Raw genomic sequence first — 911,655 nt, 5'->3', positions numbered from 1 at the left:
TTTCGGTGCCTACTTTCCAATGGAGAGTGACAGGCATACATCGCCGGACGTCGCTTTTCCAGACACGGAGATCCCCCATGAACACCGCACAAGACACCGTCCTGATCACCGGCGGCGGCACCGGCATCGGCCGCGCCTTCGCCGAGGCCCTGCACGCCAAGGGCGCCAAGGTCATCATCGCCGGCCGCCGCGCCGGCCCGCTTGAGGAGGTCGTCGCCGCCAACCCGGGCATGGCCTTCGTCGTCCTCGACGTCGCCGATCCCGAGGCCATCAAGACCGTCGCCGCCCGGGTCGTCGCCGACCACCCCGCCCTGAACGTCGTCATCAACAACGCGGGGATTATGAAGCCCGAGACCCTGTCGGGCGGCGTCTTCGACCTGTCGATCGTCGAGGAGACCCTGAACATCAATCTGTTGGGCACGATCCGGCTGACGGCGGCCCTGCTGCCCCACCTGCTGACGAAGGAGGCCGCCACGGTGGTCACCGTCTCGTCCGGTCTGGCCTTCGTGCCGCTGGCCGCGACCCCGACCTACAACGCCACCAAGGCCGCCATCCACTCCTGGAGCCAGTCCCTGCGCCACCAGCTGAAGGACACCTCGGTCCGTGTCGTCGAATGGGCCCCGCCCGCCGTCGCCACCGACCTGATGCCCGGCCATGCCGAGAACCCCAACTCCATGCCGCTGGCCGACTTCACCTCTGAAAGCCTCGCCCTGTTCGAACGCGGCGACGACGAGGTCCTGGTCGAGCGGGTGAAGTTCCTGTCCGGCGCCGAGGGCCGTGGCGAATACGCCAAGGTCTTCTCCATCCTGAACGACGGCGCGCACTGACGCCAAAGCTTCCCCTCCCGGCGAAATCGGGAGGGGAAGATACGTCCGAATTCGGCGCATCGCCGGGCGATCTTACGGGTCGTCCGGATTTTCCACGCTCCCTATGTTCTTGCTTTGTTCTGTTCTCATGTTATCGTCTCCCCATGTCCATCCCGGCGACGAAGCCTCTGCAGACGAAAGGACGCGGCGCCCGCACCAATGCCTCGGGCCGGTATGAGCCGGTCGCCCATGAAGCCTTCGACGACGGCTGGACGCCGGAGGACGAGGCCCCTGCCCCGCTGCGGACCACGCTCACGCCCGAGCACGCCCGCACCATAATCGCCAAGAACACCTCCCCGGACGTCGGTTTCGACCGCTCCATCAACCCGTACAAAGGCTGCGAACATGGATGCATCTACTGTTATGCCCGCCCGTCCCATGCCTGGATGGGCCTATCCCCGGGCCTGGATTTCGAGAGCCGGATCTTCTTCAAGCCAGAAGGGGCGCGTCTCCTGGAACAGGAGCTCTCAGCCCGGAAATACGTCTGCAAACGTATCCACATAGGCGGCAATACCGACCCCTATCAGCCGGTCGAACGGGAGCTGCAGTCGACGCGGTCGATCCTTGAGGTCATGCGACGGTTCAACCAGCCGTTTTCGATCATCACCAAGTCGAACCTGATCACCCGCGATATCGATATCCTCGGCCCGATGGGGCGCGAGGGGCTGGCGACGGCCTTCGTCTCGATCACGACCCTGGACCGGGGGCTGGCGCGGGCCATGGAGCCCCGGGCCTCGACGCCGCAGCGGCGGCTGGACGCGGTCAAGGCTCTGGCGGATGCGGGCGTGCCTGTCGGCGTCGGCTTCGCCCCCGTCATCCCCGGCCTCAACGACCATGAGATGGAGGCGGTGCTGGAGGCGGCGGCCAGGGCCGGAGCGCAAACGGCCATGTACGTCACCCTGCGCCTGCCGCTGGAGATCAAGGACCTGTTTCGCGAATGGCTGGCCGACGTCCGGCCCGACCGCGCCGCCCGTGTCATGTCCCTGATCCGACAGACGCGCGGCGGCAAGGACTACGACGCCGACTGGGCCCAGCGGATGAAAGGAACCGGTCCCGTCGCCGACCTGATCGCCACACGGTTCAAGGCGGCCATCAAACGCTATGGCCTTGATCAGGAGCGGCACGTGCTGGACGTGACGAAATTCCGGGTGCCGCGAGATGCCCGCCCCCAGCTGGAGCTGTTCGATTTCTGAGTCCGGGCCAGCCCACGTCCCAATGACGGGACGCCGCAACCCCTTGGCTCTTTGCGACTTTTGAAGCCATGGAACACGAGAAGCCCCCTGCCGTGAAAAATCCCGGCCGCGCCCGCAAGGCCTTCGCCGTGATCCTCGTCCTGATCGCCGTCGTCGCGGTCGCCGCCTATGTCCTGGCGCTGGGCCATCAGGAGACCAAGGCCCGCGACCCCGTGCGCGGCGACGGGGTCGCGCCGCTGCAGGAAGCCGTACCCGGGACGTCCAAGCCGGGTTCGCCGGGCTAGGGCCGCCCCCTAGACCGCCTCCCCCTTCGCCCGTCGGCGGAACAGGTGCAGCAGGGGTTCGGTATAGCCGCTGGGCTGTTCGACGCCTTCGAAGACCAGAGCGCGCGCCGCCTGATACGCCAGACTGTCGGCCTCGCGGCCGGACAGGGGCTGGTACAGGGGATCGTCGGCGTTCTGGGCGTCGACCTTGACCGCCATCCGGGCGAAGGCGGCGTCGATCTCTGCGTCCGTACAGATCCCGTGCAGCCGCCAGTTGGCCATGTGCTGGGACGAGATGCGCAGGGTGGCCCGGTCTTCCATCAGGCCGATGTCGTGGATGTCGGGCACCTTGGAGCAGCCGACGCCCTGATCAATCCAGCGCACGACATAGCCGAGAATGCCCTGGGCGTTGTTGTCCAGCTCGGCCCGGACTTCCTCGGGCGACCAGTTATGGCCGGCGGCCAGCGGGATCGTCAGCAGGCGCGACAGGGCGGCGACCGGCTCGGCCCTGCGCTCGGCCCTGCGCTCGGCCTGACGGGCGAAGACGTCGACGCGGTGATAGTGGGTGGCGTGCAGCACGGCCGCCGTCGGCGACGGCACCCAGGCCGTGTTGGCGCCCGAGCGCGGGTGGCCGACCTTCTGCTCCAGCATGTCGGCCATCCGGTCCGGCGCGGCCCACATGCCCTTGCCGATCTGGGCCTTGCCCGACAGGCCGCAGGCCAGGCCGATCTGGACGTTGCGATCCTCATAGGCCGCGATCCAGTCCGAGGCCTTCATCTCGGCCTTGCGCACCATGGCGCCGGCCCGCATGGAGGTGTGCATCTCATCGCCGGTGCGGTCGAGGAAGCCGGTGTTGATGAAGACGATCCGGTCCTTCACCGCATGGATGCAGGCGGCCAGATTGGCCGAGGTGCGGCGCTCCTCGTCCATGACCCCGACCTTGATCGTATGGCGTTCCAGTCCCAACAGGTCCTCGACGGCGTCGAACAGGCGGTTGGTGAAGCCCGCCTCCTCCGGCCCGTGCATCTTGGGTTTGACGATATAGATCGAGCCGGCGCGGCTGTTCCGGAGCGGACCTTCGCCCTTCAGATCGTGCAGGCCGATCAGGCTGGTGACGATGGCGTCGAGGATGCCCTCGGGGGCCTCGGCGCCGTTTGCCAGACACACCGCCGGGGTGGTCATCAGATGCCCGACATTGCGCACGAACATCAGGCTGCGCCCCGGCAGGACCAGTTCGGAGCCGTCCAGCGCCGCATAGGTCCGGTCGTTATTCAGTGTACGGATCATCGACCGCCCACCCTTGTCGAACCCGGCCTGAAGGTCGCCCTTCATCAGGCCCAGCCAGTTCGAATAGGCCGCGACCTTGTCCTCGGCATCGACGGCGGCGACAGAGTCCTCGAGGTCGGCGATGGTGGTCAGGGCGGCTTCCAGAACCACATCCGCGACGCCCGCCGGATCGGTCGCCCCGATCGGATGGGCGCGGTCGACGACGACCTCGATATGCAGGCCGTTGTGGCGGAACAGCAGGTTGTCGCCGCTGCGCCCGACGAACTGTGTCGGGTCGGCCAGAACCGGATCGCCGCCCGCGAAATCGGCCCACGAGCCGCTGGCCAGCGGGACCGCCTCGCCGAGGAAGGCCTTGGCCCAAGCGATGACCAGGGCGCCGCGTTCGGGGTCATAGCCCTTGCCGGTCGCAGCACCCGGGATGGCGTCCGTGCCGTAGAGGGCATCGTAGAGGCTGCCCCAGCGGGCGTTGGCGGCGTTGAGCAGGAAGCGGGCGTTGAGGATCGGCACGACCAGCTGGGCGCCGGCCAGGGTCGCGACCTCAGCGTCCACCTTGGTCGGCGCGATGGCGAAGGGCGCGGGCTCATCGACCAGATAGCCGATCTCACGCAGGAAGGCTTCGTAGGCGGCGGGATCCGGCTGGCCGGGTTGCGCCAGATGCCAGGCGTCGATCTTCGCCTGCAGGTCGTCGCGCTTCGCCAGCAGGGCCGCGTTCTCGGGCGCGAAGCGGGCGAAGATCTCTGCAACGCCGCTCCAGAAGGCGTCGCGCGCGAGCCCGGTCCCGGGCAGGGCCTCGCCCTCGATGAAGGCGGTCAGGGAGGGGGCGACCTTGAGGCCGGCCTTGTCGATCATCTGTTCCATGAGCGCAGGATAGACCGGGCCGGATATGCGCGGTAGAGACATAAAACGAAAGACAGTCGTTCTTCAGAAGAACAGATATGCTGGACCCCGACTACGCCCTGTTCGCCCGTGTGGTCGCCGCCGGAAGCCTGTCGGCGGCGGCGCGCGACCTCGGCATCTCGCCCGCCATGGCCTCCAAACGGATGGCGCGGCTGGAGTCGCGGTTGGGCACGCGCCTGATCCACCGGACCACGCGGCGGCTGGCCCTGACCGAACAGGGCGAGGGCTTCCATCGTGACGTTCTGGCCATTCTGGCGGCGGTCGAGGCGGCCGAGGCGCGGCTGCGCGGGCCGGGCGACGGCCTGTCGGGACCGTTGCGGCTGTCGGCGCCGACCTCCTTCGGGCGCATGCATCTGGCGCCGCACCTGAAACCGTTTCTCGACCGGCATCCGGGAATCCAGCTCACGCTCGACCTGTCCGACGGCTTCTCCGACCTGATCGCCGAAAAGATCGATCTGGCGATCCGGATTTCAGCGGGCGTCGCGCCCGGGCTGGATGCGCGGCGGCTGGCGACCAGCCGCCGCATCCTGTGCGCTGCCCCCGCCTATCTGGAAATCCACGGCGCGCCGGCCGGCCTGAGCGACCTCGCGAACCATCGCCTGCTGGCCGCCGAGGGTCAGCTGCCCTGGCGGCTGACGACCGGCAAGCGTCAGATCGAGGTCGCGGGCGTCAGCCATGTGCGCACCAACTCCAGCGAGGTGGTGCGCGAGCTGGCCCTGTCCGGGCTGGGCGTCGCCCTGCGCTCGCTGTGGGACGTGTCGGAGGAACTGGCGTCCGGTCGGCTGGTCCGCGTCCTGCCCGAGATCGAGGGCGCCGCCGACGTCGGCATCCATGCGGTGCGGCCTAGAGGCGAGCCCTCGGCGGCCGTCGCCGCCCTGACCGACTTCATCGCCGGGCTCTACGCGCCGGCGCCCTGGGAAGATTTGGGGGAATGATCAGCGGCTGAGCCAACCCGCGATGTTGGCCATGTATGCGTGCGTCTGCCGCAGCCCTTCCGGATCGCGGACCATGGCGTCGCCGGGGGCCTCGTCGACGAAGCTCGGGCAGTCCGAGCGCGGGTCCCAGTTGTAGTCGGCGAAATGATGGAAGGTGGACTGGGCCAGCCCTCGCCCCTCTCCGCCGGGCTCGCCCTCGAAGGCGACCGCGATATTGAAGGCCCGGTCAGTGGCCTTGCTGCGGCCGGTGGCGATGACGCGGGCGTCAGGCCGATCGGAGGGCGCCGACACAGCGCCCTCATGCGGATGGGCGGGCAAGCGATCCAGCACCCCGCCGTTCGGGTCGCGCAGCAGCGGGTGGGTATCCCCCTCGACCACAATGGTCTGCCAGTCGCCATTGGCGCCGGAATGGTAGTTGGGCCAGGAGATATAGGTCGTCACCGCGTCGTCGACGGCCTGCCGCGCTGGATCCGTCTCCATGTTGTGGGTGTGGAAATGGTGCGCCTCGCCCACCCCGCCCAAAGTGCAGACCGAGCAGCCCAGATCCATGTGGTCGCGGGTGACCAGAAGGCCGCCGCCGCGGGCGTGGAAGGCGTTGATCGCGGCGCATTCCTCGGGGTTCAGGCCGTCGCCGACATCGACGGCGAAGAGCCAGAGCTGGTCGAAATCGCTGTCGGCCAGACCGGCCAGCACCGGGTCGGTCTCACCGGCGGGGGCGGCACGGTCGCGCGCCGTGACCTCGACGCCCGGCAGGCCCGAGAGAAAGGCGGTCAGGCGAGAGAATCGGCCGATATTCCAGTCGTCCTCGACCGGTCCGATCGTCGTCTGCAGCAGGATTCTGGTCATCGAGGTCGCCCTTCCCCATCTGGGCTATAGCTAGTCGCTCGCCCTCCCCATCGCCACACGCTTTCGCCAGAACCTTCACCGTATGCCCATCCGTCGCCTTCCGCCCGAGACCGTCAACCGCATCGCCGCCGGCGAGGTGGTCGAGCGGCCGGCCAGCGCCATCAAGGAGCTGGTCGAGAACGCTCTCGATGCGGGCGCGCGGCGTGTCGAGGTGCAGGCGGACGGCGGCGGGCTGGCCCGCATCCTGATCGCCGATGACGGGCACGGGATGGCCGCGGACCAGCTGGCCCTGGCAGTCGAGCGCCATGCGACCTCGAAGCTTGAGCCCGACGACGCGGGCGACGTCGATCTGCTGCGCATCAACACCCTCGGCTTCCGCGGCGAGGCCCTGCCCTCGATCGGCTCGGTGGCGCGACTGACGATCACCAGCCGTCCGAAAGAGGGCGGCGACGCCCATATGATCCATGTCGAGGGCGGGGATCAGAAGGCCGTGGCGCCCGCCGGCTTCCCCGGACCGCACGGCGCCCGGGTCGAGGTGCGCGACCTCTTCTACGCCACCCCGGCGCGACTGAAGTTCATGAAGTCCGAGCGGGCCGAGGCCATGGCCATCTCCGACGAGATCAAGCGCCAGGCCATGGCGCATGAAAGCGTCGCCTTCACCCTCGATCTCGACGGCAAGACGGTGCTGCGCCTGCCCGCCGAACATCCGGGCGACGAGGGGCGATTGAAGCGGCTGGCCGCCCTGCTGGGCCGGGACTTCGAGGCCAACGCCCTCTTGATCGATCAGGAGCGGGACGGCGTGCGGCTGAGCGGTTATGCGGGCCTGCCGACCTATTCGCGGGGTAACGCGGCGCATCAGTATCTGTTCGTCAACGGGCGGCCCGTGCGCGACCGGCTACTGCAGGGGGCGCTGCGCGGGGCCTATGCCGACTTCCTCGCCCGGGACCGCCACCCGGCGGCGGTGCTCTTCCTCGAGGTCGATCCGCTTTATGTCGACGTCAACGTCCACCCGGCCAAGGCGGAGGTGCGGTTCCGCGATCCGGCGCTGGTGCGCGGCCTGATCGTCGGCGGGCTGAGGCACGCCCTCGCAGCGGCGGGGCATCGGGCCTCGACGACGGTGGCGGCCGATGCTCTGGCGGGCTTCACGGCCCATACGGGGGCGCCCAATCCCGGCTATCCGGCCCCGAACTATCCGGCCTGGGGCCCTTCGACGCCGTCGGCGACCAGTTTCAGCGGCTGGCAGGGCTGGGAGGCGCCGCCCGCGCGGCCGACGACCGGCGTCCTGCCCGGACTGAACGAACAGTCGGCGCGGGTCGAACAGGCCTCCCCGGGCTTCGCGGCCTGGCCCAGTCAGGGCGGATCAGGCGCCGCGCCCGACTATGTCGACCATCCGCTGGGCGCCGCCCGGGCCCAGGTGCACGGCACCTACATCGTCGCCCAGACGCGCGACGGCATCGTGGTGGTCGATCAGCACGCGGCCCACGAACGCCTCGTCTATGAGAAGATGAAGGTCCAGATGGCGGCGGGCTCCGTGACGCGGCAGGCCCTGCTGACGCCCGAGGTGGTCGAACTGGATCCGTCCGAGGCCGACCGGGTCGTGGCCAAGGCTGAGGAACTGGCCGAACTGGGCCTGATCGTCGAGGCCTTCGGCGCCGGCGCGGTGCTGGTGCGCGAGACCCCGGCCCTGCTGGGCGACACGGACGTTCAGGGTCTGATCCGCGACATCGCCGACGACCTGTCCGAACACGGCGCCGCCCTGGCCCTCAGCGAACGGCTCGGCGAGGTCTGCGGCACCATGGCCTGTCACGGCTCGGTCCGCGCAGGCCGGGTCCTGTCCGCGCCCGAGATGAACGCCCTGCTCCGCCAAATGGAGGCCACGCCCCACTCCGGCCAGTGCAACCACGGCCGCCCGACCTATGTCGAACTGAAGCTGGGCGACCTCGAGAAGCTGTTCGGGCGGCGGTGATGACGCCGTCTGTGCTGTTCGTCTGCCTCGGCAACATCTGTCGGTCGCCGCTGGCCGAAGCCGCAATGAAGGCGGAGGCGGCGCGGCTGGGTCTCGACGTCGAGATCGAGTCGGCGGGAACCGGGGGCTGGCATGTCGGCGATCCGCCGGACCCGAGGGCGCAGGCGACGGCGCGGCGGCACGGGATCGACATCTCCGGCTATCGCGGGCGGCAGGTGAAGGCGGAGGACTTCCGGCACTTCAGCCATATCGTGGCGCTGGACGCCGACAATCTGGCCAATCTGAAGCGGCTCCAGCCGAAGGACGGGACGGCGTCGCTCAGCCTGTTGCTGGACCACGCCGGCCGGCCCGGGCAATCGGTGGCCGATCCCTATTACGGCGATGACGCCGGGTTCGAGGTCACCTGGCGCGAGGTTTCAGCGGGAGCGGCGGGGCTGGCCAAGGAGTTGGCGCCCTAGCGCCTTCTGGGCCCGGACATGAACAGCCGGGGCTGCGACCGGCGGACCAGCCACAGATTGGCGGTGGCGAGCAGCAGGACCACAGCCGCCCCCGCCTGATGCAGCCCGCCCAGCCACAGGGGCACGGCGTTCATCAGGGTGACAATCCCCAGCAAGGCCTGAAGCCACAGGGCGCCCGCGACGAGGAAGGCCGAGAAGCCCAGACCTTCGGCCAGCCGCCAGCGCCAGGCCTGAACCGCATAGGCCGTGCCGCCGATCAGCAGGGCATAGGCCCACATCCGGTGATCGAACTGGACCAGGGCCTGATCGTGCAGGAAGGCGATGGCCCCTTTCCCCCACTCCACGGGCGGGAAAACGCCGCCGTTCATCAGCGGCCAGTCGGTGTAGACGAAGCCCGCCTTGGCCCCGGCGACGAGGCCGCCGAGCAGGCACTGGATGAAGACGGCGACTAGCAGGGCCGTGGCGCCGCGGCTCCAGCCCTCGGGCGAGCGCGAATGCTCCTGCCCGGCCCAGGCCTCCAGCCCGGTCCAGATCAGGCCCATAAAGATCAGCAGGGCGAGGCCCAGATGGATGGTCAGCCGCTCAGGCGCGACGTCGACGCGGACCGACAGGCCGCTCGTCACCATCCACCAGCCGATCAGGCCCTGCAGCCCGCCCATGGCCAGCAGGACGAGGCAGCGCCAGATCAGCCGGCGCGGAATGCGCTTGATGACCACGAAGACGATGAAGGGGACGAAGAAGACCACCCCGACCAGCCGCCCGACCAGACGGTGCAGCCACTCCCACCAGAAGATGCCCTGGAACTCCGACAGGCTCATGCCCGCATTGATCTGGGCGTACTGGGGGATGGCCTTGTACTTCTGGAAGGCGTCGACCCAGGCGGCGTCGGACATGGGCGGGATGGCGCCCATGATCGGCTTCCACTCGGTGATCGACAGGCCCGAGCCGGTCAGGCGGGTGACGCCCCCGATCACCACCATGGCGAAGACCATGGCGGCGCAGAGAAAGAGCCAGATGGCGACCGAACGGCTCTGGTCGCGGTACGCGAAACGGTTCATTCGACGCCCGATGTCCTGACGGCTATGCTAGGGGTCGGGAAGGACCCCGGACCGTGGCGGTATGCCCGCCCGGGGCGACAAGATCAAAGACGATTTCGTCGTCCACCACGGCGCGAAAAACGAACACGGTTGGAGGAACAAGGGCTTGCAGTACGCCGACATCGTCATCGCCGCTCTGGGCGTGCTGGCCGTGGCCTGGATCGCCGATCTGCTGAGCGGCAAGCGCGGCTATTTCGCCGCCCTGCTGGTCGCCGGGGTCGGGGCGGTGTGCGGCTGGTTCCTGCCGATCCGGGTGTTCGCCAACACCACCATGGACAGCTGGCTATGGGTCGGCTGGGCTCTGGGCGGCGCGGTGCTCAGCCTGGTCGCCTACTATCTGTTCCGGAACAAGCGCTGATGGCCCCCCGCACCCGGCGGGCGGTCGCGGCCCTGGGTGTCGTCGCCTTCCTGGCCTTCTACGTCTGGGCGGTGATCTCGATCGGGGCGATGCTGCCGGACCATCCGCTGGTGCATCTGCTCTTCTACGGCATTTCCGGCATCGCCTGGGGCGTGCCGCTCCTGCCCCTGCTGAGCTGGGCCGAGCGGAAGCCGAAGTAGGGACAGCAGGTTAAGAGCACTGCTGCGACGGCTTTAGCCCGACTTCGCTCTAAGCAAGTCGGCAGGAACGATGTCGCCAAGATCAAAGCCGAAGAGTGGACCAACCGATACAGCGGTTGCCACGAGCAGTGCAAAAAGCAGCAGGAGGCCAACTCTCGGAATCCAATCGTAGGCAGACCCAGCCCTACCCGCACGATCACCTACGATTGATGCCGGATGATCAGGGTCGTGGTCGCGGATAATCGAGAGAATTATCTTCAGCTTCGCATGGGCTCTGGCGGTTGCCTTGTGCAATCCAAAAACCAACAAAGAACTGGAAGCTAGGGCCGCAAACTTTGGCAACGGCCCGATATCCTTGCTCAAAGCCGCTGCGATTGCCACGCCGGTGACAGTGAGAAGAGCTGCAAGTCGGGTATTGACCAAACCCTCGATGAACTGCCGCTCATCGCTCAAGGTCCATCCTGTGTAGATTTGTCCCTCGTTGGGTGGCGGGACGGAACCGCCGCTTGCCGGGTTGTTCTGGGAAGCCATTCAGCCCTCGCTTTCAAACGAGAAACCTGAAGGGTCTTGCGCAGACAGTCACGCGGTAACTCGCCAATTGCAAAGGGGCCGCCCGAGAGCGACCCCTTCAACCAACCGTCTTCTTTGAGGAAGATGGTCGGAGCGACAGGATTCGAACCTGCGACCCCTTGACCCCCAGTCAAGTGCGCTACCAGGCTGCGCCACGCTCCGAGAGGCGGTCGTATAGCGGGGCGACCCGCGCGCCGCAAACGCAAAAACGCGCTTTTATGATTAGCCGCCCAGAACGGCGTCCAGACGGGCCCGCGCGCCCTCGATCTCGACCAGGAGCTGGCGCAGGCGGACGGTCGAAACCGGGGCTGGAGGGCTCTCGACCTCTTCCAGAGCGGGTGCGCCTTCCGAAATCGATTCGGCATCCATCTCGAAGGCGGCCTCGGGATCGCCATAGGCGGCCAGCCGGGCGATGCCCTGATCCTTGTAGAGGCGCTGGACGCCCTTGATGGTCAGGCCCTCGTCGTGCAGCAGCCGACGCACGGCCTTCAGCACCACCACGTCCTGGGGGCGATAGAAGCGGCGCCCGCCGGCGCGTTTCACCGGGTCGATGAAGGTGAACTTGGTTTCCCAGAAGCGCAGCACATGCTGGGGCGCGCCGACGGCCTCCGCCGCTTCGGAAATGGTACGAAAAGCGTTGGGGCTCTTCGCCACGATGCCTAGGCCTCGACGGCGGCGTCGTGGACCTTGGACTTCATGATCTGGGACGCGCGGAAGCTGATGACGCGGCGCGGATTGATCGCGGCCGGCTCGCCGGTCTTGGGGTTGCGGCCCATGCGGGCGCGCTTCTCGCGAACCTGGAAGACGCCGAATCCGGACAGTTTCACCGTCTCGCCGCGCTCGAGCGACTCGACGATCAGATCCAGGGTGCGCTCGACCATCGAGGAGCATTCCTGTCGCGACAGGCCCACCTCTTCATGGACAGCCTCGCACAGATCCGCGCGGGTCAGTGTGCTCTGTTCAGCCAAGGTCCGTCTCCAGTCGATGCGACCACGTCATAAAAGGCGAAAAGTCAGCAAAACGAAAGCCCCAAGTGGCAAGCTTGACCATAAAGGCGAGCTAGAACCGGAAGGCGCAGGCGCCCCAGGTCAGGCCGCCGCCCATGGCTTCGAGCAGGACCATGTCGCCCCGCTTGATGCGGCCGTCCTGGATCGCGGCGTCCATGGCCAGCGGGATGGAGGCCGCCGAGGTGTTGGCGTGCATCGAGACCGTGGAGATCACCGTGTTTTCGTCCAGACCCAGACGATCGCCGACGCCCTTGATGATGCGCTGGTTGGCCTGGTGCGGCACGAACCAGTCGACGTCGGCGATCTCGATGTTCGCGGCCTTGCAGCAGGCGGTGATGGCCTCGGCGATGTTGACCACGGCGTGGCGGAAGACCTGATTGCCGAGCATGCGCAGATGCCCCACCTGACCGGTCGTCGAAGGGCCGCCGTCGACGTAGAGCAGGTCCGTCTTGTTCCCGTCGGCGCGCAGGGCGAAGCCGAGCAGGCCCTGATCGTCCTTGGTCCCCTCCCCTTCACGCGGCTCGACCACGAAAGCCCCGGCGCCGTCGCCGAACAGGACGCAGGTCGTGCGGTCCGACCAGTCCATCAGCCGGGTCATTTCCTCGGCGCCGATGACCAGGGCGCATTTGGCGTGACCCCGCGCCACGAAGCCGTCGGCGACGCTGAGCGCATAGACGAAGCCCGAACAGACAGCCTGAACGTCGAAAGCGATGTTGACCGGGCAGCCCAGCTTGCGCTGGACGATGGTCGCCGTCGCCGGGAAGGTCATGTCCGGGGTCGTGGTGGCGACGATGATCAGGTCGACGTCGGCGGGCGTCTTGCCCGCATCGGCCAGGGCCTTGCGCGCGGCCTCGACGGCCAGGTCGCTGGTCGGCTGGTCGTCGCGCGCCTTGTGGCGCTGCTTGATGCCGGTGCGTTCCTGGATCCACTCGTCGCTGGTGTCGACGAATTCGGCCAGGTCGGCATTGGTCACGATCTGCTCGGGCAGATAGGAACCGACGCCGGTGACGGCGCTGCGGATAACGCTCACTGCAGAATCTCTCCGGAAGATGCGGTGGCCGTCTCGCCCGCGTCAGCGGCGGAAGGCAGGGCGTGCATGATGTCGTCCAGCCGCCCCAGCTTGGAGCCAACCGTCGTCAGATAGTCGCTGCGGGCCAGATCGACGCCGATGCGGATGGCGTTGCCGAAACCCTTGGCGGTCGCGCCGCCGTGGCTCTTCACCACAATGCCGTTCAGGCCCAGCAAGGGGCCGCCGTTGATGGCGCTGGGGTCGATCTTCTGGCTCATGGCCTTCAGCGCCGGCATGGCGACCAGGGCGCCGAGCTTGGCCTGAACACTGGAGGTCAGGGCCTCTTTCAGCAGGCTCGAGATGAAGCGGGCCGTGCCCTCGGCGGTCTTGAGCGCGATATTGCCGGTGAAGCCGTCGGTGACGACGACGTCGACCGTGCCCTTGGCGATGTCGTCGCCCTCGACGAAGCCATGGTAGTCGAGGTCCAGGCCGCCGGCGCGCAGGATGGAATGCGCCTCGCGCACCTCCTCGTGGCCCTTCATGTCCTCGGACCCGACGTTGAGCACGCCGATGGTCGGTTTCTTCACGCCATGGACGGCGGCGTGGAAGGCCTCGCCCATGATGGCGAACTCAATCAGCTGTTCGGCGTCGCTTTCGATATTGGCGCCGACGTCCAGAACGGCGGTGACGCCCTTCAGGGTCGGCCAGCTGGCGACGATGGCCGGACGCTCCAGCCCCGGCGCCGACATGCGCAGGATCAGTTTGGAGATGGCCATCAGCGCGCCGGTGTTGCCGGCGGAGACGACCGCCCCGGCCTCGCCCGACTTCACCGATTCGACGGCGTTCCACAGGCTGGAGCCCTTGCCCCGGCGCATGGCGGTGGCGGGCTTCTCGTCCATGGCCACGACCTTGTCGGTGTGACGGATCTCGCAGACCTCGGCGGTCAGCTTGCACTTGACCATCTCGGCCGCGATGGCGGTCTGGTCGCCGTGCAGCAGGAAGCGGACGTTTTCACCGCCGTGGCGGCGGATGTATTCCCGAATACCGGGGACGACGACGGAGGGTCCGTGGTCGCCACCCATGGCGTCGAGCGAAATCAGGACGGGGGATGGCAAAAGGCTACGCTCTCCGGGGCGTCGTCTGACGCGACGCTCATCTGGGCTGTTCACGATAGACCTGCAACAGGTCGATGCAAAGGCAGGTGACCTTAGGGCAGGATTTCTACGCTTCGTCCTTGGGCTTGAACTGCTTCAGGACAGCGAAGGGCGAGATTTCCTTGGGCTCCTCGGGCTGGACGAACTCGACGCCGGGCTTTCGGGGGAAGGGGTCGAGGTTCAGAGCCAGCTGTTCGACCGCGTACTGACCCAGGTCGATTCGGCCGTCCTCGATGGTGTCGGGAATGTCGGTCTCGACGCCGATCTCGAACTCCTCGTCTTCGGGGATTTCCGGGGCCTGTTCAACCAGGTCGACGACGAATCGCTCGTCGATCTCGACCGGCAGGGGTTCGAGCGTAATCCCGCAGGTCTGGACCGCACTGGCCTTGACCCGGCCGGTCAGACGCCATCCGCCGGCCCCATGGTCGGGGTTGGGGCCGAGGTTCAGGTCGGCGGTGAAGGCGTCGAGCGAGGCGAGGTCCAGCGCGCGGGCGATGCGGGCGCGGATGGCCGCGTCGGGCTCCAGGATGCGCTGAAGGCCGGCGCCGATCTCGTTGAGCCGGACGGTTTCGCTGAAGGGAAGGACGACGGTCATGCGGTGATCTCAGGCCACGACGGTTGTTTCAGGACGACGGCGAAGGGCTGGGCGGCCAGTCCTGCGCGGGCCGCGAGGGCATAGCGGGCGAGCGCGGCGCCGCGTTCCGCGTCCTCGCTCTCGAAGACGTTGCGGGCCAGGCCGGCGGACAGGACGGCGGCGTCGCCCGACCGCAGCGGGGCCTCATAGGCGGTCATGCGCCCATAGAGGGCCTCGCCCAGGGTGCGCATCTTCTTCGCCATCGACACATCGCCAACGCCCAGCTCGCGCAGGACGTTGTCGAGCGCAGAGACATAGGCGTCGAACAGGGATTGGGCGGCGTCCACCCCCTCGCCTGCTCCGTCGGCGTCCTCGTCCCGCAGGCGCAGGATCAGCAGCAGGGCGTGTAGGGTGTAGAGCTCGAAGCGGGCATCGATGCGGTCCGCCACGCCCAGCGCGGTGTAGAAGGCCGGCTGGCGCGCCTGGGCCGCGACGGCCGCATAGAGGGCGTCGCCGGCGTTCGGAGCGGAATGTTTCCGGAAGAGTGACTTCAGCATGTTTCACGGCCCCTTTTCCGCCGCGCCGTTGAACTAGAGCCCGTGTCCGGTTAGGTCAAAGACCTTGTTCTGTCGCAGGCGCCCGCAAATGCTCCGTATCGCCCCTCTCGTCGCCGTCGCCGCCCTGGCGCTTTCGGCCGCCGCCTGCGCCCCCGTGGTGGGTCTGCACGGCTTCCAGGTGGTCGATGTGAAGCCGTCCGACATCGTCGCCGGCACCGACACCAAGGAAACCGTCCTGGCGCGGCTGGGCACGCCCTCGACCACCTCGACCTTCGAACCCGAGCACGTCTGGTACTACATCAGCCAGACCAGCGAGCGTTACACCTACAACCGTCCGCAGATCTCCCAGCGCAGCGTGACCGAGATCACCTTCGACAAGGACGACTCCAAGGTCTCCGCCGTGCGCACCCTGGGTCTGGAAGACGGCCAGAAGATCGCCATGGAGCGTCGCGAGACCCCGACCCGCGGCCGCGCCCTGACCGTCATGGAACAGCTGCTCGGCAACGTCGCCCGCGGCCAGCTGCCCCGCACCGACGAGGACGTCCCCGGCCAACGCCGCCCGGACTAAACGCCAAACCTATCGGAATACAAAAACGCCCCGGAGATCGCTCTCCGGGGCGTTTCCTTTGGTCTCCTCCCTGCGCCGAAGGCGTGGGGAGGTGGCTCGTAGCAAAGCGAAGAGACGGAGGGGGTCTTCGCGTATCCAGAGCCCCTCCACCGCTTCGCGGTCCCCCTCCCCATTCGCCAAGCGGCGAACGGGGAGGATACGATCCGCGCGATCAGCCGATCTTGCCGCTCGCCAGCACCGCCAGGAGCAGCAGGGCGACGATGTTGGTGATCTTGATCATCGGGTTCACCGCCGGACCGGAGGTGTCCTTGTAGGGATCCCCGACCGTGTCGCCGGTGACCGCGGCCTTGTGGGCCTCGGAGCCCTTGCCGTGGAGGACGCCGGTCTTATCGGTGAAGCCCTCCTCGATCACCTTCTTGGCGTTGTCCCAGGCGCCGCCGCCCGAGGTCATCGAGATGGCCACGAACAGGCCGGTCACGATGACGCCCATCAGCATGGCGCCGAGAGCCGCGAAGGCGTTGGCCTTGTCCGCCAGGAACAGGATGGCGACGAACAGGACGATCGGCGACAGCACCGGCAGAAGCGACGGCACGATCATCTCGCGGATCGCCGCCCTGGTCAGGATGTCGACGGCCCGTCCGTATTCCGGCTTCACCTGATAGGTCATGATGCCCGGGTTCTCACGGAACTGGCGGCGCACCTCGGCGACGACCGACTCGGCCGCGCGCCCCACCGCCATCATCGACATCCCGCCGAACAGGAAGGGCAGCAGCCCCCCGAACAGCAGGCCGACGACGACATAGGGGTTGGTCAGATCGAAGGCGACGGCGCCCATCCCGGCGAAGAAGGGATAGTCCGCCGGATTGGCCGAGAAGTACTTCAGGTCGGACGTATAGGCCGCGAACAGCACCAGGGCGCCGAGGCCGGCCGAACCGATGGCATAGCCCTTGGTCACGGCCTTGGTGGTGTTGCCGACGGCGTCGAGGGCGTCGGTCGAGTGGCGCACTTCCGAAGGAAGTCCGGCCATCTCGGCGATGCCGCCGGCGTTGTCGGTGACGGGGCCGAAGGCGTCCAGCGCCACGATCATCCCCGCCACGCCCAGCATGGTGGTGGTGGCGATGGCGATGCCGAACAGCCCGGCCAGCTGGAAGCTGGCCACGATGCCGACGATGATGGTCAAGGCCGGAAGGGCGGTCGCCTCCAGCGAGACGGCCAGACCCTGGATGACGTTGGTGCCGTGACCCGAGACCGAGGCGTTGGCCACCGAACGGACCGGACGGAAGCCCGAGCCGGTGTAGTATTCGGTGATCACCACGATGGCGGCGGTGACCGCGAGGCCGACGACGCCGGACCAGAACAGGTTCATCGGTTCGATGACCAGGCCGTCGCCGGTGGTGACCGGGCCGGTGACCAGGGTCGTGATCACCCACCAGACCGCGCCGACGGACAGGATGCCGGTGACGATCAGGCCCTGATACAGGGCGCCCATGATGTTCTGCTTCTTGCCCAGACGGACGAAGAAGCTGCCGATGATGGAGGTGACGATGCAGATGCCGCAGATGGCCAGCGGCAGCAGCATCATCGTCCCGACGGCGTCGGAGCCGCGGAAGAAGATGGCGGCCAGGACCATGGTGGCGACCGTGGTCACCGCATAGGTCTCGAACAGGTCGGCGGCCATGCCGGCGCAGTCGCCGACATTGTCGCCCACATTGTCCGCGATGGTGGCGGCGTTGCGGGGATCGTCCTCGGGGATGCCGGCCTCGACCTTGCCGACCATGTCGCCGCCCACGTCGGCGCCCTTGGTGAAGATGCCGCCACCCAGACGGGCGAAGATGGAGATCAGCGAGGCGCCGAAGCCCAGGGCCACCAGGCCGTCGACGACCTCTCGGCTCGTCGGCTCAAGCCCCATATGCAGGACCAGCACCGCGAAATAGCCCGAGACGCCCAGCAGGGCCCCGCCGGCGACGAACATCCCGGTGATGGCGCCCGAGCGGAAGGCCAGATCCAGTCCCTTGGCGAGACTTTCCGACGCGGCCTGTGCCGTGCGGACGTTGGCGCGGACCGAGATCAACATTCCGGCGTAACCGGCGGCGCCCGAAAGCACCGCCCCGATCAGGAAGCCAACCGCTGCATAGGGGCCGATCAGCAGATAGGCGGCGATCAGGATGACCACCCCGACCAGGCCAATGGTGGTGTACTGCCGCCGCAAGTAGGCGGAGGCGCCTTCCTGAATGGCGGCGGCGATTTCCCGCATCTTGTCGTTGCCGGTGCCGGCCTTCATCAGCACGGCCGTCTGGGCGAGGCCGTACAGCACCCCCAGGACGCCGGCCCCAAAGACCAGCGTAAGTATATGATTCATTGGCGTTTCCATGCCCTTGCAAAAGGCGCCCGGCTCCTTGGCGCGGCGGGCCTTTTGGCCTCTATCCGCCTTCCGGCTCCCCCGTGCGCAACGACCGCAGAACTGCGGTCACTCGGGATTTGCCGCATGACCGTGCCGCATGCGCCGTGATGACGCAACCGTGATCTTCGAAGGGTCTTTGGAAGGAGTGTTCGGGGAGGAAACGCCTAGAGGGTCGAGGCGACGCCGTCGGGCGAAGCGTCGGAGCCGTCCGGCGTGAGATAGGGGTCCGGGACCGTCTCGGTCACGGGCGCGCTCATGCGGCGGCGCGGCGTCTGGCGGGTGACTTCGACCCTGGTGATCGCATGGGGAACGACGACGCCGGCGATGGCCATCATGGCGGCGTTGATCTTGTTGTCGCTGAGCGTGTTCCAGTCATCCGGCAGGGTGAAGGGGGCGCCATGTCCGGTCCGCACCAAGGCGTCGCGGAAGAAGGCTTCCTTGTTCTGGATATCCTCCACCTTGGGCTCAGCCGCAAGGTGGAGCTTCAGATTGACGAAGACATAGTTGCGGATGCGGCCATCGACGACGACCGGAAGACCCACGGCGCGGATGCTGACCGTCTTGTCGGCCGGCTCGGCGCCCGCCTCTTCCTTCTTCGGGCTGCTGGCGAGGGCCGGGGTGGCGGCGATGACCGGCGCGGCCAGGGCGACGGCGGTTCCGGCGGCGATAAGGTCTCTGCGGCGCATGGGGTAACCCTAACCAGCGGGGGTTAGGATTCTGTTTCACCGATCACCGTCAGCGGATGGGGTCAGCCGTGGGTCCAGCCGGCCCGGGTCACCTCGATCGACCGCCCGTCGAAACGGACGCCGACGCCCGCCCCCTCGATCACCTGACCGATACGCGTCAGCCGGACATGGCGACGCTCGCCCTCGCGCCGCAGGGCCGACTCGTCGGAAGCGGGGGCGGTGAAGGCGATCTCATAGTCGTCACCGCCGGTGGCCAGTTGTTCGAAGGCGGCCTGACGGTCGACGCGGGTCTCCAGCCAGGCCTGACCGGCCAGCGACACTGGCGTCCGCTCCAGATCGATCTCGATCCCGACGCCCGAGGCTTCGGCGATATGGCCGATGTCGGCGATCAGGCCGTCGGAGACGTCCAGCGAGGCGGTGGCCATGTCGCGAATGACCTCGGCGAAGGCCGTCTGGGGCATGGGACGGCGATAGTGGTCGGTCAGGGCCGCGATGCGCTCGGGCGCCAGCGTCAGCGCGCCTTGCGCCGCCCGGAGGCCCAGGAAGCCGTCGCCGATCCGGCCGGTGACGAAGACGGCGTCGCCGGGACGGGCGCCGCTCCGGCTCACCACCCTGCCCGCCTTGGCCCAGCCCATCAGGGTAACGGAGAAGGAAGCCGGGCCGGGCGTGACGACCGTGTCCCCGCCCAGCAGATGAATGCCGAACGCCTTCTGGTCGCGCGCCAGCCCCTCGGCGAAGGCCTGACGCTCAGGCCAGCCGCAGCGCGGCGACCAGTGGCAAGCCAGCAGGTATCCGAACGGCTCCACCCCCTTGGACGCCAGATCCGACAGGTTCACGCGCAGCAGCTTCTGCGCGACCGTGTCCAGCGGGTCTTCGGGCAGGAAGTGCACGCCCTCGACCAGGGCGTCCTTGGTCAGGGCCAGGTCGAAGCCCGGCCGGGTCGGCACGACTGCGACGTCGTCGACCAGCCCCCTGCCCCACTCGGGGTGGGCCAGGGGCGCCAGCAGTTTCGCGATGGTCTCGAACTCGCCGGACACGTCGACGGCGGGCATGGCCTCAGGCCTTCGGGCGCACGTCGCGGGCGACGCCGTCCAGAGCGGCGTTGACGAACTTGGCCTCAGCCTCGTCGAAGAAGGCCTTCGCCAGCTCGACATATTCGTCGATGACGATCTCGCGCGGCACCTCGGGCTGGTGTGCCAGCTCCCAGGCTCCGCAACGCAGCAGGGCGCGCAGGGTGGCGTCCAGACGCTCCATGCGCCAGTTGGAGGCCAGACGCGCCTTCACGGCGGTGTCGATTTCGCGCTGGTTCTCGATCACGCCGCGCACGATGCCGGCGAAATACTCCTCGTCCGCCTCGGCCAGGGGCTCGCCCTCGATGTCGGCGTCGAAGCGGTGGTTGGAGAATTCGGTGATGACCGTCTCGACGCCCTCGCCGGCCAGTTCCATCTGGTACAGGGCCTGGACGGCGGCCAGACGCGCGACGGTGCGCGCGCGGCGCTGGCGCGAGGTCAGGGACGGCTCAGCGCGCTCCTTCTCGCTCTCGGCGAGTTGCTGCAGGACGGACTGGATGCTGTTGGGTTCGGTCATTGCGCCGCAAGACCATGCCGGAGGCGTTTGCGCAAGGCGATCAGGTCCAGCGCAGCCCGCGCGGCGCCGCCGCCCTTGTCGCCTTCGCTGATCCGCGCACGGGCCCAGGCCTGGTCCTCGTCCTCGGTCGTCAGGATGCCGTTGCCGATCGCCAGACCCTTGAGGCCGAGCTGCATCAGGCCCGCGGCCGACTGATCCGAGACGATCTCGAAATGGTAGGTCTCGCCGCGAATGATGCAGCCGAGCGCCACGAAGCCATCGTAGCGCGGGGCCGTCGGATATTTGCCGGCCTCGTCGGCCAGGGCGATGGCGGTCGGGACCTCGAGGGCGCCGGGCACCGTGACGACGTCAAAGGCCACGTTCTGGGCGCGCAGGGCGTCCTTCGCCCCGTCCAGCAGGGCGTCGGCCAGTTCGTCGTAGTAGCGCGCCTCAACGATGAGGACGCGGATCGGTTCGGTCAGGATTGGTCTTCTCCGTTCATGCCGCGCCAGCCGACGATGCGCAGGCCGTAGCCTTCCAGCGCGGTCGGCTCGGGGCGGGTCGAGCTCATCACGATCATATCGCGGACCCCGAGGTCCAGCAGGATCTGGGCGCCCAGGCCATAGGCCTTGATGGCGCGGTCGTTCACGGCCGGCTTCTCGGCGCCCGACAGGCGCTCGGCCAGGCTCTGCAGCGAGGGATCGCGCAGGAAGACGACGACGCCGGCCTCGCCACTGTCAGAGATCTGCTTCAGGGCGGCGGGGATATAGTTCTGGCGATCCTCGCGGTGACCCAGCAGGTCGGCGGCGAAATCGACCTGGTGCATGCGGACCAGGGTCGGCTTGCCGGGTTCGATGCGGCCGTGGACCAGGGCGACGTGCTCGCCGCCCTCAATGGTGTCGCGATACAGCATCAGGCGGAAAGGCCCGCCATGCACGCTCTCGAACGGCTGATCCATGACCCGTTCGACATAGCGTTCGGTGCGGCGGCGATAGGCGATCAGGTCGGCGATGGTGCCGATCTTCAGCCCGTGCAGTTGGGCGAAGGCGACCAGGTCCGGCATCCGGGCCATGGTGCCGTCCTCGTTCATGATCTCGCAGATCACGCCCGCCGGGGTCAGGCCGGCCATGCGGCTGATGTCCACGGCCGCCTCGGTGTGACCCGTGCGGACCAGAACGCCGCCGTCGCGGGCGATCAGGGGGAAGACGTGGCCGGGCGAGACGATGTCGTCGGCGCCCTTGTTCGGGTCAACGGCGGCCTGGACCGTGCGGGCGCGGTCGGCGGCGCTGATGCCGGTGGTGACGCCTTCCTTCGCCTCGATCGAGACGGTGAAGGCCGTGCCCATGGAGGTGCGGTTGTCGGCCGTCATCGGCGGCAGGCGCAGCTGGCGGCCGCGCTCGGCGGTGATGGCCAGGCAGATCAGGCCGCGCGCGTGGCGGGCCATGAAGTTGATCTGATCCGGCGTCGCGAACTGGGCCGGGATGATGATGTCGCCCTCGTTCTCGCGATCCTCGGCGTCGACGAGGATGTAGGGGCGTCCGTTGCGGGCGTCCTCGAGGATGTCCTCGATCGGGCTGATCGGACTGGAGAGCATGTCCGAGGAAAGCTGGATTGTGTTCATTACGCGGTCTCTTGCCAGCGCGCGAGATAGCGCGCCAGCATGTCGATTTCGAGGTTCACGGCGTCGCCGGGCTGCAAACGGCCCAGGGTGGTCGCTTCCCAGGTGTGGGGGATGATGTTCAGGTCGAAGTTCCGGCCGTCCACGGCGTTGACCGTCAGGGACACGCCATCGACCGTGATCGAGCCCTTGGCGGCGATGTAGCGATGCAGGGGCGCCGGGGCCTCGACCACGATCCGGTGCGATCCGCCGACCGGCTCGATGGAAACGACCTTACCCAGACCGTCGACGTGACCCGAGACGACATGGCCGCCCATTTCGTCGCCCAGCCTGGCGGCGCGCTCCAGATTGACCGGGTCGCCGGTCTTCCAGCCGCCGAGGGTGGTCTTGCTGAGCGTCTCGTCGGAAACCTCGACCGCGAACCAGCCGTCAGCCTTCTCCACTACGGTCAGGCAGCAGCCCGCGTGGCTGATGGAGGCGCCCATGTCGATGCCCGAGACGTCCCAGACGGTCTCGATCTCATAGCGGCGGTCGCGATTGGTCTCGGTGACCGCGCGGACGCGGCCGATGTCAGTGATTATTCCCGTAAACATCAGGAGACCCTTTCGTAGCGCTCCCACAGGTCGTCACCCAGAGCCTCCACCGCAAGACGCCGGAACTTCGGAGCGTTCGCGAGACGCGCCAGCGACAGGGCCGCAACGCCTGGACGGCCGTCTCCGCCCAGCAGGATCGGGGCGCGGAACCAGTCGATGGCGTCCACGACGCCGGCCGTGACGAAGGCCGCCGCGACCCGGCCGCCGCCCTCGATCATCAGATCGCGCACGCCCCGGGCGTAGAGCAGTTCCAGAATGGCCTCGATGGTCGGGCGGTTCTGGGCGTCACCCGCGACCTGCACCACCTCGGCCCCGCCGACCGGATGCGGCTCACGCGTGGTGATGATCAGGGTCCCGGCCTTGGCCAGACGGGCGAAGGACGGGGTGCGCAAGCGGCTGTCCAGCACGACACGCAGGGGGTCGGCCTTCTCGATCCGGACGCCGGCCTCGCTCTCGGGCAGACGGACGGTCAGGCGCGGGTCGTCGGCCAGCACCGTCTCGACGCCGACCAGGATGGCGTCGCCCGCCGCGCGCAGACGGTGGCCCTGCAGCCGGGCCTCGGGGCCGGTGATCCACTGGCTCTCGCCTGTCGAGGTGCCGATACGGCCGTCCAGCGACGTCGCGATCTTCAGGGTGATCCTTGGACGCAATTCAGGGGGCCGCATCAGGTCTCGTCCAGGCCTTCGTCGCCGAGGAAGCGGGCGAAGTCGCCGGTGTGGCGGAAGTCCTTGTAGACCGAGGCGTAGCGGACATAGGCGACCTCATCGACGCCCTTCAGCGCCTTCATGATGAAGTCGCCGACGACGCTGGACGGGATCTCGGTCTCGCCCAGGCTTTCCAGCTGACGGGTGATGCGGCTGACCAGTTGCTCGACCTGCTCGGCCTGGACGGGGCGCTTGCGCAGGGCGACGTTCAGCGACCGCTCCAGCTTGTCGCGTTCGAAAGGCGTGCGGCGACCGTTGCGCTTCAGGATGACCAGCTCGCGCAGCTGCACCCGCTCGAAGGTGGTGAAGCGCCCGTTGCAGTTCGGGCAGGACCGGCGACGTCGGATGGCCGAACCGTCGTCAGACGGCCGGCTGTCCTTCACCTGGGTGTCCTGATGTCCGCAAAAGGGGCACTTCATCCGAGGCTTATCCGTAGATCGGGAAGCGGCGCGTGAGCTCGCGCACCTTGCCCGCGACCTCGGCGATCACCGCCGGATCGGCCTCGTCGCCGCCGTTCATCGAGGAGACGACGTCGGCGATCCAGTGACCGATCGACTTGAACTCCTCCTCGCCAAAGCCGCGCGTCGTGCCGGCCGGGGTGCCCAGGCGAACGCCCGAAGTGACGGTGAACGGGGCGGTGTCGAAGGGGACGCCGTTCTTGTTGCAGGTCATCAGGGCGTGTTCGAGCTGAAGCTCGGTCGCCTTGCCGGTCACGCCCTTGGGACGCAGGTCGACCAGCATCAGATGGCTGTCGGTGCCGCCCGAGACGATGGCCAGGCCGCGCTCGACCAGGACGCCGGCCAGAGCCTGGGCGTTGGCCACGACCTGCTTGGCATAGACCTTGAACTCGGGCTTGAGCGCCTCGCCGAAAGCCACGGCCTTGGCGGCGATGACATGCTCCAGCGGCCCGCCCTGCAGACCGGGGAAGACGGCCGAGTTGATCTTCTTGCCCAGGTCGACGTCGTTGGACAGGATCATGCCGCCGCGCGGACCGCGCAGGGTCTTGTGAGTGGTCGTGGTCACGACGTGGGCGTGAGGCAGCGGGTCCGGATAGGCGCCGCCCGCGATCAGACCCGCATAGTGGGCCATGTCGACGAAGAGATAGGCGCCGACGCTGTCGGCGATCTCGCGGAAGCGCTTGAAGTCGATGTGACGGCTGTAGGCCGAGGCGCCGGCCACGATCAACTTGGGCCTTTCCTTCTCGGCCATCTCGGCGACGTGGTCGTAGTCGATCAGATGGTTGTCCTCGCGGACCTTGTAGGTCACCGGGCGGAACCACTTGCCGGACTGGTTGGCCGGGGAGCCGTGGGTCAGGTGGCCGCCGCAGGCCAGGTCCATGCCGAGGAAGGTGTCGCCGGGCTGCAGCAGGGCGAAGAAGACCGCCTGGTTGGCCTGGGCGCCCGAGTGGGGCTGGACGTTGGCGAAGGCGCAGCCGAACAGTTCCTTGGCGCGCTCGCGGGCCAAGTCCTCGGTCACGTCGACGTATTCGCAGCCGCCGTAGTAGCGGCGACCGGGATAGCCCTCGGCGTATTTGTTCGTCAGGACAGAGCCTTGAGCCTCCAGCACCGCCTTCGAGACGATGTTCTCGGACGCGATCAGCTCGATCTGCTCCTGCTGCCGCCCCAGCTCGCCCTGGATGCCCTTGAAGACGTCCGGATCGGCGTCCGCGAGAGACTTCGAGAAGTAGTCGGCATGGGTGGTGATGGTCACAGGCGTCCCCGGCAATCTGAAGGCGCCCTATCTAGTCCCGAGAGGGGTCAACCACAACATCTTGTGTCGGACCCGTGACGTCAGACACCGAGTATCCGTCGCAATTTCGCGACCGCCAGCCGCTCGACGGCCTTGGGCTCCATCGCCGGGCCGACGGCCGTGGCCTCGGTTCCGGTCGCCACATGGACGGCGGTGACCTTCAGATAGGTTCCGTTGCGGGTCTTCTCGACGATGACCTGTCCGAGGCCACCTTCCGACATCACGCCGCCGAAGGCATCCGGGCGATGTGGCAGTGGGTCCAGAGCTGGTCCATGGCGCTGACCAGGGCGTCCATCATGCCGTCGTCGTGGTTCGGCGAGGGCGTGAAGCGCAGGCGCTCGGTGCCCTTGGGCACGGTCGGATAGTTGATCGGCTGGACGTAGACGCCGAACTCTTCCAGCAGCATGTCCGAGATCATCTTGGTGTGGACCGGATCGCCGACGAAGACCGGAACGATGTGGCTCTCGCTCGGCATGACCGGGATGCCGGCGGCGGCGAAGCGGTCCTTCAGCGTCTGGGCCCGCTCCTGATGGGCGACGCGCAGTTCCGGATGGGCCTTGAGGTGACGCACCGAGGCGAGCGCTCCGGCGGTCAGGGCCGGCGGCAGGCTGGTGGTGAAGATGAAGCCCGAAGCCCAGCTGCGCACCGCGTCCACGATGACCGCATCGGCGGCGATGTATCCGCCCATGACGCCGATGGCCTTGCCGAGGGTGCATTCGACGATGTCGATGCCGTCCAGCACCCCGTCACGCTCGGCGACGCCGGCGCCGGTCGCGCCGTAGAGGCCGACCGCGTGGACCTCGTCCAGATAGGTCAGGGCGCCGTATTTGCGGGCCAGGGCGATCGTGCCGGCCAGGTCGGCGATGTCGCCGTCCATGGAGTAGACGCTCTCGAAGGCGACCAGCTTGGGCGCATCGGCGGGCGCGGCGGCCAGCAGCTGCTCCAGATGCGCCAGATCGTTGTGCATGAACACGTGCCGCTCGCAGCCGCCGTTGCGGATGCCGGCGATCATCGAGGCGTGGTTCAGGCTGTCGGAGAAGATGATCAGGCCCGGCAGGATGCGCTGCAGGGTCGTCAGCGTCGCCTCATTGGCCACATAGCCCGAGGTGAACAGCAGCGCGGCTTCCTTCTGGTGCCAGGCGGCCAGCTCGGCCTCCAGGTCCACGGCCGAGCGCGTCGTGCCCGAGATGTTGCGGGTGCCGCCGGCCCCGGCGCCCACGGCGTCGATCTCGGCCTGCATGGCGTCCAGCACGACCGGATTCTGCCCCATGCCGAGGTAGTCGTTGGAGCACCAGATGACGACGTCCTGCTCCGACCCGTCCTCGCGCCGCCGCACCGCCTTGGGGAACTGGCCGCGCACGCGCTTCAGGTCGGCGAAGACGCGATAGCGTCCCTCGCTCTTCACCTGCTCGACGGCGGATTCGAAGGCGGCCTTGTAGTCGTACAACTGGGCGGACTTTCGCGCGGAAAACGTGGCGGGTATTTGCGCCGATAGACCCCCGGTGTCCACGCGATGACAAGGACAAATTGTCCTAAACCGATAATTGATAACGGTTCTCAATCGCCCGTCAGCGCGCCCAAGGGGACGCGCGTGACCTGTACATCCTCCTTGTTCGTGGCGTAGCCGACCCAGAGGAAGCCGTTCCAGACGGTGCTCTTGGGGTAGTGATAGCCGGGTCTTTTGTACTGACCCTCGTAGCGCAAGGGCTGAAGGTCGCCCTGCCCGCGCAGCAGGAAGGACCGGCCGAAGGTCCGGCCGTCGCGACTGACGGTCACGGCCAGGGGGATGCGGACCCGGTCGGCGTTGGGCGCATTGACGAGAAAGGCCGTGCCGTCCGGCAGGTTGCCCGCGCTCTGTTTGGCGCGGCTGTCGGGCATGGCGGTGACCACCGGCGTGGACCAGTTGACGCCCCGGTCGCAGCTTTCGGAGGCCAGCTGGCGGAAGCTGAGGTCCTCGTCGCGGAAGACCATGACGGCGCAGTCCCCGGCCTGAAACAGGCTGGGCTCGATCTCGCGGCTGAGGCGGCTTTCGTGGGCGGGAGCGCCGGCAGGCGTCGGCGCGCGGTCCAGATGGGTCATCCGACCGAGGGTCCAGCCGGAGACGCCGAGCGGATCGTCGGTGAAGGCCGGGGTCGCGATCATACCCGGACGCATGTGGAAGGCGCCGACGGTGCGGTCGCCGAAGCGGTGTGGGTCCTGCTCGATCACGCCGTCGATGGGTGAGCCGTCCGCCGCCAGAACCGACCGTGACTCGGCCCAGCTCTGGCCGTCCATGCTGGTGCGGTAAGCGGTCTGACCGCCGTCGCCGGACTGGAAGCCGTTGGGCCAGACGTTGAGGTAGGCGACCAGGGTCCGGCCGTCGGTCGTCCAGCCGCCGCTTGAGACCATCCGCCCGCCCTGCCCCGGAGGCGCCAGTTCGACCGGGGCGGTCCAGCGCTCGCCGTCGGCGCTGGAGGCGAACATCACCCGGGTGTCGGGCGAGTCCTCGTCACGCGGCGACGACTGCCACTGGGCGTAGAGCCGCCCGTGGAAGGCGATCAGTGAGACGCCGTTGCTGAAGTGATCGGTCCCCTCCCCCGGTCGGAAGACGGTGAAGGTCTCCGTGCCCCGCGCCGGGGTCAGGCCGAGGTCCGGCTTCGACGCGTCGAACAGACCCGGCGCGACCGTGTAGGGCACGGGGCGGCCGCCTTCTCCCGGAGAATGGGCCGCCGCCGTCAGCAGCAGGACGGCGGCGAGAACGCCTTTGATCACGCCGGCTTGCGGAACTTGAGCATGAACTGGCTGGTGTGGCCCCGGATCGCCGGATCGAAGACATTGGCGGTCAGGGGGTCGGCGTCGTTCTTCAGGATGTCGCTCTGGTCTTCCAGCACGAAGCCGGCGGCCTCGACCTCTTCCTTGACGATGGCCGGGTCGATGCGGTGCAGGCTGTCGGCGGCGGCGAGGCCCGAACCGGCGGCGGCGTAGTGGTCGACGATGACATAGAGGCCGCCGGGCTTGAGCGCCGCGAACACCGCCGCATTGGTCTTGGCCGCCGTATCCGCCGCGAAGGGCTTCAGGTGCAGGTCATGATAGTTCTGGGCCGTGAAGACCAGATCCATCCCCGCCGGGAACTCGGGCGCGCCGAGCGGCGAGCGGATGCCCTCGACGTTGGGCAGGGCGTCGGCTGCGGCGATGGCGTCGGCGTAGGAAGCCTGGAAGCCGATGAACTGGGCCGGTTGCCAGGCGATAACCTTGCCGGACGGACCGGTCGCGGCGGCGAAGACGCGGGTGAAATAGCCGCCGCCGATGATCATGTCGCCGATGGTCTGGCCGGGCATGACCTCGGCGAAGGCCAGGGTCTCGGCGGTGTGACGGCCCTCATCGCGCGCCTTGTCGGCGTCGGTGCGGACCGGGTCGGCCAGGGCTGCCGTATAGGCGGACGGCTCCATATGCATCTGGGCGACGGCCGCGCCCGCGACGCCGGTGGCCAGAAGAACGGCGGCCGAAACGGCCAGGACGAACGAACGCTTCATGTCAGCCTCCCTTGCGCCTTTAGCGGCGCTTGATTGAATACGACCGCGAACGGCCGAGGTTACCCCAGCCTTCCGGAATCAGCCCGGCTTGCGGAAGCGATAGACGAACTGGTCCGTCTTGCCGCGAATGGCGGGGTCGAAGACGGTCAGGGTGTGGTCGTCCTCGGGATTGGCCACGGCCGAGGTCTCGCCGGCGAAGACGAAGCCCGCGGCCTCGACCTCGCGGCGCAGCTCAGCGCCCTCGATGCGGTGCAGGGTGCCCGAGACGCTGATGCCCGAACCCGGCGCGGCCTGGTGGTCGAGGATGACATAGAGGCCGCCCGGCTTGAGCGCGGCGAACACCGCCGCGTTCATCTTCGCCACATCGACGCCGAACCGGGGGATGGTGAAGTCGTGGTACTCCTGCCCCATGAAGACCACGTCCAGCGGCTCGGGGAAGGTCATGGTGTCGAGGCTGCCGGTGATCCGGTTCACGTTCGGATAGGCGGCGGCGAGCGTGTCACCGTAGGCGTTTTCCTTGCCGGCCGTCTGATTGGGCACGAAGGCGTAGACCCGGCCCGACGGGCCGACGGCCTTGGCGAACAGGCGGGTGAAATAGCCTTCCTCGGGCCGGATGTCGGCGACGCGGTCCCCGGCGTCCAGCTGGGCGAAGGCCATCATCTCGGCGGGCTTGCGCAGGGGATCGCGGGCGACCTCCTCGGCGGGACGCAGCGGATCGGCGATGGCGGCGGCGTAAGCGTTCTCCTCCACCCGCGTCAGCTGCTCGCCCGGCATGGTGACGATGGTCTTGTCGCCTCCGTCGGCGGCGATGATCACGCAACCGGACAGGGCCGTCGCCCCCAGGGCTGCGACGGCGGCGGCGAGGAGAAGCGGCTTCGACATGAGGTCATCCTGAACGGCGATGCGCGAAGCTACGCCCCGAAGCGTCGCCGGATGCAAGCGGATTTCGCTCCTGAAACACCGGCTCGTGACACTTCATGAGGCGCGGCGACTTGACGCAGGCCGAGCCCGGGCGTTGTTTCCCGCCTCCCCCGCCGCGTCAGTTCGAGTCTGTCCATGGTCCGCTTCGCCCGCCCCGCCCTCGCCGCCCTGTTGCTTGCGTCCTCCGCGCTCCCGGCTCTCGCTCAGACGGCAGCCCCCGCCGTGACGCCCTATACGACGATGGCGCCGATCCCCGCGGTGGTGGACAGGCCCTGGCCCGGCGTCGTGAAGCTGGACGTCGACGCGACCGACCTGAACCGCCGTATCTTCAGCGTCCATGAGACCATTCCGGTCGAGAGCGCCGGTCCGCTGACCCTCTTCTTCCCCGCCTGGCTGCCCGGCGACCACGGCCCCGACGGCCCGATCACCCAGCTGGCCGGCCTGATCATCACCGCCAATGGTCAGCGTCTGGAGTGGACGCGCGACCCGGTCGAGAGCTTCGCCTTCCATCTGGTGGTGCCCGAGGGCGTGACCGAGATCAGCGCCGACTTCCAGCACCTGTCGCCGACGGCGGGCGCCCAGGGCCGCGTGACCATGACGGCCGAGATGCTGAACGCCCAGTGGGAGAAGATGCTGCTCTATCCGGCGGGCCGCTGGCACCACAACATCACGACGCAAACCAGCGTGAAGCTGCCGTCCGGCTGGAATTTCGGCACGGCGCTGGAGACCGCGTCCACCCAGGGCGACGTGACCACCTTCAAACCGGTGACCCTCGACGTCCTGATCGACAGCCCGCTGATGGCCGGGGTCCACTTCCGTCAGATCGATCTGGATCCGGGCGGCCGCTCGCCGGTCAAGCTCGACATCTTCGCCGACAGCGCCTCGAATATCGCCCCGACCGACGCCCAGATCGCCATCCTGCGGTCGCTGGTGACCCAGGCGGATCGCCTGTACGGCGCGCGCCACTTCGACCACTACAACTTCCTGATGGCCATGACCGACCGGCTGGGCGGGATCGGGCTGGAGCACCACCGCTCGTCCGAGGACAGCGTCGATCCGGCCTTCTTCACCGACTGGGACAACCAGTTCGGCGACCGCGACCTGCTGGCCCACGAATACACCCACTCCTGGAACGGCAAGTGGCGGCGTCCGGCGGGGCAGTACGTTCCCAACTACAACACGCCCCTGCAGAACGAGCTGCTGTGGGTCTATGAGGGCCAGACCCAGTTCTGGGGCAAGGTGCTGGCCGCCCGCTCGGGGCTGATGACGAAGGATCAGGCGCTGGACGCCCTGGCCATGGACGCCGCGACCTATGACAACCGGGTCGGCCGCTCGTGGCGGGCGATGCAGGACACGGTCAACGACCCGATCATCTCCATGCGCCGCCCCAAGGGCTGGTTGAGCGAGCAGCGCGACGAGGACTACTACGTCGAGGGCCAGCTGATCTGGCTCGACGCCGACACCCTGATCCGGGAGAAGACCAACGGCCGCAAGGGTCTGGACGACTTCGCCAAAGCCTTCTTCGGCACCCACGACGGAGAATACAACGAGGCGCCCTACACCTTCGACGACGTGGTCGCGGCGCTGAACGGGGTGGTCGAGAACGACTGGGCGACCTTCCTGCGCACCCGTCTGGACGGGCACGGCCCCGGCGCGCCGCTGGATGGTCTGGCGCGCGGCGGCTACCGCCTCGTCTACACCGACACCAAGAGCCCTTGGCAGAAGACGCTGGAGGGCGGGCTGAAGCGCAACAACTTCATGTACTCCATCGGCCTGCAGACCAACGGCGAGAACGGCATCTCGGCGGTGCAGTGGGACGGCCCGGCCTTCAAGGCGGGTCTGGCTATCGGCATGTCGATCGTCGCCGTCAACGGCGAGGCCGCCTCGGCCTCGAACCTGACGGACGCCATCAAGGCGGCCAAGGACACGACCACGCCGATCGAACTGATCGTCAAGGACGGCGACCGCTACCGGACCGTCAGCCTCGATTACCACGACGGCCTGCGCTACCCGCACCTGGAGCGGATTCCGGGCACGCCGGACCGCCTGGGCGAGCTCTACGCCGCCCGGACCCGCTAGCCGCAGTCCACCGCCTTGATGATCCCCGTCTGCTGGTCGAACCGGATATTCAGCCGGTCCGGCCGGTAGTCGCGGGTCGTGGCGCAGGTCGTGCAGACGATCCGGACATTGGCGCCGGGCGCGAAGTCCACCGCCCCGACGTGCGAGCCGACCAGCGACTGGGCCGCCGAGGCGTCGCACCGTTGGGGCGGAGTCGGTCCGCCGGTCTCCGGCGGCGTCGCCATACAGCCGGTCAGGGCCGCGCCGGTGACGAGGACAGCTAGCGCCCTCATCCGCACTTCACCTCGGTGATCCGGTTGGTCGCGGTCTCATAGACGATGTTCACCCGGTTCGGGTTGAAGTCCATGGTCATGGCGCAGGTGGTGCAGACCTCACGACGCGTCTCGCCCGGCGCTGCGGCCGGCAGCTCGGACCGGTTCTTGCCGATATAGCTGCGATAGGCGTCGGCCTTGCACTGGCCAAGCTCGTTCGATGGCGGCGCGGGGGTCGCGCCTCCACCCTCGACAGGCGCGCAGGCGGCCAGGGCGGAGAAGGCGATCAGGGTCGAGAGAAGCGCAGAGGTTTTCACGGGCGTCGTCTCCTTGAGGGGTCAGCCGCAGCGGACCTGTTCGACCGTTTCGGTCTGGGCGTTGAAGAAGATGTTCAGGCGGTACGGGGAATAGTCCTCCGTGATCGCACAGCTGGTGCAGACCACGCGGCGGTTGATCACATCCACGGGGACTGGAATCTCGGTCTTGTTGCGGCCGACCAGCCATTGCAGCTCATTGGCCTTGCACAGGTCCTGACCGGTCTGGGGCATGCGGGTGCCGACGGGCTGGGAGACCTGGGCCTGAGCCACCACCGCGGGCGCGGGCGTTGGGGCCGGAGCCGGGGTCGAGCAACCAGCTAGCAGCGCGAGCCCAGCGACGATCAGGCCGCCTTTTGCCAGCCCTCGTCCGTCTGCTTCCAATAGGCCAGGTTGGCGCCCTGCCCCTTCAAATCCTTCCAGCGCTGCCGTGCGCCGGTCAGCGCCGTGTCGTCGCGTCCGTCGAAGATGATGAAGCATCGCTGGTAACTCTCCGTGGCGCCCAGTTCTGAGCCGTCGACGATGAACAGCGCCTGAGCGCCGTTCGGGTTCTCCATCGATTGCGTCAGCAAGATCGGCTGACGCTCCGCATTCGGCTCGTCGGCGCGGCCGTGGGCGAGGAAGCTGTCCTCGCGAAAGGTCCATAGCCGCTCGTCGATATCCTCGAGTCGGTGCTCCCCGGCGACGCGGACCAGCGCCCGCCAGCCACGCTGAAGCGTCCGGCCCAGAAGCTCCGGCAGCACCTGATCGAGCGTCGACCGCTCGAGGTGGTAGAACCAGATTTCCGGGCCGGTCGCGTCGGTCACTTGGACTCGTAGCTGTCCGCCACCATCCGGTCGAGCGTGCGCACGCCGAAGCCGACGGCGCCTTCCGGAACGGTGGGGTTGGGCGACTTGTTGGCCCAGGCGGTCGGCGCGATGTCGAGGTGGGCCCACGGCACGCCGTTGGTGAAGCGTTGCAGGAACAGGGCGGCGGTGATCGAACCGCCGGCGCGGCCGTTGCCGGTGTTCTTCACGTCGGCGATCTTGGAATCGATGTGCTGCTCATACTGGGGCGGCAGCGGCATGCGCCAGAAATTCTCACCGACCTTCTCGGCAGCGGCCAGGATCGGACCGGCGACGTCTTCGCTGTTGGCGTAGAGCGGGGCGATGTCCAGACCGACGGCGACGATGGCGGCGCCCGTCAGGGTGGCCAGGTCGATCATGAACTTCGGCTTGAAGCGCTCCTGGGTGTACCAGAGGGCGTCGGCGAGGACGAGGCGGCCCTCGGCGTCGGTGTTGATCACCTCGACCGACTGGCCGGACATGGAGATGACCACGTCGCCCGGACGCTGGGCGTTGCCGTCAGGCATGTTCTCGACGAGGCCGAGCACGCCCACGGCGTTGACCCTGGCCTTGCGGCCCGCCAGCGCGTGCATGAGGCCGGCCACGGCGGCCGCGCCGCCCATGTCCCACTTCATGTCTTCCATGCCGTCGGCCGGCTTGATCGAAATGCCGCCGGTGTCGAAGCAGACGCCCTTGCCGACGAAGGCCAGGGGCTGGGCGCCCGGCTCGCCGCCGTTCCACTGGATCACGGCCAGCTGGCTTTCGCGACGGCTGCCCTGGCCGACGCCCAGCAGGGTCCACATGCCCAGCTTCTCCATCTCGGCCTCGCCGAGGATCTCGACCTTCAGGCCCAGCGATTCCAGCGCCTTGACCCGTTTGGCGAACTCGGCCGGGTACAGGACGTTCGCGGGCTCGGAGACCAGGTCGCGCGAGAAGGTCACGGCGTCGGCGACGGCCGACATCGGCTCAAAGGCCGCCTGGGTCGCACGCAGGTCCGAGGTCACGACCTGGATCGTCTTGATCGAGGCGATCTTCTCGGGCTTCAGCGTCGTGCGGTATTTGTTGAAGGTGTAGGCGGCCAGACGCACGGCGAAGGCGGCGCGGGCCGACTGTTCCGGGGTCAGGTGGCCGAAGTCCAGGGTCAGGGTCTCGGCGCCCGACAGCTTGACCGCGTGGTAGGCGGCGCCGGCGGCGGTTTCGACACCCTTGTCGTCCAGCGCGTCCTTGCCCGCCCCGACCAGCAGGACGGTCGCGGCCTCGACACCCACGGGGGCGGCGACGGTCAGGGTGGAGTTGGCGGCGCCGGTGAAGCGGCTGGCGGTCATCGCCCTGGTCAGGGCGCCGGAGGTCGCCGTGTCCAGGGCCGGGCCGGTTCCAGCCAGGGCGCGGCCCTCGCCAACCAGTACGGCGAGAACGTCCGACGCGCCGGCGTGGGCGACAAATTCGATCTTCATGAAACGCGACTCCAGCCGGGATTGGGCCCCGGTCGTTTGCTACAGTTCGGGAGGGAGGCCGCGCGGTTGTCCGCAGGGGCTCCGGATGTGTATTAGATGCTCTCCATCACGCGCGCCCGCAACCTGGGTGTTCGCCGGCCGCCGCATGACCCTGATTCAACGCTATCTTTTCAAACAGATCGCCCTGCCTGTCGCGGCCGCATGCGGCGCCCTGGCGGGAATCGGCCTGCTGTCCCAGAGCCTGGATCAACTGCAGGTCATCGTCGAGCGCGGGCAAAGCGTTCTGGTTATGATCAAACTGACCCTGCTGGCCCTGCCGCAGCTGTTTTCGGTCATCCTGCCGATCGGCCTGTTCGTGGGTTCGCTGATCGCCCTGACCCGGCTGCAGCGCGAACAGGAGCTGACCGCCACCTTCGCCAGCGGCATGACGCGGTGGCAGGTGATCTCTCCGGCGGTGCGGATCGCGGTGATCGTGACCTTGCTGGCCCTGTTCACGAACCTGTTCGCCCAGCCCTGGGCCCAGCGCACGGCGCGGCAGGAAGCCTTCGCCATCCGCACCGACCTGGCCGCCCTGCTGGTCGAGGAAGGCCGTTTCGTCCAGGGGCCGGGCGGCCTGACCGTCTATGTGCAGCAGATCGAGCAGAACGGCCTGCTCAAGAACCTGTTCGTCTACCTGGACAACGGCAAGACGGTGCGGACCTGGGACGCGGGCGAGGCCCGGTTCGAACGGATCAACGGCGCCCCGACGCTGACGTTGGTGAACGGATCGGCGCAGGAGTATTCCAAGGACGGCGTCTTGAACCAGTTGTCGTTCGATCGCTGGCCCTTCGACCTGACCCCGTTCACCGAGAGCTCGGAGAAGATCCGCTACAAGCCGGCGGATCTGTGGATGTCGCAGCTGGTCAATCCGACCCCGGACCTGATCGGCCATAGCGGGTCGCGCGGCGAGCTGATGGCCGAGGCCAACAATCGGCTCTCCTCGCCCCTCTACGCCCTGACCGCCATGGCCATGGCGCTGGCGGCCATCATGGGCGGCCAGTTCAGCCGTTCGGGCTACAGCCTGCGCATCGCCAAGGCGGCGGGCGTCTTCCTGCTGGTCCGGATCATGGGCTACGGCATCGTCGCGGCCAGCGCCTGGAACGGCTGGCTGAACGTCTTCCAGTACGTCCTGCCCCTAGCCTCCGCGGCCCTGGCCCTGCGGTTGCTGTTCCGCGCGCTCAAGCCCCGGCGCCGGCGCACCTGGCCCCTCCTCGAGCGTCTGAAGGCGAGGTTCGCATGAAGCTCTCCCTGCGCGGCGGCGAGATTCGCACCCCGTTCCGGCTGGGCCGGATCGAACGCTATGTCCTTATCCAGCAGATGCGCGCTTTGGGCGTGGCCCTGGCGGTGATCAGCGCCTTGGTCATGCTGATCGACTTCGTCGAGATCTCGCGCGGCCTGGGCTCGGAGACCGACCTGTCGGCCCTGCGCATCGTCGGCCTGATGATGATCAAGTCGCCGCAGGTGATCGTCCAGCTGCTGCCCTTCGTCTTCCTGTTCGGCACCCTGTCGGCCTTCGTCAGCCTGAACCGGCGTTCGGAGCTGATCGCCATGCGGGCGGCGGGAATCTCGGCCTGGCGCTTCGTTCTGCCGGCGGCGGGAATGGCGCTGGCGCTCGGAGTTCTGACGGTCACGGCCATTGGTCCGTTGGCGGCGGCCGGCGACAACCTGTTCCAGCGCGAGCGCGCCCGCATCTCGGGCTCGGCCCTGGGCGCCGACGAGCAGAACCAGGCCATCTGGCTCCGCGAAGGCGAGGACGCGCGCCAGATGGTCATCCGCGCCGGCCGTCAGGACCGCGCCAACGCCCGGCTGCTGGACGTGACCTTCTTTATCTACACGACCGACCCGCACGGTCGCCGCATGTTCAGCGAGCGGATCGACGCCCCGTCAGCCAGCCTCAGCGCCGGCCGCTGGCGGCTGATCAACGCCGTGGGCGCCCAGACAGGTCAGCGCGCGGTGCGCTACGCCACCCTGGATCTGCCCTCCAGCCTGGCCGACGACGAGGCTTTCGAGCGATTCGCCCGGCCCCAGGCGACCTCCTTCTGGTCCCTGCCCGCCCAGATCCAGCGGATCGAGGATGCCGGCTTCTCCTCCACCGCCTACCGGCTGCGTCTGCAACAGCTTCTGGCCACGCCCCTGATGTTCGCGGCCATGTCGATCCTGGCCGCGGCCTTCTCCCTGCGCCTGATGCGGCTGGGCGATCTGGCCAAGATGGCGGTCGGCGCCGTGGTGCTGGGCTTCGCCTTCTTCTTCCTGAACCAGGCGTCCTCGGCCTTCGGCTCGGCCGAGGTGGTGCCGCCGTTCGTGGCGGCCTGGTTGCCGGCGATACTCACAGCGCTCGCCGCCTTGACCTTGCTGTTCTATACCGAAGACGGCTAAGCGACCGGTCGGCGGGGGGCCGGCGGTTTACGGATTGAGTTGGCATGCAGACTGAACGCGGCGCCTCCCGGCGGACGGGAAAGGGCACTGGCTTGCGACACCGGCTTCTGGCCGGCGCCGCCCTGATCGCCTGCGCCCCGTGGCTTTCGGGCCAGGCCGCGGCCCAAACCACGCCACAAGCCGCTCCCGCCGCCGCCGAATCGCAGGCGACCGGCGCCGACGGACTGCCGCCCAAGGCCGTCTACATCCAGGCCGAACAGGCCACCCGCACCGGCGATGTGATCACCGCCAGCGGCGTCGTTGAACGGGTCCTGGCCCGCTTCCAGGGGCATACGCTGCGCGCCGGCGAGGTGACCTACGACATGGAGAAGGGCGTCGGCGGCGCCGATCGTCAGGTCGAGCTCACCAGCCCCGAGGGCGACGTTCTCTACGCCAGCCACATCGAACTGGATTCCGACCTCAAGGCCGGGGTCGCCGTCGATCTGGCCACCCGCCTGTCCAACGGTTCCAGCCTGATGGCCGCCACGGCCGTGCGCCGCTCCGAGCACGTGTCGGAACTCAACTACGCCCTGTTCACCCCCTGCGCGATCTGCGACGCGGAAGGCAATCCCAAGACCCCCAGCATCGCCATCCAGGCCGAGAAGGTGGTCCAGGACGAGGATCTCAGGGCGATCCTGTTCCGCAACGCCACCTTCCGCGTGGGCGGCGTCCCGATGTTCTGGCTGCCGGTCTTCGCCGTGCCGGACCCGACGGTCGATCGCGCCTCGGGCCTGCTGATCCCGATCATCAACTATGACGAGGGCCGGGGCGTCTCGGTCGAGATGCCCTACCTGCATGTGGTCTCCCCGTCCGAAGACTGGATCGTCAGCCCGCAGATCAACACCCGGGTCGCGCCCTTCCTGAACCTGCAATGGCGTCGGCGCTTCATGGACGGCACGGTGGTCGCGCGCGGCGGCTATACCTACGCCCAGTCCTTCGGCGACTTCGACCTGGACGGCGATGGAATCGCCGAGAGCAATGTCGACTACGGCGACCGCACCAGCCGCAGCTACATCCTGGCCTATGGCAAGTTCGATCCCGCCGGCCCGTGGCGCTGGGGCTTCACGGCCGAGCGGACCTCCGACAAGACCCTGTTCGACCGCTACGACGTCCGCGATCCCTATCAGGACAACGGCCTCTACTACGGCGACCAGCGCCGGCTGATCAGCCAGCTCTACGCCGAGCGCCAGACCGCACGTTCGTACCTGTCGGTGGCCGCCTTCTCGATCCAGAGCCTGCGCGTCGCCCAGTTCAACGACGTCACCCCGGCTCTGAACGTCTTCGAGGACGACAAGACCCTGCCGCTGGTCGCGCCGCTGGTCGACGCGCGCTGGGAGCCGTCCGAGGCGGTGCTGGGCGGGCGCCTGCGACTGAAGGCCTCTGCCGTTTCGCTGTCGCGCGACGCCTATGTCGGCGCCCCGGTCCTGCGTCCCGAGGTCATTCCGGCCGGATCGACCGACGGCTTCGGCGGCGTCGACAGCCGCCGCGTCACCTTGCAGGGCGAATGGCGCCGGACCTTCTTCAGCCCCTCCGGCATCCGCTACGAGCCCTTCGTCGACGCCCGTTTCGACGCCTATTCGGTCTCGGACCTGCCGCCCATGCCGGGCAGCGAGGCCGAGAACATCATCACCCGTGGCCGGGCCACCGCCGGGATCGACGTCAGCTATCCGATGATCAAGCGCCTCAGCGCGACCTCGGACCTGATCATCGAACCGCTGGCCCAGTTCTCGATCTCCAACAAGGCCGACCTCGACCCCCACATTCCGATCGAGGACACCCAGACCTTCGAGCTGGACGAAAGCTCCCTGTTCCGCACCGACCGTCTTCCGGGGTACGACTTCTACGAAGGCGGTTCGCGGTTCACGGCGGGCGCGCGCGCGACCCTGCGTTGGGACGACATCCGCAAGGCCAGCCTCTTCGTCGGCCGCAGCATGCGCTCGGACGACGAAGACGCCTTCCTGACGTCCATCCCTGACAGTCCGTCCAGGCTCTATGACCCCTCGGGTCTGGCGTCGCAAACCTCCGACTGGGTGGTCCAGGCCAGCTTCTCGCCGACCGACCGTTTCCGCGGCTGGGGCCATGCGACCCTGGACGGCTCGGGCGACATCCGCCGGGCCGAAGCCGCCGTCGACGGGACCTGGGGCCGCCGCAACGTGGCCACCGTCAGCTATATCGTCGACCGCTCGAATCCGCTCGGCGGGCCGAACAACCGGAACTACGAGTTCGTCCAGCTGCAGGGCCAGCAGTTCGTCTACGGCAACTGGGGCGTGGCGGTCACAGGCATCGCCGATCTTGAGCGCGACCTGATCACCCGTTCGGAGGTCGGTCTGCTGTTCGACGACGACTGCTTCCGCTTCGAGCTGGGTTTCCGCCAGGACAACACCCGCGTGCGGCCTTCAGGGCCGTCCGAAGGGGTTTATGTGCGCCTAAACCTCGCCACTTTTGGCGGTACAGGCTACGGACGAAACAGCAACCGATGAACACGTCGCTTGCAGGGGCGCGACCTCCCCGCACAATGGGGTCGAGACGGCGCTTCTTGAGGATCCAGGACAGACTATGCCTTTGATGCGTAACACGACGGGCGTCGCGATCGCCGCGCTTCTCGCAGGCACGGCCATTGCGCCGGCCTGGGCCCAGACGGCGCCGGCTCCGGCTCCGACTCAGACGCCGCCCGCGTCTCCGCCCGCTTCGCCCGCCGCCGGCGCCCTGAACCCGGCCGCCGAGCAGGCGCCGGCCCGTCCGGCCGCCGCGCCGCCGCAGTTCCAGATCTCCGAAGGCGTGATCGCCACGGTCAACGACCAGGTCATCACCAGCTTCGACCTGCGCCAGCGCATGCTCGTGATCATCGCGATGAGCCAGGTGCAGCCGACCGAGGAAAACCTTCCGGCCATCCAGCAGCAGGCCCTGAACGCCCTGATCGAGGAGCGGCTCCAGAATGAGGAGATCGCCAAGTACAAGGATCTGGTGATCAGCGACGCCGAGGTGGACGATGAAATCGCCTCCATGGCCCAGGAAGCCGGCACCACGCCCGCCAACTACATGAACTTCCTCGCCCAGGGCGGCATCCGCCCCCAGAACATGCGCGAGCAACTGCGGACCGAACTGGGCTGGCGCGCCCTGGTCGGCGGCCGCTTCAACAGCCGTTCCAAGGTCTCCCATGCCGCGGTCGAACAGGCCATGCGTCAGCTCACCGAGACGGCGTCCAAGCCCCAGTACCTGATCGGCGAGATCTACATCGAGGCCGCGCGCGTCGGCGGTCAGCAGGCCGCCGTGAACGGCGCCAACCAGCTGGTCCAGCAGATGGTCCAGGGCGCGCCCTTCCAGGCCGTCGCCCGCCAGTTCTCGGCCGCCCCGTCGGCGCAGCGCGGCGGCGACGCCGGCTGGGTCGTCCAGGGCACCGTCCAGCCCGCCCTGCAACAGGCGCTCGACCAGCTCCAGGTCGGCCAGCTGTCGCGCCCGATCCCGGTCGATGGCGGGGTCTACATCGTCTATATGCGCGACAAGCGCTCGGGGGTCGCCACCAGCCTGGTGTCGATGAAGCAGATCATGGTCGAGGTCCCGGAAACGGCGTCCGAGGCGGATGTCGCCGCCGCCACCGCTCGCCTTGAAGCCATCAAGCCGCAACTGACCTGCGACAACATTCTGGCGCGCGCCACCTCAGAACAGGGCCTTCTCGGCTCCGACCTCGGGGAATCGGACATCGCCAACCTGGCGCCCCAGTTCCAGCAGGTCGCCCGCGCGGCCGAGGTCGGTACGATCAGCTCGCCGGTCCGCACCCCGCTGGGCGTGCACCTTCTGGCCGTCTGCGGCCGTCGCGCCGGCGGTCCCGACGCCCCGACCTTCCAGCAGGTCGAAAACCGTCTGCAGAACCAGAACCTCGCCATGCTGGCGCGCCGCTACATCCGCGACCTGCGGTCGGACGCCCTGATCGAGATGAAGTAGCCGGATGGCCGCGCCCCGGCCGCTGGTCCTGTCGATGGGCGAGCCCGCCGGGGTCGGTCCCGAGATCATCGCCGACGCCTGGCGAGCGCTCTCCACCGAAGGCGCGCCCTTCGCGGTCATCGGCGATCCCGGCCTGCTGAAGGCGCAAGGCGTGCCGATCCTCGAGATCGGTCAGGTCGCGGACGCCGCCGACCGGTTCGCCCGCGCCCTGCCGGTGCTCAGCCACCCTGCCCCCGCCTCGGTCATCGTGGGCCGGCCCGATCCCGCCAACGCAGGGGTCGTGGCCGACTGGATCGAACGCGGCGTCGACCTCTGCCTGTCGGGCGAGGCTTCGGGCCTGGTCACCGCCCCGATCGCCAAGGCGCCGCTCTACGCCGCCGGCTTCCGCTTTCCGGGCCATACCGAGTTCATCGCCGAACTGACCGCCGACGCCCCCTTCGCCGGGACGCGCGGGCCGGTCATGATGCTGACGGCGAAGGACCTGCGCGCCTGTCTGGTGACCATTCACGTCGCGCTCGATCAGGTGCCCCAGCTGGTCACCGGCGAGCGTGTCATCCGCACCGCCAGGGTCGTGCATGAGGCGATGAAACGCGACTTCGGCATCGCCCGCCCGCGTCTGGCCCTCGCCGCCCTCAACCCCCATGCGGGCGAAGGCGGGGCTCTGGGCCTGCAGGAGATCGAGGTTCTGGCGCCCGCCGTCGAGGCCCTGCGCGCCGAAGGGATTGCGATCACTGATCCCCGGCCCGCTGACACCATGTTCCATGACGAAGCCCGCGCGACCTATGACGCCGCCATCTGCCTCTATCACGACCAGGCCCTGATCCCGGTCAAGACGCTGGACTTCTGGGGTGGGGTCAACGCCACCCTCGGCCTGCCCATCATCCGCACCTCGCCCGATCACGGGACGGGGTTCGACATCGCCGGCAAGGGCGTCGCCCGCCCCGACAGCCTGATCGCCGCCATCAGACTGGCCGCCGAGATGGCAGCGGCGCGCGCTGGCGGCTAGCTTTCCGCAGGTTGTCGGTGTTCAAGGGCGCATGAGTTCCGACCTCCCCTCCTTGCGCGAATCCCTCGAAGCCCACGGGCTGCTGGCCAAGAAGAGCTTCGGTCAGCATTTCCTGCTGGACCTGAACGTCACGCGAAAGATCGTGCGGCTGGCCGGACCGTTCGAGGGCCGCGCCGTCATCGAGGTCGGCCCCGGCCCGGGCGGCCTGACCCGCGCCATTCTGGAGAGCGACGCCGGTCCGGTGACCCTGGTCGAAAAGGACCCCCGCTTCGTCCCCCTGCTGGAGGAGCTGGACGCCGGCGACGGTCGTCTGACCATCGTCCAGGCCGACGCCCTGAAGGTCGATGAGGCGAAACTGGCCGAGGGACCGACCCATCTGGTGTCCAACCTGCCCTACAACGTCGGCACGGCCTTGCTGATCAAATGGCTGACCGGGCCGTGGACGCCCTGCGCCCTGACGCTGATGTTCCAGAAGGAGGTCGCCGAGCGGATCGTGGCCGATACCGACGACGACGCCTACGGACGACTGGCGGTCATCTCGCAGGCGGTGGCCGAGGCGCGGATCGTCATGCATCTGCCCGCCGCCGCCTTCACCCCACCGCCCAAGGTGGCCTCGGCCGTGGTGCATCTGGTCCCGCGCGCCGACCGTCCCGACCGGGCGACACTGAAGCGACTGGAGACCGTCACCGCCGCCGCCTTCGGCCAGCGCCGCAAGATGCTGCGCTCCAGCCTGAAACAGCTTGGCGGCGGCGCCCTGTGCGAGGCCGCCGGCATCGATCCCGACGCCCGGGCTGAGACCGTCGAGGTCGCCGGCTTCCTGCGGCTGGCCGACGCCCTGCTGGCGAGGGCTTGATGACCGAGATCGAACCCTTCCGCGCCATCACCATCAGCCGCATTGCCCACGCCCTGAAGGCCGAGGGGCGTGATGTGATCCATATGGAGTTCGGCCAGCCCTCGACGGGCGCCCCCGCCGCCGCCATCGCCGAGGCGCACCGGGTGCTGGACGCCGACGGCATGGGCTATTGGGAGAGCACGCCGCTGAAGGCGCGCATCGCCCGTCTGTATCAGGACCGCTACGGCGTCGAGGTCGATCCCGACCGGCTGCTGATGACCTGCGGCGCGTCTCCGGCTCTGGTGCTGGCCCTGTCGTCGCGGTTCCGGCCCGGCGACCACATCGCCATGGCCCGGCCCGGCTATGTCGCCTATCGCAATACGGTCAAGGCGCTGAACCTGACGCCGGTCGAGATCGCCTGCGGCCCCGCCGAACACTATCAGCTGACCGCCGCTGCGCTGGAAGCGCTGGAACCCGCGCCCGCAGGCGTCATCATCGCCAGCCCCGCCAATCCCACCGGTTCGATCATCGCCCCCAAGGAACTGGCCGCCATCGCCGCCGTCTGTCGCCAACGCGGCATCGTCATCGTTTCGGACGAGATCTATCACGGCCTTAGCTACGGCAGCCCCACGCCCTCGATCCTGGAGTTCGAGCCCGAGGCCTTCGTCATCAACAGCTTCTCCAAGTACTGGAGCATGGCCGGGTGGCGACTGGGCTGGCTGCTGGTCCCGCCGGATCATGTCGCGGCTGCCAAGGCCTATATCGGCAATCTGTTCCTGACCCCGCCGTCGCTGAGCCAGCACGCCGGTCTGGTCGCCATGGACTGTGTGGACGAGCTGGAAGGCCATATCGAGGTCTATCGGAAGAACCGCGAGCTGGTTCTGGCCGCCCTGCCCTCTCTGGGTCTGAAGACCATCGCCCCACCGGACGGCGCCTTCTACGTCTGGGCCGACATCGGCCATCTGACCGACGACAGCGTGGCCTTCTGCGAGCAACTGCTGCGCGACACCGGCGTGGCGACCGCGCCCGGCGTGGATTTCGACCCCGTCGACGGCCACCGCTTCATGCGCTTTAGCTTCGCGGTGTCCACGCCCCTGATCGAGGCGGCGCTGGAACGGCTGAGGCCCTGGTTCGCGGCGCGGGCGGCAGCCTGAAGGTCAGGGCCTGAGCATCACCGGGGTGAACGTCGGGTTCTTGAGGCAGAGGACCTGTCTCTGCCAGTAGAACCCCTCGCCGGTCGGATGCCAGTTCAACGGCCCGGTCTGCTTGAACTCGAAACAGCCTTCGCCGGTGCGGACATTGAAACCTGTCTCAGCGCGCACCAGCGGCTCCTGCCCGTCCCTCTGTTCGACGATCAGGGCGAGCCGATAGGGCTTGTTCCACGGCGAGCCCATCTCGATCCGCGCCGTGAACTCGGTGGGCAGCGCCGGTCCGGCCAAAACCACCGCGTCCTTGTAGTGGCCCAGGAACATGGAGGTGCAGTTCGGCTGCGGGCACAGCGGCTGGGGATCGGTCTCGGACACCGTCTGAACCAGCACCAGACTGAGCTTCGTCGTATCGGCGGGCGGGAACGCCGGGCTGGCCGGAGACACGGCAGGCGCCTGAACGACGGCTTGCGCCAGCAACAGACTGAGAAGCGTCATCTCTCCCCCCAGAGTGAAAAGGCCCGCCGCCCTCGCGGAACGGCGGGCGCTACACTGTTATTCAGTGACCGCCGCGATGATCGCCGTGGCCGTCGTGGTCGCGACCTTGGTCGCCACGTCCGCCGTGGCCGCCCCGGTCATGGCCGCCGCGGTGGTGGTGGTCGCCGTAGTCGTCATAGGCGCAGGCCGCGGAACCGAGCGCCAGGGCGCCGAGCACGGCGAAAATCGCCAGCTTGCCGGGTTTGAAAGTCGTCATGTCGAAGTCTCCCAACACCCCCGTGTCGGGATCAGTAATGCACGCCGGCGGACCGTCGCCAATCGGCGTTCACCTTAAATTTCAGACATCTTCCTGCAGCAGGTCGTCGCGATACCCCTCGACCCAGGTGTTGCGGAACCGGCGGCTGCGCTCGGCGTGGTAGATGTGGGCCAGCTCGGCATAGGAGCGGTCGAAGTCGTCGTTGACGAAGACATAGTCGAAGACGTCCGAGTGCTCGATCTCGCCCTTGGCGTTGCGGATACGGCGCTCGATGACCTCGTCGGCGTCCTGCGAGCGGGTTACCAGACGGCGGCGCAGTTCTTCGAGGCTGGGCGGCAGGATGAAGACACGCACGGCGTCGCCCGGGCATTTCTCGGCGATCTGGGCCGCGCCCTGCCAGTCGATATCGAACAGGACGTCGCGGCCTTCGGACAAGGCTTTGTCGATGGGCGCGCGCGGCGAACCGTAGCGGCTGCCGTGGACGTCGGCCCACTCCAGGAAGGCGTCCTGATCGATCAGGTCCTGGAACGCTTCCGGGCTGACGAAGTGATAGTCGCGGTCGGCGACCTCGCCCGGACGAATGCCGCGCGTGGTCATGGAGATCGACAGTTCCAGATTGCCGTGGTCGGCCATCAGACGGCGGCACAGGGAGGTCTTGCCGGCGCCCGAGGGGCTGGCCACGATCAGGAGGACGCCCCGGCGCGGCGTGCGGTCATTCGACATTTTGGACTTGTTCTCGGAGTTGCTCGATCACCGCCTTCAGATCGAGTCCGATGGCGGTGAGCGGCGTCGTAGCCGATTTCGAGCAGAGTGTGTTCGCTTCGCGCATGAATTCCTGCATCAGGAAGTCGAGTTTTCGTCCGGCGGGCGGTTGCCGCAACAGGGTGCGGGCCGAGGCGACGTGGGCGGTCAGTCGATCCAGCTCCTCGCGGACATCCGCCTTTGTGGCGAGCGCCGCCGCTTCCAGCACGGTCCGGTCGTCGAGGCCATGGGCGTCGGGCGCCAGTTCGGCCATGCGGCGAGCGAAGCGGTCGCGGATGTGATCGGTCTGGGCCTGGGCCTCGCCCTCGCCGCGCGCGACCAGTCCCTCGATGGCGTCGATGAAGTCGGTGATGACGGGCGTCAGTTGGCCGCCTTCCCGCTCGCGCGACAGCTTCAGGGCGTCGAGGGCCTCGGCGATGGTCGCGGCCATGGCGGCCTCGATAGGGGCTCGCGCCTCAAGATCGGCGTCCTCCTCCGGCGCGTCCAGCACGCCGCGCAGGGCCAGCAGGCCGTCGGCCGAGGGCGGCGTCGCCCCTTCCATAGTCAGCTGGTTGGCCAGCTCCAGATAGCGCAGCAGCACCGCCTCATTGACCTTCAGCGCCGCTGCGCCGCCCTGCGCCTGCTTCGCCTGGACCCCGACGGTGACCTGGCCCCGGTTCAGCCGTCCCTGCGCCGCCGTTTTGGTCAGGCGTTCGAGGTTGTCGAAGCCGTTGGGCCCACGGAAGCGGACCTCCAGATTGCGGCCGTTGACCGAGCGCGCTTCGACGCTCCAGCTCCAGCCGTCCAGCGCCCCGTCGGCCCGGCCGAAGCCGGTCATGCCCGATATCGCGCTCACCGGGGATCCGCCGGGGCGCCGCGCAGAGGCCGTGAGGGCGTCAGGGCTCCCGGCGGCTGCATGGTGATGACGGCCTCACCGGTCAGGGGCTGGTCCGTCGGGGCCGTACCGGGAGCCAGAGCGCCGGGAGCGGCGGGCGGGGTCGCGCCGGGCGGCAGGCCGGCTTTCCGCCGTTCGATCTCCCTCCAACGCGCCACATTGACCAGATGCTGCTCATAGGTGCTGGCGAAAACATGCCCGCCGGTGCCGTCGGCGACAAAGAACAGGTCATTCGAGCGCGGCGGGTTGAGCACGGCGGCGATGGCGTCCTTGCCCGGGTTGGCGATGGGCGTCGGCGGCAGGCCGTCGATCAGATAGGTGTTGTAGCCCGTGTCGGCCTGCAGCTCGGACTGGCGGATGCCACGCCCCAGCGGGCGTCCGTGCGTGATGCCGTAGACGATGGTCGGATCGCTCTCGAGCCGCACGCCCATGCGCAGACGGTTGGAGAAGACCGCCGCCACACGCGGACGCTCGGTCGCCAGACCCGTCTCCTTCTCGACCACCGAGGCCAGGATCACCGCCTCTTCGGGGGTGCGGACCACGGTCGTGGCGCTGCGGGTCGCCCACAGCCGGGCCAGATTCTCGGTCATGGCCCGCTGCATGCGGGCGACGACCGAAGCGCGGGTCTCGCCGCGCGAGACCTCATAGGTGTCGGGCCACAAGGAGCCCTCGGCCGGCGGGGTGTCGACCGTGCCGGTCAGCACCGCCTCCTTGTTCAGGATGTCCACCGCCTGAAGCGACGACCAGCCCTCGGGGATGGTCACATAGTGGCGCACGACCCGGCCGTCGGTCAGCAGCCGCAGCACGGTGCGCAGCGAGGCCTTCGTCGGCACCTGGTATTCGCCGGCGCGCAGCTTGCGGTCCGCGCCGGTCAGGGTGGCTGCGGCCTTGAACATGTCGGTGGAGCGGATAACGCCCGCGCTCTTCAGCTGGGCTGCGATGGCCGAGACGCCCGAGCCGCTGGACAGGGAGACGACGGTCGCCTCCCCCGCCCGCGCCGAGGGTCCAGGCGCGTAATAGACGCTCCAGGCCCAGACCAGGGCCGCGATCAGGAACAGGCTGAACGTCGCCGACGCCGCCAGCAGGGCCGCGACCAGGCCGGAGCGCTTGCCCCGCATCGCTGGTCTCGGGCCTTTGATGGGTCCCCCCGAACCCTTGGACACTAGGCCACCTTCTTGAAGATGATCGAGGCGTTGGTGCCGCCGAACCCGAAGCTGTTGGACATGGCCACATCAATCTCCATCGGCTTGCCTTTGTGTGGCACGAGATCGATGGCGGTTTCGTGTTCCGGGTCGTCGAGGTTGATCGTCGGCGGCGCGATCTGGTCGCGGATGGCCAGCACCGAGAAGACGGCCTCGATGGCGCCGGCGGCGCCGAGCAGGTGACCGGTCATCGACTTGGTCGAGGACATGGCCATGTTCTTCGCATGGTCGCCGACCAGCTTCTCGACCGCGCGCAGCTCGATCCAGTCGGCCATGGTCGAGGTGCCGTGGGCGTTGACGTAGTCGATGTCCTCGATGGCGATCCCGGCGCGCTTCACAGCGGCCTTCATGGCGCGATAGGCGCCGTCACCGTCCTCGGACGGGGCGGTGATGTGATAGGCGTCGCCGGACATGCCGTAGCCGACGACTTCGGCGTAGATCTTCGCACCGCGCGCCTTGGCGTGCTCATACTCTTCCAGCACCACGACGCCCGCGCCCTCGCCCATGATGAAACCGGCGTGGCCCCGGTCATAGGGCCGCGAGGCCGCTTCCGGGGTGTCGTTATAGGCGGTGCACAGGGCCTTGCAGGCCAGGAAGCCGGCGATGCCGATCGGCACGATCGAGCTTTCCGCCCCGCCCGCCACCATCACATCGGCGTCGTCGAAGGCGATCATCCGGGCCGCGTCGCCGATGGCGTGGACGCCAGAGGCGCAGGCCGTGACCACGGCGTGGTTCGGCCCCTTCAGCCCATGGCGAATCGAGATCTGGCCTGAGGTCAGATTGATCAGGGCCGAGGGGATGAAGAAGGGGCTGACCCGGCGCGGGCCCTGCTCCTTCAGGATGATGGAGGTGTCTGCGATGGGGCCGAGGCCGCCGATGCCCGAGCCCATCATGACGCCGGTGCGTTCCTTGTCCTCGTCGGACTCGGGATGCCAGTTGGCGTCGTTCAGCGCCTCGTCGGCGGCGGCGATGCCGAACAGGATGAAGTCGTCGACACGCTTGCGGTCCTTGGCGGACATGATCTGATCAGGATCGAAGCTGCCCGGCACGTCGGGGCCGCCCTGGCCGCGACCGTCAACGCTGGGCACTTCGCCCGCGATGGTGCAGCCGTAGCCCTCGGTGTCGAAGGTCGTGATCGGGCCGATGCCCGACCGTCCCTCGACGATGCCCTTCCAGCTGTGTTCGACGCCCCAGCCCAGGGGGGTGACCAGTCCAAGGCCGGTGACGACAACGCGGCGCATGCCCTGCGCTCCATGACTGTTGAGACTCAAGCCGTAAATCATAGTGAGCGCGGGCCCGACTCGCTAGGGCGCGCGCCGATCGGCCGCCCATGCCCTGACCGGAGAACGCCGGTACTTGAATTCAGGCGCTGGCCCAGTCACCCTCGGCCCGAGCCATCCTGCCTCTCTCCTGGAGCAGGCCGCGCGCTGGAGAGCGAGCATGGACGACCCCGCTGAACCCTCCGCCGAACCGTCCCGGGCGAACCCGCCCTCGGCGCTGACGCCGGTCCTGACCGAGCCCTCGCCGCCTCGCAAGTCGATCAAGGGCGCCCTGGCTTCCCTCGGCGGCGGGACGGCGCGGCTGATCGGCAAGGGCCGCGAGCAGATCAACGAGACCCTGAACGACGCGGGCGCCTCGATCGAACGGCTGCACCGGCGCCTCGCCCTGATCCTGCTGGGGCTGTTCGCGGTGTTGGTGCTGGGCGCCGGCTTCCGCGCCATGGGCTGGGCCGAGGGCAACTATCTGCTGGTCGGCCTGATCTCCGCCGCTGCCCTCTATACCGTCATCAGTCCGGTCCATCTGATCGGCGTGGCCCTGGTCGGGGGCGGGATCGCGGCCTGGAAGGGGCGGCAGGACGCCCAGGCCGGACTGATGGCCTATGCCAGGCTGCTCGGGCTGGTCCTGCTGGCCTGTCTGACGCCTCTGGTCCTGTTCGCGGTCGCACCGGGGGATACCGCGTTCTGGGTGTCGCTAAGGCTGTTGCTGCTGACGCCCGTGGTCGTCCTGGCCCTGTGGCTGTTCGGGCAGGTCTCGCCCAGGGCCGAACGCTTCATCTTCATCGCCGCCCCCCTGGCCGCCGCTGCCCTGGCGTTGGGAAACATGCTGATCCCGGAACAGACCCTGGCCGGCATGGGCGTACCCGCCTGGCTGCGCGCGCCACGGCCCCAGGACGAGGAACTGGCCCGACTGGAGACCGCCATCGAGAAGCGCCGCAACGAGGCCCGCGCCGTCCGCCTGCGCGAGATCCGGGTCAAGATCGAGAACGGCCTGCCCCTGACCGCCGAGGATGAGGCCGCCGTCGCCGAGGCCCAGCGTGACCGCATCACCCTGTCCGGCTGGGTCGGCGCCCGCACCGAGGCGGTGCTGGCAGACATCCGCCGCCGCACGGCCGCGACGGGCAAGGTCACGCGCCCCGCCCTGGTCCTGCCCGCCGCCGGGACCCTGATCGCGCCGGCGGGCGCCTGGTCCAAGCCGATCACCGTGCCGAAGGACGCCCGCCTCTGCACCTCCGGCGAGGGCGGCGAGGCGGCCTATACGACCCAGTGTTCCTCGGGCGACGGCGGCTGGACCCGACGCTCGGCCGGCGGCTGCGAGGCCGGGGCCTTCGACCGGGCCCGCTTCCTCGGCCGCAGCCGCGCCCGGACCATCAGCTACCGCTTCACGCCCCTGACCACGGCCTGCGACGCGGGCTGAGCCTGTCGCCAAACGAAAACGGCCGCCCGCGCTCCGCAGGGAGCATCGGGCGGCCGTATCTGTGTCCAGACCCGACCGGGTCAGGACGCCGGGATTAGCCGGCGGTCTTTTCCGAGATGAACTTCACGGCGTCACCGACGGTCTGGATGTGCTCGGCGGCGTCATCCGGGATCTCGATGTCGAATTCTTCCTCGAAGGCCATGACCAGTTCGACGTTGTCGAGCGAGTCAGCGCCCAGGTCGTCGATGAAGCTGGCCTTTTCGGTGACCTTGTCCGGATCGGCGTCCAGGTGGTCGATGACGATCTTGCGGACGCGTTCCAGGGTGTCGGACATGGGTGTCTCTGCCTTATGAGGCCGCGAGAAGCGGCTGTTGTCTCAAATCCTGCCGTCTCACGACGGCGACGCTTGTGCAAGACCCTAACGAGCCACGCGGCAAGCGGTTGCGCCGCCCTTTAGCACAGCCGCGCGGGCTGGAAAGGGGCGATTACACCGTTTGATCGGTCAGATCATCGCCATGCCGCCGTTCACGTGCAGGGTTTGCCCCGTGACATAGGCGGCTTCGTCGGAGGCGAGGTACACGGCGGCGGCGGCGATCTCGTCGCCCAGACCCAGCCGGCCCATCGGGATGTTCTTCATGATGGCGTCCTTCTGGGCGTCGTTCAGGACGTCCGTCATCGGCGAGGCGATGAAGCCCGGCGCGATGCAGTTGACCGTGATGCCGCGCGAACCGACTTCCTGGGCCAGCGACTTGGAGAAGCCGATCATCCCGGCCTTGGACGCCGCATAGTTGGTCTGGCCCGGGTTGCCGGTGACGCCGACCACCGAGGTGACGGCGATGATGCGGCCGGAGCGGCGCTTCATCATCCCCTTCATCGCGGCGCGCGATAGACGGAAATAGCTTTCCAGATTGACGGTCAGGACGGACTGGAAGTCCTCGTCCTTCATCCGCATCAGCAGGCCGTCCTTGGTGATCCCCGCGTTGGCGACCAGGATGTCCAGCGGCGCGCCCGCCGCGGTCTCGGCGGCGTTGACCAGATTGTCGACCGACTCGGGGTCCGACAGGTTGGCGGTGGCGAAGTGGGCGCGCTCGCCCAGTTCCTTCGCCAGATCGGCCAGCACGGCTTCGCGTGTGCCCGACAGGACGACGGTGGCGCCCTGGGCATGCAGGGCGCGGGCGACGGCCCCGCCGATTCCGCCCGTGGCGCCGGTGACGAGGGCGGTCTTGCCGGTGAGATTGAACATTATTCCGCTCCTTGCAGCGACTTGGCGAAGGCCTCGAGGTCTTCCGGCGTGTTCAGCGGCACATGCTCGGCCTCGGGCGCGGCGCGTTTGGCCATGCCGGTCAGGACCTTGCCGGCGCCGACCTCGACGAAGCGGGTCACACCACCTTCGGTCGCCATCCACTCCATGCTCTCGCGCCAGCGTACGCGACCGGTGACCTGTTCCACGAGTTGCTTGCGGATGACTTCGGGATCGGTCTCGATGCGGGCGGTGACGTTGGCGATCACCGCCACGGCCGGAGCGGCGATGGCCGCCGTCGCCAGGGCGACCGCCATCTCATCGGCGGCGGGCTGCATCAGAGGACAGTGGAACGGCGCCGAGACGTTGAGCGGGATCGCGCGCGCGCCCAGTTCCTTGGCCTTGGCGATGGCCAGGTCCACCGCGGCCTTGTCACCCGAGATCACGACGTTGCCGGCGACATTGTCGTTGGCCACGACGCAGACGCCGGCGGCGGAACCGGCCCTGGCCGCTTCTTCGGCGAGCGCCAGGTCGGTCTTGGGGCCGATGAGGGAGGCCATGCTCCCCTGCCCCACGGGCACGGCGCGCTGCATGGCCTGGCCGCGCAGCTTGAGCAGACGCGCCGTGTCCGACAGTGTCAGCGACCCTGCCGCGCACAGGGCCGAATACTCGCCCAGCGAATGGCCGGCGACATAGTCAGCGGCGGTGACGTCGATGCCGAAGTCGGCCTTCAGCGTGCGCATGGTGGCGATGGAGACGGCCATCAGCGCGGGCTGGGCGTTCTCGGTCAGGGTCAGCAGGTCCTCCGGACCCTCGCGCATGATCTGCGACAGGTTCTGCCCCAGCGCATCGTCGACCTCGGCCAGGACGTCTCGGGCGGCGGCGAAAACGTCCGACAGGTGGCATCCCATGCGCAGCGCCTGGCTGCCTTGTCCGGGAAACAGAAGAGCGATGCTCATCGATAGGTCCGTAAGCCGTGAATCAGGCGGGAGGCGTAGGACGATCATTCCCTCAGGGCAAGCATTGAGGTCGCATCCCGCCGTGGTTGCACAACGGCCAGAATGAAGCCGCAGGACCGACACAATAGCCCTCCAGCGTCACCATACTGAAACGGCGTTCGGGGGGAACGGGCCTTGGTTTTCAATCCGGTAGAGGTGCGTCCTGGCCGTTGGGGGCGACGCGGCCCACCCCTCGCCGCCTGGGCCTTCGGGATCGCGGCGGCAGTCGGCGGCGACCCCGCCTTCGCCCTCGACGACGACACCCCGCAGACGACCACAGCCGCCGCTGAAACCGCCACGGACGGGCGGATTACCCCCTATGCTGCGGACTTCTTCGCCGAGTTCAGGCCGGTCAGCGCCCTGGACATGATCTATCGCATTCCGGGCTTCCAGTTCGACGGCGGAACCTCGGCGCGGGGCATGGCGGGCACGGCGGGCAATGTCCTGATCGACGGCGAGCGGCCGCCGACCCGCAGCGACACCCTCTACTCCATCCTGGCCCGCATTCCGGCTTCCCAGGTGCTGAGGATCGAACTGGTCCGGGGTGGGGCCGGCGGGATCGACATGCAGGGCAAGGCGGTGGTCGCAAACGTCATCCGCAAGCCCGACGCGGGCGTCAGCGGCGCCGTCTCGGTCGGGACCAATCTGGTCAATACCGGCGACCTCCAGCCCAACCTCTATCTGCAGGTTCAGCAACAGCGCGGCGGCCGCTCGCTGGAGGGATCGCTACAACTCTATCACGGGCCGGGAGCCCAGAACGGCTATCGCATTCGCACGGCGCCGGACGGGACGGTCCTGCTGCGCGCCCTGTCGACCGGCGACTATCTCTTCGATCAGGCCGAGGCGACCGGGGTTTACGAAGGCCCTCTGGCGGGCGGCCGCCTGCGCGCCAACGGCCTGGTCAGCTACAACAGCTCCGACTACGCCTTCACCGACCTTCTGGTCATTCCGTTCGGCCGCGAGGACTCCGTCAGCCGGGACGAACAGTGGAAGGGCGAGATGGCCCTGCGCTGGACCCGCAGCCTGCCGCGCGGCGCGACGCTGGAACTGGTCAGCTCCCAGCAACTGATCCACGCCACCTCGGACGGCCGTTACGACACCCCGGACTTCACCTCCCAAAGCCTGTCGGGCGAGGACAAGGGCGAAAGCATCGTCAACGGCTCGGTCAAGTTCGCCGCCCTGAACACCCCCATCGGCGCCTGGACCTTCGAGACCGGGTCTGAGGCGGCGCTCAACTGGGTCGAATCCGATACCGCCTACCGCTTCAATGACAGCCCCCTTCTCCTCCCCGGCGACGATACCCGGGTGGAGGAGTTGCGGTCCGAGAGCTTTATCACCGGCGTCTGGGCGGCACGGCCGAACCTCAGCCTGGAAACCACCCTTCGCTATGAGGCGTCGCGCATTACCGCCACCGGCAGCGCCGGCGAGGGGGAGACGACGCTCAGCTTCCTCAAGCCGCGACTGAACCTCGGCTGGACGCCGAAGCCGGGCCATCAGTGGAACTTCAAGGCCGAGCGCAACGCCGAACAGCTGTCGTTCGGCGCCTTCCAGGCCTCGGCCTCGTTCAGCACCGGCGTCTTCGGGCGCGGCAACCCCGACATCCGCCCGGCCCAGGCCTGGCTGGCCCAGGCCCGCTACGAACATGTCTACGACAAACGAGGCGCCTTCACCGCCGAACTGACCCATGAGTGGATCGACGACGTCCTGGGCGCGGTGATCGTCACCGAAATCCCGCCGGGTGAGACCGACCCGGTCACCTTCACCATCACCCGCAACGTCGGCGATGCGACGCGCGACACGCTGAAACTGACCAACCGCCTGCCGCTGGATCGCTTCGGCTGGACCGGCGGGATGTTCAACGCCTCGGCGACCTGGCGGCGTTCGCAGACCCGCGACCCCATCACCTTCGAGGACCGCCGCCTGAGCAATGAACAGCCGTTCCTCTGGAGCCTCAGCCTGAGCCGCAACCTGACCGCCCAGCGGGTGAGCTGGACCCTCGGCGCCTCCAGCGGCGGCGACGCCCGATCCTATGGCGCCCGCACCCTCTCCGCCTATCGGTCCGATCCCATGGTCTATGGCAGCTTCACCTACCAGCCTGACGACCGGCTGAGCCTCAGCGGTGACCTGACGGTCGGCCAACCCAGCGAAAGCCGATTCCGCCTGTTCGACGGCGCGCGCGGGTCCAGCCCCGTGACCTATGACGAGATCAATTTCAGCCAGGGCCAGATCCAGGCCTCGGTCAGCTTGCGTCGCAGTTTCTGAGCCGTTTCGCCCGCCACGACCGACAGTCCTTGCCGGATCGCCGGTTTTCCCCTATACGCGCCCGCTTTCCAGGGCTTCGGTCCTGATGCGGAACGCCAAAGGGTTCGGGAAGTCATCCCGGCCGCCGCCTCAGGAGCCATCGCAGGCGCGACTTACCCGGTCCGTCGGCGCCGAAGCCCCTCAAAGGGAGACTGACGAATGGCTCTTTACGAGCACACGGTCATGACGCGCCAGGATATCTCGGCGCAACAGGCCGAAGCCCTCAACGACACGATCAAGGACATCATCGTCGCCGGCGGCGGCACCGTGGCCAAGATCGAATACTGGGGCCTGCGCAACCTGACCTACCGGGTCAAGAAGAACCGCAAGGCGCACTATTCCCTGCTCGCCATCGACACGCCTCCGGCCGCCATGGCCGAAGTCGAGCGTCAGCTGGGCATCAACGAAGACGTGCTGCGCTGGCTGACCGTCAAGGTCGAGGAACTCGACCTGGAACTGTCGCCGCTGCTGGCCCGCCGTGAACGCGAGCGTGAACGCGATCGCGACCGTCCCGCGCGTGAAGACGCCGCGGTCGAAGCGTAAGGATCAGATCACATGACCGATACCACCGCTCCCCGTAACGTCCCGGGCACCCCCGCCGGCTCCGGCTCCGCCGGCCGCCGTCCCTTCTATCGTCGCCGCAAGGTTTGCCCGTTCTCGGGTGAAGGCGCGCCGAAGATCGACTACAAGGATGTGAAGCTGCTGCAGCGTTACATCTCCGAACGCGGCAAGATCGTGCCCTCGCGCATCACCGCCGTTTCCCAGATCAAGCAACGCGAACTGGCCAAGGCCATCAAGCGCGCCCGCTATCTGGCCCTCCTGCCTTATGTGGTGAAGTAAGATGAAGGTCGTTCTGCTGGAACGCGTCGAGAACCTCGGCGCCATCGGCGACGTCGTCACTGTCAAGGACGGCTTCGCCCGCAACTTCCTCCTGCCCCGCGACAAGGCGCTGCGCGCCACGTCGAAGAACCTGGAGAAGTTCGAGCTCGACCGCGTCGCCATCGAGGCGCGCAACGAGAAGAACAAGGACGCGGCCCAGAAGGTCGCCGACAAGATCGACGGTCAGTTCTACGTGATGATCCGTTCGGCCGGTGAAACCGGTCAGCTGTACGGATCGGTCGCCGGCCGCGACGTCGCCGAAGCCGTTCAGGCTGAAGGCGGCAAGGTCGAGCGCTCGCAGGTCGTGCTCAACACCGCGATCAAGTCCCTGGGCGTTCACGAGGTGCTGGTTCGCCTGCACCCCGAGGTCTCGGCCACGGTCAAGATCAACATCGCCCGCTCGGCCGAAGAAGCCGAACGTCAGGCGAAGGGCGAGGACGTGATCAAGTCGGCCTACGACGAAGATCGCGAACTGGCCGCTGAACAGGCCCGCGACATGGTCGAGGGCGGCGCCGGCCAACAGGACGGTCTCGGCTCCGAAGCCTGAGACCGGACCAGGGTCCAATGATCAAGGGGCGCGTCCAACGGACGCGCCCCTTTTTCATGCCCGTTGCATCGGGGCAGGTCGTCTCAAGCGATCAATATTTGATGCCGAGTCGCGCAAACCAGAAGCCGCCGTTCATGCCGAACGGTCCGCCCGAACGCGGGTAGATCTGACCGTCGGCGGTGCTGCCGGTCAGGGCATAGATCGGGTTCGCCGTGGTCGGGGCGATCTTGTCCGGATATTCGTCGAACAGATTGTTGGCCCCCACGGTGACCGTATAGCTCTCGGCGAACGTATAGCTGACGTCGAAGTCGGCCGTGACCTTGTCTCCGAACTTCTGGCCCGGATAGTCCTGCTCGCTGAGCCAGCTCGAGTAGTAGTTGGCCCGGCCGTTGATCGTGAAGCCCGCGACCTGGTAGTTCGCCGCCAGATTCAGACGGTGTTTGGCCGTCAGGTTTTCGATGTCCACGATCCGCGCCGCATCGATCGTCCCCGCCACGGCCCGGGTAACCTCGCTCTTGTTGTAGCTGTAGGCCAGGGTCAGGTTCAGCGGGTAGGCCAGCAGTTCGGTGCGATAGCTGGCCACCGCGTCGATGCCCTTCGTTGATGTGTCGAAGCCGTTGGTGAAATACTGAACGGCGCCGTCCACGCCGACGGCGGCGAGTGCAGGCTGGGCCACGATGTCGGCGGCGGTGACCGTATAGGACTGGCTGATGCCGATCCGGTCGTTCACGTCGATCTGGTAGGCGTCGACGGTCAGGGTCAGTTGCGGGATCGGCGTGAAGATGAAGCCGGCGCCGTAGTTGGTCGATTCCTCCGGGCTCAGCGAGGCGGCGCCATAGTATTGGGCGATGGCGCTGGTCACCGGATAGGTGCCGATCTGAACCTGGTTCCCGGCGACGAAGGTAGTGGTCAGGATCTCGGTGTTGTTCTGACCGGGCGACGGAGCATGGAAGCCGGTGCCGAAGGTGCCGCGGATCGAGAACATGTCGGTGACGTGGTACAAGGCATTGATCTTGCCCACGAAAGTTCCGCCGAACGTGTCGTAGTCTTCGTACCGTCCGGCGATGCCGACGGTGAAGTCCTCGGTCACATCCGTCTCGGCCCCGACATAGACCCCGTAGTTGGTCTGGGACGTGGTCTTGGCCGAGGCGGGGCTGGTGCCGCCGTAACCGCTGGCGCCCGGCGATTGGGACGCGGCGCCGTCGGCGACATAGACGCCCGGCGCGACCAGGCGATACAGGGCCTGGGACGCATAGGGGCCGACGCCGTAGGACTGCTCGTCGCCGGCGCCCTGTTCGTATTCTTCACGCCGGTATTCGGCGCCGCCCGAGAAGGTGATCGGGCTGGCGAAGCCGACCTCGAGCGGATAGGTCAGATCCAGGTTCAGCACCGCCTCGCGTTGGGTCAGCTTGCCGAAGTGGAACGACGTCTGGCTCAGCGGGCCATAGGAGGCGTTCAGCGACTGGGTCATCGCCAGGTCGAGCGAGTTCTCCGCCAGCGTCGCCGACAGATCGTAGGTCAGGCCGCTGTCAGCGACGCCCTTGGTCCCCAGTGTGCCGTAGGCCTGATCGACCACGCCCTGGAACCGCGGCGTGAAGCCGGCCGGATAGATCGAGGTGAAGCTGAAGGTATTGCTGTCCCGCACGAAGCCGCCGGCCGGGCAGGTCGCGTTCCCAGTCGGGCACCGCGTCAGGAAGATGGTGTTGAAGGACCCGTTGCGGCCCGGCGAGCCGGTCGCCGGCACGCCCGTGCCATTGTCGATCGCCAGGGGCGTCGGCGCCGAAATCGGCGAGCGATAGTTGAAGCTCTGGTCCGCCTCCCGGTGGCCGACATTCACAGTGAGGTAGAGGCTGCTGCTGTCAGTCAGGTCATAGGCGGAGTTCAAAAGCAGTTTGTAGCCGTTGGTCGGCGAGGTGCCCCAGATCTGGACCGGGTCCGGATAGTTGGGCAGCTGATTGGCCAGGGACGGGTTGTTGGCGGCGAACACCGCCGCGATCGGCCGGGTGGCGCCCCGGCTGGTCTGGCCATCGTCGAAATACTCGCCTGAAATATTGACGAAGCCGGAGCCCCACAGGCTGAACCCGGCGTTACCGGCGATCTGATAGCTCTCGCCGTCGCCGGCGTAGGTCTGGCCGTATCGGGTCTGGATCTCGAAGCCGCTGTCGTTCTGTCGCAGGCCGTAGTTGATCACGCCGGCAATGGCGTCGGAGCCGTATTGAGCCGTCGCGCCCTCACGCAGGATCTGCATGTTTCCGATGCCGATGGTCGGAATCATCGAGATGTCGGGGCCCTGCGAGCCCAGCGACAGCGCCGTATCGCCGCCGCCGACAACCTGAACCAGGGCCGAGCGGTTGTATCGCTTGCCGTTGACCATCACCAGGATCTGGTCGCCCGCGAGACCGCGCAGCGCGGGTGCGCGTACGAAGGTCGAGGCGTCGGAAATGGTGTTCTGCGGCACATAGAAGGACGGGACGAGGTTCTTGACCACGTCCAGCATGTCGGCGGCCGGCTGGCCGTTGAGTTCCTCGGCGCCGATGACGTCCACAGGGGACGCCGAGTCCGCCACCGAACGGTCGGTTCGTCGCGTCCCGATGACGACAACGTCATCGACTGCGGTCTGTTCTTCCGTCGGACTTGGCGCCGTCTGGGCCAATGCCGGTTGCGCCAGAAGCAGGGCGGCGAGCGCACTGCCGGCGGCAAGCATAGTTTTAGGCGATACCTTTTTGTCGTTCATGCGCATTGGAAGATCCCATCGTGTTGAACCGAAAAGACTTCCTGCGGCGTCCCCTCCCAAAGACAGGGGTATCCTTAACCAACACACGCGGAATGATAGTCCGTCCCCGTGCAATTCGCCGTTCTGTTGCCGAAGCGTCACTATAACGTCGATAGATCGACCCATTTCGGACACAAGTGCGACAGGTCCGGGGTCGGCGGCGCGTGGGCCCTTTCCGCCCGCGCCTCTCGAGCCCGCAATCGCGTCCGGTCGCCATTCTTCCGCCCCGGATGTCCGCTCAAGCTTGGCCTTCACATCGGAGGGGTCCGACATATGAAGCGCATCGCCCTGGCCACCCTCGCGGTCGCCGTCAGCCTGATCGCTACGGCCGCCAGCGCCATGACGGTTCAGGAGTTTCTGAACACCGCCAGCCACATCCCCCAGAACCCGACCGCCCTGCTGCGCTCCGACACCCGCCGGCTGATGAACGAGTTCAGGGATGGCATGCGGACCGTGCGCGCCGAACAGACCGCCGCGCGCGCCGCCGGCCGCCGACCGGCCACGTGCATGCCGGACAAGGTCAGCTTCTCCCCCAACGACATCCTCGGCCGCTTCAACGCCATCCCGGCCGCGCGTCGCAGCCAGATCACCGTGACCCAGGCCCTGCGCGAATGGATGGCCGAACGCTACCCCTGTCCTGCATAGGGGCCGACATAAGGGCTCGCCCCTACGCAAAACTTCCCCTCCGGAAAGTTCCGTTCGCTGACGGGATTGGACATTTTCACCCTGTCCCCAGAAGCCCTCGTTTTGTCCACGGATGCGGGTACGGCCGAGCATGTCGTAGGGGCGTGCGACGGGTAGAGCGTTAACGCAATGAACGCCTTCGCCCCCTTCCCCGATACGGTCGCCGTCCCGTCCCTGCCGCACAACCTTGAGGCCGAGCAGGCGCTTCTCGGCGCGCTGATGTTCGACAACGCCATCTTCGAGCGCCTGTCCGACCGGCTGAAGGGCGTGCATTTCTACGAGCCCTTCCACCAGCGGCTCTATGACGCCGTCGAGGATCACATCCGTCAGGGCATGCTGGCCGAGCCGACCATCCTGATGGAGCGGTTCAAGCTGGACCCGGCCTTCGCCGAGTTCGGCGGCCTGCGCTACCTCGCCGATCTGATGGACCGCGCGCCTCCGGGCGCCAACGCCCCCGACTATGCCCGCGTCATCTACGACCTGGCCCTGCGCCGCGACCTGATCCGCATCGGCGGCGAGATGATCAAGGACGCGCCGGACCCGGAAATGGCGGCGATCGAACAGATCGAACAGGCCGAACTGACCCTCTATTCCCTCGCCGAAAGCGGCGGGACCTCATCCGGATTCGTCAGCTTTTCCCACGCCCTGGCCGGCGCGGTTCAGATGGCGGGCGAAGCCTATCAGCGTGAAGGCAAGCTGGCCGGTCTGGCCACCCACCTGAACGACCTCGACCAGAAGCTGGGCGGCATGCACCCGTCCGACCTGCTGATCCTCGCGGGCCGTCCGTCGATGGGCAAGACCGCGCTGGCGACCAACATCGCCTTCAACGTGGCCCGCAACTATCGCTGGACCCCGACGCCGGATGGTCGAAAGACCGAGTCCGGCGGTGTCGTCGCCTTCTACTCGCTGGAAATGAGCGCCGAACAGCTGGCCATGCGGATCCTGGCCGACGCCTCCGGCGTGTCCTCCGACAAGCTGCGCAAGGGCGAGATCGACGCCTCGGACTTCGGCAAGGTGCGCGACGCCGCCATCGAGATCGGCGAAAGCCCCCTCTACATCGACGCCACCGGCGGCATCTCCATCTCCAAGCTGGCCGCCCGGGCGCGCCGCCTGAAGCGCGCCGAACAGGGCCTGGACCTGATCATCGTCGACTACCTTCAGCTGATCACCGTCGGCGAGGGCGGCGGCCAGAAGAACCGGGTGCAGGAGGTCTCCGAGATCACCGGCGGCCTGAAGGCTCTGGCCAAGGAGCTGAACGTCCCGATCATCGCCCTGTCGCAGCTGTCGCGTCAGGTCGAGAACCGCGAGGACAAACGGCCCCAGCTGTCCGACCTGCGGGAATCCGGCTCGATCGAGCAGGACGCCGACTGCGTCATGTTCGTGTACCGCGAGAGCTACTACAAGGAGCGGATGGAGCCCCGCGAGGGCACGCCCGAGCACCTGGAGTGGCAGGAGCAGATGGACATGCTGCGCGGCACCGCCGAGGTCGTCGTCGGCAAGCAGCGCCACGGCCCCATCGGCATCGTCAAACTCAGCTTCGACGCCGACACCACCAAGTTCGGCAACCTCGCCCGCGGCTATGGATCGAGCTTCGCCGACATTCCGGAGTGAAGACCGGCCAGACTTGCGGCATAAGGCGCCCATGCACGCCCCTGCCCGCCTGACCGTCGACCTCAACGCCCTCGCGCGGAACTATCAGACCCTGGGTCGGGTCAGCGGCCGGCCGGTGCATCCGGTGGTCAAGGCGGACGGCTATGGGCTGGGCGCCGCGGCCGTGGCGACGCGGCTGATGGCCGAAGGCGCGCGGACCTTCTTCGTCGCGCGCGGAACCGAGGGGATCGCCCTGCGCGAAGCCCTGGGGCCCGAGCCGGTCATCTATGTGCTGGACGGCTGCCATGGCGATCAGGCCGCGACGCTGAAGGCGGCGGGCATCCGCCCCGTCATCAATCATATACAGCAGCAGGCGGCCTGGGCGGCGGTCGGCGGCGGCCCCTGCGGCCTGCAGATCGACACCGGCATGAACCGTCTGGGCTTCCGCCCGGAAGAAGCCCCCGAGCCCTTCGAGGGGCTGGAGCTGGTCATGACCCACCTGGCCTGCGCCGACGAACCGTCCGAGCCGATGAATGTGCGCCAGCGCGACGCCTTCGCCGCCGCGACCCTGAAATATCCGGGCGTGATCCGGTCCTTCGCCAACTCCAGCGGCTGCTTCCTGGGGCCGGAGTTCCAGTTCGATGTGGTTCGCCCGGGCATCGGCCTGTACGGCGGCGGGCCCGAAGCGAAAGCAGATCCACGCATCGCCGCGGTCGCCACCCTGACCGCCGAGGTGCTCCAGACCCGCGACGTGCCGGCGGGCGAGAGCGTCGGCTATTCACGCGGCTTCATCGCTGATGCGCCCGTGCGCGTCGCCACCTGCGCCACCGGCTACGCCGACGGCCTGATCCGCGCGACCGGGACCAGCGGTTCGGGTCAGGTCTGGGTGCACGGCGAGACCCGCCGCATCCTCGGCCGGGTGTCGATGGATGTCATCGCGGTCGACATCACCGGCCTGGACGTCGCGGTCGGGGATTCCATCGAGCTGTTCGGCGCCAACCGTCTGGTCGATGATGCGGCCAAGGCGGCGGGCACCATCAGCTATGAGATGCTGACCTCGGTCATGCCCCGAGTGCCACGCGCCTATATCGGCTAGTAGACCCCGCCGGTCGCGACCGCGCTACCGATCAGGAAGCTGGCCATGACCGCGCCGACGACCGCGAAGATGACCCACCAGATGATGATGGCGATGATCACCACCACGGCGGTGTATCCGAGCGCCTTGTCCTGCGGCGCCTTCATCAAAACCGGCAGGCCCAGATAGAGGATGTAGAGGCCGTAGAGGGCCAGGATCAGGCCGAGGATGCCCAGCATCGGGATCAGGCTGAACACCCCTCCAACCCAGGAGGCGGTCGCCGAATGGACCGAGACCTTCATGGCCGCGAGCCGGTCCTTGGTCCCGTTGAAGTTCGGCGCAAGGTTCTCGATCACCAGCCCCAGCAGGAAGACCCCGGCGAGCGAGAGGGCATAGCCGACGACCGCCGCAACGATGGCGCCGATGACGTTGCCATGGCCGAAGACCACGGAGCCGATCAGGCCGCAGACGGGGCCGATGGCCGCCAGGATCATGGCGTAGCGGCTGAACAGCGTCGGGACCGTCGCAAACTCCCGCTCGATGAGCTCCCACTCGGCCTTCGGATTGAGCAGAATCCCCTTCACCCGGGCGATCAGGGAGGGGTCGATGGCGGGCGGGTTGTCGGTCATGAGGCGGCTCCGGAAATGGCGGTCTGTGAGTAAGCTCTGCCGCTGGCGAAGGGTTCCCGCGTAGCGTGCGTCAGGAACGGTCGCAGGCTGCGCCGAGCCCCCTGCCCCGCCACCCGCGACTCCTGTAAGCCAGTCCCATGGCGAGAGACGGTGCGATCTATGTGTGTCAGTCCTGCGGGGCGGTGCACGGCAAATGGGCGGGGCAATGCACCGCCTGCAATCAATGGAATGTCATCGTCGAGGAGAGCCGCGCGGCTCCTCCCGGCGCGTTGAAGCCCGTCAGCGCCTCGAAGACGCGCGGCCTGCAGTTCGAATCCCTGATGTCGGAGACGCCGGAACCGGCGCGCATCATCACCGGGGTGACCGAGTTCGACCGCGTCTGCGGCGGCGGAGTGGTGCCGGGCTCGGCCTTGCTGCTGTCCGGCGACCCGGGCGTCGGCAAGTCGACCCTGCTGCTGGACGTCGCGGGCCGCGCGGCCCTCGCCGGGGTCAAGGTCGCCTATATCTCAGGCGAGGAGGCGATCGAGCAGATCCGCTCGCGCGCCAAGCGGATGGGGCTGGAGAAGGCGCCGGTCGCCCTGGCGTCGGCCACAGCGCTGCGCGACATCCTCGGCACCCTGAAGCGCGAGAAATTCGACATCGTCATCGTCGATTCCGTCCAGACGCTGTGGAGCGACGCCCATGAGGCCGGGCCGGGCTCGGTCACCCAGGTCCGGGCCTGCGCCGGGGAGTTGGTGCGCATGGCCAAGGCGGGCGGCCCCGCCGTCGTCCTGGTCGGCCACGTGACCAAGGACGGTCAGGTCGCCGGCCCCCGCGTCGTCGAACATATGGTCGATGCGGTCCTGAGCTTCGAGGGCGAGCGCGGCTATCCGTTCCGGATCCTGCGCGCCGGCAAGAACCGCTTCGGCGCCACCGATGAGATCGGGGTGTTCGAAATGGGCGACACCGGCCTGCGCGAAGTGCCCAATCCCTCGGCCCTTTTCCTCGGCGAGGGCAAGGAGCGGGCGCCCGGCGCCGCCGTCTTCGCGGGCATCGAGGGCTCGCGGCCCGTGCTGGTGGAGATCCAGGCCCTGGTCGCCCCTTCCGCCTACGGCACGCCGCGTCGGGCGGTGATCGGCTGGGAGACCGGCCGTCTGGCCATGGTCCTGGCCGTGCTGGAGGCGCGCTGCGGCATCGGCTTTGGCAATCAGGACGTCTATCTGAACGTCGCCGGGGGCCTCAGGATCAACGAACCCGCAGCCGATCTGGCGGCGGCGGCGGCCCTGATCAGCTCGGCGACCGGCGTCCCCCTGCCCCAGGGCTGCGTCGTCTTCGGCGAGATCAGCCTGTCGGGAGAGATCCGCGCCGTCGGACGCGCCGAGGCCCGCCTGCGCGAGGCGCAGAAACTGGGTTTCGATCACGTCCTGTCGCACCCCCTGACGGTCAAGGGCGATGGCGTTCTGGTCACAGGCGTCAGCCGATTGACGGAAGCCGTCGAACGAATCTCGGAGAACAGGTATTAGGCATCTGTGCCTGTTGAGGATCGCCCGCTGACGTGACCGGCTTTGACGCCTTCGCCATCCTGGTCATCCTCGCCTCGGCCGCCGCCGGCTGGGTGCGCGGGGCCACGCGCGAACTGATCACCCTGCTCAGCTTCATCCTCGCCGCGTTTCTGGCGCTGGTGAGCCTGCCCCTGACCTCGCGGATCGGGCGGGCGCTGATCAACCCCGACTGGGCCGGCACCATCTTCGCGGCCGTCGCCGGCTTCCTGATCATCTATTTCGGCATCCGCATCTTCGGCTCCCTGCTGTCGAAGCGGGCGCAGGCGCATCCGACCCTGGGCGGCGTGGACCGTTTTCTCGGCGTCTTCGTCGGCGCCGGCCGGTCGCTGGTGCTGCTGGGAGCCATCCATCTGGTCATCGTCGCCGCCATGCCGGGCGAGAAAACCCCGCACTGGCTCAAGGATGCGGCCCTGCGTCCGGTCAGCGCCGGCGCCGCCCGCGCCATCCAGATCATCCTGCCGGGGATTGGCCGGGGCGCAGACGCCCTGTCGCCGGTCGTCGATTCCTCTGTCCGCAGAGGATTTTCCGACGATGACGCCTTGCGTCGGCCCCAAACAGGCAATACTTCGCCCGACGCCGCCGCCCCCTGAATTTCCCGCTATCATCGGAGCCCCACGATGAGCAGCCTTGATCACGTTATCTCCGCTCCGGTCGTTCACCGTGAGCACCATCGAGACGCGGATGACGACCATCCGCGCCTGGAATGCGGCGTCTGCGGCGTCTGGGGTGCGTCCAACGACGAGGCCTCCTCCATCGTGGCCCTGGGCCTGCACGCCCTGCAGCATCGCGGTCAGGAAGCCTGCGGCATCGCCGCGGTCAAGGAAGCCCGTTTCCACACCGAACGTCACATGGGCCATGTCGGCGAGGCCTTCGGCGGCTCTGACCTGAAGGACCGGATGCCCGGACCGGCGGCCGTGGGCCACACCCGCTACTCCACCGCCGGCGGCAGCTTCCTGCGCAACATCCAGCCGATGTTCGCCGATCTGGATCAGGGCGGCATCGCTATCGCCCACAACGGCAACCTGACCAATTTCCACTATCTGCGGAACCAGCTGGTCGGCGAGGGCTCGATCTTCCAGTCCACTTCGGACTCCGAAGTCATCCTCCACCTGATCGCCCGCAGCCGTAAGGCCAAGATCGTCGACCGCTTCATCGACGCCCTGGCGCGCATCGAAGGCGGCTACGCCCTCGTCGCCCAGACCCGCACCAAGATGATCGGCGCCCGCGACCCGCTGGGCATCCGCCCGCTGGTGCTCGGCCAGATCGGCGAGGCCTGGGTTCTGGCGTCGGAGACCTGCGCGCTGGACACCATCGGCGCCACCTTCGTGCGCGACGTCGAGCACGGCGAGGTCATCGTCATCGACCATGAGGGGCTGCGCTCGATCAAGCCCTTCCCGGCCCGGGCCGCCCGCCCCTGCCTGTTCGAATACGTCTACTTCTCGCGCCCCGACAGCGTCGTGAACGGCCGCTCGGTCTATGGCGTGCGCAAGCGCATGGGCGAAGGCCTGGCGCGCGAGTTCCCGATCGACGCCGACGTCGTGGTGCCGGTCCCCGACTCCGGCGTGCCCGCCGCTCTGGGTTACGCCCAGGCCAGCGGCATTCCCTATGAGATGGGCATCATCCGCAGCCACTACCTGGGCCGCACCTTCATCCAGCCCAGCCAGGGCGCCCGTCAGAAGGGCGTGGCCATGAAGCACAGCCCGAACCGGGCCGTGATCGAGGGCAAGCGCGTCGTCCTGATCGACGACTCGATCGTGCGCGGCACCACCTCGGTGAAGCTGGTCCGCGCGGTGCGCGAGGCCGGTGCGACCGAGGTCCACCTGCGCTCGGCCAGCCCGCCGATCCTCTATCCCGACTTCTACGGCATCGACATGCCGGAGCGGGATCAGCTGATCGCCGCCAACAAGACCATGGAAGAGATGCGCGAGATGCTGGAGGTCGACTCGCTCGGCTTCCTGTCCGTCGACGGCCTCTACAAGGCCATGGGCGAGACCGGCCGCAACAACGCCCATCCGCAGTTCACCGACCACTATTTCACCGGCGACTACCCCACCCGTCTGGTGGACCGGGAGATCGAGGAAGGCGGCCGCGACGCCGTCAGTCGGCAACTTTCGTTGCTGGTGAGCGCTTAAGGGCGATACGCTCAAGCTCAGGACGCCCATGGCCCAGATTCAGCTCGGCTATTTCACGCTCGACACCGCCGACATCGGCAAGGCGAAGGCCTTCTACAGCGGCCTGTTCGGCTGGTCGTTCGACGAGGAAGCCTCCAAGTCGACCTATGCCCATGTCGCCGACAGCAATCCGGCCTTCGGCTTCGTGAAGGCCGAGCACCCGGCCAGCGAGACCAACCTCTACTTCAAGGTGCCGGACATCACCGCCGCCTGCGCCCGCGTCGTCGAACTGGGCGGCAAGGCGGCCATTCCGGCCGAGAGCGCCACCGGCCTGTCCTGCACCGTCTGCGACGATCAGGGCTTCAGCTTCAGCCTGTGGCAGCCGGGGCCGGGGTTCTAGACGTCTTCGTCCGGCAACGGCGACCAGCCGGTCCAGTTCTGGGCGGAGTGGAAAACGCGGTGAATCCGCAGGGCGTCGTCCGGTCCGCCGATCAGCGAATAGACGATGACGTATTCCGTCCCGAGCACGGCCTTTTCATACGTTCCTTCGCGGTAACCCGGCCTGCCGATCGGACGTCGCGACAGGCCGGCGACCGTTTCTTCCAGCCTGTCAGCCAGACGGTCCGCCGCCGCAGGATTGCGCTCCGTCAGCCAGCCGACGGCGTTGTCAAATTGGTCGAGCGCCGTATCCGACCATCGAACCGATCTCATTCCTTCGGTCTGTGCTTTTCAATAGTCGCGCGGATGCGCGCCATTGCGTGCTCGTGCGAAACCGTGCGGCCCTGTCGAAAGTCTTCCTGGGACTGCTCGATCGCTTCGAACATCTCAAGCTCACGATCCAGAAACGCCTCCATTGCGCGTTCGGCGACTGCCGAGGGCGTACGGTGTGTCAGCTCGGCGAACTGGCCGAGCTTCAACTTCAGGGATTCACTGACGCGAAGGTTGAGGGCGGCGGTCTTGGCCATGGGTTCCACTCCGGCTGTGAATGCAATGTAACACATTGACCCCGTCGCGCGCCACTTCTACCACCCGCCCATGACCCAAGCCCTGCCACTCAAGGACCGTATCGCCCTCGTCGTGGGAGCTTCGCGCGGGATCGGCTATGAGAGCGCGCTCGCCCTCGCCTGCGCCGGCGCCCATGTCGTCGCCACGGCCCGGACCCAGGGCGGGCTGGAAGAGCTGGACGACCACATCTTCCGCGAGACGGGCCGTCACGCGACGCTCGTCCCGTTCGATCTGGTCGACGGCGGCGGCATCGACCGTCTGGGCGGCGCCATCTTCGAGCGCTTCGGCAAGCTGGATATCTGGGTCAATGCAGCGGCGACCCTCGGCGCCGCCGGCCTGACGCCCGTGGCCCATCTGGATCCGCGCGGCTGGGCCAAGATCGAGAAGACCAACTTCACCTCGGTCTTCCGCCTGATCCGCTCGCTGGAGCCCCTGCTGCGCCTGTCGGACGCCGGGCGGGTGATCCACCTGACGTCCAGCCTCGCCACCACGCCGCGCGCCTTCTGGGGCGCCTATGCCGCGACCAAGGCGGGCGCCGAGGCCATGATGAAGGCCTGGGCCGACGAGATCGAATCCACCGCCATGCGGGTCTCGGTCCTCGATCCCGGCCGGATGCGCACCGCCATGCGCGGTCAGGCCTTCCCGGGCGAGGATCCCGAGACCGTGCCCCATCCGTCGGAGCTCGCCCCCCTGATCGTCGAACTGGCCCGCGCCGACCTGACCCCGCCCCTGACCGTCTCCTTCAAGGAATGGCGCGAGGGCATCTCGGGCGAGGCCCTGGTCTAGGACGACGCTCGTCCCGAGGGGCCGCCGTTCGTCCCACGGGACTGGGCGGACGCGAGGCGGCGCCGCATCGGTCGGGCATGACCCTTCCCGATCCCTTCCTCCCGCTCCTGATCATCCACATCAGCGCGGGCTTCTGCGCCGTGCTCGTTGGCGTCATGCCCATACTCACCCGCAAGGGCTCGCGACTGCATCGGCTATCGGGCCGGATCTTCGCGGTGCTGATGACGACCTTGCTGGTCTGCGCCTGGGGCATGACGGCGCTGAGGCCCAACGCCTACTTCCTCGCCCTGTCCTCGGCGGCGTCGCTGGGGCTGTTCTCGGGTTTGCGGGTGCTGGGGCGCAAGCGGCCGGACCTGCGCGCCTCGGACCGGGCCCGGCCGGTCGACTGGATCGCCACCCTCGGCGCCGTCGGCGTTGGCCTGTTCACCGTCTGGCTGGCGCTGACCGGTCATCATGACACCCCGCCCCAGATCCTGATCGCCCTGGCTTACGGGTCGCTGTCGCTGGGCGGCTGGGACCTGTGGCGGTTCGCGCGGCCGCTGGACTGGCCGTTCAGCCCGGAGCTGTGGACCTATGAGCATCTGTGGAAGATGCTGGGCGCCTATAGTGCGGTCTGGTCGGCCTTCGCCGGCAACTTCCTGACCTTCGTCCCCTCGCCCTGGAGCGCCCTTTGGCCGACGGTCCTGTTCCAGTCGCTGAGCCTGATCTGGCTGGTCAGCCTGCTGGTCCGCAAGCGCCGGATCGCCGTTCCGGCATGAAACGCAGACTGCCCTTCCCGGTCCTGATGACGGGCTTCGCGGCGTACAGCTACGGGGCCACGGCGGTGTCGGCGGCGTGGTTCCTGAGGCGGGATTTCGGGCTGGCGCTGTGGCCGTCCATCGGCTGGGCGGCCCTGCTGTTCTCGCCCTGGGTCGCGGTCGGGCTGATGGTCTGGGCGGTGCTCGCCCTGCTCGGCGACCGGGCGAAGAGCATGGGAATTCTGGCGGTCCTCGCGGTTCCCGTCGTGCCCCTCGCCGGCCTGACCGCGACCGCTGTCGACGGGACGATGCGCAATGCGGACTGGTCGGTTGGCGAGGTGCTGAACCGCTCGATTGACCGGTTGCCGGTCGCCATCCTGCTCTACACCGCTCTCGTCGCCGCAGGGCTGGCCGCGGCCTGGTGGCGACGCACCGACCTTCAGCGGCGCGAGATGGAGGCGCTCCGGGCCGCGCTCGAAGCCGTCCGGACCGAACAGGCCATCGCCGCCCGCGCGCCGGACGCCCCCACGCCCCTGATCGTCTCGGTCGGCCGTGGGCGAGCGCCGGTTTTGCCCGCCGACATCGAATGGGTGTCCTCGGCCGGCAACTACGCTGTCGTCCACTGGCGGGATCAGGAAGGCCTGCTTCGCGAGCCCCTGCAGCAGCTGGAGGCGCGGCTGGTCCCCGCCGGCTTCGCCCGCGCCCACCGCTCGACCCTGATCAACCTGGCCCATGTCGCCGAGCTGAGGCCGCTGGCCGACGGCGCCTGGCGGGCCACCCTCGACAGTGGCGCCGAGCTGGTGATCAGCCGCAGCTACCGCGACGCGGTCCTCGCCCGGCTGGGCAGGCGCTAGTCAGCGGGACGGGCGCAGCGGAACCCGCATGGCCAGGATCTCGCGGCTCGAGCGGGTGATGCCGTACAGCATGCCCGGCGTGCTCTCGTCCCAGTCGATCGCCTGACCCTCGGCTTCCATGCCCCAGGTCTCGACGTGCTCCAGCACCCCGCCGCCATTGGGGATGGCGACCACATAGAGTTCCGGCAGATCGTGCCCGCTCAGGTACAGCCGCCCGTCCGGACCCCATCCGCCGCCCGAGATGCTCATCGGCGCGATCCTCTCGAGGATCGAGGCCGGCAGGGCCCAGGCCTCGAGCCGCCGCCACTGGTCGTCGAACTTGACCAGGGTGGTGTGACGATGGTCGCGCGGCGCCTCGCCGCCCCGGCCGTCATAGTTGGCGAACATGGCCCACCAGAAGCCGTCGTGCCGTTCCACCCAGGTCACCGACCCGGTCCCGAGGCCCAGGGCCACGCTGCGGATGTGGTGCAGGTCCACGGGGTCGAAAAACTCCACCGTCGAGACGTGCGGCACGGCCGGATAGTTGGAGCTGGCGCAGACCAGCTGCTGAACCCGCTCCACCGCGATCAGGGTGCAGGAGTTGATGTGGGGGTAGCGACTGCGCTCCCCCACCCACTCTGCCTTCTTCTCGCCCGTGGCCTTGTCGAAACGGGCCAGGGTGAAGTTGGACACCGCATAGACGTCGTTCGGCCCAACGGCGACGCCCTGGCTGGCATGGGCGTCATAGCGGCGCAGGGTCTCCGCCTGTCCCGCGAGCGGGATGGGCGGATGCTCGGGCGCAGCGGGAGCCGCCTGCACGGCTCCCGACAGGACCAGGGCGAACAGGGCCGAAGCGATCATCGTTCAGGTCCTTAGAAGGCGGCCGACAGACCGACCCAGAAGGTCCGGCCATATTCCGCCGATTCCTGCAGATAGCGCTGGCCGGGACCGGTGTTTTCCTGACGACCCGAGTTCGACAGGTTCTGGGCCTCGAAGAAGACGGTCATGCCGCGATCGGTGCGCCAGCTGACCGAGGCGTCGTACAGGTGACGGCCCTTCCAGAACTGGTCGGCGTTGGGGATGGTGTCGTTCACCGTCTCCAGGAAGCCGCCGATGTAGTTGTGCGAGATCTTCGCCTCGAACGGACCGCGCTGATAATAGATCGACTCGTTCGTCGTCGTGCTCGGCTGCAGGAACAGGCCGTGGTGACGCTCCACCGTGCCGCCGTTGGTCAGGAAGGTGAAGTCGGTGTCCAGGAAGGTGGCGTTGGCGCTGACGCCGAAGCCGTCGAACGGCGCCGACAGGAAGTAGAGCTCCTGCTGGAAGGCCAGCTCGATGCCGCGGATCTCGGCGCCGCTGGCGTTGCGCGGCGTGGTGACCGTCACGTCCCGGGTCGCCCCGTCGATGTCCAGACGCTCGATCGAGGTCGAGGTGAAGATCTCGTTGGTGATGTCCTTGGAGAAGACGGCCAGCGAGATCAGGCCGTCGTGCGGATAGTATTCCACCGACAGGTCGAAGCCCTCGCTCTCGCGCGGCTTCAGGTCCGGGTTGCCGCGCGACATGGTGTAGACGCCGCCGGTCACCGTCACGTTCTCCGCGCCTGCCAGTGAGCCGAAGTTCGGACGGCCGATGGTGTTGGTCCAGGCGGCGCGGACGGTCAGGTTGTCCAGCACGTCCCAGCGCAGATGCACGCTGGGCAGCCAATTGTCGTAGTCGCCGCCGTTCGAGACCGGGGTGATCACACCCGACCGGACGCTGAAGGCGTCGGCCGAAACCTCGGTCTTCTCGTAGCGAACGCCGGCCAGGGCGGTGAAGGTCCCGATCCGGTAGCTGGCCTGGCCATAGGCGGCCGAGACGTCCTCGCTCACCGAATAGTCGCCCGAGCGCGCCGCCACCGTGCGGGTGAAGCTGGAGCGGTTGGCGGCGAAATAGTCATAGGTCGAGGCGACGTCGATCCGCGCCCAGACAAGGTTGCCGTGGATCAGCTGGGTCGGCCCCGGACGGTCGACCGAGTCGAAGGTCATGGCGCTGTTGGCATAGTCGGTGCGCGCGCTCTGATAGTCTCGGTCGCTGGTGCGCAGGGCCAGGCCGAACTTGGCCTTCAGATTGCGCTCGGCCCCGCCGTCGTCGAAGGCGGCGTTCAGATTGAACTGGGCGGTGTTCTCGAACGACTGGACCAGGCTGTCGCGGTACTGGGTCAGGAAGTAGTTCGAGGCGGTCGTCAGACCCGCGGTGCGCGGCGTGAACACCGGGAAGAAGCCCGAGGTGTCATAGCTGAAGCCATAGTTGGCGGCCTGGGCGTCGCGGGTCGTGAAGGTCACCGAGGTGTTCGGCTGCTCCATCTTGGCGTGCGAATAAACCAGCGAGCCGTCGATCGCCCACTGGTTGGTCGCATCCCACTGGAAGGCGGTGCGGGCCAGGCTGATCTCGCGCTTGGTGATCGGCTGGTTCAGGCCGATGATGCCGCGCCCGCTGGCGAAGGTCCCGCTGGTGGCGGTCTGGGCGGTGACGTTGCCGACGGGCTCGATGCGGTATTCGATCCGCTCCTCGTCATCCTCCATGTGCGCCCACAGGCCCGAGGCCTCCCAGTGGAAGGACGCGTTCGGACGCCACTCGATCTTGCCGTTCACGCCGTCGCGGGTCTTGGTGTTGTTGTACCAGAACAGGCGCGACTGGGTCGGCACCTGGATGCCGTTGCCGGTCGCGGCGCCCGAGTTCACCGGGGCGCCGGCGGCGGTGTATTCGCGCACCGAGGGGTCGGCGACCTCCATCTGCGGGATGTCGTAGTCCAGCTGTTCGTGGCTGGCCCCGACGACGACGCCCCATTCGTCATTGGCGCCGAAGGTCGTGCCGGCGGCGAAGCTGAGGCGGTAGGACGGGTCGTCGTTGCGGACGTCGCCGTGCTGCTCATAGACGCCGTACGACGCCATGCCGTTGAAAAAGGGCCGGCCCACGTCCAGCGGGCTGCGGGTGGTGATGTTGATCACCCCGCCGATGGCGTTGCCGTCGTTCTCGGGCGTCACCGTCTTGATGACCTCGACCCGGCCGGCCATGACCGACGGGACGATGTCCAGCGGCACGGTGCGGGCGGTATCGTCGACCGAGGCGACGATGGCGCCGTCGATGGTGGTGCGGTTGTAGGTCGAGGTCAGGCCGCGCAGGACCGGGAAGCGCGGCTCGCCCTGGTCTTCCTGGACCGAGACGCCCGGGATGCGGCGCAGGGCGGCGGCGGTGTTGTGATCGGGCAGCTTGCCGATGTCGTCGGACGAGACGGCGTCCATGACCTCGAACTCGGCGCGTTTGACCGCGATGGCGGCGCGGACGGCGGCGCGTTGGCCCGTGACCACAACCTCATCGACCTGCGAGGCGTCATCCTGAGGCGCAGGAGCAGCCTGCTGGGCGAAGGCCAGGCCCGGCGCGCACAGGGCGCTGGTGGCCAGAAGTCCGGCCGCGAGGCCACGAACCGAATGGAAATTGCGCATGAGAAGCCCCCTTCTTGGTGCAGTGCAACAAGGCGCTCCTAGGGCGGCGAGACTTCACTTCGAACACAGGTTGGTGGCGGATGGATCAAGAGCCGATGACGTTGGAACGACGGTCGCGCGGCTGTACGGAGCATTCCCGAAACGCCGTTTTTCCTGCGGGAACGAGCTCGCCGATCCACCCGTTGATCGGGCTCAAGGAGAGAAGCCGTGCAACAACAGATGTCTGTGGTCACCCTCGGGATCGACGACGTCGCGCGCTCGAAGCGGTTCTACGTCGAGGGCTTCGGCTGGACGCCCGCCTTCGACAATGGCGAGGTCGTCTTCTACCAGATGAACGGCTTCGTCCTGGGGACCTGGCTCCGAACGGCGCTGGCGAAGGATTCGGCGCGGCCTGTGGCCAATACGTCAGGCGATATCGCACTCGCACACAACGTCAGCGAGAGCGATGCGGTCGCCCCCCTGATGGACCGGCTGGCCGCGGCGGGCGGGACAATCCTGCGCGCGGCCGAGGCGCCGCCGCACGGGGGGATCAACGGCTATGTCGCCGACCCCGACGGCCACGCCTGGGAAATCGCCTTCAACCCCGCCTGGCCCATTTCACCCGAGGGCTATGTGACGTTCGGGGTCTGATCCCTGAAATCACGGCCTGATGCGGGCCAATGCCAAGGTTCGCGCCGCCTGATAGCCGACAACCGTAGCCTCAGGACCAAACCGTACTCCGTCGCAGACAACTCTCGCGACGAAATCCCAGGTCTCATTCGCCCTGATCGGCATAGCCGGTTCTGGCCCCAGTCCAGTGACCCGACGTCCAGACGCTAAAAAGGCGTCAACCGCGACCTGGCTGACGGTCCGGGCCGAACAATCGATGACCATGCGCGTCGTGTCGTAGGCGATCGAACCACCAGTCACGGGTATCTCGTCGGCATAGACACGAAAAGTCGCGACTTTGACTTGGTCACCTTCGCGTCGGATCGAGTCTTCAATGATGAAGTTGGCGGCCTGATTATTGCCGGCGAACAGCGTCAGCCGCCCCTCCGGAAGGCTGGCGTTCTGTGCCAGGACGGGGGCCGCAAGGCTCCAGATCGCACCAACGGCGAAAAGCGAAATCCTCATAGCCCCCCGCTGTGTTTCTGACCCGCTACTTCTTCGGCGCGTGCTTCTGACCGGTCCGGATACGGCCGGACCTCGACACCTGACGAGCCCCGCCGCGCGCGCCCTTCTGGATCGCCACCGAGGAACCGGCCTTCTTGGACGAGGAGGCCTTCACCCCGCTGATAACGCGCGGCTTGGCGACGCGGGTCTTCTTCTGCTCCAGCGCCTTGCCGGGCAGGTGGGACTCTTCCTCTTCCTTCTTGCGCACCTTGCGCGGCGCGGTCTTGGCGTCGCCTTTGTAGCGTTCGGGGCCGGACTTGGCGCCGCCCGCCGCATAGGGGTTCTCCGAGCCGCCCTTGACCGTCAGCCGGATCGGCACGCCGGGCAGGTCGAAGCTCTCGCGGATCGAATTGGTCAGATAGCGCAGATAGTGGTCCGGCAGATTGCCGCCACGGCTGGCGAACAGCACGAAGGTCGGCGGCCGGGCCTTGGTCTGGGCCATGTATTTGGTCTTGATGCGCTTGCCGTCCACAGCGGGCGGCGGGTGCCTCTGGGTGGCCATGGACAGCCAGTCGTTGAGGTCCTTGGTCTTGACCTTGACCGACCACAGCTCGTGCGCCTTGAGCACCGCCGGCATCAGCCGCTCGACCCCGCGCCCCGAATGGGCCGACAGGGCGACGAAGGGCGAACCCTTGAGCTGCGGCAGCTTGTCGTCGGCCATCCGCTTCAGCTCGGCCATGCGCGCCTGCGGGTTCTCTTCGAGGTCCCATTTGGAGGCGACATAGACGAGCGCCCGCCCCTCGCGCTCGACCAGATCGGCCAGTTGCAGATCCTGGACGTCGAAGGCGTTGTCCTTGTCCATGACCACCACCACGACCTCGGCGAAGGTGATGGCGCGGATGGTGTCGGCGACCGACAGCTTCTCCAGCTTCTCCTGCACCCGGGCCTTGCGACGCATGCCGGCGGTGTCGACCAGACGGATGTTCTGGCCCTCGTACTCCCAGTCGACCGAGATCGAGTCGCGGGTGATCCCGGCCTCGGGACCGGTCAGCAGACGATCCTCGCCGATCAGGCGGTTGATCAGGGTCGACTTGCCGGCGTTCGGACGGCCGATGATGGCGATGCGGATCGGCTTGTCGGGCTCGTCGATCTCTTCGATGAAGATGTCGGCGCTGGCGGTGACGAGGGCGGCGTAGAGATCCGCCATCCCCTCCCCATGCTCGGCCGAGATGGGCACCGGCTCGCCGAAGCCCAGCGAATAGGCTTCGCCCACGCCACCGCCGCTCTCGCGGCTCTCGGACTTGTTGGCCAGCAGGATGACCGGCTTTTCCTGGCGGCGCAGACGCTCGGCGAATATCTCGTCCAGCGAGGTCACGCCCTCGCGCGCGTCCATCATGAACAGGATGACGTCGGCGTCCTCGATGCCTGCCTCGGTCTGTTCGCGCATCCGCGCTTCGAGGCTGTCGTCGGTCACATCCTCATAGCCGGCGGTGTCGATCAGGGTCAGGTCCATATCGCCGATGGTCCCGTCGGCATAGCGACGGTCACGGGTCACGCCCGGGCGATCATCGACCAGCGCGAGGCGCTTTCCGACCAGCCTGTTGAACAGGGTCGATTTGCCCACGTTGGGGCGGCCGACGATGGCGACCTTCAATGCCATGACTGGCCTTCTAACGTGTTTCGGGCGGAAGCGTCAGCGCCTCCGCCCGAAGAAGTGAAACAGGCGAACCCGAAAAGGGTTCGTTTAGCGGATGCAGACCAGCTGGCCCTTGTCGTTCAGGACGTAGAGCGCGCCGTTGTAGGCGGCCGGAGCGATGAAGGCCGGGGCGCCCAGTTTGATCGAGGCGGTCTGGTTTCCGGTCTTGGGATCGAAGGCCACGGCGTCGCCGTCCGAATTGACCAGGACCAGGCGATTGGAGGCCAGGATCGGGCCCGACCATTCCGGATGGACGGTGTGATCCCAGAAGCCGAGGAAGCCGCCTTCCTGACGCACGCGACCGGTGTTCAGATCCTTGGTCCAGTAGACGGCGCCGGTGTCGCGGTTGACCAGGGTCAGTTCGCCCGACTTGGACACCACATAGACCACGTCGCCGGCCGGCAGGGGCGCATTGACCCCCGCGATCGGCAGGGACCACTTCGGCTGGCCGGAGCGGATGTCCATGGCCTGCATCACGCCCGAGTGGCTGACGGCGTAGACGAAGCCGCGCGAGACGACCGGGCGACCGGCGATGTCGCGGATTTCCGACAGGGCGCTGGTGCGGCTGGTGCGCGACAGGACCTGATTCCAGACGGCCTGGCCGTTGGAGGCGCGCAGGGCGACCACTTCGCCGGACGAGAACGGGGCGATGACGGTGTCGCCGACCACGGCCGGGGACGAGGCGCGCATGATGCGGGCCGGTTCGGCGATGCCGCGGTAGGACCAGTCCTGCTGGCCGTTGGCGGTGTTGAAGGCGATGATCTGGTTGTCGATGTCCACGACATAGACGCGCGAGCCGGACACGGTCGGGGCGCCGTGGATCGGGCTGTCGACCGGGACGGTCCAGGCCACGGCGCCAGTGGCGGCGTCCAGCGCCGTCATGGTGCGATAGCCGGAGGAGACGAAGACCTTGCCGCCCGCGACGGCGACGCCGCCGCCGAAGCCGCCGGTCAGGGCTCCGCCCCCGCGAATGCCGATGTTGAAGCCCAGGATGCCGTCGCCACGCTCACGGCCGTCCGGCCGCACATTGTGCTTCCACAGGATCTCGCCCGAGGTGGCGTCCACGGCCGTCACGGTCGATTCGCCGTCCAGGACGAAAACCTTGCCGCCGTCGGCGACGACGGGGGCCATGACCTGGCGGGTCTTGGATGAACCGGCGCCGATGTCGCGCTTCCAGGCCACGCTGAAGTCCGGGGCGGCGATGACGTGCTCGATCGAGTTCTCGGCGTTGCCGCCCGGCAGGGGCCAGGCGGTGGCGGCCTGCGGCCCCGGAATGAAGAAGTCGCGGCCGGCCAGCGCGGCCGAGGGGGCCAACTTCTGTTCAAACTCCAGCACCGAGACGCGTTGGCCGGCGGTGGCGACGGCGGTGTTTTCCTGCTTGCCGCCGAGGCCGAAGGGCAGCATCCGGCGCTGGGCGGCGCAGGAGGCCGCGGTCAGGGCCATGCCGCAGACAAGGGCGATCTTCAGGGCGCGGGTCATGTGCGTCGTGGTCAAGGCGCGATCCGTCATTGTGCGGCGGCCGGAGCGGCCGCTTGAGGTTGAGCAGCGGCAGCCGAGGCCTGGGCTTGGGTCTGAGCCGAAGCGGGCGCCGGCGGCGGCAGGGCCTTCTGGGCCTTGATGATGTCGTTGACGTTGGAGGCCGCGCCGGTGTCGATGGCGTCGATGCACTGCTGGGCGATCTGGCGGACCGAGTCGGGCACGTCCTGACCGAGGGTCAGCTGGACGCACAGGACGCGGGCGTCGGCGGGCTTGCCGGCCTGAAGATTGGCCAGGGCCAGGGCTTCCTGGGCGAACGGGCGAAGCGGGCGGCCTTCGGCGGCCAGAGGCGTCAGACGCTTGATCGCGTCCTCGGTCGTGCCGGTGTCCATGACGATCAGGGCGGCCTTGTAGGCGGCGGTGTCCTTCAGGATCGGATCGCCGGCGGCCTTGGCGGCCTCGTCGAACAGTTCGACCGCCTGGGTCAGGTTGTTGGCCTCAACGGCCAGGCCCGCGCGCTGCTGCAGGGCCAGGACCTTATAGGCGCCGTTGCCTTCCTTCTGGGCCTCCAGGAAGGCCGCGCCGGCGCCGGCGGCGTTGCCCGCCTGAAGCGCTTCCAGACCCCGTTCATAGGCCTGGGAGGCCTTGTCGGCCTTGGAGTTCTGCCACGAATCCCAGCCCCACCAGCCCAGCGCTCCGATCAGGGCCAGCAGCAGGACGCCGCCCACGATCGGACCAATGGTCAGGAAAAGGCGCTTGTACCGGGCGGAGCGAAGCTCCTCCTCGACCTGTTCGAAGACATCAACCACTTAAACGTCGCCCCAAAAGCTATTCGGCAAAACCGCGCGGACCCTAGTGGGTCAACGTCGCTCCCGCAACGCGTCTCAACAGAAGCGCGTTATTGCGAAGCCGGCTTTTTCGAGAAGTAGGTCTCGACTTCGGCAGGAAAACGGCGGGCTTTGACGTCAGAGGCGTAACTTGCGGCCGCCCGGTCGATTTCGGAGCGCAGATCGGCGTACTTGCGCACGAACTTCGGCGTCCAATCGAACATGCCCAGCATGTCGTTGGTCACCAGGATCTGGCCGTCGCACGCCGAGGAGGCGCCGATTCCCACCGTCGGCTTGTCGATGATCTCGGTGATCTCGCGCGCAACGCCCTCGGCCGTGCCCTCGATGACGATGGCGAAGGCGCCGGCGTCGGCGGTGGCCTCGGCCTCGGCGATGACCCTCAGACGCTCGTCGTCGGTCTTGCCCTTGGCCTTGAACGCCCCGTCGGTCAGCACCGCCTGGGGCCGCAAACCCACGTGACCCATGACCGGAATGCCGCGCTGGACCAGATAGGCGATGGTTTCCGGCACCGTCGGGCCGCTTTCCAGCTTCACCCCCTGGGCGCCCGTCTCCTTCATCACCCGCGCACAGTTCTCATAGGCGATCTCCTTGCCGCCTTCGTAAGAGCCGAAGGGCATGTCGATGACGACCATGGCCTTCTTCGAACCCCGCATGACCGCCTGGCCGTGCAGGATCATCATCTCCAGGGTCACGCCGACGGTGTTGGGCAGGCCGTGCACCACCATGCCCACGCTGTCGCCGACCAGCAGCAGGTCGCAATGCTCGTCCAGAAGCGCCGCGGTCGGGGCGTCATAGGCGGTCAGGCAGACGATGGGCTCGCCGCCCTTGCGCCGCATGATGTCCGGGGCCGCGAGACGGCGGACCGTTTCCTGCTTCTGGCTCGACATGGGCTTCAGGCTTCCTGGGACAGTTTCATCACACCGGCGGCCGCAAGCGCGATCAGGGCGCCCGCCGCGATCCAGAATAGCTGAATACCCCCCATCGACCCAAGCGACAGATCGCCCATGCCGGTCTGGTTCAGCAGGGACTGGATCGCATCCTGGGTCCCGACGCTGGCTGCCTGGATGCCCTGTCCCAGGGCCCGACCGGCCACCGGCGCCTCGCCGGAGCCGAAGTTCAGGCTGACGTGCATCGTCTCGTTGACCGCCAGCGCGCCCCCGATCAGCCCGGCCAGGGTCAGGGCCAGGGTGCGGACCCGGGACCCGGAGGCCAGTTTCGCCTCCACACCGGCGATGAACAGCGGCGCATCGGCCATCGTCGGCGTCCGGGCGAACAGGCGCTCGATCTCGGGATCGAACTCATCAACCGACATGTGACGCTCTCCCTGAAAGAGGCGGCTCCGGCCGAAGCCGGGCGCGGAGTTTATCCAGACCACGTTTGACATGAGACTTCACCGTACCAAGCGGCAGATTCATGGCGGCCGCGATTTCAGGGTGGGACATCCCCGCCCCGTGACAGAGTGAGACGCACAGCCGCTCGGTCTCGTTCAGCGACTTGAGCGCCTCGTCGAGGTCGACCAGGCCGGGTGTGTCGATGACCGGGGCGACATCTTCCGTCTCGATTTCCGAGACATAGCGAGCGTCCTTCGACTTCCGCTTCAGATAGAGACGCGCGGCGATCCGCTTCACCCAGGCGGCGAAGGTGCCCTCCCCCCGGAATTCGGCGCACCGCTGGAAGGCGGTCAGGAAGGCGTCCTGGGCCACGTCGTCGGCTTCGGACGCCTGGGCGCCCATGCGGCGCAGCAGGGCCCGGACGGCGGAGCCGTGCCGACGCACCAACTCGCCGAACTCCCGCCGCCCGCCCGCCGCCGCGAGGGCGGCGAGCTCGACATCGTGCAAGTCCATCAGGGACTTGGTCATTACAGTTTCCCCCTGTCGTGACCGCCGCTCAATCCTTGTTCTTGTTGAAGAAGCTCAGGACGATGAAGGCCAGACCGATGGTGACCGGGATGCAGGCGACGCCGAACAGGCCGTTGCCGATGTGCTGCGGACCGTCCCAGCCGTCGTGGCTCCAGCCCAGTTCACCGACGGCGCCGAAGGCGGCGATGCCGATGCCCACGGCCAGCCAGATGATGCCGCGGCGGATGTCGCGGGTGCGCGACGGGACGTTCTTGGTGGCTTCCTTGCTCATCGCCTCGATCACCTCGGGCGGCAGGGGCTGGCCCTTGTCGATAGCGGCCCGGACGGTGGCCTGAAGTTCCTGGCGCTCCTTGCTCTTCAGATATTGCGGTCCGAAGACGATGGCGACCAGCGAGCCGAAGACGGCGAAGATGGCGAAAACGGGAATGAAGTCTTCCATGGCGTAACCCCTGTTTGGACTGTGAACCGGAGCCTGACGCCCCGGCCTTCTGACAACAAGAGGCGGCCAGATCGCCGTATGGATGCGCGGCCCGACGTGAAACTTTCGTAAGGCGGCGAACCGCCCGCGCGATCAGGCCCGGCGGTAGCGCCTCAAGATCTGAATCAGCCAGAGCGCCGTCGCCCCGGTCACCCCGACGACAGCCAGCACCGGCAGCAGGTCCGGCGTCGCCGACCCCGCCTGCTCCAGCATCCGCGCCGCCTCGGGCCACAGGGGCTGCAGGCCCCACAGGCCGGCCGCAGCCGCCACGGCCAGCGGAACCATGGCCGCGATCCGCGCCTGGAAACGCCGCGTGGCGATACGCTGAACCATACGCGCCTCGAACGCGAAGTCCCGCGCCGGGGGCGCCTCGGCCGCGAACAGGGCGGCCATCTTCTGTTCAGGCGTCATCGGATCCTCCGAGCGCTTTCAGCAATTTCGCCCGTCCACGCAGAACATGCGACTTCACCGTGCCCAACGGCAAGCCCAAAGCCTGGGCCGCCTCGGCGTTGGAGAAGCCGTCCGCGAGGCACAGGGCCACACAGGCCCTGACATCGGGGGCCAGTTCGCCCATGGCCCCCGCCATGGCCATCCGGTCGGTGTGCGAGACGCCGGCGGGCGTCTCCAGCGCGTCCAGCCAGTCGCGGTCCCGCCGCGCGCCGCGCTGGGCGCTCCTGATCCGGTCCTGGGCCCGGCGCCAGGCGATGCCCAGCAGCCAGGAGCGCACGCCCTCCGGGTCCTTCAACGACCGCATCGAGCGCCAGGCGGCCAGAAAGGTCTCCTGCGCCACATCGTCGGCCTCGCCCCAGCCGCCGCCCAGCGTGCGGCGCAGGAAGGCGCGGACCACCGCCTGATGCCGCTGGACCAGCCGCCCGAAGGCCGCGTCCGATCCGGCGCGGGCGGCCCGCGCCAGATCGCCGTCGGTGACGATGGTCATCCCCCTGCCCCATCCCGGCCCCGGTCAGAGGCGCGGCCGCCGGAACAGCAGGGCGTTGATCAGCGACCACACCGCCACCGCCGCCATGACCATGGAGACGATCACGAAGGCCCCGCTGTTGCCGTCGATCCCCATGAACGCCCCGATGCCGAAGCCCGCCGACAGGATCACGAACAGCCCGACCAACGACCAGTAGTGGGCCGGTGTCCGGTCGCGCCGCGCCTCCCGCTCATCCCCATCCAGTTCCAGCGGCGCGTCCAGCTGTTTGAGCAGGGCTTCGGGCGGCTCCATCCCCTTGTCCGCATAGCTGCGGATCAGGTCCATCATCGCCTTCTGCTGGCGCAGCTTCAGCCAGCTCTGGAAGGCGGCATAGATCATCCCGCCGACCGGAAAGATCAGCCACCAATAGGATCGAAACAGGTCTTCCATGGTCTTCATCCCATCACGCCGGGCCCATCGCCCACGCTTTCAAAGGGTAGTCGGCGCCGGACGCGGCATTGGATGCAGCCCGGCGACAGTCGGATCGAATTTATCATCGAACGCTGGTTTGAACCCTCGACAACCGTCCGCTTACGGTCAAGGCTGATCGCCTGAAACGCCGCCCGTGCGGCCCTTAGGGAGGAACTGCGATGCTTCTGCCCCAGCTTTCGGCCCTGGGCTGGTTCCACACCCTGGGCAGCCTGCCCGCCGTGCCCCTGGCCCTCTATATGCTGATCCGCCACGGCCGGGTGACGCCCGAGGCCGTGATCGGCAAGGCCTGGCTGGTCTTCATGTTCATCGGGGCGATCTCGGGCGTTCTGGTGATCAAGGACGCGCCGGGCGTCGCCATCTCCATCCTCAGCCTCGGCTCCCTGACGGTCGGCTCGACGGTGCACAAGGCGACCTTCCTGGGTCGCCATCGCGACTGGATCCAGACCGTGGCCCTCAGCACCGCCGTCTTCACCCTGTTCCTGCCCAGCGTGACCGAGACCCTGACCCGCCTGCCCGCCGGCCATCCGATCGCGGCCAGTCCGCAGGCGCCGCTGGTCGTCGCCTTCCAGCTCAGCCTCCTCGTCGTCCTGATCGTGGGGGTGACACTACAGTTGATGTTCCTCAAGCGGCCGACACCGGCTACGGTCGCCGCCTGACGTCATTTCGAGGAGCTCCCCATGTCCCAGGTCACCTATCGCATCGTCGAACACGACGGCGGCTGGGCCTACAAGCTGGGGGACACCTTCTCCGAAACCTTCCCCGACCACGACAGCGCCCGCGCCGGCGCCGTGCGCGCCTCGCGTGAACAGCGCTCGCCCGACGAGACCGCCTTCATCGAATACGAGAACACCTCGGGCCAGTGGATCACCGAACGCGCCGACGGCCACGATCGTCCCGAGACCAGCGTCGAGGGCTGATCGCCCTCAGCCGAGGGCGATCGCGTAGACGTCCGGCTTGAAGCCGACGATGCGCCGGTCGCCCAGGTCCAGCACCGGCCGTTTGATCATCGACGGCTGGGCCAGCATCAGCGCGATCGCCTTGTCGGCGTTCAGGTCGGCGCGATCCGCGTCCGGCAGCTTTTTGAACGTCGTGCCAGCGCGGTTCAGCACCGTCTCCCAGCCGTGCTCGGCGACCCACCGCTCCAGCGAGGCCCGGTCGATCGCGGCCTTCTTGTAGTCATGGAATTCGAACGCCACCCCGTTCGCCCCCAGCCAGTCCCGCGCCTTCTTGACGGTGTCGCAGTTGGGGATTCCGTACATGGTGGCGGTCATCTGAGGCTCTCCTGAAGGCCGCCGGTGCATACGGGACCTCGGGAGCGCAGGCCAGACGAAACCCGCCATTGTCGGCGTCCGTCAGTGGCCGGACAACTGCTCCGATTTCGCGAGCGCGACGTCGGCCCGGTCGAGAGTGGCTCGCGCCTTCTGATAGGACGCCGGTTCCTGGGGGTTCACTCTGGCAACCGCGTCGCGTGACGCCGACACGGCCTCACGAGCATCGGACAGTGCGGCGCGTTCCGCCTCGGCCGCGACCTCTGACCTGTAGTTCAGACCAAACAGAGCCAGCGCCACAACGATCATCGCCGCGCCCAGCCCCCTTCGCCAACCCCGCCCGTCCCTCGGCGGTGGATAGGCTTCAAGCGACCGGCGCTCCTCGAAGAAGGCTTCCGGCGCGCCGGCTCGCAGCTGACTCAGGCGCCGGCCGTGCGTCTCGTCCGCGCGCGGCCCCAACAAGCCGGGCCAGAACAGCAGACTCACGCCGACGACGAGAAGGAATATCTGACCGCCCATGGGCCCAGACTGTCGGAGAACCTCAGCGTGTGCAATGGCGCCTTTCGCGGACGCCAGGGCAAGGACCAATCGTCCTCGAAACCCCGCCATCTTGCATTTAACCTATCGGTTATCTAAAGTGCCCTCCAACGACAAGGAGGACGCCCATGCCCGCCGTCAGTTTTTCCCGGAACAAGATCACCCCCTTCCTCTGGTTCGACAGCCAGGCCGAGGAGGCCGCGCGTTTCTACGCCGGCCTGTTCGAGGATTCGAAGATCATCAGCGCCAGTCCGATGATGTGCGAGTTCCAGTTGGCGGGTCAGAGCTTCCTCGCCCTCAACGGCGGCCCACGCTTCCCCTTCACCGAGGCCGTCTCCCTCTATGTCTCGTGCGAGGATCAGGCCGAGGTCGACCGGCTGTGGGACGCCCTGACCGCCGACGGCGGCGCCGAGAGCCAATGCGGCTGGCTCAAGGACAAATACGGCCTGTCCTGGCAGATCATCCCCGAGGCCCTGCCCCGCTATATGCAGGACCCGGACCGGGCGAAGGCGGAGCGCGCCATGCAGGCCATGCTGAAGATGCGGAAAATCGTGGTCGCCGACCTCGACGCCGCCGCGGCCGGCTAGGCTTCCAGCGGCCAGCGCCCGATGTGTTCGTGCACCCCCTGCCCCAGCAGGCTGCGCACCAGCACCAGCTCCCGCACCGTCCATGAGATCGGCGCGATCGGGTCGGGTTCGATCATCGGGTCGTCGTAGAGCAGGGTCACATGCGGGGTGAAGGCGCCCGCCGTCTTGACCCCCTGCCCGGCCAGCGCCATCCCCAGGGCCGCGCGATAGGCCTGCAGATCCGCCAGCGCATCCTCACTGCCTTTGAGAATGAACGGGCGGTTACCGGGACGCCCCGAGAAACTCGTCGCATGGTCAAAGTTCACCTCGAACGGCGCGGCCCTCATCGCCTCGGCGGCGGCAACGGTCCGGCGCACCAGATCCTGCGGCAGGCCCGCGAAATCGCCGAGATGGAAGAGGGTAATGTGCAAACGGTCCGGCTCATGAACCGGCCTCTTGAGGCCATGCTTGCGCTTCAGCTCCTCGCCCAGACCGGCGATGACGGCAGCCGTCGCCGCGTTGGGGAAAAGGCCCAGGAACAGGCGGTCCGTCGGCGTCTTGGAGGCCTCTCCGAACAGGTCGGCGGTCTCAGCCATTGGCGCTCTCCGGCGGCCGGGTCAGGGTATAGGGCTGATAGACGGCCCTGAACTCGGGCATGGCCTCGCAGCGGTCGGCATGGGCGGTCAGGGCCTTGAACCCCGTCATGTCGAAGGCGCCGTCCAGAGCCTCGGTCAGGAAGCGGTACGTCGTCCCCATCAGGATGTCCGCATGGCTGATCGTCTCGCCGAACAGCCAGGTTCCGCTCCGGCCTGCCCGCTCGGCCTCCAGCGCATCAAGCCCCTCGCCGACCTGGGTCCGGCAGCGCTGGACCCACATCGGCAGCCCTTCGCGGAAGGCCTTCTCATAGAGCAGGCTGACGCCCTTGTCGGCGACGCCGCCGGCCAGGGCGCACAGGCGCAGCAGCTCGCGCCGCTCCGCCCCCTTGCGGTCGAGGAAGGCGTTCTCGCCCTGCCCGGCGTCGATGATCTCGAGGATCGACCCACTGTCCATCAGGCTGAAGCCGTCGTCGAACACCAGCGTCGGCACCCGGCGCAGCGGATTGTATTGCGCGATCCGATCCGCATTCCCGAAGGTGGACCACGGCGCATGCTCATAGGCGACGCCGTAAAGCTTCAGCGCTACCGCAACGCGCCGGACGAAGGGCGAGTCGTATTGTCCGATCAGCAGCACCGGCGCGGTCCTCTCACAGGCAGGGATCAACCGCGATCCTGCCCGTCCTCCCGGCCGATGTCGATCATGACCGCGCCGGAACGCGCGGTCGCCGGGCCCTATTTGCGCTGGACCTCGAGGGTGTAGGCCCCCTTCTGGCCCTGGGCGAAGCTGCGGGCGCGGATGATGTAGGTCCCGGCATCCTCGACCGTCCATTCGACCTTGGCGTGGGTGTCCGACAGGCTGTCGTCGTCGCTGATCGTGCTCTCCCACGTCCCGCCGTTCATCTTGCCGATGTCAAGATAGGCGTCGAAGTCGTTGGACACGAGCGTGATGTCCAGCTTGTCGCCCTCGGCGACGGTGATCGCATAGGCGTCGAAGAAGCTGCCGTCGTCGGCGATGCCGTCGTTCTCATCCAGCGTGCCGCGCGCGGTGGCGCCGATCAGGATGCTGCCCGGCTCGGGTTGCGGTCCCTTGTCGGTCAGTTCGATCGAGAACAGCCCCTTCTCGTCCGCCCCCAGGGGCGAGGCGCGGATCACATAGTCGCCGGTCTCCGGCAGGATGTAGTTCAGACGCGAGTCCGTACCCTCGCCCAGACCGTCGTCGTCGCTGCTCAGGGCCTCGAAATCGCCGTCACCCTTGCTGATTTGCAGATAGGTGTCGAAGTCGCCGGACCGCATCACGATCTGGACGCGGTTGCCCTCCGTGCCGTGGAACCCATAGGCCAGATAGGCGCGGCCGTCGTCGTCCCGGCCGCCGTCGGTCTTGATCTCGCCCTGCACGGTTTCCCCGAACGCCAGGGGCACGGCTTCAGGCGCCGGGGCGGCCTCGGCCAGGCTGATCTTGTAGGCGCCTTCGGTGACGTCGCCGACCGAGCGGACCTGCAGCGTATAGGTCCCGGCGTCCTTGAGCGTGGCGATCAGGCGGGAATCCGTGTCGTCGCCGCTGTCGTCGTCCTGATCCAGGCTCTGACCGTCGGGACCGAACAGTTCAAGGAAGGTGTCCAGGGTGTCCGAGCTCGCCGTCGCCTCGATGCGCTGGCCGGCGGTCGCGGTGAAGCTGTAGGCGTCGGCGCGCGCCCCCGTGTCGTTGGAGCCGTCGTCCGGGCTCAGCGCCCCGTCCTTCGTCTCGCCCAGGGCGATCGGCGTGGCCCGCAGGGCGGGCGGGCCCTCTTGCAGCGACAGGGTGTAGTCGCCCTCGCTGTCGGCGCCGAGGGGCGTCGCGCGAATGATGAACTCGCCCGAGCTCGGGGCCGTGAAGACCAGGAAGGAGTCCAGTCCGCCGTCGCCGGAATCGTCGTTCTGAGCCAGTTCGACGAAGTTTCCGTGGTCCATGCGCCCGACCTTGACCACCGGATCGAGGCTCTCGGTATCCTGGGACTTCATGGCGATGGCGAAGCGCTGCCCGGCGCGGGCGCGGAAGGCGTAGGCGTCATAGCGCAGGCCGGTTTCGTCGTCCTCGGGATCGTTGGCCGAGATCGATCCCGAAACGGTCCGTCCCATGCGAATGCCGGTCGGGCGCGGGGCGCGGGGGGCGGGCGGACGTTCGGCCAGCGACAGGCTGTAGGCGCCGCCATCGAGGCCCGACAGGGTCCGGACACGCAGGGTGTAGGCGCCGTCGGCCGGGGCCGCGAACCGCAGCCGCGAGTTGGTCCCCTCGGCCAGTCCGTCGTCGTCGGAAGCCAGGGGGCCGTCCTCGGCCTCTTCCTGACCGGCGCGGAAGACCTCCAGATAGGTGTCGAAGGCGTCGGAGCGCATGACGGCCTCCAGACGCTGCCCGGCGCGGGCCGTGAACCGATAGTCCTCGAACCGGTACTGGCCGTCCCCGGATCCCAGCGTCGCATCACGGTCGTTCAGGGCGCCTTCAGTGCTGGCCCCGATCGCGATCGGCGTCGGCGCGTCTGACTGGGCCGCCGCCTGACCCGCGCTAAGAACGCTGGCCCCCGCCGCGAGCGCCAGGGCGCTGACGGTGGCGGTGATCACGGAACGGCGCATGGAATCCCCCGGGTTGTGTCGGCGATACATAGACGCCGAACCGCCTCCACTGTAAATCGCCCGCATCTGAACGAAACCTGACGGAAGCTGCTTTCATGGCGGAAAACGACGCGCGCGCCCGGATCATCGATGGAAAGGCCTTCGCCGCCGGTCTGGTGGAGCGCGTGACCGCCGCTTCCGACCGCCTCAAGGCCGATCACGGGGTCACGCCGGGCCTGGCCGTCGTCATCGTCGGCGAGGATCCGGCCAGCCAGATCTATGTCCGCAACAAGGGCGAACGCACCCGCGAGGCGGGTATGCGCTCCGACACGCATCGCCTGCCCGAGACCACGTCGCAGGCCGAGTTGCTGGCCCTGATCGCCGATCTGAACGCCGATGCGGGCATCCACGGCATCCTGGTCCAGTTGCCCCTGCCCACCGGCATCGACAGCACCGTGGTTCTCGACGCCATCGACCCGGACAAGGACGTCGACGGCTTCCACGTGGTCAACGCCGGACGCCTGGCCGTCGGCCTGCCCGGCATGGTGCCCTGCACCCCCCTGGGCTCGGTCATGCTGCTCAAGGACGCGCTCGGCGACCTGTCGGGCCTGAACGCCGTCATCGTCGGCCGTTCCAACATCGTCGGCAAGCCGATGGCCCAGCTGCTGCTGGCCCAGAACTGCACGGTCACCATCGCCCATTCGCGCAGCCGCGACCTGCCCGCCATCTGCCGCGAGGCCGACATCCTGGTCGCCGCCGTCGGCCGTCCCGAGATGATCAAGGGCGACTGGATCAAGCCCGGCGCGACAATCATCGACGTCGGCATCAACCGCGTCCCCTCGGCCGATCCGGTCAAGGCCGCCGAGGGCAAGACCCGCGTCGTCGGCGACGTCGCCTTCGCCGAGGCCGCCGTGGTCGCCGGCGCGATCACCCCTGTGCCCGGCGGCGTCGGCCCCATGACCATCGCGTGTCTGCTGGCCAACACCTATGTCGCGGCCTGCCGCGCAAATAGCGTCGAACCGGCATCTCTTGACGCTTGAAGCGTAACGCCTGACCGCTAATAGTCCGACTCGGTCGTCAGAAGAGCGGCCGGCGGAGGATACACGTCATGGTTCGCTTCCCGGTTCGCAACGCGGCCATCGCCGTGGCGCTTCTGCCCGCCGTCGCGGGCTGCGGCTACAACACCATTCCGACCAAGCAGGAGCGGGCCGAGGCCGCCTGGGCGGATGTCCAGAGCCAGTATCAGCGCCGCGCCGATCTGATCCCCAATCTGGTCGCCACCGTCCAGGGCGCGGCTATCGCCGAACGCACAACCCTGACCCAGGTCGTCGAGGCCCGGGCCAGGGCCACCTCGGTCCAGGTGACGCCCGAAACCCTCAGCGACCCCGCCGCCTTCCAGGCCTTCCAGGCGGCGCAAGGGCAGCTGACCGGCGCCCTGTCGCGCCTGCTGGCCACGGTCGAGGCCTATCCGAACATCCAGTCGAACCAGAATTTCGTCCAGCTCCAGTCCCAGCTGGAGGGCACCGAGAACCGCATCACCATCGCCCGGCGCGACTACAATGAGGCGGTGCGCGACTATAACACCTCGCTGCGCACCTTCCCGACGGTGATCTGGGCCAAGACCTTCCAGTCCGGCTCCAAACCGATGCAGCTCTTCACCGCCTCGGCCGAGGCCCAGAGCGCGCCGACCGTCACCTTCAACGTCGGCCCAAATGTGCCGGCGGCAACGCCCGGCGGGACCGCCCCCGCCGTCACCCCGGGTTCCGCGCCGGCCCACTGATCGCCCATGAAGGCGCTCTCCTCCCCCCTGAAGGCGTTCGCGCTGCTGCTGGCCGTCTGGCTGGCGGCTGTGGTTCCGTCCTCCGCCCTCGCCGACCCCACCTTCCCCGCCCTCACCGGCCGGGTTGTTGACGGAGCCAACCTGCTCGAGCCCGCGACCGAGGCGGCCCTCGTCGCCAAACTGGAGAAGCTTGAGGCCGACACCGGCGATCAGCTGGTCGTGGTCACGCTCGACAGCCTCCAGGACTATGAGATCGAGGACTACGGCTATCGCCTGGGCCGCCACTGGGGCATCGGCGACAAGGACCACGACACCGGCGCCCTGCTGATCATCGCGCCGAACGAGCGCCGCGTGCGGATCGAGGTCGGCTATGGCCTCGAGCCCGTTCTGACCGACGCGATGTCGGCGCAGATCATCCAGAACCAGATCCTGCCCGCCTTCCGCACCGGGGGCTATGAGCGCGGCATCACCCAGGGCGTGGACGCCATCGTGGGCCAGCTGACCGCCGACCCGGCCGAGGCCCGCGCCCGCGCCGCGGCCGCCAAACCCCAGGAAGCCGGCATTCCGATCGGGCCGATCATCCTCGTGACCCTGGTCTTCCTCTTCATCCTGATCGGCATGATCCGCGCCTCCCACGGCGGCGGACGCCGGCGGCGCGGAAGCGGCATCGGCCCTGTCATCCTGTGGAGCGCGCTCGACGCCATGAGCCGTTCAGGGGGGAGTCGATCCGGCGGCGGGTTCGGAGGCGGTTTCGGCGGTGGCGGCGGCTTCTCGGGCGGCGGCGGCAGTTTCGGCGGCGGCGGGGCCTCAGGCGGATGGTGAAGCGCATCACTCCCGACGACCACGCCCGCATCGCGGCGGCGGTGGCCCAGGCCGAGACGCGGACCTCGGGCGAGATCTTCTGCGTCCTGGCCCGCCAGGTCTCCTCCTATCGCGACGTCAGTCTGGGCTGGGCGGCGGCGGCGGCCCTGATCCTGCCCATGCTGCTCATCCCCTTCAATTTCGACCCGGCCTGGTTCCCGGGCCTCGGCGACAGCTGGGAGACCGCCCATATGGCCGCCCGCGACGTCACCATCGGCAAGGCCCTGTCCGCCTATGCGGTGATCCAGGCGGCGGTGTTCGTCAGCGTGCTTCTGATCACCTGCTACCCGCCGGTCCAGCGGCTCGTCATCCCGCGCCGCGTGCGCCGCGCGCGGGTGCGCCGCGCCGCCCTTCAACAGTTCCTCGCCCACGGCCTGCATACGACCGAGCGGCGCACCGGCGTCCTGATCTTCGCCGCCCTGGCGGATCGTCAGGTCGAGATCGTCGCCGATGAAGGCATCCACTCCAGGGTCGACGCCGAGGTCTGGGGCCGCGCCGTCTCCGCCCTGACCAAGGCCCTGCGCGCCAACCGCCCCGCCGACGGCTTCGAGACGGCCATCGGCCTGACCGGAGACGTCCTCGCCGCCCACTTTCCTCCGAGGGCGAACAATCCCGACGAACTGCCGAACCGGCTGGTCGAAATCTGATCCCGTGACCGTTTTCAGACACGGCCTCGGCAGGGTCGCAATCGGGTTCGAATTGGCCTAGCAGTTCGCTCGCGTCATCGTCGCTGGACCGCATGCCCCGTCTTCTGACCTACAATGTCCACCGCTGCGTCGGCACCGACAAGCGTCTCGACATCGCCCGTATCGTGGGCGTCATCGCCGAGCACGAGCCCGACATCGTCTGCCTTCAGGAGCTGGACGTCGGCCGCGCCCGCACCGGCAACGTGGATCAGGCCGAGGCCATCGCCGCCGGCCTGGACATGAGCTTCCACTTCAACGCCGCCATGCTGATCGAGTCGGAGGAGTACGGCGACGCCCTGCTGACCCACCGGCCCGAGCGGCTGATCCGCAAGGGCGGTCTGCCGACCATCCGCGGCATTCCCGGGCTGGAGCCGCGCGGCGCCGTCTGGGCCGCCATCGACTTCGACGGCGTCGAGGTCAATGTCATCAACACCCACCTGGGCCTCGTCCCTCGCGAACAGAGGCTTCAGGCGGCCGCCCTGATGGGCAAGGACTGGCTGGGCCATCCTGACTGCACCGGGCCGACCATCCTGACCGGCGACTTCAACGCCACCTCGATCACCCGCCCCTATCAGACCCTGTGCCGCAACGGCTTCAGCGACTGCCAGCGCAAGCTCGGCCTCAAGCAGACAGTGAAGACCTTCCCTTCGGCCTTCCCGGCGATCCGCATCGACCACGCCTTCGTCAGCCCGCACATCCGCATCACGGGGGTGAAGGCGCCGTTCTCGCCCCTGGCGCGCGTGGCCTCGGACCATCTGCCGCTGGTCATCGACTTCGAGATCGAAGCCTGACTCCTACTCGGCCCGTTCCCGCAACTGGCTGAAGTTCCCGCCCGCGATCCGTTGTGACGGGTTACGCCGCTTCCACGGCCGCCAGGCGTTGTCGGACGACGAGGGATCGCCCAGCTGCCATTCGGCGATGAACCGCTCGACCCGCGACGGCGGCGTCGCGCCCAGCAACTCCATCCGTCCGGTGTCGAAGGTCCGGATCGCCTTGCCGGTCGAGCCCAGCACGGCCTCCGCCGCCGCGAAGTCCTTGGCCGAGACCCCGATGAAGTGACCGATGCTGCGATGGCGATAGGCGCGGATGGCGTCGCGGCCCGCCTGGTCCAGCGGCTCGGCGGCGATGTCGCACTCCGTATCCAGCCCCATCGACCGATTGTTCAGATTGGTCGAGCCGATCCGCAGCAGCCGGTCGTCGATGATCGAGACCTTGGCGTGGACGATGATCCGGTCCCCGTCCTCCGTGTGCGGGGCGAAGGCGTGGAAGCGGTCGTACTTGTCGGCGGCCTCCAGCCGGAACAGGACCTCGGACCGGGCGGTGTCCATGGTCATCTTGTCGAACCAGCTGGGGCTGTTGCCGGTCGAGACCAGCACCACCTCGGGCCCGTCCTCCTCGCCAAGCCGCTGGGCCAGGCAGGCGGCGATGGCCGGCGAGGTGAAATACTGGTTCTCCAGATAGATCAGCCTTTTCGCCTTCTGGATCGATTCCAGATGCAGGGCTTCGTTCTCGCGCACCTCGCCCCGCCCGCCCCACTTCGGCTCGCTGCGGGCGACGCCGACGGGGACGTTGGCCATGGTCACCGGCACGCCGTCAGGCCACGGGTCGTGATCGACCTCGTCGGGCACGGTCCGCTCCCAGGTCGCCCGGAACCAGCGTTCGCGCGCCAGATCGCCCAGCGCCCGCGCCGCCGCCCCGTCCATCACCGCCATGGTCTCATGCCGGGGCGCGCTGATCAGGCCCGACGGCATGCAGCGGCGCGGGTCGTGATCCAGATGCTCGGGCGAATCCCAGCGATCCACCGACACGTCGCCGCCGCCGCAGAAGGCGACCTTGTCGTCGATGATCACCACCTTCTGGTGATGGCAGGCGCCGATCGGCCCGGGTGAATCCAGCCGGAACTCGACCATCCGCTTCCTGAACCAGCGCTGGGCCTTGTGCGGATAGAAGCCTTGCGACGCCGCGATCAGCAGCGGCGACTTCCAGATCAGCAGCCGCACATCCAGCTCGGGCCGTGACCGCACCAGCATGCGCAACTGGTGGCCGATCTCCGCCTGCCGGTCGCCGGCGCGGGTCTCCGGGTCCAGCCGGGTGCGCGGATCGAACTGCCAGCCCAGCAGGACGATCGACCTCTGCGCCTTGGAGATCGCCGAGGCCAAGGCGTCGAAATAGGTCTCGTTCTCCATCAGGACGGCGAACCGGTCGGCCTGCTCCACGCGCCACACCGACCGGCCGGGGGCCAGCAGGCTGTCGGAATAGGCGTCTTCGGTTGCGGCCATTCGTCCGGTCTGAAGGATTCGCGTGACAACGGTGTTTTCGGGGACGCTTCGGAAATGTCGCCCGCACACGGAGCGCCACCCTGTGTCTTCCGTTCCACGCCCGGCGTAGATCGGTCAATGCCCGGCTCCGCTTCCTTGTGTGAACGCGGTTTTGGGAGCATAGAGGCCGCGCAGGTTTGGAACGCTGGCGAGGGAGGGTGTGATGCAGGCTTTGATCGAACTGATCGCCGGTTTCATCGCCATGCTGGCCGCCGCGGCCCTGGCCCAGTTCGGCGTCGATCTGCACAAGCCCAGCGCCCCGGAACGCGAGGTCCATCGCGTGGTCGACTGCCCCCAGTCGTCGCCGCGTTCGACGATGATCGCCACTCCGTCCGACCACTGCTGAAACACCGGTCTCAAAACGGGGACTAAGTCACGGACTCGCCTTTGCGGACGCGTCCCGAGCCGTTAGGGTTGTCGGGCCTGTTGCGCCGCTCCCGGCCACAGGCCGCCAGTCCGAGACCTACGCCTGATGAAATCCCGCCAGCGGCCGCCGCTCAATCTTCCCGAACCCGCTGTCGAGGATGCCGCGACGACGCCCGATCAAGCGCCCGCGCAGGAAACGCCCGAGGCCGTCGCTGCCGAGGAAGTCGCGACCGAGGCCGAGGCCCCGCTGGTGATCGACCGCCCCATCTCCGAACGCCGCCGTCGCCGCCTGCTGGAGGAGCAGCGCCAGGCCGAGGCCCGCGCCGCCGCTCGCGCCGAGGCCGAGGCCGCCCGCGCCCGTTTGGCCGCCGAACCCTTCGCTCCTATTCCTGACTTCGCGCCCGAGCCCGCTGAAGCCGCCGCCGACATCTTCGCCGACGCGCCGGAAGCCGTCGTCACCCCCGATTTCGCCCCCGCTCCGTTCGCCGAGAGCGCCGAGGCCCCGCCGGCCACGGTGGCCAGCCCGCCCGCCCCGGTCGCCGACACCGATGCTCCGACGACCGCCGCGACCATGACGCGCCTGTTCGAGGCCGCGCCCTCGGGCCGTTACGCCTATCTTCTGGCCGGCGTCGCCTCGGCCCTGTGGGTCGGCGGCGTCGCGTCCTGGGCCGCCTTCGAGGTCGGTTCGGGCGCCGCGGCGCTCGATCCCCTGCGTCTGGCCCTCTACGCCCTGATCGCCCTCGCCCCCGCCGGTCTGGCCGTCATGCTGGCCCACGCGGTGCGTCAGGGCGCCGGCCTGGCCGCCGAGACCCGCCGCGCGCGCAGTCTGGCCGAGGCCCTGGTCGCCCCGACGGCGCTGGCCGCCCAGCAGACCGGTCAGGTCCTGCTGACCCTGCGCAACGACATCGATCAGGCCGCCCTGGCCGCCGAGCGCGCCCGCAACGACATGGCCCTGCTGCGCGAGGTGCTCGTGCAGGAGACCAACCGCCTGAACGAGGCCGCCGAGACCGCCGGCCGCACCGCGCGCCGCCTGTCCGAACAGCTGGGCCGCGAGCGCGAGGGCATGCAGACCCTCGGCCTGCAGCTCGACACCCAGTCCGCCGGGGTGCTGGACGCGGTCGAGCGCCAGTCGCGCATGATCGTCGACGCCTCCGACCTGGCCCAGACCCAGCTGCGCGAGGCCGAGGCCGCCCTTGCCGCCCGCGCCGCCGACCTGGCCGCCGCTGCCGGCGAGGCCCAGGACGCCGCCCGTCTGGCCGCCGACGACCTGGCCCGCCAGACCCTGCGCCTCGAAAACACCGGCGCCGGCGTCGCCGAACAGATCCAGTCGGTCGAGGAAGGCCTCGGCCAGCAACGCGCCGCCCTGGTCACCGCCGCCTACGCCCTGCGCACCGATCAGGAGGACTTCTCCGCCCAGGTCGAGAGCCAGCGCGCCCAGCTGACCGAACAGCTCGACGCCGCCCGCACCGTCCACGCCGAACTGGGCGAGACCTCGGTCCGCTCGACCGAGTCGATCAAGGACCTCGTCGAGGCCGCCACCGACCAGTTCCGCGCCCTCGTCGACATGTCCCAGCGCGAGGCCGACGGGTTCGACGCCGCTACCAAGGTCTCGCTGGACCGCTTCGAGCACCTGGCCGCCGAGGCCCGCGACACCCTGGTCGAGGAGACCCGCCGGGCGCTGGCCGCCCTTCAGGCCACCGCCGAGGACAGCCGCATCGCCGCCGCCGACGCCGCCGGCCAGGCCCAGATCCGCGCCGACCGTCTCGGCGAGGCTCTGTTCGACGCCGCCCAGAAGGCCGACGCCGCCGCCGACAGCCGCATCGAGGGCGCCCGCCGCATCGTCAATGAGACCGCCGCCATGGTGGATCACGCCGGTCAGAACGCGATCGAGAAGCTCGAACGCACCATGGACCGGATGATCAAGGCGCTGGGCGAGGTCGACGCCTCGATCACCGACCTGGACGAACGCGCCGCCCGCCTGCCCGACGAGGCCCGCGCCCGCGCCGAGGACGTCCGCGCCACCGTCGAGGAAGGTCTCGCCGCCCTGGCCGCCGCTTCTCGGAAAGCCGCCGAGGACACCGAGGCTCTCGATATCGGCTTCCAGGAACGGGTCCGCCGCAACTACGACATGCTGACCGAGGCCGTGCGGCTGATGGGCGTGGTGTCGGGCGAACCGGTGTCTTCGCGTCGCCGCGAGCCCGCCCCTGCCCCCGAGTCCCGCCCGGCCGTGGCCGAGGAACGCGGCTTCGGCCTGCGCGGCCGCCTGCGGCTGGAGCCGACGGAAGAGGCCGCCCGGCGCGCCCCGCCGCCCGCGACCTCGGGGCCGCTCGATTGGTCCGACCTCGTCAGCGACGGCGCCCCCCCGCCCCCGGTCGAGCCCATGGACCTCGACCAGCCCATCATGCCGGCGGACGCGGACGCCATGGCGGACCGGATCACCGCCGCCATCCGCCGCATGGGTGTCGATCCCAACGCCCTCCTGCCTCGTTCGCGCGTCGAAGAGGCCGCCGAGGCCTTCGCCGGCCGCGATCCGGACCGGGCGCGCCAGATCGTCCGCCGCGTCGCTCCCGCCGCCGTACGCAGCGTCTCGCGCCGGGTGATGAGCGATCCGGAGCTGAAGTCAGACGCCGAACGCTATGTCCGCGCCTATGCCCAGAAGCTGGCCGGCGCCGCCCGTTCCGGTGACGGCCCGGGGGTTCTGTCGGCCCTGGCCACCGACCCGGGCCGGGCCTTCATGCTGCTGGACGCCGCCGTCGGCGATCTCGCCTGAGACACGAAGACCGCCGTTATTGCGTCGAGTGTGGCCGGAATCCGGCGCATTAAGGCTTGACGAAATCGTCCGCATGCCGACACCTGCGGCCTGCCTGTCACGACTTCGTCACACGCTCAGTAGGGTCCATGCTCGACACCGTCGCCGAGAAACAGCCCGACCGCCGGCCCGCCATAGTCATCTGCGCCTGGGACGCTGATGATCTGGCCTGGGACCCGGTCGAGGACCTGTCCGGCCAGCCCTGGAACCCCACGGGAGCCCGCACCGTGGCCATCCCGCCCGAAGACCCTGAACAGCTGGTCGCGACCCTCAGCCACAGCCTGCGCGATCCGTCGTGCCGCGCGGTGCTTCTCGTCGGCCGCACCCACAAGGCGGGCGGCTTCCGCGTCCAGATGCGCGCCGAGAACCGCGCCCTGAACGGCGACGGCGGCAAGCTGACCCATACCGGCCCCGCCATCGCCCGCGCCACCGCCCCCGTCGCGGATATCGTCCGTGCGCTGAACGCCGCGGGTCTGAACGCCGACGCCAGCTCGGACGGCGAGCATGATGTGGGCAGTTTTCTGCTCTACAGCATCCTGACCGCCCTGCCGGACAATGCCGACGTCCCGGCCATCGGCCTTCTGCGCGCGCCCGCCGACCTCTCGGCCGATGCGGTCCAGAAGGGCGTCAAGGCCGCCGCCGGCGCCATGGCCCGCAGCCTGTCTCCCCTGCCCCGCGCCCGACCCAATTAGGCCTTCGCCAGCGTCCGGCCGAGGCTGAACGCCGCCAGCGCCCCGACCGCCGCCATCCCCGCCATGGCCAGATAGCCCTTCACCCCGACGGCGTCGTACAGCGGCCCGGCCGCCAGCGTGGCCAGCCCGATCAGCACCCCGGCCGACAGCACCGAGCTCAGGGTCTGGGCCACCGTCTGGCTGCCCGGCGGGCTCAGCCGCTCGACCAGCTGCACCCCGGCCAGATAGGTCGCGGCGAAGCTCAGGGCGTGCAGGGTCTGCAGCGGCCACAGCAGCCACAGCGGCGGGGCGAAGGCCAGGGCCGTCCAGCGCAGCACCGCCGCTCCGGCCCCGATCCCCAGCACCGTCAACGGCCCGATGCCCGCCTTGCGCCGCCACGGCTCGCCCCACCACATGAAGCCGATCTCGACCACGACCGAGGCGGCCCAGAGCAAGCCCGTCATGTTCTCGGGAATGCCCTGCGCCTTCCACGCTATGGCCGAAAAGCCGTAGTAGAAGGCGTGGGCCGCCTGGACGCAGCCGACGGCGAAGATGGCGGTCATGAAGGCGCGGTTCCGAAGCAGCCGCCCCATCCCGGCGAACCGCGCCCAGCCCTTCGCGGGCTCGACTTCCCCCACCGGCGTATCGGCGACCGGCTCGGCCGGCAGCACCCACCGGGCGCAGATCGCCATGATCACGCTCGCGACGGCGATCCAGAGCAGCACCGCGTCCACCGGCGCCCGCACCAGCAGCGCCCCCATCAGCACATTGGCGCCCACGAACGACGCCGAGCCGAAGCCCCTCGGCACCGAAAAGACGAACCCCGCCCGTTTCGCCAGCCTCAGGGTCATGACGTCGCTCAGCGGAATGATCGAGCCGAAACACGTCGCCGCCACGAACCACAGCGGCGCCCACAGCCAGAAGCCCTGCACCAGCCCCGTCGCCGCATAGGCCAGGGCCGTGACCAGGGCCAGGATGGCGATGGCCGTCCTGCGATACCGGAACCCGTCGGCCCAGAGCGCGATCGCCGGCCCCGTCACCAGCCGCCCCAGCATGGGCGCCGCCAGCAGGGCCCCGATCTCGGCCCCGTCCAGCCCATGGGCATGGAACCACAGCCCCGCGAACGGCAGGCTGACCCCGTTGGCCCCGAACAGCAGCACATACTGGAGCCCCATCCGCCAGGCGGACCCTGGCGCGGGTGCGGGGAGAGACTCAGTGGCGGAATTCATGCGTTCCGATAGCAGACGGAACCGCGCCTGTGGGCTAGCGTGAAATCATGACAGTGAATCGCAACCTCGTCGTCTACGCCGCCTTCAACGGGGCCATGGCCGTGATGGTCGGGGCCTTCGCCGCCCACGGCGCCGGCCCGGCGGTGAAGACCCTGCTGACGACCGGCGCCCACTACCAGCTGGTCCACGCCGTCCTCGCCGTCGCCTGCGCCCTGTGGGGCGAGAAGCTGGCCGTCATCGCCGGCTGGCTGGCCGCGACCGGGGGTCTGATCTTCTGCCTGGCCCTCGCCTTCATCGCCCTGCTCAGCATGCCGGTCATGGGCGCGGTCGCCCCGATCGGCGGGGTTCTGATGATTGCGGGTTGGCTTTTGCTCGCCTTTGCCGCATTGCGGAAGACCTCCACCAACGCCTGAAATCGCAGAACCGAAAGCGTTTTTCCTTCCGATGGCCTTCACGATCCCCGACGCTCCCCGACGCGACCTCTATCCGGAGATCGAGCCCTTCGCCTCGGGCTGGATGAGCACCGGGACCGAGCACGAAATCTACTACGAGGAATGCGGCAATCCGCAGGGCAAGCCGGTCGTCGTTCTGCACGGCGGCCCCGGCGGGGCGGTCAATCCGGGCATGCGCCGCTACTTCGACCCGGCCAAATACCGCATCGTCCTGTTCGACCAGCGCGGCTGCGGCCGCTCGCGCCCCAACGCCTCGCTCGAGGACAACACCACCTGGACCCTGATCGAGGACATCGAGCGCCTGCGCGAACGCTGCGGTATCGAGAAGTGGTCGGTGTTCGGCGGCTCCTGGGGCTCCACCCTGTCGATGGCCTACGCCATCACCCATCCGGAACGGGTCGAGAGCCTGATCCTGCGCGGCATATTCCTGCTGACCAAGAAGGAGCTGCACTGGTTCTACCAGGACGGCGCCTCGATGATCTTCCCCGACGCCTGGGAGCGGTTCGTCGCCCCCATCCCGGAGGCCGAGCGCGGCGACCTGATGAGCGCCTACTACAAACGCCTCACCGGCGACGACAAGGCCGAGCGCGAGGCCTGCGCCGTCGCCTGGTCCAGCTGGGAGGGCGAGACCGTCAGCGTCGAGGGCCCCTCGGCCCGTCCCGACAAGTTTGCCGAGCCCGACTTCGCCCTGGCCTTCGCCCGCATCGAATGCTGGTACTTCGTCAACGGCGGCTTCTTCCCCTCGGAGAACTGGCTGCTCGAGAACATCGGCCGGATCCGCCACATCCCCTGCTGGATCGCCCAGGGCCGCTTTGACGTGGTCACGCCGATCTCCGGCGCCTGGTCCCTGCACCGCGCCTGGCCCGAGGCCAAACTCGACATCGTCCCCGACGCCGGCCACGCCTCGTCCGAACCCGGCATCATCGACAGCCTGATCCGCGCCACCGACTGGGCGTCGGGGCTCTGATCATCCCCTCTCCCATAGGGAGAGGGAGGGACCCGCGAACGCAGTGAGTGGGAGGGTGAGGGGTTATGCCCTCACCGGTTGGCGACAGAACCCCTCACCCTTTCGCGCCAGGACGACGGCTATCGCCGCCGTGCGCTCAAGCCCTCTCCCTCCGGGAGAGGGCGCCCTGAAGTCAGAAAATCCCGTGCCCCTTGGGCAGTTCGGCGTAGCGGTGCACCCGCGTGGCCATGACCAGGCCGAAGCCGATCATCACCGTCACCATCACGGTGCCGCCGTAGGACAGCAGCGGCATGGGCACGCCCACGACCGGCGCCAGCCCCATCACCATCGCCCCGTTGATCAGGACGTAAAGGGCGAAGGTCGAGGTCACCCCCGCCGACGCCATCCGCCCGAAGTGGCTGTGCGACAGCGAGGCGATACGCAGGGCGATCAGGATGATGCCGGCGTAGCAGAGCAGCAGGGTGATCGAGCCGACAAAGCCGAACTCCTCGGACACCGCCGCGAAGATGAAGTCGGTCTGCTTCTCGGGCAGGAACTCCAGCTGGCTCTGGCTGCCCAGGCCAAAGCCCTTTCCCAGCAGGCCGCCGGAGCCCAGGGCGATCTTGGACTGGACGATGTGATAGCCGTTGCCGCTGGGATCGCCCTCGGGATTGAGGAAGGTCAGGATCCGGTTGCGCTGATAGTCGTGCATGCCGAACATGATGTAGGGCACGCCGCCGACCACGGCCGCGACGGCCGCCGCGGCGATCACCTTCCAGTCCAGCCCGGCCATGAACATCATCGCCGCCCCGGTCAGGCCGATCAGCATGGCCGTGCCCAGGTCCGGCTGGTGCGCGACCAGCAGGAAGGGCGCGCCGATGATCAGTACGGGGAAGATCAGCTTCCAGCTGAACCGCGCGTCCTGGGCCGAGGCCCCGTGGTACCAGCGCGCCAGGGCCAGAACGACGCCGATCTTCATGATCTCCGACGGCTGGAAGCTGAACGGTCCGACCGACAGCCAGCGCTGGGCGCCCAGACGCACGTCGCCGACCGCCTCGACCGCCACCAGCAGGATCAGGCCGACCGCATAGACCGGCCAGGCGGCGCGGAACCAGTAGCGCGGGTCGATCATCGACAGGCCCAACATCAGGGCCAGACACAGGGCGAAGCGGATGATGTGCTTGATCGCCCACGGCTCCCACGAGCCGCCGGCGACCGAATAGAGCATGGCCGTGCCGGCGCCCGCGACGGCGCACAGCAGGGCGACGAAGCGCCAGTCGATCTCGCTGATCTTGGTCGAGATCCGGTCGCGTTCGCCGGGACGGGTCAGGGCGGAAGCGGTCATTGCGGGGCCTGATAAGGACGCGGGCCGGTGGTCGTTGAAGGCGCGGGGGCCGGAGCCGGAGCCGCGTCGGGCACGGCGGCGCCCTCGACGATCTCGTCAGGCGCGGCGCCGAAGTTCGGATCTTCCGTGACCGGTCCGGTTGGTTCCGGCGGCGGCGGACGCGTGATCCGCGCGCGCATCTCCGGATCCTTCAGCAGAACCGTGCGCATGACCTCGCGGGCGCGCGGGGCGCCGGCCGTGGCCCCGCCCTTGCCCCCGTGCTCGACGATCACCGCCACGGCATAGCGCGGCGCGTCCACCGGGGCGAAGGCGATGAACAGGTTGTGGTCCTTCTCGGCCCAGACGTTCGACTTGCGGCTGCCCGAGCCGTAGTTGCGGGTCTGGGCCGTGCCGGTCTTGCCGGCCATCTGGATGTCGCCCAGCCCCAGCTGCGACTGGCGGTAGGCGGTGCCGGAGGTGTCGTTGGCCACCGCGATCATGCCCTGGCGCACGATCTCGATATGGGCCGGATCGAACGGCAGGTCGGGCACGTCGCCGCCCGAGGGCCGCTCCTTGCCGCCCACCGACTTGATCAGACGCGGCAGGATGGCCTTCTTCCCGTTGGCCAGGCGCGACGTATAGACGGCCAGCTGCAGGGCGTTGACCAGCACCGCCCCCTGGCCGATCGCCACGGAAGTGGTCTCGCCGGGGTGCCAGACGGGGTCGCGCTTGAAGGTCCGCCGCTTCCAGTCCGTGGACGGCAGCAGGCCCTTGCGCTGGTTGTCGACCCCGATGTCGAACTCGTGCTCGAAGCCCATCTTCAGGCCCGTGTCGCGGATCAGGTCGACGCCCGCCCGGTTGCACAGGGTGTAGAAGTAGACATCGCAGGAGTTCTTGATCGCATTGTGCATGTCCTGCGGGCCGTGACGGCCCCAGCAGCGCTGGATGCGGTTGCCGTTCCGGAAGGCGCCGGTGCAGACGATGCGGATCGACGGGTCCACCCCGGCGCGCAGCAGGGCCAGGGCGGTGTTGGGCTTGAAGGTCGAGCCGGGCGGGAAGTTGCCGTTGATGGTCTTGTCCAGCAGCGGCTTGCGCTCATAGTCGCGCAGGGCCGAATAGACCCGCGACGGCACCCCGCCGACGAACAGATTCGGATCGAACGACGGCGCCGAGGTCATGCACAGAATGTCGCCGTTGCGGACGTCCATCACCACACAGGCGCCGCTCTCGTCGCCGAAGACCTCCAGCGCCCGGTTCTGCACGTCGGCGTCCAGGGTCAGGACCACGTCCTCGCCGTTGACGGCCGGTCGCGAGCCGCCGACGTCGGTGGCCACGACCCGGCCATGGGCGTCCACCTCGACCCGGGTGCCGCCCGCCTGACCGCGCAGATCGGCGTCCAGCGCCTTCTCGATGCCCGACCGGCCGATCCGGAAACCGGGATTGTAGAGGATTTCCGGCGGGGTCTCGCCGCGCTTCTTGATGCCCTCGATGTCGCGGTCGGTGACCTTGGCCACATAGCCGATGACGTGGGCGAAGGCTCCCGCGTAGGGATAGAACCGCGCCTCGTTCATGTCCGTCATCACCCCCGGCAGCTCGGGGGCGTAGAGGTTGACCTTGGCGAACTCTTCCCAGCTCAGGTCGCTCTTGACCGGCACGGGCGAGGACGGACGCGCGGCGTTGACCTCGCGGATGATCGAGCGGCGACGGTCGACCGTGTCGGGCATCAGCCGGCCCAGCAGGTCCAGCGTCGTGTCCAGGTCCTTGGTCTCGTCGCGCACGACCAGGACGCGGAAGCTCGGCCGGTTGCCGGCGATGACCACCCCGTTGCGGTCCAGGATGCGCCCGCGCGGCGGCGGCACCAGGCGGAAGTTGAACTGGTTGTTGGTCGCGAGGGTCGCGTATTCCTTGGCCTGGACCACCTGCAGCTGGCCCAGACGCGTGGCCAGGGCGCCGATACCCAGCGCCGTCAGCCCGCCCACGACGAACGTCCGCCGCAGGAACGAGCCCTGCCGCTCGTTGACGTCCGAAAAGAAGATCGAGGGTTCGCTGCTCATCGGAAACGGGTGTCGCCGTCATCGAAGCGCTGGATCATCCAGTTGGCGACGGGAAACAGAAGCAAGGTCGGGATCAACTGGCCCAGCAGCGCCAGGATGCTCGGCGCGTTCACGGCGTCCAGACTGACGATCAGATAGGTCAGGAAGAAGGCCAGAAGGGTGCAGCAGCCGTACCAGACGAACAGCACCTGGGTCTCCTGCCCGGCCAGCAGGTTGCGCGACAGCAGGACGACGCCATAGACGGCCAGCAAGCTCAGCGGCCAGACGCCCAGCATCCCGCCCCACAGCAGGTCGACGAACAGCCCGGTCAGGAACAGGGCCACAGGCGCGATCATCGACGGCCGAACCAGAGGCCAGGCGAAGGCCAGGATCATCGGCAGGACCGGCTCGGGCAGCTTCAGCCCGAACATCTCCACCGGGGTAGCCAGGACGATGGTCGCGCCGATCACCGCCAGGGCGGGATAGAGGATCCACTCCACAGGGCCGACGACACGGACCGCGGCGGGCCGTTTCACAGCGCGCCTCCCGGCGTTTGCGGCGCTGTCTGGGCGGGCGGCGCGGCAGGACGGGGTGCGGCCGGCGCGGGCGTGGCAGCCGGGGGCGGAGCCGCGGTGGCGGCCCGGGCGCGGGCGGCGGCGGCGTCACGCTGGGCCGCGCGGCGAGCGGCGGCGTCGTCGATGGCGGCGGCCTCGGCCGCATCCGGAGCCGGGGCAGTGCCCAGGCCGGCCAGGGGCGCGGCGTTCAGGCTCTCGGGGTTCACCAGCTGGCCGAAGTCCTGGAACAGCAGCACACGCACATAATCGATGGCGCCCCGGTCGCTGAACAGCTTGACCCGCCAGGAGCCGTCGATGCCCTTGGCCGCCACCCCGATCGGCACGCCGCGCGGGAAGCCGCCGCCGTCGCCGGAGCTCAGCACCCGGTCCCCGGCCTGCAGGGCGCCGACGCCGCGGATATATTCAAGACGCGGATTGCCGCTGCCGTCGCCGGTCAGCATGGCGCGGGCGTCGGTGCGGTCGATCAGGACAGGCGTGCGGCTGGCCACATCGGTCAGCAGCAGCATGCGGCTGACGCCGCCGGTCGTGCCGACGATGCGCCCCACCAGGCCGTGTTCGTTGATGACGGGGTTGCCGATCCGCACGCCCTTGGCGGAGCCGGCGTCGATCAGACGGGCGTTGACGAAGGGACCGCGCGCGTCGGACACCGACCGCGCCGTGACCATGGCCACCGCCGGCTCAGTCCTCAGACCCAGCATGGCCTCATAGCGGGCGTTGACGTTCTTCAGGGCGATGGCCTGGTCGCGCCAGGGCTGCAGCTCGGCGACCTCGGCCTTCAATCGGCGGTTCTCGGAGACGGCGAAGAAATAGCCTTTCACCCCGTCAGTCAGGGCCCCGGCCCAGCGCACGGGTGCCGCCAGCACCCCGCTGACCGGCCCCATCACCGCATCGAAGCCGGCGCGGACAGGGGTGTAGCTGTCGTGATCGCGCACATCGCGCCGGTCGCTGACGATCAGGGCCAGGGATGCGATCACGACAACGATCACCGCGGCCGCGGCGGTCCACGCCAGCGGCACCTTGAGGTTCTCGAACGGTCCGTCGCGAAACGCCACGGCTGCCTTTCCGGTGAAGGTGGAATCAGCGGGACGCCCCCCGCCGACATCGCAGCCTATTGCAAAATACAGGCCGCTTGGAAACCGTGCAAAACGTAAGAGCGGCGGGGATTTGCGGCTACGCTCGCCGCCCTCCCCGCCCGGGGCTCACCGACCGGCTTAAAGGGCCGAGTCGAGCACGCCCTTCATCCAGCGCGGATGCTCCAGCACGCGGCCGCAGCCGATGGCCACGCACGACAGCGGATCGTCGGCGACCGAGACCGGCAGGCCCGTGTGGTCGCGGATTTCCGCGTCCAGGCCGCGCAGCAGGGCGCCGCCGCCCGTCAGCATGATGCCCTTGTCGGCGATGTCGGCGGCCAGTTCTGGCGGCGTCGCTTCCAGGGCCACCTTCACGGCGTCGATGATCTGCGACACCGGCTCGGCCAGGGCTTCGGCGGCCTGACGCTCCGAGATGCGGACCTCGCGCGGCACGCCCTGCATCAGGTCGCGGCCCTTGACCTCGATCGACAGGCCTTCGCCGTCGGCCGGGATACGGGCGGTGCCGATGTCCTTTTTGATCCGCTCGGCGGTCGTTTCGCCGATCAGCAGGTTATGGTTGCGGCGCATGTAGCTGATGATGCTGTCGTCCATCTTGTCGCCGCCGACGCGGACCGACTTGGAATAGACGATGCCCGACAGCGACAGGACGGCGACCTCGGTCGTGCCGCCACCGATGTCGACAACCATCGAACCGGTCGGCTCATGGATCGGCAGGCCGGCGCCGATCGCGGCGGCCATCGGCTCGTCGATCAGGCCAACGCGGCGGGCCGAGGCGTTCAGGCAGCTGTCGTTGATCGCGCGGCGCTCGACGGCGGTGGCGCCCGACGGCACGCAGACGATGATCTTCGGGTTCACGAATCCGCGGCGGTTATGAACCTTGCGGATGAAGTGCTTGATCATTTCCTCGGCGACCTCGAAGTCGGCGATGACCCCGTCGCGCATCGGACGGATGGCTTCCATATGGCCCGGGGTGCGGCCCAGCATCTGCTTGGCCTCGATGCCGACGGCATGGACGATCTTGCGGCCGCCGACGTTGCGCAGGGCCACGACCGAGGGCTCATTCAGGACAATGCCCTTGCCCTTCATATAGATAAGGGTGTTGGCGGTGCCCAGATCCATCGCGATGTCGTTGGAGATCGCGCCGAAGAGGTGTGAAAACATGGGGGTCGGTTACCGTCTGGTTCGGGCCTGAAGGGGCGTTCTTTATGTTCGACCGGCCCTGGCGACGCCCCGCCGCGCGCATCCCCATACGCGCAACATACTGATCGTCTTTCGCCTGACCGGCAGGAGCGTCGTTTGCCTGTATGAGACGGCGATTACAAGCCCTGATCCCCCCTCGGGCGAGAGGATCGATCACGTCCCGGTTACGGCTCTGCTTGGCTTAGAGCGGCGCCGTAGGGTCCCCGCCCCTCCCGGACCCGCGTTCGGCGCCCGCACCTTCAAACCGTATACGGACGACAGGTCGTGTCCGGACGGATTTCAATCGCCGCGCGCGGCCTCGCGACGCTTCACGATCTCGCGCACGGCCAGCATCAGGCCCAGCCAGACGACGGCCACCCCGGCCAGAATCAGCGAGGTCCAGACCCCGTCGCCACTGACCGCCGTCATGAAGGATCCGCCGAAGAAGGCGACCAGCGCCGTCTTGGGCAGCACCCCGAGGGCACACCCGCCCAGGAAGCCCCAGAAGTTCGCCCGCGCCGCGCCGAAGGCCATGTTCACGACGATGAAGGGCGCCGAGGGCACGTTGCGGATCATGAAGCTGGCATAGAAGGCGTTCTGGCCCACGAACCGGGTCATCCGCCCCATGGTCTTGCCGCCGAACCGCTCGACGAACCGCGCCGTCGGTCCGCGCCCCAGCCAATAGGTCGCCGCCGCCGAGGCCACCGTCGCGATCCAGCTGTAGGCGAAGCCGAACCACGGCCCGAAGGCGACCACGCAGGCCGCGATCAGGATGAACTGGGGCACGCCCAGAAACGCCGACAGGGTGAACAGCAGGATCGCCGCGAACAGCCCCCACGGCCCGCTCCGGAACCCGGTCAGCCATTGCTCCAGCCGCGCCTCCGCCCCTTCCGCCCCATGTCCCAGCCCCAGCGAGGACTTCCCGATCGCGAACAGGCCCACGATCACTGCGAACAGCAGCAACGTCGCCAGCAGCGCCCGCCAGCGCTTGCTCTCCATGTTCAGGAAAAAATCGAGGATCGGACGCATCATCGGGCGGGAATAGCACCGCTGGACGCTTTTCCGCGAGCGCCACGGTTTTCAGCGTCACATCATCTGCGTAAAGAAGCCCGCCGCCTTCCTCCTCCAGGCTCCGGGATCTGCTCATGTCCACGCTCCAGTCCGACGCCCTCGCCCGCGTCAAGCCGTCCGCCACCATCGCGGTCAGCGCCAAGGCCCGCGCCCTCGCCGCCGCCGGTCGCGACATCATCGGCCTGGGCGCCGGCGAGCCGGACTTCGACACCCCGGACAACATCAAGGCCGCGGCCATCGTCGCCATCCACAACGGCGAGACGAAGTACACCGACGCCGACGGCATGCCCGCGCTCAAGAAGGCCATCTGCGCCAAGTTCGCGCGCGAGAACGGCCTGACCTACGACGTGTCGCAGATCCACGTCGCCCCGGGCGGCAAGCCGGTCATCTTCAACGCCCTGGTCGCCACCCTGAACCCGGGCGACGAGGTCATCGTCCCGGCCCCCTACTGGGTCTCCTACCCCGACATGACCCTGCTGGCAGGGGGCGAGCCCGTCTTCGTGACCGGCGAGGAGAAGGACGGCTTCAAGCTGCGTCCCGAGGTGCTGGAAGCCGCGATCACGCCGAAGACCAAGTGGCTGATCCTCAACTCCCCGTCGAACCCGACCGGCGCCGCCTACACCCGCGCCGAGCTCCAGGCCCTCGCCGACGTCCTGCTGCGTCACCCTCAGGTCTGGATCCTGACGGACGACATGTATGAGCACCTGACCTTCGGCGACTTCGAATACACGACCATCGCCCAGGTCGAACCGAAGCTCTACGACCGCACCCTGACGGTGAACGGCGTGTCCAAGGCCTATGCCATGACCGGCTGGCGCATTGGTTACGCCGGCGGCCCCAAGGCCCTGATTGACCTGATGCGCAAGGTCGCCAGCCAGACGACCTCCAACCCGACCTCGATCAGCCAGTTCGCCGCCGTCGAGGCCCTGAACGGAACCCAGGACTTCCTCGCGCCGCGCAAGGACGCCTTCGAGAAGCGCCGCGACCTGGTCGTCTCCATGCTGAACCAGGCGACGGGCATTACCTGCCTGACGCCCGAGGGCGCCTTCTACGTCTATCCCTCGATCGCGGGCCTGATCGGCAAGAAGACCCCCTCCGGCGTGACCATCACCGACGACGAGGTCTTCACCTCCGAACTGCTGGAGGCCGAGGGCGTGGCCGTGGTCCAGGGCGCGGCCTTCGGCCTCAGCCCCTACTTCCGCATCAGCTACGCGACCTCGGAAACCATCCTGGAAGAGGCCTGCGGCCGGATTCAGCGTTTCGCCGCCAGCCTGACCTGAAATTGCACCCAAAGCGTCACGCTTTGCGTTCAGCCTGAATGGCGTTAACCTCGGGCGTAATGTGTTCCGGGGCGATTCAACGTTCCGGCAGGGAGGCTGAAATGGTCCATCAGGATCCTCAGGCGCGTCACACCTTCTCGCTGTTCTCGGCGGCGGGACTGCTGGCGGCCGGCATGGTCTGCGGCGTCTTCTGGCGCGAGATCGCCCACGCGGTTCTCAGGCTGACCTGAGCCGCGTCGCTTTCCGATTCGATGAACCGGGCTCGCACGGCCCGGCTGCTTCCCTTTACGCCGCCGTCAGGCGGCGCGACTGACGGCAAAGTCCGCCAGCTGATCCAGCGCATCGCGCCAGTCGCTGTGCGGCAGCACCCGCAGGGCCGCCTTGGCCGCGTCGGCATAGTCGCCGGCCGCATCCAGGGTCGCCGTCACCGATCCGGTGCCGATGATCAGTTCGCGCGCCCGGCGGAAGTCGTCCTCGGTGCGCTCGCCCTTGGTGATGGTCCGGTCCCAGAAGGCGTCCTCGCGCCCCTTGGTCCTGGCCATGGCCAGCAGCAGCGGCAGGGTGACCTTGCCTTCGCGGAAGTCGTCGCCCGCGTTCTTGCCCAGGGCCTCGCTGGAGCCGCCATAGTCCAGGGCGTCGTCGGCCAGCTGGAAGGCCAGACCCAGGTTCAGACCATAGGACCGCAGGGCCGCCACGGCCGCGTCGTCGGCGCCCGCCCCCACTGCCCCGGCCTCGGCCGCCGCGGCGAACAGTTCGGCGGTCTTGGCCGAGATGATCTGCAGATAGGTATCGCGGTCCAGGTTCAGGTCGTGGGCGCGCGTCAGCTGCAGCACCTCGCCCGCCGCGATCACGCTGGACGCCCGCGCCAGAATGCCCAAAGCCCGCATCTGGCCGGTCTCGACCATCAGCTCGAAAGCCCGGGCGAACAGGAAGTCGCCGACCAGCACGCTCGTGGCCGAGCCCCAGATCAGATGGGCTGCGACCTTGCCGCGCCGCCGCTCCGACCCGTCCACGACGTCGTCGTGCAGCAGGGTGGCGGTGTGGATGAACTCGACCGAGGCGGCCAGCTTGAGCGGGTGTTCGATGCTTCCACCGGCGGCGCGCGCGGCCGCCACGGTGATCAGGGGCCGCATCCGCTTGCCGCCCGCCGCCACGATATGTTCGGCCAGCAGCGGAATCACCGGCACGTCGGACTGCATCCGGTCGATGATCAGGGCGTCGACGGCGGCCATGTCAGCCTGGGCCAGACGCGCCAGGGCCTCGACGTCGCCCGTCGGCCGGGCGCTGCGCCCGTCAGAGGGCCGGTCGGAGGTCAGGGTGACGGCGTCCACGCAAAACTCTTTCGAAACCCGGGCGCGAAAGGGGGGAAACGCCCGTCAGAAGTCGTCCCGTCTTGCGACGGGCCGATTGGCGGGACAATGGTGGTCGGGCCATGATGGGTCAAGCCGCGTGACGTCCGTATTGACATCGGAATCCCCGGGAACGGAGGTCGCCGAAAGCGCCCTGCTGGGCGGTCGCGTCCGGCTGCGCCAGCCGGTGAGCGGCTACCGCGCCGGAATGGACGCCGCCCTCCTCGCGGCCGCCGTCAATGCGAAGCCGGGGGATCGGGTGTTCGAGGCCGGCTGCGGCGCCGGCGCCGTCCTGACCCAAGTCGCCGCCCGCCGTCCCGAGGCCGTGTTGACCGGGCTGGAGCGGGACCCTGCGGCGGCCGCCCTCGCCCGCGAAAACGCCGCCCTCAATGGATTTGAGGGCCGCATGACCGTCCTGACCGGCGACGTCGCCGACAGCTTTCGGCCGCTGGATCTGAAGCCCTTCGACTGGGCCGTCTCCAACCCGCCCTTCTTCGACGACGCGGGCGCCTTGCGCGCCCCTGCCCCCGGCAAGCGCGGCGCCTGGATGGCCGACGACGGCCTTGCCGCCTGGTCCTCGATCCTGCTCAAGGCGACCCGCGAAGGCGGCCGCATTCTGATGATCCACCGCGCCGACCGTCTGGCGGACATTTTTTCCACCCTGGGCGAAAAGGCGGGCTCCTTCACCATCCTGCCCATCCAGCCCTTCGCCGATCAGCCCGCCAAACGCGTCCTCGTCCAGGCCGTCCGCACCGGCCGCGCCCCGCTGAAACTCCTCCCCGCCCTGATCCTCCACGACCGTTCCGGCGCCAAACACACCCCCGAGGCCGAAGCGATTCTCCGCGGCGAGGCGGGGCTGGAGCTCTAGGTCTCGATGCACAGCGCCAACGCCCATCTGCAGCGAAAGAGCCTGACCCTGAACCAGCTCGAACGGCTCAGAGCCCAGCTCGTCGACGAGGTGGAGCGCTACAAGGTCGCCATCCGGGGATACTCGCCCGAGAAGATGGCTCAATACGGCGCGCCCTATCTTGCGATGCTCGAATCCCGGGTCGCCGATGTCGATGCGGAGATCGCGGGTCGGGGCGCCCCGCCACCTTAGCCGATCACCTCGCAGAACATGATCCGGTGCCCGTCCGGCGTCCGCACCGCCATCTCGCGCAGCCCCCACGGCTTGTCCGTCGGCCCGTTCAGGATCTCGGCCCCGCGCGGCGCGATCTCGGCGTGATAGTCGTCCAGCCCCTCGACGAAGATCCGCGCGATCCACGAATGGTCGCCCAGGGTCTTCGCCTCGGGCACGCCGATGCATTCGCCCATGTCGAACCGCGCCGTGCCCCGCTGCACGAACCGCCAGCCGGGCGCGTCGATGTCCAGCGGCTCGAACGCCAGCTTGTCCACGAAGTACGCCTGCGTCGCCGCCACATCGTGGACGGCCGTCACATAGCAGCACTGGCCGAACGTGGCGGTCATGGCGGTCTCCCTTACCGAAGCCGCCACCCTACTCCGCTTCCTGCACGGCGAAACCCGTGCCCGACAGCCGGGGTAAGCTTGACTTTAAATCGCACTGACCGCCGTTTGTCGCGCTGCCTCCGTAGATTCAGGCGATGGCGGCAACCATGAGGGGGAATGCATGGATCGGTTCGAATATCTGATCGGACTGGTGTCGCTGATCGTTGGCCTCGGTCTGGCGGATCTGGCCACAAGTCTGCATCGGCTGATCAAACAGCGCGCCCGGGTCAAATGGGACGCCCTCGCCCTCGCCACCGCCGGCTTCGCCGGGTTCATGCAGGTCTGGATCTGGTACAACATCTGGGACCTGAAAGGCTTTCAGGGCGTCGGCGGCTTCTGGTTCTATCTGTCGCTCCTGATGGAGATGGGACTGCTGTTTCTCGCCACCGCGGCCTGCCTGCCCGACGAGGCCGAGCTGGCCGAAGGCGAAGGCCTGGACCTGACCGCCTACCTCGCGCGCCATCGCCGTTACATCTGGATCCTGTTCAGCCTGTTCTTCACGTCCTACGCCCTGCGGTTCGTCTATTTCGCGAGCCGCCACGGCGTGCTCACCCCCCGCGAGCTGATCTACATCGCCGTGCTTTGTATTCCGGTCGTGCTTTGCGTCGCCTCCGCCATGGTCCGCCGGCGAGCGATCCAGTGGGCTCTGATGGTGATCCTGATCGGGCTCGCCGCCGCCTCCGCAATCGGAATGACGATCTGACGGAGCACTTTTACCAGGCGCCCATCTCGCGCAGCTGGATCGCCAGATCGTCCGGCAGATCGCCCGCGTCCATCGTCGTCAGATCGACCGGCGCGTCCTTCGGCTCCAGGTAACGCCAGCCCTGGAAGGGCCTACGCGCCTGCGGGGCCGTGCGGATCACCTCGGGAGCCAGGGTGATCAGGCATTCGCTGGCCTTGCCCTCGCCGCGCGTGGTGATGTCGGTGATCGGCATGCGGCACTGGATGACGCCCTTGGTCACCCAGTAGAGGGAGCCGCCGTCCTCCATCTCGGCCGCCCGCTTGGGCGTCATCCGGGTGTGGACGACCAGCGGCCCCTTGCGGGCGCGCTCCTCCAGCCATTCGACATTGTCCACGCCGACGCTGAGCTTGATCATGTGCAGAGGCATGACGCGCCTCTAGCACCTCAGGCCCCCTTCAGGGCAAGCGCGACCTTTGGATCAGGGCTGCGGCGACGTCGGGGTGATCACCGCCACGCCGCTCGACGGCGCGGGGGTCACGACGGCGGGCGGAGCCGAGCGCGCCTCAGCCGCGCGGGCCTCGCTGTCGGCGCGCTGGGCCTCGGCCTGGGCGCGGGCGGCGTCGGCGCGCGCCAGGGCCAGGCTCTGCTGCCCGCCGGCAATCTGGCCCTGAACGGCGGCCACGTCGGCCGAGGCCTGGGCCTGGGCCACGGCTTGCGCGGCCTGCGCTTCCGCCAGCCGCGCCTCGGTATCGTCCGTGGGCGTTGTCGCCCGCGAGGCCAGGATCCAGAACACGGCGATGACGATCACCATCGCCAGCCCGCCCGCGATCCACCAGCCGGTGTTGGACTCGCGCCGCACGATCACGGTCTCCGTATAGACCGGCTCGCCCGGCAGGGGCCGCCCCGAACCGGGCATGGGATCAAGCTTGGGGTCGTACTGGGTCATGGGGTTCCTCCCGCCACTAAGCCCCCGAAACGGCCCCTGACGGCGGGAGTTCCCCAGGGAGCGTCCTGTTAACCCATCCGGCGCAGCACCAGGGCGCTCCAGGCGTCGCGATGGATGCGCCGCTCCAGCCGGAATCCCTTGGACAGATAGGCCGCCGTCACCCGCCGCTCCTGCGTCCGCAGCAGGCCGGACAGGATGGCCACCCCGCCGAGGCGCAGCGCCAGCTTGATGTCCTGCGACAGGGCCACCAGCGGCGGGGCCAGGATATTGGCGAAGACCAGATCGTAAGGCCCATCCTTGCGCACCATCTGGTCGTTCAGACCCGAGGCGTGGACGAAGCGCGCCTTGGCCTGATTGAGTTTGGCGTTCTCATTGGCGATGCGGACCGAGGGGCCGTCGATGTCCGTGCCGACGGCGATGCGGCTGCCGGTCTTGGCCGCCGCGATGGCCAGCACGCCCGTACCGCAGCCGACGTCCAGAACGCGTTCGAACTTCTCGCGCTTGAGCAGTTCGTCATAGGCCAGCAGACAGCCGACCGTCGTGCCGTGGTGGCCGGTGCCAAAGGCGGCGCCCGCGTCGATCTTCAGGGCCACCGCGCTGGCGGGCACCAGACCCTGGTCATGGGCGCCATAGACGAAGAACCGTCCGGCCTTCACCGGCGGCAGTCCCGACAGCGACATGGCCAGCCAGTCGGCGTCGGCCAGGACCTCGACCGTCACCGTCACGCCCGGATGATCGGCCAGCCGCGCCTGGATCCCGGCCGCCTCCTCGTCCGTCGTGGGGAAGGCGTCGATACGCCAGATGCCCTTGTCCTCATCCTCCTCGAGGATGGAATAGGTCGCGCCTTCCAGCATGACGTCGGCGTCGATCGCCTCGGCGGCGGCCTCGGCCTCGGCGCGCGGGCCGCGTGCGATTATCTGAACTGCGGTTTGGGACATTTTGTTAAAGGCCAGTACTATATCGAATCGATGCAATTACGGACGCCGGACCGGCGTTCTTTCCAACCGAGGGGTCGGCGAGTTCTATGGCTAAAGCACCATCCAAACCCGCGTCGGCGAAACCCGCCGCCGCTTCCAAGCCCAAACCGGCGGCAAAGTCGAGCGCCGCGAAGCCCGTCGCTGCGAAAACCGCCCCGAAAGCTGCGCCCAAGGCCGCTCCGGCGACCGCCGCCAAGACCGCTGCGCCCAAGGCCGTGAAGGCCGCCCCGAAGCCGGCGGCGAAACCCGCTGCCAAGCCTGCCGCCGCCCCCAAGGCCGCCGCTGCGAAGGCCGCGCCCGCCAAGGCCGCTGCGCCCAAGCCCGCCGCCAAGCCTGCCGCCGCCCCGAAGGCCGCAGCAAAGCCGGCCGCCAAGGCTGCCCCGAAACCCGCCGCCAAACCCGCTGCCGCGCCCAAGGCCGCCGCTGCTCCCAAGGCCGTGAAGACGCCCGCCGCCAAGCCGGCCGCCAAGACCGCGACCAAGACCGCCGCTCCGAAGGCCGCTGCGAAACCGGCTGCCGCGCCCAAGCCCGCCGCACCGAAGCCGGTCGAGGCTCCGAAGCCCGCGCCGGTCGCCGCTGCTCCGGTCGCCGCTCCTGCCCCGACCCCGACCCCGACCCCGGCTCCCGCGCCCAAGCCCGCCCCGGTCGCTGCGGCTCCGGCCGCTCCGGCTCCGGCTCCTGCTCCGGTCAAGCCCAAGGGCTTCCTGGCCAAGCTCGGCGACGCCATCTTCGGCAAGCGCTGATCTCGGCGCTCCAAGGCTGAAAAACAAAACCCCCGGGCGGTTCGAACCGCCCGGGGGTTTTTCTTTGTCCGTCATGCGAACCGGTCAGTCGGCCGGCAGGTCTTCCGACAGGATGGCCATTTCGAACATGAAGCTGCCGTCCTCATCCTCGTCGTCGAAGACCACGCCGACGAACTCGTCGCCGACATAGACCTCGGCCGAGTCGTTCACCTTCGGACGGGGCTTCACGATGATGCCGCCCGTGTTGAAGGTGCGCTTCAGATGCGCCTCGATGCGCTTCATGTCGTTGGTGTTCATCGGGGCCTCGGCGGTCTCGGTTGGAATCTGGTGGCGGACCCTAGTCGCAGAGCCCGCAAGGGGAAACCCTAGATCGAGAAGTCGTAGACCACATCGGCGAGCGTATGATCCATCGTCCGGGCCGGCTCGGCGCCCGTGGGGCAGTTGACCAGCCGCGCCGGCACCCCGGCGACGGTGCAGCCCGACGGCACGGGCTTCAGCACCACCGACCCCGAGGCCACCTTGGCGTAGTCGCCGATCTGGATATTGCCCAGCACCTTGGCCCCGGCGCCCAGCAGCACGCCCTTGCCGATCTTGGGGTGACGGTCGCCGCGTTCGGCCCCGGTTCCGCCCAGGGTCACGCCGTGCAGCATCGAGACCTCGTCGCCGACCACCGCCGTCTCGCCGATGACGATGCCGGTGCCGTGGTCGAGGAACAGCCCCTTGCCGAGCCGGGCGCCCGGATGGATGTCGATCTGGAACAGCTCGGAGATGCGGCTCTGGAAGTGGAAGGCCAGGGTCTCGCGCCCCTGGGTCCACAGCCAATGGGCCACCCGCGACGCCTGCAGCGCCTGGAAGCCCTTGAAATAGAGGAACGGCTGCAGCAGCGACCGGATCGCCGGATCGCGCTCGGCGACAGCCTGAAGGTCGGCCTCGGCGGCCGCCACGATCGAGGGGTCGGACCAGAAGGCGAAGGCGCAGACCTCGCGCACGCTCATCGGGGCCAGTTCGGCGTCGCCGATCTTGCGTGCGATCTGGAAACTCAGGGAGTTGGCCAGGTCGAGGTGCGACAGGATGGTCGCGTTCATCATCGAGCCCAGATGCGGCTCGCTGCGCGCCGCCTCCTCGGCCGAGGCGCGCAACTGGGCCCAGGTCGACGATGAACCGGTCGTCGCGTCCTGTCCCGCGATCACCTCAAGCTTGGGTTGGGTCATGTCTGCACGGCTCCGATGGTCAGGGACTATACCCGCGTCAGCATGGCGTGCGCCAGCCAGCCGGGCAGAAGCCCCTCCCTGGCCATATGGTAGGCCCTATATGCTGTCGCCACCGTAAACGAATCCCGGACCGCCCCGCGCCCGATCTCGTGGATCAGGCTCAGGAAGGGCACGCGCACCACGGTCATCACCTCGGTCGGGTCCGGGTCGGTCGGGACGGGGCTCAGGTCCCAGGCGATCCAGGCCATGGCCATCTCGTCGGTGACCGAGTTGGACAGCTCCATCGTCAGGCAGTGCCGCCAGCTCCGCGCCTTCAGCCCCGCCTCCTCCGCCAGCTCGCGCTGCACGCCCAGGAACGGGTCCTCGTCGAACGGCGCCCCGCCCTCGGGCATCTCCCAGGAATAGTTCATCAGGGCGAACCGCGCCTGTCCGACCAGGGTCACCGTCCCGTCCGAATGCACCGGCAGCACCCCCGTCGCCACGCTCTTCGGCCGCAGAACCCCGTACAGCACCTCATTGCCGGTCGGCGCCAGGGCCCGGTGCTCGGTCACCGTGACCCACGGGTTCTCATAGGCGGTCTTGCGCTCCAGATCCGTCCAGGCAGGCGTCGGCGGCAGACCCTCCGCCCAGGCGGGGATCGGTTGCGGGTTCGGAGTGGTCTTTTCAGCGTCGTCGGTCACTCCCGACCTATGGCGCAAGCCGCCTCCCGCGCCTAGCTAGGCGGCATGACCCAACTCCCGAAAGCGGCCGATCTCGGCGACCTCCTGCCCCAGCCCGTCCGCTCGCAGGAGCTTCTGAACCGGCTCTCGACGCGCCGCTCGGCCCCGGCCCAGACCCTGACCGCCCCCGGCCCGAACCCCGAGGAGGTCGCCGAGATCCTTCGCCTCGGCGCCCGCACCCCCGACCACGGCAAGCTGTTCCCCTGGCGCTTCGTGGTCATGGGCCCCGTGACCCGCGCCGACCTCGCCGAACGCCTCTCCGCCCTCGCCGTCCGTCAGGGCCTCGGCGGCAAGGCCCAGGCCGTGCTGGCCAAGCTGACGGCGGCCCCCGTCTCGATCCTCGTCATCTCCACCGCCGCCCCCGGCCTCAAGCCGGTCTGGGAGCAGGAGTTGTCCTCCGGCGCCGTCTGCATGAACATCGAACACGCCGCCGACGCCCTGGGCTACGCCGCCTGCTGGATCACCGACTGGTACAGCTATGACGCCGAAGCGCTTGAAATCCTTGGCGTGAAGGCCGGGGAGAAGGTCGCTGGCTTCATCCACATCGGCACGACCGCCGAGGCCCCGCTGGAGCGCGTCCGCCCCGACCTCTCGACCCTGACGATCACCCTGCCCTGAGGCCTAGACTGCCGCCGCCAGCGACGGATCGGCCCTCAGCCGCTCCAGATCCCGGCCCGGCGGGCGTCCGAACTGGCGGCTGTATTCGCGGCTGAACTGGCTGGGGCTGTCATAGCCGACGGCGAAGCCGACGCCGGCGATATCGCCCCCCTGCCCCAGCAGCCGGTTGCGCGCCTCCTGCAGCCGCACCTGCTTCTGGTACTGCAGCGGGCTCATCGAGGTCACGGCCTTGAAGTGGCGGTGCAGCGAGGTCTCGCTCATCCCCGCCAGCGCCGCCAAACCGCCGATGGTCATCGGCTCGGCATAGTGGGTGCGGATCCAGCGGATCGCCCGTTTGACCTGGGCCAGCCGCCCGTCGACGGCCGCGATCTGGCGCACCATGGCCGCGTGCTCGCCCTGCATCAGCCGCCACAGCAACTCGCGCCGGATCATCGGGGCCAGCACCGTGGCGTCGCCCGGCCGGTCCAGCAGCCGCACCAGACGCGTCACCGTATCCACCATCTCGGCGTCCATGGCGCTGACCGCCAGCGCCCGGATCGGGGTCTCGTCGGCGGCCAGCCCGCCCTCGGTCTCGATCAGCAGCTCCGCCGCCGTCGCCGGGTCCAGCGGCAGCCCGAGGGCCAGATAGGGCGCCGTCAGCACCTGCCCGCTGACCGGCAGATCGGCAGAGACCACCAGATAGTCGCCCGCCCGATAGGAATGGCTTTCACTGCCCAGCGTCGTCTGCTTGGCGCCCTCCAGAATGACGCAGAGCATGGGCTCATAGACGATCTGCTGGGCGTCAGTGACGATGTCGCTGGCCAGGATGCTGATGCCGGGCAGCAGCACCGGCGCGGTGCCGTCCTGCGGGCCTTCGCCCAGTCGGCTCCGCACCAGGGCGGCGAGTTCGTGCAAGCGTTCCATGCCCACACTCAACGCCTGCGGGACCACGCGCGCAAGCCCGCATCGCCGGCTGGCAGGATCGTGCAAGAGGCTGGCGGCATCCGTCTACGTTCCCGGGCCGGTCAGGGCGCACAAGACGGTCATCCCAACCACAGGAGATACCGAGATGACCAACACCACTCCCCGCACCTGGTTCATCACCGGCGCAGCCCGCGGCCTCGGCGCCGCCATCGCCCGCGCCGCCCTCGACGCCGGCGACAATGTCGTCGTCGCAGGCCGCAACCGCGACGCCCTGATCAAGGTGGTCGGCCCGGACTCCGACCGCGTCCTCTCGGTCGCCCTCGACGTCGCCGACCTGACCGCCGCCCAGCCCGCCGTCAACGCCGCCCTCGCCCGGTTCGGCCGCATCGACGTGCTCGTGAACAACGCCGGCTATGGCCATCTCGGCATGTTCGAGGAAACCACCGCCGCCGACGCCCAGAGCCAGTACGACACCAATGTCTTCGGCCTGATGTCGGTCACCCGCGCAGTCCTGCCCTCGATGCGCGCCAACCGGTCCGGCCGCATCTTCAACGTCTCCTCCATCGGCGGCATGGTCGGCGGCGAGAGCGGGACCCTGTACTGCGCCTCCAAGTTCGCTGTCGAGGGCTTCTCGGAGTCCCTCGCCGGAGAGGTCGCCCGCTTCGGCATTCAGGTGACCATCGTCGAGCCGGGCTTCTTCCGCACCGACTTCCTGGAGCCCACCTCGGTCAAGCACGGCACGACCCCCGTCGCCGACTACGCCGAGGCCTCCGCCGCCCTGAAGAGCTTCTACGACGGCCGCAGCCGCAATCAGGCGGGCGACCCGGCCAGGCTCGGCCAGGCGCTGGTCACCCTCGTCAACGCCCCGCAGCAGCCGGTCCGCTGGGCCGCGGGCTCGGACGGCCTTAGCCTGATCCAGGGCAAGATCAACAGCCTGCAGGCAGAGCTCGACGCCTGGAAGGACCTGACCCTGTCCACCGACGGCGACTTCGACTTCCGTCCGGAAGCCGCGACGGGCGCCTGGGGCTGAGCCGAAGCGTCCTTCTCTTCCGCAAGGGGGAGAAGGACGCCCTACCCGCGGAGGCACACCGGTTTGCCGTCCCGCATGACGCCGGCGGACCGTCCCCAGACGTGCCGCAGGGTGTGCAGCCTGACCCTGTCGCCGACCTGACAGGCGTCCTGCGGCCTTATCGGAACCCGGTCCCGCCCGCCCTCGAAGGCGACATAGGCCACGGCCTGACTGCCGAAATCGGTCTCCGAAAGACCGAACCCCTCGATCCGCCCTTCCACGACCTCGGACTTCGCCACCGGCCATAGCACCAGCGCGACGCCGATCATGATCACCACCGCCATGGCCAGTGTGAGCCCGCAGCCGAGGCTGGTCGCGCGCCGCTCCAGCCACCAGAACCGGACCAGATCGCGCGGAGCCCAGCGCCGCGGGCTCAAGCGGCGGCCTTCGGCGTCGGCCGCCTGTACGGACTGTCGAACATGGTGCCCCTCCCCGGTCGGATCCACAAAGACGATCCCGCACCAGACGTCGGTTGACCAGCCCCCGACCCGCCACAATCGGCGCGCTTACTCCCCTTCGATCTTCGGAGGGGAGTGAGCCATGTTCCGCCGCCTGCGCCTGCCTGCCGCCCTGATCCTCGCCGCCGCCGCGCTCGGCCTCACCGCCTGCGTCGGCGTCCTCGACCGCTGCGCCGACGGCCTGAACCCGCCGCCCGGCGGCTGGGATCGTCACGGTCCAGGTTAGGCTTCCGATAAGCCTACAGGCGCACGGACCGATCCAGCCAAAGATGCCAACCTTCATGTCGGTTGTCTGTTATTTCAACGAACGCTTTGAAAGCTTCTGCATGCGAAGGCAGATCTGTAGATTTTGCAGCGAGCAAATTGCCGACGAACGTAGATAGTTCCTTGAATTTTATGTATCCTGGATCCGAGGCATACCCATAGGAAACGCTTTCCCCCTTCTGTATATTTTCTCTAAGGAACTGGAAGGATTGCCTCAAAACACCCAACCGATCCAAATCTTCGTCACTTAGAATTCTTTCGGAAGAAATTTTTAGTAAAACTGACTCAATATTTCCCTCAACCGAAGAGGCCATCGCATGAAGTTCGATTTGCTTTTCTAAAAGATCAGATTTGTTCGTTATAGTTTTCTTGCACCAATTCCACTGCTTCCATACAGAGATAAAATCTCCATAACTCGTATAAAAGCTGTTCGCGAGCGCCATCTCGAGCTCTCGCCGCTTTTGCCGATAGCTCCACATCGCGGAAAAGCGTTGCCCCAGAAAACCGGCAAGCAAGACTGTGGCGGTCGGCCCGACAGCTGCAACTACACCTTTCTCCAGAAAGCCAAGCCAGCTAAAATCAGTCAAACCGCCCCCCGAATTTTCAACTCGCGTCAGAAACTGGCACCTGGACTTTCGATGGACCGACACCACACAACCTAAGAGAGCTCGGTGTCAATATCTCAGGGCTCCTCCTGCGGACGGTGCACCAGGGTCACCAGCACCACCGAGATCATCATCAGCAGGAACCAGCTGCCCAGCTTGGCCAGCCCGACCGGATGCCAGCCGTCCTCCTGCCCCGGATACACCCAGGCCCGCGCCAGCGTCCCCAGGTTCTCGGCCAGCCAGATGAACACCGCCACCAGGAAGAACCCCAGCAGAAACGGCATCTTGCGCCGCACCCGATCCGGCGTGAAGTAGAACCAGCCGCGTCCGAACAGCAGCACCGTCGCCGCGAACAGGCCGATGCGGATGTCCGGCAGCCAGTGATGGGCGAAGAAGTTGACGTAGATCGCCGCCGCCAGCAGCCAGGTCGTCCACAGCGGCGGATAGTGGCGATAGCGGATGTCGAAGATCCGCATGATCCGCGCGATGTAGCTGCCCACCGCCGCATACATGAAGCCCGAGAACAGCGGCACGGCCCCGATCCGGAGCAGGCTCGGCTCCGGATAGATCCAAGACCCGTGCGCCGTCTTGAACAGCTCCATGATCGTTCCGACGACATGGAAGACGAAGATGACCCGCGCCTCCTCCCAGCTCTCCAGCCTCAGCGCCAGCATCCCCGCCTGGATCAGCACCGCCGCCACGACAAGGAAATCATAGCGCGCCACCGGCGCCCCGTTGGGCCAGACCACCGGCCACAGCCAGTGCGTCCCCATCAGCAGCGCCAGCATCAGCCCGCCGAACAGACAGGCCCAGCCCTGCTTGAGCCCGAACATCAGGAACTCGAAGGCATACCGCGACCCCGCCGCCCGATCCGCCCGCGCCTGAAGCCGCGCGAGGAGATGGCGGCCCCAGGCCTCGAGGGGAAGGCGACGAGTGGCCAGGGGCATCATTCCGAAGGCTTCGGCGGCGTCAGCACCAGCCCGTCGAGGAATCGCTGGAACACCACCTTGTCGGCCGCCAACGTCTTGCGGGTCGTGGAGAGGCTCGCGCTGTAGAGATACCGCGGCGCGTCCGGTTCGCCCATGCCGACCGATTGGGTCCCCGCATAGGCCAGAACATCGATACGAATCCTGCCTCCGCCCTCAACCGCTTCGCAGGTTTGCGAAGCCAGCCCTCTGAACGCCCACGGTCGCCCCTGAGGACTGATCAGATCGTCGCCGACGCCGGTGATGCGGCAGTTGTCGCCCCGCGCCTCCTCTGGCGTTCGATAGAAGGCGGCGTTGTAGTCGGCCCAGACGCTGAGCGTGCTGAGATTCGGCAGATCGCGGCTAGGCTGGCACTCCATCCGGTCGTCGCCCACGCGGGTGAAGAAACCATGCGGATGCGCCCCGCTGAGGCCTTCGCAGACCCTCGAGCCGACAGGGAAGATCGCCCGAATCCCGTACTCCTCGTTGGTCACCGGCATCCCGTCGGACACATGGGCCAGCCTCTGGCACTCAGGCTGACCAGGGCCGTCACAGCCAGAACCGGGCTGAACCGTCGACGCCACTGACGCCGTTGGCTTCTCCGGCGCCCCCTCGCACCCCGCCAGCATCAGGCAGACGCCGACCCACACGACCGAAACCGACCGACGCCTCATCACTTCATCCCGAACGTGCGAAGCGCCACATTGACGACCGTCGCGAGAGCCCGTCAAGCGGTCCCGACCTCGCATTCGCGCGCCGATGAACCCCTTGCCGATCAAGGCTCTGTGATGACGGCAGGCCAATCGGTTCGGCGCCCTTTCGGGAGGGTGTAGACTACCTTCTTCCGGTCTTTGACATCACTGATCCAGACGCCCCGCGTCGTGCACGCGCTTGCACTCGAGTGCAAACCTGGCGCGGAAAATCGCGGGAAAGAAATGCCCACGTTAACAATCGACTGTCAGGCTTATCTCACATCCGGCCTTCAGAATTGCACTCGAGTGCAAAGCTTTTTTCCGAGTGCAAAACGGCCCGCCGCGATCACCCCCGGCCGCGATAGGTCGGCACGCCCTGGTCGGGCAGCCACAGGCCCTCGGGCGGGGCGCCCGTCTGCCAGAAGACGTCGATGGGGATGCCGCCGCGCGGGTACCAGTAGCCGCCGATCCGCAGCCACTTGGGCTGCAGCAGGTCGGCAAGCTTGCGGCCGATGGCGACGGTGCAGTCCTCGTGGAAGGCGCCGTGGTTGCGGAAGCTGGTCAGATAGAGCTTCAGGCTCTTCGACTCGACCAGCCACTCGCCCGGGGCATAGTCGATGACGATGTGGGCGAAGTCCGGCTGGCCCGTGACGGGGCACAGGCTGGTGAACTCCGGCGCCGTGAACCGGGCCAGGTAGAGGGTGTCCGGATGCGGGTTGGGCACCCGTTCCAGGACGGCGGTTTCGGGGCTGGTCGGCGCCACGGTCTGGGCGCCGAGCTGGGAGAGGCCGGAAGTGTCTGTGGTCATGCCCGCGACCTAGCATAATCCCCACCCCGGATGGGAGGGGGCGTTGCCTTACCCGACGTACCCCCGCTAAGCGTAGCGAAAGACAACTAAGGAAACGCCCATGGCCATCCCCGCTTCCCTCCAGAAGGGCCTCAAACTGCCGGTCATCGAGGCGCCGATGTTCCTCGTCTCCGGGCCCGATCTGGTGGTCGAGTGCTGCAACGCGGGCGTGATCGGCACCTTCCCCTCGCTGAACCAGCGCACCACCGAGGGCTATCGGGAGTGGCTGGTCGAGATCAAGTCGCGCCTCAACGACGACGCAGCGGCCTTCGGCGTCAACCACATCGTCCACGGCTCCAATGAGCGTCTGATGGCCGACCTGGCGGTGACGGTGGAGCACAAGGTGCCGCTGGTCATCACCTCCCTGGGCGCCGTCAAGGATCTGGTCGACGCGGTCCACGGCTACGGCGGCGTGGTCTTCCACGACATCGCCAATGTCCGCCACGCGAAGAACGCGGCCAAGGCCGGCGTCGACGGCCTGATCCTCGTGGCCAACGGCGCAGGCGGCCACGCCGGGATCGTCAACCCCTTCGCCCTGGTCAATGAGGTGCGGGAGTTCTTCAAGGGGACCATCATCCTGTCGGGCTGCCTGTCCAACGGTCAGGACGTCGCCGCCGCCCTGATGATGGGCGCCGACTTCGCCTATATGGGCACCCGCTTCATCAACACGACCGAGGCCATGGCGTCGGACGGGTACAAGGAGATGATCATCGAGTCCGGCGCGACCGACATCGTCCACACCCCGGCGGTCTCGGGCATCCCGGCCAACTTCATGATCAAGTCGCTGGAGGCCAACGGCATCGACCCGAAGACCCTGCCCGAGCACAAGCTGGACATGGGCGACGAGGCCCGGGCCTGGAAGACCGTCTGGTCCGCCGGTCAGGGCGCGGGCACGGTCCACGACGTGGTCCCGGCCGCCGAACTGGTCGCCCGTCTGCGCAGCGAGTACGCTGTGGCCTCGGCCGCCTTCGCCACGAAGGCCGGCGTCGCCTGACGGAGGCTCCCCATGCTCGCCACGGCCCTGCTGCTGACCCTCGCCGCCCCCGCCGCCCTTGCTGCCGACCCCTTGGCGCCCGCGCGTCAGGGAATGCTCCAGTGCTACGACCCTGTCCCGGCGCAGAAGCTGTGCCGGGCCATCGGGGCCTATGAGTTCGGGCCCGACGGCTCCATCCTCAACACGGCCGAGACCCGGCTGCAGGACAGCCCGGCCATCATCATGTTCGCCCGCAGCAAGGTCGTCCTCCGCGACGGCAAGGAGTGCTCGGTCGAGGCCGTCAAGCCGACCGACATCGACCGGATCGAGATCGACGGCCAGCCCCTGCCTCCGGACGCCCTGGAGACGGTGCGCACCCAGATCGTCGCCGGCCTGCCCGAGATCCTGACCGGCGGCCAGCCCCTGTGCTCGACCTATCCGGCCAAGGCTGACGGCCCCATGCAGGTCACCGTCGAGGTCGGCGGCGTGGCCCATCCCGAACTGACCTCGACCGTCCTGTGGATCAGCCCCACCGACGGCTGGAAGGTGACGCCCTAGGCGCCCCGGTTGGGGCCTCAGGTCGCGACCCCATTCGCGGAGTGTCCGATCGGGGCTAAGCGAGGGAGGATGACCCGCCTTTCCGCCCCCCTCGCCGTCCTGGCCTGCCTCGCCGCCTCCCCCGCGTTGGGCCAGGTCGTGGGTTCGGCCGGGTCCGCCGACGACGGCCCCCGGACCCACGGCGAGCACACCCGCCTGCTGCTGCTGCCCCGCGGCCAGTGGGCCTTCAACATGGGAGCCGGGACCGACAACCGGTCCAAGGACGCCTCAAAGTCGCGGGGCGATCCCTTCGTCGCCGTCTCGGCGGACTGGGAGGGGGCGGGCGGCCTGGCCTATGCGGGCGGCGGCTTCGAGACCATCGACGCGAGCGGATCGGGCGTGCAGGCTGAGGCCTTCGTCGGCGTCCAGCCCAAGGTCGCCGGCTTCCAGCTCGACCTGTCGGTGACCCGCCAGTGGCGCCTCGAGGCCGACCCCGGCACGGACGCCGACAACTGGGAGATCACCGCCAACGTCAGCCGGCGGATCGGCCGCACCTCGGGCCGGCTCCAGCTCCAGACCTCGCCCGACGGCGCGGGCGGCACGGGCCGCTGGACCTGGATCGAGGGCCGCCTCGGCTGGACCTTCACCAAAGCCCTCCAGGGTACGGTCGCCGTCGGCCGCCGCGAGCAGCAGGACTCGGTCGACTACACCGGCTGGAACGCCGGGGTGACCTGGGCCGTGACGCACAAGGTCGCGCTCGACCTGCGCTGGTACGACACCAACGCCGACCCCGGGGCCTCGGAGGAACAGTACGGCTCGGCCCTCGTCGCCGCCGTCAGCCTCGCCTTCTGAGATTGGTTCCCGACGCGGCCAGATGCCGCGATCTGCATCCGGGGACGGGCAACCAACGTCTATTAGACGGACCGCAACAGGCGGCCACCTCAGGAAGTCGTCCCATGACCAAAGTCTCGCTTCGCGGCGTCGCCGTCGCCGCCCTCGCCTCCGCCGCCCTGATCGGGGCCGCCCCCGCCCTCGCCCAGTCCATGGCCCACGGCGCTCACGCCGAAGCGACCGTCACCGTCGGCGGCGCGGCCATGTACCCGACGAAGACCATCGTCGAGAACGCCGTCAACTCACCGATCCACACGACACTCGTCGCCGCGGTCAAGGCCGCCGGCCTGGTCGAGACACTCTCCGGTCCGGGCCCCTTCACCGTCTTCGCCCCGACCGACGACGCCTTCGCCAAACTGCCGGCCGGTACGGTCGAGACCCTCGTCGAGCCCGCCAACAAGGCGACTCTGACGAAGATCCTGACCTATCACGTCGTCGCGGGCCGCATCACGGCCGCCGACCTCGCCGCCCGCATCGCGGCCGGCGGCGGCAAGGCTGAACTGACTACCGTGGAAGGCGGTACGCTGACCGCATCGATGCGCGGCGCCTCGGTCATCCTCACCGACGAGAAGGGCGGCGTCGCCACGGTCACCCAGGCTGATGTGTTCCAGTCGAACGGCGTGATCCACGTCACCGACACCGTCTCCATGCCCGGCTGACGGCTAGACCGAGAGGGCCTGATCCAGATCGGCGATCAGGTCCTCGACGTCCTCCACGCCCACGGACAGGCGGATCAGGTTGTCGGTGACGCCGCCGGCCTCACGGACCTCCTTGGGCACCGAGGCGTGGGTCATGATGGCCGGGTGGTTGACCAGGCTCTCCACCCCGCCCAGCGACTCGGCCAGGGTGAAGACCTTGACGCTCTCCAGCACCCGCCTGGTCCGCTCCAGATCGCCGTCGATCAGCACCGTCACCATCCCGCCGAAGCCCTTCATCTGGCTGGCTGCGAGCGCATGCTGCGGGTGGCTGACCAGCCCCGGATAGATGACCTTCTGGACGCCTGCCCGGTCCTCCAGCCAGCGGGCCACGGCCATGGCGTTCTCGCAGTGGGCCTTCATCCGGAGGCCCAGGGTCTTCAGCCCCCTGTTGGCCAGGAAGGCGTCGAACGGCCCCATCACCCCGCCGACCGAGTTCTGCAGGAACTTCAGCTCCTTGGCGACGTCCGCGTTGCCCGCAACCAGCACCCCGCCGATGATGTCCGAATGGCCGTTCAGGTACTTGGTTGCCGAGTGCATGACGACATCCGCGCCCAGGGCCAGCGGCTGCTGGCAGAAGGGGGTGGCGAAGGTGTTGTCGACGATCAGCAACAGGCCGTGCGCCTTGGCCACCTTCGACAGGGCCGCGATGTCGGCGATCTTCATCAGGGGGTTGGTGGGCGTCTCGACCCATAGCATCTTCGTCTTCGGCGTGATGGCCGCCTCGACCGCGGCGATGTCCGACAGGTCGACATAGGCGAAGTCCAGCCCCATCGAGCGCCGCCGCACCCGCTCGAACAGCCGCCAGGAGCCGCCGTAGAGGTCGTCGCCGGTGACGATGTGCGACCCCGCGTCCAGCAGTTCCAGCGCCGTCGAGGTCGCCGCCATGCCCGAGGCGAAGCCGAAGGCCTGAACCCCGCCCTCCAGATCGGCGATACAGGCCTCGAACGCCTCCCGCGTCGGGTTCTTGCCGCGCGCATACTCATAGCCCTTGTTCACGCCCGGACTCTCCTGGGCGTAGGTCGAGGTGGCGTAGATGGGCGTCATGACGGCCCCCGTCGTCGGGTCGGGCCGCTGGCCGGCGTGGATGGCCCGGGTCGAGAAGCCCTGGGAGTTCTTGAGGTCGGCCATTCACGGCTCCTTGGGTTGGTTCAGGCGCCGAGCTGTTCGGCGAAGAAGGCTTGGCTGCGGCCATAGACCTCGGACCACTGGGCCGCGGTCATCAGGTGCCCCGCCCCTCGCGTCACCTGCACCCGCACCGGCACATCGGCCTCCTGCAGGAAGTCGCGCCAGGCGAGGGTCGAGGCCGGCGAGACCACCCGGTCGCGCTCGGAGCGGATGATCAGCACCGGGATGCGCCGGGCAGGCGGGCGCGGGACATAGACGTCCCAACCACCGCAGATCGCCACCGCCGCGGCCGCCCGGCTGTCGCCCAAAGCTCCGTCGACGGCGATGTAGGAGCCCAGAGAATAGCCGATGAGACCGGTCCGGCGCCGGTCGATGCCCTGCCCGATCAGCCATTCCACACCATCACGGGCGCAGTCGCGCCAGGCTTCCATGATCGGCGCCCGGCGGATGGCGTCGTCCTCGGCTGCGTCCAGATAGGTCAGGGCCAGGGACAGATAGCCGTCGGTCGCGAACCGGCGCGCGAAAGCCAGCTGGTCCAGTCCCATGCCGTTGGAGCCGTGCACATAGACGACCCCGGCGCCGTTGGCGTTGGCCCCGGGCCGGAAGGCCGCGGCCCTGATGGTCTTGCCGTTGCTCTGATAGTTGACCCGCTCGGTCGTGACCTCGTCCGGAGCGGTCTGCGCGGCCGCCGACGGCGTCGCGATCGACGCCGCCAACAGCCCCAGACCGGTCCGGCGGGTCAGGTCCATCCTACCGGTTCAGGCTCAGGTGATTGATCAGGTCGACGCGGGCGATCAGGCCGACGAAGGTCTCGCCGTCCAGCACGATGGCCACCCGGTCGCGGTCGAACAGCGGGATCAGGGCGTCCAGCGGCTCATTGACCTGCACTGTGTCCAGATCGCGGGTCATGGCCGAGGAGACGGGCTTCCTGAACCGCTCCGCCCGGGTGATCTCGTCGGTGTTCATGATGTGGACGATGTCGCTCTCGTCCAGGATGCCGACCAGGCGGCCGTCCTGAATGACCGGCAGCTGGGACACGTCGTTGGAGCGCATCCGCTTGAAGGCGCTGTCGAGGCTGTCGTCCGGTCCCGCCACGACCACCTCGCCGTCGGCGTACTTGCGGCTGATCAGGTCCGACAGATTGCCCTGGATCGGGTCGTCGCCGAGGCCCTGATCGGCCAGCCAGGCGTCGTTATAGACCTTGGACAGATACTTGGCGCCCGTGTCGCAGACCAGGGTCACGCAGCGCTTCGGCTCGGTCTGCTCGCGGCACCAGCGCAGGGCCGTGGCCAGCAGAGTGCCCGAGGACGAGCCCGCCAGAATGCCTTCCTTGAGCAGCAGCTCGCGCACCGCGGCGATCGCCTCCGCGTCAGGGATCGAATAGGCCTTGTCGATCAGGCTCATGTCGGCGGTGTCGGGCACGAAGTTCTGGCCGATGCCTTCGACGGTATAGCTGCCCTCCGGCCCCGGCACGCCCTCGTTGACGATGCCCGCCAGGGTCGATCCGACCGGGTCGGCCAGGATGATCTGGGCGTTCGAGCCCACGCTCTTCAGATACTGGGCCGTGCCGGTGATGGTCCCGCCCGAGCCGATGCCGGCGACGAAGGCGTCGACGTCGTGATCCAGCTGCTCCCAGATCTCCGGGCCCGTGGTCTTCACATGGGCGGCCGAGTTGGCCTCGTTGGCGAACTGGTTGACGTAGTAGCCGCCGGGGATCTGCTGGGCCAGGCGCTCGGCCATGTCGGTATAGTAGTCGGGGTGGCCGTGCGGCACGTCCGACCGGGTCAGCCGCACATCGGCGCCCATGGCCCGCAGGTGCTGGATCTTCTCCTTGGACATCTTGTCGGGGATGACCAGCAGGACCTTGTAGCCCTTGTTCTGGCCCACCAGCGTCAGGGCCAGACCCGTATTGCCGGCCGTGGCCTCCACGATGGTGCCGCCGGGCTTGAGCCAGCCCTCCTTCTCGGCCGCCTCGATCATCGACAGGGCGATGCGGTCCTTGATCGAGCCGCCGGGGTTCTGGGCCTCCAGCTTCAGGAACAGACGGCACTTGCCGGTGTCGATCCGCGTCACCTCGACCATCGGCGTCTTGCCGATCAGGTCCAGCAGGGAGCCCGAGGGCTTGCTGAGGGTGGGCGTCTCGGCGATGGGCATGGGGGTCTCCGTGGCAACTATGGGCGAAGGCTGGTCGCCACGCCGGATAAGGTCAAATCACGCACGATCCTGCCCCGCCGCCGCCTCGTGCGGCCTCAGCGCGAGCGTTTCCGGACCCACATGGCGGCATCGGCCTCGGCCAGCCAGGTTTCCGCATCGGGCTGGCCGCTCCAGGCGCGCACCCCGAAGGAGCCGCCCAGACCGGTCGGCTCCCCGTTCCAGACGAAGCCGTCGCCGCCGATGGTCTCGGCCAGTCGTCTGGCCTTGTCGCGGCCTTCCTCGACGCCGGCGTTCAGCATCAGCAGGGCGAACTCATCGCCGCCCAGCCGCCCGACCGCATCCGATTCGCGCACATTGGCCATCAGCAGCTCGGCGATCCACACCAGGGCCGCATCCCCGGCCGCATGGCCCATCCGGTCGTTGACGCCCTTGAACCCGTCCAGATCCAGATACAACAGCACCGCCGGCGCCTCGTATCGGTTGCACCAGGCCATGGTCCGGTTCATCGCCGCGACGAAGCCGCGCCGGTTCAGAACCGGGGTCAGGACGTCGTGATCCGCCGCCGCCTCGGCCGCCTCGGCGCGCTTGCGCAAAGCCTCCACCTCGGCGCGCAGACGCTCGACTTCGGACTTCAGATCGATGTCGGCCGCTTCGATCACGGTCGGCGAAACTCCGGGAGGCCGCGACTCACTGGGTCGACGGAATGAACCTCATGCTAGCGCCCTTGGTTGCGGGCGCAACGCGTGTGCTGTAACGGGCCGCTTTCCGCGACAGGAGCCTCAGCATGGCGACCTCTTCGACGCCGGTGGCGATCATCATGGGCAGCCGGTCCGACTGGCCGACGATGAAGCACGCCGCCGATGCGCTCGACGCCCTGGGCGTCAGCTGGGAAGCCAAGGTCGTCTCGGCCCACCGCACGCCCCAGCGCCTGTATGAGGTCGCCACGGGCGCCAAGGCCGCCGGCTTCAAGCTGATCATCGCCGGCGCGGGCGGCGCGGCCCACCTGCCCGGCATGGCCGCCTCCATGACCGAGCTGCCGGTGCTCGGCGTGCCGGTGCAGTCGAAGGCCCTCAGCGGCCTCGATTCCCTGCTCTCGATCGTCCAGATGCCCGGCGGCGTGCCCGTCGCCACCCTGGCCATCGGCGAGGCGGGCGCGAAGAACGCCGGCCTGCTCGCCGCCCAGATCCTGGCCCTGTCGGACGAGGCCCTCGCCGAACGCCTCTCCGCCTACCGCGTCGCCCAGACCGAGGCGGTCGCCGAGACGGTCGAGGACTGAGTGACCCTTCCCCTGCCCCCCGGTTCGACCATCGGCATCCTCGGCGGCGGCCAGTTGGGCCGGATGCTGTCCCAGGCCGCCTCGAAGCTGGGCTTCGACGTCGTCATCCTCGATCCGGAAGAGAACTCCCCGGCCGGTCGCGTCTCGCGCGGCCAGATCGTCGCCGCCTATGACGATCCCACCGCCCTGACGGTGCTGGGCCGGGTCTCCGACGTCGTCACCTTCGAGTTCGAGAACGTCCCGGCCGCCTCGGTCGAGACCCTGGCCGGCGCCGGCGCCCTCGTCGCCCCCGGACCGACCGCCCTGTCGACCGCCCAGGACCGGGTCGTCGAAAAGACCTTCCTCAACGCCGTCGGCGCCACCACCGTCGACTTCGCCCAGGTGGACACGGTCGACGACCTGACCGCCGGTCTGGAGCGTCTGGGCGTCCCCGCCCTGCTCAAGACCCGCCGCGAGGGCTACGACGGCAAGGGCCAGATCTGGATCCGCAACGCCTCCGAGGCCGCCGACGCCTTCGCCGCCATCGGCGAGCGCCCCGCCATCCTCGAGGCGAAGGCCGCCTTCAAACGCGAGCTCTCGGTCATCGCCGCCCGTGGCCATGACGGCGCCGTCGCCGTCTATCCGCTGGGCGAGAACCATCACGCCAACGGCGTCCTCTCGACCACCCTCGCCCCGACCAGGGTCGATGCGAAGACCTCGGCCCGCGCCATCGAGATCGCTGAGGCCATCCTCGACGGCCTCGACTACATCGGCGTCATCGGGGTGGAGCTGTTCGACCTCGGCAAGGGTCAGTTGCTGGTCAATGAGATCGCGCCGCGCGTCCACAACACCGGGCACTGGACCCAGGACGGCTGCGTCTGCGACCAGTTCGAGCAGCATATCCGCGCCATCGCCGGCTGGCCTCTGGGCCCCACCGCCGCCCATGCCCGCATCGAGATGACCAATCTGCTCGGCGACGCCGTCGACCAGTGGGCCGCTCTGGCCGCCGAGCCCGACGCCCGCCTGCACCTCTACGGCAAGACCGACGCCCGCCCGGGCCGCAAGATGGCGCATGTGAACCGGGTGCTCGGCAAGGCCTGACTCCGATGAGGGCGACGGCCTTCGTCATGCAAAGATAACGTCAGGGTCCAGGCCCCGTCATCCGCACCGGCCCATGCTCTCCTGAACCGTCCCAGGAGACCGCCGTGGCCGCCCCTCGTCCAAACGCACCGTCATCGCCGCTGAACGCCATGTTGAACAAGGTGCCGGAGGTGACCCTCTGGTTCTGGGCCATCAAGATCCTGTCGACGACCATCGGCGAGGCCGCGGCCGACTACCTGTCCTTCAACCTCGGCATGGGGCTGGAAGGCACGACCCTGATCATGGGGCTGTTGCTGGTCGCCATGCTGGCGTTCCAGCTACGCACCCGCCGCTGCCTGCCCCTGATCTACTGGTTCACCGTCGTGCTCGTCAGCATCGTCGGCACGCTGGCGACGGACCTCCTCACCGACCGGTTCGGCGTCAGCCTGTTCGTCTCGACGGCCGTGTTCTCGGTGTCCCTGCTGGCCATCTTCGCGATCTGGTGGCGACGTGAGCACACGCTGTCGATCCATCACATCGACACGCCCGCCCGCGAACGCTTCTACTGGCTGACGGTGCTGGTGACCTTCGCTCTGGGCACGGCGGCCGGCGACCTGACCTCGGAAGCGCTGAGCTGGGGCTACGGCCTCTCGGCCCTGATTTACGGCAGCCTGATCGTGCTCGCCGCCGCGGCGCATTGGGGATTTCGCGCCAACCCGGTGCTGATCTTCTGGGTCGTCTATGTCCTGACCCGGCCCTTCGGCGCCTCGATCGGCGACCTGCTGGCCCAACCGGCGTCCAACGGCGGTCTCGGCCTGGGCGCGCCGATGGTCAGCGCCGTGTTCGCCGTCCTGATCGCCGCCCTCGTCGGCTGGCTGGCGCTCCGGGACCGGCGATCCCGACCGGCCTAGCCCGCCGCTCCGTACCTCAGCTTCGCCAGCACGTCCGTCACCCGCCGCAGCGGGGCCTCGAAGTCCTTGCCGGCCTTCCACTTCTCGAAGGTCATGACGTTCTCGATCCGGGCGGCGACGAAGGCTTCGGCCGCCTCCGGCCCATCGAACAGCCGCATGGTCAGGGCCGGGATCAGGATGCCCGACAGGATCGCCCGCTTGGAATAGTGGTTCCAGTCCGTCGCCGTATCCCCGGCCCAGCGCCAGATCACGTCGGCGCTCTCCCAGGCCAGCGACAGGCCAAGATCGGCGTTGGTCGGCAGGGCCAGGAAGGCGGCGCAACGCTTGGTGGCTTCGAGATGCGCCGTTCCGGCCTCGATTCGCGCGGAGACCGCCTTCGCGATTCGCTCGCGGATCTTCAGCGTCTCCGGCGGGGTCGCCTTCAGGGCCTCCAGCGTCATCGCATCGTGCCGGCGCGACAGCAGGGCCGCCAGGTCGCGCGGGCCGTTGGGCAGCAGCAGTTCCTCGTCGCCGCGCGACAGCCCCTCGGCCTCGCAGGCCGCCCGGACCAGCCGCGAATTCCAGCCAAATGTCGGCGCACGCTGGATCGCGGCGTCCAGCACCGCCTGCTCCATGCGGTCGGCCCAATCCGGCTGCGGGGCTTCGTTCGACAGGTGCGGGGCTTCGGTCATGACGCCAGAATAGGCTTGTCGAAGCCGGGATGCGACCCCACCTGAAACCTCGCAAAAGCCTGCGGTTTGGGCGTCCGCGATCTGGACAGCCGCCCGACCTTGGTGTATTCGCCCGCCTTCGCTCGGTGGGCTGTCGCCCCCGGGCTGCTATTTTATTTGTCTGCCCGTCTCCCTCACAGGACGCGGCGGGCGGCCAAAGGAGAGTTCAACCTGGTACAGATTTTCGTTCGCGATAATAACGTCGATCAAGCGCTGAAAGCCCTCAAGAAGAAGATGCAACGCGAAGGCAGCTTCCGTGAAATGAAGCGCCACGTGCACTACGAGAAGCCCTCGGAGAAGCGCGCCCGCCAGAAGGCCGAGGCCGTTCGTCGCGCCCGCAAGCTGGCCCGCAAGCGCGCTCAACGCGAAGGCCTGCTGCCGGCTCCGAAGCCCCGCGTCCCGGGCGCCGGCGCTCCGCGCTCCTAAGCGTCTGATCCAGATCAGAATTTGAAAAGGCCGCTCCTCACGGGGCGGCCTTTTTGCTGTGCGTCTCCTCCCCACGCGGTGGGGAGGCGGCTCCGAGCCCTTCGCGAGGAGACGGAGGGGCTCTTGAAGCCCTCGCGGCATCCCGCCTGATGCAGCGAGGGCTTGTGAAGAGCCCCTCCACCGCTGCGCGGTCCCCCTCCCCACTGCGTGGGGAGGACACGCGTTCCCTAGTTCCCGCCACCCCGGATCGCCGCGGCGAAGGCCTTCCAGCTGAGCTTCACGTCCGACAGGGCGCCGGCCCGGAACGCGCGGCCGGCCAGCCAGACCATCAGCAGGGCCGTGACCGCCATCCCGATCAAGGTCCCGACGATCTCGATCATCGGCGGGTCCGACGGCGCGCGGGCGCTCATCAGGAAGGGGGTGAAGAAGGGCACCCAGGACAGGATGCGAGCCACAGGGCTGTCTGGCATCTGCAGCACCAGCAGGGGCACCACCAGCACCATCATGATCGGCCCCATCAGGGTCTGGGCGTCGCGCGGCGTCTCGCAGAAGGCCCCGATGGCCGCGAACAGGACCGCGAACATCAGATAGCCCCCGACCGTATAGGCCAGCAGATAGAAGATCAGGCCGTTGTGCAGCAGCACCTCGCCGACCGCGGCGGCCAGCTCGGGCTTGGCGGTCAGTAGGCCAAAGGCCCCCATTCCGCTCCAGACGATGAGCACCGTCAGGGTCAGCATCGCCACCCCCAGCACCTTGCCGGTCAGGATCTCGGTCGCCGAGGCCGAGGAGAGCAGGACCTCCAGGATCTTGTTGGCCTTCTCCTCCATGACGCTGTTCAGCAGGATGGAGGCCCCCGTGATCACCAGCGACCACAGAAGGAAGGCCGCGCCGAAGCCGACCCAGCGCGGCAGGCGGTCGCGCATGGACACCTCTCCCCCGCTGGCCGAGCGCGGCGAGAAGGCCTTCACGTCGGCCCGGAACCGGTCGGTGGCCACCACGATGCCGGGGTCGATGCCCGCGTCCTGGAAGACCTGCCGGCGGTTGGCGCTACGCAGGCTGTCCCTGACGAAGTCCTCGACGGTCGAGTCCGACGCCCGCGACGTCCAGACCCGGGCGCCCGGCTTGCCGTCCTGACGGGTCAGGAAGACGATGGCGTCCAGCCTCTGGTCCTTGGGCGTCTCCTCGCCGAGCAGGTGGCGCACGACGGCGTCGCGGGGCTGGCCCGGGGCGGCGGCGGCCAGTTCCGCGGGGGCGGGTACGATGCGGACCCGGTCCTTGGTCAGGGAGGCGACGGCGTCGCGCGCGGCCTTGGAATCGACGGCCCCGCCGGCGGAGGCGCTGGCCTTCTCGGCGGCCTCCTGCGCGCGCTGGGCGCGTCGTTCGGCGTCGGCGGCCATGACGTCCTGAACGGACTTGGCCAGACCCGCGGCCTGGGGGCCGTCCTCGATCAGCACGACCTCACGGACGGGCTCGGACGACCGCGCCAGCAGGGGCATGACCCCGCCCAGCAGGCCGAACAGCGGCAGGGACAGCAGGGACAGCCAGAAGCCGACGGTGCGGACATAGGCCAGGAACTCGCGGCGGGCGATCAGCAGGGTGCGCTTCATCGGGCGGCCTCCGGGGCCTTGGAGACACTCTGGTCCTGATCCGGGTGGTCGCCGGTCAGGTCGATGAAGGCGTCGTGCAGGGTCGGCTCGCGCAGTTCGAACCGACGCACGTCCAGCCCCGTCAGGAAGGCTGCCTTGAGCGCCTCCTGCCCGCCTGCCCCCGCGGCGAGCGCGGCGCGCAGGACGCGGGCGCCGTCACCCTCGGACGCGATCTCCACCCCGGTCACGCCCGGCAGCTTCGACACGGCCTCGGCGGCGATGTCGCCTTCCAGCTCCAGAAAGCGGCGCGAGGTCGCGCGCGCCTCGGTCACCGTGCCCTCGAAGGCCTTGCGCCCCCGGGCCAGCAGCACGACCTTGTCGCACAGCCGCTCGGCGTGCTGCATCACATGGGTCGAGAACAGGACCGTCGCCCCGTCGGCGGCCAGCCCCCGGATCATCGCCTCCAGCCCTTGCTGGTTGACGGGGTCCAGCCCCGAAAAGGGCTCGTCCAGGATCACGAACTCGGGTCGGTGCACGATCGAGGCGATCAGCTGGACCTTCTGGGCCATCCCCTTGGACAGCTCCTTCATCTTCTTGGCCTTGGACGCGCCCAGCCCCTGGGCGTCCAGCAGCTCCTTCGCCCGACGGCGGCCCTCGGCGGTCGGCACCCCCTTCAGGGAGCCGAAGAAGGCGATGGCGTCGACCGGGGTCATCTTCTTGTAGAGGCCGCGCTCTTCCGGGAGGAAGCCGATGCGGTCGCGCACCTGGCGGCCGTTGTCGGCGCCGAGGATCTGGATGCGCCCGGTCGTCGCCGGCTGCAGGCCCAGGATCATGCGCAGAGTCGAGGTCTTGCCCGCGCCGTTGGGGCCGAGGAAGCCGCAGATCTGGCCCTTGCCGACCTCGAAGCTCAGGTCCCGGACGGCCTGGAAGTCGCCGTAGCGCTTGCCCACCCCGTCCAGCGTCAACGCCGCCGTCATGCCGATACTCCACCCCGTCGTCCCTCAGAGGTAGCAAACGGCTGGGGCATGGCAACCGGATTCGGTGGTCGCCGCCGGAGCGCGGCGTTTAGCCCGCCTTCACCTGGAAGGCGCGGCCGATGACCTTGGTCGGGTTGACCTGGGCGCCCTCGCGGCGAACCTCGAAGTGCAGGTGGGGGCCGGTCGAATAGCCGGTCGAGCCGACCAGGCCGATACGCTGACGCGGGCCGACCGCGTCGCCGCTGGCCACATCCACCCGGCTCAGATGGCCGTAGAGGCTGGTCAGGCCGTTGGGGTGGCGCATCTCGATGAAGTTGCCGTAGCCGGCCGGATCATAGCCGATGCGCAGCACCACGCCCTCGGCGGTCGCATAGACGGAGGTGCCGATGGGGGCGGCGATGTCCACGCCCTTGTGCATCCGCGCGCCGGGCTCGCCACCCAGACGGCGCATGCCGAACTTCGAGTTGATGGCCCGGCCCGGGACGGGCTCGTCGAAGCTGATCAGCCGCATCACCGGCCCGGCGGGCGCGGCGACGGCGACCACGGGCGGCTTCACCGGGACCGCGGCCGCCTCGGCCTTGCTCTTCGGCGTGAAGGGCGCGGCGGCCATCGCCAGGCAGGCGATCAGGGCGAGACCGATCGTCTGGCCCGTGTGGATCAGGTGCGGACGCCACCGCCCGAGACGGGGGTGCGCGAGATAGGCGGGCGCAAGTCGGCGCATGTCGTCGTCGGCTCCGGCGTCGCTGCATCGAGCGGGGGAGAAGTCGCACCCGCTGACCGACGATGTCGGAACGGCGTCTGGCGGCGACCGGGGGAGCCGGGCCTTTTACGGCTTGATGGGGCGACTTTGGGGCGCCCACGAGGTTTCATTCCGGACTTTGGCCGGACAGGACGCCGCACCCTCCCCGGCCACGCTTCCTCGCGAAAGCTTGGCCGGAGAGGGCTTTTGACGCCTATTGCAGGGGCAGGCTCAGGGTGATCGCGCCCATGTTGCTGGTCGCATCCTCGCCGAAGCGGCCGTGGTAGGCGACCTCGACATTGACCGGTCCCCACTTGCCCGAGAGCCCCGCCGAAGCCAGGACCTGGTTGCCGAACGGCTCGTCGACCTCGCGCTCCAACACCTTGGCGGTATTGAAGGCGATGCCCACGCCGACGGGGTCGGAGTTGTCGGCCATGCTGCCGCGATAGCCGCCCTCGGCGAAGAAGGCGAAGCCGCCCGCATTGCCTTCGGCGCGCAGGGCGACCTCGGCGCTGACATCCTCGACCGTCCGGCTCTGGTAGTCGTACTGGGCCGCGACGCCCTCCTCATAGAAGCCGCTGACGTGGCTGGAGGCCCAGGTGGCGGCGACGCGCGGCGAGACCGCCAGACCGCCCATGTCCCACCACAGGCCGCCCTGGATGCGCGCGCCCCTGGACACGCCCTCGGTCGAGCCGGTGTGGACGATCGGGTTGACCATGGTCAGGCGGTCGGTGTCGTAGTCGTCGTGGGCCGCGCCCGCCGAGACGTTGACGAAGGTCGAGCCCGAACGCCAGCCGGCGTAGACGTCGAAGGCCATGGTGTTGACCTTGGTCGAGAAGCGCGCGCCCTTGACGTCGGCGTTGCGATAGCTGCCCGCCAGACCAACCTTCCAGGTGTTGTTCCAGCCGTTCTCGACCGCCGCGCGGATGCCGTAACCGGTCGACTCGGCGTCCCCGACCACGCCGCGCGCGTCGGAATCGGTCTGGTCATAGGTCCCGCTCATGACCACGGCCGTGCCATCGGCCCAGTCCTCGCGGCCCGACAGACGGGCCGTGCCCTCGTCCAGGCTGTCCTCGCGGTGCCGGAAGGCGGTCTCGCCCATCAGGGCGCTCTGGGCGCCCAGATCGCCGTAGTAGAGGTAGTCGGTGGCCAGTTTGGCGATGATCTGATGGCCGAGGGCCGTCGGGTGGACGCCGTCGAAGTAGAAGTAGCCCGGGTCGGTGCAGACCGTGACGCCGTTGTAGCAGGCGGTGGTCACATTGGTGATGCCGAAGGCGCCCGGGTTGCCCGCGATGGTGTCGCCGATCTTGAACAGGTCCATGACGATGATGTTGCTGTTCGGGTTGGCGGCGGCCGTCGTCTGGAGGCCGGTCAGCAGGGCGCCGTTGAAGGTCGTCACCGCGAAGTCCGCCAGGGGCGCGGCGGTCGTGCCCCGGAACTGAGGCGTCAGGCTGAGCTTGGGCAGGTTGGTGACCAGGATGGTCCCGGCGCCCGCCGCGGCGACGCTGTTGGTGATGAAGTTGATGTCGCCGGCGGCGGCCGTGGCGACCGGGGTGATCGCCCCCGTCGGGTTGGCGCTGGCGCCGGCCGTCGGCAGGGCCTGGAAGATGTTGTTCGCCCCGCCCAGAATGCTGACCAGATCGGTCGCGCCGAAGCGGCCGCCGGCGGCGGTGTACTGGCTGAGCTGGGTCCGCATGCCCGGCCCCGGCGTGGCCAGGGTGTCGGTGCGCGAGCCGCCGTAGGCGTAGTCGATGCTGCCGGTCACCGGCGATCCCGCCGTCTGGCGGCCGAGGGTGAACCCGAGCAGCTCCACGAAGGTCGGGCCCGAGGAGAACCGGCCCTGATAGTAGGCGGGTCCCGGGGCGGCGCCGCCCGTCACGGCCGACAGGTTCCCGTTGTCGCTCAGGCTGTCGCCGAAGACGACGAGCCGGCCGTAGGTCTGGGCCGAGGCGCCGGACGCGGCGCCCATGGCCAGGGTCAGAGTCGCGGCGGCAGCCAGTACGGCGAACGCCGTACCGCGTTGATTGTGAGACATTTGCTTCCTCCATCGACCGTCAGAACGCGGTCGTTATCCGGAGTGTGCTCCCGTTTGGCGCGAGCGCAAGATGTCCCTAGGGAAGCCTTTGTCGATTTAATGCAACAAACGGAAGCGCAGGGTGCCGTCCAGCGTCTTCAAGGCCTTCAGCGCTTCCGGGTCGTAGTCGCGATCGACGTCGGTGATCACATAGCCGGTCCGCTCGTCGGTCTTCAGGTGCTGACCGAGGATGTTCAGCCCGGCGTGGGCCAGTTCGCGGTTCAGGGCGGCCATGACCCCCGGCTGGTTCCGGTGGATGTGCAGCAGGCGGTGCCCGCCGGAGACGTCGGACAGCTGGACGTTCGGCAGGTTGACGCTGAAGGTCGTGTCGCCGCGGTTCAGATAGCCCAGCAGCCGCTCGGCCGCGAACTCGGCGATGGCCTCCTGCGCCTCCTCGGTAGAACCGCCGATGTGCGGGGTCAGGATGACGTTCTTCAGGCCCCGGAGCTGGCTGTCGAACGGATCGGCGTTGGTGCGAGGCTCTTCGGGGAAGACGTCCAGCGCAGCCCCGCCGATACGCCCGCCCTGGATGGCCTGGGACAGGGCGCCGATATTGACCACATGGCCGCGCGACAGGTTCAGGAAGAGCGCGCCCTCCTTCATCTGCTGTAGCTGGGCGGCGCCGATCAGGTTGGTGTTCTCCTTGCGGCCGTCGACGTGCAGGGTCACGACATCGGCCTCGGCCAGCAGGGCGTCGAGGTTGCGCATCCGCCGGGCGTTGCCCAGCGCCAGCCGCTCCGACAGGTCGTGGAAGATGACCCGCATGCCCAGGGCCTCAGCCAGCACCGAAAGCTGGGAGCCGATGGCGCCGTAGCCGACGATGCCCAGCGTCTTGCCGCGCAGCTCGCGCGAGCCGTCGGCCGACTTGTTCCACTTGCCCGTATGCATGGCCGCCGACTTGTCGACGACGTCGCGCATCAGGGTGATGGTCAGGCCGATCGCCAGCTCCACCACCGAGCGGGTGTTGGAATACGGCGCATTGAACACCGCCACCCCGTGGTCGGAACAGGCGTCCAGATCGATCTGGTTGGTGCCGATGCAGAAGGCCGCGACGGCCAGCAGACGGTCGGCCGCCTCCAGCACCCGGGCGGTGACATTGGTCTTGGAGCGGATGCCCAGGACGTGGACGCCCTTGATCTTCTCGATCAGGTCGTCCTCGTCGAGCGCACCCTTCAGGGTCTCGACCGAATAGCCGGCCTCCTGCAGGCGCTCGACGGCGGCCGGGTGGATGTTCTCCAGCAGCAGCATCCGGATACGCGAGCGCGGATAGGACCAGCGGCCGGCCATGCCCTCGGCGTGGAGCAGTTCGTCCATCGAGGGCGCCTCGGCGTCGGCGACGGCGACGACCTTGTCGCGGCGGGCGATCTCGGTGAAGGCGTAGAAGCGGTCGGCGGTGCCGGCCAGCTTGACCTCGGCGTCGTTCCAGCCGTCCCCGACCATGACGATGGGCCGCGCCAGACCCAAGGCCTCGATCACCTTGGGCTTGCCGTTGTCGTACGACAGGGGGTTCTGATCATCGACGCCGGTAACCCGGCCATCAGCGTCATAGACCAGGTCGTTGCACAGCACCCGCTGGGGCGCGACGCCCAGCCGCTCGGCGACGGGGGCGATGATCTCGCGGAAGCCGCCCGAGAGGATCACGATCCGGTCCGCGTTCTCCTGGAAGAAGCGCAGGTTCCGCCGCACCGACCAGGTGCCCTCGTCGAGGATCCGGTCGGCCAGCTGTTCGACATGGGCGCGGGTCAGCGGCAGCAGGGCCAGACGGCGGCGCAGGGCCGTGCCGAAGTCGACCTCGCCCGACATGGCCTGATCGGTCAATTTGGCGATCTCGGCCCGGACCGCTTCGGCGTTCGGATCGCCCGCGAGTGCGATGTCGGCAAGCGCCTCAAGCGTCTCGATGCGGACGAGGGTCGAATCGAAATCGAAGACGAACGTGGGGGTCTCGGTCATGCCGCGCTGTCTACGCGGTCAGGCGTGGAAGCGGCAACGATGATTGCTAAGCTGAGGGCCTAGAATTTCGCGATGCGGCGGACCCGGCTGTCCGGCCGACGGCTTTCCAGCGCCGCCGCCCCGATGGCCGCCGCGATGGTTGCCACGGCCAGAAGGGCCCCGCCCTCCTTCGCGTGGTCCCGGGCGTACTGGCCGCCGGCGTCGGCATAGCGGCGCGCGGCCTTGCCGGCGTCCTCGGCGTATCCGCGGGCGGCCTTGGCGTATCTGGCGCGCTTGCCCGGCGAGACAGCCTTCTTGCCGCGCTTGAACAGCTTCTGCGCCTGATGCCGGGCGTCGTCGCCGAACTCTTCGGCGCGGTGACCGAAGTCCTCGGCCGTGTCGGTCAGACCGCGCGAGATGTCCTCGAACCGATGACGCAGGGCCTCCGCATCGATCCAGCCGCGCGGATCCAGCTTGTCGCGCAGCACCCGATAGCGCGTCGGGCCGGTGCGCTGGGTCAGCAGCACCGTGGCGACGGCGGCCAGGCCGACCAGGGCGATCGATCCGGCGGTCACGCCGGGGTGTTTGCGGGCTTCCGCCAGGACGCTGAACTGTCGAACCATCGGATAATAGACCTCTTCATCCAGGCCGTCGTCGGACGCGTCGTACAGACCATCTTCATACGGCTCGTAGTCGGAACCCCTGTCCCGCTTCAGGACAGGAGCGAACCGGGCGAAAAGTGGTTCCGCGATCCCGGGCAGGGCCGAGTAGAATGAGGCGATCAGTCGCCCTCCCCCGCCGACGGTGATCTCGCGCGTCGGATGGGTGGCGCACCACAGGATGGCGTCGGCGACGACATGGGTCGCATAGACCGGCTGGGGGATGTTGGCCGCATAGCCGGCCAGGTTGCGGGCGTGACGGTCGTAGGGAGAGTCCACCGCCGCCGGCTTGACCAGGCTGAGCGAGATCGGCGCTCCGCCGAAGCGCTTGTCGCGCAGCAGCTCCATCCGCAGCGCATTGGTGAAGCCCTTCACCGCATGTTTGGAGGCCGAATAGGCGCCCCGGATCGGCGAAGGGGCGTCCGACAGGGTCGACCCCACGTTGATGATGGCCCCGCCTCCGGGGCGGCCGCGCAGATGCTCGGCGGCGATGGTCGAGCCGTTGACCACGCCCCAGTAGTTGGTCTCGAACAGGCGGCGCTGGTCCTCCAGCGTGGTCTCCAGCACGCTGCCCACGACCGAGACCCCGGCGTTGTTGATCCAGGTGTCGAAGCCCCCGAACAGGCGCCGGCACTTGTCGGCCGCCTCGGCCAGGGCGTCATAGTCGGCGACGTCGGCGGCGGCCCAGGCGACGCGGGCTCCCGTCCCCTGAAGCTCCTCGCACAGCAGGCGCAGGTCCTTCTCGCCGCGCGCGATCAGGAAGACGCAGGCCCCGCCCCGCGCCGCGCGCCGCGCCGTCGCCAGGCCGATGCCGGACGTCGCGCCGGTGATCACGATGGACTGCCGGTTCAGCGGTTTCAGGGTCGGTTTCGCCATGCTTGCCTCGACTTGCGCCCGGTTCCGGAACGGCCTGCGCGAGTCCCGGGTTCCGACCTTAGATCACACGCCCCTTACCATGGCGACCTCAGGCGCCTATCTTGTCGCCCTTCCAGACATTCGCTTACCGGACCCCAAGACCCGTGCCCCATTCCGCGCCCGCCGCAACGACACCGACCGACGACCTCGCCGCCGCCTTCCAGATCGAGGGCTGGCCCGTGCGCGGCCGCCTGGTGCGTCTGGGCGAGGCTGTCGACAACATCATCAAGGCTCACGACTATCCGGAGCCCGTCGCGGCCCTGCTGGGCGAGGCCTGCGCCCTGGCGGCCCTCGTCGGTTCCAGCCTGAAGTTCGAGGGCCGGCTGATCGTCCAGGCGCAAGGGGACGGCCCGGTTCGCTACGTCGTCGCCGACTACGACACCTCCGGGACCCTGCGCGGCTATTGCCGGTTCGACGAGGCCGAGGTCGCCGCCGTCTCGACCGGCTTCGCCCGCCCCGGCGCCCAGACCCTGCTGGGCAAGGGCGTCTTCGTCATGACCCTCGACCAGGGCCCCGACTTCGACCGACACCAGGGCATCACCCCGATCGAGGGTGAAAGCCTGTCGCTGTGCGCCGAACACTATTTCGCCCAGTCGGAACAGGTGCCGACCAAGGTGCGCCTGGCCGTGGGGCAGGTCTCGACCGGCGAGGGCCAGACCTGGCGTGCGGGCGGGGCCATGATCCAGATGGTCGCCGGCGACACCGCTCGCGGCTCGACCGACGAGGTTTGGGAGCGCAGCCGCGCCCTGTTCGCCACCCTGGGCGACGACGAACTGATCGACCCGACCGTCTCGCCCGAGACCCTGCTGTTCCGCCTGTTCCACGAGGACGGCGTCCGGCTCGAGGAGCCGCGCGCCCTCTCGGCCCTGTGCCGCTGCTCGGCCGACCGCATCGTCGGCGTCCTGGGCTCCTTCTCCGACGAGGAGCGCGAGGGCATGATCGAGGACGACGGCAAGATCCGCGTCACCTGCGAATACTGCTCGACCGTCTATGAGCTTTCGCCCGAGGATGTGGCCGCCAGGGCGGGCTAGGTCTGGATGGCGGTCTCGCGCTCGGCGGCCTTGTCAGCGGAGACGACGCGACGCTGCATCTGGAACGTGCCCTCCCAGACACCATAGATGATCCAGCGGCCGGCGATGACGTTGCCATCGCCGGAGATCGTGCCGGCATAGTCGATCGTGTGTGTCTGGCCGCCGCCTTCCGGGAACTTGGTAAAGGTCAGCTCGCCGTCGGCGTGACTGCCGTCGATCAGGGCCGGGATCGGCGGCGCGTACGGGCCGCCGAACATGTCGGGCTCGACGGTGCGGCCAGCGACATGGCCGGCGTCATCCGTCAGTTCGGCCGTGAAGGGCGTTGCGGGCGCGGTGTCGTCGGGATTCATCTCCGGGTGGACCGGATAGAAATAGACGCCCTGCCAGCGACCGGTCAGGTCGACGGCCCGATCCTCGCCCGACAGCGCCCTAGCCTTCCAGATCCAGCGAATAGCCGGCCGAACGCACCGTACGGATCGGGTTAGCGCTTTCGCCGACGTCGAGCGCCTTGCGCAGGCGGCCGACGTGGACGTCGACCGTGCGGGCCTCGACATAGACGTCCGAGCCCCAGACGGCGTCCAGCAGCTGCTCGCGGCTGAACACCCGGCCCGGGTGACGCATGAAGTGGTCCAGCAGGCGGAACTCGGTCGGACCCAGGTGGACCTCGGTGCCGTTGCGGCGCACGCGGTGGGCGACGCGGTCGATGACGATATCGCCGTGACCGACGCGGTCGTCGGCGAGGCCCGGACGGATCCGGCGCAGCACGGCGCGGATGCGGGCGATCAGTTCGACCATCGAGAAGGGCTTGGTCAGGTAGTCGTCGGCGCCGGTGTCCAGACCGCGGACGCGGTCGGATTCCTCGCCCCGCGCGGTCAGCATGATGATCGGCAGGTTGCGCGTCTCGGCCCGACCACGCAGGCGCCGGCAGACCTCGATTCCCGAGACCTTGGGCAGCATCCAGTCCAGCAGGACCAGGTCGGGCTGGCGCTCGTCGATCTGGACCAGGCCTTCCTCGCCGTCGGAAGCGATGACCACGTCATAGCCCTCCTTCTCCAGATTGTACTGAAGCAGGGTGGCCAGGGCGTCCTCGTCTTCCATCACCAGGATGTAGGGCTGCACGTCGGTCTCTCCGTCTGTCGTCCGGGGGGCCTTGGGGAGGTCAGGCGTCCGGGAGGATATGGGTATGGGTCAGGCCGGTCTCCGAGGCGCCGGGCGCGCCGCGCGGGCGCTCGCCGATCATCTCGTCGCCGGTGATCTCGTAGTGGACGGTCTCGGCGATATTGGTCGCGTGATCGCCGATCCGCTCGAGGTTCTTGGCCATGAACAGCAGATGGGTGCAGGCGTTGATCGTGCGCGGATCGCCCATCATGTAGGTCAGCAGTTCGCGGAACAGGGCGTTGTAGTGTTCGTCGACCTCGTCGTCCGAGGCCCAGACCGCCAGGGCCCCGTCCAGCTCGCCCGAGGTATAGGCGTCCAGCACGTCGCGCAGCCGCATCGACACCAGACGGCCCATCCGCTCGATGGAGCGGGTCAGGGGCTGCATCGGTTCGGTCTCGGCGACGGCCAGGGCGCGCTTGGCGATGTTCTTGGCCAGGTCCCCGGTGCGCTCCAGATCGACCGACAGCTTCATCGCCGACAGGGTCTTGCGCAGGTCCGAGGCGACCGGCTGGCGCAGGGCGATCAGGCGGATGGCCTTCTTCTCGATGTCGCGGTGCATGGCGTCGAGACGCACGTCACGCTCGACCACCGCGCGCGCCAAAGCGATGTCGCGGCGCGCGACCGAGTCGACGGCGTCCGCGACCTGGGCCTCGGCCAGGCCGCCCATGCGGGCGACCTCGGCGGTCAGCTGGTTCAGTTCGTCGCCGTAAGCCTTGACGGTATGCGTGTTCAACCGAAGCGCCCCGTGATGTAGTCGAGGGTGCGCCGTTCGCGGGGATTCGTGAAGATTTCCTCGGTGTTCCCGTGCTCGACCAGCCGGCCCATGTGGAAGAAGGCCGTGCGTTGCGACACCCGCGCCGCCTGGGCCATGGAGTGGGTGACGATGACGATGCAGAAGCGCTCGCGCAGCTCGTCGATCAGCTCCTCGATCTTGGCCGTCGCGATGGGGTCCAGAGCCGAACAGGGCTCGTCCATCAGGATGACTTCGGGATTGACCGCGATGGCGCGGGCGATGACCAGACGCTGCTGCTGACCGCCCGACAGGCCGGTGCCGGCCGAGTGCAGCCGGTCAGCGACCTCGTCCCACAAGCCGGCGCGCTTCAGCGAGGCCTCGACGATGCCGTCCAGCTCGCCCTTGTTCGAGGTCAGGCCATGGATGCGCGGACCATAGGCCACGTTCTCATAGATGGTCTTGGGGAAGGGATTAGGCTTCTGGAACACCATCCCGACCTGGGCGCGGAGCAGCACCGGATCGATGGCCCTGGCGTTGATGTCGCCGCCGTCCATCTCGATCCTGCCGGTCACCTTGCAGCCCGGGATGGTGTCGTTCATCCGGTTCATGGTGCGCAGGAAGGTCGACTTGCCGCAGCCCGACGGGCCGATGAAGGCGGTGACCGTCTTGTCCGGGATGTCCAGCGAGACGTCGAACAGGGCCTGTTTGTCGCCGTAGAAGACCGAGACCTCACGCGCGGCGATCTTGGTCGGGCCGGCGGGGAAGTTGGGCGCCGTGACGGTCGGAGCCTTGGAATGCGCGCCTTCCTCCTTGACGGTCGGGGTCAGCATCGACTCGTCGCGCGGCGGTTCGCCCGCGCCGGTCAGGACCTGGCCGCCCATCTTCGGGGCTTCGGTCGGATCGATCGGACCCTCGCCGCCTTCGCGACCGTCAGGAGCCTTCGCCGGGGTGTGGGAAAAGGGGAATTTCATACGTTTACCACCGGCGTTCGAAGCGCCGGCGCAGCAGGATCGCGGCGGCGTTCATGACGATCATGAAGGCGAGAAGGACAAGGATGGCGGCGGCCGTGCGCTCGTGGAACGCCCGCTCCGAGGCGTTCTCCCAGATGTAGACCAGCGACGGCAGGGCGCCCGTGGGCTCGACCGCCGAGTGCGGAATGCCGGGCACGAAGCTGACCATGCCGATCAGCAGCAGGGGCGCGGTCTCGCCGAGGGCGTGGGCCATGGAGATGATGGCGCCGGTCATGACGCCAGGCATGGCCAGGGGCAGGACGTGCTGGAACACGGTTTGGGTGCGGCTGGCGCCCATGGCGAGCGCGGCCTCGCGGATCGAGGGCGGCACGGCCTTCAGCGAGGAGCGGGTGGCGATGATGATGGTCGGCAGGGCCATCAGGGCCAGGACCAGGCCGCCGACCAGCGGTGACGACCGCGGCAGGTGCATCCAGTTGATGAACAGGGCCACGCCCAGCAGGCCGTAGACGATCGACGGCACGGCCGCGAGGTTGTTGATGTTGACCTCGATCAGGTCGCTGATCCGGTTCCGGGGCGAGAACTCCTCCAGATAGACCGCCGCGCCGATGCCGATCGGAATGGCGATCAGGGCGGTGACCAGCAGCATCAGGGCCGAGCCGACGACGGCGCCGAGCACGCCGGCCAGCTCCGGCTCGGTCGAGTCGCCGTTGGTGAACAGGGCGCCGTTGAAGTGGGTCCGCACCGCGCCCGAGCTCTTCATCCGGTCCAGCCAGGCGATCTGCTCATCCGACAGGCGGCGCTGGTCCGCCGGCGTCGCCTTGGAAATCTCGCCCTTGTAGTAGAGGTCCGCCTCATCCGACGCCGGAGCAGCGATGGTCACCGTCTGGCCGATGACCGCCGGATTGTCGCGCACGATGGCGGCGGCGCGGAACTTGAGCTCGGACGAGAACAGCGACCGCATGGCCGTGGCTTTCGTCCCCTTGTCGTCGTCCTGGATCCCCAGCCGTTTCAGCTCCTGCTCGGCGGTCATGAGCTGGAAGTTGGTGCCCTGCGGATAGGTCCGGTCGATGCGGGCCGGATCCATATAGACCGGCAGTGTGATCTCATGGGCGTAGAAGGCGGTATGGCCCTGTTCGATGATGCGTCCGAGCAGCAGCAGCAGGAAGCCGATGGCGACCGACACCGCCATGACGCCATACAGCTTGAAGCGGCGCTCGCGGGCGTGGCGCTTCTTGATTCCGGCCTGCAGCTTGCTGACGCGGGCCGTATCGGCGCCGACGCCGGCCTTGGATAGGGTCGCGTCAGTCATACTGTTCCCGATAGGCTTGGACGATGCGCTGGGCGACGATGTTGAGCACCAGGGTCACCAGGAACAGCGTCAGGCCGAGGCCGAAGGCGGCCAGGGTCTTGGGACTGTTGAACTCCTGGTCACCGGTCAGAAGGGTCACGATCTGGACGGTGACGGTCGTCACCGTGTCCAGCGGATTGAGGGTCAGCTTGGCCGCCAGACCGGCCGCCATGGTCACGATCATGGTCTCGCCGATGGCGCGCGACATGGCCAGCAGCAGGGCGCCCGCGATGCCCGGCAGCGCGGCTGGCAGCAGCACCTTCTTGACTGTCTCCGACCGGGTGGCGCCCATGGCGTAGGAGCCGTCACGCAGGGACTGGGGCACGGAGTTGATGATGTCGTCCGACAGCGACGAGACGAACGGGATCAGCATGATGCCCATCACCGCCCCGGCGACCAGGGCCATCTGGTTCTGCACCAGCGACAGATAGAGGCCGACGTCGTTCAGCGGCCCGCCGATCAGCAAGTCACCGATGGAGTTGAAGAACACCCGCAGAGCCGGCCCCACGGTCAGGGCGGCGAAGAAGCCGTAGACCACGGTCGGGACGCCCGCGAGGATCTCGAGGATCGGCTTGACCACGGCGCGTGAGGTCCGGCTGGCGTATTCCGACAGATAGATGGCCGAGAACAGCCCGACCGGGGCGGCGACGCACATGGCGATGATCATGATCAGGAAGGTGCCGGCGAACAGGGGCACGGCTCCAAAGGCGCCCGACGAGCCCACCTGATCGGCGCGGATGGCGATCTGGGGCGACCATTTGGTCCCGAACAGGAACTCGGTGACCGGCACTGACTGGAAGAAGCGCAAGCTGTCCCACAGCAGGGAGAAGACGATACCGATGGTGGTCAGGACCGCCACGGCCGAACAGGCGAACAGCAGCGCGCCGATCCAGTCCTCGACCCGGTTGCGGGCGCGCAGGTCCGGGCGGATGCGCAGGAAGACATACAGGCCGCCGAGGATCGCCGCGATCAGGGCCGCGATGCCCGTGCCGACGTTCAGGACCGTGCGGATCTCGGCCGAGCGGCGGCCCTGAACGGTCAGTTGCTCTGTCAGGGGGGCGGGCCAGATCTGCTGGGCCGGCTGGCCGGCGCCGACCAGGTAGGCGTCCTGGAAGAAGGCCTCGCGGCGGAAGGGCTCAAGCTGTTCGACCTCGGGCGAGGCGCCGGCGACCAGGGCATGGTGGGCGATGCCGCCCGAGAAGATCCCGGCCAGGACCAGCACCAGCAGCGACGGCGCGCCGACCCAGATCAGGGCGTACAGGCCGTGTTGGGTGGGACGCGAGTGGGCTCGAACGCCCTTGGCCGCGGCCCGGCGCGCGGCCAGACCTCGCCCGCCGAAAAAGGCGAGCGCCGACAGGGCCACAACCACCAGAAGGAAGAACCAGATCATCGCGGTCCGAAGAGAATCGACAGATTTCGGAGCCTGGCGGTGGCCGGCTCGGTGAGCCGGGAAACTGCCTTTTATTGGCAAGCGGATTACGACGGACTTATGACACTTCTGTAACGGCGCAGGTCCCCCGGATTTCGCGCCGGATTCAGATCACGTCGGACGTCTCGGGACGGACCGCGGACATGGGGAAATAGGCGCTGAACGCCGCGCCCTCGCCGGGAGCGCTGACCACGGTCAGGCCGCCGCGATGGCGGTTGACGATATGTTTGACGATGGCGAGACCCAGGCCGGTGCCGGGGCGCTCTCCCCCGCTCTTCTGGCCCTCGACGCGATAGAACCGCTCGGTCAGGCGCGGCAGATGCTCGCGGGCGATGCCCGGACCGTGGTCGCGCACGGTCACGGCGGCATAGAGGACCCCGGCCTCCCGGTCGGGCGTCAGCAGCGGCAGGCGGGTCAGGCCGTCGGTGCGCGGCCCGGGCGCGGCGTCGATGTTCAGGTCGCGGCGGATGACGATCTCCACCGATTGGCCGGCCGTCGAATATTTGATGCCGTTGTCGACCAGATTCTGGATCACCTGAATGATCTCGTCACGGTCGCCGTCGATGTTGATCTTGCCGCCCTCGGACTGGAGGGTGACGACCACGCCGCGCTCCTGCGACAGGACGCTGACCGCATCGACCACGTCCGACGCCGCCCGCGACAGGTCGACGCGCCCCGACGGCGGGATGTGTTCGTTCAGCTCGATCCGGCTCAGCGACAGGAGGTCGGCGACCAGCCGGCTCATTCGTTCGGCCTGGGTGGCCATGATGTCGAGGAAGCGGTCGCGCGCGACCGGGTCGTCCTTGGCGTGCCCCTTCAGCGTCTCGATGAAGCCGCTGAGCGAGGCCAGCGGCGTGCGCAGCTCGTGGCTCGCGTTGGCCAGGAAGTCGACGCGCATCATCTCCATGCGCCGCACATCGGTCTCGTCGCGCAGGGCCAGGATGGCCATGGGAGCCTCGCGCGGCGACGGCAGGGGCCGGACCCAGGCGCGCCAGTGCCGCGCGCGCGATCCGCCGGCGGAATAGTCGGTGGTCTTGGTGACGCCGCCGAACAGCGCCTCGTCCACCGCCTCGAGCACCCCGGGGTCGCGCATGACCGAGACCAGCAGCGCCCCCTCGCGCGGAATCCGCAGCAGGTCACGGGCGGCCTCGTTCGCCATCAGGACCCGACGGCCCGCGATATCGTCGGCCTCTCCGCCGCTGACGATCAGAACCGGGTCGTTAAGCGCCTCAAAGACGTTGTCCAGAAGCGGGCCGGCCGCCGCAATCGAGTTCGGCATGGTCTCGACGCCCGGCGATGTCGCGCCGGCGGGTCCATCCACACGCCGGCTCGCGAACCATGTGGCCGCCGCGACGATCAGGGCCAGGCCGATCAGCCAGGGCGCCAGTTCGGTGCGGAAGGCCGCGAAGATCAGAATGACCACCACCGCCAGTCCGCCGGTCGTCCCGGTCGTCCACAGCCGCGACGACGCCATGGGCGCGACGGGCGAAGGGGACTGGTCAAAGGACATGCGTCGAGGATCTCGCGAAGGCGGCGGGTCAGCCGGAGGGCCTGATTCGTCGAGTCCTAGCATTGTCCTGACACGGCCGGATGACGACGGCCGTCACAAGGCGAAAAATGCGATCCGGGGGGCGGTTTCTTTACCTGTTCCGGTGAAGCTGGGGCCACTGAAGGGGAAATCCGAACCGGTGCATCGCATCATCGACTGTCTGACCGTCCAACACGACTGGCGCTTCGTGCTGCTGGCCGCGCTGGTCTGCGCCGGCGGAATCGGGACCGCCATCATGCTGATCGGCATGGGTCGAGCCGCCGCCCCCAAGGCCCAGAGGCTGTACAGCGTGACCGGCGCCCTGGTGCTGGCCCTGTCGATCTGGTCGACGCACTTCATCGCCATGGTCGGCTTCCATCCCGGCGCGGCGGTCCGCTACGGCGCCGCCGGAACCTTCCTCTCGCTCGCCCTCGCCGTGATCGGCCTGGCCACCTGCGTGGCGCTCGGCCGGGGTGGTCGCCGCCGGGTCCGGCGCCTGCTCGGCGCCCTAGCCGCCACCTCCTCGATCGTGGCCATGCATTTCGTCGGCTTCGCGGCCGTAGCCTTCGAGGGCGCCCGCACCGTCTACCACCCTCTGCTCTCGGTCGTGGCCGTGGTGATCGCCCTGGGCCTGGGCGTGCTCACGGCCCTGGTGCCCCAATCCAGGGCATGGTGGCGCCTGCCGGCCGTGACAGCTCTCGCCGTTCTGACCGTCGGCGCCCTGCATTTCGGCTCCATGATCGCCGTCGACATCGTGCCCGACCCGACCGTCGTCCTGCACGGCGGCATGACCCAGAAGACCCTGCTCATCTGGCTGGCGACCGGGATCGCCGTCATCACGGGCCTGGCCGCCTTCGTCGGCGGCATCGCCGCCTGGTCGCGCAACACCGCCCTGGGCCAGATCCGCGAGGCGGTCGACGCCATGCCCGACGGCCTGGCCTTCTACGACGCCGACGAACGGCTGGTGGTATGGAACGCCCGCTACGCCGAGGTGAATCCCGAGATCGCCGCCGCCCTGCGCGTCGGCATGTCCTTCGAGGAGATCATCCGCATCGGCGTCGCCGCCGGCCGCTATACCGAGGCCGAGGGTAAGGAGGAGCGCTGGATCGCCGAGCGTCTGGCGGCCCGCAAGCTCCTGTCCAGCACCCTTGAGCAGCACGTCGAGGACGACCGCTGGCTGCGGGTCCAGGACCGCCGCACCGCCGCCGGCGGCATGGTCACGGTCTGCAACGACATCACCGACCTGAAGCGCGACGCCCGAGCCCTGTCCGACGCCCGCGACGCCGCCGAGGCCGCCAACCGCGCCAAGTCCGAGTTCCTGGCCAATATGAGCCATGAGATCCGCACGCCCCTGAACGGCGTCATCGGCCTGACCCAGGCGCTGGCCCGCACCGAACTGACCGCCGAACAGACCGAGATGCTGGAGTTGATCCAGTCCTCGGGTCACACCCTGCAGACCCTGCTCAGCGACATTCTGGATCTGGCCCGCGTCGAATCCGGCCGGATGGAGATCGCCGACGAAGCCTTCGACCTGGGCCGCGCCGTGCGCGAAGCCGCCCAGCTCTATGCCGCCGGCGCCGCCGACAAGGGCCTGTCCTTCTTCGTCGACATCGAACCGGAGGCCTCGGGCTGGGTCCGGGGCGATGTGGTCCGGGTCAAGCAGATCCTGACCAATCTGGTCTCCAACGCCGTCAAGTTCACGGATCAGGGTTTCGTCAGCCTGACCGCCGGGCGAGGCTTGTGTCCCGACGGTTCGGCCGTGCTGCGGTTCACCGTCGAGGACACTGGCGTCGGCTTCGACGCCGAGGCGCGCGACCGCCTCTTCACCCGCTTCGAACAAGCCGACGGCACGATCACGCGCCGCTTCGGCGGCACCGGGCTGGGGCTGGCGATCTGCCGCCAGCTGGCCGAGATGATGGGCGGCGATCTGGACTGCGAAAGCGAGCCCGGCGGTGGTTCGGCCTTCATCCTGACCCTGCCGATGATCGAGGCGCAGGAGCCCGCTGCTGCCGTCATCGCCGAGACCGAGGTCGAGGACCTGGAGCCGCACCGCATTCGGGTGCTGCTGGCCGATGACCACCCGACCAACCGCCGCGTCGTCGAACTGATCCTGGCCCAGGCGCCCGTCGACATGACCTCGGTCGAGGACGGCGCCCAGGCCGTCGCCGCCTATCGTGGGGCGGCCTATGATCTGGTGCTGATGGACATGCAGATGCCCGTCATGGACGGGCTGACCGCCACGCGGGAAATCCGCCTGCATGAGGCGGCGATGGGCCTGGGCCGCACGCCGATCGTCATGCTGACCGCCAACGCCCTGGCCGAACATGTCGCCGCCGGTCAGGCCGCCGGCGCCGATCGCCACCTGGCCAAGCCGTTCAACGCCATGGAACTGCTGGAGCTGGTCGGCGATCTGGCCGAGCAGCAGAGGGCGCTGGCCGCCTAGACAGGCCCCACGCCCTCCCCGCCCGCCTATTCGTAGCCGTGGGCGGCCTCGTTGATGACCTGCGAGGGCATGTTCGAGAAGTCGACGCTGATCGGGCTGGAGGCCTTGGCCAGCTTGGACTGGAAGGTCTTGATCACATGCTCCAGGCGGCGGCGCGTCTCCTCGGCGCCCGTCGCGGATGGATCGAGGTCCAGCGGGGCCAGACAGAAGTCGATGATGGCCTGGGGGCGGCTGAGCGGTTCCATGGCGGGTCTCCATTGCGACAGCGGAAGGCCCGCTGTCCTGACCCCACATCAACACGCCGGAAGTCATATTGATACCGACAGAAAGCCGAAAGCTAAGTCATCTTGTCATAATGTGACTCTTGCCTTTCGGTCACGATGTGACATTCTTTGCGGATGGACGCCGCCGTCGATCACAAACTCTTCCTCGGCGGCCGGCTGAAACGGCTGCGGCGCGAGCTCGCCCTGACCCAGACAGCCATGGCCGCCGACCTCGGCGTCTCCCCCAGCTATCTGAACCATATCGAGCGCAATCAGAGGCCCGTTTCGGCCCAGCTGCTGCTGCGTCTGGCCGACACCTATGACGTCGACCTGCGTCGGCTGAACTCGCCGGACGGCCACGCCTCCGAGGCCGAACTGACCGAGCTGCTGGCCGATCCCCTGTTCCAGGGCCTCAGCGTGCCGCGCCACGAAATCCTGCAGCTGGCCGATGAGGCGCCCGCCGCCGCCGACGCCATGCTGCGCCTCTACCGCGCCTTCGCCGACCGCCGCGCCCGCGACCGCGTCGAGGCCGAGCGCGGCGGAGCCGGGCTGGAGGACACCCCGGCCGACCGGGTTCGCGACTGGATTCAGGCGCGTCAAAACCACTTTCCGGAACTGGATACGCTCGGTGAGGCCCTGCACGCCGCCCTGACCGCCAATGCGACCGGCGACAGCGTCGAGATCCTGGCCCGCGCCCGTCTGGCCGAGCGGCACAATCTGACGGTCAAGGTCATGCCGGCCGAGGTCATGGTCGAATGGACCCGCCGCTTCGATCCGCACCGGCGCCGCCTGCTGGTGTCCGAGACCCTTGGCCCCGCCTCGCGCGCCTTCGCCGTCGTCTATCAGCTGGTGCTGGCCGAGCATGAGGCCGAACTCGCCGCGATCGCCGACGCCGCCGACATGCCCGACGCCGTCAGCCGCGACCTGCTCAAGGTCTCCCTGACCAACACCCTGACCGCCGCCGTCCTGATGCCCTACGGCCCGTTCCAGAAGGCGGCGGAGGAGACCGGCTATGACCTCGCCCGGCTTCAAGCCCGGTTCGGCGTCGGCTTTGAACAGGCGGCGCACCGACTGACGACCCTGTCACGGCCCACCGCGCGGGGCGTGCCCTTCTTCCTGATGCGGGTTGATCAGGCGGGCAATATTTCGAAACGCTATGCGGCCGCGGGCTTTCCCTTTTCGCGCTTCGGCGGCGCCTGTCCGCGCTGGCGGCTGCACTCGGCCTTCCGTACCCCAGGCCGGATCATCACCCAGATCATCGAGACCCCGCCGCAGGACGGCAAACCGGGCGGTCGCTGGTTCACCCTGGCCCGGACAGTGGATCGTCAGGGCCATGACGCCTTCTCCGAGGGCGCCGACCTCGCCGTCGGTCTGGGCTGTGAGCTGCGCCACGCCCACCGGCTGATCTACGCCCGCGGTCTCGACCTGCAGAACCCCGAGGTCACCCCCATCGGCCCGGCCTGCCGCCTGTGCCACCGCCACCCCTGCGCCGAACGCGCCGCCCCGCCGGTCGACCGCCCCCTGACGGTGGACGACTGGTCCAAGTCGGTGAGTCCGTACCCGTTCTCGGGCGCCTAGCTCAGCACGATCTTCCCGTCCACCAGCCGGTAGGCCACGCCCGTGCGATCGAACAGGCGGCCGATCGGGACGGTCGGGTCGGCGACGCCCTGGTCCAGCATCTGTTCGATGCTGAGCCGCAGTGAAGGATCGCGGGCGACGCGGGTCAGGCCGGTCAGCCATTCCTCGCGGGTCAGGATGCCGTCGTCGCCGTAGTCGCGCTGGAAATCGGACACCACATCGATGAAGTCGCCGCCGCGCCGGGCCTTGCGCGCCGCCTCATAGGCCATGCTCCAGACGGCGCCGCAGGCGTAGTAGGCGCGGTTGTCGCCGCGCTCGCCCGCCGTGGCGATGGGCTTGCCGGCGGCCAGACGCACACAGTCGTCGACCTCGCGCTGCAGCTCGGCGCGGGCGTTATAGGTCGGATCGATGGACTGGATGGCGCGCACGGCCATCAGGTCGGCGCCGCCCTCGGTGATCCAGGCCTCGCGCGCGAACTGATACTTCAGCCCGTTGGAGCCCAGCCAGAAGTGGGCGCTCTCATGCCCGATGAACCAGCGGGCGCGCGACAGGGCGGCGGCGTCGGGGTCGAGCACCCCCTCCCCTTCGAAATTCATCGAAATCAGCCCCGGCAGGACGCTGCCGCCCATGCTGGAGACATGTTCGGTGGGGCCGGTCCAGCTGACCATCAGGGTCGGGAGACCGCCGCGGCTCTCGCCCAGCCGCTTCTCGTAGACATCCATCACCTGCGGGGTGAACCGGCCCAGCTCCTCGCCCAGCCAGTGCGGCAGGCCGGGGTCGATGACCGTGGTCACGCCGGGGCTCTGGCGGATGCTGGCCTCGCCGAACAGGACATAGGTGTCGGCCTTGGCCGCGACGGGGGCCTCCACCCGTTCGCCCTTGAACAGGACGGGGCCGGCCTTGTCCTGCCAGCGCACCTCGGCCGGGTCGCTGTTGGGCAGGTCGACGCCGTTCAGATCCAAAGGCAGGGCGCGGACGGCCTCGACCGAGGCCATGGGCATGACATCGAACTGGCCCGAATAGAGCGCCACCGTTCCGTCAGTGAAGATCAGGGCCGGATCGTAGTCGGCCTCCAGGTCCCCGGCGCGCGGATGCATGACGATACGGACGTCGCGCGGCACCGGGCCGCCGTTCGCCGTGCGCAAAATGTCGTAGCGGCCCTGACGCTCCAGCACGACGCCCGGCGTCTCCACCGACCACCACTGCGGCCGCCACGGCTGGCGGCCGACGCGCAACAGGGCCGAGCGCTGGAAGACCCAGACCGGCGCGCTGTCGTTAAACTGATAGTCGACCGTCCAGCGGTCGCCGTCGCGCAGGACCGAGGCCTTCACCGGGCCGGAGATCATCCCCTGGGCGGGGGGCGCGGCTGCGGGCTCGGCCACCGCACAGCTGGCCGTCAGGAGCATCAGGGCAGAGAGAGCGGCGATGGATCGCATGGGGCCTCCGGGGTCGAGATCGCGGATACCGGCGCGCTTGCGAACCGTCACCTTAAGCTTTGCTAATCCCGAAGGCCGAAACGGGACGGCGGATCAGGGCGCGGCTTCCAAAGCCCGTTGGGCCGCCGCGAGTTCCCCGGCCATGGTCGCCTTCAGCCGCTGCGGCCCCAGGATGGTGACCTGCTCGCCCCAGGTGAACAGGTGCCAGGCCAGTTCGCGCATGCCGGAGGCGCGGAAGCGGACGATGACGCCGCCGTCCGGCTGGTCCCCGATCGTCTGGGTCGGATGCCAGCGCCATGACCGGGCCTCCGCGGCCCCGGCGGGCGAGACGCGCAGCACCACCTCCTCGATCTCGTCCTGATAGATGCCGAAGGACTGGCTGGCGAAGACGGCCAGGTCGAAGTCGGCGGGCGGCGGGGCGACGCCGTCCTGGGCTTCCACCGCGCTCATCCGGTCCAGACGGAAGGTCTGGATGCGCCCGCTTTCCCGGTCCGCCGCGACCAGATAGTTGGCGCGGCCGAACATCACGCCGCACGGGGCGACGCTGCGCCGGCGCGGCTCGGCGCCCGGCCGCGCATAGGTGAAGCCCAACGGCTGCTGGGCCAGCACCGCGCCACGAATGGTCGCCAGCACGCTCTCGTCCGCAGAGGGGCGCGGCCCCGCCTGGACCGCGATGGTCTCGGCACGGACCAGGGCCTCCAGATCGGGCGCCAGCCGGTTCAGCGTCGTCGAGCGCATCGCCGACTTCAGCTTGCGCTCAAGGCCTTCCAGCGCGACCGCCCGGCCCGCCTCCCCCGTCGCCCTGAGGCCCTGCGCCGCCTTGGTCAGCTCGACCAGCTCGGTCGTCGTCGGAGCCTGTTCGAAGGCCGACAGCCCACCGCGAATGCGCCAGCGCTTGGTCGGCGGATCGCTGACCTCCTCCACCGCCGGAAACAGCATCAGGACCGCGTCGCGCAGCCGCTCGGCCGTGCGCCGCCCGACCCCGCTCTCGCGCGCCATCTCGTCCAGCGTCAGCCCCTCTGCCGAGGCCGCCATGCGCCGGGCCAGCTCGATGACCATCATCGCCTTGTCGTGTCGCATCGCGGGCCTCCTGAACGATACGTCCGATTTTGGCGCAACGCCGTCGCATTGTCCATCATCGGCAAGACACCGCCCCTCAGACACCGCCTTGAAGGCAACGCTCAAAGGAAACGACCATGGCCCGCTTCGCTCCCCACACCGCCGTTAACGCCAGCCGCTACATGATCGTCCCGTGCGAGGCCGAGGGCTGCGGCGACCTGGCCATCATCTGGGATCGGCTGGAGGAACAGGTCATTGACGTCATCTCCGCCTCGGCCAGCGCCCGCTACACGGACGAGGACGCCCTGTGGGACGAGGCCCGCAGCTTCTCCGACGCCACCGATGACAGCCTGCTGTGGCGGATGGCCGCCTGAGCCCTCAGTCGGCGCGCACCGCCCGGGCCAGGTAACAGCCTCGCGGAGCGAAATGGATGTGGACCTGCTCGGTCTTCGGGTGGGCGAACCAGTGCCGCAGCCGCACGTCGAGATCGGCGCCGGCGATGACCTCGCCCTCGAGCATCATATTGGCCACATCATAGATCCGGATCGACAGCGGCCGCCGGGTCAGCATCCCGGGCGCCTGATCCGGATCGAGAACCGCCTCCGTCGCCGCCTCGCGCACGAAGATCGGCCCGGCGGCGCGATAGGGCGAGGTCGGGTCCGCGAGATGGGCGTGATTGGCCAGGATCAGCCGGTCGCCCGCCTCCGCGTCCTGAAGACTGACCCGGCACGGCGCCCGGCCGCCGAGATCGTCGGTCCATCGGCGGGCGCCGACCACGGCCAGCTCGACGTCGGACAGTGCGAACAGCGGCGCGAACGACGCCAGCGAAAGGGGCTGGATCTGATAGGTCATCGGGTGTCTCCGTGGATTGGAACCCTGTCATCGACCGCCCGCGCACGGTCGTCTGGCGGCTAACGGACCTTGCGCTTCCAGCGCCCCCGCCCTTGCGCCGGGCCGGTCGCGATATCACAACAAGGGCCATGAACGCCCCCTTCAAGACGCCCGCCGCCCCCTCGACCGAAGCCCCGCTGTGGGACCTGTCGGACCTTTATTCCTCGCGGCAGGACACGCGCATCGCCGCCGACCTCGACAAGGGCCGGGCCGCCGTGGCGGAGCTGAACGCCCTGCAGGGGACGCTGGTCGCGGCCCGCGCCGAACCGAAAGCGCTGGGCGGCCTGCTGGACAAGGCGATCGGCCTCTATGAGCGGGCGACCGATGCGCTCGGCGGTCTGGGCGCCTACGCCTTCCTCGCCGCCTCGACGGCGCGCGACGACGCCGAGGCCAACGGCTTCGAGGCCGATATCCGCGAGAAGATGACCGCCATCGCCACCCCTACGGTCTGGCTGACGCTGGAGATCAACCAGCTGGAGGACGCCGAGATCGAGGCCGCCCTTCTCGCCGATGCGGGCGCCGCGAACTGGCGGCCGTGGCTGCGGAGGGTGCGGGCGATGAAGCCGCACGAGCTCTCGCAGGAGCTTGAGACCTACCTCGCCGAGCACGGCCCGATCTCGGCCCAGTGGAGCCGGCTGTTCGACGAGACCCTGGCCGCGTTGCGTGCGGATGTCGGCAAGGAGAAGCTGACCCTGGCCGAGGCCCTGAACCGGCTGTCCGATCCCAAGGCGGCGCGGCGCAAGGCCGCGGCGGAAGGTTTGAGCGAGGCGCTCGGCGCCCGCACCTCGACCATGGCCCTGGTCATGAACACCATCGCCGCCGACAAGGCGCTCGAGGACAAATGGCGCGGCTTCAAACGCCCCGCCGACGGCCGCCACCTGGCCAATGAGGTCCACGGCGAGGCGGTCGATGCGATGGCCGAGGCTGTCGCCGCCGCCTACCCCAAGCTGTCGCACCGCTATTACGCCCTCAAGGCCAGGGCCATGGGCAAGACGGCGCTGGACCAGTGGGACCGCAACGCCCCGCTTGATACGTCAGCCCCGCGCGGTTTCGACTGGCTTCAGGGCAAGGCGATGGTGCTGGACAGCTTCGGCGATCTGGGGCCCGAGTTCGCCGACCGGGCCAACCGCTTCTTCGACAATCCGTGGATCGACGGCCGCGCCCGCCCGGGCAAGCAGTCCGGCGCCTATGCCCACCCGGTCACCGCCGACCGCCACCCCTATGTCTTCCTGAACTGGATGGGCGAGCGGCGAGACGTCCTGACCCTGGCCCATGAGCTGGGTCACGGCATCCACCAGACACTGGCGGCGGACAAGGGCACGCTTCTGGCCGACACGCCCCTGACCCTGGCCGAGACCGCCTCCATCTTCGCCGAGGGCCTGACCTTTGATCGCCTGCTGGCGACCGCGCCGAAAGCCGAGCAGCGCGGCCTGCTGGCCGGGCGGATCGAGGACGGGCTGAACACGGTCGTGCGCCAGATCGCCTTCCACCGCTTCGAGACCCGTTTCCACGACGAACGCGCCTCCGGCGAGGTCCCGGCCGAACGCATCGGCCAGATCTGGCTGGAGGAGATGGGCGCGTCGCTCGGCCCGGCGGTGACCCTGAACCCCGGCTATGAGCACTGGTGGTCCTACGTCAGCCACTTCGTCCACTCGCCCTTCTACGTCTATGCCTATGCCTTCGGCGACCTGCTGGTGGCGGCCCTGATGGAGACGCGGCGCAAGGACCCGCAGGCCTTCACGCCCCTGTACCGCGAGCTCCTCGCCGGCGGCGGGACCCGCACCTATGACGAGGCGCTCAAGCCCTTCGGCCTGAACCCCCGCGACCCGGCCTTCTGGACCATCGGCTGCGGCCGGCTGGAGCGGCTGGTCGATCAGTTCGAGGCGACCTTCTGAGCCAAAAGAGACTGTGGCTTGAGCCCGGCGCAAGCCGCGCTATAAGTCGGAAACCACCGACTCTTTCGGATTGAGACCTCATGGCCGACCCGCACCACGACGCCCACGGCGCTGACGACTATCAGCGCGGCAGCATGGCCATCGGCGAACAGGCCGCGACCTGGAAACTGGTCCAGACCATGTTCAGCTGGGGCTCGCTGGGCATCGCCGCCCTGCTGCTGGGCCTGGTCATGGCCTTCCGTCCGGGCGGCAACATCCTCCTCGGCCTCTTCCTCTGTGTGGCCCTGTTCGCCGTCGGCGCCTTCTGGCTGAAGTCGGGTTCGAAGAAGGCCCACTGAGGCCCGCCAAACGCCCCGTTCAGTTGGCAAGTCCTGCCGGTCAAATCGGGTTTCGCGCACGCCTTTCGCAACGGAAGCGGCTTTTCGCGCTTTGACGGACCAATCCATTCCAGCCTAACGTGATTTCCAAGAACAAGACTTGGGGAGATTCGTTTGGCCGTCGCCATTGCCGTGACCCGCGAACGCCGTGAAGGCGAAACGCGCTGCGCCGTCACACCCGAGACCGTGAAGAAATTCGTCGCCCTTGGCGCGACCGTGACCGTCGAGGCGGGCACGGGCGCCGGGTCGTCCTTCCCCGACGCCGAATACGTCGCCGCCGGCGCGGTGGTGAAGCCCGACACCCGCGCGGTGCTGGAAGGCGCCGACGTCGTTTTGAAGGTGCGCGGCCCGACGGCGCAGGAGATCAGCGCCCTCAAGCCCGGCGCCATCGTCGTCGCCCTGCTCGACGCCTATCGCGAGAAGGACACGGTCGCGGCCCTGGCCGGAGCGAACGCCACCGCTTTCGCCATGGAGTTCGTGCCCCGCATCACCCGGGCCCAGGTCATGGACGCCCTGTCGTCCCAGGCCAACCTCGCCGGCTATCGCGCGGTGATCGAGGCGGCGGCCGCCTATGGACGCGGCTTCCCGATGATGATGACGGCGGCGGGCACGGTCGCCCCGGCCAAGGTCTTCGTCATGGGCGTCGGCGTCGCGGGTCTGCAGGCCATCGCCACGGCGCGGCGTCTCGGCGCCGTGGTCACCGCCACCGACGTCCGCCCGGCCACCAAGGAACAGGTCGAATCGCTGGGCGCGAAATTCCTCGCCGTCGAGGACGAGGAGTTCAAAAACGCCCAGACGGCCGGCGGCTACGCCAAGCCGATGTCGGCGGAATACCAGGCCAAACAGGCCGTTCTGGTCGGCGAGCACATCAGGAAGCAGGACATCGTCATCACCACGGCCCTGATCCCGGGCCGCGCGGCGCCGGTGCTGGTCACCGCCGAACAGGTCGGCACGATGAAGCCGGGCTCGGTCCTGATCGACCTTGCCGTCGAGGCCGGCGGCAATGTCGAGGGCGCCAAGGTCGGCGAGACCGTGGTCACCCCCAACGGCGCCCAGATCGTCGGCATCGCCAACCTGCCCGGCCGCATCGCCTCGGACGCCTCCAGCCTCTACGCCAAGAACCTCGTGGCCTTCGTCGGGCTGTTCCTCAAGGACAGCGCGCTGGGCCTTGATCTGGAAGACGAAATCCTCAAGGCGTCGGTCGTCACCAACGGCGGCGCCGTGGTGCATGAAGGGGTCAAGGGGTGAAACCCGCCCAGTCCCGCTTTCTCAGCGTTGTCAGCTGGGTGCTGATCGGCGCCGGCCTGATCGGCACGGCTGTGATGTGTCTGGCCATCCCCTTCATGCCGGGCGGTCCCGTGAAGGGCGCAGTCACACTCCTGCCGGCAACGGTCATGTTCCTCACCTTGAGTGTCGGCATCGGCGGCATGCTTCTCGTACTGCTCAGCATCGATGCCCGGCTGGCGCAGAGGAGCGCCGGGACATGATCGCCCTCGCTCTCGCCGCCATGGCCCAGACCGCGACGCCGGCGCCCTGCCTCAAGGACGGCGACACCGTCGAGGGCGAGTTCCGCTACGTTGAATCGCGGCATCCCAACGGGACGCGTTTGCGACAGCCCTTTGTGGTGACCGATACCGCCTTCTGCTTCGTGCCGGTCCTCTCCCCGGAGACGTCTCCTGTGCGGGGACGATGGATTCAGGTCAACTGGACCGATCCCGGGACGCGGTCCCTGGCTCCCGGAGACGGCGTCACGGTCGTGCTGGGCTCCTGTCAGGAACCGATGACCGCTTGGCATACGGGCGATATCTTCTGCGACGCCCGTCTTGTCTCACGCGTAACCCAGTGAGGAACTGAACCATGGAACACGTCGATCCCACCGTCTTCCGACTGGCCATCTTCGTGCTGGCGATCTTCGTCGGCTACTATGTGGTCTGGTCGGTGACCCCGGCCCTGCACACGCCGCTGATGGCCGTGACCAACGCCATTTCCAGCGTCATCGTCGTCGGCGGCCTGATCGCGGCGGCGGCGACCGCCGGGGACACCGGCGCCACGCCGTGGATCGCCAAGGGTGCGGGCGTCGCGGCCGTGACCCTGGCCAGCGTCAACATCTTCGGCGGCTTCATGGTCACCCGACGCATGCTGGCCATGTACAAGAAGAAGGAACGCCCGAAGCCCGCCGCTGAGGCCAAGGCCGGCTGATGAACGCCACCTGGATCCTCACGGCCCTGATCCCGCTCAGCCTGATGCTGGTCGTCGGCCTGATCGTGCTCAGCGGCTCCCTGTCGTCGGCGCGACGCCGCCTGCTGGAGCGCGGCCTGCTACTGGTCGTTATCCCGGCCACAATCGCGCTCTGGGTGTGGCGGGGCGTTGACGGCTACGCCAATCAGGAATGGGTCTGGGTCGCGGGCAGCCTCGCGCTGATCGCGCTCACGGCCCAGACGGGGCTGCGCCTGTGGCGTCGTCCGGTCCGCGCCGACGGGACGCGTACCTGAGATGACCCTTTCCCCCGCACATCTGGCCAATCTGGTCTCGTGGATCGCCACGGGGCTGGGGCTGGGCCTGTGGGGGTGGAGCTTCTTCCGCGAGGCCAACGCCATCCGCAAGCTGCGCTTTCTGGATTGCGGCGTGGTGCTGGTCTTCTCGTCCATCCTCGTGCGTGTCGTGGCCCAGGAGCGGCCGATGAACGCCCTGGACTGGACCTGGGTTTTCCTGTCGCCCCTGTTCATCGCCGCGGCCCTGTGGCGGCTGGCGCGGACGGCCTGCCCGGGGGACTACGAGTGATGAGGGCGCTGGCCGTTTCCATCGCGACCACACTGCCCGGCCTGCTGGCGACCTCTGCACTGGCCCAGGCCTCGCTGGACACCGATGTGCCGGGACCGCCGTTCGACGGCCTGCGCTGGGCGGTCGCCGCCCCCGCCGGGACAAAATGGACGCTGGCCTGCCGGTTCGCCCCCGTGACCTACAGGGCCAGCCAGTACGACCTGCACCACTGGACCAACGGCTTCACACAGACGGGTCAGGGGCGCGATCAGGGGCGGCTGCCCGGTCCTGACGGCCGCTGCGTCCTGACCCTGACCGACGGCCCCGGCCCGATCGGCCTCGGCCTGGCCCGTCAGGGCGCGCGCACCGTCTCCGCAGGCACGAACGACCCGGCCCGACCGGCCCGGGCGCAGGTGTTCTGATGATCCAGCTTCAAACGACAAGACCAACAAGAGACTTCGGGGGACTGCGATGAACGCATCCATAGCGGCGCTGGCCTATCTGGTCGCAGGCGTTCTTTTCATTCTCAGCCTGCGTGGCCTCTCCAGTCCGGAGACCAGCCGTCAGGGCAATACGATGGGCATGGTCGGGATGGCCATCGCCGTCGCCGTGACCCTGCTGACCCTCGGCTTCACCGGGGCGCTGGATCCGCTGACCCTGGCCCTGCTGGCCGGGGGCGTGGTCGTGGGCGGCGGCGGCGGGGCCCTGATTGCGGGCCGGGTCAAGATGACCGACATGCCCCAGTTGGTCGCGGCCTTCCACAGCCTCGTCGGCATGGCCGCCTGTCTGGTCGCGGTCGGCGCCGTCTATGCGCCCGAAGCCTTCGGCATCAGTGACGGCATGGGCGGGATCAAGGTCCAGTCGATCATCGAACTCAGCCTCGGCGTCGCCATCGGCGCCATCACCTTCACCGGCTCGGTCATCGCCTTCGCCAAGCTGAACGGCAACATGTCGGGCGCCCCGATCATCCTGCCCGCACGGCACCTGATCAACATCGCCCTGGCCCTGGTGCTCGGCATCATGATCGGCGCGATGGTGATGTCGGGCGGAACCGCCACCTGGGCCTTCTGGGGCATCTTCGCCCTCAGCCTGGTGCTGGGCGCGACCCTGATCATCCCCATCGGCGGCGCCGACATGCCCGTCGTGGTCTCGATGCTGAACTCCTATTCCGGCTGGGCCGCCGCGGCGCTCGGCTTCACGCTGGAGAACATCGCCCTGATCATCACCGGCGCCCTGGTCGGCTCCTCGGGCGCGATCCTGTCCTACATCATGTGCAAGGGCATGAACCGCAGCTTCATCTCGGTCATCCTGGGCGGCTTCGGCGGCGACAGCGGCCCGGCCGGCGAGCAGCGCGTCGAGACCCGTCCGGTCAAGCAGGGCTCGGCCGACGACGCCGCCTTCATCATGAAGAACGCCTCCAAGGTCATCATCGTCCCCGGCTACGGCATGGCCGTGGCCCAGGCCCAGCATGCGCTCCGCGAAATGGCCGACAAGCTGAAGGAAGAGGGCGTCGAGGTGAAATACGCCATCCACCCCGTCGCGGGCCGGATGCCGGGCCACATGAACGTCCTGCTGGCCGAGGCCAATGTCCCCTATGACGAGGTGTTCGAGCTGGAGGACATCAACGCCGAGTTCGCCACCGCCGACGTCGCCTTCGTCATCGGCGCCAACGACGTCACCAACCCGGCCGCCAAGACCGACCCCAAGTCGCCCATCTTCGGCATGCCCATCCTCGACGTCGAAAAGGCCGGCACCGTCCTGTTCATCAAGCGCGGAATGGCGGCGGGCTACGCCGGCGTCGAGAACGAGCTCTTCTTCCGCGACAACACCATGATGCTGTTCGCCGACGCCAAGAAGATGGTCGAGGGCATCGTGAAGGCGCTGTGATCTGGCGCGCAGCGGGTTTCTGAACTGGTGGCTGCGCGCCGGGGCGATCCTGCTGGGGGTCGTTCTGGTCGCCTATGCCCTCGTCGTCGGAGTCGTCTTCTTCACCCAGCGGGAGATGCTCTACCCTATCATCCACGGCAGTCCGACGCCCGAGGCCGACGGCCCACCGATCCAGGTCGTGCACATCGACACCCCCGATCACGAGCGGCTGGTCGCCTGGTTCCTGGCGCCGAAGCCGGGGCGGCCGACGATCCTGTTCCTCGGCGGTCAGGGCGGCGGGCTGTCGTTCCAGAGCGGGCGCTGGCGGCGCATGGCGGACGAGGGCGTCGGCTTCCTCGCCGTAGGCTATCGCGGCCATGACGGCTCGACCGGCAAGCCCTCGGAGAAGGGCCTGCACACCGACGCGCGCGCCGCCTGGGACTGGCTGGCCCGGACGACGCCGGCGCGCGACATCGTCATCCACGGTTTCTCGCTCGGCACTGGCGTCGCGACGCGGCTGGCCATCGAGCGTCCGGCCCGCGCGCTGATCCTGGAGGCGCCCTATACCTCCACCGCCGACATCGCGGCGAAGGCCTGGCCCTTCCTGCCGGTGCGCTGGCTGATGCTGGACCAGTACCGGTCGCGCGACATCATCGACCGCGTCTCCATCCCCCTGCTGATCGTCCACGGAAGCGCCGACAAGGTCATTCCCTTCGAACAGGGCCGCGCCCTCTACGATCTCGCCCACACGCCCCGGCGGTTGGTGAAGATGGTCGGCTCCAACCACGCCACCCTGACCCGCGACGGCCTCTACGACCAGATCTGGACCTTCCTGAACCTGCCCCTCCCCGCCACGACCGCGGAGGCCGGGCACCGGGCGGCGGTGGAGGTTGTGAGCGCGCCATGAGCCGCAGCCCGGCCTCCCTATCCCCGAACGACGAGTTGTCGACGGCGCAGCGCCTTCTTCTCATGCCGGCTTCAGTCGTGATGATCGGGCTGGCCTTCTCATGGAAGTCCTGGGTGATGCGCCTGTTCGCCTGGCCCTGGGTGATCGGGCGCGCCGACGTTCTGGGTTGGTGGCCGATCGCGGGGCATTGGTTCTGGTACGGGATCTGCGCCGTCTTCCTGACCTTTCTTATCCCGGCCTGGTGCTTCTCCGTCGGCAAGTCGAACCGGACGATCGTGATCGTCTGGGCGGTCTTCGCCACGATTACGCTCGGGCTGCTGTTCATGGGCGGCCGCTCGCGCATCGAGGTCCGGGCCCACGACATCCGCGTCACCTCGGACCGATGGGGCGAGGCGGACGTCCTCTACCGCGTCGACAACGCCGCCGGCATGACCGCGGCCTGCTGGATCGGAAGCAAGGGCCGGGCGAACCCGTCGCTCTGGGTCTGGTTCCACGATGGACGGGAGCTGGAGTTGCAGGCCCTGACCTCCCGAGCCGCCAATCCGGGCGCGACACGGGCAGGCCTCGACTTCGCCGAAAACCTCGACATCTTCCTGGTTCACCACGGCAACCGCCGCTCGAAGAGCATCGACGACCGCTGCGTCGAGCAGATGGAAGACCGGCTGGACCCGGCCGACGCGCCCCGCATCGGCGCCCTGTTCGCCCGGGAATGGGTCGAGGTGGCGCCGGCTCCCGTGCCGGGTGCCACAGAGGCCATGGTCATCGACATGACGCGACGATGAGCCTCACCGCACGCACCTACATCCGCTTCGTCTGTTTCCAGACCGTGGGCCGCCAGCGGAGCCGCCTGGGCCTGTTCAAGGCCGTCGAAGACGCGATGGAGAGCGAGCACGCGCCGGGCTGGGCGATCACCGAGGCGCGCACGCTCACGGGCTGGTTCAACGCCAATCTCGCCATTCCCAAGGCCTTCTCCGCCGGCGGACACAAGGGCTTTGGGCAGCCCGGTCTGTCGTGGTTCGAGCCGGCGGCGGAGGAACACATCCGCCGGATGCATCAGTTGAAGCTGGCGCTCGAGGCCTGCGGTATCCACGTGGAGGTCCTGACCACCCGCGATCCCGGCCTGATCGTCTGGCAGGACGAGCACCAGCTGGTCGCCGAGCCGCGCGGGCGGAAGTTCCGGGCCTGAACCCCGCGACTCGGCTATTCAACCCCCATGCTCACCGCCGCCGAAGTCATCGCCATGCTCGAACTCCAGCCCCATCCGGAGGGCGGGCACTATCGTGAGACCTTCCGCGATCCGCGCGAGGTGGACGGGCGTTCGGTCGGGACGGCGATCTATTATCTGCTGGCCGAGGGCGAGCAGTCACACTGGCATTCCGTCGACGCGGCCGAGCTGTGGCACTTCTACGAAGGCGCGCCGCTGGCGCTGGAGATCGCGTCGGGCGGGATGCGGCGACTGGTGAAGCTGGGCAACGACTTCAAGGCGGGCGAGCAGCCCCAGGCCGTGGTCCCGACCGGCGCCTGGCAAGCAGCCAAGTCCCTCGGCGCCTGGACCCTGGTCGGCTGCACGGTCGCCCCAGGCTTCGAGTTCGAGGGGTTCGAGATGGCCCCGCAGGGGTGGCAACCGGGCTGAACCGCGCCACCGTGCGGACACAGTCGAATCGCCCTCCTGATGCGATCGCGCCGGAGCCCGCCTGATGTCCCTCGAAGACGCCCTGAACCGCAGGCCTCTGGCATTAATCACGGGGGCGTCGTCGGGGATCGGCGAGGCCTTCGCCTGCGCCCTGGCCGAGCGGGACCATGACGTCGTCCTCGTCGCCCGCCGCGCCGATCGGCTGCAGGATCTGGCGGCCAGGATCACCCGCGACCATGCGGTCGAGGCCCACGTCCTGACGATGGATCTGTCGGAACTCGGCGCCTGCGATCGGGTGCTGGACGCGGTCCACGCCATGGGCCGCCACGTCGACGTCCTGATCAACAACGCCGGCTATTCCATCCCCCAGAGCTTCGCCGCCGTGCCGTGGAAGGCCCAGAAGGACTTTCTGATGACCCTCGTCGTCAACGCCTGCGGTCTGGCCCACGGCGTCATCCCGGGCATGGTCGAGCGCGGCGGCGGGCGGATCATCGCCACGGCCTCACTGGCCGGCTTCGCGCCCGGCGTGGCGGGCCACACCCTCTATCCGGGGGCCAAGAGCCTGATGATGAGCTTCTGTCAGGCGCTGGACGCCGAGTACCGCGACAAGGGGCTATGCGTCACAGCCGTCAGCCCGGGCTTCGTCTCCACCGGCTTCGCGGCCGCCAACGGCACCGACGTGGTCATGGCCGAGGCCCCGCGGCGGCTGTTCCTGACGCCCGAACAGGTGGTCGAGGCGGCGCTCAAGGCCAATGACCGGCGCAAGGTCATCGTCGTGCCCGGCTGGTACAACGCCCTGGCCGCCGCCCTGATGCGCGCCCTGCCGCAGGGCCTCGTGCGTTGGGCCCTGCGGCAGGGCTCGGCCAAATATCATCTGGCCGCCGACTGAGACGCCGCACATGACCTCCCGCTTCGACGTCGTCATCATCGGTTCGGGCGCGGGCGGCGCGACCCTGGCCCAGAGGCTGGCCCCGACCGGCAAGTCCATCCTGATCCTGGAACGCGGCGAACACCTGCCGCGCGAGGCCGAGAACTGGAGCCCCAAGGCTGTCTTCATCGAGCGCCGCTACCGCACGAAGGACCACTGGTACGACAAGCACGGCCACCCCTTCATTCCGAACACCCACTACTGGGTCGGGGGCAACACCACCTTCTACGGCGCGGCCCTGATGCGGATGCGCAAGCGGGACTTCGAGGTCGTCCAGCACGCGGGCGGCGTCTCCCCCGCCTGGCCGATCACCCTCGACGATCTGGCGCCCTACTATGCCGAAGCCGAAACCCTGTGGCAGGTCCACGGCCATCGCGGCGACGATCCGACCGAGGCGGGGAATGAACCGCCCTATGCGTATCCGGCCGTGCACCACGACCCCGGCGTCGCGGCGCTGAAAGGCCATTGGGAGATGCAGGGCTGGAAGCCCTTCTCCCTGCCGCTGGGGGTCAAGCTGGATCAGGCCCATCCGGTCACCTCGACCTGCATCAAGTGCAAGACCTGCGGCGGCTATCCCTGTCTGCTGCGCGCCAAATGCGACGCGCGGACCCTGGCGATCGAGCCGATCATGGGCCTGCCCAACGTCACGCTGCTGACCGGCCGCAAGGTGCTGCGGCTGGAGACCGACGCCACGGGCAAGACGATCACCGAGGTCGTCTGCGAGACGGCCGAGGGCGAAGAGCGCTGGAGCGGCGACATCGTAGCCCTGGCGGCGGGCGCGGCGCCCACGGCGGTCATCCTGCTGCAATCCGCCAACGCCGCCCATCCGAACGGTCTGGCCAACGGCTCCGATCAGGTCGGGCGGAACTATATGTTCCACAACTCGACCGCCATGGTCTCGTTGACCGCGGCGCACCAGACGGTGACCTTCCCCAAGACCCTGGCGGTCAACGACTTCTATTTCGGCGATCCCGCGGGCGGCTACGACTTCCCCATGGGCCATATCCAGCTGCTGGAATACATGTCCGGCCAGACGCTGGAGGGCCAGATCGAGGACTGGCTGCCCCCCGCCCTGGTCCCCGACGCCCTGTCCGGCGCGGCGGCCGAGCGGATGCTGTCGATGCTCGTCATCTCCGAGGACCTCCCCATGCCGGACAACCGGGTCACGGTCGGCCCCGACGGCCGGGTGAACCTCAGCTACACGTTCGGCAACCTCGAGGGTCACGAGCGGCTGGTGAAGACGCTGAAGGCCTCGCTGGACGGCTTCGTCGACCACGCCCATCCGATCTCCCAGCATCACTTCCAGTTCGACAGCCTGCTGCCGCTCTACGGCACGGCGCACCAGTGCGGCACGGCGCGGTTCGGGACCGACCCGGCGACCTCGGCGCTGGACGTGAACTGCAAGGCCCACGAGGTCGACAACCTCTATGTCGTGGACACCAGTTTCTTCTGTTCCGCCAACGCCATAAACCCGACCCTGACGGTGGTCGCCAATGCGCTGAGGATCGGCGACCATCTGATCGAAAGACTGGGCGCCAAAGCCCCCACAGCCGCCTGAGCGGCGCCCCCTATCGCGGACCTCACGGACCCGTTATCACGCCGCTGTGAAAACGGCGGGCGCACATCGGTTCGAGGCTCTGGACTCCCTCAGGGGCGTCTGCGCCGTGCTGGTGTTCATGTTTCACATGCCGATCGCCAGCCACTGGCGCGACTGGCCCCTGATCCAGCACGGCTATCTGTTCGTCGACTACTTCTTCGTCCTGTCGGGCTTCGTCATCGCCCACGCCTATGCCGGACGGCTGAAGACGCCGCGCGACGCAGGCCGGTTCATGGTGCGCCGCCTCGGGCGCGTCTGGCCGCTGCACGTCCTGATGCTGGCCTGTTTCATCGGGCTGGAGTTGTGCCGCCTCTGGTTCCATTTCGACAGCGCCACGCCGTTCACGCGCGACCGCTCCATCGAGGCCATCTGGACCAATCTGCTGCTGATCCAGGCCTGGCATGTGCACCCCTATCTGACCTGGAACGGCCCGGCCTGGACGCTGAGCGCCGAAGTCGCCTGCTATCTGATCTTCGCGGTTCTGGTGCTGGTTTCGCCGAAGCGGTTCCGCTGGATCGGCGCGGTGCTGGCCGTCATCGGCGGGATCATCGTGGTCACCCACGCCCGGCGCTGGATGAACACCACCTATGACTTCGCCGTGCCGCGCGCGGTCTACGGCTTCTTCCTCGGCTGCCTGCTGCAGGGCCTGTGGACCCGGATCCCGCGCCTGAAGGCGGGCGCGGCGACGGTGCTGGAGGTCGCGACCGTCGCCCTGTGCTGCCTGTTCGTCGCCTGGGCCGAGGGGCCGGTGACGGTGGCGGTGACCCTGGTCTTCATCGGCGTCGTCTGGGTCTTCGCGGGCGAGGAAGGCAAGGTCTCGCGCCTGCTGGACCTGCCCGTACTGGTCACCTTCGGCCGCTGGTCCTTCGCCATCTACATGGTCCATATGTTCGTGCTGACGGTGATGCTGATCATCGCGCGCAAGCTCCACTGGATGCCCAACGGACGGCGCATCGACTTCGGCTCGGTCTGGCTGAACGACCTGTTCGCCCTGGCCGTCTTCGTCGGCATCGTCGGCCTGGCGGTTCTGGCCCACCACCTCGTCGAACGCCCCGCCCAGCGACTGATTGACCGCTGGACCAAACCCAAGGTCGCCGCCGCCTGAACCGTGTTATCGTCCCCGCGAAGGGGAGCGATCATGGCCGCCGAAGCGAAGACCAAGCCCACCGACGTCAGCGTCGCCGACTTCATCGCCGCCGTCCCCGACCCCACGCGCCGCGCGGACGCCGAGGTCGTCGCCGCCCTGTTCGCCGAGGCCACGGGCCAGCCCGCGACGCTCTGGGGCCCGTCGATCGTCGGCTTCGGCGCGTACCACTACGTCTACGACAGCGGCCGCCAGGGCGACGCCCCGGCCATCGCCTTCTCGCCACGGAAGCCGCATCTGGTCCTCTATCTGCACGCCGGAGAGGCCCGCGACGCCCTGCTGCCGCGTCTGGGCAAGCACAAGACCGAGGGCGGCTGCATCTATGTGAAGCGGCTGTCGGACGTGGACACGGATGTCCTGCGCGAACTGGCAGAGGTCTCGTACAAGGCCATCAAGGCCCGGTATCCGGACTGAGCTTCCCAACGGCGCAGCTTTCGGTTCAGATGGGTCGGGGAGACAACCATGACCATCAGCCACGACGATCACGCCGCCTCGGGCCGGTCCGGGCTGGCGCGCGAGGGCGACCGGCGCGCCACGGCCGCCGTCCGGTTGGCGATCGGCCTTCTGCAGGGCGTGGCCCTGTGGTGGCTGACGCGGTCCTGGCCCAATGAGTATCGCCATCCGCCGGTCTGGCCGGCGACCGATCCCTGGCTGTTCGGCTGCCTGTTCCTCGTCTTCGCCTTCCTGCCCGTGGTGCTGCTCGCGGGCGTCGGGCGGCTGAGGCCCGTCACCCTGATCGTCTGGGGCGGGATCGCCGGGGCCGTCATGGCGTCCCTGGCCTTCCACGACATCGACCGTCAGGGCGTGAAGCTGGACGACACCGTCCTGTCGCCGGTCTTCCTGGCCTTTACGGCTGTGGCCCTGTTCATCACCCACCATCTGATCGTGCCCGCCGACCGGGAGCGCAGACTGGTCGCCCCCTACCCCGCCTATTTCGACGCGGCCTGGATGGCCGGCGTCCAGCTGGCCCTGTCGATCGGCTTCGCGGGCGCCTTCTGGCTGCTGCTGTTCCTTGGGGCGGCCCTGTTCAGGGTCATCGGCCTCAACTTCCTCGGCGACCTGATCCGCGAGAGCTGGTTCGCCTTTCCCATGACCGGCCTCGCCTTCGCCACGGCGGTCCAGCTGACCGACGTTCGCGACGGCCTGATCCGGGGCGTGCGGGCCGTGGCCCTGATGCTGCTGTCCTGGCTGCTGCTGGTCATGACGGTGCTGGCGGCGGGCTTCCTCGCCGCCCTGCCCTTCACGGGTCTCAAAGGCCTGTGGGACACCGGCAGCGCCACCGCCCTGCTTCTGGCCTCGGCCGCCGCCCTGATCGTCCTGATCAACACCGCCTATCAGGACGGCCGCGCTGACAACCGGCCGCCGCTGGTGCTGCGCCTCGCGGTGCAGGTCGCCTCGATCCTGCTGACGCCCCTGATCGTGCTGGCCGTCTGGGGCCTGATGCTGCGGATCGGCCAGTACGGCCTGACGCCGGACCGGATCATCGCCGCCGCCTGCGCCCTCGTCGGCGCGGTCTATGCCGTGGGGTACGGCCTGGCCGCCGTCGTGCCCCTGATCCGCAAGGGCTCGGGCTGGATGAATGCGCTGGAGGCGACCAACCTGGCCTCGGGAGTCCTCGCCGTCGCCGTCATCCTCGCCCTGTTCAGCCCCCTCGCCGACCCGGCCCGGCTGTCGGTGGCGGATCAGGTGAAGCGGCTGGAGGCCGGCAAGGTGTCGCCGGACAAGTTCGACTACCGCTTCCTGCGCTTCGACAGCGGCAAGGCCGGAGAGAAAGCTCTGGCGGCCCTGACCCAATCGTCGGACGCAGCAATCTCGAGCCGGGCCCGTACCGCCGCCGCTGCCGACACCCGGTACGAACTCGACGAGGTCCAGCCGCTCCTGTTCACTCCGATCGTCGAAGCCTGGCCTTCCGGCCGCGCCCTGCCCGCCGACTTCGCCAGACCCTTTGCGGGGATGGGAAGGCTGCGCGACTGTCCGGACGCTGGCGACTGCGTGGCGACGCAGTGGGACCTCAACGCTGACGGCAAGCCCGAAATCCTGCTGGCCACCAAATTCAACATCACCCTCTACGCAGCCACACCGGGGGGCGGCTGGTCCGAGATCGGGGACTATCCGGTCCTTCGTTGTGAAGGCGAAACCCGGATGGACGGACGCCAGGCGCTCAAGTCGGGCATCCTGCAACCTCGCCCAGCGGCGTGGCCCGACCTTTCGACCGGCGGACGCTTCACGTCCGGCCTCGCGCCCAACGACACGTGTCGCGAGCTCATGGCCGCCGGCCGTTAACCTCCCGCACACCACGCCCACCAACCCGATCTTCACCGCATCGGGCGTAGAAACGTCCCGAAACGGGTCAGTGGCGCTTCAAGACGCCGCGGCCTTCACGGTGATGACGAAGGTGTGCTCCCCATGGCCAAGACCGTTCTGGTGGTCGATGACGATCCGACCCAGCGCCGCCTCGTTCAGGCGGTTCTGGATCGCGAGGGCTATGCCGTCGTCCACGCCGAGAACGGCGGCGAGGCCATCGATCGCCTGACCAAGGGCGGCGGCGCGGACGTCGTGCTGCTGGACATGGTCATGCCGGGCGTGAGCGGCATGGAGGCCCTGGCCGAAATCCGCACGGCGGGTGTCACCACCCCGGTCATCGTCCTGACGGCCAACGGCGGCATCGACACCGTGGTCAAGGCCATGCAGGCCGGGGCCCAGGACTTCTTCATCAAACCCGCCAGCCCGGAACGCATCCTGGTCGGCATCCGCAACGCCCTGCAGATGACCCAGCTGACCCGCGAGGTCGGCCGTCTGAAGAAGCACGTCGCGGGCCGCACCTCCTTCGACGACCTGGTCGGCGACAGCCCGCCCATGCGTCTGGTCAAGGCCTTCGGCGCCCGCGCGGCCAAGTCCTCCATTCCGGTCCTGATCACCGGCGAGAGCGGCGTCGGTAAAGAGGTCATCGCCCGCGCCCTGCACGGCGCCTCGGACCGGGCCGGCAAGCCCTTCGTCGCCGTCAACTGCGGCGCCCTGCCCGCCAATCTGGTCGAGTCGATCCTGTTCGGTCACGAGAAGGGCGCCTTCACCGGCGCCCACGACAAGCACCTCGGCAAGTTCCAGGAGGCCAACGGCGGCACCCTGTTCCTCGACGAGATCGGCGAACTGCCGCTGGACATGCAGGTCAAGCTGCTGCGCGCCCTGCAGGAGGGCGAGGTCGACCCGGTCGGCGCCAAGCGCTCGGTCAAGGTCGACGTCCGCATCGTCTCGGCGACCAATCGCGACCCGGCCCAGCAGGTCAGGGAAGGCGCCTTCCGCGAGGACCTCTACTACCGCCTGAACGTCTTCCCGATCGAGGCTCCGGCCCTGCGCGAACGCCGCGAGGACATCCCGGCCCTGGTCGACCACTTCATCGGCCGCTTCAACGCCGAGGAGGGCAAGCGCGTCGCCGGCGCCTCGGCCGAGACCATGGCCCTGCTCAGCGCCTTCGACTGGCCCGGCAACGTCCGCCAGCTGGAGAACAGCGTCTATCGCGCCCTGGTTCTGGCCGACGCCCCCTATCTGCAGCCGCACGACTTCCCGGCCATCTCGGGCGTCGCCATGCCCCTGGCCCAGGCGGAAGGCGTCCCGGCCCCGGTCGCCGGCGGCGAGGCCCATGACGGCCTGTCGGTCGAGTTGCCGCCGCTGCCCGACCAGCCGATCCGCATCCTCGACGACCGCGGCCATCTGCGCACGCTCGAGGACATCGAGCGCGACCTCATCCAGCACGCCATCGAGGTCTATGCAGGCCATATGTCCGAGATCGCCCGCCGCCTCGGCATCGGCCGCTCGACCCTGTACCGCAAGGTCCGCGAGCAGGGGCTGGAAGGCGCGCTGAAGGAAGTCGGCTAGGGCCTGTTCTGCTCACGGCCAAGCTGGGGCGACCGACCCTCGCGCCTGTCGTTTCGGGGCAACATTTCACGGCTTTGCCGGAATCTGTCTGAAATTTAACGCGTCCGCCCGACGGAGGTCGCGGGGGCGTGCGTTAGAGGCCCATGACACGGCGCATGGCCGGGGGTTGAAGGGGCGCGCAGACGCTCCACCGCCGGTCGCAGACGCCGCCACGCCACTGTTGATTCCGGAAGACCATCCATGACGATCGCTGTCGCCATTCTGTCCGCGCTTGCCTCGGGCGCGATCCAGACGGCGCCCACGCCCGCCCCCGCCGCGACGCCCGCGCCGCAGCAGACCCCGGCCCCCACTCCGCCCGAGGAGCAGGAAGACGAAGGCCTGCCGCGCGGTACGGCCTCGGCCGATGCCTACGATCTTGGCACCGTCACCGTCACGGGCGTGAAGCCGCGCGGCAGCGTTCAGGGCGATATCCCGCCCGACGTCACCCTGAGCGCCGAAGAGATCAAGGCCTACGGCGCCAGCAACATCGCCGAGCTGCTGCAGCGGCTCGAGCCCCTGACCACCTCCAGCCGCGGCCGCTCGAACGCCGGCCCGGTCCTGCTGCTGAACGGCCGCCGCATCTCCGGCTTCCAGGAGATCCAGGGCATCCCGGTCGAGGCCATCGAACGCACCGAGATCCTGCCCGAAGAGGTCGCCCTGACCTATGGCTACAGCGCCGACCAGCGGGTGGTGAACTTCGTCCTGAAGCAGCAGTTCCGTCAGGCGACCGCCACCCTCCAGGGCCGCGGCCCGACCCAGGGCGGCCGCACGACCGCCGAGGTCGACGGCAACGTCTTCACCATCAAGACCGGCGACCGCTGGAACTTCGACATCGAGCAGCAGCACGACACCGCCCTGTTCGAGAGCGAGCGCGACATCGTCCGCGACGTCCCGGCCAACACCTATGGCCCGACCGGCGCCCCGGCCACGGCAGACGACCTGTCGGCCTATCGCACGCTTCAGTCGCGCGGCGACCGGACGACGCTGCGCGGCTCCCTGGCCCACGACCTGAACTCCACCACCAAGGCCACCGGCAGCTTCAGCCTGGAGGACTCGTCCACCAACGGCTACGGCGGCCTGCCGTCGCTTGCGCTCACCCTGCCCGCCGGCAACCCGTATTCGACCAGCGCCACGGACACCCGCCTGACCCGCTATCTCGCCGATCCGGGCTCGATGCTGCGCAACAACGACACCCTGACGGGCAAGGCGGCCCTGCTGGTCGACGGCTATCTGAGCGAGTGGCGCTACACCGTCACCGCCACCTACGACCGGACTGAGACCGACACCACGACCGGCCGGGGCTATGACCCGCTGCCGGTGCAGGCGGCGCTCAACGCCAACGACCCGTCGGTCAATCCGTTCGGCGTCCTGCCCGCCTCGGTCCTGCGCGAGCGCAGCGACACCGCCCACTCCGTCTCCAGCGGCGGCAATCTGGAATCGACCCTGACCGGCAAGGTCTGGGAAGGTCCGGCCGGCAACCTGCAGTCGACGGTCAAGTTCGGCCTGGACACCCGCACCCTCGACTCCGAGTCGGACCGCTCGGGCGTCCACACCGAGAGCTCGCTGCAGCGCGACCGCGTCTACGGCAGCCTCAACGTCAGCCTGCCCCTGACCAGCACCCGGCGCGAGTTCCTGCAGAAGTTCGGCGACCTGTCGCTCAACTTCAACGCCGGCTACGACGACCTGTCCGACTTCGGCGGCCTGACCTCGATCGGCGGCGGCGTGAACTGGGCCCCCACCAGCAAGGTCGGCTTCGTCGTCAGCTACACCGACGAACAGGGCGCCCCGACCATCAACCAGGTCAACGACCCGGTCATCGCCACCCCGAACGTGCCGGTCTACGACTTCAACACCGGCCAGACGGTCAACGTCACCCAGATCACCGGCGGCAACCGCAACCTGGGCGCGGACCAGCGCCAGGTGGTCAAGCTGGGCTTCAACCTGACCCCGTTCCAGAGCGTCAACTTCAACTTCAGCTCCAACTACACCTGGAGCCGGACGGACGACGCCATCTCGACCTTCCCGACCATCACTCCGGCGCTGGAGGCGGCCCTGCCCGGCCGCTTCGTGCGCGACGGCTCGGGCACGCTGGTCTCGATCGACGCCCGCCCGCTGAACTACGCCAAGACCGAGCGGCAGGACCTGCGCACCGGCTTCAACTTCTCCAAGCCCTTCGGCAAGCCGAACCCGGCGGCGGCGGGCCGTCAGGGCATGATGATGATGGGCGGCGGTCCGCGTCCCGGCGGCGGCGGCGGCGGCGCGGGCGGCCCGCCTCCCGGCGGCGGCATGCAGATGCGCATGGGCGGACCGGGCGGCGGCGGCGGTCGCGGCGGCGCGCCGATGCAGCCCGGCCAGGGCATCTTCAACTTCTCGATCTACCACACCTGGCGCTTCCAGGATGAGATCCTGATCGCCGACGGCCTGCCGGTCATCGACCAGCTGAACGGCGGCGCAACCAGCTCGCGCGGCGGCACGCCCAAGCAGGAGATCCAGATCCAGGGCGGCGCCTTCCGCAACGGCTTCGGCGCCTTCGTCAACGCCAACTGGCGCGAGGGCACCCACGTCGACGGCGGCTCGACCGGCTCGGACCTGGACTTCTCGGGCCAGACCACCGTCGGGCTGAACATGTTCGTCGACATGAACCAGCGCCCCGAGTGGGTGAAGAAGGCCCCCTGGCTGCTGACCGGCGCCCGGATCAGCCTGGGCTTCGACAACATCTTCGACAGCCGCACCGAGGTCACGACCTCGGCGACCCAGCTGCCGGTCAACTACCAGCCCGACTACCTGGACCCGACGGGCCGGGTCATCCGGCTCAGCTACCGCAAGGTGCTGTTCTAACCCCCGACGCGCCTGAAGACGGAAGAGGCCGGTGGATCGCTCCGCCGGCCTCTTTCATTCGGGGGCGCCCTCGGGCGGCTTCCTGCGGCCCCAGCGGCGCTTCGGCTCCTCGCCGTTGGCCTTGGCCGTGATCTCCTTCAGCTTGCGGCCCTGCATGGCCGAGAGGGCCTGACCGGGCGCGCCCTTCTCGGGATCGCCGAAGGCCCGGCCATAGGTCCTGATGCGGTCGGAGACGCCCTCGATGAACTCTCCCTCCCAGTCGGACAGGGGGATGCCGGCCTTGTCGGCCGCGCGTTTGGCGCGCTTGAGGGCGTTCAGGGCCTTGCGGCGCGCGGCCTCGCGCTCGGCCTCGAAGGGGCTGGCGGGCTTGTCTGTCTTCGCTTTGAAGCCCGACCATTGCTTGAGCCCGGTCGAGCGCTTCATGCCTCCAGAGGAGGCTTTCGGACCGCCCGCTATGGGCGTCCGCTTCAGGTTCAGATCTCGCCGAGGGCGGAGAGGTAGAGGTCCAGGATGGCGTCCTCTTCCTGGCGCTTGGCCTTGTCCTGCTTACGGATGCGGATGACCTTGCGCAGGATCTTGACGTCGTAGCCCTCGCCCTTGGCCTCGGCGAAGACCTCCTTCTGGTCGGCCATGATCGCGGCCTTGTCCTCTTCCAGTCGCTCGATCCGCTCGATGATCGAACGCAGACGGCCCTGGGCCGCCGAGGTCAGGACGTCCGAGCTGTCGAAGGAAGCGGCGGCGTCGGTCATGGGGAGGCACTCCGGAGGAAGGCGGACTGGAAGAGGCGAGACGCTAACCACGTCGGCGCGGCAGGCTCAACCACGAACACGAAAAAGGCTGCGGACAGATTGCCCACAGCCCTCGATAGTCAAGACATTTCAGAAACTTAGGCGTCCGCGATCAGCTCGCGGGCGCCGTAAGCGCCTGCTTAGCCCTGCTTCGCCTTGAAGCGCGGGTCGGTCTTGTTGATCACGAAGACGACGCCCTTGCGGCGCACGACCTTGCAGTCGCGGTGACGGGTCTTGAGCGACTTGAGCGAGCTACGGACCTTCATGGTCGGACGTCCTGAGGCAAATCAAAAATAAAAGAGCCGCGGGGCGAACCTGCGGCGGAGCGGTGCATGTAGAGATTCGAGAGGCCGAAGTCAACCGCCGGGCGACGGATATGGACAGGTTCTTCGAGGAGCCAATAGCAGGCCCGGGCTCAAGCAGCGAGCCGCCGCGCGGCGAGCGTTAGCGCCAAAAGAATGGAGGCCTGGCCTCCGAGTCGAACGGAGGGTCTATGGGCTTGCGGGCCCATCGCGTAGCCCCTCCGCCACCAGGCCGCATCAGGGTGGAGGACAGAATGTCGCAGGCGCGTTGGGATTTGGCGAACGAACGCGGTGAACGGCCTGTTCACCCTGTTGGCGGCACAATGACGCTGAACTGCAACGCTCGCCGGTCTCGCGCGCTTGTGATTGCCTGAACGCCGTCCGGAGCCCTAGCCTGTCCCCCATGCGCCTTTCCGCCCGCCTCCTGCTGTTCCTGTCCGTCGCGGCCTGCGCCCCCATGCTGCCGCCCGCTGAGACGGTGCTGCCCCCTGCCCGGCCGGAGCCCCAGCCGCAGCCCCAAATCCAGCCGCCCCGGCCCGCGCCCCAGCCGACGCAGCCGGTCTATGACCAGCCGGGCTTCGAGGGCTGGAAGCAGGGCTTCCTGAACCGGATGGGCGGCGCCCGCCGCGCGGCCTATGAGCAGCAGCTGGCGGGTCTGACGCCCGATCAGGAGGTCATCCGCCTGGACGGCAACCAGCCCGAGTTCAGCCGCCCCGCCGGCGCCTATGTCGCCAACGCCGTCTCGTCCGCCCGCGTCGCCGAGGCCCGCCGCAAGGTGGACATCGTGCCGTGGAGCGTGACCCAGCGCTTCGGCGTCCCGGCCGAGATCCTGGTCTCGATCTGGGCCCAGGAATCCAGCTTCGGCCAGGTCCAGGGCAACAAGGACGTGATCCGGTCGCTGGCCACCCTCGCGTATGAGGGCCGCCGCCGCGACTGGGCCGAGGGCCAGCTGCGCGACGCCCTGGACATCGTCATCGACGGCCGCCGCAGCCGCGCCGGCCTGACCGGCAGCTGGGCCGGGGCCATGGGCCAGACCCAGTTCATGCCCGACAACTATCTGCGCCTCGGCGTCGACCAGAACGACGACGGCAAGGTCGACATCTGGGGCACCGACGTCGACGCCCTGGCCTCCGCCGCCAACCTGCTGGCCCAGGCCGGATGGAAGCGCGGTCAGGCCTGGGGCTATGAGGTCGTGATCCCGCAGGGCTTCGACTACTCGCTGGCGGACGGCCCGTCGCGGCCGTGGAGCTTCTGGCGCCAGCAGGGGGTGACCCTGGCGCGCGGGGGATCGATGTCCGACGCCGAGGCCGCCGAGAACGCGACCCTACTGTTGCCGCAAGGCGCGCGCGGCCCGGCGTTCATCGGCCTGCCCAACCACTTCGTGATCCGCCGCTACAACAACTCGGTCTCCTACGCCCTGGCCATCGGCCTGACGGCGGACGGGGTGGCGGGCAAGCCGGGCCTCGTGGCCAGCTGGCCGACCGACGCCCCGATGTCGCGCGACCAGCGGATCGGCGCCCAGGCCGCCCTGACGCGGATGGGCTATGACACCGGCGGCGTCGACGGGGTGGTCGGGGCCAACACCCGCGCCGCCCTGAAGCGCTGGCAGGCCGCCAACGGCCGCATCGCCGACGGCTATCTGACCGCCGAGCTGGCGACCGAGCTGATGAGCCGCTGACCGGGCGTTTTGCACTCGGAAATTAGTGGGTGCAAAAAGTGCAATCGGTGAGATCAGGACTTAGGAACGCCTGACAGCTTTCTGAAAATACGGCGTATTTTCCAAGTCCGTTCGTTGCACCCGGTTTGCACTCGAGTGCGAGCGGCGTGGAAGGGCGACGGGTAATGTCAAAGACCGGACGGCCAGTATAGCCGGGCCCCGAGGCATGCTGAACCGATTGGGTCACGTCAGGCGCAAGTGGCTGACATCATTGGCGACCGTGCGCGAAATTATGCCGGTTCCCTTCGCCGGATGAGCGGCGGCAGGAAGGGAAGGCAGGGCGACCGGCCCGACTGGTTGACTGGTGTGAATCGCCGGGCCGGTCACGAAGCGCCTGTCAGGGAACGCTCCGCGCCCCTGTCATGCCACCACTTCCGGTTCCGTACACCGGGGATTCGCGTCCATCTTACAACGTTTTACAATTGGCCCCACGCACCGACGCCCTAGGCTGGATTACCCGCGTCAGGCCGCCCATGATCGCACTTCGGTCAGAAGGTTGGCGCGATGTGGTGGTCCATTCAAAGCTGGTGGGAATTCCACCGGGCCGCCGTGATCGGGCTGGTGATCTGCGTCCTGATCGCCGCGCTGTTCGGCGTGGCGCTGAAGGTGTGGCAGGGCCCGTACGGCCCCACCGAGGCCGCGACCGGCCGGATCATCGGATTTGGCAATTCGGTCGGCCGCCGCTCCCACCCGATCGCCTTCGTTCAGGTAGACGGCCGCCGCATGGAAATCCGCCTTCCCGGCAACCCGCGCTGTCGGATCGGGAGCCGGATCGCACTGGCCCGGACCCACAATCTGATCGGGCCGACCTACGAGACGGCGCCCGTCCCCGCCCCCTGCGGCTCCTAGCTGCAGCCCTCGACATAACCGAGCGCCGGCATGACGCCGACGTGGATCAGGCTGACCTTGCCGTCGGAGCCGATTTCGAAACGGACGGCCGGGTCGCCGCTCGCCGCATTGGGGGCGGTCAGGTATTTGGCGGGGGCGTCCTGGTATTTGTGCGGCTCCTCGCGGAAGCCGCCGAACCAGCTCTTCACATCCTTCTCGGTCGAACCGACGCCGACCCCCTCGACCAGTTTCACGTCCGAGCGCTGGCCGACGGTGATGCGCTGGACCTTGCCCTGTTCGACGATGGCGTAGACGCCCGGATAGTCGGGCGAGGACACGGTGCGGCAGGCGTCGCCCGTCTGGGCCCCGCGCTCGGCCCACGAGCCGCCCGCCGGGACCGGCTCGCCGATCTTCAGGTCGCCGAGGCCTTCGAGGCCGATGACCTTGGTCGGGGCGGTCGGGGTCGGCGTCGGAGCGGGCGCAGGCGTCGGGGTCGCCGGAGCTGTGGCGGCGGGCGGAGCAGGCTCGGAGGCCTTCTCCGGCGCCGGACCGCAGGCGGCCAGCAGGGCGATCAGGGAACAGGCGGCGAAGGCGGGCGCGATGCGCGAGCTCGGAGCTTTCATGCCGCCTGAACGGCCCGCGCCCCCGCCGTGTTCCCTTCCCTCTTTCGGGCCCGCCTCAGCTCGCGGGCTTCAGATACTGGTCGAACCAGCCGACGATGCGGCGCGACAGGTCCTCGGTGTGCTCGCGCTGACGGATGCCGTGGCCCTCGTCCTGATAGATGACCAGCGAGGTCGGCGTGCCGTTGGCGACGAGGCCGTGCCAGAACTCCATCGACTGGGGCGCCGGGGTCTCCAGATCCCGCTCGCCGACATAGATGAAGGTCGGGGTGTGGGCGTCCGTGATCGAGCGGATCGGCGACAGGCGGTCATAGACCGAGGGGTCGTCGTAGAAGGTCGAGCCGAAGAAGGGGACCATCCACTGGTCGATGCCGTTCTGGCCGTAGTAGCTGCCCCAGTTGGCGATGCCGGCGCCGGCGACGGCGGCGTGGAAGCGCTGGGAATGGGTCACGGTCCACATGGTCATGAAGCCACCGTAGGAGTGGCCGTAGACACCGAGGCGGGCGTCATCGACCGGCGACCGGGCCTCGATGAAGTCGATCCCGGCGAGGATGTCCTTGAGGTCGCCGCCGCCGAAGTCCTGATAGTTCAGCCGCTCGAAGGTGTCGCCCTGGCCGTAGGAGCCGCGCGGGTTGGGCAGGAACATGAAGTAGCCCGCCTTGACCAGATCGGAGACCGTGCCGCCGAAGACGAACTTCGGCAGCGCCGCCGAGGACGGGCCGCCATGGACCTGGACCACCATCGGATATTTGGCGCCGGGGGTTAGTTGAAGCGGCTGGAGGACCCAGCCCTGAACCGTCTGGCCCTCGGACTGGTAGCTGATGCTGTGGGCCGAGACGGTGGCGGCCAGGCCGTCGTTGTCGTGGGTCAGGACGCGCATATGGCCGGGCATCCCGACCTCGATGCGCGGGGCCCGATCGAAGGTCTCGCTGACGTAAGCCACCGTGCGGGCGCGGGCGTCGAAGGAGGCCTTCCCCTCCCCGGCCGAGATCGACATCGGGGCGGTGGAGACGTCGGAGACGGACTTCGCCGCGGGATCGACCATGGCCGTCCCCGTCTCGCCGCCGACGATCAGGGTCGAGGCCAGTTTGGCGCCGCGCCAGGCCACGGAGGTAAAGGTGCCACGATAGCCGGGGGTGACGTCGGTCGGAACGCCGCCCTCGAACGGGACCGTGTAGACGTCGCCGCCGACCGAGCCGAAGTCGCTCATCACGCCGCCGATGAAGGCCACGGTCTTTCCGTCCGGCGACACGCGCGGGATGTTCATCTGGTAGCGGGGCGCGGCGATGATCCGGGGCGTGCCGGCGATGGGGAAGGACCGCAGGGAGGCGACCCACCAGTTGTTGTCGCCATTGCCCTCGGCGGCGGTGGCGACGAAGCCCTGACCGTCCGGGGTCCAGTCGTATTCATAGACGAAGGTGCCGTCGGGCGAGACCATGTGGGGTTGGCCGCCGCTGAGGGGCACGGTGGCGATGCGCTGGCTGTCGAGCGACAGACGGCCGATCTCGCCGACCTGACGGGCCCCGGCCTGGGTGGCGCCGGTCTCCTTGGATGGGTTCAGGGTGATCAGCAGAGCGATGGACTGGCCGTCCGGCGACCAGCGCGGGGTGGAGACCAGACCCTGGACCGTGGTCACGGCGCGCGGGACGCCGCGCTCGGACACATAGAGGGTGACGCCATCCTGACCGTTGGCGAGGAAAGCCAGTTTCGAGCCGTCCGGCGACCAGGTCGGGGCGCTGTAGCGGCAGGCGGCGCAGGGATCGAGGGTCCCGGAGACCTTGCCGTCCAGACCGCGCAGGGTGACCACGCCATGCGTCCCGGCCGCGCCCTGGGCCTGGCTGGAATCGACCGAGGCGATCGTCCGGCCGGCGGGGTCGAGGGTGACGCCGGAGTAGCTGAACAGGGTCGGCGGGACCGCTCCGGCCTGCGAGAGGGCCAGCGCGGCGACGAGGGGTGCGAACATGAGGAACTCCGACCTCGAATGAGATGCGGCGTTACAAACTACGCTCCGGCGGCTGTGGCAAGCTGTCGCAGTTCCGCGCCGTCAGGTTCCGCTGATCAGGCCCATGAAGTCGGCGAACCATTGCCAGTGCGGGGCCATGAACATGGTCCACTCCATGGCCAGCAGACCCGCCAGGGTCACGGCATAGGGCGTCAGATAGCGGGCCTTGAAGCCACCGTGTTTGAGGGCGTCGCGGACGATCAGGGCGATCAGGATGACCTCCACCGTCCAGTAGGAGGGATGCAGGGAGCCGCGCAGACCGCCGATGGCCTCGATATTCATGCCGTAGGCGCGGCCCAGCGCCGGGATCAGGGCCACGAAGACCGTCGAACCCAGCCAGCGGGAATGCAGGGACATCGTCCGGCGCGCGAGGATGCCCGCGACATAGAGGACCGAAAAGAGAAAGAGCGACCAGAGGTCGATCCAGTCGAGGATCAGCAGCAGGTCCGGCGGGAAGTGCGAGACCGCGCCCTGGGAGGTCAGGACCACCACCAGAGCGCTGATCACCAGACCGGGCGCGAGAATGAGCGAGGTCCAGCCGATCCAGCGGTGGGTCCGGTTCTGGCGATGGCCGATCAGCCAGCTCTGCACGATCAGCAGCACCATCCAGCCGACCGCGAACAGGCCGTGGACGATGCGGATCGCATCCGGCGGCCCGAAGGCGCCCACGGTCGTCGGCCAGAAGCCGAACACGGTGACGGCCAAGGCCAGGACGAAGGCCCAGAAGAGATGTTTCACGCCTATCCCCCGACGAGTGAAGGAACTGGCGTAACACGGGTTTGACATTTCGTCTCCTCCCCCGTGCGAAGCATGGGGAGGTGGCTCCGAGCGCTTGCGAGGAGACGGAGGGGGTCTTGGATCCCTGCCGTCGGGAGGTGCTTCAAGACCCCCTCCACCGCCCACCGATCGCTGTGCGATCGGCCCCTCCACCGCTTCGCGGTCCCCCTCCCCATCAGAGATGGGGAGGATGTGCGGCCTTCCTCTCCACTGCGTGGGGAGGAGACGCTGTTCCCTACTCCTTCAACCGCCAGGTGGCGCCGGTCGGGCCGTCCATGACGACGACGTTGAGTTCGGTCAGGCGGTCGCGGATGCGGTCGGCGGCGGGCCAGTCCTTGGCGGCGCGGGCGGTGACGCGTTCAGCCAGCAGGGCCTCGACCTCGGTCTTGAGGGCGTCGTCGGCGCCGCCTTCGAACCACTGGTCGGGCGAAGACAGCAGGACGCCGAGCAGTTGCCCCGAGGCCAGCAGCTGGCCCTTGGCGACGGCGACGGCGTCGTGGTCGCCGGCGGTCATGGCGCGCTCGATCTCGCTGGACAGGGCGAAGAGCTTCGACATGGCGCCGGGGGTGTTCAGGTCGTCGGACACGGCCTCGAGGAAGTCGTCGGCCGGGACGTCGGCCTTCGCCTCGATGTCGGCGGCGCGGCGCAGGGCGCCGTAGAGACGGTCGAGGTTCTTCTTCGACTGGTCCAGCAGTGACTGGTTCCAGTCGAGCGGCTGGCGATAGTGGGCCGAGAGAAGCGCCCAGCGGACCACCTCGCCCGGCAGGTTCTGGACCAGGTCGTGCAGCAGCAGGACGTTGCCGATCGACTTGGACATCTTCTCGGCGTCCACGGTCAGGAAGCCGTTGTGCATCCAGTAGCGGCTGTATTCGGCCGGGGCCTGATCCGCATGGGCGTGGCCGTGGGCGCAGACCCCTTGCGCGATCTCGTTCTCATGGTGGGGGAAGACCAGGTCGATGCCGCCGCCGTGGATGTCGATGGGCAGGCCGAGGGTTTCCTCGATCATGGCCGAGCATTCGATGTGCCAGCCCGGACGGCCCGCGCCCCAGGGCGACGGCCAGCTGGGCTCGTTCTCCTTGGACGGCTTCCACAGGACGAAGTCGTGGGCGTTCTTCTTGTAGGGGGCGACCTCGACGCGGGCGCCGGCGATCATGTCGTCCAGATTCCGGCCCGACAGGGCGCCATAGGCCGGATAGGCCGAGACGTCGAACAGCACATGGCCCTCGGCGGCATAGGCGCAGCCGGCGTCGATGATCTGGCCGATCTGGGCGACGATGGCGTCCATGTGATCGGTGACGTGCGGGGCGATGTCCGGCGGGCTGACGTTCAGCAGCCCCATGTCGGCCAGATAGGCGGCCTCGTACCGGGCTGTGATCTCGCCGATCTCGACGCCTTCGCGGTGGGCCTTCTGATTGATCTTGTCGTCCACGTCGGTGACGTTGCGGGCGTAGATGACGTGGTCGGCGCCGTATTCCCGGCGCAGAAGCCGCGTAAGGACGTCGAACACCACCGGCGGCCTGGCGTTGCCGATGTGGGCGTAGTCATAGACCGTCGGACCGCAGACATAGAGGGTCACCCGCTTCGGATCCCGGGGCGTGAACACCCGCTTTTCACGGTGCAGGGTGTCGTAGAGGGAGAGCGTCATGGTGGAGGGCGGCCTTGATCGTTTTCTTGCAGTACGGACTGAACGTCCCATATAGCCGCGAAGCTGTTAAACAGTGTCCGAAGGCGAATGAAGCCGTCTTCGTCGCCTCCCCGTTCGTTTGAGACCGATTTCATGAGTTCGACGCCCGCAAAACCCGTTCTCGTTCCCGGGAACGACATGCCCCTGAAGCCGAGCCGGGAGCAGGCGCTGGAGGCCGTGCGGACCCTGATCGCCTGGGCCGGCGACGATCCCTCGCGTCCGGGTCTGGTCGATACGCCCAAGCGGGTGGTGGACGCCTATTCCGAATGGTTCGAGGGCTATGACGCCGATCCGGCCAAGGAACTGTCGCGCACCTTCGAGGACGTGACCGGCTATGACGACATGGTCGTGCTGCGCCAGATCGAGGTCGAGAGCCACTGCGAGCACCATATGGCGCCCTTCATCGGCAAGGCCTTCGTCGCCTATATGCCGGGCGAGAAGGTGGTCGGCATCTCCAAGCTGGCCCGCGTGGTCGAGATCTTCGCCAAGCGGCTGCAGAACCAGGAAACCCTGACCAACGACATCGTCGAGGCCATCGAATCGCACCTGTCGCCCAAGGGGGTCGCCGTCCTGGTCGACGCCGAGCACCAGTGCATGACGACGCGCGGCGTGCATCACCGCCACGTCTCAACCGTGACGACCCGCTTCACCGGCGCGTTCAAGTCCGATCCGGCATTGGTTGAGCGCTTCCTGAAACTGGCCCGGGGCTGATCTTCTCGCCCGACGGGCGAAAAGCGACGCGACGGAACCGCCGGGGCGTCGAGACCGCTTTACAAGCGACGCCGGGGACGCCAAGACACCGGTCTGAACATTCAACCGCAGTCCGCCGCGCGGCGGGCCTCGACGGAGACAAGTAAGTATGGCTGGCAAAGTTTCGGGCCCCGTCGGCGCCTCGGGCGGCAAGACGATCCAACAGAACTCGGACATCAACGTCACGCCGTTCGTGGACATCATGCTGGTGCTGCTGATCATCTTCATGGTCTCGGCCCCGCTGGCCACCGTGTCGATCAAGCTGGACCTGCCGCCGGCCACCCCGCCGGTGAACCCGGAACAGCAGAAAGAGCCGACCTATATCTCGATCCAGGAATCGGGCTCGATCTTCATCGCCGACAAGCAGACCACCATCGAAACCCTGGCCAACGACGTCTGCGCCGCCGTGGGCAACCCCACCGGTCAGGGCTGCCAGGAAGAGCGCGTCTTCGTCCGCGCCCAGGCCGAGGTGAAGTACAACCAGTTCATGGAAGTCATGAACGAGCTGCAGAAGAAGGGCTTCTTCAAGGTCGGCCTTCTGAACGAAGACATCGAATAGGGTTCGTCCCCATTCGCGAAAAGATCAGGCCGCGCCCTCCGGGACGCGGCCTTTTCTTTGACTAAATGTCGGCTCCACATCTCCCGGCGGAACAAGGGTCCGCCAACCAAATGAGAGGGAGATCGCCATGGCTATGCGTTTTCAGGCTCCGAAGGCCGCCGAACAGAACTCGGACATCAACGTCACGCCGTTCGTGGACATCATGCTGGTGCTGCTGATCATCTTCATGGTCTCGGCGCCGCTGGCGACCGTGTCCCTGAAGCTGGACATGCCGCCGGCCCCGAACACGCCGCTGCCGCCTCAGAAGGACCCGGTCTATGTCAGCGTCCAGGCCTCGGGCGCCCTCTTCATCGGGGACAAGGCCACCTCGATGCAGACCCTGGCCGCCGACGTCTGCGCCGAACTCGGCGGGGGGGCCTGCCAGAACGAGCGGGTCTTCGTGCGCGGCGAGGCCGAAACCTCCTACCGCAGCTTCATGGCCGTGATGAACGACCTGCACGCCCACGGCTTCGAGAAGGTGGGACTGCTGAACGAGGATATCGAATAGGATGGCCCCCGCCCGCACTCTGACGATCGACGCCATGGCCCGGATCGACCTGACGCCGGTCGTCGGCGTCCTGCTGGCCCTGCTCACCATGGTCATGATCACCACGCCGGTGGTGAACACGGCCTGGGAAATGGATCAGTCGCCGCTGAACGGTATGTACGGAGACGGCCCGGCCTGGGACCCCGTCTTCGTCACCGTCGGGGCGACCGGCGGGCTGATGATCGGCGGAGCGGCCGCTTCGCAAGAGACCCTGGCCCGCGACGTCTGCGCCGCCCAATACGACGCGCGAGGGAGCGAATGCCACCGGCGTCCGATCTTCATCCGGGGCGATACGGAGGCGCGCTACGCCGATATCCTGTCGACGATGCAGGCGTTGAAGGCCGCGGGGTTCAAGGTGGCGTTCCTTCATGAGGACATCGAATAGGGTGACCCACGCCGAACTCCGCGCCCTGCTGTTCGCCCTGCCGGGCGTGGAGGACGGCGTCTCCTATGGCGAGCCGTCGTTCAAGGTGGCGGGCAAATTCCTGACCTGGATCCGGCCGCAACTGGACGACAGCATCGTGGTCCATCTCGACAGCCTCGACGAGCGCGAGCTGCTGATCGAGATGGACCCGACGACGTTCCACTTCACCGACCACTACAAGGACCACCCGCTGGTGCTGGCGCGCATCGCCAGCGTCGATCCGGACTGGCTGAGGGTCATGCTGGCGCGGCGGTGGCGGAAACAGGCGCCGCGGAGCCTGTCGAAGGCGCATCCGACACTACCGGGAGAGGCTTGACCTGACGCGGGGTCAAGCTGTCATCGTCCGTCCTGAAACAGGACTGACCCCGTGACCGATTCCCCCTCTCCTGCTCTGAACACGCGCGACTTCGTCCATGAGGCGGCGGACGGCTATCCGCTGTCGATGCGGCTGATCTCGCATTCCGAGCCGAAGCACGCGGTGCTGATGTCGTCGGGGACCGGCTTTCCCAAGCGGTTCTACGAACGGTTCGCGCGGCATCTGGCGGCGAAGGGGGCGGCGGTCCTGACCTATGACTTCCGGGGCATCGCCGGATCGCGGCCCGAGGACCTGGCGGCCATGGTCATGGACTATCCCGATTGGGGCCGCTGGGACATGCCGGCGGCGGTTCAGGCGCTGGAGGCGGCCGCGCCGGGCCTGCCGATCCTGCATGTTGGCCACAGCGTCGGCGGCCATTTCGTCGGCTTCATGCCCGAGCCGAACCGCATCACGCGCCACGCCTTCGTCAGCGTGGGCATCGGCTATTGGGGCCTGCACCATCGCAGCTACAATCCGCTGGAGCTGTTCTTCTGGCACGGCTTCGGCCCGCACAGCCTGAGGCGGCACGGCTATGTGAAGGGCGGCGGCCTGTGGGCCGGGACCGACCTGCCGCGCGGGGTATTCGAGACCTGGAAGCGCTGGTGCCTGAAGCCCGAGTATTTCGAGGACGAGCTGGGCGATCGGCTGCGGCCCAACGCCTTTGACGCCGTGACCGCGCCGATCACCTCGTGGATCTTCACCGACGATCCGATCGCGACGCCGGTGACGGCCGAGCGGCTGCTGAGGGTCTATCCCAATGCGCCCAAGACGATCCTGGTGCGGACCCCGGCGGATCAGGGCGTCCGGCGCATCGGGCACGAGGGCGCCTTCCGGGCTGGAATGGAGCCGCTGTGGGACGAGATTTTCGACGATCTGGTTGCGCCCGCCGCCTGAGGGCCTAGGTAGACGCCTTCCCCCACCGCAACACAGGCGCGCGCCATGGCCGATCAACCCCGCATCGAAGTCGACGGCCTGTCCATTCCCCTGCTGGGCTTCGGCACCTGGATGCTGGAGCCCGAGGACGCGCGGCGGATGGTCGCCGAGGCCCTGCGCATCGGCTATCGCCACATCGACACGGCGTGGATTTACAAGAACGAGGCGGCGGTCGGCGACGGCATCCGCGACGCCATCGAGGCCGGCCATGTGACCCGCGACGAGGTCTGGCTGACGACCAAGATCTGGGTCGCCCACTTCCATCACGACGCCCTGATCGCCCAGGCGAAGGAATCGGCGACGAGCCTGGGCTTCACCCCCGACCTGCTGCTGTTGCACTGGCCCAAGAAGACGCCGACCTTCGCCGAGACCCTGGGCGCGCTGAACGAGGCGAAGGATCAGGGGCTGACGCGGTCGATCGGCCTGTCCAACTTCCCCTCGGCCGAGTTCCGGCAGGCGCAGGGCGTGTCCAAGGCCAAGCTGGTGACCAACCAGGTCGAGTACCACCCCTACCTGAACCTCGCCCCCCTGCTGGCGACCTCGGACGAGCTGGGCTCGTCAATCACCGCATGGTCGCCGCTGGCCCAGGGCAAGATCGCCGACGACCCGGTGATCAACGCCATCGGTCGCGCCCACGGCAAGTCGGCCGGCCAGGTGACCCTGCGCTGGCTGATCCAGCAGGAGGTCATCGCCATCCCGCGCACGACCAAGGTGAGCCGCGCCGAAGAGAGCTTCGACATCTTCGACTTCCAGCTGACCGACGACGAAATGGCGCAGATTCACGCCCTCGCCCGGCCCGACGGCCGCCTCGGCGACTGGCTGGACCCCGACTTCAAATGGGATCAGACTGACTGAAGCGTCTCTGAAGAAGGCGCATCGAGGACGTCGCTTCAAGGAGGTCCGGATGGGCGTCGTGCTGGAGTTTCCCGAGGCCGACCCCCGCTATCAGTCGGCGGGGCGGCGATTGAAGCGTTGGCGCGAGGAGCGCGGCGTCGGGATCGAGACCCTGGCCGAGGCCATCCACGCCAGCCCCGACGTCATCCGCCGGTGCGAGGCCGGACGCAGCCGTCTGGACAGCGCCCAGCTGGAGGCGGCCACCCGGGCCCTGCACCTGCCGCTCTGGGCGCTGGTGTCTGACGTTCCCGCCTACTGATGCAGAATGCCGCGCGGATCTGGCGCATCGTCTTTTCGGCCATCGGCTGCACGGCCATCGCCTACCAGTGGTGGGCCGCGGTGTTCGGCGGGATGAGCAGCTCGCCGCTGGGCAGCACGGTGGTCTATTTCAGCTTCTTCACCACCCAGACCAATGTGCTGGCCAACCTGGTCTTCCTCGCCCCCGCGCTGGCGCCCAACACGCGCATCGGGCGGTGGACGGCGAGTGAAGGCGTCCGGGCGGCGGTGGCGATGTATATCGCTGTGGTCGGTCTGGTGTTCCACTTCATCCTCAGCGCGACGTGGCAGCCGGAGGGGCTGGCGGCGCTGGGCAACTGGGTCGTCCACTATATCATGCCCGCGGCGGTGGTGCTGGACTGGCTGCTGTTCACGCCCAAGGGGCGGCTGCGCTGGATCGACCCGGTGAAGTGGCTGGCGTTTCCGCTGGTCTATGGCCTGTGGACCGTGATCCACGGCGCCCTGATCGACTGGTACCCGTACTTCTTCATCGACATCGGCAAGCTGGGCTGGAGCCGGGCGCTGATCAACTATGCCGGCCTGCTGGCCTTCTTCCTGATCGTAGGGCTGGCGATCGTCGGGCTGGACAAGCTGTTGGGCGGCCGGGCGCGCCGGGCCTCAACCTAGCCAGCAGTCAGGGCGGCGCGGGCCAGGTCGATGATCGCCCACCACGCCAGACCGGACGCGATGAAGGCCAGGGGAAGGCTGACCCGGGTCCAGAGCGTCTTCTTCATGATGATCTCCTCCCCATCCCTGATCCGGCTGCGCCGGGCTTCGAGGACGGTGATAGACCGGCGCTCGCCGAACCCCGAGTAAACGACTGTAAAATCCGCGGCGGGACCGGGTGGACAACTCGGCAGCGTGACTTGGGGCCCGCAGCCGCCTAAGCCTCGCGTACAGACTGACTCCGCCGACGAGACCCCCCATGGCCTATAAATCCCTGCGCGACTTCATGGCCATGCTGGAGGCCGAGGGGGAGCTGGTGCGGGTGTCGGAGCCCGTCTCCACCCACCTTGAGATGACCGAGATCCAGACGCGGCTGCTGCGCAACGGCGGGCCGGCGGTGCTGTTCGAAAAGCCGGTCATGCCCGACGGCTCCATCAGCCCGATCCCGGCCCTGGCCAATCTGTTCGGCACGGTGAAGCGCGTAGCCATGGGCGTGACCATGGAAAAGAAGACCCGCACGACCGCGAAGGAGTTGCGCGAGGTCGGGGAGCTGCTGGCCTTCCTGCGCAATCCGACGCCGCCGCGCGGTCTGGGCGACGCCATGGAGATGCTGCCCCTGGCCCAGACGGTGATGTCGATGCGGCCCAAGGTCGTGAAGACGGCACCGGTGCAGCAGGTGGTGCTGAAGGGCGACCAGATCGACCTGACCGCCCTGCCCGTCCAGGGTTGCTGGCCCGGCGAGCCGGCGCCGCTGATCACCTGGGGGCTGGTGGTGACCAAGGGGCCGTCGGACAGCGCCGAGGACGACTTCAACCTGGGCATCTACCGGATGCAGGTGCTGGGCAAGGACAAGGCCATCATGCGCTGGCTGGCTCACCGCGGCGGGGCCCAGCATTATCAGCGGCACAAGAAGGCCGGAAAGCGCGAGCCCCTGCCCTGCGCCGTCGTGCTCGGCGCCGATCCGGGCACCATCCTGGCCGCGGTGACGCCGGTGCCGGACACCCTGTCGGAATACCAGTTCGCCGGCCTGCTGCGCGGGCAGAAGGCCGAGCTGGTTCCGTGCAAGACCGTGCCCCTGATGGTGCCTGCCAACGCCGAGATCGTGCTGGAGGGCCACGTCCTGCTGGACGAGCACGCGCCCGAAGGCCCCTACGGCGACCACACCGGCTATTACAACTCGGTCGAGACCTTCCCGGTCTTCCAGGTGACGGCGATCACCATGCGCAAGGACCCGATCTATCTGACCACCTTCACCGGCCGGCCGCCGGACGAGCCCTCGGTGCTGGGCGAGGCGCTGAACGAGGTCTTCATCCCGCTGCTGCGCGCCCAATTCCCCGAGATCACCGACTTCTGGCTGCCGCCCGAGGGGTGCAGCTACCGGATCGCCGTGGTGTCGATGAAGAAGGCCTATCCGGGCCACGCCAAGCGGGTGATGCTGGGCGTCTGGAGCTATCTGCGCCAGTTCATGTACACGAAGTGGGTCATCGTCGTGGACGACGACATCGACGCCCGCGACTGGAAGGATGTCATGTGGGCCATCTCGACCAAGATGGACCCGGCGCGCGACATCACCGTCATCGAATCCACCCCCATCGACTACCTCGACTTCGCCAGCCCCGAGAGCGGCCTGGGCTCCAAGATCGGCCTGGACGCGACCGACAAATGGCCGCCCGAGACGAAGCGCGAATGGGGCGAGGAGATCCGCATGGAGGACGAGGTCGTCGATAAGGTCAGCGCGATGTGGGACCGGCTGGGCCTGCCGGGCGACAGCCGTCCCATCTGGAAATAAGGCGTCGATCCTCTGGGCCGATCCCTTGGGTTGAACGGGATTTCGATTCTCGCCGACCGGCAATATATGGCCCTGTGTCCGTAAAAACATGGCGCCAAAGACCTATGCTGCACCGCACACTTTGAAGGTGACGAAACTTTAATGTCGTAATATCGTCCCAATTCATTTGCGGAGCAGCCACATGAAAGTCGTCCTCGCCATCGCCCTGGCCCTTGTCGTCGCCCCGGCCGTGATCGCCCCGACCACGGCCGATGCACAGGTTCTGGCAGGCCAGCGCCGCGCGCCGACCCCGGCGCTAAGCGAACGCGACGTCGAGCGCCTGAACCACGCCCAGGACCGCGTCTTCGAGCTGAGCGACCGGATCAGCGCGATCGAGGCCGCCGGCGAGACCCAGGGCGGCCTGACCCCGGCCCAGACGACGCAGATCGAGGAGTATCGCGCCGATATGGCTCGCGCCCAGGAGACGGTCGACAAGCTGGAAGAAAAGCGCGCACGCCGCCAGCGCCACTGACCGCCCCACGCCTTACCGATCCTCGCGGCCGGCCTGAAAGGCCGGCCGTTGTCGTTTACGCCCCTGCGCGATCCGTCACGGGTGACGGAATCGGCGCGCCCGCCTAAGGTGAAGCTTGTTCAGTAAGCCTGTTCAGGCGGGGGGCGTATGGGCGCGTTCGAGTTCTTCTTCAGCTTCTATGGCCTGCTGCTCGGCTTTTCGGCGGCGGAGCTGGTCGGAGGCTTCACCCGACTGCTGCACCAGCGCAAGGACATCCGCTTCGGCCTGCTGACGCCGTTGCTGGCGATCTTCGTGGCCATCGATATCGCCACCTTCTGGAACCAGGCCTGGGTGATCCTGAGGTTCGCCCCCTACAGCTTCGCCCTTCTGATCCTGGGCTTGTTCGTCGCCGGGATCTTCTATGTCGCCGCGACCCTGACCTTCCCGAACAAGCTGGCGCCCGGCCAGTCGATGGACGACCATTTCTGGAGCCAGCGCCGCATCGTCCTGCTGTGCGTGCTCAGCGCCAATCTGATCATGGCGACCCTGTTCATGGTCGTGACCAACGCCACCGGCGAGTTCACGACCGCGATCAAGCCGTCGCTGCTGTACGGCCTGGCCCTGTTCACGGCCCTGACCCTGGTCGCCGCCATCGCGCGAAACAAGAAGGTGGTCATCGCCGCCCTGGCCATCCTGCTGGCCTATCACAGCTACAACATCGGCCGGTCGGTCACGGCCCTGGTGGCGACCGGCGGCTGGTCGGTGAAAGCCCCTGCGAACCCCGAGGCCGACAAATGAGCGCATTCGAGTTCTTCTTCAGCTTCTACGGCATGGTGCTGGGCCTGTCGGTTGCGGTGATCGCCACGGGGTTCGCCACGGCCATCCAGCACCGCAAGTCGATCCGCATCGGCTGGCTGACCCTGCTGCTGGCCCTGTTCGTGGCCCTGGACATCGCCACCTTCTGGGATTCCGCATGGCATACCTTCCGGGACGCGCCCTTCAGCTACGGCATGCTGGTGATCGGCCTGGCCATCGCCCTGGTCTATTTCATCGCGGCCTCGCTGGTGTTCCCGCACAGCATCCATGACGGCATGGACCTGGACGACCACTTCTGGGCCAACAAGAAGGTCGCCCTGCTGCTGACGGTGGCGGCCAATGTGCTGATGGCCGGAACCACGGCGATGCAGCTGCTGGGCAAGCCGAACGCCGTGGGGATCATCGGCGCCTATGCCTTCACCCTGACCCTCTATGTGGTGCTGGTCGTGCCGGCGGCCCTGACGAAGAACCGCAAGCTGTTCGGCGGCCTGATCGGGTTTCACGTGGTCATCTATCTGGTGCTGGCCTGCCTGCCCGGCGCCCCGGAAGCGCCCGACACCACGACCCTTCCTGCGGCCGCCTCGCCCGGGGGGTGAGCCGGGCTTGCCATCGGGGGCGGATCAGGGGACCAATCCGGGCCATGCCTTTCCCCCGTCTGTCCGCCGCCCCCCTGATCGCCGTCCTCGCGACCGGCGCGGCCCTGTTCCCGAGTTTCGCCATGGCCCAATCCGTTCCCAACGTCGCCCCGTGGGACCAGCCCTTCCTGCCGCCCGCGCCCGTCTGGGACGGGGCGTCGAAGGCCCTGTTGCGGCCGGCGTCGGATCCCTGGGCCAGCGGCTTCGAGGCCGATCCGGAGCATGATTTCAGCCCCAACTACGCCGACACCCGCGCCTGGTTCGACCGGTTGGACGCGGCCAGCGACCTGATCCGCATCGAGCAGTTCGGCGTCTCGCCCGAAGGCCGTCCGATCTACGCCGTCATCGCCTCCAAGGACGGCGCGGCGTTCAACCCGTCCAAGCCCGTCCTGCTGGCCCAGGCCGGCATCCACCCGGGCGAGATCGACGGCAAGGACGCCGGGATGATGCTGCTGAGGGACATCGCCTTCAACGGCAAGGACGGGCTGCTGGACAAGGTCAATCTGATCCTGATTCCCATCCTGTCGGTCGACGGACACGAGCGCGCCTCGGCCTACAGCCGCCCGAACCAGCGCGGGCCGCGCATCCAGGGCTGGCGTCACACGGCGACCAACCAGAACCTGAACCGCGACTTCATGAAGCTGGACCAGGCCGAGATGCAGGCGGTCATGGGGCTGATCGAAAAGTACGACCCGACCCTCTACGTCGACATCCACGTCACCGACGGTATCGACTACCAGTACGACGTCACCTACGGCTTCAACGGCGAGAACGGCGCCTATACCCGCTCACCGGCCATCTCGGCCTGGCTGAATGATGCGTTCAAGCCGGCCATGAACGGGGCGCTGGAGGCGCAAGGCCACATCCCGGGCGAGCTGGTCTTCGCCATCAACGACCGCGATCCCAAGGCCGGAATGAACGACGGCGGCCTGGCCGAACGCTATTCCAACGGCTGGGGCTCGGCGGCGCACGTCCCGACCATCCTGATTGAGAACCACAGCCTGAAGCCGCATGAGCAGAGGGTGCTGGGCACCTATGTCTTCCTGGAGGAAGCCCTGACCCTGCTGGCGAACAAGGGCGCGGACCTGAAGGCCGCCATCGCCGCCGACAAGACCCTGCGTCCCACGGAGATCCCCGCCAACTTCGCCCCGGACACCGAGCCCTCCTACATCCGGGCGTTCAAGGGCATCCTCTATGAGACCTACGAGAGCGTCGCCTCGGGCGGGAAGGAACTGCGCTGGCTGGGTCAGCCGGATCCGGTGCTGTGGCAGGTCCCCTATTTCGCGTCGCACCCGACCCTGACGCTGAACCGGCCGACCGCCTATTGGGTGCCGTCGTACCGCACCGACGTCATCGAACGGCTGAAGATGCACGGGGTCCAGATGGAGACCCTGACGGCGCCGCGCACCGTGTCGGTCGATCTGCTGCGGCTGGAGGACCCGGTCATCGCCCCGCGCACCAACGAAGGTCACGTCCAGATCTCGGTGAAGACGGTCGAGGCCGAGCGCCACGACTGGATCTATCCGGCGGGCTCGGTGCGGGTGCCGACGGACCAGCCGATGGGCGACATCGTCGTCCTGCTGCTGGAGCCGCAGTCGTCGGAGAGCTTCTTCGCCTGGGGCATGTTCCCCGAGATCCTGAATCGGGTCGAGTATATCGAGGGCTATGCCATCGCCCCGATGGCCGAGAAGATGCTGGCCGCCGATCCGGCCCTGAAGGCCGAGTTCGAGGCCAAACTGGCCGCCGACCCGACCTTCGCCGCCGATCAGGACGCCCGACTGGGCTGGTTCTATGAGCGGACGCCGTTCTATGATCAGCGCTACCGGCTGTATCCGGTCGGGCGGGAGGAATAGGCGTGAACTCTGCGATCCATGCTGCGGGTCTTTGGACAGGGCTCTGCATCCTGTTGCTGCTGGTCCTGTCGGGACTGACCTCGGCCAACCGGCGCAAGCACAAGGTCTCCATCGGCGACGGCGGCAAGGCCGAGGTCGCCGCCGCAAGCCGCGCCTTCGGCAACGCCGCCGAATACATGCCCATCGCCCTGATCGGCCTGGCCTTGATGGCCCTGACCGGGTTCTCACCGGTGTGGATCCACGCGGTCGGCGGGTCCTTCTTTCTCGGTCGGGTGCTGCACGCCTGGGGGATGTTCGTGACCCGCGAAGGCAGGCCGCCTGCGGTCCAGCGGATGGCCGGGATGCTGCTGACCTATTTCCCGCTGCTCGGCGCGGCGGGCGCGCTGATCTGGTGCTTCTTCTGTCACTGACAGAGTGAGCGGCCCGGCGTGTCGGGGGTTTGGGCTGGAACGCCGGGCCGCTTCAGACGGATGCGGTGTAGAACGGAGCCGCCTGATGGGTTGGGTGTAGCAAGGCTTGCGGCGCGGCGTTGTAAAGGATTGTCAAACCCGGCCTAGAACCACCCCGCCTCTCTCAGCACCGGTGCATAGGTCCGGCTGACGGGGGCGGTCAGGCCGCCGGCCAGTTGGACCTCTCCCGCCCCCTTCCTCCAGCGCACGGCCTCGACGGCGTCGGCGGCGACCCACCAGGAGCGATGCACCCGCCAGCCGTGGGCCAAGGCGAGGTCGTCGAGCGCGTCGGCGAAGCGCAGGGTGATCAGCTCTTCGCCCGCGTCGGTATGGACCCTCAGATAATGGTCGTGGGCCTCGACCGCGATGAGCCGGGCGGTGCGGCGCTTTGCCGACAGTCGACGGCGGAAGGCGGCCTCGGCCTCCGGCAGGGGCGCGGCGACGACGGTGCGGGTCTCGACGCGAACGGGCAGACGCCGCCAGACCAGGGCGCGCACGGCCATGACGGCCAGCAGGATCGGAAACACCTGCCACAGCAGGCCGAGATAGTGTGGCCAGCCGTACGGCTCGCCGAACATGATATTCTGGGTCGTCAGGACCAGCAGGGTCACCAGCGGGGTGATCAGCACCGAGACCGCCGCCACCCGCCGCCAGATCCCCGGCAGAGGCCGGATCAGCAATTCATCCGCGACGATTCCGATCAGCCCGCCGCCGACCATGCAGATCATCCAGTAGACCCAGGCCTTGACCACCGGAATGTGGTCGGAGCCGAACGGGCCGAGGAAGCCCATCAGCAGGCCGATGGCGACCAGGATCGCCAGGTCGATCGCCCACCGCCGTCCTCTCATCATGGATCGCGCCCCGTTCGCGAAGGCCCGGCGCCGTTCGCGAAACGAGGCCTAGCGAGCCGCCGGGCGACCGGCAATGGCGGTTGTCCAACGCCCCTCCGGACAGGACCCTTCATGTCTCACCTTCGCTCCTCTCTCCTCGTTGCCGCCGCTCTGTTCGCGGTCTCGCTCAGCGCCCTGCCCGCCCGGGCGCAGATTCCCGGCGCCGACGTCGATGAGCGACCCGACCCCGCCACGGTCTGCCATGTCGGCGTCTATCGGCTGGATGACGCAAGCTGGGTGGATGTGGCGCCGAACGGGACCGCCGGCCTGCGCTGGCGCCGGCTGGACGGGTCGAGTTCGCCGATGAGCCTCGGCGTGGACGGCCGCTGGGTCAGCACCCTGGGCTCGACGCGCCGCGTGGAGGGGCCGCAACCCCAGCTCGGGACCTGCGAGGACGGCCGGATCGTCTTTGACGGTCATCCCGGTCAGCGGGTGGTTCTGAACGCGCAGGAGACCACCTTCGTCGGCCATGGCGGCGTGCATCTGAAAGGGCGGTTGATCCTGCCGCCGGGCGAAGGCGTCGTTCCCATCATGGTCGAGGTGCACGGGTCGGAGGGCGCCAATGCCCTGGACTTCAATGCCTTCCAGCGGTTCGCCCCGGCCTCGGGCGTCGGCGTCTTCGTCTATGCCAAGCGCGGGTCGGGCGGGTCGGAGGGCCGCTACACCCAGGACTTCCACATCCTCGCCGAGGACGCCGCCGCGGCGGTGGTCGAGGCCCGTCGGATGGCGGGCGCCCGGGCGGGCCGGGTCGGTCTGCACGGCGCCAGTCAGGGCGGCTGGGTGGCGCCGCTGGCCGCCAGCCTGACGCCGGTCGATTTCGTCACCGTCGGCTTCGGCCTCGCCTATGGCGTTCTGGCCGAGGACAGCGATCAGGTCATGCTGGACCTCAAGGCCAAGGGCTGGGGCCCGGAGGTGCTGGAAGACGCCCGCAAGATCACCGACGTCACCGGCGCCTTCGTCGCCTCGCGCGGCGCGGTGGGGTTCGAGGGGCTGGAGGCCGTGCGCGCCCGCTATCGCGCCGAGCCCTGGTACGCCGACATCAAGGGGGAGTTCACCGGCCTGCTGCTGAACACGCCCAATGACCAGATCATCGCCATGGCGCCGCAGATGGATGCCGGGACCTCGTGGGACTATGACCCCCTGCCTGTGCTGAGCAGCCTGAACACGCCCATGCTGTGGATTCAGGCCGAGAAGGACACCGGCGCCCCGCCCGACGCCACGCGCCGACGCCTGATCGACCTGTCGGGGCGGGGGCGGCCGATCACCCTGCTGGAATATCCCGACACCGATCACGGCATCATCCGGTTCGAGACCGGCCCGGACGGGCGGCGCACCTCGCTGGGCTATGCACCCGGCTATTATAAGGCGGTGCTGGACTGGGCCCGGACCGGGCGGCTGGACGGCGACTATGGCGACGGGCGTCTGCTGGCGAAGGCGGAGGGAACCCGATGACCCTTGCCCAGACCCGCATGTCCTGGCCCGCCCGCATCGGCTGGCTGGTGGTGGCCCTGATGTGCCTCGGCATCGCCGGCTATGCGTCGAAATATCTGATCCATCCGCCGCAGACGGCGGAGCAGGCCCTGGGCAATCCGCTGGGTGTGCCCTTCCTGTTCGTCCATGTGGCGGGGGCGGTCGTGGCCCTGCTGCTGGGGTCGGTGCAGTTCATTCCGGCGCTGCGTCGGGGGCGCGCCCCGCACCGCTGGGTCGGGCGGGTCTATGGGCTGGGCGTGCTGGTCGGGGGCGTGGCCGGGCTGATCCTGTCGAGCCGGTCCTTCGCCGGACCGATCGCCACGGCGGGCTTCGGCGGTCTGGCCGTCCTCTGGCTCGGGTTCACCCTGGCGGGCTGGCGCGCGGCGGTTCAGGGCCGCATCGCCGACCACCGCCGCTGGATGATCCGCTCCTGGGCCCTGACCCTCGCCGCCGTGACGCTGAGGATCTACCTGCCGCTGGTGCAGGTGTTCGATCTGGACTTCCTGCCCTGGTACCGGGCGATCTCCTTCCTGTGCTGGGTTCCGAACCTGATGGCGGCGGAGGTTTGGTTGCGGTGGCAGAGTACGAAAAGGCACCCAACCTGACAGCACCACCACGCGTCTGCTGAGAAGGGCCAGTATGGAACCGTTGCAACGCGGCCCCGCTATCGCCACAGGACGATGTTAATCACTGTTCAGTCAATGTAGGCTTGACCAGAGGAGAATCATAAGCCGTGCCCGACCGCCTCGCCCTTGCAGCTCATTACGTCATTGCGCGCCACCCCGGCGCGGCCCTTGGCGCGACCAAGCTCAACAAGGTTCTGTGGTTCGCAGATTGCGAATTTTATCGCAGGCACGGCGTCTCAATCACCGGAGCACGAGACTACGTTCGCAAGCCAAACGGTCCTTGCGCCAAAGGTTTGGAAGCAGTTCTCGCAAAAATGAGAAGTGATGGGCTTCTTCATGAAGAGCCCGTCAAAACTATCGTTGGAACGACCCGTCGCCAAATGTACTCGACGACCGATCCCGATCTGACGACCTTCTCAGGTGAGGAGATCGATGTCCTCAACGAAGTGGCCCGGGCAATTACCCAGCTGACAGCAGATGAGGCCAGCGAGCTTTCTCACGATGATCTGTGGTCGGAAACGAAGGCAAACGGTCTGATGGCGGTTGCTGCCGGTGCCGTGAAAAGCATTGGCCTCCCCGACAACCTAGACGACTGGGCCAGAGCGTCGTTTGCGTGAGGGCTAGCGCGCCGCCTGAAGGTTTTAAGATCATCCTCGCTCCCGCAGTCGAGGACATGGTTCGGGACGTGCTGGAGTCGTTTCCAGAGGACGAGTGGCGGTGGGAAGCGGTGTTGGCGCGGCTGAGAGTCGTAGGCCACAAAGTGGGTAAACCATTCGACACCTACGGCACGCAACGATCCGACAGTTTTGAATTGGACCAATGGCGCGTCACCTTGGCTTGGACCGTCACTCACGACACGATCCGGATCGTCAACGCTATGTTCTGACCGCGTACTTTTTAGAACATGGGCGAGCAGGGTACCAAGGTGAGTGTCCAAAGCGATACAGCGGCTTTCGGCTGTAGCCTAGACACTGCAAGTCGCCCCAATCCCTCCCCGTCATTGCGTCTCCTTCCCCCGTCGGCCATATCGGGGCATGTCCGACGCCGCTTCGCCTGAACTCCTGCATGATCTGATCGCCGCCGCCCTGAAGGCGGGGGCTGACGCCGCGGAGGCGGTGACGTCCGAGCGGCGCTCGATGTCGGTGGGGGTGCGCAACGGGGCGCTGGAGGAGGTCGAGCGGGAAGAGTCGCGCGATCTGGGCCTGCGCGTCTTCGTCGGCCAGAGGCAGGCCTCGGTCTCGGCCTCGGACCTGTCCGAGGCCACCCGCAACCGGCTGGTCGAGCGGGTCGTGGCGATGGCCAGGCTGGCGCCCGAAGACCCCTACGCCATGCTGGCCCCGCAGGACCGGCTGAACATGGGGCCGCACCGCGATCTCGACCTCTATGACGCCACCGAACGCTCGGCCGCCGAGCTGGAGGCCGCGGCCGCCGAGACCGAGGGCGTCGCACTCGCCGTCGAGGGCGTGGTCCGGTCGGAGGGCGGCTACGCCTCCACCTCCTCCAGCGAATGGCGGCTGGTGACCTCGCACGGTTTCGACGGCCGTTATCAGGGCAGCGCCTTCTCGCTCGGCGTCGGCGTCATCGCCGAGAAGGACGGCGGCATGGAGCGCGGCGGCGAGAGCCGGACGACCCGCCACTTCTCCGACCTGCCGGACGCGCAGTCCATCGGCGCCGAGGCCGGGCGCAAGGCCGTGGCCCGCACCGGCCCGCGCAAGATCGCCTCGACCACCGCCCCGGTGATCTTCGAGAACCGGGTCGCGACCCAGATCCTGTCGCCCCTGCTGGGCGCCATCTCGGGCCCGTCCATCGCGCGCGGGACCTCCTTCCTGAAGGACGATCTGCACAAGAAGCTGCTGCCCTCGGGCGTCAGCCTGATCGACGACCCGTTCCGGCCGCGCGGCCTGGGCTCCACCCCGTTCGACGACGAGGGGGTGACGGTCGAGAAGCAGTATATCGTCGACGACGGCGCCCTGATGACCTGGCTGCTCAACTCGGGCGCGGCCAAACAGCTGGGCCTGCGCTCGACGGGGCACGCCTCGCGTGGTCTGGCGGGGCCTCCGGGCGTCTCGGCGCACAACCTGCACCTGACGGCGGGCCTGCGCGACAAGGCGGGCTTGATCGCCGACGCCGGGACCGGGCTTCTGGTCACCTCCATGTTCGGCCCCTCGCTGAACGGCAATACCGGCGACTGGTCCGCCGGGGTGTCCGGTTTCTGGTTCGAGGACGGGGAACTGGCCTATCCGGTCTCGGAGGTCACCGTGGCCGGCAATCTGAAGGCCCTGTGGGCGCGGATGGTCCCGGGGTCGGACCTGGAGTTCCGCTCGGCCTTCAACAGCCCCTCCCTGTTGTTCGACGCGGTGGCCATCGCGGGCAAATGATCGATCTGGCCGCCGACCTCGAACTGATCCGCGCCGCCGCCATCGCCGCCGGCGACCTGGCCCTGGCGGAGCGGGACAGGGGGATCAAGATCTGGTCCAAGTCGGGCGGTTCGCCGGTCACCAGCGCCGATCTGGCGGTTGATGCATTGCTCAAGGACATGCTCCTGACCGCCCGGCCCGACTACGGTTGGCTGTCGGAAGAGACGGCGGATTCGAGCGAGCGCCTGAGCCGCGAACGCATCTTCATCGTCGACCCGATCGACGGCACCCGCGCCTTCATGAAGAACGCCGCCTGGTGGTGCGTGCCCATCTGTGTGGTCGAGAACGGCCTGCCGGTCGCCGCCGTCATCCATGCGCCCCAGCTGGACGAGACCTATGTGGCCACGACGGGCGGCGGGGCGCGCCGAAACGGTCGGGTCATAGCCCCGGCCGACACCGACAGTCTGGACGACGCCTCGGTGCTGGCCGACGCCCAGCTGATGGAACGGCCCGAATGGCCCGAGCCCTGGCCGGCGATGCGCTATGAGAAGCGGAACGCCCTGGCCTATCGCATGGCCCTGGTCGCTGCGGGGGCCTTTGACGCGGCGATCGCCATGGGGCCGAAGTGGGACTGGGACGTCGCGGCGGGCTGGCTGATCGCCACCGAAGCCGGGGCCAGGGTCTCGGATCATCAGGGTCGGCCGTGGCTGTTCAACCGCCCGGACCCGCGTCAGGCCAGTCTGGTTTGCAGCGCCCCGGCCCTGCACCCGTTGATCATCCGGCGCACAGCGCCTATCCCGCTGGCCTCATAGCCCCTCCCCGCCGTCAAGGACCCCAGATGAGCGCCCACACCGAAGTCGAAACCCCGCAACTGCTCCACATCGTCATCGGCGGCGAACTGCGTCACCTGGACGCCCCGGTGTTCCGCGACCTGTCGCAGGTCGAGTTCGTCGGCGCCTATCCGAACTACGAAGAAGCCAAGAAGGCGTGGAAGGCCCGTGCCCAGGCCACCGTCGACAACGCCCACATGCGCTTCTTCATCCTGCACGCCCACAAGATGATCGACCCGCGCGGCGATCATTAGGTCGCACCCCCGCGAGGGGAACGGGCCCCCGTTCTGGCACGCTTCGTGTAGTCAGGACGGGCGTTCGTACCGGAGTGTTCCATGGCCCCCTTCCTCGTCATCCTCAGCCTGCTGCTGATGGGCGTGGCGATCGTCGCCTGGCACACGCGTGAGACATGGTGGCATGCGGTGGCGCATCTGCTGCCCAAGCCGCCCCTGACCCGGGCCGGAAAGGCCGCCGCCGAACAGGTTGAACCTGTCTATCCGGCCGAGCCCGACGCCTTTGCCCAAGCTCCACTGTCCGGGGCCCCGCTGTCGCGGACCGACTTCATCGCCGAAACGCCGGTGGTTGCGCCCGCCCCCGCTTCGGTCAACGATCCCTTCGCCCATGCCCCGGCCGTGTCCGACCTGTCGGACGGCGGCCTCTCGCAGTCGGAGACCCGCCATTGACCCTGTTCGGCACGACCCTGGACGGTGTCCAGATCGCCAGTCTGGTCGGTCTTCTGGCGGCGCTGGTCTACTGGGTGTTCGTCCTGCGCGGTGAACAGAACGCCCTCACCGCCTTCCGCAAATGGGAAGCCGACCGCAAGGCGCGGCGGGAGGCCGAGATCGCAGCGGAACAGGGTGAGGGTCAGGCGGAGACTCTCCAGCCGCCCTCGACCGGGCCCAAGCGCGGGCCATGGGGCTGACGACCAGCGACAGACCCGCGTCCTAGTCGCGTATCCAGCCGTCGAAATAGTCGGTTCCGGTGAGGAGCGTGGGCTCCTCATGAACCTCGGCAAGCGTGGGGTCCGGAGAGACCGGCACCCTGTCTTCATGCCGCAGGCACAGAAACGCCTGCCCATCCCAGCCGAAAGTGGCCGAACGGCACGTCGCCACGGATCTGACGTCGCCTTTGCCGACCCGATTGGGATCGACCGAGCATCTGATCCAGTTAAGCAGATCATCTTCCCCCTGAAGGGAGATCAGGTGCGGCTCGGCAAGATCTTCGTGGAACACTCCCGCATCGAGGGGCGCTCCGGGGTCGCGCCAATCTATGGCGAACTGGAAAATGTCACCGCCGCTGCGCAGGCAGTCGAATGTCATTCTCGCGATTAGGGTGATGGAGGCCTGCGTCCGTTCGTCCGGGACGCCGTCTCCATACATTTCAAACGGCGGAACGATGGACCAGGCCTTCATGCCCCTACTCCCGCCTTAGCAGCTTGTCGGTCAGCAGCGTCCCCCACCAGCCGGCCTTGAACTCGGCCTTGATGGTCTCGGGGTCGTAGAGGGGGCTGTCGATCCAGTCGAGGAAGCTCATCCCCGTCGGCTCGATCTCGCGGACGTATTTCTCGAGGAAGTAGTCGAGGACGCCGGTCAGGCCCTCGCGGCTATGCAGATACTTCTTGGACAGCTGCTCCATGGCCACCGGGATCGGCTCGCCGAGGTGGAAGTGGCGATACAGCACCGCCATCAACCCCGCCCGGTCCGCGCCCGACTTGCAGTGGATCAGGACCGGATATTCGATGGTCTGGAACAGCTTGATGGCGCGGTGGATGCGGTAGGGCTCGGGCACGTCGCGCGAATCCAGCGGGGCGTCGATCAGGGTCAGGCCCAGGGCCTCGCACGCCGCCTTCTCCAGCCAGTAGTAGCTCTCGTCCCGCTCGCCGCGCAGGTTTATGACCGTCTTCACCCCCCGATCGGCCCAGCCCTTCAGCTGGCGCGGCGAGGGCTGGTTGGTGCGGACCAGGTCCGGGCCCAGCCAGTGCGCGTTCGAGAACGCCAGCCTGAGGAAGGCGTGGTCGCTCCAGAAATAGTCCCAACCGGCATGGAACCGGCCTGCGGGCGTGGAAAGGTCGAAACGCGGCATGGGGCGCAGATAGAGGTTCATTGCGGCCGCGTCATCAGGCGACACACGCGGGCGATTTGCTTTAGGTTGCGACCGAACCGGGAGGGACACACAGATGACGGCGCGCCTCGGGATCGTGGGTCTGGCTGCTGTCGTGGCCCTGACCGGCTGTTCGCGATCCTCCGACCGTCATCCCGGCCAGCCGCCCGTGCCGCCCGCCGTGCCTGTGGCCGCCGGCCAGCCGGCGCCGGTGCTGTCGGCCGTGGCGCCGGACGACCCGACGATCGCCGCCGTGCGGGCGATGCTGGACGAGCCCGCGCGATCGAACGCCCGCTTCATCGGCAAGACGGTTCAGGCCGGGGGCCAGACCCTGACCCTGCTCTATGTCGTCGGCGACGGTCTGTGCATCCCCGAGGGCTGCGACCTGTTCGTCTTCCGCCGCAACGGCGAAGCCTTCGAACAGGTGGGCGACATCGGCTTCGTGCACCGCCCGATCCGGCTTCTGGCCAGCACCACCAACGGCATGCCCAATCTGGGGATTTCGGTGACCGTGGACGGCGGCTCGGGCTCCAGGGTCGGCGGCGGCGCCCCCCATGCGCCCAACGAGGTCCTGCTGCCCTTCCTCAACGACCACTATGTCGGGGCCCCGGCCGACTATGGCGCACGGCCCTCGGGGAACCCCGCAGGCGTGGTGGTGATTTCGCCTGAGGACCCGCCGTTGCCGCCCGCCCTATCCTCTCCCGCCCCAGAGGAGATCCGCCCATGAAGACGCTCGCCCCCATCGCCGTCCTCGCCGCCCTGGCCTCGGCGGCCTGTTCGCCCGCGCCCGTAGACAAGGCGCCGGCGGAGACGCCCGGGACCGCGGCGCCCGCCCCGGCGGTTCCGGCCCCGCCCGCGGCCGCCCCGACCGTCGATCCGGCCTTCGACGCCTGGGTCCGGGATCAGGTCAAGGACGGCGGCATGCCTCTGCAATACGCCGCGGCGGCGGACCCGGACGGCCTGGGCTTCGCCTATCTGACCGGCGGCGACTATTGCGGCTCGGGCGGCTGTGTCCTGCTGGTGGCGCGCAAGACCGAGGCCGGGTTCGAGCGGGTCGGCCGGCTGACCGTGGTCCAGACCCCGGTGCGGGTGCTGGACAGCCGCAGTCACGGCCTGCCCGATCTGGCGGTGGGCGTCGCCGGCGGCGGGGCCGCCCCGCACGAGGCCCTGATTCCGTTCGACGGCGGCCGCTACGCCTCCAATCCGACAGTCGCCCCGGCCAGACCGATCGAGGGCGCGGCGCCGGGCCAGACCCTGATCACCGACGGCACCCCGAAGGTCACAGTCCGCGAGTAAGAGGATCGCCCCGCTTGACTTGCCGGGCCGTCCGTCCGACCTCCGTCCGATGACGACGCCTGCCCCGCTCCCGGTTGAAACCGACGAAGACGAAGGTCTGCGCCCCCTGCTGGCGCGGATTTGGCGCGACTATCTCTCGCGGCACAAGACGCCCCTGTTCGCCTCGATCCTGTGCGCCATCGCCGCGGGCGGGCTGAACGCCGCGACCCTGAAGCTGCTGGAGCCGGCCATCAACGGCCTGTTCGTCGACCAGACCGTGCCGGTGAAACTGTGGGGGCTGATCGCCGTCTCGCCGGATCAGGCGTTGTGGGCGATCCCCGGCGCGATCGTCCTCGTGGCGGTCATCTGGACCCTGGCCTCCCTCGGTCAGGCGGCGCTGGTCAACCGGCTGGGTCACGGCATCGTCGGCGACATCCAGGTGCGGCTGTTCGGCGCCATGATCCGCGCCGACCTGGCCCGGCTGCGCAGCCAGCACTCGGGCAGTTTCGTCGCCTCGGTCCTGTTCGACGCCAATCTGGTGCGCGAAGCCTTCACCAACGGGGTCGTCAACTACACCCAGAACGCCATCACCCTGTTCGCCGTCATCGGGGCCATGGCCTTCATCGACTGGGAACTGACGGCCGTCGTTCTGCTGGGCGTGCCCCTGATCAGCCTGGTGCTGCGCCGCTTCTCCAAGCGCACGCGCAAGGCCACCGTCGGGGCGATGAAGGAGACGGAGACCCTGTCCACCGCCCTGATGGAGAACCTGGACGGCGTCCGCCTGATCAAGCTGGAGAACCAGGAGGCCGCCGAGCAGGCCCGCGTCGGCGACGTCGTCACCCGCCGCCAGCGCCATGTGATCAAGAGCGCCGACTCCAAGGCCTTCGCCGGTCCGTTCAGCAATCTGGTGGCCATGATCGTGGTCGCCGCCGTCATGGCCTATGCCGGGTGGAAGTCGCGCGACGGCCAGATGAGCGTCGGCGCCTTCGCCGCCTTCATCGGCCTGTTGATGCTGGCCGGCCAGTCGCTGCGTCAGGTCGTGAATCTGCAGACCATCATGACCGAAGGCCTGACGGCGGCGCGGCGGCTGTTCGCCTCCCTGGATATCGAGCCCGAGATCCGTCAGGCGGCCGATCCCGTCGCCCTGCCGACCGGCCCCGCGACGGTGGTGTTCGAGGCCGTCTCCTTCGCCTATTCGCAAACCGCCCCGACGATCAGCGACGTGTCCCTGACGGTCGCGCCGGGCGAGACGGTGGCCCTGGTCGGACCGTCGGGCGGCGGCAAGAGCACCCTGCTGAGCCTGCTGCCGCGCTTCTACGACGTCACGGCCGGTGCGATCACGGTCAACGGCGTCGACCTGCGCCAGCTCAGCCTGACCGACCTGCGCGATCATATCGGACTGGTGACCCAGGAGCCCTTCCTGTTCGACGACACCATCGCCGCCAACATCACCTATGGCCGCGAGGGCGCGACCCAGGGCGAGATCGAGGGCGCCGCCCGCGCCGCCGCCGCCCACGATTTCATCACGGCCCTGCCGGACGGCTATCAGACCCGGGCGGGCGAAGGCGGGATGCGGCTGTCGGGCGGGCAGCGCCAGCGCGTCGCCATCGCCCGCGCCTTCCTGAAGAACGCCCCCATCCTGCTGCTCGACGAGGCCACCTCGGCGCTCGACACCGAGAGCGAGGCCCTGGTCCAGGCGGCGCTGGAGCGGCTGATGGAGGGCCGCGCCACCCTGATGATCGCCCACCGCCTGTCGACCGTGATGAACGCCGACCGCATCCATGTTCTGGAGGCGGGCCACATCGTCGAGACCGGAACCCACGCCCAGCTGGTCAGGAAGGGCGGCCTCTACGCCCGCCTGGCGAAGCAGCAGTCGCTGGACGGGACGCCCGCCGTGGAAACGGTCGCCTGAGGTGAGGCCGCTCCGAAATCCCGTCATCCAGTCGATCCTGTCCCATGTGCTGGCGGGCTGGATGTCGTTCTGCTTCAAGACCATCCGCTGGACCTATGAGAACCGCGGCGTCGCCGAGGGCGTCTGGGCCGAGGGCGGCGGAGTGCTGTGCGCCTTCTGGCATTCGCGCATCGGCCTTTCCCCCTCGTGCTGGCCGCTGGACGTGGCCCAGCCGGCCAAGGCCCTGATCTCCCTGTCGCCCGACGGCCAGTTCATCGCCAAGGCCGTGGCCCTGCAGGGCTTCCCCGCCGTACGCGGCTCCTCGGCCAACAAGGACAAGGCGGAGGTGGCCAAGGGCGGGACCCAGGCCCTGCGCGACGGGCTGAAGCAGTTGAAGCTCGGCGCCCTGGCCATCACCCCCGACGGCCCGCGCGGCCCGGCCCGGCAGATGGCCGAGGGCCTGCCCCTGATGGCCAAACTGTCCAAGGCGCCGGTCCTGTTCATAGGCATGAGCTGCAGCCCGGCGATCCGGCTGAAGAGCTGGGACAAGGCCGTCCTGCCCCTGCCCTTCGGCAAGGGCGCCATCGTCTGGGACATCGACCGCTTCCCGGCGGACGGCGATCTGGCCGAGGTGGCGCTGGACTGGACCGCGAAGCTGAACGCGGTCGAGGCGCGGGCGGACGCGATCACGGGCCTCACCGATTGAGCCCGGCGCTTCTCCTCTACCGCCTCGTGACCCAGATGCTGGAGCCTCTGGCGCCGCGCCTGCTGGATGCGCGGGTCAAACAGGGCAAGGAGGACCCGGTTCGGGTCGACGAGCGGCTGGGCCTGACCCGCACGGCGCGGCCCGAGGGCGACCTCGTCTGGCTGCACGGCGTCAGCGTGGGCGAGACCCTGTCCCTGCTGCCGGTGGTCGATCGCATCAGGAAGGCGCGGCCGGAACTGACGGTGCTGGTCACCTCGGGCACCCTGACCTCCGCGACCCTCTTGGCCCAGCGGCTGCCCGTGGGCGTCATCCACCAGTTTGCCCCGGTCGATGGACCGCAGGTCGTCGCCGCCTTCCTCGACCACTGGCGGCCGACGCTGGGCGTCTTCGTCGAGAGCGAGCTGTGGCCCAATCTGATCGCGGCGGCCAGGGCCCGCGGCGTGAAACTGGCCCTCGTCAGCGCCCGCATCACCGAGAAGACGGCCAGGGGCTGGGGCCGCTTCCCCGGCGCGATCCGCCAGATCCTGTCGAGTTACGACCGCATCCTGCCGCAGGATCAGGCCTCGGCGGAGCGGCTGGAGCGGCTCGGCGCGCGCGTCGACGGGCTGGTGAACCTCAAGCTCTCGGGCGCCCCCCTGCCCCATGACACCGCCGCCTTCAGCCGCCTGAGCGCCGCCATCGGCGACCGGCCGGTGATCGTCGCCGCCAGCACCCACGAGGGCGAGGAGATCGCCATCGTCCACGCCCTGGACGCCCTGCCCGTGCGGGTCTGTCTGGTCATCGTGCCGCGCCACCCGGAACGGGCGGGCGAGATCGCGGGCCTGCTGACCCGCGACGGCTATCGCTTCGTCATGCGCTCGCGCGGCGGCCAGCTGGACGGCGGGACCGACCTCTATGTCGCCGACACCCTGGGGGAGCTGGGCCTGTTCCTGCGGCTGGCCGATGTGGTGATCATGGGCGGCAGCTTCGGCCCGGCCATCGGTCAGGCCTCCGTCGGCGGGCACAATCCGCTGGAACCCGCGCGGCTGGCCAAGCCCTCGGTCTCGGGCGCCGACTATCCGAACTGGATCGAGGTCACCGAAGCCCTGCATGAGGCCGGCGGCCTGACCGTGGTCGCGGCCCCGGCCGACCTGCCGCACGTGATCACGCCCCTGCTGGACAATCCCGCCGCCGCCCGGGCCATGGGCGAGCGGGCGAGGAAGGCCGCCGCCGACGCCGGGGCGGGCCTCGACCGGCTGTGGGACGCGCTGCAGCCGCTGCTGCCGCCCTCCGGAGGTCGCCCGTGAAGCTGTCGACGCCCCGCTGGTGGTACATCCGCGACAGCAACCACGCCCGGGTGACCCGCACCCTGCTCAAGCCCGCCTCCTGGCTGTGGGCCGCCGTGACCGCGCGACGGATCGCGAGGGCGATGCCGGTCGATCCGGGCGTGCCGGTCGTCTCCATCGGAAATCTGACGGTCGGAGGCTCGGGCAAGACGCCGGTGGCGCGCGAGACCCTGCGGCTGCTGCGCGCGGCGGGGATCGAGGCCGCCGCCCTGTCACGCGGCTATGGCGGGACGCTGAAGGGGCCGCTGCGGGTCGATCCCGCCGTCCACACCGCCGCCGACGTCGGCGACGAGCCCCTGATGCTGGCTATCGACAGCCCGGCCTGGATCTCGGCCGACCGGATCGCGGGCGCCGAGGCCGCCGTGGCGGCGGGGGCGAAGGCGCTGGTGCTGGACGACGCCCACCAGAACATGAAGCTGAACAAGACCCTCAGCCTGATCGTCGTGGACGGCGAGACGCGCGGCGAGGAATGGCCCTTCGGCGACGGCTCGGTCTTCCCCTCGGGCCCGATGCGTGAGCCGCTGAAGGCCGGGCTGGCCCGCGCCGACGCCGTGGTGGTGTTGCTGCCCGCCGACCTGCCCGAGGCCGATCCGGAACTGGTCGCAGCGTTCGGCGATCTGCCCGTCTTCATCGCCCGGCTGGAGCCCGCCGGGCCGCCGCCTTCGGGACCTCAGGTCGGGTTCGCCGGCATCGCCAAGCCGTGGAAGGTCGAGCGATCGCTGATCGCGGCGGGCTGCGATCTGGCCGACTTCGCGCCCTTCCCCGACCACGCCGACTATCGGCCCGAAGACCTGCGCTTCCTCGCCGACCGCGCCGAACTGCATGGCGCGGGACTGGTCACGACCGAGAAGGACTGGGTCCGCCTCAGCCCCGAATGGCGCGCGAAGGTCGTCTCCTGGCCCGTCGTGGCGCGGTTCGAGGACGAGGCGGGCTTCGTGAAATTCCTTCTCCCCTTGCGGGAGAAGGTGGCAGGCGAAGCCTGACGGATGAGGGGTCACGCAGGCGTGTGAAGTGAGGAAGCGGCCAACGTCAGACGTCGGCATGACCCCTCATCCGCCCCTCCGGGGCACCTTCTCCCGCAAGGGGAGAAGGACCTATTGGCGGTAGACGACCCCGCCCTTCATCACGAAGGCCATATGCTCCAGGGTCGTGACGTCGGTCAGCGGATCGCCGTGGACGCCGACGAGGTCCGCCGGCATCCCAACCGCGATCTTGCCGGCCTCGCCCGAGATGCGCAGATGCTCGGCCGCCCCGACCGTCGCCGCCTGCACCGCCTCCAGCGGCGTCAGCCCGGCCCGGACCAGAAGGGCGAACTCCTGGGCGTTGTCGCCGTGCGCCGAGACGCCCGTGTCGGTTCCGAACGCGATCCGCACCCCGCCCTCATGGGCTCTATGGGCCATGTCGATCATCTTCGGCCCGACTTCCAGAGCCTTGGCCGTCTGGGCCGGGGTGAAGAAATTGTTGGGGCCGGACGCGATCCGATAGACGAAATCGCCCGCCATCAGGGTCGGGACCAGCCAGACGCCCTGCCGGTGGAACAGCCGGATCGACTCGTCGTCCAGATAGGTGCCGTGCTCGATCGAGTCGCCGCCGGCGCGCAGGAAGGCGTTGATGCCGTCCGTGCCGTGGGCGTGGGCGGTGACCTGACGGCCCATGCGGTGAGCGGCGCCGACGATGGCGGCCAGCTCCTCGTCGGTGAACTGCTGGGCCAGACCGGCGGCGGTGTTGGACAGGACCCCGCCCGTGGCGGTGATCTTGATGATGTCGGCGCCGGCCCGGACCTGAAGCCGGACGGCGCGCATGCAGTCGTCGGCGCCGGAGCAGACGCTCTCGGGCGACAGGATGTGCATGATGTCTTCGCTGAAGCCGTTCACGTCGCCATGGCCGCCGTGGATCGACACCGCCGACCCCGCCGCGATGATGCGGGGTCCGGGCACGTCGCCGCGCCGGATCGCGTTCCTCAGGGCGAAGATGGCCTCGTTCGAGGCGCCCAGGTCGGCGACGGTGGTGAAGCCGGCCATCAGGGTCTTGCGCGCATTGCCGGCCCCGATCATGGCCTGATCGGCATTGGACTGTGTGACCTCGTCCAGCCGGCTGTTGGCGCTCTGCTGGCTGGTCAGATGGACGTGGCTGTCGATCAGTCCGGGCAGGACGAATTCGTCGCGCAGATCGACAATATTGCCATCTCCGACGAAGCCGTCGCGGATATCCACGACTTTGTTCCCCGTGATCACGAGAGTTTTATCGCGCTGCACAACGCCGGTGGCGGGATCGGCCAGAAGCCGCCCCACTTGGACGAACATGGTTCCCGTATCGGGAGAATTGGCCGGGGGCGTGGGGGTTTGCGCGGCGACGCTTCCGCCAAACGCCAGACACAATAGGCCTAAGGCCACGCTCACCTTGGTCATAAACCCCTCCTGAAAACAGCCGCTTCACCATAGACGGGATCGGCCCGACGCCAAGGCTCAGGTTGGCCCGGCGGGAATTTCATGGGACACGTTAGGGCATAACATCAACCGCGCGAGGGGCGTCGCATGCGGCTTTCGAGACGAGGCCTTATTCTGGGCGGATCGGCGATGCTCGCCGGCTGCGCCACCAACCAGGCCGTTCAGGCCCCGGTTCAGCTCGCACAGGCCTCCGTCCCGGTTCCGCCTCCCGCGCCGCGCGTGGCCGTCCAGCAGACGCAATACACCCCGCCGCCGCTCGATCCCTATCGTCAGGTCCGGCCCGAGCTGATGCAGCGCGCCATGCAGGCGCTGGACGTGCACCACGACCGCCTGCCCCTGCGCGATCGCATGTATCTGGTCGACTTCCAGAAATTCTCGGGCGAGGAGAGGCTGTACGAGGTCGATCTGTACAGCGGTCAGGTCAAGGCCTTCCGCACCTGCCACGGCCGCGGCTCGGACCCGCAGCACTCCGGCTATGCCCGCAACTTCTCCAACACCCCGGAAAGCTACATGTCCTCGGTGGGCGCCTACGCCACCGCCGGCGCCAGCTGGGGCGGCTCGCAAGGACCGAACGTCCTGCTGGACGGGCTGGAGTACACCAACAACCTGGCTCGCGAGCGCGCCATCATCGTCCACGGCGCCAACTATGCCGATCCGGACTTCCTCGCCCGCGAAGGCAAGCTGGGCCGCAGCTACGGCTGCTTCTCCACCGCCCACACCGACCTGCCCACCCTGCGTGAGCGCATGGGCACCGGCCGGCTGCTGTTCGCCTGGGCTTAAAGCCTACTCTCTGTCCAACGCGCGCCAGCCGATGTCGGAGCGGCTGAAGCCGCCCGGCCAGTCGATCTTGCGCACGGCCTCATAGGCGCGCTCGCGGGCCTGGGCGATGTCGTCGCCCTCGGCGCAGACGTTGAGGACGCGGCCGCCGGCGGCGACCAGCTGGCCGTCCGGACGGCGCTTGGTGCCGGCGTGGAAGACCTGGACGTGGGGGCCGAAGTCCTGCTCGGCGCCACGGATGATCGAGCCTTCCAGCGGGCTGTCGGGATAGCCCTTGGCGGCCATGACCACACAGATCACCGTCTGCGGCTTGAAGGCGGGCGGCGCGACCTTGGACACATCGCCGCGCGCGCAGGCCAGCAGGACCGGCACGATGTCCCCGGCCAGCCGCATCATCAGCACCTGGCATTCCGGGTCGCCGAAGCGGGCGTTGTATTCGACGACCTTGGGCCCTTCGGCCGTGGCCATCAGCCCGACGTAGAGGACGCCACGATAGGGCGCGCCCTCGGCCGCCATGCCGGTCATGGTCGGGGCGACGATGTCACGCTCCACCGTCTCGACCAGCTCGGGCGTGAAGACGGGCGCGGGGGAATAGGCGCCCATGCCGCCGGTGTTGGGGCCGATGTCGCCGTCGAAGGCGCGCTTGTGGTCCTGGGCGCCGCCGAACAGCACGGCGCGCTGGCCGTCGCACAGGGCGAAGAGGGAGCCCTCCTCCCCGTCCATGAACTCCTCGATGACCACGCGGGCGCCGGCCGTGCCGAAGCGGCCGCCCAGCATACGCTCGATCTCGGCCTCGGCGTCGGGCTTGTCGGGGCTGATGGCCACGCCCTTGCCGGCGGCCAGACCGTCGGCCTTGATCACATAAGGCGGCTTGAAGACGTTCAGGGCGGCGCGGGCGTCGGCGACGCGGTCATAGACGCCGTAGCCGGCGGTCGGAATGTCGTGCCGCTCCAGAAAGCCCTTGGAGAAGGCCTTGGAGGTCTCCAGCTGGGCCGCCTTCTGGGTCGGGCCGAAACAGGGGATGCCCGCCGCCGCCAGACGGTCGGCGAGGCCCCCCGCGAGCGCGACCTCGGGACCGACCACGACCAGATCCGCCTTGATCTCGCGCGCCAGGGCCGCCAGGCCGTCTGCGTCGTCGGCCTTCAGGTCGCCGCGCAGTTCGCCGAGCTTTTCCATCCCCGGATTGCCGGGCGCGATCACCAGTCGCTTCGTCAGGGGCGAAGCGGCGATTTTCCAGGCCAGGGCGTGTTCGCGCCCTCCCGATCCGACAAGCAGGATGTTCATGGGCGGGCAATGACCGTCTGAGGCGCTCCGGTCAAGCAGCGACTGGGTTTACGAGGCGTTACAGCAGCGCCGAGACCACATAGACCAACGCGCCGAGCATGAAGATCAGGCCCACGATCAGCCATGGACTGACCGCCGGCGTGTCGCTGCGGCGCTCCAGCTCCTCCTCATAGGGATCCTGATCGTCGGGGTCGGTTCCGGGAGCATCGGCCATCGCCTGAGGATAGTCGGTCATCGCCGTTTCCGCCAATCACGCGGCCGCGCTAGAGTGCCGCAATGAGTGACGACTCCTATGTTTTCGAAGGCCCGGCCGACGCGCCTGAGCCCGCGCGGGACAACAACCCGCCCCAGAGCATTTCGGAACTGGCCTTCGCCCTGAAGCGCACGCTCGAGGACCGGTTCGGCCATGTCCGGCTGCGCGGCGAGGTGTCCAAGGTCAATTTCCACGCCTCGGGTCACGTCTATCTGACGCTCAAGGACGACAAGGCGGCCATCGACGGGGTGATCTGGAAGGGTTCGGTGCGCGGTCTGGGCGTGCGGCCCGAGACGGGGCTGGAGGTCATCGTCACCGGCAAGATCACCTCCTATCCGGCGCGGTCGTCCTATCAGATCGTGATCGAATCGATGGAGGCGGCGGGCGCCGGCGCCCTGCTGGCCCAGCTGGAGCGGCTGAAGGTCAAGCTGTCGGGCGAAGGCCTGTTCGACGTCGGGCGCAAGAAGCCCATCCCGACCTTCCCCGCGACCATCGGGGTGATCACCAGCCCGACCGGCGCCGTCATCCGCGACATCCTGCACCGTATCGCCGAGCGCTGGCCGTGCCGTGTCATCGTCTGGCCGGTGGTGGTCCAGGGCGACGCCGCCTCGGGCCAGGTGGCCAACGCCATTCGCGGCTTCGACAGCATGAAGGCTGACGGGCCAATCCCCCGCCCGGACCTGCTGATCGTCGCCCGTGGCGGCGGCTCGGTCGAGGACCTGTGGTGCTTCAACGACGAGGGCCTGGCCCGGACGGTGGCGGGGGCCTCCATCCCGATCATCTCGGCCGTGGGGCATGAGACCGACACCACCCTGATCGACTTCGTCTCGGACCGGCGCGCGCCGACGCCGACGGGCGCGGCCGAGATCGCGACCCCCGTACTGGCCGACCTGCGCTTCGCCGTCGCGGATCTGGAGCGGCGGCTGGACCGGGCCGGGTCGCGGCTGCTGGAAGACCGGCGCACCCGCCTCAGGGCCGTGGCGCGCGGCCTGCCCGCCCGGCCGGAAGAGCTGGTGGCCCTGGCCCAGCAGCGGCTGGATCACGCCTCGAGCCGTCTGGCTTCGGGCCTGCAGAGGAATGCGGACCTGCACGAGCGGCGTCTGGTCGCCGTGGGCGGCCGCCTCAGCCGCGCTCTGCTGGACCGCGCCATCGAGCGGCGCGGTGACCGGCTGGAGGGCGTCGCGGCCCGTCTGGCCGTGCCGATCCCCCGCCGGATCGAACGCGCCCAGGACCGGCTGCACGGCCTGTCGCGGGCCTTGGCCAGTCTCGATCCGAAGAGGCCCAAGCCCGGCTTCGCCCGCATCGACGACGAGACCGGCCGCATGATCGCCAGCGCCGCCGCCCTGTCGCCGGGCCAGGCCGTGACCCTGGTCTTCCCCGATGGATCGAAGGGGGCGAGGATCGACGGCGGGGGCGATGCGCCGGTGGCGGCGCCGGTTCTTGCGAAGCCGAAGCCTGCGCCGAAGCCGAAACCGGGTCCGGTGGATCAGGGCGATTTGTTCTAGCTTCCTGATCCTCTCCATCGGGGGAGGTGGCTCCGAGCGCTTGCGAGGAGACGGAGGGGGCTCAAGCCACATGCGGCGTCTGGGATCAGCCCCCTCCACCGCTTCGCAGTCCCCCCTCCCCCGCCGGGGGAGGATTACGGAATCTCCAGTGACGCACTGTTGATGGCGCCGTCCCGAGACCCGCGCTATCTTCCGCTCATGAACGCCATCGATCCCTCCACCGGCCCGGCCACCCTGCACTACGGCGACGGCGAGTTCGCCGTGCTCAAACCCGGCCCCTATGTGGTCTGCTCCGTATCGGGAAAGACCATCCCGCTGGAGGCGCTGCGCTACTGGTCGGCGGAACGGCAGGAGCCCTACGCCAGCCCCGCCGAGGCCCTGACCCGCATGGTCCCCGGCCAGTGATCCCCAGCCGTCGGGGTCTGATCGTCGGCGCCGGGTCAGCCCTGCTGGCGTCCGCAGCCCCGCCGGCCTTCGCCGACGAGCCCAGCCTGACGTTGAACGGCCAGTGGCGACAGGGCGGCTTCGCCTTCGGCCGCACCTGGCCGCGCGCCGCCATCCACGTCGACGGCGAGCCCCTGACGGCGGCGTCGGAGCACGGATTGTTCGTGGTCGGCTTCGACCGCGACGCCGGCCCCTCGACGACGATCGAGGCGCGCTCGGCCCTGACCAGCCTGAGCCGCACCCTGGACATCGCCCCCGGGACCTTTCCGGAGAGCCGCATCGACGGCCTGCCGCCCGCGACGGTCGAGCCGACAGACCCGGCCCTGCTGGAGCGGATCAAGGAAGAGGCCGCGCTCAAGGCCGTCGGCTTCGCCAGCAAGGCCGACACCGACGACTTCCGGGACGGCTTCATCTGGCCGCTGGAAACCTACCGGATTTCAAGCCTGTGGGGCGCGCAGCGGATCCTGAACGGCACCCCGGCCCGCCCCCACTACGGTATCGACCTGGCGGCGCCGCAAGGCACGCCGATCCGCGCGCCCGCCGACGGCGTCGTGGCCTTCAGCCGTTCGGGCATGCATTTCGAGGGCGGCCTCGTCCTGATCGACCACGGCCAGGGTCTGGTCAGCTGCTACCTGCACCAGTCGCAGATCGACGTCGCCGTGGGCCAGAGGCTGGCGCGGGGTCAGGAGATCGGCCGGGTCGGCATGGAGGGCCGCGCCACCGGTCCGCACCTGTGCTGGCGGATGAAATGGCGGGACCGCAATCTGGACCCGTCCCTGATGGTGGGCGCAGCGGCGCCAACTACTTCAGGTTGAGAAGCTTGACTGGAATCCGGTTGAAACTTCGGCCTTTATGGACCGTGGCCGTTTAGGCGCCTAACATACAACCGGGCGCGCCGGATTCGGCGCTACGGTCAGATCAATTCATGTCGTCTCTTCATTCGCTCAGCGTCCTGCTGGTCGACGATAATGCACCCATGCGCACCATCGCCTCGGCGATCCTGCAATCGGCGGGCATCCGCAAGATTCGCGAGGTGGCGGACGGCGCCGCCGCGCTCGAGGCCCTGCGCGAGCATCCGGCCGACATCGCCATCGTCGATTTCAACATGTTCCCGCTGGACGGGGTCGAGTTCACGCGTCTGGTCCGCAACAGCCCGGACAGTCCCAATCCCTATCTGCCGATCATCATGATGACCGGCCATTCCGAGCGGGCCCGGGTGATGGAGGCGCGCGACGCCGGAGTGACCGAATTCGTGGTCAAGCCGATCACCGCCAAGGCCATCTTCGACCGCATCCAGGCGGTCATCATCCGCCCGCGTCCGTTCGTGAAGACCGAGGGCTATTTCGGGCCGGATCGCCGACGCGCCAATGCCGCAGGCTATCAGGGTCCCTTCCGCCGGATCAGCGACGCCAAATAGGTCTCAGGCCCGGGTCGGTCAGGCGTCGAGCGGACCCAGCGCCGCATAGACGCTGTCGGGCCAGCGCTTGTGGACCCAGAACCAGTCCTCCGGGACCTCGCGCACCCGGTCCTCGACGAAGCTGTTGCCGGCCTGGATGCCGCGCAGAACATCGCCGGTCTTGTCGCCCGTGTCCGGAACATCGATCGGCTCATGGGCGGTGACGCGGAAGCGCACGCCCGGCAGGCGCACCACCGACAGGGGCTGCATCACCGTGCCGAACTTCAGGGCCAGACGCGCGGCGCCCGGCGAGGCGTTGACCGGCTCATCGAAGAACCGGACCTCGGGCCCCTGATTGTATTTCTGGTCGACCAGCAGGGCGATCGAGTCGCCGCGCTTCATCCCGACCATCAGCTCGCGCGTGCCGTCGCCCTTGGGCGCGAACAGGCGGATGCCGTAGCGCTCGCGGCTCTGGCGGATCAGGGCGTCGACATAGGGGTTGTTGGCGGCGCGATAGGTGACCTGACAGGGCACGCCGGCCGACATGATCACCGCCGCCATGACCTCGAAATTGGCCAGATGGCCCGAGATCAGCACCACGGGCTTGCCGCTGTCGCGCACGGCGTGCAGCCGCTCGATGCCCACGACCTCGACCCGGCCGCCCTCGGGCGTCAGCTTGTCCATGACCGCCAGCTCGGCGAAGGTCCGGCCCGTCCGGTCCCATTGCTCGACCGCCAGCCGGTCGCGCTCGGCGGCAGGCATGTCGGGGAAGGCGATCTTCAGATTGCGCCGGACGATCTTGTGCGTCCCCACCAGCGGCCCGAGGGTCCGCAGCAGCCAGCCGCCGAAGTCCGAGGCGCGCTCGACCCCCAACGCCCTGAGCAGGGCGAAGAGGGCCGCGAACGCCACGGCCTCAATCCGCCAGACAATATCCTGTCCGAGCGGAATCCTGTGGTCTTCACCAGGCAATCGTCAGTCCGCCGTCCACGACCAGGGTCTGGCCCGTCACATAGGCCGCCGCCGGGGAGCAGAGATAGACGGCGGTGCCGGCGATCTCGTCCGGCTGGCCGATCCGCTTCAGCGGATTGGGCTCGACGGTCTTTTCCAGGATCTCGGGGTTCTCCCACAGATATTTGGCGAAGTCGGTCTGGACCAGGCCCGGGGCGATGCAGTTGACCCGCACGTTCGACGGTCCGAACTCGACCGCCAGGTTGCGGACCAGCTGCATGTCGGCGGCCTTGGACACGTTATAGGCGCCGATCAAAGCGTTCCCACGCAGCCCGCCGATCGAGGAAATGATCATGATGGCGCCGTCCTTCCGCTCCAGCATCTGGGGCGCGACCATCTGGACCAGCCAGTGGTTGGCCAGGACGTTGTTGTGGAAGATCTTCTCGAACTGCTCGTCGGCGATGCCCGCCATCGGCCCGGCGTATGGGTTGGACGCCGCGTTGCAGACCAGGATGTCGACCTTGCCGAAGGCTGAGTTGGTCTCGTCGACCAGACGCTGCAGGTCCTCCTTGGAGGCGATATTGGCCGGGACGGCGATGGCCGTGCCCTCCCCGTACTTGCCGTTGATCGCCTCGGCGACCTCATCGCAGGGCCCCGCCTTGCGCGAGGAGATGACCACCTTTGCCCCGTGCTCGGCCAGCCGCTCGGCGATGGCCTTGCCGATTCCCTTGGACGAGCCGGTGATGATCGCGACCTTGCCGGTCAGATCGAACAGTTCCATCGCGTATCCCCTTGAGTTTCCGTTGGCGTTTCCAGGCTTCATCGCGGGTTTCTTTCCGCGACGCTCTAGCCGATCCGTCCTGATACCCTGATACTCGGGCGATTCCACCCGGAACCTCGTCTGATCACGCGAGGCTCCCCAGTCTGGCAGCCGATGCGCGCACTGACGACCGCCTTCCTGTTCTTCGGCTACGTCTTCCTGGCGATGACGGTGGGCGCCTTCCTGTGGCGACTGGGTCTGGGCGGCGGCTCGGCCTTCGCGGCGACCGTCGGGACCCTGGGCGTTCTGGGGACGATGCATCTGTTCATCACCGGCGGCGCCCAGCGCAAGGCCTTGCGGGCCGAGATCGCCCAGGTCCGTGAGGCCCACCGCCTGCTGGCCGATGCGATGGAGTCGACCCAAGGCGCCCTGACCGAACTGGCCCAGGCCATCGAGGCCGGCGCCCTGACCAATACAGAGGAGCTGACCGGCGAGGTGCGCATCCTCGAAGGCCTGATCCAGCAAATGAGCGAATCCATCGAGGAGCGGCTGACGGTCACCCCGATGGTCGCGCCCGACAGCCCCGACGCCATCCGCCGCCAGCAGGGCAATATCCTGCTCAAGACCGTTCACGACGCCCTGTCGGAGAACCGCGTCGACCTCTACCTCCAGCCGGTGGTCAGCCTGCCGCAGCGCCGGACCATCTTCTACGAGAGCTTCACCCGCCTGCGCGACGCCACCGATCGCGTCATGATGCCGGCCGAATATCTGTCGATCGCCGAGGGCGAGGGTCTGGTCCCCGCCATCGACAACCTGCTGCTGTTCCGCTGCGCCCAGATCGTGCGCCGGCTGGCGCGTCAGGACCGCAAGGTCGGGGTCTTCTGCAACGTGGCCCTGTCGTCTCTGGGCGACGAGACCTTCTTCCCGCAGTTCCTCGACTTCCTCAGTGAGAACCGCGACCTGAACCAGGCCCTGATCTTCGAACTGGGTCAGGCCAATTTCGAAGCGCGCGGCGCCGTCGAGGCGCGCAATATGGCCCGTCTGGCCGACCTCGGCTTCCGCTTCTCGATCGACAAGGTCCAGACCCTGGACCTGAACTTCGCCGACCTCCAGCGTTCGGACGTGCGCTTCATCAAGGTCGCCGCGGACCTCCTGATCGAACAGCTTCTGGATCTGGACGGCGGCTCGCCGATCCCCTCCTTGCGCGACATCCAGGCCGCCGACTTCGCCCATCTGACCCGCCGCTACGGCATCGAGGTCATCGCCGAGAAGTGCGAGAACGAACGCCAGATCGTCGACATCCTCGAACTCGACATCTCCATGGGTCAGGGCCACCTGTTCGGCGAGCCGCGCGCCATCAAGGAACAGGTGCTGGCCGAGACCGATCCGCCCGCCGACTTCGTCCGCTCGACCCTGCTGTCGGCCGAGAAGCGCCGCCGCTACGCCTGATCCCTCGCCCGACGCAGGTCGGACGGAGCCCGGGTGCGATTTTTTCTAAACCGGCCGGCGCGATCCTTTCGCCACCGCGCCGGTTGCGGTGTTCCGCCGCACCCCGCACATTCGCGAACCTTTCCCCGAAAGCCGTTCGCCGATGCTCGCCCGCTTCTTCGCCATTCCCCTGTGGATCCGCACCGCCGTCGGCTTCGCGCTCGGCATCGTCGCGGGGCTGATCCTCAGGGAGCAGGCCGAGACCTGGCTCCAGCCCATCGGGGACCTCTATCTGAACCTGATCCGCATGGTGGTCGCGCCCCTGGTGCTGTTCACCATCGCCTCCTCCATCGCCAGGCTCGGCGAAGGCGCCGGGGCTGTGCGGCTGGGCCTCAGGACCCTGCTGTGGTTCGCCGTCACCTCCCTGCTCGCCGTTCTGGTCGGCTTCGCCTTCGGGCACCTGATCAACCCGGGCGTGGGCCTGTCCAACCTGCCGCTGGGCGAGGTCAAGGACCGGGTCATCCCGACCCCGCTGGAAGTCCTGCTCGGCGTCGTGCCCACCAATCCGTTCAAGGCGCTCAGCGACGGCAAGGTGCTGCAGATCATCTTCTTCTCGGCCCTGGTCGGCGTGGCCCTGGTCGCGCTCGGCGACCGCGCCGCCAACGCCCGCCGTCTGGTCGACGAGGGCGCGGCCATCGTCTTCCGCATCACCCGCTGGGTGATCCAGCTGACCCCTATCGGTGTCTTCGGCCTGATCGGCTCGGTCGTGGGCGGCTACGGCTGGGAGGCGCTGCTGCCCCTGATCAAGTTCATCGTCGCCATCTACGCGGCCTGCCTGTTCCACATCCTGGTGGTCTATTCGGGTCTGCTGAAGCTGCACGGGCTCAAGGTCGTCTCCTTCTTCCGCGGCGCCTTCGCGGCCCAGCAGACGGCCTTCGCCACCTCCTCCTCGCTCGGCACCCTGCCCATCACCCTGCGCCAGACGGTCGAGCGGCTGGGCGTGCCCCAGGCCTATGCCGCCTTCGCCGTGCCGCTCGGCGCCAACGTCAAGATGGACGGCTGCGGCGCCATCTATCCGGCCATCGCGTCGATCTTCATCGCCCAGTATTTCAGGATCGACCTGACCCTGACCCAGTACGTCCTGATCGGCCTGACCGCCGTCCTGGGCTCGCTGGGCACCGCCGGCGTGCCCGGGACCAGCATCGTCATGCTGACCCTGACCCTGTCGACCGCCGGCCTGCCGCTGGAGGGGATCGGCTATATCGTGGCCATCGACCGGATCATCGACATGATGCGCACCGCCACCAACGTCACGGGCCAGATGCTTGTCCCGGTTCTGGTCGCCCGCGAGGAAGGTGTGCTGAATCGGGACATCTATGACGGCCATGTGGCCTGGCTCCCGGGCGATCCCGAGACGGATGCGCCGGAATTGGTCAAGGCGAGCGGCATCTGACGCTTGCGCTTTGGCGGGGAGCGGGCTACATCGCCGCCTCCCCGGTCGAGGCCTGATTCAGCCCCGACCAGCCGGTACGGATGCTTAGCTCAGCGGGAGAGCACCTCGTTCACACCGAGGGGGTCGCAGGTTCAATCCCTGCAGCATCCACCACCCCTTCCCCATCACAGCACCTCGCAAACCCAGACCCACACTGGGTTTGAGCCCGACGCCCGTTTTCGCCCGGGCGGTGTGCGGCGGACGTGATTTTACATTTCCCCCGCCGGGCGACCGTTTCCCGCCCTTACGGCCAAGCTTCGAAAACTTCGTCAGTGAAATCAGCCGTCGGGCTCGCCCCCGGGGCGTAAACGCGCCTTCCGTTTGTCCGCGTGCGGTGCAAGCGCCCGACGCGGCGCACCTCTTGCTCTAGGCCTGTAAAGACAGATTGGAGCGACCACTGTGAAACGGGTCATCATCATCGCGATCGCCGCAACCCTGGCCTCGGCCGGAGCGGCCTGGGCCGGCGCCGGAGCCGGCGGCAACGGCGGCGGCCATTCGGGCGGCGGCTCGTCGGGCGGCTGCGGAACCTGCGGCGGTTCGGGCGGCGGAGGCGGAAGCCACGGCGGCGGCGGCGGCTGGGGCGGCGGTGGCGGTCATGGCGGCGGTCATGGCGGCGGGCGTCCGGGCGGCGGCTCCTACACCGGGAACTTCAATTCCAACGTCAACGTCAACGTCAATGCGAACGCCAATGCGAACGCGAACGCCAACGGCGGCGCGAACTACCGCAACGCCATCAACGCCCACTCGTATTCGGGCTACGGCTCGATCCAGGGCGGCGGCGGCGGCGGCGGTTACAGCTACGTCGACGACGGCTTCTATCCGGCCGGTCCCGGCTATGGCGGCGGCGTCCAGATCTCGGACGACTGCGGCTGCGTCGCCGGCCCCAGCCAGCCCTTCGGCTATTCGGTCTCCGGCTTCGGCCGCGCCCTGACCCAGACCCGCGGCTCGGTCGCCTATACGCAAGGCTCCAGCTACTCCAGCACCACCGTCTACCAGGGCGGCGGCGCCCAGGGCTGCTACTCCTGCGCCCCTGCCCCGGCCCCGGCCCCTGTTCCTTCGTGCGGCCCCTACGGCGGTTCGTACCCGGGCGGCTATCAGGGCGGTTACGGCAATGGTTATGGCGGCGGCGCCTGCGGCCCCGTCCCGGCGCCCCAGCCCAACCCCTGCGGCGGCTATCCGGGGAACGGCTATCCGAACCGCTACGGCAACGGCGGCGGCTCCTGCGCCCCGGTTCCGGCGCCCCAGCCCCAGCCCTATCCGGGGAACTGCGACTGCGACGTCCCGGCCTATGTCCAGCCCTTCTACGGCCAGCCCCAGGCGCCGCGTCCGGTCACCCTGCGCTCGCAGGGCGTCCGCGTGGCCTCGCCGCCGGTCAACGTCCCGCCGCAGCTGGTCTACATCCAGGGCCCGCCCGTCTATGTCGACGCCCCGCCGGTCAATGTCGCGCCCGCCCAGATCTATCTGGAAGCGCCCAATGTCCGCGTGCGTCCGTCGGAAGTGACCGTGGCCCCGCCGGAAATCCACTACACCCCGGCCCAGCCGCATCCGGAAGACGACTGCTGCACCGTGGCCTCGCCGGCCTCGGTCGATGCGGCCACCGGCTCCCAGTACTCGGCCCACGCCGCCGAAGGCTCGCGCTACGAAGCCTCGGCCACCTACTCCGACACCGCCTCGGGCCAGACCGCCTACGTCAACGGTCAGCCCGTTCAGGCCTACAGCACGAACCCGAACGAGTTCCACTGAGGCTAGTAGCGTAGCGTAAGCGTATGAACGGGCGGCGGGATTTCGATCCCGCCGCCCGCTTCAATTCCAGCCTCTAGTGCGCCCCACGCGCGCTGCCGCCCGTACCCAGCCTCAGGACGACGTCGTCGATCTGGACCCCGCCCCGGTCGATGACCAGGTTCTGGTAGTTGCGCTGCCCCTCGGTCGTCTGGGCCTCGACGCCCTCGGCCTGGCTGGAGAACTGGCGGCGCAGATAGGTGGCCAGCTCGCCCGCCGTGACCATCTGGTCCCCGTCGCCGTCGGCGTCGCCCGCCAGGCCGGTTCTCAGGAAGTGGGCCAGATATCCGCCCGCCTCGAACTTGTCGGCCACCGCGCTGGTCAGATCCTCTTCCGAGCTGAACAGGCCCATGACGCCCGGCCGGTCGACGACGTTCCTTGCGAACCCGCCCGAGAAGCAGCTGTCCAGCACCAGCAGCGACAACCGGGTCCGCAAGCCGCCGAACAGCTGGGCCATCTCGCGGTCCGAAATCTCGCCGTCGCGCAGGACGATGGCCTCGCCGCGTCCGTCCGGCTCGGTGGCGCTGATCGCCGAGGGATCGGCGTCGCTCTGGTCGCCATGGCCCGAGAAGAAGAACAGGAACATGTCGTCCGGCCCGGCCTGGGCGGCGACGCGCTGGAAGGCCTGCCGCACCCCCTCCACCGTCGCCTCGGCATTGGTCAGGGTGACGCTGGCGGGGTTCAGCACCCCCTCGCGCCGCAAGGTGTCGGCCAGCTTCTCGGCGTCGTCGTCGGTGTACTCGAGATTATTGGCCGCCCCGCCGTAGTCGGACACCCCGACCATCACCGCGAACACCCGCGGCCCGCCCTGAACCGCCGCCTGACGCGGCGTGCCCTGGCTGGGCTCGACGCTGAAGCGATAGGAGCCGGTCTCGCCCGCGTTGAACGAGGTCACCATCACCTCATACTCGCCGCTCTCGCTCAGCACCGTATCGAGGCGGCTGTTGGTGCCGTCCTCGCCGTCGTCGTTGGAAATCTGCTGACCCGACGGCGTCCTCAGGATCGTATAGGCGTCGAAGGCCGAGGAGGTCAGCTCCACCGCCACCCTCTGCCCGCGCGTGCCCTGGAAGCGGTAGGTGTCGACATATTCGCCGGACTGGAGGGTCTCGTCCCCGCCCTGCAGCTCGCCCGAGACCGTATCGCCGATCCGCATCAGGCCGCTGCCGCCCGTGGTCGGACGCGTGGCGCTCTGCGTCGGCCGGGGCGGCGGGGCATTCGTCCCGTCGGCGACCGACAGCCGATAGCGTCCGCTCTCGCCCGACTGATAGCTGGTCGCCCCGATCACATAGGCGCCGTCCGCCGGCAGTGTGACGATCAGCCGGCTGTCGTGGCTGCCCTCGCGGTCCGCGTCGTCGTCGTTGAAGGCCGAGAAGCCGCCGGGGCCGGTGATCTGCAGATAGGGGTCGAACTCGCTGGAGCTCAGCCGCAGGTCCAGCGCCTGGCCCTGCCGCCCGTTCAGGGTGAAGCGGTTGACGAACTCCCCGCTCGACAGGGTCTCGGCCCCCTGCCCCAGCCGCCCGTCGCGGCTCTGACCCACGCTGATCGGCGCCGCATCGGCCGGAACCGCGACCGGCGCCGCCTCCTGCTGCTGTGTCCCCGGCCGCGACGGCCGGTTCAGGACCGCCGCGCCGTTGACCGCCTGCCGCCCGCCGCTGCTCGCGGTCTGCGTCGCCTGTCCGCCCTCGGTCAGCGCGATCGCATATCGCCCCGTCTCGCCCGCCTGATAGCTGGTCGCCGTGACCCGGACCTCGCCGTCGGCGGGGGCGGTGAAGCTCACCCGGCTGTCGGAAGACCCGCGCCGCGAGGCGTCGTCGTCATTGTCCTCGCTGAAGGTCCCCGGCCCGCGCACCACCAGATAGGGATCGAAATCGCCCGATTGCAGCGTGATCGTATAGGTCCGCCCGCGCTGGGCCTGGAACGTCCAGACGTCGCCGTACTCCCCGCTCGACAGGGTCGTGTCGCCGCGCCTCAGATCGCCGCTGCCCGTCCGTCCCGCCTGCAGCACCGGCGTGGTCGAGATCGCGATCGGCGGCGGAATGACGTTCTGCGCCGGTCCCAGATCGGCGCGCGCCCCACCCCTGGCCAGCATCAGCCGGTAGTCACCCGCCTCGCCCGCCTGGAAGCTGGTCGTCTGCAGCCGATAGGTCCCGGTCGTCGGAAGGGTCACCTCCAGACCGGCGTCGGTCACGCCCGTCGCCGCGTCATCATTCTCCTGAGAGAAGCCGTTCGGCCCGTTCAGGATCAGATAGGGGTCGAAGGCGCTGGACGACATCCGCAGGCTGATCCGCTCCCCGGCCCGGCCCTCGAAGGCCCAGCTGTCGTAGAACTCACCGCTCTGCAGCTTCGCATCGCCTGCCTCCAGCGCGCTGGCCATGACCCTGCCCGACGGCAAGGCCTGCTGCGCGACGGCCGAGCCCGCCAGAACCGCCAGAGCGGTCGTGGCCATCAGAACGGTCCTGAACATCGAAATCCCCCCGGAAGACCCGCGCACACTAACGCGTCCTCTCCACCTGTCATCAACTTCAACGAACGGCGCCCCGCCACCTACTGAATCTGATATATCACCACCATTCGGCCTTGTTCCGGGCGCAAAGGGCCGCCCCTTCAAGAAGTGACCCGCACCCGCGCGCGCCTCGCCCCCTGCACATCCGCGCCCAAGCTCGCGTTTCGCCCCGAAGCGCCCTACGAGACAATTCATGCCCTTCCCCGCCAGTCATCCCGCGCTCGACCTCGCGCTTTCCGAACGCGGCTATGCCGAGCCCACCCCCGTCCAGGCCGCCGTGCTGGAATCCGAAGCCGGCCGCGACCTGCTGGTCTCCGCCCAGACCGGCTCGGGCAAGACCGTCGCCTTCGGCCTGGCTCTCGCCTCGACCCTGCTGGGTGACGCCGACCGCATCGAGGACAACGGCGCCCCCGCCGCCCTGATCATCGCCCCGACCCGCGAACTGGCCCTGCAGGTGTCGAAAGAGCTGGAGTGGCTCTACTCCAAGGCCGGCGCCCGCATCGCCACCTGCGTCGGCGGCATGGATCCCCGCGCCGAGCGCCGGGTTCTGGAACGCGGCGCCGCCATCGTCGTCGGCACCCCCGGCCGTCTGAAGGATCACCTCGAACGCGGCGCGCTGGACCTGTCCGGGCTCAAGGCCGTCGTCCTCGATGAGGCCGACGAGATGCTCGACATGGGCTTCGCCGAAGACCTGACCTTCATCCTCGACAGCGCCCCGGCCGATCGCCGCACCCTGCTGTTCTCGGCGACCCTGGCCCGCGACATCGTCCAGCTGGCCCGCACCTATCAGCGCGACGCCATCCGCATCGACACCGTCGCCGGCGCCGGCTCGCACGCCGACATCGAATACAAGGCCATCCGCATCGCCCCCAACGAGGTCGAGCTCGGCGTGGTCAACGTGCTGCGCTACTTCGAGGCCCCCGGCGCCTTGGTCTTCGCCAACACCCGCGAGCGGGTGAAGCACCTGACCGCGTCCCTGCGCGAACGCGGCTTCGCCGTCGTCGGCCTGTCGGGTGAACTGACCCAGGCCGCCCGTTCCGAGGCGCTGCAGGCCCTGCGCGACGGCCATGCCCGCGTCTGCGTCGCCACCGACGTCGCCGCCCGCGGCCTCGACCTGCCCGACCTGGGCCTGGTCATCCACGCCGAGATTCCGGTCAACAAGGCCACCCTGCTTCACCGTTCGGGCCGCACCGGCCGCGCGGGCAAGAAGGGCGTCTCGGTGATGATGGTCTCCTACACCCGCCGCCGGAAGGTCGAGCTGATGCTCCAGTCGGCCGGCATCACCGCCCAGTGGGAAGGTCCGCCCTCGGCCGAGATGATCCGCGAACAGGACCGCGTCCGCCTGCTGGCCGACCCCATCCTGACCGCCCCGGTCGATGACGAGGAAGCCCTGGAGCTCGGCAAGCTGCTGCTCGAGAAGACCTCGCCCGAACAGATCGCCGCCTCCCTGATCCGCCTCTACCGCCAGAAGCTGCCCTCGCCGGAAGACGTCTATGACGACGACCGCATGAAGCGCGCCCAGGCCACCGGCGTGAACGATCGCGGCCAGCGCGACGGCCCGCTCACCGACTTCGCCCGTGGCGGTGACATGGCCTGGTTCCGTATCAATATCGGCCGCGACAAGAACGCCGATCCCAAATGGCTGCTGCCGACGCTCTGCCGTCTGGGCCATGTGACCAAGGGCGACATCGGCTCCATCAAGATCTTTGACCGCGAGACCAAGTTCGAGATCACCAAGGCGGCGGAAGCGAAGTTCCGCGCCGCCATCGCCTCGGGTCTGGAAGACGGTGTGACCGTCAACGACGCCGTCGCCCCCGGTCCGAAGGAAAAGCCCGCCAGCCGCTGGGACAAGAAGCCCTTCGACGGCGACCGCCCCGAGAAGAAGCCCTGGGCGAAGAAAGAAGGCGGCGGCGCCCCGCGTGGCGACAAGCCCGCCTGGAAGCCGCGCGAGGACCGCGCCCCCCGTTCGGAAGACGGCTCCGAGAAGAAACCGTGGGTCAAACGCGATGACGCTCCCGCCGGCGAGAAGAAGCCCTGGGTGAAACGCGACGCCCCGGCCCACGCCGCTGCTGAAGGCGACGCCAAACCCAAATGGGTCAAGCGCACCAAGGACGCGCCCGTGCCCGAAGGCAAGACGGCCTGGGTCGACAAGCCCAAGGCCCCCAAGAAGCCCTGGGCCCCGCGCACCGACTCCGCGCCCGCAGCGGTTGGCGACAAGCCTTGGACCGGCAAACCCAAGGGGACCGGCAAAACCTTCAAGGGCAAGAAGAAGTCGAACGGCTAGGCTGCGCTGATTTGTCCCCACGCTGAGCGTCCGCGAACAAGCTTGACCTTTTGCGCGAGCACCCAAAGCGTGTAAAAAAACAGCCCATGGCTGAAAAACTTCATTGCGGAGGCGAAAGGGAGCTGCGCCTCGCCGCCTGCATTCGCGCGCGCACACGGCGACCTCGTCGGGGGCCGGACCCTGTCCCGGGCCTCGGGAGGATCGGGCGGCGCGGTTCGCCCCGTCGACCGCCCCCGCGATGAGCGGGCCTTCATTTCAGTAGCTGATCCCGTGTCCGTAGCCGTGTCCCGTCCCCCCTCGCACCGATGAAAATCCTCTTCTTCATCGACCCCGTCATCTATCAGAATGACGGCATGTTCTTCGCGCCGCACGTCAACTTCGTGCGCTGCCTGATTAACGCCAACCTGTCCGACGACGTCCACTACGCCCTGGCGACCAGCCCCTGGCTGCTTGACGAGTATCAGACCCTGGTCTCCGCCCACGGAGGCCAGGCGGACATCGAACTCCTTCCGCTGAATCCGGTCTCGATCCTCTCCGGCGTGGGTTTCGAAACCACGGCGAACTCCGTCGACATGTTCTCTCCGCAGCCGGGCAACGCGGCCTACCGCGCCCTGATCACAGAGCTCCGGTCCCGGTTCGAGCCCGACGTGGTCATCTGCTCGACCGAAAACCCCTACATCGCAGAGGTCTTCGCCGACCGCGTCGTCCTCTATCACGACATGTCCCACATCCGCCGCACGGACGGGACGTACAACCTCTATCTGGACCCCTGCGGTCACGACGGCCGCAACATCCTGAACGCCTGCAAGACGGAAATCCTTGACCAGGCGGGTGACGACGCCGTCTTTTCGCGCCTGGCGCTGGAACACCAGACGGCCCTGTTCGGCGGCGTCGAGGCGATGCAGGCCCGCCTCGCCTTTCGCGACTGGCGACGTCAGGCCGGACTGGAAGGCGAGCGCATCGCCCTGGTCGCCCTTCAGCCGGTGGGCCCGCTGCTCAGCGTCGAGGGCGCCTGGGAAGGCCGAAGCACCGCCGCCTTCCTGACGCACAGTCTGGCGGCCCTGCCGCCGGGCTGGAAGGCCGTCGTCTCCCATCACCCCGCCGACGAGACCCTGCATCGGCTCGCGCCCTACGTCGCGCAATGCTTCGAACAGTCGCGACAGCCGCCGCCGGAAATCTTTTCGAAAGGCTCGGACCCCCTCGTGCCCGAGTTCGACGCGATCATCTCGATCTCTTCCAAGGTCGGTCTGCTGGGCGTCCTGTGCGGAAAGCCGGTGATCTCGCTCGGCCTGTCGGGGCACCACCGGTATTGCGGACGTCGTGTGGAGGATCTGGACCAGACCGAACCCCTCGCGCCGGCCGCCATCGGCCGCCTCGTCCGCTTCATGTCCAACCGCTACTATTTCACGTTCGAGGAGCTGTTCACCCGGCCCGGCTTCGTTTTCGACCTCATCAGGTCGATAGGGGCCTACCCCGACCCCCGGCGCTGGCAGCTCGATTTTTCGGACTGGACGCCCGAACGGTTGGCGCGGCTCTACTGAGGGCATTCAGGCTTCTCCCCAACCGCGTAACCGCTTACACTGCCTGAAAAACAAGACGTCCCAGGCAGGAAGACATGGCCGAAGTCCGGCTCAGCGGCATCCGTAAGAATTTCGGCGCGACAGAGGTCCTGCGCGGCATCGATCTGGACATCCAGGACGGGGAGTTCGTCGTCTTCGTCGGTCCCTCGGGCTGCGGCAAGTCGACCCTGCTGAGGACCATCGCCGGGCTTGAAGAGGCCTCCTCGGGCGACATCGCCATCGGCGACAAGCGCGTCAACGACCTGTCGCCGTCCGATCGCGGCATCGCCATGGTGTTCCAGTCCTATGCCCTCTATCCGCACATGTCGGTCTACGAGAACATGGCCTTCGGCCTGAAGCTGGCCAAGACCGACAAGGCCGAGATCGACGCCAAGGTCCGCGCCGCCGCCGAAACCCTGAACATCACCGACTACCTCGACCGCAAGCCCAAGGCCCTGTCCGGCGGCCAGCGCCAGCGCGTCGCCATCGGCCGCGCCATCGTGCGCGAGCCCGAGGTCTTCCTGTTCGACGAGCCCCTGTCCAACCTCGACGCCGCCCTGCGCGTGCGTATGCGCTATGAGTTCGCCGGCCTGCACGAGCGGCTGAAGACGACGATGATCTACGTCACCCACGACCAGATCGAGGCCATGACCCTGGCCGACCGGATCGTGGTCCTGAACGGCGGCGTCATCGAACAGGTCGGCTCGCCGATGGAGCTTTACGAGCACCCGTCCAACCTCTTCGTCGCCGGCTTCATCGGCAGCCCGAAGATGAACCTGATCCCGGCCGAGCTCTCCATCGTCGGCAAGGGCGGCGCCTCGGTCACCCTGCCCGGCGGCGAGACCATCCGCGTCGACGTCGACGCCTCCCGCGCCCAGCCGGGCGACAGCGTCACCTTGGGCGTCCGCCCCGAACACCTGACCCTGTCCGGCAAGGCCAACGCCATCGCGACGAAGGCCGCCTTCGTCGAAACCCTCGGCCACGCCACCTATGCCTATGTGAATCTGGCCGGGGCGTCGGAAACGTTGACCGTCCAGCTCCCCGGCGACATCCGCCCGGCCACGGGCGACGCCCTGAGACTCCACGTCGCCGCCGATCAGGCCCACCTGTTCGACGCGGACGGGATGGCGTTTCAGCGGCTCTGATCTTTCGTCATCCTTCGGCGAGCGTAGCGAGACCGGAGGACCCAGCGGCGCGCGAGAGCGCGAACCTGTACCGCACGCCTCACGTCCAGCATTTCGGCTGAACAGATCGCCTTCGGCGCCGCTGGGTTGCCCGATCAAGTCGGGCAATGACGAAAGCTACCGAAACTCCACCCGTCTCGCCCCCGCCGGGATCACCACCTCGCGGCCCTTCCACTCGCCACGGCGCCCGTCGATGCGTGGACGCGGCGGCAGGTCCACCCCGTCCGGCCACTGCACCACGAACCCGCCCGGCGGCGTGACGCCCGGCTCGATGGTCAGCACCCGCACCGCGCCTTCCTTTTTGAAGCTGTAGCTCAGGGCTCCATAGGCGGTGCGCACCTCGCGTACTCCGACCCCGGTCGGGCTATCCACCCAGTCCAGCGGCAGGCCCGCCGCCAGAACCAGAGCGTGGTCGCTGTCCCGCTCATAGACGAACAGGTCCAGCGCCGAGCGGATATAGTCCGAGCTGATCCAGGCATGGGGCATGTCGCCGATGAAGCGCGGTTCGCGCAGGTCGCGGCCCACCACCTCGGCCCAGCCGTTCCAGGCCTGGGGCCTCCGGTCGGCGAAGAAGAAGTCCAGCGCCCGCATGGCCCGGTCCCTCTGGCCCAGCCGCACGAAGACCCCGACATTCCTCAGCTCATAGGGGGTGTAGTCCTTCCAGGCGTTGCGGTTCTCCTGCCGCGCCGTGAAATTCTCCCAGTACTTCTCGAACGTCCGCTTCATCAGCCCCTGCGGCAGGTCGGCCTGCGCCCCCGCCGGCGACAGGGCGATGGTCGTCGAGGTAGCGTCGAAATCGCCCCGGTCCGCTGCGCCCGCGATGAAGTCGATGTGGTGACGGATGGCCGTGCCGGTGATGGCGTTGCGGATATCGATCTGGAACTCATCGCGCGCCGCCGCGAACCGCTGGGCCGCCGCCGTGTCGCCCAGAGTCTCGGCGATGAAGACCGCATCCTTGTAGCCCAGCAGACCCCAGAAATCGTCCCAGAAGGAATACGCCGCCTTGTCCGAATAGCCCTCGTGGCTGATCGTCGGAGGCAGCAGGCCGTACAGATGCCGCGTCTCCCGCGTCCGGTTCGCCGGAACCCGGGTCGACGCCCGCAGAGTGTCCATATAGGCCACCGCCGCCTGCACCTGCGGCCAGACCGAGCGCAGCAGGGCCTCGTCATGGGTGTAGCGCCAGGTTTCGGCAGCCAGGAAGATGAACTCCCCGTGGCTGTCGTTCTCGGGCACCGGATCGGCGCCGCGCTGATCGACGCAGCACGGAACCTTGCCGTCACTGAACACGAACGGCGCATAGAAGCGCAGATAGTCGGCCGATAGATCGGCGTGGCCCAGACGGTCCAGCCCCTCGGCCATCATGGCCCCGTCGCGGATCCAGCTGCGGTTATAGGACCGCGTCCCCGGCTGCAGCCTCGGCCCCTGCCGCGACATCAGCATATGGGCCAGCGACGTCTTCATCGTATCGGCGATCCGCTGCCCCTCCGGCGGAGTGATCAGGTCGAACCGGTCCAGCTTCTCGCGCCAGCTGGCGGCCACGCGCGTCTGGACCCGATCCAGAAACGCCACCGGCTGCGCCCATTGCGACCGGTCCAGCATCGCCATGTGTGGCGATTCCAGCAGGCTTCGGAAGCCCAGGGTGCGGGTCTCGCCCGGAGCCAGCACGACGTCATAGACCATGGCGCCCGCGACCAGACGTGCCGGATCGCGAACCTGGGCTGGGGTCGTTCGCCCGGTCGCCAGCAGGCTCTGTGGGTCGGCGCCAGCCTCGAAGGTCGAGGCGACGAACCGGTCCGGCGCAACCATCGGGATGACCGAGACACCGATCATCGACAGACCGGCCTCGTTGAAGCTGATCGCCTCCTGCGGGCTCGCGCCCCCCGGCGTCGTCAGGAACTGCGCCGGTCCGTTCACCTGCATCGGTCGCGCCGCCAACGCCAGCGTCAGGGTGATCGGGCGACTGGAGGTATTGGTCAGGTCATACCGGCCGTACAGCGCCGAGTTCTGCGGCGTCCCATCGGCGAAGGCCGTCACCTTCAGCGTCCACCCTTCATGGGTCCAGGTCACCGTCGGGATCGGCAGATAGCCGTCCACCAGCCCCTGTTCGATCCGCACATCGGCCCAGGTGACCAGACGGCCGTTGTCCAGCACGAACGGCTCTACCGACGGCCCGCCGCGCCTAAGTTCGATGGCGCCGTCCTCCGAGATCAGCCCGCTCTCGCCGCCGCCGTCGACGCCGACCAGCGTCCAGTAGGGCTGCTCCCCGACGAAGCCGCGCGGATAGAGGCCCCGCCGGCTCTGCCGCGCCACCGCCGACAGGAAGGCCGTCTCGTCCTTGCCGAAGGCCAGCGGCTCGACGGTCACTTCCGACAGCGCATACGACGTCTGCGCCGCCTCGCGCCCCTGCCCCGCCCCCATCTGGGCCCCGGTCCGCGCCTGAGCGGCGGGCGGCGCCAGCAGGTCGAACCGCAGATAGCGCGCCGAGGCCTCCGGCGTCCTCAGCCAGTCGGTCCCGCCGTCGCCCTGATCGACCTCGGCGAGCCCGGTCCAGACCTCGCCGTCCGACGAGGCCATGACGCGGTATTTCATCGCCGACGACCGCTCGGCCCATTTCAGGGTCAGTCCGCCGAACTCCCGCTCATAGCCGAGGTCCAGCGTCAGGCTCTGTTCGCCGACGCCGGTCGAACGCCACACCGTCGCCGGGTCGCCGTCCACCGCATTGGCCGCCAGCGAGGTCCCGTCCTCGCTGGTCGCCGTCGCCAGAGGCCGCGGCGGGACCGCCGGCTCGGGCGGCAGCTCGCGCAGGCTCAGGTCGTCGACCTCGATGAAGCCCTTGCCGCCCTCGCCCGCCGTGACCACGAACTCGATCCGCTCGGCGCCCCGAAAGGCGTGGTCGGGGTTCGCCCCCCAGGCCCAGCTGATCTGACGCTTCTTGATCACGAACTCCGTCCAGCCGTCGGGGAAGACGTAGCGCGTCGTCTGGCGCCAGTGGACATTCTCGGCCGTCGCGTCCGTGAACTTGACCTCGAAGGTGTTCGACGGCCCCGCGCCCCTGACCCGGAAGCGGATCTCATAGTTGGCCGGCGCCGTGAACGACAGCGCCCGGGCCGCGAAGGCGTATCCCGACTTGCCGTTGAAATCGTAGTCCAGCCGCATGGCCTTGCCGCCGTCGGGACCCGCGACCGACGAGATCGCTGACGACACATCCGTCGAGGCGTCGGCCTTCCATGGCGTCAGATCCTCGAAGTCGTCCAGCACCACCGGCGCGGGCGGGGCGGGCTCGGCTGGGGCGAGGGCAACGACGGGCGTCTCGACGGTAGCCGGCGTCTGGGCGAGCGACGGCCCGGCCAGCAGCGCCAGAATCCCGAAAACCATCGCCAGACGCATCATCTCAAACCTCGAACTCATAATCCTCCCCCGTCGGGGGAGGTGGCGCGGCGCGCTTGCGCCGTGACGGAGGGGGCAAGCCCCGTACACGGTATTTGGGGTCAGCCCCCTCCACCACTTCGTGGTCCCCCTCCCCCGACGGGGGAGGATCACCTCAACCCTTCACGCTCCCCGCCAGCATGCCGCGGATGTAGTACCGTTGCAGCGCCAGGAAGAGGATCAGCACCGGCGCGACCGTGATCACCGCCCCGGCCATCATCATCTCCGCGTCCTGCACATGCTCGCGCGACAGCGCAGCCAGCGCCACCGGCAGGGTATAGTTCGACTGGTCCGTCAGGATGATCAGGGGCCAGAGGAAGTCGTTCCAGCTGCCGAGGAAGACGAACAAGGCGAGCGTCACGAGGATCGGCGTCAGGGTCGGCAGCACCACCGAACGGAAGATCCGCCCCTCCGACGCCCCGTCGATCCGCGCCGCCTCCAGCATCTCCTCCGGGATCGACAGCGCATACTGGCGCACCAGGAAGATGCCGAAGATCGAGGCCAGCCACGGCACCAGCGCCCCGGCATAGGTGTTCACCAGCCCCACCGACTTCAGCATCAGGAACAGCGGCAGGGTGCCGATCTGGGCCGGGATGACCAGCGCCCCGATCAGCATCTGGAAGATCCGGTCCCGCCCCCGGAACCTCAGCTTGGCGAAGGCGTATCCCGCCGGCACGGTGAAGCCGAGCGCCAGCAGGGTCGCCAGCGTCGCCAGCGCCAGACTGTTCCACATATACCGACCCATGCCCTGATCGACGAACAGCTCGCGATAGTGAGACAGGGTCCAGACCTTGGGCAGCAGCGGCGGCGGGAAGGTCGCGGCCTCCCCGGTCGACATGAAGCTGACCGAGACCATCCAGGCCAGGGGGAACAGGACGATCAGGCCGATCAAAGCGACGGCGACATTCAGCAGGATGCTTTTCGCGTTTCCGGGCAGCTTCACGTGTGGTCTCCCCCCAGCTTCCGCGACGCCCACAACTGCACCATCGTCACCGCGAAGATGCACAGGAACAGGATGAAGGCCACGGCCGAGGCGGAGCCCAGATTCCACCATTTGAAGCCCTCTTCGTACATGAAGTAGAGCACCGTCACGGTCGACTGGGCCGGCCCGCCCTGCGTCATCACATAGGGCTCGGCGAACAGCTGGAAGAAGCCCGCCACCGAGATGATCGAGACCAGCAGCAAGGTCGGGGCGATGGCCGGCAAGGTCACGTGCCGGAACTGTTTCCACGGCCCCGCCCCGTCGATCCGCGCCGCCTCATAGAGGTCGTCGGGCACGGTCTGCAGCACGGCCAGGAAGATCAGCATGTTGTAGCCGAAGATCTTCCACACCACGAACATCAGGATGGCCGGGACCGAGGTCGCCGGGCTCCCCAGCCAGTCCACGGCGGGCAGGCCGACCGAGGTGAGGATCCAGTTGATCACCCCGTACTTGGTATGGAGCATGTAGTTCCACAGCACCGCCGTCGCGACCAGCGTGGTCACATAGGGCGCGAAGAACACCACCCGCCAGATCGGCCGCCACCTCACCGTCCGCGCATTCAGGATCACCGCCGCGAACAGCGACGCCGCGATGGCCAGGGGCACGCCCAGGACGCTGAACCACAGGGTGTTCTTCATCGCCCCCCAGAACAGCGGATTGGTCAGGAGCCGCTCATAGTTCTGCAGCCCCACGAAGCGCAGGTTCTTCAGATCGGCCAGGGCGTAGATGTCGAAGTCCGTCAGGCTCAGCAGCAGGGCCGCGATCACCGGCACGGCGAAGAAGATCGCGATGGCGATCAGGGCCGGGGCGACGAAGCCCCAGGCCGCGCGCTCACGGGCGGTGATGGTCGAGCTCATACCGCCCTCCCCTGTTCGATCATCCAGCGGCGCTTTTCCAGCAGCCGGTCGGCGCGGCGGTTGATCTCGGCGCCGGCGCCGGCGGGCGTGTATTCGCCGCGCACCATCCGCTCCGCCACGATCTGCATCTCGGCCGAGATCCGCTCCCACTCGGGCACCTTGGGCAGGGGCTTGGCCCGGCTCAGCTGGCCCTTGAAGGCGGCGATATAGGGGTCATTGGCCACCTGCGGCGCGTTCCAGCCCGACTGCCGCGCCGGCAGATCGCCGGTGATCACGTTGAACCGCGCTTGCACCGCCGGTTCGGACAGGTATCGGATCAGCTTCCACGCCGCCGCCTGCTTCTTCGAGCTCTTGAACACCGCCAGCGACGACCCGCCGGGCGCCGAGGCCCCCGGCCCGCGCGGTCCCGGCACACCCGCCGTGGTCCAGTGCGGCTGGATCGCCGGCTGAAGCTTGGCCTTCATGTCCCCGATGGTCCACGGGCCGCTGAAATAATAGCTGAAATACCCCCGTCCGAACTCGGTCCAGACGTTGGAAATCTGCGTCGAGGACGCCAGCGGCGCCAGCCCCTCGTCGAACAGGCTCTTGTAGAAGGCCAGGGCCTCAATGAACGACGGACTGGCGAAATTGCCGCGCGTCTCATTGTCCTTCAGCAGCGGATCGTCACCCTGCAGCCCCAGGGTCTGAAGCTGCTCGAACTCGTTCACGGGCAACAGGATGGCGTAGTTCCCCTCCCCCGCCGCCCGCTTGATCGCGTGCATGGACTTCTTCCACTCGGCCCAGTCCTGCGGCACGGCATCGTACCCCGCCCGGGCCAGAATGTCGGAGCGATAGAACAGCAGCCGGGTGTCGACATACCAGGGCGTCGCCATGGCCTTGCCGTCGATCATCATCGTGCCCAGCACGGCTCCGAACTGGTCGGTCTGCAGGTCCGCCGCCTCGGCCGGCACCGGCGACAGGGCGCCGATGGCCGTCAGCTCGCCGATCCAGGTATTGCCCACCTGGCTGACGTCCGGCAGCGACGCCCCGGCATAGGCGGTCAGCAGCTTCTGGTGCGCCGAGGTCCAGGGCTGGGCCTGCACCACCACCTTGATATCGGGATTGCGCCGCTCGAACTCGGGCAGGATCTGGCCGACATTGGTCGCCTCATTGCCCATGGCCCAGAACTGCAGGACCGTGCGCCCGTCGTTCCGTCCGCACCCGCTCAAGGCCGCGCCCGCTCCGGCCAGCAGGCCGAGCGCCGTCCGCCGGTCGGGCGCGAAGTCCGTCATGCCGCCAGCCAGCCGCCGGTGAACCCGGCCGCCTCCAGCCCGCGCCTCAGGTTCGGCTCGCCGTGCATATGCCGCCAGATCAGCTCCGAGCGGTGGTTCTCGATCATCATCACGATCGGTCCCTGGTCGATGCCCAGATAGTCGCCGTCGACCCAGCAAAGACCGGGCTCGATCCGCCCGTGCTGCAGCGGATGCTCCAGCACGTTCAGGGTCGGGTTGAAGCTGTCGAGGAAGCCGTACTGGGTATAGATCACCGAGCCGTACTTGGCCTTCATCGCCTTGATGCAGGGCACGACGATCTCGGGCGCGAAGGCGATCGACGCCGCCGCCGCCGTCGGCGCGATGGTGCCGTCGTCCCGGTCGCCCGGCCCGCGCGCGGAATAGCTGAAGAACTCGCGCTCGACGCCGTTGAGGGTCTGTTTGAAATCGCCCGGCCCGTCGCAGGCCGTCAGGCCCCAGACCTCGGACGAATAGCCCCAGCCGCCGACGTTGTCGGTCGCATACTGCTTCTGGGCATAGACCGCCCGGCGGCTGTTCTCGAAATAGTCGAGGTGGTCGTCGCGCATGGCCGACTGGCCGCGCATCCAGGCGTCGCGGATGCCGCGGAAGTCGACGAACATATGGCTGTACTGGTGCCCGAACAGCGGCGCGAACTCCAGGTACCGGTCGGTGTCGCGCTCGACGAAGCTGCGGTCATAGCTGGTCACCCACTCCGACCAGACGCCGGCGTCGACCGGGTGGGTCGGGCTGCCCATGGCCATGAGCAGGATCAGCATGCCCTCGTTGTAGACGTACCAGTCGGACGGGATGTAGCCCGTGTCCGGGTGCCAGCCCATGGTGATCCGGTTTGGCCGCACCACGGCCCAGGGCCATTCGATCCGCTCATAGATGGCCTGGACCCGGTCGCGGATCTCGCGCTCCTCCGGGGTGTCGCGGTCGAAGTAGCGGGCGGCGAACAGCATCCCGGCGACCAGCAGGGCCGTGTCCACGGTCGACAGTTCGGTTCGCCCGAACCGCAGGCCCGTCTCCATCTCGAGGAAGTGGTAGAAGAAGCCCTTGTATCCGGCCGTGCCCTGCTCTGCGGGTCCCTGCGGCAGCTCCCAGAAGTAGCGCACCGTGGTCAGGGTCCGCTCGCGCGCCTCGGTCCGGCTCATCCAGCCGCGCTCGACGCCCACGGGCCAGCAGCTCAGGGCGAAGCCCACCGCCGCGATGGAGCAGAAGGATTTGGTCGGCCAGCGGTCGGGCGTCAGGCCGGTCTTGCGGTCAGTGACGTCGACGAACCACTGGAAGGTCCGCCGTTGCAGCTCGTCAATCTCGGGGTCCAGCGGCTTCGCGGCCGGCAGGCGGGTGCGTTGGGCCGCGAACGCCGGCAGCGCCGCGGCCGAGGCGGCTGCGGCGACGGAGCCCATCAGAAACAGACGACGATCCATGGGGGGACTCCTACGCGAAATCAGGCACGAACGGGGGGGACGGAAAAGAAAAAACCGCCCCCTGCGAACAGGGGGCGGCGCAGTCTCAGGGGGAGTATCAGAAGCTGTAGCGGGCCCCGATCTGGAAGGACCGCGTCGGGAACAGGACCGAGCTCGGGTTGCCGAAGTTGGGGTTCGGGCTCGTCGCCGAGCCGGTGCCGCCGTCGAAGCCCGAGTAGTTCTTGAAGTTGAATACGTTGATGGCGTCCACATAGACCTGGAACTGGCTGCCGTTCCAGACCTGGATGTTCTTGGTCAGGCGCAGGTCCAGGTTGCGGTAGGCGAAGGCGTTCGGGATGAAGAACTGTTCCTTCTCCGGATAGGCGCCGTAGGGCCGGTAGACGAAGGCCGGGCCCGTGCCGTCGAACACGTCGAACGGCGTGCCCGACCCCAGGGTCAGGATGCCCGACAGCTGGAAGTCGAACGGCAGGTCGACGATGCCGTTGGCCACGATGCGGTGACGCTCGTCGTTGGCCGAGGACCGCTCAGGCGAGGTCTCCACGCTGAAGCAGTCGAAGCAGAAGTTGTCGTTGCCGCCGTTCTGCTTGGAGCTGGACAGGGTGTAGGCGATGTTCAGACCCCAGCCGGATTCCCGCGTGTAGTTCTTGTCCAGCTTGACGTAGAGCGCCTTGAACGTGCGCTCCTTGTTGTGATCCGAGACCAGATAGCTGCGGTAGGGGTTGGTCCCGCCCGGCGAGCAGAAGCCGCCGTTGTCGCCGAAGCCGTTGCCCTGGGCGCCCGTCGTCGCCTCGCGGCAGCGGTTCAGATACTGCCAGGTGAACTCGTTCTCGGTCTTGCCGTAGGCCAGGGTGAACTCGGTCTGCCAGTCGCCGAAGCGCTGACGGATGCCCAGGTTGAACTGGTCGGTGCGCGGCGGCTCGAAGTCGTTCTTCAGCAGGAAGGCTTCGCCCTTGGCCGGGATCCCGGCCAGAACCGGGTCCAGGCCCGCGGCGGTGTTATAGGACGCCTGCCACAGGATCGGGTCGGTCGGGGTGCCCGCCGCCACGCCCGCCGGACGGCCGGTGGTCGAGAAGAAGGCGTTGCGGGTGAAGTCGAACGGCTTGGCGACCTCGTCGAACGAGAAGTTGAAGTTGACCCGGTCGTAGTAGCGGCCGGCGCCGCCGAAGATCACCGTCGAACGGTCGCCGAAGACGTCATACGAGAAGCCGATGCGCGGCTGGAAGGCGTCCTTGAACGGCGAGCGATTGCTGCCGGTCGAGATGTAGTCGTTGATGTTGAACCAGCTCGGCGCATAGCCGGCGGCCTTGCCGCCGTCGGTCGAGGCGATCCACTGGTTCAGCCCGGCAACGACCGAGGCCGGGGTCACATAGTTGTTGTTGTTGGCGTTGTCCTCATAGTCCCAGCGGATGCCGAGGTTCAGCTCCAGCTTTTCGGTCAGACGCCAGTCGTCCTGCAGATACAGGCCATAGACCTTGTTGGTCAGGTCCACGGTCGGGAAGGCGTTGCCCAGCTGGACCCGGTACGGCACCGAGGCGCTGCCGCTGGCCGTCCCGTTCAGGTCATAGAAGAACTCCGGATTGCGACCGAACTCCTTGTCGACGGTGTAGTTCTGGTTCGAGAATTTGACGCCCATCTTGATGGTGTGGAAGCCGTGGAACTCGACCTCGTTGAAGGTCAGGTCGTCGCGGACCGTAACCGCTTCATCGACGATGTTCTGCCGGGTGTTGGCGCCGCCCAGGTTGATGATGGCCACGCCGCCGAAGGGATCGTAGCCCGAATCGAAGATGCGATAGCTGGCCCCGGCCGTACCGAAGTTGGCCGCGGTCGGGTTGTAGTTGTAGTTCCGGTAGTCGACCGCGAACTCGTTCAGGAAGCTCTGTCCCTGCCACTGGTAGCGGAAGTTGGCGCTCTTGGTGGTCTGTTGCAGGCCGGTGGCGCGCTCGAAGGAGTTGGCGCCGCCGACGCCCGTGGTGTCGCCTTCGTCACGGTAGGTGACGCTCAGGTCGAACAGGTGACCCTCGACCGGCTGGAAGCTCAGCTTGCCGAAGTAGAGGTCTTCCTGGAACGGGGTGGCAAAGGTGCCGAGATACTGGGCGAACTGGGTCTGGTAGGCCGGGGTCTGACGGCCCAGGTTCACGACCGCGGCGCGGTTCTCTTCCTTGTGCTCATAGCTGCCGAAGAAGTGCAGCCGGTCGCGGATGATCGGGCCGCCGAAGGCCGCGCCGTATTGCTCGACGCGCAGATCGGGCTTGGGATCGCCGCGGCCGCGCGAGAACTGGTCCTGGGCGACCATGTCCTGGTCGCGGTAGGTGCCGAAGATCTCGCCGTGGAAGTCGTTCGTGCCCGAGCGGGTCACCGCGGTGATGATGGCCGAGGAGGCCTGTTCATACTCGGCCTTGAAGTTCTGGCTGACCACGCGGAACTCGGCGATCGCCGCCTGCGGGAAGGGGTTGCCGCGGCTGGAGTCTTGGCCGGCGATGCCGCCCTGGATGATGTTGGACTTCAGGCTGGCGCCGTCGATGAAGGCGTTGACCGATTCCGCGCGCTGGCCGCCGGCCGAGATCGTGACCTGGGTCTCCGACTGCGACACCCGCACCCCGGGGGCCAGGGCAGCGAAGTTCAGGAAGTTGCGGTTGATCTGCGGCAGGACCTGGATCTGCTGGGTCGTGACGTTGGTGGCGCTTTCAGGCGTGCGCACCTCCACCAGGCGACGGCCGGTGACGACCACGTCTCCGACGGCGGTCGAGTCGGACGAGGGGGCGGCGGTTTCGGCCGCGACGGTCAGGTCCAGGCTGCCGACCTGGCCGACGCCGATGCTGACGGTGTCCGAACCGGTCTCGCCCTGGGCGGTCGTGGCGGTCACCTCATAGGTGCCGGGGCGCAGGCCCGACAGGGTATAGCCGCCGTTGGCGTTGGCCGTGGTCCGGGTGACGAAGCCGGTGGCGACCTCACGGGCGACGATGGTCGCGCCGGGCTCGGCGGCGGCGCCGTCGGTGACCGAACCCCGGACGGTCGAGGTGGCGTTCTGGGCCGAGGCCATGCCGGCCGATCCCAGCAGGGCGGCGAAGGCCATCGCCGAGGCGCCCATGACGAGCGCGCGGTTGCGTGAGCGAGTGTTCATCCTAGACATCCTGGATTTCCCCCATGAGAATTTCGTCCGGCGCGGTGGGTTTTGCCTCCGCCGGAGATGATTGGGCCGATGCATCGGCCGTGCTGGATCCGCGCACGACGAGGGTCGGGCGGAGGATTTCGTTGTTGGCTTCTTCGCTGTCCGGCGACTGGATCAGGCCGACCAGCCGCTCCACGGCGTGCTTGCCCAGACCCGCGATATCGATGCGCAGGGTGGTCAGGGCGGGCCGCACCAGTTCGGCGATCGGCACGTCATCGAACCCGACCACGGCGACCTCTTCGGGACAGCGGACGCCCGCCTCCTGCAGAGCCAGCAGGGCGCCCACGGCCATCATGTCGTTGGCGGCGAAGATGGCGTCGGGCCGCTCGCCCGAGGCCAGCATCCGGGTCACGGCGCGATGCCCCGACCCTTGGGTGAAGTCCCCGTCCAGCACCTGGGCGATCACGCCCGAGCCCGCCAGGGCCTCGGCGTATCCCGCCAGCCGCGCCTCGGCCTCCAGGTTGCCCGAGGGGCCCGAGATATGGGCGATGCGGCGTCGACCGAGACCCAGCAGATGCTCCACCGCCGTCATGGCGCCGGCGCGGTTGTCGATGACGATCGAGGGCCGGGCCGCGTCCATGGCCCCGCCGTTCATCAGCAGCACAGGCGTCCGTCCGGCCAGGCTGGCCGTCAGGCTGGCGGCGTTCAGATAGGGCGACAGGACGATCAGGCCGTCGACCCGGCCGCGCATCGACCGCACCGCCGCCGAAACCTCGTCGGCGTCGTCGTGCGAGCTGGAGACGATCAGGTGCAGCCCATGCGCCCGCGCCGCCACGTCCATGCCGCGGATCAGCTCCGAGAAGAACTCCCCGAACAGATCCGGCAGGATCACCCCGACCGTGTCGGTGCGGCTGGTCGACAGGCTGCGTGCGCCGGAATGCGGCACATATTTCAGGACGTCGACGGCCTGAAGGATGCGCTGGCGGGTCGGCTCATTGACCACGCCCACGCCGTTCAGCACGCGCGACACCGAGGCCACGGACACGTCCGCGTGGCGCGCTACGTCACGGATCGTCGCGGGCTTCATGCCGCGAGTCCGTACGCTGATGGCTGTGCGCCCGAGGGTTGCAAATGATCCGTCCCTGATCCGTTGCTCGTACCGGCCCCCTTATCGAAGGTCCGTCGATAAAAACGATGTAAGCGGTTACATGGCACACTAGCTATCGGCCCCGCAAGTGCCGTAGTTTGGTCACAACCCCAACCGTCGCTGTAATGCGGCGCCACAGGGTTCGGTTCCGTACGGTGCGACTCCATGTCCCCCAGCTTTGCAGGCCCCTCCCCCGATGACCTCCAAATATCTGTTTCCAGACAATTTCCTGTGGGGCGCGGCGACCGCCGCCTATCAGATCGAAGGCTCCTCCATGGCCGACGGCGCGGGGGAATCCATCTGGGACCGTTTCGTTCATACGCCGGGCATGATGGCCAATGGCGACACCGGTGACATCGCCTGCGATCACTACAACCGCTGGCGATCGGACATCGATCTGATGACCCGGCTGAACCTTCAGGCCTACCGATTCTCCGTTTCCTGGAGCCGGGTCATGCCCGAGGGCCGGGGCCGGATTAACCCGGCCGGCCTCGACTTCTACGACCGTCTGGTCGACGGCCTGCTGGAGAAGGGGATCGAGCCCCTGTGCACCCTCTACCACTGGGATCTGCCCGCCGCGCTGGACGATCGCGGCGGCTGGCTGAACCCCGACATCGCCGACTGGTTCGCCGACTACGGCCAGGTCCTGTTCGAGAAGTTCGACGGCCGGGTGAAGACCTGGGGGACGATCAACGAGCCCTGGGTCATCGTCGACGGCGGCTATCTGCACGGCGTCCTCGCCCCCGGCCATCGCTCCGCCTACGAAGCCGTCATCGCCGGCCACAACGTCCTGCGCGCCCACGGTGCGGCCGTTCGTCGCTATCGTCAGGTCGGCCAGCACGACATCGGCATCGTCCTCAACATCGAGCCCAAATATCCGGCCTCCGACCGACCGGAAGATGAGGCCGCCCGCAAGCGCGCCGAGGCCCAGATGAACCGCTGGTTCCTCGATCCCCTGATGGGCCGCGGCTATCCGGAGGAGCTGAAGGACGTCTACGGCGACGCCATGCGCGACTTCCCGGCCGAGGACTTCGACCTGATCGCCGAGCCGACCGACTGGATGGGGCTGAACTGGTACACCCGCGCCGTTCCGGAAAACGCCCCCGACGCCTGGCCCGTCCGCGCCCGTCCGGTCAAACAGGTCCAGCACGCCCACACCGAGACCGGCTGGGAGGTCTATCCCCCCGCCTTCACCGACACCCTGGTCTGGCTGCACGAACAGACGGGCGGGAAACTGCCCCTGATGGTCACCGAGAACGGCTCGGCCTGGTACGACCCGCCCCACGCCATCGACGGCCGCATCCACGACCCGATGCGCGTCGACTACCTCCAGAACCACCTCAAGGCCCTGCACGACGCCATCTCAAAGGGCGTCGACGTGCGCGGCTATATGGCCTGGTCCCTGCTCGACAACCTCGAATGGTCGCTGGGCTACGCCAAGCGCTTCGGCATCACCCACGTCAACTACGCAACCCAGGAGAGGACCATCAAGGACAGCGGGTTGCTGTATGCCGAGGTGATCCGGACCAATGGCGGGGTGCTGGGTTAGGGCCCCTCTCCGTCATCCCCAAACCCGGTCATCCTCGGGCTCGTCCCGAGGACCCAGACGTCCGCGTGCGGGATGATGATCGCGTGCGGAGACGCATCAACGTTTCGCGTCACTGTCCGATTTCGCTGAACCCTGGGTCCTCGGGACGAGCCCGGGGATGACGGATTTGGCGTGTGAGAAGACCCTATTCCAACCGGAACTGCACCGGCAGGATGCCCGTCTCTCGGCCCGGATGGGCCTTGATCCAGGTCTCGGAGATGACCCCGGCCTCAAGACCCCTCATCGCCGCCTCGGCGAAGCCCTCATCGGCGGGGCGCTCGGAGATGGCCTTGCAGTCATGCAGGCGGCGATCCCGGCCGATCTGACAGCGCAGCATCACCGTCCCGCCCCAGACCCCGCGCGACGCGGCGCCTTGCGGATATTCCAGCTGCGGGGGCTTCTCCCACTGCGGCGCGATGACCTCCGACGACACGACCGCCTCGGGCGGCGACGGCGCGGTCTGGGCCAAGGCGGGCGCGCTGACCGCCATCAGGGATGCGGCGGCGATCAGTGACAGGCGCTGGATCATGGTCGTCTCCCCCCGAAGTCGTCCGACAGCAGGCGCGGGCAAGCCGGGTCTGTCAAGCGCCGCGCCGATGTCAGCTGCCGGCCAACGCCTCGCCGAGCGACCCCGACCGGACCACCAGGGTCGCGGCGCCCGAGGCCCCGTCATAGGACCCCACCCAGATGTCGTAGGTCCCGGACCGGGGCTTGTCGAACTTCACCTGGGCGTCGCCGCTGCCGCCCGCATCGTCATCGCAGCGCCAGGCCCCGGCGGGGTCCCTGACGACGAGGGTCGTGTCGATCGACGACTGGGTAAGCATGTTCAGGCTGAAGGCGCCGGCCGTATAGTCGACGCGATAGTCCGGCGCCCGGGAGATGAACCCGCTGCAGGTGTTTGAAAGGCGGGAGGCGTCGATCTCCCCGCCCGCGCGAAGGCCGACGGGCGCCAGGGTATGTATGCGATCGCCCGAGAGGACGACCGAGCCATAGGTCGGCGCCTCGCTCGGGTCGGGCTGTCCGGCGGCGACAACGGCCTCTGGCCTGGGCCTCGGCTTTGCGGCCGGAGCCGAACTCGCACCCGCCGTGGGCCAGTCCGAGCGGATCCACCGTACGAAGACATCGGCGTCGATGCTGTGATCGTCCGGCCCCAACGGCTGAACCGGCCCACAGACCGTCTCTGCGAGCAGCGCCTCCGCCGATCCCGCCGGCGCCGGGCGTGCGGTTGTCTGTTCCGGCTGGATGGCCACCGCGTCTGTCGCGCTCAGGAGATAGGTGCGGCTGGCCGTCACCCGCAGTGTCCGCGCGGCGCAATCGACATATTCGCGGCTGACCCGATAGTCGCCGCCCTGTTCGGCGGCCTGGGTCGTCCTCTGGACCCAGATCACCGAGATGTAGCGATTGGCGCGGTCGCTGTTCACATAGCCCTTGTCAAAGGCGACCTCGACCGTCGGCGAGACCGCCACCCGCGTCCAGACCCCTGCCTCGGCTGTCCCCGCAAACAGGACGCCGATGGCCGCCATCGCAACCGTTCTGAGCATGATTTCCCCCGAAGCTCGCCGACAGCAGGCGCGGGGAACGGCGTGCTGTCAAGCGCTTCAACCTCGCACTTTCCAACACCCTCGCCCGTTGAAATCCCGAGAGCTTTGGCCCCGTCCCGCCCCTTTGGTCCAGCATGCCCCACGGAGGTGCTAATCTCCTCGTCGGGTCTTTGACATCACCGGCGAAAGGCGTCCGCGACGGCGGCGGTCCTTGCACTCTCCTTGCACTCCGAGTGCAAAAGCATATCGCGATATCGATCCTTGAATTTCAAATCGATACCCGACCCACCTCACTTACGCTTTCAAAATTGCACTTTTTGCGCCCGCTTTTTCCGCGTGCAAAACCGCCTCGGTCAGCGCGCCTTGCGCCGTCCGTACAGCTGCTCGATCAGGTCCAGCCGCCCGGCCTCGGGGACCGGCTTGATCACCGGCCCGTCGTTGGTGAACTCCAGCAGCTGGTCGACTTCACCGCGCAGGTCGGGCCAGCGCAGACGACCCTCGCCGTTGGGGTCCCCCTCGCGGGCGAACTGGATCCAGTAGCCGCTCATCAGGTCCGCCGCCCTCTGGTCGCGGTCGTCCGTGGCCCAGGGCGAGGCGCTCAGGGTGTCGAAGACGTACTGCCGCTCGGAGGCATGGGTCGCCCCCGCGTGCGGCTCGTTCATCGCCGCCGAGACCACGTCGAAGCGGTAGAGGAAGGTCGGATGGCCGTTGGCCGCGTGCAGCCGGGCCAGATGCCGGGCGGGCTCGTTGAACACCAGGTCGCTCAGGACATGGGCGTCATAGCCCTCCTGCCCGCCGTAGCCGGTCAGGAAGGCGGCCTTCTCCTCGGGCGTCATGGCGTCGTCGATCTCGCCGTAGGGGGTCAGGTCCGAAGGCTTCATCCACCAGAACTCGGCCGAGTTGGTGCCGATGATCAGGGGCACGGGCGCCTCGCGCCCCGCGGCGAAGGCGGTCTCGATATCCTCTTTTATTACAACGCCATCGTTCAGGATCAGGTCGCCGCCATAGAAGCTCGGCGCGGGCTGCAGCAGCCGCTCGGCGGGCACGGCGCGCAGGGCCTCGGCGCTCGGCGCGACCCCCGCGCCTTGCGCCCACGCCGCCCCCCGCGCCCGGGTCGAACGCGGCGTCTGACCGCTGGCGTCGTGGTCAGCGACATCCTCCAGGGCGACGCCCTGCTGGCGGCCGAGCCCCGACTCGACGATGGCCTTGGAGAACAGGCCCCGCGCCCCTTCGGCGACCATCAGCTGGCTCACCGCCACGCCCCCGGCCGACTCCCCGAAGATGGTCACCTGCTGCGGGTCGCCGCCGAAGGCCGCGACGTGGTCCCGGACCCACTTGAGCGCCAGGATCATGTCCATGACGCCGTAGTTGCCGGCCGCCTCGCCTGTGGGCCGCTCGGCGGCCAGGGCCGGATGGTCGAAGAAGCCCAGCCGCCCCAGACGGTAGTTCAGCGTCACCACCACCACGCCCCGGCTGGCCAGGCTGGTCCCGTCGTAGAGGGCCGCCGTGCCCGAGCCGTTGATGTAGCCCCCGCCGTGGATCCAGACCATGACCGGCAGCGGATGGTCCCTCTGCGCCGGTGTCCAGACGTTCAGCGTCAGACAGTCCTCGCTCATCGGCAGGGGCCCGACGCCGTTGTCGCCGTTGGCCGGCGGCTGGATGCAGATGGCGCCAACCTGCCCCGCGTCGCGCGGCCCGGTCCAGGCCTCGGCGGGGACCGGTGGCCGCCAGCGCAGCGGTCCGACCGGCGGCTGGGCGTAGGGCACGCCCTTGAAGCTCTCGACCGCCACCCCGGCGCGCTCCGCCTCGCGCCCCACCAGCTGGCCCCGGCCGATGGCGACCACAGGCTGTTCGGAAGGCGGGGGATCCTGCATGGGCGAGGTCATCAGAAGGGCGGCGCCGAGGAGGGCTGTCAGAGGCATGGGCCCACCCTAGCGACCCAGGCCGCCTCGCCCAACCCCACATCTGCGACCCCAAGGTGTCAGTGCGACGACAAGCCATTGAACCGAATGCCAAGCTGTGCGTTTAGACGCGCGCATAGTGGGGATGGCGTTGAAAGAACTGGCGAAGTCCGGCGACCTGGGCGCCGATCTGGCGGCGGCGTTCGACGCCTCGCCCAACCCCTATATGCTGCTGACGCCCGAGCTGCGCTACGCCGGGATGAACCGCGCCTACCTCGAGGTCACCCAGCAGACGCGCGAGGCCCTGATCGGCCGCTATGTCATGGAGGCCTTCGACGCGGGCGGCGACGACCACAACGCCAGACGGCTGCTGGGCTCGTTCCAGAAGGTGCTGGCGACCGGCGAGACCGACCACCTGCCGGTGCTCCACTATGCCATCCCCCTGCCCGACGGTCAGGGCGGCTCCCACTATGTCGACCGCTACTGGAGCTGCACCCACAGCCCGATCCTGGACGCCTGGGGCACGCTCCGCTTCATCCTGCAGCACACCACCGACATCACCGAGCTCCAGCTGTTGCGGCGTCAGGCGCGCGAGGGCGGCGGGGCCGAGAGCGCGCTGGACGCCATCGTCGGCGGCGGCGTCATGGCCCGGGCGCAGAGGGTGCAGGAGGACAACCGCCGGCTGGAGGTCGAGCGCGGCCGCCTGATCGACATGTTCATGCAGGCGCCGGGCTTCGTCGCCGTCCTGAACGGCCCCGACCACGTCTTCGAGATGGTCAACCCGGCCTATGTCCAGCTGGTCGGGCACCGCCCCGTGACGGGCCAGAGCATCCGCGACGCCCTGCCCGAGCTTCAGGGTCAGGGCTACTTCGAGCTGCTGGACGACGTCTACGCCACCGGCGAACCGTTCGAGGGCAAGGAGAGCCAGGTCCAGCTCCAGCACACCCCGAACGGCCCTCTGGCCACCGTCTATCTGAACTTCATCTACCAGCCCATCCGCGACGCCGACGGTCGGATCACCGGCATCTTCGTCCAGGGTCATGAGGTCACTGACAGCGTGCTGGCCGCCCAGCGCCAGAAGCTGATGATCGACGAGCTGAACCACCGGGTGAAGAACACCCTGGCCACGGTCCAGTCCATCGCCATGCAGACCGCGCGGTCCCACGATGATCCCCGGACCTTCGCCGAGAGCTTCCAGTCGCGGCTGATGGCCCTGTCGCACACCCACGACCTGCTGACCCGGTCCCACTGGGAAGGCGCCGACCTGGCCGAGATCCTGCGGCACGAGACCGAAGCTCACGACCCCTTGCGGCTGCTGGCCAACGGCCCGCCCGTGGCGCTGGGGCCCGCCGCGGCCCTGTCCCTGGGCATGATCTTCCACGAGCTGGCGACCAACGCCGCCAAGTACGGCGCCCTGTCCGACGCCCGGGGGCGGGTCATGGTCGACTGGTCCGTCGCCGATCAGACCGACCGCCGGCTGACCATCGAGTGGCGCGAGCTGGACGGCCCGCCCGTCTCCACCCCCTCCCGCCGGGGCTTCGGCAGCCGGCTCATCGAACGCAACGTCCGCCATGACCTTGGCGGCGAGGCCGAACTCACCTACGCCGCCGACGGCTTGCGCGCGGCGATCACCCTTCCGCTCGACAGAGGACACGACCAATGACCCAGGCCCTGGAAGGACGCACCATCCTGGTGGTCGAGGACGAGTCCCTCGTCGCCATGCTGCTGGAGACCATCCTCGAGGACATGGGCTGCACCCCCCTTGGGCCCGTCTCGACGGTCGAGGAGGCGCTGAAGGTGGTCGCCGGCGACGCCCCGTTCGACGGCGCCCTGCTGGACGTCAATGTGGCGGGCAAGGAGGTCTTCCCCGTCGCCGCCGCCCTGAAGGAACGGGGCGTGCCCTTCGTCTTCTCGACCGGCTATGGCGAGGGCGGCCTGCCCGAGGAGTGGCGCGGCCAGCCCACCCTGCAGAAGCCCTTCACCGAGGACGCCGTCCAGCAGGCCCTGATGAAGGCGCTCGGAGTCAGCGTCTAGCGCCTGAGATCCTTGAGCACCGCCCTGGCGGCGTTGTGCCCCGGCGCGCCGGTCACCCCGCCGCCGGGATGGGCGCCCGAGCCGCAGAGGTAGAGGCCCGGCACCGGCATCCGGTGGTCGGCGTGGCCCAGCACCGGCCGGGCGCTGAACAGCTGGTCCAGCGTCAGCCGCCCGTGGAAGATGTCGCCGCCGACGAGGCCGAAGCGCCGCTCCAGATCGCGCGGCCCCAGCGCCAGCCGCCCGACCACCGAGGCCTTGAAGCCCGGCGCATGGCGATCGACCGTCTCGATCATCAGGTCCGCCACGGTGTCGCGGTGCTCATCGGCCAGGTCCGGCGCGACATGCTGGCAGAACAGGCTGGCCACGTGCTGTCCCGGCGGGGCCAGACTGTCGTCCAGGGTCGAGGGGATCAGCATCTCGATGATCGGGTTCCGGGACCAGCCGTGCAGCCGCGCCTCGGCGTAGGCCCGGTCCATGTAGGCGAGGCTGGGGGCCATGATGATGCCCGCCGTCAGATGGTCCCCCTGCCCCGGCAGGCTCGTGAACGACGGCAGCCGGTCCAGGGCCACGTTCATCCTGAAGGTGCCCGAGCCCGAGGCATAACCCCGCATCCGCTCGGCGAAGTCCGCCGGGACCACCGCCGGATCGACCAGCCGGTCGAACAGCAGCCGGGGATGCAGGTTGGACACGACCGCCCGCCCGCACACCAGGTCCCCGGCCTCGGTCACCGCCCCGACGGCCCGGCCCTTCTCGGTCAGGACCTCGGCGACAGGCGTCTCCAGCCTCACCTCGACGCCCTGCTCCGCGCAGGCGGCGGCCATGGCCTGGGTGATCGCCCCCATACCGCCCAGCGCATGGCCCCAGACGCCCTTCCTGCCGTTCACCTCACCGAAGACGTGGTGCAGCAGGACATAGGCCGAGCCCGGCGTATAGGGGCTGGCGTAGTTGCCGACGATCGAGTCGAAGCCGAACAGGGCCTTGATCGGCTCGCTCTCGAACCAGCCGTCCAGCCAGTCGCCGGCCGACTTGGCGAACAGGTCCAGCAGGTCGCGCCGCCCCTGGACGTCCAGCCCCGCCGCCTGCCTGCCGAGCCCCGCGGCGCCGGCCAGCTCCGGCAGGGCGGCCAGCCATCCAGCCGTGGTCATGTTGGGCGGCGCCTTGAGGATCCAGTCGCGCAGCACCGCCGCCACGACCTCCAGCCGCCGTTCGTACTCGGGCAGGCGCCCGGCGTCCTTGGCCGAGAAGCGCGCCACCTCGCCTTGCGTCCGCCCCTCCCCGGCCAGCAGATACCGGCCGTCGTCCAGCGGCAGGAAGTTGGAGACCTTGCGCTCCACCACCTTCAGGCCGTGCCGGGCCAGATCCATGTCGGCGATGACCCGGGGGTTGAGCAGGCTGACGGTGTAGCTGGCGGTCGAGTTGCGGAAGCCGGGGTGGAAGGTCTCGGTCACCGCCGCCCCGCCGACCACGGCGCGGCGCTCCAGCACCGTCACCTTCAGCCCCGCCCGCGCCAGGTAGAAGGCGCAGACCAGGCCGTTGTGGCCCCCGCCCAGGATGACGACGTCGGTGGTGCTCGTGGTCATCGTCGGCCCTCGTTGGACCCCGAGGCCTAGCGCGCGTCGCGGGCGGAGGGAAGCGGGGCTGACGGTCTCATGCGGCCCACGCGGATCAAGTTATCAACAGCTGAAATCGATTTACCTAAGGTTGTATTCAGCTTTGCCGCAGCCCATTTGCCGATTGATCTCAGAACCTTCGACGTCCAGAAAAGCCCCTTTCTTACACCTCAGGCGCATTGAACCTACCAACTTCGGCGCATCATGCTTGACAGCCTTAACGACGCGAACACATCTGATGGTTGTCAGGAAGAAACGTCACATCGGACTGTCGCGACAAGACGATCGTCCGCAACAGGAAAGGATCGTGCCTATGGGAATGAGCCTCGCAGCAGCGCAACGCCTGTTTGAAATCGAGTTCGCTAAGTGGCTGGAACTCAGCCGGACTTACTTGGACCCCTCCAAATTCGCGGATGATTGGGCCCACGAACGGGCGATGGACGAGCTCTACGAGCAACGCGTAAAGATCGAGGCTTGGTTAAGTACCTATGAGCCCCGAAGCCCCTTGGAGGTTCTATGTCTGCTCGAAACGATACAGTTCCACGATGAACTCGAAGACCAGAGCGCGCGTACCCTCGACAACGTACAGCAATGGCTGGCTCGAGGGCTGGTGCGAGACGTCACCGCATGCCCTGAAGCGGTGCAGCCGCTGATCCAAGAACGGCTGACTCTAGAAGATCATTCGCGGCAATAGGGAGCAGCCGGATAACAGTACCGGAGAGGGTTCGGCGCCCAAGCTTGGGTGCCGGACAGCCCGCTCCCATCAGCTGGACCCCGCGCGAAGCCAGAAGGGCGTTGGCCTTCAGCGGCTGGACGCGGGTCTGGTCCGGGCTGATCTGCAGATTGGGCCCGATCACCCCCCTCGCCTCCTCCAGCGACAGCATCGGCGCCCCGTCGGCCGAGCGGCGCTCGGCGACGATGCGATCCAGCCGCCCGACGCGGCCCGACCGGGTCTTCTCCGCGACGGTGATGGCCACCCGGACCGAGGCCGCCGTCCCGCCGCCCCAAGGGTAGCCGGTGACAGCATAGGCCAGATGGATAGGGCCGCCGTCCAGATGGTGCTCCAGCACCGCGCGCGAGCCCTGCTGGGCGATGGAGTGGGTGGTCACGAAACCGAAGCGGCGCAGACGCGAACCCGGCCGGGCAAGGATGCGGGCCGCCCGGTCCCACCAGCACATGACCAGATCGGCCTGACGGAACCGCCCCTGGCGCACAGCCCACAGGTCGTCGACATAGGCGTCGCCCAGCTGCCGCCGGGCCTGGGCGGCGCCGAGATAGGGCGGGTTGCCGATGATGAACTCGGCCTCGGGCCAGTCCGCCGCCCGGGGCGAGCCGCCCCGGCGATAGAGGCCCGCCGCCGACCGGCCGTGGGCCAGCAGGGCGTCCCTCTGGACGATGGCGCCGTGACAGGCGCGCACGACCGAGGTGCGGGCTGCCGCCGCCACGCCCCGCCGCCGCGCCTCGGACTGCAGATCGGCGATGGTCATGACCAGCCGTGCGATCCACACCGCGCGCGGATCGATGTCCAGCCCCATGAAGCGCCTGCGCGAGACCCGCCGCCCCCCGATCCCCGCCAGGCCGAGGTTGTCGGTCAGGTCCTCCAGAGCCGCCAGAACCTCCGCCTCGAGGACCCGCATCATCCGCATGGCGACGTAGAGGAAGTTGCCCGAGCCACAGGCAGGATCCAGCACCCGGACGGTGCACAGACGGCGATGGAAGCGGCACAGGCTCTGGCGCGCCTGATCGGTCCGCCCCTTGTTCGCCCGCGCCTCGGCCCAGGCCCGGACGCCGTCCCACTCGGCCCTCAGCACCTCCATGATGGTCGGGGTGACGACCGCCTCGATGGTGCCGACATCGGTGTAGTGGACCCCGCCGGCCGCCCGCTCGCCGCTGGTCAGGGCCTGTTCGAGCAGGGAGCCGAAGACCGCCGGCTCGACGTCGCGCCAGTCCTGCCGCGCCGCCGCGATCAGCTGGTCGAGGTCCTGCGTCGTCAGGGGAATGGGCGCCACCGAGTCCAGCACCTCGCTGTCGAAGCGCGGGATGGCCTGGCCCAGGATCACGCTGAAGCCGCCGCGCCGCATCTCGCGGAACAGCTGGGCGGCGGCCCGATGGAACTCCTCCGGCGTCCGGCGATAGCGTTCCAGCAGCCTCAGGAAGGCCTGATCCTCGAACCGCCCGGTGCTGTCGGCGAACATGGCCAGGATGCACTGGGCCAGGAAGTTGGCGGCCTTGGACTGACAGGCCTGACGGTGGATGGGGTCGATCTCCCCCCGCCCCGAGGTCGAGGCCTGGTCGGCGACCAGACTGGCGGCGAGCCGGGCGCCGATGATCGGGATCAGCCCCGCCAGGGCGCGCCCCACCACCGTCGTGACCTTGCGCACCTGAAGCGTGGGATCCAGGGAGTGCGGATCCGTCCAGACGCGGACCAGCCGGTCGCGGATCCCGGGCCGGCGCAGGTCTTCCAGCGCGATGCGGTGGCTCTCCGCGTCCGGGAAGGGCTGATAGGGCGCCCGGTCCGACCCGAAGCTGGACCACAGCTCGATCGACCGCCCGACATTGACGATCACGAGGAAGGGCGGGCGCCGCTCCAGCCGGTCGGCATAGACCTCGGCCTGTTTGAGGCCCTTGCCCATCTCCTGCTCGCTGCCCTTGATCTCGAGCACGAAGGCGTCCTGACGGTAGCAGTCGGCCCGCATCCGGCGCGGCGCCGCCCCTTCGTCGCGGAAGCGCAGATAGCGTTCAAAGGCGTAGTCCGGGTCGCCCACGGTCTGGTCGTTCGGCGCCGGCACGCCGAGGACCCTGCACAGCTGGATGATGAAGGTCTGACCGTCCGAGCTCTCCCGAACCGCCGCACGACTCCAGGTGTCGATGAACGCGTCCATGTCTGATCCAGCCCCCACCAGAGGGACTGAACCTTAGATTAGTTCTGTGCCTTTATACAGCCTTAAGTTGTTAACCTTAATCCGTCCACATAGCGCCATGAAAGCAACGGCTTACCCAGCCAATAGGCCAGTTCGGCGGGGCGGGTGATGTCCCAGACGGCGAGGTCGGCGCGCTTGCCGGGCTCAACCGTGCCGAGCTGGTCGGACAGGCCGAGCGCCCGGGCGGCATGGCGGGTGGCGCCGGCCAGGGCCTCTTCCGGGGTCAGACGGAACTGGACGCAGGCCAGGGTGATGGCCGCGGTCATGGAGGCGACGGGCGAGGTGCCGGGGTTGCAGTCGGTGGCGACGGCCATGGCCACACCGTGCTTCCTGAGGAGCGCGATCGGCGGAGGCGTCGTCTCACGCAGCATCAGATAGGCGCCGGGCAGGAGGACGGCGACCACCCCGGCCTGCCCCATGGCCGCGATCCCGGCCTCGCTGGCGTGTTCGATATGGTCGGCGGACAGGGCGTTGTGACGCGCCGCCAGGGCCGCACCGCCGCCGTCCGACAACTGGTCGGCATGCAGCTTGACCGGCAGGCCCAGCGCCTTCGCCCGGTCGAACAGGCGCGAGACCTCTTCGGCAGAGAAGGCGATGGGCTCGCAATAGGCGTCGACGGCGTCGACCAGACCCTCGGCCTGGGCGGCGGGCAGGATGTCGTCGATGGCGAGGTCGACATAGGCCGCTCGGCTGGCGTCCGAGCCGCGAAACTCGGGCGGGACGGCGTGGAGGCCCAGGTAGGAGGTGCGGACCCGAACCCCGGCCTCGCTGCCGATGCGGCGGGCGACGCGCAGCATCTTCAGCTCGCTGTCGCGGTCGAGGCCATAGCCGGACTTGATCTCGACGGTGGTGACGCCGGTCGCCTTCAGGCCTTCCAGACGGCTGAGGGCCGAGGCGTAGAGCTGGTCCTCCGAGGCCTCGCGGGTCGCCTTGACCGAGGAGACGATGCCGCCGCCGGCGCGGGCGATCTCCTCATAGGTCGCGCCTTCCAGACGCTGTTCGAACTCGCCGGAGCGGTCGCCGCCGAAGACGAGATGGGTGTGGCAGTCGATCAGTCCGGGCGTGACCCAGCGGCCGTCGAGGGCGTGGGTTTCGGCCGCCTCATGCTCAGGCAGGTCGGCGCGCGGGCCGATCCAGACGATGGCCCCGTCGCGGATCAGGATGGCCGCGTCCTCGATCGCGCCATAAGGGACGCCGCCGTCCGTCATGGTGGCGACATGGCAGTCGGTGATCAGCAGGTCCGCTTTCACGGGCGGTCTCCGCGCGGCGAGAACCGGGCGACGAGGTCGTAGCGGTCGCCGGGGAAGGTCTGGCGGACCTGGGTCACCCCCTGCCCGTCCCGCCAGGTGCGGCGGTCCACGCACAGGCAGGCGGTCCCGGGCTTGAGGCCCAGCAGACGCGCGTCGCCGCCCGCCGCCCCGATGGCCGAGATGCGGTGCTCGGCCTCGGTCCAGGGCGCCGAGTCCAGCAGCCAGGCGCCCGGCGGCATAAGGGCGAAGTCGGCGACCGCCGCCTCGGGCACGGCGGCGAGGGCGATCAGGCGGCGCTCCAGGGCGAAGGGCGCGCCGTCGGCCAGATGCAAGCCCGCCAGCTCCAGCAGGGCGCCGCCGGCGGCCAGGTCCCGCTCCTCGGTGGTGCGCGGCTCGCGCGCCTGACGGTCCAGCAGGCGGAAGGCGTAGGTCTGGCCACGCTCGGTGATCTCGGCGCCGAGGTCCGGGATGGACAGGATGGCGGCGTGGGCGCGGGGCTGGGCGACGAAGGTGCCGGCGCGGCGGCGACGGGTGACGAGGCCCCGGCCGGCCAGTTCGGAGATGGCCTTGTTCACCGTCATCCGCGAACAGCCGTACTGGGCCGTCAGCTCATGCTCGAAGGGGATGCGCGAGCCGGGCGCCCAGTCGCCGGACAGGATGCGGCCCTCCAGCTCGGCGTAGATGCGGCGGTGAAGGGTAGCGGGCTCGCTCATGCGTCCTGTCCGAGTACGGTCTTCAGGGCCTTCCGGTAGCGGGATTCGATCGCCTCGCGCGCCACATGGCGGCCGTCGACCACCACCTGTTCGCCGCGCCGCCAGACGGAGCGGATGGCGCTGCGGTCCGCGGCGAAGATCCAGCTGTCGAGGACGGCGTCGCCCGACCGGCCTTCGAAGGCAATGCCCGAGGTGTCGAGACCGACGATGTCGGCAGACTGACCCACCGTGAGGCCGCCCGTAACGCCTGTGGCCTGTTGGCCGCCGGACAGGGCCCGGTCGAACAGGGCGCGGCCGGTGGTGCGGACGCCGTCGGCCATGACCGCGCGCTTCCTGAGCGACAGGCGTTGGCTATACTCCAGCTGGCGCAGTTCGCCGGCCAGACCGATGCGGACGTTGGAGTCCGTGCCTATGCCGTAGCGGCCGCCATTCTGCACATAGGCAGAGGCCGGGAAGACGCCGTCGCCGAGGTTGGCCTCGGTGACCGGGCACAGGCCGACGACGGCGGCTCGCGCAGCGACCTCGCCCCATTCGCCCTCGGTGACGTGGGTGGCGTGGATGAGGCACCAGCGCGGATCGACGGGCGCGTTGGCCAGCAGCCATTCGACCGGCCGGGCGCCGGACCAGGCGAGACAGTCCTCGACCTCCTTCGTCTGTTCGGCGACGTGGATGTGGATCGGACCATCGCCCGCGAGGGCGGGCATGGCGGCAAGCTCATCCGGCGAGACGGCGCGCAGGCTGTGGGGGGCGACGCCGACGAGGGCGTCCGGCAGGCTCGCGGTCAGGGTCCGGCCCCGCGCGACCAGATCGGCGAAGCCGTCCAGATCGGTGATGAAGCGGCGCTGGCCCTGCGACGGCGGCTGACCGCCGAAGCCGGCATGGGCGTAGAAAACCGGCAGCAGGGTCAGGCCGACGCCCGTCGCTTCAGCCGCCGCGACGATGCGGCCGGTCAGTTCGGCCGGATCGGCATAGGGCCGGCCAGCCGGGTCGTTATGCAGATAGTGGAACTCGGCGACGCGGGTGAAGCCCCCCTCCAGCATCTCGGCGAAGGCCAGGGCCGTGATGGCCTCGATCTCCTCCGGACCGCCCCGGTCGAGGAAGCGGTACATGAGCTGCCGCCAGCTCCAGAAGTCGTCGTCCTCGCCCCCCTCGGGTCCCCGCCCCTCGGTCAGGCCGGCCATGGCGCGCTGGAAGGCGTGGCTGTGGACATTGGCGACGCCGGGGATGGCGACCCCGCCACCCTGATCGATCGCCGCCCGGGCGACGCCGGTCTCGATGGAGGCGATCAGGCCGTCCGCGACGGTCATCCGGACGTCGGACGCCCAGCCTGCCCCCAACAGCGCCTGTTCGAACCACAGGCTCAGACCCTCACGCGACGTTTGCGGCACTGGACAATCCCGATCAGACTCGAACATTATGTCTAGACATACCACACCCAAACGGAATCGCGAGGGAGGCTGAAACATGACGGACTGGCTCACGATCCGCGAGGGCGCGTCGCCCCTGATCATCGGCCTGCCGCATACGGGGACGCGCATCCCGGCGGAGATCGAGGCGCGGATGACCTCGCCCTGGCTGGCCCGCAAGGACGCCGACTGGTGGGTGGACCGCCTCTATGACTTCGCCGTCGATCTGGATGCGACCTTCGTGCGGACCGGGATTTCGCGCAGCGTCATCGATGTGAACCGCGATCCTTCGGGCGTTTCCCTCTATCCCGGCATGACCACCACCGGCCTGTGCCCGGTGGAGACCTTCGACGGAGAGCCGCTCTACCGTACGGGTCAGGAACCCGATCAGGCGGAGATCGACGCCCGCCGCGCCGCCTTCTTCGATCCCTATCACGCCGCGCTTCAGGGCCAGATCGACCGGCTGAAGGCCAACGGCCCCGTCGTTCTCTATGACGCCCATTCGATCCGCTCGATCGTGCCGCGGCTGTTCGAGGGCGAGCTGCCGCAGTTCAATATCGGCGACAACGGCGGCGCGACCTGCGACGGCGCCCTGACCCGGGCCGTCGAGGCCGCCTGCGCCGTCTCGGGCCTCACCCACGTCGTCAACGGCCGCTTCAAGGGCGGCTGGACCACGCGCCACTACGGCCAGCCCGGGAAGGGCGTCCACGCCATCCAGATGGAGCTTGCCGACCGGGGCTACATGGTCGATCCGGCCGGGCCGGTCGACGAGACCAACTGGCCCTCTCCCTATGAACCCGCCCGGGCGGAACGGATGCGCGGGACCCTGCGCGCCGTCCTGACCGCCTGCATCGACTTCGCGAAAGCCTGACGGACCCCATGACCGACAAGACCCCCAACGCGCGCGTCGTGCGCAGCCCGCGCGGCTCCGAGAAGACCGCCAAGACCTGGGTCGCCGAGGCGGCGATGCGGATGATGATGAACAACCTCGATCCCGAGGTGGCCGAGCGGCCCGACGACCTCGTCGTCTATGGCGGCATCGGCAAGGCGGCGCGCGACTGGGCCAGCTTCGACCGCATCGTCTCGGAGTTGCAGACGCTGGAGGCCGACCAGACCCTGCTGGTCCAGTCGGGCAAGCCGGTCGGCGTCTTCCGCACCCACGAGGACGCGCCGCGCGTCCTGATCGCCAACTCCAATCTGGTGCCCAAATGGGCGACCTGGGAGCATTTCAACGCGCTCGATCGCAAGGGGCTGATGATGTACGGCCAGATGACCGCCGGGTCCTGGATCTACATCGGCACCCAGGGCATCGTTCAGGGCACCTTTGAGACCTTCATGGAGGCCGGCCGCCAGCACTATGACGGCGACTGGTCCGGCAAATGGATCCTGACGGCGGGTCTCGGCGGCATGGGCGGCGCGCAAACCCTGGCCGCGACCATGGCCGGAGCCTCGTGCCTCGCGATCGAATGCCAGCGCAGCCGCATCGAGAAGCGGCTGGAGACCCGCTACCTCGACGTCATGGCCGAGACCCTGGATGAGGCCCTGGCCCTGATCGAACAGTCGCTGAAGGACGGCAAGCCGGTGTCGGTCGGCCTGCTGGCCAACGCCGCCGACGTCCTGCCCGAACTGGTCAAGCGCGGCGTGCGGCCCGATCTGGTCACCGACCAGACCAGCGCCCACGACCTGGTCAACGGCTATCTGCCCAGCGGCTGGACCGTCGCCGAGTGGGAGGACAAACGCCAGTCCGATCCGGCCGCGGTCGAGGCGGCGGCCAAGGCGTCGATCCTGACCCACGTTCAGGCCATGCTCGATTTCCAGGCGGCGGGCATCCCCGTCGTCGACTACGGCAACAACATCCGCCAGGTCGCCTTCGACGAAGGACTGGCCAAGGCCTTCGACTTCCCCGGCTTCGTGCCCGCCTATATCCGCCCGCTGTTCTGCCGGGGCGTCGGCCCGTTCCGCTGGGCGGCCCTGAGCGGCGATCCGGAGGATATCCGCAAGACCGATGAAGCCATGAAGCGGCTGTTCCCCGATGACGCCGACCTGCACCGCTGGCTCGACATGGCGGGCGAACGTATCGCTTTTCAGGGACTTCCGGCCCGTATCTGCTGGATTGGTTTAGGTGATCGCCACCGCGCCGGCCTGATGTTCAACGAGATGGTGGCGTCCGGCGAGCTGTCGGCGCCGGTCGTGATCGGGCGGGATCATCTGGACTCCGGATCGGTCGCCAGCCCCAATCGCGAGACGGAATCAATGATTGATGGATCGGACGCCGTGTCCGACTGGCCGCTGCTGAACGCCCTGCTGAACACCGCCTCTGGCGCCAGCTGGGTGTCGCTGCACCACGGCGGCGGGGTGGGCATGGGCTACTCCCAGCACGCGGGCGTGGTCATCGTCGCCGACGGCACGCCCGAGGCCGCGAAGCGTCTGGAGCGGGTGCTGTGGAACGACCCGGCGACCGGCGTCATGCGCCATGCCGACGCCGGTTACGAGATCGCGCGCAAGGCGGCGAAAGAGCACGAACTGAACCTGCCGAGCCTGAAGGCCTGAAGACCATGACCACCCTGATCCTCGGCGGCGCCCCCCTCACCCTGCCCCAGCTCCGCGCCGTCCTCGACGGGCCGGTCACCGTCGAACTGACCGCCGATGCCTGGGCCTGTGTCGAGAAGAGCGCCGCCACCGTCGCCGCCATCGTCGCCGAGGGCCGCACCGTCTATGGCGTCAACACCGGCTTCGGCCTGCTGGCCAATACCTCGATCGCGCCCGGCGATCTGGAGACCCTGCAGCGCAATCTGGTGCTCAGCCACGCCTGCGGCGTCGGCGCGCTTCTGCCGGACGCCGTCACCCGTCTGATGATGGTGCTCAAGATCGCCAGCCTGTCGCGCGGCGCCTCGGGCATCCGGCGCGAGACGCTGGAGACCCTGATCGCCCTGGTGAACGCCGACGTCCTGCCCTCAGTGCCGTCCAAGGGCTCGGTCGGCGCTTCGGGCGATCTGGCGCCGCTGGCCCACATGTCCTGCGTCCTGATCGGTGTGGGCGAGGCGCGGCATCGGGGCCAGACGCTGGACGCCGAGGCCGCACTGGCCGTCGCGGGCCGCACGCCCCTGACGCTGGGCCCCAAGGAGGGTCTGGCCCTGCTGAACGGCACTCAGTGCTCGACGGCGCTGGCTCTGGCCGGCCTGTTCGCCGCCGAGGCCGTCTATGCCGCCGGGATCGCCGCCGGCGCCCTGTCGGTCGATGCGCTGAAGGGCTCCGACGCCCCGTTCGACGCCCGCATCCATGCCCTGCGGGGTCAGCCCGGCCAGATCGCCGTCGCCGAACGCCTGCGTGACCTCATGGCCGGCAGCGCCATCCGCGAAAGCCATCTGGAGGACGACGGCAAGGTGCAGGACCCCTACTCCCTGCGTTGCCAGCCGCAGGTGATGGGCGCGATCCTCGACGTCCTGACGGCTTCCGCCGCCATGCTGGAACGCGAGGCCAATGCGGTCACCGACAACCCGCTGGTCTTCATCGAGGACGGGGATGTCATCTCGGGCGGGAACTTCCACGCCGAGCCGGTGGCCTTCGCCGCCGACCAGATCGCCATGGCCCTGTGCGAGATCGGAAACATCTCCGAGCGCCGGACCTCCATCCTCGTCGATCCGAAGATGAGCGAACTGCCGGCGTTTCTGGTGCGCGAGAGCGGGCTGAACTCGGGCTTCATGATCGCCCAGGTCACCGCCGCCGCCCTTGTCGCCGAGAACCGGATGATGAGCCATCCGTGCAGCGTCGACACCGTCCCGACCAGCGCCAATCAGGAAGACCACGTCTCCATGGCCACCCACGGCGCCCGCCGCCTGCTGGAGATGGCCGAGAACGCCGCGACCGTGGTCGGGATCGAGCTTCTGGCCGCCGCGCAAGGGATCGAGTTCCACCGGCCGCTGAAGAGCTCGGCCCCGCTGGAACAGGTCTTCGCCATCGTCCGCGAGGCGGCCGCCGAATACGGGTCGGATCACTATTTCGCGCCGGATATCGAACGGGCGACGGACGGGGTGCGGGCGGGACGCTATCGCGGGTTCGCGGGGACGTTGCTGCCCTCGGCCTAGGTCTGCAGTGGCGCCCGCTTCAGCGCCGCCAGATTGGCTGACCCCGTCGCGAAACACACGGTCCGCAGCTGGCGGATAACGGTCTGGAAGTGGGCGACCACGGCCTCGGTGGAAATGGTCGCGGCGGCCAGCACATTCGCCGCCTGACCGACAACGTCGGCGCCCAGACGGATGGCCTTGGCCGCATCGACGCCGTCGCGGACGCCCCCCGAGCCGATGATCAGGGCGCCCGGACAGGCGGCGCGGGCCTCGGCGATCGCGCGCGCGGTGGGGATGCCCCAGTCGGCGAAGGCTGAGGCGTGGATCTTGTCGGCCATGTCGGTGGCGCGCTCGCCCTCGATCAGCGCCCAGTTGGCCCCGCCGGCGCCCGCGATGTCGATGGCCGCCGCGCCCATGTCGATCAGACGCCGCGCGGTGGCGGCGGACAGGCCAGCGCCCGTCTCCTTGACCACGACCGGGGCATCCAGCTTGCGGATCAGGGCTTCGAGCGCCGCGCCCACGCCCCACCAGTCGCGGTCGCCCTCGGGCTGGCAGGCCTCCTGCAGCGGGTTCAGATGCACGATCAGGGCGTCGGCGCCGATCATGGCCATGGCGCGCCGCGCCTCGTCCACACCGAAGCCACGCGTCAGCTGGGCCGCGCCGATGTTGGCGAGGATCGGGGTGTCGGGCGCCCGGTCCCGCAGGGAGGCGTCCAGACCACCCGCGCCACCCTCGCCTTCCAGCGCCGCCCGCTGGGAGCCGACGGCGAGCGCAATGCCCAGATGCTGGGCGGCCTCGGCCAGACGGGCGTTGATGGCCTCGGCCCGGGCCGGTCCGCCGGTCATGGCGCTGATCAGCAGCGGCGCCTTCAACCGCCGCCCGAGAAAGTCGGCGCCGAGGTCGATCTTGGCGTGATCCAGATCCGGCAGGGCCTCATGGACGAAGCGCACCTGATCAAATCCCGCGTCATTGGCGTGGCGCCCGGCGCCGGACAGGACCACGTCGAGGTGCTGGTCTTTTCGGCCGAGGATCGGGCTGTCATCGCTCATCCCGCCCTTGTACCCGCCTCGACCCTCAAGGGGAACGGACGTAGGATCGTCCGATGATCCCCGTCTGGTTCGCCCTGATCGTGATCGCCGTCTTCCTGGCGATGGAGGGCGTGGCCTGGGCCTCGCACCGCTGGATCATGCACGGCTGGGGCTGGGGCTGGCATCAGAGCCATCACGAACCGCGCGCCGGTCTGTTCGAACTGAACGACCTCTATGCCGTGGTCGGATCGGCGGTCGGGTTCGGCCTGTTTTTGATCGGCTATCTGACCAAGGCCTGGCCGGTCTATGCGGTCGCCTCGGGGGTGACCCTGTACGGCCTCGCCTATGCGATCTTCCACGACGGGTTGGTGCATCAGCGCTGGCCGTTCCGCTGGGTGCCCAAGGGCGGCTATCTGCGCCGCCTGATCCAGGCGCACCGACTGCATCATGCGGTGATGTCGAAGGGCGGCGCCGTGTCGTTCGGCTTCCTGATCGCGCCCGATCCCAAGGCCCTGGCCGCCGAGCTGAAGCGGCTGCGCGCCGAACGCCGCGAGCTGACCTAGACCCGCGTCCACATCTCCGGGCGCGGCGGCGGGGTGCGGCCACGGTCCAGCGCGCGGGTCCAGACGGCGATCAGGACGCTGCGCCCGAACAGCCAGAGTTTCATCGGCTTGCCGACCGAGACGCGATGCTTCCACACGCCCGGCCCGGAGCGGACCACCTTGCGGCCGATCTCGCGATAGACGCCGCGCGCCGCCGCGATGGCCATGGAGGAGCGGAACGGCAGGCCGCGCAGGCCGATGCGGGCGCTGTCGTAATAGGGTTCGGCGACGGCCAGCAGCCGGGCGGTGACGGCGTGGACGGCGGCGCGGTTCCTCGGATCGGCGACCGCCTCGGGGGTCGGCTCCAGCCCCGCCTCGACCAGCCAGTCGGCGGGCAGATAGACGCGGCCGTTCTCGGCGTCCTCGACGACGTCGCGCGAGATATTGGTCAGCTGGAAGGCCAGACCGAGATCCTGGGCGCGGCGCAGGACCTGGGCGTCGAACACTCCCATAACCCGGGCCATCATCACCCCGACGACGCCCGCGACGTGCCAGCAATAGGCCATGACGTCGTCCAGGGTCCGGTACTCGCGGTGCTCCACATCCATGGCGAAGCCGTCGAGCAGGTCCAGCGGCCAGCGCTCCGGCAGGTGGTGGCGCAGGGCCACGCGCTGGAAGGCGGCGAAGGTCTGGTCATCCATCGTCTTGCCGGCCAGGGCCGCGCGGGTCTGGCGATAGAGGCTCTTCAGCCGGCGGCGCTGTTCCTTCTCGGACAGTTCCTCATGGCCGAAGCCGTGGTCCTGACCGTCGATCTCATCGTCGCAGCGGCGGCACCAGGCGTAGAGCAGCCAGGCGTCCTCGCGCACCGCCGGATCGAACAGGCGCGAGGCCGAGCGGAAGCTCTTCGATCCCTTGACGATCGAGTCTTTCGAGGCGGCGAGGACGGCGTCGGTCATGCGCTTGCTCCAGCGCGTGACAACCCAGCTTGTTCCAGCATCAGACCCGCCGTCGCCTTGGCCGAGCCGACTACGCCCGGGATGCCCGCGCCCGGATGGGTCCCGGCGCCGACGACGTAGAGATTGGGCACCTTGTCGTCGCGGTTGTGGGTCCGGAACCAGGCGCTCTGGGTCAGGATGGGCTCCAGCGAGAAGGCGCTGCCGAGGTGGGCGTTCAGCTCGTCCCTGAAGTCGCCGGGCGTGAAGATGCGGGTCGTGACCAGATCGCGGCGCAGGTTCGGGATGTAGCGCTCTTCCAGATAGTCGAGGAGCTTTTCGCGATAGAGCGGACCCTGAACGTTCCAGTCGATGTCGGCCGCGCCCAGATGCGGCACCGGCGACAGGACATAGTGGCCCGACATCCCCTCGGGCGCCATCGACGGATCGGTGGCGACCGGCGAGTGCAGGTAGAGGGAGAAGTCCTCGGGCAAGTCAGGACCCTTGAAGATCTCGGCGATCAGCTCCCGATAGCGGGCGCCGAAGCAGATGGTGTGGTGGGCCAGCTGCGGCTGGGGCGTCTTCAGCCCGAAATGCAGGACGAACAGCGACATGGAGAAGCGTTTCGACTTCAACGCCTTCGCCTTGGCCCGGCCGCGCGGGGCGTGACCCAGAAGCTTGTCGTAGGTGTGGACGACGTCGGCGTTGGAGGCGACCATGTCGGCGGGCACGACCTCTCCGCCCTCCAGCGTCACCGCCCGCGCGCGACCGTTCTCCATCTCGATGCGTTCGACCGGGGCGTTGAGGCGCAGGTCGCCGCCGAGGTCGGTGAAGAACCGCGCCAGCCCGGCGACCAGGGCGCCCGTGCCGCCCTTGGCGAACCAGACCCCGCCGCGCCGCTCCAAGGCGTGGATCAGGGCATAGACCGAGCTGGTCTTGAACGGATCGCCGCCGACGAGCAGCGTGTGGAAGCTGAAGGCCTGCTGCAGATGCGGGTCCTTGATGAACCGCGCGACCATGGCGTGGACGCTGTTCCAGCTCTCCAGCCGCGCCAGCTCGGGCGCCGCCTTGATCATCGACCAGAAGGACTGGAAGGGCACGGCGCCCAGCTTCACATAGCCTTCCTGATAGAGCTCTTCGGAATAGTCGTGGAAACGGCGGTAGCCCTCGACGTCGTCGGGGTTGAAGGCGCGGATCTGGCGGTCCAGCCCGGACTGATCATTGACGTAATCGAAGGTCGCCCCGTCCTCCCAGCACAGGCGGTAGAAGGGGTTCACCGGCAGGAGTTCGACATAGTCGGACAGGCGGCTGCCGGTCCCCTCGAACAGGTCCTCCAGACAGGCGGGATCGGTTATGACCGTCGGACCGGCGTCGAAGGTGAAGCCGTCCTGGCGCCAGACGTAGGCCCGGCCGCCGGGCTTGTCGCGCTTCTCGACCAGGGTGGTGTGGACGCCCGCGCGCTGCAGCCGGATGGCCAGGGCCAGGCCGCCGAAGCCGGCGCCGATGACCACCGCGCGCTTGACGACGACGTCCCTCATGCGGCGACCTTTCCGGCGCTTTGGCCGGGGCCTGTCCGGGTCTCACGCAACTGATGGATGGCTTTGACGACGGGCACAGGGGGTTTTCCCGCGAGAAGCCGCACCTTGTCCAGCGCCGTGCTGCGCCCTGCGTAGAACCGCCGCACGATCCCTTCGGGCAGGCCGTAGAAGCGGCGCAGCACCTTCCAGCGCTCGCCGGGCTCGGCGGCGCGGAACAGCATCCGGTCGAGCAGGCGGTAGAAGGCCCGCTCGGCCCACAGCGCCTTTGACCGGCTCTCGGTCGCAGCGCGCAGGGCGGCGGAGGACAGGTCCTCCATCCCGGCGATCATCCGCGCCGTGGCGACGGCGTCCGGCAGGGAATAGCCGGTCGTCGGATGGAACAGGGCCGCGGCCAGTCCGACGCGGGCGACCGGTTCGCCCTCCGCCCAGAAGCCTTCGATGTCGCCGTCCAGAACGATGGGCAGGACGCCCTCCTCCTCTCCAATCACCGCCTCCACCGTCCAGCCGCGCGACCGGGCATAGGCGTCGATGCGGGCGCGGATCAGGTCGCGGTCCAAGGTGGGGGCGTCGGCGTAGTATGTGTCCTCGACCAGCATCGTCGTCGCATCGAACGGCAGCAGATAGACGAAGCGGTAGGCGTCGCCCTGCCCGACGGTGGCGTCCATGATGGTCGGGCGCGTCAGGCCGTGCGGCTGGGCCAGCCTGAGTGTCCGGCCGAGGAAGACCTGCCAGCCGAGGTCGAGGTGTGACGTCGTCGAGGGCCCGCGTGCGTCGATGACGCCGGTCGCGGTCAGGCTCCGGCCGTCGGAGAGGGTCACATGGTCCGGGGCGACCTTGACCGCTTCGCCGGTGAGGAGCCGCTCGCCCAGCAGCGGCTCGACGGCCTCATGCAGCCGCTCCGACGTCAGGCTGTTGTAGGGCGTCCGAAGGCTGCGGCTCAGACCATGGAAGAAGACGTCGTAGCCGGCGTCCCAGCGGTGCGCCGTCGCGGGCTTCAGCCAGTCGCGGTCGGCGTCGGAGACGTCGCCGTCGAAGAAGGACCAGGTGTGGCGGCCGCCGATCCGGCCGTCGCGCTCGACCACCGCCACGCGCAGATCGGGCCGGTCGAGCGCCAGTCGCCAGACGATCAGCCCGGCCGCCAGCCCGCCGCCGACGAGGATCAGGTCGTGGTCCGTCCTTGCATCCATGCCGTACGCTAGCACGGCTGAACGATCAGGCGCGCAACAGTCCCGTGAACAGGGGCCGGACGAAGGTGCGTGAGGCCCAGTCCGGATCGATCGCCGCCGGATACTGCTTGCCCTTGATCCAGCGCGGCAGGTCGGCGGCGGCGTTGACCGCGCCGGTGATCAGCTGGGCCGCCACGGCCGGGTCGATGCGCCGGATCGAACCGTCGGCGATGCCGTCGGAGACCTCGCCCGCGAAATGCTTGGACAGCCGGTCCATGGCCGCCAGCAGGTCGCCGCGGATGCCGCCGGGCGCCGCCGCCAGGGCCATATACTGGAGCAACGGCCCGTTCGGGCTGAGCTGGAACCGCGCCAGGGCGTCGGTAGTCGAGGTGATCCGGTCCCAGCCGGTCTCGCCGACAGCGTCCCTCTGGGCCCCGCGCACGATGGCGAAGCTGCGCTCGAAGCAGCTGGCCACCAGATCATCCTTGGTGTCGTTGTGATGGTAGAAGGAGCCCTTGGTCACGTTCAGCTTCGCCGCGATCCGGTCGACCGAGGCGCCGTGATAGCCCTGGTCATTGACCAGCTGGGTCACCGCCTTGAGGTAGCTGGCCTGGGAGATCTCGCCGTCCACGGGCGGATCGGGATCGACGGCGGGGCCCTCAGCGCCGCGCCAGACCGCGCCAGCCTCGGCCATTCCGTCGAGGATCAGGGCCGCCATCCGCTTCGCCACGCGCGGGTAGTCTTCCGGGTCATAGCGTCGCAGCCAGGTCCGGGCCCACAGGATCTGGGAGAAGAACAGATGGGTCCGGGCGTTCTCCTCCAGCCGGTCGAAGGGCGAGCCGGCCTCCGGCCGCAGCAGGGCGCGGATGGCGCGGAACAGGTCGTTGAAGGCATCCTTGACCGTCGTCACCTGCGGCCCGGTCAGGGCGCGGATGTCGTAGAAGTTGATCGGCTCGGGCCGCCGGTGGGTAGCGATCCCGGCCAGGACCTCGAAATAGGCGTCGAGGAAGGCGGTGACCCGGGCCTCGGGGGTCGGCGCGGCGCTCGCCGTCTCCACGAGGCCGCTCAGCAGGTCGATGGTGCGCAGCAGACAGGCCGCCGCCAGGTCTTCCTTGCGCCGGTAATAGTAGGTCACGCTGGTGGTGATCAGGCCGACGGCCTCAGCCACATCGGCCAGGGTCGCGCCCTTCAGCCCCTTGCGATTGAACAGCCGGGCCGCCGCGTTGAGGATGGCGTCGCGCTTGGCCTCATAGCGTTCGGTCTGGCGGGCGGCGGTCCGGGTCATTCACGTCTTGATTAGAAGATTGAGTATGGCGCAGGGTCCAGCCTATACCGGGTTTGCGCGTTTGGCTTGAGATTTCCGTTACGGAAACATCGACTTGTGAACGCGTCCAGTCAGAGTCGCAACAGGCGACCGTATTGAGGAACGCCATGACCGCAGCGGTCGCTGAAACTGACGCCCCCTCCTGGCCCGCCATGAGCCTGGCCCAGGCTCACGCCGCCCTGACCCAGCCGGGTTCGCCGTTCGAGATCGAGACGATCGAGATCGACGGCCGACCGACGAAGATCTGGAAGAACGGCCCGCCGACCCTGATGCACACCTTCATGGCCGGACGGATGCACGCCGACCGGACCTTCATCGTCTATGAGGGCGAGCGGGTCAGCTTCGAGGCCTTCGCCCGGGCCAGCCTCGCTTTGGCCACCGACCTTCAGGCGCGCGGGGTCCAGAAGGGCGACCGGGTCGCCATCGCCATGCGCAACCTGCCGGAATGGCCCGTCGCCTTCTTCGCCGCCTCCCTGATCGGGGCGATCGTGGTGCCGCTGAACGCCTGGTGGAGCGGGGCGGAGCTGGCGTTCGGGCTGAGGGACTCGGGCTCGAAGCTCGCCCTCTTCGACATCGAACGTCTGGCCCGCATCGCCGACCACCGCGACGCCCTGCCCGACCTCGAAACGGTTCTGGTCAGCCGGGGTGATCCCGGCAGCCCCGACCCGCGCGTCACCCTGCTGGAGAGCCTCATCGGCCCGTCCGGCGACTGGGCCGCCCTGCCGCCCGGCGAGATGCCCGCCGTGGCGCTGGATCCCGAGGACCTGTCGGCCATCTTCTACACCTCGGGCACGACCGGCAAACCCAAGGGGGCGCTGGCGACGCATCGCAACGCCGGGACCGGCATCATGGCCGGGCTGTTTTCCTACAGCCGCGCCTTTGTGCGCCGGGGCGAGGCCCCGCCCCAGCCCGATCCGACCGGGCCGCAGAAGGCCGGGCTGGTCTCCATCCCCTTCTTCCACACCACCGGCTGCAACGCCCTGATGCTACCCGCCCTGGTCAACGGCCAGAAACTGGTCTGCCAGCGCCGCTTCGACGCGGCCGAGGGGCTGATGCTGATCGAGCGGGAGAAGATCAATCTGATCGGCGGCGTGCCGGCCGTGGCGATCCAACTGCTGCAGCACCCCGACCGCGACAAATACGATCTGTCGTCGCTGGAGACCGTCACCTATGGCGGGGCGGCGGCGCCCACGGCCCTGGTCGGAGAGATCGCGCGCGAGACGAGCGGTCTGCCCGGCTCGGGCTGGGGCATGACCGAGACCTCGGCGACCCACACCCACCATATCGGCGAGGACTATCTGAACCGCCCCGACAGCTGCGGTCCGGCCCTGCCGGTCAGCGAGCTGCGCGTCATCGACGCCGACGGGAACGACCTGCCCGTCGGCCAGGTCGGCGAGCTGCTGGCCTATGGCCCCAATGTCGTGAAGGGCTACTGGAACCGGCCGGACGCCACCGCCGAGACCTTCGTCGATGGCTGGGTCCACACCGGCGACCTGGCCCGGCTGGACGAGGAAGGCTTCTGCTTCATCGTCGACCGCAAGAAGGACATCATCATCCGTGGCGGCGAGAACATCTACTGTCAGGAGGTCGAGGACATCCTGTTCGAGCATCCCGCCGTCGCCGAGGCCGCCCTGATCGCCCGCCCGCACCCCGTGCTGGGCGAGGAGCCGGTGGCGGTGGTGTCGCTGGCCCCCGGCCAGTCAGTCGAAGCCGAGGAACTGCGCGCCCTCGCCGCCGGACGCCTCGCCGCCTTCAAGGTCCCCGTGACCGTCTTCATCCTGCCCCACGCCCTGCCCCGCAACGCGGCCGGCAAGATCGTGAAGGCGGACGTCAAAGCCCTCGTCCTGACGGAGCCTGCCGCGTGAATCTGGACTACTCCCCCGAAGACCTCGCCTTCCGCGACGAGGTCCGCGCCTTCATCGCCGCCGAATATCCGGCCGCGCTGCGCGCCAAGCAGGACGCAGGCGTCGAGCTGGACGATCAGGACTTCCTGTCCTGGCACCGCATCCTGGCCAAACGCGGCTGGAGCGCCCCAGCCTGGCCGGTCGAATACGGCGGCCCGGGCCTGAGCCAGACCCAGCGCTTCCTGATGTCCGAGGAGATGGCGGCGGCGGACACCGTGCCGATCCTGCCGTTCGGCATCAATATGGTCGGGCCGGTGATCTATACCTTCGGCACGCCCGAGCAGAAGGCGCGCTGGCTGCCGCCGACCCTGGCGGGCGACATCTGGTGGTGCCAGGGCTATTCCGAGCCGGGCGCCGGTTCCGACCTCGCCAGTCTGAAGACGCGGGCCGTCCGCGATGGCGACCACTATATCGTCAACGGCCAGAAGACCTGGACGACCCTGGCCCAGTTCGCCGACTGGGGCTTCTTCCTCGTCCGCACCGATCCGGACGCCAAGCAGCAGGCGGGCATCAGCTTCCTGCTGATCGACATGAAGAGCCCGGGCATCACGGTGCGGCCGATCATCACCCTGGACGGCGCGCACGAGGTCAATGAGGTCTGGCTGGAGGACGTGCGCGTCCCCGTCGAGAACCGCATCTTCAAGGAGAACGAGGGCTGGACCTGCGCCAAATTCCTGCTGGCCCACGAGCGCACGGGCATCGCGGGCGTGGCCCGGGCCAAGCGGGGTCTGGAGAAGCTGAGGAAGGTCGCGGCCAACGAAGGCGTGCTGGACGATCCGGTGTTCGAGGCCGAACTGGCGGATCTGGAGATCGACCTGCTGGCGCTGGAATACAGCGAACTGCGCACTCTCGCCCGCGAGAGCGCCGGCAAGGGGCCCGGACCGGAATCCTCCCTGCTCAAGATCAAGGGCACAGAGATCCAGCAGCGGCTGACGGAGATGACGGTTCAGGCGCTCGGCTCCTACGCCCTGCCCGACGCCCGGGGTCTGGGCAACGTCGGGCCGGTAGGTCCCGACTACGCCGGCCGCGCCGCGCCGACCTATTTCAACATGCGCAAGGTCTCGATCTTCGGCGGCTCGAACGAGATTCAGCGCAACATCATCGCCAAGATGGTTCTGGGGCTCTGAGATGAATTTCGACCTGAGCGAAGAGCAGTCGCTGCTCAACGATTCCGTCTCCGGCTTCCTCAAGGCCCGCTACGACTTCGAGGCGCGCAAGAAGATCGTCGCCTCCGAGGCCGGCTGGAGCCCCGAGGTCTGGCAGGCCCTGGCCGAGGAGCTGGGCGTCGTCGGCGTGATGGCGCCCGAGGCCGCGGGCGGTCTGGACGGCGGCCCGGTCGAGGCCATGGTGCTGATGGAGGCCATGGGCCGGGCCCTGGTGGTCGAGCCCTTCCTCGAGACGGCCCTGACCAGCGTCTCCCTGCTCAAGCGGGCCGGCGGCGCGCGGGCCGACGCCCTGCTGGAGGAGATCGTCGCGGGCACGGCAATCGTCGCCTTCGCGCATGGCGAGGCGAAGGGCCGTCATGAACTGCTGTCGGTCGCCACCACCGCCACCCCCGAGGGCGACGGCTGGAAGCTGACGGGGTCCAAGGCCGTGGTCTCGGCCGCGCCCTGGGCGACCCATCTGATCGTCAGCGCCCGCACCGCCGGGACCGATCCGCGCGATCCGGCGGGATTGAGCCTTTTCCTGATCGAGGTCGCTTCCGCCGGGTCCGGCCTGTCGGTGCGCGGCTATCCGACCGTGGACGAGCGCCACGCCGCCGAGATCGATCTGGAGGGCCTGACCCTGCCCGCCGACGCCCTGCTGGGTTCGGTGAACGAGGCTTACGACGCCCTGATCGCTCCGGTGATGGACGAGGCCGTCGCCGCCCTGTGCTCCGAGGCCGTCGGCGTCCTGCGCGAACTGCACGGCCAGACCCTGGACTACGCCCGCCAGCGCAAGCAGTTCGGGCGGGCGATCGGCGAGTTCCAGGTGCTGCAGCACCGGCTGGTCGATATGTTCATCGCCGTCGAACAGGCGGTGTCCCTGACCCTGATGGCGACGCTGAAGCTGGACGCCCCTGCCCCCGAGCGCGCCCGCGCCGTCTCCGCCGCCAAGGTCGGTGTGGCCAAGGCCCTGAAGTTCGTGTCCCAGAACGCGGTCCAGACCCACGGCGGCATCGGCATGACCGACGAACTGGCCCTGAGCCACTACTTCCGCCGCGCCACGGCCCTGATGATCGAACTGGGCAGCCCGCAGGCGCATCTGAAGCGGTTCATCTCGCTGGCGGCCTGACGCCCTCCATCGCGCTCAAGTAGCCCGAAGGGCGGTAGCGCCACCAAAAAGAAAACCGCCCCGGCCTTGCGACCGGGGCGGCTTTAGTGGGCTCGGGATCAGTAGGTGAGCCGTAGGGTCAGACCATAGGTCCGCGGCGCCCCGAGGAAGGCGTCGTAGACGCTGATCGCATCGTTGTTTTCATCGACCTGGAACGGGCCGTTGAAGCCGACCTGCAGATAGTCCTGATCGGTCAGGTTCTGGGCCCAGGCCTCCAGCATCCAGCGGCCGTTCTCCGAACCGATGCCGATCCGGGCGTTGACCAGGGTGTAGGCGTCCTGAAGCTTGGCCGGGTGCAGATCCGAGCCGGTATTGTATTCGCTCAGGTATTTGGCCGTAACGTTCGACTTGAACACCATGCCGGCGCCGATCGGGGTCTCATAGTTGCCCGCCAGAGAGATCGACACCTTGGGCGCGAACGACAGCTGGGCGCCGGGCAGACGACGCAGGCTGTTGAACCGGCTGGCGACAAGCAGGTCGGCGGCCGTGAACTCCGAGATGGTGGTCTCGGCATAGGTCATGCCACCCTGGAAGGTCAGGCCGTCGACCGGCGTCGCCCAGTTGAAGTCGGCGTCGATCCCCTTGGAGATCACTTCCGGCAGGGTCTCCACGATGAAGGCCGTGCCGACAAAGGTGTTCAGCTGGAAGTCCGTAAACGTCTGATGGAAGGCCGCGGCGTTGAACAGCAGGGAGCCGTCGAACAGGCGCAGCTTGGTCCCGATCTCGAACGAGTCGACATACTCGCCCCGGAACGAGGTGTCCGGGTCGGCAGTGAAGTCCGGCCCCGTCGCGGTGATCCGGACGGCCTGTTCGCGGTCCAGGTTGAACCCGCCCGCCTTGAAGCCCCGCGAATAGGAGCCGTAGACCATGGCGTTGTCGCTGAAGTCGTACTTCAGCTTCAGGGTGCCGGTGACCGCGTCCTCGCTGCGCGACTGCTTGTTGGCGCCCAGGGCGTCGAAGTCGTTGTTCTCGTTGTTCAGGCACATGGTGCCGACGATGGTGCCCGCGGTCGTCGCCCCGGCCAGCCCCACCAGGGTCAGATAGGCGGCCTCGGCCTGATCGCAGGACGAGCCCGTGGTCGTATAGACCGAGGTCAGGTTCTTCTCGTCGAGCGTCCAGCGCACCCCGAGGTTCAGGGACAGCTTGTCCGTCATATGGACGGTGTTGTCGGTGAACAGGGCCCAGCTCTCGGTCGTCTGGTCATAGCTGTCGCGGCTGCCGTTGCCCGGCTGGTAGATGGCCGCCGGGGTCAGACCGAGCAGACCCGGAACCCCGCCCAGCAGCTTGCCGGCGATATAGGCGTAATAGTCCGTGCCGTAGAGCAACTGCGAGCCCGCCGTCATGTCCTCCTTGGCGTAGAAGGCGCCGACCAGCCAGTCGACAGGCCCGTCGGTGCCCGCCGCCCGGAACTCCTGCGAGAACTGCTTGATCTCGGTGAAGTTGGTCCCGTCGGTCGGGCGATAGACGATGTCGGCGCCGGTGAAGTCGGAGTCCTGGCCGTTTTCGGTGCGCCACTTCCGGCCCGCCGTGATGGAGGTCAGGGTGATGTCCGGGGTCAGGTCATAGTTGAACTCGGCCGAGACGCCCTGGTCCTCGATCTTCTGGGTCGTGTCGCGGTTGGCGCTGGCGATCCGGTCGAACGGATGGGCGGTGGTGTCGACCGAGCCCGGACGCACCTGATTGACCAGAACCGCGCGCGAGACGGCCGAGGAGCCGACGTAGAGCTGGGTGGCGGAGCAGCAGTTCTCGTCACGGCTCGTGTAGTCGGCGATGAAGCGGCCCGACAGCTTGTCGGACGGCTGCCACAGCAGCTGACCGCGCACGGTGTAGAAGCTCTGGTCCACATCCTCGTTGTTGGTGCGCGGTCCCGGCGTGGTGACCACGTCCAGGAAACCGTCGCGCTGGCGGTCGGCGAAATAGAGGCTGCCGGCCAGGGTGTCGGCGATGATCGGGCCGGTGATATAGGCCGAACCGCCCATCTGGCCGTAGTTACCGCCGGTCAGTTCGGCCTCGGCGCCGAAGTCGAAACTGGGGCTCTCGGTGATGATGTTGATGACGCCCGCCGAGGCGTTCTTGCCGAACAGCGTCCCCTGCGGCCCCTTCAGCACCTCGATGCGCTGCAGATTGCCCAGGTCGCCGAAGCCGACGCCGTTGCGCGGACGATAGACGCCGTCGATGGTCACCAGGACCGAGCTTTCCAGCCCGGGGTTGTCGCCGACGGTGCCCACCCCGCGCACGCGGGCGGTGGTGATGGCTTCGTTAGAAGTCGAGGTGACGATCAGACCCGGCGTCAGGATCTGCAGATCCTTGATGTCGTGGACCCCCGCCCCTTCCAGCGCCTCCCGGCTCAGGGCCGTGACCACGATGGGCACGTCCTGAAGGTTCTGTTCGCGTTTGGCGGCGGTGACGATGACGTCCTCGACGCGGTTGGCCTCGGGCTCCGCCTGCTGGGCGTTGGCGGCCCCGGCCAGGCCGAACATGCCGACGGAAGCGATCAGGGCAAGCGCCGAGGCGCGGCCGTTCATCCGGTATTGCAGCTTCATGATTTCCCTCCCTGCCCATCCGTTGTTGGACGGTGCGTATTTTAAGGGTCGGGCTGCGACCCTGAACGGAGGCTATATCGAAAGACCGGTATGGAGCAAGAGCATGCTCAAAGTCGTGATTTCAGCGTAGTTTGCAGCGCACAAAGGGCGACTGAAGCGCCACAGAAGAGCCTTGGTATAAGCGGTATGGAAAAAAGCTTCCCTTAGGGAACCTGATCACCTCAAGCGGAGCGGGTCGCGTCCGTCATCGGCTCGGTAAGGGGCAGGGCGTCACCGTGCTCGATCGAATGGCCGGTCGAGCGTTCGATCAGACGGTGCACCACCGGCCGCTCCGGCCCCGAATGCAGTTCGGCGATGCGTTCGGAGATCACCGCGTCGGCCTGGGTCAGGCGTTGGTTGTTGCGAACATAATCGACCCAGGTCGGGGTGTGATAGCGCTCGACCCAGACGGCGGGGTCCGCCAGATCACGCAACAGGGTCCAGTGCCGCGCCCCGTCGCGGCGGCGGATGCGGCGGCGCTCGTTCATGACGTCGAGGAACTCGGGGATACGGTCCTCATCGATGCGGTATTCGATGGAGATGACCACCGGGCCGCTGCGAGGCTCGATGTCCACGGCGATTCGGGGTTCGGTCCAGCGGCTGAGGGGGTCGAGGTTCAGGTCTCCCGCCGTCGGCAGCGGCAGGCGCAGGCCGATGAGGACACAGACCCCCTGAACCGCCGCGGAGGCGATCAGGGCGACCCCGACGCCGTGCCCGTCGGCGATGACACCCCAGACCCAGGCGCCCAGGGCCATCCCGCCAAAGGCCGCCATCTGATAGAGGGCCAGGGCCCGCGCGACGACCCAGCGCGGCACGGACATCTGCACCGTCACATTGAACGCCGACAGCGTCAGGACCCAGGCCGCGCCGGACAGGGCCAGCGCCGGCAGGGTCAGGGCCATCGACGAACTCAGGCCGGTGATGACCGCAGAGACGCCGAAGGCCGTGCAGGTGATCCGGCTCAGGACCTCATTGGAAAAACGGGCGCGCAGCCGACCGGCCCCGAACGCCCCGACCACGGCCCCGATGCCGAAGGCGCCGAGCAGCAGGCCGTAGGTCAGGGGCCCTCCCCCGACCAGGTGACGCGCCACCAGTGGCAGCAGGGCCTGGATCGAAATGGCGCCCACGCCGAAGACCGCCGCGCGGATCAGCACCGCATAGACCCGTGGCGACATGACCGCATAGCGGACCCCCGCCCCCATGGCGTGCCACAGGCCTTCGCGGGCCAGGGTCTGGGGCGGGCGCTCGGGCCGCCAGCGGGCGATGACGACGATCAGGCCGACATAGGAGACGGCGTTCACGGCGAAGGCGGTCGCCGCCCCCGCCGCCGCCACGATGATCCCGCCGACGGCCGGGCCGACGCTGCGGGCGATGTTGAAACCGACCGAGTTCAGGGTCACCGCCGCCGGCAGGTCGTTGCGCGGCACCATATCGCCGACCGAGGCCTGCCAGGCCGGGCCGTTGAACGCCGTGCCCACGCCGATCAGGAAGGTGAAGAGCAGCAGCAGCCAGGGATTGATCCAGCCCAGCCAGGTCGCGCCGGCCAGCGCCACCGAGACCACCAGCATGAAACCCTGGGCCCACAGCATGACGATACGCCGATCCGAGGTGTCGGCCATGGCCCCGGCCAGCAGGGACAGCAGCATGATCGGCAGGGTGGTCGAGGCCTGAACGAGGGCGACCATCTGGGCCGACCCCATGGAGGTCATCATCCATGACGCGCCGACCGACTGGATCAGCCCGCCGAAGTTGGAGGCCAGGCTGGTGATCCACACCGCCCGGAACACCGGATGGGCCAGGGGCGCGAGCGAGCCGGAGCGTGGCCGTTCAAGCGGCGGCGTCGGGGTCGGTTCGGGTGCGGCGGCGTCGGTCAACGCCTCCGATCAACACCCGGGCGACCGGGGATGCAAGGGCGAAACCGCCCGCTCCATCGATCTCAGCCCGCGAGCGCCGTTTCCAGATCGCTGGACGAGAAGGGCTTCACAAGGGTGGCGTCCGCGCCCAGCCCCGCCGCCATCTTGAGTAGTGATCCGGCGCCCAGCCGCCCACCCCCGCTGATGGCCACGATACGGATATCCGGCAACTTTCTGCGGATCTCCATGATGAAATTCAGCCCGTCCCGCTCGGGCATCAGTATGTCTACTACGGCAGCTTCCGCCCCTTGCGTTTCGGCTCGGGTCAGTCCTGTATCCACATCGAGGGCCGTGACGACGTCATGACCCGCGGTTGTGAGCATCCCCTCAAGGTGGCTCAGCATGAGCGGATCGTCCTCGATGACGCAGATCTTCAACTCGGCGCTCCCAACAGGCGTCACTGACAGAGGCGAGGATACGACGTCTTGACCCCCGATCGTCAACCTTGGTTGCACCGCAACAATCTGCTCGCACTGATTGCAGCGGTCCTGGTTCCGGCCCTGCTGGTGCTGATGGCTGTTGAACTCGTTCGGGAATTCGAGAGCGGCCGGGCCCTGAGAGCCGAGGTCAACAAATCCTACGAGACGCGACTTCAGATCCAGCGCGTCTTTTCGTCGCTCCAGGACGCCGAGACCGGGGTCCGCGGCTATGTGCTGACCGGGGACGAAGTCTATCTGGCTCCCTACGCGACCGCCGCCGCCTCCCTCAACGCGCAGGAAACCCGCCTGGGCGACCTGCTCACCGCCCAGCAGGACCAGACCGCGGACTTCGTTCGGCTGAAGGCCCTGGCGGACCGGAAGATGACCATCCTGGCGCGCGCCATCGCCCGCCGCCGTTCCGGCGTGACGGCCGCCGCCCTGGTCAGCAACGGCGGCAGCGAAGGCAAGACGGTCATGGACAATGTCCGCACCGTCATCGGCCGGATGGTGGACCGCGAGGCCGCCGCCCTGGACCTGCGCTCCCGCCGCGCCGACGAACGCAGCATCCGCACCGAATGGCTGGTCGCGGGCCTGTTCCTGATGCTGCTGGCGGTGATCACCCTGACGGCCTGGCTGACGCGCCGCTACATGAAGGCCCGCCGCATCATCCTGGCGGACCTGGAGGCTGCGGTGGCGCGCCAGAAGGTCACCTTCGACAGCGCCATCGACACCATCATCACCCTGAACCCGAGCGGCAGCATCGAGACCGTCAACGCGGCCGGTGAGCGGATGTTCGGCTATTCGGCCGCCGAGCTGACCCGCCGCGACATCTCCCTGCTGATCGACATCGCCCCCGACGGCGACGGCGAGTTCCTCAAGCGGCTCGGCACCTCCCAGGGAGCGCTGACACGCGGCCTGATCCGCCAGATGGAAGGATCCCGCCGGTCCGGAGAGACCTTCCCCGTCGATGTCGCTCTCGGCGCCATGCAGCTGCCGACGGGCACCCATGTGGTCGCGGTGGTGCGCGACATCTCCGAACGCCGCCGCATCGAGCAGTTGAAGGACGAGTTCGTCTCGACCGTCAGCCACGAACTGCGCACCCCCCTCACCTCCATCGCCGGCTCGCTGGGCCTGCTGTCCGGCGGCGCGGCCGGCCCCCTGCCCGAGAAGGCGGCGCGGCTGATCCAGATCGCCCAGGCCAACAGCCAACGTCTGGTCCGGCTGATCAACGACATCCTCGACATCGAAAAGATCGAGTCCGGCAAGCTGCGACTGGAGCTGGCGCCGCTGGACCTGCGCGTCATCGCCGAACGCTCGATCGAGGGGGTCCAGGGTTATGCGCGGGAACTCGGCGTGGCCGTGATCCTCGGCGACGCCGAGACGGCTCCGGTGCGCGGCGACGCCGATCGCCTGATCCAGGTGGTGACCAACCTTCTGTCCAACGCCTCGAAATTCTCGCCCGCCGGCGGCACGGTCACGGTCACGGTGGACCGCGAGACTCGCCTCGCCCGCCTCAGCGTCATCGACCAGGGCCCGGGCATCCCCGAGAGCTTCCGCACCCGCATCTTCTCCAAATTCGCCCAGGCCGACGGCTCCGACACCCGGGCCAAGGGCGGCACGGGCCTGGGCCTGGCCATCGCGCGCGAGATCGCCGAACGCCACGGCGGCCGGCTGTGGTTCGAATCCGCCGAGGGCGAGGGCGCGACCTTCCACCTGGACCTGCCGCTGGCCGACCTGCCGGTGGCGACCGCCGAAGACGACGGCCCGCGCCTGCTGATCGTCGAGGACGACCCCGACGCCGCCGACATCCTGCGCGAGATGCTGGAACGCGACGGTTTCGCCGCCGATATCGCCGGATCGACCCGCGACGCCCTCGTGGCCATCCGCCGGACGACCTACGATGCCTGCCTGATCGACCTTCAGCTGCCTGACGCCGACGGGATCAGCCTGATCCGGGAGATCCGCGCCACGCCGGGCGCCCAGGACATGCCGGTCGTCGTGGTGTCCGGCGACGCCGCCCACGGCAAGGCCCGGGGTCGGTCTCTGGAGGTGCTGGACTGGCTGGAGAAGCCGGTCGACCAGTCCCGCCTGCGCGCCGCCGTCACCGCCGTCAACCGCCGGAAGGGCGACGCCCGGCCCGTGGTGCTGCATGTCGACGACGACATCGACATCCTCGAGGTCACCGCCGCGGCCCTGTCGGACGCCGCCGACATCCGTCCGGCCGAGAGCCTGGCCGCCGCCCGGGCGATGCTGGCCCGTGGCAAGCCCGACCTGGTCATCCTCGACCTCGGCCTGCCCGACGGCTCGGGGCTGGAGTTGCTCGGCGACCTGGGCGACGGCGCGGGATCGGCCGTGCCCGTCATCGTCTATTCCGCCCAGGAAATGGACGCCGCCCTCGCCGACCGGGTCGAGGCCGTCCTGACCAAGTCGCGCACCTCCCTGACCGGCCTGGCGCGGACCGTGCGGCGCCTGACCAACGCCCGGAAAGCCCTCGAAACCAGCGGGACTGAGTGATGAGAATTCTGCACATCGACGACGAGCCCGATATCCGCGAGGTCACCGCCCTGGCGCTCGGGATCGACCCGGAAATCGACCTGACCTCCTGCCCCTCGGGTCAGGCGGGGCTTGAAGCCCTCGCCGGCGGACTGACGCCGGACGCTATCCTGCTCGACGTCATGATGCCGGGTCTCGACGGTCCGGGGACCCTGGAGCGGATCCGCGCGATGGACGATTTCGCCCACACCCCCGTCATCTTCATGACCGCCCGGGCCCAGTCCCAGGAACAGGCGCGTTTCATCGGCCTCGGCGCCGTGGGAGTGATCATCAAACCCTTCGATCCCATGACCCTGGCCGAACAGGTGCGCGACATCCTGGCCGGGGCCAGGGCGGGAGCGCGGGGGTGACCGATCCCCTGGCGCCGCTGCGGGCCCGTTTCCGCATCCGGGCCGGTGAGGATCTGGCGCGGCTGCGCGACCTGCGACAGGCCGACGATGCGGCGGAGTTGCGGCGGCTGGCCCACGGCATCGCCGGGGCGGCGGGGACCTTCGGCTTTCGCCCGCTCAGCGAAGCCGCCATCGTAGTCGACGACGACTATGTGGCCGGGCGCACGCCGACGCCCAAAGCCTTCGAGCGACTGGAGCAGGAGTTGGCCGCCGCCGCGGCCTCCAGTGACGCGTCGGGCGACTAGTCCTCCGTCACCACCGCATCGTCCCCGGGCCCTGCGGCGGGATCGGGTTGTGCGGCAAGGGGTTTGGGCTGTCCGTCCAGGGCCCGTTTCAGGGCGTCGCGGTCGAGCTGGTTCTCCCAGCGGGCCACGACGAGGGTGGCCACGGCATTGCCGATGAAGTTGGTCAGGGCCCGGCATTCGCTCATGAACCGGTCGACGCCGAGGATCAGGGCCATGCCCGCGATCGGCACCGAGGGGACCACCGCGAGCGTCGCGGCGAGCGTGATGAAGCCGGCCCCGGTGATGCCCGCCGCGCCCTTGGACGACAGCATGGCGACCAGCAGCAGCAGGATCTGCTGCTCCAGGCTGAGGTGGATGCCCAGGGCCTGGGCGATGAACAGGGCCGCCATCGTCATATAGATGTTGGTGCCGTCCAGATTGAACGAATAGCCCGTCGGCACGACCAGACCGACCACCGACTTGGCGGCCCCGGCCCGCTCCATCTTCTCCAGCAGGCTGGGCAGCGCGGCCTCGGATGAGGAGGTGCCCAGCACCAGCAGCAGCTCCTCCTTCAGATAGCGGATCAGCTTGAGGACGTTGAATCCATTGGCGATCCCGACCAGACCCAGCACCCCGACCACGAACAGGATGGCGGTCAGGTAGAAGGTGGCGACCAGAGCCGCGAGGTTGGCGATCGAGCCGATGCCGTAGGCCCCGATGGTGAAGGCGAAGGCCCCGAAGGCCCCGATCGGCGCCGCCTTCATCAGGATGGCCACCAGCTTGAAGAAGGCGGCCGAGATCGATTCCAGGAAGGTCAGCACCGGCTTGCCGACGTCGCCGATCAGGGCCAGCGCGATGCCGAACAGGATCGAGACGAACAGCACCTGCAGGATGTTGCCGGTCGAAAACGCGCTGACCACGGTGTCGGGGATGATGCCCATCAGGAAGCCCTGAATGGTCGTCTCATGCGCGGCGCTGGAATACTGGGCCACCGCCCCGGCGTTCAGCGTCGAGGGGTCGATGTTCAGGCCCCGACCCGGCTGGACCACATTGGCGACGATCAGGCCGAGGATCAAAGCCAGCGTCGAGAACACCAGGAAATAGGCGAAGGCCTTGGCCGCCACCCGGCCGACCTTGCCCAGATCCCGCATCCCCGCGATCCCGGTCACGATGGTCAGGAAGATCACCGGAGCGATGACCATCTTGACCAGCTTGATGAAGGCGTCGCCCAGAGGCTTCAGCGACTTGCCGAACTCCGGCCAGAAATGACCGATCACCGCCCCCAGCACGATCGCCGTCAGCACCTGGAAATACAGGTGCGCGTAGAAGGGCTTCTTGTCGTGAAGCGTCGGCGCGGCGGTATCGGTGATCTGCAAGCGTCGCGTCCTTGTGAGTCTTCAGACCCTTCTACGCGATCGAATGCGGATCGGGCGAGCCTAAGCCTTGCGGTTGGCTTTGGCGGGGGCCGTCTTCGGCGCGGCGGCTTTCGGTTGTTCCTGCTCGATCTCGTCGGCGCGCAGGCCGCGCTTGCCCTTGATGGCCCTGGCCGGCTTGCCCTGATGAACGGCGATGCCCCGCGCCTCGACCTCTGCCAGAATGGCGTCGAGCTCCGCCTCGGTCAGGTGTTCGATGCCGATGAAGCGAGCGTCGGCCTGACGCACGGCGAAGACCAGCTCATCCAGCTTGGCCTGCATCGCCGCCCCGTCGCGGTTCTGGGTGTTCTGGATCAGGAAGACCATCAGGAAGGTGATGATGGTCGTGCCGGTGTTGATGACCAGCTGCCAGGTCTCGTTGAACTTGAAGATCGGCCCCGACACCGCCCAGATCACGACGATGCCGACGCAGGCGATGAAGGTCCACGGCTTGCCGGCGACCTTGGCCGTCAGGGTGGCGAAACGGACGAAGATCTTTTCCATGGCCGCTCAACGGCTCCGCTTGATCAGGGTTCCTGCTGCTGGCCCGGCGCGCGGCGCGCATGGGTCTTCTGTTCGAAGGCGTAGCCCAGCGACAGGATCTTCGCGTCGTCCCACTTGCCGCCGATGAAGCTGAGGCCGACCGGCATGCCGCGATCGAAGCCCATGGGCACGGTCAGGTGGGGATAGCCGGCGACTGCGGCGATGGTCGAGGTGGACCCCTGCGCATTGTCGTCGTCGTCGCGGGCGTTGGTCCAGGCGCGCGAGGTGGTTGGAGCGATCAGGGCCACGACCGAATTGTCGGCCATCATTTTATCGATGCCTTCGGGTCCGGCGAGACGGAAGGAGGTCGCGCGGGCGTCGATATATTCCTGAGTGGTCAGGTCGCCCTTCGCCTGGGCCTGCTCGAACAGTTCCTGGCCGAACAGGACGGTCTCGGCCGGGGTGGCGGTATTGAAGGCGATCAGGTCGGCCAGGGTGCGGCTCGGCACCTGGGCTGAATCGGTCGAGGCCAGATAGGCGTTCAGATCGGCCTTGAGCTCATACATCAGCACCTTGAAGCTCTCGCCGCCGATGGTGCGCAGATCGGGCGCGGTGTCGATATCGACAAGGACGGCGCCCGCGTCACGCAGCACCTGCAGATTCTTCTCGAACACCTCCAGCGTCGGCGCCGAATAGTTCTTCGCATAGCGCAGGACGCCGATGCGGACGCCGCTCAGCGAATTGGCGTCCAGCGCGACGCGATAGTCGGTCTTGTGGGCGTCGGCCTCGGCGGTCGCCGCGTCCTCGGGGTCCGTGCCGGCGATGACGGTCAGGACACGGGCGGCGTCCTCGACCGTCGTGGCGATGGGGCCGGCGGTATCCTGGGAATGGCTGATCGGTACGATGTGCGTCCGGCTGACCAGACCCACGGTCGGCTTGAATCCGACGACGCCGTTGACGGAGGCCGGACAGGTGATGGATCCGTTGGTCTCCGTCCCGATGGCCACGGGCGCCAGACCCACGGCGACGGCCACGGCGCTGCCTGAGGACGAGCCACAGGCGGTACGGGTGCGGTCATAGGGGTTGGGAGTCAGGCCGCCGACGGCGCTCCAGCCGCTGACGGAGTTGGACGAGCGGATATTGGCCCACTCGGACAGGTTGGCCTTGCCGACGATGACGGCGCCCGCTGCTCGCAGGCGCGCGACGAGCGGCGCGTCACGGCCGGGCGCATTGTTCGCCAAGGCCAGAGACCCCGCCGTGGTCGGCATGTCGCGGGTTTCGATATTGTCCTTGAGCAGGACCGGCATGGAAGCCAGCGCCCCGTTCATGGGGTCCGTAGAGACGGGGTGGTCGGCCCAGCGGATGACGCTGTGGGCGCCGAGATCGACCTCCCGCGCATGCGCCGTACTGAAGGGGGGATAGGGGTACTGGACATCATCGACCCGCGTCGTCGCCGGCTGAGCGGGGGCGGTCGCCGGGGCGGTCTGCGCCATGGCGGCCGGCGCGGCGAGCAGGACGAGAAGGCCGAGGCCGGCGGAGAGGTTCATCGGCGAAGGTCCCGGGTCAGACGCGAAGAGAAGCGTGACAGTGACCGGGGTTCGGCCGGAAAGACAAGACCCCCACCCCGGCGTCGGGATGGGGGTCTGTGATCGCCCTACTCCGTATGCGACCGCGAGCCGATGGTGCGGTCGAAGAAGTCGAGGTAGGTGCGCCATTGCTGGAGCTGGCGTGGATTGCCGCGCACGCCGTGACGCTGACCCGGATAGACCATCAGCTCGAACGGAATGCTCTTGGCCTGAAGCGCGTCCATCAGACGGGTGGTGTTCTCGAACACGACGTTGTCGTCGGCCATGCCGTGCATCAGCAGCAGCCGTCCGGTCAGGTTGTCGAGGCGGTTCAGGACGTCGGTGCCGGCATAGCCGTCCGCATTCGCCTGGGGCGTCGACATGAAGCGTTCGGTATAGTGGGTGTCGTAGAGCGCCCAGTTGGTCGGCGGACCGCCCGCGGCGGCGGCGGCCAGACCCATCTTCGGCTCGGTGAGCATGTTCAGGCTCATGAAGCCGCCATAGCTCCAGCCCATGACGGCCATACGCGAGGCGTCGACGTAGGGCAGCGATCTCAGATAGTTGGCGGCCAATACCTGATCTTCCGTCTCAACTGTGCCCATGTGCAGATACTGGGCCGAACGGAAGGCGGCGGAACGGTCGCCCTCGCCCCGGTTGTCGAGGCGGAAGACGATGTAGCCGGCTTCGGTCAACAGTTGATTGGTCGTCGCCTGCCAGTCGCGCTTGACGCCCGCCCCGGTCGAGGGGCCGCCATAGACCTGCATCACGACGGGGTATTTCTTCGCCGGATCGAAGCCCGGCGGCGTGGTGATGCGCCACACCAGGGTCTGGCCGTGGCTCTCCAGCGTGCCGAACTCCGGCGTGCGCAGACGCGAACGGTAAGGCCAGAAGGGGTGATGCTCGTCGAGCCTGTTCTCCTCGATCCAGCGCACGAAGGTCCCGTCGGCCTTGTAGAGGCCCGAGCGCGGCGGGGTGCCCGGATCGGAATAGTTGCCGACATAGGCGGTCGCCGTCTTGTTCATCGACACGCCCCACCAGCCGCCAGAGGTCGTGACCTGAAGGGGGGTCGTGGTGCGACGGAAGGAGGCGCGGAACATCTGCTGCTCGATCGGCAGTTCGGTCCCGTCGTGCATGGAGGCGGTGAAGAAGACCTCGCCGGTCGTCTCATTGACCCCGTTCAGACCCTTGACCGGATAGAGGCCGCGCGTGATCGGGCGGACCTTCTTGCCGTCCTTGTCGTAGAGGTAGAGGTGTCGCCAGCCGGTCGACTCGTCGGACCAGATGAAGCCGCCGTCCTTCAGCGCATGGAAGTCGTCGGTCAGGTCGACCCAGGTCGTGCTGGTCTGGGTGACAATGACATGCGAGGCGCCGGTGGCCGGATCGACGGCCAGCAGGTCCAGGGTCTTCTGATCCCGCGACTGGCGCTGGACATAGAGGGTCTTGCCGTCCGCCGACCAGTCGACGCGGCCCAGGTAGATGTCGGTGTTGGTCCCGAGATCGACCTTGATCCGCTTGCCGCTGGTCACGTCGTGGACATAGAGCTCGACCACCGCATTGGGGCGGCCGGCGCGCGGATAGCGCTGCTGCACCACGGTCGAGCCCGAGGCGTTGATGTCCAGGCGCGGAACGACGTCCACGCCGCTCTCGTCGGTGCGCTGCAAGGCGATGTAGTGCTCGTCCGGGCTCCACCAGTAGCCGGTGTCGCGGTCCATCTCCTCCTGGGCGATGAATTCGGCGGTGGCCCAGGTGATCAGGCCGTCGCCGTCGGTCGTGACCGGGGTCTCGGTGTTGGTGGCCAGGTCCTGAATGACCAGATCCTGATCGCGGACATAGGAGACGTAGGTCCCCTTGGGGCTGACCTTGGCGTCGATCTCGTCGGCGGGAGTATTGGTCAGACGCTTGACCGAGTCGTCGGCGCGGTTGGCCAGGAAGATGTCGCCCTCCAGCGGGGCGAGGATGTAGCGGCCCTGGCTGTCCCAGCTGTACTCGACCACGCCGCGTTCGGAGATCCGCATCCGCTCGCGCCGGGCCTTCTCGGCCTCGGACAGTTCACCGGCGTCGGGAACCAGCGCGCGGGCGTCGATCAGCTTGAAGGGCTCGCCGGCGCCGGTGGGGGCGGCCCACAGGTCCTGCACCGAGACGTCGTCGGGGCGCGACCGCAGGAAGGCGACCAGGGCGCCGTCGGGCGACAGGCTGACCCCCTTGGCCACCGGGCCGCTGAGGCCGGGATCGGAGAAGACGCGCTCGGGCGTCAGAATGGCCGGATCGGCGGCGGGCGGGGCGCTCGATTGAGCGAAGGCGGAACCGGCGACGGCCATAAGCAGCGTCGAAGCAAGGAGAAGGGTGCGCATGGCGCGGGACGCTAGCCATGGATTCTATCGCCGTCACCGAGATTTTTTCGGCCCCGGAAACCCGCGGCGACGCCTGCGATCCTTTCGCACCGGCGAACGAACGCCTAAACAGCACGAACGATGACCGACGCCGCCCTCTCTCCCGCCCCCGCCGTCAAGCCCAGCCCCTGGCACTCCCTCAAGGTGCTTTGGGTCAGGCACTGGACCGACCAGCTGTTCTCCTTCGCCGTCGAACGGCCCGAGGACTTCCGCTTCCGCTCGGGCGAGTTCGTGATGATCGGCCTGCCCGGTGAAGACGGCGGCAAGCCCGTCATGCGCGCCTATTCGATCGCCAGCCCGTCCTGGGCCGAGGAGATCGAGTTCTTCTCCATCAAGGTCGAGGACGGCCCCCTGACCTCGCGGCTGCAGAAGATCGTCGCGGGCGACAGCGTCCTGATGGGCAAGAAGCCGACCGGGACGCTCGTTCTGGACGCCCTGACCGGCGGCGAGCGGCTGTGGCTGATCGGGACCGGCACGGGCCTGGCGCCCTGGCTGTCGGTGGCCCGCGATCCGGACACCTATTCGCGTTTCGGCCAGGTCGTGGTCTGCCACACGGTCCGCAACGTCGCCGACCTGGCCTATCGCGACTTCTTCTCGCACGGCATCCACGAAGACCCGCTGATCGGCGACGAGGCGAAGGCCCAGCTGACCTACTATCCGACCGTGACGCGCGAGCGGTTCGAGACCCCGGGCCGGATCACCGACCGGATCAAGTCGGGCGACATCTTCGCCGACCTCGGCCTGCCCATCGGCTTCTCGGCCAATACCGACCGGATCATGCTCTGCGGTTCCATGCACATGATTAAGGAAACGGCCGAGCTGCTGGAGACCTATGGTCTGAAGGAAGGCTCCAACGCCGAGCCGGGCGACTATGTGCTGGAACGCGCCTTCGTCGGCTAGGAGCACGGTTGGGCGATATGCCCACCTTGGCGGAAGCGCCGGGAACGGCTAACCCCAGCCGCATGCACCACCCTGCCCTCGTCGCCGTCGAATCCCGGGTCGATCCCGCCGAATGCAAATCCATGGCCGAGGTCCGTCAGGGCGTCGACGCCCTGGACCGCGCCCTGGTCGCCCTGCTGGCCGAGCGTCAGCGCTATATGGACGCCGCCGCCCGCATCAAGCCGAACCGCGACGCCGTCCACGACGACGCCCGCATCGAGGATGTGGTCGCCAAGGTCCTGGCCTCGGCCGAGCAGCAGCATCTGTCGCCGACCATCGCTGAGCCGGTCTGGCGCCTGCTGATCGACCGCTGCATCGCCTATGAGTTCTCGGTCTACGACCGCACGCGCAGCTAAGCCCTGAGGCTTCTCAGCATCAGCTCATGCCGCCAGGCCGCGACGTCGGCCAGGGCGATGTCGAGCGAACTCTTCACCCGGTCCAGCGCCGGGGCGGCCAGAGATTGCTCGGCCGCCTCAGCCGCCGCGCAGACTTCCGCCAGCTGACCGGCGCCGATGCCCGCCGCCGCGCCCCGGATGGTGTGGACGGCGTCGCGCCAGCCGTCGGTCTTGGGCTCCAGCATGGCCGACCACATGGCCGCCTGTTCGGCGAACAGGCCCAGGACCTCTTCGGAGATCGCATCGTCGCCGCCCGTCATCCGGTCCAGCACCGAGAAGTCGACCGCGCCGGAGAGGTCCCGTCGCGACATCAGGCCGCCTCGGCCGGGTTCTTCGCCAGACGCGCGTTCCGCGACGACCAGACGAAGTAGATCAACAGGCCGATCGCGTTCCAGATCAGGAAGCCATACTGGGTGATCGGCTTCAGGCTGAGGAAGAAGACCACGCAGCCGACCACTGTGATGGCGGCGACCACCGGCCACAGCGGGGCCTTGAACAGGCGCTTGCGGCCCGGATCCCGCAGCCGCAGCACCACCAGACAGACACCGACGGCGCAGAAGGCGGCCAGGGTCCCGGCATTGGCCAGCGAGGCCAGTTCGTCCAGCGGCAGCAGACCGGCGAGGACGGCGACGACGATGGCGGTGAAGACCGTCACGACTGCGGGCACGCCGCGCGTGGAGATCTTCGCCAGACGGGCCGGCAGCAGGCCGTCGCGAGCCATGCCGAGGAAGATACGGCTCTGTCCGAACAGGAAGGCCAGCAGCACGGTCGGCAGGGCCACCACGGCCGAGGCGCCGATCCATTTGGCCGCCCCGCCCTGCCCCAGCTCGCGCAGGATCAGAGCCAGGGGCTCGGAGCTGGCGGCGAAGGCCGAGACCGGACGGGCGCCGATCGCGGCGGCGGCGACGATCATGTACAGGGCCGTGCAGATCAGCATGGAGCCGACGATGCCGATGGCCAGGTCGCGCTCGGGCTTCTTGGTCTCTTCCGCCGCCGTCGAGATGGCGTCGAAGCCGTAGAAGGCGAAGAAGATGATGGCCGCGGCCGCCATCACCCCGGTCTTCACGAAGGGCGCGCCGAAGCCGTTGGGCATGAAGGGGTGGAAATGCTCCGGGTTGAAGGCCGGCAGGGCGATGGCCACGAAGACGATCAAGGCGACGATCTTGATCACCACCAGCACCACATTCAGGTTGGCGCTCTCGCGCGTGCCCAGCAGCAGCAGGCCCGTGACCACGGCGATGATGAACACCGCCGGCAGGTTGACGATCCCGCCCGCGTGCGGCCCGACCGTCAGGGCGTGCGGCAAAGCCAGGCTGATGCCGCCGATATCCAGACCGTTCAGGAAGCCGACCGCATAACCCGACCAGCCCACGGCCACGGCCGAGACGACCAGCGAATATTCGAGGATCAGGCTCCAGCCCACGATCCAGGCGATCAACTCGCCCAGGACGGCGTAGGAATAGGTGTAGGCGCTGCCCGCCGCCGGCATCATGGTCGAGAGCTCGGCATAGGCCAGGGCCGCACAGGCGCAGACCAGACCGGCCAGACCGAAGGACACCAGCACCGCCGGCCCCGCCAGACCCGCGCCGACACCGATCAGGGTCAGGATGCCGGTGCCGACGATGGCCCCTACGCCCAGGGCCAGCAGATGCGGCCAGCTCAGCGTCGCCTTCAGCCGCGGCCCGTGGGCGGCCTCGTCATGCGGCGTATGCATCGCATCGATCGACTTCCGCCGGTTCCAGAACGCCATCCAGCCCACTCCCCAAATTTAAACAGCCGTGATTCCCGCGACCTTAGCGCGCGGTTCCGCGGTTTAGAAACCGAAGTCGCAAATACGGGCTTGCATCCGGCGAACACAGCCAGTATGTCCGCCCCTCCCCGCCGACGACCTTGTCGATGGCGAGGAACCGAGACGATCGGTACGGGTGATTAGCTCAGTTGGTAGAGCAGCTGACTCTTAATCAGCGGGTCGTAGGTTCGAACCCTACATCACCCACCATCGTCCTCCAATAAAATCAGTAATTTACACCCCGGAAAACGGGCGATGCCGTTCTAGCTTGGCCGTTTAGAACGGTGTTTAGAACGGTGAACTTGCGCGCTCTGAAGCGCGTTTTGGCGTGTTCACGTTCGGTTGAAAGGAGCGCCGCCCCGTGCCTTTGCGGTGAGAGCCGGACGGGTGGCGCGATGGCCCTCTGCCGCCCGTACGCTTCGCATCCCGCCCCGACGTCTTCGTCGTGTACGATCCCGCCACGCGCGCCGAGCCGGGCCTCAAGGGCGAAACTCGGGTCAGGCGCACTCCTGTTCCCGGCTCATGAAAATGCGGCGCGCCCGCGCGGCATCACCTCTGTGCAGGGCGTCCAGGATCAGCGGCGTCATACGGTCCGGGGCGCACTCCGGTGCGGGATCCAATCGGGACACGATGATACTGAAAACCTCCAGCGCGCTGTCGCCGGACAACACTCCCAGGTTCGTCAACGACCTCGTTGGGTCCACATCCTGCAGTATCTGCGACCGCACGGCGGCCGGCATCTCGCTGATCGCGCTCAACGACTTCAGCCCGATCTGACGTCGGAAAGATGCGAGATCATCGGCCCGAACGTCAGTTTGTCGCAGGAAGTCCAGAGATCGCCCGAGAGCTCTTTCCGCATCCGGCAAGGCCACGACCAACCCCCCGGATCGGCCGCGCTCCATCCGGACCACGGAATGTTGTTCCAGCATCCGTACAGCCTGTCGCAGCGTGCTCACGGTGACGCCGTAGCGCTCAAGGAGATCGCCCGCCCCGCCAATCCGGGCGCCGGGCGTCCACTCCAGAAGCCGAACGTCCCGCAGCAATTCGCGGGCGAGGCGTTCTGCCGGGTTGCCCCCGCCCGCACTCTCATCCTCAATGGCCGGAACCTGGCGTTCGTCGCGCTCCATCGCGCTCCATGTCGCCTGACTGTCGCGCATGAGTGCGAGCTGCCGGTCACGCAGCGCAAACAGGGCCGCCACATCGCCGGCCATCTGCGCCTCAATCATCTCCAGCAACGCATCCCACCAGGCCTTCTGAAAGCCCTGGCCACCCGCCATCACGCTGTAGGGGACGATATCCTGGCCATACTCAGCGGTGGCCTGGTAGGCGAGGCTGGCGAGCGGATCCTTCACGAGGCGGCGGATCGCGGTCAGAAGCTGCCGGATTTCGCCCATCCGGGGCGGACCGATCCTGGACTGGCGGCTGAGCCGGAGCGCCACCTGCCGGACACCCTCACACTCGGCAAGGTCCAGTCGCGGTGTCGCCGTCAGGAAAACATGGGTGTCCGTAGCCTTGAGCAGCCGATCCGTCGCATGCGGCCCCTGCATCCGGCTTTCGATCAGGATCGCGAGCGCGCGTCCCGCTGCTTCCGGGTCAGGCGGGGCGACGATCAGGCCACCGCCCGCGCCACGTTTCATGAAGGCGACGCCTCGCGCTTCGAGGATCCGGGCAGCCTGCCGCAAAACTGAGCGTCCGACGTCGTGTCGGGTTCGCAGGTCCTGCTCGGAGGCGACAAGATCGCCCGACTTCAGACCGGCGCGGAGAATCAAACCGGCGAGTTCATCGGCGAGCCGGGCTGCGGCGGGGTCGGTGGCCATTCCTGATCTACTCGTCCCCGCCAGCCGAAGTCGGGAGCACGGTCCTGTCCCGAAAAAAGCGCGACGCCTTTGAGTCCCGGATACAGGCTCCCCAACGCGAACGCCGCCGACCGATATCCGATCCGGAAGCGCCCGGAAAGCGAATGCCGATCGGCGGCGTCTGGTCGGAGAGACCGCTGCGGTTCAGGTTCCGAAGTCGAAGCGAAGCTCCACCCCGAAGAAGCGGGGCTGGCCGTACAAGTAGGTAGCCACGCCGAATTGACTGGTCAGCTGGTTGTTCGTTCCCGTGGCATAGTCCTCATCGGTGGCGTTGCGGACGTAGGCGGCCGCGCTGACCCCTGTTCCGTTGATGTTACGCCAGTCCGCCCGAAGATCGATCCGGGTATAGCCGTCCAGATTGGTGCCCATGCTCGACAGGGCGACGAGGGGGTTGCCGTTGGGCACATTCGCCGGATCGGTCGCGATTCCGCTCTGGTAATAGACGCTGGCGAGGGCCGACAGGTCCCCCATCCCCTCAGGCAAGGGAATCTGCACCCGCGGCGTGAAGTTCAGCTGATGTTCCGGCGTATTGGGGAACTTGCTGTTCGACAGATCGCCGAGCAAGGCGTCGGTGTAGCTGTCGTATTTCGCATCGAGATAGGTGTATTGGAGCGAGGCGCTGAACCAGTCGGTCGGCGCGACGGTCACATCCAGATCGACGCCGGCGATGGAACCGGCCGCAGCATTGCGCGTCACCGTCGAGGCGGGGACCGTGGCCAGATTCACGAAGCGCTGGATGTTGGTGTAGTCGTCATAGAAGACGTCAACAGCATAGCGCACCTGCCAGCCGCCGAGCTCGGACAGACCCTTCACACCGGCCTCGTAGTCCGTGACCTCTTCAGGCTGGAAAAACTGATCGGCCGGATCGATTGCTGTGCCATTGAAACCGCCGCTTTTGAATCCCTTGCGGACGGTCGCATAGACGTTGAGGTCGCGATCGAACTGATAGTTCACCGCCAGATTCCAGGTGGTCGCGTCGAAGGATGCGAAGAGCCGTGCGCCGGCGCCCGCGTCCAGTCCGGTCGGATAAGGCTGAAGCGGAGAAAACAGCACGAAGGTCTCGGACGGTCCGCTCGACCGTTCGTCGGTGGTTTTGCGGACGCCTGCGGTGAGGGTGAGCTGGTCAGTGACCTTCCAGTCCGCCTGGCCGTAGACCGCATGGCTGCCGGAAGTGGATTGCGCGATATTGACCGCCTGGATGACGCCGCCGTTGGGCAGCAGGCCCGGGATACGGACGAACTGGCGGGTGTCGAAACCGTAGATCAGCGGCGTGTTCGTATCCTCGGTGAAATAGCCGATGACCCCGTCAATATTCCAGAGGTTGAACTGGGCCTGGAACTCCTCGGTCGTGCTCTTGCTCTTGGGACCCGTCGGGTTCGTGACATGCAGGACTGTGACCGGGCTGCCATCGAGGTCGTACGACTGGCCGGCGGTGTATCGGCGGCTGCTGTAGATGTTCTTCAGGGTCAGATGGTTGTTGAGAACCCAGGTCGTCGTATTGATCCAGCCCTGACTGTCGAGCTTGATGAAGTCGGGCTCGTAATTCGTGGCGATCGACCGCGGCCCCCGCGCATTCTGGGCCGCAAGCGCGGCCTGCAACTGGGCGTAAATCGGCTCGTTCGAGAACGTCGGCGTAATGACGGACAGCAGCAGGCCCGATCCGGCTTCGTCGACATGGACGTCCTGATACAGCAACGTGTTCTCAAAGCCGTCGAATGGACGCGCCGTGAGGCTGGCGCGCCAGGCCTCCCGATGTTCGTTGTCCATCTGGTCGCCAGTGGTGACGTTGTCAGTGTAGCCGTCGCGTCGCAGCACCTGACCGGCGACCCGGAACATCAGCCGGTCGCCCAGGATGGGGCCGCCCACGCCGAACTCGACGTCACGACGATCGTAGTTGCCGACGCGGCCCAGCAGATAGCCGTTGAAGTCCTCGCTCGGCGCCTTGGGCGCGAACAGGATCGCGCCCCCGGTCGTGTTGCGTCCGAACAGCGTGCCCTGCGGTCCCTTCAGGACCTGAATGCCCTGCAGGTCGAAGATGGCGTCGCCGAATGACGGCACCTCGGCGAAATACGGGACGACCCCTGGAGAGTTCTGGCCGAAGGCCTGCCCCTGCCCCCGGATCGAATAGGTGATGTTGTTGCGGTTCGCGGTTGTGTTCTGAATGCTCAATCCGGGCGCAGCCTGTCCCAGGTCATTGGCGTCCCGCACGCCCTTTTCCTGAAGGACTTCCTCGCTCAAGGCCGTGACGGCGATCGGCACCTCCTGCAACCGCTCCTCGCGGCGACGAGCGGTGACGACGACGTCATCGACCGCGGACGTCTGATTGAGGTCATTGGATTTCGGTGGCGCCTCCTGAGCCATTGCGAGCGCTGGCGCCGTCAGGCAGGTGGCGAACAACAGGCCGGCGAGGCCAAGCCTGTGCATTGGGCGCGCGGATTTCGCGCCGGAAGCGTGGTCAGTCATCGTTTCCTCCCATGCCGGCAAACGTCCTTTTTGGACGCAGGTGAGATGACCTCCCTGCCGTGCATTGAACAAATCAGTCTCACATGTTCAGAATGTCAGCAAGAACATTCGTCTGATATCAGAACGCCAGTTTCCACGCCCAGGCGCAAAAAGCCTATCCGGTCACACTTTCGGCAGAATTCCGATAAGAGAACGATTGACTGATTTCAGAACGTCCGGATAGGCTTGGCCCGTTCCGCCGTAGAGCGGAGACCCGGAAACGGTCACACATTGGGAAGAACGCCTATGCTGGACGTGGTCGATAAGACGCCGCTGGACACCCGCGGCTACGCCGTGCGGGACAGCTATTTCGGAGCCCCCTACATCGACCGGGACGAGTGGCGCGAGAAGCCCTACCCCCATCGCAATGTGCACGGCGGGTTCGAGAACACCGACACCCGCTTCACCTTCTACTTCCCCGCCGAGGACGAATGGGGCGGTCGGATGTACCACCCGCTGGAAGGCGCCCACGCAGGTCATGAGGAAGCTTTCGCCGGCGCCATGGGCGCCCTGCTCGGCGGGCTCGACATGATGGTCAAGCTGGGCGGCTACATGGTCGAGTCGAACTCGGGCCACATCGGCGACGACATCGACCCTCGCGCCGGGATCGATCCTGGCCTCTACGGCTACCGCGCCAGTGTCGAGAGCGCCCGCTTTTCCAAATACATCTGCAAACAGGTTTTCGGCCGAGAACCCGACTACAGCTACGTCTGGGGCGGCAGCGGTGGCGGGCGGCGATCGCCGCTCTGCCTCGAATACTGCGATGGCGTCTACGACGGCGCCCTGCCCTTCATGGGCGGAGGCAACGTCGAGCCCCACGGAACGAATTCCCGCGTGCGGAGCGAACAGCCCTTCTCGTTCGGAAGCATGTTCAACGTCCAGCGCCTGCTCCGCGGAAGCAAGCTGGACGGCGTCATCGACGCCATGGCCCCGGGCGGCAGCGGCGATCCCTTCGCCGGCCTGACCCAGCACGAGCGCGAGGAATTGGCGAACCTCTACCGGCTCGGCTATCCGCGCGGCGACGAGTTCATGATCGCCAAACCCATGGGCCAGATCTGGCTATGGTGCTCGATCGCGAGCATGCTTTTGGAAGAAGACGCCGACTATTTCGCGAATTTCTGGACCCGGCCCGGATACATCGGAAACGACCGTCCGGAAGTGGTCAGCGATGACCTGATTGACGTCACCCTGCCGATCACGCGCATCATCACCGCCCAGGATTTGATGGGCGAGGAGTTCGCCGGAGCGGAGTACGCCGACTCCAAGGCCATGGTCATGCTGATGGCCTCAAGCAGCGGCGCCTGGGACCTGCCCGTCGCGATTGAGGTCAAGGGGCTGAAAGGAGGCTACAGCACCGGTTGCGGCGTCCTCATCAAAAGCGGCGCCGTGGCCGGTCGACAGTTGTTCTGCACCCGCGCCGTCGGCGACATCTGGTTCTGCGACGGGCGCGCGGACGCCAATATTCTGAGATTCCGGGGCGTCGAGGTCGGCGACACCGTCCACCTCGACAACCATGCCTTCCTCGCCTTCTGCTACGCCTATCGGCACCACATTTCCGAAGACCCGCTGAACGATTTCCTGCGGGTCGATGGCCAGCCCATCTATCCGCAGCACGGCGTGCCGGTGCAGTCGCCCCTGATGGGGGTGCCGTATTCAGGCCAGTACGAAGGCAAGCTGCTGTGGGTGCACCACACGCACGACGCGTCGCTGTGGCCGCCACAAGGGGTCATCTACAAGCGGGCCGTCGAGGAGGCCCAGGGGCCCGAAAAGGCGCGGGAGAAATTCCGCCTGCAGTGGACCCAGAACGCCGAACACGTCCCGCCGATGCTGCTGCCGACCAATCCCAAACGCGCGACCACGACGTGGCTCATCGACTACATGCCCGTCATCGAACAAGGCCTCGTCGATCTGGCGGCATGGGTTGAGCAGGGCGTTGCACCGGCCGAAACGACCTATGAGTTCTCGGACGGCAAGGTCACCCTGCCCCGCTCCGCAAAGGCGCGCGGCGGCGTCCAGCCTGTCGTCGAGGTCACGGCCAACGGCGCACTCCGGACCGATGCGAAGGTCGGGGAAAGCGTGACATTAACGGCCCACGCCGAAGCGCCGGCCGGCGCAGGGACCTTCACCCAGGCCCAATGGGATCTCGACGCCAGCGGGGCCTTCGCGCTCAAGGCCGAGGTCGCGCCCGGTCAGACCGAACTCACGCTCTCGACCATCGTCACGTTCGACAAGCCCGGCGTCTATTTCGTCACCTGCCGGGTGCGTCTGAACCGTGACGGCGACCCGACGGCGCGACGCCAACTCGAGAACCTCGCCTCAGCGCGGGTCATCGTCACCTGAGATTCCAAAGTCGATCTATCGGCGCGCTTTCTGTCCCGACGACCCCGATAGAGGGGCGCAGGACCACAACGTCCAGGGAGGACAATCGTGAGTCTATCTATGAAATCCAGGCTGCTGGCGTGCGGCGGCGCCGTCGGAGCGCTGATGTTATTCCATGCATCGACCGCCTCGGCGGGGACGTGCGAAACCGCCGCGATCCAGGCGATGGCGCCGGCCGACACCGTGATCACCTCGGCGACCCCGACGGCGGCGCCCCTGCCGCACTGTCGGATCGAGGGCTATATCACCACCACCAATCCGGGCCCGAACAGGGTCAATTTCCGGCTCCAGCTGCCCGACTCCAACTGGCAGAACCGCTATTACTTCATCGGCATGGGCGGAGCCGCCGGCTATGTCCCGTCCGACTCCCAGATCCCGGCGGGCAATCCGCTGGTCCAGGGTTTCGCGGTGGCCGGCACCGACACCGGCCACACCGGCGACATCCTCGACTGGAGCTTCCTGGCCGACCCCGCCAAGGCCCGCGACCACATCGATCGGGGCGCCCACGTCACGGCCGTGGCGACGCAGCAGATCACGCGCGCCTACTACGGCGGCCAGGCCTTCTATCGCTATACCTCCGGCTGCTCCGGCGGTGGGCGGATGACGACCGAGGCCATCGAGCGGCATCCTGAAGACTATGACGGGGTCCTGCTCGGCGCGCCGGGGGGGCGCAGTTCGGCGACCATGCTGGCCTTCATCAACGCCGCCCAGCAGATGGCTCGCGAACCCGGCTCCTGGGTCTCGCCCGCCAAGTTCGCCATGCTGGACGCCAGGGTCACGGCCGCTTGCGACGAGATAGACGGCGCGAAGGACGAGATCATCCAGGACCACACCAAATGCCACTTCGACTTCGACACGCTCGCCTGCGCGGACGGTGACAAACCCGACTGCCTGACCCAGCCCGAACTCAAGAGCATCAAGTCGATCGTCGCCGGGCCGCGCAGTCCGTCGGGCCAGATCAAGGTCGGTTTCCCGATCTCGAACATGAGCGTCTGGGCCGGGTTCATGGGCCAGGTGCCGCCGCCATGGTCGGACGCCTCCACACCCCAGAACATGATGCGATCCTCACCCGGCTACATCATCGGCAGTTCGCTGGCCAAGGTCCTGTTCGGCCCCGACTTCGACGTGATGAAGATGGACCTGAACGATCAGGCGACCATCGACCGTTGGTGGGAGGCGACCAAAAAGCTCGACTTCGGCTGGCCCTACAGCGCCAACCTCGCCGCCTATCATGCCAACGGCGGCAAGGTTCTGATGTGGAACGGCGTCAGCGATCCCTGCTGTATCGATACGGAAATGGAGCAGTACTACAAGGACGCCGCGGCCTCTGTCGGGGGCATGGATGATCTGCGCACCTTCGCCAGCTTCTATCGTGTCCCCGGCATGGGCCACTGCGGTTCGGGCACGGGTCCAGGCGACGCGCCCGACATGCTCATGACGACCCTGATCAACTGGGTCGAGAAGGGCGAGGCTCCCGGTCCGGTCGTCGCTCACCGCGGAACGGATCGCCAGCAGTTGCTGTTCGCCGATCCCGGCACGCGGACCGTGTCGGGCGTCCTCGTGCCGCCGCCGACCGGCGCGTCGCGAGACTTCATGCTGTGCCGTTATCCCGAAGTCGCTGTGTTCGACCGTTCGAAGGCCGGCACGCCCAACGCGGTCTATGACGCCGCGAACTGGACCTGCCAGGCGCCCCGACAGACCTGAACGCCATCCGGCTGCACGCAACGCCGTCCTGCCTGCGCAGGGCGGCGTTTTGCATGACCGATCAACCGCCGTCCGGCTTGCAGAAATCGGCGCGGGGGGTTGTTGAAAACGGGCTTGTCAAAACAGCGAGCGCCGCTTCGAACACGTCGCTGCAGTACTGGTCATTACTCACATAGCCCGTGGGCGACAGCTTCAGCTTTCCGCCCAGCTCCGAAATGCCGTTCAGAAAAACACTGGCGCTGAGCGCGAGGCGACGACGGAAGACGTCCGGTCCCAGATGCGACAGACTTTCGTTCAGCTTGCTCCGGATTTCGGTCGACGCGGGTGAAATATCGGTCGAGCGCACAAAGGGATGCTGTTCGGGATCCAGATGCATGACGGCCAAGGTGAACCGGGCGTAGTCCTTCATGTCCTGCGCCTCCAGCACCGTCACCAGCGGCGAGAACAAGCAGCTCAGCATCCGGGCGACGCTGAAGTCGTTCTCTGCGCGCGCGGCGTCCAGCAACGTCTGGCGGTGGCTCTCCATCGCGGGGAGCCGCATCTCCGACACGGCCTGGATCAGGCCGAGCTTGGAGCCGAAATGATGCTGGACGACATAATTGTTGGCCTGGCCCGCGGCCGTCGCGAGCTGGCGCAGCGAGACGCCATCCAGACCGTGCTGACCGTACAGGCGTTCGGCGGCCAGCATCAGTTTGCGAGCGGTTTTCGGGTACTCCTGGAAAAGTCTCGCCATCCCGGGTTCTTGCCTCAGCCACAGGGAAAATAAAAGCGGACGATCAGCCAAAGATTGTACCGAAATTTTGCAAATCCCAACTTAAGTCGCTTGACTTATATGGGAGCTGGACCTCAGATGCATCGGGGCGTTTTGTCCGAAGGCCGCCCAGGCCGCCGGGTGATCAGACCTCGAAAAAAGAGCCGCTCGGCGCATCGCCGAACGCTCGGGAGTGGAAACGCAGTCATCACCGTTCTCACCCGCTTCGCGGCGCGCTCGGCCATGCCGATTCCGCACGCCTGGCCCTGAACGGACTCCAGCAACGAGGCCGCGAGCGGCCTTCCGGAACAGGTTCGGCATGTCTCATCTCTTCGCCTTCACCGGGGCCGCGTCCGCATCGGCCGCCGTCCTTTTCGCCACCGTGCTCGCCGTAGCCCTGCCACCGTCCCCGGCCCGCGCCCAGGAAGCCGCGCCGCCGATCGTGACCACTGCCGAAGGCCAGCTTCAGGGCGTGCCCTCGCGAGGCGTCCTGTCCTTCCTGGGCATCCACTATGGCGCGGACACAGGCGGGGCCAACCGCTTCCTGCCGCCGGCTCCGCCGCCGTCCTGGGGCGGGGTGAGGGTCGCGGACCGGATGGGCGATCGCTGCCCGCAACCGCCTGTGAACATGCCGCCTGAAATGGCCAGCGTGCTGTCCTTCTCCGACCTGCCGACCAGCGAAGACTGTCTGGTTCTGAACGTCTGGACGCCCGCCGTCGCCGACAACGCCAAACGGCCGGTTATGGTCTGGCTGCACGGCGGGGGCTTCTTCCTCGGCAGCGGCGGCGACAAATACTACGAGGGCAGCAACCTCTCGCGGGGCCAGGACGTGGTCGTGGTCACGCTGAACCACCGCCTGAACGTGTTCGGCTATCTTCAGCTCGGCCCGGAGGCCGGGCCCGAATACGCCGACTCCAACCTTGCCGGGATGCTCGACATCGTGGCGGCTCTGAAATGGGTCAAGGCGAACATCGCCCAGTTCGGCGGCGACCCGGACAATGTCACCATCTTCGGCCAGTCCGGCGGCGGCTCCAAAGTCAGCACCCTGCTTGCCATGCCGGCGGCCCAGGGGCTGTTCGCCAAGGCCATCATCGAAAGCGGCGCGGCCGTGAAGGTCGGCACGGTGGAAGCCGCTACCGCCACGCGAGACAAGCTCTACACCCAGCTCGGACTACAGATTGGCGATGTTGCGGGCTTGCGCGCCCTGCCCACGGACACGCTGATGCGGGCGGGAGCCCGCGCCGGACTGCTCGCCTATATGCCCGCAGTCGATGGCGAGACCCTGCCCACCAATCCCTTCGATCCCGTCGGTTCGCCGCTGTCGGCCAATGTCCCGATCATGGTCGGCTCAACCAAGGACGAGGCCACCAACGTCGTTCTCAGCGACCCGACCTGGCAGACGATGACCGAGGAGGATCTGGTGACCCGTGTCGGCGGCATGGTCGGCCCCCAGGAAGCGGCCAACACCATCGCCCTCTATCGCGCCCAGGCGCCGAACGACCGGCCGATGCATCTCTACACCAGCATCATGACCGACATGATGTTCACCTCGAGCTCGATCACCCTGGCGGAGCGCAAGTATGCCCAGCGGGCCGCACCGGTCTACATGTACAAGATCGACTGGAACTCGCCGGTGCTGGGCGGCAAGCTGAGGTCGCCGCACGCGGTCGAACTGCCCTTCATCTTCGACAACGTCGACGTTTCGGCCGGTCTGGTCGGCGCGGGTCCCGACCAGGATGCGATGGCGCGTCTTATGAGCGCGACCTTCGCCGCCTTCGCCCGCACCGGAAACCCGTCGATCCCGGGCGCCCCCGCCTGGCCGGCCTATACGCCGCAAACGCGCGAGACCTTCATCTACGACGTCCATCCGACCGTGGTCTCCGATCCCGACAGCCAGCTCAGGACCTACTGGGCCGAGCGCGCGGCGCGGCCCCAGCCGGGTGAATCACCGATCCAGAGCGTCATGGACGGCAAGAAGTTCGAATAGCCCCTCCCTCGAAAACGGCCTCATCTCCCCTGTGAACGGAAGAATTGCATGACACGTCTGACCGGCAAGACCGCCGTAATCACAGGGGCAGGATCGGGGATCGGCCGCGCCTCTGCGCTGAAGTTCGCTGCGGAGGGCGCGGCGGTCGCGGTGACCGACATCCTCGGCGACACCGCCGAGGCCGTCGCCGAGGAGATCCATGCGGCGGGCGGCAAAGCCGTCGGCTTCGCCGTCGATGTCTCGGATGATCTGGCCCTCAAGGACATGGTCGATCGCACCATCGGCGAACTCGGCAGGCTGGACATCCTGTTCAACAACGCCGTCAACACGGCGGCCGGGAAGCGCAAGCGGGACGTCGACTTCCTGGAGTTCGACGCCGCGGTCTTTCACGAGATCGTCCAGGTCAATGTGCTGGGCGGTGTGCTCGCCTCGAAATACGCCCTGCCCCACATGCTCGAGCGCGGCAGCGGCTGCATTCTTTTCACCTCCTCCACGAGTTCGCTGGGCGGCGACGTCGCCCAGTTTTCCTATGGCGCGTCCAAGGCGATGGTGAACTGGTACGTCAAGACGATCGCCACCAACTACGGCAAGCAGGGGATCCGCTGCAACGCGGTGATCCCCGGCGTGATCGAGACCCCGGCGATGAAGGCCTGGGCCAGCGCCGAGATGCATGCCGCCTTCATGAAGCTGCAGAACGCGCCGCGCCTCGGCCAACCCGAAGACATCGCCAACCTGGCCGCGTATCTCGCGTCCGACGAGGCGGCCTTCATGAACGGCGGGCTCTACAAGTGCGACGGCGGCATGACGGCGCCCCTGCCCTTCGCCCAGCTTCAGCTCGACTATCTGATCCCCCGGCACAAGCCGGCCGCAGCCACGGAGTTCTGAGCGATGGGCGCGATCCAGGAAGGCGTCGTTCGCGACATGCTGGCGGGTTGGTGCGACGAAGACGGCCCGGATATCGAGCGGATTCTCGCCGGGTTCGCCGACGAAGCCCGCTGGACGCTCTACATGCCGGACGGTCCGACCCTCATCGGCAAGATCGCCATCCGCGCCGAGCTGGAGCGGCAGGCCGCCCGCATCGTCGACGTCCGCAGTGAGGTTTTGCTCATCGCCTCAAGCAACGACATGGTCATCGCGGAACGACGAGACCGCTTTGTCCGCGGTGATCGACCGATTGACCGCTGGATCGCCGGCGCATTCGAATTCAACGAGGCGGGCCAGATCACCGCCTGGCGCGACTATTTCGACGGGCTCGATTTCGCACGTCAGGCCGGCGTGCCTCCGGACGCCCTCTCGGGTCTCGAGGACAGGCCCACGAGCGCCTCTCTCGATCAGCGACCGCCCATTCCCGAAGCGACCGATGGATCGGGACTGAGGATCGCCCTGCATCCGCCGCAGGGGCCCGAACAAGCCCTGATCGAGGCGTTCTGCGACGCCTGGGGCGACGGCACGCCCGCCAGTCGGCCCGACGTCGATCGCATCGTCGCCATGATGGCGCCCGACGCGGAGTGGCGCCTGTGGGTCCCTGGCGGCCCTCTGGTGAAGGGCCGCGACGCCCTAAGGGCCGAGATCAATCGACAGATCGCCTACTCCGGCCACAATCGGTGCAACACCGTCCATGCTGTCTCGAACCGGCATGTGGTCATCCAGGAACGGTCCGACTGGGCGGTACTGGTCGGGCGTCCGTGTCCGCATCAGATGATCGCCATCTACGAGCTGGACGACGACGGTCTGATCGTCCGGTGGCGGGAATATATCAACATGGCCGATCTCGACAGGAAACGCGGCGTCAAGGCGGAGGCGGCCCATCTCTCCGACTAATGTTAAGTCACTTGACTTACATTTCTTGCAGGATCAATCTCCTTTCAGGCTCAGAGTATTGATCGGGCCCAGAAGCACTTTTCCGGGTATTCGCGTCAGGGATCGCTTCCGGCGAGACAGTCGCGACAGATTACGCGTACGGCACTGACTTCAAGCCAGCTCCGATATCAAGGATGGCGTAGACTGTCCTGAGCTGGCCAACATCATTTCCTTAGGGGGAAACCATGGCTAGACACCTTCTGCTCGCGGGAGCGAGCGCGCTTGCGCTTGTCTCAGGCCCGTCCATCCTCGGCCTGGACATCGCCCACGCCCAGACCTCGGCGCCCAAAGAGGAACAGGCGGCGCAACTCGATGACGTCGTGGTGGTCGCCCGGCGGTCCGAGGAACGCCTTCAGGACGTCCCGCTGAGCGTCACCGGCATCTCATCCGAAGAGCTGGAAAATCACACGATCACCACCGGAACGGATCTTCAGAAACTGGTCCCCACCCTCAATGTGGGCGTGAGCATCTTCGGCGGGACGCAGCAGTTCTCTCTGAGAGGCGTCCGCACGGGGGTGGTCAGCTATCTGAATGAAGTCCCGGTCAATGGCGTCCTCGCCGACCAGATGCTGTGGGACCTGTCATCGATCCAGGCCGTGTCCGGACCGCAGGGGACCTTGTTCGGCAAGAACAGCACCGGCGGCGCCGTCCTGTTCGTACCCAGAATGCCCGGCCGCGACATCGACGGCTATGTCGAAGGCCGTTTCGGCAGCTTCAATCTGCGTGAAGGCACGGCGGTCGTGAACCTGCCGGTCAACGACATGTTCGCCCTGCGGTTCGGCGCCCAGGTGACGCTGCGCGACGGGATCATCGACAACCTGACCGGTCCGGATCTTCAGGCGCTGGACCACCGGTCGCTGCGCGTTTCGGCGCTGTTCACGCCGAACGACGCCTTCAGCAACTACACCACCTTCAACTACGCCCACCGTGACGACACGCCCTACGCCCAGATCAGCGGCGCCGGCGCCGGCACGCCGGTCTGCCCGACGGCCCTGCCGTCGTGCATTTATGGCGCCGCCTACGCCACGGAACTGGCCGCCCAACGGGCGCGGGGCATCCGCACCGTTTCCATCCCGCTGAACGCCAGCCAGACGGCCTCGCCGTGGCAGCTGACCAATGTGATGACCGGACATTTCGGTGGCCTCACGGTCAAATACATCGCCGGCTATCAGCACAACGAGGACCGTCAGTTCACAAGCCAGCTCTCGATCCCGTTGCCGGTCATCATCGGCCTCAATGAAAACGAGACCAGCCTTCAGACCCACGAACTGCAAATGCTCGGCAACGCCTTTTCGGAACGTTTGACCTGGGTTGCGGGTCTCTACTCGTCCAACAGCGACGTCGACAACTTCAACTCTTATCTGCTGTTCGCTCCGGTCGGCACGCCGCACAACAACAATACGACCCAGCAGACCGGCGGCAACACGACCACGGACTCAAGGGCGGTTTACGCCCAGGGCACTTACGCCCTGACCGAACGCCTGAACCTGACCGCGGGGGTTCGCTACACCGAGGACGACGTGAAGACGGCCCAGTTCGGCTACAGCCCTGGACACGTCTGCAACCTTCCCGCCGCTCTTCCCAGCGTGAACATCTCGACCTGCATCCAGTCGATCGCGGCCAAGACCGATGCCGTGACCTACAATCTGTCCCTGGATTTCAAGGCGACCGACGACCTTCTGATCTATGCGACCACGCGCAAGGGCTACAACGCCGGCGGTTTCAACCCCAACATCAACGACCCTGATCTCGAGGTCGTGCGGCCGGAATTCATCACCGACTACGAAACCGGTCTCAAGGCCGACTGGAGCCTGGCCGGCATGCCGATCCGGACCAACGTCTCGGCCTTCTACGCCCGGTACAAGGACATCCAGAGGACGACTTCGCTGGTCTTCGACAATCTGATCGTGACCGGAAATTTCAACGCCGCCGAGGCCACGATCTACGGCGCCCAGATCGAACTTCTGGCCCGGCCCATCGAACCGCTGACGATCCAGGCGTCCTACGGCTATCTGCATACCCAATACGACAGCTTCCAGAACGCCCTTCTGGGCGACGTCACGGGCAACAAGTTCGCCCAGGCGCCGGAAGACACGGTCAACATCTCGGCGACCTGGCGGCATCCGCTGCCGACAGGCGAGTTGGTCGCCAACGTCAGTTATGCCTACATCAGCGAGGTCGCCTTCTCGGACGACAACCTGACCACCCCCGGCAATATCGCCCCGGGCTATGGCTTGGTCGACGCCCGGATCGACTGGAAGAACGTCGGCGGCAGTGACGTCGACCTGGGCGTCTACGTCAAGAACGCGACCGACGAGGACTACATCCTCAACACCACCGACCGGACCAGCCGCTTCGGCTTCGACTCGCGGCTTTACGGCGATCCGCGGACCTTCGGCTTCGAGATCCGCCGCACGCTTTGACCCCACCACCCCGCCTCCCGCTCCCGAACCGCAAGGGTCGGGAGCGGAGCTCTTTTGCAGGGCGCTGGCGGACCGATGAAGGACAAAATATGACTGACGACAGCCGCCGTGATCCGAGGTTTGTCTCGAAATACGGCCCCTGGGTTCTGGTGTCCGGCGCCTCGGAAGGCACGGGCGCCGAGCTTGCGATCCTGGCGGCGGCGAAAGGGTGCAACCTCATCCTTGTGGCTCGCAGGACAGAGAAGCTCGAGGTGCTGGCGACCACGTTGCAGGACACCTTCGGCGTGGAAACCCGCGTCTGCTCTCTCGACCTCACGGCGCCTGACGCGGCCGCTCGACTGCAGGCCGGCGCGCAGGGACTCGACCTCGGCCTGGTGATCTTCAACGCCGGGGGCGACAGTGTCGGCGGGCCGTTTCTGGCCAAGCCCTACGCCGAATGGCGCCAACTGCTCCAGCGCAACATCGACATGCTGACCGACGCCTGCCACCGGTTTGCGACCGCCTTCGTCGAGCGGGGACGCGGGGGGATTATCCTCATAGGCTCCGAGGCGGCCTTCCAGGGCACCGGCCGGCTGGCGCTCTATTCTGCGACCAAGGGCTATGCGCTGAATCTCGGCGAAAGTCTGTGGCGCGAACTGAAGCCGAAAGGCGTCGACGTCCTGAACGTGCTGATCGGCGCGACCGATACGCCCAAGCTGCGGACCGTCTTCGCGAAGAATAACCTGTCGCCAGACCTCGTGCCGCTGACCGCCGCGCAGGATGTCGCCGAGGCCGCGCTGGCGCATCTGGATGACGGCCCAACCATCGTTCTGTCCGCCATGGACGACGATGAAAACCCGCTGCACTCGCGTCGGCTCCGGCGTGAGCGGATCGTCTATCAGAGCGAATTCCTGAACAACTTCTACGGACCCGAGTGACGCCATGAGACGGCTGGAAGGCAAGATCGCGATCATCACGGGCGGCGCGGGCGGGATCGGCTCGGCGACGGCCCGTCGCCTGACGTCCGAGGGCGCGACCACCGTCATCGCCGACCTGGACCTCGATCGCGCCGAGGCGGTCGCGGCCGGGATCGGCCATGGCGCGATGGCCGCATTCTACGACGCCGAGCAGGCGGAGACGGTGGAAGCCCTGATCGCGACCACGGTCTCTCGGTTCGGTCGGCTCGACATCCTGCTGAACAACGCGGCCATCACGACGCCGCAAATCCAGCGCGAGGACACCACCGCGGTCGATATCAGCTTCGAGACCTGGGATCGGGTCATGGCGGTCAACCTGCGCGGCTATCTGGCGGGTTGCAAATACGCCGTCCCGGCGATGCTGGAGACAGGCGGCGGCGCGATCATCAACACGGCTTCAGGCTCGGGCCTGGTCGGTGACCTGTCGCGGATCGCCTACGGAACCTCGAAGGCCGGCGTCATCGCCCTGACGCGGTTCATCGCCACCCAATACGGTCGCCGCGGCATCCGCTGCAACGCGGTCGCCCCCGGCCTCATCCTGACCGAGGCCTCACAGGCGGGCGTGCCGGAGCTGATCGAGATGATCCAGAACCACGTCCTGACCCCCCGCCTCGGAAAGCCTGAAGACGTGGCCGCCGTCGTCGCCTTCCTGGCGTCCGAAGACGCGGGCTTCATCAATGGCGAGACCATCGTCTGCAACGGCGGCTCGCTGGCCCATCAACCTCACAGCCATGATCTGGCTCAGTATCTCGGAGGGCTCGGCTGATGTCGGAGACGTTGGCGATCGCGCCCGCGAAACCCAGGGGGAGCCACTATCGTTGGCTGGTGCTGGCCGTCTTGACGGCCGTGCACTCAACCCATCACATCGACCGCAATGTCCTGTCGGTCGTCGTCGAACCCATCCGGCAGGAGTTCGGCCTCAATGACAGCCAGATGGGAATGCTGGGAAGCCTGGGGTACGCCCTCGCCTTCGCGCTGGCCGCCATCCCGATGGGCTACCTCGTTGACCGCGTGAACCGGCGGAACATGCTGGTCGGTATTCTGGCGCTCTGGAGCCTGATGACGGCGGTCTGCGCCTCGGCCAACTCCTACCTTCATCTTCTGCTGGCCCGGATGGGCGTCGGCATCGCAGAGTCCGGCGGGGCGCCCACGGCCATGTCGATGGTCTCGGACTATTTTCCGCCCAAACAGCGCTCGACCGCCATCGGCATCTGGTATCTGAGCTCGGCGATCGGAACCGGTATCATCTTTCTGGTCGGCGGCTTCCTGGCCCAGTCCTTCGGCTGGCGGACGGTGTTCCTCGTCGCGGGCGCCCCCGGTCTGGCGATGGGCCTGATCCTGTTTCTGGTGGTTCGCGAACCCCGCCGCGGCGGATCCGAAATCGTTGCTCCGGACACGCCTGAATCCAGTCCGGTTGCCGCCGCCGAGCCGGAAGAAAAGGCCGCCAAACTTGGCGAGGCCCTCGCCTATGTGATCCACCGCCCCGCCATCCTCAGCATGATGGCCGGGATCGTGCTGGCCGCGGCGATGAGTTCAGCCTTCGCCCTGTGGTCGGTGTCGTTCCTGGTTCGGGTTCACCACATGCCGCTGGCGCTCGCAGGCGTATCGATCGCTGCGGCCTTCTCGGTGTTCGGCATCATCATTCCGTTGATCGCGGGATTGATGGGCGACCGGCTGTCCAACTCGAAACAGGGCCACCGCCCTGAGCGTCTCGCCCTGCTCAGCGCCACGACCATGACCGGCGTCGTCATCTGCGGGATCGCCGCTGCGATGTCCGGCAGTGCGGTCGTCGCGGTGGCCATGATGTGCCTGTGGTGCGGCTTCATGCTGGCCCACAACGGTCCGGCCAACGCCCTGGTGCTGAGCCTGTTACGCCCACGCATGCGAGGCGTCGTGGTGGCCACGCTGCAGACTGTCGCGACGGTCGTCGGGACGGGACTCGGTCCCTTTCTCGTGGGCGTGCTCAGCGATGTCTACGGCGGCCCGAACTCGCTGCGCTGGGCCATCATGACCGGGATGTCGCTGAACGTCGTGGCGGTGCTGTGCTTCCTCAACGCCGCCCGGACAGCGCGTCGGGATTCCCTGCTGGACGGCTGAGCGTTCTCGGGTTCTACTAAACAAAAATAGGGAAACTGTTCAGGATATGCGCACGTTCAGCCGGACGATGCCGCGAGCTGACTTCAACTATCAGGTGCTGGTCGCGCCGATGGAGGTCAGCGCCGAGGCGATGAACGACACCCGCGGCTTCTTCGGCCTGGTGATGAACAAGACCATGCCCTACGGCGTGCTACGAGACGCCGAGGGTCACCTCTACGCCCCGGTTCGCGCCCTGATGGCCCCGACCGGAACACCCAATCCGACCACCTTCTTCTATCAGTCCACGCGGCTGGGCGAAGACACCTTGGTCATGGACAAGCCGCGCATGGCGGCCCAGGCCCAGACCGCCCTGCCTGTCCAGACGCTGGAAGGCGACACGGTCGTGTGGCGCTCGCCCGACAGCGACGCGGGCAACGCCTGGCGCGTGACGGCCTCGGCCGAACGGTTCACCTGGACGGAGGACGGCCTATTCGAGATCAGCGGCAAGCTGCTGGGCGTCGGCATGCAGTGGTATCTGCCCGGCGTCGACTGGGGCACCTTCTATACCGCCCAGATCTATGAGGTGACGGGCGTCTGCGACGGTCACCAGGTCAAGGGCGTGATCTCCCTCGACCAAGCCTATCTCGCAGAGGGCGGAGCCATCCATTACAAGAAGGACCTGATCGTCAACAACGGCATGCATGTGATCTGGTGGAACTTCGCCACCGTCTATGCCGACGGAACCTTCGACGTGGGATCCTTCTGCGTCGGCCACGACATGCTCGGCTACGCCATCTTCCAGAACGAGAAGGGCGAGATCCGCACCACCACCAAGATCGAGGGCGTGTCACATCATCCCGACGGCGACTATTTTTGCGACACGGCCCGGATCGTCCTCGACGACAGCGAGGAGTGGGAGTTCCTGCCCGATCCCAAGGGGCGAATGGTCAGCTTCCTCGGCGGCTTCCCGATCACCGCGCAACAGGAGGGCCGCTGGCGCCGCGTCGGCGATACGCGCGAGCCGTCGCACTGGCTGGGCTGGGGCGAGACCGACCGCCGGAACGGAACGTCGCGCAACGTCCGGGGGTCGGACATCGCATGACCCTCGCCAGATCCGAGATCGAGCGCTTCCTGCACGGCCAGCTCGACGCATGGAACGCCCACGACCGCGAGGCCTTCTTCGCCTTCTATCGCGAGTTCGGACGCGATGGCCTGACCATCGACTATGTCGGCAAGCCCCGGCGCGACGCCTGGGCTATCCTCGAGACCATGTGGGCCGACCATAACGCCCGCATGCGGCTGGAGGCGGTCAAGGCGGTGATCAACGGTCACGAGGCCGCCTGCCATCACCGCAACCACATCGACGCGGCCGGCGTCGTGATCGAGACGATGGAGCTTTACGACTTCGGCGACGGAACCCTGTCGATCCGCTACTTCATCGACGCCTGAGATGACTGCCCCCTATGACGTCATCATCGTCGGCGGCGGCCACAATGGCCTGATCGCCGGCGCCTATCTCGGCAAGGCCGGCAAGCGGGTTCTGGTCGTCGAACAGGCCTCCATGGCCGGCGGCCTGTCGCAGTCCGATCACGTGATACCCGAAGCACCCGATCACATGATCAACACCGGTACGGCCGAGTTGATCCATATCCGCGCCTCACCGGTGATGCAGGAACTCGATCTGCGCAGCTACGGCTGGAAGACGGTCGAGACCGATCCGATGTACGCCTGGCTCAATCCCGAGGGTGGATCGATCGCCGTGTTTCGCGACCCGCGCCGAACCGCCGAAGACATCGCGCGCTATTCGAAGGCGGACGCCAAGGCCTATCTGGAATTCGTCGACCTGATCGACGGTCTGATGCAGTTCGCGAGCGCCATGGGCAAGGGCGATCCGGGCGTCCGGACGGCGGGAAATTATCTCGACCTGGCGAAAGTCGCGATCCGCAATCGGGCGCTGAAAACGAAACTGCAGCTGATCAGCACCGCTCCGGCCGACCAGTTGGCCGCCGAATGGTTCGAGCATCCTGCGACACAGGCCCTGTTGCTGGGCATCGTCGCCGGAGCCGGTCCCTTCGACACTGACGGCAACGGCATCGCCTACGCGCTTTTCGGCCTGCTGCACCGGGTCGGAGTCTCCAAGGCGGTCGGCGGCATGCGCATGTTCGCCGACGCATTGCTGGGGGCCTACGCCGCCTCGGGCGGCGATCTGATGCTGAACGCCGAGGTCGCGGAGATCGTCATTCGGGACGGCGCCGCACGGGGCGTGCGCCTGACCGACGGCCGTACCCTCGAGGCCGGGATCGTGATCGCAACCTGTGATCCGGTCACAGCCGCACGGCTGGCCACGCCGGATGGGCTGGACCGGGTCACCCGCACCCGGCTGGAGTATGCGCCGGCGCACCGGGCCAACGTCGGGCCGTCGCTGATCAACGTCGCCTCGTCGAAGCCCTTCCGTCTGAAGCGTCACGAGCGCACAGACGGCGTCGATCTGAACCAGGCGGTCGGGCTGATCGGAACGGCGGATGAACTGAGGGCGGCGCTGGTTCAGGCCCGGCGCGGTCAGGTTCCGGCCCGGCCGGTCTTCTCCCTCTCGCCGATGACCAACTGGGACCCGTCGATGGCTCCCGACGGCCAGGGCGTCGCCTATATCTATCTGCCGGTTTTCCCGGTCGATGTGAACGAGGGCTGGGATGCCGCAAGGAACCCGACGGCCCAGGCCATCATCGCACGGGCGGACGAATACTACGAAGGCTTCGACGGCGAACTGGGCCGCTGGTTCGAGACCTGCCCGGACCGCGAGGCGCGCACCGGACTGACGAAGGGCTGCGTCACCCATGTCGATTTCGGTGCCCAGCGCACCGGCGCAAAGCGACCCGCCTTCGGCCTCGGAGGGCCAGCGCCCCTGGCGCCCGGCTTCTTCCTAGGCGGCGCGGGAATTCATCCCGGCGGCGGCGTGTCGGGCGGTCCCGGTCGTCTGGTCGCGAAACGTGTGCTCGACTACCTGGCCTGATCACCACCGGTCACATCATGACGCCGGAATGCAGCGCCAGCTGGCCCCCGTCATTGTTCAGGATCACCCCGCTCAGATAGGACGCTTCGTCCGATGCGAGGAAGGCGATGCTCTCCGCCTGTTCGCCCGCCGTTCCCATTCGCCCCAGTGGGACCCGACCGACCCGCGCCTTGAGCCGTTCCGGATCCATGCCGCCGGAACCGGTCGTCAGATCGGTCGCGGTGATGCCCGGGCAGACGCAGTTGACCCGGATTCCGTACCGCCCCCACTCGACCGCCAGCGAGCGGGTCAGACCCACGACCCCGTGCTTTGAGACGACATAGCCGATCTGGTTGGGCACGGCGGCCAGCCCCGCGATCGACGCGACATTGACGATCGCGCCTCGTTGCGAAGGGATCATCGCCGTCCTGGCCACGGCCCTGGACCAGAAGAATTGCGAATACAGATTGGTGCGGATCACCCGGTCCCAGGCGATGAAGTCCTCGGCCGGCGCGACCACCGAAATCCCGGCGTTGTTGACCAGAATGTCGATGTGGCCAAAAACGCCCAGAACCTGTTCAGCCGCGTTGTTCGCGACGCTCTCGTCAGCGGCGTCGCCCGCAATGGCGAGGGCCGCGCCGCCCAAGGTCTCGATCTCGGCGACCACAGCGTCGGCGGCGGCCTTGTCCAGATCGTTGACGGCGACGACCGCGCCCTCACGAGCCAGCAAAAGCGCCGTCATCCGGCCAATCCCCCCGCCCCCGCCCGTGACGACGGCGACCCTGTCCTTGAACCGCATCGAGACCTCTTCGAATTCCATCGCAGTCACGCCGCCTTCAGCGCGGAAAGGCTGGCCGCCCTCGCCGTGACCACCGTCGCCCTGCCCGCCGACAGGCCGGTGACGACCAGCCCGAGGCCGATCACAGCCACCAGACCGCCCACGGCGCCGAAGCCGCCGGTCCATTGGTGCAGCACGCCGACACCCAGCGGCGCCATGGCTGCGGGGATATAGCCGACACTCTGGGCCATGCTCGACATGTGCGACGCGACGTGACTGTCCGGCGAACGCAGCAAGACCATGGTCAGCGCCAGCGAGAACAGACCGCCCTGCGCCAGCCCCTGGATCACGGCCCAGAGCCAGACGCCCGACAGGGGCGCCAGCAACAGCCCGAGCAATCCCACTGTCGCCGCGATCGAGAGCCCGACCGCGATCAGCCGCTGGCCCGGTCGCCGCGTGGCGATCGACGGGACCGTAAGGGAGGTCGCCAACTGGACAACGATGAGAACGGACAGCACCAGCCCGGCGGTCGCCGCGTCCAGTCCCCGCTCCCTCAGGATCGGAGCCAGCCAGCCCAGCACGCTGAACGCAAGAGCGGACTGCAACCCCATGAACAGGGCGACGCTCCACGCCAGAGGGTCGCGCCACAGGCCGACAACCGGCAGGACGACCCCGCCAGACCGAGTGGCCTTGCGGATTTGCGGCGACCACAGGATCAGCGCCGCCAGAACCGGGATCGCCCACATCGACAGGCCAATGCGCCAGCCGCCCCCCAGCAGACCTTCCAATGGCACGGTGACGGCGGCCGCCAGCGCTGCGCCTCCCGAGATCGCGGTGACATAGGCGCCGGTCAACAACGCCGTCCGATCCTCGAAATCGCGCTTCACAAGGGTTGGTAGCAGAACATTGGCCGTGGCGATGGCCGCGCCGGTCAGGATCGAGAACCCGAACAGCGCCCAAACCGGTCCGAGCGCGCGAAGGCCGGTTCCCAGCGCGATCAGCGCCAGCGCGCCAAACAGACTGGGTTCGGCTCCCCACCGCCTCGCCACTCCCGGCGCCAGGGGCGCACACAGTCCGAGGCAGAGCACGGGCAGGGTCGTCAGAAGCCCGACCTGCCAGGGCTCAAGCCCCGTCGCGCGCACGACCTCCGGCAACCGGACCGACAGGCTGGCGAACACCAGACGCAGGCAGAAGGCCGACCCGACGATTCCCGCTCCCAACAGCAGGCGACCGCCGTGCTCAACCTGGTTCTGCGACATCGCAGGCTTCCCCTCGTCCTGGATCACGCCTCTCATCGCGCGATCGAGACTTGCCACAGATCATTCGAAGATGAGAATATCAATCTAATAACAGACAACGAGGAAACCGATGCTGATCGACGTCCACGCACACCTCTTCACGCCCGGCATGCTGAACCGGCACCCGTTCTGGGGACCGTTCATGAAGCCCCAGGGCCTGACCGTCGGGCATTTCTCGCTGGGCACCAGACAGCCGGCCAAGGCCGCCAACGACGCCGAGGCGGAGGCCAATCTGCTGGCGCGGATGACCCATGCGGCGCGGCTGGAGGTCATGGCCCAGCGCGGGGTCGACAAGCTGGTGCTGTCCACACCGTCCCACGCCTTCATGTACTGGGCCGGCGAGTTCGGGACCGAGTACGCGAGGATCTGCAACGACGAGCTGTCGGCCTTCTGCCGTGTCATGCCCGACAAGTTCGACTTCTGGGCCCACGCCAACCTCGCCGACCCCGAAGCGGCGGTCGAGGAGATCGACCGGGCCGTCCGCGTCCTCGGCGCGAAGGGGCTGTGCGTCGGCGGCACCAATTTCGACGGCATCCAGACCTATGACGAACGTCTCTTTCCGGTCTGGGCCAAGCTGGCCGAACTCGACGTGCCGATCATGGTCCACGGCTTTAACCAGTCGATCTATCTGGGCGAGCGGCACCACGAGGACCGGTTCGAGACCACCTCGATCGTCGGCGACTGCGTCGATGAGACCCTGTTCTTCTGGTACCTGATCTGCGGCGGCGCCCTTGACGCCTTCCCGACCCTGAAGACCTACATCACCCACGCGGGCGGCATGGCCGTGTTCCAGCTGGGGCGACTCTCGGAGCTCAACGGCGTCATGGCGCCCGACGCGAAGAATCAGCGCCCGGTCATGGATTACATGAAGAATTTCTACTTCGACCTGGACGTCCACCACCCTGCCCTGCGCCGCGCGGTCGCCGAGGTCGTGGGCGCCGATCAGCTGCTCTACGGCACCAACTTCGGCGGGGCCTATGACTATGGCGACCTCACCGACGGCATCGATCTGTCGGACGCCGACCGTGAGAAGATCCGCAGCGGAAACGCCATCGCCCTGCTCAAACTCGACATGGGCAAGGCCGCAGCGGCTGCATAGTCAGCCGGCGACGACGGGGTTGATCAGGGAGCCGATCTGTTCGTTGCGGATCTCGATCACCCCGCCGTCGCGCAGCAGGACCGGCGGTTTGCGCGCCAGCCCCACGCCCGGGGGCGAACCCGTCGTCACGACGTCGCCGGGCCGGAACTGGAAATGTTTCGAATATTCGGCGATCAGCCACGGGATCGGGAAGATGAAGTCGGCCGTATCCCCGTTCTGCATCACCTCGCCGTTCAGCACGCTCTGGAACTTCACCGCGTGCGGGTCCGGCATCTCATCCTTCGTGACGATGGTTGGACCCAGCGGCGCGAAGGTCGGAAACGACTTGCCGAGCGTGTTCGACATCACCGCCTGGTTGGCCTCGGTCGCGTTCTCCGCCTTGCGGACATCCATCGCCCAGTCTCGTGCGGAGACGTCGTTGGTCAGGGTGTAGCCGAGCACATGGTCCATCGCCTCGGCCTCGCTGACCTGATGGCAGGCCTTGCCGAAGACGAAACAGAACTCCGCCTCGTAGTCCACCAGATCCGGATAGGCGCGCGGCAGGACGATCGCCTCGCCCGTCCCGATCACCGACCCGCTGTATTTGATGAAGACGCCCGGCCGTTTCGGCATGGGAGACCCGAACTCCGCCAGATGGGCGCGGTAGTTGGTGCCGCAGGACAGCATCAGGCCGGGACGCGGGATGGGCGCCATCAGCTTCGCGCCGGTCGCAGGCGCGAGGGCGCCGCTGTCGACAAGTTGAGCCGAGACGGCGGAGGCCCGATCGATGATCCGGCGCACCAGATCCGTTCCCTCATCCTCCGCCGCCAGAATCCCGAGCCAGGTCGATGGCAGCAGTCTTGCCGCGGGTATGGCCTCGGCGGCCAGGACGAGATCGAGGATCTGGTCGCCGACGAACACGCCGGGATGCCCGCCTGTGGGCGTGCGGAGGGTCACCAGCTTCATCACATTCCTCCAGAACTTTCATGCCAGGCTCAGCGGCCGCGCAGAACGACAAGATCGACACGGCTGTCTTCGGGCAGGCACAGAAGGTCGATCAGCGCCCGCGCCGCCGTTTCGGGCGCCATGGCCTGACCATTGTCCTCGCCGATGCCGCTGGCCCGAACGGACTCTAGAAACCGCTCACGCACCTCGGGGTCCCAGGCCTGCTGCAACGAACTTTCGGTCATACGACCGACGCGCAGGATGCTGACGCGGATCCCGTCGCCGCGAACCTCGCGCCTCACGCTTCCCGACAGCGCTTCAACGGCGGCCTTGGTCGCGCTGTAGACGCCGAGGAAGGCCGGCGACTGATTGACCGCCTCCGACGTCACGCTGACGATGTGACCCCGTCCCGATGCGCGCAGATGGGGGATCGCCTCGCGCGCACACCAGATGACGCCCAGCAGATTGGTCTCGACCTCGGCGACCACGAGATGGTCCACGGCTTCCTCGATACGGCCGAGGCCGCACATGGCGGCGTTGTTGATGAGGATGTCGATCCCGCCGAGACGTTTCGCGGCCGCCGCCACGGCCGTCGCGACCGAGGGCGCCGAGCGGATGTCGCAGGCGATGACGCCGCCCCGGTCTCCGATCACGCCCGCGAGGCTCTCCAGCTCGGCGCCGGGGCGGGCCAGAGCCGCAACACTGGCGCCTTCTGCCAGCAAGGCCTCCACGACCCGGCGCCCCAGTCCCTTCGAGGCGCCGGTCACGATGGCGCGGCGGCCCGCGAGCCTGGTCATCCGGCGGCCTTGGGAACCACTTCGACGACGATCTTGCCCCAGGCGCCGCGCGAGGACAGCTGCCGGATCGCCTCACCGCCTTCGGCCAGTGGGTAGCGGGCCGAAACCCGCGGCCGGATCTTGCCCTGTGAATACAGCGCCAGCAGCGCGCGCATGTCCTCGGAGCCCTTGTCCGGGTCGCGAGCCATGTGCGCGCCCCAGAAGACGCCGATGATCGAACAGCCCTTCAGCAGCGTCAGGTTCAGCGGGATCGAGGGAATGCCCGCCGCGAACCCGATGACGAGATGTCGACCCTCCCAGGCCAGCGATCTGAGCGCCGGTTGCGCATAGGCCCCGCCGACCGGGTCAACGACCACATCCACCCCGCCCTGGCCGCAGGCGGACCGGATCTGTTCGGTGAACGCCCTGCCCTGATCCGCGCCCCCGGCGTCCTGCGGATACTGGATGAGGGCGTCAGCCCCCAGCTCACGGGCCATCTCGAGCTTTTCGGGCGAGGAGGCGCAGGCGATGACCCGCGCGCCCAGCGCCTTGCCCAGTTCGACGGACGCCAGTCCGATGCCGCCGCCCGCGCCGAGCACGAGCAGCGTCTCCCCCGCCCTGATCCCGGCCCGGCCGCACAGGGCGTAGTAGACCGTGCCGTAGGTGACCTGAAACGCCGCCGCCTCGTCGAACGGCATGGCGTCGGGGATGACCGCGCACCGGTTGGCCGGGACAAGAACGACCTCAGCCATCGCCCCGAACGGAAGCGACGCCGAGACGCGATCACCGACCTTCGGAAAGTCCACGCCGTCACCGACGGACTTGACCACGCCCGAGAGCTCGCTCCCGGGCGAGAAGGGACGTTGCGGCTTCAGTTGATACTTGTCCTCGATGACGAGCGTGTCCGGGAAGTTCACGCCGCAGGCATGGACGGCAATCGCGACCTGCCCCGGCCCCGGTGCCGGTTCGGGCGCGTCCAGCAACTCCAGGGCGTCCGGGCCGCCGACACGCGTACTCAACAAGGCCTGCATGCTATCGCATCCCGCCGGAATGCACCGACCTCATGGTTGCCCCGCTTCGCGTCTCAGGGCCTCGACCGTACGCTGATACGGCTTGAGCCCGGACCAGGTCAGCCACAGCCCCAGCAGGGCCGTCGGGCCTCCTACAAGCGCCAGGGCGTACGGAAGACCGTCGTCGCTCTTGAACACATGGTCGGTGACCAGGGCGATCGACATGGGCCCGAAGCCTATACCCAGCAGCCCGCCGATCAGCAGATAGACCGCGACCGCCTTGCCGCGCATCCGGTTGGGCGTGATCTCCTGAACGGCGGTGGGCGCCGCCGCCTGGGCCATGCCAAACCCGGTCACGACGATGGTCAGCAGGGCGAAGCTCATCCACGGCGCGGGGGCCAGCGACCACAGGCAAACGGTCGGCAGGACCAGCACCCAGGCCATGGCCGCCATCCGCAAGCGCGCGGCCGGCACGCCCTTCGCCGCCCACCGGTCGCTGATCCAGCCGCTCAACAGCGTGCCGACCAACCCGCCCCCGGCGACCAGGCCGCCGATGATCAGACCCGAGGTCTTGGTCGGGATATCGAAGCGCCGGTCAAAGAAGGCGGGCGCCCAGGCCAGGTTGCCGTAGCCGATGACCGCGATGACGCCGGGATAGAGCAGCACGCGCGAGAAGGTCGCGAAATGCCGTTTGAGATGGGAGAAGAAATCGGCCCAGCCGGCGCCCGCCCTCGACAGCAGGGCCGCGGCTGTATCGCGCCGGACAGGCTCGCGGATGGTCAGCAGCAGCAGGGCCAGCAACAGACCCGGCGCTCCCGCGACCAGGAAGGTCAGCCGCCATTGCGCCATGGCTCCGACCCAGGGCAGTGTCAGTCCGGCGTCGGGAACGATGTGGGCGATCAAGGCGCCGAGGACGAGCGACGCGCCCGAGCCGATGGCCAGGGCCAGATAGTAGACGCTGAACGCCCGGCCGCGCCTGTCCGGCGCGACATAGTCGGCGATCATGGAATAGGCGGCGGGCGCGAGCACGGCCTCGCCGATGCCGACGCCCATCCGCGTCATCACCAGATGCTCATAGGTCTGGGCGAAGCCGGAGAGCACCGTCATGACGCTCCACACCACCATGCCGATGATGATCAGGTTGCGCCTGATCGTGCGGTCGATCAGCCAGCCGAAGGGCAGACCCGCGAAGGTGTAGAACAGGGCGAAGGCATAGCCCTGCAGGAAGCTGAAGGCCGTGTCCGAGATGCCGAACTCGGCGCGGATGGGGCGAACCAGCAGCGCTGGCAACTGCCGGTCCAGCTGCGACAGCAGGGTCGCGACGAACAGGACGCCGATGACGTACCAGGCGTAGCGAAGGGGCGGATACGGCGCCTCGACCGGTGTCGCCTGAGCCTTGCCGTCCATCGTTTCCATCCTCCGCTGATGGCCGCCCCGTAAGGGGCGTCGGACGTTCGCCGGAGCCTCAGCGTCGCCTCTGTTTTTTGCGTGGGTGGAAGTCCCTGGCGCGTCCGGACGATACCCGATCCGGCCTCCGATCTGTCAAGGATTGTTTTGACATCCGAATGCTATTCGCGCTACAGAATGTACTGAACACTATCGACCAAATCGTTCAAAATATGCCAGACTTGGTCGTTCAGGGAACGCTTATTGGTTCGAAGAGTCCCGCCAAGGGGCCTCGACGCAGGAGGAAATCAGATGCTGATCGATCTTCACGCTCACGCCCCGCTGCCCGGCTACTACAACCAGGATCCGCACTGGGGCCCCTTCTTCGAGAAGCATGACGACGGACATATCCGCCTGCGCGTCGGCGAGTGGATTCTGACGCTCGGCTCCCCGGAACGCCGCGCCGCGGTTAACCGTGGCGAGACGATGGAAGTCTCCGAGTTCATGTCCAAATGGAACGATCCCAAGCACCGTCTCGCGGGCATGGACGCCCTCGGTCAGGACGCGCAGGTGCTGTCGGTGCCGTCGCATTGCTACATGTATTGGGCCGACCCGGCGTTTGCGAACAAGTTCTCGACCACGGTCAACGACACCCTGGCTGACTACTGTGATCGGTCGGACGGGCGGCTGATGATGTGGGCGACGGCCGCGCTGCAGGATCCGGAGAACGCGGCGAAGGAAATCCGCCGCGCTGTGACCCAGCTGGGCGCCAAGGGGCTCAGCGCCGGCGGCTCCAACTTTGGCGGCATGGAGTTCGACGATCCGCGCATGGATCCGATCTGGCAGACCCTGTGCGACCTGGACCTGCCGATGTTCGTCCACGGCTATAACCAGTCCGTCACCTGGGGCTCGAAGGCCAACACCGACAAATACGAGACCACGGCCATCGTCGGCATGAACTACGACGAGACCAAATGCTTCTGGTACCTGATCTGCGGCGGCGTTCTGGACCGGTTCCCGAACCTGAAGGTCTACATCACCCACGCGGGCGGGTTCGTGCCCTACCAGCTGGGCCGACTGGCCCAGACGATCAAGAACCTCGACGTCGTCCACAACAAGAAGGACCTCGAGGAGTATCTGCCGAACTTCTGGTTCGACCCGGAACTGCACGAACTGCCGATGCGCCAGGCTCTGGTCGAGGTCATCGGCGCGGACCGCCTGGTCTACGGCACGAATTTCGGCGGCTCCGACGCCATCCGCGGCGATCTGACCACGGGCCTGAGAATGTCGGCGGAAGACCTTGAAAAGGTGCGCTGGAAGAACGCGGTCGATCTGCTGCACATCGACCTGAACAAGATGGGCCGCGCCAAAAAGCCCATCGCCGCCTGACCCTGCCCTGATCAACGACGGCGGCTCCATGAGGGCCGCCGTTTTCTTTTGCCGGCCCCGCTCCGGCGACGCATAGCCAGGACCGTTCATGGCCCGTCACCCCGACTGCAAGATCTGCGGAATGCTGGCCGCCGCTGCGCCTGAAGACATCGTGCTCGCGGGCGAGCACTGGGGCGTCATCTCCATGCAGGACGTGCCCGGAATGCTGATGGCCTTCACCCGCGATCACGACAATGGCGTGGGTTCCATGTCCGACGCAGCAGCCGCCGAATGGGGGCCGACCGTCAAGGCGCTTTCCGCGGGACTGGTCGCGACGGGCGCTTTCGAAAAGACGTCCGTGATCTATTTCGGCGACAATGCGATCCACACCCATTTCATGCTGCTCGGCCGCACGCCCGGCGAGGCGCCGGTTTTCGACAATGCCCCCCTGTTGTCGCGGTTCGCGGGCAAGGACCGGGAGCGGTCGCGCGCGATCGTGAGAGACCTGCGCCCCCTTGTCGGCGAGACTACGGAAACATCCTCATGAAACTCGCCCGATGCACTGATGGCGGCCCGTCCTTCTGGGCTGTGGTCGACCCTGACGCCGATACGGCGCGCCCGATCTCCGGAGGCGTCGCGGACTGGGGCCCGGCCGTGACCCGCGGCGGAGGCGAGGCCGCGCTGGCGTTCGAGGGCCCTGTCCGCGCCCTGTCGTCCCTGCGCCTGCTCGCGCCCTGCGACAACACCTCGAAGGTTGTCATCGCCGGAGCCAACTACAGCAAACATCTGGTCGAATTCGGCGTCGCCGCCCCGACCCAGCCGATCGCCTTTCTGAAGGCCTACGGCGCCCTGATCGGAGCCGCCGACCCGATCCGTTTTCCTCCGCTCACCGAACAGCTCGACTACGAATGCGAACTGGTCGTGGTGATCGGCGACGAAGCGATCGACCTCGACGATCCCCTCGCCTCGGTGCTGGGTTATACCGCAGGCAACGACGTCAGCGCCCGCGACCTGCAGCGCAGCGGCCCGCCAGGGATCGGCATGGATCTCTACGCCGCCAAGAGCCAGGACAGGGCCACGCCCGTCGGGCCATGGATCGTCACCCGCGACGAATTCCCGGCGGGCAGCCCCGCCTTGCGGCTGTCGACCACGATCAACGGCGAGGTCCGCCAGGACGGAACCACCGCCGACATGACCTGGGACGTTCCGGAGCTGATCCGGTTCGTGCAGCCCCGGGTCAGTTTCGGCGTCGGCGACCTGTTGTTCACCGGCACCCCCGAGGGCGTCGGTCAGGGCTCGGGACGCTATCTGAATCCCGGCGATGTGGTCGAGGTCGCGCTGGAAGGCGTCGGCGTCCTGCGCAACGTCGTTGGACCGAAGTCCGCCTGAACCATCGCCTAGCCGGGCATCAGCTTGCGAAGCACCCCGTCGATGGTGCTCTGCAGGCGCAACGCCAGAGGCGTGCCCTCGCGCGGCGGCACGACCGTCTCACTGAGCGCCAGCCGCACCATCATCTCGGCGATGGCCGCCCGATCGACGGATGTGCCGATGTCCTTCTCCCAGGCGTCGAACACGGACTCCAGCGCCGTCAGGACCCGGGTGATGAAGTGGTCGAAGTTCGATTCAAAATACTGAAGCACGAAGGCCGGCTCGACGTGAAGGAACTGCGATCCGCGCCGGGTCTCGTTGTTCGACACACTGTACCTTATGAAGGCGGCGAAGCGCTCGGTCGGGGTTTCACACCCTTCCATCGCATGGTTCAGTTCGTCGTCGGTCTCGGTTCGCAGACGCAGAACGACCGCCTCAAGCACCGCCTCCATCGACGGGAAATAGCGGTACAGGGTCCCGCGCGAAACGCCGGCCGCGTCACACACTTCCTGGGCGGTGATGCGTGGCGTGCCGTGATTGAGCATCACGTTCTGGGCGGCATTGACGATGTTCTCGATCGTCTTGGCGGCGCGCGGGTCCGGACGACGCGTCCGCACGGCGGCGGAAGACGCCGCGACGCCTTGCGCGATGGCCGAACGCGCGACCGGGGTGTCCGGACGTGCCTTTCGGGCGCTGACGGTCATGGGCGGGAATCTCCGGAAAAGCAGCGCAGAGCCTACCCGGCCAGGGCCCGACAGGCAAACGACCACGCTCGCGCCACGAGATAATCCGAGACACAAACGCTAATTCTGACTAGAAAATATTCATCAGTCGGCTCGTCAGAAGCCTCCCGGGGAAACAGCGACATGCATATCGATCTCAGCGCCAAACGCGTCATCGTCACCGGCGCCAGCCGGGGCATCGGCCATGCGACGGCGGCGGCGTTCGCCCGCGAAGGCGTCCGTCTGGCGATATGCTCGCGCAGCGCGGAAACACTGGCGGTCGTGGCCGACGAGATGCGGGCCCTGGGCGCGGCCGAGGTCATCGCGGTCGCGCTGGATGTGCGGGACACGGAGGCGGTTCGCGCCTTCGTCGCCAGGGTGGCGGAGGCCTGGGACGGGGTCGATGTGCTCGTCAACAACGCCGGCCAGGGCAAGGGCGGCACTCTGGAAGGCCTGCAGCCCGAGGACATCCTCGACCACGCCAACAACATTCAGGTCGCCCACTTCCGGTTCGTGCAGGCCGTCGTACCGCACATGCGCAAGCAGCAATGGGGCCGGATCATCAATATCAACGCCCTGGCCGGCGCCCTGCCGACGCCGGACGGGATCCCGTCGGTGACCAATCGCGCGGCCGGGATCGCCCTGTCGAAACTGCTGGGTCAGCAGCTGGCCAAAGACAATATTCTGGTCAACAGCCTGAACATGGGCTGGATCGACACCGGCCAGTGGGATCGCCATTACAAGGAAATGCCCTCGACGATCACGCGCGAGGAGTTTCTGGAGATGGTGGTCAAGGTCGTGCCGCTGGGCCGTTTCGGACGCCCGGAAGAGGTCGCCAACGTCTGTGTCTTCCTGGCCAGCGATCTGGCGAGCTTCCTGAGCGCCGCCTCGATCGATGTCTCCGGCGGCCTGCAGGGCGCCATCGCCTACTATCCGACGCTGAAGCGCGAGATGCAGGAGATGGGTCTGGAACGTCAGGCCGCCCTGGCCGCCGAATGACCTAGTGGCCCTCGCCCTGCGGGTAGAGGGCCAGCCGGGCGATATTGGCCCGGTCCGGCTGTTCCAGCATGAAGCGGATGGCGCGGGCGACGTCCTGCGGGTCGAGCGCGACCGGGTTCTCGACCCTGGCCGCCGCCATCATCTTGTCGAACATCTCGCTGGAGGTTGAACCCGGCGCAATAGTGCCGACCTTCACGCCCGTGCCGGCCAATTCGATCCGCAGCGACTGGGTGAAGGCCTCGAGCGCGTGCTTCAGTCCGCCATAGACCCCGCCCGCGCGTGAGATCAGATAGGCGCTGATGCTCGACACATTGACGATCGCGCCGGACGACTGCCCCCGGAACTCTCGCGCAAAGACGTAGGAACTGCGCACAACCGCCTCGAAATTCACGCGGATCATATAGCTGACCGCGTCCAGATCGATGGTGTCCATGGTCCCGACCGCCATGACGCCGGCGTTGTTGATGACCACATCGGCGCGGCCGAACCGCTCTTTCGCCAAGGCCAGAAGCTGCTCCGGCACGCCCGCCTCGGCGATGTCGGCCGCCAGCAGGGCGCTGGGTCCCGGCAGGGTGGCGGCGAGCGCCTCCAGCTTTTCCATCCGTCGGCTGGTCAGCACCAGATTGCAGCCCGCCTGGCTGAGCTCCAGCGCGGTCGCCGCGCCGATCCCGGCCGAGGCCCCCGTCAGGACGACGGTCTTGCCGTTCAGCTCCATTTTCCGGGCGCCTTCCTCATGCCGTCTATGATGGGCCGCATGTCCGCCACGCTGGGCAGGTGGGCGGTGAAACCGCCGTCCACGGAGAGGATCTGGCCGGTGACGTAGGAACTCAGATCCGAAGCCAGGAAGACGACCATATTGGCGATGTCTCGCGGCGTGCCGAGACGCGGCACGAGGCAGTGGCTGAGGAAGATGTCCTGGATGTGCGCGGGAAGCCGCTGCTCCATGCCGGGCTGGATGATCAGACCCGCCGCGATGGCGTTCACGCGGACGCCGCGAGGGCTGTAGCCGGTCGCCATGTGCCGCGTCAGGGCGTTCACCGCCGCCTTCGAGGCCGCATAGGCGAAATTGCTGACGTCGCCCGAAAGCGACTGGCCGGACGAGATGTTGACGATCGAGCCCCCGCCCCGCTCCAGCATCGATGGAATGGCGTATTTGCAGAACAGCATCGGACCGCGGGCGTTGATCGACTGGACCTGATCCCACAGCTCGACCGGCATGTCGGGGATGTCCAGGTCGCGCGAGGAGAAACCCGTCGCGCCAGCGTTGTTGTCGAGGATGTCGAGGCCGCCGAAGGTTTCGACGGCGAATTCGACCACCGCGCGGATGTCGTCCTCGGAAGTGATGTCCCCCGCCTTGCCGGCGACGTCGTAGCCCTGCCCTTTCAGCCGTTCGGTCACCGCCTCGAGCTCCGGCGCCCGCAGATCGGTCAGGACGACGCGCGCGCCCTGCTCAGCCAGGGCCAGGGCGGTTTCGGAGCCGATCGACCCCGCCGCCCCGGTGACCAGCGCCACCTTGCCTTCCAGCAATCCCATATGTTTTCTCCCCTCGTCGGCTTCAGCCGCCCTGTTTTTCCATCTCGGCCACGTTCGGCGGCCGCGACTGATAGCCCGGCATATGCAGCCCGCCGTCGACATTGATCAGTTCGCCGGTGACGAACCGCGACATGTCCGAGGCCAGGAAAACCGCGACGGGAGCGATGTCCTCCTCCGGGTCGCCGTTGCGCTGCAGAGGCTTCATGGCTGCGACCCGTTCGGCGAAACCGGGCGAATCCGCCGCCATCTTCTGGAACACCGTGCCCATCGCCGCGGGCGACAGCAGGTTGACGCGGATGTTGAACCGGCCCCACTCGTGCGCCGCGCTGCGAGTCAAACCGCGCAGCGCCGACTTGGTGATGCTGTAGTCGGAGTTCAGGAAGGCGCCCGTCTCGACATCGATCGAGTAGAAGTTGACGATCGAGCCACCGCCGCGAGCCACCATATGCGGCCGCGCCGCCTGCATCGCCCACCAGCCGGCCCAGAGACCCGAATGCAGTGTGGCGTCCAGCATCTCGTCGGTCTTCTGCTCCAGCAGCACCTTGGGACTGAGAGTGAAGGCGTTGTTGATCAGGATGTCGATGCCGCCGAACAGTTCGACCGTTCTGGCGACCGCGCCCTGGATCTGCTCCTTGACCCGGACGTCGACCTTCAGCACCTCGGCCGTGCCGCCGAGCTCCTCGATCAGTTCCTTGCGGATGGTCGTGCAGTAGTCGTCGTTGTACTCGGCGACGACCACCGTCGCGCCCTCGCGGATGAACCGGCGGGCGATGCCCCGGCCGATGCCGCCGCCGCCGCCCGTGACCAGGGCGATCTTGCCATCCAGCAATCCCATCAGAGCACTTCTTCGGGGGTGCGCACCGTCGTGCCGAGGATCGGCCCGACCAGTTCGTGGCCCCAGTAGCTGAGGCGTTCGGCGTTCAGCTCGAACGGATCGCCGGGCCAGGGATGGGTCTCCGCGATGACCTCGACGGCGAAGCCTGAGGGGCTGAAGTGATAGAATGAGAAATGCGGGTCCTGGGTGTGCTGGCCCAGGGTCATCTGCACTGGAATCTGGCGCTTGTTGACGATGTCCCAGGTCTCGCCGACGTCACGCAGGTCGCCGGTGAGCAGTCCCATGTGCTGGATGCCCATACGGCCCGGCGCATAGCCATAGCCAATGTCGTGGCTGGTCAGATTGTTGAGCCCGGCACGGTAGAAGCCGGTCTTGCCCTTGCCGGCGCCGGAGCCGTACCACTGGAAGCCCATGACGTTGATCAGGAAATCGTCGAGCTCGGGGCCGTATTCCGGCGTGATCACCACGACATGGCCGAAACCCCGGCCGTAGGTGTTGAAGCCGCCGTGGCGGCGGCCGGGCACGAAGGAATCCGGCTCGCCCTTCTGGCCGTAGAAGAGTTCGTACTGGTAGCCGACCGGATCCTTGAAGCGGACGACGTCGCGGACGGCGCGGCGGGCCTTGAGGTCGTCGTCGCCCTGTTCAACGGCGATGCCGGCGTCCTGCAGTTTCTTGACCGCCTTCTCGAAGGCAATGCGGTTAACGCATTCCCAGCCGATATAGGTGAGCTTGTCGATCGGGCCCGGCTGGAAGGCGAAGCGGTAACGACGGTCGTCCATGCGCAGGTACAGCGAGTCCGGCTCGTCCTCCGGAGACGGCGCGATGGCGAAACCGAGCACCTCGGGTCCGTAGGTGCGCCAGGCGTCGATGTTGGGGCTTTCAAAGCCCAGATAGCCGATACCCCGGATATCCATGGTCCAGATCCTCAGTTGTGCGGTTGGCTAGCAGGCGGTGGTGCCGCCATCGATGATGATGTCGGCTCCGGTGATGAAGGCGGCCTCGTCGGAGGCCAGGAAAGCGGCCATGCCGACCACGTCCTCGGGCTCGCCGGGACGCCCCGCCGGTATCGCGCCGGTCAGCTGGGCGCGCACGGCCGGGTTCTCGACGAAGGCGCGGGTGCCGGGCGTGAGGATGAAGCCGGGGCTGATGCTGTTGGCGCGGATGCCGAGCGGCGCGCCCTCCAGCGCCATCTGGCGCGTCATGGCGATGACCCCGCCCTTGGTCGCATTGTGGGCGATGGTGCCGTTGCCGCGCGAGCCCTGCCAGCCGGCGGTCGACGCGACATTGATGATCGCCCCGCCCTGTTTGGCCAGATGCGGCCAGGCGTATTTCGTCGTCAGGAAGACGAGGTCCAGCTCGTTGCGGATTGTGAACCGCCAGTCCTCGACCGACAGATCCGTGATCGAGCCGAACTTCGCGGCGGAGGCGTTGTTGTAGACGATGTCGATACGCCCGTGATCCGCGACCGCCCTGTCGATCCAGGCCTGGGCGCCTGTGGGATCGCCGAGGTCGCAGACCATGCTGGTCATCACACCGCCGGCCTCGGAGACCAGCCGGGCGGTCTCGGCGTCGGCTTCGGCGTTGACGTCGCAGCCGACAATGATCGCGCCGTCGGCGACGAACCTGAGCGCCGCCGCCCGGCCCTGCCCGCCTCCTGTTCCGGAGATCAGGGCGACCCGACCTTCGAGACGGCGCGTCACGCAGACGGCTCCGTCGCGGCGTCACGGGCGTCCAGCGTGGCGCGGATGGCCGCGTGCTTCTCGCGGGTCAGCGGATAGGTGAAGGCCAGCCAGGCGCCGAGCAGGAACAGCACGGCAGAGGGGCCGGCGAAGACCATTTCCAGACCCGATATCGCCTGGGGCGAGTTGGCGGCCATCAGCGCGGGCTTGTAGCCCACGAGCGCCAGCGCGGCGAACGACAGGCCGACGGCGAGGGCCCCGCCCAGCTTCCAGCTGCTGATCAACAGGGCGTAGAGGACGCCCGTCTGGTCGGACCCGGTGTCCAGCCGCAGTTCGTCCCCGGCGTCGGCCATCATGGCCCGGGGCAACAGGTTGAAGGCGCCGAACGACAGGCCCCAGCCCATCATGCCCAACGCCACCGCCGGCAGGCTGTGGTCCGGGGTGAAGATGAAGGCGATGCTGACGATCGCAGCCAGCAGGCCGGCGATTCCCAGCACGAAATGCTTGTCGAACTTGCGGGCCAGCCAGGCGACGGCGGGCACGGTGATCATGGCGGTGATGACCTGGGCGATCAGGACCAGGCCTACCGCGCTGCGGTCCAGACCCTTGGCGGCGGTGACGAAGAACACCAGCATGGCCGAGGCCGTGCCGAAGCCCAGGCCGAACAGCAGGTCGATGGCGGCGATGCGGAACACGGCCTTGCGTCCGACGACCGCCAGATACTCCCTGATGCCGACGATATGACGCTGGGCGACCACGGCGGCCTCCGGAACGCGCCAGGCGGCCAGGGCGACGGCAGGCGCCATCAGGACGATGATGATCCAGCCCATCAGCTGGGTGGGCTCGATCCCCGTGTCGCCCAGCTTTTTCAGCAGGATCGGGAAGCCCATGACGGTCAGGATGCCCAGCAGCGAGGCGAACTGGAGCCAGGCGTAGACCCGCGACCGCCCGTCGTAGCTGGCCACCAGTCCCGAAGCCAAAGCGAGTTGCGCCAACGACAGGATCGACCAGCCGAGGAAGCTCGCCGTCAGGGTGAGCAACAGATAGATCGGCCCGACGCCCGGCCTGGCCATGAACAGCAGATAGACCGCCAGCATCAGCGCCGGCGCCCCGAAGATCAGCCAGGGCCGATAGCGTCCCCACCGGCTGCGGGTCCTGTCCATGGCCGCGCCCAGCAGGGGATCAACCACAATGTCGAAGATGCGCACGCTGGTGAAGATCAGGCCGATGACCGCCAGCGGCAGGCCCAGCACCGTCGCATAGTGCTCGGGGATCATGACCACGAGCGGCAGGGACAGCGCCGTCAGCGGCACGCCCATCAACGACAGGGACAGCAGGCCCGGCAGCTTGCGCACGCCCTTGGCCGCACCCTCCGGGTTCGCGGCGACGGCGGGCGCGGTCATGCCTCGACCGGCTCGACGACGATCGCGGCCTGGGGACAGGAGTCGGCGCCCTCGATGGCCCGTTCCAGCAACTCCGGTGGGACGATGTCCGTCGTCAGAACCACCAGTCCGCCCTCCAGCTGATAGATTTCCGGGCAGATCTCGACACAGGTTCCGTAACCGCAGCAGGCGCTGCGGTCGGCCGTCACACGATGGGCGATCGCTTCTGAACTCATCTTCATCCTCCGTGCCGGGCGTCCGTTCGGGACTGCTCCGGGGGCCACCGGCCCGTCGTTCCTCGTTGAATCGAAGAGTTGCATTTTCTATACAGAAATGCCACCTCTGTTCAAAATTATATGGCGCAAGTCGCCGCGGAGGACAACCATGCTGGACCGGACACGGACGACGCTTTCGGACGGGACGACCATCGACGATCTGATCAATGTCCAGACGCGCGAAGTGCAGCTTCGCGCCATTTCGGATCCCGAACTCTACGACATCGAGATGCGCAAGGTCTTCGGGAAGACCTGGCTGCTTCTGGGTCACGAGAGCGAGATTCCGGCCTCAGGCGACTTCATCACCCGGCTGATGGGATCGGACCCGGTCCTGATCACGCGCCAGAAGGACGGGACCATCAAGGTCATGCTGAACGTGTGCCCGCACCGGGGCATGCGCGTTTGCGTCAACGACGCCGGCAACGCCAAGGTCCACACCTGCATCTATCATGGCTGGGCGTTCAGGAACGACGGCGACTTCATCGGCGCCCCGGTCGCCGGCGAGAAGATGCACGGCGACATCCTGCCCAAGGAAAAGCTCGGCCTGACCCAGGCGCGCGTCCACATCTACGGCGGCCTGATCTTCGCGACCTGGAATCTCGAAGGGCCCTCGTTCGACGAGTTCCTCGGCGAGATGAAGTGGTACTACGACATGCTGTTCTGCCGGACGGACAAGGGGCTGGAAGTCCTGGGCCCGCCGCAGAGGTTCACCATCAAGGCCAACTGGAAGACGGCTTGCGAACAGTCTGCCGCCGACGGCTTCCACACCCTGACCCTGCACCGCTGGCTGGGCGAGTTCGCCAAGTTCGGCGACGGTGACCTGACCACCTCCATGTACGGCACCGAGGTCGGATCGCTTCAGGGTCACGCCCTGCGCTGCATGCCCGTGGCCAACAAGTTCAAACAGGCCAAGGACTTCCGGGACGGCAATCTGACGCTGGAAGAAAAGCTGGCCATCGTCCCGCCGCCCGGCATCACCAAGGAGATGCTGCCGGAGTTGATCCGCAACCTGACGCCGGAACAGCTCGGCCTGCTGGTCGACAGCCCGCCCCAGGTCGGCGGCATGTTCCCCAACGTCCTGATCGCCTTCATCTATGTGCCGCAGCCCGATGGCGAGATCATCGGCCTGACCTCCCTACACACCTACATCCCCAAGGGTCCGGACGAGCTGGAGTTCTGCAACTACATCATGGCCGAGAAGGACGCGCCGGAAGAGCACAAGCAGAAGGCGCTGCAGTTCGCGGTGCGCATGCTGGGCACCTCCGGCATGGTGGAACAGGACGATTCCGACACCTGGCCGCACATCACCCAGACGGCGAAGGGCGCCGCCGCCCGCAACATCACGATGAAGTACCAGGCGGTCTGCAACACCCCTCCCCGCCCCGACTGGCCCGGCCCGGCTCTCGTCTATGAGGGCTTCACCAAGGACGACACCCAGTGGAACTGGTGGCTGGCCTACCGCGACCTGATGAACGCCCCGTTCTGATCAGCGCCGACATCATCAGGATACCATCGCCATGACCATGAATGCCGTCATCCCGACCGACGTCAGCGTCGCCGAGGACAAGCCCTTCCGCCCCAACCGCGTCCCGGTCGGATCGCCCGCCTATAACGAGATCGCCGAGTTCCTTTACGAGGAAGCCTGGCTGCTCGACGAAATCCGTCTGAAGGACTGGGTCGCGCGGCTCGACGTCGACCTGCGCTACACCTGCCCCGTGCGCCAGACCCGCTCGCTTCGGCAGAACGCCCTGTCGATCGTCCGCACCGTGATGCATTTTGACGAGACCTACGCTTCGATCCGTGGGCGGGTCGGCCGCATCACCGACACCCAGAGCGCCTGGGCCGAGGATCCGCCCTCGCGCACCCGCCGTCTGGTAACCAACATCCTCGTGGAGTCCACCGACAATCCCGACGAGTTCGAGGTGACCAGCTACCTGCTGTGCAGCCGCAGCCGGTTCGAGGAAACCACCCTGCTGATGCTGAGCTGCGTTCGCCACGACCTGCTGCGCCGCTATGACGACGGCATCAAACTGGCCCGGCGCGAGATCATCGTCGACCAGACGGTGCTGGGCTTCCCGAACCTCGCAATCTTCCTCTGACCTGACGCCTCGCTGACGTCGGCGCCGCCCGCTCGCCGGGCGTGCGCCGACGCGCGCCCAACACCCTGACACCAGGAGTTCACCCATGCGCGCCGCCGTCATCTCAGGCAACGGAGCCGCTCCCGTCCTTGAGGACTTTCCCGAACCGACGGCGCAGGAGGGCGCGGTCCTGATCGAGGTCGACACCGCAGGGCTCGGCGGCTGGGACGTCCTCGGCGCCTATCGCCTGGGCGTCCAGTATCCGTGCGTCATTCGCGGCGAAGGCGTCGGTCGCGCCGAGGATGGCCGCCGCGTCTATTTCGGCGAACGGTCGGTGGCCCCGTGGGGCGCCTGGGCGGAGAAGACCGTCGTTCCGGCCGCCGAGGTCTGGGACGTGCCCGACGACATCGACGACCGCACCGCCATCACCATGGGTATCGCCGGCACGGGCATTCTTGTTCCGCTGGAAGCCGCGAAGATCCAGCCGGGCGAGAGCGTCCTGATCCTCGGCGCCACCGGAGTGCTGGGCCAGATCGGCTTGCAGCTCGCGAAGAGTCTAGGCGCGGGTCGGGTCGTCGCCGCCGCCCGCAGCCAGGCGGGGCTGGACCGCCTGATGGAGCGCGGACTGGCCGACGCCGTGGTCGCCATGGGCGGCGAGAACGACACCGAGGCCCTGAAGGCCGCATCGGGCGGAGACGGCTTCGACGTCGTGCTGGATCTGGTCTTCGGCCAGCCCTTCCTGTCGGCAGTCAAGGCGACGAAATGGGGCGCGCGCCTGATCACCATCGGCACCGGCGCGGGCCGGGTCGTCGAGCTCAACATCGGCGACCTGTTGTTCCGCACCCTGACCTGCATCGGCACCGGCCAGCGCCCGCCCGCCGACCGCGAACAAATCTGGCGGCGGCTGCTGGCGATGCAGAAAGACCAGTCGATCACGGTCGACTATGTCGACTACGACTTCGCCGACGCCTCCGAGGCCTGGGCGGCCCAGGTCTCCGGCCCCCACGCCAAGATCACCGCGAAGGTGCGCTGACGATGGCGGCGGAGGGTTGGCTCACCCTCCGCAACCGGCGCCCTCCGGCGTCACTCCGCCGACAGCGCCCTGTCGACCGCCGCGAGCAGACGCGGATCCGCCGCATCGACATCGGGCGCGAACCGGTCGATGACCTGACCATCGCGGCCGACGAGGAATTTCTCGAAATTCCACACCACCTCGCCCGGGCCGCTCGCCGGAATTCCATACCCCGCCAGCCGCTCGCGCATCGGGCCGTCGCCGACGGCCTCGGGCTTCGTCGCGGTCAGGCCGGCATAGAGCGGATGGATGTCCTCGCCCTTGACGCTGATCTTGGCATAGAGCGGGAAGGTCACGTCGTAGCTGGTCTTGCAGAAGGTCGCGATCTCGTCCTCGGTCCCAGGCTCCTGGCCGTTGAAATTGTTCGCCGGGAACCCCAGCACCTCCAGACCATCCGCCGACTTCGCCCGATAGAGGGCTTCGAGGCCCTCGTACTGGGGCGTCAGTCCGCACTTGGAGGCGACGTTGACGATCAGCAGAACCTTGCCGGAATGGTTGGCCAGGGTGTCCGCCTCGCCGTCGATACGGGTCACGGGAATGGCGGTGATCGGGTCGCTCATGTCAGCTCCATCTTGTCCGGACGGCGGACGCCGCCTTCGGCCCGAAGTCTAGCAAACCGGGGACGAAACCGCGCCCGAAAACCGATCTCCAACGCCGGAAATCAAAGGAAAATCACCCCGTGAACCGCGCCCCGATCGACATCATCCGCGCCTTTCTCGACGTCTGGTCCGAAGGGCCCGAACCGCTTGAGAAAGCGATCCGCGACCTGTTCCGGCCGGACACCGAATGGGTCAATATGGGCCTGTCGAAAACCGTCGGCGCCGACGAGGCCCTGGCCATGGGGGCGAAGTTCGAGGCGGCCATGGGCTATTCGAAAATCCTGGTCGAAACCCTGCACATCGCCGCCAACGGCAACGTCGTCCTGACCGAAAGGATGGACCGGCTAGTCGCGGCCGACGGCCGCGAGATCGGCGCCTTCGCCATCGCGGGGATCTTCGAACTCGACGACGACGGCAGACTGGTCCGGTGGCGCGACTATACGGACCCGTCGGCGGTCGCCGGGATTCACCAATGAGGTGACGGCGCCCAGATAGACATTCAGCACAGAAAATCATATTCTGTATAAGAAATGGACTGGCCTCAGGCCGGCCGCACCCCCGGGAGGGATTTATCGATGACGACGGTGCAGACCAAACCCAACAAGGACCTCGCGGAGGGCTTCGCCCAGGTCGGGGCCCTGTTCGCGGGCGACGACAGCAATATCGAGCAGATCTATCGCGATCACCGCGCCAACATGCCCGTCATGCAAGGCGACATCTGCGCCGAACTGGGCGCCGCCTCGTTCGCCGGCGCGACGGGTCGTCCGATCTACACCATCTTCAAGCACGCCGACGTCATGAAGGTGCTGCGTGACACCAAGACCTTCACCAGCGGGATCCTGATGGAGACGGGCCTCGGCCCGTTCCTCGACGGGCTGATGATCACCGGCCTGGACGGCGACGAGCACCGCCAGCTGCGCGGCATCCTGCAGCCGTCATTCACCCCGGCGGTCATGGAGGAATGGCGCGAGACCTATATTCGCCCGCTGATCAAACAGTCCTTCATCGAGCCGTTGGTCGCGCTCGGGAAGACCGAGCTGATCACCTCGGTCGGCGTCATGTTCCCGATCCACGTCGTCTACGCCGTTCTCGGCTTCCCGGATGACGACACCGCCGCGCTCGAGACCTTCGCCACCAAGGCCCTGAAGGTCCTGGGCGGCATGGCCAACGATCCCGAAGCCAAGCGCGCCGCCTTCCAGGCGTTCCAGGAACTCTACGAGCCGACCCTGGCCGCGGTTCAGGCGCGCCGGGCGTCCGGGGCCGAAGGCTCCGACCTGATCAGCCGGCTGATCCGGGCCGAGTTCGAGGGGCGCACGCTCAGTGACCACCAGATCACCAACTTCGTTCGCATGATGCTGCCGGCCGCGTCCGAAACGACGTCGCGCACCTTCGCGATCATGATGACCCATCTGTTCGATCACCCCGAGGTGCTCGAACGTCTGCGGGCCGATCGTTCGTTGATGCGCAAGGTTCTGGACGAGAGCGTAAGGCATGACGCGGTCGCCACCTTCAAGGTCCGCGAGGCCCAGACCGACGTCACGCTTCAGGACGTCACCATTCCCAAGGGGTCGATCATCTCGGCCTGCGTCGGCTCGGCCAATCGCGACGAGACCGTGTTCGAGAACCCGGACGTCTTCGACATCGACCGCAAACAGATGGCCGCGTTCGGCTTCGGCTTCGGGGCCCATATGTGCGTCGGCATGTGGCTGGCCAAGGTCGAGATCGAGGAGGCGGTCGGCCTGCTGCTCGACATGCTTCCCAACCTGCGGCTCGACCCCGACTACCCTCCCCCGGTGGTGCGCGGCGTTTCCCTGCGCGGTCCGGACGCCGTCCATGTGGTCTGGGACGTTCCCTGACAACACCGCCTGCCGAACCTGAGCATCCCAAAGGCCCCACCCCGTGTGGGGCCTTCTTTTTGACCGGCGACGATCCCGGTCGTCGCGCGCAAGAAAAAGCCGCCGACCGGATATCCGGTCGGCGGCCAGTGGCGACGGCGAATGTCGCGGCTAGAAACGTTTGGTCAGCGAGGCGCCGAAGGTCTGCGGCTCTCCGATGAAGTCGGTCGCGAAGCCCAGGCCGGCGGAGTAGAAGTCCGCCAGGCTCCGGGTCAGATATTCCTCACCCAGGATGTTCTTGCCGTAGATCGAAAACTCGACGTTCGTCGCATCGAACTCGATCGAGAACTTGGCGTTGAGCAGGCCGTAGGCGGGAGTGTCGTCCAGCCGGTTCGCTTCGGCGTAGATGGCCTGGGTCGCGGCGGGCTGTTGTGATGCGGCCGTCACCGGGCTGAAGCGCTGCTTGCCCAGATAGGCGTAGTCGACATGGAGGCTGACGTTGCCGAACGAGGTCGGCAGGCTTTGGGTCGCGCCGAGGCTGTACTGGAGTTTCACCAGCTGCGGCAGATCCTCGCCGTTGCGATCGACCGGGCAGATGGATGAGGTTCCGCTCGGGGCGACCGTACATCCGGTATAGCCGACGCCGGGCACGGACTGCTGCTCGATGAACGATCCATTGGTGTACTCACCGTCGCTGAGCGCGACGTTGGCCGTGAGCTCCATTCCGGACCACGGCCGGTAGGCGCCTTCCATCTCGACCCCGTAGACGCGGGCGTCGCCGGCGTTGACCAGGAACTGGGTGCTGGCGCCCGCGGGGGTCAGGGCGGCGGCATTGCGCTGCACGTCCGATTGCCAGGCGTGGAAGACGGCGATGTTGGTCCGCAGGCGGTTGTCCAGCCAGGTCGCCTTGAAGCCCGCCTCGATGTCGCGGACGTTCTCCGGGCGGAAGGCCGGCAGGCCGCCGGCGCGGGTGTTCCAGCCGCCGGACTTGGACGCCCCGCGAGTCTGGACGTAGGCGAACATCTCGGGATTGATCTGCCAGTCGATACCCACGGTCCAGGCCGGATAGTCGAACTTGGTGTCCTGGGTCTGGGTGCAGACGCCGACCGCGTCGGGCGTGGCGACGTTGCAGGTGCTGGCAACGCCCCAGGTGTTGTAGTTGTGCAGTTCCGTCTCACGACCGTCCCAGGTCCAGCGCAGGCCGGCGGCGATGCGGATGGCGTCGGTCAGCTGGTAGTAGCCCTGGCCGAACACGCCCGCCGAGGTGTTGTGCACATCCGCGAGATTCTGGCCCGCGAACCCGGCGTAGGGCCGGGACACGGCGTTGTAGGGCAGGAAGGCGAAGGACTGCGACCGGCTGAACTCCTGACCTTTTTCGTCGGAGTAGTAGAGGCCCGCGATGTAGGTGAACTTGTCGCCGACGGCGCCGCTCAGCTGGAATTCCTGCGAATACTGGGTCGAGGAATAGCCCGCCCAGGTCGTGAGGATCGGGACGGGCGTCCCGTCGGTGTCGACCACGCCATCGGTATCACTGAAGCGGTAGCCCGTGATCGACTTCAGCGTCACCGGACCGAGGTCGAGCGAGGCGTTCAGGCTGGCCCCATAGGCTTCCAGCCGGTTGCCCAGCGGCTTCGAATAAAGCGCCTGCACTTCGGCCGGAAGCGAGGCGAAATTCGGATTGGCGCTGGGGTTGAAAAAGCCCGTGGCGTAGCTGTCGTAGAAGCCGCGCGTGTGCAGGGAGTTGTTCAGGGTGGTGCTCAGGCCAAACGGCCCGAACGAGCCGGTCGGACCGAACACTTGCGGCGCATAGCCCTTCAAGGCGGTGAACTGGCCGTTGTCATCGATCTTGTTCCAGTCGCCGGCAAGCGTCACCTGCAGCTTGTCGCCGGTGTATTTGATCTTGCCCCGGACGAAGTCGCTCGATCGGGCTCCGATGTCGCGGCCCAGCGGGATGTCATGGCCGTAGCCGCTGCGGTCCGAGGTGCTGGCGGTCAGACGCGCCGAAAGGCTGTCGCTGAGCGGGATATTGACCACGCCGGCGACGCCGGACTGGTCATAGCTGCCGGCCTCTACCCGGATCTGGCCGCCGAATTCGGCGGTCGGGTCGGCCGAGAGGATGTTCACGGCGCCGCCGATGGTGTTGCGACCGAACAGCGTGCCCTGGGGGCCGCGCAGAACCTCGACGCGCTGCAGATCGAACAGGTCGGTCAGGCCCTGGGAAGGCCGGGGCACATAGACGCCGTCGATATAGATCGCTACGGCGGGATCGTTGGAAACCAGGGCCTGGGTGTTGCCCTGACCGCGGATGGCGACGAAGGCGAAGCCCGATGCGGAGGGCGCGCCGGTCGCGATGGACAGGCTGGGCGCGGTGCGCTGCAGATCGGTGACGTCGGAGACCTGGGCCCGCTCGAGCCCCGCGGCGCCGAGCGCGGTCACGGCGACAGGCGTGCTTTGAAGGTTTTCCTCGGTACGACGCGCGGTGACGACGATGTCGTCGAGCTTGTCGGTCTGCGGCTGCGCCTGGGCCCGCTCCGCCGCGGTCTGGGCGAAGGCCGGCGCCGTCAGGGCCGTGCAGGCAAGAAGACCAAGGGCGCTGCCCCGCAGGATTCTGGACACATTTCGGCTGGTAGTGAACTGCATTCGTAACCTCCCCGATGGGGTCTGTCGCCCCGCGTTTCACGGCTGCCAGGAGGCGCCGCGTTGAGGTAAAACTAAACAGAATTCAAAATCTGTCGCAAGAATAAAAATCTAGGATAAGAATGCAGGCGCCTTAAGTCGCCACCGGCAGGGCGGGCCTTCCGGGACGAAACGCCTGACCTCTCGACCCCTCCTGCGGCGGGCCGGGTTCAATAAGCGCCTGACTACACACGCGAGCGGGCGCTGACGCCCTGGAGATTGGCATGACGATCGAGACCACCGTTCTGGCCGGCAAGAAAATTATCGTCACGGGCGCAGCGCGCGGCATCGGGGCGAGCGCGGCGCGCGCCCTGACGGCGGCGGGCGCAACAGTGACCGGATTGGATCTTGCCGGAAGCCCTGCCGAGTCGGTGACGACGACGATCTCGGGGACGTTGACCTATGGCGTCTGCGATGTGTCCTCGCGCGCTTCCACCGTCGCGGCCTTCGATCAGGCGGTGGCGGAGATGGGCGGCCTGGATGTCCTGATCCACGTCGCCGGCATCCAGAGATACACTCCGGCGGACGGGATCACCGATGAGGAGTGGGATCTGGTTCTCGGGGTCAACGCGAAGGGGACGATGATCACCAACCAGGCCGCCTTCCCGCACCTGAAAGGCAAGGGCGGGAAGATCGTCAACTTCGCATCCGCCGCCGGCGCCGTGGGCCTGAGGGGTTGCGCCCACTATGCGGCGTCGAAGGGCGCCGTGCTGGCCTGGACGCGCACCGTCGCCCAGGAGTGGGGCCCGCATGGGATCTCCGTCAACGCGATCGCACCCGGCATGTGGACGCCGATGTATGACGCGACGCGCGCCGGGATGAGCCCCGAGCAGCTCGAGGCGCACGACAGGATGATGGCCACGATGATTCCGCTGGGCGGACGGCTGGGCGACCCTGACGCCGACATGGCGCCGGTCCTCGTCTTCCTGGCCGGCGACGCCTCGCGCTTCATCACCGGCCAGACCCTGGCGGTGGACGGCGGCCTGATGATGGTTCGTTGACGTCGGGCAAGGCCGTCATCGTGTCATGAGCATGCCACCGTCGATGGGGATGATCTGGCCGCTGACGAACCTTGCGCCCGCCGACGACAGGAAGGCCATCACGGGAACGAAGTCCGTTTCGACATCGCCGAGCCGGCCGCCCAGAGGAATGGTCCGCGCCTTGACGGCGTCGTGGGCGACGAGTTCATCCGGCGTCAATTCGCTCCGCGAGGCCTCGTACATCGGCGTCCAGATGGCCGGCGCGATGGCGTTGCAGCTGATGCCGTAACGACCCCATTCCTGGGCGATCGTCCGCGTCCAGGCGACGACGGCGCCCTTGGCGGCGGCATAGGCGGCCTTGCCCGGATGTCCGCGCACGCCGGCCGCCGATGCGAAATTCAGGATCGCCCCGCCCTCCTCCTTCAGGTGGGGAAACACAGCCCGGTTCATGAGGAAGGTCCCCGTGGCGTTGACCGCCATGGTCCGCTCCCACAGATCCAGCGCGGTGTCGGCTCCGGGGGAGCCTGGCGCGATGCCCGCGGCGTGGATCAGGACATCCAGCCCGCCCAGCATGGCGGCCGCCTGCCCGATCGCCTCCGCGACGGAAGCCTCATTCGACACATCGACAGGGAAGAAGCCGGCCGCGCCTGACGCCTCCACGATCGCCCCGCCCGCGCCGGCGGTCAGGTCGAGAGACACGACCCTCGCGCCCAGGGCCGGAAACGCCCTGACCAGCGCCTCCCCCATGCCGCTCGCGCCGCCGGTGATGAGGATGCGCCGTCCGTCGAGAGACACCAGGGACATGGAACGCGCCTTTCGGATCAGGAGTCAGGCCAAAAAGAGAGCGGCGCGACCCGTTCGGGACCGCGCCGCCAAGGCTCACAGGAAGTCAGGTTGGAAAATCAGAAGGCGTAGGAGACGTTCACCCCATAGGTGCGGGGCTCGCCGACGACGATCGAGTTGAAGTTGGCTGCGGCGAAGGACCCGGATCGCGCGGCGAAATACTCGTCGGTCAGGTTCTTGCCATAGGCGGTTATGGTGATCGGACGGTCGTCAAAGGTGTAGGCCACCTTCGCGTTCAGCAGACCGTAGCCTCCCTGGCTGATCGATTTCCGCTGGAAATCGGTCAATGGCACGGGCCCTGCACCCGTGATGGTGACCGTGTTCAGGAAGAAGACCTCGGAACGGTAGTTGTAATCGAGGTGCAGATCGACGCGACCGAAGCCGAGGTCCAGCGGATAGTCGGCGCTGACGGCATAGGTCGTCTTGGCGACGGTCGGCACCTCCGACCCCTTGTAGGGCCCTTCGGTGAACTCCGGGTGGATCAGGCCGAGCGACGCGTTGAGGCGCAGGTCGCCCAGCAGGGCCGTCGCCTCAAACTCGCCGCCATAGATTTCCGCCGAGCCCGAGTTCAGCACCGCGATGATCACGGGGCTGGCCGACAGGATCGCGTTCTGCTGGATGTCCTCGAATTTCGAGAAGTAGCCGCTGACCGCGACGCGCAGGCGCTTGTCGAAGAAGGCCAGTTTTGTCCCCGCCTCGTAGCTGCCGACGCTTTCCTCGCCGAACGGCGTGTAGAAGGCGGCCGTGGTCCCGCTCGCCTGCTGGAAACCGCCGGCGCGGAAGCCCTTGGAGAATTTCGCGAACAGCAGGCCGTCGCCGGGCAGGCGATAATCGATGCCGACGGTGAACGGCACGGTGTCGAAGGTGATGCTCGGCGGGTGGTAGTAGCATCCCGCCGGGTCCTGGTTGAGGCCGATGGCGGTGAACGGACAGGCGGCCGGCGTCAGGGCGGACGCCGGCGGCTCGGCCACCGTCGAACTGGAGGAGGCCACAGCCGTGCGGGCGGGGGTGTAGACCATGTCGCGCTTGTCGGACACGACCCGCAGACCCGCCGTCAATCGCAGGTTCGGAATGACCTCATAGCTGATCTGCGCAAAGGCGCTGACCGAGGTGTTTTCGGGGCGGATGGTATTGTCCTGGATCGCGGCGGGCACGCGCGTGATCGGGGAGTTGCGGATGTTCTCGCGGAAATAATAGGCGCCCGTGGTCCAGTCGAGCCGGTCGCCGAACGCCTGGCCGTTCAGCTGGAACTCTTGCGAGACCTGATATCCGGCCAGTTTGAAGGTACGCACATCGGCGGTCGGGAACGGCGTGCCGTCCAGATCGGAGGCGCCCTCGAAATTGACGTTGCGATAGCCGGTGATCGACTTCAGCGTCGCCCACCCGAGCTGGGCCGTGACCGTGCCGGTGAAGTCATAGACCGTGGTGTCGTTGACCGGATTGTAGCCGGCCTGGCTGATGCGCGAACCCGAGGCGGCCGCATAGGGCGCGTACTGGGCGGGCGAGAGACCGGCCTGATAGGAGTTCAGCACCCACAGCGGCTGATGGTTCGAGCCTTCGTACCGGTCGGCGCTCAGATCGATCCGCAGATCGGGCGTGATGTCGGCCCGCAGGCTGGCGCGGAGGAAATCGTCGTTCTGATCCGCGACATCGCCGCCAACCACGGTGTTGCGTCCGTAGCCGGAGTGCTCGACATGGCTGTAGACCAGCCGGGCCGCCAGCTTGTCCTCGGCGATCGGCAGGTTGACGATGGCCGTGCCCGACAGGGCGTCATAGTTGCCGTAGCCGATCTTCACCGAGCCGCCGAGGTCATAGCTCGGCTTGTTGGTCGAGATATTGAGCGCGCCGCCGATGGTGTTGCGGCCGAACAGCGTCCCTTGCGGCCCCCGCAGCACCTCTGCCGCGGCGACGTCAACGAGCGCGAAATTGCTGCCCTCGGGCCGCGCGTAATAGATGCCGTCGACGTAGGTCCCGACCGCCTGGTCGACGTTGGGCAGGACCCCGCCGGGGGCGACGCCGCGGATGGCAAGGATGAGATCGTTGTTGCCGTAGGGCGTGGCGGTGAAGGTCACGGACGGGGCGTTCTCGGTCAGGGCGCGCACATCGGTGATCTGGCGCCGCTCGAGCTCTGCGGTTCCGAAAGCGGTGACGGCGACCGGAACATCCTGCAGGCGCTGCTCGCGCCGCTGGGCGGTGACGATGACGTCCTCGATGCCGATGGCGGTCTCCGGCTCGGCGGGGGCGGTCTGGGCGAACGCCGCGAAAGGCAGGCCCAGGGCCGAAACGCTCGCGCAGAGCCCGATCTTCCAGGTCGATGTCTTCATGTCCGTTCCCTCTTCCCCGCCGCCCGAAATGGGTCGGCCAGATCGGCCTGTACGGAGCCTCGTCGGGTCCCTGGCCGCTTTTCATTGAGGGCACGGGACACCAATGCGCGCCTTCGTGTCAATCAAATTGATCTGATATCGGAATGTCGTTCTGTATCCAATCTATCTTTTGAACAGATTCACGAAATCTGTCTCACAGCTTTCCGCGTCAGACACAGGCTCTCGATCGCGCCTGGAACAGCACGAGGGACAGCTTCGGCCGACCGGAGGCGACGGCCTGGAAAGAGGAAGGCCCCGCGGAAGCCCTACCGTTTCGGTTTGACGTCCGAGGTCTCGATATCCCAGGTCGTCGTCGTGGCGCCTTCGTCCCTGAGCTGGAATTTGAGCACCCTGCCCTGCGGATTCACCGGCAGCTCGGACCGGAACTCGATGTAGCGTGGCACCGCGTAATACGGCACCCGCTCCACCAACCACCGGCACAGCTCTTCCTCGGTCAGGACGGCGTCGGGCTTCAGTTTCGCCGTCACCTTGAGATCGTCTTCCTGCAGGTTCGACGGCACGGCATGGACGGCCACCTGCTCGATGGCGGGGTGGGTCAGGATCGAGGTTTCCATCTCGAAACTGGAAATATTCTCACCCCGTCGGCGCAGATAATCCTTCTTGCGATCGACGAAGTAGAAGAAGCCGTTCTCGTCGAACTTGCCGATGTCACCGGTGTGGAACCACAGGTTCCCCCAGACCTTCAGCGTGTCTTCCGGCCGACGCCAGTATCCCTTGAAGATGATGTCCGGCAGCAGCGGCCGACAGACCACCTCCCCCGCGGTTCCGACGGGGACCTCGTTGTCGTTGTCGTCGAAGATGCGGACGTCGAGTTCCGGCGCCGCCTTGCCCGACGAGCCTTCGGCATAGGATCCGTCGGCGGGCATGGATGTCAGAAGCCCTTCGGTCAGACCGTAGACGTTGGAGCCGACCTTCTTCGCGCCGAAACGGTCGCGCCAGATTTGTTTGATCTCCTCGGGGAACGGATTGCCCTTGACCGTGTGCACCTGGCCGAAACAGCGCGCCATGGCTTCGTGTTCGTCGGCGCGAGCCAGCATGGTGCCCAGCGACCCGAGGATCGAGACGACGGTGGCCCCGGACGCCTCGATCGCGGGCCAGAAGCCGGAGACCGAGAATTTCGGCGCGAACGAGATCGTCGCCCCGACCAGCATCACGGATACGACGCCGGTCGCCAGGGCGTTCATGTGGAACAGGGGCAGAGGCGTCCAGTAGATGTCGTCCGGACCGAACGGCGCCGAGCGCGTCAGCATTCGCGCGAAGTGGCACATCTGGTTGCCGGTGATCATGCAGCCCTTGGATGGGCCGGTCGTGCCGGACGTGTAGATCAGGGCGTTCAACGCGCCCGGATCGGGCAGGTCCTCGAAAGCGCTGTCGTCGGTTCCCCGGTAGTCATCCAGCGGTGCGATCGTCAGCGACGATCCCGTCACGGGCTCGAAGTCGCCGCGCACCAGAACCGTTTTCAGCGTCGTCAGCTGGTCTTCGATGTCGAGAACGCGGGACAGATAGCGCGCCTCGCAGACCATGAGGGCCGGGCCCGTGTCCTCGATCTGGTGACGCAGGAATTGGCCGATAAGGGCCGTGTTGAGCGGAACGCTGATCGCGGAAATCTTGTTGGCGGCGATCCAGGTGGTGACGGCGTCGACGTTGTTGTCCAGCATCGAGATGATGGGCTGGCCGGCGGACAGCCCCAGATCGCGCAGCACATGGGCGAACCTGTTGCTGGCCTGATCGAAGGCCCGGTAGGTATGTTTCTCACCGCTGAAGTCGAGGAAGATCTTGTCGGGATGGGCCGTCACCGCCCGGCCCAGCGCCGCCACCGGCGTGTCCCGCGGTCCGACCTGCCATCCGGCTTCAATCTGGGTCATTGCAGTCATCCGTCCACTCTTCCAGGCGGCTCGCCCTGACGAGGCCCGGCGTGGTCGCGACCACCTCCGGGGCTGCAGGCCGGCCGAGGCGCCGCGCATTCCTGTCCCGCGACCCGGTCCTCCGCACCCCGTTCACCGGATGTCCAGGCCGAATCCCGACCCCGGCGACAGGCGTCGACAGGGTCACTCGCCAGACTAGGGGCCAAGGCGGACCGGGTCCAGCATCAATTCTGATATCAGGTTTATGTTCTGTTTTCAGAAGCTGCATTTTCGGCTGCGAACATCGCCAAACCCCCGTCCCGCCTGATCCCCTCGGAAGAACCGCGTGGCTTCCGGAAAAATATTCTGATACCAGAACGTCGTTTCGCTTGCCGAACAACCTCTCGTCTTCTAGCCTCACTGAAAGAGCCGCACCATCAAGTGCGCCGGGAGGGATTTCTGTGCCTGTCATCCATCGCATCACGGCGACGCTGCAGCCCGACGGCAAGGCAGGCCTCTGATCATGGCGAACGCATCGCCTTCACCGCTCGCCAAAGGCGCGTGGTATACGCTGGTCATTCTGACGCTGGTCTATGTCTCGAACTCGATCGACCGGACCGCGATGTCGATCCTGATCGAACCGGTGAAGGCCGAGTTCAAACTGTCCGACAGCCAGCTGGGCTTGCTGACGGGTCTCGCCTTCGGCCTGACCTATGCGCTGGCTGGCCTGCCGATGGGTTGGCTGATCGACCGGGTGAACCGGACGAAACTGCTTGCGGCGGTCGTCGCGATCTGGAGCCTGTGCACGACCATCTGCGGCTTCGCCCAGAACTATCCGGCCCTGGTCATGGCGCGGCTCGCCGTCGGGGCCTCGGAGTCGGCGGCGGCGCCGACGGCCATGTCGATGATCGCCGACCTGTTTCCCAAGGATCGCCGCTCGACGGCCATGGGCATCTTCTGGACCAGCACGGCCTTCGGCACCGCCACCAGCCTGGTGCTCGGCGGCGTGATCGCGGCCAACTACGGCTGGCGGGCCGCGTTCTTCGTCGCCGGGGCCCCGGGCCTGATCCTCGCCGTCCTGATCTTCCTGACAGTCCGTGAACCTGCCCGCGAACGGGATATCGGCCAGAGCGAAGGATCGCCCGCTCCCTCGTTCCTGCAGACACTGAAGTTCGTCTGCGCCAACCCGACGGTCTTCCATGCCTTCGCAGGCGTGGGCCTCGCCTCCCTGGCCATGTCGGGCGTCCCCGTCTGGGCCGCTTCCTTCCTGGTCCGCACACAGGGCTTTACCCTTCCCCAGGCGGGTCTCATGGCGGGCCTCGGCGTTGGTCTGTTCGGCGCGCTCGGCTCCCTGCTGGGCGGTCCGGTCGGTGATGCGGTTGTCCGCCGCTGGGGCGTCCACACCTTACCCGCCGTACCGATGACCGCCTGTATTCTGGCCTGCATCTCCGGTCTCGTCTTCGCGCTTGGATCGTCGCTGCTGATCGTGGCGCTGGGCTTCATCGTCTTCGAAATCGTCTCACGCGCCTTCACTGCCCCGGCCTACGCCATCCTTGTCACCGGCGTTGAACCCCGTATGCGCGGCGTCGTGATTTCGGCGGTCCAGGCCGTGACCAACCTGATCGGTTATGGCGTCGGCCCCCTCGTGGTGGGTGTCGTCAGCGACCGTGTCGGCGGGCCCAACTCGCTGAAGGTCGGCATCGCGGCGGTGATGATCTTCAGCCTGTGGTCCGGCCTTCACTTCCTGGCCGCCTGGTTCGCCGCGCGGCGTTCGGAACGTTTCGCGGGCGGGACTGTCGCATGATCGCCTTCCCGCCCCTTTCCAACGACACCTTCGGAGGCCGGACGCCGGCCGCCGACCGCGCCGGAGCATGACCGCCATGGCCGACGGAGCCATCGAACACACCGTCCAGATCGAACGCGTCAACCGCGTCGGCTGGATCATCCTCAACCGCCCGGGCCAGATCAATGCGATCAACCTGGCCCTGCGGCGCGAGACCCAGCAGGCGCTTGACCTGCTCGACAAGGACCCGGACATCGGCGCGATCGTGATCCGGGGCATGGGCGAGCGCGGCTTCTGCGCCGGCGCCGACATCAAGTCCCAGGCGGATGCGAGCTCCCTGCCCGCGCTGCGGGACGGCATGACGCCGGGCTGGATCGAGACGCTCGACAAGGTCCGCAAGCCCGTCATCGCCGCCATCCACGGCTATTGCCTCGGCGGCGGTCTCGAAATTTCGATGGCCTGCGACATCCGCATCGCTACGCCGAACGCGGTGTTCGGCCTGCCGGAGACCGGGCTCGGCCTGATCCCGGGCGGCGGCGGCACCCAGCGTCTGCCCCGCATCGTCGGGCTGGGTCGGGCCCTGGACCTGCTGCTGACCGGCGACCGGATCGACGCGGCGGAAGCGCACCGGATCGGCTTGGTGTCCCGCCTCTCGACCTCGAACGAGAGCCTGATCGAGGAGGTGCAGGCGCTCGCCGAGCGGATCGCCGCCAAGCCGGCCACCGCCACGGCCTATGCCAAGGAAGCCGCGCGCAATGGTCTGGAGCTGACGCTCGAAGCCGGCCTCAGGCTGGAGAAGGACCTGTTCGTCCTCCTGATGTCGACCGAGGACCGCAAGGAAGCCGCCGCCGCCTTCAAGGAAAAACGCCCCCCCGTTTTCAGGGGGCGCTAGATGCACCCTCGTCTTCACAGTCCAGGGGCCGAACGGTGAGAAAACTTCCTCTGCTCAACGCGGAAACGCGGCCGTTCTGGACCGGCGGCGAGGTCGGCGAGCTGCGCATCTGTCGTTGCGGCGACTGCGCGCGCTACTTCCACCCCCCGGCTCCGATCTGTCGCGACTGCAACAGCATCAACGTCAGCCCGACGCCGGTCTCCGGACGCGGCACGGTCCTGACCTTCACCATCAACCACCAGGCCTGGACGCCGGAGCTCACCGAACCCTACGTCGTCGCCATCATCGAGCTGGAGGAGCAGGACGGCCTGCGCTTCCTGTCCAACATCGTGAACTGCGCGCCCGAAGCGGTCGCGATCGGCATGCCGGTGAGCGTCGTGTTCGAAAACGTCGAGGACGTCTGGATCCCGCTGTTCGAGAAGGCAGCCGCATGACGGCCTCCCGCTTCCTCGAAAAGAATGTCGCCATCACCGGCATCGGCCAGTCCGAGGTCGGCCGGCCGTCCACCCGCTCGGCCATGCAACTGACCGTAGACGCGGCGCTTGAGGCGATCGCCGACGCAGGGCTGAGCCCGAAGGACATCGATGGCGTCTGTTCCTGGCCCGGCGACAACTCCAACGGCTCAAGCTTTTCTCCGGTCGGACCGCTGTCCGTGCTCTCGATGCTGGGCCTGAACTGCAACTGGTTCAGCGGCGGCTATGAGGCGGCAGGCCCGTTGGCGGGCGTGATGCAAGGCGCGATGGCGATCGCCTCGGGTCTGGCGAACAATGTGCTGGTCTTCCGCACCATCACTGAATCGAGCAACCGCACCAGCGGCTCGAAGGACCAGAGCCTCGCCGCCAAGTCCGGCCCGCGCGACGGCAATTTCATGTGGCAGTGGTGCACACCGTTCAACGTGCTGTCGGTCGTGAATATCACCGCCATGTACGCTGCCGCCCACATGGCGAAGTACGGCACTACGCCGGAACAGCTGGCCCAGATCGCCCTGACCACCCGCCGCAACGCCCAGCTCAATCCGAAGGCCGTCATGCGCAAGCCCATGACGATGGATGACTATTTCGCGTCGAAGATGATCTCGACGCCGTTGCGCATGTTCGACTGCGACGTGCATTGCGACGCCTCGACCGCCATCGTCCTGTCGCGCCGGGACATCGCCAAGGACCTGCGCAATCCACCGATCCGGATCGAGGCGATCGGGGCGGCGATGAACCAGCCCTATCTGTGGGACCAGGTCGATCTGACCGCCAACGCCATGCCCGACGCAGCGGCCGCCATGTGGGCGCGCACCGATCTGAAACCCGCCGATGTCGATACGGCCCAGCTCTACGACGGCTTCAGCATCCTGACGATGATGTGGCTGGAGGGGCTCGGCCTTTGCCCGAAGGGTCAGAGCGGCGCCTTCGTCGAGGGAGGGCGGCGGATCGCCCTGGACGGCGAACTCCCCCTGAACACCAACGGCGGCCAGCTTTCCGGCGGACGCACCCACGGCATGGGCTACGTGCACGAGGCCTGCACCCAGCTCTGGAAGCGAGGCCGCGAACGCCAGATCCGCGACCCGCAGGTCGCCGTCTGCGCCGCCGGCGGCGGCCCGCTTGCCGGCAGCCTGTTGCTGGTCAGGGACTGACATGACGCGCGGCGCGCGCTTCCCCGCCGCCGACGAGAAGGAGAACGAGATGAGCCTTTACGACCTGCTGCTGAGCGGCGACCTGATGGTCCACGACGCCGACCATACGGCCGAACAGATCGTCTCCAAGCTGGAGATTCATGGCCACGCCAACTGGCGTCAGGCCTTCCCCGGCCACCCCTATGTCGCCCATTTCCTGCGCGTGCATAAGTCGCTGGCCGTCTCGCCGACCCGGGTCGAGCCCCAGGGCCACCTCGACTTCCCGAACCACGGCGATCCGATGTTCCCCGGCTTCCTCAAGAGCCTCGAGGACTTCCAGGGGCCGTTCCGCCCTATCAAGACCCACGCCACGGTCCTCGTCTCCGACAATATCGGCGGCGTGGTCGAGCATCTGCTCAGCAAGAACCAGCCCTTCCGCCTTGCCCAGCTGACGCCCGAGATGCCGTTCGACCGTCTGTGGGTCGGCTGCACGCCCGAAAACCCGGTCTATGAGCCCTCGGTCGACGGGGGCCTGTGCATCGAGGTCATTCCGCTGGCGGCGATCCAGATGCCGGCCGAGGCCTTCACCACCCCACCGCCCCGCCCCCGCGATCCGAAGCCCGGCGACATGGTCCGGGTCGTCGGACGCGGCTTCCTCGTCCGCGATCTGGACGACGTGCTGCGCCGTCTCGACCAGAACCTCGATCTCCAGCCCGCCTCCCCCGTCGAACAGCTGGATGGCGAGGGCTACAAGATCGCCCGCATCGGCTTCAACCTCGGGACCAGCGCGACGCTGGACGTCATCCAGCCGACGCAGTGGGACAGTCCCTCGGGCCGCTATCTGCACAACTGGGGACCCGGCCCGCACTATATCCGCATCTCGGTCAACGGCCTGGACGCCAAGGCCGAGCGGCTAAGGGCCCTGGGCGTCAGGTTCGAGCGCATCGAACACTCCGAGGCCGTCGGCGGCGCCCTGCTGCGCGTCGATCCGGCCGAGCTCGGCGGGGCCATCTTCGAATTCTGCGAAGACAGGGGATAGCCAGAATGGCCCGCGTCGCCCCCCTGCCCCTCGAAAGCCTGTCGGACCCGCTGCGCGCCTCGATCGATCGCGGCACGGCCAGCCGCATGCTGTCCAACACCCTGCCGGTCCAGATCTGGGCGCGCCGCCCGGCCGCGGCCAACGCCTGGCTCGGCACGATGGCCGAGATCCACGAACGCGGCGTCCTTCCCGAGCGGCTGCGCGAACTGGTCCGGCTCAAGATCGCCTCGATCACCACCTGTCCGGTCTGCCAGATCGCCCGCAAGTCCGACGACGTCTCCGAAGCCGACATCGTCGCCTGCAGCGACTGGTCCGACCCGCGCTTCAGCCCGCCCGAGCAGGCCGCCCTGCGGTTCGCCGAGCTTTTCGCAGGCGACTATTTCTCGCTGGGCGACGAGGTCTATGCCCATCTCCGCGAGCATTTCAGCGAGGAACAGATCGTCGAACTGCATCTGTTCAGCGGCCTGATGCTGGCCGGCGGTCGGATGACCTATGTGCTCAAGGGCTACGAGGAGACAGACTCCGGGGAAGCGGCGGCGTGAAAGCCTGGTTCGCGCGCCTGAGCCCCAATACCCAGGGCGCGATCTGGGTTCTGCTGTCCGGCGTGACCTTCGTCACCATGACGACCCTGGTGAAGCACCTCAGCGGTGATTACCCGTCCCACGTCCAGAATTTCTACCGCCAGACCGGGTCGTTGATCGTCGCCATCCCCTTCATGCTGCGGAACCCCCGACAGGTGCTGTTCGTGCCGCACCGGACGATGCCCGCCCTGTTCCTGCGATCCCTGCTGGCGACGGTCGGCATGATCCTGCTGCTCTACACCTATGAGGCCATGCCGATGGCCGAGGCGAACGCCCTGTCGTTCACCCGCCCGCTCTGGGTCGTTCTGCTGGCCGCCCTGTTCCTGCGCGAGACCATCGGCCCCAGCCGGATCGCCGCGGTTCTGATGGGTTTCGTCGGCGTGGTCATCATCATGAGGCCGTGGGGCGCCGGGGTCGCCGTCGGCTGGCCCCACCTCGCCGCCCTGGTCTCCGCCCTGTGCCTCGCGGGCACGATCACGGGCGTGAAATCCCTGACCCGGGACCTCTCGGCCAGCTCGATCCTGGTCTGGTCCAGCATCATCGGCGAGCTTCTCTGCCTGCCCTTCGCCATCGCCGACTGGCGCTGGCCCAGCGTGGGCGATCTGATCCCCCTGTTCCTGATCGGCCTGCTCAGCGCGGCCAACCAGGTGCTGTTCATCAAGGGAATGGCGGTCGGCGAAGCCGCTGTTCTGGCGCCCATCGACTATGCGCGGCTGGTGCTGTCGGTGATCGCCGGCCTGCTGGTCTTCGGGGAATGGCCGGATGTCTTCACCTGGCTCGGCGCCGGTGTGATCGTGGTCTCGACCCTCTACATCACCATCCGCGAGATCCAGTCGAAACGGGCGAAGACCCTCGCCATCGACGCAGGTCAGCCGGACGCATCAACGCCGTTGGGATTGAATACGGAAGCCGACCGGACGCCCTGAGCGGCCCTGTCAGGACGCGGCGAGCGCGATCCCTGCGCCGTTCACGGCGACGGAAGCGTCCGACAGCAAAAAGGCGATCACCTCGGCCGCATCGGCCGGACGCACCCATCCCGCCGGATCCGCGTCGGGCATGTCCCTGCGGTTGGTCGGGGTATCGAGGATGGTCGGCAGGACCGCATTGACACGAACGCCCTTACCGCGAACCTCGTCGGCCAGACTGCGGGTCAGGGCCATGACGCCGGCCTTGGACGCCGCATAGGGCGCCATACCCGTCGCCGGATCGATCGCGCCCGCCGCCCCGACATTGACGATCGCCCCGCCCTGTTTCAGCAGGTGCGGCAGCGCCGACCGGCTGGCCAGGGCCGCCGTCAGCAGGTTGGTCCGGAACATCCGGTCCCAGCTGTCCGCCTCGCCGCCCATCATCGGCTCCCAGACGAACCCGCCCGCGACATTGGCCAGTCCATGAACCGCGCCGAGCGTCGCGACGACTGTGTCGAACGCCGCGCCGACCGACGCCACGTCCGCCAGATCCACGCCGGGCAAGGTCAGGTCAGCCTCGATCTCGACGGAGGGCGCCGCATCCACGGCCGCGACGATTGCGCCATCGGCCTTCAGTCGGGCGACCACTGCGCGGCCGAGCGCGCCCGAGGCGCCGGTGACGATCACGACCCTGGACATGGCTGGCCTCTCGGTTGCTCAGGAAGGAAAGGGCGGCGTCTTCTCACGCGCCATGGCGCGCTGAACGCCGGGTCGTTCGGCCATGCGTCGCGCCAATGCCGAATAGTGGGTCATCTCCGCCATCGGATAGTCGCCGGCTACGCCCCAGGCGTAGAAGACCAGCGCATAGGCGTCCGCCACCGACAGACGCTCCCCGACCAGCCAGTCGCGACCGGCCAACAGGGCGTCGACCTTGCGCAGATTGGCCTCGAACCGGATCCGTCCTTCGGTCTTCAGCGGCTCCCAGGCCGTCTCGTCGGCGGTGAAGCGGAGCGGCGCGCGCGCCATCCGGCCGGTGATGTGAACCGTGCTGGCGAACCAGGCGGTCAGCGACAGGGCCTTGGCCTGATCGAACAGGTCGTCGGGCAGAAGCCCGGCCTCGGGGGCCAACCGCGCGACATAGTTCAGGATGGCCACGTTCTCGGTCAGCAGCCGGCCGTCGGAAATCAGGGCCGGAACGCTTCCCGAAGGATTGGTCTCACGCCAGACGGCGACCGAGGCCGGGTCGTGCAACCGGATGCGACTGGCCTCGAACGGCAGACCGGACTCCTCCAGCGCGACGTGCGACGCCAGCGAACAGGTGGTCGGGGTGTAGTGGAAGGTCAGTTCAGGCATCGACGCCCCTTCAGGCGGGTTTCGGCATCAGGTTCTCATAGACGGTCGCCGTGGCCAGGCCGCCGGCGCAACAGATCGCCTGCAGGCCGTACTTCTGGCCCGTCCGGCCCAGTTCATGGATCAGACTGGTCGCCAGCCGCGCGCCGGTCGCGCCCAGTGGATGGCCCAGGGCGATGGCGCCGCCATTGACGTTCAGCCGGTCGGCGCCGACGCCGGTCTGCTGAAGCCACATCAGCGGCACGCTGGCGAAGGCCTCATTGACCTCGAACAGGGCGATCTCGTCGAAGGACAGCCCGGCCAGAGCCGCTGCTTTCTGGCTGGCGGCGATGGGCCCTTCCAGCATCATCACCGGATCGGCGCCCACGACGGCGACGGACTTGACCAGCGCCAGCGGCGTCAGGCCATACGCCTTCACCGCCCTTTCGGACGCCAGCAGCACGACCGCCGCCCCATCGGAAATCTGGGAGGCGTTGCCCGCGGTGACGCGGCCGTTCTCGCGGAAGCTGGTCTTCAGCGTCGAGAGCTTCTCGCGGCTGGTGTCGCGCCGGATGGTCTGGTCGGCGTCCAGGGTCTCGCGCGGCCCCTCCCAGTCCTTCTCGGCCAGATCGCCGACGGGAATGGACACCGTCTCGGCGCGGAAATAGCCGGCGTCGGTGGCGACGGCCGCACGACGATGGCTCTCGGCCGCATAGTCGTCCAGGGCATCCCTGTCGAAGCCGTATTTGTCGGCGATCCGCTCGGCCGCCTCGCCCTGGGAGGTCAGTTCATACCGATCCGAAACCATCCAGCCGAAGGCCTCGCCGTGGATGGCGCGGTTCGAGCCCATCGGCACGCGCGACATGGCCTCGGCCCCGCCCGCGACCACAAGGTCGCTGAGCCCCGCCGCGATCTGGGCCGCGCCGATATGGATGGCGGCTTCCGAAGACCCGCATTTGCGATCGACGGTCATGGCCGGGATCGTCTCGGGCCAGCCGGCGCCCAGCAGTGATGTGCGCGCGATATTGGCCGACTGCTCCCCGATCTGGGTCACATTGCCGAAGATGACGTCGTCGATCTGCATCGCCTCGACGCCCGCCCGGGCGATCAGTTCATTCAGGGCGTGGGCGCCCAGATGGTCGGCGCGCACTCCGGCCAGGGCGCCGCGGAATTTGCCGATGGGCGTGCGAACCGCCGCGACCACATAGACCGGGTTCACAGGTTGCTCCCGCGCAGGCCCGAGCCCGGCACCTTGACGCCGTTCTCGTACTTGTAGACGCCCCAGCCGACCTTGCGGCCATAGCGCCCCGCCTTGACCATCTTGATGATCAGCGGGCACGGCCTGAACTTGTCGCCCAGGGTCGCGTGCAGATAGTGCAGCACCGACAGACGCGTGTCCCAGCCGGTCAGGTCGCCGAGCTCCAGCGGCCCCATCGGATGGTTGAAGCCGAGCCTGAGGGCCGTATCGATATCCTCGGCCGTCGCGGCGCCTTCCTGCAGCATCCACATCGCCTCATTGCCGGCCATGGCGGACATCCGGCTGGTCGTCAGGCCCGGCGTCTCGTTGACGACGATCGCCGTCTTGCCGAGCTGGGCCACATAGTCGCGGCACAGGGCCACGGCCTCGTCGGTGGTGGCGAGGCCCCGCACCAGCTCGACCAGCTTCATCTTCTGGACCGGGTTGAAGAAATGCATGCCGATGACCCGGGTCGGGTCCTGACAGGCGGCGGCGATCTCGGTCACGCTCAGCGCCGAGGTGTTGGTCGCCAGCAGGCCGGTCGGCGCCATCACGGCCTCGGCCTTGCGCACCACATCGATCTTGATCGCCAGATTCTCGGAGACGGTTTCGACCAGCAGGTCCGCGCCCGCCGCGCCGTCCGTGACGCCCCCGAAAGTCGTCAGCCGGGCCAGGGCGGCGCTCGCCGCCGTTTCCTCGACCTTGCCCAGCCGGACCCCGTCGGCGAGAATTCCCGCGATCGTCTTTTCCGCCTTGGCCAGCTGTTCGGACGAGACGTCGATCAGACGGACATCATGGCCCGACGACGCGAACGCATGCGCGATCCCGACGCCCATCAGGCCGGCCCCCACCACTGCAACCTTGGCCAATACTCTATTCCTTTGCTGGGCCGGTCATCGCGCCGTCAGGGGCAGGCCATGCGCCGACGGAGCCGGTTTCACCGGGCCGCTTCAGACGCTGGGCCTCCCCCGAGCGCGACAGCTCCGCCGTCGTCATTCTTGGCCCGACCCTAACGGGAAACCGGCTGTCGCGGCAAACAATATTCTCTGGTCAGAACGATATTCTGGAATGTATAGATCGCGACGCTCCGAAGAGAGCCGATTCAAACGCCCGGGAAGCCTTCGTGAACCTGCTCGACCAGTTCGGCCCGCCAGTCCTGCCGCCGGACCTCGCCCCGCTCCGCGCAGACGTTCGCGCCTTCCTGGCCGAATGGTCCCCAACCTCGACGCCCGAGAAACGCGCCCTGTCCTGGATGGGGTTCGACGCCGACTTCAGCCGGACGCTTGGCGCCAAGGGCTGGCTCGGTCTCAGCATCCCCAAGGCCTATGGCGGCCACGACGCCTCGCCCTTCGACCGGTTCGTGATCAACGAGGAACTGCTGGCCGCGGGCGCCCCTGTCACCGCCCACTGGATCGCCGACCGCCAGAGCGCGCCCCTGATCCTGCGCCACGGCACGGAAGCGCAAAAGTCGCGCTACCTGCCCGCCATCTGCGCCGGCGAACTGTATTTCTGCATCGGCATGAGCGAGCCCGCCTCCGGCTCCGACCTGGCCTCTGTGCGGACGAAGGCCGACCGTCAGCCCGACGGCTCCTGGGTGCTGAACGGCCGCAAGGTCTGGACCACCAACGCCGACCGCTGCCACTTCATGATCGCCCTCGTCCGCACCGATCCCGCCAGCGAGCGCCACGCCGGCCTGTCGCAGCTCATCGTCGACCTGACCCTGCCCGGCGTCCTGATCCGCCCGATCAAGGACCTGTCGGGCCATGAGCACTTCAACGAGGTCACCTTCGACGACGTCCGGCTGGACGCCGACGCCCTGATCGGGGTCGAGGGCGACGGCTGGGCCCAGACCACGTCGGAATTGGCCTTCGAGCGCAGCGGCCCGGAGCGCTTCCTCAGCGCCATGACCCTGTTCCGCTGCCTGGTCGGCGCCGTCGGCCCGGCGCCGGACGCCCGTCAGGCCGTAGAAATCGGCCGCCTCGCGGCCTGGCTGATCGCCCTGCGCTCGATGTCGATCTCGGTCACCGCCCAACTGGCCTCGGGCCAGGATCCGGTCTGGGCCGCCTCCTGCGTCAAGGACCTCGGCACGGGCTATGAACAGGACACGGTCGAGGTGGCGATGCGGCTGATCGATTCCCTGCCGCCCGGCGACAAGGCGGCGACCACTCGACGGGTCATGGCCATCGTCCAGAGCATGGCTCCCTCCTTCTCCCTGCGCGGCGGCACGCGCGAAATCCTGCGCGGCATCCTCGCCCGCGGCCTGGGAGTGCGCTGATGCGAACCCTGTTTCAGGACACCATCGAGCGGCTGCTGGCCGATACGGTCACGCCCGACCTGCTCCACGCCGCCGAAACCGGCGTCTGGCCCGTCGATCTGTGGGCCGAGATCGAGGCCCTCGGCCTGCCTCTCGCCGCCGTCCCGGAGGACCTCGGCGGAACCGGCGCGAGCTGGAGCGACCTCTTCGTGGTCGTCCGCGCCTGCGGAGCCGCCGCCGCCCCCATCCCCCTGCCCGAGGCGATCCTGGCCAACAGTCTGCTCGCGACGGCCGGCCTCACGCCTCCCGAGAGCGGCGTCATCGTCTTCGCCGCGGGCTCGCCTGACGCGCCGATCGCCGATGTCCCCTGGGGTCGAAACGCCCAATGGCTTGCGCTGCACGACACGTCGTCCGGCCGCATCGCCCTGCATTCCCTGACCGATGCGCAGATCGTCCCGGGCGGCAATGTCGCCGGGGAGCCGCGCGACACCGTCACCCTCGCGTCCGGCTCCCTGATCGCCGAGGCCGCGACCTCGGCGGCGACCGACACGGTCCTGCTCGGCGGGGCCATGCTGCGCTCGGCCCAGATGGCGGGAGCCCTCGGCCGCCTGACCGGGCTCAGCGCCGACTACGCCAACGAGCGCGTCCAGTTCGGCCGTCCGATCGGTAAGTTCCAGGCCGTCCAGCAGCAGCTCGCCTTGCTCGCGACCCAGGCCGGGGCCGCCGTCGGCGCCGCCGAGGCCGCCTTCCTGATGGCTACGCCCGCCGCCGATTTCCTGACCACCGCCTCGGCCAAGGCCGTATCAGGCGAGGCGGCCGGCAAGGGCGCGGGCATCGCTCATGCCGTCTTCGGCGCCATCGGCTTCACCCACGAACACAGCCTGCATTTCCTGACCCGACGCCTGTGGGCCTGGCGCGCCGAATACGGCTCGGACGCCTTCTGGGCCGAGCGTCTCGGCCAGACCTTCGCGGCGGCGGGCGACGACGGCCTGTGGCCGCTTGTCGCCGGCGCCTTTTCGGAGACCCCGATCCATGACTGATTTCCTGCTCAAGACGCGCGACGGTCCCGTCGCCGTCTGGACCCTGAACCGCCCCGAGAGCCGCAACGCCTTCTCGAAACCCGAGGACATGTTCGAGATCGAGGACGCCTGCGAGGAGGTCCGCGCCGACCCTTCCGTCCGCATCGTCGTCCTGACCGGGGCGGGCGCTTCGTTTTGCGCGGGCGGCGACATCAAGGCGATGCAGAACCGCACCGGCATTTTCGAGGGCTCACCGTATCGGCTGCGCAATCGCTATCGCGACGGCATCCAGCGCATCCCGACGGCGCTCTACGAGCTCGAGACCCCGGTCATCGCGGCCGTCAACGGCCATGCCATTGGCGCCGGTCTCGACTTCGCCTGTATGGCCGACATTCGCATCGCCTCCACGACCGCGACCTTCGCCGAGAGTTTCGTCAAACTGGGCATCGTCCCCGGTGACGGCGGCGCCTGGCTCCTGCCCCGGATCGTCGGCATGCCGCGCGCCAGCCACATGGCCCTGACCGGCGATTCCCTGAATGCCCAGCAGGCGCTCGACTGGACGCTGGTGACCCAGCTGACCGCGCCCGAAGATCTGATGACCACAGCCATGGCCCTGGCGCACCGCGTCGCCTCCAGCCCCGGCCATGCGCTGCGCCTGACCAAGCGCCTGCTGCGCGAAGGCCAGCACATGCGTCTCGGCCCGCTCCTCGAGCTGTCCGCCGCCTATCAGGCGCTCGCGCATCACACCCACGACCATGCCGAGGCGGTCGCGGCGATGATCGAGAAACGCCCCGCCGTCTACACGGACAACTGAGCCCGCCATGACCACCCGCAAAGTCTTCCGCGACGACCACGAGATGTTCCGCGATCAGGTCCGGCGCTTCGTCGAGACCGAGATCGTGCCCCACCACGCCGAGTGGGAACGCGACGGCATCGTGCCGAAATCCCTGTGGCTGCGCGCAGGCGAGGAAGGCCTGCTCTGCGTCACGGCGCCCGAGGAATACGGCGGCTCCGGCGGCGACTTCGGTCACAGCGCCGTCCTGATCGAGGAACTGGCGCGGGTGAACGCCACGGCGGTCGGCTTCACCACCCACTCGGACATCACCGTGCCCTACCTGGTCAACTACGGCACCGAGGAGCAGAAGGCGCGCTGGCTGCCCCGGCTGATCACCGGCGAACTGATCGCCGTCATCGCCATGTCCGAGCCCCAGATCGGCAGCGACCTGCGCGGCATGAAGACCAAGGCGGTCCGCGACGGCGACCACTACATCCTGTCGGGTCAGAAGACCTTCATCACCAACGGCATCAACTCCGGCCTCGCCATCGTCGCGGCCAAGGTCGAGGGTCAGGCCAACCCCAAGGACATCACCCTGTTCTGCGTCGAGGCGGGCACGCCCGGGTTCGACAAGGGCAAGAAGCTGGAGAAGATCGGCCTGCGCGGCCAGGATACCTCCGAACTGTTCTTCTCGGACGTCCGCGTCCCGGTCGAGAACCGGCTCGGCGAGGAAAGCGGCGGCTTCGCCTGCCTGATGACCGAACTGGCCAAGGAACGGCTGATCATCGGCATCCGCGCCGCCGCCTCGGTGGAGTCGATGCTCGACAAGACCATCGCCTATACAAAGGACCGGGTCGTCTTCGGCAAACCTCTGTTCGAGTTCCAGAACACCCGGTTCAAACTGGCCGAGGTCCGGGCCCGCAGCCAGATGCTGCGCGTCTTCATCGACGACTGCATCCAGAAGCTGCTGGACAAGGAACTGACGCCCGAGATCGCCGCCATGGCCAAGCTGACCAGCGCAGAGCTGCACGGACAGCTACTGGACGAACTGCTCCAGCTGCACGGCGGCTATGGCTATATGAGCGAATATGACGTCGGGCGCGCGTGGGTCGATGCGCGGGTCGCCCGCATCTACGCCGGCACGTCCGAGATCATGAAGGAAATCATCGCCCGCACCCTCTGAGGGCGGCGATCGGGAGCCCCAACCGGGGAACAAGCCATGGACCTCGGCATCGCCGGCAAACGCGCCCTCGTCTGCGCCTCGTCGGCGGGCCTGGGGAAGGCCTGCGCGATCTCGCTGTCCAGCGAAGACGTGGAGGTTTGGATCAACGGGCGGGACGCCGAACGGCTTGAGGCCGCTGCGATCGAAATCGAAAACCTGACCGGACGGCGGCCCCACACCATCCTGGCCGACGTCGACACGGCGGAGGGGCGCGCCGCGGTTCTGGCCGCCTGCCCCGCCCCCGACATTCTCGTCTGCAACAGCGGCGGCCCGAAGCCCGGCCGCCTTGAGGAGTGGACCGACACCGTGTGGAGCGAGGCCGTCGCCGCCACGATGCTCTCGCCCATCCTGCTGATCCAGTCGGTCGTCGGCGGCATGCGCGAACGCGGCTTCGGCCGCGTGGTCGCCATCACCTCCGCCATGGTCAAGACGCCGAGACTTCCCATGGCCCTGTCGACCGGACCTCGCGCCGGACTGACCGCCTTCTGCAAGGCCCTGGCCGGCGAGGTCGCGGCGGACGGCGTCACCATCAACTGCATCCTGCCCGAAAAGGTCGAGACCGATCGGCTGGCCCGGATGACCCGTTCTCTCGCGCGTGTCCGCAAGGTCGAGGAGGCCGAGGCCCGCGCGGAAATGGTCGCAGGCATCCCCGCCGGTCGCTTCGGTCGCCCATCCGAGGTCGGCGACGCCTGCGCCTTCCTGTGTTCGGATCGCGCCGGCTATATCACCGGCCAGAACCTGCAGCTCGACGGCGGCGCATACCCGGGCTTGATCTAGGTCGGCGCCCTCCCATATCGACGGTCGGCCAGAGGGTCGCAGGTCTTTGACATCACAACCGCACAGGCGACGGATCAGCCGGCTGCACTCTGCATTTTGCAGGATCAGATCGGCCTCAAATAATTCATCTCTGGATTCAGATGGCTGCGGCGCCTTTCTGATCCTGGCTCTGAGAATTGCACTTTTTGCACCCGGTTTTTTGCAGTGCAATTTCGCCCGCAGCACGGCGCTCGCGGTTCAGCCTTCCCGAACGATCCGGTTCCTCAGGATGCCGATCCCCGAGACCTCCAGCTCCACCTCGTCGTCGGATTTCAGGAACCGCTGCGCCTCCAGACCGCAGCCGTTGCCCACCGTTCCGGACCCCAGGAACTCGCCGGGATACAGGGTCTCCGACCGCGAGATGAAGGCGATCAGATCCTCGAATTTCCAGTGCATCGTGCCGGAGTTCCCCCTGCCCCACTCCTCACCGTTGACCCGGGCGATCATGGTCAGGTCATAGGGGTTGGGCATCTCGTCGGCGGTGACGATGCACGGTCCCATGGCGTTGCCGGTGTCGAAGTCCTTGCCCTTGGATGGACCAAGTTGTCCAATCATTTCAACAGCTTGCGCATCGCGCGCACTGAAGTCGTTGTAGATCGTATAGCCGAAGATGTAGTCGCGGGCCTGCTCGACCGGCACGTCCCTGGCCGCCTTCTTGATGTAGCAGCCGAACTCCAGCTCGAAGTCCATCAGCCGCGAATAGGCCGGCCAGATCACCCTCTCTTCGGTCCCGATCACCGAGAACCGGTTGGCCTTGTAGTAGAGCGGCTGTTTGACGAAGAGGTCCAGGATCCGTTGCTCCGCTTCGCTCGGCCCTGTGTCCTCGATGACCTCCACGCCCTTCGCCTTGGCCCGCATGGCGCGGCCGGCGGCATAGGCCTGGCGCTGATGCTGTTCGAACGTGCTGCAGTCGCGCATCTGCGGCGGCGGCTGGATCGGCGCCCTCAGCTTCACCTCGGCGCGGGCCAGGATCGCAGCATCGGCGGCCGTCTTGACCGCCTCCGCGGCCTTGTCGAGCGCGTCGTCGCCGCCCTCGACCAGCGCCAGGATGTCAGCCAGCTCCGGCGCGCGGACGCCATGCTTCTGCTGATGTGCGGCGGCCAGATCGACGATGCGCGTATCGCCGTCGATGAAGGCCCCGGCCCGACGCCGGCCCTCGTGTTCGAAAGTCACCAGACGCAACGGTTTCACCCTGTGCTGGCCGCAATGTCGGCCGGTTCAAACGACGACGTCGCCGCATCCCGGCTTCAGCCAGGACGCGGCGACTTTCAGCTCAGTCTACCCCGATCCGTCCGTCAGAACGGCCGGAACGTCAGCTGCAACATGATCTCCCGGCCCCGGTTGACGTTGCCGCTCAGGTCGGCCTGACCGCCCGTCAGCGCCGTGCCGGTCCGCGTCGCGATCCCCGTCTGGGGCACGTTCGACGCGACGTCCACACGGTACTCCTCGGTCAGGTTGCGACCGATGAGCCCCAGTTCCCAACGCCGGTCGGCGCTGAAGACGCGAACGCCGGCGTTGAGGAAAGTCACCCCCTTCTGTTCGGCGCCCGGGTGCAGTTCGGGATGGGGATTGTACTCCGACTTGTAGAGCGCATCGAGGTTCATGCCCCAGTCGATCCCTTCGATGAAGGTCGATCCGGTATAGGCCCCGCCCAGGGATCCGGTCCACTTGGGCGCATTGACCATGCGATGCCCGGCCAGTTGCTGGCCCGTGTAACGCCCCGTCACCGGGTTCAGCAGCAGGTTGCAGCCGTCGGCGATGGTCTGGCCGATGTAGCAGGTGGCCAGGAAGTCCGTGTACTGGGCGTCGTTGTAGTTCGCCGCCCCGCGGATCGTCAGGCCGGGCACGGCCGGCAGCCTGAGCGTGAAGTCCCCTTCGAAGCCCTTGACCGTCGCCGCGCCGGCGTTGTTGACGCGAATGACCGGAACGCCGCTGGAGTTGTCCAGGGAGTTCACCTGAAGGTTGGTGTAGTCGTAGTTGTACGCTGCGGTGTTGATGCGCAGGGCGCCGTCGAACAGCAGCGCCTTCAGACCGCCCTCGAACCCTTCGGCCGACTCGGGCAGGTAGAGGGCGTTCAGCGGGGCCGTGAAGGCCGCGCCTGTATTGGTCGCCGCCGCGAAGCCGCCCGACTTGAAGCCTTCCTTGTACGCCCCGTAGAGCGTCAGCCGGTCCGTCGGCCGCCAGGTCAGGGTCACTTCCGGCGAGGTGTTCTCGAAGTCGGCCGAGCCCGGCGAGACCGGCTGGAGAACCCCTTCCCGGTGAACGGCGAAGTCCTTGGATTCCTTGCTCCAGCGCAGGCCGCCGGCGAGCTCCAGATTATCGGTGATGTCCCAAAGCACCTGTCCGAAGACCGAGGTGGTCTTGCCGTCGATATTGTGCAGGAACAGGGGCGAGCCCGCCAGGATGGCGCGGGTATAGGTCTCCAGCTCCGACTTCTCGAAGAAGGCGCCGGCCAGGAAGTTGATGGGGCCCGACAGATCGGACGCCACGCGGACTTCCTCGGTGAACTGGGTGTAGCTGGTGTTGCCGCTGAAGTCGTTGGCGGCGACAGCGTCCGACGGCGCCACCGCATAGGTATCGACGCGGAAGTCCTCGTTCTTCGCCCAGCCCGTCACCGAGGTCAGCTTCAGCCAGTCCGTCGGCCGATAGTTCATTTCCAGCGAGTGAAGCTGCTGGCTGTAGTTGCCGGCGCCCTCGGGGTCGGTCCAGCCCGAGGGCGATCCGACCAGGAAGGCGGGATTGATGTTGCCGTTGGCGTAGGTCGCATCCGCACGGCAGTTGTCGACCGACAGGGCCGTGGCCAGCGCCGGATTTGGCACGCCGCCGTTGAGAGGAGTCGACTGGGTCGCCAGCTGGGGCGCGCCGTTGGGGCAATAAATCCGCTGGAACCCGCCGGCCTGATTATAGCCGATGCCCTCGTTGTCGGCGTAGCTGAGCTTGAGCCGCGCATCGAAGCGATCGTTCGGCTCCCACTTCAGGGTCGCGCGCGTGAAAAAGAACTGCTGCTGCGGGCCGCCCGAGGTCGATCCGGTGACCGAGCCGGGCCGGATGGCGTTCGCGGCGGCGGCCGCTGTGTCGGCGATATTGTCGCGCCAGCCCTCCATATCCGCGCCATAGATCACCAGCCGCCCGCCAAGGGTGTCGGTCAGCGGCCCCGAGATCGTGGCCTCCAGCTGACGCTCCTGGGCGTTGAACTCATACCCTGCACGAACCCGGGTCTCGAAGCTCGCCGTCGGATCGGCGGTGGTGATCGAAATGACCCCCGCCGGGCTGTTCTTGCCGAAGAAGAGCGCCTGCGGACCGCGCAGAACCTCGATCTTCTCCATGTCGATCTGGCCGATGCGGACGGCGCCGCCGCGCGACAGCTGGACCCCGTCGATGTTGATGGCGACGGTCTGCTCGAAGGTGGGGTTGGACCCGGCCGTAGTCCCGACCCCGCGCAGGGACACCGTGCCGCCCACGCCCCCGGAGACCTCGCCGACGGCGATTCCGGGGCTCACGGCCCGCAGGTCCTGCAGACTGTCCACCGCAAGGACATGGAGTTGCTCGGAGCCGAGAACGGTGACCGAGACCGGAACCGAGATCGGGGCCTCGTCGCGACGTCGTGCGGTGACCACGATCTCGTCGACAGCCGTCGCGCCGTCCTGTTGCGGAGCCGTCTGGGCCATAGTGGGGGCGGCCATTGCAAGCGCCCAGGCCAGGGCGGCGCACGAGATGCCCGTTTTCATGATCTTCATCTTGTCTCTCCCCTGCCCTCGCCCGCTCTTCGGCGGGTCTATGGGCGATTGCCGGATTCCTGCCTGACAGCCGGATCACCTGACGATGCTAGTCAGACGATACGCGCGCATCAACAAATAATCTGATGTTGGAATGCAATTCTATAATCCGAAGCAAATCGACAAAAGCCAAGCGCCTGTTTGTCGTTCGGATTTCGGAATTTCCTGAACAATATCGAAATTATGTTCTGATATAAGAATATCGCGCTCAGGTTCGCATTCTTGCCGCGCACATCCCAGAGCTATGCGCTTGACGGCGACACCATGCCGACCAGGGTTTCCACCAGATCGTCCAGCGTAGCCGGCGGCCCCCAGAAGCCGTGGTCCGGATGCCCGGCCATGGCGGCCTCCCGCGCGGTCATCACCGCGCGTAAACCGAGGCTGAGAAACACAAGACGGCGCTCCAGAATCTCCGTCGGCATCGGCGACAGCCGGCGAATATGATCGAGGCATCGCTGATAGCCCCGGTTCCAGTGTTCGACGACGATGGCCTCGAAGGCCTCGCGATTCTGCAGGCTGAAGGCGCTGATAAAGCGCAGGTAATCGCCCTCACCGCCATTGCGGCCCAGGTTGGTGGAGGGCACGATCAAGACCTCCATCACCTCGCGCAGGCAGCGTGGTCCGCCCTGGGCCTCCATCGCATCCAGCGTGGCGTTTCGACGCTCGTCGATCAGCCGGGCTCCGTCGACGACCAGTTGCGCGACGAGGTCGTCCTTCGAGCCGAAATAGTAGTGCAGCGAAGCCCCGTTGCGATGCCCGGCCGCCGTCAGGATGTCGCGGACCGAGACGGCGTCCACGCCACGGGCGGCGAACAGGCTCTGTGCGGCGCGTTTGATCGCGTCCCGGGCGAGATCGGCTTTCATGGATTGACGGTCTAGCGCACACGTGACAAATAAAACAACCGTTTCATTCATACGTTTTAGATCGCCGTGGACCTCGATTTTAACGAAAAGAACGTTCTGGTCGTCGGCGGGTCGAGCGGCATCGGACTGGCCTGCGCCCAGGCGTTCGCGAGCCGCGGCGCCCGTGTCGCCGTCACCGGGACCCGGGCGGACAAGGACGCCTATGGGGACGTCGCCGAGGCGCTTGAGCCCTTCGCCTTCTCGACCCTGAATGTCGCCACGCCCGGCGCGATCGAGGCCTGGACGCCGCCGTTCGAGGCTCTGGACGTGCTGGTCCTCTCTCAGGGCGCGGTCCAGTATCGCCGCAAGGAATTCGAGGCGGAGGCCTTCCGTCAGGTGGTCGAGGTCAATCTCAACAGTCTGATGGCGTGCGCCCAGAAGCTGGCGCCGGCGCTGGAGGCCCGGGGCGGCAGCCTGATCATCATCAGCTCCGTCGGCGGCCTGCGCGCGGCGCGCGGCAATCCTGCCTACTCGGCCTCCAAGGCCGGCGCTATCCATCTGACCCGCACCCTGGGCGACGCCTGGGCCGGTCGCGGGATCCGCGTCAACGGCATCGCGCCGGGCCTTATTGCGACGAAGATGACCGAGGTCACCACCTCGGACCCGACCCGCCTGCAGGAGCGGCTCAGAGGCATCCCGCTGAACCGGCTCGGACGCCCCGAGGAGATCGCCGGCGTGGCGATGTTCCTCGCCTCGCCCCTGGCCGCCTACATCGTCGGCGAGACCATCGTCGTCGATGGCGGCCGAACCCTGTCCTGAAAATCAAAAACGAACGGAAACGCCGATGGCTTGGGAATTCGAAACCGACCCCGATTTCGCCGAACAACTGGCCTGGATCGATGCCTTTGTGCGCGACGAGGTCGAGCCGCTGGATCTGATCCTGCAAAGCCCCTTCGATGTCGACAATCCCCTGAACCGGCAGTTCGTCCGGCCGCTGCAGGAACAGGTGAAAGCCCGCGGCCTGTGGGCCTGCCACCTGGGTCCCGAGCTCGGCGGGCCCGGCTATGGCCAGGTCAAGCTGGCGCTCATGAACGAAATCCTCGGACGCTCCGTCTTCGCCCCGACCGTGTTCGGCTGTCAGGCCCCCGATTCCGGCAATGCCGAGATCCTCGCCGTCTACGGCACGGCCGAACAGAAGGCGCGCTACCTTGAACCGCTTCTGGCCAACGAGATCGTCTCCTGCTTCTCGATGACCGAACCGCAGGGCGGGGCCGACCCCACGACCTTCACGGCGCGCGCCGTTCTCGAGGGCGATCGGTGGGTGCTGAACGGCGAGAAATGGTTCGCCACAAACGCCCGCTACGCCAGCTTCTTCCTGGTCATGGCCGTGACCGACCCCGACGCCCCGCCGCATCGTCGCCTTTCCGTCTTCATCATCCCCAGGGGGACGCCCGGGCTCGAGATCGTGCGCAACGTCGGCTACGGCGACCGCGATCCTGCCCATGCCTATCTGCGCTTCACCGATGTCGGTGTGCCGCTGGATCATATGCTGGGCGGTCAGGGCGACGGCTTCGTCGTGGCCCAGGTCCGGCTCGGCGGCGGGCGCATCCATCACGCCATGCGCACGATCGGCAAGGCGCGTCAGGCGTTCGACATGCTGTGCGACCGCGCCCTGTCGCGCATCACCCGCAACGAGCCCCTCGCCGACAAGCAGCTGGTGCAGGAGAAGATCGCCGACAGCTGGATCGAGCTTGAGCAGTTCCGCCTGCTGGTCCTGCGCACCGCCTGGAAGATCGATCGCGAGAAGGACTACAACAAGGTCCGCGGCGACATTTCGGCGGTCAAGGCGGCCATGCCGAAGGTGCTGCACGACATCGCCGCCCGCGCGGTCTACGTCCACGGCTGTCTGGGCCTGTCCAACGAAACTCCGCTGGCCGCCATGGTGCTGGACTCGTTCCAGGTCGGCCTCGCCGATGGCCCGACGGACATCCACAAGGTGACGCTGGCCAAACAGCTTCTGCGGGGCCGCAAGCACTCCCAGGGTCTGTTCCCGGACTACCACATCCCTGCCCGCCGCGCGGCGGCCCTGGCCAAGTATGGCCTGTCGGGCGAGGAAGCCGGTCTGAAGGCAGCCGTCGCGTGAGCATCGATCGCCCCCACGGCCTGGAACTCGTTGATCTCGGGGATCTGGCCGGATGGATGGACGGTCAGGGCCTCGGCTCGGGACCGATCGTTGACGTCATCCAACTGACCGGCGGGTCCCAGAACGTCCTGCTGCGCTTCAAACGGAGCGGCCGCGAATATGTCCTGCGCCGTCCGCCGCTCAATCCCCGACACGACGGCAGCGACACCATGCGGCGCGAGGCGCGGGTGCTGAAGGCGCTGGCCGGTTCGAACGTCCCGCACGCCGGGCTGATCGCCGCCTGCGACGACGCTTCCGTGCTGGGCGCGGCCTTCTATCTGATGGAGCCGCTGGATGGCTTCAACGCCGCCGTCGGCATGCCGCCGCTTCACGCCGGATCGCCCGAGGCCCGACACGTCATGGGCCTGTCGGTGATCGAGGCCCTCTCGCGCATCGCCATGGTCGACTACCAGGCGGTCGGCCTCGGCGATTTCGGCAAACCGGAAGGGTTCCTCGACCGGCAGGCCCGGCGCTGGATGAAGCAGCTCGAAAGCTATGGCGAGTTCGCCGGCTGGCCGGGGCCGGACGGCCTGCCCGACGTCGGCGAGATCGGCGACTGGCTGGATCGGCATCGCCCGCAGACCTTCCGCCCCGGCCTGATGCACGGCGACTTCCACCTGAAGAACGTCCTGTTCCGCAAGGATGCGGCCGAGGTCGAGGCGGTCATCGACTGGGAGCTTTCCACGATTGGCGATCCCCTGGTCGATCTCGGCTGGCTGCTGGCGACCTGGCCCGGCCCGGGCGGTGACATGAGCCAGACGACCATCGTCGTCCAGCCGTGGGAGGGCTTCCCCGAAGCCGAGGAACTGGTCGAGGTCTATGGGCGGTTGACCGGCGCCGATCTCTCGAACCTCAACTGGTATCGGGTCTTCGCCTGCTACAAGCTGGCCCTGATCCTGGAGGGATCCTACGCCCGCGCCTGCGCCGGCAAGGCGCCGATGGAGATTGGCGAACGCCTGCACGGCAACGCCGTCCGCCTGCTCGGCCGCGCCGGACGCTGGATCGACGGCAAGCGCACATGAAAACGCCCGCCGGAAACGATCCGGCGGGCGTCCTTGTTCTCTGTCGGCTCTAGCGGCGGCCCGAGACCGTCGATTCCGCCGAGGCGTTTTCGAACATCCGGTTGATGTCGCCCGAGGTCACCGGCTTGCCGGCCTCCCGCTTGGGCGCCGCGCCGCCGAGGTTGAGCAGCGGATCGGTGTGAACCGGAACCGCCGCCGCCGCCGCCTTCAGGGCGCCGACGGTGCAATCTTCCTTCTTGAGCACCGAGAACGGGTCATAGGAAAACTCCCGCATCGCATTGATGTGGGTGATCTTGTCGATGGTTTCGCGCGACAGATGCTGGACGTCGGCCCACAGCTTCTCGGCCGAGTGCGGCCAGACCGAGTCCGAGTGCGGATAGTCGCATTCGTACATGACCATGTCCTCGCCGATGTAGTCGAGGTTGGCGAGGCCGAACTTGTCCTCAATGAAGCAGCTGATGATGTGCTTCTTGTAGACGTCGCTGGGCATGACCCCCGGGCCGAAGTTCGAGTTGGTCCAGGCCTTGTGGTGGCCGTGGGTGAAGTCGGCCCGTTCCAGCAGATAGGGGATCCAGCCGATGCCGCCTTCCGACAAAGCCATCTTCAGGGTCGGATACTTCTTCCACATCGGCCCCCAGATCCAGTCGGCCGCCGAGTTGGCGATCGAGATCGGCATCGAGGTGATCCAGGCGTCGATGGGCGAAAGGTCCGAAGCATGCGCGGCGGCGGAACCGGTGCCGATGTGACAGCAGATGACCACCTGGTTGTCGGCGCAGACCTTCCAGAGCGGATCCCAGTACGGATCGTGCAGCGACGGCCAGCCGCTGAGCGCGGGATTGTCGGAGAACGACAGCGCGTGAACGCCCAGGGCCGCCATCCGCTTCACCTCGGCCACCGCAGCCTGCATGTCCCAGAAGGGCGTCAGCATCAGCGGGATGAAGCGCCCGGGCGCGGCTCCGGCCCAGTCATAGCAGTGCCAGTCATTGTAGGCGCGGATCGCGGCCAGGGCGACGTCCGGGTCCTGTTTCGAGGCGTTCTGGAACCGGGCGCCGGCGAAGCCGGGGAAGGTCGGGAAGCAGATCGAGCCCAGGATGCCGTTGGCGTCCATGTCCTCGACGCGCGCCTTGATGTCCCAGGTGCCGCGCCGCATCTGCTCGTAGTTGAGCGGCTCCATGCCGTACTCTTCTTTCGGGCGGCCGACGACGGAGTTGAGCCCCATGTAGCCGGCGGCCTTTTCCTCGAACATCCAGACGTCCCGGCCGTCGCGTTGCTCGATATGGGGCTGCCGCCCCTTGAGCCGTTCGGGCCAATGGCGGTCGAAGGCGCCGGGGGGTTCGATGACGTGGTCGTCCACGCTCACAAGGATCATGTCATCGGCGGTCATGCTTGCTCCTCCATGGTCGGGCGAAATGAGGCCGCCCAGGAAGGCGTTGACCAATCGGCCTCGCCTTTTCAGAATACCATTCTATATCAAGAACGATTTTCAGGTCCACCGCTGAAACGGCGGAACCACGATTTTCTCCGGCGAACGCAAATCGGGACGGGCGGCACATGATCCGGCGAATGGACCATTTCACGATCGTCACGGACCAGCTGGCGCAGACGATCGCCTTCTACGAACGGCTGGGCCTGTCCAGCGGCGCCCGGCCGGACTTCGGCGTGGGCGGCGCCTGGCTCTACATCGGCGACCACCCGGCGCTTCATGTCGTCGAGACGGAACGCATGCCCGAACCGCGGCGCGGCGTACTGGATCACATGGCCTTCTTCGCCCGCGACTTCGTCGGCCTGGCGGAGCGCGTGACCGCCGCAGGCATCGCCTACCGCGTCATCCGCACGCCCCGGCCGTTCAGCCTGTGGCAGATGTTCCTGTACGACCCCAACGGCGTCGAGGTCGAACTGGATTTTGCGCCGGACGAGACCCCACCGGCCGACTGGAAAACCTTCGCGGGCCTCGGCCCGCGCTGATCATCAGGTCAGGGCGCGGCTCAACCGTTCGCCGGCGGCCTGAAGCGCCGACCCGATCTCCGCGATCGCCGCTGCGTCGTGCTGACCGATCAGCATCACGCCGGTCACGGTGAAAGCCACCTCCCCGTTGCGATCCAGAACAGGCGCCGCGATCGTCTGGACCCCCCGGGTGAAATAGCCTTCGTCGCTCGACCATCCGCGCTTCTCGGCGGCCTCGACCTGGTCCCAATAGTCCTCGAAGGTCAACGGCGTCTGCCACCGCAGCGTCTTGAACGCGACCTTCAGGTCCTTTTTGGTCATTCCCAGATGCGGAGCGAGGACGCGGCCTGTCGCGCCCATCATGATCGGCAGGCGCTGACCTTCGGCCATCTCGATACGAACATCGGCAGGGCTCGCCACGCTCTTCACGAGGACGATCTTGTCATGCCCGAGCGGCTTCCACAGGGTGACCGTCACGTTGAACCGCGTGGCGATGTCGCGCATGTGGGGCACAGCGGCCGCCACCCTTTGGCCCTCGGTCAGCAGATTGCCGACCAGGGTCATCAGGCCGACGCCGACCGAATAGGTCTTGGCCATCGCGTCGAACTCGACGACCCCCTCGATCACCAGGGTCCTGAGAATGTTGAAACAGGTGCTGGCGTTGATGCCGAGGCTGCGTGAGATCGTCACGGACCGCGCAGGCCCGCCTGTTTCGACCAGATATTTGAGGATTCGGATCGCATTGGCGGCCGGCTTTACGATCACGGTCTTTTCGGACGCGTCTCCGCCGGCGTCGCCTGACTCGAGGTCATCGAATTCGGCGTCCTCAGAGTTGACCTTCCGGGCCTGCAACCGCGCCATACGCTCTCCACTCCCGGCGAAACGCCGTCGCAACGCTTGATTCCCTACCAGAAACCGCCGCGAAGCGAAATGCGGGCAATTCGCAGCTCACTCGCCACCAGAATTTCATTCTGGCGCCAGTGTGGCGATCCGAATAGCCTGCCGCGACGACAACAGGGATCGACAAGCCGGATGAACGATCATGTGTCCCTTTGCCGGGGTTGTCGCGTCGGCGGACGGAATTGTCGCTTCAATGCCGATGATTTCACCGCGACGGGACCTGACGAAGCCATCCTTCGGCTGACTTGCCCTGCCGACTTTCAGGGAGGTCCCGACGTAGCTCACGGCGGCTGGATCAGCGGCGTGTTCGATGACGCCCTGGGGCGGTTCCTGACCCACAAAGGCCTGCTCACCGTCACGGCGACCCTGACGGTGGACTTCCTGATGCCGGTTCCGGTCGAGCAGCCCCTGACGGTGGCGGTCCGGATCGTGGCGCGCGAAGGGCGACGGCTGACAATGTCCGGCGCCCTCAGGCTCGATGGCGATCCCCGCGACCGGGCGACGGCGAAGGGCGTCTGGGTCGAACGCCGCCCCGATCATTTCGAGCGGCATCAGGCCCAGATCGCGGAGTATGTCTCCGCCCCGTCCGACGTATCCGGCGGCTAGGCGTTCCGGAACGCCTCGGTCAGGACATCCTCCAGCGAACGCGGCGTCCGCCCCGACAGCATTTCGATGTCGCCCGTGACGATGTCGAACCCGCCCGCGACGAACCCCGCGCGGATCGACAGGACGACCTCGACGATATGGGCCGGCAGACCGGCCTCGAGGAATTTGGTCTGCAGGGCGTCCCGCGTCAGGACCACATGGCTCAAGGGCTTGCCGCCGAGTTTCGCGGCCAGTTCGGCCCGCCCGGCGCCCGACCATGTCCGGGGACCGGTTCCCGTATAGATCGCGCCGCCGTGCCCCTCCCCGGCCAGCAGCCCTGCGGCGGCGGCGGCGAGATCGTCGCGGGAGACGAAGGCGACCCGGTTCTCGCCCAGCCCCACCAGCGCCCCCTGCGCCAGGGCCGCCTTCGCCTCGTCCGCGAAGGACTCGGCGTAATAGTTCATCCTCAGCACGCTCCAGGTCCGGGCGGTGCGCATCAGGTGCTGTTCGGCGGCGAAATAGGAGGCCCAGACGTCGGGTTCCTGCCGCGCCCGCGTGCCCGCCGACGACATGAAGACCACATGCCCCACCCCGGCCCGGTTCGCCGCATCGATAGCGGCCAGGTTCTGCTGCGCGCGCTGGCCGGGCGCGAGGGCCACCGTCGGGATGATCAACAGGCGATCCAGCCCCGCATAGGCGGCGTCCAGACTCTCAGGCGTGTCGTAGTCGCCGAAGCGGGTCTCGTATCCTGCGGTAGGGGACGGCGTGCGCGATACTCCGACGAGTTCGATCCCTGACCGCTTGCCGAGATGGTCCAGAACGCCTGCGCCCAGCTTGCCGCTGGCGCCGCTCACGCCGATTTTCATGGGTCAGACTTCCTTGATGGGTATCGAAACATCCGCCAGCCGGACTGGATCGACCTCGCGCCGTGACGCCAGCCATTGCCGTCCGACCATGAACTCCGGCGGGGAGTTGATCGCCTCGACCGCCTGAACCCGGCCTTCGGACAGATGGAAGACCGCGAATTTCCGCGTCGCCGGATCGCCGCGCACCACGATCTGGTCCACGTCGAACGGCATGCCGCCGATCTGGAGTTTGAGGTCGTACTGGTCGGACCAGAACCACGGCGTCTCGGGCTTCGGCTCCGGCTTGCCGCAGATCGCCGCAGCGGCCTGACGCGCCTGCTCCAGGGCATTGGGCACGCTCTCCAGGCGCACCGACCGGTCATAGAGCGCCATCGGCCGCTGGGTCATGTCTCCGAGCGCGAAAATGTCCGGGTCCGAGGTCCGCGCCTGACCGTCCACGACCACGCCGTTGTCGCACACCAGCCCGGCCGCCTTCGCCAGGTCGTCATTGGGGATGGCGCCGATGCCGACGAGCACCGCGTCGCAATGCAGGACCGGCTGGCCGGCCAGCCGAATGCCCGACACCTGTCCGTCCAGCCCCTCGAACCCCTCAACCACGGCGTCGAAGTGGAAACGGACGCCCTGCGCCTCGTGAACCTCGCGGAAGAAGGTCGACAGCACCGGCCCGGCGACGCGCGCCAGCAGCCGGTCCTCGCGCTCCAGCACATCGACCTCGGCCCCCAGTTTCCGGGCCGAGGCCGCGACCTCCAGCCCGACATAGCCGCCGCCGATGATGGCCAGTCGGAAGCCCGGCTTGAACCAGGCCTTGATCGCCTCGGCGTCCTCGATAGTCCGCAGTTCGAGGAAGCCGTCCAGATCGCTGCCCGGCAGCACCAGCTTTCGAGCCCGTGCGCCGGTAGCGATAATCAGTTTGTCGTAAGGCAGGAGCTCGTCAGTCGACAGGGTCACCGTCTTTGTCGCCCGGTCGATCTGCACGACCCGCGTCGAGGTTCTGAGGTCGATGTTCGCCTCGGCGTACCAGTCACGGGGCCGCAGCAGCAGGCCGTCGCCTTCGATCTCGCCCTTCAGCCAGCCCTTGGACAACGGCGGCCGTTGATAGGGCGGATGGGGCTCCTCGCCGATCAGGGTGATCGCGCCCTCATAGCCGTTCTGACGCAGCAGGGCCGCCGCCGTTCCCCCGCCGTGCCCCGCCCCGATGATGATCGTGCTCATGTCGCCTCTGGCCATTCAGATGTGGATCGCGTGTCCCAGAGCCTTGAGCGCGCTTTCATGGATCGCCTCGCCGAGGGTCGGATGGACATGGATGGTCCCTGCCACATCTTCGAGCACGGCGCCCATCTCCATCAATGTCGCGAACTCGCCCGCGAACTCGGAACAGTGGCGCCCCACCGCCTGGATGCCGAGAATTCTGTGGTCCGATTTGCGCGCCAGCACCCGCACGAAGCCGCCGTCGTCGCCCGCCTGCATCGACAGGGCCCGGCCATTGGCCTGGAACGGAAACTGGCCGACGACGGTCTCGACGCCTTCCGGCGCCTGATCTGGCGTCAGGCCGACGCTGACGATCTCCGGCTCGGTGAAACAGACCGCGGCGATGGCGACCGGATCGAACCGGCGGCGATGACCCGCGATGATTTCGGCGGCCATCTCGCCCTGGGCCGAAGCCTTGTGCGCCAGCATCGGCTCGCCAACCAGATCGCCGATGGCCCAGACATTGGTCGTCGAGGTCGCGCAGCGGTCGTCGATCTTCACGAACCGCCCGTCCATGGCCAGCGCCATCTGCTCCAGCCCCCAGCCCTCCGTCAGCGGCTGGCGTCCCACGGTGACGAGGATGCGTTCGGCCGGAACCGTCAGCCGGCTCTGGCCGCCCGCCGTCTTGATCAGCAGGCCTTCGTCGTCCTGCCCGAGCGCCTTGGCGCCGAGGTGAACCGTGACCCCATGTTTCTCGAGCCAGCGCGAAACCGGCGCCGTCAAAGCGGCGTCATACAGCGGCAGGATGCGATCCATCGCCTCGACGATCGTCACCTTCGATCCCAGCTTTGCGTAGGCGATGCCGAGCTCCAGCCCGATATAGCCGCCCCCGACAACCGCCAGGGTCGCCGGGACCTCGGCCAGCGACAGGGCCTCGGTCGAGGAGATGACCCTGTCGCCGAACGGCAGGAACGGCAGCTCCACCGCCGTCGATCCCGTCGCGAGGATCACGTGCTCGGGCCGGATGGTGACGACGCCGTCGTCGCTCTCGACGACACAGGTCTTGGCGTCCGAAAAGGTCGCCCAGCCGGTCAAGGTCTTCACCTTCGCCTTGCGCAGCAGACCGCCGACCCCGCCGCTCAGCCGATCGACGATGCCGTCCTTCCAGCCGACCGTCTCGCTGAAACGCAGCTCCGGCGTCTGGCCGAGATGGATGCCGAACCGCCCGGTCTCGCCCGCGGCCAGCACGGCCTCTTCATACAGACCCGCCGCATGGATCAGGGCCTTGGACGGGATACAGCCGCGCGTCAGACAGGTGCCGCCCAGCCGGCCGCTTTCGACCAGCACCGTATCCAGCCCCAACTGGCCGGCGCGAATGGCGGCGACATAGCCGCCCGGTCCCCCGCCGACGACGAGGACCTTCGGTCTCAGGGTCTCGGTCATCGCATCAGTCCATGAAGATCAGGGCGGGGTGTTCCAGCAGCCGCTTCACGCGCTGCACGAACAGGGCGGCGTCGTAGCCGTCGACGATGCGGTGATCGAAGGCCGAGGACAGGTTCATCATCTTGCGCACCGTGACGAACGACCCGTCGATCACCGGCCGGGTAACCAGTTTGTTGGGATTGAGGATCGCCACCTCGGGGTGATTGATGACCGGCGTCGAGACGATCCCGCCCAGAGGCCCCATGCTGGTCAGGGTAATGGTCGAGCCCGACAGCTCGTCCCGCCCCGCCGTCCCGTCGCGCACGGCCTTCGCCAGACGCGCGACCTCGCGGGCGCATTCCCAGATATCCAGCGCCTCGACATGGCGCACGACGGGCACGATCAGTCCGTTCGGCGTCTGGGTGGCGATGCCGATGTGAACGCCTTCATGCGCATGCAGCACGCCGTTGTCATCATCGTACAGGGCGTTGACTTGCGGGAAGTCTGGCAGCGCCTTCGCCATCGCCCGCATGATGAAGGGCAGCAGGGTCAGTTTGGGCTGATCGCCGGTCCGGTGTTCGTTGAGGTCGAGCCGCAGCGACTCCAGCTCGGTCAGATCGCATTCCTCGACATAGTTGATGTGCGGAATGCGGCGCTTGGCCTCCTGCATCTTCTCGGCGATCTTGCGACGCAGGCCGATGATGCGGGTGTCGTTGACCCCGGTGCGCGCGACCCGCGAGGAGCCGCCCTGCGCCAGCTTGCCGTCCGCGACCAGATAGGCCTCGAGATCGTCCGGGGTGATCCGGCCGGCGGGGCCGGTGCCGGGCACCTGGATCAGCGACACGCCCAGGTCGAGGGCGCGCCGACGCGTCGACGGGGCGGCAAGCGGCGCTTCGCCCGCCGCGCGTCCGGATGAAGCCGGCCGGGGTGCGGTCGCCGGAGACGTCGACTTCGCCGGCGCGGCTGGAGCGGAAGGGGCCGGCGCGGGAGCCGCTACCGGAACGGTTGGAACGGCCTCGAACGGAGCCGATGCGGCCGGAGTGACGGGCGCGGCCACGTCACTCCCCTCCTCGCTCTCGAACTCGACCAGGACGGCGCCGACCGGCAGCGCGCCGCCGACCTCGCCGTGGATCGCGATGACCACGCCCGCGACCGGTGAGCTGATCTCGACCGTGGCCTTGTCGGTCATGACCTCGGCGATGTTCTGGTCTTCCTCGACGACGTCGCCGACCTTGACCAGCCAGGCGACGATCTCGGCTTCGGCGACGCCTTCGCCGACGTCCGGCAGACGAAACTGGTAGAGGCCCATGACCTAGTCCTCCATCGCGCGCTTGAGCGCCGCCGCCAGCCGCGCCGGGCCGGGGAAATAGTCCCACTCGAAGGCGTGCGGATACGGCGTGTCCCACCCCGCGACCCGCTGCACCGCGCTTTTCAGGTGATAGAAGCACCGCTCCTGAACCAGGGCCGACAACTCGCCGCCGAAGCCGCCGAACCGCGACGCCTCGTGCAGGATCACGCATCGCCCAGTCTTCTTCACCGAGGCGACGATGGCGTCGACGTCCAGCGGCACGATGGAGCGCAGGTCGATCAGTTCGGCGTCGACGCCGCTGTCCTCGATTCCCGCCAGCGCGACATGAACCATCGTGCCGTAGGCCAAAACAGTCGCCTCGGTCCCCTCGCGCACGGTTGCGGCCTTGCCCAGCGGGACCGTGTAGCGTTCGGCCGGAACCTCGGCCATCGGATCGCCCGCCCAGGTCTTCAGCGCCTGTTCGTGCCGCCCGTCGAACGGCCCGTTGTAGAGCCTTTTGGGCTCCAGGAAGATCACAGGATCATCGTCCTCGATAGCGGCGATCAGCATCCCCTTGGCGTCATAGGGGTTGGAAGGGATCACGGTTTTCAGGCCGGTGATGTGGGCGAAGATCGCTTCCGGGCTCTGGCTGTGCGTCTGCCCCCCGAAGATGCCGCCGCCATAGGGGGACCGCACCGTGATGGGAGCCCAGAACTCGCCGTTGGAGCGGTAGCGCAGCCTTGCCGCCTCCGACACCAGCTGGTCGAACGCGGGCAGGATATAGTCGGCGAACTGAATCTCGGGGATGGGCCTGAGGCCGAACGCCCCCATGCCGATGGCGGTGGCGATGATGCCGCCCTCCGAGATCGGGGCGTCGAAACAGCGGGTCAGGCCGTGCTTCTTCTGCAGGCCGTCGGTCACGCGGAAGACGCCGCCGAAATAGCCGACGTCCTCGCCGAAGATCAGGGTGTCGGGGTCCTCGGTCAGCATCACGTCGAGCGCCGAGTTCAGCGCCTGGATCATGTTCATGGTCGGCATGGCGTCAGATCCCCAGTTCGCGGCGTTGTTCGGTGACGCGCCAGTCGGGGTCCTTGAAGACGCCCTCGAACATCTCCTTCACGCTGGGCTTGGACTTGCCGAGCGTGCCGACGGCTTCGGCCTCCTTGACCGCCGCCCGCACCTCGGCGTCGAGCTCGGCCATCAGGGCCGCGTGCCGGTCCTCGTCCCAGGCGCCGAGGCCGATCAGATGGGTCTTCAACCGCTCGACCGGATCGCCCAGGGGCCAGGCCTCGGCCTCGTCGGCGGGCCGGTATTTGGTCGGATCGTCCGAGGTCGAATGGCCCGACGCCCGATAGGTATAGAGCTCGATCAGGGTCGCGCCGAGGTTCTGCCGCGCCCGCTCCGCCGCCCATTCGGTCGCCGCCCAGATGGCCAGGAAGTCGTTGCCGTCGACCCGCAGACCCGGCAATCCGTAAGCCAACGCCTTGGCCGCGAAGGTCGTCTCATTGGCGCCGGCGATGCCGGAGAAGCTCGAGATGGCCCACTGGTTGTTGGTCACGCACAGGATGACCGGCGCCTTGTAGACGCTGGCGAACGTGAGCGCCTCGTGGAAGTCCCCCTCGGCCGTCGTGCCCTCGCCGATGTAGGCAAGCGCGATGGAATCCCCGCCCTTGAACGCCGAGGCCATGGCCCATCCCACCGCATGGCCGAACCGGCTGCCGACATTGCCCGACAGGGAATAGAAGCCGTATTTCCGCGCCGAATACAGGATCGGCAACTGCCGGCCCTTCAGCGGGTCTTTCTCGTTGGAGAAGATCTGGTTGCACAGGTCGATCAGCGGATAGTCCCGCGCCATCAGCCAGCTCAGTACCCGATAGGTCGGGAAACACATGTCGTCGCGGTCGAGGAACAGCGACTGGGCCGCGCCGATCGCCTCCTCGCCGGTCGACTTCATATAGAAGCTGGTCTTGCCCTGACGGTGGGCCCGGAACAGCCGCTCGTCGAAGGCCCGGGTCAACAGCATGGCCCGCAGCCCCGCCAGAAGGGTCTCGACAGCAAGGCCAGGATTCCAGGGTCCGGAGGCCTCGCCGGCGTCATTGAGAACCCGAACCAGCCCATAGGGCAGGTCGCGCATATCGGCTTCAATCGCCGTCGTCTCGGGTCGGCGCGTGTCTCCGGGTTCGGGGATCAATGACCGGTCGAAGGCGGGCGCATCGCCGGGGCGCGCTGCGGGTTCCGGAATATGCAGTCGAAGGGGGAAACGGTTCTTCATTGGGGGACCGAACTGATGAGACCTCGCCACCTTATCGTCTGATATCAGAACACGTCATGTCTATGTGAAATGATTTGCTCGCCAAAACGCATTCGCCAATGCGTTTGTGGTTGCATTTTCGACATTTTGTTCCCCAAATCCCTCAAAGTCAGGGTTACGATGGTTGCCTCCATCAAGCCCGAGCCATGAGGATCAGCACAGCCTTGACGAACATTCTCGACGACATGGATTTGCGAATCCTCGACGTGGTGCAGCGCAACGCGCCCATGACCACCGCCGAACTTGCCGAAAGGGTCGGCATGTCACAGTCGCCCTGCTGGAGGCGGCTTACGCGCCTGCGCGAGGATGGGTTCATCGTCGACCAGGTCACCCGATTGTCGCCGGAGAAGCTGGGACTGCGCACCAACGTCTTCGCCAACGTCAAGCTCTCCGCGCACGGTCGGACCAATCTCAACGAGTTTATCGAGGCGGTTTCTCGCATCCCCGAGGTGCTGGAAATCCACCCGACGATGGGGCCGTTCGATTTCCTGCTGCGGATCATCACCCGCGATGTCGAGGACTACCGCGAGCTGGTTTTCGGCCGATTGCTGACGCTTCCAACCGTCCAGGAGATAAACTCCACCATGTCGCTCGGCCCGGTCAAGATGACGACGGCGCTCCCAATTCGGTGAACGAACGACCGCCATCCGCGCGCTCCGCCGATGCAGCCGACGGCGTAGCATCCTCGGACACCCAGTAACTGTAGACATGCGCGCACATCAGCGGGCAGGCGGTGCGCCCCGCCGCTCCAGAAACAGGAGCAACCCAATCCAGCAGCCAAGACCAAAGTCCCATGCCATGTCCTCCCGACCACTCTCCGGCGGTCTGAGGTCGGATTAGCCGTCTAAATGCAGATCAGGTCAAGTCTTCTGGACAGTTTCACGATTTTGTTTAGGAAATCCGCTCCTGCGGGTCGCATTGCGCCGCTCCACCTGAAGCCCGCGCCCTGCAGCACACTGGAATCCCACCGCGTAACCATGACCGATGTCGTCTCCCCCGAAGAAGCCGAAGCCGCCGTTCGCACCCTGATCAAATGGGCCGGCGACGATCCCGACCGCGAGGGCCTGCTGGACACCCCGGCGCGGGTGGCGCGCAGCTACAAAGAGCTGTTCCAGGGCTATGAGAGCGATCCCCGCGCCTATCTGGAGCGGACCTTCGAGGAGGTCGGCGGCTACAACCAGCTGGTGGTGCTGAAAGACATCCGCTTCGTCAGCTTCTGCGAACACCACATGCTGCCCGTCGTCGGCGTGGCCCATGTCGGATACCTGCCGACCGACCGGGTCGTGGGCATCTCCAAACTGGCGCGAGTCGTGCGCGGCTACGCCAAGCGGCTGCAAATCCAGGAGAAGATGACCGCCGAGATCGCCACCGCCATCGAGGAGGTGCTGCGGCCGCAAGGGGTGGGCGTGGTCATCGAGGCCGAGCACAGCTGCATGACCCTGCGCGGCGTCAACGTCCCCGGCGCCAAACTGACCACCAGCGCCCTGCTGGGCGTGGTCAAGGACGACCCTCGCACCCGCGAGGAGTTCCTGCGCCTGACCCGGGGCGGGTAGGCGGGAGCCAGGCTGATCGGATTTGCCCCTCTTAATCGGCGGGTCATAGATTCGAACCCTACATCACCCACCACCGTCCTTCAATAAAATCAGCCACTTACACCCCAACAGACGGGCGATGCCGGTCTGGCTTGGCCGTTTAGAACGGTGTTTAGAACGGTAGATTTCGGGGAGTTTCCAACACTCTGGACGTGGTTCACTTCCGGTTGATCGCACCGATTCCCGCAGACATACGGTGTCCGCCTCGCGGATCGCCAACGATCCCAATGCCGCTCACGATCACGCCAGTCAGAGGAGGTCCGGATGGGCGAACACATAGGGCGGCGGTTTCTGCGAACGCCAGAGGCCAGCGAGTATCTTGGTCTGTCGAGCCGGACACTCGAGAAGCACAGGACCTACGGCACCGGCCCGGTCTACAGAAAGCTCGGCGGAAGGGTCGTCTATGACCTGGCGGACCTGTCACACTGGGCCGACAGGGGCTTGCGCGCTTCGACGGCGGACCCGCGCCCCCATCCACGCCCTGCCTCCCCTCAGTTGGCGTCGCGACACTCCTGACTTGTCGCAGCAACCGACGGCCTGAGCTCGGCTGCGCTGACGGGATGCTGCAATGGCGCCGCTCGACATTTGCCCGGATCAGAAGAGCTGAGGATCACCATTGACGTTCCGGCGACGCTTGGTGAGCGAGAACCGAGCAGCCCCCGCATACTCGACCAGCAGAGAGCGGCTTTGCGACAAGTTCGGTCGCTCGGAACGAAGTCGATACGGGCCGTATCGCGTTCCGGCGTCCAATCGCCTAAATCACCATATGGTTGAGCTTCCCGAGCCGTTCGCCACGCCTCCCGTTCTCGTCGCCCGCCAGGCGACGGAAGCCCTCAGGGGTTACGTCTACCAGATATATGCAAGCGCTCTCGCTTGGCTGGACCTCACGGAGAACAACCTTCTGGTGCTGGAGGCCCTGGAACAGGTTGGAGATCGGAAGTGGGCGACCTCGGTGCAGGAGTGGATCGCGGATGGCGGCCCCAAAACGCGCTACCTGCCTTTTGTGGAAGGTGAGCGTCCTTCCGACCAACCCTGGCGCTGGCGCGACTGATCATCGAACCGGGACGCACGCCAGACGGCGGGTGACGTGCAGCGCGACAGGTTCACAACCCGAAACTGTTTATGGCCGAGCTTGTGGTCTAAGACGGGTCCGGGCGACATGAGCGCGCCGGGAGAGAATGATGGCGACCGCTCAACCGAAATCCGTGCCGGAAATGATCCTGACCTGGTCCGAGACCAAGCCGGACTGGCAGCGTGACGGCCTGCGCCGCATCACCAGCGGAGGCGAGGTCACGGCCGCCGACGTGGTCGAGCTCGTGCAACTCTGCAAAAAGGGCCAAGGCGCCGAGGGCATCGATCTGGTGGCGCGTCCGCTGACGCGAGCCCATCTTCCGGCGGCCCTCGCTCCTGGCGCCAGCATCGCCATAACGGCCATCAAGGACGTGAAGAACGTCAATCGCCTGTCTGCCGGTCAGGAACTGTCATTTGCCCCCACTGGCATCACCGTCGTCTACGGCGACAATGGCGTGGGCAAATCGGGGTACTCGCGTATTCTCAAGCGCGCGTGCCGGGCGCGGTTTCCTGGAGAGATTCTTCCAAACGCCTTTGAGCCTCTCGCTGCCGCAGGCGCTTCCGCCGTCATCACCTATCGTGCGGGAACGACTGATGGCGTTCCGATCCAATGGACTGACGAGGAAAGCCCCCATCCCATCCTGTCCGGTGTCAGCGTCTTTGACCGCGAGTCCGGTCAGGTTCACGTCAAAGACAAGAATGAAGTCGCGTTCCGTCCCTTCGGCCTTGATATTCCAGATGGCCTGGCCGCGGCCTGTCTGGCCGTGAAGGAAGCCCTCGTCGCGGAAGAGACAACCCTGAAAGGTGCGCAGGACCCAGCGTTCAGCGCTCCGACATTCAGCCCTGCTACGAAGGTCGGTAAAATCCTGGGAAGCCTGACCGCGAAGAGCGATCTCGCCTCCCTGAATCCCCTGATGGAGATGTCGCCTGAGGAGACCGCCCGTCTGGATCGACTGCGGACAGATCTGTCTCGCGATCCTGCCACGGCGGCAGCCGAGCAGAAGCGACAAGCGAGCGCGCTGACACGCATGGCGAATGAGATCGCCGCGATCACGGCGAGAGTGTCCGACGATAAACTGGGTGGCCTTATCGCCTTGCGGTCGACAGCGAAGACCCTGAGGGATGCCGCGAAACTTGCGGCGGACGAAGCCTTCAAGGGCAGCGCCCTCCCCGGCGTTGGTGAGGAAGCCTGGCGCGCACTGTGGGAAGCGGCGCGTCGCTACTCCATCGAAGCAGCCTACCCGGAGCTGCCGTTCCCGCAAACAGCTGACCAAAGCGCATGCGTCCTTTGTCACCAGACCTTGGATGAAGCCGCGCGCGACCGCTTGGCGGGCTTCGATGCATTTGTCCGCAACGACACTGAACAGGCCGCTCAGCTGGCCGAGGAAAGGTTTGCGAAGGCCCGCGAAGAGCTGGCCGAAGGCCGGGTCAGCATTCCGGTTCCGGGCCTGCGACAACAGCTCGTAACTACGCATCCTGTGATCGCTCGCCAGGTGCTTGAGGTCCTCGCCGCGGCGCGGGTACGACGCGCCATGACCTTGGCCGGGTCCGACCTGGATGGGTTGCCGGCGCTGAGCCCGAGCCCATCCGCCGCGCTCTTGAGCCTCGCGTCGGAGGCGCAAACCTATGCGGACGAACTGGCGCAGACCGGTGAATCCGAAGGCCGGCGCGCCTTGGAGGATGAGCGCAACGAGCTTCTCGACCGCGCGGCGCTCGCGGATCTCATCCCTAAAGCAGAAAAGGAAGTTGAGCGCCTGAAGGCCTTGAATCTTCTGAAATCTTGCATTGTTGAGACGGCGACCAACGCGATCACCTCTCTCGGAAACACGATTGCGGACGAGGTTATCACTCCGCGGGTGCGGGATCGCTTTCAGGAGGAGATCCAGAAGCTGGCGGCCACCCGGGTTCGGGTCGACATCGTCCGTTCGGGTGGAAAGTACGGCTCACCCCAGTATCAGGTGCGCCTGTTCGCGAACGACAAGGCCAAGGTCGCGCAAGTGCTCAGCGAAGGCGAGCAGACCTGCGTCGCCCTGGCCGCCTTCCTGACTGAACTGGCCACCAGCGCTCACGGATCCGCTCTTGTCTTCGACGACCCCGTGTCCTCGCTCGATCATCGCTGGCGCCGGAAGGTGGCCGAGCGGCTGATCGAAGAAGCGGGTGTCCGCCAGATCATTGTCTTCACCCACGACCTAATCTTCCTGAACGACCTGCACGCCCTAGCGCAGGAACGAACAGTCCCTCACAACGCCTTTTCCCTGATCCAGTCCGCCGAGGGCGCTGGTGTGGTGACGACCGATCTGCCGTGGATCGCCGCGAGGGTCCCGGAACGTGTCGACTTGCTTGAGAAGGAAGCGCGCGCCGCAAAGCTCCTTTACGACGCCCACGACGACACCGGTTACGAGGCAGCGGTGGCTAAAATCTACAGCCGCCTGCGCAGCACGTGGGAACGCGGACTGGAGGATGTTGCGCTGGGCGGGGTCGTGACCCGTCACCGCGACTACATCAACACCAAGGACCTGGTGAAAGTCACGGTGCTCCAAACGCAGGACGTCCTCGATTTCCAGGCCGCCTTCAAGAAGTGCTGCGATCAGACCGATGCGCACGACCCGTCCCGCGGTCGCAACGCAGCCCCGCCTCCGCCCGATGAGCTGCTCGCTGACATCGCCAAGGTCCGTCCCTGGGTGGATGCGATCCGTCAGCGGCAGAAGGCCGTCGCCTGACGCCATGGACCCGGTCATTCGAAATCACTGCCAGCAGCGTTGCTGCGCCCAGCGCTCTCATCAAATGCCTCTAACCGGGGGCGTCCGTGCCGGCGCGTAAGACTGTGGCTTCGGCGACGCCTCGTCCCATCAGTGACGCCGCCGTATTCTGGGCAGAGGTGACCTCACGGGGCGGCCTCAACCCGCGCCGCCGCAACGGCGAGGCGGGCTTCGACGGCGGGTTTGAAGCGACTGTCCGAATGATGCTCGGCATCGCCGAAGGCCGTCCGATCGCCGCAGCGATAAAGAAGGACAAGGTGACGCTTGAAGCGACCGTTCAAGCGGTGCTCGCGGCTGCGGCGCCCTGGTCGAGGATGACCGCAGCGTCCCTCAAAACGCCCGCTGAGCTCGAAGCGATCGGGGCGCGGCTCCTCGCCGTCGTGTCGAAGGCCGGCCCAGGGGAAGCGGTCTCGACCTTGCGACAACAGGCGCTCGACATATTCGACCTGCCGTTGTGGGAGCGGCGTCACGAACTCTATTCCGTCTGGATGGCCGCGGTCATCACCGGCGCCAGCAAAGATCCCCTTCAGTGGGTTCTCACGAGCGGTGCCCTTGATTTCTCCTTCGGCTCTTCGCGACTCGCCCGCTTCACGCCCGAGAGTCCGTACGGCCCGCGCGGCGAGACCGTCCTCTGGTCGGAACTGAGGCACCCGCTGAAGAGCCCGATGGGCGCATCGCGCAAGAACGGGGTCCAGCCGGACTACAGCGTGGTCGCCCATGGCTCCGGAACGACGCCTGTCGGGCTTGTGGTGGAATGCAAACAGTATTGGAAAGCCTCGAAGCGGAACTTCCGCGCCGCGCTGATCGACTACGCCCGCGCCCATCCAGACGCCGCGGTTTTGCTCGCCAACTACGGAGCCACACCGGCATCGATCACCGCCGAGCTCGAACTTGATAACCCTTCACAGCACGTGAAAGCGTTCGGAGACGTTCATCCGTTCGGCACGGGTCTCGCTCTCTTCATCGAGGCGGTCAAAGCCGGTCTCGAAACGACCGCCGACCGCGCCAAGACATTGACAGCGCATGAGACCAGGGTCGCGCAAGCCGCTGCGGATGCCGACGTTGCTGAAGCCGGGCTTAGAGCGCGAAGCGCCTGGTTCGCTTCCATCATTGCCGAGGTCGAGGTTCAACTCAGCTGGGCATCGGGCGGCGATCTCGACCTTTGGGCTGTTCCCGTCGAAGCCGATGAGGCGCGCGCTGTCAGTTTTTCCGCCACGGGCAGTCCCGACTGGCCCCCCTATGCGATACTCGACCACGACGACCGTCTCGCGCCGGGTCGGGAAACAATCAAGATCTGCAGCTGGAATGACGATTGGCTGATCAAGGTCCACCGGCATTCCGGGTCTTGGCCCGATGATGCGGCGAAGGTCGAGGTCAGGATCGGTCAAGCAACCAAAACCTATATGCGCCACCTCACAGACACGGACGAACGTTGGTGGTTCGTCTGCCGAATTGATAGCGGGTCGAAATCGATTGTCGATCTCGACAGTATGGCGCCATCCGGTTTTACCGCCCCGCCTTGATGGGCGCCCTCCTCCGATCTACCGTCGGGAATGGGCAAGTACGATCCACTGACCGCCTATCTTTCGCGACACGCCTCATCTGAGGTCGAGCTGACCTTCCGTGAGATCGAGCGTCTCGTCCGCGGCATCCTGCCCAAGGCCGCCATGAGCGCCGATTGGTGGGATGTGGACACGGATCCTGCGGACGCTCCCCAGAAACGAGCCATCACCGCCGCCGGGTTTCGGCCCGATGTTTCGCTCAAGGGGGAGCGCGTTCGTTTCCGATCCCGTGACTCTGGCGCAGCGACCTGACGACCGGCGGTGGCTTGAGGGTCAGATCCGCATTCGTATCGTAGCCTCCGCTTGCCCGCCTGCGAGCCCTGCCGGATCAAGGCGCCGAAGCGGTTTCGAGGTCCGGTCTGGCGGTATGGCAGACCCGACGGGTCGTCGCCTATATCGACGCCACCCTGGACCGCCCGATCCGCGTCGATGACCTCGCCGACCTGCTACGGCTCAGCCGGTCGTATTTCTCACGCGCGTTCAAGGCCAGCCTCGGGACCTCGCCGCACAAGTTCATCGTCGCCCGCCGGGTGGCCAGCGCCATGCAGGCGATGACCGCCACCGAGACGCCCTTGAGCGAGATCGCCCTGATATGCGGCTTCAGCGATCAGGCCCTTCTGTCGCGCGTCTTTCGTGAAGCTGCCGGCGCCTCACCGCATGCGTGGCGACAGAGCGCTCTGGATCGTGAGGCGTGCACCCGCCCTGCGTACTGAACAGGGCGATCCGGACACTTCGCCGGCGTGCGCGGTCTTGGATTCTCTTGCGGTCTTGATACGATGACAGTCGGCGGGCCTCGACCGGATAGCCTTGGATCTTGAGCCAGGGGACGCGTTGCGTCGGTGGCGATCACCGGTGAAGAGGTCGTGCTTCGCACAGAAGTTCCCGGCCCGCCCCCTCCCCTCCTGCTTAATCCCTACGCCGTCACCAGCGCGCGGCACCGAGCCGGCGCCACCGATCCATCTCTGCTTGCGGAACCTCCGCCAGATCGGCGTGATCGCGCCAATGGGTGATGAGCTTCTGGCGGACTTCAAAAATCGTAATGGCCCTCACGGGCATCGGGTCGCTTCCGCGTTTGCCGAGCAGGTAGACGCTGTCGGCGATGACCATGTCGTCTTCTGCGACCGCCTTTAGAATATGAAGCTCGAACAGCGCATACGACTGGAAGAGGCGACGCCAGAATGCCAGAAGGGCCGCGCGTCCCACCACGGTGCCGGCGACATCAAACCGGGCCTGGACACTCTCCGAGAGATAAGGCGCCAGTCTTCTGGCGTCGCGCGAGGCGATCTCACCGGCGAAGGTTTGGACGAGGTCTCTGGGCATGCGCACTATGATCACCGTTCAGTTGGCGATCATGAACCGATTCCCGGACGATTATCCCGCACTGCGTGTGCAAGAGCCACCTAATCGGGATCGATGATTCCGGTCCGGACGGCCAGGGCGACGGCCTCGATGCGCGTCCGAACGCGAAGCTTGGCGCAGACCTTCTCGATATAGCTGTCAACGGTCCGGGGCGACAGGCCCAGGATGCTACCGATATCGCTCGAACTCTTTCCGCGGCTGACCCAAACCACGCATTCGAGTTCTCGCGGGCTCAACAAGGGGCCTTGTGATCGGAAATGCATTTGAGGGTCTGAGGGCATGAAATTCCTCGTCTTTGAGGCGGGATATTCGGATGGAGCCACCGGCGCTTCAATGCAGGCTCCTTGCGGAACCTCCGCAACTTTCTTGCGGACACCCGGCCGCAGGCCGGGTGCTGACCGCCACGGCAACGCTCCAGGGGGCCGCTTGCCCTCGACACTGTCGGCGCCTAAACGGTGACGCGTCGGGCGCCGTCAGATAGGGGCGGAACTTGAGCCGGGGCCTGCCCATGGCGGAGGCGGCGTTTCACCCTGAAGTAGCGGGCCTCTTCGCAGAGGATTCCTCGCCCGACCCCTCCGCCTTGCGCCCGGACTCGGTTTGATTCATGCTTGGGGGTCGGCGCTCGCGTCGATAGGGGCCGGGAATCCCCTGTGCGAAGCTCAACCTTTACGGCCGCGCCTCTGATGCGCGGCGTCCGTCCGCAATCGACCGCGGCGCGCGCTTGCGCGCGCCCGATCCGTCGCGGGCGCGCTCTCGGATTCCTGCCGCCTGAAAACCGGCTGGAGGTCGCGTTGAGCGATGTGAAGGAGTTGAATCCGGGCGCGGCGGCGAGTCTGAACGGGCTCTACCGCCGCTATTCGGTCTGGCTGGGCAAACGGCTCAGCGGACGGGTCGGCGCCGACGAGGCCGCGGACGTGGTCCAGGAGACCTATCTCCGCATCACCCCCTATCTGCTCGACGACATCCGCCATCCCAAAGCGTTGCTGCTCAGAGTCGCCCTGAACCTCGTGCGCGACGAAAGACGGCGCCTGGCGCTGCGGGAGCGGGCGCTGCAGGGCTCAACGCCGGTTGCCGGCACAGCGGCGGAAGCGCCGGTTGATCGCCTTCACCTCAAGCAAATCCTCCTGACCATGCCGCCGCTCTACAGGGACGTCTTCGTCCTGAGCCGGTTTGACGGTATGACGTACGGCGAGATCGCTCTGGCGCACGGGATCAGCTTGGCTACGGTGGAGCGGCGGATGGCCAAGGCTGTCGCGCACTGCATGGCGCAACTGGACGTCTAAGGCACGCACGATGACTGCGGATACAGACCTGGACCTGAGACGGCGCGAAGCCGCGTCATGGTTCGCCACGCTCAATCAGAAGCGCGTGGCGGCCGCCGATGTCACGGCCTTCAGCCAGTGGCGGCGCAATCCCGAGAACGCGGAGGCCTACGCCCGGATCGAGTCGATGTGGGAAGCGGCCGGAACCCTCAAAGGCGACGCTGACATCGCCGCGCTGACCGAAGGCGCGCGGGCACGGGCGGACGTTTCGCGACGGGCGCGCTCCCGCCTCTCCAAGGCGTTTCTCCCGATCGGCGCTGTGGCGACCGCCCTGGCCCTGGCCGTCGGCGTGACGTTCTGGATGGCGCGGGACGAAAGCTATGAGACCGGCCTGGGTGAACGGCGAATGGTCGTCCTGGCGGATGGTTCGCGGGTCACGCTCGACACGGACTCGCGCATCAGGGTCAGCCTCACAGGCCATCGCCGCGCCGTTGAGCTGGCCGCCGGCCAGGCGTTCTTCGAGGTGAAGGGCGACCGAACCCGTCCGTTCGTCGTCAGCGCGGGCGGCACCGACGTCACCGCCGTCGGCACACGATTTGACGTGCGACGCTCGGGAGGCGGCGCGCAGGTGACCCTCGTAGAGGGCAAGGTCGATGTTCGGGACCGATCGTCGCCGTCGCCCCGCTGGTCGCTGACGCCGGGCCAACAGATCGTCACCACAGAACGGCGACCGGAAGTGCGGGCGGTGGACGCCGGATCTGAAACCAGCTGGACGACCGGACGTTTGATCTTCGCGGGAGACACCGTCCAGGCGGCGGTGTCGGAAGTCAACCGGTACAGCCGCGTCAAGGTCGTCCTGCAAGCCCCGGGGATATCCGACATCGCCGTCAGCGGCGCATTCAATACGGGCGATGTGGAGGGCTTCGTTTCGGCGCTCACCCAACTCTACCCCGTCGTCGCCGAGCGCACGCCGGCCGGCGAGATCGTCGTTCGTGACGCTCCTGCGAATAATCCGGCGGTGCCCTGAGGGGTTTTGCCGCGCCCCTTCGTCTCTTCCCCGACCCGCGTCTGTGCGGATATCCATTTCGGGGGAGTATTTATGCGTTTCGGTCTCTGTTCGACTGCGCTCGGCGCGCTCGCACTTGTCGCGGCGACGCCCGTCCTGGCGCAGTCGCAAGCGCCCTCTGTCCAGTTCCGGGTCCCGGCCGGTCCGCTCAACGCCGCCCTGCCGCTCTTCGCCGCCCAGAGCGGAGAACAGATCCTCTATTCCACCGATCTGGTGGCGGGGCGGCAATCGCCCGGCGTCAGCGGCGCGTTCACAACGGATCAGGCGCTGGCCGCCCTCCTGCGAGGCACCGGCCTGCGCGCGCGGCGCGCCAGTCCCAACACCCTCGTCGTCTTCGATCCTGACGCACGTGCGGAGATCACGGACGAGGCCACCGAGCTCGCCGAAGTCGTGGTCACCGGCAGCCTCATCCGGGGGGCGGGCGACGGCCCCTCGCCGGTCGTCACCGTCACCCGGGACGACATCGACCGCCAGGGACATGGCACGGTCGCCCAGGCGCTCGCCGCCCTGCCGCAGAACTTCGGGGGGACGGGCAATGATGCGGCGATGAGCAACGGCGGCGACCGGACCGGAGCCAACAGCTTTTACGCCTCGGGCGTGAACCTGCGCGGGCTGGGCAGCGATGCGACCCTCGTGCTGGTGAACGGGCGCCGCATGGCGGGGACGGGAAACAAGGGCGATTTCGCCGACGTCTCCACCATTCCGACCAGCGCCGTCGCCCGCATCGACGTGCTGCTCGACGGAGCCTCCGCCTTGTACGGCGCGGACGCGGTCGGCGGCGTGGTCAACATCATCCTCCGGGACGACTACGACGGCGCCGAGACGCGGGTCCGATATGGGGCCAACACAGACGGGGCCAGCGACGAATTCCAGATCGCGCAGACCTTCGGCCGCCGCTGGTCTTCGGGCTCGATCCTGGGCGTCTACGAATACAACGACCGCAGCCGCCTGGCGGCCTCCGAGCGGGACCGCGCGAGCGACGCGGACCTGCGGCGGTTCGGCGGCTCCGACCGCCGCCGCATCTTCAGCAATCCTGGTAATATCGTCGTCTTCAACGCCGCCGCGGGCGGATACGTGCCGACCTACGCCATCCCCCCGGGGCAGAACGGGGTCGGCCTGCGCCCCGGCGACTTTCTCGCGGGGCAGGCCAATCTCTATAATCACCGCGAGGGCTTGAACGTGATGCCGCGTCAAACGCGGCACAGCGCCTATCTGGTTCTCAATCAGGACCTCGGGGACAGGGTCTCTTTGAACGCCGATGTCCGCTATGGCCTGCGCGACTATGAAGCGGTGTCGCAGGGGTTTCCGACGACCTTCACCGTGACTTCAGCGAACCCATACTTCGTCTCCCCCACGGGGGCGAGCTCGCACATCATCGCCTATAATTTCGGCCCGGATCTCGGCAATCCGAAGATCAACGGGCGTGCTGAAAGTCTGGGCGTCTCGCTCGGAGCCAAGGTCGATCTGGTCGGCGGCTGGCGGCTGGATACCTATGCCGCCTATGCGCGGGAACATGGCGAGAGCCGCAACAGCAACCAGCTCAACTCCACCTCTCTGCGCGAGGCCCTGGGCGCCGTCGCCGATAATCCGGCGACGCCGTACAGCGCCACGCGCGACGGGTATTTCAACCCTTTCGCGGACGGCTCGAACAGTTCGTCGGCGGCCCTGGCTTTCATCGGGTCGGGCTGGTCTCGCGGCGAGGGCGAAACGACAGTTTCTTCCATCAACGCCCTGGCGGACGGAACGCTCTTCAACCTGCCCGCCGGGGAGGTCAAACTGGCTGTGGGCGCCGCCTTCCGCCGCGAGACGTTCGAGCGGCAGGACACAAGCTTCACCTCGGGCGTGACGCCGACGGTCGGCGCCCAGATCGCGTTCGACCGCGAGGTCGCATCCGCCTTCGCCGAGTTGCGCGTTCCCCTCTTCAGCGCGCTGAACCGGCGCGCGGGGTTCGAGCGGCTCGAGCTGTCGCTCGCCGGCCGGTTCGAGGACTATTCGGACGCCGGCCAGACGACCAGCCCGAAGGTGGGCGTCCTGTGGCAGCCCTATTCCGAGCTGGTGCTGCGCGCCAACTACGGCGAGTCCTTCCGCGCTCCGGCGCTGCGCGAGTTGCATGAAGCCGCCGACCAGAGCCCGACCTTCCTGACGCGCGGATCCCAGCAGGTTCTCGCGGAAATCCTGTACGGCGGAAATCCAAATCTGGAGCCGGAGCAGGCCAAAAGCTGGACGGTCGGCGGAGACTATCGACCGGCGGCCATTCCGGGGCTGCGGGTCGGCGTCAATCTGTTCAGAATCGAGTTCGACAACCAGATCGGTCAGCCGGCCTTCACCGCTCTCACCACTGCGCTCACCAATCCCGCCCTGTCGGCCTTTGTCCGCATCATCGATCCGGTCAACAATGGCCAGGACCGGGCTGACATGCAGGCGCTGCTGGACCTTCCGACGACGGCTCTGGCAGACCTGTTTCCCGCCGAGGCCTATGGGGCCATCGTCGATGCGCGGTTCGTGAACACCTCGAGCGTCCTGCTCGAGGGGATCGACGCCAATCTCGACTACGGCTTCGACATCGGCGACCACGCGTTCGACCTCGACGCCAACCTGACCTATCTCGACCGCTTCGATACCCGGGCCACCCCCACCGCCCCCGTTCAGTCCGGCATCAACAGTCCGAACCTGCCCGTCGATCTGCGCGGGCGAGCCTCTGTGAACTGGACCCGTCTCGAATGGGGCGCCTCCGCAGCGGTCAACTATGTGGACGGCTATCCGGACGCCGCAGGCCGCCCCATCGGCTCCTGGACGACGGCGGACGTCCAGGTCCGCTACACGCCCACTCGCGGCCCCCTCGGCGGAACGGCGGTGACCCTCAACATCCAGAACCTCCTGGATCGCGACCCGCCCTTCTATGACTCGCCTGAAGGCGTCGCCTTTGACGCCGCCAACACCAATGTCCTTGGCCGCTTCGTTTCCGTCCAGCTGACCCGGAGCTGGTGATGAAGTTTACTTTCGGCCTCGTGGCCGCGGCGACCCTTCTGGTCGCCGCGAGCCCTTCCCCGTGTCAAACGACGTCCCACCCCGAGACCCTTCGACCGTTTACCCTGGACGACCTGCTCACACAGGAGGCCGTCGGCAACGTCCGCATCTCACCGGACAGCCGATGGGTCGTTCTGGAACGACAGGCGCCGTGGAACACGGCCAGCACCTACAGGTACGACTACTTCACCGAGACCTTGCTGAGCCGGCTAGAGGTCTTTTCCGCCACGGACGGCGCCCTGACCCATACGCTGGAGGATCCGGGCCACGCTTCGGGCTTCGCCTCAGGCCCCTTCTCCCCCGGCGGCGCGCAGATGGTCGTCTACCGGCTGTCGGAAGCGGGCTGGAGCATGGGCGTCATGACGCTTGCGACGGGCGCTGTGCGGTGGCTGGATCTTTCCCCTGAACTGGCGCGCTTCGGCGAAACCGTAGTCTGGCGTTCGCAAACGGAGCTTGTTGTCGTCGCCCGGCGGAACGGGGTCCTGCCTTACATCATCGGCGTCTACGCCCAGTCGGTTGTAAAGCAGACCGACCTCTGGCGGCGCGCAGAGAGCGGACATTCGCCCTCGGCGATCTCCTTGCCCAGCGGCGCGGCCCGCGACACGCGCGACAAGGGCACGCCGCTCCAGATGCTGCAGGTCGATCTTGCGACCGGCCGCGAGACCCTCCTCCTCGAAGGCCCGATCATCGACGTCTCGCTCTCGCCGGACGGGCGCTCAGCGGCGGCGCTGCTCGACGGCGCGGACATCCAGTACGGGCTGGACACGGTCATGTTCACCGGCACGCCGAAGCGCGTGCGGCGTCTCATCCTGGTCGACCTTGAAACGGGCGCGACCGCGGAGCCCCTGCCCGATCAGGATTTCACATCGCACCTGCTGTCCTGGTCCCCGCGCTCGGACCGCCTGATCGCCTTCTCCAGACAGACGGGTGGACGTTTCGAGGCGGGTCAGTTCTGGCTTCTCGGTCGGGACGGGTCCGCGAACGCCGTCGATCTGGGCGACGCCACACCGTGGATCGACGGCGACAGCCAGACCATTCCCATCGCGCGGGCCAGCTGGGATTCCGATCGCCCGGTCTTTCAGGTTCGAACGGCTGACAGATCCAAGGGATGGCTCACGACAGATCGAAACGGCCGCCAAAGGATCGTGCCGCAGGTCGAGGATGGCGAAGCCCTCGCCCGCTTTCGCGGCGGCGCCTTCATCGCCCGCAGCAGTGGTCTGACGCCCTTCCCGTCCGCCTCCTCGTCCGCAACCGTGCAGGGAAGGCTCATCGACGCCGGGACGTCTGGTGATCTCGGCGCGCGGGCGACCCGAAATCCGAACCCGGATCAACTCGGCGAGGAGGTTTTGCTCGACGCGGCGGGTTGCCTGCGGCGCGTAGACGGCCCGGCGCGCTGCTTCGGCCCCCTCTCGGCAGGCGAGACCGCAACAGCGGCAAGCCCGGACGCGACCTTCCTCGTGACGCGCTTGCGCTCTTCGGGGGGAGCGACCCGGGTGCGGCTGCGAACCCTAGCGGGATCGATCGCACTGGCGTCCGTCAATGACGATCTCGATCGCCGGGACTGGGGCCGTGTCGTCCAGGTCGATCATCCGGGCCCGGCGGGGCAGCCCCTGAGCAGCTGGCTGTTGCTTCCCGCCGCGCCGACGTCCGGACCGCCGCCGGTCGTTGTGATCGCCTACCCCGGTGCGACCTTCGCGGCTCCGCCCTCGCGCCTGTTGCCGGGCTCCCTGAACCTGCACATAAATCCGGCCATCCTCTCTGCCGCAGGTTATGCCGTTCTGATGCCGAGCCTGCCTGAGCGGGCCTCTCCGTCCACGGATCTGGACGACCTCGGCGCACAGTTGCTGGCAATCGTAGAGACGGCTTGCGCCGAGGGCCGATGCGACACGCGGCGGGCGGCCCTGATCGGGCACAGTTTCGGTGGTTACGGCGCTCTTCGGGCAGCGACACAGACCGATGGCTTCAAGGCGATCATCGCCTCCAACGGCTATGCGGATCTCAGTGAGGCCTATGAGCCGCGGCTCTATTCAACCTTGAGCGGAGAGGCGGGCGTCTCCATCCAGAGCGGCTGGCTCGAAGGCGGCCAGGGCGGCCTCGGGGCGCCCCTGGGGACGGACCCGCAGCGCTACATCGCTCGCAGCCCGCTCTATGCGGTCGATCGTATCCATACCCCAACCCTGCTCATCCAGAGCGACTTCGACGGCTCCCGCTTCGACGCGATCTTCGGCGCGCTTTATCGGCTGAACCGCGAAGCGGAACTGGTCACCTACCTCGGCGAGAGCCATGAGTTCGTTAGCCCCGCCAATATCAGGGACCTGCACCTACGCATTCTCGATTGGCTCAGCCGCTACCTTGGCCCGCCGCACCCGACCGATACGCGCCTCCCAAGTCCGCGCCCAGACTTCCAGCGCGCCCAGGATCAGGAACCGGTTGGTGGCAGGATCCCAGATTAGGCGCGCGTCGGAGAGGGCCTGATCATATCCACTGGTGTCGATCAGGCCCTTTTGCGCGAGCCGCCCGCCCACGAGCAGCTCTTTCAGAACGGCCACACTCTGGCGCACCACCAGGGCGTAGAAGCGACTGAGGTCGCCCTTGTCCCGCCGCTCGGAGAGGGCCGGCGGCAGCCTGTCCTGAAAGGCGAGTCTTGCCAGCCCTCGATCTCTCGCCCCGAGGGTGAGCCGGTCGGTGGGGATAGCGAGGCAATGTTCCATCACCGGCTGCGTCAGAAGCGGGTGCAGGAGCGTCGCCGAACGGGCGCGCAGACAGTCGCTCCAGTAGGTCTGGCAGTTGGCGAGTTGCAAAACCTGCCGAGCCTTGGCCGGCGGCAGCCCCTCTACCCCGTCCAGCCATCGATGTCGTCGCGTGGTCGCAGGCGGGCGCGGTTTGGGAAAGAGACTGTGTCTGGCGATGGTCCAGGCCGAATGCCGGGTCCAGCGCGCCACGGCCGCCAGATAGGACGGGTCCAGGCCCCTGGCGCCCTCGCGTTGCAGGCGGTCCGCCACGACGAGGGGGTCGGGCGACTGGAAGAAGACGGCGTCGCCGCCCTGTCCGGTGAGCAGGCCGGTCGCGCGGGCCTTGCGCGCCCGACCGGCCATGTCGGCGTCGTAGACCATGTCGATCCCATGGAGCGCGGGGCGCACGCCCTGGCCAAGCGGATCAAACTGTCGGCGGTTGAGGGGCGCGATCGGCTTGTGGACCTCCTCCAGATGCACGCCGAGCCGATCCGCCGCCGCGCGAGCAAAGGCCCGTTCATCCCCCTCCGGCTGGTCATCGAAATAATTCACGAACCGCGATTTCGTCCCCTGCCCTCCCTCGACGAGGCTGGCTGCGACGATCGCAGAGTCCAGACCTCCCGAGATCTCGGTGACGAGGCGCTCCTGTCCGTCCACGAGCGCCGCAACGGTGTGATCGACAACCTCCACCAGGCTCTCCGGTCGATCATCCCAGTCGCCGGCGGTCGCTGCGAAGCGCGTCGGCGTCCAGATCGCTTCCTGGGTCACCACCTCACCGATCCGTGCGAGGCTCCCCGGCGCTATGGCGTGCAACCCGGTCAGGGCAAGCCGGTCAGAGGCCAGATTCACCGCGGCGGCGATTTCGCCCAGGACGGGCCAGTCGATCTCCAGCTCGTCCGGCAGGACCGCATTCAGGGCCTCGGGCGGCTGGCTGGTCGCGACAGAGACCGATTGCCGCCGCCAGCAGATGCAGTCGAGGGCGCCGCTCGGATCGCGAAGAAGACGCAGATCACCGTCGTCGCCCCGCCACAAAAGGACGTAGCGCCCCCAGCCCTGCGACACGACCGCGTGCGCCAGGGCGCGGTCGGAGCGATGAAGCGCGACCAGGTTCGACAGGAAGGCGCCGTCGCCTCGCCAGTCTCCGATCAGGATGTGACGCCGATGAACCTGGATCGCCTTGAGCGGAGACTCCGGTCCGAGGAAGACGGCCAGACCGTCGAACTCGAGAGCCTTTCGCCAACCGGCGTCGAGAAGCCTTCGAGCCGCGTCGACGACGGGGCCGGCGCCGGAGGGAGGGCCGCCTTGATCAATGACGACGTAGCCCCGAAGGTCGGGCGTGGGAATGGTCATCGGCAGTAGATCGGCGTGTAGGCGGCGAGCCGCTCGATGTCGTCGTTAAGGCAGAGATCATCGACCTGAACCCAGCAGTGCGCCGAAAAGGGCCACAGGCGGACGCCGAAGACCCAGTCCGCCGACAGGCCGGCGCGTCGGAGGTAGCTCATCAGCATGGCCGACCGTACGAGACATTCGCCCTCCAGGGGCAGCCATGGCCCCATGCGCCAGAAGGCTCTGGCCGCGTCCACGATCGCCGATGGATCTGCCGCTGTATCGGGGGGCGGCGCGATGGCGAGGATCGGATATAGCCCGGTCCCCCGAAGCGCACGCCGGACATCGCGTACGGCCTCCACGCCCCTGAAAAATTCGCCGAGTGTAACGCGCGGCGGCGTATCGTGGATGACGGTCCTGCCCGGCAATGCAGGGGGCGTCCGCGTCGGCCGGCCCGGGCGATCCGCGCCGAGACCTGCTTCGGTGATCGCGATCGCACTTGGCCCGGAGAGATGCAGGACGCCGCCGTCTCCGACGGACACGTCGGACGCGGCGGCCGCAAGACAGAGATAGGCGTCGGCGTCGAGGTCGATCAGGGCGAGGTCACCGCCCACCATGGCGGCATGCACGCCATCCCTGAGGAAGGACTTCATTCTACAGACCCCGAACGGTTGCCGCGCCCGGACGCCGGACGGCAAGGCGCACAAATGACCTCCGGGTCCGGGCGGGCCCCAGACCTGCTCACGAGGCAGGCCCCCTCAGGGTGGTCGACAGGATGTAGAAGAAGGGTGGGATCAGCTCCGCCCTGTCTCCGAAATCGCATGCGCGGGTCGTCTGCCGGACTGAACCGCAAACGATGACGCGTGTCAGAATGGTTTTCATGGAGGTCTCCATGAGCGAACGGAGCCACCGGCGACGCCGACGGCTCCGCAGCCGCTCAGCCGAGGCGGACTTCCGCCGTGGTGTAACGGAGCTCGGGCACGAGTTCGGCCCGCTTGCCTTCCTCGACCGCCCTGGTTTCTTCCCGGGCCGAGCCGAGACGGGTGACCTCCGCCCCGACGCCGGCCTTGGTGTAGAACTGGCCGCCGATGAGCTCCATGTGCGTCCCACTGGAATCCGCACGGGTTTCGCGCCGGGCGGAGCCCAGGGCGATCAGGCTCGAGCTTGTCTTGTTCAGCATGACTTACCTCCTTCACCCGGCCGGAATGGCCGGTAGAAGCACAAGGCGATCCGGCCCGCGTATTTTCAAACTATATTTGAAATATACTTCATGCCGATTGCCGCATCACTTTTTCAAGCGAGGTGGAGAGCGCGATCCGGCCTTCATGATACTCGTCGATCGCCTCCGCCAACTCCGCAGCCCGGCCGTCGGTGCGGAGACGTTCAATTTCGAGCGCGATCTTCAATCCCGTGGCCTGCAGGAGCGCTTCAATCCTGCGGATCGGTCTGAGTTGCGCGGAAACGCGGCGAAAGGCTTCGAAGACTGCGCCGTTTCCGCCCTGCCTGGCGAGTTGGTCGAACACGCCTTCGATCCGCAGGACCTCATCCGCCGCCGGCATGACAGGCGGCGCCTCGGTAGAGACGCCCTCAGCGGAGGACCAGCGCAGGAACTGGCGATGAAGTTCATAAAGCCCAACAATATCAGCGGCTGTCGGGCTGGGCGCGAAATAGCCGCGTCCCGGCCGATGTTCGATTATGCCCTCCCCGGCGAGATGGGCGAGCGCTTCGCGAACCGGCGTCGGGCTCAAACCCAGCTCACTGGCGAGGCTGGTGGCGACAAGCGGGTGCCCCCAGCCGAAACGCCCCGCTGCGGCGTAACCGGCCAGGGCGGTGTGGGCGACGGCGAACTGGTCCCTTTCGCGCATCACAGGCCACCGGCCTGCGCAAGGGCCGGCGCCGCGGCAAGAGACGACGCGGCAAGAGACGACGCGGCAAGAGACGACGCGGCAAGAGACGACGCGGCGCGATCATTTCGCTGAGAGGGCGGATGAGTAGCTGAGAGCCGGATATCAGATTTCATACACGAACCGCATGTTCTTTGCGCACTTTCCGCAAGACTTGGGACACCGTGAGCTTCCCGTCTTTCATTTGATGCTCAACTGCCCCATTTTTCAACCACCGGGAGTACGGCGTCGAGAATCGCGTTGACCTCCACAACCCGAGGCAACCGAGCTGATGGAAAGCGATCGTCCCCGATCCCAGAACGAAATTCTCGCTGCGGCCCTGAGGTTGATCCGCCTGCACAGGCGAATGAAGCCGGCCGATGTCGCGGAAGCGATGGGTATGGCCAAGCGGTCTTACGAGCACTTCGAGGCGGGGAACGGAAAGATCAATCTCGAGCGCATCCACCGCTTCGCGGAGGCCACCGACAGCGATCCGTATGCGATCATTGACTGCATGGCGCTGGGGTCGCCGGAGTTCGCCGTCCGCTGCGCGGACAACAAGGCCATGCTCGCGTTGCGCGTCGTCACCCAGGAGTTCGACGAGGAGGTCGGCGACGCGATCATGGAGCTCGATACGCGATCGATCATCAACGCCTTCACGAGGACACTGAAGGATCTCGGCATGCAGGCCGTGAGACGCGATGACGCGGCGCAGGCCTGGCTCGAGGAGCGGATCGGTCGACTCGTCAAACCGTCGGCGGATGAGGACGGTTAGGCGAGAGCGATCTCACACCGTAGATTTCCTGCGTGAACCTTGCGGACTTGCCGCAAACGCCGATCCGGGTCTGGCTTGAGTCCATGTCCCAGTCGCTTTCTCCTCCCCGCAATCCCCTGCAGCTGACCGTCGCGTCAGAGCTTTCCGATCGACAGTCGGACTGCCTGAAGCTCGCGGCCGAAGGCCTCTCCTCCCGGCAGATAGGTGAGCGCCTCAATCTGTCCGCCCGGACTGTGGACGATCACATCCTTCTCGGCTGCCGCACGCTCGGCGTCAGAACCAGGGTGCAGGCCGTGGCCGTGCTCATGCGCGACGATCGCCGGGAGGCGGAGCCGAGGTCCTTCGCCCCGTAGATCGCCGGTGGCGCCCTGACGGATCGAAACCGCGTCCGGGATGCGGTCTCCTGAGGCTCTCATCAGGAGCCCCGCCGTGCTCGATCTTGCGCTCGTCCTCGCCCTCTCGGCCCAGTGCGCCCCTAGCGTCTCCCCGCAGACGCTCGCGGCGATCGCCCATGCGGAGAGTCGGTTCAACCCGCTCGCCATCGGCGTCAACCGGGGCTCTGCCGTGCGTCAGCCCCAGTCGCGCGGCGAGGCGATCGCGACCGCGAAGCGTCTGATCTCGTCTGGCGCCAACATCGATCTCGGTCTCGCCCAGATCAACTCCGCCAATCTGGACTGGCTGCGTCTGTCGATCGCAGACGCCTTCGACCCCTGCCGCAACCTTGCGGCGGCCGCGACGGTGCTGCGCGCCGGCTACGACGCCACGCCATCCCATGGCGACCGCCAGCAGGCGCTGCGCGTCGCCCTGTCCCGCTACAACACCGGCCACCCGGAGCGAGGGTTTCGCAACGGCTACGTCGCGCGCGTGGAAGCCTCGGCCATGCGCCTCGGCCTTGCAGAACCCGGCCCTCTGACGCCGGCCGGTCCCCAAGGCCCCGCCTCCGATCCCGCCCTGGAGCCCGTCTCGCCGCCCGCGGCCTGGGACGTTTTCGCCCGAGCCAACGCCGCCATCCTGTTCGTCCCCGCCTCACAGACCCAGACCTGGAGCGTCATCCCGTGATCCTGTCCCTCACTCACCGACGCCATTGCGCGGTCGGGGCCATCGCACTGGCCACCACCCTGATCTCCGTTCAGCCGGCCTTCGCCTCGGCCAATGTCGAGGGCCTGCTGCAGAACGTCGTCGACATGCTGACCGGCAATACAGCCCGGCTTTTGGCGATCCTCGCGGTCGTGGTCGTCGGCATCCTGTGGATGTTCGGCCTGTTCGACCTGCGACGCGCCGCGATCGTCATCCTCGGGATCGTCGTGGTCTTCGGGGCTGCCGAGATCGTCGGCCTGATCACGGGCGGCGCCTGATGGCCGCCGCCGACGTGATCTTGATCGTCGCTGGAGCCGTCGGCGCCCTGGCCCTCGGCCTGATGCTCGGCGTCAAGCTGATCTCGCCGACGCGTTTCGCACAGGCCCTCGCCGGCGGCCTTCTCGGGCTTGGCCTGGCCAAGACCGCCCTCGTCCTGAGCGGCTCCGGTCATGGCTGAGGAACGTCTGATCGAAGAGCCGTTGTTTCTCGCCTGCACCCGGCCGGCGATGATCATGGGTGTCCCGATGGAAGCCATGGGCGTGAACGTCATGGTCTCGGGCCTCGCCTTCCTGGTGGGAGGCAGCCTGCTCTACCTCATGACCGCACCGGCGTTGCATCTGGTGTTTCGCGCGATCTGCCGGGTCGATCACAACGCCTTCCGGCTGCTGCTGGCTTTCGTCGACACCAAGGGCCGGTCCCGCAACGGGGCTCTGTGGGGCGGCAGTTCGCCGACGCCCCTCCCGCTCGTACGGCGATTTCACCCCGGGGAGCTGGCTCGTGGTTGATCCGCGCCCCACCCCGTCCCGGCTCCGCAAGGAGGCCGATGCGACGGCCGGCCTGCCCTATGCGCGGCACGCGAGCGATCATGTCGTCGTCCTCGACAGCGGCGCCCTGATGATGGCGTTCCAACTCCAGGGAGCGGCGTTCGAAACCGCCGACCCGCGCGATCTCAATGACTGGCACACAAAGCTCAACCAGGCCTGGCGCAACCTCGCCGACGACCGGCTGGCGATCTGGCACCATATCGTTCGACGTGAAGTCCAACCCGAGACGGCGAGCGGGTTCCGCTCGGACTTCGCCCGGGAGCTGAGCGACGCCTATGAGCGGCGGCTCGGCGGCCGCCGGCTGTTCGTGAACGAGCTTTTCGTCACCCTGGTGCTTCACCCGGGCCGGGATGCGAGCGATCGTGCGGGCGCCCTCATGCGTCGCCTGCAGGCGGCCCGACGCCGGGACATGGAGATCGCGCCCGAGCTCATCAAACGTCTGGAAGACGCGGGACGCGATCTCGAACAGTACCTCGGCCGATACGCTCCCCGACGCCTCGGCCTCTACGCGCACCGCGAGGTCTGGTGTTCGGAGCCGATGGAACTGATCAGGCTCGTGCTGACCGGACAGTCCGGTCGAGCGCCGATCGTTTACGGCCATCTCGGCTCGGCAGCCTACACCGTGAGGGTCATCTTCGGACGCGAGACCCTGGAAATCCGCGATATCGACGCCGCCCGCTTTGCGGGGGTGCTGGCGATCAAGGAGTATCCCGCGTCGACGCGCCCGGGCCTCTGGAACGCGCTGTTGAGCGCGCCCTTCGGGTTCGTCATGACCCAGTCCTTCGCCTTCCTGTCCAAGGCGGCGGGCCGATCCGTCATGGAGCGCAAGCAGAACCAGATGGTCTCGGCTCGCGACCGGGCGTCGTCCCAGATCGAGGGCCTGTCGGATGCGCTCGACGACCTGGTCAGCAACCGCTTCGTCCTCGGAGAGCATCAGGCCTCCGTCCTCGTTTTCGGCGACACTTCCGCGGCTCTGGCGGATCACCTGTCCAAGGCCAGAGCGCACCTGGCGGATTCCGGGCTCGTCGTCGCGCGCGAGGATCTGGGCCTCGAGGCCGCTTTCTGGTCGCAGTTTCCGGGCGGCTTCGCCCGAAGGACGCGCCCCGCCGCCATCACCTCGAGGAATTTCGCGGCCCTTTCGCCGTTTCATGCCTACCCTGTCGGCAAGCCGTCGGGCAATCATTGGGGCGCCTCGGTCGCCACCCTTCGCACGACCGCCGGCTCGCCCTTCTACTTCAACTTCCACGTGGGCGACCTGGGTCACACCTTCATCTGCGGACCGTCGGGGTCTGGAAAGACGGTGGTCCAGAACTTCATGCTGGCGCAGCTCGAGCGTTTCGACCCCCAGCAGCTCTTCATCGACAAGGATCGTGGCGCCGAGATCTTCGTCCGGGCGTGCGGCGGAACCTATCTCGCTCTGCGAAACGGCGAGCCGACCGGGTTCGCCCCCTTCAAGGCGCTGGCGCCTTCACCGGCCAATCGCGCCTTTCTCAGCAGGCTTGTTCGCACCCTTGTGACCCGGCCCGATGAGACCCTCTCGGTCCAGGACGCGCGCGCCATCGACGAGGCCGTCGCCGCCCTTGAGGCCCTGCCTTGCGAGCGACGATCCCTGACCGCTCTCCGCAGCCTTCTGGGCCAGTCCGACAGCGGCGGCGTCGGCGCGCGTCTCGAACGCTGGACCCAGGCCGGGCCGCTGGGCTGGGCTCTGGACGGGGACGACGACGCTCTGTCGCTGGACGCCCGCTTCGCCGGTTTCGACATGACGGACGTGCTGGACCACCCCGAGGTCCGCACCCCGATGATGCTCTACCTGTTCCACCGCATCGCCCAACGCGTGGACGGGCGGCGATTGGTCCTCGACATCGATGAGTTCTGGAAGGTTCTCGGCGACGCGGCCTTCACCGACCTCGCGCAGGATGGCCTGAAGACCTGGCGCAAGCAGAACGCCCTGATGGTCTTCGGAACCCAGTCTCCGGCCGACGCCCTGCGCTCACCTATCGCCCACACCATCCTGGAGCAGTGCGCGACCAAGATCTTCCTGCCGAACGCCCACGCCCAGGCGCGCGACTATGTCGACGGCTTCGGCCTGAGCGAGGAGGAGTTCCGGTTGATCCGCGACGAGCTGACGCCGGAGTCGCGTCGCTTCCTGGTCAAGCAGGGTCACGACAGCGTCGTCGTCGAACTCGACCTCAAAGGTCTCGAGGACGAGCTCGCCGTCCTTTCGGGTCGAACCGAAACCGTCGCCCTGCTGGACCGGCTGAGAGCCGGAGCCGGGGACGACTACGCCGACTGGCGGGGGCCGTTTCACACGCAAAGGAGATCGACATGAAGACCGCGATTCTGGCTGCGAGCGCTTCGCTCGCCCTCGCCCTGGCGGCGCCCGCGAACGCCCAGCAGGTCGTCTACGACCCGACCTCCTTCGCCCAGATGGTGAAGGACGCCCGCACGGCCATGGAACAACTGGATGCCCTCAAGGCGCAGGTGCGGCAGGGCCAGGAATTGTTCAACAGCCTGAACGACCTCTCGAACGTCAACGCCGTCGCCGGGAGCCTCGGTTTGCCCGAGATCCGCAATCCCCTTCCGGACCTGGCGACCCTTCGCGCGGCCGCCGACGGCGACCTTTCCGCCCTCGGCGACCTCGCAGAACGGGCTGACGCCATCCGTCGGGACACCCGCCTCTATACAGCGGAAGAGGAGACCGCAGCGTCCGCCGCCCTGGAGAGGTCCGGCGCGCTCGCAGCGCGGGACCTGGCCATCGGCGAGAGCATCGACCGATCGGCGACCCGCCGCCTCGAAGGTCTGGAAACACTGCGGCGGGCGCTGGACACCGCGCCCAATGCGCGGGCTGTGATGGATCTGAACGCCCGCCTCGCCGCCGAGCAGGCCATCATCCAGAACGAGCAGATCAGGCTGCAAGGTCTGGCCCTGACGCAAGCCGCCGAGACGCGACTCGAGGAGCAGCGCGCCCGCGAACGGGTCGCGGCGGAACGCGCCTCGCGGATGGATGTCTATCGCCAGGCTTTCCGGTGAGGGCCGCGGCCGTCGCGCTGGCGGCGCTCGCTACGGCCTGCAGCGAGCCCCGTTCGGAGCCGTCAGGATCAGCGTCTGACCGCGCCTCGCTCGAAGCCGCCGTTGCGAACTGCGACCGGGGCGCGGGCGGAACGCCGTGCGACCTCGAACGCAAGCGCCTCGCCGAAGCGCGCCGCGCCGACCGCATGGCCGCCTACCGGCAGGCTCATTAGGAGGTCGCGATGTCGTTCCGGGTCTTCGAGCCGGCCTACAATTTCCTCGACGAGAGGCTGAACGTCTTCCTCGGCGATCGGCTCGGATCGGTCATCGCCGAGGTCGAGGGGCCGCTTCGTATCGCTCTGGTGCTTTACGTCGTTCTCTATGGCTTTGCGATCTTTCGGGGCGCGATCAGCGAGCCGATCATGGATTTTGCGATCCGGGCGATCAAGCTGTTGTTCATCTACGTGCTGGCGACGACGCCCGCCTATTCGGAGTTCGTCACCGAACCCCTGTTCAGGGATCTGCCGAACTTTCTCGCGCGCGCGATCAGCGGCGCCGAGACGCCGAACGTCGGCGGCGCCTTCGATCAATTTCTCGCCTATGCCGGCTACCTCGGTGAGAAGATCGGCAGCGAAGGATCGGCTTTCGATCTGGCGCCCTACCTCGTTTCGGCAACCGTCTTCATCGTCGGCGCGCTGGCCTGCGCGCTCGGCTTCGGCGTGGTGCTGGTCGCGAAGCTGGCGCTGGCGCTCCTGGTCACGCTCGGCCCGATCTTCATCGCCTGCGCCCTGTTCGATGCGACGCGGCGCTTCTTCTTTGGCTGGCTCTCCCAGTCCGTGAACTACCTCGTCCTGTTCGCCCTGATCATCACCATCTTCCAACTGGTCCTCTCGCTGGTCCGCGATCAGTGGGGCGCGATCGAGGGCGGCGATCCGATGGTCGGCGGCCTGATCTTCATCGCCCTGTGTCTGCTCGGAGCGATCTTCTTCCTCCAGACACCGGCGATCGCCGCCGGGATCGCGGGCGGCGCCAGCGCCGGCCTCGCCGACTTCGCCAATGCTGCGGCCCTGGGATCGAGCCCGAGCGGCGCAGCGCGTGGCCCGCTCGAAGCCAGCCGTCAACCGCCGCGCGGCGGCGGATCCATCCGTCCCACTGGAGCACGCTGATGTCCCCTCTCCGAACCGTCTCAAGTCTGTGTCTGCTCGTCCTCTCAATGCCCGTCCTTACCGGCTGCACGACGCTGGGGCCGTCCGAGGCACCGATCTGCGACGGCCGTCATCGCCGGCCGGCCAATCCCTACGGCTCGGTCCTGGCGCCTCCGCCCCCCGCTGAGCCAACGCCTGCGAGCGCGGGGGCGCCGATCACGAGAGAGGCGGAAGCGCCGGGCGCGGGGGGCTGCGCATGACCGGCGTCCCCTCCTCCGACCTGAAAACCTACTTCGCCGAAGCGCGCCGGTGGGATCAGGATCGTCTCGTTGCGGCGATCCGGTCGCGGCGTCTGGCCTGGACCGTCGCCGGGGTCGCCTCCGGCCTGACCCTGGTCGCGGTCGCCGCCGTCGTGGTGCTGACCCCGCTCAAGACCACGGAACCCTTCGTCGTGCGTGTGGACCAGTCGACGGGGGCCGTGGACGTGGTCCGCGGTCTGTCGTCGGCGGAAGGGCCGGCGACCTATGACGAGGCCGTCAGCAAATACTTCCTCGGTCAGTACGTCCGGGCGCGCGAGGGCTATCTCGATCCTGCGGCGGAAGAGACCTTCTCCCTGGTCTCCATCCTGTCCGGCGGCACGGAGCAACGACGCTGGGCGGACCACTATCGCGGCTCGAACCCCTCCAGTCCGCAGAACCTCTACGGACCCGGCGCAGAGGCGGTCGTTTCGATCCGGGCCATCGGTTTCATCAACGCGGGGGTCGCCAACGTGCGTTTCCACCGCACGGTGCGGCAAGCCCAGCAAGTGACGGAGAGCGACTGGATCGCCACCGTCGCCTTCACCTATACCCGGGCGCCCATGTCGGAACCGGATCGCCTGCGCAATCCGCTGGGCTTTCAGGTGACCTCCTACCGCGCCGACCCGGAGGTGGTTCGATGAAAAGGCTCATACTCGCCTTGAGCGCCGGTCTCGCCCTTCTCTGCGCCACGCCGGCGCTGGCTGACGACGCGCCCCGGGACGCCAGAATGATCGAGGTCGACTATGCGCCGGGCTCGATCTACCGCGTGGCCGGCGCTTTTCGCACCGCGACGCAGATCGTCTTCAGCCCCGACGAGACCATTCGCCATGTCGCGATCGGCGACAGCGTCAGCTGGGAAGTCGCCGCGGAGGGCTCGGTTCTCTTTCTGAAGCCCCGCGAGCGACTGCAGGCCACCAACCTTCTCGTCGTCACGGACCGCGCGGGCGAGCGCCGCCATTACGCTTTCGAGCTCGCGGCGCGCGACGCCCGGGATCGGTCGGCCATCGCCTATCAGATCCGGTTCCGCTACCCGCACGATCTTCAGGCGGCGACCGTGTCCTCGCTCGAGGCCGCGAGCGAAGCCATCGAGGCGCGCCTGCTCGATCTGACGCTGGATCAGGCCGCCCTCACCGGACACCGCAACCTCGCCTACACCGTCCAGGGGGCGACCGACCTTCAGCCGAGCGAGGTGACTGACAACGGCCGCTTCACTGTCCTGCGGTTCCCCGCCAATCAACCCATCCCGTCGATCTTCGCGGTGTCCTCCGAAGGCGTGGAGAGTCTCGTCCCATTCGACGTCCGCGGCGAATTCGTGGTGGTGCACGCGGTCGCTCCCGGACTGCGTCTGCGACGCGGACGATCGGTGCTGTGCATCTTCAACGACGCTTACGACGCACGCGGGATCGGGACCGGCACAGGCACGGCCTCGCCGCTCGTCGACCGAACCGTAATGCAAGGAACCCGCCCATGACCGAGTCTCCCGAACCTGACGACCGGCCGTCTGCGGACGTCCGCCGGGACGGCCCTGTCGCGCCTCCCATGACGGACCGGGGCATCTCCCCGATCGCCGGTCGCTTCGGAGGTCGCAGCTCAAAGCTGGTCACCCTCGGCGCTCTTGGACTTGGATGCGCGGTCTTCCTCTACGCCACCTGGGACCGGGGCGACGCCGAGAAGGCGCGCACACCCGGCGACACGGAGCCCGCGCGCCAGCTCGTGCCGTTCGAGCCGGCAAGACGGGAGCCGGCGGCGCCGACCCTGGGCGAGGAGACGCTTGATCCGGCGGCGCCCGCCCTCACGCCGGCGGGAGAGCCCGTCCCTGCGATTGAGAGCAGTCCAGGCCGCGCAACGGGCGAACCGTCGGCGGCGGATCGGAGGCAGGCGATCGCAGATGAAGCAAGGCGGTCCCCGGTTCTGGCCTATAGTCGGCAGGGATCCGGCGGATCGGGCCCGCACGTCTCGCCGGCGACGGGCTCGGCGTCAGCGATGCCGATCTCCACCGGCCAGGCCGGTGCGACACCGCTCGACGCCCTGAGGCGGGGGTCGACAATCCAACAGGCGCGCGCGAACGTGCTGGGCGACAGAAATCTCCTGCTCACGGCCGGCGCGGCCATCCCGTGTGTCCTGCAGACGGCCATGGACAGCGCGACGCCGGGTTTCGTGAACTGCATTCTGCCGCGAGACGTCTACTCCGACAGCGGCGCAGTCGTGCTCCTGGAACGGGGCACGCGCGTGCTGGGAGAATATCAGGGCGGCCTTCAGCAGGGGAGAAACCGGCTGTTCGTCCTCTGGACCCGCGCGGTCACCCCGGCGGGCGTTTCGGTCGGTCTGGCCTCGCCGGCGGCCGACGCCCTCGGCCGGGCCGGTTTCGATGGCCGCGTCGACACCCACTTCTGGGATCGGTTTGGCGGCGCGCTTCTCCTGTCCCTGGTGGATGACGGGCTTTACGCCGCGGTCGGTCGCAACGACGCTGTGCGGGAGACCGCCCGCGTCCCCTCCGACGCCGCCGGTATCGCCCTCCAGAACTCGGTCGATATTCCCGCGACTTTGCGCAAGCCTCAAGGCGCGGAGGTCTCGATCTTCGTGGCGCAGGACCTCGATTTCGCCGGCGTCTACCGCTTGCGGGTGCGGTGATGGACGACACCGCCGTCCTCGAACACTACCTCGCTCCGTTGCGCCCCTTGCTGGCTCCGGATGATGTGACCGAGCTCGTCATCAACCGTCCGGGCGAAGTCGGAATCGAGCAAGGCGGCAGGTGGCGCTGGCACGAAGAGCCGGTTCTGACGGAAGCCTGGCTTCGAACCCTGGCGGTGGCGGCCGCGGCCTTCACCAAACAGGACGTCAGCGACGCTCGGCCGATCTGTTCGACCGCCTTGCCTGGCGACGAGCGCTGCCAGATCGTCCTGCCGCCCGCCGCCCCCTCGGGCACCGTATCACTCACGATCCGTAAACCGTCGCGCCGGCATTTCGGGCTGGAGGCATTCGCGGCCGGCGGCCTGTTCGAGAACGTCGTTGCGGTGGACGACGCCGTTGCGGATCCCATCGACGCAGAGCTCAGCGCCCTCAAGGCCGCCGGCGACTGGTCGGCATTCTTCCGACTGGCAGTGGTGTCCCGGCGAAACATCCTTGTCTCCGGGGCGACCGGATCCGGCAAGACGACTTTCGCCAAGGGACTCGTCGAAGCCATCCCCGAGCACGAACGGCTGCTGACGATCGAGGACACCCGGGAGTTGGTCGTCCCTCATCGCAATGTCGTCCACCTGACCTATTCCAAGGAGGGTCAGGGACTTGCCCAGGTGACCGCCAAATCCCTTCTGGAGAGCGCCCTGCGGATGCGTCCGGACCGAATTCTTCTGCAGGAACTGCGCGACGGCACGGCCTTCTTCTATCTGCGCAACGTCAACTCGGGCCATCCGGGATCGATCACGACGGTCCACGCCGACAGCGCCTCATTGGCTTTCGAGCAGCTGACGCTTCTGGTCCGGGAATCCGAGGGGGGCCGCGACCTGCCGCGGGAAGACATCCGGGCCCTTTTGCATCTGCTGGTCGATGTCGCGGTCCAGATGCGCAAGGCCGATGGTCGGTTTCGGGTAACGGAGGTCTGGCATGACCCCGCTCGCAAACGCGGCCCCGGCCACTAGGGCGGCGGCGTTCGCTGCCACCGCCGTCGTCCTCCTCGGCTGTCTCATCCTGATCGCCGGCCTCATCGCACTCATCGGTCTGGGGCGCTTCTCGACCGACATCGATCCCCTGCGGACGCCGGCCTGGTTCTGGTACTACCGCCATGATCCCGATGTCCGGCGGTGGCTCGCCATCGGTGCGATCGGCGCCGGCCTGACCGCCCTCATCCTCAGCGCCGTGCTGGCCCTGAGCCGCCGCCGGCCTCTTCATGGCGCCGCCCGATGGGCCACAGCGTCCGAGGAACGCCGCGCGGGGCTGCGCGCCCGATCCGGCATTCTGCTCGGCCGGGGACGATCAGGGGGCTTTCTCATCGCAGACGGCCCCGAGCACGTCATGCTTTATGCCCCGACCCGCACCGGCAAGGGCGTCGGGGTCGTGATTCCCAATCTCCTGACCTGGCCCGGCTCTGTCGTGGTGCTCGACATCAAGCGCGAGAACTTCAACGCCACGGCGGGATTTCGGGCCGCGGCCGGGCAGCGCGTGATCCTTTTTGATCCGCTCGCCCGGGATGGCCGGACCGCCCGGTACAATCCCCTGGGTCACATCGACCGAACGGACGCTGTCGGCGTGCTGGACGAACTGCAGCGCCTGGCGCTGATGCTCTTCCCCACCCATCCGCAGGCGGATCCCTTCTGGGCGGAGGCGGCGAGAACGGGCTTTCTGGGGGTCGGCGCCTATGTCGGCGCGACCTCTGCGCTCCCCTTTACGCTCGGCGAGATCTTTCGGCAGCTGACCGGGGACGACGCCCGCGTCCGCTTTCCGAAGCGGATCGAGGAGCGTCGTCGGCAGGGTGACCCGCTTCCGGCGGCCTGTGTGTCCGCCCTGATGGATTTCTGCGCTGCCAGCGAGAACACTTTCGCCTCCATCCGCCAGTCGATCACGACCCGGATGGGGCTGTGGTTGAACCCTCTGGCCGATGCGGCCACGAGCGCCTCGGACTTCGACCTTCGGGACCTGAGAAGCGGGCGCCTGTCTCTCTACCTCGGGACCAGTCCGGACAATATGATCCGCGTCGCTCCCCTCTACAGCCTGCTTTTCCAGCAGCTCGTGGATCTGAACAGCCGGGCGCTTCCCGGGCCTGCGGATCAGACCGTGCTTGTGCTTCTGGACGAGTTCGCGCGCCTCGGCCCCGCGCCCGTTCTCGCTCACGCCTTCGCCTGGGTCGCCGGATACGGTCTTCGGCTCTTGCCGGTCATCCAGAGCCCGGCCCAGCTGAGGGCGCTCTATGGTCCGGACGTCACCGAGGAAATCCTGACCAACTGCGGCGTTGAGATCGTATTCGCGCCCAAGGAGCTGCGGGTCGCCCAGGAGCTCAGCGAGAGGCTGGGCTATTACACCGAGGTCAGCCGGAGTTTCAGCGCGCCTCGCGGTCTGGGGGCGGGCCGCCGCAGCATCACCCGGTCTTCTCAAAGACGGGCGCTGATGCTGCCGCAGGAGCTGATGCAGATGTCCGCCGAGGCCCTGATCGTGCTCAAGGCGGGCGTGCCGGGCGTCCGCGGCCGCAAGATCAGATACTTCGCGGAGGCGGCTTTCTGTCGTCGCCTGACGCCTCCGCCTCCACCGCCGCCTCGTGTCGCGGGGGTCGCCTCTCCGGATGTCGGTACCGTCGTGCCCTCCTCTCCAGAACGCGAGAACGATGACATGGATATAGACGCGATCACCCGTGCGTTCGCAGAAGAGGGCCTGCCCCCGCCCCGGCCCGGTGCGTCGGAAGAAGACATCGCCGCCTGGCTCGATCGTGTCGCCGCCGGCCCGCCGCAGCGGATGGCGCGCGAGGAGGAACGCGCATGAGCAAGGATCGCGCCCCGCAGCCGCAGCTCGAGCCTAACCGGATCGGTCCGGATCGAAAGACGCAAACCCCGATCTCGACGACCAAGGGCGATGTGCCCGCAACCCTGCTCGACCGCTACCTGATCGAACGGGACCGTCAGGGGAGACCCGAGCGGTTTTTCCGGGATCATCGTGCGACCGATCCCATGTTTCGCGACCGGGGCCGGAGCCTGACGGCGACCCAGGCCTACCCGGATGCGGTGGCGGACATGCTCAGGATCGCCCGGCATCGCGGCTGGGCCGCGGTTCGGGTTGGAGGTGACGAGGCGTTCAGGCGGGAAGCCTGGATCCAGGCGCGCGCGCTGGGTCTGCAGGTGACGGGACACCGGCCCCGAGACCGCGACCGGCAGGCCGCCGGTGAAGCACCGGCGCCTCCGCGCGATATCGAAACCCGTATGCGGAACGCAGCTCTCGTGGTTCGCACACTCCTTCCCGAGCCTGCCGCCCAGGCGCGGCTCGTCGCCTATGCGGCCTCGCTCGCGAACCGGGCGATGGGCCGGGAGCCTCCGGAACGACGGACCGACCGCGAACGTCGCCACTGACGCAAACCACAGTTCGACAAAATCGCGATCCGCAGATAACCATATTTGTGGTTGTGCGGCCCGATGTCCGCACCCGCTCTGGGGGTGAGTGTTCGCATGGCGCGCAAACCAAGGACAACGACCGCGGCCTCGACCGCCAAGGCGACGCCCGCACCGACGCCGTCGCCGGCCGCATCCGCGCCCAAGGCGAAGCCGAAGACGGCCGTCGTCCTGATCCATGGGATGGGGGAACAACGCCCCATGTCGACCCTCTGGGGGTTTGTCGAAGCCGCCTGGTCCTCGGACCGCAACCTCGTCCCTGCATACGACAACGCCGTCTACGCCAAGCCGGACACCATCAACGATAATTTCGATCTTCGCCGGGTGACGACACGCTACTGGAGCGCCCCCAACCCGCGCCGCGTGGACTTTTTCGAATTCTACTGGGCGCATCTGATGCAAGGCAACACGGTCCGCAGCACGCTCGGGTGGGTGCGCGATCTGTTCATTCGCCCGCCGTCCAGCGTGCCGCGGGGTCTGAGGCGGGTGTGGCTCGTCGGCGTGGTCCTGCTGCTGATCGGCGCCGCCTTCATGATCGTGGCCGCCCTGCCTTCGAGCTTCGCCGACCTGTTCATCCCGAAACCCTTTGCGGCGGGCCTCGCTCTTGTGGGGGTATTCGCAAGCCTTGCCGCGACCAGTTGGCTCGCTCCAGTGGCCGGCGACGCCGCGCGGTACTTCAGCGCCGACCCGCCGAACGTCGAGGCGCGCAACGCCATCCGGCGCGCCGGCGTCGACGTTCTCGAGCGTCTGGCCAAATCCGGAAAATACGACCGGATCATCCTGGTGGGCCACAGCCTCGGATCCGCGATCGGTCTCGACATACTCGCCGCCGCCTATGAACGGGTTCCTCGCGAGACCTGGGCCAAGGCTCACCCAAAGGGTGGCGCGGCGGCGGTCGCCCTCAAGGCGCTCGAGAAGGCGGCAGATCATTTGAAGCGAAAGCCCAAGGATCGCGCCGCCTTCATCGCCTTCCGCGATGCGCAACGCGTCTATGCGACGATTCTGGCGGACGGCTGGGAGACCGGTGGAGCCGCCTGGCTGGTTTCGGATTACGTCACGCTCGGGTCACCGCTGAGCAAGGCCGAGATCCTGATCACGCGGAATCGGGAGCGTTTCGACTTCCGGGTCGGGGCGCGGGGTTTGCCGACGTGCCCCCCGTTCTTCGAACAGACCAGCCCGCCGCGATTTTCCTATGAGGTCGCACGTGGACAGTGGGGGCCTCACCACGCGGCGCCGTTCGCCTCGACCAGCTGGACGAACCTCTACTTCTCCAACACCCTGATCGTCATCGGCGATATCGTTTCGGGCCTCGTGGCGCCTCTGTTCGGCCCCGGCGTCCGCGACGTCAGACTGCCGATCGGCGCCCCGAGATTCCGCCACAACGACTACTGGCTGACGCCTGAGGTCGAGCCCACGCCGCCGTGGATCAAGGCCCTGCGGCACGCGCTCAACCTGCGCCTCGCGCCGGAGACCCAGGTCTGGGATCAGACGTCAACCGACACCATGCTGGCCGACCGCCCTAATCCCAAGACGCCCAAGGCCTGACATGCTTGAAGTCGACCGCGACAGCCACCCCGCGCCGGCCTGCCTCTCGGATACGCGAGCCGATGCCGGACGCGAGGCCCTGTCCCGAATCTTCTCGATGGACCCGGGGTTCGCGGCCCAGACCAGTTTCAGCATGGCGTCGAGCCTGGTCCAGGACCGGCAACTTCAGACGGCGTTGGAGAGCCTGTTTCACGGGCGATGCGCGTTCTGCGAAAGCGAGACGCCCACGCGGGCGTACCGGTTCCGTCCCAGCGAGGAAGCCGGACCGGCCTCGCAAACGCCTCGCAGGGATGCGGATCGGGCTCACCTCTATTATGCGTGGCTGGCCAACGCCTGGGACAATATCTACCCGGTTTGCAGCGGCTGCCTTCCCAAGGAGCCGTCGATCTTTCCGGTCTTTGGTCTGAGACGCCGCCTGCCGGACGACGAGGAAATCCGGCTGAACATCGACAATTCGAGCGGCAACTGGATCTCGAACCGCACCGACAATGCGGTCTTCCTCGACCCCTGCGAAGGCAAGGATTTCCGCAAACATCTGGCCGCCCTGCCCGGCGGCGCACTGCTCGGCCTCGGCGAGCGCGGTCGGGCAACCATCGCCCATTTCAATCTCGATCGCCCTGAGCTTCAGGCGCGACGCGCCTATGCGTTCGACACCTACCGCCATCGCCTGTTCGAGCGCGGCAAGGAGGAGACCGAGTCCTCGATCTTCGATTTCCGGAATCTGGAATTCGGCGGCGCCTGGTTTCTCCTGCTCTATCAGTTGGCGCGCAAACTGGGTGGCGGCGGCGGCGTCCGGCCAGCCCTGTCGATCAACCGCATCGATCGCTATTACGCCGACCGACTGGCTGACGACGACTTCGCTGATCTGTTCGAGGAGGCGTGGTTCGACTTGCTGGAGCGGCCCGACCAACTGCTGACCAGCGCCGGTCCGGCCGCGCCGCCGAACCGGGGCGACATCCGCCCCCGGTCGTTCGAGATCGAGAATTTCAAGGCGCTCGAGCGCGTCCATCTCGACCTCCCCCCACCAGCGCAGATCTCGAGCGCGACCGGCGAGGAGTCAGGTTCGGTCCTCGTGATCCTCGGTGAAAACGCCGCTGGAAAAAGCTCCCTGCTCGAAGCGATGGCGCTCGCTCTCGTCGACCAGCCGACGCGCGACGATCTTTCCCAGGACGCACGCTCGTTCATGCTCTCGCCCGGCCTGATGGGCGCGACCGACAGCCGCCGGCCTCGACGAGGGCACGTTGCGGTCCGGTACGAGAACGGATGGACCGCCGCAATGGGCGTGCGACCGGGGTTCCCGACGCTGGACGGGGCCGATATGCCTCGCCTCCCCGTCTTCGCCTACGGCGCCTTCCGTCTCTATCTCGCCAGCGACAAGCGGGTTCGCCGGTCGTCGCCGATCCGGTCGCTGTTCGAGCCGGGCTACGTCCTGCCAAACCCCGAACAGTGGCTGGCCGCTCTCTACGCCGACGAAAGCAAGCGCGAGCAGTTCAACGATGTCGCCCGGCGGCTGAAGATCATTTTTGGCCTCGAACAGCCGGGAGAAGTTCTGGTCGTTGAATACGGCAAATGCTTCCTGCGCGTGGCCGTCGACCGACCCGGCCTTCCGCCGCTTGAGCAGCTCACCCCGCTCAGTCTCGTCTCGTCTGGCTTCCGATCGGTCCTCGCGATGGCCTGCGACATCATGCGAGGCCTCATCGCGATCCAGGACCGCTACAGCGCAACCCTCGCCAACAGCCGCGCAGTCGTCCTCATCGACGAGATCGAGGCCCACTTACACCCGCGCTGGAAGATGCGGATCGTTCAGGCGCTCCGGGAGGCGCTGCCCAACGTCACCTTCATCGTCACCACCCACGACCCCCTGTGCTTGCGGGGTCTCCACGCGCGCGAGGTGATGGTGTTTCGCCGCGTCCAACGCGATGTCCCCGGTGAACTGCCGGTCGTGGTCGAACAACTGGAGGAGCTGCCTGAGATGGGGGCGCTCAGCATCGAGCAAATCCTCACCTCGGACCTCTTCCAGCTCTTTTCGACCGACGGGCCAGCGATCGAGACGCGTTTCGCCCAGGCGGCCGATCTGCTGGGGGCGGAACGATCAGGCCTCCCCTTGTCCGACGAAGACCAGAGAACCCTGCAACAGGTTCGCGCGGATATCGCCCATCAGATCCAGGCTGGCATGCCTGTGGGCTCCACCGAAATCGAGCGTCTGATCCAGGAGGCGGTCGAGGACTATCTGACGCGGCGCCGGCGCGAACGCGCGGGCGCCCTGGGCAAACTGCGGCGCGAGACCCGCGACAAGATCGCCAACATCCTCGAGGGGCTCTAGTCGTGCGCCGCGTCGACCGAACGGCGGAGACGGCGCCGGCCAGTCTGACCGGGCCGAACCGCGCCGGTCCCAGCGAACTGGTGCGCGCCCGGAACGAATACAACAGCCCCACGCCCCCGGCGAGTTTCACCTTCACCGCCTACAAGGGGGATGACGTCCGCCAGGCGATGGAGCGGCTCTTCCATGGGAAATGCGCCTACTGCGAAAGCCGCTACGACATCACCGGTCCTGTCGATATCGAGCACTTCCGACCGAAAGGCGAGGTGGAGGGCGTCGTGGGACACCGGGGCTACTGGTGGTTGGCCGGGGATTGGGAGAACCTTCTCCCCAGCTGCATCGACTGCAATCGCCGCCGCTATCAGGCGACCCCGACCCACCTGGTCAGTGTGAGCGCTGTGCTCGACGCCGTGCTTCGCACCGGCTTCTCTCCGCTCCAGACCGGCAAACAATCCAGCTTTCCGCTCGCACCCGGCGGCGTGCGGATGACGACCGAGCCGGACCCGGCCGTTCGGACGGCGAGCCTTGCCGCCGAAGACGCCCTGCTGCTCGACCCCTGCAGCGACGATCCCGAACAACACCTTCGCCACCTGATCGATCGGGAGTCTCCCTTGGGCCTGGTCTATCCGGCAGGTGGCGACGGCGCCCTTCCAGCTTTGGCCTTCGGCGCGGCGCAGCACGCCCCGGCGATCGAGCGCGCCGCGCGGGCCGCAGGGCTCAGCGCGAAGGGATCGGTGTCGATCCAGGTTTACGGCCTCAACCGCCTGGGTCTTGTGCAGGAGCGGACCCGCCTTCTGCGACGTCTTGAGGTCCTCGGCGAACTGGTCGTGAAACTCTTCGGCCTGGGCGCCGAGCTCCGCGACATCGCCGACGCCGAAGCCCAACCCGTCACCCGACAACGGCTCTTGAATCTTGCGGAGCGTTCGGAAGCCATGGCGCATCGGGGACTGGCCGAGATCCGCGACGCCGCCTCGCCTCAATCCCCCTTCTGCAGCCTCGCCAAGGCCTGGATCTCGGACTTCCGCCATGAACTCTCTCCAACCGTCACCGCCCTGACGCCTTAAAGCGATCCGTCACCGGCCTTTCTCCCGCCCTCCATCACCGGTAGGCGTCTTGTCTCGCTCGGATCCCCGGCCAGAAATGAACTGCCGGACCGCGATGCCGAGAGCGCGGTCGACCTTGCGTTCCGAACGCTGAAGACGGTCCGCTTCCTCCGCCAGAGCGCGTTGAATCAGAAGCCAGCGCGCCCTGCGCCGGCGCGCCCAGGGCGCTTCAGGGTCGGTCGCGTCCGCTTGCGACCGCTCATCAGGCCGACGCGCCCGCTCCTCGCTGTTTCGTCCCAAGCGCTCATCGGCCTTCAGCCGGTCGAGGCGCTCGGTCGACCGGGTCACGCCGCGGGCGCGCCTCGGCGTGGCCTCCGCCTCGATCCCGCGGTCGCGCAGCGCCTGGGCGAAGGTCTGGCGCCAGACCTCCAGATCCGCCTTGCGTGGATTGAGCCTCTGGCCATCGTCGCCCAAGGCCCGAACCGCGAGATGGACATGCGGATGACGCCCCTCGTCATGGAGGGTGAAGACATAGGGAAATCTCGTACCGAACGCCTTCTCGGCGAAGGCGCGTGCGGCGTCCTCGACCACATGGGGAGCCACCCCGGCCGGCATGCTCAGGACGATGGAGCGAGACAGCGGCGCATCGCACCGTCCGGGCGGCGCCAACGAGGCCTCCAGTGTCCATTCGGTCGCCAAGGCCTTCACGCTCTCACGGCTCAACAGACGCTCACCCTCGGCGGTCTCCAAAGGAAGCCGTCCGTTTCGCGTCAGGTAGCTGAGATGGCTCAGCAGATGCGCCCCGTCCTTGGTCCGCCCGGTCACCTTCACCATCACCTCCGGCGCACGGCGCACGACCCGCGCCAGCTGGGCGTAGGCGGCGCGGTCGCCGGCCGCCCCGGAAGGCCGCAGAACGGCCCGCGTGATCCGCGCCTTGCGGGGACGAACCGGCGGACGCAGCGCATCCTCGAAACCGAGCGGCTGACGGAAGTCGTTCACGACGCATCCCAGTAGTCGAGGTTGGCCCTGAGGGCCTGATCGATGGCGCCTGAGTGTCCCCGGATTTCGTCCGCGAAAGCGGCGAGTTGAACGAGCTCGACGCGTAGAACGACGCCCTCCAGCACGGCGGTGTTCAGGGCCCTGGCGATCTGGTTGATGTTGACGCCGATCCGGCGGAGCTCACGGCGCGTCTCGATCAGGGCCTGGGCTTCGGCCGGCGCCGGCTGAGGGCGATCATGCAGGCGGCGACGGATCAGGGCGGTCGCCCACTGGGTTCGGGACAGGCCGCAACGGTCGGCCTCAGCCTCAAGGGCTGCGAGGTCGCCTGCCCTGAGCCTGAGCGTCAATTTGGCCGCAGCGCCGACGGGCGCGGCCGCCGGGCCTTCCGGGACGGATGCGTCCGACGCCCCCTCGATGAGCCTGCGCAGCAGACGCGACCGGCCGCCCTCTCGGCCTGCGGTGGCGTCGAAGCGGCGGGCCAGGTCGGTGGGAAGGCGAACAGTGAAGCGGTCCATCGAGGAATGTGTTTGTCTGACAATGCCGGCGCAAAGCCTATCCTGCCCTAGACCGTCACCCCCTTCGCCCCGCAGGCCTACGGGGCTCCCAGCCCTCCCCTCGGCGACCGAAGGCGGTCGCTCGCCCGCCGCCCTGAAGGGCGCCCCAGCCGAACGGGTGCTTCGCTTCAAGCCGGGAACACGTTGTCCAGCGCGACCTTCGAGAAAGGTCTAGGCTGAAGCGTACACCGAAGGCGGAACAGAATGGACGTGAGCGACGAACAGAGGACGATCGACGTCAACCAGATGCGGGATGTCGCGATCCGCGCCCACCGCCTGACCAAGGCCGACGTGATCTACACCCTGTACTATGACGAGACCCAGAACGTGCGTCGGCTGCACGTCACGTCGGACGGGCTCAACGTCCGCGAGCCTCAGTGCTTCGTTTTGGGAGGGATCGCACATACGGGCGTACCGCGGGATCTCGGCTTCGAGGCAGTGCGCCCGGGGCTGAGACTGCAACCGACCGCCAAGGAGATGAAGTTCGCCCAGATCGCGACCGGCGACTTCCTTTCGGTCCTGCGATCTCAGCGGTTGGCCACGTTGCTCGAGTGGCTGCTCGGCGAAGGTCTGTTCATCCACTACCAGGCGACGGACCCGCTCTACTGGTCGACCGTCGACATGATCGATTCCATTCTGAGCGAGCATGGAGACCCGCGCCTCTACGGGATCGGACCACCGCTGAAGAGCGACCTCCATCTGATCCTGCGCGCTGATCTCGACGATCTCGTCAACCTCTTCCAGCGCTACACCTACCCCGATGTCGGGCGAGAACGGCGTCGCGCCTTCCTTAAGGAGCTGGCTGAGCGCCTCCTCGCCCGGCGCGCGCTGTTGCCGGCCTTCAATGCCCGGATGCTGAAGGACGTGCTCGATATCGGCACGAGGCTGGACGCGCTGCCGTTCCTTGAAGACGCGGAGCCGCACGTCCTCATCAACGACTTCGCGGCCTTCTATCTGAACCGGATCTACATGCTGAAGAATGCGTCGCACATTCTCGACACGGAGCGCCTGATTATGGACAGGCTGGATGCAATGCCGCTCGTGGACGGCGGCCGGCCCTTCCGGAATTTTCGCTTCATCGAAAACTCCGAGGACGAGATCGGCGTCCAGATTTCCGATGTGGTCGTCGGCCTGTTCGGGAAGTTCTTCGCCTGGGCCGTCGCCACGGAACGGACCAACGTCGCCCAGGCTCGCGCGAGCTTGTCGCCGATCCAGGAACGCAATCGCGCGGCCATGTCCGCGCTCCTCGATCGCTCGATCGAGGAAAATGAAATGTTCGCCCAGAACGCCTTCAGTTTGGAGGACCAGCACAAGGCCGGCATCTTCCTCGACGCTAACGGCCGCCCGACCTGAGGAAGAGGCGGCGGCGCCGGAAAGCGCCGCCGCGACTGTTCAGCGGGACCAGATCAGGCTGTGTCCGCCCTCCACCTCGACCAGCGAGGCGTAGATCGGCGCGGGGAAGCTGGGGTCGTCGAGCTTGACCGACAGATACTCGCGGTTCTGCTGGCTCGTCTTCTTCCAGGCCGCGCCGAACTCGGTCTGACCGGAGAAGATGCGGAAGTCGGGAGCCTTGTCGTCGGACTTTTCGTTAGCCCGTAGTTGGGCCGTCTTGACGTTGAGGGTCAGGGTCTTGATCGACCCGCTGTAGCTGCCGTCCGCTTGCTGGGTGAAGGTGCCGATGGTGGCCATTGAAGTCTCTCCTTGCTGATGTCGGGCCACGCCTGCCGCAGCCTCGATGGCGATCGATGGACCGGAGACCGGACGGCCCGCAGGGCGAGCGCGGCGAGCCCCCGCAGCGCAGCGGAGGACCGCGAGAGCGACTTTCTTGCCTCGCGAGGAAGGCCGTCAGGCCGGGGAAGAAAGTCGCGCGAGCGGTTGCGGAAGCCGGGCGGGCTTCGGTCAGATCAGGCCATTGAGAGGCCGCGCGAGGCTGGCCCGTTGCCGGAGAGACGAAGGGTCACTGCCGCCTGAACCAAGCGGGCCAGTCGCGTCGGTCGTAGGGATCGTGTCGCCAATGTCGACGCAGTCGCTCCGCCACGAACGGCTCGCCCACGCCCCAACGCTCCAATGTCGTCTGCACCTGACCCCGTTCGATCAGTTCAAGCCGAGACGCGGGACGCTTGCAGGCCGCGCACCGGAACCGGCCCGCCAGCCACAGCTCTCCGATCGCGATCGCGCGCGGAATGACGGGGAGGACAGACCCTTCGATCGACTGGAACCGGCTGCAGGGTTCGCATGTGATCCGCAGCACCAGATTCCGACGTCGGGCGGACTGCACCGTCACGAGCCTTGGCGGTGCTTCTGGTCCGACTGGCCTGTGCATCCTAGAACCAAAGCCTGAGAGCGGCGGGCGAAATCGGCCCCTCCGGCTGATCGCCATTGTCCGTGTAGGACACCTGCGCCACGCGATGTCCGCAGCGGCATCTGAACCGATACGAAGGCCCGACCGCCGGCCAATAGCGCCGCGCGCCAAACACCGGGCCCGGATCCATTAGCATCGCATGGTCACAGATCGGGCTGTCGCAGCGCACGATCAGCCGGCGCCCAACTTCCGGAACAATGTCTTCACGTGACGGCCGCTGCACACCCTGCTCTTTCACGGTCCGCTCTGATCCAGCCAACCGACCCGGTCGTGCGTCTAGGCCAATCTTGCCTATTGCAACAAGGAGAACGTTCTCTTTATGTTCTCGAAGGTGTGGACATGCCCCAGCCGTGAGCTATCTCGCACTGCTTAGCGGTTACGCTTCCAAGCTGCGCTCTGTCCAAGGAACCATTCAGGCGTCACGACATTGCCAATCCCAAAGGCCCGAGCCACTGGTCCAGCAAGTTCCGCCGCCACCTCGTGCCACGCTGACTCCAGCATGCCGATGGTCGCGGTGGCCCGCGATTTCCTGACATCGTCCGCCGCCGGGTGTCCTACGAAAATCCAAGGATGATAGAAGTCGTGCAGTTGGCGGTTCTGCAGACCTCTCCATTCGCATCGGAAGTGCACCTGGCTAGCCACTCCAAACTCGCGCGACAGGAGCGCCGCGTGGCGAACGAGTTCGGCGACGTTCATCGCCATCTGGTTCGGACTGAACACCTGCCCGGCGGGGATGTCTTTCCACCAATGTGTGTCTTCGATGAAGCCCCGCTGGATGCTTGCCAAGCCCGTCGCGGACACTCGCCAGAGATCGGTCATACCGACCTTACTGTCTGTTTCGAGCAGGTTCATTTCGAGGAATTCGAGTTCCCCATCATCTAGACGAGCATCGGTTTTGGATCGTGGCGCAATAGGTCCGTCGAAGACATGAAACATCCCCCACCCGGTGCGGACCTGCGTATCCAGCTCGAGGCCAACACGCCGCAGAATGCCGGAGAGTTCGGATATCTTGGGAAGGTCGCCTGAGGTTTCGATCGCATAGGAAAGGCGGAAGTGAGAGGTCCCGGCCTTAAGACCGGGGTGATAGTCTTCGACACCCTTTGAGTAAGCGACCGCGACAGCATCGTCCCACTGGCGGAGTACCGCCTCCAGAGCCGGCGTCTGGTCGCCGCCCCTTAAGGCCGTCTCGATTGCTCCGAGCAAATTTGATCGTTCGGCGAGCGCGCAACGGCGGATCAGGGGTGTCCATTCTTGCGGCGTCAGTACGGGCGCACTCTCCGGTCCCGGCTTCCGGATGTAGTAGACGCCTCGCGAAATCCCCTGAACCTTCCCATTGTCCTGAGGGCCGTCAGCGCAGCAGCAGACCGGCGTCGGACCGTGTGGCGGCACCACGATGACGGCATAGGTTCGCCCGTGAGCGTCGGCGAGTTCTCGAACGTCGCATTGAAAGACCGGCTCAAGATATTGCTTCACCACGCGGGCGATGTCGTCGCGAGAGGGCAACTGCGGACGAGGTTCTTGCGGCTTCAGATCGTCGGTGAAGCCGATGATGATGTAGCCGCCGCCGTGGTTCGCCAGCGCGGCCAAATGCCGTGCAAATTTCGCCCGTCCAAGGGGTGCATCCAGATTCCCCTGCGCCTTGTACTCCGCGCCGAGGGTTTCATTCGGATCGTCTATTAAAGACTGAAGCGCGTCGGGGCGGCTGGGATCGGAAGGAGGCATTCTTAGCTTTGTCCTTCAGGGAGAAGCCGACCTATCACGGCTCAGACTTTCACGGAGTCGTAGAAGCTCTCCGCATCGACTTCGAATTCTTCCAGGAACACTTGCCTCTGCTCTTCCGAGCTAAGCACCCGCTGGCGCTGCCGGAGGACTTCGGCGTTGTGATAGCGGACGAGCCATTGGAACTTTCGCCAAGTCCGGCGATCCGACTTTGTCGCCTCCAACCCCTCGCGGATTAGTTCAGCGTGTCGCTGGAGAAAGCCAAGGTAGATCTCGGGCCCGTCAAACTCATCGATCTGGGAGAGATAGTCGATGTAGTGAGTTCCATCGTCGCCAACGGCCAGTAATCCGCTGATCGTAGCCTTCTCCTCAGCGTAGGAGTTGCCGGCCATACGCAGGCGTGGATCAGTCTTGTGCGCTTCGAGGACGGCATCATCGACGACGATCCGAGGAAAGACGGCCTCGTTGGTTTCAATCTCATAGGCCCTCGCGAGCGCCGGCCCGAAAACAGGTCCCTGCCCTTTAAGTCCCACATAGGTAGGCCCGACGGTGAGGCCCCCGCGTACGAGAACGCCGAGATTTATCAGCTCGATCTGGGCGTGAATGATGTCGAGCAGTTCCCAGACAAGGGCGCCGTCGCGCTGCTGGGTATCGTACGGTCGAACGCGAACGATCGCGTCGGACATGGCGAAGGCGAAGGCGCGACTCGTCAATCGTGCTGATTTGATCGATTCAATGCTGCCGCCGTCGTCCACGGACAGGCGGAAATAGTTCATCTGGTCGAGCACCTTCATGACCTCGGCGGCGGTCCGGCGCTTAAGGAGATCACGAAACCCGAGGACGTCTGTGAAGCTGACGATGCAATCCTCGTACTCGACGGGAGTCGCCGAGGTCTGCGGAGCCTTAGCCATCCCAATCGTCCTCAAAGTCCGGTGTCAGGGCCAATAGGCCGGTCTCGATCTGTCGCCAAACCAGGCGAAGATCTTTCAGATCATCTGGCGTGAACATCCGGGCGTGATGGGATGCGGCCCGCAGTTGGCCAGCCTGTTTGAGCAGGTCGAACACCGCAGTCGGATCATCGAAGCCGGCTTCGAATATCGCCTGGAAATGCTCGGGGTGGCTCATAATACGGGCGTAGTGGACGTAGTCCGCGTGGTCGAAGACTTCCCCACCCCGCTTTCTCCATTTGCCCAAGAGATCCTTGCAATCGCAAAGCGGCAGCCGGGCTGCGGCCCAGTCCTCGCCGTAGGTTTCCGCCATGACGGCGTCGAGGATCTCGCGCAGCGTCAGTTCATATCTATGCACCATGGATTTGGCGCGTTTGACGTGGTGCGCTTCCGCGTTCGCCTGGAGCCTCGCTTTCAGGCGACGGCGCTTGTCCGCTCGCGTGAGCAGACGAGGTCGCGGCCAATGCGGCAGCCGTAGACCCGCTGCGTCCAGAAACGATCGATAGCCGGCCAGACCGGCGAACTCGGGCATGTCGGTAACGGAAAAGACGCCGACGGCTTCCCGGACGCCCCGGGTCAGTCGGTCGGACTCAGCGAACATGTCGGCGATGGCCGACGCCCTGGCGAATGCCTCGATCTGAGGCCGTTCGGAAAACGCCGAGGAGGCGCTGCCGAGGCCCACGTTTGACGCTCTGAGGATGCGGTCGACAAAGCTGTCCGTGGGCGTTCGAAACCGCTCCAGAACGTCCGGCAGTGCATAGCCGGCCGCCAGCTGGGCGATATGTTCGGCCCGGTCGATGAAGGCCGGGGCGAACGCGGCGCGGAAGAGACGATCCGCTTCTGTCTGCGCCCGCAAGAGCGTGCTGAGCCTGTCGTCGCGCTGCTGGAATGGTCCGAGCCCGGCTGCGGCCAGCGCAAGCGGATGCTCGTGCGCGACCAAGCCGGCAGCGGCTCTCATCACGGCGGATTCGCGGTGGAGTCTCTCGAAGGGTTCGGCGGCGCGGCGAGCGGCTTCAAAGGTGGCGGAGAGCGGCGAGTTGAACAGATCACGCGGAAGGGTCATCGCCCGCCTCGTCGCGCAGCTGCTTCAGCCGGTCCTCGCAGACCGTCCTGGTCAGCCCCCGCAAAACTTCGACATGTTCGGTCAGCCAGACCAGTTCCTCGGCGCTGATCTTGTAATGCTTGGAATAGCGCGCCTTCACATATGCTTCGCGGAGCAACTCGAAGCAGCGACGCTCGAACTTGGTTTCGCGCGGCCAAGCGTCGGACAGGCGCGCGTCAATCGCCTCGGCCTTCTTGCGGAGGAAGGCGAGGTTATGGGCCTTGCCGCTGTAAAGCGTCACAACCAGAAGAATGCAGTGATAGAGGTGCTCTACGGACTGATGAAGGTTGAAGGCCGCCAGTTTTGGATTGGCACCTTCACCGCTGAAGAACTTGGCACCGAGCGCGAAGCCCGCCGAACTCTCCATCCAGTCCGCATAGAACTCCTCGGCTTCAGCGAGCGCGGCCTTGGCTTCTAGCTGCGCCGGCTTGTGCAGCTTCGTGCCCGGCGTGTCGTACAACACGACACCGTCGCGAAGGATGTCGGCGAAGAAGTAGCGGCCGCGATCAAGCTGGTCGTTCACGTCGTCGAGGCTGTGAACGATAATGCTGACGGGTGTCCGAATCTCGCCTTCACCCGGCATCGTGCGGTTCTCGGCGTCGTGCCAGAACTCGCCGTCTGTGAGATCGTCGTGATCGACAACGACCAGCAGATCGAAGTCTGAGAAGTACCGTCCGACGGGGTCATGGACCCAATCGCCACGCGCATACGATCCATACAAGATGATCTTGAGGATCTTGCCGTTCTTCAGACGCGCCGCCCGACGCGTCGAGATCGCTTCATCGAACGCGCCCCGGATCACGTCCACGACGTGACGCAGCTCCGCCTGCTTCCGCAGTGGCAAATGATCGAGACTCTTCTTCATCGTCCGGAGTCTCTCTGATGGTGGCGCGGACGGCAAGCCAATTGCCCCACCTCAAGTTCAACGGAACGCCTTTGGGTTGAGACGGCCGCCACCCGTGGCACGTGGCCTAGGAGGTCTCGCGGTGAGCCGCCCGCGCCGCTTCCAGTTCGCGGCGACTGATCTCATCAATCTGGCTTTGATGCGTTTCGGGGTCGATCCCAAGCCGAGGCAGGATCGGCGCCACGGCGGCCTGCACCGCCTCGTCCGTGCGCGTGAACAGATCGTGGTCTCGATCGAGTTCTTCGATCATGGCCAAACGCCCGGCGCTGTGGGCGAACGCGACCGCGTTCTCCCGGAAGAACTCATGCGCAATGGCGTTGCGACGGCGCAGGGACTCCGTCAGCAGGGCGTCGAGCGATGGATCGACCCTATGGACGCTTTTGAAGCGGTCGATCAACGTCCCGAGCGTCAGCAGATGATGCTTGTCCATATAGGCGTCGAACATCGCCTCCCATTCGGCCTTGCTCGGTGCCTTGCGCTCGCGTCGCGCGCGGCCGTGGACCTGGGACATGAGCTCAACGTGCATGAGCGCGATGGCCAGGCCCGTCTCCACGCAGCTCGCCGCATAGGCCGCCCGTCCATAGTAGGCGAACACTTCCCGCACCTGAAATTCAGCGTCGGGATCGTCTTCCATATCGTCGGTCATGCAGTCGTCTCGGATTGTGGTTCCGCGCCACCGCCAACGCCAGCCAAGACAAGGTGCTCTTCCAGCAACTGCTGGACCTTCCCCGCGCCTTCGGCGTGAGGCCATGTCGCATTGAAGGCTGCCAGGCAGGCAAGCAGGGCGTGGCTACCCAAGGTCAACGTCCGCTTAATGCCATCCCCATCAGGTCCGGTGATGTGGCCCGACCAAGTCCCATCGGGGTTCATTTCCAAATGCCTCGACAAGGAGTGCAAGGACGGATGCGCCGATCCAGACGACAGCATCTTGTAGAAGGCGTAGAAATCGTCGGATTGCCCTTCGGCCGCCAGCGCCTCGATGCCAAGTTTGCGGCGACCGCGTAGCGTCTGTTCAACCTCCGCCACACGCTCCATCAGGCGCGCCTTGAGAATTGGATCAGGGGCGTCGGTGCGATCGAGCTGGCCGAGCACCGCTCGGTCACGGCCACGCTGGCTGTGGAGCTCGTCGGTTCGGAGCGCCTCGACTGCGGCTGCGGGCGCAGTGTGAAGATAGCCGAGCCACAGGCTGTTCTCGTAAAGGCCGCGGATCAGGGTGTCCGCCTCCACTGTCATCCCGCGCTCGGCGAGGAGCACGACGGCTTGAAAGCCTGACAGGCTGCGAATGAGGAAACGCGTCGCGACGCAAATCGGATCGTGGGTGCTGCGATCGACGCAGGCGACCTCGGCGGCGTTCATGATGCGCTGACCCACGCCGTTAGCGCGCATGGAGAAGTCGAACCAAGACCGATTCATCTCACGCAGGCTCGGGATCACCCGTGCGATCGCGTCAGACAGGAAGCCGTCGCTTCGAATAGAGATTATTGCGGGGTGGGTGTCCAGTTCAGAGTTCATCGGCATCGGGTCCTCCCTGGTCGTCAGCGACCTCCGCGGGAAGGAGGTCTTCAAGACGCGGCATCGGCTGGTCAGCGTCCTGGATCAGGGTCTGGGACCAAAGGATGGAATAGGGGTAATGTGAGCGGCACATCATCTCCCCACCCTCGTCAAACCAATGTGTCGCCTCCGGTAAGAGGTCAAAGGGGACCGGATGCCGGGCGAACGGGTTGTGGAACACTTCAAGCTCAGCCGTCCACGGCTCATAGCCTTGAGGCCACAAGGACCGGTACTCCTCGCTGGCGACGTCCAGACAGAAGGGAATCCCCTCTACGGCGCCGGGCGTGCGGTCGAAAAATCGACCGATGCGGACGTAGCGCAGGCCTTCCGGCGGGCCGGCCGCCGACGTCATCACGCGATTCAATTTTCCCGTCGAACAAGCGTTCGAAAAAATGACTGCGGACAGTTCTGCATGCCGATCGTCGGCGAACAGCCCAGCGGGAAAGGCGGAGGATCCGAGGAGGTGCGAGGCCGAGACCGGTCGGGCGACAGATGCGCCGTCGATCTCCGCGACCTCAGCGCCTTGGCCATACAAGTAACCGATGAGACCTTCGCGGCTCCAGGTCATCGACGCTGGAGCCTGAAAGTCAGCCAGAGCGATGATGAATGGTTTCCCCGAGACGTAGGGCAGCGTGTGGTAGTTTCGCACCAGCTTGTTGCCGAGCGTCTTGGCGAACCGCACAGCCGCTGGCCCGAAGAATAATTCTTCGCGTCCCTGTGGCGGGTGACTACGAGGCGCGTTTACATGGTCGTACGGAAGGGCCGGGTTCGCGGTCACGGCCTCGACCCACGCCTCGTCGCCCAGCCGGTTCTCGATATGGAAATCCGGCGACTCGTGCGGCTGAGTCACCAGCAACCCCTGCTCCCGGAACGAGGCGAGCAGTTGGGCTTCCCACAGACGCGTGTGAAAATTGGTGGTTTGGCAATCGCTGGCCCAGTTCCGGTCGGGGTTCGGTAGCGACAGGTAAAGCTGATTCAAAATCCAGCCCGCCCGTCGATGAGTCCGAGCTCGCAACAGGTTGAACGCGCTACCAGGACTGCGCCCCTGCAGGTCGTGCAGCGCGGGCCGTGGAGCAGTATTGGCGGGAAGTGGTTCAGGGGCCTCGCCCTCGCGCAACAAGAGCGCGATCCGAGATTTCGCTTCCTTAAGCGAAGCGAGGCCATCCTGTTGCGCGGTCACCACCCAAACGTGATCAACACGCCTTCGCATGACGATCAGCCCGAACAATCCACTGTGGTCGTCGCGTGTGGCGATGCCACAAACCATCCCCTCGGCGTCCTGCCAAGCGCCGACTGGCGGGCGATCGCCAAAGCCGTGGCCCCACGGAAGGCTCAAGGCGTAGACGTCGAACAAGCTTTGCGGAAGCTCTTTCATCCGATCCATCTAGGAAGCGCGGGCGTAGGTGTCGCAGATTATCTTGGTGCAGAAAGAATCCGTGGAGCACGACTGCCGACTGCTGAAGGGATGAGAATGGACGTTGAGACCTCGCACTGGCTGCCTGATATCGACATCGCTGTCGCCGGTGAGCCCGGCGCCTTCCTGAACCAGATGGCCGACATCGGCCGGGCGTCAGGTCGTTTCGATGTTGATCACCGCCATGATGCCCTCGGCACGATCGGGTTCGACGCCGTGAACTTTCGGTTTCGGGAAGAGGGCGTCCATCGTGAGTTGGGCTTCCAGCTCCTCGCGCACCCTGACACACCCGGCCGGGTCGCCGTCGAGGTCCGCGCACAGCGCTGGGACCCGGATCCGCCGACCCACGCCGTCTACTGCGGGGCCGCGCGAAGTCTGGCCGGGTCACTGCTCACCATCCTGAACCGCAGCAACGCCTCGCAGTATCGCCTGCGGATCGAGCGGCAGGGAACCAGGCGGTTCAAGGTCTCCCCACACAGCAGAACGCTAATCGACCGGTTTGCCCTGCTCGCGAACTCGTCGTCGCTCCATCCGCTCGATTGGCGGCGGTTCTACGCGCTGGTCAGGGAGGGACGTCAGGAAATCCCGGAAGCGCGGCTTCGGGCATTGCTGGTTGAAAGCGGCTTCTCAAAGACTGCGGCCCAAGAGCTGGCCGAGCTCTACGGCCATCTGTGGGCGTTCAAGCGTTTTCGCTAGCGGGCCTTCGATGGGATCGCAGACATCATTGCCAACCCCAGCTCAGTGCCGGATCCGTGCCAAGGGTAGGCCGGTCAGGACGCGGTTACGGGCCTGCAATCGCTCTATCCGCTCGACGTTGAAATGCACGATCGGTGAGGATTCGACCACTCTGGTGCCGTGCAGTCGGACGACCTGATGCGAATAGCCTTCATCCGTCCCGAGCGCCGCTATGGCGTCGCGATTAGCCAGGCTCCAGTGGGCCTGCCGTTCTGCGACCAGAAGACGGGCGGCGATGAGGACTTCTGACAAGGCAGCGACGTAGTGCCGGATGAGCGGACCCATTTCGATGCGACCCTTGTCGTCCGCCACATCGTCCAGAAGCCTGTTTAGCTGCTGCTGGGCCGCTTTGGGCGCCCGGCGGTCGGGTTTGATCAGGTCTCGTCGGACTGTCGCCACGAGCGTGCGCTCGATCACTATCGCTGCGCCCTCTTCCAAGCGGCGCCCGCCGAGCGATATCCCGCTGACGCTCGAACCCTCGTGTTGAGCGTAGTTACGGATCGCCTCGACGACGGCGAGCGCCGGCAGTCGGTTGCGGATATCGGCGTACTCCGCCTTGAAGCGCTCGCCGAGCTCACGCCCACCGCGGCGTGTCATGCGCAATCTGGTCTGTTCGAGGAAACTGAACGACGTACTGAGCAGGTTGTCGAGAAGCCGGCCAATGGTCCGGCGCGCATGATCGATCTGTTCGAGGTCGGTGGCCGGATGAACAAGTTCAGTCGCGAGTTGAGCCGTTACGCCCCGTTCGTAGTCGATGAAATTTCCAAGGTTCGCCTCGTAGGCCTCCTCGATGTCCAGGATGTCGCCGAGGCCCTCGTCAGACTCCCTCACGGCCTCAAACAGGTCACGAGGTATCAACGCCCGACAACGCCGCCCCATTTGGTCGCGTCGACTCGCCGCGAACGTCTCTTCAGGCTCGCCATTCGGCGATGGCATCTGGTCGGTCATGGTCGAGACACCAACGACCACACCATTGCGGCCACCCCGATCAGAACAGGAATGAGAATGCAGCCGAGTCCGGCGCGCGCGGAATCGTTGCCGACCTTCCAGTCATCCGGCCAATCCTTACGCGCCATCCTAGCCTCCCTCCCGTGAGTGTCATGACGAACCTGGCGACAGGCAAGAGAAAGCCGCGCGCCCCCAAAGGGCGCGCGGCGAGTTTTCGAAGCAACGGAGCGGCTATTCGGCGGCAAACGAATAGGCGTCGTCAGCGCCTTTCTCATCCGGCTCCGCCGCGTCCGACACCGTCCGCAACGGAACGGGCAACCACCCCTTCCCCTCGACCAGCCGTTCGGCCGCCTCGGCCATGTCCGTCTTCCTGAACCCGGCGATCCGGCCCGCCTCTTCCGGATTGACGGCCTCAGTCACCGCCTCCAGCACCCGCGCCTTCGACACGCGCGAGAAATACGACGACGCCGTGGCCGACCACGTCCCGGCCATGTCGAGGCCGACCGCCGTCGCCAGCGTCTCGGCCTGAGCCAAGGCGCCGGGCCGCCGGTCGTGCGGATCGCGCACGGCGTAGAGACCGACCCCGGCGCAACAGGCCATCAGGTCCAGTTGGTCCGACGGCACCAGCGCGGCCACCATGCCCCAGAGGTCTTCCGGAAGTTCGGGCAGACGCGCGCCCCACGCCTCGCACCGGTCGCGGACCCGCCGACCGGCAGGACCGTCATCGACCCCCGGCGCCAGCCGTTCCAGCCCGGTCGTCGTCAGCCGGAGTTGTAGTGGCGTCCAGACGCCGTAGCCCGGATAGAAGGCCTGTAAAACGAGGGCGTGGACCACCGTCGCCAGCGCCGCAGTCACATCGCCCTGCACCGCGTCGCGCAGACCCATGGTCTTGTGGGCCGTAAGGTCGATCAGCAGACGGTCCGACAGGGCCGAGAGCGTCTCGTCCTCGGACGCGTCCGCACCGGACTCCGGCTGGCTGTCCGCGCTGCCGTGCGCCGCCTCGTCCTCCTGCCACGGCGACGGCGGCTCGGCGGGCACGTCCTCGGCCCGGACCAGCCCGCGCTCGAAGCGGGCGAGCCCGTCGTGACCCAGCATCACCATGACCCCCGACCGCGCCTTGGCCTCGGGCAGATAGGCGAAGTCCGGGCCGAAGGCTTGCAAGGCCTTGTCGATCTCCTCCATCCGCGCGTCCGCCTCCACCGACAGACCGTCCCCGCCCGCCTCTGAAACGACGCGGTCGTACTCCTCGGAGAGGGTCGCGATCTCGGACGCGTCCGCTTGCGACCGCTCGACGGCGACCGGATAGACCCGTCCGAACGCCGCCACATCGGGATAGTCCAGGCTGGGTTCGGCCCACTTCCATCCCTCGCGCTGGCGCGCCTCGTCCGCCAGCCCGGCCAGCTTCTCGCCGACCAGCCGACCCAGCAGGCCGACATCTTCCAGCCAGCCGCCGCCGTCCTCGGTGAACAGGTCGCGCAGCACCGGCCCGCCCGCCGCCTCATAGGCCTCCACGCCGACGAAGCGGACACGCCGGTCGCCGACGCTCACCTTGGCCTCGGTCATCGCACGGCGGATGGCATAGGCCGGGGTATGGGGACCGACTTGCTCCAGCACCTGCCGCTGCCGCTCCTGATCCTCGCTGACGCAGAAGGCCGTCAGCTGGTCGAGCGCCAGCGTCCCCGACCGATAGGCGGCCATAAGCTCGGGAGCCGCCGAACCCAGTCGCAACCGCTGGCGAACCACATGGGCCGACACCCCGAACCGGGCGCCGATTTCCTCGGGGCCGTAGCCCCTCTCCGAGGCGAGCCGCTGGAAGGCCTCGAACTGGTCAGCGGGATGCATGGCCTCGCGGGTCATGTTCTCGTCGAGACTGATCTCATGGGCGTCGTTCTCGACGTCCACGATGACCCGGACCGGATGGGTTCGCTTGATCGCCTTGCGCCTGGCGAGCAGCCGCAGCCCCTGACGACGCCCCTCCCCGATGGTGACGAGGTAGTTTCCCGTGGGTTCCCCCTCCCCGTTTCGCTCGATCTCGACCACAGGCGGCTGCAACACCCCCTTGGCCTTGATAGAGGCTGCGAAGGCCTCGATGGTCGCGGGGTTGTGCGGAGTCTTCCTCGCGTTCTTCGGCGAGGCCTTGAGCCGGTTCAGCGGCACGATGATCTCCGCGCCGTGCTGCGGCGCGGTCGCGACGGTTTCGATGGATTGAGCAGTCATGTCTGCCTCCTTTGGGCATGGGTTGCAGGCACGCGAACTGCGCGCCTGAAACCCTGCCCGTCGGCGAGACCGGGGTAGCAAGGGCCAGGGCGGACCGGTCGGAGGGGGATCGCCCGGCCTGCACAAGCCTGTTCCTGATGACTGCCGTCAGGCCATCGCGGGCGCGGAAGGCCGGGGAAACCGGCCGGTCCGGCGGCGAAGCCGCTTCACCCTGGCCCGCGCGGGGGCGGAGCCCCTAGCGCTTCGGATTGCTGTGTCGGCGATCGAGGAAGCCCCATGCGAGATAGTCGCGCCAGCGTGGGCTTTCGCCGATGCGGGCCTGCTTCTGTTCGAGTTGCCACCGGGTGATTTCGATGGCCCGCCTGAGCTGAACGAGGCGCGCGCCGTCGCCTTCGTCCACCATTGTGACGTCGAGGGCGGCAAAGGCCTCCCACCAGTCATCGTTCCGCCTCCACTTCAGGAGGGATCTCGGATGCCGCTCGCCGGCGATCAAAGCCGCGAACACGTCAGGGGAGACATGCTGTCCCAGAAGGATGGCCCGGCCGGCCCAGGGTCCCTTGTCCAGACGTCGCATCAGGGCGCACAGATCGAGCATCTGGTTGCGCCCGCTGGCGCCGACGCATTCGCTGCAGGGAAAGTCCGTCGTCCAGACGAACCAGCGAAGGTCATCGCGCTCGAGGATGATGGTGACCTCGGCGTCCTCGTTGTCCTTGCGGACGAACCAGACAGTCTCGGGCTCCATGGCGACCAGGAGATCATGGAGCGCGCTCACCTCGGTGTAGCGGGTCGGATCGTCGCGTCGGAACGGGGCGTGCTTGCCTTCGATCAGCCAGGCCTCACACAGCCCCATGCCGTCAGCCAGGGTCCGCAACTCCGACAGCGGGGCCTGAACGTCTCCCGATGCGATCCGCTCCAGCCGCCCCCAGTCGTCCAGCCCCAGGTGGGAGGCGATCGACTGCAGGGTCAGGCGTTCCGTCTCGTCCCGCCCCTCGTTCATCAGCTCGAGCGCGTGCAGAAGGCGCGCGCCGATCTCGCGCGCGACCGGCGATCCGCCGGCGCGGGCTGACCTGTCGATGAAGCGAGCCAGCTTGTAACGGTCGATCAGATCGTCATGGTCTTCAAGCTTGCCCGAAATCCAGTCCCAGCCATGGATCTGGACCTCGAAGTCCGGCTCGCTCAGTTCGCCCGCCAGGGCCTTGTTCGGCGCATGGTTCGGCGCGGTGGTCAGGATCATGTAGCGGTCCGGCCTGATCTCCCCTGCCTTCACTTCCTGCACGAGCGCGCGGATGGTGGCCTCGTCAAGCGAACCCCTGCCTTCGAGCACCTTGCACTGGGCGCGAACCCGGACGCCCGATCCCCGGTCCACGGCCCAGAGATCCACTCCGCCCTGCGCCTGACCGGTCCGGCCATGCAGATCGCTGTGGATGTCGTTGAACAGACGGCCGAGCAGGTCGCGGCACAGCGCTTCGAAAGCTTGCCAATGTTCGGGCCGGTTGAGGTGCACGACGAACGCGTCCAGACGCCCGCAACCGGGCATGGGCCGTCACAATACCCATTCATCCGCGTGCGGCCATGGCCGCCGCGGTGGGGGCGACTGTCGTGCGGTCGGGGCCGGCCTATTCCGCCGCGACGGCCATCGGTGTGAGATCGCGATAGGGCTCGCCCCGGTCGCCTGCCTCTGCCCTCGACAGCACCGCCGTTTCCAACCCGGACGACACATAGATCTTGATGTCGCGATACCGGAGACCGTCCTGAAGAGAGGCGCAGCGCGCCCGGACTTCCGAGATGTGGCTCACCCAGTGGGAACTCTCCACGGTGATCAGACCGGGCGAACTCTCAGTGTCGCCCTGCGCCCTGGAGGACGCCTGCATGCGGTCGAGGGTCTCGTCGAGTTCATCACGGGTCATCTCGCCCGAATAGCCTGAGTCGCTTTCGAGCGGCGTCGCAGTAGCCCTCCGCCCCGCTCAGCCCGCTCCAAGAAAACGGAGGATAACACCGATCGCCGTGTCGATCAGGACCGGCGACACATCCTAGGATCGCGCGGCGTCGATTCGATCGCTCTGGTCGTACGATGGCGCAGGAAGTTCAGCGACGCTCCGCCATGTGGATTCTCGACCCTACCGCCCAGGATGTTCAGGCCCTCGACGACGGCCAGCTGGTGGAGCTGGTGCTCCGCCTGTGCCGGCGCGAGGCGGAAACCCTCGGCTTGCCGACAACGGCCGTCATGCGCGGCGGCAAGGATTCCGAAACCGACGGCGGCATCGACGTGCGAGTCGCTGGATCGAGCCTGTCGGCCAACGAGCTGATCCGGCTGCCGGCGGGGATCCAGGTAAAAGCCCGCCTGATGCCGCCGCCGAAAATTCTCGCGGAGATGTGGCCTCATGGCGAATTGCGGCCATCGATCCAGGCCCTGCTGGAGGCGGGCGGGATCTACGTCATCGCCTCCGGCAAGGAGAACCTCGCTGATCGCCGACGCGGCCTGCTTCTGGCCGCGATGCGCGATCTGGTGGCGCCGGAGCACCGGGATCAGGTCGCGATCTACGACAGCCAGCAGCTGGCGGGGTGGTGTGGCAAGCATCCGGGAGTGGCGGCCTGGTTGAGAGAGCAGGTCGGACGGCCTCTGGAAGGCTGGAGCGCCTGGGGATCCTGGTCGGCCCCGGATCAGCCTGCGGACTTGCCGTATCTGCTCGATGAGGAGGCCAGGGTCTGTCGGCCGATCGTCGAGCCCGATCGCGCCTACGCCGTGCCGACCGGACTGGCGCTGATCCGCGACGCCCTGGCAACCCCCCGGTCCGTCGTTCGGCTGACGGGACTGTCCGGAATGGGAAAGACCCGCTTCGCCCAGGCCCTGTTCGATCCCCGGGTGGGAACGGGCGCACTGGACGCGTCCCTCGCCGTCTACGGCGACGCCGGTTACGAGAAGGCAGTGTCCCCCGGCCAGCTCGCAAGGTCCCTGGTCGAGGACCGCGTGGAGGCGGTCCTGGTCGTGGACAACTGTCCAGCGTCACGGCACAGCGAACTCACCGCTATCGCTCGAACCGCCGGAAGCCGTCTGCGCCTGCTGACGATCGATTTCGATGTGGGCGACGACCAGCCTGAGCACACTGACGTCTTTCGTCTTCAGAATGCCGGCGAGGATTTGATCGACAGCCTGCTGCGGCAGAGAGCGCCGCAACTGACCCAGGGCGATCGCCATCGCATCGTCGAGTTCTCCGGGGGAAATACCCGGATCGCGTTGGCCATCGCGCTTGCCCCCCGGGGGCGCAAGGGCATTGCGCACCTCCGCAATGACGAGCTGCTGGACCGGCTGTTCCTGAAGGGGCGACGCGATCCTGACGTCGAGCTGAGGCGTGTGGCCCGGGCGGCCTCGCTCGTCTACGCCTTCTCCGTCTCGGGCGCCGAGGCCGAGGAAGCCCAGGTGCTGGCCAGCCTCGCCGGCGTCTCCGAACTGGTCTTCCACGAGAAGATGGCGGACCTTCTCGAGCGCGGTCTGGCCCAGAAGCGGGGCGACCAGCGCGCGATCTTGCCGCCGGCGATCGCGGCCTGGCTGGCCGCTGAGGCGCTCACAAAACTGCCGGACGCCTACCTCACAACCGTGTTCGAGACCCGTTTCCCGGCGCGCCTGCAAGTCTCGTTCGCGCGACGTCTCGGATTGCTGGAAGGCACGGCCGAAGCGGCCGCGCTCGCACGGCGACTGCTGTCGCCCGGCGGCAGGTTCTCCGACCCGAGAGATGAAAATGGAAGCGAGATGAAGGCGGTCCGCTTTCTGGCCCCGCTCGCCCCGGATCTCGCTCTCGACATCGCCGAACGGTCGGTTGCCCGGGGGCGGACACTCGAGCCCTGGCGCCCCATGCGCCGCGAGATGCGCCAGCTGCTGGTCGCTCTCGCGTACGAGTCGGCGCAATTCGATCGTGCGGTGGAACTGCTGGCGACACTCGCCGAGGATGAAACCGACGATCAGCGGAATTTCGAGACCATGCGCGAAAAGATCGTGCCGATGTTCCACGTCCAGCGATCCGGCACCCATGCGACCCCGGCCCAGAGGTTCGCCGCCATCGACCGCTGGCTCGCGTCCTCGATCGAGAGCCGACGTTCGCTCGGTTTGAAGGCGCTCAACGCGGCTCTTGAGACACGGTTCGTTGGCGCCGACCCCCACCTGGACTATGGCGCGGCGAGGCGCGATTCCGGCTGGTATCCGGGGACACCGGAAGCCCTTCGAGACTGGTATCGCGAGGCCCTGGCCCGCGCGCATGCCCTGCTGGAGACGGAGAGCACCGCCGAGGCCGGCCGGCTGGCGATCGTCGAACATTATCCCTCGCTCGCAGCCTATCCCGTCGTCGTACCCGACGCCGTGGCGGCCATGCGCGCCGCCTCCGGTGGTGCGTTCTGGCCGAAGGGCTGGTTTGCGGCCTGCGATGCGATCTGGCGTCTGCGCAAGACGAAGCGCACACGCGCCGTGATCGCGCTGGAGCGCGAGATGCGTCCGGCGTCCCTTGCCGATGAGATGGAGGTCTGGCTGAGGCTCGACTGGTACGATTGGCGCAATCCCGAGCATGCCGATCAGGCTCGCGACGACACACCGGAGGCGCGACGCCGTGCGCGAACGGCCTGCCTGGCCGCAGCGGGGGACGACGCGCTCATTCGACGTATCCTGGCTGATCCGACGTATCACGGCGGGGTTTTGGGCGACCATCTGGCGGAGGCGTGGGCATCGGATCCCCGGGCCGGTTGGGATCGGCTGAGAGCGCTGATGGGCGGGACGGTGACGGAGCGAGCCAACTGGACGGTGTTCTCGGGCTATCTCTACAGGGTTCGCCAGTCTGCGCCCGAGCTCTCCGATGCGCTTCTGGATGAGGCCGTCAGCGACCAGGTCCTGAAGCCCTTCGTGGTGCAACTCTGCGTCAGCCAGGGCCGAACGGATGACCGCGCTCTGGGCCGTATTCTGGGTTTGTTGCGGGATCCTGAGATCGACGTGGACCGCCGGCGAGGTCTCTGGACCCTCCGGTTCGACGAAGACGTCTCTCCCGACAGGGCCGCTGAACTCGTCGACGCTCTGGTGGCCTGCGGGGAGATCGATCAGGCCGTCTCGGTGCTTTCGCAGCGGGACAAGGATGCCGAGTGGTCGCCCGCGCTCCGCGCCGCGGCCGCCGAAATGGTGGTCACTGCGGACATTGTTCGCGACATCCGGACGAACGCGCAGGGGGAATGGGATCGCCGGCTGGCCAGGATCGCCGAGCGCGCCCTGGTCGGCCCGCAAGCCGAGCCGTTCGCCGCGCGCCTGCTCGAAAGGATCGTCGCGCTCGGCGACGACTATTCCTGGACGAGGCGCAGTCTCCCGGAACGTCTGACCAAGGCCGTGTTCACCACGCAGCCGCGCATGGCGCTGGACGCCTTTCTTCCGGGGCTGCTCGACGAGCGCCGCCACGCGCTGCGATCGGTCGTGAACGAACATGACGACGATGACCGACCGGCGCGCAGTGTGTTCAACCGCGTCCCTGCGGAAATCCTGCGGGCTTGGCTACTGGAAAACCCGGCGGTACGCGGCCGGGTGCTGGCGACCTATGGATCCTATTTCGAGAAGGGTCCGGACAACGCCTTCCAGTGGACGCCGCTGGGGTTGATGCTGCTGGAGGTCGCCGATCCCGAGACGCTGGAGATCGTCGGCGATCGGTTCGACACGGGCATGTCGAGCGGCGGCTGGACGGAGCGCTACCGCCGACGCCGGCCAATGGTCGAAGCGCTGCAGAACCATTCCAATCCGAATGTTCCCCCTTGGGCGGACGGGCTGCTGGCCTACATCGACAGACAGATCGAAGCCCGGCGCGACTGGGACCGGCGACCCGCAGAGCGGTTCGAATGAGGCATTGACGCAACCTCTCCGAGAGAACATTGTTCGCCCACATCTGGGGGAGTTGCGATATGACGCGGTGGGTCTCGGCGGTCGTGCTGGCTCTGACGGTCCTGGTCGGGCTGGCGAGCGCCCCACCGGAGGCCCGGGCCTGGGGGCGCCAAGGCCATCTGACGATCTGCGACCTCGCCTATCGCAATCTTACGCCCACCAGTCGCGCGGCCCTGATTGAACTGATGCAATCCAACGCGGGCGGCGTCCAGGTGCCGGGGCGCGGGCGGTTGCCGGATCGCCACTACACCTCGTTCAACATCGGCTGTCTCGAGGAGGACGCGATGCCTCGCGCCCATCCGGATGACCACTTCATCAATGTCGGGCGAGATATCCTGTCCATCGACAGCGCGGCCTGCCCCCGGGACGGCGAGTGCATTCTTTCGGGCATCACCCGCGATCTGGCCATTCTGCGCGATACCTCGCGGTCTCGAGCCGATCGGGTTTTCGCGCTGATGGCCATAGGCCACTGGCTCGGCGACATTCACCAACCCTTGCACGTCTCCTTCGCGGACGATCGGGGCGGCAACGGGATCGACGTGCCGAGCTTCCGCTGCGGCGGATCGAGTTACCGGTCTGATAACCTGCATTCGGTCTGGGATGCCTGTATTCTCGAGGCCGGACTGTTCAACCGCGTCCGCAAACGCGCCGACTACAAGTCGAGTTGGGGCGCCAACACGATCACCTACCGGGCGGTCGACACCCTGATGGCGAATACGAGCCTCGCGCAGGAGCGGACGATCATCCAGGGCGATCCTCAGGCCTGGGCCAATGAGTCGTATGCGATCACGCTCGCCCCCACGACCCTCTACTGCGTCCGCGTGGGGCCCAACTGCCAGTATTCCGCCACGACCGCGGTTCTGAGACGCGGCGCTGCAAAGCGGGTCCAGACGATCGATGCCGCCTATCTCGCGGCCCACGACCGCGTGGCCGAGGATCGCGTTCGCTACGCCGGCTTCCGTCTGGCTCACCTGATGAATCAGGCGCTGGACCCGGCCTACACGGGCCCTGTCGCGAACGGCGCACAGCCCACCTGACGCCGGTCCATCAGGACGACAGAACGCCGGGCTGGTTCACGGCGGTGCGACCACGCGCCTGGAGAATGAAAGCTGCCAGCCGTTTCGATGGTTGTTTTGGTTGCGTTGGTTGTCCTCCTGTTGAAAAAGGAGGATAGTGCCCCCAGATGGAGATCTAGGGAGCCCGCCATGCCAGCCTCGATGACCACAAAACCGTCCTCTATCCGCAAGGGCGTGCGAAGCGCCCGATCCGAAGAGCATGGAAACCTGGTGTCCGGGACGGTTTACCTCGCGACAGGCAAGGCGCTGGACGGCATGGTTACCTTCACGCACGCGCTTCCGAAGGGCGCGCGGTTTGGGCTGATCCTCGAAAGCGCAGAGGCGCGAGAGGCCGTGACCCATATGGACGGACCTGTCCACTTCGAGATCATCCAGGCCAGCAGAGAGGCTGCGCAGGGCGTCGCGCCGGACCCGGACGCCTCGGCCTATGAGCCCAGTGCGCAAGCGCAGTTGCTGGCCCGCGGCGTCAAACGTCGCAACGAGGATCTGGTGAAGGCCGAGGGAGCCTTTGAACTGGAGCAGGTTCGCGAGCTCATGAACGGTGTGACGTCTCAGGCCGTATCCAAACGGGTTCGCGAGGGCTCGGTGCTTGCGGTACCGGGTCCTTCCAACCGTCGTCGTTATCCGGTGATCCAGTTTCTATCGGACGGATCCGTGGTGGAGGGATTGAAAGCCGTGACCAGGGCCTTTCCGAGCAAAAGTCCGTGGATGTTGCTGAGCTTTCTCGTCAACAAGGACAGCGCCCTGGGCGGCGCGCGGCCCATTGACGTCCTCAAGGCCGGAGATGTGGCGCGCGTTGTCGAATCCGCCCGTCGGATCGGCGTCCAGGGCGCGTGACCGCGCCGAAACCGCCGGCGAACCTCGCCTCGCGGACACCGCTGATCATCGAAGTCCCGGCCGGCGCTCTCCTGCACCGTTTTCACAATGGTGCGTTCGGGCCTGTTTATTTCGACACGTCGGATCTCGGCCGGCTGAACGCCCCCGACGGGAGCTACGGCACGACCTACGTCGCGGCGGCGGTTGAGGGCGCTTTTGCGGAGTCCTTTGAGCGGAACCCGGGTCTTCAACTGCTGGCCAGGGACTTCATCGCCTCAAAGGCCTATGCCACCCTCTCGTGGCCGCGTCCGCTGAAGCTGGCGATGTTGCACGGGCGCGGGCTTTCGCCTCTGGGGGCTACGGCAGCCGTCACCCACGGCGCGCCGCCCTACGCTATCGCCCAGCAATGGTCGGCGGCGCTGTTTCATCATCCCGCCAATCTGGACGGGATCGCCTACCGGGCAAGTCACGACGACGATGAGCTCTGCTACGCCATCTTCGAACGCGCCGGTCCGCCCGACATCGTCGAGACCCGCAAGGACCTTCATCAAAACTGGTTCTACCAGTTGATGCTCGACAGGTCGCTGGACCTGACGGATTGAGACCGCTGGAGCCTCGGGACAGGTCGGACGCTGAAACTGAACCGTCATCAGAATCCCCTACATCCAAACTTCCCTCACCTGTCTGTAGAGACCCCAAATGGCCCGGACCTTCGGCGGAACTGTCGCAGCCCTTGTAGCCGCCTGCCTCCTCCTGCCGGCGCCGGCCATGGCCTGGGGCGGCGCCGGCCACAGGCTCATCGGCGATCTCGCCTACGAGCAGCTGACCCCGCGGGGGCGCGCGCTCGTGGATCGACTGGTCGCCCAGTCTCCGGGCCAGGAGGGCGCAACCGCCTGCCCCGTCGCGTCTCTGGCCGATGCCTCGACCTGGGCCGACTGCGTTCGGGGCGCACACATGGCCAGCTTCGACTACATGAGCACGCTTCACTACGTGAACACGCCGATATCTCGCCCGGCTCCGACCGGCCTCTTCTGCATCGACGGCGATTGCGTGACCGGCGCGATCCGCCGAGCAGAGATCGATCTCGCCAATCCCGGGCTTTCAGATCTCTCGCGATTGCTGGTGCTCGAACAGCTCGCCCATTTCATTGAGGACGTCCACCAACCGCTTCATGTCGGCGAGAATAGCGACAAGGGCGGCAACGACGTCCAGATCACCCCCCTCCCCGGCGGACGGGCGCGCAATCTCCACGCCCTGTGGGACGGCGATCTGGTGACGGCGGCGGTCGGCGCCGATCAGGAGCGGCTCGGCGAGGTGCGCGATCTCATCCGCGCCCACGGCGCCGAATGGCGGGGCCAGTCGGTGGAACAATGGGCCCTGGAGAGTTTCCAGATCAGCAAGACCTACGCCTACCCAAACCTCGTGACGCCGCCGGCGGCCGACCAGGGACGTGCGAACGGGGGTCAGATCAGCCAAGCCTATGTCGACGGCGCCACGCCGATCGTTCGCGAACAGCTCGCGAGAGCAGCGGTCCGTCTGGCCGAGGCCATCAACAGGGCAGCTGCGGCCGAAAGCACGTCCGCCGGCTAGAGTTTCAGCGCCAGGCAGGCCCGAGGCGCGGCCACCACGAAATGGCCAAGGTCCGCTTCCTGGTCGCCTTGGCGTGCCCGTCCCGCGCGTCCCAGGTCCGGACCGATCCCTGACGCGAGACCGCTCCCCTCCTCCTGGGTACTCAGAGCCGAGGCGATCCCGGTGCTGGCCCTCGCTACGGGCCCAGGTCGATCTCCGGGTCGAGCGGCTTCGCATCCGGCCCCAGGTCCAGTCTCGCATCCTGCGTCAGCCGATCCAGGTCGTCCGCTTCGGCAAAATGCGCCTCAATCGCGCGCGCGACCGCCTCGACCACAACGGCGCGCCGGACCGGATCCGCGAGCCGGGCTTCATCCCCCTCATTGGTGATGAAGCCGAGCTCCAGCAGGGCGAAGACGCCGATCGGATAGGTCGAAAGCGTCAGGGCTGCGGTTCGCTGGGGATTGCTCAGCGTGGGGATATCGGCCTCTTCAAGCTCTTTGATCACAAGATCGGAAAACCGCCGTCCGTCTCCGCCGCCGAACGCGATGCCGGGTCCGAAAAGGGCGGTGACGGCATGTTCGGTCCGCAGTTTCCAGGTCGTCTGGGCCGGGGTGCCCAGATAGACGCTGGACCCGCGGGACTCGGCCTGCTCGCCCGCGTCGAAGTGGATCGACAGGAAAATATCGGCGAACGCCCGACCGGCGAGGCTGATCCGGGTCGACAAGGGCACTTCCACTTCCGTCTCCCGGGTCAGGATCACCTCGATGCCGGGTCGCGCGTCTAGTCTTCGTTTGAGTTCAAGTGAAAAGGCGAGATTGACGTCGCTTTCCCGCGACGAAGCGCCGGTCGCGCCCGGATCCCGGCCGCCATGCCCCGGATCGATCATGATGATGTGCCTGCCGTCCAGTCGGGGAGCGACAAGGGGGGGCGGCAACGGGGATCCGCTTCCCGGCGAGACGACCGCTTCGCCCAGAAGATCGAGGACGGGAGCCGGGGTCCAGTCTTCCGAGCCGGGCGCCTGGTAACGGATCTCGAAATAGACGGCATCCGGTTGCCCGGCCCCGGAAACCACGGTCCCGATGCCGTCTCCACTCCGGACAGACCAGCTCGTATCGACGAACACCTGATCCAGATTGGCGTAGGCGCTGAAAAATTGGTCGGAATGCCGGATCAACACGACCTTGCCGGGATAGGGATCGAGGTGACCGACATAGGCCACCGTTCCCGCGGCCGCGGCCGTGACCGTCTCTCCCTCCCCGACGCCGAGAAGAAGCCCTCCCGAATTGGCTGGGTAGGCCGCGCCTGTCGCATGAACCTCGCGCGCAACGACAGGCCAGCTGAAGAGGCCCGCGCCGGCCAGGATGATGTCCGAGCGGTCCTGGGCCTGGGCGCGGGCATTGCGGCCGGCCGCCGCCGACTCTGCCGCCGACGGCGGATCGGGCGGACTCAGGCGCGTCCCCGCCAGTTTGGCGATGTAATCCAGACGCAGGACGCTCGCCACGGATTGCCCGCCCGTCTCCTCGGCCGTGCGAACCAGTCCCACCGGCACGCGATCGAAGATCACGGGCGCTCCGCTCATGCCGCGCTGAACCGACCTCAGACTGTCGCTCGCCGAGAGATTGACGGTCCGATCGTCCAGGGCTGCGAGGACGACGGCGCGGGTCAGACGCGAGCCACTGGCGACGCGGAACCAAGTGTGGCCAAGGGCCACACTCAAGGCACGCTCGACGGCGACGGTGCTTGGCGGAGCGGGACAGGTCGCGATCGGGTCGACGGGACGCAACAGCGCATAGTCGATATCGGGATCGACATAGACCGTTTCGGCTCGACCCACGCCGTCGTCCGTCCAGATCTGGACTTCTGACGCTCCCGCGAGAACGTGCGCGACGGTGACGATCAGGCATTCGCTACGCCCGCGGATGGCCATGCCTTGGCCGAAGGCGCCTCGCCCGTCGGGGCTGCGGATCATGATCGGGCTTGAGGCCTCTGTCTGGGCAGACGCGGATAAGGCGCCCGCCCAGTAAAGCGCTGCGACGAAGAGGGCGGAGGCGAGGCGTTTCATGGCTCTGAGGGAGTCCGGGCGGCGAAAGCCTGAGCCGCGGCGAGAAGATTGAGCATCACAGCTCCGCAAAAGAGGACGATGCCCCATTCCGATTGCGCCCTGACCTTGTCCCAGAAGGTCGGGGCCACGACGGCGACCCCCGCCTGGTTCTGGCCGACCCTGGAAATTTCGGCGTGATCGCCGCGCGCACGAACCATCAGCGACAAGCCGTCAGTTCCGGACCGGAGCACGCCATGGGCGACCGCTTCGCCGAGATGGTCCGCCGCGTCGAAGACGCGGACCTCGTCGCCCATCGCCAGTCTTGTTTCCGTGCGAACAAAGCCCGACCGGAAGGGGCGTGAGGAGGACTCGACCGAAATCGTCCCGCTTCTGAGAAGCCGCAGATTCGTGGCGGCCGGCGTCGGCACGGCCCCGACGACGGTCCGACCATCGATATTGAGGGTGGGCAATTCGCCTGACCAGGTCAGGGACAGGGTCGGGGGCATCGCCAACGCTTTCCCGCTGCCACAGAAGATTTCCAGCCCGCTTCCCCCGCCGCCCACAAGCTCACCCGAAATCGTTTGCCCGTCGACGTGATCGAAGACGATCTGCAGCGGCGCCCGCAGCAGCTTGGGAAGAACAAGGGCCGGCGCCGGACAACCCGGGACGGAAGGCGGCAGGTCGATGCGTCCGAGCGCCAGCCAGGCGGGCGGACGATCTCCCTCCAATACGGTAAGGTCGACACGCTCGGTCACCGCTTCGACGACGAAGGTCGCCGTGCGGGGCATCGCAGCGACTGCCAGCGCCAACCCCAGCAACAGAATGTCGACGACGGCTGTAGCCGAGAATACAAGCCCCGGGCTGACCCAGCCCAGTCTGGCGATACGGCTCAACCGCATCCGGACCCGACTAACACGCGCCACGTATCGTCGTCCTGATCGTGGGCAACGCCGTTCCGTGATATCGGCGATAGACCGCTACAGTCATCGCTTCGCCACACCGCGGCTCAGGCACGGTGCAAACCCGGTCGAAGGACCGCCCGACGACCGGCGCCCCTACCGCATCGCGCAGCGGCGTACACGCGGTCTCCGGCTGACCCCGCGCCGAGGCGGCCACATAGTTGGTCTGTTCCGAATTCACCAGCAGAGCCAGTCGATCACGGGGCTGTCCCACCCAGCGCGTACTAAGAAATCCGCTCGTCCCTCGACAGTCGGCGGTCGCTGATCCCTGGGCGGACACCGCGAGTTCTCCAAATCGCGCCCCGCTCCTGCGCAAGACCCGGGCCTCCAGCGAAAAGCGCATCCTCGAGGAATGACCGGTGTTGGGCGCGACGAACTCGGCGGCGTAAAGTCCGGACGCTCTCTCGATGAAGACGCACACGAATCGATCAGCCGGTCGCAGGCCCCCGACCTCGATTTCAGTGTTCCGCAAACGGCCGGCCGCATTTGGCCCCGAGAGTCCGACCAAGCCTTCGCCGCTGACCTCGACGGAAGACCGCACATGCTCCGTCAGTTGGGGGGGGCGGATCAGAACGCGAGGCATTTGCCCGGGTCTGGGCGGGCTGCCCTGCACGGCCAGCACCGCGAAAGTCATCGCGCAGGTCAGAAGTTTCATGGACGGAGCCTCTCAACCTTCGAGTTCATCGGCCGCGGCCCGGCGAGTCAACCACCGGTATGCGAAATCCATCCGGGCCGCCGGACGCCGTGGTTTGGCGGCCCCTCATCTATGATCGAATGAGGCCTGCGAAGGCCCTGACCAAGGGATCGTCGGCGGCGGGCGTGGACAACACATCCACGAGGTACTGGAGGCCGCCCGACTTAACCCAAGCTGGTCAGACCCCATCGCGAAGAATCTCGACGAGCCGCTGGCGAACCGGCGTGTCTGGACGGCTTCTCCAGAGATCCACACCTGTAGAAGCGACGGGCTCGAGACGCAGTCGTGAAATCGCCGCATCCACCCAGCGCCGAAGGTCGGGCGTGACGCCATAGGCCGCGGCCATCAAGGAGACGAGGGTCAGGATTTCCCCCGCGGTCGGCTCACAGTTGAGAACAGCCATCAGCTCGCTTGCGATCGCCGGCTCCCGCTGCAGTCGACGAACCGCACTGGGCAACCAATAGGGCAGTCCGTCCCAGATCTCGACCTTGAGTGTGTTGGACGCCTCCCGCAGCGCCCGCACCACGCGCTCGGGCCGGGAGCCCGCCATCGTCACCTTCATGACCACCGCGGTCATCGAAAGCTCCGGCCCCGCCTCCCCGCCGAGCGCGACAAGCCGGGAGAAGACGTGAGCGAATACTTCCGACTCCGGCCAACCGTCGCTCAGCGCCGCGATCGCGCCGAACGAACCAAGGTCGTGACTGAGGTCCACGATCCTTTGGAAGACTGCCGGGTCATCATGAAAGTCCTCGGCGAGAATGCGGGCCGCCATGAACACAGACTCGATCTGATTCCAGCTCCCCCCGCCGCGGCTTAGCAGATCGAGGCAAACGGTTTTCAGCGCCCCGCGCCCCGTCCGCTCGCGGGCGCGAAGCGCAAGGACCGCCGGTCGGGGGTGGGCCAGACGCAACTGGCGCTCCACCGCCTCGGCCACCGCTTCCCTTCCCGCCTCGTTGGCGGCGAGGCGCGGCGCCATTTCGGTAAGGAAGATCTCATCGTCGATGCCGAGCGCGGTGTTCACCGAAGGATCGCCCAGCGCGGCCGCGAGGGTCGGCCAGGCCTTGGCCAAGGCCCCGAAGGCCGCACCGTAGTCACGCCAGCTGTAGAGATACTGCACTTCCCAGCCGTCTTTGGACTCCCGTGCGGCCTGGACGAGATCCCCCCGGCCTATGATCCCGAGCGCCGCGACGCCGCCCAGCCGCCGGCCGGCCATACGACCGCCGATGGCGAGGAGCTCGCGAGACAGGAAGGCGACATAGTCATCGTTGACGTCGGCGCGAGACTGCCGGCATTCTGCAACGGCGATCAGCGCTGCGGTGCACACGTCTTCCTCGCTTTCCTTCTGCGCCTGAACGAGAAGGTCCATCGCATAGTCGTCGTCTACCGCCCGGTCGCGGAGCGCCTCGACCACCGTCATTCGGAGCGCGTCAGGCAACGGTGCCGAGACTTTCAACACTTCGGCCCGCATTTGCGGAATGTGACCCTGGCAGAGGGCGACCACGCCCGTCAGTCCCGCGGCCGTGTGAAGAGCCTGTGTCGCAAATGCCTGGACTTCGGGAGCCTCCTTGAAAGCTTCGATGATCGCTGCCGTGTTTAGTCCCGACCAGAAATAATCGCTCTCCTTGTCAAGCTTTAGGGCGGCTTGCAGGATTTCAGGGTCATCAGCGATGGGCCCGGTCGCCATCAGACCTTTGAGGATCCGGTCGGCGCGCCCGTGCCGGCCACCCTTGCGCGTTTTCAGAAGGCGGATCAGCCGCGTGCGACAGGCCTTTTTGTCTGCCATGATTTCCGGCAGACGATGCGCGACTTCGGACAACTGGTCGTCATCCCAGTCGACGAGCTTCTGCAGAACCTCTTGAACGCCCCGGTCGTGAGGCCAGAGATCGAGGAGTGCATCGACAAGCCAAAAATCCAGGTAAGATCGCTCAAGCTGCCGAGACAGGAGCTTGGCCTTGAAAGCTTCGCTGCGCCCGACATAGGCCGCATTGGCAAGGCCGAAATCATCTTCGACGCTGTCCAGTCTGTCTTCAAGCGCTCTGGCCAGGATCGGATGCCCGGAGAAATGCTCGCGGATTTGGCGCCAGTGGCCGTGGAAGGCGAAGAATCCCTTTTGCCGGCCCAACAGTTCGACCAGAACACGTGCGATCTCATCATCGCCAGGGAAGGTTTCAATGGCGACTGCCAACGCGGGATCGCGACTCCAGCTATGGCGATCCGTCAGCAAGATATCCCGCAAACTGTCCCAGTCTCGCCACCCCCGGGCCAGGAGAGCGGGTATCGCCCCATCGTAGGCGATCTCCTCGCTCAGCATCCAATGTACCAGTCGGTCGCGATCGGCCGTCTCGGGACGGCCGAGCGAAACGCGACCTTCGATTCCGGCCAGAGCAATAATCCGGGATTGCGAGCCGGCGGCGCGATCCACGACCTCGTTGGTCTCATCATGGCCCGGCCAGCCGGCGACGAGCCCTGCAACAGCCGCCGCAACGACGCTGGACCGTGTGGCGTCGCGGGCAAGCTCAGCAAAGCGCTCTCGCCAGGTTTCATCGGCCTGGTGTCGCCGCGCCAAGCCGGAGGCCGCCATTACGGCGTGTTCCAGCCGGTCGTCGTAGAGGCACCGCCAAAGCACATCATCGACCTCGGGCTCTGACCATTTCGCGATCAGCCGGATCGCATCCAGGTGGTTCCAGTCGGCCCACTTCGGGAACCAGAGCGACAGGCGGGGACGCACTAGAAGAGCTGTTTGCTCCGAGCCCAAGCCCGCAATCACGCCCTGCAGGATTTCGACGCGCTGGGCCTCAAAGGGGCGAGCCTCCACGGCCGCGAAGAACCGTTCAGCCAGCCGTCGTGTCAGCGTCGAGGAACGAACGACCTCCGAAAAGGCGATGTCGCACAGCAGAAGTTCCCGGGACCAGTCTATGGCGGGATCCGCACAGGCGCCGGCGTCGATCGCCTCGACGATGCGCTCGACATCGCTTTCACGTGTCGCGGCCTGGGCGGTGAACAACAATACGTCCCGCCACTGGGGGTCCCCCGCCCAACGAGAAAAGAGCTCGCATTGGGCGACGAGGTCCTGGGCGTTGAGATGACTGGCCGCCAGAAACTCCTGGAAGGCTCGATGGAGGAAGCCCACCGTCAATGGCGACTTCTCGACCAGAATCCCAAGGGACTCCTCGCCAACGGCGATCAACCGACGCGCGCCCGCAGCGGCGTCCGCCTCTGAAACCCCCAAGTACTCGACAATGCGGTCTGCGCAAAACCTGACGGCGGCCTCCGTGCTGATCGCGTCGAGGCCAGCTTCGGCGCGGCCGCCTTCCTGGATGTGAAACGCCAGTGCTCCCAGAATTCTCCGACGCATCGGAATATCCAGATCGCCGCCGCTGGTCTGCGCCAAGGCGGCTTTGCCGCGCGCCCGTGGATGGCTTTCAAGCAGCCGTACGGTCAGCTCCCGATAGGCGGCGTAGCGATTTCGGGGCAGCCCGGCGCCGTCGAGGGCCAGCGCGAGAAGACCGCCGAGCATCAGGGGAATAGTCGCTAGGCTCGCGATCTCTGCCGAACGACCGATGTCAGCGACGATACGTTCCGCCCGCGCCCGGGCCAGTGACCGGGGATCGGACACGCCGCTGCCCACGTCGGCGATAGGCGCTTCCAGCCATGCGCTGGCGAACTCGACCTGTTGCGGGGATGTGAGGCCCGCAAGTTCGTAGCGCGCCCACCGGGCGTCGAGGCTGCCGAGCAGCCGTCCGCCGTGCGGGCGGCTGGTTACGATCGCGGGAAGATCCTGCACGGCGACATAGGCGTTCAACAAACCCAATGCCGTGTCCGCCGCGGTCTCACCGCTCCATTCATCAACGCCGTCAACGAGCAGGACGGCCCGGCCGGTTCGGAGCGCGCGCCGAATGAGGCCGACGATCTCGGGGCGCCCCTGGGCCGTCAGCCACGCCGCCGCCGCGGCCTCCAAGGAGATATCCGCAGGGGGCACGGCGCTCTCGATGAGACGAGTCCAATATGGGAAGGACACCCATACGGGCAGCCTGCCCGACCACGCCTCGCGCATCGACTGGACACGAGGCGTCTCGGACAAGAGGTCGAGAGCGAGATAGCGCAGGAGCGTGCTCTTGCCGGCTCCCGGCGGACCCAGAACGATTGACGCGCTGGCGCTTCCCGCCCACATCTCAAGCGGTATCCGCTGTCGCTCTCGGACCGACGTGGCGTCCGAAGAGCCCGAGCGGGTCCGACGCTCGCCCTCCTGCCCCTCCTGCCCATCCGGCTCGAGATGACGGCCGCCCCGCGGCTCGGGTGTTGTCTCCGACGGCGCGAGCAGGTCGTGAGGCACATAGCGCGCTCGTAGAGGCACCGCGGTCGGCGGCCGCAGGGTCGCTGACGACGCCCGTAAAACCCCGGGGTCTACGGCCGCGAAGTGCGCCTCATAGACATTCAAAAGGCTCTGCTTGAGCCGGGAATAGTCTCCCCTCGGGAGGTGATCTTCCAAGCTCTGGACTGCCGCCGCGCCACAGAACTTCTCGGTCCAGGGCCGATCAAAGAAGTCGTCGACGATCCGGGGGTGGACTTTCAACGTCTTCGACAATTTCACGACGTCGCGAACATCCAGAATCACGTTCTTTTCAGCCAGCCTCATGGCTTGGCCCTCAATCGCGAGCGCCAGTTCGGTCGGCGTCATGTCGGCGCTTGTGGCGAGGACGAACCGGCTGGATTTTGCGGCCCAGCTGCCCGCGAGGAAGCGATCGACAGCCTTCGTGAGACGCGCCGGAGTCATTTTCGCATAACGTTTGGACTGCCAAACGACATAGCGGTCGTCGCCCGGGTGCCTGACCAGGATATCGATCCCGCCCTGCTCCTGACCCGCTGTCCCGAAAATCTGGAAATGTTCGGGTTCTCCGTCGATCTCCGCTAGCCGAAGACAAAGCCGCTCGAAATCCTCCCAACCGAGCGCACCGAGAGGCAAACGCGGCTGACGCGGCGCAACAGGCGGATCCGGCACGACGCCGCTGGGTGGCTCGCTGACCCAGGACGGCTGTTCGGCGATATCGAGCTTGGACATAGCGGTTCACGATCGGCGGTGAGCCACATTCAGAGTGGCACAAGACTCGGGCCCTTACGGCTTCCAGTTGAGCCTAGAGCGGCCTCGCAACAGAAGGAAACAGATTGGCGGTCCCATTCCGAGAGTCGGATGCGCCGATCAGCGGTTTCACCTGTAGGGGCCTGACGGCGGCGCCTTCGATGCCAGGGCTGCCAGGCAACGACAACGCCAACCGCCGCTTTGAGTCAGGAGCGGACGTTGCCGCCCCCCTCACGCAGCCGCCGCCGCCGGCTTGGCGCGTCGATCAAAACGCCGGGCAAGGCGTGCGTCGCGACGCGCGCGGCCTGCACCTCGAGCCGCCGGATCGCCGCGCGCGGCCCCGCCTTCAGCCTCGCGGTGTCCGGATGCTCGCTCAGGAGATCATCGAGCAGCATTCTGCTGGTGCTGTTCAGCCAGCGCGTGAGCTCGGGCGGTGCCGTTCGGCCGCGCCCGACGACGCCGGCGAGGATGAAGGTCGAGAGCTTCTCCTGCGCGCCGCGAAGGTGGTCGCGCATCAGTTTGGAGCGGGTGATGTAGCCGGAGTTCACGCCGGGCAGCGAGTGGTTCATCAGCAGGTGCATGTCGACCTCCGAGATCTCGGCGGCCTGCCCGATCGTCCGGAAGGTCTGGCGCAGGTCGTTGCCCCAATGGCTGAGGACCGTGCGCTTTTCCTTGTGCTCTTCCATGTGGCCGCTGGGGCTGTCGCTCGGGAACAGCCACTCGCGCCCGCTTCGCGGATAGATGACGGGCCCGATCCGGCGCAGGCGGAAGATGCATTCCATCATCGCGCGCGAGAGCGGGATGTCGAAGGCCCTGGCGGTCCCGCCCTTGGGCGCGCGGATATGCATGACGCGGTCGCGCAGGTTCAGGTCCTCAATGCGGACGGCCTTCAACGCCTCAGGGCGCGAGCCGCTGAGCAGCATCAGAAGGTGATATTCGCGCCGGATCGGATTGGGGATGGCCGCGAGCTGCGCGAACCACGCCGGCAGGTCGGCGACGCCCATGGCGGTGTCCTTGCGCTGCTCGGGGTTCCAGTCGATGGCCAGCGAAGGGTTTTCGGCCGGCAGGGCGCGGCAGGTCTTGCGCGCGTGATTGTAGACGGCGCGGAAGCTGCGCATCGCTCCGTTGGCGATCGCCGGTCCGTTGTCGGCGGAGATCTTGTCGTGACGGTCGGCCAGGAGCCGCGGTTCGTCGCCGATCTTCGACAGCGGCCAGTCGAGCCAATCGGCGAACAGCCGCTCCATATGGTCCCGGTACATCCGGACGGTCGCCTTGCTCCGGTTCTTCCGTTCGAGGTGCGAGGTCCGGAACCGGTCCCACGCTTCGCGCAGCGTCGGGATCGCGCTCGAAGGCTCGGGCGGTTTGACCGGCTCGGCGCGCGGCGGGCGCGGGTCCTCGCCGCCGGCGATCCGCCCGAGCAGCGTCTTGGCTTTGGCGCGGGCGTCGCGCGCGGGGATGTCGCCGACGTCGGCGACCTTCATGCGCACGCTCTGGCGCACGCCGTCGATCCGCAGATCGGCCTGGATCATGAAACTCTTGGTGCGGCTTCCCACCAGAACGAAGAAGCCGCCGAGCTCGGTGTCGCGGGCGCGGTACTGGCCGGTCGCGGCGAAGGGAAGACCGATCAGGTTCTTGTCGGTGAGCGCCAGTCGGAGGTCGGGCATGTTGCTAACTCGAAGGCCATTAGAACGGCGTTTTCGAGGGGCCCTAGAACGGCGTTAGAACGGTAAAGTCTTCCGTTCAGGTCAACATCGGGCGCCTGCGAGAACGTCCGAAAATCTACGCCGCCATACGAAAATATTCAATCACATCAATTGCTTGCATCGCGCTCTGGCGTGCGATCGGCGGTGATCGGAAAGGCCGGGAACGGGTTCTCTTAATCAGCGGGTCGTAGGTTCGAACCCTACATCACCCACCATCGTCCTCTCAGACACAGCGGGCATTTCAGAGGTTTCGGCGGATCCCGAGGACGGAACCTCCTGGGAGCCGTGCGCCTTCGCCATCCGCACCGCCGATGGTTTGCCTGTGCTCCGGGGCGCCCGCGCGCCGGGTCACGGCATGGGCGGCCCGCACCAGCCCCTTCTCAGACCGTATGGCGGCGACTTTGCGGGGACGGCTGGCAGAGACCCCACAAAGTAGTATACCCGGAAGATGCATCTTCCGGGTAACCTCACCGGCGACCTTCTCTACGGCATCGGAATCGTAGCCGTTCTGGCGGCGGCCGCCGTGCTGACGGCCCGGTTTCGGCGACAGCCCGACAAATGCCCCCACGGGCGCACCGGCGACTGCGCCGATTGCTGGTACGACCGGCAGTACTGACCGCACCCGGCCGAGGGGCGCGCCTGGAGCCCCACCCAGTCCAGGATCGCGCACAGGACCGCCGCGGCCTCCGGCTCACCCTGGCTTCGGGCGCCACTATCCGAAGAGCCCGCCAGGGTCGATCTGACCCTGGCGTTCTGATCCCGTCCGCCGCGTCAGGCTCAGGACACAGGCTCAGGGGGCGGTCGATATCCGGGCCATCGGGTTGCCGTAGACCGTATAGGCCAGCCAGGTGAAGTCGCCCTTCGCCTTGCAGGCTTCGCGCGCCGCCGCGACCGATTTGATCAGGGTCTCACCCTTGTTCAGGCTCTCGTAGAAGGTCCGGGCGAAGTCCAGGGCCAGCTTGTCACTCACCGACCACAGGGCGCCGACGAAGACGGCCGCGCCGCGCCCGGAGGCCGGGCGGATGAAGGAGTCGGCGAAGCCGGACACCCCGGCGATGCCTTCGCCCGTACGTCCCGTCTGGCAGGCGTTGATGAACACCACGCCCGAAGGGGCTTCGGCCGCCATACGGGTTCGCACCTTGACCTGGTTGACGGTCAGGGGGTCACGGAAAAGCCTGCCGTCGGGGCCGGTGCCTCCGGACATCAGCAGATCGGACTGCAGCACGGCGCGCTGTTCGGCCTCGCCATGGCAGGCGAAGTGGATCAGGCCGCACTCGGCGGCCTCGGCGCCGAGGAAGCGTGTCACCTCCAGACTTTTCGCCGTCACCTCGCTGATGCCAGGGAAGACCTCGCCCAGCATGTCCCGCTCCGCGGCGGCGCCCGTCAGCTTCAGATCCTTATCGGCATACTCGGGCACCACCATGCGCGCCGTCTCGCCCTTGAGGTCCAGCGTCGGACCGGGCCACCGCGCATTGTACATCCAGCGGATCGCCCCCCATTCGCTGAGGAACCCCTTCCGGGTGTCGTCCTGGCCGTCGGGGTCGCTGATGTACAGCAGTTCCCACGGAATGGAGGGCTGCTCCGAAATGATCTGGACCGCCTCGATACTGTCGCGATACTTCCACAAGGCTTTGCGGATCGACAGCGGCAAGAGCAGATTGGCGGCGGCGATCGAGGTGTCACTCAGGCGTTCGATGAACTCGTCGTAGCGCGCTTCCGAGATATTCCAGGCGTTCTCGAGGTCCGCCAGGAAGGTCGTCACGAAGGAGCTGACGTCCAGTCCCGCGCCCAGATCCACCTGATCCAGGATGGAGACGTTCGGATTGGAGCCCGAGAGATCGAACCGCAGGCGCAGGGAATTGTCGGCCTGATGGATCTCGTAGATCCTCAGCATCATCGGCACGTTCGCGCCCGGGGGCGGGGCGGTCACCACCTGCTCTACCCGCAGGGTGTCGACGCGGGACACGAAAACAGGCGCCAGGTCCAGTGAGGTCAGGAGCGCGTCTCCCTGGCGAATCTCGACCAGAAGATTGGCGACGCCCGGGTCCCGGCCCTCGATCTCGAAGCGCAGGGTGGCCGCGACCATCCCTGCCGGGAAGACCTTCTTGTCCTCGCCCTTGTCCTGGCCGACGACCTCGCAATTCGAACGCGCGATCAGCATCACCGAAATGCCTTGGGCCGTGTCGACCGGCACCGCGACATCGGTGGTCGCCGAGCCGCCGTCCCGGGCCACGCGAATGGTGTCGCCGGACATGGTCACGAAGACGGCGCAGGGTCCGCCCAGTCGAGGCGTGGGCTGGGTCTCCGCCGCGAAATGCCGGGTATCGGTGGGGGGCGGCGCCGACGTCGGCGGCGCGGACGTCATACGCGGGACCGGAGCGGCGGTCGGCTCCGCTGCTGCGGGCGGGGCAGATGTGGGTGGCGCTGACGCCACACGCGGGACCGGAGCGGCGGTCGGCGGCGCGCTCCGCGTCCATCCGCCCCTGAACCGGGGCTCGGCGTGCGGCGTCTCCGGCAGAGCCTCGCCGACGATATCCATGTCGCCGAAATCGGGAGCGGCTTCGGCGGCGGGCAGATCGAGGGCTTCGCTCTCGGGGACGCTCCATGACCGAGACGCGGGCCCGGCGTCCGGTTCCGGCGGGATGGTTCGACGCGAAGGCGGCGGCGCCGCCGCAGGCGCGCCCTCGGACAGCTCCAGCCACTCCATCAACTTGCCGGGGGTCTGATCCACATCGAAATACCGGATGTGGTACATCGCGTCGCCCTCGCCGTAGCTGAAGGCCCTGTCCGCCGAGAACCGGCCCGAGCGCCCCCCGAACTCCGTCATCGACGAGACGTGGACCACCAGATCGTTGTCCACGCCAAACAGGCGGTCAGTCAGGCGGTCCGCCAGGAATTCGATCAGTTCCTTGCTGAGCTTGCCCTGGGTATCCAGCGTCGCTTTGAAACTCGAGGTGATGGCATGATAGAGCGGGGTCGCAACCTCCTGTTCGACGGCCCCGTTCAGGCGTTTGACGGTGGGCCCGTCGGGCTTCATCGAGGCCAGGCCCGGGACGCGCCCGTCATTGACGCCCACCTCGGGGATGACCTTCACCAGCTGGCCCAGGGTGCGGATGGCCGCCGCGAGCGCGGCCGAAACGACCGGGCCGGTCACCGTCGACAGGGCGGCCGCCCCCGCGACCATGATGTTCACATAGACGTCGGCCATCGCGGCCCAGTTGGCCGGGCTGGCCAGGTTGGTGCCCCCGTTGGTGCAGCCGACGAAGACCGCCCGCCCGAGCGAAACCTGGGGCCGGTCGCGCGGAATGATCTCTTCGGCGAAGACGCGGTAGACCAGACCGCCGCGGCTGTAGGCCACCGCGTCGATGTTGGCGTCGTCAGGCAGTCCGGCGGCGACCAGCGCCTTCATCATGGCCTCGGCGTTCTGCTCCACCGTTTGGGCCAGGGTGGGGTGATCGAACCCCAGGATCACGTCGTATTCGGCCTTCGCCAGCTCCAGGAACCGGCGCCCCTGACCGGTCTTGGTCAGACCCACGAAGCTGCCGATCGTGGTCGAGAAGGTGCCGTGGACCATCAACAGGACCCTGGCCGGGCGACCGACGGGCCACTGCGGCTTTTCCGGCGTCGGGACCCATCCGGCGGGATCGTCCGCCATGATGACCAGCCCCGAGGGCGTGCCCCCCTCCAGACGGCCGACCGCGACGTCGATCCCCTTGGCGGCGATGTAGCGCAGAACCCTCAGCCGCACCCCGTTCAGGAGGCCGCCGAGGTTCGGCAAGGCGCGGCGTGTGGCTGCGCCTGCGCCTGCGGCCTCGCCGGAGACCGGCGGCGCGAGGTCGAACCGCAGCAGGACGCCCCCGCCGCCGAGACCGCGCCGCGCCGGCAGGGTGATGGCTTCAGCCGGATGGCTCCACCGCAGGACGCCGCTGGGCTCCTGGACCAGGATCACGGCGGACTCGCCCTCGCTGACGGTCAGGTCGACGCTCGCCGGGACGGCCGATAACGAACGGGACGGGGGTCCGTCGGCCATCAGCTCGACGTCGGCAGCCAGATCGAAGCCGCCGCCCTGGAGGGCCTTGGTGACCACATCGTCCGAGGGGGCGTCTCCCCCTTCGCCTGGCCCCCGTGCGCCTGGCCCACGACGCCCGCCCGAGGCGTCGACCGCCTTCAGACCTTCGGGCAGATTGAGGACGACGCCGTCCCCGATTTCACTTTGAACAGCCATCTCTTCCCCCTGCGTGTTCGACCTGCCCTCCCCGGGTCAGGTCAATCCAGGCTGATTTCGCCGATATATTTGGACGCCTGGGCGCCCAGTTTGGTCAGCACCTGCTCACGCACCTGACCGTAGAGCGTCGTGTTGAAGGTCAGCTTCTGCGCCGCCGTGTAGAAATTGACCTGGGCGCCGCCCCAGCTGAAGAACAGGAACTTTCGGCGACGCTGGGCCGCCCGGAAATAGAAGGCGCCCAGAGCCATGTTCAGGCTGCCGTTGGCCGCCTTCTGGACGGCGCCGATCTGGAAGTTGCCGGCGTCTTCGGTGGAGGTCTGGAAATCGAAGATGGACAGAGGGCCGTCGCCGTCCGCCAGCTTCGACAAGGCCTCGATCGATTTGGTGATCACGGCGAGCTGGTTCTGGGTCGAGATGGCGCTGATGATGGACAGCGCCTCCTTGTCCATCCGGAAGTCGCCTTCGCTCTGATCCTTGGCCACGAAGGCGAACTGCTCGGTCGTCCAGCCCAGGGCCTCCAGAACCTCTCCGTATTTCCGGTACCAGTTGCGCGTCTCGGCGAAGCGATCGAAGGCCTTGCTGGCGGCGCGCTGCGCGAACTGGACGGAGTAGAGAACGTCCTCCTTCTCCGGGCCGGACAAACCTTCAACGAACGACAGCAGGCTGCCGGCGTTCACCGCGGCCTCAAGCTCGGCCGGGATGACCATCGGCGGCGCGGGGGTCTCGACCGGCCCTCGCCTCTGCGCGCCCGCCTCCTCGCTGTCCGCGAGCTCAAGATTCTCGATATAGGTCGCCAAGGCCACGATCGCCCTCCCGGTTTTGGCTTCAGAGAAATCGCACGGTACGCGATTTCAGTCGGCCCACAACCTCAAGTCACAGCGATATCTGTGAGGGTGAACGCCCGCCCGACCGCCCTCGAAAGCCCTGATCGTCCCTACACGGATCGATCAGCAACTGCCCGGGGTGCATTTCTTCAGAATCACGCCAGTTTTACGCTACGGCAGCGCCGGAATGCCCCAGCTCCGCCGTTGAACACGTTCAAGATCTGCATGGACCGGTCGCCCTCCCCCTTTCGCGGCCGGCCATGTGTGGATTGTCACGGCAGTGGAGTGCGGCATGGCGCGCGGCGACGGCGAAAACGAACCCGGTCCTCATCCGGTTGATCGGTATGTGGGTCGAAAGGTCAGCGAGAAGCGGATCTCCCTCGGCTATAATCAGGGCGACCTGGCCCGGGCCCTGGGCCTGACCTTCCAGCAGGTCCAGAAGTACGAGAAGGGCTCCAACCGCATCTCGGCGTCCAAGCTCTGGATGATCAGCCAGTTCTTCGGCGTCGAGGTCGACTATTTCTTCGAGGGCCTCGAGCGCGGCGACGTCGAGGGCGGGTCCGAGACCCTGACCCCGACCCCCAATCTCGATTATCCGCCGACCCGTCTGACGCTGGAAATGGCCGCCCTGACGCCGCAGCTGTCCAGCCGCCGCCAGAAGCTGGCATTGGAGATCGTGCGCGAAATGGTCCAGGCCGCCCCGCCGGAACACTGATCACCCGATCCTTTCGGGATCAAAAAAAGGGCCGCGCGGATCGCGCGGCCCTTTCAGTTTGTTCTGGGAGGGAAACGCCCGGGAGGGGCGTGCGCCGTGGCGCATCGGTTTTCTAGGCGGACCGCGAGGCGGCACGAAGGCGACTTTGTTGCAACTCGGCGAAGATGGTCAGCCGCGCGCCGCATTTGGGGCGCCGTCCAGGCTCCGCCCCCGTGTGGCGGCGGGTCCCCGGATGAAGACGATGAACTCGCGCAGGGTCCAGGAGCGGTCGGAGGCGCCGGGGCCCGCCTCGACGATCCGGACGCCCCGATCCCCGTGGCTCTGCCAGGCCTTGGCCACCTTCAGGGCGGTAACGCCCTCCATCGGGTCCGAGCTGGCCCGCAAGCCGTTCTGTTCCACATGGACGACGTACTTCATCGCCTTGGGATAACACAGTCTCTGGTTGTGAGAAGCCGGATACGACTATAACTTTCGCCCTACTCCCCGGCCGTGCACGCCTGAGCCGGGAGTTCTTCCCGGTTCAGAAGAATTTCGGGATCGGCCCCAGCTGCGGCGTCTGGTCGGGCAGGTCGACCTCCACCTCGTCGACATAGCACCAGCCCCAGCCCTCGGGCGGGTCATAGCCCTCGATGATGGGGTGATGGGTGGCGTGGAAATGGGCGCGGGCGTGCTTGCTCGGCGAGTCGTCGCAGCAGCCGACGTGGCCGCAGCGGCGGCACAGGCGCAGATGCACCCACCAGCCGCCGGTCTTCAGGCATTCCTCACAGCCGCGCGCGCTGGGCGTCACCGTGAGGATGGTGGGGGAATGGCCGCACGACAGGGTCAAGTTCAGGCTCCCGGATTGCGGAAGCCACCGTGCAAAGCAAAGGCGGCCCCGGTCAAGCCGGAGCCGCCTTCACAATCTCAGACCCGGAAACCTCAGGCCTTGCGAGGATGGGTCGTCTCGCGGTTGATCCACAGGGCGACCAGGGTGCCGGCGGCGCCCGAGAGCAGATAGACGCCCGCCGCGCCCAGGCCGAAGTTCGAGGCCAGCAGCAGGGCCGCCAGCGGCGCGAAGCCCGCGCCGAACAACCAGGCCAGGTCCGAGGTCAGGGCCGAGGACGTATAGCGGTTGATGGCGGCGAAGTTGGACGCCAGCGAGCCCGACGACTGGCCGAACGACAGGCCCAGCAGGATGAAGCCGCTCATCATGAAGACGATGCCGCCGATCTCGCCCCCGGCCAGCATCTGGGGCGCGAAGCCCGAGAAGGCGGCGATGGCGGCGGCCGTGGCGGCCAGCAGGTTACGGCGGCCGTAGCGGTCGGCCAGCGGACCCGACAGGATCACGCAGATCAGGCAGACGATGGCGCCGATCAGCTCGATGACCAGGAAGCGGGCCGGCGGCTCCTGGGTGTACAGCAGCACCCACGACAGCGGGAACACGGTCACCATGTGGAACAGGGCGAAGCTGGCCAGGGGGGCGAAGGCGCCGATGACGATGTTCTTGCCCTCGGCGCGGACGGTCTGGCGGAACGGCGTCGGCTGCAGCTCGCGGTCCTCATAGGACTCGATGAAGGCCGGGGTCGCCGAGATGCGCAGACGGGCGAACAGGGCCACCACGTTGATCGCGAAGGCCACGAAGAACGGATAGCGCCAGCCCCAGTCGAGGAAGTCGGCGGTCGACAGCAGCGACACGAAGAAGGCGAACAGGGCGCTGGCCAGGATCAGGCCGATCGGGGCGCCGATCTGGCCGAGCATGGCGTACCAGCCCTTCTTACCGGCCGGGGCGTTCATGGCCAGCAGCGAGGCCAGACCTTCCCAGGTGCCGCCCAGGGCCACGCCCTGACCGATGCGCAGCAGGGCCAGCAGCACGATCGACCAGACGCCGATGGTCTCGTAGCCGGGCAGGAAGGCCGTCGCCACGGTCGAGGTGCCGAGCAGCAGAAGCGCGATCGTCAGCTTGGTCCCCCGACCGAAGAAGCGGTCGATGGCGATGAAGCCCCAGGTGCCCAGCGGACGGGCGATGAAGGCCAGGGCGAAGATGGCGAACGAATAGACCGTGCCCATCAGCGGCCCGGCGAACGGGAAGACCAGCTGCGGGAAGACGATGACCGAGGCGATGGCGAAGACGAAGAAGTCGAAGAACTCCGACGCCCGGCCGATGACCACGCCGATGGCGATTTCGCCCGCATCGATCTTGTCGTGCGCTCGGGCATTGATCTGTTGGGCGTCTCTCTCAAGGGGAGTAGAGGAGGCTCCGGTGGTGGCGCTCATCGACTGATCGCTTCCTTGCAAATTCTGGGTGTGACGCGCGACGACGAGTCACGGACTTGTGGCGCGCTTATTGGAACCCAGAGCGTCAAAAAGAGATAGGGCAGATTGTCCAATGTCGTTCCCGGCCCTTCCGCACTAGAGGCCCGCACCATGCCTCCCCAGCACCCGAATCGATCGCCCCTGCGCCGCCTCGCGCCGTGGCTGGCGGTCCCCGCCCTCGCCCTTCTGGCGGGATGTAACGCCGTCGTCCTGGCCCCGTCCGGTGACGTCGCGGCCCAGCAGCGCGATCTGCTGGTCATCTCGACCATCCTGATGCTGTTCATCATCATCCCGGTGATCGCCCTGGTGATCATCTTCGCCTGGAAGTACCGCCAGTCGAACAAGGATGCGAAGTACGAACCGGACTGGGACCACTCCACCTATCTGGAAGTGGCCATCTGGGGCGCGCCCCTGCTGATCATCATCTGCCTGGGCGCCGTGACCTGGGCCGGCACCCACCTGCTGGATCCCTATCGTCCGCTGGACCGGATCGCCGCGGGCCGTCCCGCCGAGAAGACGGTCAAGCCGCTGCAGGTCAACGTCGTCGCCCTCGACTGGAAATGGCTGTTCATTTACCCGGAGTATGGCATCGCCACGGTGAATGAGCTGGCCGCCCCGGTCGACCGCCCGATCCAGTTCACGATCACCTCGTCGTCGGTGATGAACTCCTTCTACGTCCCCGCCCTGGCCGGCCAGATCTACGCCATGCCGGGTATGCAGACGACGCTCTACGGCGTGATCAACCAGCCCGGCGAATACCAGGGCTTCTCGGCCAACTATTCCGGCTCGGGCTTCTCGGGCATGCGCTTCAAGTTCCACGGCCTGCCCCAGGCCGGCTTCGACCAGTGGGTCGCCCAGGTGAAGTCCAGCGGCCTGGCCCTGGACCGCGACGGCTATCTGCGTCTGGAAGCCCCCAGCGAGAACGTCCCCGCGATGCGCTTCGCCCAGGTCGACGGCGGGCTGTTCAGCGCCATCGTCAACATGTGCGTCGAGCCGGGCAAGATGTGCATGCACGAGATGCACGCCATCGACGCCAGGGGCGGTCTCGACATCGAGAGCGCGCACAACATGCTGGCCCTGACCTATGACAAGACCGAGCGCCGCGGCGCCGTCTTCGGTCCGACGCCGACCTATGTCGCCACCCTGTGCACCCCCACCGACCCCGAACCGAAGCCCCAGACCCGTCTGGCCTCGCTCGGTTCGCCCGCCGATCTGACCCGCTCCGCCCCCATGCTGGGCGCGGGTTTGACCGCTCCCGCCGCCTTCAGCCCCGCAGCGCCGTCGGCGCCGCGGGCCGCTTCCTGATCGGACCACATCCATGTCCGCCGACAAGATCATCCAATTCGTCTTCGGGCGCCTCAACATCGAGGCCCTGCCCTTCCACGAGCCCATTCTCGTAGCGACCTTCGCGGTCGTCTGCCTGGGCGGCGTCGCCCTGCTGGGCGCCATCACCTACTTCAAGCTCTGGGCCTACCTCTGGAAAGAGTGGTTCACGACCGTCGATCACAAGAAGATCGGCATCATGTACATGATCCTGGGTCTGGTCATGCTGCTGCGCGGCTTCGCCGACGCCATCATGATGCGTCTGCAGCAGGCCATGGCCTTCGGCGGGTCCGAGGGCTACCTCAACGCCCACCACTACGACCAGGTCTTCACCGCCCACGGCGTGATCATGATCTTCTTCGTGGCCATGCCCATGGTCACCGGCCTGATGAACTACATCGTGCCGCTGCAGATCGGCGCGCGCGACGTCTCCTTCCCCTTCCTGAACAACTTCAGCTTCTGGATGACGGCGGGCGGCGCGGTCATCGTCATGATGTCGCTGTTCGTCGGCGAGTTCGCCCGCACCGGCTGGCTGGCCTATCCGCCCCTGTCGGGCCTGGCCTACAGCCCTGACGTCGGGGTCGACTATTACATCTGGGCGCTACAGGTCGCGGGGGTCGGTACGCTGCTATCCGGGGTCAATCTGATCGCGACCATCGTCAAGATGCGCGCGCCCGGCATGGGCCTGATGAAGATGCCGGTCTTCACCTGGACCGCGCTGTGCACCAACGTCCTGATCGTCGCCGCCTTCCCCGTCCTGACCGCCGTCCTCGCCCTGCTGGGTCTTGACCGCTACGTCGGCACCAACTTCTTCACGAACGACCTCGGCGGCAGCCCGATGATGTACGTGAACCTGATCTGGATCTGGGGTCACCCCGAGGTCTACATCCTGATCCTGCCGGCCTTCGGCATCTTCTCGGAGGTCGTCTCGACCTTCTCGGGCAAGAAGCTCTTCGGCTATACCTCCATGGTCTACGCCACGGTCGTGATCACCATCCTTTCCTACCTGGTGTGGCTGCACCACTTCTTCACCATGGGATCGGGCGCGAGCGTCAACTCCTTCTTCGGCATCACCACCATGATCATCTCGATCCCGACGGGAGCGAAGATCTTCAACTGGCTGTTCACGATGTACCGGGGCCGGATCCGCTTCGAGCTGCCGATGATGTGGACCATCGCCTTCATGATCACCTTCACCATCGGTGGGATGACGGGCGTGCTGCTGGCCGTGCCGCCGGCCGACTTCGTCCTGCACAACTCCCTGTTCCTGGTCGCCCACTTCCACAACGTCATCATCGGCGGCGTGCTGTTCGGCCTGTTCGCGGGGATCAATTTCTGGTGGCCCAAGGCCTTCGGGTTCAAGCTCGACGAGAAGTGGGGCAAGATCTCCTTCTGGTTCTGGGTCGTCGGCTTCTGGTTCGCCTTCATGCCGCTGTACGTCCTGGGCCTGATGGGCGTGACGCGCCGCATGCGGGTCTTCGACGACCCCTCGCTGCAGATCTGGTTCATCATCGCCGGCTTCGGCGCGGCCCTGGTGGCCTGCGGCATCGCCGCCATGCTGATGCAGTTCTTCGTCTCGATCCGGGACCGCGAGAAGCTGCGCGACAAGACGGGCGATCCGTGGGGCGGCCGCACCCTGGAGTGGGCCACCTCCTCGCCCCCGCCGGACTACAACTTCGCCTTCACCCCGGTCATCCATGACGCCGACGCCTGGTGGGACATGAAGAACCGCGGCTACAAGAAGCCTGTCGACGGCTACCGCGACATCCACATGCCCTCCAACACGGGCGCCGGCATCATCCTGGCGGGCTTCAGCGTTGCCTGCGCCGTGGGTCTGATCTGGTACATGTGGTGGCTGGCCGCGATCAGCTTCGTGGGCATCATCGGCTACGCCATCTTCCACACCTTCAACTACAAGCGCGACTTCTACATCCCGGCCTCGGAAGTGACCGAGACCGAGGCGAAGGCCCGCGCCCTGGCCGCGGAGGCCTGATCCATGGCGAGCGCTGTGAAAACCCTCGCACCCGGCGAGGAGGTCGTCTTCCACCTGAAGGAAGAGCCGCATCATCCGGAGGGCTCCAGCACCATGCTGGGCTTCTGGCTCTATCTGATGAGCGACTGCCTCATCTTCGCGATGCTGTTCGCCGTGTTCGGCGTGATCGGCGGCAACTACGCCGGCGGTCCGGGGCCCAAGGCCCTGTTCGAGCTGCCGCTGGTGGCCCTGAACACCGCCATGCTGCTGTTCTCGTCGATCACCTATGGCTTCGCCATGCTGGCCATGGTCCGCAAGAACGTCGCCCAGACCCAGATCTGGCTGGCGATCACCGGCGTGTTCGGCCTCTGCTTCCTGGGCATCGAGCTCTATGAGTTCGCGCACCTGATCCACGAGGGCGCGACGCCGCAACGCAGCGGCTTCCTGTCGGCCTTCTTCACCCTGGTCGGCACCCACGGCCTGCACGTCACCTTCGGCCTGATCTGGCTGGTGACCCTGATGGTGCAGATCGGCTGGAAGGGCCTGATCCCCGCCAACCAGCGCCGCCTGATGTGCCTGTCGCTGTTCTGGCACTTCCTCGACGTCATCTGGATCGGCGTCTTCACCTTCGTCTACCTGATGGGGATGCTGCGATGAGCAAGGCTCCGACCCAAAAGCCCTCCCCCGCCAAGGCAGCCGCCAAAAAGGCCCCTGCCCGCAAGCCGGCGGCCCCCAAGACCGCAGCCAAGGCGACTGTCGCGGTCGCCGCCGCCGAGGTCGAGCCGCATGGCCACACCCACGCCCATGACGTCGATCACGGCCACGGCCACGACGACCATCACGACGACGGCGCCGCCCACGGCTCGATGAAGGACTATCTGATCGGCTTCGGCCTGTCGGTCGTCCTGACGGCGATCCCGTTCTGGCTGGTCATGACCGGCGTCCTGCCGGCCCAGATGACCGGCGGCATCATCATGGCCTTCGCCGTGGCCCAGATCGTGGTCCACATGATCTTCTTCCTGCACATGAACGCCCGCTCGGAAGGCGGCTGGAACATGCTGGCCCTGATCTTCACCCTGATCCTGGTCGTCATCGCCCTGACCGGTTCGCTGTGGGTCATGTACCACCTGAACACCAACATGATGCCGCAAGGCATGGACATGAACCCGGCGCCCTGAGCCGGGTTCGTCAGGACCAGCTGATGCCCGACGGGCCTCACGATACGCCGAGGAAGCCGAGGTCGACCCTGACCCTGGCCGTCCTCGGCGTCTTGATTCCGGGGATGATCCTCGGGCTCGTGGCCCTGGGCGTCTGGCAGGTCGAGCGCCTGGCCTGGAAGCAGGACCTGATCCGTCAGGTCGACGCCCGGGTCCACGCCCCCGCCGTCCACGCCCCGGGTCCCGACCGCTGGCCGACGGTGACGCGCGAGAGCGACCAGTATCGTCACGTCTCCCTGCGCGGCCGCTACGACAACGACCGAGAGACCCTGACCCAGGCGGTCACCGACTACGGCCCCGGTTTCTGGGTCATGACGCCTTTCACGACCGACGCCGGCTTCACTGTTCTGGTCAATCGCGGTTATGTGCCCACGGATCGCCGCGACCCCGACAGCCGGGCGGCCGGCCAGATCAGCGGAGAGACCACGGTTCAGGGCCTGTTGCGCATCACCGAGCCCAGGGGCGGCTTCCTGCGCGCCAACGCTCCGGCGACGGACAGCTGGCGCTCGCGCGACGTCGTCGCCATCGCAGCCAAACGCGGCCTGACGAACGTGGCCCCCTACTTCATCGACGCCGACGCCACGGCCAACGCGGGCGGCTGGCCCAAGGGCGGGCTGACGGTGATCCGCTTCCCCAACAGCCATCTGGTCTATGCCCTGACCTGGTTCGGTCTGGCCCTGATGTTGACGGCGGGCGGCGCCTTCCTGGCTTGGGACGAGCGCCGCGTGCGCCAAACCTGGGCTGATCGCGCCTTCGCGGGCGAGGCCTGACCGTGGCGGCCGAGACCCTGAGCAAACTGGCCGGTCTCGGCGTCTGGCGCGACCGCAACGCCGACGTCGCCGCCTCGACCGGCTGGCGCAATATGCAGCTGTTGATCCAGCTGCGCTGGATCGCCGTCGCCGGTCAGATCCTGGCCATCCTGGTCGTCCACTTCGGCATGAAGGTCACCCTGCCGCTGGGGCTGATCCTCGCCGCCCCCCTCGCCCTTCTGGCCTTCAACATCCTGGGCCTGCAGCGGCTCAAGCTGCATCCGCACGTCTCCGAGGGCGAGCTGGTCCTGTCGCTGCTGGTCGACGTCGCGGCCCTGACCTGGCAGCTCTATCTCAGCGGCGGCGCCGCCAACCCCTTCACGCCCCTGTATCTGCTGCAGGTGGTGCTGGCCTCGGTCCTGCTCAGACCCCTGTCGGCCTGGCTGATGGTCGGGGTGACCATGCTCTGCTCCCTGCTGCTCCTGGCCGTGCATCGCCCGCTGCTGCTGCCGGAGCGGCTGCAGGACAATGACTTCAGCCTGTATCTGCAGGGCAGCCTCGTCTGCTTCGGCCTGATCGCCTTCCTGCTGGTGGTCTTCGTGACCCGGATCAGCGGCAACCTGCGCGCCCGCGATTCCTATCTGGCCGAGATGCGCCAGCGCGAGGCGGAGGAGGATCATATCGTCCGCATGGGCCTGCTAGCCTCCGGCGCCGCGCACGAGCTGGGCACTCCCCTGTCGTCGCTGGCCGTGATCCTCGGCGACTGGCGGCGCATGCCGACCATCAAGGCCGATCCGGAGCTGTCGCAGGACATCGCCGACATGCAGGCCGAGGTCGAGCGCTGCAAATCCATCGTCACCGGCATCCTGATGTCCGCCGGCGAGGCCCGCGGTCAGGATCCGGTCGTCACCACCCCCCGCGCCCTGATCAACGACCTGATCGCCGGCTGGAAGCCGACCCGCCCCGGCGTGGCCGTCACCCTGCGCGACGCCCTGGGCGAGGACGTCAACGTCGTCTCCGACCCGGCCCTGCTGCAGGTCCTCGTCAATGTGCTGGACAACGCCGCCGAGGCGGGCGCGACCGACATCGTCATCCTGGCCGAGCGTCCCGAGGACGATCTGTCGATCACCGTCAGCGACAACGGCTCGGGCTTCGCCGACGCCGTCCTGAACCGCTTCGGCCAGCCCTATCAGTCCACCAAGACCCGGCCCGGCGCCGGTCTGGGCCTCTTCCTTCTGGTCAATGTCCTGCGCAAGCTGGGCGGCGGGGTCGAGGCCCGCAACCGCAAGGATGGCGGCGCGGTGGTCGTCCTGCGGTTGCCCCTGTCGGCCATCGCCCTGCCCGGAAAGGCGTCCTGATGTCGTCCGACAAGCTGCTGGTCCTGGTCGAGGACGACGAGGCCTTCGCCCGCACCCTGAAGCGGTCGTTCGAGCGCCGTGACTACACCGTCGTCACCGCCGCCAACCACGACGAACTGGTCACGGTGCTGGAGGTCCATAAGCCCGACTACGCCGTGGTCGATCTGAAGCTGGCGGGCGGGGCCTCGGGCCTGACCTGCGTCCAGACCCTGCACGCGGCCGATCCGGCGACGACCATCGTGGTCCTGACCGGCTTCGCCAGCATCGCCACGGCGGTGGAGGCTATCAAGCTGGGCGCCTCCCACTATCTGGCCAAGCCGTCCAGCACCGACGACATCGAGGCGGCCTTCGGCAAGGTGGAGGGCGATCCCGACATGGCCCTCAGCGCCCGCCCGACCTCGATCAAGACCCTGGAGTGGGAGCGGATCCACGAGACCCTCGCCGACACCGGCTTCAACATCTCGGAGGCCGCCCGTCGCCTCGGCATGCACCGCCGCACGCTCGCGCGAAAGCTGGCCAAGCGCCAGGTCACCTGAAAATCGGGCTGCCTGACCCGGTCAAATCCGCAACGGTCGCCGGCTTTCTTAACCCTGTCCCTCACCCGGCGCGGGAAGGCGGTTGCCGAACAGCGGTCGCGTCCCCTAGGGGAAAGACAACATGCTGGGGTTTGATCGCATTTTCAGGGGCTTGGCCTCCGGAGCGGCCGTCGCCGTTCTCGCGGGCGTGATGACCCCTGCCCTTGCCCAGCCGGCGCCGCAGACGGCCGCCCTGCCGCCCCCGCCGCCCCCGCCGCCGCGGTCGACCGGAACCCTGATCGCACCGACCCTCAGCCGCCCCGTCGCCGCCGGCGTGACCTGGCCCAAGGTCCCCGAGATCGAACGGCGCGACGGCAACGGCGTCTCCTTCTACGGCGGCGTCGCCACCATCGACGGCAGCGATCAATACGGCCTCAGCGTCCTGAATTTCGACCCGTTCCAGTCCCGGGTCCGCGCCACCTATATCGACGCCTGGGCCCTGAACGCGCCCAACGCCGCCTCCTGTTCGCTCACCTTCCGCGCGGTCGAACGCCCCCTGACCCAGGATCAGGCCAACGCCCTGAACCCCGAGCTGGCCACCGCCGAGTTCGAGACCATCAAACGCGACCACCCCGATCTGGTCCGCACCGGCGAACGCACGCGCGAGGGGTCGGGCGACACCCGCGTGGTCGATCGCTTCAGCTGGGGCGGGGCCGACGGCGCGGGTCCGCGCTTCGACGGCCTGAGCAAGTCCTGGGTCTTCGTCCGTTTCGGCAAGGCCTACTACGTCAACAAGATCTGCCTGTCGCAGACCGGCATCGGCGACCTGACGGTCATGGACCAGCTGATCGGGCTGAACTACCGCACCGGCGACGCCCCCGATCCCCTGCCCGCCGATCAGGTCCCCGAGAACCCGCCTGCGCCGCGTCAGCTGATCTATCTGCCGCCACCGGTCGGTAACATCGTCGCCCGCGATCAGGACCGCCCGCAGCTGGAATCCCAGACGGCCAGTGGACCCGAGGGTGAAGCCGCCCCGGCCGTCCGTGCGCCCGAGCCTGCTCCCGAACCCGCGCCCGTCGAGACCCTGCCGCCCGCGCCGGTTCCGGTCGCACCCGTCGCCGCCCGGCCTGTCGCCGAGCCGTCCAGAGCGCCCGAGACGAGTGCGCCGACGCGGCGCACCACGCCCGCCGCCCGTCCGGCCCAATCTGCTCCGGCCCAATCTGCTCCGGCCCAACCTGCTCCGGCCGCGACGGCGCCGGTCCTCGAGACTCCAAAAGCCGAAACCCCGGCCATCGAAGCCCCGGCCCAGCCCGCCTTTGTCGCCAGCCCGACGCCGGTCCCGGCCCCGCCGCCCGCGCCGACATCTGACCAGAGCCAGGCCCGCAGCCTGACCCGCTCTCTGAACGGCACGCCGCCGGCATCCTGAAGTCAGGCGCTCAGCCCACCGTCCAGGAAATCACCTCGGCCACCTCGGCGGCCTGAAGCCGGATATCGGGCACGGAGGTCACCTCCCAGAAGGCGCCGCGCGTCATCGGCCCGACGGCGTAGAACTCATCCTGGGCCGCCCCGTCGATGTCGCGCACCCGGCAGTCGTCATCGACATCGAGACCCAGTCCGTCCGGATCGGCCCGCGCCAGACCGCCCTCGACCAGCCCACGGATCAGCGGAATCCGGCTGCCCGCCACATCGGCCAGCGGCCCGGTGCAGTTGATCACCGCATCCACCTTCCTCGTCGTGGTGCGGGTCCAGCCGCGCGGCCGCCAGGTGACCAGAACCTTGTCCTCCGCCGGTTCGATCCGGACGATACGGCCCGCGTCGATCGACAGTTCCCCCGCCGCGACCATGGCTTCGACCCGTCCCGCGACACCCGGCGCCAGCCGATGCCGATGCACCTCCCAGATCGGCCGCAGGTGCCTCAGGAACCGCCCGCGCTGGGCCCGGGTCCACGACCGCCACAGCGACCGGGCCGAGCGTCTCAGGTCGTCGGTCACCGCCCGCCAGTCCGAGGTCAGGGCCGCCTCCCGCGCCCGCCGCAGAACCACGCCGGGCGATCCGGAATAGGGCCGGGAGGCCACGGCCAGATCGGCCGCCTTGTGCGCCCGGGGCGTGAAGCCTCGCCGCGACAGGGCGAAGAAGCGCCTTCCCGTGCGGGCGTGCGACAGAACCACATCGACCATGGTCAGGCTGGACCCGACCAGCAGGACGCGCCGAACGTCGCCGTCCAGCGCCGCCGCCCCCCGCCAGGGATCGGCGACATAGCGGCCTGCCTCGACCACCGCCGGGTCCAGTCCCGGCGGATCGGCGGGCTCCAGATTGCCCAGCGCCAGGACCACGACGTCGACGTCCAGTTGATCGCCGGAGGCGAAGCCGATGCGCCAGCCGCCGCCTTCTCGCGCCAGCACCGTGCTCTCGTCATGCACCAGCTTCAGCCGCGATCCCGACTGGCCGAGCGCCTCGGACAGGATGGACCGCAGATAGCGGCCATAGTCGCCGCGCGTAATGAAGGCGCCCTGGGCCGACCAGTGCGGCTGGGTCGCCAGCCAGCGCGACAGGTGGTCCGGATCGTCTGGAAAGGCGCTCATATTGCCAAGGCGGACGTTCAGCACATGGTCCGCTTCACGGGTGCCATAGGCCGCTCCCTCCCCGAACCGCGGCGCCTTCTCTATCAGCCAGAGTTCGGCGTCTGGCAGTTTTCGGGACAGATGGACGGTGGTCAGCAGGCCGCTGAAGCCCGCCCCGATCACGGCGATGCGCGGGGCGGTCACCGCCCGCCTCGCGAGGCGATGGAGACCTTGGGCTTCGGGGGACAGCGCTCAACCATGCCCCAGCATGGCGCGACCGCCTGAAGGCGGCCACGGAAATATCCTATCTTATGGATAGAGAATTATTCGCGGAACCGTCTCACGCCGACAGGCGACGGCCGTCATCCAACCTGAACGTCTCCGGCAGGCTGCGTTCGAAGGTCCTGGTCATCCCCGACATCTTGGCGGCGCGAGCGAAGGCGATCTTGGCAAGGGCGGTCGGATGCGGCGCCTGTTGCACGCGCGGGCGGGCGCCGGCCTTCCTCATCACCCCGTTGGCGTACAGGACGTTGGCGCGCATCAGGGCCGCAGGGGTCATGAATTCCACGCTCAGCGAGACGTTCAGCATCGGGCCGTTCTCGATCCGGTGCGGGGCGTTCTGGCGCCAGGTGACCATCTTGCCGGGCGTCAGGTCGAAGACCTCGGCCTCGGCGTCCATGTCGAGACGGAACTCCAGCTGTTCGGCGGTTTCCTTCAGGACGACGCGTTCCAGTTGCTCCGCCCCGACGCAGGGTTCGGCGACCGGATAGACCCAGACCTTCTTCTGGCCGCGCAGCTGCCACAACGACACCAGGGGCACGTCGAGATGGTAGAAGACCTGGGCGTTGGCCGAGGAGATCAGCATCCCCAGATCGCGCTTGAAGGTCTTGATCCCGGCATGGGCGCGCTTCTCGGCGAAGATCTCCTCCTCCAGCGCGGCGTATTCCGGCAGATAGTCGTTGGCGTGGCGCAGGTTCAGCCAGATGCGGCCCGCCTGCGCCGCGCGCAGCAGTTCCTCGCCCGACAGATCGCCCGCCGAACCCCGCCGCCAGCTCTGCCAGTCGACCGGGTCGTGGCCCATGGTGAAGACGCCCAGCTTGTCGCGCGGATAGCGGTCCAGCAGGGAGATCAGCCCCTCGTCATTGAACATCGGCCGTTCGTGCAGGCCGTGGTCGAAGCCGAGGTTGGCCTTCGTCAGCTGGGCGGCCTTTTCGGCGGACCAGTCGGTGATGATGCTCATTCACCGGCTCCGGTGTTGGAGCCCAGCGACCGGCGGCGCGTGGCCACGACGGCCTCCATCAGCCCCTGAACCCGGCCGCGCATCGACGGGTCGGCGGTGGCGATATGGTCCAGACGGCGGCGCACCTTGTCGACCGCCGAGGACCGGCCGAGCGGGCCCAAGGTCCAGGCGGCCTCTTCGGCGCGCTTGAAGGTCCCGCCGGGCGCGGAGTGGAAGCCCGATCCGACCAGGCTGATCGCCGGGGCGAAGGGGCGTTTATAGTGATCATGGCCGCAGCCGAGGTCATAGACCTCCAGCCCCAGCTCCGGCATGGCGCGGATGGCCTGATCGATGAAGGTCTGGCCGGGCGAGAAGGCCGCCATCTCCGGCGACATCGAGGCGATCCACGGGTGGTAGACCCCGCCCTCGCGCACCCCGAAATGGCCGCCCACGAGGGTGTCACCGGCATAGAGGGACAGCAGCAGGCCGGTCATCGGTCCCGTGCGCGTCTCGAACAGGGACTGCATCAGATCGGTCGCCCATTGCGGGCGCAGCACGTCCTGGACCCCGGTGCGCAGGAACTGGGCGCTCTTCCATTCCATGACGGCGTCGAAGGCCTCTTGCGAGGTGTCAGCGCGGATCGTCAGCGGCCCGACCTCGGCCAGACGGTGGGCCAGACGGCGCCAGTTCTTGAACTTCTTCGGGCTCGCCGCGCGGACGGCCTCCAGATAGTCGTCCGGCGACTGGGTCAGCTCGATGGCGAAGGCCTCGACACCGTCCTCGGTCGCCGGGAACAGGCCGTGCGGGTCGATCAGGCCGTTGTGGCGGAAGGCCTTGAGACCCGCCAGCGCGATGATCTGGCCGGGCTTCAGCCCCGTATCGGCGGTCGAGACCACGCCGTGATAGTCGCTGAACGGGGCGCCGAGGGGCCGGCCGAAGCCGCCCGGACGCTGGTGGAAGCCGAAGAAAGCGACCCTCTCCCCGCTCCGGCTGACCATGGCCACCCGGGCGTCGTCGCGGACCTTGCCCACGGCGCGGGCGAAATGGGGGCTGAGCAGCGGACTGCGGAAGGCCGGATGCGATCGCTGGATCGCCGACCAGGCGGCGGTGTCGGCGACCCTCAGCATGGAGGGCCGGACGATCTCGACTTCGAAAGGCGTGGCTCGAACAGTCATTTTGACACACTCGCGAAAGGCTCTGTTTCAGCCCTGCAATGCGTCGGCCACTTCCCTGTCCCTTATGGCTCCTGTGTCGTCGGCACGGCGCCGACCATGGCATAGCACTGGGCCCGCGTCGGCCGGTCGCCGGTCAACGGCCCATAGGCCGAGGCCACCGAGCAGCGGTCAGCCTCGCTGAGCTTCCCTTCCCACCGCTTGGCGTTGCAGTAGTTCATGATCGAGTTGGGGTCGTAATAGCTCTCGGACGCATTGACGGCCTCGGGCGTCGTGGTCCGGGCCAGGCAGTTGGGCGCGGTCGCGCTGACGTGGTCGTGCGAGAAGCCGAGCGCATGCCCCAGCTCATGCAGGGCGTCGGCGTAGAAGCATTTGAACTCGCCCAGCGTCCCCCGCGGCCCGCACAGCCGGTTGGTGACCAGATATTCGGCGTTGAGCGTGATCTCCCCGCCGTTCAGCAGGCTGCGGCCCAGGTGGCTGGACGAGGCGAACATCTCCGGGTCGTGGACGATGCGGATCGGCACGGCCCGACCGCCGTCCGAACCCGTGGCGCAGTCGTCGGCGATGTGGAAGTGGACGTCGGCGGCGCCTTCCCAGGTCGCAGCGGCCGACCGGACCTGCTCGCGCGCCCAGTCGTCCTCGGCCTGGGGCGCCTCGAAACACATGGGCACGATCCCGCCGTCCCAGGTGTCGCTCTGCGGCGGCGGCGCGGCCATGACGATCATGGGCGGCGGAGGCGGAGGCGGCGGGGGTGGCGGTGGAGGCGGCGGGGCGACCTGGGTCGCGCACCCGGCCAGCAGGCCGATGGCCATCAGGGCCGTGATCCGGCGGAACAGGTTCATACCCAGCGGGTCTCGGTCAGGGTCAGCACGACCTCCAGCGACAGCCCTTCCGTATTGGCGCGCTGCACGGTGGGCGTCAGGTCTTCCGCGTCGACCGTGACCACCACCGGCCCCGCATCGCGCGCCAGCAGGTTCAGGATCTCGGTCCCGAACTGGAAGCTGACCCCATAGTCGTCGCCGGTCGTATGGTCGTGGACCATGCCGGGCATCGAATGATCCATGCCGCCCATCGGCCCCACATGGACGAAGGTCGGCGACGAGCCGAGCGCCAGCTTCCGCTCCCCCGCCAGGATGTCGATGTTCAGACACCGGTCCAGCAGCCGCTCATCGCGCTTGTAGGTCGCCTGACCCACGCCCTGGATCAGCAGCGTATCGTCGGCGGCGCGCAGCCGGGTCGCGATGTCCGCAGGGATCGTCACCGACATCTTCGTCTGGCCGGGCTCGCAGCGGGCCTTCAGGGTCACCGAGGTCTGGCCGATCGGCTCCTGCCGCGTCGCCCCCTCCGGCCCGTTGCTGGCCACATTGAACACCGGGAAGGGATAGAGCCGGTCGTAGCTGTAGCCGAGTGAACGGGTCTCGACGATCGCGCCGGGCGTCCAGGTCCCCGTGTCCTCGCCGTTCGCCCCGATATAGCCGGTCAGCGGAACCTTGCCCCAGTCTGTGGGGTACACCGGCTTGGCCAGACTGTGCCAGGTCGCCCAGACCCGGTCGATATTGCAATGGTGCAGCCAGAAGACCGCGTCCGCCGCCGCCGTCTCGGTCCGCCCCATCAGGCCGCCGACCAGGACGTGGATATGGTTGTGGCCATAGGCCTCGACCGCCCCGGCCGAACGCGGCAGGCCGGCGAAGACCTCGAAGGTGTCCGACGCCAGCCGGGCCACATTGCGCGACGTCGCCCAGCGCGCCTTGGCGAAGTCCATGGTGTTGGCGTTGGGGCCGCGCTGACGCTCGTACAGCGGCGAACCCGGCGTCGTCACCCAGCTGGGCAGGAAACGGTCCTCCTGCCAGTCCCAGTAAGGCAGGGCGAAGGTCGTATGGCCGGTCAGCCGCGCGATGATCCGCTCCAGATGCGCCAGTTCCAGCCGGTGCCAGGGCAGGAACAGGCCGCTGCCGTGCTGGGCCTTCTCGCGGTGCAGCCGGGTCTGGCGCGCCCACGAGCGGTTGTCGGTCCGCCGCTTCATCGCCGCGACGCCGTCGCGGAAGGCGACCAGATCGTCCGAGTTCGGCGACAGGGTCGAGGCCCCCTTGCGCACCCGTCCGGTCTGGGCCCAGGCGGGCATGGCGCCAAGAAGCGTGCTGCCGGCGGCGAAAGCAGCACCGGCCCCCGCGAGCGCCTGACGTCTGTCGATGGTCATGGTCAGCCCCCCGGCCGGTCGTCTCTTCGCCACGGACAGTCCAGCAAACGCCGGTCTCTGTCCAGTCGGCTAGCCCAACCGGCGAGTGATCAGTCCTCGCCCTTCCGCGCCGGCGTCTGGCCGGGGAAGCGCAGGGCGTGGAGGGATTCATAGGCGTCGCGGACGGTCTGGCGCGGCTGGTCGGCGCCCAGCTGGGCGATCTGGGCGCACCAGACGTCCGACAGCTGCTGCACGGTCGAGGTCACCCAGCCCGGCGCCTGCTGCCGCGACCAGTTCTGGATCGAGGCGGCGTTGAAGACCAGCAGGAAGACCGTCACCAGCAGGATCACATGGCTGGTCCAGCGCCGGTCGCGCGCGGCGACCCCCTCCTCGTCCGGCGGCGGCCCGGGCGGGAAGGCGAACCGGCCGAGCGCCGCCAGGGGCTCGGGCACCAGCGGGTGGCGCGTCGGCAGGTCGTGCGCGTTCGCCGTCTCGATCCAGTCGCTGGGGGGATCGGCCGGCGCCTCCCCCTCCAGCGGCGGAAACGGCGAAGCGGCCGGAAACGGCTCGACGGGCGGGTCTTCAGGATGATCGGTCATCGCTCTCGAACCTCCCTCAGAACTGGAAATAGATGAAGGGGGCGACGCCGTCCGGCCGCACCGCCTCGACCAGCAGGATGGCCACCCCGATCAGCACCGCGACGGTCAGGGCCGGCGCAGGCTTCAGCCGCTCGGCGACGCCCTCGATCATCCGCGGCGGCAGCCAGTGCATGGCCAGCCCCCCGACGATCAGCAGCAGCAGGAAGGGTGTGGTCAGCAGCACCGGCCCGACGCGGCCCAGCCCCGTCAGCACGTCCATGGCCATGCCGAAGCTCTCGGCCCGGAACAGGATCCAGCCCAGACAGACGATGTGGAAGGTGATCAGAACCCCCAGCCAGCCGGGGATCACGCGCCTGTCTCCAAAGACCGACCGCCCCAGCCGCTCGACCACCTGGGCCGCGCCGTGCAGACCGCCCCAGGCCACGAAGGTCCAGGCCGCCCCGTGCCACAGCCCGCCCAGCAGCATGGTGATCATGACGTTGACGCAGGACATGATCAGGCCCTTCCGGCCCCCGCCCAGCGGCACATAGAGATAGTCCCTCAGCCAGCTCGACAGGCTGATGTGCCAGCGCCGCCAGAAGGACTGCATCGAGTTCGCCCGGTACGGCTGGTCGAAGTTTCGCGGGAAGGAATAGCCCAGCAGGGCCGCGATCCCGATCGCCATGTCCGAATAGGCCGAGAAGTCGCAATAGATCTGGACCGCATAGCCATAGACGGCGGCCGCGATATCCAGCCCCGAATGGGCCGAGGGATCGAAGAAGACCGGATCGACCAGCCGGATCGACAGCTCCGACGCGATGACCGTCTTCTTGAACAGGCCCCAGGCGATCAGCAGCAGGCCGTGGATCGCCATCTCCTTGGTCAGGCGCGGCACCCGGTCGAACTGGGGCAGCAGGTCCGAGGCCCGCACGATCGGCCCGGCGACCAGATGCGGGAAGAAGCTCATCAGCAGCATGACGTCGAGCAGCGACTTGGCCGCCGGGGTCCGGCCCCGGTTCACATCGACGACATAGCTGATGCCCTGGAAGGTGAAGAAGCTGATGCCCACCGGCAGGACCACCTGCAGCAGAGGCAGGTCCCGCTCCCAGCCAAACCGGGTCAGCAACTCGCCCATCTGCACGGCGAAGAAGCCGTAGTATTTGAAGAAGCCGAGGATCAGCAGATTGGCCGCGACGCCCAGCCCGACCAGCCAGCCGGCGCCGATCCGGCGCCCCTCACCGTCGACGGGCTTGCGCGCGATCATCGCCGCCACGGCCCAGTTCATTACCGCCGAGCCGATCAGCAGCCCGACGAAACGCCAGTCCCACTGGGCGTAGAAGAACCAGCTGGCCAGCAGCAGGAACAGCTTTCGCCGCCCGTTCTCCCGGTCCAGCGACCAGGAGGCGAAATAGACGAACAGGAAGAAGACGCCGAAGGCGAGGGTCGGGAACAGCATCTAGCGCGCGCCCCCGCCATCTTGCCTGGACTGCCTGTACCACTGCCGTCCAGCCGTCATGAGGTCCTCATACAGAAGGCCGCCGATCCAGTCGGCCCCGGCCTGGGTGAAGTGCACATGGTCCCCGCGCATCATCGGGTCCTCGCCGTTCGCGCCGGGCTGGGTCAGGCGGAAGGCCGAACAGTCGCCGCCCATCCGGCCGCGCCAGTCCCAGTAGGCGACGTCCAGACTGGCCGCGACGCGCTGCTGGACGTCGCGCACCACCGCCAGCATGGCCGGAGACCGCCAGCGGGCCTCGGCGTCGCCGGGACAGCTTCCCCCGCCCTCCCCGCGCTGGGCCTCGGGCGCCCCCATGATCAGCAGGGCCGCGCGGGGCGCCTCGGCGCGCAGACGGGTGATCTCCGACCGCAGCAGCCGCTCATAGGCGACGGGGTCCAGCGTATCGTCGAAGCCCTCATTGACCCCGTACTCCAGCACGATCAGGTCGACGGGCGCGTCCAGCACCGGCAGCGGATGGTTGGCCAGATCGGTCAGGGTCACCCCGACCACCCCGATCGGTTCGATGCGGATGTCACGCGCCGGAAAACGGGCCTTCAGCCGGGTTTCCAGAGCCCCGGTAATCAGCCGCCCGGCCGTATGGCTGTCGCCGAACTGGACGATGCGCACCACCCCACCCCAACGTCCGTCGAGGGCACGGAACAGAGGGGTCAGCTCGCGCGCCTGGCACAGGCCGTCGGGACAGGACCGGCTCGGCGGCGACGGCAGGGGCGTCCACGGCCGTTCCTGGGCCACGGCAAAGCCAGGAACCGCGACGAACGCGGCGGCTGACAGCACCGAAGCCAGAACCAGCCCGCGGATCACGCCCCGGCGCCGCCCGCGCTGGCTTGAGCAGGAGCCGCCGCCTGCGGCGAGGCCAGACCGGCGTCGGCTCGCAGCCGCTCGACCACCGGCTCGCTGATCCGCAGATAGCCGGCCATCGACATGTGGATGCCGTCGTTGGCCCGCATCAGCTGGCGTCGGCCGCTGTCGTGGGCGGTCAGATAGGCGTCATAGTCGCCGGTATCGTCCGAGGTCAGGGCGACGGTCGAGATATAGGGTACGTTCAGCGCCTTCATATGCGCGGCGACGACCTCATTGATCAGGGTCATCTTGGCGTCGAAGCTCTCGCGCTTCATCTTCGGCAGACCGACCCAGTAGACGGCGATGTCACGGCTGCGCAGCAGGGCCACCAGATCGTCGACCCGCTTGCCATAGGCCGTCTTCCAGCCCTCGGAGCCGAAGGCGTGGATCTGGCCGTCCATGCTGATGCCCTGGGCGTCATTGGTGCCGAACAGGATGACGGCGACATCGACCGGGGTCTCGGCGATCTGGCGCTCGGTCTTGGCCTGGATGTCGACGTAGTCGTAGCGCGACAGGCCGGTGGAGACCTCGGAGAACTTGGTTACGGTCACGCCCGGCGTGCCGTTCAGGTCGCGGTACAGGCCTGCCCACAGGCCATCGCCCATGGAATCGCCGAACACCCCGACGCGCAACTTACCGCTGGCCATCCGCACCTTCAGCGGGGTGATCGCCGGACCGGCCGAAACATTGGCAGCGGGCTGGACGGCGGCCGAAACCGGTTCAGGCCCCGCCGAGGCGTTGGCGGTCGAGCCGAACAGCAGGGTCGGATGGCGGATCCACGCGCGGCCATCGGGCGTCAGCAGCAGGCCAATGCCCACGCCGACCAGAAGCGCCGCCGTCAAGGAGTTGATGTTCGCCCGCACGCCCCACCCGCACGTTTACTGACCGAACAGCCATAACCGATCCCCGGATCGTCGCCCACCGCCTGCGCGTCGCGAGCGAAGAAAAAGGTTAACTGTGGCGTCCGAAACTTTCGGTCTGGCGCCGGGATGGCAGGCGAGGCCTGACGGAGGCGGGATCGAGGGCCTTCTGTTAGGCGCGTCCGGCCGTCGTGTTAGCCTTCTCGACAGACAAACCCGACCGGAGGCGAAACGTCGACTTGGCACGGTTTGGCACGGTTTGGCCGTGTATTCTTGAAAGGCGGACAGCCATTCCGCCGACGCCCCCCACGGGCTACGATCCGGCTTGCGAAGCGGTTCGGGCCGGACTATTCACGAGCCCAAGAAATATTCATCAAAGCGTGAAAAAGGGAAGCGTATGGGGAAGATCGTCGCTGACGCGAAGGCCGCCCTCGAGGGTGTGGCCTTCGACGGCATGACCGTCATGTCCGGAGGCTTCGGCCTGTGCGGCATTCCGGAGAACCTGATCGCCGCCCTGCGCGACAGCGGGGTCAAGGGCCTGACCGTCATCTCCAACAATGCGGGCGTGGACGGCTTCGGCCTCGGTCAGCTGCTGGAGACCCGCCAGATCGCCAAGATGATCTCGTCCTATGTCGGCGAGAACAAGGAGTTCGAGCGCCAGTATCTGGCTGGCGAGCTGCAGCTGGAGTTCAACCCGCAGGGGACGCTCGCCGAGCGCATCCGCGCGGGCGGCGCCGGCATCCCCGCCTTCTTCACCGCCACCGGCGTCGGCACCCTCGTCGCCGAGGGCAAGGAGGTCCGCAACTTCGACGGCCGCGACTACGTCATGGAAACCGGCCTCGTCGCCGACCTCGCCATCGTCAAGGCGTGGAAGGCCGACGAGCGCGGCAACCTCGTCTTCCGCAAGACTGCCCGCAACTTCAACCCGATGATGGCCACCGCCGGCAAGGTGACCCTGGTCGAGGTCGAGGAAATCGTCCCGACCGGCTCGCTGGATCCCGACCAGATCCACACCCCCGGCATCTACGTCGACCGCCTGTTCAAGGGCAGCTTCGAAAAGCGCATCGAACAGCGCACCGTGCGCCAGCGCGCGGACGCCTGATCGGGAGTGGGGCATGGGGTGTCGGGTGTGGGGCAGAGAAGATGACGGCGCCGCTCTCGTCCTATCGTGAACTCACTGTCTGGAGAGACGGGATCGCGCTTGTGAAGGCGTGCTACTTCGTCACTCGAGAGTTCCCGAAGGACGAACTGTTTGGATTGACTTCGCAAATCCGACGCTCGGCAGTCTCTGTCCCCGCCAACATCGCAGAAGGATACGGGAGAGGCACACGGAAAGACTACGTCAGACACCTGATGATCGCACAGGGCTCGCTCAAGGAACTGGAGACCCACCTGATTATCGCTGTTGAAGTAGGCCACTCCCCACAGGCCCAGATCGACCCGGTGCTCAGCCGATGCGATCAACTAGGCAGAGGTCTGGGCGCCCTGATCCGATCCCTCCGCGCAAAGCTCGACTGACCCCAACACCCCACACCCCATCCCCCACACCCATTCCCTACACACCCGGATCAAACCCATGCCCCGCACCCGCGAACAACTGGCCGAACGCGCCGCGAAAGAGCTGCAGGACGGCTTCTATGTGAACCTGGGCATCGGCATCCCGACCCTGGTCGCCAACTATATTCCCGAAGGCATGGAGGTCACCCTCCAGTCCGAGAATGGCATGCTGGGCATGGGCCCCTTCCCCTGGGCCGGTGAGGAAGACCCCGACCTGATCAACGCCGGCAAGCAGACGATCACCGAAATCCCCGAGAGCGCCTACTTCAGCTCGGCCGACAGCTTCGCCATGATCCGCGGCGGCCATATCAACCTGTCGATCCTTGGGGCCATGGAGGTCGCCGAGAACGGCGACATCGCCAACTGGATGATCCCCGGCAAGCTGGTGAAGGGCATGGGCGGCGCCATGGATCTGGTCGCGGGCGTCAAGCGCGTGGTCGTGGTCATGGATCACGCCAACAAACACGGCGAGTCCAAGGTCCTGAAGGCCTGCACCCTGCCCCTTACCGGGACGGGCGTGGTCAGCCGCATCATCACCGACCTGGCCGTCTTCGACGTCAAGCCGGACGGCGCGGGGCTGGAGCTGATCGAACTGGCCGACGGCGTCACCCTGGACGAGGTCGCGGCGAAAACCCAGGCCGCCTACACCGTCTCGCCTTCCCTCGCGTAGGCGCTTCTTCCCCTAACCGACTGAGACTTAACCAAATCCGGCAACCCACACGCGATCTTGCTTGGCAAAACCGACGATCCCGGACGATAGTGGTTAAGGGAGATGGGCATGCCGGGAACGAACGCGCACAGGGTCTGGCCGGGTCTTCCGGCGCCGGATGAGGCGCGCGTGGCCCAGCTCTCGCCCGAGGCCGTCTCGGACGGCTTCGGCGAGGACGCCCGCAAGGGTCTCGCCGCCCTCGCCGACCGGGTCCGGGCCGAGATGCGCAGCGGCGAGCTGACCGAGGCCCTCGCCGTCATCCACCATCTGCGCGCGGGTCTTGAGAGCCTCAACCCTGCCGATCTGGAGCCCCGAAAGGGCCTGGGCGGCCTGTTCGACAGCCGCAAGCGCCGCCTCAAGGCCTTCCGCGACCGCTTCGCCGAGGTGACCCGCACCCTGGCTGAATCCCTCGACGACCTTCAGGTCCGGGTCGGGGCCGTGAACCGCCGTTCGGGTGTGCTGGAGCAACTCTGGACCGACATCCGCCATGGCGTGCTCGAGATGGACGACTTCGTCGCCGCCTGCCTGAGGAAGGTCGCCCCCGTCCAGACGACCGAACCCGGCGCCGCACCCGTCCTGCATCCGGTGCACCAACGCGGCCACCGCCTGGCCGACGCCCGCGACGCCGGCGTCCGCCTCCTGCCCCAGGTCCGGGTGGGCCAGAATGCCGACGGCCAGGCCGCCCGGCGGCTCAAGATGGCCTGCGACGCCATGATCGAGTGGCACCACGAATGGGCCGACAACCTCGGGATCCGGGCCCTGGGCATCAAAGGCCCGAAGAAGGCGAAGAAGGTCGCGCCCGATCAGGCCCGGCTGACCACCTCGCGCCAGACGGTGCTGGCCATGCTGGACGCCGCCGCCCGCGAGGTCGAGACCGCCCGCCAGCGCCGCGTCGAGGCCGACGGCCGCATCGAGGCCGCCCGAAAGGCGATCTGACTACCGGGCGGGGGCCGCCACCGCCGCAGGGGCGCTGTTCGCGGTCCAGTCCACGATCTGGGCGTCCAGATCCCGCGAGGCGATGTCGAAGGCGTCGACGATGGCCGAGACCCGGTTCTCCCGCGCCGGCTGGGAGACGGTGAAGACCTCCTCGCTGGTCACATTGCGCTCGGGCAGGACCGTCAACCGGGCCCGGGCCGTGATCACCACCGTGGGCGTCCCGCCCAAGGCGTCGTAGCGGGCCTCGAACCGGGTCACATCGACGCTCAGGACCCGCGTCGCCACGCCCGGCTCGCGTCGCCCGATCAGCCGCACCTTCGGATGGGCGTTGAAGGCCTCTTCCAGGGCGTCGTTGAACAGGATCTCGGCGGGCGAGACCCAGCGCGCGCCCTTGATGTAGGCGGCTTCCGTGCCCGTGACGCCGAGGATGCGGTCGCCCTTGGAGGCCTCGGGGAAGTCGATGCGGCGCAAAGCTACCGGGATCGGCGCCGCCGCCGAGGCCGGCGCGCTCGCCTCCCCGGCCCCACTGCCGCCGAAGCGGTAGAGCTGCACCGGCTTGGGCGTCGACAGCAGCGAGCATCCGGACAGGGCCACCGCCGCCACGGCGGCCGCAGCGAGGATGCGGGTCGAGGAAGCGATCACGGCTGGACCTCCATTTCCTTGGATGCGGGACGGCCGATGAAGTCGCGCGGGCTGGCGCGAACGTCATCGATCAGGCTCTGCAGCGAGGCCGTAGCCTCGTTCAGCTCCTCGATGGTCTCGTTGAGCCGCGGCAGGCCCGTTGTCGCGAAATCGCCCACGGGACGCTCCAGCGCGTTGGCCGACCGATTGATCGAGGCGATCGCGGTTCGGGCGTCCTCGGTCGCCTTGTTGATGTTGGCGATGGCCTGACGCCCGTCGCCGTTGACCACCACCCGGGCGTCGGCCGCGAGCTGACGGTATTCCTCGACCGCCTCATTGGCCTTGGCGAGCGCGTCTTCCAGCTCCTTGAACATCCCCTTGCGCGCCTCGAGCTCGGTCGACAGGGCCTCGATGTTCTTCAGGCTGGTGGAGAAGGAGCGGATGTTGTCGTCGGACATGACCCGGTTGATCCGGTTCAGGGCGTCCACCGTCTGGGCCAGCACCGTGCCCGAGCCGGACAACAGCTCGGAGATCGGCGACGGCTGGCTCTGGATCACCGGCACCACATTCTCGGGATACTGGCTCTTGAGCAGGGCGCTGCCCTCGGTCCCGGCAGTGATCTGGATATAGTTCAGGCCGGTGATGCCCTGGGGCTCCAGCTGGGCGCGCGAGGAGACGCGGACCGGGGTGGTGCCGTTCAGGCGAACGCGGGCGATGACCTGATCGCCCTTCTTGGGATCGAGGTTCAGATCGGTGACCTCTCCGACGCGGATGCCGTTGAAGTGCACCTCCCCGCCCTCCGACAGACCGCGCACCGGCCCGTAGAAGACGATGTCGTAGACGTCATAGTCCTTGTTGAACTGCAGCCGGGCCAGCCAGATCGTGAACACCGCCAGCGCCATCAGAAGGGCGACGGTGGCGATGCCGACGGCGGCGTAGTGTGCGTCTCTTTCCATAGTCGTCCGCTCTCCTCAGGCGGCTTTGGTCGCAGCGCGTCCGCGCGGCCCCAGGAAGTATTCCTTGATCCACGGATGGTCGGAACGCTCCAGTTCCTGAACCGTGGCCTTTTCGACGATCCCCTTGTCGGCCAGCACCGCGACCTTGTCGCAGATGGCGTAAAGGCTATCGAGGTCGTGGGTGATCATGAAGACCGTCAGCCCCAGGTCGTCCGACAGGCTGCGGATCAGGTCGTCGAAGGCGGCCGCCCCGATCGGGTCCAGCCCCGCCGTCGGCTCATCGAGGAACAGGAGGTCGGGATCCAGGGCCAGGGCGCGGGCCAGACCCACGCGCTTCCTCATCCCGCCCGACAGCTCCGACGGCTTCTGGTGATGGGATTCCGGCTTGAGGCCGACCATGGCGATCTTCATCTCGGCCAGCTCGCGGATGGTGTCGCGGGGCAGCTTGGTATGCTCCACCAGGGGCGAGGCGACATTGTCGAGCACGCTCAGCGAGGAGAACAGCGCTCCTTGCTGAAACAGGGTCCCGGTGCGGCGCTCGATCTCGTGCGACTGTTCGGAGGTCAGGTCGGCGGTGTCGTGGCCGAACAGGCGGATCGTGCCGCCGTCGGGCTCCTTCAGGCCGATGATGGTGTTGAGCAGCACCGTCTTGCCAGTGCCGGAGCCCCCGACCACGCCCAGAACCTCGCCGCGTTGGACGTCCAGGTTCAGGCCGTCGTGGATCACCTGATCGCCGAACTGGCTGACCAGACCGCGCACCTCGATCAGGTTCTCGGGCTCTTTGTCATTGGCGGGCGCTTCCGCCGCTTCAGGAATCTTCGCCTTGGTCACAGGTTCAGCTCCAGGAAGATCAGGGCGAAGACGGCGTCCAGAAGGATGATGGCGAAGATGGCCTGGACCACGGCCGCGGTGACGCGCCGCCCGAGGCTCTCGACGTCGCCGGCGACCGCCATCCCCTGCCGGCAGCCGATGGCGGCGATGACGATGGCGAAGACCGGCGCCTTGACCATCCCGACCATCAGATGGGTGCCCGACTGGGCGTCCTGGCTCATCTGCTGCAGGAAGAAGGCGGGGCCGTAGCCGAGCTGGCTCCACGTCACCAGCAGCCCACCGAACAGGCCCGCGATGATGCCGATGAAGGTCAGCAGCGGCAGCATGATCAACATCGAGGCCAGTCGCGGAATGACCAGGGCCTGAAACGGATTGACCCCCATGACCTGCATGGCGTCGACCTCCTGGTTCATCCGCATCGAACCGATCTCGGCGGCGAAGGACGAGGACGACCGACCGGCCAGAAGGATGGCGGTGATCAGGACGGCCAGCTCGCGCAGGGTGGCGACGGAGACCAGCTGGACCGTGAACACCCCGGCGCCGAACTGGCTCAGCAGATTGGCGCCGAGGAAGGCGATGACGGCCCCGATGAAGAAGTTGGTCACCGCCACGATCGGGATGGCGTCCAGCCCCGCCCGCTCGCCCTGGCTGAACCAGGCAGGCCAGCGGATGTCGCCGGGATGGCGCACGGCCGCGCCCGAGGCGGTGATCAGACGGCCGAGGAAGGCCATCGACAGGATGAACTCGCCGCCGACGTCGTAGACGCCGTGGCCGATCTTGGCGAAGGTGCGGGTGAAGGCGTCAGGGCGGCGCGGCGGCGGCGCGCTTTCGCGCTCCAGCTTCTCGACCATGGCGAAGATGCGGCCCGCCTCGGGCCGGGCGGACCAGGCGTCGGCGGGCAGGGACTTGTCGGTCGCCTGGACGATGACCAGGGCGCCGGCGGTGTCGAACCTGCCGAGATCCGAGATGTCGATACGCGAAACGGTGCGGCCCGACAGCTGGTCGCCGAGCCGCCGCGCGGCCTGGCCCAGACCACTCGTCGTCCAGTCGCCACGGAGGCGCAGCACGGCGCTGTCGCCGCCCGACTCATCGATCTGGAAATCCGCTGCGCTCATCCCCTCCCCTTTAACCGAGCCCGCGCCGAACGCCCATGGCGAAGCTGGTCCCGAGGCCTGTGAACGCCCCTCTGGTCAAGTTGTTCAGTCGACCGTGGCAGTTACGCGTCACAGCAGCTGACGGACGCGTTTCAGGTCGTCGATGAAGGCGGCGTGTTCGCGCCGTTTCGCCGCCTCGTCCGGCAGGCGCAGCAGATAGGCCGGATGGACGGTGACGATGGCGTGGGAGCCGTCGGTCAGGGGGATGGGCATGCCGCGTTCCTTCGTCACCGCGACCTTGCGTCCCAGGACGCCCAGACTGGCCGTGGAGCCCAGGGCCAGAACCACCTTCGGCCGGACCAGCGTCCGTTCGTGATCCAGCCACCAGCGGCAGGCCGTGACCTCGCTGGTCGTCGGCGTGCGGTGCAGGCGGCGCTTGCCGCGCGGCTCGTGCTTGAAATGCTTGACGGCGTTGGTGACGAAGGCCTCGTCCCGGTCGATGCCCGCTTCGCGCAAGGCGTCGTTCAGCAACTGCCCCGCCGGACCGACGAAGGGCCGGCCTGCAAGGTCTTCGTGATCCCCCGGCTGTTCGCCCACGATCATCAGCTTCGCGCGCGGCAGGCCTTCGCCGCAGACCCCTTGCGTCGCATCGCGCCACAGCGGGCAACGGCGACAGGCCTGAACGCCGTGGCGCAGCTCGTCGAGGTTGGAGGGCGAAAACCCCTCCTCGAAGGCGCCGTCGCGGTTATGGCGGAAGATGGCCTTGGCCAGGCGAGGATTGGGCTCGGAGTGCGGGGTCGCGACCATGACATCGGTGCGCACCGCCGAGGCGGCGACCAGTTCCGGGATCAGGGCGGCCTCGGGCAGGTTCTTCCAATAGCGTTTGGGCATCTCGCCCTGCATGGTCTTAGTCTTCAGCCGCGCCGGATTGAAGGTGGAGGCGTAGTAGGTCTTCCAGAACGACTCGATCTCGTCCTCCTGCGGCGCGTCGGCCGCCTCGGCGGGCGGGCCGAAGCTCATGGCCTTGCCGTCCCAGAAGCCCGAGCCGTCCGGCGTCAGAATCGACCAGCGCATGGTGGTGAAGCGGTTGGCGAAGAAGGGGGCGGTACGGGCCAGGACCCGGTGCGCGGGCTCGAACCAGGCGACCCAGCATTCACCCTGATCGTCGAAGGCCTGACGGAAGCGGACGAAGGCCTTCATCTTGTGACTGGCCCGGCTGACGTTGCGCTGCCGATCCATGGCGTCGGAGACGTCGCGATCCGAGCGCACCCGCATCAGGTCCGGCTCGGCCTGAAGCCGCCAGAGGACGCGGTACAGCAGGTCGAAGCGGTCCGCGGTGCGGTGCAGGACCACGTCCTGGGCCATGTCCATGAAGGCCTGGGGGACGCGAAGCGGTCGAGGCGCGGCCGAGGAGAGCGCCCCTTCCGCAGGCGCGGCGTCGAACAGTCCGCCTTGCGCATCATCTCCCACCACGAACCGCGCCTCTCCCGGCGGCACGCCCTCCAGCCGGAAGGCGCGGGCGGCCAGACGCCAGCCCTCGAAGTCGGTCTCCGAGGCGAGGACCGCGATGCGCATCAGAACAGGCTCATCTGCACCGGTTCGACCGTCGGGGTCAGCCGGGCCCGCAGGTCGACGGCGTCGGTCAGGCCGCCGGGCGTCCAGTCCAGGGCGGTGATGAAGGGCCGGACCTTGTCGATGCCTCGGCACAGCCGCGCCACGTCCTCCAGCCTCAGGGTGCGATAGCGGCGCACATCGATCATCCGGTCGACAGACTTCACCCCCAGTCCAGGCACGCGCAGCAAGGCCTCGCGGTCGGCGGTGTTCACATCGACGGGAAAGAGCTCGCGCCGGTTCAGGGCCCAGGCCAGCTTGGGATCGACGGCCAGATCCAGCATGCCGCCGGTCGTCGCCTCTCCGATCTCGGGAGCCGAGAAGCCGTAGAACCGCATCAGCCAGTCGGCCTGATAGAGCCGGTGCTCGCGCATCAGCGGCGGCTTGGACAGCGGCAGGGCCGCGCTGGAATCCGGGATCGGGCTGAAGGCCGAATAATAGACCCGGCGCAGGCCGTAGCCACCGTACAACGAGGCGCTGCGGTCGAGGATTTCCGTGTCCGGCGCCCCGTCGGCGCCGACGATCAGCTGGGTGCTCTGGCCGGCGGGGGCGAATTTCGGCGGCTTCGCCCGGTCCTTCTTCTGCGGCTTCGCGGCCTCGACCTTCAGCCGGACCTGGCCCATGGCCTTCTTGATGACCCCGATGTCCTTCTGGGGCGCCAGCCGGCTCAGGGCCTCCTCGCGCGGGACCTCGATATTGGCCGACAGCCGGTCGGCGTAGAGGCCGGCCTCCGCCACCAGTCGGGGATCGGCCTCGGGGATCAGCTTCAGGTGGATATAGCCGCGGAAGTCGTGGTCGAGGCGCAGCGATCGCGCCACCCGGACCAGTTCCTCCATCGTGTAGTCGCCCGAGCGGATGATGCCCGACGACAGGAACAGCCCCTCGATATAGTTGCGGCGATAGAAGTTCAGCGTCAGGTCCACGACCTCCTGCACCGAGAAGCGCGCCCGCTGGACGTTCGAGGACACCCGGTTGATGCAGTAGGCGCAGTCATAGATGCAGAAGTTGGTCAGCAGGATCTTGAGCAGGCTGACGCACCGCCCGTCCGGCGTATAGGCGTGGCAGATGCCCATCCCCTCGGTCGAGCCGATGCCCTTGCCGCCGACGGAGGTCCGCTTCTGGGTTCCGGACGAGGAACAGGAGGCGTCGTACTTCGCCGCGTCCGCCAGGACCGCCAGCTTCTTGCGCAGATCGAGTTGGGCCATGTTCGCGTTATGTTCTCATCGAGAACGCAGGTCCAGCGTGGCCATAAAATCAATGTGGATAAGGACTTACGCTCTACCGCAGGTAGTTCAGCAGCGAGGTGTCCTTGAGCTGGCTGATGACCTGGGCGGAGGCCTGGACGGCGAGCTGGGCCAGCTGGATGTCGGTGACGGCCTTGGCCATATCCGCTTCGGTCTTGGTGTTGACCATGTCGCCGAGCTGGGCGACCTGGGCCTCATGGCTGGCGTTGGTGGCCTCGACCTGCTTGGCCAGGGCGCCGTTGCGCGAGATGACCTCGATGGTCGCGGTGCTGGCCGAATCCAGCCGGGCGAGCTGGGCTGTCAGGAAGGTCTTCTGGGCGTCGGTCGGCTTGCCGGTCAGGGGGCCGGTCGTCGGGTCGTCGTTGTAAGCCTGGATGTCCTTGAAGATCTGGAAGATCGTCGTACCGAGGTCATTGGCCAGGTAGCCGGTGCGCACCGTCGTCTGCTCCCCCAGGCGTGAGGTCTGGGGCAGGCTGTCGTTGGTGAAGGTCGAGGCGATGCTGGGCGCCGCAGCCAGTTCGGCCATGGTCGAGACGGTGACCGGCGCCTTGGACGAATCCGAGCCCGCGAACAGATAGTTGCCCTGGTGCTGGGCGTTCAGCCCGTTCTGGATCGACTGGAACTGCCCCTGCAGCTCCAGCATCACGGTGTTGATATTCTCGGTGGCCAGGGCGCTGCCGATGGCCGAGCGGGCGGCGGTGACGCCGTCGCCGACCTGGTTCAGGGCGAGGTCCTGGCTTTCCAGCCGGTCGGCGACCGCCGTGCCGGTGTCGATGAAGCCCTGGACCCGGTTCTGCGCGGCCTTCAGGGCGGTCAGGCTCTCGGCCCCGCGCCCGAAGCCCTTCATGTCGGTGGCGATCTTCTGCGTCGACAGCCGTGTCTGGGCCTCGTTCTGCTGGGCCTGGGCCGACATGAGGTTCAGAAGGGCCGACTGGTAGTTGCCCGTGGTCGAAACGCGGCTCATTGGACCATCCCCAGAAGCGTGTCGTACATATCCTTGACCGCCTGAATGAGGCGGGCGGAAGCGTTGAAGGACTGTTGGAAGGTGGTCATGTTGACCAGCTCCTCGTCGAGATTGACGCCCTCATAGGCCGTCTGGCGTGTCTGGGCCTCGGTGTGGACGGCGTCGGCGCTGGCGGCGCGGGTCTTGGCCGCCGCGGCCCGGGCGCCGATGTCGCCCGAGAAGTCCGAGGCGTAGCGAGACACCGACTGGGAGCCCGCGGCCGAGCCGCCGCTGGCCTGGAAGTTGACCGTCTTCTGACCGGCGTCGGCCAGGCCGAGAGCGCCGCGGCCGTCGCCGGAGGCCAGGGCCGTCGTTCCCGCCGCCGCCGACAGATTCAACTGGGCCAGCGACAGCTTCATCGGATTGCCCGAGATGTCGGCGCGCACGTTGAACCCGTCGGCGCGCGAGGCCCGGACCCCGCCGCCCAGACCGAACAGCTCCGTCATCGAGACGCCGGAGGGCACCTGGGTCGTGGTGTCCTTGATCACGCTCATGGTCGCTGCGGGATCGGTATTGCCCTTGAAGACAACCGACCCGCTGGGATCCAGGCTGAAGGTCCCGTAGCGGCCCGCCCCGGTCAGGGGGTTGTTCATCGCCGTCAGCAGCTCGGACATCGTGCCCGTTCCACCGGGCACCGTCACGGTCAGGTCGCGCAAACGTGTGCCGTCCGGCTCGGCGAAGCGCAGGGTCACCGTCTCGCCCGCCGTGAAGCCGTGCTGGGAGGTCGCCGACAGGCCGATGTCATAGGTCGCCGGGCGATCCGTGGTGATCAGATCGTTCATCCCGAAATAGTGGGAGAAGCCCCGGCCCGCCTTGCTGCTGGGCGAGGTCGCGTCGTCCGCGATGACGACGCCGTTCGTGCCCGTCGCCGACAGGCTCAGCTTGCCGTCGGTGAAACTGGCGGTCGCGGCCCCGCCCAACTGGGCGTTCAGCGTGGTCAGGAATGTCGCGGGCGTCGCCGCGACGCCGTTGATGGTCATGGTCCCGCCCGAGAAGACGATCGGGATCTGGGTGGTGATCACGCCCGAGGCGTTGGTCACCGCGATATTGGTCGTGCCGGTGAAGCCGGTCAGGGCCGTCTCCAGGGTCTGGCCGACATTCTTGCCGGTCAGGGCCGTGGGGGCCGGGACGGAGGAGTTGGCGTTGTGGGCGCGGTTCAATTCGTCGGCGACGTGGGACATCAGTTCGCCCAGACGCTCGGCCGCCGCGGGCGCCTCGATGTCGCGCGTTTCCAGCAGACCCTTGATCTCGCCCGAGACCAGACCCTCGGTCAGGGAGCGCTTCTGACCGCCCGGTTCGGTGATGTAGATGTCGTCGAACTTGCTCTCGGCGTTGACCGACCCGGCCGCGCGATACTCGATCTTCGCCGCGCCGGCGCCCGCCAGCAGCAGACCCGAGCTGGTGCGGACCGTGACGCCGCCGTTGTTCCTCTGGGTGACCTTGACGTCCATCAGCGAGGACAGCTGGCCGATCAGGGTCGCCTGGGTCGTTTCCGAGCCCGAGGCGTCGCCGTTGGTGGCCAGGGCCTTGGCGATGTCGGTGTTCAGGGTCTCGATCTGCTTGAGCAGGTCGTTGGCCTTCTCGACCGCCGTCTGAATACGGCCGTCGGCGTCCTCGCGTACCGACTGGATCTGGCCGGCGATACGCCCGGACTCGTCGAACAGGGCCTGGGCCTTGAACAGGGCTTCCTGACGCAGCGGCGAGGAGGTCGCGTTCTCGGCCGTCGCGGCGAAGGCGGAGAAGATCCCGTCGATCTGGGAGAAGAAGCCGGTGTCGCCGCCCGGGTCGCCGAACAGGGTCTGGATCCGGTCGTAGAGTTCGTACTTCACATCCTGGCGGTTGGCCTCGGCGCTCGAGTTCAGGCTGGCGGCCTGAAGGAAGCGGTCGGTGGCCAGACGGACGCGGGCGATATCGACGCCCGACCCGACGCCCTCGGTCGTCAGGGCGACCTGGTCGGCGATCTTGCGGACATAGCCGGGCGTGTTGACGTTGGCGACGTTGTCGGAAACGATCCGCAGCTGAGCCTGGGAGGTGGCCAGACCGCTGTTGGCGATATTCAGGATCGAACTCAGCGACATCGGTCTAAGCCCCCCTCATCCGTGCGGAGCCCGGCAAGACCTGCCCGCCGAGGCGCGTTTCTTGCCCGGCCACGAAAAGGCTTCGCATCTGTAATGCGTTGAAACCAAAGACAATCGTGTGTCGCGCTTGAATCATGATGACTCTGGAGCGCAAGCGGCGGGCCAGTCCTTCACAACTGAAATCCATGCCGTGCCGACCGGGCAAAAAACGGCGAAGGCGCGGCAAGTTTGGCCATGGCCGTGCCGGGGACGCCTGGCCTCCCCTGCAGCTTTATCAAGCATTTTCATGATGTTGCGGGCAGAAGCCAAACTGGCCCGGCCTTTGCGATGGGGGTTTCGAATGTTCCGGGCGCAGCAGGCGCCGACCTCACACCGTCAGAGCCGCCTGCACCCGCATGCCCGTTTCCACGCCCGCCATCGCCGCGCTCGTTCCGCCCGCCCCGACCCGGGCGGCGACGTCGGCCGCCTCGGCCGCGAACGACGACTTCGGCGCGATGATGGCCGCCGCCCGGGACGACGCCCGGAAGGAAGCCGTGCAGGATCGCCGGACAGCGGCCGCGGTCGCTTCGAAGCAGGCCGACGCCAAACGCGCCGACGCCAAGGCTGAAGCCAGGGCCGAGGCGAAGGCCAACGCCGCTGAAGAGAGCGTTCCGGAACCGAAGGATACCACCGTCGCCGCGACGGAGGCCGCGCCCGTCGAGGCCGACAAGGCGGAGACCTCGGTCTCGACCTCCGACGCGCCCGCCGATGAGGCGGCTCAGCCCGTCGCCCAACCGGTGGCCCAGCCCTCAACTCAACCTGCCGCCCAGATCGCGGCCCCGCTCTCCGCCGGTGTCGCCGCCGCTGCGGCCTCGACCGAGGACAGCGAGGCCTCCCTGACGATCGCGCCGTCGGTTCAGACCCCGCTCACGGCCCAGGACGCCGGCGACAAGGCGACGGGAACGCCCGCCCCGGTCGTCGCCCAGCCCCCGGCGCAAGCCGGCGCCGAAGCCGCCGCCGCCCCTTCGGCGCCGGCCTCGACGCTGTCTGACGAAGCCGAGGCTTCGCCCGCTTCGGCGCCCACCCAGGCCACGGCGATCGCGGCCGCCGCCGCCATTGAGGTCGCCCAGGCGGCCGCCTCGACCGCGGGCCCGGTGGCCGGGGCCGTCGCCGAGGTGGTGGGCGATCTGCTCGCCGCCGCGCTGAAGCCCGAGGCCAAGCCGCAGGCGCAGGCGGCCGAAACCGTGGCCGTCGCCAAGGCCGACACCGAGACGCCCGCCGCCGGGGCCAAGGCTCAGTCGGCCGCTCCGAACGCAGCCGCCGCAAAAGCCGTGATCGCGGAAGCGCCGGCGTCCGAAACCCCGGCGACCGACGCTTCGGCCAAGGACGTCCTGACCAGCGACGCCGCTGCCAAGGCCGTCGCCTCGACCGAAGCCGCCCCGGCCGAGCCCGCGCCCCGCCTGCCCGCCCATCTGCGCGGCGAGGTCGTGTCCAACGCCGCCTCCGCTCGCGCCGAGGCCGACGGAAGGGTCGCCAAAGCCGCCCCGGAGGCCGCAACGGTTTCGCAAGGCGCGGATCAGGCTGGGACCCAGACCCCGGCTCAGAACGCCGCGCCCGCCGCCCCGACCGCCACCTCCGCCGCCACCTCGACCTTCGCCGCCCAGATGCAGGCCCAGGCCCAGGACACGCCCCTGCCCCAGGCGCTGGGTCCGGACGCCGTCCCGACGGCCCAGACCGGCGTCACGGCCCAGACCGCCTCGACCCCGGCGACGCCCGCCGCCGTCAACCTGTCCAGCCTGTCGCGCGCCACGATCGACACCACCGTCCAGATCGCGGCCCAGATCACCCGCCAGCTGGCCGGCCGCTCGACCCGCTTCGAGATGGGTCTGACGCCGGAAGGGCTCGGCAAGGTCAACGTCAGCATGGACATCGATGCCCAGGGACGGCTGACGGCCCAACTGGCCTTCGACAATCCCCTGGCCGCCGCCGATCTGCGCGCCCGCGCCGACGAGCTGCGCGGCCAGCTCCAGGACGCCGGCTTCACCCTGACCGACGACGCCCTCAGCTTCACCCAGCAGGACGCCTCGTCCTCGAACGGCAACGACCGGGGTTCGGAACAGCGTCAGGGCCGCGCCTTCGCCTCGGCCTCGCGCGTCTCGGACGTCGCCGACGCCGTCCCCGCCATTCCCGCCGCCTGGGTTTCCCTGTCCCTCACGCCTCGCGGCGTGGATTTGAAAGTCTGATCCGATGGTTGCAGCCGTCACCACAGTCGATTCAGCCGCCGCGAACTCCGCTTCCGCCCGGACCAGCCTGGCGACGAACTTCGACACCTTCCTGACCCTGCTGACCGCCCAGCTGAAGAACCAGGATCCGCTGTCGCCGATGGACTCGACCCAGTTCACCCAGCAGCTGACCCAGATGACGGGGGTGCAGCAGCAACTGCTGACCAACGACCTGCTGACCAGCCTGCTCGCGGCCCAGAACGGCGGCGGCCTGGCCAACGGCTCCAACTACATCGGCAAGGAAATCACCGCCGTCTGGTCGGCCGACAAGCTGACCGACGGCAAGGCCAGCTGGAGCTACGAGCTGGGCGCCGACGCGGCCAACGTTAACCTGTCGGTTCTGGACAGCACCGGCAAGGTCGTCTGGACCGGCAAGGGCAGCGAGCTGAAGACCGGCACCCACGACTTCACCTGGGACGGCAAGACCACGGCCGGCGGCCAGATGTCGGACGGCGGGGTCTATACGCTGAAGGTCGCCGCCACGGACGCCTCGGGCAATGCCCAAACCAGCCAGGTCCTGATGACCGGCACCGTCAACGGCGTCGAGCTCTACAACAACGTCCCCTACCTGAACGTCGGCAACACCATCATTCCGCTGAGCACCGTCATCTCGCTGCAGCAGAAGGCGGCCGCGGCCACCGGCACGACGACCGACACCCCTTCCACCGACGCCTGACCCCTCTTCCCCGACATTCCACAGTTTAGTTTCAAGGAACACACGCCATGAGCATCAACAGCGCCCTTCTGGCCGGGGTCTCGGGCCTCTCGGCCAACTCGGCCGCCCTGGCCGCCATCTCGCAGAACATCGCGAACGTGAACACGATCGGCTACAAGCGCGTGTCCAGCGAGTTCTCGACCGTGGTCAACAGCCAGACGCGCGGCGCCGGCTATTCGGCGGGCGGCGTCCTGTCCAACACCCGCAACTACATCTCCCAGGGCGGTCAGCTGCAGCGCACGACCGAGTCGACCGACCTCGGCATCTCGGGCTCGGGCTTCTTCGTCACCACCCAGAAGGCGGAAGGGCTCGACCCGACCGATCCGCGCCTGTTCACCCGCGCCGGCGCCTTCCGCGTCGATGAGTTCGGCTATCTGAAGAACACCGCCGGTCTGTACCTGCAGGGCTGGCCGGTCGACAGCAACGGCAACCTGAACACCGACCCGTCGGACCTGGGCCGCCTGCGCTCGATCAATGTCGGCTCGGTCGGCGGCACCGCCGAGGCCACCACCCGCGCCCAGCTGAACGCCAACCTGAAGTCCAGCCAGCCGGTCTCGGCCGAGGCCAAGGCCGCCGCCGCCTATGCCGCGGACCCGCTCGATCCGGCCGGCGCCGGCCGCTACGACCCGACCACCAACTCCATGGCCATGTACGATCCGGACACCCTGACCGGGGTCAAGCCGGACTTCGAGATGACCGTGCCGGTCTCGGACTCCAAGGGCGGCCAACGCACCGTCGCCGTCTCCTTCCTGAAGAGCTCCGTTCCGAACCAGTGGTACGCTGAAATCCGCGCCGTCCCGGCCAGTGACGTCATCACCGGCGCCCCCCTGACCAACGGTCTGCTGAAGAGCGGCCTGGTGGCCTTCACCCAGGACGGCCGCCTCGACGTCGACGCCATGACCGCCCTGGGCTCGGCGGCCCTGTTCACCGACGTGAATGACGCCACCATCTCCTTCCAGGCCTCCAACGCCGCGGCGCCGGCGGCCGGCGAGATCAAATGGGCCGACGGCCTCGGCATCGACAACCAGAACCTGACCTTCAACCTGAACGCCTCGGCCGGCGGCCTGACCCAGTACGACTCCGACTCCGTCGTCCAGGCCGTGGTCACCAACGGTACGGCCTTCGGCAACCTGTCGAACATCGAGATCGACGAGAACGGCTTCGTGACCGCCATCTTCGACAACGGCGTGACCCGCAAGATCGCCCAGGTCGCCATCGCCACCTTCACCAGCCCGGACAGCCTGACCCCCGCCAACGGCAACGCCTTCAAGGTCAGCCAGGGATCGGGCACCTACAACCTGAAAGCCCCGGGCAGCGGCGGCGCGGGCTTTATCGGCGCCTCCCAGCTGGAGGCCTCGACAGTCGACCTCTCGGCGGAGTTCACGGGCCTGATCACCACCCAGCGTGCCTACTCCGCTTCGTCCAAGATCATCACCACCGCAGATGAGATGCTCGCCGAGCTGATCAACGTCAAACGCTGATCGGTCAGTAGTTAATCATTAGTGTCAATGAATCGTCGCTTAAATACTGGCCTGACGGGCTCCGTGGACGGACTGGATTTTATCCTTTCCTTCACCACGACGCTTAAACGGCCTTTAGGTGCACCCGGCTATTCTCTCATCAACGGTGATTGGTGATGAGGCAAAAGCCCATGTTGCAAGAGCGACGCCTGAACAACAAAGGCGAACAATACGTGGTCGGACCGACTGGCACGCCCCTGACGCTGCGGGACCTTCCGCCGGCGAATACCGACCGGTGGGTGATCCGCCGCAAGGCCGAGGTCGTCGCCGCCGTTCGCGGCGGCCTCCTCTCCCTTGAGGACGCCCTTTCGCAATACCGCCTGACGGCGGAAGAGTTCATCGCCTGGCAGAAGGCGATCGACAAATGGGGCATGCAGGGTCTGCGCACGACGCGGATCCAGAGCTACCGCTCCTAAGGCATTCCCTATCAAGGGAAGACGGACGGCCGCACCCGGCGACGGGGGCGGCCGTTGTCGTTTGGGGCGCCCGAAAGACACACTGCGAGGTCACCTGAGGTCCAGACCTCGAAATTGTCCCGGTTCCGCACTAGATGGCGGCGATGAGTTTGGCTGAAGACTTCTGCCCCGTTCCCGACATGGCCCCCGCTGACATGGATCAGGCGGTCGAGGCCGCGCGTCTGGCGGTCGGGCTGCCGGTCGGATCACGGATCGTGGCGGCGATGTCGGGCGGGGTGGACTCCACCGTGGTCGCGGCCCTGCTGCACAAGGCGGGCTATGACGTCGTGGGCGTCACGCTTCAGCTCTACGACCATGGCGCGGCGCTCAAGAAGAAGGGCGCCTGCTGCGCCGGTCAGGACATCCACGACGCCCGCCTGGCCGCCGAAACCCTGGGCATCCCCCATTATGTGCTCGACTACGAAAGCCGGTTCCGCGACGCGGTCATCGACCAGTTCGCCGACAGCTATCTGGCGGGCCAGACGCCGGTGCCGTGCATACGCTGCAATCAGACGGTGAAGTTCCGCGACCTGCTGGACGTCGCCCGCGACCTGGGCGCCGCGGCCATGGCCACGGGCCACTATGTCGGCCGCGCCGTCGGCCCGGACGGCCGCGCCCAGATGCGCAAGGCCATCGACCCCTCGCGCGACCAGTCCTACTTCCTGTTCGCCACCACCCCGGCCCAGCTCGACTATCTGCGCTTCCCGCTGGCCGGGCTCGAAAAGCCTCAGGTGCGGGGCGTCGCGGCCGAACTGGGCCTCAGGATCGCGGCCAAGCCCGACAGCCAGGACATCTGCTTCGTGCCGTCCGGCGACTACCGCACCCTGATCGACCGTCTGCGCCCGCAGGGACGCGAGGCCGGCGAGATCGTGCATATGGACGGCCGGGTGCTGGGCAATCACTCGGGCATCACCGACTACACCATCGGCCAGCGCCGGGGACTGAACGTCGCCGTGGGCGAGCCCCTGTTCGTGACGAAGCTGGATCCCGCGCTTCGCCGCGTCATCGTCGGCCCGCGCGAGGCCCTGCTGACCGCCAGCCTGACGCTGGACGAAACCAACTGGCTGGGCGACGAGGCCGACATCCAGGCGGCGGCCTTGGCCGAAACGCCCGTGCTGGCGCGCGTCCGCTCGACCCGTCCGCCCTCCCCGGCCCGGCTGACCCTGACCGACGGTGTCGTCGGCGTGGCCTTCGAGACGGGCGAGGAAGGCGTGGCCCCCGGTCAGGCCTGCGCCCTCTACGACCCGGCCGATCCGGACCGCCTGCTGGGCGGCGGCTTCATCCAGACGACGACGGCCGTTGTCTGAACCCGCGGGTGATCCGCTTCACCTGACGATCCGCGCCGGCCTGCCCGACGACATGCAGGTGCTGCTGGCCGACTATCCGCGCGAGCGCTGGGGCGAGCCCACCCTGGCCGAGATGGCGCGCTTCTGGCTGGGCGTGCACGAGAACTTTCGCCGCCACCACGCCCATATGGTCGCTATCGCCGATCATTGGCGGAGCGGCCATTCGGACCTGCGCAGTCTCCACAGTCGGCTGATCCCTTCGGTCGACCAGTTCCTGCAGCATCTGGACATGCACCACCGCATCGAGAGCGGGCAGTATTTCCCGATCTTCCGCCGCGTCGAGCCGCGCATCGCCCACGGCGTCGATCTGCTGGACCGCGACCACGACGCGGTCCACGCCGACCTCGAAGCCCTGCTCCAGGCCGCCATCGCCTTCCATCAGGACATCCAGACCGACGCGCCCGGCGCCGCCGACAATGCCTCGCGCCTCGCCGACGTGCTCGACGCCATGGGCCCGCGCGTCCTGCGTCACCTCCACGACGAGGAGGAGATCGTCATCCCCCTGATCGCCACCCGCGCCGACGAGATCGGTTGAGAGGGGGCTGGTCACGGATCGCCGATCTGTGTATCAGGCCGCCTCCGAAGACGAGCGAACCATGTTTCTGAAAGTCGCCACCTCGTATCTGCCCATGAACTTCGACCGCCAGTTGGTCGAGGGTTGTGGCGCGTGCGTGGAGGCGTAGCAGGAACGAAGGCCGCAAGACTTCGGATTTCCAGCAACCCCTCCCGCCACCGGCCGGAGGGGTTTCTTGTATCCGCAAGCGACAGTTCTCCGTCCGGTCCTGGAGGATCGAAAGACAGAAAAGGAGACGTCCGCCATGCGTGGCTATGACGTGATCGAAAACCCGGACCATGTGCCGATCAAGGCCTGGACCCGGGGCGTGCCCATCGAGGATGCGGCGCTGAAGCAGCTGAAGAACGTGGCCTCGCTGCCGTTCATTCACAAACACGTGGCGGTGATGCCGGACGTGCACTGGGGCATGGGCGCGACCGTGGGGTCGGTGATCCCGACCGTGGGGGCCATCATCCCGGCCGCCGTGGGCGTGGACATCGGCTGTGGCATGATGGCGGTGCGGACCTCGATCCGCGCCGAACACCTGCCCGACGACCTGTCGGCCATCCGATCCGCCATCGAGGCGGCCGTTCCGCACGGCCGGACCGACAACGGCGGGCGCAACGACAAGGGCGCCTGGGCCGGCGAGCCCCCGGCTTCGGCCGTGACCCGCTGGGCCGACCTCAAGGCCGGCTATGACGCCGTGATCGAGGCCCATCCCAAGGCGGCCCACCCGCGTGGCTTCGGCCACCTGGGGACGCTGGGGACCGGCAACCACTTCATCGAGCTCTGCCTCGATGAGGCGGGCGACGTCTGGGTGATGCTGCACTCCGGGTCGCGCGGCGTGGGAAACCGGTTCGGGAGCTACTTCATCGAACGGGCCAAGCACGAGATGCGCCGCTGGCACATCAACCTGCCGGACCAGGACCTGGCCTACTTCCCGGAAGGGACGGACGGCTTCGACCACTACGTCCGGGCGGTGTCCTGGGCCCAGAAGTACGCGCGGGCCAACCGTGAGGTGATGATGGACCAGGTGCTGGGCGTGCTGCGCACGATCTGGCCCGATCTGGAGACGACGCAGGAGGCGGTGAACTGCCACCACAACTACGTCTCGAAGGAGCGGCATTTCGGCAAGGACGTCTACCTGACCCGTAAGGGCGCGGTGTCGGCCAAGCAGGATGAACTGGGCATCATCCCCGGGTCGATGGGGGCCAAGTCCTTCATCGTGCGCGGCAAGGGCAATGCGGAAAGCTTCTGCACCTGCTCGCACGGCGCCGGTCGGGCGATGAGCCGGACCGAGGCCAAGCGCCGCTTCACGGTCGAGGACCACGTCCGCGCGACCGAAGGCGTGGAATGCCGCAAGGACGCCGAGGTGATTGACGAAACGCCGATGGCCTACAAGGACATCGACGCCGTCGTCGCGGCCCAGGCCGACCTGATCGAGGTCGTGCACACCCTGCGTCAGGTGGTGTGCGTCAAGGGATGACGGGAGCCGGTTCCGCGCACGCGGGGCCGGCTTTCGTCGTTCAGACCTTGCGCGCGTGAGTTGAACGAGCCTTCACAAGCTCTGCCGTTTCAGGCACCCCTTTGGTCAATCAAAAACGTTCGGGGGGACTTCATGAGATATTTCAAAGGCGCGGCCTGTGCGGCCGCGATTCTGCTGGCGACGCCGATAGCGGTGCGCGCTGAACCGGCCCCGAGACCGCAGGTCGAGACCGAACAGGATCTCGTCGCCGTGCGCCAATGGTTGTCGGACACCTCGCGCTGGAGCACCCGGCACAATCAGATCCTCGCCGCCCGCGTCCAGCATCTTGTGGGCCTAGGCCCCACCGCCCTGCCGATCCGGCAGCTGGCCCTGTCCGGCGACAAGGCCGGGGCCGAGGCGCTCCTGGCCCGCTGGAAGACGGAGCAGCAGGCGCTTCTGGCCGGCGACCGCGCCGCGCTGGCGGCCATCCCGCCCGTACCCCCGTTGGCGGCCAACCCCGCCCTGCTGGCCCGCCCGGACGTGCGCGAGGGCCTCGCCGGCCCGATGGCCCATATCGAGAGCCTGCCGGCGCGATACGCCGCCTTCATGGAGATGACCGACCACCAGTCGGCCGACTTCATGGCCGCGATCAGCGCCGCCGTCGCCTCCCGGGATCCCGAACAGGCGTTCAATCTCGCCCGGATCGATCTGGTCATCGCCCTGCTGGACAGCGAGTGCGCCATGCTGGACGCGTCCAGCGCACCCGGCGGAGTTCAGCGGTTCGTCAACGCCTCCAACATCCAGTCGGACAAGGCCCTCGCCCAGTGGTACCGCCACTTCCGCGATCTGTGGAGCCAGGCGCCGCTGACCCGGCCGGCCCGCGCCGCCGCCATCCACGCCTCGGCCGCCGAAATCCGGCTCGACGCCGACCGGATCGTACAGGCGGCCCGGGAACAGGACGAGGACCAGCGCTCCAATCCCGGTCTGGCCGCCCCGGCCCAGCAGGAGTTCCTGACCCGTTATCGCGCCGCTTTCGAAGAGGGCGCCGGCATTGAGCGCGAGATGGCCGACCTCCTCGACCAACTGGCCGAAAAGATCGCCCAGGGCGACGACGAAGGCGCCCAGGCCCTGGCCGACCGCACCGGCGCGATCGCCCGTCGCCGCACCGCATCCCAACAACAGCGCGACGCCCTCCTCCAGCAGATCGCGCTTCCGACCTGAGGCCCGCGCGCCAGCGCGTCAGTCCAGCGACGGATTGATCAGATACTTCTCGCCCGTGGCGCGGCGGTTGTAGACGGCGATGACCTCAGGCCTGAGCACGTCGCGCAGGGAGATTTCGCCGGCATAGGCGCTGGCGAAGGTGGTCTTGAGCTCAGTGACCACCCGTTGGCGCAGGGCGCCGCGACGTTCGGCGGGCAGGCCCGCATAGCGCGGGGTCAGCAGCCAGCCGCCGACGCCCCAGGACAGGCCGAAGGCCCGGTTCAGCTCCGTCGCGCTCGTGTCCAGCGCGCCGTAGATATAGACCTGCTTGTGCACCGAGGAGCCGTAGCGGCTGTAGGTGGTCGCGGTGCGATTGGCCGCGGCCTCCATCCCCGTCAGGATCTGGCCCGCGAGCTTGCCGCCGCCGATGGCGTCGAAGGCCAGGGTGGCGCCGGTCGCGACAAGCGCCTCGATCAGCTCGCTCATGAAGTCCGGCGAGGTCGAGTTGACGATATGGGCCGCACCCAGCCCGCGCAGAATCCCGGCCTGCGCCTCGCTGCGCACGATATTGACCAGTCCGATGCCGTCCTTGAGGCACAGCTTGTTGAGCATCTGGCCGAGGTTGGACGCCGCCGCCGTGTGGACCAGGGCCGTGTGCCCCTCCGCCCGCATGGTCTCGACCATGCACAGCGCCGTCAGCGGATTAACGAAGCAGGAGGCGCCGTCGGCCGCCGTGGCGTCGGCGGGCAGCGGCAGGGCCGCGTCGGCGCGCAGCGTCCGGTACTGGGCGTACATCTCGCCACCGAGGATGGCGACGGTCTTGCCGATCAGGGCCTGGGCGGCAGCACTGTCGCCCGCCGCGACCACCACCCCCGCGCCCTCGTTGCCGACGGCCATGGAGTCGCCGAGGCGGCCCGCCATGGCCCGCATCCCTTGAGCCGGAACATCGGCGACGGTGATCTCGCCCTCAACGCGCGCCGTGCTCATGTCCGCCGCCCCGACCAGCAGGCCGAGGTCGGAGGGGTTGATCGGCGTGGCCTGGATTTGCACCACGATCTCGTCGGGCCCCGGCGCGGCGACCGGAACCTCGGCCAGCGACAGCTCCAGCCGTCCGTCAGCCGTGATCAACGACCGGAGCTGCAGCCCGGTCGCGGGAAGGGATTGGGTCATGGAAACTCCGGTTGAAAGCCGACGCTGAAAGCGTCAGGCGGCCTCTTCGTCCGCCGTCACATCCTTCGGCATGACGTCGCCGACGGTGGGGCGGTTGGCCTTGCGGGTCAGGACGATGTCGCGGCCCTTCACGATCTCCTCGCAATGGGCGCAGGCGATGCGGGGGTTCAGGGTGTGGCCGCAGGTCTTGTGGACAAGATCCACGCCGCTGTCGGTGTCGCCATAGACGTGTTTGTTGCCCCAGGCGTGCAGGGTCACCAGCACCGCCGACAGGTCCTTGCCCTTGGCGGTCAAAACATATTCGTTGCGCGGCGGCCGTTCGGAATAGAGACGCGGCTCCAGCACCCCGTGCTGGACCAGGGTCTTCAGTCGGGCGGCGAGGACGTTGCGGGCCACGCCCAGCCGCTCCTGCCACTGCTCGAAGCGGGTCAGGCCCTGAAACGCGTCGCGGATCACCAGCAGGGTCCACGGATCACCGATCACTTCCAGCGTCGCGGCGATGGAACAGCTTTGTTTTGAATAGTCTGCGGTACGGCCCATAGGCGGAAGGTGACCTCGCGTCAGGGTTTTTGCAAGTGGGTTGCCAAACCGAACCCTCTGCGTCAGTCTTGTTTCGCAACGGACGTGGCGCAAAATCCTCATCGGGTTTCGCGGCGTTTCCTGCATTCCTCGACTGACGCGGGCGGAGGCCAGTCTTCCGCCCGTCTCCTTTGGACGCTAATCCGCCTGTCATGACCCTGCCCTCCCTCGCCGACGCCCTGATCCTGACGCCCGGCCCGGAGGGGCTGATGGGCGCGGTCGACGGCGAGTTCTCCAACGGCCCCATCGCCATGCCGCCTGAGAAGGGCTTTCCGTTCGGCGGCCTGCTGGCGGCCCTGTGCGCCAACGCCCTGCGTCAGGGGCTGGAGCTGACCGCCCCCTTACGCAGCCTGTCGATCCAGTATCTGGCGGCGCCCGCCTACGACGCCCCCATCGTCTTCACGCCCCGGCTGATGCGCGGCGGACGCAGCGCGGCCTTCGCCGGGCTGGACGTGCGTCAGGGCGAGCGCCTCACCCACCACGCCCAGGCCACCTATGGTCAGGACGACCGCAATGCCCCGGTCACGCCGGGTCCGATCCTTCCCCCGCCGCTGCTCGACAGCATCAGCCCCGAACGGACCTTGCACGGCCCCCTGGCGCCGCGCTTCTCCCGGTATGTCGATTATCGCCTCGATACCGGCCCCAGCCTGCTGCAGGGCTTGCCGGGCGACAAGGCGGGCGAACGGCTGTGGATGCGCACCAATGACGGCGCCCCGCTGGACGAGGCGCGCCTCTGCTATCTGATGGACGCCCTCTATCCCCCGGCCTGGACAGCGATCACCAAACCGCTGGCCATGGCGACGGTCGATCTGCGCTACGACTTCATCGCCGACCTGACGCCCGAGACCGCGCCCGACGGCTGGGCCTTCTTCGAATTCACCCTGGTCGACCTCGGCGGCGGCTGGACCGTGGACGACCTGATCGTGCGCAGCGGCGACGGTCGTATCCTCGCCCTGGGTCGTCAGAGGCGCAAACTGGCGCCGGTTCGACCGCCCCGTCCGTCAGCAGACACCTGAAGACAAAGTCTTGACCCCGCGGCGCTTTGGCGGTGCCCGACGCAGCAGCGCTTGAACCCGACCGCCAGACCGACGATCTAGGCCCCAACTCTTCTCCGCAAGGACATCCCCCGTGACCGCTTCAAACGATCCTGTCGTCATCGTCTCCTTCGCCCGCACGCCGATGGGCGGCTTCCAGGGCGCCTTTGCGGGCGTGAAGTCGACCGAACTGGGCGCCACCGCCGTCAAGGCTGCGGTGGAGCGCGCCGGCGTCGCCCCGGACAAGATCGACCAGATCTATATGGGCTGCGTCCTGCCCGCCGGCCTCGGCCAAGCCCCGGCGCGTCAGGCGGCGCTCGGCGCTGGCCTGCCGAAATCGGTCGAGGCCACCACCCTGAACAAGATGTGCGGCTCGGGCCTGCAGGCCGTGATGATGGCCAGTGACAGCCTCGCCGCTGGTTCCGCCGACATCATCGTCGCGGGCGGGATGGAATCCATGACCGGCGCCCCCTTCCTGATGAACAAGCACCGCGCCGGGGCCCGCATCGGCCACGACGTCATCGTCGACTCGATGATGATGGACGGGCTGGAGGACGCCTATTCGCCCGGCAAGCCGATGGGTTCGTTCGCCGAGGACAGCGCCCAGACCTATCAGTTCACCCGCGAGGCCCAGGACGCCTATGCGGTCGAGAGCCTGAACCGCGCCGTCGCCGCCATCGCGAGCGGAGCCTTCAAGGCCGAGATCACCCCGGTCGAGGTCGCGGGCCGCAAGGGAACCGTCACCGTCTCGGAGGACGAACAGCCCGGCAAGGCCATGCCGGAGAAGATCCCGGGCCTGAAGCCGGCCTTTGCGAAGGACGGCACCATCACCGCCGCCTCCTCGGCCTCGATCTCGGACGGCGCCGCCGCCCTCGTCATGACCCGCGAGAGCGTGGCCAAGGCCATGGGCCTGCCGATCGTCGCCCGGGTGGTCAGCCATTCGGCCCACGCCCACGAGCCGGGCCTGTTCACCACCGCCCCCGTGCCCGCCATCCAGAAGGCGCTCAAGAAGGCCGGATGGTCGGTCGAGGACGTCGATCTGTGGGAGGTCAACGAGGCCTTCGCCGTCGTCCCCATGATCGCCATGCAGGAGCTGGGCATCGACCACGCCAGGCTGAACGTGAACGGCGGCGCGACGGCCCTGGGTCACCCCATCGGCGCCTCGGGCGCCCGCGTCCTGGCCACCCTGCTGGGCGCGCTTCAGGCCCGGGGCGGGACGAAGGGCGTGGCGTCCCTGTGCATCGGCGGCGGCGAGGCCGTGGCCATGGCCGTCGAGCTGGCCTGATCTTTCGGCGGCAGGCTGGCCCCGCAGCCTGCCGTCCGGTCCGCCTCCATGAGACGACTGAGGGCGTGGGGTCCGGTGGCCAGCACGATCATCACGGCGACTCTGCGACTGCGAATAGTTCTCAAGATTGCGCGCGAGCGATCCCTGTGGCAAGCCCCTTTTCGGCGGCTTTTTCGGAACGGAACGAGAACATGCGCGAAGACGGCAAGCTGGACTATCTGGAATTCCCCGCGACCGACGTCCCGGCGGTGAAGACCTTCTATGGCGCCGCTTTCGGCTGGCGCTTCCAGGACTATGGCCCCGAATATGCGGCCTTCAGCGAGGGTCTGGACGGCGGCTTCAACGGCCATGAGGGCGACGCGAGCCCGCAGCCCCTGCCCGTGCTCTACGCCCACGATCTGGAGGCCATGCAGGCCAAGGTCGAGGCGGCGGGCGGCGTCATTATCAAGCCGATCTACGCCTTCCCCGGCGGGCGGCGCTTCCACTTCCGCGATCCGGCGGGAAGCGAACTTGCGGTCTGGTCGGAAGGTCTGCCCTCGTCGGAAGACTAGCCCCTATTTGGCGTCGACGGATTGGGCGATGCGTTCGGCCAGGAGCTCGTCGGCGCCTTCGAGGCTGGAGACCCAGACGTGAATTTCCTTCGGGGCCCTGGCGCGCTGGAACAGGTGCTCCATGGCGTGCCTCTGGCCGTTCTCGGTGACCACGATCGAGGCGCGCCCCCCGGCCTGGACCATCTGCCCGTCATAGATGGGGAACTGCGACGAGGGTCCGACATAGACCATGGCGAATTCCTCGTCGCCACGCCGGATCGAATAGACGTTGAAGTCCGGCCCGGGCCGCCCCGTGGTGATGCGGAAGCCCTGCGGTAGTTCGACGGTGAACGGCAGGGCCGCCACGGCCTGAGCGCCCAGGGTGGTCGTCACCGGCGGCTGAGGCGCGGGCTCGACCGGAGCCGGCGTGGGCGCCGGCGCGGCTGAGACCGGAGGTTGGGGCTGGGGCTGGCTGCCCGGCAGCACCGGCGGCGCATAGATCCGCCCACCGGCCCCCGGCGTCGGCCCGGGCGTCGGCATTGGGGCCGTCGGCCGTGGCGTTACGGCGGGCGCCGTGGTCGCGGGGGCTCTCGTCGCGGGAGCCCTGGTCGCGGGAGCTGTCGTCACAGGGGCCGTCGTCGTGGGGGCCGCCCGGGTCGGAGCGGGCGGCGTGCGTGTTGGCGCAGGCTGGGGCGTCGTCGTGCGCGGAGCCGGAGCCGTGGTGGCAGGCGTCCGGCTGGGCGCGGGCGTCGCGGTTGGCGGCGTCGTGCGCGGCGCGGCCGGAGCCGGAACGGTCGCCGGGGCGGTGGAACGGGGCGCCGCTGTCGTCGGGGCCGCAGGGCGCGGGACAGGCGCCGTCGTGGCAGGCGCGCTCCTCGTCGGCGCCGTGGTCGCGGGCGCCGGCGTCGGGGACCGGACGGGCGCTGTGGTCGCCGGAGCCGGATTCGGAACCGTCGCGGGCGGCGGCGTCAGATAGTCGGACCGCGCCGGAGCGCCGCCGTTCAGACTGCGGGTCAGGTCGCTGCCCGGCCGCTGACCAGGAGGCGTCTGGGTCGTGGAGGGCGTCGCCGTCTGGCCTGTCGCGCGCACCGGCGCGGAATTCAGGCTGGAGGTCGTCTGGGTCCCGCTGCTCTGGGCCAGGGCGGGCGCCGTCATCAGGGCCGGGACGGCGCAGGCCAGCAGCAGGGATACGCTAAGGGTACGGGCGGCGATTTTCATGGGCCGGACCATCGCCTCTCGGCGGACGGACGGCAAGACCGCAAACCGGTCAGGCGACCTGGGGCGACGACCTCAGGCGGCCGGCAGCTCGATCCAGAAGGTCGCGCCTTCGCCGGGAACGGACTCCACCCCGATGGCGCCGCCCTGCAGCTCGATCAGCCGCTTGGCCAGAGCCAGGCCGATGCCGTGTCCCTCGACCGTGGATCGCTCCAGGCCCAGACGATTGAACGGCTCGAACAGCTGGGTCTGCTTCTCGGGCGTCAGGCCCGGACCGCGGTCAGTGACCTCGATCCTGACGCCTTCGAACACACGAGCCACGCGGAAGGTCACGACCCCGCCCGAGCCGCCGTACTTGACCGCATTGGTGGCCAGATTGTCGATGACCTGGCTGAGCCGCTGGGAGTCGGCCAGGGCGACCAGACCCTCGCCGTCGCGCACGACCTCCAGCCTCAGGCTCAGGGCCTCGGGCCGCAGCGCGGTGGCGCGACGGATGTCCTCGACCAGCCCCAGAACGTCGGTGGGGCGCAGCTCGACCTTCACCGCGCCGGATTCCGCGCGGGCCACGTCGAGCAGGTCATGGGCCAACGCCTCGACCTGACGCGCGGTCTTGACCAGCATCTCGGCCATTTCCTTCTGGGTCGCGTTGACCGGGCCCAGTTGGCCGCTGGACCACAGTTCGCCGATGCCGATGACGCCGCCGACAGGGCTCTTGATCTCATGGGCGACGTTGGCCAGCAGGCGCGACTTGGCCTCCGACGCCAGTTCAGCCCGCTTCTGGCCCGCCTTGGCCTTGGCCGACAGACCATCCAGCTCGGTCAGCAGGGCCGCCGCCAGCATGAAGGGCAGGACCACGGAAATCATCATCAGCTGGGCGTTCAGGATCTGCATCGCCGACACGGTCGCCACGGCGCCGGGATGGCCGTGCAGCATGGCCATGAACATCAGGATGCAGGAGCCGAGGATGGCGATCGTCACCCCGGCCATGCGCAGCCTGGCCGCGATGACCACCATCAGCATGTTCAGGAAGAAGGCGACGAAGGTCACCCCGTGGAAATAGCGCGCATAGGCCACGGCGAAGAGCAGACCCAGCAGGACCGTCCACTCCAGCATCCTCAAGGGCTGCTTCACGATGGCGAAGGATTGCCGGTTGATCGACAGGATCAGCGGCACGACCAGCATCATCGCCAGCGCATGGCCGAACCACCAGACCTGGAAACTCTGGAGCAAGGGCGCGCCGCGCATCACCGAGAACACCACCGCGCCCGCGGCGGCGCCGATCAGGGGCGCGGCGATGGCGACCACGGCGACCAGCCGCAAGGTCGACCTGACCGTCTGCAGCGAGATGTCCGGCGCGAACCGGCGCACCAGGGTCACGCCCGCCACCATTTCGAACAGGTTCACCACCGTCAGCATCACGGTATTGGCCAGGGTGTGACCCGCCAGGATTTCGCCGCTGGCGATGGCGATGGCCATCAGCCCGCCGAAACAGACGTCGAACGACGCCCCGCGTCCCGTTCTCAGCCAGACCGCGACCGCGACGGCATTGGCCAGCCACATCACGACGATGCCGTCGGAAGAGCGGCCGAACTGAACCGAGAAGACAGTCAGCAACAGCACCGAACAGACCGTCGCCAACGGGGCCAGGGGCTGGCTGAACAGGCGCGCGGCGTCGGTCGGCACGGCCGCGCTCGGGAGGGGGGCCGTGACGGGGGTCGCTGAGGAGCGAACAGGGGTCGTGGCGTGACCTCCAGACCGGGTTTCCAGCACGGGGCTGAGCGACATAGGCGACGACTCGAGGATACTGCGATGCGTCAGCTAAGCCCTTGCTCCCTAATATCCCGTGAAGTTAACGCGGCGGAATGGGCGGCCCAGCGGGAAATGTCAGACGCCGGACAGTTCCGCATTGAAGGCCGCGACCGCCGCAGCCGGCCCCTTCGGATGGTTCCAGACGCCCGCGCTGACCGCGATGAAGTCCGCACCGGCGTCGGCCACCGCGCGGGCCGTCTCGACGGTGATCCCGCCGATGGCGACGCAGGGGACCTCCACCGTCTCCTGCCAGATGGTCAGGACGTCCAGCTCGGGCCGGTGGGTCGTTTCCTTGGTGCCGGTTGGGAAGAAGGCCCCGAAGGCGACGTAGTCGGCGCCGGCCTCGGCCGCCTCCATGGCCAGGTCGCGGCTGTCGTGGCAGGTGGCGCCGATCATGGCGTTGGGGCCCATCAGCCGCCGCGCCGAGGCGACCGAGGCGTCCTCCTGCCCCACATGAACCCCGTCGCAGTGCAACGCCGCCGCCAGATCGGGCCGGTCGTTCAGGATCAGGGCGACATCATACTTACGCGCGATCGGCCCCAGCCGCTCGACGGCGGCGCGGATCTGGTCCTCGCTCGCGGGCTTCAACCGGATCTGCAGGGCGGCGACGTCGCCGGCGCCGAGCGCGGCCTCCAGATCGGCGGCGAAGGCCTCCAGATCCGGGATCGTGGACGGAGTGATCAGATACAGACGGGTCGCCGGACGGTCGGGGATTTGGGGAGCACGAGCCATGGCCCCGCCCTGCCCCCTTAAGCCCCCTCCCGTCAACGGCCCCGTCGATAGTCGCGCGTTGCGAACGCGCATGCGAACCACTTGCAGCCGCGTTTATATGTGTTACAGAGAACCATTCTCAGTTCGGGTTGGGTTCGCCTCTCTTGTACGTCTGTAACTGTAACGGCCTGCGCCAGCGCGACGTCGCCCTCGCCATCGAGGCCGGCGCGACCCGTCCGCGTGAAATCTTCGCCCGCAACCAGTGCCAGGCGCAGTGCGCCAAATGCGTCTGCGAGATGCGCCAGATGATCGACGACAGCCGCGAAGCATTCGCACTCGCAGCCGAGTAGTCGCGGCCAAAAATCACTCGCAATATCAATGCGCGTGATAAATACTCTCAAATAAACAACAGCCGATTTCCTGTGCTAAACGCCGTTTGAACAGACGGCGGATGAGTCTGGACGCGCCCCGGCGTCCCGTCCGCGAGACGAGCAAGGACCATGGCCATGAAGGGCGATCCCGCGATCATCCGCACCCTCAATGCGGTGCTGACCAACGAACTCACGTCGGTGAACCAGTACTTCCTGCACGCCCGCATGTTCGAGAGCTGGGGCCTGGCCCATCTCGGCCATGTGATCTACGAGGAATCGATCGGCGAGATGAAGCATGCCGACATGCTCATCAAACGCATCCTCTTCCTCGACGGCCTGCCCAATCTGCAGGATCTGCACAAGCTGAAGGTCGGCGAGCATCCGATCGAATGCCTGGGCGCGGATCTCGCGCTTGAATACGCCGGCCGCGCCACCACCGCCCCGGCCGTGGCCCAGTGCGAGGCCGCCGGCGACTTCGTCAGCCGCGACCTGCTGATGCGTATCCTCAGCGACACCGAGGAGCACATCGACTTCCTCGAGAACCAGCACAAGCTGATCGAGCTGATGGGCGCCCAGAACTATCTGCAGTCGGCGATGAAGGAGATCGTCACCGACGGGGCCGCGACGGGCAACTAGAGCACCTCGCGCCGGGACAGGTGGGTGATCGCGAGCAGCAGCACGACGGTCCCCGCCCCTGCCCCCAGCGTCAGGGCCGTAGCCGCGCGCCACGGCTCGCCGGCCAGCATGTTCACCGGCATCTGCCAGGGGAAGAAGACCCCCTGCTTCGCCGCCGTGGCCACCACCGAGAAGAAGGTCCCGCCGATCCCGAGCGCCAAAGCCGGGACGAAGCTGGCGAACCTCAGCGCGGTCCACAGCTGGATCGCGATCATCAGGATCGCCGCCAGCAATACCTTGCCCATCAGGATCACCTGCGCGGTCACATCCAGCGCGCCCGTCGGCATGATCTCCGGCTTGACCGTCGCCGCGCCGTAAATCGCGCCCAGCGTCAGGGCCAGGTTCAGCAGACTCATGGCCGCGACCACCGCCATCACGCAGATCGCCTTGGCGGCATAGAGCTTCCAGCGCGCCACCGGCAGGGCCCGCAGATGATCCCAGGCGCGCGGCCCGTGCTCCATATGGGCGACCAGGGCGGTCAGGGCCGTCACGCTCATCGGCAGCATGAAGAAGGCCCAGATGCCGGTCGAGGACTGGGTCCACATCTCCCACGGCTGAGGCTTGCCGCCCCTCAGCAGGTTGAAGAACAGGAAGACGGCGATCAGGCTCGGGGCGGCGACGGCCAGCAGGGCGGCCAGCGACCGGTTCAGCTTGCGCGCTTCGACGGTGAGGACGGCGATCATCGGACGGTCTCCGGTTGGGGCTGGGCGGACGGCTGGGAGACGTCGCGATAGATGCCCTCCAGAGAGCGGGCGCGCGGCCCGATGGCGAAGACGGACAGGCCGGCCTGGATCAGGGCGCGGTTGAGCTCGGCGGACCTGCGGTCGGCGTCGTCACCGGAGCGCAGCCGGGCGGTCAGGCCGTCATCGCTGGCGATCACTGTCAGGTCCCAGCCGCGCAGGACCTCGGCCGCGCGGACGGGATCGTCGGTCCGCACCGCGATCTCTGGCGCCAGATCGGATTTCAGCCGCGACAGCTCCCCCTCCAGCACCAGTCGCCCCTCGTTGACGATGCCGATGTGGGTGGCGGTCTGTTCGATCTCGCCCAGCAGGTGGCTGGACAACAGGACCGTCGCCCCCGTTCGTTCCGGCAGGGCCTTCAGGAAACGGCGCATGTCGGCGATGCCGTCGGGGTCCAGGCCGTTGGTCGGCTCGTCCAGCACCAGCACCGGCGGCGCGCCCAGCATGGCCCGGGCCAGGCCCAGCCTCTGGCGCATGCCGAGCGAATAGTCGGACACCCGCCGCGCGGCGTTGTCGCGCATCTCGACCACCTCCAGCACCCGGTCGACCTCGCTCGCGGGCACGCCCAGCAGGGTGCGGGTCAGGTCCAGGTTCTCCCGCCCTGTCAGATTGACGTAGAAGCCGTGCGCCTCCAGCAGGGCTCCAACCCGCCGGGCCGCGCCCATCCGGTCGCGCGCCACATCGACCCCGTCGACGAAGGCCGAGCCCGCGCTCGGCCGGATCAGGCCCAGCAGCATCTTCAGCGTCGTCGTCTTGCCCGCCCCGTTGCGGCCGAGGAAGCCGTAGACCGCCCGCTCCGGCACGGTCATCGACACCCGGTCGACGGCGGTCCGCGCCCCGAAGCGGCGCGTCAGATCGCGTGTTTCGATCGCCATGGCCATGCTGTCCGCCCTCGCAGTCATTTAACTCTGAGATAAAGTTGCGGACAGCGCGTCTTTAAGTCAAGATTAAAGACAAGACAGGATTCGACCGGACCTCCGCCGCCATGAGCAAGACCGATATCGCCCGCTTCCGCCGCCTGTGCGGCCAGTTCCGCTGGCTGGCCGTCTTCATGGTGGTCAGCGTCGGCGCCGTGCTGGCCCTGCTGCACGTCATCTCGCCGTGGGTTCTCGGCGCGCGGGGAGTCATTCCGGACTACGGCCGCGTCATCCTCGAACAGCTGATCCGGGCCTCTCCGTCCGTCTGCTATCTGTTCGGCGTCTGGTCGATCGGTCAGGCCATGGGCGAGTTGCAGAAGGGCCGGCTGATCCAGCCGACCCTGGCCCGCGCCCTTCGCCGCGTCGGCCTGGCGATGGGCGTCGGCGGGGTGCTGCAGGTCTTCGTGATCACCAACCTGCTGCGGATGATCGGCGAGATCCGCGGCGGCTATCTGTACTGGGACGTCGCATCCATGAGCCTGGGCATGATCGGCGGGGCCCTGTTCCTGCTGGGCCGGGTCGTGGATCAGGCCGACCATGTCCAGGCCGAACTGGACGAGATGATCTGATGCCCGTCCGCGTGACCCTCGACGCCCTGATCGTGAAGAAGGGCCTCAAGGCCCGCGACCTCGCCGCCGAGGTCGGCCTGTCCGAGACCCAGCTGTCCCTGTTCCGTTCGGGCAAGGTGAAGGGCATCCGCTTCCGCACTTTGGCGAAGCTCTGCGCCGCGCTGGACTGCCGCCCCGGCGACCTGCTGGACTATGCGTTCGATCCGGAAGACCTTCGTCATACTGACGAGGAATAGGCCGATGAAGAGCAGGCGGAACTGATCCGGGTCCCGCTCATTGCTCAGGCGGGCTACCGGGAGACGACGGGCATGAGCGCGATAGACGAACTGATCGACGATGTGCAGGACCAGGCGACGGACCTGCTCAACTCCGAGGGCCGTAGCGGCGCCCATGTCGCGACCGGCATCGTCCTGACCGTCGGCTTCGCCCTTCTGGCCACCGCGCTGGCCTCCAATACGCTGAAGCCCAAACGCACCGAACGCCATTTGCTCGACCGGGCCGCCCCGGTGATGGAAAAGCCCCGCGGCGCCTTTAGCCTGATCCTGCCGGCCGTCTTCTCGGCGACGACCCTGTCGGCGGTGCGGGTCTGGAACGCCCCGGCCAGCCGCGAGCGGTCCCTGGCCATGGGTCTGTGGTTCGCGGCCCAGACGATCAACGCCGTCTGGCTGGGCCTGCGCCCGGCCTCGATGCGCAGCCAGATCGCCGCCGCCATGTCCTCGGCCGGCCTGGCCGCCGCCTTCGCCTTCGAGGCCCGCAAGCTGGACGAGGGCGCGGGCAAGATGGCCGCCCCCATGGGATCCGGCACCCGGGTCGCCAACTTCATCCAGCGCAAGGCCCGCCACACCGCCGACGGACGCACACTGCACTAGGGCCCACGCTTCACTGACCCTCCGTCAGCCCCGGGTTGCCCTTTCGACCGGCTTCCTCTAGGGATCGCGCCCTCTTTCGCGCGCCCGTCACGGGACCGGCTGCGCCCCTCAGACAGTGAATCTCATGGCGAAGATCAACGGCAACACCATCAAGCCCGGCATGGTGCTCCAGCACAACGGCGGCCTGTGGGTCGTCACCAAGGCCAGCCACGTCAAGCCCGGCAAAGGCGGCGCCTTCGCCAACGTCGAGGCCAAGAACCTCGAGACCGGCAACAAGCTGAACGAACGCTTCCGTTCGGAAGACAAGGTCGAGCGCGTCACGCTGGAGCAAAAGGACTTTTCCTACCTGTACGAACAGGGCGACGCCCTGGTCTTCATGGACGACGCCACCTACGAGCAGATCGAACTGCAGAAGGACTGGGTCGGCGAGGATTCGATCCCCTATCTGCAGGACGGCATGAAGGTCGTCATCGAGATGCACGAAGACCGTCCGATCGGTCTGTCGCTGCCCGATCAGGTCACCCTGACCGTCGCCGAGACCGAGCCGACCGTGAAGGGCCAGACGGCCTCGTCGTCCTACAAGCCCGCCATCGCCGACAACGGCGTGCGCATCATGATCCCGCCCTATATGTCGGCCGGCGAACGCATCGTCGTCGACACCTCGACCGGCGAATACGTCCGCCGCGCCGAATAGGCCTGACGGACCGAACTATCGAAGGCGCAGTCCTGCGCCTTTGCACATGAACTTCTCCGTCTGTCCGGGCATTTCAGCCTTCTGAAGGACAGACGGACCAGGAGATTCCGACCATGGCCCTCGCCTCCGCCCTCGTTTCCGTCATGACCGACGCGGTCCGCAAGACCGCCCGTCCGATGCTGCGCGACTTCGGTGAAGTCGGTCACCTGCAGGTCTCGCGCAAGGGTCCCGGCGACTTCGTCACCCAGGCCGACATCAAGGCCGAGGACACCCTGTTCGAGCTGCTGATGAAGGCCCGCCCCGGCTACAGCTTCCTCGGCGAGGAGCGCGGCCTGATTGAGGGCACCGACAAGTCGCACCGCTGGATCGTCGACCCGATCGACGGCACGACCAACTTCATGCACGCCATCCCCCACTTCGCGATCACCGTGGGGCTGGAGCGCTTCGCCCCGGACGGCTCGTCCGAGATCGTCGCCGGCGTCACCTACAACCCCGTCATGAACGAGCTGTTCTGGGCCGAAAAGGGCAAGGGCTGCTATCTGAACGACCAGCGTATCCGCGTCGCCGGCCGCCGCGACCTGTCGGAAAGCCTGATCTCGACCGGCCTGCCCTTCATCGGGAAATCGGGCCACGCCCAGTCGATCAAGGACATCCACGCCATCGGCCAGCGCACCGCCGGCATCCGCCGTCTGGGCTCCGCCGCACTGGACTTCGCCTGGGTCGCCTGCGGCCGCTACGATGCCTTCTTCGAGCGTAACCTGAAGCCCTGGGACGTGGCGGCGGGCATCCTGTTCGTCACCGAAGCCGGCGGCATCGTCACCACCATCGAACAGGATGGCGATCCCAAGACCGGTTCGTCGGTTCTGGCCGCCAACACCGAACTGCACCCGCAGCTGCGCAAGGTGCTTCAGGCCGCCTGATTTCGGCGCGACAGGTTCACCAACCTGTCGCGCCCCTGCCCTACCCATGGGCCATGATCCGCGCCATCCTGACCGCCGCCCTTCTCCTGCTGACGGGAGCGCCCGCACTGGCCCAGTCTCCGGCACAGAACCATCCCGTCGTCATCGCCCACCGCGGCGCCTCGGGGCTGCGGCCCGAGCACACCCGCGCGGCCTATGAGCTGGCCATCGAACAGGGCGCCGACTTCATCGAGCCCGATCTCGTGATGTCGAAGGACGGCGCCTTCGTCGTCCGGCACGAGAACGAGATCGGCGGCACGACCGACGTCGCGGCCCATCCCGAGTTCGCCGACCGCAAGACGACGAAGGTCATCGACGGCGTCTCGACCACCGGCTGGTTCACCGAGGACTTCACCCTGGCCGAACTGCGGACGCTGCGCGCCCGTGAACGCCTGCCCGCCTTCCGTCCCGCCAACACCGCCTTCGACGGCCAGGACGGCATCCTGACCTTCGACGAGGTGGTCGCCATTGCCCGCGAGGCCACGGCCCGCACCGGCCGGACGATCTCCGTGGCGCCCGAACTCAAGCACCCCTCCTACTTCGCCGGCATCGGCCTGCCGATGGAGGACGGCTTCGTCGCCATGCTGGAACGACTGGATCTGACCGGCGCCGAGGCCCCGATCCTGATCCAGTGCTTCGAGGTCGGCCCACTGGAGCGGCTGTCGGGCCGCATCCGCTCGCCCCTTCTGCAGCTGATGAGCGGCGCCGGCGGCCCCATCGACCGGCCCGGACTGACCTATGCCGCCATGGCGACGCCCGAAGGGCTGAAGGCGATCCGCGCCTATGCCGGGGCTATCGGGGTCGAGACGGCGATGATCGTGCCGCGCGGCCCGGACGGCGTCTCCCTGCCCGCGACCTCGCTGATCCCGGACGCCCATGTGGCGGGGCTGAAGGTGGTTTCCTGGACCTTCCGCGCCGAAAACGCCTTCCTGCCGACCGAGCTGCGCCGGGGCGACGCCATGGCCGACCATGGCGATCTGACGGGGCAGCTCAGGCAGTTCCGCGATCTGGGCGTCGACGCGGTCTTCTCGGACTTCCCCGGGATCGCGGTTGAGGCGTTCAGGCCCTAACCGAGCGTCGAAATCGCCTCGATCACCTCATCCACCACCGCCTCTTCCGTCTGCCACGAGCAGACGAAGCGGACCGAGCCGTCGTCGAAGCGGTAGCAGGCCCAGCCCAGCGCGTTGAGGCGAGCGTGGGCCTCCTCCGGCATGCGAACGAAGACGGCGTTGGCCTCGACCGGGTGGGCCAGGACGAAGGGCGAGCGGGCCTCGATGCCGTCGGCCAGCCGCTGGGCCATCAGATTGGCGTGGGCGGCGCCGTCCTCCCAGGCGTTCGATTCCAGCAGGCCGAGGAAGGGCGCGGCGAGGAAGCGGCCCTTGGACGCCGTCTGCCCGGCCTGCTTCAGCCGGTTGTCCAGACGCCTTGCCAGCGACTTGTCGAACAGGACGATGGCCTCGGTCCCGTTGGCGCCGGCCTTGGCCCCGCCGAAGACGAGGATGTCGACGCCGAGGCGTGGGATCTGGGTCAGGTCGAAGCCCGCCGCCGCCGCATTGGCCAGCCGGGCCCCGTCCAGATGCACTCCATAGCCCATCGCCTTCACCGGCTCGATCAGGTGGCGCAGTTCTTCCTCGGTATAGACCGTGCCGTATTCGGTGGACTGGGTCAGCGACAGGGCGGCCGCGGGCTGGCGATGGCCGACCACCGGCTCGGACAGGGCGGCCTCCAGCGCGCGCTTGTCGATCTTGCCCGACATCCCCGGCAAGCCGATGAGGCCGACGCCCTGACCGAAGAAGCCCGGCGCGCCCGTCTCGTCGGTGCAGACGTGGGCCGCCTGATGGGCCAGCACCGCCTCGAACGGGAAGGCCAGCATCGACAGGGCGATGGCGTTGGCCGCCGTGCCCGAGAAGACGAAGCGGATCTCGGCGTCGGCGTCCAGCCTCTGGCGGATCTGGTCGGCGGCGCGCGCCGTCGTCTCGTCAGCCCCATAGGCCTTCGCAAAGCCCGAGTTGGCCTCGATCACGGCCTGAAGCGCCGCCGGGGCCATGCCGGCGGTGTTGTCGGATCCGAAGTCGTAACGCATGCCCGCCCTAGCCTTCACTCTGGTCTGCGCCGCGGTTGTCCGCTGACGTCTCGTACGTGGGTTTGCCGGGCTTACGCCTCCGCGCCGCGGCTGTCTCGTCATACTCGGGCGCGCCCTCTTCAGGCGCATAGGGGACGGCGACCTGATGCGGGAACGGGATCTCGATCCCGGCCTCGTCCAGGGCCTCCTTGGCGGCCTGAAGCACATCGGCCTTGGCCTGCCAGTAGTCGCCCGACAGCGTCCAGGCCTGCAGCGTCACCTCGACCGAACTGTCCAGCAGATTGGTGACCCCCGCCCAGGGCGCGGGATCGGGCAGTACCTTTTCATGCGCCGCCGCCGCCGCGACCAGAACGTCGCGCGCCTGGCTGAGGTTGGCGCCGTAGCCGACGCCGATCTTCAGCTCCATCCGCCGCGTCCGCTGGCCGGACAGGTTCAGGATGGTGCCGTCAAAGACCTTGGAGTTGGGCACCACGATCTTGACGTTGTTGGCGTCGATCAGCTGGGTCGTGAACAGGTCCAGCCGCTGCACCTTGCCGATATTGCCGTTGATGTTGATGAGGTCGCCGACGCGATAGGGCCGCAGCACCAGAAGCATGACGCCCGCCGCCACGTTCGACAGCGTGCCCTGCAGCGCCAGACCGACGGCCAGGGAGGCTGCGCCGAGGACGGCGATGATCGAGGTGGTCTGCACGCCCAGCCGCTGCAGCACGGCGATGACGCCGATCAGCAGGACCAGCACCCGCACCACCTGCACGGCGAAGCTGAGCACCGTCGGATCGTGGCGGAAGCCCCTTACCCGGCCCAGAGCCCGCCGCGTCCCCGACGCCGCCCAGCGCGAGGCGAACAGGGTGACGATCAGGATGATGATGGCGATCGTGGCGCTGACGGCGAAGTCGCCCGCCATGTCGGTCAACTTGGCCACCATGGCGGCGTCCATGGCGACGACCTTCTGTCCGGCGGCGACGGCGTGATCGAGAGGATTGACGAGAGAGGCGCTCATTGAGCCGGGTCTAACGCCTCGGCTTCGATTTGGAACCCTCGAAGGTGTTTCATTTCGACGGTCGGTGACGGGCCCTCAGATATCCATACGGTCGACCAGGGGCCGGGCCTTGAGGGCGAGGATGGCCCGGTTCAGGGCGTCGAACACCGGCCCCGCCTCCTTCTCCATCCCGGCATAGGCGCGTTCGAAGGCCTGGGTGAGGCCTTCGAACAGAGCCAGTTGTTCGCGCCCCTTGTCGGTGATCTCGATCAGGACGGCGCGCTGGTCCTCAGGGTTGGGCCGGCGTGTGACGAGGCCCAGAGCCACCAGCTTCGGCATCTTCTGCTGAATGAGCTGGTGCGACCGGTTCAGGGCGCGCACCAGATCGGAGACAGAGACCGGCCCCAGCGACGCGACAGCGCCCAGCAGGGAGGCGGACTTGACCGGGATGACGAGGCCGGCGCGCCTGAACACCTCGGCCGACTGCTGCTCGATCAGGTCGCTCAACTGTTCGCTGAGCAGGCCCAGAAAGGTGCGGTTCAACCCGGTCATTCGTCCAACAGCTCCTCAATCCAGACGGCGGTAGGCAATCGCCTCGCCAGACTTGAACACGCGCTCCAGGCCGCTCACCCGGCCGTTCTCGCGCACCAGTCGGAACCGGTAGTCATCCGTCCCCTCGACCGCAAACCAATCCTTGCCGATCGGATCGAGCTCAAGCACGAAATGCCCGCGCCAGCGGTAGGACAGACCCGTCGGCGTTCGGACCAGGGTCCGCCCCTCGTAGGCGCCGACCGCCTCATCCAGATCCGCCGGGGTGGTGGTCTCCCCCGAGAGCGCGAACGCGATCGGGACCAAGGCCCACTTCGCGTCGGCGTCGCCCGCCTCCGCCCGGCTCTGCAGCAGGAATTTCTGCGCAGTCAGCAGGGCGTCAGAAGCCGGCACGGCGATGTCCGGCGCAACGCCGACGCCCTCGAAATCCTTGCCGTCGACCGGGTCCCGGATCTGGCCGATCGGGACCTGCAGCATGAAGCGGTCGTCGATCGGCACGCTGTTGACCGGATGCGCGCCGCCCGCAGTTCGCTCGCCGATCACGGTCGCTCGACCGAGCTTCTGCAACGAGAACGCCATCCATTCCGCCGCGGAAAACGAGGTCGATCCCGTCAGGACCACGACGGGAACATCTCCAAGCCTTTGGCCCGGCACGGCGGCGAGGCTCCACTGGCTTCGCTCAACCCGAACTCCATCCTTGTTGTAGAAATAGTCGAAGAATTTCTGTTCCTTGCCGGCAGCGTAGAGGTAGCTCATCAGCAGCTGCGCCATCTCCAGAACGCCGCCGTTGTTGTAGCGTAGGTCGATGATGATCCCCTTGGCGCCCTCGGTGAACCGCATGGCCCCGACAGCCGTCTCCTGGGCGTACTGCGGGTCGGCGAAGAAGTCGAAGCGGATATAGGCCAGGCCGCCGTCGAGCCGTCGCGCATCCCGATAGCCGAAATTGGCCGCCCGCTCGCTGTCGCGCTGCTCCTCTGTCGTTTCCTCGCCGTTCGCCTTCGCCCGCTGTTGGGCCGCGACGGCGTCAGGATCGAAGGCCACGGCGAAATGCAGATCGTTGCTTGCCTTGACCAGCCCCTGGGCGAGACTGGCGGCGAAAGGCGCGCTCTCGACAGGTCCGGATCCAAGGCGTCTGCCGAGCTCGGCGGAAATGGCGGGGATACGGTCGGGAAAGACGTAGTTCTGCTTCAACGCCTCTTCGAGATGAGAAACGACCTCGCGCTGCGCCGGAAGATCGAGGGTCTGCGCGAACACCGAGGCCGGCGCCACCGCGAGGATGGCGGACAGCAGTAGGGAAACACGTGACGACATTGAAAACCCAATCATGAAATATATTGCGCAATATATTTCATAAAGAACGGTCGTCAATCGATGGATTGGAGACAATGCCCGTCGCGACAGGGATCAGGCGCGAAAATCAGGCCGGTTCAGGCATTGAGGCGCCCATTCGCGCCTCGCCACCGCCGATCGATTGTCCGGGTGACGCCGCACAGCTGAAGGAAGGCCACCGCCACGCCGGCGCCGCTTTCGGCCCGCACCAGCAGGGGCAAGACGATCCAGTCCGCGGGAAACCGCATGATCAGGACGTCTTCGCTCGCCCTGAGATGCGGGCAGTATTTCATCGAACGATCGACGCAGCGGCGATGCAGAGGCGCGATCGAACCGGCGTCTATCAGCACCTGATCGTCGTCGATGTCCGAACTGATGTTCCCGCCTCTGGCCCGAAGTTCGCCGGCGGTCCTTCGCTTCGCGATCTGGGTCCAGCGATCCAGCTCCCGCGTACGTTCGCCGCACATGGGGCAACGCATTTCCACGACGGAGAGGCGCTGGCGGACGAGGTGGTTCTTCGAATACTGCGGCTTGCCCACGCCGGGCGCATGGTCCTGAAACAGGGCGAGACGTCCGCCGACCGTCGCGCAAGGGGCGGCGCCGTCGATCGCCTCCCCGGTCCAGCTGGTGACCCAGGGGACGTCGACGCCGACCTCAAGCGTCGAAAGTTTCAGCATCGCATTCGCCCCTGGTTTCATACGCGAGAGGACGCTTTGGCCAGGGCTGCGTCAACCCGTCGCAGGCGCGGATCGGGAGGTCGATGATCGGGATTGCCACTGACCTGCCTGCCCCGGTGCGCCTCGAACGGGAATGCGCTAGCCTCCCCTTCGACAGACAAGATCGGCTTGAAGCTGACACCGGTGTCACAGGGAAGGAAGCAGGATGCACAGAACAGCCCTGGGCGGGCTGATGCTCGCCATCATCGTCGCCGCTGGCCAGCCGGTCATGGCCCAGGACACCCTTGTCGGGTTGGGGCCCGTGCGCGGCTATACCGACGTGGTCTTCGACACCACCGCCGAGCGGTACGACATCCTTGTCGATGCCTCCCGGCCCGAGGACGCCGCGGCGCACCGTTACCAGACCCTGCAAGCCGCCTATGCCGCCGCGCCGGAGGGGACGCGCGACCGGCCGACCGTCATCGGGCTGATGCCCGACGTCTATCAGCTGCACGGGACGGAAACCGAGACGGGCCTGACCATCACCAAGGCCAACATCACCCTGATGGGGCTGACGCGCGACCGACGCAGCGTGGTGATCGCCGACAACCGTGGCAACAAGCAGGGGGCGGCCAACAACGGCTTCACCATGATGGTCGATGCCGACGGCTTCTCGATGATCAATCTGACCATCCTGAACTACTGCAACCTCGACTACGACTACCCCGGCGATCCGTCTAAGAGCCTGAAGAAGCGGTCGGACGTGATCACCCAGGCCGTGGCCGTCCAGATGCAGGGCGACCGCCACGTCTATTCCCACGTGGCCATCCTCAGCCGCCTGGACACCATGTTCAACCGGACCAAGCGGTCATACTTCACCCACGCCTATCTGGAGGGCACCGACGACTACCTCGGCGCGCCGGGCGCCAGCGTATGGGAAGACTCCGAGATCAACTTCATTGAGGGCGGCGGCATCCTGTTCGCGGGCGGCACGACCTTCTTCCGCACCCGCTTCCGGGCGACGAAGCCGATGACCTTCTACAAGGTGCCGGTCGCGCCCGTGGCCCTGATCGAGTCGACCCTGCCCGACGTGCCGGTCGCCTGGTTCGGCTGGGCGGCGCCCGAGCGGTCGAGCGAATACTCCCTGACCTACCACACGACCACCGACAGCGGCCGGCCCGTGGACATCCTCGACAGCGTGGTCGGCGAACCCCGCCGGACCCTGACGCATGAGCTGTCGGACGTGGAGGTCCTGGCCTTCAACAGCTTCAACCTGCTGCGCTGGACGCCCGAGGGGGCCGACGACGGCTGGGATCCGGCGGGCTATGTGGCGAAGTACGGGGGACAGACGCCTGCCCTGCCCTGGCGGATCAAGCTGACCGGCGGGGTGTCGCGCGTCCGCACCGGGGAGCCCCCGATCACGGTCGCGGCGGCGGTCTATCCGCCCTCGGGGACGACGCGGGTGCGCTGGATGACGGATTCGCCGCTGGTGCAGCTCAGTGCGACCGAGGGCGACCGGATCAGGGTGACGGCGGACAACCCCACCGAACGGACGCAGACGGTGGCGATCCGGGCCACGGCGGACAACGGCTTCGCCTCGACCGCCTGGATCACCGTCGATCCCGCCTATCGGCCCGCACCGTCGCTGGCCGCGTCGCCGGTGCTGACCCCCACGCCCGGAGGTCTGCGCATCGACTATGACATCGCCCTGCCGCCCGGGCGCGAGGACCAGTCGCTGGTCAGCTGGTTCGCCTGCCCTGACGCCGCCTGCGCCCGCCCGTACAAGATGGCCATCTCACGCGGAGATGCGCCGCTTCGCGAACTGGCGATGCCCACGAGCCTCTCGGGTCAGTATGTGATCGCAAACGTCCAGGCGGCGCACGATCTCAGCCTGCCCGGCCACACCTGGACCAGCCAGCCGACCCGCGTCCCGGTCGAGATGGGTGCCGCCACGGCCGCCGTCGATTTCCGCAGCCTGCCCGACACCACGGTCGAGCGCCGCTGGGAGGGCGACTGGAAGCTGACCGGCGTCTGGACCTCGGAGACGCCCGCCTCGTCCGAAGGCTCGTGGGGCATGCGTGTCGGCGGCGAGGACTCGACGCTCCTCTATGTCGGCCATCCGGAAGCGAGCGACATGGACGTCATCGTTGCGATGGACACCGACAAATACGAGGGTCAGGGCTTCGCCATCCCCGGCTCGCCCAGCGACATTCCGGATGCGACCGGCAAGCGCGGCCCCTATGCCGAGATCCTGTTCAAATACGACCCGGCGACGCGGACCGGCTATTCCCTGCGCTTCTGGCGCTCGACGCGGTCGGCGACGGCGGTGGTGTTCCAGCTCTACCGCATCGTCGACGGCCACGGGACGCCGATGGGCGAGGACCGGCTGACCGGGGTGATCAAGCCGACCACCACCATCCGCATCCGGACGCACGGCGGCGCCGTCGAGGTCACCGGGTCGAATACGAAGGACGGGGAAACCCTGGCCCTGACCGGAACGATCGAACCCAACCGCTTCGGCGGCGCGGGCTTCTTCTGGACCGCCTCGCGGCCCAGCGGCTCGGTGGTGCTGAGGGGGCTGCAGGTCAACTATCCGTAAGGACCGTCAGTCCTTCGACAGCTCCCGCGCCCGCTTGAGGGCGGCGCCGACGGCGGCGGCGACAGCGTCGTCCAGCGCCGCGCCGCCGTTCAGCGCCTTGAGCCCGGCCTCGGTCGTGCCGCCGGGCGAGGCGACGCGGGCGATCAGGGCGTCGAGACTGTCGGACGGCTCGGCCGAGGCGGCGGAGCGCACCGCGCCCCGGGCCAGGGTCAGGGCGCTGGCGGAATCGAGCCCGGCCGCCTCCCCCGCCGCCGCCAGTGACTTCGCGAAGGCGTGGACATAGGCGGGACCCGAGCCGGCGACGGCGGTGGCGACGTCCATCAGGTCCTCGACCGCCAGATCGACGACCTGGGCCAGAGGCGCGAACAGGGCGTGGGCGACGGCCCGGGCGTCATCATCGGCGGACCAGACGGCGGCGATGCCATTCCCTGATGCGACGGCCGTGGTCGGCATGACCCTGGCGACCGGGCGCGACGTCATGGCCTCGCCGATGGCGGCGGCGCGCACCCCGGCCATGACCGAAACGAGGGTGGCGTCTTCCGGCAGGGCGGAAGCCAACGGCTCGACTGCGCCCTTCCAGTAAGCGGGCTTGACCGACAGGACGGCGGCGCGGGCGTTCGTCAGGGCTTCGGACGGCGGATTGACCCGCGCGCCCTTGGCCCGCGCCTGTTCGGCGACGGGCTTCTCGGAGGGTGTGAGAATGATCAGTTCGGCGGGATCGACCGCCCCGGTCAGGAGCCAGCCCTCGACGATCGCCGAGCCCAGCCGGCCGCAGCCGACCAGGACAACGGGCCTGTCGCCAGCCGCCATCAGGCGGTGCCGACGGTCTCGAACAGGCAGGCGTCGATCGCGTCCTGCGGCTTCTTGTTGCCGCGGATCATGAAGTCGAAGGCCGGGTAATAGCGGTCGGCGGTCTCCACGGCGGCGTCGATCATCGACGCGGCCTGGGCCAGGGTCGGACGCTCGCCGTGCGGCAGGGCCAGGGAGTGGCGGAAGACGATCTCGCCGTCCTCGGACCAGACCTCGAAATGGCCCATCCAGGTGCGCTGGTTGACCAGCGACACCAGCTCATAGGCGGCGCCGCGGCGGGCCTTGGACGCGCGCAGGTCGAGCGCACAGCACAGCTGCAGGCAGTCGCCCTCGGGCCGCCAGGCGAACCACAGCTCATAGTCCTTCCAGTCGCCGGCCAGGGCAAAGGCTAGGTCGCCGTCGTCCGTCCTGTCGAAGGGCAGGTTTTCAGCGTTTAGCACGTGTTCCACGACGTCCAGCGGATCGTAGGGAACATCGACCTCCTCAGGCCTCACGGCGTCCATCAATATTCCCCGATCAGCAAGAGAGCCCGGTCGATGGGCCGCGACAGCCGCGACTCATCGATCATGGCGGGACGGTAGACGTGTTCGCGGATTCGGCTCAACCGGCTGCGTCCGAAGCGGGAGTTCCGCCTGTGGACGTTCCCGTGGCAGGCTTCTTCGCCGCCTTTTTCTCCGCCTGCGGAGCACCCTTCAGGGTCGCGATCTCGGCCCGCAGGGCGGCGATTTCGGCCTTCAGGGCGTCGAACTCGTCGCGACGGACCAGGTCCATCTCGGCGGCGACCCGGTCCGTCTGGGCGCGGAAGGCGGCTTTCGCCTCCTCCCCCGCGGCCTGGGCCAGGCCCATGGCGCCGGTCGTCAGCTTGGCGAACTCGTCGAGGATGGGATTGCGGGTCTGCATGGTCGTCTCCGCCCCGGTTGAATCGGCCCGGTTGAATCGGCCCGGGAGTCGTTAATGAGGGTTACTCGATATGGTGAACGAAACCTTTCCGTCCATGCGGCTTATAGCGCCCCCATGGCGGAAATCGACCAGCCCCGAAGCCGCCGCGATTGAGAGGGAAGACGAACAAGGCGACGCTTGCTAAACGGCAGGCCCGAGACTCATGGAGCTGCCCCTCGTGATCTTTCCCGAGTTCGACCCGGTCCTGATCCACCTCGGCCCCCTGCCGATCCGCTGGTATGCCCTGGCCTATGTGGCGGGCATCGTCCTGGGCTGGTGGTATGCGGGCATCCTGCTCAAGAAGGCCTCGCTGTGGGCCCCGCGCCGCCCACCCCTGAGCACGGTCCAGCTGGACGACCTGATCCTGTGGATCACCCTCGGCATCATTCTCGGCGGCCGTCTGGGCTATGCCCTCTTCTACAAGCCGGAAATGTACCTGCACCTGTTCACCGGCCACGGCTGGGGCGAGCGGCTGGAGCTATTCCAGCTCTGGACCGGCGGCATGTCCTTCCACGGCGGTCTTCTGGGCTGCACCATCGCCGTGATCCTCTATTCCCTGCGCAACCGGCTGGCGTTCCTCAGTGTCGGCGACATGGCCCTGGCCACAGCGCCTATCGGCCTCGCCTTCGGTCGCATCGCCAACTTCATCAATGGCGAGCTCTGGGGCCGGGAGACGACCGTTCCCTGGGCCATCCGCTTCTGCAACGCAACCATCGAAAAGACCTATGGCCTGTGCCCCGCCGGAGATGTGCCCCGCCACCCCAGCCAGCTCTATGAGGCGGGTCTTGAGGGCATCGTTCTTCTGTCCATCCTGAGCCTGGCGGTCTGGAAGCTCCGGCTGCTGGCCAAGCCCGGCTATGTCACCGGCCTGTTCTTCCTGGGGTACGGCATCATTCGCGCCTCGCTGGAGAATGTGCGCCAGCCCGACGTCGGCCTGGACCACCTGCCCTTCGGCCTGACCATGGGGATGATCCTGTCTTCCCCGATGATCGTGATCGGCGCCTTGCTGATCTGGAATGCCTGGCGAACGGCTCCGGTCGCAGCCCCGGAAGAGCCCGAACCCGAAGCGGACCCTGAAGCGGAGAAGGTCGCGGCGTGAGCCTGAAGGCCAGCCTGACGCGCGAGATCACCCTGACGGGACCGATGTCGGTCGCCGACTATGTGACCCGCTGCCTGCACGATCCGGCGGACGGCTACTATTCGACCCGGCCCGCCCTCGGCGAAGGCGGCGACTTCATCACCGCCCCCCTGATCAGCCAGATGTTCGGCGAACTGCTGGGCCTGTGGGCCGCGGAGACCTGGCACAGGCTGGGCGCGCCCGAGAAGGTGCGGCTGGTCGAGGTCGGCCCCGGCGACGGGACCCTGATGGATGACGCCCTGCGCGCCCTCCGCCTCGCGCCCGACTTCCTCGAGGCCTGCGACCTGATCCTGATCGAGCCCAGCGCGCCCCTGCGCAAAGAGCAGGAGCGGCGGCTGGCGGGCGCGGACATCTCTCCCCGCTGGCTGAGTTCGCTCAACCAGATCGAGACCGACGCCCCGGTCATCCTGATCGCCAATGAGGTGCTGGACTGTATGCCGGCCCGCCAGTTCGTGAAGACCGACGACGGCTGGTCCGAGCGGCGCGTCGGGGTCACCGACGACGGTCAGGACATCCTGTTCGGCCTCAGCAACATCACCGGCGGCTTCGAAAAGCCCGACTACGACGTCGAGCCCGGCCAGATCATCGAGATTTCCGAGCAGCAGGCCATCTTCGGCCGCGACCTGGCGGTGCTGATGGCCGAGGCCTCGGGCGCGGCCCTGCTGATTGACTATGGCCGCGACAAGCCCGCCCCCGGCGACACCCTTCAGGCCCTGCATCGGCACGCCAAGGTCGATCCGCTGGCCCACCCCGGCGCCGCCGACCTGACCATGTGGGCCGACTTCCCGCGCGTGCTCGAGGCCGCCGTCCGCGCCGGCGCCGACGTGACGGGCTGCAAGGGCCAGGGCGAATTCCTGCGTCTGCTGGGGATCGAGGCCCGCGCCGACCGGTTGATACAGGGACGCCCCCCGGCCGAGGCTGTGATCCGCCGCCAGCTGGACCGCCTGACGGCCGACGACCAGATGGGGACCCTGTTCAAGGTCGCCTCCATCTTCTCGCCGCGCAGCCTGACCGTTCCCGGATTCGAATGATGAGCGACCTGCCGACACCGATCACCCACCCTCTTCTCACGAAGGCCGGGGTGCGCCACGGCTTCTTCACGCGTCAGGGCGGAGTCTCGACCGGCATTTTCGAAGGCCTGAACGCCGGACTGGGCTCCAGCGACGATCCCGCCGCCGTCGCCGAGAACCGCCGGCGCATCGCCGAGGCCATGGGCGGGACGCCGGACGACCTGGCCGCCTGCTACCAGATCCATTCCGCCATCACCCGCGTCGCCGACGGCCCATGGAAGGGCGACCGGCCCGAGGGCGACGCCGTGGCCACAGCAACGCCCGGCGTCATCTGCGGTGTCCTGACCGCCGACTGCGCGCCTGTGCTGCTGGCCGACGCCGAGGCCGGGGTGGTCGCGGCCGTCCATGCGGGCTGGAAGGGCGCGCTCGGCGGCGTGGTCCATTCGGCGGTCGCGGCGATGGGGTCCCTCGGGGCGAAGCCTTCGCGCACCGTCGCCGTGGTCGGCCCCCTGATCGCCCAGACCAGCTATGAGGTCGGCGCCGACTTCGAGGAACGGTTCGCCCATCACGACCCGGGCTCTGAGCGCTTCTTCGTGGTCGGAGACACACCCGACAAACGCCGCTTCGACCTGCCCGGCTTCGTCCTGTGGCGGCTGGAGCAGGCCGGGGTCAGCGAGGCCGCCTGGACCGGCGACGACACCTGCGCCGACGAAGTTCGCTTCTACTCCAACCGCCGCGCCTTCCAGCGGTCGGAGCCCGACTTCGGCCGGTTAATGTCCGCAATCGCCCTATAACTTTAGTTATAAGAGCTTGGCCGTATCCGCGATCCTCGCCCGGCTTGCCGGAAAAAGATCAATCTTTACCGCGCAGGTGTAAAGTTCGCGGGAAAATTGCCACCGCACAACCTGTAGAAACACCTACCGCGACATAAAGACACGGGTAACCAATCGCGTCCTAGCTGACGTTGGGGCAAGCCGTTCCACCCATGGCTGTCCCGGGGGAAGACCATGTTTGCGCGCGCCAGGAAGAAGGACGCCGACCTTGCGGCGGCCACACAGGATCTGCAGGCCCGGATGGCCGCGATCTCCCGATCACAGGCGGTGATCGAGTTCCAACCCGACGGGACGATCCTCGAAGCCAACGAGAACTTCCTGACCGCCATGGGCTATGCCTCCGGCGAGATCGTCGGGCGGCACCACAGCCTGTTCATGGACCCCGCCGAGGCCGCGACCGACGGCTATCGCGAATTCTGGCGCAAGCTGCGCGAGGGCCAGTTCGTGGCCCAGAAATTCCGCCGCCTGGCCAAGGGCGGCCGCGAGGTCTGGATCCAGGCCTCCTACAACCCGGTCTTCGACGCCACCGGCAAGACCATCAAGGTCATCAAGCTGGCGGTCGACATCACCGCCGCTGAACAGGACGCCGCCCGCAAGGAAGAGGCGCGCCGCCACGCCGAGACGACCCAGGACGACCTGGTCCAGGCCCTGGCCGCCTCGCTCGGCCGCCTGGCCGACGGCGACCTGACGACCCGGCTGGAGGGCGACCGCGACGGCGCCCACAAGCGTATCCAGGACGACTACAACGCCGCCGTCGAAAGCCTGCGCTCCGCGCTCGACACGGTCGTGACCAGCATCGCCGGCATCCGCAGCGGCTCCAACGAGATTTCCACCGCCTCCGACGATCTGGCGCGACGCACCGAACAGCAGGCCGCCTCTCTGGAGGAGACCGCCGCCGCCCTGGATCAGATCACCGCCACCGTCCAGCGCAGCGCTTCGGGCGCAAAACAGGCCGCCGGCGCCGCCGGTACGGCCCGCTCCGACGCCGAAACCTCCAGCGCAGTCGTCCGCGAGGCGGTCGCCGCCATGGGCGAGATCCAGAAAAGCTCCATCGAGATCGGCCAGATCCTCAGCGTCATCGACGAGATCGCCTTCCAGACCAATCTTCTGGCCCTGAACGCCGGCGTCGAGGCCGCGCGCGCGGGCGACGCCGGCCGGGGCTTCGCCGTCGTCGCCTCCGAGGTCCGGGCCCTGGCCCAGCGCTCGGCCGAAGCGGCCAAGGACATCAAGGTGCTGATCACCGCCTCCTCGGCCCAGGTCGCGCGCGGCGTTCAGCTGGTCGACGACACGGGCGCGGCTCTGGCCGCGATCGCCGGGCGCGTCGCCGAGGTCGACGGCCTGATCGTCGAGATCGCCGGATCGGCCCAGGAACAGTCCACGGCCCTGGCCCAGGTCAATTCCGCCATCAACCAGATGGATCAGGTCACCCAGCAGAATGCGGCCATGGTCGAACAGGCCACCGCCGCCGCCGCGGGTCTGCGCACCGAGGCTGGCCATCTGGGCGAGCTGACGCGTCGTTTCGACACCGGCTCACAGGTCCCGCAGGCCGCCAATCCGGTTCGCGCGGCCCAGGCTCGTATCGAGGCCTTCGCTTACAGCACTGGGGCCCACAGCACGGGGGCGACACGCGCGCCCGCCGCCCGACCCGCCCCGGCTCAGCCGCGGCCGGCCGCGCCGATCCGCACGATCGGCTCGTCGGCCCTCAAGGCCGACGGCTGGGAAGAGTTCTAGATCGCGCTTCCGCATCACGGGCACACAAACGCCGGCCCCGCGAGGGAGCCGGCGTCGTTCTTTCAGGACCCGTTGAATCAGAAGTAGACGGTCCCGTCGGCCGTGCACCAGCCGACGTGTTCGGAGCTGTAGTAGGCGGTCTGTTCGCCGGTCGTGTACTGGCTGCTGCCGGCCCAGATCGGCGTGTTCCAGCCGCCGTAGCAGACGCCGTAGTTGCGGCCGACCTCCACCGTCCTGGAGGCGTCGCTATAATAGACGACGTCATAGAGCGGCACGTTCGGGTCGGCGAGCGCGGCCGGAGCTCCGGCGCCGACAAGGGCGACCGTCGCGGCGGTCAGGGCGGCAAGACGCAGGGAAAGCTTCATCTCATCCTCCAATGCCTTCCAGACGAAGGCCGGAGAACGATGCCAGAGGTTGCGACGCCGTCAACCCAAGATAGATCACCCTACAGAAACACGCGCTGCGAGCGCAGAGCGGATCAGCCCTCGGCCGGGGTCTCGTCGGCGCTCTGGAAATAGGGCTCGACCACGCCTTGCAGCTTGATGGTCAGCTGGTTGCCCTTGCGGTCCACAGCCTTGCCGGCCGCCAGACGGACCCAGCCTTCCGAGACGCAGTATTCCTCGACGTTGGTCTTTTCCTCGCCCTTGAAGCGAATCCCAACGCCGCGCTGAAGCACATCGGCGTCGTAGAATTTGCTGCTCGGGTTGACCGAGAGGCGGTCGGGGGGCGTGTCGGACATGGTCGGAGGCCTGAAGGCGAAAGAGGAGGCGCGTGCATAACCCCCCTCGCCCGCCCTGCCAACCGGCGAGTGGCTTTCGGCCCCTGCTGCACCGCCCTTACTGGACGGATTGGCGCGGCGCCGTCGGAGCGCTGGCGGCCGGGGCCGAGGCGCCGGCGGCATAGGGTTGGGGGCCGGATGTGGCAGGCGTGGCGGCCGGCTGGCGCGCGGGCGTGCGAGCCGGGGTGCGGGGGCGGTTGGCTGCCGCGCGCGGCGCCTGACGGGCCGGCGTGGCGGCCGGGGTCGCGGCGGGCGTCTGGGTCGCGGGCTTGGCGGCGGCGTTGGCGGGGGTGGTCGCCGGGGCCGCTGCCGGAGCGGCAGGCGTCGTCGCCGGCTCCGCGGCGCTGGCGGCGGCGGCGCGGGCGGCCAGCTGCTGGGCCTCGAAGCGGCGGGCCAGTTTCTCAGTCAGCTCCTGGGCCTTGGCGGGCGGCATCTGGGCCATGACGGCGGCCAGGGTGCGCGGACGCATGGCGGCGGCGACCGGCAGGCGCACATCGTCGGACAGGGTGTTGAAGACGGCGGCGGCCTCACGCGGGCGCATGGCCGAATAGACGGCGACCAGACGGTCGGTCTCGGCCTTGGCCTTGGCGTCGACCTGACCCAGCATGCCCTGAATCTCGGCCTTGATGGCGGTCAGGGCCTGGACCTTGGCGTCCAGCTTCTGCTCGGCGGCGACCATCAGCGGCAGGGTGGTCGAGAAGTCGGCGTCGCGGGCGTCCAGTTCCTTGCGGCGCGTCGACAGCGACTGGATGATCCGCAGCTCGGCCGGAGAAATGCCGGCCTGTTGAGCCAGCTGTTCGGGCGTCAGGGCGCAGACCGGGGCGGGCTTGGGCGCTTCCGTATTGCCTGGAGCCGGAGCGACGGCGCCCGCGGCGTCCTCGGCCCAGGCCTTGGCGCCTTCGAACAGGCCGGGACTTGCGCCCACGGCGCGCACGGCGACCACCCCGCCGATGGCGATGGCGATGAGCGGCAGGAGGCGAGGAACTTTGGCCATCGTCTTACTCAGTCTTTCAAACTCGTCCCTCAAGTCGCCGAGCGCCGCGCGCAAGGCATAGGGACACTAAAATGGATCAGGCCGCGAAGAGGTCGTTGTCCAGACTACGCCGGGCCTTGTTGAGGCTCTGTTGCGCGGTTTGGTTAGCGGTCAGCGCCGACATGATGGCGCTGACGTTGTCGCGGGCCGGGGACGGCGGCGCGTTGCGGGCCGCGTTCAGACCCGAGATGCGCTCGGCCAGGGCGGCCATGCGCAGGGCGCGGTCCTCGTCGTCGGGCAGGCCGTCGATCAGGGGATTGCGGGTCGTCAGGGTCGCGGCGGTGGCGCGGACAGGCTCGCGGACCGGTTCACGCACGATCTCGGGCGCGCGCGCGAGCTCCGGCGCGCGGACGGGTTCCGGCGACGGCAAACCGCGCGACTGGCGGGCGACCAGAACCTCCAGCTCCTGCTTCAGGGCGCGGGCCTTCAGGATGCGGTCGTGCAGCATGTCGGCTTCCTCACCCGCCGTGCTCAGGGCCCGCAGGGCGTTCTCGGCGCGGCCGGCGGCCTGGTTCAGCTCGGTCACCGCGCCGGCGAAGGCCAGCTGTCCGGCGCGCAGGGCGGTCAGCTTCTTCTCCAGACGGATGCCGTAACCGATGGCGGCGACCAGCAGCAGCATCAGGAAGGAGTCGAGAACGATGCCGATCATGAGCGTTTCACCCGGGTCAGGCTGCTCGCGACCTCGACGCTGATGGGCGCCTCGACGCGAACGGCGATGTGCTGGCCCTTGCGGCCCATTCGGCCCGTCGTGACCGGAATCGGGCCGCAACGGATCGAGATGTCGCTATCGGGAGTCGCGTTCAGCATGAAGGTGTCGCCGACCTTCAGATTGAGAACCGTCGACAGGGGCGCCTGCTGCTCGTCCAGAACCGCGCGGACCTCGGTATCGGTGGTCCAGAGCTCGGTGGCCAGGTGGCCTTCCCAGATGTTGTCGCGGCCGAACTTCTCACCCATGAACTGCTGCAGCAGCATCTTGCGGATGGGCTCCAGCGTCGCATAGGGCAGCAGCAGCTCGACCCGACCGCCCCGGTCTTCCATGTCGATGCGCAGCTTGACCAGGATGGCGGCGTTGGCCGGGCGCGCGATGGCGGCGAAGCGCGGGTTGGTCTCCAGACGGTCCAGATTGAAGTGGACGGGCGTCAGGGGCTCGAAGGCGGCCTGGGCGTCGGCCAGAATGACCTCGACCATCCGCTGCACCAGCACCCGTTCGATGGTGGTGTAGGGTCGGCCTTCGATACGCAGGGCCGCCGTGCCTCGACGCCCGCCCAGCAGGACGTCGACGATCGAGTAGATCAGGTTGGAATCGACCGTCAGCAGGCCGTAGTTGTCCAGCTCCTCGGCCCGGAACACCGCCAGAATGGCCGGAAGCGGGATGGAGTTCAGATAGTCGCCGAAACGGATCGAGGAGATGTTGTCCAGCGACACCTCGACGTTGTCGGAGGTGAAGTTGCGCAAGCTGGTCGTCATCAGCCGCACCAGGCGGTCGAAGACGATCTCCAGCATCGGCAGACGCTCGTAGGAGACGAGCGCGGAGTTGATGATGGCCCGGATGCCGGTCCGTTCGGAACCGTCGTCGTCGCCGAGGTCGAAGCCCAGCAGGCTGTCGATCTCGTCCTGGTTCAGGACGCGCTCGGAAGCCGCCGAGCGGAACTCGTCTCCCAGACCGGCGTCGGCGAAATCCGTGTCGCTCATTACTGGATCAGCATCTTTTCGATCAGGACGGCGTCGACCTTGCCGGGCGCCGCGATCAGGTTGACGCGGCGCAGGATCTCGGCGCGCAGCTGGTAGCTGCCGGCCGAACCGGCCAGGTCCTCGGGGCGCAGCTCGCGCAGGAAGCCCTGGAACATGTCCTGCATCCGGGGCATCTGCTCCTGCAGGCTGGCGGCGAGGTCGGCGTCCTTCATCTCCAGCGTCAGCTTCAGTTGCATATGGGTCGGACGGCCGTCCGGCGACTGGATGTCCACCAGCAGGTCCGGCAGGGTGAAGAAGGTGACCCCGTCGGGCCCCTCGGCGATCACGCCCAGCGACGGATCGGCGGCGGCCTCGCCCTCGCCGCCCTTGGCTTCGCCGTGGCCGCCCTTCTTCTCTTCCTTCTTCGCGCCGTGCCCTCCGGCCTTCTCCTCGCCGTGTCCGCCGGCGGCCTCGCCGTGCTCGCCCTCGGCGGCGGCGTCGGCCTTGGGCTGCATCATGACGAAGGCGGCCGCGCCGCCGCCGCCCAGGACGACCAGGGCCGCGACCGGGGCGATGATGAACAGCAGGGGCAGCTTCTTCTTGGCCGGCTCGCCGTCGACCTCATGACCGTGCGCCACGGCGATGTCGGTCGCCGCATCTTCGGGCGGCCCCTTCTTCTTGCCAAGCTTCAACATGCGTCCGACGCCCCGGAATGATTCCAGTCTCCAGATGCGGCCAGTTTGGTTAACGCGAGATTGAAATCCGGCAAATCCTGCCGGGCGCCAGAGCCTGAAAACCCGCCAAAAGCCCGCCACGCCTGCATTAACCCTGTTGGCACGGTCATTGCGTGGGGCCTTAACGAAGGAGCCCGCCCACCGTGGAAAACGCCGCCTACATCGGATTGTCACGCCAGATGACGTTGCGCCGCGAGCTGGACATCGTGGCGAACAACATCGCGAACGCGAACACGACCGGCTTCAAGGTCGAGCAGCTGCTCGTCGGGACCGAGGTCGGCGCCCGGGCGCGCAACGACATGGTCAAGCCCAGCGCCAGCTTTGTCCTGGACAACGGCGTCGGCCGCGACTTCGGCCAGGGCGCCCTGCAGCAGACCGGCCGCGACCTGGACTTCGGCATCGAGGGCGAAGGCGCCTTCTTCACCGTCAACGACGGGACCGCCGACGCCTACACCCGCGACGGCGCCTTCACCCTGGACCCGACCGGCAAGCTGGTCACCAAGGGCGGTCTGGCCGTTCAGGGCGACGGCGGCGACATCATCCTCGATCCCGCCAAGGGCGCCCCGGTCGTCGGCGAGGACGGCACCATCAGCCAGAACGGCGCCCTCGTCGGCCGCCTGACCCTGGCCCGCTTCGACACCCTGGCCGCCCTGTCGAAAGACGGCGACGGCCTCTACCGCAACCGTTCCAACGCGACCCCGATCAACGCCACCGGCGCCAAGATCCATCAGGGCTCGCTGGAGGGTTCCAACGTCAATCCCCTGGTCGAGATCACCTCCATGATCGAGATCAGCCGCGCCTACGAACAGGCGACCAGGATGATCGATAACGTCAATGACCTGTCCAAGCGCGCCGTCGAGCGCCTTGGCCGGTCGAGCTAGGAGGGCCGTTAGATGCGCGCTCTGAGAACCGCAGCCTCGGGCATGGCCGCCCAACAGCTGAACGTGGAAGTCATTTCCAACAACATCGCGAACATGAACACGGTCGGCTACAAGCGCCAGCGGGCCGAGTTCCAGGACCTGATGTATCAGAACGTCGAGCGGATGGGCGCGCAGTCGTCCAGCGCCGGCACCGTGGTCCCGACGGGCATCCAGGTCGGCCTCGGCGTCAAGGCGGGCAGCGTTTACCGGATCACCGAACAGGGCACGCCGAGCCGCACCGACAACCAGTACGACGTCGCCATCGACGGCCACGGCTATTTCCAGGTCACCCTGCCCTCGGGCGAGATCGGCTATACCCGCGCCGGCAACTTCTCCCTGAGCCCGGAAGGCACGATCGTCACCGAGGACGGCTATGCTGTCGAACCGGCGATCACCATCCCCCAGAACGCCGTCGACGTGATCATCTCCAAGACCGGCGAGGTCTCGGCCAAGATCGACGGCCAGGTCGCCCCGCAGGTCGTCGGCCAGCTGGAAATCGCCAACTTCTTCAACGAAGCCGGTCTGGAAGCCATCGGTGACAACCTGCTGATGGAAACCGCGGCCTCGGGTCCGTCCAATGTCGCGGCGCCCGGCCAGCCGGGCTTCGGGCAGCTTCTGCAGGGCTACACCGAATCTTCGAACGTCGATGCGGTCAGCGAGATCTCGAGCCTGATCGTGGCCCAACGCGCCTACGAAATGAACTCCAAGGTCATCTCGACGGCCGACAGCATGATGTCGGTCGCCAACCAGGTGAAGAACTAAGCCATGCGCATCGCGGTCGCCTTCCTTCTCGCCCTTGCCGCCACGCCTGCGCTGGCGGGTCCGGTCACCCTCAAGGCCCAGCCGGTCGACGACGACGGCCGCGTCACCCTGGGCGATATCTTCGAGGGCGCGGGCACGGCGGCGAACGTCGTCGTCGGCACGCGCGTCGGCCCCTCGATCGTCTTCGAGGCGGGCCAGCTTCAGACCCAGGCCCTGCGCGCCGGACTGCAATGGACCAACCCGCAGGGGCTGAACCGCGTCGTCGTCCGTCAGGGCTCGGCCTCGCCCGCGGTCCTGACCCCCGCCTCGACCGGCGCGGCCGCGTCCAGCGCTACCGCCACGGCGAGCCACCCCGGGGCCACGGTCGATGTCCTGACCTACGCCCGCAACCTCAACACCGGCGACATCGTCCAGCCCGAGGACGTCGTCTGGACCAGTCTTCAGGCCCATATGGCCCCGGCCGGCGGTCCCCAGGACGCCGATCAGGTCATCGGCCTGACCGCCAAACGTCCCTTGCGCGCTGGCGCCCCGGTCTCCTCGCGCGATCTGGCCGCGCCCCAGGTCATCGCCCGCAACGACATGGTCGAGGTCGCCTATATCGTCGGCGGCGTGAAGCTGACGATCACCGGCCGGGCCACGCGCAACGCCGCCGTCGGCGAGGCCGTGCCCATCCTCAACACCACCTCCAACCGCACCATCGACGCCGTCGCCGTGGGTCCGGGTCAGGCCGTCGCCGGCCCGGCCGCCCAGGCCGCCCGCGCCAATCCCCAACAGTTCGCCGCTCGCTAGGAGCCTCCCCTCATGCGTACCGCCCTGATCCTGCCCGCCTCCGCCGTTCTCGCCGCCGCCGCCCTGTCTCTCGGCGCCTGCTCCACCGCCGTGGAGGCTGTGCGCGGCCCCCAACTGGCTCCGATCGGCTACCCGGCCGCCCTGGTGCCGACCAGTCAGGCCTATCTGCCCTCGCCCGAGGAACAGGCCGCCCTGCGCGCCCGCCAGAACGGCGCCATGGCCGCCAGCGCCAACAGCCTGTGGCGCACCGGCGCCCGCACCTTCTTCGGCGACCAGCGCGCTCGCCGCGTCGGCGACATCCTGACCGTCTCGATCTCCATCGACGACAAGGCCCAGACCTCGAATTCGACCACCCGCACCCGGTCCAACGACGCCTCGGGCGGCGTGACCCATTTCTTCGGTCTCGAAAACAGCCTCGGCCGCGCCTTCCCGGGCGGCTTCGACCCGGCCAACATGGTCGGAACCCAGGGTCAGTCCAACGCGGCCGGCTCCGGCGCCGTCAATCGCTCTGAAAAGGTCAACCTGACCATCGCCGCCGTGGTCACCGAGGTCCTGTCGAACGGCAATCTGGTGATCCAGGGTCGGCAAGAAGTGCTCACCAACCGCGAGGTCCGCGAACTGACCGTCGCCGGCATCGTGCGCCCGGAAGATATTTCCTCGGCCAACACCATCAACCACACCCAGATCGCCGAGGCCCGCATCAGCTACGGCGGTCGCGGCGACATCAGCCGGGTCCAGGCGACGCCCGCCGCCCAGGCCCTGGTGGAGCGCTTCAGCCCATTTTAGGCGGCCTGGCGCGCGGTCGCGCTACGTGAGGCCAGCGAGTGGGCCTGCTGCGCGGTCGCGTCCCTTGAAGTCGAAATTGAGAAGGGGCCGCGCATCGCGCGGCCCCTTTTGCGTCAGTCGGCCTTGAGGCTTCGCCCCTCTCGATAGGCCGTCATGAAGGGAGCCGCGAGGATGGCCGTCGTCAGGGCCATGGCCAGGGACATGATGAGCAGAAGGCCGCCGACGACGATCGGGCCGACCGCCCCCGCCGCGCCGCCCGCGCCCGCCAGCCAGACCGGCAGGGCGACGATGCCGAGCAACAGCAGGACGACGAAGGCCATGAAGCCGGCGATGATGGCCATGCCCAGCAGGGGCCAGAACAGGCCGGCGGTCGCCTGCCATGCGGCCTTGAGGTCGATCTTGCCTTGCGTGAAGGCCGCCGGAACGACCAGGACCAGGCGCACCGACAGATAGATGCTGATGACCAGGCCCACGAACTCGATCAGCAGGGCCAGGATCGGAACTCCGCCGGCGGACGCCAGGGTGGCCAGCAGTTCGCCGCCCTGGCTGATGATCAGGGACACCAGGGTGATGATGACCTGGGCGCCGAGGACCCGCAGTTCGTCGCGCCCCAGACGCAGGAAGCCGAACCGGTCGCCGCCCGACTGGTTCATGGCGCGATAGATGGCCGGCAGCATGATGGACTGCAGCACCAGACTGACCGGAACCGTCGCCAGGGCCGCATACTGGAACTGGGTCTGCATCGCCGCGGACGGTTCCGCGGTTCCGCCCGAAGTCATGATCGCCTGGAACTCGCCGGCGACCGGACCGAGGATGGGCGCCACGATGGCCACCATGGCGATCAGCCCGACCAGCCACACCAGGGCCCAGGCGACGACCGCCATGGGATGATGCCGGGTCACCCTGAAGCCTTCGAAGGCGGCTTCCGTTGCCGAAAAACTCATCGGTTCACTCCTGGCGATTCCCTTGCAGGCCGCTCATAGCGCGCGGTCGGGACGGCGTCGCCCTTCTTTCAAAGACTTGAAGTCGGTTCGGTTTCCATTGAGCTGGGTCTGGCGGGCCGGGTCGGGTCACTGCCAGACCCCCAGAAGCTCGTGGGTTTCCAGCCGCCGATAGGCCGCGCCCAGGAAGGCGCTGGTCAGGGGCCACTGGATCGCGACCAGCGTCAGGATCGCCACCGCACCCGCCGCCTTGCCGCCCAGAACCCCCGCGGCGACCAGACCCAGCCAGATCAGCCCCGGAACCGCGCAGGCGATCAGCCCGGCCAGCAGCGGCAGGATCGCCCGGTTGGTCAGACCCGTCGCCGTCAGCGAAATCATCTGCCCCCGCCCCACGGTCGCGGGCGCATAGAGGCTCAGACGGACGGCGAACAGGATCGGCGCCCCCAGCACCACCAGCGCCACCCCTGTCAGCAGGACCAGCTTCCACGCCGGACCGACGGCGGCCCAGTCGCGCGCCTTGACCGCCTCGGCGTTCAGCCCGGCGCCACCAAACAGGGCCAGGGCCACGAGGAACAGCAGGGCCAGCATGATCGCCATGAACAGGGCGCACAGCAGGGTCGCCCCCGCCAGCCGCGCCTCGGGCCTGCCCAGTTGCAGCCCGCCGGGACGCAGGCCCGCGCGTCGCGCCGCCTCCAGATCGCCCGCCGTCCCGATCCGCGTCGTGGCCCCGAAAGCCGACAGGCCAGCGATCAGTGTGAGAAGCAGCAGCAACAGCCCAGCCCCCTGCGGCAGGCGCAGCAGGATCACGGCCAGGGCCAGGACAGCCGTCAGGGCCAGCACCGGACCGGCGCCGCGCGCCATCTCGCCCATCCGCCCCACCGCCTCGGTCAGGACCTCGATCAGGTCCAACCGTTTCCTCGCAGGCGATTGCGCCATTCATTCCCCCGTCTTCGCCGCCACTCTAGCGCCTGCCGCGCGTCCGCGACCAGACGAATGCTGACGAACCGGTCCGGGGGCTCTAGAAGGCCCGCCATGACTTCTTCTTCCGACATCAAGCCTGTTCACGTCATCGGCGGAGGCCTCGCCGGCTCCGAGGCCACATGGCAGATCGCCTCGGCGGGCGTGCCCGTCATCCTGCATGAGATGCGCGGCGTCCCGGGCGTGAAGACCGACGCCCACCACACCGATGGTCTGGCCGAGCTGGTCTGCTCCAACTCCTTCCGCTCCGACGACTGGGAGCACAACGCCGTCGGCCTGCTGCACGCCGAGATGCGGGCGCTGGACTCGATCATCATGTCCTGCGGCGACGCCCATCAGGTCCCGGCGGGCGGCGCACTGGCCGTCGACCGCGACGGCTTCTCGCAGGCCGTCACCGCGAAGCTCGAAGCCCACCCTCTGGTCACCATTCAGCGCGAGGAGATCGCGGGCCTGCCGCCTGAGGACTGGGACAGCGTCGTGGTCGCCACCGGCCCCCTGACCTCCCCGGCCCTGGCCGACGCCATCCTCAAGCTGACCGGCGAGGAGAGCCTCAGCTTCTTTGACGCCATCGCCCCCATCGTCCACGCCGAGTCGATCGACTTCGACATCGCCTGGCGCCAGTCGCGCTACGACAAGGAAGGCCCGGGCGGGGACGCCGCCGCCTATGTCAACTGCCCGATGAACAAGGAGCAGTACGAGGCCTTCATCGACGCCCTGCTGAACGGCCCCAAGGCCGAGTTCAAGGAGTGGGAGAACGTCCCCTATTTCGACGGCTGCCTGCCCATCGAGGTCATGGCCGAACGCGGCCGCGAGACCCTGCGCCACGGCCCGATGAAGCCGGTCGGCCTGACCAACCCCCGCGACCCGCTGGTCAAGGCCCACGCCATCGTCCAGCTGCGTCAGGACAATGCGCTGGGCACCCTGTTCAACATCGTCGGCTTCCAGACCAAGCTGAAGCACGGGGCCCAGGCCGAGGTCTTCCGCATGATCCCGGGCCTGCAGGACGCCCAGTTCGCCCGCCTCGGCGGCCTGCACCGCAACACCTATCTGAACTCGCCCCACCTGCTGGACCGCCAGCTGCGCATGAAGTCCATGCCACGCCTGCGCTTCGCCGGTCAGGTGACCGGGGTTGAGGGCTATGTCGAAAGCGCCGCCACGGGCCTGCTGGCCGGCCGCCTCGCCGCCGCCGAACGCCTCGGGAAGCCCCTCGACGCCCCCGCGGCCCACACGGCCCTGGGAGCCCTGGTCGAGCACATCACCGGCGGCCATCTGGATGGCGCCAAGTTCCAGCCGATGAACATCAACTACGGCCTGCTGCCGCCGCTGGAAGCGCCCAAGGTGGATGATGAGGGCAAGAAGATCCCGCTCAAGGAACGCGGCCGCGCCAAGAAGCGTCTGATGAGCATCCGCGCTCTGGAGGCGCTCAAGGCCTGGCGGGACGCAGCCGCCGCCTGAGCGCCCACCGCCCTGAGGATGTGACCATGTCCCTGCCCGCCCCCTGCCCGGACTTCGACTTCCAGATCGGGCGGTGGAGCGTCAAGCACCGGCGCCTGCGCGAGCGGCTAACGGGCTGCACCGACTGGGACGCGTTCGACGGCGCCTGCGAGATGCGGACGGTGCTGGGCGGCGACGGCAATATCGAGGACAATGTCCTGCATTTCCCGAGCGGAACGGTCCGCGCCATCGCGATCCGCTCTTACGATCCGGCGGCGCAAGCCTGGGCCATCTGGTGGCTGGCCTCCAACGATCCGCATCGCATGGACGTGCCCGTGGTCGGCCGGTTCGAGGACGGCGACGGGACCTTCCTCGCCGAGGACATGCTGGACGGCCGGCCGATCCTGACCCGCTTCCTCTGGCTGAACACCCGGACGGACACGCCCCGGTGGGAGCAGGCGATGTCGGCCGACGGCGGAGCCAGCTGGGAAACCAACTGGACCATGGATTTCACGCGGGCCTGAAGGCGTCTGGCGGGATGCGGCCTGATCAGGACTACAACTCATCGTGGACAGGATGCCCCGTGGTCAGCGCCTGATTGCCGAGCTACGAACCCGAATGCCCTCTCCGTCCGAAACCGTGAAGATCGCCATCCGGCGGCGCATCAACGAGCTGTTCAACGACTATGAGCGTGGCGAGCGCCCCGCCCTGCGCCGCGTCGACGCCCTGTTCCCGACCGACTCCATGGCCTGGCGGGTCAACGGCGACATCGTCACCATGATGATCGGCGGGGTCTCGGGCCTGCTGCTGCAGATGCTGCATCCGGCGGTGCTGGCGGGCGTCTGGGACCATTCCGACTTCCGCGCCGACATGCATGGGCGGCTCCGGCGCACGGCCAAGTTTATCGCCGTCACCACCTATGACCACGCCGTCGCGGGCAATGCCGCCATCGACAAGGTCCGGCGCATTCACGACAAGCTGGGCGGGACCCTGCCCGACGGCACGCCCTATCGCGTCAGCGACCCGGCCCTGCTGGCCTGGGTGCATGTGACCGAGACCATCAGCTTCCTCGACAGCTGGGTCCGCTATGCCGAGCCGACCATGTCCGCCGCCGATCAGGACGCCTATCTGGCCGAGATGGCGCGCATCGGCCGGGCCCTGGGCGCCGATCCGGTCCCGACCAATCGCGTCGAGGCAGAGGCCCTGATCCAGTCGATGCGCCCGCAGCTGAAGGCCGACGCCCGCACGACCGAGGTCGCCGCCCTCGTCATGCGCCAGAAGGTCGGTGGCCTCTTCGAGGACATCTCCGCCGATCTGATCATGCAATGCGGCGCCGACCTTCTGCCCGACTGGGCGCGCGAGATGCACGGCCTGCCCAGAGCCTCGGCCGTCGCCAGGGCCGGGGCACGCACCATGCAGCGCACCCTCGACTGGACCTACACCGGCTCGCCCAACCGCCAGGTCTGGCCGCCGGAAGTCCTGGTCTGGCCCACGGGAGGGCCGCGCTAGATCCGGCCCCTGAGGCTGGCCCACAGCAGCTTCAGTCGCTTCGTCCCCTCGCCGCGCTCGGCGCCCGACAGTGTCGCATGGGCGACCGCCGGAAAGGCCGCCGTGGGCAGGCCTTTCAGCCCCGAATTGGCCGCGCCGCGCAGGGCCTTCGCCTCCGCCGCCCGCCCGACCTGGGTCAACCCCCGGACGCGCCCCGCCTCGGCTACGGCGGCGTCATGGCTCTCGCCGGCCAGAATGCGCACCGCCGCCTGCATCGGGCCGACATAGAAGGCGTCCAGATCGTGCGGCTCGCCGTGCACCCGACCGACGTGGGCCTCGATCAGGGCGTCGAAGGGCGCGCGCTCCAGTGGCCTGCGCCCCGCCGCCGCCGTCAGGGCCTCCAGGACCGGATGCCCCTTCCTTGGCTCGCCCGCGAACACCCCGTCCATCTGGTCGCGCCACCAGACGTAGCGCATCTCGGCCAGCATCGGCTGGGTCACCCGCGTCGGGATGGTCAGAAGCTCGGCCTCGAAGGCGTACAGGGCGATCAGGTCGGCGCGCGCCTCCGTGTCGCCGACGAACCGGCTGGACAGCCAGCGGTCCGGATCGGCGGCCCGCACCTGGGCGTCGAGATCGGTCTCGCTCACGACGACGCCGTCATCGTCGTCAGCTGAACAGCGGCTGCAGGGCCAGATAGGTCAGCATCGGGACGCTGAGCAGCAGATTGACGCGGGTGGCCAGCATGGCGACGCGCGCCGCCTTGGCCTTCGTATCCTCGTCGTGCTCGACCGCGCCTTGGCCGATGCTCAGCGCCCGCCTCTGGTTCGGCCAGATCACCGCCCAGGTGTTCAGGAACATGATCAGCGCCAGCCAGGCGCCGACGCCCATCAAGGCATAGGCCTGATCACCGGGTTCGAAGCCGCGATGGAAGCCGAAGCTCATGATCTCGACCAGATAGGTGCCGGCGCGGGCGACCATGGCGGCGGCCCCGAAGATCACCGTCGCCAGCGACGCCCAACGCACCCAGAACAGGGCTTCGGGCGTGATGTACAGATTGACGATCGCCTTCTGCTCGGCCGGGATCTGCGACCAGACGCGGAACTGCACGGCGTTGAAATAGCAGAGCAGGCCCAGCCAAAGCAGGCCGGACACGCCCAGACCCCAGTTCATGACCGCGCGCAGGAACTCCCGGTCGAAGCCGCGCGGCGTCACGAAGCCGGCGGCGACCAGCAACAGGGCCGCCAGGAAGAGGCCGAGGATGACGGTATTGCGGAAATTGCTCAGCAGTCCGGCCATGCGACCGCCCTCCCCCGGGTAATGAGTCGTCTGGCGTCAGACATACCTCTCCCTCCCCGCGAGGGGGAGGAAAAGATGGTCAATCACGGCCGGCTGGCCATGCCCAGTTTGACCGGCTTGACGTCCTCGTTGAGCTCGCCGCGCTTGACGCCCCACAGCAGGATGATCGGCGCCCCGACATAGATCGAGGAATAGGTGCCGATGATGATCCCGAACATCAGGGCGATGGAGAAGCCGCGCAGGGCCTCGCCGCCGAAGATGGCCAACGCTGCCAGAACCAGCACCGCGGTCACGCCGGTGATGATGGTCCGGGTCAGGGTCTCGTTCAGCGACAGGTCGATCACGTCGCGCAGCGGCAGGGTCTTGTACTTGCGCAGGTTCTCGCGAAGGCGGTCGAAGACGACGACGGTGTCGTTCATCGAATAGCCGATGACGGTCAGGATGGCCGCGACCATGTTCAGGCTGAACTCGAGACGCAGCAGGACGATCAGGCCGAAGGTCAGGATCACGTCGTGCAGCAGGCCGGCGACGGCGCCGAAGCCGAACTGCGGCTCGAACCGGAACCAGATGTAGGCGAACATCAGGGCGATGGCGACGCCCAGGGCCAGCAGGCCCGAGGTGAACAGCTCGCCCGAGACCTTGGAGCCGACGACGCTGACGCCCGAATAGGCCACCTGGCCGGTGGCGGCGGTGATGGCCGTCTCGACCTCATTGACCACCTGGGTCTGGTCCTTGCCGTCCGGCACCTGGAACTTGACGATCGCGGTGGAGCCATCCTGGACGTTGGTGTCCAGACGCGCGATGCCCTGAACCTGGACGTCGCCGAGGCTCAGCTTGGATACGGCGTCGCGCACCTCTTCCAGCTGGATCACCTGGCCGGCGGGCTTGGACACTTCCAGCGACGCGCCGCCGCGGAAGTCGATGCCCATGTTCAGGCCCGGAACGAAGCAGCCGACGATGGAAGCGACGCACAGCACGACCGACAGGACGGCGGCGTAGCGGGCGTATTTGACGAAGTGCAGATTGGTCTTCTGCGGCAGGACCTTGATCAGGGGCCACCAGGTCATCGGACAGTCTCCGCGTCGGCGATCGGCAGTTTCTTGGGCTTGGCGACCTTCAGCCAGTAGGCCAGCAGCACCTGGGCCACGAGCACCGAAGAGAAGACCGAGGTGAACACCCCGATGGTCAGGGTCCAGGCGAAGCCGCGCACCGGGCCGGCGCCGAAGATGAACATGATGGCAGCGGCGACCAGGGTGGTCAGGTTGGCGTCGACGATGGTGCCCATGGCCTTGTTGAAGCCGGCGTCCATGGAGGCGATGACCGACCGGCCCGCCCGGGCTTCGTCACGCATCCGCTCATAGATCAGCACGTTGGCGTCGACGGCCACGGCGAAGGTCAGCACAAGCCCCGCGATCCCCGGCAGGGTCAGCGACGCCTGGGTCAGGGACATGGCAGCGATGATCAACAGGCCGTTCAGGAGCAGGCCGATCACCGACACCCCGCCGAACAGCAGGCCATAGGCGCCCAGCATGAAGATCACGATGATGGCGAAGCCGATGATCGTGGAGACCTTGCCCTTCTGGACCGCGTCGGCGCCCAGTTCGGCGGTGACGGTCCGGCGTTCCTCGACCTTCAGCGGGGCCGGCAGGGCGCCGCCGTTGAGCAGGTTGACCATCTCGGACGCCTCGGCGATCGAGAAGCGGCCCTGGATGATGCCCGAGCCGTTCGGAATGGTGGAGTTGATGCGCGGGGCCGAGATGACCTTGCCGTCCAGGATGATGGCGAAGCGCTTGCCGATGTTCTCGCTGGCGGTGGCCTGGGCGAAGCGCTGGGCGCCGACCCCGTCGAAGCGGAAGCCGATGGCGGTCTGGCCGTTCTGGTCGGTGGTCACGTCGGCGTGGGTCAGCTGTTCGCCGGACACCAGGACGCGGCGCTTGATCAGGATCGGGGTGACCCCGTCCTCGTCCATCATCAGGACGGCGTCGGGCGGCACGGCGCCGGCGACGGCCTGCTGGACCGAGTTTTCGCTGTCGACCATCTGGAAGGTCAGCTGGGCCGTCTGGCCGATGACGCGTTCCAGGGCGGCGGGATCGCTCTCGCCCGGGGCCTGGACCACGATGCGGTTCGAGCCCTGACGGGTGATCGCGGGCTCCTTGGTGCCCAGGCTATCGATCCGGCGGCGCACGACCTCGATCGACTGGTCGACGGCGGTGGCGCCCATGCTGTCCAGCGTCTGCTGGGTGAAGGCGAAGCGCAGACGGCCATTGCCCTCGCGGGTCACGGCGCGCTCGACGACGCCCTGCTGGTTCGCCCCGCCGACGAGGCGACGCAGGGCCTGATAGGCGGCTTCGTTCTGGCTCTGATCGGCCAGGGTGATGACCACCCCACCCTCTTCACGCTGGGTCGAGGCCACGTTGATCCCGGAGTCGCGCATCGTCACGCGGACGTCCTCGGCCAGGTTGTCGACCCGCTTGGCGCGCATCGCCGGCACGTCGACTTCCAGCAGCAGATAGGAGCCGCCCTGCAGGTCGAGACCCAGGTTCAGCGCGCTCTTGGGCACGAAGCCCGGGAGCTTGGCCCGTTGTTCGGGCGTCAGGACGTTCGGGAACGCCAGCAGCAGCCCGAAGACGAGCGACAATGCGAGAAGAACGACCTTCCAGCGCGAAAGCTGAATCATGGGAATCGATTATCCGTTGCGGCGACGCGAGGCGTTCAGCCCTTGGAGATGGCTTTGGTGTCGTTTGCGGCGACGGCGGTGCGGTTGCGCACCTCGGCGATCATGCCCTTCACGACGCGAATGTTGACGCTCGGGGCGATCTCGACATTGACCTCGGCGTCTTCGACGCGGGTCACCTTGCCGATCACGCCGGACGACAGGACGACGGTGTCGCCGCGCTTCACGGCCGAGATCAGGGCCGCATGCTCCTTGGCCTTCTTCTGCTGCGGACGGATGAGCAGGAAGTAGAACATCACGAAGATCGCGACGAACGGCAGGAAGGTCACGACCTGGGCCATCAGGCCGCCAGCTTCACCAGTAGGCATATTCAATAGTCCCCGACGCGGGCGGGCCTCTGTCGGGCGCCCTTTGAAAACGAGGCGCGGAACCTAGGGCCGGTCGCCCCAAGATGCAACGCGACGTTTAAGCCAAGACGCCTTTGCTGCGTCAGCGCGGCAACACCGTCAGGGGATCGATGGCCACCGGCTCGTCGCCCTGCATGCGCCGGGTCTCGAAATGCATCGACGGACGGCCGTCGCCGGCGGTCAGGCCGACGGTGCCGATCTGCTGACCGGCGCGCACATCGGCGCCGTCCTCGACCGTCGCGGAACCCAGGTGGCCGTAGACAGTGCGCCAGCCGTCGCGGTGGACGATCAGCACCGTCAGCCCCTGCCCGACCAGGGCGTCGCCGACATAGGCCACGCGTCCGGCGGCCGAGGCGACCACGGGGGCGCCGGCCGAGGCGCCGATGTTCACCCCATTGTTGCGCTCGCCCATGCTGACCGGGCCGAAGCGCCGCACGATGTCGCCGCGCACGGGCCATTGCAGGCCGATATTGCCCGCGACGGGCGCGGAGGGCGCCGTCGAAAGGGGAGCCTGGGCAGGGACCTGGGCCGGCGGACGGATCGGACCGGTCGGGACCGGCGTCACGGGCGGGCGGGCCGGCGGCAAGGCGGCGTTGCCCGCGGGCGGGGTCGGCGGCGGCGGCACGGCGCCCGCGCGCGGCACCGTCACCCCGACCGGCGCGGGACCGGTGGCGTAGGGGTCAGGACCGGTGTCGACGGCGTTGTCGGGCAGGACGATGCGCTGGCCGCTGTTGATCTGGGCGCGCGGCCCGAGGTCGTTCAGGTCGATCAAGGTCTGGACCGGGGTCTGGAACCGCCGCCCAACGCCCGAAATCGTATCCCCCGGCTGGATCACATAGGCGACCGCCCCGCCCGTCACCGGCGCCCGCGGCGTGCCGGGCGGATTGTAGGTCGGCGGGCTGTAGTTCGGCTCAGGCAGGGTCGAGCTCGGATAGTTGTTGCTGGGCTGCGAGGGCCGGCCGGGCGCCGTCGCCGGGCCGCCGTTCAGCGAACTGGTCACCGCCGCAGGCGGCAGGCCGCCGCCGTCGATGCTCTCGATCGGCGCCCGCGCGGGCGGCGGCGCCTCATTGGCGACCACGGCGCCCGGATAGGGCTGGCCCGGCTGTCCCGGATAGACGGGGGCGTTTGGATAGGGATTGGCGGTCGGCGGCACATTGGCCACCGCGTGCGGCTGGTCGGCGCGCGTCGAATAGCGGGGCTCGGTCGGATAGCTGGCGCAGGCCGTTACCGTCAGGGCCGCGCCCGCGACCACCAGACCCCGGGTCCAGCCGCTCATTCCGCTCATCGCGCTCTCCTGAAGTTCTGGTCTCGAATCCCGACCAGATGTGCCCCGCCGTTCACCATAAGCCAAGCCGCCAAACCCGGCGAAAGTGGGGAGCGAAGGTTAATGGCGGGGAGAAAGCGTCACCCCTCCTTCGCCGTCCCCTCGACCAGGGGCACGAACCGCACCTCGCGCAGGCTTTCGCGGTGGAAGCTGCCGTCGGGCTGGCCGGTGTAGCGGTGCAGCATCTGGACCGAGGTCCGGCCCACGGGGCAGACCAGAATCCCGCCCGGTTTCAGCTGCTTGAGCAGTTCGGTCGGCTCGGTCGGAGAGGCCGCCGTGACCATGATCCGGTCGAAGGGCGCCTGCTGCGGCCAGCCCAGGCCGCCGTCGGAGTGCTGGGTGATGACGTTGTCGATCTCGAGCTGGCGCAGCTTGGCCTCGGCCTCGACCAGCAGGCTGCGGTAGCGTTCAACGGTATAGACATACCGCGCCAGCCGGCTCAGCACCGCGCACTGGTATCCGCTGCCCGTGCCGATCTCCAGCACCCGGTGGCGCGGCTGGACGTCCAGCGCCTGGGTCATCAGGCCGACGATATAGGGCTGGGAAATCGTCTGGGCGCAGTCGATCGGCAGGGCCTGGTCCTCCCAGGCCTGATCGAGGAATTTCTCGTGCACGAAGACGGCGCGGTCGATGGACTCCATCGCCCCCAGCACGCGCGGATCCGTCACCCCCTGCTGACGCAGGCTCAGGATCAGTCGGCCCGCGCGGTCGTCCCTCAGGTTCATTCGGCCGCCAGAACCTTCGGCGGCACCCCGCCCAGCACGCCCTTCAGGTCGTTGACGCTGGCGCGGTGGGTCAGGTCGATGTGCAGGGGGGTGACGGAGATCTTCCCGTCGTCCATGGCGCGCAGGTCGGTGCCCGGCGCATGGTCCTGTTTCGCGCCCCGGAAGCTCATCCAATAGTAGTCGCGGCCGCGCAGGTCGGTGCGTTTGACCGGATGCATCTCGCCGATCTGGCGGAAGCCCTGGACGGTGACCTCGACCTCGGTCACCTGCTCCGGCGGACGCGCCGGGAAGTTCAGGTTCATCACCACGCCCGGCCGCCACTCCTGGGCCAGCAGGGTGGAGATGATGGCCGGGGCGAAGGCCTCACAGGTCTCCCAGTGGGCCGTGACCTCGTCATGGAACCGGTCCAGAGACTGGGACAGGGCGATGGAGCGCACGCCGTAAGCCATGCCCTGCAGCGCCCCGGCGACGGTGCCGGAATAGGAGCAATCCTCCCCGACATTATGGCCGCGATTGACGCCCGACAGCACCAGATCGGGCTTCTGATCCATCAGGTCGAAGGCCAGGACCACGCAGTCGGTCGGGGTCCCCGTCACCGAAAACCGCTTGTCGCCCAGACGGTTGACACGCAGGGGCTCGGTCAGGGTGATGCCCCGGCCCTTGCCCGACTGCTCCGTCGCGGGCGCGACCACCCACACGTCGTCCGTGAACGTCCGCGCGATCCGCTCCAGAGCCGCCAGGCCCTCGGCCTCGATCCCGTCGTCGTTGGTCAGCAGTATCCTCATCCGCCGCGCAGCACCCGCACGCTGTCGGCCGCGATGACATAGTCGCCGCGGCATTCATTGGTGATCACCGAGCCGGCATGGCTCTGCGAGGTCGGGGCGTCACGGTCGGCCCAGGCCACGGCCTTGCCGGTGAAGGTCACCTTCTGGCCCGAGATGTCGGCCGACGACCGCTGCAGGTCGCGCGGCAGGGCGCCGGAAACGCAGGGGCGCGAGAAGGGCTGCGCCAGCGCGCGCTGCTCGGAATAGAGTTCGAACTCCCCGCCCGTCACCTTGACCCAGCCGGTGAAGCTGGTGGCGGACGGGTCGACGGCGTTCGACGACTGGGCGGTAGCGGCGCCCGCGAACACGGAGGCGGCGATCAGGGCGGCGGTGACGGCGATGCGGGTCATGGCTCAGGCTCCGATGTGGGTCAGACCACCCATATAGGGCTGCAGGGCGGCCGGGACAGCGATACGGCCGTCCTCGTCCTGATAGTTCTCCATGATGGCGACAAGAGTGCGACCGACGGCCAGACCCGAGCCGTTCAGCGTATGGACGAACTCGGTCTTCTTCTCGCCCGCGCGCTTGAACCGGGCGTCCATGCGCCGCGCCTGGAAGTCCCCGCAGTTGGAGCAGGAGCTGATCTCGCGATAGGTGTCCTGCGACGGCAGCCAGACCTCGAGGTCGAACGTCTTGCGGGCCGTGAAGCCCATGTCGCCCTTGCACAGCAGCATCCGGCGATAGGGCAGCTCCAGCTTCTGCAGCACCGCCTCGGCGCAGCCGGTCATCCGCTCGTGCTCGGCGTCCGAGTCCTCGGGCCGGGTGATGGAGACCATCTCGACCTTGGTGAACTGGTGCTGGCGGATCAGGCCGCGCGTATCCCGCCCCGCCGACCCCGCCTCGGCCCGGAAACAGGGCGTCAGGGCGGTCAGGCGCATCGGCGTCGCGATCTCCGCCTCATCGAGGATCTGCTCGCGCACGAGGTTGGTCAGGGAGACTTCGGCGGTGGGGATGAGGTAGCGGCGATCCGCGGAACCGCTTTCCGGGAACCATTCCATGAAGTTCTGGTGGTCCCGGATCGACAACTCCAGCAGTTGCTTTGCGTACCCATCGATCCGGTCGAAACCCATCCGGACGCGCTCGTCGGCTGTCAGCGCCTTTGTCGCCGCCAGATACACGCCGATAAAATCGTCGCTCGTCTTCGACATGGACAGGTACATGCGGCTCGCCAGGGACAAGGCCTCCTGGTCTGACCCGGTGCTGAACAGGTCCTCCTCGAATTTCGGCAGCTGTCCCGTACCGAACATCGCGTCCCCCTTCACGAGGTACGGCGGATTGACCTCCAGATAACCGTGCTGGTCCGTCTGGACGTCCAGCATGAACTGGCCGACGGCGCGTTCCAGCCGGGCCAGCTGGCCCTTGAGCACGGCGAAACGCGCGCCCGACATGCGGGCGGCGGCCTCGAAGTCCAGCATCTTCAGGGCCTCGCCGAGGTCGGCGTGGTCCTTCTTCGGCCCCGTGCGGCGCGGCTCGCCCCACTTGGAGACCTCGACGTTTCCGGCCTCGTCCTCGCCGTCCGGCACGCCCTCGGCCGCCAGGTTCTGCTCGCGGGCCAGGATGTCGCGCAGCTTCGCCCCGACCGTCTTCTCGGTCTCTTCGAACTTGGCGATCTCGCCCTTCAGGGTCTCGACCTCGGCCTTCAGCCGGTCGGCCTCGGCCACGTCCTTCCTGCCCATGGCGGCGCCGATCAGCTTCGAAGCGGCATTGCGCTTCGCCAGCGCCTCCTGCCCGGCCGTCTGGGCCGCGCGCAGCTCGACGTCCAGCTTCAGGATCTCGGCGACGATCTCCGCGGCATTGTCCACGCCGCGCGACGACCAGCCGGCCACATAGGCGTCCGGATTGTCGCGAAGGGCTCGGATATCATGCATGGCGGCGTCGTTTCAGCTTCGGCGTTTTGGGAAGGCTACGCCTTACCGCCCCCGACGGAGTCGGGCAAACCCCCGAAAGCGATCCTCCCCGTTGCTCTTGCAATGGGGAGGGGGACCGCGAAGCGGTGGAGGGGCCGAAGCGCATGCAGTCCTTTCACCTAAATGCACTCATTGCGAGAATATTCGATCAACCCTAAGATCGCCCCATGCCGCCCGAGCCGATCACCTACCGGCGCGCCGCCTTCATGCGTCGGCATCTGACGCAACCGGAAGCGCGTCTGTGGGCGGCTCTCAAGGGCCAGAAGCTTCAGGGTCTCCGTTTCCGACGCCAGCATCCGGTCGGCCCCTACATCCTCGATTTCTACTGCGCCTCGGCGAAGCTGGGCATCGAGATCGATGGCGCCGTCCATGATGATCCCGATCAGATGGCTCATGATCGGCGAAGAACAGCTTGGTTGGCGGAAAGGGGGATCCGGCTGATCCGCTTTCAGGCGGCGTCGGTGCGGGACAATCTCGACGGGGTGGTAGCCGGGATATTGGCGGAGATCGGCGGGCGCTGACTAATAAGCTCCACGCGGTCAGCCCCTCCACCGCTTCGCGGTCCCCCTCCCCGCCGCGCGGGGAGGATCGTTGGCAACCGGCCTCTTGTCTCAACGTTAACCGCACCCGTTCATGATGGTGGGCCTAGCGTCGCGTTCGTCTCAACACATATCGGTTCCATGGCCCCTCGCCGTCAGACCCCGCGCCCCGACACGCTTGAAGCCGCCCTGGCGCGCGTCTTCGACGATCGCAACACAAAGGCCAGCTGGTTCGCCCTGACCGGCGGCGAGCCCCTGTTCACGGCGGGGGAGGAGGCCGACAGCCTGTATCTGCTGCGCTCTGGCCGGCTCGGCGTCTTCCGGCGCGAGGAAGGCCAGCTGCCGCATTTCGTCGGCGTCGTTCGCCCCGGCGAGCCCGTCGGCGAAATGGCCCTGATCGCAGGCACGCCCCACACCGCCGACGTCGTGGCCCTGAGGGATTCCGAGATCCTCGCCCTGCCCCGCGAGGCCTTCTTCGACGCGGTGAAGACCCAGCCCGACGTCATGATCGAGCTGTCGCGGCTGATGCTGCACCGGGCCCGTGAGCGCACCACGGGGGCGACCGAGCCCAGCGTCTTCGGCTTCATCTCGGCCCGGCACCGCCCGATCCGCGCCTTCGTCGAACGCGTCGCCGCCGCCATCGAGGCGCAAGGGTCGACCTGCCAGGTCATCGACCATTCCGCCCTTTCGTCCGCCTCGGAGTGGTTCTCCCGCGTCGAGGACAGCCACGACTACGTCCTCTATGTCGCCGAACAGGACGAGCCCAACTGGGCCTCCCTCTGCGCGCGTCAGGTCGACCGGCTGTTCATCGTCGGCAACGCCCTGACCGCCCCGCCGCGCTCCATCCCGACCCGCGACCTCGGCGGCGGGCACCAGTTCACCGACCTGATCCTGCTGCGCGACCCGCGCATGCCGCGCCCGGCCAACACCGCCGTCTGGCTGGATGCGCTGGAGCCCGGCCGCTGGTTCCACGCCACCGAGGGCGACGCCGCCGACGCCGAACGCATCGCCCGGGTCGTGACCGGCACCTCCGTCGGTCTGGTCCTGTCGGGCGGCGGCGCCCGCGCCTATGCCCATATCGGCGTCGTCAGGGCCCTGCATGAGGCCGGCGTCACCCTCGACTTCCTCGGCGGCTCCTCCATGGGCGCGGTGGTCGCCGCCGGCCCGGCCCTGGGCTGGAGCGACGACGAGCTGGACGCCCGTATCCGCAAGGCCTTCGTCAAGTCAGATCCCCTGTCGGACCTGGCCCTGCCCATCGTCGCCATGACCCGGGCGCGCAAGGTCGCGGGCCTGCTCAACGACGCCTACGGCGAGATTGACATCGCCGACATGCCCCTGCCCTTCTTCGCCGTCTCGTCCAACCTGACGACCGGCCGGATCGAGGTGCACCGTCGCGGCCTCCTGCGCCGGGCCATGCGCGCCTCCATCTCCATTCCCGGGGTCATGCCGCCCGTGGTCATGGACGGTCAGGTCCTGGTCGACGGGGCGGTGATCAAGAACTTCCCGACCGACGTCATGCGCCAGCTCAACTCCGGCCCCATCATCGGGTCGGACATGTCCCAGACACGCGGCGTCGATCCCTCGGGGCTCGAGAACCCGCCGTCCTGGTGGAAATGGATCCTGTCGGGCGCCTGGAAGGCCGGGCCGCCGATCGTCTCCATCCTGATGCGGTCGGCGACCATCACCACGGACGCCGAGCTGGAGCGGTCGCGCGAGGACACGGACCTGCTGATCCTGCCCCAGCCGACCGGCGCCGACATTCGCGACTGGAAGATCTACGACCCCGTGGTCGCGGCCGGCCATGCGGCGGCGGCGGCGGCCTTGGCGACCCTGGACGGACCCATCCCCACGCTGCGCAAGCGTCGGGCGGCGGCCCTTGTCGGTGATGACGTCTCTTCGCCCGAGCCGGAGGCCGAGGCCGTCCCGGCGCCGACCGGCAAGCGGCGCGCCCTGTTTCCGGTCAAGGCCAAGGCCTGATCCGGGCGCCTGATCCGGGGGCCTGATCCGGGCTTCATGTCCCCATCGGGCGCGGCGTCGCGAAACCTCGGGCCGGAGGCGGGATCCGCAGCCGCCCCGCTCAGGTGTGAAGCCGCCACGGGCGACCCCCGGCCAGGACTGACAGGCTGACGATGTGAGGAATTTCGCACCGGCGTCTCGACCCGACTTCGGGGGACGCAAAGGGCGATGGTACCACCTCTCAGGCTTGAACTGAGGACCTCCGGTTCCACAAACCGGCGCTCTAACCAACTGAGCTAAGGTGGCGCATCGATGCGGCGAACCGCGCGAGGGGCGTTCTCTAGCGGCGGTCCGTCCGCCGATCAAGCGCACAATGCGCCGATCCACACCAACCGCACAAAGAAAAACGCCCCGGAGTTTCCTCCGGGGCGTCTGACCTTGGTTTCGGTCTGCCTTAGTCGGGCAGGCGGAACGACGTACCGAACCGCACCTTGCCGCCGGTGGCGACCCCGTCGACCGAGCGGGGCGACAGGCGGGCGCGGCGGGCCGCGGAGAGGGCTGCGGCGCCGAAGCCCGCACCAGCCGGGGTTTCCGAGATGATCGTACAGGCCGTGACCGAACCGTTCGCGTTCACGGTGCACTCCAGCTCGACACGGCCGCTTTCGATGCCGCGCGAGATGGCCCGTTCCGGGAACTCACCGCGCGGGGCGGAAGTCCAGCTCGGGTTCGAGATCACCGCGGGCCGGGCCGGAGCCGGCGGAGCCGGAGGCGGCGGCGGACCGGGGACGATAACCGGAGGACCCGAATACTCGACGCGGTCTTCCTTCTTCGTCGGCTCGATCGGCAGGGTGATCGGCGGCGGCGGCGCGTTGGGCACCACGACCGGCGGGCGGACCTGGAGCTTCGGCGGCGGCGGGGTGTCCGGCGGCGGCGGCGGCGGCGGCGGAGGCGGAGGCGGAGGCGGAGGAACCAGGTCCACCTTCACCGCATCATCCTCGTAGGTCATCACCTTGTTCTCGAACTTGGTCCGTTGGACCCAGAGGAGAAGCGCGACGAACAGGAGGCAGACGACAGCCAGGGCAATCAGCCAGACAACGGGGTTGGCCTTCTTGCGCGGTGCGTCATACCGGCTGCGATGATACTCAACGGGAGTGTCTGTCATATGTTTCCCGTCCTACTTCGCTTTGTCTTCGCCGACGAGCGCGACACTGTAGAAGCCCGCGTCCTGGAGCGAGTTCATGGCGTGCATGAAGTCGCCGTAGCGGGTTTCCTGGTCGGCCCGGATGAAGATCCGTTCCTTGGTCGGGTCCCGACGGCCGATCTGGCTGTTCAGGTCCGAACCCAGGGTGTCGAAGCTGGACTCTCCGTCACCGATGTAGACCCGTCCGTCGGTGGTGATCGAGATGAACACCGGCTTGGGCGGGTTTGTCCCGGCCTTCACCTGGGAAAGAGGAAGTTTCACCTCCACCGACACAGTGGCGACCGAAGACGCCACCATGAAGATGATGAGCAGGACGAGCATGATATCAACGAAAGGCGTGACGTTGATGTCAGCGTTCTGCTCGACGTGATACTTACCGCCGCCCGGTCCTCCGAGTTTGGCGGCCATCCGTCTTACGCTCCCTTGTCGAGCTGACGCGAGACGGCGTTCAGCAGCTCAGCGGCGAAGCCATCCGAGCGGGTGCCGTAGGCCGAGATGCGGGTGTTGAAGTAGTTGTACATGACGACGGCCGGGATAGCGGCGAACAGGCCGATACCGGTGGCGAGCAGGGCTTCAGCGATACCCGGAGCAACCGAGGCCAGGTTGGTGGTGTTCGACTGAACGATACCGATGAAGGAGTTCATGATGCCGTAAACCGTACCGAACAGACCGACGAACGGGCCGATGGAGCCGGTCGAGGCCAGGAACTGCTGACCGCCCGAGAGACGCGAGGCCAGACCGGCTTGCACGGCCGAGACGGCGTGTTGGGCGCGGGCCAGAGCCGAGTCGCGGTGATCGCCGGTGACCGAGAGACCGGCCTGACGCGACAGCTGGATTTCCTCGGTGGCGGCGGCGGCCATGTCGGCCAGCGGGTTGCCTTCGTAGGCTTCGTCCGTCGCGACCTTGTGCATGTCGGCGATGGTGCGGGCGCCGCGGAACTCTTCCAGGAAGCGGTCCGTCTTGCGGTTCAGGCTGCCGAACTCGATCAGCTTGATGATCAGCAGGGTCCAGGAGAAGACCGAGGCCAGCAGCAGGCCGATCATGACGACCTTAACGACCGGGGTCGCCTGCATGAACATGGAGATCGGCGTGATGTTGCCGTGCGCGGCCGGGGCGGCTTCGTCAGCGGCGGCCGGAGCCGGAGCCGGGGCGGCGGCGGGAGCCGCGGCGGCCGGGGCGGCAGCAGCGGCCGGAGCCGCGGTTTCCTGCGCCAGGACCGGCGTGCTCGCCATGAGGACGGCGGCGCCGGCCATGGCGAGAAGGATGTTGGTTTTCTTCAGCATGTGTCGCCAGTTCCTGTTTCGGTCTTAGCTCTTGGACCCTGGAGCCAATCGCATGATGCGACCGCCCCTCCACAAATTCGGTTTTGTTCCACCGCCAGGCCGGAATGGCCGACGGCGGAACGCCTTCTATCACATCCGGTTGCCCCTAGGGGAACCTTCACGTGCCAAACGACCCCCGGACAGGTGTCCTCAGGCCGCTCGTTCGCTAACGCTTAAGAAAGGCGTCAAGCGTCTTTGGCGAACCGTTATCAGAGCGTCAAGGGCGCATTGGCGCTTTTCGCTCGTGAAGCGAATGCGACGTGCAAAACCCATATGCAGTGGGCGAAAGCGACATTTTGATGATGCCCGGAAGGCATCGTCCCATGCGCGCCGGACATCCCTCACGGCGATATCCGAATCCCGACGAAAACCGGTGGCGGTGAGCGACGCGATTAACAACCGGAGGAAAGACCGATGGAGCGATGGTGCCTGGGGGCGGATTCGAACCACCGACACGCGGATTTTCAATCCGCTGCTCTACCAACTGAGCTACCCAGGCGAACGCTTCCCGTTCGGGAGCGGGGTCTATAGGCGAGCCGATCCGGGGTGTCCAGCACTCGCTGAAAGAAGTTTTCAGTCTTCCTCGAAAGACCGCCGCGACGGGGTTTGCGCCCCCTGCCCCGCGACACCCTCGTCGTCCGTCGGCTCGTCGTCGCGCACCGGAATCGCATAGGTCCCGGAGAACCAGCGGCCCAGATCCACGTCGGCGCAACGGCGCGAGCAGAAGGGTTTGTACTTCGCGTCGGCCGGATGCTTCTGGCAGATCGGACAGGTCGCCATGGGTCAGGCCTCCTCGATCACGACGCGGCCGGGCGTGGCGGCGGGATCGGGTCTCAGATGGGCGCGCGGCCCCAGTTTTTCCACCAGAGGGCCTGCGATTTCAGCCTCTTGCGGCGTACAGCGTGCGAACAATCGCGGTGAGCGAGTGTCGGCCAGCAGGGCGTGACGCAGCCGTCGCACGATCGCGATTCCCCGCGCCATCTCGCTCGGTCGACCGTCCGCGCCGTTCAGCACCTCCTCCAGAGGGGTCAGCCGCCACGGCAGGGACAGCATCAGCACGCCGAAGCGGTTCAGCGGCCCGAACACGATGTCGGGATCGTCGCCGAAGCCGGCGCGCGCGGCCTGGATCAGCGGCTCGGCCTCCTGTCCGCCGCCGATCAGATCGATCGCCACCAGTCCGCCCCAGCGGTTCAGCCGGATCAGCCGCGCCGCCTCCGCCAGACCGGTCAGATTGGCCTGACGCGCGCCGCCTGACTTGCCGCTCCCCTTACCGGCCGCGGAATCGATATCGACCGCGATCAGGGCCCGGGTCCGCTGCACCGCCAGATCGACGCCGGCCAGAACCACGCGTCGGCCCAGCGCCTCCTCCTCCGCCTCCCAGACCGCCTCGATGGCGACGGCCCCGGCCTGGACCTCCACACCCGGAGCGAGTGCGGCGAGGCTCTGCGCGACCGTCGGACCGGCCTGCAGCAGGCGCGGATCGCCCTCTGCCGCGCCATTCCGTCGCAGGGTCGCGGCCTTGTCCTCGCGCGGCTCGGCGACGACCTCGACCTCGATCTTCTGGCCCTGCTTCAGGTCGTGGGCCTTCGGAAGCGGCAGAAAGCCCCCCTGCCCGCCACCAAGATCGACGAAAGCGCCTTTCAGCCCGGCATTGATCTCGGCCACACGCCCCACCGAGCGCGCCCCCAGCCTCACGGCGGCGGGATCCCCCTCGCGTTGGATCAGAATGTGGGTGAAGCGGCCGTCGCGGGCGATCAGGCCCCGCGTCTCGCCGGGCGTCTGGTCGAGGAAGACCTCGATCTCACCGGGCATTGGCCTGGTTCCGCCAGCCGGCGCCGGCCAGCAGATTGACCGTCTCGAACAGCGGCAGGCCCATCACCGCCGGATAGGAGCCTACGATGCGGGTGACGAAGGCACCGGCCGGGCCCTGGATGCCGTATCCGCCCGCCTTGCCGCGCCAGTCGCCCCCGGCGACATAGTCGGCGATCTCGCCGGGCGACAGGACCTTGAAGCTGACGCGGGTGTCGACCACCCGGGTGCGGACCTTGCCCGCATGGGCCACGGCGACGCCGGTGAAGACGCGGTGATTACGGCCGGACAACAGGGTCAGAAAGCGCGTCACCTCCGCCTCGTCGGCGGCCTTTTCCAGCAGACGGCGGCCGACCGCGACCACGGTGTCGGCGGCCAGCACCACGGCCTCGGGCGACCGCGCCGCGACCACCTCGGCCTTGGACCGGGCCAGACGCACCGCCAGCCGCGACGGGGTCTCGTCGCGTTGGGGGGTCTCGTCGATGTCGGCGGGATCGATGCGATCGGGTTTGATCCCGATCAGCGCCAGCAATTCGATGCGGCGCGGGCTGGCCGAGGCCAGCACCAGTTCAGGTCGGGCAGTCACCCGACCTTACTTGAAGCGGTAGGTGATGCGGCCCTTGGTCAGGTCATAGGGCGTCATCTCGACCAGGACCTTGTCGCCGGCCAGGACGCGGATGCGGTTCTTGCGCATCTTGCCGGCGGTGTGGGCGATGATCTCGTGGTTGTTGTCCTCGAGCAGAACCCGGAACGTGGCGTTCGGCAGCAGTTCGCTGACGACGCCGGGAAACTCGAGCAGTTCTTCCTTAGCCATGCGGCCTCTCACGCCCGGTGAATACGAATCAAGGCTCGCGCCGGGCGGAGCGCGAGCCGTAAGAAGTGGGGGCTAATGCCCGAAAATGCGCAAACAGTCGAGGGCGGGAGGCCATTTGGGCGCCCGCCGCCCGGATTCACCGCCGATAAAGCGCGCACACCAGCGTAAACAGCCGCCGCGCCGTCTCGTGGTCGATGGCGACCTTGCCCTTCAGCCGCTCCTCCAGCGCATCGGCGCCTTCGTTGTGCAGACCGCGCCGGCCCATATCGACGGCCTCGATCTGGCTGGGCGAGGAGCCGCGCAGGGCTTCGTAATAGCTGTCGCAGATCAGCAGATAGTCCTTCAGGACGCTCTTCATCGGCGTCAGCGACAGGGCGTAGGTGCGGGCGTAGTCCTCGTGCGCCCCCTCCCCCGCGATGTCGAAGACCAGCCGGTTGTCCTGCAGCGAGAGCCTCAGCCTGTAGGGCCCGCCGGGCGCACCCTCGGGCTCGAAGCTGTTCTTCTCGATCAGGTCGAAGATGGCCACGCGGCGCTCGTGCTCGATCTCGGCGGTGGCGGCGGGCAGGGTCGCCATGTCCAGATCGACGGCCGAAAGCCTGTGCTCGCTCATGCGGCGCTCTCCGACGGCGTCTCTTCCGACACCGGATCCAGATGGGTGGGAGCGACGCGCGCTTCCCAGCGGTCGGACAGATCGGCGACCACGGCGTCCAGGCACTCGACCTCGACTCTCAGGTCGCCGCCGCCCGCGAACATCAGCGTCACCTTGCCGCCCGGCGCCTCGACCTCCTCGAAGTCGATGGCCAGCAGCTCCAGCGGCGTATCGGGCAGGCGCGGCAGGCCCCGGCTCTTGACCGCCATGACGTCGCCGAACTGCATCGCGGCCCGGACCCGGGTGCCTCCGCATTCCCAGCAGAAGCGGCTGAACTCGACCGTCAGCCGGCGCGCGGCCCGCTCCCAGACGATGTCGGCGGGGCGCAGGATGGCGTCCTGAAGCGCCGCGGAGATGATGGCCAGGTCCTCGGCGTCCTCGGCCAGCAGCCGCAGCGGCTCATTGGCGCCCGAGCGGACGCTCTCGACCTGTTCGGCGACCTCGGCGGCCGTCGGGGCCGCCTGCATCATGTCCGCGTCAGTGCTCATCCGCCGGTCCTTCCACGGGGGGACCGTGGATCCGGCGGATCTCGGCCCCGCAGGCCCCCAGCTTCTCCTCGAGACGCTCGAACCCGCGATCCAGATGATAGACGCGTCCGATCGTGGTTTCACCCTCCGCCGCCAGACCGGCGATCACCAGGCTGACCGAGGCCCGCAGGTCCGTCGCCATGACCGGCGCCCCTCGCAGCCATTCGACGCCCGTGACCTTGGCCTCACCGGCGTGGACCGAGATGTCGGCGCCCAGCCGCGCCAGCTCCGGCGCGTGCATGAAGCGGTTCTCGAAGATGTTCTCGTGGATGGTCGACACGCCCTCGGCCGTGGTCATCAGGGCCATGAACTGGGCCTGCAGGTCGGTGGCGAAGCCCGGATAGACCTCGGTGGCCACATCCACGGCCTTCAGCCGGCGGGCCCGATCGCGCTTGATGATGACGCCGTCCTCGGTCGGGGTCACCTCGACGCCGGCCTCGACCATCTTGACCGTCAGGGCGTCGATCAGCTCGGGCCGCGCCCTGGTCAGACGCACCTCGCCCCCCGCCATGGCGGCTGCGCAGGCGTAGGAGCCCATCTCGATCCGGTCCGGGATCACCGCCCAGTCCGTGCCCTTCAGCGAGGTCACGCCGGTGATGGTCAGGGTGTCGGTGTCCACGCCCTCGATCTTCGCGCCCATCGAGATCAGGCAGCGAACCAGGTCGCCGATCTCCGGCTCGCGCGCCGCGCGCTTCAGCACCGTCGTGCCTTCCGCCAGGACGGCGGCCATCAGGGTGTGCTCGGTCGCCCCGACCGAGACGAACGGAAACTCGATCTCGGCGCCCTTCAGCCCCTTGGGGACCGTGGCGTTCACATAGCCTTCTTCCAGCTCGATCACCGCGCCCAGCCTGGTCAGGGCGTCGATGTGCAGGTCGACCGGCCGCGCCCCGATGGTGCAGCCGCCCGGCAGGGAGACCTTGGCGTGGCCGGTGCGCGCCAGCAGCGGCCCCAGGACGTTGAACGAGGCCCGCATCTGGCGAACCAGATCATAGGGAGCGAAGGTCGAGGTCAGCTCCTTGGCGTCGAACAGGGTCTGCTGCCCGTCCGGGCCGTCGCTCTCGGTCACCGTCAGGCCGAACTGGCGCAGCAGCTGGCCCAGGAACTTGGTGTCGGCCAGACGCGGCATATTGGTCAGCCGCACGGGCTCGGCCGTCAGGATCGAGGCCGCCATCAGCTTGATGGCCGAGTTCTTGGCGCCGCTGACCGGGATTTCCCCGTAGAGTTGGGCGCCGCCGTTTACCGCGATACTGTCCATGTCGATCCTGGTCGCCATCCGCGACGTGCGGTCCGACGAGCCGGCTATCTAGCGCGCCACGCCCGTCCTGCGAAAGGCCCGCTCAAACGTCCGGTGATGACTTTCCGTTGCCGGAGCCTTCAGGGGTTCTGATGGCCCGGCCCTAGTTGCCGGGACGGGGGGCCGCCGGGTGGGCGATCTTCCTGCGGCGCAGATTGTCGCGCAACGCCTTGGCCAGGCGCGTGGCCTTTTCGGTCTGCTCCGGCGAACGCTGTTGGACGGCGACTTTCGGGTCGGGCGTTTCGCCCGGCGTCTTCGGCGTTTCGGTCATGCCGCATCAGGGCCCGAAAATCTTTCGTCGCACAAGCGCACTTTTCAGTTTGCCCACTGCGAGTCTGTTGGCTATACGGCCGCTTCCTCAGAACAGGCCGCCGTAGCTCAGTGGTAGAGCGCATCCTTGGTAAGGCTGAGGTCGTGGGTTCGATTCCCCCCGGCGGCACCATCTGAAAAGAAAGGCCCGATCCTCACGGATCGGGCCTTTTTCCTTATCGGGCCTGTCGAATCCCCGCCTCGCGGGGCCCCTCCCCTCAGGGATAGCCGGGCTCACGCGTGGTCGAATCGCTGGTGAAGCCGAGGCTGAAGCTCTGGCTGCTGCCCGACAGGGGGCGGCCGTAGCCATAGGCCCCGTAGCGGCCGTAACCGGGATAGAAGCCTGGATAGCCATAGCCGTACATGCCGTAGCCGTTCTTGGTCTGGCGATATTCCAGATCGACGCGGCCGGTCTCGCCCACGGGGATGGAGACCGCCGCCGAATATTCCGAGAAGTCGCCCGTGCCGATGGCGGCGGAGACCTGGCCGTGGACCTTGCGGTCGTCGACAGGCCTGGCCCAGGGGTCCGGCGCGTTGGAGAAGGGCTTCTCCGCATCGGCGCGCTTGCTGATCCACTGGTCGATCTGCTCGGCGGTGGTCAGGCCGTGCGGCGTAATTTCCTGGCTGGAGGCCGGCGGCACCTCGGTCGCGACCGGCGCCTGGGCGTCGGTGGCCACGGACTGATGCCCCGCCGGGGCGGTAGTCACCACCCCGTCCGGGTCGTCGGAGGCCATGACGGCGGTCAGGGCGAGAAGAGCGATCAGCATGCGGCCTTACTCCGGGTACAGAGGCACTCTAGCGAACTTTGCGGCCAAGGTCAGGCGGTTCCGTCTCCGCGCTGCAACGGGTCCGGCAGGGGTTCGCCCTCGGGCACGAACTGCAGCGCCACCGAGTTGATGCAGTAGCGCAGGCCGGTCGGCGGCGGGCCGTCGGGGAAGACGTGGCCCTGATGGCTGCCGCAGCGGGCGCAGGTGGTCTCGGTCCGGACCATGCCGAACGACCGGTCGACGATGGCGGTGACGTGGGCCTCGTCCACCGGCTGGGTGAAACTGGGCCAGCCCGTGCCGCTCTCGAACTTGGTCGTGGCCTTGAACAGCGGCAGGCCGCACTCGCGGCAGCAGAACACGCCCGGCCGCTTCTCGCCCAGCAAGACGCCGCAGAAGGGCGCCTCGGTGCCATGCGACAGCAGGACCCGCTTCTCCTCGGCGTTCAGGTCGGCCTCCAGGGCCACACGCTGCCCCTCCGACGGCGGCGTCAGATCATAGCCGGACGGAGAACGGAGCGGATGCGGAGCGGTCGATGTGTCGGTCATGGCGTCCAAATGGGAAGGGCCGGGCCGAGGTTCCACCCCTGCCCGGCCCCAAACAACCCCAAAAGCGCGCTCAAGCAGCGAGCCGCCGCGCGGCGAGCGTTAGCGCGCCCCTGGACTATTGCATCAGCGTCCCGACCCAGGCGCGGACCGCGGCCTCGTCGGTCGGGTTGCCGGTGTAGGCCAGGCCCGCCGCCGGAACGAAGGCGGTGTTGTTGGCGCGCTGACGCGAGGTCCAGGCCTTGTGGCCGTAGCTGAGGTCCGAATAGTTCGACGGCAGACGCACCATGGTCGGCTCGATGAAGATCGAGTCGGTCGCGGTGGTCGAACCGGCGATGCGGACGTTCGGCAGGCGGCTCAGCAGGTCCAGGGTGTCCAGGCAGCCGCCGGCGCAACCGGCGTCGACCAGGACGATGACCGGGCCCGAGATCGGGTTGGCGGCGCCCGTGTCCTGCACCGCGGCGCGGCCCGGCAGGGTGAAGCTCTGCTGCCCCGAAGCCAGGGCGGCGTCGAAGGCGGCGACGATGGCGGCGGTCTGTTCGATCACCGGGCCGCTTTCCTGCACGAAGCGCGGGTCAGCCTGCATCCGGCCCAGGGTGTCGGCGTACCACTGACGGTTGGCGGTGGTGGCGCGGTAGGTGATTTCACCTGCGGCCGGCTGGCGGCTGACGGTGAACTCCGGCGTCCAGATGCGGTTGGCCAGGCCATAGCCACGCGCGGTCGACGTATACGACTGACCCTTGGCGCCGCGCAGGTCCAGAACGAAGCCGTTCTTGAAGGTCGCGGCCTGGGCCAGGACCGTGGCGTTGAAGGCGTCCCAGCCGGCGGTGTCGGCGAAGGAGTGGACGTTGATCCACGGACGGCCGTTCACCTGTTCGATGCCCAGCGGGGCGCCCGAGGGCATATAGACGGTGGCGCGGTAGGCGGCTTCCAGATCCCCGGCCATGACCGGCGTCGGGCGCAGCTGGAACTCACGCGGACGGCCGCGACCGACCTGGAAGTTGCACAGGGCCGGCACGCCGCTGGCGAAGGGGTTGTTGCGGTTCCACAGCAGATAGGGGGCGGTCAGGACGCGGCCCGATTCCGAGGTCAGGTCGCCTTCCCAGCGGTCCAGCTTCTCCTTGGCCAGGTCCTCGGCGGTCTTGCCGAAGCAGTCGACCAGGATCGCGCCGAGCGGCGGCGTGTTGCGCACGCCGGGCTTGATGTAGGTCACGACGTACTTGCCGTCGCGCCAGCCGGTGGTGAAGCCCGGCCAGCTGATGCCGAAATAGGGACCCGCCCCCTCGAAGCTCGGCGTCATGGCGATGTTCGAGTCGCGGAAGCCGTTGGCGTAGAAGCGCATCAGATAGGCGTGGCTGTCGCCGCTGGTGGCCTGATTGGCCTTGGACAGGGCCTCGGCCAGACCGGCGTCGACCCAGCCGTTGAAGGTCTGGGCCGCGGCGCCGCCGACCACCGGGGCCGGGTGGTTGGCGCGCAGCTGGTCGTGGGCGGACTGCAGGTCCTGACGGGCCAGCTCACGGAAATCCTGGGCCTGGGCCGATCCGGAAGCGACGACGAGGGCGAGTGCGGCGGCGGAAGCCGCGATCAGACGATGCATCATGGGAGGACTCCGGGAGCGGTCACAGCGTGTTGCGGCGTGTTAAAGCCGATCCACCGCCGCCTTGCCAAGTCCCAACCCCTGTGACGCGACGTCATGCGGCATCAAAGACCGAAACCGGTCGCCTAGACAGCATTCACCGCAATTTTCTCGCCCATTTCGGCCCGGACGGCGAGATCGCTCACCACCTGGATCAACGCTGGCGGCGTGAAGGGCTTGGCCAGGTGGCGATCGGCCCCCGCCGCCTCCGTTTCCGCAAGGTGCTGATCCATGGCGTTGGCGCTCAACATCACGATCGGCGTCGCCGTCCGATCGGGCGATCCGGCCTCGATGGCGCGGATGGCGCGGGTCGCGGCCAGGCCGTCCATGACCGGCATCTGCATGTCCATCAGGATCAGATCGTAGCGGTCGAGGTTGAAGGCCGCGACGGCGTCGGCGCCGTTCTCGACCGTCACCACCTCGACGCCGTACTCGCCCAGGATCAGCTGAACCACGCGTTGGTTGACCGGATGATCCTCGGCCAGCAGCACCTTCAGCCCGCCCAGACCGTCCTGCTCCGCCTCCTCGGCCCCGAGGGCTTCGAGGGCGCGCGCGTCATAGTCGGCCAGGGACCGCGTCCGCGACAGGGGCAGCAGAACGGTGAAGGCGCTCCCCTCCCCCACCGCCGACTGGACGGCGATGGTTCCGCCCATCAGCTCGACCAGCGACTTGCAGATCGACAGGCCCAGGCCCGAGCCGCCGAAGCGCCGCGTGATCGTCCCGTCGGCCTGGCTGAAGCGTTCGAACACCCCGAACCCCGTGTCGAAGCCGATGCCGGTGTCGCGCACGGTCAGGCTCAGCTGGGCGACCCCGGTGCTCGGCGTGTCCTCGGCGACGTCGAGCTCCAGATCGATCCCGCCGCTTTCCGTGAACTTGATGGCGTTCGACAGCAGGTTGGTCAGCACCTGCTTGACGCGCAGGGCGTCGCCCAGGAACTCGCCGCGCGTCGTCGATCCGATGCGCATGTCGAAGCTCAGGGCCTTCTCCTCGGCCCGGGCCCGCTGCATCTCGATCAGCGGGTCCAGTTCGGTTTGCAGATCGAAGGCGGCGATCTCGATCTCCATCCGGCCGGATTCGACCTTGGACACGTCCAGAATATCGGACACCAGCCGTTCCAGGGTCGTGCCGGAGCGGGCGATCAGGTCGACCATCTCCTTCTGGCGCGGCTCCAGCCCGCTGCGGCCCAGGGTGGCGGCCAGACCGATGATGCCGTTCAGCGGGGTGCGGATCTCGTGGCTCATATTGGCCAGGAAGTCGCTCTTGGCCTGGTTGGCGGCCTCGGCGGCGGCCTTGGCCTCGGCCAGGGCGTTGTCGGCGGCCAGCCGCTCGGTCACGTCGCGCGCCACGCCGTAAATCCGGTCGCCGCGCCGCTTGGCCCGCCATTCCAGCTTGCGGTACTCGCCGTCCTTGCGGCGATAGCGGTTGATGAAACCGAAGACCTCGTCGCTGAACTCGCCGCCCTCGATCCGGGCCATCTCGGCGCGGGTCGCCTCCAGGTCGTCCGGATGGATCAGCGGCAGCATCGCCCCGCCCTCCAGCTCGGACAGGGGATAGCCCAGCACATCCTCCCACGACCGGCTCAGCTTGATCAGCCGCCCGTCCATGCCGCGGATGCACAGCATGTCCAGGGAGACGTCGAAGAAGGCGGACGCATCGACAGCCGCCTCGTTCGTCCTCACTTCAAGATCCAACATCAGACGCACGGCTCCGGCGGGAAACGCCCCTGGGGGCCTAGCTACGCCTTAAGGTCTTAACCGTGTTTTGTCGTCTGCCGTACAATGTTCACTTTGACGCACACGCCTGTTTTCACGGCGAAACTGTCTCAGTTCCGCACCGGTTTCATCCGGGTGACCGCCCCGGCGTCACGGGGCCGAAAACCCGCTGGAAACTGGCTTTCAGCGCCGCGTCGGCGTCGTCCATCGAGGCCGTGATCCCCAGGTCGAGCAGACTGGTCACCCCGTGCTCGGAGATGCCGCACGGCACGATCCCGCTGAAATGGTCCAGATCGGGTTCGACGTTCAGGCTGATGCCGTGGAAGGTCACCCAGCGGCGCACCTTGACCCCGATGGCGGCGATCTTGTCCTCGCGCGACCAGCCCGCGCCCTTCCGCTCGACCCAGACCCCGACGCGTCCTTCGCGCACCCCGGCCTCGACCCCGAACTCGCCCAGGGCGCCGATGATCCAGTCTTCGAGACCGCGCACGAGGGCCCGAACGTCGCGGCCGCGCCGGTTCAGGTCCAGCATCACATAGGCCACCCTCTGACCCGGCCCGTGATAGGTGAACTGCCCGCCCCGGCCGGTGCGGTGCACGGGGAAGCGGCCGACGTCCAGCAGGTCGTCGTCCTTCGACGAAACCCCCGCCGTATAGAGCGGCGGATGCTCCAGCAACCAGATCAGTTCCGGGGCCTCCCCGGCTGCGATCGCCGCCACCCGGGCCTCCATCGCCTCCACCGCCGGCTCGTAGTCGACATAGCCGGACGCCACGGCCCATTCGACCGGCGGGCCGTCAGGCCGGAAAACAACCGAATCGGTGCTGGAACGGGCGGGATTTAACGGGTCGGCAAGCATAGCGGATTCAATGTGGGCCCCGATGCGTCCGCGCAAGACCTCCTCTCGCGCGTTCCAAGGATTAAAGTGTACCCCTTGAGCCAGATCGATTCCGTCGACGTCGAGATTTCGGTGGTGCTGGGCCGTTCGGTCCTGCCCATGTCGCAGCTGCTCAAGATGGGCCGCGGCGCGGTGATTCCGCTCGACGCCTCCGAGCATGACGAGGTCTGGATCCTGGCCAACAACCACCCGGTCGCGCGCGGCGAGATCGAGATCCGCGAGGACCGGATCGCCATCACGGTCACCCGCCCCGCCGACGTCTACGACTTCATGGCGGGGGCCGCCTGAGCCCGCGCTCCGACAGCCGGGTTAACCAGACCGTTCGCCTGACGGCGGTAGCGTCTTCTGCGGCGCCGCAATATCATCTAGAGATCGAAACAGTATTGGGATCGCCAGTCGGCCGGAGGAACATCCGCCCGCTTGCATCCGGGGCCTGGGGAGCGCCGAAGTGAACTATCTGTGGCTGTTTGTCGGCGCGGTCATCGGGACCTACTGGGTCTCGCGCCTGATCATCCGCCTGACCGGCACGCGCCGGCAGACCTGGGGCCTGGTCGGCGTCCATGCCGTCACCCTCCTGGGTCTGGCGGTGATCACCGGCCTGATCCGCGGCGGGATGAACACCTTCGACATCTGGTCGATCACCCTGTTCGGCCTCGCCGGCGCCCTGTGGCTCCGCTACGACCTGGTCCGCCGCAAGACGGCCTGAGCCCTTCGGCGCCGACCAAAGAAAAACGCCGGATCGACGATCCGGCGTTTTCAATTCTGTCTTGATGCGTCCCGATCAGGGCAACATCAGCCGTCCTGCCTGGAAGATCGTCAGATCCGGCCGGCTGACCGGGATGAAGGCGATGCCCTTCACCGCGAACCGCTCCAGGGTGAACTGAACCCCCAGGCCGCTGTAGGCGATGACCTTGGTGTCGCCGTAGTATTTCTGGGCGTCGGGCGCGCCCATCATCGTCCAGATGGCGTCCTCGGTGGTGTTGATGCCCACGCCGAGGAAGGCCGGGCAGGCGCCGCCGTTGGTCCCCTTGGCGTAGCACAGGATCGATTCGGCTTGCTCGCGGTCGTTGTAGTTGAAGACCATGGTGCTGGCGCCGCGCTCATAAACCCACTGGCTGGCCCCCTCATTGCCCGGCGTGCCGAGGATGTAGCGGGTGTCGGTCTTGGACAGGCCGCGCGGCAGGCCGCCGGTCTGTGTCGCGGCGTGATAGATCCAGCCCCCCGACGCCACGACGTACAGCACCGCCGCCGCGCCCAGAACCAGGGGGGCGAATTTGCTGACGCCCTGGTGCTGCAGGAACGAACTGGCCGTGGTCAGGCCGCGGCCGCTGCGTTCGCCAGTCCGGCGCCGCCTGCGTTTGACCTCGCCGTCGCTCGGCTTCGTATCCATGCACTATCCCCACAGCCCGACGCCTCAGCGCCCTTTTTCGCTTATGATATGATCGCCTGAAGGCCCGCAAGAGCCTGCCCGCGTCAGGAGAGCCAGTCTTGCGACAAACTTCCTGAGAAAGGATGTGCAAACTCGCGCTTGGCTTTCTTGTCGGGCTCCGCTATCAGCCCCGCTCCGATGCGAGCGGTCGTGGCGGAATTGGTAGACGCGCAGCGTTGAGGTCGCTGTGGGGCAACCCGTGGAAGTTCGAGTCTTCTCGACCGCACCATCTGTTTGGATGACGAATCAGGGATACTAATCGGCGCTACCGGCTGATTGACATCGAGAGGGAGGCAAACCGCGTGAGCGACAGAACCCCCCTTCTCGACCCTGAGGTCATCACCGAGGACCACGAGGCCCTCGACGAGGACTACGTCCTGACCGCCTCCTTCGTGGAAAAGGTCGTCGACGCCGCCGATGACGGCGACGGCATGCGGCTGCGGTCCTTGCTTGAAGATTTGCACCCCGCCGACGTCGCCGACCTGATGGGCTTCCTGACGTCCGAGCACCGGGCGGTCGTGGTTCTGTGGCTGCCGCCCGAGCTGCTCGCCGAGACCCTGCCCGAGCTGGACGACGGCATCCGCGAGGAGGTGCTGGAGCGCGTCCCCAACGCCACCCTCGCCGAGGCCCTCCAGGAACTCGATTCCGACGACGCCGCCGCCGTCGTCGAGGACCTCGAGGACGACCAGCGCGAGAAGGTTCTCGCCGCCATGCCCGCGCCCGACCGCGCCGCGATCGAAAACTCGCTGGGCTATGAGGAAGACTCCGCCGGCCGCCTGATGCAGCGCGAGGTCATGGCCGCGCCCCAGTTCTGGAACGTCGGCGACACCATCGACCACATCCGCCGCCAGAGCGACGACCTGCCCGAGCTCTTCTTCGACATCTATGTCGTCGATCCGATGAACAAGCCGGTCGGCGGCCTGCCGATCAGCCAGCTGCTGCGCGCGCCCCGGGCGGCGAAGCTCACCGATCTGATGGAGCCGATCAACGAGATCACCGTCGATCAGGACCAGGAAGAGGTCGCCTACATCTTCGAGAAATACCACCTGATCTCGGCCCCGGTCATCGACGCGGGCGGCCGTCTGGTGGGTCAGATCACCGTCGATGACATCGTCAACATCATTCAGGAAGAGAACCGCGAGGATATCCTGCGTCTGGCCGGTGTCTCGGACGAGGACCGCGGCTCGTCCGTCCTCGAGATCGTGCGCGGCCGCGTGCCCTGGCTGGCGATCAACCTGGCGACGGCGGCGCTGGGCGCCAGCGTCATCGGCCTGTTCGAGGGCACCATCCAGCACATCGTCGCCCTGGCGGTGCTCATGCCCATCGTCTCGGCCATCGGCGGCAACGCCGGCACCCAGGCCCTGACCGTCACCGTCCGCGCCCTGGCCACGCGTGAGCTGAACTCGGCCAACGCCAGCCGCACCTTCTGGCGCGAGCTGGTGGTGGGTCTGGCCAACGGCCTGATCCTCGCGCCCCTCATCGGCCTCGCGGCCGGCCTGTGGTTCCGCGACGAGGACTGGCGCATCGGCCTGGTCATCGGGGCGGCCATGGTCCTGAACCTGCTGGTCGCCGCCTCGATCGGGGTTCTGACGCCCCTGACCCTGTCCAAGCTGAAGTTCGACCCGGCCGTCTCCTCGGCCGTCTTCGTCACCGCCACGACCGACTTCTTCGGCTTCCTGATCTTCCTCGGCCTGGCGACCCTCGTTCTCCTGTAGAAACGACCCACTGCCCATCACGGTTAACGGACCGCCTGAGGGTGGAATCCGGTTTCGGGCGGCGCCGCACTGCGGCAATGTTGCGGCGCGGGCCTTGCTCCCTCCCCGACAGGGCGAGTCCGCCTGTCTCGATTTGGGTCATTCCGTGTCCGAAGCCGTCATCCAGCGCCTGAAGATCTCCCGCGAGGGGGTCATTCTGATCAAGAGCTTCGAGGGCTTCCGCCCCCGGGCGATCCGTCGCGATGACGGCGGTTGGGTGATCGGCTATGGCCACACCCTCTCGGCCCGCGAAGGCGCCACGGTCGGCGAGGCCGACGCCGAGCTCCTGCTGCAATACGACCTGATCCCGGTCGCCAGGGCGGTCAATGAGGGCGTCGTCGCCCCCCTGAACCAGCACCAGTTCGACGCCCTGGCCAGCTTCGCCTTCTCGGTCGGCGTCGACCGCTTCCAGACCTCCGACGTCCTGTCGCGCCTGAACGCCGGCTTCGCGGGCGAGGCCGCCGACGCCCTGATCGGCTGGCCCGAGCCGGTGGTCGCCGAGACCGCCCTGCGCCGCCGCGCCGCCGAACGCGCCCTGTTCGTCGCCAATCCGGGCCTGCCGGTGGCCCTGGCCGACCTTCTGGCCGCCCCCCTGCCCCCGCCCTACCGGGGTCCGGTCGAGCCGCCCGTTCCGACGCCCGCCGCCTCGGTCGAGCCCGAGGTGCCGGCGGAATACCTCGCCCCCGATCTCGCCCAGGACGCGGCCCCGGAATCCGAACACGAACCCGAACAGAATTCCGGCCCCAGCGCCCGTCAGGCCGCCGTCGCCGCCCTGCTGGCAGAGCCCGCCCCCGTCCTGCACGCGCCCGACAGCGAAGCGCCCGAGCCTGAAACCGCCGAGCCGGAAGCCGCCGCCGAGGCGCCCGAGCCTGTCGCCGAGGCCGCTCCCGAAGCCGCATCGGTCGAGCCTGCCCCGTCCGAAGCTGCCGAGCCCGAACTTGTCGAGCCCGAACTTGTCGAGCCCGAACCGGTCGAACCCGAGTCCGCCGCGGCCGAAACCGCCCCGGCCGACGCGAAGCTGGCTGACACGGATCCGGCTGAAGCGCCTTCCGACCCGGCGGCCACGCCTTCGGACGCCTCCGTGACGCCCGTCCCCGCACCGGCCCCGGCGTCCTTCAGCAGCGTCCTGCCGATGCAGCGCTATGCGGCCTATTCCGGGGTCATCGTCGGCCCCCTGCCGGGCCCGGCCCCGTCGTTGCGGATCACCCCCCCGGCCGGCGCATCAGCCGTTCCGGCGCCGGTCGTCGACATCCCCGCCGCCGAAGCCGAGGCTCCCGCCTCCGTCGAACCGGAGGCGGTGAACCCCTTCGCGCCCCCCGCGGTCGCTGAAGAGCCCGTCGCTGAAGAGCCCGTCGCTGAGGAGCCCGTCACCGAAGAGCCCGCCGTCGAGGAAGCCGCCGTCGAAGCGACGCCGGTTCCGGACGCCGAGAGCGAAGCCGCTGTCGAGACGCCCGCCGCGCCCCAGCCCGTCCAGACCGGGCCCGCCGCCTGGTTCGTCGACCCCGCCTCGGCCATCGCCGCCGCCCCCACTGAGACCCGGAACGGGACCCGGGCCGATCCGTTCGCCCACCTCCCCGCGCCCGAACCGGCTCCGGAAGCCATCGCTGAAGCAGCCCAACCGGAAGCGCCCGCCGTCGCCACGCCCGAGCCCGAGGCCGCGCCCGTCCCCGAGGTCGTCCCCGTCTTCGACGCTCCTGCCTTCGACGCCCCGGCCGAGCCCAACCCCTTCGCCCTTCCGCCCGCGCCTTCGCCCTTCCCGGCTGCGGCCCCGGCTTCCGGCGAGCACCGCCTCGAGCTGCCGGTCTTCGGCGCCCCGACCTCGAGTCCGGCTTCCATCCCTGAGCCCTCGCCCTTCCCGGCGATCACCGCGACCAGCGAACCGCGCACCGACGGCGAGCTGGTCCTGACGCCTTCGCCCGACACCGAGGTCTTCGCCTCGCCGCGTCTGGTCTGGCCGCACGGCGAGCAGGCGGGTGACGACACTACGCCCCTGTTCGAGGACGACGGCTCCCTGCGCCTGGCGCCCGGCAACATCCTGCGCCACGAGATCGTCGAGGATGCCGCCGAACCGGCGCGCATCCCCTGGGGCGAACTGGCGGCCTATGGCGTCATGGGCGGTTTCGGCCTGGTGTCCTTCGGCATGTCCATGGCCGCCTTCCGCCGCGCCGCCGGCGAGGACGCTGGCGGCGACGGCACCGTCCTGATCGCCGTGGTCCTGGCCGTGGTCGGCGCCGCCTGCGTGGGCGTCTCGGCCTACAACCTCTATCGCCGGTGGGGCCGCACGGACGAGGAATAGGCGACCGCCCTCTCGGGGACGCCCCCTTGGGGACGGCCCCTGGGGAACATCGCCTCTCCAGCCTCGTTGACCCTCCTCGAAAGAGGAGGTCCTCCCATGCCCGCCAAATCCGCCGCCCAGCAGAAGGCGGCCGGCGCCGCCCTGTCCGCCAAACGCGGCGAGACGCCGAAATCCAGGCTCAAGGGCGCCTCGAAGTCGATGCTCGAGTCCATGACCGAGACGCAGCTCGAGGACTTCGCCCACACCCGGCGCAAGGGCAAACCCGAGCACGTCCCGGCCAGATGACACGCCCACATTACGACCGCCGTTCGGCAACCTGAAATCGCCGTAACACTCTGTGTCAGCGCTGGCGCTGGGGTTCGGCGCCGACTACATCACGCGACGAGGCCGCATGGGGCCGCTGATTGGCTTCCGATGTCTCTGGTTCACCCGCCCTCCTCCAACGACCGCACCTTTTCCCAGGTGCTTGAGGCTCTGGGTGTGGCGGAGGGGCCGACCCTGACGCTGGGCGAGGTGGTCGAGGCCTTCGGCGACCGGGGCCTCGGCGCCCTGATCCTGGTGCTGTCCCTGATGGCCCTCTTCCCCTGGCCTCCGGGCGGCAAGGCCGTCTTCGCCCTGCCCATCATCCTTCTGGCCACCGAACTGGCCTTCCAGCGCAATGAGGTCTGGCTGCCGCGCTGGGCCCTGCGCGCCTCGGTCAGCCGCGCGGCCTACCGCACCGCCGTCTCCAAGGTCATCCGGCCGATCCGCAGGGTCGAAAACCTGACCCGTCCACGCCTCACCTTCCTGACGGGGGCCGTCAGCGAGGTGCTGATGGGCCTGACCTGCGTGGTCCTGGCCCTGATCATGGCCCTGCCCGTCCCGCTCGGCGATCTCCTGCCGGCGCTGGGCATGATCTTCTTTGCCCTGGGCGTCATGCAGAAGGACGGCGTCGCGGTCCTGCTCGGCATTCTCGGCACCCTCGCCACCGCCGCCTATCTGGCCCTGATCTGGCGCACCGCCGTCGAGGCCGCCACCCACGCCGCCGAATGGTTCGCCCACATCGCCGGCTGGTTCGCCCACATCCCGGGCTGGTTCGCGGGGCTGTTGGGCTAAAAGGGGCCACGCTCAAGCAGCGAGCCGCCGCGCGGCGAGCGATAGCCCCAAACAAAAAGGGCCGCCGGGTTGCCCCGACGGCCCTCATTGTCTGACCGCGTTACGGCCTGACCTGAAACCAGTCTGTCTACTTGCGTTCAGCCGGCCCGAAAGCCGTCCGCGCGCGAAGGAGTTATCAGACCCGGACCTCGTGAGAGGACCAAGCTTCGGTCACCGTACGGGTTTGGGACAATGAGATCACTTGATCACCTCCTTTCGCTGCTAACAGGGACTCGAAAGGTGGGACTGCAAACCCCTGACGTCAATGGGGTTCGAGACGAGCCGACGGCGGCATTACCCAGAGCCGTACCGGGTTTCACCGGATGCCCCGCGGTCCTGCTTTGGCCGATAAGGGAAAGGTCGAAGCTGAACCCCCGAGGCGTCCGATGCGGACCGCTCACACCCATCCTCATCCGACCGCGAGCGCGAGCCCGGTCCACATGCCTGAAACCGTCCTGATGATCATCGCCCTGGCCGGGGTGGCGGTTGAGCTGGCGACCGTGCCCCTGTTCAACGCCCTGCTGCCGCGCCAGTGGCTGGGCGTCCATGTGGTCCTGTTCGGCCTGTGGCTGATCGCCTGGGCGATCTCGACGCGGGCCCGCGTCCAGCCCTCGGGCGTCGTCGTGGCCGTCACCCTGACCATCACCGCCCTGCCCGTCGTCGGCTGGCTGGCCTTCACCACCGGCTGAGCGGGAGCCCTCCCCAAAAAAGGAAGCGCCGGAGAGGTTTCCCCCTCCGGCGCTTGATCCCTGAACGCATCCTAGCGGAACAGCGACGTCAGGATTTGCGGCGCCTGGTTGGCGATGGACAGAGCCTGGGCTCCCAGCTGCTGCTTCGTCTGCAGAGCCTGAAGCGTGGCGCTTTCCTTCGCCAGATCGGCGTCGACCAGATTGCCCACCCCCGCTTCCAGCGCGTCCGACAGCTTGCCGACGAACGTGGAGTGCGTGGAAATGGCCTTCGACGCCGTACCCAGACGCGCCAGGGCGCCCGAGACCTTGTCGATGGAGGCGGAGACCAGAGCCAGGGCCGAGGTGGCCTGGGTCGCGGTTCCGATGGTGGTCGTCGCGGTGACGGTGACGTTCGTGGACCCCAGCGCCAGGACTTCCGGCTTGACGGTCAGGGTCGCGGTGCCAGCCGCATTGGCCAGGGCCTGGAAACCCGTGGCGCCGGTCTTAATCAGGTTGATCCCGTTAAAGTCGGCGTTGTTGGTGACCGTGGTGATCTGGTCGCGGATGGCCTTGAAGTCTTCGTTCAGCGCGCTTCTGGACGCCGTCGACAGCGACTTGTCGGTCGCCGCCAGTGCCTTCTCCTTCAGTTGGAGCAAGAGGTCGGAGACCGACTCGCCCGCAGCCAGCGAAACGTCGACAGCGGAACCACCGCGGTCGAGCGAGGATTTCACCGCTCCCAGAGCCGAGATATCGGCGCGTTGCCCCTGGGCGATAGCCCAGATGGCGCCGTTATCCTTCACGCTGGCGACCTTCTTGCCCGTATTGATGCGGGACTGCGTGGTCGCCAGTTGGGCGTTGGTCGCGTTCAGGTTCTGAAGCGCAATGAGCGCGCCAGGGTTCGTATTGACCGAGTTGGCCATGGGGGTGTCCTTCCATTCTGGTCGGGGAGAAAACGGCCTTCTGGCCGTCGAGCCGGTTCTTGGCTCGTCAGGGCACACGCAAGACAAAGGCCAGACCTTGCGGGTCTGGCCTTATGTAAAATCAAGGACTTGTTTCAGCCCTGTATGGTTAACCCGGCATCATGCGCCGGGGACCGGTCAGGATTTGCCGGGCGGAAAACTCCGCCCCGAACGCCGGGGTCAGAGTCGGCCTCAGGCGGCCTGCTGAACGCCCTGGGCCAGGCCCTGCATGATCGAACGGTTGATGTCGATCAGGATCTCGAAGTCGTCCTCGCCGCGCATCACCACCGAGGAATGCTTGCCCACGAAGATGCTGATCGAGATGATCTGGGCGCGCAGGGCCATGGGCATGGAGTTGCCCGGATCGGCGCAGTCGGTGGCCAGGGTCGACCACAGCCGCCGGTTCCAGTCCAGGGCGTCGATACGCGTGGCGACATCCGACGCGTCGACGGCCGCGGCCTGCATCAGCGCCCGTGTCACCTGACCGAACAGGCGATACTCCATTTCACGCGGCGATTCCGCCCGCGTGGCCGCCTGCTTATACGCCTGAAGCATCACTCAACCTTCGTTACCTGGTCTTCGTAGTCCACCAGTTTGCGGGCGGACATCAGGGCCTTGTAGTACTCGCGGGCCATCACGTGCTTGGAGGCGTCGACGCAGTCCTGCATCGCTTCCGGATTGCGCGTGGCCCCCATGAATTCGGTCACCCGACGCACGAACTCGTCGTAGACCTTGGGGGCCGACGTCTCGTCCAGGTACATCATCATGACCGGGAAATAGATGCGTTTGGCGGGGGTGGTGACCTCCTCCAGCTGCATGATGTCCTTCTCACGCAGCACCGAGGCCTTGTTCTGGAGGATCAGCACGCCGCGACGGTCGCCGTTCTGCACGACGGCCCCGTTCAGGACGAACTTCTCACCCGGCTTCAGCGACAGTTTCAAAGGCATCCGGCAGGTCCCCAATCTCACCCGCGCGTCGTCTGTAACGCACGAGGGCCAACACAGATTAAACGGGCGTGGTTAACCATCCCTTGTGAGCCGTTAAGCCAAACTCCGTAGCGAGGGCGATTTCACGTCCCGCAGCGCACGATTTCCCATGTCCGTACTCGCCGCCGATCCTTCTGTTCCCGAAGAAGAAGCCCATGCCCTGATGCCGGTCGCGCAGGGGGCCGTCGGCGACGCCGCCTCGCCCGAGGCCCTGCGCCGCCTGTCGAAGGCCCTGGCCGGCGACCGCACCTCGATCAAGGCCCAGAGGAAGGCGATCGAGACCCTGAAGGCCGCCCTGGCCTCCGTGCGCATGGGCGACTACGCCGGCGGCGCCAACCGCGCCCTCCAGGTGCTCAAGGCCGATGAGCACAACAGCCTGGCCTGGCACGTCCTGGCCATCTGCCGCGAGAAGGGCGGCCATCTGTCCCACGCCCTCACCGCCTACGACGCGGCGCTCAGGCTCAGCCCCGAGAACCCGGACATCGCCCACGACCTCGGTCGTCTGGCCCAGCGCCTCGGTCATCTGGAGATCGCCGAGAAGCTGCTGCTCAAGTTCCTCAACGCCAACCCGGGCCATATCGAGGGCGTCAATAACCTGGCCTGCGTCTATCGCGACCAGAAGCGCTACAACGAGGCCATCGACGTCCTGCGCGACCTGATCCAGATCGAGCCGACCGAGCCGACCCTGTGGAACACCCTGGGCACCGTGCTCAGCGACCAGGGCCAGATGCGCGAATCCCTGACCTTCTTCGAGGAGGCCCTGCGCATCGATCCGGCCTTCTCCAAGGCCCGCTACAACCGCGCCAACGCCCGCCATCCCCTCGGCGACCACGAAGGCGCGCTCGAAGATCTCGACGCCGCCATGCCCGGGGCCGAGACCCCCTATGAGGCCGCCATGATGACCATGGCCAAGGCCCTGACCCTGATGGGGATGGGTCGCCTCAGGGAAGGCTTCGAAGCCTATGAGATCCGCCTCAGCCCCGAGCTGACCGAGGCCATGCACGTCCTCGTCGACTGTCCGCGCTGGAATCCGAAGACGGAAGACATCACCGGCAAGCGGCTGCTGGTCGTCGGCGAACAGGGCATCGCCGACGAGATGGTCTTCGGCACCGTCCTGCCCGACATCGTCGAGGCCGTCGGCCCGACCGGCAAGGTCTTCATCGCCGTCGAGCCCCGCCTCGTCGACATCTACCAGCGCACCTTCCCGACCGCCGTTGTCGGCGGCCACCGCGCCGTCCGCATCGAGGGCCGCCTGACCCGCTTCGTCCCCTTCATGGAGGAGATCGCGGAAAAGGAGGGAAAAGCCGACTGCTGGGTCCCCATGGCCAGCCTTTCCGCCATCTATCGCCAAACCCTCGCCGACTTCCCCGACCGCGACGGCTATCTGGTCCCCGACCCGGTCAAGGTCGCCCACTGGAAGGCGGAGCTGGAGAAACTCGGCCCCGGCCTCAAGGTCGGGCTGCACTGGAAGAGCTCGGTCCTGACCGGCGTGCGCGCCCGATACTTCTCCAACTTCGAACGCTGGGCGCCCGTCCTGACCGCCCCGGGCTGCGTCATGGTCAATCTCCAGTGCGGCGACGTCTCCGACGATCTGGCCGCGGCCGAGGCCGCGGGCGCGAAGATCTGGACCCCGCCGATCAACCTCAAGGACGACCTCGACGATCTGGCCGCCCTGTCCAATGCGCTGGACCTCGTCATCGGCCCGGGCATCGCCGGCACGAACATGGCCGCGGCCTCGGGCGCGCGGACCTGGCTGATCCACGCTCCAGACGACTGGCACCTGCTGGCGACGGACCGCTATCCCTTCTATCCGCGCGTCCGCACCTTCGCCACCGGCGGCTTCGACGGCTGGCCCCGCGCCATCGCCGAGGTGCGTGCGGCCCTGGATCAGGTCGTTAAGTCCGGCTTCTGACGGAACAGCCGCGCTCGGCCGAACGTTCTCCCCTGTAACCAAGCAGGGAGGCGAACCATGCCCGATCTCGATGACGGCCGTGACGATCAGGACCAGTCCGAAACCTTCGACGAGACCCATCTCGACGACGAGGGCGACGGCGACTTCCTGCTCGACGAGGCCGACGACGTCCTCGACGTCACCCAGGCCGAGGGCGACGCCGACGAAGACGACTTCGACGAGGACGATCAGGATCTCGACGACGAACTCGGTGCCTCGGGCATCGAGGCCGAGGCTGACGCCATCCTCGGCGCCGACCGCGAGCGCGTGAACCAGATCGACGCCGAAAGCGACGGCCTGCGCGGCGAGGACGAGGTCGAGCTGGTCTACGCCGGCCTGATGGAGAACGCGCGCGGGGCCCAGGCCAGCGCCGCCCACTGGGAGGCCAAGACCCTCTCCGACGACGACATCGACGACCTCGGCTACGGCCCTGAAGGGTCCGAACAACAGGAGCAAATCCGATGAGCGACATCGAAAAAGCCCGCGAAGACTGCGACACCCAGATCCCTCACGCCCGCCGGGCCGCCCCGCAGAAGGGCAAGCCCGACCAGCTCAAGGACGCCCTCCACGCCGCCGAAGACCGCCAGGAAGCCCTCGTCGACGAAGGCATCGAGGAAACCTTCCCCGCCAGCGACCCGGTGTCGGTCAAGCGGATCAGCTAGGTTACTGTCGTCATCCTCCGGCAAGCCGCGCCTTCGCGGCGCAGACCGGGGGACCCAGCGGCGCCGAAGGCGACCTGTTCGGGCACGATGCTTGAGGAATGCCTTCGCGAAGAGTCCTGCTCACGCAGGCCGCTGGGTCCCCCGGTCTCGCTTTGCTCGCCGGAGGATGACGAAAGAGTTGGCGGCGGTTGGCTAGCATTGATTGGTTCCAAATCATTCACGAATCCAACCCCTTCCCCATCCACACCCCCATTCGGTTCAGCATGCCCGAAACCCGGCGTACACTCCCCGCGCTTCGGGTCTTTGACATCGCTATCCATCAATGCCGCCTGCACTCGCCCTTGCACGCGAGTGCAATCGATGCACCGGGTGCATCAAAATTAAAGCCAAGCCCTTTCAACAGGCTCGACGCCGAACCTCCCACCCCGCCTCCGATTTGCACTCGGAGTGCAAAACTTTTTCCGAGTGCAATGCGCCCCTTGCCACGAACCTTATCGTTGTTAACCCCGGGCTTCGGCGCTAGGCGTGACCGGGACTGACCGGAGCCTTGCATGACCCAGCCGACCGACCGGTTCGAGGGGACCTCGAACTACATCGCCACCGACGACCTCAAGGTCGCGGTCAACGCCTCGGTGGCCCTGCAGCGGCCCCTGCTGATCAAGGGCGAGCCCGGCACCGGCAAGACCGTCCTGGCCTATGAGATGGCCCGGGCCCTCAACGCCCCCCTGATCACCTGGCACGTCAAGTCGACGACCAAGGCCCACAACGGCCTTTATGAATACGACGCCGTCAGCCGTCTACGGGACTCCCAGCTCGGCGAGGAGCGGGTCCACGACGTCCGCAACTATCTGAAGAAGGGCAAGCTGTGGGAGGCCTTCACCTCCCCCGTCCGCCCCGTTCTCCTGATCGACGAGATCGACAAGGCCGACATCGAGTTCCCCAACGACCTGCTCCAGGAACTCGACCGTATGGAGTTCTACGTACAGGAGACCGACGAGACGATCCGCGCCGAGGTCCGCCCGGTCGTGGTCATCACCTCGAACAATGAGAAGGAGCTGCCCGACGCCTTCCTGCGCCGCTGCTTCTTCCACTACATCCGCTTCCCCGACGACCAGACCATGCGGTCGATCATCGAGGTCCACTTCCCCGGCATCAAGCAACGCCTGGTCTCGGAAGCCCTCAAGACCTTCTACGAGATCCGCGACACGCCGGGCCTGAAGAAGAAGCCCTCGACCTCCGAACTGCTCGACTGGCTCAAGCTGCTGATGGTCGAGGACATCGACCCGGAAACCTTGCGCGAGAAGACGCCCAACAAGTTGATCCCGCCGCTGCACGGGGCCCTGCTGAAGAACGAGCAGGACGTTCACCTGTTCGAGCGGCTGGCGTTCCTCAACCGCCGCGAAGGCGCCCGCCCCGGTTCTTGAGAACTGATCGCATTTCATGCCTGACACGGGAACGGACAGGTTTCGTCACGCCGATTACCGCGATTTCACTGGAATGCGCCGGCGTTCCGCGCAGGATAGGCCTGTGAAGAGGACCCTTTCGATGCGCCTGCCCACACTCGTCGCCTGTGCCGCCCTCCTGGCCCCCGCCCTGGCCCTGACCGCCTGTGACAACGACGGCGTGCGCATCTCCACCACCCGCTCCAACAGCGACGCCAAGGGGGTGCTCAAGGTCATCGACGCCCTGCAATGCCCCGACAGCATCGGCTCCCTGACCCGCAAGGGCTCGGCCAGCGCCGACGGCAAGGTCTGCACCTATGCCGGGCCGCGCGGCGCCGAGGTCGAGCTGCATCTGGTCACCCTGGACGGCGATGACGCCGGCCCTGCCCTGAAGCCCTTCGAGGCGGGCCTGCTCAGCGTCATGCCCCAGACCGCCGCCGAGATCAGCCGTTCGGCCGCCGAGGCTGCCCGTGGCGACGCCGAGGCCGCCCGCGCCGACGCCGAGAGCGCCCGGGCCGACGCTGAAGCCGCCAAGGCGGACGCCGAAGCCGGGGCCGACGCCGACAGCGCCCACATCTCCGCCCCCGGCATGCAGGTTGACGCCCAGGGCGACCGCGCCTCGGTCCACATGCCCGGCATCCATGTCGAGGCCAACGGTGACAAGGCCGACGTCCGCATCGGCGGCATCACCATCCGCGCCAAGGACGGCGACGCCTCGGTCAACGGCCATCTGACCGCCGGCGGCAACTCCGACTCGGTCTCCGTCCAGGCCAGCAACGACTCCGCCGAAGTCCGCACCCGCGCCCCCGGCGAGGCCGTGCGCCAGACCTACCTCCTGACCGACAACCGCCCTTCGCCCGAGGGCTGGCGCACCGTCGGCTATGAGGCGCGCGGCCCGCGCGGCGGCCCGATCGTCGTCGCCACCGTCCGCTCGCGCGAGCGCCACGCCGACCGCGTCTTCGACGACGCCAAGGACCTGGTGGCCCTCAACGTCGGGGAATAGAGGCCCCAAAAGATTGAAGTGGCGGCCCTCCCGGGCTTGATCGCGCCGCCGCAATGGGTCACCTGACCTGCCGACAGCAGGATCAACGACTTGGCCGACCCGACCTCAAAGAACGCACCCCGGGCGTGGCAGCGCATGCTGTCGGGCCGCCGTCTCGACCTGCTCGATCCCTCGCCCTTCGACATCGAGATCGAGGACATCGCCCACGGCCTGGCCCGTGTCGCCCGCTGGAACGGCCAGACCATCGGCGAGCACGCCTTCTCGGTGGCCCAGCACTCCTGCGTGGTCGAGGAGATCGCGGTCCATATGAAGCCGGACCTCGACCCCAAATGGCGTCTGGCCGCCCTGCTGCATGACGCCTCGGAGTACGTCATCGGCGACATGATCTCCCCCTTCAAGGCGGCCCTGGGCGTCAGCTACAAGGCCTTCGAGGCCCGCCTGGAAGACGCCATCCACGTCCGCTTCGGCCTGCCGCCCAAGTCGCCGGTGGCCATCAAGACCCTGATCAAGAAGGCCGACCGGGCCTGCGCCTTCTTCGAGGCGACCCAGCTGGCGGGCTTCGGCCGCGCCGAGTCGCTCAAGATCTTCGGCGCCCCGCCGGCGGGCTACGACCTGACCATCGACCCCCTGCCCGCCCCGATCGCCCAGGCCCGCTATCTCGAGCGCTTCCGCGTCCTCGGCGAGGCCGTCGGCATCATGCCCGCCCCCGACGCCTGGCATACGGAGTAGCCATGGCCTTCGGGGGGGAGCACGGCGTCAGGATCAGCCTCTCGGCGGTCGTCATGGCCCTGCGCGATCCGCCGCGCGGCGGACGGCTCTGCGTCCTGACCACCGGCGCGGGCGAGGCCACGGCCCTGCCGTCCGGCCCCTTCGACCCTGCCCATGACCGGACGTTCGAGCTGTCGCTGCGCGCCTTCGTCACCGCCCAGACCGGCTTCCGCCCCGGCTTCGTCGAACAGCTCTACACCTTCGGCGACGCGGGCCGCGAGAGCCCCCGCGCGGCCCCCGGTCCCGACCGGGCTCGCGAGATCTCGGTCGGCTACCTGGCTCTCACGCGCGAGGCCGCGACCGCCGACGCCGCCGAGGCCCACTGGACACCCGTGCTCGAGGCCTTCCCCTGGGAGGACCGTCGCGACCCCAAGGACCCCGCCCGCGCCCTGATCGCCGAGGCCCTGCGCGACTGGGCCGGCGCCGACGCCCGCCGCCTGGCCCGCGCCGAAGGCCTGTTCGCCCTCGCCCCCGGCGCCCGCTGGAACGAGGAGCGGGTGCTGGAGCGCTATGAACTGCTCTACGAGGCCGGTCTGGTCCCGGAAGCCGCCCGCGACGCAGGTCGCGCCGCCAAAGCCGGCCCCACCGCCGCCCTGCCGGGTCTGGCCATGGCTTCGGACCACCGTCGCATCCTCGCCACCGGCCTCGGTCGCCTGCGCTCCAAGCTCAAGTACCGCCCGGTCCTGTTCGAACTGGCCCCCGAGACCTTCACCCTGTCGGGCCTCCAGTCCGCCGCCGAGGCCGTCGCCGGCCTGCCGCTCCACAAGCAGAACTTCCGCCGCGGGGTCGAGCGCACCGGTCTGGTCGAGGCCACCGGCCGCCTCAGCGCCGCCACCGGCGGCCGCCCCGCCGAGCTCTTCCGCTTCACCGGCGCCGACCGCGAGGGCGGCCCCAACGACGGCCACGCCCCCGGCCTCGCCCTCCCCGCCCAACGCTAGCCCAGCGGCCGCGCAAACACCCGCCCGACATAGGGCCGCAGCGGGGGTCCCCATCGGGGAAAGTCTTTAGTTCTCAAGGGAATGAATGGCGGAGAGGGTGGGATTCGAACCCACGGTACCCTTCCAGGCACGCCGCATTTCGAGTGCGGTACATTCGACCACTCTGCCACCTCTCCGCGGTGTCATAATACGCTCGGTCGAAGCGAGCGGCTTCTCTAATCGGCCCCGGCCTGCGCCGCAAGCGGGTACGGAGGATTTTTATGAGGGGGGTGAGCGATGAAATCACTATTCGATCAAAGACCGTCCGATCGGACTCTTCTGATGCGCCAGCTCTAGCAATCCGCAGTGGGCTACCCGGCCCCACGCCCACATACTTCCGTTTAGCGCCAGAAACACTTCGCAGAAAGCGCCAATCATTGCAATAACTGACGATAAACAATGGAAATAAGCTGTAATATAGTAAGATATTCAAACTATATATATATTATCACCAATTTTTACATGGAATGATTCATAAGCACCGAAAGAATCATCGAAAAATATGACCTTTAGTTTATCTTCAAATTCAATATAGAAAGAATGTTTATCTATAGATCCAATACTATTGATTACCAGCCCGATACTATGCGCAAGACGATTATGCGGTAAAATAGATTTTCTCTTCACACCACCCTCCTCTATCAGGATATCTGAAGTAACGGATATGCTAAACTGCCTTTCGAAATTTAGTATGAGGTCACTTGAACCGATGCATAGTTGAACAAATCTTGCCCCAGCTAGGCTAGGAAGCTCATCTTCGAAATCAATGTTATACATCTCGATCCTCAGTAGGCGGGAGTCGGCCTAAGCATATAAGCAAGACCCGCACCAATTGGTCCAAATCTTCCTATAATCGCCAATAACGCAGACCCAATAGGAGGCGAATTATCTGGAAGTGGAACATGAGTCATAGATCTACTTTGAGCACTTGTTACGTTGCTGGGCGGCCTCATCGTAGAAGGGTCAATAGGTTGATTGAATTCGTTTCGCATTTGCCAGTATCCATTCGGGTACTGTTCGGTCGCTGGCATGATTCGAACAGACCATCCCGGCGGGAGAGATTCAAGTGAAGGCGGGGCTTGCGGGGGATTGGTAGGCGTAATGAACTTAGGCGAGGGCTTAGGCCTAGTCACCACTACGTCAGCAACGGGCGTCGCAGGACCATCATAGGTCGAACCACCTCCCGTTCCCCCGAATCCGTTCCCTGCCCCACCAAAGGTCAGCACGCCCGGCGCGAGACCGCCGCCCACGACCTCCTTCTTCTTGCCGCAGACGTCTACGGGAGGAAGGTCTTCGCCTTTTTTCTGCTCACTGGGCTCGCACTTATCAAGGCCCAGCGGATCTACCCAGTTCATCGGATCCCCGCCCACGTATGCATACAGGTTTGCTCCCGCCCCATACCCAATCGGATCGGTCTGCATGAACCGCCCGATCTGGGGCGCATAGGCGCGGGCGCGGTAGTGGTAGAGCTGGGCGTCGGGCAGCCACATCTGGCCGGTGTACTGGAACAGACCGGCGTTAGAGGCCCCCGGGACGCCGTATTCGTCATAGGTGTTGGTGACGAAGGCTGCGCCTGAGCCGTTGGTCAGGGCCACGACCGATTGACGCTCGTCCGACAGCAGCCAGCTGCGGTTGCCGCCGGCGTCATAGCTGGTCACCACATCGTTCAGGCCCAGACCCGGGACATAACGCCCCTGGATCACGCCCGAGCCGTCGTATTCGGCGATGACCTGCTGGCCGTCGTAGAGATAGCGGCGGGTCGTCGAACCGGTCGAGCCGCGCAGACGGCCGAGGTTGTCATAGGTGAAGCCGGCGCTGCCGAACCCGGCCGAGGCCGAGGTCATCTGGCCCAGAGCGTCGTAGCCGTAGGTCGCGCCGGGGACCGAGGTGATCTCGCCCCGGGCGTTGTAGCCCACGCCCGAGCCGTTGATGCTCGTCAGCTGGTTCAGGATATTGTTGACGTAGGCGATCGCCGTCGAGGCCGGGGTGTAGACATAGGCGTTGTTCGACACCGACCGGCTGATAATCTGACCCGCCGGGTTGTAGCCGAAGCCGAGAGTCAGGTCCTGCGCTGTGCCCGCCGGGTCGTTCGTCAGGCTGGCGAGGCGCGAAATCCCGTCATAGGCGTAGCTGGAGTTGGCGCCGTTGTTCCGTGAGGTGAAGGTGCGGCGGCCCAGATTGTCGTAGGTATAGGCAGCCAGAGCCCACGTCGTGTTCCCGTTTTCCCGGATCGTCATCAGATCGTTGGCGACGCTCCAGTCGTAGTTGACATAGAAGCCATCCGGCCATTGCATGTAGGTCCGGCGACCGGCGGCGTCATAACCATAGCTGACCGTGCTCGTCGCGCCGGTCGAAGTCTCCCAGACCTGTTCATAAAGCGGGCGATTGAGGGCGTCGTAGCCCCAGCTCGTCACCCAGGGGGCAGCGGTCGGGGTGTGAACCCATTTCGTCCGGTTCAGATTGTCGTACTCGTAGAACCGCTGAGGCATCGTCGAGGGCGTGTCGGTCGAATAGACCGAACCGAGCCGGTTCAGGTTGTCGATATATATCCCGAAATTCTGACCGGCGCGGTCGCGGTGGTAGGTGAGGTTGCCGGCAGCGTCATAGCCGTATTGCTCATACACTGACGGCGTCGCCGAGGCGCAGGTGGCAGCGCCGGGATAGCACTGGCGGTAGAGCCGGTCGAAGCCGTCATAGGCATAGGTCGAGACATTGCCGTTCCCGTCCGTCAGTGTGGCCGTCTGGCCGTTGGCCGTATAGCTGACGCTCTCGGTCAGGGTCGTCCCCGTGCCGACGCCACTGGTCGAGCTGATCGGGCGGTCGGCGGCGTCATAGGCCATCTGGACGATGCGGTCGGGGCCATACCCGCCGGTGGTCCCCAGCGAACAGGCCGAGGTGGCCGGGAAGCTTCCGAACGCGCCCGGGTTCATCCGCGTCGTCGCGCACTGTGTCCGGCCGGCCGCGTCATAGCCGACCTGCTGCAGGGCCAGGGTGTTCCCCCCCGCGTCCTGCGACCGCGAGACCACCGGGCGGCCCCAGGAGTCATAGTCGGTCGCCTGCTTCTGCAGGACCGAGAAGTTCGACCAGTCCGTGTCGGAATAGCCCGGCGTCGTGCCGGCCTCGGTCAGGGTAACCTGGCCGTTCGCATTGTAGGTGATGCGCTGGGCGCGATTCAGCAGGGCGCCGGCGCCGTCGGGATCCGGGCCGACGATGCCGACCACCTGACGTGCGGTATCATAGCGATACCGGGTGGTGTCGCCCGTGCCGGACAGGGGCCCATCGACCGTCAGGACGTCGCCGTTGGCGTCGTAGGTCGAGGTGGTGGTCGCGGAAAGCGTGCCGCCTCCGTCACCCTGGGTCATGCTGGTCGGCAGAAGGTTGTTCGCCACGCCAGTGGAGCCGTAGACGACCGTGGCCTTCACCTCGTCGATGGTGCCGACGCACGCGGGCGCGGCATTCGTGGCGCAGGCCGAGGTCGACACCGGCAGGGTGATCGAGGAGGTGGCCGCGACGATCACGCCTGAGCTATTCTTGTAGTAGGCCGTCTGGGCCGCATAGCTGATGCGCGTCTGCGGCCGCACCGTCGCCGACGGACTGGGCAGCGGCGCGGTCACGCTCTCCAGCCCGCCGTGGGTTCCGTTCCAGACATAGTCGGTAACATTGCCCCGCTCGTCCGTGGTGGTTAGAGGCCTGTTGCAGGTCACCGGGTTGGAACAGGTCGACGGATAGGCCGCGCTGGTCGTGATGGTCCCCGAACCCACGCTCGGCTTCTCATGCGCGACCGTCGAGATCAAATTGCCCCGGGCGTCATAGGCCAGAACCGTATAGTCGCCCTCGGGGTTGGTGATCTGGTCCAGCCGCCGCTGGCCGTCGTAGTGGTAGGTCCAAGTGCTGCTGACCGGCGGCGAAGCAGAGGTCGTCTGGGTCACGCTAGTGGCGCGGTCGATGGTCTGGTCCGAGATCACCGTCATCGCCTGGCCGAGAGGGCCGGTGACGTTCATGGTCCGGGTCGAGCCGGAGTCCGAATAGCTGTAGTTCCAGGTTCCCGTCGCATCGGTGACGGTGCTCAGCCGCGTCGATCCGCCCGAGCCGGTGTAGGTGATCGTCACATCGTTGGAGGACGAACCGGGATAGCGGATTCCGACAGGGGCGCCGTACAGGCCGTTATAGTAGTAGGTGGTGGTCCGGCCCGACTGGTCGGTGACGGTCTGGTCGCCGCTGGCCGGATAGCCGTAGGTCGCCGAGGGCCAGGTCCGGGAGTAGGTGCAGCTGGCGGCTGCGGGGTCACAGTAGTCGACCGCGGTGTTGACGCCCGTGACGCCGGCGATGGTCATCCAGGCGAGGACCCGGGCGTTGAGCGTCGCGCTTCCCCCGGATCCGGCGATCGTATTGCTCTGATAGACATACTTCAGCATATAGCCGCGATTGTTCGCAATCGACGTCAGGCGCACCGCGGTGCCCGTGACCGGGTTACCGTTGGAATCGACGCTGCGCAGATAGTTCTGGGTCGTGTAGGTGTAGGTGGTCTTTTCGCCCGTCGGATCGGTCACCTCATAGAGGTAGGCGCTGGTGGTGCAGGAGCCGCCGGTCGTCGTGTAGCAGTAGTTGGTCGTGTATTTGACGACGGCGCCCGAGGCGGTGGTGTAGATGTAGTCGGTTCCCGACTGGGTCAGGGTCGCCCCTTGGGCGCTCACCGGCGTATAGACCCCGCCGCTCAGGGTGAAGACCTCGGATTCCACGCCATAGATGACGGTGACGACGCTGGATCCCGCCCCCCTCAGGCTGCCCTGCACCGAGTCGGTCCAGCCGAACTGAAGGTTCTGACGGGCGTGCGACAGCCCCCCTGCCCCCGGCTGGCCGATGACGACATCGGTCGAGCTGTGGTTGAAGATGCCTGTCACGAGGTCCACGCCGCGCGGATCGAGAGTGTAGTGCTCGGGCGGAACGGGCTGGGACGGGCTCTGCGCCACGGCCCTTCCCGTCGCTCCGAAGAGCCCGGCCAGCACGACGATCAGTCCGACGATGGTCCAGTGACGCACGATGTCCCCCCGGGGTGCGGTTAGTCTCGGATCAGGCTGTGCCGGGTATCCGCGCCCGGCGTCGCTGAGGCGGATCGCGGGCTAGTGGCCGCCGGTGCCGGTCGACCAGATCCCCGTGGGTCCGTCGTAGATCACCAGGTTGCCGTCGTTCTGCATGACCAGATGCGCGCCCGGGTGGCCGTTGGTGCCCGACATCCAGACGACCGAATAGTTGGGGCCGTAGAGGACCAGGTTGCCGTCGCCCTGCATGGCCAGGAAGTTGGCCTGGGTGCCATAGGTATTGGCGGCCCAGAGCAGGGTCGATCCCCACCAGACAGCCATGTTGCCGTCGTTCTGCACGGCAAACCGGAACCGGCTGTCGGCCGAGATCAGGTTCTGCTGAAGGACCATCTGCTCGCCCGAGGCCAGGACCCAGGACGTCGCCGGGGCGGAGAAGGTCTGACCCGTCTTGGCCGTACGGTTGGTCGCGCCGTCATAGGTGTAGCTGGTGAAGCTGGAGGTCGAGCCCGCAACGACCCGGGTCGCTCCGCTGAGCCGTCCCTGCGCGTCATAGACATAGGTCTGGGCCGTCTGGGCCGCCGCAGATGATGCGGCCACGAGCCCCGCGAGCGATACCGCCGTCATCAAAATGCGCATGATCAGCCCCTCCAAAACCGAGGGTCACCCGAGCGGCCACTTAACGTCAAGGTAGTGAACCGTGAATTTCTTCGCACGCTGTGAGAGAACCAGGGAAGTGACGCCCCCTCGGATACGGAAAACCCTTATGCATCCTTGCGTTGTTAGAAATTCCTGATCCCGGCGCACATCGCGACGGAGCGATCGGCGATCGACAGGCCCGCTTTCGCACTTGGCAGTCGCCGAAATCCCGTCATTATGCGGGGCAGTAGGGGATTTCCGGATGGGTATGCGCAAGTTGATCAGGCCGTTTTCGCGCGCCTTCCTCGGAGCCGTGGCCGTGGCCGCGCCGGTTGTGGCCAACGCCCAGACCAGTCTGGCCGATCCGCGCGGATCGGGACCAATTGTCTCAGCAGTTCAATGGCTTCAGGGAACACTTCTGGGCACCGTCGCGACCGTGGTGGCGGTCATCGCCATCGCCTGCGTGGGCTTCGGCATGCTGACGGGCCGCATCAACTGGCGCCACGGCGCGGTGGTCATCCTGGGCTGTTTCATCCTGTTCGGCGCGGTGAGCATCGTCGCCGGCATCCGCTCCGCCGCCGTGCTCGGCGGCTGATCTTTTGGACGGCCTGGACCGCACACCCCTGTTCACCGCCCTGACCCGGCCGCAGATGTTCGCGGGCGTGACCTACAACTATTTCGTGATCAACGCCGTCGTGGCCGCCGAATTCTTCCTGATCTTCAGGTCGGTCTGGGTTCTGCCCCTCGCCCTGGTCATTCACGGGGTCGGCGTCCTGCTTTGCCTGCGTGAGCCGCGCATCATCGATCTGTGGCTGATGCGGCTCGGCCGGTGCCCGCGTGTGCCCAATCACCGTATCTGGCGATGCAACTCCTACCGTCCCTGAGCCAGGGCGCGCGGAGCGTTCAGCGCGAGCAATCGGCGGGCGTCCACCTGCCGTACGCGCGCCACGTCAACGATCACACGATCGAGACCCGCGACGGCCTGCTGATGCAGACCATTCATCTGCGCGGCCTGCTGTTCGAGACGGCCGACACCGATGAGCTGAACTACCGAAAGACCCTGCGCGACGCGATGCTGCGCGCGATCGGATCCTCGCGCTTCGCCCTGTATCACCACATCGTCCGGCGGCGGGTCAGCGTCGACGGCGACGCCGTCTATCCGGACGACTTCTCCCAGGCGCTGGGAGATCGTTGGGCGGATCGGCTCGCGGCCAAGCAGCTGTTCGTCAACGACCTCTATCTGACCCTCGTCCGCCGACCTCTGCAGGGGCGGATCGGCATGGCCGACCGGCTGCGCAACTGGTTCGCCCGCGCCGGCGAGGACCCCGGCCTGGCCCTGGCCTATGAGCTGGGGCAGCTGGACGCGGGCCGCGACGCCCTGCTGGCGGCGTTGGGCGACTATGCCCCGACGCTGCTGGGCGTGCACGAGACGCCGAACGGGCTGTGCTCGCGGCCGCTGGAGTTCCTGTCCACCCTGCTGAACGGCGACCAGCGGCCGGTGCTGCTGCCGCATCAGGATATCGGCGCCTACCTGCCCGCCCGCCGGATCAGCTTCGGCCAGGAGGCGGTCGAGCTCTCGGCGACGGGCCATCTTCCGCGCGGCTTCCTGGGGCTGGTCTCGATCAAGGACTATCCGGCCTGGAGCGCGCCGGGGATGTTCGACGAACTTCTGCGCCTTCCGTTCGAACTGACCGTCACCCAGTCCTTCGCCTTCGTCGAGCGCCAGGCGGCGCTGGAGCGGATGAACCTGGCGCTCAGGCGCATGCGCTCGGCCGAGGACGAGGCCCTGTCCCTGCGCGACGAACTGGCCCAGGCCAAGGACGACGTCGCCGCCGGCCGCGCCGGCTATGGCGAGCATCACATGACCATCGCCGTCCGGGGCGAGACCCCGGCCCAGGTCGACGCCGCCGTCGCCGAGGTGACCGCCGCCATGGCCGACATGGGCGTCATCGCCGTGCGCGAGGACCTGGCGCTGGAGCCCGCCTTCTGGGCCCAGTTTCCGGCCAACTTCAAATATGTCGCGCGGCGCGGTCTGGTCTCGACCAACAATTTCGCCGGCCTGGCCAGCGCCCACAACTTCCCGGTCGGTCAGGCGCGCGACGCCCATTGGGGCGACGCCGTCACCCTGCTGGAGACCACGGCCGCCGGCCCCTACTTCTTCAACTTCCATCAGGGCGACCTGGGCAATTTCACCGTCATCGGCCCGTCCGGATCGGGCAAGACGGTGGTGCTCAACTTCCTGCTGGCCCAGGCGCGCAAGCTGGACCCGCGCATCATCTTCTTCGACAAGGACCGGGGCGCCGAGCTGTTCATACGCGCCATAGGCGGCCGCTATGACGTGCTGCGGCCCGGCGAGGCCTCGGGCCTCAATCCGCTGCAGCTGGAAGACACGCCGGTCAACCGCGGCTTCCTGACCGATTGGCTGGCCCAGCTGGCCGGTGGGGCTGACATCGAGGACCTGGAGCGGATCCGCGACGCGGTCGGCGCCAATTTCGACCAGCCTGCCGACCATCGCCGTCTCAGGCATCTGGTCGAACTGTTCCGGGGCGACCGACGTCCGAAGGCCGGGGATCTGTGGTCGCGCCTGCGTCCCTGGTGGGGCGACGGGGAGCACGCCTGGCTGTTCGACAATCCGCGCGACCTGACCGACCTGTCGGCCCGCGCGGTCGGCTTCGACATGACCATCCTGCTGGACGACCCGACCGTCCGCACGCCGGCGATGATGTATCTTTTCCATCGCGTCGAGGAACGGCTGGACGGCTCGCCCGCGATCATCGTCGTCGACGAGGGCTGGAAGGCGCTCGACGACGAGGCCTTCGTGCGGCGCATCAAGGACTGGGAAAAGACCATCCGCAAGCGCAACGGCATCGTCGGCTTCGCGACCCAGAGCGCCCAGGACGCCCTGGAGAGCCGCATCGCCAGCGCCATCGTCGAACAGGCCGCCACCCAGATCTTCATGATCAACCCCAAGGCCCGGGCCCAGGACTATGTCGAGGGCTTCGGTTTGACGCCGCACGAGTTCGACCTGATCCGCACCCTGCCCGACAGTTCGCACTGCTTCCTGATCAAGCGCGGCGGCGAGAGCGTGGTGGCCCGGCTGGACCTGACCGGCGAGGACGACCTTCTGACCATCCTGTCGGGGCGCGAACGGACCGTGCGGCTGCTCGACGACATCCGCGCCTCGGTCGGCGACGATCCCGCCGACTGGATGGCGCCGCTGCTGGAGAGGGCCTGACCATGGCGACCTGTCCCGCCGTCGCGACCGGCGACCAGTTCCTCTCGACCCTGCTGCGGCACATCGACTGTCAGGCCCAGACGATCGGAACCACGGGCTATCAGGCCCTGGCGGATCCCGGGTCCCCGGTCTCGCTCGCCCTGACCGGCATCCTGACCATCTTCGTCGCCGTCTTCGGCCTGCGCCTGATCCTCGGCGGCGGCCTGAGCCTGAGAGACGGGGTGATGGCGGTGGTCAAGATCGGCGTCGTCCTGCTGATCGCCACCAGCTGGCCCGCCTATCGCGCCGTGGTCTATGATCTGGTCGTCGACGGCCCCGCCGAGATCGGCGCCCTGATCGGCCGTCCCGCCGGCCTGCCCGCGGCGCGCGGCGAGCTGATCGACCGGCTGCAGGCCGCCGACATGGCGATCAACCGGTTGACCAACGAGGGCAGTGGGCGCGGCGACACCTCCGCTGCCTTCCAGACTCCGAACCTGCCCGCCCCCGGGGAACCCGATCGGCGCTATCCTATTCGCGACGATTCCGCCTTCGGCTCGGCGCGGGTGGTGTTCCTGTCGGGCGCCATCGCCGCCTTCGCCGTGGTGCGGCTGACGGCCGGCCTGCTGCTGGCCCTGGCCCCGCTGTTCGCCGGTCTGCTGCTGTTCGACATGGCGCGCGGCCTGTTCGTCGGCTGGGCGCGGGCTCTGGTCTTCGCCCTTCTGGCGTCGGTCGCCACGACCGTGGTCCTCGGCGTCGAACTGGCCATGCTGGAGCCCTGGCTGGCCGAGGTGCTGGACCAGCGGCTGGCCCACAAGATCGTTCCGGCGGCGCCGGTTGAGCTGATGGTCATGTGCCTGGCCTTCGCCCTGGCCCTGCTGGGCGCCCTGGGCGTCATCCTGCGTCTGTCCTTCATGATCAGCCTGCCCAAGGCGCCCCGGATCGAACTGCCGTCCGCGCCCGCCGTCCGCCTGCCCGAACCGGTCGTCGCCGTGACGGGCCGGGAGGATGCCGGGGCCGCACCGCGCGCCCTGGGCGTCGCCCGCGCCCTGGTCGCCGCCCAGCGCCGCGAACAGCAACAGACCCGCACCCGGACCCTGGCCGCCGCCGTGAGCGGTCGGGCGCCGGCCGCCGCCGCGGTCGTCGTCGCCGGGGCCGCCGGCGCCACGGGGGGCTCCGCTGAATTCACCGTCCCGGCCATGGGCCAACCCCTGCGCCGCACCCGGCCGAGGAAATCCGTCGGGGCCACACTTCGGGATCGCCGTTCATGAAGAAGACCAGTCGCGAAGCGCTGGACGCCTATTACCGCGAGGCCGGCAGCTGGGCGGCCGATCAGATCGGCGCCCTGAGGAAGTCGACGCGTATCGCCTGGATCGTGGCCGGGGGCGCCTGCGTGGTCGCCGTCGTCGAGGGCTTCGCCCTTCTGGTCCTGATGCCTCTGAAGACGGTCGTGCCCTATACGCTGATGGTCGACCGCACGACGGGCTTCGTTCAGGAACTCAAGCCTCTCGATCCCGGCCAGATCACGCCCGACAAGGCCCTGGTCCAGTCGATGCTGGTCCAGTACGTCATCGGCCGCGAAAGCTTCGACATCGCCAGCGTCCAGGCCGACTATCGCAAGGTGGGCCTGTGGTCGGCCGAACAGGCCCGCACCGACTATCTGAACCGGATGCGCAACGGCGGCCCCGACAGCCCCCTGACCCTCTATCCCCGAACCACCGTGATCGAGACCCGGGTCAAGAGCGTCTCCCCGCTCGACAACCAGTCGGCCCTGGTCCGCTTCGAGACGATCCGCCGCGACGCGGGCGGCCAGGCATCGCCGGCCCGGCCCTGGGCAGCCGTGGTCGAATACCGCTTCTCCGGCGAGCCGATGTCGACGGAGGACCGCTTCCTCAATCCGCTGGGCTTCCAGGTGGTCCGCTATCGCCGCGACGCCGAGGCCCTCGAGGCGGAAGTCGAGGTCGCGCCGCCGCCTCCCCCGCCGCCGGTCAGCCTTGAGCCCGTCGATGCGGTTCCGGTCGCGGGGAGGATGCCGTGAGCCGCCTTCTTCCCCTGTTCCTGGCCGCTCTCGCTCTTCCGGCGACGGCCCAGACCGTGCCCGGCCAGATCCCGCCCGGCGCGGCGGCGTCGGCGCCTTCCGCCTCTGCGGCGGCCGACCCGCGGCTGCTGACCCTGCCCTATGATCCCGCCCGGGTCTTCCGGCTGAACATCGCCCCGCGCTATCAGCTGACGGTCATCTTCAGTTCGGGCGAGCATGTGGAGAATGTCGCCATCGGCGACAGCGAGGCCTGGCAGGCGACGCTGAACAACCAGGGCGACGCCCTGTTCCTGAAGGCGCTGAGGACCGGCGGCCCGACCAATATGACGGTCATCACCGATGCCCGGGTCTACAGCTTCGAGCTCAACCCCGCCTTCGCGCCCGGACCGGACACCCCCTTCACGGTTCGCTTCACCTATGCGGACAGCGCCGCCGTTCCCGCCGCCCCCGTCCCCCAGCCCGGGATCGGCCGCTATCGGCTGGGCGGCGCCCGCCCCCTGAGGCCCGCCGCGATCTCCGACGACGGGGTGCGCACCACCATCGAATGGCGGCCGCAGCAAATCCTGCCCGCCGTCTTCGCCATCGACGAGCGCGGCGACGAGATACTGCTGGACGGAAACATGCGCGACGGCCGCTATGTCATCGACGCCGTGCACCGCACCCTGCTGTTCCGGCTGGAGCATGAGACCGCGCGCGCCGACCGCCAGCGTGTCAGGCCAGCCCGATGAGCGTTCAGGAGACACGCACCACGACCTCGACCGTCCCGGTCCCGGTGAGCGGGACCGATATACGGCCGGTCGTGGCCTCGCGCCGCCCCCCGACGCCGGTCTGGCTGTTCGCCGGCGGCGCGGCCCTGGCCGCCGTCGCCCTGTTCGCGGTCCTGGACGGCGCCCGCCGCGACCGGACGGCGCCGTCGACCGCGCCGCGCGCCGCCGACGCCCTCCAGACCGCCCCCGCCCTTCCGCCGCTCTATATCGAGACGGACGCGCCGCCCCCGGCGCCTGCGCCGATAACGGCGCCGCCGACCGGCGTCCCGCCGCCCCGGCCCATCGCGCCGTCTTACGCTCCTGTGGGTGCGCCGTTCCAGGCGCCGGCCTTCGCCCCGCCGACGATGCCCCCCATGCCCCAATCCATGCCGGCCTATGCGCCGCCCACCGGCTTCCCCCCGCCCCAGGCCATGCCCCAGACCATGCCCCAGGCCATGCCCTATCCGCCGCAGCAGACGGCGAGCGCGGGGTCCAGCAGCCCGGCCCTGGTGATCGACAATACCTCCGGCGGCGCAATGACGACCCCGCCCGCTCCCGGCCAGACCGCCCCCGCCACCATGGGCGCCGCCGAAGGCGCCATCCGCGCCGCCCGCCTCACCCGCCGCGCCACCACGGTGCCGCAGGGGACCCTGATCCCCGCCGTGCTGGAGACCGCGCTGGACTCCACCCGTCCGGGCCATGTCCGCGCCATCGTCTCGCGCGACGTCACCGGCTTCGACGGACGTCAGGTCCTGATCCCGCGTGGGTCCCGGCTGTTCGGAGAATATGAGGCCGATCTCAACGCCGGCCAGAACCGCGCCTTCGTCCAGTGGACCCGGCTGGTGCGGCCCGACGGGGTCACTATCGCCCTCGCCTCCCCCGCCGCCGACGTCCAGGGCCGGGCGGGCATCCAGGGCAAGGTCAACAGCCACTTCCTCGAACGGTTCGGCGCCGCCTTCCTGCAGTCGACCCTCAACTTCGGCATGGGGCTGGCCAGCCGCAGCCTGACCGGCGACAACGGCGTGGTCGTCGCCCTGCCCGGCGTGGCCCAGGGCAGCGGCGGCGCATCCGCCGTCACCGGCGGCGGCGGCCAGATCCGCCCCACCCTGCGCGTTGACGCCGGGGTTCGGGTCACCGTCTTCGTCGCCCGCGACCTGGAGTTCCCGTCCAGCGAGACGCGGCGGTGAGCGGCGACGGCTCCGGTGGGGGGGGGCATCAGGGGCAAGTCTATCTGCGCAGCTATCTCGCCCCCCTCGCCGGGGTGCTGGAGCGGCCCGACGTCACCGACGTCTACGTCAACCGGCCGGGCGAACTCTGGGCCGAAACCCTGGGCGGGGCGATCGAGCGGCATGAGGTCCCGGGGCTCGACGCCGCCGTCCTGAACCGGCTGGCGCGCCAGATCGCCGCCTTCGCCCATCAGGGCATCAACCGCGAGCATCCCATTCTGTCGGCGGCCCTGCCGGGCGGGGAGCGGGTGCAGATCGTCATTCCCCCGGCCACGCGCGACCATATGGCGCTCGCGGTGCGCAAACACGTCTCCTCGAACCTCGCCCTGTCCGACTATGCCGCCACGGGCGCCTTCGATCAGGTGCTGGGCGATGCGGCGGGGCCGAGGGCGGCGCTGGACGCCCGGCTGCGGGCCCTGCGCGAGGCGGGCGACATCGCCGGCCTGCTGGCCGAGGCGGTGCGTGGGCGGCTGAACATCCTGATCTCGGGCGGCACCTCGACCGGCAAGACCACCTTCCTCAACGCCCTGATCCGCGAGATCCGCGAGGAGGAGCGGCTGATCCTGATCGAGGACACGCCCGAACTGCTGCTGCGCCACCCCAACGCCGTCGGCCTGATCGCCGCGCGCGGCGCCCTGGGCGAGGCCGCCGTCACCGCCGAAGACCTGCTGACCGCCTCACTGCGCATGCGCCCCGACCGGGTCATCCTGGGCGAGCTGCGCGGCCCCGAGGCCTGGACCTTCCTGCGCGCCGTCAACACCGGCCACCCCGGCTCCATGACCACCGTCCACGCCGACAGCCCCGCCCGCGCGGTCGAACAGATCGCATTGTTAGTGCTGCAGGGCGGCGCGAGGCTCAGCCGCGAAGACGTCGTCCACTATGTGCGCTCGACGGTGGACGTGTATGTCCAGCTGACGCGGGCGGGCGGGAAGCGCGGGGTTTCGGAGGTGGTGTTGGGGAAGCCGCCCGCCCCCTGAATGTTGGCGCAGAGATAGCTGTTGATGGGGGCGCCAAAGACGCGGCGATCATGCCGGGAGATCAGATCTGGCCCGTGAGCCGGTGACCCCGTCAGCGACCTACCGCGGAGATACTTCATATCTACACTTGCGACGCCGAACCCAGATGTTCGTTCAAGATTTTCGCTATGGACTCCTTCGGGCGATCGGACATTCCACAGAATATACCGAAGGTCTTTCCAGACGTTGTTTCAAAGTAAACAGCGTTCGCTGTCGCAGCATAAAACTTTGAAATTGAGTTCAAATCGACGGTCCTGACTCCAAACGGCGTTACGAAGCGCAGATTTTCGCCCTCAATATAGATTGACACGCCACGCGTTTTGGCAAACGCCACGGCCGCCGACAGATAGACTATAAAAATCAATCCGAACAACGACGCTATAGAATAAGTTAACCATAGATTTTTATCAAGTCTACCGATTGTGCCCGAAAGATCGGGCTTAAAATAGGCGATTGCAAGAGTAGAGGCACAAAACACAGCAGACCCAATTAAAGGAACCACTAGGCCGTTTATGCTGAAATCAGAAACCACATACTTTTCAGGCCTTCTTACAAGATCATTCCTCACAACCCGTGTACCCCCTGATTTCGGCGTAAGCGTCTCCTACCATACCGCCCAACGCCTCGCCGTAATAGGCACCTGCTGCTCCACCGGCGACACCAGCGACCACGGCCGTGACTGCGATCCCCACCCCGAGCGCGCCAACAACAGGCGCGCCCACTATTGTTGCGGCGCCGATGCCAACCGCCATGACGGCTCCGAAGGCCCAGGTGGCGCCCGCATCACCTCCCGCTACGGAGCCTACGAAACGGGCGATCCCCGATACGGCCGCGATGTCGGCAGGCCGCCCGGCGTTGTTACTCATAAAGGCCTGATTGATCTGTTGCACCGCCCCCAGGCCTTTCCCCAAGATTCCTAATCTCCCGGTAGCGATCTCGGCTGCAGCGCCTTGCCCGGAAGCCTTCAGGATTCCGCCAGCAAGGTCCGAAAGGCCGTCGCTCGCATATCCCCCTGCGTTTGTCGCCTTGCCGATGGCAGAATCCGGCTCCGGGGCAAGACATGTACGGGTCACCCCGTCGCTTCCGCGTTCGCGTTCCCTATAGTTCGGCTGGTTGTTCGACGTGCCGACGGCGCAACTCAGCGGTATGTAGTTGCCGGTGTTGGCCTGGTTGGGCATGTCCCTGGGAACACCGACCCAGGTCCGACCGCAGGCATAGGCGCGCATCAGCATAAGACCGAGGGGATCTACGAAATTCACCGGATCCGCGCTGACGTAGCCGTACACATTCATCCCCGCCGCATACCCCAGCGGGTCCGTCTGCATGAACCGCCCGATCTGGGGCGCATAGGCGCGGGCGCGGTAGTGGTAGAGCTGGGCGTCGGGCAGCCACATCTGGCCGGTGTACTGGAACCGGCCCGTGTTGGAGGCGCCGGGGACGCCGTATTCGTCGTAGGTATTGATCGCCGTCGAGGCACCTGAACCATTGGTCAGGCCGACCACCGACCGGCGCTCGTCCGACAGCAGCCAGGTGCGATTGCCGCCGGAGTCGTAGCTGGTCACCACATCGTTCAGACCCAGACCGGGAACGTAGCGGTTCTGGATCACGCCCGAGCCGTCATACTCGGCGATGACCTGTTGGCCGTCGTAGAGGAAGCGGCGGTTGGTCCCGCCGACGGCCTGATAGAGGCGCCCCGTCGGATCGAAGGCGTAGCCCGAGCTGCCGGCGCCGGTCGACGCGGAGGTCATCTGGTTCTCGGCGTTGTAGCCATAGGTCGCGCCGGGCGCCGAGGTGATGTTGCCCCGGCCGTCATAGCCCACCGCCGAACCATTGATGCTCGTCAGCCGGTTCAGCAGGTTGTTGACGTAAGCCACCGCCGTCGACGCCGGGGTATAGACGTAGGCGTTGTTCGACACCGACCGGCTGACGATCTGACCCGCCGGGTTGTAGCTGTAGCCCCAGGAAATATCCTGCGAAGAACCGGGCAGATCGTGGGTCATGCCCGACAGACGGCTGATGCCGTCATAGCCGAAGCCGGAGATCACCCCGTTGTTGCGCGCCTCGGTGATCCGGCGGCCGAGATTGTCATATCCGTAGGCGGCCAAGGCCCAGGTCGTGGCCCCGTTCTCCCGGATCGTCATCAGGTCGTTGGCGTAGCTCCAGTCATAGGCGACCCAGAAACCATCAGGCCAACCGGTCCAGACCCGACGACCTGCGGCGTCATAACCGTAGCTTACGGTTCCGAGCGGGCTCTGGGTCTGGGAGGTCAGGCGCGACAGGGCGTCCCAGCCGTTGGTCGAGGACGGACCGCCGCTGGTGAAGGCCGTCGTGATCGGCCGGTTCAGGTTGTCGTAGCTGAAGGTCCGGTCCGCGACAGCCGAGCCGCCCAGGGTGATACGCCGGTTCAGATTGTCGTAGCTCATGCCGAAGGTGTCGCCCGCGCGGTTGCGGTAGGTGATCACATTGCCAGCCACATCATAGCCGTAGCCTTCGTAGTCCGCGAGATTGATGGCGCCCGGTGACGACGGGTTCGGATAATACAGGCCCGACCGACGGTCGAAGCCATCGTAGTTGATGGCTGACAGCGCGCCGTTGCCGTCTGTCAGCGTCGCCGTCTGGCCGTTGGCCGTATAGGTGACGCTCTCGGTGATCGTCGAAGCCGTGCCGACGCCGCTGATGGTGCTGATCGGACGGTCGGCGGCGTCATAGGTCATCTGGACGATGCGGTCGGGGCCATAGCCGCCGGTGGTCCCGAGCGAACAGGCCGAGGTGGCCGGGAAGCTTGAGAAGGCGCCCGGGTTCATCCGGGTCGCCGCGCACTGGGTCCGGCCGGCGGCGTCATAGCCGACCTGCTGCAGGGCCAGGGTGTTCCCCGAGGCGTCCTGCGACCGCGCGACCACCGGTCGACCCCAGCTGTCGTACTCCGTCGCCTGCTTCTGCAGGACCGAGAAGCTGGACCAGTTGGCGTCGGAATAGCCGGGCGTCGTCCCGGCCTCGGTCAGGATGGCCTGACCGCGGCCGTTGTAGGTGATGCGCTGTGCGCGGTTCAGCAGGCCGCCGCCGAGGTCCGGGTCGGGTCCGACGACGCCGACCAGCTGACGGGCGATGTCGTAGCGGTAGCGGGTGTAGTCGCCCGTGCCCGCCAGGGGACCGTCGACCGCGAAACGGTCGCCGTTGTGGTCCCAGGTCATGGTGGTGGTCACCGAAAGCGCGCCCGTGCCGTCGGCCTGGGTCGTGCTGGTCGGCAGCAGGTTGTTGGCCACGCCGCTGGACCCATAGGCCACCGTGGTGCGGGTCTCATTGGCCGTGCCGACGCAGGACGGCGCCGTGCCGCTGGCGCAGGCCGACGTCGAGGTCGGCAGGGTGATCGAGGACGAGGCGGCCACGATCACGCCCGAGCTGTTCTTGAAGTACGCCGTCTGGGCGCCGTAGCCGATGCGCGTCTGCGGCCGGTCCGCGCCTGAGGTCGGGGCCGGTGCGGTCACGCTCTCCAGCCCGCCGTGGGTGGTGTTCCAGACATAGTCGGTGACATTGCCGCGCGCATCGGTCGTGGTCAGCGGCTTGTTGCAGGTCACCGGGGTCGAACAGGTCGAGGGATAGGTGGCGCTGGTGGTGATGGTTCCGGAGCCGAGGCTCGGCTTCTCATGCGCCACGGTCGAGGTCAGATTGCCCCGGGCGTCATAGGCCAGAACCGTATAGTCGCCTTCCGGGTTGGTGATCTGACTCAGCCGCCGCTGGGCGTCGTACTGGTAGGTCCAGGTGCGGGTGACCGGCGGCGAAGCCGAGGTCGTCTGGGTCACGCTGGTCGCGCGGCCAATGGTCAGGTCCGAGACCACCGTCGTCGCCTCGCCCAGAGGCCCGGTCGCCGTGGTCGTGCGCGTCGTGCCGACATCGGCGTAGGCGTAGTTCCAGGTTCCGGAGGCGTCCGTCAGGCTGGTGGTCTGGCTGGCGCTGTTCACCGTTACGGAGATGTCGGTGACCGACGAACCCGGGAACTGGATCCCGGACAGGCCGTAGGCGCCAGGCACGAAGGTCGTGGTGCGTCCGGCCTGGTCAGTGGCGGTCGGATTGCCGCTGCCGTCGCTGCCATAGGTAATGGACGGCCAGGTCTGGGTCAGGCCGGTGCAGTCGTCCGCATAGGGATCGCAGTAGTCGACGGCCAGGTTGATCCCGGTCACGCTCGCCAGGCGGAGCCATGCAAGCCCGGGCGTGTCGTCCATATAGTCGAAATGCAGCATATAGCCGCGATTGTTGGTGATCGACTGCAGCCGCGCCTCCGAGGCGTACTGGGCGCAGCCGCCGTCAGGATTGTCAGGGTCTTCGCTCAGGATCGGAAGCCGGCAGTAGTTCACGCCCTGGTAGTTGTAGGTCTGGATCTCGCCGTCCGGCGTCCTGTAGTCGCCCAGAAGGATGGCGCTGGTCCCATAGGGCGTCGCCACATTGGGCCAGTAGTTGAAGAAGTGGGCGACCGCGCCCGAGGCGCTGGTGAAGGTATAGGCCGTGCCGGACTGGCTGAAGGTCGAGCCCTGTTGCGACTGGGGCGTGAAGGTCGAGCCGCTCTTGATGAAGACCTCGGACTCGCCGCCGATGCTGACCACATAGGTCGAGCCGGAGACGGTCACGGTCCCCAGCCGGGCCTCCCGCGCATTCCCGCCGTTCAGATAAATGCGACCGTGGCTCAGCCCGCCGGCGCCCGGCTGGCCGATGACGACCTCCGTCTCGGAGTGCACGAACTGGCCGCTGACGAGATCCACGCCGCGCGGATCGAGCGTGTAGTGCTCGGGCGGCACAGGCTGCTGCGCCACGGCCCTTCCCGTCGCTCCGAAGAGCCCGGCCAGCACGACGATCAGTCCGACGATGGTCCAGTGACGCACGATGTCCCCCCGGGGTGCGGTTAGTCTCGGATCAGGCTGTGCCGGGTATCCGCGCCCGGCGTCGCTGAGGCGGATCGCGGGCTAGTGGCCGCCGGTGCCGGTCGACCAGATCCCCGTGGGTCCGTCGTAGATCACCAGGTTGCCGTCGTTCTGCATGACCAGATGCGCGCCCGGGTGGCCGTTGGTGCCCGACATCCAGACGACCGAATAGTTGGGGCCGTAGAGGACCAGGTTGCCGTCGCCCTGCATGGCCAGGAAGTTGGCCTGGGTGCCATAGGTATTGGCGGCCCAGAGCAGGGTCGATCCCCACCAGACAGCCATGTTGCCGTCGTTCTGCACGGCAAACCGGAACCGGCTGTCGGCCGAGATCAGGTTCTGCTGAAGGACCATCTGCTCGCCCGAGGCCAGGACCCAGGACGTCGCCGGGGCGGAGAAGGTCTGACCCGTCTTGGCCGTACGGTTGGTCGCGCCGTCATAGGTGTAGCTGGTGAAGCTGGAGGTCGAGCCCGCAACGACCCGGGTCGCTCCGCTGAGCCGTCCCTGCGCGTCATAGACATAGGTCTGGGCCGTCTGGGCCGCCGCAGATGATGCGGCCACGAGCCCCGCGAGCGATACCGTCGTCATCAAAATGCGCATGATCAGCCCCTCCAAAACCGAGGGTCACCCGAGCGGCCACCTAACGTCAAGGTAGTGAACCGTGAATTTCTTCGCACGTCAGGAGAGAACTTCGCGAAAAGCGGGGGCATACGGACCGACGGAATCTTGCATCCTGACGTTGTCGCGATCGGCTACCGCTGAACAATCAAAGGTTTACAGCCATGGCGTGCAAGGCTGACCGCGCGCCATGGCGCGCGAAATTTTCCACCCGCTCCTCGTTCATAAAAGCGAAGGTCGCGCGTGCGAGGGTGCCGCCGGAAGCGAGGTCGCCAACATGAGCAAGCCTGGGGCCTTGCGACTCCTGGACACGACGGTGAGCGCCGGGCCGGGCCTGTATTCACGGATCGTCGAGCGGCCCGGTCTGGGGCTTGCGCCTGACGATCTCAGCGCGCTGGTCGAGGACGTCCGGTCTGTCGCCCGCAGCGTTCTGGGCGACCGCGACCTGGCCTATGGAGTCTTTTCCGGCGATCCGGAGACCCTGTCCCGAACGGTGCTGACCGTCGTCTATGAAAAGCGGAGCCGGCGGCCGGTCGCGTTCAACGCCCTCGCCATCCTCAATGCCGGCCTGGGCGGGCGGGCCGTGGACATTCTGCACCTGGGCCTGGTCATGGTGCGCCCGGATGTACGCGGCAGCGGACTTTCGGCGACGCTTTACGGCCTGACCTGCGTCCTGCTGTTCGTACGCCGGCAGTGCAGACCGGTCTGGGTGTCGAGCGTCACCCAGGTGCCCGCCGTGGTCGGCATGGTCGCCGAGACCTTCTCCGACGTCTGGCCGGGCAGGCCCGCGGCGCGGCGATCCTTTCAACACGAGCGGCTGGCGCGGCAGATCATGGGCCGGTGGCGACGCGCCTTCGGCGTCGGCGAGGATGCGGGCTTCGACGCCGGTCGCTTCGTGATCACCAACGCCTACACCGGCGGTTCCGACGAGCTGAAGAAGACGTTCGAGGCCGCCGCCAAACACCGCGAGGCCGTCTACAACGCGCTCTGCGCGGCTGAGCTGAACTATGACCGGGGCGACGACCTGCTGCAGATCGGCCAGATCGACATGCGGGCCGCCGCCCGCTACCTCGGCAAGGTCGCGCCGCCGGACACCGTGCCCGGCCTGATCGGCGGCTTCGCCCTTCTGATGATCCAGACGGCCCTGCTGCCGCTGGTGCATTGGCTCGACCACACCCAACCCTGGGGGAGTTTGCGCGCATGGAAGCGATGACGGCATTCGACTACGCCGAATTCACCACCCGCAACCTGGGCTTCGTCACGGCGGCGGAACAAGCGGCGCTGAAGGACGGCGCCGTCTTCGTCGCGGGCGTGGGCGGCATGGGCGGCGCCTGCTTCCTCGCCCTGGTCCGGGCGGGCGTGGGGCGGTTCGCGGTCTGCGACATCGACGTCTTCGAGACCTCGAACATGAACCGTCAGGTGTTCGCCTTCACCGACACCCTGGGCCAGGACAAGGCCGAGGCTGCCTGCGCGGCGGCGCGGCGCATCAACCCCGAGGTCGAGATCGAACGGCTGGGCGCCGAATGGGTCGACAGGCTGGCGGACCTGGCCAGCCGTTATCCGGTGATCGTCAACGGCACGGATGACATCGCCGCAGGCGTCGCCCTGTACCGCGCCGCGAAAGCGGCGGGGGCGACGGTGATCGACGCCTATGCCTCTCCCCTGCCCTCGGTCATCGTGGTGCGACCATCCGACCCGCGCCCCGAGGAGCGGCTGGGCTATCCGACCCGCGGCAAGGCGCTGGAAGCGATCCGGCCCGAGGATCTGAGGGCGAGCTTCATGAAGGAGCTCGAATACGTCATGACCCATTCATCGTCGGCGAAACACGTCGATCTGGAGGCCGCGACGGCGCTGGCGGCGGGCACGGCGCGGCGCATGTCCCTGGCGCCCATGGTGATCTCCACCGGCTGTCTGATGGCCTATGAGGCCCTGTGGCTACTGATGGGCCGCCGGTCGGCGACAGACTGTCGGGGCTGGTTCCTCAATCCCTTCGCCGGCCGGACCGAACGGCCGCTGTGGGCGCCGCTCGCGGCGCTCAAAGGCCTCGTCGTCCGCGCCTTCATGGCCCGATTGCTGAAGGGCGCGGCATGATCCGACTGGAGACCCAGGCCCTGCTGGACGGCTTCGCGGCAGCGGGCCTGGCGGCCTATGTCGCGACGCTGCTGGTCCGCCGCGCGGGCGGGCCCCTGACGCCCCGGCTGGTGTTCCTGTTCGGGGTGATGTCCCTGTTCTACGGCGTGCGCAGTCTGGCGGTCCGGACCGGCTGGCCCGTCTTCGAGGTCGCGACCTTCGCCGTCATCTCCCTCGCCCCCCTGGCGGCCCTGCTGCTGGCGGAGGGGCTGCTGCGCCGCCACGCGCCGCGGTCGATGAAGATCGCGGTCTTCTCCGCCTCCTCCATCGGACTGGGCTTCGCCCTGTTCACCACCAGCCATGTCGCCTTCGGCTCCAGGATCGCGCTGGCCATCACGATTCTGCTGTCGCTGATCTCCATCCTGATCCTGCTCTGGACGCGGGACCGGCGATCCCTGTCGCGGGCCGAGAACGGCGCGGTCCGGCGTCTGGCCATCGGGCTGGCCGTCGTCATTCCGCTGATCGCCACCGACTTCACCGACCTCGTGGCCTCGCCCATCGGCCTCAGTCCGATCGCCGCCCTGGTCATCGTCCTGCTGGCCCTGTCGAACGGGATCAGCGACGGGCGCGACGTCTGGATCGACGCCGTGGTGATCGTGGCGACGACCCTGGCCCTGACCTGCGGTCTGATCGAGCAACTGGATGTCACGCGCTTCGACGACCGGGCGCGCCTGTTCGCCCTCGTCGGGGCGGTTCTGATCACCATGACCCTGATCGTCCGGATCCAGCCCTTCGGCGCCGTGGCCCGGCGCACCCATCTGCGGCAGCGCCTCGGCTCGGCGGACGCCCGCTCGCTGGACGCCTTCCTCGGCGACCTGTCCGAAGAGCCGATGCTGAAGGATTTGTCGGTTCTGACCGGCCCCGACCTGGCCGACTATCATCCGGAACAGGTGCTCGAGACCCTGGAGCGCCAGCCCCTGTGGAGCGCCGCCGCCCTCGAGGCCGGAGAGGAAATTGTCAGTGACGGCGCGCGCGAGCCCCTGATCGATTTGTTGGCGAGCGCGGACGCGACCCACGTCGGCCTGCTGAGCCGCTCGCCGCTCCGGATCGGTCTGGTCCGCCTGCCCGACCTGCTGCGCAACACCGAGGCCGAGATCGATCTGGCCCTGGCCTTCCGCATGGCCCGGCTGACAGCGGAGAAGGCCGCATGACCGCGACGGGCGTCGAACTGCGCGAGGGCGATCTCGAAGGCTTCTTCCGGGTCCCGTTCGAGATCTATCCGGCGGAAAGTCCCTATGTGACGCCGATGCGCGCCGATCTGGAGCGTTATCTGGATCCGGCCCGCAATCCGCTTATGCGCGACGACGGCGGCCGCCTGACCTTCTTCACCGCCTGGCGCGACGGACGGCCGGTGGGGCGGCTGACGGCACATACCCACCCCTCCTCCAATGCACGGCACGGGCTGAAGCGGTGCCAGTTCGGCTATTTCGACTGCGAGGATGACATCGGAACGGCAAGGCTGCTGTTCGACGCAGCGGAGACTTTCGCCCGCGATCAGGGCTGCGACGAACTGGTCGGCGCCTTCAATCTGACCGCCATGCAGCAGGCCGGCGTGCTGACCGAGGGGTTCGGCAACCACACCTATACCGACATGGTCTGGGGCGCGCCGCATCTGCCCCGTCTGCTGGAGGCTTGCGGCTATGCGCCGATGTTCCCGATGTCGACCTTCGAGTTCGACGTCGGGCCGGACACCGCCGACGCCCTGCTGGGCGACCGGCAACGCGCCGTCCTGTCAGACCCCGACTGGACCTGGATGCCGATCACCCGCGGCGAGTTCAAGGCCCGGTTCGAGGAGGCGCGCCAGTGTCTGAACGACGGTTTCAGCGACAATCCGATGTTCGTGCCCCTGACCCCGGCGGAGTTCGACTTCCAGGCCGGTGAGATGATGTGGATCGTCGATCCCCGCATCGCCTGCGTGGCCCACTACAGGGGCGAGCCGGCGGGGGTGGTCATCTGTATCCCCGACCTCAATCCCTTCCAGAAGGCGACGCGCGGCCGGGTGGGTCCCATGACCCTGTTCCACTTCGTCCGCGAACGGCTGAGGCGGCGGCGGGCGGTGATCATCTTCTATTCGGTGAAGCGGGCCCTGCACGGGCAAGGGCTGAACGGCGCCATGCTGCACCGGGTGATCAAGGCCCTGTTCGCGGGCGGCTATCGCCAGTGCGGCGTGACCTGGATCGCGGACGAGAACACAGCCTCCCTGCGCCAGATGGAGAAGCTGGACGCCCGCCGGCTGCAGCGGCTGAACCTGTTCCGGAAGGGGTTGTGATGGCGCTGGACGAGGCTCTGTTCCGGACGCTGGTGGCCCAGGCCGCCCTGTCGCCGAGCGTGCACAACACCCAGCCGACGCGCTGGCGCCTGACGTCCGACGGCCGGGTCGAGGCGCTGGAAGACGGCGCGCGCCGGTTGACCGTCGGCGATCCGGAAGGTCGAGACCTGAACGTCAGCCACGGCTCGGCGGTGGAGGGCTTTGTTCTGGCCGCGAGCCTCAGGAGGCTGGCGGTTGACGTGCAGCCGGGTGACGGCGTGGTGGCGAGGCTGAGCGTCGGACCGGATGGCGCGGCCGATCCATTGGCGGCCTTTCTGACGACGCGCCGCACCTGGCGCGGCAGTTTCGAGCGGGGCGAGGACGCTGCGGCGGCGATGCCGCGGCTGGAGCCCGCGGACGACCTCACCCTGGTGCAAACGCCGGATCGGGTGGCGGATCTGGCGGCGCTGTACGATGCGGCCAGCTTGCGCTGGTTCCGCAACGCCCCCTATCGCGCGGAGCTGGTATCGTGGATGCGGCTGTCGCGGCGCCATCCGCTGTGGTCCCTCGACGGCCTGAACGCCGAGGCCATGGAGATGTCCGCGATCGAAGCCGCAGGGGCCGGGCTGGTGCTGCGCCCGGGTGTCTTCGAAGGCCTCGACCGGGTCGGTCTGGCCCACCCGCTGGTCGCCGAAGCCGCAGTGGTGCGCAGCGCCGCCGCCATCGCCCTGTTCCATCGCCCTGTCGATGAAGCCCCGTTCGAGACCGGTCGCCGGTTTCATCGCGCCTGGCTGGGCTTTACCCAGGCCGGTCTGAGCGCCTCTCCCATGGCCGTCTTGGCGGATGACCTTGAGGCGCGGGCGCGGGTCCAGTCGGACTTCGGAATCGCGGCCGACCGTCGGCTGATCACCGCCTTCCGCCTGGGCCTGGCGCCCGCCCGTGACCTGCCGTCCAGGCCCCGGCTGCCCCTCGAGACCCTGATCGTCTGAACTAGAGGCCCTTGAGGTATTCGATCAGGTCCCATCGCTCGGCGACGGTCAGACCCTCGATCTGGGCCTCATGGCCACGATTGGACCGGCCGGGCAGTCGGGTGTCATAGAGTGCCGGGGTGGACCAGGGCCGGTAGCTCGCGGGATAGACGCGAAGGCCATCACGTTCCTCGCCCGCGATGCCGACCGTCCCGAAATCCAGCCTGTGACCGCCGACGAGGAAGCGTTCGGAACGCGGCTCCAGCAAGAGGAACTGCGCCAGGCTCGGGACCGAGCCGTTGTGCATATAGGGGGCGGTCGCCCAAAGGCCGGACAGCAGGGGCGCGGCGTACTCCCCGGTGGGCCGGGCGTCCATGACCGCGTCATATCCCCCGGTCGAGGCGTAGCGCGTAAGGTCGGTGGTGAAGGCGGCGGCGCGCGCGGGATCGGACCCCACCCGCCCATGCCAGTTGGGGAAGCGCTGAAGGCGGGGACGGACGGCCGATCCGTCATAGGTCCCGTGGCATGACGAACAGCGGCTGGCATAGATCGCCGCGCCGCGCGCCGCCTTGTCCGGATCGATGGCGCCGGGGAAGGCCTGCGGACGGCGCGTCTCCAGCCAGGCGAAGGCGCGCTCTGCGACCGGGATCTGGCGATGGGCGGCGCGGGGCGACTGACCCATGCTGGGCACGGTGAAGAAGCTGGTGATCGCCGCCAGCCGGTCGCGGTGCGCCGGGGTCAGGTCCTCGCGCGCCATGGGCCGCCAGCGCGCCTGCCCTTTCGGAGCGTAGGCGCCGTCGTAAAGCAGGGCCGAGCGGAAACTGCGGTCGGCGAGGTCGGGGATGGAGGTGAAGCCCGCCTCCTCGCGGCCATAGGGCGCATGTCCCTGAAGCTTGAGGGCCGCGACGCCGTTCGTGACCCCGGGCGAGCCGTTGACGAAGGGCAAGGGTCCGGCGCCGTCGGGAATGGCGGCCAGTCGGCGACGCGCCAACGGCAGGACGGCCCAGCGCAGGCTGGCCCTCTCCCAGACGCCGGTGTCCGGGAACAGGGTCCGCACCGCCTGAAGAAGCCTGGGCGTATTCCGGGTCTGGCGCTTCAGGGCCGTTGTCACCGCCCGGGTATAGGCCTCCAGATCCAGACTGGTGTTGGGCGAGCCGAGCCAGGCCGCGTCAGGCTGCGGCGCACCGTCGGAAGAATAGGCGGGTCCGGCGTGGCAGGAGGCGCAGGCCAGGTTGGCCACCGTCACCTTGACCGGCGGCAGGCCGGGCGTGACCTCTCCGACGCTGATCCCCAGCGGGTGATCGCGAGCGGGCATGATCGGCTGATCCGCCCCCTCGATCCGGTCCGGCCAGAGGAAGCCGAAGCTCTGGAGCCGGGCCCGAAGGTGGGCCTGATCGACGCCGCCGCCCTCGGGATCGTCGAGAACGAGGGCCGCCGCCACCAGCTTCCACGGCACGGCCACCGTGTTCATGGCCCTGAAGTTGACCGCCCCGAAGTCATGTCGGGCGAAGGCCTCGGCGCCGTTCTCCGGCGCCGGTGCGAGCGACGCCGATGCGGTCAGCAGCAAAAGGGACAGGCCCAGAGCGACACGCGTCTTCATGTCCCTGCCCCCTCCAGAAGAAACCGTTCGACGGCGGCCGCGAAGGCCCCGGGCTGTTCCCAATGCGGATAGTGGCCGCACTGATCCAGCAGGATTCGCTCTGACATGGGCAGGAGCGCGACGGCGCGATCACTGTGATGCGCGGGAAACACGCGGTCCTGTCGCCCCCAGACGACCAGGGCGGGCCGCTGGAACCGGCGCGCCAGGGCCTCGAAACCGGCGCGGTCGCGTACCCCGAACAGGCCCACCCCGGTCTGGAGCGTGCGCACGAAGGAGAGATCGCTGCCCGGCTCCCGGGCGTATCGATTGACCCACTCGACCAGTTCCGGCGTCACATTCCGCGGATCGTGGATGGCGAGGTTCAGGGTGATCCTGTTGTTGGCGGGTGTCGGACGGCCAAGCCAGTCGCCGACCAGCGGCAAGGCCGGAAAACGCATCAGGGGATGGGTCTCCCGACCGAAGCCGCCCGGCGCCGCCAGCACGGCCCTGTCGATCCGGTCCAGGTTCCGATCCGAGAAGCGGACGATGACGCCGGCGCCCAGGGAGCTGCCGACCAGATGGGCGCGGTCGATCGCGAGGGTGTCGAGCACGGCCCTGAGCTGATCGGCGAAGAAGGCGGAATCATAGGCCGCGACGGGTCGGTCCGCCTCGCCGAAGCCGGGCAGGTCGAAGGCGATCACGCGAAATCTCTGCGCCAGCCGCGGCAGGATGCCGTCCCAGATCTGGATCGCATTGGCGAGGCCGTGGATCAGCACCAGCGTCGGCTTGTCGCCGCCGGTATCGACCACCCGCGTCTTCAGGCCGTTTACGAGCTCTGTTCGGTATGGCTCCACCGCCTCTCCTTACGACGCCGATCCTGAAAGAAGGTGAAGGGCGCGTCGTCCGGCGGAGACCGGTCCCCGGATGAAGTTTTAATGAAACCTTCCACACCGCGCTGAGGCCTCGAAGGCCGCCGCCGTTGAAGACCGCAGGGGGTGCACGCGACCGGACCGGAGGGTCCGTCCCGCGTCCGCCGATCATTCGACCTGCGGAGATCATCAATGTCCAAATCCACCACGCGCCTCGGCGCGAACAGCCGTGCGGCCCGCCTTCTTCAAGGCTGCGCCGTCGCCGCCCTGATCGGCGCGCCGACCGCCGCCCTGGCCCAGCAGACGCCGGCGCCCGAAGACGCCACCGAGGTCGAGGAGGTCGTGATCACCGGCTCCTTCACCACCAGCCTGGCCGACGCCCTGACCATCAAGCGCCGCGCGGACTCGATCTCTGACGCCGTCTCGGCCTCCGACATCGGCAACTTCCCGGCCGTCAACGTCGCCGAGGCCCTGCAGCGGGTGCCCGGCGTCTCGATCTCGCGCGAAGCCGGCGAAGGCCAGTTCGTCAGCGTCCGGGGCCTGGGCCCGAACTTCCAGTCGGTGACCCTGAACGGCTCGCCGATCGCCTATAACGAAAACGTCCGCAACTCCGACCAGAGCGGCCGCCAGTTCCAGTTCCGCGTCATCCCCGCCGACCTGATCTCGGCCATCGTCGTGACCAAGGCCCCGACCGCCGATCTGATCGACGGCGGCATCGGCTCCAACATCGACATCCGCACCGCCGACGCCCTGGAGATGAAGCCCTTCGTCACAGCCCGCGCCTACACCCACTATGAAGGCCGCACGGAAGCGAACACGCCGAACGGCTCGATCTCGCTCGGCTGGCGCAACGCCGACCGCACCCTCGGCGTCATCGCCGGCGTGTCCCTGGCCACCCGCGACGTCCAGTTCGACCGCGTCCAGACCACGGGCTACACCAACCGCGTCGTCAACGGCGCGACCGTCGCCGTGCCGAACGAGATCCAGCTGACCCTGGAGCAGGAAGAACGGACGCGCATCAGCGCCATGGCCGGCCTGTCGTGGAAGCCCAGCGACGCCTTCGCCCTGCGCGCCGACGTCCTGTATTCGCGCTTCAACAACACCATCGACGAGGACCGGATCAGCTTCGGCTTCGGCGGCCGCTCGGACTTCTCGACGCGCCTCGTCGCCGGCAGCGCCCGCGTCGTCAACGGCGTCCTCTACGCCGGCCAGATCAGCGGCGGCCGCGTCGACCGCAGCGCGGAATACTCGGAGCAGCAACACGAGAACCTGTCTCTGCGCGGCCAGATCGACTGGAACCTCGCCGGCTGGACCATCACGCCGTCGATCAGCTACTCCGAGGCCCTGTCCAGCCTGCCCGTCCCGCTTCAGCGCATCGGCGGCGCCACCGCAGAGAACCCGGCCGGCCTGCTGTACAGCTATGACTTCGGGAGCAACCCGATCGGCGATCGCCACTACGCCTCGGTCCTGACCAACCTCGACCTCGGCAGCCCGACCTCGACGACCGCCACCACCTACCGCACGCGGCCGATCAACTCGGAAGACACCGACACCACCGCTGTCCTGAACATCGAACGCGACCTCGGCGCGCGCTTCGTCGGCGTGGACTTCGGCACGTTCAAGTTCGGCGGCCAGTACACCGAGCGCTCGCGCGACTATCAGCGTCGCGACCGGGTGCTGACGGCGCGTCCGGGCGTCAACGTCAACACGCCCGAGTATCTGAACGTTCGGCTTCCGGGCAATGCGTTCGGTAAGTCGATCGGCAATCTCTATCCGATGGGCCTGACCTACAATCGCGGCCTGTACGGCACCGCCTATGTCATCCCGGGCGAGTCGGACGACACCAACGCACAGTCGAAGGACCTGGTCCCCACCGGCGCCGACCTGCAGCAGTCTTATGGCGTTGACGAGGCCGTCAGCGCCGCCTACGCCCGCAGCGACTTCAGCGCCGAGGTCGGGCCCTTCCCGCTGACCGGTAACCTGGGCATCCGCTGGGTCTCGACCGACACCACCGTCAAGGGCACGCTTCTGACCGCCGGCCGCAACGGCGCAGGCGCGGTGACCACCATCGTCAACCCGCAGACCTTCGAAGGTTCGTATGAAGAGTTCCTGCCCAGCCTGAACCTGAATTTCGAGCTGCGTGAAAGCCTCTATCTGCGTCTGGGCGCCTCCAAGACCCTGACACGGCCGTCGCTGGCGGACCTGCGCACCGCCGTCGTCCCCAACAGCGGGCTGGTCACCCAGGTGTTCCTGAACGGTCAGACGGCGCTCGACACCGCCGCTCCCAGCACCAAGGTCGGCGTCGGCGGCAACCCCGAACTGCGCCCTTACACCTCGATCAACTACGACGCCTCGCTGGAGTGGTACTTCAACGACTTCGGCGCGATCTACGGCGCGGTATTCAAGAAGGACATCTCGGACTTCATCGGCGGCGTCGCCCGCAACGAGCAGATCCTGTTCGCCACCCAGGCCGGCCAGACCCTGACGGCGGACCTCCTGATCACCCGTCCGCAGAACATCGGCGACGCCTCGGTCGAGGGTTTCGAACTGGGCTTCTCCTACAAGCTGGACTGGGGTCTGGGCCTCGCGGCCAGCGCCACCTTCACCGACTCCTCGGCCGACATCGAGGCCACGCCGGGCGTCTTCACCACCGCCGGTCTGCAAGGCGTGTCGGACCAGAGCTTCTCGATCAGCCCCTTCTTCGAAAAGGGTCCGTTCGAGGTTCACTTCAGCTATACCTACCGCTCCGACTTCACGGCCAACGGCAACATCACCCCGGGATCGAACGCCGTGATCGACAAGAACGCCGCCATCGTCGCCGACGGCTTCGGCTCCCTCGACTTCGGGGCGTCGTGGCAGGTGACCGACACCTTCCAGATCTTCGCGGAAGGCACCAACATCACCGATGAGCGTCAGGCGGTCTATCAGGGCAGCGAGGATCGCCCGTTCCAGCTTCATGAATACGGCCCCAGCTACAATCTGGGCCTGCGGGCGACCTTCTGAGCGCCCCACCGACCCTGACGACAGGAAACGCCCCCTCTCCGCGAGGGGGCGTTTTCGCGCATCCGAAAGACACCGTGGCGACCCGGCGTCTGCGCCAGGAACTGGTCGCCTTCCTGCTGCGCCGCGGTCAGCCGGCGGAGACCGCCGAGGATATCGTCCAGGAGGCCTTCCTGCGCTTTCACCGCGCCGGCAACCAGATCGACGACGCCGACGCCCGGCCCCTGCTCTTCGTCATCGCCAAGAACCTGCTCAAGGATCACTGGAAGAGCGCGGGCCGTGAACAGGCGCGGCGCGCGCCTGCGTCGCCCGAGGATCTGGAGACCGTTGGACAGGCCATGGCCGACGACGCTCCGGCGCCCGACCGGGGCCTTCTGGGACGCGAGCAACTGGATCAGGCCCTGACGGTGATCCGGGGCCTGCCGCCCCGCACGCGCGACGCCTTTCTGCTGCATCGGTTCGAGGATCTGACATATCGTCAGATCGCGGATCGTCTCGGCGTATCGGTCAGCATGATCGAGAAACACCTCGCCGAAGCGCTCAAACGGCTGAAATCGGCGCGGGATGATTGAGGTGTCCGTGGTTTGTGTCGTTGATAAGACAGTCGGGGCGTCCTGCCCCGGACCTTCATTCGCCCTCGAAGGCTCTTTGTCCTGATGCTTGATCGCCTGCCCCGCCTGTTCGAACCGACGCCGCGCACGGCGGAGGCCTGGTTGGTCCGCATGGGCCGGCCGGAGGTGAGCGCGCGCGACCACGAAGCTTTCGAGGCCTGGCTGGACGCCGATCCCGCCCGTCTGGATGACTATCAGGCGCTCAAGACGGCCCAGCGCGAGGCCCGCGCTCTGAAGTCAGAGCTGACCGCCGAGCTGGCGGCGATCCCGGCCCGCCCGCGCCGGTCGGTCACGGCGCGACCGCGCGGTCTGCTCATTGGCGGCCCCATCCTTGCGGCGCTGTGCGTGGCGGTTGTCGGCGTCGCCCTGTGGCCCCGGCTCGCGCCCGATCCCATGGCCGGGGCGACGACCTATGCCGCTGCGACCGGCGAAATCCGCGAAGTGGTTCTGGCCGACGGATCGCATGTGACGCTGGACACCGGCTCGACCATCCGCGTGGCCCTGGCGGACGACGCCCGCCATGTCGTGCTGGATCGCGGCCAGGCCTATTTCGCCGTGCATCACGACACCGCCCGCCCGTTCGAGGTCGGGGTCGGGGATCGTCAGGTCGTCGTGACCGGCACTCGCTTCGTCACGACCCTGTCGGGCGACGCCGCTTCGGTCGCCCTGCTGCAGGGTTCGGTCTCTCTGAGGTCCGGGTCCGGCCAGATGTTGAAGATGAAGCCCGGCGACGGCGTGGCCTATCGCGTGAAGCAGGCCGGCCAGAGCTGGAGCCGCATCGACCCGGTCGAAACCGCGCCGTGGCGTGAACGCCGGCTGGTCTTCCGCGACGCTCCCGTGACCGAGGTCGTGGCCCAGCTGTCGCGCTACACCCCCGTCCGGCTGGTGGCCGACCCGGCGTTGGCCAGGGTGAAGATCACGGCGGTCTTTCCCCTGGATGGCGAGGATTCGGTGGTGGAGCGGATTGACCGGCTTCTCCCCGTCGCGATAACCCCGTCCGGCCCCCAAACCGTCACGGTTCGGCCGGAATAAATATCGCAGAGCTGTCATCTGCGCCGTCTAGACCGGAGGCAGCGACGGACCGCGTCGCGCCTCCCCGTCCCGCCGTCGCATGCCGACCTCCAGAGCGCTCGCCCTCACAGCCGCCGCGTTCGCGGTCGTGCTTCCAACGCCAGTTCTGGCGCAGACCGCGACCTCCATCGACATTCCCGCCCAGGACGCCCGCTCGGCCCTGGTCGCCCTGTGTCTGAGGACCGGCTGCGCGGTCAGCTTCGTCTCCGAGCCCGAGGCGGTCTACCGCACCCGAGCCGTGCATGGCGCCCGCACCTGGCAGGCGGCGCTGGGGACTATGCTGGAAGGGACCGGCCTGGGCTATCGGCTGGTCGACAGCCGTTCTGCCCGCGTCTGGGTCATGCCCCGGCCTACGCTCGCGCCCTTGGCTGATTCCGCGCCGACGGAGGTCGCCCCCGTCGAGGTGATTGGACAGTTCGCCGAAAGCATCGACACGGCCCTGACGGAGAAACGCCGCGCAGCCGTCATTCAGGACTCGGTCTCGGCCGCCCGGATCGGCGAACTGCCCGCCGCCAACCTGGCCGAGGCCCTGCAGCGCATCCCCGGGGTGGCCATCGAGCGCGAGGTCGGCGAGGGCCAGTTCGTCAGCGTGCGCGGTCTCGGCCCCCTGTTCCAGTCGGTGACCCTGAACGGCGCGCCGGTCGCCTTCAACGAGAACATCCGCAACTCGACCCAGAGCGGGCGGCAGTTCCGCTTCCGGGCCCTGTCCGCCGATCTGCTGGCCGGGGCGACCCTGACCAAGTCCGCGACGGCGGATCTGGTCGACGGCGGCATCGGCTCCAACATCGACATCCGCACCATCCGCGGTCTCGGCGGCCCCGCCTTTCTCAGCGGCCAGGCTGTAAGCCATCACGAAGATCGGTCGGGGGACACGACCGGGGAGTTCAGCCTGTCGGGACGCTGGCGAAACGCAGACCGCCGCCTCGGCCTCGTCGGCGGCGTCTCGACCCAGGACCGCAACGTCCAGTTCGACCGGCTGCAGACCCAGCGCTATCGCGACATGGTTGTTGACGGCCAGACCGTCGCCGTACCCAACGATATCCGCACCACGCTGGAGCGCGAGGACCGGACCCGCATCAGCCTGTTCGCCGGCGCCCAGTGGCGCCCTGATGACCGGGTCACCATCGACTTCGACACCCTCGCCTCACGCTTCGAGAACGCCATCCGTGAGGACCGGATCGTCTATGAGCTGGGCGAGCGGGTGACGCCCGGCGCCATCGTTCCCGGCAGCGTCCGCATCACCGACGGCGTCCTCACCGGCGTCGCGCTGACCAACGGCCGGATCAGCAACAACCTCGAGGTCTCGGACCAGATCCACGACAACATCGCCTCCAGCCTGTCGCTGGAGACCGACTGGGCGGGTTGGCGGCTCCAGCCCCGGATCAGCTATTCGCGCGCCCTGTCGGGGCTAGCCACGCCCCTGCAGCGCATCGCCGCGGTGTCGCCGGAGGGCGTCGGCTATGTTCTGGACTTCGGGCCCGATCCGCTCGGCGAGCGCAGTATCACGCGCCTCCGGACCAGCTTTGACCTGACTGATCCGCGCCGGCTGACGCCGTCCCGCTACGGCGTGCGGGCCATCGATGTCGACGACGATGATCTGACCCTCCAGATCGCCGCCGAACGGGCGCTGGACCGATCCATCGGCGGCCTCAGGTTTGAGCGTCTGCGCCTCGGCGGCCAGTTCAGCGACCGGGGCCGCGACTATGAGCGGCGCGACCGGGAGGCGGCCCTTCGGCCGGGACGAAGCGTCGATCCGTCCTTCTACGACATCATGATCCCCTCGAACGCCTTCTCCGGCGTGATCCGCGACGGTCATGGCCCATGGGCGGGCGCCAATTTCGACCGGTTCCGCGACGCTTTCGTCGTGCCGGGCGAATACGACGGCGTCATTTTCAGCGCCGGCGATCTGGCCCCGACCGGCACCGACATGCAGGGCTCCTATCGCGTTGGAGAGCGCCTTGCCGCCGCCTATGTGCGGCTGGATCTCTCCGGGTCCATAGCCGGGCTTCCGGCCTCGGGCGACGTCGGTCTGCGCGCCGTCTCGTCGCAAACGGAGGTCGAGGGCTCCATCCTGGGCGTCGATCCGGCCGGCGCCCTTCAGGTCCGGCCCCTGATCCACAACGGGTCCGGCATGGACTGGCTGCCCAGCGCCAATCTGACCGTCGAGCTGGGGCCGCGCACCCTGCTGCGCTTCGCGGCCTCTCGCACCCTCACTCGTCCCTCCCTGGCCGACCTCGGCGCCGCCACCGTGCCCGCCAGCACCCTGGTCAGCGCCGTCTTCGAGCGCGGTCAGGCCGAGATCGATCATCCCTCCCCCTTCACCATCTTCACCGGCGTGGGCGGCAATCCGGACCTCAAGCCTTATTCGGCGGTCAGTCTCGACGTCTCCTTCGAGCATTATTTCGACGGCTTCGGCGGGTTCAGCCTGGCGGCCTTCCACAAGGTCATCGACGACTATGTGCTGGTGGTGAACCAGACCGAGCGCCTGACCTTCGCCACCCGGGTCGGGCCGCCCGTCCTGGTCGATGTGCTGATGTCGCGGCCGCGCAATGTCGGGCGGGCGACGGTCACCGGGCTGGAGGCGGGCTATAGCCGGCGCTGGTCCTCGGGCCTCGGCCTCTGGGCCAGCGCGACCCTGACGGACGCCGTCAGTCACGAGACGGGCGGCGGCCCCACGACCGACCTTCAGGGCGTCTCCCGCGCCTCATACTCGATCAGCCCCTTCATCGAGCGCGGCCCGTTCGAGGCCCATCTGAGCTGGACCTGGCGGTCGCCGTTCCGCTCCATCGCCGACCTTCAGGGCGGGGGCGTCAGCGCCTTCGTCGTCGGCGAGGCCGGGGTGCTGGACGCCGCCGCCTCCTGGCGTCTGGCCAAAAAGGTGAGCCTCTTCGCCGAGGCGAGCAATCTGACCGACGCCGTCGACGTCGCCTATGACGGCGTCCGCAGCCGCCCTCTGCAGATCACCCGCTCGGGCCGATCCTTCGGTCTCGGACTGAAGTTCAGTCTTTAAATCTCAGCGAAGGTTGACGAAGATCGGATTGCCATAGGCCCACAGGTCCGACCATGGGTCCTCGCCGGGCAGGTCGGCGACGGGCTCCAGCTCCGTCCCTCCGGTGGCGCGCACCCTCAGATAGATCGGATGGTCGACGCCGTGCAGGAGGTGGCGCACCGTCAGCATCTCGCCGTCGCGGGTCCAGTCCGACGCGGTGAAGCGCTGCTCCACCCGGGTCGTCGCGTTGTGGTCCGCCGTCCGGTCGGGGCTGGGCCCGGTGACGTCGCCGACGATCAGGTCGATGCGCTTGACCTCCGGCGTCCGCCCAGCCGAATTGGCCGCCGCCGGATCGCGCAGGCGAATGGTCACGACCACGTCCGCGCCGGTCGGAATGGTCAGGTCCTGGCCCATTCTGGCCTCGCCCTCGCCGCCCGAAGCCGTCACATCCATTGCCGTGACCAGATCGCCGGTCGAGACGAAGATCTGGCCGGAGCGCAGGCCGTCGAGGATGCCGTCGGAGGTCGGTCGGGCCATGACCCAGGTCTTGGAGTACTCGCCGGGCCAGAAGTCGTCGCCGCCCTCGCTCCAGTGATGATGCGAGTCCGAGGTCGCCGTGATCCACCAGTGACGCCCCTCGCCCAGCATGGCGTCCCACAGGCCGCCCAGCGTCGCCGTCATCTGGTCGAAACCGCCCATGGTCGGGTAGCGGCGATAGATGCCGCGCTCGCCGGTCGGCTTCAGGCTGGTCGCCTGATGCCCCGGCGCGCCCTCCATGCCGATGGCCACGCGTGGGGCGGCATCCTGCCAGTCGCGCAGGGAGCCGGCGTCATGCTCGCCCCACACGCCGAAGCCCTCGGCCGAGCGTGACGGATGGTTGGCGATGACGATGGGCCGGGGCGAATAGCCGTCGACGGTGCGCAGCAACTCCAGCATTGCCGCGCGGGTGTCGTGGGTCGCATCGGCCGGCCAGGGCTCGCGCGAACCCCAGCGGGCCTCGATCCCGCGCAGCATCTCGCGCTCGCCGTCATGGATCGGGATGATCAGGCTGGAGTGTTCGCTGCCGGGGGTGTCCAGTTCCATGCCGTAGAACTGGATCACGCCGGGCGTCGTCGCGCGCGACTGCAGCAGTTCCGGCCAGGCCTGTTCGGCGTTGATGGCCGAGTGGCGCGGCCCGCCGTGGTCGGTCGACACCATCCAGCTGAGCCCGAACCGCCCGGCCGCAGCGCCGTTCTGGACGATGGTGTGCGGCCCGTCACCGCCGATCGTCGGGACGGGAAGCGCCGCCGGATCGGCGGGGTTCGGGGCATAGGTGGCGCTGAACCGGCTATGGACGTGGTGATCGCCCGCCAGCCAGCGCGGCGCATCTGCATCCTGGGCCGAGGCGACGCCGGCCGCCCCGGCGAAGCCAAGGATCAGCGCCGAGGCCAGGCTCAGGCGCCGGGGAAAATCGTGCGTCATCGGGGGCGTTCCGTGCGGTGGGTTCGCCGACGCGTCAGGCGCGGCGCTCCAACACGACAACGATCCGGACCGGCGATCCCTCAGCCCGAGGCGGCGAATTTCGAACGGCGTCGGCCCGCGTCAGAACCCGAAAGTCAGGCCGTCCACATGCGCCCACCAGGCGTCGCGATCCCTGAAGTCCACGCCCCCGTCCCAGCAGGCGCCGACATGGTAGGTGAAGGGCACGCCCGGCTGGACCTCGACCAGGATCAGATAGTTGTCGAAGTCATCGACGAAGCCGACCACCGACTTCGGATCGACCACGACCGAAATCCCGATCGACCCGGGCGCGGCCTCGGGCCCCCAGACATCGAGACGACCCTTGTCCTTGTCGCGGCGGATATTGTTCGCCCGCGTCGCGGGCCGGCGCCGCGCGATGCCGATCCCCACGGTCAGGGGCTCCGGCGTGTCCGAGGTCAGGGTCGAGGTGATGCGGTTGAAGTTGGAGCCCATCGGCAGTTCGACGCGCCGCGTCTCCGACACCTTGCGGACCACATCGACGGGCCAGGCGGCGTAGTCGACCTCGAACCGCGCGACATCGCCGCCGGTGTCGAGGATCCGGTAGGTCGCGAAGTTGCGCGAGGTCCACAGCTTGTTGTCGTACCAGACCCCGAGGCCGCCGCAGCCGCGACCGCCGCCGACCTCGTAGAAGTCGAGGCCTTCGCCGTGATCGACATGATAGCTGCCGCTGGCCATCTGACGCTGCATGAAGGGCCAGCGCGCCTTCTTGCCCCAGACGTCGACGCCCGATCCGGACGGCGGCTCCTGCGCCTGCAGGGCCGGGCCATAGATGCGATGCGCGATCCGGTCGTTCTCCCACCAGAGATCGTCGAACCGCTCGGGCGCGAAATGCACCACGGCGCGCGGCGTCGGGTCCTCGGGCGGCGGCAGGGGCACGGCGGCCTCATGCGCCGTCTGAGCCAGGGCCGGGGTCGCAGCGGCGCCCGCCAGGGTCCCGGCCAGAACGGCGCGTCGGTTCAGGTCTACCAATTGAACATCGTCCCGTCTTCGAGCCGGTTCACCGGCAGATAGGCCCGGCTGTAGGGATGACGCGCGGCGAGCGCCTCGTCCAGATCGACGCCGAGGCCGGGCGCGTCGCCGGGATGCAGCATCCCGTCCTCGAAGCCATAGCCGTGAGGGAAGACGGCGTCCGTCTCCGGTGTATGGCGCATATATTCCTGGATGCCGAAGTTGGGCGTCGACAGGCCGAAGTGCAGGGCCGCGGCCATCGACACCGGCGACAGGTCCGTCGCCCCGTGGCAGCCGGTCTTCACATGATAGAGGTCGGCCAGGGCCGCGATCCGGCGCAGATGGGTCAGGCCGCCGGCGTGCACGACCGTGGCGCGGATGAAGTCGATCAGCCCCTCCTCGATCAGGGTCTTGCAGTCCCAGATGGAGGAGAAGATCTCGCCCACCGCCAACGGGGTCGTGGTGTGCTGGCGAATGGTGCGGAAGCCGCCCTGGTTCTCGGCGGTGACGGCGTCCTCGAGCCAGAACGGACGATACGGCTCCAGATCCCTGCCCAGCCGCCCGGCCTCGATCGGGGTCAGGCGATGGTGCACGTCGTGCAGCAGCTCGACGTCCCAGCCCAGGGCCTCGCGCGCCGCCTTGAACAGCTCCGGAACCATCCGCAGATAGCGCGGCGTCGACCATTCGTTCTCGGTCGGCAGGGCGGCGTCGGCGGGCTCATAGAACATCTTGTCGCGCGAGACGCCGTAGGTGCTCTTCAGCCCCGGCACGCCCGACTGCAGACGGATGGCGCGGTAGCCGAGGTCGCGGTAGCGGATCGCCTCCTGGACCGTCTCCTCGATGGTCGCGCCGTTGGCGTGGCCATAGACGGTGACCCCGTCACGGCAGGCGCCGCCCAGCAGCTGGTATAGCGGCAGGCCCGCGACCTTGGCCTTGATGTCCCACAGGGCGACGTCGACGGCGGCGATGGCGGTCATCCCGACCGGCCCGCCGCGCCAGTAGGCGCCCCGGTACAGGTACTGCCACATGTCCTCGATCCGGTGGGCGTCCTTGCCGATCAGCAGCGGGCAGACGTGCTCGGTCAGATAGGCGGCGACCGCCAGTTCGCGCCCGTTCAGGGTCGCGTCGCCCAGCCCGTACGTCCCGTCCGCCGTGGTGATCTTCAGGGTCACGAAGTTCCGGCCCGGACAGGTGATCACGACCTTCGCATCGAGGATCGGCAGGGCCATCCGGGAAGCGGAGGCCAATGAAGCCTTGGGAGGCGCGGCGGCGAAAGAACGTTCGGTCATGGCAGTCACATCATACGCGAGGGAGGAGGAAACATGTCAGGCCCTTCGGCGGACTGGCCTGACCCCATGCGGCGTCGTACAAGGATGCGGCATGACCACATCCACCGCCGACGCCCGCAAACTCTATCAGCAGGTCGCCACCGCCGTGGCCGCCGGCATCACCTCGGGCCAGTATCAGGTGGGCGCGCGCCTGCCGTCCGAACGCGACCTGGCCGAGGAGTTCGGCGTCAGCCGTCCGACGGTGCGCGAGGCGATGATCGCCCTGGAGATCCGCGGTCTGGTCGAGGCCCGTCCGGGCTCGGGCATCTATGTCACCGAGGCGGCGCCGACCGACGGCGGCGCGGCGCCGGAGCTGGACATCGGCGCCTTCGAACTGACCGAGGCGCGTCGTCTGTTCGAAGGCGAGGCCTGCGCCCTCGCGGCCGGCGAGATCACCGATGCGGAACTGGCCGAGCTTGAGACCATCCTGCGTGAAATGGTCGGGGAGAACACCCTGGCGACCGCCATCGGCGAACACGCCGATCGCCGCTTCCACGCCACCATCGCCCGGGCCACGCGCAATGCGGCCATCGTCATGGTGGTCGAGAACCTGTGGGACCTGCGCTACCGCTCGCCCCTGTGCGCCGCCATGCTGGCCCGCGCCCGCCAGGTCGGCGTCCGCCCCCTGATCGAGGATCACCGCGAGATCCTGGACGCCCTGATCGCGCGCGATCCGGCCGCGGCCCGCAGCGCCATGCGCGCCCACCTCGGCCGGGTCATCGACGGCCTGCTGACCGCCACCGAACTGGACGCCCTGGAGCGCACCCGCTCCGACGTCGAGGCCCGGCGTCAGGACATCGCGCGCCGCACCGCCATCTGACGTCGCCTTACGGCGCATAGGGCGGCACGCGCAGGTTCAGGTCGAGTTCGGCGTTGCGCTCCTGATAGAGGGCCGCCTTCGCCGCCAGCGCCGGATCGCTCCAGGCCCAGGCCCCGCGCTGCAGAACCTCGTACAGGCCCGAGGTCTCGGTCTTGTCGAGTTCCGGATAAGGCCACTCCCCTTCCCGCCCGGCCCAGCCGGCGACGAAGTTCGCCGCGCCGCGCAGCGACCGGCCGTCCCCGGTGTGGAAGTCCCACAGGTCGACGCCGACGCACTGACCCAGCTGGGCGATGTCGAAGGCCGCCGTCAGGGTCCAGGTCGAATAGTGCAGCGACCGGGTCCGGGCCAGCTCCTGCGGCAGGCTGCCGTCCGCGGCGATCTGGGGCGTCAGACGCTGGGCGCCGACCCGGCCGATGACCGTCTTCGCCACATCGTCCATCCCCGCATAGAGGGCGAACTCCGAGATCAGCAGGTCGTAATAGACGCCGTGATTATTGGTCGCCGCCTTCTCGGCCCGGCCGATAGGGCTGGTCGCCATCCACTGGACGAGCTCGGCGAACCAGTCGCGCAGACCCGCCCGCTCGGCGTCCGTCAGGCTGGACGACGTGTCGAGCAGCCCCAGCCCCTCCACGACCCGCACCAGGCGATAGGCGTCGATCACGCCCTCGGCCCGGCCCGACACCAGACCCGGCACGGCCTGGCCGTGGTTCAGGTTGGGGTTCATCTTCGTCTCGGGCGCCAGGAACCAGACCCGGAGGAACTCGGCGGCCTTGGCCGCATAGCGCTGATCGCCGGTGAAGTACCAGGCCAGCGACAGGGCCTGAACATCGCCCGTCATCGCCTCCAGATCGGTCAGGTCGAAGGCGTTGGTGTCGCGCTCGGGGTTCATATGGCCGTCACGGCGCATATAGGGCTTGCCGTCGGGCTTGGACGGATCGGGCCACCAGTAGGGGCCCATGCTCATATAGTCGTGCTTGTCGCCGCTGGCCGGGGTCTGGGTCTTGTCGACGACGGTATAGGGGCCGCGCGTCAGGGCGGCGTCGGCGCGGGCCAGCATGGCCGAGCGGGCCGGCTGCAGGGTCGGGTCGGTGGCGTAGCGCGCCTTGACGGAGATCAGCCAGTCAGGCCGCCACAGGAAGGTGCGACGACCGCCGAAGGCCTCGGCATAGCCGCTGGAGCCGTCGCAGACCGGCGCGGAGACCGGCGTCTGGGCGATCGCCGGCGAGGCCGCCAGCAGAGCCCCGAAGGCCAGGATGGAAACAAGAGAACGCATCGGGACAGGTCCGTAAAATCGAACCCGCGACGGCCGCGAAGCCGTCGCGGGTCAGGGTGATCAATAACGGAAGCGGACGCCGAAGTAGTACTGCGGGTTGCTCTCGCTGACCTCGGTGATGGCGTCCTCGCCGGGCTTGTACATGATGTCCCGTTCGTTGGTGACGTTCAGCGCCTGGGCCTTCAGCTGGATGTTGTCGGTCAGGTCGTACTGGGCCGACAGGTTCAGGTAGCCCGAGCCCTGGACACTGCGGTTGGTCGAGGAGTTGGGCTTGGAATAGTCCGAGCGGTAGCGGTACGAGGCCCGCAGAGAGAGGCCGGCGCCTTCCCAGAAGACCGAGCCCGTGAAGTTGTGCTTGGACAGGCCGCGCAGATTGGCCGGATCGACATAGGGGGCCACGGTCGAGGGATCGGGGAATTCGAAGTCCGCGTCGGCGTAGTTGTAGCCCGCCGTCACGCCCAGGCCCGACCACAGCCCCGGCAGGGAGCTGAAGACATAGTTGCCGGTCACCTCGACGCCGAACAGGTGACGGGTCTCCGGGTCGTTGGCCGGCGCCACGGCGTTGAAGGTGACTTCCGAGCCGTTGGCGATGATCGAGGTGGTGTAGGGCTGGACCGCGTCGAAGGCCGCGTTCTTGATCCACTTGTAGTAGGTCGCGAACGAGAAGACGGCGTCACGGCTGGGATACCACTCCAGCGAGGTGTCCAGGTTCCAGCTTTCCAGCGGCTTCAGGTTCGGGTTGCCGGTCGTGGAGTTGGCCAGCACGCCCTGGACCGTCGTGGCGTTGGCGTCGACCACCGGGGTGATGCCGACGTTGAACTCCTCGATGCCGACGCGGGCGATAGCCTTGGAGGCGCCGAAGCGCAGCTTGGTCCGGTCGTCGAGATCGAAGTTCAGGTTCAGGCTGGGCAGCAGATAGTCGTATTCGCCCGAGCCCGTGACCTCCGACAGGGTGCCGGGAACGGTCACGATGGTCGCCGCCGAGCCGCCGGTCGAGGGCGTCACCGTCACGGCCGAACGATAGCCGCGCGAGTCGATCGTGGTGTGGATGTAGCGCAGGCCGGCGTTGCCGCTGAACGGAATGCCGTTCAGCTCCGATCCGAAGGTCGTCATCACATAGAGGGCGCTGATCGCCTCGGTGACGTCGGTGTCTTCCGGTCCGCGCGAGTCGGTCAGCAGCGGGTTGGAGTCCCGGCCGGTATAGGCGTTGAACAGGCAGTCGTTGTTGAACTGGGCCCACGAATGGATGTTGGTGTTCGACTGGCTCATGAAGTCGCTGGAGCCGAAGGGCACGCGGCAGTTGGCGTTGGCCTGAGCCACGATCTGCGCCGCCGTCAGGCCGTCGCGAGCGATCGGGATCGCGACGTCGACGTTGTTGTTGGCGTCGGTCTTGCGTTGGTGTTCCGAATAGCGGGCGCCCGCCGCCACGGTGCGGAAGAAGCCCTCGCCCAGCTGATAGGTCCCGTCGATCCGGGCCGCCGCGATCTCGTCATGCCGGTCGGTGACCAGGCGATAGCGGGCATAGTTGGTGTTCGACGCCGGGACTGCGGTGATGAAGTTGGCCGGATCGTTGATGTCGAAGTTGAGGAAATCGACGGTCGGCACGACGTCGTTGGCGCCGCTCAGCTCATAGACCACCCGGCGCGACGAGCGCATGTTGGTGGCCTTCTGCAGCTCGGTGCGGATCGACTGCGAATACGACAGGTCGGTGGTCACCGTCAGCCGGTCGCCGCTGTACTTGGCCGCGAAGCCGCCGCCGATGTACTCCTCCTCGCGCAGCCGGTCTTCCAGCTGGATCTCGACGTTGGAGTTGCCGCGGTAGGCGATCAGGGCGCCGTCGCTGAAGCCCTCGCCGCCGCCGGTCTGGCCGCCGATGATCAGCGGCTGGATGCCTCGCGCGGCCTCGGTGATGGCCAGGATGTTGCGGTTCTCGAGGCTGCTGCGGTTCGAGTACTGGGCGTCCAGGGCGAAGTCGAGCCGGTCGTTCGGACGCCATTGCAGGGCGCCGATCAGGCCGTCGCGGATCTCGCTGGTCGTCTTCTGCTGGAAGGCGCGCGAGCTGGTGGCGAAGTAGAGCGGCGTCTCGGTCGTGCCCGCCCGGTTGGCGGTGCTCAGGGTCGAGCGCATGGCGCAGTTGAAGCTGGTCCCCGCCGCCGTCTGGGCCGCCGCCGTCCCCGTGATCGTGTACGGGTTGTTGGCCGAGGTATTGCAGGGAATGAAGGCGGAGTTGGTGGTGTAGTAGTCCTCGGGCGAGGCCTGGTCCTGATGCTGGTAGCCCAGCGAGACGCCGATGTCGCCGATGCTGGTGTCGCGCCAGCGGTTGGTCACCGAGATATTGGCGCGGTAGCCCAGACCGTCACGGCCGGTCGCGGCGTCCTCCTTCTCCTGATAGACGCCCCGGTACTCGGCCTGGATGCGCGGACGGGCGTCCAGCGGACGGATCGAGCGCAGATCGATGACGCCGGCGATGCCGCCTTCGGGGAAGTCGGCCTGCTGGGTCTTGTAGACCAGGACGCCGTTCACGAGCTCGGACGGGAACTGCTGGAAGGCGACCGAACGGTCCGGACCGGCGGTCGAGACCTCGCGGCCGTTGAAGGTCGAGAAGCTGAGGGTCGGGCCGAGGCCCCGCACCGACAGTTCGTTGGCGTTGCCCTTGAACCGGTCGGCGGTAACGCCCGTGATCCGCTCCAGCGTATCGCCGACGGAGTTGTCGGGCTGGGAGCCGATCTCGTCATTGACGATGGCGTCCACGATCGTCGCCGAGTCGCGCTTGACCGCGATCGAGCTGCGCTGGGTGGCGCGGATGCCGGTCACCACGACGTCGCTGACCTGGGAGCCTTCCTCGGGCGCGGTCTGCTGCGGCGTTTGGTCCGCTGCCGGAACGGGCGCGGTTTGCGCCAGAACCGGAACCGCGAACAGGGTCGCGGCCGAGGCGAGCAGCATCGCCCGCGTAAGGGTCTTGGACTTGGCGGTCATGGTGTATTTCCCCTGCCTGATGTTTCCCTCGCGCCCGTAAACCGGGCGACGTTATGCGAACAGGCTAGACCGGAAGTGACACCGGTGACAAGATTGGTCAGACCAAAATTATAAACCGGGCTAGCCAAATGGCCCGGAAAGGGAGTGGACGATGCGGAATAAGGCTTGGAGCGCGGCGGCGCTGGCGATGTCGGGGGTGCTGCTGGCGACCGGCGCCTGTGCGGGCGACGCGACAGACTCCGCGCTGGTTGCACAACCGGCCGAGACGGCCCGCGACGCGGCGGTGCTGGCGCAGGCCCGACGGGTCGCGGACTGGCAGCTGGCCCATATGGAGGCCTTCGACTATGTCGGCACCTTCCACGACCAGACGACCGATCCGATCGACTGGATCCAGGCGACCTTCTGGGCGGGCCTCGCCGATTTCACCGACGCCACCGGCGACGCGGCCTATGCGAAGGCCATCGTGGATCACGGCGAGGCGGCCCACTGGGGCTTCGGCACGCGCCCGCGCCACGCCGACGCCGACGCCATCGGACATAGCTGGATCTGGGCCGCCGGACGGGTTCAGGGTTCGGCCAGAGAGGCACGCCTGGCCCCGATCCGCGCCCGCTTCGACGCCGTCCTCGCGGCCCCCAGCGACGCGGCCATGACCTTCGACGAAGGCCGCGGCGAACGGCCCTGTCAGGTCCGCTGGTGCTGGAGCGACGCCATCTTCATGGCTCCGCCGGTCTGGACTGAGCTGTCCGAAATTACCGGCGACCCAAAATACCGCCGCCACTCCGAGCGCGAGCTGAACGCCACGATCGAGGCCCTCTACGACCACGACGACCACCTCTTCTATCGAGACAGCCGCTTCATCGGTAAGCCCAATGCGGCGGGCCACAAGGTGTTCTGGAGCCGGGGCAACGGCTGGTCCTATGCCGGCCTCGCCAAGGTGCTGCAGTCCCTGCCCGCCGACGATCCGGCCCGCACCGGCTATGAGACCCTGTTCCGCCAGATGTCCGAACGCCTGATCGGGCTGCAGGGCGCGGAGGGCTATTGGCCGGTCTCCCTGCTCGACGTGGGGGGGCCGCCCGAGACCAGCGGCACCGCCTTCTTCGTCTATGGCCTGGCCTGGGGCGTGAACGCCGGGGTGCTGGATCGGGCGACCTACAGTCCCGCCGTGGCCAAGGGCTGGGCCGCCCTGTCGCGCGCCGTCCAGCCCGACGGCCGCCTCGGCTGGGTGCAGCAGGTCGGCTATGCGCCGGACCATGTCGCGGCCTCGGACACCCAGCTTTACGGCTCCGGCGCCTTCCTGATGGCCGCGTCGGAAGTGTCGCAGCGGAGTGACTGGTAAGCTCGATTGACAAATTGGCCTGACCAATCCAGCCTGATCACGTTCCTTCCCAGGGACAGTTCTCTGGCGGGGGCGGCCGTGGTCGTTCCCGCCCTTTTCCCTTCAGATTCAGGGATCGGCCGATGCCCCGCAGCCTCCTTCTCGCCACGGCCGCCGCCTGCCTGCTGACCGGGACGGCCTGCGCCATCACGCCTAAAACGCCGGCCACGCCCTTCCCCGCCCCCTCTCTTGCCCCCTCTCTGGCCGAAGCCTCGCGCGGCCCGCTCTACCGCGACGTCGCCCCGATGAATCGCACGGTCGAGACGCGCATCACCCCCCAGGTCGAGGCCCTGCTGGAGCAACTTCGCGCCGACGGCCGCGACTATCGGCTGGACGGGGTCGCGGTCTTCGAGGCCCACGACAAATTCCTGCCCGGCAAGATCGCCATCGCCATGGCCCATGTGCTGAGCCAGACGCCGCGCACCGATCCGAACTTCCCCGAATACCTCTCCAGCTTCCGCCGCCTGGCCGACCTGACGGTCGACGACCCCAACGACAGCTGGGGGATCTACTACTATGCCTCCGCCCTGCATGAGCTTCAGGTCGCCGGCCTGCTCGATCAGGCGGTCAGTCCCGAGACCCTGGCGAAGCTGCGGACACAGCTCGACTGGCGCCGGTTCGTGCGCACCTCCGACCTGACCCTGATCGACCTGCCCAACAACTATTTCGGCGTCGCCTTCTCCATCGCCCGGCTGCGCTATCTGCTGGGCTGGGAGGATGCGAGCGCCAGCGAGGCCCTGCTGGCCAAGACCCTGGATCACTTCCGCGAATACTCCGGCCAGTACGGCTTCGCCGACGAGACCAACGGCGACGGCCGCTTTGACCGCTACAGCGTGCTGCTGATCGGCGAGATCGCCCAGCGCTTCATCGAGACCGGTGTCGCCCCGCCGCCGGAGGTGAAGACCTGGCTGCGGTCCTCGGTCGATCTCATGCTGCCGCGCCTCAACCTGCGCGGCGAGGGCTTCGAATACGGCCGCAGCATCGGGACCTATGGCGAGACCGCCTTCCTCGAGGTCCTGACGGCGGCCGCCTCGCTGGACGTGCTCACGGATCAGGAGAAGGCCATGGCCTATGCCTTTTCCTCGCGCGTCGCCGCCCGCTATGCCGACTTCTGGCTGGATCCGGCGACCGGCTCGGTCAATCTGTGGGACCACGGGCGCAAGACCGACGCCTATCGCGGCAAGCACCGGATCCTGGGCGAGAACCTCAGCCTCGCCCACCAGCTGCTCTACACCAACGCCATCTGGAACCTGCTCGGCTATCACGACGCCGCGCCCGATCCGGGCTTCGAAGCCTGGCTCGCCACCCTGCCCCGCAGCCAGACCAACTGGTTCGCCAGGGGGGAGTACGACCGTCTGCTGGTCACATATCGCGACGGGTCCCGCGTCATCGGCCTGCCGCTGATCAACGGCGGCGACGGCCAGCATATGAACACCCCCTACTTCCCCATCCCCTTCTCGCCGGGCGTTCTGGCCGGGACGGCGGACGAGACGTATCCGCAGCTTCTGCCGCGCCTGACCCTGTCGGACGGAGCGGTGCTGCAACCGCTGGCGTATTTCACCCACGCCGAGGTCACCACCGAGGGCGACCGCACCATCGTCACCTACAGCCAAGCGAAGCTGGACCGCATGGGCCAGCCGACCCCGGTCGCCGACGACCGCGTCAGCATCTCAACTCGCTATGTGCTGGAGCCCGGCCGCATCATCCGCACGGACCATATCGAGCCCCGCGCGGGGGTGACCATCGCCCGCGTCGACACGACCTTCGCCGGCTTTGGCGAGGCGGCCGTCACGGCCGACGGCGCGCGTTACGGTGACGGCGAGATCGAGAGCTTCAAGGTCGAGGGCCTGAACTGTCAGGCCGGTGCCCTGTCGGACCGCCACCGGACCCCCGTCGGCGCCTTGCGGTCGGTCGTGGAGTGCGGAACGACCCCGCCCGCGGGGCCCATCGACCTGTCCTGGCGGCTGGAGTTCCGCGAAACGGCCCACTAACTCTCGGCGCCTGGACTGCGGGGTGGAACAGCCTCCCCGCTCTCGCAGCCGCACGCCGCCTTCGCCAGGCCGGCGGCATCGAGGATGTCGATCCGTCCCCGACCGACACGCAGAATCCGCCTGTCCTGCAAGGCCTGGAGGCCCTCATTGACGGTCGCACGGCGCAGCCCGACCAGTTCCGCTAGTTCCTGTTGGGTCAGCACGATCCGGCTCTCTCCATTGCACTCATGAATCGTCGCAAGAAGATCGGCCAGCCGGGTCAGGCTCGAATGGGTCATCAGGCAGTCCAGCCGCGCCTTCAGCACGCGAACGCGCCGATCGGCGGCGGCTTGGGCCCGGTCGCCCTGAACGCCTTCCGGCAGAGCGACAGCGTCCCCCTCCCGATAGAGGCCCTCTGTCACCCAGACCCCCTCGCCCTGGATCAGGTCACCGGGTCCCACCACCCGGGCCAGCCGCCGCGCGCGGGTCGTTTCGACAAAGACGCCCGCCTCGATCCAGACCGCCGTCGCTCCGGGGCCTCGCCGATCTCCCCTGGCCGCCGGCACATTCGGCGGGGGAGCGGGTTGGGGGATGGTCGAATCGTGGAAATCGGAAGCCATGACCGCCGATGCGGCCCGCGCCGCGTCCGCGCATTAACATAGGTGAATCGGGCCGCTCTTTCTCAGGTCGGCTCACGATGCAGGCGCAGATAGGTGGGGTCGAACTCCGCGATCTCGGCCAACCGGTCCCACCTCAGGACCGTGATCCGCGCTCCGACCCAGGTGATGACGCCCTCGCCGCGGAGTTCGCCGATCAGCCGGTTCACATGGACGGTCGAAAGGCCGAGCGCGTCGCCCAACACGGCCTGGCTGAGGGGCAGATCGAAGACATGGTCGGCGGCCTGACCGACGACTTCCAAACGCAGATACATCTCGCAAATCAGGTGGCAGAGGTGGGCGAGCGCGCTGCGCCGACCCATGGCCACCAGCCACTGCCGATGGATGGCCGCATCGATGACCGTGTCCAGCCAAAGCAGCCGCGCCAGATGGCCGTGGTCGTCCACGAGCTTGCGCAGGTCGGCATGGCTGGCGTGGGCGATGACGCAGTCGGTCAGGGCGACGATGCCGTGGTCCATCTGCTTCATCAGCAGGCTGTGCAGATCGATAAAATCGCCGGTCAGATTGATCTCGGTGATTTGCCGTCGCCCGTTGGCCAGGGTGGTGTAGCGGGCCGTGAAGCCGCTCAGGATCAGGGTGCTCTGCTCGACACGGACATGTTCGCTGACGATATCGCGGCCGGCGGGAACGCGAATGGCGGGTCCCAGAACCCGGGCCAGGGCCGCTTCCTCGACGGCGTCGAGCACGTCACGGCGCGCCAGTTTTTCGACCAATGCGTTGTACATGCGTCAGTCCGTCAGGGCGTTGGCCCGGGCGTCATCCGGCAGATCCGTGGAGGCCTGCGCCGTCAAGGTGACTACCACCTCGCGGCTTTCGTTGGTGGCGATGACGCTGAACACGCCCGAGGCCCAGAACCGATGGCCGCAGTGCTGAAGCAGTTCGCCGAAGACGATCAGGGCCTCTTCCCTCGCAGCGTCATCGCCCGGGAGCTCCTCGCCCAGTTCGTCGCGAACGCATTCGCCGTCGAGGGTGTGGAAGAAGTAGCGGGCCATCAGCGTCTCCGTGGAGATGCGACAACCCTCGTGGGCGCGAGCCGTTCCCGGCGCCTCGCCGTCGCCGGGCACGGAAAGGCCGGCGCGGGAGGGGGTCCGCGCCGGCCGGGTCCGTCTGGGTCTGGAAACCCGACGGCGTGGTCGTCAGGCGTGCTCCGCCCGGAGCTGCTCACCCAGGCGGCCCTCCGCCTTGACCACCACCGAACCCCCGGCCCTCTCACGGCCGCGGATCCAGTCCTTGATCGCCTCGGCTGAGGTATGGTCCATGAAGGACAGCCGACGCGCATCCAGTTGCAGCTCACCCTGAGTCGGGGCGGCCTCCAGCACCTTGGTCAGGCCCGGCAGCTGCAGGAAGGTGGCGGTCCCTTCCAGCTTGACCTCGTGCGGCGCGACGTCCGCATGGTCGGCGTCCTTGCGGACCACCTTCAGGCCCATGCGCAGCAGGTGCGGCGCCAGCTCGACCAGGGTCAGGGCCATGCCGACCAGAACGCCGACCAGCAGGTCCGTCGCCACCACGGTGATGAAGGTCACCGCCCAGATCAGGGCCGGCAGCAGGCCGTAGCGCGAGAACAGGTGCCTAGCGTGCTTCAGGCTGACCAGACGCCAGCCGGTGACGACCAGAACGCCGGCGAGGGCGGCGCTGGGCACCATCTTGAGCACCCACGGCAGGACCGCGACGAAGGCCAAGATCCAGCAGCCGTGCATCACCGCCGACCAGCGGCTGACGGCGCCGGCCTGGACGTTGGCCGAGGAGCGCACGATCACCCCGGTCATCGGCAGGGCGCCGAGCACGCCGCAGATCATGTTGCCCACGCCCTGGGCGAACAGTTCCTTGTTGTATTTGGTGCGCGGACCGTCGTGCATCTGATCGACCGCCGCCGCCGAGAGAAGCGTCTCCGCAGACGCGATGAAGGCGATGGCCAGGGCCGTGCCCAGCAGGACCGGATCGACCAGTTCGGCGAAGGCGTCGAGGCCGGGGACGGCGATGGCCGAGGCGATCGATTCCGGCACCGAGATCATCTGGACGTTCAGGCCGAAGACGCCCGCCACGATCGAACCGGCCAGCACGCCCAGAAGGGCGCCGGGAACCAGCTTGAGCTTCTTCGGACGGACCTTCTCCCAGCCGACCAGGGCGACGATGGTGGTCAGGCCGACGATCAGGGTCGCCTCGGCGTTGCCGAAGGCCGCCAGCGACAGGCCGCCGATGGCGCCGGGGATGGCCATGATGTTCTCAAGCCCGTGGGCGCGCGGGGCGTCACCGAACAGGACGTGGAACTGACCCACCACGATCAGCAGGCCGATGCCGGCCAGCATGCCGTGGACCACGGCCGGGGAGATGGCGCGGAACCAGCCCCCGACCTTGAGCGCGCCGGCGATGAGCTGGATCAGGCCGGCGACGACGAGGATGGGACCGAGCGCGGAGAGGCCATGCTTCTGGACCACATCGAAGACGATGACGGCCAGACCGGCGGCGGGGCCGGACACCTGCAGCGGAGAGCCCGCCAGGGCGCCGACGACGATGCCGCCGATGATGCCGGTGATCAGGCCGCGCTCGGCCGGAACGCCCGAGGCGACGGCAATGCCCATGCACAGGGGCATGGCCACCAGAAAGACCACGATGGACGCCGTCAGGTCGCGCGAGAAGCCGACCTTCCGATACGAGTCCGCGGCCGGGGAGGAGGCTGCGGACTGGGTCATTCGGCGGCCAGCCCGATGGACTCACCGACCACGCCGATGGCGGCGCGACGAATGGCGGCGGCATGGGCGACCGGCAGGGGGGCGTCGTCGGTGACCGCGACGAACCGCTCCTGCTGACCGTCATAGGCCAGGATGGTCCCGGTCTCGATTTCGAAGAACCAGCCGTGCAGGGTCAGCTCGCCCTTGGCCATGGCCGAGGCGACCGACGGGTGGGTGCGCAGGTGGTTCAGCTGGACCACCACATTCTCCAGCGCCGTGGCGGTGACCGCCTCGTCCGGGCTCAGGTCGTGATAGGCCGAGCAGACGACGCTGTGGGCCGCGTGGGCGTGCTTCAGCCAGGCGGCGACGTTGGGCATCTTTTCCAGCGCCTCGGGGCTGGAGAAGGCCTTCATGGCCCCGCAGTGCGAGTGGCCACAGATGACGATGTCGCGCACGCCGAGCGCCATGATCGCGTATTCGACCGCCGAGGAGACGCCGCCGTTGGCGTTCGAGAAGGGCGGCACGATGTTGCCGGCGTTGCGGGTGACGAACAGGTCGCCGGGCGCGGCCTGGGTGATGATCTCGGGCACGACGCGGGAGTCGGCGCAGCTGATCATCAAGGCCTTGGGGCTCTGACCGTCGCTAGCCAGCCGGGAGTAGAGCGCGCTCTGGGCCGGGAAGACCTGGCCGCGGAAGCGGGCGGCGCGTTCCAGTACGTGTTCCATGACAACCTCCTGTGGGGGAAACAGGGGGTCAGGTTTCGCAGCCGTTCTTTGCTGCGACGCACCATCCATGTGTCAAAGTGTTGCCGGGGGTGCGGCGAAACGCCCGCCCTTCACCCGACCAGCGGAATGCGGATTTCGGCGCGTAGCCCGCTGCCCCGCGCCCGGTTCGTCAGGGTCAGGGTCCCGCCCTCGCGGCGGACGATCTCATTGACGATGCTCAGGCCCAGCCCGAACCCCGGGGTGTTGCGCGCCCGCGCCCGATCCAGCCGGTGGAAGGGCTGGAGCACATGGATGCGCTCTTCCTCCGGGATGCCGGGCCCATGGTCCTCGACCGCCAGCACCGCGTCGCCGGCCTCGGCTTCGAGGGTGACCCGCGCTGTCCCCGCATGGATCAGGGCGTTGTTGACGAGGTTGGACAGGGCCCGCTTCAGCGAGACGGGCCGCGCCGTCAGGACCAGATGATCGGGCCCGCGATAGGTGGCGGTGCGGCCCAGATCGACGGCGTCGTCGACCACCGTCATGGCCATGGCGGCCAGGTCCATGCGGCGCGGCTCCTCGGGTTCGTCGCCCTTCAGATAGGACAGGACCGAGCCCAGCATGGCGCTCATCTCGTCGATGTCGGACTCCATCGCCGCCCGGGCCGGAGCGTCCTCGATCTCCCCTGCCCTCAGCCGCATCCGGGCCAGTGGAGTGCGAAGATCATGGCTGACGGCGGCCAGGGCCTGGGTTCGCGCCTCGGTCAGGCGGGCGATGCGCGTCTGCATGGCGTTGAAGGCCTTGGCCACGCGGCGCAGGTCGCCGGCCCCCTCCTCCGCCACCGTGACGCTCTCTCCGGCCCCGACGCGATCGGCCGCCAGGGTCAGGGCGCGCAGCGGCGATCCGATCGACCTCAGCATCAGCAGCGACGCCAGCAGCACCCCGCCCAGCAGGATGACCGCCGAGCCCAGTCCGCTGACCGCCGCGACCCAGGGCGAGGGCGCCAACCGGGTCGACAGGGTGATCCAGCCGCCGTCCGCGCTCTCGAGAGCCACCAGAAGCCGATGCGGCGAGAAGGGCAATCCGGCGCCGGAGGCCGACAGCCTCAGCTCCCGCCCAGCCAGCGCAGGCCGCCAGCGTTCCATCTTGGCCTCGAAATGCTCCAGCAGGGCGCTCGGCGCCTCGTCCGGGATCGGCGGGATCGGCGTCCAGCGCGCCTGCACCCCCGGGGCGGACAGGGTGGCGACCCGCTCGGCCCGCTGGGCCGGTGGCGTCCGCGCCATGGCCTGATCGAAGGCCACCAGCTGCTCGGCCAGCAGCCGCACCTGATCGCCCCGCCCCGCCGCGATGTCGGCGCGTCCGTGCAGGATCGAGGATCCCAACGACTCCAGCACCACCGCGAGCAGAAGCACCAGGGCCGCCTGACCGACCAGTCCCTGGGGGAAGCGCCGCAGCAGCCTCATTCGCGCTCGACCAACGCCGTCAGGGAATAGCCGACGCCGCGCACCGTGCGGATCAGGGGTTCGACGTTAGAGGCGGTCGAAAGCTTGCGCCGCAGCCGGCTGACCAGAACGTCGACGCTGCGGTCCGAGGCGTCGGCGACCCGGGCGCGCGACAGCTCCAGCAACCGCTCGCGCCCGATGACCCGCTGGGGGCTGCCGACGAAGGCCAGCAGCAGATCGAACTCCGCGCCCGACAAATCGACCGCGACGCCCTCGGGCGAGGTCAACTCTCTCGCGCCCGCATCGAGGGTCCAGCCGGCGAAGACCATCCGCCGCCGCCGCGCCGCCGGGGTGATCACATTGCCGCCCGCCCGACGCAGATTGGCGCGGATGCGGGCGACGAGCTCCTTGGTCGAGAAGGGCTTGGACATATAGTCGTCGGCGCCGAGCTCCAGCCCGACCAGACGGTCCGACTCGTCGCCCCGCGCGCTCAGCATGATGATCGGCACCTCGCTGACCCGACGGATGTCGCGGCACAGGTCGAAGCCGTTCGGCCCCGGCAGCATGACGTCCAGCAGGACCAGATCCACCGGCGTGTCCGCCAGCACCGCCGCCATCTGGACGCCGGACCCGGCGCTGTGGACCTCGAACCCGTTCTCCTTCAGCGAGCGGATCAGAAGGGCCCTCAGGGCGGGATCGTCCTCGACGACGAGCACGGCCTTGGCCGGCTCCACGGCAAGGTCGCGGTGGAGTTCAGGAATCATAGACAGGCGCACTCGACTGAGGCGGACCGCGGGGCCGGTCCGTCACGCCCGATCTAGCGATCCCCGCGCCCGGCGTAACCGGGGCGCGCCGATCCGTCGCAACCCGGGGTCAGGGCGCCCGTTCGAGCGCCGGAACCTTCCAGCTCCGGTCGCGAAGGGTCTTTTTCGGCAGGTAGGCGCGCAGGGCCAGACGCATCCGCCCCTCCGGCGACGGCAGCCAGTTGGCGGCCAGGGGGCCGGTCGGACGCTCCCGCTGGATCAGGATTTCAAGACCACCGTCGGCATCGACCACCAGCCCCGGCGTCCGGTCGCCGATCGAATAGCGGCTGATCGGGTTCTCGGTGAAGAAGTAGCGCCCCTCGGGCGTCACCTCGTACATCGTCAGGGACCAGAAGGCGTCGACCGGCACCCCGCCCGGCGGCACCCGCCAGCGATAGGCCGTCCCACCGTCCAGCGGTTGGCCCGCGCCGTCGAAATTGGCGTGGAAATACATGGCCTCAGCCTCGCCCAGGGCCGCGATTCCGCCGAGCGCCACGGCGGCGCGCAGCTCATTGTTGGTCCCGAAGTCGCCGACGCCCGGCGGCTGATAGCTCCAGCCGTCGACGGCGTAGTCGCGGAACCTGAACACCTCGCGCAGGTGCTCCAGCCCCGCCGGAATGGCCGCACGCCACTGGTCGAGAATGGCCTGATCGGGCAGCGCCGCCCCGCCGACCCCCAGCGCTGCGAACTGGCCTGCGCGCCCGAATTCCGAACCGCCGCCGGGCGACCGGGCGATCACCTCATTGACCAGTGACAGGAACACCGCCGGGTCATTCACGTCTCCTGCGGCATGGGTGAAGCCGCGCGCGGACGGCCGATCGGGCCCGACGCTGAGCGTCAGTCCGCTCTGGAAGGCCTGGGCTGCGGCCAGATCGGCGGGACCGTCGACGAGCGTCCGCATCAGGGCCCAGACGTCGTTGGAAGGCGAACGGATCAGATGGACGCCGTCCGGCGCCTGACCCTGCCACTGCGGCCCGACGACGAGATAGCGACCGCCCTGCCCGCCTGTCGCCCGAGTCCCGACATAGGCGAAGACGTCGGTGAAGGCGCTCATGAAGGCAAGGGAGAAATACCGGTCCGTGGAGCCCGGAACCGTGAGTTCAACCGGTCCGCCCGACAGCTCCAGGAAGATCGACGAATAGATGGTGTCGTTGTTGGGCGCCGTGACCTGGCGCGAGTTCGAGTCCATCAGTTGGGACCGGTGCACGACGGTGTTCAGCCGCCCCGGTCCGCCGACCGCCCCCGTCCGTTCCTGCTCGATCCGGGCCAGTTCATAGAGGGGAAAGGCGTAGACGAAGGCGCGCTGGAACGGATCTGCGATCTCAGCCAGAGCCAACGCCCGCGTCGCGCAGCCGCCGAGCGACAGCATCGACAGACCGAAGGCGGATTGCATCAGCTGGCGACGGTGCATGGGCTTTCTCTCTCTGAGGCTTGCAGGACAAGGAAGGATGGCGGCGTGCGTTCAGAGCGCGGCATCCGGGGACAGGAACAGGGCGTCGATCTCGGCGGCGCGGTGCACGGCGACCCGACCGGGGTTGAGCGTGCCCTTGGCGGTCATCTCGGCGGGCGTCGGGGCCGAGGCGGCCAGCTCCAGCCGCGCCAGCCGGGTCGAAGCCGTGGTGCGATCAACATTGAATGCGCGCGCGAGATCGCGGAGCGCGGCCTTGGTCGCGTCCGAAGCGCCCGGTGCGGGCCAGACTAGGGCGGCGACCTCCTCGCGATTGGCGCCGCACAGCATCAGGTCCGCCGCATGGGGGCGAAGCGCGTCCAGCAAGGCCTCGCGCATCGGCCCGGCCCGCACCCAGACGCCGTTCGACAGCTTGAAGTCCTCGGCCAGCCGCCCGTCGTAGACCAGCCCCGCCGACCAGTCCCGCGCATCCGCCGGCCGCACCGCGTCGCCGGTCAGGAAATAGCCCTCGTCGTCAAACGGAGGCGCGGCGCCGGCCAGATAACCAGAGAAGAGGTTCGGCCCCGCCACCCGGCACTCGAACCGCCCATCGTCGCAGGGGACCAGCTTCAGCGTCTCGCCCGGCATGGGCAGGCCCAGAAGGTCGGTGCGGTCGGTGCGCCACCAGACGAGGGCGATGATGCCGCTGGTCTCGGTCATGCCGTAGCCCGAGCCGAACATGATCCGCTTCCCGACCGTGCGGACCGCGAGCGACTGGAAGTCGGCGACGACCGAGGGGCTCAGCGCCGCCCCGCCGAAGGAGCAGGCGCGGACGTTCTTGAGCACCCGCTTCGCCAGATCGCGATCGCGCTTCAGGGCCGCGATCAGCATCGGATAGGCGACCGGCACATTGGTGATCTGGGTCGGCTGGACCCGGGCGAGGTTTTCCAGCGTACGGCCGAACCGGTCGGGCGTCGGCAGCCCATCGTCGATGTGGAAGGCGCCGCCCCGTAGCATCATCGCATGCAGGTTCACATTGCCGCCGTAGGTGTGATGCCAGGGCAGCCAGTCCAGCATCACCGGCCGGGCGAACATCGGCAGGCGCGGGCTGACCGCATCGACCATGGCCGCCGACGCCGTCAGCATGCAGTGGGTGTTGCCCACCGCCTTGGGCGTGCCCGTCGAGCCCGAGGTGAAGAAGATTTTCGCCCCGTCCTCCGGCCGGATCCGGCGCGCGGCCGCAGCGAGGTCAAACGGTGGGCTGGCCAGATCCTCGTCGAGGATGCCGAGCGGCAGGGCCGATGGCAGGCCCGCTTCGGCGACGGGGGCCGCGAGGGCCGCATCGATGAACAGCAGCTTCGCATCCAGCCGTCGATACAGGTCGACCAGCAGGCTCCGCCCCGCCGCATGCGCCAGATGGGCCGGCGACAGGGGGGCGACCACGGCGCCGAGGGCCATGACGGCGAAGCCGGTCACCGCATGGTCGATGCTGTTGCCCGACAGGATGGCGACCACCTGCCCGGCCTCGACGCCCTGCCGCGACAGGGCCGAGGCGCGCCGGGCCACCGCCTCTCCGAACGCGCCGTAGGAGAGGCCGCGCCAGCCCTCGCCCGAGCGCTCATGCAGGAAGGGACGCGGACCGTGCCTGCGGATCGCCCGAACCAGAAGCGCGATCAGATTATCGGCCGCCGGACGCAGCCGCATCGGGTGGCTCAGATAGACCACGCCGTCACGCCCCCTGCGGACCCGCGCCTCCGGCGGCCGGGCGGCCATGCGGCGAAAGCGGGCGGAAACGCTCATCCGCGCCCCGCGCAGCGCGGCGCCTTGACCTCGGCGGCACCGATCAGCGCGATCCGTCCCGGCAGGCCGCAGAGCTCCGTCAGGGCCGCCGGATCGCCCAGCAGATAGGCGCGCCAGAAGGCCAGGGTCTCGCGCTCGATGGCCTCGGTCTGGCGCTGCTGGGCCTCGGTCATGGCGCCGCCGGACTGGACCCGGCCGGAATAGATCATGTGATCGCCGCCCTCGAAGACGATCAGATACTGGTCGGAGCCGGTGATCGTGCGGAACGGAACCTGTCGCCCCTCCGGCGTCGCCTCCAGATCGAAGGGCGTGCTGTCTGCGGTGCCGGTGAAGTGAAGCATGGGCGTGCGGATGTCGGCGAGCACCGTAGCGGCGTCCTGATTGCGCGGGGCATTGGGGCTGTAGACGATCGCCGCCTTGATCCGGGGTTCGCGGAACAGATCCGGTCTCGGCCCCTGGAGCTTCTGGCCGACGCTGACTAGGGTCGTGAGCGCGCCGTAGGAATGGCCCGACATGCCGATCCGCGACAGGTCGAACCGCCCGGCCAGAGGTCCCGAAGCATTGGCGGCGGTCAGCTGATCGATGGCGAAGGGGATGTCGCCGAACCGGGCCACGGCCGCGCGGGGATCGCCCACGGCCACCCTGAGCTGGTCGATGGCGCGGTCGGGATCGGTCGCACCGGCCAGCAGGGCGCTATCGCTGCCCGGATGCTGCAGGGCCAGCACTGCGAAGCCGTGCTCGGCCAGGAACTGCAGCAGGAAGGTCGCCGCCTCGCGCGATCCGCCCAGACCGTGGGAGAAAATCACCACCGGCGCCGGCCCTGTCGTGGCAGGCAGATAGAGCTTGTACGGCACGGTCCGGTCGCGGGCCGGATCGCGCCACTCGCCCCGGATCACCTGAACCGCTGCGGCGGGAGCGATGGTCGCGGCCACCGCCGTCGCCCGGGTCTCCAAGGGCGGCGGAGCGGCGCAGGCGCCCAGCAGGGCGAGGACCGAAGCGGCGGAGATGAAACGGGCCGACAGGCTCATGACGCGATCGCTCCTCAGCGCGAATGGCCGGAGAAGAAGCGCCAGATGACCTGGGTGGCGTCGATGGCGTCATAGCGGGCGCGCTCCAGCCCGCCGGACGCGACCACAGGCCCCGGCCAGGTGTGGCCTGCCGAGGCCAGACGGTAGAAGACCACTTCCGACCCGTCGCGGCATGCGGAGGTCTCGACCGTGACGTCACCCTGCACCTCGACCGAAGGAGCGCCCGCACAACCATCGGCGCGGCGCCAGAAGTCGACGGCGCGGCTGACCGGCAGGAAGGATTGCGACTGCGACCGGGCGACAAGTGACATCGGCGAGTTTCCGCCGTTGAAGGGGACGATGTCGTCCTTCTCGCCATGCATGATCAGGATCGGCAGGGGCCGGGACGGCTGGGCCTCACCGCCGAACATGGCGCCCGACACCACGGCAACCGCCGCGATCCGGGAGGACAGTCCGATGCCGATCCGGTGGCTGAGCATCCCGCCGTTGGACAGGCCGGTGACATAGACCCGCTTCGGATCGATCCCCTGCGCCGTCAGATCGTCGATCACCGCCCCGATGAAGGCCAGGTCATCGCTGTTCGAGGTCATGGCGAAGCCGCAGCAGCCGCCCGCGTTCCACGTCCCCATATTGCCCATCCGCCCGACGCCATTGGGGAAGGCGACGGCGAAGCCCTCGCGCCGCGCCGTCTCGATCCAACGCGGGACCATGGTCCGGGCGTTGCCGCCCCCGCCGTGCAGGGCGATGACCAGGGGCACAGGTCCGGTCGCGTTCGCGGGCCTGTAGAGCAGATACTCGCGGTTGGCTGCCCCGACCCGGACGCTGTGCGAGACCACCGCCGAGGCCTCGGGCGCGGACTGGGCCTGAGCAGCGCCCGCCCCCAGCAGGAGGGTCGCGATGACGGCGGCGGCGATGGCTTTCATGGTCCGGCTCTCTTCTAGTAGCGGAAGGTCAGTTCGGCGCCGTAGGTGCGCGGTTGGCTCCAGAACTCGGCCGTGCCGACCACGTTCAGGACGTAGCGTTCGTCGCTGAGGTTGCGCCCGGTCACGGAGAACCGCCAGTGCTCGCCTTCCACCCCGATGCGGGCGTCATAGAGGGTGTAGCCCGCATACTCGCGGCTGTTGTCCGGGGTCTCATAACCGCCGTCGGCGTACTGGACGCTGGTCCCGACGAAGCCGCGCAGCTGACCGAAGCGCTGGGTGTAGAGCAGGTTGGCGGCCACCTGATTGCTCCGCAGTCGCGGCACATGCTTGCCGTCCAGATCGACGGTCACGCCCTGGCTGATCAGGGAGGCGCCCTTCTCGAACTCGCCGTCGGCGGTGGAATAGGAGACGCGCGTCACCAGCCGCCCCGGCCCGACCCGGAACACCCGCCGCGCCTCGGCCTCGAAGCCGTAGACATGGGCGTCGCCCGCATTGGACAGGATGAAGCCGGTCGATCCCGCCGAGGGCGCCGTGACCACCTGCACCTGATTGGTCCAGGTGTAGTAGACCGCCGCCTCGCCGTTGAAGCCGAACAGCCGCCCCTTCCAGCCGGTCTCGTAATTATACGCGTACTCGGCGTCGTAGCGCAGGATGCCGGGCAGCTGGGCCCGGGTCACCGCCGGCGGCAGATTGGTGTTGAACCCGCCCGAGCGATAGGCGGTGGCGAAACGGGCATAGAGGCTCTGATCCTCCGCCGCCTTCCAGCGCAGGGTGACGGTCGGGGTATAGTAGGTCTCGTCGAACGCCGACTGGACGGTCGCCGTCTCATTGCCCGCTGCGCAGGCCGGGGCCACCAGGGTCGGGGGGCAGAACTGGGCCGTGGTCGCGCCTGAACCGCCGATGGGCGCCAGCAGGCCCACCGGAACCGCGCCCGAACCGAAATAGACCAGCGGGTCCTCGGACCAGCGCTCGAAGGCGTAGTCGCGGTTGTCGTTCTGGACGCGCAGCTCGACGCCCAGCGACAGGCCTTCGGTCAGCTTCGCCTCGAGGGAGCCGAAGGCCGAGATCGAATCGACGTCCTCGTTGAAGGTGTCGTGGTTCATCGTGCCGCGTCCGGCCTGACGCGCGGCGGCCGAGAAGGTGGTGGTCGCCCCGGCCGCGGCCGTGCCGACGAAACAGCCGGGCGTCATCGGCTGGGCCACGCCCGTATAGGCCGGACAGGCGCCCGGCTCGGTGACCACGTTGTCGCCCGAGGCCAGGAACTCCAGTCCGAACAGCCAGCTGATCCGGCGGTCGCCTTTCGACGCCAGCGTCGCCTGGACCACGTCGCGGGAATAGCTCTCGTACTGGTCGCGCGAATAGTCGGGATAGGCCACCGCGGCGCCCGGCGCGACGTCGGTCAGGGACAGGCCGACGAAATGCTCGTCATCTTCGCCGGTACGCGCCCCTTCCCGCTCGCGATGGGAGGCGCGCAGGGCCAGTGTCGCGCCGCCCAGATCGATGTCCGCGCGCAGCTGCAGCCCCGTCTCGCGGATGTCGGTCCGGCCCTCGCGGTTCTGGTTGGCGCGGACGTAAGGGTCGGGATCCAGCGCCGGACTGCGGGCCAGCCCGGTGAAGCCGGCGGCGTTGCTGTCATAGTATTCGGCCGTGGCGCCGAAGGTGATGTTGGCCGTCGGCCGTGCTTCCAGCGAAGCCCGTGCACCGGTCGACTTCTGGGTGTCTGTGAAGTTCCCCGTCGTCTCATTGACGATGAAGCCCTCCCTCTGGTCGCTGACGAAGCCGCCCAGACGCAGGTCGACGTCCTTGGCCAGAGGCAGATTCAGGATGCCCTCGAAGTCGGTGCGGTCGGGGTCCGAGTAGCGGGCGGTCAGGCTGGCCTGAAGCTCGTCCTTCGGGGTGTTGGAGATGACGTTGATGGCCCCGCCTACGGCGTTGCGGCCGAACAGCGCCCCCTGAGGTCCGCGCAGCACCTCGACGCGGGCGTTGTCGAACAGGTCCAGCCGCGTCAGGGATCGCCCGCCGAAGCCGCCGCCCGAATTATAGAGGCCATCGCGATAGAGGCCGGTCGCCGTCTCGGTAAAGCCGACCCGGCCACTGCCCTGCCCCCGGATGGAGATGTCGTTCAGATACTCGGGGCCCGAGGTGACCAGGGTCACGCCCTGCACCTGACGCAGATAGTCCTCCATCTTGTCGAGCACGAGGCCTTGCCGGTCGGCCTCGGTGATGGCGGTGACGGAGGTCGGGACGTCGCGCAGCTGCTCGGCGCGACGGCGAGCGGTGACCACCACCTCGCCGACATCGGTGGCGGTCTGCTCCTGTGGTGCGGTCTGTGCGTGCGCTGTTCCGTACATGGAAAGGCCCATCAGAACCGCGGCCGCCCCGGCGCGCAACAGGGCCTTCCGGCCCGGATTCAGGTCACGCGTCCTCAGCCCGGCAAACGCCGTCCAACCCTGTGTCATCGTCATCCTCCGCACGGCGTCTGCGCGCCATTGTCGAAGACGAGCCTAAGCCCGGACGATCACCCTTGTCCATAGATTGTCGACAATTTACGAAGTGACCTTCAGGGCCGCGGTCAGGGAGTCGACGTGGGTCTGCTGGGCCAGGCGGTCGGCGGCGTCGCCGTCACCCCGCACGATCGCCTCGACCATCTCACGCCAGCGCCGGGCCGCCGTATGGCGCAGCTCACTGGTGGTGAAGCCGAAGGGCCCGAAATTGTCGGCCGCGCCCATGCGCACGTCGACGATCAGGGCGCGCAACCGACTGCCCTTGGCGGCGTCGACCACGACCAGGCCGGCGCGCAGGGTCTGGCGGAAGAAGGCCGCGGCCTCCACCCCCTCCCCGGCCATGGCCTCGAGCCTTTCGACCTGACGCCAAAGCCCCGAGATATCGTCATTGTCGCGTGCGGCGGCGGCCTTGCGGGCGGCGAGGCCGAACAGGACGGCGCTGATCTCGACGCTCTCGCGCGCCTCCTGGTCCGACAATCGGGCTACGGTCGCCCCCTTCATCGGCTCGATATGGACCAGCGATCGGGTGGCCAGAACCTGCAGGGCCTCGCGCACCGGCGCGCGGCTGACGCGGAAGCGCTCGGCCAACTCGACCTCGCGCAGGCGGTCGCCGGGCTTGTAGACCCCGGTCTCGATCAGGAAGGCGAGGTCCATGGCAACACGATCGGCCGTGGAGCGGCTGCGGCGTTGCTGGAGGCGGGTCGTGGCGGGCGCGGTCATTTGTCTACAATGCGACCGGGGCGTGCGTCGGATCAAGCCCCCCGGAGCGTCGTCCTGGCGGGCGTCAGGACGCTGACCGCCTCGCTGCCGATCACCAGCCCTTGGCTCAGATCCAGCTCAGCCCGACGTCCGGCCCCGGCCGCCTCGAAGGTCAGGGCATTGGTCCCGCTGCCACTCTTGTACCCCCCGAAGGCTCCGCCGCCGAAGGCCAGGCGCGGCGCCCCTTTGACGGTCACCAGCCGGTCGAAGGTCACGACCATACCCTGCGGCCCGACCTGAACCCCGGTGACGACCGGTCCGTCGGTCCGCTCCGGATCCCAGGTCCCGGCGAAGGTCCATTTCGCCGTCATGTCCGCTGGCGTCGGCACCCCCTTGGCGGTGGCCAGATTGTCGGCCAGCCACCCATAGTCACCACCCTTGCGATGGGCGTTGTGGAAATAGTGCCGCTCGGGCCAGCGGCCCTCTTCCTGCGCCGCGCGGTTGCGGGCCAGGTCGTCGGCGGTCGGGGTCCCGCCGTTCAGCGGATAGACGACCAGATAGGGGGCCTGATCGCGCATCCGCTCCGAGAAGCTGCAGTCGACGAAGTAGAACTGGGCGTCACGGTGATGCCGGGCCAGATAGAACTGCGGCGGGCCGTCGACGATGCAGCCCTTGATGACGAACTTCTTGTCCTCGACCCGCATCCCCTCGTGCCAGAAGGCGGCCGTGGTGTTCGGATTGACCTGGGTGATCTCGGAGTTCGACAGGAAGCACCAGCCGCGCGGGCAGATGAAGTCGACTGACCCCATCACCCTCAGCCCGGTGTGATAATACCGCCCGCCGTCGGCGGTCAGGGGCGTCGCCCCCGGTCCCTCGGACAGGCCTGCCTCGTCCGATCCCTTGATCCCGCGCCACAGCGACAGGGTGTCGGCGCCGAGGCTCAGGATGTCGGCGTTCTGGATGATGGTCCGGTCGGCCCGGCCGAAGATGGTGAAGGCGTGCGGCCCGATGGCCGTGACGGTGTTGTGGACCGTCATGGTCTCCAGGACGAAGTCGTGGGCCGTGGCGCTGATGTTGAGCACGCCTTGCCCCAGGGCGTCGCGCGGCAGGTCCGCGGGCCGGTTCGACTGCAGCCGCGTGCCCATCCGGCTGGTTCCGCGCAGGGTCACATAGGCGGCGTCGACGCGGACGACCTCATCATAGACCCCGTTGCGGATCAGGATGATCTTGCGCTCGCGGTTGTCCTTGGGGATCGACTGGACCGCCGCATGGATCGAGGTGAACTGCCCCGTGCCGTCGGCGGCAACAATGATGTCGGGCTCGGCCTCCCACGTTGGAACGCTCGCCCGGGCGGCCTGGGCGAAGGCCGGGGCGGCGGCGCCGGCCAGGAGACCGGCCAGGGCCGAACGACGGCTGAGAGTGAAGGCGCGTCTATCGAGCATGATGGCGGGTCCGGCAACGGAATGGGATTTCGACGGGTCAGCCGTGATACCGCTAACATTTACCAAAATCGAGCGCCCTCGGTCGCGGAGGATTTGTGCCGCAACCTCCGCCCCATGGAGCGAGACGTGACGGTCGCACCGGCGCTAGGATCAGCCGTCGTCCGTCGCGGAGCGTTTGAATGATCATCTCGTCGCCCGGCGACTATCGCGAGGCCGCGCGTCGCAAGCTTCCGCCCTTCCTGTTCGAATACATCGACGGCGGGGCCTATGCGGAGACGACCCTGGCCCGCAATGTCGCGGACTGGCGCGAGGTCGCCCTGCGCCAGCGCGTGCTTCGGGACATGTCCGACCTCAGCCTCGAGACCCGGCTGTTCGACGAAATCCTGAAACTGCCCCTCATCCTCGCCCCTGTGGGCCTGACCGGCATGTACGCCCGGCGCGGCGAGGTCCAGGCCGCGAAAGCGGCGGCGGCGCGCGGCGTCCCCTTCACCCTGTCGACCGTCTCGGTCTGTCCGATCGAGGAAGTGGCCCCGGCCATCGACCGGCCGATGTGGTTCCAGCTCTACGTCCTGCGCGACCGGGGCTTCATGGCCTCGGTGCTGGACCGGGCGAAGGCGGCCGGGGTCAAGACCCTGGTCTTTACCGTCGACATGCCGGTCCCCGGAGCCCGTTATCGCGACGCCCACTCGGGCATGAGCGGACCGAATGCGGCGATGCGCCGGATGGTCCAGGCCATGGCCCATCCGGCCTGGGCCTGGGACGTGGGCCTCAAGGGTCAGCCGCACGACCTCGGCAATGTCTCGGCCTACCTCGGAAAGCCGACCGGGCTGGCCGACTACATCGGCTGGCTGGGCCAGAACTTCGATCCCTCCATCTCGTGGAAGGATTTGCAGTGGATCCGGGACGCCTGGGATGGGCCGATGATCATCAAGGGCATTCTCGATCCCGAGGACGCGCGTGACGCCGCCGGCTTCGGGGCCGACGGCATCGTTGTCTCCAACCACGGCGGCCGCCAGCTGGACGGGGTCCTGTCCACCGCGCGCGCCCTGCCCGCCATCGCCGAGGCCGTGAAGGGCAGGCTGACAATCCTCACGGATTCCGGCATTCGCAACGGGCTGGACGTGGTCCGGGCCCTGGCCCTCGGCGCCGACGCCGTCCTGCTGGGCCGCGCCTTCGTCTATGCGCTCGCGACCGGGGGAGAGGCGGCCGTCGCCCACCTGATCGACCTGTTCGAGGCCGAGATGCGCGTGGCCATGACCCTGACCGGCGCCCGGACGATCGGCGACATCGACGGTCGCTGCCTCGCCCGGACGAGCGGCTGAAGCCTTATTCCCCCGCCTGATCCACCGCGATCGGCAGGTCGATGAAGGTGGCGGCGGCGCCGGCGTGATAGACCCGCTGGGTCGCGCGGCGATAATCCTCGGGCTTGGCGAACATGATGTTCGGCACGAAGGTCTGGGGGTTGCGGTCGTAGAGCGGGAACCAGCTGGACTGGACCTGCACCATGATCCGGTGGCCCGGCAGGAAGGTGTGGCTGGCCGCGGGCAGGGCCCATTTGTATTCGAGCGGCCGGTTGGGCGTGATGGCCTTCGGGTCGCTGAGGCTCTCGCGGTAGCGGCCGCGGAAGATGTCCATCGACACCGCCAGCTGATAGCCGCCCATCTCGGGCTGGAGCCAGTATTCGGACGGATAGACGTCGATCAGCTTGACCACCCAGTCGGAGTCCGTGCCGGTCGTCGCGGCGAACAGATGCACCTGCGGATTGCCCGAGATGCGCACCGCCTCGGTCAGGGGCTCGGAGACATAGGTCACGACGTCGGCGCGGTCGCTGTAGGGACGCTGGTCCGTCGCCAGCCAGGTGCGCCAGGCGTCGCCGCGCACCGGCCGCTGGATATAGGGCACCGGATGGGCCGGGTCGGAGATGTATTCGTCGAAGGCCTGTCCGCCTTCCGCCGGGGCGGTGAAGCCGAGGCCGTTGCCGGCCTGGAGATAGAGGCGGCGCGACGGGACATCGGTCGGCCAGGACTGCAGGTGACGCCACTCGTTGCGGCCCGACTCGAACAGGGTGACCGGAGCGATGTCAGCCGGCGCGCCATGGGTCTTCAGATGGGCATCGAGGAAGGGCAGCAGGACGTGGCGCTGGAAGTAGAAGGCGGTGGCGCTGTCGAACTGGACATCGCCGATGCTGGAGCCGCTGTCGCGATAGGCGCCGCCGTGCATCCACGGGCCGGCGACGAGGAAGTTCATGTCGTTGTTGACGTCCTTGGGCTCCACGGCGCGGTAGGCCGCCAGCGTCCCGTAGATGTCCTCCTGATCCCACAGGCCCTGGACCCAGAGGGTCGGGACCTTGAGCGGCTGCTGGGCCAGGATCTTGTCGACCGCCTGGGCCTGCCACCAGCCGTCATAGGCGGGGTGGCGCAGCAGCTGGTTCCAGAAGCCGGTCTGCTGGACCCCCTTGGCCTCTCCCAGCTGCGCCGCCGAGCCCGCTGCCAGGGCGCACTCATAGTCGTCGAAACAGGCGGCGGGCCAGGCCGGACCGCCCGAGCGCGCGCCCTCCTGCCCCAGGGCATAGTCGATCGCGCCGAGCCAGCGGAAGGCGCCGTTGTGGAACCAGTCGTCGCCCATCCAGCCGTCGACCATGGCCATCATCGGCACGGCGGCCTTGAGCGCCGGGTGGGGGTTGATCAGCCCCTGGGTGACCGTGAAGCCATCGTAGGAATTGCCCATGGTCCCGACCCGGCCGTTGGATTCGGGCACGTTCTTCGACAGCCAGTCGATGGTGTCGTAGGCGTCGGTGGCGTGGTCGACGCCGGTCGTGTTCAGCGGCCCGACGATCGGCCTGTTCATGACGTAGTCGCCCTCCGACCCGTACTTCCCGCGCACGTCCTGGGCGACGAGGATATAGCCGTTCTGGAGGAGGGTGCCGTAGCCCTGACGCACCAGCATCTCGGCGTGGGTGCTGCCCGTGCCGTTGGTCAGGCGGTTGGCGTTGTAGGGGGTGCGATCGAGGATCATCGGCGCATCGGTCAGCCCCTTGGGGATGATGATGACGGTGTGCAGCCGGACCCCGTCGCGCATCGGGATCATCACCTCGCGGCGAACGTAGTTGTCGGCGGGGACACCCGGCTGGAAGGACGTCGGGATCTCGCTCTTCGACGCGGTCAGGGCGTCGGCCTGAGCGGGGGGCTGCGCGGGCGGGACGGCCTGGGCGAGCGCGGCCGAGGCCGTGGTCAGGGCGAGGAGGGAGAGGACGACGGACAGGCGGGCGCGCGACATGGGAAGATCTCCTCGGGGCTGGACGCCCGGAACAGACCACGCACTGTCGCGATGGACAAGCTGTCGCACCCTGCGCCGGACAGTCCCCGACGCCCGCTTGCGCGGACGCCGGGGGTCGGGGGGACGGGGTCAGCTGACGGGGGTCAGAACCGGTAGGCGACGCCGATGCGGAAGTTTCGGCCCGGCATCGGGGCGATGTCCTTCAGGAAGGAGGCGTGCTCGCGCGCCTCCTCGTCCGTCAGGTTCTTGGCCTCGGCGAAGACGGTGACGTTGCGGTCGGTCATCGGACGCCAGGCGGCGGCCAGATTCAGGAGGGTGTAGCTGTCGGTCGGCAGCTCCAGGTCGGCGACCCGGGTCTGTTCGGCGACGTGGCGCACCTCGACCGAGGCGTCGAACGGGGTCGAGGTCCAGGCCAGGCGGCCGGTCACCGACCACGGCGGGATGCGGGCCGCCGGACCGAGGTCCGTCTCGGCGTGGACGTAGTCGGCCGAGCCTTCCAGGGCCAGTTTGCGCGAACCGGTCTCCCACAGGGCGTAGGAGCCCTCGGCCTCGAAGCCGTAGAAGGTCGCGCCCGTCTGGACGAATTGATAGACGGGGAAGTCCTCGCCATCGGCGGTGTAGACAGCGCCCGTCGGCCGTTCATCGATGAAGCCGTCGTATTTCGACCCATAGACGTGCAGGTCGCCCGAGACGCGGCCGGCGTCGTAGTGGACCGTGCCCTCCAGCGTATTGACCTTCTCGGTGTCGAGTGTCCGATCGCCGGTCTCATAGGCGGCGGTGGCGACGTGCAGTCCGTCCGCGAACAGCTCGACCTCGGAGGGGGCGCGTTCGTTGTGGGCCAGGCTCAGACCCAGGAACAGGCCGGGGGCCGGACGCAGGAAGCCGGCGATGGAGGCCGAGACGTTGTTGAAGTCCCGCTGCAGCTCGACCGTGTCGCCCAGCGGAACGGCCGAGACCGTGTGGCGGTCGTAGCGCAGCCCGCCCTCGAAGCCATACTGGCCGAGGTCCAGACGCTGGACGGTGTAGATGCCGCCCTCCTTGATGTCCGTGGTCGGGACGAAAGCTTCGGCGCCGATCGCCTCGAAGGTGCGCGACAGGCCCTGGGCGCCGATGGCGCCGTTCCAGGTTCCGCCGCCGAGGGGCCGGGGGCGCTGGACCAGGTCGAGGCGGCCTTCCTGACCGTCGGAGTTGAAGATGGTGCCGGGGGTGTCGGCGTTCTCGAACTCGGTGTGGGTGTATTCGGCATGGCCGTAGTTGGCGCGGATCGTCTTGAACGGGCCGGCGTCGAAATTGTACTCGCCGCGCACGTCTTCACGCGTCTGGTGCAGCTGGATGAAGACGGTCGGCTCGGCGACCGTGCCGTATTCGCTGTCGGTGTCCTTGTAGGAGACGCCGAAATAGCCCTTGTCGGCGATATAGGCCCCGCCGACGCCCCAGGCCTTGAGGTCGGTGTAGGAGTTGGGCTGGGTCCCGCCCGGACCGCGCGGAGCGCCGTCCTCGGCCGCCAGAAGGGCCGAGCGGGCGGGCGACGGGATCTCATAGTCGTCGGTCGTGCGGCGCACGCCGTCGATGTTGAAGGCGAAATGGCCGGTCCCGGCGGTCAGGCGGGTGAAGATCGACTTGCCGTCGTCGACGGTCGAGGCCTGGGTCGAGATGACGCCCGACAGGCCGCCGGTCGGAACTTCGGTCGGGATGCGGCTGTCGATGATGTTGACCACACCGCCGATGGCCGAGCCGCCGTACATCAGGGTCGAGGGGCCGCGCACCACCTCGATGCGGCTGGCCTCGGCCGGGTCGGTGGCCACAGCGTGGTCGGGCGAGACCGCCGAGGCGTCGATCATGCCGATGCCGTTGGTCAGGACCTGAACGCGCGGGCCGGACAGGCCGCGGATCACCGGGCGGCTGGCGCCGGGGGCGAAGCCGGTCGAGCGCAGACCGGGCTGGCCGGCCAGCATGTCGCCCAGCGACTGGGCCGGAGCCGTGGCCAGGGCCTGTTCGTCCAGCACCTCGGTGGCGATGGTCGAGGCGCGCTGGCTGACGCCGTAGGGCGAGGCGGTGACGACCACGTCGTCGACCGTGTCGGCCTGATCGGACGGCGCGGGCTTACTCTGGGCGTGAGCGACCCCGGCGAGCGCGACGGAGGAGACGGCCGACAGCATGAGCAGCCGGAGGGGGGCGGTGATCGGGGGACGCATGGAGACCTCTACTCGGGGAGAGGTTTAGTGTTATGAGATAACATCACGCCCGGTCAAGAGGCTTTGCCGTGCCTGTGCGTCATTGGCCGAAACCGTGGCCAAAGCGTTGCCATGCCCTGGTTCCTCGACAACTATCGCCGCCGCTGTTGCAAAGGGGGTTGTCCATGGCCGTGTCCGGTCTTCGTCTGGCGTCTCACGTCATGGGGGGCGCGTGCGCCGTCGCCCTGTTGTCCGCATTGGCTCCCGAGGCCCTGGCCCAGACGGCGAACGTCGCCCCGACGGCCTCCTCGGCCCAGCCGCCGGCCTCGGCGGCCATCCTGCAGCAGCCGGCGATCAGCGCGAACCTGATCGCTTTCGTCTACGGCGGCGACCTGTGGACCGTGCCGCGCGCGGGCGGCCGGGCGACGCGCCTGACCATCGGCGTCGGGGTCGAATCGACGCCGGTCTTCTCGCCCGACGGATCGACCCTGGCCTTCACCGGCGACTATGACGGCAATGTCGACGTCTACACCGTGCCAGTCACGGGCGGCCTGCCGAAGCGCGTCACCTGGCACCCCTCGCCCGACACGGTCGTGGGCTGGTCGCCGGACGGATCGCGCATCCTGTTCCGCTCGAACCGCACCGCCGCCAGCCGCTACACCCAGCTGTTCTCGGTCTCCGCAAACGGCGGCGCGCCCGAGGCCCTGCCCCTGCCCTATGCCTATACGGGCCAGATGTCGGCGGACGGCAGGACCATCGCCTACAGCCCCTTCGCCGCCGCCTTCGGCTTCGACTTCAGCAACTACACGGCCTGGGGCAACTATCGCGGCGGCCGGGCCTCGACCATCAAGCTGACCACCCTGAACGGCCTCGACACCGTCGAGGTGCCCCAGGCCGAGGGGTCGAACGACATGTCCCCGGTCTGGCTGAACGGCCGGATCTACTTCCTGTCCGACCGGGCCGGGCCGATCTCCGTCTTCAGCTATGATCCGGCGACGCGGGCGGTGACCCCGGTCTGGAGCAATGACGGGCCGCCGATCCGGTCGCTGTCGACCGACGGCCAGACCCTGATCTTCGACCGGCTGGGCGACCTCTACACCCTGACGCCGGGCGGCCAGCCGCAGGCGCTGAGGATCGACGTCGCCGCCGACATGCCCGACGTGCGGCCGCGCATCCAGAACGTCGGCGACCAGATCCAGGACGTGGTCCTGTCGCCGGGCGCGGTGCGCGTCGCGGTCGAGGCCCACGGCGAGATCCTGTCGGCCCCGACGACCCGGGGCGCGGTCCGCAACCTGACCAACACTCCGGGCGTCATGGAGCGCAGCCCGGCCTGGAGCCCGGACGGCCGCAGCGTGGCGTACTTCTCGGACGAAAGCGGCCTCTACGCCCTGCACGTCTCGCCCCAGAACGGCGAGGGCGAGGTGAGGAAGTTCGCCCTGTCCGCAGAGCCGACCTACTATTTCGACCCCATCTGGTCGCCCGACTCGAAGAAGATCGCCTTCCACGACAACAAGCTGCGTAACTGGGTGCTGGACACCACCACGGGCATCGTGACCCAGGTCGGCGAGGCCCAGGCCCACGGCGGCTTCACCGAGGTTTCGTCCGACATGGCCTGGTCGCCGGACTCGCAGTGGCTGGTCTATTCGCGCAACGGCGAGAACCGGCTGACGGCCCTGTATCTCTACGCTCTGGCGACGAAGGCCTCGACCGCCCTGACCTCAAGCGCCGGCGACGCCCACAGCCCCGCCTTCGACCGCAACGGCCAGTACCTCTACTTCCTCGGTAGCAACAACTCGGGGGCGGTGACCTACGGCCTGGACATGAGTTCGGACCTCTATTCCCCGACCCAGTCGGTCTACGCCATCGCGCTGGACGCCGGGGTCCTGTCGCCGGTCGCGCCGCAGAGCGACGAGGAAGGCGCGCCGCCCGAGGCCTCGCCCCCGACGCCGGGCCCGACGCCCGCCCCGGCCGCGACGCCGCCCGCCGCGGCTGCGCCGAAGCCGACGCGCATCGATCTGGCGGGCCGTTCGCTGGACGACATCCAGCGCCGCACCGTCGCCCTGCCCATCCCGGCCCGCGCCTATTCCAGCCTGAAGACGGGCAAGGCCGGGGTGATCTACTTCCTCGAGCAGACGGGCCCGGCGGGCTCAGGCTCGACCGACACGGCGCTGAACCGCTTCACCCTCAAGGACCGCAAGGTCGAGAAGCTGGCCGATCGCGTGACCAGCTTCGAACTGTCGGCGGACGGGGAGAAGATGCTGATCTCGACCCGCTCGGGCGGCGGCGACGCCGCGCCGGGCATGCCGCCGCGTCCGCCGTCCTGGGCCGTCGTCGCCTCCGGGACCCCGGTCAAGCCGGGCGAAGGCGGGGTCTCGTTCGACCAGCTGGACGTTCGCGTCGACCCCCGCGCCGAGTGGCGCCAGATGTACGCCGAGCTGTTCCGCATGCAGCGCGCCTATTTCTACGATCCCAACTTCCACGGCTCGGACCTGGCCGCCGTGCAGCGCCAGCTGCAGCCATATGCCGACGCCATCCTCGCGCGCAGCGACCTGAACTACGTCTTCCACGAGGCCCTGACCGGGATGTCGGTCGGGCACCTGCGCGGCTCGGGCGGCGCCATCCCCTCGGCGCGGCGCGTGCCGGGCGGGCTGCTGGGCGCCGACTACCAGATCACCGGCGGCCGCTGGTGCATCTCGAAGATCTATGGCCCGACCGCCTTCTCGCCGGACGTGACCGGGCCGCTGGCCCTGCCCGGCGTCAACGCCCGGGTCGGCGACTGCGTCCTGTCGGTCAACGACATGCCGGTGACCGCCGACATGGACATCCAGGCCGCGCTGGAAGGCACGGCGGGCCGGATGGTGGTGCTTAAGCTCGGCCCGGCCTCGGGCGTGGGGGCACGTGACGTCACCGTCTCCCCGATCGGCTCGGAGACCCGGCTGCGCTACCTCGACTGGATCGAGGGCAACCAGCGCAAGGTCGACCAACTGTCTGGCGGGCGACTGGCCTATGTCCACCTGCCCGACACCGGCATGGGCGGCTTCACCAGCTTCAACCGCTACTACTTCGCCCAGAGCGACCGCGAGGGCGCGGTCATCGACGAACGCTTCAACGGCGGTGGCCAGATGGCCGACTACGTCATCGAGGTCCTGCAGCGGAAACTGCAGAGCTGGTGGTCGCCGCGCTACGGCGCCATCGACCGCACCCCGGCCCATGCGGTGCTGGGTCCCAAGGTGATGATCGCCAATGAGGTCGCGGGCTCGGGCGGCGACGCCCTGCCGTGGATGTTCAAGCATAACCAGGTCGGCACCCTGGTCGGCAAGCGCACCTGGGGCGGACTGGTCGGGATCGGTGACATGCCCCCGCTGATGGACGGCGGCCAGGTGACCTCGCCCAATGTCGGCTTCTTCAACCCGGCCGGCCAGTGGGAGGTCGAGAACGCCGGGGTTGCGCCTGACGTGGCCGTCGATCAGGACCCGAAGGCCGTCGCCGCCGGTCATGATCCCCAGCTCGAGACCGCCGTGGCCATCGCCCTGCGTCAGCTGGAGGCCAATCCCCCGGCCGAGCCGCACCGGCCGCCCTACCCGGTCTATCCGCGCCGCTGACCCAGGGGCGGGCCTCGCCAGTGTCGGCGGGCCCGCCCAACATGAAGGATAAGCAATCTACCTTTCGCCGATGTAACTGGTCGGCGCGCGGCCGCGGCTGATACTCGCCCCGGCCGCCGGGCCACACGCGCGATTCAACGCGCGACCTTCCGGACGGCGTCTCTCTCAGCCGGGACCGTCGCGGGTCCCGAAGGATGCCAGCCCATGACCGCCTCCCCCTCCAGGATCGCTCTTCTGGCCGCCACGGCCCTGACCGCCTCGATGGCCGCATCGATGCTCGCCCTGCCGGCCATGGCCCAGACGGCCACGCCCCCTGCCCCGGCGCAGACCCAAGCCCCCGCCCAGGCTCCGGCCAAGCCCGCGCCGCAGGAGGAGGAACAGGCCTCGACGGTCACCGACGTGGTCGTCACCAGCCGAGCCGACGCCGTCCACAGCTCGATCGATTCCACCAGCTACAGCCTGGCCAACGACCTTCAGGCCTCCAGCGGCAGCCTGGCCGACGCCCTGCGCAACGTGCCCTCGGTCGACGTGGATCCTCAGGGGAACGTCTCCCTGCGCGGCGACAGCAACGTCACCATCCTGATCGACGGTCGTCCGGCCGGGGTGCTGACCGGCGAAGGCCGCGCCCAGGCCATCCAGCAGATGCAGGCCGCCCAGTTCGCCCGTATCGAGGTCATGACCAACCCCTCGGCCGCCTACAGCCCCGAGGGTTCGGGCGGGGTGATCAACCTGATCTCCAAGCCCAACCAGCCCAAGCCCGGCATGACTACCACCGGCTCGATCCGCGCCAACGTCGGCGACAACGGCCGCTGGAATCTGGGGCTGACGGGTTCGCAGACGCGCGGCCCCGTGACCCTGTCCGGCGATGTCGGCTATCGCCACGACACCATCGAACAACTGATCGACCGCGACCGCGCGCAGCTGGACACCGTCTCGGGCCAGTTCCTGCCCTCGCGCCTGAACCAGGTCGTGAATGCCGACGTCGACGGCTTCAACGGCCGCCTGGGCCTCGAATACAAGCTCACCGGCAAGGACCAGCTGAGCCTGGAGGTCCGCGGCGCCGACTTCCACAACACCGGCGGCATCGAAGACCGCTTCGAGAGCCGCAACGCCGCCGGCGCGATCAACGCCGCCTATACGCGCCAGAGCGACGTCGACCAGACCTTCAGCAACCAGGGCGTGACCGCCCGCCTGTTGCACCGGTTCGACGACCAGGGCCACGAATGGACCAATGAGCTGCGCATCGACCAGGGCGACAATACCCTGGACCTCGCGACGGTCGCCTTCCCTTCCGTTCCGGCGGGCGCGCCCTCTTACGAGCGGGTGTCCAACGACGGCGGCTTCACTATCACCGCCTTCAGCAGCGCCTATGTCCGGCCGATGGGCGAGGCCCGGCTGCGGCTCGGCTATGAGCTCGAAGTCCGTCAGCCGCGTCAGGACAACACCGTCAGCCGCGGCGTGAGCGCGGCCGGCCTGACCGTCGTCCCGGCGCTGTCCAGCCGCTTCAAGGCCGAGCAGGCGGTCCACGCCCTCTACGCCACCTACGAGCGCCCCTTCACCGAGAAGCTGTCGGCCCAGTTCGGCCTGCGGCTGGAACAGGCGGATATCGAGGTCAACGCCGTGAGCAACGGCGTCTCGGCTTCCCAGGACTATTTCCGCGCCTATCCGACCCTGCACGTCTCCTACAAGCTCGACGACGACCAGACGGTGCGCGCCAGCTATTCGCGCCGCATCCAGCGGCCCCAGCCGTTCCAGCTGAACCCCTTCGTCTCCTACGTCGATCCCCTGAACGTGCGCTCGGGCAATCCGAACCTGGAACCGCAGGAGACCGACGCCTTCGAGGCCATGTGGCAGCGCCGCTCGGGCCAGACCTTCTATCAGGCGACCGCCTATTTCCGGGACACGCGCAAGGCCTTCACCGACGTCGCCAGCGACATCGGCGGCGGCGTCTTCCTGACCCGTCCCGAGAACCTCGGCGCCCGGCGCGACCTCGGGCTGGAGGTCGTGGCCAACGGCGCCCTGATCCCGAGCCTGCGCTACAACGCCAGCGTCAACGTCTTCCGCCAGGAGATCGACGCCGCCGGCATCCCCGGCGCGACCGACCGGTCGGGGACCCAGGTCTCGGGCCGGGTGAACCTGAACTGGCAGCCGACGCCCAAGGACTTCGTCCAGATCGCCGCCCAGTGGAACGGCGAGTCCCTGCTGGCCCAGGGCACGCGCGACGGCGGCGGCATGGTCAACCTGGGCTACCGCCGCAAGCTCAACGACACCCTGGCCTTCCAGGCGACGGTGCGCGACCTGTTCAACCAGTTCGGCGACGAGACCACCTACGACACCCCGACCTTCCGCGAGCGGACCGAGCGGCAGTTCGCCGGCCGGGCGGCCTATGTCGGCCTGACCTGGACCTTCGGCGGCGGCCAGCGCCGTCAGCCCGAGCAGTTCGACTTCGGCGGCGCCCCCACCGGCGGCTGATCCGCGACCGGTTCGGCTCCAGACGCAAAGAAGCCCGCCGGGGGGCGGGCTTCTCCTACTCTACGCGGGACGCACTTGGGGGAGAGTGTTGTCCTTCCGGGTGATCAGAAGGTGTAGCGCAGCGAGGCCGAGATGGTGCGGCCGTTCAGCGTCTGGGCCTGGACCACGCCCGAAGCCGGGATGGCGCTGGCGCCGATGTTCACGATCGCGACTTCATCAAACACGTTGAAGGCGGTGACGCCGACTTCGATGTTCCGGACCGGCCGGACGAAGACGTAGGGGTTGACGATCACATAGCCGGGCTGGACCAGGACATTGTCATCCTGCGCATAGCTGCTGGTCGTGCCGTTGATCGTGGCGCCGACGGTGAACATGCCGTGCTCGTACTCGGGACGGATGTTGTAGAACAGCTCCGGCTGGTGACGCGGACGGTTGCCGACCAGGGCCGCATTCGCCGAGTCGCTGTCGATGCTGGCCTTGGCGTAGGTGGCGCCGATGGCGATGCTGAACGGTCCGTGGCTGTACTCGCTCTCCAGCTCGATGCCGGTGGCGCTGTAGTCCCGGGTGAAGCTGATCACCTTCGGCGCACCCGTCGAGTCCGCGCCGATCTGCGAGTTGGTCTCGCCCGTCGAGGCCCAGAAGGCGGTGGCGTAGGCGGTCAGACCCTGCTGGCGGAACTTGACGCCGGCCTCGGCCTGTTGGACCTCGCCATAGCCGGTGTCGGAGTTGACCAGCTTGCCGGTGGTCGAGTCGAACTGCGTCGGGGAGAACAGCTGCCGTTCGGCGGCGGCGCGACCACCACGGCTGTAGCGGCCGAAGACCGAGACCGGCTCGGCGATGCGGTAGTTCACGCCGACCGAGTAGGAGACATAGTCGTAGCCGTAGTCGACATTGCCCGGCTGGGCGAGCGGCAGGACGGCGACCTTGGTCTCGGGCAGGCTGATGGAGCCGTTGCCGTTGACGTCGATCGTGGCCTGGCCCACGCGGCCGCCGCCCAGGGCGGCGCCGTACAGGGTGCCGCTGACGTCGCCGTGGTCCAGACGGATGCTGCCGCCGAGGGCCAGCTTGCCGATCTGGTAGTTGGCCGAGGCATAGGGCGCCAGGGTCTTGTAGTTGACGTCGTACCGCTGGTGGTAGGTGTAGAGCGCCGTCGCCGTGGCGAAGCCGTAGGCGATCATGCCGTTGTCGGTGACCGGGATGTTGGTCGCCGTGGTCAGGTTGTAGCGGACGGCCTGGCCGCCGGTCGTGTAGCCTTCGAGGGCGTTGGCGAAGCTCCAGTACATGTCGACGTCTTGCGACGAGGCGTACAGGCCGAAGGTCGTGGTCAGCTTGCCTTCACCGACGTTCCACACCTTGGAGGCGCGCAGGTCGTTGGTGATGTTGTCCAGGCTGTTCAGATCCATGTTGGCGTAGACGCCGATCTGCAGCTGGCCGTTGCCGTTCAGGGTCGAGGGGCTGGCGATCACCTGACCGGCGTTCGGGCCGGTGGCGTAGCTCAGGCGCGAACCCGGGCCGGCGAACGCGGCCATCAGCGAGGTCGCCGGCATGGCGACCAGGGAGATGTCGTCGTTGAACTCGCCCGAGATCCGCGAGTAGCGGAGCTTCTCGGAGATGGTCCAGCCGTTGATGTCGTACTGGCCCTCGGCTCCGACCGACTTGACCACGCCGTGCACGCCGTTGCGGCGGTCGAAGGTGGTCGGATTATTGTTCTGGTCGACGCCGTTATAGAGGGCGGTGTCGTTCGACAGGGTGGTGTCGCGCAGGCCGTCCGTACCCGGCAGGCTGGCAAAGCTCGGATCGCTGTTCGAACCCGAGGCGACCAGGGGGAACAGGGCGTAGTTGGGCTGACGGTCGTCCAGATACTTGGCGTAGAAGCGGACATAGCCGTGGTCCAGCTGGCGCGTCAGGTTGGCCTTGAACTGGCCGCCCTTGAACCCGTCATAGCCGATGTCGCGGGGGCCTTCGCCCTGGCGATAGAAACCGCCGACGTGGAAGCGCCAGCCGTCGCCCAGCGGGGCGCCATAGTCGAAGTCGACGCGGTTCAGGTCGTAGTCGAGGCCCGAGGTCACCATGACCGCGCCACCCTCTTCTTCACCCGTCTTGGAGATGAAGTTGATCAGGCCGCCCGGCGAGTTGGAGGCGAAGGTCGAGGCCGAACCACCGCGGATCACCTGAACCTGCGACAGGCCCATGTCGGCGCGCAGGAACATATCGGTCGAACCGAAGTGGATGTCGCCGAACTCCAGGACCGGCAGGCCGTCTTCCTGGATCTGCAGATATTTGGAGCCGTCGGCCGCCAGCGGCAGGCCGCGCACGGTCACCGAGGACACGCCGTCGATGCCCGAGGTCTCGGCGCGGATGCCGGGCAGGTTGCCGATGATGCCGGCGACGCTGGAGGTGCCGACCTTGGGCAGATCGGCCTCGTCCAGGGTGCTGGCCGAGATGGCGGAGTCGAGCAGGTCGCGGCCCTTGGCGACGCCGGTGCTGAAGGCCTTGGGCGCGGTGACGACGGGGGTCTGTTCAGGAGCCGGCTGGCCCTGGGCCGCGGCAGCTTCGGCGGCCGGGGCGGGCGCGGCGTTCTCGGCCATGGCCGGAGCGGCGGCGAGGAGGGGCAGAATGGCCGCCGAGAGGTACAGGTAGTTCATGAGTTTTCCGAAATTCTTTCTGGATAGCTGCGTTCTACGACTACGTATTACTGTCTAACGTAGTATAGGTTGGTTAAATTTGGATCATTTCCAACGTGGGGATTTACCTATGTGGATTTTATTGTTCCGTTTACCTGTGACGCTCGACGCGCGGCGACCCGGCCGCCCGACCGGGCGCGAAAGCCCTGAGGGACGTTTCCGCAACGGAAACAAATGTCTGAAGAGGGCGGCCCGCCACCCCCGCCGAACCCGGCGGAAGTGAGATCAGGCCTTCAGTATTCGCGGAAGAGAGGTGTCAGGCGACCCGGCTGTAGGGCTCGGCGCCGAAGTCGGACCAGTCGCCGTCGCGATGCGAAGCGGCCGGGGCGGCGCCTGCGTCGTCGCCGAGGCGGAAGCGGGCGACCAGCTGGGCCAGTTCGTCGGCCTCGGCAGCCAGGCTGCGCGCGGCGGCGGTGGCTTCCTTGACCATGGCGGCGTTCTGCTGGGTCATGCTGTCCATGCTGGCGACGGCGCCGTTCACCTGCTTCAGCTTGTCGGCCTGGGCGCCGGAGCTGAGGGCGATCTCGCTGATCAGGGCGTTGGTGTCGCCGATCTTGGAGCCGATACGGGCCAGCATCTGACCGGTGTCGCCGACGCGGCCGACGCCGGAGGAGACCTGTTCGGAGGACTTGTTGATCAGGGCCTTGATGTCGCGCGCGGCGTCGGCCGAGCGTTGGGCCAGGGCGCGCACCTCGGTGGCGACGACCGCGAAGCCGCGGCCGGCGTCGCCGGCGCGCGCCGCCTCGACGCCCGCGTTCAGGGCCAGCAGATTGGTCTGGAAGGCGATGCCGTCGATCAGGTTGATAATCTGGCCGATCTCTTCCGAGCTCGACTGGATGGCGTCCATGGCCGAGATCGCCTCATTGACGATGGCCCCGCCTTCGGAAGCGTTCTGGGTGGCCACGGTAATGGCGGTGCGGGCGTCGGCGGCGCGCTGGGCGGTCTGGCCGACCATGCTGGTCACCTGTTCGGCGGCCGTGGTGGTTTCCTGCAGACGGGTCGCCTGCTGTTCAGTGCGGCGCGACAGGTTCTCGGAGGCCGAATAGATCTCCGCAGCGCCCGAATGCACGCTCTGGGCCGAGCGGGCGACGCTGGAGATGCTCTGCTCCAGCCCCTGGACGGCGCTGTTGAACGAGGCGCGCAGACGCTCGTATTCCGCCGCGAAGGGAGTTTCGATGACGTGGGTCAGGTCGCCCGAGGCCAGGGCCGCGAGCGCGGTGTCGAGGGATTCCACGACCTTGCGCTGGGCTGCGTCGGCGCCGAGCTTGGCTTGGTCCGCCTGCTCCTTGGCGCGCTCGGCGGCGGTCTTGGCAAGATCGGCCTCGGCCTTGGCCAGGGCGGCGTCGCGGAAGACCATGACGGCGCGGGCCATGTCGCCGAGCTCGTCGGCGCGGTCGGCGTCGACGGTGATGTCATTGTCGCCCCGGGCCAGTTGGGCCATGGCGGCGGTCAGGGCGGTGATCGGGCGCGCGATCGTGCGGCTCAGCAGGACCGACAGGGTGATTGCGGTCGCGATCAGGGCGATGCCACCCAGGATCAGGGCCGCGATGGCGGTGACAATGGCGTCTTCCTGGTTCTTGCCGTTCTTGGCGATCAGCTCGCCCTCGGCCGTCCGGATGTCCCGCAGCGGCAGGACCGCGTCGCTGACCAGAACCTTCTTGCCGGCGTCGCGCACCATCTGCTGCGCCTCGTCGCGTCGACCCGAGCGAACGACCTGGATGATCCGGTCACCCCAATCCTTGCGCCAGGCCAGGGTGGCCGTGTGCGAGTCCTCGAGACTCTTCAGGTTGGCCGGATCCTTCAGCAGGGTCTTCATCTCGGTATAGATGGCGTCGTATTCGTCACGACCCTCGTAGTAGGACTTGAGGTAGCTCTCGTCCCCGGTCACCAGGAAGCCCCGGAACTGGCTGTTCTGGCGCAGGATGGCGGTTTCCAGCGACAGGGCGTTGGCGTGAATGGACTGGGACAGGTTGTTGCTGGCCGTCGAGGAACGGATCATCCAGATCGTCCCGAAGAAGACCGTCATCATGATCGCGGCCGATACGCAGATCAGCACGAAGGAAAGACTCAGCTTCCGGGGGATTTTCATCGCAGAGATCATGTTCTTGACTTGCAACTTTGCTTTGCATGCCCCGCCAGAGCGAAGCTCGTTTTCCGTGTTTGACTGCGGGTTTGAGCATCCCGCCGGCGCCATGCAGACGCGTCCGGGCTCATCCCCACCAGCCACGGTTGACAGCATTTCCTTGAAAGGACGGTTAACGGCCGGCGGAATACAGAAGCTTGATGCCGCCTGACTCCGGGAATTCGCCTGATCTTTGTTTTAACTACGTAGTTTCACCTAAATCACATTCGTGAAACGCCGGCGCGCCCAACCCGCCCCTTGAATCCAGGCCAGGCCTGACACCGGGATCACGCCCTGACGCTGGGATGCCCGGCTCTTGGATTTATTTGAATTTAACGAACCAGGCTTAGCAGCGGAGACATCGAAAGCGCGTGGATGCGGCCGTCTCGGTCATCACACACAGCGCGGGCGACAATGTTGCGGATACTTCCGAAGTACTTCGTAGAACCGATCGGGAGTAGTTGATGATGCGGATCGTGATGTGATGGACAAACCCACGACCATCGGCGGCCGCAACGCCTTCCTGCGCCAGGCCGATCTCTGCCGCGACATGGGCTCCCCCTTCCTCGCCTCGGTGCTCGAGGCCCTGGACCGCCAACTCGAAAACGCCCCGGTCAGCGCGGACATGGTCGCGGCCTGGCCCGGCGACGCCGCGGCGGCGGCCCTGGCCATGCGCTTCAACGGCGCGCTTCACGCCCTCGCGCGGCGCGGCCGCCCCGCCGCCCTGGCGGCCCTCTATCACCGCGAGCACGACGATTTCGACGGCGCCGTCGCCGAGGCCCTGGCCAGAGAAGACGCCTTCATCGCCGACTGGATCAAACGCCCGACCCAGACCAATGAGATCGCGCGCGCGGGCGCCCTCCTATCAGGTCTGATGTCGGCGCCGCTGGAACAGTCCATGCCCTTCGAGCTGCTCGAACTGGGCGCCAGTTGCGGCCTGAACCTCAATCTCGACCGCTATGCCTATGACCTGGGTCTGGTCGCCGCCGGCGATCCCCTGTCCGAGGTCCGCATCGCGCCCCAGTGGCGCGGCCCGACGCCCCGTTTCGCCCCGGTGTCGATCGCCTCGGCCCGCGGCGTGGACCTGAATCCGCTCGACGCCTCCGATCCCGGCCACCGCGAACGCCTGCTGGCCTTCACCTGGTCGGACCAGCCCGAGCGCTCGCGCCGGCTGGAAGCCGCCCTGCGCATCGCGGCGACCCACCCACCGCGCATCGATCAGGCCGACGCCGTCACCTGGCTGGCCCAGCGTCTGGACGAGCCACAAGCCGTTGGGACCTGCCGGGCCGTCGTCCATTCGATGTTCCTGCAATATCTGTCCGACTGGGAGCGCCAGACGATCGCGGTCATGATGGCCGGCGCCGGCGCCCGGGCGACCGCCGAACGGCCCCTGGTCTGGATCGGTTATGAATGGACGGCGGATCGCAAGGAGGTCGAGCTGCGCCTGACCGCCTGGCCCTCGGGCGAAAGCATCGTCCTGGCCAAGGGCCATCCCTACGGCGACTGGCTGGAATGGCTCGACGCCCCGGCGGTCGTGGCGGCGGTGGCGGCGTAAGCCGACTACGGCAGCCTGATCAGGTTCTGGGCCAACCCCGGGACCTCGACCCGCACACGATACAGGCCGCCCAGAGTCGGCTGTTCGGCGCGCTTGTCCGCATTCCCCAGCCAGGCCGTGGTCATATAGAGGTCTTGCAGGTCAGCGCCGCCGAAGGCCGCCTTGGTCACGGTCTGCACCGGGGTCTGAATCTTGCCGACCCGCTCGCCCTCGGGCGAATACAGGGCCACGCCCCAGCCGTTGAACAGACCGACGTGCAGCACCCCGTCGGCGCGCATCGAGGGGCCGTCGCAATAGCCGTCCTCCATCACCGCGAAGACGCGCCGGTTCGACAGCGCCCCCGCCTCGTGATCGAAGGCCAGAACTGTCTTCGCCAAGGTGTCGTGGTGATAGAGCGTCTTGCCGTCGGGGCTCAGGCAGGGACCGTTGGTAACGCCGTAACCGTCATCGTGCCGGACCAGTTCGCTCTCGAACCAGCGATACAGGGCGCCGGTCTTCTGTTCCTCTGAATCGTCCATAGACCCGAACCACAGCGAGCCGTCAGGCGCGACGAAGCCGTCGTTCAGCCGGTTCTGCGGCCGGTCTTCCTCGACCGGCAGGATCAGGGTGAAGTCGCCCGTCGCCGGATCGAACCGGTGCAGGCCGCCGCGCACGCCGCAGATCAGCGACCCGTCCTCAGCCGGCAGGGCGAAGCCGGTCTGGTCCGGCGTATCCCACGAGGCCTTCTCGCCCGTCGCGGGCGTATAGCGATGCAGCCGCCGCCCCTTGATGTCGACGAACCACAGGCAGGACCGGGCCGCGTCCCAAACGGGGCCCTCCCCCAGCTCCGCGCCCAGGTCCCAGATCAGCTCAGGTTCGGCAGTCATCAGGCGGACGGGCTCCAGGACACGCTCCAGGCGCCGACGAAGGCGCGGGCGACAGCGCCGACCTCGCTAGCCGTCCGACCCGGCTTGTACAAGGCGGAGCCGATGCCGAAGCCGTCCGCTCCCGCCGCCCGCCAGCCGGCCATATTCGCCGGATCGACGCCGCCGACCGCATAGAGGGGCTGGCCCTTGGGCAGGACGGCCTTCACCGCCTTCACCGCGCCGGGTCCCGCCAGCTCGGCCGGGAACAGCTTCAGCACATCAGCGCCCGCCTCCAGAGCCGCGAAGGCCTCCGTCGGGGTGAAGAAGCCGGGCATGGAGAACAGGCCCAGAGCCTTGGTCCGCTCAATGACGCGCGGATTGATATTGGGCGAGATGATCAGCTGGCCGCCGGCGCTCGCGACATCCTCGGCCGCTTGGGGCGTGAGGACCGTGCCGGCCCCGACCACCGCCCGCCCGTCGAGCGCGTCGCGTAGCAGGCGGATGCTCTCCAGCGGGTGCGGCGAATTCAGCGGCACCTCGAGACAGGTGAAGCCCGCCTCGACCAGGGCCTCGCCGACGCCGACCGCCTCCTCCGGCGTCAGGCCGCGCAGAATGGCGACCAGAGGCAGGGCGTCGAGGGCGGACTGGACAGTGAGGGTCATAGGGAGGCCTTCCAGATTCGATAGAGACCGCGCGCCACGGAAACTTCGCCCGACACCCGGTTGACGCGCGCGAACCCGGCCAGGGCCAGGGCGCGCTCATAGCGAGCCGCGACCTGTTCCTCGCCCACGACCCGCACGGGGCTGTCGCGATCCGCGCTCTCGGCGGCCAGTTCGGCGCCGATCAGCAGGCCGGACAGGAAGTCCGCCGCGCCGTCCGGATCGAGCTGACCCGCCAAGGTCCGCACGCGAATGTTGAACAGATGGGCGGTGACCGCGGGATCCGACAGGGCCAGACGCACGCCGTCGTCGAAGGCGGCGTCATTGCCGCCCGGCTGGCCCATGCCGCGCCCGATCAGGGTCGCCTCGCGCACGGCGGCGAACAGCTCTCCGGTGAGGAAGGTGCGGAAGCCGGTGATCGCGCCACCCTCAACGCGGATCCATTTGCAATGGGTGCCCGGCGCGACCATCAGGCCGGTCTCGCCCGGCGCGAACAGACCCAGGGCCTGGGTCTCCTCGCCGCGCATCACGTCGCCCAGCCCGTTGGGCGTCAGGGCCACGCCCGGAACGATGCGGATGTCCCGATCGGCGACCGGCCGAGCCAGCTGCGCCGCCAGTCCGCCCGCGTCCGCCGGACAGAAGACATAAGGCGCTTCCACCCAGCCCTGACGCGAGCCCGCCATGCCTGCGATCAGGACAGGCGCATCGCCCAGCCAGTCGCCCGCGACCTCGTCCAGCACTCCGGCGAAGACGTCTGCGGTCAGACGCCCCGCCCCGCGCGGATCGACCCGGCGATCCAGCACCTGCCCGTCGGCGCCGAGGCGCATGACACGCAGGTTGCTGGTGCCCCAATCTACGCCGATCAGCTCAGTCATAAGCCGCCGCTACCACCAGATCGTATAGACGGCGATCAGGAAGGCGATGACGCCCACCGCGGCCAGGTTGAAGCCCAGCGTCGTCTTGTAGGTGATGTTGTCCAGCTTGATCTTCATGGCGTCGGGCTTGGCCGGGACCAGCAGGGACACGACCACTGAAGCGATCAGGGAGACGACGAAGACGACGCCGACCCGGTTCATGAAGGGGAAGATGAACTGGCCGGTGTCCTGCAGCCACCAGAAGACGGCGGACAGCACCACCGACCCGACCGCCGCCGTCAGGGCGCCGGCTTCCGAGGCCCGCTTCCAGAACAGGCCCAGCATGAAGATGACCACGATGCCCGGGGTGAAGAAGCCGGTGAACTCCTGGATGAACTGGAAGGCCTGATCGGCCGAGCCCAGCAGCGGGCGGGCGGTCAGGACGCCGATGATCATGGCCACGACGGCGGCGACGCGGCCGACCAGCACCAGATTCTGCTCCGACACGTCCTTCTTGACCTTGGCGTAGAGGTCCAGGGTGAAAATGGTCGAGATCGAGTTCACTTTGGACGCCAGAGAGGCGACGATGGCGGCGATCAGGGCGGCGAAGACCAGACCCTTCAGGCCCGTCGGCAAGAGGTTCATCATCGTCGGATAGGCCTCGTCCGGCTTGGCCAGCCCCGGGGCGATAATCAGGGCCGCCAGACCCGGCAGGACGATGATCACCGGCATCAGCAGCTTCAGATAGGCGGCGAAGGCGATGCCCTTCTGGGCCTCCGGCAGCGACTTGGCGGCCAGGGCGCGCTGGATGATGTACTGGTTGAAGCCCCAGTAGCTGATGTTCATGACCCACAGGCCGCCCAGCAGCACGGCGATGCCCGGCAGCTGCTGATAGTGGGGATTGTCCTTGGACAGGATCATGTCGAACTTCTCGGGGAAGCGATGCACGAGGGTCGCGAAGCCATCGACGACGCCCGATCCGCCGGTCGAGTCGGCGATGTGGTTCAGGGCGATGAAGCCGATGATCAGGCCGCCGGCGACCAGCAGGGCCACCTGCACGATGTCGGTCAGGGCCACGGCCTTCAGACCGCCCCACAGCTGATAGGCCAGGGCGAAGACCGCGATGCAGACGATGGCCAGGTTCTGGTCGATGCCGGTCACCGTGGTCACGGCGATGGAGCCCAGCCAAAGGATCGAGGTCACGTTCACGAAGACGTAGAGCAGCAGCCAGAAGACGGCCATGACGTTGCGGATCGTCGGCCCGTACCGCTGCTGCAGGAACTGCGGCATGGTGACGATCTCGTTGCGCAGGAAGATCGGCAGGAAGAACTTGCCCACGATCAGCAGGGTCAGGGCCGCCATCCACTCATAGGAGGCGATGCCCAGGCCGATCACATAGCCCGAGCCGCTCATGCCGATGATCTGTTCGGCCGAGATGTTGGCCGCGATCAGCGAGGCGCCGATGGCCCACCACGGCAGGTTCTTGGAGGCGAGGAAGTAGTCGGTGGAGGTCTTCTTCGCCCCCGTCTTGTCGCGCGAGACCCATTGGGCCAGGCCGAAGATCGCCACGGCGTAGATCGCCAGGATGACCAGATCTATGACTGCAAGTTTCACGCGGAGTCCCCCCAAGGGCTGTCGTTCTTCGACGCTGTGGGCGGAGACGCTAGGCCAAGGCCCGGCGACCGTCCACCTGATTTTTATATCTGGCGCTACATTTCATTGGTGATCACAATGATTGTGGTCAGAACCGCGGCTCCGGCCTAGGCTGACGTCAGGAGGATTCTCGATGACCATGCAGGACGAGCAGGATCGCAAATACCGCGCCCCGGCTCTGGAAAAGGGGCTGGACGTGCTTGAGCTGCTGTCGTCGCACGGCCGTCCGATGACGCCGTCGCAGATGTCGGTGGAGCTGGGCCGGTCGGTCAGCGAGTTGTTCCGCATGATCCAGGTGCTGGAGTTCCGGCACTATATCGAGGCCACGCCCGACGGCTATCGTCCGACCAACCGCCTGTTCTCGCTGGGCATGACCCAGGCGCCGGTGAAGTCCCTGACCGAAGGCGCCCTGCCGATCATGCGCGATCTGGCCCGCGACACGGTGCAGTCCTGCCACTTGGTCGTCCCGACCGAGGACCAGATCGTGGTCATCGCCCGCATCGAGAGCCCCGGCGACCTGGGCTATTCCGTGCGGCTGGGCTACCGCCGCAGCATCATCGACGCCTCGTCGGGCCTGCTCTTCTACGGCTGCGCGTCGGACCGGACCCAGGCGGCGCTGAAGGCGCGGCTGGAGCCGCTCTACCCGGCCGACCGGCTGGCCCGTTACTACGCCGACGCGGAGGCGGCGGGCGCCCAGGGCTATGTTCGCCGCGCCAGCGACTTCGTCATGGGCGTCACGGATCTGGTCGCGCCGATCATGGGCGCGGACAGCGTCATCGCCACCCTGATCACCCCCTATATCCAGCACTCGGGCGCGGCCTGCGATATCGACGCCTCGCTGGAGCACCTGCGCGCCGCCGTGCGGGCCATCTCGGCGGAGATGTCGGCCATGTCCCAGGCCTGATCGCGGCCTGATTTCGGGGCCCGATCAGACGGTTGCCCCTCATATTCGGTAACCGCCGTTGACTTGAGGGAGCCGCGCCGCCATTTTTGCCTGCAATATCGCTTTCATTGATGAAAGCATCAAAGACGCCGCGGAGACCGCTCCCGGCAGCAGGGAAACGACATGGGCGCGATCTATCCTGACCTGGCCGGCAAGGTCGTCATCGTCACCGGCGGGGCCGGCGGCATCGGCGAGGCCATCACCCGGGCCTTCATCGCCCAGAAGGCCAGGGTCGGCTTCCTCGACATCGATGTGGCCCGCGGCGAGCGGCTGGAGGCCGAGCTCGGCGCCGACGCCCGCTTCGTGACCTGCGACCTGACCCACATCCCGGCGCTCAAGGCCGCGATCCAGACGGTGCGCGACGCCTTCGGACCGATCGACGTCCTGATCAACAACGCCGCCCACGACGAACGCCACGCCACCCTCGAGGTCACCGAAGAGTACTGGGACGGCCGGATGGCCGTGAACCTGAAGCACCAGTTCTTCGCCGCCCAGGCCGTGCTTCCCGACATGCAGGCGACCGGCAAGGGCGCCATCGTCAACATGGGCTCGACCTCCTGGGTCATCGGCCAGGGCGGCATGCCCGCCTATACCGCATCCAAGTCCGCCGTCATCGGCCTGACCCGCTCCCTCGCCCGCGACTTCGGCGAGTTCGGCGTGCGGGTGAACGCCATCGCCCCCGGCTGGATCATGACCGAGCGCCAGCTCGAGCTCTGGGTCACGCCCGAGACCGAGAAGAGCATCTACGAGAACCAGTGCCTCAAGCGCCGCCTGGTCCCCGACGACATCGCGAAGGTCGCCGTCTTCATGAGCTCCGACGAAGCCGGCGCCATCACCAACCAGCACTACATCGTCGACGGCGGCTGGAACTGATGACCGTGAAGCCCCTGAAGAAGCCCCTGCGGTCGCGCGCCTGGTTCAACAATCCGGACAATCCGGACATGACCGCCCTCTATCTGGAGCGGTATCTGAACTACGGCCTGACCCGCGAGGAGCTCCAGTCCGACAAGCCGATCATCGGCATCGCCCAGACCGGCTCCGACCTCAGCCCCTGCAACCGCCACCACATCGAACTGGCCAAGCGGGTCCGCGAGGGCATCCGCGAGGCCGGCGGCATCTGTATGGAGTTCCCGGTCCATCCGATCCAGGAAACGGGCAAACGCCCGACCGCCGGTCTGGACCGCAACCTCGCCTACCTCGGTCTGGTCGAGAGCCTCTACGGCTACCCGCTGGACGGGGTCGTCCTGACCATCGGCTGCGACAAGACCACCCCGGCCTGTCTGATGGCCGCCGCCACCGTCGACATGCCCGCCATCGCCCTGTCGGTCGGGCCGATGCTGAACGGCTGGCACCGCGGCGAACGCACCGGTTCGGGCACCATCATCTGGAAGGCGCGCGAGATGATGGCGCGCGGCGACCTCGACTACGAAGGCTTCATCGATCTGGTCGCCACCTCGGCGCCGTCGGTCGGTTACTGCAACACCATGGGCACGGCGACGACGATGAACTCCCTGGCCGAGGCTCTGGGGATGTCCCTGCCCGGCTCGGCCGCCATCCCGGCGCCGTATCGCGAGCGGGCGCAGGTCGCCTATGAGACCGGGCGGCGCATCGTCGATATGGTCCGCGAGGATCTGAAGCCCTCGGACATCCTCACCAAAGAGGCCTTCCACAACGCGATCGTGGTCAACTCGGCCATCGGCGGCTCGACCAACGCCCCGATCCACCTGACCGCCCTCGCGCGCCACGCCCATGTCGATGTGCCGCTGGAGGACTGGCAGACCAAGGGGCTGCACGTGCCCCTGCTGGTCAATCTGCAGCCGGCCGGCGCCTATCTGGGCGAGGACTATCACCAGGCCGGCGGCGTCCCCGCCGTGGTCGCCGAGCTGATGCGACAGGGGCTGATCCACGAGGGCGCCCTGACCGTCAACGGCAAGACCATGGGCGAGAACTGCCGGGACGCAGAGATCGTCCTGCCCGACGTCATCCGCACCTTCGATACGGCGCTCAAGACCGACGCCGGCTTCGTCATCCTCAGCGGCAGCCTGTTCAACTCGGCGATCATGAAGCTCAGCGTCATCTCGCCCGAGTTCCGTGAGCGCTACCTGTCCAACCCGGACGACCTCAACGCCTTCGAAGGCCCGGTCGTCGTGTTCGATGGGCCCGAAGACTATCACCACCGGATCGACGACCCGGCGACCGGGATCACCGAACACACCCTGCTGGTCATGCGCGGCGCCGGCCCCATCGGCTATCCGGGCGCGGCCGAGGTCGTGAACATGCGGCCGCCCGCCCACCTGATCAAACAGGGGATCACGGCTCTGGCCTGCATCGGCGACGGACGCCAGTCCGGCACCTCCGGCAGCCCCTCCATCCTGAACGCCTCGCCCGAGGCGGCGGCGGGCGGCAACATCGCCCTGATCCAGACCGGCGACCGGGTGCGCATCGACCTGAACACGGGCCGGGCCGACATCCTGATCCCCGATGCGGAGCTGGCCGAGCGGCGCGCGGCGCTTAAGGCGGCGGGCGGCTATGCCTACCCCGTCTCCCAGACGCCCTGGCAGGAGATCCAGCGGTCCATGGTCGGCCAACTGGAGACCGGCGCCGTGCTGGAACCGGCCGTCAAATACCACCGCATCATCGACACGCTCGGCCTGCCTCGCGACAGCCACTGACCGTGTTTCAGCGGCGCATCGCGTCGCATATGAAAATTATTTTATTGACAGAACTTCGCTGCGGCGGTTTCCTGCCTGCAAGAGGTCGGGAACAGGCCTGCGTTCTGTCAGGGAGGCGCCGCGTTGAAGCGCGAGGATTCACATTCGACTGCCGTTGATCGCCGCGTCCTGATGCAGGGCGCGGGCGTGCTCGCTGTCGCGTCTTCCCTCGCCGTTTCCCGCCCCGCCTCCGCCCGGACGGCCATCGCGCGCCGCCGCGTGAAGCTGGCCTTCGACTGGAAGCATGCGCTCGGCCACGCCGCCGACATGGACAAGGATTTCGGCTTCGGCCGCGATCAGAGGACCTATGCCAAGACCGGCGGCTCGGAGAGTTCGCCCATCGCCCTGGCCGCCCTGGCCAGCTTCGACGATTCCGCCTGGGCCACGGTTCAGGTCCCGCACGACTGGGCCATCGACCTGCCCTATGATCCGGGTCCCGGCGGCTTCAAGGACGATCAGGACGATCCCCGCGCCGCCCATGGCTACAAGGCACTGGGCCGCGACCACCCCGAGAACAGCGTCGGCTGGTATCGGCGCAAGCTCGACATCCCCACGGACTGGGCCGGTCAGCGTCTGGGTCTGGAGTTCGACGGCGCCTTCCGCGACGTGGTCGTCTTCCTGAACGGCATCATCGTTGACGAGCATGCCGGCGGCTACACCCCCTTCACCGTCGACATCACCGACGTCGCCCGTCCGGGTCAGGACAACTGGCTGGTCGTCCGCGTCGACGCCAGCCTCGGCGAAGGCTGGTTCTATGAGGGCGCGGGTCTGTATCGCCATGTCTGGCTGACCGCGACCGCCCCCCTGCACATCGCCCCCGACGGCGCCTTCATCCGGTCCGAGCGACGCGGCTCGGGCGCCGTCGGCAAGGTCGAGGTCGCCGTCCGCAACCAGGCTGACGCCGCACGCACCGCCACCGTCCGCGCCATCGTCTCCGCCCCCAACGGTCTGGAAATGGCCCGCGCCGAGAAGCCCCTCACGCTCGAGGGCTGGGGCGACGGCAAGGTCGAGGCCGATCTGAGCTGGCCCACCGCCCCCCTGTGGTCGCCCGCCGACCCGCAACTGCATCGCCTGACCACCGAAGTCGAGGTCGACGGCGTGGTCGTGGATCGCACCGAGACCGCCTTCGGCGTCCGCTCCGCCGTCTTTGATGCGAAGCGCGGCTTCCTGCTGAACGGTCAGCCGCTGAAGCTACTCGGCGCCTGCTGCCATCAGGACCACGCCGGCGTCGGCGCGGCCATCCCGGACGCGCTTCAGGACTGGCGGATCCTTCAGCTCAAGGCCATGGGCTGCAACGCCTGGCGCGCCTCGCACAATCCGGCGACGCCGGAGCTGATGGACGCCTGCGACCGGCTGGGCATGCTGGTCATCGCCGAGACCCGGCGCATGTCCTCCGACGAAGAGTCGATGAAGGAACTGGCCACCCTCATCCGCCGCGACCGCAACCGCCCCTCCGTCATCGCCTGGTCGATCGGCAATGAGGAACAGGCCATCCAGGGGACCGAGACCGGCGCTGCCGTCGCCCGCACCATGAAGCGGATGGTCAACCGGCTCGATCCCTCGCGCCCCGTCACGGCGGCCAAGGACCAGGACTTCGACACCGGCGTCTCACGCGTCGTCGACATCCTCGGCTTCAACTACCGCACGCCCCAGATGGAGGGCTATCACGCCCGCTTCCCGGACCAGCCGATCATGGGCACGGAGACGGGCAGCACCGTCTCGACCCGTGGCGAATATGTGCTGGACGTCCCGGGCCACATCGTTCCGGCCTATGACCGCGAACATCCCTGGTGGGCCTCGACTGCCGAGGAATGGTGGACCATCGCGGCCGAGCGTCCCTACATCGCGGGCGGCTTCATCTGGACCGGCTTCGACTATCGCGGCGAGCCCACCCCCTACGCCCGCTGGCCCAGCGTCGGCTCCTACTTCGGCGCCATGGACTCCTGCGGCTTCCCGAAGGACAATTTCTGGTACTACCGCGCCTGGTGGCGGCCCGAGCCTCTGCTGCACCTGTTCCCGCACTGGAACTGGGAAGGCCGCGAGGGCCAGGACGTCGAGGTCTGGGTCCATTCCAATCTCGACCGCGTCGAACTGTTCCTGAACGGCCGCTCGGTCGGATCAAAGGACGTCGTCGCCAACCGCCACTTGGCCTGGATGGTCCCTTACGCTCCCGGCGTGCTGGAGGCGCGTGGCTGGAAGAACGGCCGTCTGGTCGCGACCCAGCGTCGCGAGACAGCCGGCGCCCCCGCCGCCCTGACCCTGTCCGTGGATCGCAATGCCCTCAAGGCCGACGGCGAGGATGTGGGCATGATCACCGCCAGCGTGGTCGACCGCCGTGGCCGCCCCTGCCCACGCGCCGACGATCTGGTCGTGTTCGAGGTCTCGGGCGACGCCCGCGTCATCGGCGTCGGCAACGGCAATCCGGTCAGTCACGAGGCCGACCGCGCCGACCGCCGCAAACTCTTCAACGGACTGGCCCAGGCCATTCTTCAAGCCGGCCGCACGGGCGGCGCCATCACCGTCACCGCGCGCGCCGAGGGCCTTCGCCCCGCCGTTCTGCGGCTCGACGCCACCGCCATCAGACAATCGACCTGAAATCAGGCGACACAGGGGAGGACACCATGACCATCAAGAGAAAGACCCTCATCGCAGCCGGCGTCTCCGCCGCCGCCTTGTTCACCGCCGCCGCGCCGGCCTTCGCCCAAACGGCGCCGGCCCCGACGACCACGCAGACGGATGACGCCGCCCAGGTCGACGAAGTCGTCGTCACCGGCATCCGCGGCTCGCTGCGCAGCGCCATCGGGGTGAAGCGCAACTCCGACCTCGTCATCGAGGCCATCTCCTCGCAGGACATCGGCCAGCTGCCGAACGTCACCATCGCCGAGGAACTGGTTCGCCTGCCCGGCATCAACGGCACGCGTGACCGCGGCAACCAGAGCCAGGCCGCCATCCGGGGCCTCGGCCCGCGCCTCGTGCTCGGTCTCGTCAACGGCCGCGAGGTCGCCTCGTCCGAGCCCGACCGCAACATCCGCTGGGAAATCTATCCGTCCGAGATCGTCTCGGGCGTACAGGTCTACAAGTCGCAGTCGGCCGACTTGGTCTCGGGCGGCATCGCCGGCACCATCGACATCCGCACCGTGCGTCCGCTCGACTACCGCGGCCCGGCCTTCGTCGGCACCGCAGGCGCGGTCTATTACGACGCGGGCAAGGACCTGCCCGACTATGACCCGACCGGCTATCGCCTGAGCGCCAATGTCACCCACCCGGTCTCGGACACCCTGGGCCTCGCCCTCGGCGCGACCCATCAGGTCCAGAAGAACGGCTATTCGACCTTCGAGGGCTGGGGCTGGAACGACGCGGCGACCGGCGGCTCGGCCGGTGACGTCGATGGCGACGGCGATCTGGACGCCACCTTCTGGGGCGCCCAGACCCAGGTCAAGCGCCTGACCGAGACCCGCAACGGCGTCAACGGCGCCCTGCAGTGGAAGCCGTCCGACCAGTTCGAACTGAACCTCGACGTCCTCTACTCGGACATCAAGATCGACGAGGACCAGAACCAGATCTGGTACGGCAACAACGGCGCCTACGGGAACTATGGCGGCAGCTCCGCCTGGGCCTACGGCGACCCGACGGCCTCCTACACCATCATCAACAACACCGTGGTGGCGGCGCGCCTGCCCTATGCCTCGGTCACAAACGTCATCGCCAAATACACCGAGGACAAGACCCTGTTCGCCACGGGCCTGAACGGCAAGTGGACCTCGGGCGACTGGACCCTGACCGGCGACCTCGCCTACTCCAAGGCCGAGCGCGAAAACCTGTGGCGCGCCATCTTCACCGAACAGTATCCGGCCATGGCCGGCGTCGACATGACGCCCGGCCGGACGCCCTCGGCCTATGCCAGCTATGACACCGGCGACGTCTCCTACCAGCCGCTGCAGAGCTACCGGCCGGCCCAGGCGGACGGCGGCAATCTGTCGGACGAGCTGACCACCGCGCGCTTCGACGTGTCCCGCTACATGGGCGACACCGGCCTGACCGACGTCTCGTTCGGCGCCCGCGTCACGGACCGCACGAAGGAATATACGCGCACCTTCTGGACCCAGGCGCCGATCATCGCGACCCTGCCGGCCAGCCTCCTGACCAGCTTCAAGGTCTCGGACTTCGACACCCCCTCCTTCATCAACGGCGACTTCGACGCCGTGGCCAAGGCCGCCATCGGCGGCTTCGTCCAGCCCGCCAACAGCACCGACACCGCCTCGGGCTGGTCCGTCGATGAAACCGTCGCCGAAGCCTATGTGAAGGCCAAGTTCGCCGGGACCTTCATGAACCTGCCGTTCACCGGCAACATCGGCGCCCGCGCGGTTCAGGTCGACACCACCAGCCACGGCTATGAATCGGTCAACGGCGGCGCCCTGTCGCCGGTCAGCATCGACAACGATTACTTCCAGCTGCTGCCCAGCCTGAACCTGACCCTGTCGCTCGCCGAAGGTCAGCAACTGCGCTTCGGCCTGGCCCGCACCATGGCGCGTCCGCCGCTGGACGAGCTGCGCGCCGGCCGCACGCTCTACAACACCACCCCGCCGCCCACGGGCTCGGCCGGCAACCCGCTGCTGGAGCCCTACATCGCCAACCAGGTCGACCTGTCCTACGAATTCTACTTCGCGCCGGAAGCCCTGTTCGCCGCCGCGATCTACTACAAGGACGTCGAGAGCCACATCGGCTATTCGACCCAGCCGGTGACCATCAACGGCGTGACCTACAACGTCACCGGTCCGTTCAACGGCGACGGCGGCGGCATCAGCGGCGCCGAGCTCACCTTCCAGACCCCGTTCAGCTTCGTTCCGGCGCTGTCGAATTTCGGCATCTACGCCAACTTCGCCTACGTCCAGTCCGACGTGAAGGAGTTCTACCCGGCCAACAACCCGCTGGAGTCCACGGGCCTGGCCAAGGAGACGGCGACGGTCGACCTCTGGTACTCGGACGGCAAGCTGGAAAGCCGTCTGGGCTACAAGTACCACAGCCCCTTCACCGTCATCACCGGCTGGGACGGCTCGGCCCTGCGGACGCTGGAAGCCGAGACCACGCTCGACTTCAGCGCCTCCTACCAGCTGACCCACAATGTCGGCTTCCGCTTCCAGGCCAGCAATCTGACGGATGAGGAAGTCCGGGTTCACTACGACAACGACGTGAACCGCCTGGCCAGCCTGACGCGCTTCGGCCGTCGCTTCAGCCTGGACGCGACCTTCCGCTACTAGGACCCGCGCGGCCTGGCCTTCCTGCCTTCCAACACCGGAGAATGACGATCCGCCGTTTGCTTCTTCCCGCTCTCGCCGCCCTCCTCGCCCTGCCCGCGCAGGCCGAGGAGGCGGGCCGACCGGCGCCCTTCTACTTCGGCGCCGACCTGTCCTATGTGAACGAGATGGAAGACTGCGGCGCCGTCTATCGCAAGGACGGCCAGGCCCGCGATCCCTACCAGCTGTTCGCCGAGCTCGGGACCAATCTGGTCCGCGTGCGCATCTGGCACAACGCCGACTGGACGAAATACAGCGACCTCGACGACGCCCGTGAAACAATCCGCCGCGCCCGCGCCGCCGGCATGGAGGTCCTGCTCGACTTCCACTATTCCGACGACTGGGCCGACGGCGACAAACAGATCGTGCCCGCCGCCTGGCGCTCCATCCGCGACGACGTCCCCGCCCTGTCCCAGGCTGTCTACGACTACACCTTCCAGACCCTGCGCACCCTCGACGACGAGGGGCTGATGCCGGACCAGGTCCAGGTCGGCAACGAAACCAATCCCGAGCTGATGGGCGAGGCGGACTGGAAGACCACACACGCCGGGATCAACTGGGACCGCAACGCCGCCCTGCTCAATGCCGGGATCAAGGCCGTCCGCGACGCCGGCGCCCAGTCGAAGATCCAGCCGCTGGTCATGCTGCACATCGCCCAGCCCGAGAACGTCGAGCCCTGGTTCGCCGCCGCCTGGGCACACGGCGTCACCGACTTCGACCTGATCGGCGTCAGCTACTATCGCAAATGGTCGACGCGTGACCTCGACGGTCTGGAGCAGACCATCAACCGCCTGCGTCACCGCTATCCGGCCGAGGTCGTGGTGGTCGAGACCGCCTATCCCTTCACAACGGACTCTGCCGACAACTCCCCGAACCTGCTGGGCGAGGATTCCCTCCTGCCCGGCTATCCGGCGACCTATGAGGGTCAGCGCCAGTATATGATCGACCTGACCCAGCGCGTGAAGTTCGCGGGCGGCGTCGGCGTGGTCTACTGGGAGCCGGCCTGGGTCTCGACCAACTGCTCCACCCGCTGGGGCCAGGGCTCGAACTGGGAGAACTCCACATACTTCGACTGGCGTCACGGCAATGAGCCGACCCCGGCCGCGACCTTCGCCCAGGCGACCTATCAGGAGCCGGCGCCGATCACCCTGACCATCCGCCGCCCGGCGGGTCAGACCGGTCCGCTCTGGCTGTGGGGCGACTTCCTCGGCTCGAACGAGATCATCGCCCGGCTGTCGCCCGACGCCTCGGACCCGACGCTCTACCGCTACACGACGACGACCCGACCGGACACGGACATCAAGTTCCAGGTCTTCGACCGTCGGCCCTTCGACCACGGCCTGCTCGACGGCGGCAAGATGGTCGAGGCCCACGTCGCCGCCGACGGCCTGACCGCGACTTACACGGTCGGCGACCGCTAGGTCGTCTGGTCTGCGAGCACGGCCCGCATGCGCGTCAGGTCGGCGGAGCGTCCGGTGAAGACCTCAAACGATTTGGCGGCCTGGGCGATGACCATGCCGATGCCGCTCATGGTCGCGCATCCCCGTGCCGTCGCGGCCTTCAGGAACTCGGTCTCCGCCGGGGTGTAGATGATGTCCGCCACCCAGATTCCGCCGGGGATCAGGTCCGCAGACAGGGGCATGCCGGGATAGGTCTTCATGCCGATCGGGCTGGTCTGGACGATGCCGGTGACACCCTCGCAGGCCGCGTCCGCGCTCGGCTGGGCCGCGACCGTCCGGCCCGGCCAGGCGATGGCCATATGGGCCGCCAGGGCCTCGGCCCGCTCACGCGCCGGATCATAGAGGCGGATTTCCCGCGCGCCCAGGCTGAGCAGGGCGTAGCAGATGGCCGCGCTGGCGCCGCCCGCCCCGATCACGGCGACGCGGCTCAGGTCGGCGCCCGGCAGGCCTTCCGTCATGGAATGGGCGAAGCCGACCCAGTCGGTGTTGTGGCCGATCCGCCGCCCGTCGCGCACCACGACTGTATTGACCGCCCCGAGCACCGCCGCCTCGGGCGACAGCTCGGCCAGCAGGGGCAGAACGGCCTGCTTGTAGGGATGGGTGATGTTGAAGGCCGAGAAACCCAGCCGTTCGGCCCAGCCCAGCACATCGGCCAGGTCCGCGAATCCCAGCCCGAGTTTGGCCATGTCGATCAGCTGATAGTGGACCGCCAGCCCCTGGGCCGCGGCCTCCGCATGATGCAGGTCCGGGCTTCTGGAGAACTGGATGCCGTCGCCGACGAGGCCGATCAGGAAGCGGTCAGCCTTTGACATGCGTCGGCTCCGCGGGGGTGGTCAGGCGGGTGGCGGCGGCGCAGATCAGCATGGGAACGGCATAGACGCCGAACAGGATCGGCAATGACGCCCCCGTGGCGATCAGATAGCCGCCCAGCCAAGGGCCGATCACCGCCCCGCCCCGGCCGATGCCATAGGCCCAGCCGATGCCGGTCGCCCGCACCCCCTCGGGATAGACGGAGGCCGCCAGCGGATAGATGCCGTTGAACCCGCCCTGCAGCAGCACCCCGATCATGAAGGCGGTGAACAGGGTCAGGGCCACCGACATCGGCACCAGTCCGAAGACCAGCATGGCGATGGTCGCCCCCACCAGGAAGGTCGGGATGATCCGGGTCAGCGGCTGCCGCACCGACAGGCTGCTCATGATCACCGTCCCGACGAAGGCGCCGAGGTTGTAGAGGGTCCCGGCATAGATGCCGTTGGTCTCTGACAGACCGGCCTGGATGGCCAGACGCGGCACCCAGCTGACGATGTAGTAGAGCACCATGAAGCCGGAGAAGACGGCGATCCACAGCAGCAGGGTGTTCTTCAGGAAGCCCTTGGACACCAGCGCTCCGAACGAGGTCGCCTTGAGCGCCCGCAGGCTCTCCGGCGAGGTCTTCGGCAGGATCAGCCAGGCGGCCGGCAGCATAACCACCGTCAGCACCCCGGCCCAGAGCAGCAGCGGCTGCCAGCCGTGCGTCGGCAGCAGGGCGGCGACGACCAGCCCCGTTCCCACCGCCGCCAGCGGATAGCCGCCCTGGACGATGCCGACGGCCAGACTGCGGTATTTCGGCGGGGCGACCTCGGCGGTCAGGGCCGCCATGGTGGTCAGGACCGTGCCGATGCCGGCGCCGACCACGACCCGGGCGGCCATCAGCTCATAGACATTGGTGACGAAGCCGCAGGCGATCATGCCGATCGACATCAAGGTCAGGGCGGTCATGATCAGGGGCTTGCGCCCGAACCGGTCGGCGAGCGGCGCGACCAGCAGACAGCCGATGGCCATCCCGCCGAGGCCCGCGCTGAACACCAGCCCGAGGGTGCTGGGCGACAGGCTCCAGTCGCGGCTCAGGGCCGGGCCGACATAGGACATGGCCACGATGTCCATGCCGTCGATCATGTTGATGACGAAGCACAGGGCCACTGCGATGAAGGCCTTGAAGGTCCAGCGGCTGGAGCGGGTCGGCCCATCGATCACATCCGATGAGCCCCCGGAAGATGAGCCCGGTGAATACGCCATGAGTTTACCGATCCGAACGCTGGAAAAAGAGACGCGGGCAGCGGCGCCGCCGCTGCCCGCGAAAGGTCGAAGGAACTAGAAGTTGGCGGTCAGGGTGACGCCGACATACCGGTGGAAGTCGCGCGGCAGGGCCTGGGCCACCGCCCCCGCGCCGCCGACCGAACCCGAGATCCGGCGCAGGCCGGCGACGTATTGCTCGTCGAACAGGTTCTTGACGAAGACCGTGACCTTGTACCGATCGTCCGGCGACGAGGCCGCGACGCTCAGATTGGCCACCCCGTACGACGGCCGCAGCCAGACCGAGTTCGGATTATTGGCGTCGGCCAGGTTGGTGAACAGGGTCTCGGAGGTCCAGGCGTAGTTGCCGTTGACCATCATGCCCCAGCCGGCGACGTCGAAGTTATAGGTGCCGCTGAAGCCGTATTTGGTGTCGGGCGCGTTCAGGGGCATGCCGCCCTTCACATTGACGCCGCCGACGAACAGATCGCCGAACTGGTTGTCCGCGAACAGGAAGTTCCCCGACAGGGTCAGGCCCGGCAGCGGGAAGACGGTGATGTCGCCCTCGAAGCCGCTGGTGTCCAGCTCGCCCGCCGACCGCAGCACCGGCGCGCCCGAGCCGTCGGCCCCGGCCGAGGTGGTCTGATAGCCCTCGAACTGGGTGTTGTAGTAGTCGACGTTGATGGCCAGGCGGCGGTCGAAGAACCGCCCCTTGAAGCCGACTTCCCAGGACTTCGAGGTCTCGGGCGCGACCGGCGAGGTGTTGAAGCCGTCCTGGGTCAGGTACATGTCGGCGTCGACCGCCTCGCCCTTGTAGCCCTTGGCCCAGGACACATAGCCGGTCAGGTCGTCGGTAAACTCATAGCGGGCCGACAGCTTCCCGATCAGCTCTGAGTCGCTGTAGCTGCGGCGGAAGTTGAAGGCCGGGGTGCCGACGTTGGCGCCCGGCGCGACCTGCCCGGCCGGGTTGGTGCCGACGCCGCCGCCGATGTGGTCGCCGTTCGGGCCGGTGACCTTGCGGTGATACCAGTCAAGGTCTTCCTTCAGATAGCGGAACCCGCCGGTCAGGGTCAGCCCGCCGAACGGCCGTACGTTCAGATTGCCGAAGATCGCCTGGTTGGTGGTGTCCACCTGGGTGATCATGTCGGCCAGCACATAGGCCGTGTCGCGCGCCACCACGACCGTGGTCGGGGTCGGGAAGACGACGTTGCCGGCGATGTTGGACCGCACGCCCGCGATGGTCAGATCCCGCTCGACGGCGGAGTCATAGTAGAACAGGCCCAGGATGAAGTCGTAATGCTCATAGACCGGCGAGGTCAGACGGAATTCCTGCGAGAAGGTGTTGTTCAGCTCCAGGCTGTTGCTCTCGCCGAACACGCCGTTGCGCGACGCCCGGCTGATCGGATTGAGCAGCAGGGCCGAAAGGCGGGTCATGGCGTCGGCCTGGGAAATGCCGGGCACGGTGGCGTTGTAGAGCTGCTGGGCCGTGACGCCGGTGAAGGGCGCATTGGTGCCGTCCCGGTCGCGGATCGCGACGTCGCGGAACTCGCGATAGGCGGTCAGCGACGTCAGGGTCATGTCGCCGAAGACGTTGAAATTGCCCTCCAGCGAGACCCCACGGTTCTCCTGCGAACCTTCCTGAACCGTGTTCAGATTGACGTATTCATTGTCCGGCCCGACCGGGGTGCCGGTGAAGGCGGCGGTGACATTGCCCGAGGCCGCGGCGACGCGCAGCGGCTCGGCGCAGCAGTCGGCGATCCGCTTGGAGGCGTCGGCGGCCAGCAGGAAGTTGATCCCCGCGCGCGGCTCCCACTCCAGCTTGCCGCGCACGCCGTAGCTCTCGACATTGTTGACCGTGTCGCCGGTCTTGATGTCGCGCACCTGACCGTCGTTCTCCCGGTAGTAGGTGTACAGCCGGTAGGCCAGGGTGTCGTTGATCGGGCCCGTCAGGCTCAGCTCGCCCCGGTGCTCATTGGCCTCGGCCAGGGTCAGGGAGGCGCGGCCCTCGAAGTGATCGCGGTTGGGGCGGCGGGTGACGATATTGACCGCGCCCGCCGAGGCGTTCTTGCCCTGCAGCGTGCCCTGGGGCCCGTTCAGGACCTCGACCTGTTCGATGTCGGCCAGGCCGTCGAAGGCAGCGCCGGGGCGAGTGTAGACGACGCCGTCGATGATCGTCGCCACGCTGGGTTCGACCCCGACCGAGAAGGATTCCGTGCCGATCCCGCGGATCGAGAAGTTGAACAGCCGCGCCTCGTCCGCCGCCTGGAAGTTCAGGGTCGGGGCCAGCTGGGGAAAGTCCTGCGGATTGGCGATCTGGGCGTTTTCCAGCGTCTCTTCCGAGATCACGGCCACGCTGGCGGGCACGTCCTGCAGGGACTCCTTGCGCTTGTTGGCGGTGACGACGATGTCCTCGACAGTGGCGGCCTGCTCCTGAGCAGGATCCGCCGCCGGGGCCGCGCTTTGCGCCCAGGCCCCGCCCGGAACCGCGATCAGGGTGCAGGCGGCCATCAGCAGGCGTGACTTGGTCGACAGGTGGTTCAGCATCCAGGTTTCCCCCTCAGGAAAAGCCACCCGCAGGGCGTGTGGCGGTTTTTGGCGGCCGATTTTCAAACCGGCTCTTGAGGGGTATTGGCTGTGAAGCGGCCCGCTAACGCAAATACCAGAACAGGCGCTTCCCATAACGGGGCGTTATGAGTTCAGAACGGCGTTCGCCGTCTAATCCATTGGATGATTTGCGACAAACTCCTCGGTGAGCTCCTCGAAGCGCCGACCGATCTTGGAGCGCGGTGCGAATTTGCCGCGATGCAGATAGACCGGCATCGTCAGCTTCCGGTCGAAACCGACGATGACCAGTTCGTCCGACGGAAATCCTCGAATCGTGAATTCGTCGACCAGGGCGATGCCGTGCCCCTGGCGCACGAAGGCGCAGGCCGTTTCGGCGAAGCGGACGGTGGTGGCGCGGTTCAGGCCCGGCTCGACGTCGGCCATCAGATCGCGCGCCAGCTGCCCGTGCGGCGAGGCCTCCCTCAGGCCGATGATCCGCTCGCCGGCCAGGTCATGGGCCGAGATGACGGTGCGGTCCGCCAGCCGGTGGCCGGGCGGCAGGGCCGCGACCAGCCGCCCCCGTCCGATGATGCGACTCTCGATATTCGGATGGCTGACGTCGAACACGCTCAGCGCATATTCGCCGCGCTCTCGCACCAGATAGTCCGAGATCTCATCGACCGGCAGGACGTCGAACTGGATGCGCAGCTCGGGGAACTGGTCGACCAGCTTGCGCAGGATCGCCGGGATCATGTGGTTCGAGAGCGAGGGCGAGGCGCCCAGTTTGAACTCATGGCTTTCACCGGTGCGGATACGCTCCAGCAGGCCGTCGAGGTCGTTCATGACGCCATAGATGGCCTGGACCTCGCGGAAGATGCGCTCGGCCTCGCGCGTCGGGATCATCCCCCCGGCCCCGCGCTCGAACAGGGCGAAGCCCAGCCGGGACTCGGTGTGCTTGAGCAGACGGCTGACCCCGGGCTGGGAGCAGTTCAGCATTCGCGCTGCGCCACTGACCGACTTGGTGGTCATGACGGCCCGGAACACCTCGATCTGACGCAGATTCAGCATGAGAGCCCCATAACTCCGAGTTATTGAATACGAAAAACTTGATCTTTGATCGAAGGGCCGGGGCCGCGCAAGAACGCTGAAAGACGTTCACAGGCGACGGGGACCCCATGCTTCATTCGATCGCGACGGTCTCCGTGAGCGGGTCCCTGACCGAAAAGCTGACGGCCATCGCCGAGGCCGGCTTCGCCGGGGTCGAGATCTTCGAGGCTGATCTGATCGGCAGTCCGGAGCGCCCCGAAACCATCGCCCGCATGATCCGCGACCTCGGGCTGGTCTGTACCGCCTGGCAGCCGTTCCGGGACTTCGAGGGCCTGTCGGGCGCCCTGCGCGACAAGGTCTTCGACCGGGCGGAGCGCAAATTCGATCTGATGCAGACGCTCGGCGCCAAGGACATGCTGGTCTGCAGCAGCCTGCATCCGGAGGCCTCCGGCGACCCGGCCCACATCGCCGACGACTTCCGAGAACTGGGCGACCGCGCCGCCGCTCGAGGCCTGCGCGTCGGCTATGAGGCCCTGGCCTGGGGCCGTCACATCAACGACCACCGGCAGGTCTGGGACATCGTTCGCACCGTCGACCATCCGGCGATCGGCATCATTCTCGACACCTTCCACTCCCTGTCGCGCGACATCCCCATCGCCAGTCTGGAAGAGATCGATCCGGCCAAGATCGTCCTCGTTCAGGTCGCCGACGCCCCGCGTCTGCAGATGGACCACCTGTCCTGGAGCCGTCACCACCGCTGCATGCCCGGTCAGGGAGAGTTCGAGGTCAGCGCCTATGTCGAGACCCTGGCCCGGCGCGGCTACGACGGCCCGCTGAGCCTTGAGATCTTCAACGACGACTTCCGCGCCTGGTCGGCCCGCCAGATCGCAAAGGACGGCAAGCGTTCGCTGGTGCTCGTCGAGGAGGCTGTCGCACCAAAGGCGACCGCCTTCCCTCCCCGCGTTCCCGCCTCCGGCCCGGCCTTCGTCGAGTTCGCCATGACCGAGGCCGAGGCCGAACCGATGCGGGCCATGCTGACCTCCCTCGGCTTCATCAAGGCGGGGCTGCACCGGACGATGGCGGTCGAGCACTGGCGGCTGGGCCGGGTCCATATCGTGATCAACCGCGAACAGACCGGCTTCGCGGCCAGCTACCGGCTGCTGCACGGCCCCTCGGTCTGCGCCATCGGGGTGACGGTCGACGATCCCGCCGCCGCCCTCGCCCGCGCGGAGGCGCTCGGCATGGAGGTCTTCCCGACCACGGTCGCCCCGCCGCGCCTGCCCATGCCCGCGATCCGCGGCGTCGGCGCCGCCCTGATCCATCTGGTCGACGCCCATGGTCCCTCGCCCTGGGAGGTCGAGTTCGAGGCGGCGGATGACGGCGCCCCGGACGCGCTCGATGCGCACATCGGCGGCATCGACCACCTGTCCCAGTCCATGCAGCACGAGGAGTTCCTGTCCTGGCAGCTCTTCTACTGCGCCCTGTTCCAGATCGACCGGACGCGCATGGCCGAGGTCGCCGATCCTCTGGGGCTGGTCGCCAACCAGGCGGTCGAGGCCCCGGATCGCGGCCTGCGCTTCATGCTGATCGGGGCCCATGCCGGCCAGACCCTGGCCTCGCGCTTCATCCACCGCAGCTTCGGCGCCGGGGTGCAGCATATCGCCATCGCCACCGAGGACATCTTCGCCGTCGCCGAGCGGCTGGCGGCGCTGGGCGCGCCCATTCTGGAAATCTCGCCCAACTACCACGACGACCTCGCCGCCCGGTTCGACCTCGCGCCCGAGGTGCTGGCGCGGATGCGCGCGGGCAATATCCTCTACGACCGGGGCGACGACGGGGAGGTGTTTCAGATCTACACCCGCGCCCTCGACAAGGGGGTCTTCTTCGAGTTCGTCCAGCGGCGCGGCTATGACGGCTATTCGGCGGTCAACACCCAGGCTCGGCTGGCGGCGCAGAGCCGTTTCCGCCCGGCGCTTCAGGACTGAGGGCTGCAGGACTGAGGGCTGCAGGACTGAAGCGACCCCGCTCAGGCCTTCAGCTGCCGTTCCAGCTGGTCCAGCACCCGGTAGCAGGGCAGGACCTGGGCCACCGAACTGTTCGGCTCGCGCCCCTCTCGGATGGCGGCGATAAACTCACGGTCCTGCAGCTCGATGCCGTTCATGGAGACGTCGACCTTCGACACATCGACCGGCTCTTCCCGGCCCGTGACCAGATCGTCGTAGCGCGCGATCCAGGTGCCGTTGTCGCCGATGTAGCGGAAGAAGGTCCCCAGAGGCCCGTCGTTGTTGAACGACAGCGACAGGGTGCAGATCGCCCCGCTTTCGCTCTTGAGCTGGATCGACATGTCCATGGCGATGCCGAGCTCAGGATGGATCGGCCCCTCGATGGCGTTGGCCTTGACGATCGGCCCGCACTGATACGCGAACAGGTCCACCGTATGGGCCGCATGGTGCCACAGCAGGTGATCGGTCCAGCTGCGCGGCTCGCCCTTGGCGTTGATGTTCTTGCGGCGGAAGAAATAGGTCTGGACGTCCATCTGCTGGAGGTTCAGCTCGCCCGCTCGGATCTTGTTGTGGATGTACTGGTGGCTCGGATTGAAGCGCCGGGTATGGCCGACCATGCAGACCAGGCCCGTCTCCTGCTGCTTGGCCAGCACGGCTTCCGCGTCGGCCAGACTGTCCGCCAGCGGGATCTCGACCTGCACATGTTTCCCGGCCTCCATACAGGCGATGGCCTGGGCGGCGTGCATCTGGGTCGGGGTGCACAGGATCACCGCATCGACGTCCTGCAGGGCGAGAGCTTCGTCCAGTTCCGTCGTGGCGTGGGCGATGCCGTATTTGTCGGCGACGGCCCGGGTGGCCTCCAGATTGCGGCTGACCAGGCTGACGACCTCGACGCCGTCGATCAGCTTCAGCCCGTCCAGGTGCTTTTCACCGAAGGCGCCGGCGCCGGCGAGTGCGATCTTCATGAGGAGGTCTCCGAAAGGTCAGTCGGCCGGCTCGAGCACGATGTGCCCGACCGCGGTGTTCGACGCGGGCACGTGATAGTGCCGGTGCAGTTCCTTGACGCCCTTGCCCAAGGCCCCGCGCATGATCAGCCACATGACCAGCTCGATGCCCTCGGATCCGGTCTCGCGCAGATATTCGATGTGCGGGATGTGGCGCAGGCGCTGGGGGTCGGCGGTCAGGTCGTCGAGGAAACGCTGGTCCCATTCGGCGTTGATCAGGCCGGCGCGCGGCCCCTGCAGCTGATGGCTCATCCCGCCCGTGCCCCAGATCTGGACGTTCAGATCCTCAGGGTACGACGCCACAGCGCGGGCGATGGCCTCGCCCAGGGCGTAGCATCGGTTGCCGGTCGGCGGCGGATAGGTGACCACATTGACGGCCAGCGGCACCACCTTGCACGGCCAGGCCTCGGGCTGTCCGAACATCAGGCTCAGCGGCACCGTCAGGCCGTGGTCCACGTCCATCGTATTGACGATGGTCATGTCGAACTCGTCCAGAATGCAGCTCTGGGCTATGTGCCAGGCCAGGTCCGGATCGCCGATGACGTCGGGCACCGGGCGCGGTCCCCAGCCCTCGTCGGCCGAGGCGTAACGCTCGCCGCAGCCGATCGCGAAGGTCGGGATGATGTTCATGTCGAAGGCCGAGGCATGGTCGTTGAAGACCAGGATGACGACGTCCGGCTTCTGGGCCGCCTCCCAGGCGCGGGTCCAGTCGAAGCCGGCGAAGCAGGTCGCCCAATAGGGTTCGGCGGTCTTGCCGAGGTCGATGCTCGCGCCCAGGGCCGGGATGTGGCTGGAGGCGACGCCGGCGGTGATCCGGGCCATCAGTAGGGATCCTTCTTGGAGCGCAGGCCGACGGGGGATCGGCCGCCCGCCAGCATCATCGCCTGATAGTCGGCCGGGCTCATCCCGGTCATGGTCCCCACGGCCTGCAGGAAGCTGATCTCGTCGGTGAAGAAGACCTTGGCCAGAAAGTAGATGTTGCCGCCTTCGTCGAGGGCGGCGTTGTAGTCGCGCTTGAGCACCGCCTGCTTCTGCGCCTCGGTCATCGGCCATTCGTCCAGATAGGCCCGCTCGTCGGCCCTGAACCGCTCGCGGTTGTTGGCCTTCATCAGGGTCATGCAGAACTGGTTCAGCCAGTAGCCCTTGCGGGCCCGCGCGGCGGTGAACACCCGGGTGCCGGGGATGTCCTCCAGCTCGGCCAGATAGGCGTGAATGTCCTGCTTCGAGGGCTGGCTGTCGCTCATCGGCCCTGCCCTTTCAGGATGGCGTCCAGCCTCGGGAAGACCCGGCGCGCATTGCCCTCGAAGATCGCGTGCTTGCGCTCGTCGGAGATGTCGAGCGCGTCGACATAGCGTTTGGTGTCGTCGAAATACTGGCCGGTGCGCGGGTCGATCCCCCGCACGGCGCCGACCATCTCCGAGCCGAACAGGATGTTCTTGGTCTCGATCACCTCGGCCAGCAGGTCGATCCCCGGCTGATGATAGACGCAGGTGTCGAAGAAGACGTTGTTCATCAGGTGCCCGTCCAGCTCGGGCTTCTTCAGCATGTCGGCCAGACCGCGATACCGGCCCCAGTGATACGGGACCGCCCCGCCGCCGTGCGGAATGATCAGCCGCAGCGTCGGGAAGTCCCGGAACAGGTCCCCCTCGATCAGTTGCATGAAGGCGACCGTGTCAGCGGCGATGTAATAGGCCCCCGTGGCGTGCAGGGCATGATTGCAACTGCCCGAGACGTGGATCATGGCCGGCACGTCCAGCGCCACCATCGTCTCGAAGAAGGGATACCAGTAGCGGTCGGTCAGGGGCGGATGCTGGAAATGGCCGCCGCCCGGATCGGGGTTCAGATTGCAGCCGACGAAGCCCAGCTCGTTCACGCACCGCTCCAGCTCGGCGATCGAGCCGGTCAGGTCGGCCTTGGGCGACTGGGGCAGCATACAGACCCCGGCGAAGGTCTCGGGGTACAGGCCCACCACCCGCGCGATCAGGTCGTTGCAGCGCCGCGCCCATTCCAGACTGACCGCCTCGTCCCCGACATGGGGCGCCATGGTCGAGGCGCGCGGCGAGAAGATGGTCAGGTCGGCGCCGCGCTCGCGCAGCAGCTTCAGCTGGTTCTGCTCGATGGTCTCGCGGATCTCGGCGTCGGAGATGTCGGGATAGGCGGGCGTCGGTTGTCCGGCCTTGAAGGCGGCGACCTGCGCGTCGCGCCAGGCGGTGTGGGCCTCGGGCGCGGTCGTATAGTGGCCGTGGCAGTCGATGATCAGGGTCATGCGGCCTTGGCCCTTTTCTGCAGCAGGGCGGCGATCTTGGCGATCAGCCCCTGGGGTGGCGTCTTCAGGCCCAGAGCGCCAATCTTCGCCTGGCGGGCTGCCGTGCCCCGGCTCATCTCCGCGCCGACGCCCAGATCCTCCAGCGTGCGCACCACCTCCTCCATCTCGGCGGAGCGGCGCAGGCCATGGACCATCATCCGGTCGAGGTTGTAGTCGGCGCGCCTGCCCCAGTCGGCGCCGGGCCAGCTGGCGTCAAGCGAGGCCACGACCTCGTCCAGCACCCCGGCCTCGCTGGCGGCCAGCACGCATTCGGCGCTCAGGGCCTCGAGCCCCTTGATCATCACCGAGCGGATCATCTTGATCGAGGAGGCGCGACCGACCTGGGGTCCGACCACCCGGATCTTGCTGAAGCCCAGCGAGGCCAGCAGCGCTGCCGCCGCCTCCGCCTTGGGCCCGCTGAGCAGCAGGGGCGAGGCCAGGGCCGCGGGCTGGACCGGCGACATCACCGCGACATCGACATAATGGCCGCCCGCCGCCTCGACCGCGCGCGCCGCCGACCGCTTGGTCTCGGGCGCGACGCTGTTCAGGTCCAGATAGAGGGCGCCCGGCGCGATCGAGCGCGCCGTCTCGGTCGCGACGATCGGGGCCTGATCGGCGGTCACGAGGGCGATCACCGCTACCGCGCCCGCGACGGCTTCGGCCGCCGTGTCGCAGCCCCGGACGCCCGACACCGCATAGTCGGCCCGCTTGGCCTCGCGCGTCGCGGCGGCGTCGGTCAGCCGGTCATGGACCCTGGCCCGCGCACCCCAGCTCCCCGCCGAAGCGAAGGTCTGTCCGGCCTCGCCGAAGCCGATCACGGCGATGATGTCGGAGGTGTCCGTCATGCGATCCGGCTTAGGCAAGCCGGTCGATCCCGGCCAATCGGATTGTGCGCCGAGCTATCAGCAAATACGAACTATGGGTCGGCGGCGATGAGTTCCGCCTGTTCCTTGAGCACGCCCAGAAAGCGCCGTTGCAGGGCCGTTGGCCGCCAGTCGGCGCGAGTGGTCACCCCGATGATCCGGCTGACGTCGCCGGGGGCGTCGGCGATCTTGGCCAGCCAGCCGGCCTCCAGCTCCACCGCCACCTGATCGGGCGACAACAGGGTCAGGAAGTCGCTGTGCAGCAGCATCTGCCGCACCATGATGACCGAGCCGCATTCGATCGGCACCGCCGGCGCCACCGCACCCGCCGCCGCGAACATCGCCTGCCACTGAGCCCTTAGCGGCGTGCCCTCGGCCGGGGTGATCCACGGATAGGCCGTCATGGCCTCCGGCGTGATCGGCCCCTTCCCGCCTGCCAGTGGATGCCCCGCCCGCGCCAGGATCACCGGCCGGTCCTCGAACAGGGGCGTCTGGATGATGCTGTCGTCGGTGGACTTCGGCCTCAGGGCGCCGACCATCAGGTCGATCTCCCCGTCGCGAAGGGGACCGACCAGTTCGGCGTGCGAACCCTCGACGATGCCCACGCTGATGTCGCCGTGAAGCGCGTGAAACGCCGTGACGGCGGCGGGCAGCAGCCGGGCGCGCGACAGGGGCATGGCGCCGACGGTGATCCGCCCGACCTCGCGCCCCTCCAGCAGGGCCAGTTCGAACAGAGCCGACCTCAGCTCCGACTCGCCCAGCCGGAAGCGCCGCGCCACCCCCACGCCGCGCGGGGTCAGGGCCACCCCCTTGCCGCGCCGCTCGACCAGGATGTGGCCTACCGCCAGCGACAGGTCGCCCACGGCCCGGTGCAGCGACGGCTCCGACAGGCCCGTCTCCGCCGCCGCCGCCGCATAGCTCCCGCACCGCGCCAGGGCCAAAAAGGCGCTGACCTGGGCCGCCGTCGCATGGCGGCTGTCCATCAGCCGGATGGCGGCCATGACGCGCGGCGCCAGCAGTTCGGCGGCGGGAGTCGGGACCATCCCGCCGGGCCGCCGCTCGAACAGCGGCAGGCCGATCTGCCGCTCCAGCTTGGCGATCCCCTGGGTGATGGCGGGCTGGGTCAAGTTCACCACCCGCGCGGCCGCGCTGATGCTGCCCGTGTCCACGACGGCGGCCACGGCGCGGAGGTGACGGATATTGAGATCGAACGGCTTCACGACCCAAACTTAGCACAGGCTAATAGGGACGCCAGTTTTCCCATTGGCGTACTCGGGGCATCGCTCGCAATACCGTCAAACCGCCACGCTGAGGGTCCAACATGTCCGGCATCGTCGTCACCTCCGTTGAGCGCGCGAGCCTTTCGACCCTCGACGGCCTCGCCGCCTGCGGTGTCGCCACCGTGCATGAGGCGCAGGGGCGGACGGGCCTGCTCGCCCCCCATATGCGCCCCATCTATCCCGGCGCCCGGATCGCCGGCTCGGCCGTGACCATCTCGGCCCCGCCCGGCGACAACTGGATGATCCACGTCGCCATCGAACAGCTTCAGGACGGCGACGTCCTGGTCCTGGCCCCCACCAGCCCCTCGACCGACGGCTATTTCGGCGACCTCCTGGCCACCTCAGCCCAGGCCCGCGGCTGCCGCGGCCTGATCATCGACGCGGGCGTGCGCGACGTCCGGGACCTGACGCAGATGAACTTCCCCGTCTGGTCTCGCGCGGTCCACGCCCAGGGCACGATCAAGGCCACCCTCGGCTCGGTCAATGTGCCCATCGTCTGCGCCGGCGCTCTGGTCCATCCCGGCGACGTGATCATCGCCGATGACGACGGCGTCTGCGTCGTGCCACGCACAGAAGCCGAGGCGGTGCTGGAAAAGGCCCGGGCCCGCGAGGCGCTGGAGGAGGCCAAGCGCGTCCGCCTCGCCGCCGGCGAACTGGGCCTCGACATCTACGACATGCGCGGCAAGCTGGAGAAGATGGGCCTGAAGTATGTCTAGCGCCGCCGACGCCCCGGGGCTCAAGCAGCGAGGGGCCGCGCCCCGAGCGATAGCCCCCACTTCGGCCAATGTGATGTGGATGCGGGGCGGGACGTCGAAGGGCGGCTACTTCCTCGCTGAGAACCTGCCCACCGACATCGCCGAGCGCGACGCCTTCCTGCTGCGCGTCATGGGCTCGCCCGATCCGCGCCAGATCGACGGCATGGGCGGCGCCGATCCCCTGACCTCCAAGGTCGCGGTGGTATCGAAGTCAGAGCGCGAAGGCGTCGATGTCGACTACCTGTTCCTTCAGGTCTTCGTCGATCAGGCCATCGTCACGGACAAACAGAACTGCGGCAACATCCTCGCCGGCGTCGGCCCCTTCGCCATCGAGCGCGGACTGGTCGCCGCGACGGGGGACGAGACCCGCGTTGTCATCTTCATGGTCAACACCGGCCAGACCGCCGTGGCCACGATCCGCACGCCCGGCGGCGTGGTCGACTACGCCGGCGACGCCCGCATCGATGGCGTTCCCGGGACCGCCGCCCCCGTGCCGCTGGAGTTCCGCGACACGGCCGGCTCCAGCTGCGGCGCCCTGCTGCCCACCGGCCGGGCGGTCGATGAGGTCGATGGCGTGCGCCTGACCCTGATCGACAACGGCATGCCCTGCGTGGTGTTCAAGGCCGCCGACGTGGGCGCGACAGGCTATGAGACCCGCGACGAACTCGACGCCGACGAGGCCCTGAAAGCGCGCATCGAGGCCATCCGCCTGATCGTCGGGCCGATGATGAATCTGGGCGACGTCGCCGACAAGTCGGTGCCCAAGATGCTGCTGGTCGCCCCGCCCCGCGACGGCGGCGCGATCACCGTTCGCAGCTTCATTCCCCGCCGCGCCCACGCTTCGGTCGGCGTCCTGGCCGCTGTCAGCCTGGCCACCGCCTGCCTGATGGAAGGCTCGCCCGCCGCCGAGGTCGCCGTTGTCCCGGAGGGGCGCCGCAAGACCCTGTCGGTCGAACACCCGACAGGCGAGACCACCTGTGTCATGGAACTGGATGACAGCGGCGCCGTGATCATCGCCGCCATGCTCCGCACCGCCCGCAAGCTGATGGATGGGACCGTCTTCGCATGAGCACCGACACCGTCGAACGCATCGTCAGCTGGCATCCGGCCCCGTCGAAGCCGCGCTTCACGCCCCCGCCCGGCGCGGTCGACGCCCACTGCCACGTCTTCGGCCCGATGGCCGAGTTCCCGTTCAGCGCCAGGGCCAAATACCTGCCCGAGGACGCCGGCCCTGACATGCTGTTCGCCCTGCGCGACCACCTCGGCTTCAGCCGCAACGTCATCGTCCAGGCCAGCTGCCACGGCACGGACAACGCCGCGACCCTGAACGCCATCGCGAAGTCTAACGGAATGGCGCGCGGCGTCGCCGTGGTCGATCCGGCCATCACCGATGCCGAGCTGAAGGCCCTTCACGAGGGCGGCATTCGCGGCGTCCGCTTCAACTTCCTCAAGCGCCTGGTCGATGACGCGCCCAAGGACAGGTTCCTGGAGGTCGCTCACCGCATCCAGGCCCTGGGCTGGCATGTGGTCATCTATTTCGAGGCCGATATCCTCGAGGAGATGCTGCCCTTCCTCGCCGCCATCCCGACGCCCATCGTCATCGACCACATGGGCCGCCCCTCGATGTCCCAGGGACCGGACGGCGCCGAGATCACCGCCTTCAAGGCCCTGATGGACAGCCGCGACGACATCTGGACCAAGGTCACCTGTCCCGACCGCCTCTCGGCCCAGGGCGACCCGTGGGACGACTTCGTCGAGGTCGTGCGCCCGATCGTCGAACGCTATCCCGACCGCGTCCTGTGGGGCACCGACTGGCCGCATCCGAACATGCAGGATGACGTCCCCGACGACGGCCATCTGGTCGACGTCATTCCCCGTATCGCCGTTACGCCCGAACTCCAGCGCGGGCTGCTGATCGACAATCCGATTCGGCTCTACTGGCCGGAACTCCGCACGGTCTGAGGCGTCCGTCCCGGATCGCGTCCCTTCAGCGCGTGGCGAAACGCCCGCTGTGGCCGAACGTGGCCGCCCGATCTCCCGGGATACGAGATTTTACAATCTTCCGGCGCGGGTAAGGGCATTATGCCGCCTTCCCGACGCGCCCGACCGGCCGCCCCCGACGACCGATATGGACCACCATGAAGATCGCCACCCTCGACGACGACCGCGTACAGTTGGATCTGATCCTCGACATCATTGCCGAAGCCGGCTTTGAGGGGTCCGGTTTCTCGCGCGCCAACGCCCTGCTCTCGGCCCTGCGCCGCGAGACCTTCGACCTGCTGATTCTGGACTGGCAGCTGCCGGACAAGTCGGGCGTCGAGGTCGTGCGCTGGGCCCAGAAGAACCTGACCCCGCCGCCGCCGATCCTGCTGGTCACCAGCCGTTCTGACGACGCCGATGTGGTCGAGGGTCTGGGCGCGGGCGCCGACGACTTCCTGACCAAGCCCGTCTCCAAGGCGGTGCTCCAGGCCCGTATCCACGCCCTGCTGCGCCGCGCCTATGGCGCGCCCGAGGCCCAGGCCGCCGAGGTCCATGGTCACGTCGCCCTGGATCCGTCCACCGGCACGGCGAGCGCCAATGGCCAGCCCGTGGCCATGACGGCCAAGGAGTTCGCCGTCGCCCTGATCCTGCTGCGCAACCTGAACCGGGCCCTGTCCCGCTCCTATCTGCTGGACAGCGTCTGGGGCAGCGATCCGGACCTGAACAGCCGCACCCTGGACATGCACATCTCGCGTGTGCGCTCCAAGCTGAACCTGCGGCCCGATGCGGGCTTCCGTCTGGCCCCCGTCTACAGCTATGGATACCGTCTGGAGCGGCTCGAGACGCCGACCGCTGGGACCGCAGACGGAGAGACCTGATGAGGATCGCCCGGCTTGCCGCCATGGGAGCCGCCGCCTGGCTGGCGCTCGCCGGCCTGTCGGGCACAGCCTGGGCCGAACCCACGCCCACGCCACAGGTTCGAACCTCGGGTGAGACATTCAGCTATGTGGTCCGGTCGGGCGACACCCTGCGCAGCATCGCCGGCGCCCATCTGGAACGCGAATCCGACTGGCGCGAGCTCCAGACGCTGAACGGCGTCGCCGACCCCCTGCGGCTGTCCGTCGGTACGACCCTGCGGCTTCCGGCCGCCCTGCTGAAGACCCGCCCGGTCCAGGCCCGGCTGGTCACCTTCCGCGGCGACGTGCGCCTGCGCCAGGGCGCGGCCACGACGGCGACCCGCGTCGGCGCCGTGATCGGAGAGGGCGCCGAGATCGAGACCGGCGCCAACTCCAACGCCCGCTTCAGCCTACCCGACGGCGGGACCGTCGCCGTGCCGTCGATGAGCCGCGTGCGCCTGACACGCCTGCGCGCCTATGTCCTGAACGGCGCCGTGGATCAGGAGATCACCGTCATGGGCGGCCGGTCCGAGTTCCACGCCGCTCCGGTCCGCTCCCCCGGCGGCTTCCGCGTCGGCACTCCCCTGTCCGCCTCGGCCGTGCGCGGCACCGAGTTCCGCATCGGCTATGACGGCGGCGCCGACCGCGCCCAGACCGAGGTCCTGGGCGGATCGGTCCATGTCGCGCCCGAAGGCCTGGAGCCCCTGCTCGCCGCCCCGCGTCAGGGCGTGGCCATCGCCGACGGCAAGGCTGATCTGGTCGACCTCCTGCCCGAGCCCGCCTGGGTCGCGGACAACGCCCTTCAGGCCGGCGGCATGCTGTCCTTCGCCCTGACGCCCGAGGCGGGAGCGGCCCAGTATCGCGCCGTCGTCGCCACCGACGCCGGCTTCGTCAATGTCGTCAGCGACGGTCAGTCCCGGCCCGGCGAGGCGAAGATCGACATCTACCCCCTGCCCGACGGCCCCTATTTCATCCGCCTGACCGCCGTCTCGCCCTTGGGCGTCGAAGGCATGCCCGGCGACTATCCCTTCGTCCGCGCCCTGAATGTGGTCAGCGGCCTGAGCGTCGAACCCCAGGCCGGCGGCGCCCGCGCCTTCCACTGGAGCACCCCGCCCCGCGGCGCCGAACGCTATCGCTTCCAGCTGGCCCGGATGGACGGGACCCTGGTGGTCGACCGCGCCGACGTGCCCCGGCCCGGGATCATCGTGCCGCCCCTGCCGTCCGGCGAGTATCGCTGGCGCGTGATGTCGGTCTGGATCGTGGACGGCAAGCCGGTCGAGGCCTGGTCCCCGCCCGCCTCCCTGACCGTCCCCTGAGCGCGCGTCCACTGCCCCTGGCCTTCCTCGACTGGCTGCGGACGCAGACCGGCCGGAACGCCCGATGGCGCGACGCCATCCGGCGTCGGCTGGCCGACCGGCGCACCCTGACCGAATGGCTGGTCGTGGGTCTGGGCCTGTCGGTGCTGGTCGTCTGGCTTTCGCTGGGATCAGGCACACGCCGGGCCGACAACTGGATCTACGACGCCCTGCTGAATCTCAATCCGGGCCAGTCGAGCGAACAGGTCGTCGTGGTCGCCATCGACAACCGCAGCATCCAGACGCTCGGCCGCTGGCCCTGGAGCCGGACCCTGCACACCCAGGCCCTCGACCGGCTGACCGAGGCGGGCGCGGCCTCCATCGGCTATGACGTCCTGTTCGCCGAGCCCGAGCCGGGCGCTGACGACGCCCTGATCGCCGCCCTGAACCGCAATCGCCGCACCTGGCTGGCCGAGCTGCTGCAGGAGCCGGGCGAGAACGGCGCTCCCTTCTCCGTGGTCGAGCCGACGCCCGAACTGGCCGCCGCCGCCGCCGGCCTCGGCCATGTCGACCTGACGCCCGATCCCGACGGGGTGGTGCGCCGCCTGCCTCTCTTCATGGGCGCCGGAGCCGAGACCTGGCCCCATATGACGGCGCGGATGCGGACGGCGACCGGCGGCGCCCTCCCCTCGTCACAGGCCGCGCCTCACGCCACCACAACCCCCTGGCTGACCCCGCTCAACTCGACCCTGATCCGCTATCGCGGCCCGCCCGGCTCGGTGCGCACCGTCTCCTTCGTCGACCTGATCAATGGAGAGGTCCCGGCCGCCTTCCTGAAGGACAAACAGGTGCTGATCGGCATGACCGCCGACGGTCTCGGCGACCGCTTCGCCACCCCCGTTTCACCCCACGGCGAGCTGCGTCCCGGGGTCGAGATCCAGGCGGCCCTGCTCGACACCCTGATCCGCGGCGACGCCCTGCGCGCCGTTCCGCCCGCCCTGCTGGCTCTCCTGTCGCTGATCCCCCTCTGGGGCCTGATGGCCGCCTTCCTGATGCTCAGGCCGGCGATCAGCCTGGCGGCGGGCGTCGGAGCGATCGTCGCCGTCTTCGCCGTCTCGGCCCTGGCCTTCCTCGCCGGGATCTGGCTGGCGCCCGTGGCGGCCGTCGTCGGCGTCGCCCTGGCCTGGCCCCTGTGGAGCTGGCGCCGGCTCGAGGCGGCCTCGGCCTATATGCAGGCTGAGATCGAGGCCTTCCGCGCCGACGGCCCCTGGCTCTCCGACCTCGCCGGTGACAGGGCGCGCGGCGACCACATCGACCGTCAGGCCGGGGTGCTCAAGGCCGCCCTGACCCGCCTGCGCGAACTGAGCGCCCTGATCTCGGACACCCTGCGCAGCCTGCCCGACGCGACACTGGTCATCGACGACACGGGCCGGGTGCTGCTGGCCAACACCCGGGCCTCGGCCCTGTTCGAACAGGACGCCACCCTCGCAGGTTCGGACATCGACTCCCTGTTCGCCCGCATCGGCGCCGAGCCGCTGGAGACGCTTCTGGCCCGCGACGGGACCGCGCGCGAGATCCGCACCCCGACCGGCGAGGTGTTCAAGCTGGACGAGGCCCGGCTGGACCTCGGCCGCGACAGCCGGCCCGGCGGCATCGTCCGGCTGGCCGACGTCACCGCCATCCGCGTCGCCGAACGCCAGCGCGAACAGGCGCTGCAACTGCTCAGCCACGACATGCGCTCGCCGCAGGTCTCGATCCTGACCCTGCTGGCCGAGCCGCCCCCGCGCGACGCCGCCTTCGACCGCCGGGTCGGCGACTACGCCCGCCGGACCCTGGCCATGGCCGAGAGCTACGTCCAGCTGGCCCGCGCCGAGTCCCGCGTGCTGGACCGCCGCGAGCTGGATCTTGGCCAGAGCCTGATCGAGGCCGCCGACGGCCTGTGGCCCCAGGCCAATGCGCGCGGCGTGACCATCCTGACGCCCGACGACGAGGACGAGCGGCTGGTCATGGGCGACCCGGTCCTGATCGGCCGGGCCCTGGTCAATCTGATCGACAACGCCCTGAAGTACGGCCCCGAGGGCGGCGAGGTGACCTGCACGCTCGACACCGTCGAGGTCGGCGACCGCCGCTTCCATCTGTGCGTGGTTCAGGACCAGGGCCCGGGCTTCCCGCCCGACCAGTCCGAACAGCTGTTCGAGGCCTTCCACCAGACCGCCGAGGCCCGACCAGGCATCGGCCTGGGCCTCGCCTTCGTGCGCATCGTCGCCGAACGGCACGGCGGCTGGGTCAAGGCCGAGTCACCGCCCGGCGAAGGCGCGCGCTTCACCCTGGCGCTTCCAGACGCCGGAATGGCCGATTCAGGATCGGCCGCCCACCTGACCGAGGCTGCCTGACCCTCGGGTCTAGTGGCTGGTCGCCAGCACTACGCCGACCAGGACGGCGGCCCAGTGCACGCTGGCGGCGGCGACCACATGGCCGTGCCAGACGGCGCGGAACCAGCCCAGCTTCTTGCGCACATAGAAGACCGCGCCGGACATATAGAGGGCCCCGCCGATGGCCAGCAGCAGCAGGGCGATCCAGGACCCGTGGGCGACCATGGGCTTGAAGGCGATGACCACCAGCCAGCTCAGGGCGACATAGATCACGACCCACAGCGTCTTGCCCACGCCCGGCAGGAACAGCTTGCCCAGAGCGCCCAGGGTAGCGAGCCCCCAGACGGCGCCCGTCATGGCCCAGGCCCAGGCGCCGGTCAGGTTGTGGGTCGTGAACGGGGTGTAGGAGCCCGCGATCATCAGAAAGATGCCCGCATGGTCCAGCCGCCGCAGCAGCGGCCGCCATTGCGGCTTGGCGAAGTTGTAGGCGGTCGAGAAGCCCAGCATGGCCAGCATGCCCAGGGCATAGACGCTGACCGCGACCACCAGCCCCAGATCGCCCCGCGCCACCGACAGGCCCAGCAGCACGCCGCCGCCGAACAGGGCGAAGGCCAGACCCGAGATATGCACGATCAGGTCCGCGCACTTGGCGCGCGACGTCGGATAGTGCCTCGGCGGGAACGGGGGCTTGAACGGCGTCTCGGTCATGACCGTAGTCTAGCACGATCTCGCGCGCGGCCTATCCGGGTCTTCGCCTGATGGGGGTGGACCTCACCACCCCACAGCGTGACCTATTCGCGACAGACAGTCCGGATACAGAGCCTGACAGCAATTATGTATTCGAATTTAGAAAAGTCCAAAGCTAGCCATATATTTGGCAAGCAAAGAAACGTCTTTGTTTTCCGTAATGTTATCTAACTTCTGTTCTATTACATAACGGAAACATTGAACACGAAATCTTGCCCTTGTTTTCAGGAACCACAGGGGATGTTACCGATGCGAAACACTTCAATTCACGCCCGCCTCCTGGCGAGCACCTTCCTGGTGGGGGCCAGCCTCGCGGCCGCTCCCGCCTTCGCTCAAGATGCGGGGCCGGCCGACCAGGTCGAGGAGGTCGTGGTCACCGGCTCGCGGATCCCGCAGGCCAATCTGACCACCACAAGCCCGGTGACCCAGGTCACGGCCGAGGACATCGCCGTCACCGGCGTGACCCGGGTCGAGGACCTGATCACCCAGCTGCCCCAGGCCTTCGCCTCGCAGAACTCGACCGTGTCGAACGGCGCCTCGGGCACGGCGACCGTCTCGCTGCGCAACCTCGGCGCCTCGCGCACCCTGGTCCTGATCGACGGCCGGCGCATGGGCTACGGCTCGCCGAACGACGTCGCCGCCGACCTGAACCAGATCCCGGGCGCCCTGGTGCAACGGGTCGAGGTCCTGACCGGCGGCGCCTCGGCTGTCTACGGCTCGGACGCGGTCGCCGGCGTGGTCAACTTCATCATGAAGAAGGACTTCGAGGGCATCCAGATCGACGCCAAGTACGGCTTCTATCAGCACCACAACGACTATGACGGCGTCGGCAACGTCCGCCAGGCCATCGCCGCGCGCGCCGCGACCAACGCCTCCCAGTTCCAGCTGCCGGACGACAACGTCTCCGACGGCGAGAGCCGCGAGGTCACCTTGACGATGGGCGTCTCCGCCCCGGACGGCAAAGGCAATCTGACCGCCTACGCCAGCTACCGGAACAACAACGAGGTGCTCCAGGCCAACCGCGACTACTCGGCCTGTACGATCGCCGCGCCGTCGAGCAGCGATCCCTCGACCTACACCTGCGGCGGCTCCAGCACCTCCTATCCCGGGCGCTTCATCGCCTCGACCGGCAGCTACACCCTCGGCGCCGGCCAGACCTTCGTGCCCTACAGCACCAGCACCAACGCCTACAACTACGGCCCGCTGAACTACTATCAGCGCCCGGATGAGCGCTGGTCTCTGGGCGCCATGGGGCACTATGAGATCAACGAGCACGCCGAGGCCTACGCCCAGCTGATGTTCACCGACTACTCGTCGGTGGCCCAGATCGCGCCGTCGGGCGACTTCTTCAACACCACCACGATCAACTGCGACAACCCGCTGTTGTCGACGCAGCAGGCGACCACGATCGGCTGTTCGTCGGCGGCCATCGCCTCGGGCGACTCGGTCTCGCTCCTGATTGGCCGACGCAACGTCGAAGGCGGCGGGCGTCAGGACTCGCTGAACTACGAGAGCTACCGCACGGTCACCGGGGTGCGCGGCCTGATCACCGACGGCTGGACCTATGACGTCAGCGCCCAGTTCTCGCGGGTGCGGCTGTCGCGGGTCTATGAGAACGACTTCTCGGTCACCCGTCTGAACCGCGCGCTGGACGTGGTCAGCGTCAACGGCGTGGCCACCTGTCGCTCGGTCGTCGACGGCTCGGACCCCAACTGCGTGCCCTACGACGTCTTCTCCGAAGGCGGGGTGACCCAGGCGGCGCTCGACTATCTGCAGATCCCGCTGATCCAGACCGGCGAGACCACCCAGCAGGTCGTCACCGCCGCCGTCACCGGCGACCTGACCAAGTACGGCGTCCAGTCGCCCTGGGCCGCCGACGGCGTCAAGCTGGCCTTCGGCCTGGAGTATCGCCGCGACGCGCTGAGCAGCACCACGGACGCCGCCTTCGCCTCAGGCGACGGCGCCGGCCAGGGCGGCCCGACCATCGGCGTCAGCGGCTCGGTCGATGTGCTCGACACCTTCGGCGAGATCCAGATCCCGCTGGTCGACAACCTGCCGGGCATCTACTCGGCCTCGCTGAACGGCGCCTTCCGCCATTCGGAGTACGCCGCCCTGTCGACCGACACCTATACGGTCGGCGCCGACTACGCCCCGATCGCGGACCTGCGACTGCGCACCAGCTACTCGCGCGCCGTCCGGGCTCCGAACGTGCTGGAGCTCTATTCGGCGCAGGGCCTGGGCCTGTTCAACCTGGACGCCGACCCCTGCGGGACCGCCAGGACCGCGACCCTGGCCCAGTGCGTCGCCACCGGCATGGACTCTTCCGACTACGGCAGCTCGCTGCTCGACAACTCGGCGAGCCAGTACAACCAGGTCACCGGCGGCAACCCCGATCTGGACACGGAGACGGCCGACACCCTGACCCTGGGCGTCGTCTGGACGCCCAGCTTCGTCCCGGGCTTCAACCTGTCGCTCGACTACTTCGACATCACGGTCGACGGCCTGATCTCGACGGTGGGTGCGGCCAACACCCTGGACCTCTGCTACGACGACAATGACGCGGCCGCCTGTAGCCGGATCCACCGCGACGCCGACACCGGCTCCCTGTGGCTGGGCGACGGCTATGTCGAGAACCTCAGCCTCAACATCGGCGGACTGAAGACCTCGGGCATCGACGTCAACGCCAACTACGGCTTCGACCTGGGCGACGTCGGCCTGCCGACCTGGGGCAAGGTCTCCATGGCCTTCGTCGGCACCTGGCTGAGCACCCTGGAGACCGACACCGGCACCCAGACGGCCAGCTCGGTCTATGACTGCGTGGGCTACTTCGGCTCCGACCAGTGCGGCACGCCGAACCCCGGATGGCGTCACCGCGCCCGGGTGACCTGGTCGACGCCCTGGCCGGTCGAGATCTCCGGGACGTGGCGCTACTACAGCGCGGTCGACTACGGCTCGAGCCTGACCGGCAAGGTCGACGGGTCGCTGGACTCGACCCTGGAGGCCATGAACTACTTCGACCTGGCCGCCTCCTGGGACGTGCGTGACAACGTCACGGCCCGCGTGGGGATCAACAACGTCCTCGACACCGACCCGCCGCTGACCACCGTCGGCTCGAACGGCAACACCTATCCCCAGCTCTACGACGCACTGGGGCGCTATATGTTCATCAGCCTGACCGCCAACTTCTAGGTCCAGGCCAGACAGAACTGAGGCGGCCGTCCCTCGCGGGGCGGCCGCCTTTCGTTTGGCCGCCTGTTGCCTGGCTCAGGAGGCCCTCGGGGAGAAGTCAGAAGCGGAAGGTGGCCTGGAGCAGCAGGCTGTAGCGGACGTAGTCCTCCAGCAGCTGGGCGTCGCCCGAGATGCGGAAGGAGCCCAGATCGTTGGCGACCGTCAGGCCGAGGCCGGCGATCGGCCCGCCGCCCTCGACCAGGTCGCTGATCAGGCTGAACTCCGAGCCGCCCGAGGCGTAGCGGGCGATGGTCTCGCCGCCGTCCGAGGCGAGGATCTGCTTCCAGCCGAGCTTGAGCTCGGGCCGGATGAAGCCGTCCTGACCGAAGCCGTAGCCGATCCGCACCGCCGCCGTGGCGCTGGAGATCGAGCCCTCGCGACCGTCGACGATCAGATCGAAGGCGTCGCCGCCGCCGCTCTCGGTGCGCGAGCCCTCGGTCAGGCTGAAGGTCTCGGCATAGACCTCGGGCCTCAGGCTCAGCCGGCCGAAGCGGTGCTCATAGGCCAGGCCCGCCGCCGCGGAGAGGGTATAGCCGTTCCAGTCGGCGGTGTTGGACAGGTAGACGTCGTCGCCGACCAGCGTCCGCGTGGACCTGAAGGTCGCATAGCCCGCCGCCGCCCGGGCCCAGCCGGTCCAGCCATGACCTTGCGCGCGCCAGTAGGCGCCCAGCTCGATCAGGCTGGCCGACAGCACCTCCTCGGCCTCGGACTCGGGGTCCTCGATGTCGGATGAGGTCATGGCCAGGGAGACGCCGAGCGCCCCGACCTTCGAGACCTTCTCGATCCCTCCCGCGACGGCGAAGCCCTCGGTCCGGTAGCCGTAGCTCTCGGTCTTGGCCTTGTCGGCGTAGACGTTGATCTCCTGCATCCAGCCGCTGGTGGTCCCGACCTCCGCCGAGTTGTTGCGGTTGGCCAGGGCCTGGGTCACGGCGTCCACGCCGCCGGCCAGGGACATCAGGGTCCCGCCCGAATGGTCCGGCAGGGTCTGCTCGTACAGGTTCATGAAGTCGGCGCGGTCGGTGGTCGCCAGGAAGGCGTCCATGACGTCCGTGTCCCGGCTCAGCGCCGAGTAGAAGGCGTCGTAGGCCGAGGCCTCATTGGTCGACAGCGCCATCTCGGCCGTGGTCCGGCGGCGGACGTCGACATAGACCTGACCCGCCGTGGCATCGGCCCCGAAGTCGGCGACGACCATATAGGGGGTGCTGCCGGTCAGGTCGTTGCCCGAGACATTGCCCCAGGTCAGGCTGCCGGCGGTCACCAGGGTGAAGCGCTCCGGGTCCTCGATCAGGGAGGTCAGGTGGAGACTGAGGATCGAGCCGTCGGCGAAGCTCGCCGCGCCCGAGACGGTGAAGCCGCCCGCCGTGTGGGTCAGGGGATCGACGTTGGCGACCAGCTCGCCGCCCTCCCCCACGCTGAGGGAGGTGATGTTCAGGGCCGTGGTCTGGCGGGCGTCCAGGACAGCGTCGGCGATCGAGATGTCCAGCCGGCCGTCCGTATCCGACAGGACGCCGGTGTAGCTGGAGCCGCCGCTCATCAGGAAGGCGTCCGCCCCGTCGCCGAAGCTGATGTCGCCCACGACCACGCCGTTCTGGATGTCGACGGTGTCGTCGCCCGAGCCCAGCAGGATGGCCCCGTAGATGTAGGGCTCGTCGGAGTCATAGACCCCATCGTTGTCGTCATCGTTGTCGTCGGTGTCCTGGGCGTCGGGCACGCCGTCGCCGTCGTCGTCGGTGTCGACGTCGTCATAGATCCCGTCGCCGTCGGTATCGATGAAGCGGTTGTCGGTCAGGGCGCCCTTCTGGGTGATGGTCACGCCCGAGGTGTTGGCTGACAGGTCGATGGCGATCTCGCGGCCCGTCTCGACCTCGTTGTCGGCGTCGGTGTCGTCGTCGTCGGTGTCGCTGACCGAGTCGGTCGAGACGATGTTGCCGTAGATGGTCCCGGTGTTGGTGAGGCTGGTCAGGGTCCCGGAGAGGTCGCGGATCGCGACCGCGTCGCCCGCCTCGCCGTAGATGACGCCCAGGATCTGGCCGTTGTTGACCAGAGAGGAGAGGATGGCGTCCTGGTCGATCTGGATGGCCGTGGCGACGTCCGTTCCCTCGGTGGTCGCCGAGCCGGTGATGGCGCCGTTGTTGATCAGGGTGGCGACGTCGGCGCCGGCGGCCAGATGGACGGCCATGGCGTCGGCGCCGACCGAGCTGCCGACGATGGTCCCGTCGTTGCGGATGCCGCCCTCGATCAGGGTGGTTCCGCCGCCCAGGCCGCCGATCTGGAGCGCGGTCGTGACCACGTCGTCATAGACGCCGTAGGCCGCCACCGAGCCCTGGTTGATCAGGCCCCAGGCGTCGTCGCCGGTCCCGACCGCGCCGATGGTCACGTCCGCCGTGCCCGATCCGATCAGCAGGGCCGGAGCGCCGCCGTAGCTGGCCAGCGAGGCCGTACCCTCGCTGGCATCGAGGATGCCGTCGCCGTCGCGGTCGGTGTCGTCGGCGTTGATCACGCCGTCGCCGTCGTCGTCCTCATTGCCGTTGGTGACCCCGTCCTTGTCGTCGTCGCCGTCCTCGCCGTCGGGATCGAGGTACGTCGGCGCCGTGCCCAGCAGGATGCCGCCGGCGACGTCGGCCTTGACCTGGACGGCCGCCCCGCCCTGCAGCAGGTCGTCGGCGTCAAGGTCCTCAAGGTAGAGGGTGTCGGCGGAGAGCTTGATGGCCGCCGCCACGTCGGCGTCCAGCTCCGTCAGGGAGGTGGGGCTGGAAGTGTAGCGATAGCCGGTGCTGGTGATCGAGGACTGGATGTCCAGCCGACCGGACACCGCGCCCTCGACCGACAGGCCGACCGCGTTGGCGCCGGTGACCGAGATCGAGCCCGTCGGCAGGTCGACATTGCCCGAGACGGCGCCCTGGAGCCGGACGCCGTAGCTGTCGTCCCCGACCACGGAGACGGCGCCGTAGAGGCCGATATCGCCGATCAGGTCGGTCTCCAGCGACAGGCCGTAGCTGTCATTGCCGTAGACGGCGATGGAGCCCGTGTCCTCCAGCGTGATGTCGCCGGTGCGGGCGTCGGGGCCGGTGACGCGGACGCCGTAGCGGCCCGTCCCCTCGGCGAAGGGGCCGTCGATGTCGCCGTCGTCGTCCTCGTCCTCGGCGGTGTAGTCCTCGGTGATGGAAACGGACCCGCCGAGGGTCAGGTCGCCCGTCAGCCCGCCCTTGAGCAGGACGCCGGTGACGTCGTCGGTGGCGTCCGACAGGGTGATGGCGGAGCCGCTCTCGAGCACGATGGCGTTGCTACTATCGCCGGTCAGGGCCGTTCCGGTGGCGACGGCGATGGAGCCGCCGTCGGCGATGGTCAGGTCGGCGGCCGCGCCGCCGTTGACCGTCGAGGTCAGGACGGGGGCCGTGCGGTCGCCGGAGATGGTGACCTGGGCCTCGGCGGCCGAGGCCAGCACCAGGGGCGCGAGCGCCACCGCCGTGGCGAGTCTGGAAAGCATGGTCTGAAGGCCCCGCCGACTGAGAGAAGGGCCTGTTTCCGGGCGGCGGATGGCGATTGCGGGACGCCATTGTTGCCGCTTCGACGCCCTGGAGACGAGGCGGGGCGCGGACGGAAAAACATGCGGCCGGAGTGCGGCGAAGGTTTCGTCGGGGTCACGCTTTGCACTCGAAAAAAAGGCGGGTGCAAAAAGTGCAATGCCGAAAGTCAGGTGGGAGATTTTGCCTTCATCGCGTTGATTTAAAATGATCATTTTTCGGCGGATTCGTTGCACTCGCGTGCACACCGAGTGCAAGGGCGTGCACGCGGCGAGATGTCGGGATGGCGATGTCAAAGACCGGGTCGACGCGCAGTATAGGGCGCCCGGGAGGCATGGGCGCCCAATTGGCCCTGGAATTCGGCAAGCGGCTGAGGCGACGAGGCTTTTCCTCCGAAGGGGCGCCAGGTTGAGCCGCCCCGAGACGGGACCACCCCCTGCGACATTCTGTCCAGCTGAAACAATTTGAGGGAAGACACCGGTGTCAGGACAGGGCTAGTGTCCGCCGGCAGCCGACGCAGAGCGGCAGGCCCTGGGAGTGTTTCATGTCTGTCGTTCAACGGGCGGTCGCCGCCCTTCTCGCCGCCGGCGCCGCCATGGCCGCCGCCTCCCTCGCCCAGGCGCAGACCCCTGCCCCGCGCCCCGACGGCCTGCTGTTCCATCTGACGGCCGACAGCTCGCTCACCGCCGACTACGCCGCGGGTCAGGCCGGGCCGACCTTCGCCGACAAGCTGGCCTTGAAGCCGTCGGGCGGCGCCGAGGGCGGATACATCGAGGGCACGGACGACCAGGCGCTGGCCTATCGCGCGGCGGGCAACATCTTCGCCCAGCGCGGCACGGTCGCCTTCGACTGGCGCTCGCGCTACCCGGTCGGGCCCACGCCCTTCGTCCTGTTCCGCGTCGGATACGCCGACCATTCCAGCTGGGACATGGCCTTCCTGCGCATCGACTGGAACGGGCACGGCTTCGACGCCTTCGTCACCGACAACAACCTCGCCCGCGTGCGGGTGTCCTATGAGCTGCCGGCCAACCCGGCGCCCGACCACTGGATGCACATCGCCTTCAGCTGGGACGAGACCGGCGGCGTGGTCCTCTATGTCGACGGCAAGAAAGTCGCGGCGACCACGACCCCGGCGGTGCTGGACGCGGCGCTGGACCAGTTCGGCATCGCCTCGCGCATCGTGGCGCCGATCCAGGTGCACAGCCGCTACAGCTTCACGCGCGGCTCCGACTATGACGACCTGAGGGTCTATGACCACGCCCTGTCTGAGGCCGAGGCCGCTGCGCTCGTGACGGCCGCCGCCGCGCCGGCGCCGGTCGCTCCGGCGGGGGACTGGCAGGCGGCGTGGAACAAAAGGTTCGGCTTCGATCAGGGCTCGGCGCCCTATCTGGCCGATCCGGTCACCCGCATCCGCCGCGTCGAGTTCACCGACCAGCGCGACATCGCCCAGCGCATGTGGAAGGGCAATGACGGTATCCGTGAGACGACCTGGCCGGGCGTCTACAACCGCTCGCGCCTGGCGGGGCGGAACGACTATTTCACCCTGCCGGACTGGAACGTCTATTCGATGGGCGGCAAGTCGTCGACCTGGTTCCTGCCCGACGAACCGTGGAACCAGATCGAGATCCAGGGCGCGGCCTATGGCCGTCTGGCGGCGGTGGACGCCCGCATCGAGGCGGGCCAGGCGGTCGACGCTTCGGCGCCGCAGACGCTGACCGAGCGGCCGCGCGGGGCAGAGCGCACCACGACCCGGGTCGCGGGCCATGAGGGCGGCGCGGTGCGCTTCACCAACATCGCCCAGGAAACGCCCATTCAGGAGATCGGCGTCTACAACGTCACGGCGGGCGCGATACCGGACAGCATCGGCGAATACGCCTACACGGTGCGCGCGGGCGTTGAACCCAGCTATGTGGCGACCGACAAACTCTCGGACTTCATCGCCGGCCGCTATCCGGCCGAGGAACGCGACACCCTCGCCGCCCTGCCCTCCAGCGCCCCGACGACGGCGAGGAAGACGGCCCTGAGCGGCGACCGGCCGATCGCCCACGTCCTGATCCCCATCGACTTCCGGCGCGGGCGCGCGGGCGGGCCGCTGGTGCGCAACGTCCCGACCCTGAGCTTCCAGGAGGCCGGCGGGCTGGACGGCATCGTCCTGACCATCCCGGCGCTGAAGGCGACGCCGGGCGCGGACGGGCTGATCTCGCTGAACATCCGGGTCAAGGACCCGCTGTGGCCGCTGCGCGACCTGCTGGACGTCAATGTGGCGGTCAAGCCGGGCGAGGCGCGCACCGTCTTCCTCGACACCCGCGACCGCATCCTCGACGACGACGACAGCCTGTATTTCACCGTCGCGGCCTCCAGCCCCGACTTCCACGCCTCGGACCTCGACGGCATGGGGGTGAAGATGATCTTCAAGACCCGCGAGGCCGCGCGCGCCGAGCACGTCGCCGACCGTCTGGCCCAGATCAAGGACAGCTACGGCTTCCTGGTCGAGGAACGGCAGATCACGCGCGACCTCGGCCTGTTCGACCAATTCTATCTGGACCTGACCGACCTGCTGCGGGTCGACCCGGAGAACGTCGAGGGCCGGGCCTACTGGAGCGAGTGGAACGCGTCCCAGCCCCTGCCCGCCTTCACCCAGCCGACGCCGCCCGCCGGCGTGCCCCTGTGGGCCTTCCGTCAGACGGAGGACCTGAAGCTGGTCAAACAGTTCATCGACTGGTGGATCGACAACCGGCAGGTCGATGGCGAATTCGGCGGCGGCATTTCGGACGACACCGACCTGACCAACCAGTGGGTCGGTCCGGCCCTGATGGGGGTCGAGCCCGACCGGCTGACCGCCTCGCTGGAGGCCCTGATCGAGGCCAGCCACCGCAACGGCATGTGGACCAACGGTCTGGGCACCATCCAGACCGACGAACTGCACACCTATGAGGAGGGTATCAACGCCATCAGCCAGTCGGCCCTGCTCAACCGCGGCGATCCGAGAACGCTGGAGCGGCTGATGGCCACGGCGCGGCGTTATGGCGAACTGACCCAGGTCAATGCGGCCGGGCATCGCCACATCATCTCCAGCTACTATTCCGGCTCGCACTTCGCGCGGGATACGCCGTGGGACTGGTCCAAGGCGCAGAGCTATCTGGTGCTGCATCCGGGCATGGCCCTGGTCGACTACAATGGCTCGCCGAAGCTGCGCGGCCTGTTGCTGGAACTGGCCGACGGCTTCCTGGCCCACGGCAAGACCGCCGGCGGGGTGACCGTCTGGCCCGCCGACATCAACTGGACCACCGATGCGGATCGCGGCACGGGCCTGAGCCCGACCAATATGCTGCTGTGGGCCTCGTACCGCTGGAGCGGCGATGCGAAATATCTGGCGCCGATGGGCGAGCCGGGGTCGCCGGGCTGGTCGGGCGTCAACAGCGACGTGGCCCGTGATCTGGGCCGGCCGGAGCTGGACCAGCGCTATGTGACGGCGGCGGCCAAGACCGGCGCGTCCTCCGACGCCCTGACCATCGCGGCGGCGGAGACGGGCGACCGCAGCTTCCTCGAGCGGCTCTATGCCGACGACATCCAGTTCGCCTCGGTGCGGATGAAGATGCAGACCGAGGATCACTGGTGGACCGACCGGGTCGAGCTGCCCAGCGACCAGCTGCAGCGCGCGCGTCTGGGCGGGGTCGCCCATGTGCGCAACCGCATCGTGCCGGGGCACCGGATCAGCTGGCGGTTCGAGAACCCGGATGACGCCCTGAAGGTCGCGGTGCTGGTGCGCGAACCGGCGCAGACCGGCTTCCGCGTCGTGGTCTGGAACCTGGCCGCGACGCCGGTGAAGGCCGAGATCGGCGGGGCCGAGGTGACGCCGGGAACCTGGCGGGTGACGCAAGGGTCGGACGCGAACGGCGACGACCGTCCGGATGCGGGCCAGACCTCGACGGTGGCCTTTGGTCCGGGTCAGGCCGTGCCGGTGACCCTGCCGCCGGGCGCCAGCGTGATCGAGTTCGCCATGACCGAAGCCGGTCCGGCGATGTCGACGCGGCCCGACGTGGGCATCGGCGCAGACGATCTGGTCAGGCGCGGCGGGCGGCTGTCGGTGACGGTGCACGGCCTCGGCGCCGTCGCCTCTCCGGCCGGTCGCGTGGTGCTGGAAGGCCCGGACGGGGCGGTGCTGGCCACGGCCCGCTTCGGCGCCCTGGCCGCGCCCGACGACCTGATGCCCAAGACCGAGACGGTCAGGCTGAACGTGCCGCGCAGCGCGCCGGCGGGGACCTCGGTGCGGCTGATCCTCGACGGCGAGCCGCTGGAGATCAGCGCGAGCAACAATCGGCGTCCGCTGCCGTAAAGGCGCTCCGGAAGGTTTGACCGGGGCGTCTGCAGCGGCGAAGGTGGCGGAGTAGAATCCGGAGAACCGCCTTGGACAGACGCGCCTTCCTGACCGCCTGCGGCATCGGCGCCGGCGGCCTGTTGCTGCCCGGCTTTGCCGGCCGTGCGATCGCCGCCGAGGAGCTGGGCGACACGCTCGACATCGCGATCAAGAAGCGGCTGGCCGACGCGGCGATGTCGACGGCGAAGGCGGCCGGCGCGACCTATTGCGACGTGCGGGTCGGCAGGTATCTGAACCAGTTCGTCATGACGCGCGAAGCCAATGTCGAGAACGTCGTCAACACCGAGAGCTCGGGCGTGGGCGTGCGGGTCATCGCCGACGGCGCCTGGGGCTTCGCCGCCACGAATGAGCTGACCGCCGAGGCCGTCGTGAACGCCGCGAAGCTGGCCACCGCCATCGCCAAGGCCAACGCCACAAGCCAGACCGCCCCGGTCCAGCTGGCCCCGACGCCCGGCGTCGGCGAGGTGTCGTGGCGCACCCCGATCCGCCGCAACGGCATGACCGTGCCGATCGAGGAGAAGATCGACCTGCTGATGGGGGTCAATTCGGCCGCCATGGGCGCGGGCGCCAGCTTCGTCGCCTCGCGCCTGTTCCTGGTGAACGAGCAGAAGTATTTCGCCTCGACCGACGGGTCGTACATCGATCAGGACGTGCACCGCATCTGGGCGCCGTTCACGGTCACCGCCGTCGACAAGACGACCGGCAAGTTCCGCACCCGCGACGGCCTCTCCTCCCCCATGGGGCTGGGCTATGAGTATCTGGACGGCAACGGGATCGACAAGACGGCCCTGCCGAACGGCCTGATCGCCTATGGCAAGTCCTATGACATGCGCGAGGACGCGGTCGCCGCGACGGCCCAGGCGAAGGAGAAGCTGACCGCCGCCTCGGTCCAGCCGGGCAAGTACGATCTGGTGCTGGACCCCAACCACCTCGGCCTGACCATCCACGAGTCGGTCGGCCACCCGCTCGAGCTCGACCGGGTGCTGGGCTATGAGGCCAACTATGCGGGCACCAGCTTCGCGACCATCGACAAGCGCGACGCCCACTTCAAATACGGCAGCGAGGTCGTCAACATCGTCGCCGACAAGACCCAGGTCGGCAGCCTGGGCGCCGTCGGCTATGACGACGAGGGCGTGGCCGCCAAGCGTTGGGATCTGATCAGGGACGGCGTCCTGGTCGACTATCAGGCGACGCGGGATCAGGCGCACCTGCTGGGCAAGACCGAGAGCGACGGCTGCTCCTATGCCGACAGCTGGTCGACGGTGCAGTTCCAGCGGATGCCGAACGTCTCCCTGCAGCCCGGCAAGGTGAAGATGAGCGCCGAGGACATGGTCTCGAACGTCGAGAACGGGATCTACATCCTGGGCCGCGGCTCCTATTCGATCGACCAGCAGCGCTACAACGCCCAGTTCGGCGGCCAGCTCTTCTACGAGATCAAGAACGGGGCGATCACCCGGCCGCTCGCCGACGTCGCCTACCAGATGCGCACGCCCGAGTTCTGGGCCTCGTGCGCGGCGACCTGCGACGAGAGCGACTACCGGATGTTCGGATCGTTCTTCGACGGCAAGGGCCAGCCGAGCCAGGTCTCGGCCGTCAGCCACGGCTCGGCGACGACCCGGTTCAACGGGATCAATGTGATCAGTACGGCAAGATCGCTGGGGTAGGACGCGCGCACCGCCCCGTCATCCTCGGGCTCGTCCCGAGGACCCATGGCGGGATTCAGCGCGGACGGCATCGCATTGAGATGCGCGTTCCCCATCGCTCGTCCGATTGCGCGGAACCGTGGGTCCTCGGGACGAGCCCGAGGATGACGGTTATTGGGGTTCGGGTTTGGGCACGGCCCGGCCGAGGTTCGAGCGCTCGAACCACCACAGACCTGCGCCCGCCAACAGCCATGCCAGCAGCCAGGGCCAGGCCGGTCCGGGCTGGGTGCGGCCCTCGCCCGTCGCGGCGGCCACGGGCGTGCGACCCAGCATCATCGTGGCGTCGCGGTCGCGGGCGGCCTTAACGCCCGGCAGGCGGTCGGCGGGCTGGACGTAGAGCGGCGAGACCCGTTCGGCGTTGTTGGCTCCGACCGTGCGCAGCAGATGCCAACCGGAGGACGCGGGCCACAGACCGGCGCAGCCGCCAGCCGCCGTGTCGGGGATCAGGGTCGTGACGGCGCCGTCGGGGGCCTGGACGCGGGCGTTGGGGGACAGACCGCACAGGGTCAGGCGGTCGCCGACCCAGGCGGGGCCGGTGACGACGGGGGCGCCCGCCGAGGGTCGGGCCACGGTCGCGAGCATGCCGCTCCACCAGTCGCCATAGAGGGCGCTGTGGCCGGTCAGGGTCAGGCCGTAGCTGTCGATGCCGGTGAAGACCGCGACGCGGCCGAGGCCGACCGCGCGCCAGGCCGAGAGCGTCGAACCGCCCGCATCCCGGATCAGGGGCACGGCGTCGGCGCCGCCGGGGACGGCGGCCAGACGGCTGAGTTCGGGGATGACCGGCTCTCCGCCGAGATCGGCGTCAGCCGGGGCGTCGGCGCTGCCGATGCCCGAGCGGGTGCGGGCGATGGCGGCGTCGGCGGCGGGCGGCAGGGCGATGGGGCTGAGGGCGTCGGGGCCGTTGAGCGCGAAGCCCAGCGACCGCCAGGAGGCCCGGCCGCCGCCGTCCAGCGGGCCGCTGGTGCGCAGGACCAGACCCAGACCGTCGCGGACGGCCGCCAGAACGGCCGGACGGGCGCCGGGCCAGCTGCGGTCGTCGATCACGGCGACGTCGAACTGGCGTAGGGTCGCCGGGTTAAGGGCGATGGCGGGATCGCCGAGCTGGATGCCGCCGCCCGCGCTCATCTGGGTGTTGACGGTGAAGCCGGCGTCCGTTGCCCAGCGGCGCAGATATTTGACCTCGGGACCGGGGGCGCCGGCGAGGATCAGCAGGCGGGGCGCGGTCTCGGCGTCGACGCGGATGGGGACGTCGGCCTGTTCGACGACCTTGCCGCCGGCGTCCTTGAGACGCAGGCCGAAGGTGACGAGGCCCGCCGCGCGGGCCGTGCCGGAGACGGTGAAGCGGCCGTCGGCGTCGGCCGTCTGGCTGTCGGTGACGCGGCCGGCGGGATCGACCAGTTCGACGACGGCGCCCGGCAGGCCCGCGACCTGACCGCCCGTCTGGAAGCGCATGCCCGGGGCGACGCGCGCGGGCGGGGTCAGGGAGATCAGGCCGGGGCGCGGCGCCGTGGGGGTGAAGTCGACGGCGAGGCCGCTCGCCGCATCGCGGTCGCGCGCGGTCAGGCCGTCGCCGAGGACGCGGATGCGGCGGACGTCGGGATACTGGCGCAAGGCCGTGCCGAGGTCGGGGGCGCGCTCGACGCCGGGGACGGCGGCCTCAGGCAGGGCGACGATCTGGCCGCCCGAGGCGGCGGCCGTGCGCGGGGCGTTGGCGGTGAGCACGGTCAGGGTCCCGCCCGCGACCGGCAGGGCCGGCGGGAAGAGGCCGAGGAACAGCAGGGCCGCCCAGACCGGCTGGAGGCCCATGAGGAGCGCGAACCGCCAGAGCGGGGATGCAGGGGCGCCGCGACGCCACAGGACCAGCCGCACCCAGGCGGCGAGGACGGCGGCGGTCAGGATCAGGGCGAGGATGAGCTTCGGACTCATTGGCCGCCCCCGATCGCATTGAGGTAGCGGGCGCCGGCGGCGTCGGCGGGGCGGCGGCGGTCGAGACCGGCGGGCGGCCGGGCCATGGCGGTCCACAACAGGGCGCGCAGCTGCCGGCGGCACTCGGTGCAGGCGGGATCGCGACGCACGGCGTCGACGGCGCCCGAAAGGGACAGGGGGTCGGGCAGGCGTGCGGAATTGGCGCTGATCCAGCGTTCCAGGGCGTCGAGGGCGATGGGGCCGCGCACGGCCTCAGGGCCCTGCCCCAGGGCGCGCCAGGCGTCGGCGGCGGGGCCATCGCCGGTCTCGACGGGGGCGACGGCGAGGGCGGCCCCGGTGATGCCCTCACGCTTGCCGGTCATGCGGCGGCTGGCGTCGATGGGCGGTAGCTCCGGGCCGACGCGGTTGAGGAAGATGCGGGTGGCGCGCTGAACCTCCTTGATGAACTCCAGCGCCTTGTTGGCGTGCGGCAGGGCGAGGTCGGGACGGCCCTGCTTCAGCTCCCGTTCGGACAGCCACATCTCGTCCACCGCCTGTTTGAGGATGGCGCGGGTCTGGGGGTCGAGGCTGGAGGCCTCGGACTCGTCGTGGGGGTGGCCGAACTCGGCCAAAACGTCCTCGGGGCCGCCGAAGGTCGGGGTGCGAGTCGCGGGAGCGCCGTGGTCGTGGCCGTCTCCGTCGCTGTGCGCAGCGCCGTCGCTGGTCGGGAGTTCGGGCTCGCCCTCCTGCTCGCCGCCCAGGAATTTGGAGTAGCGGCCGCGCAGGATCTGCTGGTCGTTGCCGATGACCGTGGAGCGCTCGAGATACGTATCGTCCGACAGGCGGCGGCGCTGGGTCAGGAGCCGCTCGGCGTCGATGATGATCTGGCGCTGGCTGCGGAAATAGGCCGGGAGGGTGGTGTTGACCATGCCGTCCAGCCCCGAGCTCTCGGCCTTCTTCGGCGAGGGCCAGCGCAGGATCAGGCTGGGGCCGCGCACGACCTGGGGGCCGGGCGCGCGCTGATCCGAGACGATCAGTTGGACGACCATGTCGCTGCCCGGGCCGAAGCCGAGGGCTGTGAAGTCGAGGCGCGGCGAGAAGCGGCGGTCGCGGGCGGGGCCGGAGCCCGCAAGCGCGATCTCGCGCTCGGAGAAGGTGACGTTCTCGCCCTCGCCGATGGCCAGGGTGATCCGCAGCCGGGCGGTCGGGGCGACGCCGTAGTCGTCGGTCGCGGCGAAGACCGGGCTCCAGCCGCGCTGGCCGGAGGTGACGAGGGTGAGGCTCTCGGTCGGGGACAGGACCTTCACCGAAGGGGGCGTGTCGGCGATGGCGTCGATGCGGTGAAGCGGGGGGGTCTGAGTGCGCCCGGGAGCGGGATCGATGCGGTAGAGGAAGGAGGTCTCCAGCGTGCGGCTGGCCACCCAGTGGTCGCCGGAACGGGTCAGGCTGAGGGGGGCGCCGCCCAGCATGACCATGGCCGGGACCTGGGCCTGCGGGTCGAACTTCAGGGTCCATTCGAGGCGGGAGCCTTGGGGAGCGCGGGCGTCGAGCTTCGCTTCATCGCGCATCGGCAGGCCGGTGTAGGCGGGCGGATAGATGCGCAGGTTCTGGCCGACCAGGGCGGGGACGCCGGGCGCGGCCTGTCCCTCGGCGGCGGGCGACAGGGTGACGGGCTTGTCGGCGCCGCGCGGCCAGACGGCGACCGCGACCACGGCGATCAGGGCGACGGCCCAGAGGATCAGGATGGGGCGGTGCGACCAGTCGGCGACGAGGGCTTGCGGCGAGCCGGTGTTGATGCGCTCCAGCAGGCGGGCGCGCTGGAGGCGTTGCAGGACGCCGAGGCCATCGGGGTCGGCGAAGAGGAGTTCGGCGCTGTCCTCCATGTCCGGGCGGACGCCGTCGAGCCGATGCGTCAGCCACAGCCGGTCGAAGCGGGCGGCGCGGCGCAGGGCGAGGACGGCGATGACGGCGGCGGCAATGGCGAGGATGACGAGACCCGCCACGCGGCCTGCCAGCGCCCAGCCGAGGGCGGCGATCAGGATGGCGACCGGGGCGGCCAGCAGCAGGTCGTTGAGCAGGCCACGACGACGGGCGGGGCCGGTCCAGTGGGAGATGAGGCTTGCGGGGCTCACGGGATGGCTCCGCGTGAACGGCGCGTGGCCAGCCAGCGCTCGCCGAGCAGCAGCAGGCCGATCAGGACGGCGAGCCAGGGCTTGAGGTCGAGCGGGGCGGGGTCGAAGGCGCGCACCCCCGTCAGGGGGGCGTAGTCGGCGGCGGCGACGCGGGCGGGCTGGACGGCGGGGCCGGTGAGCGCTGCGCGGAGGTGCAGGGGGAAGTCGGCCTGAAGCAGTTCGGGGGTTTCCGACGGCGTCAGGGGGCGGGTGAAGCGCAGCAGGCGGCCGGCGCCGAGGGCCTGCGCCTCGATCACAGAACGGTCGAGGGCGTCGCGCCAGACGGTCGCGCGGGGACCTTCGGGGACGGCGGCGTCGGAAGAGACGAGAGCGGTTCCGCCGGCCTCGATCCACTGGATGACGCCCGGCGGCAGGGTCCCGGCGCCGAGGCGGATCAGGGTGCGGTCGCGGTTGGGAACGGCGGCGTCGAGGGGACCCTCTTCACCGTCCGGACGGTGTCCGGCGGGCTGCCAGGACGACGCCGCGGCGCGGAGGTAGCGGACGGCGTCGGCGTGGTCGGCGTCGACGCGGACCGACAGGGGCGGGATGGCGGCAGGCGTGGGTGCGCGGGCGGCCATGGTTCCGGGGACGACATGCCAGGCCACCGGGCGGGACAGACGGGGGCGCTCGGCGTCGGCGCCCTGAAGCACCTGCGGAACGATCACGGTCAGGGGGGCGCCGGGCGGCAGTTGGGCGTCGAGCTGGCGGATCAGGCTGGCGACGGGGGCCGAAGCGGTGGGACGCGGCGTCTTCAGATCGGGGAAGCCGGGAGCGAGCCAGTAGCCCCTGCCCTCCCCGACGACGGCTTCAGCCTGTGCAGCCTCCGCGCCGGGGACGACGGCGACATAGGCCGTCTTGTCGCCCGCGCCGAACAGGACCGGGCGGGCGAACCAGAGGGCGACGAGGGCCAAGAGGATCAGGCGCAGGATCAGCAGCGGCCATTCGTCGAAGCGCAGGCGCGAGCACGGACGTGGCTTCTGACGCAGCCAGCGCAGGGCGGCGAAGTCGGTCGGCAGTTGCTCGCTGCGCCGGGCGATGTGGATGACCAGTGGGACGATCAAGGCGGCGAGCGCGGCCAGACCCAGCGGCAGGAGAAGCGCCGGGCTCATGAGTATTCGGCCGCGTCGTGGGCGCCGAACAGACGGCGCAGCGGCAGGTCGACGGGCTGGCCCAGCACATGTTCGGCGCGGCGGATGCCGACGGCGTCAAGGCGGGCGTGGAGGGCGGCGCGGGCCTCTCCGAACCGGCGCAGGAACTCGGCGCGCAGGGCCGGGGCGTCGCCGAGCAGCTCCTCCCCCGTCTCCGGATCGCGGAAGCGGTAGCCGCCGGTGAAGGCGAAGTCCTTTTCGCCGACGGTCAGCATCTCGACGACCAGAACCTCGCGCCCGGCGGCGGCCAGGGTCTCGGCCAGATCGATGACGCCGAGGTCGAAACAGTCGCTGAGAATGACGACCAGATCGTGGGCCCCGATCCGCTCCCAGACCGGGCTCAGCTGGTCCTCGCGCGCGAAGCCGCCGGCGGGCTTGAGCGGCAGGAGCTCCAGGGTCAGGCGGTCGCGCTGGCGCAGGCCCGTGGCAGGGGGCAGCAGGCGCAGACCCTGGTCGCTGAGCGCCATCCAGCCGAAGCGGTCGCCCTGCTGCATCGCCAGTTCGGCGAGGGAAGCGGTCAGGGACTTGGCGGCGTCGAAGCGGGTGGTGCTCCCCTCGGCCTGGCCCATCGAGGCCGAGGCGTCCATCAGGATCCAGACGGCGACCGGGCTCTCGCGCTCGGCCTCGCGGACGAAGAACTTGTCCGAGCGGGCGTAGAGCTTCCAGTCGATCTGGCGCAGTTCGTCGCCGCGCTCATAGGCCCGGTACTGGGCGAACTCGAGCCCCGCGCCACGGCTGTGGCTCTGGTGCAGGCCGAGGCCGTGCGACCCCACCGCCCGACGCGTGATCAGGCGCAAGGCTTTGAGCCGGCTCCGCACGTCTGGAGGAATGAGGTCGGTCACGCCACGAGGTCCTGAGGTCAGGCCGGCATGGGAACGGCGCGGACGAGGGCGGCGACGACGTCGTCGGCGCTGCGCCCCTCGGCCTCGGCGGCGAAGGACAGCAGCAGACGGTGGCGCATGACCGGGGCCGACAGGGCGATGATGTCCTCACGCGTGGCGGCGAGACGGCCCTGCAGCAGGGCGCGGGCCTTGGCGGCGAGGATCAGCGACTGACCGGCGCGCGGGCCGGCGCCCCATTTGACGTATTTGCGGACCTCTTCCGGCGCCCCCTCGCCCGGCCGGCTGGCCCGGACGATGCGGGTGACCCAGCTGAGCAGGGCGTCGGAGAAATGGACCTCGCGGACCAGGGCCTGAAGCGCCAGAACCTCTTCGCCCTTCATGACGGCGGGGACGGCGCCGGTCTTCGCCCCGGTCGTCTGAGCGAGGATGTCGCGCTCTTCCTGCTCGGTCGGATATTCGACGCGGATGTGCAGCAGGAAGCGGTCGAGCTGGGCCTCGGGGAGAGGATAGGTGCCGGCCTGTTCGAGCGGGTTCTGGGTGGCGAGGACGAAGAAGGGTTTGGGCAGGACGTGGGTGACGCCGCCGTAGCTGACGGTCTTTTCCTGCATGGCCTCCAGCAGGGCGGCCTGGGTCTTGGGCGGGGTGCGGTTCAGCTCGTCGGCGAGCAGCAGGTTGGTGAAGACCGGGCCGGGCTGGAAGCGGAAGCTGCGGTGGCCGGTGCCGTGATCCTCTTCCAGCAGTTCGGTGCCGAGGATGTCGCTGGGCATCAGGTCGGGGGTGAACTGGACGCGGCGGAACTCCAGCTTGAGCGCCTCGCCGAGCGAGCGGACCAGCAGGGTCTTGCCCAGACCCGGCACGCCCTCCAGCAGGCAGTGGCCGCCGGCGAGCAGGCCGATCAGCAGCTGTTCGACCACGTCCTGCTGGCCGACGATGGCCTGGGCGATGGCGGTGCGGAGATCACCCAGACGCGCGAGCTGCGCCTTGATGTCGGCTTCGGAGAGGGTGTCGGTCATGGCGGGTCCCGGGGAGGGGCTGAAGCGAACTGGAGAAGCGAAACGGAAGTCAGGAACTGAGGGCGTACATCACGATGTTGACCCCGAAGCGGGTGTTGTCGACGGCGAGGAAGCGCTTGTTGCGCCAGTCGTAGTCCCACTCGCAGCCGTAGTCCTTGTTGGAATAGAGGACGCCGAGGCGGCCGTTGATCTCGATCCCCTTGAGGTAGTCGTGGACCAGGTCGTCGCCCCAGCCGTTGAGCTCGAGCCCGGTGTTCGGCGGGCCGTCCTCGAAGGTGAAGAAGCTGCGGTAGATCGGGTGGGTCTTGGGCAGGACCTTGAGCGCCGCCGGGCCGAAGATGGCGCGCATCTGGGTCTCGAACGAGCGGGCGAACAGGCCGTCGATGTCGTGGTTGCAGTCGTCGACGAAGACGAAGCCGCCGTTCCTGACATAGCGCTCGAAATTCTGTCGCTCGGCCTGGGAGAACTCCACCAGCTTGTGCCCCGCCAGATAGCAGAAGGGGGCAGTCAGCATGCGCGGATCGGACAGGGGAATGACCCGCTCGGTCGGGTCGACGCGCAGGGTGGTGTAGTCGATCAGGGAGGTAATCAGGTTGGACGGCATGCGCTGGTCCACGTCCCAGTCGCCCGAGTCGTAGCGCAGCCGCGTGAACCAGAAGTCGTAGCTTCCGGCCGAAGATGCGGCGGCGAAACGTGGAAGGGCGGACAGGGCGAGCCCGGCCAGCCCCCCTGCCCCCAACCGGAGAAACTGCGCCCGGTTCATGCCCTTTGATGGGCCTCCAACCGGGCTGTCGCCATCAGACGGCGTCCGAAAGCGAGGTGAAGGTGAAGTCGCGCAGCTTCATCGGAGGCAGGAACATGACGTTGCCGCCCTCGTCCGCCGAGACGCGAACCGGACGGCCCAGCTCCTCGACGTTGTTGAGCATGATCACCGGCGACTCGTTGAAGCGGAAGTTCTTGATCGGGTGCTTGATCTGGCCATCCTCGATGTAGAACGTGCCGTCGCGGGTCAGGCCGGTCAGCAGCACGGTCTGCGGGTCGACCATGCGGATGTACCAGGTGCGGGTGACCAGGATGCCGCGCTGGGTCGTGCGGACCAGATCGGCCGTCGACTTGTCGCCGCCCGTCATGATCAGGTTGCCCGGACCGGCCAGAGCCGTCTTGCCCTGCTTCTCGGCCCAGTAGCGCGAGTAGTTCAGGTTCGAGATCTTGCCGTTCTCGACGATCTGCATCCGCTCGCGCGCCATGCCTTCGTCATCCCACGGATAGACGGCGGCGTTGGGGTAGGACGGGTCGGTGAAGAAGTTGACCTCGGGCCCATAGACCTGTTCGCCGGTCTTGTTGCCGCCGCCCGCCTTGGACAGGAAGCTGCGGCCCTCGTCCGCCGAACGGGCGTCGAAGAAGTTCATCATGAAGCCGATCAGGCCGGCGGCCGCGGCGGGCTCCAGGATGACGGTGTATTTGCCGGGCTCCAGAGCCTGGGCGTCGGCGGAGGCGGCCGCCTTGCGCATGGCGATGCGCACGTCGTCGCCGGCCTTGAAGTTGGCCACGTCCTGGACGTTGTCGCCGACCCAGCCCGAGCCGCGGCCGTCGGCGGTGCGGACGGTGCAGGTGTAGTCCGAGCTGGTCGCGGTCTGGTAGCCGTAGTTGCCCTTGGAGTTCAGGAAGGCAACGAAACCCGAGGTGTCTTCCAGATAGCCGGCGGCGATCAGGTTCTCGGACTTGCACGGCCCGATCGAGTCGGCCGCCACCTTGGCCCGGTATTCGGGGGTGATGGCCGCGGTGGCCGCGCTGAAGGTCGGGGTGGGGGTGAAGGTCTGTTTGTCGACGGCCGACATGAACTCGGGGTTCTCGGGCGCCAGTTTCGCCAGTTCCTCGGCCCGCTTGACCACGCGCTCCAGCGAGGCGTCATCGAACTGGTTGATGGTGGCGACGCCGGTCCGCTTGCCGAAGGCCACCTGGACCGACAGTTCGACGTTGTCGACGATGCCGCTGGTGGACACATTGTTCAGGGCGAAGCGCACGTTGCCGCGCGTCGAACCGCTGAGTTGGGCCGTGCACTCGTCGGCCGTGGACAGGGCCACGACCTTGGTGAGGATTGCCTTGGCTTCCGCCTCTGGAAGAATGCTCATCTGTCAGTCTCCTTGGTGCGCGATCAGCCGAGCGAACGGGCGGTGTTGATGACGTTGATGCCGTTGAAGCGCGCGGTCGAGGACCCGTGCGACACGGCGGAAACCTGGGCGGGCTGGCCCTTGCCGTCGAAGAAGGAACCGCCGAGGCGGTAGTCGGAGGCGTCGCAGACGCCGGCGCAGGCGTTCCAGAACTCCGGCGTGCGGATCTGGTAGGCGACGTCCTCGATCTGATGCGTGATCTGGCCGTTCTTGATCTCGTAGAAGAGCTCGCCGCCGAACTGGGCGTTATAGCGCTGCTGGTCGATGGAGAAGGAGCCGTCGCCGATGATGTAGATGCCGTCCTCGACGTTGGAGATCATGTCCGCGACGCTCATCTTCTCCTTGCCGGCTTCCAGCGAGACATTGGCCATGCGCTGGAACTGGACGTTGGACCAGCTGTCGGCATAGCAGCAGCCGTCGGACTCTGTCTTGCCCTCGATGTGAGCCTGGTCGCGGATGGCCTGATAGCCGACCAGCTTGCCGTCGCGGATCAGGTCCCACTTCCTGGTCTTCACGCCCTCGTCGTCATAGCCGACGTAGCCCAGGCTGCCGGGCTGGAGCTTGTCGGCGACGATGTTGACCTTGTCGCTGCCGTACTGGAAGTGCGCTTCCTTCTTGTCCATCGTCGCGAAGCTGGTGCCCGCGTAGTTGGCCTCGTAGCCGAGGACGCGGTCGAGCTCGAGCGGGTGGCCGACCGACTCGTGGATGGTCAGCCAGGTGTGGGACGGGTCGAGAACCAGGTCGTACTTGCCCGCCTTGACCGAGGGGGCCGTCAGCTTGGCGCGAGCCTGCTGGGCCGCCGCGACGGCGTCGGCGTGCATGTCATAGGACTGGCCGTAGACGGTGACGCCGTTGGGCAGGACCGTTTTGCCGGACTCGGCGCCGTCCAGATATTCATAGCCGAGGCCCATCGGGGCCGAGAGGCCGTCGCGGCTGCGGAACTTGCCGGTCGCCTTGTCGATGGCCGTCGCCGACATCGGGCACCAGATGCGGTGCACGTCCTGATCGATGTAGGAGCCGTCGGTCGAGGCGAAATACTTCTGCTCGTTCACCAGGAAGAGCATGGACTGGAAGAAGTCGGCGCCGGCGGCCATGGCCGCGGCATTGGTGCTGAGCAGCAGGTCGACCTTTTCCTTGATCGGCACTTCCATCGAGTTCTTGACGATGGGGGTGCGCCAGGAGACTTCGCCGACGCCGGGCGTCGGGGCCAGTTGGACCCGTTCGGTCAGGGTCGGGGCGTTGGCCTTGGCGATGGCCACGGCCTGACGCGCGGCCTTGGCGATCGAGTCGGCCGTCAGGCTGTTGGTGGCGGCGAAGCCCCAGGCGCCGTCGGCGATGACGCGGACGCCCGCGCCGGTCGACTCGGTGTTGACGATGTTCTGGACGTTGGCTTCGCGGGTGATCACGAACTGGCGCAGATAGCGGCCGATGCGGACGTCGCAGTAGGTGGCGCCGGCGGACTTCGCCGCGTTCATGGCGGCGTCGGCGAGGGTCTTCTTGAGCCCGACGTCGAGGGTGGAGACCAGCTCCTCGGCGGCGATGGCCTGACCGCCGAACAGGGACGGGATGAGCAGCCCCCCGGCGGCGATAGAGCCGAGAGACAGGAAGTCGCGTCTATGCATGGCTCGCCTCCGCCTGCCCCCGGGCAGGTCACGATCTGGGAATGAATGATGTCCTCGCCCCGGACCTGACCGGTTCGGGGAGCACGATCATTGCCGCCCCGGAGGCGCGCGTCAAACCGTCGTCACATTACAAGGAAGCAAGGTTTGGCCCGGCCGGTCGTATCGCGGGCAAGCGATACATTTTCGGTCCGGCGCGAGAGCGCTGCAAATCCCCGCCCATCGCGTTCGGCCTTGCACAACAGTGTTTTCGGCCGAAATGCGGTGATTGGAAACGCGCAAGCTCCCTGCTAGGCCCCGCCAGACGATGGCTTGAGGGAACCGCATCATGAGCGCCGATCTGAAGGCCCGGGCAGAGGAAATCAGCTTCCGCCAATGCCGGCTTTTCGAAAGCGTGGGGCGTCTCGGCAGTTTCCGGCGTGGCTCGGAGGCGTGGAAGCTTTCCCAGCCGGCCGCGACCCAGGCCCTGGCCAAACTGGAGCAGCAGATCGGCCACATCCTGCTGGACCGGAGGGCGAAGGGCAGCCATCTGACCGAGGTCGGAAAAGCCTTCCACTTCCGGGTTCAGCGGATGTTCGCCCAGATCGACACCGCCCTTGTGGATTTCGGCGTCGGCGACGCGGCGACCGCTTCCGCCGCCGCCCTGAGGATTTCGCGCTCCCAGGTCCGGATCCTGATCGCCGTCATCGAATGCGGCTCTCTCGCCAAGGCGGCCGCGGAGCTGGGCCTGACACCCGCCTCGCTGCAGCGGGCGGTGCGCCAGCTGGAAGGCCATCTCGGCTCCCCTCTTTTCCACCGCACCCCGGCCGGCGTGGTGGGCACGCCGGACTGTCTCGACCTCGGCCGCAAGTTCAAGCTGGCGGTCCAGGAAATCGAATGGGGCCTTCAGGAGATCGAGGAGGCTCGCGGCGTCGGCGCCAGCCAGATCGTTCTCGGCGCCCTTCCGCGCGGCGGCAGCATGTTGCTGGCCTCGGTCCTTGAAGCCTTCACCCGAAGGCGCCCCGAGACCGGCATCCGGATCCTGACCGAGGGCGCTTCGGAAATGACGCGTCGCTTGCGCTTCGGCGAGGTCGATCTTGTCGTGGGCATCATCGAGGACACCACCGACCCTGACCTGACCAGCGAAGCTTTCGCCCATACTCCGGTCCGGGTCGTCGCCCGCAACGGTCATCCGCTGGCCGGGCGGACGGACATCAGCCTTCACGATCTGGCCCGGTACGACTGGATCGCCGGTCTGGAGGGCGACAGTCGCCGACTCTGTCTCGATGCCCTTTTCCAGGGGCGCGACCGGCCGTCGACGCCGATCGAAACCTCCACCCTGACGGTCATTCGCCAGTTGATCGCCGACAGCGACCGGCTCACCCTGATGACCCAATACGAACTCGAACACCAGGGCGAGGCGCTTGTCGCCCTGCCTTGCGATCCGGTCGCGACGCAGCTGTCCGTCGGCGTGACCATGCGGAGCGGATGGTCGCCGACGCGTGTCCACCGCGACTTCATCAATCTGATCCGCGCGACGCTGGAGCGTCCGACGCCGTCTGGCGACTAGGGTCGTTCCTGTGCCGCTCCAGGCTCCCGGGTCGCAAAACTGGCCGATTTATTGTACAACAATCGAGGCGTACCGTCCGACAAATTACTTGCTCGCGCGTCCACCGCGAAATAGGAATGTGGGGTACGGAGTTTGGTATGTTCGCCGTGAATTGCAGCGACACCGTGTGAGGTACGTCCCATGGCCACCACAGCGAAAACTCCGAAGACGCCCAAAAGCGAAGCCGTCGCCGCGCCGACGGCCGAGGATCTGGCCCACACCCTGCGCGCCCAGATCCAGAGGAGCGAGCTGGCGCCCGGCGAATGGCTGCGCGAGGTGCGGCTATGCAGCGAGTTCGGCGTCGGTCGTTCGATCGTGCGCCGCGCCCTGCGGGCCCTGGCCGACGACGGCCTGATCGAGATCGAGGAGAACCGGGGCGCCCGCGTCTCCTCCACCACCGTCGAGGAAGTGTTCGACCTGTATGAGGTGCGTGCGGCGCTCTACGGCATGGCGGCGCGCTTCGCCTGCCTGCGCGGCTCGGACGCCATGATCCGGGCCATGATCGCCAAGATCGACCGTATGCTTTCGGACGCGGAAGGCGGGGTCGCGGCCGAGCGCATCATCGAGGAGAGCGAGTCGATCTTCAGCGACATGAGCGGCTGCGCCAGCGCCGACGGCCAGCGGATGATCGAGGCGATCCGCCGCAAGACGCGGTTCCACTTCTCCTACGTCGCCCTGGCGCTGAACGCGACCCGGCCCGGCCCCTTCGACCACTGGCGCACGGTGCGCGCCGCCCTGGTCGCGCGCGACGCCGAGGCGGCCAGCCAGGGCGCCCGCGACATCCTCTACTTCATGCAGGGCGAGGTCGCCCGGATCATGCTGTCGCGGGGTCCGCGCCTGATCGCCGACGCGCCGCAAATCCCATCGAGCACGACATCGAAGCGTGCCGTACCCCGGAGGAAAACATGACGAAACACCCGCTGGCCGGATTGGCCGCAACCGCTGCCCTGGCCGTCCTGGCCGTCGCCCCCGGCGCCTGCGCCGCCCCCCTCGCCTCTCCCGCCGCTACGGTCGCCGCCACAGAGCAGACCTCGCCGGAGATGAGCGACCTTCTCGCCTACGTCCAGAACCACGCCTCGACCGGCTTCGTCGTCATCCAGGACGGCAAGGTGCTGATCGACAAGACCTGGCCCGCCCCGACCGACGCCGGGATGTTCGCCGCCTTCCTGTATGGCCGCGCCGCCGACGGCGAGCTGCTGGAGGACGTGGCGTCCCAGCAGAAGAGCTTCGTCTCCATCCTGGTCGCCGTCGCCATCGACAAGGGCCTGCTGGACATCAACAAGCCCGTCGACGCCTACCTCGGTCAGGGCTGGTCCAAGGCCTCGCCCGAACAGGAAGCCGCGATCAAGGTCATCGACGTCCTGAACATGAGCTCGGGCCTGAACGAACAGTTCGGCTATGTCGCGCCGTCGGGGACCGTCTTCTTCTACAACACCCCGGTCTATGCGATCACCAAGGCCATCGTGGCCGCCGCGGCGCATCAGCCGCTGGAGACCCTGACCCGCGAGTGGCTGACCGGCCCGACCGGGATGACCAACACCGAATGGCGTCAGCGCCCGGCGGCCCTGGCCTCGGTCGGCAACGCCACCGGCCTGGTCACCACCCCGCACGACGTCGCCAAGTTCGGCGAGATGGTCCTGCACGACGGCGTCGCCGCGGACGGCACGCGCGTGGTCTCGTCCGAGCAGCTGCACGCCCTTTTCAGCCGGGCCGCGACCAACCCCGCCTATGGCCGTCTGTGGTGGCTGAACGGCGGCGAGTACACGATGCGGGCCGCGGGCGCGCGCCGCGACGGCCAGTTGATCCCCGCCGCCCCGACCGATCTGGTCGGCGCGCTCGGCGCCTTCGACCGCCGCCTCTATGTCGTGCCCAGCCGCAAGCTGGTCGTGGTGCGCACCGGCGCCGCCACCAATGAGACCGACTTCGACCAGCAGCTGTGGCTGCGCCTGATGAAGGTGATCGGCTGACCGCCGGTCCGGCCGGCGGCGTTCGCGCGCCGGCCCCTTCCCTTCTCTCCAGACCCAGGACGCGCCCGTGATCGACGGCAGCATGCAAGACTTTCCCCTGACCCTCGACAAGCTCGTCGACCATGCCGCCAAATGGCATCAGGACGCCGAGGTCGTGACCGCCCGCGAGGGCCGGGAGAACGCGCGCATCACCTATGCCGGGCTGCGCGAGCGGGCGATCAAGGTGTCGAGCCTGCTGGCCGGTCTGGGCGTGGTCGCCGGCGACCGCGTCGCCACCCTGGCCTGGAACACCCAGCACCATGTCGAGAGCTGGTACGGCATCATGGGCATGGGGGTGGTCTGCCACACGCTGAACCCGCGCCTGACCGCCGTGCAGCTGGCCTGGATGCTGGACCAGTCGGGCGCCCGCATCCTGATCGTCAGCGCCGATCTGCTGAAGCTGGCGCTGGATGTCGCCAATGACGCGGCCAGGCTGGAGCGGATCTTCGTCATCGACGGCGAGGCCGATGCGACCCACCCGCGCGCGAAGGTCGAGACGCTGGAGCCCCTGCTGGCCACGGCGACCACGCCGGTCGCGTGGGGTCGGTTCGCCGAGACGGCGCCGTCTGGCCTGTGCTTCACCTCGGGTTCGACCGGCGCGCCCAAGGGGGTGACCTACACCCACCGCTCCAGCTTCCTGCACACGCTGAAGATGCTGCAGGCCGATGTGCTGGGCGCGCGGACCACCGACGTCATCCTGCCGATCGTGCCCCTGTTCCACGCCAGCGCCTGGGGCCTACCCTTCGCCCTGCCGGCGGCGGGGTCGAAGATGGTCCTGCCGGGGCGTCAGACGGACGGCGCCAGCCTGGCCCGGCTGATCGCCTCCGAGGGCGTGACCGTCGCCGTGGGCGTGCCCACTGTCTTCCTCGGCCTGTGCGAATATCTGGAAGCGTCGGGCGAAAAGCTGCCGTCGCTGGAGCGGATCATCCTCGGCGGCGCGGCGACGCCCCCGGCCCTGATGGAGCGGCTGGAGCGCGACCTCGGCGTCCTCGTCCAGAACAGCTGGGGCATGACCGAGCTGTCGCCCGTCGGCGTCTTCGGCGTGCTCAGCGACCCGGATCGGCGCGCCAATGTCTCGGGCCGTCCGGCCATCGGCGTCGATCTGATGGTCGCCGACGAAACCGGCGCCCCGCTGGCCGAGCAGCGCGACAACGAAGGCCGTCTGCATGTGCGCGGCGCGGCCGTCATCGACCGCTATTTCGGCCAGAGCCATTCGGTCGTCGACGCCGAGGGCTGGTTCGACACCGGCGACCTGGCGAAGATCGACCGGAAAGGCAATCTGATGATCACGGGCCGGTCCAAGGACCTGATCAAGTCGGGCGGCGAATGGATCAATCCGGCCGAGATCGAGGCCCTGGTCTGCGAACTGCCCGAGGTGTCGCTGGCCGCCGTCATCGGCAAGGCGGACGTGAAGTGGAGCGAGCGGCCCCTGCTGCTGGTCGAGCTGCGCGAGGGGCAGGAGATCAGTGATCAGGACCTGCTGGCTTCGCTGAAGGGGCGTATCGCCTCCTGGTGGATCCCCGACAGCGTGGTGCGGCTGCCGGCCATGCCGCTGGCCTCGACGGGCAAGATCGACAAGATCAGCCTGAGGGCGACCTACAGCCAGGGCTGAGGCCGCCCGCGTCCGGGACCTAGGCCGTCGGTTCTTCGACCCAGTCCTTGCGCAGCGGCTTGACCGCCAGCAGGGCCAGACCCGAGGCCACGAAGTAGAGGCAGACCAGGGCGATGGCCGACCAGCGCAGGGCCTCGTCGCCGAACTGCGGCTTCATCAGATCGCTCAGCCCGCCCAGCAGCACCGAGCCCGCACCGATGCCGATCAGGTTGTTGATCAGCAGGAAGCAGGCGGCGGCCGTCGCCCGCATCTGCGGCGGCACCAGATGCTGGGCCGCGGTCGTCAGGGGGCCGACGAACAGGATGTTGAGCGCATTGGGGATCAGCAGCAGCCCCCAGGCGATCATCGGCGACGGCGACAGGAAGCCCGCGATGAACAGGGGCGCCGTCACCAGCCAGGACAGGGACGAGACCCAGGCGTAGGCGCCGCGGTCCGCCTTGCCGAGCTTGTCGGCCAGAACGCCGCCCATGAGGACGCCGGCCACGCCGCCGACCAGCAGCAGCGAACCCACGAACCACGACACCCGGGTCAGGTCGAAATGGAAGGACTGCATCAGGATCGACGGGGTCCAGAAGGCCAGGCCGTAACCGACGGTGCTGCTGGTCGCCGCGGCGAGGGCCATGAACCAGAAGCTGGGCTTCTTCGCGAGCAGGGCGAAGACGGCGCCGACGGGAACGCGGTCGGCGGCCGGGGTCGCGACCCTGTGCGGCTCCTTCACCACCAGCCGGAAGATCGGCGCGACCAGGGCCCCGGCGACGCCGACGACGATGAAGGCCGCGCGCCAGTCGACAGCCTTGGCGATGGCCGCGCCGAACAGGACGCCGCAGGCGAGGCCCAGCGGGATGCCCATCGAATAGACGCTCATGGCGCGCGCCCGTTTCTCGGGCGGGAAGTATTGCGAGATCAGGGCGTAGCTGGGGGCCACGCCGCCGGCCTCGCCCACCCCGACGCCGAGCCGGAACAGGAACAGCTGCCAGAAGCCGCCGGCGAAACCGCACAGGGCGGTGAAGCCCGACCAGACAATCATCGACAGGGTGATGACCCAGCTGCGGCTGGTCTTGTCGGCGATCACAGCCAGAGGAATGGCCAGGGTCGAATAGAGGGCGGCGAAGGCGATGCCGCCCAGCACGCCCAGCTGGGTGTTCGACAGGTGCAGATCGGCCTTGATGGCCGGCGCCAGGATGCCGAGGATCTGCCGGTCCAGCCAGTTGAACGAATAGACGATCAGCAGCATCAGCAGGACGAGGCGGGCATAGCCGCGGCTATGGGTCGGCGTGGTCGGGACGTCGGTCATGCGGACTCCTCGGAAACGGGGTTGGCGGGGCCTTGCGCGGCCTTGGCGGCGAGGAAGGCGGGGCGAGCCGACAGCCGGTCCCAATAGGCCGAGACCTCGGGGCTGAACTTGTGATGGAGGTTCAGGTCGCGGGCGAACAGAAGGGCGTAGCCGACGCAGACGTCGGCCATGGTGAACCGCCCGGCGCACAGCCAGTCGCGGCCGTCCGAAAGCGCCCGGGTCAGGTGGCGCAGGCGCGACAGGAACCATTGGGCATAGTCGTCAGCGGCCTGTTTGAGGCGGCGTTCTTCGGGCTCCAGCTGCGTGTAGCGAAGCACGATCGTCTGCGGGAAGGTGAAGGTCGCCTCTGCGCGATGCAGCCAGTCGAGCCACAGGCCGTAGTCCGCCTCATCGGCCCCGACGGCCAGCGGCGACGGCCCATAGCGGGTCGCCAGATACTGGGGGATGGCGGCGGACTCGGTCATCCGAACCCCGCCGTCGATCAGCAGCGGGATGGTGCCGAGCGGGTTCAGCTGAAGGTATTCGGGCGCCAGGACGCGCGGCGGAAACGGCAGGACATGCAGCCGGTATTCCAGCCCCAGTTCCTCCAGCGCCCAGAGCGCGCGGAACGAGCGGGCGTCAACGCAATGATAGAGTTCGATCAAACTCCACGCCTCCCTTGTGACGGCCGCATTCTGACGGCGGCTCGCCCCCTGTCATCGGCCGATCAACGGCTAAAGTCAAAATTCTTGTACGACAATTCGTCCATTGTGGTGGTACACACAAACTGCGGCCTTGAGCTTCGCCGCATGGGTTTTATTGAAGCAGAAGACACGCCTTCCTGATCCCGGCCACACGTTCCCGGCGGCGACGCCGCAAGCGGGAACGACGAACGAAGAGCCGAGACTGAGGGCCGGAGGAAGGAAAGACAATGCACGTCAAGGCGCCCGAGAAGCACGGTCTCGACCCTGTGCGACTGAACCGGATCGACGGCTTCCTGAAGGAGCGCTACCTCGACACGGGCCGGTTGCCGCACGCCCAGATCCTGATCAGCCGCGACAACGAGATCGTCCACTTCTCCAGCCAGGGCGCCGCGCGCGAGGGCTCGGACAAGGCGATCGACGAGGGCTCGATCTTCCGCATCGCCAGCATGACCAAGCCGATCACCTCGATCGCCTTCATGATGCTGGTCGAGGAAGGCAAGGTCGCGGTCGATACTCCGGTCGCCGACATCCTGCCCGAGTTCAGGAACGTCGGCGTCTACAACGGCGGCGGCGCGGGCCTGCCCTTCGTGACCAAGGCCCCGGCCGAGCCGATGCGCATGCTGGACCTGCTGCGTCACACCTCGGGCCTGACCTACGGCTTCCAGTATCGCTCGAACATCGACGCCGCCTACCGCACCCAGAAGTCCAACGCCGGGCCGGTCGAGAATTGGTATGGCGAGGCGGATCTTGATCAGTTCATTGACGAGCTTGGCCAGCTGCCGCTGGAGTTCTCGCCGGGTCAGGCGTGGAACTATTCGGTCTCGACCGACGTCCTGGGCGCGGTCGTCCAGAGGGTCTCGGGCATGCGGCTGGACCGCTTCTTCGCCGAGAAGATCTTCGCCCCGCTGAAGATGAACGACACGGCCTTCATGGTCCCGGCCGACAAGGCCGACCGCCTGACCGACTGCTACATGTTCGCCGGCCCGGCCGGACGCGTCATGTACGACCGCGGCGAGACCAGCATGTACCTGCAGTCGCCCAAGCTGCTGTCGGGCGGCGGCGGTCTGGTTTCGACGGCGCTCGACTACCACCGCTTCTGCCTGATGCTGGGCAATGGCGGGGAGCTGGACGGCGCGCGCATCGTCGGGCGCAAGACCATCGAGCTGATGACCATGAACCACCTGCCGAACCGGTCGGACCTGTCGACCATGTCCCAGTCCCTGTTCAGCGAGACCCAGAACGGCGGCGTCGGCTTCGGCCTGGGCTTCGCGGTGACCCAGGACGTGGCCCGGGCCATGATCCCCGGCTCGCCCGGCGAGTTCTACTGGGGCGGGATGTTCACCACCGCCTTCTTCGTCGACCCGGTCGAGAAGCTGCACATGGTCTTCATGACCCAGCTCAGCCCGTCGATGCTCTATCCGATCCGGCGCGAGCTGAAGACGCTGATCTATTCGGCCCTGACCTGAGGGTTTCGGCATAGTTCCAGCCTGCGGGACCTTCCCGAAGGACCGCCGCCGGGACCGGAACCGCAAGGCCCCGGTCCCGGCTTTTTTTTGCGCCCGCCCCATAACGAAAAAGCCGCTTCCGCACGGGGCGGAAGCGGCAGTTCATCGAGACGGAAGTAGGCGGGTTACCAGCGGTAGGTGGCGGTGACGCCCCAGGTGCGCGGGCGGCTGTAGCGGTTGGCCAGCGGGATATCGACCTGCTGCAGCTTCAGGACCGGGATGATCTGGTTCGTGACGTTCTTGACGAACAGGGCCACCTCGATCTGACGGAAATCCAGACCCGTGCGGAAATCGACGTTGCTGACCGTTTCCAGCGGGATGAAGGGGGTCGAGGTGGTCACCGTATCCTGACCGCCGCCTTCCTGGCCGTTCCAGGCGACGTTGACGAAGCCGCTCATGCCCGTCCCCACCGGATGGCGGAAGTTGACGTTGGCCGAGTAGGTCCAGTCGGGCGTCTGGGCCACCTGGCTGCCAAGGATCGGGGCGCCGGCGACGGCCGCCACCTCGTCCCAGGTCGCGTCCTGATGGGCGCCGTTCAGGCCCAGCGTCAGGCGGCCGTTGGCGACCTGGTACGCCGCGTCGAGCGAGGCCTCGACGCCCTTCACTTCCATCGTGCCGCCGTTGATGTTGAAGTTGGTGGCGGCCTGGAGGCAGGCGTTGGTGACGGTGCAGCCGTCGGTGACCAGGGCGATCGCGTCCCTGGTCCGCGACTGATAGGCCGACAGACGGAAGAAGACGTTGCGCGTGAAGTTGGTCTTCAGCCCGACCTCATAGCTGGTGGTCTGCTCGTTGCCGTAGGTCGGTTGCAGCGGGTTCGGGGCCACGGCGACGGTAGAGCCGTTGTTGACGCCGCCGGCGCGATAGCCGGTGCCCATGCGGGCGTAGATCAGCGAGGTCGGGCTCAGCTTGTAGCTGGCCGAGGCGGCGTAGGAGACATTGTCCTCGTCGAACTCATAGGTCGTGGGCGTGCCGACCACGGTGGTGGTGTAGAGGCGGTAGTCGGTTTGCGACGCCTCCTTTTTGTCCTTCGAATAGCGCAGCTCGCCCGACAGGGAGAGTTGGCCGATGTCGTACTTCATCGAGCCGTAGACGGCGGCCGAATGGTAGTTCGACGGCACGACGCGGCGAGTGCCGAAGGCCAGGGGGAAGGTCACCGGGCAGTTGGCCGCCGTCGGGATCAGCTTGTAGCAGAGCGGGGTCGCCGGGGTGCCGCCGCAGATGCTGGACGTCGCCGTCAGTGCGCAGGGGCTGGTGCGGATGTCGCGGTTATAGTCGTCGTCCTGCCAGAGGCCTTCGATGCCGCCCAGCCACTGCAGCTTGCCGTCCAGGGCGTCGCCGGTCAGGTGGACGTCCTGATAGAAGGTCTTGTCCTTGACGTCGGTGCGCGTGCCGCCCAGCGGGTACAGGCCGATCCAGCCCTGTTGCTGGAACGAGGCCTCGGTCGCCAGATCGATCGCCGCAGCGAAGTTCTGGACCGAATGATACTGCATCGCCATGGTGGTCGACGTCAGCTGGGCCCAGCCGAGATCGTATTTGGCGGTCAGCATGGCGCGCTGGACGGTCTGGTGCAGATCGTTCGGCACGTCGGAACCCACGTCGTAGCGCGGACCGGTGTAGCCCTGCGGCAGGGTCGCGATCCGGCCCGCCGGCACCACCCACTGGTTGACGAAGGTCGGCAGGTTCATGTCCTGCGCATCGACCATCAGGTTCACATCCAGCGGACCCGAGCTGTAGCGGATCTGGCCGCGCAGCAGGTAGCCGTCGGTGTGATCGTAGTATTTGTCCTGGTTCGGATTGTAGTAGATGCCGCCGCCCTGGCCGGTGACCTGGGCGCCGAAGCGGACCGCGACCTTGTCGCTGATCTGGCGGTTGACGATGGCGGTCGACTGAACCTGGCCGAGGTCATCGGTGTAGGTCACCGAGGCGCGGCCGCCGTTGCGGAAGACCGGCTGGTTCAGGACGATGTTGATGCTGCCGAACTCGGAGTTACGGCCATAGAGGGCGCCTTGCGGGCCCTCCAGAGCCTCGACGCGCGCCAGGTCGAAGTAGTCGAGGCGTTTGAAGTTGCGACCGCCCAGGGTCGAGGAGCCGACATAGGCGCCGTTGACGAACAGGCCTACGGCCGAGTCGGCGCTGGTCGCGCGCTGGGTGCCCGAACCGCGCACCGAAACCTCGGCCAGGTTCTCGGACTGGACGCCGTTGAAGCGGACGCCGGGGACCAGTTGCAGCAGGTCGCCCACGCCCTCGATCGGGCTCTTCTGTTCCAGCGCTTCAGCGCCTTGCGCGGTGATCGTCGAGGGCACGTCTCGGACGGCCTCCTCGCGACGACGCGCGGTGACGACGACGTCGCCGACGCTGGTGGATTGAGTCTGTTCAGACTGCGTCTGTGCGGGAGCCGGGGCCGCCGTCTGGGCGAACACCGCCCCGGGGACCATCGCCGCGATCAGAGCCGCGGACGAGCACGCGAGCAAACGAACCATGCCTTGTTACCTCTCCCATGATTTATCGATGCCGGCTTTTTGACGCCGGTTGAGCCGGACCATCCTCCCGCCTCCGGGCACTGTCAAGATTGTACGACAATCCTTCTTTTGTTGCGTTACGACATTTCCGCGCCGACGCTTGCAGCTCAGCTATTGAGAAAAGCCGAAAGAAAAGGGCATTTTTGGCATAAGTGATAGATTTTCTATCCTACACATCGGACAATAATCTTTGTTTTGTTGTACAATCGATTGACACTCCCGTGCGACCCGGCTGAAAGTCCAGGGACGGAAGGCGTCGTCAGAACGCCCGAGGAAACCCGGAGAAAGCGATGTCTGGCACGGAGAAATCCGCCCAAAAGCCCGGCCTGAAGGTCGCGATCATGGCTTCGGCGGGCGCCGCGGTGGAGTGGTACGACTTCTTCATCTACGGCACTGCTGCGGCTCTGGTGTTCCCGCACCTGTTCTTCCCCGCCGACCTGCCGCCGTTCGTGGCCCAAATCGCCTCCTTCAGCACCTTCGCGGTGGGATTCGTGGCGCGGCCTCTGGGCGGGATGCTGTTCGGCCACTACGGCGACACCCATGGGCGCAAACAGGCCCTGGTGGTGGCCATGCTGCTGATGGGGCTGTCGACGACGATCATCGGCCTGCTGCCCGGCTATGCGACCGCAGGCGTTTTGGCGCCGCTCGCCCTCGTGGCCCTTCGCTTCCTGCAGGGACTGGCGGTCGGCGGTCAGTGGGGCGGCGCGGCCCTGCTGGCCATCGAAAGCGCCCCGGCCGGCAAGCGCGGCTTCTACGGCAGCTTCGTCCAGATCGGGGTGCCGCTGGGCGTGGTCCTGGCCAATACCGTCTTCCTGATCGTCAGCGCCCTGACCCCGAACGACGCCTTCCTGACCTGGGGCTGGCGCATCGGCTTCGTGCTCAGCGTCGGCCTGATCCTGATCGGCCTGATCATCCACCTGAGCATTCGGGAGCCCGAAGCGGAGAAACCCGCGGACGCCGGGCCCGCCGAGCGCCGTCGCTCGCCGCTGCTGGAGGTGATCTTCGGTCACTGGCGGACGGTGCTGCTGGCCGGCGGCGCCTTCGTCGCCAACAACGTCTGCTTCTACATCGCCATCACCTACGCCATCGCCTATGGCTCGACGACGCTGAAGATCGACCGCGACGTCCTGCTGTTCTCGGTGCTGGCCGGCAGCGCCCTGATGATCCCGATCCTGATGCTCTGCGGCGCGGCGTCAGACCGGTTCGGGCGGCTGGGCGTCTTCCTGTGGGGCGCCTTCCTGTCGGGCGTCTGGGCCTTCGCCGTCTTCCCCCTGATCGAGACGCGCGAGCCCCTGCTCATCTTCGCCGCCATCACGGTCCAGCTGACCTTCGTCAGCATGATGTACGGGCCACAGGCCGCCCTGTTCGCCGAACTGTTCCCCAAGTCGGTGCGCTATTCCGGCGCCTCGCTCGGCTATCAGGTGGGCGCCGTGGTGGGCGGAGGTCTGGCCCCCATCATCGCCACGGCCCTGTTCGCCCGCTACGAGACCAGCCTGCCCATCGCCGTCTATCTTTCGGCCATGTGCGCCCTGTCCTTCGTCAGCGTCCTGTTCCTCGGCGGACGGGCGAAGAAGGGGCTTGCCCAATAGAATTGGCGGGCTGAGACCCTCCCGGACATTCTGCGTTCCAGATCGACGAAAGCGACCGCGATGATCGATGCTTCCAGACGAACCTTCCTCGGCGCCGGCGCCCTGGCGACCATCGGCGGGGCGGCCATGACCGCCTCCTGCGCCACCGCCGCGCCCGCGTCCGGCGCCCCGGCTTCCAGGGTCACCGGGCCCGACGCCGCGAGCATCGAGGCGGACCTGCAGAAATACGTCGGCTTCGGTAACAAGCGCGCGGGCGGGCCCGGCGACATGGCCTGCGGCGACTGGCTGGCGGGCGAGATCGAGAAAGCCGGATACGCCGTCGAGCGCCAGACCTTCCAGGCGCCCTTCTTCGAGGCGACGAAGGCCGAGCTGACGCTGGAAGGGGCGACCGTCCCCGTCTGGCCGCAGCCCATCGTGACCCCGACCGGGCCGGACGGCGTCACCGGCCCTCTGGTGCGCGTCGATGTCGCCGGGCACTTCACGGGATCGCTTCAGGGCGCGATCGCCCTGGTCGACCTGCCGTTCGCCCGCTGGTCCTCGGCCCTGCCCCGGCCCGTCCGCGGCCCCATCGACGCGGCCTTCGCGGCGGGCGCCAAGGCGGTCGTCACCATCACCAACGGCCCGACCGGCAAGGTCATCGCCCTGAACGCCGACGGCCGCCAGCCGATGTTCCCCGGCCCCGTCGCCCTGCTGGCGCCCGACAAGGCCCAGCCCTTCCTCGCCGCCGCCTTCGAGCGCAAGGAGGCCAGGCTGGTTCTGGACGGTCAGGGCGGCCGACGCGACGCCTTCAACTTCGTGGGCCGGATGGATCGCGGCAAGGCGAAGTGGATCGCGGTTTCGACCCCGCGCTCCGGCTGGTTCGGCTGCGCGGCCGAGCGTGGCGGCGGCATCGCGGCCTGGCTGGACATCGCCCGCTGGGCTCCGGCGGCCCTGCCCGACTACAACCTCGCCCTGATCTGCAACACCGGGCACGAGTACGAATATCTGGGCGCGGCCGAGGCGATGAAGGCCATCGCGCCGCCGGTCGAGGCGACCCGCTTCTGGCTGCACCTCGGGGCCAATGTCGCGGCGCGGGACTGGCGCGAACTGCCCGGCGTGCTCACCCCCCTGCCCAATGTCGACGCCCAGCGGGTACTGTCGATCTCGCCGGATCTCGTGCTGGTGGCGCAGGGCGTGTTCGCGGGTCAGCTCGGTTACGAGTCGCCGGTGTCCAGCGCCGTCCTGTCGGCGGGCGAGCTGGATGAGGTGATCAAGGCCGGCTACGCCCCCGCCGCCGGAACCTTCGGCATTCACCGCTATCACCACGTCGAGGAAGACGACGCGCGCTGCCTGCATGTGCCCGCCACGGTGGCGGCCGCCGACGGCTTCCGGCGCCTGCTACTGGCGGTGATCGCCGCCTAGGCCAGTGTTCTAGGCGCGCCCGTAGAGGGTGACGACGCAGGCGCCGCCGAGACCCAGATTGTGCTGCAGGGCGTGGGTCATCCCGTCGACCTGCCGCCGGTCCGCCGTCCCGCGCAGTTGCTGCGTCAGCTCATAGCATTGGGCCAGGCCGGTGGCGCCGAGCGGATGGCCCTTGGACAGCAGGCCGCCCGACGGGTTCACAACGTGGCGGCCGCCGTAGGTGTTCTGGCCGTCTCGGATGTAACGCTCGGCCCCGCCCTCTTCGCAGAGGCCCAGACCCTCGTAGCTGATCAGCTCATTGGCGGTGAAACAGTCGTGCAGTTCGACGGCCTGGATGTCGTCGGGGCCGACGCCGGCCTGTTCGTAGACGGACCGTGCGGCCTCGCGGGTCATCTCGTATCCGACAATGCTCATCATCGACCGGCCGGTGAAGGTCTCGGCATAGTCGGTGGTCATGGCCTGGCCAAGGATGGCGACCTCCGCCTTCAGCCCGTGCTTCGCCGCGAAGGCCGGTGAGACCAGCACCGCCGCAGCCGCGCCGCAGGTCGGCGGGCAGGCCTGATAGCGGGTCAGGGGGCCGTAGAGGTGTTTGGACGCCATCACCTCCTCCAGCGAGATCGGATCGCGGAACAGGGCCATGGGGTTGTTGGCGGCGTGGCGGCGCGCCTTGACCGAGATCAGGCCGAACACCTCGTCGGGGGCGCCGTAGCGCTGCTGATAGTCGAGGCCGGCGCCGCCGAACTGCTGGGCGACGAGCGGTGAGGTATCGTCCTGACCGAGGATGCGCTCCTGCACCGTCAGATGATGATCGAGCGTCCGCTTGCGGTCGGTGAAGACGGCGCCGAGCGCGCCGGGCAACATCTGTTCGAAGCCGAAGGCCAGGACGCAGTCGGCGGCGCCCGCCTCGATCATCTGCCGCGCCAGGAACAGGGCGCTGGAGCCGGTCGAGCAGTTGTTGTTGACGTTGACGATCGGAATGCCGGTGCAGCCGACGCGGTAGAGGGCCGACTGTCCGGCGGTCGAGTCGGCGTAGACATAGCCCGCATAGGCCTGCTGGATCTGTTCATAGCCGACGCCGGCATCGGTGAGGGCGAGGCGGATGGCCTGCTCGGCCATGACGTCCCAGTCGGCGCTCTGGCCGGGCTTGGCGAAGGGGATCATGCCGACGCCGGCGATCAGGGTGCGAGCCATGGAGCTGAAGCCTTTCGGGGGTGCGGTTTCCTCGGCGATCTGACGTCGCCATGGCATAAGATGTTCCATCGAAATCGAGGCCGGTCAACTTTCATTCAATCGCGAGTGAAGATTGACGAAGCCGCGTTTCGGTGGAATGCATGGGATCAGGCGACGTCAGATCGCCACCGGAAACGCGAACGCCATTCGGCGGCAGAGAAGGAAGATCGAATGCCCTTCATCACGAACGGCGGCATCAGGCTGCATTGGGAAGAGCGCGGCGACGGCGTGCCGATCCTGCTGATCATGGGCCACCGCTACTCCTCGGCCATGTGGTACCCGGTCTATGAGGCGTTCGGCGGCAAGTACCGGCTGGTCTCCTTCGACAACGAAGGCACGGGCCAGAGCGGCACGCGGCGCAAGACCTCCGTCTCGGAGATGGTCGCCGACGCCCTGAAGGTGCTGGACGCCGCCGGTATCGAGAGCGCCCACGTCTATGGCGTCTCCATGGGCGGCGGCATCGCCCTGGAGTTCGGGGCCCGCTATCCGGAGCGTTGCCGGTCGCTGATCCTGGGCTGCACCATGGCCAAGACGCCGGACATCCCGCCCCGTCCGAAGTGGTTGATCAGCCTGATCTATCGCGCCCTGCCCCTGCTCAAGGCCTTCGCCAAGCCGGCCAAATACAAGGGCGGCTACGGCGATGCGGCGCCCGACGACGCCATCGCCCGCGACAAGGCCATGCTGGACAAGGACCCGTTCAACATGACCGGCGTCATCGCCCAGAGCCACGCCATCATCGACTATTCCATCACCCCGGAAGAGGTGGCGGCGGTGAAGCTCCCCACCCTCGTCCTGCACGGCACCCAGGACCTGGCCGTCCCCTATGAGGCCGGCAAGAAGATGTCGGAGATGCTGCCCAACGCCCGGCTCGTCACCTTCCAGGACATCGGCCACAACTACTTCGTCGGCGCGGGCGAGAGGGCCAACGCCGAGGTCGACCGCTTCGTCCAGGACGTCGAGAAGAGCCGATGAGCGGGGGCGCTCCGGTGCTGCTGGACCGCTGGGAAATTCTGGACTTCGACCCCGGTCAGGGTTCGGCCGTAGGCGCCGCCGACACGCCCGGCGCCTGGATGCCGGTTCCGGCGCCGGGCGACGCCTATCTGGCCCTGATCGCGGCCGGACGGCTGGCGCACCCGTTCAAGGGCCGCAACGAGGACGCGGCCGCCTGGGTGCGGGATCGGGAGTGGTGGCAACGCACGACCTTCGTCGCGCCCGCAGCAGAACCGGACACGGTCACGGAGCTGGTCTTCGACGGCCTGGACACCTTCGCCTCCGTCTATCTGGACGGCCGGCTGCTGGGCCGGACGGACAATATGTTCCGGCGTCATGCCTTCGACATCGGCACCCAGATCCAGCCGGGCGAGACCCACACCGTCGCCGTCCGCTTCGATCCGCCGGCCCTCGCCGTCGTCGACCATCCCCTGCCCGTCTGGACCGCCTTCACAGACCGCGTCAGCCGCTCGAAGCGCAACCAGATCCGCAAGGCCCAGTTCGGCTGGGGCTGGGACTGGGGCCCCGACCTGCCGACCGTCGGCGTCTGGCAGGCCGCCCGCGTCGAGACCCGCGCCCGGCCGCGACTGGCCGAGGTCCGCTTCGACACCCTGTCCGTCTCCGCCGAAAGCGCCCGCGTCCACATCACCGTCGATGCGCCCCATGACGCCGCCCTGGTGGTCGAGGTCGCCCTGACCGACCCGGACGGCGCCGTCGTCTTCAGCCGCACCGGCCCGCCCGGCGACGCCTCGGGCGCCCTGACCATCGAACGGCCGCGCCTGTGGTGGACCGCCGATCTGGGCGAACAACCCCTCTATGGCCTGTCGGTTCGCCTGTCCGACGGGGACCGCCTGGTGGACGAGGTCGTGCAGTCCGTCGGCATCCGGACGATCGCCCTGGACGAGTCTCCGGACCCGGGCGAACCGGGGACGACCTTCTTCCGCTTCGTGCTGAACGGGCGCCCCGTCTTCATCAAGGGCGCCTGCTGGGTGCCGGCCTCGTCCTTTGTCGGCGACCTGGCGTCGGAGCCCTATGACCGGCTGCTGGACGACGCGGTCGCGTCGAACATGAACATGATCCGGGTCTGGGGTGGCGGGGTCTATGAGCCTGACGCCTTCTACAACCTGTGCGACCGCAAGGGGCTGCTGGTCTGGCAGGACTTCATGTTCGCCTGCGCCCACTATCCGGAGGACGGCGAGTTCGCCGCCTCGGTGAAGATCGAGGTCGAGGAGCAGGTGCGCCGCCTGCGCCACCACGCCTGCCTCGCCGTCTGGTGCGGCAACAACGAGAGCCAGGCGATGAACCGGATCAACACCGACAAGGGCGGCGATCCGGTGCGGCTGTCCGGGACCGCCCTCTATGACGACCTGATCCCCGAGGTGCTGGGTCGCCTCGACCCCAAGGCCCTGTATCGCCCCGGCAGCCCGTGGGGCAGCTCCAACCCCAACGGCATGACCGCCGGGGATGTCCACGACTGGACCGTCTGGCACGGGGTGCCGCCGATCCCCGAGGACGAGATGATCGGCGAGTTCGGAACCACTCCGGAAGCGGTCTCGTACTTCCGCTACGCCGAGGACATGTCCCGCTTCGTGTCGGAGTTCGGGCTGCAGGCGGCGCCTGCGCTGGCTACGCTCAGACGCTGGATGAACCCGGCCGATCTGGATCCGGAGAGCCCCGGCTTCCTGATGCGGATCAAGGACGAGGCCCGCAAGGCCGACCTGATGATGTCCCCGGTCACGGGTCTGCCAAAGACGATCGAGGACTATGTCGACTTCACCCAGTGGTGTCAGGCCGAGGGGCTGAAGTTCGGCATCGAGCATTTCCGCCGCCGCACGCCCCATTGCTCGGGCGCCCTGATCTGGCAGTTCAACGACTGCTGGCCCTGCGTCAGCTGGAGCCTCGTCGACTATGACGGGGTGCAGAAGGCCAGCTGGTTCGCGGTGCGGCGCGCCTTCGCCCCGGTCATGACCTCGTTCCGGATCGAGGACGGCGTCGCCGAGCTGTGGATCGCCAACGACCGGCTGGAGCCCGTCTCGGGCAAGGCGGAGATCACCCTGTCGCATCTGGACGGGCGGTCGGAGTGGCGGGTCGAGACGGACTTCACCGTCGCACCGAACACCGGCGCGCCCGTCTGGCGCGGCGAGGTCGCGGCGGCCGATGATCTGGTCCTGACGGTGAACTCGCCTGAGGACCTGTTCCCGGCGAACCGCGAACTGTTCGCCCCGATCAAGAGCCTGCCGCTGACGAAGGGCGCCCGACCGGAGGTCGCGATCCGGCAGGTCGGGCCGCTAGAGCTGGCCGTGGATCTGTCCGCGGAGACCTGGCTGGCCTTCGTCCATCTGGTCTCGGACCGCGCGGACCTGAGGTTCAGTGACAACCACTTCGACATGGCGGCGGGTGAGCGGCGGACGATCGCGGTGACGGGCGTCAGCGATCTGACAGTCTCCGACGTCGCGGTGCGCTGCTGGAACGACCGGACCTCGGGAGCGGCGGCGTGAGCCGGGCGTCGCGGCGCGCCTTCGCGGCCGTCGCGATCGCCGCTGCGGCCTTCCTCGCCGGATGCGGCGGCGGGCCGGCGAAGCCTTTCGATCAGGCGAGCGCCTCACCCGCGCCCGACTATGCGAAGCCCGAGACCTGGCTGGCTCTGCCCGGCCGGAACGGTCTGGAGCGGTCATCGCCTGCGGGTCTGGCCGTGGTCGATGAGGCCGCCGCGCCCGCCGATGTCTTCTTCATCCACCCCACCACGGTGAAGGGCAGCGAGACCTGGAATGCGGCATGGGACGCCCCGGACGCCGTCGCGTCGCTGAACCGGGCGGTGCTGATGGGCCAGACCAGCGTCTTCAACGGCTGCTGCCGCATCTATGCCCCCCGCTATCGGCAGGCCTCCCTGCGCGGGCTCGGCGACACCGGGGCGGTCGATCTGGCCTATGCCGACGTCGCCGCCGCCTTCCGCGACTTCATCGCCAGACGCAACGAGGGGCGCAACGCCGACCGGCCCTTCATCATCGCCGCCCACAGCCAGGGCGTGGTTCACGCCATCCGCCTGCTGCAGGAGCAGGTGTTGGGCACGCCGCTGCAGGACCGGCTGGTGGTCGCATACCTGATCGGCGGCTATGTGCCCGACGCCTTCCCCGAGTTGGGTCTGCCCCTGTGCGACGCGGCCGACCAGACCGGCTGCGTCCTGACCTGGAACTCCAGCAAGCCCGGCAGCCTGACCGCGCGGATCATCATCCACGACAAGACCTATTGGTGGCGCGGGGCGTGGAAGAGCGAGGACCAGGCACCCGCCATGTGCGTCAATCCCCTGACCTGGCGGGTGCAGGGGCATGGGCCGGAAGCCGTCGGCCCGGAGAGCAATCCCGGCAGCATGCCCCTGCCCCGCGATCCCTTCCCCGCGGCCGCGGCGACGATGCCGCCGCTGCTGCCGCATCTGACCGGCGCCCGGTGCCGTGACGGCATGCTGGAGGTCGACCTGCCCAAGGACTCGCCGGCCGCCTACAGCGATCCACTGGCCCGCAATCTCGGCAGCTATCACCTGAACGACTACGGCCTGTCTACGGGGCCTTGCGCGAGAACGCCCTGACACGGGTCGAGGCCTGGACGGCGGCGCATCCGTAGAGGTCAGGCGTTGGTCTCGGCCCAGTCGATCAGGGCCCGGGTGACCTCCTCCCAGCCCGGCTCGGCCAGCAGCAGGTGGGAACGGCCGGGGAAGTTGAGGAAGTCGGTCTTAGCGGGCGAGCGCTTCTGGATCCGGTACGCGACGCGCGAGAGGTAAGGCGTCACCAGTCGATCCTTGTCGCCCGAGGTGATCAGCAGGGGCTGGGTCCGGCGGCGGGGATCGATCCGGGTCCCCGCCCAGAAGGCCGCCTGATAGAAGACCCGGCCCGAGGTCGGGATCACATACGCATCAAACGCCCCGTTCTGTACGTCGGGCGGCGCCCCGTTGGCGAAGCGGTCGGCCCAGCGCTTTCGCGTGAAGGCATAGGGCCGGTTCCAGCCGTTCCAGCGCAGGATGACCGGAAGGGCCGCCGTCAGGGTCAGCCAGCCGTGCACCACTCCGCCGATGGGCGCCGGATTGACCGCGATCCCGGCCCGGCCGACGCCCCGGTCGAGCAACATCTGGGTGAACAGGCCGCCGAAGGAATGGCCGACCAGCAGAGGCTTGCCCGGCAGGCGCTCGATCTCGGCCTGCAGCGCATCGACGATCTTCCCGACGCTGAGCCCGCCGAGCTCCGCAGGCGGCGCGGCATTGATCTCCGCCGCCGTCCGGCCGCGCAGCACCGGCCAGGTCGGCGTCACCACGGTCCAGCCCGCCGCCTCCCACGCCTCGCGGAACCCCGCCCAGGAGTCCGTCGTGACCCAGAGGCCGTGGATCAGCACCACCGTTCGGTCGTCGGCCTTGGCCATGGTTCTCCCCGTGCTCAACAAACGTAACAGACAAGCTTCCGTCGCCTAACCGCGTTATAAGGAATTCAACTCCACAGGGAACCGCACGGCGCGGGGCCACGGAGCCATGGAAGGGCTTCTCCCCAATGTTCAGGACGCTTCGTACCCTTTTGGCCGCTGCGCTGATTGCGCTCGGCGGCCTCACCGCTGTCTCGGCCAACGCCCAGACCGCTCCCGCCAGGAAGACCGTGGTGCTGGTCCACGGCGCCTGGGCCGACGGCACCAGCTGGAGCCGGGTCATCCCGTATCTGCTGGCCGCTGGTTTGAACGTGGTGGCGGTGCAGAACCCGCTGTCGTCGCTGGAAGGTGATGTGGCCAACACCACCCGCGTCATCAATGACCAGGCCGGCGACGTCATTCTGGTCGGCCATTCCTACGGCGGCGTGGTCATCACCGAGGCCGGCAACAATCCGAAGGTGAAGGCGCTGGTTTACGTCGCCGCCTTCGCGCCCAAGCCGGGCCAGTCGGTCAACTCGATCCTGTCGGCCTTCCCGCTTCCCGCCTGGTTCGCCAGCCTGCATGCGGACGCCGGCGGCTATGTCACCTGGCCGATCAGCACCTGGAAGACCGAGTTCGCCACCGGCCTGCCCGAGGGCGAGCAGGAGATGCTGCATGCGACCCAGCATCCGACCTTCCACGGCGTCAACGACAACGCCGTCGGCGACACCGCCGCCTGGTCGACGCGCCCGGTGATCTCGGTCGTCTCGCAACAGGACCACATCATCCCGGCCCCGCTGCAGATGCTGTTCGCCCAGCAGATGCATTCGACGGTCGTCCCGGTCGAGGCCGGCCACCTGGCCATGCTGATCGCGCCGGAAGAGACCGCCAAGGCCATCATCGCGGCCGCCAACAGCTACTGAGATCCATCGCGATCGAAGACGACGAGAGGCGGGCCGCAGGGTCCGCCTCTTTTCGTTTTAGCCTGCCCGACGCAGGCTCTCGACCAGCACCGGCTCCATGGCCGCATAGCCGCGCCGCGTGGGGTGGACGCCGTCGCGGGTGAAGTCGGTCCGCATCCGCCCCTCGCCGTCCGTCAGGGCGGCGAAATAGTCGGCGAAGACCAGACCGCGCGCCTCCGCCGTCGCCTTCAGCCAGGCGTTGAGCTCGGCGACCCGGCCGCTGACGTCGCCCAGAGCGGGGCTCCAGGCCAGGGTGGCGAAGGGCGGCAGGCTGGCGAGGACGACGGTGATCCCGTGCGCCTGCGCCAGATCCAGCATGGCCAGGATGTTGTTCCGGAAGTCCTGCGCCGTGTTCGGCCCGGTGTTGCCGGCGACGTCGTTGGTCCCGGCCATCAGGTGGCAGATCCGGGGCTTCAGGGCGACGACCTCGGCCATGAAACGCAGCAGCATCTGGGGCGTGGTCTGGCCGCTGATGCCGCGATTGACGTAGCCGCCCCCGAACAGGCCGGGGTTGGCGATGCGCCACATCTCGGTCAGGGAGTCGCCCATGAAAACAACGTCGATGGGGCTCCCGGCGCGGGCGAGGTTATCGTCGCGATACTGGCTCAGCGCGGGCCAGTCGCGCTGCATCCGCCAGGCCTTGCGGCGCTCGTTACGGGCGCCGCGTTCGGGATCCGACAGCATGGCCAGGACAGCGGGATCCATCTCTCCGTCGGCGACATAGGCGCGGGCGAAGGCCAGCTCCTCCTCGCCCGGACCGAAGCCCGCGGAGTCGAGATGATCGACCATGCCGAGCGGGCTTGGGAGGTCTTCGGGGCGATCCCAATCCGGCATTCCGTCTGTCTCCATCCTGGCTGCCCGGGTCTTCGCCCGCGTCGGCTGAGAGCCCAGTCTGCTCCCGCAATGCAGCAAACGTCAAATCTTCACTCGCGATTGAATGAGCGTTGACGAAACCGAATTTCGGTGTGACGTTCCGGGCCATGGCGACGCAGATCGCCGAGGAAACGCAAACGAGGGAGGCTAGCCCCATGACCGGGAAGCTCTGGATATCGACGTCCGTCGCCGCGCTGCTGTGGTGCGGCGCTGCTCACGCCCAACAGGCCCAACCGACCGCCCCTGAAGACCAGGCGACGACCCTGGGCGACGTGGTGGTCACCGCCGAACGCCGCACCACCAACCTGCAGACCACCGCCGTCGCGGCTGCCGTGCTCAGCGGCGAGGAGCTGCAGAACAAGGGCGTCTCCAACATCGAGACCCTGCAGTTCTCCATGCCTTCGGTGACGGTGCAGAACTCCGGCCAGGGCAACAGCTTCAACATCCGCGGCATCGGCAAGACCGAGAACAGCTCCTCGATCGGCGTCGGCGTCATCACCTATCGAGACGGCGTGGCGGTCTTCCCCGCCTACTTCCAGAACGAGCCCTTCTTCGACATGCAGAGCCTTGAGCTGCTGCGCGGTCCGCAAGGCACCTTCGCCGGCCAGAACGCCACCGGCGGCGCCCTGTTCATCACCGAGAAGAACCCGGACTTCAACGGTTTCGGCGGCTATGTCACCGGCCAGTACGGCAACTACAACGACATGCGCATCCAGGGCGCGGTGAACATCCCGCTGGGCGACACCCTCGCGGCCCGTATCGCGGTCAACAGGGAAACCCGCGAGAGCTTCTTCGACGTTCTGGGCACGCCCACCCGCGCCAATCCCGGCGCGCTGGACACCAAGAGCATCCGCGGCAGCCTGCTGTGGCAGCCGAACGACCAGCTCAAGGTCCTGCTCAAGTCCGACTACACCGACCATGACATGGGCGGCTATCCGACCAGCCCCTACAACTCGACCCTGCCGCTGCACACCATCTCGACGAACGGACCCTACGCGGCGCGGGACACCAGCTCCCGCACGGTGCTGAACATCAGCTATGAGTTCGCCAACGGTATCACCCTGAAGTCGATCACGGGCGCCCAGTACGGCACGACCATGGTTCGCGCCGACTCCGACGGTACGGCCACCCTGCCCTTCACATTCTACGACAAGGTCGACCAGCGCCTGCTGTCGCAGGAGTTCAACCTGATCTCGCCCGACACCGGCCCGCTGCGCTGGGTTCTGGGCGCCTACTACCAGGACGACCTGATTACCTTCCCGCCCGGGCAGTTCGTCACGACGACCTATGTCTCGGCGACCCTGCCAATCCTCTACGACACCCTGCTGGAAGGCCGGAACCCGAAGACGACGGCGGCCGGCTTCGGCCAGATCAGCTACGACATCACCGACAGCCTCGAGCTGCAGGTCGGCGCCCGCTACACCAAGTCGACCGTGGTCAACGACGCCAGCTTCCGCGCCCCGCTGCTGGGCCTGGGTCTGGTCCAGAACGACCGCTACGAGGAAGACGCCGTCACCGGAAAGGTCGCCCTGAACTGGACGATGAACGATGACAACTTCCTCTACGCCTTCGTGGCCCAGGGCCATAAGACGGGTGGCCTGAACGGTCCGAACCTCGCCTTTATCCCGCCCAAGCCCTTCGACGGCGAAGACGTGACGGACTTCGAGGCGGGCTGGAAGTCGACGCTGTTCGGCGGCCACGTCCGGACCCAGCTGGGCGCCTATTATAACATCTACAAGAACTTCCAGGTCATCGTCGGCGAGCCGACCTCGACCGCGATCGTCTCGATCTTCAACGTCGCCGGCGATACCAAGATCTACGGTCTTGAAGCCTCGGCCCAAGGACGGTTCGGCGCCCTGGCGTTCGATACCGGACTGTCGCTGTCGCACTCTGAGCTCGGCCGGTTCTTCGCCGCCGACACCCGTCTGCCCCGCACCGGCCTGTGCGATCCGAACACCGGCCCGGCCAGCGGCAACTGCCTCAATCTGGAAGGCCACGCCCAGAGCTATTCGCCCGAACTGACCTTCAGCCTGGGCGTGCAGTACGACTTCGCCCTGGGCAATGGCACGCTCACACCGCGCGTGGACTACAGCCACATCTCCGACACCTGGACGACCATCTTCGCCAACGAAGCCCTCGGCGACCATCTGAAGGAGCGGGACATCGTCAACGCCCAGCTGACTTACGACAGCGGCCACGACTGGACCCTGCAGGCCTACTCCACCAACCTGACCGACCTCGAATACGTGGCCTCGGTCAAGGCGGGCCAGCGCTATGCGGCTCCGCCCCGTCAGTACGGCCTCCGTCTGACGAAGAACTTCTAGTGGAGTACGGCGGCGTGGGGTCGATGCAGGAGTATGCGCTGACCGTGGACAAGTTCCTGGTCCACGCCGCCAAATGGCACGGGTCGGTCGAGGTGGTCTCGGCCGATCCGGGCGGGGTCACGCGAAAGACCTACGCCGAAACCCTGGACCGGAGCCGCAGGCTGTCGGGCGCCCTTCTGGGCCTCGGCCTGCGGCCCGGGGACCGGGTCGGGACGCTGGCCTGGAACACCCGCCACCATCTCGAGATGTGGTACGGGACCATGGGGGTCGGCATGGTCTGCCACACCCTGAACCCCCGCCTGACCGCCGACCATCTGGCTTCGATGATCGATCAGGCCGAGGACAGGGTCCTGGCCGTCGGCTCGGGTCTGGGCGAAATCGGACGCGCCCTGATGGCGCGCTGCCCCAGCCTTGAGAAGCTGATCATCCTCGACGGCGATCCGCTGGAGGGCGGCGACCTCGATATCGAGGCGATGATCGAGGGCTCGAACGATCGCCCGGCCTGGGGCGGGTTCGACGAACAGACGCCGGCCGGCCTCTGCTTCACCTCGGGCACGACGGGGGCGCCCAAGGGGGTGCTCTATACGCACCGCTCCAACTATCTGAACACCATCCGCTCGTTGCAGTCGGACTGTCTGGCCCTGTCGCGGGCGGACGTGGCCCTGATCACTGTGCCGATGTTCCACGCCAATGCCTGGGGCTTCCCCTTCTCGGCGCCCTCGGTCGGATCGACCCTGGTCCTGCCCGGCCGGCTGATGGACGGCGCCAGTCTGGCGGAGCTGATCCGCAGCGAGGGCGTCACGGTCACGGCGGGTGTGCCGACCGTCTGGATCGGCCTGCTGGACCATGTCGAGGCCAACGACCTACAGGTCCCGACGCTGGAGCGCATCATCCTCGGCGGCGCCGGCGCGCCCGAGAGCCTCATCCGGCGCATGGAATCCCGCCTCGGCGTCCGCGTCCAGACCAGCTGGGGCATGACCGAGCTGTCGCCCATGGGCACACTGTCGCCGCCCGACGAGGTCGCCCTGGCCTCGGGCCGTCCGGCCATGGGGCTGGACATGCTGCTGACCGACGCCGACGGCGTGGCCCTGCCCGAGCAGCGCGGCGTGGTCGGCCATCTGAAGGTCAAGGGACCGAGCGTGGCGCGTCAGTACTTCAAGGCCCCCGCCCCGGCGCTGGACGCCGACGGCTGGTTCGACACCGGCGACCTGGCCATCATCGATGACTCAGGCGCCCTGACGCTGGCGGGCCGGTCGAAGGACCTGATCAAGTCGGGCGGCGAGTGGATCAATCCGGTCGATATCGAGCAGATCATCGGCGCCGATCCGTCGGTCGGCATGGTCGCCGTCATCGCCCGCGTCGACGACAAATGGGGCGAGCGGCCCCTGCTGGTGGTCGAGCCGCGTCAGGGCCATGCGGTCGAGGACGGCGCCCTGCTGAAATCGCTGAAGGGCAAGGTCGCCGACTGGTGGATTCCGGACCGGGTGGTGCAGGTCGAGGCCATGCCCCTGGCCGCCACCGGCAAGATCGACAAGACGCGGCTTCGCGCGGACTACGGGCAGGCTCTAGGATGACCATCGATCCTTACAGGCCGCTCGCGAATCGGGCGCCGCCGCCCGAGCTCGAGACCCGCGCCATGACGACCGCCAAAGCCGCCCCGAAAGCCGCCAAGCCCGCCGCCGCCAAGGCGAAGACGACCGCTGCGAAGACCGCCGCCCGTCCCAAGGGCCGGTCCAAGGCCGAGCAACGCGCCGAGAGCCTGGAGCAGATGCTGGACGCGGCCGAGGAGCTGTTCTCCAAACACGGCCTGTACGGCGTGACGTTGAAGGACGTGGCCCAGAAGGTCGGGGTCCACACCTCGCTGATGCACTACTACTTCGAAGACAAACAGGACCTGTTCCTGCAGGTCGTGCGTCGCAAGGCGCCGATCACCATCGGCCGCCGGGTCGAGGCGATGACCCGCTATGCCGAGGAGACCGGCGATCATCCCACGGTCGAGGGTGCGCTGCGCGCCTTTCTGGACACCGACCTGGACCTCTACATCGAGGGCGGCGAGGGCTGGCGGAACTACGGCGCGCTGGGCGGCCAGCTGAACAACACCCCGGCCTGGGGCGCGGCGGTGATGTGGGAAAACTTCGACCCCGTCGTGCTGCAGCTCATCGACCTGCTCAAGAAGGCGATGCCGGACGCGGCCGAGGAAGACATCTTCTGGGGCTATCACTTCGTCACCGGCGCCCTGACCCTGAGCCTGGCGCGCACCGGCCGGATCGATCACCTGTCGGGCGGCCTGTGCCAGTCCGACGACTTCGAGGCCATCAAGGCGCGGATGGCGAAATTCATGGCCGGCGGATTCATGGCCATCTGCGAATCCCGCGCCGCCGAGCGAAAAGCAGGAACACCCCATGGCTGACGTCGCAGGCTTCCCCGTCGCGGCCCGTCCCGAGGACCTGGGCTTCGACAGCGCCCGACTGGGTCGCCTGGACGACTATATGGCCGGGATGGTCGAGGCGGGGCGCGTCGCCGGCGTCTCGACCCTGATCCTGCGGCACGGCAAGGTCGCGGCGTTCAGGACGCACGGATCGGCCGTGCTGGGCGGCGAGACGCCCCTGAGCCCCGACGCCATCTTCCGCATCTATTCGATGACCAAGCCGATCGCGGCGACGGCCATGATGATCCTGTTCGAGGAGGGCCACTGGGTCCTCGACGATCCGGTGACGAACTTCATTCCCGAGTTCTCGGCCCTCAAGGTCTGCGCCGGCGTCGGCCCGGACGGCGGGATGATCATCGAGGACGCCAAACGCCCGCCGACCCTGCGCGAGGTGATGAGCCACACCGCCGGCTTCGCCTACGGCCTGTTCCCCGACTACCACCCGCTGGAGAAGGCCTATTTCGCCGAGGGGATCGCGCGTCCGGACGGCGCCCAGGCCTTCGTCGACAAGGTCGCGGCCCAGCCCCTGATGTTCCAGCCGGGCGGCGAGTGGTTCTACTCCATCGCCTCGGGCATTCTCGGCGTCATCGTCAGCCGGATCTCGGGCCAGACGTTCGGCGACTTCCTGCAGGACCGGATCTTCGGCCCGCTGGGCATGGTCGACACCGGCTTCCAGACCGGGCCCGACAAGGCCCATCGCCTCGTGACCTTCTATCAGGACGACGCCCAGGGCGGGCTGAAGGAAGTCACCGAGGTCCTGAACGCGCCGATCAACCCCTTCATCGCCCCGCCGCCCTTCGAGGACGGAGGCGGCGGACTGGTCTCGACGATCAGCGACTACGCCCGCTTCGCCCAGATGATCCTGAACAGGGGCGAGCTGGACGGGGTGCGCATCCTGGCGCCCGTCACGGTCGAACTGATGTCGACGAATGTCATTCCGGACGCGGTGCTCGCTACCTCTCATCCCCTGCGACTGCTGCCTTTCAACCCGGCCTTCGGCTTCGGCCTGGGCTTCTCGGTCATGAAGGATCCGCGCCGGCTGGGCTCTGTCGAGGGGCGCGGCACCCTGGCCTGGGGCGGGATGGGCGGGACCTGGTTCTGGATCGATCCCGAGAACGATCTGATCTTCGTCGGCCTGATCCAGCGCTTCGCCGACCCGATCTCCGGCGAGTTCCGGGCGAAAGCCCGCACCTTCACCTATGCGGCCCTGACCCGGCCGGATCTCTGAACTTCGCGAACAACAGACGGGCCTCAAGGTCCGCTTTCGAGGAAACGACAATGACCACCGTCACCGCCGACGACGCCGAGGTCCCCACCTCGCCGCCCGCCGAGTTCCGCAAGACCAAATGGGGCGTCGTCTGGCTGCTGACCCTGACGCTGTTCACGGCCCTGACCGTCGGCGGCCTGCTGGCGCCGCTGCAGGAGGCGGCCAAGCTCGATCTCAAGATGACCGACGTCCAGCTGGCCATGATCGTGGGCACGGCGACGGCCATCCCCACCGCCCTTCTGGCCCTGCCCATCGCCTGGTGGGTGGATCACAGGACGCGCAACCGGATGCTGGTCTTCCTCGCCTCCCTGTGGGCCATCGGCACCATCGGCACCGCCTTCGTCACCGACTTCTACGGCCTGTTCGCCGCGCGCCTCGTCGCCGGCATCGGCGGCGGCACGGCCTTCCCGGTCGTCGTCTCCCTTCTGGCCGACGTCTGCATGCCCGAGAAGCGCGGCCGCTCAATGCTGCTGCTCTCGATCGGCGCCTGGGGCGGCGCGGCGGCGGCCTTCGCCATCGGCGGCACCCTGTTCGGTTATCTGGAAGCCCACCCGAGCGCCTTCATCGCCGGCATGGCGCCCTGGCGTGAGACCCATCTGCTGGTCGGCATCGGCGCCGCCATCCTGACCCTGCCGCTGTTCCTCATCCGCGAGCCGAAACGCTATGAGGTCGAGCAGCAGAGCGTCGCCCTCATCCCGACCCTGCGCGCCTTCTGGAAGCGCAAGATGTTCCTCGGGCCGCTGTTGGTCGGCAACTTCTCAGGTGCCCTGGCCGAGGGCGCGGCGGCCCTGTGGATGGGGTCGGTGCTGGTACGCCAGTACCATCAGTCGCCCGGCCAGTTCGGCGGCTGGGTAGGGCTGGTGATCCTCGGCTCGGGCATCGTCGGCTCGGTGCTGGGCGGCTTCACCGCCGACTGGGCCCAGAAGCTGAAGATGCGCGGCGGCATCCTGCTGCCCGCCGTCGTCGCCACGGCGATCAGCATCCCGGCCAGCGCCTATCCGATCATGCCGACGGTCTCCGGCTTCGCCTGGGTGCTGTTCGCCCTGCTGACCGGGGGGGCGGTCGTCAACCTGGTCAACACCGCCGCCATCGCCGTCCTGCTGCCCAATGAGGAACGGGCCACCAGCATCGCCGCGCTCAAGATCGTCGCCACCGTCGTCGGCGGCCCGATCACCGGCGCCATCGTCGTGGGCATGGCCTCCCTGTTCGAGGGGCCGACGGGAATGGGCATCTCCCTGACCTGGCTGGGCGTCGTGACCGGCTTCATCTCGCTGGGCGGCTACTGGCTCGCCATGGCCAACGCCCCGCGCAAGGCCGAGGCCGAAACGCCCGCCTGACCCCTCTCCCCGGAGCCGACGACGATGAGCCATTCCAACTGGGCCAATCCCTCGCTCGCCGTCGTCGGCATCGCCCGCCTCGCGGAGATGACCGGGACCAGCCTCAGGGCCCTGAGGTACTACGAGGAAATCGGCCTGCTGCGGCCGTTCCGCACCGCCAACCGGGCGCGGCTGTTCACCGGCCATCAGTGCGAGATGGCGGCGATGATCGTGCTGCTGCGGCGGTTGGACGTCTCCGTGGTCGAGATCCGGGCGGTCATCGATCAGGCCCCGTCCGACACCGACCGGGCGGTGCGGTTGCGCCAGACGCTGGAGCGCAAGGCGGCGGAACTGTCGGAGCGGCTGCGCGAGGTGCAGGTCGCACTGGCGGGGACCTCCGCCCCTCACGAAAAACTCAGCGCCGCCTGACCTTAGGTGACCCTTGCGAGGGGCTGTCGGCGGTGGAAGGAAAGATCCGGGCGTCCGGCAGAGACGTCGCTGGAGAGAACCGCCATGGCCGCCTTCGAGATCACCCGTGAGGGCGCCGTCGCCCATCTGCGCCTGACCCGGCCCGAGGCGTCGAACGCGCTCGACATGAGCTTCTGGCGCGGCTTCGGTCCCGCCGTCGCGGCGCTGGACCGGACCGGCGAGATCCATGCCCTGGTCATCTCCGGCGAGGGCCGCAACTTCTGCGCCGGGATGGACATCTCCGTCTTCTCCAGCGGGGCCATCCTGCCGGCCGAGACGTCGGCCCAGCGGCAGGCCTTCCATCAGGCGGTGCGCGATCTTCAGGACGCCCTGACCGCGCTGGAGAAGGCGCGTTTCCCGGTGATCGCGGCGGTGCACGGCGCCTGCGTCGGGGCCGGGCTGGACATGGTCTCGGCCTGCGACCTGAGGCTGGCCTCGGCCGACGCCCTGTTCCGGATCGAGGAGATCAATATCGGCATGATGGCCGACGTCGGCAGCCTGCAGCGCCTGCCCAAGATCCTGCCCGAGGGGGTGGTGCGCGAACTGGCCTATCTGGGGACCAGCCTGACCGCCGACCGCGCCGAGCGGCTGGGCTTCGTCAATGCGGTGCTGCCCGACGCCGGGGCCGTGGTCGCGGCGGCGCTGGAGATGGCGAAGACCATCGCGGGCAAGGCGCCGTTGGCCGTCACGGGATCGAAGGCCGCGATCGGCTATGCGCGCGATCACACCGTCGCCGAGGGGCTGGAGTGGGTGGCGGTCATGCAGGGCTCGCTGTGGAACCCGTCGGACATCCTGACGGCGATCCAGGCGCGCCGGGCCAAGGAGACGCCGGCCTTCGCGGGCCTCGCCCCCTTGATCCTGCCGGGCTCCGAAAGCTAGGCGACGCGGCGGGTCGCGCGGGTCACGGCGGAGGTCATGGCGGCCAGCCCGGCCGAGAGCCGCGCCTGATCGGCGGGCGCCAGCGACCGGTCGAAGAAGAGCACGCCCAGACCCTCGGCCTGGACCGTCACCGCGCCAGAGCGCCAGCAGCCGCAATCGATCCAGCCGTCCAGCAGGTCGCACAGGTCGATGACCAGAGGCACCAGGTCGTTGCGACGGGCGACCGCGGCCGTCTCGGCGATCGACAGGGCCAGACGGCGGATGGCGCGCGCGTCGGCCTGGATCTGCCCGTCGGGGCGGCGGCAGAGGACGAGCAGGTCGGAGAGTTGGGGACCCAGCCGGATGGCGATGGCCGGAGCGATGGCCTGGACCCTGGCCTCGGCGTCATGGGCCAAGGTCTCGATCGTCGCGCTATCCGCCGCCGTCAGGATGCGGGCCAATTCGTTGGGCGGTGTGAAGCTGGAGCCCGTCATGTGAACAGCCCGTCGATCTCTTCCTGCGACAGGGCGCGTTCGGGGACGGCAATGATCCTGAGGTCCTCGGCGCGGCGCTCGCTGATCCCCGGCGCCAGGGGTTCGGTGCGGAAGCGGCGATCCGGGCCGTGGTAGCGGGGCGTGTCGATGAAGGCCCTTCGGCTCTGGGCGATCCACAGCATCCGCTCCAGCAGGATCATCGGCGAGACCGGCTTGGCGATGGTGAAGTTTGCGCCGCAGTCCCGCGCCCGGACCACCTTGGACTCCGGCGTCGAGGCGCTGAGCATCAGGACGGGGGTGCAGGCGTTGGGCCCCTCCCGATCCGCCCGCAGGTCGCGGACCAGGGCGAAGCCGTCCTCCTCGGCCATCTCGCAGTTGACCATGATCAGGTCGAAGCGGCGGGTCAGCAGGGCCTCGCGGGCGGCCTCGACGCTGTGGCATTTGGTCGGACGGCTGATGCCGAAGCCCATCAGGATGGCGCCGAGCAGCTCCGTCGACTGCGGATTGTCGTCCACGACCAAAGGCTCGATGTCACGGAGGCCGAGGCGGGTTCCGGACAGGGGCATGGCCGCCTCACCCGGCCTGCATCAGGCGGTCGGCCGCCGTCTGGTCCAGCCCGTCCGCCGCGGGACCGTTCAGCAGATGGGCGGCGGCCCGGGACTCCACCCGGCCGGTCGCCGAGGCCGCCAGCCGCTCCAGTCTCTGGTCGGCCAGATCCTGAAAGGCGCAGGCCTGAAGGATCTCCAGAAACAGGGTCTCCACCGCCCCGGCGTCGACGGGCTCGGCCTGGACCAGATCCAGTCCCTGTTCCGACAGGGCCAGCAGGGTCTGGGCGGCGCCCTCCAGCGTTGACCGGACGGCGGCGATCTCGGCGAGGAAATCGGACCGGGTCACGGTCAGATTTCGCCCAGGACGGAGGTCAGCTTCTGTTTGAGCACGGCCAGGGTGAAGGGCTTGATGACATAGTTGTTCACCCCGGCCTGACGGGCGGCGACCACGTTCTCGGTCTTGGCCTCGGCGGTGACCATGACGAAGGGGACCGCCTTCACCTCGTCGTCGGCGCGCACCCGCTGGAGCAGTTCCAGACCGGTCGTCGGCTGCATGTTCCAGTCCGACAGGACCAGGCCATACGGTTTGGACTTGATCATCTGGAAGGCGGTGTCGCCGTCGGCCGCGTCGTCCACATTGTGGAAGCCGAGCTGGTTCAGCAGCCCCCTGACGATCCGGATCATGGTGCGGTAGTCATCGACCACCAGAACATTCATCGTCTTGTCGACCGCCATGGCCGTTGCTCCCTCTCCCGGCCCCTCCCGGCCTGTATCGAAAGTGAGCGATACACTCTAAGGTTGCGTTAATGCCAAATTGGATGCTCTTTCTGGTTGTAACTTCCGGTTAACCCTGTTCGCGCCATGGTTGCTTCGCCCGGCTGTCCGGGCTTGCGACAGGGTGATCCGTTGGACGAGGTCGTCAGGGATTTCGTGGCTGAGGCTCTCGAGGGGCTGGAAGCGCTCGATTCGAAGATGGTCCGGCTGGAACAGGCGCCGGACGACCCCGCCCTGCTGGGCGAAATCTTCCGCCTCGCCCATACATTGAAGGGCACCAGCGGCTTTCTGGGTCTGTCGCGGCTGCAGGGTGTCGCCCATGCGGCCGAGAATGTGCTGGGCGGGTTTCGCGACGGGACCTTGGCGGTCACGCCCGGCGCGGTCTCGGCCATCCTCGACGTTCTGGACGTCATCCGCGAGATCGTGGACCACCTTTCCGTGCATGGCGAGGAGCCGTCGGGGGACGACGGCCGGCTGATCGCGGCGCTGGACGCCATCTTCGCGGGGGAAGGGGCCAAAGCCGCGCCCGAGGCGAAGACGGACGCGCGGCCGCTGCTGGAACGGTTGGGTGGAGAGGCGACGCTGGACGCGGCCTGTGAGGCGGCCCTGTTCGCCCTGACGGCCGACGCCGAGGTGCAGGCCGTCGCCAAGGCGCTGGACGCCGACCGGGTGCAATCCGCCCTGAGGGATGCGCTTTGCAGGATCGCGCGGGGCGGGGCGGGCGACTTCTCCACGGCCCTGTCCACCGCCCTGCCCGGGCTGAACGGTGAGGCCGCCGGGCGCGCCGTCGCCGCCATACGCAAGGCCCTGCTGGCGCTGGAGGCCGAGGCCGAGGCTGTGGACCGGGTGCTGACGCCGACCACCCCTGCCCCTGCAACAAGTCCGCAGGCCGAAACACCGCCCTCGACCACCGCCCCGTCCGCCGACAGCCAGTCGATCCGGGTCAATGTCGAGGTGCTCGAAAACCTGATGACCGTGGTCAGCGAGCTGGTGCTGATCCGCAACCAGCTGATCCAGACCCTGAGGACCGATCCCGAGAGCGCCTTCGCCGGGCCGCTGAACCGGCTCAATCAGGTGACCAGCGAGCTTCAGGAAGGGGTGATGACCACCCGGATGCAGCCGATCTCGGGCGCCTGGGCCAAGCTGCCGCGGCTGGTGCGGGACCTTGCCGCCGACCTCGGCAAGTCGATCGAACTGGTCATGCAGGGTCAGGAGACCGAGCTGGACCGGCAGGTGCTGGAACTGATCAAGGACCCCCTGACCCATATGATCCGCAATGCGGCGGACCACGGCATCGAAACGCCCGAACGCCGCCGGGCCGCCGGCAAGCCGGCTGCGGGCCGCATCCTGCTGCAGGCCCGGCACGAGGGCGGCGCCATTCTGGTCGAAATGTCCGACGACGGGCGCGGCCTGCCCGCCGAGGCCATCCGCGCCAAGGCTCTGTCGGCCGGTCTGATCACCCCGGCCCAGGCGGCGGCCATGACCGACGCCGAGGCGCGCCAGCTGATCTTCGCCCCCGGATTCTCCACCGCCGATCAGGTCACCGCCGTCTCGGGCCGGGGCGTCGGCATGGATGTGGTGCGGACCAATATCGAGAAGATCGGTGGGGCCATCGAACTGGCCTCGGTCGAGGGTCAGGGCACCCGGTTCACGATCCGCATCCCCCTGACGCTGAGCATCGTCTCGGCCCTGATCGTCGAGGCCAGCGGCGAGCGCTTCGCCATGCCCCAATCGAGCATCATCGAGCTCGTCAGCACCGGCGCCGGTCCGCTGTCGGATGAGACCGAGGCGACGGATGGCGAGGCGGCCCCGCCGTCCCGTCGCATCGAGGAGATCAACGGCGCCTGGGTCCTGAGGCTGCGCGACCGGCTGCTGCCTTTGGTGTCGCTGCAGGCCCTGCTGGGGCTGGAGGAGCGGGAGGACCCGCGCGCCGACGCCTGTATCGTGGTGGCCCGGATCGGCGCCTTCACCTTCGGCGTCATCGTCGACCGGGTGTTCGACACCGAGGAGATCGTGGTCAAGCCGGTGGCCTCGGTGCTGCGCCATCTGAAGATCTATTCCGGAGCCACGATCATGGGCGACGGCTCGGTGATCATGATCCTGGACTTCAAGGGGATGTCGCTGGAGGCGGGCGCCGGCCATCTGGTCAACGGCGCCGAGGATGCGGCCGAGGCCGGGACGGAGGCGTCCGGCGAGACCCGGACCCTGCTGGTCTTCAAGACCCCGGAGGCGGCGCTGAAGGCCGCCCCGCTGGACAGTGTAGCCCGCATCGAGGACCTGGACTGCGCCAGCATCGAACACGTCGACTGCCGGTCGGTGATCCAGTATCGCGGCGCCCTGATGCCGGTCGTCGGCTGTGACGGCAAACCGGTCCGGATCGAAGTCGAAGCTGAAGAAGGGCGTCGTCGGCCGCTGCTGGTTTTCGCCCGGGGCGCGACCGGCTTCGGGGTTCTGGCAGAGGAGATCGTCGACATCGTCGAGGGCCCGGCCTCGGCCCAGCTCGGCGGTGCGGGCGCGAGCGCGGCGGGCAGTCTGATCGTCGCAGGTCAGGCCACGGAGCTGATCGACCTCGACTTCTACGGACGCGGCGCGGGGGTGGCTTCCGACGCCCCCTCCCCTGCCCCTCCCCCTGCTTTGAAGACCGGCGACCGGCGCATTCTGGTCGTGGATCAGAGCCCCTTCACCCGTCTGCTGCTCGGCCCCCTGCTGGCCCAGGCGGGATACGGCGTCGAGGTGGCGGCGAGCGCCCGGGACGCCCTGACCCTGCATGACGGCGGCGCGGTCTATGACCTGATCCTGGCCGACACCACCCCCGGCGCACCCGGCGCCCGCCAGCTGGCGCACACCCTGGGACAGGCCTCGGCCTGGCACGCGACGCCCCTGCTGGGCCTGGGCGCCTATCGGATGGAAGCGCGCGACCGGCTGGACAGTCTGGAAGCCGATCTCGATCGCGAACAGCTGCTGACCGACCTCGACGACAATCTGCTGCGCGGAGCCGCCTGATGAGCCGGCCGACGACAGACGGGGTTCAGGGGCTGGTCTCGGTGCGCGTCGGCGACCAGACCTTCGGCGCCCCGGTGCTGAGCGTGCAGGACGTCATCGCCCCCGTGCGCATCGACCGCGTGCCCCGCGCCCCGGCCGAGGTGGCGGGCTCGCTGAATCTGCGCGGCCGGATCGTCACCGCCATCGACATGCGCCGCCGCCTCGGCATGACGCCGCGCGAGGCCGACCAGCCGCATATGTGCGTCATCGTCGAGAGCGCGGGCGAGCTCTACGCCCTGCAGGTCGATGATGTCGGCGACGTCCTGTGGCTCGACCTCGCCGCCCAGGAGCCCCAGCCCATCACCCTGGCCAGCGAATGGCGCGCCCTGTGCGCCGGCCTCTACCGCCTCGACGACGACCTGATGCTGGTCCTCGACATCGCGGCCGTGCTCGCCCTTCCCGCTCTTTCCGGGGCCGCCCTCACCGCCCCTCTCGCAGCCTGACCCTTCACCGGAGGAACACGCCCATGCCCGCCCTCGCTCATGCTTCCGAAGACCCCGAACCCGTCATGCTGGATCCCGCCTTCGCCGCCGCCGCGCTGGACGGCGCCGCCTCGGCCCTGATCCTGCTCGACCCGATGGGCGAGGTGCTGCGCGTCAACGGCGCGGCGCGGCGCCTGATGCAGGCCCATGCCACCGCCCTGTCGCAGGCCTTCCCCGGCCTCGATCCCCTGAGCCCCGAAGGCGGGCGGATGGGTCTGGCGGGCGTCAGCTTCGATCCCGCCCGCATCGGCGCCGCGCCCGACGTCCGCACCGGTGAGATCGCCGTCGGCGCCGCCCCCTTCTCGGTCCGGGTCACCGCGGTGCGCGACGAGGTCGGCCGGCCGCTGGGCGAGCTGGTCGAGCTGGCCGACATCAGCGAGGACCGCAAACACGCCGGCATGCTGGCCGCGCTCGACAAGGTTCAGGCGATCATCGAGTTCGGCATGGACGGGACCATCGTGGACGCCAACGCCAACTTCCTGGCCACCGTCGACTACCGGCTGGAGGACATCGTCGGCCGCCACCACAGCCTGTTCGTCGATCCAACGGAGGCCCAAGGGGCCGGCTATCGCGCCTTCTGGGAGCGGCTGGGCCGGGGCGAGTTCGATGCGGGCCAGTACCGCCGCCTCGGCCGCAACGGCAAGGAGGTCTGGATCCAGGCCAGCTACAACCCCATCCTCGACGCCGCCGGACGGCCCTTCAAGGTGGTGAAGTACGCCACCGACATTACCGCCCAGAAGCTGGAATCCGCCAACTTCGAAGGCCAGATCGCGGCCATCAACAAGGCCCAGGCGGTGATCGAATTCTCGGTCGACGGGACGATCCAGTCGGCCAACGAGAACTTCACCGGTGCCGTCGGCTATCGGCTGGAGGACATCGTCGGGCGCCACCACAGCCTGTTCGTCGATCCCGAATACGCCGCCAGCGCCGAGTACCGCCGGTTCTGGGAGAAGCTGGGGCGCGGCGAATACGACGCCGGCCAGTATCGACGCCTCGGCAAGGACGGGCGCGAGATCTGGATCCAGGCCAGCTACAACCCGATCCTCGACAGCAACGGCCGCCCGTTCAAGGTCGTGAAATACGCCACCGACATCACCGCCCAGAAGCGGGTCGCCGAGCGGGTGACCCAGATCTCGGGCATCGTCGCCTCCGCCGCCTCCCAGATGCGCGCCACCGCCGAGGGGATGGCGGTGACCGCCGAGGAGACGACACGTCAGGCCGGAATGGTCGCCTCCGCCGCCGAGATCACCTCGGTCAACGTCCAGACCGTATCGTCTGCGGGTGAGGAGCTGACGGCCTCCATCGGCGAGATCGCCCGTCAGGTGGCCGAGAGCTCCAGCATTTCCCAGCACGCGGTGACCGAGGCGGACAAGGCCTCGGACTCGATCCGCAGCCTGGCCCAGGCGGCGCAGAAGATCGGCAATGTGGTCACCCTGATCAACGACATCGCCGGCCAGACCAAGCTGCTGGCGCTGAACGCCACCATCGAGGCGGCGCGAGCGGGCGAGGCCGGCAAGGGCTTCGCTGTCGTGGCCTCGGAGGTGAAAAGCCTGTCGGACCAGACCGCGCGGGCGACGCACGAAATCTCGTCCCAGGTCTCGGCCATGCAGTCGGCGACCCAGACCTCGGTCGGGGCCATCGGCGGCATCACCGACACCATCAGGAAGGTCGCCGACATCGCCTCGGCCATCGCCGGAGCGGTCGAGGAACAGTCGGCCGCGACGCGCGAGATCGCCGCCAACGTCACCCAGGTGGCGGAGGGCACGCGGCAGGTGTCGTCCAGCATCGCCGGGGTCAACGCCGCCGCCGTCCAGACCAGCGACGCCTCTGCCGACCTGCTCAAGGCGTCCGGCGAACTGGCCCAGCAGGCCGAGGCCCTGACGCTGGAGATGGACAAGCTGGCCGCCGCCTGACCCGATCTTTCAGAAGGCTCCCGAGGGGCGCGGCGGGAGACGGCCGCGCCCCTCTTCTGTGCGCCGAGCCTAGGCGCTGAGACGGTCCTCGCGAGCGCGAGGCTGGAAGGCGCCGCGCAGGCCGGGCATGGGTTCGAAGGCGCTGTCCAGACCGACCACGGTCTCGGCGCTGCCGAGGATCAGGGCGCCGTCGGGCTCCAGCGCCTCCGAGAGGCGGGCGAGCGCCCAGCGCTTCTGCAGCTGCTCGAAATAGATCAGGACGTTGCGGCAGAAGATCAGGTCGAACCGGCCCATGCCGACGACCCCGTCCATCAGATTGTGCGGACGGAACTCGACCAGGGCCCGAACCTCGGGCGCGATCGACCAGTCGCCGCCGTCGCGTTTCAGCCAGCGCGAGCGGCGGGCCTCCGACAGGCCGCGCGAGGTTTCGAAATCGCTGTAGAGCCCGCGCCGGGCGCGATCGAGGATCGGCTGGGACATGTCGGTGGCGAGGATCTCGACGGTCCAGCCCGGCATCAGCCGACGCTCTTCCAGCAGCAGCATGGCGAGCGAATAGGGCTCCTGACCGCTGGAACAGGCCGCGCTCCAGATCCGCAGGCGCTTCGCCCCGGCCCGTCGCGCGACCAGCGCCGGCAACAGGACGTCGCGCAACTGGTCGAAGGGGGTGGCGTCGCGGAAGAAGTAGCTCTCGTGCGTGGCCATGGCGTCCACGGCGCGCTGGGCCAGCCGCCCTCGCGGGTCGAGGCGCAGACGGGCGAACAGGGCCTCCAGCGTCGCCAGCCCCTCCTCGCGCATCACGGGCGTCAGCCGGCTCTGCAGCAGATAGTCCTTGTCGGCTCCGAGGCTGAGGCCCGAGCGTTCCAGCACCAGACGGCGGAAGGCCTCGATGTCGCTGATCGCCCCGGTCATGCGGCGGCCCGCTTCAGCCACTCGCCGATGCGGGACAGGGGCAGGACCGCCTCGGCCCGGCCCGTGCGGGCGGCGGCGCCCGGCATGCCCCAGACAACGCTGGTCGCCTCGTCCTGGACCACGAACCGCCCGCCGGCCTCGGCGACGGCGGCGCAGCCGGAAGCCCCGTCCGATCCCATCCCCGTCAGGATCACCGCCCGGGCCGAGGCGCCGTAGGTCCGCGCCACGCTGCGCATCAGGGGATCGACCGCGGGGCGGCAGAAATGCTCGGGCGGCTCCTGATTCAGCCGGATCATCGGGCCGCCCTGCGACCGCTCGACGGTCATGTGCCAGCCGCCGGGGGCCACATAGGCGCGGCCCTGAACGACCGATTCGCCGTCCACGGCCTCGCGGCACGGCCGATCCCCGGCGCGCGCCAGCTGCTCGGCCAGAAGGGCGGTGAACATGGGCGGCATATGCTGGGTCAGGAGGATCGGCAGGCTCACCCCGCGCAGGGACTCGAAGACCTGAACCAGGGCGGGCGGCGCCCCGGTCGAACCGCCGATGGCGATAACCTCGGGCCGGACGGTCGCTGCTGACGGCGGCGGGACGGGGCGCGGCGACGGGCGTGCGGGCGGTGCGCCGCCCGCCGGCTCGGGCGCGCCGCCGAGGGCCCGGACCTTGGCCAGCAGCTGGCGATGGAACTCCTCGGCGTGGACCAGACCTCCGCCCTCGGGCTTGGAGACATAGTCGGACGCGCCCGCCTGAAGCGTATCCAGACACAACCTTGCATTGCACAACGTCAGGGTCGAGGCGACGATGATCCGCACCCCCGGCCGACGCGACAGGATCAGCGGCAGGGCGGTCATCCCGTCCATCACCGGCATCTCCAGATCCAGCACGATGACGTCGACCTCGACGTGCTCCAGCTGGGCCAGGGCTGCCTGCCCGTTCTCGGCCCGCGCGACCACGGAGACCGCCGCATCGGCCTCCAGCGCCCGCGCGATCAGGCCGCGCACCACGGCGGAATCGTCGACGACCATGACGCGGATCGACCGGTCAGGGTCGGGACGGGAGAGCTCAGGAAGGCGGGACGGCTGCACGGGCGACTCCTCGGCGGAGCCCTACCCTACCCCTCGAAGGATGAAGGATACACTACCTATACGCGCATTCACGCCATCGGAACCCGCACCGTTGGCCCCAGACCAGCATCAGTCTTCGCCACGCTCCAGCGTGTGACAGTCTTCGCCTCATACGGTTTGGCGACAATGGTCGACATCCCGACCAGATCGGCGCGGGCCTCGGTCGGGGTCAGGGTCAGGAGGATGTAGCCCTTGGAGCTCTGGTCGCAGAACAGGACCTCGGTGTTGGCGAGGTCCAGAGCCATGCCGAGCGGGAAGTTCCCGATGGCGTCCTGCGGCGACGGGCTGGAGATGGAGCTGGTCCCGAACTCGACCGCGACCCGTTCGCCCGCCTTGTCGGCCAGATCATTGACCCAGAAGGAATGGCTGTCGCCGGCCAGGACGATGGGCTGGACGCCCGCCGCCTTGAAGGTCTGGTACAGGCGCTCGCGGCCGGCCGGATAGCCGTCCCAGCTGTCGAGGTTGAACGGCAGGCCCTGGGCGAACAGGGCGATCGAGCCCTCGACCTGGGCGCGGATCGAAGGCGGCAGTCCGCCGAGCATCCCCGAAATCTGCTCCGGCGTGGCCATGGCGGCGATGTTCGGACCGGCGACACGCGCCATGACGACCTGATTGCCCAGCACCTGCCAGGGACGGCCGGCGGCTTTCGAAGCGGCCAGCTCGCGGCCCAGCCAGTCGCGTTGGGCGTCGCCCAGAAGGTCACGCTCGGGAGCGTTGCGTTTGGCTTCGAAGGCGGCGGCGTCGGGGACCGGCTTGCCGTCCGGGCCCGACTTCATCGTGATGTCGGCGGCATAGGTCAGTTGCTGCTGACGCCCCTGCAGCCGGGTCTCGACCATCATCAGGCTGGCCAGATCGCCGAAGTGGAAGGTCCGCTGGATGGCCTCGGCCATCTTGCCCGGGACCGGCTCGCGGATCGGCATCCATTCGAAATAGGCCTTCAGCGCGGCGGCCTTCCTCGCATTGAAGTCGCCTTCGGTCGCGGGCTGGTGGTTCTCGGCGCCCGTGTTCCAGGTGTCGTTGGCGACCTCGTGGTCGTCCCAGACGCAGATGAAGGCGGCGCGGGCGTGGGCGGCCTGGAGGTCGGGGTCGGTCTTGTACTGGGCGTGACGCTGGCGATAGTCGGCCAGGGTGACGATCTCGTGCGGCGGCTCCGGAATGCGGTTCAGGGCCGCGCCGACGGTCATGCCGTAGTCGTCGGCCTCGGCGCCGTATTCGTAGATGTAGTCGCCGAGGTGCACGACGGCGTCGAGGCGATCCAGCTTCGCGATGGCGTCATAGGCGTTGAACAGGCCGCCCGGGTAGAGCTGGCACGAGACGACGGCCAGGGCCGCGTCCGCCGTGGGGCCTTCCGGCAGGGTCTTCACCCGGCCGACCGGCGAGGTCACGCCCGCGGCGATGAAGCGGTAGAAGTATTCGGTCCCAGGCTTCAGTCCCTGACCGTCCAGGTCGTGCTTGACTGTGAAGTCGCGCGCGGGCTCGGCCGAGAGGCCCGTCGAACGCCGGACCATGTGGGCGAAGGCCGCGTCGGACGCGACCTCCAGCACCACCGGGATCGGACCGCTGGCGGTGTCGGCCGGGGTGACCCGCGTCCAGAAGATCGCCGCCATCGTCGACGGATCGCCGGAGGCGACGCCGTGCCGGAAGGACACCGTCCCCGCATCCGCCGTCGTGGCGACAGCGGATGCGGCGCCCGCCGCGCCGATGGATTTCAGGAGGCCGCGGCGATCGATCTTCATGACGCTCTACTCTCAGTAACGCAGGCTGACGGTCAGGCCGTAGGTGCGGGGCTCGCCGGCGATGAAGGTCGGCATGCCGAGGCCGTCGCCGGTGTTGCCCGCGTCCTTGATGAACTTCTCGTCGGTCAGGTTGTCGCCGAAGACCTCGACGCCCCAGTTCTCGCCCGTCGGGGCGTAGCGGACGCGCAGGTTCAGCAGGCCGTAGGCCTTCTGGACCTCGTCCACGACGGTGTCGGCGACGAAGTTGCGGGTCTGCAGGTCGGTGCGGTCGTTGTTGTCGTCGAAGAACATCTCCGACTGCCAGGTGTAGGTCGGCTGGACTTCGAGCGAACCGCCGGCGACCGGCAGGGTCCAGATCAGGCCGACCGAGGCGCGGTTGTCGGGCGACAGGCGGAACTTGTTGCCGTCGTAGATACCCGCCTTGAAGCGCGAATGGTTGTAGCCGTAGGTGCCGAAGACCTCGACCTGCTCGGTCATGGCCCAGCTCAGCTGGCCTTCGAAGCCGTAGCTCTCGGCCTTGCCGGCGTTGGTGGTGACGAACAGGGTGCCCTGCTGCACCGTCGTCTGGAAGTTTTCGTAGTTGTACAGATAGGCGGCAGCATCGACGCGCAGGCGGCGGTCCATCAGGGCGGCCTTGTAGCCGACCTCATAGCTGTCGACCTGTTCGGAGGCGACCTCGGTGAAGCGCGGGGCGCCGAAGGGCGCGCTCGGGGCGCTGGCGGCCAGCACGGTCGGGCGACGGCCACGGGCGTAGTTGGCATAGACGCTGGCGTCGTCTGACAGGGCGTAGCGGGCGGTGGCGCGCCAGGTGAAGCCGTCGTCCGTCAGCCCCTGCGTCGCCGTCGAGCCGTTGCCCGCCGTCGGCTGGAAGGTCAGGCCGAACAGGGGGAAGGCGGCGGTGACCGGGGCGGTGGCCGCGCCCGGCGTGGCCAGGGCGGTCAGGAAGCCCAGTTGCCCTGCCGGCGGAATGGCGCTGATGGCCAGCAGCGAGCCGACGATCGAGCGGCCGTTGTCGACCTGGGAGGCGAAGCCCGTGGTCTTGTCGTCATGGGTGTAGCGCACGCCCGCCGAGACCTCGAGGCGGTCGGTGATCTTGTAGGTGGCGTCGGCGAACAGATCGACGGATTCCAGCTCGCTGGAGTTGGTCGCCTCCTCGATGTGGCTGGACTTCAGGTTGGCGGCGATGCCGGGGATGAAAGGCGCCGGGATGCCGAGGCCCGCCAGGATCGGGTTGATCAGGGCCGAGGAGCTGTAGGCCGCCAGCGGCAGGGTGTTGGGCAGGGCCGCAGCCGGTGTTCCGTCCAGCAGGCCGGACAGCTGGGCCAGGGCGATGCGCTCGTTGAACTCGGTGACGGCGCGCTGCGAACCGTCTTCCTTGAAATAGCCCACGCCGGCGAAGCCCGAGAGGCGGCCGCCGTTGTCGTAGTTCAGGCGGAACTCCTGGCTCCACTGCTTGCCTTGCGCATCCTCGGCGGCGGTCAGCAGCGGCAGGGAGATCCCGTCGGCGTCGAAGGTCTCATAGCTGTCGAACTCGCGGTAGGCGGTGGTCGAGGTCAGGGTCAGGCTGTCGGTCAGGCCGGCCTTGACGATGCCCGTCACGCCCCAGACCTCGCGGTCGAGGCCGAGCGTCTTGCCGCCGTCGAAATTGCCGCCCGGGGTCAGGGCCGCGCCCTCATTGGCGTCGCGCACGCCCAGGACCGCGCCGGTGTTCGGATCCTGCGGATTATAGGCGATCGACTTGAAGGAGGTGCCGGCCGGATTGTCGGTCTGGTAGTTGCCGATGATGTCGACGCGGAAGCGGTCCGACGGCTCGAAGGCGCCCGACAGACGGAAGGCGCGGGTGTCGACGCTGTTGTAGTTGTCGCCGCCCAGCAGGTTCTCGACATAGCCGTCGCGGGTCTTCATCCGGGTGGAGAAGCGGATCGCGCCGGTCTCGCCGACCGGGACGTTCAGCATCAGCTCGGCCATGCGGTAGTCGAGGTTGCCGACGCTGGCGCGGGCGGCGGCGTCATATTCGCCGACCAGGGGCTTGTTCTGGATGATGTTGACCGCGCCGATCAGGGCGCCGCGGCCATAGAGGGTCGACTGCGGGCCCTTGGCCACCTCGACGCGCTGGATATCGAACAGTTCGACATAGGAGCCGCGCGACTTGGAGATGGAGACGCCGTCCTGGAACACCGAAACGCGGGGCTCGACGGTGGCTTCACCCGAGTCGGAGGTGATGCCGCGCATCACGAAGCCGGCGTTGTTGGGCGACTGGTTCTGGACCAGGAAGCCGGGGACGTAGGCCGACAGCTCCTCGAAGTCCTGGACGCCCAGCTTCTCGAGGAAGCTTCCGGTGTAGGCGGTCAGGGCGAAGGGAACCTCAATCGGGTCCTGGGCGCGCAGCTGGGCGGTGACGACGACGTCCTCGACCTGGCTGGACTGTTCCGTCTGGCCAGAATTCGGGGCCGCATCCTGGGCCTGAGCCATCGAGGCTCCGCCGAGGGTCGCCACCAGGGCGGTCGCGCCCAGAAGGCCGTTCTTCAGTGTGTCGTGACGCGCCATTTTCAGATCCCCTGCACAGCTTTGCAGGAGTTAACGGCGCTCCGTGCCCGTCAGGCGACAGCGCGGCGACCGGCGCATGAAGCTCCAGACGCGGATTGGTGACGGTTGATCAGTCAGCGGAGAACTGTTCGATCCGCCGCATCCGCACCCGGCGCCGGCGCGCCGCTGGCGACCGCGAAAATGTCACGGGCTTCGTCTGAAACGCTCATCAGGGCGATGCCGGCCTCGGCAAGGCGAGGCGGCCAGACGCTCAGGTCCGGGCCGAGGATTTCAAGATGGTCGCGCCATTCGGTCATGGTCATGGGTCCAGAGCTTCTTCTGATTCCGCAAATCGTCCCGGAGCGCCATCCTGCCCCTTTTGAGCAGTGAACGCACCGAGCTCTCGGTGGTGGCCATCCGCGCCATGATCTCGGGCACATCGGCGTCTTCGAAATAGTGCAGGCGCATGGCCTGCCTTTGGGCGTCCGGCAGCCGTTCGACGGCCGCTCTCAGGCGGTCGCCCGCCTGTCGTTGTTCGATGGCGCGGTCCGCCGGGACCGGGCCGTAGTCGTCATGGGCCTCGATCACGGTGGCCAGCACCGTGTCCTCGGTCGGGGCGTCGCGACGGCGGCGGCGGTGGTCGATGGCGCGGTTGATCACCACCCGGTGCAGCCAGGTCGAGAACTTCGCCCCCTCTGCCGTCCAGCCACCCCTGCGCCACAGGGTGAAGAAGACCTCCTGGACCACATCCATCGCTTCGTCGGGGTCGCCGACAATGTTGCGGCAGATGACCTGGGCCATACGGCTGTGACGATCCATCAGCACCCGAAGGCAGAGATCGTCCCCGTCCCGCAGGCGGGCGTAGAGCACCTCGTCGGACAGCTCATCACGGCGAGAGACCGGCGCGAGGGTGGTCGGTTTCGGGGCGGGCGCGGACTTGGCGGACATCGGTCGGATCCAGCATTCAACTGCTCTCCGCGCAGCAACCGACGTGCCAGTTTTGGCATTTTCTCCTTATATTTCAATGATGTAAACTTGGGGCGCCTAGTGTTGCCGGCTTGTGGCCTTTGAGAGCCCCAACATAACGCCGCGTATCTGTCCCGTTATCTCCGACCACTCCGGGCTTCCGTCCCGCAACATCGCGGCGTTGACGATGCGGCGCTGCAGTCGGTGATAGAAGCGCTCCAGTTGCCGCCCATCCGGCCCCGCCAGTTCGAAATTCATGTGCATTCTCATGGCGGTAAGAATACTGGAGGCGGTCTGGACGTGGCCGGACATCTCGTCGAGCCGATTTTGCTCCCCGGCAAGGCTTGCCGAGGTCACGGCGGCGTAGAGCTTCTGGTGCAGGGCCAGGGCGACGCTGGCGGGCTCGTGGATCAGCAGACCCGAGGCGCGATAGGCCATGCTGGCCCGTCCGTAGGCGGTGTTAGTCATCGGAGGATGTGTTCCCGAGAATGGCCGCGATCTGGGCCTGAAGAAGTTTGGCCTGGGTCAGCTCGGCCTCCATGTTCGCGTATTTGGTGACCAGCTTTTCCCGATAGGTGTCGGCGTCCGTGCGGATCTTGTCGGACCGGGTCGTCAGGTCCTCGTTGACCGTCTCGATGGAGTCGATGCGCTGCTGGATCAGGCTGGTGGTCGAGCTGTCGTAGGACGTCATCGCCTGGGTCAGCAGGTTGGCGAACCCCTGCTGGATCGACACCGAAATGTCCCCGGTCGAGGCCGGCGCCAGGATGAAGGTGATGCCCTCGTAGGCCGTGCCCGTCGCCCCGACGAGGCGGGAGCCGGAGATGGTGAAGGCCGCGTCGTCGCCGTTGGCCGTGACGCCGGTGATGGCCCCGCTCTCGTCGGTCTGGATCGACAGGGTGAAATCCAGCGACTTCGAGGTGTTGTTCCTGAGCAGCTTCAGGCCGCTGTCCGAGGTGGTGAAGTCGGTCTCGAAGAAGCTCTCAAGGGCTTTCGCATTGGACAGGATGGCGTCGTTCAGCGCGGTCTCGTCGCTGATCTCGAGCAGATTGTCCGAGGTCCAGGTGATGCCCATGTCGCTGAGCCGGGTGATGTCGCCGGAGGACGAGGCGCTGGCGCCGTTGATCAGGGTCTTCAGCGTCTGGTCCAGCGAGCGCAGCAGGCTGTCGGCGAACAGGACCGCATCATCCGACGCCCCGCCGCTGGACGACACCGCCTGCTGATCGAGGACATATTGCTTCAGGGCGTTGTAGGCGGTGACGAAGTCGCTGATCGCGGTCTTCACCCCCGAATTGTCAGCCGTGATCGTCAGGGTGATCGGCTCGGTCGTGACCCCGGCCAGCGAGAAGCTGACCCCGTCGATGACGTCGGTCATCTCATTGGTCGAGCGGGTGACGGTGGCGCCGTCGACGGTGATGATCGCCGGCTGGGCCTCGCGCAGGACATGGGTGAAGCCGCCGTCGGCGTCGGTCAGGCCGACCGACCGGGCCACGTCGTCGCCGCTGACCGTGCTGAGGACGATGGTCTCATTGGTGTCCACGGCGGAGAGGACGAGCTGGTAGTTCGCATCGTCCAGCTTCACGAGCGAGGCCTGGACGCCCGTGGTCGAGGTCTGGGCGTTGATCGCCTTGGCCAGGTCGCTGAGGGTGGTGGTGGTGGTGACGGTGATCTCGGCGGCGGTCCCGCCCTCGACGCCGATCGACATGATCCCGGCCAGACCGAGCGCGGTGGTCGAGGGGGCGGCGGTGGCGGCGACCTTCATCGCCTGGGCAAGCTGGACCACCTCGATGGAATAGACGCCGGTCGCCGCCTCGCTGTCGACGTCGACGGCCAGACCCGAAACGGTTGCCCCCGATGCTGTGGTCAGGGAGCCCGAGCGGTTGTCGAAGGCATTGTCCGATCCCAGGCTGGAGTATGCCGGCAGGGCCAGGCTCTCCATGGCGTCGGACACGGCCGCGACCAGGCTCTGGACCTCCTGATAGGCGCTGATCTTCGTGGTGTTGGCCGTGACCTTGGCGTCGATGGTGTCGGCGCGCGCGGTCTTCTGGGCCACCGCCGCATCGATGAGGGCGTCGGTGTCCAATCCGGAGGAGATGGAGGTGATGTAGCTGGCCGACCCCGAGGTCGAGGCGGTCGCGGCAACGCTGGCCATGGGCTTTGTCCGTTCGTGGGGAGATCAGGGGAACGGGCGGAGGCGAACCCCCGCCCGCGCCTTTACTGGAGCAGCTTCAACAGCGACTGGCTCATGCTGTTCGCCTGGCTCAGGGCGGCGATGGCCGCCTGGGTCAGGGTCGAGAGCGTCGTGTAGTTGGTCTGCTCGGAGGCCAGGTCGACGTCGCTGATGGCCGATTTCGCGGCCTCCAGGTTCTCGAGCGAGGTGTCGATGACACTCGCCCGATAGTCGAAGCGCGACAGGCTGGCGCCCACATTCGCCCGAGACGTCGAGATGGAGTTGATCGCCCCATCGATGGCGTCCATCGCCGTCGCCGCGTTGTCCGCGGAGGTGACGTCGGTGCCGTCGATGCCGAGATCGCTCGCCGTCACCCCGTCGATGGTCACCGTCAGCACATCGGTGCTGCTGGTGCCCAGGAGGAACGAGACGCCGGTCGAGTAGTCGCCCGCGCCGTCGAGCAGGGTCGAGCCGTTGAAGTTGGTCGAGGTCGCGATGTCCCCGACTTCCTCCAGCAGCTGCTGGTACTCCGCATCGATATTGGCGCGGCCATCATCGTCCACCGACCCGGTCTGGGACTGGGCCGTCAGCGACTTCATGCGTTGCAGGATGTCGCTGATCTGGGACAGGGCGCCGTCGGCGGTCTGAAGCACCGCGGTTCCCTGCTGGGCGTTGATGGAGGCCTGTTCGAGCACCACCACATCGGCCGCGATGTTGGTCGACGTGGCCAGGCCGGCCGCGTCGTCCCTGGCGCTTTGGATGCGTTGGCCGCTCGACAGTTTCGCCACCGAGGCCGACTGCGCCGCCGAATTGGCGTTCAGATAGCGCAGGGCGGTGTTGGCGGCGGTATTGGTTGAGATGACAGGCATTCTTTCCTCGTTCTCTCCAGGCTGACGCCGACGCGCGAAATGCACGCCGGAGGGGGCGGAGAACGCTTCTCGTCTCCGGTCCCGCAGATGGAACGGAGCGGCCGCCGCGTTTGGGGCGCGCTTTCTTTCGTCGTCAGAAAAATCGGGAGCCGCGCATTTTCCGCGCCCCATCCGTTCCGGCCGTCTCGTTGAACCCGTGACAGCAACCGGACCGGGCCGACGCCATGACCACCGTTTCATCCGTCGCGACGACGACCTCGACAGCGACCTCCTCGTCGTCGCTGACGCTCGACATGAACCAGTTCCTGCAGATCCTGGTCACCCAGCTGAAGACGCAGAACCCGCTGGAGCCCACGGACGTCACCGACTTCACCAACCAGCTGGTGGGTTATGCCCAGCTGGGCCAGCAGACCGAGACCAACGACAACCTCGCCGCCCTGTCCTCGTCCCTGACCGCCATGCTGACGGCGGGCGGGGCCGACTACATCGGCAAGACCGCCGAGATCGACAGCACAGACGCCCCCGTCCAGAACGGCTCGGCCTCCTGGACCTATACGGTCGGGTCGGACGCCGCCTCCACCGCCCTGGTGGTGACCAATCAGGACGGCGACGTCGTCTGGTCTGGCACGGGCGAGACCGCCAGCGGCCAGCACGCCTTCTCGCTGGATCAGGCCGATCTGACGGGGGTCGAGGACGGCGATGTTCTGACCCTGACCTCGGTGTCCAGCGACGCCGACGGCGTGGGCACGGTCAATGGCGTCACCGCCTTCGCGAAGATCGATGCGGTGACCTTCGACAGCGGGACGACCGGCTATCAGGCCGGCGACGCGGTCATCTCCGCCGACGACATCCTCAAACTTTACGCCTCGGCCTGAGGCGCGCTTCGATGACCTTGTCCAGCGCCCTCGCCTCCGCCGTCTCCAGCCTGACCGCCCAGGGCGTCGCCCTGTCGTCGATCTCGGAGAACATCGCCAACTCCTCAACCACCGCCTACAAGGTCAAGGACACCTCCTTCCAGTCGCTGGTCTCCTCCAGCATGGAATCCAGCGTCGCCGCCGGCGGCGTCTCGACCTCGCTCAGCCGCGCCATGCTGGTCCAGGGGGTGATCTCCACCTCGACGGTCGACACCAACCTGGCCATCAACGGCAGCGGCTATTTCGCCGTGACCAGCAGTCCGACCGGCGGCGTCGCCGATCTGGCCTACAGCCGCAACGGCAGCTTCACGACCGACTCCTCGGGCTATCTGGTCAACTCCGAGGGCTATTATCTGCAGGGTTACGCCACCGACGCCGACGGCGTGGTGACGGCGACCGGGGCCTCCAGTCTGCAGGCGATCAACGTCTCCAACCTGACCTCCCCGGCCTCGGCCAGCACCAGTCTGACGGTCGCCGCAAACCTGCCCGCGGACGCCGCCGTCGGCGACAGCTTCACCACCACCTCCTCGGTGATCGACAGCCTCGGCGCGACCCATATCTTCGACCAGACCTGGACCAAGACCGACGCCAACACCTGGTCGCTGGCGGTCAGCAATCCCTATTCGGCGGGCAGTGGCGAAGAGACCGGCACCGCCGCGACCAACACCGTCAGCATCACCTTCGACAGCAACGGCCTGCCCTCGGTGATCAACCCGGATCCGTCGTCGGTGACCTTCAGCTTCAACGACGGCGCCTCGGACGCGACCGTGGCCCTGAACCTCGGCGCCGTCGGCTCCTCGACCGGCCTGACCCAGTACGATTCCGGCGCCACCGACCCGACCATCGCGGTGACGAAAATCACCAGCGACGGCATGGCGGCGGGCACGCTCAGCGGCGTCACCATCGGCTCGGACGGGGCGGTCAGCGCCACCTTCTCCAACGGCCTGACGAAGACGATCTACAAGATCCCGGTCGCCACCTTCGCCAACGCCTCGGGCCTGAGCCAGATCTCGGGCACCACCTTCAAGGCCAGCGCGTCGAGCGGTCAGGCCCAGATCAATCTGTCGGGCATCGGCGCCGCCGGCGACGTGGTCTCCAGCGCGCTGGAAGGCTCGACCACCGACACGGCGACCGAGTTCAACAAGATGATCGTGGCCCAGCAGGCCTACTCCGCGGCGTCGCAGGTGGTGTCCAGCGTCAAGGACATGTTCGACACCCTGATCTCGGTAGTGCGCTGATGCCGGACCACGGGCAGAACCTTCAGAAACTGCTGTCCCGGGCCCGGCGCTCGCGCGGCGCGGGCTTCAGCCTGCCGATCATCGAGGGCTACGAAGAGGCCGCCGCAATGGCGCGCGACATCGCCGCCAAGCTGGCGACCCTGCCCTGGGACGACCGGGCGGTGCTGATCTCCGACGTCCAGCTGCTGGAGGCCGCGCTCAAGACCCGGGCCGAGGTGCTGCGCGCCGAAATGACCACTCACGCTTCAGAGATCATTCGCCTGACCCGCGGCGCCGGGGCGCGCGACGCCTATGGCGCGGGGGCTCGCCTGAGGCGGACGCCGCCGAGAGGCGACGCATGATCGGGGGGCAACCGTGAGTCTGGGCGGCGTTCTCGCCAACGCCTCGGCGGCCTTGTCGACGGCCCAGTACCAGGTCGCCCTGAGCACGACCAACGTCGCGAACGCCAGCACCACAGGCTACACTTCGAAGACCTATGCGGCGACGTCCCAGACGTCGGTCCTGGGTCTGAGCACCGGCACGGTCACCCGGGCCACGAACAGCTATCTGCTGAAGTCCGTCATCACCAGCGCGGCCCAGGCCGGCTACGACACCGCCGTCGACGATACGCTCAGCCGCTACGACACCCTGCTCGGCGGGACCGATGACGGCTCGGACATCGCCAGCCTGACCTCGGCCCTGTCCACGGCCCTGACCAGCCTCGCGTCGGGCACCTCGACGACCAGCGCCGCCGATGTGGTCTCGGCCGCCAGCGAACTGGCCGACGGTCTGCGCGACCTGTCCTCGGGCATCCAGTCGCTGCGCAAGGACGCCGACAGCGCCATCGCCACCACGGTCGGCCAGATCAACGACCTCCTGACCACCATCAGCGGCCTCAACGCCCAGATCGTCTCGGGCCAGGGCGACGCCGCCAGCCTCGCCGACGCCCGCGACACGGCCATGACCTCTCTGGCGAGCCTGATCGGGGTGACCAGCTATGAGGACGCCTCGGGGCGGCTGAACGTCTACACCACAACGGGCCAGCAGCTGGTCGGGGATGCGGCCAGCGTGCTCGGCTTCTCCACCAGCGCGGTCTCGACCGCGACCAGCTATCCCGACAGCCTTTCCGGCGTGACCCTCAACGGCCGCGACGTGACCTCCAGCCTGACCACCGGCGAACTCGGCGGCCTGCTGGCCCTGCGCGATACGATCCTGCCCGCGGAGCAGTCGGCGCTCGACACCCTGGCCGCCGGGGTGATCGACGCCGTCAACACGGCCGCCGCGAGTTCGGCCGGCTATCCGCCGTCCAGCCTGACGTCGAGCCTGTCGGTGGCCTCGAGCGACGCCCTGTCCCTGACCGGCAGCCTGACGATCGTCCAGATGACGACGTCGGGGACCGCGACCGGATCGACGACGCTCGACCTGTCGGGCATCACCACCGTCGCCGGCCTGATGACCGCCCTGAACGGCGTCTCCGGCGTCTCCGCCAGCCTGTCGAACGGCAAGCTGACGATCAGCAGCACCAGCGGCGGGATCGCCCTGGACGCCAGCACGGCCCTGACCGCCTCGGGCCAGACGCTGAACGCCTGGCTCGGTTTCAATGACGTCTTCACGGGGACGGACGCCTCGACCATCCGCGTCTCCGCCAGCCTGCTGGCTGACTCCAGCAAGCTGGCGACCTCGACCCTCAACTCGTCAGCGGCCGTCAATGCGAGCGCGGTCGCCTCGGGTGGAACGGGCGGCGTCCAGGCCATGCTCACGGCCCTGGGCGCCGACCGCGCCCTGCCCGCCTCCGGCAAGCTGTCGGCCCAGACCACCAGCCTGTTGTCCTATGCGTCGAACGTCCTCGCCTCGGCCGCCTCGACGGTGTCGAAGGCCTCGAGCGCGGCCGCGCTCTCGACGACGCTCGCCGCCGGCTATCAGAACAGCCTCAGCAACGTCACCGGCGTGAACCTCGACGAACAGACCGCCCTCGTCAGCCTCTATCAGCAGCAGTACGAAATCACCGCCCAGCTGATGAGCGCCATCAAGGACATGTTCGACACCCTCGTCAGTATGGCCGCGTCATGATCGGCCGGGTCGCGACCTTCAGCCAATCCCTCTACGTTCTGAACCAGACCCTGGGGGTTCAGGCGAAGATGGCCGACGTACAGGCCCAGACGGCGAGCGGCCTCAAGTCCTCGACCTTCGGCGGGCTCGGAGTCTCGGCGGGCGCCCTGACACGGCAGCAGACGGCGTACGAGGCAGCGACCGCCCAGTCGAGCGCGGCCAACAGCGCCCTGACGGTGCTGCAGCAGTCGTGGTCGGCGCTGGGCACGATCACCGACCTGACGGATACCATCTCCACGACCCTCGCCAGCGCCGTCAGCGCCAATGCCACGACCGATCTGGCCACAACGGCCGAGGGCTGGCTGTCGGATTTGCAGAGCATCCTCAACGGCCAGTTCTCGGACCAGTCCCTGTTCGCCGGGACCGCGACCGACGCCACGGCGGTGAACCTGACCGACTACGTCTCCGGCGCCGCCGACAGCTACTATACAGGCAGCACGGACGAGCGGGTCTTCACGGCTTCCGACGGCCAGACGGTGGCCCTGTCGGTCAATTCCGCCAATTCGTCTTTGGCGACTTTGGTCGACGCCCTGAAGGGTCTGATCAACGGAACCTCGGACGCGGCCACGGCGCTCGATCAGGTCCAGACGGCGGCCTCGGGCGTCGCCGATCTGCAGGCGGGGCTCTCGGCCGGGGCGACGCGGCTGGAGGCCATCGCCGAGCGCGCGGACGCGAAAGCCTCGGCCCTGTCCGACCTGATCAGCACCCTGAAGGAGGCCGACCTGGCCGAGGCCTCGGTGCTGGCGACCCAGTACGAAACCCAGCTCCAGACCGCCTACTCCACCCTGAACATGCTGATGTCGGTCAAGCTGTCCGACTATCTGCGCTAGGGATTCCGCAGCGACGCCGTCGTCCAGCCGCCGCCCAGCGCCTGAATGAGCGCCACCGCCGTGGTCTGGCGATCGACGCCCGCCTGCAGCAGGTTGCGGCGGGCGGTCAGGGCGCTGGTCTGGGCCGTGACGACGTCGGTATAGGCCACCAGACCCGCGCGATACTGGTTGAGCACCGCCGCCTCGGTCTGGTCCGCCGCCGTCGAGGCCTCCTGGATCAGGGCGTACTGGCGGGCCAGGACGCCGGTCGCAGTCAGCTGGTTCTCGACATCCTGAAACGCCGTCAGCACCGTCTGGCGATAGGTCGCGACCGTGCCGTCATAGGTCGCTCTGGCCTGCGCCACCCGGGCGCCCCGCGCCCCGGCGTCGAACACCGTCTCGGCCAGCCCCAGCCCCAGCGACCAGACATTGGTCGAGGCCGAGAACAGGTCGCCGAGACTCGACGTGGAAGAGTTGGCCGATCCGGTCAGGGACAGGGTCGGGAAGAAGGCCGCCTGCTGGACCCCGATGGTCGCATTGGCCGCCGCCACCGCCCGCTCGGCCGAGGCGATGTCGGGACGCCGTTGCAGGATTTCCGACGGCACGCCCAGCGGGACGTCCGGCACGACCGGGGTCCAGTCGTTGACCGCGGCGAGGGTGAAGCTGCTGGGGTTCTCGCCGACCAGAACGGCGATGGCGTTCTCATAGGTCGCGCGCGTCCGCTCCAGTCCGACGAGCGTCGAGCGCGCCGTCGCCAGCTGGCTCTGGGCCTGCAACACATCGGTGCGCGGCGCGATCTTGGCGTCATAGCGGTTCTGGGTGATCGTCAGCGCCCGCTCATAGGCGGCGATGGTCTGGTTCAGGATCGCCGTCTCGGCGTCGGCCTCGCGCAGGTTCAGATAGTTGGCCGCCAGTTCGCCCTGGATCGACAGCCGGGCGCTGGCCAGATCGGCGGCGCTGGCCTCGGTCTGGGCGTTGGCGCTTTCGACCGAGCGGCGGATGCGGCCCCACAGGTCCGGCTCCCAGCTGGCGCCGATGCCGACCTGATAACTCTCGCTGTCGCCCCTCGAGCCGTCGCCGCCGGACTTCGATCCCGAGCCGTTCAGATCGACCGTCGGGAACAGGCTCGACCGGGTCTCGCGCGTCGCGGCCCGGGCCTGACGGTACGACGCCTCGGCGGCGGCGATGGTCTGGTTGGCGGTCTCGGCGCGGGCGGCCAGATCGTTCAGGACCGGATCGCCGAACAGGGTCCACCAGTCGCCGCGATCCAGACGGTCGCCGGGCGCGGCCACGCTCCAGCCCGTCGGGGCCTTGAACGTCAGTGGCGCGGCGGCCGTGGTCGGGACCACATAGTTCGGCCCCACCGCGCAGGCGGAGGTCAGGAGGGCGACGCCGAACAGGGCCGCCGCGGTCTTTGCAGGGATGCGGGTCATGCGGGCGTGGTCTCCGTTTCGATGTGGCGCGCCAGGGCGCTCTCGTCGCGTTTCTTGCCCCTGAGCTTGTCGAGATAGACGTAGACGACGGGGGTGGTGAGCAGGGTCAGAAGCTGGCTGGCGATCAGCCCGCCGATGATGGTGATGCCCAGCGGCCGGCGCAGTTCAGCCCCCTCGCCGAAGCCGATGGCCAGCGGCAGGACGCCGAGCCCGGCGGCAAGGGTCGTCATCAGGATCGGGCGGAAGCGCAGCAGTGACGCCTCCCTCACCGCCTCCACCGCCGACAGCCCGCGCGACCTCTGGGCGTCCAGCGCGAAGTCGATGATCAGGATCGCATTCTTCTTCACGATGCCGAGCAGGAGGAAGACCCCGATCAAGGCGATGACCGAGAACTCCATGTTGAACAGCATCAGGGCCAGCACCGCCCCGACGCCCGCCGCCGGCAGGGTCGAGAGCACCGTCAGCGGGTGGATGTAGCTCTCGTACAGAATGCCCAGCACCAGATAGATGGCCACCAGCGCCGCGCCGATCAGCAGGGGCATCTGTTTGGCCAGATCATTGGCGCTGGCGGCGGTGCCGGCGAACGAGCCGCGCATATTGATGGGCATGCCGATCGAGGCCTCGGCCTCGGCGATGGCCGTCCTGGCGTCGGCCAGATTGGCGCCGTCCGCCAGGTTGAAGGAGACGGTGGTGGCCAGCTCCCCGTTCTGGTGATTGACCGAGGTCGCGGTGGGCTGCTGGCTGACCGACGAGATGGCCGAGAGCGGCGTCATCGGCGTGGTCGTGGTGGCCAGGGCCGTACCCGTCGAGGGATCGCGCAGGGCCGGGTTGGTCACGGCGTTGGTGGTGGTTCCTGTGCCGCTGGTCGGGACCTGGACGTCGTTCAGGGCCTCGGGCCCCTGGGCGAAGGCCTGCTGCCACTCCATGATCACGGAGTACTGGTTGATGTCCTCATAGATGGTCGCGACCTGCCTCTGACCGAAGGCGTTGTACAGGCTGTTGTCGATGGCCCGGGGCGTGATCCCCATGCGGGCGGCGGTATCCTTGTCGATGTTGATGAAGGTCTCGACGCCGTTTTCCGATTGGTCACTGTCGACGTCGGTCAGCTCGGGCCGGGCCTTCATCGCTTCGGTGAGCTTCGACGCCCAGGTCTTCAGATCGGCGCTGGAGTCCGAGATCAGGGTGTACTGATAGGTCGAGTTCGACGACCGGCCGCCCATGCGCACGTCCTGCACCGGGTTCAGGAAGACGCTGATGCCGGCGACCTTCTGCAGCTGCGGCCGCAGCCGGGCGATGACCGCCGCGCCGTTCTCTCCCCGCTGCTTGAGCGGCTTCAGATTGACGAACATGAAGGCGCCGCCGGCCCGGGCGCCGCCGGTGAAACCGACGACGGTATCGACCGCCTTGTCCTTGTGGATGATGTCCACGACCGTCTTCAGCTTGGCCGACATGGCCTGGAAGGACACGCTCTCGTCCGCCCGCACCCCGGCCATCAGCTGACCGGAATCCTGCTGCGGGAAGAAGCCCTTGGGCACGACGACGTACAGGTAGCCGGTCAGGGCGATGATCGCGATCAGCGAGATGACGACCAGCGGCTTGCAGGCCAGGGCCCAGTCCAGGCACCAGGAATAGACATTCTGGACGAAGCTGAAGGCCTTCTCGAACTGGCGCGCCAGCCAGTTCTCGCGATGCCCCTCGGGATGCCGCTTCAGCATGAAGGCGCACATCATCGGCGTCAGGGTCAGGGAGATGACCAGCGAGATCATCACCGCCACCGACAGGGTCACGGCGAACTCGCGGAACAGCCGCCCGACCTGCCCGCCCATGAACAAGAGGGGGATGAAGACGGCGACCAGAGAGACGCTGATCGACAGGACGGTGAACCCGACCTCGCGCGCGCCCAGCAAGGCCGCCTTGACCCGCTCCATCCCGGCCTCGATGTGCCTCTGGGTGTTCTCCAGCACCACGATGGCGTCGTCGACGACGAAGCCGGTCGCGACCGTGATGGCCATCAGGCTGAGGTTGTTCAGCGAGAAGCCCAGCAGATACATCACCCCGAACGTCCCCAGCAGGGAGACGACGGTGGCCACCGCCGGGATGATCGTCGCCGAGGCCGTACGCAGGAAGGCCGAGACCACCAGCACCACCAGGATCAGGGACACGATCAGGGTCAGCTCGATCTCGTGCAGGGACGAGCGGATGGAGTTGGTGCTGTCCGACGCGACCTGGATCCTGATGTCGCTGGGCAGCTGGGCCTGAAGCTCGGGCACCACCGCGCGGACGCCGTCGACGGTCTTGATGACATTGGCCCCCGGCTCGCGGGTGATCAGGACGATGATCGCCGGCTTGCCGTTGAACAGACCCAGGGTGCGGGTGTCGGCGACGCTGTCGGCGACCGTGGCCACGTCGGACAGGCGGACCGGCGCGTTGTTGCGCCAGGCGATGACCAGCTTCGAATAGTCCGTCGCGTTGCGGCCGGCGGCGGTGGTGTAGATCTGGAAGCGGCGTCCGTCGCCCTCGACGGCGCCCTTGGGCCGGTCGGCGTTGGCGGATTCGATCGCGGCGCGCACGTCCTCCAGGCTGATGCCGTAGGTGTTGAGCTGGAACGGATTGATCTGGACCCGCACGGCCGGCAGGGAGCCGCCGCCGATCTCGACCTCGCCGACGCCGTCGACCTGGGCGATGCGCTGGGAGACGGTGTTGGACACCGCGTCATAGATCTGGCCCGGGGTCTTGGTGTCCGAGGTCAGGGCCAGGATGATCACCGGGGCGCTGGACGGATTGACCTTGTTGTAGGTCGGGTTGCTGCGCATCGAGGCGGGCAGGTCGGACCGCGCCGCATTGATCGCCGCCTGCACCTCGCGCGCCGCGCCGTCGATGTTGCGGTTCAGGTTGAACTGCAGATTGATCCGCGTGGAGCCCGTGGAGCTGGACGAGGTCATCTCATTGACGTCGGAGATGACGCCCAGACGCCGCTCCAGCGGGGTGGCGACGCTGGAGGCCATGGTCTCGGGACTGGCGCCCGACAGGCTGGCCCGCACCGAAATCGCCGGATAGTCGACCTGCGGCAGGGGCGCGACCGGCAGGACGAAGAAGGCGCCGATCCCCGCCAGCGCCAGACCGACGCTGAGCAGGATGGTCGCGATCGGCCGCCGGATGAAGGGCTGGGACAGGTTCACCGGGCAGGCTCCGGATCACCCACCAGATCGTCCGGCAGGGGACCGTCGTCCTCGGACGCACCGGCGGCGCCCGTCGCCTTCTTCTTCGGCCCCAGCCTGTCGAAGGCCAGGTAGATGATCGGGGTCGTGAACATGGTCAGCAGCTGGCTGACCAGCAGGCCGCCGAAGATGGCGATGCCCAGCGGCCGGCGCAGTTCCGCCCCCTCCCCCATGCCCAGCATCAGGGGCACGGCGGACAACAAAGCGGCCATAGTGGTCATCAGGATGGGCCGGAAACGCAGCACCGCCGCCTGGAAGATGGCCTCGCGCGGCGACTTGCCCTGGTTGCGCTCGGCGTCGATCGCGAAGTCGATCATCATGATGGCGTTCTTCTTCACGATCCCGATCAAGAGGATCAGCCCGATGATGCCGATGACGCCCAGATCGTTGCCCGTGATCAGCAGGGCGAACAGGGCCCCGACGCCCGCAGACGGCAGGGTCGACAGTATGGTCAGGGGGTGGACGAAGCTTTCGTACAGAACACCCAGCACGATGTAGACGCAGACCACCGCCGCCAGGATCAGCCACAGCTGGTTGGTCAGCGACTTCTCATAGGCGCCGGCGCTGCCGAGGAAGGTCGTGGTCACGCTGGCGGGCATGCCGATGCTCTTGATCGCCGCCCGGACCTGCCCGACGGCGGCCCCGAGCGAGACGCCGGGCGCCGCGTCGAAGCCGATGGTGGTCGCCGGGAACTGGGCGACGTGGGTCACCTGCACCGGCGACTGCTGCTCGCGAATGGTGGCGAAAGCGCTCAGCGGCGCGGCCCCGCCCTCGGCCTTGAGGTTCAGCTGGCCGAGGGAGTTCAGGTCGGTGACCAGGGTCGGGTCGGCCTCGAGGATCACCCGGTACTGATTGGTCTCGGTGAAGATGGTCGAGACGATCCGCTGGCCGAAGGCGCTGTAGAGGGCCTCGTCGACCTGTGAGGCGGTGATCGACAGCCGCGCGGCGGTGTCGCGATCGACGTCGACCATGGCCGCCGAGGTCGTGGCGCTGGCGTCGTTATAGACGTTCCTCAGCTTGGACTGCTTCTCCATCGCCGCGGCCAGCTTGCCGGCCCATTCCTTGACGACGGCGGTGTCGGCGCCCTCGACCGCGAGGCGGTACTGGGTCGGGCCGGTCTCGGTGTCGATGGTCAGATCCTGGGTCGGCTGCAGGAACAGGCGCAGGCCCGCGATCTGACTGACCTCGTCCTTCAGCCGGGCCATGATCTTGTCCTGCGAGCCGTGACCATCCTTCAGATTGATGGTCATCTGGCCGTTGTGCAGGGTCGCGTTGTTGGTCCCGTCCACCCCGATGAAGGAGCTCAGCGACTTCACGTCCTTGTCGGCCAGGATGACCTTGGCGGCCTGCTGCTGCAGCTCGCTCATCTTCGCATAGGAGATGGAGCTGGTGGCTTCGGTGCGGGCCAGCAGCTGGCCGGTATCCTGCACCGGGAACAGGCCCTTGGGGATGACCAGATAGAGGACAGCGGTCAGGGCGACGGTCGCCACGGCCATGCCCAGGGTCAGGGGCTGATGCCGCAGCACCCAGTCCAGACCCTTTTCATAGCGGCGCTCGACGTCGGCGAAGAGACGGGCGCTATGGCGGCTGATCCCCTTCAGTTCGCCCTCGGCCTCGGGCTTGAGCCAGCGCGCCGACAGCATGGGCGTCAGGGTCAGGGAGACCACCGCCGAAATCAGGATGGTGATGGCCAGGGTAATGGCGAACTCGCGGAACAGCCGCCCGACCACATCGCCCATAAACAGCAGCGGGATCAGCACGGCGATCAGGGACACCGTCAGGGAGATGATGGTGAAGCCGATCTCGCCCGCGCCCTTGAGCGCCCCCGCCATGGGCTTCTCGCCCTTCTCGATATGGCGCGAGATGTTCTCGATCATGACGATGGCGTCGTCGACGACGAAGCCGGTCGCGATGGTCAGGGCCATCAGGCTGAGGTTGTTCAGGCTATAGCCCAGCAGATACATCGCCCCGCAGGCGCCGATCAGGGAGATAGGCACCGCCAGGCTGGCGATCAGGGTCGCGCGCAGGCTGTGCACGAACAGGAAGATCACCAGCACCACCCCGATGATGGCCAGGATCAGTTCGAACTCCACATGATGCACGGACGAGCGGATGCCCGTGGTCCGGTCGGTCAGGACCTGCATGTCGACGGCGGCCGGCAACTGGGTCTGGAGCTCGGGCAGGCGCGCCTTGATGGCGTCGACGGTCTGGATGACGTTGGCGCCGGGCTGGCGCTGGACGCTCAGCAGGATGGCGGGCTTCTCGTCGGCCCAGGCGCCCAGCTTGGAGTTCTCGGCGCCGTCGATGACCCTGGCCACGTCCGACAGCCGCACGGGGGCGCCGTCGGCATAGGTGACGATCAGATTTTTGTAGTCATCGGCCGTCAGCAGCTGGTCGTTGGCGTTGATCGTATAGGTCCGGGTCGGGCCGTCGAAACTGCCCTTGGCCCCGTTGGCGTTGGCGGCGGTGATCGCCGACTGCATGTCCGTCAGGGTGATGCCGTAGGACGCCATGGCCTGGGTGTCGGCCTGGATGCGGATCGCCGGCTTCTGGCCGCCCGACAGGCTGACCAGACCCACGCCCGCCGTCTGGCTGATCTTCTGGGCCAGACGGGTGTTCACCAGGTTCTGCACCTCGGTCAGCGGCAAGGTGTCGGAGGTGATGGCCAGTGTCAGCACCGGGGCGTCAGCCGGGTTGATCTTGGCATAGGTCGGAGGCGCCGGCAGGTCGGCGGGCAGCAGGGCGCTGGCGCCGTTCAGGGCGGCCTGAACCTCCTGTTCGGCGACGTCCAGCGTCTCGTTCAGCCCGAACTGCAGGGTGATGACCGAGGCGCCGGCCGAGGAGACCGAGCTCATCCGGTCCAGCCCCGCCATCTCGCCGAGCTGGCGTTCCAGCGGCGCGGTGACGGTCTGGCTCATGACCTCGGGGCTGGCCCCCGGATACAGGGTCTGGACCTGGATGGTCGGATAGTCGACCTGCGGCAGGGCCGAGAGCGGCAGCATGCGGAAGCCGACGAAGCCGGCCAGCACGATGGCCAGCATCAGCAGCGCGGTCGCGACCGGGCGCTGGATGAAGGGACGCGAAGGGCTCATCGGTTTACTGGGCCGCCGGGCGGTTGCGGTGCTGGCCGGCGCCACGCGCGCCGCGCGACGGCGCCTGACCCGCGACGGTGACCTTGCCGCCTTCGGTCAGCCGGTCGCCGCCCTCGGTGATGACCTTGTCGCCAAGGGCGAGGCCCGAAGAGATGACGACCTGGGTCGTGGTCGCCTGACCCGTCACCACGGTGCGCTTGGTCACGGTATTGTCCGCCTTGACCAGCCAGACGAAGGCCGAGTTCGCGCCCTGACGCACGGCCGTCGCCGGAACGACCACGGCGCCCTTCAGGGTGTCGAGGGTGATGCGGACATTGACGAACTGGCTGGGGAACAGGGCGCCCGAGGCGTTGGCGAAGCGGGCCTTGCCGCGCACCGTGCCGGTCGTGGTCCCGACGACATTGTCCAGCGTCGAGAAGGTCCCCGTATCCAGCGTCGTCGTGCGGGTCCGGTCCAGCGCCAGCACCGGCAGGGTCGCGCCGGAATAGACGCGCCGTTGGATCTCCGGGATCTTGTCCTGGGGCACGGTGAACTCGACGTCGATCGGCGTCGTGGTCGTGATGACCGCCAGACCCGCGCTGTCGCCCGCGCCGATATAGTTGCCGACGTCGACGACGCGCAGGCCGATCCGGCCAGTGACGGGCGCCGTGATCCGGCTGAAGGTCAGGTTCAGCTGCGCGGCCTGCACCGCGCCGCGGTTGGCGGTGACGGCGCCTTCCAGCTGCTGCACCAGCGCCCGCTGGGTGTCGACGTCCTGCCCGGCGATGGAGTCCTGCCCCTGCAGGGTCTCATAGCGGGTCAGGGTCACGCGGGCGGCGGCCAGCTGGGCCGTGTTCTGCTGAAGCGCGCCTTGCGCCTGGGTCAGCTGGGCCTGGAAGGCGCGGGAATCGATCTGGGCCAGGACCTGGCCGCGCTGGACGATCTGGCCCTCGCGGAAGAAGACCTGGGTGATCATGCCGGACACCTGCGGACGCACTGTCACGGTCGCGGCGGGCGTCACCGTGCCCAGGGCCTCGATCAGGACCGGAATGTCGGCGCTGGCGGCCGTGGCGACGCCGACCGTGCTGGCCGGACCGCCGCGCCGTCCTCCACCGGGGCCGCCGCCCGGACCGCCGGGACCGCCCTGCTGGCCGTCGCCGCCCTTGTCGCCGCCCAGCGACAGGGCCACCACCACCGCAAGCAGGCCGACGACGATCAGCGCGACCACCGTGCCGATCAGCTTCTGGGTGCGGGTGAGGTTGCGCGGCCCGATCTGGCGGCGGGCGGCGACCGGAGCGTCTGCATCGGTCTTCGGCGAGGTGTCTTTGTCCTGGGTCATGGTCTCTTCAATCCTCGCGCGGCGTCATTCCGGCGCACTGCGGCGCCAGTTTCCGAATGCGAGGTCCTAACGGCCCAATCAGGTTCCGGAGGTCTCTCTCTATGTCGCGAGACCGGAAAGTTGTGTCACACTATGTCGAGATGTCCGCCGACAAGAGCTGAAACCAAATGACCCGCGCGAGGAGCGACAGATCGTTTCAGGATGCGGCCATGGACACTCCTGCACGCATCCTGCTGGTCGACGACGACCGCGACATCCGCGTCATGCTGGCTGAACAGCTGTCGGACGCCGGTTTCCAGATCGACACCGCCGCCGACGGGTCACAGATGCGCAGCGCCATCGCCGCGCACGAACCCGACATCATTCTTCTGGACCTGAACCTGCCGCGCGAGGACGGGCTGAAACTCTGCCGCGACCTGCGTTCCGATTCCGCCGTGCCCGTCATCATGCTGACGGCCCGGGCCGAGGCCGTGGACCGGATCGTCGGACTGGAAATGGGCGCCGACGACTATCTGACCAAGCCGTTCGAGCCGCGCGAGCTGATCGCCCGCATCCGCAGCGTACTCCGCCGCACCCGCACCCTGCCGACCAATCTGACGCCGCTGGAGGCGCGGGCGGCGCGCATCAACAGTTGGTCCTTCGACTTCGAGCAGCGGCTGCTGCACGACCCCGACGGCCGCGTCGTCGTCCTGTCCGGCGCCGAATACCGGCTGCTCAAGGTGCTGGTCGAATACGCCAACCGTGTGCTGAGCCGCGAACAGCTGATCTCCCTGGGCGGCGTGCGTCAGGAAGACGCCCTCGACCGCGCCGTGGACATTCAGGTCAGCCGCCTGCGCCAGAAGTTCGGAACCGACGGCCAGATGCTGATCCGCACCATCCGCAATGAGGGCTATGTGCTGGCCGCCAATGTCGTCCTGACGTGACGGACGTCGGCGTCGGACCGCAATCGGGGCCCCAAGCCTGGGTCGAGCGCTTCCTCGGCTCGATGACCGGGCGGCTGTTCGTCATCCTGTTGTTCGGTACGGGACTGGCGGCCATCGCCTCCCTGTCCATCGCCGACATGCGCTACCGCGCCGACCTCACCGCTTTCCGCGCGGAACGGACGACGGACCGGATCGAATCCTACGCCTCCGTGCTCAAGGGTCTGGACCCGACCGAGGCCGCCGACATGGCCCGGACCGGGGCCGCCGGCCTGCAGCCCCGGCCCGCGACGGCCGTGCGCGGCCGGCCTGATCTGGAGCTGAACCGGCGTCTGTCCGACGGCCGGCTGGGCGAGATCAAGGCCATCGCCTGGTCCACCGAATCCACGGCCTGCCGCCGCAACGACAACCGCGACGCCCGGGTGGTGGTCGACGCCACCCACGAGAAGGCCGTCCAGACCGAGGCCCAGGCCCTGGGCCTCAACCCGCCCGCCTGCTGGATCATCGACTTCACCGATGCCCGGGGCGCGCAGTTCTCGATGGTGACCGGCGCCCCGCCGCCCGCGTCGCGCCCACGCGTGCTGGACCCCTGGTTCCTGGGCATCGAGGCCCTGGCCCTGGCGCTCCTGTCCTTCTTCGTCGCCCGCGTCGCCTCGCGGCCCGTGCGCCAGATGGCGACGGCGGCCCAGGCCCTCGGCGAAAGCCTGGATGCCCCGCCCATGGCCGACGCCGGCCCCACCGAGGTGCGTCAGGCGGCCAGCGCCTTCAACACCATGCAGACCCGGTTGCGGCGCGCCATGGACGACAAGGCCCAGGTGCTGGCCGCCGTCACCCACGACCTCCAGACCCCCCTCACCCGGCTGCGTCTGCGCGTCGAGAAGGTCACCGACGCGGATCTGAAGGACCGGCTGCTGGGCGACCTCGCCGCGACCCAGGCCCTGGTCAAGGAAGGGCTGGAACTGGCCCGCAGCGAACCCAGTCAGGAGCCCTTCGCGCGCATGGCGCTCGATTCCCTGCTGCGCTCCATCGCCGACGACGAGGCCGACGCGGGACGTCCGGTGGTCTTCGCCGACGGCTGCGACTGCGACGTCCTGGTGCGGCCCAAGGCGCTCCGGCGCTGCGTCGCCAATCTGATCGAGAACGCGGTGGTCCACGGCGGCAATGCCCGCATCTCCGCCCGCGCGGAGGGGACGAAGGTCTTCCTCGATATCGAGGACGACGGCCCCGGCATCGCCGACGCCGATCTGGAACGGGTGCTGGAGCCCTTCGTCCGGCTCGAGGATTCGCGCTCGCGCGAGACCGGCGGTTCGGGCCTCGGCCTGACCATCGCCGGCCGGCTGGCGCGCGACAACCGGGCGCGTCTGGTGCTGCGCTCGCGCAAGCCCCGCGGTCTGACCGCGACCCTGATCCTGCAGGCCGCCGGGGCCGCCTGACGGTTTGCCAATCCCCAAGGCCCGCCCCTCCGGCTTCACCGCCGGAGGGTTTCGCACGCCCGCGCCTCACCCATCGCCCCAATCCGGCCCCAAAGATATCAAATCAGATTTGAGACGAAATACTCCAGACTATAAGTTGTCATTCATATTCATCTGGAAACACGGGGATACAATACAGCAAAATCTCGTGCCTATACGGATACACAGGCCTTAATACCGTCGTTCTGTACGATTTATGGCTTTCTTGCATCGAGATGATGACACCTATTGACCGCGACGGGGCCAGATCGAGCCCCGAAAGACCTCTCGGTTACACAGGAGCGCGCTGGACGCATGATCGATTTGAGAAAACACCTGCTGGGCACGACCATGGTCGTCGGCCTCGCCGCCCTGGTTCCGGCGGCCCTCCCCGCCGTCGCCCTGGCCCAGGACACGGCCACGTCCCGGGACGATCAGGACAAGGACAAAGACAAGGATGCGACCCAGGTCGAGGAGGTCGTGGTCGTCGGCTCGCGCCTGCGCACGGACAACTACAACGCCCCCTCCCCCGTCCAGGTCATCACCCGTGACGAAGCCACCCTGGCCGGCTTCACCTCCACCACCTCCCTGCTTCAGGGCACGGCGGTCACGGGCGGCACGGCCCAGATCAACAACGCCTACGGCGGCTATGTCGTGAACGGCGGGCCCGGCGCCAACACCCTGTCGCTGCGCGGCCTCGGCGCCACCCGCACCCTGGTCCTGCTGAACGGCCGTCGCGTGGCCCCGGCCGGTTCGCGCGGCTCGGTCGGCTCGGCCGACCTGAACGTCCTGCCGACCGCCATGATCGAGCGCATCGAGGTCCTGAAGGACGGCGCCTCCTCGATCTACGGTTCGGACGCCATCGCCGGCGTGGTCAACATCGTCACCGACAAGGGCGTCGACGGCGTCACGGTCGCGGGCCAGTACAACCTCACCAACGACGCCAACGGCGGCGGCGACGAGAACCGTTTCTCGATCGTGGCCGGCACGCACGGCGACCGCTGGCGCCTGGCCGGTTCGGCCGAGCGCTATGTTCGGGAAGAGCTGACCCTGGGCGACCGGGCCTTCACCTCCTGCCCGACCGACCAGCGCATCAACGGCTCGGACTACATCGACCCGCTGACCGGCCTGTCGAAATGCTTCTCGCTGAACTCGGGCGGCGTGACGATCAACACCATCGGCACCTCGACCATCGCCGGCGTCGGCGCGACCAATGCGGTGGGCACCTCGTTCAACCGCTGGCGTCCGAACTCGGCCGTGACCACGGGCCTGGTCGGCTTCGAAGGCGTCGGCAACTCGGCGACCAACACCAGCGTCCGCACCACCTTCGACCCGGACATGTTGAACACCTCCCTGATCACGCCGGTCGATGTGACCACCGGCTATCTGGAAGGCTCCTACGACCTGCACGCCCTCGGCAACGCCCAGGTCTATGGCGAGGTCCTGGTCAACCAGCGCCAGTCCAGCTCGACCGACTACCGCCAGCTGGTGCTCGACTACGCCAAGGGCAGCCCGCTGATCCCGACCAACCTGGCCGGCAGCACCTATGCCTCGGCCAGCCAGGGCCTGAACCCCGGTTCGGCCGTCGGCGTGCGCGCCTTCATCGGCTTCGGCAACACCGAGAGCCAGCAGCGGGTCGACTTCGCCAAGGAGCTGGCCGGCATCCGCGGCGACCTGTTCCTGCCCGACTGGCACTATGACGCCTACGTCAGCTACACCCGCTCCAAGTCCGTCTATACGACCGAGCAGTTCCTCACCGACCGGCTGCAGAAGAGCCTGAACGTCGTCAAGAACGCCGACGGCACCTTCTCCTGCGTCAGCTCCGACGCCAACTGCGTCGCCGCGCCCTATCTGACCTCGGCCGTCATCGGCGGCGAACTGCCCCAGGCCTGGGTCAACTACGTCAAACAGGACGTCACCGGCACGACCATCTATGACGAGACCGTCGCCAGCGTCGGCTTCGACGGTCCGCTGTTCACCCTGCCGGCCGGTCAGGTCATGGCCTATGTCGGCGCCGAGTACCGCAAGTCCTCGATCGACGACACGCCGGGCATCGATTCCCAGAACGCCAACACCTGGAACTATTCGACCTCGGCCATCACCCGCGGCAGCGACTCGGTCACCGAGCTGTTCGGCGAAGTGGAAGTGCCGATCCTGGCCGACCTGCCCTTCGCCAAGGCCCTGACCTTCACCGGTTCGGCCCGCTGGACCGACTATGCGTCCTACGGCGACGATTCCACCTACAAGGTCGGTCTGGTCTATCAGCCGTTTGACTTCCTGACCTTCCGCGGCGCCTACGGCACCTCCTACCGGGCCCCGGCCCTGTTCGAGCAGTTCGTCGGCGCGACCTCGGGCTACGTCAGCTCCACCGCGGATCCCTGCAACAGCTATGGCTCCACCGGCACCGACCCGATCGTCGCGGCCAACTGCGCCAGCGAGGGTCTGGCGACCAACTTCAACCAGACCTCCAGCGTCGCCGTCATCACCTCGGGCGGCGCCGACAACAACCTGAGCGCCGAGACCTCGGACAACCTGACCGTCGGCCTGGTCCTGCAGCCCAAACTGCCGGACCGCTGGGGCAAGCTGTCGTTCGCGGCCGACTACTATGAGATCAAGATCGACAACGGGGTCTCGCGTATCGGCTACAGCAGCATCCTGAGCCTCTGCTACGGCTCGGCCGCCGCCGAGTTCTCGGCCGACAACGGCTACTGCGCCCTGATCGACCGCAACGCCTCGACCGGCGCCCTGACGGTGCACGACAGCTACGTCAACGTCGCCACCGACGTGGTCCACGGCATCGACTACACCCTGCGCTACACCAATGAGTTCGGACCGGGCCGTGCGATCTTCAACCTGGGCGTCACCCAGATGACCGAGCGCTACAGCACCCTGTTCGCCGACGATCCGATCCTCGACGAGGTCGGCACCATCGGCACGCCCGAGTTCAGCGCCAACGCCGACGCCGCCTACAGCTTCGACAAGTGGACGGTGCACTACGGAATCGAGTGGATCGATTCCATGGGGTACGACGCCTACTACCTGAAGAACTACGGCTACACCCTGGCGTCGCTGGGCTATGACGCCGAGGTCAGCGACTACTACCTGCACAATGCTTCGGTGCAGTATTCGGCCGACGGCTGGACCGCCACGGCGGGGATGCGCAACATCTTCAACGAAGAGCCGCCGACCCTCTCGGCGGGCGTCGTCAGCCGGGTCGGCAACGCCCCGCTCTACTCCGGCTACGACTACGTCGGACGGACCTTCTTCATCAATGTGAGCAAGTCCTTCTGATCCACCGGATCGGCAATATGGAAGGGGCGGAGATCTTCGGGTCTCCGCCCCTTTTCATTGCGCTGCATGTCAGCCCCGCGATCGGCCGTCCGGTCTGTGTCTGAACGTGTCAAACATCTGAGCTGTATAACTATTGTGCAATCGGACGGCCCCATTTGCCGGGCACAAAGTCGTTCATGCACAGTTCATCTTCCTCCCCGGACATCCTGATCGTCGACGAGGAGTACGGGCACCACGATCCCATCTGCGGCTACCTCGGCCGACAGGGCTTCACGACCCGCTGCGCCACCAGTCTGTCGGAGATGGAGCGCCGCCTGCGGGAGGACCGGCCCGACCTGATCCTGCTGGACGTCTCCATCCGCGGCGGCGACGGCCTCGCCCTGTGCCGCAGACTGTCGGAGATGGGCCCGCCGGTGATCGTGGCCAGCGCCCTGGGCGAGGAGACCGACCGCATCCTGGGGCTGGAGATGGGCGCCCAGGACTATCTGGCCAAACCCTATAATCCGCGCGAGTTGCTGGCCCGCATCCGCGCCGTCCTGCGCCGCGCCCGGTCGCCCCAGGCCGGCGCCGCCAGCATCCTGACCTTCGCCGGCCTGCAGCTGGACCTGCTGCGTCGACGGCTGATCCGGGCCGACGGCGAATCCACCGCCCTGACCCCGAACGAGTTCAACCTGCTGCGCACCTTCGCGGAGAACCCGGGTCGGCCCCTGACCCGGGCCCAGCTGATCCAGAACGCCCATGACGAGGCCGAGGTGCGCGACAGGGCCATCAACGTCCAGATCAGCCGCCTGCGCAAACGCCTGAATGACGAGAGCGGGCGCGACCTGATCGTGACCCTGCGCGGCAAGGGCTATGTCTTCGACGCGGCGGTCGTCCGCCAGTAGCCCTTACGGGCGCTGGGCGACCTGGCGCAGGCCGTCCAGCAGGGTGGCGGAGGTCCGGCCCGTACGGCAGTCGTTGCCCAGGATCAGTCGCATGGCCTGGGCGTGCACCTGGATCGAGGGCCAGCGCCAGACGCCGTTTCCGATCATCCGGTCGGCGATGTCGCACAGGCTCCAGGCCGCCTCGTGCAGCGGGCCGGTGTCGAAGAAGGCGCCCAGATCGATGACCTTCTGACCCAGGGCGTAGACCTGGAGCCCGGCCTCGGCGGGCTGCGCCGCGCAGACGGCGTCCAGTTCGTCGATCGTCGCCGCGATCATCGCCATCGCCTCCTCGCGATGGGTGTCCAGCGCCTCGCCGGCCAGGCGCTCGGCGTCGCGGACCAGGCGGCCGCCCGGCTCAAACAGCTGCTTGGACAGCGAACTCTTGACCTTGAACGTCCTGGCTTCGCTCACAGCTGCACCTTCATCGGTTTCATCATCATGTCGATCGCCGACTGATCCATATTGGCCTCGCTGGCGGCGCCGACGTGTTCGGACAGGTCGCCGGAACGGCGGCCGGCCATGCCCAGCGGCGGACCGAAATTGCGCACCCGGCGGTCGGGACCGACGTAGGTGTCGGCCTCGACGAACTGCCGCTCGTCGGCGCCCAGCCACAGGATGCGCTGCAGAAGCACGTTCGGGGTCAGGGGCTTGGTGACGACGAAGCTGGCGCCGCAGTCCCGGCTCTTGTGCACCTTGGACTGGGCCGCGTGTCCGGTCAGCATGATGACGGGGGTATAGCGCACCGGCGGCGGCGTATCGCGCCGCAGCCAGCGGATGAAGTCATAGCCGTCCATGTCCGGCATGGAGCAGTCGATCAGGATCAGGTCGAGGTCGCGCTCGTCCACGACCCGGATCGCGTCCTCGGTCGTCGAGCGCTTGATCTGTTCCTTGACCCCGAAGCCCTGAAAGATCGAGCTCAGCATGGCCAGCGACTTCTCGTTATGATCGACGAGCAGCACCGAGGAGCGGGCGAGGTTGACCCTCTCATTGACGTCAGGCCGGCGCGCCATGGCTCAGAACAGCATCAGGTCGCCGGACGCGGCGGCGTCGGGACGAGCGTCGGAATCGGCGCGCAGCCGACGGAATTGGTCCGACAGGGTCAGGGCGTGCAGCGCCGTCTCGACGGGCACGCCGACGCCCAGCGCCGCGGACAGGCCGCTGAGCCCGTCCAGCCGCTGGATCAGCAGATCGAAGGCCTGGATCCGCTGCTGGATATCGGCCTTGTCTCCGGCCGGAGCGTGGACCATCAGGTCCTGGGTCAGGCCCGACAGGTCGTCGACCTGGCCCCGGATCTCGGCCAGTTCGTCGGAGACGGCGACGAGAAGCGCGCGAAGACGGGGCATCAGAACAGCTCCACGGCGCCGGAGGCGACCGGTTCGATCTTCGGAGGGGCCTGGACCGGCACATGGCTGTCGGTCACGGCGCGCTGCAGGGCGCGGCCGCTCACGGGCCAGTAGTGCAGACGCCGTCCGCCCGAGCCGCGCAGGCTGCCGCCGACGACGGTGATGCCTTCGTCCCTCAGGAAGCGCTCGGCGAACTCGGCGTTCTGCATCCCGACGTCGCGCAGGGAATCGAACATGCGGCCGCCGCCGAACAGCTTGGCCTCCAGCCGCTCGCGACGGGCGCCCGCCTTGAGCACGTCGTTGATCAGCAGTTCCATCGCATAGGCGCCGTAGCGGCGGCCCGCGTCGGTCCCCGCCCCCGCACCCTCGGGCAGCAGGAAGTGGTTCATGCCGCCGACGCCCGCCAGGGGATCGCGCAGGCACATGGCGACGCAACTGCCCAGGATGGTGGTCAGCATCACATTCGGGTCAGAGGTGACGTGGTGCTCGCCCTGGCCCACGTGGATCCTCTTTTCGGTGGCCAGGGCCGCCGCGGACATCATGTCAAAGGACCGAAGACGCCTTCCAGCTTCTCTTTCAGCTGGGCGACGGTGAAGGGTTTGACCAGGTAGTTGTTGACCCCGAACTGGACCGCGCGGGCCACCAGTTCGCGATCGGCGCGGCCGGTCAGCATGATGAAGGCGGCGCCCTGGGTCGGCGGGTGGGCGCGGATGGCGCGCAGCAGGCCCAGACCGTCCAGGTTCGGCATGTTGAAGTCGGAAATGATCAGGTGCGCCGGCTTGCCGATCATCTCGCGCAGGGCCGCTTCGCCGTCGGAGGCCTCGCGGAACTCGCGGAACCCCAGCTGCTGCATACTGGTGCGGACAAGGCCGCGCATCGACATCTGATCGTCGACGATGAGGGTGTGGATAGCGGAGGCGGCGGGCATTGGGGGAAACCTCAGGCGGCGGAATGGACGTCGCGCGGGGGCACGGCGCACAGTTCGAGAATGGCGGAAGGCATACGCGACAGGGGTAGTTGACGCTCGACGGCCCCGATTTCATGGGCGACGCGCGGCATGCCGTAGACGACCGAAGAGGCCTCGTCCTGGCCCAGTGTGTGGGCGCCGGCGTTGCGCATCTCCAGCAACCCTTGCGCGCCGTCGCGGCCCATGCCCGTCAGGATGACGCCGGTCATGGGCTTGCGCAGGCGGGCGACCGAACGGAACAGCACATCGACCGAGGGGCGATGGCCGCTGACGGTGTCGCCGTCGCTCAGACGGCAGCGCGGCGTCGTGCCGAGCACCTCCAGATGGGTCAGACCGCCCGGAGCGATATAGACGTGGCCCGGCAGCAGAGGGGCGCCGTCCACGGCCTCGGTGACCGTCGCGGCCGAGGCCTTGTTCAGACGGGCGGCGAAGCTGGCGGTGAAGGTCGCCGGCATATGCTGGGTCACCACCGTCGCCGGACAGTTGGCCGGGAAGGCCGAGATGATGCCCAGCAGGGCCTCGACCCCGCCGGTGGAGGCGCCGATGGCCAGGATATGGTCATGCGCGGCGCGATAGTCGTTGTGCGGGCGCACGGTCTCGACCGGGTCGCGGGCGCGGACGCGCGAGCGGGCGGCGGTCTTCACCTTCAGGGTCAGCTCCGAGAAGGCCTCGGCGGCGGTGACGCCCGCGCCCGGCTTTCCGACGGCGTCCACGGCGCCCATTTCCAGGGCTTCCAGGGTGATCTCGGCGCCGGCCTGGGTCAGGGTCGAAACCATGACCACGGGCATGGGCCGCAGCCGCATGATCTTCTCGAGGAACTCCAGCCCGTTCATATTGGGCATCTCGACATCAAGAGTGATGACGTCGGGGTTCAATTCCTTGATTAACGCGCGCGCTTCCAGCGGATCGGCGGCCGAGCCGATCACCTCGATCTCGGGATCGCGACGCAAGGCGGCCGTAATCAGGCCCCGCATGGTGGGGCTGTCGTCGACGACGAGAACGCGAACGATACCGGTCATGCGGCCAGCCTGTAGGTGGTGAGGCCGCTGGTGCTCAGCTGGCTGATCGCCGGACCGCTGACGCGCTCGGAATGGCCGATGTAGAGGGTGGCGCCGGGGTTCATCAGCGGGGTGAACCGCTTCCAGACCCGCTCCTGGGTCGCGTCGTCGAAATAGATGACCACGTTGCGGCAGAAGATGACGTCGAACTTGCCGCGCATCGGCCAGTCGCCGATCAGGTTCAGCTCCTTGAAGCTGATCAGGTCGCGCAGGGGCTGGGCGGCCGAGAGCATGTTGCGGCCCTGGGAGGGCGCCTTCTCGAAGAACTTGTTGCGCAGGGCCGGGGGCGCCGGATCCAGCGCCTCTTCCGGATAGACCCCGGCGATGCCGTCGGCGACCATGTTCGGGTCGATGTCCGTGGCCAGGATGCGGAAGTCGAGCTCGTTGGCTTCCGGCAGGACGGACAGCGCCGTCATGGCCATGGAATAGGGTTCCTGCCCGTTCGAGCAGGCGGCGGACCACAGGCGGACGCGGCCGCCGCGCCGGGCGCGCTCGGCCAGCATCGGCATGACCTCGTCGCGCAGATGATCGAAATGGTGCGGCTCGCGGTAGAAGCGGGTCACGTTGGTGGTCAGGGCGGCCGTCATCGCCTGACGCTCGTCCACGCCCGAGGCGTCCTGGATCAGGGCGCAATAGTCCCGGAAGCTGCGCAGGCCGAGGGTGCGCAGCCGCTTGGCCAGGCGCGAATAGACCAGCGCGGCCTTGCCCTCGTTCAGGGCGATCCCTGCGTGGCTGTGCAGGATCTGGGCGATGTGGCGGAAATCCTCGGCGGTGAAGACGAACTCGCCTTCGACCAGGGACTCGCGCCCGGCGGGGCTGGTCATGCGGCTTCAGCCTCGGCGGCGTCGGGGATGATCCGGTCGAGTTCGATCAGGCTGATCAGGCGACCGTCCAGGGCGAACAGGCCCTTGACGAAGGACTTCACCTGCTCGCTGGCCACGTCCGGCGTCGGCTGCATGGCTTCGTCGGTCAGCTGGATGATGTCCGAGACCGCGTCGACCAGCAGGCCGACCATCCGGCCGCCGACATGGGCCACCATGATGACGTGGCGGGCCGTCGGTTCGGAGGTGCGCAGACCGAAGCGGGCGCCCAGGTCGATGATCGGCAGGACGGCGCCGCGCAGGTTGATAACGCCCTTCATGAAGCCGGGCGCGCGGGGCAGCGGGGTCGCGGGCGTCCAGCCGCGGATCTCGCGCACCGACATGATGTCCACGCAGAACTCCTGCTCGCCGATACGGAAGGCGATCAGTTCGCGGGTGGCTGCGGCGTTGGAAACTTCAGTCATGATCAGCTCGCGAGTTTGAAGTCTGAACGGGTGGCTTCGATGCGGGTCGCCTTGCGGCGCCAGGAGGCGACGATGGCGTCCACGTCCAGGATCAGGGCGACACGACCGTCGCCCAGGATGGTGGCGGCGGCGACGCCCTCGACCTGCTGGTAGTTGGTCTCAAGGCTCTTGATGACCACCTGGCGCTGGCCCTGGATGGCGTCGAACAGCAGGGCGGCGCGGGCGCCGGCCTCGGTCTCGATGATCACCGCGACACCGCCCTCGGCCGCGGCCGGCGCGTCACGGAAGCCCATACCCAGGGCGACGTCGATCAGGGGCACGAACTGCTCGCGGAAGCGGATGACCGGGTCGTGGCCGCCGACATAGTGGATGTCCTCGGCGCGCGGGGTCAGGCTCTCGACGATGGCCGTCAGCGGCGCGACCAGGGTCTGTTCGGCGGCGGTGACCACCATCCCGTCCAGAACCGCCAGGGTCAGGGGCAGGCTGAGGGTGAAGGTCGAACCCTTGCCCGGAACCGAGCTGATCGAAATCCGGCCGCCCAGGGCCTGGATCGAGCGTTTGACCACGTCCATGCCCACGCCGCGCCCGGAGACGTCGGTGATGGTCTCGGCGGTCGAGAAGCCCGGCAGGAAGATCAGGTTGTCGATCTCCTCGTCGGTCAGGACCGCGTCCTCGGCGATCAGGCCGCGCGAGATGGCGATGCCCTTGACCCGGTCGCGGTTGATGCCTTTGCCGTCGTCGCCGATCTCGATGACGATCCGGCCCGAACGGTGCAGGGCGGCCAGACGGACGGTGCCCTCGGCGGGCTTGCCGGCGGCGACGCGCTCGTCCGGGCTTTCCAGCCCGTGGTCGATGGCGTTGCGCAGCATGTGGGTGATCGGCTCGGCCAGACGCTCGACCACGGTCTTGTCGACCTCGGTGTCCTCGCCGGCGGTGACCAGACGCACGCGCTTGCCGGTCATTTCGCCGACTTCGCGGACCAGACGCGGCATCCGCTGGAAGACGGACTTCACCGGCTGGGCGCGGATGGCCATGACGCTGTCCTGGATCTCGCGCGTCAGCAGCTCGAGATCCTCGAGCCCGACCGAGATGCCGGAGGAGCGGGCCAGGCCGCTTTCGATCACGCGCTGGGCCAGCATGGCCTGCTGGATGACCAGCTCGCCGACGACGTTGATCAGGCGATCGACGCGGTCCAGATCGACGCGAATGGTGACGGCGGCCGGGGCCGCGGGCGCGGCGGCGGCGGCGGGGGCCGCGGGAGCGTCGCCATGATCCCGGCCTGGGCGGCGAAGGGAGCGAACGGCTACCTCCTCGCCGTCGTCTCGGTGGGCCTGGCGCTTCTGGCGCGGCTCGGCCTGGAGGCCTTCGGAAAGTTCTACTACCTGCCCCTCATCCCGGCGGTGATGCTTCCGGCCCTGCTGGCCTCGCGTCGGGCCACGGCCCTGGCCATCGGCCTGTCGATCACCGCCAATGTGGTCCTGGTGCCTCGCGAGAGCGCCGTGGACGCCGTGGTCAACGCCCTGCTCTTCGCCATGGTCGGCGCCGCGATCGGCGAGATCGGCCGGGCCCGGCGGTCCTTGCAGGCCCGCTCGGCGGAGTTGAAGACCCAGCTGAGCCTGCGCAACGCCACCATTCACGCCATGCTGGCCTCGGCGCCGGTCGTGACCCTGGACTCCCGATCGCGGATCGTGGCGATCAGCCAGCCGGCCAGCGCCCTGTTCCGCACCACCGAGCGCGAGGCGCGGGGGCGCGCCTTCCAGGATTTCGTCGAGTTCTTCGACGCCGGCATCATCCGCAGCGCTCCGCCGGGCGAGTATTCGTCCGATCAATACTGGCTGGGGCGACGGTCGGACGGCGACGTCTTTCCTTTAGGCATCCAACTGGCCTTCACCGGCGACCCTGAAAGCTCTGAAGCCATTCTCACCCTGACCGACCTCAGCCTCTGGCATTCAGCCGAGCTTCGCAGCCAGGAGCTCAGCGACCAGCTGAATCAGGTCTGGCGCATGAACTCCCTGGGCGAGATGGCGGCCATCCTGTCGCATGAACTGAACCAGCCCCTGACCGCCGCCGCCAGCTATCTCCAGGCCAGCCAGGCGGACCTGGGTCGCGCCGGCATCCTCGCCGACAGCGCCAGCCGCACGGTCGAACTGGCCAAGAGCCAGGTGCTGCGCGCGGGCGCCATCATCCGTCACGCCCGCGAACTGCTGACGGTCGAGACCCATCCTCTCGAACCCGAGCGGATGTCCTCGATGATCGACGACCTGGGCCCCATCATCCAGCTTCTGGGCCCGGCCTCGGACGCCAGCATCCAGATCGATATCGACAACCTCGACGATCGGGTCATGGCCGACCGGATCCAGTTCCAGCAGGCCATCGTCAACCTGGTGCGCAATGCCGTCGAGGCGGTCGCCGAGCGGGAGCGGCGCGAGATCCGGCTGATCGGACGCCCCTCGTGCTCCGACTTCTATGAGATTCGCGTCGAGGACAGTGGTCCCGGCGTCCCGCCCGATCAGGTCGAACGCATGTTCGAACCCCTGATGACCACCAAGTCCGACGGCATGGGCCTGGGCCTGTCCGTCACCCGCACCATCGTCGAGAACCACGGCGGAACCCTCAGCGTGGGCGTCAGCCCCATGGGCGGCGCCGCCTTCATGTTCAGCCTTCATCGCGCGAAGGGGGAGCCTGTCCAGTGAACACGCCGTCCATATTTGTCGTCGAGGACGACTTCGCGGTACGGGACTCCCTGATCCTGCTGCTTCGCTCCGAAGGGTTGCGCGCCCGGGGCTTCGCCAACGGCGAGGAGTTTCTGAAGAACCTGCCCAACGATCCCGTCGCCTGCGTCGTCACCGATCTGAGAATGCCGGGCGCCGACGGGTTCGAGGTGGTCCGCAGCCTGGTCGAACGACGCGGCGACGCCTGGCCGATCGTCGTCATCACCGGCCATGCGGACGTCTCCTCGGCGGTCGAGCTGATGAAGGCCGGGGTGACCGACTTCATCGAAAAGCCCTTCGAGCCCCATCGTCTGGTCGAGACCCTGAAGGGCTGCATTCGCCGGACCGAACAGGTCGGCGCCGACATGGAGCGGCGCGCCGATATCGACCGGCGGCTGAACCAGCTGACCGCGCGCGAGCGTCAGGTCTTCGACGCCCTCGCCGACGGCCTGTCGAACAAGGAGATCGCGGCCCGGCTCGACATCAGCCCCCGCACGGTCGAGATCTTCCGCGCCAAGGTCATGAGCAAGATGGAGGCGGCCAATCTGTCCGCCCTGGTGCGGATGAGCCTCGGCCTCGCCTGAATCCACAGGTTGACCTGCAGGGTTCGAATCCCCTCATGAGAGGGATGGCCAAACGCCCGACTTCTCCACGCGCCGCTTCAACGCCCTCCCCCGCGCGCCGCAAGACCCTGTCGGCCGCCAATCTGTCGGCCCTGGGCGCCGATGTCCTCGCCGAACTCCTGATCGACGCCACCGCGGGCGACGCCAATCTGAAGCGGGTGCTCAAGATGGAGCTGGCCGCCGCGGTCGGCGCGCCCGACCTGGCGCTGGAAATCGACAAGCGGCTGACGGCGCTGGAGGCCAGCAACACACGGGTGTCGTGGCGCAAGCGTCCCGAACTGGTCTCCGACCTTCAGGCCCACCGGCGCATGATCGTCGACCGCCTGTCCGCGCTGGACGCCCGTCTGGCGCTGGACCGGCTGATCGCCTGGTTCGACCTCTATCCGGGCCTGGCCGTGCGGGTGAAGGACCCCAAGGGCGAACTGTCGGCCCTGTTCTTCGAGGCCGCGCCCGACATCGCCGCCGTCGCCTCCGCCGTCGGCCCCGAGGCCGCGCCGATCCTCGCCGAGGCCATTGAGACCCGGCTGGCCGAATGGGGCGGCTGGATCGGCCGCGCGGCCCCTGCGATGAGCGAGACCCTCGCCGCCGATGTCCTGAAACGCCTGACCGAGGGCCGACCCCGCCCCACCGGACGCCGCGCCCTCGTCGTGCGCAAGCTGGCCGACCGTGCCGGGAACGTCGAGGCCTGGGCCGCCGCCTTCTCCGACGAGGACCGGCTCAAGCCCGACGTCGGCGCCGAGATCGCCCGCCGCCTCGCCGAGGCCGGACGCCCCGTCGAGGCCCGCGCCGCGCTCGACGCCTCGAAGCCGCGCATCGCCGTCCCCTCGCGGCTATCGCTCCGCGCCACGACGCCGGTCGCGCCCGATCCCTCTCCCCTGTGGGAGGCGGCCGAGATCGCCGTGCTGGACGCCGAGGGCCGCCCCGACGACGCCCAGGCCGCCCGCTGGGCCGCCTTCGAACGCACCTTGTCGGAGGCGCCCTTGCGCGCCCACATCGCCCGGCTGGCCGACTTCGACGACGTCGAGGCCATCGACCGCGCCCTGGCCTTCGCCGCCGGCTGGTTCGAGGCCACGACCGGTCTGCGCTTCCTGATCAACTGGCCCGCCCCACGCGAGGCCGCCGCCATGGTCCTGGCCCGCGCCGACGAACTGCACGCCTCGGCCGAGGACACGGCGCTCTGGGCCGGACGGCTTGAGGGGCGTTGGCCCAATGCGGCCCTCGCCCTGATCCGCTCGCGCGCCCGGGCCCTGGCGCGTCAGGGGCTGGGCCGTTCCGAGGAGGTCCGCGCCCTCTCGGCCGAAGCCGCCCACCTCGCCGAACTGCCGGGCGCGCTGGACACCCTGCCCAGTCACGCCGACTTCATCGACGAGCTGGAGATCCTCTCGCCCGCCCCCCGTGGAAGGCTCTGGCGTTAAACGCGCCGGATCACGTCGATCAGCGGCCCGCCGGGTCCCTCGGTCAGGGTCGCCTCCACCCCATAGGCCCGCCTCAGCACCTCCGGCGTCAGGGCCGTGGCGGGCGGTTCGTCGGCCAGCACCCCGCCTTCCGCCAAAACGATGATCCGGTCCGCCGTCCTCAGCGCCATCGACAGGTCGTGCAGGGTCACCACCACCCCGACCCCGTCATCGGCCAGCCGGCGGAACAGGGCGGCGGCGTCCAGCTGGTGCGCCGGGTCCAATCCGGTCAGGGGCTCATCGGCCAGCAGCCACTCGGGCTCCCCGGCCAGACCGCGCGCGATCAGCACCCGCGCCCGCTCCCCGCCCGACAGGGTATCGACGATCCGATGTTCGAAGGCCTCGACATGGGCGGCCGCGATCGCCCGATCGACGGCGGTCCGATCCTCGGCGGTCTGGCCCCGCGCACCCACGAAGGGCGTCCGCCCCAGTTCGATCAGGGTCCGCGCCTCGACCGGCCAGGCGATCTCCGGCGTCTGCGGCAGGAAGGCCAGCCGCCGCGCCCGCTCGCGCGGCTTCATCTCTGACAGGACCGCGTCGTCCAGCATGACCGACCCGGACGACGGCGTGCGCAAGCCCGCCAGACAGGACAGCAGGGTCGACTTGCCCGCCCCGTTCGGCCCGACCACGGCGGTCACCTTGCCAACCTCGAGGGCCAACGACACGTCCGACAGGATGGTCTTGCCGCCGACGGCGACGCCCAGCCGGGAACAGGACAACAGGCTCATGCGACCGTCCTCCGCAGACGCAGCAGCAGGGCGAGGAAGAAGGGCGCGCCGAGCGCCGCCATGGCCACGCCCAGCTTGACCTCCCCCGCCGCCGGGGTCAGCCGCACCAGAATATCGGCCGCCAGCACCACCACCGCCCCGCCCAGGATGCTGGGGATCAGCAGCGCCCCCGGCCGGCTCCAGACCAGCGGCCTCAGCAGATGCGGCGTCACCAGACCGACGAAGCCGATCACCCCGGTCACCGCCACACAGGCCCCCGCCGTCAGGCCGACGCCGAGCGCGATGCTCCAGCGGGTCACCCGCATCGACACCCCCAGCGACCGCGCCCCGACCTCGCCCAGGGTCAGGGCGTCCAGCGCCCGGCTGGTAGTCAGCAACAGGCCGCAGCCGGCGATGACGAAGGGCCCCGCCGTCTTCACCTCGTCGAAGCTGCGGTCGGCCAGCGAGCCCATCAGCCAGTCGACGATCTCGCTGACCGCCCAGGGATTGGGCGCCAGCGACAGGGCCAGCGACACCCCCGCCGTGGCCAGGATGTTCAGGATCGCCCCCGCCAGCACAAAGGTCACCAGACTGGACGCCGAGCCCGACAGCCCCATCAGGATCGCCACTCCGATCAACGCCCCGCTGATCGCCGCCACCGGCAGGGCCCAGGGCGCCGCCGCCGTCAGCCCGTAGTAGAGGGTCAGCACCGCCCCCAGCGCCGCCATGGAGGAGACGCCCAGCACGCCCGGGTCCGCGAGCGGATTGCGCGTATAACCCTGCAGCACCGCGCCCGAGAGCCCCAGCGACGCGCCCACCGCGATCCCCAGCAGGGTCCTCGGCAGACGCAGTTCGAAGATGATGGCCCAGCGCGGATCGAGCTCCGGCTGCGTCCAGGCGCTGAACGGAACCCAGACCTTGCCGGCCATCAGACTGATCCCCGACAGGACCAGCAGCAGGGCGATCAGGATCGCATAGAGAAGGGGTCGGCTAAGGGGCTTCATCCTCGTCCTCTCAAAGCCGTCTCCCGCGCCCGCGCCAGAGCCTGGGCCGTCTGGATCAGCACCGGACCGCCACAGAACAGCAGCCGTTCGGGGAAGGTGGCATGGCTCATATGGCCGGCGACGTGACGCAGCGCCGGATGGCTCATGACCCGCAAGGCCCGGCTCGGCGCGCCCGGCGACACCTCTCCGGACAGCAGCAGGTCCGGCGGATCGGCGATGACCTGTTCGAGCGGCACGCTCATCGACTGGCGCAGGCCGTATTTGGTCGCGGCGTTGTCGAGCCCCATCCGGGTCATCATCTCGTCCATCAGCGTCCCCGGCCCCGAGGCGAAGCCGCCGGGCATGAAGACCAGGGTCGACAGCCGGCGTGTTCCCGGCTTCGGCGCGGCCTCGGCCAGAGCCGCCTCGATCCGCGCGACCATGGCCTCGCCCCGTTCGGGCGCCCCGACCAGCCGCGCGACCTCGCGCACCTGCGCCAGACTGGCCTCGACCGTCTCGGGCACATCGAAGACGACGGTTCTGACGCCCAGCCGATCGAGCGCTCGCCCCGTCGCTGCGGAGAACCGGCCGGTGATCACCAGATCGGGCGCCCTGGCGATGATCTCCTCGGCCGTCCCCCAGGTGAACGGCAGGGTGCGGGCCACGGGTGCGATGGTCGAGCCATAGGCCTCGCGCGAATAGTGGCTCAGGGCCGCGATCCGCTGGTGATCCACCAGCTGGATCAGGATGACGTCGAGGCACGGATTCAGCGACACGATCCGTCGCGGCAGGGCGGAGGCGACGGGCGCAGCCGCAGCCCCGGCCCGGCCGACGGCGGCCACTGCCGAAGCCGTCACGGCCGCCGTCACGGCGACCGCCCCGCCCGCGATCAGCACACGCCTGTCGAGATCCATCCCGGTCTCCTCGCGGTCACAGCCGCCCGTTCCGTTTGCATCGGAACAGGCGACCGCGCCAGTTCCCGCCCTAGAAGCGGGCCCGCACGCCGACGAAGGTCCCGCGACCCGCGACGCCGTAGTTGGCGGTGGTGGCGTACTTCTCGTCGCCGACGTTCTCGACCCGGCCATAGATCTCGACCGTGTCATTGACCGGATACGAGGCCCGCAGATCGACCAGGGTGTAGGCGTCCAGACGGGTCGTGTTCGACGCATTGTCGAAGCTCTCCCCGGCGTACCGCACCGCCACCGTCGTCGACAGACGGAAGGGCCAGACGTACGTCGCCGACAGATTGGCCATGTCCTGCGGACGGCGAACCAGCTGCTTGCCGTTGTTGGCGCCGGCCGACTCATTCGTCGCGTCCGTGTAGGTGTAGTTGGCCTCGACCTCGACCGGGCCGACCGTGGCGGCGGCGGCCAACTCAACGCCGGTCGTCTTCGTCTCGGCGACATTGGCGTAATAGCCGAAGCGGCGGACGCCGTTCTTGAAGCACAGGGGCGCCGAGGTGATCGTCTCCGTGCCCGTGCAGGAGAAGAAGTCGATCTGGTTGGTCGTCTCCCGGTCGAACCAGGTCGCCGACACGGTCACGCGGCCGTCCAGCAGATGCTGTTCGACCCCGGCGTCCCAGGCGTCCGCCTCTTCCGGCGACAGGCCGGTGTTCCCGTAGTCGCTGTAGAGTTGGTACAGGCTCGGCGCCTTGAAGCCCTGACCATAGCTGGCGCGCAGCACGGTCGCGCCGCCGTTCAGCGCCCAGGCCGCCGCCGCCTGACCCAGGGTCTTGCCGCCGAACGTATCGTGCTCGTCGCGACGCACGCCCCCGGTCAGGGTCAGGCCGTCAACGACCTCGCCCTGGACCTGCAGATAATAGCCGTCGAGGCCGACCGAGGCCGAGGTCGGGGCCGCGGTGAACTCGGAATCCTCATGCTCGGCGCCGAAGGTGGCGACCCAGCCCGAGGTGATGTCGAACACGCCCTGGTATTCGTACCGCTCGTTCTTGCCGGTCGAGTCATAGGTCAGGGGCGACGCCGGGAATGTCGGGTCGAAATTCTGGCGGTCCGTGCGGGTGTAGCCATAGGCGACGCGGTTCTTCAGCCGGGCTTTGAACAGGTCGAAGTTCACGCCGGCATAGGCGACCAGATCCTTGGTCGTGCCGTATTCGCGCGTGTCGTTGAAGCTGTAGAAGGGCGGCGGGAAGCCGTCGAAATCGACGCGGGCGCTGGAATAGACCGAGCGCAGATCGATCGAGACGTCGTCCGTCAGCTTGATGTTCAGACGGCCGCTCAGGCCCGTGTTCTCATAGCCGTCCTTCTCGGTCCCGGCCGCATAGGTCGAGAAGCCGTCGGTCTGATAGTGGGAGGCCGCCACACGCCACAGGATGCGGTCGCTGACCCCGCCCAGGCCGCCACGCAGGTACGAGGTCCCGCGCGAACCGGCCTCGGCGTCCAGCGACGCCTGGAACGGACGGGTCGGCTCGGCGGTGATCAGGTTCACCACCCCGCCGATGGCCTGGGAGCCCCACAGGGTCGACTGGGCCCCGCGCAGGACCTCGATCCGGGCGACGTCGCCGGTCAGCAGGTTGCCGGGGTTATAGCCGGCGCCGGTCGCCGAGGGGTCGTTCATCTTGACGCCGTCGATGACGAACAGGGTCTGGTCGGCCTCGGCGCCGCGGATGCGCAGGGCGGTGACCGAGCCCAGGCCGCCGGTGCTGGTGACGCTGACGCCGGGCGTGCGGGCCAGAAGGTCGGCGACCGCCACCGTCTGGTTGGCCTGGATCTGTTCGCCGGTCAGGACGGTGACCGACTGGCCGACGCGGTCAGCCTTCTGGGCCGAGCGGTTGGCGGTGACAATGACGTCGCCCGGCAGGGTCGCGTCGTCGGAGGGGCTCACGGTTTGCGCGGCGGCTCCGCCGGCGGTCAGAAGCAGCGCGGCCGTGGCGGCGCCCAGGTAAAGTGCAGGTCTCATAACGGGTCCAATCCCAACGCGATGACGAGCCGGGCCCGCACAGCCATGACCGGATACAGACGCGCCCCGTCACGGCCGCGCGAACGCGGCACAAGAAGACGTCGTCATTCGGGAAAAGACCCGTTCCGCCCGGCACACCACGTCCGCGCGAAGGACGACCACGACGGGCAGGTCTCCTGGCTCACGGGTCAACACCGGTGCGCACCGCCTTCCCGGCCCTCCGGCTTTCGCCTTTGGAATCCAGTGGCCTGTGGTGCGCGGGCTCGCCGCTTACAGTTGCGTGGGCAGTCCGGGATTTTCACCCGAGTTCCCTTTTCATCCCCGTCGCCGGGGAACCTGTCGCGACGCGGGCCTTAGGCCAAAGCGGGGCCGCAGGCAATGGAGGGCGCCGCGTCTGACAGGTGACGCATCGCGATCAGGAATTTATTCCTCTTCTCGTCTTGCGTCGGATCAGAGCTGTCGCCATGTCGCCCGAACGGTCTTTGACAGGTCCAGCCCGCCTCTTCGCCGCCCCGACGCCTGGCCGCCGGATTTCACATAATCTGGCCGGGTCGAGTCACTCGGAATTGCCAAGCCACTGATAAGGCGCAACATCCCTGGCCAGCCTGGCACGATTTGGCACGGTTTGGCCGCGTTTTCCGGGCGCGGCCAAATGCCCTCAGCCGCAGCCGTCGCGGAACAGGGTGATGAAGGCCAGAGAGCCGTCGTCCTTCGCCAGCCCCTGCGGCTCGCGATAGAGGACCAGTTTTCCATCCGCGACGCCGCAGACCACCGTCTTGCCCTGCCGCTGCCGCGCCGGATCGAAATGGACCTCGGTCGCCCCCGCCGCCTTCGCCGCCGCCTCGGCGCGCTGGGTGAATCCCGGCTTCTGATGGCTCCAGGTCCAGTAGCCCAGGACCGCCAGGACGATCGCCCCGATCCAGCGGATGCGGTTGGCGCCCGGGTCGTTTGACAGGGACCTCGGCGCGCGCGGGACTGACCGGTCCACCATCCGACGCGGCCCGGTCACGACGGCGTCTCCCCGACGGCATAGCGGGCGACGACGCCGTCCGGCTGCCAGTCGTGTTCGGCGAGGCTGTTCAGCGACCGGTCGACCAGCCGGTCGAACAGCCCCCGGTCCCCTGCCGTGATCGCCTGCTTCAGATAGTCGGTCACCACCGCCCGCACCGGATAGGTCCCGACCGGCCCGGGAATGCTCAGGGCGATGCGGATGCCGTTGTCGATCCAGTGGACCACGGTGTCGAAGAAGTCGTCCGACAGCAGGAAGTCGCTCCGGTCGACGACGTAGAGGGTGATCTCCCCGTCGCTCAGCCCGTCGGGCCGCACGATGACCCCGCTGCGGTCGGGCCGCCAGTCGTCGGACAGCTCCACCACCCGCCAGACGCAGAACCAGGTCCGGCAGGTCTGCGGCCGGATCGCATGCACGCCGCAACCCGCCCCGTCCACGCAATAGGCGCAGAGCTCTCCCGTCGGCTTGGCCAGTTCGGGCAGGTCGAGCGGAATATAGCGGCAGCACTCCACGCAGCCGCCACAGGTCCGGTCGGGCAACAGAGGCAAGCCCGTCATGATCGATCCTTGGTCATGGCTCGGCCTACCTCACCCGTCCGAGAATCCGAAGGGCGTACTGGTCCGCCGGATGTCGTCGGGCAGGATCTGACGGCCGATGGGCGGCGCCGAACGCGCCGTGCACTCCATCCTCTGGCACAGCCGGCAGGTGACCCCGATCGGCGTCGGATCGGGCTCGGGCGCCCCTTGCGTATAGATCAGTTTGTGGGCGTGCTCGGCCGCGCAACCGAGCGCAATGGCCCGCTCGACCCTCTGGGTCCCATAGGCGCCGCCGCCCGCCGTCACCGTCCGGGCGATGGAGAAGAAGCGCTGGCCGTCGGGCAGCTCCAGCCACTGGGTGACGATCTCCCGGGGCGTCCGGAAGGCCGAATGCACCGACCATAGCGGACACCCCCCGCCGTGCCGCGCGAAGGAGAAGCCCGCCCCGTCCAGACGCTTGGAGACATTGCCCGCCGGGTCGACCCGGATGAAGAAGAAGGGCACCCGCTCCTGCCCCGGCTTCTGCAAGGTCGTCAGCCGGTGCGCCGTCTGTTCGAAGCTGGTCCCGAACTGCCTTGCAAGCGCCTCCACGTCATAGCGCCGCGTCTCCGCCGCCCGCGCGAAGGCCGTGTAGGGCATGACCATGGCCGCCGCCGCGTAGGACGCCAAGGCCCGCTTGGTCAGCCGCTCCCCGCCCTCGGTCGCGAACACGCCGCCCCCGGCCACGGCCTCGATGTCGGTCCTCAGGTCCAGCCAGGCGATCTGCAGGGCCAGCTGGAACTGGCGGCTGGCCCCGTCCAGGGTGTCGTCCAGCAGGACCTCGCGCCGGTGCAAATCATAGCGCCGGATCGATCCGACCATGACGTCGGGCGGCATCCGCCGGGTCCGCAGACCGTGCTTCTGGCCCAGATAGCCCTCCAGACCTCCGGCCTCCACGACCCCCGCCGCCAGCCGCTCGGCCGCCTCGTCCAGCACCGGAAAGCTGTTGCGCCTCGCCGCCAGAAACCGCCGCGACTCGGCCACCGGATCGGCGCTGTCGGCCCCATCGGGATCGATCGCCTCCACGCTCCGGTCCGCCAGGGCCAGATGCTCTTCCTGATAGGCCGTATAGAGCCTCAGCAGGGCCTCGGTGACGCCCGGGAAGTTGGTGACGAGGTCGGCGTTCTCCAGCGGCGGCAGGTCGATGTCGGCGAACATCGGATCCTTCAACGCCGACTGCAGCCGGGCCGCGATATCGGTCGAGGCGTCCCCCGCCAGGGTCGCCATGTCCAGCTTGTAGGTCTGGGCCAGCCTGAGCAGCATCTCGGCGCTGAGCGGCCGATGGTTCCGCTCCAGCAGGGCCACATAGGAGGCCGATACCTCCAGATCGGAGGCCATGTCCGCCTGGGTCAGGCCGAGGTCGCGCCGCAGCCGCCTGAGGCTGGGCCCGACATAGAGGCGGCGTTGAGCGGGCATGGAAAGGCCTGAAAAGTCAGCGTCGGTCGATACATTACATCATTACAGGAAAATCTTGTAAAGTTTGACAGCTACACCGCAAAGCCCCTGCCCGAGCCTGAACCTCACGCCTACGGATGCGCTCAACGTCATCTCCGTGCGTCGAGGAACACCCCATGTCCTATCAGGATCACATCACCCAGGTCGCTTCGCTGATCGAGGCCAAGGCCGCCCCCTGGTCCGGCATCTCCGCCGAGGCCGTGGCCCGGATGCGGCTGCAGAACCGGTTCAAGACCGGCCTCGATATCGCCCGCTACACGGCGGCGATCATGCGCAAGGACATGGCGGCCTATGACGCCGACCCGTCCAAGTACACCCAGTCGCTGGGCTGCTGGCACGGCTTCATCGGCCAGCAGAAGATGATCTCCATCAAGAAGCACTTCGGCACCACCGACCGGAAGTACCTCTACCTGTCCGGCTGGATGATCGCGGCCCTGCGCTCGGAGTTCGGCCCCCTGCCCGACCAGTCGATGCATGAGAAGACCTCGGTCCCGGCCCTGATCGAGGAGCTGTATACCTTCCTGCGTCAGGCCGACGCCCGCGAGCTGGGCATGCTGTTCCGCGACCTGGACGCCGCCCGCGAGGCCGGCGACGCCGCCGCCGAGAAGACGGCTCTGGCCGCCATCGAGGGTCACCAGACCCACGTCGTGCCGATCATCGCCGACATCGACGCCGGCTTCGGCAACGCCGAGGCGACCTATCTGCTGGCGAAGAAGATGATCGAGGCCGGCGCCTGCGCCCTGCAGATCGAGAACCAGGTCTCCGACGAGAAGCAGTGCGGTCACCAGGACGGCAAGGTCACGGTCCCGCACGAGGACTTCCTCGCCAAGGTCCGCGCCTGCCGCTACGCCTTCCTGGAGCTGGGCGTCGAGGACGGCGTCATCGTGACCCGCACCGACAGCCTCGGCGCCGGCCTGACCAAGCAGATCGCCGTCTCCAACGAACCCGGCGACCTGGGCGACCAGTACAACAGCTTCCTGGACTGCGAGGAAATCGCGCCCTCGGACCTGAAGAACGGCGACGTCATCCTGAACCGCGACGGCAAGCTGCTGCGGCCCAAGCGTCTGCCGTCCAACCTGTTCCAGTTCCGCGCCGGAACGGGCGAGGACCGCTGCGTTCTGGACAGCATCACCTCGCTGCAGAACGGCGCCGACCTGCTGTGGATCGAGACCGAGAAGCCCCACGTCGAACAGATCGCCGGCATGATGGACCGCGTCCGCGAGGTCATCCCCAACGCCAAGCTGGTCTACAACAACTCGCCCTCGTTCAACTGGACGCTCAACTTCCGCCAGCAGGTCTTCGACGCCATGGCCGCCGACGGTCAGGACGTCTCGGGCTACGATCGCGCCAAGCTGATGAGCGCGGCCTATGACGAGACCCCGCTGGCGCTCGAGGCCGACGAGCGCATCCGCACCTTCCAGGCGGACGGCGCCAAGCGGGCGGGCATCTTCCACCACCTGATCACCCTGCCGACCTACCACACGGCCGCCCTGTCCACGGACAATCTGGCAAGGGAGTATTTCGGCGAGGCCGGGATGCTGGGCTATGTCGCGGGCGTCCAGCGCAAGGAGATCCGTCAGGGCATCGCCTGCGTGAAGCACCAGAACATGTCCGGCTCGGACATCGGCGACGACCACAAGGAATACTTCGCCGGCGAAGCCGCCCTGAAGGCCGGCGGCGTCCACAATACGATGAACCAGTTCGGCGAAGCCGCCTGATCCATCGACCGGGTTAAACGAGAGCCGGCCCGGAGCATGCGCTCCGGGCCGGTTTTGCTTTCAGCGATGCATCCGGCTCAGCCGACGTGCCGCTCGTCCCAGTAGCGGACCGCATCGGCGTCGCGGGCGCTGAGCTCGGGATAGGCCGCATCCGAACCCACATCCGGAACACGCCGCCACGAGCGGGCGCATTTGGGGGTCGTCAAGGCCTCCACGCGGATTTGCGGATACTTCGCCGGGTTCTTGTCGAGAACATCTCCAAGCGGTCCATCACTCAGGAAGGCTTGAGAGGTCCGGAAGACTTCGGCCGCAAACTCGTCCCTGCTCTGGCCATCGACCTCGAAGCTCGCAAGCGAAAGCTCACCGGCCTGCAGGTAAACAGCCGCGTCGATCGCCCCGCCGATAACCTTCTCGCTCCGGGCCGTCTCGATCGCCGCAGTCACCTGCTCGAGGATACGCTTGACCGCCGCCCAACGCGCCGCCTCGGCTTCGTTCTTCCAGCTGTCCGGCGTCTCGGGGATCACCCGGGCGCAGTTGGTCTGCGAACCCGGGAAACGGGTCTGCCAGGCCTCCTCCATGGTGAAGGGCGTCAGCGGGGCCAGCCAGGCGGTCAGGCGGGCGAAGACCTCGTCCATCACCGTGCGGCAGGCGCGACGGCGGATGCTGTCGGGCCGGTCGCAATAGAGGCTGTCCTTGCGGACATCGAAGTAGAGGGCCGACAGGTCGTTGGAGCAGAACTCCAGCACCGGCCGCACCACGTCCTGGAAGCGGTATTCGCCATAGGCCTTGCGGACCTGGCCATCCAGCTCGTGCAGACGATGCAGGATGAACTTTTCAAGCGGCGGCATCTGCTCAAGCGGCAGGCGCTCGGCCTCGTCGAAGTCGGCCAGGGCGCCCAGCAGATAGCGGACGGTGTTGCGCAGCTTGCGATAGGCGTCGACCGTGGTCTGGAGGATCTGCTTCCCGATCCGCTGGTCGTCCGAATAGTCCACCAGGGCGACCCAGAGGCGCAGGATGTCGGCGCCGCTCTCCTTGATGATGGTCAAGGGATCGGTGGTGTTGCCCTTGGACTTGGACATCTTCTCCCCCTTCTCGTCGAGGGTGAAGCCGTGGGTCAGGACCGCCTCGAAGGGCGCCCGGCCGCGCGTGCCCGAGCCTTCCAGCAGGGACGACTGGAACCAGCCGCGGTGCTGGTCCGAACCTTCCAGATAGAGGTCCGCCGGCCAGTGCGACGGGCGGTCGCCCGTATAGCCGCTCTCGGCCGTGCGCGGGTCGATGGTGAAGGCGTGGGTCGAACCCGAATCGAACCAGACGTCGAGGATGTCCTCGACCTTCTCGAACCGGGCCGGATCGTGGGCGCCGAGGAAGTCCTCGTCCGGGGCGGTGAACCAGACGTCGGCGCCGCCTTCGGCAACGGCCTTGACGATGCGGGCGTCGACTTCCGGATCATGCAGGGGCTGGCCCGTCTGCTTGTCGATGAACATCGCCAGGGGCGTGCCCCAGGCGCGCTGGCGGCTGACCAGCCAGTCGGGCCGGCCCTCGACCATCGAGCGGATGCGGTTCCTGCCAGAGGCCGGGTGGAAGGCGGTCTGGTCGATGGAGGCCAGGGCGATCTCGCGCAGGGTCGCGCCGTTGCTGGCGGCGGCGTCCAGCGGCTGATCCATGCGGATGAACCACTGCGGCGTGTTGCGGAAGATGACCGGCGCCTTGGACCGCCAGCTGTGCGGATAGGAATGCTCCAGCCGACCGCGGGCCAGCAGGGTCCCGGCCTCGATCAGCTTCTCCATCACCGCGCCGTTGGCCGGACCGAACTTGCCGGTCTTCTTGCCCTCGGTCTCCAGCACCTTGAGACCCGCGAACAGGGGCACGGTCGGATAGTAGGCGCCGTCGGGATCGACCGTGTCCGGCACCTCGTGATGACCGTGGGCCTTCCAGACCTCGAAGTCGTCCGCGCCGTGGCCCGGCGCGGTGTGGACGAAGCCCGTACCGGCGTCGTCGGTGACGTGGTCGCCGCTGAGCAGGGGCACGGAGAAGCCATAGCCCGGATCCAGCGCCGCCAGCGGGTGGGCGCACTCGAGACCCGACGGGTTGATGTCGTCAACGCGGGTCCAGGAGGCGATCTTGGCGGCCTTGAACACCTCCTCGGCCAGCTTGTCGGCGACGATCAGGCGGTCGCCCGGCCTGGCCCAGGGCTCGAACTCCAGCCCGGTCTCCATGGCCGTGACCTCATACAGGCCATAGGCGATCTCGGGGCCGTAGCTGATCGCGCGGTTTGCCGGGATGGTCCAGGGCGTGGTCGTCCAGATGACGATCGATGGGGTGGCGTTGCGGAAGCTCAGCAGGTCGTCGGCGTGGTCGTCCGAGGCCGCGATGACCGGGAACTTGACCCAGATCGTCGGCGAGACGTGGTCGTGATACTCGATCTCGGCGTCGGCCAGGGCGGTGCGCTCGACCGGCGACCACATCACCGGCTTGGAGCCGCGATAGAGCTGGCCCGAGTTCTTGAACTTGTGGAACTCCGCGACGATGGCCGCCTCGGAGGTGAAGTCCATGGTGGCGTAGCGATTGGCGAAGTCGCCGGTGATGCCGAGGCGCTTGAACTGCTCTTTCTGCAGGTCGATGTATTTGCCGGCATAGGCGCGGCAGGCGCGGCGGAACTCCTCCTTGGAGACCTCATCCTTGCGGCGGCCCTTCGAACGGAACTCCTCCTCGATCTTCCATTCGATCGGCAGGCCGTGGCAGTCCCAGCCGGGGACGTAGTCGACGTCGTAGCCCAGCAGGAAGCGCGAGCGGACCACGAAGTCCTTCAGCGTCTTGTTCAGGGCGTGACCGATGTGGATGTCACCGTTCGCATAGGGCGGACCGTCGTGCAGGACGTAGAGCGGCGCCTTCTGCTTTTGGCGCTCGGCGCGCAGGGTCCCGTAGAGGTCGCCCCACTGCTCGATGATCAGCGGCTCCTTCTGCGGCAGGCCGCCGCGCATCGGGAACGGGGTTTCCGGCAGGAAGACGGTTTCGCGGTAGTCGCGGCCAGATCCGGAAGTGGATTCGGCGGTGGATTCAGCAGGCGTATCGGACATTCGGAGTCTCGGATCAGGCAAGGGGACGCAGGCGAAAAGCTTCAAACCCGGCGTGCGCGGGGGCGAGAGCCCCGTCGGCGCTACGCCGGGCGGCTAATCCGGGCCGGAATGATCAGGCGGACGTCCATGCCGGGCGGTGTAACAGGTGACAGCGCAGGGGAAAAGCGTAGCGTGCGCTTCAAGAGCGCCGTTGAGGCGCCGCAACCGCCCCCGAGGAAATCATGCGCGCCCTTCTCCTGCTTCCCGCCGCCGCCCTGGCCCTGCTGGCCGCCTGCTCCGAGCCGGAAAAGAAGGCCGAGGCGCCCGCTGCTCCGGCCTCCGCGAGCATGGCCCCGGGCCGACCCGCAATCTACGAAGCCGCCGGCGAAGGCCCCGAGCCCTTCGTGCGCGCCATCTATGCCGTCTATGTCGCGGGCGGACCCAAGGAGCCGCCGCCCGCCGCCGGCCAGGACCCGATCTATTCGCGCATGCTGAACGCCACCCTCGGCGCCGACGTGCGAGTGGCGAAGGGCGAGGTTCCCACCGTCAACTACGACATCCTGTGCGGCTGTCAGGACCAGGGCGCCTTCACCCTCGACAGCCTGGCCGTGACCAAGAGCGGGGTGAACGACGCCACCGCCGCCGTGGTTTTCACCAACGCCGGCCAGACGACCCATCAGACGCTGAAGCTGGTCCGTGAAGGCATCAACTGGAAGGTCGACGACGTCATCGACGCCGACGGCAAGTCCCTCAAGGACGCGACCATCAAGGTGATCGAAAAGGCGGGGGGCTGAGGCTCAGCCCCTCAGGATCGCCTTCGCCGCGTCCGCGTCCGCGTCGATCTGAACCTTCAGCGCGTCGAGGCTATCGAAATTGAGCTCGCCGCGCAGGAAGGCGACCAGTTCGGTCTCGACGGTCTGGCCGTAGAGGTCTTCGGCGAAGTCGAACAGCCAGACCTCCAGCAGCGGGGTCTCGATCTCGAACATCGGACGGACGCCCAGATTGGCGACGCCGTCGATGACGCGTCCATCCGGCAGGCGGGTGCGGGTCGCATAGACCCCGTAGGCCGGGCGCATGTAGTCGCCGAGCGCGACATTGGCCGTGGGCACGCCGATGGTTCGGCCGCGCTTGTCGCCGTGGATGACCTCGCCCTCGATGGCGAAGGGGCGGCCCAGGATGGCGGCGGCGCGAGCCATGTCCCCGGCCTTGAGCGCCTCGCGCACCGCGCTGGACGACAGCTTCAGCCCGTGCGGATCATCGATGCGTTCGGTCGTCGAAACGGTGAAACCCAGGGTCTCGCCATAGGTCCGCAGCGCCTCTGGAGAGCCAGAGCGGCCGCGGCCGAAGGTGAAGTCGAAGCCCACCGCCGCGTGGCGGATGCCGAGACCGTCCGCCAGAACCCGGCGCGCGAACTCGACGTCGGTCATGGCCGCCATCTCGCCGTCGAAGGGCAGCAGATAGAGACGGTCGACGCCCAGAGGCTCCAGCGCCCGCGCCATCTGGCCGGGGCTCATCAGGCGGAAGGGCGCGGCCTCGGGCTGAAACCAGCGGCGCGGATGGGGATCGAAACTGACGACGGCGAGGGGCGCGCCGATAGCGTCCGCCGCCTGACGCGCGGCAGCGATCACCGCCTGATGGCCGCGATGCACGCCGTCGAAGGCGCCGACGGCGACGGCTGCGCCCTTCGCCGTTTCCGGCAGGTCGCGCCAGCCGCGGAAGACCTCGATGGTCATCAGCCCTTGGCGGGACGACGCCGGCGCGGGACCCGGACGGTGGCCTCGCCGTCCATGATCGGCTCGTCGCCGACATAGCCTTCGCAGCGCAGGGTGACGCGGGCCGAGACCTCGTCCACCGCCGAGACGGTGATACGGGCGATGACCACGTCGCCGATGCGGACCGGCTTGTGGAAGGCCAGGGTCTGGGTCAGGTAGATGGCGCCCGCGCCCGGCAGGATGGTGCCGACCACCGCCGAGCCGAACGACGCCGACAGCAGGCCGTGGGCGATCCGGCCGCGATAGGCGGTCTTGGACGCGAAGGCCTCGTCCATATGCACGGGATTGAAGTCGTCCGAGGCCTCGGCGAATTGCGCGATGCGGGCTTCGGTGACCTCGACAGCCTTCTCGGCCGTCATGCCAACGTGGAGTTCGTCGAGGATATAGCCCCCCGACGGATGCTTCTGAACCAGTTCAACCATCGGACGGTGTTAGCGCCGGTGCGACGATTTGGCGAGGCCGAACCTACCAGACGAGGTCGAGCGCGGCATATCGGGCATAGGTGGTCTCGGCCTTGAGCAGATCGGCGGCCTTGGCCGGGTCCAGCTTGCCGTCGTCGCCGCGCGCCGCGTCGCCGTGGATCCCTTGCGCGATGAACAGGCAGTCCAGCCCCTGCTGGTTGGCGCCCATGACGTCGGTGACCACGCCGTCGCCGATGCAGAGCACGCGCGAGCGATCGACCGGACGGCCCAGCAGCTGTTCCGCCTCGGTCAGGGCCAGGGCGTAGATCGGGCCATAGGGCTTGCCGGCCATGGTCACCCGCCCGCCCATGGATTCGTAGAGATCGGCCAGCGACCCGCCGCAGTAGATGATCCGGTCGCCGCGCTGCACGACCCGGTCCGGGTTGGCGCAGATCATTTCCAGATCGCGGGCCGCGGCGGGGGCGAAGCGTTCGCGGTAGTCCTCGGGCGTCTCGACCTCGTCGTCGGTCGGGCCGGTGACGGAGACGAAGGCGGCGTCCTCGGCGCTCTCCGCCCGCTCCAGACCCAGGCCTTCATAGAGGGGGGCGTCGCGATCGGGGCCGATGATCCAGGCCGGTCCGGGGGCGCGCTTGCCCAGCTCGAAGCGGGTGGCGTCGCCGGAGGTGACGATGGCCTTCCAGCTCTCGCGCGGCACGTTCAGCTGGTCCAGCTGGACCACCACGCCCGGCGTCGGACGCGGGGAGTTGGAGATCAGCACCACCGTCCCGCCCTCGCGGTTGAACCGGGCCAGGGCCTCGCAGGCCTCGGGCCAGCTCTCGCGGCCGTTGTGGATCACCCCCCAGATGTCGCACAGCAGGACGTCATAGTCGGCGGCGACGGTGCCGAGGCCGGAGAGTGCGTGAGGCTGGGTCATGCCGGGCTTCTAGCCCGCTCACCCGTGTGGGTGAAGGCGTAAGCCGTCAATCCGCGCGGAACTGCAGCTTCGCCAGCCGGGCATAGAGCCCCCCCCTGGCCACCAGCTCGGCGTGCGTTCCCTCCTCCGCCACCTGGCCATCTTCCATGACCACGATGCGATCTGCGCGGAGCACGGTGGCCAGGCGGTGGGCGATGACCAGGGTGGTGCGGCTCTCCATCGCCTGATCCAGCGCCACCTGCACCAGACGTTCGTTCTCGGCGTCGAGCGCGCTGGTCGCTTCGTCCAGCAGCAGGATCGGGGCGTCGCGAACCAGGGCGCGGGCGATGGCCAGACGCTGGCGCTGACCGCCCGACAGGCTCTTGCCGCGTTCGCCGAGCGGCGTGGCGAAGCCTTCCGGCAGGGCGTCGATGAAGGTCAGGGCCTGGGCCTCGGCGGCGACGGCGCGGGCCTCTTCCTCCGTGGCGTCCTCGCGACCGAACTGAATGTTCTCCAGCGCCGAGCCGGAGAAGAGCGGCGCCTCCTGCGAGACCCAGGCGAAGCGGTCGCGGACCGCCGTCGGATCGGCGGCGCGCACATCGACGCCGTCCACCGACACCATGCCCGCCTGCGGATCATAGAAGCGCAGCAGCAGGCGGAAGACGGTCGACTTGCCCGCGCCCGACGGGCCGACGAGAGCCACGGTCTCGCCGGGCCGGACGGTCAGGGAGAAGCCCTTCAGCGCCGGCAGGTCGGGGCGGCCCGGATAGGCGAAGGCCACTGCCGACATCGACACCTCGCCGCGCGGCGGGCTGGGCAGGGCGACGGGCTTTTCAGGCGCTGCGATGTCGGGCGTGGCGCGCATCAGTTCGTCGATCCGCTCCATGGCCCCGGCGGCCTTCTGGACATCGCCCCAGCTTTCGCCGAGCGCGCCCACGGCCCCGGCGACGAAGACCGACAGCAGGACGAACTGCAGCAGGGCGCCCGGCGACATGGCGCCCCGGACCACGTCCTGCGCGCCCAGCCAGAGCACCAGGGTGACGCCGCCGAACATGACCACGATGACCAGGGCGGTCATCAGGGCCCGGGCCTTGATCCGGGTCAGGGAGACGGCGAAGGCCGCCTCAACCGCCGCGCCGAAGCGGGCGATGGCCGAGCCGACGCGGCCAAAGGCCTGCACCGTCTCGATCGCGTCGACGCTCTCGCCCGCGAACCCGACGGCGTTGGCGAACCGGTCCTGCGACGCCACGGTCAGCTTCCTGACCGTGCGTCCGAACAGGAAGACGGGCCCCAACAGGACCGGGGCGATCAGCAGCACCAGCCCCGTCAGCTTGGGACTGACCACGAACAGCATGCCGATGCCGCCGACCAGGGTCAGGAAGTTCCGAAGCGCGAAGGAGACCGAGGTGGTCAGAAGCGTCTCGACCAGGGCGATGTCCGTGGTCAGGCGGCTGAGCACCTCGCCGGTGCGCATCTTCGCATAGAAGGAGGGGTCCAGCGTCAGGATGCGGCCGAACAGGGCCGTGCGGACGTCGGCGATGATCCGCTCGCCGGTCTTGGTCACATAGAAATATCGGACGGCGGTCGCGCCCCCCAGGACCAGGGCGTTGGCGCCCAGCAGCAGGAACCAGCGATTGATGTGCGAGCCGCCGTCGGCGAATCCCTGATCGATCGCGCCGCGCGCGGTGGCGGTCAGGGCCAGCGAGGCCCCGGTCGAGGCCAGCAGCCAGAACAGGGCGAACAGGGCGTCGAGTTTGTGCTTGCCCAGATAGGGCAGCAACCGGCCCAGCGGACGGATGTCCTTGCGCTTCTGTCGGCGCGACCCGGCCTCGCCCAGCTGTTCGACCAGCAGGGCGCCCGCCCCGGGGCGTCCCTGAACGTCGGCGGGGCTGTTGGTCGGCGAAACGTCGGTCATGGCCGCCTCTTGCCCCGGAACGCCCCACGGTGTAAACGCCGCCGCTCATTCCCGCCCGACACGGCGGGTTTTCTCATTTATGCGCACCGACGGTCGGCATCGTCATCGCGCCAGAGGCCGAACGACCATGAAAGCGGATACGCACCCCGACTACCACTTCATCACCGTCACCCTGACGAACGGCACGACGTATCAAACGCGTTCGACCTACGGCAAGGAAGGCGACGTGCTGAACCTGGACATCGACCCCTCGACCCACCCGGCCTGGACCGGCGGCAACCAGCAGATGCTGGACCGCGGCGGCCGCGTTTCGCGCTTCAACAACAAGTTCGGCGGCTTCATCAAGAAGTAAGCCGGTTCCACAGCGCACTCCGGTTTTCGGAGACTGCGCTTTTGGGATCACGAAAGGCGCCGGTCCTGCGACCGGCGCTTTTTGTTTGCGTTGAACCCCGGTAACATCAGTGCGTTCGGCGTCTTTGGGGCGACGGACCGATCTAGAGCGGACTGAGATGAATCGACGGGAATTGGGCTTCGGCATCGCGACAGCGGCGATGGTCTCTGCTGCGGGGTCAGCGCAGGCCGCCCAGTTCCGCCGTTCCCGTCCGGCCCAGCCGGCCGTGGCGCCCAGTGGCCAGGCCGTCTTCACGCCCCAGATCGCCCGCCTGCCCGCCAACATCCAGGATGATGTCCGCGCCTTCTACACGGCCAACGGCTGGAAGGCCGTCTGGACCCCGGCCCAGGTCCAGGCCCTGAACGCGGTCGCGCGCAAGTCCGAGAACCACGGCCTGGCGTCCAGCGACTTCTTCGACTTCGTGGGACTGGCCGCCGATCCAGCCTCCAGCGATGTGCGCACCACCACCGCCGCCCTGACCTATGCCCGCGTCCTGTCCGAAGGCCGCGTCCGGCCCGAGGACGTCGAGGACCTGTGGGAGATGGGCAAGAACCGCGTCGACCTGCCGACCGGCCTGAACAACGCCCTGGCCCAGAACCAGCTGCCGCAGTGGTTCGACGGCCTGCCCCCGACCGACATCGGCTATACCAACCTGTCGAACGGCTATCTGCGCTATCGCCGCCTGAGCCGCGCCGGCGGCTGGCCGGCCTTCGCCCAGGGCGCCGGCATCGAACCGGGGATGAGCGACGTGCGCATCCCGGTCCTGATCGACCGTCTGGTGGCCGAGGGCGACCTCAGCGCCGCCGACGGTGCGCGCCTGAAGGCCCAGGGCCTGACCTATGGTGACGAACTTCAAGCGGCGGTGCGCGGCTTCCAGCAGCGCCACGGCCTGCTGCCCGACGCCCGCATCGGCACCGGCACCCAACGCTCGCTCGGCGCCTCGTCCGACGACCGCGCCCGCCAGATCGCCCTGAACCTGGAACGCCGCCGCTGGCTGAAGCGCGAGCTCAATCCGGAGCGAATCGAGGTCAACACCGCCGCCGCCATCATGGTCTACTGGAAGGACGGCCGTCCGGTTCACTCCAACCGCGTCGTCGTCGGCTCGGCCGAGAACCAGACCCCCAGCCTCGAAAAGCCCTTCGCCTCGGTCGTAGCCAACCCGCCCTGGTACGTCCCGGCCGGGATCGCGCGGCGCGAGATCCTGCCCCAGGGCCCGGCCTATCTGGCCGCCCGGGACATGTATATTTCCAACGGCCAGGTGATCCAGCGCGCCGGACCGCAGGCCGCGCTTGGCTATGTGAAGTTCGAGCTGCGCGACAGCTACGCCATCTTCCTGCACGACACCCCGGCCAAGGGCGCCTTCGACCTGGCCACCCGCCAGCGTTCGCACGGCTGCGTCCGGGTTCAGGGCGCGGTCGAGTTCGCGCGCCTCCTGCTGTCGCCCGATCCGATGCGTCTGGCCGAGTTCGACACGGCCCAGCAGACCCGCGAGACCCAGCGCATCCAGACCGGCCGCGAGATCACCGTGCGCCTGCTCTACTGGACCGCCTTCGTCGACGGTCAGCAGCGCGTGGCCTTCCGCGAGGACGTCTACAAGCGCGACCAGAAGCTGGCCGAGGCCCTGGGCATCGCCGTCAACCTGCCGGTGCCGGTGGATGACGGCGCCGCCGTGGCCAACGACGTCGGGCCGTAGGGTCTAGATCGCTTCCGGAGGGTTCGACGCCCAGGCCGCTTCCAGACGTTCGATCAGGGCTGGATCGCTATTGAAGGCGTGATCGCCGATGGATTTCACGGCGCAGGCGGGCGTGGCGCTGTTGCAAATGAAGGCCTGATCAAGGTCCGCAAGATCGGACAGGTGGACGGGCCGCGTCTCCGACCTCAGGCCGACGCTGGCCAGCCCCTGCTCGATCAGGGCCTGGGTCACGCCCGCCAGCATCGGGGCCTGTGGCCAGATCACGCGGTCGCCCTTCACGAAGCCGATGTTCCAGAGGCTGCCCTCCGAGATCAGGCCTGCCCCATCGACGAACAGGGCGTCGTCGAAACCGGCGTCCTGAGCCATTCGGCGAGCGTGGATCAGGTCGTGGAGGCCGACCGACTTGATCTCCGGCAACCGGCGCACATGGGTCTGGACGTCGAGGTTCACCCAGGTCGCCAGCGGCGGAGGCAACGGCGACGCCGAGGTCATGACCTTGGGGACGCCCCGCCATGACGGCTTGCGGGCTCCGATATCCGGAGAAAACAGACTGATCCTCAGCCAGCAGGCGTCACGGTCCGAGACGGCGATACGCATCAGTTCGCGCAGCCGCCCCTCATCCACCGGCTCGTCGAACAGGGCGATGGACGACAGGCGCAGCCGCGCCAGATGCCGGCCCAGCCCCCGCGCCGCGCCGGCTTCGACGCGGAACGAGGTGTAGGCGCCGTAGTTGACCGTCGCGAGATAGGTCAGGTCGTCGGCCGAGGCGGGTTCGCCGTCGATGAGGATCATCACGATCCTCCCCCGTCGGGGGAGGTGGCGCGGCGCTCTTCGCGCCGTGACGGAGGGGGCTCAACCCACAGGCGGCGTCCGGGGCGAGCCCCCTCCACCACTTCGTGGTTCCCCTCCCCCGATGGGGGAGGATTAAGCCTCGCCACCCTCTTCACCGACATCGCCCGCATCATCGTCGCCCGGCGTTTCGGCCAGACGTTCGACCGAGACGACGCGCTCGCCCTCGGCGGTCTTGAAGATGGTGACGCCCTGGCTGGAGCGGCCGACCACACGGACCTGACCGACCCGTGTCCGGATCATCTGGCCGCTGGAGGTGACCATCAGCAGCTCGTCCGTCTCCTCCACCGGGAAGGCGGCGGTCAGGCGCAGGCCCGCACGGCCGCCGAGGCCATGGGCTGTCAGCCCCTGCCCGCCCCGGCCGGTGCGGCGGTATTCGTAGGCCGAGGAGCGCTTGCCGAAGCCGGTGTCGGTGACGGTCAGGATGAACTGCTCCGCCGCGCCCAGTTCGGCGATGCGTTCGACGCTGAGGACGGCGTCGCCGACCGCTTCGTCATCGGCCTCGACCACGGTGGTTTCATCGTCGCCTTCGCCCGACGCCGCCTTGCGCATGGCGTTCGAGTGTTTGACGTAGGCGGCGCGCTCTTCCGGCGTCGCATCGACGCGGCCGAGCACGGCCATGGAGATGACCTCGTCGCCGTCCTGAAGCCGGACGCCACGAACGCCGGTCGAATCCCGGCCCTTGAAGACGCGGACGTCGTCGGCCTTGAAGCGGATGGCGCGGCCGAGCGCGGTGGTCAGCAGGACGTCGTCCTCGGCCGTGCACAGGGCGACCCCGACCATGTGGTCGTCGTCTTCCAGCTTCATGGCCAGCTTGCCGGCGCGGTTGACCGTGGCGAAGTCGGACAGCTTGTTGCGGCGCACGTCGCCCGACTTGGTGGCGAACATGATGTCGTAGTCGCCCCAGGTCGCCTCGTCCTCGGGCAGCGGCAGGACGTTCATGATCGAATCGCCCGGCTCGATCGGCAGCAGGTTGACGAAGGCCTTGCCGCGCGAGGTCGGCCCGCCCAGCGGCAGGCGCCAGACCTTGAGCTTGTAGGCCTTGCCGTTGGTGGCGAAGAACAGCACCGGCGTGTGGGTCGAGGCGGAGAAGACGCCGGTGATGGCGTCCTCATCCTTCATCGTCATGCCGGACTTGCCCTTGCCGCCGCGATGCTGGGTCCGATAGGCGTTCAGGGCTACGCGTTTGACGTAGCCGCCATGGGTGACGGTGACGACCATGTCCTCGCGCGGGATCAGGTCCTCGTCCTCCATCTCGGCGTCGCCCTCCCCGATCAGGGTGCGGCGCGGCACGGCGAACTCGTCCTTCACCGCCAGCAGGTCCTCGCGGATGATGGCCAGGATGTTGGCGCGGTCCGACAGGATGGTCAGGTGGCCCTGGATGGTGTCGGCCAGGCCACGCGCCTCGCCGAAGATGTCGTCGCGGCCCAGGCCGGTCAGACGCGACAGGGTCAGGGCCAGGATGGCGCGGGCCTGTTCGTCGGTCAGGTTCAGCTTGTCGCCGTCGATCAGCATCGAGCGCGGATCGGCGATCAGCTCGACCAGGGCGATCATGTCGCCCACGGGCCAGGACTTGGCTTGCAGCCGCTGGCGCGCCTCGGCCGGATCGGCCGACGAGCGGATGATGTGGATGACCTCGTCGATATTGGCGACGGCGACGGCCAGACCGACCAGGACGTGGCCACGGTCGCGGGCCTTGGCCAGTTCGAACTTGACCCGGCGGACCACGACTTCCTCACGGAACTCGAGGAAGGCTTCCAGCAGCTGGCGCAGGCCCATCTGCTCGGGACGGCCATGGTTCAGGGCCAGCATGTTGACGCCGAACGACGACTGCATGGCGGTGTAGCGCCACAGCTGGTTCAGGATCACATCGCCCGAGGCGTCGCGCTTCAGCTCGATCACCATCCGCATGCCCTGACGGTCGGATTCGTCGCGGACGTCGGAGATGCCCTCGATCCGCTTCTCGCGGACCATTTCGGCGATGCGTTCGATCAGGGTCTGTTTGTTGACCTGATAAGGCAGCTCGGTGACGACGATAGCCTCGCGATCCTTGCGGATCGTCTCGATCGAGGCCTTGCCGCGCACGATGACCGAGCCGCGGCCGTCGCGCAGCGCATTGCGCGGGGCGGTGCGGCCCATGATCTCGCCGCCGGTCGGGAAGTCGGGACCGGGCACGATGTCCAGAATGGCGTCGTCGGAGATGTTCGGATCGTCCAGCAGGGCCACGGCCGCGTCGACGATCTCGCCCAGATTATGCGGCGGGATGTTCGTCGCCATGCCGACGGCGATGCCGCCCGCGCCGTTGACCAGCAGGTTCGGGATCCGCGACGGCAGGACGACCGGCTCCAGCTCCTTCTCGTCGTAGTTCGGCTGGAAATCGACCGTGTCCTTGTCGATGTCGGCCAGCAGGGCCACGGCGGCCGGCGCCATGCGCGCTTCCGTGTACCGCATCGAGGCCGGCATATCGCCGTCAACCGAGCCGAAATTGCCCTGACCATCGACCAGCATCAGACCCATGGAGAACGGCTGGGCCATGCGGACCAGGGCCATATAGACCGAGGCGTCGCCGTGCGGGTGGAAGCGACCGAGCACGTCACCGACGACGCGCGCGCACTTCGAGTACGACCGCTCGGGCGTCATGTTCAGGTCGTGCATCGAATAGAGGATGCGACGGTGCACCGGCTTCAGGCCGTCGCGCGCGTCCGGCAGGGCGCGGCTGACGATCACGCTCATAGCGTAGTCGAGGTAGGAGCGTTTCAGCTCGTCCTCGATCGTGATGGTCGAAATGTCGGAACCACCGCCAGATCCCGGAGGAGGTGCGGCGTTTTCGTAGCTGTCGTCGGTCAAGGAGTTTAGGCTTTAAATGGCCGGAATCGGAACGTGATCCGCTGTCCGGTTTTCTAGCATCCGTGGCGTCCGGAGGCAAAGTTTACGCCGGTTTCGACGTCGTCCGTGAAAGGAAGATTCCATGCGCGCGCACTCCCCTGCTCTGGCCCTCGCACTCACTCTCGCCGCCGCCTCCATCGCCGGGACCGCCCCGGCTCAGACCTCGGCGCCCGCGACCGCCCCCGCGCCCGCTCCCGCCCCGCCGCCGCAGGCCGTGGTCATCGCCTCGCTGAAGACGGCGGACGGCGCAGACGCCGGCACGGTGACCGGCTATGAAGGGCCCAAGGGGATGATCTTCCGCGTCGCCGGCAAGGGCTGGCCGGCCGGCTGGCACGCCGTCCACCTGCACGCCGTCGGCAGCTGCGAGGCGCCCGGCTTCACCTCGGCCGGCGGCCATGTGAACCACGCCGAGGGGGCGCGCCCGCACGGCCTGCTCAACAAGAACGGCGGTCCGGACCTGGGCGACCTGCAGAACGTCTTCGCCGCCGCCGATGGCGCGGCCAATGCCGATGTCTACCTGGCCTGGGAGGGTCTGGACGCGCACGAGAGCGACTATGTCGACGCCAACGGCCTGTCGTTCGTCGTCCACGCCAACGCCGATGACTACGTCAGCCAGCCGATCGGCGGCGCGGGCGCCCGCATCGCCTGCGGCGTGTTCGAGCCGGTGGTCGTCACCGCTCACTAAAGACCGTGGATCAGGCCTTGGCCGCGCCGGCGCGCAAGCCCCGCTCGGCCAGGGCCACCACCGCCACACCCGCCATGGCGATGGCCGAGCCGGTCAGGATCTGGGGCGTCAGGACGTCGCCCATCAGGCCCCAGCCGATCAGGATCGACACGACCGGCGTCGCCAGCAGATAGGGCGTCACCCGCCCGGCCTCGCGCCTCTGCACCAGCCAGAACAAGAGGGTCGTCGCCACGACCGACGACACGATCCCGGCCCACAGCAGCGAGATCCAGACGATGGGCGTGGCGGCCTTCACGGCCTCGATCTGATGGTGCTCGAACACGGCCGATCCGAAAGCCATGACCGGCAGGGTCCCGACCGCCAGCATGGCCTGCATCTTCAACGGCGGGACGGAGGTCGTGCGACGCGCGACGACCGTGGTCACGGCCCAGGCGGCGGCGGCGGCGATCCCCACCAGAATGGCGCGCCAGTCCTGAAGGGCATGGGCGTCCAGCGTCATCCAACCCACGCCGACGAAGGCCACGACCATGCCGACCATCGCGGCCCGGCTGAGCCGCTCCTTCAACAGCAGGAAGGCGAACAGGGCCGTGAACGGGATCCACAGCTGGTTGGCCACGGTCACCGGACTGACGTCCCGGGCCAGCCAGTAGGCGGTGTAGACGAGGCCGTACTGCAGCGAGCCGCCGACCAGGACGATGATCAGCAGGCTCTTCCAGTCCGGGAACGGCGGACGGATGAAGCCCGCGAGACACAGGCTGGCGATGCCGAAGCGGATCGCCCCGACCAGCAGGGGCGACATCTGTTCGGTCGCCACCTTGGCCCCGGCGTTGTTCACGCCCCAGATCACGATGATCGCCACGATGGCGGCGATCTCGAGCAGGGTCAGCGGGCTGTGCGGTTTGTCGGGCGTGGTCACCGCTCGCCTATCGCACGCAAAACGCAAAACGTCGGCTCACAATCCGTGAGCCGACGTTGCAAGGTCCGAACTGAACCGGCCGTTCCCTAGAACGGGATGTCGTCGTTCAGGTCGTAGCTTTCGCGCGGGCCGGACGGCTTGTTGGCGCCGCCGGTGGAGAAGCCCGACGAATAGTCGTCGTCGCCACGACCGCCACCGCCGCCTTGCGAAGCGCCGCCGCCGTCACGGCCGCCCAGCATGGTCAGCTGACCGTTGAAACGGCCGATGATGATCTCGGTGGTGTATTTCTCGATGCCATCCTTGTCGGTCCACTTGCGGGTCTGCAGCGAGCCCTCGACATAGACCGTCGAGCCCTTTTTCACATAGTTTTCAACGACCTTGACGATGTTGTCGTTGAAGACCGAGACGCGGTGCCACTCGGTCTTTTCCTTGCGCTCGCCCGAGGACTTGTCGCGCCAGGTTTCCGAGGTGGCCAGGGAGAAGTTGGCGATCCGGTCGCCGTTCGGCATGGACCGGATTTCGGGGTCGCGCCCCAGGTTACCGACCAGAATGACCTTGTTGACGCTGCCCGCCATGGTGCTGTCTCTCGTTGTCTGCCCCGCGCCCGAACCGGGATCGCGGCTTGCTTGAATGGGTCTTCCGACGATCCGTCGTCGGAGGACCGGCGTAGCGCGCCGGAGCCGTGACGCCAGCCCGATTAACGCATCCTAAACGAAAGCTTGTGGATGTTCCAGCTTTGTTCACGTTCAGCGCCGCTGGAACGCGCCGCCGCCGGCCTCGGCTATTGGGCCGGAGCGCGCTCGATCGTCCCCGGCGTCGCCAGACGGCCGTCGCCGGTCCGGGCAAGGGCGAAGAAACGCGGCCCCTCCAGCGTCTTGCCGAACCAGACGCCCGCCCGGTCGATGAAGATGAACTGGCCCTGGTAAGAGCCGACGATCTCGGTTTGCGATCCGCCCATGCTCAGGAACCGCAACCGCATGTCTTCCAGTCGCGCCGCGCACAACTCGATCTGGGACTGGTCGCGCGCCAGGACGTTGAAGCGCGGCTCGGCCTTCTCGCCGGCATCCGGCAGGGCGACGCTGTAGCAGACGCCGTCATCGAAGGGCGCCTTGGTCTCCTTGGCGCAGCCGGCCACAAGGCCGCCCAGAACCATAACGGGGGCCATGACACCGGCGATCGTCGCGAGGGAAGAGAGACGCATCAGTTCAATCCCGGAAATTTGCAGCTGCGGTCTTGTTCGGCGAAGACGCGGAAACGACTGTTATCGCTGGACTGTTCCACCCGGCGGGGAACCAGGCGCAGCGTCTGGTCGCCCCAGCGCCCGTACTGGGCGTCGCCGGGACGGCCCACGCATTGGCCTTCATACAGGGCCCGGACGCACTGGCCGAGCGTCGTCCCGGTCGAGACGGTGCGCCATTCATTGCCGGTGTAGCGCAGGCAAGGGCTGCCGTTGACGACGGCCGTCGGGGCGGGCGTCGGATGGGTCTCGGCGGGCGTGGCGGCGATGGGGGACTCGGTCGGAGCCGGCTCGGCGACCGGGGCGGCCGGCGGCGGGGCGAAGGCGGCGGTCGGGGCGGCGGCCAGGGCGCCGGTCTCGTCCAGACCGACATCGAGGGCGTCCGTGGCCAGTCCGTTGCGCCGCGCGCAGTCGGCCAGGGTCGCCATGCCGACGAACTGACCGTTGACGAAGCAGCGCAGCTGGCGCGTCGTCTCCAGCACAGGCGCCTCGGCCAGATCGATGTTCAGACCGCCTTTCGACGCGGGCGGCGCCTCGGGCGTTTTGTCGCCGCCTCCGGCGAAGACCAGGCCCATGACCACGGCCGCGACGACGACCAGGCCGGCGCCGATCGCGATGATGGTTCGATTGTCGTTGGGAAACGCCATGGAGCACTCGTGGGGACCGGAGCCTCAATAACCCCGTCCCCGCCCTTGAGGTCAACCGCCAACCGTCAGGCTGCGGCGCCGGAGACGGGCCCAGGAAGACGGGCCCCACCGAGAAGTGAGGATCAGGCGCCGCCGGTCAGGCGCGACAGGGCGGCCTGATAGTTGGAGATCTGATTGGTCAGATAGGCCGGAACCGCGCCGCCGGCCGCCGTCGTCGTCGGATCGACGGGCGCCAGGGCGCGATAGGCGTCGCGCACGGCCTTGAGCGCCGTCTGGATCTTCTCGCCCGCGGCCTTGATCGAGGCGGCGTCGTTGAGGGTCAGGTTGGACGGCAGGTCCATGCCATAGGTCGAGATCGACTTGTCGACCGTCTTCAGGCCGATATAGCCGGCCGACAAGCCCAGGCCCGCCAGGGCGTCCCTGCCCGTCTCGCCCGCGGTGATGACGGCGCCCTTGATTCCGTCCTTGGCGGTGATCGACAGGCGCTGGAAGCCGCCCGTCGTGGTGGTCGTCTCGCCATCCTTGCCGGTGACGGTGGAGCCTTCGGAGGCGACAGTGACCTTCAGCTTGCCGCCCGAGGCGACCGAGATCTTGCGCGCCAGGGTCGCCAGGGTGTCCTTGGCCTCGATGGTCACGGGCGCCGCACGGCCGCCGTCGGGCGGGCTGATATAGAAGCGGTCGCCGACCCGCAGCGAGGTGGCGGCGGTCAGATATTTGGAATCGCTCTGGTCGATCTCACCCTGGGGCAGGCCCAGCCGGTCCAGCACGCTGGCGCCGTTGGAGGCGATGGCCAGGGTGGCGGGCTTGGCCTGATCGCCGACGCCGGTCCAGCTCTGTTCGTATTCGACCGCCCCGGTCGACGGGTCGAGGCGGGCCAGATAGCCCTTGGTCGGGTCGGTCGCGGCTGCGCCCTCGGTCTTGCCGGTGATGCCGGTGATCCAGACCTTGCCGTCATGAACCTTGACGTCGGCGGCCGTGTCCTCGCCCGCCGTGCCGTACCAGCTCAGCCGATCGCCGGCGGCGGGCGCGAGATTGGTCGACAGGGAGGCGACGAAGACGTCCTTGCCGCCCGAGTTGGCGTTGGTCGCCGTGCCGGCCGACAGGCCGCTGTCGCGGCTGGTCCCGGTCAGGATGACCTTGCCGTTGGCGACGGCGATGCCGGCGATGTCGCCGCTGATCAGGCCCAGGTCGCGCGTCGCCGCCAGGGTCGGCACGCCGTCGGCGCCCAGGGTGAACTGACGCACCACCGCATGGCCGTCCTCGACCCCCGCAGTATAGAGGTTGTTCCCGTCGACCGTGGTCGCATCGACGCTGTCGTCGCCGCCCGTGCCGAACTGGGTGACCCCGATCGATTTGGAGACGATGCCGGCGGTCGGATAGGGCTCGCCCGCCTTGAAGGCCTGAACATAGCCGTCCCATCCGCCGACCGAGGTCGCGCCGGTCATCGCCGACTTCGAACGCCCGGCGACATAGACGACGCCGTCGGCGCCGAAGCTGACCGAGGTCGCCTCGTCCGCCGCGCGCGCGCCGCGCCGCTGGGTCCACTGCTCCTCGCCGTCCTTGTTGAAGACGGTCACGAAGCTGTCGGCGACGCCGGCGACATCGCCCGTCTTGCCCGCGTCCGTGGTCGAGGTGTTGAGCGCGCCCGTGACCGAGCCCGCAACCGCGACATTGCCGTTGGCGTCGATGGCCAGGGCGTAGCCGCTGGCGCTCGAAGCGGCGCCCAGAGCCCGCGTCGCGACCAGACGGCCGGCGCTGTCGTACTTCATCAGGGCGACGTCCTGGACGCCCTTGATCGGCTGGGTGTCGGGACCGGCGGTGACGTCGGCGACGATCCACAGCGAGCCGTCCGGGCCGACGGCGCTGGCGCGCACCGTCTGGACGCCGTCGGGAAGGGTTTCCTGCGACAGTCGGCCGTCCACCCACTGGGTCTCGCCGACATTGCCCTCGGTCGGGGCCGGGGCGTCGCCGCCGTCGACCTGGAACTTCAGGATCTGGTTGGTGAGGGTGGAGGCGGCCGTGGTCTTGGTCGTCTTGACGCCGTTGACCGTGGTCGTCGTGGTCACCGCGGCATTGCCCGCCTGCTGAACCACATAGACGGCGTCCGAAGTCTTGTCGGCGGTGAAGCCCACGGTCTCGGTCGTGGTTCCCCGGATCGCCAGGGCCCATTTGTCAGGACCGGCCGGCAGGGTCACCGCCTTGCCGTTCACCTGGACCGTCTTGGGTTCTTCCTTGATCTGCTGGCGCCCGATACGCGTCTGGAAGCCGCCGTCCTCGAGCTGTTTGTTGATGTAGCTCAGAACGTTATCCATCGTCCGGGGCGTCGAGCCCATGTTCGACAGATCGATCGGGACGGAGGTCGTCTGGCTGGAGAGCCCGACCGGCACCTTGATGGTGATGTTGAACTTGGTCTCGCCCTGGAAGGCGGCGACGGGCGTGTCCAGCGAGCCTTCGTGGACCGGACCGGTGATGGAGATGGCGCTGTCGCGCGGCACGGCGGCCGTCGTCTTGGACAGGGACGTCGCCGTGCCCTGGACCACGCGCACGCCGTCCAGGTCGGCGGTGGTCATATAGCTGCTGAGTTCGGCCAGACCCGAGGCGAAGCGCTTTTGCAGCAGGGCGGTCTCGCTGGTGGTCAGGCCGCTGCTCGAGGCGCGGTTGGCCAGGGCGCTCAGGGTCTCCAGACCCGAGTACATGGCGAACAGCTTCCTGTAGTCGGTGGAAGCCCCCTTCACGTCCACCTGGGCGGCGTTCTCGTTGATGATCTTGCGACCGGCGAGCGCCGAACGCACCAGGGCCGAAGGGTCCGAGGCCTTGACGCCGCTGGACCAGGGGGCGGTGGGCTGGGCCTTCTTCGCGACGGCAGCCGTCAGGGCGCCGGCGCTCGAAGCGTCGTAGCTCCCGCCGAACAGACCCAGAAGATAGCCGTTGTTGACCGATGTCACACGAACCTCCGCCTGGGCAGTATCGCAGGGGAGAGGCAACGGACCGTTAACAGGGACTCGGAACCGGGCACGGAATCATGCGTTTCTGGCGTCTCGGGAGAGCAGGGTTCGACGACCGTTTGTGCGGCGACCCCATACGCGCCCTCCGCATTCTGGAGCGTCCGGATGAGCATTCCGTCGGTGGTTCAGTCTTTCCTCGCCCTTTACGGCTTCGGCGACCGCGCCCATGCGCCGCGCCGCCGTCCGGGTCCGGTGATGATCGGGGCGCCTCAGCCGAAGCGCTGAACCGGTCTTACTGGAACAGCTTGAGGATGACCTGCGGCGACTGGTTCGCGATCGACAGCGATTGCGCGCCGAGCTGCTGCTGAACCTGCAGGGCCTGCAGGCGGGCGCTTTCCTTGGCCAGGTCGGCGTCCACCAGATTGCCGATGCCCGATTCCAGCGTATCCGTCAGCTTGGACACGAAGGTGTTGTGGGCCTCGATCTGCTTGGCCTGCGAGCCGAGCGCGCCGAGTGCGGCGTTCACCGCCGTGATCGAGGCATCCAGCTTGTTCAGGGCGGTGGTCGCCCCGGTCAGGGTCATCAGGGTGTCGTTGAGACCCAGGCTCAGGATCGAGCCAGACAGGCTCAGGTTCTGGGTCGACAGGGTCACGAAGGCGCTGGCGTCGGCGTTGGCGAGGAACTTCAGGCCGGTCGGCAGGGAGCCGTTCAGAACGTTGCCGCCGTCGAAATTGGCGTTGTCGACCGCCGACTGAATCGCCTTCAGCAGGGCCGTGAAGTCCGCATCCAGCAGTTGGCGCGACTGGGTCTTCAGCGACGGATCCTTGGCCGCGACGACCTTTTCCTTGAGCTGATTGAGCAGGTCCGAGATCGATTCGCCGGCCGAGCGGGCGACGTCGGCGATCGAGGTCGCGCGGTCCAGGCTCGACTTCACCGCCCCCAGGGCCCCGACGTCGGCGCGCTGGCTCTGGGCAATGGCCCAGACCGCGGCATTGTCCTTGGCCCCCTGGACCTTCAACCCGGTGCTGATGCGGCCTTGCACGTCCGTCAGCTTGTTGTTGGTCGTGGTCAGGTTCTGCAGCGCGATCGCGGCTGCGGAATTGGTAAGGACGCTGTTGCTCATCGTTTTGAAAGCCCCGAAATGTACCGGGCAGCTTATGGTTAACAAGTGAGCGGATGGTTAACGCGCGATAACCACGCATTTTAACCACGTCAGGGGCTCCCTGCGTGGCGAAGGCGATGTCGCGATCCTGACGCCGAAGCGTCCGTTTCGGTCCTCAGGCGGTGGTGTCGATCACCGATCCCGCGTCGTATTTCCTGGCTTCCGCCATGCGGATGACCTGTTCCCGCGGGAACTGGCGGACGATCTCGCCGGTGGTGCTGTCCATGGTCTTGTAGATGAACGACCCGATGGTCGGGCCTTCCTCGATCACCAGCCGGTACTGGGCGGCCTGCTCGATTTCACTGGAGGCTTTGGCGATGGAGGTTTCGCTTCCGGGTGCTGCGGCGGGCGCGGCGGCCGGGGCGGGGATTACAAGACTCAGCTTCGCATTGGTTTCCATGACTCCCTAGGCCGAGGTCTGTTCGGCTCCCTGATAAGGATGAAGGGTCAAGGTCGGGCGGGACCGAAGCCCCGCCCTTCCGAGAGTATTAGCGGAACAGGCCCAGCAGGACCGACGTCGACTGGTTGGCGATCGACAGAGCCTGCACACCCAGCTGTTGCTTGGTTTGCAGCGACTGCAGACGAGCGCTTTCCTTGGCGAGGTCGGCGTCGACCAGGTTGCCAACGCCGGCTTCCATGGCGTCCGACAGCTTGCCGACGAACGTAGCATGGGTTTCGAGCGACTTGGCGCCGGTGCCCAGGCGAGCCAGGGAGGCGGAGACCTTGTCGATCGAGGCGTTGACCAGACCCAGGGCCGTGGTGGCCAGGGTCGCGGTGCCGATGGTGGTAGCCGCCGCGACGGTGACGTTGGCGCCGCCCAGCGAGAGGTCTTCACCGGCGACCTTGATGGTCGAACCGGTGGTGTTCGAGAGCGCCTTGTAGCCGGCGGTGCCCGTGGAGTTATCCAGCAGGTTGATGCCGTTGAACTTGGCGTTGGTGACCACGGTGGTGATCTGATCGCGGATCGCCTTGAAGTCTTCGTTCAGGGCGCTGCGCGAAGCCGTCGACAGCGACTTGTCAGTCGCGGCCAGGGCTTTTTCCTTCAGCTGGCCCAGCAGGTCGGAGACCGACTCGCCGGCAGCGATGGAGACGTCCACGGCGGACGAACCACGGGACAGGGAGTCCTTGACGGCGCCCAGAGCCGAGATTTCCGAACGCTGACCTTGGGCGATAGCCCAGATAGCGCCGTTGTCTTTCGCGGAGTTGACCTTCTTGCCGGTGTTGATACGCGACTGGACGACGCCCAGTTCGTTGTTCGTGGCATTCAGGTTCTGCAGGGCGACGAGGGCGCCCGAGTTCGTGTTCACGCTGTTCAGCGCCATGACGAAAGTCCTTCTTTCAAGGTTGCCGACCGCCATTTTAGCCGTCGGGAGCATTTTGCTCGGAGACACCCGCAGCAAGGGCCGCGCCAGACACCGCCGTTCGGCTTCGGACCCGTGCCAAAGCCCACCGTCGTTGATTTTCTTACGGTACTTTCGCTTAACCACGCTTCGGACCCGGCAAGCCCTGCCGGGTGAAAGCGACGACGACGGCAAAAACTGCCGGGAACCGGGCAGGTTTTGCCGGGGGCGGGTCGGGGAAATGGCCGGACGCCGTGAAAACGGGGCGCCAAACCGTGCCAAACCGTGCCAACGCCTTCATCAGTCCACGGACAGGCAGCCGGAAAGCGCATCCGTCCGGGTCCTGAGCGATCGGGATCACCGACGCGCGCCTATCCGCAACTTCACCTCGGCCAGAAGCTGGATGAGCTGCTGGGCAGTCGGGGCGACGAGGTAGAGAACCAGCAGCAGGCCCATCAGCCCCATCAGCCCGTCGGCGATGCGCGGCAGGACGTCGGGCGTCGCCGAGCGCACCACCCCGGCCAGCAAAAGCCAGAGACCGGCGCTGACGCTGAAGACATAGATCCGTCGCCAGAGCCAGCGGCCTTCGGCGAGCGGCGGCGGGACCTGGGGTGGGTTCGGCGGAATCCGGGCATCGGTCATCGGTCGTCGTCCTTGTCGGGGTCTGTCAGGGGGCCGCGATGCCGGCCGTCAGGGCCGAGGCAGGCGTCGCGGTCGTCGCGGGAGAGGCGGCGCGGCGCCTCGAAGGTCTCCGGATCGAGCAACTCGGTCTCGGGCGGGACATCGGGAAACATGGTCGTCATCCGATCGCCGTCAGCCGGACCAGGCCCGCGCCCCCTGCCCCGCCGGCGCCCGAGGCGGTCACGCCCGCGCCGCCACCGCCGCCGCCCGCCGCCGCCCCTCCGGCCGCGCCCGCGTAGCCGGTCGTCGTCGAGGCCCCGCCGCCGCCGCCGCCGCCCGCGCCCCAGGACCGTGCGGGCGTCGAGGCCGCCGCCCCCGCGGTTCCTGCCGCGCCGCTGCCGCCCGCACCGCCGTTCGCCGGGGTGGCCAGACTGCCGCCCGCGCCGCCCGCGCCCCCTGCCCGCACCGTATTGGTCGAATCCAGACCGCCGCCCGCCCCGCCGCCGCCCGAGCCGTCCGGCCGGGTCAGGGCCGCGCCGGCCGCCGAGGTCGCCGTGACCGAGGCCGCCCCGCCGCCGTTCGAGGCCGGGAAGCCCGCCCCGCCCGCGCCGCCGGCCCCGGACGCGGCGCTTCCGCCTGTTCCTCCGGAACCACCGGGCGCGCTGAGCAGGGTGACGCCGCCGCTGGCCACGGCGCTGGTCCCTCCGGCGCCGCCTGTATTGCCGGTCCCCGAGGCGACCGAGGCCCCCGCCGTCCCGGCCGCGCCGACGGTGACGGTCAGGGTGGAGGCCAGGTCGGCTGTGGCCCAGGCCGCCGTGCAGGCGCCGCCCGCCCCGCCCCCGCCGCCGCCGAACCGACTGGCGCCCGATGCCCCCGCGCAGCCCGAGCCCCCGCCCCCGCCGCCGCCCACGACGACGGCCTCGATCCGCCGCGCCCAGGCGGGCACGGTCCAGGTCGCGCCGCTGGTCAGGACCGTGGTCTCCACCCGACCGCAGCCGGTCGGGAAGGCCGCCGCCCCCGTTGAGCGATCCACCGTCAGGGCCGTGCGCCAGGTCGAACCGTCGGCGCTGACCTTCAGCGTCAGGTCGTCATCGCCGATCAGGCCCAGTTCGGCCCGGCCGCCCCAGTTGCTCTGGAACAGCAGGGACAGGACATCGGCCGCCGCCTCCTTGTTGAAGGTCATGCGCAGATCGCCGTCGCCGCCGTCGCCCGCGTTGACCGCGGTCCACAGGGCCTTGTTGATCCGCGCGGCGAAGGGATTGGTCGCGTCCGCCGTGGTGTTGAGCCCCAGCCGCGTCAGGCCCTGAACCGCGCCCAGCCTCTGGCCCAGCGTCACCCAGCTCGCCCCGTCGCGCAGGACGAAGACGTCCTCGTCGGCGATCCAGACGAGGGTTCCGTCGGGAACGGCGATCGCCGCCCAGGCGCCGGCCTCGAACCGCATCAGATCGCCGGTCGCGCGGCCGACCCAGACCGCCCCCGTGGGCGAGGCCGGCAGGATGTAGAGGGCGCCGTCGGCGGGAGTGGCCGGCTGGGCCGCCGTCGACCGGCTGACCGCCCGCGCCTGAACCAGGGCGTCGAGCCGGGTCAGGGCCTCATTGAGGGTCACATGTTTCTGAAGCTGGCCGGCGGCCAGATAGGGCAGGCCCAGGCGGGCGCTGAGGTCGTCGCTCATTTCCGATCTCCATGATTGAGGAGATCAGTGTCGGCGCGGCCCGAACCCGGGCGGGCTCAGACCCGTGCTGTCAGCGCAAACCCGGGAAATCAACGGCATTGCGATCGGGAATTGCGCGCGCAGCCCGGATCGGGCGTCTGCAATTTCGTTGAAAGGGGGTGCGGGGAGACCGTTGGAAGGGCTCTTGTGGTCTCCCCGCTGACCGGGACGCGGCTGTCAGGACCGCTCGGGGGGTGGGCCCCCGCACGCCCGGTCGCGTCAGCTACGGCGAGAGTGTTCGCCCGGATGCGGGGGCGTGTCGAAAAATTCGATCAGTCATGCAGATAGACGACACGTTTGAGCGACCTGTCGCCACGCACCGTCTCCAGATGGCGCTCGTGCTCACCCGAGGCCCGGGCGTCGCGCTCGGACCCTTCGACCCAGTGGGTGGAGGCGATGTCCTTCTGCAGGGCCTTGGCCGCCAGCAGGTGTCCGGGGAAGAGAACGTCGACCACATCGGCCGGCAGGAAGAAGGCCTCGCCCGTCAGGGTCGTGACCGTATCCAGCCCCAGCCAGGTCGCCATCTGCAGCATCGTCGAGGGCGAGGCCTTGGCGCGCGTGGCCTGGATCAGCAGCCAGCCGGCGGCGCCGACCGTATAGGCCAGACCCACCCCCGGCACGAAGGCCAGCAGACCATCCAGCCCGATGCCGAACGGGCCGATGCCGACCGCCCGGTCCGAGAGCTTTTTGACGCCCTCGACATTGGACCAGATTTTCTCGATATCCTTGATCGTCCGCCTGGCCATCTTCCCTCCGCAGCGGATACCCAACGCCCCACCACGAACAGCGTTCACCATAAAAAGGCAAGGACGTATGCCCAAGCTGCTGTCCGATCGTGGACCCGAGCACCAGCCGATCAGCTGGACGATGCGCGGGCCGGACGGATGGACGGTCCTGAAACGGGTCGCGACGATCCTGGCGCTGGGTATCCTGGTCCCGCCGCTGATCATCGGCGTGGCGGCGCTGAGCGGCATCGGACATCGCTGGGTCGATATCCTGGCCCAGTTCCCGGCCCCGGCCCTGATCCTGACAGCGATCTTCGTGGTTCTGCTGGTGATCTTGCGTCTGCGGCTCGCGGCGGGAGCGGGGGCGGTGGTCGTTCTGGTGCTGACCGTGGCCCTCTGGCCCCAGGCCATGGCGGATCGGGGCAAGCCGAAGGCGGGCGCGCCGGTTCTGACCCTCTATTCGGCCAATCTGCTGGTCACCAACACCAATGTCGCGGCGGTGAAGGCCTCGGTCGAGGCGGCGAACCCCGACATCGTCATCCTGATCGAGGCGCCGCTGGTCGTCAGCGAACATGCGAACGACCTGTTTCCCCAGTATCCGCATCGGCTGAGATCGCCCTGGCCCGGCTTCGGCGCCGGGACCTCGGGCAATATGATCCTGTCGCGCTGGCCCCTGACGCCCGGCAATCTGCGGGCTCCGGGCCTGAGCTATGCCCTGGCCAAGGTTGAGACGCCGCTGGGGCCGCTGAATGTCGTGGGCGTGCACATGACCCGGCCCTGGCCGTTCCAGTTCCAGTGGGGCCAGCTGACCCAGGCCATGACCCTGAACACCCTGGTCAGGAAGCTGGACGGGCCGGTGATCGTGGCGGGCGACTTCAACAGCGTCTCCAGCGCCCGGGTCGGCCGCCAGATCCAGTCGGACATCGGACTGAAGGCCAATCCGGGCTGGCCCGGCACCTGGCCCTCGGCGGCGCCGGCGGTGTTCGGCTTCACCATCGATCAGGTCTACCGGACGCCCGATCTGGCCGTGGTCGGCCGCAAGATCGGAAAGCGGACCGGATCCGACCACCGGCCGGTGATCACCCGCCTGACGCTGGCAGAGCCTCAATCAGCGCCTTGAGCCTTTCGGCATGGCCGTGGTCGGGAAAGTCGTCGGCGATCCAGCCGTTCTCAAACGCCGCCAGCACCTGACCCGTCAAAGGTCCCGCCGCCAGACCCGCCGCCGCCACCTGACGCCCGCCCACGGGCAGACGCGGGACCGGCCAGCGGTCGGCAAGGTCCAGCAGGGCCGCGCCGGCGCCGGGTCGGTTGGTTTGGGCCTCGGCCCTGAGCACCCGGTCGGCGAAGGTCGGCTTGCCCAGACGATAGATCAGGGCCCGGGCCGCGCGGGCGTCCGTGGCCAGCTCGACCTCTCCGCCCGCCGCCGCCAGCAGCCGGTCGCGCATGGCGTTGGGCAGGCGCAGACGTTTCGCGGCCGCCTCGACCTTCGCCGGATCGGACGACAGCAGGGCTGAAAGCTTCAGGGCCGGGTCGTCGGCCAGGCCGACCATGACCTCGAAGGCGGCGACCTCCCCGGCTTCGGGCAGGATGCGGGCCAGCACGCCCGCCCCCGCCATGGCCCGGACCGCCGGTCGCGGATCGGGCGCGGCCAGCAGCTTGAGCAATTCCTTGGACACCCGCTCGGCCGAGAGCCGGATCATGCCCTCGGACAGGTCGGCGCAGGCCTTGAGCCCCGCCGCATCGGGTTCGCCCCGGCCGTACCAGGCGAAGAAGCGGAAGAAGCGCAGGATGCGCAGATAGTCCTCGCGGATGCGGGTCTCGGGCTCGCCGACAAAGACGATGCGGCCCTCGCGCGCGTCCTCGACGCCCTGCCCCGTCGGATCGAACACCTGCCCCTCAGCGTCGGCATAAAGGGCGTTCAGGCGGAAGTCGCGGCGCGCGGCGTCCTCGGCCCAGTCGTCGGTGAAGGCGACGGTGGCGTTCCTGCCGTCGGTCGAGACGTCGCGTCGCAGGGTGGTGATCTCATAGGGTCGCCCTTTCGACACCGCCGTCACCGTGCCGTGGGCGAGACCGGTCGGTACGACCTTCAGCCCGGCCTTCTGCAGGGCCGCCATGGCCGCCTCGGGCAACAGGCGGGTGGCCAGATCCAGATCGTCGACCGTCTGGCCCATCAGGGCGTTGCGGATGCAGCCGCCGACGAAGCGGGCGCAGTCGGGACCGCCGACGGCCTCCAGCGCGTCGAGCACAGCCCGGGTGGCCGGGTCGGTCAGCCAGGGTTGGTCGGAGACGGACGCGCTCACGCCGCGTCCTCGGCGGCGGCGGCCTCCGGGTCGGGGACGTCCTCATAGAGCCGGTCGTGCAGGGCGCGGATCATCCCGGCGGTGACGCCCCAGATGTAGCGATTCTCGAACGGCATGGCCCAGAACCAGCGGCGCGGGCCCTCGGGTGGGTCCATATGGCCGCGCTGGTGATTGGAGACGTTCATCAGGAAGTCCCACGGGACCTCGAAGATGTCGGCGACCTCCCCGTCCTGGGCCGTCAGCGCGGGCGCCGAGGCGATCCAGCCGATCACCGGGGTGATCAGAAAGCCCGTGCCGGTGCGATAGGCGGGCATGAGGCCCAGCACCTCGACGGCGGCGGGGTCGAGCCCGACCTCTTCATTCGCCTCGCGCAGGGCGGTCTGGACGGCGGTCTCGCCCGCCTCGTGGCGGCCGCCGGGGAAGGCGATCTGGCCCGAGTGGCTGGTCAGGGTGTCGGCGCGGCGGGTCAGGAGGACGGTCGCCCCGTCGGCATGGGCGATGACCGGCACCAGCACCGCCGCCGGCTTCAGCGGCTTGCCGTCCGGCGTCAGACCCGGATTGAGGTCGAAGTCCGAGCGTTCGGCGTCGGCGTCCGGCCGCCAGCTCTCGGGCGAATGCAGGCGCTCGATCAGCCGCGCCTTCAGGGAAGCGAGGCTCATTCCACCCCCGCCCCGACCGGCCCCAGGGGGAAGCGCTGGCCCGCCGACGTCACCGTCAGCCGCCCGTCGACCACCTCGGCCATCTCGACCAGATCATAGAAGACGGTGCGGGCGATGCGGGCCTCGAGGTCGGCGCGAACCCGGATGCGGGGCGCGGGTTCGCCGGTGACGGGGTCGGTCTCCACCACGATGGGATGCTCGGCGTCGGCCAGGACCTCGTCGCCGACGTCGGTGGTGAAGGCGAGCCCCTCCTCGCGCTGTTCCATGGTCACGGCGCGGAACGGCAGGTCCTCGACGCGAATCTTCATCTTCTCGACGGGGGTGACCAGATGATAGCCGTCCGGGTCGAGGCGCAGCACGGTGGAGAACAGCCGCACCAGCTCCTTGCGGCCGATGGGCGAGCCCTCATGCATCCAGACGCCGTCGGCGCGGATCAGGATGTCGATGTCGCCGCAGTGTTCGGGATGCCAGAGATGCACCGGCGGCAGGCCCCGGCCCGGCGCCTGCTTCGCGGCGGCGGCGATACCCGCCAGTCCTGTCGGTTGATCCGTCATACCCCGACTTAAGCGCGCCGGGACCGCGCGGCAAACCCGTTCAGGAGGCGGGCGTGACGGGGCCGGAGGGAACCGGCTGCGTGATCGGCAGCCACATGACCCGGCGGCGGTCGGCCGGGCCGGGCAGGATGGCGTCCGGCGCGGGCAGGAAGCCGAAGCGCTCGAAATAAGGCGGATCGCCGATCAGCAGGACGCCGCCGACGCCGTCCTGACGCGCCGCCTCGACACAGGCCGTGACCAGATCGCCGCCCAGCCCGCCCTTGCGGCAGCTCGCATCGACGGTGATGGGCCCCAGAAAGACGGCCGGAACCTCGCCGACCTGGACCGCCCACAGATGCACCGAGCCGACGATGCGGTCCTCATCGCGGGCGACGAGACCCAGGGTCATGCGAGCGTGTTCGCGAATCCGCTCGGCCGTCTTGGCGTAGCGGCCCGGGCCGAAGGCGGCCAGAACCAGCGCCTCGACCGCGGCGCGGTCGGACGGCAGTTCCGGCGTGATGGCCAGAGACGTGTTGCGAAGGGCGGCGGCGGTCATGGCGCGCGCACCTAGGCTTTTAGTGTGACGGGTTCAACCGGCTTTCGAGAAATCCGGCGCCCGCTTCTGGCTGAAGGCCATGAAGGCCTCCATCGCTTCGGGGCTGGAGAGCTGCGATCCGAAGGCCTCGCCTTCGCGCTGCATAAGGGCCCAGATCTGTTCGGCGTCGCGCATCAACCGCTTGGTCTTGCGGATGGAATTGGGCGCGCGGGCCGCCAGTTTCGCGACCAGACCATCGGCGACGGCCTCGACCTCAGCGGCCGGCACGCAGCGGTTGGCCAGACCCCAGGCGAAGGCGGTCTTGCCGTCGATGGGTTCGCCGAGGGCGAACATCTCGAAGGCCCGCTGATGGCCCATGACCATCGGCAGCAGCATGGAGGACGCCGCCTCGGGCGCCAGGGCCAGGTTGACGAAGGGCGTCGACAGAAGCGCATCCTCGGCGACCACGACCAGATCGCAATGCAGCAGCAGGGTCACCCCGATGCCGACCGCGCGGCCGCGCACCGCCGCCACCGCCGGCTTGTCCAGCTCGGCCAGGCTCTTGAGGAAGCGGAAGACGGGGGCGTCCAGCATCTGACCGCCGCCGCTGGTCCCGATGGCGATGAAGTCGGCGATGTCGTTGCCGGCGGAGAAGCTGTCGCCCTCGGCCTTGAACACCAAAACCCGCACGGCGGCGTCGGTCTGGGCCCGCTCCGTCGCCTCGGCGAGGGCGGCGTACATGGCCTGGGTGATGGCGTTCTTCTTCTCGGCCCGCGCCAGGGTGACGGTCAGGACGCCGTCGTTGAGTTCGGTGCGGATGGGGTCGCTCATGCGGTCGTTTCCTCTTCGGGATCGATCCCGATTTCAGTGTCGGTTCGGGTCGCCGTCCACCAGTCGACGCCGTCGGCGTCGCGCTCGCGGCGGGCGCGCCCCTGCGCTTCCAGATAGTTGAGGTGGGCCATGCTCTCACCCGTCGCCATGCCGAAGACGCCGTCACCGATCGGGCGGGCGAACAGGCTGGAGAAGACGTCGATGGCGCGGCGCGGCTCGCGCAGGGCGCGCTCAAGCCGGGTCAGGCCGGCGTGATGCCCCTTGGTCAGGGCGTCGAGCCGCGTATGGACGCCGGTGAACGGCTCGCCGTGCGACGGCAGGACGAAGGCGTTCTCCGGCAGGAGGGCGCGCAGCTTCGACAGCGAGGCCAGCCAGTCGCCCAGCGGGTCCTGCAAGGGCTCCGTCGGCCAGACCGAGACGTTGGACGAGATGCGCGGCAGAATCTGGTCGCCCGACAGGAAGACGTCGTCGGACTTGCGCCACAGGCAGACATGTTCGGGGCAATGGCCGTTGCCGACGACCACGGTCCAGACGTCGCCGCCGATCTCGATCTCATCGCCCTCGCTGAGCCGCTGATAGCTCTGGGGCATGGGATAGACGCCCTTGCCGAAGCGGCCGAACTCGCGCCGCCAGCCGTCGATGCGTTCGTCGTCCCAGCCCGCCGCGCGGAAAAAGGTCTCGCCCTCAGCCGGCGCCGGGCCGGTGTCCGCGACCAGCATCCGGGCGGTGACATACTCCAGCCGCGACATCAGCAGCGGGACCTTGAACCGCTCGCACAGCCAGCCGGCCAGGCCCAGGTGGTCGGGATGCATATGGGTGCAGATCACCCGTTTGACCGGCTTGCCCCCGAGCGGGCCCGCGAACGCCGCTTCCCACCCCGCGATCGAGGCCTTGGTGTAGAGGCCGGTGTCGACCAGGGTCCAGCCGTCGCCATCGGCGAGCGCATAGACATTGATGTGGTCCAGCGACATCGGCAGGGGCAGGCGCAGCCACAGCACCCCGGCCGCGGCCTCGACCGCCTCACCGGGAACGGGCGGCGCGCCGAGCGGATAGGTCAGGCCCCGTTCGGTACGGGGTCCGGACGCCGTCTCCGTCACGGTCACGCCATCAGCCAAGTCAGTCTCCAATCGAAACGCTGCACATAAACCCATCCGCCGAGCCCCGTCCAGAGACGGCGCCCCTTGCGCAGGGAAACGCGCCTTGACCGCGCCCCGCAGGCGGGTCAATGCAGTCACGACCTGTTCTGCCCGGAGCTTTCCCGTGTTCAATCGAAACCTGCTCGTCGCCTTCTGTTCAGCGGTCCTGTGTCTGGCGGGCGTCGCGCCGGCCATGGCCCAGACCACCACCCCCGCGCCGTCGGGCACCGCCACCGGAACCGGTCCGCGCGGCGAACAGGTGCTGCCCGGCCGCATCGGCGGCGGCCGCAGCGTCTCCACCAATCGCGCCTCCGCCCCGCAACGCGGACGCAACGCCCCCAGCCCCGAGCAGATCAAGGCAAGCGCTCAGGAGCTGGCCACCGCCGCCAACACCGGCTGCACCGTCACCGAGGCGGCCCTGCGCGGCGACAACGCGGAACACCAACACGTTTATGAAGCCGCCTGCAGCACGGGCCCGGGTTTCATCCTGATCGGCGCCACGCCGCCCCAGGGTTATGACTGCGTCGTCCTGTTCGGCCAGGCCGACACGAGCCGCTCGCGCGACCCCGCCGCCGATGTGGGCCTGCAGTGCCAGCTTCCGGCCAACAACAACGTCCTGGCCGTCGTCACCGGCTACGCCCACGAAGCCGGCGTGAGCTGCACGGTCGATCAGGGCAGCGCCGTCGGCAAATCGTCGGGCGACAACGTCGTTTACGAGGTCGGCTGCGCCGGCACGGACGGCTATCGCATCGAGAAGACCGCGACCGGCTGGTCCAAGACCGAATGCATCAAGCTCGGCCATTCCGACGCCTGCAAATACTCCACCCCCGACGAGCAGATCGCCTCGCTGAAGGCCTTCCTCGCCAGCGGCCAGACCCCGGCGTGCGACGTCAACGGCGCCCGCTACATGGGCGCCAACGCCAACGGCTCCTTCTATGAAGCCAAGTGCGCCGGCGCCGACGGCTTTATCGTGCGCTTCAACAACGAGATGGCGGTTCAGCAGGCCTACCCCTGCGCCACCGCCCAGCGCATCGGCGGTGGCTGCACCCTGACGCCGGCTCCGGCCGCGGCCCCGGCCCCGGCCGCCGCGCCCACGACCCAGCGGTAAGAAGCATCACAGACGACGCCTTCAAGGGCCGCCTCGCGAAAGCGGGGCGGCCCTTTCGCTTTCGGACGGATCGCCCTAGCCTCGCAGCCATGCGTATCGCCACCTGGAATGTGAACTCGGTCAACGCCCGTCTGCCGACGGTGCTGGCCTGGCTTGAGGCGGCCGCGCCCGATGTCGTCTGCTTCCAGGAGATCAAGACGATCGACGAGAAATTCCCGCGCGAAGAGTTCGAGCGGCTGGGCTACAACGTCGAGACCCACGGCCAGAAGACCTACAACGGCGTGGCCATCCTCTCGAAATTCCCCCTCAGCGACATCCGGCGCGGCCTGCCCGGAGCGGAGGGCGCGGGGCCCGACGGCGCCGACGACGATCAGGCGCGCTATATCGAGGCTCTGGTCGAGGCGCCGGTCCCGGTGCGGGTCGGGGCCATCTATCTGCCCAACGGCAATCCGGTGGGCACCGGCAAGTTTCCGTACAAGCTGGCCTGGTTCGACCGGCTGAACGCCCACGCCCGCGACCTGCTGGCGCTGGAGGAGCCCTTCGTCCTGTGCGGCGACTACAACGTGATCCCCGAGCCGGTCGATGCGAAGAACCCGGCCGACTGGGTCGGCGACGCCCTGTTCCAGCCCGAGAGCCGCGCCGCCTTCAAGGCGCTGAAGTGGCTCGGTCTGTCCGAGGCCGGCGAACTGGGCGAGCAGCCCCCCGGGACCTACACCTTCTGGGACTATCAGGCCGGCGCCTGGCAGAGGAACAACGGCATCCGCATCGACTTCCACCTGCTGTCGCCCCAGGCCGCCGACCGGTTCCGGAACGTGGAGACCCACCGCGACGCCCGCGACATGGACAAGCCCTCGGACCACGTCCCTGTCGTGGTCGAACTGGCTCTCGACGCCTGATGGGCGAGGCGCTCAGGGTCATCCTGCTGGTCGGCCTCGCCGCCGCGGCCCTGACCACCGGCGCCCTGACGCTGAACTGGTGGATGGAGCCCGAGCGCCGGATGCGCCGCGCCCTGCTCAAGTCCCTGGGCGTCCAGCCGGAGGCCGAGGCCCTGTCGCCGACGGAAGGCCGGGCGGCCGGCCTCGACTTCGACGGTGGCCAGATCGCCGTCCTGTGGGACCGGGGCGCCCATGGCCTGGTCTACGGCTTCGAAGAGGTCGAGGGCGGCGAGGTCATCGTCGACGGCCACGTCCTGGCGCGCATCCGACGCGGCGAGCCGCGCAAGGCGCTGGACGTCATGGCCCCCGACGCCGAACAGGTCACCCTGCGGCTGATGTTCGCGGACGCCCGCTATCCCGAGTTCGAACTCAGCCTGTGGAACGCCGTCGCCCCGGCCCAGACGGGCTCTCCGGCCGAGGCCCTGCGTCTGGGCCGCCGCTGGCTGTCGCACCTGGAAGCGCTGTTGAAGGCCTGATCGCCCTTTCGGCGAGCGACGGGGAACGCTAGAAGCCCCCATTCCTTTCGTGCCTGAGTAATTCTGAGGAGCCCGCCGTGGCCCGCCTTTTCGACGCCTATGTGATCGCTGACTGGACCGCCGCCGAGGGCAAGAAACTCGGCGAGAACTCCGTATGGATCGGGGTGGCCAAGCGCGACGTGCGTTTCCGCCTCTATACCGAGACCCACAATGTCGCGACCCGCGCCGAGGGCGAGGCCCTGCTGGCCTCCATCCTGGCCGACCATCGCAAGCGCGGCGACCGGGTGCTGGTCGGCTTCGACTTCTCGTTGGGCTATCCCACGGGCACGGCCGCGCGCCTGAAGCTGACCGGCGAGCCGATCTGGTCGGCCATGTGGAAATTCATCGCGGCCAACATCGTCGACAAGCCGGACAACACCAACAACCGCTATCAGGTGGCGGCCAAGATGAACCGTCTCATGACGGATGAAGCCTGGCCCTTCTGGGGCTCGCCCGCCAACCAGGCGCAGCGCTGGCTGACCACGACCAAGCCGCCTGCGGGCGCCGGCGCCGACATCCCCGAATACCGCGCGACCGAGAACGCCGTGCGCAAGGGCCGGCTGCAGCCGAAGTCGAACTGGCAGATGCACGGCGCCGGCGCCGTCGGCGGCCAGACCCTGGTCGGCATCCCGGCCGTTCGCCGCCTGCTGGAGAGCCTGGGCGCCTCGGCCGCCGTCTGGCCCTTCGGCACGGGCTGGCGCGTGCTGGACGCCGCCGACGTCGAGCCCCTGTCGGTTCTGGTCGCCGAGGTCTGGCCCTCGATGTGGCCCACCACCGTCGCCGAGGGCGAGTTCAAGGATCAGGCCCAGGTGCGCACCACGGCCGTGGCCTTCGCGGAACTGGACGACAAGGGCGAGCTGGCCAAGGCCTTCGGTCCGCCGAAAGACGCCTCGCCCGAGCTGATCGAACAGGTCGAGCAGGAAGAGGGCTGGATCCTGGGCGTCCGCTAAGGCGCCCGCCCTCCTCTCTTCTCCCGACTTCAGAATGCGAAAAGGCCCGGCGGACATGGGGCGATGTCCGTCGGGCCTTCTTTTTTCGCGGGATATCCTTCTTCGCCCTTCCTGGTGCGCCCTTCTGGAAGAAAGGAGCGATCGGCTGAACGGGAGTCCCCGATCCCGACGCATCTCTCCATACGCCGGAAGTCGATGACGGGAGGCGCTGGAACGCCTCCCGTCTGGGTCTTCAGAGGTCGGGCTTACCAGGCCTTGTAGTTCAGGCCGATGAAGAAGCGGCGGCCGTAGGGGTCGAAGTTCGAGTAGAGCGTCGTGCCCAGATACGGCGCCTGTTCGGCGTCGAAGGCGTTGACCACACCGGCGCGCAGCATCAGGTCGTCGTTGACGTTGTAGCGGACGGTGAAGTCGTTGCGGACGAAGTTGCCGGTGCTCAGTTCGTTCGGCTGACGCGAGTCCATGTTGGAGACATAGTCGCGGGCGTAGACGATGTTCTGGGCCGTCTGCCAGTCGGCGGTCCAGTTCACGCTCCAGGTCTCGTTCGGCGTCCAGGTCAGCGACGAGGTCATGCGGACGCGCGGGTAGAACAGGGTTCCGGCCAGCTCGTCATAGTCCGACGGATCCGACTCGTTCAGGTACTGCTGCTGGGTGATCAGCCAGGAGCCGCCCAGCGAGTATTCCAGCTGACCGAAGTCGCGACCGAACATTTCCTCGGTGTCGATGCGGTAGCGGGCCGTGAAGTCCAGACCGCGGGTCTTGAGCGAGGCGTAGTTGAACGAACGCTCGATGAAGCCGCCGACGGCGAACGGGCTGACGCCGCCGGTCCGGAAGATGGTCGAACAGGCGTCGGCGTTCAGCGAAGGACCGTCAACGCAGTTGGCCGCCGCCGTATCGGCCGAGACCGCCGCGATCACGTCGTCGATGGTGATCTCATAGTAGTCGAGCACCAGGCTGAAGTTCGGGATGAAGCGCGGACGCAGCGCCGTCGAGAAGGTGAAGGAGTCCGACTGTTCCGGCTTCAGGTTCGGGTTGCCGCCGGCGAGACCCGCGATCCCCGAGGTGTAGTTCGGGCGGAAGTCGTCGGTGTTTTGCGGCGTGGCGCCGGCGAAGTCGAAGCTCAGCCCCTGGGCGGTCGCCAAAGCCGTACAGTTGTTGATCCGGTTGGTCTTGGTCGCCTGATCATTGACCGCCGCGATGTTGAGCGTGGTGCAGGGGTCGACGATGCCGTTGGCGAAGGTCTGGCTGTTCGGCGCGAAGTTCTCGCCCAGGTCCGGGGCGCGGAACGAGGTGTTGTAGCTGGTCTTGAAGGTGATGTCCGGGATCGGACGGTAGACCAGGTTCACGCCGTAAACGTCGCCGGTGCCGACGGTGGAGTAGTCGAACGTGCGGTATGAACCGCTCAGCTCGGCGTATTCACCCAGGAAGCTGTCGCGGAACAGCGGCACCGAAAGTTCGGCGAAGAACTCGGTGCTGTCATAGCTGGCTTCCGGGAAGTCCGGGCCCGAGTTCAGGAACAGCAGACGGCCGGCGGTGTCGCGGTCGCGGCCCGTCGCCTCGGTGGTTTCCTTACGGTATTCAGCGCCCAGGGCGAGGCCAATGGCGCCGGCGCCCCAGAAGTCCCACAGATTGCCGGAGATCGAGGCGATCCCCTGCTGCTGCTCGTTGCGCTCGGTGATGTGGATGGTCGCGTCGACGTAGTTGAGCGCGGCCTGGCTCTGGTTTCCCTTGCCGAACACGTTCAGCGGCTGGCACTCGTTGATCGAGGCGCGGCCGTAGGCGGTGTCGCGCAGGTCGCCGCCGGCGTTGGCCGAGTCGGGGTTCTGGTCGGTGACCGGACCGGCGCCCTTGGCGAGCAGCTGGGCGCGGCAGACGATCTGGCCCGGCGTGCCGTTGACGACGCCGGCGACGTCGACGACCGAGTCGATCGCCAGGGCGAAGCGTTGGCCGTCAACACCGCGCTCGCGGTTCTCGACCTCGACCTTGCCGTAGGTGTAGCCGATGTCGAAATCGAGGTTCTTGACGAAGCCGAAGTCGCCCAGATCGCCGCGAATCCCGGCGACGTAACGCTGCAGCTGGCGCGTGTTGTCCTGGGTGCGGTCCGGACCGAACATGCTGTGACGCGCGTTCTGGACCAGGATTTGCGGGCCCAGGGCGCCCGGAGCACCGGCGACCGGCGGCAGATAGGTCTGCACCAGATTGGTGCGGATCGCGTCCTTGACGTTCTGCGGCAGGAAGGCGTTGTCCGACCAGCGCAGGTCGAAGTTGTTCACTGCATAGATGTAGTTGGTTTCGTCGGCGCCGTAGGAGTTGACCAGATCGATGTCGAAGAAGGTCGGCTGGCCGACGTCGAAGGTGTCTTCGGTCACATACTTGGCTTCACCATAGGCGGTGATGCTGTCGGTGATCTTGAAGTTGGCGCCGACCTGATAGCGCTGCGATTCCGAACGGGGTACGCGCGATCCGGTCGAGAATTCGGCCGGGTTCTCGCCGTCGCCGCCGATGTTGTAGGGGCGGTTGGCGCCAGTGGCGCCGACGCGAGTGCCGAAGTTGGCGAAGCGCGCCGTCGTGCCGTCGTACCAGAAGGTCTTGCCGGGCGTGACGCCGAAGCAGTTGGAGGAGTAGCTGAAGCTACCGGCGGTGCCGCCCGGGAAGCAGTTTTCGTACGGAACGTTGGGGTTGTTCAGGTCGCTGGGCTGCTGAACATTGACAAGGGTGGTCTGACCCCAGCGCGGACGGTCGATACGGCTGACGCCGGTGAACAGGCGGGCGTCAAGGATGCCGTCGTCGGGACGGCTGGCCGGATCGGCGTCAACGCCGATGCGGACCGGGGCGCGGCGCAGCCAGTCGATGTCCAGCGAGGTGACCTCGTCGATCTTCTCGTACTCGGCGTGGGCGTAGACGTTCAGACGGTCGTCGAAGAAATTCTTGCCGATCAGCGCCGAGATGCGGCGGTTGGCCTGGCCGTCCTGGTTGATCTGGCCGTAGTTGGCGTCGATCTCGAGGCCTTCGAAGTCCTTCTTCAGGATGAAGTTCAGCACGCCGGAGACGGCGTCGGCGCCGTAAACCGACGAGGCGCCGCCGGTGACGATTTCGATGTTCTGGATCAGCAGGCGCGGGATGGTGTCGATGTCGACCGACAGCGAACCGCCCGACGAGCCGACGTGGCGACGGCCGTCGACCAGGGTCAGGGTGCGGTTCGAGCCCAGCGAGCGCAGGTTCGGCAGCGACAGGCCGCCGTCACCCAGGTTCGAGCCCGTGGTGTCCGACGGAACCACCGAGTTCGACAGGGCCGGGATGGTGGCCAGGTAGTCGATCACGGTCGACTGGCCGGTGGTCAGCAGCTGGTCCTGCGAGATCTGGATCAGCGGGGTCGGGGCATTGACGGCGTCGCGACGGATGCGCGAGCCGGTGACGACGACTTCCTCGACGGTGGTGGCGTCGTCCTGGGCGCCGGCGACCGGCTCCGGGGCGGTTTGGGCCAGGGCGGGAGCGCCCAGGGCAATGGCCGTGGTGAAGATCGTAGAGGCCAGCAAGCGGTTTCGCATAACAACCATTTCTCAAATTGAGCTGTGAAGCTCGTTCGCATCCCTGACGCAGAGACGCCGCGATGGGGACACAAACATTTCACCAAGCTGACACGTCAAGCTTGGCCATATGTGTAATTGAGGTTGTATCGACGTTATTCGAAAAAGCGTGCTTTTCATGTGTCAATAGTCGAAAAGGCCGGTTTCGTATGAAAAAGGTTATATCTCCTCATTGTGCGGACCAACTTTCGGCAAGCATGAACAACCTTTGCGTTTAGTCACACCAATGGCTGGATTTTGCGTGTGAGCAACCCTGGAGGGGCAGAGTCCGCCCCCGTCCGTTTCAGCATTGCAATAAAAGGGAGGCGGCTGACCGACGCGCGTTCTCAGCGGGCCGGACAACCGGGACCCGCATCGAGGCATCGGTGGATCGGGGGCGTCAGCCGATCAGGGCGCGAGCCGCGGCGCGAGCCTCGTCGGTGATGGTCGCGCCGGACAGCATCCGGGCGATCTCTTCCTGACGGCGGACATCGTCGAGGGCGACGACAGTGGTTGTGGTGGCGCCGTCCTTGTCGGACTTCATCACCTTCCAGTGGGCATGGCCGCCGGCGGCGACCTGGGGGCTGTGGGTCACGACCAGGACCTGGGCGCCGGTCGACAGCCGCTTGAGGCGCTGGCCCACGGCCTCGGCGACGGCGCCGCCGACACCCTGATCGACCTCGTCGAAGATCATGACCGGCTGGCGCTGGTCCTCGCGGCCGGCCAGCGCCGCCTTCATCGCCAGGGCGAAGCGGGCCAGCTCGCCGCCGGACGCGATGGCGTCCAGCGGGCCGAACCCGTCTCCGGCGTTTGTCGCGATCTCGAAGCGGACGGTCTCGACACCCAGGGGGCCGCGCCTGCCCTCCCCCACCGGCTCGAAGGCGACCCGGAAGCGGGCCCGTTCCAGCTTGAGCGGGGTCAGCTCGGCCATGACGGCGGCGGTCAGCCGCTCGGCGGCGGCCTCGCGCGCCGAGGTCAGGAAGGTCGCGGCCAGATCATAGGCCTCGCGCGCGGCCGTCGTTTCGCGCCGGGCGGCGGTCAGGGCGTCGGCGCCGTCCTCGATCAGCCGCAGCTGTTCGCGCAGGGCGACCCGGAGCCCGGGCAGGGCATGAACCGTGGTGTTCAGCTTGCGGGCGGCGGCGCGAAGGGCGAACAGCCGCTCCTCGGCCTTGTCCAGACGCCCCGGCTCGAAGTCGAAGGCGGCGGCGGCGGCGTCGACCTCTGCGACGGCCTCAAGCGCCTCCACGATGGTGCGGTCGATGGCCTCGGCGGCCGCGCCCAGGCGGGCGATGACCGGATGGTCGGCCTCTGCGCCGTCCTGCAGGCTGATGGCCTGGACGGCGCGCTGGCGGGCGTGTTCGACCGCACGCAAGGCCGCCGACAGCTTCTGGCTCAGCTTGTCGCCGCCCAGCTGGGCCCGGGCGTCGGCCAGATCAGCCATGGCCTTTTCGGCGGCGCCGAGAATGGCGCGCTCCCCGGCCAGTTCGGTCTCCTCGTCCTCGCGCGGATCCAGGGCGTCGAGGTCGGCGAGGTTGAGGGAGATTTCTTCGGCCCGGGCCGCGGCGTCGGCGGCCGCCGCCTGAAGCCCGGCCAGATGCGCCTCGGCGGCCTTCAGGGTCTCGCCGGCGGCGGCGACCGCGGACAGTTGGGGCGACAGGCCGCCATAGGCGTCCAGCAGAGACCGGTGGGTGCGCCAGTCCAGCAGGCCGACGGTCTCATGCTGGCCGTGCACCTCGACCAGACGCGAGCCGATCTCGCGCAGGGCCGCGACCCCGGCCGGCTGATCGTTGACATAGGCCCGGCTGCGGCCGTCGGCGGACAGAACGCGGCGCAGGATCAAATCCTCGCCCGCCGCGACCTCGAACCCGCGCTCGGCGATCAGGGCGATCAGGTCGGGATCGTCGGGAGCCGTAAAGACGGCGGTCGCGCTGGCCTGTTTGGCGCCGGCGCGGACCAGGCCGGCCTCGCCGCGCCCGCCCAGCGCCAGACCCAAGGCGTCCAGGATGATCGACTTGCCGGCCCCCGTCTCGCCGGTCAGCACGGTCAGGCCGGTCTCGACGTCCAGATCGAGCACATCGACCAGGACGATGTCCCTGATTGAGAGGGCGGTCAGCATGAAGGGGCCCGATTCGACATCAAGCCCCCTCTATAGCCGTGTAGAACCAATGCGGAACAGAGGTTCCGACCGATCAGCCCGGGATGATCCGGTGCAGCCAGCCTTCGCGCTGTCCGGTCGGGGCGGCGTCCGGCTTGGCGCCCTGTTCGGTCAGCAGGGCATAGGCCTCGGCGTACCAGGGGCTGCCCGGATAGTTGAAACCCAGGACCGCGCCGTTGCGGGTCGCCTCTTCCTTCAGACCCAGGGTCAGATAGACCTCGACCAGACGGTACAGGGCCTCGGGCGTGTGCGAGGTGCGCTGATAGGCCGGGTTGTCGATGACGGCCTTGTAGCGGCCGATGGCGGCCAGCGGCTGGTTGGCGCGCTGATAGTAGCGGCCGATATTCATTTCCTTGCCGGCCAGCTGGTCGTTGACCATGTCGATCTTGACCATGGCGTCGGTGGCGTAGGGCGAGCGCGGATAGCGGCGCTGGACGTCCTTCAGCCCGGCCAGCGCCGCCTCGGCATAGGCCTGGTCCCGGCCCACGTCGGTGATCTGCTCGAAGTTGCAGGTCGCCTTCATGTAGAAGGCATAGGCCGCCGAGGGGCTGCCCGGGAACAGCTGGATGAACCGGTCCGACGCGGCGATGGCGTCGGCGTACTGGCCGTCTTGATAGTAGGCGTAGATCTGCATGAGGATCGCGCGGCGCGACCACTCCGAATAGGGGTGCTGACGCTCCACTTCCTGGAAGTAGTCGACGGCGTCGGCCCAGCGGTGGCTCTGCAGACGATCGTAGCCGGTGTTGTAGAGCAGTTCGACCGGGCGCTCCTCATAAGCCAGCTTGGGCCGTTGCTTGCCCTGGCAACCCGCGACGGTGACGGTCAGGGCCGCGGCCAACAGAATCGTTCCCGCTCGCGACAGGGGTGCGCGCGACGACCGGGCGGAACCCGAGGAGGACAGCGCCGAAATAGCAGACAAAGAAGACCTCATGACACGGCGGACCTGAAGGAGGGCGTGCGCCGCCCCCCGATGATGACCACGACCTCTACACCAGCCATCGGCGCCAAGCCAATGCGCTCCAAATCGACCCCTCGAAGTCGAAATCGACCGTATACGACTTGCCCCCGTCCGGCGCGCTGGTAAAGGAGCGCGAGAATTGAACAGGCGTCATTGGCGGTCCGATGACGGCGAAAGGATGACCGGCGATGAAGCTGCTCGCAGGCAACTCTAACCGGCAACTCGCCCAGGCCATCGCCGACCACCTCGACATGCCCCTGACCAAGTCCCAGGTGAAGCGATTCGCCGACAACGAGGTCTTCGTGGTCATCGAGGAAAACGTCCGCGGCGAGGACGTCTTCGTCATCCAGTCGACCTCCTATCCGGCCAACGACAACCTGATGGAGTTGCTGATCTGCATCGACGCCCTGGTGCGGGCCTCGGCGAAGCGGATCACGGCCGTGATGCCCTATTTCGGCTATGCCCGGCAGGACCGGAAGACCGGCGGCCGCACCCCCATCTCGGCCAAGCTGGTCGCGAACATGATCACGCGCGCGGGCGCCGACCGGGTCCTGACGATGGATCTGCACGCCGGCCAGATCCAGGGCTTCTTCGACATTCCCACTGACAACCTGGTCGCCACTCCGGTGCTGGCCCAGGACATCAAGGAAAACTATCCGCGCGGAAACCTGATGATCGTCTCGCCCGACGTCGGCGGCGTGGTGCGGGCCCGCAGCCTGGCCGAACGGCTGAACGTCGACCTGGCCATCGTCGACAAGCGCCGCCCCAAGGCGGGCGAGAGCGAGGTGATGAACATCATCGGCGACGTCTCGGGCCGTCAGTGCATCCTGTTCGACGACATCGTCGATTCGGGCGGCACTCTGGTCAACGCCGCCAAGGCCCTGATCGACGCCGGCGCCACCGAGGTTTCGGCCTATATCAGCCACGGCGTCCTGTCCGGCCCGGCGGTCAAGCGCGTCACCGACGGTCCGCTCAAGGAACTGGTGATCACGGACTCGATCGAACAGCCGCATGAGGTCCTGACCTGCGCCAAGATTCGATCCGTACCCGTCGCGCCTCTGATCGGTGAAGCTATCCGGCGGATCGCGAACGAGGAATCGGTTTCCAAGCTGTTCGATTAACGGTCGGAAAACGACTTCAAAGGCGTTATAAAGCCTCCTGAGTAAGGGGCGTCCCCGCGACGCCCGCGTTCTTGTGTGGGGAAAGCCTCGATGTCTCTGGTCCACCTTCGTCGCGGCGCCGCCCCCGTCGTTGTCTTCGCCGCCCTCGCCGTGGCGAGCCTGCTGGCCAGTTGCTCGACTCCCGAGCCGGTCGCCGTCGTCGAGGCGCCGCCGCCGCCGGCCATCGCCCCCCCGCCGCCCGTGACCCTGAACGCCGGCGTCGCCGACGCGGCCTCGATCTATGTGAGCTTCATCCGCGACGTCGGCACCATCCGGGCCGGCTTCCCCGACGCGGAATCGATCCAGCAGGCCATGCGCAAGGGCGCCGCCTATGATCCGACCCAACTGTCGCGCGGCATGATCGCCTACGCCTCCATCCTGGCCCTGCAGTCGCCCGAGTTCGTCATGGGCGTGCGCCAGTATGGCAACGACCCGGTCCAGCGCCGCCAGATCATCGCCGCCATCATCAACGACCCGGCCTATGCCGCCACCCTGCCGGGCGCCGACTACGCCGCCGGTCTGATCATCTCGACCGTGGGCCAGGACATCTCGGCCCTGACCACCATCGCGGACGCGGTGGAAGGCGACGCCTACACCATCCAGGAACGCCGCGATCCGCGCCGCCGCTGGGCCGTCGTCCCCATCGCCAATCGCGAAGTCCGGCTCCAGACGGCCAAAACGATATCGGAAAGGCAAATGCTGCCCACGGCCGAGGAATCGGCCCGGCTGTTCGCCGCCGGCAACTCGGGCCGGGGCCTGAACCTGTCCGCCGGTCCGTCGCGCGCCCCCTATACGCCCGCCGTGGCCAACGCCCTGGCCATCGCCGCCCTGGCCGCCCTGGGCGCCGCCGGCGACGACGCCCGGGCCAACACCGAGGCCCTGACGGTCGATCAGAACAGCGAGTTCTGTCTGACCATGTCGAAGCTGAACCTGTATCAGTGCCTGGCCGCCTCGCGCCCCAGCTATGAGGACATGTTCTGCGTCGGCCGCCACATCGTGCGCGACCTCGCCACCTGCGCCACGACCTCGACCCGGGCCGCCGTTGTCACCGTCACCGACCCGGTCGACACGACCGGCCAGCCGACCCCGACGGTCAGCCTGCCCCAGCCCGGTTCGACCGCCAGCCTGAACTCGGCCCCGGCCACCGCCGGCCACTGATTTCAGGAGTCTTCACGGAGTCTGGCCCAGGCGGTTGCGCCTGGGGTCCGATGCGTGTAATGACCCGCGCTCTTGAATTCGAGGGTTGATGACCCCGCCGCGCGGGCCACGAGGTTGGCGCAGGCGTTATTGTTGTTGAGGCGAGCCAGATGGCCGAGATCATTCTGAACGTGGACGTCCGCGAAAACACCGGCACCGGCGGCGCGCGCGAAGCCCGTCGCTCGGGCGCCGTCCCCGGCATCCTGTACGGCGGCGGCAAGGCGCCGGTCGCCATCTCGGTGAACGAGAAGGACTTCCGCAAGAACCTGTACACCGGCAAGCTGCTGGGCCACCTGGTCACGCTGAAGTACGGCGACGAGACCCAGCCGGTCATCGCCAAGGACGTCCAGTTCGACCCGGTGTCGGACCGTCCGCTGCACTTCGACCTGATGCGCGTCGACGAAAAGCAAGTCATCAAGATCGAAGTGCCGGTGCACTTCATCAACGAAGACAAGTGCATCGCCTTCCGTCAGGGCGGCTCGCTGGAAATCGTCCGTCACACGGTCGAGATCATGGTCCGCGCCGACCATATCCCGGAAGACCTGATCGTCGACCTGGCCGGCCACAAGCTGGGCGACAGCATCCGCATCTCGGACATCAAGCTGCCCAAGGGCGTGGTTCCGGCCATCTCGGACCGCGACTTCATGATCGCCTCGATCAAGACCTCGTCGGCCGCCATCTCGGCCGCCCATGACGAGGAAGAAGAGGCCGCCGCCGCCGAAGCCGCCGCGGACGAAGTCCCCGCCTCGGAACAGGCCGACGACGCCGAAGGCGAAACCTCGGAAGGCTAAACCCCTTACGAGACCTGACTTTCGGGACGGCCCATTCCTTCGCGGGAGTGGGCCGTTTCCATATCCGGACCTGACCCATGCTGATCATCGCCGGCCTCGGCAACCCGGGCCCGAAATACCAGAACAACCGGCACAACATCGGCTTCATGGCCGCCGACGAGATCGCGCGGCGCTGGCGATTCGGTCCCGAGCGGGCCAAGTTCCAGTCGGTCGTGTCCGAGGGCGAGGTCGACGGGACCAAGGTCCTGCTGATGAAGCCCCAGACCTATATGAACGAGAGCGGCCGGGCCGTCGGCGAGGCCGCGCGCTTCTACAAGATCCCGCCCGCCGACATCATCGTCTTCCACGACGAGATCGACATGGCCCCGGGCCGGTTCCGCATGAAGAAGGGCGGCGGGGCGGCGGGTCAGAACGGCATCCGCTCCCTGATCAGCCATCTGGGCGCCGACTTCCGCCGCGCCCGCATGGGCATCGGCCATCCCGGCGAGGCCAACCTCGTCATGCCCCACGTCCTGGGCGACTTCCACAAGGCCGAACAGCCGTGGCTGGACGCCATGCTCCAGGCCTGCGCCGACGCCCTGCCTTTCGCCGTCGCCGGTGACGACGAGCGCTACCAGGGCGAGGTCATGCGCCTGGCCCCCGCGCCCAAATTCAGCCCCCGCCAGCAGGCGCGCGGCGAATAGACGTCAGTCGTCGAACTCATAGGCATAGGTCAGGCGGGTCGTTCCGCCCGACGGGACCCGCATCCGCCAGACCGGATAGCCCGCGTCGCCGATCCGGCTCCGGATGCTGGACGACAGGATGCGGAAACCGGTCGCGCCATATTCCTCCGGGCTGATCTCGACCTCGACGGCGACCGGCTTGTCGTTGGTCACGGTCGCCTCGCCCCGAATGACCTTCTTCCTCTGCCCCCGGGAGTCATGGCGGCTGTCTTCGTCGAAATAGTTCTCGACCGTCAGATCCATGGATTCGCCGAACTTCAGTTCGACGGGCAGGCCGACCGCACGATCCTCGAACCGCGCCTGCCCCGTGAACATCTCCCGGCCAAGCTGGGACTGAATCAGGCTGACGCCGCCTCCCGGCAGGGGCAGGCCCAGGCCGTTCCGCGTTTCGTTACGCATTCGCAGCAGCAGGTTGAGCGGTTGCCCGGTCTCGTGTTCGTCCGCGTTCCACGAGCCGATTCGGGCCTGATAGACACGCTCGAAGGCCACATCCTCGCGCTGGATGAAGCGCAATTGCTTGGTCTGGCGCGCCTGTACATCGGTCGGCTCGGGCAGGGTGTAGATCTTGTAGTCGCCGAGCGTGTCCATCCGCACGATGCGCGAGCCGGTGACGACGATTTCATCGACACGGTCCTCGGATACCAGCCCTTCCATGCTGCCGCGGCGCGCGACCTCGGAAACACGGCGTCCAACGACGATCACCTCTTCGACCGCCGCGCCCCCCGTCGTCGTGTCCATCGGCCAGCAGCCCGGCGTCTTGCCGACCACATCCGCCTCGACCGGAACCGAGTCCTCGTCGCGGTTGAGATTGCCCGCCACCACCTGGACCGGGGCGTTCGCGAAGCTGGTCCCGCCGAAATTGGCCAGGGTGATCCAGCCGTCGAGGTTCAGGGTCCGGCCGTCAGGATTGACCCGGGCGACATAGTCCGCCGACCACTGCAGCCCCGTCGCCAGATAGGCCAGGGTGACGGTGTAGCGGCCCGCCGTACGGGCCCGGGTGCGCACCGACAGGATGGGCTGGTCGCTGAGGCCATCGGGCACACGGTCGAAGACGATACGCTCGGGCCCGCCCGAACATTGCAGCGCCTCCAGCCGCCCGTCTATCTCCAGCACCGCCCCGTTGGGCCCGGAGCGGACAATGGCCGTCTTCTCGATCTCAGCGCCGGTCTCGGGATTGGTGCGCACCAGCCTGACGGTCTCCCCGACCGACTTCCGCAACAGGGCCCCGGGGCTCAGGAGGTCGAAGTCGGTATTGCGCTCCAGAACGGTCGCCGGCAGGCCGTCGAGGGTCGCGGTCTGGGGGATGATGCCGGTCGCCACCCCCTTCAGCCGGATCACCGCCTCACCGGCGGGCAGGTCGATGGTGCGGGTCTCGATGATCAGGGCCAGGCCCTGCCGGTCCAGTTCGTTCCACGACTGGCGCGACTCTTCCAGCAGCCGGCTCGTGTCCACGACGCGATCGCGATAGATGACCACGGCGGTCTTCTCCGCCCCGGCCGAGACGGTCTCGACCTGGGCGAAGGCAGGCGTGGCCAGGGCCAGCCCCAGCAGTGCGAGATAGACGGACCCACGCACGAGGGATCAGCCGCCGGTGGTCACGACGGCCTTGAGCACCGTCTCGCCATTGGCCGGCACCGGCACGCGCCAGACGACGGTGTTGGCGTCCTGAAGTTCTCCGGCGATGGACTGCTCGCCCAGTTGGGTGTTGCGGCCCAGACCGTGCTGGCGGACCTCGACCGTCGTCGCCTCGGGCCGGGCGTTGCGGACCGTGTATTCCATCTCGAACCGCGTCCGCCAGCGGTAGTAGGCGGGCTTGGGCGCCGAGGCGCTGGAGACGAGGCGCGGCTGGACCGTGACGTCGAAGGCCTGACCGGTCGTGATCACGATGTCCGAACCCGCCGGAGTGTGGGCCACCTGATCCTCGCCGATGAAGCGGGGCTCGCCCGAGGCGTCGTTGACATAGACGCGCGCCACGCCCGCCGGCAGCTGGGTTCCCACGCCCGAAGCCCGGCTGTTGGAGAAGATCACCGCCACCTCGGCGGCCTGGGGCTCCGTCTCGGTGTCGAAACTGTCGGCCTCATAGAGGTAGCGCTTGGAGGCCGGGACGCCCGAGACGTCGATCAGCCCGACCTGCTTGGTCTGGTTGTTGGCCACCGTCACCGGCTCGGGCAGCGGATAGACATAGACATCGGCCAGGCCTTGCGCCTGTCCCTGTTCGGTCCCGTTGCCGCGCACGGCGGGACGCGGCTGGGGCGGGCGGTAGTAGCGGTCCTGGTTCGGGTTGATCAGGGCGACGTCGCCCGCCACCACCCGCGTCTCGGCGTTGGAGAAGGTCACCCCCGACCGGTTGGTCAGGGTGATCCAGCCGGTCAGGTCCAGCTTGCCCGCCTTCTCGTCGAAGCGGGCGACATAGTCGGCCTTCCATTGCAGGCCGGTGGTCAGATAGGTCAGGCCGACGTCGCGGCGGCCGGCGCGGTCGGCCTCCAGCGTCACGCTGAGCGTCGGGCGCGGCCGCAGGTTCTCGGGCACCCGGTCAAACACCACCCGGGTCGGGACGCCGTCGTCACGCAGCACCTCGACATGGCCGTCGACGGCCAGGACCACGCCCTGATTGGCCGCCAGGACCCGGGCGCGCTGGGTCTGTTCGGCGCCCGAGCCGGGATTGGTGCGGACGATGCCGATCTCCTGCCCCACCGCCGACTGCATCAACTTGTCCGGCGTCAGAAGGTCGTAGTCGAAATTCTGTTCGAGCACCGACAGGCCGTCGCCGCTCAGGCCCACGGTCTCGGGCTTGATGCTGGCCGAGACGCCGGGAAACTCGCGTCGCGACCGGCCCGCCGGCAGGGTCAGGGAGCGGGTGTCCTCCACCAGGGCTATGTCCTGATTGTAGATGGTCAGGGAGACGTGGTCGGGGCCGCCCGAGCCGTCCTGAACAGCTGCGGTCTGCGCCCAGCCCGGGCCGCTGAGCGCTGTGAGCAGGACGCCGAGACCGGCGGCGGACAGGCACAGGTTGCGGCGGTCGGACATGTTTACGACTCCAGACTGATTTCGGACCCTCCCACGGCCCCGCTCGACTGTCGAGGCGACCTGCCCCGTTCCCGGCGCGGCGCGTCGTCGCCTTTGCAGGAGCAGGCGGATCGGCTAGGCGGGGACCGTGAACCGCTCCCAGGCCGACAACTGGTCCGTCCGGCGCTCGCTGGCCTTCCTGGCCGCGACGTTCGCGATCACGTTCGGCAGCCTGATGCCTTTCGCGGCCATGGCGGCCTCGACGCCCGACCATCCGGTCTTCTGTTCGGCCGACGGCCTCCAGACCATCGCGGTCGACCAGACGGGACAGCCCCTGCCCGGCAAGGGGATGATGGGGGCCAAATGCGCCGCCTGCCTGCTGGCCCTGTCGGTCGCCCTGCCCCAACCGCCGCTGGTCGCTCCGAGAGCGGCTCCGACGACCCATCCCGCCTCGATCTTCATCGCCGAGGCGCCGCGCTTGACGCCACCGGCTCGCGGTCCGCCGCGCCCGCCCTCGACCGCACCGCCCCAAGCCTGAACCCCGACTGACGCCCTCCGCGCGCGATCCTTCGCGCGCCTGCTCATTCCTGTTCAGGACCTCGAACCTTCATGCTTCTCAAGACCACCGCGGCGCCGTGTGCGCTGCTGCTCGCCGCCCTCGCCCCGGCCGCCGCCTTCGCTCAGGACCAGGCCACCCAGCTCGACGAGATCATCGTCACCGCCGTCCGCAATCCGGAGGACCCGCCGGTCGTCGCCGAGACCCGCGCCCGACTGTCGCGCACGCCCGGCGCCGTCGCCGTGGTCTCGGCCGAGGCCTATCGCGACCGCTATGCGCCCAATCTGGCCGACGTCCTGCGCGACGTGCCGGGCGTCTATGCGGAGAAGAAGTGGGGCGGCGACATCCGCCTGTCGATCCGGGGATCGGGCATCGGCAACTCCAGCCACAACCGCGGGACCCTGCTGGCCCAGGACGGCATTCCGTTCAACGAGGCCGACGGCTTCGGCGACTTCCAGCTGATCGACCCGTCGATCGCCCGCTACACGGAGGTCTACAAGGGCGGCAATGCGCTGCGCTTCGGTGGGGCCCTGCTGGGCGGGGCGATCAATCTGGTGACGCCGACGGGCCGGACGGCGGGGGCGGAGAACAGCTTCCGCATCGACGGCGGCTCGTATGGCACGCTGCGCGCCCATGCCGAGGTCGCCCGGACGTCCGGCGACTGGGACGTCTTCGCCGCCGCCACGGGCCAGAAGGCCGACGGCTGGCGCGACCAGTCGAACGGGCAACAGCAGTACGGCTCCCTCAACATCGGCCGCCGCTTCGACGAGGACCGCGAGGTCCGGCTCTATCTCTCCGGCGGCTATGTCCATCAGGAAATCCCGGGATCGGTCAGCCTGTCCGACGCTCTGACCAAGCCGAAGGCCGCCAATCCTACCAACAAGGCCATGGCCTATCAGCGCGACATGGCGTCGGTGCGGTCGACCTTGCAGACGCGCTGGCGGCTGAATGAGGAGACCGTCTTCGAGGGCGGAATCTATGGGACCTGGAAAGATCTCGACCACCCCATCTTCCAGGTCGTCGATCAGCAGAGCCGCAACTACGGCGTCTTCGGCCGTCTCGACTGGACCGGCCGCGCCTTCGGCAAGGCGGTGGACGCCTTCTATGGCGTGTCGTACCGGTCAGGCGATCTGGACGCCAATCAGTGGCTGAACCTCGCCGGTTCGCACGGCGCCCATACGGCGCAAAGCCGTCAGAACGCCACCGGCCTCGATGTCTTCGCCGAGGGGCGGCTGTTCGTCACCGACCGGCTGGCTCTGGTTGCCGGCGGCTCGTTCGGGCGGGCCGAGCGCGACTATCAGAGCTACGCCCTGCCCCCCGTTCCCGGGGTCGCGGCCAGCTTCAACCTGACCACGGGCAAGACCTGGGACTGGTTCGCTCCGCGCCTCGGGCTGCTCTGGCAGACCGATGGCGGGACACAGGCCTACGCCAATGTCACCCGTTCGGTGGAGCCGCCGAATTTCTCGGCCCTGTCGCCGACGACCCAGGGCTTCCAGCCCCTGGTCCCGCAGGAGGCGGTGACGTGGGAGGTGGGTCTGCGCGGCAAGCGCGACGCCTTTACCTGGGACGTGTCGATCTATCGGGCGGATCTCGACCACGAACTGCTCAACTTCGCGGTCAATCCGGCGGCGGGGATTCCGGCGGCGACCTTCAACGCCGGTCCGACCGTGCATCAGGGGATCGAGGCCGGCCTCGACTGGCGCTTCGCCGACCGGTTCCGGCTGCGCCAGACCTACAGCTTCTCCGACTTCCACTTCGACGGGGACAAGGTCTATGGCGACCACGACCTGCCGGTCGTGCCGCCCCATCTGTACCGCGCCGAGCTGCGCTATAACGCCGCAGGTGGCTGGTTCGTCGCCCCGTCGCTAGAGTGGTCGATGGCCGACAGCTGGGTCGATTATCAGAACACCCTGAAGGCGCCGTCGTACGCCGTGGCCTCGCTGAACGCAGGCTGGACCGTTTCGGAGGGGGTCAGTCTTTTCGTAGACCTGCGCAATCTGACCGACGAACGCTATGTCTCGAACTTCAGCGCCGTAACCGACGCCCGGGTCGCCTCGACGGCGGTGTTTTTCCCCGGAGACGGTCGGTCATTGTTCCTCGGCCTTCGACTGGCCTATTAGGGAGGAATGACGATGAAACCGACCGTGATCGCCCTGCTTGTCCTGGCCCCCGTTCTGGCCCTGGGCGCCTGCCATCAAGGCAAGAAGAACTCGACCACCGCCTCGATCGAGACGGATGGCGTCAAGGCCACGGTCGAGATCACCGATCCCTGGTGCCGGCCCACGCCCAACGGCGCCCAGGCCGGCGCCTGCTATCTGACCATCAAGTCGTCGCACGAGAACACCGTGACCGGCGTGGCCACCCCGATGGCCGCCAACGCCATGGTCCACGACATGACCATGTCGAACGGCATGATGAACATGTCCGAGATGGCCGGCGGCCTGCCGCTGAAGGGCGGCGAGAAGGTCGAGCTCAAGCCCGGCGGCAAGCATCTGATGCTGACCGGGCTGACCGGTCCGCTGGTCGAGGGCTCGGCCGTGCCCCTGACCCTGACCTTCTCGGACACTCCGGCCATGACGGTCCAGGCCCCGGTGCGTCAGCCTAAATAGCCTCTGTTGCAGGCCGAGCCTGACAAACGGCCCCGAACCGTCTAAAGGCTCGCGCCTTCTCTGAGGAATACAATGGCCCTGAAAGTCGCGATCGTCGGCCTGCCCAACGTCGGCAAGTCCACCCTGTTCAACGCCCTGACCAAGACGGCGGCGGCGCAGGCTGCAAACTATCCCTTCTGCACCATCGAGCCGAACACCGGCGACGTCGCCGTGCCGGAGCCGCGTCTGGACGCCCTGGCCGAGATCGCGGGCTCCAAGGAGATCATTCCGTCGCGCATCACCTTCGTGGACATCGCCGGCCTGGTGCGCGGCGCGTCCAAGGGCGAAGGCCTGGGCAACCAGTTCCTGGCCAATATCCGCGACTGCGACGCCGTGGCCTTCGTCGCCCGCTGCTTCGTCGATGACGACATCACCCACGTCGAGAACCGCATCGATCCGATTTCGGATCTGGAGATCATCGAAACCGAACTGATGCTGGCCGATCTGGAAAGCCTCGAACGCCGCCGCGTCCAGATGGAGAAGCGCGCCAAGGGCGGCGACAAGGACAGCCAGCTCAGCCTCAAGCTGGTCGACCTGGCCCTGTCCAAGCTGAACGCCGGCAAGCCCGCCCGCGTCGCCCTTCCGGACGTGTCCAAGGAAGACCGTAAGGCCTGGGACATGCTGCAGCTGCTGACCGCCCTGCCCGCCCTCTATGTCGCCAACGTCGATGAAGGCTCGGCCGACAAGGGCAATGAGCTGTCGGATCTGGTCGCCGCCCGCGCCGCCGCCGACAACGCCAAGTCAGTGGTCATCTCGGCCAAGATCGACGCCGAGCTGGCCGTGCTGGACGCCGAGGAGCAGGCGGAATTCCTGGAAGGTCTGGGTCTGGCCGAGCCGGGTCTGAACCGACTGATCCGCGAGGCCTACGCCCTGCTGGGCCTGCAGTCCTACTTCACCGTGGGCCCCAAGGAGGCGCGCGCCTGGACCATCCATATCGGCGACACCGCGCCCCAGGCCGCCGGCGTCATCCATACGGATTTCGAGAAGGGCTTTATCCGCGCCGAGACCATCGCCTATGAGGACTTCGTCGCCCTGCGCGGCGAGGCCAGGGCGCGCGAGGCCGGCAAGCTGCGCGCCGAAGGCAAGTCCTATGTCGTCAAGGACGGCGACGTGATGAACTTCCTGTTCAGCTGAGGCGGCATGAAATCCGGGGGGATGATCGCACCGCTTCTGGCGGCGCTGACGATGTCGGGCGCGGCCGTCGCACAGGAGGCGCCGCCTGCGGCCGAGGCTCCGGTGGTCGAGGCTCCGGCGGCCGAACCGCCGACCGCGCTTCGCCGCGAACAGCTGACAGCCCTGATCCTTGGGCTGGAACCGGCGGGCGAGCCGGTCGTGGGCGAGGTCACGGCCAAGGGCGAGGCGGTCCTGTCCGTTCCCATGCGTCTGGCGGAGGAAGGCCGCCTGACCGGCGACATCGCCACCGCCGGCTATCGCATGTCAGCCGGAGCGCCCGTCGTTCATCGCGTCTTCAAGCCGACCGGCGCGGATCAGGCCGACACGATCGAGGCCTGGTGCGGCCCCGGCGAACTGCGGACCATGTTCGGCTGGGTCGGCTCGACCGTCTGCATGGTCGATACCCCGGACGGCAAGGCAAACCTGGGCATCCCGGTCCTCGGCAGCTACGGCGCATGGTGGATGGTCCGCGGCATGACCTTCCCGGAGCCCGACGCCCGGACGGAGCGCGTCACGGTCGAGCCGGCGACGACGCCGTCCGCCTTCCGTCTCGCCTTCATCTACGAGCGTGTGCTTGATGCCGGCGTGGCCCTTCACGCGACCATCGAAGGCCCGGGCCTTCGCGCCGAAGCCCGCCCCTACCGCCACGACATGCGCCGTCAGGTTCTGCCAGTGCGGAACGGCGCGGCGGAACTGAACTTCGACGGCCTGAAGCTGACCCTGATGCCGGAGCGACGCGGAGACGTCGTCGCCGTGACGGCTGAACGGGTTTCGGCGCCCATCGATATGGCCGGGCTCCGTCGGCGCGCGGACGCGCTGGAGGCCGAGGCCGCCGCGGCCGATCCCGCCTCGAACGACGACGCCCCCGATCAGGGCTCCACCCCGGCCCCAGCCCGTCAAGGCGTCGAGCCGACCCCCTTCGTGATCGGTGGCGTGAAGATCGATCCCACCGTCCTGACTATCGGCGCAGGCGAGCTGACGCGCGGTGGGGTGGTCTTGTCGGGTCAGGCGGAATACGCCCTGACCACCCGCCTGCCCAAGCCGGTCAATCTGCGTGCCCCGCTGATCAACGACACCACGCCCGAAGGCCTGATCCTGCATCAGGTCGAGTTCGCCGGCGTCCTTCCCGTGGGCGGGCGCGTCATGACCCGAATCTGGTGCGGTCCTCTGGGCCGGCCGACCGTGTTCGGCAACGGGCAGCGGGTCACCATGTGCCTGCGCCGCGCGGCCGTCGGCGGCTGGGAGGCCTTCTGGCCCTCGACGGGCCGCCCCTGGCTGGGCACCAGCCAGATGACGGGTACGGTCGCGGCCCTGACCGCCAACGACGTCGAGATCGATCCGTCGCCGACGTCCCTGCTGGAACCTCTCGGCGTTCGTTTCGAGATCCAGCGGATTTCCGACGCCGAGATCACCCTGCGCGTCTTCGCCCGGCTGAAGGATGAGGACGCCCTGATCTTCACGGTCAGGGAAGCCTTCGAGGACGGACGTGCGGTCGTGCCGCTGTGGTCGCACAGACTGGTCCTGACCCGGACGGCGAGCGCCGTGACGGCGGCCCTGTCCGCGGACGGCGACGGCAAGGGCCCGACCGAGGACGGCTTCTATCCCTGAATTCCCATCCCGATCCGGGCTCTGACGGCTCAGGCTAGAAGCCCGGCGCCGTCTTCGAGGCGTCGGAAAGCGTGGTGCATTTCAGCAGCCTGGCCGACCGGGGCGCGCCGTCCGCGCCCCTGCGATCGACATAGACCATGTCCAGGGTCTGGCCGGTCACGGACATCTGCACCCGCTCGACGTGAACCCCGACAGCGGCCGGGCAGGACAGGGTCGCCTGATAGCCGCCGGTCACCTGGCTGATCCGGCCAATGTCGCACCCGAGGCCGCCGCCGTCGAAGCGCAGCGGCGTGATGTCGATCACACGGGGGGCCCGCGTCGGCTGGGCGCACAGAACCGGATCAGGCGTCCAGCGGCCGACGAAGCTGGTCGGCCCGGTCCCTGGCATCAGGGGCGCCATGGAGCCCGACGGCGCCTCTGCCGTCGGGTCCACGACCGGCGAGGTGACGGGCTTGGCCGGCTCCGTCGGCGGATTGACCCGAGACCGGTCACACGCCGCGACCCCCGCCAGCAGCCCCACAACGATCACTGTAATCCGGACGCGTTTCATCGCACCCGAACGCGCCGCAAGCGCGACCGTTCACCGCGCCCCAAAAGACCCCAGGGCTATTGCGGTTGATTCTGATAGTCGTTCGCAGTAATTGCGCCCCCTCTCTCAAGCGGGACCATAAAATGCGCAACCTCCTCATGATCACAGCCGGGCTCGCCGCCCTCGCCGCCGGTTCGGCCCAGGCCGCCGCGCCCGACGCCCCGATCGCCCCGGAAGATCAGGCGACCCCGGTCGCGCCGGTCACCGTCGTCGCCACCCGCACCGCGACCCCGGTCGACGAAGTTCCTGCCACCGTCAGCGTCTACTCCTCCGCCGAGATCGAACGCCTGCTGTTCACCGACATCAAGGATCTGGTGAAATACGAGCCGGGCGTCAGCGTCGTCAGCCAGCCGGCCCGTTTCGGCGCCGCGCTCGGCACCGCCGGCCGTGCAGGCAATGAGGGCTTCACCATCCGCGGCCTCGGCGGCGATCGCGTCCTGATCGTCGTGGACGGCGTACGCCAGCCCGACGGCTTCGTCTTCGGCGCCCAGAGCGTCGGCCGCGGCGGCTATTCCGATCTGGACCTGATGAAGTCGGTCGAGATCCTGCGCGGCCCGGCCTCGGCCCTGTACGGCTCGGACGGCGTCGCCGGCGCCGTCAGCTTCACGACCAAGGATCCGGAAGACCTGCTGACCGGGGGCCGGAACTTCACCGCCCGCGCCCGCGTCGGCTACAACTCCGCCGACGAAGGCTTCACCGAGGCCCTGGCCGTCGCCGGCCGCTCGGGCGCGGTCTCGGGGATGCTGGCCTATACCCGCCGCGACTCGTCCGAGACCGAAACGAACGGCGACGCGACCGGCGAGGAAGTCACCGCCACGGGCGGCATCACCTATGCCAACCGCACCATCGCCAACCCGCAGGACAACCAGTCCGACGCCCTGCTGGCCAAGCTGGTCTGGGATTTCGCCCCGAACCAGAGCCTGCGCCTGACCTGGGACGGCTATCAGTCCGAGTCGGACTATGAGGTCCTGAGCGGCCGCACCGCCCGCACGGTCGCCGCCACCCCGCCGACCGCCGCCACGGCCGTTCTGGGCCTGACCGCCAACGACAAGACCGAGCGTCAGCGCATCGGTCTGGACTGGCGCTTCTCCGACAGCTTCGGCCTGGATCAGGGTCAGGTCTCGGGCTACGGCCAGGACGCCACGACCCGCCAGTACACCTATGAAGATCGCGTCCTGACCGACCGGATCCGCGACAACCAGTTCAACAACAAGGTGTTCGGCGCCTCGGCCTGGGCCCGCAAGACCTTCGCCACGGGCAGCGTCGAGAACCGCGTCACCTTCGGCGGCGACTGGTCGCGGACGACCCAGGAAGGCATCCGCGACGGCACCGTGCCCCCGGCCGGCGAAACCTTCCCGACCAGCCCCTTCCCCAGGACCGACTACACCCTGGCCGGCCTCTATGTTCAGGACGAGATCGTTCTGGCGGGCGGCGCACTGCGCCTGATCCCGGCGGTGCGGTACGACGCCTATGAACTGTCGACCGACAGTGATCCGCTCTACATCGGCACGCGCGCTGATCAGGACGACAGCCACATCTCGCCCAAGCTGGGTCTGGTCTGGCAGGCCACCAGGCAGTTCCAGGTGTTCGCCAATGTCGCCGAGGGCTTCAAGGCCCCGACGCCGAGCCAGGTGAACAACTACTTCGCAAACCTGGCCTTCGGTTACACCTCCCAGCCCAACCCGGACCTCAATCCGGAGACGAGCCAGAGCGTCGAACTGGGCGTGCGCTTGCGCGACATCAACGCCCTGAACGGCCGTCTGAGCGCCCAGCTGGTGGGCTTCAAGTCCGACTATGACGACTTCATCTCGCAGCAGGTCGTCTCGGGCGCCGGCACCCCGACGGACCCGCTGATCTACAAATATGTGAACTTCTCCTCGGTCGAAGTTCACGGCGTCGAGGCCCGCGCCAATCTGGATTGGGACAACGGCGTCTACGCCCGCTTCGCCGGCGCCTGGGCGGACGGCGACCAGACCGATGCGGGCGTGACCCGGTCGCTGTCGACCATCGATCCGGTCAAGCTGGTCTGGGGTCTGGGCTACAACGCCCCGACCGGTGTCTGGGGCGTCGAAGGCCTGCTGACCTGGTCGGCGCACAAGGACAACGCCGATACGAACGGCCTGAGCTGCTACAACGCCACCCCGGCCAGCGGCTGTCTGGCGGGCAAGGAGTTCGCCCTGATCGATCTGACCGGCTACTGGAACGTGACGGAACAGGTCACGGCCCGCGTCGGCGTCTTCAACGTCACTGACGAGAAGTACGGCTGGTGGAGCGACATCCGCGGCGTGGCGGCCTCCTCGGCCGTGGTCGACGCCTATACCCAGCCGGGCCGCAACGTCGGCGTCTCTCTGTCCTTGCGTCTGTAAGCGCGACGGGAGATTATGCGAATGACTATCAAGACCGAAGAGGTTCCGATGCGCGCCCTGATGATCGCCGCCGCCCTGCTGGCTTCCGCCGCCCCTGTCGCGGCTCTTGCCCAGACGGCGGCTCCCGCCGCAGCCGCACCCACCAGCGCGTTCGAGCGGGACCGGCAGTCCATCCTGTCGGAGGCGGGCCAGTTCCGCGTCCGCTTCGACTTCCGTGAGAACGTCGCCTTCCTGGCCGGCTATACGCCGATCGAGGCGCACGATTCGGCGGGCAATGAGATCGTCCGGGTCGTCTACGACCATGGCGACCGGATCAGCCTGCAGCACATCCTGGTGATGGAGCACGAGGGCCAATCGATCGTGGTCAAGCACTGGCGCGAGGACTGGACCTTCCAGCCCTCGACCGTCCTGACCTATGCCGGTCCGGGCGAGTGGAAGCTGTCCGACGTCCCCGAGGCGGAGCGCGCCGGCGCCTGGTCCCAGACGGTCTGGCAGACGGATGATTCCCCGCGCTACGGCGGCGTCGGCAAGTGGAGCTACGACAACGGCATGGCCGTCTGGACCAGCGGCCCGACCTGGCGCCCGCTGGCGCGCCGGGACGCGGTTCGCCACCCGGTCTACGACCGCTATCTGGGCACCAACCGCCATGCCCTGACCCCGGTCGGCTGGGTGCACATCCAGGACAATATGAAGATGCAACCGGGCCCATCCTCCACTGGCGGGGGCGACGACGGCGATCCCGTCGCCGTCGTCCAGGAGGACGTGGTCAACACCTACCGCAAATGGGACGGCTATGACCCCAAGGCGGGCGACGACTACTGGGCGGCTACCAGGGACTACTGGGCGGCGGTTCGCGACCTGTGGGACGCGGCCATCGCGGCCAACGGCGGCGTCCGCGTTCAGGAAGTCGCCGAGACCGGCGCCGTCACCGGGACCCCGCTGATGGACCTGGCCGAAAAGGTCCAGTCGGGCGAGGTCACCACGGCCGCCGCCATCGATCAGGCGAAGACCATCATCGCCACGGCGACGGCCCGCTAAACCGCTTCCAGCCAGCCCCGATAGCGGACCATCCGGCCCGCGATCGGAAGGCCGATCTCGACGTCGAAGGCGAACCGGCCTTCGACGTCTTCTTTTTCGTTGGTCACGGTGGTCGGCGCCCAGGCCTTCGGCATGGGAACGCCCAGCAGCCGCCAGCCCTCGACCCGATAAACCAGTCGCCCGTCTTCGGGGCTGAGGGTCAGGTCGAAGGCGAAGGGGCCGAAACTCTCGACCACACGCCCACCCGCCTTCGGAGACGACAGCCGGCTCTGGAACCGGCTTCCCGCGATCTCGCGCCGCCAGATCGAGCGGTCGCGGTCGGCGTCGATCCGGACTTCGACCGGAACGCCCTGCCCCGCCTTCGGAAAGCCGAACGCCCGGGCGATCAGGCCGGCGACGGGACTGGCCGCCCCCTCGACCGAGGCCTGACCGCGCCAGACCGACTGGCCCGGGGTCTCGTGCAGGGCGCGGATGGGGCACGGCAGGGTCTGGAAGGTCGGTCCGACGGCGCGTTCGAACAGGGCGGACGGCTCGACCGTCGTCGTGGTCCTGATGCCGTGCACAGCCAGTTCAGCTTCCAGATCGGCCAGCGGCAGTTCGCCGACGCAGGCCCGCGCGCCCGGCTTGAGCCGCCCTGCCGCGAGCGCCTTCACCACCGTCAGCGCGGGTATTCCCGGCGTCACTGGCCCAACGCCCGGCGGGGCGATCAGCAGCCAGACGGCGCGCACCGCCCTGCCCTCTCGGTCTCGCCCGGCCGCCTCGACCCGCATGGCGCCGACGTCGCTTCCGAACGGGGCGGCGAGCCGGGAAAGGAAGATCACCAAACCGGTCAAGGTTCGGGGGTCGGCGCCGGTCAATCCGACCAACCTCGCCAAGGCCCAGCCGCCCCAATGGGCGAAACCCGGCTCGAGCCCCGCCAGGAACAGGGCGCGGTCGGTCGGCCCGAAGCGCTGGGCCAGCACGTCCAGATCCGGCGTCTCGCACAAGGACAGGCGCCGCCGTCCCGCCGAGCCGAAGTCGCGGGTCGTGACGGAGCCCCAGCCGATGCGTTCGGACCAGCCGCCATCCTGAAACACCCGCACGGGCCGTCCGAGCCAGGAGAGGATGGCTTCGGTCACCGAGCGGCCGCGCGGCGCCCGGGCGCCGGGAGAGATGGCCGCCTCGACCGCGTCGATGCGGGTCCAGCCTTCGGTCAGGGCGTCCAGCACCGCGTTGGACAGGGCCGGTGTCGAGCTGGCGCCGGTCAGGGCCGTAACGCCCGCCGCCTTCGCCTCGTCGTTCAGCGCTCCGAAGCCGGCGACGAAATCACGGCCATCGGCCAGATCGACGTAGTGGAGGCCAGCCGCGATCGCCGCCCTCGCCACGCGCGGCTCCGCCCCCTGGAACGGCCCTGCCGCGTCGACGACGATGCGCGCGCCAATCTCTGTCAGGTCGGCGGCGGTCAGGCTGCGGGTGTCCAGAGCCACAGCAGAGGCCGCCCCGACCTCGGCCCGCGTCGCCTCGGCCCGAGCGAGGCTCCGTCCCGCCACCACGACCTCGAACCCGTCGCGCGCCAGCCCCTTCGCCAGCCGTGAGCCGAACACGCCGCCCGCTCCGATGACGAGGACGCGGGTCAAGTGACGAACCGGTCGCGGTCCGCGGGATCGGGGATCATGCAGACGTCAGTCCGGCCGAAGATCCGGTAGCGATTGCCTGCGATCAGGTCGTAGAGCGGATCGCGCACGGCCTTGGGCGCGATGCGGCCGATGGCCAGCGTCCGCGTCGCCGGCAGGGCGCCCAGCACCTTCAGCGCCGCGTCCGACTTGAACCAGGCGCGGCCGTTCAGGATCACGGCATTGGTCTCGGGCGCCTCCGGATCGATGCCCAGCCGCGAGGCCAGGGCTCGCCCCGCCTCGCTCTGGATCGTCATGAAGCGGAACCGCCGGGCCGTGTCGTGCCGCAGCACGAACCGCGCCCAGCGCGAGCAGAAGACGCAGACGCCGTCGAACAGGATCAGTCCGTCAGCGACGTCCTCGACCGGTTGCGACGCCCAGCGGTCCAACACTCTTAGCGCCGGGCGGCGTCGCTCTCGTGCCGGATGGCGGCGAACTCCGAGGTCGGCTTCCACTGCGGCCAGCTGGTGCTATCGGCGACTTCCTGACCCAGCTGATAGAGCAGCTTCAGGTTCTGCAGGGCGGCGGTGAAGTCGTAGTCGGGCCGCCATTCGTCGTCGAGCTTGTGGTAATATTTCGCCATCTGGGCCTGGTAGTAGGGCCGTCCGACGGCCTCGCCGCCCTCGACGAAGTCGACGCCGGTCCAGGGCATCAGGGCCGGGACCCCGCCCGCCGCGAAGTTGAAGTGGTCGCTGCGGTAGTAGTAGCCCTGCTCGGGCTCGCCGTCGCCGACGACGTGGCGGCCTTCGCGCTGGGCCAGACGCTCCAGATCATCCTCCAGCCCCGACTTGCCGATGCCGAAGATGGCGATGGTCTTCGTCGCCGGGGTGAAGGGCAGCATGTCGATGTTGATGTCGGCCGCGGTTTTTTCGAGCGGATAGACGGGGTGGGTCGCGTACCACTCCGAACCCAGCAGGCCCTGCTCCTCGGCCGTCACGTGCAGGAAGACGACGGTGCGTTCCGGCGGCGGACCGGCCTTGAAGGCGCGGGCCATTTCCAGCACGCCCGAGGTGCCCGAGGCGTTGTCCCAGGCGCCGTTGAAGATGCGATCGCCGTTGGCGTCCGGATCGGCGGCGACGCCGACGTGGTCCCAGTGCGCCGAATAGACCAGGTATTCGTCCGGACGGGTCGTCCCGGGAATCTTGGCCAGCAGGTTATGGGAGTGGATGACCTCGGCCATCTCGTCGATGTCGACGCTGAGCTTCAGGCCGGTGTCTTCGGCCTTGAAGGCGCCGCCAGCCTTGGCGGCGGCCAGAACCGGCTGGAAGTCCTCGCCCTTGGAGGAGGCCATGGCGGTGGCGACATCCAAGGTCATCGTGCCACTGAAGGCCGTCTCATGGGCGCCGGTGATGGTCATGCGCGGACGACCGCCGCCGCGCATGCCGCGTCCGCCGGACACTTCGTACAGGGTGATGACGCCGACGGCGCCGCGCTTGATCGCCTCGTTCACCTTGTGGGTCGAGGAGCCGTAGAAGTTGGGATCGGCGCCGAAGGCGGCCGGCTGGCCGCTGAGCACGACCACCACCTTGCCCGTCAGGTCGATGTTTCCGTAGTCGTCCCAGTTCCGCTCGGGCGCGACGACGCCGTAGCCGGCGAAAACGATCGGCACATTGTCCAGCTTCACATGGCCGTCGGCGGCGCCGGCGCGGACGATCAGCCCGCTCTCGACCGGATGGGTGGCGCCGTCGACGCCGGTCCAGCTGACCGTGGCCGGATGCGCCGGGGTCAGGCGCAGCAGATCGACCGGCTGCAGCCACTGACCGTCCGGACCGCCCGGCTGAAGGCCCATGGCCTCATACTGGGCCTGCAGATAGGCCAGGGTCAGCTGCTCGCCGATCTTGCCGGGGAAGCGGCCTTCCAGGCTGTCGTCGGACAGATACTTGATGTGGTCGGACAGGCGCTGGGCCGAGAAGTCCTGGGCCGAGGCCGGCAGGGCCAGAAGCAACATCGCCGAGGCGGCGACGCCGCAAGTCAGTCGGGCCAGCATCAAGGAAACTCCGTGGAAAATGCGCGCGCACCTTAGGGCGGCCGCTCAGGACCGCCCCTTACATTTTTGTAATGCAGTCTACTGCCGTTCCGCGGCGCTGACAGCGCGGGCCGGACCGAACTCCGAACCCGTCTTCCACTGCGGCCAGTCGCGACTGTCGGCCAGGGCCCGGCCGATGTCGTAATAGACCGTCAGGTCTTCCATCTGGCCGCGATAGTCCCAGTCGGCGGACCATTCGTCGTCGGCCTGATGGTAGCGTTTGGCGGTGTATTCGTCGCGGGCGGCGATGCGGGCCTCGACGGGGGCGTCGCGGAATGTTCCGCCGCTCTCGGCATAGGCCATGGGCACGCCCTCCTTGGCCAGCGGGAAGTGGTCGGAGCGGAAGTAGTAGCCGGCCTGGGTGTTGGCGTCGGGCTCGATGACCCGGCCCTGCGCCTCGACCGCCGCGGTGACGCGCTCGTCGAAGTCGGACTGGCCGAAGCCGATGATGCTCATCGCCGTGGTGCGACCGTAGACATTGGCCGAGTCCATGTTGAAGCCGCCGACGGTCTTCTCCAGCGGATAGAGGGGGTTGGCCGCATAGTATTCCGAGCCGAGCAGGCCGCTTTCCTCACCGGTGAAGCTGATGGCCACGATCGAGCGCTGGGTGCGGGGCGCGGCGCCGAATACACGGGCGATTTCCAGCAGGCCCGAGGTGCCCGAGGCGTTGTCGACCGCGCCGTTGAAGATGGCGTCGCCGTTGGCGTCGGGCGTCCCGACCCCGATGTGATCCCAGTGGGCGGTGTAGAGGATGGTCTCGTCCGGATGGGTCGTGCCCGGCAGGCGGGCGACGACGTTGTGGCTCTCGATCCGGTCGGTCTTCAGGTCGAACATGGCGTCCATGCCGGCGCCGGTCAGGGTCACCGGATGGAAGTCGCGGCTGCGCGCCTGAACCTTCAGGGCCTCGAAGTCGAGACCGGCGTGCTGGAACAGCTCAACGGCGACGTCGCGCTGGATCCAGGCCTCCATGGCGACGCGCTCCTTCGACGGATCGGCGCGCTGGATGTCGAACTGCGGCGCGGTCCAGGAGTTGCGGACGGTGCCCCAGCCGTAGGAGGCCGGCGCGGTCTCATGCACGATCAGAACGCCAGCGGCCCCCTGACGCGCGGCCTCCTCGTACTTGTACGTCCAGCGGCCGTAATAGGTCATGGCCTTGCCGCCGAAGGTGTCCAGCGACGGGTCCTCGAAGTCGGCGTCATTGACGAGCACGACGAGGATCTTGCCCTTCAGGTCCATGCCCTTGAAGTCGTCCCAGTTCCGCTCCGGCGCCTTGATGCCGTAACCGACGAAGACCAGCGGGGCGTTCATCAGCATGACGTGGCCCGAGGCGTTGGGCAGGCGGGTCGAGGCGACGATCTGTTCGCCCTGGGCCAGAGGCAGGGTCCAGTCGCCGACCTTCAGCTGGGCCTTGAAGTCCTCGACCTCGAAGCGGTTCAGGGCCACGGCCTGGGTCCACAGGCGCGAGCCGTCGGCCTGCAGGTCCCCGCCCGGCTCGAAGCCTGCGGCGGCGTATTGCTCGCTCAGATATTTGATGACCTTGGGCTCGGCCTCGGTGGCGATGCCCCGGCCCTCGAAGCTGTCGTCGGCCAGGATCCGGATGTGCTCCGACAGTTTGGCGGCGTCGAAGGCGGGCTCGGCGCTCTGGGCCGCGGCCATGGTGGACAGGGCGACGCCGGACATCAGGGCGGCGAGGGACAGGGTCAGACGCATGGCAACTCCGGGGGAACGTTCGGCGTGACCCTATTCAGCGTCGCCGGAGGAGTCGATGTCTTCCCAGTGTCGCAGTCCGCAGCCTAGTCTGGCGCCATGACCCCATCCCGCTTCGAGACCGGCCGCCCCATGCTTCTGGCGGGCCTGCGCCGCTGGTACGCCTTCTCCGAGGGCCCCAGCCAGATCCCCGTCGTCTGGAAGGACTTCGTCACCCGCCTTCCCCTGCCCGGTCAGGTCGGCGGCCGCACCTACGGCGCCACCTGCCAGATGGACCCGGAGGGCCAGCGCTTCGAATATATGTGCGCTGCCGAGGTCGAGACCTTCGACGGCCTGCCGGAAGATCTCGGCCGGATGCGCGTGCCTGAGGCCCACTACGCCGTCTTCGTTCACGCCGCCCCGGTCTGGACCATCCGCGACACCATCGAGGCCAGCCACGCCTGGCTGGCGTCCAACGGCGAATGGAAGAACGCGGGCACGCCTGACTTCGAACGCTACGGCCCGGCCTACGACGCCGCGACCGGCATGGGCGACACCGAGATCTGGCTGCCGGTTACCCGGCCTTAACCGTAAGGATTCACCATACCGGCTCCACTCCCCGGAGCTGTGCGCGTGACCGATCTGAAGACCGACATCATCCACCTTGGCGACTGCCTCGAGGTTCTGCGCGGCCTGCCGTCGAAGTCGGTCGATATGGTCTTCGCCGACCCGCCCTATAATCTGCAGCTGGGCGGCGACCTGCTGCGTCCGGACAATTCCAAGGTCGACGCGGTCGACGACGACTGGGACAAGTTCGACAGCTTCGCCGCCTATGACGCCTTCTGCCGCGACTGGCTGAAGGAGTGCCGCCGGGTCCTCAAGGACGAGGGCTCGATCTGGGTCATCGGCAGCTACCACAACATCTTCCGCCTGGGCGTCGCCATCCAGGACATGGGCTACTGGGTCCTGAACGACATCATCTGGCGCAAGTCCAACCCGATGCCGAACTTCAAGGGCACCCGGTTCACCAACGCACACGAGACCCTGATCTGGGCCGCCAAGTCGCGTGAGCAGAAGCGCTACACCTTCAACTACGATGCCCTGAAGGCCTTCAACGAAGACACCCAGATGCGCTCGGACTGGACCTTCCCGCTGTGCACCGGCGAGGAGCGGATCAAGGGCGAGGACGGCAAGAAGGCCCACCCGACCCAGAAGCCCGAGGCCCTGCTGCACCGGGTGATCCTGGCCGCGACCAAGCCGGGCGACGTGATCCTGGATCCCTTCTTCGGCACGGGCACCACGGGCGCCGCCGCCAAGCGTCTGGGCCGCAAATTCATCGGCATCGAGCGCGACGAGACCTACGCCAGGGTCGCCGAGACCCGCATCGCGACCGTCATCCCTGCCGCGCCCGAGGACCTGAAGGTCATGGGCTCCAAGCGGGCCGAGGTGAAGGTGCCCTTCGGCGCCCTGGTCGAGGCCGGCCTTCTGGCCCCCGGCGACCGCCTCTATTCGCCCAAGGGCGACCGCGAGGCCCGCGTCCGCGCCGACGGCTCGCTGGTGTCCGGCGAGTTCACCGGCTCGATCCACAAACTGGGCGCAATCCTGGAAAACGCCCCGGCCTGCAACGGCTGGACCTACTGGCGCTTCAAGACCGATCAGGGCTTCAAGTCCATCGACGCCCTGCGCTCGGAAATCCGCGCGACGCTGTAGCCCTCGCGAATTACGCGCGCGTCATTTGACCTCCCGATCCGCGGGCGGCAGGGTCGGAGCGTGACGGGGGACAGCCTATGACCGACAGTGCGCTCGAGATCCGGGGCCTGCGAAAGACGTTCAGCCGCCCGGCGGTGGACAACCTCGACCTGACCGTCAAGGCCGGCGAGCTCTATGCCCTGCTGGGGCCGAACGGGGCGGGCAAGACGACGACGCTGCGCATGGTCGCTGGACTGACCAGGGCCGACGCCGGGTCGATCCGCGTCTTCGGGACCGACGCCATCACCGATCCGGTCGCGGCCAAGCGGCTGATCGCCTGGCTGCCGGACGAGCCCATGCTCTACGACAAGCTGACGCCGATGGAGTATCTCGAGTTCGTCGCCGGCCTGTGGGGCGTGGACGCGAAGACGGCGCGCAAGCGGGCCCAGGAGCTTCTGGAGTTCCTCGCCCTGTGGCCCCATCGCGGCGAGCGCTGCGAGGGCTTTTCGCGCGGCATGAAGCAGAAGGCGGCCCTCGCGGGCGCCCTGATCCACGAACCCAAACTGCTCATGCTGGACGAGCCCCTGACCGGTCTCGACGCCGCCATGGCGCGTCAGGTCAAGGATCTGCTGCAAGACCGTGTCCGGGCCGGCGCCACCGTCATCCTGACCACCCACATCCTCGACGTCGCGGAGCGGATGTCTGACCGCATCGGCATCATCCAGCACGGCAAGCTGCTGGCCGAAGGCACGCTGGAAGAGCTGCGGGCAAGGTCCGGGCACGGCGGCGCCACTCTGGAAGACGTCTTCCTCGACCTCGTCGGCGCGGACGTCTCGTGATCAGCGCCGTCGTCCGGATGCTGCCGCCGGGATCGGCCGCCTGGCTTCTGGCCGCCGAGGTTCGTCTCGGCCTGCGCGGCATGAGCGGCAAGCGCGGGGTCAGCGGCTCGAAGATCGCCCTGGTCCTGATCAGCCTGTTCGCCATCGCCGGGGTGGTGTTCGGCGGCGTCGCCCTGGGCTTCCTCGCCTCCCGGTGGCCCCTGCCGATCACGCCGCTGTCGGCCCTGATCGTTGACGCGGCCTGCGTGGTCCTGTTCACCCTGATGCTGTCCCAGGCCATCAATCTGGCGGTTCAGGCGCTTTACGAGCGCGGCGACCTCGACCTGCTGCTGTCCTCGCCCCTGAGGCCGCGCGTGGTCCTGACCGTTCGGGCCCTGTCGATCACCGTCGTCGCCTCGATCCTCTACGTCCTGCTGGTGACGCCCTTCGTGATCACCGCCTCGGTGCTGGGGCGGCCCGAATGGCTGTCGCTGTTCGTCATCCTGATCTCGCTTTCGATGGTCGCGACGGCGCTCGGCATCCTGATGACCATGGGACTGTTCGCCCTGATCGGACCGCGCAAGACCCGCGTGGTGGCCCAGGTGATCGCCGCCCTCGTCGGCGGCCTGATGTTCATCCTGAGCCAAGCCTACAACTTCACCCGGCATGAGGACGGGCACGGCTCGTCCGGCGTCTCGGACCTGGCCCTCAGCCTGACCGGCAGCCCGCTGCTGGCGCCGAGCGGTCCGCTGGCCTGGCCGGTGCGCGCCCTGACCGCCAGCCCCCTGCCTCTGGCCGTCATTGGCGGGATCGGCCTGATCCTGTTCGTCCTGGTGGTCAGAAGCCTCGGCCCGCGCTTCGCCAAGGACGCGGCCGCCGCCGTGGGCGAGAAGTCGACCCCGGCCCGGACCAAGGGCGCGGACGGCGCCTTCGCCGACGGCCTGACCCGCGCGATGGTCCGAAAGGAACTGCGGCTTCTGGCCCGCGACCCGCAGCTGATCAGCCAGATTCTGCTGCGCATCGTCTATCTGATCCCGCTCGGCGTGGTCCTGTTCAAGAACGCCCATGCCGGGACCACGCCGATCTTTCTGTCGTCGGCCATCGTCTTCATGGCGGGCCAACTGGCCGGCAGCTTCGCCTGGATCGCCATCTCGGCCGAGGACAGCCCCGACCTGCTGCGCTCGGCGCCGATCGACCGCGCCCTCGCCGACCGGGCCAAGCTGATCGCCGCCCTGATCCCGACCTTCGTCCTGACCGGCATCGCCATCGGCGGCTTCGCGGTCATGGCGCCGCTGAAGGCGGTGGTGGTGGCGATCGGATGCGTTTGCGCCGCCGCCTCGTCCGGCCTGATCCAGATCTGGCGTCAGAAACCCGCCACGCGGAAGACCTTCAACCAACGCCAGCGTGGCGGCTCCTGGCTGGTCAATATCGTCGAGATGCTGGTTCAGGCCGGCTGGGGCGGGGCGACGGCCATGGCTCTGGCCGGTCTGTTCTGGGCCGCGATCCCGGCGGCCCTGGCCTTGCTGGCCACCCTGGCCCTCTACCGCTCGCCGCAAAAGCGCTGGGAGTCCTGAACTCTGGACGAAATGTCCGGAAACGCACAGATGTAACGCGTGTAACCCACCGCAATCACTGAAGAAAATTGCATGTTCCGCGATGGAACTTCGCAGTTGCGAGAACATTGATGTCTACGGCCCGGCTGAGCGGGTCGGAGCACACACATCATGAAGATCGCCCAGGTCACCCCGCTGTACGAGGCCGTCCCTCCGAAGCTCTATGGAGGGACCGAACGGGTGGTCGCCCATCTGACCGACGCCCTCGTCGATCTGGGCCATGAGGTCACCCTGTTCGCCAGCGCCGACGCGCGGACGAAGGCCCGGCTGATCCCGGTGCGCGATCAGGCGATCCGGCTGGACCCCGCTCCGCTCAAGTCCGACCTCGCCGCCCACCTGACCATGCTGGCCGAGGTGATGGACCGGGTCGACGAGTTCGACGTCATCCACTTCCACACCGACATGATCCACTTCCCCATGTTCCGGAAGTATGCCGACAAGACCCTGACGACCCTGCACGGCCGGCTCGACATGAAGGACCTGCCAGAGGTCTATGAGCGGTTCACCGATTTCGGCCTGATCTCCATTTCCGACGACCAGCGCAAGCCGTTGGCCTTCGCCAACTGGAAGGCGACGGTTCACCACGGCATGCCCGCCGAGCAATACCGCTTCTCGGCCAAATCGGAGGGTTACCTTGCCTTCCTCGGCCGCATCTCGCCCGAGAAGCGTCCCGACCGGGCCATCGAAATCGCGACCAAACTGGGCAAGCGGCTCAAGATCGCGGCCAAGGTCGATGCCGCCGACCGCGTCTATTACGAGGACAGGATCAAGCCGCTGATCGACGGCAATCCGCTGATCGAGTTCATCGGCGAGATCGGCGACCACCAGAAGTCCGACTTCCTGGGCGGCGCCGAGGCCCTGCTCTTCCCCATCGACTGGCCCGAGCCGTTCGGCCTGGTGATGATCGAGGCCATGGCCTGCGGCACGCCGGTCATCGCCTTCAAATGCGGTTCGACCACCGAGATCATCGAGGACGGCGCCACCGGCTATCTGGTCGACACCATGGAACAGGCGATCGCCGCCGCCGACCGGGTCGGGCAGTTGGACCGCGAGGCCGTGCGCGCCCGCTTCGAACTGCGCTTCTCGGCGACCGCAATGGCGAGGCGCTATCTCGACGTCTACGGCGACCTGCTGGCCAAACGCCCCTTCGCGGAGGCGCCGCTGGACGATGTGGTGACGCCGCTGCGGCCGATGGACGAACCACGCAGCTTCGCCGCGGCTGGATAAACTACGTTCCTTCGCGCGGTCGGCTGAACCGTCGCGCTTCTCAGCCATTAGGCCATGAAGCGGACAGTCTAGAGCCGCATTTGGGTGGGACGGTTCAGGCGACCCGAAGCCGCGTGCGGAGTTTCCATGGACGACAGCTACTCGGTCCAGACCACGGCCGCGGAGACCGGCGAGACCGGCGGTCTCGACACCCTTCAGGCGCTCAAGGACGGCGACACCTTCCTGGTCGCCGACGGCTGGGGCGATATGAAGGGCGGGGCCGACGGCCTGTTCGACAGCGACACGCGACTGCTGTCGCGGTTCCAGATGACCGCGGGGATGGCCCGCCCCTCGCGGCTGTCGTCCGGCGTGTCGCGCGACAACGTCTTCTTCACCGCCCATTCGACCAATCGGCCCCTGCCCCCGATGGGCGGGCGTTCGGCGCCGGCGGGCGTGATGCATATCGAGCGGCGGCGGTTCCTCTGGAACCGGCGGATGTTCGAGCGGGTGCGGATGGTCAATCACGGCGTCGAGGATGTCCTGCTGCCGCTGGCCTTCGACTTCGCGGCCGACTTCGCCGACATCTTCCAGGTGCGCGGCACCCTGCGCGAGAAGCGCGGCACGGTGCATACGCCGACCCACGACGGGCGGCGCGTGACCTTCAGATACACCGGGCTGGACGACGTCGAGCGGACCAGCTGCCTGTCCTTCTCCGAACCCCCGGCCCGGCTGTCGGGGACCCGCGCCGAATTCATGTTCAGTCTGCCGAAGGGCCGGCGGATGGACCTCTACATCGAATGCGGCGGCGAGGCCTGCACGACGCCCGACCCACTGCGCTGGCGCGAGAATGCGCTGGAGGCCAGGCTATCGATGCGGCGACGGCGCCGACGCGGCGCCTCCCTGCGCGGGCCGCGCAGCCCGCTGTTCAACCAGTGGCTGGACCAGTCACGCGCCGACATGGCGCTGCTGACCACCGACCTGCCGACCGGCCCCTACCCCTATGCCGGGACGCCCTGGTTCTCGACGCCGTTCGGCCGTGACGGCATCCTCAGCGCCTGGCAGATGCTGTGGCTCGATCCGTCGCTGGCGAGGGGCGTCCTGACCTATCTGGCGGCGCGTCAGGCGACCGAGGTCTCGGCCTTCCACGACTCGGCGCCCGGCAAGATCATGCACGAGACGCGCGGCGGCGAGATGAGCGCCCTGCACGAGGTGCCGTTCGGCCTCTATTACGGCGGGGTCGACACCACCTGCCTGTTCATCGCCCTGGCCGGCGCCTATGCCCGCCGGACCGGCGACCTCGATCTGATCCGCAAGCTCTGGCCCAATCTGGTCGCGGCCTCGGAGTGGATGCGCGACTACGGCGACAGCAACGGCGACGGCCTGATCGACTATGCGCGCGGCGCTGACACCGGCCTGTCCAACCAGGGCTGGAAGGACAGTGAGGATTCGATCTTCCACCGCGACGGGCGGTTCCCCAAGGGGCCGATCGCCCTGCTGGAGGTGCAGGGCTATGCCTATGCCGCCTGGCTGGCCATGGCCGACCTCGGCGCCCGGGTCGGCGATGCCCGCGCCCAGGCCTGGGAGGATCACGCCCACGAGGTCCGCTTCCTGGTCGAGGACAGGTTCTGGATGGAGGACGAGGGCTTCTACGCCATCGCCCTGGACGGCGACGGGGAACAATGCCGCTCCATCGGCTCCAACGCCGGCCACCTGCTGTTCAGCGGCCTGCCGTCGAAGGCCCGGGCCGAGCGGGTGACGCGGCGCATGCTGTCGAACGAGTTCCGCAGCGGTTGGGGCTTGAGGACGCTGGCCAAGGGTCAGGCCAGGTTCAATCCGATGAGCTATCACAACGGCTCGGTTTGGCCGCACGACACCTCCATCGCCGTGGCGGGGATGGCGCGCTACGGCGAGCGCGACGCCGTCTCGACCATCCTCGGCGAAATCTACACCGCCGCCAGCCACTTCCAGATGCGGCTGCCCGAGCTGTTCTGCGGCTTCGACCGCGAGCCCGGCGAAGGCCCCATCGCCTATCCGGTCGCCTGCCTGCCCCAGGCCTGGGCGGCGGGCTCGGCCTTCCTGATGCTGCAGGCGTCGCTGGGCGTGGACGTCAATGCGCTGGACGGGGTGGTCACCGTCGCCAACCCGACCCTGCCGACCGGCGTCGACCGGCTGACGGTGTCGGAGCTGCGGGTCGGGACGTCGAAGGTCGACCTGATCTTCGAACGCATCGGCGAGGGCACGGTCCTGATGCCCAAGGGCAAACAGGGAGATATCCGGATCCTGACGTCGCGCTAGGCGGCGCTCGCCAGCCCCCGCTCAAGCGCCTTTCGAAACACTGTCGGCAGGGCCTTCAGCGCCTCGGCCTCGGGCATCCAGACGAAGTCGCCCGTCCCCTCAGCCACCCGCACCGACAGGGTCAGGCTGAAGTGGGTGAAGACGTGTTCGATGGCGCCCGCGTCAGTCCAGTCAGCCTCGACTGGTGGGGCTTCGGATGGCGCGGCGGACCAGTCGCTGGTCTGCAGGCCGAGCATGCCGCCGAGCAGGCCCTTGTCCGGGCGCTGGACCAGGGCGACGCGGCCGGCGCCGTCGCGCAGCACCCAAGCGAAGCCGTTGCGGTGCGGTCGGTCCGCCTTCTTCGTCTTCACCGGGAAGCGTTCGGGTTCGCCCGTCCGGTAGCCGGCGCACCATGAGCTGATCGGGCAGATCAGGCAGGACGGCGACTTCGGGCGGCAGACGGTGGCGCCGAGGTCCATCAGGGCCTGGGCCCAGTCGCCGGGCCGATGGGCGTCGACCAGCGATCCGGCCAGCGTGCGCAGTTCGGGCCGGGCGGCGGGCACGGGCGTCTCGACCGCGAACAGCCGGGCCATGACCCGTTCGACATTGCCGTCGACCACATTGGCCTCACGGTCGAAGGCGATGGCGGCGACCGCCGCAGCGGTGTAGGCGCCCACTCCTGGCAGGGCCAGCAGCCCCGCCTCGGTGTCCGGAAACACGCCGCCGTGCTGATCCGCCACGGCGCGGGCGCTGGCCAGCAGATTGCGGGCGCGGGCGTAGTAGCCGAGGCCCGCCCAGGCGGCCATCAGATCGGCGTCGGCGACGGCGGCCAGATCGCCGACCGTCGGCCAGCGCTCGGTGAAGCTCTCGAAATAGGGTGTCGCGTGTGGGACGGTCGTCTGCTGCAGCATCACCTCGGACAGCCAGACGCGGTAGGGGTCGGTGCGCTCCGCCGCTCCAGGCGGCGCGCGCCAGGGCAGGGTCCGCGCGCGTTCGTCGTACCAGGCCAGCAGGGCGGCGCGCAGATCGGATTTGTGGAGGGCGACGTCGGGCATCAGTGAGGCTATATAGGGCCATGGCCCGGGACCTGCCCACGGAAAGCGAAGCGCGCGAGATCCTCGCCCGCCGACGCACGCGCCCCGCGCCCCGCCCGGCCCCGCCCGCCGGCCGCGCCCTCACCGGCTTCATCAAGGAACTGGACGAAAAGTTCGGACGCGGCGCGAGCGCGCTTGAGCCCCGCTGGCGCGAGATCGTCGGCGACCAGCTGGCCCGCGTCACCCGCCCGCAGAAGCTGACCCGCGGCAAGGGCGGGGCGCCGGGGACGCTGGAATTGCGGGTCGCGGGCCCCGCGGCCCTGCTGGTCCAGCATCAGTCGGCCGAGATCCTGTCGCGGGTGAACCTGTTCCTGGGCCCCGGTTCGGTCGACAAGCTGCGGATCGCCCAGGGGCCGGTGAAGCCCTTGGCCCAGCCCGCCGCCTCGACCAAGGGGGCGCGCCGCCGCATCGATCCGCTGGACGCAGCCACCGAAGCCGAGCTGACGCAGTCGGTGTCGAAGGCCCCCGAGGCCCTGCGCGCGGCCCTCGCCGGACTGGGCCGGGCGGTGCTGTCCGACGAGGCGAAACAGCGCTCACGCAGCCCGCGCCGTTGACAAAACTTCGCCGCACCTGTTCTCGAAAGCTGTCGATGCGCGCCTTCCCGGGGAATCGCGTGATCATCGTTCGCCATTGTCTGTAGAAAGAGCCCATGCGTCCCAGCAAGCCCTTCAAATTCGGATCGATGAGCCGCCGTGCGGCGATCACCGGCGCGGCGCTCGCCGCCATGGCCACCCTGTCGGCGTGCGGCGGCGGCGGCGGTTATCAGGAAGCCGAGGGCGACATGGGTCTGGGCGCCGCCAAGGGCGCCAAGGTCACCGTGGTGGAATACGCCTCGGTCACCTGCAGCCACTGCGCCGCCTGGCAGGAAGAGGTCTGGCCGCAGTTCAAGGCCAAGTACGTCGACACCAACAAGATCCGCTATGTCTTCCGAGAATTCCCGACCCCGCCGGTCCCGGTCGCCGCCGCCGGCTTCCTGGTCGCGCGCTGCGCCGGGGAGGACAAGTATTTCGACGTGATCCACGAGATCATGGCCAGCCAGGCCGAGATCTTCGGCGGCACGCCGCCGCGTAACGTCCTGCTGCGCATCGCCCAGGGCGCCGGTCTGAGCGAGGCCCAGTTCACCGCATGCGTCACCGACACCAAGGCCGCTGAGGCCCTGGACAAGCGGGTCAAGGCGGGGATCGACGCCGGTGTGGACGGCACGCCGAGCTTCTTCGTCAACGGCGAGAAGGTGGCGGATTCGAGCCTGACCAGCCTGTCGGCCAAGATCGACGCCGCCCTCGCAAAGTGACCCCAGCTGATCCGGAAAACCAGACCATGAACCTGATGAAGACACTGACCGGATCGGTCCTCGCCCTTCTGGCCCTGACCCTCGCGGCCTGCGGCGGCGGCGGCGGCAAGGCCGCGGAGGGCGACATGGCCCTGGGCGCCGCCGAGGGCGCCAAGGTCACGGTGATCGAATACGCCTCGCCGTCCTGCCCCCACTGCGCCCTGTGGCAGAAGAACACCTGGCCGGCGTTCAAGGCCCGCTACGTCGACACCAACAAGGTCCGCTACATCTTCCGCGAACTGCCGACCCCGCCGCAGGACGTGGCCACCGCCGGCATCCTGCTGGCCCGCTGCGCCGGTCCGGACAAATATTTCGACGTGATGCACGAGCTTCTGGCCAGCCAGGACGAATGGCGTTCCGGCGCCCTGTCGCCCAACGCCTCGCTGGTCAAGACGGCCCAGGCCTTCGGCTTCAGCCAGGAGCAGTACACCGCCTGCATCACTAACCCGGACAACATCGCCGCCCTCGAGAAACGCATCTCGGCCGCGACTGCCGCGGGCGTCACCGGCACCCCGACCTTCAAGGTCAACGGCAAGGACGTGATCACGCCCGGCAGCGACGAGGGCACCAAACTGCCCGACCTGGCCCAGGCCATCGACGCCGAGCTGGCGAAGTAGGCCCATGCATCCGTTCCGCCGTCTTTTCCTGATCCTGACGCTGGCGGCGGCCCCGCTGGCGACTGTCGCCACGCCGGTCCTGGCCGGCGACCTGCCGCCGGTCACCGCCGAGGACCGTGTCCTGGGCCGTGCCGATGCTCCGGTGACGGTGGTGGAATACGCCTCCTTCGTCTGTCCGCACTGCGCGGCCTGGCACAAGGACGTCTATCCGGCCTTCAAGGCGCGCTACATCGACACCGGCAAGGTGAAACTGGTCTATCGCACCCTGCCGACCTCGCCCGAGGACTTCGCCATGACCGCCGCCGGCATCGCCCGGTGTTCGCGGCCCGAGCGGTTCTTCACTGTCGTGGATTCCCTGTTCGACGGCCAGCCTGCCTTCTATGCCGGGAGCCGGACCTGGCTCCGCGACGCGGTCGCCCTCAGCGGCCGTACAGATGACGAGATGAAGGCGTGCTTCCAGGACCCGGCCACGGAGGCCCGGATCAACGCCGAGATCGCCGGGGCCGCGGCCGCCGGCGTCGAGGGCACCCCGACCTTCTTCGTCAACGGCCGCAAGATCGCCGATCCGTCGCTGGACAGCCTCGGCGCCGCTATCGACGCCGCCCACGGACCCGGACACTGAGCCCATGTCGATGCTCCGCCGACTGATCCTGACCCTGATGCTGGCGTCCCCGCTGCTGGCTTCAGCGGTTCTGCCCTCGCAAGCCTGGGCCGGCAACCTGCCGCGCGTGGGCTCGGCCGACCGGACCATCGGCGATCCGCGTGCCCCGGTGACGGTGGTGGAGTACGGCTCCCTCGCCTGCCCGCACTGCGCCGAATGGCAGATGTCGAACTGGTATGCGTTCAAGGAGCAGTATGTCGATACGGGCCAGGTCCGCTTCGTCTTCCGCGACATGCTGACCGAGCCGGTGACCGAAGCGACCCAGGCCGCCGCCATCGCCCGCTGCTCGGCGCCCGAGCAGTATTTCGAGGTCCTGCATACCTTCTATCGCTGGCAGTCGACGGCCCGGAACTTCGGCCCGGTCAGCGAATGGTACGACCGCGCCATCGCCGTCAGCGGCCGGTCGCGCGAGGAAATCAACGCCTGCGTCCAGGACCCGGCGACCCTGGCCGCCATCCGCGAGGCCATGACAGGCGGCATCGCCGCGGGCGTGACCAAGACCCCGACCTTCTTCGTCAACGGCAAGGTGGTCGCCGACGGCTCGCTCGAGACCCTGGGCGCCGCCATCGACGAAGCCTCCGGCCGCTAAAGCGAGGGCCGGGGGACGCGATGCAATTCCAGCGCCTCCGCCTCGTCGGCTTCAAGTCCTTCGTCGATGCGTCGGAGGTCCAGATCGAGCCCGGCCTGACCGGCATCGTCGGCCCCAACGGCTGCGGCAAGTCCAACGTCCTTGAATCCATGCGCTGGGTCATGGGCGCCAACTCGGCCAAGGCCATGCGTGGTCAGGGCATGGACGACGTCATCTTCGCCGGCGCCTCGAACCGGCCGCCACGCAACCATGCCGAAGTCCAGCTGACCATCGACAACGCCCAGCGTCGGGCGCCCCAGCCCTTCACCGACAGTCCGGTGCTGGAGGTCTCGCGCCGCATCGACCGGGGCCAGGGCTCGACCTACCGGATCAACGGCAAGGAGGTCCGGGCCCGCGACGTCCAGCTGCTGTTCGCCGATGCCTCGACCGGCGCCAACTCCCCGGCCCTCGTGCGTCAGGGCCAGATCAGCGAACTCATCGCCGCCAAGCCCCAGAACCGTCGCCGTATCCTTGAGGAAGCCGGCGGTGTCGCGGGCCTGCACACGCGCCGGCACGAGGCCGAGCTGCGGCTGAAGGCGGCCGAGTCGAACCTCGAACGCCTCGACGACATCGGCAAGGAGCTGGAGACGGCCCTGACCCGGCTGAAGCGCGAGGCGCGGCAGGCGGAGAAGTACAAGAAGATCTCGGCCGAGATCCGCGCCTTGCAGTCGGCCCTGCTGTTCGTACGCTGGAACGACGCCCGGGTCGCGGCCGAGGCCGCCGCCGGCGAACTGCGCGAGGCCGACCGGGCTGTGGCCGAGGCGACCGCCGCCGCCGCCGCCGCCCAGACCGCCGCCCTGAAGGCTCAGGAAGGCTTGAAGCCTGCCCGCGAGGAAGACGCCGTCGCCGCCGCCCTGCTGCACCGCGCCAGCCTCGAACGCGACCGACTGGACATGGCCGAGCAGCAGGCCCGGGCCGAGGTCGACCGGCTGAAGGCCGAGGGTGCGCGCATCGCCGCCGACGCCGAACGCGAGGAGAAGATGTCGGAGGATGCGGCGGCCGAACTGGCCCGCCTGACCGCCGAGCTCGAAACCCTGACCGCCGAGGTCGCCGCGGCGCCCGCACGTGGTCCGGAACTGGAGGCCGCCCTCGTCGCCGCCGAGGAGGGCCGCCGGGCCGCCGACGCCGAGGTCGAGCGTCTGGCCGGAACCCTCGCCGCCGTCGAGGCCCGCGCCAATGCCGAAACGGCCCGCAAGCGGGATGCGGAAGCCCGCGTCGCCCGCGCCCGCTCAGGGCTCGATCAGGCGAAACGCGAACGCGAGGCCCTGGGGCCGCTGGAGACGCCCGAGCTGGCCACCGCCCGCACGGCTCTGGACGAGGCGACCGCCGCCCTGACCGCCGCCCGCGCCGCCGTCGAGGCCGCCGAGGCGAAGCGCGGCGACCTGGCCCGCGCCGAGCAGGAGGCCCGCACCGAGGCCCGCGCCGCCGAGGACAAGCTGGGCCGCCTCCAGACCGAGGCCCGGGGTCTGGCCTCCCTGCTGGTCACCAGCAAGCGCGAGCACGCCCCGGCGCTGGACAAGGTTTCCGCCGACAAGGGCTATGAGGCCGCCCTGGCCGCCGCTCTGGGCGACGATCTGGACGCCGCGCTGGACCCGAAGGCCGCCGCCTACTGGGCCGGCGCGACGCCCCCTACCCCGAATTGGCCGACGGGCGTGTCGCCCCTGTCCGACCATGTGAAGGCGCCCGATCAACTGACCGCGCGGCTGGCCCTGTGCGGCGTGGCGGACAAGGCGGATGCGGCGAAGCTGGCGCAAGGCCTGCCGCCGGGCGCCCGTCTGGTGACGAAGGAAGGCGACCTCTATCGCTGGGACGGCTTCGTCTCGCGCGCCGAGGCCCCGCGTCCGGCCGCCGTGCGTCTGGCCCAGCGCGGCCGTCTGGCCGAGCTGGAAGCCGCCATCGACGAGGGCAAGCCGGCGCTGGAGACGGCGCAATCCGCCCAGAAGGCCGCGACCGAAGCCTTCCGCGCCGCCGAAGAGGCCGTGAAGACCGCGCGCCTCGCCCCCTTCGCCGCCGACAAGGCCGTCACCGCCGCCCGCGACAAGGTCGAGAGCCTGAGCCGCGATCAGGCCCGCCGCGAAGCGCGCGCCCAGGCCCTGGACGAGACCCTGGCCCGCCAGACCACCGAGGTCGAGGCCGCCGAGGCCGCCCTCGCCGAGGCCATGTCGGTCGACGCCCCCTCCGAGACCCTGGCCGGGCTGCGCGACGAACTGGCCGCCGCCCGCCTCGCCGCCGACGCCGCCCGCGCCGCCTCGGCTCAGGCCCGCGCCGACCGCGACGCCGAGGCCCGCGAACGCTCGGGCCGGGAGGCGCGTCTGGCCAATCTGACCCGCGAGCGCGACGGCTGGGCGACCCGGTCGAAGGACGCCGCCGCCCGCATCAAGACCCTGGCCGGTGATGCGGAGAAGTCCGCCGCTTTGCTGAAACAGGCCTCCGCCGCGCCCGAGGCCCTCGCCGCCCAGCGCAACACCCTGCTGGACGCCCTGACCGCCGCCGAGACCCGCCGCAAGGCCTCCTCGGATGCGCTGGCGGTCGCGGAAGGGGAAGCCGGGGACGCCGACCGGGCCTCCAGAGCCGCCGATGCCGCCGCCTCCTCCGCGCGCGAGGCCCGCGCCGGTCTGTCGGCCCGGGCCGAGGCCGCCGCCGACCGCCTGCTGGACGCCGCCAACACCGTGCGCGAGACGGCCCAGATGGAGCCCGAGGCCCTGGGCCAGAAACTGATCGACGACGCCATCGCGCGCCCGCCGGACGCGGCCGGGGCTGAGAGCCTGCTCTACGGTCTGGAGCGCGAGCGCGAGCAGTTGGGACCGGTCAATCTGCGCGCCGAGGATGAAGCCGAGGAATATGGCGAGCGGCTGAACACCATGCGCATCGAGCGCTCGGACCTGACCGGCGCCATCGCCCGCCTGCGCGACGGCATCGACGAGTTGAACGCCGAGGGCCGCGAACGGCTGATCGCCGCCTTCGACGTCATCAACGACAACTTCAAGAGCCTGTTCGAGGCCCTGTTCGGCGGCGGTCAGGCCGAGCTGAAGCTGGTCGAGAGCGACGACCCGCTGGAGGCCGGGCTGGAGATCTTCGCCTGCCCGCCCGGCAAGCGACTGTCGGTGATGAGCCTGATGTCCGGCGGCGAACAGGCCCTGACGGCCGCGGCCCTGATCTTCGCCGTCTTCCTGGCCAACCCCGCCCCCGTCTGCGTGCTGGACGAGGTCGACGCCCCGCTCGACGACGCCAACGTCGACCGCTTCTGCCGCATGCTGCACGAGATGCGCAGCCGCACCGACACCCGCTTCATCGTCATCACCCACAACCCGGTGACCATGAGCCGCATGGACCGCCTCTACGGCGTCACCATGCCCGAACGCGGCGTCAGCCAGCTGGTCAGTGTCGACCTGCATCAGGCCGAAAAGCTGGTGGCGTAACTTGACCCTCTCCCATAGGGAGAGGGCTTGAGCGCACGGCGGCGCAAGCCGTCGTTATGGCGCGAAAGGGTGAGGGGTCATGCCCTCCCCGCTCAACGACAGAACCCCTCACCCTCCCACTCGCTGCGCTCGCGGGTCCCTCCCTCTCCCTCCGGGAGAGGGGAAGCGATAGGGTGACGGAACCCATCGCCCCCTCACCGCTTGAGGCTCCCATGAAGAAAGCCATCGTCACCGGCGGCGCCGGACTTGTCGGAACCGGCCTCTGCGCCGCCCTGATCGAGGCGGGGTGGGAGGTCGCGTCGTTCGATCTGAAGCCGGGGCATGACGGCGCGCGGTCGATGATCTGCGACGTCGGCGACGAGGCCTCGGTCAAGGCGGCCTATGCGGAACTAGGCTGGGAGACGCTGGACCTGCTGGTCAACAATGCGGGCATCGCCTCGCCGAACCGCGGGCCGATGGCCGAGCTGTCGCTGGCCGACTGGCGCAAGGTGACCGACAGCCATCTGACCGGCGCCTTCCTGATGAGCCGGGCGGCGATCCCGCTGCTGCGAGAGAGCGGGAGCATCGTCCACATGGTCTCGACCCGGGCCTTCATGTCCGAGCCGGACACCGAGGCCTATGCGGCGTCCAAGGGAGCGATGGTCGCCCTGACCCACGCCATGGCCATCAGCCTGGGACCGAAGATCCGCGTCAACGCCGTGGCGCCCGGCTGGATCTCGGACGGCAAGGGGCTGAGCCAGGCCGACAACGAGCAGCACCCGGTCGGCCGCGTCGGCCGTCCCGACGACATCGCGGGGGCGGTGCTCTATCTCGCCGAGGCCGGTTTCGTCACCGGTCAGGTCCTGACCGTCGACGGCGGCATGACGAAGAAGATGATCTACGTCGAATAGGAACTGACCAAGCCGCGCCTTGACTCCCGAAGCGCTCGCCTCGATACTTAAGTGAATGCTACAGTATCAATCCGAGCCGCTCGACCTCGCCTTCCAGGCCCTGTCCGATCCCGGACGGCGGGCCATGGTCGAACGGCTGAGCCAAGGCCCCGCCTCGGTCAGCCAGCTGGCCGAACCCCTGCCGATGACCCTGTCGGCCGTCGTCCAGCATCTGAAGGTTCTGGAAGAAGCCGGATTGGTGAAGAGCGAGAAGCGGGGCCGGGTCCGGACTTGCACACTGGAGATCGCCGCCATGACCCGGGTCGAACGCTGGATCGCCGAGCGCAAGCGCTTCTGGGAAGGCCAGTACGATCAGTTGGAGGCCTATCTGGCCCAAACGGCGCCCGAGGAGGAGAAGCCATGACCGTCCACAACGCCACCTTCGTCATCGAGCGGGTGTTGAACGCCTCACCCAGCCGCGTCTTCGACGCCTACCGCACCCTGGAGGCCCGCAGCGCCTGGTTCCGAGCCCCGTCCGAGATCGAGACCCTGAACCGCGACTTCGACTTCCGCGTTGGAGGCCGGGAGCGGTTCCATGCCCGCTGGCCCAGCGGCATGGTCACCGACTTCCAGGCCGTCTTCCATGACATCGTCGAGGATGAGCGGATCATCCTCGTCTACGACATGTTCCACAACGGCGATAAGCTGTCGGTCTCGCTGCAGACGCTGGAGTTGCGACCCGAGGGCGACGGCCGGACCCGGCTGATCCACACCGAACAGGGCTCCTATCTGGTCGGCGGCGCCGAAGCCGTGGCCAGCCGCGAGCACGGCACGGCCTGGCACATCTACAATCTGGCGGCCGTGCTCGAGGGCCGTGAACCCAAGGCCTTCTCATGACCCTCGAACTGTTCGCCCACCCCTTCTCATCCTACTGCCAGAAGGCGCTGATCGCCTTCCATGAGAACGACATCCCCTTCACCTACCGGATGATGGAGGACCCCGGCGTCGGGGAAGAGTTCGCGGCGCTCTGGCCGATCAAACGCTTCCCGATCCTGCGCGACGGCGACCGGGTGGTGCTGGAGACCTCGATCATCATCGAGTACCTCGCCGTCCATTATCCCGGGCCGGTGAAGCTGATCCCCGAGGATGCGGATCTGGCGCTGGAGGCGCGGATGCTGGACCGGTTCTTCGACAACTATGTCATGACGCCCCAGGGCGACATTGTCTTCGAAAGCCTGCGCCCCGCTGAGGCCCGCGATCCCTATGGCGTCAAACAGGCCCGCGAGATGCTGGAGACAAGCTACGCCTGGCTGGACGCGCGAATGAAGGACCGAACGTGGGCGGTGGGCGAGACCTTCACCATCGCAGACTGCGCCGCGGCCCCGTCCCTGTTCTACGCCGACTGGACACACCGGATCCCAGAGCATCACACCCACCTGCTGGCCTATCGCGCCCGGCTGCTACAGCGTCCGTCCTTCGCCCGCGCGGTCGATGACGCCCGCCGCTTCCGCCACTACTTCCCTCTGGGCGCGCCCGACCGGGATTAGGCGGGCGCCATCGCCTTCTCGGCTTCCTTGAAGGGCGCCAGTTGATCGGCCAGGGCGCGCTGGAAGGCGGGCCTCGCCTCGGCGCGCTTCACATAGGCGTCCAGCTTCGGGAAGTCGGTGAGGATGTCCGTGTGGCGCAGGTCGCGCAGGACGTGGGTCATGATGATGTCGGCGGCCGAGAAGCGGTCGTCGGCGAACCAGCTGCGGTCGCCCAGCGCCGCCTGCAGCTCACCCAGACGACGACGCACGAACTCCTCGACCTGAGGTCGGCGCTCTTGCCCCCAGGCGCTGTCGGCGGCGAAGAGGTCGATGGTCGCCAGCTGCCCGACCCAGGGCTCGATTGAGTTGGAGGCCGCGAACAGCCAGCAGGTGACCCGGTCCTTACCAGCCTCGTCGGCGGGCATCAGGACGTCGGACCTCCTCGCGACGTGCAGGACGATGGCGCAGCTTTCGAACATCTGCAGGTCGCCCTCGCGATAGGCCGGGACCTGACCGAAGGGCTGGAGCGCGCGATATTCGGACGTGCCCTGGTCCTCGAAGCCGATCAGATGTTCGCCGTACGGAATGCCGGCCTCCTCCAGCGCCCAGCGGACGCGGATGTCGCGCACGGACCCTTGCGCGAACGGCGGGACCCATTTGAAGGCGGTGACCTGGATCATGGCAAAGCTCCCGATTGATCTTTTACGTTGATATCAACATAATCGACCTCATGTCGACTCCCCATCCCTTTGCGACGACGATTCACATCCGCGATCACTGCCTGTGTCTGCACGCCCAGCGCGCGGCGCGGCGACTGTCGCGGCATTTCGACGAGGCGATGCGGCCAGTGGGGATCACCTCAGGCCAGTTCTCCCTGCTGAACGGCCTGAACCGGCCCGAGCCGCCGACCATCGGGGCTGTGGCGAGCCTGCTGGCCATGGACCGGTCGACGGTGACGGCCAACCTCAAGCCGCTGGAACGTCAGGGACTGGTGCGGATCGAGGCGGATCCCGAGGACCGGCGCGGGCGGCGCATCGCCCTGACCGAACAGGGCCTCGCCCTGCTGGCTGCCGCCACCCCGATCTGGACCCGCGAGCACGCCGCCATCGAGGCGACGCTGGACGGCGGCGGCGACGCCCTGCGCGCCGGCCTCAGTCGACTGGTCTGAACAGCCTGATCTGAAAACCAGTCCCAACTGCGGCACGCCACACTCCGGACAGGGTTGAGGTTCTGTGCTAGAAGAACCATCTGTCCCCTGACCACGCCCGCCTTCCGAGCCCGCCCGATGTACGAGACCCCCGAACTGGACAACGAGACCTTCACCCGGTCGAGCGCCATCCGGATCTATGATCAGGACGACTTCGAGGGCATGCGCATCGCCGGCCGTCTTGTCGCCGAGGCGCTGGACATGATCGTTCCGCACGTCGTGCCGGGCGTGACCACGGGCGAGATCGACGACCTGATCCGGGAGTACACCCTGGACCGCGGCGGCCTGCCCGCCTGCCTGGGCTACAAGGGCTATACGAAGACGGTCTGCACCTCGATCAACCACGTCGTCTGCCACGGCATTCCGGGCGACCGGGTCCTGAAGGACGGCGACATCGTCAACATCGACCACACCGTCATCGTCGACGGTTGGCACGGCGATTCCAGCCGCATGTATGCGGTCGGCAATATCAATCCGCGCTCGAAGAAGCTGATCGACGTCACCTACGAGGCCCTGATGCTGGGTCTCGAGCAGGTGAAGCCCGGCAACACCTTCGGCGACATCGGCTATGTCATCCAGCGCCACGTCGAGGCCGCCCGCATGAGCGTGGTGCGCGACTTCTGCGGCCACGGCATCGGCCGCGTCTTCCACGACAGCCCCAATGTCCTGCACTACGGCCGCAAGGGCGAGGGCGCCGTGCTCAAGCCCGGCATGTGTTTCACGGTCGAGCCCATGGTCAATCTGGGCAAGCCGCATGTGAAGGTTCTGTCGGACGGCTGGACCGCCGTGACCCGCGACAAGTCCCTGTCGGCCCAGTGCGAGCACACCGTCGGCGTGACCGAGGACGGGGTCGAGATCTTCTCGGCCAGCCCCGCCGGCCTGTTCCGCCCGAACTGAGCCTGATGATCATCGCCGCGCTCGCCGCCGCAGCGATGGCAGCACAGGCCGCGCCTGAACCCCATCGTTTCGTCCTGACCGGCGCGGGCCGGTTCGCCGTCTTCGCCGACCTGTCGACGATCAAACGCGACGGCGACACGGCGACGATGCGCTCCTTCCAGGTGGTCGAGCCCGGCTTCACGGCGGGCGCCAACGCCTACTGGGGCGGCTGGTCGCGCTGGCGCTTTGACTGCAAGGCCCTGACCGCCGACCGGCTGGATTTCGCCGGGGTGCGCGAGGGCGGCGCGGAAGGCCCGTCCAGCCCCGACAACCAGCCTGCCTATGCCGCCTCGCCCGGCGGGGATGCCGCCGAGCTTCTGGCCGCCGCCTGTGGCGACCCGAACCGTCCGGCCGAGGCTACGACGCTTGAGGACGCGGTTCGGCGTGGACGAGCCGCTCTGGCGGAATAGCCTGCCCCCGATCCCAGTCCAGCCGGTCCCTCGGCAGGGCCTGGGGGCACTGGTCGCGCATGAAGGCCATCAGCTTCTCGCGGATCTCGCAGCGCAGGTCGAAGGCGACGGGCGCCGACCGGGCGCTGGCCAGACAGCGCACCTGCATGACCCGTTCGGTGATGTCGGTGACCTGCATCACCTGAACGTCGCCGTCCCAGAGCTTCGAGCTCTTCACGATCCCCTCGAAGGCCTCGCGCAGCCGGTCGATGGGCGCCTCATAGTCGACGTAGAACATGGCTGTGCCGATCAGCCGGGCGCTCTCGCGGGTCCAATTCTGGAAGGGATTGGTGATGAACCAGCTGAGCGGCAGGACCATCCGCCGCCAGTCCCACAGCTTGACCACGACATAGGTGGCGGTGATCTCCTCGACATTGCCCCACTCGTTCTCGACGATGACAGCGTCGTCGATGCGGATGGGCTGGGTCAGGGCGATCTGGATCCCGGCCAGCAGATTGGTCAGCACCGGCTGCAGGGCCAGACCGGCGATAATGCCGACCACCCCCGCCGAGGCCAGCAGACTGACGCCCCACTGACGGAAGCCGGCGATGGTCATCAGGGCCAGACCCACGGTCACGATCAGCAGCAGCACCTTGGCCACCCGCTGCAGGATGCGGGTCTGGGTATAGTGTTTGCGCGCGACCAGATTGTCCTCGGCGGTGATGTTGAACCGCCTCAGGTGCATTGCCGTCCACATGTCGAGCACGCCCGAGGCCAGCCAGCCCAGCGTCAGGATGAAGGCGAACAACAGGGCCGCCCGCGCCTGCGTCGACGGGCCCGGGTCCATCGGCGAGACGGTCACACCGATGCCCAGGGCGACGATGATCATCATCACGCGCAGCTTGGCCCGCCCGCGCTCGACCACCCCACGCCAGAAGACGTCGCGGTTCTTCACGACCCGACGCAGGATGGCGAAGGCCAGCTTGTGCACGATCCAGCCCCCGCCGACGAAGACGGCGAGCACGATCGCCACCACCGCCCATTCAGGCAGCCAGTTGAACTGCCGCCACAGGACGGCGATCTCGCGGGTGATGTTGTGGATTTCGGGAGGCATCGGGCTTTAACGCGCCAGCCGCCGCCCTGTTTCGCAGTTGCGAAGTCACGTGCCTGTATCCGGGCGCGGGACTATAAGGCCCACAGGACAGCAGAGCGCGGCGGATGGAACTTCAGAAGAGAGCCTTTGCCGCTTTGAAGGGCGTAGGAACGGCCCTGAAGGTCCTCGCCTTCACCGGCCTTGCGTCACTGATCTTGATCGAGATTATGGCGTTGTCCAGCGGTCGCCGGGGCTTTGGGCCTCACGGTCCGTACACTCATCTCACGACTGTCAGAGACGGGTCAGCGCAAGCCTGGCTGTCGGGAACGGAGGCGATGATTCATTCCATCGCGACGGTCGTCTGGTGGTCAGCCCTGGTCCTGTTCGCGCTGGTGCAGATATCCATCAATGAAGGATGGATCTCACGAAGGGCCGACTAGCCCGCCGTCGCCTCGACCAGATCGGCCAGACGCTGGGCCGCGTCCGGAATGGCCACCGTCTTCGCCGCCGCGCTCATCACCGCCAGCTTGGCCGGGTCGGACAGCAGGGGCAGCAGCACGTCGGTCAGGCGGTCGATGGTGACGTCGTCCTCGGCGATCACCTTCGCGGCCTCGACGTCGGTCAGGGCCCTGGCGTTCAGGGTCTGGTGATCGTCGGTGGCGATCTTCAGCGGGATCAGGACCGACGGCAGGGCGGCGACGGCCAGCTCGGCGCAGGTCGAGGCGCCGGCCCGGCCGATGACCAGATGCGCCTCGGACAGGCGCGCGGCCATGTCGCGGAAGAAGGGGGCGACGACGGCGTCGATCCCGGCCTCCAGATAGATCTGACGTGCAGCCTCCAGCGTCTCGGGCCGCGACTGCTGCTGGACCTTCAGGCGCTTACGGATGGGCTCTGGCAGGGCCGCCAGCGACCGGGGCGTGGTCTCCGACAGGATGCGCGCGCCCTGGCTGCCGCCGGTCACCAGCACATGGATCGGACCATCGGGCGCCGGGGCGACGTAAGACCGGTCGAACAGGGCGCGGATCTCGGCCCGGACCGGGCTGCCCACCACCTCGGCCTTCAGTCCCTCGGGCCCATGCTTCAGCGTCGGGAAGGAGGAGGCGACGACCTTGACCCGCCCGGCCAGCAGCCGGTTGGTGCGGCCCAGCACGGCGTTCTGTTCGTGAATGAGCGTCGGCTTGCCCTGCGTCAGGGCCGCGACCAGAGCCGGGGCCGACGGATAGCCGCCGAAGCCGACGACCACGCCCGCGTCCAGACGGCTGAAGGCCGAGCGCGCCTGCAGCACGCCCCGGGTGATCGCCAGACCGGCCTTCAGCAGGGCGACAGGCCCCGAGCCGGTGGCGGTGTCGAGATAGAGCTTTTCTTCGGCCGGGAAGTTGGCGGCGTACTTCTCCCCCCGCTGGTCGGTCGCCAGCACCACCCGCCAGCCCCTGGCCGTCAGCTCGCGCGACAGGGCCTCGGCCGGGAACATATGCCCGCCGGTGCCCCCGGCGGCGACGACGCAGACCTTGCTCGACATAGAACTCTCTAGGGCAGGATACGCCGCCGCGGACGCGACAGGCTGGCCCCCGGCTCGTAGGCGCCGGGACGGCGGCGGGTCAAGGCCAGAGCCAGCCCCATCGTCAGTCCCATGGCCAGCATGGACGAGCCGCCATAGCTGATGAAGGGCAGGGTCATGCCCTTGGTCGGGATCAGGTTCAGGTTCACCGCGCAGTTGATACAGGCCTGAAGCCCGATCAGGATGAACAGGCCCGCCGCCGCCGTCTGTTCGAACGGGTCGTTCAGCTTCATCGCCCGGCGCATGCCGCGAATGACGATGAAGGCATAGAGGCTGATGATCGTCAGGCTGAGCACCAGACCGAACTCCTCGGCCGCGACCGAATAGATGAAGTCGGTGTGCAGGTCGGGGACGTGGCGCTTCATGACGCCCTCGCCCACCCCGCGCCCGAACAGGCCGCCGGCGCGGATGGCGTCGGAGGCGCGGTCGATCTGGTGGGTGTCGGTGGTCTCGGGATTGGTGAAGCGGCTTAGACGGTCGCGCATATGGCCGAACATGAAGTAGAGCGACACCACCCCGCCGGCAGCGGCGGCGGCCAGCACCGCCATCCACTTCAGCGGCACCCCGGCCATGAAGAAGACGCACATGAAGGTGGTGGTGATCAGCAGGGTCTGGCCGATATCCGGCTGGATCAGCAGCAGGCCGACGACCAGGGCCCAGAAACCGAAGGCGATGGAGACGCCGGGCACCCCCTGCCCCTTCTGGCCTTCGGCGAACATCCACGCCGCGAAGATGATCAGGCAGGGTTTCACGAACTCCGACGGCTGAAGGCTGAACGGACCCAGGTTCACCCAGCGCGCCGCGCCCTTCACCTCATCGCCGATGAACGGCAGGGCGGCCATGACGACGATGGCGCCGAGCAGGCCCAGCACGGCCAGCCGCCGCACGCCGCGCGGCGAGAACAGGGACACCGTCAGCATGATCCCGCCCCCGACCGAGGCCCAGACGATCATCCGCCAGGAATAGTGGAAAGGGTCGGTGATCGATTCATCGGCCAGGATGGCGGCCGGCGAGGAGGCGAAGCTCAGCGCCACCCCCATCGACATCAGCACCAGCGCCGCGCCCAGCAGGGCGCGGTCGACCGTCCAGAACCACTGCGCCAGCGGGCTGGGGTCGTTGCGCGAAAACGGCGGGACGTAGGAGGTGCTGGTCATGGTTCGCTAACCATGAACGACAGGGGTAGCTCCAAGGTTAAGAGCCGCCGCCCGGAACGCCTCTCCGCGCGCCTCGAAGTCGGGATATTGATCGAAAGATGCACAGGCGGGCGACAGAAGCACGATCTGGTCACCACCGGCCGCCTTCGCGTCCTCGGCCGCCTGCGCGACCGCGACGTCGAGGGTCCTGGAGATCACATGCGGCGTGTCGCCCAGCGTCCCGGCGAAGGCCTCGGCCGCCTCCCCGATCAGGTAGGCTTTGGTGACCACGCCGAAGAGGTCGGTCAGGTCGTCGATGCCGCCGTCCTTGGCCTTGCCCCCTGCGATCCAGAAGACGGCGGGGTAAGACGTCAGGGCCTGGCGCGCGGCGTCAGCATTGGTCGCCTTGGAGTCGTTGATGAAGCGGACCGGGCCCAGACGGCCGACCTCCTCCATCCTGTGGGCGAGACCGGGGAAGCTCATCAGGCCGGCGACGGCGGCGGCGTTCGAGACCCCCACCGCCCGGGCGGCGGCATAGGCGAAGGCGGCGTTCTGGGCGTTGTGCCGGCCCGGCAGGGAGCGCGCCCCGGCCAGTTCGGTGACGAAGACCCCGTCGACCGTCAGATGGCCGTCGGTGGCGTCCACGATAATGAACCGCCCCGCCTCGAAGGCCGGGACCAGATCGGGCCGCTCGGCCTCCAGATCGGCGACCGGGACGCTGTGACGCCGCTCGCCCGGCGTGCGGGTCGTGATGGTGCTGACGCGCAGGCGGCGCGAGTTCAGGTCGCCGACCACCGCCCAGCCCCAGTCGTCGTCGACCCCGACCAGCGCCAAACGTTCGGGCGTCTGGGTCTGGAACAGCCGCCGCTTGGCCGCGACATAGCCTTCCATTCCGCCATGGCGGTCCAGATGGTCAGGGGTGACGTTGGTCAGGATCGCCACGTCGGGTGAGAAGCCCGTCGTCAGGTCCAGCTGATAGCTGGAGACCTCGATCACATAGACCTCGACCTCGGCGGGCGCCGGCAGGGCCAGGACGCCGATGCCGATATTGCCGCCGACCGCGACCTTGAGGCCGGCCTGTTTGAGGACCCAGCCGGTCAGGGCGGTTGTCGTCGACTTGCCGTTGGTGCCGGTGATGGCGACCACCTTGGGCCGCACGGCTTCCGGCGTGGCGGCCAGGGCCCGGGCGAACAGTTCGACGTCGCCCATGACGGGCACCCAGGCGGCCTTGGCCTTTTCCACCGTCCAGTGCGGCTTCGGATGGGTCAGGGGCGCGCCGGGCGACAGGATCAGGGCCGCGAACGACGTCCAGTCCGCCGTGGTCAGGTCCTCGACGGTGAAGCCCTCGGCCTCCGCCTGCATCCGGCCCGAGACGCTGTCGTCCCACAGGATGGGGATGGCCCCGCCCGCGTGCAGGGCCCGCGCCGCCGTGATCCCCGACCGGCCCAGGCCGAAGACGGCGACGCGACGCCCCTCGAAACCGGGAACCGCGATCATGGGATCAGCGCAGTTTCAACGTCGCCAGACCGGCGAGCGCCAGCATGGCGGCGACGATCCAGAAGCGGATCACCACCGTCGATTCCGGCCAGCCCAGCTTTTCGAAATGGTGGTGGATCGGCGCCATCAGGAAGATGCGCTTCTTGGTGGCCTTGTAGTAGCCGACCTGGATCATCACCGAGGCGGCCTCCAGCACGAACAGGCCGCCGACGATGCCCAGCACCAGCTCGTGCTTGGTGGCGACCGCGATGGAGCCGAGCGCGCCGCCCAGGGCCAGCGAACCCGTGTCGCCCATGAATATCTTGGCCGGCGGGGCGTTGTACCAGAGGAAGCCCGTGCCGCCGCCGATGATGGCGGCGCAGAAGATGGCCAGCTCGCCCGAGCCCGGCACATGGTGGACGCCGAGATATTCGGCGAAGATGAAGTTGCCGACGAGGTAGGCGATCAGGCCGAAGGCGGCCGAGGCCATCATCACCGGCACGATGGCCAGACCGTCCAGACCGTCGGTCAGGTTCACGGCGTTGGAGAAGCCCACGATCGTGAAGGCGGCGAAGATCACATAGAACCAGCCGACATTCAGCAGCACGTTCTTGAAGAACGGGAAGGCGATCGAGGTCTCGAGATTGGGCGAGGTCGGCGACTGGGTCATCCACAGCACCGTCAGTACGCCCGCGATGACCGAGACGACCACCTGGGCGACCAGCTTCTGTTTCGAGGTCAGCCCGGCCGAGGTCTGTTTCGTGACCTTGGCGTAGTCGTCGATGAAGCCCAGCACCCCGAAGGCCGCCGTCACGAAGCTGACGATCCAGATATAGGGGTTGGTCAGGTCGCCCCACAGCAGGACGGCGACGCCGATGCCCGCCAGGATCATCAGGCCGCCCATGGTCGGGGTGCCGACCTTGGACAGATGCGAGACCGGGCCGTCGTCGCGGATCGGCTGACCCCGACCCTGTTTGGCGCGGATCCAGTTGATGAACCGGCTGCCCATCGCCACCGCCACGATCATCGCCGTGGCCATGGCCAGGGCGACGCGCACCGTCTGATACTGGATCAGGTGGAGAAGCGGATAGTCCTTCGCCACGTCGGCGTAGTGCAGGTACAGCAGGTAGAACATCGTGGAGGGGCTTTCCTTTGTCCCTTTCCGGACGCGCGTTCGGCGCGACCGTGCCTTCAGGCCTTATGCGCCGTTCCCGGGGTTGTCGAGCGCGGCCAGGGCCTTTGCGACCAGAGAGGCCTTCGAACCGTTCGATCCCTTGACCATGACGATGTCGCCGGGGGCCACGAGTTCGCTCGCCCGCGCCGCCAGTTCGGCCGAGGTCGCGGCCCAGAGACCTTGGCGCGAGACCGGCAAGGCGTCGTACAGGTGGCGCATCTGGGGACCGGCGGCGTGGACCAGATCCAGCTTCGCGGCCTCTATGGTCTCGGCCAGGCCGGCGTGCAGGGCCGTCGATTGATCGCCCAGCTCGAGCATGTCGGACAGGACGACGACGCGGCGTCCCCCGCCCGAGACCGGCTTGGCGCCCAGGCTCATGAAGCCGGCCCGCATCGACAGGGGATTGGCGTTGTAGCTCTCGTCGATCAGGGTGAAGGCGCCGCCGGGAATGCGCACCGTGCGGGTCTCGCCCCGCCCGGCCAGAGGCTGGAACTCCGCCAGCGCCGCGAAGGCCGTCTCCAGCGTCACGTCGAGCGCCTCCAGCATCAGGATCACCGCGAGGCTGTTCAGCCCCCAGTGGAAGCCCGTCTGCTTCAGGGTGAAGGCGTGGGTCCGGCCCCGGATCTCGGCCGTGACCTTCGCCCCGTCCGGGCCGGGAACGAAGTCGATCAGGCGGGCGTCGGCGCCCGCGCCGGAGCCGAACAGGGCGATCTGGGCTCCCTGCCCCGCCGCCGCCTCGCGCAGCAGGTCGACCCAGACATTATCGCCGTTGATCACCGCCACGCCGTGGGCGTCGAGGCCCTGGAAGATGGCCGACTTCTCGCGCGCCACCCCGGTCTCGCCGTCGGAGAAGCCCTCGATATGGACCGGCCCGACGGTGGTGACACAGGCCGCGTGCGGGCGGACCATCTTCGACAGCGGCCCGATCTCGCCGGGCGCGTTCATGCCGATCTCGAACACAGCGCGCTCGACCGTGGCCGGCATGCGGGCCAGCGTCAGGGGCACGCCGATGTGGTTGTTATAGCTCTTGATCGAGGCATGGGCCGGACCGGCCAGATCCAGACCCGCCTTGATCGCCTGGGTCACGCTGGTCTTGCCGACGCTGCCGGTGACCGCGCCGCGCCGGACCTGGGGCGCACGATCCCGCGACGCCATGCCGAGTGCTTCCAGCGCCTTGAGGGTATCGGGAACGACGACGCAAGGCCCGCCCTCGACCACCCGTTCGACCAGGGCGCCGGAAGCTCCACGGGCGAAGGCGGCGGCGGCGAAGTCGTGACCGTCGCGCTCGCCCTTCAGGGCCAGGAACAACTCCCCCGGACCGATCTCGCGGCTGTCGTAGGTCAGGCCGGAAACGTTGAAATCGCCGCCCTCGATCCGTCCACCGGTGGCCGCGGCGATCTCGGGCGCCGTCCACAGCGGCGGATGGGTGTCAGGCATAGGCGAGCAGGGCCTCGGTCGCTTCGGTGACGTCGTCGAAGGGATGGGTCACCCCGGCGACGATCTGACCCTGTTCATGCCCTTTTCCGGCGATGACCACCACATCTCCTTCGCCCATCAGCGATATGGCGTGATGGATGGCTTCGCGGCGATCGCCGATCTCCAGCGCGTCAGGGCAGCCCTTCTTCACTTCCGCGCGGATCAGGGCGGGCTTTTCGGAGCGGGGATTGTCGTCCGTCACGATCGCGACATCGGCCAGACGTCCGGCGATCTCGCCCATCAGGGGCCGCTTGCCGCGATCCCGATCGCCGCCTGCGCCGAAAACCACGATCAGCTTGCCGGTCGCATGGGGACGCAGGGCGGTCAGCACCGTCTCCAGCCCGTCGGGGGTGTGGGCGTAGTCGACATAGACCTCGCCGGGCGCCGCGACGCCCTCCGGGCCACGCACCCGCTGCAGCCGCCCTTGCGCGCCGGTGATCCCTTCCAGCGCGCCCAGCACCCGGTCGGCGCTCTCGCCCGCGGCGATGCACAGGCCTGCGGCGACCAGAGCGTTGGAGGCCTGGAAGGCGCCGGCCAGAGGCAGCAGAATATCGTGGACCACGCCACGCACGTCGATCGACAGGCGCTGGCCCTCGGGCGTCGCCTTGCGCCCGATCAGGGCCAGGTCGCGACCACGCTCGCCCACGCCCATGATACCCAGACCCGACATGATGCTGGCCGAGGCGAAGCTGGAATAGGCATCGGAGTCGGCGTTCAGCACCGCCGTCCGGCCCCGCGGCAGCAGGGTCTCGAACAGCCTCAGCTTGGCGGCCCGGTACTCTTCCATCGTGCCGTGATAGTCGAGGTGGTCCTGGGTCAGGTTGGTGAAGCCCGCCGCCTTGATCGTGACCCCGTCCAGACGGCGCTGGTCGATGCCGTGCGACGAGGCCTCCAGCGCCAGATGGGTGACTTGTTTCGCGGCCAGCTCGGCCAGCAGACGCGCGGCGTCGGCGGCGTCGGGGCTGGTCAGGCCGGGGCCGGTCAGGCTGTAGGTCTTGTCGCCCTTCTGACCCACGACGCCCAGGGTGCCCATGCTGGCCGACTTGAGGCCGAGACCGGCCCAGATCTGGCGGCAGAAGGCGGCGACCGACGTTTTGCCATTGGTGCCAGTGATGGCGACGCAGGTCGCCGGCTGGGCGCCGTAGAAGCTGCGGGCGGCCAGGGCATAGGCCCGGCGCACATCGCCCGATGTGACCAGCAGCGGCGCCGTATCGATCGGGGTGTCGACCGGAGCCAGGATCGCCGCGGCGCCCTGGGCCAGGGCCTGGGGGATGAAGGCGCGGCCGTCCGCGGCGCTGCCCGGCAGGGCAACGAACAGCGAGCCCGGCGCGACCTTGCGGCTGTCGGCGGTCACCCCGGTGATCACCGGGTCGGAGGCCACGTCGCGGCGCAGCAGATCGGAGAGGTGAATGGCGCTCATCGACCGTCGCCCTCAACATCCTGGAAGCGCGGAATCTTGTCGCCCATGGCGGTGCGATACGGATCGGCCTTGCGCTGCACGCCGAGGAAGCCGGCGATGCGGTCGGCGATACGGCCCACAGCCGGGGCCGCGACGAAGCCGCCGGTCTTGGGATAGCTCTGCGGCTCGTCCATCAGGACCAGGATCGAATAGCGGTGCGTGCCGATCGGACCGTCCGCCGGGAAGATGGCGGCGAAGGTGCCGACCGCGTGGCTGGGATCATAGCGGCCATTGACCAGCTTGTTGGCCGAGCCGGTCTTGCCCCCGACCCGCAGACCCGGTGCCTCGGCGAAGTTGCCCGAGCCGGCGACGACGTTGCGGCGCATCAGTTCCAGCATGGTCAGGGAGGTCTGTTCCGACACCACCCGACGGCCCTCGCCCCGGTTCGGAGCCCCGCCACGACGCAGGCTCAGCGGCAGGTAGCGACCGCCGTTGCCCAGCGCATTCATGGCCGCGGACATCTGGGCCGGAGTGATGGAGATGCCGTAGCCGAAGGACATGGAGGCCAGCGTCGAGTCCGACCAGTCGCGAGGCCGGATCGGACGCGCCGATTCCTTCAGCTCGATCGGCGCCGGGGCCAGGAAGCCGAAGCGGTCCAGATAGTCGCGCATCATCGTCCCGCCCATGCCGACGGCGAGGCGCGACGAGCCGATGTTGGACGAGTGCAGATAGACTTCCTCCAGGCTCAGCACCCGGTTGGTGGCGTGGAAGTCGGTGATCTTGCGCGTGCCGATCATATAGGCGCTGGAGGCGTCGATCATGGAGTTCATGTCAGCCCGGCCGGCGTCGACGGCGGCGGCGATGGTGAAGGTCTTGAACACAGACCCCATCTCATAGACCGAGCCCACGGCCCGGTTCATCGTGCCCAGCGGCCAACTGGCCATGCCGAGGATTTCGCCGGTCCGGGTGTCGGCGACGATGCCGACCGCGCCCTTGGACCCGTTGGCGATGGCGGCGGCGGCCAGTTCGTTCTCCAGCACGCCCTGAACCCGCAGGTCGATCGACAGGGGGAAGTCCTCGCCGCGCTGGCCGGCGGCCCGGATCTCGTCGTTGAAGGCCAGTTCGGCGCCCGACAGGCCCTGCCCACCGGTGTCAGCCGTGCCGACGACGTAGGTGGCCGAGTTGTTGAGCGGATAGACGCGGCGGTCCTCGGGCTCGAACGACACCCCGCCCAGGGCCAGGGCGTGGATCGTCGCCCGCTCGCGCGGGGTCAGGCCGGGCTGGACGATCAGGCGGCGATCGCCGAACAGCACCTTGCGCAGGCGGCTGGCCGGGATGGCCGGCAGGGCGCGATGGATCTGCTCATAGGCCAGATCGCGATCCCAGACCTCGGCCGGATCGATATAGAGGCCGTAGTGGGTGATGTTGGAGGCCAGCAGGGCGCCGTTGCGGTCCACCAGATCGGCGCGCGACAGTGCGTTGGGATTGGATGAGGCGCTCGCTCCGCCGCGGTCGGCGAACAGGGCCGCGTGGGCCGCGCCCAGCGCCAGCCCGACGAAGACCAGCGAGAAGACGCAGGTGATCAGGAAGATGCGAACCCGGGTGTCTTCCTCGGGCCGGCCGTCGGCGCGGGCGCGCTCGAAGGCGTGTTCGATCCACCAGATGCCCGACGAGATCAGCCGAAGCCAGGGCGACAGGCTCTGGCCCACGGTCGAGCCCAGATCCGGGCCCACACCCGGGCGTTGGCCCGGCGCGGGCCGGTGATAGTCGGTGCGGTGATCGTGGGCGCTCACAGCGGCTCTCCCGGCGTCCTGGGAGCCTCGGGCGCGGGCGCCGCGGCGGGCGCCGGGGTCGGGGCATGCGCCGGCGCGTGGGTCGGCTTGAGTTCGGGCAGTTCGGTCTCGGTCGCCTGACGCCGCACATCGACGGGGGCCAGGCCGGCCTCGCGCGACAGGGCTTCCAGCCGGCTGGGCTGCTCCAGACGCGAGATCTCGGCGCGCAGCAGACGCACGCGCTGACGGTTCTCGGCGATGTCGCGGTTCAGTTCGTCGATGCGGCCGCTCTCGCGCGCCGCCGCGGTCTTGGCGATATAGACCGAGAAGATCATGGCCGCGACCAGCACCACGCCGATGATCTCGACCCAGCGGACGCCACGCACCCTCCAGTCGAACAGCCGCTTGAGCATCAGGGAGGCGTTCATGCGGCGGCCCTCCAGACGGGGGCGTCGGTGCGGACGCCGGCGCGCAGCCGGGCCGACCGTGCGCGCGGATTGGCCGCCAGCTCTTCCTCGCCCGCCTCGCGCGCGCCCTTGAACAACAGGGTGAAGCTGGGCTTGCGAGTCTCGACGGCGACGGGCGCGTGGCGCGAGCCGCCCGGCGCATTGCCGCTGCGTTCGGTGAAGAAGGCCTTCACGATCCGGTCTTCCAGCGAGTGGAAGGTCACGACTGCCAGACGGCCGCCCGGCGACAGGCTGGCTTCGGCGGCGGCGAGACCGGCTTCAAGCTCGCCCAACTCGTCATTGACCGCGATACGCAGGGCCTGGAAGGTCCGGGTCGCCGGATGGGTCGGGGCGCCGCGACGGCCGCCCAGCGCCTTTTCGACGACCTCCGCGAGGTCGAGCGTACGGGTAAAGGCCTGGCTCTGGCGGCGGCGCAGGATGGCCGTAGCGATCCGCCCCGACTGGCGCTCTTCGCCGTACAGCTTGATCAGATGGGCCAGCGGCCCGTGCTCATAAGTGTTGACGATGTCGGCCGCCGTCAGGCCCTGATCGGACATCCGCATGTCGAGCGGTCCGTCGCGCATGAAGGAGAAGCCGCGCTCGGCCTGATCCAGCTGCATCGAGGACACCCCGATGTCGAACACGGCGCCGTCCAGCCGCGCCTTGCCGCTACCTTCGAAGGCCTCGGCCAGACCGGAGAAGGGGGTGCGGACGAGAGTGAACTGGCCGGGAAAATCCTTCGCCACCGCATCGGCGTGCGGCTGGACCGTCGGATCGCGATCCAGGGCGATGACCTGCGCGCCCGTCGACAGGATGGCGCGGGTATAGCCGCCGGCGCCGAAGGTGGCGTCGATCATCGTCTCGCCGGGCCTGGGCGACAGGGCTTCAATGACCTCGGCGATCAGGACGGGAGCGTGGGGAGATGCGGTCATGCACCCTGCCCCGACATGACGACGCCGGCCCGCTGGCGGCTGACCGGCTTGCGGGCTTCCCACCGGGCCTTGTCCCAGATGCGGAAGCGGGTCCCCTGACCCAGGATGACGACCTCATCGGTCAGCCCGGCTTCTTCACACAGGCTCTCCGGCAGGGTGATCCGCCCGCCGCCGTCATAGGAGAGCGGGCGCTGAGCGGCATAGAAGGCCTCTTCCAGCGCCGTGCGGTCCTCGCTTCCGAACGGCAGCGCCTCGATGCGGCGAACATAGTCGGCCATCAGCGGATCGCCGCCGGCCTCAAGACAGTCGTCGGTCATGGAGAAGAAGCAGAAGACGCCGTGCTCGGCGCCGTTGTCGGCGGTGCGGAACTCCTGAGGGATCAGGAGGCGGCGCTTGCCGTCCAGCTGCTTCTCATAGGTTCCGAGAAACACGCCCTGATCCCATCGGGCTCCTCAGCCCGTCCCTCGCAAATCATCCAGCCGCCCGAGAGCCGGACGCGATCACCCCCGGGCTCACTAAACTGGGATAACATGGGATCAGATGGGTCTCAATGGGATTGGAAGGCACTTTTTAACCATGTTCCGACTGTGTTCCTGATGTCGCGTAATGATACGTAAGAACATACATAGAACATCGTCAGTAACGCCGATCCGTCGGCCAGTCTGACAGTCGCGGGTCTCCAGAGGATTAACGAACAAAATCAAGTCACCCGCCCGGGTTCCGTGGCGGAACCGTGACAACCGGGGCGCGCACGCTTGCCGAGGCGAATGCTCGCGCTGGTCATGCCAAAGTTAGGTGTGGATCGTCAGCCGACCGCGCTTCACCGAACGGCAAAGGTTAACGCCGCAAAGCGCTCAACCGGCCTCAAGTCGCCCGAGGGGCGGTAGGCCAAACATCCGGCCTCAAGCAGCCGGCAGGCGGTAGGCCAAAAATAAAGTCAGACGGCCTGTAAGCCGGGTTCTGTTCCGTCCGAAGACAGCGACGATCATTCCTCTGGACCGCCCATTGCTGGACGGTTCTCGCGACCTACCCGGATGCCTCGGGCGGTGACCCTGCAAGCGAGCTTGCGCGACATCCCTATTCGGTCTTGCTCCAGGCGGGGCTTGCCATGCCGGTCCTGTTGCCAGTCCCGCGGTGGGCTCTTACCCCACCCTTTCACCCTTCCCTGCGTCGCGACGCAGGCGGTTTGCTTTCTGTGGCGCTATCCCTCGGGTCGCCCCGGGCGGGCGTTACCCGCCGCCTTTTCACCGTGGAGCCCGGACTTTCCTCGACGAAGCAAGCTCCGCCGCGACCGCCCGGCCGTCTGACGGCGGCGTTAGTGAGGGTTTAGAGGGGCGACGTCAATTCAGAACGCCCGTCACGCTCTCGGCCGTGGCCAGCTGCAGCACCCCCATCAGGGTTGCGCGGGTCTCGCCGTCGGCGACGCCGTCGACACGGTCCTGACGCCAGTGACGCTGGAAGGCCTTCACGGTCGCGGCGGTTTCCGCGTCATAGGTCCCGCCCGGCTGCAGCGCATAACCCAGCCGGTGCAGGCCGGCGCGCAGCACGACGACGCCGATCCCCTCGTCCCCGAGCTGGAGAAAGCCGCCGAGCGCGGCGATCCGCTCCTGCGCCGGCTCGAACCACAGACCATGCCCCGCCTGGGCCAGACGCTTCCACGGGAAGAGCTCGCCGGGGTCCTCCTTGCGTTCGGGCGCCAGGTCGGAGTGGGCGATGATGCGGGCGTCGGGAATGCTCCAGCGCGAGCGGATGTCGGCGACCAGGGCGATCACCGCCTCGATCTGCGCCTCCGGGAAGGCGCGGTAGCCGAACTCATGGCCCGGATTGACGATCTCGATGCCGATGGAGGCGGCGTTGACGTCGGTCTCGCCCTGCCAGGCCCCGCGCCCCGCGTGCCAGGCGCGGCGTTCCTCGGGCACCAGAGAGAAGATCCGCCCGTCCTCCTCGACCAGATAGTGGGCCGAGACCTCGGCGGCCGGGTCGCGCAGCCGCGCCAGAGCCGCTTCACCGGTCGGCATGCCGGTATAGTGCAGGACCAGAATGTCCGGCGGCCCGCGCCGCGCATTGAAGTTGGGCGACGGCGCGTCTTCGAATTTCAGGGGCATTGAGATGGCCTCGGGCCGGGCGCCTTAGCGGCCCTGGCGTTCCCAGCCGTAAGCGACCCAGGTGTCGCCGACCTTGCGGGCCTCGATCACGTCGTCGCCGCGACGGGCGCGGACGGTCATCTTGCGGCGCGCGCCCATGGCCAGTCCGGCGAAGAAGACCAGAACGCTGGCGACCACGGCGATG

At 68.0% G+C, this 911,655-nt stretch carries 827 protein-coding genes, 8 tRNA genes, 1 other RNA gene, 5 pseudogenes and 1 riboswitch (1 of these 842 only partly in view); of the genes and pseudogenes, 404 read left to right on the top strand and 437 right to left on the bottom strand.

The genetic code is table 11. From position 1 onward, the window contains the following. The first annotated feature begins 77 nt into the window (after positions 1-77). From ACW172_RS16670 to ACW172_RS16660, 3 genes are all read left to right on the top strand, one after another. Positions 78-827 (top strand): SDR family oxidoreductase, encoded by a 750-nt coding sequence (locus ACW172_RS16670; RefSeq protein WP_492032554.1) that lies wholly within the window; start codon positions 78-80, stop codon positions 825-827. A 143-nt stretch (positions 828-970) separates the two neighbouring features. Further along, positions 971-2,059 carry a PA0069 family radical SAM protein gene (locus ACW172_RS16665; protein WP_492032553.1) on the top strand — a complete coding sequence of 363 codons (1,089 nt, stop codon included), beginning with the start codon at positions 971-973 and terminating at the stop codon, positions 2,057-2,059. A gap of 92 nt (positions 2,060-2,151) precedes the next feature. Further along, positions 2,152-2,343: a hypothetical protein gene (locus ACW172_RS16660; protein ID WP_492032552.1), complete on the top strand. Its 192-nt coding sequence runs from the start codon at positions 2,152-2,154 to the stop codon at positions 2,341-2,343. A gap of 9 nt (positions 2,344-2,352) precedes the next feature. On the opposite strand, the gene ACW172_RS16655 is transcribed toward ACW172_RS16660, so the two are convergent. Then, a complete protein-coding gene (locus ACW172_RS16655; RefSeq protein WP_492032551.1) occupies positions 2,353-4,458 on the bottom strand; it encodes a malate synthase G in 2,106 nt (701 codons plus the stop codon). Positions 4,459-4,544: 86 nt separating this feature from the next. Here ACW172_RS16655 and ACW172_RS16650 point away from each other — a divergent pair, with 86 nt between their 5' ends. Then, on the top strand, positions 4,545-5,441 hold the full coding sequence (locus ACW172_RS16650; protein WP_492032550.1) for a LysR family transcriptional regulator: 897 nt from the start codon (positions 4,545-4,547) through the stop codon (positions 5,439-5,441). Here ACW172_RS16650 and ACW172_RS16645 read toward each other — a convergent pair whose 3' ends face one another. Then, positions 5,442-6,287 (bottom strand): hypothetical protein, encoded by an 846-nt coding sequence (locus ACW172_RS16645; RefSeq protein ID WP_492032549.1) that lies wholly within the window; start codon positions 6,285-6,287, stop codon positions 5,442-5,444. It lies immediately after the preceding gene. An 82-nt stretch (positions 6,288-6,369) separates the two neighbouring features. Between ACW172_RS16645 and mutL the strand changes: the two genes are divergently transcribed. After that, entirely contained in the window at positions 6,370-8,253 is a 1,884-nt protein-coding gene (gene mutL, locus ACW172_RS16640) for a DNA mismatch repair endonuclease MutL (RefSeq protein ID WP_492032548.1), read from the top strand. Beyond that, positions 8,253-8,711: a low molecular weight protein-tyrosine-phosphatase gene (locus ACW172_RS16635; protein WP_492032547.1), complete on the top strand. Its 459-nt coding sequence runs from the start codon at positions 8,253-8,255 to the stop codon at positions 8,709-8,711. The genes mutL and ACW172_RS16635 overlap by 1 nt, the downstream gene beginning before the upstream one ends. Here the strand turns inward: ACW172_RS16635 and ACW172_RS16630 are convergent. Continuing rightward, positions 8,708-9,769, bottom strand: coding sequence for a COX15/CtaA family protein (locus ACW172_RS16630; RefSeq protein ID WP_492032546.1), 1,062 nt, complete (start codon positions 9,767-9,769; stop codon positions 8,708-8,710). The two genes, ACW172_RS16635 and ACW172_RS16630, sit on opposite strands and share 4 nt — an antisense overlap. A 145-nt stretch (positions 9,770-9,914) precedes the next feature. Here ACW172_RS16630 and ACW172_RS16625 point away from each other — a divergent pair, with 145 nt between their 5' ends. Next, on the top strand, positions 9,915-10,166 hold the full coding sequence (locus tag ACW172_RS16625; protein ID WP_492032545.1) for a transglycosylase: 252 nt from the start codon (positions 9,915-9,917) through the stop codon (positions 10,164-10,166). Further along, a complete protein-coding gene (locus tag ACW172_RS16620) occupies positions 10,166-10,366 on the top strand; it encodes a DUF2842 domain-containing protein (protein WP_492032544.1) in 201 nt (66 codons plus the stop codon). Before ACW172_RS16625 ends, ACW172_RS16620 begins: the two co-directional genes overlap by 1 nt. A gap of 33 nt (positions 10,367-10,399) precedes the next feature. Here the strand turns inward: ACW172_RS16620 and ACW172_RS16615 are convergent, their stop codons facing one another. From ACW172_RS16615 to ACW172_RS16580, 8 genes are all read right to left on the bottom strand, one after another. Continuing rightward, positions 10,400-10,897 (bottom strand): hypothetical protein, encoded by a 498-nt coding sequence (locus tag ACW172_RS16615; RefSeq protein ID WP_492032543.1) that lies wholly within the window; start codon positions 10,895-10,897, stop codon positions 10,400-10,402. Positions 10,898-11,021: 124 nt separating this feature from the next. Further along, a tRNA-Pro gene (locus ACW172_RS16610) sits at positions 11,022-11,098 on the bottom strand. A 60-nt stretch (positions 11,099-11,158) separates the two neighbouring features. Then, on the bottom strand, positions 11,159-11,590 hold the full coding sequence (locus ACW172_RS16605) for a MerR family transcriptional regulator (RefSeq protein ID WP_492032542.1): 432 nt from the start codon (positions 11,588-11,590) through the stop codon (positions 11,159-11,161). Positions 11,591-11,595: 5 nt separating this feature from the next. Further along, positions 11,596-11,904: an integration host factor subunit alpha gene (locus ACW172_RS16600; RefSeq protein WP_207932182.1), complete on the bottom strand. Its 309-nt coding sequence runs from the start codon at positions 11,902-11,904 to the stop codon at positions 11,596-11,598. Between the two features lie 91 nt (positions 11,905-11,995). Continuing rightward, positions 11,996-12,973 (bottom strand): beta-ketoacyl-ACP synthase III, encoded by a 978-nt coding sequence (locus ACW172_RS16595; RefSeq protein ID WP_492032541.1) that lies wholly within the window; start codon positions 12,971-12,973, stop codon positions 11,996-11,998. After that, complete coding sequence (gene plsX, locus ACW172_RS16590) at positions 12,970-14,034, bottom strand: phosphate acyltransferase PlsX (protein ID WP_492034999.1); 1,065 nt, start codon at positions 14,032-14,034, stop codon at positions 12,970-12,972. Before plsX ends, ACW172_RS16595 begins: the two co-directional genes overlap by 4 nt. Before the next feature lie 139 nt (positions 14,035-14,173). Beyond that, a complete protein-coding gene (locus tag ACW172_RS16585; RefSeq protein WP_492032540.1) occupies positions 14,174-14,701 on the bottom strand; it encodes a YceD family protein in 528 nt (175 codons plus the stop codon). Next, positions 14,698-15,237 carry a ubiquinol-cytochrome C chaperone family protein gene (locus ACW172_RS16580; protein ID WP_492032539.1) on the bottom strand — a complete coding sequence of 180 codons (540 nt, stop codon included), beginning with the start codon at positions 15,235-15,237 and terminating at the stop codon, positions 14,698-14,700. The genes ACW172_RS16585 and ACW172_RS16580 overlap by 4 nt, the downstream gene beginning before the upstream one ends. Before the next feature lie 88 nt (positions 15,238-15,325). Between ACW172_RS16580 and bamE the strand changes: the two genes are divergently transcribed. Then, a complete protein-coding gene (gene bamE / locus ACW172_RS16575) occupies positions 15,326-15,805 on the top strand; it encodes an outer membrane protein assembly factor BamE domain-containing protein (protein ID WP_492032538.1) in 480 nt (159 codons plus the stop codon). A 211-nt stretch (positions 15,806-16,016) separates the two neighbouring features. Here the strand turns inward: bamE and ACW172_RS16570 are convergent, their stop codons facing one another. From ACW172_RS16570 to ACW172_RS16500, 15 genes are all read right to left on the bottom strand, one after another. Beyond that, complete coding sequence (locus tag ACW172_RS16570; RefSeq protein ID WP_492032537.1) at positions 16,017-18,164, bottom strand: sodium-translocating pyrophosphatase; 2,148 nt, start codon at positions 18,162-18,164, stop codon at positions 16,017-16,019. Between the two features lie 206 nt (positions 18,165-18,370). After that, a complete protein-coding gene (locus tag ACW172_RS16565) occupies positions 18,371-18,892 on the bottom strand; it encodes a hypothetical protein (protein ID WP_492032536.1) in 522 nt (173 codons plus the stop codon). A gap of 62 nt (positions 18,893-18,954) precedes the next feature. Continuing rightward, complete coding sequence (gene thiL / locus ACW172_RS16560; RefSeq protein ID WP_492032535.1) at positions 18,955-19,944, bottom strand: thiamine-phosphate kinase; 990 nt, start codon at positions 19,942-19,944, stop codon at positions 18,955-18,957. 4 nt (positions 19,945-19,948) lie between these two features. Continuing rightward, entirely contained in the window at positions 19,949-20,479 is a 531-nt protein-coding gene (gene nusB / locus ACW172_RS16555) for a transcription antitermination factor NusB (RefSeq protein ID WP_492032534.1), read from the bottom strand. Beyond that, on the bottom strand, positions 20,476-20,940 hold the full coding sequence (gene ribH / locus ACW172_RS16550) for a 6,7-dimethyl-8-ribityllumazine synthase (RefSeq protein WP_492034998.1): 465 nt from the start codon (positions 20,938-20,940) through the stop codon (positions 20,476-20,478). The genes nusB and ribH overlap by 4 nt, the downstream gene beginning before the upstream one ends. After that, positions 20,937-22,079: a 3,4-dihydroxy-2-butanone-4-phosphate synthase gene (ribB, locus tag ACW172_RS16545; RefSeq protein WP_492032533.1), complete on the bottom strand. Its 1,143-nt coding sequence runs from the start codon at positions 22,077-22,079 to the stop codon at positions 20,937-20,939. The genes ribH and ribB overlap by 4 nt, the downstream gene beginning before the upstream one ends. Beyond that, on the bottom strand, positions 22,079-22,669 hold the full coding sequence (locus ACW172_RS16540) for a riboflavin synthase (RefSeq protein WP_492032532.1): 591 nt from the start codon (positions 22,667-22,669) through the stop codon (positions 22,079-22,081). Before ACW172_RS16540 ends, ribB begins: the two co-directional genes overlap by 1 nt. Further along, positions 22,669-23,334 carry a RibD family protein gene (locus ACW172_RS16535; RefSeq protein WP_492032531.1) on the bottom strand — a complete coding sequence of 222 codons (666 nt, stop codon included), beginning with the start codon at positions 23,332-23,334 and terminating at the stop codon, positions 22,669-22,671. Before ACW172_RS16535 ends, ACW172_RS16540 begins: the two co-directional genes overlap by 1 nt. After that, positions 23,334-23,792 (bottom strand): transcriptional regulator NrdR, encoded by a 459-nt coding sequence (gene nrdR, locus ACW172_RS16530; RefSeq protein ID WP_492032530.1) that lies wholly within the window; start codon positions 23,790-23,792, stop codon positions 23,334-23,336. The genes ACW172_RS16535 and nrdR overlap by 1 nt, the downstream gene beginning before the upstream one ends. A gap of 7 nt (positions 23,793-23,799) precedes the next feature. Beyond that, on the bottom strand, positions 23,800-25,083 hold the full coding sequence (gene glyA / locus ACW172_RS16525) for a serine hydroxymethyltransferase (RefSeq protein WP_492032529.1): 1,284 nt from the start codon (positions 25,081-25,083) through the stop codon (positions 23,800-23,802). A gap of 80 nt (positions 25,084-25,163) precedes the next feature. Further along, positions 25,164-25,343, bottom strand: coding sequence for a DUF6898 family protein (locus tag ACW172_RS16520; RefSeq protein ID WP_492032528.1), 180 nt, complete (start codon positions 25,341-25,343; stop codon positions 25,164-25,166). Further along, entirely contained in the window at positions 25,343-26,569 is a 1,227-nt protein-coding gene (gene hemA / locus ACW172_RS16515; protein WP_492032527.1) for a 5-aminolevulinate synthase, read from the bottom strand. The genes ACW172_RS16520 and hemA overlap by 1 nt, the downstream gene beginning before the upstream one ends. A 110-nt stretch (positions 26,570-26,679) precedes the next feature. Beyond that, complete coding sequence (locus ACW172_RS16510; protein ID WP_492032526.1) at positions 26,680-27,873, bottom strand: sialidase family protein; 1,194 nt, start codon at positions 27,871-27,873, stop codon at positions 26,680-26,682. Continuing rightward, positions 27,870-28,634 carry a class I SAM-dependent methyltransferase gene (locus ACW172_RS16505; protein WP_492032525.1) on the bottom strand — a complete coding sequence of 255 codons (765 nt, stop codon included), beginning with the start codon at positions 28,632-28,634 and terminating at the stop codon, positions 27,870-27,872. Before ACW172_RS16505 ends, ACW172_RS16510 begins: the two co-directional genes overlap by 4 nt. 78 nt (positions 28,635-28,712) lie before the next feature. Then, positions 28,713-29,516, bottom strand: a complete 804-nt coding sequence (locus ACW172_RS16500; RefSeq protein ID WP_492032524.1) for a class I SAM-dependent methyltransferase — start codon at positions 29,514-29,516, stop codon at positions 28,713-28,715. Positions 29,517-29,690: 174 nt separating this feature from the next. Between ACW172_RS16500 and ACW172_RS16495 the strand changes: the two genes are divergently transcribed. Next, positions 29,691-31,634: a M61 family metallopeptidase gene (locus ACW172_RS16495; RefSeq protein WP_492032523.1), complete on the top strand. Its 1,944-nt coding sequence runs from the start codon at positions 29,691-29,693 to the stop codon at positions 31,632-31,634. Here ACW172_RS16495 and ACW172_RS16490 read toward each other — a convergent pair. The 5 genes from ACW172_RS16490 to ACW172_RS16470 all read right to left on the bottom strand — a co-directional run bounded on the left by ACW172_RS16490 (position 31,631) and on the right by ACW172_RS16470 (position 34,477). Further along, on the bottom strand, positions 31,631-31,906 hold the full coding sequence (locus ACW172_RS16490; RefSeq protein ID WP_492032522.1) for an I78 family peptidase inhibitor: 276 nt from the start codon (positions 31,904-31,906) through the stop codon (positions 31,631-31,633). The genes ACW172_RS16495 and ACW172_RS16490 overlap by 4 nt on opposite strands. Further along, entirely contained in the window at positions 31,903-32,202 is a 300-nt protein-coding gene (locus ACW172_RS16485) for an I78 family peptidase inhibitor (protein WP_492032521.1), read from the bottom strand. The genes ACW172_RS16490 and ACW172_RS16485 overlap by 4 nt, the downstream gene beginning before the upstream one ends. 21 nt (positions 32,203-32,223) lie before the next feature. Further along, complete coding sequence (locus ACW172_RS16480; protein WP_492032520.1) at positions 32,224-32,472, bottom strand: hypothetical protein; 249 nt, start codon at positions 32,470-32,472, stop codon at positions 32,224-32,226. Between the two features lie 71 nt (positions 32,473-32,543). Then, positions 32,544-33,005: a DNA polymerase III subunit chi gene (locus tag ACW172_RS16475; protein WP_492032519.1), complete on the bottom strand. Its 462-nt coding sequence runs from the start codon at positions 33,003-33,005 to the stop codon at positions 32,544-32,546. After that, on the bottom strand, positions 33,002-34,477 hold the full coding sequence (locus ACW172_RS16470) for a leucyl aminopeptidase (RefSeq protein WP_492032518.1): 1,476 nt from the start codon (positions 34,475-34,477) through the stop codon (positions 33,002-33,004). Before ACW172_RS16470 ends, ACW172_RS16475 begins: the two co-directional genes overlap by 4 nt. 145 nt (positions 34,478-34,622) lie before the next feature. Between ACW172_RS16470 and ACW172_RS16465 the strand changes: the two genes are divergently transcribed. The 7 genes from ACW172_RS16465 to ACW172_RS16435 all read left to right on the top strand — a co-directional run bounded on the left by ACW172_RS16465 (position 34,623) and on the right by ACW172_RS16435 (position 43,865). Further along, on the top strand, positions 34,623-35,756 hold the full coding sequence (locus ACW172_RS16465) for an LptF/LptG family permease (protein WP_492032517.1): 1,134 nt from the start codon (positions 34,623-34,625) through the stop codon (positions 35,754-35,756). Then, on the top strand, positions 35,753-36,892 hold the full coding sequence (gene lptG, locus ACW172_RS16460) for an LPS export ABC transporter permease LptG (RefSeq protein WP_492032516.1): 1,140 nt from the start codon (positions 35,753-35,755) through the stop codon (positions 36,890-36,892). The genes ACW172_RS16465 and lptG overlap by 4 nt, the downstream gene beginning before the upstream one ends. A 44-nt stretch (positions 36,893-36,936) precedes the next feature. Further along, on the top strand, positions 36,937-39,411 hold the full coding sequence (locus ACW172_RS16455) for an LPS-assembly protein LptD (RefSeq protein ID WP_492032515.1): 2,475 nt from the start codon (positions 36,937-36,939) through the stop codon (positions 39,409-39,411). 85 nt (positions 39,412-39,496) lie between these two features. After that, positions 39,497-40,873 carry a peptidylprolyl isomerase gene (locus ACW172_RS16450; RefSeq protein WP_492032514.1) on the top strand — a complete coding sequence of 459 codons (1,377 nt, stop codon included), beginning with the start codon at positions 39,497-39,499 and terminating at the stop codon, positions 40,871-40,873. A 4-nt stretch (positions 40,874-40,877) separates the two neighbouring features. Next, positions 40,878-41,879 carry a 4-hydroxythreonine-4-phosphate dehydrogenase PdxA gene (gene pdxA / locus ACW172_RS16445; RefSeq protein ID WP_492032513.1) on the top strand — a complete coding sequence of 334 codons (1,002 nt, stop codon included), beginning with the start codon at positions 40,878-40,880 and terminating at the stop codon, positions 41,877-41,879. 31 nt (positions 41,880-41,910) lie between these two features. After that, entirely contained in the window at positions 41,911-42,732 is an 822-nt protein-coding gene (gene rsmA / locus ACW172_RS16440) for a 16S rRNA (adenine(1518)-N(6)/adenine(1519)-N(6))-dimethyltransferase RsmA (RefSeq protein ID WP_492032512.1), read from the top strand. Continuing rightward, positions 42,729-43,865, top strand: coding sequence for a pyridoxal phosphate-dependent aminotransferase (locus ACW172_RS16435; protein WP_492032511.1), 1,137 nt, complete (start codon positions 42,729-42,731; stop codon positions 43,863-43,865). Before rsmA ends, ACW172_RS16435 begins: the two co-directional genes overlap by 4 nt. Positions 43,866-43,868: 3 nt before the next feature. On the opposite strand, the gene ACW172_RS16430 is transcribed toward ACW172_RS16435, so the two are convergent. The 6 genes from ACW172_RS16430 to fabF form a co-directional block, all read right to left on the bottom strand. After that, on the bottom strand, positions 43,869-44,354 hold the full coding sequence (locus tag ACW172_RS16430; protein ID WP_492032510.1) for a hypothetical protein: 486 nt from the start codon (positions 44,352-44,354) through the stop codon (positions 43,869-43,871). Between the two features lie 61 nt (positions 44,355-44,415). Then, positions 44,416-44,610 carry a hypothetical protein gene (locus ACW172_RS16425; protein ID WP_492032509.1) on the bottom strand — a complete coding sequence of 65 codons (195 nt, stop codon included), beginning with the start codon at positions 44,608-44,610 and terminating at the stop codon, positions 44,416-44,418. 81 nt (positions 44,611-44,691) lie between these two features. Beyond that, the gene (gene gmk / locus ACW172_RS16420) at positions 44,692-45,333 is read right to left on the bottom strand and encodes a guanylate kinase (RefSeq protein ID WP_492032508.1); all 642 of its coding nucleotides are present in this window, start codon (positions 45,331-45,333) and stop codon (positions 44,692-44,694) included. After that, positions 45,323-46,189: a YicC/YloC family endoribonuclease gene (locus ACW172_RS16415; RefSeq protein WP_492034997.1), complete on the bottom strand. Its 867-nt coding sequence runs from the start codon at positions 46,187-46,189 to the stop codon at positions 45,323-45,325. Before ACW172_RS16415 ends, gmk begins: the two co-directional genes overlap by 11 nt. Positions 46,190-46,203: 14 nt before the next feature. Further along, complete coding sequence (mltG, locus tag ACW172_RS16410) at positions 46,204-47,364, bottom strand: endolytic transglycosylase MltG (RefSeq protein ID WP_492032507.1); 1,161 nt, start codon at positions 47,362-47,364, stop codon at positions 46,204-46,206. Between the two features lie 44 nt (positions 47,365-47,408). Continuing rightward, entirely contained in the window at positions 47,409-48,689 is a 1,281-nt protein-coding gene (gene fabF / locus ACW172_RS16405) for a beta-ketoacyl-ACP synthase II (RefSeq protein ID WP_492032506.1), read from the bottom strand. Between the two features lie 199 nt (positions 48,690-48,888). On the opposite strand from fabF, the gene ACW172_RS16400 reads away from it, so the two are divergent. Next, positions 48,889-50,142: a hypothetical protein gene (locus ACW172_RS16400; protein ID WP_492032505.1), complete on the top strand. Its 1,254-nt coding sequence runs from the start codon at positions 48,889-48,891 to the stop codon at positions 50,140-50,142. Between the two features lie 94 nt (positions 50,143-50,236). Here the strand turns inward: ACW172_RS16400 and ACW172_RS16395 are convergent, their stop codons facing one another. The 3 genes from ACW172_RS16395 to fabD form a co-directional block, all read right to left on the bottom strand. Next, entirely contained in the window at positions 50,237-50,476 is a 240-nt protein-coding gene (locus tag ACW172_RS16395) for an acyl carrier protein (protein WP_131249014.1), read from the bottom strand. Positions 50,477-50,644: 168 nt separating this feature from the next. Next, positions 50,645-51,385 (bottom strand): 3-oxoacyl-[acyl-carrier-protein] reductase, encoded by a 741-nt coding sequence (gene fabG / locus ACW172_RS16390; RefSeq protein ID WP_492032504.1) that lies wholly within the window; start codon positions 51,383-51,385, stop codon positions 50,645-50,647. Then, complete coding sequence (fabD, locus tag ACW172_RS16385) at positions 51,385-52,341, bottom strand: ACP S-malonyltransferase (RefSeq protein ID WP_492032503.1); 957 nt, start codon at positions 52,339-52,341, stop codon at positions 51,385-51,387. The genes fabG and fabD overlap by 1 nt, the downstream gene beginning before the upstream one ends. A gap of 174 nt (positions 52,342-52,515) precedes the next feature. On the opposite strand from fabD, the gene ACW172_RS16380 reads away from it, so the two are divergent. The 4 genes from ACW172_RS16380 to rplI all read left to right on the top strand — a co-directional run bounded on the left by ACW172_RS16380 (position 52,516) and on the right by rplI (position 56,107). Then, on the top strand, positions 52,516-54,642 hold the full coding sequence (locus ACW172_RS16380) for a TonB-dependent receptor plug domain-containing protein (protein WP_492032502.1): 2,127 nt from the start codon (positions 52,516-52,518) through the stop codon (positions 54,640-54,642). Between the two features lie 198 nt (positions 54,643-54,840). Next, entirely contained in the window at positions 54,841-55,224 is a 384-nt protein-coding gene (gene rpsF, locus ACW172_RS16375; RefSeq protein ID WP_492032501.1) for a 30S ribosomal protein S6, read from the top strand. Between the two features lie 12 nt (positions 55,225-55,236). Further along, entirely contained in the window at positions 55,237-55,521 is a 285-nt protein-coding gene (gene rpsR / locus ACW172_RS16370) for a 30S ribosomal protein S18 (RefSeq protein ID WP_492032500.1), read from the top strand. Between the two features lies 1 nt (position 55,522). After that, entirely contained in the window at positions 55,523-56,107 is a 585-nt protein-coding gene (gene rplI, locus ACW172_RS16365) for a 50S ribosomal protein L9 (protein WP_492032499.1), read from the top strand. A 91-nt stretch (positions 56,108-56,198) separates the two neighbouring features. On the opposite strand, the gene ACW172_RS16360 is transcribed toward rplI, so the two are convergent. After that, positions 56,199-58,811: a TonB-dependent receptor plug domain-containing protein gene (locus ACW172_RS16360; RefSeq protein WP_492032498.1), complete on the bottom strand. Its 2,613-nt coding sequence runs from the start codon at positions 58,809-58,811 to the stop codon at positions 56,199-56,201. A gap of 342 nt (positions 58,812-59,153) precedes the next feature. Here ACW172_RS16360 and ACW172_RS16355 point away from each other — a divergent pair, with 342 nt between their 5' ends. The 3 genes from ACW172_RS16355 (at position 59,154) to alr (ending at position 62,250) form a co-directional block, all read left to right on the top strand. Beyond that, entirely contained in the window at positions 59,154-59,525 is a 372-nt protein-coding gene (locus ACW172_RS16355; protein ID WP_492032497.1) for a hypothetical protein, read from the top strand. A gap of 168 nt (positions 59,526-59,693) precedes the next feature. Beyond that, positions 59,694-61,175 carry a replicative DNA helicase gene (locus ACW172_RS16350; RefSeq protein ID WP_492032496.1) on the top strand — a complete coding sequence of 494 codons (1,482 nt, stop codon included), beginning with the start codon at positions 59,694-59,696 and terminating at the stop codon, positions 61,173-61,175. A gap of 31 nt (positions 61,176-61,206) precedes the next feature. Beyond that, on the top strand, positions 61,207-62,250 hold the full coding sequence (gene alr, locus ACW172_RS16345) for an alanine racemase (protein WP_492032495.1): 1,044 nt from the start codon (positions 61,207-61,209) through the stop codon (positions 62,248-62,250). Here alr and ACW172_RS16340 read toward each other — a convergent pair. Beyond that, entirely contained in the window at positions 62,247-62,858 is a 612-nt protein-coding gene (locus tag ACW172_RS16340) for a Yip1 family protein (protein ID WP_492032494.1), read from the bottom strand. The genes alr and ACW172_RS16340 overlap by 4 nt on opposite strands. A gap of 137 nt (positions 62,859-62,995) precedes the next feature. Between ACW172_RS16340 and radA the strand changes: the two genes are divergently transcribed. The 4 genes from radA to ACW172_RS16320 are packed head-to-tail and all read left to right on the top strand — an operon-like array spanning position 62,996 to position 66,910. Beyond that, entirely contained in the window at positions 62,996-64,360 is a 1,365-nt protein-coding gene (radA, locus tag ACW172_RS16335) for a DNA repair protein RadA (RefSeq protein WP_492032493.1), read from the top strand. A gap of 32 nt (positions 64,361-64,392) precedes the next feature. Then, entirely contained in the window at positions 64,393-64,989 is a 597-nt protein-coding gene (locus ACW172_RS16330) for a CvpA family protein (RefSeq protein ID WP_492032492.1), read from the top strand. A 27-nt stretch (positions 64,990-65,016) separates the two neighbouring features. Continuing rightward, complete coding sequence (purF, locus tag ACW172_RS16325; protein ID WP_492032491.1) at positions 65,017-66,531, top strand: amidophosphoribosyltransferase; 1,515 nt, start codon at positions 65,017-65,019, stop codon at positions 66,529-66,531. Positions 66,532-66,559: 28 nt separating this feature from the next. Next, positions 66,560-66,910 carry a VOC family protein gene (locus ACW172_RS16320; RefSeq protein WP_492032490.1) on the top strand — a complete coding sequence of 117 codons (351 nt, stop codon included), beginning with the start codon at positions 66,560-66,562 and terminating at the stop codon, positions 66,908-66,910. Here the strand turns inward: ACW172_RS16320 and ACW172_RS16315 are convergent. Together ACW172_RS16315 and ACW172_RS16310 are read right to left on the bottom strand one after the other, a co-directional pair. Then, positions 66,907-67,221, bottom strand: a complete 315-nt coding sequence (locus ACW172_RS16315; RefSeq protein WP_492032489.1) for a type II toxin-antitoxin system RelE/ParE family toxin — start codon at positions 67,219-67,221, stop codon at positions 66,907-66,909. The two genes, ACW172_RS16320 and ACW172_RS16315, sit on opposite strands and share 4 nt — an antisense overlap. Beyond that, positions 67,218-67,475, bottom strand: coding sequence for a CopG family ribbon-helix-helix protein (locus ACW172_RS16310; protein ID WP_492032488.1), 258 nt, complete (start codon positions 67,473-67,475; stop codon positions 67,218-67,220). Before ACW172_RS16310 ends, ACW172_RS16315 begins: the two co-directional genes overlap by 4 nt. Before the next feature lie 70 nt (positions 67,476-67,545). On the opposite strand from ACW172_RS16310, the gene ACW172_RS16305 reads away from it, so the two are divergent. The 3 genes from ACW172_RS16305 to ACW172_RS16295 all read left to right on the top strand — a co-directional run bounded on the left by ACW172_RS16305 (position 67,546) and on the right by ACW172_RS16295 (position 69,892). After that, positions 67,546-68,301 (top strand): SDR family NAD(P)-dependent oxidoreductase, encoded by a 756-nt coding sequence (locus ACW172_RS16305; RefSeq protein ID WP_492032487.1) that lies wholly within the window; start codon positions 67,546-67,548, stop codon positions 68,299-68,301. Between the two features lie 77 nt (positions 68,302-68,378). Beyond that, a complete protein-coding gene (locus tag ACW172_RS16300) occupies positions 68,379-69,059 on the top strand; it encodes a DUF2306 domain-containing protein (RefSeq protein WP_492032486.1) in 681 nt (226 codons plus the stop codon). Further along, positions 69,056-69,892 carry a LytR/AlgR family response regulator transcription factor gene (locus ACW172_RS16295; RefSeq protein ID WP_492032485.1) on the top strand — a complete coding sequence of 279 codons (837 nt, stop codon included), beginning with the start codon at positions 69,056-69,058 and terminating at the stop codon, positions 69,890-69,892. The genes ACW172_RS16300 and ACW172_RS16295 overlap by 4 nt, the downstream gene beginning before the upstream one ends. Here ACW172_RS16295 and ACW172_RS16290 read toward each other — a convergent pair whose 3' ends face one another. Together ACW172_RS16290 and ACW172_RS16285 are read right to left on the bottom strand one after the other, a co-directional pair. After that, positions 69,893-70,732: a hypothetical protein gene (locus tag ACW172_RS16290; protein ID WP_492032484.1), complete on the bottom strand. Its 840-nt coding sequence runs from the start codon at positions 70,730-70,732 to the stop codon at positions 69,893-69,895. An 11-nt stretch (positions 70,733-70,743) separates the two neighbouring features. Then, positions 70,744-73,353 carry a TonB-dependent receptor gene (locus ACW172_RS16285; RefSeq protein WP_492032483.1) on the bottom strand — a complete coding sequence of 870 codons (2,610 nt, stop codon included), beginning with the start codon at positions 73,351-73,353 and terminating at the stop codon, positions 70,744-70,746. A 207-nt stretch (positions 73,354-73,560) separates the two neighbouring features. Here ACW172_RS16285 and ACW172_RS16280 point away from each other — a divergent pair, with 207 nt between their 5' ends. Next, positions 73,561-73,983, top strand: a complete 423-nt coding sequence (locus tag ACW172_RS16280; protein WP_492032482.1) for a VOC family protein — start codon at positions 73,561-73,563, stop codon at positions 73,981-73,983. Positions 73,984-73,992: 9 nt separating this feature from the next. Here the strand turns inward: ACW172_RS16280 and ACW172_RS16275 are convergent, their stop codons facing one another. From ACW172_RS16275 to ACW172_RS16225, 11 genes are all read right to left on the bottom strand, one after another. Beyond that, positions 73,993-74,466, bottom strand: a complete 474-nt coding sequence (locus ACW172_RS16275) for a surface-adhesin E family protein (RefSeq protein ID WP_492032481.1) — start codon at positions 74,464-74,466, stop codon at positions 73,993-73,995. Positions 74,467-74,491: 25 nt separating this feature from the next. After that, on the bottom strand, positions 74,492-76,105 hold the full coding sequence (gene der / locus ACW172_RS16270; protein ID WP_492032480.1) for a ribosome biogenesis GTPase Der: 1,614 nt from the start codon (positions 76,103-76,105) through the stop codon (positions 74,492-74,494). Between the two features lie 84 nt (positions 76,106-76,189). Then, complete coding sequence (locus tag ACW172_RS16265; protein WP_492032479.1) at positions 76,190-77,635, bottom strand: PQQ-like beta-propeller repeat protein; 1,446 nt, start codon at positions 77,633-77,635, stop codon at positions 76,190-76,192. Between the two features lie 11 nt (positions 77,636-77,646). Continuing rightward, on the bottom strand, positions 77,647-78,426 hold the full coding sequence (locus ACW172_RS16260) for a tetratricopeptide repeat protein (protein ID WP_492032478.1): 780 nt from the start codon (positions 78,424-78,426) through the stop codon (positions 77,647-77,649). A gap of 89 nt (positions 78,427-78,515) precedes the next feature. Continuing rightward, a complete protein-coding gene (gene panB, locus ACW172_RS16255) occupies positions 78,516-79,352 on the bottom strand; it encodes a 3-methyl-2-oxobutanoate hydroxymethyltransferase (protein ID WP_492032477.1) in 837 nt (278 codons plus the stop codon). A gap of 5 nt (positions 79,353-79,357) precedes the next feature. Next, complete coding sequence (locus ACW172_RS16250) at positions 79,358-79,777, bottom strand: hypothetical protein (protein WP_492032476.1); 420 nt, start codon at positions 79,775-79,777, stop codon at positions 79,358-79,360. Further along, positions 79,767-80,324, bottom strand: a complete 558-nt coding sequence (locus tag ACW172_RS16245) for an RNA polymerase sigma factor (protein ID WP_492032475.1) — start codon at positions 80,322-80,324, stop codon at positions 79,767-79,769. The genes ACW172_RS16250 and ACW172_RS16245 overlap by 11 nt, the downstream gene beginning before the upstream one ends. A gap of 28 nt (positions 80,325-80,352) precedes the next feature. Further along, on the bottom strand, positions 80,353-80,763 hold the full coding sequence (locus ACW172_RS16240; protein ID WP_492032474.1) for a DUF6249 domain-containing protein: 411 nt from the start codon (positions 80,761-80,763) through the stop codon (positions 80,353-80,355). A 132-nt stretch (positions 80,764-80,895) separates the two neighbouring features. Beyond that, entirely contained in the window at positions 80,896-81,213 is a 318-nt protein-coding gene (locus tag ACW172_RS16235; protein ID WP_492032473.1) for a hypothetical protein, read from the bottom strand. Continuing rightward, positions 81,203-81,739 (bottom strand): RNA polymerase sigma factor, encoded by a 537-nt coding sequence (locus ACW172_RS16230; protein ID WP_492032472.1) that lies wholly within the window; start codon positions 81,737-81,739, stop codon positions 81,203-81,205. The genes ACW172_RS16235 and ACW172_RS16230 overlap by 11 nt, the downstream gene beginning before the upstream one ends. Positions 81,740-81,763: 24 nt before the next feature. Continuing rightward, positions 81,764-82,168: a hypothetical protein gene (locus ACW172_RS16225; RefSeq protein ID WP_492032471.1), complete on the bottom strand. Its 405-nt coding sequence runs from the start codon at positions 82,166-82,168 to the stop codon at positions 81,764-81,766. A gap of 200 nt (positions 82,169-82,368) precedes the next feature. On the opposite strand from ACW172_RS16225, the gene ACW172_RS16220 reads away from it, so the two are divergent. Both ACW172_RS16220 and ACW172_RS16215 read left to right on the top strand, forming a co-directional pair. Next, entirely contained in the window at positions 82,369-82,866 is a 498-nt protein-coding gene (locus tag ACW172_RS16220; RefSeq protein ID WP_492032470.1) for a DUF2306 domain-containing protein, read from the top strand. A gap of 21 nt (positions 82,867-82,887) precedes the next feature. Next, a complete protein-coding gene (locus ACW172_RS16215) occupies positions 82,888-83,127 on the top strand; it encodes a hypothetical protein (protein ID WP_492032469.1) in 240 nt (79 codons plus the stop codon). A 6-nt stretch (positions 83,128-83,133) separates the two neighbouring features. On the opposite strand, the gene ACW172_RS16210 is transcribed toward ACW172_RS16215, so the two are convergent. After that, a complete protein-coding gene (locus ACW172_RS16210) occupies positions 83,134-83,481 on the bottom strand; it encodes an arsenate reductase (RefSeq protein ID WP_492032468.1) in 348 nt (115 codons plus the stop codon). Positions 83,482-83,562: 81 nt separating this feature from the next. Then, positions 83,563-83,997 (bottom strand): hypothetical protein, encoded by a 435-nt coding sequence (locus ACW172_RS16205; RefSeq protein ID WP_492032467.1) that lies wholly within the window; start codon positions 83,995-83,997, stop codon positions 83,563-83,565. Between the two features lie 146 nt (positions 83,998-84,143). On the opposite strand from ACW172_RS16205, the gene ACW172_RS16200 reads away from it, so the two are divergent. Then, positions 84,144-84,602 (top strand): VOC family protein, encoded by a 459-nt coding sequence (locus tag ACW172_RS16200; protein WP_492032466.1) that lies wholly within the window; start codon positions 84,144-84,146, stop codon positions 84,600-84,602. Here ACW172_RS16200 and ACW172_RS16195 read toward each other — a convergent pair. From ACW172_RS16195 to ACW172_RS16185, 3 genes are all read right to left on the bottom strand, one after another. Further along, positions 84,599-85,177 carry a 2'-5' RNA ligase family protein gene (locus ACW172_RS16195; protein ID WP_492032465.1) on the bottom strand — a complete coding sequence of 193 codons (579 nt, stop codon included), beginning with the start codon at positions 85,175-85,177 and terminating at the stop codon, positions 84,599-84,601. The genes ACW172_RS16200 and ACW172_RS16195 overlap by 4 nt on opposite strands. Continuing rightward, positions 85,170-85,811 carry a glutathione S-transferase family protein gene (locus tag ACW172_RS16190; RefSeq protein ID WP_492032464.1) on the bottom strand — a complete coding sequence of 214 codons (642 nt, stop codon included), beginning with the start codon at positions 85,809-85,811 and terminating at the stop codon, positions 85,170-85,172. The genes ACW172_RS16195 and ACW172_RS16190 overlap by 8 nt, the downstream gene beginning before the upstream one ends. A 98-nt stretch (positions 85,812-85,909) precedes the next feature. After that, positions 85,910-87,784, bottom strand: a complete 1,875-nt coding sequence (locus ACW172_RS16185; RefSeq protein WP_492032463.1) for a PPC domain-containing protein — start codon at positions 87,782-87,784, stop codon at positions 85,910-85,912. A gap of 95 nt (positions 87,785-87,879) precedes the next feature. Between ACW172_RS16185 and folD the strand changes: the two genes are divergently transcribed. From folD to ACW172_RS16160, 5 genes are all read left to right on the top strand, one after another. Continuing rightward, the gene (folD, locus tag ACW172_RS16180) at positions 87,880-88,803 is read left to right on the top strand and encodes a bifunctional methylenetetrahydrofolate dehydrogenase/methenyltetrahydrofolate cyclohydrolase FolD (RefSeq protein ID WP_492032462.1); all 924 of its coding nucleotides are present in this window, start codon (positions 87,880-87,882) and stop codon (positions 88,801-88,803) included. A 68-nt stretch (positions 88,804-88,871) separates the two neighbouring features. Beyond that, complete coding sequence (locus ACW172_RS16175) at positions 88,872-89,543, top strand: LemA family protein (protein ID WP_492032461.1); 672 nt, start codon at positions 88,872-88,874, stop codon at positions 89,541-89,543. Positions 89,544-89,549: 6 nt separating this feature from the next. After that, complete coding sequence (locus tag ACW172_RS16170) at positions 89,550-90,365, top strand: TPM domain-containing protein (RefSeq protein ID WP_492032460.1); 816 nt, start codon at positions 89,550-89,552, stop codon at positions 90,363-90,365. Further along, the gene (locus ACW172_RS16165; protein ID WP_492032459.1) at positions 90,359-91,051 is read left to right on the top strand and encodes a TPM domain-containing protein; all 693 of its coding nucleotides are present in this window, start codon (positions 90,359-90,361) and stop codon (positions 91,049-91,051) included. Before ACW172_RS16170 ends, ACW172_RS16165 begins: the two co-directional genes overlap by 7 nt. A 92-nt stretch (positions 91,052-91,143) precedes the next feature. Then, the gene (locus tag ACW172_RS16160; protein ID WP_492032458.1) at positions 91,144-91,881 is read left to right on the top strand and encodes an endonuclease/exonuclease/phosphatase family protein; all 738 of its coding nucleotides are present in this window, start codon (positions 91,144-91,146) and stop codon (positions 91,879-91,881) included. 3 nt (positions 91,882-91,884) lie between these two features. Here ACW172_RS16160 and ACW172_RS16155 read toward each other — a convergent pair whose 3' ends face one another. Then, complete coding sequence (locus ACW172_RS16155; protein WP_492032457.1) at positions 91,885-93,369, bottom strand: phospholipase D-like domain-containing protein; 1,485 nt, start codon at positions 93,367-93,369, stop codon at positions 91,885-91,887. A 202-nt stretch (positions 93,370-93,571) separates the two neighbouring features. Between ACW172_RS16155 and ACW172_RS16150 the strand changes: the two genes are divergently transcribed. The 3 genes from ACW172_RS16150 to ACW172_RS16140 all read left to right on the top strand — a co-directional run bounded on the left by ACW172_RS16150 (position 93,572) and on the right by ACW172_RS16140 (position 97,275). Further along, a complete protein-coding gene (locus ACW172_RS16150; protein ID WP_492032456.1) occupies positions 93,572-93,754 on the top strand; it encodes a hypothetical protein in 183 nt (60 codons plus the stop codon). Between the two features lie 126 nt (positions 93,755-93,880). Then, positions 93,881-96,544 (top strand): coiled-coil domain-containing protein, encoded by a 2,664-nt coding sequence (locus ACW172_RS16145; protein ID WP_492032455.1) that lies wholly within the window; start codon positions 93,881-93,883, stop codon positions 96,542-96,544. Between the two features lie 128 nt (positions 96,545-96,672). After that, positions 96,673-97,275: a C15 family peptidase gene (locus ACW172_RS16140; protein WP_492032454.1), complete on the top strand. Its 603-nt coding sequence runs from the start codon at positions 96,673-96,675 to the stop codon at positions 97,273-97,275. Here ACW172_RS16140 and ACW172_RS16135 read toward each other — a convergent pair. Further along, positions 97,272-98,429: an MFS transporter gene (locus ACW172_RS16135; RefSeq protein WP_492032453.1), complete on the bottom strand. Its 1,158-nt coding sequence runs from the start codon at positions 98,427-98,429 to the stop codon at positions 97,272-97,274. The two genes, ACW172_RS16140 and ACW172_RS16135, sit on opposite strands and share 4 nt — an antisense overlap. Positions 98,430-98,530: 101 nt before the next feature. Between ACW172_RS16135 and ACW172_RS16130 the strand changes: the two genes are divergently transcribed. Beyond that, positions 98,531-98,896, top strand: coding sequence for a DUF423 domain-containing protein (locus ACW172_RS16130; RefSeq protein WP_492032452.1), 366 nt, complete (start codon positions 98,531-98,533; stop codon positions 98,894-98,896). A gap of 31 nt (positions 98,897-98,927) precedes the next feature. After that, complete coding sequence (gene pip / locus ACW172_RS16125; protein WP_492032451.1) at positions 98,928-99,902, top strand: prolyl aminopeptidase; 975 nt, start codon at positions 98,928-98,930, stop codon at positions 99,900-99,902. A 172-nt stretch (positions 99,903-100,074) separates the two neighbouring features. Here pip and rodA read toward each other — a convergent pair whose 3' ends face one another. The 6 genes from rodA to ACW172_RS16095 form a co-directional block, all read right to left on the bottom strand. Next, complete coding sequence (gene rodA, locus ACW172_RS16120) at positions 100,075-101,226, bottom strand: rod shape-determining protein RodA (RefSeq protein ID WP_492032450.1); 1,152 nt, start codon at positions 101,224-101,226, stop codon at positions 100,075-100,077. Beyond that, positions 101,223-103,259 (bottom strand): penicillin-binding protein 2, encoded by a 2,037-nt coding sequence (mrdA, locus tag ACW172_RS16115; protein ID WP_492032449.1) that lies wholly within the window; start codon positions 103,257-103,259, stop codon positions 101,223-101,225. Before mrdA ends, rodA begins: the two co-directional genes overlap by 4 nt. Then, positions 103,256-103,774 carry a hypothetical protein gene (locus ACW172_RS16110; protein WP_492032448.1) on the bottom strand — a complete coding sequence of 173 codons (519 nt, stop codon included), beginning with the start codon at positions 103,772-103,774 and terminating at the stop codon, positions 103,256-103,258. Before ACW172_RS16110 ends, mrdA begins: the two co-directional genes overlap by 4 nt. Beyond that, complete coding sequence (gene mreC, locus ACW172_RS16105; protein ID WP_492032447.1) at positions 103,771-104,865, bottom strand: rod shape-determining protein MreC; 1,095 nt, start codon at positions 104,863-104,865, stop codon at positions 103,771-103,773. Before mreC ends, ACW172_RS16110 begins: the two co-directional genes overlap by 4 nt. 159 nt (positions 104,866-105,024) lie before the next feature. Beyond that, positions 105,025-106,065: a rod shape-determining protein gene (locus tag ACW172_RS16100; protein ID WP_207932273.1), complete on the bottom strand. Its 1,041-nt coding sequence runs from the start codon at positions 106,063-106,065 to the stop codon at positions 105,025-105,027. Positions 106,066-106,383: 318 nt separating this feature from the next. After that, positions 106,384-107,115, bottom strand: coding sequence for a TVP38/TMEM64 family protein (locus tag ACW172_RS16095; protein WP_492032446.1), 732 nt, complete (start codon positions 107,113-107,115; stop codon positions 106,384-106,386). Between the two features lie 113 nt (positions 107,116-107,228). On the opposite strand from ACW172_RS16095, the gene ACW172_RS16090 reads away from it, so the two are divergent. Beyond that, a complete protein-coding gene (locus tag ACW172_RS16090) occupies positions 107,229-108,434 on the top strand; it encodes a pyridoxal phosphate-dependent aminotransferase (RefSeq protein ID WP_492032445.1) in 1,206 nt (401 codons plus the stop codon). Positions 108,435-108,535: 101 nt separating this feature from the next. Beyond that, on the top strand, positions 108,536-108,664 hold the full coding sequence (locus ACW172_RS16085) for a hypothetical protein (RefSeq protein WP_492032444.1): 129 nt from the start codon (positions 108,536-108,538) through the stop codon (positions 108,662-108,664). A gap of 66 nt (positions 108,665-108,730) precedes the next feature. Here the strand turns inward: ACW172_RS16085 and ACW172_RS16080 are convergent, their stop codons facing one another. Further along, complete coding sequence (locus ACW172_RS16080; protein ID WP_492032443.1) at positions 108,731-109,765, bottom strand: polyprenyl synthetase family protein; 1,035 nt, start codon at positions 109,763-109,765, stop codon at positions 108,731-108,733. Positions 109,766-109,895: 130 nt separating this feature from the next. Here ACW172_RS16080 and ACW172_RS16075 point away from each other — a divergent pair, with 130 nt between their 5' ends. Together ACW172_RS16075 and ACW172_RS16070 are read left to right on the top strand one after the other, a co-directional pair. Continuing rightward, positions 109,896-110,651 (top strand): tRNA1(Val) (adenine(37)-N6)-methyltransferase, encoded by a 756-nt coding sequence (locus ACW172_RS16075; protein WP_492032442.1) that lies wholly within the window; start codon positions 109,896-109,898, stop codon positions 110,649-110,651. 6 nt (positions 110,652-110,657) lie between these two features. Next, positions 110,658-110,882: a hypothetical protein gene (locus tag ACW172_RS16070; protein ID WP_492032441.1), complete on the top strand. Its 225-nt coding sequence runs from the start codon at positions 110,658-110,660 to the stop codon at positions 110,880-110,882. Here ACW172_RS16070 and ACW172_RS16065 read toward each other — a convergent pair. Continuing rightward, on the bottom strand, positions 110,879-111,250 hold the full coding sequence (locus ACW172_RS16065) for a VOC family protein (RefSeq protein ID WP_492032440.1): 372 nt from the start codon (positions 111,248-111,250) through the stop codon (positions 110,879-110,881). The genes ACW172_RS16070 and ACW172_RS16065 overlap by 4 nt on opposite strands. Before the next feature lie 160 nt (positions 111,251-111,410). Here ACW172_RS16065 and ACW172_RS16060 point away from each other — a divergent pair, with 160 nt between their 5' ends. Continuing rightward, the gene (locus ACW172_RS16060; RefSeq protein ID WP_492032439.1) at positions 111,411-111,992 is read left to right on the top strand and encodes a hypothetical protein; all 582 of its coding nucleotides are present in this window, start codon (positions 111,411-111,413) and stop codon (positions 111,990-111,992) included. 10 nt (positions 111,993-112,002) lie between these two features. Here the strand turns inward: ACW172_RS16060 and ACW172_RS16055 are convergent, their stop codons facing one another. The 3 genes from ACW172_RS16055 to ACW172_RS16045 all read right to left on the bottom strand — a co-directional run bounded on the left by ACW172_RS16055 (position 112,003) and on the right by ACW172_RS16045 (position 113,855). Next, entirely contained in the window at positions 112,003-112,398 is a 396-nt protein-coding gene (locus ACW172_RS16055; RefSeq protein WP_492032438.1) for a DUF1489 family protein, read from the bottom strand. 51 nt (positions 112,399-112,449) lie between these two features. Further along, entirely contained in the window at positions 112,450-112,917 is a 468-nt protein-coding gene (locus ACW172_RS16050; RefSeq protein ID WP_492032437.1) for a hypothetical protein, read from the bottom strand. 68 nt (positions 112,918-112,985) lie between these two features. After that, positions 112,986-113,855, bottom strand: a complete 870-nt coding sequence (locus tag ACW172_RS16045) for a 50S ribosomal protein L11 methyltransferase (protein WP_492032436.1) — start codon at positions 113,853-113,855, stop codon at positions 112,986-112,988. Positions 113,856-113,941: 86 nt separating this feature from the next. Here ACW172_RS16045 and ACW172_RS16040 point away from each other — a divergent pair, with 86 nt between their 5' ends. Further along, positions 113,942-114,637 (top strand): hypothetical protein, encoded by a 696-nt coding sequence (locus ACW172_RS16040; protein ID WP_492032435.1) that lies wholly within the window; start codon positions 113,942-113,944, stop codon positions 114,635-114,637. A gap of 84 nt (positions 114,638-114,721) precedes the next feature. On the opposite strand, the gene ACW172_RS16035 is transcribed toward ACW172_RS16040, so the two are convergent. From ACW172_RS16035 to ACW172_RS16025, 3 genes are all read right to left on the bottom strand, one after another. Beyond that, a complete protein-coding gene (locus ACW172_RS16035; protein WP_492032434.1) occupies positions 114,722-114,934 on the bottom strand; it encodes a DUF3126 family protein in 213 nt (70 codons plus the stop codon). A gap of 68 nt (positions 114,935-115,002) precedes the next feature. Then, positions 115,003-115,848, bottom strand: coding sequence for a serine O-acetyltransferase (gene cysE / locus ACW172_RS16030; RefSeq protein WP_492032433.1), 846 nt, complete (start codon positions 115,846-115,848; stop codon positions 115,003-115,005). A 26-nt stretch (positions 115,849-115,874) separates the two neighbouring features. Next, positions 115,875-116,528 (bottom strand): NUDIX domain-containing protein, encoded by a 654-nt coding sequence (locus tag ACW172_RS16025; RefSeq protein WP_492032432.1) that lies wholly within the window; start codon positions 116,526-116,528, stop codon positions 115,875-115,877. Between the two features lie 45 nt (positions 116,529-116,573). Between ACW172_RS16025 and ACW172_RS16020 the strand changes: the two genes are divergently transcribed. Next, positions 116,574-117,185 (top strand): nitroreductase family protein, encoded by a 612-nt coding sequence (locus ACW172_RS16020; protein ID WP_492032431.1) that lies wholly within the window; start codon positions 116,574-116,576, stop codon positions 117,183-117,185. A 3-nt stretch (positions 117,186-117,188) separates the two neighbouring features. Here ACW172_RS16020 and ACW172_RS16015 read toward each other — a convergent pair whose 3' ends face one another. Then, entirely contained in the window at positions 117,189-118,088 is a 900-nt protein-coding gene (locus tag ACW172_RS16015) for an AraC family transcriptional regulator (RefSeq protein ID WP_492032430.1), read from the bottom strand. Positions 118,089-118,233: 145 nt separating this feature from the next. Here ACW172_RS16015 and ACW172_RS16010 point away from each other — a divergent pair, with 145 nt between their 5' ends. Further along, complete coding sequence (locus ACW172_RS16010) at positions 118,234-119,118, top strand: oxidoreductase (protein ID WP_492032429.1); 885 nt, start codon at positions 118,234-118,236, stop codon at positions 119,116-119,118. Between the two features lie 41 nt (positions 119,119-119,159). On the opposite strand, the gene ACW172_RS16005 is transcribed toward ACW172_RS16010, so the two are convergent. Further along, positions 119,160-119,603, bottom strand: a complete 444-nt coding sequence (locus tag ACW172_RS16005; RefSeq protein WP_492032428.1) for a hypothetical protein — start codon at positions 119,601-119,603, stop codon at positions 119,160-119,162. 94 nt (positions 119,604-119,697) lie between these two features. Here ACW172_RS16005 and ACW172_RS16000 point away from each other — a divergent pair, with 94 nt between their 5' ends. Then, on the top strand, positions 119,698-119,841 hold the full coding sequence (locus tag ACW172_RS16000) for a hypothetical protein (protein WP_492032427.1): 144 nt from the start codon (positions 119,698-119,700) through the stop codon (positions 119,839-119,841). Positions 119,842-119,854: 13 nt separating this feature from the next. Here the strand turns inward: ACW172_RS16000 and ACW172_RS15995 are convergent, their stop codons facing one another. The 4 genes from ACW172_RS15995 to queF form a co-directional block, all read right to left on the bottom strand. After that, positions 119,855-120,466 carry a hypothetical protein gene (locus tag ACW172_RS15995; RefSeq protein WP_492032426.1) on the bottom strand — a complete coding sequence of 204 codons (612 nt, stop codon included), beginning with the start codon at positions 120,464-120,466 and terminating at the stop codon, positions 119,855-119,857. A 95-nt stretch (positions 120,467-120,561) separates the two neighbouring features. Further along, a complete protein-coding gene (locus ACW172_RS15990; RefSeq protein WP_492032425.1) occupies positions 120,562-121,431 on the bottom strand; it encodes a DUF817 domain-containing protein in 870 nt (289 codons plus the stop codon). Continuing rightward, positions 121,431-121,961 (bottom strand): hypothetical protein, encoded by a 531-nt coding sequence (locus ACW172_RS15985; protein ID WP_492032424.1) that lies wholly within the window; start codon positions 121,959-121,961, stop codon positions 121,431-121,433. The genes ACW172_RS15990 and ACW172_RS15985 overlap by 1 nt, the downstream gene beginning before the upstream one ends. 526 nt (positions 121,962-122,487) lie before the next feature. Beyond that, positions 122,488-122,949 (bottom strand): preQ(1) synthase, encoded by a 462-nt coding sequence (queF, locus tag ACW172_RS15980; RefSeq protein ID WP_492032423.1) that lies wholly within the window; start codon positions 122,947-122,949, stop codon positions 122,488-122,490. 100 nt (positions 122,950-123,049) lie between these two features. Between queF and ACW172_RS15975 the strand changes: the two genes are divergently transcribed. The 4 genes from ACW172_RS15975 to ACW172_RS15960 all read left to right on the top strand — a co-directional run bounded on the left by ACW172_RS15975 (position 123,050) and on the right by ACW172_RS15960 (position 126,048). Next, a complete protein-coding gene (locus ACW172_RS15975) occupies positions 123,050-123,982 on the top strand; it encodes an NAD(P)H-dependent flavin oxidoreductase (RefSeq protein ID WP_492032422.1) in 933 nt (310 codons plus the stop codon). Positions 123,983-123,994: 12 nt separating this feature from the next. Further along, positions 123,995-124,519 carry a hypothetical protein gene (locus ACW172_RS15970; protein WP_492032421.1) on the top strand — a complete coding sequence of 175 codons (525 nt, stop codon included), beginning with the start codon at positions 123,995-123,997 and terminating at the stop codon, positions 124,517-124,519. Positions 124,520-124,588: 69 nt separating this feature from the next. Further along, positions 124,589-125,350, top strand: coding sequence for a TorF family putative porin (locus tag ACW172_RS15965; RefSeq protein WP_492032420.1), 762 nt, complete (start codon positions 124,589-124,591; stop codon positions 125,348-125,350). A 104-nt stretch (positions 125,351-125,454) separates the two neighbouring features. Continuing rightward, the gene (locus ACW172_RS15960) at positions 125,455-126,048 is read left to right on the top strand and encodes a fasciclin domain-containing protein (RefSeq protein WP_492032419.1); all 594 of its coding nucleotides are present in this window, start codon (positions 125,455-125,457) and stop codon (positions 126,046-126,048) included. A 3-nt stretch (positions 126,049-126,051) separates the two neighbouring features. On the opposite strand, the gene ACW172_RS15955 is transcribed toward ACW172_RS15960, so the two are convergent. The 4 genes from ACW172_RS15955 to ACW172_RS15940 form a co-directional block, all read right to left on the bottom strand. Beyond that, positions 126,052-127,215 (bottom strand): cystathionine gamma-synthase, encoded by a 1,164-nt coding sequence (locus ACW172_RS15955; RefSeq protein WP_492032418.1) that lies wholly within the window; start codon positions 127,213-127,215, stop codon positions 126,052-126,054. 20 nt (positions 127,216-127,235) lie between these two features. Continuing rightward, a complete protein-coding gene (locus ACW172_RS15950; RefSeq protein WP_492032417.1) occupies positions 127,236-127,961 on the bottom strand; it encodes a dienelactone hydrolase family protein in 726 nt (241 codons plus the stop codon). Position 127,962: 1 nt separating this feature from the next. Continuing rightward, positions 127,963-129,366: a pyridoxal-phosphate dependent enzyme gene (locus tag ACW172_RS15945; RefSeq protein ID WP_492032416.1), complete on the bottom strand. Its 1,404-nt coding sequence runs from the start codon at positions 129,364-129,366 to the stop codon at positions 127,963-127,965. 95 nt (positions 129,367-129,461) lie between these two features. Beyond that, on the bottom strand, positions 129,462-130,025 hold the full coding sequence (locus ACW172_RS15940; protein WP_492032415.1) for a GGDEF domain-containing protein: 564 nt from the start codon (positions 130,023-130,025) through the stop codon (positions 129,462-129,464). Between the two features lie 125 nt (positions 130,026-130,150). Here ACW172_RS15940 and purE point away from each other — a divergent pair, with 125 nt between their 5' ends. The 3 genes from purE to ACW172_RS15925 all read left to right on the top strand — a co-directional run bounded on the left by purE (position 130,151) and on the right by ACW172_RS15925 (position 132,612). After that, the gene (purE, locus tag ACW172_RS15935) at positions 130,151-130,642 is read left to right on the top strand and encodes a 5-(carboxyamino)imidazole ribonucleotide mutase (protein WP_492032414.1); all 492 of its coding nucleotides are present in this window, start codon (positions 130,151-130,153) and stop codon (positions 130,640-130,642) included. A gap of 63 nt (positions 130,643-130,705) precedes the next feature. Then, positions 130,706-131,722: a 5-(carboxyamino)imidazole ribonucleotide synthase gene (locus ACW172_RS15930; RefSeq protein WP_492034996.1), complete on the top strand. Its 1,017-nt coding sequence runs from the start codon at positions 130,706-130,708 to the stop codon at positions 131,720-131,722. A 104-nt stretch (positions 131,723-131,826) separates the two neighbouring features. After that, positions 131,827-132,612 carry a COG4705 family protein gene (locus tag ACW172_RS15925; protein WP_492032413.1) on the top strand — a complete coding sequence of 262 codons (786 nt, stop codon included), beginning with the start codon at positions 131,827-131,829 and terminating at the stop codon, positions 132,610-132,612. Here ACW172_RS15925 and ACW172_RS15920 read toward each other — a convergent pair. Continuing rightward, positions 132,609-133,283, bottom strand: coding sequence for a COQ9 family protein (locus tag ACW172_RS15920; RefSeq protein WP_492032412.1), 675 nt, complete (start codon positions 133,281-133,283; stop codon positions 132,609-132,611). The genes ACW172_RS15925 and ACW172_RS15920 overlap by 4 nt on opposite strands. 210 nt (positions 133,284-133,493) lie before the next feature. Between ACW172_RS15920 and rpsU the strand changes: the two genes are divergently transcribed. Continuing rightward, positions 133,494-133,748 carry a 30S ribosomal protein S21 gene (gene rpsU / locus ACW172_RS15915; RefSeq protein WP_492034995.1) on the top strand — a complete coding sequence of 85 codons (255 nt, stop codon included), beginning with the start codon at positions 133,494-133,496 and terminating at the stop codon, positions 133,746-133,748. A 227-nt stretch (positions 133,749-133,975) separates the two neighbouring features. Here the strand turns inward: rpsU and ACW172_RS15910 are convergent, their stop codons facing one another. The 6 genes from ACW172_RS15910 to ACW172_RS15885 all read right to left on the bottom strand — a co-directional run bounded on the left by ACW172_RS15910 (position 133,976) and on the right by ACW172_RS15885 (position 142,588). Beyond that, positions 133,976-135,355 (bottom strand): ABC transporter permease, encoded by a 1,380-nt coding sequence (locus ACW172_RS15910; protein ID WP_492032411.1) that lies wholly within the window; start codon positions 135,353-135,355, stop codon positions 133,976-133,978. Further along, the gene (locus ACW172_RS15905; protein WP_492032410.1) at positions 135,352-136,311 is read right to left on the bottom strand and encodes an ABC transporter ATP-binding protein; all 960 of its coding nucleotides are present in this window, start codon (positions 136,309-136,311) and stop codon (positions 135,352-135,354) included. Before ACW172_RS15905 ends, ACW172_RS15910 begins: the two co-directional genes overlap by 4 nt. A gap of 88 nt (positions 136,312-136,399) precedes the next feature. Next, complete coding sequence (locus tag ACW172_RS15900; RefSeq protein WP_492032409.1) at positions 136,400-137,032, bottom strand: M23 family metallopeptidase; 633 nt, start codon at positions 137,030-137,032, stop codon at positions 136,400-136,402. 232 nt (positions 137,033-137,264) lie between these two features. Continuing rightward, the gene (locus ACW172_RS15895) at positions 137,265-139,085 is read right to left on the bottom strand and encodes an autotransporter domain-containing protein (protein WP_492032408.1); all 1,821 of its coding nucleotides are present in this window, start codon (positions 139,083-139,085) and stop codon (positions 137,265-137,267) included. A gap of 96 nt (positions 139,086-139,181) precedes the next feature. Next, complete coding sequence (gene serA, locus ACW172_RS15890; RefSeq protein WP_492032407.1) at positions 139,182-141,074, bottom strand: phosphoglycerate dehydrogenase; 1,893 nt, start codon at positions 141,072-141,074, stop codon at positions 139,182-139,184. 59 nt (positions 141,075-141,133) lie between these two features. Next, on the bottom strand, positions 141,134-142,588 hold the full coding sequence (locus ACW172_RS15885; protein ID WP_492032406.1) for an SDR family oxidoreductase: 1,455 nt from the start codon (positions 142,586-142,588) through the stop codon (positions 141,134-141,136). A 143-nt stretch (positions 142,589-142,731) separates the two neighbouring features. Here ACW172_RS15885 and ACW172_RS15880 point away from each other — a divergent pair, with 143 nt between their 5' ends. Further along, positions 142,732-143,658 (top strand): Hsp33 family molecular chaperone, encoded by a 927-nt coding sequence (locus ACW172_RS15880; protein WP_492032405.1) that lies wholly within the window; start codon positions 142,732-142,734, stop codon positions 143,656-143,658. Here the strand turns inward: ACW172_RS15880 and ACW172_RS15875 are convergent. The 7 genes from ACW172_RS15875 to ACW172_RS15845 all read right to left on the bottom strand — a co-directional run bounded on the left by ACW172_RS15875 (position 143,655) and on the right by ACW172_RS15845 (position 150,807). Continuing rightward, entirely contained in the window at positions 143,655-144,008 is a 354-nt protein-coding gene (locus ACW172_RS15875; protein WP_492032404.1) for a hypothetical protein, read from the bottom strand. The two genes, ACW172_RS15880 and ACW172_RS15875, sit on opposite strands and share 4 nt — an antisense overlap. A gap of 79 nt (positions 144,009-144,087) precedes the next feature. After that, a complete protein-coding gene (gene phoB, locus ACW172_RS15870) occupies positions 144,088-144,777 on the bottom strand; it encodes a phosphate regulon transcriptional regulator PhoB (protein ID WP_492032403.1) in 690 nt (229 codons plus the stop codon). Between the two features lie 40 nt (positions 144,778-144,817). Continuing rightward, positions 144,818-145,549 carry a phosphate signaling complex protein PhoU gene (phoU, locus tag ACW172_RS15865; protein WP_492032402.1) on the bottom strand — a complete coding sequence of 244 codons (732 nt, stop codon included), beginning with the start codon at positions 145,547-145,549 and terminating at the stop codon, positions 144,818-144,820. Then, on the bottom strand, positions 145,546-146,379 hold the full coding sequence (pstB, locus tag ACW172_RS15860; RefSeq protein WP_492034994.1) for a phosphate ABC transporter ATP-binding protein PstB: 834 nt from the start codon (positions 146,377-146,379) through the stop codon (positions 145,546-145,548). The genes phoU and pstB overlap by 4 nt, the downstream gene beginning before the upstream one ends. A 145-nt stretch (positions 146,380-146,524) precedes the next feature. Next, the gene (gene pstA / locus ACW172_RS15855; protein WP_492032401.1) at positions 146,525-147,829 is read right to left on the bottom strand and encodes a phosphate ABC transporter permease PstA; all 1,305 of its coding nucleotides are present in this window, start codon (positions 147,827-147,829) and stop codon (positions 146,525-146,527) included. Then, a complete protein-coding gene (gene pstC, locus ACW172_RS15850) occupies positions 147,822-149,258 on the bottom strand; it encodes a phosphate ABC transporter permease subunit PstC (RefSeq protein WP_492032400.1) in 1,437 nt (478 codons plus the stop codon). Before pstC ends, pstA begins: the two co-directional genes overlap by 8 nt. 145 nt (positions 149,259-149,403) lie before the next feature. Beyond that, positions 149,404-150,807, bottom strand: coding sequence for a sensor histidine kinase (locus tag ACW172_RS15845; protein ID WP_492032399.1), 1,404 nt, complete (start codon positions 150,805-150,807; stop codon positions 149,404-149,406). A 178-nt stretch (positions 150,808-150,985) separates the two neighbouring features. Between ACW172_RS15845 and ACW172_RS15840 the strand changes: the two genes are divergently transcribed. Further along, a complete protein-coding gene (locus ACW172_RS15840; protein ID WP_492032398.1) occupies positions 150,986-153,268 on the top strand; it encodes an ATP-binding protein in 2,283 nt (760 codons plus the stop codon). Between the two features lie 26 nt (positions 153,269-153,294). Here the strand turns inward: ACW172_RS15840 and ACW172_RS15835 are convergent, their stop codons facing one another. Further along, a complete protein-coding gene (locus ACW172_RS15835) occupies positions 153,295-153,513 on the bottom strand; it encodes a hypothetical protein (protein WP_207932315.1) in 219 nt (72 codons plus the stop codon). A 153-nt stretch (positions 153,514-153,666) separates the two neighbouring features. On the opposite strand from ACW172_RS15835, the gene ACW172_RS15830 reads away from it, so the two are divergent. Then, entirely contained in the window at positions 153,667-155,109 is a 1,443-nt protein-coding gene (locus ACW172_RS15830) for a helix-turn-helix domain-containing protein (RefSeq protein WP_492032397.1), read from the top strand. On the opposite strand, the gene ACW172_RS15825 is transcribed toward ACW172_RS15830, so the two are convergent. Together ACW172_RS15825 and ACW172_RS15820 are read right to left on the bottom strand one after the other, a co-directional pair. After that, positions 155,106-156,545 (bottom strand): hypothetical protein, encoded by a 1,440-nt coding sequence (locus ACW172_RS15825; protein WP_492032396.1) that lies wholly within the window; start codon positions 156,543-156,545, stop codon positions 155,106-155,108. The two genes, ACW172_RS15830 and ACW172_RS15825, sit on opposite strands and share 4 nt — an antisense overlap. Before the next feature lie 93 nt (positions 156,546-156,638). Continuing rightward, positions 156,639-157,625, bottom strand: a complete 987-nt coding sequence (locus ACW172_RS15820) for a helix-turn-helix transcriptional regulator (RefSeq protein ID WP_492032395.1) — start codon at positions 157,623-157,625, stop codon at positions 156,639-156,641. A gap of 116 nt (positions 157,626-157,741) precedes the next feature. Between ACW172_RS15820 and ACW172_RS15815 the strand changes: the two genes are divergently transcribed. Further along, entirely contained in the window at positions 157,742-157,978 is a 237-nt protein-coding gene (locus ACW172_RS15815; protein WP_492032394.1) for a hypothetical protein, read from the top strand. 4 nt (positions 157,979-157,982) lie between these two features. Here ACW172_RS15815 and ACW172_RS15810 read toward each other — a convergent pair whose 3' ends face one another. Next, positions 157,983-158,456 carry a DUF1203 domain-containing protein gene (locus ACW172_RS15810; RefSeq protein WP_492032393.1) on the bottom strand — a complete coding sequence of 158 codons (474 nt, stop codon included), beginning with the start codon at positions 158,454-158,456 and terminating at the stop codon, positions 157,983-157,985. A gap of 128 nt (positions 158,457-158,584) precedes the next feature. On the opposite strand from ACW172_RS15810, the gene ACW172_RS15805 reads away from it, so the two are divergent. The 21 genes from ACW172_RS15805 (at position 158,585) to ACW172_RS15705 (ending at position 178,352) form a co-directional block, all read left to right on the top strand. Next, positions 158,585-160,390, top strand: a complete 1,806-nt coding sequence (locus ACW172_RS15805; RefSeq protein ID WP_492032392.1) for a M3 family oligoendopeptidase — start codon at positions 158,585-158,587, stop codon at positions 160,388-160,390. A gap of 80 nt (positions 160,391-160,470) precedes the next feature. Further along, a complete protein-coding gene (locus ACW172_RS15800; RefSeq protein ID WP_492032391.1) occupies positions 160,471-160,728 on the top strand; it encodes an aa3-type cytochrome c oxidase subunit IV in 258 nt (85 codons plus the stop codon). A gap of 153 nt (positions 160,729-160,881) precedes the next feature. Next, on the top strand, positions 160,882-162,015 hold the full coding sequence (locus ACW172_RS15795; RefSeq protein WP_492032390.1) for a Re/Si-specific NAD(P)(+) transhydrogenase subunit alpha: 1,134 nt from the start codon (positions 160,882-160,884) through the stop codon (positions 162,013-162,015). Then, a complete protein-coding gene (locus ACW172_RS15790) occupies positions 162,012-162,254 on the top strand; it encodes a hypothetical protein (protein ID WP_492032389.1) in 243 nt (80 codons plus the stop codon). Before ACW172_RS15795 ends, ACW172_RS15790 begins: the two co-directional genes overlap by 4 nt. Further along, complete coding sequence (locus tag ACW172_RS15785) at positions 162,251-162,613, top strand: hypothetical protein (RefSeq protein WP_492032388.1); 363 nt, start codon at positions 162,251-162,253, stop codon at positions 162,611-162,613. Before ACW172_RS15790 ends, ACW172_RS15785 begins: the two co-directional genes overlap by 4 nt. Positions 162,614-162,624: 11 nt before the next feature. Next, on the top strand, positions 162,625-162,966 hold the full coding sequence (locus ACW172_RS15780) for an NAD(P) transhydrogenase subunit alpha part 2 (protein ID WP_492032387.1): 342 nt from the start codon (positions 162,625-162,627) through the stop codon (positions 162,964-162,966). Continuing rightward, entirely contained in the window at positions 162,966-163,259 is a 294-nt protein-coding gene (locus tag ACW172_RS15775; protein WP_492032386.1) for a hypothetical protein, read from the top strand. Before ACW172_RS15780 ends, ACW172_RS15775 begins: the two co-directional genes overlap by 1 nt. A 1-nt stretch (position 163,260) precedes the next feature. Next, on the top strand, positions 163,261-163,548 hold the full coding sequence (locus tag ACW172_RS15770; RefSeq protein WP_492032385.1) for a hypothetical protein: 288 nt from the start codon (positions 163,261-163,263) through the stop codon (positions 163,546-163,548). Next, positions 163,548-163,949, top strand: coding sequence for a hypothetical protein (locus tag ACW172_RS15765; protein WP_492032384.1), 402 nt, complete (start codon positions 163,548-163,550; stop codon positions 163,947-163,949). The genes ACW172_RS15770 and ACW172_RS15765 overlap by 1 nt, the downstream gene beginning before the upstream one ends. Before the next feature lie 49 nt (positions 163,950-163,998). Next, positions 163,999-165,414 carry an NAD(P)(+) transhydrogenase (Re/Si-specific) subunit beta gene (locus tag ACW172_RS15760; protein WP_492032383.1) on the top strand — a complete coding sequence of 472 codons (1,416 nt, stop codon included), beginning with the start codon at positions 163,999-164,001 and terminating at the stop codon, positions 165,412-165,414. A gap of 115 nt (positions 165,415-165,529) precedes the next feature. Further along, positions 165,530-166,300 carry an alpha/beta hydrolase gene (locus ACW172_RS15755; RefSeq protein ID WP_492032382.1) on the top strand — a complete coding sequence of 257 codons (771 nt, stop codon included), beginning with the start codon at positions 165,530-165,532 and terminating at the stop codon, positions 166,298-166,300. Positions 166,301-166,362: 62 nt separating this feature from the next. Continuing rightward, on the top strand, positions 166,363-167,082 hold the full coding sequence (locus ACW172_RS15750; RefSeq protein ID WP_492032381.1) for a hypothetical protein: 720 nt from the start codon (positions 166,363-166,365) through the stop codon (positions 167,080-167,082). Further along, positions 167,079-167,486 carry a hypothetical protein gene (locus ACW172_RS15745; protein WP_492032380.1) on the top strand — a complete coding sequence of 136 codons (408 nt, stop codon included), beginning with the start codon at positions 167,079-167,081 and terminating at the stop codon, positions 167,484-167,486. Before ACW172_RS15750 ends, ACW172_RS15745 begins: the two co-directional genes overlap by 4 nt. Positions 167,487-167,513: 27 nt before the next feature. Continuing rightward, positions 167,514-167,933, top strand: coding sequence for a cupin domain-containing protein (locus ACW172_RS15740; RefSeq protein ID WP_492032379.1), 420 nt, complete (start codon positions 167,514-167,516; stop codon positions 167,931-167,933). A 64-nt stretch (positions 167,934-167,997) separates the two neighbouring features. Continuing rightward, the gene (locus ACW172_RS15735) at positions 167,998-168,822 is read left to right on the top strand and encodes an SDR family NAD(P)-dependent oxidoreductase (protein ID WP_492032378.1); all 825 of its coding nucleotides are present in this window, start codon (positions 167,998-168,000) and stop codon (positions 168,820-168,822) included. Between the two features lie 10 nt (positions 168,823-168,832). Further along, the gene (locus ACW172_RS15730) at positions 168,833-170,419 is read left to right on the top strand and encodes a GMC oxidoreductase (protein WP_492032377.1); all 1,587 of its coding nucleotides are present in this window, start codon (positions 168,833-168,835) and stop codon (positions 170,417-170,419) included. Positions 170,420-170,525: 106 nt separating this feature from the next. Next, a complete protein-coding gene (locus ACW172_RS15725) occupies positions 170,526-171,563 on the top strand; it encodes an acyltransferase family protein (protein WP_492032376.1) in 1,038 nt (345 codons plus the stop codon). Between the two features lie 33 nt (positions 171,564-171,596). Beyond that, the gene (locus tag ACW172_RS15720) at positions 171,597-172,016 is read left to right on the top strand and encodes a DUF1801 domain-containing protein (RefSeq protein ID WP_492032375.1); all 420 of its coding nucleotides are present in this window, start codon (positions 171,597-171,599) and stop codon (positions 172,014-172,016) included. A gap of 48 nt (positions 172,017-172,064) precedes the next feature. Further along, positions 172,065-173,885: a DUF4153 domain-containing protein gene (locus ACW172_RS15715; protein WP_492032374.1), complete on the top strand. Its 1,821-nt coding sequence runs from the start codon at positions 172,065-172,067 to the stop codon at positions 173,883-173,885. 123 nt (positions 173,886-174,008) lie between these two features. Further along, positions 174,009-175,475 carry a sigma-54-dependent transcriptional regulator gene (locus tag ACW172_RS15710; protein WP_492032373.1) on the top strand — a complete coding sequence of 489 codons (1,467 nt, stop codon included), beginning with the start codon at positions 174,009-174,011 and terminating at the stop codon, positions 175,473-175,475. Positions 175,476-175,715: 240 nt separating this feature from the next. Next, positions 175,716-178,352, top strand: coding sequence for a TonB-dependent receptor plug domain-containing protein (locus ACW172_RS15705; protein ID WP_492032372.1), 2,637 nt, complete (start codon positions 175,716-175,718; stop codon positions 178,350-178,352). 54 nt (positions 178,353-178,406) lie between these two features. Here ACW172_RS15705 and ACW172_RS15700 read toward each other — a convergent pair whose 3' ends face one another. From ACW172_RS15700 to ykgO, 3 genes are all read right to left on the bottom strand, one after another. Next, on the bottom strand, positions 178,407-178,775 hold the full coding sequence (locus ACW172_RS15700) for a hypothetical protein (protein ID WP_492032371.1): 369 nt from the start codon (positions 178,773-178,775) through the stop codon (positions 178,407-178,409). Between the two features lie 50 nt (positions 178,776-178,825). Beyond that, complete coding sequence (gapR, locus tag ACW172_RS15695) at positions 178,826-179,101, bottom strand: nucleoid-associated protein GapR (protein ID WP_492032370.1); 276 nt, start codon at positions 179,099-179,101, stop codon at positions 178,826-178,828. Between the two features lie 179 nt (positions 179,102-179,280). Continuing rightward, positions 179,281-179,406 (bottom strand): type B 50S ribosomal protein L36, encoded by a 126-nt coding sequence (gene ykgO / locus ACW172_RS15690; RefSeq protein WP_008263184.1) that lies wholly within the window; start codon positions 179,404-179,406, stop codon positions 179,281-179,283. A 439-nt stretch (positions 179,407-179,845) separates the two neighbouring features. Between ykgO and ACW172_RS15685 the strand changes: the two genes are divergently transcribed. Continuing rightward, positions 179,846-181,120 (top strand): lytic murein transglycosylase, encoded by a 1,275-nt coding sequence (locus tag ACW172_RS15685; RefSeq protein WP_492032369.1) that lies wholly within the window; start codon positions 179,846-179,848, stop codon positions 181,118-181,120. A gap of 543 nt (positions 181,121-181,663) precedes the next feature. Then, positions 181,664-182,008, top strand: coding sequence for a hypothetical protein (locus tag ACW172_RS15680; RefSeq protein WP_492032368.1), 345 nt, complete (start codon positions 181,664-181,666; stop codon positions 182,006-182,008). On the opposite strand, the gene ACW172_RS15675 is transcribed toward ACW172_RS15680, so the two are convergent. From ACW172_RS15675 to cysS, 4 genes are all read right to left on the bottom strand, one after another. Continuing rightward, the gene (locus ACW172_RS15675) at positions 182,005-182,610 is read right to left on the bottom strand and encodes a hypothetical protein (RefSeq protein WP_492032367.1); all 606 of its coding nucleotides are present in this window, start codon (positions 182,608-182,610) and stop codon (positions 182,005-182,007) included. The two genes, ACW172_RS15680 and ACW172_RS15675, sit on opposite strands and share 4 nt — an antisense overlap. 55 nt (positions 182,611-182,665) lie before the next feature. Then, positions 182,666-184,570: a S9 family peptidase gene (locus ACW172_RS15670; RefSeq protein ID WP_492032366.1), complete on the bottom strand. Its 1,905-nt coding sequence runs from the start codon at positions 184,568-184,570 to the stop codon at positions 182,666-182,668. Positions 184,571-184,651: 81 nt separating this feature from the next. Beyond that, a complete protein-coding gene (locus ACW172_RS15665; RefSeq protein WP_492032365.1) occupies positions 184,652-185,347 on the bottom strand; it encodes a hypothetical protein in 696 nt (231 codons plus the stop codon). Positions 185,348-185,621: 274 nt separating this feature from the next. Beyond that, positions 185,622-187,031, bottom strand: a complete 1,410-nt coding sequence (cysS, locus tag ACW172_RS15660) for a cysteine--tRNA ligase (protein ID WP_492032364.1) — start codon at positions 187,029-187,031, stop codon at positions 185,622-185,624. Positions 187,032-187,163: 132 nt separating this feature from the next. Here cysS and folE (ACW172_RS15655) point away from each other — a divergent pair, with 132 nt between their 5' ends. From folE (ACW172_RS15655) to ACW172_RS15585, 15 genes are all read left to right on the top strand, one after another. After that, positions 187,164-187,781: a GTP cyclohydrolase I FolE gene (folE, locus tag ACW172_RS15655; protein WP_492032363.1), complete on the top strand. Its 618-nt coding sequence runs from the start codon at positions 187,164-187,166 to the stop codon at positions 187,779-187,781. Positions 187,782-187,929: 148 nt separating this feature from the next. Then, complete coding sequence (locus tag ACW172_RS15650; RefSeq protein WP_492032362.1) at positions 187,930-188,379, top strand: ExbD/TolR family protein; 450 nt, start codon at positions 187,930-187,932, stop codon at positions 188,377-188,379. Between the two features lie 127 nt (positions 188,380-188,506). Next, positions 188,507-188,926: an ExbD/TolR family protein gene (locus ACW172_RS15645; protein WP_492032361.1), complete on the top strand. Its 420-nt coding sequence runs from the start codon at positions 188,507-188,509 to the stop codon at positions 188,924-188,926. Between the two features lies 1 nt (position 188,927). Beyond that, positions 188,928-189,350 carry an ExbD/TolR family protein gene (locus ACW172_RS15640; protein ID WP_492032360.1) on the top strand — a complete coding sequence of 141 codons (423 nt, stop codon included), beginning with the start codon at positions 188,928-188,930 and terminating at the stop codon, positions 189,348-189,350. Position 189,351: 1 nt separating this feature from the next. Next, the gene (locus tag ACW172_RS15635) at positions 189,352-189,705 is read left to right on the top strand and encodes an MmcQ/YjbR family DNA-binding protein (protein WP_492032359.1); all 354 of its coding nucleotides are present in this window, start codon (positions 189,352-189,354) and stop codon (positions 189,703-189,705) included. Positions 189,706-189,756: 51 nt separating this feature from the next. Beyond that, positions 189,757-190,638 carry an alpha/beta hydrolase family protein gene (locus ACW172_RS15630; RefSeq protein WP_492032358.1) on the top strand — a complete coding sequence of 294 codons (882 nt, stop codon included), beginning with the start codon at positions 189,757-189,759 and terminating at the stop codon, positions 190,636-190,638. A 45-nt stretch (positions 190,639-190,683) separates the two neighbouring features. Next, the gene (locus ACW172_RS15625; RefSeq protein WP_492032357.1) at positions 190,684-191,532 is read left to right on the top strand and encodes an aldo/keto reductase; all 849 of its coding nucleotides are present in this window, start codon (positions 190,684-190,686) and stop codon (positions 191,530-191,532) included. 49 nt (positions 191,533-191,581) lie between these two features. Further along, a complete protein-coding gene (locus tag ACW172_RS15620; RefSeq protein ID WP_492032356.1) occupies positions 191,582-191,830 on the top strand; it encodes a helix-turn-helix domain-containing protein in 249 nt (82 codons plus the stop codon). After that, positions 191,830-192,474 (top strand): Pr6Pr family membrane protein, encoded by a 645-nt coding sequence (locus ACW172_RS15615; RefSeq protein WP_492032355.1) that lies wholly within the window; start codon positions 191,830-191,832, stop codon positions 192,472-192,474. The genes ACW172_RS15620 and ACW172_RS15615 overlap by 1 nt, the downstream gene beginning before the upstream one ends. A 298-nt stretch (positions 192,475-192,772) precedes the next feature. After that, positions 192,773-194,302, top strand: coding sequence for a UbiD family decarboxylase (locus tag ACW172_RS15610; RefSeq protein WP_492032354.1), 1,530 nt, complete (start codon positions 192,773-192,775; stop codon positions 194,300-194,302). A 181-nt stretch (positions 194,303-194,483) separates the two neighbouring features. Then, on the top strand, positions 194,484-194,813 hold the full coding sequence (locus ACW172_RS15605; protein WP_492032353.1) for a hypothetical protein: 330 nt from the start codon (positions 194,484-194,486) through the stop codon (positions 194,811-194,813). 147 nt (positions 194,814-194,960) lie between these two features. After that, positions 194,961-195,590 (top strand): hypothetical protein, encoded by a 630-nt coding sequence (locus ACW172_RS15600; RefSeq protein ID WP_492032352.1) that lies wholly within the window; start codon positions 194,961-194,963, stop codon positions 195,588-195,590. Beyond that, positions 195,587-196,204, top strand: coding sequence for a hypothetical protein (locus ACW172_RS15595; protein WP_492032351.1), 618 nt, complete (start codon positions 195,587-195,589; stop codon positions 196,202-196,204). The genes ACW172_RS15600 and ACW172_RS15595 overlap by 4 nt, the downstream gene beginning before the upstream one ends. Positions 196,205-196,248: 44 nt before the next feature. Continuing rightward, the gene (locus ACW172_RS15590; protein ID WP_492032350.1) at positions 196,249-198,096 is read left to right on the top strand and encodes a M14 family metallopeptidase; all 1,848 of its coding nucleotides are present in this window, start codon (positions 196,249-196,251) and stop codon (positions 198,094-198,096) included. A gap of 2 nt (positions 198,097-198,098) precedes the next feature. Further along, positions 198,099-198,506 (top strand): MAPEG family protein, encoded by a 408-nt coding sequence (locus ACW172_RS15585; RefSeq protein WP_492032349.1) that lies wholly within the window; start codon positions 198,099-198,101, stop codon positions 198,504-198,506. Positions 198,507-198,649: 143 nt separating this feature from the next. Here ACW172_RS15585 and ACW172_RS15580 read toward each other — a convergent pair whose 3' ends face one another. Next, positions 198,650-199,396, bottom strand: coding sequence for a LytTR family DNA-binding domain-containing protein (locus ACW172_RS15580; protein WP_492032348.1), 747 nt, complete (start codon positions 199,394-199,396; stop codon positions 198,650-198,652). A 111-nt stretch (positions 199,397-199,507) separates the two neighbouring features. Between ACW172_RS15580 and ACW172_RS15575 the strand changes: the two genes are divergently transcribed. The 8 genes from ACW172_RS15575 (at position 199,508) to ACW172_RS15540 (ending at position 205,640) form a co-directional block, all read left to right on the top strand. Next, on the top strand, positions 199,508-200,887 hold the full coding sequence (locus ACW172_RS15575; RefSeq protein ID WP_492032347.1) for an alpha/beta hydrolase family protein: 1,380 nt from the start codon (positions 199,508-199,510) through the stop codon (positions 200,885-200,887). Next, entirely contained in the window at positions 200,884-201,510 is a 627-nt protein-coding gene (locus tag ACW172_RS15570; protein WP_492032346.1) for a DUF2306 domain-containing protein, read from the top strand. Before ACW172_RS15575 ends, ACW172_RS15570 begins: the two co-directional genes overlap by 4 nt. A gap of 128 nt (positions 201,511-201,638) precedes the next feature. Beyond that, entirely contained in the window at positions 201,639-202,148 is a 510-nt protein-coding gene (locus tag ACW172_RS15565) for a Panacea domain-containing protein (RefSeq protein WP_492032345.1), read from the top strand. Positions 202,149-202,565: 417 nt separating this feature from the next. Then, the gene (locus ACW172_RS15560; RefSeq protein WP_492032344.1) at positions 202,566-203,909 is read left to right on the top strand and encodes a TldD/PmbA family protein; all 1,344 of its coding nucleotides are present in this window, start codon (positions 202,566-202,568) and stop codon (positions 203,907-203,909) included. Continuing rightward, complete coding sequence (locus ACW172_RS15555; RefSeq protein WP_492032343.1) at positions 203,906-204,700, top strand: 3'(2'),5'-bisphosphate nucleotidase CysQ; 795 nt, start codon at positions 203,906-203,908, stop codon at positions 204,698-204,700. Before ACW172_RS15560 ends, ACW172_RS15555 begins: the two co-directional genes overlap by 4 nt. Before the next feature lie 26 nt (positions 204,701-204,726). Continuing rightward, entirely contained in the window at positions 204,727-204,972 is a 246-nt protein-coding gene (locus ACW172_RS15550) for a DUF4170 domain-containing protein (RefSeq protein ID WP_492032342.1), read from the top strand. 81 nt (positions 204,973-205,053) lie between these two features. Then, on the top strand, positions 205,054-205,401 hold the full coding sequence (locus tag ACW172_RS15545) for a hypothetical protein (protein ID WP_492032341.1): 348 nt from the start codon (positions 205,054-205,056) through the stop codon (positions 205,399-205,401). Next, the gene (locus ACW172_RS15540) at positions 205,398-205,640 is read left to right on the top strand and encodes a hypothetical protein (protein ID WP_492032340.1); all 243 of its coding nucleotides are present in this window, start codon (positions 205,398-205,400) and stop codon (positions 205,638-205,640) included. Before ACW172_RS15545 ends, ACW172_RS15540 begins: the two co-directional genes overlap by 4 nt. A gap of 22 nt (positions 205,641-205,662) precedes the next feature. On the opposite strand, the gene ACW172_RS15535 is transcribed toward ACW172_RS15540, so the two are convergent. Together ACW172_RS15535 and ACW172_RS15530 are read right to left on the bottom strand one after the other, a co-directional pair. Continuing rightward, a complete protein-coding gene (locus ACW172_RS15535; protein WP_492032339.1) occupies positions 205,663-206,130 on the bottom strand; it encodes a hypothetical protein in 468 nt (155 codons plus the stop codon). Between the two features lie 4 nt (positions 206,131-206,134). After that, complete coding sequence (locus tag ACW172_RS15530) at positions 206,135-206,800, bottom strand: fused DSP-PTPase phosphatase/NAD kinase-like protein (protein ID WP_492034993.1); 666 nt, start codon at positions 206,798-206,800, stop codon at positions 206,135-206,137. Positions 206,801-206,894: 94 nt separating this feature from the next. Between ACW172_RS15530 and ACW172_RS15525 the strand changes: the two genes are divergently transcribed. Genes ACW172_RS15525 through lpxK form a run of 6 tightly spaced genes read left to right on the top strand, consistent with a single transcriptional unit; the run spans position 206,895 to position 212,998 of the window. Beyond that, positions 206,895-207,545 carry a hypothetical protein gene (locus ACW172_RS15525; RefSeq protein ID WP_492032338.1) on the top strand — a complete coding sequence of 217 codons (651 nt, stop codon included), beginning with the start codon at positions 206,895-206,897 and terminating at the stop codon, positions 207,543-207,545. Continuing rightward, entirely contained in the window at positions 207,542-208,114 is a 573-nt protein-coding gene (locus ACW172_RS15520; RefSeq protein WP_492032337.1) for a COG3650 family protein, read from the top strand. The genes ACW172_RS15525 and ACW172_RS15520 overlap by 4 nt, the downstream gene beginning before the upstream one ends. A gap of 49 nt (positions 208,115-208,163) precedes the next feature. After that, positions 208,164-210,005, top strand: coding sequence for an ABC transporter ATP-binding protein (locus tag ACW172_RS15515; RefSeq protein ID WP_492032336.1), 1,842 nt, complete (start codon positions 208,164-208,166; stop codon positions 210,003-210,005). Position 210,006: 1 nt separating this feature from the next. After that, positions 210,007-210,690: a lysophospholipid acyltransferase family protein gene (locus tag ACW172_RS15510; RefSeq protein WP_492032335.1), complete on the top strand. Its 684-nt coding sequence runs from the start codon at positions 210,007-210,009 to the stop codon at positions 210,688-210,690. Beyond that, on the top strand, positions 210,687-211,976 hold the full coding sequence (locus ACW172_RS15505) for a 3-deoxy-D-manno-octulosonic acid transferase (protein WP_492032334.1): 1,290 nt from the start codon (positions 210,687-210,689) through the stop codon (positions 211,974-211,976). The genes ACW172_RS15510 and ACW172_RS15505 overlap by 4 nt, the downstream gene beginning before the upstream one ends. Beyond that, positions 211,973-212,998 carry a tetraacyldisaccharide 4'-kinase gene (lpxK, locus tag ACW172_RS15500; protein WP_492032333.1) on the top strand — a complete coding sequence of 342 codons (1,026 nt, stop codon included), beginning with the start codon at positions 211,973-211,975 and terminating at the stop codon, positions 212,996-212,998. Before ACW172_RS15505 ends, lpxK begins: the two co-directional genes overlap by 4 nt. A gap of 111 nt (positions 212,999-213,109) precedes the next feature. Here lpxK and ACW172_RS15495 read toward each other — a convergent pair whose 3' ends face one another. After that, positions 213,110-214,318, bottom strand: a complete 1,209-nt coding sequence (locus ACW172_RS15495) for a metal-dependent hydrolase family protein (RefSeq protein WP_492032332.1) — start codon at positions 214,316-214,318, stop codon at positions 213,110-213,112. Positions 214,319-214,591: 273 nt separating this feature from the next. Between ACW172_RS15495 and ACW172_RS15490 the strand changes: the two genes are divergently transcribed. Next, positions 214,592-215,242 carry a murein L,D-transpeptidase catalytic domain-containing protein gene (locus ACW172_RS15490; protein WP_492032331.1) on the top strand — a complete coding sequence of 217 codons (651 nt, stop codon included), beginning with the start codon at positions 214,592-214,594 and terminating at the stop codon, positions 215,240-215,242. Positions 215,243-215,245: 3 nt separating this feature from the next. Here the strand turns inward: ACW172_RS15490 and purD are convergent, their stop codons facing one another. Together purD and ACW172_RS15480 are read right to left on the bottom strand one after the other, a co-directional pair. Further along, the gene (purD, locus tag ACW172_RS15485; protein WP_492032330.1) at positions 215,246-216,523 is read right to left on the bottom strand and encodes a phosphoribosylamine--glycine ligase; all 1,278 of its coding nucleotides are present in this window, start codon (positions 216,521-216,523) and stop codon (positions 215,246-215,248) included. 58 nt (positions 216,524-216,581) lie between these two features. After that, positions 216,582-216,758 carry a DUF3899 domain-containing protein gene (locus ACW172_RS15480; RefSeq protein WP_492032329.1) on the bottom strand — a complete coding sequence of 59 codons (177 nt, stop codon included), beginning with the start codon at positions 216,756-216,758 and terminating at the stop codon, positions 216,582-216,584. Between the two features lie 41 nt (positions 216,759-216,799). On the opposite strand from ACW172_RS15480, the gene xseA reads away from it, so the two are divergent. The 4 genes from xseA (at position 216,800) to ACW172_RS15460 (ending at position 220,142) form a co-directional block, all read left to right on the top strand. Next, positions 216,800-218,281 (top strand): exodeoxyribonuclease VII large subunit, encoded by a 1,482-nt coding sequence (gene xseA, locus ACW172_RS15475; RefSeq protein WP_492032328.1) that lies wholly within the window; start codon positions 216,800-216,802, stop codon positions 218,279-218,281. Between the two features lie 198 nt (positions 218,282-218,479). After that, on the top strand, positions 218,480-218,686 hold the full coding sequence (locus ACW172_RS15470; protein WP_492034992.1) for a DUF2093 domain-containing protein: 207 nt from the start codon (positions 218,480-218,482) through the stop codon (positions 218,684-218,686). Further along, positions 218,683-219,540, top strand: coding sequence for a M23 family metallopeptidase (locus ACW172_RS15465; protein WP_492032327.1), 858 nt, complete (start codon positions 218,683-218,685; stop codon positions 219,538-219,540). The genes ACW172_RS15470 and ACW172_RS15465 overlap by 4 nt, the downstream gene beginning before the upstream one ends. Positions 219,541-219,650: 110 nt before the next feature. After that, on the top strand, positions 219,651-220,142 hold the full coding sequence (locus ACW172_RS15460; protein ID WP_492032326.1) for a response regulator: 492 nt from the start codon (positions 219,651-219,653) through the stop codon (positions 220,140-220,142). Between the two features lie 18 nt (positions 220,143-220,160). Here the strand turns inward: ACW172_RS15460 and ACW172_RS15455 are convergent, their stop codons facing one another. After that, positions 220,161-221,030 carry a lysophospholipid acyltransferase family protein gene (locus tag ACW172_RS15455; RefSeq protein ID WP_492032325.1) on the bottom strand — a complete coding sequence of 290 codons (870 nt, stop codon included), beginning with the start codon at positions 221,028-221,030 and terminating at the stop codon, positions 220,161-220,163. A 49-nt stretch (positions 221,031-221,079) separates the two neighbouring features. Beyond that, positions 221,080-221,850, bottom strand: coding sequence for an SDR family NAD(P)-dependent oxidoreductase (locus ACW172_RS15450; protein WP_492032324.1), 771 nt, complete (start codon positions 221,848-221,850; stop codon positions 221,080-221,082). Positions 221,851-222,003: 153 nt separating this feature from the next. Between ACW172_RS15450 and tipF the strand changes: the two genes are divergently transcribed. The 4 genes from tipF (at position 222,004) to ACW172_RS15430 (ending at position 226,492) form a co-directional block, all read left to right on the top strand. Continuing rightward, positions 222,004-223,278, top strand: coding sequence for a flagella assembly cyclic-di-GMP phosphodiesterase TipF (tipF, locus tag ACW172_RS15445; RefSeq protein ID WP_492032323.1), 1,275 nt, complete (start codon positions 222,004-222,006; stop codon positions 223,276-223,278). A gap of 142 nt (positions 223,279-223,420) precedes the next feature. Then, a complete protein-coding gene (locus tag ACW172_RS15440) occupies positions 223,421-224,710 on the top strand; it encodes a dicarboxylate/amino acid:cation symporter (RefSeq protein WP_492032322.1) in 1,290 nt (429 codons plus the stop codon). Positions 224,711-224,788: 78 nt separating this feature from the next. Then, positions 224,789-224,863 (top strand) — tRNA-Val (locus ACW172_RS15435). Between the two features lie 285 nt (positions 224,864-225,148). Then, positions 225,149-226,492 carry a hypothetical protein gene (locus ACW172_RS15430; RefSeq protein WP_492032321.1) on the top strand — a complete coding sequence of 448 codons (1,344 nt, stop codon included), beginning with the start codon at positions 225,149-225,151 and terminating at the stop codon, positions 226,490-226,492. A gap of 73 nt (positions 226,493-226,565) precedes the next feature. On the opposite strand, the gene ACW172_RS15425 is transcribed toward ACW172_RS15430, so the two are convergent. Further along, positions 226,566-228,974: a pre-peptidase C-terminal domain-containing protein gene (locus tag ACW172_RS15425; protein ID WP_492032320.1), complete on the bottom strand. Its 2,409-nt coding sequence runs from the start codon at positions 228,972-228,974 to the stop codon at positions 226,566-226,568. Positions 228,975-229,224: 250 nt separating this feature from the next. Between ACW172_RS15425 and ACW172_RS15420 the strand changes: the two genes are divergently transcribed. The 3 genes from ACW172_RS15420 (at position 229,225) to ACW172_RS15410 (ending at position 234,019) form a co-directional block, all read left to right on the top strand. Next, positions 229,225-231,315: a DEAD/DEAH box helicase gene (locus ACW172_RS15420; protein WP_492032319.1), complete on the top strand. Its 2,091-nt coding sequence runs from the start codon at positions 229,225-229,227 to the stop codon at positions 231,313-231,315. 305 nt (positions 231,316-231,620) lie between these two features. Beyond that, the gene (locus ACW172_RS15415; protein WP_492032318.1) at positions 231,621-232,856 is read left to right on the top strand and encodes a capsular polysaccharide export protein, LipB/KpsS family; all 1,236 of its coding nucleotides are present in this window, start codon (positions 231,621-231,623) and stop codon (positions 232,854-232,856) included. A gap of 74 nt (positions 232,857-232,930) precedes the next feature. Beyond that, the gene (locus tag ACW172_RS15410; RefSeq protein ID WP_492032317.1) at positions 232,931-234,019 is read left to right on the top strand and encodes an ABC transporter ATP-binding protein; all 1,089 of its coding nucleotides are present in this window, start codon (positions 232,931-232,933) and stop codon (positions 234,017-234,019) included. 156 nt (positions 234,020-234,175) lie between these two features. Here the strand turns inward: ACW172_RS15410 and ACW172_RS15405 are convergent, their stop codons facing one another. The 7 genes from ACW172_RS15405 to ACW172_RS15375 form a co-directional block, all read right to left on the bottom strand. Next, positions 234,176-237,466 (bottom strand): discoidin domain-containing protein, encoded by a 3,291-nt coding sequence (locus ACW172_RS15405; protein WP_492032316.1) that lies wholly within the window; start codon positions 237,464-237,466, stop codon positions 234,176-234,178. 133 nt (positions 237,467-237,599) lie between these two features. After that, on the bottom strand, positions 237,600-238,427 hold the full coding sequence (locus ACW172_RS15400; protein ID WP_492032315.1) for a carbohydrate ABC transporter permease: 828 nt from the start codon (positions 238,425-238,427) through the stop codon (positions 237,600-237,602). Further along, entirely contained in the window at positions 238,424-239,323 is a 900-nt protein-coding gene (locus tag ACW172_RS15395; protein WP_492032314.1) for a carbohydrate ABC transporter permease, read from the bottom strand. The genes ACW172_RS15400 and ACW172_RS15395 overlap by 4 nt, the downstream gene beginning before the upstream one ends. Then, complete coding sequence (locus tag ACW172_RS15390; RefSeq protein ID WP_492032313.1) at positions 239,320-240,594, bottom strand: extracellular solute-binding protein; 1,275 nt, start codon at positions 240,592-240,594, stop codon at positions 239,320-239,322. Before ACW172_RS15390 ends, ACW172_RS15395 begins: the two co-directional genes overlap by 4 nt. Continuing rightward, positions 240,591-242,024: a glucoamylase family protein gene (locus ACW172_RS15385; RefSeq protein WP_492032312.1), complete on the bottom strand. Its 1,434-nt coding sequence runs from the start codon at positions 242,022-242,024 to the stop codon at positions 240,591-240,593. Before ACW172_RS15385 ends, ACW172_RS15390 begins: the two co-directional genes overlap by 4 nt. 97 nt (positions 242,025-242,121) lie before the next feature. Next, on the bottom strand, positions 242,122-245,145 hold the full coding sequence (locus tag ACW172_RS15380) for a TonB-dependent receptor (protein ID WP_492032311.1): 3,024 nt from the start codon (positions 245,143-245,145) through the stop codon (positions 242,122-242,124). A gap of 1 nt (position 245,146) precedes the next feature. Beyond that, entirely contained in the window at positions 245,147-246,220 is a 1,074-nt protein-coding gene (locus ACW172_RS15375; RefSeq protein WP_492032310.1) for a LacI family DNA-binding transcriptional regulator, read from the bottom strand. 256 nt (positions 246,221-246,476) lie between these two features. On the opposite strand from ACW172_RS15375, the gene ACW172_RS15370 reads away from it, so the two are divergent. Next, positions 246,477-247,829 (top strand): GH1 family beta-glucosidase, encoded by a 1,353-nt coding sequence (locus tag ACW172_RS15370; RefSeq protein ID WP_492032309.1) that lies wholly within the window; start codon positions 246,477-246,479, stop codon positions 247,827-247,829. 184 nt (positions 247,830-248,013) lie between these two features. Here the strand turns inward: ACW172_RS15370 and ACW172_RS15365 are convergent, their stop codons facing one another. From ACW172_RS15365 to ACW172_RS15355, 3 genes are all read right to left on the bottom strand, one after another. Beyond that, complete coding sequence (locus ACW172_RS15365; RefSeq protein ID WP_492032308.1) at positions 248,014-248,397, bottom strand: energy transducer TonB; 384 nt, start codon at positions 248,395-248,397, stop codon at positions 248,014-248,016. 70 nt (positions 248,398-248,467) lie between these two features. Then, complete coding sequence (locus ACW172_RS15360) at positions 248,468-249,409, bottom strand: surface-adhesin E family protein (RefSeq protein WP_492032307.1); 942 nt, start codon at positions 249,407-249,409, stop codon at positions 248,468-248,470. A 353-nt stretch (positions 249,410-249,762) separates the two neighbouring features. Next, the gene (locus tag ACW172_RS15355) at positions 249,763-251,331 is read right to left on the bottom strand and encodes a carboxylesterase/lipase family protein (protein ID WP_492032306.1); all 1,569 of its coding nucleotides are present in this window, start codon (positions 251,329-251,331) and stop codon (positions 249,763-249,765) included. Between the two features lie 124 nt (positions 251,332-251,455). On the opposite strand from ACW172_RS15355, the gene ACW172_RS15350 reads away from it, so the two are divergent. Then, a complete protein-coding gene (locus ACW172_RS15350; protein ID WP_492032305.1) occupies positions 251,456-252,973 on the top strand; it encodes a sensor histidine kinase in 1,518 nt (505 codons plus the stop codon). After that, on the top strand, positions 252,970-253,344 hold the full coding sequence (locus ACW172_RS15345) for a response regulator (RefSeq protein WP_492032304.1): 375 nt from the start codon (positions 252,970-252,972) through the stop codon (positions 253,342-253,344). The genes ACW172_RS15350 and ACW172_RS15345 overlap by 4 nt, the downstream gene beginning before the upstream one ends. Here ACW172_RS15345 and ACW172_RS15340 read toward each other — a convergent pair. After that, positions 253,341-254,924: a phytoene desaturase family protein gene (locus ACW172_RS15340; RefSeq protein WP_492032303.1), complete on the bottom strand. Its 1,584-nt coding sequence runs from the start codon at positions 254,922-254,924 to the stop codon at positions 253,341-253,343. The genes ACW172_RS15345 and ACW172_RS15340 overlap by 4 nt on opposite strands. Before the next feature lie 268 nt (positions 254,925-255,192). Here ACW172_RS15340 and ACW172_RS15335 point away from each other — a divergent pair, with 268 nt between their 5' ends. Then, positions 255,193-255,648 (top strand): hypothetical protein, encoded by a 456-nt coding sequence (locus ACW172_RS15335; RefSeq protein WP_492032302.1) that lies wholly within the window; start codon positions 255,193-255,195, stop codon positions 255,646-255,648. On the opposite strand, the gene ACW172_RS15330 is transcribed toward ACW172_RS15335, so the two are convergent. The 4 genes from ACW172_RS15330 to ACW172_RS15315 form a co-directional block, all read right to left on the bottom strand. Then, positions 255,575-257,836: a DNA methyltransferase gene (locus ACW172_RS15330; protein ID WP_492032301.1), complete on the bottom strand. Its 2,262-nt coding sequence runs from the start codon at positions 257,834-257,836 to the stop codon at positions 255,575-255,577. The two genes, ACW172_RS15335 and ACW172_RS15330, sit on opposite strands and share 74 nt — an antisense overlap. 62 nt (positions 257,837-257,898) lie before the next feature. Then, positions 257,899-259,125, bottom strand: a complete 1,227-nt coding sequence (gene hutI / locus ACW172_RS15325; protein ID WP_492032300.1) for an imidazolonepropionase — start codon at positions 259,123-259,125, stop codon at positions 257,899-257,901. Next, the gene (gene hutC / locus ACW172_RS15320) at positions 259,122-259,838 is read right to left on the bottom strand and encodes a histidine utilization transcriptional repressor HutC (protein ID WP_492032299.1); all 717 of its coding nucleotides are present in this window, start codon (positions 259,836-259,838) and stop codon (positions 259,122-259,124) included. Before hutC ends, hutI begins: the two co-directional genes overlap by 4 nt. Further along, the gene (locus ACW172_RS15315) at positions 259,835-261,253 is read right to left on the bottom strand and encodes a formimidoylglutamate deiminase (protein ID WP_492032298.1); all 1,419 of its coding nucleotides are present in this window, start codon (positions 261,251-261,253) and stop codon (positions 259,835-259,837) included. The genes hutC and ACW172_RS15315 overlap by 4 nt, the downstream gene beginning before the upstream one ends. A 49-nt stretch (positions 261,254-261,302) precedes the next feature. On the opposite strand from ACW172_RS15315, the gene hutG reads away from it, so the two are divergent. The 3 genes from hutG to hutH are packed head-to-tail and all read left to right on the top strand — an operon-like array spanning position 261,303 to position 265,329. Then, complete coding sequence (hutG, locus tag ACW172_RS15310) at positions 261,303-262,115, top strand: N-formylglutamate deformylase (protein ID WP_492032297.1); 813 nt, start codon at positions 261,303-261,305, stop codon at positions 262,113-262,115. A gap of 8 nt (positions 262,116-262,123) precedes the next feature. Next, positions 262,124-263,794: a urocanate hydratase gene (gene hutU / locus ACW172_RS15305; protein WP_492032296.1), complete on the top strand. Its 1,671-nt coding sequence runs from the start codon at positions 262,124-262,126 to the stop codon at positions 263,792-263,794. 5 nt (positions 263,795-263,799) lie between these two features. Continuing rightward, positions 263,800-265,329, top strand: coding sequence for a histidine ammonia-lyase (hutH, locus tag ACW172_RS15300; RefSeq protein ID WP_492032295.1), 1,530 nt, complete (start codon positions 263,800-263,802; stop codon positions 265,327-265,329). On the opposite strand, the gene fni is transcribed toward hutH, so the two are convergent. Beyond that, positions 265,326-266,357, bottom strand: coding sequence for a type 2 isopentenyl-diphosphate Delta-isomerase (gene fni / locus ACW172_RS15295; protein WP_492032294.1), 1,032 nt, complete (start codon positions 266,355-266,357; stop codon positions 265,326-265,328). The genes hutH and fni overlap by 4 nt on opposite strands. Positions 266,358-266,410: 53 nt before the next feature. Here fni and ACW172_RS15290 point away from each other — a divergent pair, with 53 nt between their 5' ends. Beyond that, positions 266,411-266,899, top strand: a complete 489-nt coding sequence (locus ACW172_RS15290) for a sterol desaturase family protein (RefSeq protein WP_492032293.1) — start codon at positions 266,411-266,413, stop codon at positions 266,897-266,899. Here the strand turns inward: ACW172_RS15290 and ACW172_RS15285 are convergent. Genes ACW172_RS15285 through ACW172_RS15270 form a run of 4 tightly spaced genes read right to left on the bottom strand, consistent with a single transcriptional unit; the run spans position 266,896 to position 271,799 of the window. Then, on the bottom strand, positions 266,896-267,834 hold the full coding sequence (locus tag ACW172_RS15285; RefSeq protein ID WP_492032292.1) for a phytoene/squalene synthase family protein: 939 nt from the start codon (positions 267,832-267,834) through the stop codon (positions 266,896-266,898). The genes ACW172_RS15290 and ACW172_RS15285 overlap by 4 nt on opposite strands. Next, positions 267,831-269,348 (bottom strand): phytoene desaturase, encoded by a 1,518-nt coding sequence (locus tag ACW172_RS15280; protein ID WP_492032291.1) that lies wholly within the window; start codon positions 269,346-269,348, stop codon positions 267,831-267,833. The genes ACW172_RS15285 and ACW172_RS15280 overlap by 4 nt, the downstream gene beginning before the upstream one ends. Then, positions 269,345-270,535, bottom strand: a complete 1,191-nt coding sequence (gene crtY / locus ACW172_RS15275) for a lycopene beta-cyclase CrtY (RefSeq protein WP_492032290.1) — start codon at positions 270,533-270,535, stop codon at positions 269,345-269,347. The genes ACW172_RS15280 and crtY overlap by 4 nt, the downstream gene beginning before the upstream one ends. Before the next feature lie 25 nt (positions 270,536-270,560). After that, a complete protein-coding gene (locus ACW172_RS15270; RefSeq protein ID WP_492032289.1) occupies positions 270,561-271,799 on the bottom strand; it encodes a TetR/AcrR family transcriptional regulator in 1,239 nt (412 codons plus the stop codon). 146 nt (positions 271,800-271,945) lie between these two features. On the opposite strand from ACW172_RS15270, the gene ACW172_RS15265 reads away from it, so the two are divergent. Genes ACW172_RS15265 through ACW172_RS15255 form a run of 3 tightly spaced genes read left to right on the top strand, consistent with a single transcriptional unit; the run spans position 271,946 to position 276,016 of the window. Then, positions 271,946-273,703 (top strand): class I adenylate-forming enzyme family protein, encoded by a 1,758-nt coding sequence (locus ACW172_RS15265; protein WP_492032288.1) that lies wholly within the window; start codon positions 271,946-271,948, stop codon positions 273,701-273,703. Beyond that, positions 273,700-274,869 (top strand): acyl-CoA dehydrogenase family protein, encoded by a 1,170-nt coding sequence (locus ACW172_RS15260; protein WP_492032287.1) that lies wholly within the window; start codon positions 273,700-273,702, stop codon positions 274,867-274,869. The genes ACW172_RS15265 and ACW172_RS15260 overlap by 4 nt, the downstream gene beginning before the upstream one ends. A gap of 1 nt (position 274,870) precedes the next feature. Then, positions 274,871-276,016 (top strand): acyl-CoA dehydrogenase family protein, encoded by a 1,146-nt coding sequence (locus ACW172_RS15255; RefSeq protein ID WP_492032286.1) that lies wholly within the window; start codon positions 274,871-274,873, stop codon positions 276,014-276,016. Positions 276,017-276,114: 98 nt separating this feature from the next. On the opposite strand, the gene ACW172_RS15250 is transcribed toward ACW172_RS15255, so the two are convergent. The 3 genes from ACW172_RS15250 to ACW172_RS15240 form a co-directional block, all read right to left on the bottom strand. Then, positions 276,115-278,598: a TonB-dependent receptor gene (locus ACW172_RS15250; protein ID WP_492032285.1), complete on the bottom strand. Its 2,484-nt coding sequence runs from the start codon at positions 278,596-278,598 to the stop codon at positions 276,115-276,117. A 221-nt stretch (positions 278,599-278,819) separates the two neighbouring features. Beyond that, positions 278,820-280,511, bottom strand: coding sequence for an MFS transporter (locus ACW172_RS15245; protein ID WP_492032284.1), 1,692 nt, complete (start codon positions 280,509-280,511; stop codon positions 278,820-278,822). A 62-nt stretch (positions 280,512-280,573) separates the two neighbouring features. Then, positions 280,574-280,927 carry a response regulator gene (locus ACW172_RS15240; RefSeq protein ID WP_492032283.1) on the bottom strand — a complete coding sequence of 118 codons (354 nt, stop codon included), beginning with the start codon at positions 280,925-280,927 and terminating at the stop codon, positions 280,574-280,576. A 48-nt stretch (positions 280,928-280,975) separates the two neighbouring features. Between ACW172_RS15240 and ACW172_RS15235 the strand changes: the two genes are divergently transcribed. Genes ACW172_RS15235 through ACW172_RS15225 form a run of 3 tightly spaced genes read left to right on the top strand, consistent with a single transcriptional unit; the run spans position 280,976 to position 284,156 of the window. After that, entirely contained in the window at positions 280,976-283,483 is a 2,508-nt protein-coding gene (locus ACW172_RS15235) for a response regulator (RefSeq protein ID WP_492032282.1), read from the top strand. Further along, the gene (locus tag ACW172_RS15230; protein ID WP_492032281.1) at positions 283,483-283,872 is read left to right on the top strand and encodes a response regulator; all 390 of its coding nucleotides are present in this window, start codon (positions 283,483-283,485) and stop codon (positions 283,870-283,872) included. The genes ACW172_RS15235 and ACW172_RS15230 overlap by 1 nt, the downstream gene beginning before the upstream one ends. Beyond that, positions 283,869-284,156: an Hpt domain-containing protein gene (locus ACW172_RS15225; RefSeq protein WP_492032280.1), complete on the top strand. Its 288-nt coding sequence runs from the start codon at positions 283,869-283,871 to the stop codon at positions 284,154-284,156. The genes ACW172_RS15230 and ACW172_RS15225 overlap by 4 nt, the downstream gene beginning before the upstream one ends. On the opposite strand, the gene ACW172_RS15220 is transcribed toward ACW172_RS15225, so the two are convergent. The 4 genes from ACW172_RS15220 to ACW172_RS15205 form a co-directional block, all read right to left on the bottom strand. Further along, positions 284,153-285,511: a dicarboxylate/amino acid:cation symporter gene (locus ACW172_RS15220; RefSeq protein WP_492032279.1), complete on the bottom strand. Its 1,359-nt coding sequence runs from the start codon at positions 285,509-285,511 to the stop codon at positions 284,153-284,155. The two genes, ACW172_RS15225 and ACW172_RS15220, sit on opposite strands and share 4 nt — an antisense overlap. 60 nt (positions 285,512-285,571) lie before the next feature. Next, a complete protein-coding gene (locus tag ACW172_RS15215; RefSeq protein WP_492032278.1) occupies positions 285,572-286,051 on the bottom strand; it encodes a low affinity iron permease family protein in 480 nt (159 codons plus the stop codon). A 23-nt stretch (positions 286,052-286,074) separates the two neighbouring features. Then, positions 286,075-287,577: an amidase gene (locus tag ACW172_RS15210; protein ID WP_492032277.1), complete on the bottom strand. Its 1,503-nt coding sequence runs from the start codon at positions 287,575-287,577 to the stop codon at positions 286,075-286,077. A gap of 107 nt (positions 287,578-287,684) precedes the next feature. Beyond that, positions 287,685-289,946, bottom strand: coding sequence for a S9 family peptidase (locus tag ACW172_RS15205; protein WP_492032276.1), 2,262 nt, complete (start codon positions 289,944-289,946; stop codon positions 287,685-287,687). 120 nt (positions 289,947-290,066) lie between these two features. On the opposite strand from ACW172_RS15205, the gene ACW172_RS15200 reads away from it, so the two are divergent. Together ACW172_RS15200 and ACW172_RS15195 are read left to right on the top strand one after the other, a co-directional pair. Further along, positions 290,067-290,885: a ferredoxin--NADP reductase gene (locus ACW172_RS15200; RefSeq protein ID WP_492032275.1), complete on the top strand. Its 819-nt coding sequence runs from the start codon at positions 290,067-290,069 to the stop codon at positions 290,883-290,885. 62 nt (positions 290,886-290,947) lie between these two features. Next, entirely contained in the window at positions 290,948-291,280 is a 333-nt protein-coding gene (locus tag ACW172_RS15195) for a chorismate mutase (protein WP_492034991.1), read from the top strand. On the opposite strand, the gene ACW172_RS15190 is transcribed toward ACW172_RS15195, so the two are convergent. Beyond that, positions 291,277-291,630: an Hpt domain-containing protein gene (locus ACW172_RS15190; protein WP_492032274.1), complete on the bottom strand. Its 354-nt coding sequence runs from the start codon at positions 291,628-291,630 to the stop codon at positions 291,277-291,279. The two genes, ACW172_RS15195 and ACW172_RS15190, sit on opposite strands and share 4 nt — an antisense overlap. After that, positions 291,630-293,069: an amino acid permease gene (locus ACW172_RS15185; RefSeq protein WP_492032273.1), complete on the bottom strand. Its 1,440-nt coding sequence runs from the start codon at positions 293,067-293,069 to the stop codon at positions 291,630-291,632. Before ACW172_RS15185 ends, ACW172_RS15190 begins: the two co-directional genes overlap by 1 nt. Positions 293,070-293,242: 173 nt before the next feature. Here ACW172_RS15185 and ACW172_RS15180 point away from each other — a divergent pair. Continuing rightward, positions 293,243-293,318: transfer RNA gene (locus ACW172_RS15180), tRNA-Lys, on the top strand. A gap of 287 nt (positions 293,319-293,605) precedes the next feature. Here ACW172_RS15180 and ACW172_RS15175 read toward each other — a convergent pair. Next, entirely contained in the window at positions 293,606-294,925 is a 1,320-nt protein-coding gene (locus ACW172_RS15175; RefSeq protein ID WP_492032272.1) for a GntR family transcriptional regulator, read from the bottom strand. Positions 294,926-295,108: 183 nt separating this feature from the next. Then, entirely contained in the window at positions 295,109-297,499 is a 2,391-nt protein-coding gene (locus ACW172_RS15170; RefSeq protein WP_492032271.1) for a TonB-dependent receptor, read from the bottom strand. A gap of 213 nt (positions 297,500-297,712) precedes the next feature. Between ACW172_RS15170 and ACW172_RS15165 the strand changes: the two genes are divergently transcribed. Both ACW172_RS15165 and ACW172_RS15160 read left to right on the top strand, forming a co-directional pair. After that, positions 297,713-299,806, top strand: coding sequence for a hypothetical protein (locus tag ACW172_RS15165; RefSeq protein ID WP_492032270.1), 2,094 nt, complete (start codon positions 297,713-297,715; stop codon positions 299,804-299,806). A gap of 144 nt (positions 299,807-299,950) precedes the next feature. Then, positions 299,951-301,549 carry a tannase/feruloyl esterase family alpha/beta hydrolase gene (locus tag ACW172_RS15160; protein ID WP_492032269.1) on the top strand — a complete coding sequence of 533 codons (1,599 nt, stop codon included), beginning with the start codon at positions 299,951-299,953 and terminating at the stop codon, positions 301,547-301,549. A gap of 61 nt (positions 301,550-301,610) precedes the next feature. On the opposite strand, the gene ACW172_RS15155 is transcribed toward ACW172_RS15160, so the two are convergent. Further along, positions 301,611-302,282 (bottom strand): TetR/AcrR family transcriptional regulator, encoded by a 672-nt coding sequence (locus ACW172_RS15155; protein WP_492032268.1) that lies wholly within the window; start codon positions 302,280-302,282, stop codon positions 301,611-301,613. Between the two features lie 337 nt (positions 302,283-302,619). Here ACW172_RS15155 and ACW172_RS15150 point away from each other — a divergent pair, with 337 nt between their 5' ends. From ACW172_RS15150 to ACW172_RS15105, 10 genes are all read left to right on the top strand, one after another. Then, on the top strand, positions 302,620-304,287 hold the full coding sequence (locus ACW172_RS15150; protein WP_492032267.1) for a carboxylesterase/lipase family protein: 1,668 nt from the start codon (positions 302,620-302,622) through the stop codon (positions 304,285-304,287). A gap of 48 nt (positions 304,288-304,335) precedes the next feature. Next, the gene (locus ACW172_RS15145; RefSeq protein WP_492032266.1) at positions 304,336-305,172 is read left to right on the top strand and encodes an SDR family NAD(P)-dependent oxidoreductase; all 837 of its coding nucleotides are present in this window, start codon (positions 304,336-304,338) and stop codon (positions 305,170-305,172) included. A gap of 3 nt (positions 305,173-305,175) precedes the next feature. Beyond that, positions 305,176-306,108, top strand: a complete 933-nt coding sequence (locus ACW172_RS15140) for a nuclear transport factor 2 family protein (RefSeq protein ID WP_492032265.1) — start codon at positions 305,176-305,178, stop codon at positions 306,106-306,108. A gap of 224 nt (positions 306,109-306,332) precedes the next feature. Beyond that, positions 306,333-308,570 (top strand): TonB-dependent receptor, encoded by a 2,238-nt coding sequence (locus ACW172_RS15135; RefSeq protein ID WP_492032264.1) that lies wholly within the window; start codon positions 306,333-306,335, stop codon positions 308,568-308,570. A 149-nt stretch (positions 308,571-308,719) separates the two neighbouring features. Then, a complete protein-coding gene (locus ACW172_RS15130) occupies positions 308,720-309,487 on the top strand; it encodes an SDR family NAD(P)-dependent oxidoreductase (protein ID WP_492032263.1) in 768 nt (255 codons plus the stop codon). Between the two features lie 4 nt (positions 309,488-309,491). Then, on the top strand, positions 309,492-310,292 hold the full coding sequence (locus ACW172_RS15125; RefSeq protein WP_492032262.1) for an SDR family NAD(P)-dependent oxidoreductase: 801 nt from the start codon (positions 309,492-309,494) through the stop codon (positions 310,290-310,292). Continuing rightward, positions 310,292-311,623 (top strand): spinster family MFS transporter, encoded by a 1,332-nt coding sequence (locus ACW172_RS15120; protein WP_492032261.1) that lies wholly within the window; start codon positions 310,292-310,294, stop codon positions 311,621-311,623. Before ACW172_RS15125 ends, ACW172_RS15120 begins: the two co-directional genes overlap by 1 nt. A 46-nt stretch (positions 311,624-311,669) precedes the next feature. After that, complete coding sequence (locus tag ACW172_RS15115; protein ID WP_492032260.1) at positions 311,670-312,704, top strand: hypothetical protein; 1,035 nt, start codon at positions 311,670-311,672, stop codon at positions 312,702-312,704. After that, complete coding sequence (locus tag ACW172_RS15110) at positions 312,701-313,051, top strand: nuclear transport factor 2 family protein (protein WP_492032259.1); 351 nt, start codon at positions 312,701-312,703, stop codon at positions 313,049-313,051. Before ACW172_RS15115 ends, ACW172_RS15110 begins: the two co-directional genes overlap by 4 nt. Before the next feature lies 1 nt (position 313,052). After that, positions 313,053-314,612: a phytoene desaturase family protein gene (locus ACW172_RS15105; RefSeq protein ID WP_492032258.1), complete on the top strand. Its 1,560-nt coding sequence runs from the start codon at positions 313,053-313,055 to the stop codon at positions 314,610-314,612. Between the two features lie 10 nt (positions 314,613-314,622). On the opposite strand, the gene ACW172_RS15100 is transcribed toward ACW172_RS15105, so the two are convergent. Together ACW172_RS15100 and ACW172_RS15095 are read right to left on the bottom strand one after the other, a co-directional pair. Further along, positions 314,623-315,411, bottom strand: a complete 789-nt coding sequence (locus tag ACW172_RS15100; RefSeq protein ID WP_492034990.1) for an SDR family NAD(P)-dependent oxidoreductase — start codon at positions 315,409-315,411, stop codon at positions 314,623-314,625. A gap of 5 nt (positions 315,412-315,416) precedes the next feature. Continuing rightward, on the bottom strand, positions 315,417-316,628 hold the full coding sequence (locus tag ACW172_RS15095) for a CynX/NimT family MFS transporter (RefSeq protein ID WP_492032257.1): 1,212 nt from the start codon (positions 316,626-316,628) through the stop codon (positions 315,417-315,419). Positions 316,629-316,737: 109 nt separating this feature from the next. Between ACW172_RS15095 and ACW172_RS15090 the strand changes: the two genes are divergently transcribed. Next, entirely contained in the window at positions 316,738-317,766 is a 1,029-nt protein-coding gene (locus ACW172_RS15090; RefSeq protein ID WP_492032256.1) for an amidohydrolase family protein, read from the top strand. On the opposite strand, the gene ACW172_RS15085 is transcribed toward ACW172_RS15090, so the two are convergent. Genes ACW172_RS15085 through ACW172_RS15070 form a run of 4 tightly spaced genes read right to left on the bottom strand, consistent with a single transcriptional unit; the run spans position 317,767 to position 321,883 of the window. Next, on the bottom strand, positions 317,767-318,711 hold the full coding sequence (locus ACW172_RS15085) for a fumarylacetoacetate hydrolase family protein (protein ID WP_492032255.1): 945 nt from the start codon (positions 318,709-318,711) through the stop codon (positions 317,767-317,769). A gap of 29 nt (positions 318,712-318,740) precedes the next feature. After that, a complete protein-coding gene (locus tag ACW172_RS15080) occupies positions 318,741-319,487 on the bottom strand; it encodes an SDR family oxidoreductase (protein ID WP_492032254.1) in 747 nt (248 codons plus the stop codon). After that, positions 319,484-320,497, bottom strand: a complete 1,014-nt coding sequence (locus tag ACW172_RS15075; protein WP_492032253.1) for an NADPH:quinone oxidoreductase family protein — start codon at positions 320,495-320,497, stop codon at positions 319,484-319,486. The genes ACW172_RS15080 and ACW172_RS15075 overlap by 4 nt, the downstream gene beginning before the upstream one ends. 30 nt (positions 320,498-320,527) lie before the next feature. Next, positions 320,528-321,883, bottom strand: coding sequence for an MFS transporter (locus tag ACW172_RS15070; RefSeq protein ID WP_492032252.1), 1,356 nt, complete (start codon positions 321,881-321,883; stop codon positions 320,528-320,530). Positions 321,884-322,174: 291 nt separating this feature from the next. Here ACW172_RS15070 and ACW172_RS15065 point away from each other — a divergent pair, with 291 nt between their 5' ends. From ACW172_RS15065 to ACW172_RS15055, 3 genes are all read left to right on the top strand, one after another. Continuing rightward, positions 322,175-323,251 carry an amidohydrolase family protein gene (locus tag ACW172_RS15065; protein WP_492032251.1) on the top strand — a complete coding sequence of 359 codons (1,077 nt, stop codon included), beginning with the start codon at positions 322,175-322,177 and terminating at the stop codon, positions 323,249-323,251. A 121-nt stretch (positions 323,252-323,372) separates the two neighbouring features. Continuing rightward, complete coding sequence (locus ACW172_RS15060) at positions 323,373-323,777, top strand: hypothetical protein (RefSeq protein ID WP_492032250.1); 405 nt, start codon at positions 323,373-323,375, stop codon at positions 323,775-323,777. Further along, positions 323,774-324,619: a fumarylacetoacetate hydrolase family protein gene (locus tag ACW172_RS15055; RefSeq protein ID WP_492032249.1), complete on the top strand. Its 846-nt coding sequence runs from the start codon at positions 323,774-323,776 to the stop codon at positions 324,617-324,619. Before ACW172_RS15060 ends, ACW172_RS15055 begins: the two co-directional genes overlap by 4 nt. Before the next feature lie 8 nt (positions 324,620-324,627). Here ACW172_RS15055 and ACW172_RS15050 read toward each other — a convergent pair whose 3' ends face one another. After that, positions 324,628-325,302, bottom strand: a complete 675-nt coding sequence (locus tag ACW172_RS15050) for a TetR/AcrR family transcriptional regulator (RefSeq protein WP_492032248.1) — start codon at positions 325,300-325,302, stop codon at positions 324,628-324,630. Between the two features lie 162 nt (positions 325,303-325,464). Here ACW172_RS15050 and ACW172_RS15045 point away from each other — a divergent pair, with 162 nt between their 5' ends. After that, the gene (locus tag ACW172_RS15045) at positions 325,465-326,319 is read left to right on the top strand and encodes an SDR family oxidoreductase (RefSeq protein WP_492032247.1); all 855 of its coding nucleotides are present in this window, start codon (positions 325,465-325,467) and stop codon (positions 326,317-326,319) included. A gap of 1 nt (position 326,320) precedes the next feature. Here the strand turns inward: ACW172_RS15045 and ACW172_RS15040 are convergent, their stop codons facing one another. The 7 genes from ACW172_RS15040 to ACW172_RS15010 are packed head-to-tail and all read right to left on the bottom strand — an operon-like array spanning position 326,321 to position 331,984. After that, positions 326,321-327,034, bottom strand: a complete 714-nt coding sequence (locus ACW172_RS15040; RefSeq protein ID WP_492032246.1) for an SDR family oxidoreductase — start codon at positions 327,032-327,034, stop codon at positions 326,321-326,323. Then, positions 327,025-327,852, bottom strand: a complete 828-nt coding sequence (locus tag ACW172_RS15035) for an SDR family NAD(P)-dependent oxidoreductase (RefSeq protein ID WP_492032245.1) — start codon at positions 327,850-327,852, stop codon at positions 327,025-327,027. The genes ACW172_RS15040 and ACW172_RS15035 overlap by 10 nt, the downstream gene beginning before the upstream one ends. 22 nt (positions 327,853-327,874) lie before the next feature. Beyond that, positions 327,875-328,687 (bottom strand): SDR family NAD(P)-dependent oxidoreductase, encoded by an 813-nt coding sequence (locus ACW172_RS15030; RefSeq protein WP_492032244.1) that lies wholly within the window; start codon positions 328,685-328,687, stop codon positions 327,875-327,877. Beyond that, positions 328,687-329,601: a VOC family protein gene (locus tag ACW172_RS15025; protein ID WP_492032243.1), complete on the bottom strand. Its 915-nt coding sequence runs from the start codon at positions 329,599-329,601 to the stop codon at positions 328,687-328,689. Before ACW172_RS15025 ends, ACW172_RS15030 begins: the two co-directional genes overlap by 1 nt. 27 nt (positions 329,602-329,628) lie before the next feature. Next, on the bottom strand, positions 329,629-330,387 hold the full coding sequence (locus ACW172_RS15020; RefSeq protein WP_492032242.1) for an SDR family NAD(P)-dependent oxidoreductase: 759 nt from the start codon (positions 330,385-330,387) through the stop codon (positions 329,629-329,631). Beyond that, entirely contained in the window at positions 330,384-331,769 is a 1,386-nt protein-coding gene (locus ACW172_RS15015) for an MFS transporter (protein ID WP_492032241.1), read from the bottom strand. The genes ACW172_RS15020 and ACW172_RS15015 overlap by 4 nt, the downstream gene beginning before the upstream one ends. Further along, the gene (locus ACW172_RS15010; RefSeq protein WP_492032240.1) at positions 331,766-331,984 is read right to left on the bottom strand and encodes a ferredoxin; all 219 of its coding nucleotides are present in this window, start codon (positions 331,982-331,984) and stop codon (positions 331,766-331,768) included. The genes ACW172_RS15015 and ACW172_RS15010 overlap by 4 nt, the downstream gene beginning before the upstream one ends. 148 nt (positions 331,985-332,132) lie before the next feature. Here ACW172_RS15010 and ACW172_RS15005 point away from each other — a divergent pair, with 148 nt between their 5' ends. The 3 genes from ACW172_RS15005 (at position 332,133) to ACW172_RS14995 (ending at position 335,134) form a co-directional block, all read left to right on the top strand. Beyond that, on the top strand, positions 332,133-333,509 hold the full coding sequence (locus tag ACW172_RS15005) for an aromatic ring-hydroxylating dioxygenase subunit alpha (RefSeq protein ID WP_492032239.1): 1,377 nt from the start codon (positions 332,133-332,135) through the stop codon (positions 333,507-333,509). Between the two features lie 31 nt (positions 333,510-333,540). Beyond that, positions 333,541-334,122 carry a 3-phenylpropionate/cinnamic acid dioxygenase subunit beta gene (locus ACW172_RS15000; RefSeq protein ID WP_492032238.1) on the top strand — a complete coding sequence of 194 codons (582 nt, stop codon included), beginning with the start codon at positions 333,541-333,543 and terminating at the stop codon, positions 334,120-334,122. Positions 334,123-334,207: 85 nt separating this feature from the next. After that, on the top strand, positions 334,208-335,134 hold the full coding sequence (locus tag ACW172_RS14995) for a quinone oxidoreductase family protein (RefSeq protein WP_492032237.1): 927 nt from the start codon (positions 334,208-334,210) through the stop codon (positions 335,132-335,134). A gap of 50 nt (positions 335,135-335,184) precedes the next feature. Here ACW172_RS14995 and ACW172_RS14990 read toward each other — a convergent pair whose 3' ends face one another. Beyond that, positions 335,185-335,733 carry a glutathione peroxidase gene (locus ACW172_RS14990; RefSeq protein WP_492032236.1) on the bottom strand — a complete coding sequence of 183 codons (549 nt, stop codon included), beginning with the start codon at positions 335,731-335,733 and terminating at the stop codon, positions 335,185-335,187. A 119-nt stretch (positions 335,734-335,852) separates the two neighbouring features. On the opposite strand from ACW172_RS14990, the gene ACW172_RS14985 reads away from it, so the two are divergent. Further along, entirely contained in the window at positions 335,853-336,248 is a 396-nt protein-coding gene (locus ACW172_RS14985) for a limonene-1,2-epoxide hydrolase family protein (protein ID WP_492032235.1), read from the top strand. 99 nt (positions 336,249-336,347) lie between these two features. Next, positions 336,348-337,628 carry a cytochrome P450 gene (locus ACW172_RS14980; protein ID WP_492032234.1) on the top strand — a complete coding sequence of 427 codons (1,281 nt, stop codon included), beginning with the start codon at positions 336,348-336,350 and terminating at the stop codon, positions 337,626-337,628. Positions 337,629-337,778: 150 nt separating this feature from the next. On the opposite strand, the gene ACW172_RS14975 is transcribed toward ACW172_RS14980, so the two are convergent. Further along, positions 337,779-340,247 carry a TonB-dependent receptor gene (locus ACW172_RS14975; protein ID WP_492032233.1) on the bottom strand — a complete coding sequence of 823 codons (2,469 nt, stop codon included), beginning with the start codon at positions 340,245-340,247 and terminating at the stop codon, positions 337,779-337,781. 260 nt (positions 340,248-340,507) lie between these two features. On the opposite strand from ACW172_RS14975, the gene ACW172_RS14970 reads away from it, so the two are divergent. After that, positions 340,508-341,284, top strand: a complete 777-nt coding sequence (locus ACW172_RS14970; protein WP_492032232.1) for an SDR family NAD(P)-dependent oxidoreductase — start codon at positions 340,508-340,510, stop codon at positions 341,282-341,284. A gap of 15 nt (positions 341,285-341,299) precedes the next feature. Here ACW172_RS14970 and ACW172_RS14965 read toward each other — a convergent pair whose 3' ends face one another. From ACW172_RS14965 to ACW172_RS14955, 3 genes are all read right to left on the bottom strand, one after another. Continuing rightward, entirely contained in the window at positions 341,300-342,067 is a 768-nt protein-coding gene (locus tag ACW172_RS14965) for an SDR family NAD(P)-dependent oxidoreductase (RefSeq protein ID WP_492032231.1), read from the bottom strand. Positions 342,068-342,165: 98 nt separating this feature from the next. After that, a complete protein-coding gene (locus ACW172_RS14960; RefSeq protein WP_492032230.1) occupies positions 342,166-344,430 on the bottom strand; it encodes a TonB-dependent receptor in 2,265 nt (754 codons plus the stop codon). A gap of 305 nt (positions 344,431-344,735) precedes the next feature. Next, entirely contained in the window at positions 344,736-346,355 is a 1,620-nt protein-coding gene (locus tag ACW172_RS14955) for an AMP-binding protein (RefSeq protein WP_492032229.1), read from the bottom strand. A 502-nt stretch (positions 346,356-346,857) separates the two neighbouring features. On the opposite strand from ACW172_RS14955, the gene ACW172_RS14950 reads away from it, so the two are divergent. The 7 genes from ACW172_RS14950 to ACW172_RS14920 all read left to right on the top strand — a co-directional run bounded on the left by ACW172_RS14950 (position 346,858) and on the right by ACW172_RS14920 (position 353,158). Next, the gene (locus ACW172_RS14950) at positions 346,858-348,138 is read left to right on the top strand and encodes a spinster family MFS transporter (RefSeq protein WP_492032228.1); all 1,281 of its coding nucleotides are present in this window, start codon (positions 346,858-346,860) and stop codon (positions 348,136-348,138) included. 76 nt (positions 348,139-348,214) lie between these two features. Continuing rightward, complete coding sequence (locus ACW172_RS14945) at positions 348,215-349,009, top strand: enoyl-CoA hydratase/isomerase family protein (RefSeq protein WP_492032227.1); 795 nt, start codon at positions 348,215-348,217, stop codon at positions 349,007-349,009. 35 nt (positions 349,010-349,044) lie between these two features. Beyond that, complete coding sequence (locus ACW172_RS14940) at positions 349,045-349,443, top strand: Zn-ribbon domain-containing OB-fold protein (RefSeq protein WP_492032226.1); 399 nt, start codon at positions 349,045-349,047, stop codon at positions 349,441-349,443. Next, on the top strand, positions 349,440-350,633 hold the full coding sequence (locus tag ACW172_RS14935; RefSeq protein WP_492032225.1) for a thiolase family protein: 1,194 nt from the start codon (positions 349,440-349,442) through the stop codon (positions 350,631-350,633). Before ACW172_RS14940 ends, ACW172_RS14935 begins: the two co-directional genes overlap by 4 nt. A 1-nt stretch (position 350,634) precedes the next feature. After that, on the top strand, positions 350,635-351,651 hold the full coding sequence (locus ACW172_RS14930) for a VOC family protein (RefSeq protein ID WP_492032224.1): 1,017 nt from the start codon (positions 350,635-350,637) through the stop codon (positions 351,649-351,651). A 5-nt stretch (positions 351,652-351,656) separates the two neighbouring features. Beyond that, on the top strand, positions 351,657-352,193 hold the full coding sequence (locus ACW172_RS14925; RefSeq protein WP_492032223.1) for a carboxymuconolactone decarboxylase family protein: 537 nt from the start codon (positions 351,657-351,659) through the stop codon (positions 352,191-352,193). Then, positions 352,190-353,158 carry a DMT family transporter gene (locus ACW172_RS14920; protein WP_492032222.1) on the top strand — a complete coding sequence of 323 codons (969 nt, stop codon included), beginning with the start codon at positions 352,190-352,192 and terminating at the stop codon, positions 353,156-353,158. Before ACW172_RS14925 ends, ACW172_RS14920 begins: the two co-directional genes overlap by 4 nt. Before the next feature lie 9 nt (positions 353,159-353,167). On the opposite strand, the gene ACW172_RS14915 is transcribed toward ACW172_RS14920, so the two are convergent. The 4 genes from ACW172_RS14915 to ACW172_RS14900 are packed head-to-tail and all read right to left on the bottom strand — an operon-like array spanning position 353,168 to position 356,572. Continuing rightward, positions 353,168-353,836, bottom strand: a complete 669-nt coding sequence (locus ACW172_RS14915) for an SDR family NAD(P)-dependent oxidoreductase (protein ID WP_492032221.1) — start codon at positions 353,834-353,836, stop codon at positions 353,168-353,170. Between the two features lie 18 nt (positions 353,837-353,854). Continuing rightward, positions 353,855-354,490, bottom strand: a complete 636-nt coding sequence (locus tag ACW172_RS14910) for a glutathione S-transferase family protein (protein ID WP_492032220.1) — start codon at positions 354,488-354,490, stop codon at positions 353,855-353,857. Positions 354,491-354,500: 10 nt separating this feature from the next. Continuing rightward, complete coding sequence (locus tag ACW172_RS14905; protein WP_492032219.1) at positions 354,501-355,685, bottom strand: thiolase family protein; 1,185 nt, start codon at positions 355,683-355,685, stop codon at positions 354,501-354,503. Next, on the bottom strand, positions 355,682-356,572 hold the full coding sequence (locus ACW172_RS14900) for a 3-hydroxyacyl-CoA dehydrogenase (protein WP_492032218.1): 891 nt from the start codon (positions 356,570-356,572) through the stop codon (positions 355,682-355,684). Before ACW172_RS14900 ends, ACW172_RS14905 begins: the two co-directional genes overlap by 4 nt. Positions 356,573-356,826: 254 nt before the next feature. On the opposite strand from ACW172_RS14900, the gene ACW172_RS14895 reads away from it, so the two are divergent. From ACW172_RS14895 to ACW172_RS14875, 5 genes are read left to right on the top strand one after another with little or no spacing between them, the layout of a single operon-like run. Continuing rightward, a complete protein-coding gene (locus tag ACW172_RS14895) occupies positions 356,827-357,978 on the top strand; it encodes an acyl-CoA dehydrogenase family protein (protein WP_492032217.1) in 1,152 nt (383 codons plus the stop codon). Further along, a complete protein-coding gene (locus ACW172_RS14890) occupies positions 357,978-358,997 on the top strand; it encodes an acyl-CoA dehydrogenase family protein (RefSeq protein ID WP_492032216.1) in 1,020 nt (339 codons plus the stop codon). Before ACW172_RS14895 ends, ACW172_RS14890 begins: the two co-directional genes overlap by 1 nt. Then, positions 358,990-359,790, top strand: a complete 801-nt coding sequence (locus tag ACW172_RS14885; protein WP_492032215.1) for a crotonase/enoyl-CoA hydratase family protein — start codon at positions 358,990-358,992, stop codon at positions 359,788-359,790. Before ACW172_RS14890 ends, ACW172_RS14885 begins: the two co-directional genes overlap by 8 nt. Positions 359,791-359,797: 7 nt before the next feature. Then, a complete protein-coding gene (locus ACW172_RS14880; protein ID WP_492032214.1) occupies positions 359,798-360,934 on the top strand; it encodes an acyl-CoA dehydrogenase family protein in 1,137 nt (378 codons plus the stop codon). A gap of 36 nt (positions 360,935-360,970) precedes the next feature. Next, positions 360,971-361,750, top strand: coding sequence for an SDR family oxidoreductase (locus tag ACW172_RS14875; protein ID WP_492032213.1), 780 nt, complete (start codon positions 360,971-360,973; stop codon positions 361,748-361,750). Positions 361,751-361,987: 237 nt separating this feature from the next. On the opposite strand, the gene ACW172_RS14870 is transcribed toward ACW172_RS14875, so the two are convergent. The 3 genes from ACW172_RS14870 to ACW172_RS14860 form a co-directional block, all read right to left on the bottom strand. After that, positions 361,988-362,962: a fumarylacetoacetate hydrolase family protein gene (locus tag ACW172_RS14870; protein ID WP_492034989.1), complete on the bottom strand. Its 975-nt coding sequence runs from the start codon at positions 362,960-362,962 to the stop codon at positions 361,988-361,990. Between the two features lie 122 nt (positions 362,963-363,084). Beyond that, positions 363,085-365,526, bottom strand: coding sequence for a TonB-dependent receptor (locus ACW172_RS14865; protein WP_492032212.1), 2,442 nt, complete (start codon positions 365,524-365,526; stop codon positions 363,085-363,087). Positions 365,527-365,807: 281 nt separating this feature from the next. Further along, a complete protein-coding gene (locus ACW172_RS14860) occupies positions 365,808-366,428 on the bottom strand; it encodes a TetR/AcrR family transcriptional regulator (protein WP_492032211.1) in 621 nt (206 codons plus the stop codon). A 66-nt stretch (positions 366,429-366,494) separates the two neighbouring features. Between ACW172_RS14860 and ACW172_RS14855 the strand changes: the two genes are divergently transcribed. From ACW172_RS14855 to ACW172_RS14845, 3 genes are read left to right on the top strand one after another with little or no spacing between them, the layout of a single operon-like run. Continuing rightward, positions 366,495-367,226: an SDR family NAD(P)-dependent oxidoreductase gene (locus tag ACW172_RS14855; RefSeq protein WP_492032210.1), complete on the top strand. Its 732-nt coding sequence runs from the start codon at positions 366,495-366,497 to the stop codon at positions 367,224-367,226. Between the two features lie 25 nt (positions 367,227-367,251). After that, positions 367,252-368,550, top strand: coding sequence for an acyl-CoA dehydrogenase family protein (locus tag ACW172_RS14850; protein ID WP_492032209.1), 1,299 nt, complete (start codon positions 367,252-367,254; stop codon positions 368,548-368,550). Further along, positions 368,547-369,611, top strand: coding sequence for a phosphotransferase family protein (locus ACW172_RS14845; RefSeq protein ID WP_492032208.1), 1,065 nt, complete (start codon positions 368,547-368,549; stop codon positions 369,609-369,611). Before ACW172_RS14850 ends, ACW172_RS14845 begins: the two co-directional genes overlap by 4 nt. 49 nt (positions 369,612-369,660) lie before the next feature. On the opposite strand, the gene ACW172_RS14840 is transcribed toward ACW172_RS14845, so the two are convergent. Beyond that, positions 369,661-370,995, bottom strand: coding sequence for an amidohydrolase family protein (locus ACW172_RS14840; protein ID WP_492032207.1), 1,335 nt, complete (start codon positions 370,993-370,995; stop codon positions 369,661-369,663). Positions 370,996-371,174: 179 nt separating this feature from the next. On the opposite strand from ACW172_RS14840, the gene ACW172_RS14835 reads away from it, so the two are divergent. Next, a complete protein-coding gene (locus ACW172_RS14835) occupies positions 371,175-371,576 on the top strand; it encodes a VOC family protein (RefSeq protein WP_492032206.1) in 402 nt (133 codons plus the stop codon). A 3-nt stretch (positions 371,577-371,579) separates the two neighbouring features. Here ACW172_RS14835 and ACW172_RS14830 read toward each other — a convergent pair whose 3' ends face one another. Further along, positions 371,580-372,320 (bottom strand): IclR family transcriptional regulator, encoded by a 741-nt coding sequence (locus ACW172_RS14830; RefSeq protein ID WP_492032205.1) that lies wholly within the window; start codon positions 372,318-372,320, stop codon positions 371,580-371,582. A gap of 438 nt (positions 372,321-372,758) precedes the next feature. On the opposite strand from ACW172_RS14830, the gene ACW172_RS14825 reads away from it, so the two are divergent. Beyond that, the gene (locus tag ACW172_RS14825; protein ID WP_492032204.1) at positions 372,759-373,061 is read left to right on the top strand and encodes a hotdog domain-containing protein; all 303 of its coding nucleotides are present in this window, start codon (positions 372,759-372,761) and stop codon (positions 373,059-373,061) included. Here the strand turns inward: ACW172_RS14825 and ACW172_RS14820 are convergent. Genes ACW172_RS14820 through ACW172_RS14795 form a run of 6 tightly spaced genes read right to left on the bottom strand, consistent with a single transcriptional unit; the run spans position 373,058 to position 380,076 of the window. Continuing rightward, positions 373,058-373,906 carry an NAD(P)H-binding protein gene (locus ACW172_RS14820; RefSeq protein ID WP_492032203.1) on the bottom strand — a complete coding sequence of 283 codons (849 nt, stop codon included), beginning with the start codon at positions 373,904-373,906 and terminating at the stop codon, positions 373,058-373,060. The two genes, ACW172_RS14825 and ACW172_RS14820, sit on opposite strands and share 4 nt — an antisense overlap. A 3-nt stretch (positions 373,907-373,909) precedes the next feature. Beyond that, positions 373,910-375,118, bottom strand: a complete 1,209-nt coding sequence (locus ACW172_RS14815) for an NAD(P)/FAD-dependent oxidoreductase (RefSeq protein WP_492032202.1) — start codon at positions 375,116-375,118, stop codon at positions 373,910-373,912. A gap of 15 nt (positions 375,119-375,133) precedes the next feature. Next, on the bottom strand, positions 375,134-376,537 hold the full coding sequence (gene lpdA / locus ACW172_RS14810) for a dihydrolipoyl dehydrogenase (RefSeq protein WP_492032201.1): 1,404 nt from the start codon (positions 376,535-376,537) through the stop codon (positions 375,134-375,136). A 4-nt stretch (positions 376,538-376,541) separates the two neighbouring features. Beyond that, positions 376,542-377,825: a dihydrolipoamide acetyltransferase family protein gene (locus ACW172_RS14805; RefSeq protein WP_492032200.1), complete on the bottom strand. Its 1,284-nt coding sequence runs from the start codon at positions 377,823-377,825 to the stop codon at positions 376,542-376,544. A gap of 3 nt (positions 377,826-377,828) precedes the next feature. Then, positions 377,829-378,842, bottom strand: coding sequence for an alpha-ketoacid dehydrogenase subunit beta (locus ACW172_RS14800; RefSeq protein WP_492032199.1), 1,014 nt, complete (start codon positions 378,840-378,842; stop codon positions 377,829-377,831). Between the two features lie 4 nt (positions 378,843-378,846). Further along, the gene (locus tag ACW172_RS14795) at positions 378,847-380,076 is read right to left on the bottom strand and encodes a thiamine pyrophosphate-dependent enzyme (RefSeq protein WP_492032198.1); all 1,230 of its coding nucleotides are present in this window, start codon (positions 380,074-380,076) and stop codon (positions 378,847-378,849) included. A gap of 203 nt (positions 380,077-380,279) precedes the next feature. On the opposite strand from ACW172_RS14795, the gene ACW172_RS14790 reads away from it, so the two are divergent. From ACW172_RS14790 to ACW172_RS14755, 8 genes are all read left to right on the top strand, one after another. Then, positions 380,280-380,747 (top strand): Lrp/AsnC family transcriptional regulator, encoded by a 468-nt coding sequence (locus tag ACW172_RS14790; RefSeq protein WP_492032197.1) that lies wholly within the window; start codon positions 380,280-380,282, stop codon positions 380,745-380,747. A 345-nt stretch (positions 380,748-381,092) separates the two neighbouring features. Further along, positions 381,093-381,668: a GTP cyclohydrolase I FolE gene (gene folE, locus ACW172_RS14785; RefSeq protein ID WP_492032196.1), complete on the top strand. Its 576-nt coding sequence runs from the start codon at positions 381,093-381,095 to the stop codon at positions 381,666-381,668. 303 nt (positions 381,669-381,971) lie between these two features. Further along, the gene (locus ACW172_RS14780; protein WP_492032195.1) at positions 381,972-382,223 is read left to right on the top strand and encodes a helix-turn-helix transcriptional regulator; all 252 of its coding nucleotides are present in this window, start codon (positions 381,972-381,974) and stop codon (positions 382,221-382,223) included. A gap of 250 nt (positions 382,224-382,473) precedes the next feature. Next, positions 382,474-382,758, top strand: a complete 285-nt coding sequence (locus ACW172_RS14775; protein WP_492032194.1) for a hypothetical protein — start codon at positions 382,474-382,476, stop codon at positions 382,756-382,758. A 130-nt stretch (positions 382,759-382,888) separates the two neighbouring features. Next, entirely contained in the window at positions 382,889-385,498 is a 2,610-nt protein-coding gene (locus tag ACW172_RS14770) for an AAA family ATPase (RefSeq protein ID WP_492032193.1), read from the top strand. Between the two features lie 86 nt (positions 385,499-385,584). Beyond that, positions 385,585-387,060, top strand: a complete 1,476-nt coding sequence (locus ACW172_RS14765; RefSeq protein ID WP_492032192.1) for a hypothetical protein — start codon at positions 385,585-385,587, stop codon at positions 387,058-387,060. 30 nt (positions 387,061-387,090) lie between these two features. Further along, positions 387,091-387,351, top strand: a complete 261-nt coding sequence (locus tag ACW172_RS14760) for a DUF7662 domain-containing protein (protein WP_492032191.1) — start codon at positions 387,091-387,093, stop codon at positions 387,349-387,351. Positions 387,352-387,410: 59 nt separating this feature from the next. Then, positions 387,411-387,812 carry a helix-turn-helix transcriptional regulator gene (locus tag ACW172_RS14755; RefSeq protein WP_492034988.1) on the top strand — a complete coding sequence of 134 codons (402 nt, stop codon included), beginning with the start codon at positions 387,411-387,413 and terminating at the stop codon, positions 387,810-387,812. 208 nt (positions 387,813-388,020) lie between these two features. Here ACW172_RS14755 and ACW172_RS14750 read toward each other — a convergent pair whose 3' ends face one another. Together ACW172_RS14750 and ACW172_RS14745 are read right to left on the bottom strand one after the other, a co-directional pair. Further along, positions 388,021-388,419 carry a nuclear transport factor 2 family protein gene (locus ACW172_RS14750; protein ID WP_492032190.1) on the bottom strand — a complete coding sequence of 133 codons (399 nt, stop codon included), beginning with the start codon at positions 388,417-388,419 and terminating at the stop codon, positions 388,021-388,023. An 80-nt stretch (positions 388,420-388,499) separates the two neighbouring features. Then, the gene (locus ACW172_RS14745; protein ID WP_492034987.1) at positions 388,500-388,721 is read right to left on the bottom strand and encodes a LuxR C-terminal-related transcriptional regulator; all 222 of its coding nucleotides are present in this window, start codon (positions 388,719-388,721) and stop codon (positions 388,500-388,502) included. A 420-nt stretch (positions 388,722-389,141) separates the two neighbouring features. Here ACW172_RS14745 and ACW172_RS14740 point away from each other — a divergent pair, with 420 nt between their 5' ends. The 4 genes and pseudogenes from ACW172_RS14740 to ACW172_RS14725 all read left to right on the top strand — a co-directional run. Further along, positions 389,142-389,741 carry an RNA polymerase sigma factor gene (locus ACW172_RS14740; RefSeq protein WP_492032189.1) on the top strand — a complete coding sequence of 200 codons (600 nt, stop codon included), beginning with the start codon at positions 389,142-389,144 and terminating at the stop codon, positions 389,739-389,741. Positions 389,742-389,751: 10 nt separating this feature from the next. Further along, positions 389,752-390,747 carry a FecR family protein gene (locus ACW172_RS14735; protein ID WP_492032188.1) on the top strand — a complete coding sequence of 332 codons (996 nt, stop codon included), beginning with the start codon at positions 389,752-389,754 and terminating at the stop codon, positions 390,745-390,747. A 72-nt stretch (positions 390,748-390,819) separates the two neighbouring features. Next, the gene (locus ACW172_RS14730) at positions 390,820-393,774 is read left to right on the top strand and encodes a TonB-dependent receptor (protein ID WP_492032187.1); all 2,955 of its coding nucleotides are present in this window, start codon (positions 390,820-390,822) and stop codon (positions 393,772-393,774) included. Continuing rightward, a pseudogene (locus ACW172_RS14725) lies at positions 393,774-396,110 on the top strand (S9 family peptidase); the annotation flags it as partial. The gene ACW172_RS14730 and the pseudogene ACW172_RS14725, both read left to right, overlap by 1 nt. 24 nt (positions 396,111-396,134) lie before the next feature. Here the strand turns inward: ACW172_RS14725 and ACW172_RS14720 are convergent. The 4 genes from ACW172_RS14720 to ACW172_RS14705 form a co-directional block, all read right to left on the bottom strand. Then, positions 396,135-397,895, bottom strand: a complete 1,761-nt coding sequence (locus tag ACW172_RS14720; protein WP_492032186.1) for an asparagine synthase-related protein — start codon at positions 397,893-397,895, stop codon at positions 396,135-396,137. Further along, positions 397,892-398,524, bottom strand: coding sequence for a lasso peptide biosynthesis B2 protein (locus ACW172_RS14715; protein ID WP_492032185.1), 633 nt, complete (start codon positions 398,522-398,524; stop codon positions 397,892-397,894). The genes ACW172_RS14720 and ACW172_RS14715 overlap by 4 nt, the downstream gene beginning before the upstream one ends. 284 nt (positions 398,525-398,808) lie before the next feature. After that, positions 398,809-399,051, bottom strand: coding sequence for a hypothetical protein (locus tag ACW172_RS14710; protein WP_492032184.1), 243 nt, complete (start codon positions 399,049-399,051; stop codon positions 398,809-398,811). Between the two features lie 88 nt (positions 399,052-399,139). After that, positions 399,140-399,736: a GntR family transcriptional regulator gene (locus ACW172_RS14705; RefSeq protein WP_492032183.1), complete on the bottom strand. Its 597-nt coding sequence runs from the start codon at positions 399,734-399,736 to the stop codon at positions 399,140-399,142. A 310-nt stretch (positions 399,737-400,046) separates the two neighbouring features. Between ACW172_RS14705 and ACW172_RS14700 the strand changes: the two genes are divergently transcribed. The 8 genes from ACW172_RS14700 (at position 400,047) to ACW172_RS14665 (ending at position 405,460) form a co-directional block, all read left to right on the top strand. After that, the gene (locus ACW172_RS14700) at positions 400,047-400,529 is read left to right on the top strand and encodes a helix-turn-helix domain-containing protein (protein ID WP_492032182.1); all 483 of its coding nucleotides are present in this window, start codon (positions 400,047-400,049) and stop codon (positions 400,527-400,529) included. 83 nt (positions 400,530-400,612) lie between these two features. Beyond that, positions 400,613-400,882 carry a LuxR C-terminal-related transcriptional regulator gene (locus ACW172_RS14695; protein WP_492032181.1) on the top strand — a complete coding sequence of 90 codons (270 nt, stop codon included), beginning with the start codon at positions 400,613-400,615 and terminating at the stop codon, positions 400,880-400,882. A gap of 76 nt (positions 400,883-400,958) precedes the next feature. Then, positions 400,959-401,588, top strand: a complete 630-nt coding sequence (locus ACW172_RS14690; protein WP_492032180.1) for a lytic transglycosylase domain-containing protein — start codon at positions 400,959-400,961, stop codon at positions 401,586-401,588. Further along, entirely contained in the window at positions 401,585-401,884 is a 300-nt protein-coding gene (locus tag ACW172_RS14685) for a TrbC/VirB2 family type IV secretion system protein (RefSeq protein ID WP_492032179.1), read from the top strand. Before ACW172_RS14690 ends, ACW172_RS14685 begins: the two co-directional genes overlap by 4 nt. Beyond that, a complete protein-coding gene (locus tag ACW172_RS14680; RefSeq protein ID WP_492032178.1) occupies positions 401,884-402,063 on the top strand; it encodes a hypothetical protein in 180 nt (59 codons plus the stop codon). The genes ACW172_RS14685 and ACW172_RS14680 overlap by 1 nt, the downstream gene beginning before the upstream one ends. Beyond that, complete coding sequence (locus tag ACW172_RS14675) at positions 402,056-402,391, top strand: VirB3 family type IV secretion system protein (protein WP_492032177.1); 336 nt, start codon at positions 402,056-402,058, stop codon at positions 402,389-402,391. The genes ACW172_RS14680 and ACW172_RS14675 overlap by 8 nt, the downstream gene beginning before the upstream one ends. After that, positions 402,384-404,759 carry a VirB4 family type IV secretion/conjugal transfer ATPase gene (locus ACW172_RS14670; protein WP_492032176.1) on the top strand — a complete coding sequence of 792 codons (2,376 nt, stop codon included), beginning with the start codon at positions 402,384-402,386 and terminating at the stop codon, positions 404,757-404,759. Before ACW172_RS14675 ends, ACW172_RS14670 begins: the two co-directional genes overlap by 8 nt. Further along, entirely contained in the window at positions 404,756-405,460 is a 705-nt protein-coding gene (locus ACW172_RS14665; protein WP_492032175.1) for a TrbJ/VirB5 family protein, read from the top strand. The genes ACW172_RS14670 and ACW172_RS14665 overlap by 4 nt, the downstream gene beginning before the upstream one ends. Before the next feature lie 68 nt (positions 405,461-405,528). On the opposite strand, the gene ACW172_RS14660 is transcribed toward ACW172_RS14665, so the two are convergent. Continuing rightward, positions 405,529-405,669, bottom strand: a complete 141-nt coding sequence (locus ACW172_RS14660; protein WP_492032174.1) for a hypothetical protein — start codon at positions 405,667-405,669, stop codon at positions 405,529-405,531. A 12-nt stretch (positions 405,670-405,681) separates the two neighbouring features. Between ACW172_RS14660 and ACW172_RS14655 the strand changes: the two genes are divergently transcribed. From ACW172_RS14655 to ACW172_RS14610, 10 genes are all read left to right on the top strand, one after another. After that, positions 405,682-406,605, top strand: coding sequence for a TrbL/VirB6 family protein (locus tag ACW172_RS14655; protein WP_492032173.1), 924 nt, complete (start codon positions 405,682-405,684; stop codon positions 406,603-406,605). A gap of 235 nt (positions 406,606-406,840) precedes the next feature. Next, the gene (locus ACW172_RS14650) at positions 406,841-407,524 is read left to right on the top strand and encodes a VirB8 family type IV secretion system protein (protein WP_492032172.1); all 684 of its coding nucleotides are present in this window, start codon (positions 406,841-406,843) and stop codon (positions 407,522-407,524) included. A gap of 86 nt (positions 407,525-407,610) precedes the next feature. Next, positions 407,611-408,354, top strand: a complete 744-nt coding sequence (locus ACW172_RS14645) for a TrbG/VirB9 family P-type conjugative transfer protein (RefSeq protein ID WP_492032171.1) — start codon at positions 407,611-407,613, stop codon at positions 408,352-408,354. Further along, positions 408,351-409,514: a type IV secretion system protein VirB10 gene (gene virB10, locus ACW172_RS14640; protein ID WP_492032170.1), complete on the top strand. Its 1,164-nt coding sequence runs from the start codon at positions 408,351-408,353 to the stop codon at positions 409,512-409,514. Before ACW172_RS14645 ends, virB10 begins: the two co-directional genes overlap by 4 nt. Continuing rightward, the gene (virB11, locus tag ACW172_RS14635) at positions 409,514-410,521 is read left to right on the top strand and encodes a P-type DNA transfer ATPase VirB11 (protein WP_492032169.1); all 1,008 of its coding nucleotides are present in this window, start codon (positions 409,514-409,516) and stop codon (positions 410,519-410,521) included. The genes virB10 and virB11 (ACW172_RS14635) overlap by 1 nt, the downstream gene beginning before the upstream one ends. Next, positions 410,487-412,352, top strand: a complete 1,866-nt coding sequence (locus tag ACW172_RS14630) for a type IV secretory system conjugative DNA transfer family protein (RefSeq protein WP_492032168.1) — start codon at positions 410,487-410,489, stop codon at positions 412,350-412,352. The genes virB11 (ACW172_RS14635) and ACW172_RS14630 overlap by 35 nt, the downstream gene beginning before the upstream one ends. After that, positions 412,349-412,933: an LPD7 domain-containing protein gene (locus ACW172_RS14625; protein WP_492032167.1), complete on the top strand. Its 585-nt coding sequence runs from the start codon at positions 412,349-412,351 to the stop codon at positions 412,931-412,933. The genes ACW172_RS14630 and ACW172_RS14625 overlap by 4 nt, the downstream gene beginning before the upstream one ends. Before the next feature lie 96 nt (positions 412,934-413,029). Continuing rightward, entirely contained in the window at positions 413,030-414,517 is a 1,488-nt protein-coding gene (locus tag ACW172_RS14620; protein ID WP_492032166.1) for an alpha/beta fold hydrolase, read from the top strand. Position 414,518: 1 nt separating this feature from the next. After that, on the top strand, positions 414,519-416,840 hold the full coding sequence (locus tag ACW172_RS14615) for an AAA family ATPase (RefSeq protein ID WP_492032165.1): 2,322 nt from the start codon (positions 414,519-414,521) through the stop codon (positions 416,838-416,840). Between the two features lie 2 nt (positions 416,841-416,842). After that, entirely contained in the window at positions 416,843-417,901 is a 1,059-nt protein-coding gene (locus ACW172_RS14610; RefSeq protein WP_492032164.1) for an HNH endonuclease family protein, read from the top strand. Between the two features lie 9 nt (positions 417,902-417,910). Here ACW172_RS14610 and ACW172_RS14605 read toward each other — a convergent pair whose 3' ends face one another. Both ACW172_RS14605 and mobC read right to left on the bottom strand, forming a co-directional pair. Next, complete coding sequence (locus tag ACW172_RS14605) at positions 417,911-418,879, bottom strand: relaxase/mobilization nuclease domain-containing protein (protein WP_492032163.1); 969 nt, start codon at positions 418,877-418,879, stop codon at positions 417,911-417,913. Beyond that, positions 418,876-419,394, bottom strand: a complete 519-nt coding sequence (gene mobC, locus ACW172_RS14600; protein ID WP_492032162.1) for a plasmid mobilization relaxosome protein MobC — start codon at positions 419,392-419,394, stop codon at positions 418,876-418,878. The genes ACW172_RS14605 and mobC overlap by 4 nt, the downstream gene beginning before the upstream one ends. 249 nt (positions 419,395-419,643) lie before the next feature. Here mobC and ACW172_RS14595 point away from each other — a divergent pair, with 249 nt between their 5' ends. Further along, the gene (locus ACW172_RS14595) at positions 419,644-420,786 is read left to right on the top strand and encodes a hypothetical protein (RefSeq protein WP_492032161.1); all 1,143 of its coding nucleotides are present in this window, start codon (positions 419,644-419,646) and stop codon (positions 420,784-420,786) included. A 39-nt stretch (positions 420,787-420,825) separates the two neighbouring features. On the opposite strand, the gene ACW172_RS14590 is transcribed toward ACW172_RS14595, so the two are convergent. The 8 genes from ACW172_RS14590 to ACW172_RS14555 all read right to left on the bottom strand — a co-directional run bounded on the left by ACW172_RS14590 (position 420,826) and on the right by ACW172_RS14555 (position 429,393). Continuing rightward, positions 420,826-421,122: a DUF736 domain-containing protein gene (locus tag ACW172_RS14590; protein WP_017505563.1), complete on the bottom strand. Its 297-nt coding sequence runs from the start codon at positions 421,120-421,122 to the stop codon at positions 420,826-420,828. Between the two features lie 1,042 nt (positions 421,123-422,164). After that, positions 422,165-423,517 (bottom strand): AlbA family DNA-binding domain-containing protein, encoded by a 1,353-nt coding sequence (locus tag ACW172_RS14585; RefSeq protein WP_492032160.1) that lies wholly within the window; start codon positions 423,515-423,517, stop codon positions 422,165-422,167. Positions 423,518-423,558: 41 nt separating this feature from the next. Then, positions 423,559-424,425, bottom strand: coding sequence for a hypothetical protein (locus ACW172_RS14580; RefSeq protein ID WP_492032159.1), 867 nt, complete (start codon positions 424,423-424,425; stop codon positions 423,559-423,561). Further along, a complete protein-coding gene (locus ACW172_RS14575) occupies positions 424,418-425,524 on the bottom strand; it encodes a hypothetical protein (RefSeq protein ID WP_492032158.1) in 1,107 nt (368 codons plus the stop codon). The genes ACW172_RS14580 and ACW172_RS14575 overlap by 8 nt, the downstream gene beginning before the upstream one ends. Continuing rightward, positions 425,508-426,428: a nucleotidyltransferase domain-containing protein gene (locus ACW172_RS14570; protein ID WP_492032157.1), complete on the bottom strand. Its 921-nt coding sequence runs from the start codon at positions 426,426-426,428 to the stop codon at positions 425,508-425,510. The genes ACW172_RS14575 and ACW172_RS14570 overlap by 17 nt, the downstream gene beginning before the upstream one ends. A gap of 106 nt (positions 426,429-426,534) precedes the next feature. Then, on the bottom strand, positions 426,535-427,113 hold the full coding sequence (locus ACW172_RS14565) for a hypothetical protein (RefSeq protein WP_492032156.1): 579 nt from the start codon (positions 427,111-427,113) through the stop codon (positions 426,535-426,537). Continuing rightward, positions 427,110-427,979 carry a DUF5677 domain-containing protein gene (locus ACW172_RS14560; protein WP_492032155.1) on the bottom strand — a complete coding sequence of 290 codons (870 nt, stop codon included), beginning with the start codon at positions 427,977-427,979 and terminating at the stop codon, positions 427,110-427,112. Before ACW172_RS14560 ends, ACW172_RS14565 begins: the two co-directional genes overlap by 4 nt. Continuing rightward, positions 427,969-429,393, bottom strand: coding sequence for a hypothetical protein (locus ACW172_RS14555; protein ID WP_492032154.1), 1,425 nt, complete (start codon positions 429,391-429,393; stop codon positions 427,969-427,971). The genes ACW172_RS14560 and ACW172_RS14555 overlap by 11 nt, the downstream gene beginning before the upstream one ends. A 96-nt stretch (positions 429,394-429,489) precedes the next feature. Here ACW172_RS14555 and ACW172_RS14550 point away from each other — a divergent pair, with 96 nt between their 5' ends. Next, on the top strand, positions 429,490-430,128 hold the full coding sequence (locus ACW172_RS14550) for a hypothetical protein (RefSeq protein WP_492032153.1): 639 nt from the start codon (positions 429,490-429,492) through the stop codon (positions 430,126-430,128). A 42-nt stretch (positions 430,129-430,170) separates the two neighbouring features. On the opposite strand, the gene ACW172_RS14545 is transcribed toward ACW172_RS14550, so the two are convergent. The 4 genes from ACW172_RS14545 to ACW172_RS14530 form a co-directional block, all read right to left on the bottom strand. Beyond that, complete coding sequence (locus ACW172_RS14545) at positions 430,171-431,115, bottom strand: hypothetical protein (protein ID WP_492032152.1); 945 nt, start codon at positions 431,113-431,115, stop codon at positions 430,171-430,173. A gap of 231 nt (positions 431,116-431,346) precedes the next feature. Then, a complete protein-coding gene (locus ACW172_RS14540) occupies positions 431,347-433,332 on the bottom strand; it encodes a ParB/RepB/Spo0J family partition protein (RefSeq protein WP_492032151.1) in 1,986 nt (661 codons plus the stop codon). 235 nt (positions 433,333-433,567) lie between these two features. Next, positions 433,568-434,869, bottom strand: coding sequence for a hypothetical protein (locus ACW172_RS14535; protein WP_492032150.1), 1,302 nt, complete (start codon positions 434,867-434,869; stop codon positions 433,568-433,570). Positions 434,870-434,948: 79 nt separating this feature from the next. Further along, positions 434,949-435,239 carry a hypothetical protein gene (locus ACW172_RS14530; protein ID WP_492032149.1) on the bottom strand — a complete coding sequence of 97 codons (291 nt, stop codon included), beginning with the start codon at positions 435,237-435,239 and terminating at the stop codon, positions 434,949-434,951. Positions 435,240-435,433: 194 nt separating this feature from the next. Here ACW172_RS14530 and ACW172_RS14525 point away from each other — a divergent pair, with 194 nt between their 5' ends. The 5 genes from ACW172_RS14525 (at position 435,434) to ACW172_RS14505 (ending at position 442,713) form a co-directional block, all read left to right on the top strand. After that, positions 435,434-439,192: a hypothetical protein gene (locus tag ACW172_RS14525; protein ID WP_492032148.1), complete on the top strand. Its 3,759-nt coding sequence runs from the start codon at positions 435,434-435,436 to the stop codon at positions 439,190-439,192. 29 nt (positions 439,193-439,221) lie between these two features. Beyond that, a complete protein-coding gene (locus ACW172_RS14520; RefSeq protein WP_492032147.1) occupies positions 439,222-440,268 on the top strand; it encodes a S1/P1 nuclease in 1,047 nt (348 codons plus the stop codon). A gap of 168 nt (positions 440,269-440,436) precedes the next feature. Next, positions 440,437-441,144 carry a hypothetical protein gene (locus ACW172_RS14515; protein WP_492032146.1) on the top strand — a complete coding sequence of 236 codons (708 nt, stop codon included), beginning with the start codon at positions 440,437-440,439 and terminating at the stop codon, positions 441,142-441,144. Beyond that, positions 441,141-441,725, top strand: coding sequence for an RES family NAD+ phosphorylase (locus ACW172_RS14510; RefSeq protein WP_492032145.1), 585 nt, complete (start codon positions 441,141-441,143; stop codon positions 441,723-441,725). Before ACW172_RS14515 ends, ACW172_RS14510 begins: the two co-directional genes overlap by 4 nt. Before the next feature lie 97 nt (positions 441,726-441,822). Beyond that, positions 441,823-442,713, top strand: a complete 891-nt coding sequence (locus ACW172_RS14505; RefSeq protein WP_492032144.1) for a S1/P1 nuclease — start codon at positions 441,823-441,825, stop codon at positions 442,711-442,713. Between the two features lie 175 nt (positions 442,714-442,888). Here ACW172_RS14505 and ACW172_RS14500 read toward each other — a convergent pair whose 3' ends face one another. The 4 genes from ACW172_RS14500 to ACW172_RS14485 all read right to left on the bottom strand — a co-directional run bounded on the left by ACW172_RS14500 (position 442,889) and on the right by ACW172_RS14485 (position 453,127). Then, positions 442,889-444,754: an N-acetylmuramoyl-L-alanine amidase gene (locus ACW172_RS14500; protein WP_492032143.1), complete on the bottom strand. Its 1,866-nt coding sequence runs from the start codon at positions 444,752-444,754 to the stop codon at positions 442,889-442,891. Then, positions 444,751-445,626 carry a hypothetical protein gene (locus ACW172_RS14495; protein ID WP_492032142.1) on the bottom strand — a complete coding sequence of 292 codons (876 nt, stop codon included), beginning with the start codon at positions 445,624-445,626 and terminating at the stop codon, positions 444,751-444,753. The genes ACW172_RS14500 and ACW172_RS14495 overlap by 4 nt, the downstream gene beginning before the upstream one ends. 938 nt (positions 445,627-446,564) lie before the next feature. Beyond that, positions 446,565-451,445: an NACHT domain-containing protein gene (locus tag ACW172_RS14490; protein WP_492032141.1), complete on the bottom strand. Its 4,881-nt coding sequence runs from the start codon at positions 451,443-451,445 to the stop codon at positions 446,565-446,567. 224 nt (positions 451,446-451,669) lie between these two features. After that, positions 451,670-453,127 carry a tyrosine-type recombinase/integrase gene (locus ACW172_RS14485; protein WP_492032140.1) on the bottom strand — a complete coding sequence of 486 codons (1,458 nt, stop codon included), beginning with the start codon at positions 453,125-453,127 and terminating at the stop codon, positions 451,670-451,672. A gap of 487 nt (positions 453,128-453,614) precedes the next feature. On the opposite strand from ACW172_RS14485, the gene ACW172_RS14480 reads away from it, so the two are divergent. Then, a complete protein-coding gene (locus ACW172_RS14480; RefSeq protein WP_492032139.1) occupies positions 453,615-453,782 on the top strand; it encodes a hypothetical protein in 168 nt (55 codons plus the stop codon). Positions 453,783-453,956: 174 nt separating this feature from the next. Here ACW172_RS14480 and ACW172_RS14475 read toward each other — a convergent pair whose 3' ends face one another. Further along, positions 453,957-457,391, bottom strand: a complete 3,435-nt coding sequence (locus tag ACW172_RS14475) for a DUF7379 domain-containing protein (RefSeq protein WP_492032138.1) — start codon at positions 457,389-457,391, stop codon at positions 453,957-453,959. 41 nt (positions 457,392-457,432) lie between these two features. Further along, complete coding sequence (locus tag ACW172_RS14470; RefSeq protein ID WP_492032137.1) at positions 457,433-458,194, bottom strand: hypothetical protein; 762 nt, start codon at positions 458,192-458,194, stop codon at positions 457,433-457,435. Between the two features lie 367 nt (positions 458,195-458,561). On the opposite strand from ACW172_RS14470, the gene ACW172_RS14465 reads away from it, so the two are divergent. Further along, positions 458,562-458,930, top strand: coding sequence for a helix-turn-helix domain-containing protein (locus ACW172_RS14465; protein ID WP_492032136.1), 369 nt, complete (start codon positions 458,562-458,564; stop codon positions 458,928-458,930). Between the two features lie 168 nt (positions 458,931-459,098). Here ACW172_RS14465 and ACW172_RS14460 read toward each other — a convergent pair whose 3' ends face one another. The 3 genes from ACW172_RS14460 to ACW172_RS14450 form a co-directional block, all read right to left on the bottom strand. Next, on the bottom strand, positions 459,099-459,347 hold the full coding sequence (locus ACW172_RS14460) for a hypothetical protein (protein ID WP_492032135.1): 249 nt from the start codon (positions 459,345-459,347) through the stop codon (positions 459,099-459,101). Positions 459,348-459,450: 103 nt separating this feature from the next. Beyond that, complete coding sequence (locus ACW172_RS14455; RefSeq protein ID WP_492032134.1) at positions 459,451-459,756, bottom strand: UBP-type zinc finger domain-containing protein; 306 nt, start codon at positions 459,754-459,756, stop codon at positions 459,451-459,453. 92 nt (positions 459,757-459,848) lie between these two features. Next, entirely contained in the window at positions 459,849-461,183 is a 1,335-nt protein-coding gene (locus ACW172_RS14450) for an MFS transporter (RefSeq protein WP_492032133.1), read from the bottom strand. 150 nt (positions 461,184-461,333) lie between these two features. Here ACW172_RS14450 and cyoA point away from each other — a divergent pair, with 150 nt between their 5' ends. The 8 genes and pseudogenes from cyoA (at position 461,334) to ACW172_RS14410 (ending at position 469,782) form a co-directional block, all read left to right on the top strand. Continuing rightward, on the top strand, positions 461,334-462,527 hold the full coding sequence (gene cyoA, locus ACW172_RS14445; RefSeq protein ID WP_492032132.1) for a ubiquinol oxidase subunit II: 1,194 nt from the start codon (positions 461,334-461,336) through the stop codon (positions 462,525-462,527). A 13-nt stretch (positions 462,528-462,540) separates the two neighbouring features. Further along, on the top strand, positions 462,541-464,538 hold the full coding sequence (gene cyoB, locus ACW172_RS14440; protein ID WP_492032131.1) for a cytochrome o ubiquinol oxidase subunit I: 1,998 nt from the start codon (positions 462,541-462,543) through the stop codon (positions 464,536-464,538). Between the two features lie 3 nt (positions 464,539-464,541). Beyond that, the gene (gene cyoC, locus ACW172_RS14435) at positions 464,542-465,174 is read left to right on the top strand and encodes a cytochrome o ubiquinol oxidase subunit III (RefSeq protein ID WP_492032130.1); all 633 of its coding nucleotides are present in this window, start codon (positions 464,542-464,544) and stop codon (positions 465,172-465,174) included. Positions 465,175-465,338: 164 nt separating this feature from the next. Next, positions 465,339-465,695, top strand: a pseudogene (gene cyoD, locus ACW172_RS14430) (cytochrome o ubiquinol oxidase subunit IV); the annotation flags it as partial. 23 nt (positions 465,696-465,718) lie between these two features. After that, complete coding sequence (locus tag ACW172_RS14425; RefSeq protein WP_492032129.1) at positions 465,719-466,504, top strand: SURF1 family protein; 786 nt, start codon at positions 465,719-465,721, stop codon at positions 466,502-466,504. Between the two features lie 2 nt (positions 466,505-466,506). Beyond that, positions 466,507-467,841 (top strand): ATP-binding protein, encoded by a 1,335-nt coding sequence (locus tag ACW172_RS14420; protein WP_492032128.1) that lies wholly within the window; start codon positions 466,507-466,509, stop codon positions 467,839-467,841. Beyond that, positions 467,841-468,377, top strand: a complete 537-nt coding sequence (locus ACW172_RS14415; RefSeq protein ID WP_492032127.1) for a response regulator transcription factor — start codon at positions 467,841-467,843, stop codon at positions 468,375-468,377. The genes ACW172_RS14420 and ACW172_RS14415 overlap by 1 nt, the downstream gene beginning before the upstream one ends. 190 nt (positions 468,378-468,567) lie before the next feature. Beyond that, positions 468,568-469,782 carry a hypothetical protein gene (locus tag ACW172_RS14410; protein WP_492032126.1) on the top strand — a complete coding sequence of 405 codons (1,215 nt, stop codon included), beginning with the start codon at positions 468,568-468,570 and terminating at the stop codon, positions 469,780-469,782. Positions 469,783-469,792: 10 nt separating this feature from the next. Here ACW172_RS14410 and ACW172_RS14405 read toward each other — a convergent pair whose 3' ends face one another. From ACW172_RS14405 to ACW172_RS14365, 9 genes are all read right to left on the bottom strand, one after another. Then, positions 469,793-471,121, bottom strand: coding sequence for an FAD/NAD(P)-binding protein (locus ACW172_RS14405; RefSeq protein ID WP_492032125.1), 1,329 nt, complete (start codon positions 471,119-471,121; stop codon positions 469,793-469,795). A 136-nt stretch (positions 471,122-471,257) separates the two neighbouring features. Further along, positions 471,258-472,157 (bottom strand): hypothetical protein, encoded by a 900-nt coding sequence (locus ACW172_RS14400; RefSeq protein WP_492032124.1) that lies wholly within the window; start codon positions 472,155-472,157, stop codon positions 471,258-471,260. Continuing rightward, positions 472,154-473,311, bottom strand: a complete 1,158-nt coding sequence (locus ACW172_RS14395; RefSeq protein WP_492032123.1) for a GNAT family N-acetyltransferase — start codon at positions 473,309-473,311, stop codon at positions 472,154-472,156. The genes ACW172_RS14400 and ACW172_RS14395 overlap by 4 nt, the downstream gene beginning before the upstream one ends. Before the next feature lie 62 nt (positions 473,312-473,373). After that, the gene (locus ACW172_RS14390; protein ID WP_492032122.1) at positions 473,374-474,150 is read right to left on the bottom strand and encodes a zinc metalloprotease; all 777 of its coding nucleotides are present in this window, start codon (positions 474,148-474,150) and stop codon (positions 473,374-473,376) included. Further along, complete coding sequence (locus tag ACW172_RS14385; protein WP_492032121.1) at positions 474,147-475,505, bottom strand: tyrosinase family protein; 1,359 nt, start codon at positions 475,503-475,505, stop codon at positions 474,147-474,149. The genes ACW172_RS14390 and ACW172_RS14385 overlap by 4 nt, the downstream gene beginning before the upstream one ends. An 89-nt stretch (positions 475,506-475,594) precedes the next feature. Continuing rightward, complete coding sequence (locus ACW172_RS14380; RefSeq protein ID WP_492032120.1) at positions 475,595-476,083, bottom strand: hypothetical protein; 489 nt, start codon at positions 476,081-476,083, stop codon at positions 475,595-475,597. Between the two features lie 16 nt (positions 476,084-476,099). Then, positions 476,100-477,518 carry an MBOAT family O-acyltransferase gene (locus ACW172_RS14375; protein ID WP_492032119.1) on the bottom strand — a complete coding sequence of 473 codons (1,419 nt, stop codon included), beginning with the start codon at positions 477,516-477,518 and terminating at the stop codon, positions 476,100-476,102. Next, the gene (locus tag ACW172_RS14370; RefSeq protein WP_492032118.1) at positions 477,519-478,379 is read right to left on the bottom strand and encodes a GDSL-type esterase/lipase family protein; all 861 of its coding nucleotides are present in this window, start codon (positions 478,377-478,379) and stop codon (positions 477,519-477,521) included. Further along, positions 478,376-479,281: an SGNH/GDSL hydrolase family protein gene (locus tag ACW172_RS14365; RefSeq protein WP_492032117.1), complete on the bottom strand. Its 906-nt coding sequence runs from the start codon at positions 479,279-479,281 to the stop codon at positions 478,376-478,378. Before ACW172_RS14365 ends, ACW172_RS14370 begins: the two co-directional genes overlap by 4 nt. A gap of 394 nt (positions 479,282-479,675) precedes the next feature. Between ACW172_RS14365 and ACW172_RS14360 the strand changes: the two genes are divergently transcribed. From ACW172_RS14360 to ACW172_RS14345, 4 genes are all read left to right on the top strand, one after another. Continuing rightward, entirely contained in the window at positions 479,676-480,380 is a 705-nt protein-coding gene (locus ACW172_RS14360) for a CoA transferase subunit A (protein ID WP_492032116.1), read from the top strand. 41 nt (positions 480,381-480,421) lie between these two features. Then, complete coding sequence (locus ACW172_RS14355) at positions 480,422-480,796, top strand: four helix bundle protein (RefSeq protein ID WP_492032115.1); 375 nt, start codon at positions 480,422-480,424, stop codon at positions 480,794-480,796. Positions 480,797-480,854: 58 nt separating this feature from the next. After that, positions 480,855-481,505: a 3-oxoacid CoA-transferase subunit B gene (locus ACW172_RS14350; RefSeq protein ID WP_492032114.1), complete on the top strand. Its 651-nt coding sequence runs from the start codon at positions 480,855-480,857 to the stop codon at positions 481,503-481,505. Positions 481,506-481,613: 108 nt separating this feature from the next. Then, entirely contained in the window at positions 481,614-482,480 is an 867-nt protein-coding gene (locus ACW172_RS14345) for a toxic anion resistance protein (RefSeq protein ID WP_492032113.1), read from the top strand. On the opposite strand, the gene ACW172_RS14340 is transcribed toward ACW172_RS14345, so the two are convergent. The 8 genes from ACW172_RS14340 to flgK (ACW172_RS14305) form a co-directional block, all read right to left on the bottom strand. Next, positions 482,481-483,122 carry an ABC-type transport auxiliary lipoprotein family protein gene (locus ACW172_RS14340; protein WP_492032112.1) on the bottom strand — a complete coding sequence of 214 codons (642 nt, stop codon included), beginning with the start codon at positions 483,120-483,122 and terminating at the stop codon, positions 482,481-482,483. It abuts the gene before it with no gap. Next, complete coding sequence (locus tag ACW172_RS14335) at positions 483,119-484,057, bottom strand: MlaD family protein (RefSeq protein ID WP_492032111.1); 939 nt, start codon at positions 484,055-484,057, stop codon at positions 483,119-483,121. The genes ACW172_RS14340 and ACW172_RS14335 overlap by 4 nt, the downstream gene beginning before the upstream one ends. 15 nt (positions 484,058-484,072) lie before the next feature. Continuing rightward, positions 484,073-484,888 carry an ABC transporter ATP-binding protein gene (locus ACW172_RS14330; RefSeq protein ID WP_492032110.1) on the bottom strand — a complete coding sequence of 272 codons (816 nt, stop codon included), beginning with the start codon at positions 484,886-484,888 and terminating at the stop codon, positions 484,073-484,075. Next, the gene (locus ACW172_RS14325) at positions 484,885-486,003 is read right to left on the bottom strand and encodes an ABC transporter permease (RefSeq protein WP_492032109.1); all 1,119 of its coding nucleotides are present in this window, start codon (positions 486,001-486,003) and stop codon (positions 484,885-484,887) included. The genes ACW172_RS14330 and ACW172_RS14325 overlap by 4 nt, the downstream gene beginning before the upstream one ends. Positions 486,004-486,111: 108 nt before the next feature. Further along, positions 486,112-487,557, bottom strand: coding sequence for a UdgX family uracil-DNA binding protein (locus ACW172_RS14320; RefSeq protein ID WP_492032108.1), 1,446 nt, complete (start codon positions 487,555-487,557; stop codon positions 486,112-486,114). Further along, positions 487,557-488,798, bottom strand: a complete 1,242-nt coding sequence (locus ACW172_RS14315) for a putative DNA modification/repair radical SAM protein (protein ID WP_492032107.1) — start codon at positions 488,796-488,798, stop codon at positions 487,557-487,559. Before ACW172_RS14315 ends, ACW172_RS14320 begins: the two co-directional genes overlap by 1 nt. Positions 488,799-488,871: 73 nt before the next feature. Continuing rightward, on the bottom strand, positions 488,872-489,801 hold the full coding sequence (locus ACW172_RS14310; RefSeq protein WP_492032106.1) for a flagellin: 930 nt from the start codon (positions 489,799-489,801) through the stop codon (positions 488,872-488,874). Continuing rightward, positions 489,798-491,918: a flagellar hook-associated protein FlgK gene (gene flgK, locus ACW172_RS14305; RefSeq protein WP_492032105.1), complete on the bottom strand. Its 2,121-nt coding sequence runs from the start codon at positions 491,916-491,918 to the stop codon at positions 489,798-489,800. The genes ACW172_RS14310 and flgK (ACW172_RS14305) overlap by 4 nt, the downstream gene beginning before the upstream one ends. 395 nt (positions 491,919-492,313) lie before the next feature. Here flgK (ACW172_RS14305) and ACW172_RS14300 point away from each other — a divergent pair, with 395 nt between their 5' ends. The 8 genes from ACW172_RS14300 to ACW172_RS14265 all read left to right on the top strand — a co-directional run bounded on the left by ACW172_RS14300 (position 492,314) and on the right by ACW172_RS14265 (position 501,454). Then, positions 492,314-494,140 (top strand): flagellar hook-length control protein FliK, encoded by a 1,827-nt coding sequence (locus ACW172_RS14300; RefSeq protein WP_492032104.1) that lies wholly within the window; start codon positions 492,314-492,316, stop codon positions 494,138-494,140. A 4-nt stretch (positions 494,141-494,144) separates the two neighbouring features. Then, positions 494,145-494,855: a flagellar hook assembly protein FlgD gene (locus ACW172_RS14295; RefSeq protein ID WP_492032103.1), complete on the top strand. Its 711-nt coding sequence runs from the start codon at positions 494,145-494,147 to the stop codon at positions 494,853-494,855. Positions 494,856-494,902: 47 nt separating this feature from the next. Further along, complete coding sequence (gene flgE, locus ACW172_RS14290) at positions 494,903-496,375, top strand: flagellar hook protein FlgE (RefSeq protein WP_492032102.1); 1,473 nt, start codon at positions 494,903-494,905, stop codon at positions 496,373-496,375. 170 nt (positions 496,376-496,545) lie between these two features. Next, positions 496,546-496,830 carry a CtrA inhibitor SciP gene (gene sciP, locus ACW172_RS14285; RefSeq protein ID WP_207867961.1) on the top strand — a complete coding sequence of 95 codons (285 nt, stop codon included), beginning with the start codon at positions 496,546-496,548 and terminating at the stop codon, positions 496,828-496,830. Between the two features lie 134 nt (positions 496,831-496,964). Then, positions 496,965-498,176 (top strand): tRNA 2-thiouridine(34) synthase MnmA, encoded by a 1,212-nt coding sequence (mnmA, locus tag ACW172_RS14280; protein ID WP_492032101.1) that lies wholly within the window; start codon positions 496,965-496,967, stop codon positions 498,174-498,176. After that, positions 498,169-498,750, top strand: a complete 582-nt coding sequence (locus tag ACW172_RS14275) for a hemerythrin domain-containing protein (protein WP_492032100.1) — start codon at positions 498,169-498,171, stop codon at positions 498,748-498,750. Before mnmA ends, ACW172_RS14275 begins: the two co-directional genes overlap by 8 nt. 283 nt (positions 498,751-499,033) lie before the next feature. Further along, positions 499,034-500,254, top strand: a complete 1,221-nt coding sequence (locus tag ACW172_RS14270) for an RtcB family protein (protein ID WP_492032099.1) — start codon at positions 499,034-499,036, stop codon at positions 500,252-500,254. Between the two features lie 132 nt (positions 500,255-500,386). Continuing rightward, a complete protein-coding gene (locus ACW172_RS14265) occupies positions 500,387-501,454 on the top strand; it encodes a hypothetical protein (protein WP_492032098.1) in 1,068 nt (355 codons plus the stop codon). Positions 501,455-501,472: 18 nt separating this feature from the next. Here ACW172_RS14265 and ACW172_RS14260 read toward each other — a convergent pair whose 3' ends face one another. Together ACW172_RS14260 and ACW172_RS14255 are read right to left on the bottom strand one after the other, a co-directional pair. Further along, on the bottom strand, positions 501,473-502,603 hold the full coding sequence (locus ACW172_RS14260) for a zinc-binding dehydrogenase (RefSeq protein WP_492032097.1): 1,131 nt from the start codon (positions 502,601-502,603) through the stop codon (positions 501,473-501,475). Positions 502,604-502,636: 33 nt separating this feature from the next. Continuing rightward, the gene (locus ACW172_RS14255) at positions 502,637-503,143 is read right to left on the bottom strand and encodes a winged helix-turn-helix transcriptional regulator (protein ID WP_492032096.1); all 507 of its coding nucleotides are present in this window, start codon (positions 503,141-503,143) and stop codon (positions 502,637-502,639) included. Between the two features lie 191 nt (positions 503,144-503,334). On the opposite strand from ACW172_RS14255, the gene ACW172_RS14250 reads away from it, so the two are divergent. The 3 genes from ACW172_RS14250 (at position 503,335) to ACW172_RS14240 (ending at position 506,052) form a co-directional block, all read left to right on the top strand. Next, positions 503,335-504,198 carry an acyl-CoA thioesterase gene (locus ACW172_RS14250; protein WP_492032095.1) on the top strand — a complete coding sequence of 288 codons (864 nt, stop codon included), beginning with the start codon at positions 503,335-503,337 and terminating at the stop codon, positions 504,196-504,198. A gap of 163 nt (positions 504,199-504,361) precedes the next feature. Further along, positions 504,362-505,501, top strand: a complete 1,140-nt coding sequence (locus ACW172_RS14245) for a thiolase family protein (RefSeq protein WP_492034986.1) — start codon at positions 504,362-504,364, stop codon at positions 505,499-505,501. Between the two features lie 191 nt (positions 505,502-505,692). After that, positions 505,693-506,052 (top strand): VOC family protein, encoded by a 360-nt coding sequence (locus ACW172_RS14240; protein ID WP_492032094.1) that lies wholly within the window; start codon positions 505,693-505,695, stop codon positions 506,050-506,052. A 3-nt stretch (positions 506,053-506,055) separates the two neighbouring features. On the opposite strand, the gene ACW172_RS14235 is transcribed toward ACW172_RS14240, so the two are convergent. Then, positions 506,056-506,571: a hypothetical protein gene (locus tag ACW172_RS14235; RefSeq protein WP_492032093.1), complete on the bottom strand. Its 516-nt coding sequence runs from the start codon at positions 506,569-506,571 to the stop codon at positions 506,056-506,058. Between the two features lie 130 nt (positions 506,572-506,701). Here ACW172_RS14235 and ACW172_RS14230 point away from each other — a divergent pair, with 130 nt between their 5' ends. Then, the gene (locus ACW172_RS14230; RefSeq protein WP_492032092.1) at positions 506,702-507,007 is read left to right on the top strand and encodes a hypothetical protein; all 306 of its coding nucleotides are present in this window, start codon (positions 506,702-506,704) and stop codon (positions 507,005-507,007) included. Positions 507,008-507,321: 314 nt separating this feature from the next. On the opposite strand, the gene ACW172_RS14225 is transcribed toward ACW172_RS14230, so the two are convergent. Together ACW172_RS14225 and thiE are read right to left on the bottom strand one after the other, a co-directional pair. Continuing rightward, positions 507,322-508,929 carry a sensor histidine kinase gene (locus tag ACW172_RS14225; protein WP_492032091.1) on the bottom strand — a complete coding sequence of 536 codons (1,608 nt, stop codon included), beginning with the start codon at positions 508,927-508,929 and terminating at the stop codon, positions 507,322-507,324. Positions 508,930-509,130: 201 nt separating this feature from the next. Then, positions 509,131-509,787, bottom strand: coding sequence for a thiamine phosphate synthase (gene thiE, locus ACW172_RS14220; RefSeq protein WP_492032090.1), 657 nt, complete (start codon positions 509,785-509,787; stop codon positions 509,131-509,133). Between the two features lie 143 nt (positions 509,788-509,930). Between thiE and ACW172_RS14215 the strand changes: the two genes are divergently transcribed. Next, entirely contained in the window at positions 509,931-510,116 is a 186-nt protein-coding gene (locus ACW172_RS14215; RefSeq protein WP_492032089.1) for a (2Fe-2S)-binding protein, read from the top strand. 156 nt (positions 510,117-510,272) lie between these two features. Further along, positions 510,273-510,773, top strand: a complete 501-nt coding sequence (gene bfr, locus ACW172_RS14210; RefSeq protein ID WP_492032088.1) for a bacterioferritin — start codon at positions 510,273-510,275, stop codon at positions 510,771-510,773. Here bfr and ACW172_RS14205 read toward each other — a convergent pair. Both ACW172_RS14205 and ACW172_RS14200 read right to left on the bottom strand, forming a co-directional pair. Further along, on the bottom strand, positions 510,770-511,495 hold the full coding sequence (locus ACW172_RS14205) for an ABC transporter permease (protein ID WP_492032087.1): 726 nt from the start codon (positions 511,493-511,495) through the stop codon (positions 510,770-510,772). The two genes, bfr and ACW172_RS14205, sit on opposite strands and share 4 nt — an antisense overlap. Next, positions 511,492-512,427, bottom strand: coding sequence for an ABC transporter ATP-binding protein (locus ACW172_RS14200; RefSeq protein WP_492032086.1), 936 nt, complete (start codon positions 512,425-512,427; stop codon positions 511,492-511,494). Before ACW172_RS14200 ends, ACW172_RS14205 begins: the two co-directional genes overlap by 4 nt. A gap of 110 nt (positions 512,428-512,537) precedes the next feature. On the opposite strand from ACW172_RS14200, the gene ACW172_RS14195 reads away from it, so the two are divergent. From ACW172_RS14195 to ACW172_RS14170, 6 genes are all read left to right on the top strand, one after another. Continuing rightward, complete coding sequence (locus tag ACW172_RS14195) at positions 512,538-513,038, top strand: DUF2975 domain-containing protein (protein ID WP_492032085.1); 501 nt, start codon at positions 512,538-512,540, stop codon at positions 513,036-513,038. Beyond that, entirely contained in the window at positions 513,038-513,274 is a 237-nt protein-coding gene (locus ACW172_RS14190; protein ID WP_492032084.1) for a helix-turn-helix domain-containing protein, read from the top strand. The genes ACW172_RS14195 and ACW172_RS14190 overlap by 1 nt, the downstream gene beginning before the upstream one ends. A 72-nt stretch (positions 513,275-513,346) precedes the next feature. Continuing rightward, a complete protein-coding gene (locus ACW172_RS14185) occupies positions 513,347-513,907 on the top strand; it encodes a tryptophan-rich sensory protein (protein WP_492032083.1) in 561 nt (186 codons plus the stop codon). Between the two features lie 124 nt (positions 513,908-514,031). Next, the gene (efp, locus tag ACW172_RS14180) at positions 514,032-514,601 is read left to right on the top strand and encodes an elongation factor P (protein ID WP_492032082.1); all 570 of its coding nucleotides are present in this window, start codon (positions 514,032-514,034) and stop codon (positions 514,599-514,601) included. A gap of 113 nt (positions 514,602-514,714) precedes the next feature. Next, a complete protein-coding gene (locus ACW172_RS14175; RefSeq protein ID WP_492032081.1) occupies positions 514,715-515,521 on the top strand; it encodes an inositol monophosphatase family protein in 807 nt (268 codons plus the stop codon). Positions 515,522-515,574: 53 nt separating this feature from the next. After that, positions 515,575-516,630 (top strand): glycerophosphodiester phosphodiesterase, encoded by a 1,056-nt coding sequence (locus tag ACW172_RS14170; protein ID WP_492032080.1) that lies wholly within the window; start codon positions 515,575-515,577, stop codon positions 516,628-516,630. Here ACW172_RS14170 and ACW172_RS14165 read toward each other — a convergent pair. The 5 genes from ACW172_RS14165 to ACW172_RS14145 all read right to left on the bottom strand — a co-directional run bounded on the left by ACW172_RS14165 (position 516,627) and on the right by ACW172_RS14145 (position 521,177). Continuing rightward, complete coding sequence (locus ACW172_RS14165) at positions 516,627-517,643, bottom strand: threonine aldolase family protein (RefSeq protein ID WP_492032079.1); 1,017 nt, start codon at positions 517,641-517,643, stop codon at positions 516,627-516,629. The genes ACW172_RS14170 and ACW172_RS14165 overlap by 4 nt on opposite strands. Positions 517,644-517,650: 7 nt before the next feature. Beyond that, positions 517,651-518,643 carry a mechanosensitive ion channel family protein gene (locus ACW172_RS14160; RefSeq protein ID WP_492032078.1) on the bottom strand — a complete coding sequence of 331 codons (993 nt, stop codon included), beginning with the start codon at positions 518,641-518,643 and terminating at the stop codon, positions 517,651-517,653. Between the two features lie 75 nt (positions 518,644-518,718). Next, positions 518,719-519,174 (bottom strand): MarR family winged helix-turn-helix transcriptional regulator, encoded by a 456-nt coding sequence (locus tag ACW172_RS14155; protein WP_492032077.1) that lies wholly within the window; start codon positions 519,172-519,174, stop codon positions 518,719-518,721. 15 nt (positions 519,175-519,189) lie between these two features. After that, a complete protein-coding gene (locus ACW172_RS14150) occupies positions 519,190-520,539 on the bottom strand; it encodes a S41 family peptidase (protein WP_492032076.1) in 1,350 nt (449 codons plus the stop codon). Positions 520,540-520,598: 59 nt separating this feature from the next. Continuing rightward, positions 520,599-521,177 (bottom strand): hypothetical protein, encoded by a 579-nt coding sequence (locus ACW172_RS14145; protein ID WP_492032075.1) that lies wholly within the window; start codon positions 521,175-521,177, stop codon positions 520,599-520,601. A gap of 205 nt (positions 521,178-521,382) precedes the next feature. On the opposite strand from ACW172_RS14145, the gene ACW172_RS14140 reads away from it, so the two are divergent. Next, positions 521,383-523,755: a pectinesterase family protein gene (locus ACW172_RS14140; RefSeq protein WP_492032074.1), complete on the top strand. Its 2,373-nt coding sequence runs from the start codon at positions 521,383-521,385 to the stop codon at positions 523,753-523,755. 6 nt (positions 523,756-523,761) lie between these two features. Here ACW172_RS14140 and ACW172_RS14135 read toward each other — a convergent pair whose 3' ends face one another. From ACW172_RS14135 to ACW172_RS14125, 3 genes are all read right to left on the bottom strand, one after another. Then, positions 523,762-524,565 (bottom strand): pyrroline-5-carboxylate reductase family protein, encoded by an 804-nt coding sequence (locus ACW172_RS14135; protein WP_492032073.1) that lies wholly within the window; start codon positions 524,563-524,565, stop codon positions 523,762-523,764. Next, positions 524,565-525,068: a type III secretion system chaperone family protein gene (locus ACW172_RS14130; RefSeq protein WP_492032072.1), complete on the bottom strand. Its 504-nt coding sequence runs from the start codon at positions 525,066-525,068 to the stop codon at positions 524,565-524,567. The genes ACW172_RS14135 and ACW172_RS14130 overlap by 1 nt, the downstream gene beginning before the upstream one ends. Positions 525,069-525,165: 97 nt before the next feature. Continuing rightward, positions 525,166-525,465: an accessory factor UbiK family protein gene (locus ACW172_RS14125; protein WP_492032071.1), complete on the bottom strand. Its 300-nt coding sequence runs from the start codon at positions 525,463-525,465 to the stop codon at positions 525,166-525,168. Positions 525,466-525,682: 217 nt separating this feature from the next. Between ACW172_RS14125 and lgt the strand changes: the two genes are divergently transcribed. From lgt to ACW172_RS14105, 4 genes are all read left to right on the top strand, one after another. Then, entirely contained in the window at positions 525,683-526,603 is a 921-nt protein-coding gene (gene lgt / locus ACW172_RS14120) for a prolipoprotein diacylglyceryl transferase (RefSeq protein WP_492034985.1), read from the top strand. After that, the gene (locus tag ACW172_RS14115) at positions 526,600-527,673 is read left to right on the top strand and encodes a class I SAM-dependent methyltransferase (RefSeq protein WP_492032070.1); all 1,074 of its coding nucleotides are present in this window, start codon (positions 526,600-526,602) and stop codon (positions 527,671-527,673) included. The genes lgt and ACW172_RS14115 overlap by 4 nt, the downstream gene beginning before the upstream one ends. Continuing rightward, a complete protein-coding gene (pgeF, locus tag ACW172_RS14110; protein WP_492032069.1) occupies positions 527,673-528,446 on the top strand; it encodes a peptidoglycan editing factor PgeF in 774 nt (257 codons plus the stop codon). The genes ACW172_RS14115 and pgeF overlap by 1 nt, the downstream gene beginning before the upstream one ends. Before the next feature lie 213 nt (positions 528,447-528,659). Next, positions 528,660-530,216, top strand: a complete 1,557-nt coding sequence (locus ACW172_RS14105) for a methyl-accepting chemotaxis protein (RefSeq protein WP_492032068.1) — start codon at positions 528,660-528,662, stop codon at positions 530,214-530,216. Between the two features lie 77 nt (positions 530,217-530,293). Here ACW172_RS14105 and ACW172_RS14100 read toward each other — a convergent pair whose 3' ends face one another. The 6 genes from ACW172_RS14100 to ACW172_RS14075 all read right to left on the bottom strand — a co-directional run bounded on the left by ACW172_RS14100 (position 530,294) and on the right by ACW172_RS14075 (position 534,393). Further along, positions 530,294-530,581: a hypothetical protein gene (locus ACW172_RS14100; protein ID WP_492032067.1), complete on the bottom strand. Its 288-nt coding sequence runs from the start codon at positions 530,579-530,581 to the stop codon at positions 530,294-530,296. A 113-nt stretch (positions 530,582-530,694) separates the two neighbouring features. Beyond that, a complete protein-coding gene (locus ACW172_RS14095) occupies positions 530,695-530,955 on the bottom strand; it encodes a DUF3297 family protein (RefSeq protein WP_492032066.1) in 261 nt (86 codons plus the stop codon). Between the two features lie 97 nt (positions 530,956-531,052). After that, positions 531,053-531,988, bottom strand: a complete 936-nt coding sequence (locus tag ACW172_RS14090; protein WP_492032065.1) for a MotE family protein — start codon at positions 531,986-531,988, stop codon at positions 531,053-531,055. Between the two features lie 76 nt (positions 531,989-532,064). Beyond that, on the bottom strand, positions 532,065-532,676 hold the full coding sequence (locus ACW172_RS14085; RefSeq protein ID WP_492032064.1) for a DUF6468 domain-containing protein: 612 nt from the start codon (positions 532,674-532,676) through the stop codon (positions 532,065-532,067). Continuing rightward, positions 532,673-533,719 (bottom strand): flagellar motor switch protein FliM, encoded by a 1,047-nt coding sequence (fliM, locus tag ACW172_RS14080; RefSeq protein WP_492032063.1) that lies wholly within the window; start codon positions 533,717-533,719, stop codon positions 532,673-532,675. The genes ACW172_RS14085 and fliM overlap by 4 nt, the downstream gene beginning before the upstream one ends. Beyond that, positions 533,719-534,393, bottom strand: a complete 675-nt coding sequence (locus ACW172_RS14075; protein ID WP_492032062.1) for a flagellar basal body-associated FliL family protein — start codon at positions 534,391-534,393, stop codon at positions 533,719-533,721. The genes fliM and ACW172_RS14075 overlap by 1 nt, the downstream gene beginning before the upstream one ends. Before the next feature lie 182 nt (positions 534,394-534,575). On the opposite strand from ACW172_RS14075, the gene flgF reads away from it, so the two are divergent. Genes flgF through flgH form a run of 4 tightly spaced genes read left to right on the top strand, consistent with a single transcriptional unit; the run spans position 534,576 to position 537,689 of the window. Beyond that, positions 534,576-535,313, top strand: a complete 738-nt coding sequence (gene flgF, locus ACW172_RS14070) for a flagellar basal-body rod protein FlgF (protein ID WP_492032061.1) — start codon at positions 534,576-534,578, stop codon at positions 535,311-535,313. A 12-nt stretch (positions 535,314-535,325) separates the two neighbouring features. After that, complete coding sequence (gene flgG / locus ACW172_RS14065) at positions 535,326-536,114, top strand: flagellar basal-body rod protein FlgG (RefSeq protein ID WP_492032060.1); 789 nt, start codon at positions 535,326-535,328, stop codon at positions 536,112-536,114. A gap of 3 nt (positions 536,115-536,117) precedes the next feature. After that, positions 536,118-536,903, top strand: a complete 786-nt coding sequence (flgA, locus tag ACW172_RS14060) for a flagellar basal body P-ring formation chaperone FlgA (protein ID WP_492032059.1) — start codon at positions 536,118-536,120, stop codon at positions 536,901-536,903. Between the two features lie 30 nt (positions 536,904-536,933). Continuing rightward, positions 536,934-537,689: a flagellar basal body L-ring protein FlgH gene (gene flgH, locus ACW172_RS14055; RefSeq protein ID WP_492034984.1), complete on the top strand. Its 756-nt coding sequence runs from the start codon at positions 536,934-536,936 to the stop codon at positions 537,687-537,689. A 113-nt stretch (positions 537,690-537,802) separates the two neighbouring features. On the opposite strand, the gene ACW172_RS14050 is transcribed toward flgH, so the two are convergent. Both ACW172_RS14050 and ACW172_RS14045 read right to left on the bottom strand, forming a co-directional pair. Continuing rightward, complete coding sequence (locus ACW172_RS14050) at positions 537,803-538,633, bottom strand: hypothetical protein (protein WP_492032058.1); 831 nt, start codon at positions 538,631-538,633, stop codon at positions 537,803-537,805. Between the two features lie 126 nt (positions 538,634-538,759). Further along, positions 538,760-539,566, bottom strand: coding sequence for a hypothetical protein (locus ACW172_RS14045; RefSeq protein ID WP_492032057.1), 807 nt, complete (start codon positions 539,564-539,566; stop codon positions 538,760-538,762). Between the two features lie 96 nt (positions 539,567-539,662). Here ACW172_RS14045 and trmFO point away from each other — a divergent pair, with 96 nt between their 5' ends. From trmFO to ACW172_RS14030, 3 genes are all read left to right on the top strand, one after another. Then, positions 539,663-541,063 carry a methylenetetrahydrofolate--tRNA-(uracil(54)-C(5))-methyltransferase (FADH(2)-oxidizing) TrmFO gene (trmFO, locus tag ACW172_RS14040; protein ID WP_492032056.1) on the top strand — a complete coding sequence of 467 codons (1,401 nt, stop codon included), beginning with the start codon at positions 539,663-539,665 and terminating at the stop codon, positions 541,061-541,063. A 26-nt stretch (positions 541,064-541,089) separates the two neighbouring features. Continuing rightward, complete coding sequence (locus tag ACW172_RS14035) at positions 541,090-541,566, top strand: DUF1579 domain-containing protein (RefSeq protein ID WP_492032055.1); 477 nt, start codon at positions 541,090-541,092, stop codon at positions 541,564-541,566. A gap of 94 nt (positions 541,567-541,660) precedes the next feature. Further along, a complete protein-coding gene (locus ACW172_RS14030) occupies positions 541,661-542,551 on the top strand; it encodes an oxygenase MpaB family protein (protein WP_492032054.1) in 891 nt (296 codons plus the stop codon). On the opposite strand, the gene ACW172_RS14025 is transcribed toward ACW172_RS14030, so the two are convergent. From ACW172_RS14025 to serS, 10 genes are all read right to left on the bottom strand, one after another. Then, complete coding sequence (locus tag ACW172_RS14025) at positions 542,548-543,177, bottom strand: squalene/phytoene synthase family protein (RefSeq protein ID WP_492032053.1); 630 nt, start codon at positions 543,175-543,177, stop codon at positions 542,548-542,550. The genes ACW172_RS14030 and ACW172_RS14025 overlap by 4 nt on opposite strands. Before the next feature lie 19 nt (positions 543,178-543,196). Next, positions 543,197-543,826, bottom strand: a complete 630-nt coding sequence (locus tag ACW172_RS14020; RefSeq protein ID WP_492032052.1) for a hypothetical protein — start codon at positions 543,824-543,826, stop codon at positions 543,197-543,199. Positions 543,827-543,909: 83 nt separating this feature from the next. Then, positions 543,910-544,893 carry a protein translocase subunit SecF gene (gene secF / locus ACW172_RS14015; RefSeq protein ID WP_492032051.1) on the bottom strand — a complete coding sequence of 328 codons (984 nt, stop codon included), beginning with the start codon at positions 544,891-544,893 and terminating at the stop codon, positions 543,910-543,912. Continuing rightward, positions 544,890-546,503: a protein translocase subunit SecD gene (gene secD, locus ACW172_RS14010; protein WP_492032050.1), complete on the bottom strand. Its 1,614-nt coding sequence runs from the start codon at positions 546,501-546,503 to the stop codon at positions 544,890-544,892. Before secD ends, secF begins: the two co-directional genes overlap by 4 nt. Positions 546,504-546,538: 35 nt before the next feature. Beyond that, positions 546,539-546,868, bottom strand: coding sequence for a preprotein translocase subunit YajC (gene yajC / locus ACW172_RS14005; protein WP_492032049.1), 330 nt, complete (start codon positions 546,866-546,868; stop codon positions 546,539-546,541). Positions 546,869-546,989: 121 nt separating this feature from the next. Further along, entirely contained in the window at positions 546,990-548,192 is a 1,203-nt protein-coding gene (locus ACW172_RS14000; RefSeq protein WP_492032048.1) for a peptidoglycan DD-metalloendopeptidase family protein, read from the bottom strand. Positions 548,193-548,311: 119 nt separating this feature from the next. After that, positions 548,312-548,956 carry a protein-L-isoaspartate(D-aspartate) O-methyltransferase gene (locus ACW172_RS13995; protein ID WP_492032047.1) on the bottom strand — a complete coding sequence of 215 codons (645 nt, stop codon included), beginning with the start codon at positions 548,954-548,956 and terminating at the stop codon, positions 548,312-548,314. Beyond that, entirely contained in the window at positions 548,953-549,741 is a 789-nt protein-coding gene (gene surE, locus ACW172_RS13990) for a 5'/3'-nucleotidase SurE (RefSeq protein ID WP_492032046.1), read from the bottom strand. The genes ACW172_RS13995 and surE overlap by 4 nt, the downstream gene beginning before the upstream one ends. Further along, positions 549,738-550,130, bottom strand: coding sequence for a hypothetical protein (locus tag ACW172_RS13985; RefSeq protein WP_492032045.1), 393 nt, complete (start codon positions 550,128-550,130; stop codon positions 549,738-549,740). Before ACW172_RS13985 ends, surE begins: the two co-directional genes overlap by 4 nt. 3 nt (positions 550,131-550,133) lie before the next feature. Continuing rightward, positions 550,134-551,648 carry a serine--tRNA ligase gene (serS, locus tag ACW172_RS13980; RefSeq protein WP_492032044.1) on the bottom strand — a complete coding sequence of 505 codons (1,515 nt, stop codon included), beginning with the start codon at positions 551,646-551,648 and terminating at the stop codon, positions 550,134-550,136. 206 nt (positions 551,649-551,854) lie between these two features. On the opposite strand from serS, the gene ACW172_RS13975 reads away from it, so the two are divergent. Both ACW172_RS13975 and ACW172_RS13970 read left to right on the top strand, forming a co-directional pair. Then, the gene (locus tag ACW172_RS13975; RefSeq protein ID WP_492032043.1) at positions 551,855-552,208 is read left to right on the top strand and encodes an endonuclease domain-containing protein; all 354 of its coding nucleotides are present in this window, start codon (positions 551,855-551,857) and stop codon (positions 552,206-552,208) included. Positions 552,209-552,367: 159 nt separating this feature from the next. Continuing rightward, positions 552,368-554,203: a patatin-like phospholipase family protein gene (locus ACW172_RS13970; protein ID WP_492032042.1), complete on the top strand. Its 1,836-nt coding sequence runs from the start codon at positions 552,368-552,370 to the stop codon at positions 554,201-554,203. A gap of 208 nt (positions 554,204-554,411) precedes the next feature. On the opposite strand, the gene ACW172_RS13965 is transcribed toward ACW172_RS13970, so the two are convergent. The 13 genes from ACW172_RS13965 to ACW172_RS13905 all read right to left on the bottom strand — a co-directional run bounded on the left by ACW172_RS13965 (position 554,412) and on the right by ACW172_RS13905 (position 562,069). Beyond that, positions 554,412-554,488: transfer RNA gene (locus ACW172_RS13965), tRNA-His, on the bottom strand. Positions 554,489-554,636: 148 nt separating this feature from the next. Next, entirely contained in the window at positions 554,637-555,344 is a 708-nt protein-coding gene (locus tag ACW172_RS13960) for a TonB family protein (RefSeq protein WP_492032041.1), read from the bottom strand. Between the two features lie 12 nt (positions 555,345-555,356). Then, positions 555,357-555,791 carry a biopolymer transporter ExbD gene (locus tag ACW172_RS13955; RefSeq protein ID WP_492032040.1) on the bottom strand — a complete coding sequence of 145 codons (435 nt, stop codon included), beginning with the start codon at positions 555,789-555,791 and terminating at the stop codon, positions 555,357-555,359. A 5-nt stretch (positions 555,792-555,796) separates the two neighbouring features. Beyond that, positions 555,797-556,666 carry a MotA/TolQ/ExbB proton channel family protein gene (locus ACW172_RS13950; protein ID WP_492032039.1) on the bottom strand — a complete coding sequence of 290 codons (870 nt, stop codon included), beginning with the start codon at positions 556,664-556,666 and terminating at the stop codon, positions 555,797-555,799. A 462-nt stretch (positions 556,667-557,128) separates the two neighbouring features. Next, positions 557,129-557,204: transfer RNA gene (locus ACW172_RS13945), tRNA-Phe, on the bottom strand. A 74-nt stretch (positions 557,205-557,278) separates the two neighbouring features. Then, a complete protein-coding gene (locus ACW172_RS13940; RefSeq protein WP_492032038.1) occupies positions 557,279-557,485 on the bottom strand; it encodes a DNA gyrase inhibitor YacG in 207 nt (68 codons plus the stop codon). A 3-nt stretch (positions 557,486-557,488) separates the two neighbouring features. Then, positions 557,489-558,517 (bottom strand): ribonuclease E/G, encoded by a 1,029-nt coding sequence (locus tag ACW172_RS13935; RefSeq protein ID WP_492032037.1) that lies wholly within the window; start codon positions 558,515-558,517, stop codon positions 557,489-557,491. Then, entirely contained in the window at positions 558,507-559,100 is a 594-nt protein-coding gene (locus tag ACW172_RS13930) for a Maf family protein (RefSeq protein ID WP_492032036.1), read from the bottom strand. The genes ACW172_RS13935 and ACW172_RS13930 overlap by 11 nt, the downstream gene beginning before the upstream one ends. Before the next feature lie 6 nt (positions 559,101-559,106). Beyond that, positions 559,107-559,328, bottom strand: coding sequence for a translation initiation factor IF-1 (gene infA, locus ACW172_RS13925; protein WP_131253431.1), 222 nt, complete (start codon positions 559,326-559,328; stop codon positions 559,107-559,109). A gap of 136 nt (positions 559,329-559,464) precedes the next feature. After that, on the bottom strand, positions 559,465-559,938 hold the full coding sequence (locus ACW172_RS13920; protein WP_492032035.1) for a UPF0262 family protein: 474 nt from the start codon (positions 559,936-559,938) through the stop codon (positions 559,465-559,467). Then, on the bottom strand, positions 559,935-560,465 hold the full coding sequence (locus ACW172_RS13915) for a DUF2948 family protein (protein WP_492032034.1): 531 nt from the start codon (positions 560,463-560,465) through the stop codon (positions 559,935-559,937). The genes ACW172_RS13920 and ACW172_RS13915 overlap by 4 nt, the downstream gene beginning before the upstream one ends. Next, positions 560,455-561,759 (bottom strand): UDP-N-acetylglucosamine 1-carboxyvinyltransferase, encoded by a 1,305-nt coding sequence (gene murA / locus ACW172_RS13910; RefSeq protein WP_492034983.1) that lies wholly within the window; start codon positions 561,757-561,759, stop codon positions 560,455-560,457. The genes ACW172_RS13915 and murA overlap by 11 nt, the downstream gene beginning before the upstream one ends. A 142-nt stretch (positions 561,760-561,901) precedes the next feature. Then, positions 561,902-562,069: a hypothetical protein gene (locus ACW172_RS13905; protein WP_492032033.1), complete on the bottom strand. Its 168-nt coding sequence runs from the start codon at positions 562,067-562,069 to the stop codon at positions 561,902-561,904. A gap of 96 nt (positions 562,070-562,165) precedes the next feature. On the opposite strand from ACW172_RS13905, the gene ACW172_RS13900 reads away from it, so the two are divergent. Then, positions 562,166-562,240: transfer RNA gene (locus tag ACW172_RS13900), tRNA-Thr, on the top strand. Positions 562,241-562,325: 85 nt separating this feature from the next. Here ACW172_RS13900 and ACW172_RS13895 read toward each other — a convergent pair. The 5 genes from ACW172_RS13895 to lipB form a co-directional block, all read right to left on the bottom strand. After that, positions 562,326-562,874, bottom strand: coding sequence for a hypothetical protein (locus ACW172_RS13895; protein WP_492032032.1), 549 nt, complete (start codon positions 562,872-562,874; stop codon positions 562,326-562,328). 50 nt (positions 562,875-562,924) lie between these two features. Next, entirely contained in the window at positions 562,925-563,419 is a 495-nt protein-coding gene (gene msrB, locus ACW172_RS13890) for a peptide-methionine (R)-S-oxide reductase MsrB (protein ID WP_492032031.1), read from the bottom strand. 115 nt (positions 563,420-563,534) lie between these two features. Continuing rightward, on the bottom strand, positions 563,535-565,016 hold the full coding sequence (locus ACW172_RS13885) for a hypothetical protein (protein WP_492032030.1): 1,482 nt from the start codon (positions 565,014-565,016) through the stop codon (positions 563,535-563,537). Between the two features lie 122 nt (positions 565,017-565,138). Continuing rightward, positions 565,139-566,746 (bottom strand): ATP-binding protein, encoded by a 1,608-nt coding sequence (locus ACW172_RS13880; protein WP_492032029.1) that lies wholly within the window; start codon positions 566,744-566,746, stop codon positions 565,139-565,141. Between the two features lie 145 nt (positions 566,747-566,891). After that, entirely contained in the window at positions 566,892-567,620 is a 729-nt protein-coding gene (gene lipB, locus ACW172_RS13875; protein ID WP_492034982.1) for a lipoyl(octanoyl) transferase LipB, read from the bottom strand. Between the two features lie 75 nt (positions 567,621-567,695). Between lipB and ACW172_RS13870 the strand changes: the two genes are divergently transcribed. Both ACW172_RS13870 and ACW172_RS13865 read left to right on the top strand, forming a co-directional pair. Continuing rightward, positions 567,696-567,947 (top strand): FliM/FliN family flagellar motor switch protein, encoded by a 252-nt coding sequence (locus ACW172_RS13870; RefSeq protein ID WP_492032028.1) that lies wholly within the window; start codon positions 567,696-567,698, stop codon positions 567,945-567,947. 160 nt (positions 567,948-568,107) lie between these two features. Next, complete coding sequence (locus ACW172_RS13865) at positions 568,108-568,365, top strand: hypothetical protein (RefSeq protein WP_492032027.1); 258 nt, start codon at positions 568,108-568,110, stop codon at positions 568,363-568,365. A 75-nt stretch (positions 568,366-568,440) separates the two neighbouring features. Here ACW172_RS13865 and ACW172_RS13860 read toward each other — a convergent pair whose 3' ends face one another. Next, complete coding sequence (locus ACW172_RS13860) at positions 568,441-569,049, bottom strand: hypothetical protein (RefSeq protein WP_492032026.1); 609 nt, start codon at positions 569,047-569,049, stop codon at positions 568,441-568,443. Between the two features lie 183 nt (positions 569,050-569,232). Between ACW172_RS13860 and ACW172_RS13855 the strand changes: the two genes are divergently transcribed. From ACW172_RS13855 to ACW172_RS13830, 6 genes are all read left to right on the top strand, one after another. After that, positions 569,233-569,317: transfer RNA gene (locus tag ACW172_RS13855), tRNA-Leu, on the top strand. A gap of 73 nt (positions 569,318-569,390) precedes the next feature. Continuing rightward, complete coding sequence (mgtE, locus tag ACW172_RS13850) at positions 569,391-570,803, top strand: magnesium transporter (protein WP_492032025.1); 1,413 nt, start codon at positions 569,391-569,393, stop codon at positions 570,801-570,803. A gap of 145 nt (positions 570,804-570,948) precedes the next feature. After that, positions 570,949-573,138 (top strand): lysozyme, encoded by a 2,190-nt coding sequence (locus ACW172_RS13845; RefSeq protein WP_492032024.1) that lies wholly within the window; start codon positions 570,949-570,951, stop codon positions 573,136-573,138. Between the two features lie 96 nt (positions 573,139-573,234). Further along, positions 573,235-573,423, top strand: coding sequence for a DUF3008 family protein (locus tag ACW172_RS13840; protein WP_492032023.1), 189 nt, complete (start codon positions 573,235-573,237; stop codon positions 573,421-573,423). Between the two features lie 129 nt (positions 573,424-573,552). Beyond that, on the top strand, positions 573,553-574,233 hold the full coding sequence (locus tag ACW172_RS13835; RefSeq protein WP_492032022.1) for an exopolysaccharide biosynthesis protein: 681 nt from the start codon (positions 573,553-573,555) through the stop codon (positions 574,231-574,233). Between the two features lie 479 nt (positions 574,234-574,712). After that, positions 574,713-574,961, top strand: coding sequence for a hypothetical protein (locus ACW172_RS13830; RefSeq protein WP_492032021.1), 249 nt, complete (start codon positions 574,713-574,715; stop codon positions 574,959-574,961). A 71-nt stretch (positions 574,962-575,032) separates the two neighbouring features. On the opposite strand, the gene ACW172_RS13825 is transcribed toward ACW172_RS13830, so the two are convergent. The 3 genes from ACW172_RS13825 to flbT form a co-directional block, all read right to left on the bottom strand. Continuing rightward, positions 575,033-575,860, bottom strand: a complete 828-nt coding sequence (locus ACW172_RS13825) for a flagellin (RefSeq protein ID WP_492032020.1) — start codon at positions 575,858-575,860, stop codon at positions 575,033-575,035. A 231-nt stretch (positions 575,861-576,091) separates the two neighbouring features. Then, the gene (gene flaF, locus ACW172_RS13820; RefSeq protein WP_492032019.1) at positions 576,092-576,457 is read right to left on the bottom strand and encodes a flagellar biosynthesis regulator FlaF; all 366 of its coding nucleotides are present in this window, start codon (positions 576,455-576,457) and stop codon (positions 576,092-576,094) included. After that, complete coding sequence (flbT, locus tag ACW172_RS13815) at positions 576,454-576,846, bottom strand: flagellar biosynthesis repressor FlbT (RefSeq protein WP_207868101.1); 393 nt, start codon at positions 576,844-576,846, stop codon at positions 576,454-576,456. The genes flaF and flbT overlap by 4 nt, the downstream gene beginning before the upstream one ends. Before the next feature lie 148 nt (positions 576,847-576,994). Here flbT and ACW172_RS13810 point away from each other — a divergent pair, with 148 nt between their 5' ends. The 7 genes from ACW172_RS13810 (at position 576,995) to ACW172_RS13780 (ending at position 583,649) form a co-directional block, all read left to right on the top strand. Then, positions 576,995-578,797, top strand: coding sequence for a tetratricopeptide repeat protein (locus ACW172_RS13810; RefSeq protein WP_492032018.1), 1,803 nt, complete (start codon positions 576,995-576,997; stop codon positions 578,795-578,797). 57 nt (positions 578,798-578,854) lie between these two features. Next, the gene (locus ACW172_RS13805) at positions 578,855-579,301 is read left to right on the top strand and encodes a hypothetical protein (protein ID WP_492032017.1); all 447 of its coding nucleotides are present in this window, start codon (positions 578,855-578,857) and stop codon (positions 579,299-579,301) included. Continuing rightward, on the top strand, positions 579,298-579,498 hold the full coding sequence (locus ACW172_RS13800; RefSeq protein ID WP_492032016.1) for a hypothetical protein: 201 nt from the start codon (positions 579,298-579,300) through the stop codon (positions 579,496-579,498). The genes ACW172_RS13805 and ACW172_RS13800 overlap by 4 nt, the downstream gene beginning before the upstream one ends. Positions 579,499-580,049: 551 nt before the next feature. Then, complete coding sequence (locus tag ACW172_RS13795) at positions 580,050-580,922, top strand: AAA family ATPase (RefSeq protein ID WP_492032015.1); 873 nt, start codon at positions 580,050-580,052, stop codon at positions 580,920-580,922. Positions 580,923-581,043: 121 nt separating this feature from the next. Next, the gene (locus ACW172_RS13790; protein ID WP_492032014.1) at positions 581,044-581,943 is read left to right on the top strand and encodes a methyltransferase type 11; all 900 of its coding nucleotides are present in this window, start codon (positions 581,044-581,046) and stop codon (positions 581,941-581,943) included. Positions 581,944-582,078: 135 nt separating this feature from the next. Further along, positions 582,079-582,672 carry a YfbR-like 5'-deoxynucleotidase gene (locus tag ACW172_RS13785; protein ID WP_492034981.1) on the top strand — a complete coding sequence of 198 codons (594 nt, stop codon included), beginning with the start codon at positions 582,079-582,081 and terminating at the stop codon, positions 582,670-582,672. 2 nt (positions 582,673-582,674) lie between these two features. Next, positions 582,675-583,649, top strand: a complete 975-nt coding sequence (locus ACW172_RS13780; RefSeq protein ID WP_492032013.1) for an NUDIX hydrolase — start codon at positions 582,675-582,677, stop codon at positions 583,647-583,649. A gap of 86 nt (positions 583,650-583,735) precedes the next feature. Here the strand turns inward: ACW172_RS13780 and ACW172_RS13775 are convergent. From ACW172_RS13775 to ACW172_RS13760, 4 genes are all read right to left on the bottom strand, one after another. Beyond that, a tRNA-Ser gene (locus ACW172_RS13775) sits at positions 583,736-583,825 on the bottom strand. A 292-nt stretch (positions 583,826-584,117) separates the two neighbouring features. Further along, positions 584,118-584,465 carry a hypothetical protein gene (locus tag ACW172_RS13770; RefSeq protein WP_492032012.1) on the bottom strand — a complete coding sequence of 116 codons (348 nt, stop codon included), beginning with the start codon at positions 584,463-584,465 and terminating at the stop codon, positions 584,118-584,120. A gap of 8 nt (positions 584,466-584,473) precedes the next feature. Next, positions 584,474-588,727, bottom strand: coding sequence for an RHS repeat domain-containing protein (locus ACW172_RS13765; RefSeq protein WP_492032011.1), 4,254 nt, complete (start codon positions 588,725-588,727; stop codon positions 584,474-584,476). 81 nt (positions 588,728-588,808) lie between these two features. After that, positions 588,809-589,363, bottom strand: coding sequence for a hypothetical protein (locus ACW172_RS13760; protein WP_492032010.1), 555 nt, complete (start codon positions 589,361-589,363; stop codon positions 588,809-588,811). Between the two features lie 268 nt (positions 589,364-589,631). On the opposite strand from ACW172_RS13760, the gene ACW172_RS13755 reads away from it, so the two are divergent. Genes ACW172_RS13755 through virB11 (ACW172_RS13720) form a run of 8 tightly spaced genes read left to right on the top strand, consistent with a single transcriptional unit; the run spans position 589,632 to position 597,561 of the window. Then, the gene (locus tag ACW172_RS13755; RefSeq protein ID WP_492032009.1) at positions 589,632-589,958 is read left to right on the top strand and encodes a TrbC/VirB2 family type IV secretion system protein; all 327 of its coding nucleotides are present in this window, start codon (positions 589,632-589,634) and stop codon (positions 589,956-589,958) included. A gap of 4 nt (positions 589,959-589,962) precedes the next feature. Continuing rightward, entirely contained in the window at positions 589,963-590,247 is a 285-nt protein-coding gene (locus ACW172_RS13750; protein ID WP_492032008.1) for a VirB3 family type IV secretion system protein, read from the top strand. Then, positions 590,226-592,598, top strand: coding sequence for a VirB4 family type IV secretion/conjugal transfer ATPase (locus ACW172_RS13745; protein ID WP_492032007.1), 2,373 nt, complete (start codon positions 590,226-590,228; stop codon positions 592,596-592,598). Before ACW172_RS13750 ends, ACW172_RS13745 begins: the two co-directional genes overlap by 22 nt. 2 nt (positions 592,599-592,600) lie before the next feature. Further along, positions 592,601-593,845 carry a type IV secretion system protein gene (locus ACW172_RS13740; RefSeq protein WP_492032006.1) on the top strand — a complete coding sequence of 415 codons (1,245 nt, stop codon included), beginning with the start codon at positions 592,601-592,603 and terminating at the stop codon, positions 593,843-593,845. After that, complete coding sequence (locus tag ACW172_RS13735; RefSeq protein ID WP_492032005.1) at positions 593,842-594,612, top strand: VirB8 family type IV secretion system protein; 771 nt, start codon at positions 593,842-593,844, stop codon at positions 594,610-594,612. Before ACW172_RS13740 ends, ACW172_RS13735 begins: the two co-directional genes overlap by 4 nt. Next, a complete protein-coding gene (locus tag ACW172_RS13730) occupies positions 594,609-595,340 on the top strand; it encodes a TrbG/VirB9 family P-type conjugative transfer protein (protein WP_492032004.1) in 732 nt (243 codons plus the stop codon). The genes ACW172_RS13735 and ACW172_RS13730 overlap by 4 nt, the downstream gene beginning before the upstream one ends. Continuing rightward, the gene (locus tag ACW172_RS13725) at positions 595,337-596,545 is read left to right on the top strand and encodes a TraB/TrbI/VirB10 family type IV secretion system protein (RefSeq protein ID WP_492032003.1); all 1,209 of its coding nucleotides are present in this window, start codon (positions 595,337-595,339) and stop codon (positions 596,543-596,545) included. The genes ACW172_RS13730 and ACW172_RS13725 overlap by 4 nt, the downstream gene beginning before the upstream one ends. Further along, complete coding sequence (virB11, locus tag ACW172_RS13720) at positions 596,542-597,561, top strand: P-type DNA transfer ATPase VirB11 (protein ID WP_492032002.1); 1,020 nt, start codon at positions 596,542-596,544, stop codon at positions 597,559-597,561. The genes ACW172_RS13725 and virB11 (ACW172_RS13720) overlap by 4 nt, the downstream gene beginning before the upstream one ends. A gap of 121 nt (positions 597,562-597,682) precedes the next feature. Here virB11 (ACW172_RS13720) and ACW172_RS13715 read toward each other — a convergent pair whose 3' ends face one another. The 3 genes from ACW172_RS13715 to ACW172_RS13705 form a co-directional block, all read right to left on the bottom strand. After that, the gene (locus ACW172_RS13715) at positions 597,683-598,132 is read right to left on the bottom strand and encodes a hypothetical protein (protein ID WP_492032001.1); all 450 of its coding nucleotides are present in this window, start codon (positions 598,130-598,132) and stop codon (positions 597,683-597,685) included. Between the two features lie 25 nt (positions 598,133-598,157). Continuing rightward, positions 598,158-602,474, bottom strand: coding sequence for an RHS repeat domain-containing protein (locus ACW172_RS13710; protein ID WP_492032000.1), 4,317 nt, complete (start codon positions 602,472-602,474; stop codon positions 598,158-598,160). Between the two features lie 81 nt (positions 602,475-602,555). After that, a complete protein-coding gene (locus ACW172_RS13705) occupies positions 602,556-603,110 on the bottom strand; it encodes a hypothetical protein (RefSeq protein ID WP_492031999.1) in 555 nt (184 codons plus the stop codon). A gap of 295 nt (positions 603,111-603,405) precedes the next feature. On the opposite strand from ACW172_RS13705, the gene ACW172_RS13700 reads away from it, so the two are divergent. The 5 genes from ACW172_RS13700 to ACW172_RS13680 are packed head-to-tail and all read left to right on the top strand — an operon-like array spanning position 603,406 to position 608,495. After that, a complete protein-coding gene (locus ACW172_RS13700) occupies positions 603,406-604,341 on the top strand; it encodes a hypothetical protein (protein WP_492031998.1) in 936 nt (311 codons plus the stop codon). After that, positions 604,329-605,219 (top strand): ThiF family adenylyltransferase, encoded by an 891-nt coding sequence (locus tag ACW172_RS13695; RefSeq protein WP_492031997.1) that lies wholly within the window; start codon positions 604,329-604,331, stop codon positions 605,217-605,219. Before ACW172_RS13700 ends, ACW172_RS13695 begins: the two co-directional genes overlap by 13 nt. After that, positions 605,216-606,409, top strand: coding sequence for a hypothetical protein (locus ACW172_RS13690; protein ID WP_492031996.1), 1,194 nt, complete (start codon positions 605,216-605,218; stop codon positions 606,407-606,409). The genes ACW172_RS13695 and ACW172_RS13690 overlap by 4 nt, the downstream gene beginning before the upstream one ends. Then, on the top strand, positions 606,406-607,527 hold the full coding sequence (locus tag ACW172_RS13685; protein ID WP_492031995.1) for a GNAT family N-acetyltransferase: 1,122 nt from the start codon (positions 606,406-606,408) through the stop codon (positions 607,525-607,527). Before ACW172_RS13690 ends, ACW172_RS13685 begins: the two co-directional genes overlap by 4 nt. Continuing rightward, a complete protein-coding gene (locus tag ACW172_RS13680) occupies positions 607,527-608,495 on the top strand; it encodes a nitroreductase family protein (protein ID WP_492031994.1) in 969 nt (322 codons plus the stop codon). Before ACW172_RS13685 ends, ACW172_RS13680 begins: the two co-directional genes overlap by 1 nt. Before the next feature lies 1 nt (position 608,496). Here ACW172_RS13680 and ACW172_RS13675 read toward each other — a convergent pair whose 3' ends face one another. Next, complete coding sequence (locus ACW172_RS13675) at positions 608,497-610,074, bottom strand: c-type cytochrome (RefSeq protein ID WP_492031993.1); 1,578 nt, start codon at positions 610,072-610,074, stop codon at positions 608,497-608,499. Beyond that, positions 610,071-610,862 (bottom strand): alpha/beta fold hydrolase, encoded by a 792-nt coding sequence (locus ACW172_RS13670; protein ID WP_492031992.1) that lies wholly within the window; start codon positions 610,860-610,862, stop codon positions 610,071-610,073. The genes ACW172_RS13675 and ACW172_RS13670 overlap by 4 nt, the downstream gene beginning before the upstream one ends. Before the next feature lie 252 nt (positions 610,863-611,114). Between ACW172_RS13670 and ACW172_RS13665 the strand changes: the two genes are divergently transcribed. The 4 genes from ACW172_RS13665 (at position 611,115) to ACW172_RS13650 (ending at position 618,614) form a co-directional block, all read left to right on the top strand. Further along, a complete protein-coding gene (locus ACW172_RS13665; protein ID WP_492031991.1) occupies positions 611,115-613,925 on the top strand; it encodes a TonB-dependent receptor in 2,811 nt (936 codons plus the stop codon). A gap of 74 nt (positions 613,926-613,999) precedes the next feature. After that, positions 614,000-614,494, top strand: a complete 495-nt coding sequence (locus ACW172_RS13660; protein ID WP_492031990.1) for an RNA polymerase sigma factor — start codon at positions 614,000-614,002, stop codon at positions 614,492-614,494. 84 nt (positions 614,495-614,578) lie between these two features. Then, positions 614,579-615,565: a FecR family protein gene (locus ACW172_RS13655; protein ID WP_492031989.1), complete on the top strand. Its 987-nt coding sequence runs from the start codon at positions 614,579-614,581 to the stop codon at positions 615,563-615,565. Between the two features lie 79 nt (positions 615,566-615,644). After that, entirely contained in the window at positions 615,645-618,614 is a 2,970-nt protein-coding gene (locus ACW172_RS13650) for a TonB-dependent receptor (protein WP_492031988.1), read from the top strand. 3 nt (positions 618,615-618,617) lie between these two features. On the opposite strand, the gene ACW172_RS13645 is transcribed toward ACW172_RS13650, so the two are convergent. The 3 genes from ACW172_RS13645 to manD all read right to left on the bottom strand — a co-directional run bounded on the left by ACW172_RS13645 (position 618,618) and on the right by manD (position 622,291). Further along, entirely contained in the window at positions 618,618-620,054 is a 1,437-nt protein-coding gene (locus tag ACW172_RS13645; RefSeq protein ID WP_492031987.1) for a CehA/McbA family metallohydrolase domain-containing protein, read from the bottom strand. A 120-nt stretch (positions 620,055-620,174) separates the two neighbouring features. Continuing rightward, positions 620,175-621,083 carry a DUF4861 family protein gene (locus tag ACW172_RS13640; RefSeq protein WP_492031986.1) on the bottom strand — a complete coding sequence of 303 codons (909 nt, stop codon included), beginning with the start codon at positions 621,081-621,083 and terminating at the stop codon, positions 620,175-620,177. Further along, a complete protein-coding gene (gene manD, locus ACW172_RS13635; protein WP_492034980.1) occupies positions 621,077-622,291 on the bottom strand; it encodes a D-mannonate dehydratase ManD in 1,215 nt (404 codons plus the stop codon). Before manD ends, ACW172_RS13640 begins: the two co-directional genes overlap by 7 nt. Positions 622,292-622,442: 151 nt before the next feature. On the opposite strand from manD, the gene ACW172_RS13630 reads away from it, so the two are divergent. After that, positions 622,443-623,210, top strand: coding sequence for a FadR/GntR family transcriptional regulator (locus ACW172_RS13630; RefSeq protein WP_492031985.1), 768 nt, complete (start codon positions 622,443-622,445; stop codon positions 623,208-623,210). A 7-nt stretch (positions 623,211-623,217) separates the two neighbouring features. Here the strand turns inward: ACW172_RS13630 and ACW172_RS13625 are convergent, their stop codons facing one another. Both ACW172_RS13625 and ACW172_RS13620 read right to left on the bottom strand, forming a co-directional pair. After that, positions 623,218-624,483, bottom strand: a complete 1,266-nt coding sequence (locus tag ACW172_RS13625; protein WP_492031984.1) for an alginate lyase family protein — start codon at positions 624,481-624,483, stop codon at positions 623,218-623,220. A 60-nt stretch (positions 624,484-624,543) separates the two neighbouring features. After that, positions 624,544-627,459 (bottom strand): TonB-dependent receptor, encoded by a 2,916-nt coding sequence (locus ACW172_RS13620; protein WP_492031983.1) that lies wholly within the window; start codon positions 627,457-627,459, stop codon positions 624,544-624,546. Between the two features lie 151 nt (positions 627,460-627,610). On the opposite strand from ACW172_RS13620, the gene ACW172_RS13615 reads away from it, so the two are divergent. Both ACW172_RS13615 and ACW172_RS13610 read left to right on the top strand, forming a co-directional pair. Beyond that, a complete protein-coding gene (locus tag ACW172_RS13615; protein WP_492031982.1) occupies positions 627,611-628,795 on the top strand; it encodes a glycoside hydrolase family 88/105 protein in 1,185 nt (394 codons plus the stop codon). 122 nt (positions 628,796-628,917) lie between these two features. After that, entirely contained in the window at positions 628,918-630,825 is a 1,908-nt protein-coding gene (locus ACW172_RS13610) for a hypothetical protein (protein WP_492031981.1), read from the top strand. On the opposite strand, the gene ACW172_RS13605 is transcribed toward ACW172_RS13610, so the two are convergent. From ACW172_RS13605 to ACW172_RS13540, 14 genes are all read right to left on the bottom strand, one after another. Further along, complete coding sequence (locus ACW172_RS13605) at positions 630,822-631,424, bottom strand: Crp/Fnr family transcriptional regulator (RefSeq protein ID WP_492031980.1); 603 nt, start codon at positions 631,422-631,424, stop codon at positions 630,822-630,824. The two genes, ACW172_RS13610 and ACW172_RS13605, sit on opposite strands and share 4 nt — an antisense overlap. Before the next feature lie 62 nt (positions 631,425-631,486). Continuing rightward, positions 631,487-632,206 (bottom strand): Crp/Fnr family transcriptional regulator, encoded by a 720-nt coding sequence (locus ACW172_RS13600; RefSeq protein ID WP_492031979.1) that lies wholly within the window; start codon positions 632,204-632,206, stop codon positions 631,487-631,489. Between the two features lie 3 nt (positions 632,207-632,209). Further along, complete coding sequence (locus ACW172_RS13595) at positions 632,210-632,473, bottom strand: DUF6894 family protein (RefSeq protein WP_492031978.1); 264 nt, start codon at positions 632,471-632,473, stop codon at positions 632,210-632,212. Between the two features lie 144 nt (positions 632,474-632,617). Then, positions 632,618-634,171: a SulP family inorganic anion transporter gene (locus ACW172_RS13590; RefSeq protein ID WP_492031977.1), complete on the bottom strand. Its 1,554-nt coding sequence runs from the start codon at positions 634,169-634,171 to the stop codon at positions 632,618-632,620. Beyond that, positions 634,168-634,875, bottom strand: coding sequence for a carbonic anhydrase (locus tag ACW172_RS13585; protein WP_492031976.1), 708 nt, complete (start codon positions 634,873-634,875; stop codon positions 634,168-634,170). The genes ACW172_RS13590 and ACW172_RS13585 overlap by 4 nt, the downstream gene beginning before the upstream one ends. A 110-nt stretch (positions 634,876-634,985) precedes the next feature. Next, on the bottom strand, positions 634,986-636,314 hold the full coding sequence (locus tag ACW172_RS13580; protein ID WP_492031975.1) for an ATP-binding protein: 1,329 nt from the start codon (positions 636,312-636,314) through the stop codon (positions 634,986-634,988). Next, complete coding sequence (locus tag ACW172_RS13575) at positions 636,311-637,057, bottom strand: response regulator transcription factor (protein ID WP_492031974.1); 747 nt, start codon at positions 637,055-637,057, stop codon at positions 636,311-636,313. Before ACW172_RS13575 ends, ACW172_RS13580 begins: the two co-directional genes overlap by 4 nt. 109 nt (positions 637,058-637,166) lie before the next feature. Next, on the bottom strand, positions 637,167-638,507 hold the full coding sequence (locus tag ACW172_RS13570; protein ID WP_492031973.1) for a DUF1254 domain-containing protein: 1,341 nt from the start codon (positions 638,505-638,507) through the stop codon (positions 637,167-637,169). Positions 638,508-638,558: 51 nt separating this feature from the next. Further along, entirely contained in the window at positions 638,559-640,283 is a 1,725-nt protein-coding gene (locus ACW172_RS13565) for an AMP-binding protein (RefSeq protein ID WP_492031972.1), read from the bottom strand. Continuing rightward, the gene (locus ACW172_RS13560; RefSeq protein ID WP_492031971.1) at positions 640,280-641,311 is read right to left on the bottom strand and encodes an alpha/beta hydrolase family protein; all 1,032 of its coding nucleotides are present in this window, start codon (positions 641,309-641,311) and stop codon (positions 640,280-640,282) included. The genes ACW172_RS13565 and ACW172_RS13560 overlap by 4 nt, the downstream gene beginning before the upstream one ends. A gap of 14 nt (positions 641,312-641,325) precedes the next feature. Further along, positions 641,326-642,234 (bottom strand): extracellular catalytic domain type 1 short-chain-length polyhydroxyalkanoate depolymerase, encoded by a 909-nt coding sequence (locus ACW172_RS13555; RefSeq protein ID WP_492031970.1) that lies wholly within the window; start codon positions 642,232-642,234, stop codon positions 641,326-641,328. A 14-nt stretch (positions 642,235-642,248) separates the two neighbouring features. Beyond that, on the bottom strand, positions 642,249-644,693 hold the full coding sequence (locus tag ACW172_RS13550; RefSeq protein ID WP_492031969.1) for a TonB-dependent receptor: 2,445 nt from the start codon (positions 644,691-644,693) through the stop codon (positions 642,249-642,251). Between the two features lie 87 nt (positions 644,694-644,780). Then, positions 644,781-645,458 carry a GntR family transcriptional regulator gene (locus ACW172_RS13545; protein ID WP_492031968.1) on the bottom strand — a complete coding sequence of 226 codons (678 nt, stop codon included), beginning with the start codon at positions 645,456-645,458 and terminating at the stop codon, positions 644,781-644,783. Positions 645,459-645,490: 32 nt separating this feature from the next. Then, positions 645,491-646,879, bottom strand: a complete 1,389-nt coding sequence (locus tag ACW172_RS13540; RefSeq protein ID WP_492031967.1) for a pectinesterase family protein — start codon at positions 646,877-646,879, stop codon at positions 645,491-645,493. 179 nt (positions 646,880-647,058) lie between these two features. Here ACW172_RS13540 and lldD point away from each other — a divergent pair, with 179 nt between their 5' ends. Continuing rightward, entirely contained in the window at positions 647,059-648,201 is a 1,143-nt protein-coding gene (gene lldD, locus ACW172_RS13535) for an FMN-dependent L-lactate dehydrogenase LldD (protein WP_492031966.1), read from the top strand. 4 nt (positions 648,202-648,205) lie between these two features. Here the strand turns inward: lldD and ACW172_RS13530 are convergent, their stop codons facing one another. Next, on the bottom strand, positions 648,206-650,155 hold the full coding sequence (locus ACW172_RS13530; protein ID WP_492031965.1) for a CocE/NonD family hydrolase: 1,950 nt from the start codon (positions 650,153-650,155) through the stop codon (positions 648,206-648,208). 143 nt (positions 650,156-650,298) lie between these two features. Beyond that, entirely contained in the window at positions 650,299-652,350 is a 2,052-nt protein-coding gene (locus ACW172_RS13525) for a TonB-dependent receptor (RefSeq protein WP_492031964.1), read from the bottom strand. A gap of 164 nt (positions 652,351-652,514) precedes the next feature. Between ACW172_RS13525 and ACW172_RS13520 the strand changes: the two genes are divergently transcribed. Together ACW172_RS13520 and ACW172_RS13515 are read left to right on the top strand one after the other, a co-directional pair. Beyond that, the gene (locus ACW172_RS13520; RefSeq protein ID WP_492031963.1) at positions 652,515-655,931 is read left to right on the top strand and encodes a S41 family peptidase; all 3,417 of its coding nucleotides are present in this window, start codon (positions 652,515-652,517) and stop codon (positions 655,929-655,931) included. 204 nt (positions 655,932-656,135) lie between these two features. Further along, the gene (locus ACW172_RS13515; RefSeq protein ID WP_492031962.1) at positions 656,136-658,403 is read left to right on the top strand and encodes a TonB-dependent receptor domain-containing protein; all 2,268 of its coding nucleotides are present in this window, start codon (positions 656,136-656,138) and stop codon (positions 658,401-658,403) included. Between the two features lie 104 nt (positions 658,404-658,507). Here the strand turns inward: ACW172_RS13515 and ACW172_RS13510 are convergent, their stop codons facing one another. Beyond that, complete coding sequence (locus ACW172_RS13510; protein ID WP_492031961.1) at positions 658,508-661,048, bottom strand: TonB-dependent receptor; 2,541 nt, start codon at positions 661,046-661,048, stop codon at positions 658,508-658,510. A gap of 295 nt (positions 661,049-661,343) precedes the next feature. Beyond that, the gene (locus tag ACW172_RS13505; protein WP_492031960.1) at positions 661,344-663,176 is read right to left on the bottom strand and encodes a methyl-accepting chemotaxis protein; all 1,833 of its coding nucleotides are present in this window, start codon (positions 663,174-663,176) and stop codon (positions 661,344-661,346) included. Between ACW172_RS13505 and ACW172_RS13500 the strand changes: the two genes are divergently transcribed. Continuing rightward, a complete protein-coding gene (locus ACW172_RS13500; protein ID WP_492035032.1) occupies positions 663,061-663,381 on the top strand; it encodes a hypothetical protein in 321 nt (106 codons plus the stop codon). The two genes, ACW172_RS13505 and ACW172_RS13500, sit on opposite strands and share 116 nt — an antisense overlap. A 312-nt stretch (positions 663,382-663,693) precedes the next feature. Continuing rightward, positions 663,694-664,764 carry a DUF2332 domain-containing protein gene (locus tag ACW172_RS13495; RefSeq protein WP_492031959.1) on the top strand — a complete coding sequence of 357 codons (1,071 nt, stop codon included), beginning with the start codon at positions 663,694-663,696 and terminating at the stop codon, positions 664,762-664,764. Between the two features lie 5 nt (positions 664,765-664,769). Here the strand turns inward: ACW172_RS13495 and ACW172_RS13490 are convergent, their stop codons facing one another. From ACW172_RS13490 to ACW172_RS13475, 4 genes are read right to left on the bottom strand one after another with little or no spacing between them, the layout of a single operon-like run. Then, a complete protein-coding gene (locus ACW172_RS13490; protein ID WP_492031958.1) occupies positions 664,770-665,630 on the bottom strand; it encodes an SMP-30/gluconolactonase/LRE family protein in 861 nt (286 codons plus the stop codon). After that, a complete protein-coding gene (locus tag ACW172_RS13485; protein WP_492031957.1) occupies positions 665,630-666,271 on the bottom strand; it encodes a 2-dehydro-3-deoxy-6-phosphogalactonate aldolase in 642 nt (213 codons plus the stop codon). The genes ACW172_RS13490 and ACW172_RS13485 overlap by 1 nt, the downstream gene beginning before the upstream one ends. Further along, positions 666,268-667,143 carry a 2-dehydro-3-deoxygalactonokinase gene (locus ACW172_RS13480; protein ID WP_492031956.1) on the bottom strand — a complete coding sequence of 292 codons (876 nt, stop codon included), beginning with the start codon at positions 667,141-667,143 and terminating at the stop codon, positions 666,268-666,270. The genes ACW172_RS13485 and ACW172_RS13480 overlap by 4 nt, the downstream gene beginning before the upstream one ends. Positions 667,144-667,152: 9 nt before the next feature. Continuing rightward, on the bottom strand, positions 667,153-668,736 hold the full coding sequence (locus ACW172_RS13475; RefSeq protein WP_492031955.1) for a sodium/sugar symporter: 1,584 nt from the start codon (positions 668,734-668,736) through the stop codon (positions 667,153-667,155). 172 nt (positions 668,737-668,908) lie between these two features. Here ACW172_RS13475 and ACW172_RS13470 point away from each other — a divergent pair, with 172 nt between their 5' ends. From ACW172_RS13470 to ACW172_RS13445, 6 genes are all read left to right on the top strand, one after another. Continuing rightward, complete coding sequence (locus tag ACW172_RS13470) at positions 668,909-669,679, top strand: IclR family transcriptional regulator (RefSeq protein WP_492031954.1); 771 nt, start codon at positions 668,909-668,911, stop codon at positions 669,677-669,679. A 162-nt stretch (positions 669,680-669,841) separates the two neighbouring features. Beyond that, positions 669,842-670,591: an SDR family NAD(P)-dependent oxidoreductase gene (locus tag ACW172_RS13465; RefSeq protein WP_492031953.1), complete on the top strand. Its 750-nt coding sequence runs from the start codon at positions 669,842-669,844 to the stop codon at positions 670,589-670,591. Next, complete coding sequence (locus ACW172_RS13460) at positions 670,591-672,390, top strand: IlvD/Edd family dehydratase (RefSeq protein ID WP_492031952.1); 1,800 nt, start codon at positions 670,591-670,593, stop codon at positions 672,388-672,390. The genes ACW172_RS13465 and ACW172_RS13460 overlap by 1 nt, the downstream gene beginning before the upstream one ends. A 171-nt stretch (positions 672,391-672,561) precedes the next feature. Then, complete coding sequence (gene galA / locus ACW172_RS13455) at positions 672,562-675,024, top strand: beta-galactosidase GalA (protein ID WP_492034979.1); 2,463 nt, start codon at positions 672,562-672,564, stop codon at positions 675,022-675,024. Between the two features lie 26 nt (positions 675,025-675,050). Beyond that, on the top strand, positions 675,051-677,687 hold the full coding sequence (locus ACW172_RS13450) for a TonB-dependent receptor (protein WP_492031951.1): 2,637 nt from the start codon (positions 675,051-675,053) through the stop codon (positions 677,685-677,687). Between the two features lie 41 nt (positions 677,688-677,728). Further along, a complete protein-coding gene (locus ACW172_RS13445) occupies positions 677,729-679,144 on the top strand; it encodes a glycoside hydrolase family 53 protein (RefSeq protein ID WP_492031950.1) in 1,416 nt (471 codons plus the stop codon). On the opposite strand, the gene ACW172_RS13440 is transcribed toward ACW172_RS13445, so the two are convergent. From ACW172_RS13440 to ACW172_RS13425, 4 genes are all read right to left on the bottom strand, one after another. After that, positions 679,141-679,995 (bottom strand): shikimate dehydrogenase, encoded by an 855-nt coding sequence (locus tag ACW172_RS13440; RefSeq protein ID WP_492031949.1) that lies wholly within the window; start codon positions 679,993-679,995, stop codon positions 679,141-679,143. The two genes, ACW172_RS13445 and ACW172_RS13440, sit on opposite strands and share 4 nt — an antisense overlap. After that, positions 679,982-681,196 (bottom strand): MFS transporter, encoded by a 1,215-nt coding sequence (locus tag ACW172_RS13435; RefSeq protein ID WP_492031948.1) that lies wholly within the window; start codon positions 681,194-681,196, stop codon positions 679,982-679,984. The genes ACW172_RS13440 and ACW172_RS13435 overlap by 14 nt, the downstream gene beginning before the upstream one ends. A gap of 117 nt (positions 681,197-681,313) precedes the next feature. Beyond that, complete coding sequence (locus tag ACW172_RS13430) at positions 681,314-683,779, bottom strand: TonB-dependent receptor (protein ID WP_492031947.1); 2,466 nt, start codon at positions 683,777-683,779, stop codon at positions 681,314-681,316. A 171-nt stretch (positions 683,780-683,950) separates the two neighbouring features. Next, entirely contained in the window at positions 683,951-684,847 is an 897-nt protein-coding gene (locus ACW172_RS13425; protein WP_492031946.1) for a LysR family transcriptional regulator, read from the bottom strand. A gap of 107 nt (positions 684,848-684,954) precedes the next feature. Between ACW172_RS13425 and ACW172_RS13420 the strand changes: the two genes are divergently transcribed. Further along, positions 684,955-686,811, top strand: coding sequence for a bifunctional sugar phosphate isomerase/epimerase/4-hydroxyphenylpyruvate dioxygenase family protein (locus ACW172_RS13420; protein WP_492031945.1), 1,857 nt, complete (start codon positions 684,955-684,957; stop codon positions 686,809-686,811). A gap of 41 nt (positions 686,812-686,852) precedes the next feature. On the opposite strand, the gene ACW172_RS13415 is transcribed toward ACW172_RS13420, so the two are convergent. The 6 genes from ACW172_RS13415 to ACW172_RS13390 all read right to left on the bottom strand — a co-directional run bounded on the left by ACW172_RS13415 (position 686,853) and on the right by ACW172_RS13390 (position 692,221). Beyond that, entirely contained in the window at positions 686,853-687,794 is a 942-nt protein-coding gene (locus ACW172_RS13415; protein WP_492031944.1) for a Gfo/Idh/MocA family oxidoreductase, read from the bottom strand. 18 nt (positions 687,795-687,812) lie between these two features. Further along, positions 687,813-688,655 (bottom strand): class III extradiol dioxygenase subunit beta, encoded by an 843-nt coding sequence (locus ACW172_RS13410; RefSeq protein ID WP_492031943.1) that lies wholly within the window; start codon positions 688,653-688,655, stop codon positions 687,813-687,815. Continuing rightward, positions 688,655-689,077, bottom strand: a complete 423-nt coding sequence (gene ligA, locus ACW172_RS13405; RefSeq protein ID WP_492031942.1) for a protocatechuate 4,5-dioxygenase subunit alpha — start codon at positions 689,075-689,077, stop codon at positions 688,655-688,657. The genes ACW172_RS13410 and ligA overlap by 1 nt, the downstream gene beginning before the upstream one ends. Further along, positions 689,074-690,099, bottom strand: coding sequence for an amidohydrolase family protein (locus ACW172_RS13400; protein ID WP_492031941.1), 1,026 nt, complete (start codon positions 690,097-690,099; stop codon positions 689,074-689,076). Before ACW172_RS13400 ends, ligA begins: the two co-directional genes overlap by 4 nt. Beyond that, positions 690,096-690,983 carry an NAD(P)-dependent oxidoreductase gene (locus tag ACW172_RS13395; RefSeq protein ID WP_492031940.1) on the bottom strand — a complete coding sequence of 296 codons (888 nt, stop codon included), beginning with the start codon at positions 690,981-690,983 and terminating at the stop codon, positions 690,096-690,098. Before ACW172_RS13395 ends, ACW172_RS13400 begins: the two co-directional genes overlap by 4 nt. Before the next feature lie 71 nt (positions 690,984-691,054). Further along, positions 691,055-692,221, bottom strand: coding sequence for a LysR substrate-binding domain-containing protein (locus tag ACW172_RS13390; protein ID WP_492031939.1), 1,167 nt, complete (start codon positions 692,219-692,221; stop codon positions 691,055-691,057). A gap of 101 nt (positions 692,222-692,322) precedes the next feature. Here ACW172_RS13390 and ligK point away from each other — a divergent pair, with 101 nt between their 5' ends. From ligK to ACW172_RS13360, 6 genes are all read left to right on the top strand, one after another. Beyond that, complete coding sequence (ligK, locus tag ACW172_RS13385; protein WP_492031938.1) at positions 692,323-692,997, top strand: 4-carboxy-4-hydroxy-2-oxoadipate aldolase/oxaloacetate decarboxylase; 675 nt, start codon at positions 692,323-692,325, stop codon at positions 692,995-692,997. Beyond that, positions 692,990-694,105 carry a 4-oxalomesaconate tautomerase gene (locus ACW172_RS13380; protein WP_492031937.1) on the top strand — a complete coding sequence of 372 codons (1,116 nt, stop codon included), beginning with the start codon at positions 692,990-692,992 and terminating at the stop codon, positions 694,103-694,105. Before ligK ends, ACW172_RS13380 begins: the two co-directional genes overlap by 8 nt. Beyond that, positions 694,102-694,998: an amidohydrolase family protein gene (locus tag ACW172_RS13375; protein WP_492031936.1), complete on the top strand. Its 897-nt coding sequence runs from the start codon at positions 694,102-694,104 to the stop codon at positions 694,996-694,998. Before ACW172_RS13380 ends, ACW172_RS13375 begins: the two co-directional genes overlap by 4 nt. Before the next feature lie 176 nt (positions 694,999-695,174). Then, the gene (locus ACW172_RS13370; RefSeq protein WP_492031935.1) at positions 695,175-695,894 is read left to right on the top strand and encodes a response regulator transcription factor; all 720 of its coding nucleotides are present in this window, start codon (positions 695,175-695,177) and stop codon (positions 695,892-695,894) included. Next, positions 695,894-697,228, top strand: a complete 1,335-nt coding sequence (locus ACW172_RS13365; RefSeq protein ID WP_492031934.1) for a FecR domain-containing protein — start codon at positions 695,894-695,896, stop codon at positions 697,226-697,228. Before ACW172_RS13370 ends, ACW172_RS13365 begins: the two co-directional genes overlap by 1 nt. A 125-nt stretch (positions 697,229-697,353) precedes the next feature. After that, positions 697,354-699,600: a CHASE2 domain-containing protein gene (locus tag ACW172_RS13360; RefSeq protein WP_492031933.1), complete on the top strand. Its 2,247-nt coding sequence runs from the start codon at positions 697,354-697,356 to the stop codon at positions 699,598-699,600. A 9-nt stretch (positions 699,601-699,609) separates the two neighbouring features. Here the strand turns inward: ACW172_RS13360 and trhA are convergent, their stop codons facing one another. Further along, positions 699,610-700,287, bottom strand: coding sequence for a PAQR family membrane homeostasis protein TrhA (gene trhA, locus ACW172_RS13355; protein WP_492031932.1), 678 nt, complete (start codon positions 700,285-700,287; stop codon positions 699,610-699,612). A gap of 288 nt (positions 700,288-700,575) precedes the next feature. On the opposite strand from trhA, the gene ACW172_RS13350 reads away from it, so the two are divergent. Continuing rightward, positions 700,576-703,515 carry a TonB-dependent receptor domain-containing protein gene (locus ACW172_RS13350; RefSeq protein ID WP_492031931.1) on the top strand — a complete coding sequence of 980 codons (2,940 nt, stop codon included), beginning with the start codon at positions 700,576-700,578 and terminating at the stop codon, positions 703,513-703,515. 97 nt (positions 703,516-703,612) lie between these two features. Here ACW172_RS13350 and ACW172_RS13345 read toward each other — a convergent pair whose 3' ends face one another. Then, a complete protein-coding gene (locus ACW172_RS13345) occupies positions 703,613-707,041 on the bottom strand; it encodes an autotransporter outer membrane beta-barrel domain-containing protein (protein WP_492031930.1) in 3,429 nt (1,142 codons plus the stop codon). A gap of 581 nt (positions 707,042-707,622) precedes the next feature. Between ACW172_RS13345 and ACW172_RS13340 the strand changes: the two genes are divergently transcribed. Next, entirely contained in the window at positions 707,623-711,414 is a 3,792-nt protein-coding gene (locus tag ACW172_RS13340) for a LamG-like jellyroll fold domain-containing protein (protein WP_492031929.1), read from the top strand. A gap of 71 nt (positions 711,415-711,485) precedes the next feature. Then, a complete protein-coding gene (locus ACW172_RS13335) occupies positions 711,486-713,120 on the top strand; it encodes a TldD/PmbA family protein (protein WP_492031928.1) in 1,635 nt (544 codons plus the stop codon). 150 nt (positions 713,121-713,270) lie between these two features. Here the strand turns inward: ACW172_RS13335 and ACW172_RS13330 are convergent, their stop codons facing one another. From ACW172_RS13330 to ACW172_RS13295, 8 genes are read right to left on the bottom strand one after another with little or no spacing between them, the layout of a single operon-like run. Next, positions 713,271-715,085 carry a hypothetical protein gene (locus tag ACW172_RS13330; RefSeq protein ID WP_492031927.1) on the bottom strand — a complete coding sequence of 605 codons (1,815 nt, stop codon included), beginning with the start codon at positions 715,083-715,085 and terminating at the stop codon, positions 713,271-713,273. Then, positions 715,082-717,196, bottom strand: a complete 2,115-nt coding sequence (locus ACW172_RS13325; RefSeq protein ID WP_492031926.1) for a DUF4175 family protein — start codon at positions 717,194-717,196, stop codon at positions 715,082-715,084. Before ACW172_RS13325 ends, ACW172_RS13330 begins: the two co-directional genes overlap by 4 nt. Further along, positions 717,193-718,344, bottom strand: a complete 1,152-nt coding sequence (locus ACW172_RS13320) for a BatA domain-containing protein (protein ID WP_492031925.1) — start codon at positions 718,342-718,344, stop codon at positions 717,193-717,195. The genes ACW172_RS13325 and ACW172_RS13320 overlap by 4 nt, the downstream gene beginning before the upstream one ends. Further along, on the bottom strand, positions 718,341-719,225 hold the full coding sequence (locus ACW172_RS13315) for a DUF58 domain-containing protein (protein ID WP_492031924.1): 885 nt from the start codon (positions 719,223-719,225) through the stop codon (positions 718,341-718,343). Before ACW172_RS13315 ends, ACW172_RS13320 begins: the two co-directional genes overlap by 4 nt. Before the next feature lie 17 nt (positions 719,226-719,242). Beyond that, positions 719,243-720,238, bottom strand: coding sequence for an AAA family ATPase (locus ACW172_RS13310; RefSeq protein WP_492031923.1), 996 nt, complete (start codon positions 720,236-720,238; stop codon positions 719,243-719,245). A 49-nt stretch (positions 720,239-720,287) separates the two neighbouring features. After that, on the bottom strand, positions 720,288-721,001 hold the full coding sequence (locus tag ACW172_RS13305; protein ID WP_492031922.1) for a DUF4159 domain-containing protein: 714 nt from the start codon (positions 720,999-721,001) through the stop codon (positions 720,288-720,290). A 34-nt stretch (positions 721,002-721,035) separates the two neighbouring features. Beyond that, positions 721,036-722,370 (bottom strand): TldD/PmbA family protein, encoded by a 1,335-nt coding sequence (locus ACW172_RS13300; protein WP_492031921.1) that lies wholly within the window; start codon positions 722,368-722,370, stop codon positions 721,036-721,038. Positions 722,371-722,393: 23 nt separating this feature from the next. After that, positions 722,394-724,031 carry a TldD/PmbA family protein gene (locus tag ACW172_RS13295; protein WP_492031920.1) on the bottom strand — a complete coding sequence of 546 codons (1,638 nt, stop codon included), beginning with the start codon at positions 724,029-724,031 and terminating at the stop codon, positions 722,394-722,396. 325 nt (positions 724,032-724,356) lie between these two features. Between ACW172_RS13295 and ACW172_RS13290 the strand changes: the two genes are divergently transcribed. The 4 genes from ACW172_RS13290 (at position 724,357) to ACW172_RS13275 (ending at position 729,234) form a co-directional block, all read left to right on the top strand. Further along, positions 724,357-725,577, top strand: a complete 1,221-nt coding sequence (locus ACW172_RS13290; protein ID WP_492031919.1) for a LysR family transcriptional regulator — start codon at positions 724,357-724,359, stop codon at positions 725,575-725,577. Positions 725,578-725,757: 180 nt separating this feature from the next. Beyond that, entirely contained in the window at positions 725,758-726,525 is a 768-nt protein-coding gene (locus ACW172_RS13285) for a GntR family transcriptional regulator (protein WP_492031918.1), read from the top strand. Continuing rightward, the gene (locus ACW172_RS13280; protein WP_492031917.1) at positions 726,522-727,583 is read left to right on the top strand and encodes a serine hydrolase domain-containing protein; all 1,062 of its coding nucleotides are present in this window, start codon (positions 726,522-726,524) and stop codon (positions 727,581-727,583) included. The genes ACW172_RS13285 and ACW172_RS13280 overlap by 4 nt, the downstream gene beginning before the upstream one ends. A gap of 67 nt (positions 727,584-727,650) precedes the next feature. Then, on the top strand, positions 727,651-729,234 hold the full coding sequence (locus tag ACW172_RS13275; RefSeq protein ID WP_492031916.1) for an AMP-binding protein: 1,584 nt from the start codon (positions 727,651-727,653) through the stop codon (positions 729,232-729,234). 19 nt (positions 729,235-729,253) lie between these two features. On the opposite strand, the gene ACW172_RS13270 is transcribed toward ACW172_RS13275, so the two are convergent. Both ACW172_RS13270 and ACW172_RS13265 read right to left on the bottom strand, forming a co-directional pair. Continuing rightward, entirely contained in the window at positions 729,254-730,528 is a 1,275-nt protein-coding gene (locus ACW172_RS13270; protein WP_492031915.1) for a spinster family MFS transporter, read from the bottom strand. Next, complete coding sequence (locus ACW172_RS13265; RefSeq protein WP_492031914.1) at positions 730,525-731,172, bottom strand: glutathione S-transferase family protein; 648 nt, start codon at positions 731,170-731,172, stop codon at positions 730,525-730,527. The genes ACW172_RS13270 and ACW172_RS13265 overlap by 4 nt, the downstream gene beginning before the upstream one ends. Positions 731,173-731,438: 266 nt before the next feature. Here ACW172_RS13265 and ACW172_RS13260 point away from each other — a divergent pair, with 266 nt between their 5' ends. Next, positions 731,439-732,677: a serine hydrolase domain-containing protein gene (locus tag ACW172_RS13260; protein WP_492031913.1), complete on the top strand. Its 1,239-nt coding sequence runs from the start codon at positions 731,439-731,441 to the stop codon at positions 732,675-732,677. A 164-nt stretch (positions 732,678-732,841) separates the two neighbouring features. Here ACW172_RS13260 and ACW172_RS13255 read toward each other — a convergent pair whose 3' ends face one another. After that, positions 732,842-735,196, bottom strand: a complete 2,355-nt coding sequence (locus tag ACW172_RS13255; protein WP_492031912.1) for a TonB-dependent receptor — start codon at positions 735,194-735,196, stop codon at positions 732,842-732,844. A gap of 329 nt (positions 735,197-735,525) precedes the next feature. On the opposite strand from ACW172_RS13255, the gene ACW172_RS13250 reads away from it, so the two are divergent. After that, a complete protein-coding gene (locus tag ACW172_RS13250; protein ID WP_492031911.1) occupies positions 735,526-736,824 on the top strand; it encodes an MFS transporter in 1,299 nt (432 codons plus the stop codon). Between the two features lie 60 nt (positions 736,825-736,884). After that, positions 736,885-738,225, top strand: a complete 1,341-nt coding sequence (locus ACW172_RS13245; RefSeq protein WP_492031910.1) for a hypothetical protein — start codon at positions 736,885-736,887, stop codon at positions 738,223-738,225. Between the two features lie 9 nt (positions 738,226-738,234). On the opposite strand, the gene ACW172_RS13240 is transcribed toward ACW172_RS13245, so the two are convergent. Next, positions 738,235-739,416 (bottom strand): lipid-transfer protein, encoded by a 1,182-nt coding sequence (locus ACW172_RS13240; RefSeq protein WP_492031909.1) that lies wholly within the window; start codon positions 739,414-739,416, stop codon positions 738,235-738,237. 210 nt (positions 739,417-739,626) lie between these two features. Here ACW172_RS13240 and ACW172_RS13235 point away from each other — a divergent pair, with 210 nt between their 5' ends. The 3 genes from ACW172_RS13235 to ACW172_RS13225 are packed head-to-tail and all read left to right on the top strand — an operon-like array spanning position 739,627 to position 744,028. After that, on the top strand, positions 739,627-740,427 hold the full coding sequence (locus tag ACW172_RS13235; protein ID WP_492031908.1) for an alpha/beta fold hydrolase: 801 nt from the start codon (positions 739,627-739,629) through the stop codon (positions 740,425-740,427). Next, a complete protein-coding gene (locus ACW172_RS13230) occupies positions 740,424-742,943 on the top strand; it encodes a beta-mannosidase (RefSeq protein ID WP_492031907.1) in 2,520 nt (839 codons plus the stop codon). Before ACW172_RS13235 ends, ACW172_RS13230 begins: the two co-directional genes overlap by 4 nt. Further along, on the top strand, positions 742,940-744,028 hold the full coding sequence (locus tag ACW172_RS13225; RefSeq protein WP_492031906.1) for a DUF3089 domain-containing protein: 1,089 nt from the start codon (positions 742,940-742,942) through the stop codon (positions 744,026-744,028). Before ACW172_RS13230 ends, ACW172_RS13225 begins: the two co-directional genes overlap by 4 nt. Before the next feature lie 38 nt (positions 744,029-744,066). Here ACW172_RS13225 and ACW172_RS13220 read toward each other — a convergent pair whose 3' ends face one another. Continuing rightward, on the bottom strand, positions 744,067-744,852 hold the full coding sequence (locus ACW172_RS13220) for an alpha/beta hydrolase (RefSeq protein ID WP_492031905.1): 786 nt from the start codon (positions 744,850-744,852) through the stop codon (positions 744,067-744,069). Between the two features lie 149 nt (positions 744,853-745,001). Here ACW172_RS13220 and ACW172_RS13215 point away from each other — a divergent pair, with 149 nt between their 5' ends. After that, positions 745,002-745,751, top strand: a complete 750-nt coding sequence (locus tag ACW172_RS13215; RefSeq protein ID WP_492031904.1) for an alpha/beta fold hydrolase — start codon at positions 745,002-745,004, stop codon at positions 745,749-745,751. Between the two features lie 57 nt (positions 745,752-745,808). Here ACW172_RS13215 and ACW172_RS13210 read toward each other — a convergent pair whose 3' ends face one another. Continuing rightward, positions 745,809-746,624, bottom strand: coding sequence for a GDSL-type esterase/lipase family protein (locus ACW172_RS13210; protein WP_492031903.1), 816 nt, complete (start codon positions 746,622-746,624; stop codon positions 745,809-745,811). 194 nt (positions 746,625-746,818) lie between these two features. On the opposite strand from ACW172_RS13210, the gene ACW172_RS13205 reads away from it, so the two are divergent. The 7 genes from ACW172_RS13205 (at position 746,819) to ACW172_RS13175 (ending at position 755,345) form a co-directional block, all read left to right on the top strand. Then, positions 746,819-748,987 (top strand): TonB-dependent receptor, encoded by a 2,169-nt coding sequence (locus ACW172_RS13205; protein ID WP_492031902.1) that lies wholly within the window; start codon positions 746,819-746,821, stop codon positions 748,985-748,987. Between the two features lie 23 nt (positions 748,988-749,010). Continuing rightward, on the top strand, positions 749,011-750,561 hold the full coding sequence (locus ACW172_RS13200; protein WP_492034978.1) for an AMP-binding protein: 1,551 nt from the start codon (positions 749,011-749,013) through the stop codon (positions 750,559-750,561). 62 nt (positions 750,562-750,623) lie between these two features. Then, positions 750,624-751,397 (top strand): TetR/AcrR family transcriptional regulator, encoded by a 774-nt coding sequence (locus tag ACW172_RS13195; RefSeq protein WP_492031901.1) that lies wholly within the window; start codon positions 750,624-750,626, stop codon positions 751,395-751,397. Further along, positions 751,390-752,643: a serine hydrolase domain-containing protein gene (locus ACW172_RS13190; RefSeq protein ID WP_492031900.1), complete on the top strand. Its 1,254-nt coding sequence runs from the start codon at positions 751,390-751,392 to the stop codon at positions 752,641-752,643. The genes ACW172_RS13195 and ACW172_RS13190 overlap by 8 nt, the downstream gene beginning before the upstream one ends. Positions 752,644-752,693: 50 nt before the next feature. Continuing rightward, positions 752,694-754,019 (top strand): MFS transporter, encoded by a 1,326-nt coding sequence (locus tag ACW172_RS13185; protein WP_492031899.1) that lies wholly within the window; start codon positions 752,694-752,696, stop codon positions 754,017-754,019. Between the two features lie 24 nt (positions 754,020-754,043). Continuing rightward, a complete protein-coding gene (locus tag ACW172_RS13180; protein ID WP_492031898.1) occupies positions 754,044-754,427 on the top strand; it encodes a MerR family transcriptional regulator in 384 nt (127 codons plus the stop codon). Positions 754,428-754,511: 84 nt separating this feature from the next. Next, positions 754,512-755,345, top strand: coding sequence for an enoyl-CoA hydratase-related protein (locus ACW172_RS13175; RefSeq protein WP_492031897.1), 834 nt, complete (start codon positions 754,512-754,514; stop codon positions 755,343-755,345). Here the strand turns inward: ACW172_RS13175 and ACW172_RS13170 are convergent. The 4 genes from ACW172_RS13170 to ACW172_RS13155 are packed head-to-tail and all read right to left on the bottom strand — an operon-like array spanning position 755,342 to position 757,101. Then, positions 755,342-755,818: a hypothetical protein gene (locus tag ACW172_RS13170; protein WP_492031896.1), complete on the bottom strand. Its 477-nt coding sequence runs from the start codon at positions 755,816-755,818 to the stop codon at positions 755,342-755,344. The genes ACW172_RS13175 and ACW172_RS13170 overlap by 4 nt on opposite strands. Then, positions 755,815-756,384, bottom strand: coding sequence for a response regulator (locus ACW172_RS13165; protein ID WP_492031895.1), 570 nt, complete (start codon positions 756,382-756,384; stop codon positions 755,815-755,817). Before ACW172_RS13165 ends, ACW172_RS13170 begins: the two co-directional genes overlap by 4 nt. A gap of 7 nt (positions 756,385-756,391) precedes the next feature. Next, on the bottom strand, positions 756,392-756,712 hold the full coding sequence (locus ACW172_RS13160) for a hypothetical protein (RefSeq protein WP_492031894.1): 321 nt from the start codon (positions 756,710-756,712) through the stop codon (positions 756,392-756,394). 2 nt (positions 756,713-756,714) lie between these two features. Next, a complete protein-coding gene (locus ACW172_RS13155) occupies positions 756,715-757,101 on the bottom strand; it encodes a response regulator (protein WP_492031893.1) in 387 nt (128 codons plus the stop codon). Between the two features lie 195 nt (positions 757,102-757,296). Between ACW172_RS13155 and ACW172_RS13150 the strand changes: the two genes are divergently transcribed. The 3 genes from ACW172_RS13150 to ACW172_RS13140 are packed head-to-tail and all read left to right on the top strand — an operon-like array spanning position 757,297 to position 762,577. Continuing rightward, positions 757,297-760,143 (top strand): hybrid sensor histidine kinase/response regulator, encoded by a 2,847-nt coding sequence (locus tag ACW172_RS13150; protein ID WP_492031892.1) that lies wholly within the window; start codon positions 757,297-757,299, stop codon positions 760,141-760,143. Beyond that, on the top strand, positions 760,143-760,625 hold the full coding sequence (locus tag ACW172_RS13145) for a chemotaxis protein CheW (protein ID WP_492031891.1): 483 nt from the start codon (positions 760,143-760,145) through the stop codon (positions 760,623-760,625). The genes ACW172_RS13150 and ACW172_RS13145 overlap by 1 nt, the downstream gene beginning before the upstream one ends. 23 nt (positions 760,626-760,648) lie before the next feature. Further along, complete coding sequence (locus ACW172_RS13140; protein WP_492031890.1) at positions 760,649-762,577, top strand: methyl-accepting chemotaxis protein; 1,929 nt, start codon at positions 760,649-760,651, stop codon at positions 762,575-762,577. Positions 762,578-762,646: 69 nt separating this feature from the next. On the opposite strand, the gene ACW172_RS13135 is transcribed toward ACW172_RS13140, so the two are convergent. The 9 genes from ACW172_RS13135 to ACW172_RS13095 form a co-directional block, all read right to left on the bottom strand. After that, the gene (locus ACW172_RS13135) at positions 762,647-763,486 is read right to left on the bottom strand and encodes a CheR family methyltransferase (protein WP_492031889.1); all 840 of its coding nucleotides are present in this window, start codon (positions 763,484-763,486) and stop codon (positions 762,647-762,649) included. Continuing rightward, complete coding sequence (locus tag ACW172_RS13130) at positions 763,483-764,568, bottom strand: protein-glutamate methylesterase/protein-glutamine glutaminase (RefSeq protein WP_492031888.1); 1,086 nt, start codon at positions 764,566-764,568, stop codon at positions 763,483-763,485. Before ACW172_RS13130 ends, ACW172_RS13135 begins: the two co-directional genes overlap by 4 nt. A 68-nt stretch (positions 764,569-764,636) precedes the next feature. Beyond that, positions 764,637-766,343 carry an alkaline phosphatase D family protein gene (locus tag ACW172_RS13125; protein ID WP_492031887.1) on the bottom strand — a complete coding sequence of 569 codons (1,707 nt, stop codon included), beginning with the start codon at positions 766,341-766,343 and terminating at the stop codon, positions 764,637-764,639. Positions 766,344-766,355: 12 nt separating this feature from the next. Beyond that, entirely contained in the window at positions 766,356-768,890 is a 2,535-nt protein-coding gene (locus ACW172_RS13120; RefSeq protein WP_492031886.1) for a TonB-dependent receptor, read from the bottom strand. 113 nt (positions 768,891-769,003) lie between these two features. Continuing rightward, positions 769,004-769,192 (bottom strand): hypothetical protein, encoded by a 189-nt coding sequence (locus ACW172_RS13115; RefSeq protein WP_492031885.1) that lies wholly within the window; start codon positions 769,190-769,192, stop codon positions 769,004-769,006. Next, entirely contained in the window at positions 769,161-769,817 is a 657-nt protein-coding gene (locus ACW172_RS13110; RefSeq protein WP_492031884.1) for an RNA polymerase sigma factor, read from the bottom strand. Before ACW172_RS13110 ends, ACW172_RS13115 begins: the two co-directional genes overlap by 32 nt. Positions 769,818-769,913: 96 nt before the next feature. After that, positions 769,914-770,273 (bottom strand): flagellar protein FliS, encoded by a 360-nt coding sequence (locus ACW172_RS13105; RefSeq protein WP_492031883.1) that lies wholly within the window; start codon positions 770,271-770,273, stop codon positions 769,914-769,916. A gap of 22 nt (positions 770,274-770,295) precedes the next feature. After that, entirely contained in the window at positions 770,296-771,984 is a 1,689-nt protein-coding gene (gene fliD, locus ACW172_RS13100) for a flagellar filament capping protein FliD (RefSeq protein WP_492031882.1), read from the bottom strand. A 62-nt stretch (positions 771,985-772,046) separates the two neighbouring features. Further along, complete coding sequence (locus ACW172_RS13095; protein ID WP_492031881.1) at positions 772,047-772,871, bottom strand: flagellin; 825 nt, start codon at positions 772,869-772,871, stop codon at positions 772,047-772,049. Between the two features lie 224 nt (positions 772,872-773,095). Here ACW172_RS13095 and ACW172_RS13090 point away from each other — a divergent pair, with 224 nt between their 5' ends. The 5 genes from ACW172_RS13090 to ACW172_RS13070 are packed head-to-tail and all read left to right on the top strand — an operon-like array spanning position 773,096 to position 777,941. Then, positions 773,096-773,746 (top strand): flagellar hook assembly protein FlgD, encoded by a 651-nt coding sequence (locus ACW172_RS13090; protein WP_492031880.1) that lies wholly within the window; start codon positions 773,096-773,098, stop codon positions 773,744-773,746. 11 nt (positions 773,747-773,757) lie between these two features. Next, a complete protein-coding gene (gene flgE / locus ACW172_RS13085) occupies positions 773,758-775,023 on the top strand; it encodes a flagellar hook protein FlgE (RefSeq protein ID WP_492031879.1) in 1,266 nt (421 codons plus the stop codon). Continuing rightward, complete coding sequence (locus ACW172_RS13080; RefSeq protein WP_492031878.1) at positions 775,023-775,364, top strand: hypothetical protein; 342 nt, start codon at positions 775,023-775,025, stop codon at positions 775,362-775,364. The genes flgE (ACW172_RS13085) and ACW172_RS13080 overlap by 1 nt, the downstream gene beginning before the upstream one ends. Before the next feature lie 13 nt (positions 775,365-775,377). Then, the gene (flgK, locus tag ACW172_RS13075; protein WP_492031877.1) at positions 775,378-777,072 is read left to right on the top strand and encodes a flagellar hook-associated protein FlgK; all 1,695 of its coding nucleotides are present in this window, start codon (positions 775,378-775,380) and stop codon (positions 777,070-777,072) included. Beyond that, positions 777,069-777,941, top strand: a complete 873-nt coding sequence (locus ACW172_RS13070) for a flagellin (RefSeq protein WP_492031876.1) — start codon at positions 777,069-777,071, stop codon at positions 777,939-777,941. The genes flgK (ACW172_RS13075) and ACW172_RS13070 overlap by 4 nt, the downstream gene beginning before the upstream one ends. Here ACW172_RS13070 and ACW172_RS13065 read toward each other — a convergent pair. Genes ACW172_RS13065 through ACW172_RS13050 form a run of 4 tightly spaced genes read right to left on the bottom strand, consistent with a single transcriptional unit; the run spans position 777,938 to position 786,981 of the window. Then, a complete protein-coding gene (locus tag ACW172_RS13065) occupies positions 777,938-779,353 on the bottom strand; it encodes an efflux transporter outer membrane subunit (protein WP_492031875.1) in 1,416 nt (471 codons plus the stop codon). The genes ACW172_RS13070 and ACW172_RS13065 overlap by 4 nt on opposite strands. Beyond that, positions 779,350-782,532 carry an efflux RND transporter permease subunit gene (locus ACW172_RS13060; protein ID WP_492031874.1) on the bottom strand — a complete coding sequence of 1,061 codons (3,183 nt, stop codon included), beginning with the start codon at positions 782,530-782,532 and terminating at the stop codon, positions 779,350-779,352. Before ACW172_RS13060 ends, ACW172_RS13065 begins: the two co-directional genes overlap by 4 nt. Then, a complete protein-coding gene (locus ACW172_RS13055; protein ID WP_492031873.1) occupies positions 782,529-785,663 on the bottom strand; it encodes an efflux RND transporter permease subunit in 3,135 nt (1,044 codons plus the stop codon). The genes ACW172_RS13060 and ACW172_RS13055 overlap by 4 nt, the downstream gene beginning before the upstream one ends. A 4-nt stretch (positions 785,664-785,667) precedes the next feature. Next, entirely contained in the window at positions 785,668-786,981 is a 1,314-nt protein-coding gene (locus ACW172_RS13050) for an efflux RND transporter periplasmic adaptor subunit (protein WP_492031872.1), read from the bottom strand. 209 nt (positions 786,982-787,190) lie between these two features. Here ACW172_RS13050 and ACW172_RS13045 point away from each other — a divergent pair, with 209 nt between their 5' ends. The 4 genes from ACW172_RS13045 to ACW172_RS13030 all read left to right on the top strand — a co-directional run bounded on the left by ACW172_RS13045 (position 787,191) and on the right by ACW172_RS13030 (position 793,527). Further along, positions 787,191-787,904 (top strand): response regulator transcription factor, encoded by a 714-nt coding sequence (locus ACW172_RS13045; RefSeq protein ID WP_492031871.1) that lies wholly within the window; start codon positions 787,191-787,193, stop codon positions 787,902-787,904. Beyond that, positions 787,901-789,334, top strand: a complete 1,434-nt coding sequence (locus tag ACW172_RS13040; RefSeq protein ID WP_492031870.1) for an ATP-binding protein — start codon at positions 787,901-787,903, stop codon at positions 789,332-789,334. Before ACW172_RS13045 ends, ACW172_RS13040 begins: the two co-directional genes overlap by 4 nt. A gap of 333 nt (positions 789,335-789,667) precedes the next feature. Then, the gene (locus ACW172_RS13035) at positions 789,668-792,643 is read left to right on the top strand and encodes a TonB-dependent receptor domain-containing protein (RefSeq protein ID WP_492031869.1); all 2,976 of its coding nucleotides are present in this window, start codon (positions 789,668-789,670) and stop codon (positions 792,641-792,643) included. 176 nt (positions 792,644-792,819) lie between these two features. Then, positions 792,820-793,527, top strand: coding sequence for a response regulator transcription factor (locus tag ACW172_RS13030; protein WP_492031868.1), 708 nt, complete (start codon positions 792,820-792,822; stop codon positions 793,525-793,527). Between the two features lie 3 nt (positions 793,528-793,530). Here ACW172_RS13030 and ACW172_RS13025 read toward each other — a convergent pair whose 3' ends face one another. From ACW172_RS13025 to ACW172_RS12985, 9 genes and pseudogenes are all read right to left on the bottom strand, one after another. After that, positions 793,531-793,977, bottom strand: a complete 447-nt coding sequence (locus ACW172_RS13025) for a chemotaxis protein CheE (protein WP_492031867.1) — start codon at positions 793,975-793,977, stop codon at positions 793,531-793,533. After that, positions 793,974-794,576, bottom strand: a complete 603-nt coding sequence (locus tag ACW172_RS13020) for a response regulator (RefSeq protein ID WP_492031866.1) — start codon at positions 794,574-794,576, stop codon at positions 793,974-793,976. The genes ACW172_RS13025 and ACW172_RS13020 overlap by 4 nt, the downstream gene beginning before the upstream one ends. Before the next feature lie 3 nt (positions 794,577-794,579). Further along, complete coding sequence (locus ACW172_RS13015) at positions 794,580-794,909, bottom strand: DUF8776 family protein (RefSeq protein WP_492031865.1); 330 nt, start codon at positions 794,907-794,909, stop codon at positions 794,580-794,582. Continuing rightward, on the bottom strand, positions 794,909-795,451 hold the full coding sequence (locus ACW172_RS13010; protein WP_492031864.1) for a chemotaxis protein CheD: 543 nt from the start codon (positions 795,449-795,451) through the stop codon (positions 794,909-794,911). Before ACW172_RS13010 ends, ACW172_RS13015 begins: the two co-directional genes overlap by 1 nt. Then, positions 795,448-795,837: a response regulator gene (locus tag ACW172_RS13005; protein ID WP_492031863.1), complete on the bottom strand. Its 390-nt coding sequence runs from the start codon at positions 795,835-795,837 to the stop codon at positions 795,448-795,450. The genes ACW172_RS13010 and ACW172_RS13005 overlap by 4 nt, the downstream gene beginning before the upstream one ends. Before the next feature lie 11 nt (positions 795,838-795,848). Next, positions 795,849-796,895, bottom strand: coding sequence for a protein-glutamate methylesterase/protein-glutamine glutaminase (locus tag ACW172_RS13000; RefSeq protein WP_492031862.1), 1,047 nt, complete (start codon positions 796,893-796,895; stop codon positions 795,849-795,851). Continuing rightward, positions 796,892-797,758: a CheR family methyltransferase gene (locus tag ACW172_RS12995; protein ID WP_492031861.1), complete on the bottom strand. Its 867-nt coding sequence runs from the start codon at positions 797,756-797,758 to the stop codon at positions 796,892-796,894. The genes ACW172_RS13000 and ACW172_RS12995 overlap by 4 nt, the downstream gene beginning before the upstream one ends. Then, positions 797,755-798,219 carry a chemotaxis protein CheW gene (locus tag ACW172_RS12990; protein WP_492031860.1) on the bottom strand — a complete coding sequence of 155 codons (465 nt, stop codon included), beginning with the start codon at positions 798,217-798,219 and terminating at the stop codon, positions 797,755-797,757. The genes ACW172_RS12995 and ACW172_RS12990 overlap by 4 nt, the downstream gene beginning before the upstream one ends. 2 nt (positions 798,220-798,221) lie before the next feature. Further along, positions 798,222-799,481, bottom strand: a pseudogene (locus tag ACW172_RS12985) (chemotaxis protein CheA); the annotation flags it as partial. Positions 799,482-799,487: 6 nt separating this feature from the next. Here ACW172_RS12985 and ACW172_RS12980 point away from each other — a divergent pair. Genes ACW172_RS12980 through ACW172_RS12970 form a run of 3 tightly spaced genes read left to right on the top strand, consistent with a single transcriptional unit; the run spans position 799,488 to position 802,968 of the window. Then, positions 799,488-800,912: a sensor histidine kinase gene (locus ACW172_RS12980; RefSeq protein ID WP_492031859.1), complete on the top strand. Its 1,425-nt coding sequence runs from the start codon at positions 799,488-799,490 to the stop codon at positions 800,910-800,912. Beyond that, complete coding sequence (locus ACW172_RS12975; RefSeq protein ID WP_492031858.1) at positions 800,909-801,514, top strand: response regulator transcription factor; 606 nt, start codon at positions 800,909-800,911, stop codon at positions 801,512-801,514. The genes ACW172_RS12980 and ACW172_RS12975 overlap by 4 nt, the downstream gene beginning before the upstream one ends. A gap of 44 nt (positions 801,515-801,558) precedes the next feature. Beyond that, complete coding sequence (locus ACW172_RS12970; protein WP_492031857.1) at positions 801,559-802,968, top strand: DUF6880 family protein; 1,410 nt, start codon at positions 801,559-801,561, stop codon at positions 802,966-802,968. Here the strand turns inward: ACW172_RS12970 and ACW172_RS12965 are convergent. The 7 genes from ACW172_RS12965 to ACW172_RS12935 all read right to left on the bottom strand — a co-directional run bounded on the left by ACW172_RS12965 (position 802,965) and on the right by ACW172_RS12935 (position 810,613). Beyond that, positions 802,965-803,735: an ABC transporter ATP-binding protein gene (locus ACW172_RS12965; protein WP_492031856.1), complete on the bottom strand. Its 771-nt coding sequence runs from the start codon at positions 803,733-803,735 to the stop codon at positions 802,965-802,967. The two genes, ACW172_RS12970 and ACW172_RS12965, sit on opposite strands and share 4 nt — an antisense overlap. After that, on the bottom strand, positions 803,732-804,718 hold the full coding sequence (locus ACW172_RS12960; RefSeq protein ID WP_492031855.1) for a FecCD family ABC transporter permease: 987 nt from the start codon (positions 804,716-804,718) through the stop codon (positions 803,732-803,734). The genes ACW172_RS12965 and ACW172_RS12960 overlap by 4 nt, the downstream gene beginning before the upstream one ends. Then, a complete protein-coding gene (locus ACW172_RS12955; protein ID WP_492031854.1) occupies positions 804,715-805,611 on the bottom strand; it encodes an ABC transporter substrate-binding protein in 897 nt (298 codons plus the stop codon). The genes ACW172_RS12960 and ACW172_RS12955 overlap by 4 nt, the downstream gene beginning before the upstream one ends. A gap of 70 nt (positions 805,612-805,681) precedes the next feature. Continuing rightward, on the bottom strand, positions 805,682-807,613 hold the full coding sequence (locus ACW172_RS12950; protein ID WP_492031853.1) for a TonB-dependent receptor plug domain-containing protein: 1,932 nt from the start codon (positions 807,611-807,613) through the stop codon (positions 805,682-805,684). A 149-nt stretch (positions 807,614-807,762) separates the two neighbouring features. Further along, positions 807,763-807,968, bottom strand: a riboswitch (cobalamin riboswitch). A gap of 303 nt (positions 807,969-808,271) precedes the next feature. Further along, on the bottom strand, positions 808,272-808,622 hold the full coding sequence (locus ACW172_RS12945; protein ID WP_492031852.1) for a hypothetical protein: 351 nt from the start codon (positions 808,620-808,622) through the stop codon (positions 808,272-808,274). Next, the gene (locus ACW172_RS12940) at positions 808,619-809,179 is read right to left on the bottom strand and encodes a hypothetical protein (RefSeq protein WP_492031851.1); all 561 of its coding nucleotides are present in this window, start codon (positions 809,177-809,179) and stop codon (positions 808,619-808,621) included. The genes ACW172_RS12945 and ACW172_RS12940 overlap by 4 nt, the downstream gene beginning before the upstream one ends. Before the next feature lie 30 nt (positions 809,180-809,209). Continuing rightward, complete coding sequence (locus ACW172_RS12935) at positions 809,210-810,613, bottom strand: helix-turn-helix domain-containing protein (protein WP_492031850.1); 1,404 nt, start codon at positions 810,611-810,613, stop codon at positions 809,210-809,212. Between the two features lie 155 nt (positions 810,614-810,768). Between ACW172_RS12935 and ACW172_RS12930 the strand changes: the two genes are divergently transcribed. Beyond that, complete coding sequence (locus ACW172_RS12930) at positions 810,769-812,370, top strand: isocitrate lyase (protein WP_492031849.1); 1,602 nt, start codon at positions 810,769-810,771, stop codon at positions 812,368-812,370. Between the two features lie 77 nt (positions 812,371-812,447). Here ACW172_RS12930 and ACW172_RS12925 read toward each other — a convergent pair. Further along, a pseudogene (locus ACW172_RS12925) lies at positions 812,448-812,567 on the bottom strand (hypothetical protein); the annotation flags it as partial. A 74-nt stretch (positions 812,568-812,641) separates the two neighbouring features. Then, positions 812,642-815,447, bottom strand: a pseudogene (gene ileS, locus ACW172_RS12920) (isoleucine--tRNA ligase); the annotation flags it as partial. A 221-nt stretch (positions 815,448-815,668) separates the two neighbouring features. Here ileS and ACW172_RS12915 point away from each other — a divergent pair. Continuing rightward, on the top strand, positions 815,669-816,220 hold the full coding sequence (locus tag ACW172_RS12915) for a DUF3828 domain-containing protein (RefSeq protein ID WP_492031848.1): 552 nt from the start codon (positions 815,669-815,671) through the stop codon (positions 816,218-816,220). Positions 816,221-816,223: 3 nt separating this feature from the next. Here ACW172_RS12915 and ACW172_RS12910 read toward each other — a convergent pair whose 3' ends face one another. Genes ACW172_RS12910 through ACW172_RS12895 form a run of 4 tightly spaced genes read right to left on the bottom strand, consistent with a single transcriptional unit; the run spans position 816,224 to position 820,427 of the window. Further along, the gene (locus tag ACW172_RS12910) at positions 816,224-817,159 is read right to left on the bottom strand and encodes a bifunctional riboflavin kinase/FAD synthetase (RefSeq protein WP_492031847.1); all 936 of its coding nucleotides are present in this window, start codon (positions 817,157-817,159) and stop codon (positions 816,224-816,226) included. Beyond that, complete coding sequence (locus ACW172_RS12905; protein WP_492031846.1) at positions 817,159-817,620, bottom strand: MaoC family dehydratase; 462 nt, start codon at positions 817,618-817,620, stop codon at positions 817,159-817,161. Before ACW172_RS12905 ends, ACW172_RS12910 begins: the two co-directional genes overlap by 1 nt. A 43-nt stretch (positions 817,621-817,663) precedes the next feature. After that, entirely contained in the window at positions 817,664-818,533 is an 870-nt protein-coding gene (locus ACW172_RS12900) for a TIGR01459 family HAD-type hydrolase (protein ID WP_492031845.1), read from the bottom strand. A gap of 46 nt (positions 818,534-818,579) precedes the next feature. Continuing rightward, entirely contained in the window at positions 818,580-820,427 is a 1,848-nt protein-coding gene (locus tag ACW172_RS12895; protein WP_492031844.1) for an ABC transporter transmembrane domain-containing protein, read from the bottom strand. A gap of 127 nt (positions 820,428-820,554) precedes the next feature. On the opposite strand from ACW172_RS12895, the gene rpmE reads away from it, so the two are divergent. Continuing rightward, positions 820,555-820,779 (top strand): 50S ribosomal protein L31, encoded by a 225-nt coding sequence (rpmE, locus tag ACW172_RS12890; RefSeq protein WP_271085924.1) that lies wholly within the window; start codon positions 820,555-820,557, stop codon positions 820,777-820,779. Positions 820,780-820,936: 157 nt separating this feature from the next. Beyond that, positions 820,937-822,511, top strand: coding sequence for a L,D-transpeptidase family protein (locus tag ACW172_RS12885; protein ID WP_492031843.1), 1,575 nt, complete (start codon positions 820,937-820,939; stop codon positions 822,509-822,511). 3 nt (positions 822,512-822,514) lie between these two features. Here ACW172_RS12885 and ACW172_RS12880 read toward each other — a convergent pair whose 3' ends face one another. After that, positions 822,515-823,303 carry an aminotransferase class IV gene (locus ACW172_RS12880; protein ID WP_492031842.1) on the bottom strand — a complete coding sequence of 263 codons (789 nt, stop codon included), beginning with the start codon at positions 823,301-823,303 and terminating at the stop codon, positions 822,515-822,517. Between the two features lie 132 nt (positions 823,304-823,435). Continuing rightward, positions 823,436-826,207, bottom strand: coding sequence for a DNA gyrase subunit A (gene gyrA, locus ACW172_RS12875; RefSeq protein ID WP_492031841.1), 2,772 nt, complete (start codon positions 826,205-826,207; stop codon positions 823,436-823,438). A 121-nt stretch (positions 826,208-826,328) separates the two neighbouring features. On the opposite strand from gyrA, the gene ACW172_RS12870 reads away from it, so the two are divergent. Continuing rightward, on the top strand, positions 826,329-826,931 hold the full coding sequence (locus ACW172_RS12870) for a superoxide dismutase family protein (protein ID WP_492031840.1): 603 nt from the start codon (positions 826,329-826,331) through the stop codon (positions 826,929-826,931). Between the two features lie 10 nt (positions 826,932-826,941). Here the strand turns inward: ACW172_RS12870 and ACW172_RS12865 are convergent, their stop codons facing one another. The 12 genes from ACW172_RS12865 to ACW172_RS12810 form a co-directional block, all read right to left on the bottom strand. Beyond that, complete coding sequence (locus tag ACW172_RS12865) at positions 826,942-827,847, bottom strand: DMT family transporter (protein WP_492031839.1); 906 nt, start codon at positions 827,845-827,847, stop codon at positions 826,942-826,944. Between the two features lie 86 nt (positions 827,848-827,933). Further along, entirely contained in the window at positions 827,934-828,422 is a 489-nt protein-coding gene (gene ssb / locus ACW172_RS12860) for a single-stranded DNA-binding protein (RefSeq protein WP_492031838.1), read from the bottom strand. A 206-nt stretch (positions 828,423-828,628) separates the two neighbouring features. Next, on the bottom strand, positions 828,629-829,048 hold the full coding sequence (locus tag ACW172_RS12855; protein WP_492031837.1) for a hypothetical protein: 420 nt from the start codon (positions 829,046-829,048) through the stop codon (positions 828,629-828,631). Next, positions 829,048-829,731 (bottom strand): hypothetical protein, encoded by a 684-nt coding sequence (locus tag ACW172_RS12850; RefSeq protein ID WP_492031836.1) that lies wholly within the window; start codon positions 829,729-829,731, stop codon positions 829,048-829,050. Before ACW172_RS12850 ends, ACW172_RS12855 begins: the two co-directional genes overlap by 1 nt. Before the next feature lie 122 nt (positions 829,732-829,853). Beyond that, positions 829,854-832,676 (bottom strand): NHL repeat-containing protein, encoded by a 2,823-nt coding sequence (locus ACW172_RS12845; RefSeq protein WP_492031835.1) that lies wholly within the window; start codon positions 832,674-832,676, stop codon positions 829,854-829,856. A gap of 292 nt (positions 832,677-832,968) precedes the next feature. Further along, positions 832,969-833,799 (bottom strand): flagellin, encoded by an 831-nt coding sequence (locus ACW172_RS12840; RefSeq protein ID WP_492031834.1) that lies wholly within the window; start codon positions 833,797-833,799, stop codon positions 832,969-832,971. 154 nt (positions 833,800-833,953) lie between these two features. Then, positions 833,954-834,238 (bottom strand): flagellar protein FlaG, encoded by a 285-nt coding sequence (locus tag ACW172_RS12835; RefSeq protein WP_492031833.1) that lies wholly within the window; start codon positions 834,236-834,238, stop codon positions 833,954-833,956. A gap of 88 nt (positions 834,239-834,326) precedes the next feature. Beyond that, positions 834,327-835,160, bottom strand: a complete 834-nt coding sequence (locus ACW172_RS12830) for a flagellin (RefSeq protein WP_492031832.1) — start codon at positions 835,158-835,160, stop codon at positions 834,327-834,329. Positions 835,161-835,535: 375 nt separating this feature from the next. Beyond that, complete coding sequence (locus ACW172_RS12825; RefSeq protein ID WP_492031831.1) at positions 835,536-835,820, bottom strand: hypothetical protein; 285 nt, start codon at positions 835,818-835,820, stop codon at positions 835,536-835,538. After that, positions 835,817-835,972, bottom strand: coding sequence for a hypothetical protein (locus ACW172_RS12820; protein ID WP_492031830.1), 156 nt, complete (start codon positions 835,970-835,972; stop codon positions 835,817-835,819). The genes ACW172_RS12825 and ACW172_RS12820 overlap by 4 nt, the downstream gene beginning before the upstream one ends. Before the next feature lie 5 nt (positions 835,973-835,977). Continuing rightward, entirely contained in the window at positions 835,978-837,471 is a 1,494-nt protein-coding gene (locus ACW172_RS12815; RefSeq protein WP_492031829.1) for a DUF2793 domain-containing protein, read from the bottom strand. Positions 837,472-837,782: 311 nt separating this feature from the next. Beyond that, a complete protein-coding gene (locus ACW172_RS12810; RefSeq protein WP_492031828.1) occupies positions 837,783-838,256 on the bottom strand; it encodes a DUF4112 domain-containing protein in 474 nt (157 codons plus the stop codon). A 67-nt stretch (positions 838,257-838,323) separates the two neighbouring features. Between ACW172_RS12810 and ACW172_RS12805 the strand changes: the two genes are divergently transcribed. Next, positions 838,324-839,355 carry an endonuclease/exonuclease/phosphatase family protein gene (locus ACW172_RS12805; protein ID WP_492031827.1) on the top strand — a complete coding sequence of 344 codons (1,032 nt, stop codon included), beginning with the start codon at positions 838,324-838,326 and terminating at the stop codon, positions 839,353-839,355. Here ACW172_RS12805 and ACW172_RS12800 read toward each other — a convergent pair. From ACW172_RS12800 to ACW172_RS12775, 6 genes are read right to left on the bottom strand one after another with little or no spacing between them, the layout of a single operon-like run. Then, the gene (locus ACW172_RS12800; protein WP_492031826.1) at positions 839,315-840,535 is read right to left on the bottom strand and encodes a CCA tRNA nucleotidyltransferase; all 1,221 of its coding nucleotides are present in this window, start codon (positions 840,533-840,535) and stop codon (positions 839,315-839,317) included. The genes ACW172_RS12805 and ACW172_RS12800 overlap by 41 nt on opposite strands. Continuing rightward, positions 840,532-841,194 (bottom strand): CoA pyrophosphatase, encoded by a 663-nt coding sequence (locus tag ACW172_RS12795; protein ID WP_492031825.1) that lies wholly within the window; start codon positions 841,192-841,194, stop codon positions 840,532-840,534. Before ACW172_RS12795 ends, ACW172_RS12800 begins: the two co-directional genes overlap by 4 nt. Further along, on the bottom strand, positions 841,191-841,748 hold the full coding sequence (locus tag ACW172_RS12790; RefSeq protein ID WP_492031824.1) for a DUF1285 domain-containing protein: 558 nt from the start codon (positions 841,746-841,748) through the stop codon (positions 841,191-841,193). Before ACW172_RS12790 ends, ACW172_RS12795 begins: the two co-directional genes overlap by 4 nt. A gap of 40 nt (positions 841,749-841,788) precedes the next feature. Then, positions 841,789-842,283: a GNAT family N-acetyltransferase gene (locus tag ACW172_RS12785; protein ID WP_492031823.1), complete on the bottom strand. Its 495-nt coding sequence runs from the start codon at positions 842,281-842,283 to the stop codon at positions 841,789-841,791. A gap of 33 nt (positions 842,284-842,316) precedes the next feature. Next, on the bottom strand, positions 842,317-843,093 hold the full coding sequence (locus tag ACW172_RS12780; protein ID WP_492031822.1) for an enoyl-CoA hydratase: 777 nt from the start codon (positions 843,091-843,093) through the stop codon (positions 842,317-842,319). Continuing rightward, the gene (locus ACW172_RS12775) at positions 843,090-844,208 is read right to left on the bottom strand and encodes an MBL fold metallo-hydrolase (protein WP_492031821.1); all 1,119 of its coding nucleotides are present in this window, start codon (positions 844,206-844,208) and stop codon (positions 843,090-843,092) included. The genes ACW172_RS12780 and ACW172_RS12775 overlap by 4 nt, the downstream gene beginning before the upstream one ends. Before the next feature lie 145 nt (positions 844,209-844,353). Here ACW172_RS12775 and ACW172_RS12770 point away from each other — a divergent pair, with 145 nt between their 5' ends. From ACW172_RS12770 to ACW172_RS12755, 4 genes are all read left to right on the top strand, one after another. Further along, positions 844,354-845,337, top strand: a complete 984-nt coding sequence (locus tag ACW172_RS12770; protein WP_492031820.1) for a hypothetical protein — start codon at positions 844,354-844,356, stop codon at positions 845,335-845,337. A gap of 89 nt (positions 845,338-845,426) precedes the next feature. After that, positions 845,427-846,233: an exodeoxyribonuclease III gene (gene xth / locus ACW172_RS12765; RefSeq protein WP_492031819.1), complete on the top strand. Its 807-nt coding sequence runs from the start codon at positions 845,427-845,429 to the stop codon at positions 846,231-846,233. Further along, positions 846,233-846,748 carry a hypothetical protein gene (locus ACW172_RS12760; protein ID WP_492031818.1) on the top strand — a complete coding sequence of 172 codons (516 nt, stop codon included), beginning with the start codon at positions 846,233-846,235 and terminating at the stop codon, positions 846,746-846,748. The genes xth and ACW172_RS12760 overlap by 1 nt, the downstream gene beginning before the upstream one ends. Positions 846,749-846,825: 77 nt before the next feature. After that, positions 846,826-847,737, top strand: coding sequence for a cobalamin biosynthesis protein CbiG (locus tag ACW172_RS12755; protein ID WP_492031817.1), 912 nt, complete (start codon positions 846,826-846,828; stop codon positions 847,735-847,737). A gap of 245 nt (positions 847,738-847,982) precedes the next feature. Here ACW172_RS12755 and ACW172_RS12750 read toward each other — a convergent pair whose 3' ends face one another. The 3 genes from ACW172_RS12750 to ACW172_RS12740 form a co-directional block, all read right to left on the bottom strand. Further along, positions 847,983-851,282, bottom strand: a complete 3,300-nt coding sequence (locus tag ACW172_RS12750; protein WP_492031816.1) for a TonB-dependent receptor domain-containing protein — start codon at positions 851,280-851,282, stop codon at positions 847,983-847,985. Between the two features lie 418 nt (positions 851,283-851,700). After that, positions 851,701-853,416, bottom strand: coding sequence for a DNA repair protein RecN (gene recN, locus ACW172_RS12745; RefSeq protein ID WP_492031815.1), 1,716 nt, complete (start codon positions 853,414-853,416; stop codon positions 851,701-851,703). Between the two features lie 73 nt (positions 853,417-853,489). Then, entirely contained in the window at positions 853,490-854,293 is an 804-nt protein-coding gene (locus ACW172_RS12740) for an outer membrane protein assembly factor BamD (RefSeq protein WP_492031814.1), read from the bottom strand. Positions 854,294-854,601: 308 nt separating this feature from the next. On the opposite strand from ACW172_RS12740, the gene ACW172_RS12735 reads away from it, so the two are divergent. The 4 genes from ACW172_RS12735 to pth all read left to right on the top strand — a co-directional run bounded on the left by ACW172_RS12735 (position 854,602) and on the right by pth (position 858,244). Then, complete coding sequence (locus ACW172_RS12735) at positions 854,602-855,534, top strand: ribose-phosphate pyrophosphokinase (protein ID WP_492031813.1); 933 nt, start codon at positions 854,602-854,604, stop codon at positions 855,532-855,534. A 90-nt stretch (positions 855,535-855,624) separates the two neighbouring features. Then, positions 855,625-856,731 carry a hypothetical protein gene (locus ACW172_RS12730; RefSeq protein WP_492031812.1) on the top strand — a complete coding sequence of 369 codons (1,107 nt, stop codon included), beginning with the start codon at positions 855,625-855,627 and terminating at the stop codon, positions 856,729-856,731. A gap of 149 nt (positions 856,732-856,880) precedes the next feature. After that, entirely contained in the window at positions 856,881-857,561 is a 681-nt protein-coding gene (locus ACW172_RS12725; RefSeq protein WP_492031811.1) for a 50S ribosomal protein L25/general stress protein Ctc, read from the top strand. Positions 857,562-857,638: 77 nt separating this feature from the next. Further along, positions 857,639-858,244: an aminoacyl-tRNA hydrolase gene (gene pth / locus ACW172_RS12720; RefSeq protein WP_492031810.1), complete on the top strand. Its 606-nt coding sequence runs from the start codon at positions 857,639-857,641 to the stop codon at positions 858,242-858,244. A gap of 3 nt (positions 858,245-858,247) precedes the next feature. Here pth and ACW172_RS12715 read toward each other — a convergent pair whose 3' ends face one another. Continuing rightward, positions 858,248-859,858, bottom strand: coding sequence for a DUF4139 domain-containing protein (locus tag ACW172_RS12715; RefSeq protein ID WP_492031809.1), 1,611 nt, complete (start codon positions 859,856-859,858; stop codon positions 858,248-858,250). A gap of 6 nt (positions 859,859-859,864) precedes the next feature. Then, the gene (locus tag ACW172_RS12710) at positions 859,865-861,310 is read right to left on the bottom strand and encodes a DUF4139 domain-containing protein (protein WP_492031808.1); all 1,446 of its coding nucleotides are present in this window, start codon (positions 861,308-861,310) and stop codon (positions 859,865-859,867) included. 127 nt (positions 861,311-861,437) lie between these two features. On the opposite strand from ACW172_RS12710, the gene ACW172_RS12705 reads away from it, so the two are divergent. The 5 genes from ACW172_RS12705 to ACW172_RS12685 all read left to right on the top strand — a co-directional run bounded on the left by ACW172_RS12705 (position 861,438) and on the right by ACW172_RS12685 (position 867,274). After that, entirely contained in the window at positions 861,438-861,827 is a 390-nt protein-coding gene (locus tag ACW172_RS12705; RefSeq protein WP_492031807.1) for a DUF2946 family protein, read from the top strand. A 71-nt stretch (positions 861,828-861,898) separates the two neighbouring features. Next, complete coding sequence (locus ACW172_RS12700) at positions 861,899-863,965, top strand: TonB-dependent receptor family protein (protein ID WP_492031806.1); 2,067 nt, start codon at positions 861,899-861,901, stop codon at positions 863,963-863,965. 12 nt (positions 863,966-863,977) lie between these two features. After that, a complete protein-coding gene (locus ACW172_RS12695) occupies positions 863,978-864,454 on the top strand; it encodes a copper chaperone PCu(A)C (protein ID WP_492031805.1) in 477 nt (158 codons plus the stop codon). 72 nt (positions 864,455-864,526) lie between these two features. After that, a complete protein-coding gene (gene ychF / locus ACW172_RS12690; protein WP_492031804.1) occupies positions 864,527-865,627 on the top strand; it encodes a redox-regulated ATPase YchF in 1,101 nt (366 codons plus the stop codon). A gap of 21 nt (positions 865,628-865,648) precedes the next feature. Next, the gene (locus tag ACW172_RS12685) at positions 865,649-867,274 is read left to right on the top strand and encodes a hypothetical protein (RefSeq protein ID WP_492031803.1); all 1,626 of its coding nucleotides are present in this window, start codon (positions 865,649-865,651) and stop codon (positions 867,272-867,274) included. A gap of 34 nt (positions 867,275-867,308) precedes the next feature. Here the strand turns inward: ACW172_RS12685 and ACW172_RS12680 are convergent, their stop codons facing one another. Beyond that, a complete protein-coding gene (locus ACW172_RS12680; RefSeq protein ID WP_492031802.1) occupies positions 867,309-867,803 on the bottom strand; it encodes a hypothetical protein in 495 nt (164 codons plus the stop codon). 143 nt (positions 867,804-867,946) lie between these two features. Here ACW172_RS12680 and ACW172_RS12675 point away from each other — a divergent pair, with 143 nt between their 5' ends. Both ACW172_RS12675 and ACW172_RS12670 read left to right on the top strand, forming a co-directional pair. Beyond that, positions 867,947-870,229, top strand: a complete 2,283-nt coding sequence (locus ACW172_RS12675) for a TonB-dependent hemoglobin/transferrin/lactoferrin family receptor (RefSeq protein ID WP_492031801.1) — start codon at positions 867,947-867,949, stop codon at positions 870,227-870,229. Positions 870,230-870,250: 21 nt separating this feature from the next. Then, positions 870,251-871,267, top strand: coding sequence for a DUF6607 family protein (locus ACW172_RS12670; RefSeq protein ID WP_492031800.1), 1,017 nt, complete (start codon positions 870,251-870,253; stop codon positions 871,265-871,267). Here the strand turns inward: ACW172_RS12670 and ACW172_RS12665 are convergent. The 4 genes from ACW172_RS12665 to ACW172_RS12650 form a co-directional block, all read right to left on the bottom strand. Next, complete coding sequence (locus ACW172_RS12665; RefSeq protein WP_492031799.1) at positions 871,264-872,883, bottom strand: saccharopine dehydrogenase family protein; 1,620 nt, start codon at positions 872,881-872,883, stop codon at positions 871,264-871,266. The two genes, ACW172_RS12670 and ACW172_RS12665, sit on opposite strands and share 4 nt — an antisense overlap. After that, positions 872,880-873,311, bottom strand: a complete 432-nt coding sequence (locus tag ACW172_RS12660) for a thiol-disulfide oxidoreductase DCC family protein (protein WP_492031798.1) — start codon at positions 873,309-873,311, stop codon at positions 872,880-872,882. Before ACW172_RS12660 ends, ACW172_RS12665 begins: the two co-directional genes overlap by 4 nt. Positions 873,312-873,313: 2 nt before the next feature. Beyond that, a complete protein-coding gene (locus tag ACW172_RS12655; protein WP_492031797.1) occupies positions 873,314-874,906 on the bottom strand; it encodes a M28 family peptidase in 1,593 nt (530 codons plus the stop codon). Between the two features lie 78 nt (positions 874,907-874,984). Next, the gene (locus tag ACW172_RS12650) at positions 874,985-876,655 is read right to left on the bottom strand and encodes a M28 family metallopeptidase (protein WP_492031796.1); all 1,671 of its coding nucleotides are present in this window, start codon (positions 876,653-876,655) and stop codon (positions 874,985-874,987) included. 96 nt (positions 876,656-876,751) lie between these two features. Here ACW172_RS12650 and ACW172_RS12645 point away from each other — a divergent pair, with 96 nt between their 5' ends. From ACW172_RS12645 to ACW172_RS12620, 6 genes are all read left to right on the top strand, one after another. Beyond that, positions 876,752-877,219 (top strand): GyrI-like domain-containing protein, encoded by a 468-nt coding sequence (locus ACW172_RS12645; protein ID WP_492031795.1) that lies wholly within the window; start codon positions 876,752-876,754, stop codon positions 877,217-877,219. A gap of 45 nt (positions 877,220-877,264) precedes the next feature. After that, positions 877,265-878,341: a site-specific DNA-methyltransferase gene (locus tag ACW172_RS12640; RefSeq protein ID WP_492031794.1), complete on the top strand. Its 1,077-nt coding sequence runs from the start codon at positions 877,265-877,267 to the stop codon at positions 878,339-878,341. A gap of 77 nt (positions 878,342-878,418) precedes the next feature. Next, the gene (locus ACW172_RS12635; protein WP_492031793.1) at positions 878,419-879,159 is read left to right on the top strand and encodes an ABC transporter ATP-binding protein; all 741 of its coding nucleotides are present in this window, start codon (positions 878,419-878,421) and stop codon (positions 879,157-879,159) included. Next, on the top strand, positions 879,156-880,712 hold the full coding sequence (locus ACW172_RS12630; RefSeq protein WP_492031792.1) for a putative ABC transporter permease subunit: 1,557 nt from the start codon (positions 879,156-879,158) through the stop codon (positions 880,710-880,712). The genes ACW172_RS12635 and ACW172_RS12630 overlap by 4 nt, the downstream gene beginning before the upstream one ends. A 150-nt stretch (positions 880,713-880,862) precedes the next feature. Next, on the top strand, positions 880,863-881,978 hold the full coding sequence (locus ACW172_RS12625; protein ID WP_492031791.1) for a glycosyltransferase family 4 protein: 1,116 nt from the start codon (positions 880,863-880,865) through the stop codon (positions 881,976-881,978). Between the two features lie 126 nt (positions 881,979-882,104). Continuing rightward, the gene (locus ACW172_RS12620) at positions 882,105-884,252 is read left to right on the top strand and encodes an amylo-alpha-1,6-glucosidase (RefSeq protein WP_492031790.1); all 2,148 of its coding nucleotides are present in this window, start codon (positions 882,105-882,107) and stop codon (positions 884,250-884,252) included. Here the strand turns inward: ACW172_RS12620 and mutY are convergent. Further along, on the bottom strand, positions 884,249-885,286 hold the full coding sequence (gene mutY, locus ACW172_RS12615) for an A/G-specific adenine glycosylase (protein WP_492031789.1): 1,038 nt from the start codon (positions 885,284-885,286) through the stop codon (positions 884,249-884,251). The genes ACW172_RS12620 and mutY overlap by 4 nt on opposite strands. A gap of 20 nt (positions 885,287-885,306) precedes the next feature. Here mutY and ACW172_RS12610 point away from each other — a divergent pair, with 20 nt between their 5' ends. From ACW172_RS12610 to ACW172_RS12565, 10 genes are all read left to right on the top strand, one after another. After that, complete coding sequence (locus tag ACW172_RS12610) at positions 885,307-885,879, top strand: DUF721 domain-containing protein (RefSeq protein ID WP_492031788.1); 573 nt, start codon at positions 885,307-885,309, stop codon at positions 885,877-885,879. A 95-nt stretch (positions 885,880-885,974) separates the two neighbouring features. After that, positions 885,975-886,616, top strand: coding sequence for a DsbA family protein (locus ACW172_RS12605; protein ID WP_492031787.1), 642 nt, complete (start codon positions 885,975-885,977; stop codon positions 886,614-886,616). 26 nt (positions 886,617-886,642) lie between these two features. Then, the gene (locus ACW172_RS12600) at positions 886,643-887,272 is read left to right on the top strand and encodes a DsbA family protein (RefSeq protein WP_492031786.1); all 630 of its coding nucleotides are present in this window, start codon (positions 886,643-886,645) and stop codon (positions 887,270-887,272) included. A 4-nt stretch (positions 887,273-887,276) separates the two neighbouring features. Then, a complete protein-coding gene (locus ACW172_RS12595) occupies positions 887,277-887,894 on the top strand; it encodes a DsbA family protein (RefSeq protein ID WP_492031785.1) in 618 nt (205 codons plus the stop codon). A gap of 4 nt (positions 887,895-887,898) precedes the next feature. Further along, positions 887,899-888,522, top strand: a complete 624-nt coding sequence (locus ACW172_RS12590; RefSeq protein ID WP_492031784.1) for a DsbA family protein — start codon at positions 887,899-887,901, stop codon at positions 888,520-888,522. Positions 888,523-888,542: 20 nt separating this feature from the next. Next, positions 888,543-891,980, top strand: coding sequence for a chromosome segregation protein SMC (smc, locus tag ACW172_RS12585; RefSeq protein ID WP_492031783.1), 3,438 nt, complete (start codon positions 888,543-888,545; stop codon positions 891,978-891,980). Positions 891,981-892,192: 212 nt separating this feature from the next. Further along, positions 892,193-892,870: an SDR family oxidoreductase gene (locus tag ACW172_RS12580; protein ID WP_492031782.1), complete on the top strand. Its 678-nt coding sequence runs from the start codon at positions 892,193-892,195 to the stop codon at positions 892,868-892,870. 55 nt (positions 892,871-892,925) lie between these two features. Then, positions 892,926-893,273, top strand: a complete 348-nt coding sequence (locus tag ACW172_RS12575; RefSeq protein ID WP_492031781.1) for an ArsR/SmtB family transcription factor — start codon at positions 892,926-892,928, stop codon at positions 893,271-893,273. Further along, a complete protein-coding gene (locus ACW172_RS12570; protein WP_492031780.1) occupies positions 893,270-893,746 on the top strand; it encodes an SRPBCC domain-containing protein in 477 nt (158 codons plus the stop codon). The genes ACW172_RS12575 and ACW172_RS12570 overlap by 4 nt, the downstream gene beginning before the upstream one ends. Continuing rightward, positions 893,743-894,396 carry a glutathione S-transferase family protein gene (locus ACW172_RS12565; RefSeq protein ID WP_492031779.1) on the top strand — a complete coding sequence of 218 codons (654 nt, stop codon included), beginning with the start codon at positions 893,743-893,745 and terminating at the stop codon, positions 894,394-894,396. Before ACW172_RS12570 ends, ACW172_RS12565 begins: the two co-directional genes overlap by 4 nt. Here ACW172_RS12565 and ACW172_RS12560 read toward each other — a convergent pair. Continuing rightward, positions 894,393-895,055, bottom strand: a complete 663-nt coding sequence (locus ACW172_RS12560; RefSeq protein ID WP_492031778.1) for a glutathione S-transferase family protein — start codon at positions 895,053-895,055, stop codon at positions 894,393-894,395. The two genes, ACW172_RS12565 and ACW172_RS12560, sit on opposite strands and share 4 nt — an antisense overlap. A 50-nt stretch (positions 895,056-895,105) precedes the next feature. Between ACW172_RS12560 and ACW172_RS12555 the strand changes: the two genes are divergently transcribed. From ACW172_RS12555 to ACW172_RS12545, 3 genes are all read left to right on the top strand, one after another. Continuing rightward, on the top strand, positions 895,106-895,543 hold the full coding sequence (locus ACW172_RS12555; RefSeq protein WP_492031777.1) for a MarR family winged helix-turn-helix transcriptional regulator: 438 nt from the start codon (positions 895,106-895,108) through the stop codon (positions 895,541-895,543). Positions 895,544-895,660: 117 nt separating this feature from the next. Beyond that, complete coding sequence (map, locus tag ACW172_RS12550) at positions 895,661-896,479, top strand: type I methionyl aminopeptidase (RefSeq protein ID WP_492031776.1); 819 nt, start codon at positions 895,661-895,663, stop codon at positions 896,477-896,479. A 5-nt stretch (positions 896,480-896,484) separates the two neighbouring features. Then, positions 896,485-896,928, top strand: coding sequence for a surface-adhesin E family protein (locus ACW172_RS12545; protein ID WP_492031775.1), 444 nt, complete (start codon positions 896,485-896,487; stop codon positions 896,926-896,928). Here ACW172_RS12545 and ACW172_RS12540 read toward each other — a convergent pair. Beyond that, the gene (locus ACW172_RS12540; protein ID WP_492031774.1) at positions 896,876-898,021 is read right to left on the bottom strand and encodes a mechanosensitive ion channel family protein; all 1,146 of its coding nucleotides are present in this window, start codon (positions 898,019-898,021) and stop codon (positions 896,876-896,878) included. The genes ACW172_RS12545 and ACW172_RS12540 overlap by 53 nt on opposite strands. Positions 898,022-898,125: 104 nt before the next feature. On the opposite strand from ACW172_RS12540, the gene ACW172_RS12535 reads away from it, so the two are divergent. Beyond that, complete coding sequence (locus ACW172_RS12535) at positions 898,126-898,440, top strand: hypothetical protein (protein WP_492031773.1); 315 nt, start codon at positions 898,126-898,128, stop codon at positions 898,438-898,440. Here the strand turns inward: ACW172_RS12535 and murG are convergent. The 13 genes from murG to ACW172_RS12470 all read right to left on the bottom strand — a co-directional run. Then, positions 898,437-899,519, bottom strand: a complete 1,083-nt coding sequence (gene murG, locus ACW172_RS12530) for an undecaprenyldiphospho-muramoylpentapeptide beta-N-acetylglucosaminyltransferase (RefSeq protein WP_492031772.1) — start codon at positions 899,517-899,519, stop codon at positions 898,437-898,439. The two genes, ACW172_RS12535 and murG, sit on opposite strands and share 4 nt — an antisense overlap. A gap of 8 nt (positions 899,520-899,527) precedes the next feature. Further along, positions 899,528-900,712, bottom strand: coding sequence for a putative lipid II flippase FtsW (gene ftsW, locus ACW172_RS12525; RefSeq protein ID WP_492031771.1), 1,185 nt, complete (start codon positions 900,710-900,712; stop codon positions 899,528-899,530). 6 nt (positions 900,713-900,718) lie between these two features. Then, positions 900,719-902,188, bottom strand: a complete 1,470-nt coding sequence (gene murD, locus ACW172_RS12520) for a UDP-N-acetylmuramoyl-L-alanine--D-glutamate ligase (protein WP_492031770.1) — start codon at positions 902,186-902,188, stop codon at positions 900,719-900,721. Positions 902,189-902,192: 4 nt separating this feature from the next. Further along, the gene (gene mraY / locus ACW172_RS12515) at positions 902,193-903,302 is read right to left on the bottom strand and encodes a phospho-N-acetylmuramoyl-pentapeptide-transferase (RefSeq protein ID WP_492031769.1); all 1,110 of its coding nucleotides are present in this window, start codon (positions 903,300-903,302) and stop codon (positions 902,193-902,195) included. A 63-nt stretch (positions 903,303-903,365) separates the two neighbouring features. Next, entirely contained in the window at positions 903,366-904,778 is a 1,413-nt protein-coding gene (locus tag ACW172_RS12510) for a UDP-N-acetylmuramoyl-tripeptide--D-alanyl-D-alanine ligase (RefSeq protein ID WP_492031768.1), read from the bottom strand. Next, positions 904,771-906,237 (bottom strand): UDP-N-acetylmuramoyl-L-alanyl-D-glutamate--2,6-diaminopimelate ligase, encoded by a 1,467-nt coding sequence (locus tag ACW172_RS12505; RefSeq protein WP_492031767.1) that lies wholly within the window; start codon positions 906,235-906,237, stop codon positions 904,771-904,773. Before ACW172_RS12505 ends, ACW172_RS12510 begins: the two co-directional genes overlap by 8 nt. Continuing rightward, complete coding sequence (locus tag ACW172_RS12500) at positions 906,234-907,949, bottom strand: peptidoglycan D,D-transpeptidase FtsI family protein (protein ID WP_492034977.1); 1,716 nt, start codon at positions 907,947-907,949, stop codon at positions 906,234-906,236. The genes ACW172_RS12505 and ACW172_RS12500 overlap by 4 nt, the downstream gene beginning before the upstream one ends. A gap of 56 nt (positions 907,950-908,005) precedes the next feature. Next, positions 908,006-908,416, bottom strand: a complete 411-nt coding sequence (gene ftsL, locus ACW172_RS12495) for a cell division protein FtsL (protein ID WP_492031766.1) — start codon at positions 908,414-908,416, stop codon at positions 908,006-908,008. Next, the gene (gene rsmH, locus ACW172_RS12490; protein WP_492031765.1) at positions 908,413-909,366 is read right to left on the bottom strand and encodes a 16S rRNA (cytosine(1402)-N(4))-methyltransferase RsmH; all 954 of its coding nucleotides are present in this window, start codon (positions 909,364-909,366) and stop codon (positions 908,413-908,415) included. Before rsmH ends, ftsL begins: the two co-directional genes overlap by 4 nt. Then, positions 909,363-909,797, bottom strand: coding sequence for a division/cell wall cluster transcriptional repressor MraZ (locus ACW172_RS12485; RefSeq protein ID WP_492031764.1), 435 nt, complete (start codon positions 909,795-909,797; stop codon positions 909,363-909,365). The genes rsmH and ACW172_RS12485 overlap by 4 nt, the downstream gene beginning before the upstream one ends. A 502-nt stretch (positions 909,798-910,299) precedes the next feature. Then, positions 910,300-910,673: RNase P RNA component class A (rnpB, locus tag ACW172_RS12480), an RNA gene on the bottom strand. Between the two features lie 33 nt (positions 910,674-910,706). Beyond that, on the bottom strand, positions 910,707-911,471 hold the full coding sequence (locus ACW172_RS12475; RefSeq protein ID WP_492031763.1) for an N-acetylmuramoyl-L-alanine amidase: 765 nt from the start codon (positions 911,469-911,471) through the stop codon (positions 910,707-910,709). A gap of 24 nt (positions 911,472-911,495) precedes the next feature. Beyond that, positions 911,496-911,655, bottom strand: partial view of a hypothetical protein gene (locus ACW172_RS12470; RefSeq protein WP_492031762.1) — the 3' portion only. 158 nt of this gene lie beyond the right edge of the window; the window shows 160 of its 318 coding nt (coding positions 159-318); its start codon lies beyond the right edge, outside the window; it ends in the stop codon at positions 911,496-911,498.

Source organism: Brevundimonas sp. ALps5, assembly GCF_058681645.1.
The sequence above is the reverse complement of the archived record's forward strand: the minus strand, read 5'-3'. Positions and strand labels throughout refer to the sequence as shown.

Coding starts and splice junctions, on each gene's coding strand:
- ACW172_RS15810 (WP_492032393.1), bottom strand. CDS start 158,456: ATGACCTATCAGATCCAGCCCCTTTCGCTGGCGTCGTTCGCGCCGCTG.
- ACW172_RS14590 (WP_017505563.1), bottom strand. CDS start 421,122: ATGGCCACCATCGGCACCTTCACCCAGCAAGCGGACGGCAGCTACAGC.
- ACW172_RS15440 (WP_492032322.1), top strand. CDS start 223,421: ATGCTCGCCCGCTTCTTCGCCATTCCCCTGTGGATCCGCACCGCCGTC.
- ACW172_RS16035 (WP_492032434.1), bottom strand. CDS start 114,934: ATGAACACCAACGACATGAAGCGCATCGAGGCGCATCTGAAGCGCACC.
- ACW172_RS15515 (WP_492032336.1), top strand. CDS start 208,164: ATGACGACGCCTGCCCCGCTCCCGGTTGAAACCGACGAAGACGAAGGT.
- ACW172_RS15750 (WP_492032381.1), top strand. CDS start 166,363: ATGCCGGCTTCAGTCGTGATGATCGGGCTGGCCTTCTCATGGAAGTCC.
- ACW172_RS16320 (WP_492032490.1), top strand. CDS start 66,560: ATGGCCCAGATTCAGCTCGGCTATTTCACGCTCGACACCGCCGACATC.
- manD (WP_492034980.1), bottom strand. CDS start 622,291: ATGGCCCTGCCGATCCTCGATGCGAAGGTCGTGATCACCTGTCCGGGC.
- ACW172_RS13970 (WP_492032042.1), top strand. CDS start 552,368: ATGGCCCCTCGCCGTCAGACCCCGCGCCCCGACACGCTTGAAGCCGCC.
- ACW172_RS14730 (WP_492032187.1), top strand. CDS start 390,820: ATGCGTTTCGGTCTCTGTTCGACTGCGCTCGGCGCGCTCGCACTTGTC.
- ACW172_RS14795 (WP_492032198.1), bottom strand. CDS start 380,076: ATGAAGAACCGTTTCCCCCTTCGACTGCATATTCCGGAACCCGCAGCG.
- ACW172_RS14675 (WP_492032177.1), top strand. CDS start 402,056: ATGGCTGAGGAACGTCTGATCGAAGAGCCGTTGTTTCTCGCCTGCACC.
- ACW172_RS15290 (WP_492032293.1), top strand. CDS start 266,411: ATGATCCCCGTCTGGTTCGCCCTGATCGTGATCGCCGTCTTCCTGGCG.
- ACW172_RS15720 (WP_492032375.1), top strand. CDS start 171,597: ATGGCCGCCGAAGCGAAGACCAAGCCCACCGACGTCAGCGTCGCCGAC.
- ACW172_RS15710 (WP_492032373.1), top strand. CDS start 174,009: ATGGCCAAGACCGTTCTGGTGGTCGATGACGATCCGACCCAGCGCCGC.
- ACW172_RS16045 (WP_492032436.1), bottom strand. CDS start 113,855: ATGTCCCAAACCGCAGTTCAGATAATCGCACGCGGCCCGCGCGCCGAG.
- ACW172_RS15000 (WP_492032238.1), top strand. CDS start 333,541: ATGACCATGAATGCCGTCATCCCGACCGACGTCAGCGTCGCCGAGGAC.
- ACW172_RS13735 (WP_492032005.1), top strand. CDS start 593,842: ATGAAGAAGACCAGTCGCGAAGCGCTGGACGCCTATTACCGCGAGGCC.
- ACW172_RS14710 (WP_492032184.1), bottom strand. CDS start 399,051: ATGCTGAACAAGACAAGCTCGAGCCTGATCGCCCTGGGCTCCGCCCGG.
- pstC (WP_492032400.1), bottom strand. CDS start 149,258: ATGATCTGGTTCTTCCTTCTGGTGGTTGTGGCCCTGTCGGCGCTCGCC.
- ACW172_RS15610 (WP_492032354.1), top strand. CDS start 192,773: ATGGCCTATAAATCCCTGCGCGACTTCATGGCCATGCTGGAGGCCGAG.
- ACW172_RS14975 (WP_492032233.1), bottom strand. CDS start 340,247: ATGCAGTTCACTACCAGCCGAAATGTGTCCAGAATCCTGCGGGGCAGC.
- ACW172_RS14395 (WP_492032123.1), bottom strand. CDS start 473,311: ATGACTGTTCGAGCCACGCCTTTCGAAGTCGAGATCGTCCGGCCCTCC.
- ACW172_RS13240 (WP_492031909.1), bottom strand. CDS start 739,416: ATGGCTCGCACCCTGATCGCCGGCGTCGGCATGATCCCCTTCGCCAAG.
- pdxA (WP_492032513.1), top strand. CDS start 40,878: ATGGCCGCGCCCCGGCCGCTGGTCCTGTCGATGGGCGAGCCCGCCGGG.
- ACW172_RS14770 (WP_492032193.1), top strand. CDS start 382,889: ATGGCGACCGCTCAACCGAAATCCGTGCCGGAAATGATCCTGACCTGG.
- ACW172_RS16635 (WP_492032547.1), top strand. CDS start 8,253: ATGACGCCGTCTGTGCTGTTCGTCTGCCTCGGCAACATCTGTCGGTCG.
- ACW172_RS12620 (WP_492031790.1), top strand. CDS start 882,105: ATGGACGACAGCTACTCGGTCCAGACCACGGCCGCGGAGACCGGCGAG.
- ACW172_RS13520 (WP_492031963.1), top strand. CDS start 652,515: ATGGCCGTGTCCGGTCTTCGTCTGGCGTCTCACGTCATGGGGGGCGCG.
- ACW172_RS12935 (WP_492031850.1), bottom strand. CDS start 810,613: ATGCCCGCTCAACGCCGCCTCTATGTCGGGCCCAGCCTCAGGCGGCTG.
- ACW172_RS12535 (WP_492031773.1), top strand. CDS start 898,126: ATGGAACTTCAGAAGAGAGCCTTTGCCGCTTTGAAGGGCGTAGGAACG.
- virB10 (WP_492032170.1), top strand. CDS start 408,351: ATGACCGAGTCTCCCGAACCTGACGACCGGCCGTCTGCGGACGTCCGC.
- ACW172_RS14680 (WP_492032178.1), top strand. CDS start 401,884: ATGGCCGCCGCCGACGTGATCTTGATCGTCGCTGGAGCCGTCGGCGCC.
- rpsF (WP_492032501.1), top strand. CDS start 54,841: ATGGCTCTTTACGAGCACACGGTCATGACGCGCCAGGATATCTCGGCG.
- serS (WP_492032044.1), bottom strand. CDS start 551,648: ATGCATGATATCCGAGCCCTTCGCGACAATCCGGACGCCTATGTGGCC.
- ACW172_RS15825 (WP_492032396.1), bottom strand. CDS start 156,545: ATGCGATCCATCGCCGCTCTCTCTGCCCTGATGCTCCTGACGGCCAGC.
- ACW172_RS15595 (WP_492032351.1), top strand. CDS start 195,587: ATGAGCGCATTCGAGTTCTTCTTCAGCTTCTACGGCATGGTGCTGGGC.
- ACW172_RS14425 (WP_492032129.1), top strand. CDS start 465,719: ATGCCCGACGGGCCTCACGATACGCCGAGGAAGCCGAGGTCGACCCTG.
- ACW172_RS13050 (WP_492031872.1), bottom strand. CDS start 786,981: ATGACCCAGGACAAAGACACCTCGCCGAAGACCGATGCAGACGCTCCG.
- ACW172_RS13320 (WP_492031925.1), bottom strand. CDS start 718,344: ATGAGCCCGGCGCTTCTCCTGCCGCTGGGTCTGGCCGCGCTCGCCGCC.
- ACW172_RS16400 (WP_492032505.1), top strand. CDS start 48,889: ATGGACGACCCCGCTGAACCCTCCGCCGAACCGTCCCGGGCGAACCCG.
- ACW172_RS16245 (WP_492032475.1), bottom strand. CDS start 80,324: ATGACCAAGTCCCTGATGGACTTGCACGATGTCGAGCTCGCCGCCCTC.
- plsX (WP_492034999.1), bottom strand. CDS start 14,034: ATGGGTGGCGACCACGGACCCTCCGTCGTCGTCCCCGGTATTCGGGAA.
- ACW172_RS14620 (WP_492032166.1), top strand. CDS start 413,030: ATGGCGCGCAAACCAAGGACAACGACCGCGGCCTCGACCGCCAAGGCG.
- ACW172_RS13460 (WP_492031952.1), top strand. CDS start 670,591: ATGACCGTGAAGCCCCTGAAGAAGCCCCTGCGGTCGCGCGCCTGGTTC.
- ACW172_RS15885 (WP_492032406.1), bottom strand. CDS start 142,588: ATGGCGAAACCGACCCTGAAACCGCTGAACCGGCAGTCCATCGTGATC.
- recN (WP_492031815.1), bottom strand. CDS start 853,416: ATGCTGACCGCCCTCTCAATCAGGGACATCGTCCTGGTCGATGTGCTC.
- ACW172_RS13985 (WP_492032045.1), bottom strand. CDS start 550,130: ATGACCCGCATCGCCGTCACCGCCGCCCTGATCGCCGCCTCCGTGTTC.
- ACW172_RS12650 (WP_492031796.1), bottom strand. CDS start 876,655: ATGCGTCTGACCCTGTCCCTCGCCGCCCTGATGTCCGGCGTCGCCCTG.
- ACW172_RS14660 (WP_492032174.1), bottom strand. CDS start 405,669: ATGAGCCTGCCGGTAGGCGGCCATGCGGTCGGCGCGGCGCGCTTCGGC.
- ACW172_RS15145 (WP_492032266.1), top strand. CDS start 304,336: ATGACACGTCTGACCGGCAAGACCGCCGTAATCACAGGGGCAGGATCG.
- ACW172_RS16225 (WP_492032471.1), bottom strand. CDS start 82,168: ATGGAAGACCTGTTTCGATCCTATTGGTGGCTGATCTTTCCGGTCGGC.
- ACW172_RS15555 (WP_492032343.1), top strand. CDS start 203,906: ATGATCGATCTGGCCGCCGACCTCGAACTGATCCGCGCCGCCGCCATC.
- ACW172_RS14170 (WP_492032080.1), top strand. CDS start 515,575: ATGATCCGCGCCATCCTGACCGCCGCCCTTCTCCTGCTGACGGGAGCG.
- ACW172_RS15615 (WP_492032355.1), top strand. CDS start 191,830: ATGCAGAATGCCGCGCGGATCTGGCGCATCGTCTTTTCGGCCATCGGC.
- ACW172_RS14480 (WP_492032139.1), top strand. CDS start 453,615: ATGCATCTTCCGGGTAACCTCACCGGCGACCTTCTCTACGGCATCGGA.
- ACW172_RS15265 (WP_492032288.1), top strand. CDS start 271,946: ATGACCGCAGCGGTCGCTGAAACTGACGCCCCCTCCTGGCCCGCCATG.
- ACW172_RS13210 (WP_492031903.1), bottom strand. CDS start 746,624: ATGCCGGATTGGGATCGCCCCGAAGACCTCCCAAGCCCGCTCGGCATG.
- ACW172_RS13125 (WP_492031887.1), bottom strand. CDS start 766,343: ATGAAGATCGATCGCCGCGGCCTCCTGAAATCCATCGGCGCGGCGGGC.
- ACW172_RS14385 (WP_492032121.1), bottom strand. CDS start 475,505: ATGACCATCGACAGACGTCAGGCGCTCGCGGGGGCCGGTGCTGCTTTC.
- ACW172_RS14415 (WP_492032127.1), top strand. CDS start 467,841: ATGTCGTCCGACAAGCTGCTGGTCCTGGTCGAGGACGACGAGGCCTTC.
- ACW172_RS16500 (WP_492032524.1), bottom strand. CDS start 29,516: ATGTCGAAGCCGCTTCTCCTCGCCGCCGCCGTCGCAGCCCTGGGGGCG.
- ACW172_RS13935 (WP_492032037.1), bottom strand. CDS start 558,517: ATGCCCGGTGAGATCGAGGTCTTCCTCGACCAGACGCCCGGCGAGACG.
- ACW172_RS15740 (WP_492032379.1), top strand. CDS start 167,514: ATGCTCACCGCCGCCGAAGTCATCGCCATGCTCGAACTCCAGCCCCAT.
- ACW172_RS15560 (WP_492032344.1), top strand. CDS start 202,566: ATGTCCGACGCCGCTTCGCCTGAACTCCTGCATGATCTGATCGCCGCC.
- ACW172_RS16630 (WP_492032546.1), bottom strand. CDS start 9,769: ATGAACCGTTTCGCGTACCGCGACCAGAGCCGTTCGGTCGCCATCTGG.
- ACW172_RS13120 (WP_492031886.1), bottom strand. CDS start 768,890: ATGGCGCGTCACGACACACTGAAGAACGGCCTTCTGGGCGCGACCGCC.
- pgeF (WP_492032069.1), top strand. CDS start 527,673: ATGAGCGACCTGCCGACACCGATCACCCACCCTCTTCTCACGAAGGCC.
- ACW172_RS13300 (WP_492031921.1), bottom strand. CDS start 722,370: ATGAGCATTCTTCCAGAGGCGGAAGCCAAGGCAATCCTCACCAAGGTC.
- ACW172_RS15735 (WP_492032378.1), top strand. CDS start 167,998: ATGTCCCTCGAAGACGCCCTGAACCGCAGGCCTCTGGCATTAATCACG.
- ACW172_RS12575 (WP_492031781.1), top strand. CDS start 892,926: ATGCTACAGTATCAATCCGAGCCGCTCGACCTCGCCTTCCAGGCCCTG.
- ACW172_RS16465 (WP_492032517.1), top strand. CDS start 34,623: ATGACCCTGATTCAACGCTATCTTTTCAAACAGATCGCCCTGCCTGTC.
- ACW172_RS13190 (WP_492031900.1), top strand. CDS start 751,390: ATGGCTGACGTCGCAGGCTTCCCCGTCGCGGCCCGTCCCGAGGACCTG.
- gapR (WP_492032370.1), bottom strand. CDS start 179,101: ATGACCGACGCCGCCGCTTCCTTCGACAGCTCGGACGTCCTGACCTCG.
- ACW172_RS15420 (WP_492032319.1), top strand. CDS start 229,225: ATGCCCTTCCCCGCCAGTCATCCCGCGCTCGACCTCGCGCTTTCCGAA.
- ACW172_RS14400 (WP_492032124.1), bottom strand. CDS start 472,157: ATGAGCATCATCACCGACTGGTCCGCCGAAAAGGCCGCCCAGCTGACG.
- ACW172_RS13145 (WP_492031891.1), top strand. CDS start 760,143: ATGAGCCGGCCGACGACAGACGGGGTTCAGGGGCTGGTCTCGGTGCGC.
- ACW172_RS14030 (WP_492032054.1), top strand. CDS start 541,661: ATGCCCTCTCCGTCCGAAACCGTGAAGATCGCCATCCGGCGGCGCATC.
- ACW172_RS16645 (WP_492032549.1), bottom strand. CDS start 6,287: ATGACCAGAATCCTGCTGCAGACGACGATCGGACCGGTCGAGGACGAC.
- ACW172_RS16505 (WP_492032525.1), bottom strand. CDS start 28,634: ATGAAGCGTTCGTTCGTCCTGGCCGTTTCGGCCGCCGTTCTTCTGGCC.
- ACW172_RS13905 (WP_492032033.1), bottom strand. CDS start 562,069: ATGACCGAAACGCCGAAGACGCCGGGCGAAACGCCCGACCCGAAAGTC.
- ACW172_RS15550 (WP_492032342.1), top strand. CDS start 204,727: ATGAGCGCCCACACCGAAGTCGAAACCCCGCAACTGCTCCACATCGTC.
- ACW172_RS13445 (WP_492031950.1), top strand. CDS start 677,729: ATGACGATCCGCCGTTTGCTTCTTCCCGCTCTCGCCGCCCTCCTCGCC.
- ACW172_RS15670 (WP_492032366.1), bottom strand. CDS start 184,570: ATGTTCGCACCCCTCGTCGCCGCGCTGGCCCTCTCGCAGGCCGGAGCG.
- tipF (WP_492032323.1), top strand. CDS start 222,004: ATGCGCGCACTGACGACCGCCTTCCTGTTCTTCGGCTACGTCTTCCTG.
- ACW172_RS13440 (WP_492031949.1), bottom strand. CDS start 679,995: ATGTCAAAGGCTGACCGCTTCCTGATCGGCCTCGTCGGCGACGGCATC.
- ACW172_RS14155 (WP_492032077.1), bottom strand. CDS start 519,174: ATGACCGGGTTGAACCGCACCTTTCTGGGCCTGCTCAGCGAACAGTTG.
- trmFO (WP_492032056.1), top strand. CDS start 539,663: ATGACTTCTTCTTCCGACATCAAGCCTGTTCACGTCATCGGCGGAGGC.
- ACW172_RS16565 (WP_492032536.1), bottom strand. CDS start 18,892: ATGCGCCGCAGAGACCTTATCGCCGCCGGAACCGCCGTCGCCCTGGCC.
- ACW172_RS14995 (WP_492032237.1), top strand. CDS start 334,208: ATGCGCGCCGCCGTCATCTCAGGCAACGGAGCCGCTCCCGTCCTTGAG.
- ACW172_RS14840 (WP_492032207.1), bottom strand. CDS start 370,995: ATGACCGCCGATGACATGATCCTTGTGAGCGTGGACGACCACGTCATC.
- ACW172_RS14775 (WP_492032194.1), top strand. CDS start 382,474: ATGGTTGAGCTTCCCGAGCCGTTCGCCACGCCTCCCGTTCTCGTCGCC.
- ACW172_RS14265 (WP_492032098.1), top strand. CDS start 500,387: ATGAGATATTTCAAAGGCGCGGCCTGTGCGGCCGCGATTCTGCTGGCG.
- ACW172_RS13425 (WP_492031946.1), bottom strand. CDS start 684,847: ATGCTGAATCTGCGTCAGATCGAGGTGTTCCGGGCCGTCATGACCACC.
- purE (WP_492032414.1), top strand. CDS start 130,151: ATGGCGACCTCTTCGACGCCGGTGGCGATCATCATGGGCAGCCGGTCC.
- ACW172_RS14925 (WP_492032223.1), top strand. CDS start 351,657: ATGGCCCGCGTCGCCCCCCTGCCCCTCGAAAGCCTGTCGGACCCGCTG.
- ACW172_RS12590 (WP_492031784.1), top strand. CDS start 887,899: ATGTCGATGCTCCGCCGACTGATCCTGACCCTGATGCTGGCGTCCCCG.
- ACW172_RS13005 (WP_492031863.1), bottom strand. CDS start 795,837: ATGCCCGCCGCCTCCGCTATCCACACCCTCATCGTCGACGATCAGATG.
- ACW172_RS15060 (WP_492032250.1), top strand. CDS start 323,373: ATGCTGGCCGCCGCTGCGCCTGAAGACATCGTGCTCGCGGGCGAGCAC.
- ACW172_RS12605 (WP_492031787.1), top strand. CDS start 885,975: ATGCGTCCCAGCAAGCCCTTCAAATTCGGATCGATGAGCCGCCGTGCG.
- ACW172_RS13880 (WP_492032029.1), bottom strand. CDS start 566,746: ATGTTGGATCTTGAAGTGAGGACGAACGAGGCGGCTGTCGATGCGTCC.
- ACW172_RS14105 (WP_492032068.1), top strand. CDS start 528,660: ATGTTTGCGCGCGCCAGGAAGAAGGACGCCGACCTTGCGGCGGCCACA.
- ACW172_RS12930 (WP_492031849.1), top strand. CDS start 810,769: ATGTCCTATCAGGATCACATCACCCAGGTCGCTTCGCTGATCGAGGCC.
- ACW172_RS12760 (WP_492031818.1), top strand. CDS start 846,233: ATGGGCGAGGCGCTCAGGGTCATCCTGCTGGTCGGCCTCGCCGCCGCG.
- ACW172_RS13110 (WP_492031884.1), bottom strand. CDS start 769,817: ATGTCCGCCAAGTCCGCGCCCGCCCCGAAACCGACCACCCTCGCGCCG.
- ACW172_RS14350 (WP_492032114.1), top strand. CDS start 480,855: ATGCCCCGCACCCGCGAACAACTGGCCGAACGCGCCGCGAAAGAGCTG.
- ACW172_RS13480 (WP_492031956.1), bottom strand. CDS start 667,143: ATGACTGAGCTGATCGGCGTAGATTGGGGCACCAGCAACCTGCGTGTC.
- ACW172_RS13700 (WP_492031998.1), top strand. CDS start 603,406: ATGAGCAAGCCTGGGGCCTTGCGACTCCTGGACACGACGGTGAGCGCC.
- ACW172_RS13485 (WP_492031957.1), bottom strand. CDS start 666,271: ATGACCCTCACTGTCCAGTCCGCCCTCGACGCCCTGCCTCTGGTCGCC.
- ACW172_RS16620 (WP_492032544.1), top strand. CDS start 10,166: ATGGCCCCCCGCACCCGGCGGGCGGTCGCGGCCCTGGGTGTCGTCGCC.
- fabD (WP_492032503.1), bottom strand. CDS start 52,341: ATGAGCATCGCTCTTCTGTTTCCCGGACAAGGCAGCCAGGCGCTGCGC.
- ACW172_RS13675 (WP_492031993.1), bottom strand. CDS start 610,074: ATGAAGACGCGTGTCGCTCTGGGCCTGTCCCTTTTGCTGCTGACCGCA.
- ACW172_RS14295 (WP_492032103.1), top strand. CDS start 494,145: ATGGTTGCAGCCGTCACCACAGTCGATTCAGCCGCCGCGAACTCCGCT.
- ACW172_RS12850 (WP_492031836.1), bottom strand. CDS start 829,731: ATGGCGTTTCCCAACGACAATCGAACCATCATCGCGATCGGCGCCGGC.
- ACW172_RS15200 (WP_492032275.1), top strand. CDS start 290,067: ATGACCGACGCCGCCCTCTCTCCCGCCCCCGCCGTCAAGCCCAGCCCC.
- ACW172_RS16055 (WP_492032438.1), bottom strand. CDS start 112,398: ATGCCTCTGCACATGATCAAGCTCAGCGTCGGCGTGGACAATGTCGAA.
- ACW172_RS12730 (WP_492031812.1), top strand. CDS start 855,625: ATGTCTCTGGTCCACCTTCGTCGCGGCGCCGCCCCCGTCGTTGTCTTC.
- ACW172_RS13175 (WP_492031897.1), top strand. CDS start 754,512: ATGGCCGCCTTCGAGATCACCCGTGAGGGCGCCGTCGCCCATCTGCGC.
- ACW172_RS14320 (WP_492032108.1), bottom strand. CDS start 487,557: ATGCGCATCGCGGTCCTCGCCTCGGAGACCGACTTCGAGGGCTGGCGT.
- ACW172_RS12830 (WP_492031832.1), bottom strand. CDS start 835,160: ATGGCGCTGAACAGCGTGAACACGAACTCGGGCGCCCTCGTCGCCCTG.
- ACW172_RS15905 (WP_492032410.1), bottom strand. CDS start 136,311: ATGACGGCGGCGTTGACGCTGGACGGGGTGGGCAAGCGCTACGGCGAC.
- secD (WP_492032050.1), bottom strand. CDS start 546,503: ATGATTCAGCTTTCGCGCTGGAAGGTCGTTCTTCTCGCATTGTCGCTC.
- ACW172_RS13270 (WP_492031915.1), bottom strand. CDS start 730,528: ATGACCGACGTCCCGACCACGCCGACCCATAGCCGCGGCTATGCCCGC.
- ACW172_RS12580 (WP_492031782.1), top strand. CDS start 892,193: ATGAAGAAAGCCATCGTCACCGGCGGCGCCGGACTTGTCGGAACCGGC.
- ACW172_RS14375 (WP_492032119.1), bottom strand. CDS start 477,518: ATGCTGTTCCCGACCCTCGCCTTCGGCGTCTTCTTCCTGTTCGTCTAT.
- rsmH (WP_492031765.1), bottom strand. CDS start 909,366: ATGACCGCATCTCCCCACGCTCCCGTCCTGATCGCCGAGGTCATTGAA.
- ACW172_RS12835 (WP_492031833.1), bottom strand. CDS start 834,238: ATGGAAACCAATGCGAAGCTGAGTCTTGTAATCCCCGCCCCGGCCGCC.
- ACW172_RS13015 (WP_492031865.1), bottom strand. CDS start 794,909: ATGCCCCGTCTTCGCGCGCTTCTCGTCGCCGTCTCCGACGAACTGGCC.
- ACW172_RS16295 (WP_492032485.1), top strand. CDS start 69,056: ATGAAACGCAGACTGCCCTTCCCGGTCCTGATGACGGGCTTCGCGGCG.
- cysS (WP_492032364.1), bottom strand. CDS start 187,031: ATGACGCTCTCCCTCTACGACACCCTGCACCGTGAAAAGCGGGTGTTC.
- ACW172_RS13095 (WP_492031881.1), bottom strand. CDS start 772,871: ATGCCTGTCATCTCAACCAATACCGCCGCCAACACCGCCCTGCGCTAT.
- pstA (WP_492032401.1), bottom strand. CDS start 147,829: ATGACTGACGCGACCCTATCCAAGGCCGGCGTCGGCGCCGATACGGCC.
- ACW172_RS14075 (WP_492032062.1), bottom strand. CDS start 534,393: ATGTTGAAGCTTGGCAAGAAGAAGGGGCCGCCCGAAGATGCGGCGACC.
- ACW172_RS12900 (WP_492031845.1), bottom strand. CDS start 818,533: ATGACCCAGCCTCACGCACTCTCCGGCCTCGGCACCGTCGCCGCCGAC.
- ACW172_RS13345 (WP_492031930.1), bottom strand. CDS start 707,041: ATGCTTTCCAGACTCGCCACGGCGGTGGCGCTCGCGCCCCTGGTGCTG.
- ACW172_RS14970 (WP_492032232.1), top strand. CDS start 340,508: ATGACGATCGAGACCACCGTTCTGGCCGGCAAGAAAATTATCGTCACG.
- ACW172_RS14490 (WP_492032141.1), bottom strand. CDS start 451,445: ATGTCCAAGCTCGATATCGCCGAACAGCCGTCCTGGGTCAGCGAGCCA.
- mltG (WP_492032507.1), bottom strand. CDS start 47,364: ATGCGGGGCAAGCGCTCCGGCCTGGTCGCGGCCCTGCTGGCGGCGTCG.
- ACW172_RS13740 (WP_492032006.1), top strand. CDS start 592,601: ATGGCGACCTGTCCCGCCGTCGCGACCGGCGACCAGTTCCTCTCGACC.
- virB11 (WP_492032169.1), top strand. CDS start 409,514: ATGGACGACACCGCCGTCCTCGAACACTACCTCGCTCCGTTGCGCCCC.
- ACW172_RS16415 (WP_492034997.1), bottom strand. CDS start 46,189: ATGACCGGCTTCGGCCGGGCCGACGGGGCGCTGGACGGCTGGAGCTGG.
- ACW172_RS13610 (WP_492031981.1), top strand. CDS start 628,918: ATGCCCCGCAGCCTCCTTCTCGCCACGGCCGCCGCCTGCCTGCTGACC.
- ACW172_RS13465 (WP_492031953.1), top strand. CDS start 669,842: ATGGGCGCGATCTATCCTGACCTGGCCGGCAAGGTCGTCATCGTCACC.
- ACW172_RS12725 (WP_492031811.1), top strand. CDS start 856,881: ATGGCCGAGATCATTCTGAACGTGGACGTCCGCGAAAACACCGGCACC.
- ACW172_RS14250 (WP_492032095.1), top strand. CDS start 503,335: ATGACCCTGCCCTCCCTCGCCGACGCCCTGATCCTGACGCCCGGCCCG.
- ACW172_RS15215 (WP_492032278.1), bottom strand. CDS start 286,051: ATGGAAAAGATCTTCGTCCGTTTCGCCACCCTGACGGCCAAGGTCGCC.
- ACW172_RS12790 (WP_492031824.1), bottom strand. CDS start 841,748: ATGACGGATCAACCGACAGGACTGGCGGGTATCGCCGCCGCCGCGAAG.
- ACW172_RS14800 (WP_492032199.1), bottom strand. CDS start 378,842: ATGCCGACCATGAACATGATCCAGGCGCTGAACTCGGCGCTCGACGTG.
- ACW172_RS14805 (WP_492032200.1), bottom strand. CDS start 377,825: ATGGGCCTCTACCAGTTTCGTCTGCCGGACGTCGGCGAAGGCGTCGCC.
- ACW172_RS13920 (WP_492032035.1), bottom strand. CDS start 559,938: ATGAGCGAGCACAGGCTTTCGGCCGTCGATCTGGACATGGCGACCCTG.
- ACW172_RS13790 (WP_492032014.1), top strand. CDS start 581,044: ATGCGCCTGCCCACACTCGTCGCCTGTGCCGCCCTCCTGGCCCCCGCC.
- ACW172_RS13365 (WP_492031934.1), top strand. CDS start 695,894: ATGAGGATCGCCCGGCTTGCCGCCATGGGAGCCGCCGCCTGGCTGGCG.
- serA (WP_492032407.1), bottom strand. CDS start 141,074: ATGACCGAGACCCCCACGTTCGTCTTCGATTTCGATTCGACCCTCGTC.
- ACW172_RS14655 (WP_492032173.1), top strand. CDS start 405,682: ATGTCGTTCCGGGTCTTCGAGCCGGCCTACAATTTCCTCGACGAGAGG.
- ACW172_RS13410 (WP_492031943.1), bottom strand. CDS start 688,655: ATGGCCCGGATCACCGCCGGCGTCGCCTCCAGCCACATCCCGGCCCTG.
- hutU (WP_492032296.1), top strand. CDS start 262,124: ATGACCGACAAGACCCCCAACGCGCGCGTCGTGCGCAGCCCGCGCGGC.
- ACW172_RS12885 (WP_492031843.1), top strand. CDS start 820,937: ATGAATCGACGGGAATTGGGCTTCGGCATCGCGACAGCGGCGATGGTC.
- ACW172_RS12910 (WP_492031847.1), bottom strand. CDS start 817,159: ATGACCATCGAGGTCTTCCGCGGCTGGCGCGACCTGCCGGAAACGGCG.
- bfr (WP_492032088.1), top strand. CDS start 510,273: ATGAAGGGCGATCCCGCGATCATCCGCACCCTCAATGCGGTGCTGACC.
- ACW172_RS16010 (WP_492032429.1), top strand. CDS start 118,234: ATGACCAACACCACTCCCCGCACCTGGTTCATCACCGGCGCAGCCCGC.
- ACW172_RS16470 (WP_492032518.1), bottom strand. CDS start 34,477: ATGAAGATCGAATTTGTCGCCCACGCCGGCGCGTCGGACGTTCTCGCC.
- ACW172_RS12820 (WP_492031830.1), bottom strand. CDS start 835,972: ATGTTTCCCGATGTCCCGCCCGAGACCGAGTTGCTCGATCCGGAGACC.
- ACW172_RS14850 (WP_492032209.1), top strand. CDS start 367,252: ATGGCTTGGGAATTCGAAACCGACCCCGATTTCGCCGAACAACTGGCC.
- ACW172_RS12600 (WP_492031786.1), top strand. CDS start 886,643: ATGAACCTGATGAAGACACTGACCGGATCGGTCCTCGCCCTTCTGGCC.
- ACW172_RS15620 (WP_492032356.1), top strand. CDS start 191,582: ATGGGCGTCGTGCTGGAGTTTCCCGAGGCCGACCCCCGCTATCAGTCG.
- ACW172_RS14460 (WP_492032135.1), bottom strand. CDS start 459,347: ATGAAGTACGTCGTCCATGTGGAACAGAACGGCTTGCGGGCCAGCTCG.
- mobC (WP_492032162.1), bottom strand. CDS start 419,394: ATGGACCGCTTCACTGTTCGCCTTCCCACCGACCTGGCCCGCCGCTTC.
- ACW172_RS13070 (WP_492031876.1), top strand. CDS start 777,069: ATGATCGGCCGGGTCGCGACCTTCAGCCAATCCCTCTACGTTCTGAAC.
- ACW172_RS14695 (WP_492032181.1), top strand. CDS start 400,613: ATGTCCCAGTCGCTTTCTCCTCCCCGCAATCCCCTGCAGCTGACCGTC.
- ACW172_RS13165 (WP_492031895.1), bottom strand. CDS start 756,384: ATGCCCCTGTCCGGAACCCGCCTCGGCCTCCGTGACATCGAGCCTTTG.
- ACW172_RS15395 (WP_492032314.1), bottom strand. CDS start 239,323: ATGAGCTCGACCATCACCGCCCGTGAGCGCGCGGCCTGGGGCTTCGTC.
- ACW172_RS16000 (WP_492032427.1), top strand. CDS start 119,698: ATGTTCCGCCGCCTGCGCCTGCCTGCCGCCCTGATCCTCGCCGCCGCC.
- ACW172_RS15700 (WP_492032371.1), bottom strand. CDS start 178,775: ATGAAGCGCTCGACCGGGCTCAAGCAATGGTCGGGCTTCAAAGCGAAG.
- ACW172_RS16050 (WP_492032437.1), bottom strand. CDS start 112,917: ATGACCCAGTACGACCCCAAGCTTGATCCCATGCCCGGTTCGGGGCGG.
- ACW172_RS16170 (WP_492032460.1), top strand. CDS start 89,550: ATGAAGGCGCTCTCCTCCCCCCTGAAGGCGTTCGCGCTGCTGCTGGCC.
- ACW172_RS15950 (WP_492032417.1), bottom strand. CDS start 127,961: ATGGACCTGACCCGCCGGACCGGTCTGGGGCTGTTGGCGGCGTCGATC.
- ACW172_RS15820 (WP_492032395.1), bottom strand. CDS start 157,625: ATGCGACACGACAAGGCGATGATGGTCATCGAGCTGGCCCGGCGCATG.
- ACW172_RS15025 (WP_492032243.1), bottom strand. CDS start 329,601: ATGGATATCCGGGGTATCGGCTATCTGGGCTTTGAAAGCCCCAACATC.
- ACW172_RS16350 (WP_492032496.1), top strand. CDS start 59,694: ATGAACGCCTTCGCCCCCTTCCCCGATACGGTCGCCGTCCCGTCCCTG.
- ACW172_RS14915 (WP_492032221.1), bottom strand. CDS start 353,836: ATGTCCAGGGTCGTGATCGTCACCGGCGCCTCGGGCGCGCTCGGCCGC.
- ACW172_RS12510 (WP_492031768.1), bottom strand. CDS start 904,778: ATGCCTGACACCCATCCGCCGCTGTGGACGGCGCCCGAGATCGCCGCG.
- ACW172_RS15140 (WP_492032265.1), top strand. CDS start 305,176: ATGGGCGCGATCCAGGAAGGCGTCGTTCGCGACATGCTGGCGGGTTGG.
- ACW172_RS15185 (WP_492032273.1), bottom strand. CDS start 293,069: ATGGCGTTCTGGAACCGGCGGAAGTCGATCGATGCGATGCATACGCCG.
- ACW172_RS14650 (WP_492032172.1), top strand. CDS start 406,841: ATGACCGGCGTCCCCTCCTCCGACCTGAAAACCTACTTCGCCGAAGCG.
- cyoC (WP_492032130.1), top strand. CDS start 464,542: ATGGCGAGCGCTGTGAAAACCCTCGCACCCGGCGAGGAGGTCGTCTTC.
- ACW172_RS14880 (WP_492032214.1), top strand. CDS start 359,798: ATGACCACCCGCAAAGTCTTCCGCGACGACCACGAGATGTTCCGCGAT.
- ACW172_RS13555 (WP_492031970.1), bottom strand. CDS start 642,234: ATGAAAGCCATCGCCGCCGCCGTCATCGCGACCCTCCTGCTGGGGGCG.
- ACW172_RS16175 (WP_492032461.1), top strand. CDS start 88,872: ATGGTTCGCTTCCCGGTTCGCAACGCGGCCATCGCCGTGGCGCTTCTG.
- ACW172_RS16085 (WP_492032444.1), top strand. CDS start 108,536: ATGGTCCATCAGGATCCTCAGGCGCGTCACACCTTCTCGCTGTTCTCG.
- ACW172_RS14450 (WP_492032133.1), bottom strand. CDS start 461,183: ATGAGCGCCACCACCGGAGCCTCCTCTACTCCCCTTGAGAGAGACGCC.
- fni (WP_492032294.1), bottom strand. CDS start 266,357: ATGAGCGATGACAGCCCGATCCTCGGCCGAAAAGACCAGCACCTCGAC.
- ACW172_RS13885 (WP_492032030.1), bottom strand. CDS start 565,016: ATGATGCATCGTCTGATCGCGGCTTCCGCCGCCGCACTCGCCCTCGTC.
- ACW172_RS14380 (WP_492032120.1), bottom strand. CDS start 476,083: ATGACCGATCATCCTGAAGACCCGCCCGTCGAGCCGTTTCCGGCCGCT.
- ACW172_RS15270 (WP_492032289.1), bottom strand. CDS start 271,799: ATGACCCGGACCGCCGCCCGCCAGACCGAACGCTATGAGGCCAAGCGC.
- ACW172_RS16215 (WP_492032469.1), top strand. CDS start 82,888: ATGTCCCAGGTCACCTATCGCATCGTCGAACACGACGGCGGCTGGGCC.
- ACW172_RS14240 (WP_492032094.1), top strand. CDS start 505,693: ATGCGCGAAGACGGCAAGCTGGACTATCTGGAATTCCCCGCGACCGAC.
- ACW172_RS16520 (WP_492032528.1), bottom strand. CDS start 25,343: ATGTCGGAAGGTGGCCTCGGACAGGTCATCGTCGAGAAGACCCGCAAC.
- ACW172_RS16240 (WP_492032474.1), bottom strand. CDS start 80,763: ATGGAAGACTTCATTCCCGTTTTCGCCATCTTCGCCGTCTTCGGCTCG.
- ykgO (WP_008263184.1), bottom strand. CDS start 179,406: ATGAAGGTCCGTAGCTCGCTCAAGTCGCTCAAGACCCGTCACCGCGAC.
- ACW172_RS14525 (WP_492032148.1), top strand. CDS start 435,434: ATGTGGATTCTCGACCCTACCGCCCAGGATGTTCAGGCCCTCGACGAC.
- ACW172_RS13010 (WP_492031864.1), bottom strand. CDS start 795,451: ATGATGTCCGCGGCGGCCCTGGCCACCGAAAAGAGGATCCACGTGGGC.
- ACW172_RS16015 (WP_492032430.1), bottom strand. CDS start 118,088: ATGGAACGCTTGCACGAACTCGCCGCCCTGGTGCGGAGCCGACTGGGC.
- ACW172_RS15685 (WP_492032369.1), top strand. CDS start 179,846: ATGCGCCTTTCCGCCCGCCTCCTGCTGTTCCTGTCCGTCGCGGCCTGC.
- ftsL (WP_492031766.1), bottom strand. CDS start 908,416: ATGAACGCCTCCCTGATGCTCAAGCGGCTGTTCGACTGGAGGGTGCGT.
- ACW172_RS13430 (WP_492031947.1), bottom strand. CDS start 683,779: ATGCTGAACCACCTGTCGACCAAGTCACGCCTGCTGATGGCCGCCTGC.
- ACW172_RS15190 (WP_492032274.1), bottom strand. CDS start 291,630: ATGTCGCGACGGGACCTCTCCGGCGCGGTCGACTTCTCGGTGCTGGAC.
- ACW172_RS14750 (WP_492032190.1), bottom strand. CDS start 388,419: ATGCCCAGAGACCTCGTCCAAACCTTCGCCGGTGAGATCGCCTCGCGC.
- ACW172_RS15535 (WP_492032339.1), bottom strand. CDS start 206,130: ATGAAGGCCTGGTCCATCGTTCCGCCGTTTGAAATGTATGGAGACGGC.
- ACW172_RS12955 (WP_492031854.1), bottom strand. CDS start 805,611: ATGGATCTCGACAGGCGTGTGCTGATCGCGGGCGGGGCGGTCGCCGTG.
- efp (WP_492032082.1), top strand. CDS start 514,032: ATGGCGAAGATCAACGGCAACACCATCAAGCCCGGCATGGTGCTCCAG.
- ACW172_RS14090 (WP_492032065.1), bottom strand. CDS start 531,988: ATGGCCAAAGTTCCTCGCCTCCTGCCGCTCATCGCCATCGCCATCGGC.
- ACW172_RS14130 (WP_492032072.1), bottom strand. CDS start 525,068: ATGGACGCCGTGAGGCCTGAGGAGGTCGATGTTCCCTACGATCCGCTG.
- ACW172_RS15835 (WP_207932315.1), bottom strand. CDS start 153,513: ATGGAACCGCTCAGCCGCCCCCAGGCCATCATCGACTTCTGTCTGGCC.
- ACW172_RS14315 (WP_492032107.1), bottom strand. CDS start 488,798: ATGGCCCAACTCGATCTGCGCAAGAAGCTGGCGGTCCTGGCGGACGCG.
- ACW172_RS12805 (WP_492031827.1), top strand. CDS start 838,324: ATGCCCAAGCTGCTGTCCGATCGTGGACCCGAGCACCAGCCGATCAGC.
- ACW172_RS14835 (WP_492032206.1), top strand. CDS start 371,175: ATGGACCATTTCACGATCGTCACGGACCAGCTGGCGCAGACGATCGCC.
- ACW172_RS13290 (WP_492031919.1), top strand. CDS start 724,357: ATGAGCGCCGATCTGAAGGCCCGGGCAGAGGAAATCAGCTTCCGCCAA.
- ACW172_RS16430 (WP_492032510.1), bottom strand. CDS start 44,354: ATGACGCTTCTCAGTCTGTTGCTGGCGCAAGCCGTCGTTCAGGCGCCT.
- ACW172_RS15575 (WP_492032347.1), top strand. CDS start 199,508: ATGTCTCACCTTCGCTCCTCTCTCCTCGTTGCCGCCGCTCTGTTCGCG.
- surE (WP_492032046.1), bottom strand. CDS start 549,741: ATGAGGATACTGCTGACCAACGACGACGGGATCGAGGCCGAGGGCCTG.
- ACW172_RS16095 (WP_492032446.1), bottom strand. CDS start 107,115: ATGATGCGTCCGATCCTCGATTTTTTCCTGAACATGGAGAGCAAGCGC.
- ACW172_RS15105 (WP_492032258.1), top strand. CDS start 313,053: ATGACTGCCCCCTATGACGTCATCATCGTCGGCGGCGGCCACAATGGC.
- ACW172_RS15015 (WP_492032241.1), bottom strand. CDS start 331,769: ATGACCGCGCCCGCCGTCGCCGCGAACCCGGAGGGTGCGGCCAAGGGC.
- ACW172_RS13545 (WP_492031968.1), bottom strand. CDS start 645,458: ATGACCGCGCCCGCCACGACCCGCCTCCAGCAACGCCGCAGCCGCTCC.
- ACW172_RS12855 (WP_492031837.1), bottom strand. CDS start 829,048: ATGCGTCTCTCTTCCCTCGCGACGATCGCCGGTGTCATGGCCCCCGTT.
- ACW172_RS16230 (WP_492032472.1), bottom strand. CDS start 81,739: ATGACCATCGTCACCGACGGCGATCTGGCGCGGGCCGCCCGCGCCGGA.
- folE (WP_492032196.1), top strand. CDS start 381,093: ATGACCGATGTCGTCTCCCCCGAAGAAGCCGAAGCCGCCGTTCGCACC.
- ACW172_RS13305 (WP_492031922.1), bottom strand. CDS start 721,001: ATGAACCGGGCGCAGTTTCTCCGGTTGGGGGCAGGGGGGCTGGCCGGG.
- ACW172_RS13585 (WP_492031976.1), bottom strand. CDS start 634,875: ATGGAACACGTACTGGAACGCGCCGCCCGCTTCCGCGGCCAGGTCTTC.
- cysE (WP_492032433.1), bottom strand. CDS start 115,848: ATGACCCAACCCAAGCTTGAGGTGATCGCGGGACAGGACGCGACGACC.
- ACW172_RS14930 (WP_492032224.1), top strand. CDS start 350,635: ATGACGCGCGGCGCGCGCTTCCCCGCCGCCGACGAGAAGGAGAACGAG.
- ACW172_RS12555 (WP_492031777.1), top strand. CDS start 895,106: ATGTCGACTCCCCATCCCTTTGCGACGACGATTCACATCCGCGATCAC.
- ACW172_RS15815 (WP_492032394.1), top strand. CDS start 157,742: ATGGCCCGCTTCGCTCCCCACACCGCCGTTAACGCCAGCCGCTACATG.
- crtY (WP_492032290.1), bottom strand. CDS start 270,535: ATGGATGCAAGGACGGACCACGACCTGATCCTCGTCGGCGGCGGGCTG.
- ACW172_RS13600 (WP_492031979.1), bottom strand. CDS start 632,206: ATGTACAACGCATTGGTCGAAAAACTGGCGCGCCGTGACGTGCTCGAC.
- ACW172_RS16090 (WP_492032445.1), top strand. CDS start 107,229: ATGTCCACGCTCCAGTCCGACGCCCTCGCCCGCGTCAAGCCGTCCGCC.
- ACW172_RS15975 (WP_492032422.1), top strand. CDS start 123,050: ATGGCCATCCCCGCTTCCCTCCAGAAGGGCCTCAAACTGCCGGTCATC.
- ACW172_RS15175 (WP_492032272.1), bottom strand. CDS start 294,925: ATGGCCACCGACCCCGCCGCAGCCCGGCTCGCCGATGAACTCGCCGGT.
- mutY (WP_492031789.1), bottom strand. CDS start 885,286: ATGCCCGACGTCGCCCTCCACAAATCCGATCTGCGCGCCGCCCTGCTG.
- ACW172_RS13580 (WP_492031975.1), bottom strand. CDS start 636,314: ATGAGGCTGCTGCGGCGCTTCCCCCAGGGACTGGTCGGTCAGGCGGCC.
- ACW172_RS14545 (WP_492032152.1), bottom strand. CDS start 431,115: ATGACCGACCAGATGCCATCGCCGAATGGCGAGCCTGAAGAGACGTTC.
- ACW172_RS16100 (WP_207932273.1), bottom strand. CDS start 106,065: ATGTTTTCACACCTCTTCGGCGCGATCTCCAACGACATCGCGATGGAT.
- galA (WP_492034979.1), top strand. CDS start 672,562: ATGCAGGGCGCGGGCGTGCTCGCTGTCGCGTCTTCCCTCGCCGTTTCC.
- ACW172_RS13330 (WP_492031927.1), bottom strand. CDS start 715,085: ATGAGTCCGAAGCTCATCCTCGCCCTGATCCTGACCGCCGCCGTCCTC.
- ACW172_RS14570 (WP_492032157.1), bottom strand. CDS start 426,428: ATGAAGAAGAGTCTCGATCATTTGCCACTGCGGAAGCAGGCGGAGCTG.
- ACW172_RS12810 (WP_492031828.1), bottom strand. CDS start 838,256: ATGGCCAGGCGGACGATCAAGGATATCGAGAAAATCTGGTCCAATGTC.
- ACW172_RS15965 (WP_492032420.1), top strand. CDS start 124,589: ATGACCCGCCTTTCCGCCCCCCTCGCCGTCCTGGCCTGCCTCGCCGCC.
- ACW172_RS12570 (WP_492031780.1), top strand. CDS start 893,270: ATGACCGTCCACAACGCCACCTTCGTCATCGAGCGGGTGTTGAACGCC.
- ACW172_RS15210 (WP_492032277.1), bottom strand. CDS start 287,577: ATGAACCTCTCCGCCGGCCTCGGCCTTCTCGTCCTGCTCGCCGCGCCG.
- ACW172_RS13825 (WP_492032020.1), bottom strand. CDS start 575,860: ATGGCCAACTCGGTCAATACGAACCCTGGCGCGCTCATTGCGCTTCAG.
- ACW172_RS16305 (WP_492032487.1), top strand. CDS start 67,546: ATGACCCAAGCCCTGCCACTCAAGGACCGTATCGCCCTCGTCGTGGGA.
- ACW172_RS14360 (WP_492032116.1), top strand. CDS start 479,676: ATGGGGAAGATCGTCGCTGACGCGAAGGCCGCCCTCGAGGGTGTGGCC.
- ACW172_RS16535 (WP_492032531.1), bottom strand. CDS start 23,334: ATGCGGCCCCCTGAATTGCGTCCAAGGATCACCCTGAAGATCGCGACG.
- ACW172_RS16340 (WP_492032494.1), bottom strand. CDS start 62,858: ATGACCGACAACCCGCCCGCCATCGACCCCTCCCTGATCGCCCGGGTG.
- ACW172_RS13540 (WP_492031967.1), bottom strand. CDS start 646,879: ATGCTCGATAGACGCGCCTTCACTCTCAGCCGTCGTTCGGCCCTGGCC.
- ACW172_RS14190 (WP_492032084.1), top strand. CDS start 513,038: ATGCCCGTCCGCGTGACCCTCGACGCCCTGATCGTGAAGAAGGGCCTC.
- ACW172_RS13665 (WP_492031991.1), top strand. CDS start 611,115: ATGTCCAAATCCACCACGCGCCTCGGCGCGAACAGCCGTGCGGCCCGC.
- ACW172_RS15360 (WP_492032307.1), bottom strand. CDS start 249,409: ATGCTCAGAACGGTTGCGATGGCGGCCATCGGCGTCCTGTTTGCGGGG.
- ACW172_RS16490 (WP_492032522.1), bottom strand. CDS start 31,906: ATGAGGGCGCTAGCTGTCCTCGTCACCGGCGCGGCCCTGACCGGCTGT.
- ACW172_RS15470 (WP_492034992.1), top strand. CDS start 218,480: ATGAACGCCATCGATCCCTCCACCGGCCCGGCCACCCTGCACTACGGC.
- ACW172_RS14980 (WP_492032234.1), top strand. CDS start 336,348: ATGACGACGGTGCAGACCAAACCCAACAAGGACCTCGCGGAGGGCTTC.
- ACW172_RS13185 (WP_492031899.1), top strand. CDS start 752,694: ATGACCACCGTCACCGCCGACGACGCCGAGGTCCCCACCTCGCCGCCC.
- nrdR (WP_492032530.1), bottom strand. CDS start 23,792: ATGAAGTGCCCCTTTTGCGGACATCAGGACACCCAGGTGAAGGACAGC.
- ACW172_RS15230 (WP_492032281.1), top strand. CDS start 283,483: ATGAGAATTCTGCACATCGACGACGAGCCCGATATCCGCGAGGTCACC.
- ACW172_RS16130 (WP_492032452.1), top strand. CDS start 98,531: ATGACAGTGAATCGCAACCTCGTCGTCTACGCCGCCTTCAACGGGGCC.
- ACW172_RS14630 (WP_492032168.1), top strand. CDS start 410,487: ATGACCCCGCTCGCAAACGCGGCCCCGGCCACTAGGGCGGCGGCGTTC.
- ACW172_RS15115 (WP_492032260.1), top strand. CDS start 311,670: ATGCGCACGTTCAGCCGGACGATGCCGCGAGCTGACTTCAACTATCAG.
- ACW172_RS15255 (WP_492032286.1), top strand. CDS start 274,871: ATGAATTTCGACCTGAGCGAAGAGCAGTCGCTGCTCAACGATTCCGTC.
- sciP (WP_207867961.1), top strand. CDS start 496,546: ATGTTGCAAGAGCGACGCCTGAACAACAAAGGCGAACAATACGTGGTC.
- ACW172_RS13560 (WP_492031971.1), bottom strand. CDS start 641,311: ATGAGCCTGTCGGCCCGTTTCATCTCCGCCGCTTCGGTCCTCGCCCTG.
- ACW172_RS16315 (WP_492032489.1), bottom strand. CDS start 67,221: ATGAGATCGGTTCGATGGTCGGATACGGCGCTCGACCAATTTGACAAC.
- ACW172_RS13755 (WP_492032009.1), top strand. CDS start 589,632: ATGCGCAAGTTGATCAGGCCGTTTTCGCGCGCCTTCCTCGGAGCCGTG.
- ACW172_RS14145 (WP_492032075.1), bottom strand. CDS start 521,177: ATGCTGAAACTTTCGACGCTTGAGGTCGGCGTCGACGTCCCCTGGGTC.
- ACW172_RS15650 (WP_492032362.1), top strand. CDS start 187,930: ATGGCTGGCAAAGTTTCGGGCCCCGTCGGCGCCTCGGGCGGCAAGACG.
- ACW172_RS13065 (WP_492031875.1), bottom strand. CDS start 779,353: ATGACCCGCATCCCTGCAAAGACCGCGGCGGCCCTGTTCGGCGTCGCC.
- lldD (WP_492031966.1), top strand. CDS start 647,059: ATGATCATCTCGTCGCCCGGCGACTATCGCGAGGCCGCGCGTCGCAAG.
- ACW172_RS13760 (WP_492032010.1), bottom strand. CDS start 589,363: ATGCGCATTTTGATGACGGCGGTATCGCTCGCGGGGCTCGTGGCCGCA.
- ACW172_RS14255 (WP_492032096.1), bottom strand. CDS start 503,143: ATGGGCCGTACCGCAGACTATTCAAAACAAAGCTGTTCCATCGCCGCG.
- ACW172_RS16615 (WP_492032543.1), bottom strand. CDS start 10,897: ATGGCTTCCCAGAACAACCCGGCAAGCGGCGGTTCCGTCCCGCCACCC.
- ACW172_RS13840 (WP_492032023.1), top strand. CDS start 573,235: ATGCCCGCCAAATCCGCCGCCCAGCAGAAGGCGGCCGGCGCCGCCCTG.
- ACW172_RS16040 (WP_492032435.1), top strand. CDS start 113,942: ATGGCTAAAGCACCATCCAAACCCGCGTCGGCGAAACCCGCCGCCGCT.
- ACW172_RS13035 (WP_492031869.1), top strand. CDS start 789,668: ATGATCGATTTGAGAAAACACCTGCTGGGCACGACCATGGTCGTCGGC.
- ACW172_RS15715 (WP_492032374.1), top strand. CDS start 172,065: ATGACCATCAGCCACGACGATCACGCCGCCTCGGGCCGGTCCGGGCTG.
- ACW172_RS14205 (WP_492032087.1), bottom strand. CDS start 511,495: ATGATCGCCGTCCTCACCGTCGAAGCGCGCAAGCTGAACCGGTCGCTG.
- ligA (WP_492031942.1), bottom strand. CDS start 689,077: ATGAGCGACAGCCAGCCCTCGAAGCAGGACATTCACGCCTATCTGGCC.
- ACW172_RS13030 (WP_492031868.1), top strand. CDS start 792,820: ATGCACAGTTCATCTTCCTCCCCGGACATCCTGATCGTCGACGAGGAG.
- ACW172_RS14035 (WP_492032055.1), top strand. CDS start 541,090: ATGTCCCTGCCCGCCCCCTGCCCGGACTTCGACTTCCAGATCGGGCGG.
- ACW172_RS13495 (WP_492031959.1), top strand. CDS start 663,694: ATGGACAAACCCACGACCATCGGCGGCCGCAACGCCTTCCTGCGCCAG.
- ACW172_RS13245 (WP_492031910.1), top strand. CDS start 736,885: ATGATCGATGCTTCCAGACGAACCTTCCTCGGCGCCGGCGCCCTGGCG.
- nusB (WP_492032534.1), bottom strand. CDS start 20,479: ATGACCGAACCCAACAGCATCCAGTCCGTCCTGCAGCAACTCGCCGAG.
- ACW172_RS13690 (WP_492031996.1), top strand. CDS start 605,216: ATGATCCGACTGGAGACCCAGGCCCTGCTGGACGGCTTCGCGGCAGCG.
- ACW172_RS15065 (WP_492032251.1), top strand. CDS start 322,175: ATGCTGATCGATCTTCACGCTCACGCCCCGCTGCCCGGCTACTACAAC.
- ACW172_RS15005 (WP_492032239.1), top strand. CDS start 332,133: ATGCTGGACCGGACACGGACGACGCTTTCGGACGGGACGACCATCGAC.
- ACW172_RS14705 (WP_492032183.1), bottom strand. CDS start 399,736: ATGCGCGAAAGGGACCAGTTCGCCGTCGCCCACACCGCCCTGGCCGGT.
- ACW172_RS15195 (WP_492034991.1), top strand. CDS start 290,948: ATGCACCACCCTGCCCTCGTCGCCGTCGAATCCCGGGTCGATCCCGCC.
- ACW172_RS13260 (WP_492031913.1), top strand. CDS start 731,439: ATGCACGTCAAGGCGCCCGAGAAGCACGGTCTCGACCCTGTGCGACTG.
- purF (WP_492032491.1), top strand. CDS start 65,017: ATGAGCAGCCTTGATCACGTTATCTCCGCTCCGGTCGTTCACCGTGAG.
- queF (WP_492032423.1), bottom strand. CDS start 122,949: ATGACCACAGACACTTCCGGCCTCTCCCAGCTCGGCGCCCAGACCGTG.
- ACW172_RS12840 (WP_492031834.1), bottom strand. CDS start 833,799: ATGAGCAACAGCGTCCTTACCAATTCCGCAGCCGCGATCGCGCTGCAG.
- ACW172_RS15100 (WP_492034990.1), bottom strand. CDS start 315,411: ATGGAATTCGAAGAGGTCTCGATGCGGTTCAAGGACAGGGTCGCCGTC.
- ACW172_RS13350 (WP_492031931.1), top strand. CDS start 700,576: ATGCGAAACACTTCAATTCACGCCCGCCTCCTGGCGAGCACCTTCCTG.
- ACW172_RS12825 (WP_492031831.1), bottom strand. CDS start 835,820: ATGACCGATGCCCGGATTCCGCCGAACCCACCCCAGGTCCCGCCGCCG.
- ACW172_RS15410 (WP_492032317.1), top strand. CDS start 232,931: ATGGCCGAAGTCCGGCTCAGCGGCATCCGTAAGAATTTCGGCGCGACA.
- ACW172_RS14505 (WP_492032144.1), top strand. CDS start 441,823: ATGGCCCGGACCTTCGGCGGAACTGTCGCAGCCCTTGTAGCCGCCTGC.
- bamE (WP_492032538.1), top strand. CDS start 15,326: ATGCTCCGTATCGCCCCTCTCGTCGCCGTCGCCGCCCTGGCGCTTTCG.
- ACW172_RS15490 (WP_492032331.1), top strand. CDS start 214,592: ATGCTCGCCGGCTGCGCCACCAACCAGGCCGTTCAGGCCCCGGTTCAG.
- ACW172_RS14960 (WP_492032230.1), bottom strand. CDS start 344,430: ATGAAGACATCGACCTGGAAGATCGGGCTCTGCGCGAGCGTTTCGGCC.
- ACW172_RS16495 (WP_492032523.1), top strand. CDS start 29,691: ATGGTCCGCTTCGCCCGCCCCGCCCTCGCCGCCCTGTTGCTTGCGTCC.
- xth (WP_492031819.1), top strand. CDS start 845,427: ATGCGTATCGCCACCTGGAATGTGAACTCGGTCAACGCCCGTCTGCCG.
- ACW172_RS15745 (WP_492032380.1), top strand. CDS start 167,079: ATGAGCCTCACCGCACGCACCTACATCCGCTTCGTCTGTTTCCAGACC.
- ACW172_RS15375 (WP_492032310.1), bottom strand. CDS start 246,220: ATGAAGCCCGCGACGATCCGTGACGTAGCGCGCCACGCGGACGTGTCC.
- ACW172_RS13090 (WP_492031880.1), top strand. CDS start 773,096: ATGACCACCGTTTCATCCGTCGCGACGACGACCTCGACAGCGACCTCC.
- ACW172_RS12540 (WP_492031774.1), bottom strand. CDS start 898,021: ATGCCTCCCGAAATCCACAACATCACCCGCGAGATCGCCGTCCTGTGG.
- ACW172_RS15335 (WP_492032302.1), top strand. CDS start 255,193: ATGGTTGTCAGGAAGAAACGTCACATCGGACTGTCGCGACAAGACGAT.
- ACW172_RS14475 (WP_492032138.1), bottom strand. CDS start 457,391: ATGGCTGTTCAAAGTGAAATCGGGGACGGCGTCGTCCTCAATCTGCCC.
- ACW172_RS14160 (WP_492032078.1), bottom strand. CDS start 518,643: ATGAGCGCCTCTCTCGTCAATCCTCTCGATCACGCCGTCGCCGCCGGA.
- ACW172_RS14955 (WP_492032229.1), bottom strand. CDS start 346,355: ATGACCCAGATTGAAGCCGGATGGCAGGTCGGACCGCGGGACACGCCG.
- ACW172_RS13420 (WP_492031945.1), top strand. CDS start 684,955: ATGCTTCATTCGATCGCGACGGTCTCCGTGAGCGGGTCCCTGACCGAA.
- ACW172_RS14565 (WP_492032156.1), bottom strand. CDS start 427,113: ATGACCGACGATATGGAAGACGATCCCGACGCTGAATTTCAGGTGCGG.
- ACW172_RS13230 (WP_492031907.1), top strand. CDS start 740,424: ATGAGCGGGGGCGCTCCGGTGCTGCTGGACCGCTGGGAAATTCTGGAC.
- ssb (WP_492031838.1), bottom strand. CDS start 828,422: ATGGCGGGCAGCGTCAACAAGGTCATTCTGGTCGGTAACCTGGGGCGC.
- ACW172_RS15250 (WP_492032285.1), bottom strand. CDS start 278,598: ATGAAGCTGCAATACCGGATGAACGGCCGCGCCTCGGCGCTTGCCCTG.
- ACW172_RS16665 (WP_492032553.1), top strand. CDS start 971: ATGTCCATCCCGGCGACGAAGCCTCTGCAGACGAAAGGACGCGGCGCC.
- ACW172_RS14720 (WP_492032186.1), bottom strand. CDS start 397,895: ATGACCATTCCCACGCCCGACCTTCGGGGCTACGTCGTCATTGATCAA.
- hutC (WP_492032299.1), bottom strand. CDS start 259,838: ATGAGCGAGCCCGCTACCCTTCACCGCCGCATCTACGCCGAGCTGGAG.
- ACW172_RS15085 (WP_492032255.1), bottom strand. CDS start 318,711: ATGAAGCTGGTGACCCTCCGCACGCCCACAGGCGGGCATCCCGGCGTG.
- ACW172_RS14945 (WP_492032227.1), top strand. CDS start 348,215: ATGGCCGACGGAGCCATCGAACACACCGTCCAGATCGAACGCGTCAAC.
- ACW172_RS13620 (WP_492031983.1), bottom strand. CDS start 627,459: ATGACCGCCAAGTCCAAGACCCTTACGCGGGCGATGCTGCTCGCCTCG.
- ACW172_RS14965 (WP_492032231.1), bottom strand. CDS start 342,067: ATGTCCCTGGTGTCTCTCGACGGACGGCGCATCCTCATCACCGGCGGC.
- ACW172_RS16670 (WP_492032554.1), top strand. CDS start 78: ATGAACACCGCACAAGACACCGTCCTGATCACCGGCGGCGGCACCGGC.
- ACW172_RS14990 (WP_492032236.1), bottom strand. CDS start 335,733: ATGAGCGACCCGATCACCGCCATTCCCGTGACCCGTATCGACGGCGAG.
- gmk (WP_492032508.1), bottom strand. CDS start 45,333: ATGTCGAATGACCGCACGCCGCGCCGGGGCGTCCTCCTGATCGTGGCC.
- ACW172_RS14310 (WP_492032106.1), bottom strand. CDS start 489,801: ATGAGCCGCGTTTCGACCACGGGCAACTACCAGTCGGCCCTTCTGAAC.
- ACW172_RS15545 (WP_492032341.1), top strand. CDS start 205,054: ATGGCCCCCTTCCTCGTCATCCTCAGCCTGCTGCTGATGGGCGTGGCG.
- ACW172_RS13645 (WP_492031987.1), bottom strand. CDS start 620,054: ATGACGCACGATTTTCCCCGGCGCCTGAGCCTGGCCTCGGCGCTGATC.
- ACW172_RS15365 (WP_492032308.1), bottom strand. CDS start 248,397: ATGATCCAGCGCCTGTCACTGATCGCCGCCGCATCCCTGATGGCGGTC.
- ACW172_RS12940 (WP_492031851.1), bottom strand. CDS start 809,179: ATGACGGGCTTGCCTCTGTTGCCCGACCGGACCTGTGGCGGCTGCGTG.
- ACW172_RS14165 (WP_492032079.1), bottom strand. CDS start 517,643: ATGCGTTACGACTTCGGATCCGACAACACCGCCGGCATGGCCCCGGCG.
- xseA (WP_492032328.1), top strand. CDS start 216,800: ATGAGTGACGACTCCTATGTTTTCGAAGGCCCGGCCGACGCGCCTGAG.
- ACW172_RS16205 (WP_492032467.1), bottom strand. CDS start 83,997: ATGGGCGGTCAGATATTCCTTCTCGTCGTCGGCGTGAGTCTGCTGTTC.
- ACW172_RS16185 (WP_492032463.1), bottom strand. CDS start 87,784: ATGCGCCGTTCCGTGATCACCGCCACCGTCAGCGCCCTGGCGCTCGCG.
- ACW172_RS12710 (WP_492031808.1), bottom strand. CDS start 861,310: ATGTCCGACCGCCGCAACCTGTGCCTGTCCGCCGCCGGTCTCGGCGTC.
- msrB (WP_492032031.1), bottom strand. CDS start 563,419: ATGACCGACACATCGACCGCTCCGCATCCGCTCCGTTCTCCGTCCGGC.
- ACW172_RS13575 (WP_492031974.1), bottom strand. CDS start 637,057: ATGATTCCTGAACTCCACCGCGACCTTGCCGTGGAGCCGGCCAAGGCC.
- ACW172_RS13370 (WP_492031935.1), top strand. CDS start 695,175: ATGAAGATCGCCACCCTCGACGACGACCGCGTACAGTTGGATCTGATC.
- ACW172_RS13655 (WP_492031989.1), top strand. CDS start 614,579: ATGCTTGATCGCCTGCCCCGCCTGTTCGAACCGACGCCGCGCACGGCG.
- ACW172_RS14390 (WP_492032122.1), bottom strand. CDS start 474,150: ATGAACCTGTTCCGCCGGATCACGGCCCTGATGGCCATCGGCCTGCTG.
- ACW172_RS14645 (WP_492032171.1), top strand. CDS start 407,611: ATGATCGAGGTCGACTATGCGCCGGGCTCGATCTACCGCGTGGCCGGC.
- mutL (WP_492032548.1), top strand. CDS start 6,370: ATGCCCATCCGTCGCCTTCCGCCCGAGACCGTCAACCGCATCGCCGCC.
- ACW172_RS15160 (WP_492032269.1), top strand. CDS start 299,951: ATGTTATTCCATGCATCGACCGCCTCGGCGGGGACGTGCGAAACCGCC.
- ACW172_RS13200 (WP_492034978.1), top strand. CDS start 749,011: ATGCAGGAGTATGCGCTGACCGTGGACAAGTTCCTGGTCCACGCCGCC.
- ACW172_RS14530 (WP_492032149.1), bottom strand. CDS start 435,239: ATGACCCGTGATGAACTCGACGAGACCCTCGACCGCATGCAGGCGTCC.
- ACW172_RS16580 (WP_492032539.1), bottom strand. CDS start 15,237: ATGCTGAAGTCACTCTTCCGGAAACATTCCGCTCCGAACGCCGGCGAC.
- ACW172_RS14515 (WP_492032146.1), top strand. CDS start 440,437: ATGCCAGCCTCGATGACCACAAAACCGTCCTCTATCCGCAAGGGCGTG.
- ACW172_RS13960 (WP_492032041.1), bottom strand. CDS start 555,344: ATGACAGACACTCCCGTTGAGTATCATCGCAGCCGGTATGACGCACCG.
- flgG (WP_492032060.1), top strand. CDS start 535,326: ATGCGCGCTCTGAGAACCGCAGCCTCGGGCATGGCCGCCCAACAGCTG.
- ACW172_RS15530 (WP_492034993.1), bottom strand. CDS start 206,800: ATGCCGCGTTTCGACCTTTCCACGCCCGCAGGCCGGTTCCATGCCGGT.
- ACW172_RS15450 (WP_492032324.1), bottom strand. CDS start 221,850: ATGGAACTGTTCGATCTGACCGGCAAGGTCGCGATCATCACCGGCTCG.
- ACW172_RS13375 (WP_492031936.1), top strand. CDS start 694,102: ATGAGCACCGACACCGTCGAACGCATCGTCAGCTGGCATCCGGCCCCG.
- ACW172_RS13630 (WP_492031985.1), top strand. CDS start 622,443: ATGACCACATCCACCGCCGACGCCCGCAAACTCTATCAGCAGGTCGCC.
- ACW172_RS15205 (WP_492032276.1), bottom strand. CDS start 289,946: ATGCGCACCCTTCTCCTTGCTTCGACGCTGCTTATGGCCGTCGCCGGT.
- ACW172_RS13115 (WP_492031885.1), bottom strand. CDS start 769,192: ATGACCATGACCGAATGGCGCGACCATCTTGAAATCCTCGGCCCGGAC.
- ACW172_RS15035 (WP_492032245.1), bottom strand. CDS start 327,852: ATGGGATTGCTGGAAGGCAAGGTGGCGCTGGTCACCGGGGCGGCGGGG.
- ACW172_RS12610 (WP_492031788.1), top strand. CDS start 885,307: ATGGCCCGGGACCTGCCCACGGAAAGCGAAGCGCGCGAGATCCTCGCC.
- ACW172_RS15350 (WP_492032305.1), top strand. CDS start 251,456: ATGGCGTTGAAAGAACTGGCGAAGTCCGGCGACCTGGGCGCCGATCTG.
- ACW172_RS12700 (WP_492031806.1), top strand. CDS start 861,899: ATGCTTCTCAAGACCACCGCGGCGCCGTGTGCGCTGCTGCTCGCCGCC.
- ACW172_RS16140 (WP_492032454.1), top strand. CDS start 96,673: ATGCTCGACACCGTCGCCGAGAAACAGCCCGACCGCCGGCCCGCCATA.
- ACW172_RS13785 (WP_492034981.1), top strand. CDS start 582,079: ATGCTGTCGGGCCGCCGTCTCGACCTGCTCGATCCCTCGCCCTTCGAC.
- pip (WP_492032451.1), top strand. CDS start 98,928: ATGGCCTTCACGATCCCCGACGCTCCCCGACGCGACCTCTATCCGGAG.
- ACW172_RS15600 (WP_492032352.1), top strand. CDS start 194,961: ATGGGCGCGTTCGAGTTCTTCTTCAGCTTCTATGGCCTGCTGCTCGGC.
- ACW172_RS15970 (WP_492032421.1), top strand. CDS start 123,995: ATGCTCGCCACGGCCCTGCTGCTGACCCTCGCCGCCCCCGCCGCCCTT.
- ACW172_RS15705 (WP_492032372.1), top strand. CDS start 175,716: ATGACGATCGCTGTCGCCATTCTGTCCGCGCTTGCCTCGGGCGCGATC.
- ACW172_RS13080 (WP_492031878.1), top strand. CDS start 775,023: ATGCCGGACCACGGGCAGAACCTTCAGAAACTGCTGTCCCGGGCCCGG.
- ACW172_RS16220 (WP_492032470.1), top strand. CDS start 82,369: ATGCTTCTGCCCCAGCTTTCGGCCCTGGGCTGGTTCCACACCCTGGGC.
- ACW172_RS14700 (WP_492032182.1), top strand. CDS start 400,047: ATGGAAAGCGATCGTCCCCGATCCCAGAACGAAATTCTCGCTGCGGCC.
- ACW172_RS14560 (WP_492032155.1), bottom strand. CDS start 427,979: ATGAACTCTGAACTGGACACCCACCCCGCAATAATCTCTATTCGAAGC.
- ACW172_RS14260 (WP_492032097.1), bottom strand. CDS start 502,603: ATGACCCAATCCCTTCCCGCGACCGGGCTGCAGCTCCGGTCGTTGATC.
- ACW172_RS14910 (WP_492032220.1), bottom strand. CDS start 354,490: ATGCCTGAACTGACCTTCCACTACACCCCGACCACCTGTTCGCTGGCG.
- ACW172_RS13530 (WP_492031965.1), bottom strand. CDS start 650,155: ATGTCGCGCGCCCGCCTGTCCGTCGTCCTCTCCCTCCTCGCCCTGACC.
- ftsW (WP_492031771.1), bottom strand. CDS start 900,712: ATGACCAGCACCTCCTACGTCCCGCCGTTTTCGCGCAACGACCCCAGC.
- rodA (WP_492032450.1), bottom strand. CDS start 101,226: ATGACCGCTTCCGCCCTGACCCGTCCCGGCGAACGCGACCGGATCTCG.
- rplI (WP_492032499.1), top strand. CDS start 55,523: ATGAAGGTCGTTCTGCTGGAACGCGTCGAGAACCTCGGCGCCATCGGC.
- ACW172_RS16395 (WP_131249014.1), bottom strand. CDS start 50,476: ATGTCCGACACCCTGGAACGCGTCCGCAAGATCGTCATCGACCACCTG.
- ACW172_RS13170 (WP_492031896.1), bottom strand. CDS start 755,818: ATGACGGGCTCCAGCTTCACACCGCCCAACGAATTGGCCCGCATCCTG.
- ACW172_RS15910 (WP_492032411.1), bottom strand. CDS start 135,355: ATGAAGCGCACCCTGCTGATCGCCCGCCGCGAGTTCCTGGCCTATGTC.
- ACW172_RS12870 (WP_492031840.1), top strand. CDS start 826,329: ATGCGCGCGCACTCCCCTGCTCTGGCCCTCGCACTCACTCTCGCCGCC.
- ACW172_RS15605 (WP_492032353.1), top strand. CDS start 194,484: ATGAAAGTCGTCCTCGCCATCGCCCTGGCCCTTGTCGTCGCCCCGGCC.
- folE (WP_492032363.1), top strand. CDS start 187,164: ATGAGTTCGACGCCCGCAAAACCCGTTCTCGTTCCCGGGAACGACATG.
- infA (WP_131253431.1), bottom strand. CDS start 559,328: ATGGCTAAGGAAGAACTGCTCGAGTTTCCCGGCGTCGTCAGCGAACTG.
- ACW172_RS13915 (WP_492032034.1), bottom strand. CDS start 560,465: ATGAGCACTGACGCGGACATGATGCAGGCGGCCCCGACGGCCGCCGAG.
- ACW172_RS14235 (WP_492032093.1), bottom strand. CDS start 506,571: ATGCCGACGCCCGGGCCGACGCCGGGGGCCGGTGGGCGGATCTATGCG.
- ACW172_RS16300 (WP_492032486.1), top strand. CDS start 68,379: ATGACCCTTCCCGATCCCTTCCTCCCGCTCCTGATCATCCACATCAGC.
- ACW172_RS13490 (WP_492031958.1), bottom strand. CDS start 665,630: ATGACTGCCGAACCTGAGCTGATCTGGGACCTGGGCGCGGAGCTGGGG.
- ACW172_RS12905 (WP_492031846.1), bottom strand. CDS start 817,620: ATGGTTGAACTGGTTCAGAAGCATCCGTCGGGGGGCTATATCCTCGAC.
- alr (WP_492032495.1), top strand. CDS start 61,207: ATGCACGCCCCTGCCCGCCTGACCGTCGACCTCAACGCCCTCGCGCGG.
- ACW172_RS14820 (WP_492032203.1), bottom strand. CDS start 373,906: ATGAAAATCGGCGTGAGCGGCGCCAGCGGCAAGCTGGGCGCAGGCGTT.
- ACW172_RS13205 (WP_492031902.1), top strand. CDS start 746,819: ATGACCGGGAAGCTCTGGATATCGACGTCCGTCGCCGCGCTGCTGTGG.
- ACW172_RS16060 (WP_492032439.1), top strand. CDS start 111,411: ATGGATCGGTTCGAATATCTGATCGGACTGGTGTCGCTGATCGTTGGC.
- ACW172_RS15315 (WP_492032298.1), bottom strand. CDS start 261,253: ATGTTCGAGTCTGATCGGGATTGTCCAGTGCCGCAAACGTCGCGTGAG.
- ACW172_RS15920 (WP_492032412.1), bottom strand. CDS start 133,283: ATGACCGAAGCCCCGCACCTGTCGAACGAAGCCCCGCAGCCGGATTGG.
- ACW172_RS14865 (WP_492032212.1), bottom strand. CDS start 365,526: ATGAAGATCATGAAAACGGGCATCTCGTGCGCCGCCCTGGCCTGGGCG.
- fabG (WP_492032504.1), bottom strand. CDS start 51,385: ATGTTCAATCTCACCGGCAAGACCGCCCTCGTCACCGGCGCCACGGGC.
- ACW172_RS15165 (WP_492032270.1), top strand. CDS start 297,713: ATGCTGGACGTGGTCGATAAGACGCCGCTGGACACCCGCGGCTACGCC.
- ACW172_RS15155 (WP_492032268.1), bottom strand. CDS start 302,282: ATGGCGAGACTTTTCCAGGAGTACCCGAAAACCGCTCGCAAACTGATG.
- ACW172_RS13195 (WP_492031901.1), top strand. CDS start 750,624: ATGACGACCGCCAAAGCCGCCCCGAAAGCCGCCAAGCCCGCCGCCGCC.
- panB (WP_492032477.1), bottom strand. CDS start 79,352: ATGTCGAGCCAGAAGCAGGAAACGGTCCGCCGTCTCGCGGCCCCGGAC.
- ACW172_RS13295 (WP_492031920.1), bottom strand. CDS start 724,031: ATGCATAGACGCGACTTCCTGTCTCTCGGCTCTATCGCCGCCGGGGGG.
- ribB (WP_492032533.1), bottom strand. CDS start 22,079: ATGAACACAATCCAGCTTTCCTCGGACATGCTCTCCAGTCCGATCAGC.
- ACW172_RS13595 (WP_492031978.1), bottom strand. CDS start 632,473: ATGGCCCGCTACTTCTTCCACACCCTCGACGGCGAATGCGTTCGCGAC.
- ACW172_RS14135 (WP_492032073.1), bottom strand. CDS start 524,565: ATGGCGGCTGGCGACAGGCCCGTTGTCCTGGTCGGCTGCGGCCGGCTG.
- ACW172_RS13155 (WP_492031893.1), bottom strand. CDS start 757,101: ATGGCGGTCGACAAGACGATGAATGTTCTGGTGGTCGATGACTACCGC.
- ACW172_RS14535 (WP_492032150.1), bottom strand. CDS start 434,869: ATGCCCGGTTGCGGGCGTCTGGACGCGTTCGTCGTGCACCTCAACCGG.
- ACW172_RS14185 (WP_492032083.1), top strand. CDS start 513,347: ATGAGCGCGATAGACGAACTGATCGACGATGTGCAGGACCAGGCGACG.
- ACW172_RS16200 (WP_492032466.1), top strand. CDS start 84,144: ATGCCCGCCGTCAGTTTTTCCCGGAACAAGATCACCCCCTTCCTCTGG.
- ACW172_RS16425 (WP_492032509.1), bottom strand. CDS start 44,610: ATGACGACTTTCAAACCCGGCAAGCTGGCGATTTTCGCCGTGCTCGGC.
- ACW172_RS16160 (WP_492032458.1), top strand. CDS start 91,144: ATGCCCCGTCTTCTGACCTACAATGTCCACCGCTGCGTCGGCACCGAC.
- ACW172_RS16235 (WP_492032473.1), bottom strand. CDS start 81,213: ATGACGCCTGAACAGAAGATGGCCGCCCTGTTCGCGGCCGAGGCGCCC.
- ACW172_RS14045 (WP_492032057.1), bottom strand. CDS start 539,566: ATGGCGCAATCGCCTGCGAGGAAACGGTTGGACCTGATCGAGGTCCTG.
- ACW172_RS16065 (WP_492032440.1), bottom strand. CDS start 111,250: ATGACCGCCACGTTCGGCCAGTGCTGCTATGTGACGGCCGTCCACGAT.
- ACW172_RS13680 (WP_492031994.1), top strand. CDS start 607,527: ATGGCGCTGGACGAGGCTCTGTTCCGGACGCTGGTGGCCCAGGCCGCC.
- ACW172_RS16145 (WP_492032455.1), top strand. CDS start 93,881: ATGAAATCCCGCCAGCGGCCGCCGCTCAATCTTCCCGAACCCGCTGTC.
- mraY (WP_492031769.1), bottom strand. CDS start 903,302: ATGTTCTACCTGCTGTACCTGCACTACGCCGACGTGGCGAAGGACTAT.
- ACW172_RS13400 (WP_492031941.1), bottom strand. CDS start 690,099: ATGACCCTGATCATCGACTGCCACGGCCACTATACGACCGCGCCCGAG.
- ACW172_RS12625 (WP_492031791.1), top strand. CDS start 880,863: ATGAAGATCGCCCAGGTCACCCCGCTGTACGAGGCCGTCCCTCCGAAG.
- ACW172_RS14740 (WP_492032189.1), top strand. CDS start 389,142: ATGCGCGGCGTCCGTCCGCAATCGACCGCGGCGCGCGCTTGCGCGCGC.
- ACW172_RS13340 (WP_492031929.1), top strand. CDS start 707,623: ATGTCTGTCGTTCAACGGGCGGTCGCCGCCCTTCTCGCCGCCGGCGCC.
- ACW172_RS13975 (WP_492032043.1), top strand. CDS start 551,855: ATGCCGCCCGAGCCGATCACCTACCGGCGCGCCGCCTTCATGCGTCGG.
- ACW172_RS15135 (WP_492032264.1), top strand. CDS start 306,333: ATGGCTAGACACCTTCTGCTCGCGGGAGCGAGCGCGCTTGCGCTTGTC.
- ACW172_RS12735 (WP_492031813.1), top strand. CDS start 854,602: ATGAAGCTGCTCGCAGGCAACTCTAACCGGCAACTCGCCCAGGCCATC.
- ACW172_RS16020 (WP_492032431.1), top strand. CDS start 116,574: ATGACCCAACTCCCGAAAGCGGCCGATCTCGGCGACCTCCTGCCCCAG.
- ACW172_RS13220 (WP_492031905.1), bottom strand. CDS start 744,852: ATGGCCAAGGCCGACGACCGAACGGTGGTGCTGATCCACGGCCTCTGG.
- ACW172_RS16150 (WP_492032456.1), top strand. CDS start 93,572: ATGCAGGCTTTGATCGAACTGATCGCCGGTTTCATCGCCATGCTGGCC.
- ACW172_RS16360 (WP_492032498.1), bottom strand. CDS start 58,811: ATGCTTGCCGCCGGCAGTGCGCTCGCCGCCCTGCTTCTGGCGCAACCG.
- ACW172_RS15945 (WP_492032416.1), bottom strand. CDS start 129,366: ATGCCCATCGCCGAGACGCCCACCCTCAGCAAGCCCTCGGGCTCCCTG.
- hutG (WP_492032297.1), top strand. CDS start 261,303: ATGACGGACTGGCTCACGATCCGCGAGGGCGCGTCGCCCCTGATCATC.
- ACW172_RS13395 (WP_492031940.1), bottom strand. CDS start 690,983: ATGACGGACACCTCCGACATCATCGCCGTGATCGGCTTCGGCGAGGCC.
- ACW172_RS14555 (WP_492032154.1), bottom strand. CDS start 429,393: ATGAAAGAGCTTCCGCAAAGCTTGTTCGACGTCTACGCCTTGAGCCTT.
- ACW172_RS14335 (WP_492032111.1), bottom strand. CDS start 484,057: ATGGAAAGAGACGCACACTACGCCGCCGTCGGCATCGCCACCGTCGCC.
- rpsR (WP_492032500.1), top strand. CDS start 55,237: ATGACCGATACCACCGCTCCCCGTAACGTCCCGGGCACCCCCGCCGGC.
- ACW172_RS14860 (WP_492032211.1), bottom strand. CDS start 366,428: ATGAAAGCCGATCTCGCCCGGGACGCGATCAAACGCGCCGCACAGAGC.
- ACW172_RS14270 (WP_492032099.1), top strand. CDS start 499,034: ATGCGTGGCTATGACGTGATCGAAAACCCGGACCATGTGCCGATCAAG.
- ACW172_RS13055 (WP_492031873.1), bottom strand. CDS start 785,663: ATGAGCCCTTCGCGTCCCTTCATCCAGCGCCCGGTCGCGACCGCGCTG.
- ACW172_RS15010 (WP_492032240.1), bottom strand. CDS start 331,984: ATGAGTTCAGAAGCGATCGCCCATCGTGTGACGGCCGACCGCAGCGCC.
- fliM (WP_492032063.1), bottom strand. CDS start 533,719: ATGAGCGACACGGATTTCGCCGACGCCGGTCTGGGAGACGAGTTCCGC.
- ACW172_RS13745 (WP_492032007.1), top strand. CDS start 590,226: ATGCAACTCCTACCGTCCCTGAGCCAGGGCGCGCGGAGCGTTCAGCGC.
- cyoB (WP_492032131.1), top strand. CDS start 462,541: ATGTCCGCCGACAAGATCATCCAATTCGTCTTCGGGCGCCTCAACATC.
- ACW172_RS16650 (WP_492032550.1), top strand. CDS start 4,545: ATGCTGGACCCCGACTACGCCCTGTTCGCCCGTGTGGTCGCCGCCGGA.
- smc (WP_492031783.1), top strand. CDS start 888,543: ATGCAATTCCAGCGCCTCCGCCTCGTCGGCTTCAAGTCCTTCGTCGAT.
- lptG (WP_492032516.1), top strand. CDS start 35,753: ATGAAGCTCTCCCTGCGCGGCGGCGAGATTCGCACCCCGTTCCGGCTG.
- rsmA (WP_492032512.1), top strand. CDS start 41,911: ATGAGTTCCGACCTCCCCTCCTTGCGCGAATCCCTCGAAGCCCACGGG.
- ACW172_RS12780 (WP_492031822.1), bottom strand. CDS start 843,093: ATGAGCGACCCCATCCGCACCGAACTCAACGACGGCGTCCTGACCGTC.
- ACW172_RS16310 (WP_492032488.1), bottom strand. CDS start 67,475: ATGGCCAAGACCGCCGCCCTCAACCTTCGCGTCAGTGAATCCCTGAAG.
- ACW172_RS13250 (WP_492031911.1), top strand. CDS start 735,526: ATGTCTGGCACGGAGAAATCCGCCCAAAAGCCCGGCCTGAAGGTCGCG.
- ACW172_RS13590 (WP_492031977.1), bottom strand. CDS start 634,171: ATGACCCAGTCCGCAGCCTCCTCCCCGGCCGCGGACTCGTATCGGAAG.
- ACW172_RS16070 (WP_492032441.1), top strand. CDS start 110,658: ATGCACAGCGCCAACGCCCATCTGCAGCGAAAGAGCCTGACCCTGAAC.
- ACW172_RS16290 (WP_492032484.1), bottom strand. CDS start 70,732: ATGATCGCTTCGGCCCTGTTCGCCCTGGTCCTGTCGGGAGCCGTGCAG.
- ACW172_RS15675 (WP_492032367.1), bottom strand. CDS start 182,610: ATGAAAGCTCCGAGCTCGCGCATCGCGCCCGCCTTCGCCGCCTGTTCC.
- ACW172_RS15425 (WP_492032320.1), bottom strand. CDS start 228,974: ATGGCCACGACCGCTCTGGCGGTTCTGGCGGGCTCGGCCGTCGCGCAG.
- ACW172_RS13810 (WP_492032018.1), top strand. CDS start 576,995: ATGTCCGTACTCGCCGCCGATCCTTCTGTTCCCGAAGAAGAAGCCCAT.
- folD (WP_492032462.1), top strand. CDS start 87,880: ATGGCGGAAAACGACGCGCGCGCCCGGATCATCGATGGAAAGGCCTTC.
- ACW172_RS13695 (WP_492031997.1), top strand. CDS start 604,329: ATGGAAGCGATGACGGCATTCGACTACGCCGAATTCACCACCCGCAAC.
- ACW172_RS15345 (WP_492032304.1), top strand. CDS start 252,970: ATGACCCAGGCCCTGGAAGGACGCACCATCCTGGTGGTCGAGGACGAG.
- ACW172_RS14125 (WP_492032071.1), bottom strand. CDS start 525,465: ATGCAGACCCGCAATCCCATCCTCGACGAGTTCGCCAAGCTGACGACC.
- ACW172_RS15960 (WP_492032419.1), top strand. CDS start 125,455: ATGACCAAAGTCTCGCTTCGCGGCGTCGCCGTCGCCGCCCTCGCCTCC.
- ACW172_RS12685 (WP_492031803.1), top strand. CDS start 865,649: ATGATCGCACCGCTTCTGGCGGCGCTGACGATGTCGGGCGCGGCCGTC.
- ACW172_RS13020 (WP_492031866.1), bottom strand. CDS start 794,576: ATGGCGCGCCGGCCTGACGTCAATGAGAGGGTCAACCTCGCCCGCTCC.
- ACW172_RS14500 (WP_492032143.1), bottom strand. CDS start 444,754: ATGAAACGCCTCGCCTCCGCCCTCTTCGTCGCAGCGCTTTACTGGGCG.
- ACW172_RS14575 (WP_492032158.1), bottom strand. CDS start 425,524: ATGACCCTTCCGCGTGATCTGTTCAACTCGCCGCTCTCCGCCACCTTT.
- ACW172_RS13770 (WP_492032012.1), bottom strand. CDS start 584,465: ATGTATAACATTGATTTCGAAGATGAGCTTCCTAGCCTAGCTGGGGCA.
- ACW172_RS12995 (WP_492031861.1), bottom strand. CDS start 797,758: ATGACCAGCCCCGCCGGGCGCGAGTCCCTGGTCGAAGGCGAGTTCGTC.
- cyoA (WP_492032132.1), top strand. CDS start 461,334: ATGCCTCCCCAGCACCCGAATCGATCGCCCCTGCGCCGCCTCGCGCCG.
- ACW172_RS13795 (WP_492032015.1), top strand. CDS start 580,050: ATGACCCAGCCGACCGACCGGTTCGAGGGGACCTCGAACTACATCGCC.
- ACW172_RS14300 (WP_492032104.1), top strand. CDS start 492,314: ATGCCCGTTTCCACGCCCGCCATCGCCGCGCTCGTTCCGCCCGCCCCG.
- ACW172_RS14050 (WP_492032058.1), bottom strand. CDS start 538,633: ATGAGTTTTTCGGCAACGGAAGCCGCCTTCGAAGGCTTCAGGGTGACC.
- ACW172_RS15680 (WP_492032368.1), top strand. CDS start 181,664: ATGTGGTGGTCCATTCAAAGCTGGTGGGAATTCCACCGGGCCGCCGTG.
- ACW172_RS16570 (WP_492032537.1), bottom strand. CDS start 18,164: ATGAATCATATACTTACGCTGGTCTTTGGGGCCGGCGTCCTGGGGGTG.
- ACW172_RS13570 (WP_492031973.1), bottom strand. CDS start 638,507: ATGCACCGTCGCCAGCTGATGCAATCCGCCTTCGGTCTGTCGATGCTG.
- ACW172_RS12505 (WP_492031767.1), bottom strand. CDS start 906,237: ATGAGCGCCATTCACCTCTCCGATCTGCTGCGCCGCGACGTGGCCTCC.
- ACW172_RS14950 (WP_492032228.1), top strand. CDS start 346,858: ATGGCGAACGCATCGCCTTCACCGCTCGCCAAAGGCGCGTGGTATACG.
- ACW172_RS13000 (WP_492031862.1), bottom strand. CDS start 796,895: ATGACCGGTATCGTTCGCGTTCTCGTCGTCGACGACAGCCCCACCATG.
- ACW172_RS12635 (WP_492031793.1), top strand. CDS start 878,419: ATGACCGACAGTGCGCTCGAGATCCGGGGCCTGCGAAAGACGTTCAGC.
- ACW172_RS15090 (WP_492032256.1), top strand. CDS start 316,738: ATGCTGATCGACGTCCACGCACACCTCTTCACGCCCGGCATGCTGAAC.
- ACW172_RS15830 (WP_492032397.1), top strand. CDS start 153,667: ATGGACGCCGCCGTCGATCACAAACTCTTCCTCGGCGGCCGGCTGAAA.
- ACW172_RS12980 (WP_492031859.1), top strand. CDS start 799,488: ATGATCCCGGCCTGGGCGGCGAAGGGAGCGAACGGCTACCTCCTCGCC.
- ACW172_RS14885 (WP_492032215.1), top strand. CDS start 358,990: ATGACTGATTTCCTGCTCAAGACGCGCGACGGTCCCGTCGCCGTCTGG.
- rpmE (WP_271085924.1), top strand. CDS start 820,555: ATGAAAGCGGATACGCACCCCGACTACCACTTCATCACCGTCACCCTG.
- ACW172_RS13835 (WP_492032022.1), top strand. CDS start 573,553: ATGTCTCTGGTTCACCCGCCCTCCTCCAACGACCGCACCTTTTCCCAG.
- ACW172_RS13415 (WP_492031944.1), bottom strand. CDS start 687,794: ATGAAGATCGCACTCGCCGGCGCCGGCGCCTTCGGTGAAAAGCACCTG.
- ACW172_RS14245 (WP_492034986.1), top strand. CDS start 504,362: ATGGGCGGCTTCCAGGGCGCCTTTGCGGGCGTGAAGTCGACCGAACTG.
- ACW172_RS14625 (WP_492032167.1), top strand. CDS start 412,349: ATGAGCAAGGATCGCGCCCCGCAGCCGCAGCTCGAGCCTAACCGGATC.
- ACW172_RS15785 (WP_492032388.1), top strand. CDS start 162,251: ATGATCGCCCTCGCTCTCGCCGCCATGGCCCAGACCGCGACGCCGGCG.
- ACW172_RS15050 (WP_492032248.1), bottom strand. CDS start 325,302: ATGACCGTCAGCGCCCGAAAGGCACGTCCGGACACCCCGGTCGCGCGT.
- ACW172_RS15405 (WP_492032316.1), bottom strand. CDS start 237,466: ATGAGTTCGAGGTTTGAGATGATGCGTCTGGCGATGGTTTTCGGGATT.
- ACW172_RS15900 (WP_492032409.1), bottom strand. CDS start 137,032: ATGCGCCGACTTGCGCCCGCCTATCTCGCGCACCCCCGTCTCGGGCGG.
- lpdA (WP_492032201.1), bottom strand. CDS start 376,537: ATGACCGAGACCCTGAGACCGAAGGTCCTCGTCGTCGGCGGGGGACCG.
- ACW172_RS14715 (WP_492032185.1), bottom strand. CDS start 398,524: ATGAAGTCCTTCCTCAGGGATGGCGTGCATGCCGCCATGGTGGGCGGT.
- ACW172_RS13550 (WP_492031969.1), bottom strand. CDS start 644,693: ATGACACAGGGTTGGACGGCGTTTGCCGGGCTGAGGACGCGTGACCTG.
- flgE (WP_492031879.1), top strand. CDS start 773,758: ATGACCTTGTCCAGCGCCCTCGCCTCCGCCGTCTCCAGCCTGACCGCC.
- ACW172_RS15340 (WP_492032303.1), bottom strand. CDS start 254,924: ATGACCACGAGCACCACCGACGTCGTCATCCTGGGCGGGGGCCACAAC.
- fliD (WP_492031882.1), bottom strand. CDS start 771,984: ATGGCCAGCGTTGCCGCGACCGCCTCGACCTCGGGGTCGGCCAGCTAC.
- ACW172_RS15415 (WP_492032318.1), top strand. CDS start 231,621: ATGAAAATCCTCTTCTTCATCGACCCCGTCATCTATCAGAATGACGGC.
- ACW172_RS15590 (WP_492032350.1), top strand. CDS start 196,249: ATGCCTTTCCCCCGTCTGTCCGCCGCCCCCCTGATCGCCGTCCTCGCG.
- ACW172_RS15285 (WP_492032292.1), bottom strand. CDS start 267,834: ATGACCGACGCCGTCCTCGCCGCCTCGAAAGACTCGATCGTCAAGGGA.
- ACW172_RS15770 (WP_492032385.1), top strand. CDS start 163,261: ATGACCCTTTCCCCCGCACATCTGGCCAATCTGGTCTCGTGGATCGCC.
- ACW172_RS15800 (WP_492032391.1), top strand. CDS start 160,471: ATGGCCGACCCGCACCACGACGCCCACGGCGCTGACGACTATCAGCGC.
- murG (WP_492031772.1), bottom strand. CDS start 899,519: ATGTCGAGCAAGGTCTGCGTCGTCGCCGCCGGGGGCACCGGCGGGCAT.
- ACW172_RS15580 (WP_492032348.1), bottom strand. CDS start 199,396: ATGATGAGAGGACGGCGGTGGGCGATCGACCTGGCGATCCTGGTCGCC.
- hutH (WP_492032295.1), top strand. CDS start 263,800: ATGACCACCCTGATCCTCGGCGGCGCCCCCCTCACCCTGCCCCAGCTC.
- flbT (WP_207868101.1), bottom strand. CDS start 576,846: ATGCCTTTGAAACTGTCGCTGAAGCCGGGTGAGAAGTTCGTCCTGAAC.
- ACW172_RS12880 (WP_492031842.1), bottom strand. CDS start 823,303: ATGATCCTCATCGACGGCGAACCCGCCTCGGCCGACGACCTGACCTAT.
- ACW172_RS13380 (WP_492031937.1), top strand. CDS start 692,990: ATGTCTAGCGCCGCCGACGCCCCGGGGCTCAAGCAGCGAGGGGCCGCG.
- ACW172_RS14665 (WP_492032175.1), top strand. CDS start 404,756: ATGAAGACCGCGATTCTGGCTGCGAGCGCTTCGCTCGCCCTCGCCCTG.
- ACW172_RS13505 (WP_492031960.1), bottom strand. CDS start 663,176: ATGAAAATCCCCCGGAAGCTGAGTCTTTCCTTCGTGCTGATCTGCGTA.
- ACW172_RS16585 (WP_492032540.1), bottom strand. CDS start 14,701: ATGACCGTCGTCCTTCCCTTCAGCGAAACCGTCCGGCTCAACGAGATC.
- ACW172_RS15895 (WP_492032408.1), bottom strand. CDS start 139,085: ATGTCTCACAATCAACGCGGTACGGCGTTCGCCGTACTGGCTGCCGCC.
- ACW172_RS15460 (WP_492032326.1), top strand. CDS start 219,651: ATGTCGTCTCTTCATTCGCTCAGCGTCCTGCTGGTCGACGATAATGCA.
- ACW172_RS12645 (WP_492031795.1), top strand. CDS start 876,752: ATGACCCCATCCCGCTTCGAGACCGGCCGCCCCATGCTTCTGGCGGGC.
- ACW172_RS13235 (WP_492031908.1), top strand. CDS start 739,627: ATGCCCTTCATCACGAACGGCGGCATCAGGCTGCATTGGGAAGAGCGC.
- ACW172_RS12545 (WP_492031775.1), top strand. CDS start 896,485: ATGATCATCGCCGCGCTCGCCGCCGCAGCGATGGCAGCACAGGCCGCG.
- ACW172_RS13950 (WP_492032039.1), bottom strand. CDS start 556,666: ATGCTGAAGAAAACCAACATCCTTCTCGCCATGGCCGGCGCCGCCGTC.
- ACW172_RS15525 (WP_492032338.1), top strand. CDS start 206,895: ATGACGGCGCGCCTCGGGATCGTGGGTCTGGCTGCTGTCGTGGCCCTG.
- ACW172_RS16250 (WP_492032476.1), bottom strand. CDS start 79,777: ATGTCGGTTGATGAGTTCGATCCCGAGATCGAGCGCCTGTTCGCCCGG.
- ACW172_RS14095 (WP_492032066.1), bottom strand. CDS start 530,955: ATGTCCGACACGCCCCCCGACCGCCTCTCGGTCAACCCGAGCAGCAAA.
- mnmA (WP_492032101.1), top strand. CDS start 496,965: ATGGCGGCGATGAGTTTGGCTGAAGACTTCTGCCCCGTTCCCGACATG.
- ACW172_RS12815 (WP_492031829.1), bottom strand. CDS start 837,471: ATGAGCGACGACCTCAGCGCCCGCCTGGGCCTGCCCTATCTGGCCGCC.
- ACW172_RS16195 (WP_492032465.1), bottom strand. CDS start 85,177: ATGGCTGAGACCGCCGACCTGTTCGGAGAGGCCTCCAAGACGCCGACG.
- ACW172_RS15640 (WP_492032360.1), top strand. CDS start 188,928: ATGGCCCCCGCCCGCACTCTGACGATCGACGCCATGGCCCGGATCGAC.
- fabF (WP_492032506.1), bottom strand. CDS start 48,689: ATGCGCCGCGTTGTCGTCACCGGCCTTGGACTGGTCACCCCCCTGGGC.
- ACW172_RS16540 (WP_492032532.1), bottom strand. CDS start 22,669: ATGTTTACGGGAATAATCACTGACATCGGCCGCGTCCGCGCGGTCACC.
- ACW172_RS14000 (WP_492032048.1), bottom strand. CDS start 548,192: ATGAGCGGAATGAGCGGCTGGACCCGGGGTCTGGTGGTCGCGGGCGCG.
- ACW172_RS14875 (WP_492032213.1), top strand. CDS start 360,971: ATGGACCTCGGCATCGCCGGCAAACGCGCCCTCGTCTGCGCCTCGTCG.
- ACW172_RS14745 (WP_492034987.1), bottom strand. CDS start 388,721: ATGCATTTCCGATCACAAGGCCCCTTGTTGAGCCCGCGAGAACTCGAA.
- ACW172_RS12475 (WP_492031763.1), bottom strand. CDS start 911,471: ATGCCCCTGAAATTCGAAGACGCGCCGTCGCCCAACTTCAATGCGCGG.
- secF (WP_492032051.1), bottom strand. CDS start 544,893: ATGACCTGGTGGCCCCTGATCAAGGTCCTGCCGCAGAAGACCAATCTG.
- ACW172_RS14935 (WP_492032225.1), top strand. CDS start 349,440: ATGACGGCCTCCCGCTTCCTCGAAAAGAATGTCGCCATCACCGGCATC.
- ACW172_RS14175 (WP_492032081.1), top strand. CDS start 514,715: ATGGCCCTCGCCTCCGCCCTCGTTTCCGTCATGACCGACGCGGTCCGC.
- ACW172_RS15805 (WP_492032392.1), top strand. CDS start 158,585: ATGAACGCCCCCTTCAAGACGCCCGCCGCCCCCTCGACCGAAGCCCCG.
- ACW172_RS13940 (WP_492032038.1), bottom strand. CDS start 557,485: ATGGCGACCTGTCCGATCTGCCAGAAGCATCCGGCCGACGCGAAGTAC.
- ACW172_RS14020 (WP_492032052.1), bottom strand. CDS start 543,826: ATGGCCGGACTGCTGAGCAATTTCCGCAATACCGTCATCCTCGGCCTC.
- ACW172_RS15730 (WP_492032377.1), top strand. CDS start 168,833: ATGACCTCCCGCTTCGACGTCGTCATCATCGGTTCGGGCGCGGGCGGC.
- map (WP_492031776.1), top strand. CDS start 895,661: ATGTACGAGACCCCCGAACTGGACAACGAGACCTTCACCCGGTCGAGC.
- ACW172_RS12670 (WP_492031800.1), top strand. CDS start 870,251: ATGACTATCAAGACCGAAGAGGTTCCGATGCGCGCCCTGATGATCGCC.
- purD (WP_492032330.1), bottom strand. CDS start 216,523: ATGAACATCCTGCTTGTCGGATCGGGAGGGCGCGAACACGCCCTGGCC.
- ACW172_RS15120 (WP_492032261.1), top strand. CDS start 310,292: ATGTCGGAGACGTTGGCGATCGCGCCCGCGAAACCCAGGGGGAGCCAC.
- ACW172_RS15330 (WP_492032301.1), bottom strand. CDS start 257,836: ATGGACGCGTTCATCGACACCTGGAGTCGTGCGGCGGTTCGGGAGAGC.
- ychF (WP_492031804.1), top strand. CDS start 864,527: ATGGCCCTGAAAGTCGCGATCGTCGGCCTGCCCAACGTCGGCAAGTCC.
- ACW172_RS13525 (WP_492031964.1), bottom strand. CDS start 652,350: ATGCGTCCCCCGATCACCGCCCCCCTCCGGCTGCTCATGCTGTCGGCC.
- ACW172_RS12950 (WP_492031853.1), bottom strand. CDS start 807,613: ATGAGACCTGCACTTTACCTGGGCGCCGCCACGGCCGCGCTGCTTCTG.
- ACW172_RS13285 (WP_492031918.1), top strand. CDS start 725,758: ATGGCCACCACAGCGAAAACTCCGAAGACGCCCAAAAGCGAAGCCGTC.
- ACW172_RS12750 (WP_492031816.1), bottom strand. CDS start 851,282: ATGCGAAACCGCTTGCTGGCCTCTACGATCTTCACCACGGCCATTGCC.
- ACW172_RS15990 (WP_492032425.1), bottom strand. CDS start 121,431: ATGCCCCTGGCCACTCGTCGCCTTCCCCTCGAGGCCTGGGGCCGCCAT.
- ACW172_RS14325 (WP_492032109.1), bottom strand. CDS start 486,003: ATGAGCGCAGCGGATTTCCAGATCGATGAGTCGGGCGGCGACAGCGCC.
- trhA (WP_492031932.1), bottom strand. CDS start 700,287: ATGACCGAGACGCCGTTCAAGCCCCCGTTCCCGCCGAGGCACTATCCG.
- ACW172_RS12795 (WP_492031825.1), bottom strand. CDS start 841,194: ATGAGCCTCGCTTCCCTGAAGGCGCGGCTGATCGAGCGCCTGCATTCG.
- ACW172_RS13605 (WP_492031980.1), bottom strand. CDS start 631,424: ATGGCTTCCGATTTCCACGATTCGACCATCCCCCAACCCGCTCCCCCG.
- ACW172_RS15040 (WP_492032246.1), bottom strand. CDS start 327,034: ATGGAGCTGAACGGCAAGACCGTCGTCCTGACGGGGGCCTCGGCCGGG.
- ACW172_RS13615 (WP_492031982.1), top strand. CDS start 627,611: ATGCGGAATAAGGCTTGGAGCGCGGCGGCGCTGGCGATGTCGGGGGTG.
- ACW172_RS14890 (WP_492032216.1), top strand. CDS start 357,978: ATGCGAACCCTGTTTCAGGACACCATCGAGCGGCTGCTGGCCGATACG.
- ACW172_RS16285 (WP_492032483.1), bottom strand. CDS start 73,353: ATGCGCAATTTCCATTCGGTTCGTGGCCTCGCGGCCGGACTTCTGGCC.
- ACW172_RS15760 (WP_492032383.1), top strand. CDS start 163,999: ATGAACGCATCCATAGCGGCGCTGGCCTATCTGGTCGCAGGCGTTCTT.
- radA (WP_492032493.1), top strand. CDS start 62,996: ATGGCGAGAGACGGTGCGATCTATGTGTGTCAGTCCTGCGGGGCGGTG.
- ACW172_RS14580 (WP_492032159.1), bottom strand. CDS start 424,425: ATGGCTAAGGCTCCGCAGACCTCGGCGACTCCCGTCGAGTACGAGGAT.
- ACW172_RS15110 (WP_492032259.1), top strand. CDS start 312,701: ATGACCCTCGCCAGATCCGAGATCGAGCGCTTCCTGCACGGCCAGCTC.
- ACW172_RS15055 (WP_492032249.1), top strand. CDS start 323,774: ATGAAACTCGCCCGATGCACTGATGGCGGCCCGTCCTTCTGGGCTGTG.
- ACW172_RS14540 (WP_492032151.1), bottom strand. CDS start 433,332: ATGACTGCTCAATCCATCGAAACCGTCGCGACCGCGCCGCAGCACGGC.
- ACW172_RS15480 (WP_492032329.1), bottom strand. CDS start 216,758: ATGACCGACTATCCTCAGGCGATGGCCGATGCTCCCGGAACCGACCCC.
- ACW172_RS14140 (WP_492032074.1), top strand. CDS start 521,383: ATGCACAGAACAGCCCTGGGCGGGCTGATGCTCGCCATCATCGTCGCC.
- ACW172_RS15080 (WP_492032254.1), bottom strand. CDS start 319,487: ATGACCAGGCTCGCGGGCCGCCGCGCCATCGTGACCGGCGCCTCGAAG.
- ACW172_RS12915 (WP_492031848.1), top strand. CDS start 815,669: ATGCGCGCCCTTCTCCTGCTTCCCGCCGCCGCCCTGGCCCTGCTGGCC.
- ligK (WP_492031938.1), top strand. CDS start 692,323: ATGTCCGGCATCGTCGTCACCTCCGTTGAGCGCGCGAGCCTTTCGACC.
- ACW172_RS15280 (WP_492032291.1), bottom strand. CDS start 269,348: ATGAGGGACGTCGTCGTCAAGCGCGCGGTGGTCATCGGCGCCGGCTTC.
- ACW172_RS13895 (WP_492032032.1), bottom strand. CDS start 562,874: ATGCTGATCGCTCTTCTCGCCCTGACCGCCGTCATGGCCTCCGACGAC.
- ACW172_RS15045 (WP_492032247.1), top strand. CDS start 325,465: ATGCATATCGATCTCAGCGCCAAACGCGTCATCGTCACCGGCGCCAGC.
- ACW172_RS15390 (WP_492032313.1), bottom strand. CDS start 240,594: ATGACGGACTTCGCGCCCGACCGGCGGACGGCGCTCGGCCTGCTGGCC.
- ACW172_RS15070 (WP_492032252.1), bottom strand. CDS start 321,883: ATGGACGGCAAGGCTCAGGCGACACCGGTCGAGGCGCCGTATCCGCCC.
- ACW172_RS13470 (WP_492031954.1), top strand. CDS start 668,909: ATGACCATGCAGGACGAGCAGGATCGCAAATACCGCGCCCCGGCTCTG.
- ACW172_RS14780 (WP_492032195.1), top strand. CDS start 381,972: ATGGGCGAACACATAGGGCGGCGGTTTCTGCGAACGCCAGAGGCCAGC.
- mrdA (WP_492032449.1), bottom strand. CDS start 103,259: ATGAGCAGCGAACCCTCGATCTTCTTTTCGGACGTCAACGAGCGGCAG.
- ACW172_RS16355 (WP_492032497.1), top strand. CDS start 59,154: ATGAAGCGCATCGCCCTGGCCACCCTCGCGGTCGCCGTCAGCCTGATC.
- ACW172_RS16450 (WP_492032514.1), top strand. CDS start 39,497: ATGCGTAACACGACGGGCGTCGCGATCGCCGCGCTTCTCGCAGGCACG.
- ACW172_RS13045 (WP_492031871.1), top strand. CDS start 787,191: ATGGACACTCCTGCACGCATCCTGCTGGTCGACGACGACCGCGACATC.
- ACW172_RS13135 (WP_492031889.1), bottom strand. CDS start 763,486: ATGACCGGGGCGATCAGCGACATCGAGGCCTTCCGCCGTCTGGTGCTG.
- ACW172_RS15370 (WP_492032309.1), top strand. CDS start 246,477: ATGACCTCCAAATATCTGTTTCCAGACAATTTCCTGTGGGGCGCGGCG.
- ACW172_RS12565 (WP_492031779.1), top strand. CDS start 893,743: ATGACCCTCGAACTGTTCGCCCACCCCTTCTCATCCTACTGCCAGAAG.
- ACW172_RS14345 (WP_492032113.1), top strand. CDS start 481,614: ATGCCGGGAACGAACGCGCACAGGGTCTGGCCGGGTCTTCCGGCGCCG.
- ACW172_RS13705 (WP_492031999.1), bottom strand. CDS start 603,110: ATGCGCATTTTGATGACGACGGTATCGCTCGCGGGGCTCGTGGCCGCA.
- ACW172_RS15075 (WP_492032253.1), bottom strand. CDS start 320,497: ATGCAGGCCTTGTTGAGTACGCGTGTCGGCGGCCCGGACGCCCTGGAG.
- ACW172_RS13255 (WP_492031912.1), bottom strand. CDS start 735,196: ATGGTTCGTTTGCTCGCGTGCTCGTCCGCGGCTCTGATCGCGGCGATG.
- ACW172_RS13105 (WP_492031883.1), bottom strand. CDS start 770,273: ATGGCCTATCGCGCCTCGGGTCTGCTGATCCACGAGCCCGCCAGCGTC.
- pth (WP_492031810.1), top strand. CDS start 857,639: ATGCTGATCATCGCCGGCCTCGGCAACCCGGGCCCGAAATACCAGAAC.
- ACW172_RS15845 (WP_492032399.1), bottom strand. CDS start 150,807: ATGTCCTTTGACCAGTCCCCTTCGCCCGTCGCGCCCATGGCGTCGTCG.
- ACW172_RS13510 (WP_492031961.1), bottom strand. CDS start 661,048: ATGAACTACCTGTACCTCTCGGCGGCCATTCTGCCCCTCCTCGCCGCC.
- ACW172_RS12560 (WP_492031778.1), bottom strand. CDS start 895,055: ATGATCCAGGTCACCGCCTTCAAATGGGTCCCGCCGTTCGCGCAAGGG.
- ACW172_RS13650 (WP_492031988.1), top strand. CDS start 615,645: ATGCCGACCTCCAGAGCGCTCGCCCTCACAGCCGCCGCGTTCGCGGTC.
- ACW172_RS13625 (WP_492031984.1), bottom strand. CDS start 624,483: ATGCGTTCTCTTGTTTCCATCCTGGCCTTCGGGGCTCTGCTGGCGGCC.
- ACW172_RS14100 (WP_492032067.1), bottom strand. CDS start 530,581: ATGAAGCTTTCCCTGCGTCTTGCCGCCCTGACCGCCGCGACGGTCGCC.
- ACW172_RS12595 (WP_492031785.1), top strand. CDS start 887,277: ATGCATCCGTTCCGCCGTCTTTTCCTGATCCTGACGCTGGCGGCGGCC.
- ACW172_RS15755 (WP_492032382.1), top strand. CDS start 165,530: ATGCTCTACCCTATCATCCACGGCAGTCCGACGCCCGAGGCCGACGGC.
- ACW172_RS14410 (WP_492032126.1), top strand. CDS start 468,568: ATGACCCCTGCCCTTGCCCAGCCGGCGCCGCAGACGGCCGCCCTGCCG.
- ACW172_RS15765 (WP_492032384.1), top strand. CDS start 163,548: ATGAGGGCGCTGGCCGTTTCCATCGCGACCACACTGCCCGGCCTGCTG.
- lipB (WP_492034982.1), bottom strand. CDS start 567,620: ATGCTTGCCGACCCGTTAAATCCCGCCCGTTCCAGCACCGATTCGGTT.
- ACW172_RS15780 (WP_492032387.1), top strand. CDS start 162,625: ATGGAACACGTCGATCCCACCGTCTTCCGACTGGCCATCTTCGTGCTG.
- ACW172_RS13280 (WP_492031917.1), top strand. CDS start 726,522: ATGACGAAACACCCGCTGGCCGGATTGGCCGCAACCGCTGCCCTGGCC.
- ACW172_RS16210 (WP_492032468.1), bottom strand. CDS start 83,481: ATGACCGCCACCATGTACGGAATCCCCAACTGCGACACCGTCAAGAAG.
- ACW172_RS14195 (WP_492032085.1), top strand. CDS start 512,538: ATGAGCAAGACCGATATCGCCCGCTTCCGCCGCCTGTGCGGCCAGTTC.
- ACW172_RS12655 (WP_492031797.1), bottom strand. CDS start 874,906: ATGCTGGCCCGACTGACTTGCGGCGTCGCCGCCTCGGCGATGTTGCTT.
- ACW172_RS15125 (WP_492032262.1), top strand. CDS start 309,492: ATGAGACGGCTGGAAGGCAAGATCGCGATCATCACGGGCGGCGCGGGC.
- ACW172_RS14585 (WP_492032160.1), bottom strand. CDS start 423,517: ATGCCTCCTTCCGATCCCAGCCGCCCCGACGCGCTTCAGTCTTTAATA.
- ACW172_RS15385 (WP_492032312.1), bottom strand. CDS start 242,024: ATGGATCGTCGTCTGTTTCTGATGGGCTCCGTCGCCGCAGCCGCCTCG.
- ACW172_RS15775 (WP_492032386.1), top strand. CDS start 162,966: ATGAACGCCACCTGGATCCTCACGGCCCTGATCCCGCTCAGCCTGATG.
- ACW172_RS12695 (WP_492031805.1), top strand. CDS start 863,978: ATGAAACCGACCGTGATCGCCCTGCTTGTCCTGGCCCCCGTTCTGGCC.
- ACW172_RS12895 (WP_492031844.1), bottom strand. CDS start 820,427: ATGACCGACGTTTCGCCGACCAACAGCCCCGCCGACGTTCAGGGACGC.
- ACW172_RS14200 (WP_492032086.1), bottom strand. CDS start 512,427: ATGGCGATCGAAACACGCGATCTGACGCGCCGCTTCGGGGCGCGGACC.
- ACW172_RS13860 (WP_492032026.1), bottom strand. CDS start 569,049: ATGGATACGAAGCCGAGCGACGGCGAGGTCAAACGCAGGCGGCGCCGG.
- ACW172_RS16455 (WP_492032515.1), top strand. CDS start 36,937: ATGCAGACTGAACGCGGCGCCTCCCGGCGGACGGGAAAGGGCACTGGC.
- ACW172_RS13995 (WP_492032047.1), bottom strand. CDS start 548,956: ATGAACCTGAGGGACGACCGCGCGGGCCGACTGATCCTGAGCCTGCGT.
- ACW172_RS14735 (WP_492032188.1), top strand. CDS start 389,752: ATGACTGCGGATACAGACCTGGACCTGAGACGGCGCGAAGCCGCGTCA.
- thiE (WP_492032090.1), bottom strand. CDS start 509,787: ATGGCTCGTGCTCCCCAAATCCCCGACCGTCCGGCGACCCGTCTGTAT.
- ACW172_RS15625 (WP_492032357.1), top strand. CDS start 190,684: ATGGCCGATCAACCCCGCATCGAAGTCGACGGCCTGTCCATTCCCCTG.
- yajC (WP_492032049.1), bottom strand. CDS start 546,868: ATGCCTACTGGTGAAGCTGGCGGCCTGATGGCCCAGGTCGTGACCTTC.
- ACW172_RS12675 (WP_492031801.1), top strand. CDS start 867,947: ATGCGCAACCTCCTCATGATCACAGCCGGGCTCGCCGCCCTCGCCGCC.
- ACW172_RS12965 (WP_492031856.1), bottom strand. CDS start 803,735: ATGAGCCTGTTGTCCTGTTCCCGGCTGGGCGTCGCCGTCGGCGGCAAG.
- ACW172_RS15930 (WP_492034996.1), top strand. CDS start 130,706: ATGCTGTCCCAGGCCGCCTCGAAGCTGGGCTTCGACGTCGTCATCCTC.
- ACW172_RS12785 (WP_492031823.1), bottom strand. CDS start 842,283: ATGACCGCCGCCGCCCTTCGCAACACGTCTCTGGCCATCACGCCGGAA.
- ACW172_RS16165 (WP_492032459.1), top strand. CDS start 90,359: ATGGTGAAGCGCATCACTCCCGACGACCACGCCCGCATCGCGGCGGCG.
- ACW172_RS16655 (WP_492032551.1), bottom strand. CDS start 4,458: ATGATCGACAAGGCCGGCCTCAAGGTCGCCCCCTCCCTGACCGCCTTC.
- thiL (WP_492032535.1), bottom strand. CDS start 19,944: ATGCCCGCCGTCGACGTGTCCGGCGAGTTCGAGACCATCGCGAAACTG.
- ACW172_RS15520 (WP_492032337.1), top strand. CDS start 207,542: ATGAAGACGCTCGCCCCCATCGCCGTCCTCGCCGCCCTGGCCTCGGCG.
- ACW172_RS13830 (WP_492032021.1), top strand. CDS start 574,713: ATGCCTGAAACCGTCCTGATGATCATCGCCCTGGCCGGGGTGGCGGTT.
- pstB (WP_492034994.1), bottom strand. CDS start 146,379: ATGCTGACCCCGACCGTCAAGGAGGAAGGCGCGCATTCCAAGGCTCCG.
- ACW172_RS14085 (WP_492032064.1), bottom strand. CDS start 532,676: ATGATCGGCATCGTTCTCGACTCCTTCCTGATGCTGCTGCTGGTCGCC.
- ACW172_RS16275 (WP_492032481.1), bottom strand. CDS start 74,466: ATGAGGATTTCGCTTTTCGCCGTTGGTGCGATCTGGAGCCTTGCGGCC.
- ACW172_RS13515 (WP_492031962.1), top strand. CDS start 656,136: ATGACCGCCTCCCCCTCCAGGATCGCTCTTCTGGCCGCCACGGCCCTG.
- ACW172_RS14550 (WP_492032153.1), top strand. CDS start 429,490: ATGGACGTTGAGACCTCGCACTGGCTGCCTGATATCGACATCGCTGTC.
- ACW172_RS16155 (WP_492032457.1), bottom strand. CDS start 93,369: ATGGCCGCAACCGAAGACGCCTATTCCGACAGCCTGCTGGCCCCCGGC.
- flgK (WP_492032105.1), bottom strand. CDS start 491,918: ATGTCGCTGAGTTCGATCCTGAATATCGCCAACAGCGGTCTGGCCACC.
- ACW172_RS15095 (WP_492032257.1), bottom strand. CDS start 316,628: ATGTCGCAGAACCAGGTTGAGCACGGCGGTCGCCTGCTGTTGGGAGCG.
- flgA (WP_492032059.1), top strand. CDS start 536,118: ATGCGCATCGCGGTCGCCTTCCTTCTCGCCCTTGCCGCCACGCCTGCG.
- der (WP_492032480.1), bottom strand. CDS start 76,105: ATGGCATTGAAGGTCGCCATCGTCGGCCGCCCCAACGTGGGCAAATCG.
- ACW172_RS16135 (WP_492032453.1), bottom strand. CDS start 98,429: ATGGGGCTCCAGTATGTGCTGCTGTTCGGGGCCAACGGGGTCAGCCTG.
- ACW172_RS13140 (WP_492031890.1), top strand. CDS start 760,649: ATGCCCGCCCTCGCTCATGCTTCCGAAGACCCCGAACCCGTCATGCTG.
- ACW172_RS13805 (WP_492032017.1), top strand. CDS start 578,855: ATGCCCGATCTCGATGACGGCCGTGACGATCAGGACCAGTCCGAAACC.
- murD (WP_492031770.1), bottom strand. CDS start 902,188: ATGATCGCGGTTCCCGGTTTCGAGGGGCGTCGCGTCGCCGTCTTCGGC.
- flgE (WP_492032102.1), top strand. CDS start 494,903: ATGAGCATCAACAGCGCCCTTCTGGCCGGGGTCTCGGGCCTCTCGGCC.
- ACW172_RS15030 (WP_492032244.1), bottom strand. CDS start 328,687: ATGGGATTGCTGGATGGCAAGATCGCCCTGGTCACGGGCGGCGGCGGC.
- ACW172_RS14355 (WP_492032115.1), top strand. CDS start 480,422: ATGACGGCGCCGCTCTCGTCCTATCGTGAACTCACTGTCTGGAGAGAC.
- ACW172_RS12960 (WP_492031855.1), bottom strand. CDS start 804,718: ATGAAGCCCCTTAGCCGACCCCTTCTCTATGCGATCCTGATCGCCCTG.
- ACW172_RS15150 (WP_492032267.1), top strand. CDS start 302,620: ATGTCTCATCTCTTCGCCTTCACCGGGGCCGCGTCCGCATCGGCCGCC.
- ACW172_RS15355 (WP_492032306.1), bottom strand. CDS start 251,331: ATGCCTCTGACAGCCCTCCTCGGCGCCGCCCTTCTGATGACCTCGCCC.
- ACW172_RS15645 (WP_492032361.1), top strand. CDS start 188,507: ATGGCTATGCGTTTTCAGGCTCCGAAGGCCGCCGAACAGAACTCGGAC.
- ACW172_RS13780 (WP_492032013.1), top strand. CDS start 582,675: ATGGCCTTCGGGGGGGAGCACGGCGTCAGGATCAGCCTCTCGGCGGTC.
- ACW172_RS15495 (WP_492032332.1), bottom strand. CDS start 214,318: ATGTTCGTCCAAGTGGGGCGGCTTCTGGCCGATCCCGCCACCGGCGTT.
- ACW172_RS13450 (WP_492031951.1), top strand. CDS start 675,051: ATGACCATCAAGAGAAAGACCCTCATCGCAGCCGGCGTCTCCGCCGCC.
- ACW172_RS13180 (WP_492031898.1), top strand. CDS start 754,044: ATGAGCCATTCCAACTGGGCCAATCCCTCGCTCGCCGTCGTCGGCATC.
- ACW172_RS13310 (WP_492031923.1), bottom strand. CDS start 720,238: ATGACCGACACCCTCTCCGAAGCCGACATCAAGGCGCAGCTCGCGCGT.
- ACW172_RS12970 (WP_492031857.1), top strand. CDS start 801,559: ATGGCCAAACGCCCGACTTCTCCACGCGCCGCTTCAACGCCCTCCCCC.
- murA (WP_492034983.1), bottom strand. CDS start 561,759: ATGGACAGTATCGCGGTAAACGGCGGCGCCCAACTCTACGGGGAAATC.
- ACW172_RS14760 (WP_492032191.1), top strand. CDS start 387,091: ATGGGCAAGTACGATCCACTGACCGCCTATCTTTCGCGACACGCCTCA.
- ACW172_RS13800 (WP_492032016.1), top strand. CDS start 579,298: ATGAGCGACATCGAAAAAGCCCGCGAAGACTGCGACACCCAGATCCCT.
- ACW172_RS13565 (WP_492031972.1), bottom strand. CDS start 640,283: ATGAGCGTTTCCGCCCGCTTTCGCCGCATGGCCGCCCGGCCGCCGGAG.
- ACW172_RS13725 (WP_492032003.1), top strand. CDS start 595,337: ATGAGCGTTCAGGAGACACGCACCACGACCTCGACCGTCCCGGTCCCG.
- ACW172_RS15380 (WP_492032311.1), bottom strand. CDS start 245,145: ATGAACACTCGCTCACGCAACCGCGCGCTCGTCATGGGCGCCTCGGCG.
- ACW172_RS15570 (WP_492032346.1), top strand. CDS start 200,884: ATGACCCTTGCCCAGACCCGCATGTCCTGGCCCGCCCGCATCGGCTGG.
- ACW172_RS13955 (WP_492032040.1), bottom strand. CDS start 555,791: ATGGCCGCCAAACTCGGAGGACCGGGCGGCGGTAAGTATCACGTCGAG.
- ACW172_RS15955 (WP_492032418.1), bottom strand. CDS start 127,215: ATGGCCGACCTCAAGAACTCCCAGGGCTTCTCGACCCGGGCCATCCAC.
- ACW172_RS14615 (WP_492032165.1), top strand. CDS start 414,519: ATGCTTGAAGTCGACCGCGACAGCCACCCCGCGCCGGCCTGCCTCTCG.
- ACW172_RS13685 (WP_492031995.1), top strand. CDS start 606,406: ATGACCGCGACGGGCGTCGAACTGCGCGAGGGCGATCTCGAAGGCTTC.
- ACW172_RS14815 (WP_492032202.1), bottom strand. CDS start 375,118: ATGAGCACGATCATCATCGGGGCGGGGCACGGCGGGGGAACGGCGGCG.
- ACW172_RS14485 (WP_492032140.1), bottom strand. CDS start 453,127: ATGCCCGACCTCCGACTGGCGCTCACCGACAAGAACCTGATCGGTCTT.
- ACW172_RS15875 (WP_492032404.1), bottom strand. CDS start 144,008: ATGAATCCCGACGACACCGCGCCCGCAACGCCCTTCACGGCCGAACTG.
- ACW172_RS12990 (WP_492031860.1), bottom strand. CDS start 798,219: ATGACTGAAGTTTCCAACGCCGCAGCCACCCGCGAACTGATCGCCTTC.